The sequence below is a fragment of the Variovorax paradoxus genome (assembly GCF_024734665.1).
In the GTDB taxonomy this organism is placed as follows: Bacteria; Pseudomonadota; Gammaproteobacteria; order Burkholderiales; family Burkholderiaceae_C; genus Variovorax.
Genome location: NZ_CP102931.1, coordinates 4002238 through 4913028 on the forward strand (window position 1 = coordinate 4002238; position 910791 = coordinate 4913028).

Annotated in this window: 832 protein-coding genes, 6 tRNA genes, 1 other RNA gene, 2 pseudogenes and 2 riboswitches (2 of these 843 cut by a window edge); of the genes and pseudogenes, 431 read left to right on the plus strand and 410 right to left on the minus strand. The window is 65.7% G+C overall.

The window, feature by feature from the left end:
* Positions 1–59 carry the end of a LysE family translocator gene (locus tag NWF24_RS19060; protein WP_258349883.1) on the plus strand. The gene continues 580 nt to the left of window position 1, outside the view, so 59 of the gene's 639 nt are visible here — the last part of the coding sequence; its start codon lies off the left edge, out of view; it ends in the stop codon at positions 57–59.
* Here the strand turns inward: NWF24_RS19060 and yedA are convergent.
* On the minus strand, positions 25–954 hold the full coding sequence (gene yedA, locus NWF24_RS19065) for a drug/metabolite exporter YedA (protein ID WP_258349884.1): 930 nt from the start codon (positions 952–954) through the stop codon (positions 25–27). The two genes, NWF24_RS19060 and yedA, sit on opposite strands and share 35 nt — an antisense overlap.
* Before the next feature lie 123 nt (positions 955–1077).
* Here yedA and NWF24_RS19070 point away from each other — a divergent pair, with 123 nt between their 5' ends.
* Entirely contained in the window at positions 1078–1575 is a 498-nt protein-coding gene (locus tag NWF24_RS19070; protein WP_093052359.1) for an Lrp/AsnC family transcriptional regulator, read from the plus strand.
* On the opposite strand, the gene NWF24_RS19075 is transcribed toward NWF24_RS19070, so the two are convergent.
* The 7 genes from NWF24_RS19075 to scpA are packed head-to-tail and all read right to left on the minus strand — an operon-like array spanning position 1565 to position 10419.
* On the minus strand, positions 1565–2056 hold the full coding sequence (locus tag NWF24_RS19075; protein WP_258349885.1) for a VOC family protein: 492 nt from the start codon (positions 2054–2056) through the stop codon (positions 1565–1567). The genes NWF24_RS19070 and NWF24_RS19075 overlap by 11 nt on opposite strands.
* Positions 2053–3084, minus strand: coding sequence for a biotin synthase BioB (bioB, locus tag NWF24_RS19080; protein WP_258349886.1), 1032 nt, complete (start codon positions 3082–3084; stop codon positions 2053–2055). Before bioB ends, NWF24_RS19075 begins: the two co-directional genes overlap by 4 nt.
* A complete protein-coding gene (gene accC, locus NWF24_RS19085; RefSeq protein ID WP_258349887.1) occupies positions 3084–5132 on the minus strand; it encodes an acetyl-CoA carboxylase biotin carboxylase subunit in 2049 nt (682 codons plus the stop codon). Before accC ends, bioB begins: the two co-directional genes overlap by 1 nt.
* A 17-nt stretch (positions 5133–5149) precedes the next feature.
* Positions 5150–6694: an acyl-CoA carboxylase subunit beta gene (locus NWF24_RS19090; protein WP_093052368.1), complete on the minus strand. Its 1545-nt coding sequence runs from the start codon at positions 6692–6694 to the stop codon at positions 5150–5152.
* Positions 6695–6731: 37 nt separating this feature from the next.
* A complete protein-coding gene (gene meaB / locus NWF24_RS19095) occupies positions 6732–7781 on the minus strand; it encodes a methylmalonyl Co-A mutase-associated GTPase MeaB (RefSeq protein WP_258349888.1) in 1050 nt (349 codons plus the stop codon).
* Positions 7775–8248, minus strand: coding sequence for a GNAT family N-acetyltransferase (locus NWF24_RS19100; RefSeq protein ID WP_258349889.1), 474 nt, complete (start codon positions 8246–8248; stop codon positions 7775–7777). The genes meaB and NWF24_RS19100 overlap by 7 nt, the downstream gene beginning before the upstream one ends.
* Before the next feature lie 8 nt (positions 8249–8256).
* On the minus strand, positions 8257–10419 hold the full coding sequence (scpA, locus tag NWF24_RS19105; RefSeq protein WP_258349890.1) for a methylmalonyl-CoA mutase: 2163 nt from the start codon (positions 10417–10419) through the stop codon (positions 8257–8259).
* 128 nt (positions 10420–10547) lie between these two features.
* Here scpA and NWF24_RS19110 point away from each other — a divergent pair, with 128 nt between their 5' ends.
* The gene (locus tag NWF24_RS19110) at positions 10548–11189 is read left to right on the plus strand and encodes a GntR family transcriptional regulator (protein ID WP_093052379.1); all 642 of its coding nucleotides are present in this window, start codon (positions 10548–10550) and stop codon (positions 11187–11189) included.
* Positions 11190–11195: 6 nt separating this feature from the next.
* Here NWF24_RS19110 and NWF24_RS19115 read toward each other — a convergent pair whose 3' ends face one another.
* On the minus strand, positions 11196–11810 hold the full coding sequence (locus NWF24_RS19115; protein WP_258349891.1) for a TetR/AcrR family transcriptional regulator: 615 nt from the start codon (positions 11808–11810) through the stop codon (positions 11196–11198).
* A gap of 153 nt (positions 11811–11963) precedes the next feature.
* Here NWF24_RS19115 and NWF24_RS19120 point away from each other — a divergent pair, with 153 nt between their 5' ends.
* The 4 genes from NWF24_RS19120 to NWF24_RS19135 all read left to right on the plus strand — a co-directional run bounded on the left by NWF24_RS19120 (position 11964) and on the right by NWF24_RS19135 (position 14980).
* Positions 11964–12626 (plus strand): DUF3313 domain-containing protein, encoded by a 663-nt coding sequence (locus NWF24_RS19120; RefSeq protein ID WP_258349892.1) that lies wholly within the window; start codon positions 11964–11966, stop codon positions 12624–12626.
* A 132-nt stretch (positions 12627–12758) separates the two neighbouring features.
* Entirely contained in the window at positions 12759–13220 is a 462-nt protein-coding gene (locus NWF24_RS19125; protein WP_258349893.1) for a hypothetical protein, read from the plus strand.
* On the plus strand, positions 13220–14125 hold the full coding sequence (locus NWF24_RS19130; protein ID WP_375338480.1) for a DUF2145 domain-containing protein: 906 nt from the start codon (positions 13220–13222) through the stop codon (positions 14123–14125). Before NWF24_RS19125 ends, NWF24_RS19130 begins: the two co-directional genes overlap by 1 nt.
* Positions 14126–14305: 180 nt before the next feature.
* Positions 14306–14980, plus strand: coding sequence for a winged helix-turn-helix domain-containing protein (locus NWF24_RS19135; protein ID WP_258349895.1), 675 nt, complete (start codon positions 14306–14308; stop codon positions 14978–14980).
* Positions 14981–14999: 19 nt separating this feature from the next.
* Here the strand turns inward: NWF24_RS19135 and NWF24_RS19140 are convergent, their stop codons facing one another.
* Positions 15000–15779, minus strand: coding sequence for an IclR family transcriptional regulator (locus NWF24_RS19140; RefSeq protein ID WP_258349896.1), 780 nt, complete (start codon positions 15777–15779; stop codon positions 15000–15002).
* A 167-nt stretch (positions 15780–15946) separates the two neighbouring features.
* Positions 15947–16948, minus strand: coding sequence for a tRNA dihydrouridine(20/20a) synthase DusA (gene dusA, locus NWF24_RS19145; RefSeq protein ID WP_258349897.1), 1002 nt, complete (start codon positions 16946–16948; stop codon positions 15947–15949).
* Between the two features lie 105 nt (positions 16949–17053).
* On the opposite strand from dusA, the gene NWF24_RS19150 reads away from it, so the two are divergent.
* The gene (locus NWF24_RS19150) at positions 17054–17524 is read left to right on the plus strand and encodes a hypothetical protein (protein ID WP_258349898.1); all 471 of its coding nucleotides are present in this window, start codon (positions 17054–17056) and stop codon (positions 17522–17524) included.
* 71 nt (positions 17525–17595) lie between these two features.
* Here NWF24_RS19150 and NWF24_RS19155 read toward each other — a convergent pair whose 3' ends face one another.
* From NWF24_RS19155 to glgB, 7 genes are read right to left on the minus strand one after another with little or no spacing between them, the layout of a single operon-like run.
* Entirely contained in the window at positions 17596–22761 is a 5166-nt protein-coding gene (locus NWF24_RS19155; protein ID WP_258349899.1) for a malto-oligosyltrehalose synthase, read from the minus strand.
* Positions 22751–24589 carry a malto-oligosyltrehalose trehalohydrolase gene (treZ, locus tag NWF24_RS19160; RefSeq protein WP_258349900.1) on the minus strand — a complete coding sequence of 613 codons (1839 nt, stop codon included), beginning with the start codon at positions 24587–24589 and terminating at the stop codon, positions 22751–22753. Before treZ ends, NWF24_RS19155 begins: the two co-directional genes overlap by 11 nt.
* A complete protein-coding gene (gene glgX, locus NWF24_RS19165; protein ID WP_258349901.1) occupies positions 24586–26748 on the minus strand; it encodes a glycogen debranching protein GlgX in 2163 nt (720 codons plus the stop codon). The genes treZ and glgX overlap by 4 nt, the downstream gene beginning before the upstream one ends.
* Before the next feature lie 20 nt (positions 26749–26768).
* Complete coding sequence (locus NWF24_RS19170) at positions 26769–27518, minus strand: mechanosensitive ion channel family protein (RefSeq protein WP_258349902.1); 750 nt, start codon at positions 27516–27518, stop codon at positions 26769–26771.
* Positions 27519–27554: 36 nt separating this feature from the next.
* Positions 27555–30887 carry a maltose alpha-D-glucosyltransferase gene (gene treS / locus NWF24_RS19175; protein ID WP_258349903.1) on the minus strand — a complete coding sequence of 1111 codons (3333 nt, stop codon included), beginning with the start codon at positions 30885–30887 and terminating at the stop codon, positions 27555–27557.
* A 12-nt stretch (positions 30888–30899) separates the two neighbouring features.
* Complete coding sequence (locus NWF24_RS19180; protein ID WP_258349904.1) at positions 30900–32972, minus strand: alpha-1,4-glucan--maltose-1-phosphate maltosyltransferase; 2073 nt, start codon at positions 32970–32972, stop codon at positions 30900–30902.
* Positions 32972–34861, minus strand: a complete 1890-nt coding sequence (glgB, locus tag NWF24_RS19185) for a 1,4-alpha-glucan branching protein GlgB (protein ID WP_258349905.1) — start codon at positions 34859–34861, stop codon at positions 32972–32974. The genes NWF24_RS19180 and glgB overlap by 1 nt, the downstream gene beginning before the upstream one ends.
* A gap of 202 nt (positions 34862–35063) precedes the next feature.
* Here glgB and NWF24_RS19190 point away from each other — a divergent pair, with 202 nt between their 5' ends.
* The 11 genes from NWF24_RS19190 (at position 35064) to NWF24_RS19240 (ending at position 47883) form a co-directional block, all read left to right on the plus strand.
* A complete protein-coding gene (locus tag NWF24_RS19190; RefSeq protein WP_258349906.1) occupies positions 35064–36248 on the plus strand; it encodes an amylo-alpha-1,6-glucosidase in 1185 nt (394 codons plus the stop codon).
* A 235-nt stretch (positions 36249–36483) separates the two neighbouring features.
* Positions 36484–37710: an aspartate transaminase gene (locus tag NWF24_RS19195; protein ID WP_258349907.1), complete on the plus strand. Its 1227-nt coding sequence runs from the start codon at positions 36484–36486 to the stop codon at positions 37708–37710.
* Between the two features lie 129 nt (positions 37711–37839).
* Entirely contained in the window at positions 37840–39042 is a 1203-nt protein-coding gene (locus NWF24_RS19200; protein ID WP_258349908.1) for an ABC transporter substrate-binding protein, read from the plus strand.
* A gap of 43 nt (positions 39043–39085) precedes the next feature.
* Positions 39086–39958 (plus strand): branched-chain amino acid ABC transporter permease, encoded by an 873-nt coding sequence (locus NWF24_RS19205; protein WP_258349909.1) that lies wholly within the window; start codon positions 39086–39088, stop codon positions 39956–39958.
* Between the two features lie 13 nt (positions 39959–39971).
* Complete coding sequence (locus NWF24_RS19210) at positions 39972–41006, plus strand: branched-chain amino acid ABC transporter permease (RefSeq protein WP_258349910.1); 1035 nt, start codon at positions 39972–39974, stop codon at positions 41004–41006.
* The gene (locus NWF24_RS19215) at positions 40996–41769 is read left to right on the plus strand and encodes an ABC transporter ATP-binding protein (protein ID WP_258349911.1); all 774 of its coding nucleotides are present in this window, start codon (positions 40996–40998) and stop codon (positions 41767–41769) included. Before NWF24_RS19210 ends, NWF24_RS19215 begins: the two co-directional genes overlap by 11 nt.
* Positions 41770–41786: 17 nt before the next feature.
* A complete protein-coding gene (locus tag NWF24_RS19220; protein ID WP_258349912.1) occupies positions 41787–42515 on the plus strand; it encodes a branched-chain amino acid ABC transporter ATP-binding protein in 729 nt (242 codons plus the stop codon).
* Between the two features lie 41 nt (positions 42516–42556).
* The gene (locus NWF24_RS19225) at positions 42557–44647 is read left to right on the plus strand and encodes a hydantoinase/oxoprolinase family protein (RefSeq protein ID WP_258349913.1); all 2091 of its coding nucleotides are present in this window, start codon (positions 42557–42559) and stop codon (positions 44645–44647) included.
* A 12-nt stretch (positions 44648–44659) separates the two neighbouring features.
* Positions 44660–46348: a hydantoinase B/oxoprolinase family protein gene (locus tag NWF24_RS19230; RefSeq protein ID WP_258349914.1), complete on the plus strand. Its 1689-nt coding sequence runs from the start codon at positions 44660–44662 to the stop codon at positions 46346–46348.
* Entirely contained in the window at positions 46348–47148 is an 801-nt protein-coding gene (locus tag NWF24_RS19235) for an SDR family oxidoreductase (protein ID WP_258349915.1), read from the plus strand. Before NWF24_RS19230 ends, NWF24_RS19235 begins: the two co-directional genes overlap by 1 nt.
* A 12-nt stretch (positions 47149–47160) precedes the next feature.
* Positions 47161–47883 (plus strand): HpcH/HpaI aldolase family protein, encoded by a 723-nt coding sequence (locus NWF24_RS19240; RefSeq protein ID WP_258349916.1) that lies wholly within the window; start codon positions 47161–47163, stop codon positions 47881–47883.
* 11 nt (positions 47884–47894) lie between these two features.
* On the opposite strand, the gene NWF24_RS19245 is transcribed toward NWF24_RS19240, so the two are convergent.
* On the minus strand, positions 47895–48863 hold the full coding sequence (locus NWF24_RS19245; RefSeq protein ID WP_258349917.1) for a LysR substrate-binding domain-containing protein: 969 nt from the start codon (positions 48861–48863) through the stop codon (positions 47895–47897).
* A gap of 98 nt (positions 48864–48961) precedes the next feature.
* Here NWF24_RS19245 and nac point away from each other — a divergent pair, with 98 nt between their 5' ends.
* Entirely contained in the window at positions 48962–49888 is a 927-nt protein-coding gene (gene nac / locus NWF24_RS19250) for a nitrogen assimilation transcriptional regulator NAC (protein WP_258349918.1), read from the plus strand.
* Between the two features lie 15 nt (positions 49889–49903).
* Here the strand turns inward: nac and NWF24_RS19255 are convergent, their stop codons facing one another.
* Both NWF24_RS19255 and NWF24_RS19260 read right to left on the minus strand, forming a co-directional pair.
* A complete protein-coding gene (locus NWF24_RS19255; RefSeq protein WP_258349919.1) occupies positions 49904–50725 on the minus strand; it encodes a helix-turn-helix transcriptional regulator in 822 nt (273 codons plus the stop codon).
* Complete coding sequence (locus NWF24_RS19260; RefSeq protein WP_258349920.1) at positions 50722–51510, minus strand: acetoacetate decarboxylase family protein; 789 nt, start codon at positions 51508–51510, stop codon at positions 50722–50724. The genes NWF24_RS19255 and NWF24_RS19260 overlap by 4 nt, the downstream gene beginning before the upstream one ends.
* 187 nt (positions 51511–51697) lie before the next feature.
* Here NWF24_RS19260 and NWF24_RS19265 point away from each other — a divergent pair, with 187 nt between their 5' ends.
* Complete coding sequence (locus tag NWF24_RS19265) at positions 51698–52090, plus strand: response regulator (RefSeq protein WP_258349921.1); 393 nt, start codon at positions 51698–51700, stop codon at positions 52088–52090.
* A gap of 46 nt (positions 52091–52136) precedes the next feature.
* Positions 52137–53849 (plus strand): hypothetical protein, encoded by a 1713-nt coding sequence (locus NWF24_RS19270; RefSeq protein ID WP_258349922.1) that lies wholly within the window; start codon positions 52137–52139, stop codon positions 53847–53849.
* Positions 53850–53856: 7 nt separating this feature from the next.
* Here the strand turns inward: NWF24_RS19270 and NWF24_RS19275 are convergent, their stop codons facing one another.
* Positions 53857–55167: an MFS transporter gene (locus NWF24_RS19275; RefSeq protein ID WP_258349923.1), complete on the minus strand. Its 1311-nt coding sequence runs from the start codon at positions 55165–55167 to the stop codon at positions 53857–53859.
* A complete protein-coding gene (locus tag NWF24_RS19280; RefSeq protein ID WP_375338392.1) occupies positions 55164–55937 on the minus strand; it encodes an aldolase in 774 nt (257 codons plus the stop codon). The genes NWF24_RS19275 and NWF24_RS19280 overlap by 4 nt, the downstream gene beginning before the upstream one ends.
* Before the next feature lie 186 nt (positions 55938–56123).
* On the opposite strand from NWF24_RS19280, the gene NWF24_RS19285 reads away from it, so the two are divergent.
* Positions 56124–57125 carry a helix-turn-helix transcriptional regulator gene (locus NWF24_RS19285; protein WP_258349925.1) on the plus strand — a complete coding sequence of 334 codons (1002 nt, stop codon included), beginning with the start codon at positions 56124–56126 and terminating at the stop codon, positions 57123–57125.
* Between the two features lie 41 nt (positions 57126–57166).
* The gene (locus NWF24_RS19290) at positions 57167–58726 is read left to right on the plus strand and encodes a cation:proton antiporter (RefSeq protein WP_258349926.1); all 1560 of its coding nucleotides are present in this window, start codon (positions 57167–57169) and stop codon (positions 58724–58726) included.
* Between the two features lie 10 nt (positions 58727–58736).
* Here the strand turns inward: NWF24_RS19290 and ilvB are convergent, their stop codons facing one another.
* Positions 58737–60518, minus strand: a complete 1782-nt coding sequence (ilvB, locus tag NWF24_RS19295) for a biosynthetic-type acetolactate synthase large subunit (RefSeq protein ID WP_258349927.1) — start codon at positions 60516–60518, stop codon at positions 58737–58739.
* A gap of 65 nt (positions 60519–60583) precedes the next feature.
* Here ilvB and NWF24_RS19300 point away from each other — a divergent pair, with 65 nt between their 5' ends.
* On the plus strand, positions 60584–61078 hold the full coding sequence (locus tag NWF24_RS19300; RefSeq protein WP_177142350.1) for an Lrp/AsnC family transcriptional regulator: 495 nt from the start codon (positions 60584–60586) through the stop codon (positions 61076–61078).
* Positions 61079–61104: 26 nt separating this feature from the next.
* On the opposite strand, the gene NWF24_RS19305 is transcribed toward NWF24_RS19300, so the two are convergent.
* The gene (locus NWF24_RS19305; RefSeq protein ID WP_258349928.1) at positions 61105–62103 is read right to left on the minus strand and encodes an OmpA family protein; all 999 of its coding nucleotides are present in this window, start codon (positions 62101–62103) and stop codon (positions 61105–61107) included.
* Between the two features lie 269 nt (positions 62104–62372).
* Between NWF24_RS19305 and NWF24_RS19310 the strand changes: the two genes are divergently transcribed.
* Positions 62373–64352 (plus strand): sensor histidine kinase, encoded by a 1980-nt coding sequence (locus tag NWF24_RS19310; RefSeq protein ID WP_258349929.1) that lies wholly within the window; start codon positions 62373–62375, stop codon positions 64350–64352.
* 20 nt (positions 64353–64372) lie between these two features.
* Here the strand turns inward: NWF24_RS19310 and NWF24_RS19315 are convergent, their stop codons facing one another.
* Positions 64373–65266 (minus strand): LysR family transcriptional regulator, encoded by an 894-nt coding sequence (locus NWF24_RS19315; protein WP_258349930.1) that lies wholly within the window; start codon positions 65264–65266, stop codon positions 64373–64375.
* 89 nt (positions 65267–65355) lie between these two features.
* On the opposite strand from NWF24_RS19315, the gene NWF24_RS19320 reads away from it, so the two are divergent.
* A complete protein-coding gene (locus NWF24_RS19320) occupies positions 65356–66132 on the plus strand; it encodes an NAD(P)H-dependent oxidoreductase (protein ID WP_258349931.1) in 777 nt (258 codons plus the stop codon).
* Here NWF24_RS19320 and NWF24_RS19325 read toward each other — a convergent pair.
* The 4 genes from NWF24_RS19325 to NWF24_RS19340 form a co-directional block, all read right to left on the minus strand.
* Positions 66129–68210 (minus strand): alpha/beta hydrolase domain-containing protein, encoded by a 2082-nt coding sequence (locus NWF24_RS19325; protein ID WP_258349932.1) that lies wholly within the window; start codon positions 68208–68210, stop codon positions 66129–66131. The two genes, NWF24_RS19320 and NWF24_RS19325, sit on opposite strands and share 4 nt — an antisense overlap.
* Before the next feature lie 64 nt (positions 68211–68274).
* Complete coding sequence (locus NWF24_RS19330; RefSeq protein WP_258349933.1) at positions 68275–69240, minus strand: Bug family tripartite tricarboxylate transporter substrate binding protein; 966 nt, start codon at positions 69238–69240, stop codon at positions 68275–68277.
* 48 nt (positions 69241–69288) lie between these two features.
* On the minus strand, positions 69289–69657 hold the full coding sequence (locus NWF24_RS19335; protein ID WP_258349934.1) for an AtuA-related protein: 369 nt from the start codon (positions 69655–69657) through the stop codon (positions 69289–69291).
* Positions 69654–71045, minus strand: a complete 1392-nt coding sequence (locus tag NWF24_RS19340; protein ID WP_258349935.1) for an acyclic terpene utilization AtuA family protein — start codon at positions 71043–71045, stop codon at positions 69654–69656. The genes NWF24_RS19335 and NWF24_RS19340 overlap by 4 nt, the downstream gene beginning before the upstream one ends.
* Before the next feature lie 88 nt (positions 71046–71133).
* On the opposite strand from NWF24_RS19340, the gene NWF24_RS19345 reads away from it, so the two are divergent.
* The 4 genes from NWF24_RS19345 (at position 71134) to NWF24_RS19360 (ending at position 75242) form a co-directional block, all read left to right on the plus strand.
* A complete protein-coding gene (locus tag NWF24_RS19345) occupies positions 71134–72051 on the plus strand; it encodes a LysR family transcriptional regulator (RefSeq protein WP_258349936.1) in 918 nt (305 codons plus the stop codon).
* Positions 72052–72192: 141 nt separating this feature from the next.
* Positions 72193–73170 carry a Bug family tripartite tricarboxylate transporter substrate binding protein gene (locus NWF24_RS19350; protein ID WP_375338393.1) on the plus strand — a complete coding sequence of 326 codons (978 nt, stop codon included), beginning with the start codon at positions 72193–72195 and terminating at the stop codon, positions 73168–73170.
* Between the two features lie 18 nt (positions 73171–73188).
* Positions 73189–74064, plus strand: a complete 876-nt coding sequence (locus tag NWF24_RS19355; protein WP_258355319.1) for an amidohydrolase family protein — start codon at positions 73189–73191, stop codon at positions 74062–74064.
* Positions 74065–74186: 122 nt separating this feature from the next.
* The gene (locus tag NWF24_RS19360; protein WP_258349937.1) at positions 74187–75242 is read left to right on the plus strand and encodes a porin; all 1056 of its coding nucleotides are present in this window, start codon (positions 74187–74189) and stop codon (positions 75240–75242) included.
* Here the strand turns inward: NWF24_RS19360 and NWF24_RS19365 are convergent.
* The 4 genes from NWF24_RS19365 to NWF24_RS19380 all read right to left on the minus strand — a co-directional run bounded on the left by NWF24_RS19365 (position 75230) and on the right by NWF24_RS19380 (position 78385).
* Positions 75230–76165 (minus strand): LysR substrate-binding domain-containing protein, encoded by a 936-nt coding sequence (locus tag NWF24_RS19365; RefSeq protein WP_258349938.1) that lies wholly within the window; start codon positions 76163–76165, stop codon positions 75230–75232. The genes NWF24_RS19360 and NWF24_RS19365 overlap by 13 nt on opposite strands.
* A gap of 107 nt (positions 76166–76272) precedes the next feature.
* Complete coding sequence (locus NWF24_RS19370) at positions 76273–76929, minus strand: FABP family protein (protein ID WP_258349939.1); 657 nt, start codon at positions 76927–76929, stop codon at positions 76273–76275.
* A gap of 45 nt (positions 76930–76974) precedes the next feature.
* Positions 76975–77943, minus strand: coding sequence for a Bug family tripartite tricarboxylate transporter substrate binding protein (locus NWF24_RS19375; RefSeq protein WP_258349940.1), 969 nt, complete (start codon positions 77941–77943; stop codon positions 76975–76977).
* Positions 77944–77983: 40 nt separating this feature from the next.
* Complete coding sequence (locus tag NWF24_RS19380) at positions 77984–78385, minus strand: winged helix-turn-helix transcriptional regulator (RefSeq protein WP_258349941.1); 402 nt, start codon at positions 78383–78385, stop codon at positions 77984–77986.
* Positions 78386–78476: 91 nt separating this feature from the next.
* On the opposite strand from NWF24_RS19380, the gene NWF24_RS19385 reads away from it, so the two are divergent.
* Together NWF24_RS19385 and NWF24_RS19390 are read left to right on the plus strand one after the other, a co-directional pair.
* Positions 78477–78794, plus strand: coding sequence for a DMT family transporter (locus NWF24_RS19385; protein WP_258349942.1), 318 nt, complete (start codon positions 78477–78479; stop codon positions 78792–78794).
* A 242-nt stretch (positions 78795–79036) separates the two neighbouring features.
* The gene (locus tag NWF24_RS19390; RefSeq protein ID WP_093052527.1) at positions 79037–79426 is read left to right on the plus strand and encodes a DUF427 domain-containing protein; all 390 of its coding nucleotides are present in this window, start codon (positions 79037–79039) and stop codon (positions 79424–79426) included.
* Between the two features lie 89 nt (positions 79427–79515).
* On the opposite strand, the gene NWF24_RS19395 is transcribed toward NWF24_RS19390, so the two are convergent.
* Positions 79516–79896 carry a helicase SNF2 gene (locus NWF24_RS19395; RefSeq protein ID WP_258349943.1) on the minus strand — a complete coding sequence of 127 codons (381 nt, stop codon included), beginning with the start codon at positions 79894–79896 and terminating at the stop codon, positions 79516–79518.
* Positions 79897–80121: 225 nt separating this feature from the next.
* On the minus strand, positions 80122–80595 hold the full coding sequence (locus NWF24_RS19400) for a cupredoxin domain-containing protein (RefSeq protein ID WP_258349944.1): 474 nt from the start codon (positions 80593–80595) through the stop codon (positions 80122–80124).
* Between the two features lie 158 nt (positions 80596–80753).
* On the opposite strand from NWF24_RS19400, the gene NWF24_RS19405 reads away from it, so the two are divergent.
* Together NWF24_RS19405 and NWF24_RS19410 are read left to right on the plus strand one after the other, a co-directional pair.
* Positions 80754–81599: a hypothetical protein gene (locus NWF24_RS19405; protein ID WP_258349945.1), complete on the plus strand. Its 846-nt coding sequence runs from the start codon at positions 80754–80756 to the stop codon at positions 81597–81599.
* 65 nt (positions 81600–81664) lie between these two features.
* Positions 81665–82024, plus strand: coding sequence for a DUF2845 domain-containing protein (locus NWF24_RS19410; protein WP_258349946.1), 360 nt, complete (start codon positions 81665–81667; stop codon positions 82022–82024).
* Position 82025: 1 nt separating this feature from the next.
* On the opposite strand, the gene NWF24_RS19415 is transcribed toward NWF24_RS19410, so the two are convergent.
* Together NWF24_RS19415 and NWF24_RS19420 are read right to left on the minus strand one after the other, a co-directional pair.
* Positions 82026–82556: a cupin domain-containing protein gene (locus NWF24_RS19415; protein ID WP_258349947.1), complete on the minus strand. Its 531-nt coding sequence runs from the start codon at positions 82554–82556 to the stop codon at positions 82026–82028.
* Entirely contained in the window at positions 82553–83296 is a 744-nt protein-coding gene (locus NWF24_RS19420) for an NAD-dependent epimerase/dehydratase family protein (protein WP_258349948.1), read from the minus strand. Before NWF24_RS19420 ends, NWF24_RS19415 begins: the two co-directional genes overlap by 4 nt.
* Positions 83297–83388: 92 nt before the next feature.
* On the opposite strand from NWF24_RS19420, the gene pdxR (NWF24_RS19425) reads away from it, so the two are divergent.
* Complete coding sequence (pdxR, locus tag NWF24_RS19425; RefSeq protein WP_258349949.1) at positions 83389–84807, plus strand: MocR-like pyridoxine biosynthesis transcription factor PdxR; 1419 nt, start codon at positions 83389–83391, stop codon at positions 84805–84807.
* A gap of 7 nt (positions 84808–84814) precedes the next feature.
* On the opposite strand, the gene NWF24_RS19430 is transcribed toward pdxR (NWF24_RS19425), so the two are convergent.
* A complete protein-coding gene (locus NWF24_RS19430; RefSeq protein ID WP_258349950.1) occupies positions 84815–85906 on the minus strand; it encodes a hypothetical protein in 1092 nt (363 codons plus the stop codon).
* Between the two features lie 127 nt (positions 85907–86033).
* Here NWF24_RS19430 and NWF24_RS19435 point away from each other — a divergent pair, with 127 nt between their 5' ends.
* The 7 genes from NWF24_RS19435 to NWF24_RS19465 all read left to right on the plus strand — a co-directional run bounded on the left by NWF24_RS19435 (position 86034) and on the right by NWF24_RS19465 (position 96828).
* On the plus strand, positions 86034–89213 hold the full coding sequence (locus NWF24_RS19435) for a hypothetical protein (protein WP_258349951.1): 3180 nt from the start codon (positions 86034–86036) through the stop codon (positions 89211–89213).
* Positions 89210–90895, plus strand: a complete 1686-nt coding sequence (locus tag NWF24_RS19440) for an SWIM zinc finger family protein (protein WP_258349952.1) — start codon at positions 89210–89212, stop codon at positions 90893–90895. Before NWF24_RS19435 ends, NWF24_RS19440 begins: the two co-directional genes overlap by 4 nt.
* Positions 90896–91180: 285 nt before the next feature.
* Positions 91181–93118 (plus strand): reverse transcriptase family protein, encoded by a 1938-nt coding sequence (locus NWF24_RS19445; RefSeq protein WP_258349953.1) that lies wholly within the window; start codon positions 91181–91183, stop codon positions 93116–93118.
* A 307-nt stretch (positions 93119–93425) separates the two neighbouring features.
* Positions 93426–94502, plus strand: a complete 1077-nt coding sequence (locus tag NWF24_RS19450) for a GNAT family N-acetyltransferase (protein ID WP_258349954.1) — start codon at positions 93426–93428, stop codon at positions 94500–94502.
* The gene (locus NWF24_RS19455; RefSeq protein ID WP_093052559.1) at positions 94499–95350 is read left to right on the plus strand and encodes a PA4780 family RIO1-like protein kinase; all 852 of its coding nucleotides are present in this window, start codon (positions 94499–94501) and stop codon (positions 95348–95350) included. Before NWF24_RS19450 ends, NWF24_RS19455 begins: the two co-directional genes overlap by 4 nt.
* 21 nt (positions 95351–95371) lie before the next feature.
* A complete protein-coding gene (locus NWF24_RS19460; RefSeq protein ID WP_258349955.1) occupies positions 95372–96301 on the plus strand; it encodes an ABC transporter substrate-binding protein in 930 nt (309 codons plus the stop codon).
* A 44-nt stretch (positions 96302–96345) separates the two neighbouring features.
* Complete coding sequence (locus NWF24_RS19465) at positions 96346–96828, plus strand: SET domain-containing protein (protein WP_258349956.1); 483 nt, start codon at positions 96346–96348, stop codon at positions 96826–96828.
* Positions 96829–96845: 17 nt separating this feature from the next.
* On the opposite strand, the gene NWF24_RS19470 is transcribed toward NWF24_RS19465, so the two are convergent.
* The 9 genes from NWF24_RS19470 to NWF24_RS19510 all read right to left on the minus strand — a co-directional run bounded on the left by NWF24_RS19470 (position 96846) and on the right by NWF24_RS19510 (position 109111).
* Positions 96846–97142, minus strand: coding sequence for a DUF1090 family protein (locus tag NWF24_RS19470; RefSeq protein ID WP_258355320.1), 297 nt, complete (start codon positions 97140–97142; stop codon positions 96846–96848).
* Between the two features lie 83 nt (positions 97143–97225).
* Complete coding sequence (locus NWF24_RS19475) at positions 97226–97744, minus strand: vWA domain-containing protein (protein ID WP_258349957.1); 519 nt, start codon at positions 97742–97744, stop codon at positions 97226–97228.
* Positions 97745–97863: 119 nt separating this feature from the next.
* Positions 97864–98928 carry an ATP-binding protein gene (locus NWF24_RS19480; protein ID WP_258349958.1) on the minus strand — a complete coding sequence of 355 codons (1065 nt, stop codon included), beginning with the start codon at positions 98926–98928 and terminating at the stop codon, positions 97864–97866.
* A complete protein-coding gene (gene cobN / locus NWF24_RS19485; RefSeq protein WP_258349959.1) occupies positions 98925–102743 on the minus strand; it encodes a cobaltochelatase subunit CobN in 3819 nt (1272 codons plus the stop codon). The genes NWF24_RS19480 and cobN overlap by 4 nt, the downstream gene beginning before the upstream one ends.
* A 24-nt stretch (positions 102744–102767) precedes the next feature.
* Positions 102768–103835, minus strand: a complete 1068-nt coding sequence (cobW, locus tag NWF24_RS19490) for a cobalamin biosynthesis protein CobW (RefSeq protein WP_093176521.1) — start codon at positions 103833–103835, stop codon at positions 102768–102770.
* 82 nt (positions 103836–103917) lie between these two features.
* Positions 103918–104595 (minus strand): energy-coupling factor ABC transporter permease, encoded by a 678-nt coding sequence (locus tag NWF24_RS19495; RefSeq protein WP_258349960.1) that lies wholly within the window; start codon positions 104593–104595, stop codon positions 103918–103920.
* A gap of 46 nt (positions 104596–104641) precedes the next feature.
* Positions 104642–106174 carry a PepSY domain-containing protein gene (locus NWF24_RS19500; RefSeq protein ID WP_258349961.1) on the minus strand — a complete coding sequence of 511 codons (1533 nt, stop codon included), beginning with the start codon at positions 106172–106174 and terminating at the stop codon, positions 104642–104644.
* Between the two features lie 11 nt (positions 106175–106185).
* Positions 106186–108369: a TonB-dependent receptor gene (locus NWF24_RS19505; RefSeq protein ID WP_258349962.1), complete on the minus strand. Its 2184-nt coding sequence runs from the start codon at positions 108367–108369 to the stop codon at positions 106186–106188.
* Positions 108370–108501: 132 nt separating this feature from the next.
* Positions 108502–108799, minus strand: a riboswitch (cobalamin riboswitch).
* A gap of 90 nt (positions 108800–108889) precedes the next feature.
* Positions 108890–109111: a hypothetical protein gene (locus tag NWF24_RS19510; protein ID WP_258349963.1), complete on the minus strand. Its 222-nt coding sequence runs from the start codon at positions 109109–109111 to the stop codon at positions 108890–108892.
* A 163-nt stretch (positions 109112–109274) separates the two neighbouring features.
* Between NWF24_RS19510 and NWF24_RS19515 the strand changes: the two genes are divergently transcribed.
* Entirely contained in the window at positions 109275–109679 is a 405-nt protein-coding gene (locus NWF24_RS19515; protein ID WP_258349964.1) for a hypothetical protein, read from the plus strand.
* Between the two features lie 23 nt (positions 109680–109702).
* On the opposite strand, the gene ybaL is transcribed toward NWF24_RS19515, so the two are convergent.
* The 3 genes from ybaL to phbB form a co-directional block, all read right to left on the minus strand.
* The gene (gene ybaL, locus NWF24_RS19520; RefSeq protein ID WP_258349965.1) at positions 109703–111409 is read right to left on the minus strand and encodes a YbaL family putative K(+) efflux transporter; all 1707 of its coding nucleotides are present in this window, start codon (positions 111407–111409) and stop codon (positions 109703–109705) included.
* An 81-nt stretch (positions 111410–111490) separates the two neighbouring features.
* On the minus strand, positions 111491–112834 hold the full coding sequence (locus NWF24_RS19525; protein WP_258349966.1) for a dicarboxylate/amino acid:cation symporter: 1344 nt from the start codon (positions 112832–112834) through the stop codon (positions 111491–111493).
* 127 nt (positions 112835–112961) lie between these two features.
* Positions 112962–113699: an acetoacetyl-CoA reductase gene (gene phbB, locus NWF24_RS19530; RefSeq protein WP_093052606.1), complete on the minus strand. Its 738-nt coding sequence runs from the start codon at positions 113697–113699 to the stop codon at positions 112962–112964.
* Between the two features lie 206 nt (positions 113700–113905).
* Here phbB and NWF24_RS19535 point away from each other — a divergent pair, with 206 nt between their 5' ends.
* Positions 113906–114553, plus strand: a complete 648-nt coding sequence (locus NWF24_RS19535; RefSeq protein WP_258349967.1) for a DJ-1/PfpI family protein — start codon at positions 113906–113908, stop codon at positions 114551–114553.
* Positions 114550–115071 carry a CinA family protein gene (locus tag NWF24_RS19540; protein WP_258349968.1) on the plus strand — a complete coding sequence of 174 codons (522 nt, stop codon included), beginning with the start codon at positions 114550–114552 and terminating at the stop codon, positions 115069–115071. The genes NWF24_RS19535 and NWF24_RS19540 overlap by 4 nt, the downstream gene beginning before the upstream one ends.
* 4 nt (positions 115072–115075) lie before the next feature.
* On the opposite strand, the gene NWF24_RS19545 is transcribed toward NWF24_RS19540, so the two are convergent.
* The 5 genes from NWF24_RS19545 to NWF24_RS19565 are packed head-to-tail and all read right to left on the minus strand — an operon-like array spanning position 115076 to position 120065.
* Entirely contained in the window at positions 115076–116095 is a 1020-nt protein-coding gene (locus tag NWF24_RS19545) for a tripartite tricarboxylate transporter substrate binding protein BugD (RefSeq protein WP_375338394.1), read from the minus strand.
* Positions 116096–116126: 31 nt separating this feature from the next.
* A complete protein-coding gene (locus NWF24_RS19550) occupies positions 116127–116981 on the minus strand; it encodes an HpcH/HpaI aldolase/citrate lyase family protein (protein WP_258349969.1) in 855 nt (284 codons plus the stop codon).
* Positions 116978–118159: a CaiB/BaiF CoA transferase family protein gene (locus NWF24_RS19555; protein ID WP_258349970.1), complete on the minus strand. Its 1182-nt coding sequence runs from the start codon at positions 118157–118159 to the stop codon at positions 116978–116980. Before NWF24_RS19555 ends, NWF24_RS19550 begins: the two co-directional genes overlap by 4 nt.
* Before the next feature lie 16 nt (positions 118160–118175).
* On the minus strand, positions 118176–119072 hold the full coding sequence (locus NWF24_RS19560; RefSeq protein WP_258349971.1) for an FAS1-like dehydratase domain-containing protein: 897 nt from the start codon (positions 119070–119072) through the stop codon (positions 118176–118178).
* A gap of 12 nt (positions 119073–119084) precedes the next feature.
* Positions 119085–120065, minus strand: a complete 981-nt coding sequence (locus tag NWF24_RS19565) for a tripartite tricarboxylate transporter substrate binding protein (RefSeq protein WP_258349972.1) — start codon at positions 120063–120065, stop codon at positions 119085–119087.
* 110 nt (positions 120066–120175) lie between these two features.
* On the opposite strand from NWF24_RS19565, the gene NWF24_RS19570 reads away from it, so the two are divergent.
* Entirely contained in the window at positions 120176–121087 is a 912-nt protein-coding gene (locus NWF24_RS19570) for a LysR family transcriptional regulator (RefSeq protein ID WP_093052624.1), read from the plus strand.
* A 449-nt stretch (positions 121088–121536) separates the two neighbouring features.
* Here NWF24_RS19570 and NWF24_RS19575 read toward each other — a convergent pair whose 3' ends face one another.
* The gene (locus NWF24_RS19575) at positions 121537–122127 is read right to left on the minus strand and encodes an NADPH-dependent FMN reductase (RefSeq protein ID WP_258349973.1); all 591 of its coding nucleotides are present in this window, start codon (positions 122125–122127) and stop codon (positions 121537–121539) included.
* A 16-nt stretch (positions 122128–122143) separates the two neighbouring features.
* Positions 122144–123022, minus strand: coding sequence for a glutathione-dependent disulfide-bond oxidoreductase (gene yghU / locus NWF24_RS19580; RefSeq protein ID WP_258349974.1), 879 nt, complete (start codon positions 123020–123022; stop codon positions 122144–122146).
* 28 nt (positions 123023–123050) lie between these two features.
* Here yghU and NWF24_RS19585 point away from each other — a divergent pair, with 28 nt between their 5' ends.
* Positions 123051–123689: a glutathione S-transferase family protein gene (locus NWF24_RS19585; protein WP_258349975.1), complete on the plus strand. Its 639-nt coding sequence runs from the start codon at positions 123051–123053 to the stop codon at positions 123687–123689.
* Between the two features lie 149 nt (positions 123690–123838).
* Here the strand turns inward: NWF24_RS19585 and NWF24_RS19590 are convergent, their stop codons facing one another.
* Together NWF24_RS19590 and phaC are read right to left on the minus strand one after the other, a co-directional pair.
* Entirely contained in the window at positions 123839–125017 is a 1179-nt protein-coding gene (locus NWF24_RS19590; RefSeq protein WP_093052636.1) for an acetyl-CoA C-acetyltransferase, read from the minus strand.
* A gap of 49 nt (positions 125018–125066) precedes the next feature.
* Positions 125067–126830 (minus strand): class I poly(R)-hydroxyalkanoic acid synthase, encoded by a 1764-nt coding sequence (gene phaC / locus NWF24_RS19595; RefSeq protein ID WP_258355322.1) that lies wholly within the window; start codon positions 126828–126830, stop codon positions 125067–125069.
* A 113-nt stretch (positions 126831–126943) separates the two neighbouring features.
* Here phaC and NWF24_RS19600 point away from each other — a divergent pair, with 113 nt between their 5' ends.
* Positions 126944–127267: a hypothetical protein gene (locus tag NWF24_RS19600; RefSeq protein WP_258355323.1), complete on the plus strand. Its 324-nt coding sequence runs from the start codon at positions 126944–126946 to the stop codon at positions 127265–127267.
* On the opposite strand, the gene pgeF is transcribed toward NWF24_RS19600, so the two are convergent.
* From pgeF to NWF24_RS19615, 3 genes are read right to left on the minus strand one after another with little or no spacing between them, the layout of a single operon-like run.
* Entirely contained in the window at positions 127199–127957 is a 759-nt protein-coding gene (gene pgeF / locus NWF24_RS19605) for a peptidoglycan editing factor PgeF (RefSeq protein ID WP_258349976.1), read from the minus strand. The genes NWF24_RS19600 and pgeF overlap by 69 nt on opposite strands.
* A gap of 5 nt (positions 127958–127962) precedes the next feature.
* Positions 127963–128601, minus strand: a complete 639-nt coding sequence (gene maiA, locus NWF24_RS19610; protein ID WP_258349977.1) for a maleylacetoacetate isomerase — start codon at positions 128599–128601, stop codon at positions 127963–127965.
* A 23-nt stretch (positions 128602–128624) separates the two neighbouring features.
* Positions 128625–129554, minus strand: a complete 930-nt coding sequence (locus NWF24_RS19615; protein ID WP_258349978.1) for a tetratricopeptide repeat protein — start codon at positions 129552–129554, stop codon at positions 128625–128627.
* A 122-nt stretch (positions 129555–129676) separates the two neighbouring features.
* Here NWF24_RS19615 and NWF24_RS19620 point away from each other — a divergent pair, with 122 nt between their 5' ends.
* The 4 genes from NWF24_RS19620 (at position 129677) to NWF24_RS19635 (ending at position 132103) form a co-directional block, all read left to right on the plus strand.
* Positions 129677–130378: a fumarylacetoacetate hydrolase family protein gene (locus NWF24_RS19620; protein ID WP_258349979.1), complete on the plus strand. Its 702-nt coding sequence runs from the start codon at positions 129677–129679 to the stop codon at positions 130376–130378.
* A 17-nt stretch (positions 130379–130395) separates the two neighbouring features.
* Positions 130396–130947: an NUDIX hydrolase gene (locus NWF24_RS19625; protein ID WP_093052657.1), complete on the plus strand. Its 552-nt coding sequence runs from the start codon at positions 130396–130398 to the stop codon at positions 130945–130947.
* A 17-nt stretch (positions 130948–130964) separates the two neighbouring features.
* Positions 130965–131447, plus strand: a complete 483-nt coding sequence (locus NWF24_RS19630; RefSeq protein WP_093052660.1) for a CreA family protein — start codon at positions 130965–130967, stop codon at positions 131445–131447.
* Positions 131448–131590: 143 nt separating this feature from the next.
* The gene (locus tag NWF24_RS19635; RefSeq protein ID WP_309148838.1) at positions 131591–132103 is read left to right on the plus strand and encodes a murein hydrolase activator EnvC family protein; all 513 of its coding nucleotides are present in this window, start codon (positions 131591–131593) and stop codon (positions 132101–132103) included.
* A gap of 88 nt (positions 132104–132191) precedes the next feature.
* On the opposite strand, the gene NWF24_RS19640 is transcribed toward NWF24_RS19635, so the two are convergent.
* The 3 genes from NWF24_RS19640 to NWF24_RS19650 form a co-directional block, all read right to left on the minus strand.
* A complete protein-coding gene (locus NWF24_RS19640; protein ID WP_258349980.1) occupies positions 132192–134099 on the minus strand; it encodes a hypothetical protein in 1908 nt (635 codons plus the stop codon).
* 120 nt (positions 134100–134219) lie between these two features.
* A complete protein-coding gene (locus NWF24_RS19645; RefSeq protein ID WP_258349981.1) occupies positions 134220–135848 on the minus strand; it encodes a phospholipase D family protein in 1629 nt (542 codons plus the stop codon).
* 95 nt (positions 135849–135943) lie between these two features.
* A complete protein-coding gene (locus NWF24_RS19650; protein ID WP_093080462.1) occupies positions 135944–136174 on the minus strand; it encodes a hypothetical protein in 231 nt (76 codons plus the stop codon).
* Between the two features lie 170 nt (positions 136175–136344).
* On the opposite strand from NWF24_RS19650, the gene alkB reads away from it, so the two are divergent.
* Together alkB and NWF24_RS19660 are read left to right on the plus strand one after the other, a co-directional pair.
* Positions 136345–137037: a DNA oxidative demethylase AlkB gene (gene alkB, locus NWF24_RS19655; protein ID WP_258349982.1), complete on the plus strand. Its 693-nt coding sequence runs from the start codon at positions 136345–136347 to the stop codon at positions 137035–137037.
* Positions 137038–137042: 5 nt separating this feature from the next.
* Positions 137043–138875: an ABC transporter ATP-binding protein gene (locus NWF24_RS19660; RefSeq protein WP_258349983.1), complete on the plus strand. Its 1833-nt coding sequence runs from the start codon at positions 137043–137045 to the stop codon at positions 138873–138875.
* A 45-nt stretch (positions 138876–138920) separates the two neighbouring features.
* Here the strand turns inward: NWF24_RS19660 and NWF24_RS19665 are convergent, their stop codons facing one another.
* From NWF24_RS19665 to NWF24_RS19680, 4 genes are all read right to left on the minus strand, one after another.
* Positions 138921–139733 carry a hypothetical protein gene (locus tag NWF24_RS19665; protein WP_258349984.1) on the minus strand — a complete coding sequence of 271 codons (813 nt, stop codon included), beginning with the start codon at positions 139731–139733 and terminating at the stop codon, positions 138921–138923.
* Between the two features lie 43 nt (positions 139734–139776).
* Entirely contained in the window at positions 139777–141552 is a 1776-nt protein-coding gene (locus tag NWF24_RS19670) for a ShlB/FhaC/HecB family hemolysin secretion/activation protein (protein WP_375338395.1), read from the minus strand.
* 162 nt (positions 141553–141714) lie between these two features.
* Positions 141715–142233: an immunity 42 family protein gene (locus tag NWF24_RS19675; RefSeq protein WP_258349985.1), complete on the minus strand. Its 519-nt coding sequence runs from the start codon at positions 142231–142233 to the stop codon at positions 141715–141717.
* Complete coding sequence (locus NWF24_RS19680; RefSeq protein WP_258349986.1) at positions 142230–151979, minus strand: two-partner secretion domain-containing protein; 9750 nt, start codon at positions 151977–151979, stop codon at positions 142230–142232. The genes NWF24_RS19675 and NWF24_RS19680 overlap by 4 nt, the downstream gene beginning before the upstream one ends.
* 288 nt (positions 151980–152267) lie before the next feature.
* Here NWF24_RS19680 and NWF24_RS19685 point away from each other — a divergent pair, with 288 nt between their 5' ends.
* Positions 152268–152474, plus strand: coding sequence for a hypothetical protein (locus tag NWF24_RS19685; RefSeq protein ID WP_093052689.1), 207 nt, complete (start codon positions 152268–152270; stop codon positions 152472–152474).
* A gap of 39 nt (positions 152475–152513) precedes the next feature.
* Here the strand turns inward: NWF24_RS19685 and NWF24_RS19690 are convergent, their stop codons facing one another.
* Positions 152514–152780, minus strand: coding sequence for a hypothetical protein (locus NWF24_RS19690; RefSeq protein ID WP_258349987.1), 267 nt, complete (start codon positions 152778–152780; stop codon positions 152514–152516).
* Between the two features lie 218 nt (positions 152781–152998).
* Here NWF24_RS19690 and NWF24_RS19695 point away from each other — a divergent pair, with 218 nt between their 5' ends.
* Positions 152999–154684 carry a lysophospholipase gene (locus tag NWF24_RS19695; RefSeq protein WP_258349988.1) on the plus strand — a complete coding sequence of 562 codons (1686 nt, stop codon included), beginning with the start codon at positions 152999–153001 and terminating at the stop codon, positions 154682–154684.
* 12 nt (positions 154685–154696) lie between these two features.
* Here the strand turns inward: NWF24_RS19695 and NWF24_RS19700 are convergent, their stop codons facing one another.
* Positions 154697–154885 carry a hypothetical protein gene (locus NWF24_RS19700; RefSeq protein ID WP_093052698.1) on the minus strand — a complete coding sequence of 63 codons (189 nt, stop codon included), beginning with the start codon at positions 154883–154885 and terminating at the stop codon, positions 154697–154699.
* A gap of 201 nt (positions 154886–155086) precedes the next feature.
* Here NWF24_RS19700 and NWF24_RS19705 point away from each other — a divergent pair, with 201 nt between their 5' ends.
* From NWF24_RS19705 to NWF24_RS19740, 8 genes are all read left to right on the plus strand, one after another.
* Entirely contained in the window at positions 155087–156043 is a 957-nt protein-coding gene (locus NWF24_RS19705; RefSeq protein ID WP_258349989.1) for a S1C family serine protease, read from the plus strand.
* A gap of 72 nt (positions 156044–156115) precedes the next feature.
* On the plus strand, positions 156116–156961 hold the full coding sequence (kdsA, locus tag NWF24_RS19710) for a 3-deoxy-8-phosphooctulonate synthase (RefSeq protein ID WP_093052704.1): 846 nt from the start codon (positions 156116–156118) through the stop codon (positions 156959–156961).
* 106 nt (positions 156962–157067) lie between these two features.
* The gene (locus NWF24_RS19715; protein WP_258349990.1) at positions 157068–158714 is read left to right on the plus strand and encodes a methyl-accepting chemotaxis protein; all 1647 of its coding nucleotides are present in this window, start codon (positions 157068–157070) and stop codon (positions 158712–158714) included.
* 83 nt (positions 158715–158797) lie between these two features.
* Entirely contained in the window at positions 158798–159631 is an 834-nt protein-coding gene (locus NWF24_RS19720; protein WP_093052709.1) for an alpha/beta hydrolase, read from the plus strand.
* A gap of 20 nt (positions 159632–159651) precedes the next feature.
* Entirely contained in the window at positions 159652–160872 is a 1221-nt protein-coding gene (locus tag NWF24_RS19725) for a helix-turn-helix domain-containing protein (RefSeq protein WP_258349991.1), read from the plus strand.
* Positions 160873–160918: 46 nt separating this feature from the next.
* On the plus strand, positions 160919–161608 hold the full coding sequence (locus tag NWF24_RS19730) for a Vgb family protein (protein ID WP_258349992.1): 690 nt from the start codon (positions 160919–160921) through the stop codon (positions 161606–161608).
* A gap of 1 nt (position 161609) precedes the next feature.
* Positions 161610–162377 carry a DUF899 domain-containing protein gene (locus NWF24_RS19735; protein ID WP_258349993.1) on the plus strand — a complete coding sequence of 256 codons (768 nt, stop codon included), beginning with the start codon at positions 161610–161612 and terminating at the stop codon, positions 162375–162377.
* Between the two features lie 13 nt (positions 162378–162390).
* Positions 162391–162948 (plus strand): hypothetical protein, encoded by a 558-nt coding sequence (locus NWF24_RS19740; protein WP_258349994.1) that lies wholly within the window; start codon positions 162391–162393, stop codon positions 162946–162948.
* 18 nt (positions 162949–162966) lie between these two features.
* Here NWF24_RS19740 and NWF24_RS19745 read toward each other — a convergent pair whose 3' ends face one another.
* Positions 162967–164259, minus strand: a complete 1293-nt coding sequence (locus NWF24_RS19745; protein WP_258349995.1) for a LysR substrate-binding domain-containing protein — start codon at positions 164257–164259, stop codon at positions 162967–162969.
* A gap of 170 nt (positions 164260–164429) precedes the next feature.
* Between NWF24_RS19745 and NWF24_RS19750 the strand changes: the two genes are divergently transcribed.
* From NWF24_RS19750 to NWF24_RS19785, 8 genes are read left to right on the plus strand one after another with little or no spacing between them, the layout of a single operon-like run.
* Positions 164430–165458 carry an amidohydrolase family protein gene (locus NWF24_RS19750; RefSeq protein WP_258349996.1) on the plus strand — a complete coding sequence of 343 codons (1029 nt, stop codon included), beginning with the start codon at positions 164430–164432 and terminating at the stop codon, positions 165456–165458.
* Between the two features lie 2 nt (positions 165459–165460).
* Positions 165461–166162, plus strand: coding sequence for a 4-carboxy-4-hydroxy-2-oxoadipate aldolase/oxaloacetate decarboxylase (ligK, locus tag NWF24_RS19755; protein ID WP_258349997.1), 702 nt, complete (start codon positions 165461–165463; stop codon positions 166160–166162).
* Positions 166163–166177: 15 nt separating this feature from the next.
* Positions 166178–167464 (plus strand): gallate dioxygenase, encoded by a 1287-nt coding sequence (locus tag NWF24_RS19760; RefSeq protein WP_258349998.1) that lies wholly within the window; start codon positions 166178–166180, stop codon positions 167462–167464.
* Between the two features lie 35 nt (positions 167465–167499).
* The gene (locus NWF24_RS19765; protein WP_258349999.1) at positions 167500–168480 is read left to right on the plus strand and encodes a Bug family tripartite tricarboxylate transporter substrate binding protein; all 981 of its coding nucleotides are present in this window, start codon (positions 167500–167502) and stop codon (positions 168478–168480) included.
* Positions 168481–168485: 5 nt separating this feature from the next.
* Entirely contained in the window at positions 168486–169487 is a 1002-nt protein-coding gene (locus NWF24_RS19770) for a Bug family tripartite tricarboxylate transporter substrate binding protein (protein WP_258350000.1), read from the plus strand.
* Positions 169488–169510: 23 nt separating this feature from the next.
* The gene (locus tag NWF24_RS19775; protein ID WP_258350001.1) at positions 169511–170350 is read left to right on the plus strand and encodes a metal-dependent hydrolase; all 840 of its coding nucleotides are present in this window, start codon (positions 169511–169513) and stop codon (positions 170348–170350) included.
* A 17-nt stretch (positions 170351–170367) separates the two neighbouring features.
* Positions 170368–171258, plus strand: a complete 891-nt coding sequence (locus tag NWF24_RS19780; protein ID WP_258350002.1) for a DUF1932 domain-containing protein — start codon at positions 170368–170370, stop codon at positions 171256–171258.
* Positions 171259–171260: 2 nt separating this feature from the next.
* Complete coding sequence (locus tag NWF24_RS19785) at positions 171261–171950, plus strand: substrate-binding domain-containing protein (RefSeq protein WP_258350003.1); 690 nt, start codon at positions 171261–171263, stop codon at positions 171948–171950.
* Here NWF24_RS19785 and NWF24_RS19790 read toward each other — a convergent pair.
* The gene (locus NWF24_RS19790) at positions 171947–172852 is read right to left on the minus strand and encodes a LysR family transcriptional regulator (protein WP_258350004.1); all 906 of its coding nucleotides are present in this window, start codon (positions 172850–172852) and stop codon (positions 171947–171949) included. The genes NWF24_RS19785 and NWF24_RS19790 overlap by 4 nt on opposite strands.
* Before the next feature lie 75 nt (positions 172853–172927).
* On the opposite strand from NWF24_RS19790, the gene NWF24_RS19795 reads away from it, so the two are divergent.
* From NWF24_RS19795 to NWF24_RS19820, 6 genes are all read left to right on the plus strand, one after another.
* On the plus strand, positions 172928–173800 hold the full coding sequence (locus NWF24_RS19795; RefSeq protein WP_258350005.1) for an HpcH/HpaI aldolase/citrate lyase family protein: 873 nt from the start codon (positions 172928–172930) through the stop codon (positions 173798–173800).
* A 36-nt stretch (positions 173801–173836) separates the two neighbouring features.
* On the plus strand, positions 173837–174817 hold the full coding sequence (locus NWF24_RS19800; protein ID WP_258350006.1) for a tripartite tricarboxylate transporter substrate binding protein: 981 nt from the start codon (positions 173837–173839) through the stop codon (positions 174815–174817).
* A 17-nt stretch (positions 174818–174834) separates the two neighbouring features.
* Positions 174835–176028, plus strand: a complete 1194-nt coding sequence (locus NWF24_RS19805) for a CoA transferase (RefSeq protein ID WP_258350007.1) — start codon at positions 174835–174837, stop codon at positions 176026–176028.
* Between the two features lie 3 nt (positions 176029–176031).
* Positions 176032–176907: an amidohydrolase family protein gene (locus tag NWF24_RS19810; RefSeq protein ID WP_258350008.1), complete on the plus strand. Its 876-nt coding sequence runs from the start codon at positions 176032–176034 to the stop codon at positions 176905–176907.
* 27 nt (positions 176908–176934) lie between these two features.
* A complete protein-coding gene (locus NWF24_RS19815; protein ID WP_258350009.1) occupies positions 176935–177906 on the plus strand; it encodes a tripartite tricarboxylate transporter substrate binding protein in 972 nt (323 codons plus the stop codon).
* A 153-nt stretch (positions 177907–178059) separates the two neighbouring features.
* A complete protein-coding gene (locus tag NWF24_RS19820; RefSeq protein WP_258350010.1) occupies positions 178060–178629 on the plus strand; it encodes a thioredoxin family protein in 570 nt (189 codons plus the stop codon).
* Between the two features lie 215 nt (positions 178630–178844).
* On the opposite strand, the gene NWF24_RS19825 is transcribed toward NWF24_RS19820, so the two are convergent.
* Together NWF24_RS19825 and NWF24_RS19830 are read right to left on the minus strand one after the other, a co-directional pair.
* The gene (locus tag NWF24_RS19825) at positions 178845–179588 is read right to left on the minus strand and encodes a response regulator (RefSeq protein ID WP_258350011.1); all 744 of its coding nucleotides are present in this window, start codon (positions 179586–179588) and stop codon (positions 178845–178847) included.
* 98 nt (positions 179589–179686) lie between these two features.
* Positions 179687–180718 (minus strand): alpha/beta fold hydrolase, encoded by a 1032-nt coding sequence (locus NWF24_RS19830; RefSeq protein WP_258350012.1) that lies wholly within the window; start codon positions 180716–180718, stop codon positions 179687–179689.
* Between the two features lie 248 nt (positions 180719–180966).
* On the opposite strand from NWF24_RS19830, the gene NWF24_RS19835 reads away from it, so the two are divergent.
* Together NWF24_RS19835 and NWF24_RS19840 are read left to right on the plus strand one after the other, a co-directional pair.
* Entirely contained in the window at positions 180967–182334 is a 1368-nt protein-coding gene (locus tag NWF24_RS19835; protein ID WP_258350013.1) for an ATP-binding protein, read from the plus strand.
* Between the two features lie 35 nt (positions 182335–182369).
* A complete protein-coding gene (locus NWF24_RS19840) occupies positions 182370–184109 on the plus strand; it encodes a cytochrome c biogenesis protein DipZ (protein WP_258350014.1) in 1740 nt (579 codons plus the stop codon).
* A gap of 201 nt (positions 184110–184310) precedes the next feature.
* On the opposite strand, the gene NWF24_RS19845 is transcribed toward NWF24_RS19840, so the two are convergent.
* Positions 184311–184559, minus strand: a complete 249-nt coding sequence (locus NWF24_RS19845) for a hypothetical protein (RefSeq protein WP_258350015.1) — start codon at positions 184557–184559, stop codon at positions 184311–184313.
* A 321-nt stretch (positions 184560–184880) separates the two neighbouring features.
* On the opposite strand from NWF24_RS19845, the gene NWF24_RS19850 reads away from it, so the two are divergent.
* The 10 genes from NWF24_RS19850 (at position 184881) to NWF24_RS19890 (ending at position 196758) form a co-directional block, all read left to right on the plus strand.
* Complete coding sequence (locus NWF24_RS19850) at positions 184881–185489, plus strand: hypothetical protein (RefSeq protein WP_258350016.1); 609 nt, start codon at positions 184881–184883, stop codon at positions 185487–185489.
* 406 nt (positions 185490–185895) lie between these two features.
* Complete coding sequence (locus NWF24_RS19855) at positions 185896–187296, plus strand: tyrosine-type recombinase/integrase (protein ID WP_258350017.1); 1401 nt, start codon at positions 185896–185898, stop codon at positions 187294–187296.
* A 1258-nt stretch (positions 187297–188554) separates the two neighbouring features.
* Positions 188555–189409, plus strand: coding sequence for a hypothetical protein (locus NWF24_RS19860; RefSeq protein WP_258350018.1), 855 nt, complete (start codon positions 188555–188557; stop codon positions 189407–189409).
* Between the two features lie 45 nt (positions 189410–189454).
* Positions 189455–190285: a hypothetical protein gene (locus NWF24_RS19865; RefSeq protein ID WP_258350019.1), complete on the plus strand. Its 831-nt coding sequence runs from the start codon at positions 189455–189457 to the stop codon at positions 190283–190285.
* A 275-nt stretch (positions 190286–190560) separates the two neighbouring features.
* Positions 190561–192435, plus strand: a complete 1875-nt coding sequence (locus tag NWF24_RS19870; RefSeq protein ID WP_258350020.1) for a 3'-5' exonuclease — start codon at positions 190561–190563, stop codon at positions 192433–192435.
* Between the two features lie 74 nt (positions 192436–192509).
* The gene (locus NWF24_RS34275; protein WP_375338396.1) at positions 192510–192659 is read left to right on the plus strand and encodes a 3'-5' exonuclease; all 150 of its coding nucleotides are present in this window, start codon (positions 192510–192512) and stop codon (positions 192657–192659) included.
* 359 nt (positions 192660–193018) lie between these two features.
* Positions 193019–193588: a hypothetical protein gene (locus NWF24_RS19875; protein ID WP_258350021.1), complete on the plus strand. Its 570-nt coding sequence runs from the start codon at positions 193019–193021 to the stop codon at positions 193586–193588.
* Positions 193585–194979: a 7-cyano-7-deazaguanine synthase gene (locus tag NWF24_RS19880; protein WP_258350022.1), complete on the plus strand. Its 1395-nt coding sequence runs from the start codon at positions 193585–193587 to the stop codon at positions 194977–194979. Before NWF24_RS19875 ends, NWF24_RS19880 begins: the two co-directional genes overlap by 4 nt.
* Positions 194976–196163 (plus strand): XRE family transcriptional regulator, encoded by a 1188-nt coding sequence (locus NWF24_RS19885; RefSeq protein ID WP_258350023.1) that lies wholly within the window; start codon positions 194976–194978, stop codon positions 196161–196163. Before NWF24_RS19880 ends, NWF24_RS19885 begins: the two co-directional genes overlap by 4 nt.
* Positions 196138–196758 (plus strand): DNA-binding protein, encoded by a 621-nt coding sequence (locus tag NWF24_RS19890; protein WP_258350024.1) that lies wholly within the window; start codon positions 196138–196140, stop codon positions 196756–196758. Before NWF24_RS19885 ends, NWF24_RS19890 begins: the two co-directional genes overlap by 26 nt.
* Before the next feature lie 29 nt (positions 196759–196787).
* On the opposite strand, the gene NWF24_RS19895 is transcribed toward NWF24_RS19890, so the two are convergent.
* The 9 genes from NWF24_RS19895 to NWF24_RS19935 all read right to left on the minus strand — a co-directional run bounded on the left by NWF24_RS19895 (position 196788) and on the right by NWF24_RS19935 (position 218489).
* Positions 196788–198005, minus strand: a complete 1218-nt coding sequence (locus tag NWF24_RS19895; protein ID WP_258350025.1) for a GIY-YIG nuclease family protein — start codon at positions 198003–198005, stop codon at positions 196788–196790.
* Complete coding sequence (locus tag NWF24_RS19900) at positions 197998–200061, minus strand: DEAD/DEAH box helicase (RefSeq protein WP_258350026.1); 2064 nt, start codon at positions 200059–200061, stop codon at positions 197998–198000. The genes NWF24_RS19895 and NWF24_RS19900 overlap by 8 nt, the downstream gene beginning before the upstream one ends.
* Positions 200058–202826, minus strand: coding sequence for a class I SAM-dependent DNA methyltransferase (locus tag NWF24_RS19905; RefSeq protein ID WP_258350027.1), 2769 nt, complete (start codon positions 202824–202826; stop codon positions 200058–200060). Before NWF24_RS19905 ends, NWF24_RS19900 begins: the two co-directional genes overlap by 4 nt.
* 879 nt (positions 202827–203705) lie before the next feature.
* The gene (locus tag NWF24_RS19910; RefSeq protein WP_309148839.1) at positions 203706–211892 is read right to left on the minus strand and encodes a putative Ig domain-containing protein; all 8187 of its coding nucleotides are present in this window, start codon (positions 211890–211892) and stop codon (positions 203706–203708) included.
* A 23-nt stretch (positions 211893–211915) separates the two neighbouring features.
* Positions 211916–212362 (minus strand): hypothetical protein, encoded by a 447-nt coding sequence (locus NWF24_RS19915; RefSeq protein WP_258350028.1) that lies wholly within the window; start codon positions 212360–212362, stop codon positions 211916–211918.
* A 144-nt stretch (positions 212363–212506) separates the two neighbouring features.
* A complete protein-coding gene (locus NWF24_RS19920; protein ID WP_258350029.1) occupies positions 212507–213979 on the minus strand; it encodes an HlyD family type I secretion periplasmic adaptor subunit in 1473 nt (490 codons plus the stop codon).
* A complete protein-coding gene (locus tag NWF24_RS19925; protein ID WP_258350030.1) occupies positions 213976–216225 on the minus strand; it encodes a type I secretion system permease/ATPase in 2250 nt (749 codons plus the stop codon). The genes NWF24_RS19920 and NWF24_RS19925 overlap by 4 nt, the downstream gene beginning before the upstream one ends.
* 382 nt (positions 216226–216607) lie before the next feature.
* A complete protein-coding gene (locus NWF24_RS19930) occupies positions 216608–217432 on the minus strand; it encodes a YihY family inner membrane protein (RefSeq protein WP_258350031.1) in 825 nt (274 codons plus the stop codon).
* Positions 217433–217523: 91 nt separating this feature from the next.
* Entirely contained in the window at positions 217524–218489 is a 966-nt protein-coding gene (locus tag NWF24_RS19935; protein WP_258350032.1) for a LysR family transcriptional regulator, read from the minus strand.
* A gap of 143 nt (positions 218490–218632) precedes the next feature.
* Between NWF24_RS19935 and NWF24_RS19940 the strand changes: the two genes are divergently transcribed.
* From NWF24_RS19940 to NWF24_RS19955, 4 genes are all read left to right on the plus strand, one after another.
* Positions 218633–219448, plus strand: a complete 816-nt coding sequence (locus tag NWF24_RS19940) for an SDR family oxidoreductase (RefSeq protein ID WP_258350033.1) — start codon at positions 218633–218635, stop codon at positions 219446–219448.
* A gap of 113 nt (positions 219449–219561) precedes the next feature.
* On the plus strand, positions 219562–220317 hold the full coding sequence (locus tag NWF24_RS19945; protein WP_258350034.1) for an SDR family oxidoreductase: 756 nt from the start codon (positions 219562–219564) through the stop codon (positions 220315–220317).
* Between the two features lie 104 nt (positions 220318–220421).
* On the plus strand, positions 220422–221072 hold the full coding sequence (locus NWF24_RS19950; protein ID WP_258350035.1) for a DsbA family oxidoreductase: 651 nt from the start codon (positions 220422–220424) through the stop codon (positions 221070–221072).
* A 104-nt stretch (positions 221073–221176) separates the two neighbouring features.
* Positions 221177–222076 carry an oxidoreductase gene (locus tag NWF24_RS19955; protein WP_258350036.1) on the plus strand — a complete coding sequence of 300 codons (900 nt, stop codon included), beginning with the start codon at positions 221177–221179 and terminating at the stop codon, positions 222074–222076.
* 214 nt (positions 222077–222290) lie between these two features.
* Here the strand turns inward: NWF24_RS19955 and NWF24_RS19960 are convergent, their stop codons facing one another.
* Positions 222291–223487: an alpha/beta hydrolase gene (locus NWF24_RS19960; protein WP_258350037.1), complete on the minus strand. Its 1197-nt coding sequence runs from the start codon at positions 223485–223487 to the stop codon at positions 222291–222293.
* A 180-nt stretch (positions 223488–223667) separates the two neighbouring features.
* On the opposite strand from NWF24_RS19960, the gene NWF24_RS34280 reads away from it, so the two are divergent.
* From NWF24_RS34280 to NWF24_RS20015, 10 genes are all read left to right on the plus strand, one after another.
* Positions 223668–225425, plus strand: a complete 1758-nt coding sequence (locus tag NWF24_RS34280) for a TauD/TfdA family dioxygenase (protein ID WP_375338397.1) — start codon at positions 223668–223670, stop codon at positions 225423–225425.
* 55 nt (positions 225426–225480) lie between these two features.
* Complete coding sequence (locus NWF24_RS19975) at positions 225481–226851, plus strand: LLM class flavin-dependent oxidoreductase (RefSeq protein ID WP_258350038.1); 1371 nt, start codon at positions 225481–225483, stop codon at positions 226849–226851.
* Positions 226848–228029, plus strand: coding sequence for an SfnB family sulfur acquisition oxidoreductase (locus NWF24_RS19980; RefSeq protein WP_258350039.1), 1182 nt, complete (start codon positions 226848–226850; stop codon positions 228027–228029). Before NWF24_RS19975 ends, NWF24_RS19980 begins: the two co-directional genes overlap by 4 nt.
* Before the next feature lie 32 nt (positions 228030–228061).
* Positions 228062–229669, plus strand: coding sequence for an ABC transporter substrate-binding protein (locus NWF24_RS19985; RefSeq protein ID WP_258350040.1), 1608 nt, complete (start codon positions 228062–228064; stop codon positions 229667–229669).
* Positions 229670–229677: 8 nt separating this feature from the next.
* The gene (locus NWF24_RS19990) at positions 229678–230709 is read left to right on the plus strand and encodes an ABC transporter permease (protein WP_258350041.1); all 1032 of its coding nucleotides are present in this window, start codon (positions 229678–229680) and stop codon (positions 230707–230709) included.
* Positions 230706–231542 carry an ABC transporter permease gene (locus NWF24_RS19995; RefSeq protein WP_258350042.1) on the plus strand — a complete coding sequence of 279 codons (837 nt, stop codon included), beginning with the start codon at positions 230706–230708 and terminating at the stop codon, positions 231540–231542. Before NWF24_RS19990 ends, NWF24_RS19995 begins: the two co-directional genes overlap by 4 nt.
* Entirely contained in the window at positions 231539–232561 is a 1023-nt protein-coding gene (locus tag NWF24_RS20000; RefSeq protein ID WP_258350043.1) for an ABC transporter ATP-binding protein, read from the plus strand. The genes NWF24_RS19995 and NWF24_RS20000 overlap by 4 nt, the downstream gene beginning before the upstream one ends.
* Positions 232558–233409, plus strand: coding sequence for an NADPH-dependent oxidoreductase (locus NWF24_RS20005; protein WP_258350044.1), 852 nt, complete (start codon positions 232558–232560; stop codon positions 233407–233409). The genes NWF24_RS20000 and NWF24_RS20005 overlap by 4 nt, the downstream gene beginning before the upstream one ends.
* 10 nt (positions 233410–233419) lie before the next feature.
* Entirely contained in the window at positions 233420–234250 is an 831-nt protein-coding gene (locus tag NWF24_RS20010; RefSeq protein WP_258350045.1) for an ABC transporter ATP-binding protein, read from the plus strand.
* A gap of 699 nt (positions 234251–234949) precedes the next feature.
* A complete protein-coding gene (locus NWF24_RS20015; RefSeq protein ID WP_258350046.1) occupies positions 234950–236215 on the plus strand; it encodes a hypothetical protein in 1266 nt (421 codons plus the stop codon).
* A gap of 26 nt (positions 236216–236241) precedes the next feature.
* Here NWF24_RS20015 and NWF24_RS20020 read toward each other — a convergent pair whose 3' ends face one another.
* From NWF24_RS20020 to NWF24_RS20060, 9 genes are all read right to left on the minus strand, one after another.
* Positions 236242–236427: a hypothetical protein gene (locus tag NWF24_RS20020; RefSeq protein ID WP_258350047.1), complete on the minus strand. Its 186-nt coding sequence runs from the start codon at positions 236425–236427 to the stop codon at positions 236242–236244.
* A gap of 157 nt (positions 236428–236584) precedes the next feature.
* Positions 236585–237577, minus strand: a complete 993-nt coding sequence (locus tag NWF24_RS20025) for a Bug family tripartite tricarboxylate transporter substrate binding protein (RefSeq protein WP_258350048.1) — start codon at positions 237575–237577, stop codon at positions 236585–236587.
* Positions 237578–237583: 6 nt separating this feature from the next.
* Positions 237584–238516 carry a dihydrodipicolinate synthase family protein gene (locus NWF24_RS20030; RefSeq protein WP_258350049.1) on the minus strand — a complete coding sequence of 311 codons (933 nt, stop codon included), beginning with the start codon at positions 238514–238516 and terminating at the stop codon, positions 237584–237586.
* A 27-nt stretch (positions 238517–238543) separates the two neighbouring features.
* Positions 238544–240208 (minus strand): hydantoinase B/oxoprolinase family protein, encoded by a 1665-nt coding sequence (locus NWF24_RS20035; protein ID WP_258350050.1) that lies wholly within the window; start codon positions 240206–240208, stop codon positions 238544–238546.
* Positions 240205–242229, minus strand: coding sequence for a hydantoinase/oxoprolinase family protein (locus tag NWF24_RS20040; protein WP_258350051.1), 2025 nt, complete (start codon positions 242227–242229; stop codon positions 240205–240207). Before NWF24_RS20040 ends, NWF24_RS20035 begins: the two co-directional genes overlap by 4 nt.
* Before the next feature lie 316 nt (positions 242230–242545).
* Entirely contained in the window at positions 242546–242902 is a 357-nt protein-coding gene (locus tag NWF24_RS20045) for a TonB-dependent receptor domain-containing protein (protein ID WP_309148886.1), read from the minus strand.
* A 190-nt stretch (positions 242903–243092) separates the two neighbouring features.
* Positions 243093–243857: a pyridoxamine 5'-phosphate oxidase family protein gene (locus NWF24_RS20050; protein ID WP_258350053.1), complete on the minus strand. Its 765-nt coding sequence runs from the start codon at positions 243855–243857 to the stop codon at positions 243093–243095.
* A 185-nt stretch (positions 243858–244042) separates the two neighbouring features.
* Positions 244043–244390: a RidA family protein gene (locus NWF24_RS20055; RefSeq protein WP_258350054.1), complete on the minus strand. Its 348-nt coding sequence runs from the start codon at positions 244388–244390 to the stop codon at positions 244043–244045.
* A 98-nt stretch (positions 244391–244488) separates the two neighbouring features.
* The gene (locus tag NWF24_RS20060; RefSeq protein WP_258350055.1) at positions 244489–245526 is read right to left on the minus strand and encodes a tripartite tricarboxylate transporter substrate binding protein; all 1038 of its coding nucleotides are present in this window, start codon (positions 245524–245526) and stop codon (positions 244489–244491) included.
* Here NWF24_RS20060 and NWF24_RS20065 point away from each other — a divergent pair.
* Both NWF24_RS20065 and NWF24_RS20070 read left to right on the plus strand, forming a co-directional pair.
* Positions 245507–246715, plus strand: a complete 1209-nt coding sequence (locus NWF24_RS20065; RefSeq protein ID WP_258350056.1) for a Bug family tripartite tricarboxylate transporter substrate binding protein — start codon at positions 245507–245509, stop codon at positions 246713–246715. The two genes, NWF24_RS20060 and NWF24_RS20065, sit on opposite strands and share 20 nt — an antisense overlap.
* A gap of 16 nt (positions 246716–246731) precedes the next feature.
* A complete protein-coding gene (locus NWF24_RS20070; protein WP_258350057.1) occupies positions 246732–247568 on the plus strand; it encodes a carbon-nitrogen hydrolase family protein in 837 nt (278 codons plus the stop codon).
* 19 nt (positions 247569–247587) lie between these two features.
* Here NWF24_RS20070 and pdxR (NWF24_RS20075) read toward each other — a convergent pair whose 3' ends face one another.
* Both pdxR (NWF24_RS20075) and NWF24_RS20080 read right to left on the minus strand, forming a co-directional pair.
* On the minus strand, positions 247588–249057 hold the full coding sequence (pdxR, locus tag NWF24_RS20075) for a MocR-like pyridoxine biosynthesis transcription factor PdxR (RefSeq protein WP_258350058.1): 1470 nt from the start codon (positions 249055–249057) through the stop codon (positions 247588–247590).
* A gap of 153 nt (positions 249058–249210) precedes the next feature.
* Positions 249211–250692: an FAD-dependent monooxygenase gene (locus tag NWF24_RS20080; protein WP_258350059.1), complete on the minus strand. Its 1482-nt coding sequence runs from the start codon at positions 250690–250692 to the stop codon at positions 249211–249213.
* Positions 250693–250753: 61 nt separating this feature from the next.
* Here NWF24_RS20080 and NWF24_RS20085 point away from each other — a divergent pair, with 61 nt between their 5' ends.
* Positions 250754–251215, plus strand: a complete 462-nt coding sequence (locus NWF24_RS20085; protein ID WP_258350060.1) for a MarR family winged helix-turn-helix transcriptional regulator — start codon at positions 250754–250756, stop codon at positions 251213–251215.
* Between the two features lie 461 nt (positions 251216–251676).
* Here NWF24_RS20085 and NWF24_RS20090 read toward each other — a convergent pair whose 3' ends face one another.
* The 3 genes from NWF24_RS20090 to NWF24_RS20105 form a co-directional block, all read right to left on the minus strand.
* Positions 251677–252279 carry a chlorite dismutase family protein gene (locus NWF24_RS20090; protein ID WP_258350061.1) on the minus strand — a complete coding sequence of 201 codons (603 nt, stop codon included), beginning with the start codon at positions 252277–252279 and terminating at the stop codon, positions 251677–251679.
* 261 nt (positions 252280–252540) lie between these two features.
* The gene (locus NWF24_RS20100) at positions 252541–253383 is read right to left on the minus strand and encodes a sulfite exporter TauE/SafE family protein (protein WP_258350062.1); all 843 of its coding nucleotides are present in this window, start codon (positions 253381–253383) and stop codon (positions 252541–252543) included.
* Between the two features lie 67 nt (positions 253384–253450).
* Positions 253451–253870, minus strand: coding sequence for a GlcG/HbpS family heme-binding protein (locus tag NWF24_RS20105; protein WP_258350063.1), 420 nt, complete (start codon positions 253868–253870; stop codon positions 253451–253453).
* Between the two features lie 1287 nt (positions 253871–255157).
* Between NWF24_RS20105 and NWF24_RS20110 the strand changes: the two genes are divergently transcribed.
* Positions 255158–259492, plus strand: coding sequence for an NACHT domain-containing protein (locus NWF24_RS20110; RefSeq protein WP_258350064.1), 4335 nt, complete (start codon positions 255158–255160; stop codon positions 259490–259492).
* Positions 259489–260004, plus strand: a complete 516-nt coding sequence (locus NWF24_RS20115) for a hypothetical protein (RefSeq protein WP_258350065.1) — start codon at positions 259489–259491, stop codon at positions 260002–260004. Before NWF24_RS20110 ends, NWF24_RS20115 begins: the two co-directional genes overlap by 4 nt.
* Before the next feature lie 216 nt (positions 260005–260220).
* On the opposite strand, the gene NWF24_RS20120 is transcribed toward NWF24_RS20115, so the two are convergent.
* Positions 260221–260904, minus strand: a complete 684-nt coding sequence (locus tag NWF24_RS20120; RefSeq protein WP_258350066.1) for a hypothetical protein — start codon at positions 260902–260904, stop codon at positions 260221–260223.
* Between the two features lie 447 nt (positions 260905–261351).
* Between NWF24_RS20120 and NWF24_RS20125 the strand changes: the two genes are divergently transcribed.
* Together NWF24_RS20125 and NWF24_RS20130 are read left to right on the plus strand one after the other, a co-directional pair.
* Positions 261352–261666: a hypothetical protein gene (locus NWF24_RS20125; RefSeq protein ID WP_258350067.1), complete on the plus strand. Its 315-nt coding sequence runs from the start codon at positions 261352–261354 to the stop codon at positions 261664–261666.
* Between the two features lie 372 nt (positions 261667–262038).
* Complete coding sequence (locus NWF24_RS20130) at positions 262039–263967, plus strand: 3'-5' exonuclease (RefSeq protein ID WP_258350068.1); 1929 nt, start codon at positions 262039–262041, stop codon at positions 263965–263967.
* A gap of 605 nt (positions 263968–264572) precedes the next feature.
* Here NWF24_RS20130 and NWF24_RS20135 read toward each other — a convergent pair.
* Both NWF24_RS20135 and NWF24_RS20140 read right to left on the minus strand, forming a co-directional pair.
* Entirely contained in the window at positions 264573–265808 is a 1236-nt protein-coding gene (locus NWF24_RS20135) for a multidrug effflux MFS transporter (RefSeq protein ID WP_258350069.1), read from the minus strand.
* The gene (locus NWF24_RS20140; protein ID WP_258350071.1) at positions 265805–266242 is read right to left on the minus strand and encodes a winged helix-turn-helix transcriptional regulator; all 438 of its coding nucleotides are present in this window, start codon (positions 266240–266242) and stop codon (positions 265805–265807) included. Before NWF24_RS20140 ends, NWF24_RS20135 begins: the two co-directional genes overlap by 4 nt.
* Before the next feature lie 70 nt (positions 266243–266312).
* On the opposite strand from NWF24_RS20140, the gene NWF24_RS20145 reads away from it, so the two are divergent.
* Both NWF24_RS20145 and NWF24_RS20150 read left to right on the plus strand, forming a co-directional pair.
* Positions 266313–267149 carry an SDR family NAD(P)-dependent oxidoreductase gene (locus NWF24_RS20145; protein WP_258350072.1) on the plus strand — a complete coding sequence of 279 codons (837 nt, stop codon included), beginning with the start codon at positions 266313–266315 and terminating at the stop codon, positions 267147–267149.
* Between the two features lie 11 nt (positions 267150–267160).
* Entirely contained in the window at positions 267161–267457 is a 297-nt protein-coding gene (locus NWF24_RS20150) for a YciI family protein (RefSeq protein ID WP_258350073.1), read from the plus strand.
* A gap of 227 nt (positions 267458–267684) precedes the next feature.
* Here the strand turns inward: NWF24_RS20150 and NWF24_RS20155 are convergent, their stop codons facing one another.
* The 6 genes from NWF24_RS20155 to NWF24_RS20180 are packed head-to-tail and all read right to left on the minus strand — an operon-like array spanning position 267685 to position 273973.
* Positions 267685–268575, minus strand: a complete 891-nt coding sequence (locus tag NWF24_RS20155; protein ID WP_258350074.1) for a DMT family transporter — start codon at positions 268573–268575, stop codon at positions 267685–267687.
* A gap of 4 nt (positions 268576–268579) precedes the next feature.
* Positions 268580–270046 carry an NAD-dependent succinate-semialdehyde dehydrogenase gene (locus NWF24_RS20160; RefSeq protein WP_258350075.1) on the minus strand — a complete coding sequence of 489 codons (1467 nt, stop codon included), beginning with the start codon at positions 270044–270046 and terminating at the stop codon, positions 268580–268582.
* 14 nt (positions 270047–270060) lie between these two features.
* A complete protein-coding gene (locus NWF24_RS20165) occupies positions 270061–270786 on the minus strand; it encodes a haloacid dehalogenase type II (RefSeq protein ID WP_258350076.1) in 726 nt (241 codons plus the stop codon).
* 23 nt (positions 270787–270809) lie between these two features.
* Complete coding sequence (locus NWF24_RS20170) at positions 270810–272174, minus strand: aminotransferase class III-fold pyridoxal phosphate-dependent enzyme (RefSeq protein WP_375338398.1); 1365 nt, start codon at positions 272172–272174, stop codon at positions 270810–270812.
* Positions 272175–272196: 22 nt separating this feature from the next.
* On the minus strand, positions 272197–272532 hold the full coding sequence (locus NWF24_RS20175) for a tRNA-binding protein (protein WP_258350077.1): 336 nt from the start codon (positions 272530–272532) through the stop codon (positions 272197–272199).
* Positions 272525–273973, minus strand: a complete 1449-nt coding sequence (locus NWF24_RS20180) for an FAD-binding oxidoreductase (protein WP_258350078.1) — start codon at positions 273971–273973, stop codon at positions 272525–272527. Before NWF24_RS20180 ends, NWF24_RS20175 begins: the two co-directional genes overlap by 8 nt.
* 91 nt (positions 273974–274064) lie before the next feature.
* Here NWF24_RS20180 and NWF24_RS20185 point away from each other — a divergent pair, with 91 nt between their 5' ends.
* Complete coding sequence (locus NWF24_RS20185; RefSeq protein ID WP_258350079.1) at positions 274065–275651, plus strand: PucR family transcriptional regulator; 1587 nt, start codon at positions 274065–274067, stop codon at positions 275649–275651.
* Between the two features lie 6 nt (positions 275652–275657).
* Here the strand turns inward: NWF24_RS20185 and NWF24_RS20190 are convergent, their stop codons facing one another.
* Positions 275658–276239, minus strand: a complete 582-nt coding sequence (locus NWF24_RS20190; RefSeq protein WP_258350080.1) for a LuxR C-terminal-related transcriptional regulator — start codon at positions 276237–276239, stop codon at positions 275658–275660.
* 110 nt (positions 276240–276349) lie between these two features.
* Between NWF24_RS20190 and NWF24_RS20195 the strand changes: the two genes are divergently transcribed.
* The 7 genes from NWF24_RS20195 to NWF24_RS20225 all read left to right on the plus strand — a co-directional run bounded on the left by NWF24_RS20195 (position 276350) and on the right by NWF24_RS20225 (position 282608).
* The gene (locus NWF24_RS20195) at positions 276350–277615 is read left to right on the plus strand and encodes a metal-dependent hydrolase family protein (protein WP_258350081.1); all 1266 of its coding nucleotides are present in this window, start codon (positions 276350–276352) and stop codon (positions 277613–277615) included.
* A 1-nt stretch (position 277616) separates the two neighbouring features.
* Entirely contained in the window at positions 277617–278384 is a 768-nt protein-coding gene (locus NWF24_RS20200) for an ABC transporter ATP-binding protein (protein WP_258350082.1), read from the plus strand.
* Complete coding sequence (locus NWF24_RS20205; protein ID WP_258350083.1) at positions 278381–279100, plus strand: ABC transporter ATP-binding protein; 720 nt, start codon at positions 278381–278383, stop codon at positions 279098–279100. Before NWF24_RS20200 ends, NWF24_RS20205 begins: the two co-directional genes overlap by 4 nt.
* 63 nt (positions 279101–279163) lie before the next feature.
* A complete protein-coding gene (locus NWF24_RS20210; protein WP_258350084.1) occupies positions 279164–280324 on the plus strand; it encodes an ABC transporter substrate-binding protein in 1161 nt (386 codons plus the stop codon).
* 18 nt (positions 280325–280342) lie between these two features.
* A complete protein-coding gene (locus NWF24_RS20215; protein WP_258350085.1) occupies positions 280343–281230 on the plus strand; it encodes a branched-chain amino acid ABC transporter permease in 888 nt (295 codons plus the stop codon).
* On the plus strand, positions 281227–282201 hold the full coding sequence (locus NWF24_RS20220) for a branched-chain amino acid ABC transporter permease (RefSeq protein WP_258350086.1): 975 nt from the start codon (positions 281227–281229) through the stop codon (positions 282199–282201). Before NWF24_RS20215 ends, NWF24_RS20220 begins: the two co-directional genes overlap by 4 nt.
* Positions 282198–282608: a hypothetical protein gene (locus tag NWF24_RS20225; protein ID WP_258350087.1), complete on the plus strand. Its 411-nt coding sequence runs from the start codon at positions 282198–282200 to the stop codon at positions 282606–282608. Before NWF24_RS20220 ends, NWF24_RS20225 begins: the two co-directional genes overlap by 4 nt.
* Before the next feature lie 252 nt (positions 282609–282860).
* Here NWF24_RS20225 and NWF24_RS20230 read toward each other — a convergent pair whose 3' ends face one another.
* From NWF24_RS20230 to NWF24_RS20245, 4 genes are read right to left on the minus strand one after another with little or no spacing between them, the layout of a single operon-like run.
* Positions 282861–283673: a DUF7281 domain-containing protein gene (locus NWF24_RS20230; RefSeq protein WP_258350088.1), complete on the minus strand. Its 813-nt coding sequence runs from the start codon at positions 283671–283673 to the stop codon at positions 282861–282863.
* Complete coding sequence (locus tag NWF24_RS20235; protein WP_258350089.1) at positions 283670–285034, minus strand: hypothetical protein; 1365 nt, start codon at positions 285032–285034, stop codon at positions 283670–283672. Before NWF24_RS20235 ends, NWF24_RS20230 begins: the two co-directional genes overlap by 4 nt.
* On the minus strand, positions 285031–285669 hold the full coding sequence (locus NWF24_RS20240; protein WP_258350090.1) for a condensin complex protein MksE: 639 nt from the start codon (positions 285667–285669) through the stop codon (positions 285031–285033). The genes NWF24_RS20235 and NWF24_RS20240 overlap by 4 nt, the downstream gene beginning before the upstream one ends.
* Positions 285666–289451, minus strand: a complete 3786-nt coding sequence (locus tag NWF24_RS20245; RefSeq protein WP_258350091.1) for an ATP-binding protein — start codon at positions 289449–289451, stop codon at positions 285666–285668. Before NWF24_RS20245 ends, NWF24_RS20240 begins: the two co-directional genes overlap by 4 nt.
* A 765-nt stretch (positions 289452–290216) precedes the next feature.
* Here NWF24_RS20245 and NWF24_RS20250 point away from each other — a divergent pair.
* The 4 genes from NWF24_RS20250 (at position 290217) to NWF24_RS20265 (ending at position 293710) form a co-directional block, all read left to right on the plus strand.
* The gene (locus tag NWF24_RS20250; protein ID WP_258350092.1) at positions 290217–291041 is read left to right on the plus strand and encodes an HNH endonuclease; all 825 of its coding nucleotides are present in this window, start codon (positions 290217–290219) and stop codon (positions 291039–291041) included.
* A gap of 85 nt (positions 291042–291126) precedes the next feature.
* The gene (locus NWF24_RS20255; RefSeq protein ID WP_258350094.1) at positions 291127–292014 is read left to right on the plus strand and encodes an HNH endonuclease; all 888 of its coding nucleotides are present in this window, start codon (positions 291127–291129) and stop codon (positions 292012–292014) included.
* Between the two features lie 51 nt (positions 292015–292065).
* Positions 292066–292905 carry a hypothetical protein gene (locus tag NWF24_RS20260; protein WP_258350095.1) on the plus strand — a complete coding sequence of 280 codons (840 nt, stop codon included), beginning with the start codon at positions 292066–292068 and terminating at the stop codon, positions 292903–292905.
* A 223-nt stretch (positions 292906–293128) separates the two neighbouring features.
* The gene (locus tag NWF24_RS20265) at positions 293129–293710 is read left to right on the plus strand and encodes a class I SAM-dependent methyltransferase (protein ID WP_258350096.1); all 582 of its coding nucleotides are present in this window, start codon (positions 293129–293131) and stop codon (positions 293708–293710) included.
* A 2-nt stretch (positions 293711–293712) separates the two neighbouring features.
* Here NWF24_RS20265 and NWF24_RS20270 read toward each other — a convergent pair whose 3' ends face one another.
* The 8 genes from NWF24_RS20270 to NWF24_RS20305 all read right to left on the minus strand — a co-directional run bounded on the left by NWF24_RS20270 (position 293713) and on the right by NWF24_RS20305 (position 303208).
* Positions 293713–294756 (minus strand): glycosyltransferase family 2 protein, encoded by a 1044-nt coding sequence (locus NWF24_RS20270; protein ID WP_258350097.1) that lies wholly within the window; start codon positions 294754–294756, stop codon positions 293713–293715.
* Between the two features lie 493 nt (positions 294757–295249).
* Positions 295250–295984, minus strand: coding sequence for a hypothetical protein (locus NWF24_RS20275; RefSeq protein WP_258350098.1), 735 nt, complete (start codon positions 295982–295984; stop codon positions 295250–295252).
* A gap of 246 nt (positions 295985–296230) precedes the next feature.
* Entirely contained in the window at positions 296231–298378 is a 2148-nt protein-coding gene (gene yhhB / locus NWF24_RS20280; protein WP_258350099.1) for a cyclophane-forming radical SAM/SPASM peptide maturase YhhB, read from the minus strand.
* Complete coding sequence (gene yhhA / locus NWF24_RS20285; RefSeq protein ID WP_258350100.1) at positions 298378–298572, minus strand: YhhA family cyclophane-containing RiPP; 195 nt, start codon at positions 298570–298572, stop codon at positions 298378–298380. The genes yhhB and yhhA overlap by 1 nt, the downstream gene beginning before the upstream one ends.
* A gap of 382 nt (positions 298573–298954) precedes the next feature.
* Positions 298955–299641 (minus strand): ImmA/IrrE family metallo-endopeptidase, encoded by a 687-nt coding sequence (locus NWF24_RS20290; RefSeq protein ID WP_258350103.1) that lies wholly within the window; start codon positions 299639–299641, stop codon positions 298955–298957.
* A gap of 203 nt (positions 299642–299844) precedes the next feature.
* Positions 299845–300939 (minus strand): site-specific integrase, encoded by a 1095-nt coding sequence (locus NWF24_RS20295; protein ID WP_258350104.1) that lies wholly within the window; start codon positions 300937–300939, stop codon positions 299845–299847.
* A 45-nt stretch (positions 300940–300984) separates the two neighbouring features.
* On the minus strand, positions 300985–301890 hold the full coding sequence (locus NWF24_RS20300) for a hypothetical protein (protein ID WP_258350105.1): 906 nt from the start codon (positions 301888–301890) through the stop codon (positions 300985–300987).
* A gap of 190 nt (positions 301891–302080) precedes the next feature.
* A complete protein-coding gene (locus NWF24_RS20305; protein ID WP_258350106.1) occupies positions 302081–303208 on the minus strand; it encodes a hypothetical protein in 1128 nt (375 codons plus the stop codon).
* A 138-nt stretch (positions 303209–303346) separates the two neighbouring features.
* Here NWF24_RS20305 and NWF24_RS20310 point away from each other — a divergent pair, with 138 nt between their 5' ends.
* Positions 303347–303613 (plus strand): helix-turn-helix domain-containing protein, encoded by a 267-nt coding sequence (locus NWF24_RS20310; protein WP_132754550.1) that lies wholly within the window; start codon positions 303347–303349, stop codon positions 303611–303613.
* A gap of 80 nt (positions 303614–303693) precedes the next feature.
* Here NWF24_RS20310 and NWF24_RS20315 read toward each other — a convergent pair whose 3' ends face one another.
* The 11 genes from NWF24_RS20315 to NWF24_RS20365 all read right to left on the minus strand — a co-directional run bounded on the left by NWF24_RS20315 (position 303694) and on the right by NWF24_RS20365 (position 313227).
* Positions 303694–304209 (minus strand): hypothetical protein, encoded by a 516-nt coding sequence (locus NWF24_RS20315; protein WP_309148840.1) that lies wholly within the window; start codon positions 304207–304209, stop codon positions 303694–303696.
* Positions 304210–304640: 431 nt separating this feature from the next.
* A tRNA-Pro gene (locus NWF24_RS20320) sits at positions 304641–304717 on the minus strand.
* A 26-nt stretch (positions 304718–304743) separates the two neighbouring features.
* Entirely contained in the window at positions 304744–305202 is a 459-nt protein-coding gene (locus NWF24_RS20325; protein WP_258350107.1) for a MerR family transcriptional regulator, read from the minus strand.
* A 64-nt stretch (positions 305203–305266) separates the two neighbouring features.
* Entirely contained in the window at positions 305267–305638 is a 372-nt protein-coding gene (locus NWF24_RS20330; RefSeq protein WP_093053063.1) for an integration host factor subunit alpha, read from the minus strand.
* 5 nt (positions 305639–305643) lie between these two features.
* The gene (gene pheT, locus NWF24_RS20335; protein WP_258350108.1) at positions 305644–308085 is read right to left on the minus strand and encodes a phenylalanine--tRNA ligase subunit beta; all 2442 of its coding nucleotides are present in this window, start codon (positions 308083–308085) and stop codon (positions 305644–305646) included.
* Between the two features lie 38 nt (positions 308086–308123).
* Entirely contained in the window at positions 308124–309200 is a 1077-nt protein-coding gene (pheS, locus tag NWF24_RS20340; RefSeq protein WP_093053069.1) for a phenylalanine--tRNA ligase subunit alpha, read from the minus strand.
* 113 nt (positions 309201–309313) lie between these two features.
* A complete protein-coding gene (rplT, locus tag NWF24_RS20345; protein ID WP_007832499.1) occupies positions 309314–309673 on the minus strand; it encodes a 50S ribosomal protein L20 in 360 nt (119 codons plus the stop codon).
* A gap of 24 nt (positions 309674–309697) precedes the next feature.
* On the minus strand, positions 309698–309901 hold the full coding sequence (gene rpmI, locus NWF24_RS20350) for a 50S ribosomal protein L35 (RefSeq protein ID WP_007832497.1): 204 nt from the start codon (positions 309899–309901) through the stop codon (positions 309698–309700).
* 162 nt (positions 309902–310063) lie between these two features.
* Complete coding sequence (infC, locus tag NWF24_RS20355; protein WP_258355330.1) at positions 310064–310687, minus strand: translation initiation factor IF-3; 624 nt, start codon at positions 310685–310687, stop codon at positions 310064–310066.
* A gap of 101 nt (positions 310688–310788) precedes the next feature.
* On the minus strand, positions 310789–312696 hold the full coding sequence (gene thrS, locus NWF24_RS20360; RefSeq protein WP_093081667.1) for a threonine--tRNA ligase: 1908 nt from the start codon (positions 312694–312696) through the stop codon (positions 310789–310791).
* Positions 312697–312915: 219 nt separating this feature from the next.
* On the minus strand, positions 312916–313227 hold the full coding sequence (locus NWF24_RS20365; RefSeq protein WP_258350109.1) for a putative quinol monooxygenase: 312 nt from the start codon (positions 313225–313227) through the stop codon (positions 312916–312918).
* Between the two features lie 115 nt (positions 313228–313342).
* Here NWF24_RS20365 and NWF24_RS20370 point away from each other — a divergent pair, with 115 nt between their 5' ends.
* Positions 313343–314305, plus strand: a complete 963-nt coding sequence (locus NWF24_RS20370) for a GlxA family transcriptional regulator (protein WP_258350110.1) — start codon at positions 313343–313345, stop codon at positions 314303–314305.
* 101 nt (positions 314306–314406) lie between these two features.
* Here NWF24_RS20370 and aceA read toward each other — a convergent pair whose 3' ends face one another.
* Entirely contained in the window at positions 314407–315738 is a 1332-nt protein-coding gene (gene aceA, locus NWF24_RS20375) for an isocitrate lyase (RefSeq protein ID WP_093053080.1), read from the minus strand.
* 206 nt (positions 315739–315944) lie between these two features.
* Complete coding sequence (locus NWF24_RS20380) at positions 315945–316358, minus strand: gamma-glutamylcyclotransferase family protein (RefSeq protein WP_258350111.1); 414 nt, start codon at positions 316356–316358, stop codon at positions 315945–315947.
* A 38-nt stretch (positions 316359–316396) separates the two neighbouring features.
* On the opposite strand from NWF24_RS20380, the gene NWF24_RS20385 reads away from it, so the two are divergent.
* Together NWF24_RS20385 and NWF24_RS20390 are read left to right on the plus strand one after the other, a co-directional pair.
* Entirely contained in the window at positions 316397–317320 is a 924-nt protein-coding gene (locus NWF24_RS20385; protein ID WP_258350112.1) for a DMT family transporter, read from the plus strand.
* Between the two features lie 155 nt (positions 317321–317475).
* Positions 317476–317919, plus strand: coding sequence for an SWIB/MDM2 domain-containing protein (locus tag NWF24_RS20390; RefSeq protein ID WP_093081677.1), 444 nt, complete (start codon positions 317476–317478; stop codon positions 317917–317919).
* A 40-nt stretch (positions 317920–317959) separates the two neighbouring features.
* Here NWF24_RS20390 and NWF24_RS20395 read toward each other — a convergent pair whose 3' ends face one another.
* Positions 317960–318739: an AraC family transcriptional regulator gene (locus NWF24_RS20395; protein WP_258350113.1), complete on the minus strand. Its 780-nt coding sequence runs from the start codon at positions 318737–318739 to the stop codon at positions 317960–317962.
* 103 nt (positions 318740–318842) lie between these two features.
* Between NWF24_RS20395 and NWF24_RS20400 the strand changes: the two genes are divergently transcribed.
* Complete coding sequence (locus tag NWF24_RS20400) at positions 318843–319139, plus strand: hypothetical protein (RefSeq protein WP_258350114.1); 297 nt, start codon at positions 318843–318845, stop codon at positions 319137–319139.
* On the opposite strand, the gene NWF24_RS20405 is transcribed toward NWF24_RS20400, so the two are convergent.
* The gene (locus NWF24_RS20405) at positions 319102–320829 is read right to left on the minus strand and encodes a thiamine pyrophosphate-binding protein (RefSeq protein WP_258350115.1); all 1728 of its coding nucleotides are present in this window, start codon (positions 320827–320829) and stop codon (positions 319102–319104) included. The two genes, NWF24_RS20400 and NWF24_RS20405, sit on opposite strands and share 38 nt — an antisense overlap.
* A 94-nt stretch (positions 320830–320923) precedes the next feature.
* Here NWF24_RS20405 and NWF24_RS20410 point away from each other — a divergent pair, with 94 nt between their 5' ends.
* The 11 genes from NWF24_RS20410 (at position 320924) to NWF24_RS20460 (ending at position 331980) form a co-directional block, all read left to right on the plus strand.
* Positions 320924–321589, plus strand: a complete 666-nt coding sequence (locus tag NWF24_RS20410) for a TetR/AcrR family transcriptional regulator (RefSeq protein WP_258350116.1) — start codon at positions 320924–320926, stop codon at positions 321587–321589.
* Positions 321590–321733: 144 nt separating this feature from the next.
* Positions 321734–322726, plus strand: coding sequence for a tripartite tricarboxylate transporter substrate binding protein (locus tag NWF24_RS20415; RefSeq protein ID WP_258350117.1), 993 nt, complete (start codon positions 321734–321736; stop codon positions 322724–322726).
* A 30-nt stretch (positions 322727–322756) separates the two neighbouring features.
* A complete protein-coding gene (locus NWF24_RS20420; RefSeq protein WP_093053105.1) occupies positions 322757–323530 on the plus strand; it encodes an ABC transporter permease in 774 nt (257 codons plus the stop codon).
* 52 nt (positions 323531–323582) lie between these two features.
* Positions 323583–324584, plus strand: a complete 1002-nt coding sequence (locus tag NWF24_RS20425; protein WP_258350118.1) for an ABC transporter substrate-binding protein — start codon at positions 323583–323585, stop codon at positions 324582–324584.
* Between the two features lie 57 nt (positions 324585–324641).
* A complete protein-coding gene (locus NWF24_RS20430; protein WP_258350119.1) occupies positions 324642–325421 on the plus strand; it encodes an ABC transporter ATP-binding protein in 780 nt (259 codons plus the stop codon).
* Positions 325422–325435: 14 nt separating this feature from the next.
* Entirely contained in the window at positions 325436–326866 is a 1431-nt protein-coding gene (locus NWF24_RS20435) for an enolase C-terminal domain-like protein (protein WP_258350120.1), read from the plus strand.
* 48 nt (positions 326867–326914) lie between these two features.
* A complete protein-coding gene (locus NWF24_RS20440; protein ID WP_258350121.1) occupies positions 326915–328078 on the plus strand; it encodes a Gfo/Idh/MocA family protein in 1164 nt (387 codons plus the stop codon).
* 10 nt (positions 328079–328088) lie between these two features.
* Complete coding sequence (locus NWF24_RS20445) at positions 328089–329276, plus strand: dihydrodipicolinate synthase family protein (protein ID WP_258350122.1); 1188 nt, start codon at positions 328089–328091, stop codon at positions 329274–329276.
* 8 nt (positions 329277–329284) lie between these two features.
* Entirely contained in the window at positions 329285–330163 is an 879-nt protein-coding gene (locus NWF24_RS20450; RefSeq protein WP_258350123.1) for a sugar phosphate isomerase/epimerase family protein, read from the plus strand.
* A gap of 429 nt (positions 330164–330592) precedes the next feature.
* Positions 330593–331234, plus strand: a complete 642-nt coding sequence (locus NWF24_RS20455) for a hypothetical protein (RefSeq protein WP_258350124.1) — start codon at positions 330593–330595, stop codon at positions 331232–331234.
* Entirely contained in the window at positions 331231–331980 is a 750-nt protein-coding gene (locus NWF24_RS20460) for a hypothetical protein (protein ID WP_258350125.1), read from the plus strand. Before NWF24_RS20455 ends, NWF24_RS20460 begins: the two co-directional genes overlap by 4 nt.
* Positions 331981–332409: 429 nt before the next feature.
* Here NWF24_RS20460 and NWF24_RS20465 read toward each other — a convergent pair whose 3' ends face one another.
* On the minus strand, positions 332410–332679 hold the full coding sequence (locus tag NWF24_RS20465) for a hypothetical protein (protein WP_258350126.1): 270 nt from the start codon (positions 332677–332679) through the stop codon (positions 332410–332412).
* A gap of 475 nt (positions 332680–333154) precedes the next feature.
* Here NWF24_RS20465 and NWF24_RS20470 point away from each other — a divergent pair, with 475 nt between their 5' ends.
* The 4 genes from NWF24_RS20470 to arsC all read left to right on the plus strand — a co-directional run bounded on the left by NWF24_RS20470 (position 333155) and on the right by arsC (position 336282).
* The gene (locus NWF24_RS20470) at positions 333155–334258 is read left to right on the plus strand and encodes a DNA glycosylase AlkZ-like family protein (protein WP_258350127.1); all 1104 of its coding nucleotides are present in this window, start codon (positions 333155–333157) and stop codon (positions 334256–334258) included.
* 124 nt (positions 334259–334382) lie between these two features.
* Positions 334383–334543: riboswitch (FMN riboswitch) on the plus strand.
* Positions 334544–334642: 99 nt separating this feature from the next.
* Complete coding sequence (locus NWF24_RS20475; protein WP_093180205.1) at positions 334643–335158, plus strand: 6,7-dimethyl-8-ribityllumazine synthase; 516 nt, start codon at positions 334643–334645, stop codon at positions 335156–335158.
* A gap of 32 nt (positions 335159–335190) precedes the next feature.
* Positions 335191–335877: a glutathione S-transferase family protein gene (locus tag NWF24_RS20480; RefSeq protein WP_258350128.1), complete on the plus strand. Its 687-nt coding sequence runs from the start codon at positions 335191–335193 to the stop codon at positions 335875–335877.
* 24 nt (positions 335878–335901) lie between these two features.
* Positions 335902–336282, plus strand: a complete 381-nt coding sequence (arsC, locus tag NWF24_RS20485) for an arsenate reductase (glutaredoxin) (RefSeq protein ID WP_258350129.1) — start codon at positions 335902–335904, stop codon at positions 336280–336282.
* 4 nt (positions 336283–336286) lie between these two features.
* On the opposite strand, the gene queG is transcribed toward arsC, so the two are convergent.
* Positions 336287–337360: a tRNA epoxyqueuosine(34) reductase QueG gene (gene queG, locus NWF24_RS20490; RefSeq protein WP_258350130.1), complete on the minus strand. Its 1074-nt coding sequence runs from the start codon at positions 337358–337360 to the stop codon at positions 336287–336289.
* Here queG and tsaE point away from each other — a divergent pair.
* From tsaE to NWF24_RS20505, 3 genes are all read left to right on the plus strand, one after another.
* Positions 337346–337852, plus strand: coding sequence for a tRNA (adenosine(37)-N6)-threonylcarbamoyltransferase complex ATPase subunit type 1 TsaE (tsaE, locus tag NWF24_RS20495; protein WP_093180203.1), 507 nt, complete (start codon positions 337346–337348; stop codon positions 337850–337852). The two genes, queG and tsaE, sit on opposite strands and share 15 nt — an antisense overlap.
* Entirely contained in the window at positions 337849–339318 is a 1470-nt protein-coding gene (locus NWF24_RS20500) for an N-acetylmuramoyl-L-alanine amidase (RefSeq protein ID WP_258350131.1), read from the plus strand. Before tsaE ends, NWF24_RS20500 begins: the two co-directional genes overlap by 4 nt.
* Positions 339319–339469: 151 nt before the next feature.
* Positions 339470–339757 carry a glycine zipper domain-containing protein gene (locus NWF24_RS20505; protein WP_093057920.1) on the plus strand — a complete coding sequence of 96 codons (288 nt, stop codon included), beginning with the start codon at positions 339470–339472 and terminating at the stop codon, positions 339755–339757.
* Between the two features lie 76 nt (positions 339758–339833).
* Here the strand turns inward: NWF24_RS20505 and NWF24_RS20510 are convergent, their stop codons facing one another.
* Entirely contained in the window at positions 339834–340502 is a 669-nt protein-coding gene (locus tag NWF24_RS20510) for a DedA family protein (protein WP_258350132.1), read from the minus strand.
* A gap of 47 nt (positions 340503–340549) precedes the next feature.
* On the opposite strand from NWF24_RS20510, the gene NWF24_RS20515 reads away from it, so the two are divergent.
* The 4 genes from NWF24_RS20515 (at position 340550) to NWF24_RS20530 (ending at position 345387) form a co-directional block, all read left to right on the plus strand.
* Entirely contained in the window at positions 340550–341047 is a 498-nt protein-coding gene (locus NWF24_RS20515; RefSeq protein ID WP_093057802.1) for a GNAT family N-acetyltransferase, read from the plus strand.
* 31 nt (positions 341048–341078) lie between these two features.
* On the plus strand, positions 341079–342296 hold the full coding sequence (locus NWF24_RS20520; RefSeq protein WP_258350133.1) for a dienelactone hydrolase family protein: 1218 nt from the start codon (positions 341079–341081) through the stop codon (positions 342294–342296).
* Between the two features lie 27 nt (positions 342297–342323).
* Positions 342324–344222: a DNA mismatch repair endonuclease MutL gene (gene mutL / locus NWF24_RS20525; protein ID WP_258350134.1), complete on the plus strand. Its 1899-nt coding sequence runs from the start codon at positions 342324–342326 to the stop codon at positions 344220–344222.
* A gap of 187 nt (positions 344223–344409) precedes the next feature.
* Positions 344410–345387 carry an alpha/beta hydrolase gene (locus NWF24_RS20530; protein ID WP_375338399.1) on the plus strand — a complete coding sequence of 326 codons (978 nt, stop codon included), beginning with the start codon at positions 344410–344412 and terminating at the stop codon, positions 345385–345387.
* Between the two features lie 22 nt (positions 345388–345409).
* Here NWF24_RS20530 and NWF24_RS20535 read toward each other — a convergent pair whose 3' ends face one another.
* The 4 genes from NWF24_RS20535 to NWF24_RS20550 are packed head-to-tail and all read right to left on the minus strand — an operon-like array spanning position 345410 to position 349377.
* Entirely contained in the window at positions 345410–347656 is a 2247-nt protein-coding gene (locus NWF24_RS20535) for a xanthine dehydrogenase family protein molybdopterin-binding subunit (RefSeq protein WP_258350136.1), read from the minus strand.
* 10 nt (positions 347657–347666) lie between these two features.
* On the minus strand, positions 347667–348140 hold the full coding sequence (locus NWF24_RS20540; RefSeq protein ID WP_258350137.1) for a (2Fe-2S)-binding protein: 474 nt from the start codon (positions 348138–348140) through the stop codon (positions 347667–347669).
* A gap of 32 nt (positions 348141–348172) precedes the next feature.
* Positions 348173–348529 (minus strand): c-type cytochrome, encoded by a 357-nt coding sequence (locus NWF24_RS20545; RefSeq protein WP_258350138.1) that lies wholly within the window; start codon positions 348527–348529, stop codon positions 348173–348175.
* Positions 348526–349377 carry an SDR family oxidoreductase gene (locus NWF24_RS20550; RefSeq protein ID WP_258350139.1) on the minus strand — a complete coding sequence of 284 codons (852 nt, stop codon included), beginning with the start codon at positions 349375–349377 and terminating at the stop codon, positions 348526–348528. Before NWF24_RS20550 ends, NWF24_RS20545 begins: the two co-directional genes overlap by 4 nt.
* Before the next feature lie 162 nt (positions 349378–349539).
* Between NWF24_RS20550 and NWF24_RS20555 the strand changes: the two genes are divergently transcribed.
* The 3 genes from NWF24_RS20555 to NWF24_RS20565 are packed head-to-tail and all read left to right on the plus strand — an operon-like array spanning position 349540 to position 352185.
* Complete coding sequence (locus NWF24_RS20555; RefSeq protein ID WP_258350140.1) at positions 349540–350457, plus strand: AraC family transcriptional regulator; 918 nt, start codon at positions 349540–349542, stop codon at positions 350455–350457.
* A gap of 52 nt (positions 350458–350509) precedes the next feature.
* Complete coding sequence (gene miaA, locus NWF24_RS20560; protein ID WP_258350141.1) at positions 350510–351535, plus strand: tRNA (adenosine(37)-N6)-dimethylallyltransferase MiaA; 1026 nt, start codon at positions 350510–350512, stop codon at positions 351533–351535.
* Positions 351532–352185, plus strand: a complete 654-nt coding sequence (locus NWF24_RS20565; protein WP_258350142.1) for an ABC transporter ATP-binding protein — start codon at positions 351532–351534, stop codon at positions 352183–352185. Before miaA ends, NWF24_RS20565 begins: the two co-directional genes overlap by 4 nt.
* A 4-nt stretch (positions 352186–352189) precedes the next feature.
* Here the strand turns inward: NWF24_RS20565 and NWF24_RS20570 are convergent, their stop codons facing one another.
* Entirely contained in the window at positions 352190–353149 is a 960-nt protein-coding gene (locus NWF24_RS20570) for a threo-3-hydroxy-L-aspartate ammonia-lyase (RefSeq protein WP_258350143.1), read from the minus strand.
* Between the two features lie 115 nt (positions 353150–353264).
* On the opposite strand from NWF24_RS20570, the gene NWF24_RS20575 reads away from it, so the two are divergent.
* The 5 genes from NWF24_RS20575 to NWF24_RS20595 all read left to right on the plus strand — a co-directional run bounded on the left by NWF24_RS20575 (position 353265) and on the right by NWF24_RS20595 (position 357955).
* Positions 353265–353969 carry a GntR family transcriptional regulator gene (locus tag NWF24_RS20575; RefSeq protein ID WP_258350144.1) on the plus strand — a complete coding sequence of 235 codons (705 nt, stop codon included), beginning with the start codon at positions 353265–353267 and terminating at the stop codon, positions 353967–353969.
* The gene (locus NWF24_RS20580) at positions 353966–354841 is read left to right on the plus strand and encodes a phytanoyl-CoA dioxygenase family protein (RefSeq protein ID WP_258350145.1); all 876 of its coding nucleotides are present in this window, start codon (positions 353966–353968) and stop codon (positions 354839–354841) included. The genes NWF24_RS20575 and NWF24_RS20580 overlap by 4 nt, the downstream gene beginning before the upstream one ends.
* A 4-nt stretch (positions 354842–354845) precedes the next feature.
* The gene (locus NWF24_RS20585) at positions 354846–356207 is read left to right on the plus strand and encodes an NAD(P)H-dependent oxidoreductase (RefSeq protein ID WP_258350146.1); all 1362 of its coding nucleotides are present in this window, start codon (positions 354846–354848) and stop codon (positions 356205–356207) included.
* 156 nt (positions 356208–356363) lie between these two features.
* A complete protein-coding gene (locus NWF24_RS20590) occupies positions 356364–356726 on the plus strand; it encodes a YciI family protein (protein ID WP_258350147.1) in 363 nt (120 codons plus the stop codon).
* The gene (locus tag NWF24_RS20595; protein ID WP_258350148.1) at positions 356723–357955 is read left to right on the plus strand and encodes an RNA polymerase sigma factor; all 1233 of its coding nucleotides are present in this window, start codon (positions 356723–356725) and stop codon (positions 357953–357955) included. Before NWF24_RS20590 ends, NWF24_RS20595 begins: the two co-directional genes overlap by 4 nt.
* Positions 357956–357985: 30 nt before the next feature.
* Here the strand turns inward: NWF24_RS20595 and NWF24_RS20600 are convergent, their stop codons facing one another.
* On the minus strand, positions 357986–359410 hold the full coding sequence (locus NWF24_RS20600; protein ID WP_258350149.1) for a serine hydrolase domain-containing protein: 1425 nt from the start codon (positions 359408–359410) through the stop codon (positions 357986–357988).
* An 81-nt stretch (positions 359411–359491) separates the two neighbouring features.
* On the opposite strand from NWF24_RS20600, the pseudogene NWF24_RS20605 reads away from it, so the two are divergent.
* Positions 359492–362096: pseudogene (locus NWF24_RS20605) on the plus strand (FtsX-like permease family protein).
* A gap of 13 nt (positions 362097–362109) precedes the next feature.
* Here NWF24_RS20605 and NWF24_RS20610 read toward each other — a convergent pair.
* The gene (locus NWF24_RS20610) at positions 362110–364611 is read right to left on the minus strand and encodes a penicillin acylase family protein (RefSeq protein ID WP_258350150.1); all 2502 of its coding nucleotides are present in this window, start codon (positions 364609–364611) and stop codon (positions 362110–362112) included.
* 109 nt (positions 364612–364720) lie between these two features.
* Between NWF24_RS20610 and NWF24_RS20615 the strand changes: the two genes are divergently transcribed.
* The 4 genes from NWF24_RS20615 to NWF24_RS20630 all read left to right on the plus strand — a co-directional run bounded on the left by NWF24_RS20615 (position 364721) and on the right by NWF24_RS20630 (position 368587).
* Positions 364721–365806, plus strand: coding sequence for a PLP-dependent cysteine synthase family protein (locus NWF24_RS20615; RefSeq protein WP_258350151.1), 1086 nt, complete (start codon positions 364721–364723; stop codon positions 365804–365806).
* The gene (locus NWF24_RS20620) at positions 365806–366876 is read left to right on the plus strand and encodes a lipocalin-like domain-containing protein (protein WP_258350152.1); all 1071 of its coding nucleotides are present in this window, start codon (positions 365806–365808) and stop codon (positions 366874–366876) included. Before NWF24_RS20615 ends, NWF24_RS20620 begins: the two co-directional genes overlap by 1 nt.
* A 361-nt stretch (positions 366877–367237) precedes the next feature.
* Positions 367238–367780 (plus strand): DUF4399 domain-containing protein, encoded by a 543-nt coding sequence (locus tag NWF24_RS20625; protein WP_258350153.1) that lies wholly within the window; start codon positions 367238–367240, stop codon positions 367778–367780.
* Between the two features lie 333 nt (positions 367781–368113).
* Complete coding sequence (locus tag NWF24_RS20630) at positions 368114–368587, plus strand: YXWGXW repeat-containing protein (RefSeq protein ID WP_258350154.1); 474 nt, start codon at positions 368114–368116, stop codon at positions 368585–368587.
* Between the two features lie 53 nt (positions 368588–368640).
* Here NWF24_RS20630 and NWF24_RS20635 read toward each other — a convergent pair whose 3' ends face one another.
* The 6 genes from NWF24_RS20635 to NWF24_RS20660 form a co-directional block, all read right to left on the minus strand.
* A complete protein-coding gene (locus tag NWF24_RS20635) occupies positions 368641–369627 on the minus strand; it encodes a branched-chain amino acid ABC transporter permease (protein WP_258350155.1) in 987 nt (328 codons plus the stop codon).
* Between the two features lie 10 nt (positions 369628–369637).
* Positions 369638–370513: a branched-chain amino acid ABC transporter permease gene (locus NWF24_RS20640; RefSeq protein ID WP_093057828.1), complete on the minus strand. Its 876-nt coding sequence runs from the start codon at positions 370511–370513 to the stop codon at positions 369638–369640.
* A 42-nt stretch (positions 370514–370555) separates the two neighbouring features.
* Positions 370556–371752 carry an ABC transporter substrate-binding protein gene (locus NWF24_RS20645; protein WP_093057829.1) on the minus strand — a complete coding sequence of 399 codons (1197 nt, stop codon included), beginning with the start codon at positions 371750–371752 and terminating at the stop codon, positions 370556–370558.
* Between the two features lie 54 nt (positions 371753–371806).
* Positions 371807–372955 carry an ABC transporter substrate-binding protein gene (locus tag NWF24_RS20650; protein ID WP_375338482.1) on the minus strand — a complete coding sequence of 383 codons (1149 nt, stop codon included), beginning with the start codon at positions 372953–372955 and terminating at the stop codon, positions 371807–371809.
* Positions 372956–373068: 113 nt separating this feature from the next.
* The gene (locus tag NWF24_RS20655) at positions 373069–373776 is read right to left on the minus strand and encodes an ABC transporter ATP-binding protein (protein ID WP_093079937.1); all 708 of its coding nucleotides are present in this window, start codon (positions 373774–373776) and stop codon (positions 373069–373071) included.
* Positions 373776–374546 carry an ABC transporter ATP-binding protein gene (locus NWF24_RS20660; protein WP_093079935.1) on the minus strand — a complete coding sequence of 257 codons (771 nt, stop codon included), beginning with the start codon at positions 374544–374546 and terminating at the stop codon, positions 373776–373778. Before NWF24_RS20660 ends, NWF24_RS20655 begins: the two co-directional genes overlap by 1 nt.
* A 256-nt stretch (positions 374547–374802) precedes the next feature.
* Here NWF24_RS20660 and NWF24_RS20665 point away from each other — a divergent pair, with 256 nt between their 5' ends.
* Entirely contained in the window at positions 374803–376002 is a 1200-nt protein-coding gene (locus NWF24_RS20665) for an AGE family epimerase/isomerase (protein WP_258350157.1), read from the plus strand.
* A 61-nt stretch (positions 376003–376063) separates the two neighbouring features.
* Here NWF24_RS20665 and NWF24_RS20670 read toward each other — a convergent pair.
* The 4 genes and pseudogenes from NWF24_RS20670 to NWF24_RS20685 form a co-directional block, all read right to left on the minus strand.
* Positions 376064–377629: pseudogene (locus NWF24_RS20670) on the minus strand (DHA2 family efflux MFS transporter permease subunit); the annotation flags it as partial.
* Between the two features lie 47 nt (positions 377630–377676).
* A complete protein-coding gene (locus tag NWF24_RS20675) occupies positions 377677–379011 on the minus strand; it encodes an HlyD family secretion protein (RefSeq protein WP_258350158.1) in 1335 nt (444 codons plus the stop codon).
* Positions 379012–379065: 54 nt separating this feature from the next.
* The gene (locus tag NWF24_RS20680; RefSeq protein ID WP_093079927.1) at positions 379066–380541 is read right to left on the minus strand and encodes an efflux transporter outer membrane subunit; all 1476 of its coding nucleotides are present in this window, start codon (positions 380539–380541) and stop codon (positions 379066–379068) included.
* Positions 380534–381070 (minus strand): MarR family winged helix-turn-helix transcriptional regulator, encoded by a 537-nt coding sequence (locus tag NWF24_RS20685; protein ID WP_258350159.1) that lies wholly within the window; start codon positions 381068–381070, stop codon positions 380534–380536. The genes NWF24_RS20680 and NWF24_RS20685 overlap by 8 nt, the downstream gene beginning before the upstream one ends.
* 77 nt (positions 381071–381147) lie before the next feature.
* On the opposite strand from NWF24_RS20685, the gene NWF24_RS20690 reads away from it, so the two are divergent.
* Positions 381148–382932, plus strand: coding sequence for an ABC transporter transmembrane domain-containing protein (locus NWF24_RS20690; RefSeq protein WP_258350160.1), 1785 nt, complete (start codon positions 381148–381150; stop codon positions 382930–382932).
* Between the two features lie 22 nt (positions 382933–382954).
* On the opposite strand, the gene NWF24_RS20695 is transcribed toward NWF24_RS20690, so the two are convergent.
* From NWF24_RS20695 to NWF24_RS20820, 26 genes are all read right to left on the minus strand, one after another.
* Positions 382955–383407 carry a DUF1178 family protein gene (locus NWF24_RS20695; RefSeq protein WP_258350161.1) on the minus strand — a complete coding sequence of 151 codons (453 nt, stop codon included), beginning with the start codon at positions 383405–383407 and terminating at the stop codon, positions 382955–382957.
* A 7-nt stretch (positions 383408–383414) separates the two neighbouring features.
* The gene (locus tag NWF24_RS20700; RefSeq protein WP_258350162.1) at positions 383415–384026 is read right to left on the minus strand and encodes an NUDIX domain-containing protein; all 612 of its coding nucleotides are present in this window, start codon (positions 384024–384026) and stop codon (positions 383415–383417) included.
* Positions 384027–384036: 10 nt separating this feature from the next.
* Positions 384037–384342 carry a DUF2818 family protein gene (locus NWF24_RS20705; protein ID WP_258350163.1) on the minus strand — a complete coding sequence of 102 codons (306 nt, stop codon included), beginning with the start codon at positions 384340–384342 and terminating at the stop codon, positions 384037–384039.
* Between the two features lie 13 nt (positions 384343–384355).
* Entirely contained in the window at positions 384356–385843 is a 1488-nt protein-coding gene (gene nuoN / locus NWF24_RS20710) for an NADH-quinone oxidoreductase subunit NuoN (protein ID WP_093057842.1), read from the minus strand.
* A gap of 24 nt (positions 385844–385867) precedes the next feature.
* Positions 385868–387346 (minus strand): NADH-quinone oxidoreductase subunit M, encoded by a 1479-nt coding sequence (locus tag NWF24_RS20715; RefSeq protein ID WP_258350164.1) that lies wholly within the window; start codon positions 387344–387346, stop codon positions 385868–385870.
* A 24-nt stretch (positions 387347–387370) separates the two neighbouring features.
* Positions 387371–389404: an NADH-quinone oxidoreductase subunit L gene (gene nuoL / locus NWF24_RS20720; RefSeq protein WP_258350165.1), complete on the minus strand. Its 2034-nt coding sequence runs from the start codon at positions 389402–389404 to the stop codon at positions 387371–387373.
* Positions 389405–389411: 7 nt separating this feature from the next.
* Complete coding sequence (nuoK, locus tag NWF24_RS20725; protein ID WP_019653383.1) at positions 389412–389720, minus strand: NADH-quinone oxidoreductase subunit NuoK; 309 nt, start codon at positions 389718–389720, stop codon at positions 389412–389414.
* The gene (locus NWF24_RS20730) at positions 389717–390367 is read right to left on the minus strand and encodes an NADH-quinone oxidoreductase subunit J (RefSeq protein ID WP_258350166.1); all 651 of its coding nucleotides are present in this window, start codon (positions 390365–390367) and stop codon (positions 389717–389719) included. The genes nuoK and NWF24_RS20730 overlap by 4 nt, the downstream gene beginning before the upstream one ends.
* Before the next feature lie 38 nt (positions 390368–390405).
* Complete coding sequence (gene nuoI / locus NWF24_RS20735; protein WP_042579825.1) at positions 390406–390927, minus strand: NADH-quinone oxidoreductase subunit NuoI; 522 nt, start codon at positions 390925–390927, stop codon at positions 390406–390408.
* 17 nt (positions 390928–390944) lie between these two features.
* Positions 390945–392024, minus strand: coding sequence for an NADH-quinone oxidoreductase subunit NuoH (gene nuoH, locus NWF24_RS20740; RefSeq protein WP_373423676.1), 1080 nt, complete (start codon positions 392022–392024; stop codon positions 390945–390947).
* Positions 392021–394192 carry an NADH-quinone oxidoreductase subunit NuoG gene (gene nuoG, locus NWF24_RS20745; RefSeq protein ID WP_258350167.1) on the minus strand — a complete coding sequence of 724 codons (2172 nt, stop codon included), beginning with the start codon at positions 394190–394192 and terminating at the stop codon, positions 392021–392023. The genes nuoH and nuoG overlap by 4 nt, the downstream gene beginning before the upstream one ends.
* A gap of 20 nt (positions 394193–394212) precedes the next feature.
* A complete protein-coding gene (nuoF, locus tag NWF24_RS20750) occupies positions 394213–395553 on the minus strand; it encodes an NADH-quinone oxidoreductase subunit NuoF (protein ID WP_093057847.1) in 1341 nt (446 codons plus the stop codon).
* A complete protein-coding gene (locus NWF24_RS20755; RefSeq protein ID WP_258350168.1) occupies positions 395553–396092 on the minus strand; it encodes an NADH-quinone oxidoreductase subunit NuoE family protein in 540 nt (179 codons plus the stop codon). Before NWF24_RS20755 ends, nuoF begins: the two co-directional genes overlap by 1 nt.
* Before the next feature lie 10 nt (positions 396093–396102).
* Positions 396103–397356 carry an NADH-quinone oxidoreductase subunit D gene (locus tag NWF24_RS20760; protein WP_258350169.1) on the minus strand — a complete coding sequence of 418 codons (1254 nt, stop codon included), beginning with the start codon at positions 397354–397356 and terminating at the stop codon, positions 396103–396105.
* Between the two features lies 1 nt (position 397357).
* Positions 397358–397969 carry an NADH-quinone oxidoreductase subunit C gene (locus tag NWF24_RS20765; RefSeq protein WP_258350170.1) on the minus strand — a complete coding sequence of 204 codons (612 nt, stop codon included), beginning with the start codon at positions 397967–397969 and terminating at the stop codon, positions 397358–397360.
* Positions 397970–397982: 13 nt separating this feature from the next.
* Positions 397983–398462, minus strand: coding sequence for a NuoB/complex I 20 kDa subunit family protein (locus tag NWF24_RS20770; protein WP_007837763.1), 480 nt, complete (start codon positions 398460–398462; stop codon positions 397983–397985).
* Positions 398463–398474: 12 nt separating this feature from the next.
* Positions 398475–398834, minus strand: coding sequence for an NADH-quinone oxidoreductase subunit A (locus NWF24_RS20775; protein ID WP_012748607.1), 360 nt, complete (start codon positions 398832–398834; stop codon positions 398475–398477).
* Between the two features lie 67 nt (positions 398835–398901).
* Positions 398902–398986 (minus strand) — tRNA-Leu (locus NWF24_RS20780).
* Between the two features lie 119 nt (positions 398987–399105).
* Entirely contained in the window at positions 399106–399507 is a 402-nt protein-coding gene (gene secG, locus NWF24_RS20785) for a preprotein translocase subunit SecG (protein ID WP_258350171.1), read from the minus strand.
* 36 nt (positions 399508–399543) lie between these two features.
* Positions 399544–400308 carry a triose-phosphate isomerase gene (gene tpiA / locus NWF24_RS20790; protein ID WP_375338400.1) on the minus strand — a complete coding sequence of 255 codons (765 nt, stop codon included), beginning with the start codon at positions 400306–400308 and terminating at the stop codon, positions 399544–399546.
* A 20-nt stretch (positions 400309–400328) separates the two neighbouring features.
* Positions 400329–401327 carry an NAD(P)H-quinone oxidoreductase gene (locus NWF24_RS20795; RefSeq protein ID WP_093057853.1) on the minus strand — a complete coding sequence of 333 codons (999 nt, stop codon included), beginning with the start codon at positions 401325–401327 and terminating at the stop codon, positions 400329–400331.
* A gap of 89 nt (positions 401328–401416) precedes the next feature.
* Positions 401417–403723 (minus strand): polyribonucleotide nucleotidyltransferase, encoded by a 2307-nt coding sequence (pnp, locus tag NWF24_RS20800; protein WP_258350173.1) that lies wholly within the window; start codon positions 403721–403723, stop codon positions 401417–401419.
* 206 nt (positions 403724–403929) lie between these two features.
* The gene (gene rpsO, locus NWF24_RS20805) at positions 403930–404196 is read right to left on the minus strand and encodes a 30S ribosomal protein S15 (RefSeq protein ID WP_007837783.1); all 267 of its coding nucleotides are present in this window, start codon (positions 404194–404196) and stop codon (positions 403930–403932) included.
* 88 nt (positions 404197–404284) lie between these two features.
* Positions 404285–405220: a DMT family transporter gene (locus NWF24_RS20810; protein ID WP_375338483.1), complete on the minus strand. Its 936-nt coding sequence runs from the start codon at positions 405218–405220 to the stop codon at positions 404285–404287.
* 80 nt (positions 405221–405300) lie between these two features.
* Positions 405301–406473, minus strand: a complete 1173-nt coding sequence (locus NWF24_RS20815; RefSeq protein ID WP_258350176.1) for a pyridoxal phosphate-dependent aminotransferase — start codon at positions 406471–406473, stop codon at positions 405301–405303.
* Between the two features lie 30 nt (positions 406474–406503).
* Positions 406504–407796, minus strand: coding sequence for a branched-chain amino acid ABC transporter substrate-binding protein (locus NWF24_RS20820; protein ID WP_258350177.1), 1293 nt, complete (start codon positions 407794–407796; stop codon positions 406504–406506).
* A gap of 124 nt (positions 407797–407920) precedes the next feature.
* Between NWF24_RS20820 and NWF24_RS20825 the strand changes: the two genes are divergently transcribed.
* Entirely contained in the window at positions 407921–408292 is a 372-nt protein-coding gene (locus NWF24_RS20825) for an Hsp20/alpha crystallin family protein (RefSeq protein ID WP_258350179.1), read from the plus strand.
* A 188-nt stretch (positions 408293–408480) separates the two neighbouring features.
* A complete protein-coding gene (locus NWF24_RS20830) occupies positions 408481–409215 on the plus strand; it encodes an alpha/beta hydrolase-fold protein (protein ID WP_093057858.1) in 735 nt (244 codons plus the stop codon).
* Here the strand turns inward: NWF24_RS20830 and tsaD are convergent.
* Positions 409172–410212, minus strand: a complete 1041-nt coding sequence (tsaD, locus tag NWF24_RS20835; RefSeq protein WP_258350180.1) for a tRNA (adenosine(37)-N6)-threonylcarbamoyltransferase complex transferase subunit TsaD — start codon at positions 410210–410212, stop codon at positions 409172–409174. The two genes, NWF24_RS20830 and tsaD, sit on opposite strands and share 44 nt — an antisense overlap.
* A gap of 120 nt (positions 410213–410332) precedes the next feature.
* Here tsaD and NWF24_RS20840 point away from each other — a divergent pair, with 120 nt between their 5' ends.
* The 4 genes from NWF24_RS20840 (at position 410333) to NWF24_RS20855 (ending at position 414923) form a co-directional block, all read left to right on the plus strand.
* A complete protein-coding gene (locus NWF24_RS20840) occupies positions 410333–411595 on the plus strand; it encodes a nitrate regulatory protein (protein ID WP_258350181.1) in 1263 nt (420 codons plus the stop codon).
* 343 nt (positions 411596–411938) lie between these two features.
* Positions 411939–413183, plus strand: coding sequence for a CmpA/NrtA family ABC transporter substrate-binding protein (locus NWF24_RS20845; protein ID WP_258350182.1), 1245 nt, complete (start codon positions 411939–411941; stop codon positions 413181–413183).
* Positions 413184–413193: 10 nt separating this feature from the next.
* A complete protein-coding gene (gene ntrB, locus NWF24_RS20850) occupies positions 413194–414117 on the plus strand; it encodes a nitrate ABC transporter permease (protein WP_258350183.1) in 924 nt (307 codons plus the stop codon).
* Positions 414114–414923, plus strand: coding sequence for an ABC transporter ATP-binding protein (locus NWF24_RS20855; RefSeq protein ID WP_258350184.1), 810 nt, complete (start codon positions 414114–414116; stop codon positions 414921–414923). Before ntrB ends, NWF24_RS20855 begins: the two co-directional genes overlap by 4 nt.
* Before the next feature lie 28 nt (positions 414924–414951).
* Here NWF24_RS20855 and NWF24_RS20860 read toward each other — a convergent pair whose 3' ends face one another.
* Positions 414952–416229, minus strand: a complete 1278-nt coding sequence (locus NWF24_RS20860) for an ANTAR domain-containing protein (protein WP_258350185.1) — start codon at positions 416227–416229, stop codon at positions 414952–414954.
* 266 nt (positions 416230–416495) lie between these two features.
* Here NWF24_RS20860 and NWF24_RS20865 point away from each other — a divergent pair, with 266 nt between their 5' ends.
* Positions 416496–417755, plus strand: a complete 1260-nt coding sequence (locus NWF24_RS20865; protein ID WP_258350186.1) for an MFS transporter — start codon at positions 416496–416498, stop codon at positions 417753–417755.
* A gap of 20 nt (positions 417756–417775) precedes the next feature.
* Here the strand turns inward: NWF24_RS20865 and NWF24_RS20870 are convergent, their stop codons facing one another.
* Positions 417776–419497, minus strand: coding sequence for a bifunctional protein-serine/threonine kinase/phosphatase (locus tag NWF24_RS20870; RefSeq protein ID WP_258350187.1), 1722 nt, complete (start codon positions 419495–419497; stop codon positions 417776–417778).
* Positions 419498–419561: 64 nt separating this feature from the next.
* Between NWF24_RS20870 and nirB the strand changes: the two genes are divergently transcribed.
* From nirB to NWF24_RS20950, 16 genes are all read left to right on the plus strand, one after another.
* Entirely contained in the window at positions 419562–422006 is a 2445-nt protein-coding gene (gene nirB / locus NWF24_RS20875; RefSeq protein WP_258350188.1) for a nitrite reductase large subunit NirB, read from the plus strand.
* 14 nt (positions 422007–422020) lie between these two features.
* A complete protein-coding gene (locus tag NWF24_RS20880; protein ID WP_258350189.1) occupies positions 422021–422812 on the plus strand; it encodes a type IV pili methyl-accepting chemotaxis transducer N-terminal domain-containing protein in 792 nt (263 codons plus the stop codon).
* A 16-nt stretch (positions 422813–422828) separates the two neighbouring features.
* Positions 422829–423227 carry a nitrite reductase small subunit NirD gene (nirD, locus tag NWF24_RS20885; RefSeq protein ID WP_258350190.1) on the plus strand — a complete coding sequence of 133 codons (399 nt, stop codon included), beginning with the start codon at positions 422829–422831 and terminating at the stop codon, positions 423225–423227.
* Between the two features lie 3 nt (positions 423228–423230).
* Positions 423231–426026 carry a nitrate reductase gene (locus NWF24_RS20890; protein WP_258350191.1) on the plus strand — a complete coding sequence of 932 codons (2796 nt, stop codon included), beginning with the start codon at positions 423231–423233 and terminating at the stop codon, positions 426024–426026.
* 196 nt (positions 426027–426222) lie between these two features.
* Positions 426223–427128, plus strand: a complete 906-nt coding sequence (gene ybiB, locus NWF24_RS20895; RefSeq protein ID WP_258350192.1) for a DNA-binding protein YbiB — start codon at positions 426223–426225, stop codon at positions 427126–427128.
* Entirely contained in the window at positions 427125–427931 is an 807-nt protein-coding gene (cobA, locus tag NWF24_RS20900) for a uroporphyrinogen-III C-methyltransferase (protein ID WP_258350193.1), read from the plus strand. Before ybiB ends, cobA begins: the two co-directional genes overlap by 4 nt.
* An 86-nt stretch (positions 427932–428017) precedes the next feature.
* Positions 428018–429139 carry an ABC transporter ATP-binding protein gene (locus NWF24_RS20905; protein WP_258350194.1) on the plus strand — a complete coding sequence of 374 codons (1122 nt, stop codon included), beginning with the start codon at positions 428018–428020 and terminating at the stop codon, positions 429137–429139.
* A gap of 70 nt (positions 429140–429209) precedes the next feature.
* Entirely contained in the window at positions 429210–430478 is a 1269-nt protein-coding gene (locus tag NWF24_RS20910) for an ABC transporter substrate-binding protein (protein WP_258350195.1), read from the plus strand.
* Positions 430479–430494: 16 nt separating this feature from the next.
* Positions 430495–431412: an ABC transporter permease gene (locus tag NWF24_RS20915; protein WP_093057874.1), complete on the plus strand. Its 918-nt coding sequence runs from the start codon at positions 430495–430497 to the stop codon at positions 431410–431412.
* A 279-nt stretch (positions 431413–431691) separates the two neighbouring features.
* Positions 431692–432582: an ABC transporter permease gene (locus NWF24_RS20920; protein WP_093057875.1), complete on the plus strand. Its 891-nt coding sequence runs from the start codon at positions 431692–431694 to the stop codon at positions 432580–432582.
* 64 nt (positions 432583–432646) lie between these two features.
* Positions 432647–433777, plus strand: coding sequence for a sterol desaturase family protein (locus NWF24_RS20925; RefSeq protein ID WP_093057876.1), 1131 nt, complete (start codon positions 432647–432649; stop codon positions 433775–433777).
* Positions 433777–434556 carry a YaeF family permuted papain-like enzyme gene (locus tag NWF24_RS20930; RefSeq protein WP_258350196.1) on the plus strand — a complete coding sequence of 260 codons (780 nt, stop codon included), beginning with the start codon at positions 433777–433779 and terminating at the stop codon, positions 434554–434556. The genes NWF24_RS20925 and NWF24_RS20930 overlap by 1 nt, the downstream gene beginning before the upstream one ends.
* Entirely contained in the window at positions 434553–435791 is a 1239-nt protein-coding gene (locus NWF24_RS20935; RefSeq protein WP_258350197.1) for an NAD(P)/FAD-dependent oxidoreductase, read from the plus strand. The genes NWF24_RS20930 and NWF24_RS20935 overlap by 4 nt, the downstream gene beginning before the upstream one ends.
* A 111-nt stretch (positions 435792–435902) precedes the next feature.
* Positions 435903–436115 (plus strand): 30S ribosomal protein S21, encoded by a 213-nt coding sequence (gene rpsU / locus NWF24_RS20940; protein WP_007833691.1) that lies wholly within the window; start codon positions 435903–435905, stop codon positions 436113–436115.
* A gap of 110 nt (positions 436116–436225) precedes the next feature.
* Positions 436226–436675 carry a GatB/YqeY domain-containing protein gene (locus NWF24_RS20945; protein ID WP_258350202.1) on the plus strand — a complete coding sequence of 150 codons (450 nt, stop codon included), beginning with the start codon at positions 436226–436228 and terminating at the stop codon, positions 436673–436675.
* On the plus strand, positions 436675–437154 hold the full coding sequence (locus tag NWF24_RS20950) for an NUDIX domain-containing protein (protein ID WP_258350203.1): 480 nt from the start codon (positions 436675–436677) through the stop codon (positions 437152–437154). Before NWF24_RS20945 ends, NWF24_RS20950 begins: the two co-directional genes overlap by 1 nt.
* Before the next feature lie 7 nt (positions 437155–437161).
* On the opposite strand, the gene NWF24_RS20955 is transcribed toward NWF24_RS20950, so the two are convergent.
* Positions 437162–437917, minus strand: coding sequence for a sulfite exporter TauE/SafE family protein (locus tag NWF24_RS20955; RefSeq protein ID WP_258350204.1), 756 nt, complete (start codon positions 437915–437917; stop codon positions 437162–437164).
* 102 nt (positions 437918–438019) lie between these two features.
* Between NWF24_RS20955 and NWF24_RS20960 the strand changes: the two genes are divergently transcribed.
* On the plus strand, positions 438020–438925 hold the full coding sequence (locus tag NWF24_RS20960; protein ID WP_258350205.1) for a LysR family transcriptional regulator: 906 nt from the start codon (positions 438020–438022) through the stop codon (positions 438923–438925).
* Here NWF24_RS20960 and NWF24_RS20965 read toward each other — a convergent pair.
* Genes NWF24_RS20965 through NWF24_RS20985 form a run of 5 tightly spaced genes read right to left on the minus strand, consistent with a single transcriptional unit; the run spans position 438912 to position 444143 of the window.
* The gene (locus NWF24_RS20965; RefSeq protein ID WP_258350206.1) at positions 438912–439964 is read right to left on the minus strand and encodes an NAD(P)-dependent alcohol dehydrogenase; all 1053 of its coding nucleotides are present in this window, start codon (positions 439962–439964) and stop codon (positions 438912–438914) included. The two genes, NWF24_RS20960 and NWF24_RS20965, sit on opposite strands and share 14 nt — an antisense overlap.
* A gap of 31 nt (positions 439965–439995) precedes the next feature.
* Entirely contained in the window at positions 439996–441099 is a 1104-nt protein-coding gene (locus NWF24_RS20970; RefSeq protein ID WP_258350207.1) for an ABC transporter ATP-binding protein, read from the minus strand.
* Positions 441100–441131: 32 nt separating this feature from the next.
* Positions 441132–441980 carry a carbohydrate ABC transporter permease gene (locus NWF24_RS20975; RefSeq protein ID WP_258350208.1) on the minus strand — a complete coding sequence of 283 codons (849 nt, stop codon included), beginning with the start codon at positions 441978–441980 and terminating at the stop codon, positions 441132–441134.
* Positions 441977–442858 (minus strand): carbohydrate ABC transporter permease, encoded by an 882-nt coding sequence (locus NWF24_RS20980; protein ID WP_258350209.1) that lies wholly within the window; start codon positions 442856–442858, stop codon positions 441977–441979. The genes NWF24_RS20975 and NWF24_RS20980 overlap by 4 nt, the downstream gene beginning before the upstream one ends.
* A 4-nt stretch (positions 442859–442862) precedes the next feature.
* Positions 442863–444143 carry an ABC transporter substrate-binding protein gene (locus NWF24_RS20985; RefSeq protein ID WP_258350210.1) on the minus strand — a complete coding sequence of 427 codons (1281 nt, stop codon included), beginning with the start codon at positions 444141–444143 and terminating at the stop codon, positions 442863–442865.
* Positions 444144–444377: 234 nt separating this feature from the next.
* On the opposite strand from NWF24_RS20985, the gene NWF24_RS20990 reads away from it, so the two are divergent.
* Together NWF24_RS20990 and NWF24_RS20995 are read left to right on the plus strand one after the other, a co-directional pair.
* A complete protein-coding gene (locus NWF24_RS20990) occupies positions 444378–445241 on the plus strand; it encodes an alpha/beta fold hydrolase (RefSeq protein ID WP_258350211.1) in 864 nt (287 codons plus the stop codon).
* A gap of 15 nt (positions 445242–445256) precedes the next feature.
* Positions 445257–446492 (plus strand): MFS transporter, encoded by a 1236-nt coding sequence (locus NWF24_RS20995; RefSeq protein ID WP_258350212.1) that lies wholly within the window; start codon positions 445257–445259, stop codon positions 446490–446492.
* A gap of 9 nt (positions 446493–446501) precedes the next feature.
* Here the strand turns inward: NWF24_RS20995 and NWF24_RS21000 are convergent, their stop codons facing one another.
* Together NWF24_RS21000 and pmbA are read right to left on the minus strand one after the other, a co-directional pair.
* Positions 446502–447449: an AraC family transcriptional regulator gene (locus NWF24_RS21000; protein ID WP_258350213.1), complete on the minus strand. Its 948-nt coding sequence runs from the start codon at positions 447447–447449 to the stop codon at positions 446502–446504.
* A gap of 39 nt (positions 447450–447488) precedes the next feature.
* A complete protein-coding gene (gene pmbA, locus NWF24_RS21005; RefSeq protein WP_258350214.1) occupies positions 447489–448859 on the minus strand; it encodes a metalloprotease PmbA in 1371 nt (456 codons plus the stop codon).
* 95 nt (positions 448860–448954) lie between these two features.
* Here pmbA and yjgA point away from each other — a divergent pair, with 95 nt between their 5' ends.
* A complete protein-coding gene (gene yjgA, locus NWF24_RS21010) occupies positions 448955–449611 on the plus strand; it encodes a ribosome biogenesis factor YjgA (protein ID WP_258350215.1) in 657 nt (218 codons plus the stop codon).
* Positions 449608–450198 (plus strand): molybdopterin adenylyltransferase, encoded by a 591-nt coding sequence (gene mog / locus NWF24_RS21015; RefSeq protein ID WP_258350216.1) that lies wholly within the window; start codon positions 449608–449610, stop codon positions 450196–450198. Before yjgA ends, mog begins: the two co-directional genes overlap by 4 nt.
* Positions 450199–450202: 4 nt before the next feature.
* Here mog and NWF24_RS21020 read toward each other — a convergent pair whose 3' ends face one another.
* From NWF24_RS21020 to czcI, 7 genes are all read right to left on the minus strand, one after another.
* Positions 450203–450619, minus strand: a complete 417-nt coding sequence (locus NWF24_RS21020; protein ID WP_375338401.1) for a cupin domain-containing protein — start codon at positions 450617–450619, stop codon at positions 450203–450205.
* Between the two features lie 10 nt (positions 450620–450629).
* Complete coding sequence (locus tag NWF24_RS21025; RefSeq protein WP_258350217.1) at positions 450630–451382, minus strand: SDR family oxidoreductase; 753 nt, start codon at positions 451380–451382, stop codon at positions 450630–450632.
* 136 nt (positions 451383–451518) lie between these two features.
* Positions 451519–452436 carry a cation diffusion facilitator family transporter gene (locus NWF24_RS21030; RefSeq protein WP_258350218.1) on the minus strand — a complete coding sequence of 306 codons (918 nt, stop codon included), beginning with the start codon at positions 452434–452436 and terminating at the stop codon, positions 451519–451521.
* A complete protein-coding gene (locus NWF24_RS21035) occupies positions 452426–455629 on the minus strand; it encodes a CusA/CzcA family heavy metal efflux RND transporter (RefSeq protein WP_258350219.1) in 3204 nt (1067 codons plus the stop codon). The genes NWF24_RS21030 and NWF24_RS21035 overlap by 11 nt, the downstream gene beginning before the upstream one ends.
* A 10-nt stretch (positions 455630–455639) precedes the next feature.
* Positions 455640–457007: an efflux RND transporter periplasmic adaptor subunit gene (locus NWF24_RS21040; protein WP_258350220.1), complete on the minus strand. Its 1368-nt coding sequence runs from the start codon at positions 457005–457007 to the stop codon at positions 455640–455642.
* Between the two features lie 22 nt (positions 457008–457029).
* The gene (locus tag NWF24_RS21045) at positions 457030–458367 is read right to left on the minus strand and encodes a TolC family protein (protein WP_258350221.1); all 1338 of its coding nucleotides are present in this window, start codon (positions 458365–458367) and stop codon (positions 457030–457032) included.
* A gap of 98 nt (positions 458368–458465) precedes the next feature.
* Entirely contained in the window at positions 458466–458840 is a 375-nt protein-coding gene (gene czcI, locus NWF24_RS21050; RefSeq protein WP_258350222.1) for a cation efflux protein, CzcI family, read from the minus strand.
* A gap of 161 nt (positions 458841–459001) precedes the next feature.
* Between czcI and NWF24_RS21055 the strand changes: the two genes are divergently transcribed.
* Together NWF24_RS21055 and NWF24_RS21060 are read left to right on the plus strand one after the other, a co-directional pair.
* Positions 459002–459679, plus strand: coding sequence for a heavy metal response regulator transcription factor (locus tag NWF24_RS21055; protein WP_258350223.1), 678 nt, complete (start codon positions 459002–459004; stop codon positions 459677–459679).
* Positions 459676–461010, plus strand: coding sequence for a heavy metal sensor histidine kinase (locus NWF24_RS21060; protein ID WP_258350224.1), 1335 nt, complete (start codon positions 459676–459678; stop codon positions 461008–461010). The genes NWF24_RS21055 and NWF24_RS21060 overlap by 4 nt, the downstream gene beginning before the upstream one ends.
* Here NWF24_RS21060 and NWF24_RS21065 read toward each other — a convergent pair.
* Complete coding sequence (locus NWF24_RS21065; RefSeq protein WP_093057897.1) at positions 461007–462260, minus strand: cation:proton antiporter; 1254 nt, start codon at positions 462258–462260, stop codon at positions 461007–461009. The two genes, NWF24_RS21060 and NWF24_RS21065, sit on opposite strands and share 4 nt — an antisense overlap.
* A 36-nt stretch (positions 462261–462296) precedes the next feature.
* Positions 462297–462614: a winged helix-turn-helix transcriptional regulator gene (locus NWF24_RS21070; RefSeq protein WP_093177691.1), complete on the minus strand. Its 318-nt coding sequence runs from the start codon at positions 462612–462614 to the stop codon at positions 462297–462299.
* Between the two features lie 126 nt (positions 462615–462740).
* Between NWF24_RS21070 and NWF24_RS21075 the strand changes: the two genes are divergently transcribed.
* Positions 462741–463313 (plus strand): carboxymuconolactone decarboxylase family protein, encoded by a 573-nt coding sequence (locus tag NWF24_RS21075; RefSeq protein WP_258350225.1) that lies wholly within the window; start codon positions 462741–462743, stop codon positions 463311–463313.
* Positions 463314–463329: 16 nt separating this feature from the next.
* On the opposite strand, the gene NWF24_RS21080 is transcribed toward NWF24_RS21075, so the two are convergent.
* On the minus strand, positions 463330–465624 hold the full coding sequence (locus NWF24_RS21080; RefSeq protein WP_258350226.1) for a heavy metal translocating P-type ATPase: 2295 nt from the start codon (positions 465622–465624) through the stop codon (positions 463330–463332).
* A 70-nt stretch (positions 465625–465694) separates the two neighbouring features.
* Here NWF24_RS21080 and cadR point away from each other — a divergent pair, with 70 nt between their 5' ends.
* Positions 465695–466165, plus strand: coding sequence for a Cd(II)/Pb(II)-responsive transcriptional regulator (gene cadR / locus NWF24_RS21085; protein ID WP_093177695.1), 471 nt, complete (start codon positions 465695–465697; stop codon positions 466163–466165).
* 22 nt (positions 466166–466187) lie between these two features.
* Here the strand turns inward: cadR and cysE are convergent, their stop codons facing one another.
* Together cysE and NWF24_RS21095 are read right to left on the minus strand one after the other, a co-directional pair.
* The gene (gene cysE, locus NWF24_RS21090) at positions 466188–466958 is read right to left on the minus strand and encodes a serine O-acetyltransferase (protein WP_093177697.1); all 771 of its coding nucleotides are present in this window, start codon (positions 466956–466958) and stop codon (positions 466188–466190) included.
* 84 nt (positions 466959–467042) lie between these two features.
* Positions 467043–467774: an RNA methyltransferase gene (locus NWF24_RS21095; RefSeq protein WP_093057903.1), complete on the minus strand. Its 732-nt coding sequence runs from the start codon at positions 467772–467774 to the stop codon at positions 467043–467045.
* Between the two features lie 112 nt (positions 467775–467886).
* Here NWF24_RS21095 and NWF24_RS21100 point away from each other — a divergent pair, with 112 nt between their 5' ends.
* The 4 genes from NWF24_RS21100 to NWF24_RS21115 are packed head-to-tail and all read left to right on the plus strand — an operon-like array spanning position 467887 to position 472691.
* Positions 467887–468954, plus strand: a complete 1068-nt coding sequence (locus tag NWF24_RS21100; RefSeq protein ID WP_258350227.1) for an inositol monophosphatase family protein — start codon at positions 467887–467889, stop codon at positions 468952–468954.
* A gap of 2 nt (positions 468955–468956) precedes the next feature.
* On the plus strand, positions 468957–471209 hold the full coding sequence (locus tag NWF24_RS21105; protein WP_093057905.1) for an FUSC family protein: 2253 nt from the start codon (positions 468957–468959) through the stop codon (positions 471207–471209).
* Positions 471209–472282, plus strand: a complete 1074-nt coding sequence (locus tag NWF24_RS21110) for a mechanosensitive ion channel family protein (RefSeq protein WP_093057906.1) — start codon at positions 471209–471211, stop codon at positions 472280–472282. Before NWF24_RS21105 ends, NWF24_RS21110 begins: the two co-directional genes overlap by 1 nt.
* 7 nt (positions 472283–472289) lie before the next feature.
* Positions 472290–472691, plus strand: coding sequence for a YbaN family protein (locus NWF24_RS21115; RefSeq protein WP_258350228.1), 402 nt, complete (start codon positions 472290–472292; stop codon positions 472689–472691).
* A 16-nt stretch (positions 472692–472707) separates the two neighbouring features.
* Here NWF24_RS21115 and NWF24_RS21120 read toward each other — a convergent pair whose 3' ends face one another.
* Entirely contained in the window at positions 472708–473895 is a 1188-nt protein-coding gene (locus NWF24_RS21120; RefSeq protein WP_258350229.1) for a DUF418 domain-containing protein, read from the minus strand.
* Positions 473896–474001: 106 nt separating this feature from the next.
* Between NWF24_RS21120 and NWF24_RS21125 the strand changes: the two genes are divergently transcribed.
* The 4 genes from NWF24_RS21125 (at position 474002) to NWF24_RS21140 (ending at position 477681) form a co-directional block, all read left to right on the plus strand.
* Entirely contained in the window at positions 474002–474469 is a 468-nt protein-coding gene (locus NWF24_RS21125) for a helix-turn-helix transcriptional regulator (RefSeq protein WP_258350230.1), read from the plus strand.
* 13 nt (positions 474470–474482) lie between these two features.
* Complete coding sequence (locus tag NWF24_RS21130; RefSeq protein ID WP_258350232.1) at positions 474483–474893, plus strand: VOC family protein; 411 nt, start codon at positions 474483–474485, stop codon at positions 474891–474893.
* Between the two features lie 27 nt (positions 474894–474920).
* Positions 474921–477305, plus strand: a complete 2385-nt coding sequence (locus NWF24_RS21135) for an excinuclease ABC subunit UvrA (RefSeq protein ID WP_258350233.1) — start codon at positions 474921–474923, stop codon at positions 477303–477305.
* Between the two features lie 121 nt (positions 477306–477426).
* On the plus strand, positions 477427–477681 hold the full coding sequence (locus tag NWF24_RS21140) for a DUF1488 family protein (RefSeq protein ID WP_093057913.1): 255 nt from the start codon (positions 477427–477429) through the stop codon (positions 477679–477681).
* 4 nt (positions 477682–477685) lie between these two features.
* Here NWF24_RS21140 and NWF24_RS21145 read toward each other — a convergent pair whose 3' ends face one another.
* Positions 477686–478615 carry a LysR substrate-binding domain-containing protein gene (locus NWF24_RS21145; protein WP_258350234.1) on the minus strand — a complete coding sequence of 310 codons (930 nt, stop codon included), beginning with the start codon at positions 478613–478615 and terminating at the stop codon, positions 477686–477688.
* A 134-nt stretch (positions 478616–478749) separates the two neighbouring features.
* Between NWF24_RS21145 and NWF24_RS21150 the strand changes: the two genes are divergently transcribed.
* The 3 genes from NWF24_RS21150 to NWF24_RS21160 all read left to right on the plus strand — a co-directional run bounded on the left by NWF24_RS21150 (position 478750) and on the right by NWF24_RS21160 (position 482241).
* Positions 478750–479754, plus strand: a complete 1005-nt coding sequence (locus NWF24_RS21150; protein ID WP_258350235.1) for a Bug family tripartite tricarboxylate transporter substrate binding protein — start codon at positions 478750–478752, stop codon at positions 479752–479754.
* Positions 479755–479908: 154 nt separating this feature from the next.
* The gene (locus NWF24_RS21155) at positions 479909–480895 is read left to right on the plus strand and encodes a Bug family tripartite tricarboxylate transporter substrate binding protein (RefSeq protein ID WP_258350236.1); all 987 of its coding nucleotides are present in this window, start codon (positions 479909–479911) and stop codon (positions 480893–480895) included.
* Positions 480896–480924: 29 nt separating this feature from the next.
* Positions 480925–482241: a sulfatase family protein gene (locus NWF24_RS21160; RefSeq protein ID WP_258350237.1), complete on the plus strand. Its 1317-nt coding sequence runs from the start codon at positions 480925–480927 to the stop codon at positions 482239–482241.
* Positions 482242–482364: 123 nt separating this feature from the next.
* Here NWF24_RS21160 and NWF24_RS21165 read toward each other — a convergent pair whose 3' ends face one another.
* The 5 genes from NWF24_RS21165 to NWF24_RS21185 form a co-directional block, all read right to left on the minus strand.
* Complete coding sequence (locus NWF24_RS21165) at positions 482365–482799, minus strand: hypothetical protein (protein ID WP_309148841.1); 435 nt, start codon at positions 482797–482799, stop codon at positions 482365–482367.
* 232 nt (positions 482800–483031) lie between these two features.
* On the minus strand, positions 483032–486433 hold the full coding sequence (locus tag NWF24_RS21170) for an NACHT domain-containing protein (RefSeq protein ID WP_258350239.1): 3402 nt from the start codon (positions 486431–486433) through the stop codon (positions 483032–483034).
* A 265-nt stretch (positions 486434–486698) separates the two neighbouring features.
* Positions 486699–487094, minus strand: a complete 396-nt coding sequence (locus NWF24_RS21175) for a hypothetical protein (protein ID WP_258350240.1) — start codon at positions 487092–487094, stop codon at positions 486699–486701.
* 89 nt (positions 487095–487183) lie between these two features.
* Positions 487184–487954, minus strand: coding sequence for a hypothetical protein (locus NWF24_RS21180; RefSeq protein ID WP_258350241.1), 771 nt, complete (start codon positions 487952–487954; stop codon positions 487184–487186).
* 68 nt (positions 487955–488022) lie between these two features.
* Positions 488023–488298: a hypothetical protein gene (locus NWF24_RS21185; RefSeq protein WP_093177723.1), complete on the minus strand. Its 276-nt coding sequence runs from the start codon at positions 488296–488298 to the stop codon at positions 488023–488025.
* A 480-nt stretch (positions 488299–488778) separates the two neighbouring features.
* Here NWF24_RS21185 and NWF24_RS21190 point away from each other — a divergent pair, with 480 nt between their 5' ends.
* Positions 488779–489816, plus strand: a complete 1038-nt coding sequence (locus tag NWF24_RS21190; protein ID WP_258350242.1) for an RNA methyltransferase — start codon at positions 488779–488781, stop codon at positions 489814–489816.
* Positions 489817–489836: 20 nt separating this feature from the next.
* Here NWF24_RS21190 and NWF24_RS21195 read toward each other — a convergent pair whose 3' ends face one another.
* Together NWF24_RS21195 and NWF24_RS21200 are read right to left on the minus strand one after the other, a co-directional pair.
* Positions 489837–490583: an alpha/beta fold hydrolase gene (locus NWF24_RS21195; RefSeq protein WP_258350243.1), complete on the minus strand. Its 747-nt coding sequence runs from the start codon at positions 490581–490583 to the stop codon at positions 489837–489839.
* A 72-nt stretch (positions 490584–490655) separates the two neighbouring features.
* Positions 490656–491606, minus strand: a complete 951-nt coding sequence (locus tag NWF24_RS21200) for an AraC family transcriptional regulator (RefSeq protein WP_258350244.1) — start codon at positions 491604–491606, stop codon at positions 490656–490658.
* Positions 491607–491737: 131 nt separating this feature from the next.
* Between NWF24_RS21200 and NWF24_RS21205 the strand changes: the two genes are divergently transcribed.
* The 4 genes from NWF24_RS21205 (at position 491738) to NWF24_RS21220 (ending at position 493487) form a co-directional block, all read left to right on the plus strand.
* Positions 491738–492010, plus strand: a complete 273-nt coding sequence (locus NWF24_RS21205) for a DUF4242 domain-containing protein (RefSeq protein ID WP_093059083.1) — start codon at positions 491738–491740, stop codon at positions 492008–492010.
* Between the two features lie 70 nt (positions 492011–492080).
* Complete coding sequence (locus NWF24_RS21210; RefSeq protein WP_258350245.1) at positions 492081–492281, plus strand: hypothetical protein; 201 nt, start codon at positions 492081–492083, stop codon at positions 492279–492281.
* A 53-nt stretch (positions 492282–492334) separates the two neighbouring features.
* Positions 492335–492739 (plus strand): hypothetical protein, encoded by a 405-nt coding sequence (locus tag NWF24_RS21215; protein WP_258350246.1) that lies wholly within the window; start codon positions 492335–492337, stop codon positions 492737–492739.
* Between the two features lie 142 nt (positions 492740–492881).
* A complete protein-coding gene (locus NWF24_RS21220; RefSeq protein ID WP_258350247.1) occupies positions 492882–493487 on the plus strand; it encodes a hypothetical protein in 606 nt (201 codons plus the stop codon).
* A 194-nt stretch (positions 493488–493681) separates the two neighbouring features.
* On the opposite strand, the gene NWF24_RS21225 is transcribed toward NWF24_RS21220, so the two are convergent.
* Positions 493682–494062 (minus strand): winged helix-turn-helix transcriptional regulator, encoded by a 381-nt coding sequence (locus NWF24_RS21225; protein ID WP_258350248.1) that lies wholly within the window; start codon positions 494060–494062, stop codon positions 493682–493684.
* An 87-nt stretch (positions 494063–494149) separates the two neighbouring features.
* Here NWF24_RS21225 and NWF24_RS21230 point away from each other — a divergent pair, with 87 nt between their 5' ends.
* The 6 genes from NWF24_RS21230 (at position 494150) to NWF24_RS21255 (ending at position 498240) form a co-directional block, all read left to right on the plus strand.
* Positions 494150–494557 (plus strand): DoxX family protein, encoded by a 408-nt coding sequence (locus NWF24_RS21230; protein WP_258350249.1) that lies wholly within the window; start codon positions 494150–494152, stop codon positions 494555–494557.
* Between the two features lie 11 nt (positions 494558–494568).
* Entirely contained in the window at positions 494569–495312 is a 744-nt protein-coding gene (locus NWF24_RS21235; protein ID WP_258350250.1) for an SDR family NAD(P)-dependent oxidoreductase, read from the plus strand.
* A gap of 132 nt (positions 495313–495444) precedes the next feature.
* A complete protein-coding gene (locus NWF24_RS21240; RefSeq protein WP_258350251.1) occupies positions 495445–495870 on the plus strand; it encodes a YybH family protein in 426 nt (141 codons plus the stop codon).
* 47 nt (positions 495871–495917) lie between these two features.
* On the plus strand, positions 495918–497042 hold the full coding sequence (locus tag NWF24_RS21245) for a 3-deoxy-7-phosphoheptulonate synthase (protein WP_258350252.1): 1125 nt from the start codon (positions 495918–495920) through the stop codon (positions 497040–497042).
* Between the two features lie 31 nt (positions 497043–497073).
* A complete protein-coding gene (locus NWF24_RS21250) occupies positions 497074–497577 on the plus strand; it encodes a YfbM family protein (protein WP_258350253.1) in 504 nt (167 codons plus the stop codon).
* Positions 497578–498042: 465 nt separating this feature from the next.
* On the plus strand, positions 498043–498240 hold the full coding sequence (locus NWF24_RS21255) for a hypothetical protein (RefSeq protein ID WP_258350254.1): 198 nt from the start codon (positions 498043–498045) through the stop codon (positions 498238–498240).
* Positions 498241–498347: 107 nt separating this feature from the next.
* On the opposite strand, the gene NWF24_RS21260 is transcribed toward NWF24_RS21255, so the two are convergent.
* Positions 498348–498719: a hypothetical protein gene (locus NWF24_RS21260; protein WP_258350255.1), complete on the minus strand. Its 372-nt coding sequence runs from the start codon at positions 498717–498719 to the stop codon at positions 498348–498350.
* Positions 498720–498972: 253 nt separating this feature from the next.
* Positions 498973–499890 carry a hypothetical protein gene (locus NWF24_RS21265; protein WP_258350256.1) on the minus strand — a complete coding sequence of 306 codons (918 nt, stop codon included), beginning with the start codon at positions 499888–499890 and terminating at the stop codon, positions 498973–498975.
* 98 nt (positions 499891–499988) lie between these two features.
* Between NWF24_RS21265 and NWF24_RS21270 the strand changes: the two genes are divergently transcribed.
* The 3 genes from NWF24_RS21270 to NWF24_RS21280 are packed head-to-tail and all read left to right on the plus strand — an operon-like array spanning position 499989 to position 503571.
* On the plus strand, positions 499989–500549 hold the full coding sequence (locus NWF24_RS21270) for a hypothetical protein (protein WP_258350257.1): 561 nt from the start codon (positions 499989–499991) through the stop codon (positions 500547–500549).
* On the plus strand, positions 500546–501733 hold the full coding sequence (locus NWF24_RS21275) for a PrsW family intramembrane metalloprotease (RefSeq protein ID WP_258350258.1): 1188 nt from the start codon (positions 500546–500548) through the stop codon (positions 501731–501733). Before NWF24_RS21270 ends, NWF24_RS21275 begins: the two co-directional genes overlap by 4 nt.
* Positions 501730–503571, plus strand: a complete 1842-nt coding sequence (locus NWF24_RS21280) for a sensor histidine kinase (protein WP_258350259.1) — start codon at positions 501730–501732, stop codon at positions 503569–503571. Before NWF24_RS21275 ends, NWF24_RS21280 begins: the two co-directional genes overlap by 4 nt.
* A gap of 58 nt (positions 503572–503629) precedes the next feature.
* Here NWF24_RS21280 and acpA read toward each other — a convergent pair whose 3' ends face one another.
* Positions 503630–505768 carry an acid phosphatase gene (acpA, locus tag NWF24_RS21285; RefSeq protein WP_258355333.1) on the minus strand — a complete coding sequence of 713 codons (2139 nt, stop codon included), beginning with the start codon at positions 505766–505768 and terminating at the stop codon, positions 503630–503632.
* A gap of 305 nt (positions 505769–506073) precedes the next feature.
* On the opposite strand from acpA, the gene NWF24_RS21290 reads away from it, so the two are divergent.
* Positions 506074–507432 carry a cytochrome-c peroxidase gene (locus NWF24_RS21290; protein ID WP_258350260.1) on the plus strand — a complete coding sequence of 453 codons (1359 nt, stop codon included), beginning with the start codon at positions 506074–506076 and terminating at the stop codon, positions 507430–507432.
* Here NWF24_RS21290 and NWF24_RS21295 read toward each other — a convergent pair.
* The gene (locus NWF24_RS21295) at positions 507429–507869 is read right to left on the minus strand and encodes a MarR family winged helix-turn-helix transcriptional regulator (RefSeq protein WP_258350261.1); all 441 of its coding nucleotides are present in this window, start codon (positions 507867–507869) and stop codon (positions 507429–507431) included. The two genes, NWF24_RS21290 and NWF24_RS21295, sit on opposite strands and share 4 nt — an antisense overlap.
* 74 nt (positions 507870–507943) lie before the next feature.
* Here NWF24_RS21295 and NWF24_RS21300 point away from each other — a divergent pair, with 74 nt between their 5' ends.
* The 3 genes from NWF24_RS21300 to NWF24_RS21310 all read left to right on the plus strand — a co-directional run bounded on the left by NWF24_RS21300 (position 507944) and on the right by NWF24_RS21310 (position 510637).
* Positions 507944–509098, plus strand: a complete 1155-nt coding sequence (locus NWF24_RS21300) for an FAD-dependent oxidoreductase (protein WP_258350262.1) — start codon at positions 507944–507946, stop codon at positions 509096–509098.
* Between the two features lie 92 nt (positions 509099–509190).
* On the plus strand, positions 509191–509757 hold the full coding sequence (locus tag NWF24_RS21305) for a PadR family transcriptional regulator (protein WP_258350263.1): 567 nt from the start codon (positions 509191–509193) through the stop codon (positions 509755–509757).
* A 40-nt stretch (positions 509758–509797) separates the two neighbouring features.
* A complete protein-coding gene (locus NWF24_RS21310) occupies positions 509798–510637 on the plus strand; it encodes a siderophore-interacting protein (protein WP_258350264.1) in 840 nt (279 codons plus the stop codon).
* 9 nt (positions 510638–510646) lie between these two features.
* On the opposite strand, the gene NWF24_RS21315 is transcribed toward NWF24_RS21310, so the two are convergent.
* The 4 genes from NWF24_RS21315 to NWF24_RS21330 are packed head-to-tail and all read right to left on the minus strand — an operon-like array spanning position 510647 to position 514343.
* Complete coding sequence (locus NWF24_RS21315) at positions 510647–512179, minus strand: DHA2 family efflux MFS transporter permease subunit (RefSeq protein WP_258350265.1); 1533 nt, start codon at positions 512177–512179, stop codon at positions 510647–510649.
* Complete coding sequence (locus NWF24_RS21320) at positions 512176–512643, minus strand: MarR family winged helix-turn-helix transcriptional regulator (RefSeq protein WP_258350266.1); 468 nt, start codon at positions 512641–512643, stop codon at positions 512176–512178. The genes NWF24_RS21315 and NWF24_RS21320 overlap by 4 nt, the downstream gene beginning before the upstream one ends.
* Before the next feature lie 60 nt (positions 512644–512703).
* Positions 512704–513681, minus strand: coding sequence for a magnesium and cobalt transport protein CorA (locus NWF24_RS21325; protein ID WP_258350267.1), 978 nt, complete (start codon positions 513679–513681; stop codon positions 512704–512706).
* Between the two features lie 32 nt (positions 513682–513713).
* Positions 513714–514343, minus strand: a complete 630-nt coding sequence (locus NWF24_RS21330) for a hypothetical protein (protein WP_258350268.1) — start codon at positions 514341–514343, stop codon at positions 513714–513716.
* A 217-nt stretch (positions 514344–514560) separates the two neighbouring features.
* Between NWF24_RS21330 and mutS the strand changes: the two genes are divergently transcribed.
* From mutS to NWF24_RS21345, 3 genes are read left to right on the plus strand one after another with little or no spacing between them, the layout of a single operon-like run.
* Positions 514561–517158: a DNA mismatch repair protein MutS gene (gene mutS / locus NWF24_RS21335; protein ID WP_258350269.1), complete on the plus strand. Its 2598-nt coding sequence runs from the start codon at positions 514561–514563 to the stop codon at positions 517156–517158.
* Between the two features lie 28 nt (positions 517159–517186).
* Positions 517187–518026 carry a proteasome-type protease gene (locus tag NWF24_RS21340; RefSeq protein ID WP_093059103.1) on the plus strand — a complete coding sequence of 280 codons (840 nt, stop codon included), beginning with the start codon at positions 517187–517189 and terminating at the stop codon, positions 518024–518026.
* A gap of 5 nt (positions 518027–518031) precedes the next feature.
* Positions 518032–518844 (plus strand): alpha/beta hydrolase, encoded by an 813-nt coding sequence (locus NWF24_RS21345; protein WP_258350270.1) that lies wholly within the window; start codon positions 518032–518034, stop codon positions 518842–518844.
* Between the two features lie 12 nt (positions 518845–518856).
* Here the strand turns inward: NWF24_RS21345 and NWF24_RS21350 are convergent, their stop codons facing one another.
* From NWF24_RS21350 to NWF24_RS21380, 7 genes are read right to left on the minus strand one after another with little or no spacing between them, the layout of a single operon-like run.
* A complete protein-coding gene (locus NWF24_RS21350; RefSeq protein WP_258350271.1) occupies positions 518857–520329 on the minus strand; it encodes an amidase in 1473 nt (490 codons plus the stop codon).
* Between the two features lie 35 nt (positions 520330–520364).
* Entirely contained in the window at positions 520365–520709 is a 345-nt protein-coding gene (locus NWF24_RS21355) for an AzlD domain-containing protein (RefSeq protein ID WP_258350272.1), read from the minus strand.
* Positions 520709–521458 (minus strand): AzlC family ABC transporter permease, encoded by a 750-nt coding sequence (locus NWF24_RS21360; protein ID WP_258350273.1) that lies wholly within the window; start codon positions 521456–521458, stop codon positions 520709–520711. Before NWF24_RS21360 ends, NWF24_RS21355 begins: the two co-directional genes overlap by 1 nt.
* Positions 521446–523083, minus strand: a complete 1638-nt coding sequence (locus NWF24_RS21365; RefSeq protein WP_258350274.1) for a dipeptide ABC transporter ATP-binding protein — start codon at positions 523081–523083, stop codon at positions 521446–521448. The genes NWF24_RS21360 and NWF24_RS21365 overlap by 13 nt, the downstream gene beginning before the upstream one ends.
* A gap of 12 nt (positions 523084–523095) precedes the next feature.
* On the minus strand, positions 523096–523968 hold the full coding sequence (locus tag NWF24_RS21370; protein WP_258350275.1) for an ABC transporter permease: 873 nt from the start codon (positions 523966–523968) through the stop codon (positions 523096–523098).
* Position 523969: 1 nt separating this feature from the next.
* A complete protein-coding gene (locus tag NWF24_RS21375; protein WP_258350276.1) occupies positions 523970–524911 on the minus strand; it encodes an ABC transporter permease in 942 nt (313 codons plus the stop codon).
* Between the two features lie 13 nt (positions 524912–524924).
* Complete coding sequence (locus tag NWF24_RS21380; RefSeq protein WP_258350277.1) at positions 524925–526568, minus strand: ABC transporter substrate-binding protein; 1644 nt, start codon at positions 526566–526568, stop codon at positions 524925–524927.
* A 199-nt stretch (positions 526569–526767) separates the two neighbouring features.
* Between NWF24_RS21380 and NWF24_RS21385 the strand changes: the two genes are divergently transcribed.
* From NWF24_RS21385 to NWF24_RS21405, 5 genes are read left to right on the plus strand one after another with little or no spacing between them, the layout of a single operon-like run.
* Positions 526768–528186, plus strand: coding sequence for an aminotransferase-like domain-containing protein (locus NWF24_RS21385; RefSeq protein ID WP_258350278.1), 1419 nt, complete (start codon positions 526768–526770; stop codon positions 528184–528186).
* 33 nt (positions 528187–528219) lie between these two features.
* Entirely contained in the window at positions 528220–528600 is a 381-nt protein-coding gene (locus NWF24_RS21390) for a YciI family protein (RefSeq protein WP_258350279.1), read from the plus strand.
* Between the two features lie 38 nt (positions 528601–528638).
* Positions 528639–529259, plus strand: a complete 621-nt coding sequence (locus tag NWF24_RS21395; RefSeq protein WP_258350280.1) for a GNAT family N-acetyltransferase — start codon at positions 528639–528641, stop codon at positions 529257–529259.
* A 47-nt stretch (positions 529260–529306) separates the two neighbouring features.
* Positions 529307–530023 (plus strand): response regulator transcription factor, encoded by a 717-nt coding sequence (locus tag NWF24_RS21400; RefSeq protein WP_258350281.1) that lies wholly within the window; start codon positions 529307–529309, stop codon positions 530021–530023.
* Positions 529933–531843 (plus strand): sensor histidine kinase, encoded by a 1911-nt coding sequence (locus tag NWF24_RS21405; protein ID WP_258350282.1) that lies wholly within the window; start codon positions 529933–529935, stop codon positions 531841–531843. Before NWF24_RS21400 ends, NWF24_RS21405 begins: the two co-directional genes overlap by 91 nt.
* Here the strand turns inward: NWF24_RS21405 and NWF24_RS21410 are convergent, their stop codons facing one another.
* Positions 531844–534192, minus strand: a complete 2349-nt coding sequence (locus NWF24_RS21410; protein WP_258350283.1) for a cytochrome P450/oxidoreductase — start codon at positions 534190–534192, stop codon at positions 531844–531846.
* Positions 534193–534202: 10 nt separating this feature from the next.
* The gene (locus NWF24_RS21415) at positions 534203–535162 is read right to left on the minus strand and encodes a Bug family tripartite tricarboxylate transporter substrate binding protein (protein ID WP_258350284.1); all 960 of its coding nucleotides are present in this window, start codon (positions 535160–535162) and stop codon (positions 534203–534205) included.
* A 113-nt stretch (positions 535163–535275) separates the two neighbouring features.
* Here NWF24_RS21415 and NWF24_RS21420 point away from each other — a divergent pair, with 113 nt between their 5' ends.
* On the plus strand, positions 535276–536097 hold the full coding sequence (locus NWF24_RS21420; protein WP_258350285.1) for an IclR family transcriptional regulator: 822 nt from the start codon (positions 535276–535278) through the stop codon (positions 536095–536097).
* 15 nt (positions 536098–536112) lie between these two features.
* Here NWF24_RS21420 and NWF24_RS21425 read toward each other — a convergent pair whose 3' ends face one another.
* Positions 536113–536940, minus strand: coding sequence for an undecaprenyl-diphosphate phosphatase (locus NWF24_RS21425; protein ID WP_093059047.1), 828 nt, complete (start codon positions 536938–536940; stop codon positions 536113–536115).
* A gap of 148 nt (positions 536941–537088) precedes the next feature.
* On the opposite strand from NWF24_RS21425, the gene NWF24_RS21430 reads away from it, so the two are divergent.
* Positions 537089–537973, plus strand: a complete 885-nt coding sequence (locus NWF24_RS21430) for a hypothetical protein (protein ID WP_258350286.1) — start codon at positions 537089–537091, stop codon at positions 537971–537973.
* Here the strand turns inward: NWF24_RS21430 and NWF24_RS21435 are convergent.
* Genes NWF24_RS21435 through NWF24_RS21445 form a run of 3 tightly spaced genes read right to left on the minus strand, consistent with a single transcriptional unit; the run spans position 537967 to position 540954 of the window.
* Positions 537967–538629 (minus strand): aspartate/glutamate racemase family protein, encoded by a 663-nt coding sequence (locus NWF24_RS21435; RefSeq protein WP_258350287.1) that lies wholly within the window; start codon positions 538627–538629, stop codon positions 537967–537969. The genes NWF24_RS21430 and NWF24_RS21435 overlap by 7 nt on opposite strands.
* A gap of 23 nt (positions 538630–538652) precedes the next feature.
* Positions 538653–539564, minus strand: a complete 912-nt coding sequence (locus tag NWF24_RS21440; RefSeq protein ID WP_258350288.1) for a transporter substrate-binding domain-containing protein — start codon at positions 539562–539564, stop codon at positions 538653–538655.
* 55 nt (positions 539565–539619) lie between these two features.
* Positions 539620–540954: an aspartate aminotransferase family protein gene (locus NWF24_RS21445; protein WP_258350289.1), complete on the minus strand. Its 1335-nt coding sequence runs from the start codon at positions 540952–540954 to the stop codon at positions 539620–539622.
* A gap of 137 nt (positions 540955–541091) precedes the next feature.
* On the opposite strand from NWF24_RS21445, the gene NWF24_RS21450 reads away from it, so the two are divergent.
* Complete coding sequence (locus NWF24_RS21450) at positions 541092–541961, plus strand: MurR/RpiR family transcriptional regulator (RefSeq protein WP_258350290.1); 870 nt, start codon at positions 541092–541094, stop codon at positions 541959–541961.
* Between the two features lie 10 nt (positions 541962–541971).
* Here NWF24_RS21450 and NWF24_RS21455 read toward each other — a convergent pair whose 3' ends face one another.
* Together NWF24_RS21455 and NWF24_RS21460 are read right to left on the minus strand one after the other, a co-directional pair.
* Positions 541972–542667 (minus strand): GntR family transcriptional regulator, encoded by a 696-nt coding sequence (locus NWF24_RS21455; RefSeq protein WP_258350291.1) that lies wholly within the window; start codon positions 542665–542667, stop codon positions 541972–541974.
* A gap of 239 nt (positions 542668–542906) precedes the next feature.
* Complete coding sequence (locus NWF24_RS21460; RefSeq protein WP_258350292.1) at positions 542907–543704, minus strand: alpha/beta hydrolase; 798 nt, start codon at positions 543702–543704, stop codon at positions 542907–542909.
* Positions 543705–543786: 82 nt separating this feature from the next.
* Here NWF24_RS21460 and NWF24_RS21465 point away from each other — a divergent pair, with 82 nt between their 5' ends.
* The gene (locus NWF24_RS21465; protein WP_258350293.1) at positions 543787–544788 is read left to right on the plus strand and encodes a phosphotransferase enzyme family protein; all 1002 of its coding nucleotides are present in this window, start codon (positions 543787–543789) and stop codon (positions 544786–544788) included.
* Positions 544789–544866: 78 nt separating this feature from the next.
* The gene (locus NWF24_RS21470) at positions 544867–545232 is read left to right on the plus strand and encodes an SPW repeat protein (protein WP_258350294.1); all 366 of its coding nucleotides are present in this window, start codon (positions 544867–544869) and stop codon (positions 545230–545232) included.
* Between the two features lie 57 nt (positions 545233–545289).
* On the opposite strand, the gene NWF24_RS21475 is transcribed toward NWF24_RS21470, so the two are convergent.
* From NWF24_RS21475 to NWF24_RS21490, 4 genes are all read right to left on the minus strand, one after another.
* Entirely contained in the window at positions 545290–546792 is a 1503-nt protein-coding gene (locus NWF24_RS21475) for an efflux transporter outer membrane subunit (RefSeq protein ID WP_093059040.1), read from the minus strand.
* A gap of 13 nt (positions 546793–546805) precedes the next feature.
* A complete protein-coding gene (locus NWF24_RS21480) occupies positions 546806–550090 on the minus strand; it encodes an efflux RND transporter permease subunit (protein WP_258350296.1) in 3285 nt (1094 codons plus the stop codon).
* Between the two features lie 625 nt (positions 550091–550715).
* Positions 550716–553835: an efflux RND transporter permease subunit gene (locus NWF24_RS21485; RefSeq protein ID WP_258350297.1), complete on the minus strand. Its 3120-nt coding sequence runs from the start codon at positions 553833–553835 to the stop codon at positions 550716–550718.
* 34 nt (positions 553836–553869) lie between these two features.
* Positions 553870–555468: an efflux RND transporter periplasmic adaptor subunit gene (locus NWF24_RS21490; RefSeq protein ID WP_258350298.1), complete on the minus strand. Its 1599-nt coding sequence runs from the start codon at positions 555466–555468 to the stop codon at positions 553870–553872.
* Positions 555469–555736: 268 nt separating this feature from the next.
* Here NWF24_RS21490 and NWF24_RS21495 point away from each other — a divergent pair, with 268 nt between their 5' ends.
* From NWF24_RS21495 to NWF24_RS21515, 5 genes are read left to right on the plus strand one after another with little or no spacing between them, the layout of a single operon-like run.
* Positions 555737–556258, plus strand: coding sequence for a DUF6622 family protein (locus tag NWF24_RS21495; RefSeq protein WP_258350299.1), 522 nt, complete (start codon positions 555737–555739; stop codon positions 556256–556258).
* A gap of 39 nt (positions 556259–556297) precedes the next feature.
* Complete coding sequence (locus NWF24_RS21500) at positions 556298–557260, plus strand: sterol desaturase family protein (protein ID WP_258350301.1); 963 nt, start codon at positions 556298–556300, stop codon at positions 557258–557260.
* The gene (locus NWF24_RS21505; protein WP_258350303.1) at positions 557257–557553 is read left to right on the plus strand and encodes a 2TM domain-containing protein; all 297 of its coding nucleotides are present in this window, start codon (positions 557257–557259) and stop codon (positions 557551–557553) included. Before NWF24_RS21500 ends, NWF24_RS21505 begins: the two co-directional genes overlap by 4 nt.
* A gap of 56 nt (positions 557554–557609) precedes the next feature.
* Positions 557610–558623 carry a sensor histidine kinase gene (locus NWF24_RS21510; RefSeq protein ID WP_258350304.1) on the plus strand — a complete coding sequence of 338 codons (1014 nt, stop codon included), beginning with the start codon at positions 557610–557612 and terminating at the stop codon, positions 558621–558623.
* Positions 558624–558647: 24 nt separating this feature from the next.
* Positions 558648–559481 carry a LytR/AlgR family response regulator transcription factor gene (locus NWF24_RS21515; RefSeq protein ID WP_258350305.1) on the plus strand — a complete coding sequence of 278 codons (834 nt, stop codon included), beginning with the start codon at positions 558648–558650 and terminating at the stop codon, positions 559479–559481.
* Between the two features lie 81 nt (positions 559482–559562).
* On the opposite strand, the gene NWF24_RS21520 is transcribed toward NWF24_RS21515, so the two are convergent.
* Positions 559563–559904, minus strand: a complete 342-nt coding sequence (locus NWF24_RS21520) for a hypothetical protein (RefSeq protein WP_093059189.1) — start codon at positions 559902–559904, stop codon at positions 559563–559565.
* A gap of 148 nt (positions 559905–560052) precedes the next feature.
* Here NWF24_RS21520 and NWF24_RS21525 point away from each other — a divergent pair, with 148 nt between their 5' ends.
* On the plus strand, positions 560053–561867 hold the full coding sequence (locus NWF24_RS21525) for a glutamine--tRNA ligase/YqeY domain fusion protein (protein WP_258350306.1): 1815 nt from the start codon (positions 560053–560055) through the stop codon (positions 561865–561867).
* A gap of 19 nt (positions 561868–561886) precedes the next feature.
* Here NWF24_RS21525 and NWF24_RS21530 read toward each other — a convergent pair whose 3' ends face one another.
* Positions 561887–562189: a hypothetical protein gene (locus NWF24_RS21530; protein WP_258350307.1), complete on the minus strand. Its 303-nt coding sequence runs from the start codon at positions 562187–562189 to the stop codon at positions 561887–561889.
* A gap of 85 nt (positions 562190–562274) precedes the next feature.
* Between NWF24_RS21530 and NWF24_RS21535 the strand changes: the two genes are divergently transcribed.
* The 4 genes from NWF24_RS21535 to NWF24_RS21550 all read left to right on the plus strand — a co-directional run bounded on the left by NWF24_RS21535 (position 562275) and on the right by NWF24_RS21550 (position 565104).
* A complete protein-coding gene (locus NWF24_RS21535) occupies positions 562275–562826 on the plus strand; it encodes a pseudouridine synthase (protein WP_258350308.1) in 552 nt (183 codons plus the stop codon).
* 62 nt (positions 562827–562888) lie between these two features.
* Complete coding sequence (locus tag NWF24_RS21540) at positions 562889–563788, plus strand: M23 family metallopeptidase (RefSeq protein WP_258350309.1); 900 nt, start codon at positions 562889–562891, stop codon at positions 563786–563788.
* A 90-nt stretch (positions 563789–563878) separates the two neighbouring features.
* Positions 563879–564766: a restriction endonuclease gene (locus tag NWF24_RS21545; protein WP_258350310.1), complete on the plus strand. Its 888-nt coding sequence runs from the start codon at positions 563879–563881 to the stop codon at positions 564764–564766.
* Positions 564767–564780: 14 nt separating this feature from the next.
* Positions 564781–565104 (plus strand): hypothetical protein, encoded by a 324-nt coding sequence (locus tag NWF24_RS21550; protein WP_097199545.1) that lies wholly within the window; start codon positions 564781–564783, stop codon positions 565102–565104.
* A gap of 6 nt (positions 565105–565110) precedes the next feature.
* On the opposite strand, the gene NWF24_RS21555 is transcribed toward NWF24_RS21550, so the two are convergent.
* The 3 genes from NWF24_RS21555 to NWF24_RS21565 all read right to left on the minus strand — a co-directional run bounded on the left by NWF24_RS21555 (position 565111) and on the right by NWF24_RS21565 (position 568416).
* A complete protein-coding gene (locus tag NWF24_RS21555; RefSeq protein ID WP_258350311.1) occupies positions 565111–566046 on the minus strand; it encodes a succinylglutamate desuccinylase/aspartoacylase domain-containing protein in 936 nt (311 codons plus the stop codon).
* Positions 566047–566156: 110 nt separating this feature from the next.
* Positions 566157–567359, minus strand: a complete 1203-nt coding sequence (locus NWF24_RS21560) for an ammonium transporter (RefSeq protein ID WP_093059179.1) — start codon at positions 567357–567359, stop codon at positions 566157–566159.
* Between the two features lie 163 nt (positions 567360–567522).
* Positions 567523–568416: a LytTR family DNA-binding domain-containing protein gene (locus tag NWF24_RS21565; protein WP_258350312.1), complete on the minus strand. Its 894-nt coding sequence runs from the start codon at positions 568414–568416 to the stop codon at positions 567523–567525.
* 164 nt (positions 568417–568580) lie between these two features.
* On the opposite strand from NWF24_RS21565, the gene NWF24_RS21570 reads away from it, so the two are divergent.
* A complete protein-coding gene (locus NWF24_RS21570) occupies positions 568581–569801 on the plus strand; it encodes an acyltransferase family protein (protein ID WP_258350313.1) in 1221 nt (406 codons plus the stop codon).
* Here NWF24_RS21570 and NWF24_RS21575 read toward each other — a convergent pair.
* Both NWF24_RS21575 and NWF24_RS21580 read right to left on the minus strand, forming a co-directional pair.
* On the minus strand, positions 569731–570165 hold the full coding sequence (locus tag NWF24_RS21575) for a PaaI family thioesterase (RefSeq protein ID WP_258350314.1): 435 nt from the start codon (positions 570163–570165) through the stop codon (positions 569731–569733). The genes NWF24_RS21570 and NWF24_RS21575 overlap by 71 nt on opposite strands.
* 139 nt (positions 570166–570304) lie before the next feature.
* Complete coding sequence (locus NWF24_RS21580; protein WP_258350315.1) at positions 570305–571399, minus strand: suppressor of fused domain protein; 1095 nt, start codon at positions 571397–571399, stop codon at positions 570305–570307.
* A gap of 117 nt (positions 571400–571516) precedes the next feature.
* On the opposite strand from NWF24_RS21580, the gene NWF24_RS21585 reads away from it, so the two are divergent.
* The gene (locus NWF24_RS21585) at positions 571517–572335 is read left to right on the plus strand and encodes a hypothetical protein (RefSeq protein ID WP_258350316.1); all 819 of its coding nucleotides are present in this window, start codon (positions 571517–571519) and stop codon (positions 572333–572335) included.
* A gap of 15 nt (positions 572336–572350) precedes the next feature.
* On the opposite strand, the gene ylqF is transcribed toward NWF24_RS21585, so the two are convergent.
* A complete protein-coding gene (gene ylqF / locus NWF24_RS21590) occupies positions 572351–573313 on the minus strand; it encodes a ribosome biogenesis GTPase YlqF (RefSeq protein WP_258350317.1) in 963 nt (320 codons plus the stop codon).
* A 213-nt stretch (positions 573314–573526) separates the two neighbouring features.
* Between ylqF and NWF24_RS21595 the strand changes: the two genes are divergently transcribed.
* From NWF24_RS21595 to NWF24_RS21605, 3 genes are all read left to right on the plus strand, one after another.
* Positions 573527–574138, plus strand: coding sequence for a cell envelope protein SmpA (locus tag NWF24_RS21595; protein WP_258350318.1), 612 nt, complete (start codon positions 573527–573529; stop codon positions 574136–574138).
* 147 nt (positions 574139–574285) lie between these two features.
* Positions 574286–574714, plus strand: a complete 429-nt coding sequence (locus NWF24_RS21600; RefSeq protein WP_258350319.1) for a CBS domain-containing protein — start codon at positions 574286–574288, stop codon at positions 574712–574714.
* Between the two features lie 118 nt (positions 574715–574832).
* Complete coding sequence (locus tag NWF24_RS21605; protein WP_093059157.1) at positions 574833–575192, plus strand: HPF/RaiA family ribosome-associated protein; 360 nt, start codon at positions 574833–574835, stop codon at positions 575190–575192.
* Here NWF24_RS21605 and NWF24_RS21610 read toward each other — a convergent pair.
* The 5 genes from NWF24_RS21610 to NWF24_RS21630 form a co-directional block, all read right to left on the minus strand.
* Positions 575179–575652 (minus strand): MerR family transcriptional regulator, encoded by a 474-nt coding sequence (locus tag NWF24_RS21610; protein WP_258350320.1) that lies wholly within the window; start codon positions 575650–575652, stop codon positions 575179–575181. The genes NWF24_RS21605 and NWF24_RS21610 overlap by 14 nt on opposite strands.
* Complete coding sequence (locus NWF24_RS21615) at positions 575642–576070, minus strand: nuclear transport factor 2 family protein (RefSeq protein ID WP_258350321.1); 429 nt, start codon at positions 576068–576070, stop codon at positions 575642–575644. Before NWF24_RS21615 ends, NWF24_RS21610 begins: the two co-directional genes overlap by 11 nt.
* Positions 576071–576174: 104 nt before the next feature.
* On the minus strand, positions 576175–577104 hold the full coding sequence (locus NWF24_RS21620; RefSeq protein ID WP_258350322.1) for an SDR family NAD(P)-dependent oxidoreductase: 930 nt from the start codon (positions 577102–577104) through the stop codon (positions 576175–576177).
* 123 nt (positions 577105–577227) lie between these two features.
* Positions 577228–577611 (minus strand): response regulator, encoded by a 384-nt coding sequence (locus tag NWF24_RS21625; RefSeq protein ID WP_093059150.1) that lies wholly within the window; start codon positions 577609–577611, stop codon positions 577228–577230.
* A 130-nt stretch (positions 577612–577741) separates the two neighbouring features.
* On the minus strand, positions 577742–578422 hold the full coding sequence (locus tag NWF24_RS21630) for a glutathione S-transferase family protein (RefSeq protein ID WP_258350323.1): 681 nt from the start codon (positions 578420–578422) through the stop codon (positions 577742–577744).
* A 171-nt stretch (positions 578423–578593) separates the two neighbouring features.
* Here NWF24_RS21630 and NWF24_RS21635 point away from each other — a divergent pair, with 171 nt between their 5' ends.
* Both NWF24_RS21635 and NWF24_RS21640 read left to right on the plus strand, forming a co-directional pair.
* Positions 578594–579415 carry an SDR family oxidoreductase gene (locus tag NWF24_RS21635; protein ID WP_258350324.1) on the plus strand — a complete coding sequence of 274 codons (822 nt, stop codon included), beginning with the start codon at positions 578594–578596 and terminating at the stop codon, positions 579413–579415.
* Positions 579416–579449: 34 nt separating this feature from the next.
* Positions 579450–581033, plus strand: a complete 1584-nt coding sequence (locus NWF24_RS21640) for a class I adenylate-forming enzyme family protein (protein WP_258350326.1) — start codon at positions 579450–579452, stop codon at positions 581031–581033.
* A 28-nt stretch (positions 581034–581061) separates the two neighbouring features.
* Here NWF24_RS21640 and gshA read toward each other — a convergent pair whose 3' ends face one another.
* The 4 genes from gshA to NWF24_RS21660 all read right to left on the minus strand — a co-directional run bounded on the left by gshA (position 581062) and on the right by NWF24_RS21660 (position 584931).
* A complete protein-coding gene (gshA, locus tag NWF24_RS21645; protein ID WP_258350327.1) occupies positions 581062–582618 on the minus strand; it encodes a glutamate--cysteine ligase in 1557 nt (518 codons plus the stop codon).
* A 165-nt stretch (positions 582619–582783) separates the two neighbouring features.
* Entirely contained in the window at positions 582784–583101 is a 318-nt protein-coding gene (locus NWF24_RS21650; RefSeq protein ID WP_258350328.1) for a putative quinol monooxygenase, read from the minus strand.
* A gap of 23 nt (positions 583102–583124) precedes the next feature.
* The gene (locus tag NWF24_RS21655; RefSeq protein WP_258350329.1) at positions 583125–583787 is read right to left on the minus strand and encodes an alpha/beta hydrolase; all 663 of its coding nucleotides are present in this window, start codon (positions 583785–583787) and stop codon (positions 583125–583127) included.
* Positions 583788–583938: 151 nt separating this feature from the next.
* The gene (locus NWF24_RS21660; RefSeq protein ID WP_258350330.1) at positions 583939–584931 is read right to left on the minus strand and encodes a Bug family tripartite tricarboxylate transporter substrate binding protein; all 993 of its coding nucleotides are present in this window, start codon (positions 584929–584931) and stop codon (positions 583939–583941) included.
* A 211-nt stretch (positions 584932–585142) separates the two neighbouring features.
* Here NWF24_RS21660 and NWF24_RS21665 point away from each other — a divergent pair, with 211 nt between their 5' ends.
* Positions 585143–585616, plus strand: coding sequence for a Fur family transcriptional regulator (locus tag NWF24_RS21665; protein WP_258350331.1), 474 nt, complete (start codon positions 585143–585145; stop codon positions 585614–585616).
* 7 nt (positions 585617–585623) lie between these two features.
* On the opposite strand, the gene zigA is transcribed toward NWF24_RS21665, so the two are convergent.
* Positions 585624–586817 carry a zinc metallochaperone GTPase ZigA gene (zigA, locus tag NWF24_RS21670; protein WP_258350332.1) on the minus strand — a complete coding sequence of 398 codons (1194 nt, stop codon included), beginning with the start codon at positions 586815–586817 and terminating at the stop codon, positions 585624–585626.
* 134 nt (positions 586818–586951) lie between these two features.
* Here zigA and NWF24_RS21675 point away from each other — a divergent pair, with 134 nt between their 5' ends.
* Positions 586952–587515: a GNAT family N-acetyltransferase gene (locus tag NWF24_RS21675; RefSeq protein WP_258350333.1), complete on the plus strand. Its 564-nt coding sequence runs from the start codon at positions 586952–586954 to the stop codon at positions 587513–587515.
* Positions 587516–587517: 2 nt separating this feature from the next.
* On the opposite strand, the gene NWF24_RS21680 is transcribed toward NWF24_RS21675, so the two are convergent.
* Positions 587518–588414 carry an SDR family oxidoreductase gene (locus NWF24_RS21680; protein WP_258350334.1) on the minus strand — a complete coding sequence of 299 codons (897 nt, stop codon included), beginning with the start codon at positions 588412–588414 and terminating at the stop codon, positions 587518–587520.
* A gap of 54 nt (positions 588415–588468) precedes the next feature.
* Positions 588469–589344: a helix-turn-helix domain-containing protein gene (locus NWF24_RS21685; protein ID WP_258350336.1), complete on the minus strand. Its 876-nt coding sequence runs from the start codon at positions 589342–589344 to the stop codon at positions 588469–588471.
* Between the two features lie 83 nt (positions 589345–589427).
* Between NWF24_RS21685 and NWF24_RS21690 the strand changes: the two genes are divergently transcribed.
* Complete coding sequence (locus tag NWF24_RS21690) at positions 589428–590084, plus strand: glutathione S-transferase (protein WP_258350337.1); 657 nt, start codon at positions 589428–589430, stop codon at positions 590082–590084.
* On the opposite strand, the gene NWF24_RS21695 is transcribed toward NWF24_RS21690, so the two are convergent.
* On the minus strand, positions 590085–590987 hold the full coding sequence (locus NWF24_RS21695) for a LysR family transcriptional regulator (RefSeq protein ID WP_258350338.1): 903 nt from the start codon (positions 590985–590987) through the stop codon (positions 590085–590087).
* A gap of 134 nt (positions 590988–591121) precedes the next feature.
* Here NWF24_RS21695 and NWF24_RS21700 point away from each other — a divergent pair, with 134 nt between their 5' ends.
* A complete protein-coding gene (locus tag NWF24_RS21700; protein ID WP_258350339.1) occupies positions 591122–592456 on the plus strand; it encodes an MFS transporter in 1335 nt (444 codons plus the stop codon).
* A gap of 40 nt (positions 592457–592496) precedes the next feature.
* A complete protein-coding gene (locus NWF24_RS21705) occupies positions 592497–593603 on the plus strand; it encodes a M14 family metallopeptidase (RefSeq protein WP_258350340.1) in 1107 nt (368 codons plus the stop codon).
* A gap of 4 nt (positions 593604–593607) precedes the next feature.
* Here the strand turns inward: NWF24_RS21705 and NWF24_RS21710 are convergent, their stop codons facing one another.
* The 3 genes from NWF24_RS21710 to NWF24_RS21720 all read right to left on the minus strand — a co-directional run bounded on the left by NWF24_RS21710 (position 593608) and on the right by NWF24_RS21720 (position 595179).
* Complete coding sequence (locus NWF24_RS21710) at positions 593608–594405, minus strand: enoyl-CoA hydratase/isomerase family protein (RefSeq protein WP_258350341.1); 798 nt, start codon at positions 594403–594405, stop codon at positions 593608–593610.
* A gap of 15 nt (positions 594406–594420) precedes the next feature.
* Positions 594421–594843 carry a hypothetical protein gene (locus NWF24_RS21715; RefSeq protein WP_093078907.1) on the minus strand — a complete coding sequence of 141 codons (423 nt, stop codon included), beginning with the start codon at positions 594841–594843 and terminating at the stop codon, positions 594421–594423.
* A 63-nt stretch (positions 594844–594906) separates the two neighbouring features.
* Positions 594907–595179: a DUF2164 domain-containing protein gene (locus tag NWF24_RS21720; RefSeq protein ID WP_258350342.1), complete on the minus strand. Its 273-nt coding sequence runs from the start codon at positions 595177–595179 to the stop codon at positions 594907–594909.
* Positions 595180–595283: 104 nt separating this feature from the next.
* On the opposite strand from NWF24_RS21720, the gene NWF24_RS21725 reads away from it, so the two are divergent.
* Together NWF24_RS21725 and NWF24_RS21730 are read left to right on the plus strand one after the other, a co-directional pair.
* Positions 595284–596480: a lactonase family protein gene (locus tag NWF24_RS21725; RefSeq protein WP_258350343.1), complete on the plus strand. Its 1197-nt coding sequence runs from the start codon at positions 595284–595286 to the stop codon at positions 596478–596480.
* A 36-nt stretch (positions 596481–596516) separates the two neighbouring features.
* Positions 596517–596732 (plus strand): hypothetical protein, encoded by a 216-nt coding sequence (locus NWF24_RS21730; RefSeq protein ID WP_258350344.1) that lies wholly within the window; start codon positions 596517–596519, stop codon positions 596730–596732.
* 35 nt (positions 596733–596767) lie between these two features.
* On the opposite strand, the gene NWF24_RS21735 is transcribed toward NWF24_RS21730, so the two are convergent.
* The 3 genes from NWF24_RS21735 to NWF24_RS21745 form a co-directional block, all read right to left on the minus strand.
* On the minus strand, positions 596768–597676 hold the full coding sequence (locus NWF24_RS21735) for a DUF808 domain-containing protein (protein WP_093078757.1): 909 nt from the start codon (positions 597674–597676) through the stop codon (positions 596768–596770).
* A gap of 75 nt (positions 597677–597751) precedes the next feature.
* Entirely contained in the window at positions 597752–598438 is a 687-nt protein-coding gene (locus tag NWF24_RS21740) for a PepSY-associated TM helix domain-containing protein (protein ID WP_258350345.1), read from the minus strand.
* Between the two features lies 1 nt (position 598439).
* Complete coding sequence (locus NWF24_RS21745; RefSeq protein WP_093059111.1) at positions 598440–598958, minus strand: GNAT family N-acetyltransferase; 519 nt, start codon at positions 598956–598958, stop codon at positions 598440–598442.
* An 87-nt stretch (positions 598959–599045) separates the two neighbouring features.
* Here NWF24_RS21745 and NWF24_RS21750 point away from each other — a divergent pair, with 87 nt between their 5' ends.
* Genes NWF24_RS21750 through NWF24_RS21760 form a run of 3 tightly spaced genes read left to right on the plus strand, consistent with a single transcriptional unit; the run spans position 599046 to position 599787 of the window.
* A complete protein-coding gene (locus NWF24_RS21750; RefSeq protein WP_013542593.1) occupies positions 599046–599195 on the plus strand; it encodes a hypothetical protein in 150 nt (49 codons plus the stop codon).
* Positions 599192–599503 carry a VF530 family protein gene (locus tag NWF24_RS21755; RefSeq protein ID WP_258350346.1) on the plus strand — a complete coding sequence of 104 codons (312 nt, stop codon included), beginning with the start codon at positions 599192–599194 and terminating at the stop codon, positions 599501–599503. Before NWF24_RS21750 ends, NWF24_RS21755 begins: the two co-directional genes overlap by 4 nt.
* A complete protein-coding gene (locus tag NWF24_RS21760; RefSeq protein ID WP_258350347.1) occupies positions 599500–599787 on the plus strand; it encodes a 2Fe-2S iron-sulfur cluster-binding protein in 288 nt (95 codons plus the stop codon). The genes NWF24_RS21755 and NWF24_RS21760 overlap by 4 nt, the downstream gene beginning before the upstream one ends.
* Here NWF24_RS21760 and NWF24_RS21765 read toward each other — a convergent pair.
* Positions 599784–601064, minus strand: a complete 1281-nt coding sequence (locus NWF24_RS21765; RefSeq protein WP_258350348.1) for an MFS transporter — start codon at positions 601062–601064, stop codon at positions 599784–599786. The genes NWF24_RS21760 and NWF24_RS21765 overlap by 4 nt on opposite strands.
* Before the next feature lie 95 nt (positions 601065–601159).
* Here NWF24_RS21765 and NWF24_RS21770 point away from each other — a divergent pair, with 95 nt between their 5' ends.
* Positions 601160–601834, plus strand: coding sequence for an RluA family pseudouridine synthase (locus tag NWF24_RS21770; protein ID WP_258350349.1), 675 nt, complete (start codon positions 601160–601162; stop codon positions 601832–601834).
* A gap of 16 nt (positions 601835–601850) precedes the next feature.
* Here NWF24_RS21770 and NWF24_RS21775 read toward each other — a convergent pair whose 3' ends face one another.
* The 5 genes from NWF24_RS21775 to egtB form a co-directional block, all read right to left on the minus strand.
* A complete protein-coding gene (locus NWF24_RS21775) occupies positions 601851–602291 on the minus strand; it encodes a universal stress protein (protein ID WP_007833935.1) in 441 nt (146 codons plus the stop codon).
* Positions 602292–602419: 128 nt separating this feature from the next.
* On the minus strand, positions 602420–603178 hold the full coding sequence (locus tag NWF24_RS21780; RefSeq protein WP_258350350.1) for a 2OG-Fe dioxygenase family protein: 759 nt from the start codon (positions 603176–603178) through the stop codon (positions 602420–602422).
* The gene (locus tag NWF24_RS21785; protein WP_093059105.1) at positions 603175–603459 is read right to left on the minus strand and encodes a DUF427 domain-containing protein; all 285 of its coding nucleotides are present in this window, start codon (positions 603457–603459) and stop codon (positions 603175–603177) included. The genes NWF24_RS21780 and NWF24_RS21785 overlap by 4 nt, the downstream gene beginning before the upstream one ends.
* Positions 603460–604167: 708 nt before the next feature.
* Positions 604168–605064: an L-histidine N(alpha)-methyltransferase gene (egtD, locus tag NWF24_RS21790; protein WP_258355334.1), complete on the minus strand. Its 897-nt coding sequence runs from the start codon at positions 605062–605064 to the stop codon at positions 604168–604170.
* A gap of 110 nt (positions 605065–605174) precedes the next feature.
* Positions 605175–606431 carry an ergothioneine biosynthesis protein EgtB gene (gene egtB / locus NWF24_RS21795; RefSeq protein WP_258350351.1) on the minus strand — a complete coding sequence of 419 codons (1257 nt, stop codon included), beginning with the start codon at positions 606429–606431 and terminating at the stop codon, positions 605175–605177.
* 157 nt (positions 606432–606588) lie between these two features.
* Here egtB and NWF24_RS21800 point away from each other — a divergent pair, with 157 nt between their 5' ends.
* Positions 606589–607935 carry an NAD(P)/FAD-dependent oxidoreductase gene (locus NWF24_RS21800; protein WP_258350352.1) on the plus strand — a complete coding sequence of 449 codons (1347 nt, stop codon included), beginning with the start codon at positions 606589–606591 and terminating at the stop codon, positions 607933–607935.
* An 18-nt stretch (positions 607936–607953) separates the two neighbouring features.
* Positions 607954–608202 carry a hypothetical protein gene (locus NWF24_RS21805; RefSeq protein ID WP_258350353.1) on the plus strand — a complete coding sequence of 83 codons (249 nt, stop codon included), beginning with the start codon at positions 607954–607956 and terminating at the stop codon, positions 608200–608202.
* Positions 608203–608226: 24 nt separating this feature from the next.
* On the opposite strand, the gene NWF24_RS21810 is transcribed toward NWF24_RS21805, so the two are convergent.
* Positions 608227–610137 carry a PhoX family protein gene (locus NWF24_RS21810; RefSeq protein WP_258350354.1) on the minus strand — a complete coding sequence of 637 codons (1911 nt, stop codon included), beginning with the start codon at positions 610135–610137 and terminating at the stop codon, positions 608227–608229.
* Between the two features lie 83 nt (positions 610138–610220).
* On the minus strand, positions 610221–610745 hold the full coding sequence (locus NWF24_RS21815) for a thermonuclease family protein (protein WP_258350355.1): 525 nt from the start codon (positions 610743–610745) through the stop codon (positions 610221–610223).
* A 120-nt stretch (positions 610746–610865) separates the two neighbouring features.
* On the opposite strand from NWF24_RS21815, the gene NWF24_RS21820 reads away from it, so the two are divergent.
* On the plus strand, positions 610866–611348 hold the full coding sequence (locus tag NWF24_RS21820) for a tetratricopeptide repeat protein (protein WP_093058310.1): 483 nt from the start codon (positions 610866–610868) through the stop codon (positions 611346–611348).
* Between the two features lie 7 nt (positions 611349–611355).
* Here NWF24_RS21820 and NWF24_RS21825 read toward each other — a convergent pair whose 3' ends face one another.
* On the minus strand, positions 611356–613053 hold the full coding sequence (locus NWF24_RS21825; RefSeq protein WP_258350356.1) for a long-chain fatty acid--CoA ligase: 1698 nt from the start codon (positions 613051–613053) through the stop codon (positions 611356–611358).
* A gap of 216 nt (positions 613054–613269) precedes the next feature.
* Between NWF24_RS21825 and NWF24_RS21830 the strand changes: the two genes are divergently transcribed.
* Together NWF24_RS21830 and NWF24_RS21835 are read left to right on the plus strand one after the other, a co-directional pair.
* Positions 613270–613710 (plus strand): OsmC family protein, encoded by a 441-nt coding sequence (locus NWF24_RS21830; RefSeq protein WP_258350357.1) that lies wholly within the window; start codon positions 613270–613272, stop codon positions 613708–613710.
* A 43-nt stretch (positions 613711–613753) separates the two neighbouring features.
* The gene (locus NWF24_RS21835; RefSeq protein WP_258350358.1) at positions 613754–614719 is read left to right on the plus strand and encodes a Bug family tripartite tricarboxylate transporter substrate binding protein; all 966 of its coding nucleotides are present in this window, start codon (positions 613754–613756) and stop codon (positions 614717–614719) included.
* 19 nt (positions 614720–614738) lie between these two features.
* On the opposite strand, the gene NWF24_RS21840 is transcribed toward NWF24_RS21835, so the two are convergent.
* On the minus strand, positions 614739–615464 hold the full coding sequence (locus NWF24_RS21840; protein ID WP_258350359.1) for a Crp/Fnr family transcriptional regulator: 726 nt from the start codon (positions 615462–615464) through the stop codon (positions 614739–614741).
* 142 nt (positions 615465–615606) lie between these two features.
* Here NWF24_RS21840 and NWF24_RS21845 point away from each other — a divergent pair, with 142 nt between their 5' ends.
* From NWF24_RS21845 to NWF24_RS21950, 22 genes are all read left to right on the plus strand, one after another.
* The gene (locus NWF24_RS21845; RefSeq protein ID WP_258350360.1) at positions 615607–616116 is read left to right on the plus strand and encodes an ester cyclase; all 510 of its coding nucleotides are present in this window, start codon (positions 615607–615609) and stop codon (positions 616114–616116) included.
* Positions 616113–616886: an SDR family NAD(P)-dependent oxidoreductase gene (locus NWF24_RS21850; RefSeq protein WP_258350361.1), complete on the plus strand. Its 774-nt coding sequence runs from the start codon at positions 616113–616115 to the stop codon at positions 616884–616886. The genes NWF24_RS21845 and NWF24_RS21850 overlap by 4 nt, the downstream gene beginning before the upstream one ends.
* Positions 616887–616920: 34 nt before the next feature.
* Entirely contained in the window at positions 616921–617994 is a 1074-nt protein-coding gene (locus NWF24_RS21855; RefSeq protein ID WP_258350362.1) for a hypothetical protein, read from the plus strand.
* Positions 617995–618033: 39 nt separating this feature from the next.
* Positions 618034–619371, plus strand: a complete 1338-nt coding sequence (locus tag NWF24_RS21860; RefSeq protein WP_258350363.1) for an MFS transporter — start codon at positions 618034–618036, stop codon at positions 619369–619371.
* 88 nt (positions 619372–619459) lie between these two features.
* Positions 619460–620242: a GntR family transcriptional regulator gene (locus tag NWF24_RS21865; RefSeq protein WP_258350364.1), complete on the plus strand. Its 783-nt coding sequence runs from the start codon at positions 619460–619462 to the stop codon at positions 620240–620242.
* Positions 620239–621039: a transporter substrate-binding domain-containing protein gene (locus tag NWF24_RS21870; protein WP_258350365.1), complete on the plus strand. Its 801-nt coding sequence runs from the start codon at positions 620239–620241 to the stop codon at positions 621037–621039. Before NWF24_RS21865 ends, NWF24_RS21870 begins: the two co-directional genes overlap by 4 nt.
* A 15-nt stretch (positions 621040–621054) precedes the next feature.
* Entirely contained in the window at positions 621055–621717 is a 663-nt protein-coding gene (locus NWF24_RS21875) for an amino acid ABC transporter permease (protein ID WP_093058300.1), read from the plus strand.
* 24 nt (positions 621718–621741) lie between these two features.
* Positions 621742–622395: an amino acid ABC transporter permease gene (locus tag NWF24_RS21880; RefSeq protein WP_258350366.1), complete on the plus strand. Its 654-nt coding sequence runs from the start codon at positions 621742–621744 to the stop codon at positions 622393–622395.
* Positions 622379–623158 (plus strand): amino acid ABC transporter ATP-binding protein, encoded by a 780-nt coding sequence (locus NWF24_RS21885; protein WP_093078782.1) that lies wholly within the window; start codon positions 622379–622381, stop codon positions 623156–623158. The genes NWF24_RS21880 and NWF24_RS21885 overlap by 17 nt, the downstream gene beginning before the upstream one ends.
* Before the next feature lie 50 nt (positions 623159–623208).
* Positions 623209–623697: a GNAT family N-acetyltransferase gene (locus NWF24_RS21890; protein WP_093177855.1), complete on the plus strand. Its 489-nt coding sequence runs from the start codon at positions 623209–623211 to the stop codon at positions 623695–623697.
* Between the two features lie 18 nt (positions 623698–623715).
* Positions 623716–624609 carry a LysR family transcriptional regulator gene (locus NWF24_RS21895; RefSeq protein ID WP_258350367.1) on the plus strand — a complete coding sequence of 298 codons (894 nt, stop codon included), beginning with the start codon at positions 623716–623718 and terminating at the stop codon, positions 624607–624609.
* Between the two features lie 96 nt (positions 624610–624705).
* A complete protein-coding gene (locus NWF24_RS21900) occupies positions 624706–625686 on the plus strand; it encodes a Bug family tripartite tricarboxylate transporter substrate binding protein (RefSeq protein WP_258350368.1) in 981 nt (326 codons plus the stop codon).
* A 2-nt stretch (positions 625687–625688) separates the two neighbouring features.
* Positions 625689–626657, plus strand: coding sequence for a succinylglutamate desuccinylase/aspartoacylase domain-containing protein (locus NWF24_RS21905; protein ID WP_375338402.1), 969 nt, complete (start codon positions 625689–625691; stop codon positions 626655–626657).
* Positions 626658–626715: 58 nt separating this feature from the next.
* On the plus strand, positions 626716–627297 hold the full coding sequence (locus NWF24_RS21910) for a DUF1439 domain-containing protein (protein ID WP_258350370.1): 582 nt from the start codon (positions 626716–626718) through the stop codon (positions 627295–627297).
* A complete protein-coding gene (locus tag NWF24_RS21915; RefSeq protein WP_258350371.1) occupies positions 627294–628298 on the plus strand; it encodes a glycerophosphodiester phosphodiesterase in 1005 nt (334 codons plus the stop codon). The genes NWF24_RS21910 and NWF24_RS21915 overlap by 4 nt, the downstream gene beginning before the upstream one ends.
* Positions 628295–628573, plus strand: a complete 279-nt coding sequence (locus tag NWF24_RS21920; protein WP_258350372.1) for a hypothetical protein — start codon at positions 628295–628297, stop codon at positions 628571–628573. The genes NWF24_RS21915 and NWF24_RS21920 overlap by 4 nt, the downstream gene beginning before the upstream one ends.
* A gap of 37 nt (positions 628574–628610) precedes the next feature.
* The gene (locus tag NWF24_RS21925) at positions 628611–629030 is read left to right on the plus strand and encodes a hypothetical protein (protein ID WP_258350373.1); all 420 of its coding nucleotides are present in this window, start codon (positions 628611–628613) and stop codon (positions 629028–629030) included.
* A 77-nt stretch (positions 629031–629107) separates the two neighbouring features.
* Positions 629108–630583 carry a TolC family protein gene (locus tag NWF24_RS21930; protein WP_258350374.1) on the plus strand — a complete coding sequence of 492 codons (1476 nt, stop codon included), beginning with the start codon at positions 629108–629110 and terminating at the stop codon, positions 630581–630583.
* A 1-nt stretch (position 630584) separates the two neighbouring features.
* A complete protein-coding gene (locus NWF24_RS21935) occupies positions 630585–631976 on the plus strand; it encodes a multicopper oxidase family protein (RefSeq protein ID WP_258350375.1) in 1392 nt (463 codons plus the stop codon).
* A gap of 33 nt (positions 631977–632009) precedes the next feature.
* Entirely contained in the window at positions 632010–632528 is a 519-nt protein-coding gene (locus tag NWF24_RS21940) for a cupredoxin domain-containing protein (protein ID WP_258350376.1), read from the plus strand.
* A 10-nt stretch (positions 632529–632538) separates the two neighbouring features.
* Positions 632539–632985 carry a DUF411 domain-containing protein gene (locus tag NWF24_RS21945; RefSeq protein ID WP_258350377.1) on the plus strand — a complete coding sequence of 149 codons (447 nt, stop codon included), beginning with the start codon at positions 632539–632541 and terminating at the stop codon, positions 632983–632985.
* A 32-nt stretch (positions 632986–633017) separates the two neighbouring features.
* Positions 633018–633308: a copper-binding protein gene (locus tag NWF24_RS21950; RefSeq protein WP_258350378.1), complete on the plus strand. Its 291-nt coding sequence runs from the start codon at positions 633018–633020 to the stop codon at positions 633306–633308.
* Between the two features lie 43 nt (positions 633309–633351).
* On the opposite strand, the gene NWF24_RS21955 is transcribed toward NWF24_RS21950, so the two are convergent.
* Positions 633352–634653 (minus strand): NAD(P)/FAD-dependent oxidoreductase, encoded by a 1302-nt coding sequence (locus tag NWF24_RS21955; RefSeq protein WP_258350379.1) that lies wholly within the window; start codon positions 634651–634653, stop codon positions 633352–633354.
* Between the two features lie 40 nt (positions 634654–634693).
* Between NWF24_RS21955 and NWF24_RS21960 the strand changes: the two genes are divergently transcribed.
* From NWF24_RS21960 to NWF24_RS21980, 5 genes are read left to right on the plus strand one after another with little or no spacing between them, the layout of a single operon-like run.
* Positions 634694–635722: a P1 family peptidase gene (locus tag NWF24_RS21960; protein ID WP_258350380.1), complete on the plus strand. Its 1029-nt coding sequence runs from the start codon at positions 634694–634696 to the stop codon at positions 635720–635722.
* A gap of 16 nt (positions 635723–635738) precedes the next feature.
* Positions 635739–637145: a TAXI family TRAP transporter solute-binding subunit gene (locus NWF24_RS21965; protein ID WP_258350381.1), complete on the plus strand. Its 1407-nt coding sequence runs from the start codon at positions 635739–635741 to the stop codon at positions 637143–637145.
* On the plus strand, positions 637135–638934 hold the full coding sequence (gene pabB, locus NWF24_RS21970) for an aminodeoxychorismate synthase component I (protein WP_258350383.1): 1800 nt from the start codon (positions 637135–637137) through the stop codon (positions 638932–638934). Before NWF24_RS21965 ends, pabB begins: the two co-directional genes overlap by 11 nt.
* Positions 638935–638985: 51 nt before the next feature.
* The gene (locus tag NWF24_RS21975; protein ID WP_258350384.1) at positions 638986–639483 is read left to right on the plus strand and encodes a MerR family transcriptional regulator; all 498 of its coding nucleotides are present in this window, start codon (positions 638986–638988) and stop codon (positions 639481–639483) included.
* A complete protein-coding gene (locus tag NWF24_RS21980; RefSeq protein WP_258350385.1) occupies positions 639401–639862 on the plus strand; it encodes a carboxymuconolactone decarboxylase family protein in 462 nt (153 codons plus the stop codon). Before NWF24_RS21975 ends, NWF24_RS21980 begins: the two co-directional genes overlap by 83 nt.
* Positions 639863–639865: 3 nt before the next feature.
* Here NWF24_RS21980 and ettA read toward each other — a convergent pair whose 3' ends face one another.
* The gene (ettA, locus tag NWF24_RS21985) at positions 639866–641527 is read right to left on the minus strand and encodes an energy-dependent translational throttle protein EttA (RefSeq protein WP_093058280.1); all 1662 of its coding nucleotides are present in this window, start codon (positions 641525–641527) and stop codon (positions 639866–639868) included.
* A gap of 300 nt (positions 641528–641827) precedes the next feature.
* On the opposite strand from ettA, the gene NWF24_RS21990 reads away from it, so the two are divergent.
* A complete protein-coding gene (locus NWF24_RS21990) occupies positions 641828–643648 on the plus strand; it encodes a DEAD/DEAH box helicase (protein WP_258350386.1) in 1821 nt (606 codons plus the stop codon).
* Between the two features lie 136 nt (positions 643649–643784).
* Here NWF24_RS21990 and NWF24_RS21995 read toward each other — a convergent pair whose 3' ends face one another.
* On the minus strand, positions 643785–646370 hold the full coding sequence (locus NWF24_RS21995) for an ImpA family metalloprotease (RefSeq protein ID WP_258350388.1): 2586 nt from the start codon (positions 646368–646370) through the stop codon (positions 643785–643787).
* Between the two features lie 820 nt (positions 646371–647190).
* Between NWF24_RS21995 and NWF24_RS22000 the strand changes: the two genes are divergently transcribed.
* Positions 647191–648231, plus strand: coding sequence for an endonuclease/exonuclease/phosphatase family protein (locus NWF24_RS22000; RefSeq protein WP_258350389.1), 1041 nt, complete (start codon positions 647191–647193; stop codon positions 648229–648231).
* 10 nt (positions 648232–648241) lie between these two features.
* Here the strand turns inward: NWF24_RS22000 and NWF24_RS22005 are convergent, their stop codons facing one another.
* The 5 genes from NWF24_RS22005 to NWF24_RS22025 all read right to left on the minus strand — a co-directional run bounded on the left by NWF24_RS22005 (position 648242) and on the right by NWF24_RS22025 (position 653458).
* Positions 648242–649312 carry an ABC transporter ATP-binding protein gene (locus NWF24_RS22005; RefSeq protein ID WP_258350390.1) on the minus strand — a complete coding sequence of 357 codons (1071 nt, stop codon included), beginning with the start codon at positions 649310–649312 and terminating at the stop codon, positions 648242–648244.
* Between the two features lie 135 nt (positions 649313–649447).
* Positions 649448–650299 carry a carbohydrate ABC transporter permease gene (locus tag NWF24_RS22010; RefSeq protein ID WP_093058276.1) on the minus strand — a complete coding sequence of 284 codons (852 nt, stop codon included), beginning with the start codon at positions 650297–650299 and terminating at the stop codon, positions 649448–649450.
* The gene (locus NWF24_RS22015) at positions 650296–651177 is read right to left on the minus strand and encodes a carbohydrate ABC transporter permease (RefSeq protein ID WP_093058275.1); all 882 of its coding nucleotides are present in this window, start codon (positions 651175–651177) and stop codon (positions 650296–650298) included. The genes NWF24_RS22010 and NWF24_RS22015 overlap by 4 nt, the downstream gene beginning before the upstream one ends.
* Positions 651178–651220: 43 nt before the next feature.
* On the minus strand, positions 651221–652603 hold the full coding sequence (locus NWF24_RS22020; protein WP_093078812.1) for an ABC transporter substrate-binding protein: 1383 nt from the start codon (positions 652601–652603) through the stop codon (positions 651221–651223).
* A 111-nt stretch (positions 652604–652714) separates the two neighbouring features.
* Positions 652715–653458: a FadR/GntR family transcriptional regulator gene (locus tag NWF24_RS22025; RefSeq protein ID WP_093058273.1), complete on the minus strand. Its 744-nt coding sequence runs from the start codon at positions 653456–653458 to the stop codon at positions 652715–652717.
* A 149-nt stretch (positions 653459–653607) separates the two neighbouring features.
* Between NWF24_RS22025 and NWF24_RS22030 the strand changes: the two genes are divergently transcribed.
* The 5 genes from NWF24_RS22030 to NWF24_RS22050 all read left to right on the plus strand — a co-directional run bounded on the left by NWF24_RS22030 (position 653608) and on the right by NWF24_RS22050 (position 658201).
* A complete protein-coding gene (locus tag NWF24_RS22030) occupies positions 653608–655344 on the plus strand; it encodes an IlvD/Edd family dehydratase (RefSeq protein WP_258350392.1) in 1737 nt (578 codons plus the stop codon).
* Between the two features lies 1 nt (position 655345).
* The gene (locus tag NWF24_RS22035) at positions 655346–656254 is read left to right on the plus strand and encodes a 2-dehydro-3-deoxygalactonokinase (protein WP_093177893.1); all 909 of its coding nucleotides are present in this window, start codon (positions 655346–655348) and stop codon (positions 656252–656254) included.
* Positions 656251–656898, plus strand: coding sequence for a 2-dehydro-3-deoxy-6-phosphogalactonate aldolase (locus NWF24_RS22040; RefSeq protein WP_258350393.1), 648 nt, complete (start codon positions 656251–656253; stop codon positions 656896–656898). Before NWF24_RS22035 ends, NWF24_RS22040 begins: the two co-directional genes overlap by 4 nt.
* 39 nt (positions 656899–656937) lie before the next feature.
* Complete coding sequence (locus tag NWF24_RS22045; protein ID WP_258350394.1) at positions 656938–657690, plus strand: aldolase; 753 nt, start codon at positions 656938–656940, stop codon at positions 657688–657690.
* A 196-nt stretch (positions 657691–657886) separates the two neighbouring features.
* Positions 657887–658201, plus strand: a complete 315-nt coding sequence (locus NWF24_RS22050) for a hypothetical protein (RefSeq protein WP_258350395.1) — start codon at positions 657887–657889, stop codon at positions 658199–658201.
* 33 nt (positions 658202–658234) lie between these two features.
* Here NWF24_RS22050 and NWF24_RS22055 read toward each other — a convergent pair whose 3' ends face one another.
* The 4 genes from NWF24_RS22055 to NWF24_RS22070 form a co-directional block, all read right to left on the minus strand.
* The gene (locus NWF24_RS22055; protein ID WP_258350396.1) at positions 658235–658942 is read right to left on the minus strand and encodes an SDR family oxidoreductase; all 708 of its coding nucleotides are present in this window, start codon (positions 658940–658942) and stop codon (positions 658235–658237) included.
* Between the two features lie 39 nt (positions 658943–658981).
* Entirely contained in the window at positions 658982–660403 is a 1422-nt protein-coding gene (locus NWF24_RS22060; protein WP_258350397.1) for an MATE family efflux transporter, read from the minus strand.
* Positions 660404–660422: 19 nt separating this feature from the next.
* On the minus strand, positions 660423–661739 hold the full coding sequence (locus NWF24_RS22065; protein ID WP_258350398.1) for an MFS transporter: 1317 nt from the start codon (positions 661737–661739) through the stop codon (positions 660423–660425).
* A 104-nt stretch (positions 661740–661843) separates the two neighbouring features.
* On the minus strand, positions 661844–662299 hold the full coding sequence (locus tag NWF24_RS22070; RefSeq protein WP_093058264.1) for a MarR family winged helix-turn-helix transcriptional regulator: 456 nt from the start codon (positions 662297–662299) through the stop codon (positions 661844–661846).
* Between the two features lie 75 nt (positions 662300–662374).
* Here NWF24_RS22070 and NWF24_RS22075 point away from each other — a divergent pair, with 75 nt between their 5' ends.
* Positions 662375–662923 carry a PaaI family thioesterase gene (locus NWF24_RS22075; RefSeq protein WP_258350399.1) on the plus strand — a complete coding sequence of 183 codons (549 nt, stop codon included), beginning with the start codon at positions 662375–662377 and terminating at the stop codon, positions 662921–662923.
* 18 nt (positions 662924–662941) lie between these two features.
* Here NWF24_RS22075 and NWF24_RS22080 read toward each other — a convergent pair whose 3' ends face one another.
* Entirely contained in the window at positions 662942–663271 is a 330-nt protein-coding gene (locus NWF24_RS22080) for a hypothetical protein (protein ID WP_258350400.1), read from the minus strand.
* A 173-nt stretch (positions 663272–663444) separates the two neighbouring features.
* Here NWF24_RS22080 and NWF24_RS22085 point away from each other — a divergent pair, with 173 nt between their 5' ends.
* From NWF24_RS22085 to NWF24_RS22110, 6 genes are all read left to right on the plus strand, one after another.
* Positions 663445–664506 carry a Fe(3+) ABC transporter substrate-binding protein gene (locus NWF24_RS22085; protein WP_258350401.1) on the plus strand — a complete coding sequence of 354 codons (1062 nt, stop codon included), beginning with the start codon at positions 663445–663447 and terminating at the stop codon, positions 664504–664506.
* 34 nt (positions 664507–664540) lie between these two features.
* Positions 664541–666220: an ABC transporter permease gene (locus NWF24_RS22090; RefSeq protein ID WP_258350403.1), complete on the plus strand. Its 1680-nt coding sequence runs from the start codon at positions 664541–664543 to the stop codon at positions 666218–666220.
* The gene (locus NWF24_RS22095; protein ID WP_258350404.1) at positions 666217–666900 is read left to right on the plus strand and encodes an ABC transporter ATP-binding protein; all 684 of its coding nucleotides are present in this window, start codon (positions 666217–666219) and stop codon (positions 666898–666900) included. The genes NWF24_RS22090 and NWF24_RS22095 overlap by 4 nt, the downstream gene beginning before the upstream one ends.
* A gap of 112 nt (positions 666901–667012) precedes the next feature.
* Positions 667013–667696 (plus strand): glutathione S-transferase family protein, encoded by a 684-nt coding sequence (locus NWF24_RS22100; protein WP_258350405.1) that lies wholly within the window; start codon positions 667013–667015, stop codon positions 667694–667696.
* Between the two features lie 71 nt (positions 667697–667767).
* Positions 667768–668181, plus strand: coding sequence for a lactoylglutathione lyase (gene gloA / locus NWF24_RS22105; protein ID WP_081268016.1), 414 nt, complete (start codon positions 667768–667770; stop codon positions 668179–668181).
* 18 nt (positions 668182–668199) lie between these two features.
* The gene (locus NWF24_RS22110) at positions 668200–668757 is read left to right on the plus strand and encodes a DUF1697 domain-containing protein (protein WP_258350407.1); all 558 of its coding nucleotides are present in this window, start codon (positions 668200–668202) and stop codon (positions 668755–668757) included.
* Here NWF24_RS22110 and NWF24_RS22115 read toward each other — a convergent pair whose 3' ends face one another.
* The 4 genes from NWF24_RS22115 to NWF24_RS22130 form a co-directional block, all read right to left on the minus strand.
* Positions 668758–669489 carry a haloacid dehalogenase type II gene (locus NWF24_RS22115; protein WP_258350410.1) on the minus strand — a complete coding sequence of 244 codons (732 nt, stop codon included), beginning with the start codon at positions 669487–669489 and terminating at the stop codon, positions 668758–668760. It lies immediately after the preceding gene.
* 8 nt (positions 669490–669497) lie between these two features.
* Positions 669498–670139 (minus strand): bifunctional 4-hydroxy-2-oxoglutarate aldolase/2-dehydro-3-deoxy-phosphogluconate aldolase, encoded by a 642-nt coding sequence (eda, locus tag NWF24_RS22120; RefSeq protein WP_093058255.1) that lies wholly within the window; start codon positions 670137–670139, stop codon positions 669498–669500.
* A complete protein-coding gene (gene edd, locus NWF24_RS22125; protein ID WP_258350413.1) occupies positions 670130–671971 on the minus strand; it encodes a phosphogluconate dehydratase in 1842 nt (613 codons plus the stop codon). Before edd ends, eda begins: the two co-directional genes overlap by 10 nt.
* Positions 671972–672174: 203 nt before the next feature.
* The gene (locus NWF24_RS22130; RefSeq protein WP_093078833.1) at positions 672175–672723 is read right to left on the minus strand and encodes an OmpA family protein; all 549 of its coding nucleotides are present in this window, start codon (positions 672721–672723) and stop codon (positions 672175–672177) included.
* A gap of 135 nt (positions 672724–672858) precedes the next feature.
* Here NWF24_RS22130 and NWF24_RS22135 point away from each other — a divergent pair, with 135 nt between their 5' ends.
* Together NWF24_RS22135 and NWF24_RS22140 are read left to right on the plus strand one after the other, a co-directional pair.
* Positions 672859–673566, plus strand: coding sequence for a gamma-glutamylcyclotransferase (locus NWF24_RS22135; RefSeq protein WP_258350414.1), 708 nt, complete (start codon positions 672859–672861; stop codon positions 673564–673566).
* Positions 673563–674102: a superoxide dismutase family protein gene (locus tag NWF24_RS22140; protein WP_258350415.1), complete on the plus strand. Its 540-nt coding sequence runs from the start codon at positions 673563–673565 to the stop codon at positions 674100–674102. The genes NWF24_RS22135 and NWF24_RS22140 overlap by 4 nt, the downstream gene beginning before the upstream one ends.
* 16 nt (positions 674103–674118) lie before the next feature.
* Here the strand turns inward: NWF24_RS22140 and NWF24_RS22145 are convergent, their stop codons facing one another.
* Positions 674119–674688, minus strand: coding sequence for a nucleotidyltransferase family protein (locus NWF24_RS22145; protein ID WP_258350416.1), 570 nt, complete (start codon positions 674686–674688; stop codon positions 674119–674121).
* Between the two features lie 29 nt (positions 674689–674717).
* On the opposite strand from NWF24_RS22145, the gene pdxH reads away from it, so the two are divergent.
* Positions 674718–675371: a pyridoxamine 5'-phosphate oxidase gene (gene pdxH / locus NWF24_RS22150; RefSeq protein ID WP_097200856.1), complete on the plus strand. Its 654-nt coding sequence runs from the start codon at positions 674718–674720 to the stop codon at positions 675369–675371.
* 12 nt (positions 675372–675383) lie between these two features.
* Here pdxH and NWF24_RS22155 read toward each other — a convergent pair whose 3' ends face one another.
* The 8 genes from NWF24_RS22155 to msrA form a co-directional block, all read right to left on the minus strand.
* Positions 675384–676595 (minus strand): OmpA family protein, encoded by a 1212-nt coding sequence (locus tag NWF24_RS22155; RefSeq protein ID WP_309148842.1) that lies wholly within the window; start codon positions 676593–676595, stop codon positions 675384–675386.
* Positions 676589–676945 carry a hypothetical protein gene (locus NWF24_RS22160; protein WP_258350422.1) on the minus strand — a complete coding sequence of 119 codons (357 nt, stop codon included), beginning with the start codon at positions 676943–676945 and terminating at the stop codon, positions 676589–676591. Before NWF24_RS22160 ends, NWF24_RS22155 begins: the two co-directional genes overlap by 7 nt.
* Positions 676946–677115: 170 nt before the next feature.
* Positions 677116–678069, minus strand: a complete 954-nt coding sequence (locus tag NWF24_RS22165) for an AEC family transporter (protein ID WP_093058248.1) — start codon at positions 678067–678069, stop codon at positions 677116–677118.
* 51 nt (positions 678070–678120) lie between these two features.
* Positions 678121–680202, minus strand: a complete 2082-nt coding sequence (locus NWF24_RS22170) for a TonB-dependent receptor (protein ID WP_258350425.1) — start codon at positions 680200–680202, stop codon at positions 678121–678123.
* A gap of 81 nt (positions 680203–680283) precedes the next feature.
* Entirely contained in the window at positions 680284–680643 is a 360-nt protein-coding gene (locus tag NWF24_RS22175; RefSeq protein ID WP_258350426.1) for a hypothetical protein, read from the minus strand.
* Positions 680644–680695: 52 nt separating this feature from the next.
* Complete coding sequence (locus tag NWF24_RS22180) at positions 680696–682864, minus strand: TonB-dependent receptor (protein ID WP_258350427.1); 2169 nt, start codon at positions 682862–682864, stop codon at positions 680696–680698.
* 80 nt (positions 682865–682944) lie between these two features.
* The gene (locus tag NWF24_RS22185; RefSeq protein WP_258350428.1) at positions 682945–683340 is read right to left on the minus strand and encodes a hypothetical protein; all 396 of its coding nucleotides are present in this window, start codon (positions 683338–683340) and stop codon (positions 682945–682947) included.
* 14 nt (positions 683341–683354) lie between these two features.
* Positions 683355–683906, minus strand: coding sequence for a peptide-methionine (S)-S-oxide reductase MsrA (gene msrA, locus NWF24_RS22190; RefSeq protein ID WP_258350429.1), 552 nt, complete (start codon positions 683904–683906; stop codon positions 683355–683357).
* Between the two features lie 102 nt (positions 683907–684008).
* Between msrA and NWF24_RS22195 the strand changes: the two genes are divergently transcribed.
* Genes NWF24_RS22195 through NWF24_RS22210 form a run of 4 tightly spaced genes read left to right on the plus strand, consistent with a single transcriptional unit; the run spans position 684009 to position 687366 of the window.
* The gene (locus NWF24_RS22195) at positions 684009–684731 is read left to right on the plus strand and encodes a TetR/AcrR family transcriptional regulator (RefSeq protein WP_093078846.1); all 723 of its coding nucleotides are present in this window, start codon (positions 684009–684011) and stop codon (positions 684729–684731) included.
* A 21-nt stretch (positions 684732–684752) separates the two neighbouring features.
* Positions 684753–685430: a protein-L-isoaspartate O-methyltransferase family protein gene (locus tag NWF24_RS22200; RefSeq protein WP_093058243.1), complete on the plus strand. Its 678-nt coding sequence runs from the start codon at positions 684753–684755 to the stop codon at positions 685428–685430.
* Positions 685431–685446: 16 nt separating this feature from the next.
* Positions 685447–685791, plus strand: a complete 345-nt coding sequence (locus NWF24_RS22205) for a rhodanese-like domain-containing protein (protein WP_258350430.1) — start codon at positions 685447–685449, stop codon at positions 685789–685791.
* 21 nt (positions 685792–685812) lie between these two features.
* On the plus strand, positions 685813–687366 hold the full coding sequence (locus NWF24_RS22210) for a TolC family outer membrane protein (RefSeq protein WP_258350431.1): 1554 nt from the start codon (positions 685813–685815) through the stop codon (positions 687364–687366).
* A 13-nt stretch (positions 687367–687379) separates the two neighbouring features.
* Here the strand turns inward: NWF24_RS22210 and NWF24_RS22215 are convergent, their stop codons facing one another.
* Positions 687380–688762 (minus strand): 3-deoxy-D-manno-octulosonic acid transferase, encoded by a 1383-nt coding sequence (locus NWF24_RS22215; RefSeq protein ID WP_093058240.1) that lies wholly within the window; start codon positions 688760–688762, stop codon positions 687380–687382.
* Positions 688763–688771: 9 nt separating this feature from the next.
* Positions 688772–690154: a phosphomannomutase/phosphoglucomutase gene (locus NWF24_RS22220; protein WP_258350432.1), complete on the minus strand. Its 1383-nt coding sequence runs from the start codon at positions 690152–690154 to the stop codon at positions 688772–688774.
* Positions 690155–690265: 111 nt separating this feature from the next.
* On the opposite strand from NWF24_RS22220, the gene NWF24_RS22225 reads away from it, so the two are divergent.
* From NWF24_RS22225 to NWF24_RS22235, 3 genes are read left to right on the plus strand one after another with little or no spacing between them, the layout of a single operon-like run.
* The gene (locus NWF24_RS22225; RefSeq protein ID WP_258350433.1) at positions 690266–691864 is read left to right on the plus strand and encodes a DNA-3-methyladenine glycosylase 2 family protein; all 1599 of its coding nucleotides are present in this window, start codon (positions 690266–690268) and stop codon (positions 691862–691864) included.
* 6 nt (positions 691865–691870) lie between these two features.
* Positions 691871–692368 carry a methylated-DNA--[protein]-cysteine S-methyltransferase gene (locus NWF24_RS22230; protein ID WP_093078854.1) on the plus strand — a complete coding sequence of 166 codons (498 nt, stop codon included), beginning with the start codon at positions 691871–691873 and terminating at the stop codon, positions 692366–692368.
* Between the two features lie 38 nt (positions 692369–692406).
* Positions 692407–693348: a DMT family transporter gene (locus tag NWF24_RS22235; RefSeq protein ID WP_258350434.1), complete on the plus strand. Its 942-nt coding sequence runs from the start codon at positions 692407–692409 to the stop codon at positions 693346–693348.
* A 19-nt stretch (positions 693349–693367) separates the two neighbouring features.
* On the opposite strand, the gene NWF24_RS22240 is transcribed toward NWF24_RS22235, so the two are convergent.
* The 4 genes from NWF24_RS22240 to NWF24_RS22255 form a co-directional block, all read right to left on the minus strand.
* On the minus strand, positions 693368–694030 hold the full coding sequence (locus tag NWF24_RS22240) for a DUF1345 domain-containing protein (RefSeq protein WP_258350435.1): 663 nt from the start codon (positions 694028–694030) through the stop codon (positions 693368–693370).
* 71 nt (positions 694031–694101) lie between these two features.
* Positions 694102–695655 carry an AMP-binding protein gene (locus tag NWF24_RS22245; RefSeq protein ID WP_258350436.1) on the minus strand — a complete coding sequence of 518 codons (1554 nt, stop codon included), beginning with the start codon at positions 695653–695655 and terminating at the stop codon, positions 694102–694104.
* Between the two features lie 5 nt (positions 695656–695660).
* Entirely contained in the window at positions 695661–696797 is a 1137-nt protein-coding gene (locus NWF24_RS22250; protein WP_258350437.1) for a DUF5938 domain-containing protein, read from the minus strand.
* Between the two features lie 23 nt (positions 696798–696820).
* Entirely contained in the window at positions 696821–697624 is an 804-nt protein-coding gene (locus NWF24_RS22255; protein WP_258350438.1) for an SDR family NAD(P)-dependent oxidoreductase, read from the minus strand.
* 241 nt (positions 697625–697865) lie between these two features.
* On the opposite strand from NWF24_RS22255, the gene NWF24_RS22260 reads away from it, so the two are divergent.
* Positions 697866–698504, plus strand: coding sequence for a TetR/AcrR family transcriptional regulator (locus NWF24_RS22260; protein WP_258350439.1), 639 nt, complete (start codon positions 697866–697868; stop codon positions 698502–698504).
* Positions 698505–698520: 16 nt separating this feature from the next.
* Here NWF24_RS22260 and NWF24_RS22265 read toward each other — a convergent pair whose 3' ends face one another.
* The 3 genes from NWF24_RS22265 to NWF24_RS22275 form a co-directional block, all read right to left on the minus strand.
* Positions 698521–699483 (minus strand): LysR substrate-binding domain-containing protein, encoded by a 963-nt coding sequence (locus tag NWF24_RS22265; protein ID WP_093058230.1) that lies wholly within the window; start codon positions 699481–699483, stop codon positions 698521–698523.
* A gap of 84 nt (positions 699484–699567) precedes the next feature.
* The gene (locus NWF24_RS22270; protein ID WP_258350440.1) at positions 699568–700983 is read right to left on the minus strand and encodes an FAD-binding oxidoreductase; all 1416 of its coding nucleotides are present in this window, start codon (positions 700981–700983) and stop codon (positions 699568–699570) included.
* A gap of 30 nt (positions 700984–701013) precedes the next feature.
* Complete coding sequence (locus tag NWF24_RS22275; RefSeq protein ID WP_258350441.1) at positions 701014–702318, minus strand: MFS transporter; 1305 nt, start codon at positions 702316–702318, stop codon at positions 701014–701016.
* A 255-nt stretch (positions 702319–702573) separates the two neighbouring features.
* On the opposite strand from NWF24_RS22275, the gene NWF24_RS22280 reads away from it, so the two are divergent.
* Both NWF24_RS22280 and NWF24_RS22285 read left to right on the plus strand, forming a co-directional pair.
* Positions 702574–703413: a phosphate/phosphite/phosphonate ABC transporter substrate-binding protein gene (locus tag NWF24_RS22280; protein WP_258350442.1), complete on the plus strand. Its 840-nt coding sequence runs from the start codon at positions 702574–702576 to the stop codon at positions 703411–703413.
* Between the two features lie 98 nt (positions 703414–703511).
* Positions 703512–704216 carry a glutathione S-transferase N-terminal domain-containing protein gene (locus NWF24_RS22285; RefSeq protein WP_258350443.1) on the plus strand — a complete coding sequence of 235 codons (705 nt, stop codon included), beginning with the start codon at positions 703512–703514 and terminating at the stop codon, positions 704214–704216.
* 16 nt (positions 704217–704232) lie between these two features.
* On the opposite strand, the gene NWF24_RS22290 is transcribed toward NWF24_RS22285, so the two are convergent.
* The 4 genes from NWF24_RS22290 to nthA form a co-directional block, all read right to left on the minus strand.
* Positions 704233–705519: a M20/M25/M40 family metallo-hydrolase gene (locus NWF24_RS22290; RefSeq protein ID WP_258350444.1), complete on the minus strand. Its 1287-nt coding sequence runs from the start codon at positions 705517–705519 to the stop codon at positions 704233–704235.
* Between the two features lie 116 nt (positions 705520–705635).
* Positions 705636–705989, minus strand: a complete 354-nt coding sequence (locus NWF24_RS22295) for a nitrile hydratase accessory protein (protein WP_258355335.1) — start codon at positions 705987–705989, stop codon at positions 705636–705638.
* A gap of 5 nt (positions 705990–705994) precedes the next feature.
* Positions 705995–706660 carry a nitrile hydratase subunit beta gene (gene nthB / locus NWF24_RS22300; protein WP_258350445.1) on the minus strand — a complete coding sequence of 222 codons (666 nt, stop codon included), beginning with the start codon at positions 706658–706660 and terminating at the stop codon, positions 705995–705997.
* Entirely contained in the window at positions 706657–707286 is a 630-nt protein-coding gene (gene nthA, locus NWF24_RS22305; protein ID WP_258350446.1) for a nitrile hydratase subunit alpha, read from the minus strand. Before nthA ends, nthB begins: the two co-directional genes overlap by 4 nt.
* Positions 707287–707322: 36 nt before the next feature.
* On the opposite strand from nthA, the gene NWF24_RS22310 reads away from it, so the two are divergent.
* The 26 genes from NWF24_RS22310 to NWF24_RS22435 all read left to right on the plus strand — a co-directional run bounded on the left by NWF24_RS22310 (position 707323) and on the right by NWF24_RS22435 (position 738671).
* Positions 707323–708162 (plus strand): thymidylate synthase, encoded by an 840-nt coding sequence (locus NWF24_RS22310; protein ID WP_258350447.1) that lies wholly within the window; start codon positions 707323–707325, stop codon positions 708160–708162.
* Between the two features lie 92 nt (positions 708163–708254).
* The gene (locus NWF24_RS22315; protein ID WP_258350449.1) at positions 708255–710057 is read left to right on the plus strand and encodes a M48 family metalloprotease; all 1803 of its coding nucleotides are present in this window, start codon (positions 708255–708257) and stop codon (positions 710055–710057) included.
* Positions 710058–710076: 19 nt separating this feature from the next.
* The gene (locus NWF24_RS22320) at positions 710077–710592 is read left to right on the plus strand and encodes a dihydrofolate reductase (RefSeq protein WP_258350451.1); all 516 of its coding nucleotides are present in this window, start codon (positions 710077–710079) and stop codon (positions 710590–710592) included.
* Complete coding sequence (locus NWF24_RS22325; protein WP_258350452.1) at positions 710589–711731, plus strand: phosphatidate phosphatase App1 family protein; 1143 nt, start codon at positions 710589–710591, stop codon at positions 711729–711731. The genes NWF24_RS22320 and NWF24_RS22325 overlap by 4 nt, the downstream gene beginning before the upstream one ends.
* Before the next feature lie 163 nt (positions 711732–711894).
* The gene (locus tag NWF24_RS22330; RefSeq protein ID WP_007829428.1) at positions 711895–712134 is read left to right on the plus strand and encodes a hypothetical protein; all 240 of its coding nucleotides are present in this window, start codon (positions 711895–711897) and stop codon (positions 712132–712134) included.
* Between the two features lie 480 nt (positions 712135–712614).
* Positions 712615–713208 carry a type VI secretion system contractile sheath small subunit gene (gene tssB, locus NWF24_RS22335; RefSeq protein WP_258350454.1) on the plus strand — a complete coding sequence of 198 codons (594 nt, stop codon included), beginning with the start codon at positions 712615–712617 and terminating at the stop codon, positions 713206–713208.
* Between the two features lie 60 nt (positions 713209–713268).
* Entirely contained in the window at positions 713269–714768 is a 1500-nt protein-coding gene (tssC, locus tag NWF24_RS22340; protein WP_258350455.1) for a type VI secretion system contractile sheath large subunit, read from the plus strand.
* A gap of 62 nt (positions 714769–714830) precedes the next feature.
* Positions 714831–715313 carry an Hcp family type VI secretion system effector gene (locus NWF24_RS22345; RefSeq protein ID WP_093058217.1) on the plus strand — a complete coding sequence of 161 codons (483 nt, stop codon included), beginning with the start codon at positions 714831–714833 and terminating at the stop codon, positions 715311–715313.
* A gap of 29 nt (positions 715314–715342) precedes the next feature.
* Positions 715343–715804: a type VI secretion system baseplate subunit TssE gene (gene tssE / locus NWF24_RS22350; RefSeq protein ID WP_258350457.1), complete on the plus strand. Its 462-nt coding sequence runs from the start codon at positions 715343–715345 to the stop codon at positions 715802–715804.
* A 1-nt stretch (position 715805) separates the two neighbouring features.
* On the plus strand, positions 715806–717587 hold the full coding sequence (gene tssF / locus NWF24_RS22355) for a type VI secretion system baseplate subunit TssF (RefSeq protein WP_375338403.1): 1782 nt from the start codon (positions 715806–715808) through the stop codon (positions 717585–717587).
* Entirely contained in the window at positions 717584–718588 is a 1005-nt protein-coding gene (tssG, locus tag NWF24_RS22360) for a type VI secretion system baseplate subunit TssG (protein WP_256329589.1), read from the plus strand. Before tssF ends, tssG begins: the two co-directional genes overlap by 4 nt.
* Before the next feature lie 14 nt (positions 718589–718602).
* Positions 718603–721335 carry a type VI secretion system ATPase TssH gene (gene tssH, locus NWF24_RS22365; protein WP_258350458.1) on the plus strand — a complete coding sequence of 911 codons (2733 nt, stop codon included), beginning with the start codon at positions 718603–718605 and terminating at the stop codon, positions 721333–721335.
* A 3-nt stretch (positions 721336–721338) separates the two neighbouring features.
* Positions 721339–723285: a type VI secretion system Vgr family protein gene (locus NWF24_RS22370; RefSeq protein ID WP_309148843.1), complete on the plus strand. Its 1947-nt coding sequence runs from the start codon at positions 721339–721341 to the stop codon at positions 723283–723285.
* A gap of 13 nt (positions 723286–723298) precedes the next feature.
* Positions 723299–724024, plus strand: a complete 726-nt coding sequence (locus NWF24_RS22375) for a toxin-antitoxin system YwqK family antitoxin (RefSeq protein ID WP_258350459.1) — start codon at positions 723299–723301, stop codon at positions 724022–724024.
* Positions 724025–724027: 3 nt separating this feature from the next.
* The gene (locus tag NWF24_RS22380; protein ID WP_258350461.1) at positions 724028–724417 is read left to right on the plus strand and encodes a DUF4280 domain-containing protein; all 390 of its coding nucleotides are present in this window, start codon (positions 724028–724030) and stop codon (positions 724415–724417) included.
* Positions 724418–724446: 29 nt separating this feature from the next.
* Entirely contained in the window at positions 724447–724674 is a 228-nt protein-coding gene (locus tag NWF24_RS22385; protein WP_258350462.1) for a hypothetical protein, read from the plus strand.
* A 17-nt stretch (positions 724675–724691) separates the two neighbouring features.
* Entirely contained in the window at positions 724692–725699 is a 1008-nt protein-coding gene (locus NWF24_RS22390) for an ABC transporter substrate-binding protein (protein WP_258350463.1), read from the plus strand.
* 23 nt (positions 725700–725722) lie between these two features.
* Positions 725723–726997, plus strand: coding sequence for a dicarboxylate/amino acid:cation symporter (locus NWF24_RS22395; protein WP_093058209.1), 1275 nt, complete (start codon positions 725723–725725; stop codon positions 726995–726997).
* Between the two features lie 13 nt (positions 726998–727010).
* The gene (locus NWF24_RS22400) at positions 727011–727745 is read left to right on the plus strand and encodes an aspartate/glutamate racemase family protein (protein ID WP_258350464.1); all 735 of its coding nucleotides are present in this window, start codon (positions 727011–727013) and stop codon (positions 727743–727745) included.
* Complete coding sequence (locus NWF24_RS22405; RefSeq protein WP_258350465.1) at positions 727718–729199, plus strand: dicarboxylate/amino acid:cation symporter; 1482 nt, start codon at positions 727718–727720, stop codon at positions 729197–729199. The genes NWF24_RS22400 and NWF24_RS22405 overlap by 28 nt, the downstream gene beginning before the upstream one ends.
* Entirely contained in the window at positions 729196–729672 is a 477-nt protein-coding gene (locus NWF24_RS22410; protein ID WP_258350467.1) for a hypothetical protein, read from the plus strand. Before NWF24_RS22405 ends, NWF24_RS22410 begins: the two co-directional genes overlap by 4 nt.
* Positions 729673–729737: 65 nt before the next feature.
* The gene (gene tssK / locus NWF24_RS22415) at positions 729738–731078 is read left to right on the plus strand and encodes a type VI secretion system baseplate subunit TssK (protein WP_258350468.1); all 1341 of its coding nucleotides are present in this window, start codon (positions 729738–729740) and stop codon (positions 731076–731078) included.
* Between the two features lie 9 nt (positions 731079–731087).
* On the plus strand, positions 731088–731849 hold the full coding sequence (locus NWF24_RS22420) for a DotU family type IV/VI secretion system protein (RefSeq protein WP_093058205.1): 762 nt from the start codon (positions 731088–731090) through the stop codon (positions 731847–731849).
* 40 nt (positions 731850–731889) lie between these two features.
* Positions 731890–735972, plus strand: a complete 4083-nt coding sequence (locus tag NWF24_RS22425; protein WP_258350469.1) for a type VI secretion system protein — start codon at positions 731890–731892, stop codon at positions 735970–735972.
* Positions 735957–737216 (plus strand): type VI secretion system protein TssA, encoded by a 1260-nt coding sequence (gene tssA, locus NWF24_RS22430; protein ID WP_258350470.1) that lies wholly within the window; start codon positions 735957–735959, stop codon positions 737214–737216. Before NWF24_RS22425 ends, tssA begins: the two co-directional genes overlap by 16 nt.
* Positions 737217–737279: 63 nt before the next feature.
* Positions 737280–738671: a hypothetical protein gene (locus tag NWF24_RS22435; RefSeq protein ID WP_258350471.1), complete on the plus strand. Its 1392-nt coding sequence runs from the start codon at positions 737280–737282 to the stop codon at positions 738669–738671.
* Between the two features lie 75 nt (positions 738672–738746).
* Here the strand turns inward: NWF24_RS22435 and NWF24_RS22440 are convergent, their stop codons facing one another.
* From NWF24_RS22440 to NWF24_RS22460, 5 genes are all read right to left on the minus strand, one after another.
* Complete coding sequence (locus NWF24_RS22440; RefSeq protein WP_258350472.1) at positions 738747–739184, minus strand: CBS domain-containing protein; 438 nt, start codon at positions 739182–739184, stop codon at positions 738747–738749.
* Between the two features lie 48 nt (positions 739185–739232).
* The gene (locus NWF24_RS22445) at positions 739233–740288 is read right to left on the minus strand and encodes a 2-oxoacid:ferredoxin oxidoreductase subunit beta (protein ID WP_258350473.1); all 1056 of its coding nucleotides are present in this window, start codon (positions 740286–740288) and stop codon (positions 739233–739235) included.
* A complete protein-coding gene (locus NWF24_RS22450; RefSeq protein ID WP_258350474.1) occupies positions 740285–742135 on the minus strand; it encodes a 2-oxoacid:acceptor oxidoreductase subunit alpha in 1851 nt (616 codons plus the stop codon). The genes NWF24_RS22445 and NWF24_RS22450 overlap by 4 nt, the downstream gene beginning before the upstream one ends.
* Positions 742132–743937, minus strand: coding sequence for an FAD-dependent oxidoreductase (locus tag NWF24_RS22455; protein WP_258350475.1), 1806 nt, complete (start codon positions 743935–743937; stop codon positions 742132–742134). Before NWF24_RS22455 ends, NWF24_RS22450 begins: the two co-directional genes overlap by 4 nt.
* A gap of 106 nt (positions 743938–744043) precedes the next feature.
* A complete protein-coding gene (locus tag NWF24_RS22460) occupies positions 744044–744922 on the minus strand; it encodes a LysR substrate-binding domain-containing protein (protein WP_258350476.1) in 879 nt (292 codons plus the stop codon).
* A 210-nt stretch (positions 744923–745132) separates the two neighbouring features.
* Between NWF24_RS22460 and psrA the strand changes: the two genes are divergently transcribed.
* The 5 genes from psrA (at position 745133) to NWF24_RS22485 (ending at position 752669) form a co-directional block, all read left to right on the plus strand.
* Positions 745133–746227 carry an iron-containing alcohol dehydrogenase PsrA gene (gene psrA / locus NWF24_RS22465; protein WP_258350478.1) on the plus strand — a complete coding sequence of 365 codons (1095 nt, stop codon included), beginning with the start codon at positions 745133–745135 and terminating at the stop codon, positions 746225–746227.
* A 104-nt stretch (positions 746228–746331) separates the two neighbouring features.
* On the plus strand, positions 746332–747636 hold the full coding sequence (locus tag NWF24_RS22470) for an MFS transporter (RefSeq protein ID WP_258350480.1): 1305 nt from the start codon (positions 746332–746334) through the stop codon (positions 747634–747636).
* A gap of 39 nt (positions 747637–747675) precedes the next feature.
* Positions 747676–748902, plus strand: a complete 1227-nt coding sequence (gene phnA / locus NWF24_RS22475; protein ID WP_097199662.1) for a phosphonoacetate hydrolase — start codon at positions 747676–747678, stop codon at positions 748900–748902.
* A 27-nt stretch (positions 748903–748929) separates the two neighbouring features.
* Positions 748930–750378, plus strand: a complete 1449-nt coding sequence (gene phnY, locus NWF24_RS22480) for a phosphonoacetaldehyde dehydrogenase (RefSeq protein ID WP_258350481.1) — start codon at positions 748930–748932, stop codon at positions 750376–750378.
* A gap of 221 nt (positions 750379–750599) precedes the next feature.
* Positions 750600–752669 carry a histidine-type phosphatase gene (locus NWF24_RS22485; RefSeq protein WP_258350482.1) on the plus strand — a complete coding sequence of 690 codons (2070 nt, stop codon included), beginning with the start codon at positions 750600–750602 and terminating at the stop codon, positions 752667–752669.
* 26 nt (positions 752670–752695) lie between these two features.
* Here NWF24_RS22485 and NWF24_RS22490 read toward each other — a convergent pair whose 3' ends face one another.
* Positions 752696–753721: a LysR family transcriptional regulator gene (locus tag NWF24_RS22490; protein WP_258350483.1), complete on the minus strand. Its 1026-nt coding sequence runs from the start codon at positions 753719–753721 to the stop codon at positions 752696–752698.
* An 81-nt stretch (positions 753722–753802) separates the two neighbouring features.
* On the opposite strand from NWF24_RS22490, the gene NWF24_RS22495 reads away from it, so the two are divergent.
* The 4 genes from NWF24_RS22495 (at position 753803) to NWF24_RS22510 (ending at position 757084) form a co-directional block, all read left to right on the plus strand.
* Entirely contained in the window at positions 753803–755032 is a 1230-nt protein-coding gene (locus tag NWF24_RS22495) for a pyridoxal phosphate-dependent aminotransferase (RefSeq protein WP_258350484.1), read from the plus strand.
* Entirely contained in the window at positions 755029–756015 is a 987-nt protein-coding gene (locus NWF24_RS22500) for a Bug family tripartite tricarboxylate transporter substrate binding protein (RefSeq protein ID WP_258350485.1), read from the plus strand. The genes NWF24_RS22495 and NWF24_RS22500 overlap by 4 nt, the downstream gene beginning before the upstream one ends.
* Positions 756016–756031: 16 nt before the next feature.
* Complete coding sequence (locus NWF24_RS22505) at positions 756032–756718, plus strand: RraA family protein (protein WP_258350486.1); 687 nt, start codon at positions 756032–756034, stop codon at positions 756716–756718.
* A gap of 147 nt (positions 756719–756865) precedes the next feature.
* Positions 756866–757084: a hypothetical protein gene (locus tag NWF24_RS22510; protein ID WP_258350487.1), complete on the plus strand. Its 219-nt coding sequence runs from the start codon at positions 756866–756868 to the stop codon at positions 757082–757084.
* 93 nt (positions 757085–757177) lie between these two features.
* On the opposite strand, the gene NWF24_RS22515 is transcribed toward NWF24_RS22510, so the two are convergent.
* The 7 genes from NWF24_RS22515 to NWF24_RS22545 all read right to left on the minus strand — a co-directional run bounded on the left by NWF24_RS22515 (position 757178) and on the right by NWF24_RS22545 (position 763783).
* Entirely contained in the window at positions 757178–757936 is a 759-nt protein-coding gene (locus tag NWF24_RS22515) for an SGNH/GDSL hydrolase family protein (protein WP_258350488.1), read from the minus strand.
* A 121-nt stretch (positions 757937–758057) separates the two neighbouring features.
* Positions 758058–759050 (minus strand): SphA family protein, encoded by a 993-nt coding sequence (locus NWF24_RS22520; RefSeq protein ID WP_258350489.1) that lies wholly within the window; start codon positions 759048–759050, stop codon positions 758058–758060.
* 137 nt (positions 759051–759187) lie between these two features.
* The gene (locus tag NWF24_RS22525) at positions 759188–759631 is read right to left on the minus strand and encodes a nuclear transport factor 2 family protein (protein ID WP_258350490.1); all 444 of its coding nucleotides are present in this window, start codon (positions 759629–759631) and stop codon (positions 759188–759190) included.
* Positions 759628–760482 (minus strand): fumarylacetoacetate hydrolase family protein, encoded by an 855-nt coding sequence (locus tag NWF24_RS22530; RefSeq protein ID WP_258350491.1) that lies wholly within the window; start codon positions 760480–760482, stop codon positions 759628–759630. The genes NWF24_RS22525 and NWF24_RS22530 overlap by 4 nt, the downstream gene beginning before the upstream one ends.
* Entirely contained in the window at positions 760479–762218 is a 1740-nt protein-coding gene (locus NWF24_RS22535; protein WP_375338404.1) for a bifunctional 3-(3-hydroxy-phenyl)propionate/3-hydroxycinnamic acid hydroxylase, read from the minus strand. The genes NWF24_RS22530 and NWF24_RS22535 overlap by 4 nt, the downstream gene beginning before the upstream one ends.
* Positions 762196–762954, minus strand: a complete 759-nt coding sequence (locus tag NWF24_RS22540) for an IclR family transcriptional regulator (protein WP_258350493.1) — start codon at positions 762952–762954, stop codon at positions 762196–762198. Before NWF24_RS22540 ends, NWF24_RS22535 begins: the two co-directional genes overlap by 23 nt.
* Before the next feature lie 10 nt (positions 762955–762964).
* The gene (locus NWF24_RS22545; protein ID WP_258350494.1) at positions 762965–763783 is read right to left on the minus strand and encodes a VOC family protein; all 819 of its coding nucleotides are present in this window, start codon (positions 763781–763783) and stop codon (positions 762965–762967) included.
* 287 nt (positions 763784–764070) lie between these two features.
* On the opposite strand from NWF24_RS22545, the gene NWF24_RS22550 reads away from it, so the two are divergent.
* A complete protein-coding gene (locus NWF24_RS22550; protein WP_258350495.1) occupies positions 764071–765051 on the plus strand; it encodes a helix-turn-helix domain-containing protein in 981 nt (326 codons plus the stop codon).
* A gap of 11 nt (positions 765052–765062) precedes the next feature.
* Here the strand turns inward: NWF24_RS22550 and NWF24_RS22555 are convergent, their stop codons facing one another.
* The 3 genes from NWF24_RS22555 to NWF24_RS22565 are packed head-to-tail and all read right to left on the minus strand — an operon-like array spanning position 765063 to position 769221.
* Positions 765063–766511 carry an aldehyde dehydrogenase gene (locus NWF24_RS22555; RefSeq protein ID WP_258350496.1) on the minus strand — a complete coding sequence of 483 codons (1449 nt, stop codon included), beginning with the start codon at positions 766509–766511 and terminating at the stop codon, positions 765063–765065.
* On the minus strand, positions 766508–767977 hold the full coding sequence (locus tag NWF24_RS22560) for a carotenoid oxygenase family protein (protein ID WP_258350497.1): 1470 nt from the start codon (positions 767975–767977) through the stop codon (positions 766508–766510). The genes NWF24_RS22555 and NWF24_RS22560 overlap by 4 nt, the downstream gene beginning before the upstream one ends.
* A gap of 59 nt (positions 767978–768036) precedes the next feature.
* Positions 768037–769221 carry an MFS transporter gene (locus tag NWF24_RS22565; RefSeq protein ID WP_258350498.1) on the minus strand — a complete coding sequence of 395 codons (1185 nt, stop codon included), beginning with the start codon at positions 769219–769221 and terminating at the stop codon, positions 768037–768039.
* A gap of 182 nt (positions 769222–769403) precedes the next feature.
* Here NWF24_RS22565 and NWF24_RS22570 point away from each other — a divergent pair, with 182 nt between their 5' ends.
* Genes NWF24_RS22570 through NWF24_RS22580 form a run of 3 tightly spaced genes read left to right on the plus strand, consistent with a single transcriptional unit; the run spans position 769404 to position 770867 of the window.
* On the plus strand, positions 769404–769559 hold the full coding sequence (locus tag NWF24_RS22570) for a hypothetical protein (protein ID WP_258350499.1): 156 nt from the start codon (positions 769404–769406) through the stop codon (positions 769557–769559).
* Positions 769560–769567: 8 nt separating this feature from the next.
* On the plus strand, positions 769568–770353 hold the full coding sequence (xth, locus tag NWF24_RS22575) for an exodeoxyribonuclease III (protein ID WP_258350500.1): 786 nt from the start codon (positions 769568–769570) through the stop codon (positions 770351–770353).
* Positions 770354–770357: 4 nt separating this feature from the next.
* Positions 770358–770867: a hypothetical protein gene (locus NWF24_RS22580; RefSeq protein ID WP_258350501.1), complete on the plus strand. Its 510-nt coding sequence runs from the start codon at positions 770358–770360 to the stop codon at positions 770865–770867.
* Between the two features lie 27 nt (positions 770868–770894).
* Here the strand turns inward: NWF24_RS22580 and NWF24_RS22585 are convergent, their stop codons facing one another.
* From NWF24_RS22585 to NWF24_RS22645, 13 genes are all read right to left on the minus strand, one after another.
* Entirely contained in the window at positions 770895–771914 is a 1020-nt protein-coding gene (locus NWF24_RS22585) for a patatin-like phospholipase family protein (RefSeq protein WP_258350502.1), read from the minus strand.
* Between the two features lie 190 nt (positions 771915–772104).
* Positions 772105–773637, minus strand: coding sequence for a nitrogen regulation protein NR(I) (ntrC, locus tag NWF24_RS22590; protein WP_258350503.1), 1533 nt, complete (start codon positions 773635–773637; stop codon positions 772105–772107).
* Positions 773638–773664: 27 nt separating this feature from the next.
* Positions 773665–774744, minus strand: coding sequence for a nitrogen regulation protein NR(II) (glnL, locus tag NWF24_RS22595; protein ID WP_093050198.1), 1080 nt, complete (start codon positions 774742–774744; stop codon positions 773665–773667).
* Positions 774745–774746: 2 nt separating this feature from the next.
* Entirely contained in the window at positions 774747–775256 is a 510-nt protein-coding gene (locus NWF24_RS22600; RefSeq protein WP_258350504.1) for a hypothetical protein, read from the minus strand.
* A 153-nt stretch (positions 775257–775409) separates the two neighbouring features.
* Positions 775410–776825: a type I glutamate--ammonia ligase gene (gene glnA, locus NWF24_RS22605; protein WP_093050193.1), complete on the minus strand. Its 1416-nt coding sequence runs from the start codon at positions 776823–776825 to the stop codon at positions 775410–775412.
* A 146-nt stretch (positions 776826–776971) separates the two neighbouring features.
* The gene (locus NWF24_RS22610; RefSeq protein WP_258350505.1) at positions 776972–777772 is read right to left on the minus strand and encodes a competence/damage-inducible protein A; all 801 of its coding nucleotides are present in this window, start codon (positions 777770–777772) and stop codon (positions 776972–776974) included.
* Positions 777769–778659, minus strand: coding sequence for an EI24 domain-containing protein (locus NWF24_RS22615; protein ID WP_258350507.1), 891 nt, complete (start codon positions 778657–778659; stop codon positions 777769–777771). The genes NWF24_RS22610 and NWF24_RS22615 overlap by 4 nt, the downstream gene beginning before the upstream one ends.
* 50 nt (positions 778660–778709) lie before the next feature.
* Positions 778710–779684 (minus strand): sterol desaturase family protein, encoded by a 975-nt coding sequence (locus NWF24_RS22620; RefSeq protein WP_258350509.1) that lies wholly within the window; start codon positions 779682–779684, stop codon positions 778710–778712.
* 13 nt (positions 779685–779697) lie between these two features.
* A complete protein-coding gene (locus NWF24_RS22625; protein WP_258350510.1) occupies positions 779698–780510 on the minus strand; it encodes a polysaccharide deacetylase family protein in 813 nt (270 codons plus the stop codon).
* Complete coding sequence (locus tag NWF24_RS22630) at positions 780494–781504, minus strand: YncE family protein (protein WP_258350511.1); 1011 nt, start codon at positions 781502–781504, stop codon at positions 780494–780496. Before NWF24_RS22630 ends, NWF24_RS22625 begins: the two co-directional genes overlap by 17 nt.
* Positions 781505–781586: 82 nt before the next feature.
* Positions 781587–782336 carry a pseudouridine synthase gene (locus NWF24_RS22635; protein WP_258350512.1) on the minus strand — a complete coding sequence of 250 codons (750 nt, stop codon included), beginning with the start codon at positions 782334–782336 and terminating at the stop codon, positions 781587–781589.
* A gap of 61 nt (positions 782337–782397) precedes the next feature.
* Entirely contained in the window at positions 782398–784134 is a 1737-nt protein-coding gene (gene ggt, locus NWF24_RS22640) for a gamma-glutamyltransferase (protein WP_258350513.1), read from the minus strand.
* Positions 784135–784187: 53 nt separating this feature from the next.
* Complete coding sequence (locus tag NWF24_RS22645; protein WP_258350514.1) at positions 784188–785783, minus strand: class I SAM-dependent methyltransferase; 1596 nt, start codon at positions 785781–785783, stop codon at positions 784188–784190.
* Positions 785784–786073: 290 nt separating this feature from the next.
* Between NWF24_RS22645 and NWF24_RS22650 the strand changes: the two genes are divergently transcribed.
* On the plus strand, positions 786074–786385 hold the full coding sequence (locus NWF24_RS22650) for a hypothetical protein (protein ID WP_258350515.1): 312 nt from the start codon (positions 786074–786076) through the stop codon (positions 786383–786385).
* 507 nt (positions 786386–786892) lie between these two features.
* On the opposite strand, the gene NWF24_RS22655 is transcribed toward NWF24_RS22650, so the two are convergent.
* The 5 genes from NWF24_RS22655 to ompA all read right to left on the minus strand — a co-directional run bounded on the left by NWF24_RS22655 (position 786893) and on the right by ompA (position 791058).
* Complete coding sequence (locus tag NWF24_RS22655) at positions 786893–788104, minus strand: hypothetical protein (RefSeq protein ID WP_258350516.1); 1212 nt, start codon at positions 788102–788104, stop codon at positions 786893–786895.
* Positions 788105–788482: 378 nt separating this feature from the next.
* Positions 788483–788867: a transfer-messenger RNA gene (gene ssrA / locus NWF24_RS22660) on the minus strand.
* A gap of 12 nt (positions 788868–788879) precedes the next feature.
* Positions 788880–789548, minus strand: a complete 669-nt coding sequence (locus NWF24_RS22665; protein WP_258350517.1) for an HAD family hydrolase — start codon at positions 789546–789548, stop codon at positions 788880–788882.
* A complete protein-coding gene (gene ubiG / locus NWF24_RS22670) occupies positions 789545–790279 on the minus strand; it encodes a bifunctional 2-polyprenyl-6-hydroxyphenol methylase/3-demethylubiquinol 3-O-methyltransferase UbiG (RefSeq protein ID WP_258350518.1) in 735 nt (244 codons plus the stop codon). The genes NWF24_RS22665 and ubiG overlap by 4 nt, the downstream gene beginning before the upstream one ends.
* Before the next feature lie 128 nt (positions 790280–790407).
* Positions 790408–791058 (minus strand): outer membrane protein OmpA, encoded by a 651-nt coding sequence (gene ompA, locus NWF24_RS22675; RefSeq protein WP_056510399.1) that lies wholly within the window; start codon positions 791056–791058, stop codon positions 790408–790410.
* A gap of 224 nt (positions 791059–791282) precedes the next feature.
* On the opposite strand from ompA, the gene gyrA reads away from it, so the two are divergent.
* The 21 genes from gyrA (at position 791283) to mnhG (ending at position 813629) form a co-directional block, all read left to right on the plus strand.
* Entirely contained in the window at positions 791283–793928 is a 2646-nt protein-coding gene (gyrA, locus tag NWF24_RS22680) for a DNA gyrase subunit A (protein WP_258350519.1), read from the plus strand.
* Positions 793925–794518 (plus strand): DUF2059 domain-containing protein, encoded by a 594-nt coding sequence (locus NWF24_RS22685; RefSeq protein WP_258350520.1) that lies wholly within the window; start codon positions 793925–793927, stop codon positions 794516–794518. The genes gyrA and NWF24_RS22685 overlap by 4 nt, the downstream gene beginning before the upstream one ends.
* 70 nt (positions 794519–794588) lie before the next feature.
* Positions 794589–795656 (plus strand): 3-phosphoserine/phosphohydroxythreonine transaminase, encoded by a 1068-nt coding sequence (gene serC / locus NWF24_RS22690; RefSeq protein WP_258355338.1) that lies wholly within the window; start codon positions 794589–794591, stop codon positions 795654–795656.
* 24 nt (positions 795657–795680) lie between these two features.
* The gene (pheA, locus tag NWF24_RS22695) at positions 795681–796805 is read left to right on the plus strand and encodes a prephenate dehydratase (protein ID WP_093050110.1); all 1125 of its coding nucleotides are present in this window, start codon (positions 795681–795683) and stop codon (positions 796803–796805) included.
* A gap of 19 nt (positions 796806–796824) precedes the next feature.
* A complete protein-coding gene (locus tag NWF24_RS22700; protein ID WP_093050107.1) occupies positions 796825–797715 on the plus strand; it encodes a prephenate dehydrogenase in 891 nt (296 codons plus the stop codon).
* A 1-nt stretch (position 797716) separates the two neighbouring features.
* Complete coding sequence (locus NWF24_RS22705; RefSeq protein WP_258350521.1) at positions 797717–799729, plus strand: bifunctional 3-phosphoshikimate 1-carboxyvinyltransferase/cytidylate kinase; 2013 nt, start codon at positions 797717–797719, stop codon at positions 799727–799729.
* Between the two features lie 216 nt (positions 799730–799945).
* A complete protein-coding gene (gene rpsA, locus NWF24_RS22710; protein WP_258350522.1) occupies positions 799946–801634 on the plus strand; it encodes a 30S ribosomal protein S1 in 1689 nt (562 codons plus the stop codon).
* 78 nt (positions 801635–801712) lie between these two features.
* Entirely contained in the window at positions 801713–802042 is a 330-nt protein-coding gene (locus tag NWF24_RS22715; protein WP_093050102.1) for an integration host factor subunit beta, read from the plus strand.
* A gap of 57 nt (positions 802043–802099) precedes the next feature.
* On the plus strand, positions 802100–802435 hold the full coding sequence (locus NWF24_RS22720) for a LapA family protein (RefSeq protein ID WP_258350523.1): 336 nt from the start codon (positions 802100–802102) through the stop codon (positions 802433–802435).
* Positions 802425–803594, plus strand: a complete 1170-nt coding sequence (gene lapB / locus NWF24_RS22725; protein WP_093050096.1) for a lipopolysaccharide assembly protein LapB — start codon at positions 802425–802427, stop codon at positions 803592–803594. The genes NWF24_RS22720 and lapB overlap by 11 nt, the downstream gene beginning before the upstream one ends.
* Positions 803595–803731: 137 nt before the next feature.
* A complete protein-coding gene (locus NWF24_RS22730; RefSeq protein WP_258350524.1) occupies positions 803732–804052 on the plus strand; it encodes a ComEA family DNA-binding protein in 321 nt (106 codons plus the stop codon).
* 143 nt (positions 804053–804195) lie between these two features.
* Positions 804196–805164, plus strand: a complete 969-nt coding sequence (locus NWF24_RS22735) for a TRAP transporter substrate-binding protein (protein WP_093050090.1) — start codon at positions 804196–804198, stop codon at positions 805162–805164.
* A 3-nt stretch (positions 805165–805167) separates the two neighbouring features.
* Positions 805168–805701, plus strand: a complete 534-nt coding sequence (locus tag NWF24_RS22740; RefSeq protein ID WP_258350525.1) for a TRAP transporter small permease — start codon at positions 805168–805170, stop codon at positions 805699–805701.
* A 5-nt stretch (positions 805702–805706) separates the two neighbouring features.
* Positions 805707–807020, plus strand: coding sequence for a TRAP transporter large permease (locus tag NWF24_RS22745; RefSeq protein WP_093050084.1), 1314 nt, complete (start codon positions 805707–805709; stop codon positions 807018–807020).
* A 41-nt stretch (positions 807021–807061) separates the two neighbouring features.
* The gene (gene crcB, locus NWF24_RS22750; RefSeq protein ID WP_093075291.1) at positions 807062–807439 is read left to right on the plus strand and encodes a fluoride efflux transporter CrcB; all 378 of its coding nucleotides are present in this window, start codon (positions 807062–807064) and stop codon (positions 807437–807439) included.
* A 78-nt stretch (positions 807440–807517) separates the two neighbouring features.
* Positions 807518–810466: a monovalent cation/H+ antiporter subunit A gene (locus tag NWF24_RS22755; RefSeq protein WP_258350526.1), complete on the plus strand. Its 2949-nt coding sequence runs from the start codon at positions 807518–807520 to the stop codon at positions 810464–810466.
* Positions 810466–810816 carry a Na+/H+ antiporter subunit C gene (locus tag NWF24_RS22760; protein ID WP_093050075.1) on the plus strand — a complete coding sequence of 117 codons (351 nt, stop codon included), beginning with the start codon at positions 810466–810468 and terminating at the stop codon, positions 810814–810816. Before NWF24_RS22755 ends, NWF24_RS22760 begins: the two co-directional genes overlap by 1 nt.
* 41 nt (positions 810817–810857) lie before the next feature.
* Complete coding sequence (locus NWF24_RS22765) at positions 810858–812513, plus strand: monovalent cation/H+ antiporter subunit D (protein ID WP_258355339.1); 1656 nt, start codon at positions 810858–810860, stop codon at positions 812511–812513.
* Positions 812510–813001 (plus strand): Na+/H+ antiporter subunit E, encoded by a 492-nt coding sequence (locus NWF24_RS22770; protein ID WP_258350527.1) that lies wholly within the window; start codon positions 812510–812512, stop codon positions 812999–813001. Before NWF24_RS22765 ends, NWF24_RS22770 begins: the two co-directional genes overlap by 4 nt.
* The gene (locus NWF24_RS22775) at positions 812998–813276 is read left to right on the plus strand and encodes a K+/H+ antiporter subunit F (RefSeq protein WP_093050069.1); all 279 of its coding nucleotides are present in this window, start codon (positions 812998–813000) and stop codon (positions 813274–813276) included. Before NWF24_RS22770 ends, NWF24_RS22775 begins: the two co-directional genes overlap by 4 nt.
* Positions 813273–813629 (plus strand): monovalent cation/H(+) antiporter subunit G, encoded by a 357-nt coding sequence (gene mnhG, locus NWF24_RS22780; RefSeq protein ID WP_093050066.1) that lies wholly within the window; start codon positions 813273–813275, stop codon positions 813627–813629. Before NWF24_RS22775 ends, mnhG begins: the two co-directional genes overlap by 4 nt.
* Positions 813630–813685: 56 nt before the next feature.
* Here mnhG and NWF24_RS22785 read toward each other — a convergent pair whose 3' ends face one another.
* The 7 genes from NWF24_RS22785 to NWF24_RS22815 form a co-directional block, all read right to left on the minus strand.
* Entirely contained in the window at positions 813686–814708 is a 1023-nt protein-coding gene (locus NWF24_RS22785; RefSeq protein ID WP_258350528.1) for an XdhC family protein, read from the minus strand.
* A gap of 14 nt (positions 814709–814722) precedes the next feature.
* Positions 814723–815406: a CoxG family protein gene (locus NWF24_RS22790; RefSeq protein WP_258350529.1), complete on the minus strand. Its 684-nt coding sequence runs from the start codon at positions 815404–815406 to the stop codon at positions 814723–814725.
* Positions 815407–815440: 34 nt separating this feature from the next.
* Positions 815441–816661 (minus strand): vWA domain-containing protein, encoded by a 1221-nt coding sequence (locus NWF24_RS22795; protein WP_258350530.1) that lies wholly within the window; start codon positions 816659–816661, stop codon positions 815441–815443.
* Positions 816658–817548, minus strand: coding sequence for an AAA family ATPase (locus NWF24_RS22800; protein WP_258350531.1), 891 nt, complete (start codon positions 817546–817548; stop codon positions 816658–816660). The genes NWF24_RS22795 and NWF24_RS22800 overlap by 4 nt, the downstream gene beginning before the upstream one ends.
* Before the next feature lie 67 nt (positions 817549–817615).
* On the minus strand, positions 817616–818407 hold the full coding sequence (locus NWF24_RS22805; protein ID WP_258350532.1) for an FAD binding domain-containing protein: 792 nt from the start codon (positions 818405–818407) through the stop codon (positions 817616–817618).
* Positions 818408–818427: 20 nt separating this feature from the next.
* Positions 818428–820812 carry a xanthine dehydrogenase family protein molybdopterin-binding subunit gene (locus NWF24_RS22810; protein WP_258350533.1) on the minus strand — a complete coding sequence of 795 codons (2385 nt, stop codon included), beginning with the start codon at positions 820810–820812 and terminating at the stop codon, positions 818428–818430.
* 13 nt (positions 820813–820825) lie between these two features.
* Entirely contained in the window at positions 820826–821323 is a 498-nt protein-coding gene (locus NWF24_RS22815) for a (2Fe-2S)-binding protein (protein ID WP_093050034.1), read from the minus strand.
* Positions 821324–821501: 178 nt separating this feature from the next.
* On the opposite strand from NWF24_RS22815, the gene NWF24_RS22820 reads away from it, so the two are divergent.
* The gene (locus tag NWF24_RS22820) at positions 821502–822647 is read left to right on the plus strand and encodes a helix-turn-helix domain-containing protein (RefSeq protein ID WP_258350535.1); all 1146 of its coding nucleotides are present in this window, start codon (positions 821502–821504) and stop codon (positions 822645–822647) included.
* Between the two features lie 28 nt (positions 822648–822675).
* Here NWF24_RS22820 and NWF24_RS22825 read toward each other — a convergent pair whose 3' ends face one another.
* From NWF24_RS22825 to NWF24_RS22865, 9 genes are all read right to left on the minus strand, one after another.
* The gene (locus tag NWF24_RS22825) at positions 822676–823053 is read right to left on the minus strand and encodes a nuclear transport factor 2 family protein (RefSeq protein WP_258350536.1); all 378 of its coding nucleotides are present in this window, start codon (positions 823051–823053) and stop codon (positions 822676–822678) included.
* A gap of 92 nt (positions 823054–823145) precedes the next feature.
* Positions 823146–824639: a M81 family metallopeptidase gene (locus NWF24_RS22830; protein ID WP_258350537.1), complete on the minus strand. Its 1494-nt coding sequence runs from the start codon at positions 824637–824639 to the stop codon at positions 823146–823148.
* Complete coding sequence (locus NWF24_RS22835; protein ID WP_258350538.1) at positions 824636–825754, minus strand: ABC transporter substrate-binding protein; 1119 nt, start codon at positions 825752–825754, stop codon at positions 824636–824638. The genes NWF24_RS22830 and NWF24_RS22835 overlap by 4 nt, the downstream gene beginning before the upstream one ends.
* Complete coding sequence (locus NWF24_RS22840; RefSeq protein WP_258350539.1) at positions 825751–827004, minus strand: Zn-dependent hydrolase; 1254 nt, start codon at positions 827002–827004, stop codon at positions 825751–825753. Before NWF24_RS22840 ends, NWF24_RS22835 begins: the two co-directional genes overlap by 4 nt.
* 34 nt (positions 827005–827038) lie before the next feature.
* Positions 827039–827755, minus strand: coding sequence for an ABC transporter ATP-binding protein (locus NWF24_RS22845; RefSeq protein WP_258350540.1), 717 nt, complete (start codon positions 827753–827755; stop codon positions 827039–827041).
* A complete protein-coding gene (locus NWF24_RS22850) occupies positions 827752–828519 on the minus strand; it encodes an ABC transporter ATP-binding protein (RefSeq protein WP_258350541.1) in 768 nt (255 codons plus the stop codon). Before NWF24_RS22850 ends, NWF24_RS22845 begins: the two co-directional genes overlap by 4 nt.
* Positions 828516–829475, minus strand: a complete 960-nt coding sequence (locus tag NWF24_RS22855; RefSeq protein WP_093076048.1) for a branched-chain amino acid ABC transporter permease — start codon at positions 829473–829475, stop codon at positions 828516–828518. The genes NWF24_RS22850 and NWF24_RS22855 overlap by 4 nt, the downstream gene beginning before the upstream one ends.
* A gap of 8 nt (positions 829476–829483) precedes the next feature.
* The gene (locus NWF24_RS22860) at positions 829484–830344 is read right to left on the minus strand and encodes a branched-chain amino acid ABC transporter permease (protein WP_258350542.1); all 861 of its coding nucleotides are present in this window, start codon (positions 830342–830344) and stop codon (positions 829484–829486) included.
* Positions 830345–830369: 25 nt separating this feature from the next.
* Positions 830370–831575, minus strand: a complete 1206-nt coding sequence (locus NWF24_RS22865) for an ABC transporter substrate-binding protein (protein ID WP_258350543.1) — start codon at positions 831573–831575, stop codon at positions 830370–830372.
* 206 nt (positions 831576–831781) lie between these two features.
* Here NWF24_RS22865 and NWF24_RS22870 point away from each other — a divergent pair, with 206 nt between their 5' ends.
* Positions 831782–832546, plus strand: coding sequence for a FadR/GntR family transcriptional regulator (locus tag NWF24_RS22870; RefSeq protein ID WP_258350544.1), 765 nt, complete (start codon positions 831782–831784; stop codon positions 832544–832546).
* Between the two features lie 6 nt (positions 832547–832552).
* Here NWF24_RS22870 and NWF24_RS22875 read toward each other — a convergent pair whose 3' ends face one another.
* Complete coding sequence (locus NWF24_RS22875) at positions 832553–833512, minus strand: LysR family transcriptional regulator (RefSeq protein WP_093075326.1); 960 nt, start codon at positions 833510–833512, stop codon at positions 832553–832555.
* A 106-nt stretch (positions 833513–833618) separates the two neighbouring features.
* On the opposite strand from NWF24_RS22875, the gene NWF24_RS22880 reads away from it, so the two are divergent.
* Together NWF24_RS22880 and NWF24_RS22885 are read left to right on the plus strand one after the other, a co-directional pair.
* Positions 833619–834974, plus strand: coding sequence for an aspartate aminotransferase family protein (locus NWF24_RS22880; protein WP_258350545.1), 1356 nt, complete (start codon positions 833619–833621; stop codon positions 834972–834974).
* A gap of 77 nt (positions 834975–835051) precedes the next feature.
* A complete protein-coding gene (locus NWF24_RS22885) occupies positions 835052–836494 on the plus strand; it encodes an MFS transporter (RefSeq protein WP_258350546.1) in 1443 nt (480 codons plus the stop codon).
* A gap of 3 nt (positions 836495–836497) precedes the next feature.
* Here NWF24_RS22885 and NWF24_RS22890 read toward each other — a convergent pair whose 3' ends face one another.
* Positions 836498–837799 (minus strand): SUMF1/EgtB/PvdO family nonheme iron enzyme, encoded by a 1302-nt coding sequence (locus NWF24_RS22890; protein ID WP_258350547.1) that lies wholly within the window; start codon positions 837797–837799, stop codon positions 836498–836500.
* Between the two features lie 175 nt (positions 837800–837974).
* On the opposite strand from NWF24_RS22890, the gene NWF24_RS22895 reads away from it, so the two are divergent.
* The 3 genes from NWF24_RS22895 (at position 837975) to NWF24_RS22905 (ending at position 840608) form a co-directional block, all read left to right on the plus strand.
* Complete coding sequence (locus tag NWF24_RS22895; protein WP_258350548.1) at positions 837975–838514, plus strand: TRAP transporter small permease subunit; 540 nt, start codon at positions 837975–837977, stop codon at positions 838512–838514.
* Positions 838515–838581: 67 nt separating this feature from the next.
* Positions 838582–840123: a TRAP transporter large permease gene (locus NWF24_RS22900; protein ID WP_258350549.1), complete on the plus strand. Its 1542-nt coding sequence runs from the start codon at positions 838582–838584 to the stop codon at positions 840121–840123.
* The gene (locus NWF24_RS22905; protein WP_258350550.1) at positions 840120–840608 is read left to right on the plus strand and encodes a hypothetical protein; all 489 of its coding nucleotides are present in this window, start codon (positions 840120–840122) and stop codon (positions 840606–840608) included. Before NWF24_RS22900 ends, NWF24_RS22905 begins: the two co-directional genes overlap by 4 nt.
* 56 nt (positions 840609–840664) lie before the next feature.
* Here the strand turns inward: NWF24_RS22905 and NWF24_RS22910 are convergent, their stop codons facing one another.
* The 4 genes from NWF24_RS22910 to xseB all read right to left on the minus strand — a co-directional run bounded on the left by NWF24_RS22910 (position 840665) and on the right by xseB (position 844916).
* The gene (locus NWF24_RS22910; RefSeq protein ID WP_093049979.1) at positions 840665–841744 is read right to left on the minus strand and encodes a TRAP transporter substrate-binding protein; all 1080 of its coding nucleotides are present in this window, start codon (positions 841742–841744) and stop codon (positions 840665–840667) included.
* Positions 841745–841855: 111 nt separating this feature from the next.
* Positions 841856–843712: a 1-deoxy-D-xylulose-5-phosphate synthase gene (gene dxs / locus NWF24_RS22915; RefSeq protein ID WP_258350551.1), complete on the minus strand. Its 1857-nt coding sequence runs from the start codon at positions 843710–843712 to the stop codon at positions 841856–841858.
* A gap of 20 nt (positions 843713–843732) precedes the next feature.
* Entirely contained in the window at positions 843733–844653 is a 921-nt protein-coding gene (locus NWF24_RS22920) for a polyprenyl synthetase family protein (protein ID WP_258350552.1), read from the minus strand.
* On the minus strand, positions 844650–844916 hold the full coding sequence (gene xseB / locus NWF24_RS22925; protein WP_007829283.1) for an exodeoxyribonuclease VII small subunit: 267 nt from the start codon (positions 844914–844916) through the stop codon (positions 844650–844652). Before xseB ends, NWF24_RS22920 begins: the two co-directional genes overlap by 4 nt.
* 226 nt (positions 844917–845142) lie before the next feature.
* Between xseB and NWF24_RS22930 the strand changes: the two genes are divergently transcribed.
* The 8 genes from NWF24_RS22930 (at position 845143) to NWF24_RS22965 (ending at position 853634) form a co-directional block, all read left to right on the plus strand.
* Positions 845143–846285, plus strand: a complete 1143-nt coding sequence (locus NWF24_RS22930) for an aromatic ring-hydroxylating oxygenase subunit alpha (protein WP_093049970.1) — start codon at positions 845143–845145, stop codon at positions 846283–846285.
* A 58-nt stretch (positions 846286–846343) separates the two neighbouring features.
* Entirely contained in the window at positions 846344–847276 is a 933-nt protein-coding gene (locus tag NWF24_RS22935) for a DMT family transporter (RefSeq protein ID WP_258350553.1), read from the plus strand.
* Positions 847277–847315: 39 nt separating this feature from the next.
* A complete protein-coding gene (locus NWF24_RS22940) occupies positions 847316–848224 on the plus strand; it encodes a sulfurtransferase (RefSeq protein ID WP_258350554.1) in 909 nt (302 codons plus the stop codon).
* The gene (locus tag NWF24_RS22945) at positions 848221–848820 is read left to right on the plus strand and encodes a DUF2796 domain-containing protein (protein WP_258350555.1); all 600 of its coding nucleotides are present in this window, start codon (positions 848221–848223) and stop codon (positions 848818–848820) included. The genes NWF24_RS22940 and NWF24_RS22945 overlap by 4 nt, the downstream gene beginning before the upstream one ends.
* Before the next feature lie 4 nt (positions 848821–848824).
* The gene (locus NWF24_RS22950; RefSeq protein ID WP_258350556.1) at positions 848825–849571 is read left to right on the plus strand and encodes an ABC transporter ATP-binding protein; all 747 of its coding nucleotides are present in this window, start codon (positions 848825–848827) and stop codon (positions 849569–849571) included.
* A complete protein-coding gene (locus tag NWF24_RS22955; protein WP_258350557.1) occupies positions 849568–850830 on the plus strand; it encodes an ABC transporter permease in 1263 nt (420 codons plus the stop codon). The genes NWF24_RS22950 and NWF24_RS22955 overlap by 4 nt, the downstream gene beginning before the upstream one ends.
* Before the next feature lie 15 nt (positions 850831–850845).
* Positions 850846–851484, plus strand: coding sequence for a DUF3299 domain-containing protein (locus NWF24_RS22960; RefSeq protein WP_258350558.1), 639 nt, complete (start codon positions 850846–850848; stop codon positions 851482–851484).
* Positions 851485–851633: 149 nt separating this feature from the next.
* A complete protein-coding gene (locus tag NWF24_RS22965) occupies positions 851634–853634 on the plus strand; it encodes a DUF3300 domain-containing protein (RefSeq protein WP_258350559.1) in 2001 nt (666 codons plus the stop codon).
* Between the two features lie 27 nt (positions 853635–853661).
* Here the strand turns inward: NWF24_RS22965 and NWF24_RS22970 are convergent, their stop codons facing one another.
* Positions 853662–854930, minus strand: coding sequence for a M20/M25/M40 family metallo-hydrolase (locus NWF24_RS22970; RefSeq protein WP_258350560.1), 1269 nt, complete (start codon positions 854928–854930; stop codon positions 853662–853664).
* A 234-nt stretch (positions 854931–855164) separates the two neighbouring features.
* Here NWF24_RS22970 and NWF24_RS22975 point away from each other — a divergent pair, with 234 nt between their 5' ends.
* The gene (locus NWF24_RS22975; RefSeq protein ID WP_258350561.1) at positions 855165–856403 is read left to right on the plus strand and encodes an MFS transporter; all 1239 of its coding nucleotides are present in this window, start codon (positions 855165–855167) and stop codon (positions 856401–856403) included.
* Between the two features lie 10 nt (positions 856404–856413).
* On the opposite strand, the gene NWF24_RS22980 is transcribed toward NWF24_RS22975, so the two are convergent.
* On the minus strand, positions 856414–857322 hold the full coding sequence (locus NWF24_RS22980) for a LysR substrate-binding domain-containing protein (protein WP_093075366.1): 909 nt from the start codon (positions 857320–857322) through the stop codon (positions 856414–856416).
* A gap of 111 nt (positions 857323–857433) precedes the next feature.
* Between NWF24_RS22980 and NWF24_RS22985 the strand changes: the two genes are divergently transcribed.
* Genes NWF24_RS22985 through NWF24_RS23005 form a run of 5 tightly spaced genes read left to right on the plus strand, consistent with a single transcriptional unit; the run spans position 857434 to position 862512 of the window.
* Positions 857434–858279, plus strand: a complete 846-nt coding sequence (locus NWF24_RS22985) for an HpcH/HpaI aldolase family protein (RefSeq protein WP_258350562.1) — start codon at positions 857434–857436, stop codon at positions 858277–858279.
* A complete protein-coding gene (locus NWF24_RS22990; protein WP_258350563.1) occupies positions 858263–859264 on the plus strand; it encodes a Bug family tripartite tricarboxylate transporter substrate binding protein in 1002 nt (333 codons plus the stop codon). Before NWF24_RS22985 ends, NWF24_RS22990 begins: the two co-directional genes overlap by 17 nt.
* A 41-nt stretch (positions 859265–859305) precedes the next feature.
* Positions 859306–860199: an amidohydrolase family protein gene (locus tag NWF24_RS22995; protein ID WP_258350565.1), complete on the plus strand. Its 894-nt coding sequence runs from the start codon at positions 859306–859308 to the stop codon at positions 860197–860199.
* A 31-nt stretch (positions 860200–860230) separates the two neighbouring features.
* Positions 860231–861307, plus strand: a complete 1077-nt coding sequence (locus NWF24_RS23000; RefSeq protein WP_258350566.1) for a hypothetical protein — start codon at positions 860231–860233, stop codon at positions 861305–861307.
* 14 nt (positions 861308–861321) lie between these two features.
* On the plus strand, positions 861322–862512 hold the full coding sequence (locus tag NWF24_RS23005) for a DUF5624 domain-containing protein (RefSeq protein ID WP_258350567.1): 1191 nt from the start codon (positions 861322–861324) through the stop codon (positions 862510–862512).
* Between the two features lie 3 nt (positions 862513–862515).
* Here NWF24_RS23005 and NWF24_RS23010 read toward each other — a convergent pair whose 3' ends face one another.
* On the minus strand, positions 862516–863250 hold the full coding sequence (locus NWF24_RS23010; protein WP_258350568.1) for a helix-turn-helix domain-containing protein: 735 nt from the start codon (positions 863248–863250) through the stop codon (positions 862516–862518).
* Positions 863251–863453: 203 nt separating this feature from the next.
* On the opposite strand from NWF24_RS23010, the gene NWF24_RS23015 reads away from it, so the two are divergent.
* From NWF24_RS23015 to NWF24_RS23050, 8 genes are read left to right on the plus strand one after another with little or no spacing between them, the layout of a single operon-like run.
* Positions 863454–864611: an NAD(P)/FAD-dependent oxidoreductase gene (locus tag NWF24_RS23015; RefSeq protein ID WP_258350570.1), complete on the plus strand. Its 1158-nt coding sequence runs from the start codon at positions 863454–863456 to the stop codon at positions 864609–864611.
* 45 nt (positions 864612–864656) lie between these two features.
* On the plus strand, positions 864657–866108 hold the full coding sequence (locus NWF24_RS23020; protein ID WP_258350571.1) for a M81 family metallopeptidase: 1452 nt from the start codon (positions 864657–864659) through the stop codon (positions 866106–866108).
* A gap of 40 nt (positions 866109–866148) precedes the next feature.
* Positions 866149–867720, plus strand: coding sequence for an ABC transporter substrate-binding protein (locus NWF24_RS23025; RefSeq protein WP_258350572.1), 1572 nt, complete (start codon positions 866149–866151; stop codon positions 867718–867720).
* A gap of 27 nt (positions 867721–867747) precedes the next feature.
* Complete coding sequence (locus tag NWF24_RS23030; RefSeq protein WP_093049926.1) at positions 867748–868683, plus strand: ABC transporter permease; 936 nt, start codon at positions 867748–867750, stop codon at positions 868681–868683.
* A gap of 19 nt (positions 868684–868702) precedes the next feature.
* Positions 868703–869605: an ABC transporter permease gene (locus NWF24_RS23035; protein ID WP_258350573.1), complete on the plus strand. Its 903-nt coding sequence runs from the start codon at positions 868703–868705 to the stop codon at positions 869603–869605.
* 10 nt (positions 869606–869615) lie between these two features.
* Positions 869616–870647 (plus strand): ABC transporter ATP-binding protein, encoded by a 1032-nt coding sequence (locus tag NWF24_RS23040; protein ID WP_258350574.1) that lies wholly within the window; start codon positions 869616–869618, stop codon positions 870645–870647.
* Positions 870644–871633, plus strand: a complete 990-nt coding sequence (locus NWF24_RS23045) for an ABC transporter ATP-binding protein (RefSeq protein WP_258350575.1) — start codon at positions 870644–870646, stop codon at positions 871631–871633. Before NWF24_RS23040 ends, NWF24_RS23045 begins: the two co-directional genes overlap by 4 nt.
* Positions 871634–871655: 22 nt before the next feature.
* Positions 871656–873113: an N-acyl-D-amino-acid deacylase family protein gene (locus NWF24_RS23050; protein WP_258350576.1), complete on the plus strand. Its 1458-nt coding sequence runs from the start codon at positions 871656–871658 to the stop codon at positions 873111–873113.
* Between the two features lie 15 nt (positions 873114–873128).
* Here NWF24_RS23050 and NWF24_RS23055 read toward each other — a convergent pair whose 3' ends face one another.
* The 5 genes from NWF24_RS23055 to NWF24_RS23075 form a co-directional block, all read right to left on the minus strand.
* Positions 873129–873341, minus strand: a complete 213-nt coding sequence (locus NWF24_RS23055) for a hypothetical protein (RefSeq protein WP_093049911.1) — start codon at positions 873339–873341, stop codon at positions 873129–873131.
* A gap of 129 nt (positions 873342–873470) precedes the next feature.
* Entirely contained in the window at positions 873471–874364 is an 894-nt protein-coding gene (locus NWF24_RS23060) for a ZIP family metal transporter (protein ID WP_258350577.1), read from the minus strand.
* 121 nt (positions 874365–874485) lie between these two features.
* Positions 874486–875382 carry a dienelactone hydrolase family protein gene (locus NWF24_RS23065; protein ID WP_258350578.1) on the minus strand — a complete coding sequence of 299 codons (897 nt, stop codon included), beginning with the start codon at positions 875380–875382 and terminating at the stop codon, positions 874486–874488.
* Positions 875383–875485: 103 nt separating this feature from the next.
* Positions 875486–876226, minus strand: a complete 741-nt coding sequence (locus NWF24_RS23070) for an aspartate/glutamate racemase family protein (protein ID WP_258355340.1) — start codon at positions 876224–876226, stop codon at positions 875486–875488.
* 31 nt (positions 876227–876257) lie between these two features.
* Positions 876258–877148: a transporter substrate-binding domain-containing protein gene (locus tag NWF24_RS23075; protein WP_258350579.1), complete on the minus strand. Its 891-nt coding sequence runs from the start codon at positions 877146–877148 to the stop codon at positions 876258–876260.
* 187 nt (positions 877149–877335) lie between these two features.
* Between NWF24_RS23075 and NWF24_RS23080 the strand changes: the two genes are divergently transcribed.
* The gene (locus NWF24_RS23080; protein WP_258350580.1) at positions 877336–878547 is read left to right on the plus strand and encodes a D-amino acid dehydrogenase; all 1212 of its coding nucleotides are present in this window, start codon (positions 877336–877338) and stop codon (positions 878545–878547) included.
* Between the two features lie 18 nt (positions 878548–878565).
* On the opposite strand, the gene NWF24_RS23085 is transcribed toward NWF24_RS23080, so the two are convergent.
* From NWF24_RS23085 to pdxR (NWF24_RS23095), 3 genes are all read right to left on the minus strand, one after another.
* Entirely contained in the window at positions 878566–878886 is a 321-nt protein-coding gene (locus NWF24_RS23085) for a DMT family transporter (protein WP_258350581.1), read from the minus strand.
* A 6-nt stretch (positions 878887–878892) separates the two neighbouring features.
* Positions 878893–879357, minus strand: a complete 465-nt coding sequence (locus tag NWF24_RS23090; RefSeq protein WP_258350582.1) for a carboxymuconolactone decarboxylase family protein — start codon at positions 879355–879357, stop codon at positions 878893–878895.
* A 107-nt stretch (positions 879358–879464) separates the two neighbouring features.
* Positions 879465–880886 (minus strand): MocR-like pyridoxine biosynthesis transcription factor PdxR, encoded by a 1422-nt coding sequence (gene pdxR / locus NWF24_RS23095; protein ID WP_258350583.1) that lies wholly within the window; start codon positions 880884–880886, stop codon positions 879465–879467.
* 86 nt (positions 880887–880972) lie between these two features.
* Here pdxR (NWF24_RS23095) and NWF24_RS23100 point away from each other — a divergent pair, with 86 nt between their 5' ends.
* Positions 880973–881575 carry an FMN-dependent NADH-azoreductase gene (locus NWF24_RS23100; RefSeq protein ID WP_258350584.1) on the plus strand — a complete coding sequence of 201 codons (603 nt, stop codon included), beginning with the start codon at positions 880973–880975 and terminating at the stop codon, positions 881573–881575.
* Here the strand turns inward: NWF24_RS23100 and NWF24_RS23105 are convergent.
* The 3 genes from NWF24_RS23105 to polA are packed head-to-tail and all read right to left on the minus strand — an operon-like array spanning position 881572 to position 886640.
* The gene (locus tag NWF24_RS23105; RefSeq protein ID WP_258350585.1) at positions 881572–882474 is read right to left on the minus strand and encodes a LysR family transcriptional regulator; all 903 of its coding nucleotides are present in this window, start codon (positions 882472–882474) and stop codon (positions 881572–881574) included. The two genes, NWF24_RS23100 and NWF24_RS23105, sit on opposite strands and share 4 nt — an antisense overlap.
* 13 nt (positions 882475–882487) lie before the next feature.
* A complete protein-coding gene (locus tag NWF24_RS23110) occupies positions 882488–883780 on the minus strand; it encodes a M20/M25/M40 family metallo-hydrolase (protein WP_258350586.1) in 1293 nt (430 codons plus the stop codon).
* Positions 883781–883823: 43 nt separating this feature from the next.
* Complete coding sequence (gene polA, locus NWF24_RS23115) at positions 883824–886640, minus strand: DNA polymerase I (protein ID WP_258350587.1); 2817 nt, start codon at positions 886638–886640, stop codon at positions 883824–883826.
* A 97-nt stretch (positions 886641–886737) separates the two neighbouring features.
* On the opposite strand from polA, the gene NWF24_RS23120 reads away from it, so the two are divergent.
* Genes NWF24_RS23120 through NWF24_RS23130 form a run of 3 tightly spaced genes read left to right on the plus strand, consistent with a single transcriptional unit; the run spans position 886738 to position 889069 of the window.
* Positions 886738–887109, plus strand: coding sequence for a hypothetical protein (locus NWF24_RS23120; RefSeq protein ID WP_093049875.1), 372 nt, complete (start codon positions 886738–886740; stop codon positions 887107–887109).
* 55 nt (positions 887110–887164) lie between these two features.
* Positions 887165–888223 (plus strand): homoserine kinase, encoded by a 1059-nt coding sequence (locus NWF24_RS23125; protein WP_258350588.1) that lies wholly within the window; start codon positions 887165–887167, stop codon positions 888221–888223.
* 9 nt (positions 888224–888232) lie between these two features.
* A complete protein-coding gene (locus NWF24_RS23130; protein ID WP_258350589.1) occupies positions 888233–889069 on the plus strand; it encodes a BPSS1780 family membrane protein in 837 nt (278 codons plus the stop codon).
* Positions 889070–889101: 32 nt separating this feature from the next.
* On the opposite strand, the gene NWF24_RS23135 is transcribed toward NWF24_RS23130, so the two are convergent.
* Entirely contained in the window at positions 889102–891522 is a 2421-nt protein-coding gene (locus NWF24_RS23135; RefSeq protein ID WP_375338405.1) for a UvrD-helicase domain-containing protein, read from the minus strand.
* A 206-nt stretch (positions 891523–891728) separates the two neighbouring features.
* Between NWF24_RS23135 and NWF24_RS23140 the strand changes: the two genes are divergently transcribed.
* Positions 891729–892706, plus strand: coding sequence for a GMP reductase (locus NWF24_RS23140; RefSeq protein WP_258350591.1), 978 nt, complete (start codon positions 891729–891731; stop codon positions 892704–892706).
* A gap of 21 nt (positions 892707–892727) precedes the next feature.
* Here NWF24_RS23140 and NWF24_RS23145 read toward each other — a convergent pair whose 3' ends face one another.
* Complete coding sequence (locus tag NWF24_RS23145; RefSeq protein ID WP_258350592.1) at positions 892728–893594, minus strand: alpha/beta hydrolase; 867 nt, start codon at positions 893592–893594, stop codon at positions 892728–892730.
* A 90-nt stretch (positions 893595–893684) separates the two neighbouring features.
* Here NWF24_RS23145 and NWF24_RS23150 point away from each other — a divergent pair.
* Positions 893685–893760 (plus strand) — tRNA-Ala (locus NWF24_RS23150).
* Positions 893761–893811: 51 nt separating this feature from the next.
* On the opposite strand, the gene NWF24_RS23155 is transcribed toward NWF24_RS23150, so the two are convergent.
* The gene (locus NWF24_RS23155; protein ID WP_258350593.1) at positions 893812–894519 is read right to left on the minus strand and encodes an SDR family NAD(P)-dependent oxidoreductase; all 708 of its coding nucleotides are present in this window, start codon (positions 894517–894519) and stop codon (positions 893812–893814) included.
* Between the two features lie 142 nt (positions 894520–894661).
* Between NWF24_RS23155 and NWF24_RS23160 the strand changes: the two genes are divergently transcribed.
* Positions 894662–894737: transfer RNA gene (locus NWF24_RS23160), tRNA-Lys, on the plus strand.
* Positions 894738–894804: 67 nt separating this feature from the next.
* Here the strand turns inward: NWF24_RS23160 and NWF24_RS23165 are convergent.
* On the minus strand, positions 894805–895584 hold the full coding sequence (locus NWF24_RS23165) for an AraC family transcriptional regulator (protein ID WP_258350594.1): 780 nt from the start codon (positions 895582–895584) through the stop codon (positions 894805–894807).
* A gap of 129 nt (positions 895585–895713) precedes the next feature.
* Here NWF24_RS23165 and NWF24_RS23170 point away from each other — a divergent pair, with 129 nt between their 5' ends.
* Together NWF24_RS23170 and NWF24_RS23175 are read left to right on the plus strand one after the other, a co-directional pair.
* Positions 895714–896340, plus strand: a complete 627-nt coding sequence (locus NWF24_RS23170; protein ID WP_258355341.1) for an MSMEG_1061 family FMN-dependent PPOX-type flavoprotein — start codon at positions 895714–895716, stop codon at positions 896338–896340.
* 13 nt (positions 896341–896353) lie between these two features.
* Positions 896354–897172 (plus strand): SDR family NAD(P)-dependent oxidoreductase, encoded by an 819-nt coding sequence (locus tag NWF24_RS23175; protein WP_258350595.1) that lies wholly within the window; start codon positions 896354–896356, stop codon positions 897170–897172.
* A gap of 27 nt (positions 897173–897199) precedes the next feature.
* Here the strand turns inward: NWF24_RS23175 and NWF24_RS23180 are convergent, their stop codons facing one another.
* Complete coding sequence (locus tag NWF24_RS23180; RefSeq protein ID WP_258350596.1) at positions 897200–897640, minus strand: hypothetical protein; 441 nt, start codon at positions 897638–897640, stop codon at positions 897200–897202.
* 243 nt (positions 897641–897883) lie between these two features.
* Between NWF24_RS23180 and NWF24_RS23185 the strand changes: the two genes are divergently transcribed.
* Positions 897884–898054, plus strand: a complete 171-nt coding sequence (locus NWF24_RS23185) for a hypothetical protein (protein WP_176928697.1) — start codon at positions 897884–897886, stop codon at positions 898052–898054.
* Between the two features lie 88 nt (positions 898055–898142).
* Here NWF24_RS23185 and NWF24_RS23190 read toward each other — a convergent pair whose 3' ends face one another.
* From NWF24_RS23190 to NWF24_RS23205, 4 genes are all read right to left on the minus strand, one after another.
* Positions 898143–898706 carry an HNH endonuclease gene (locus tag NWF24_RS23190; protein ID WP_258350597.1) on the minus strand — a complete coding sequence of 188 codons (564 nt, stop codon included), beginning with the start codon at positions 898704–898706 and terminating at the stop codon, positions 898143–898145.
* Between the two features lie 51 nt (positions 898707–898757).
* Positions 898758–898831: transfer RNA gene (locus NWF24_RS23195), tRNA-His, on the minus strand.
* A gap of 25 nt (positions 898832–898856) precedes the next feature.
* Entirely contained in the window at positions 898857–899063 is a 207-nt protein-coding gene (locus tag NWF24_RS23200; protein WP_258350598.1) for a short-chain dehydrogenase, read from the minus strand.
* 41 nt (positions 899064–899104) lie between these two features.
* Positions 899105–899181 (minus strand) — tRNA-Arg (locus tag NWF24_RS23205).
* Positions 899182–899886: 705 nt separating this feature from the next.
* On the opposite strand from NWF24_RS23205, the gene NWF24_RS23210 reads away from it, so the two are divergent.
* Entirely contained in the window at positions 899887–900279 is a 393-nt protein-coding gene (locus NWF24_RS23210; RefSeq protein WP_258350600.1) for a hypothetical protein, read from the plus strand.
* 7 nt (positions 900280–900286) lie between these two features.
* On the opposite strand, the gene NWF24_RS23215 is transcribed toward NWF24_RS23210, so the two are convergent.
* The 11 genes in view from NWF24_RS23215 to NWF24_RS23265 are tightly spaced (at most 53 nt apart) and all read right to left on the minus strand, a layout consistent with a single transcriptional unit that may run on beyond the window.
* Positions 900287–900748 carry an acyl-CoA thioesterase gene (locus NWF24_RS23215; protein WP_258350601.1) on the minus strand — a complete coding sequence of 154 codons (462 nt, stop codon included), beginning with the start codon at positions 900746–900748 and terminating at the stop codon, positions 900287–900289.
* Between the two features lie 2 nt (positions 900749–900750).
* Complete coding sequence (locus NWF24_RS23220) at positions 900751–901284, minus strand: MarR family winged helix-turn-helix transcriptional regulator (RefSeq protein WP_093049788.1); 534 nt, start codon at positions 901282–901284, stop codon at positions 900751–900753.
* Positions 901281–902057 carry an SDR family NAD(P)-dependent oxidoreductase gene (locus tag NWF24_RS23225; protein WP_258350602.1) on the minus strand — a complete coding sequence of 259 codons (777 nt, stop codon included), beginning with the start codon at positions 902055–902057 and terminating at the stop codon, positions 901281–901283. Before NWF24_RS23225 ends, NWF24_RS23220 begins: the two co-directional genes overlap by 4 nt.
* 53 nt (positions 902058–902110) lie before the next feature.
* Entirely contained in the window at positions 902111–902860 is a 750-nt protein-coding gene (locus tag NWF24_RS23230) for an SDR family NAD(P)-dependent oxidoreductase (RefSeq protein ID WP_258350603.1), read from the minus strand.
* Positions 902861–902870: 10 nt separating this feature from the next.
* On the minus strand, positions 902871–904460 hold the full coding sequence (locus tag NWF24_RS23235; RefSeq protein ID WP_258350605.1) for an ATP-dependent acyl-CoA ligase: 1590 nt from the start codon (positions 904458–904460) through the stop codon (positions 902871–902873).
* Positions 904450–905181, minus strand: a complete 732-nt coding sequence (locus NWF24_RS23240; RefSeq protein ID WP_007831224.1) for an ABC transporter ATP-binding protein — start codon at positions 905179–905181, stop codon at positions 904450–904452. The genes NWF24_RS23235 and NWF24_RS23240 overlap by 11 nt, the downstream gene beginning before the upstream one ends.
* A complete protein-coding gene (locus tag NWF24_RS23245) occupies positions 905178–906968 on the minus strand; it encodes a branched-chain amino acid ABC transporter ATP-binding protein/permease (RefSeq protein ID WP_258350606.1) in 1791 nt (596 codons plus the stop codon). Before NWF24_RS23245 ends, NWF24_RS23240 begins: the two co-directional genes overlap by 4 nt.
* Positions 906965–908020: a branched-chain amino acid ABC transporter permease gene (locus NWF24_RS23250; protein WP_258350607.1), complete on the minus strand. Its 1056-nt coding sequence runs from the start codon at positions 908018–908020 to the stop codon at positions 906965–906967. Before NWF24_RS23250 ends, NWF24_RS23245 begins: the two co-directional genes overlap by 4 nt.
* 34 nt (positions 908021–908054) lie before the next feature.
* The gene (locus NWF24_RS23255; protein ID WP_258350608.1) at positions 908055–909218 is read right to left on the minus strand and encodes an ABC transporter substrate-binding protein; all 1164 of its coding nucleotides are present in this window, start codon (positions 909216–909218) and stop codon (positions 908055–908057) included.
* A 44-nt stretch (positions 909219–909262) separates the two neighbouring features.
* A complete protein-coding gene (locus tag NWF24_RS23260; RefSeq protein ID WP_258350609.1) occupies positions 909263–909727 on the minus strand; it encodes an aromatic-ring-hydroxylating dioxygenase subunit beta in 465 nt (154 codons plus the stop codon).
* On the minus strand, positions 909724–910791 hold the 3' portion of the coding sequence (locus NWF24_RS23265; RefSeq protein ID WP_258350610.1) for an aromatic ring-hydroxylating dioxygenase subunit alpha. It continues 258 nt past the right edge of the window; only the last 1068 of its 1326 coding nucleotides appear in the window; the start codon falls outside the window, past its right edge; its stop codon occupies positions 909724–909726. Before NWF24_RS23265 ends, NWF24_RS23260 begins: the two co-directional genes overlap by 4 nt.

A 910791-nucleotide genomic window follows, 5' to 3' on the forward strand; every position in this document is an offset into this window, starting at 1 on the left:
CGGCCGGCATGTGGCTGCTCGCGGCTACGCTTGCGGTGTGGCGCCGCCCCGGCGCTTGAAGAGCAACAGAAGCACACCGGCCAGCACCACGGCCACGGCGTACCACTCGAAGCGCGTGACAGCCTCGTTGGCGATCCACACGCCCAGCAGCATCGCGATCACCGGGTTCACGAAGGTGTAGCTCGCCGCCAGCGCGGCCGGCGCCCTGGCCAGCAGCACCATGTAGGCGTTGAAGGCGATCAGCGAGCCGAACACCACCAGATAGATCCACGCAGCGACCGCCTCGGCCTGTGGCGGCCAGCTCATCGTTTCGCCAGACACCGCGGCGAGCCCCATCAGCACCACGCCGCCGCAGAGCATTTCGCTCGCAAAGCCCATCGCACCGGACGCCAGCGGCAGGCTGCGCTGGCTCAGCACGCTGCCAAGCGACCAGCAGACGCAGGCGATGCAGATGGCAACCAGCCCCTCGGGCGAAGAGCGGAAGCCGCTGCCCTGCGTCAGCATCAGCACACCGACGAGGCCAAGCGCGATACCTGCGGCTTCGAGCCGGGACGGCTTCACGCCCCAGATCAGATTGAGCAGCGCAATCAGCAGCGGGATCACCGCGATGAACGCCACCACCAGCCCCGAGCCGATCGACACCTCGGCATTCGCCGTGCCGCCCATGCCACCACCCAGCATCAGCGCGCCGACGATGAAGGCGTTGCGCCATTGCACCAGCGACGGCCAAGGCGCGCCACGCCAGCGCATCCACGCTGCCAGCAGCACACCCGCGACCAGGAAGCGCGAGCCCATCTGCAGGAACGGCGGAAAGCTGATCAGCGCGTACTTGATCGCGAGGTAGGTCGAGCCCCACACCACCCAGGTGGCGGCAAGGCAGAGCCACAGCAGCGGCGGCAGTCCGGGGTGCACAGCGGTGGGCGCGGCTTGGGCGGGAGAAGCGAGGGTCGGCATGTCGAGGGCGTCTCTTCCTGGTTCTTGGTATCGGATGCCGGTCATGGTATGAAAGCCATCCCTCGGCAGCCATGCGGATTTCATGGTTCTGCCCTTGTTACACCGTCGATTTAAAGGAGTTTCATGGACTTTCCCTTGAACCCCGCGCTGGACGCCCATGACACCCGCATCCTCGCCGAACTGCAGGCCGACGCACGCCTGACCATGGCCGAACTGGGCCGCCGCGTGCACCTGAGCCAGCCGGCAGTGACCGAGCGCGTGAAAAAGCTGGAGGCCGCGGGCGTCATCAGCGGCTACCGCGCCACCGTCAACCTCGGCAAGCTGGGCTACGGCATTCGCGCCATCATCCGCGTCGGGCGCGCGGACTACGACCTCGTCGTGAAACTGGTGCAGGACACGCCCGAATGCGTCAATGCCTACAACGTGACCGGAGAGGACAGCTGGATCCTCGAGATCGCGGTGATCGACGTGAGCCACCTTGATGCGGTGGTCACCAAGTTCTGCATCCTTACCGAGACGGCGACCTCGATCATCCTGAACCCGGCGCGCGAGCACCAGGCGATGCTGCCGCCTCAGCGCTCCGACGTGAAGCCGCCGATCAGGAAGGTGCTTAACGCGTAGCAGCGAGCGCGCTGAATGCTGCGACCACCTCGGGCGGCGCCTGCACCATCTCGATCAGCACGCCCTCGCCCGCGATCGGAAACTCGTCGTTCGCCTTCGGGTGCAGGAAGCAGATGTCGAAACCCGCCGCGCCCTTGCGGATGCCGCCGGGCGCAAAGCGCACGCCCTGCGCCCTGAGCCATTCGACGGCCTTGGGCAGGTCGTCGATCCACAGCCCGACGTGGTTCAGCGGCGTCGTATGAACGGCGGGCTTCTTCTCCGGGTCCAGCGGCTGCATCAGGTCGACCTCGACCTTGAACGGCCCCACGCCCATCGCGCAGATGTCCTCGTCGACGTTCTCGCGCTCGCTCTTGAACGTGCCCGTGACTTCGAGCCCCAGCATGTCGACCCACAGCTTCTGCAACCGCAGCTTGTCGGGTCCGCCGATGGCGATCTGCTGGATGCCCAGCACCTTGAAGGGACGTGCGGTCGCGGTAGTCATGCTGCGCAACTTTCCGAAGCCTGCTCCTGAACCTGCCGCGCATTGAGGCCGAGCTTGCGCAGCAGCACCGTGTCGGCCTCGACATCGGGATTACCGGTAACGAGCAGCTTGTCGCCGTAGAAGATCGAATTCGCGCCCGCCATGAAGCACAGCGCCTGCACCGCATCGCCCATCTGCTGGCGGCCGGCCGACAGGCGCACGCGCGCGGTCGGCATCGTGATGCGTGCGACCGCGATCATGCGCACGAAGTCGAAGGGGTCGACCGGGTCCGAATCGGCCAGCGGCGTGCCGGGCACGCGCACCAGGCTGTTGATCGGTACCGATTCTGGGTATGGGTTCAGGTTGGCCAGCTGCGCGATCAGCCCCGCGCGGTGCACCGGTGCCTCACCCATGCCAACGATGCCGCCGCAGCACACGCTGATGCCCGCGCTGCGCACGTGGGCCAGCGTGTCGAGCCTGTCCTGATAGGTGCGCGTGTCGACCACGTCGGTGTAGTACTCGGGCGCGGTGTCGAGGTTGTGGTTGTAGTAGTCGAGGCCGGCGGCCTTGAGCTGGTGCGCGTGGTGCGGCTCCAGCATGCCGAGCGTGGCGCAGGTCTGCATGCCCAGGCCCTTCACGGCCTCGACCAGCACGGCAACCTTCTCCACGTCGCGGTCCTTCGGCGCGCGCCATGCGGCGCCCATACAGAAGCGCGTGGCGCCTGCATCCTTGGCGGCCTGCGCGGCGCGCAGCACCTCGTCGACCTCCATGAGTTTCTGCGCCTTCACGCCGGTGTCGAACTCGGCCGATTGCGGGCAGTAGCCGCAGTTCTCGGGGCAGCCGCCGGTCTTGACCGACAGCAGCGTGGCCAGCTCGATGTCGCCTTCGGGGAAATGCTGGCGGTGCACGGTCTGCGCCTCGAACAGCAGGTCCATCAGCGGCTTGTCGAGCAGCGCCTGGATCGCCTCGACGGACCATGGGCCCTGCGGCGTTACAGCCTTGGCGGGCCGATGTAGCGTGATCGCCTGTTGAAAGTCGTTGGCACCCATCAGTTGAACTCCAGAATGATTTGATCGACGGCGAGCGACTCGCCCTTGCCCGCCGAAACCTTGCCGACCACGCCGTCTTGCGTGGCGAACAGCACGTTTTCCATCTTCATGGCCTCGATCACGGCCAGCTTCTCGCCCGCGCGCACCTGCTGGCCCGGCTGCACCGACACCTCGACCAGCAGCCCCGGCATCGGCGACATCAGGAACTTGCTCAGGTCCGGTGGCGCCTTGTAGGGCATCAGCTCGAGCAGGCGCGCGCCCAGCGGCGACAGCACCATCGCCTCGATCTGCGTGCCGTCGTGCGACACGCGCAGCGCCAGCGGGCTCTTGCCCGCGCCACGCTCCACCTGCGCGGTGAAGGGCTTGTCGTTGACCGTGCCCTGCACGCGGATCGCGCCCAGCGCCAGGCTGCTGTCGATCTTGTAGTTCTTGCCACCCACGGCCACCGCGCTCGCGCCGGTCTTGCCGTGGAAGTCGGTGACCGACACCGGGTGCTGCACGTGCTTGCCCTCCGGCCCCAACTCCACCACCACGAACTTCTCGCCCACTTTCACGCCGTGGCCTTCGAGCTGCCCGCTGATGCCCGAGGCGCGCGCACGGTAGCGGCGATGCACATAGGCCGCGAGCGCGATCAGGAACGACGGATCGGCGTGCGGCACGTCTTCCGCATGGAAGCCCTTGCCGTAGTGCTCGGCGATGAAGCCGGTGTTGAAATCGCCCGCCACGAACTTCGGATGCGCCAGCAGCGCTGCCTGGAACGGGATGTTGCTGCTGATGCCGCGGATCACGAAGCCGTTGAGTGCCTCGCGCATGCGGGCAATCGCATGCTGGCGGTCCTTGCCGTGCACGATGAGCTTGGCGATCATCGAGTCGTAGTACATCGGGATCTCGCCGCCGTCGTACACGCCCGTGTCCACGCGCACGCCTTGCAGGTGCTCGGTGTCGCTCGCGAACATGGTCTCGCCCGGCGGCTGGAACTTCACCAGCCGGCCGGTCGAGGGCAGGAAGCTGCGGAACGGGTCTTCGGCGTTGATGCGGCACTCGATGGCCCAGCCGTCGCGCTTCACCTGCTCCTGCGTCAACGGCAGTTGCTCACCGGCGGCCACGCGGATCATCAGCTCGACCAGGTCGAGGCCGGTGATGCACTCCGTCACTGGGTGCTCCACCTGCAGGCGCGTGTTCATCTCGAGGAAGTAGAAGCTCTGGTCCTTGCCGACCACGAACTCCACCGTGCCCGCGCTCTGGTACTTCACGGCCTTGGCCAATTGCACCGCCTGCTCACCCATCGCCTTGCGCGTGGCGTCGGAGATGAAGGGCGACGGCGCCTCCTCGATCACCTTCTGGTGGCGCCGCTGGATGGAGCATTCGCGCTCGTTCAGGTAGATCACGTTGCCGTGCGAATCGCCCAGCACCTGGATCTCGATGTGGCGCGGCTCCTCGACGAACTTCTCGATGAACACGCGGTCGTCACCGAAGCTGTTGCGCGCCTCGTTGCGGCACGAGGTGAAGCCCTCGAAGGCTTCCTTGTCGTTGAAGGCCACGCGCAGGCCCTTGCCACCGCCGCCGGCCGAGGCCTTGATCATCACCGGGTAGCCGATGTCTTTCGCGATCTCGACCGCGCGCTCCGCCGTCTCGATGGCGTCGTTCCAGCCCGGAATGGTGTTGACCTGGGCTTCGTTCGCGAGCTTCTTCGAGGCGATCTTGTCGCCCATGGCCGCAATCGAATAGTGCTTCGGCCCGATGAAGGCGATGCCCTCTTCCTCGACCTTGCGCGCGAAGGCTTCGTTCTCCGACAGGAAGCCGTAGCCCGGATGCACGGCCTCGGCGCCGGTCTTCTTGCAGGCCGCGATGATGCGGTCGGCCTGCAGATAGCTCTCGCGGCTGGGCGCGGCGCCGATGTGCACGGCCTCGTCGGCCAGCTCGACGTGGCGGGCTTCCTTGTCGGCGTCGGAATAGACAGCGACCGTGAGGATGCCCATCTTCTTGGCCGTCTGGATGACGCGGCAGGCGATTTCGCCGCGATTGGCGATCAGGATCTTCTTGAACATGTTGTCGTCCTGCGTCTTCAGAGGGGGATGTTCCCGTGCTTGCGCCACGGGTTCTCAAGCTTCTTCTCGCGCAGCATCACCAGCGAGCGGCAGATGCGCTTGCGCGTCTCGTGCGGCAGGATCACGTCGTCGATGTAGCCGCGTGCGCTGGCCACATACGGATTGGCGAAGCGCGCCTTGTATTCAGCCTCGCGGGCAGCGAGCTTCTCGGGGTCGTTCTTGTCCTCGCGAAAGATGATTTCCACCGCACCCTTGGCGCCCATCACCGCGATCTCGGCGCGCGGCCATGCGAGGTTGACGTCGCCGCGCAGATGCTTGGAGGCCATCACGTCGTAGGCGCCACCGTAGGCCTTGCGCGTGATGACGGTGATCTTCGGCACCGTGCACTCTGCGTACGCGTAAAGCAGCTTGGCGCCGTGCTTGATGATGCCGCCGTACTCCTGCCCCGTGCCGGGCATGAAACCTGGCACATCGACGAAGGTGACGACCGGAATGTTGAAGGCGTCGCAGAAGCGCACGAAACGCGCGGCCTTGATGCTGCTCTTGATGTCGAGGCAGCCCGCCAGCACCAGCGGCTGGTTGGCCACGATGCCGATGGTCTGGCCTTCCATGCGGGCGAAGCCGATCACGATGTTCTTCGCGTAGTCGGGCTGCAGCTCGAAGAAGTCGCCGTCGTCCACCACCTTGAGAATCAGCTCCTTGATGTCGTAGGGCTTGTTCGGATTGTCCGGCACCAGCGTGTCGAGCGAATAGTCGGGCCGGTCGGCCGGGTCGCCCAGCCCGTTGTTGCCCAGGCGCACCGGCGGCTTCTCGCGGTTGTTGAGGGGCAGGTAGTTGTACAGGCGGCGCAGCATCAGCAGCGCCTCGACGTCGTTCTCGAACGCCATGTCGGCCACGCCGCTGCGCGTGGTGTGGGTGATGGCGCCGCCGAGCTCTTCGGCAGTCACGCTTTCGTGCGTCACGGTCTTCACCACCTCGGGGCCGGTGACGAACATGTAGCTGCTGTCCTTCACCATGAAGATGAAGTCGGTCATGGCCGGCGAATACACCGCGCCGCCCGCGCAGGGGCCCATGATCATGCTGATCTGCGGCACCACGCCCGAGGCCATCACGTTGCGCTGGAATACGTCGGCATAGCCGCCGAGCGAGGCCACGCCTTCCTGGATGCGGGCGCCGCCCGAGTCATTCAGGCCGATGACGGGCGCGCCGACCTTCATGGCCTGGTCCATCACCTTGCAGATTTTTTCGGCATGCGCTTCGCTGAGCGCACCACCGAAGACGGTGAAGTCCTGGCTGAATACGAACACCAGGCGGCCGTTGATCATGCCGTAGCCGGTGACCACGCCGTCACCGGGGATCTTCTGCTCGGCCATGCCGAAATCGACCGAGCGGTGCTCGACGAACATGTCCCACTCTTCAAAAGTGTTGTCGTCGAGCAGCAGCTCGATGCGCTCGCGCGCCGTGAGCTTGCCCTTGGCGTGCTGCGCGTCGATGCGCTTCTGCCCGCCGCCGAGACGCGCCTGGGCGCGACGCTTTTCGAGTTGTTCGATCAGTTCTTGCATGGTGTGCTTCCGAAGCTGTGGTCCTGAATGTCGTGTCTCATGGTCTGGCCGTGATGGCGGCTGCGGCGAGCAGATTGCGCGCCGCGGTCGATGCCGGCAGGGTGCCCTGCGCCACCTGCTGCGTGAGCTGCGGCAACAACTCGCGCACCTGCGGGTGATGCCTGAAGGCGTGCTTGAGGCCGGCGTCGATACGCTCCCACATCCACGCGGTCGCTTGCTTCTCGCGGCGCTTGGCCAGCTTTCCGTTGGCCGTCTGCAGTTGCCTGAATTGCGTGACGGCGTCCCAGAAGGTGTCGACGCCGGTGTTGGCGAGCGCGCTCAGCTGCAGCACCTTGGGGAGCCAGAAGCGCACTTCTGCGCCGCTGTGTGCGTCGTGCACCGCGTGCGCGTGGTCTGGGTTGCCCTGGTGGCCGAAGAGCCGCAGCGCCGAAGTGATCTGAGCCTGCGCACGCGTGGCGGCGTCTTTGTCGATGTCGGCCTTGTTGATGACGACGAGGTCGGCCAACTCCATCACGCCCTTCTTGATCGCCTGCAGGTCGTCGCCGGCATTGGGCAGTTGCATCAGCACGAACATGTCGGTCATGCCGGCCACTGCGGTTTCGCTCTGGCCCACGCCGACAGTCTCGACGATGACGATGTCGTAGCCGGCCGCCTCGCACACCAGCATCGCCTCGCGCGTCTTCTCGGCAACGCCGCCCAACGTGCCACTCGAAGGACTCGGGCGGATGTAGGCGCGCTCATGCACCGAGAGCCGCTCCATGCGCGTCTTGTCGCCAAGGATCGAACCGCCCGACACGGTGGACGACGGGTCGATGGTGAGCACCGCAACGCGATGGCCCTTGCCGATCAGCAGCAAGCCCAGCGTTTCGATGAATGTCGACTTGCCGACGCCCGGCACGCCCGAGATACCGAGGCGGAACGAGTTGCCCGTGCGCGGCAGCAATGCCGTGAGCAGTTCGTCGGCCTGCTTGCGGTGGTCGGCGCGCGTCGATTCGAGCAGCGTGATGGCTTTAGCGATGGCGCGTCGCTGCGCCATGCCGTCGGTTTCGGCGACGGCGCGTTCGAGCGCCTGCGCCGTGTTCAGCACGCGGCCTCCGAAGCCACGCGCCAGCGGTAGTGCAGGTCGACGCCCTCCTCGCCTTCGAGCACGAAGCCGTGCCGCAGGTAGAAGCGGTTGGCGTCGCTCTTCACGAGCGCGGTGAGCTTGATGTCCAGCTGCTGCGCGTGCGCCTGCGACTTGGCCCATTCGAGCACCCATTCACCGATGCCCAGGCCCTGGAAGCCGGTGCGCAGGTAGAGGTGGTCGAGGCGCAGCGCGTCGCTGTCCTCGGGCTTGAGCGTGACGAAGCCGATGCGCTGGTCGCCATCGAGCACGATGTGGTGCATGTACGGCACGACAAAGCCCGCGCTCAGGCGCTCGCGCGAACGCGCTGCATCGAAACGGCCCACGCGCTCCAGGCTCGGGCGCATCGCGTCGATGCGCAGGGCCAGCATGGCTTCGAAATCGCTGGAATCCACCGGCTGCAGTGACAGCCGCGACAAGAGATCGCCCACGTCGCGCCTCAGGCCGTGACCGCCGCGCGAATCTGCTCCAGCACGTCCTTGGCGCTGGCCGGAATGGGCGTGCCCGGTCCGTAGATGCCCTTGACGCCGGCCTCGTAGAGAAAGTCGTAGTCTTGCCGCGGAATCACGCCGCCGACGAACACGATGATGTCGTCCGCGCCCTGCTTCTTGAGTTCATTGATGATGGCCGGCACAAGGGTCTTGTGGCCGGCTGCGAGCGTGCTCACGCCCACTGCATGCACGTCGTTCTCGATGGCTTGCCGCGCGCATTCTTCGGGGGTCTGGAACAGCGGGCCCATGTCCACGTCGAAGCCCAGGTCGGCAAAGGCCGTAGCGACAACCTTGGCGCCGCGGTCATGGCCGTCCTGCCCGAGCTTGGAGATCATCACGCGTGGACGTCGGCCCTGCTCTTCGGCGAAGGCGTTGATTTCGGTCTTGAGGGCTTCCCAGCCTTCGGCGGAGTCATAGGCAGCTGCGTACACACCGGTCACCTTTTGCGTGTCGGCCCGATGGCGGCCGAATGATTTTTCGAGCGCGTCCGAAATCTCGCCCACCGTGGCGCGCAGGCGCACCGCATCGATGCTCAGCGCCAGCAGGTTGCCGGTGTTGTTCTCTGCGGCTTCGGTGAGCGCGTCGAGCGCGGCCTGCACCTTGGCGGTGTCGCGCGAGGCGCGGATGCTCTTGAGCCGCGCCACCTGCTGGTCGCGCACCTTCACGTTGTCGATCGAGAGGCTGTCGATCGCATCTTCGTTCTTCAGCTTGTACTTGTTGACGCCGACGATCACGTCCTTGCCGGAGTCGATACGCGCCTGCTTCTCGGCGGCGGCGGCCTCGATCTTGAGCTTGGCCCAGCCGCTGTCCACGGCCTTGGTCATGCCGCCCATGGCCTCGACCTCTTCGATGATTGCCCAGGCCGCGTCGGCCATGTCCTGCGTGAGCTTCTCCATCATGTAGCTGCCGGCCCAGGGGTCGATCACGTTGGTGATGTGCGTCTCTTCCTGGATGATGAGTTGCGTGTTGCGCGCGATGCGGGCGCTGAACTCTGTGGGCAGCGCGATGGCTTCGTCGAGCGCGTTGGTGTGCAGGCTCTGCGTGCCGCCGAACACCGCGGCCATTGCCTCGATGGTGGTGCGCACCACGTTGTTGTACGGGTCCTGCTCGGTGAGCGACCAGCCCGAGGTCTGGCAGTGCGTGCGCAGCATCAGGCTCTTGGGGTTCTTGGGATTGAACTCCTTCATGATGCGGCACCACAGCAGGCGCGCCGCGCGCATCTTGGCAACTTCGAGATAGAAGTTCATGCCGATGGCCCAGAAGAAGCTCAGGCGTCCGGCGAAGCCGTCGACGTCCAGGCCCTTGGCCAGCGCGGTCTTCACGTATTCCTTGCCGTCGGCCAGCGTGAAGGCGAGTTCCAGCGCCTGGTTGGCGCCAGCTTCCTGCATGTGGTAGCCGCTGATCGAGATCGAGTTGAACTTGGGCATGTTCTGCGCCGTGTACTCGATGATGTCGCCAATGATCCGCATGCTCGGCGCTGGCGGAAAGATGTACGTGTTGCGGACCATGAACTCCTTGAGGATGTCGTTCTGGATGGTTCCGCTCAGTTGGTCTTGCGCCACGCCCTGCTCTTCGGCCGCGACCACGTAGCCCGCCAGCACCGGCAGCACGGCGCCGTTCATCGTCATGGACACGCTCACCTTGTCGAGCGGGATCTGGTCGAACAGGATCTTCATGTCCTCGACCGAGTCGATTGCCACGCCTGCCTTGCCGACGTCGCCAGTGACGCGCGGATGGTCGCTGTCGTAGCCGCGGTGGGTGGCGAGGTCGAAGGCCACGCTCACGCCCTGGCCGCCGGCGGCCAGCGCCTTGCGATAGAAGGCGTTCGACTCTTCGGCGGTGGAGAAGCCGGCGTACTGGCGAATGGTCCAGGGGCGCACTGCGTACATGGTGGCCTGCGGGCCGCGCAGGTAGGGCTCGAAGCCGGGCAGCGTGTCGGTGTACTTCAGGCCCTGCAGGTCGGCGGCGGTGTACAGCGGCTTCACGGCGATGCCGTCGGGCGTGATCCAGTTCAGCGCGTTCACGTCGCCGCCGGGTGCGGACTTGGCAGCAGCCTTGGCCCAGGCTTCGAGGTCGGCGGGCTTGAAAGAGGGTTCGGGTGTGCTGCTCATGAAGGGGCCGTTCGCAGTGTCTTGCAGGGTATTCGCAAATTCGCCTGCACGGATTTGCAAGCCGGCCGCGAGTCTAACCGATCCATAATTATTAATTCAAACACCGTTTTTGAAGTACAGTCCGGCCCATGTCCGCCGTCACCCTCACCCCCCGCGCCCTCTATGAAGAGGTGGCCGAGCTGCTGCGCCAGCGGATCTTTCGCCGCGAACTGGAGCCCGGCAGCTGGATCGACGAACTCAAGCTGGCCGAGGAATACGGCATCAGTCGCACGCCGCTGCGCGAGGCGCTGAAGGTGCTGGCGGCCGAAGGCCTGGTGACGATGAAGGTGCGGCGCGGCGCCTATGTGACCGAGGTGTCGGAGCAGGACCTGACCGACGTGTACCACCTGCTCTCGCTGCTGGAGAGCGACGCCGCCGGCGTGGTGGCCGAGCGCGCCACCGACGCACAGCGCGCCGAGCTGAAGGCGCTGCACGCCGAACTGGAAGCAGCGGCCTCACCCGAGAACCGGGAGCATTTCTTCGCCCTGAACGAGCGCTTTCACATGCGCCTGCTGGCCATCGCCAACAACAAGTGGCGCGACCAGATGGTGGCCGACCTGCGCAAGGTGATGAAGCTCAACCGGCACAACTCGCTGCTGAAGGCGGGCCGGATCGCCGAGTCGCTGGCGGAGCACCGCTCGGTGATGGCCGCCATCGAGGCGCGGGACGCAGAAGCCGCCATGGCCCGCATGCGCGAGCACTTCCAGAACGGGCTCGAAGCCGCGAACTAGCGCCTGTCAGCGCGGCGCGGCGCCAGCGAGGAACATGTCGACGGCGCGCTGCACCAGCGCGTGAATCTGCTCTACCGACACGGGCTCAGGGTCAACCTGGAAGAGCCGCGCCTGGGTTTCCGCCGTGATCAACGTGGTGAACTGCAGCGCGGTCACGTGGGGGTCCCGGTGCCGTAGTTCGCCACGCTTCATCGCCGCATCCATGAACCCCGCAAGGGTTCGGATGTATTCGGCAGGCCCCGACTCCTGGAACTGCTGCCCCACATCGGAGCGCCCGGCTTCGGCAAGAACCATCCGGTAGACCGCCAGCGCGTCCGCGTCGTTGGTCAACACGAACAGCATCCGCTCGCCGAACCGCATCAATTGCGCCTCGAGCGTGGCGGTCTCGTTCGCCTCCTGCAGCTCGGCCGCGGCCTCAGCCAGATGCGAGACGGCCACGGTTTGCACGACCGCCCTGAAGAGCTCCTCTTTCGAGGCGAAGTACCCGTACAGGGTGGCCTTCGACCCACCCAGGCGCTTTGCGAGCTCGTTCATCGACGTGCGCTCGTAACCCAGCTCCTTGAACAGCGCCACCGCCGCTTCAAGGATGGCGGTGCGCCGCGCTTCTGTCCTGACCTTCATCGCATTTCCCTCAAAAGAATACCCAACTGTACAGTTTTCTTGACATCGCCAAAATCCACCTCAATAATGAACCGTACCGTACAGTTTTAAATCTGGACACGGTCGTTGCCCTCTTCACTTGTCCATTCACTTCTTCCCAATTCAAGGAACGCGATGCGTGCTCTTTCCGATGCCCCCAGGGCCATCACCCTGACGGTCTGCCTGATCCTCACGGCGTGCGCCAGCACACAGCCGGTGCCATATGCCGGCATCGCCTCCGCAACCCAGTTGCGACCGAGCCAGCATGACGACTCCGGTCGCATTCCCTTCGAATACAAGACCAACATCGACTGGCGGCGGTATTCGGATTTCGTCCTCGATCCGGTCGCCATCTATCGCGGCAACGATGGCCAGTTCGAAGACGTGTCGGAAGACGACAAAGTCTTCCTGGCGCGCTACATGCAAAACCAGTTCACCGACAAGCTGAATGCGCGCTTCCGGAACGCTCCTGGCAGAAACGCCAACGCCGTACGGATCAAGCTGACGCTCACCGGCGCCAAGACGAACACGGCCGTTCTCAGCACCTTCTCGCGCTTCGACCTGCTGGGCGGCCCCTACAACGCGGTGCAGGCCATCCGCGGCAAGGAAGGTGCGATGACGGGCTCGGTGAGCTTTGCCGTCGAAATCTACGACGCCTCGACCAACGAACTGCTCGGCGCCTACGTCACCAAGCAATACCCGAACGCATGGAATCTCAAGGCCGGCATCGGGGCCCGGAGCGCTTCCATCGCAGGCATTGAAAACGGAGCCGACCAGTTGGTCGCGTACCTGCAATGACGACGCCGCTCTGGAGACAACTGCGCAGGACCTGCATCAAGTTGCAGTGCGCCTTCGCACGGGCCCGCCGGTCCAGGCTCGGCATCTTCCACGCGAAATGACCTCCTCCCTCACACACAGCCGGAGCATTCCATGACCTTCCGTTATTTCTTCCGCCTTGCAGGCATCGCAGCCGTACTCGCCACGGCCCTCAATGCCCAGGCCGACAGCTTCACGTCGTCCGTGGCTTCCAGTGCCGGCTCGGCGTCCAGCGGCAGCGTGTCCGCGTCGCTGCGCGGTTCGAGCAAAAGTTCATTCGATGGCGACAAGGTGGCCGAAGGCGACTACCGCATCACCGAAGTCGCGCAAGCCACCGGTCGCGAGGGCTTCACCCGCGTCGCGATGCAGAGCGACAGCGACGCGCAGCAGCGCATCGTGCTCGAACTGCCGCAAGCCACTTTCGCGAAGGAACGCCTGGGCCTCGGCGATCTCGTGCACGCGCAACAACGCACCTACGGCACCGCCTTTGCACGTGGCGACACGCGCGAGGCGTTCTACCTCGTGCTGGCCGACGACTGGTACGGGGGGCTCGCCGCGCGCCCCGTGAGCCTTTGATCGTCGCCCGCCGTCTGTTGCTGCTGGGACTCTCGGCCTTCCTCGCCTTGGCGGGTGGCGTTGTGCATGCGGCGTCTTCGCAGTTCTGCGATCGCGCGAAACCGCTCACCGCAAGCCAGCAGGATCGCCTGCTGCGTTTCACCGCCGTCGTGCAGGAAGCGCTTTCAGCCACAGGCAGCGACGCTGTGCTGATCAGCCGTTCCGGACTCGATCTCTCGCGCTTCCGCATCCGCTACTCCCACGCCGCCATCGCCTGGAAAGCCGCGGACGGCACCTGGTCCGCGCGGCAGCTGTACTACGCCTGCGACGAAGGGCATCCGCGCCTCTACGACCAGGGCCTGGCCGGCTTCGTCATGGGCATCGACGACTCCGCGCTGGGCTACGTCTCCATCGTCGCCCTGCCCTCCGAAGCGGCACAGGCGCTGCGCAGCGCGGCGCTCGACACGCCACGCGCCCTGCATCTGCTGGCCGCGCGCTACAGCGCCAATGCCTATCCGTTCAGCCTGCGCTACCAGAACTGCAACCAGTGGGTCATGGAGCTGCTCGCCGTGGCGTGGGGCGAGTTGCCCGACGGAGACGACCTGCGAGAGCGCGCTCAGCAATGGTTGCGCGAGGCGCCCTACAAGCCCGAGCCGGTCGACGTCGGCTCGCACGCGCTCGTCTTCGCGTCGAACTTCGTGCCGCTGCTGCATCTGGACGACCACCCGCAGGACGACATCTATGCGCTGAAGTTGCGCGTCAGCCTGCCCTCGACCGTGGAAGCCTTTGTGCGCGAACAACGCCCCGGGAGCGAGCGCATCGAGTTGTGCCACGACAGCAGGCAGGTCGTGGTGCACCGCGGCTGGGAGCCCGTCGTCGACGGCTGCCAGCCCGGCGCAAGCGATCGCGTCGTCCTTCTCGACTGAAACACTCAAAGGCAAACGACAGGAAATGAAATACCTCTCCAGCTTTGCAGTCGCTCACGCCGCGGTCCTCGCGATGGTGGTTGGCGTCTTTCTGATGGACGGCTGCGCGCACAGGCAACCCGACATATCCCCGAATGCTCCAGCCGCGCTGGCTTCTACACCGGCAAGGGGTTCCAACCCATGAATGTCCTGTTTCTCAGATCCGGAAACGGAACGCGCGACGAACTTGGCGGCGTGCTCGGACGATGCGGCCTGGCTGTCGACGTGATCGACTCCCGCGATGCCGACGCATGGCTTTTCACAAGCAAGCCGTACGCACTGATTCTTCTCGACGCCGCGCAGCCAGCTGCCGCGCACGTGACGATACGTTCCGTTCGGCGCAGCAGCAGTGCCCCGCTGCTGGTGCTGACGCAACGAGACCAGGTGGCCGACCGTCTCGAAGGACTGGCGCAGGGCGCGACCGAGTACCTGGTCAAGCCTTGTGCACCCGCCGATCTGGTCGCACGTGCCTGGGCGCTGGCGTCAGGCGGTCATGGTCCGGAGGCGGCCGTCCTGCGGCTGGCAGACCTGGCCATCGACCGCGCGAGCGGCAAGGCGTTTCGGCAAGGCGTGGATCTCGGCCTCAGTGCCACGCTGTTCGAGCTTCTGGACGCGCTGATGGCACGCAGGGGCCAGGTGCTGTCGCGCGCCGAGCTGATCAAGGCCGTGTGGGGAGCGAGCAACGGCGAGCGGGACAACATGGTCACGGTCGGCATCCTCAGGCTTCGCCAGAAACTGGACGATCCCTTCGACCTGAAACTGCTCCACACCGTGCGCGGCGAGGGCTACGTGCTGGCGCTGCGCAACGACCACTAGGGCCGAAGACCCTTCAGTTCTAGGTCGACGTGCCGGTTTCCCCGACGAGACGCTGCGCCGTCTCCAGCAGCAGCGGCGCGATGCGCACCACCATCGTGTCCTTGGGCAGAAGGTAGGCGGGGCCGCCGCAACTCACGGAGTAGCGCTCGCCGCGCGGACCCTCCAGTGCGAAGCCGATGGCGTGGATATGCGGATTCCATTCGCCAAAAGAGCCGCAGTAGCCCAGCCGGTCGTACTCGTCGAGGCTGGCCATCAGGCCAGGCTCGATGGCGTTCCAGCTTTCCCCGCTTTCGGTCCGGATCTGCGCCAGCAATTCGGCTTTTTCCGGCGTGGGCAGCGCCGCCAGATAGGCGCGCCCGGCGGCCGAGGTGGCGATGGCCATGCGCGTGCCCACCTCGATGCGCGAGCTGATGACCACGGAGCGTGGCCGCAGCGAATCGATGACGAGCATGTCGAGCTCGTCGCGTACGCCCATGTGCACGCTCACGCCCGCAGACTCCGACAGCGCCGCCAGGTGCGGCCGTGCCACCGTGCGCAGGTCGAAATGGCGCAGGTAGCGGCTACTCATGTCCAGCAGCGCCGGGCCGAGGCTGAAGCGCTCGCTGTCCTGCGACTGTCGCAAATACCCCGCACTCACCAGCGTGGCGGTGAGCCGCGACACCGTGGCCTTGGGGATGCCCGTGGTGTCTGCCAGTTCGCGATTGCCTATCGGTGCCGATGCCATGCCGATGACCCGGAGAAGGGCCAATCCCCTGGCGAGCGCACTTACTTCTTCTTTGCCGCCAATCGCGTCATTCATGTATCCAAACCTTTTTATGTCCCTGATGCTCCTCATTTTTCAGCAAAAAACGGTTGACGCGCCACTTATCGTGAAGTAGCGTTTTTTGGAACAACGTTTCAACTGAAAAGCTGCGGGCCGTGACAGGCCCGCTTCCCGGGGAGAAAAGCGCTCGATGCGCCTCGGGCTCAGGCGGCTTGCGCGACAGGTTCGCGCGCCATCGCCATCACCTCGTGCGCAGGCAGCGTCTTGAGCCGGTGATCGCTCCAGACCTGGCGCCAGCGGCGTGCGCCCGGCAGGCCGTTGCGCAGACCCAGCATGTGCCGCGCGATCGACCACCACTGCGTGCCGTGCTCGGCCGCCTCGCGGGCCATGTAGTCGCACATCAGCGACTCGACCTCTTCGCGCGTCAGCGGCTGTGCTTCGGCGCCGAAGAACTCGGCGTCCCATTCGGCCAGCCACCAGGGGTTGTGATACGCCTCGCGCCCGACCATCACGCCGTCGAGCAGGCGCAGGTGTTCATGCACCTGCGCGTTGACCGAAATGCCGCCGTTGATGGCAAAGCACAACGCCGGAAACTCGTGCTTCAGCCGGTGCACCAGCTCGTAGCGCAGCGGCGGAATCTCGCGGTTCTGCTTCGGGCTCAGGCCCTGCAGCCACGCATTGCGCGCATGCACGATGAAAGTCTGGCAGCCGGCCTCGCTCACCTGGCCGACGAAGTCGCGCACGAATTCGTAGCTCTCGATCTTGTCGATGCCGATGCGGTGCTTGACCGTGACGGGCACGCCCACCACATCGACCATCGCCTTCACGCAGTCGGCCACCAGCTGTGGCTCGTTCATCAGGCAGGCGCCGAACGCGCCGCGCTGCACGCGCTCGCTCGGGCAACCGCAGTTGAGGTTGATCTCGTCGTAGCCCCACTCTTCGCCGAGCTTCGCGCAATGCGCAAGGTCGGCCGGCTCGCTGCCGCCGAGTTGCAGCGCCACCGGATGTTCTTCAGCGTTGAAGCGAAGGTGACGGGGCACGTCGCCATGCACCAGCGCGCCGGTCGTCACCATCTCGGTGTAGAGCAGCGCGTGGCGCGACAGCAGGCGATGGAAGTACCGGCAATGGCGGTCCGTCCAATCCATCATCGGGGCGACCGAGATAGTTTTCTCTTTTAAATTCAATGGTTTAGCGTTGTCACTCATACACTTGGAACCCCGCCAACCGTTCGAAGACCAAGGATCCGACCTCGCTCGCCGGTCCTGTCAGCATCTGCACGGGCATCGGCTACATCAAGCCGGTAGTTTCTCATGCGGCAAGGATTCAGGGGATTCGCGCGCAATGTCTCCGACGCGCAAGCTCCGGTCGTGCCTGGCCACTACCGGCCGGTGGACCGGCCGCTGACAAACATCGAGCAGCTGGCCGAGCACCATGGTGTCGCGCACCTCGTGCTGCTGCAACCCAGCGTCTACGACTACGACAACACGGTGATGCTCGAAGCCCTGCGTCAGGGCAACGGCCGGCATCGGGGCGTGGCAGTGCTGGAGTCCGGCACGACCGACGCGCAATGGCATCGATGCATTCCCGCGGCGTGCGAGGCGTGCGATTCAACCTTGTATCGCCGGTTGGCAATGACCGGGACATCGACGCGCACTTTCATGCACTCGCCCCCGCGCATCCAGCCGGTGGGATGGCATGTGCAGTGGTACGCGCGGCCGGAGCATTGGTCCCGGATCGCAGACCTGGGGCTTCGACTGGCCGCACACGAGCTTCGCGCCTGACGCCTTGCCGGTCTATTCGAGCGTCTGGGAGCCGGTCACTCGCGTCATCGACGCCGCGCAGCAGGTGCAGATCATGCGTAGTTCTCCCGAGGCGCTGTACCGCTGAAGACGGCCCAGGGCATCCGTCGCAGTGCGTCGTCCAGGCAAATACTGCCCTCCCCGACCGACAGCGACTCTCCAGTCAGCAGGTTCTCGAGCACCGCTGAGCGGACGCCTTCGGGAAGGCGCACCGTCGTGCCCTTCCATCTCGTCGCCTCAGGAAGCGCCGGAATCGCACCGTCATCCGCGCCGCGGCGCGAGAGATCGACGAACAACCGCCCCGCCACAACCACGAGCACCTGGCCCTCATGCCTGCGCGCAAAGGCCACGACATGCTTCGACAGCGGCCCTTCGACCGCCAGCGGCTCGTAGCTTCCTTCGCTGAACAGCAAAGGCTGCTCCCGCCGCAGCGACAGCAGGCGCCAGATGAACCAGAGCTTGGCGCGGCCGTCGTGCGGCGCCTCGACCATCGAGCGCACCCGCGCTGCCAGGCCATCCCCTTCCTGGCCAACCATTGCCCGCAGTGCGGCCAGCCGCCGCTGGCGCAGGGCGTAGTCCACCGGGCGCCGGTTGTCCGGATCGACCAGGCTCAGTTCGATGAGCTCACTGCCCTGGTAGAGATCGGGCACACCGGGCGAGCCGTATTTCAGCAGCGTGAGCGTGAGGCTGTTCCATGCGCCGAACCATGACAGCGTGTCAGCCAGCCGCTGGATGTCCGCAAGGCACGCGCCCTTTTCCGGATCGGCCAGCAGTTCACGCACGAAACGCTCGAGCGCGGCCTCGTAGTCCGCATCGGGCTGGGACCATCTCGTGCGCAGCTTGGCCTCGCGGGCAGCCTTCTGCATGTATTGCCAGATGCGGTCGCTGTAGCCGGGTACCGTGCCGGCATCGAGCCCGCCAGGAGGCAGGGTGCCGAGCAGCGTCTGGTACAGCAGGTATTCGTCGGCACGCGACGGCGCCTCGCCGCCGGCCAGTTTCTTCCGCGTGCCGCGGCACAGGCCATGCCAGCGCGTCAGGGCCAGCACCCACTCGTTGGGCATTTCGGACAGCACGTCGATCCGGTTGCGCACGTCTTCCGACCGCTTGTTGTCGTGCGTCGAAGTCGCCAGCATGGTGTGGGGCCAGCGCAGAGCGCGGTCGGCGCTCGCCGCATGGAATGCGTCGATCTCGATGCCGAACAGGTCCGGTTCGCCCCCCACCTCGTTGAGCGAGCTGAGCGGAAAGTAGCGGTAGAAAGCCGTGTCCTCCACGCCCTTCGCCGCCACCGGTGCACTGAACTGCTGGAAGCGCAGTGCGAAGCGGCGCACCCGTTCGCCCAACGTCGGCGCAGCGGAAGCGACGGCCTCTCCCCGCAACGCGCACCGCACGAAATCGAAGATCGAGCGGTCGGCGTCCCCGCTCTGCCGGGCGGCTTCGTCGACGGCCTCGTCGATGAAGCGCGCGTCCTGCTCCGACGGCCGTTCGACGATGTAGGTCCGGTAGACCGGCATGCACGCACCGACATCCGCCAGCGCGCGGCGCAGCGCATTGAGCGTGTAGTCGCGCGTGCTGCGGTGGGCCCTTGCGATGCGCAGCAGCTCGGTCGAGAGCACGTTCAGCTCCGACGCGAGCGCATTGCGCATCACCTCGCGCCGGCCGGCGCGCGACACCGAGGCGAAGTCTTCCATCTCGCCGGTGAAGCGTTGCCACGCGTGCACCACGCTCGCCTCGGCCGCGGTATCGACCAGCACGCCGTTTGCCACGTTCGCGAAGCGATAGCCGGTGGTGCCGTGCACATGCCAGCTCTCGGGCACCTCTTCGTGTGCACCGGCGATCTTCTCGGCCACCACGTACAGAGGCCGCGCGGGCCGCCCCTGCGCGTCATGTGTGGGCAGCATCAGCCCGGCGCGTCGCGCATAGCCTTCCTGCAGCTTGAGGAAGTACTCGGCCGGGTCGTAGAGCCCGTCGGGGTGGTCGATGCGCAGGCCGTCCACCACGCCGGATGCGGCGAGGTCCAGCGCGAACGACTGCGTGGCCTCGAACACCTCCTCGCGCTCCATGCGCACGGCCGCGAGATCGTTGATGTCGAAGAAGCGCCGGTAGTTGATTTCGTCCGCCGCCACCCGCCAATGCGCGAGCCGGTACGCCTGCAGCTCGATCAGCTTGTGCAGTGCGTCGCGCGCTTCCGGCAATGTGAGGTTCAGTTCCGCCACCGACGCAACGAGCGCCTGCGCCACCGAAGGATGGCGCTGGGCAAGCCGCGCCAGCCGGGCCTTGAGCAATTCCTTGTCGCGCACGCGTTCTGCCTGCTCCTGCGCAGAGGCCGTGCCGCGCCCCGGCAGATGACCGAAAGCGGTCGACAAACTCGCCAGTCGCCCCGATGCCGCTGCGTCGCCCAGCCGCGCCAGCGCCCGTTCGAGCACCACGGGATAGCTTTCGGGCGCCAGCGGAAACCGGTGGTCGTAGTAGCCGATGGCAAAGCTGCCGCTCACGTCCTCGAAGCGCAGGATCAGCTCGCCGTTTTCCAGCGCCTCGCCGTAGTGCACGCCCAGCACGGGCAGCAGCACCTTGCCGGTCAGCTCGACGTTGAGCGGCTGCCAGTCGATGTCGAAGTGCTGCGCGAACAGCGACGCGGGTCCGTTCTCCAGCACGTCCATCCACCACGCGTTGTCGGCGCCGAACACGCCCATGTGGTTGGGCACCATGTCCAGCAGCTGCCCGAGGCCGTTGACCTTCAGCGCCGCGACGAAGCGCGCAAAGCCTTCTTCGCCACCGAGCTCGGGGTTGATCTCCGCATGCGCCACCACGTCGTAGCCGTGCATGCTGCCTGCGCGGGCGCGCTGGATCGGCGAGCAGTACACATGGCTCACGCCGAGCTTCGCAAGATACGGCAGCACGCGGATCGCGTCGTCGAAGCCGAAATCCTTGTGGAACTGCAGCCGGTAGGTGGCGCGAGGCACGCGAGCCGTCAGACCCGGTGACTCACTTCGCCCGGCCGATTCGAACTGGCGCGGCCGTGCTGCGCGCAGCGCCTCGCCCAGCCCGCGCATGCGCTCTCCGCCGGCCAGCGCCGCCACCGACCCGGGCAGCTTGCGCCGCCAGTTCGGATGCTCGTCCACCGTGCCGGGCATGTTGGCCTGCGCCACCACGCCCGCCACGTCCTCGAGCTGAACCATCATCAACGCCGACGGCGCAGCCGCCAGAAAAGCGTGCACCGCTTCCACGATGCGCGCAGACGGCATCGCGAGCCCGGCAGCCTGCGCCACCTCGTCGCGCGACACCAGGCCCGCCTGCTGCAAGGCCTGCATCAACTCGATGCGCTCCTGCGCCCGGTCCATCAGCTGCTTGTCGAAGATCGCCGGATCGGGAAACAGGCCCAGCGCGAGCCGCTCGCGCAAATCGTCGGCCGTCCACCAGCCCGCGAAGGTCGCGAGGTCGTGCGTGCTGATCGCGACCAGGGCAGCCGGCGGATAGGCCGCGGGCTGCGTGAAACGGCCGTCGCGCTGCTTCTCGAAATACAGCAGGCGGTAAGACAGCACGTCGGCCTGCGCCAGCGCATCGCGCACCGCATCTTCGACCGTGCCAAGGTCCTCGCCCACGACCATGCAGCGGTGGCGGTGGCTCTCGATCGCCACGATGGCGAGCATCTCGTCGAGCGGGTAGTAGACGTACGCGCCCTCGCGTGCGCCGCGGCCCTGCGGAATCCAGAACAGGCGCATCAGGCCCATCACGTGGTCGATGCGCAGCGCGCCCGCGCCGCGCATGCTCGCGCGCAGCGTCTCGATGAAGAAGCGATAGCCATCGTTGCGCAAGCGGTCAGGGCGCAGCGGCGGCAGGCCCCAGCCTTGCCCGGCGGGGTTGAACTCGTCCGGCGGCGCGCCGACGCTGGCGCCCTCCGCAAACACCTGCTGCGCGCCCCAGGTGTCGGAGCCGGCGCGGTCGACCGACACCGCCAGGTCCACGTACAGGCCCACACCCATGCCGAGCGCATCGCAGCGCGCGGCCGCCCGTGCCAGTTGCCGGGTGGCCAGCCACTGGAGGTACTGGTGAAACTGCACGCGTTGCGCATGCGCCACGGCGAATGCGGTCACCTCGGCGGAATCCGGGTCCCTGTAGGCGCTGGGCCATGCATGCCAATCCCAAGCGCCGCCTTCGGCTGCAAGAAAGTGCGCGTGCAGTGCTTCGAAAAGAGCGTGCTGCCGCAACGCCTCGCCGCGCTCCGCGACGAAGGCCAGAAACTCCCTGCCTGTCTCGTCGGGCGCGCCCTCCGAAGACAGGTGCCGCGCGCAGAAATGGCCGAAGAGCAATTCGAGCACTTCGAACTTCGCCGCGGCCACTCCCGCGTAATCCACCAGCTGCGTCGCGCGCAGCGCAGCGAGCCGCGCCTGGAAGTCAGGCGAATGCACCCGCTCGCGGGCCGGGTCGCAGTCTGCAAAACCATCCACCGCCTCCACGTCGATGTAGAGCACGTTGAGCTGCTGGCGCGACGACGGGCTGTACGGGCTCGCATTCGACGGCGTGCTCGCGAACAACGCGTGCAACGGGTTGAGGCCAATGATGTCGGCGCCCTGCGCTGCCATGCGCACGGCGAGTTCTTCCAGATCGCTGAAGTCGCCGATGCCCCAGTTCCTCGGCGAGCGCAGGCTGTAGAGCTGCACCGCCGCGCCCCAGACGCGACCGCCCTCGCGCACCACAGGCGGCCGGTAACAGCGGCCGGGCGTTGCAAGAACCAGCGTCTCGCCGCGTAGGCCTTCAATGCGCAGCCGGTGGTAGCCCGCTTCGAGCGCCAACGGCATCTGCAGAACACGCTCGCACAGCCGGATGCCGTCGATATCGATACGGCCGGTCTCGGGCAACGCCTCGGCGTCGGCCTCGCCTTGCAGCTCGCGCCCCTGCTCGTCGCCAAGCTGCCAGCGCAGCCGCCGCATGGGCGTCGGCAGCCGCAACGACACCGACCACGCAGCGCTGCCGGCCTGCACGACACGCACCGGTGGCAGCGCCTGCGCCCAGCGCACGCGATGTGCGGCCTCCAATGCACGGTCTGCGTCAGCTGAGCCGTCGAGCCGCACGCCGAACTCGCCCAGCAGCGCGATCAGGCTTTCGGCGGAAGCCTCGCGCCGCGCGCCGAAGGCATCGAAATAACCGGTGGCAATGCCGAAGTGCGCGCACAGCCGCCCGAGATCGCCCGTCACAGGGCCGTGGCCTGCTTCATCCGCCATGCAGCGCTTCCAGCGTCACGCGCACCGCGCCGCGCGCCAGGTGCAACGCGCCTTCGTTATCGGCCGTCGCCCCGTCGCTGTAGACCACCTCGCCGGGCGGCGCCGTCGCGCCCTCCACAGGCTGTGCGCCGAAATGGGCGAGCAGATGCAATCGCGCCGACGCCATGTCCCACTGCACCTGGAGCATGTCGTTCTCGCACCGGTAGACGCCCGCGCCCGCCATGCCGGCGAGCCGCGGCACGATCAGGCGGTGACGCAGGTCCAGCAGCTGCTGCACCTCGCTGAGCCTTGAAAAATGCGCGCGTGTCCCGCGCTCGCGCCAGCGCAGCTTCGAGGCCAGGAAGGTCTCCTCGGCATTCGGGTCCGGAATGCGCGCGCGCGCGGCTTCGTCCGCGAACATCGCGAATCCGCCGAACTCCGCACGCCGCCCTTCGGACACTGCCGCCGCAAGCTCCGGCCCGAAGTCGCAGAAATACTGGAACGGCGTGGAGGCCGCGAACTCGTCGCCCATGAACAGCATCGGCACGTGCGGTGACAGCAGCAGGCAGGCCAGCGCCGCACGCACCAGCACCGGATCGCCGAGCGCGTGAATGCGCTCGCCGAAGGCGCGGTTGCCGACCTGGTCGTGCGTCTGCAGGAAAGACACGAACGCCTGCGGCGGTAATCGCGTGCTCGGCTCGCCACGCCGCTCGCCATGCCTGAAAGCCGACGGCTGCCCCTGGTAGATGAAGCCTTCGGCCAGCGCGCAGGCGAAGCGGCACACCGGGTCGTCGGCATAGTCGGCGTAATAGCCATCGCGCTCACCGGTGGCCAGCACGTGCACCGCGTGGTGCAGGTCGTCGTTCCACTGCGCCGTGCCTGCCACGGGCATGCCGCTGCCGTCGCGCATCAGCATCGAGGCCTGGTTGGCATCGTTCTCCAGCACCAGGTGAACATGGCGCTCGCGGGCCGGCCCGGCATCGAGCGCCTCGCGGATCTCGTTCACGATGTGCGGCCGCGTCTCGTCGTGAATGGCATGAATGGCATCCATGCGCAGGCCGTCGAAGCGGAACTCCTCCACCCAGTAGAGCGCGTTGTGAATGAAGAAGTCGCGCACCGTGCGCGAGCCCGGCCCGTCGAAGTTGATCGCGGCGCCCCACGGCGTCTGGTGTCCGGGGTTGAAGAACTCGGGGCAGTACGCATGCAGGTAGTTGCCTTCCGGCCCGAAGTGGTTGTAGACCACGTCGAGCAGCACCATCAGCCCCAGCGAGTGCGCCGTGTCGACCAGCGCCTTGAGTTCGTCGGGTGCGCCGTACGAGGCATCGGGCGCAAACGGCAGCACGCCGTCGTAGCCCCAGTTGCGCTGCCCCGGAAAATCCGCGACCGGCATGAGCTCGATGACGGTGACGCCGAGCTCGGCAAGTTCGCCCAGCCGTTCGCGCGCGGCGCTGAAGCTCCCCTCTTCGGTGAAGGTGCCGACATGCAGCTCGTAGACCACCGCCTCTTCCCAGGGGCGACCGCGCCAAGCGCCATCGGTCCACTCGAAGCGCTGCGGGTCGATGACCACGCTCGGGCCGTGCACGTCCTCTGGGTTGAAGCGCGACGCCGGGTCGGGCACGCGCGTGCCGTCGGGCAGGCGGTAGCGGTAGCTGTCGCCATGCCCCACCCCGGGCACGGCCAGGCGATGCCAGCCCTTGCCGTCGCGCGTCATGGGCTGCGACGAGGTTTCGCCAGCCACCGCGTGGTGTTCGAGCGTGACGATTTCCGCCGACGGAGCCCAGAGCGCGAAGTCCGCGCCATCGGCATGCACCGTGGCGCCGAACGGCATGCGATGTGTATGAGCGCTCATGGCCGCACATCCGGCCGGCTCAGCACAACGAGCGAGCGGCATTGCAGGGGATAGCTGGGCTGCGCCCATGCCGGGGCGAGCGCGGCTGCATCCTCGGTGGCGAGCGGCGGCGTGCTGCTGGCCGTGTCGACCAGCAAGCGCCACGCGCCATGCGGCATCGGCGGCAGCGTGAAGGCAATCTCGTCGTGGTGGGCGTTGAGCAGCACCAGGAAGTCGTCGTCGTGCTGCACCTCGCCGCGCGGCCCGTGGTCGGCAATGCCGCCGCCGGGGATGTACATCGCGATGCAGCGCGCATTGGCGTCGTTCCAGTCTTCCGGCCGCATCTCCTGGCCGTCGGGCTTGAGCCAGTGAACGTCGGTCACGGTCTCGCCTTCGGCGGGCTTGCCCGCGAAGAAGGTGCGGCGCCGGAACGAAGGGTGCGCGCGGCGCAGCGCCACCATGCGTTCGACGAAAGTCGCGAGCGCCAGGCGCTCGGGCGTGGACGTCCAGTCGATCCAGCCGAGCTCGTTGTCCTGGCAGTAGACGTTGTTGTTGCCCTGCTGCGTGTGGCCGCGCTCGTCGCCCGCCAGCAGCATCGGAACGCCCTGCGACAGCAGCAGCGTGGCCAGCAGGTTGCGCTTCTGGCGCTCGCGCAGGGCCACCACTTCGGGGTCGTCGGTGGGGCCCTCGACGCCGCAGTTCCACGACACGTTGTGGCTGTTGCCGTCACGGTTGTCCTCGCCGTTGGCTTCGTTGTGCTTGTCGTTGTAGGAGACCAGGTCGTGCAGCGTGAAGCCGTCGTGTGCGGTGATGAAGTTGATGCTGGCGCTGGGCCGCTTGCCCGACCAGCCGTACAGGTCCTCGGAACCGGTGACGCGCTTGGCCACCTCGCCGATGAGCCCGCCGTCACCTTTCCAGAACCCGCGCAGGCCGTCGCGGTACTGGTCGTTCCACTCGGCCCAGCCGAGCGGAAAGTTGCCGACCTGGTAGCCGCCGTGGCCCAGGTCCCAGGGCTCGGCAATGAGCTTCACGCGGTTGAGCGTCGGGTCCTGGCGAATCGCGTCGAAGAAGCCACCGAGGTTCTCGACCTTGCCGGCCTCGCGCGCCAGCGCCGAGGCCAGGTCGAAGCGGAAGCCGTCGACGTGCATCTCCTCGGCCCAGTAGCGCAGCGAGTCCATCACCAGCTGCAGCGCGTGCGGATGCTCCAGGTTCACGGTATTGCCGCAGCCCGTGAAGTCGTCGTAGTAGCGGCGGTTCTCGGCGTTGGCGATGTAGTACGAGGCGTTGTCCACGCCGCGCATCGACAGCGTGGGCCCGAGCTGGTTGCCTTCGCAGGTGTGGTTGTAGACCACGTCGAGGATCACCTCGATGCCCGCCGAGTGCAGCGTCTTCACCATGGTCTTGAACTCCTTTACCTTGCCCGAGGCGCTGTAGCGCATCTCGGGGGCGAAGTAGGCCAGCGTGTTGTAGCCCCAGTAGTTCTGCAGGCCCTTCTCGGCCAGGTGCCGGTCGTTGAGGAAGCTGTGCACGGGCAGCAACTCGACCGTGGTCACGCCCAGGCGCTTGAGGTAGTCGACCACCGGCGCGCAGCCGAGTGCGGCATAGGTGCCGCGCAGCCCGGGCGGCACGTCGGGGTGCGTCATGGTGAAGCCGCGCACGTGCATCTCGTAGATCACCATGTCCTGCCACGGCACTGAGGGGCGCCGGTCATCGCCCCAGGTGAAGGCGGTTTCGAGCACGCGGCCCTTCGGCATCAGCGGTGCGCTGTCGCGGCGGTCGAAGGAGAGGTCTTCGCGCTTGCTGCCCACGGTGTAGCCGTAGAGCGCATCGCCCCAGCGCAGGTCGCCCACCAGGTCCTTGGCGTACGGGTCGACCAGCAGCTTGTGGGCGTTGAAGCGATGCCCCTCCTCGGGCTTGTAGGGCCCATGCACGCGGTAGCCGTAGGCCTGCCCGGGGCGCGCCTCGGGCAGGTAGCAGTGCCATACGCCGTCCGTGCGCTCGCGCATCAGGATGCGCTGCAGCTCCTGGCGGCCGCGCTCGTCGAACAGGCACAGCTCGACCTTGTCCGAGTGCTGCGAGAACAAGGCGAAGTTGACGCCCTCTCCGTCCCAGGTCGCACCACGGGGATAGGGCCGGCCGGGCCACACAGCGTTGATCGTCGGATTGGTTTTTCGTGTCATTCGGGTGCGTTCAGCGGGGTTCAGCGGGGTGGACGGTCGTTGTCGAAACGCGTGGGATTGCTGCTGCCGACGGTGGTCACGCTCGGCGGCGCCTTGGTGTCCTTGATCTGCCGCGGCCACCAGCGCTCGATCTGGGCCTTTGCCCAATCCTTGCCGGCCAGCCCGAATGCCAGGGCCAACGCAAAAACCACGCCCGCCAGAATCACGAGGAAGCTCTCGCGCACGATGTCGCCACCCACCTTGATCTGGTCGAGTGCGATGAGAATCACGAAGGCCATCACCGCGTACTGCGCAACCTTGCCGAAGAGCACCGCGTCCTGCATCTTCACGCCGCGGAAATAGCTGCCCACCGCTTCGCCCACGAAGCGCGCGAAGTAGGAGCCGAAGGCCAGCACCAGCAACGCCACGAACACGTTCGGCACGAACCAGACGATGCGGCCCAGCAGATCGGCGATGTAGCTCAGCCCCATGCCGTTGAAGGCAATGAGCAGCGAAGCCAGGATCACCAGCCAGTACGTCAGGATGCCGAACAGGCTGCTGGTGTCCCCCGCCAGCCCGCCCTGACGCAGGAAGTTGTCGAGCCCCGCGCGCTCGGTAAGCACGTTGAAGTTGATGGCGCGCAGCGCCTTCGTCACCGCGAAGCGGGCAGCCTTGGCGACCAGCCAGCCGACGAATACCACCACCAGCCCGATCAGCAGGCGCGGAATGAAGGCGCCGACCTGGTAGAGGATGGCGCGCAGCGGCTCCAGGTGAATGCCGAAATTTTCCATGGTGTGTCTTCCGGTGAAGGGGTGGCGTCAGTGGCTTCAGGCGCGGGACGACTGGATCAGCGCGAGCACGCCGTGCAGCGGAACCTGCGCCCACTCGATGCGGTTGCCGAGCTCGTAGCGCAGCTCGTAGAGGGCCTTGTCGAGCTCGAACAGCGCGAGCAGTTCGGCATCGAGCGGCGCGCCGTCGGGCGGCGCCAGCGTGGCGCCGTAGCCGGCCAGGAAGGCGTCGCGCGTCGCCTGCTCCCAGGCGATGGCCGGCGCGGCCAGCCGCTCGGCTTCGTCGGTGCTCTGTGCCACGCGGCGCAGCGCCGACCAGCGGGCGTAGTTGAACGAACGCAGCATGCTCGCCACGTCGCGCAGGGGCGAACTCTTGGTGCGGCGCTCCTCGAAGCTGCGGGCGGGCTCGCCCTCGAAGTCGATGATGACGAAGTCGTTGTCCTTCACCAGCACCTGGCCCAGGTGGTAGTCGCCGTGGTAGCGGCTCTTGATACCACCGCCTTCCACCGGGTGGCGCGCCTGGATGCCGGCGTGCAGCGCGTCGGCCGCTTCCAGCAGGTTGCGCGCGTCGGCCTGCGCGGTGGCCGGCAGCAGGTCGAGCCGTTCTCGCAACAGCGCGAGCGTGGCCGTGGCGTCGTTCGCCGCGTGCGTCTTGAAGCCGGCAAAGTCGGCTGCGGCCAGCGGCTCGGGGTCGAAGGCGGCCGAGCCGGTGCGCATGGCGAGCGCGTGGTGCAGCTCTGCAGTGCGCCGCCCCAGCGTGGCCATGAGCGCGAGGAAACCGCCGTGCACCGCGGACACGTCGGGCATGTCGCCATCGGTGGTGGCCACGTCGCGCAGGAAGCGCTCCAGGTAGCCGAGCGTGTAGTCCCAGCCGTCGCCCTGGTTGGCCATGTAGCTCTGCACCATCGCGAGCGTCATCGTGCGTCCGTCGTTGGTCATGTACTCGAGCGCGCCGAGCACCGGCACGCAATGCGGGTAGCGCGCCACCTCGGTCAGGAAGCGGCCCATCTCCAGCTCGGGGTTGATGCCTTCGCGCACGTGGCGATAGCCCTTGAGGAACAGGGTCTCGTCCAGCGTGACCACGGTGTTGCTGCTCACGCCGCTCGGGCGGCCGACAGGCAGCGCGTCTATGTCGATGTCGGCGGCGATCTCCGCGAAGGCGGCCGTCGGCCTGAAGACCAGCTTGCCGTTCAGCGTCGGCAGTTCGGCACCGTTTGAAATGGCACGCACCAGCGCGCGGCAGAAGGCCTCGTCGTAGAAGGCATCGCCCATCAGGCCCACCTGCGCCTGCTGCCGCACCTTGGCGAGCGCGGCCTGTGCCACGCCGGCCATGCGCTCCTCGTCACGCTCTTCCCAGGCCAGTGCGAGCGGCATGAAGTAGGTGGCGCCCCCTTGCGGGCCTTCGAGGTCGAGCAGCGACAGCATCCAGCTCAGGCCGTTCACGTCCCACACGGCGTGGTCGAACAGCCGTGCGCGTTTGATGGCCGTGCCCTTGGAGGCGTACCAGCGCTGGATCTCGATGTGGCGCGGCAGCGTCTCCAGCTCGAACTGGCTGCGCATGCGCTCTGACATGCCGATGCGCCACGGCATCACGCGGTCGCGGAAGAAGCTGGTCCAGCCGTCGAAGAGCACCAGCGTGGGCCACTCCTGCAGCGCCACGCCCTGCTCGTGCCAGCTCGGCGCGTCGGCCTCTGCCGTGAGCTTGAACCAGTAGAAGCCGTACGAGGCCAGCGTGAGCAGGTACGGCAGTTCGCCGATGGGCGGAAACGGCGCGCGGCCCAGCATCTCGATGGGCACGAAGCCCTTGAATTCCGACAGGTCGAGTTCCACCGGCTGCGCGGCGCGCGACAGGTTGAACACCGTGAGGATCACGTCGCCGTCGTACTCGCTCAGGTAGGCCAGGATCTTTCGGTTGCCGGGCTTCAGGAAGCGGCGCCTGCCGCGCCCGAATGCGTGGCTGGTCTTGCGCACGGCGAGCATGCGCTTGGTCCAGTTCAGCAGCGAGCTGCTGTCGCGCGCCTGCGTCTCGACGTTGAGCGCCTCGTAGCCGAACATTGGGTCCATGATCGGCTGCAGGTACAGGCGCTGCGGGTCGGCGCGCGAAAAGCCGGCGTTGCGGTCGGGGCTCCACTGCATGGGCGTGCGCACGCCGTTGCGGTCGCCCACGAACACGTTGTCGCCCATGCCGATCTCGTCGCCGTAGTAAATGATGGGCGAGCCCGGCATCGACAGCAGCATGCCGTTCATGAGCTTCACGCGGTCGAGGTCGTTTTCCATCAGCGGGGCCAGGCGCCGGCGAATGCCCAGGTTGATGCGCGCGCGCATGTCGGCCGCGTACATGGTGTACATGTAGTCGCGCTCCTTGCTGGTGACCATCTCGAGCGTGAGCTCGTCGTGGTTGCGCAGGAAGATGGCCCACTGGCAGCCTTCGGGGATGTCGGGCGTCTGCGCCATGATCTCGACGATGGGGTGCCGGTCTTCCTGCGCAATGGCCATGTACATGCGCGGCATCAACGGAAAGTGATATGCCATGTGGCACTCGTCGCCATCGCCGAAATACTCGCGCACGTCCTCCGGCCACATGTTGGCTTCGGCCAGCAGAAAGCGGTTCTTGTATTCCGCGTCGATGGCCGCGCGCAGCTGCTTGATCACCGCGTGGGTCTCGGGCAGGTTCTCGTTGCTGGTGCCGTCGCGCTCAACCAGGTAGGGAATGGCGTCGAGCCGGAAGCCGTCCACGCCCATGTCGAGCCAGAAGCGCATGGTCTTCAGGATCGCCTCCATCAGCTTCGGGTTGTCGAAGTTCAGGTCGGGCTGGTGGCTGAAGAAGCGGTGCCAGAAGTACTGCTTGGCCACCGGGTCCCAGGTCCAGTTCGAGGTCTCGGTGTCGGTGAAGATGATGCGCGTGCCCTGGTAGAGCTGGTCGGTGTCGCTCCACACATAGAAGTCGCGCTCGGGCGAACCGGGCGGCGCCAGGCGCGCGGCCTTAAACCACGGATGCTCGTTCGACGTGTGGTTGATGACCAGTTCGGTAATCACGCGCAGGCCCCGCTTGTGCGCCTCGGCCAGCATCTCGCGGAAGTCGTCGAGCGTGCCGTACTGCGGGTGCACGTCTTCGTAGCCGGAGATGTCGTAGCCGTCGTCGCGCAACGGCGAGGGATAGAACGGCATCAGCCAGATGGTGTTGACGCCCAGCTCCTTCACGTAGTCGAGCTTGGCGGTGACGCCCTTGAAGTCGCCCATGCCGTCGTTGTTGGAGTCGAAGAAGGCCTTGACGTTGAGCTGGTAGATCACCGCGTCGCGGTACCACAGCGGATCGTCGCTGGTGTCGATCTCGACAGTCTCTAGTGCGATGTGGGAGACGGGTGCATTCATGGGCAGGCGACCTCACAGGAAGTAATCGAAGTCGCGCTCGTCGCCGTGGCGGCGACGGACCACGAAGATGTGCGCGGGCACGCTGTGGGGATCGAGCCGCACGTAGTGCCAGTCGCCCTGCCAGGTGAAGCGCTGGCCGCTGAGCAGGTCGTGCATCTGGAAGCTGCGACCGGCCGGCACGCCCACGCTGCCAGGTTCCAGTCCGAGCCAGCCCGACTGCATGTTGTGCGGATCGAGGTTGACCACGGTGACGATGACGTTGTCGCCATCTGGCGATTCCTTGGCATAGGCCAGCAACTGGTCGTTGTCGATGTGCAGGAAGCGCAGGCCCCTGTCCCAATGCAGCGCCGGGTTCTCGCGGCGGATGCGGTTCACCCGCGCGATGAAGGGCGCGAGACTGGCGGGGTCGTCATGGTTCCAGTGGCGCAACTGGTACTTCTCGGAGTCGAGGTATTCCTCGCTGCCGGGTCCGCGCGGCAAGTGCTCGAGCAGTTCGTAGGCCGGCCCGTACATGCCGTAGTTGGCCGCGAGCGTGGCGGCCAGCACGAGCCGCGACATGAACATGGCGGGCTCACCGGCCTGCAGCTGCTCGTGCAGGATGTCGGGCGTGTTGGGCCACGCGTTGGGGCGGAAGTAGTCGATGCCGGGGCCGCTCGAGAGCTCGGTGAAGTACTCCTGCAACTCCTCCTTCGTGTTGCGCCAGGTGAAGTAGGTGTACGACTGCGAGAAGCCCAGCTTCGCGAGCCGGTGCATCACCTTCGGCCGCGTGAAGGCTTCGGCCAGGAAGATCACGTCGGGGTGCACGCGCTTCACCTCGCCGATTGCCCACTCCCAGAACGGGAAGGCCTTGGTGTGCGGGTTGTCCACGCGGAAGATGCGCACGCCCTCGCCGATCCAGTGGTCGAACACGCTCTTGAGTTCGGCCCACAGGCCTCGCCAGTCTTCGCACTCGAAGTTGAAGGGATAGATGTCCTGGTATTTCTTGGGCGGGTTCTCGGCGTACTGCACGCTGCCATCGGGGCGCCAGCGGAACCAGTCGGGGTGCGCCTTCACATAGGGGTGGTCGGGCGCGCACTGGAAGGCGATGTCCAGCGCGATCTCCAGGCCGTGCTCCGCGGCGCGTGCGAGCAGGTGCCTGAAGTCTTCTTCGGTGCCAAGCTCCGGAAGGATCGACTTGTGCCCGCCTTCGGCCGCACCGATGGCCCACGGGCTTCCCACGTCGCCGGGGCCGGCTTCGAGCGCGTTGTTGGGGCCCTTGCGCTGCTCGCGGCCGACGGGGTGGATCGGCGGAAAGTACAGCACGTCGAAGCCCATCGCGGCGATGGCCGGCAAGCGTGCCTCCACGTCCCTGAAGGTGCCGTGCACGCCGGGCGCGGGGCCGGTCGAGCGCGGGAACAACTCGTACCAGGTGCTGAAGCGCGCGCGCTCGCGGTCGGCCACCAGCGGCAGCTCGACCGGGGGGCGCACCTGATGCCGGCGGTCTGGATGGCGACGCGCCAGCTCGGCGTACTCGTCGTCGAGCGCGAGCGCCTTCAGCGAGACGACGTCGTACGCGGGGCTGGCCGCCACGGCATCGAGCTCGGTGGCCCAGCGGTTCAACGCGGTGCGGTCAGCACCCTCGGCGCGCGCGGCGGCGGCGGCAATCTCCAGCGCACCGACCTGCGCGGCAATGCGCACGTCATCGGGGTCGACGCGCCGCGTCATCTCACTGCGCCACGACTCGAACGGGTCCACCCAGGCGACGGCGGTGTAGACGTAGCGCCCGATCGACGGCGGTGAAAACGCAGCCTCCCACACGTCATTGCCGAGCGGCTTCATCGGCACTTCGCGGAATGCGGCCTGGGCCTGGGCCTGGGCTTGATCTTGCGCGCGCCAGCACAGCTGCACGCGCAGCACGTCGTGCCCATCGGTGAAGCAATGGGCGCGAACCCGCACCCGCTCGCCGGCCACGCACTTCACCGGGAAGCGGCCGTTGTCCACGCACGGCAGCACGGCATCGATGACCGCGCGGACCGCGCCGTCGCCGAGGTCGATGTCGGTCCCGGCCGCTGCGGGGGCGGGCTTGGTCGAGAAAATGTTCTTCATCAGGGACGGTGCTCCAGGATCAGCGTGGACAGCGGCGGCAAGGTGATGCACACCGATTGCCTGCGGCCGTGGGAACGCACGGGAGCCGCTTCGACGCCCCCGAAATTGCCCCAGCCCGCCCCGCCGAACTCCGCCGCGTCGGTGTTGATCAGCTCGCGCCAATGGCCGCCCAGCGGCACGCCGAGCAGGTAGTTGGTGCGCGGCACAGGGGTCATGTTGCTCACCGCCAGCAAGGGCGGACTGCCGTCGCTCGCCTTGCGCAGGAAGGCGAACACGCTGGTGTCGGCATCGTCGGCCGCGACCCACTCGAACCCCGAGGACGAGAAGTCGACCTGGTGGAGCGCGGGCGCGCCGCGGTAGACGCGATTGAGCTGGGCCACGAGGCGCTGCAGGCCGCGGTGCCCTTCCTGTTCGCAGACCCACCATTCGAGCTCGCCGTCGTGCGTCCACTCGCGCCGCTGGCCGAACTCGCCACCCATGAAGAGCAGTTTCTTGCCCGGATGCGCCCACATGAAGCCGTAGAGCGCGCGCAGGTTGGCGAACTGCTGCCAGGCGTCGCCGGGCATCTTGTTGAGCAGCGAGCCCTTGCCGTGCACCACCTCGTCGTGCGAGAGCGGCAGCACGAAGTTCTCGTGGAAGGCGTACACCAGCGCAAAGGTCAGCTTGTGATGGTGGTACTTGCGGTGGACCGGCTCCTGCTTCATGTAGGCCAGCACGTCGTGCATCCAGCCCATGTTCCATTTCTCGCCGAAGCCCAGGCCGTCCATGTCGGTGGGCCGTGACACGCGCGGCCACGCGGTCGATTCCTCGGCCACCGTGATGGTGTCGGGGTGCTCGCGGTACACGGCACGGTTCAGCGTCTGGAGGAAGTCGATGGCCTCCAGGTTCTCGCGGCCGCCGTGGCGGTTAGGAATCCACTCGCCGTGCTCTCGCGCGTAGTCGAGGTACAGCATCGACGCAACGGCGTCCACGCGCAGCCCGTCGAGGTGGTACAGGTTCAGCCAGAACAGCCCCGACGACACCAGGAAGCTGCGCACCTCAGGCCGGCCGTAGTTGAAGATGCTGGAGTTCCACTCCGGATGAAAGCCCTGGCGCGGATCGGCGTGTTCGTAGAGGTGCGTGCCGTCGAAGTACCCGAGCCCGTGCTCGTCGGTCGGAAAGTGCGAAGGCACCCAGTCGAGCAGCACGCCGATGCCCTGCTGATGCAGGTGATCGACGAGGTACATGAAGTCCTGCGGCGACCCGAAACGCGCGGTGGGCGCGAAATAGCCGGTGGTCTGGTAGCCCCACGAACCGTAGAAGGGATGCTCGGTCACGGGCATGAGCTCCACGTGCGTGAAGCCCATCTCGTTCACGTAGGCGGCAAGCTGGTGCGCCATCTCGCGATAGTCGAGAAACAGGCCATCGCGGCGCCGCCATGAGCCCAGGTGCACCTCGTAGACCGACATGGGGGCGTCCAGCGCATTGCGTGGCCCGCGCGTCGCCATCCACTTGGCGTCACCCCATTCGTAAGAAAGTTCGCAGATGCGCGACGCGGTGGCGGGCGGCGGCTCCGCGCTGAAGGCGACAGGGTCGGCCTTGTCGACCGTGTAGCCGCCATGGCGGGAACGGATGCGGTACTTGTAGGCCTGGCCGATCGCGGCATGGGGAACCTGCCCTTGCCATATGCCCGTGCCGTCGGGGCTAGGTGCCAGCGGGTCGGCGTCGCCGGACCAGTAATTCCAGTCGCCGACCACCGAGACGGACTCCGCATTCGGCGCCCACACCGCGAACCGGGCGCCGCCCTCTTCCAGCGGGTGGCAACCCAGCAGGTCGTACAGGCGGGAGTGGGTTCCCTCGCGGAAAAGATAAGCGTCTCGCTCGCTCTGGAGTGAATGGTTCGACTGCACCGGCGCTCCTGTTGAAGGCCTGCGGAACTGTTGTTCGAAGACCGACTTCGGTTCTCGCATGGCCTGTGCCAATTTGCAGGCGTGCGGCACGCCGCGGTTACGGTCTGCGCCGCCTCGCCGTGTCGGAGAGTTGCCCGAGTCGCCCGCCGGTGCGCACGCCGGCGGGTGATAAAAAGACAGCCCCAGGCCACGATGTGTGTTCATGACCGACCTTGATGCCCCCGCGCTCGCATTGCTCGACGCCTGCTCGCAGGCCTCGCTCGCGCTTCTGGAACGCAACCTGACGCCGCACGGCATCCTCGCGGCGCTGCGGACCGAGGCCGCCGAGGCGCGGCGCTACACGCGCATCTTCGGACGCGACGCCGCGATATGCGTGATCGCGATGTGCGGCAGCGGCGTGCCCGCGCTGGAACAAGGCGCGGTGGCCAGCCTCGACGCGCTCGCGGCACAACAGGCGGCCAACGGACAGATTCCCAAATACGTCGACCCGGAGGGCCGCGATGCCGACTTCTGGTACCTGGGCTGTATCGACGCCACCCTGTGGTGGCTGATTGCCGTGGACCATGTGCGCCGCCATGGACAGGTCGGCCCGTCGCACTGGGCCCGCGAGGTGAGCCGCGCGGTCGACTGGCTGCTGGCGCAGGAGCACCAGCATTTCCGGCTGCTGCAGCAGAACGAGGCCAGCGACTGGGCCGACATCATGCCGCGCTCGGGCTACGTGCTGTACAGCAATGCGCTCTGGTATGAGGTCAAGCGCCGCTATGCACTCGATCATGCCGAGGCAACGCAGCACCACTTCAACCACCTGTTCAATCCGTTCCAGCGCGACCTGCCCGAATACCACCGGGCCCGGCTGCTGCAGCACTATGCGCGCCGCGGCCGGCGCGACCCCGGCCTGTACCTCAGCTTCGTCAACCTGGCCGTGGTCGGCGACGAGGGGGACGTGTTCGGCAACGTGCTGGCCATACAGAGCGGGCTGGCCGACTCGGCCATGGCACACCGCATCGTCGACACCATCACGCAGGCGCATGCCGCAGAGCCCTACCCCGTGCGCGTGGTGCTGCATCCGCTGTCACGCCAGCACCCGCTGTGGCGGGCGTACATGGGGCGCCATCAGCAGAACATCGTGCACCAGTACCACAACGGCGGCATCTGGCCCTTCGTCGGCGGCTTCTGGGTGATGGCGCTTGCCAGGCTGGGCTTGCATGAACAGGCCTGGTCCGAACTCGTGCGGCTGGCGCAGGTCAACGCGCTCGACGACTGGCGCTTCACCGAGTGGTTCCACGGCCGGACGCTTGCGCCCATGGGCATGGCCGGGCAGAGCTGGAATGCAGCGACCTTTCTGCTCGCCCGGCGCGCCTTGCTGGGCGGCGGCGCGGCTTATTGACGCCGCATGCGTGTCGGCCTGGGCCGACATTGCCGGCGCAGGCAGACGCAGCGCAATGGACCGCAATAGCCAGCGGACTGTGCCCTCGTCGCCGAAGGCGGTGGTAACGCTGAGACACCATGCCGCGCGGCCCCTATAAGGAAATGCGTCACCCCTAGAACAAGTCCGTCTTTGCGCCAGCACCGGGACGCTCCTACCGTCATGCCTCCGACATCGACACCGAAGAGGAAGTCACGTGAGCCCGTCCAGCCCGTCCCGCCCATCCCGAATTTCCAGGCGCATACGCCGCATCAAGCCCTCCCCCAGCAGCGCCGCCGCGGACCGCTTCGCCGAGCTGCGCAGGGCCGGCAAGGACATCATCAATCTCGCCATCGGTGAACCCGATTTCGACACGCCCGCGCACATCCGCGAAGCTGGCTGCGCGGCCATCGAGCGCGGCGAGACGCGCTACACGCCCGTCGCCGGCACGCTGGCCCTGCGCGAAGCCATCGCAGCCAAGCTCAAGCGCGAGAACGGCCTGACATACAGCCCGCGCGAGATCATCGTCACGGTCGGCGCCAAGCATGCGCTGTTCAACGCGCTGTCGGTAACGGTCGAAGAAGGGCACGAGGTGATCGTGCCGGCGCCGTACTGGGTGTCGTACCCCGACATGGTGCTGGCCTGCGATGGCACGCCGGTCACCGTCACTTGCAAGGAAGAAGACGATTTCCGGCTCACTCCCGAGGCGCTTGAAGCCGCCATCACGCCGAACACGCGATGGCTCGTCTTCAACTCGCCCACCAACCCCACCGGCACGACCTACACCGCACAGCAGCTGCGCGCACTGGCCGACGTGCTGATGCGCCACCCCCAGGTCATGGTGCTGACCGATGACATCTACGAGCACATCCGCTTCACCGATGCGGCGCCGCCCCATCTGCTGGCCATCGAGCCGGGCCTGCGCGACCGCACGCTGGTGGTGAACGGCGTGTCGAAGACCTATGCGATGACAGGCTGGCGCATCGGCTATGCGGCCGGCCCCGCGGACATCATCGCGGCGCTGGACATGCTGCAGTCGCAGTCGACCAGCGGAGCATCGTCGGTGAGCCAGGCCGCCGCCGTGGCGGCGCTGAACAGCGACGCGGCCTTTCTTCCCGACTGGGTTGCCACCTACAGGCAGCGCCGCGACACCGCGACCCGCCTGCTCAACGACATTCCAGGCATCCGCGCCCGCGCACCGGGCGGCGCGTTCTACCTCTACCCCCACTGCGGCGGCCTGATCGGCAAGCGAACGCCCGAGGGCAAGACGCTGGAGACCGACAACGACGTCGTGATCTATCTGCTCGAGGCGGGCGGTGTCATGGTGCTGGCGGGCACGGCGTATGGGGTATCTCCCTACTTCCGCATGTCGACAGCCACGAGCGTCGAGCAGATCGAGGAAGGCTGCCGGCGCATCGCCTCGGCGGTGGCAAAGCTCGCCTGATCCCCGGCCTGTGGGCCTGCAGGCCTTGCCTATCAAGAATCCTTATAGGCGAAGGTCCATAACGTATTGGCCGCCGGAGCGCCCTCTTCCTACTATTCCTTCAACCCTTCCATGACCCGGAGAAAAGCAATGAGCTACCCCACGAACTCGAGATTGCGCGGCGCGGCCCTGGTGGCCATTGCCGCGATTGCCGGCTTCTGCACATTGGCGCCCGCCAGTGCGCAGACCGACACCTTCAAGATCGGTGTCATCGCGCCCATGAGCGGCCCCAATGCCCGCTACGGCGCCTTCGCGAACAAGGGCGCGGCGCTCGCCGCCAAGGAAATCAACGCCGCCGGCGGCGTGCTCGGCAAGCAGATCGAGCTCGTGAGCGGGGACAGCCAGTGCGTGCCGGCGGAAGGCGTTGCCGCCATGCAGCGCATGATCAGCCTGGAGAAAACACCAGTGATCATCGGCGACGTCTGCAGCTCGGTCACGCTGGCGATGCAGCCGCTGGCCGAAGAGTCGAAGGTACTGCTCGTGAACGCGGCCTCGTCGAACCCCGACATCACCTACAAGGCCGGCGTGGGCGGCTTCAAGTGGACCTTCCGCAACTACCCGACCGACGAGGTGCGGGCCGCGACGGTGCTGGAGTACGCATCGAAGACCAAGGGCTTCAAGAAGTTCGCGGTGCTCTCGGTCGACAGCGACTACGGCCGCGGCGCCATCAAGTTCACCAAGCGCTACCTGCCGAAGTACGAAGGCGCCGAAATCCTGAGCGAGGACTACTACAAGGATTCGGAGACCGACTTCCGCTCGGTGCTGAGCAAGATCCGCCGCTCGGGCGCGCAGGCCATCATCCTCTACGGTCAGGCCGACACCACGCCGATCATCGCCCGCCAGATGCTCGAACTCGGGCTGGCCGGCAAGGTCGCGCTGGTCGGCAACGGCGAGTTCAACACCAAGGAAACCATCGCCGCCGCGCCGAAGGTCATGAACGGCGCGGTCGAGGCCGCCGCGTGGCTGCCCGAGGTGCCGGCGCCGCGCAGCCTCAAGTTCGTGGAGGACTACAAGAAGGCCAACGGCGGCGAGATGCCGAACAACCATGCCTACACGCACTACGACACGCTGAACCTCGTCGTGGCCGCCATCAAGAGCGCCAACAGCCTGAAGGCCGAGGACATCCGCAACGCAATGGCGAAGATCAAGTACGACAGCCCCATGGGCATCGTGACCTTCGACGACCACAACCAGGCGGTCATGCCCATGGTGCTGCTCGAGATCACCGACGGCAAGCCGGCCATCAAGGGAATGATCGCGACCAAGGTCGACTACGCGGCCGGCGCGAAGTGAAGAAGAAGCGCCTTACCCGGCCTGCGAGAACAGCGAGAACACCGTGAGTTCCTTCCTCTTCGAACAGATCGTCAACGGCATCATCACCGGGTCGGTCTACGCCCTGGTGGCCGCCGGCATGACGATGATCTTCGGCGTGCTGCGGGCCATCAACTTCGCCCACGGCGAGTACTACATGCTGGGCACCTTCGCGGCCTGGTGGGTCATGTCGAAGCTGATGGCCGACTACAGCCTGGCCATCGTCGGCGGCGTGGCCATCGTCAGCGTTGTCGCCGTGCTGATCGGGCGCAGCGTGATGCAGCGGCTCATCGGCCAGCCCTTTCAGGCCGGCGTGCTGGCCACGCTGGGGCTTTCGCTCATCCTGCAGAACGTGGTCATCCTGGCCTTCGGCGGTGGCTACAAGGTGTTCTCGGGCGGCTGGCTCGAACCCATCGAGCTCGGCGACTTCGGCATGTCGCAGCAGCGCGTGATCCTGGTCGTCGTCACCCTCGCGGTGTTCGCCGGGCTCGAGTGGATGGTGCGCAGCACGCGCCTGGGCCGCTCGATTCGCGCCGTGTCGCAGAACATCGAGTGCTGCCAAGTCAACGGCATCGACGTCGAGCAGGTGGTGCGCCGCACCTTCCTGATCGGCGTGGCCATCGCTGCGCTCTCCGGCATCCTGACGGGGCCGATCAACGTGAGCATCTACGGTGGCATGGGCGAGTCGATCACGCTGAAGACCTTCGCCGTCATCGTGATGGGCGGCATGGGCAACGTGCGCGGCACGCTCATCGCGGGCTGCCTGCTGGGCGTCATCGAGAGCCTCGTCGCCGGCTTCATCGGCCTGCAATACCGCGACTCCGTCGGCTTCATCGTGCTTCTGCTCATGCTCATGTTCCGGCCGCACGGCCTGTTCAGCAGCAAGGCCCGCTTCTGAGAGCGTCAACGTCATGAAACAGGCAATCTTGTCAACCACCACGCTGGACACGCCGCGTCTGCCGGCCGCCCGGGTCGCCGCGGTCAACTGGAGCGCATGCGCCGTCGGCGTGGTCGCGCTGCTTTGCGCGCCGCTCTTCCTCGGCGACTACTACCTGCACGCGATGGTCCTCGCGATGATCTTCCTGCTGCCGGCGCTGGGCCTGAATCTCATCCTGGGCTACACGGGCATGCTGTCGCTCGCGCAGGGCGTGTTCTTCGGGCTCGGTGCGTATGCGTCGGCCCTCATGTCGATCCACTTCGGCACGCCGTTCCTGGTGAACTTCCTGGTCGCTGGCCTGGTGGCCGGGCTGGTCGCGTTGCCGCTGGGCATTCCGGCGCTGCGGCTGCGCGACACCTCCTTCGTGATGTGCACGCTCGGCATGGTGGTCATCGCGCAGATGGTGTCGAAGAACTGGATCGACCTGACGCGCGGCGACATGGGGCTGTCGGGCGTGGCCCGGCCGCGCCTGGGCTTCGGCGACTGGGTCTACACCGTCATCAAGGCGCCCGAGTACTTCTACCTGGTGCTCGCCGTTGCCGCACTGGCGGTTGCTGCGTTCGTCGCACTGATCCGCTCACCCGCCGGCCGCTGCATGGTGGCCATTCGCGACAACGAGACGCTGGCCGAATCGCTGGGCGTGCCGACCTGGACCTACAAGCTGCTGGTCTTCATGCTGAGCGCCGTCTTCGCGGGGCTCGGCGGCAGCCTCTACGCACATTTCTCGACGGTCGTGAGCCCGCTGGTCTTCCAGGCCTACTACTCCAACACCATCCTGATCATCGTGCTGGGCGGTGGTGTGGGCAAGGTGCCGGGCGCCATCATCGGAAGCTTCGTCTTCGTGGCGGTGTCCGAGGCGTTGCGCATCACGCCGGAGCTGCGCATGGTGATCTACGGCTTCGTGCTGCTGGGGCTGGTGTTCCTGTTCCCGCAAGGTCTGGCGCCGCTGTTCCAGCGTGCGGCAGAACGCATTGCCGGTATCGGAAAGGGGCCGCGCGATGTCCGCTGAACCCGCAATGCTTCGCATCGAAGGCCTGCGCAAGAACTACGGTGCCGTCGCGGCGCTCCAGGGCGTGGACATCGAAGTCCGCCGCGGCGAGGTGATGGGGCTCATCGGCCCCAACGGCTCCGGCAAGTCGACCTTGTTCGACTGCTGCACCGGGCTGCAGCGCAGCGACTCGGGCCGCGTGCTGCTCAAGGGCGTGGACATCACCGGCTGGCCGATGAACCGCATCGCCCGCGAGGGCCGCTTTCTGCGCAGCTTCCAGAAGACGGTGGTCTTCCCCACGCTGGACTCGGAAGAGAACCTCGTGCTGGCCGGGCAGATGTCGCGCTTTCCGAACGTGCTGTCGACCTTCTGGGTCGGGCCGTCGGCCAGGAAGCGCATCAAGGCCCTGCGCGAACGCGCGAAGGAACTGATCGAGGTGACGGGACTGGCGCGCGTGGCGCACCTGCCGGCGGGCAACATGTCGGGCGGGCAGCAGAAGCTGCTGCAGTTCGCGTCGATGCTGATGCCCGAACCCGAGCTGATTCTGCTCGACGAACCGCTGGCGGGCATCAACCCGGTGCTCATCGAGAAGGTCATCCAGTGCATCGAGCATGCGAACCAGAAGCTGGGCGTGACCTTCGTGGTGATCGAGCACAACACCGACGTGCTGATGAACCTCAGCCACCGCGTGGTCGTGCTGCACCAGGGCGCCAAGCTGGCCGACGCCACGCCGGAAGAAGTCGTTCGCAACCCGGAGGTCATCGAGGCCTACCTCGGCGGTTGACACGAAAGAACAGCATCATGGAACTCGAAATCGACAACCTCCGCGCCGGCTACGGCCATCTGGACATCCTGCACGGCGTGGACCTGAAGATCCGGCACGGCGAATTCGTCACGCTGCTGGGGCCCAACGGGGCTGGCAAGTCGACGCTGCTGAAGTCGCTCTTCGGCATGACCACCCACAAGGGCGGCGCGATCCGCTGGAAGGGCAAGGACATCGCGGGCCTGCGCCCGCAGGCGATGCTCGGCCACGGCATTGCCTACGTGCCGCAGGGCCGCTGCAACTTCCAGCTGATGTCCATCGACGAGAACCTCGAGATGGCGGCCTACACCATCAAGGGCGGCGACCTGAAGGGCGAGCGCGAGTACGTCTACGACCTCTTCCCCATTCTGCGCAAGCGCCGCAACGAGCTCGCCGGCAACATGTCCGGCGGCGAACAGCAGCTGCTCGAAATGGCCATGGCCGTGCTGCGCCGCCCCGAGATCCTGCTGGTGGACGAGCCCTCGGTCGGCCTCTCGCCGCAGGCGATCACGCTGGTCTTCAACGAACTCAAGCGCCTGCACAAGGGCGGCCGAACCATCCTGCTGGTCGAGCAGAACACCCGCAAGGCCATGGAGGCCGCAGAGCGCGCCGTGGTGCTGCGCCTGGGCAAGGTCATCTGGGACAGCCCGGTCGAGACGCTGAGCACCGCCGACCTGGGCGAACTGTTCATGACGGGCAGGCGCGCATCCGACGCGGCCACTGCCTGAGCACCACACATCTCAACCGAACACTCAAGGAGCTGAAAGGCATGAAACTGGCATTTGACACGGGTGGCACGTTCACCGACTTCGCGATGACGGAAGACGACGGCACCATCCTGCTGCACAAGGTTTTGAGCACGCCCGACGCGCCCGCACGCGCCGTGCTCCAGGGCGTGGACGAGCTGCTGGCCAAGGTGCGGGCCCGCGATGGCGGCAAGGCCAAAGGCAACGGCCAGCTGCAGATCCTTGGCGCGACCACGGTCGTGACCAACGCGGTGCTGGAACGCCGCGGCGTGCACACCGCCTTCATCACCACCGACGGCTTCCAGGACATGCTGCGCATTCGCACGGAGGGGCGCTACGACCTGTACGACCTGCGCATCCAGTACCCCGATCCGCTGGTGTCGCGCGAGCTGTGCTTCGGCGTGGAAGAGCGCATTGCCGCGGACGGCACGGTGATCAAGGCGCTCGACGAAGACGGCGTGCGCACCATCGCCCGCGTGCTGCTCGACAAGAAGGTGGAGTCGGTGGCCGTGTGCCTGCTGCACGCCTACAAGTACGCGCAGCACGAGCGGCGCGTGGCGGAGATCCTGGCCGAGGTCGCGCCGGGCATCTCGGTCTCGCTGTCTTCGACGGTGTGCCCCGAAGTGCGTGAATACGACCGCGCCTCGACCACCGTCGTCAACGCCTACACGCGGCCGATGATGGTCGGGCACGTGAACCACCTCGAGCGCGAGCTGTCGCAGCGTGGCGTCGAAGGGCAGCTGCTCTGGATGACTTCGAGCGGCGGCGTGGTGCCGAGCTCTTCAGCCTCGCGCACGCCGGTGCGGTTGATCGAATCGGGGCCGGCCGCTGGCGCCGTGGCGGCGGCGGACTATGCGCGCCAGGCCGGCGAGTCGAGCGTGCTGTCGTTCGACATGGGCGGCACGACCGCCAAGCTGTGCCTGATTCCGAACGGCCAGCCCATGGTGGCCAACGACCTCGAAGTGGCCCGCCACGAGCGCTTCCGCAAGGGCAGCGGCTTTCCTCTCAAGATCCAGTCGATCCACATGATCGAGATCGGCGCGGGCGGCGGCAGCATCGCGGCGCGCAACAAGCTCGGCCTGCTGGGCGTGGGGCCTCGCAGCGCGGCTGCGGCGCCGGGGCCGGCCTGCTACGGGCGCGGCGGCACGGAGCCGACGGTGACCGATGCCGACCTGCTGCTGGGCTACCTGAACGAAAACTCCTTCCTGGGCGGTGACTTCGCGCTCGACAAGCCCGCCGCCGAATCGGCGATGGCACGGCTCGCGAAGGAGCTCGGCATTTCGCTCGAGCGCTGCGCCTGGGGCATCCACGATATGGTCAACGAGAGCATGGCCGAGGCCGCCTCGATGCAGGCCACCGACAGCGGCGTCGACCCGCGCGCGCTGCCGCTGATCGCCTTCGGTGGGGCCGGCCCGGTGCATGCCTACGGCGTGGCCCGCAAGCTGGGCATCCGCAAAGTGATCTGCCCGCTGGGCGCCGGTGTTACCTCAGCCATCGGGCTGCTGGGCGCGCCGGTGGCGGCGGACCTGTCGGCAAGCCTGCCGATGCGCATCTCGGCGTGGAATCCGAGCGCGGTGAACGTGGTGAAGGCCACCCTCGCCGACCAGGGGCGCGAAGTGGTGCTGGCGAGCAAGGTGCCGGTGGACCACATCAGCTACTCGTACACCGTGGACATGCGCCACGTGGGCCAGGGCTATGAAATCTCGGTGCCGCTGCCGGAGCTGGACCCGGCGGACCCGAAGTTCATCGAGGAGCTGCTGGCCCGCTTCCATGCCAACTACGTGGCCCTGTACGGCCGCGGCGTCAGCGGCACCGACGCGGAGGTCATCACCTGGCGCGTGCGTGCCAGCGGGCCGAAGGCGCCGGTCTCGCTCGCAAGCCTGCGCGGCGAGTCGAATGTGGCGCGCGATGCACGCAAGGGCACGCGGCCGGTCTTCTTCCCGGAGCTCGGCAAGTACGTCGACACGCCGGTCTACGACCACTATGCGCTGGTGCCCGGCGTTCCGGTCGAGGGGCCGGCGATCATCGAGCAGCGCGAGTCGACCGTGGTGATGGGGCCCAATGCCAGCGCCTCGCTCGATGCCCAACACAACCTGATCATGCTTTTGTCCTGAGGTCTTCTTGCCATGTCCATGCTCAAACCCGACTTCAACGACCCGATCACCCTGCAGGTGATGTGGGACCGCCTGGTCTTCATTGCCGACCAGGCCGACAGCGCGCTTGGCCGCACGGCTTTCTCGCCCATCGTGCGCGAGAACCACGACTACGTGAACGTGCTGCTCGACGCCAAGGGGCGCGCGCTCGCGCAGTGCACCTGGTCGATTCCGGTGTTCATCACCACGCTGCCGATGGCGGCGCAGAACTACTTCCTCAAGGCCTTTCCGCCCGAGTCGCTGGAGCCCGGCGACGTGCTGGCCACCAACGACCCGGTGATCGGCACCGGCCACCTGCCGGACATGGTCATGCTCACGCCGATCTTTCGCAAGGGAAAGATCGTGGGCTACGCGGGCAGCATCGCCCACCTGCCGGACATCGGCGGCCGGCCGCAGTCGCCCGACTCGACCGACATGTTCGAGGAAGGCATCCGCATTCCGATGCTCAAGCTGTTCAAGGCCGGCAAGCCGAACACCGACGTGTTCTCCGTCATCGAGGCCAGCGTGCGCCTGCCGCACGAGGTGCGCGGCGACATCCAGAGCATGGTGGCCGCCAACGAGGTGATGAGCCGCGAGCTCACGCGCTTCATGGACGAATACGGCCTCGAAGACTGCGACGGCCTGGGCGAGGCAATCTTCAGCCGCTCGGAGCGCCACATGCGCAAGGCCATCGCGGCCTGGCCGAACGGCAGCTACAAGGCCGACATGACGATCGACGGCTTCGAATCCGACGTGAAGCTGTGCGTGAGCGTGGAGGTGCGCGACGACTCGATCCACGTCGACTACACCGGCACCTCGCCCGAGGTGGCGCGCGGCATCAACGTGGTGCCGCACTACCGCGTGGCGCACAGCGTGTATGCGCTGAAATGCCTGCTCGACCCGGAGACGCCGAACAACGAAGGCTGCATGGTCGCGCTGACCGACTCGGCGCCGGCAGGCTCCATCCTCAACCCGCGGCCGCACGCGGCGGGTGCGGCGCGCAACCTCGTGGGCCATTGCATTCCGAGCCTGATCTTCAAGGCGCTGCAGCACGTGGTGCCCGATGGTGCGATGGGCGACAGCGGCGGCGCGCCGATCTGGGGCATCAACTGCCAGGGCCAGCGCTCCGACGGCACGGCCTACGGCAGTGCGCAGAACTTTCATGGCGGACAAGGCGGACGCTCGTCGATGGACGGCCTGGACACGCTGAGCTTTCCGTCCAACTGCCGCGTGACGCCGATCGAGATGTACGAGCTCGCGGTGCCCGTGCTCACCGAATGCAAGGAGCTCATTCCGGACTCGGGCGGCCCCGGCAAGTTTCGCGGCGGGCTGGGCCAGCGCGGCGTGATCCGCAACCTGTCGGACCGCGAGATGAACATCTACCTGAGCACCGAGCATGTGAAGTACCCCTGCCTTGGCGTGCTGGGCGGCCAGGCCGGACGCAATGGCGCGGTGCTGCACGACGGCAAGGCCGTGTTCCCGAAGGGCCGGCTGGTGCTGGCGCCGGGCGAGCGCCTGACGATCGAGCTGCCGGGCGGCGGCGGCTGGGGCGATGCGCAGCAGCGCTCGCGCGATCTGGTTGAAGACGACTTACGCCAGGGCCTCGTCAGCATGGCCGGCGCGCAGGTCGACTATGGGTACGAGGCCGAGGCGAGCGCCGAAACGCAGAAGGCGGTGGCGTGATGGCCGGCGCACTGAAGGGACAGGTGGCCCTCGTGACAGGCGGCGGCTCCGGCATCGGCCGCTCCACCGCGCTGATGCTTGCCGCCGAGGGCGCACGCGTCGTCGTGATGGGTCGCAGGCTTGAACCGCTGCAGGCGGTGGTCGAAGAGATCCGAAGCGCCGGTGGCGAAGCCTGGGCGCGCCAGGCCGATCTGCAGCAGCGCGAACAACTGCTGGAGCTTGTGCAGTGGACCGGGAAAGAGGTCGGCCCCATCGGCATCCTCGTCAACAACGCGGGCCTCACGAGCCGCGTGCGCAACATCCGCTGGATCGAGCCGGACGACTGGGAGTCGGCGGTGTCGGTCAACCTGACGGCGGTCTACGTGCTGATCCAGGCCGTGCTGCCCGGCATGCTCGCGGCCGGTGCCGGCACCATCGTCACCGTGTCATCACTGGCTGCCGTGCGCCCGAACCTGCTGGGCGGTGCTCCCTACGGCGCGGCGAAGGCGGCGGTGACGAACCTGATGGGCTTCGTGCACGGCACCTTCCGCAACAACAACATCCGCTCCACGACCATCCTGCCTGGTGAGGTCGACACGCCCATCATGGACACACGCGTGCGCCCGCCGAGCGCCGAAGAGCGCGCCGCCATGGTCGCGCCCGACGACGTGGCGCGCGCCATATTGCTGGCCTGCACGCTGCCGCAGGGCACCACCATCGAGCAGCTGGTGATCAGCCCGACCCGCGCGCGCGACCAGGGCCCCGACATCGAAATCAGCCGCTGGCTCGGCGCCCCCGACGGAACACCCGGCAAACCCTGAACGAGACGAAGCATGAGCGACACCCTTCATCAACGCCTGGCACGCGGCGACTCCGTGCTGATGGTCAACCCCAACCATGTGTCCCCCACGCTGTGCGAGAAGCTCGTGCGCTCGGGCGCGGACTCGGTCTTCATCGACTGCGAGCACGGCCTGGCCAGCTTCGAGGACATCCACCACATGGCCAAGGCCGCGCGCTATGCCGGCGGCTTCGGCATCGTGCGCCCGCAGAACCAGGAGCGCTCCACCATCACGCGCTGCCTCAATGCGGGTGCGGACGGCGTGATGGTGCCGCTGATCCACACCGCGGACATCGCCCGCCAGGTGGTGCACACCTTCCGCTATGCCTGCCCCGACGACCATGCGACGAAGCTGCTGGTCGGCATGGTGGAGTCGGTCGAGGCGGTGCGCAACCTCGACGAGATCCTGGCGGTCGAAGGCATCGACGTGTTCTTCGTCGGGCCTGGCGACCTGTCGCAGTCGATGGGCTACTCGCCCGCTGTGGCACCGGGCAAGCGCCGCCCGCAACCTGCGCTCGACCTGGTCGACCAGACGCTGCAGCGCATTCGCGCGGCAGGAAAAATCGCGGGCACGCTGGTCGTGAAGCAGGATGTCGAGCACCTGGTGTCGATGGGTGCGCAGCTGCTGTACTACCACGCGGACCCCTTCGTGACGGAAGGCGTGGCGGCGATGCGCAATCTGTCGCAGCCGGTGGCGGCCGTCGCCGACGCGCACTGACACTCGGAAGATCAGGGCTGCGGTAACGCGACTTCCGGTGCGCGGATGCCCGCGAGCCGCCCGGCCGCGAACAGGTTGTCGATCTGCGCCCGGAGAATCTCCAGCACGGCGCGCGCCTGGTCGGACATCAGCAGGTGGTCCGGCACGCACAGCGACACGGTGGCCTGCAGCGCAGGCTCGACGATCCTGCGGATCACCGGCGGGTTCGCGGCCGGCGGAAAGTCGGCCAGCGCCGAAGGCAGGATGGTCGCACCCACGCCCGCCTGGATTGCCTGGCGCAGCGTTTCGGCGGATTCGATCTCGGCGCGGATGTTCGGCACCACGCCAATGCGGGCGAAGGCCTCGTCGACCATCCGCCGCAGGAAGTGCATGCGGCTCGGCAGCAGCAGGTCGATGCCGGCCAATGCGCGCAGGGCGATGGTCTGGTCGTCGTTCTGCTCCAGCTCCATGCCCGGCGGGGCGATCAGGAACAGGTCTTCGGTCAAAAGCGGCTGCAGCGTAAGGCCCTTCATGGGGCTGCCCGCGTAGATGATGGCCATGTCCAGGCGCCCGGTCATCACCATCTCGCTCAGCACCAGGCCGAAGTTGTCGTTGATGAACAGGTTGACGCCCGGGTATGCGCTGCGCACTGCCTGCAGCAGCGGCATCGACAGCGCCGAAGCCGTGCTGTAGGTGGCCAGCCCGACCGAGACAGGGCCCGAGATGAAGCTCTCGTCCGTGCGGTTCATCAGTTCGCGCTCCACCTGCTCCAGGTGGCTCAGCATGATCTGTGCATGGCGGTAGAGCTCGTTGCCTGCAGCGGTGGGTGTCACCCCTGCGTTGGAGCGGTTCAGCAGCTTGTGCTTGAAGTGCTCTTCGAGTGAAGCGATGTGCTGGCTCAATGCCGGTTGCGCAACGCTCAACTGCGCGGCGGCCGCGGATAGGCTGCGCGCATCAACCGCAGTCACGAAGCTCTTGAGGGTCTTGAAATTTACCGTCATGGGAAGTCGGGTGCGAACTGATCGTAACCCCGGTTGACGCTGCCAACGCGTGGCTCGATGCTTGCTTGCAAACAGAACAGCAAGACGACGGAGACCCGGTGAACCTCAGGCGGTTGAAATATTTCGTGAAGATCGTTGACGTGGGCAGCCTCACGCAAGCCTCGGAGGTGCTGCACGTTGCGCAGCCTGCACTGAGCCAGCAGCTGGCCACGCTCGAAGGCGAGTTCAACCAGCGCCTGTTGCTGCGAACGCAGAAGGGCGTGGTGCCCACGGAAGCCGGCATGGTGCTGTACCGCCACGCGCAATTGATACTGCGCCAGTTCGAGCAGGCGCGCGCCGATGTCGTCAATGCCGGGCGCAGCCTGGCGGGACAGGTGTCGGTCGGTCTCGCGCCGGGTACCGCTGCATCGGGCCTGGCCCTGCCGCTGCTGCAGACGGTGCAGGAGCGGCATCCGCAGCTCATGCTGCACATCAACGAGAACTTCGGCACAACGCTGTGCGACGTGGTGCGCAACGGCCTCATGGACATGGCCGTGCTCTATGGCGGCGAGCATGCGGTGCGGGGCCTGTCGTTCGATCCGTTGCTCACCGAAGACCTCTGCGTCGTGGCCTCGCACGGCATGCTGCGCATGGACGGCGACGAGCTCGCGCTGGCCGAGCTGCGGAACGTGGACCTGCTCCTGCCCAGCATCGACAACCAGCTGCGCCGCAGCGTGAACCGGGCCTTTGCTTCGGCGAAGATCATTCCGCGCGTGGTGGCGGAGATGGAGTCTTCTAGCACGCTGTCGGCCGCAGTTGCCTCGGGCGTGGGCGCGACGATCCTGCCCGTGTCGCTTGCGCGCTCCGTCGCGGCCACGGCGGCGGTCGACGTCGGGCGGCTGGTGTCGCCGCACATCGAGATTCCGCTGGCGCTATGCGCTTCGGATCACCTGCCGCTGTCGGAGCCTGCGCAGGTCGTCAAGGGCATCCTGATGGAGTTGGTCAATCGCCTCGAGTTGGGTGGCGGCATGCACACTGTGCATTGACGGTCTGCGAGCTTCTCAAGCGGCCTTTTGCGCGCCTTGCCGCACGGCCATGTAGTTGCCCGGCGTCACGCCGAAGCAGCGGCGAAACCAGCGTGAGAAATGAGCCTGGTCCGTAAAGCCGCATTGCGCCGCCACGTCGGCCGCCGCCCGCCCCTCGCGCAGCAGCGCCTTGGCCCTGCCGATGCGCGCGAGCCGCGCATAGTGCGCTGGCGTCACGCCGACGGCCACGCGGAACAGGCGATGAAAGTGCTCGCGCGACATGCCCAGCCGCCGGGCCAGCGCGCCCGGATCGATGCGGCAGGCATCCTCCGTCGCCAGCGCGTCGCAGACGGCTTCCACGCGCGCGTCGCCCGCGTGACGCTCGACTGCCACCAGTTCGCCGCTGGTCTGCGCTCCAAGAATCCGCTCCAGGAGCCGGCCGACCTGCGCACCGTCTTCCGCCAGCGCCGCAACGGCCAGTGCATCGACCATGGCCGCGTCTTGCCAGACGCTCCGGCGCAGCGCGCCCCGCTGGCCCTGCGGCCATCCGAAGCGCGCGCCAACCCAGACATGCGGCACATACAGCATCACCATGCGAAAGCCCTGCGCGCTCACGCCGGCGGTGTGAAGCATGAAGGGAGCCATCAGCACCAGGTCGCCCACTTGCGCCACCTGTCGCTCGCCGGCACAGGTGAATTCGCAGCGGCCTTCGAGGATGGCGCCCACGCTCCACTCGGCATGCCAGTGCAGCTCGAAGCGCGCCTTGGGGTCGGCCGCGAACATCGCCTCGACCTGTGCGCCGTCTTCCATCGGCAGGCCGATCACATGCGAGGCGGGTGAGCTTGCGCGCGGGTTCATCCCTCCAAGGGTAGCGCCCCCCGCACCGTGATGCCCATCCAGCCGGCGCTGGCGGTCGTGGCGTTCACAGGGCCGAGCAGCGCCAGCTCTTCGACCGGGTGATCGTGGAACCGCAGCGTCGCACTGCCACCGAACCAGCCCGACTCGACGCGGTCGATGATGTCGGCGCGCAGATAGCGCGGCACCGCCACGCTGCCCGGCTGCGTCAGGTCGGGCCAGCCGATGGCGCCGATGGTCGGTGCCGCCAGAAAACCCAGGCGCCCGGCCTTCTCGCCCGACAGCGTGACCGAAGCGTCGACGAGCCGTCGCTCCTTCACGCTGAGGCTCGCGCCCAATTGGCTGCCGGTCGACAACGGCGCGGCGGCCGGATGGATCAGCGGCATGCTGCGCGTGAGCCAGGTCTGGCCGATCTTCTTGGGCCAGCCCTGGAGCCAGCCGCGCAGCAGCGAAATATCCTGGTCCACGTAGATCAGCGGGCAATAAAAGCGCGCATCGCCACCGCCCGGCCTTGCCGCGATTTCGAGCACGACGATGGTCTCGCGGTACTGCGCGTACACGGGGTCGAGCAGCTCGCGACCATCGTCACCACAGGCCTGCCAGTCGGCGAAGTGGACGCAGCCCTTGCCGGTGGCCGTGCCAAGCTCGGCCGGCACCAGCGCCGCACCAAGCGCGGCATCGAATTCGAAGGCTACGTTGACGAGCCAGCCGGCGTAGTGCCAGGGCGGTGCCTGCACAAGCGCGCTGCGGCCGGAGGATGTGAAAGGAGGCGTAAAAGATTGCGGCATCGGATGTGGACAAGTTCAAGACCACCGCACGATATGGCTGCATACGCCGCCGCGTCTTGTACGCCAGTGATCCCGCTACGACAGATGACGGCGTTGTCCGACTCGCCCCACCCCGTCGGCAGACACAATGGCCGCCTCGGCCGAGACAAGCCGAACGAACACAACGAGAAGCTCCTGGCTCCGCACGATGACCCCGATGACCCGTATCTACCTGATAGAAGACAACCCCCTGATCGCCACCACGCTGACCGACGGGCTGCAAGAATTTTCCGAATGCAATGTGATCGGCACCGCCACCACCTCCGGCGCCGCCATCGACTGGCTCAAGAAAAACCCCGAAGGCTGGGACGCGGCCGTCATCGACATCTTCCTGGCCGAAGGCAACGGGCTCACCGTGGCGCAGTACCTGCAGGAGCACAAGTCACCGGCACAACGCACGGTGGTCCTCATGAACTACGCGACCTCCGAGGTGCGCGAAGGCGCGCTGTCCGCGGGCGTGGATGCGGTGTTCGACAAATCGCTGCAGCTCGAAGCCTTCTACGACTTCTGCAAGACGCTGAACATCTCGCCGCGCCGCTGAGGCGGCGGTCGCAAGCGCAGCGGTCCATCGCGGCACAATCGCCCGCGTGCCGACCTTCAAACACAGCCTGACTGCCGGCCTCGCGCTGGCGTTCGCCCTTGGTGCCACGGCCGAGCCGGTGCTACTCGTCACGTCGCCCGCCGCCTTACAGGCCGCGGAAAGGTCTGGTGCAAGTTTTGCGCACTGGACCGGCGAGGCGCCGGGTAGCGACGGCATCGCCGCCAACCAGGCCCTGATGCGCTCGCCCGCCTGGCGCTCCATCGCCGAGCCGCTGGGCGCCAGCCTCACCGGCATCCAGCGACGCGACAGGCAGGCTGGCGTCGGCATCTCCAAATATCCGCACCGGCTGTTCGACGCGCGCTGGCTTGCAAGCCCCGATGCCTTCTTCGAACTGGTGGGCGTCGCCAACCGCATGGACCGCCGGCCCTTCCAGAGCGGCGCATGCGGCGAGACACGGCTCGTGTACCGCCTGGCCTATCGCACGGCCGCGATGCAGTCGCGCCTGCCGATGACGGTCAACGTCGAGCTGCGCGGCGATGCGCCCGATGCCGATGGCAGTTGCGCGAGCACCGCGAAGCGCTGGCAGCCGCCGCAAGCGTCGATGACCGACGAGGCGATGGGCCGCTGGCTGGTGTCGGCCGATGGTCCGCTGGCGCAGCAGCGCCTGGCGCTCGCGCGCATCGCGCAGGTCACGACCAACCTGCAGAGCGTGCGCTGGCCCTCGGCGGTGCGACCCGATCTTGGTGGCCATGCCGAATACATGCTGCGCGCCTTCCGCTGGAATGCAGGCGCGAAGCGCTTCGACGTTGCGCCGCTGGAGAACACACCTGACATTGCAAAGCTCAAGGCCAACGCACCGCTGCGCAAGGAACTGCAGCAATGGCTGCAGCAGCCCGCCAACCTGCGCGCGCTGGACGAAGCCACCTTGCAGATTCCCGAGAAGTTCCTCGCGACCGAAGCCGTCTCGGTCGCGCCGCGCGGGCTAGAACGGCTGGCGAACCGGCCCTTCGAGCAGCTCTTCGCGCCAGGCGAATGGCAGGCCGTTCAGGGCAGCCGAACGCTGCAATCACCGCAGGCGGTGCTGCGCCGCCTCGACGACCTGAGCTGCGCGGGCTGCCACCAGAGCCGCGCGGTCGCGGGCTTTCACCTGCTGGGCGTGGACCGGCGCGGCGCATCGCGCACATTCACCACCGGCAACGCGCTCGCGGTGCCGCACTCGCCCCATGTGCAGGACGAACTGGTGCGCCGCGGCGCCTACGTGCGGGCCTCGCTGTCGACACCGCGGCCCGATCCGTTCCGCCCCCTGGCCGAGCCCGACGACGTGAATGCCGTGACTGAAAAGCCGACAGTCGGCGCGCGCTGCGAGCCCACCCGCATCACCGCATCCGCCAATCCTTGGCTGGACCGCGCCGAGAAACTGCCGCGCATCGCCTGCGAAGGCATGCTCTCCGTGTGCGAGAAAACCTCGGTCGGCTTCCCGGGTGGCATGTGCTCGGGGCCCTGCGACCCAAACGACAAGAACGGCACCTGCGGCGGCATCGCGATCCTCAGCGACTTCAACAGTTGCCTCGCCGAGAAGAAGCCCTTCGGCGAATGCCTGGCGAAGCACACACGGCCCGGCAATCTGCGCAGCTGCTCGGCGCAGCAACCCTGCCGCGACGACTACATTTGCGCGCAGGCCGAGGGCCAGCCCGAAGGGCGTGGCGCGTGCATACCGCCCTATTTCCTGTTCCAGATGCGGGTGGACGGGCACTCCTGACGGGCCGTCATTCGTTCGCGGTCGGGCGCATCAGCCAGGCCGAGACGGCAGCCACCACACCAAGCACCGCAACATAGATGCCCACCGGCACGATGCTCGAATACTTCGCGACCAGCGTGGCCGCGATGATCGGCGCCAGCCCGCCGCCAATGGCTGCCGCGAACTGAATGCCGATCGAGATGCCCGAATAGCGCAGCTCGGCCGGAAATTGCGCCGCATACAGGTTCGACTGCGGCGCGAACATCAACGGGTAGTTGATCGACAGTGCCACCACCATGGCCACCGTGTAGGCCGTGAGCGACCCGCTGCCGATGGCCTGGAACAGCGGCACCGCCATGATCGCCAGCAGCAGCCCGCCGAATACATAGAGCCGCCGCGCGCCCACCTTGTCGGCAAGCCAGCCGCTGGCCGGAATGGTGAAGACCATCACAGTCGAGCCAGCGATCAGCGCGTGCAGTGCATCGGCGCGAGAAAACCCGAGGCGGCTGGTCGCATACGAGATCGAGAACACCAGGATCGTGTAGATCAGCGTCACCTCGGCCAGCTTGCCGCCGATGGTCAGCAGCAAGGGCTTCAGGTGCGCCACCACGACCTCGCGCGCCGGCAGTGCCGCCGTCTTCTGGTGTACCTTGACCTGCATGAACTCGGGCGACTCCTGCACCTTCATGCGGATGAACACGCCCAGCACGATCAGCACCGCGCTCGCAAGAAACGGCAGTCGCCAGCCCCAGCTCAGGAAGCTGGCCTCTGGCAGTTGCGTGACCAGCGCGAAGGCGCCCGACGACAGCAGCACGCCAATGGGTGCGCCCATCTGCGGCATGCTGCCGACCAGCGATTTCCATTTGGGCGGCGCATGCTCCACCGCCATCAGCATCGCGCCGCCGAGCTCGCCGCCGAACGACAGGCCCTGCCCGATGCGCAGCAGCACCAGCAGCACCGCGGCCCACAGGCCGATCGATTCGTAGGTCGGCAAAAGGCCGATCAGCACGGTGCAGATGCCCATCAGCAGCAGGCTCAGCGTGAGCATCGACTTGCGGCCCAGCCGGTCGCCGTAGTGCCCGAAGATGATGCCGCCCAGCGGCCGGGCGAGCATGCCGCTGGCGAAGGTGCCAAAGGCTGCCAGCGTGCCGACTGTGGGGTCGAAGTTGGGAAAGAAGAGTTTGTTGAACACCAGCGCCGCGGCCGTGCCGTAGGCAAGGAAGTCGAAGGCCTCGATGGCCGTGCCGACCATGGTGGCGACGCCGATCTTCCACACGCTCTGGTGCTTTCGCTCCGCGGTAGCCGCTTGTGCCTGCAATGGCGAGGCAATGCTGTTCATGGCTGCTCCTGCGTGACCTGCCGCGCGAACATCGCGAAACTGGCGTTGACGATGCTGCGCTGCAGAAGGAAGTCATGCGACTCCTTCGCCAGCACCGGGTCCACCAGCTTGAGCCGCCCGTAGGCCGACTGCGCAATCAGCTGGTTGCGCGCCGCGCGCTCGATGAGCACCGACATGTAGAGCGACTCCTCGATGGTCGCCGTGGCGGCCAGGAAGCCGTGGTTGGCAAGCAGCACGCAGCGCTTCTTGCCCAGGGCCGCCGAGATGATCTCGCCCTCGACGTCGGCGATCGGCAGGCCGGGCCATTCGCGGAGAAAGGCGCAGTCGTCGAAAAAGGGCGTGGCGTCCATGTGCGCGATCTGCAGCGGCTCGCCGGTCATCGACAGGGCCGACACATAGGGCGGGTGCGTGTGGATCACGCAGTTCACGTCGGGCCTGCGCCTGTACACCCACAGATGGAAACGCACCGCGGGGTTGGGCACGCCGCGGCCTTCCAGCACGCGCAGCGAATCGTCGATGCGCATGACCGACTGCGGGCGGATCTCGGCGAAGGCATGCGCGAGCGGCGTCGTCAGGAAGGTGCCGTCGGGCTGGCGCACGGTGACCTGCCCGGCCAGGGTTTCGGAATGCCCTTCCTTGGCGAGGATGCGGCAGCTGAGCGCGAGCTTCTCAGCCTCGCTCCAGTTGCCGTAGCTGAGGCCGTCGAGAGACGGCGCGGGGGTGTCGTGGGTTGCTCGGCTCGTATCGTTCACGCTGTGGCTCCTTTGCATCGGCGGGGTGCGGCCAATGTAAGAAGCGGTGCGCGGTTTGCTCTTGTGCGTGGGCGCACGCGGGTTGATCCAGCGTGCCAACTAGTGGAAAGTCTTAAGTCCTGCCCAACGGATAGCCGCCTAGACTGCATCCCGACTGCACCTGCTTGGCACGAAGCGTGCGGGCCAACGGCAGGAGCCCCACCCATGCACCACGACACAGCAGCATCCGACCTGAGCTTCGCGCCCTGCTTCCGCCCGTTCTATCCGGGCGACGTGCAGGGCTACTCGAATGCGCTCGATTCGCTGGTCTACCCCGGCGAACTCAGTGTGCAGGACAGCAACCCGCGCATGAGCCTCGAAGCCTGCCGGCTCGTGGGCGGCGGCCTGGCCATCAGCTTCACCTCGACGCCGCTGGCGGTTCGCCATGACACGGCGCTGGCCTCCACCGGAGGTATGGGCGGCACGGGCGACGTGCTCGCCATGATTGCCGTCGAAGGCGAAGGCACCGTCGACCAGGGCGGCCGGCGTATGCCCTTCCGCAAGGGCGACATCACCTTCCGCACCACACGGCTCCCCTCCACCTGCACGCTGACCGCGCCCGGCAAGCTGGTGATGCTGCGCCTGCCCTCCGACCGGTTCTTCGGCATCTATGCCGACCTGCACGACCGCTTCGTGCCCTCGATCGCGCAGGCGGATTCGCGCCTGGCCGAGACCGCCCGCGCGCACATGGGGCATGTGTTTCCCGGCACGGCGCAGGCTGCGCCGGCGCTGGCGTATTTTTCGGAGCAGTCGTTCGTCTCGCTGCTGGCCGCGACCTACTGCGAGTCGGTGGGCGAATCGGTCGCCGAAGACGCGGCCGACGGCAAGCGACGCGAGCGCGACCGCTGGCAGCGGCTCGTGGCGTTCATCGAGGCGCACCTGGGCGATGCGGAGCTGTCGGTCGATGCGGTCTCGAAGGAGCTGGGCATTTCAAAGCGGCTCACGCACCGCCTGTTCGAGATGCAGCGCACGCAGTACGGCATGTACCTCAAGGTGCGCCGCCTGGAGCGCGCGAAGGAAGAGCTGCAGAACCGGCGGCTCGACCACCTGAGCGTTTCGGAGATTGCCTATCGCAACGGCTTCGGCGATGCGAGCCATTTCAGCCGTGCATTCAGCTGCCACTTCGGCACCCCGCCCGGCGCCTACCGGCGACAGTCCTGTCCTTGATCTTAGTATTCGGTCAAACAACACCAAGACCGAGGACTCTGATGGACATCTTCGAAAACGTGCTGGTCATGCTGATCGCCGCCTGCCTGCTGTTGCAGCTCTCGCGGCGCCTCGCACTGCCCTATCCGTCGATGCTGGCGCTGGCTGGCGTGTGCCTGGGCGCAATGCCCTGGGTGCCGCACATCAGCCTCGACCCGCATCTGGCGCTGGCGCTCTTCATCGCGCCTGCCCTGCTCGATTCAGCCTTCGACATCTCGCCACGCGAGCTGCGGCGCAACTGGATGCCGCTGATCTCGCTGGTGCTGGTGGCGGTGCTGCTGACCACTGCGGCGGTCGCATGGGCCGGCTGGGCCCTGGCCGGCCTGCCGCTGGCGGCCGCGATCACGCTCGGCGCCATCGTCGCGCCGCCCGACGCGGTGGCCGCGGCGGCGGTGATGCAGCAGTTCCGCATTCCGCGGCGCACGCTGTCGATCATCAACGGCGAGAGCCTGCTCAACGATGCTGTCGCGCTGCTGGTGTTCGGCGTGGCGGTGTCGGCGGCCGGCGCCGCGCACGTGCCCATGACGAGTTCGCTGCCGATGCTGCTGGTCGCGGTGCCGGGCGGTGCGCTGGTCGGCTTCGCGTTTGCCAAGCTCAACATCCATTTCGGCTCGCCGCCTTTCGCGGGCACGCGCTCGGCCATCATCTTCCAGTTCGTGATGACTTTCGGCGCATGGATCGTGGCCGAGCGGCTGCACCTGTCGCCGATCATCTCGGTGGTCGCCTTCGGCATGACGCTGGGCCAGTACGCGCCCAAACGCCATGCGCCGCGCGACCGCGTGCACTCCTACGCAGTGTGGGGCGCGGTGGTGTTCACGCTCAACGTGCTGGCCTTCTTCCTGATGGGGCTGCAGGCGCGCAGCATTCTCGAGCGGCTGTCGGGGCCGCAGCTGGTGCATGCCCTGCAGTTCGCCGGCCTCGTGCTGGTGCTGGTCATCGCGGTGCGGGTGGCCTGGGTGATGCTCTACGGGGCTGCTATGCGTACTTACAAGGTGCGCCTGATCGCGCAGGGGCACAACGTTCCCGTGCCGTCGAAACGCATCGCGCTACTGGTCGGCTGGTCGGGCATGCGCGGGCTGGTGACGATGGCCACGGCCTTTGCGCTGCCTGCGGATTTTCCGGGGCGCGACCTCATCGTGCTCAGCGCGTTCGCGGTGGTGCTGGGCACGCTGGTGATCCAGGGCTTCACCATCGGGCCGCTGATCAGGGCATTGAAGATCGAGCCCGACGCGTCGCTCGACAAGGAGGTGTCGCTCGCGCGCACCGCGATGATGGACGCGGCGCTGTCGGCCCTCGAAGCCGAAGAAAGCCACGAGGCCGACGCCGTGCGCGACGAATACCGCGCGGCGCGCGTGCTGGCGCAGGACGAGCGCCAGCCGCAGGCGAAGACGGCGCACGACCGGCTGCGCGCCGTGGCGATCCGCGCGCAGCGGCAGGCGCTCGAAGCACTGCGCCACAGCGGGCAGATCGAGGACGACGCCTACCACCAGCTGGAAGAAGAGATGGACTGGGCCGAGCTCAACGCCATTCCCGCAAACGACGTGCGCCTGCAGAGCGTCTAGAACCCTGCGCTCAGGATTCCTCGTACCACCGGTCCTTCGCCAGCATCACCCGGTGGTGCCCGTGCCCCGAGGGCATCATCGGAAAGCAGTTCTCCTGCGCCGCCACCTGCACGTCGAGAAAGAACGGCCCCTGGCTCGCCAGGCATTCGGCGAGCGCGTCCTCCAGCTCGGCCGGGTCCGACACCCGCCGCGCGCCCCAGCCGAAGGCCTTGGCCAGCGCCACGAAATCGGGCAGCGCCTCGTTCCAGCTATGGCTCAGGCGGTTGCCGTGGTTCAGCTCCTGCCATTGCCGCACCATGCCCATGTAGCCGTTGTTGCACAGCACCAGCTTCACCGGCACGCGGTGCTGCACGGCAGTGGAGAGCTCCTGGATGTTCATCAGCACCGAGGCATCGCCGCTCACGCACACGGTCAGCGCTTCGGGGTGGCCGATCTGCGCGCCGATGGCGGCGGGCAGGCCGTAGCCCATGGTCCCTGCCCCGCCCGAGGTGAGCCAGTGGCGCGGGCTGTCGAAGCGCAGGTACTGCGCGGCCCACATCTGGTGCTGGCCCACGTCGGTCGACACGATGGCATTGCGCCCGCCAATGGCGCGCTGCAGCGACGACATCAGCTGCTGCGGCAGGATCGAATCCTCCCGCGCCTCGAAGGCCAGGCAGTCTTCGGCACGCCAGCGCTCGATGCGTGCCCACCACGGCGCGAGGCGCTCGGGCGCGAATCCCTCCGTTGGCAGCAGCGCCAGCAGGCCGTCGAGGATCACCTCGCAGTCGCCCACCATCGGCACGTCCACGCGCACCACCTTGTTGATGCTGCCGGGGTCGATGTCGATGTGGATCTTGCGTGCATGCGGGCAGAACTCGTCGAGCTTGCCGGTCACGCGGTCGTCGAAGCGCGCGCCAACGCACACCACCAGGTCGGCCTCGTGCATTGCGAGGTTGGCCTCGAGCATGCCGTGCATGCCCAGCATGCCGATGAACTTCGGGTCGGACGCGGGGAACGCGCCCAGCCCCATCAGCGTGAGCGTGCACGGTGCGTGCAGCAGATTCACGAGCTTCGCAAAGGCTTCGCACGCGGCGGGCCCCGAATTGACCAGCCCGCCGCCGCCGTAGATGACGGGCCGGCGCGCGGTCGAGAGCAGGTCGGCCGCGCGCTGCATCATGGCCTTGGGCGGCAGCGCCGTGCGGCTCGTGCGCAGGGCCCGCAGCGGCGATGGCTCGGGGGCCTGGCCCAGGCGGTCGAGCTGGATGTCCTTCGGCACGTCGAGCAGCACCGGTCCGGGGCGGCCGGTGGTGGCGATTTCCAGCGCGCGGCGCACCAGCGAGGGCACGTCGTCGGCCGAGCGCACCTGCCGGTTCCACTTGGTCACCGAACGCGACATGCCCAGCGCATCGCTTTCCTGGAACGCCTGCGTACCGATGACGGCCGTCGCCACCTGCCCGCTGATGCACAGCACCGGCACCGAATCGCTCATGGCGTCCAGCAGCCCGGTGATGGTGTTGCCCACGCCCGGCCCCGAAGTGACCAGCACCACGCCCACGCGGCCGGTGCTGCGCGCATAGCCTTCGGCCGCATGCACGGCCGCCTGCTCGTGGCGCACCAGCACATGGCGCAGCCGCGGCTCGCCGTGCAGCGCGTCGTACAGCGGCAGCGCCGCGCCGCCGGGGTAGCCGAAGATGGTGTCCACGCCGCACTCGACCAGCGTGTCGAGCAGGGCTTCGGCGCCGTTGCGAATGCGCGCTGGCGTTTCCGGGTGAAGGGAGAGGGAGGGCGTGAGGGGTAGGTCGAGCAGTCGCATGCCGTCAATTCTTCCGGTTCGGGAGCAAAATATGCTTCTTTCTTTTGGCTCTTTAAGCTCGATTAATGAAAACCAATCGGCAAACACCCGGCGATAACGAAGGATCTTTTGACAAGACCGACCTGGCGATCCTGCGCGTGCTGCTGCTCGACTCGCGCAAGACCCTGCAGGAGATCGGCAACGAGGTCGGCCTGTCGCCCACCAGTTGCTGGACGCGCATCAAGAAGCTCGAGGCCTCCGGCGTCATCAAGCGCTACACGGTCGATGTCGATCCGGCCAAGCTCGGCTATCACGACTCGGTGATCGTGCAGGTCACGCTCGAAAGCCACACTGACGAGACCCTGTACGACTTCGGCCGCGTGCTCGCGACCATTCCCGAGATACAGGAGGCCTACCTGGTGTCGGGCGACTACGACTACTACATCCGCATCGCCGTGCGCGACACGCGCGACTACGAGCGGCTGCTGCGCGAAAAGCTCTACAAGATCCCGGGTATCCGGCACAGCAAGTCGCACTTCGTGCTGCGGGTGCTGAAGGAAACCAGCGTGCCCGTCATCTGAGGGCGCGAACGGACCTCCTCAGAACCTCAGAGCCGGATCAGTTCCACCCGCCGGTTCTTCGCCCGCCCCGCCTCGTTGTCGTTGGGCGCCACCGGCTCCGACGCGCCCGCACCGCGCGTGGTGAAGCGGCGCGGATCCACCCCGGCCTTCACCAGCACCGCGATCACCGCCAGCGCGCGGCGCTTCGACAGGTCGTCGTTGTGCTTCGCCTCCCCCTGCGCGTCGGTGTGCCCCACCACCGAAAGCTTCAGCGGCGGGTTGCTGCGCATCAGCTTGGTCATCTCGTCGAGTGTGGGTTGCGACTCGGGGCGGATGATGTCCTTGTCCAGGTCGAACAGGATGCCGTAGAGATTCACTCGCCCCGTCTCCGCCAGGCTCTTCTGCATGGCCGTCGCGTCGACGAACACGATCTTGTTGTCTTCCATCGCCTTGCTCTCGACCACGCGCACGAAGGCGTGGTTGCCGACATCGGCGTTGTGCTCGGCCAGCGCAATGCTGGCGTAGACGGTGCCCGTGGGCCCGGTCTTCTTCGCAAGCAGATAGCGTCCGCTCACCGAAAAATAGTTGCGCGCATAGTCGCCGCGGCTGCCCAGGCGCGGCCACTCGGGGTCATCGAAGGCCAGCGCGAAGTCGTAGGGCGTGTTGGTGTCCACGCTGCCGGGCCGCGGCTTGTAGCACGAGGCATTGGCCGTGCCGCAGGTAAAAAGCACCTCGAAGCCCTTGGCCTTCAGGCTGGACTCGTAGTTGCGCTGCACTTCGAGCAGCGAGCGGTCTTTCGGCAGCCTGTAGAGATAGAGCGTCACCTTGCCCTCGACCTTGAGCAGGTCGGGCTTGCCGCCCGCCCAGTTCTGGAACGGCTCCTTGATGAGGCCAACCTCGTCGTAGGCGGCGGCCTTGTAGCCGTCGAGCACAGCGCCCTCGTAGCGGCCGACCAGCGGGGGGTCCTTGGCGGGCTCGGCGGCGCCCGTGGCGAGCGAAAGCAAGGCCATGCCGGCGAGGCTGGCCAGGAATGCGAGCGTTTTCATCGGTGCATCGGGCAGAGTGCGGCAAGAGCGGCGACGCGCTCCATGCTAGGGAGCGAGGCCGCCGCTGTGCATTCGACGGATGGTCTATGCCATTCAAGAATTTGCGGCAAGTTGCCCGGTTTGGCCGGAAAGGCTGGGCGAGGACATAATTGCGCCCGCCCGCGTGAGCGGGAGTCTGGGCTCGTCAAAAGATGGCTACAGCACGGTGCCGGCAATCGTCCGGCGCATTCACAGCACGAGAAAAGTGATTTCCAAGGCAGAAGCGATCTATGAGGCTAGGCAGCAAAGGCTGTTGGCGAATCAGCCGGTGGATCGCAAGGCTTTGGCTGGCCCTGCCGCTGGCCTTCCTGTCTTTTGCGTACGCCGATGAACTCCCGGCGGATGCGGTGCCGCAGCACGACGGCCCTGTCCATATCACGCAGGCCGAGTTGCTCTCGGTTTCCGGCACGGGCTATTCCGCACCTCCGCGGCATATCGTGGATGCCGCGCTGCCAACCGATGGCTGGAAGACGATCAACCTCCCCTACACAGCCCAGCGCGAACTGGTGCCCGATGCGGCGAGCGGCGAGCGAACCGTCACCGACTGGTACCGCATCGAACTGTCCGGGCTGACGCCGAAGACGCAGCAGCAGCTTCTGTACCTCCCCCGCTGGAAAACCCTGGGCAACATCGCGGTGTACGGCGACGGCGTACTGCTCTACCAGTCGCATGGCAGCCCCATCCACAACGGCTACAACCATCCGCTCCTGCTGCCGTTGAACGCGACCGCCAATACGCCCGCCCCGGCATCTGTGCTGATTCGCGTCGACCGCCTGCGCAACAGCGGCAGCGGCTTTTCGACCCTGTGGGTGGGCGACGAGGAATCGCTGAGCTGGCGCTACCAGATCCGCCAGTTGCTGCAGGTGCAGTTGCCCTTCATGGGCAGCGCCGCGTTCCTGGCGGTTGGTGCATTCGCGTTCGCGGTGTGGCTGTTCAAGAGGCGCGAATCGCTCTACCTGCTGTTCTTTGCCATCTCGGCGCTCGCCTTCCTGCGCACGCTTCACTACTACGCGGGCGGCAGCTTCATCCCGATCTCGGACGACTGGTTCGAATGGATGACCGTGGCCAGCCTGCTCTGGCTGATCGTCCTCATCCACCTGTTCTTGCAGCGGCTGCACCTGCAGCCATCGCCCTGGCTGACCCGTGTGTCGGTGACCCTGGCGCTGGCCTGCAATATCGCAACGCTGCCCCATGTGTCGACGGAGATCGTCAGCCTCTACCTGTTCACGCCCCTGCTCAACCTGATGGTGCTGCCCGTCGCGGTGACGATCTTTGCGGTGAACCTGCGCAAGGCGCTGCGCGCGCAACTGCCCGAGGGGCGGCTGGTGGCTGGCTGGACTGTCTTCGCCGTCGCCTTCACTTCCTACGACGGGCTCCTGCAGAACAACCTGGTCAGCCCGGAGGCCGTGTACACCTCTCCCTACGCCATCATCAGCCTGTTCTTCGTCTTCTCGTACATCATGTTCCAGCGCTACACGGGCGCGTTCGCCGAGGTGGCCCGGCTGAACAAGGGCCTGGCCCAGCGCCTGCAGGCGCGCGAAGCCGAGCTGGAGCAAAGCTACCAGCGGCTGCGCGTGATCGAGAACCAGCACATGCTCAATGCCGAGCGCCGCCGCCTCATGCAGGACATGCACGACGGGCTGGGTTCGTCGCTGATCAGCGCCATCCGCTCGGTGGAGCGAGGCGCCATGAGCGAGGCCGAGATTTCGCGCGTGCTCAAGGGCTGCATGGAAGACCTGAGGCTGGTGATCGACTCCATGGAAAACGTGGAAGCCGACCTGCTGCTCCTGCTGGCAACCATGCGCTTTCGCCTCGCGCCGCGCATCGAAAGCGCCGGCATCACGCTGCAATGGGAAGTGCAACCCGTGCCCACGCTACCCTGGCTGGACCCGGACGGCGCGCTGCACATCCTGCGCATCGTGCAGGAATGCGTGGCCAACGTGCTGCGCCACACGCGGGCCACCATCATCTGCGTGAGCACCGCGACAGTCGATGAAGGCGTGAACGTGGTGATCGAAGACAACGGCGAAGGCTTCGACGTGGAAGAGGCCCTGCGCCGAAGCGGACGGGGGCTGCGCAACCAGCAGCGGCGCGCGCAGGTGATTGGTGGCAAGGTGAGCTGGCAGTCCGGCAGCGCTGGAACGCGCTTCACGCTGTGGCTGCCGCTGCACCGCAAGGCCGAAACCGACAAGGCCATAAGCGCTTTCTGAGCCCGCCTTCCGAGCCCGGCTCAGAGGCTCGCAACAATCTGCTCGCGCAGCCACTTGTGCGCCGGGTCGCGGTGCCGGCGCTCGTGCCAGAGCATCGCCATCTCGTAGCCGGGCACCTCGAGCGGCGCCTCCACCACACGCAGCCCGGCCGCGCCGCGCGCCAGCCGCTCGGGCAGCATCGCGACCATGTCGGTGCTGGCCAGCACCGACATCATGAAGAGGAAGTGCGGCACCGACAGCGCCACGCGCCGCGTCAGGCCCTTCTCGGCCAGTGCTTCGTCCGTTGGCCCAGCGAAGCCGCCGCCGGCTAGCGACACCACCACGTGCTCCAGCGCGCAGAACTGCGCGAGCGTCGGCCGGCGCTTCAGGCGCGGATGGCCGGCGCGCCCGACGAGCACGTAGCGTTCGTGGAAGAGCACCCGCGCATGCAGGCCACGCGGCGCGCCCACGCTGGTGTGGAAGAAGAGATCGATCTCCCCGCTCTCCAGCTGCCGCGCCATGCGCGATGGCACCGCCTCCACCACGGCCAGCCGCGTGTGCGGCGCCGCGGCACGCAGCCCGGCCAGCGCCGGCAGCAGGATGGCCGACTCGGCATAGTCGGCTGCCGCAACGCGCCAGGTGGTGGTCGCCTCTGCGGGGTCGAAAGGCTTCGTGGGCGCGACCGCGCGGCCCAGCGATTCAAGCGCCTCGCGCAGAGGCTCGCGCAGTTCGTCGGCGCGCGCGGTGGGCCGCATGCCGCGTTGCGCGGGCACCAGCAGCGGGTCATCGAACGCTTCTCGCAGCTTGGCGAGCTGCACGCTCACCGAGGGCTGCGACAGGTTCAAACGCTCAGCTGCACGCGTGACGTTGCGCTCGGCCAGCAGCGTGTCAAGCGTGACCAGCAAGTTCAAATCGAGGCGGCTGAAATTGTTCATGGCAATTCCTTGGATTCAGACTATTCATTTCCAATATATCGCCACGAGGCCTAACCTGCGGACATCTTCATTCGACCTCTTGTAAAACCGTGAACATCCTTCTGGTACTTGCCCACCCCGAAGCCGCCTCGCTCAATGGCGCGCTCCATCGCTTCATGCTCGAACGCCTAGTGGCTGCGGGCCATTCCGTACGCGTGTCCGACCTGTACGCCATGCGCTGGAAGCCCGCACTCGACGCCGACGACTTCCCCGCACGCGACACCGCCGCGCGCTTCGACCCCGTGCTCGATTCGCTTCATGCGTTCGAGGCCGGCACGCAAACCGCAGACATCGCCGCCGAGCAGCAAAAACTGCTGTGGGCCGATGCCGTAGTACTGCAGTTCCCGCTGTGGTGGTACTCGATGCCCGCCATCCTCAAGGGCTGGGTCGAGCGCATCTACGCCTATGGCTTTGCCTACGGCCTCGGCGAGCATTCAGACACGCACTGGGGCGATCGCTTCGGCGAAGGCGTGATGGCCGGCAAGCGCGCGATGCTGGTGGTGACGACCGGTGGCTGGGCATCGCACTACGCGCCGCGTGGCATCAACGGGCCAATGGACGACCTGCTCTTCCCCATTCACCACGGCATCCTCTACTACCCCGGCTTCGATGTGCTGCCGCCGTACGTGGTGCATCGCACGAACAAGGTCGATGAGGCTGCTTATGCGCGCATCACCGAGGAACTGGGTCAGCGGCTCGACGCGCTGTTCGCGACCGACCCGATTCCGTTCCGCCGGCAGAACGCCGGCGACTACGAGATTCCCGCGCTCACCCTGCGCGAAGACATCGCGCCGGGCAAGACGGGCTTTGGGGTGCATTCGGCTTAAGGCAGTACCGGATTGGCGACCGCGTTGGCAATAGCCGCATCGGCATCCACACGCAGCATGAAGCGCTTCGCCACCAGGTCATTGGCAGCCGTGGTTACTGCCGCGACGTAGCCCGCCTGATCCACATAGCGCTCCTGCAGCGACGGGCGCGGGTCGCTTCCACGCAGCGCCGCCGTCTTGGCAAACGCAAAGTACGACCCGAACAGGCCGGCCTGGTCGATGCGGCCGGGCTGGTTCGTGTAGTTCCAACCGGTGTTCGTGCCCTGCGGCACGGCGACGTCCAGGCTGCGGATGCCTGCGAGGTCGTTGCCGTCCGCATCTACCTGCGGCACCAGGATCGCGTAGTCGCGGCCCAGGTAGGCCGGCGGCACCTGCGTGGCGATGCCGCTCTCGTCCTGCGGCCTGTAGTTGGGGCCCCAGTCCAGCAACGAATAGGTGTTGACCAGCCCCGTGTAGCTCACGCCCGGAATCGCCGGAAACTTGAGCTGCTGCGGCCGCACCAGCGTGGTGTCTGCCAGCTTCGGCACCTGGCTGTCGGGCGGCGTGGTGCCCTTGACGACCCAGTCTTCGAGGTTCTGGTACAGCGCACGCACGACCGGGATCACGCCGGCATTGCCGTTGGTCGCATACAGCGCCCCTGCGCTTGCGCCCGGCAGCGACGGGAGGCCCAGCAGATGGTGCGTGCTCGCGTAGTAGTAGATGCGCGCGTTGCCGGGCTGCACAAGGTCGGTCGTGCCCCAGGCATCGGTCAGCAGCGGCGAGCCCTGCAGGGTCCAGAACTCGGTGCCGCTGAAGCCGATGAAGAGCTTGGGACAGGTGCCGCTCGCCTCACAGCGTGACAGGATGCCGCCGCGCCGCTGCGCCACGTCGTCCACGTAGTCCTTCGAAAGGCCGCGCGTGCCGGCCTGGCCGAAGGCCGTGTGGTCGGCGCGCACGCCACCGCCGCCACCAGGAATCGAGAAGCGCATGTTGATGTTGGTCTGACGCGCCGCAATTTGCGCGAACACGCCGTCGAACACCTTCTGGCCCGCGCGGTCCTCGTTGAAGCCGAGATGCACGAAGGTCTTCATGAAGTTGCCACACTGCGAGACGCCCGAGGCGATGGTGTTCTTGATGGCGGCGGCCACCGGGTTGGCTGTGCCCGCCGCATCGCTCGCGTCGCGGTGGAAGAAGGTGATCATGTCGCGCAGCGCCGCGAGGCCGAGGCCCATGACCTTCGGGTCTTTCGCGATGTAGACCAGCTCATACATGTAGGCCGGGTCCCATTTGTCCTTGAGGCAGACGTTTGTCTCGTCGGGCGTGCCGGGGAACGGCGTGGTGGCACTGCACTTCGCAAACTTCCATTCGCTCGCGGGAATGAGCTGGCGCGCGTCGCCTTCGTTGATGCGGCGAGTGAGCACATAGCCGGGCTTCGTGTTGTCGAGGCTCGCGGTGGCATAGGCCTGCATCGCCGCATTGAACGGGCCGCCCGGCAGGGGCAGTGAATCGTTGTTCGCAGCGGTAGGCAGCAGCTCGGCGCGATAAGTGCCGGTGATGCTGCTGCCATCGGCGTTCTTCGCGACCGGCACCTTCAGCGTGAGCTTGCCGGGCGCGGCCGGCACGTCACCCTGCCAGGCGGCCGTCAGAAAAACGTAGCCGCGCGAGGCAAAGTACGGATCGAGGCTCACGATGTTGCCGCGGTTGGGCGCGTCGTAGCGCAGCACGCCGCTGGCCTTGGTCATGTCCTTCGGCTTGAAGAGCACGAAGTCCGACGTGTACTCGACCTTGCCGTTGGCGTTGAGCGGCGCGAGCGAGAGGTCCTGGATGATGGCGTTGCGAGCGTCCTTCGGATCGACCTCGCCGGTGAAGGTGCCGCTGATCTTCTCGTAGGCGCCCACGCTGCCGAAGGTGCCGGGCACGTCTTCGGTCGCGGTAATGGCTAGCTTGTACCTGGGCGCGGTGGCAGTCACGGGTGGTGTGGTGGGCGTCGTGGTGGTGGGTGGTGGCAGCAGCACGCCTCCTGCTCCGCTTCCACCGCATGCGCTCAGAAAAAGGGCGGCCGAAGCCACCGTGGCAGCCCAAAGGCTCCAGCGTTTCATGGTTTGTCTCCTTCGTTGTGTGTCTTGTCGCGTTGCGGCGCCGGTCCCCGCTACGGCGCGCGGGCTACTCGGCCTCGATGCCGGCCGACTTCACGATGCGGCCCCACTTCTGGGACTCGTTGGCCTGGAACTTCGCAAGTTCCTCGGGCGAGGTCGTGAACACCTCGGTGCCGGTCGGCTCGTAGAACGCTGTCTTTGCAGCCTCGCTCCTCGCAGCCTTCACCAGCAGCTCGTTGAGCCGCTTGACCACGGCCGGCGGCGTCTTCGCGGGCGCATAGGCCGCGAACCAGTAGCCCATTTCGTAGCCCTTCACGCCGGCTTCGGAGATGGTGGGCACGTCGGGCGCGAGCGGCGAGCGCGCCGAGCTGGAGATGCCCAGCGCGCGCAGCTTGCCGGCCTTGACCTGCGGCAGGCCAGTGGCCGTGTCGGTGATCATCATGTTGATCTGGCTGCCCAGCAGGTCGGTCACGGCGAGCGTGTTGCTCTTGTAGGGCACGTGCAGCAGTTTGATGTCGGCCATCTGCTGCAGCAGCTCGCCCGCCATGCGGCTCGACGAGCTACCGCTGCCGAAGCTGTACTTGCCCGGCTCCTTCTTCGCGAGCGCGATGAACTCGGCCACGTTCTTCGCGGGGAACGAGGGGTTCACCACCATGATCTGCCCGCCCTTGCCGAGCGCGGCGATGGGCGCGAAGTCTTTCACCGGGTCGTAGGGCAGCTTCTTGAACAGGTGCTCATTGGCCGCGTGCGTGGTGTTGGTGGTGATGAGCACCGTGTAGCCGTCGGCGGGAGCCTTGGCCACGTTCTGCGAGGCGATGAAGCCGCTGGCGCCGGCCTTGTTGTCGATGATGACGGCCTGCTTCGTCTCCGCCGCGATCTGGTTGCCGAGCGCACGCGCGATCTGGTCGGTGGCTGTGCCGGCCGCGAAGGGCACGACGAAGGTGATGGCCTTCTCGGGGAAGGCATCCGCGTGGCTCAGCAGTGGCATCAGAGCCAGTGCGGCGGTCAGCACGGTGAGGGGAAATCGTTTCATTTTTTTGTCTCCGGATCGAATGGATAAAGGGGAAAGAGAAAGCCTCCGCTACGGCCCAGCCAGCAACGGTACAAGCGCGCGAGGCACGCGAACAGGCATGTCGAGCAGCAGGAAGGACAGCGCCTTGCCATGCGCGTCGAGGTTCAGCGCGTCGTTGACGCCGCCGTCCAGCACAGCGTCGAGCACGAAGTTCATCGCGTGCAGCTTCGGCAACACGAAGCGCTGCACCTGCGACGGTGCGCGGTGGTGGAACTGCGCAGCGACGCGCTCGGGCGTGAGCTGCTCGACCAGCAAGGGATAGAGCTCCGCATGCCAGGCGATGACGCTGATGTTGGAGCGGTCGCCCTTGTCGCCGGTGCGGCCATGGGCGGCGCGGTACAGCGGCACTTCGATGGTGTCGGTGGTGATGGTGTTCATGCCAGGGCCTCCTCGCCGAGCAGTTCGAAGCGCACCGGCACCGCCTCGCGCGGCAGCAGGCACGACAGCGTGTTGAGCCGCGGCGTGAGCGCGGTGCGCACGCCGCCGCCGCCTGCCGGGCCGCAGGTGTAGAGCGCCATGACCTCGCGCGCCAGTCGTTCGGCCTGCGCGCGATCGGCATGCGTGGCGGCGACGCGCAGGCGAACGTCGCGCAAGCCGGCGTCGGGTGTATCCGCCAGCGCACGGCCCGCGTCGTCGCCCAGGATGCTCAGCGCGCCGATCAGGTCCACGCGCAATGCGAGTCCGTCGAGGCGCTTGCGCAGCACGTCCGCTGCAAGCCGCGCACGGGCCTCGGCGCGCGGGCCCGCATAGGAGATTTCGCCCTCGGCCAGCCAGCCGCCTTCATGGCAGACATTGACCTTGTAGCGGCCCGGCCGCGCATGGCCGCGCACGCCGGAGAGCGCAACACGATCCGCACCGGGCAGCGCGTGCACTTCGGCGTCGGCAATGTCGGCGACCACGTCGGGCGTCAGGTAGGCCGCCGGGTCGTGCACTTCGTAGAGCAGCTGCTCCTTCACCGTGGCTTCGCTCACGAGGCCACCGGTGCCGTCGGCCTTGCCTATGGTGCAGCGGCCGTCGGTGTCGATCTCTGCGATGGGGAAGCCCACCGCTTCCAGCCCCGGCACGTTCTTGTAGCCCGGGTCGGCGAAGTAGCCGCCACACACCTGTGCGCCGCACTCGAGCAGATGCCCCGCCATGGTCGCGCGGCCCAGCCGGGCCCAGTCATCGGCGCGCCAGCCGAAGTGCGACATGGCCGGGCCAACGGTGAGCGACGGATCGGCCACGCGGCCGCACACCACGATCTGCGCGCCCGCATCGAGTGCGGCGGCAATCGGCTCGGCGCCGATGTAGGCATTGGCGCTGACCATGCGCAGGCCTTCCATCTGCGCACCGAGCGCTTCGTTCAGCAGCTCGCGGTGTTCGGGCCCGGACAGGTCGTCGCCCTCCACCACCGCGATGCGCGGCGCGCTCGCGCCCAGTTCGCGCGCCATGCGGGCAATGTGCCGGGCGGCGGCGCGCGGGTTGGCGGCACCGAAGTTGCTCACGATGCGGATGCCATGCGCCAGGCAACGCGCGAGCACGGGCCGCAGCATGTCGTCGAGCAGCGGTTCGTAGCCTGCGTCGGGGTTGTCGCGGCGGCGCAGTTGCGCCAGCGCAAGCGTGCGCTCGGCCAGCGTCTCGAAGATCAGGAAGGCGCGCAGCCCCTGAGGGCCGCCGGCCAGCCGCGCGATCAGCGTGTCGACCACCGGCCCGGCGGCGTCGGTGCGGTCACCCGAGAAGCCGGCGGCGCAACCTATCAGCAGCGTGGGCGGATCAATGGAGTTCATTGCCGTGCACTGTAGGCAGCGATCGGTCATCCGTAAAATCGGAAATACGGATCGATTGATCCGCTTTTCAAATAAAAAGAGAGACATGATGAGAAAGACGCCCGACCTCTCCACGCGACAGCTGCGCGCCTTTCTCGCGCTGGCAGAGCACCGCAACTTCACGCGCGCGGCGCAGAGCAGCCATCTCTCGCAGCCCGCGTTCAGCGCGCTGATCCGCACGCTCGAAGACGCGGTCGGCACGCGCCTGTTCGACCGCGACACGCGCAGCGTGCAGCTCACGCCCGAAGGCCGGCTGTTCGAGGGCTCCGCGCGCCGGCTGCTCGACGACATGGGCAGCGCCATGGGCGACCTTGCCGACCACGTGGAGCGCCGCAAGGGCCGCGTGCGCGTAGCCGCCCTGCCCTCGCTCGCGGCTGGCTGGCTGCCCACCGTGTTCGCCGAGTTCATGCAGGCCTGGCCGGGCATCCGCATCGACCTGGACGACGCGCTGTCCGACGCCTGCATTGCGCTGGTGCGCAATGGCCAGGCCGACTTCGCGCTCGCCGCCTCGGGCGCCGGCGGCACGGCCGACAGCGACCTGCGTGCGCGCAAGCTCTGCACCGACCGCTTCCACCTCGTGTGCCGCGCCGACCACCCGCTGGCGCGCGAGTCGCGCCTCACGGTGAAGAAGATCGCGCCCCACCCCTTCATCCAGATGGCGCGCAACAGCAGCGTGCGGCAGGCGCTCGACGCGGCGCTGCATCCGCAAAGGCTGAACGCTGTGTTCGAGGTGGAGCACCTGGCCACTGTGATGGGGCTGGTCGAGGCCGGGCTGGGCATCAGCGTGGTGCCCGCGCTCACGCTCTTCCACTTCCAGCGCGAGACGCTGGTGACGCGGCCGCTGCCCCTGCCTTCCCTCACGCGCACGCTCTACATGGTGCAGCGGCGCGAAGGCAGCCTGTCGGTGGCGGCGCAGACGCTGCACGACCTGATCGTCGCGCGGCTGGGGTCGCTGCGGCTGGATTGACGCCGAGCGCCACGCGAGCGCCCAGCCATGCCGAAAAACTATATCTCCCAGTGCGAACGCGATCTTGCCGGGGGCTGACCCACGGGCAATAGTTCGGGTCAGCGGCGCGCAAGGCCGCACGCAAGTTCAATAAGGAGACACATGAGACATTCCCGTCGCGGCTTCGTCGGCCTGATGCTGACCCTGGCCGCCGGCCTGCGCGCATCGCCCGCGCTGGCCGCCCCCTTGTCTTCGCGTCCGATCCGCCTGATCGTGCCCTTCGGTGCCGGTGGCGTGGCGGACCTGGTCGCACGCAGCGTGGCCCAGAAGATGTCCGAGTCGATGGGCCAGAGCATCGTGGTCGACAACAAACCCGGCGCGGGCGGCGTGGTGGCCTCCGACACCGTGGCCAAAGCGCCGCCTGACGGCCACACGCTGCTGCTGATGTCCAACGGCAATGCCGTGAGCGTGGGCCTGTTCAAGTCGCTGCCCTACGACACGGTGAAGGACTTCGCGCCGATCTCCACGCTCGGCTACTTCGACATGGCGGTGCTCACAGCGAGCAACAGCAAGTTCAAGACATTCGCCGACCTGGTGGCTCACGCCAAGGCCAATCCGGGCAAGCTCAACATTGGCACCATCAACGTTGGCAGCACGCAGAACCTGGCAGGCGAGCTGCTGAAGAGTTCACTCGGCATCGATGCGCAGGTCGTACCCTTCAACGGCACGCCGGCTGTGGTCACGGCGCTGCGTGGCGGGCAGGTTGATGTGGCGGTGGAAATCCTCTCGCCCGTTCTCTCGCAGATCGAAGGCAAGGCGCTGCGCGCGCTGGCGGTCATGGGCGACAAGCGCTCGCCCAGCCTGCCGGACGTGCCGACCGTTGCAGAGAGCGGCACGCCGGGCTTCCAGGTTGCATCATGGAACGCGCTGGCCGCCCCCGCCAAGACACCGCCCGACGTGATCGCCCGCCTGAACCAGGAGGCCCGCGCAGCCCTGGCTTCGCCCGAAGTCATGAAGCGCCTGCAGAACCTCGGCGTGGAGCCGCGTAGCAGCACATCGCAGGAACAGGCGCGGCTGCTGGAAAGCGAAATCCAGCGTTGGTCGGCCGTGATCCAGCGCGCCGGCATTCCCAAGCAGTAAGCAGCAGTGAACGACATCTTGAAAACCATCGCCCCACCCCACTCAAACCCGAGCCGCCCCGCGTTCCGACTGCCAGCCGGCGCCTGCGACGCACACTGCCATGTGTTCGGCCCCGGCGACGTGTTTCCGTATTCGGACAACCGCCGCTACACGCCGCCCGATGCGCCGGCCGCAAAGCTGCGCGCCCTGCACGAACTGCTGGGCATCGAGCGCGTGGTGCTGGTGCAGGCCAGCGTGCACGGCCACGACAACCGCGCCATGCTCGACGCCATCGCGCAATCGCCCGACACCTATCGCGGCGTGGCCATGGTGGGTGCGGGCGTCACCGATGCCGAGCTCGCCGCGCTGCACAAGGCCGGCGTGCGCTCGGTGCGCTTCAACTTCGTGCAGCACCTGGGCGGCGCGCCCGACCTGCCCACAGTGCTGCGCATGGCCGAGCGCATACGGCCGCTGGGCTGGCACCTGGTGCTGCATCTGGACGCGGATGACCTGTTGACCTACCGCGCATTCCTCGACACGCTGCCGGTGCCCTTCGTCATCGACCACATGGGCCGCACGATGGTCGAGCACGGCCTCGGCCAGCAGGCCTGCACGATGATGCTGGAGCTGATGCGCGACGAGCGCGCGTGGGTCAAGGTGAGCGGTGCCGAGCGCATCTCGCAGACCCTCTCGAGCCAGGGGCAGCCTTATGCAGACGCCGTGCCCTTCGCGCGCCAGTTGATCGAGGCCGCGCCCGATCGCGTGCTGTGGGGCACCGACTGGCCGCACCCCAACGTGCGCGAAATGCCCGACGACGGCAAGCTCGTTGATCTGCTGCCGCTGTTCAGCGACGACCCGGCGCAGCTTCGCAAGCTGCTGGTCGACAACCCGACCCGCCTGTACTGGTACGACTGAGCGCCGCCCGCGCTTCGTACACACCACCGACACCGCTCCCCATGCCACGGCGCAACCGTGGCGTGCGGACGCGCGCGCCTGCGCCCTTGCAGGCTACGAATCACAACGAGGAGACAGACGACATGAGAAGACTTTCGCGCCTTCAGGCCCTTTCGCTGCGCACACTACCGGCGCTTGCGCTTTGCACTGCCACGCACCCCATATGGGCGCAGTCCGCCGCAGATGCTGCGGGCAGCGTGCAGATCTACGGCCTGCTCGACGCCTTCGTCGGATCGATGCAGCGCAGCGACGAGCCCGGCCGCACCAAGCTGCTCGGCAGCGGTGGCATGACGACGGCCTACTGGGGCGTACGGGGCAGCGAAAGCCTCGGTGACGGACTGCAGGCGCAGTTCGCATTGGAGAGCTTCTTTCAGACCGACTCCGGCACCTTCGGGCGCAACAGCACCGACCCGTACTTTTCGCGGAATGCGTGGGTAGGCCTGGCGGGCGGTTTCGGCCAGCTGTCGCTCGGCCGGCAGACCAATCCGATGTTCGTGGCCAGCGGCGCCTTCAACCCGTTCGGCGTATCGCTGCAGTTCTCGCCCGTCATGCTCCACACATGGCAGCCCACGTACAACCGCGCCGTGCTCGGCGACAGCGTGTGGAGCAACGCCATTCAGTACACCTCCCCCACCTTCGCCGGCTTGCGCGCCAGCCTGCTCTACGGCATGGGCGAAGTGCAGGACCGAGAAGGCATCCGCAACCTGAACCTGACCCTCAACTATGCGGCGGGGCCCTTTGCCGCCGTGGTGTCAGTGCAGCAGGCCAAAACCGGCCCCGGCTTCACCACGACCATCGGCCGGCAGGACGCTGCGCTGGTCGGCGCCTCCTACGACTTCAAGGCCGTGCAGTTGTACGGCCAGCTGCAGCGCACCCGCACGCCCGACATCCGTACCACAGCAAATACCGCGCAGCTGGGTGCTACGGTTCCTGTGGGTGCGGGGCGTTTCCTCGCCTCGGTGGCGCGCACCGAGCGCAAGGTGACGGGCGCCGCCGAAACGCACCGCACCACCTGGGCGGCTGGCTACGACCACTTTCTTTCAAAGCGGACCGACCTGTATGCGGTCTATATGCGAGACCGGCTGACCGGTTTTGGGAACAGTGGCAGCGTGGGCCTAGGCGTGCGTCATCGCTTCTGAGCCGCACCAGTCACAGCGTTGGCGCCGAGATGCTGCTGCACGAGCTCGCGCAGCAGTTCGCCCATGGCCCGCTGCGTGCGCGTGACCGGCCGCTGCGAACTGGTCGCCAGCGCCAGCCGGCTGCGCAGGCCGGGCTTGACGATGGGCCGGATCGCATAGCGCTGCGATCGCCCGGCAAGGGTGACCGCATTGCGCGACAGCACGGCGTGGCCGGCACCATCGGCCACCAGCGCGAGGATGGCCGGAACGCCGTCGATCTCCAGCGCGATCTGTGGCCGCCGGCCAATGGCGGCAAGCTCCGCCTCGACCAGCATGCGGATCGCGTTGGGCCGGGTCGGAATCACAAGTTGCTGCTCGGCCAGCTGATGCAAGGCCAGTGGTGCGCCACGACGCGCGGGCCCAGTGCCCTTGGTCGCGCTGACCAGGAACAGGTCTTCCTCCAGCACCGTCTCGCTGTCCACGTCAGGCGAAGGCTGCGGGTTGTAGAGCAGCGCGATGTCGAGCCGGCCGGTGAGCAGCGATTCCTGCATCGCGGTCGAAAGGTTCTCGGTGATGGACAGTGCGGCATCGGGCAGCCGCTCGCGCACGGCCCGCACCAGCGGCACCGTCAGCACACCGGCCACGCTGGGCGGCAGGCCGACAGCGACGCGACCGGCCAGCGCATCTCGCATGAGGCTCATGTCTTCCCTTGCCCGCTCGACCTGGTGGAGGATGCCGCGGCCATGCTCCAGCAGGCGCTTGCCGGCATCCGTGGTCACCACGCCGCGGCCGTTGCGCACCAGCAGGTTCTGCCGCAGTTCCACTTCGAGCTGGCGCACCTGGCGGCTCAGCGCAGGCTGCGCGATGTCGATCACGTCCGACGCGCGGGTGAAGCTGCCGAGTTCGGCCACGCGGATGAAGTACTCCAGCTGTTTCAGGTCCATGCCCTGAGGCTATCGACATAACCGATTGCGAGCTATGCGTGTTTGTTCTATCCGGGTGCCGGAACCACTGGTGCTGTGCCCTTCGGCGGCTGTCGCGAAGTAGCGGCTCAGGCTGCGGCGTTCGCCGCCATCGCAGCTTGCGCAGTCGGGTTCGGCGTGGGCTCGCCGATCTTGCGCAGCGTGTTGCGGTCGGTGTGGCTGAAGGGCTCGGGCTTTCCGAGCACGCTGAGCACCGTTTCCAGCTCGTACGACCAGCTGCCGTCGTCGTGGATCGTCACCTGAATGCTGTAGCGCAGTGTCTTGAACGCATGCTCCAGGAAAGGGTTGGCCACGATGCCATTGGTCTCGCCGCCGCGCACCGCTTCGAGCCTGAAGCTGCGGTCGCCGGCCTTCGCGTGCCCCGTGGCCATGGCCGTGAGCCCGCGCGGGATCGACAGTGTCTGGATCAGCGCGCCCGTGGCGGGCTCCCACAGCCAGTAGCCGACCTGATCGTGAAAAGTCTCCACGTCGTCGGGCTTGACGATGCGCAAGTGGTAGCGCAGCCCGTAGAAGATCTGCGGCCCGTTGGTCTGCGCGTCGATGGGCTGGAACTCTGCGTGCTCGATGTAGGCCTCGGCCTCGGGGCCGTCCTCCTTCGGGCTCACGTCGTGGCCGGCCTTGCCGATCCAGATGCCCGCCAGGGCCGTGAGCGGGCCCAGGTTGGCGAGCGTGTGCGGATCGGGCTCGGGTTCCGTGTAGATGTCGCGGGGAAACTGCTGTTCCATGTTCTTTCTCTTCCTGGAGTCTTCTGGCGTGGGTTGTCGAGAGTGTTATTGGTCGAGGCGGATGCCGACCTTGGCAATGATCGCACCCCATTTGCGGCCTTCGCTGTCGATGAAGGCCTTGAACTCTTCCGTCGAGCCGCCGCCCGCCACCAGCCCCTGGTTGGCCAGCAGCTCGCGCACGGCCGGCTCCTGCAGCACGGCGTTGACGTCGGCGTTGATACGGCGCACCACCTCGGGCGGTGTGCCGCTGGCGGAGAACAAGCCGTTCCAGGCCAGCGACTCGAAACCCGGGTAGCCCGACTCGGCCACGGTGGGCAGGTCTTTCATGAGCTCGGAGCGCTTGGCACTGGTCACGGCGATGAGCTTCACGCGCTGGCCCTGGATCAGCGGCAGCAGCGCGGGCGCCACCGTGAACAACGCCTGCGTGTCACCGGCCGCCACCGAAAGCCCCGCGGGCGGCGAACCCGAATACGGCACATGCACCGCCTCGATGTGCGCCGCGCTGCGAAACAGCTCCATCGTGAGGTGCGACGAGCTGCCCGCGCCCACCGATGCATAGCTGAACTTGCTGCCGCGCTTCTTCGCCCATTCGACGAACTCGGGCAGCGTGTTCGCGGGGTTTCCCGCCTGCACCGCCAGCACGTTGGGCTGCGAGGTCGTGAGCACGATGGGCACCAGGTCGCGCGCGGGCGCATAGGGCATGCGCGCATACATGTAGGGGCCGAAGGCAATCGGGCCGTTGAAGCCAATGCCCAGCGTGTAGCCGTCGTGCGGCGCCTTGGCCACCGTATCCATGCCGATCAGGCCGCCCGCTCCGGCCTTGGTCTCGATCACCACGGGCTGCTTCCACATCACGCGCAGGCGGTCGGCCAGCGTGCGCGCGATCAGGTCGAGCGAGCTGCCGGCCGGTGCGGGCACGATCACGCGCACGGGCTTGGCGGGCCAGTCCTGGGCCCAGGCGCCGGCGGCCACCAGGCCAGCGAGCAACAGCGTGGCGAGTTTGTTCTTCTTCACTTCGGTCCTTCGGTGGGTCGCTCGAGGTCGGGCGAAGGTATCACTGACGGTGCCGCGCCGCGTCGATCTGCGCATGGTTCGCCTCGGCCCAGCGGTCCACGGCGATCAGCGTCTTGCTCAATGACAGGCCGAGCGGGCTGAGCCTGTACTCGACATGCGGCGGCACCGTCTGGTGGTCTTCGCGCAGCACCAGCCCATTGAGCTCGAGGTCGCGCAGGGTCTGAGTGAGCATCTTCTGCGAGATACCCCCGACCTTGCGCAGCAGCTCGTTGTTGCGCTGCGGCTTACCGCGCAGCAGCGGAATGACCAGCAGCGCCCACTTGTTGGCGATGAGCTCCAGCACGCGGCGCGAGGGGCAATCGGCGCTCCACACATCGGCCGGCGCGGCTTCGGCTTCTTCCACAGGCGCGGTCTTCTTCGATGGCGTCTTTGAATTTCCCATGGTTACCAAAAGGTGCGTACTTGTTGATCGGTGCCCAGCCCGGAATTATCCGGTTCGGCTCTACCCGCAACAGCATCGAAGGAGTTTTTTCATGGGTTGGATATTTCTGTTGGCTGCCGGTCTCGTCGAGATCGCCATGGCCGCCGCACTCAAGCAGTCGGAAGACTGGACACGGCTCGTGCCGTCGGTTGCAGGCGTATCGACCGCGCTGCTCAGCATCTACCTGCTGACCAGGGCGCTGCGCTACCTCCCGCTGGGTCCGGCCTACGCGATCTGGACCGGCATCGGCTCGGTGGGCGTGGTGCTGACGGGCGTTTTGTTCTTCGGGGAGGCGCTTTCTGCACCGCGGATGGCATGCATCGCGCTGGTAATCGGCGGTACCGTGGGCCTTCGATTCATCGAAAGCTGATGCGCGAAGCACACACATTCGTGACCACACGCAACCTGCGCATCGAAGATATGGAACTTCAGTATTCCTTGCATGCTGAATCACCATCTAAAAGGCTCCCAGAGCCGTTCAAATGAATTCGCGGTCTTTAACCATGTCGCGAATGGGCCGATTTTCTTGCTACTTCAAATCGCCACGGCATCGCGGCAAGATGCGCATCCGCCGATTCCTGCGTCACCCCGATTGCCCGAAGGAGCTTTCTCATGTTCGCTACCGCAGAACGCACCATCAAGACCCCCGGCCCCGACCATCCGATCACCATTGCACCCAACCCGCTTCGCGTGGTGGTGTCGGTCGATGGCTGCGTCGTCGCCGATACGCGCGAAGCGTTGACGCTGCGCGAGGCGCACTTCGGAACCGTGCACTACATACCCCGCAAGGACGTGAAGATGTCGCTGCTCGAGCGCACGTCTCATGCAACCTACTGCCCGTACAAGGGCGAGTGCAACTACTACAGCATTCCGGCCGGCGGCGAGCGCTCGGTGAATGCGGTGTGGACCTACGAGTCGCCCTACGAGCATGTCTCGCAGATCAAGGACTACGTGGCGTTCTATCCGGACCGCGTGGGGCCGATCGAAGAGCGCGTCTACTAGCTCGCCCCCTCCCCCTGAACAGACAAACAAAAAGCCGGGCCCCGCTTTCGCAGGGCCCGGCTTTTGTTTATGCGCGTTGCTGTTGTCGATTACAGCGGCAGAGCGTCACCACGAGCAGCAGCGCGGGCTGCGGCACGCACGGTGGAGCGATCAACACCGCTTGCCAGCACCGGAGCGACACGCGAGGTCACGCCTTCGGCATACGGGTTCTCGCTGTGAGCGGCAGCCACCGCTTCAGCGCGGACTGCAGCGCGGCTGGTCGTCGAGGCGATCAGTTGCACGGGGCCCGAGTTGGCGCCGTCGGCGTAGGGGTTGCCGCTGCGTGCGGCTACCACAGCCTGGCTGGCAACGTCGGCGCGGCTGGTGGCCGAGGTCAGTTGATGCACGCCGTCATAGCTTTCGGCATGAGCGGCACCGGCAGCAGCCAGCAGTGCGAGGGAGATGGCGGAGAGGAGCTTCGAGGCGGTCATTTGGATTTCCTTCAATTCAGTTCTTTGCATACGGGATGATTTCGAACCGGTCTTGGGTGGGTCACCGTCCCTTCGGGGGGCGGCCACCTCGCTCGGGGCCTGTTCATCCAGATTCGCTTGTGGGCTGGTCTGTGAGATGAATTGTGAGCCGATGAGTAGGTAAAAACCCGCAGCAAAAGGAACCGCGGCGTTCATGTGATGGAAACAATCGCGCCGCGCCCAGACCTATTTGCCCGCGGCACTGGCCACGTTCACCACGCCCTTCATCCCGGCGTCGTAGTGCCCCGCCTGCAGGCACCCGAAGTCGACCTTGCCCGCCTTGGTGAACTGCCAGACGACCTCGCCGGTCTTGCCCGGTGCGAGCGTCACCATGTTCGGCTCGGCGTGCTCCATCTCCGGGTTCTTCATCATGGAGGCGTAGTGCGCCTTCAGGTCCTGCTGGGTGCCGAGCACCAGCTCATGCTTCAGCTTGCCGGAGTTCTTGACCACGAAGCGCACGGTCTCGCCCTGCTTGACGCTGATGTCGGCTGGCGTGAAGCGCATGCCGTCGGTCATGTCGACCTGGACCGTGCGAGTCGCCTTGGCAGCCATGCCGGGCTGGCCGATGGCGTTGTCGTGCGCGCCCGATGCGGCTGCGCCTGTGACAGATGCGGCGAGCAACGTGGCGAAAGCGGTGGTGGTGAGGAATGCGCGCTTCATGAATGGTGTTCCTTGGGTGATGAATGGCGAGTGATGAGAACTGCACGCGCTGGATTCTGGAAAGCCCATCCGGCGATCGCCTGACGCGCGGATTACAAGAAAGCAATCTGCGCCCGCGCTCGTAAGATGGCTCCCGCCCCTTGCCCGGAGCGAAGAAGATGTCCCACCCCGTCTACCTGTCCAGCTCGACCCTGCCCCGCATGCCCGAAGGCAGCCGCAACGAATGGCGCGGCTTCTTCGGCCACGGCGGAGAGCTCGAGGCCAACGCCTTCTTTCCGCTGTTCTGGCGGGAGCTCTTCAGCGAAAACGACATCCGCCACGCGCGCTTCATCGACGCATACGACATCGACGATGAAGACAGCGCCATCGAGCGCGAGGAATGCCTGGAAGAGTTCGGCGCCGACACCGCCTACCCGTACCTCGTCATCGACAAGGCCACCGCGTTGACACGGCTCGCAACGCGGCGCGAAGCCGTGATCGCGGCCATCGGCGAGCGCTACCGCCCTCTCTACGAAGGCTTCGAGGACTGGACCGCACGCAGCTTCGAGAGTCACATCCTGCTCCGCACCCAAGGGCTGCCTGATGCCGCCGATGCAGAGCCGTGGCTGCGCGCCGAGCTGGCCTCCATCGACCGCTTGAACGACAAGAAGGTGCTCGATGGCCTCATGGCGGATCTCTCGCGCCACGATGCGGACGCTGTCTGGCAACTGGCGGGCATCGGAGCGTCGCCGGACGACGCATGGCCTACGCCGGAGCTGAGAACCCTCTTCCCCAACCCGCGGCAGCAGAAGCCGCGAAAACCGCAAGCCGTGCAACGCAGCAGCAGCAAGCCCAGAAGCTGGATCGACCCGGTGCTCGAATGGCTGGCCGTGGCGCTCGCTGCGGGTGCCACGCTGGGCACCTATGCGTTCACGCGGTCGGTCTGGCTCGCGTTGCTGGCCTTTCTCTGCGCGGCCCTCGCGCTGGGCTTCGGCGTCGCCAGGCTGCGCGGCCCGCGGTCGTGATGACGGCAAGAGAAACTATCAGTGCCTGCCACAGCCCCAGACTGCTCTAGGAGCCCATCGACACCATGCGCAAATTCGCCGCGAGCACCCTCTTCCTTTCTCTTTTCGCTCTCATGCACGCCGGCACCGCATCTGCCCAATCGCTGAGCTGCAACGGCTCGCTCTCCGGCGTCGGCGACTCCAAGTTCTTGGTGGTGCAGAAGTGCGGCGAGCCACTGTCCAAGGAGTTCGTCTGCGTGCCCCGCCCGCAGGTGGCGTGGGTGCTTTCGCCCTACCCCGGTGGCCCGGCGCAGCAAGTGATAACGCAGCAGTGCGTGCCGATGGAAGACTGGGTCTACCACCGCGGCCAGGGCAGCTTCCTGGGCATCGTTCGCTTCTACAACGGCGCGGTGGAGTCGGTGCGCGACGGAGACCGGGTGCGGTAGCTCAGGGTGGCAGCAGCAGCGGCCCGCAGTTCTCTTCCGCCACGAACACCGCCACCAGCTTGGCGGGCTTCACCGGATCGGGGTTCTCCGCGAACAGATGCAGCGTGCGCGGCGGTTCGAAGAAGGTCTCCCCCAGCTTGTAGTCGCCCACCGGACCACCGGCCAACTGCGAGCGCACCGTGCCTTCGAGAATGATGGCGGTCACCGAACCCGGATGCCTGTGGGCCGGCGAATAGGCCATTGGCGGAAAGTCGACGAGGACGGTGGTGACCGACTTGCCGGGCACGTTGGGCAGCGCCTCGCAGGAGATCACCTTGGTCGAGGTCTGCGGCCGTGCCGCGGCGGCTGAGCCTTCGGGGGCCGGCGCCGATGCGAACATCGGGCGGCCCACGGTGCTGCAGATGTCATCGATGAACTGCACGGTCGATTGCCTGCTCGCGTGCGGCAGCAATGCCCAGCCCACGGCGGCGACAGTGAGCACCGCAAGCCCGGCGCCCGCACGGTGGCGCAGGAAGAGAGGCATCGTGTTCATGGCATGGCTCCTTGAGACAGCCGGGCATCGGCGCGCCAGCCCAGCGCGCGCTTCGCCTTCTCGCTGCTGACATCTGCGCCGTCTTCGGCGATGTTGAAGATGCCGCCTGGCGAACGCTGAAGCGCCAGCAACGCAGCCCGCGCCGCGGCCTCGACGTGCAGCGGGCTCGGGTCTTTGGGTGTATCGGTCGAAGTGTTCGGCCCGTAGAGCTGCCCATAGCGCAGCACGGTGGCGGTCATGCCCTGCGCGGCCATCACGCATTTCTCCAGAGCTATCACGCCGTCGACGCTGATGCGGCGGACGCCTTCAGCCTCCGTGTCGAGCGGCTGCTCTTCCGTGAATGGCTTGGGCTCCGGTGCATAGGCCCAGGCGATGCTCTGCGCCACCAGCCGCTTCGCGCCCGCGGCCTCTGCTGCAGCCACGAGGTTGCGCGTGCCCTCGGTGCGCACGCGTGCATTGAGCACCGCAGCCGCGGCCATGCGGCTCGGGTCAAGGTCTTTCGGCAGATCGGTTAGCTGATGGATCACTCCCCAAGGCGCGATGCGCACCAGCGCGGCCTGCAGCGCTGTCGCATCGAACACGTCGACGACGACCGGATGCACGCCCTGCGCCTCCAGCGCGCCCGCGCGGTCGGCGTGCCGCGTGCTGCCATGCACGGAGTAGCCCGCTTCGATAAGCAACGGAACCAGCGCAGCGCCGACCGCTCCGGTGGCACCCGCCAAAAATACCTTCTCGCTCATTGCGCTTCTTCCTTCCAGGCTGTTCGGAAGGTCGATCATCGATTTACGATGCCCCATCGAAAAGAGCCAAGAATCTTGAAAATGACCAGGCCATGACACCGAAGCTCGACCGCGCGAAAGAAACGCCGCTGTTCCGCCAGATCTACGAGCGCTACCGAAGCGCCATCGAGCAAGGCACGCTGCGCCCCGGCGACCGAGTGGCATCGGCGCGCAGCCTGGCCGGTGAGCTCGGCGTGGCGCGCGGCACCGTCGAGACGGCCTACAACCAGCTGATGGGCGAAGGCTATTTTTCTTCGCGCGGACAGGCGGGTACCGTGGTCTCGCCGTCGCTGCCGCTGCATCGGACAGCACGGCGGGAGCCCCGGCGCACGGATGCGCGGGCGTCCGGCGATGCACTCAAGCAGCCGGGCGAACCGCTACCCATGCAGTTGGGCATTCCGGCGCTCGACGTATTCCCGCGCAAGCTGTGGTCGCGCCTTACGGCCCGCCGTGCGCGGGCTACGAACACTGCCGACATGTTCTACGGCGACCCTTGCGGCTACCCGCCGTTGCGCGAGGCCATTGCGGCCTATCTGCTGGTGTCGCGCGGCGTGTCGTGCCATGCCTCGCAGGTGCTGGTGACGGGCGGCTACCGCGCATCGCTCGCGCTTGTCGCACGCACGCTGCTGAAGAAGGATGACCGCGTGTGGATCGAGGACCCGGGCTTTCCGCCGACGCAGGAAGTGCTGCGCGCCGCAGGCCAGCGCACGGTGCCCGTGCCGGTGGACGAAGATGGCCTCGTCGTCGCCCGTGGCCAGCGCAAGGCACCGAAGGCGCGCATGGCAATCGTCACGCCCTCGCACCAGGCGCCGCTGGGCGTATCGATGACGCTCGCGCGCCGGCTGCAGTTGCTCGAATGGGCTTCGCAGGCGAACGCATGGATCGTCGAGGACGATTACGACGGCGAGTACCGCTATGCCGGAGCGCCGCTGCCGGCGCTCAAGAGCCTCGACGGCCACGACCGCGTGCTGTACGCGGGCAGCTTCTCGAAGGTGCTCTACCCCGGGCTGGCGCTGGGCTACGTGGTGGTGCCCGAATCGCTGCGCACGCGCTTCGAGGAGGCCGCGCGCACGTGGTCGAACGGCAGCCCGCAGATCACGCAGGCCGTGGTGGCGGATTTCATGCGCGAGGGGCACTTCCCGCGCCACCTGAAGAAGATGCGCCTGCTCTATGCGCGACGGCGCGCGATGCTCGTGGCCGGCTTGCTGAAGGCCTTCGGCGACACGGTGCGCATCGACCTGCGCAGCGGCGGCATGCATCTGATCGCGCGTTTCGACGGGCGCCGCGAAGGCGATGTGACGCTGGCCCGCCGCGCACAACAGGCGGGGCTGAACTGCCAGCCGCTGTCGGCACGCGGTGTCGCGGGGCCCTGCGAGCAGGGCCTGCTGATGGGCTTCACCAACATCGCCACCGCCGCCGAAGCGAACCGGCTCGCGGCAAAGCTGCGCGCGGCTTTCGGTTCTTTGGGTTGAATGGCGCTCAGGCAGCTTCGTCGTCGAGGACCGCGCTGCGGTCCTTGATGCGCGTGACCTGCGACAGCACTGCGTCTGCAGGCGTCATGTCCGGCCGCTGCCCCTTGTAGACGGGCTGCTCGAACTTGCCGCCCGCATAGCGGTAGAGGTAACGCACCTCGACCAGCGCGCCCACTGCCGGCAGCGCCTCGTTGGGCGGCACAGTCACGTTGCCCAGGTCGACCATCGCACCAGCCTCGTCGCGCAGCCCCACGGCCACCGAGCGCTGGGCGTTGACGCGGATCACCTCGCAGGTCGCGCTCTGGTTGAACTTGAACTTCAGGCTGGTGCTGCTGCGGCCCGCGGAGAACGGCGCGTCGAGCGCCTTGAGCACATAGCCTTCGCCATGCGCGGCCAGCAGTTCGGCGGCACGGCGGCGCTTGCCCTCGGCGGTGAGTTCGAGTTCGAGCACGCTCATCCACGAAACGAGCTCAGCAATCTTGCGCAGATGTCCGAAGCGCTCGATGAACGGTGCGCCGCGCAGGTCCTGCCCGCCGAGTTCCAGCAGGTCGAAGGCCATGAAGGCATCACCCACGTGCTCACCGGCAACCACGGTGCGCCCCGCCGGCGCATCAGCAACGCCGATCCAGGCCTGCGGAATGTCGACGAACAGTCCGCGCCGGTTGGTGCCGCGCACCGCCTCGCCCTCGATCAGCAGGATGCGGTTCTCGCCATCGGCCTTTTCCTGCAGGCCCCAGCCCGGATCGTCGAAGTAGCGCGCGGCCTGCTCTTCGAGGATCAGCGTCGGCAGTTGCGGCAGCTCGCCGCTCATGCGCCCCGCCAGGTCGGTCGAGGTATAGAGCGCGCCGGACTGGTCGGGCGTGTAGCCTTTCGACGTCTTTTCCTTCACGACCTTGTCGTAAATCTTCAGCGCCGCCTCGTAGGCGACCGGGCTGCTGGTCTTGGTGCCGGTGGAGAGCGTGCCGCCGCGCCGGCCGTTGCCGTAGTCGACCACCCAGCCATCGTCCTTGGGGCGCAGGTGCACCTGGTAGACCTTGTCCGAGCCCTGGCCCGTGAAGTAGAGAAAGCTCGACTGAGGGGTCTGTTCTGCATTCGGCATGGGAAAGATGTCTGGGGTGAATCTCAGGCCGCGATGCTACACACGCGCAAATTGGCACGCATGGCCGCTAAGATGCGCAGCGAAACAAAAAGCACAAGCACCCAACCGAAGGCAGGGAGGCCTCCGCGTGAAGCGCATTCGCTCCGAGAAATTGATCCGCACGAAGCCGGGCACGACAGGCGCCGCAGGCTTCAGCACAGTGGAACTGTTCGCCCTGCCGGAAGCGCCGGGCCACGTGGTGCACGTGAGCACCAGCCGCGACGGGCTGCAGTGGAAGGAGACGGTCTACACGCCGTCGCCGCTGCCGCTGGAGGCCGCCAACGCCGCCTTCGAGCGCGCCGTGGCGGCGCAGATCGCGCAGGGCTATGCGATCGAAGGGGCGGCTGTCGAGGCTGTCGTCACCACGGCAACCGTCGTGCTCGCACACCCCGGCGACGCCGTGCTGCTGGCCAGCATCCGCCCCGATGCATGGCGCCTGCTGGCCCCCGTGCGCCGCAGCCGCGTGGTGTGGCGCATCGGCGAGCGCCGGCTGGCTGCAGCCGTGCCGCAGCTCATCGATCACATCGAAACCGGCGAGCCGCTGCTCGACTACTGCATCGCCTGGGCCATCGGCCGCTGCGGCGACGGCGGCGCGTTCGAGGCGATGCGTGAACTATCCCGGCGCGGCCGCACGCCCGTGGTCACCCGCGCTGCGCGCTGGGCCGCGCTGAACCTTTGGCCTGCCGAACAACGCGCGGCCGAAACGGCGCGCATCGTGGACGACTGGCCCGCCCCGCTGCGCCGCGCCTGGGCCACCATGAGCGAGCTGCCCGTTGAACAAGCCATGACGCTGCTTCGGCAGCACCTGGCCGACCCCGCGCTCTGGAACGGTCTGAAGTACGCGGCCTGGGTCGAGCAGCTGTTCGATCTCGCGCTGCTCGAAAGCCCGGCTACCGACGGGCTCGCGCGCACAGCCCTGATGGAAATCGCACCGACGCTGCAGCTTGCCGCCGGCAGCTTCCGCGCATGGCGCCGGCTGTACAAGGGCGCGGAGTTCGCGGGCGACTACGCCCTGCTCGGCGTGCTGCATCAGCGCCTCGAAACGCAGCGTGCGGCCTTCCGCACCGGTGGCCGATGGGCGCAGGTCAACGGCCGCTACGTCGAGATCGCGAAGGAAATCGTGCGCCCCGACAGTCGCCTCGCCTACAGCCAGCGCACGCGCGACTACCTGCGCCGCCGCACCTGGCGCAGCCTGCGCCGGCTGGCGCTGGCCGGCACGGCCGACGAGGCAAGTTGGCTGCAGCTGGCCATGGGTGTGCTGCTCGCGGCCGACGATGCCGAAGCGGACACCGCCGGCCAGCAACGCGAAACGCGCTGGACCCCGGAGCCCCGCAGCTGGCACACCGGCCCCTACAGCCGCTGGCTGGTGCTGATGCAGCTGCTGCATCGCCACGACGCCGACTGGGAAGCCCAGCGCGGCGGCCTGCGCTGGCGCCGCAACACGCCGCTGCCCGCGCAGCGCCTCAACCGCACCGAAGCCTGGCCCGAGCGCTGGGACCGCCATCCGAGGGCGCTGCTGCAGCTGATGCAGCAGGGCCGCTGCGGCGCAGTGCATGCCTTTGCAGCGCGCGCGCTGCAGGACAACAAGCCCTTCTGCGAAGCGCTCGAGGCGCCCGCCGTCTGGCGCCTGCTGGGCAGCAGCTGGGACGACACCGCACGCTTCGCCCTCGCCATCGCGCGCCAGCGCATCGCGGCGGGTGCGCCGGCCCGGCCCTGGCTTCCAGCGCTGCTGAGTTCACCGCTGGCCGAGGCCCGAGCCCTTGCGCTCGAATACATCACGCAAGACCCAGGCCTCTACAGCCAGCAGGTCGACCTTCTGCTGATGCTGCTGACCTCGGCCGACGCCGAAGTGCGCCGCTCGTCGCGCCTGCTTCTGCAGGCCGCCGCCCCGAACCCGTCGACGCTCGATGCCCTGTGCGGCAGCCTGCTCGCATGGCTGTCAGGATGCGACGCCGGGCAACCCGAGCTCGACGCCATCTGCGAGAACCTGCAGTGGGCCCTGCAAGGCCTGTTGCGCACCGCGGCCGCCAAGGCGCCCTTGCCCGAACTGCTCGCGCTCTTCGACCATGCGAGCCCCGACGTGGTGCGCACCGCCGCCGAATGGCTGCTGCTGCACCCGGCGTCGGTCCAGGGCCTGCCTGTGGGCGTGCTCACACGCCTGCTGCAGTCCGACGACGAGCGCCTGCGCGGCGCCGGCGTGCGGCTGTTCACAGCCCTGCCCGACACCACGCTCATCACCCAACCAGAGCTGTTCGCCGCCTTCTGCAGCAGCCCGATGCCGGCCGTGCGCGCGGCCGTCGCGCCCCGACTCGCACAGCTGCTGCCCGCGCATCCGGACTTCGGCGCCGCGCTGATGCCGCTGCTACGCGACGAGTTATTCCGTGCCGAAGCCGCCGAAGGCGTGTTCGATGCGCTGCTGCAATGGCTATGCGGCCCGCTGGCCGAGCACACGCGCCGTGGTGAGCCCGCCGTCACGCTGCGCTTGCTCGAAGCACGCAGCAAGGGCGCTCAGCGGCTGGGTGCATGGCTCCTGCCGCAGCAGGATCCGCAAAGCTTCGATGTACTGCAGACCGCCAGCCTCGGCCTCGTCGACACCGCCGCAGCGCGCCGATGGGCCATGGACCAACTGGCCGCGAACCCGCAACGCACGCTGGCACAGCTAGGCAATGCCCTGCGCATGTTCGACAGCCGCTGGGACGACGCACGCGACTGGGCCCGCCAATGGTTCGGCGCGCAAAGCGGCGCGAGCCAGTGGACGCCAGCGCTGCTGGTACGCCTGTGCGACCACAAGGACGCAGGCGCCCAGCGCCTGGGTCGCGAACTGCTCACCACGCATTTCGACGTGACCGACGTCACCACCTACATGCTGCAGCTGAGCCAGCATCCATCGCCTGGCATGCAGCTCTTCGTCACCAACTGGCTGGCCTCGGCCGCAAGCCAGAAGCCCGACGTGCTCGCGCGGCTGGAGCCCTACTTCCTGAGCGTGCTGTCGCAGGCCAACCGGGGCCGGCTGGCCAAGGCGCGCGTCATGCAGTTCCTGGCCGCGCAGGCGGTGCATTCGGAAGACATCGCACGCATCGTCGCGCGCGTGTTCGCACGGCAGGCCGTCACTGGCGCCATCACCGAGCGCGCCCAGTACGTGGCCGGCCTGCGCAGCATCCAGGCCGCCTTCCCCGAGCTGGACAACCCATTGCAGACCGCCCCGGTGCGCAGCGTCGCGCCACGCCGTGCACCACCTGCAGCCCCCACCGGAGGGCCCGCCGCATGAGATTCCAGTACCGCTACTTCGGCCACTCGGGCGCGCAGCACACAGCCAACAGCACGGCGCTGCAGTTCGCACCCGACACGCTGCGCGCACCGGTGCACTTCGTCGCCGACATCAACCGCCACCTGCCGTTTCGCGAAGGTATGTCGGCGCTGCACGACGTGGTGGTGGGCGACCTGCGATTCAAGCCGCGCGACAAGAGCGCGTACCTCGAATGGCTGGCCGGGCAGGAGAACGAATTGCTCGCGCAGTTCATGGCGCGCAGCGACCAGCTGAAAGCGCAGATGGCGCCCATCAGCAACGAGCTGGCCGAGCTGCGCAAGAGCAAGCGGGCCGTGCTGCAGCCCTTCATGAGCGCGCAGCAGCGTTACTTCGACCACATCTACAAGGTCAACCGCGAAGCCTGGTTCGTGCTCGATCCGGTGATCACCGTGCACCCCGACCGCGTGTTCTTCGAGTGCTTCAGCCAGGACGAGTCGAGCTACGGCATGTTCTCGTGCAGCCACGACATCTTCGACCGCGTGAGCGACCACGCCTTCGGCACCACCAACGTCGACTACTCCGAATCGCTGTACGACGAGTTCCAGAAGATCCGCGACTACAAGACCACGCGCCTGGCCATCGATCCCGGCGGCTTCCAGGTGCAGAGCGACAACGACCCGGCCTTCCACGAGCCGAAGATCGACGTGCCCGACAGCTGGGTGCGCGGCTTCCTGCAGGTGAGCAGCGCAATGCTGCTGCCCGCGCAGCGGCTGCAGCTGCACCCGATGGACGTGCACAACATCTGCCTGGTGCTGCGCCGACGCAAGGAGCGCGTGGGCCCGCGCTCGCTGCGCTTCATCCTGCGGCCGGGGCAGCCGGTGCGCATCCTTTTCGAGCCCTGGGGCCACGAGCTGGTGTGCCCGCGCTCCACGCACAGCGCCACCTCCGACATCGACATCCGCGTGTGGGGCCGGCGGCGTCTGCTGCAGCTCGAACGCCTCGTACCGGTGGCGCAGGGCTTCACCGTGCACCTGCTGGGCACGGGCATGCCGAGCTTCTGGGTGGCGCAGTTGCCCGACATGGAATTCACGCTCGGCCTCTCGGGCTGGACTGCCAACGACTGGTCGCGCAACGGCCACTTCGAGCTGCTGCAGCCGCGCCATACGGTCGACCAGGACAGCCAGCTGCGCGTGTTCGCGGCGCTGGGCGAACGCTGGCGCGCCACCACCGCCGAGTTGGCAGTGGCCACGGGCCTGTCGACCCTCACGGTCGATGCAGCCCTCGGCGGCTATGTGCAGGCCGGGCGCGTGGTGTACGACCTTGCGCACGGCGTGTGGCGGCTGCGCGAGCTGAGCCGCGAGCCGCTGCCCATGGACAAGTTGCGCTACGCCAGCCCCGAGGAAGAAGCCGCGGCCGAACTGGTGCAGGCACGCCGCATCGCCAATGTGAAGACGCTTGCTCGCCCCGACGGCGGCCTCACGCTGAGCGGCAAGTGCAAGGGCGCTTCGGGGCAGCGCGAATACCTCATGAGCCTGCAGCTCGACGCCGATCAGCGCGTGGCCTCGGGCGACTGCCAGTGCTCCCACTTCATCCGCCACCGCATGACCAAGGGCCCGTGCGAGCACATGCTCGCGCTGCGCCTGTCGGCCAATCCGGCAGCAACATCGACCGATCAGGAAAGGACCACCGCACACATCGGCTGATACACTGTTTTTTGCGAACGGAGCGGGAAGGCTCTTGCAATCCGGACGGCGTATCGCCGTCCTCGCACACAGCACTTCCCAAGCGTCACTGGACGTCTCTTCACTGTGCCGTATGGCCATGGTGACGCGATAACAGTGCGGCTTCCTCGAAGCTCATCGGCGTCACCATGGCCATACGGCGTCGAGTGGAGCCCTCCAGTCCCGAGGCTCTTCGACGAGATTCCCGCTTCGTTCGCAATTTTTCTGATTCATCATCAGCAGTGCATCGGCCAGTGGCGCAGCGCCATGACCATGCAGTCTCCCGTCTCCTCTTCTTCCATTCCCGACTCAGCACTCACGCGCGAGGAGCTGTACGAGCGCATCCGCAAGGGCTCCAAGCAGGAAGTCATCCTCGAGGAAATGCAGCGCCTCGGCTTCTGGCCTCAGGACGCAGCGCAGCCGACGGTCGAAGCGCAACTGATCCGCCGCGAAAGCGAATTGCAGACAGCCCTCTCCAAGCTCGGCGACGAACTGCGCGGCATCGAGGACCGCGACAGGGCCCTGAAGACGATGCGCCAAGAACGCATGGCCAAGGCCCGCGAACGCCGCGAGGAAACCCGCCAGCGCCTCGCACAAGGCCGCCATGCGCGCGCCGTGGCATGGCACGAGCGGCGCCAGCGCGAGCTGCTCTACGTGGGCGATGGTGTGTCGGGCGGCCTCAACGAGGCACACAGCGACAGCCAGGCACTGACCCGCAACGCCCTGCCTGCGCTGGACCACGCAGGCGACCTGGCGCAGGCTATGGGCATCGGCCTCGGCGAACTGCGCTTTCTCGCATGGCACCGCGACGTGGCAAGCGTGAGCCACTACCAGCGTTTCACCATTGCCAAGAAGAGCGGCGGCGAGCGCCACATCTCCGCGCCCATGCCGCGCATGAAGCGCGCGCAGTACTGGGTGCTCGACAACATCCTCGCGAAGATGCCGGTGCACGAGGCCGTGCACGGCTTTCTGCCGGGCCGATCGATCCTCACCAATGCCGCGCCGCACGTGGGCCAGGACGTGGTGATCAACCTCGACCTGAAAGACTTCTTTCCCTCCATCGGCATGCGCCGCGTGCGTGGCGTGTTCCGCCAGCTCGGTTATTCGTCGCAGGTGGCGAGCCTGCTGGCGCTGGTGTGCACCGAGGCACCGACCGACGAAGTACAGCTTGACGGCCGGCGCTACTTCGTCGCGCGCGGCGAACGCGTGCTGCCGCAGGGCGCCCCCACCAGCCCGATGCTGACCAACCTGCTGTGCCGCCGCCTCGACGCGCGGCTGGCCGCCAGCGCCGCCAAGCTGGGCTTTCGCTACACACGCTATGCGGACGACCTGACGTTCTCGGCCGACCCCGAGCACAGCCGCGACACCGGCAAGCTGCTGTGGCGCGTGAAGCAGATCGTGGCCAGCGAAGGCCTCACGGTGCACCCCGACAAGCAGCAAGTCATGCGCAAGCACCAGCAGCAGCATGTGACGGGCATCGTGGTGAACAACAAGCTCTCGATCGACCGCGACACCCTGCGGCGTTTTCGCGCCGTGCTGCACCAGGCGGAACGGCATGGGCCACAGGGCCTGCAATGGAACGGCAACAGCGACGTGATCGGCGCGCTGCGCGGCTACGCGAACTTCATCACGATGACCGACCCGGCGCGTGGCGAGCCGTACCTGCAGCGCGTACGTGCGCTGGCTGCCAAGCACCAACGAAGCGGTGCAGCTGCGACACTTGTGGCCCCGCAGGCCTCCCAACGCAAGCTCCCTGCAGGCGAATTCCGCAAGCAATCCGCCGCAGGCAAGGCGCCCTGGCCCGCGTGGTGGCAACCGACAGAAGCACCTGCACCGGTGCTGGAGAAAACCGCCGAGCAACTGGCGGAAGAGAAAAAAGCGCAGCGCGAAGCGGCTCGGCCACAACCGGCCAAGCCCGCAGCGCCTGCAACGGCACGCACGACCACCTCGGCACCGCCACCCGGGCAAGCCGCCGCGCAGGTGCCAAGCCTCGCCTCCCAACTCGGCTGGATCTTCAGCGTGATGCTGCAGGCCCTCTACGTTGTCAGCGTCTTCCTCGCGGGCACCAGCCCGTTGATCTGGCTGCTGACGGGCGGCGTGGCGATCAGCAACTTCGTGCAGCGCAAGCCCGGCTGGCTGCGCTTCATCGCGGCCGTCTTCGTATCTTCGCTGCTGGCGTCGATCGTGCACGGCATGAAGAACTGACGCGCTGCATGCGTCAAAACCACACGACACTTCACAGCGCGCGGCAAGCCCGCTACATTCGCTCCTTCGACAACCACACAGAAAGCGGAGGTGCGCGATGGAAGACGCTGTAATTCATGCCCCCATGCACGTGCGGTTTGTCGGGCCTCATCTGAACTGATCGTTCACGCGCCGAGCGCGTAGCCAGTCTGCCCCGCGCGGCCTCCCAGCCGTCGCGACGCCCCCAAGCCGCCCCGATTCAAACGCCGCCACCGGTACGCATGTGCCGGCGGCGCCCCGTTCATTTGTCGAATCAAGGCCAACGACCATGCTTGAAACCCGTGCCGCACCTGCGCGGCATACCGTGACCACTGTTTTCGATCCCCAGCGGGCGAGCGAAGCCGACTGGGGCAACTTCCTCGCGTACTGGCGCCTGCGCACCGAAGAAGACTTTCCCGGCGACCCCATCGCTCCCGATGCCGACACCCGGTACAACGTGCAGCGGCCCAACCCCCTGTACGTCTTTCATCGCGTGCTGGCCGTCGGCGCGCATGGCGAATTCATCGGCAGCTTGAGCGCGAGTTCTCGCCGCGAAGGCACGCCAGAGTACGAGGCGTTCGCGCCGTTCCTCGAAGCCTGGGGCGGCGTGCTGCGCCCCCACCGGCGCCGCGGCGTGGCAAGCGCGCTGCTTCGCACCTTGCTGGCGCTGATGGAGGCGCACGGCAAGTCCGTCGCGACCATCAAGGCGCACCTGCCCGAGGGCCACGCCTTCCTGCAGGCCATCGGCGCTGTCGAGAAGCATCGCACCGTCGAGAACCGCATGGCCTTCGCCAGCCTCGACTGGCAGGCACTCGCGCGCTGGCGTGCCGAAGGCTTCGCACCCGCCCACGGCCTGCGCGCCGAGGTGCACGCGGGCCGCGTGCCCTTCGAGCGGCTCGCGACGCTGATGGCGCCGCTGTCCGTGCTGCTGAACGACGCACCCACCACGAACCTCGAACGGCCGCCGCTGCGCTACGACCTGGAAGACTTTCCTCCCTGGTACGCCGACATGGACCGCCGCGGCGGCGACCACCTTCTCGTGCTGCTGCTCGACGGCGACGAAGTGGTCGCGGTGTGCGACGCCGCCTGGAACCAGCGCTTTCCCGACCGCATGCACCAGCGGCTCACGGCCGTGGCGCGCCGGTGGCGCGGCAAGGGCCTGGCCAAGGGCGTGAAGGCCACCATGCTGCAGCTCGTGCGCGAGCGCCATCCCGAGGTCGCGATGGCTTTTACCCACAACGCCGAGGTCAACGAGCCCATGCTCTCCATCAACCATCGGCTCGGCTATGCCGCGCACAGGCATGATGGGCTCTACCAGATCGGCACGGAAAGCCTGAGAACCTTCCTCCAGGAGACACGTTCATGAAAGCACCCCAGCGACTGCAGGCATTGATCGACGAAGGCCTGATCGACACCGTGGTGCGCCAGCTCATGAGCGGCAAGGAAGCCATGGTCTACGTCGTGCGCTGCGGCGACGAGACGCGCTGCGCCAAGGTCTACAAGGAGGCCGACAAGCGCAGCTTCCGCCAGGCTGTCGACTACACCGAGAACCGCCGCGTCAAGAACACCCGCGAGGCGCGCGCCATGGCCAAGGGCACGCGCTTCGGCCGACAGGTGACCGAGGCCATCTGGCAGAGCGCCGAGGTCGATGCGCTCTACCGCCTGGCCGCCGCGGGCGTGCGCGTGCCCACGCCGCACAACTTTCTCGAAGGCGTGCTGCTGATGGACCTCGTGACCGACGCCAACGGCGACGCCGCCCCGCGCCTGAATGACGTGGCCTTCTCGCCCGAAGACGCAATACGCCACCACGCCAGCCTGCTGAAGGAAGTGATGCGCATGCTGTGCGCCGGCATCGTGCACGGCGACCTCTCGGAGTTCAACGTGCTGCTGGCAGAAGACGGCCCCGTGATCATCGACCTGCCGCAGGCGGTGGACGCCGCGGGCAACAACCACGCGCGGCGCATGCTGCTGCGTGACGTCGGGAACCTGCGCGACTTCTTCGGCCAGTTCGCGCCCGCGCTGCTGCGCACGCACTACGGCGACGAGATCTGGCACCTCTACGAGCGCGGCCTGCTGCGCCCGGAGACGGAGCTGACGGGCGCGTTCGTGCACGAGACCGGCCCGGTCGACCTGCGCAACGTGCTGCGCGAGGTGGACGATGCACGCGAGGAAGAAGCGGCACGGCGCCTGCGCATGCAGACGCCGCGACAATAGCGGGCTCACGATGCCCGCCCGATGAACTCTTCCGCCCTGCGCCCGCCCCCTTCCACCACCGCACGACAGATCGCAAAGGCCGCGGCCTTCGTGGCCCTGGGCCTCGGCCCGGCGGCGATGCACGCGCACGCAGCCGGCATCCGCCTCGAGGACGATCGTGGCACCACGCTCGAACTGCAGGCGCCGGCCAAACGCATCGTGTCGCTGATGCCCTCGCTGACCGAAACCGTCTGCGCACTCGACGCCTGCGACCGGCTGGTGGGCATCGACCGCCACGCCAACTGGCCGGCGTCGGTCAAAGGGCTGCCGCAGGTGGGCGGCATCGACGACGCGAACATCGAGCGCATCGTCGCGCTCAAGCCCGACCTGGTGCTGCTGCGTCCGCGCAGCCGCGCCGCCGAGCCGCTGGAGCGCCTGGGCATCAAGGTGCTGGCGCTCGACGCCAAGACCCATGCCGACATGCGCCGCGTGATGGAAACCGTGGCCCGCGCCACAGGCAGGCCCGGCGCGGGCGAGGCCTTCTGGCGCAAGCTCGATGCGGGCCTGGACGCGGCAAAGGCCCGCGTGCCGGCCGGCTGGCAAGGCCGGCGCGTGTATTTCGAGGTACACGGAGGCATGGCCGCGGCCAGCGAAAGCTCCTTCATTGGCGAAACGCTGGCCCGCCTCGGGCTCGGCAACGCCGTGCCAGGCGCACTCGGCCCGTTTCCGAAGATGAGCCCCGAGTTCGTCGTGCGCGCCAACCCGGACGTATTGATGGTGTCAGCCCTCGGTGAAATCTCGGCCATGGCCTCGCGGCCCGGCTGGTCGGCCATGTCGGCCATCCAGCGCGGGCGCGTCTGCAGCTTTGCTTCGGCGCGCTTCGACCTGATGATGCGCCCCGGCCCGCGGCTGGACGAGGCGGCCGATGCCATCGTGGGCTGCCTGGCCTCTCTGGGCGAGCCGAAGCCCTGAATGACAGACATCGACAGCAAACACACCCACCGTTCCCTGCCCCAATGAAGCATCGCAAGCAAACCTCCTCCACGCCTTTCGTCCGGGTCGGCCCCAGCGGCGTGCACGGCCTCGGCGCCTTTGCCACGCGCGACCTGCCGGCCGAAGCCTTCCTCGGCCTGTACGAAGGCCGCCGCTACACCAAGGCCGAAATCGCCACCAAGGTCTGGGACGACCAGCTCACCTACCTGTTCACGCTGACGAACCACGAGACCATCGACGGCTCCAAGGGCGGCAACGCCACGCGCCACCTGAACCACTCGTGCGAGCCGAACTGCGAAGCGGTGGAGGAATACGACGAAGGCGGCGAACTGGTGCTCAAGTTCCAGACGCTGGTGGCGGTGGACGCGGGCGACGAGTTGTTCATCGACTACTCGCTGACGGCGGACGACGGCTCGCCGCCGTCGAAGTACCCCTGCCATTGCGGCTCGCCGGGCTGTCGGGGGACGATGCTGGCGCCTGAAGAAACCGAAGCGCCCGCCCCGTAAGCGGCCCGGCATCGACGTCAGGGCGACTCGTTCTTCAGCTTGCGCAGTTGCTCCTCGGTGCGATCGAGTTCCAGGCGAAGCGCCCGGGCTTCCTGCTCCAGCTTGTCGATGCGGGCTGCGCGGCTCTCGGCTGGCGGCGCGGTCTTGCTGCAACGCAACTGCAGCGCGCTCAATGCTTCGGCGAGCTCTCGCCGGCGCAACATCTGGCCTCGGGAACGCGCGAGATCGATGTCGCGCTCGAGCAATGCCTCCTCCGCCTGGCAAGTCGCGCCATCCGGCGGCACCGCAGGTTGTGCGAAAGCAGGCAGCGTCACGCTCAACGCAAGGACCAGGAAGCAGGTTTTGACGCTCATGCCGCACGGTAACGCAACGGCGGTGCAAAAACCGCCAATCAGCCCTACACGGTGAGGTAGCGCGCGTCCCACTGCGCGGCGAGCTGCTTGGCGCGATGCAGCGGCACTCGCGCCGCCTCGAAATCGACCACGCACGCGACATCGGCGGCCTCGGGCCGCGCGGGGCGTTCGCTGCTGCGGCCGTCGGTCAGCAGCCACAGCCAGCGCTGCCGCGTCTCGCTCTTCGCGAGCAACTGGCCGGCACGCTGCACGCCCAGCGCGAGCGGCGTGCCGCCACCGGCGGCAATCGGCGCGATCCAGTCGTCGTTCCAGGCGCTGGCGCGGCGTGGGGGCAGGCGCAGCTCGACCACCTCGCCGGCAAAGCACAGCAGCGCGACGTGGTCGCGGCGTTCGTAGGCCTCCTGCATCAGCGCGAGCAGCAGACCCTTCGCACTAGCGAGGTTGCCGTCATTGCGCATCGAGGCCGAGCAGTCGAGCAGAAAGCAGTGCAACGCACCGCTGCGCGCTTCTTGCGGGCGATGGCGCAGGTGCTCGACGCGCAGCCGGTCGGCGCCGCGTGCCACAAGGGTGCGCGGCCAGTCGAAGGCTGCGCCCTGCGGCGAGCGGCCATGCCATGCGTCCCTTTGCGAGCCCTGCCTCCGGTCACCCTGGCGTGCGCCAGCGGGTGCGGCGTCCCGGAGGCTCAGACTTTTTTTGAGGCGGCCTGCGTGCGGTCGATCAACGGGCGCAGCGGCTTCACGCGCTCGATGCCGACGGGTTCTGGCGGCATGGCGCCCCAGTCTTCGTCGCCTGCGCTGTTCGCTTCATCTTTGCCGTTACTGCTCCCGTCGAGCTTTGCGGCTCGGGGTGGGGGGGCCGGCGCTGCAGCCTCGGCCTCAGGCTTGCGCCGATGCAGCAGCACGGCCTCGGCCACGCGCTGCACGTGGTCGGTGGTGATGGCGGCTGCGCCCTCCCACGCTGCAAGAGCCCGGGCCGAGCGCAGCATCACGAGATCGGCTCGCAAGCCATCGACGCCGGATGCGATGCACAGCGCACCGACCGCCTCGTGCACCGCATCGCCATACGGCAGCGCCGCTGCATCTGCCACGAGCACCCGCGCGCGGATCAGCGCAGCCGCCAGCTCGGCCTCTTCCTGCGCGTGCTTCGCACGAAAGCCCTGCGGATCGGCATCGAAGGCCAGCCGCGCACGCACGATGGCCTGCCGCTCTGCCGCGTCCCCGATGTTGCGCAATTGCACGCACAGGCCGAAGCGGTCGAGCAGTTGCGGGCGCAGCGTGCCCTCTTCCGGGTTCATGGTGCCGACCAGCACGAAGCGCGCCGCGTGCCGGTGCGAGATGCCATCGCGCTCCACCACGTTGACGCCGCTGGCCGCTGCATCGAGCAGCGAGTCAATCAGCGCGTCGGGCAGCAGGTTGATTTCGTCCACGTACAGCACGCCACCATGCGCGCGCGCCAGCAGGCCGGGCGCGAACTTGAGCTCGTGGCCGGCGAGCGCCTGCCCGAGGTCCAGCGTGCCGACGAGGCTTTCGAGGCTCGCACCCAGCGGCAGCGTGACGAAGGGAGCACCCGGCAGCAGCTCGGCCAGCGCACGCGCGGCCGTGGTCTTGGCCGTGCCGCGCGGCCCTTCGATCAGCACACCGCCCAAGCCGGGATCGACAGCGGCCAGCAGCAGCGCCTGGCGCAGATGCGGCTGGCCCGCTATCGCGGCAAAGGGAAAAGGCACCGGCATCGGGGCGGCAGTGGTCATCGCAGGCTTCCTTCCATCTGCTGCTCGTGGTCGAGCAACAGGTTTTCCAATTGGTTCTTGTAGTCGCCGGGCGACTGCCACAGGCCGCGCTGCATGGCTTCGAGCAAACGGCTGAGCATGTCGTGCAGCGCGCGCGGATTGTGTTCACTCACGAAGTCACGCGTGGCTTCGTCGAGCACGTAGGCGTCGGCCACCATCGCGTACTGGTGGTCGCCGACCACGCGCGCTGTGGCGTCGAAACCGAAGAGGTAATCGACCGTCGCGGCCATCTCGAAGGCGCCCTTGTAGCCGTGGCGCTTCACGCCGTCGATCCATTTGGGGTTGACCACGCGCGAGCGGATGACGCGGCTGATTTCTTCCTTCAGCGTGCGCACACGCGGCGCCTGCGGGTTGCCGTGGTCGCCGTGGTACATGGCGGGCTGCCGGCCGCTCAGGTGGCGCACGGCAGCGACCATCCCGCCCTGGAACTGGTAGTAATCGTTGGAGTCGAGCAGGTCGTGCTCGCGGCTGTCCTGGTTCTGCATGACGACGTTCATGGCGCGCAGGCGGCGCACCAACGCATCGGTGGCGGGCACGCCGTCGCTGCCCTGGCCGTAGGCGTGAGCGCTGCCTCCGACATAGGCCTTCGACAGGTCGTCGTCGGTCTGCCAGTCGCCGTGGTCGAACAAGGGCTGCAGGCCAGATCCGTAGCTGCCGGGCGCGGAGCCAAACACGCGCCAGCCGGCCTGCGTGCGCGCGTCCTCCGGCGAAGCGCCCTGCGCTTCCAGCGCGGCCGCCTCGCGGAGGATGCGCGCGCGAATCGGGTTGCGCTCGGCGTCTTCGTCTTCCTGCGCGGCGACGGCCTGCACGGCCGCATCGAACATCTGCACGGCGTTGGGAAAGGCGTCGCGGAAGAAGCCCGAGATGCGCAGCGTCACGTCGATGCGCGGACGGCCGAGGCCGACCGTGGGCAGCACCTCGAAATCGACCACGCGCTGGCTGCCCGGCGCCCACTTGGGCCGCACGCCGATGAGCGCGAAGGCCTGCGCCAGATCGTCGCCGCCGGTACGCATGGTGGCCGTGCCCCAAACCGACAGGCCCATGGCCACCGGATAGTCGCCGTGCTCCTGCATGTGCCGCTCGACCAACTGCGCGGCCGACTTGAGGCCGAGCATCCACGCGGTGGGTGTTGGGATGGCGCGCGTATCGACCGCGTAGAAGTTGCGGCCGGTAGGCAACACGTCGGGCCGGCCGCGCGAAGGCGAACCGCTCGGGCCCGGCGGCACGAAGCGGCCTTGCAGGGCGCGGGAGAGTTGCAGCAACTCTTGCGCGCCGCAGGCATCGAGTGCGGGCGCCAGGCTTTGCGCGATGCGGCCCATCACAGCGGCGGTCTTCGGCAGTTCGGGTGGGCATGCGCCCTCTTCCAGCAGGCGCTGCGCCAGCAGTTCCAGCCGCTCGCGCGTGTCGCCCTGATGCCGCCATGCTTCGGCGCTCACCGATTGCAGCAGCGCAGGACGCGCGCCCTGCCATGGCCGGGCCGCGTCGATGTCGAGCGGGTCGAAGGCATCGGCCAGCAGCAGGTCTTGCGACAGCGCGCCGAGCAGCCCGGCATTCGCACCCGCGCCATCGGCAGCCGGATAGCGCGCCAGCGCCAGCAGCGTGTCGCGCCGCAGCCGCTCGCTGGGCGAGGCGCCGAACACATGCAGCCCGTCGCGGATCTGCGTTTCCTTCAGCTCGCACAGGTAGGCATCCACGCGCGCGAGCACCGCATCGTCTTCCGCGCCCGGCATGCCCAGCTCCTCGACCAGATGCTGCGCGCGCACCGCCGCGAGGATCTGCGCGCGCAGCACCTTTGCGCGGCGAGCGTCGACCAGCAGTGCGTCGTAGTACTCGTCGACCTGCCGCTCCAGGTCCTGCATCGGCCCATGGTTCTCGGCGCGCGTGAGTGGCGGCATCAGGTGGTCGACGATGACCGCCTGCGTGCGCCGCTTGGCCTGCGCGCCCTCGCCCGGATCGTTGACGATGAAGGGGTACACGTTGGGCAGCGGCCCGAGGATGGCGTCGGGCCAGCAAGTCTGCGACAGCGCGATGCTCTTGCCCGGCAGCCATTCGAGGTTGCCGTGCTTGCCCACATGCACCACCGCATCGATGGCGAAAGCCTCGCGCAGCCAGAAATAGAAAGCGAGATAGCTGTGCGGCGGCACCAGCTCCGCGTCGTGATAGCTCGCGTAGTCGGCCGCACCCAGCGTGCCCAGTGCACGCGCAGGCTGGATGCCGACGAACACGCGGCCCAGCCGCAGGCCGGCGATCATGAAGCGGCTGTTTCGCACCATCGGGTCTTGTTCGGGTGGGCCCCAGCGCGCGTCGATGGCCGCCGCCATGCCGTCGGGCAGCTTCGCCAGGCATGCGCGGTACTCGGCCAGCCCGTAGCTCTGCCACGCCGGCCGCGCGGCCCATTGCGCGGGATCGTTCGCGATGCCTTCCTGCAGCTTGCGCATCAGCGCATCGCCATCGGCGGGCATCGCGCTAGGTTCGCCCAGCGCATAGCCCTCGGCCGCCATCGCACGCAAGATCGCCATCACCGAGGCCGGTGTGTCCAGCCCCACGCCGCTGCCGATGCGTCCTTCGCTGCCCGGGTAGTTCGCAAGGATCAGCGCGATGCGCTTCTCACCGGCGCGCAGGCTGCGCAGCCGGCACCAGCGGCGCGCCAGCTCGGCCACGAAGGCGATGCGGTCGGGCTCGGGCTGGTAGTTCACCACCTCGGTCTGCGTGAGTTCGCAGCGATGCGACAGGCCCTTGAAGCTCACGGCACGCGTGATGATGCGGCCGTCCATCTCGGGCAGCGCGATCTGCATGGCGATGTCGCGCGGGCGCAGGCCCTGGCTGTCGGCCAGCCAGTCCTCGCGGTTGCCGCCGCTCACGATCACCTGCAACACCGGTGCGTCGCCGGCCAGCGCGATGCCTTCGCCCTCTTCGTTCTGCGCGCCCTGCCCCAGTGCCGCGAAGGCCGTGGTGTTGAGCACAAGCTGCACGTCATGCTCGGCGCACAACTCGCGCAGCGTGGACAGGCACAGCGGGTCTTTCAGCGAATCGAGCGCGACCGGCAGCGGGTTGAGCCCCTGCGCGCTCAATGCGGCGGCGAGCGCATCGAACGCCACCGTGTTGCCCGAGAGCAGATGCGAGCGATAGAACACCAGCGCCACCACCGGCGCGCCCGCATGCCACCCGGCACGCAGGTCATCGATGCCGGCCACGGTGTGCGCCGCGTCAATACCGCGCGGCACATGCAACGCAACCTGCGGCAGGCTGCGCGGCGGCAGCGGCGCCTCGCCATGGCCCAGCCCGTGGAAAGCCACCGCGCGCAAAAACTGCATCGCATTGCCCGCCCCGCCGCTGCGCATGTACTGCCAGAGCCGACGGCTCACCGCACGCGGCGCCGTGCTGCGCGCGAGCAGGTCTTCATCTTCCTGCAGGTCGCCGGAGAACATGGCGAGCTGCTGGCCCTTGCGCTTCGCGAGCTTTTCGAGCTGCTGCAGGCCGTAGGCCCAGGCCGATTCCGCGCCTAGGTGATCGACCACCACCACGCGCGCATGCTGCAGCACTTCGTCGATGTACAAGTCGAGCGAGGCCGGCTGGCGCAGGTGCATCAGGTTGGCCAGCCGCAACGACGGGTAGCCGGGGTCTGTGGCCGCCAGCGCCGTGCGCCCCGCAGCGAGCAGCGCGAGCGTGGTGTCGGCCGAGCTGAGCACCACGATGTCGCCCGGCGTCTGGTCGAGACGGGTAACGACGCTGTCGTCTTCGACGAAGCGACCGGGCTGGGTGCTCAGCAGGTGCATGCGTTCAGGCCATCAGGCGGCGAATCAGGCTGCGACCGCGCTCACCTCTTCCAGCGCCTTGCGCAGCACTGCCTCGTCGAGGTCTTCACCGATGAACACGAGCCGCGTGCGCTGCGCCTCGCCATCGCGCCAGCGGCGGTCGAAATGGTGGTCGAAGCGGCGGCCCACGCCCTGCACCAGGAGCCGCATCGGCTTGCCCGGAATGGCGACGAAGCCCTTCACGCGGTAGATGGTGTGCTGCTCGACCAGCTTGCCCAGCACGGCGAGCAGGCCGTCACGGTCCACGGGCGGCAGCTCGATCACGAGTGAGTCGAACTCGTCGTGGTCGTGGTCTTCCTCGTGGTCGTGATGGCTTTCGCGCAGGTGGATGGTGGCCTCGGCGGCACGCCCCTGGCCCAACAGCAGCGCGAGCGGCAGCCTGCCTTCGGTGGCAGCGACGATCTTGACTTCGGGCGGCAGCTCTTCGCGCACCAGCGCCTCGACCTTGGCGCGCGCGGCGTCGTCCATCAGGTCGGTCTTGTTGAGCACCACGAGGTCGGCGGCCGAGAGCTGGTCTTCGAACAGCTCGTGCAGCGGCGATTCGTGGTCGAGGTTGGGGTCAGCGCGGCGCGCTTCGTCGACAGCCTCGGGGTTCTCGGCGAACTGGCCCGAGGCGGCGGCCGGGCCGTCTACCACCGTGACCACCGAGTCCACGGTGAAGATGTTGGCGATGTCCGGCCACTGGAAGGCCTGCACCAGCGGCTTGGGCAATGCGAGACCCGAGGTTTCGATGATCACGGCATCGATGTCGCCGCGGCGCTCGGCCAGTTGCAGCATCACGGGCAGGAACTCTTCCTGCACGGTGCAACAGACGCAGCCGTTGGCCAGTTCGTAGAGTGCGCCTTCGCGCTCGTTGCCCTCGTCGTCGCAACCGATGCCGCAGCCGCGAAGAATCTCGCCGTCGATGCCGAGCTCGCCGAACTCGTTGACGATCACCGCGATGCGGCGGCCCTCGGCATTGCCGAGGATGTGGCGCAGCAGCGTGGTCTTGCCGCTGCCGAGGAAGCCCGTGACGATGGTGACGGGAATCTTGGCGTTGCTTGCTTGTGTCATGGAAGATGTTCTTTCAGGCGCGCAAGCGCCCGTGCCGCTCCCCGAGGCAGCACCTCGTGAGCGCGGCGATGCATTGGTTGAATCAGACGGCGCTGTACAGGCGGCGCTCCACGAAGGCCGTGCCCTGCAGACGACGCCAGGCCTTTGCGGCGGCCAACACGCCCAGGTCGACCAGCGGCTCGACAAGCACGACGGTCATGTAGGCAGCGCCGAAGCTGGCGATCTGGCTCAGGTTCTCGAGCCCGGTGCCGCGTCCGTAGAGCGCCCAGAAACCGACCCAGACAACGATGCCGCCCTGGTAGGCCACCGAAAGCTTGAATGCCTGCTGGTAGCTGATGTCCACGTAGGCCAGGTTCTGGGGAATGATCCGTCGTGCCAGCGCGACAGTCGCGAACAGGGGCACCAGCAAGGTGGTGACGTTCATGCCGTACTGCGGCACATCCTGCGGTTCGAAGAACAGGCCCTGGATGAGCAATCCGCCCGCCAGGCCGATGGCCGCAGGCGCCAACCCGAACACCAGCAGCAGGGTCGTGCCCAGAATCAGGTGCACCTCGGACACGCCCACCGGGTGATGCGGCAACACTTCGAAGAAGCAGAACACCAGCGCAATGGCAATGACCGAGCGCAGCGCCAGGGCGGCAAGGCCGTCCTTCACAGCCGTATCGAAGGCCACCTTGCCTGTGTAGGCGAGAGCAGCTGCCGCCGTGGCGTAGCTGAGGAAGATCTTGGATCCGTCGACGAGACCTGGTTCGATGTGCATCGAGCACCTCCTGAAATGCACCGCAGTGCGAAAGTTGATTGTTGGTTCATGGGCCTGCTTGCGCAAGCCCCTTCGATACGGCCGACGGCCGGGGCTTGCGCCGCAGCCGTCGCCAGCCGATCACGACGCCGCTGGCCGAGGCCACGGCGCCGACGATGGAAAGCAGCCACACCACGAGATCCCAGGCCGGCCGGTACTGGATGAGCCAGGGAAAGTCGAGGCTGTGCGCCGCGTTGAAGAGCCAGCGGCGCAGCCGCGAGTTGCTGTCGTTGCTGCCGGCAACCTGGCCGCTGGCCGGGTCGATGTAGATCCAGCTGCGCGCGGGGTCGTCGAACTGCAGCCGCCACACGGGCACGATGCGCTCGCGGTGGTGGCCATACCAGTGGAAGTCTTCGCGGGTCTGCAGCGTGGCCTGGGTGATGGCGCCGGGCCGCAGGCGGGCGGCGGCGCGCAGGATGTCGTCCTTGCCGATGACGGCGGGGCCGCCGGTGGCCGCATCGACCACCCGCACGTGCGCCTTCGAGTCGCGCAACTGCAGCAGCGGCTTGCCGTCGAACCACAGCAGCACGGCCTCGCGCGGTGCGGCGTCGCCCTCGCCTGACGGCAGCACCGCTGGCGGCCAGGGGAACGGCGAGGTGTCGGCACCCGTGTAGCGCGCCATCGCCACCGCATCGCCCGGCCCGCGCTGGAACCAGCCATTGGGGTTCATCGACAGCCAGCCGCTGATGATCCACGTCAGCACGAAGAAGCCGCCGATCAGCCCCGCGATGTGGTGCCACGCCATCCACCCGCTGTACGGCGTGACCGCGCCATTGCGAAACCTGCGCCGCAGGCGCACCCGCAGGATGCCGATGACGATGCCCGTCACGGCCGAGACGATGCATGCCGCCGATAGCCACACCACCACGTCGTGCCACAGCGGCGGATCGGCGCGCAACGGTGTGAAGTAGATCCAGTGCGGCACGGAGCCCAGCCAGTTCCAGAAGCGCTCCGAGCGCGTGGTGTCGCGCACCACTTCGCCGTTGCGCTGCGACACGTACAGCTCGGTGCCGGCCGCGTCGCCGACCTCGATGCGGTGCAACGGGCGCAGCGGGTTCAGGCCCTGCGGCACGGTCCACTGGTCGCGCTCCAGCGTCTCGGCCCAGTGCGCACTCACATGGCCCGAAAAAGCCCGCGCGATGGCTTCGGCTTGCGCTGCATCGACCGGGCCGGGCACATGGCCATCGCGCGCCGAGACCGTGTGCCGGCCGCCGCTCGCATCGACGATGCGCCACACGGGCTCGGCGTTGATGCCGCCCTGCATCTCCAGCACCATGCGCCGCGGCGGTTGTGCGCGGTCGGCCTGTGGCAGCGCATCAAGTGCAGCGGTTGGCGACACCGCAGCCTGCTCGAAGCGCAGCGGCGCCAGACCTGCGAGCCGCTCTTCGTCCGTGAGGTTGGGATACCCCACGTACATCATCACGACGCCCGAGACGAACCACATGACGAACAGCAGGCAGCCGCCAATGCCCAGCCACCGGTGCGTCCAGTAGAGCCAGTGCCGGATGCCCGGCCAGGCGCGGCGCCATGCGGAAGTCATGAGAACGTCGCTCAGAAGTTGACCAGAGCCGAAAGCTCGAACGAACGCGGACGGCCCAGCAGCCACTGGTTGCCGCCGTTCGAGAACGACACCGCATAGCGGCGGTCGGCCAGGTTGTAGGCACGCAGCGCAAGCTTGAGCGACGGGCTGGCCTGCCAGCTCACGCCCGCGTCGGCCACCGTGTAGGAGCCGATCTTGCGCGAATTGGCCGAGTCGACCTGGCGCGGCCCGACGTAGCGCACGCCGAAATCGGCCTCCCACTGCGGCAGGAAGCGCCAGTTGAGCCAGAGGTTCGCAGCCTCTTCGGGCACGCCTGTGGGCGTGTTGCCCGCACGCGAGACCAGGCGCCCGCTGACGACTTCGTTGAAGTCGTCGTAGCGCGCGCGCAGCTTGGCCACGTTGGCTTCGAGCCGCAGCGTCGAAGTCAGCGCCAGGTCGAGCGTGGCCTCGATGCCTTCGGACGACTGCTTGCCGATCTGCTGGGTGATGGTCGGATCGGTCGTGTCGCGCGAGAGCAGCTTGGTCTTCTCGATGCGGTAGGCGGCTACGGTCCAGGCACCGCGGTTGTCGGCCAGCTGGCGCTTGTAGCCGACCTCGACCTGCCGGCCGGTGCTGAGCTCGAACGGCACCTGCGTGGCCGAAGTGGTGATGAGCGAGGTCAGCGGGTCGGCCGCGCGCGCCACCTGTGCGTAGAACGACTGCGACGCATCGGGCGCGTACACCACGCCGAGGCGGCCGGTGGCGTACTCGAAGGTCTTGCCGAGGTTGTTGGCCGCGTTCTGCAGGTCGGTGCGCACCACCTTGGCATGGTCCCAGCGCAGGCTGCCCACCACCGACCACTGCTCGTTGAAGGCCAGCTTGTCTTCGGTGAAAAAGGCGTAGGTGTCGGTCTTGGTCCGGTAGCGCGGCGTGTAGGCCACGGGCGAGACGTAGTAGCCGGGGTTGAAGACGAAGGGGTCGACCACCGAGCGCCCGCCATAGGGCGAATCGTTGCTGTGCTGGAAGTTGATGTGGTTCGCGTCGAAGCCCACCAGCACCTGGTTGGCCAGGCCGAACAGGCTGTGCTTGAAGGTGGCGTCGGTGCGGTTGCCGATCTGCTCCTGGTCGTGGCCAATCTCCAGGTAGTCGCCGCGCGTCACGCGGCGCGTGGTGGCGTTGTAGGTGTAGGTCTCGCTGTCGCGCCAGTGGCGCTTGCTCTCCAGCCGGTAGAGCTGGTTGCGCACGGTAACGGCATCGTTGGGCGTCCATTGGGCGTCGAGCCGGGTCCACTTGTCGCGGTACTTGATTTCCGAATCGTCGACGTTGTAGTTCTGGCGCAGCGTCTGGCTGCTCAGGCGGCCATCGATCAGCGGCACGCCGAAGTAGCGCTGCGGCGACTGCCGGCCCTCGTCGTGCGACAGCGTGAACTGCAGCTGCGGCGACACGTCGAGCCGCACGGCCGCGCCCACGGCCAGGCTCTCGGCCTGCCCGCGCTGCATGAAGCCGTCGGTCTGACGGTGGCTGATGTCGAAGCGGTAAGAGAGCTTGTCGTTGATCGCCCCGCCGCTGCCAAAGGCCACCTGGCGGGTGGCGTCGGAGCCCATCGTGACCAGCGCCTCGTTCTGGATCGGGCCGCGCGTGGGCTTCTTGGGCACCACGTTGATGGCGCCGCCGATGGCGCCCTCGCCGTACATCACCGAGGCCGCGCCGCGCAGCACTTCGATGCGGTCGACCGACCAGGTGTCGAACGGGAATGTGACGGTGCCTGCGCCCGCGTAGAGGCGCGTGCCGTCGAAGAGCTGCATCACCGAGCCGTGGCCCGAAAAACCGCGCGCCACCATCGCGGTGCCGCCATTACCGGGGCCGGGCGTGCCGGTGATGCCGGTGGCGCGGGTGGCGGCATCGACCACCGAGACGTCGCCGCGTGCGCGGATGGTGTCGCCCGTCAGCACTTCGATGCTGGCCGGCGTTTCCAGCGGCGTGAGGCCCAGGCGGCTGCCGGTGTGCGAGGGCTCGTCGATGGCCAACGGGGTATGCCGCTCGGCCTCGACCTGCACCGGCTTGAGGGTCTGGCTGCTGCTGGCTGTTTCACCCGACAACTGCGCGAAGACCGCGGAAGGCCCGAAAACCAGCCCCAGACCCAGTGAAAGACCCGAAAGGCGTGCCCAACGCAGCGGCGCGCCCGTGCGATCGCGCGCTGGCGATGCATGACCCATGTGACTTCTCCTCCGACCTGCGTCCCCGCAGGCTCCTGACCGATAAAGGACGCAGCGGAAGAGGCGAAGGGACTGCAACGGTACGCGCGAGCGCGAAGCGGTGGCAGGCCCGGACCCGCACTCCCGCAGCGTCCGAAGGCGGTTGCGAAGGCCGGTATCCGGGCTTGCGGAGCGCCGCGGCGTGCCAGTCAATCAATGAATGGATGCACACCGCGGCCGAAACCCTCGCCTTCCCACGCCGAAGCGCAGTGGCTGCCCATGCCGTCGAGGGGGCATGAGCGTGAGGGTTTCCAGATCCGCTGACCGTTGCGGGGGCAGCGCAGGAGTTGCAGCGTCAATCGATCAAGAATGAACGACGCGGCGCACCTGCTTCCCGTTTAACCCCGTGGCCATGAGATGGCGTACGGGGCACCTTCGAACCGTATTGCCTGGCGCGATTAATAAGAATTAACACACCAGAACGGCGGGATTATAGGGAGAGGCCTTCCGCCGAAGGCCTCGGATGGGCCTCTGATGGGCCTCAGGCAGGCCTTCCGTCGGGTCCGAACAGCCTCCGCATCACGGCCACGCCCGCCACCAGCGCGTTCGAATAGGTGGCATAGGGATCGTGGGCGGCCTCCAGCGGCATGTAGACGTGGGAGGTTTCGCCAGGCGTGTCGTCGACCGCCTCCATCAGCACCCAATAGAACTCGCCCGCCTCCAGTTCATGGACGGTGAGCGCGATATTTCTGGATGAGGACATGGAGGTGAGAGTGGCCGACAGGGTTGTCGGTTCTTTTTTGAATGAGCGGAGTACGCGTGCGGTTGACAGCGCTTTCGGGCTTCTCCTACAGAGCCCAGCCTTGGTGCGACCTAATGTTGTAGTCAGGGACCTTTCAGAAGCCTTTCCAAGAACAGGAGGCAGCATGAAGCATTTCACTCTTGAACCGGGCATGCGATCGAGCATCGGCGGAGCCTTTTATCCGACCGGCTATTCGATGGTGATGTTTCCGAATGCGGAAGACGCCGACCGCATCGGCCACCGCCTGATCGAAAAAGGCATGAGTGGCGACGAGGTCTATCTGCTGCCCGCGCAAACGGTGCTGGCCGAAATCACCCCGACCGCGAAGACATCCGACAACCCCCTGCCCTCCGCCGGCACCGATGCTGCGACGGTACGCGCCTATACCGAGTTGGCGCGCGACGGCCACACGGGCCTGCTGGTGAGGACAAGAGACGGCGCGGCCGCCGAACGCCTGATGGAGCTGGTGCGCACCGTGCCCTATTCCATCGCACAGCGCTACCGCACGCTGGTCATCGAAGACCTCTGAGAAGAAGAGGAAGGCGGGCGTCTTCAAGCCGGCACGGCCATCGACACGGCGCGCTGGACCACATCACGGGCCATGGCCTGGGCCAGTTCGTGCTCGCCGAGGAACACGGTGGCGGAGGTTTCCTGCGTGAGCAGCCGGGCCTCCTGCTCGTTGTGGCTGCGGATCACGGTCTGGATGGTGGGGTTGAGCGTGCGCGCGGTTTCCATCATCTGGCGCACGTTCATGGCGTCGGGCGTGGCCACCACCAGCACGCGGGCGCGCGCGATGTGCGCCTGGATCAGCACCGCCGGGTCGGCCGCGTCGCCCCACACGGCTGGCGTGCCGGCCTCGCGCAGCTTTTCGACCAGTTCGCGGTTCTGCTCGGCCACCACGTAGGGAATGTCGTGCGCGTCGAGTTCGGCCGCAATGCGGCGCCCGACGCGGCCATAGCCCACCAGCACCACCTGCCGCGAGAGGTACTTGGCCTCGGTGGTCATGGGCAGTTCGGCCAGCGGGTCGTCGCGCGATTCGAGCCCGCGCGCAAAGGATGAACGGGCGTGCAGCCACTTCTGCATCGGCCCGATCAGGCTGAACCACAACGGGTTGGTGGCAATGGAAATCAGCGCGCCCGCCAGCACCAGGCTCTGGCCTTCCACCGGCAGCAGGCCCAGCGACACGCCCAGCCCGGCCAGGATGAACGAGAACTCGCCGATCTGCGCCAGGCTGGCGCTGACCGTGAGCGCCGTGCCCAGCGGGTAGCGAAACACCAGTACCAGCGCGCAGGCCGCAAGCGACTTGCCCAGCACGATGACCAGCACCACCGCCAGCACCTGCAGCGGCCGGTCGATCAGCACCGAGGGGTCGAACAGCATGCCGACCGACACGAAGAACAGCACCGCGAAGGCGTCGCGCAGCGGCAGCGACTCTTGCGCCGCCCGGTGGGCAAACTGCGACTCGCGCATCACCATGCCGGCGAAGAAGGCGCCCAGCGCAAACGACACACCGAACAGCGCCGCCGAGGCGAAGGCGATGCTCACGGCCGCGGCCACCACGCACAGCGTGAACAGCTCGCGCGAGCCGGTTCGCGTGACCTGCCAGAGGATCCACGGGAACACGCGCCGCCCCACCACCAGCATCAGCGCGACGAAGCCGCCGACCTGCAGCAGCGTGAGGCCCAGCGTCTGCCAGAGCGGATCGGCCGGGCCGGCGTGTTCACTTTTTCCGCCCAACGTGCCCGCCAACGGCGGCAGCAGCACGAGCACCAGCACCATCGCCAGGTCTTCGACCACGAGCCAGCCGACGGCGATGCGGCCAGTGAACGAATCGAGGATGCCCAGGCTTTCGAGCGCACGCAGCAGGACCACCGTGCTCGCCACCGACAGCGCGAGCCCGAACACGAGCGCTGCGCCGGGGCTCCAGCCCCACCACAGGGCCAGCCCACCGCCGAGCAGCGTGGCCACGCCGATCTGCGCGATCGCACCGGGCAGTGCGATCTTGCGTACGGCCAGCAGGTCGTCGAGGGAAAAATGAAGGCCTACGCCGAACATCAGCAGCATGACGCCGATTTCGGCAAGCTGGGCGGCGATTTCCGCGTCGGCCACGAAGCCCGGTGTGAACGGGCCGATGATCACGCCCGCCAGCAGGTAGCCGACCAGCGCGGGCAGCCGCAGCTTGGCTGCCAGGAATCCGAACACCAGCGCCAGCCCCAAGCCGGCGGCGATCGTGTTGATGAGGGAGACGCTGTGGGGCATCGCTCCATTTTGCAGGAACGATGTCTGCCCTTTTATTTCACACGGCCATCTTGTCCGGGGCCCGGCTGTCGTGCCGAGCGATCAACCGACCATCTTGCTGGTCCGGGCGGCATCAAGCACTTCGGGCTCTTGCGCCTCTACCCAGGTCTCGTTGTTGAGCCCCGCCTGCAGCCGCGTTTCGTCGAGCTCGTTGGTCCACTTGGCGACCACGATGGTGGCTACGCCGTTGCCGATCAGGTTGGTGAGCGCGCGAGCTTCCGACATGAAGCGGTCGATGCCCAGGATGAGCGCAAGCCCCGCCACCGGCACATGACCCACCGCCGACAGCGTGGCTGCCAGCACGATGAAGCCACTGCCTGTGACACCAGCAGCCCCCTTCGACGTGAGCAGCAGCACGGCCAGCAGCGTGATCTCCTGCGTGAGCGTCATCGGCGTGTTGGTCGCCTGCGCGATGAACACGGCCGCCATCGTCAGGTAGATCGAGGTGCCGTCGAGGTTGAACGAGTAACCCGTGGGAATCACGAGGCCCACGCAGGTCTTGTTCGCGCCCAGGTTCTCCATCTTCTCCATCATGCGCGGCAGCACCGACTCGCTCGACGAGGTGCCCAGCACGATCAGCAGTTCTTCCTTGATGTACTTGATGAACTTCCAGATGCTGAAGCCGTGGAACCTCGCTATGAGCCCCAGCACCACGAAGATGAACAGCAGGCAGGTCAGGTAGAACGTGCCCATCAGTTTGCCGAGCGAGAACAAACTGCCCAGACCGTACTTTCCGATGGTGAAGGCCATCGCGCCGAAGGCACCGATGGGCGCCAGCTTCATGATGTAGTTGACGATGCCGAAGAGCACATGCGAGCCCTTCTCGATCACGTCGAACACCAGCGTGCCGCGGCCGCCGAAGCGGTGCAGCGCAAAGCCGAACAGAACCGCGATCAGCAGCACCTGCAGGATCTCGCCCTTGGCGAACGCATCGACGAGCGTGTTGGGAATGATGTTCAGGATGAAGTCGACCGTGCCGGTCATCTTGCCGGGGCCGGTGTAGGAGGCGATCGACTTGGTGTCGAGCGTGGCCGGGTCGACGTTCATGCCCGCACCGGGCTTGAGCACGTTGACCAGCACCAGCCCGACGACGAGCGCGATGCTGCTGACGACCTCGAAGTACAGCAGCGCCAGGCCGCCGGTCTTGCCGACCTTCTTCATGTCTTCCATGCCGGCGATGCCCACCACCACCGTACAGAAGATGATCGGCGCGATGATCATCTTGATCAGCTTGATGAAGCCATCGCCCAGCGGCTTCATCGCCTCACCAGCCGCCGGATAGAAGTGGCCGAGCAGCACGCCGATGATCACAGCGGTGATCACCTGTACGTAGAGCGAACGGTAGATCGGGAGCTTTCTGGCGGGTGTGCTTGTTGTGTTTTCCATTGCTTGCCTCCGGAGGGTTGAGAACTGTAGGACGCGTGTCGGCGGCTTTCTATCCGTGGAACCCGCATCGATCAAATGAAAAAACCCGCCGAAGCGGGTTTTGTCGATCAGGTGTAGGTCAGCATGCTTAATGCATGTGCAGGCCGCCGTTGACCGAGAAGTCGGCCCCCGTGCTGTAGCCGCCTTCGTCGGTGGCGAGCCACGCGATGATCGAGGCGATTTCGCTCGGCTCACCCAGGCGCTTGACCGGGATGGTGGCCACGATCTTGTCGAGTACTTCCTGGCGGATGGCCTTGACCATGTCGGTGCCGATGTAGCCCGGGCTCACGGTGTTGACCGTCACGCCCTTGTTGGCCAGCTCCTGCGCCAGCGCCATGGTGAAGCCGTGCATGCCGGCCTTGGCCGCCGAGTAGTTGGTCTGGCCCGCCTGGCCCTTGGCGCCGTTGACCGAGCTGATGTTGATGATGCGCCCCCAGCCCTTTTCGACCATGTCGCCCACCACCTGCTTGGTGACGTTGAACATGCTGTTGAGGTTGGTCTCGATCACCGCGCTCCAGTCTTCGGGCGTCATCTTCAGGAACATGCGGTCCCGCGTGATGCCGGCGTTGTTGACCAGCACGTCGATGGCGCCATGGGCTGCCTTGGCGGCAGAGAAAGCCTCGACGGTGGATTGCCAGTCGCCGACATTGCCGACCGACGCGTGGAACTCGAAGCCTTCGGCTTTCTGTTCGGCCAGCCACTTGGCGTAGTCGCGCGTGGGGCCGCAACCGGCGATCACGGTGAACCCGTCCTTGTGCAGACGCTGGCAGATGGCTGTTCCGATGCCACCCATGCCCCCGGTGACATATGCAACTTTCTTGCTCATAAGATTTCCTTTGTGTACGTAGCAAAAGCCTGAACGGCCACCTTCACTCTAGCGAGTTTCAAGCCTGCGTCCTCTGAGGAAAACACTGAGCCAAGCTTGCAACCAGCTGTCACGAAGAGCGGCCTTCGTGCTCAGCCTCTATCCTCGCACCTGTCCGCTCTTGTGCAAGCCTTACGCAAGCGTCAACACCCAAGGAGTTCGAAAGTATGAATTTCGGGATCATCATCTTCCCCGAGGTCGAGGAACTCGACTTCGTCGGCCCCTGGGAAATGCTCACCATGTGGAGCAAGCTGGCCGCCGGTCCCGAGCAGTGCCTGATCGTGGCCGAAAAGCGCGAACCGGTGGTCTGCGCCAAGGGCCTGTCCATCAACCCGCACGTGTCCTTCGCCGATTGCCCGCCTCTCGACTGCCTGCTCGTGCCCGGCGGCATGGGCACGCGCCGCGAGGTCGACAACCCCGCCATGACACGCTTCCTGGCCGACCAGGCGCCCGGCTGCCAGACCCTGATGTCGGTGTGCACCGGCGCATTCGTGCTGCACGCGGCCGGGCTGCTCTCGGGCAAGACCGCGACCACGCATTGGGGCTCACTCGACCGCCTGCGCGCGCTGGGCGACGTGAAGGTGGTCGAGCAGCGCTTCGTGCGGGACGGCAACGTCTGGACCTCGGCGGGGGTATCGGCCGGTACCGACCTGATGCTGGCCTTCATCGCCCACACCGCGGGCGAGGAAGCCGCGGCCCGGGTGCAGCTGCAGGCCGAGTACTACCCGGCGGACACGATCTACGGAGACACCGCGAGCCATGAGCGCGCGCCGGCGTACGTGAAGCGGCCCGGCTCCCGTTTCCAGGCGCCATGACCACGCCCGCCCTGCCAGAACCATTGCCGGTGCTCGCCGCGCGCGTGGGCGAAACGCTGCGCGCACGGGGACAGACGGTTTCGGTCGTCGAGTCTTCGGCAGGCGGCCTCGTGTCGGCTGCGCTGCTCGCCATTCCGGGCGCGTCGGCCTACTTCCGCGGCGGCGCCGTCGTCTATTCGCGGCGTGCCGGCCGGGCGCTGCTGGGCCTGACCGCTGAAGACATGACCGGCATGCGCGGCGAAACCGAGCCCTACGCCCTGCTCGTCGCCGGCCGGATGCGCGACACCCACCACACCACCTGGGGCATCGCCGAAAGCGGCGCGGCCGGCCCATCAGGCAGCCCGTATGGCGATGCGCCGGGGCACGTGTGCATCGCCGTGGTCGGCGCGGTCACGGTAAGCCGCACCATCGAGACCGGTGACACCGACCGGCCGGCAAACATGGACGTGTTCGCGCGGCACCTGCTCGCGCTGTTCGACGAGACGCTGCGGGCGCAGCCGGAGCCGCCACCCGCCTGAAAGATCAATCCGCCTGCACGCCCGCGGCGCGGATCACCTTGCCCCACTTGGCGACCTCTGCCGTGAGGTGCGTGCGCAGGCTTTCCGGCGTCTGCTTGTCCAGCGGCACGATTTCGGAGCTGAGTTCGGCAAGGCGGTGCTTGACCATGTCGTCCTGCAGCGCGGCGCGCAAGGCGACGTTGAGCTTCTCGATCACGGCAGGCGGCGTACCCTTGGGCGCATACATGCCGTGCCACACCCGCACGTCGAAGCCCTTGAGGCCCTGCTCGTCCAGCGTCGGAATGTTGGGCATGCTCGACAGGCGCTGCGGCGTGGTCACGCCGAACACCTTCACGCGGTTGCCGTCCTTGATGACCGGCGCGGTCTGCGTGGTCTGGTCGCACAGCAGGTCAACCTGCCCGCCCATGAGGTCGTTGAGCGCCGGGCCGGCCCCCTTGTACGGCACTGTCGTCAATTGCACGCCGATCTGGTTCATGAACAGCAGGCCGCACAGCTGCGACACAGCGCCCACGCCCGCGTTTGCCAGCGTGACCTTGTCCTTGTTGGCCTTCACGTAGGCCAGCAGTTCCTGGTAGTTGTTGGCCGGAAAGTCCTTGCGCGACAGCAGCGTCATCGGCACGTCCAGCACCTGGCCGATGTACTCGAAGTCTTTCAGCGGGTCGTAGTTGAGCTTCTTGTAGAGCGCGGGCGCGGTGGCCATGCCCATGTGGTGGATGAGGATGGTGTAGCCGTTGGGCGCCGCCCTGGCCACCCGCGTGGGCGCGATGGTGCCGCCCGCGCCCACGGTGTTCTCGACGATCACGGTCTGGCCCAGCGACTTGCCCATGGGAATGGCCAGCATGCGCGCCACCACGTCGGTCGGGCCGCCGGCGGAGTACGGCACGACCATGGTGATGGGCTTGTCGGGCCACGCGGCTTGCGCGATGGCGGGCGATTGCAGGGCGAACAGGCAGGCGCCGGCCGAGGCCGCGAGCAGGGTCTTGAATTTCCAGGTCTTCGTTTTCGTCGTCTTGGTTGCTGTCACTTCTTTGTCTCCTATGGTTATGGGTGTTCTGTCAGGGCGTCGGTTGGTCTTCGAGCGCTAGCAGTCGTTCGGCCAGGCGCACCACGGGCGCGTCGACCATCCGACCGTCGAGGCTGACCACGCCGCCGCCCGATGCGCGGATGGCATCGACCACGCGGCGGGCCCAGGCGAGTTCGTCGGCGCTGGGGCCGAGCGCGGCATGCACCGGCGCGACCTGGTCGGGGTGAATGCACAGCTTGGCGCCGAAGCCGCCGCGCCGGGCGCGTGCGGTGTCGACGGCCAGCCGCTGGGCGTCGCGCCAGTCGGGCGTCACGCCGTCGATGGGCGCGGGCAGGTTGGCGCGACGCGAGGCAAGCAGCAGCGCGAGACGCACTGGCACGAGTTCGGCTTCGTCCGCGTCGCAGGCCAAGCCGAGATCGGCCTGGAAATCGAGATTGCCGAACGCGAGCCGCAGCACCTGTGGGCCGGCCGCGAGTTCATCGACCGCCGCCAGGCCCGCGGCCGATTCGATCAGCGGCACCAGCAAGCCCGTCGAACCGATGGCCCCGGCCAGCCGAGACAGATCGGCCGCACGCTCCGCCTTTGGCAGCACGACGCCAGCGATCAAACCTTGCTCCACCAGCGCGCCGACCGCCACGCAGTCGTCGTCATGCCACGGCGTGCCAGCGGCATTGATGCGCACCAGCAGGCGTTGCCGGCCAATGTCGGGCAGCGCGGCGAACGAGGCGGCGAGCGCTTCGCGCGCCGCCACCTTGCGCTCCGGTGCCACCGCATCCTCCAGATCGACGATCACGCCGCCCGCCCCGGTAGCCAGCGCGCGCGCATGGCGCTCGGGCCGGTCGGCAGGCACGAAGAGAAAGGCGCGCGCCAGGGCGAGCGTGCTCACACCGCCCTCGCCTCGCGCAGCGCCGCGATGTCCGCCTCGCTGCGCCCGAGGCTGCGCAAGATCGCCTCGGTGTGCTCGCCGACCGCCGGAATCGGGTCCATGCGGTAGTCGAAGGCACTCTGCCGGCCAGCCGGCAGCAAGGCGGGAATGTCGCCCGCCGGCGAACCCACCTGCCGCCAGCGCTCGCGCGCCTGCAACTGCGGATGCGCCCACAGGCCAGCCATGTCGTTCATTCGGGCGTTGGCGATCTGCGCCGTGTCGAGCCGCTCCAGCACCTGCGCCGTGCTCAGCGCACCGAAGGTCTCGACGATGATCGCGCGCAGGGCCTCTCGGTTCTCGTTGCGCCGCGCGTTGCTGTCGAAGCGGGCGTCGGTCGCAAGCCCCGCCTGCAGCAACACCTTCTCGCAGAAGGTGCGCCACTCGCGCTCGTTCTGCAGGCCCAGCATCACGGTGCCGCCATCGCCGGCGGGGAACGGCCCGTAGGGATAGATGGTCGCGTGCGAAGCGGCGCTGCGCGGCGGCGGCGGCGCGCCTTCGTAGGCGTAGTACATCGGGTAGCCCATCCACTCGGCGAGCGATTCGAGCATCGACACGTCGATGTGCGAGCCCTTGCCGGTCTTGCCGCGCTGAAGCAGCGCCGCGAGGATGCCGGTGTACGCGTACATGCCCGCAGCGATGTCGGCGATGGAATTGCCCGACTTGCAAGGATCGTCCGGCGTGCCCGTGACCGAGAGAAAACCCGCCTCGCTCTGGATCAGCAGGTCGTAGGCCTTCTTGTCGCGGTACGGGCCGTCTTCGCCGTAGCCCGAGATGTCGCAGACGATGAGCCGCGGGTGCTTCGCCTGCAGCACCTGCGCGCCGAGCCCCATGCGCGCGGCGGCGCCGGGCGCGAGGTTCTGCACCAGCACGTCGGCATCGGCCACCAGCTCCTGCAGCACGGCGAGCGCGGCGGGTTGCTTCAGGTCGAGCGTGAGGCTTTCCTTCGAGCGGTTCACCCACACGAAGTGCGAAGCCTCGCCACCCACGCGGGCGTCGTAGGCCCGCGCGAAGTCGCCCACCTCGGGGCGCTCCACCTTGATGACGCGTGCGCCGAGGTCGGCGAGCTGGCGGGTGCAGAACGGCGCGGCAATCGCGTGTTCGAGCGAGATGACGGTGATGCCGTCCAGGGGTCTTGTCATGTCTTCTTTCTCCCCTTCAGGCCAGCACGGCCGTGGCCTGCATCGTGAGCCAGCCGTCTGCGTCCTCGCCCCAGAGACTGAATGTCTTTCCGTCGGCGCCGGGCTTGCCGTGCACGCGGAACGGCGCGATGTCGAAGGTCGGGCGCACGGCACGGAACTCGAAGCGCGCGAGCTGCGCGCCCGGCACGTTGCGGCGCAGCAGGTCGACCAGCAGCGTCGCGATCAGCGGGCCGTGCACGATCAGGCCCGGATAGCCCTCGACCTGCGTCACGTAGCGGCGGTCGTAGTGGATGCGGTGGCCGTTGAAGGTGAGCGCCGAGTAGCGAAACAGCAGCACATCGTCGGGCACGATGTCGCGGCTGAAGACGGCGTCCTTCGGCGCGGGCGTGGGTGGCGGGCCCGCTTCACCTGGCTGCGCGGCGGCGCGGTAGACGATGTCGTGCTCCTCGGTCAGCGCGAGGCCGCGCTCGTTGCGCACCTCGTGGCGCACGAGCACGAACACCAGCTCGCCGGTGCGGCCCGCCTTGTGGGTGACCGATGCAATGGTCGAGGTGCGCTCGATCTTGTCGCCGACCTGCAGCGGGTTGCCGGGCTCCCACGCGAGCCGCCCGCCGGCCCACATGCGGCGCGGCAGCGGCACTGGCGGCAGGAAGCCGCCGCGCCTGGCGTGGCCGTCTTCGCCGATCTCGGACTGGCGGTGGTGCGGCAGGAAGTAGAGCCAATGCCACAGTTCGGGCAGGCGCGTGCCGGCTTGCGGCAACGCATCGTCGCGGTCGAGCGTGGCAGAGAGAGCGCGCACGGGCGCGGCAGTGATGTCGTCGGTCAGCGTCTCGCTGCGGCCTTGCCAGGCTTGCAGCTTCGCCAGCGCTTCGCTGTCGATCACGGAGGGTGTCGTGGGAGTTTCGTTGGGCATGTATTGCTTCATTCAGTCGACCGCGGCGCCGGAGGCCTTGACGATCCGCGCCCACTTGGCAAGGTCGTCCTGCAGCAGTTTCGAAAATTGATCGGGTGTGGTGGGCGCCGCGATCTCGACGCCCTGCTGGTCGAGCTTGTCGCGCAGGTCCTTCGAGGCCAGCGCCTTGCGCGTGGCGTCCTGCAATGTGGCCAGCACATCGGCCGGCACGCCCGCGGGTGCGAACAGGCCGATCCACAGCGTGCCGTTGTAGCCGGGCACCGCCTCGGCGATGGTGGGCACGTCGGGCAGCACGGCCGAGCGCTTGTCGCCGCTCACGGCCAGCGCGCGCAGCTTGCCGGCCTTGATGTGCGAAAGCGCCGAAGGCAGGCTCGCGAACACGATCGGCAATTGCCCGCCCAGCACGTCGTTGAGCGCCGGCGCCACGCCCTTGTACGGCACGTGCTGCAGCGAGATGCCCGCCATGCTGTTGAGCATTTCGCCGAGCAGGTGGTTGAGCGTGCCGTTGCCGGCCGAGGCGTACTGGTAGTTGGCACCCTTCTGCCGCGCAAGCTTCAGGAACTCGGCGAAGTTCTTCGCAGGGAACGTGGGGTTGACCAGCAGCACGTTGGGCACCGCACCGATGAGGCCGACGGGCTTGAAGTCTTTCACCGGGTCGAAGCCCGGGTTCTTGTACAGCGCCGGGTTGATGGCCTGGCTGCTGCTGATGGTCATGAGCAGCGTATAGCCGTCCTTCGGGCCCTTGGCCACCAGCTGCGTGCCGATGTTGCCGCCCGCGCCGGGCCGGTTGTCGACCACCACGCTGGCGTTGTTCATCACTTCGCCGAGCTTCTGGCCCACGAGACGGCCGACGATGTCGTTGGTGCCGCCGGCAGCCTGTGGCACTACCAGCGTGACGGGGCGCGAAGGGTAGGCCTCGGCGCGTGCCGGGCCGGCCTGGCTCATTGCCGCAGCAGCTGCAAACGCCAGCAATGCGAAGGCGCGAAATCTCATGTGTTGTGTCTCCATGGCCGCATGGTCGTTCGCCCTCCCCCCGCGCGCAATCTGCGATTTCGGAACCCAGCCTTCTGGAATTCCGAAGGCTTGCGGCCTAACATCGCGCGATGCTCTTCGACCTCACCGACCTGCGGCTGTTCGTGGCCACGGCCGAACTCGGCAACCTCACGCGGGCAGCCGAGCGCCAGCACCTGTCGCTGGCCGCCGCCAGCGCACGCATCAAGGCGCTGGAAACTCAGGCCGGCCTGCAGTTGCTGCAGCGCGAGGCCCGCGGCGTGCGGCTGCTGCCTCCAGGGGAAGCCTTCCTGCACCACGCGCGGCTCGTGCTGCATCAAACGGAGCAACTGCGCGACGATTTGCTCGAATACGGCGGCGGCCTGCGCGGCCACCTGCGCGTGTTCGCCAACACCACGGCGGTGACCGACTTCCTGCCCGAGATCCTGCCGGGCTTCCTGGCGCACAACCCGCGAATCAACGTCGACCTTCAGGAAAAACCGAATGCTCAGATCCCGCGCGGCGTGCTCGACGGCCGCGCCGACATCGGCATCGTCGCGGGCCGCGTCGACACGCTGGGGCTGGAGGCCATCCACTTCAGCACCGACCGGCTGGTGCTCGTCACCTCGCGCAAGCACCGCTTCGCCAAGCGCCGAAAGATTTCGTTCGCCGAGACGCTCGATGAAGACGCCATCGGCATGCAGCAGGGCAGCACGTTGCAGACCTTCCTGGCGCAGATCACCGACAACCTCGGCAAGCGGCAGAAGCTGCGCATCCAGCTCGGCAGCTTCGACGCCATGTGCCGGATGATCGGCAGCGGCGTGGGCATCGGCGTGGTGCCGGAATCGGCTGCGCGGCGCAACCAGGAAAGCATGCAGCTCGCGCTGATCGACCTCAGCGATGCGTGGTGCGTGCGGGAGCGGTACCTGCTGGTGCGAGACCGGGCGGCGCTGCCGATTTATGCGCAGGCGCTGGTCGAAACCTTGTGCCGGCACTACGCCGGGCAGCTGGCCGAAGAGAACTGAGCGCGACGCCCAAAAACATGGACTTGCGGGCGTTTGCTGAACAAGTCCGTCCCATCCCCATTTTCCGTGGACAACTTTGGGGGTAACTCATGAGGAGCCTTGTAAAACAGATTTAAGTCATTGTTTTACAAGGGTATTCCTTAGTTTGCTCAAAATTTGAGCGGTGAACAACCTTGGCGGGCAAAACAGCCCTCTTGGGCCCGAAAGTGGCTACGAAGAGAACTTTTTCGCGATTTCCAGTGGGCAGAAAACGTCATTGAATCAGCAACTTGCACGCGATTGCGAAAAGTCCGATGTCGTCCCCATTTTCTGTGCACAACTTTGGGGGTAACTCATGCGGAGCCTTGTAAAAGGCATGCAAGCTGTTGTTTTATAAGGGGATTAATCACTTTGCCCAAAAAAACAGCGGTGAACAAGCCACGCCGCCCAGCCCGCCGCGGGCGTGCAACTCAGTACGGCGGCGCCTTGCGCGCCCGCTGCGCCCGCGCGGCCTCGGTCCACCACGCCAGGTCGTCCGCGAACCGGCCGAACGAGCGCTCCAGCGATTCGCCCGCAGGCCCCGTTGGCTTGCCTGCCGCATCCAGCGTCTGCGAGATCGGCCCGACAGCGAGCGTGCTCGACACCACGACCATGCCCATCTCCGACAGGATCGAATGCCACACCGTGCCTGAGCGCACACCGGAGAAGCGCCCTGCCGAATAGCTCGCGACAGCCGCGGGCCGCCAGAACCACTCTTCGAGGAAGTGGTCCGTGAGGTTCTTCAGGCCCGGTTGCGGACCCCAGTTGTATTCGCCGGTGACGAAGACGAAGGCATCTGCCGTGCGGATCTTTTCGGCCAGGGCTTCCATGGCCGCAGGCGCGGTGCCCTTCGGGTATTCCTTGTACATGCGGTCGAGCATGGGCAGGCCCACGGCCTTCGCGTCGATCAACTCCGCATCGTCGCCGCGTGCGCGAAGCCCAGCGACGATGTAGTCCGCCAGGCGCACGCCCATGCGATCGGAGCGGTACGAGCCGTAGAAGACCAGGATCTTGTCGCTCATCGTTGTGTTCCTGGGCTCAGGTGGGCGTTTCGAGCTTGTCCTGGGTGCGGGTCTCGAAGTCGCTGGCGTCGTGGCGCTCGTGCAGCTGGCTGTTCGGCTGGCCCCAGGCGCGATTGACCATGCGGCCGCGCTGCACCGCGGGGCGCTTCGCGATCTCGTCGGTCCAGCGCAGCACGTTCTTGTACTCGCTCACCTGGAGGAACTCGCCCGATTCGTAAAGCTGCCCCTTGGCAAGCGCGCCGTACCAGGGCCAGACGGCCATATCGGCGATGGTGTAGTCGTTGCCCGCCAGGTAGCGGCTCTCGGCCAGCCGGCGGTCGAGCACATCGAGCTGGCGCTTGGTCTCCATGGCGAAGCGGTCGATCGCGTATTCGATCTTCGTGGGCGCATAGGCATAGAAGTGGCCGAAGCCACCGCCCAGGTACGGCGCGCTGCCCATCTGCCAGAACAGCCACGACAGGCATTCGGCGCGGGCCGCGCGCTCGGTCGGCAGGAAGGCGCCGCCAAACTTCTCTGCCAGGTACTGCAGGATCGCACCCGACTCGAACACGCGAATGGGCGTGTCGCCGCTGCGGTCCATCAGCGCGGGGATCTTGGAGTTCGGGTTCACCGCCACGAAGCCGCTGCCGAACTGGTCGCCATCGCTGATGCGGATCAGCCAGGCGTCGTACTCCGCGCCGGTGTGGCCCAGCGCCAGCAACTCTTCGAGCATCACCGTCACTTTCACGCCGTTGGGCGTCGCCAGCGAATAGAGTTGCAGCGGATGCTTCCCCACCGGCAGGTCCTTCTCATGCGTGGCACCCGCGATCGGGCGATTGATGTTCGCGAAGCGGCCGCCGCTTTCCTTGTTCCAGGACCAGACGGTGGGCGGCGTGTAGGCTGTCGTGCCATTCATGCGATGAGTTCCAGGAGTTGGACAGACGATGATCATTCTCTACGACTGCGCCACAGCACCCAGCCCGCGGCGCGCCCGCATCCTGCTTGCCGAGAAGGGCATTGCCCATGAGACCGTGCAAGTAGACCTCGCCCGTGGTGAGCAAATGGGCGATGCCTACCGCGCGATCAATCCGCAATGCACGGTGCCGGCGCTACGCACCGATGATGATGACGGGCTGCTGCTGACCGACAACGCCGCCATCGCTGCCTGGCTGGAGGCCCGCTACCCGCAACCGCCGTTGATGGGCAGCACGCCGCAGGAAAAAGCCGAGATCGCCAGCTGGAACTGGCGCATCGAATTCGAAGGCCTGCTGGCCATTGCCGAGACGCTGCGCAACGGCTCGCCAGCCATGGCCGACCGGGCGCTGCCCGGGCCGGTGAACTACGCCCAGATTCCCGAACTGGCACAGCGCGGGCTGGCACGGGTGCACCAGTTCTTCGAGACCCTGAACGAGCGGCTGGCCGGCCGCGACTTCATCGCCGCCGACCGGTTCAGCATCGCCGATATCACCGCCGTGGTGGCGGTGGACTTTGCCCGCGTGGTGCGGGTCAAGCCCGGGGAACAGCACCCCGAGTTGCTGCGCTGGCGCGCTGCGATGGCGCAGCGGCCGTCGATGTCGCGCTGAGCGGTGGGCCGTGGGGCCCGTCAGCAGAGAAGGTGTGAAGAAACCGTCGCGAGCGCCCCGAGGTCGCGTCGAGGACCGGAGCCGTACCCAGGTACGGTGAGGACCGCAGATGCGAGATCGGGGTGCGCAGCAGGTTTATTCGCGCCTTCTCAGCGCTCGATGGTCAGCGCAACGCCCATGCCGCCGCCGATACACAGCGAGGCAATGCCCTTCTTGGCGTTCTGGCGCTGCATTTCGTGCAGCAGCGTCACCAGGATGCGGCAGCCCGACGCGCCGATGGGGTGGCCGATGGCAATAGCGCCGCCGTTGACGTTCACCTTGTTCACGTCCCAGCCCATTTCGCGATTCACGGCGCAGGCCTGTGCTGCGAAGGCTTCGTTGATCTCGAGCAGGTCGAGGTCTGCGGCCTTCCAGCCGGCGCGCTGCAGCGCCTTGGTCGATGCGGGCACCGGGCCCATGCCCATGATGGCGGGGTCGAGGCCGGCGGTAGCGTAGCTGGCGATGCGGCCCAGCGGCTTCAGGCCGAGGGCTGCCGCCTTCTTGGCCGTCATCACCATCACGGCTGCTGCCCCGTCGTTCAGGCCCGATGCATTGCCCGCCGTCACGCCGCCGGCCTTGTCGAAGGCGGGGCGCAGGCCGGCCAGGCCTTCGGCGCTGGTCTTGCGGTTGATGAACTCGTCCTGGTTGAAGACGATGGGGTCGCCCTTCTTCTGCGGAATGCTCACGCCGACGATTTCGTCCTTGAACTTGCCGGCGTCCTGCGCGGCGGCGGCCTTGGTCTGGCTGCCCAGCGCCAGTTCATCCTGCGCGGCACGGTCGATGCCGAACTTCTTGGCCACGTTCTCGGCGGTGATGCCCATGTGGTACTGGTTGTAGACGTCCCACAGGCCGTCCACGATCATGGTGTCGACCAGCTTCCAGTCGCCCATGCGCTGGCCGTTGCGCGAGTTGGGCAGCACGTGCGGCGCGGCGCTCATGTTTTCCTGGCCGCCGGCAATGACGATTTCGCTGTCGCCCGTGGCCACGGCCTGCGCCGCCAGCATCACTGCCTTCAGGCCCGAGCCGCACACGGCGTTGATGGTGAGCGCCGGGGTTTCCTTGGCGCCGCCGCTCTTGAGCCATGCCTGGCGCGCGGGGTTCTGGCCCGCGCCGGCCGCAAGCACCTGGCCCATGATGGCCTCGCCGACCTGCTCGGCCGTGAGGTTGGCGCGTGCAATCACTTCCTTGATCACGATCGCACCCAGTTCCGTGGCCGAGATGCCGGCGAGCGAGCCGCCGAACTTGCCGACCGCCGTGCGTGCTGCCGAAACGATGACGATGTCTTCCATGAGGTTCTCCGTTGAAGTGATTTGAAATCGAGGTGTAGCGAAGCGAAGGTCAGGCGCGAGCCTTGACGTAGCGTCCCGGCGCCGGTTCGATGGCTTTGTAAGCCTTGCCGTTGCCGTACGCCTTGGGAGCGGGTATTTGTTTGCCCGCGTGGCCCTTGAGCCATTGTGCCCAGTCGGTCCACCAGCTGCCGGGATGCTCCTGCGCGCCGGTGAGCCATTCGGCCTGCGTCTTCGGGAACTTGCCGTCGTCGCGAATCCAGTGGCTGCGCTTTTTCTTGACCGGCGGGTTGATCACACCGGCGATGTGGCCCGACGCGCCCATGACGAAGCGCTTCTTGCCCGGCAACAGTTGCGTGGAGGCATATGCGCCGCCGATGGGCACGATGTGGTCCTCGCGCGAGCCGTAGATGTAGGCCGGAATGTCGATGTTGCCCAGGTCGATCTTCTCGCCACACACGGTGAGTGCATTCGGCTTGGCCAGCTTGTTCTCGTGGTACGTGTTGCGCAGGTACCAGGCGTAGAACGGGCCCGGCAGGTTGGTGGCGTCGCTGTTCCAGTACAGCAGGTCGAAGGGCGGCGGGGTCTCGCCCTTGAGGTAGTTGCCGACCACGTAGTTCCAGACCAAGTCGTTGGGCCGCAGGAAGCTGAAGGTCGAGGCCAGGTCGCCGCCCGGAAGCAGGCCGCCCTTGCCGAGCTGCATTTCGCGGTACGCCACCATCGTCTCGTCCACGAAGATGTCGAGGATGCCGGTGTCGCTGAAGTCGAGGAAGGTGGTCAGCAGCGTGACCGATGCGGCCGGCTTCTCGCCGCGCGCCGCAAGCACCGCGAGCGCGGTGCTCAGGATGGTGCCGCCAACACAGAAGCCGAGCGTGTTGATCTGCTTGCTGCCGCTGATCTCCTGCACTGTATGGATCGCCTTGATGGCGGCGTTCTCGATGTAGTCGTCCCAGGTGGCCTTGTCCATCGACTCGTCAGGATTGCGCCAGCTCACCACGAACACGCGGTGGCCCTGCTCGTTCGCATAGCGGATCAGCGAGTTCTCGGGCTGCAGGTCGAGGATGTAGAACTTGTTGATGCACGGCGGCACCAGCAGGAACGGCCGCTCGTACACCTTGGGCGTGAGCGGCTTGTATTCGAGCAACTGGAAGAACTCGTTCTCGAACACCACGGCGCCTTCGGTGGTGGCCACGTTGCGCCCCACTTCAAAGGCGCTCTCGTCGGTCATGCTGAGGTGGCCCTGCTTCACGTCGTGCAGCAGGTTCTGGATGCCCTTGGCAATGCTCTCGCCCTGCGTGTCGATGGCTTTCTTCTGCGCTTCGGCATTGAAGGCCAGCGAGTTGCTGGGCGCCGAGGCGGCCATCCATTGCTCGACCGCGAAGCGCATGCGCGCCTTGGTCTTTTCGTCGGCGTCGATGGCCTCTGCCATGCCGAGCATGGTGCGGCCGTTGAGCAGGTAGACGGCCGCCGAGAAGGCCGACAGCGGATTGCTGCCCCAGGCATCGCCGGCAAAGCGCTTGTCGCCTTCGGGCTTGGCGGCGAAGCCCTGGCGCCAGAGTTCGGTGGCTTCCGCCAGGTACTGCTGCTGGATGGACTGGAGTTTTTCGGGGTCGATGGAGAACTTGGGCAGCTCGGGCATCTTCGCACCCTGCGGCAATTGCCATAGCGGCGTGCCACCGACGTTGAAGGCCGAAGCCCCCGGTACGGTGCCCTGTGCGACGGACTGCTGGAACGACTCCAGGGCCTTGCTCCATCCCTCTGAAAGTGCCTGCTGAAAGGGCGCGAACGCATCGGCCCCCGTGGCTTGTTGCTTCATCATGTCTCCTGGTCCTCGCCTGAAACGATACGGATGGCTTGCGTGTTTTGAGTATCCTGCATTCACAAGGCACTCACAACGCCGCCCCCTTTGCTTACCAACTGAAACTTCTAGTGTTTATCCATCTGATCGTCATCGGTTGGTTGTATGTCGCCGTGATGATGGCGGTGGCCGAAGCCACCAACACCAACGGCACGGTGCTGGGCGCCATCTTCACATTTCTTTTGTACGGATTGGCGCCGGTGGCACTGGTGGTTTACCTGATGGGCACGCCTGCGCGGCGCCGTGCGATCAAACAACGCGAGGTCGAAGCGCAAGAAGCCGCCCGGCGTGCCGCGGCCGAAGAAGCCTTGTCGCAAGACGCGGGCTCAGACCTTCCAGACCAGGGCGGCGAAGCGGCCGCTGATGCCATCCCGCCGGTGCGAAAAGAACCGTGACGGGTTGCCGACGGTGCACCAGCCGTCGCTGCCGTCATTGCCGTGAACGGCTTCGATGCCCACCGTGCGCAGCCGCTGGCGTGCCAATGCGGGCAGGTCGGCCAGCCATTTGCCGGGCGCCGGCGCGGGCCTGAAGCAAGATGCGGCTTCGGGCGCATGCGCCTCGAAGGCGGCCTTGACCTCGGGGCCAACCTCGAACGCCTTGGGGCCGATGCATGGGCCCAGCCAGGCGATGACCCGGGCCGCGCCATCCGCCTTGAAGGCCTTGGCGGTCTGTTCGAGCACTCCGCCCGCAAGCCCGCGCCACCCGGCGTGCGCTGCCGCCACGCGGTGGCCCGCTTCGTCGGTGAAGAGCACAGGCAGGCAGTCGGCCACCATGATCGTGCAGGCCAGGCCGGTCGCCGTAGCCGTGCAGGCATCGGCAGCAGCACCGTCGCGTACCACGTCCTGCGCGGCATCGAGTGCGACGACGCCTGTGCCGTGCACCTGCTGCAGGAAAACCGGCCGCGCGCCGATGGCCATGCGCAAACGGTTCCGGTTCTCCGTCACGTGCGCGAGTTCATCGCCCACGTGATCGCCGAGATTCAGGCTCTCATAGCGCCCCCGCGAAACACCGCCGTCGCGCGTGGTGCACACGGCACGCACATTCGGCGGCGCAGGCCAGTCGGGCACGAGCCAGCGCTCGTTCATGAGGCTCAGGCCTCCGCGTCGGGCGCCTGCGAGGGCTGCGCGCGCTGGAAGGCGTCGAGCTCCATGCAGGCCTCGAAGGCGGCCATGGTGCGCGGCAGGCCGCTGAAATCGCAGTCGAAGCGGCGGCCGTTGAAGATCTGCGGCACCAGGCAGCAGTCGGCCATGGTGGGCGTGTTGCCCCAGCAGTAGATGCCGGCAGGGTACTGCGCAAGCTGGCGCTCGAAGGCCAGCATGCCGTCGCGCACCCAGTGGCGGTACCAGGCGTTCTTGGTTTCGTCGTCGAGCTTCAGGTCTTTCACCAGGTACTTGAGCACGCGCAGGTTGTTGAGCGGATGGATCTCGCATGCAATCGACTGCGCCAGCGCACGCACATGGGCACGGCCCACCGGGTCGCTCGGCAGCAGCGCCGGCTCGGGGTGCACTTCGTCGAGGTATTCGATGATGGCCATCGACTGCGAGAAGCGCTCGCCCTCGTCTTCGAGCAACGGCACCAGCCTGTCGGCCGAGATGGCGGAATAAGGACCGGTGCGATGGTCGCCGCGCGCGATGTGCACGGGAACGTAGTCGAAATCGAGGCCCTTCAGGTTGAGGGCGATGCGCACGCGGAACGAGGCGGAAGAACGGAAATAGTTATGCAGCTTCATGATTTCTCAAGCATAGCGCTCCCTCAGGAGCGGGGCGTGGCCGCCAGCACGCAGCGGAAGTCGTGCAGCGCGGCCTTCGGTGATGTGGTGGCGATGGTGGCGCCGCGCCATTCGTCGAGGATGCGGCGCGCAGCCGCCTCTTCGCGCGCGGCAATGCCGATGCGCCATGGCCCCAGCGTGCCCGGCTCCTCGCCGGCCGCGTGGTTGTGCTGGCCTTCGCCGAAGGGGCGGCCTTCGGAGCAGGCGCGGCAGAGCATCTGCATGCTGGTGGTCCAGTTCTCGGCGCTGGCGCCGGCGGCCTCGAAGCGCTGGACGAGCGCGTCGATGTCTTCCCTGGTCGCGTCCTCGATGGTGGCTTCGTAGGTCGAATAGTCAGACGGCGCGATCAGTTCGAGCGCATCGAACACCGGCACCTCGCGGTCGCCGCGCAGGCGGTAGCCGTTGGCCGCGCCGTCGTGCAGCACGAGGTCGCCGTAGCGGTGGCCGCAGTCCGGCGTGGGCACGTTGCGCAGGATGGCGCGGGCCGGATCGATGCGGTCGGCCCACACCACTTCACTGGCCTCGTCGCCGTGCACGCGAATGGGCGTGAGTCCGATGAAAAGATCGACGGGGCCTTCGCCGTCCGCCACCTCGATGCCGTACTGCCGCCAGGCGCTGCGGGCCGTTGCCCAGTCGCCCAACGCCGTGGCGGCGATGCCCAGGTTCCATATCGCGCCTTCGTTGCGCGGCTCGCATTGCACGGCCCGGGCGTTGGCCTGCAGCGAGGCGGCCCAGTCGCCGCGGTACTTGTGGATGAGGCCGGCGTTGTACCAGGGGGCCGACCAGTACGGATGCACGGCGCTGGCCTGGGCATAGGCTTGCAGCGCGCCGTCCTGGTCGCCCTCCTCGTCGCGCTGGCGGCCGAGTTCGTTGAGGGCGTTGGCTTTGCCGGCTTTGCCGATTCGGATGGGCATGGTCGAAATGAACGGATGCGGGGAGACACGGGGGAGATGCAGGAAGCGTCTATTGTGAGCCTCCCTCCTCTGGCACACTGCCGGTCTCCCGCTTAGGTTTCGCTGAAAAAGGACACGTCGAAATGGCTTCCGAGTTCGTCTTCGCCCCGCCCGCCACCGTTTCGGTGCCAGTGGCCGGCCAGCCCGCCCGCTTTCCGGTGCACCGCATCTACTGCGTGGGCCGCAACTACGAAGATCACGCCAAGGAAATGGGCTTCACCGGCCGCGAGCCGCCCTTCTTCTTCATGAAGCCGGCCGACGCGCTGGTGGCGGTCGATGCGGGCCAGACCGGCACCATGGCCTACCCCACGCTCACCAAGAACCTGCACCACGAGATCGAACTGGTGGTGGCCATCGGCACGGGCGGCAAGAACATTGCGGCCGCCGATGCGCACAAGCACATCTACGGCTACGCGGTCGGCCTCGACATGACGCGCCGCGACCTGCAGAACGACATGAAGAAACAGGGCCGCCCCTGGGATATCGGCAAGAGCTTCGAGCAGAGCGCGCCCATTGGCCCGATCGTGCCCGTGGCGCAAGCCGGCGACGCCGAAAAGGCCGAGATCTCGCTGCAAGCGAACGGCACCGACCGCCAGCGCAGCAACGTGAGCAAGCTGATCTGGAACGTGGCCGAAACCATCGAGCACCTGTCAGCGGCGTGGGAGCTGCAGCCTGGCGACCTGATCTTCACGGGCACGCCCGAAGGCGTGGCCGCCGTGGTGGCCGGCGACACGCTCGTGGGCGAAGTCGCGGGCCTGCCGACGTTGACCGTCAAGGTCGTCTGAAGACGGCGGTCGGTTTCATGCTCCTGCGCGTACCCATCAAGCACTGCAAGAACTGTGGCACCGCGGTGGTCTACCGCGTGCCGGACGACGGCGACACCAAGCAGCGCGCCGTCTGCCCGGCCTGCCACACCATCCACTACGAGAACCCGCTGAACGTGGTCGGCACCATTCCGGTCCTGGGCGACAAGGTGTTGCTGTGCAAGCGCAACATCGAGCCACGCTGGGGCAAGTGGACGCTGCCGGCCGGCTTCATGGAACTCGAGGAAACCACCGCCCAGGGCGCGGCCCGAGAGACCGACGAAGAGGCCGGCGCCAACTACGTGATGGAGGGACTGTTCTCCGTCATCAGCGTGGTGCGCGTGGGCCAGGTGCACCTGTTCTATCGCGCCCGCCTGCTCGACGACAAGTTCGACCCGGGCCACGAAACCATCGAGGCGAAGCTCTTCACCGAAGAAGAAATCCCCTGGGATGAGATCGCCTTTCGCACCGTGCGCGAAACGCTCGAGCACTACTTCGAGGACCGGCGTCGCGGCAGCTTCGACCGCGTCCACACGATCGACATCGTTTGAAAAAACCGCACACACCCATGACGCTTCGCTCCACCCTGCTTCGCGCCGCGCTCGGCTTCGGGTTCATCCTGGCCGCAACGGCACACGCGGAAACGGTGGGCGACGTCGACACCGCCTTCAAGCTCATCGGGCCCGACCACAAGATCGTGATCGAGGCCTACGACGACCCCAAGGTCACTGGCGTTACCTGCTATGTCTCGCGCGCCAAGACCGGCGGGCTGGCCGGCGCCTTCGGCGTGGCCGAGGACAAGTCCGAAGCCTCCATTGCCTGCCGCCAGGTCGGCCCCGTGAGCATCACGCAGCCGCTGCCCAAGCGCGAAGAGGTCTACAGCGAACGGCTGTCGGTGCTCTTCAAGCGCCTGCGCGTGGTGCGCATGGTCGATGCAAAGCGCAACACGCTGGTGTACCTGACCTACTCCGACCTGCTGATCGACGGTTCGCCCAAGAACAGCGTGACGGCAGTGCCCATCGATCGCGGCACGCCCATTCCGCTGAAATAGCCTCAGATCGCCTTCAATGGCCACTTCGCGTCGGGTTGCTCTTCAAGCGCCGACGCGTGAGTTTGCTAGCATCTGCCGCTTGGCCCGCCCGGCGAGCCAGACCGCAGGAACCCTCCGCAACGAACCCGTTCCAACAGAGCGCCATGCACCTTCAGACTTTTGTTTTACGTACCGGCGCCGCAGCGTTGCTTGCCGCGAGCCTCGCGGCCTGCTCCACGGTCGACCTCAACACCCCGTGGCCGGCCCCGGCAGTCAAGCCGCCACCGGTCCAGCAACGCCCGGCAGCCCTGTTCGTCCGCCCCGCGAACGGCGCGACCATCGCCCGCTTCGACGGCGACCGCGTCAAGGGCATCGACATCGCCGGCAACCTAGGCGACCCGGTCGTCGCCTCGGCCGATGGACGCGTGGTGTACGTGGGCGGCGAACTGCCGGCCTACGGCAACATGGTCATCGTGAAACATAACGAGACCTTCCTTACCGCCTACGCGCACGTGCAGACCATCCTCGTGAAGGAAAACGCGGTGGTGCGCCAGGGCGACAAGATCGCCGAAATGGGCCGCAGCAACGCCGACCGCGTGAAGCTGCGCTTCGAGATCCGCAAGAACGGCACGGCCGTCGACCCGGAGCCGTACCTCAGCGGACGGTTGCAGCAGTAGCCTCCCCGCAGCAGCCCGTCTGCTGGCGCTGCGTCCATGAAAAAGCCCCCTCGCGGGGGCTTTCGGCTTTGAGGGGCGACCCCGGTCCTCAGTTCTGGTCGCGAAGCGCCAGTTCGCGCCAGTTGGCGTCGTACGTGCTGACGTACATGTTCCTGTAGACGATCAAACCCTGCGCCGGCAGGTTGAACGTCTTCGATGCCGTGCCCGCGGCCGACGGAGCTACATCGGCACGGTCCTGCACGCTGGCAGATGGGCCGGACACCAGGCTCAGGAAGAACTCCGCGGCGAAGCCGGGGTTCAGGTCCGTTGCGCTGACGGCGAAGTCGCTGCCTCCTGAGTAGGACGCGAAGGCTGGCGTGGTCGAGAAGCCCGGGTAAGTTGCGGCCGCCGCCTCCGCCAGCGTCATCGGCCGGCCATGGAAGCGGTGCTTGTAGACGATGTCGAAGCCACTGAACTTGGCCACCGTCGAGCCGTCGCTTTCGTAGGCCGTGAAGGTGTACTCGGGCGTGGCTGGAATCGCCGCGATCGCGCTGTCGCTCAGGCCGGCGGTCGACAGGCCGCTGCAGTTCGACGTCAGGTAGTAATAGTTGTTGTTGGGGGAACCCTGGATCGGCCAATCGCCGCCGCCCGAAGGACGCATGTGGCGCAAGCCGCCCGCGGGCAGCCCCGGCCCAGTAACGACGACCGAGGCAACGTTGCCGCTGTTGCCGGTGTTCGTGTCCTGGATCGCGAACTGCAGCGAACTGCTCACGCAACCCGTCGCCTTCTCCTTGGTGGAGTGGATGTGCGGGTTGATGTCCAGCACGCGCCCGTCGCCGCGCAGGCGCCACGTGCCGTCAGTGCCCTTGACGATCTGCATGCCCTGGTTGTTGCTGAAGGCGACGCCGTTCTTGTCCTTGTGCGTGAATTCGACATACGCGCGCGGGCTCGTGTTGTTCGCGTCGATGGTGTAGTTGATCCGCTGGATGACCACGTCCGTGAAGCTCGCGCCCACGAGGCTGGGGTCCGACGCCGCGTCGCCGGCGAACTGCGCCGCGTTCAGGTCGGAGGACCGGAAGCCGTAGGTTCCGGTGGCGGGATTGCTGCCGTCGGTCATCAGGGGCAGCAGTTCGGCCGGCGCGGGCAGTCCGTTCGCGAACTTGCCCACGAAGTCCGACAGCACCTTGCGAATCAGCGTGATGTCGTCCGCCGCGGTGCCCATGCCATCGCCGCTCAGCGGCGTCGTTGAGGTCTCGGCGGCCGCCTTCACGGCCAGATCGTCGGCAATCTGCTGCTGCGTGACGATGTTCGTGATGGTCGCCACGTTGGTGGCCGGGTCCACGCTCACGCGCAGCACATCGAGTGCCTTGTCCAGCGCGCTCGACAGCGGCGTGAAGGCGGTGCGCAACAGGTCGATGCTCGCATCCACGCCCAGAGCCAGCAGCACCGGCAGCAGCTTGGCCTTCAGGCCGTCGGATTCGGCCTTGAGCTCGTCGGCCGTGAGCGAGGCGAATTCGCCGCCGTCGAAGTACTGCTCGGCCAGCCGGCCCGCGATGTTGGCCACCACCAGGTCGGTCAGTGGCGTGATGTTGATGGTGCCGTTGGCGTCGGCGGCGGTCGCGGCCGAATGGATCACCGTGCGCTCGCCGCCCACCGTGCCTTCGGCGCGAAAGACGAAAGGCGCCGTCATGCCGCTCACGTCGATGTTGTAGTTGCCGTCGACCAGTGCCACGGTCTTGGTCACGCCCTTGGCGTCCTTGACGGTGACGGTACCCACCAGGGGCAGGCCGGAGGCTGCCGTGCCCGAAAACGTAACCGGCGTGGATGTGGCCGGCGGGTCGCTGGCCGGCGGGTTGCCGCCGCCCGCAGCCGGGAAGCCGGCGAACCCGCCGCCACCGCCGCCCCCACCCCCGCCGCAGGCTGCGAGCGAGATCAGGAGCGCCACTGCGCATGCGGAACGCGTCGTCTTGAAGAAGAGCGGGCTGGAAGCCTCGGGGGTCGCGAAGTTTGTTTTCATGGATGGTTTTTCAGGTGAAAGGGCAAACAAAAGAATCAACTCGTAACACGAGCGTTGCGATTCTTCTGTGCCCCTGCCTTCCTCACCATCCTCTGTTTTGAGGATGCGGTCCCGTGGCGGCTAGAGCAGGCTCTCGGGTACCAGCGGCGCCAGCAGCTCCAGCTTCCAGCGCGACCAGAAGTCCGTTTCGGGCTCCTGGTGCAGGATGGTGTCGGCCGCGTCCCCCGAGGCCGGGCTCACCCACTCGATGGCGCCCGTCGGCCCCAGTTGCAGCTGGTAGGCGCCGTCCAGCCGGAGAAAGCCGATCAGGCTGGTGAGCTGCTGCGCAATCTGCGGGCTGAAGATGAAGATGCCGACCTCGGTGTTGTGCAGCATCGAGCGCGGGTCGAAGTTCATCGAGCCGATGAACACGATCTTGCGGTCGACCACCGCCGACTTGCCATGCAGCCGCCCGCTGGCCGAGCCGTACATGCCGAAGCGCTTGGTCTGCTCCACCCGCTTGGGGCTCAGCTCGTACAGCTCCACGCCCAGGCGCAGCATTTCGGGGCGGTAGCGGCGGTAGCCGATGTGCACCAGTGACTCGTCGGTGGCCGCCAGCGAATTGGTGACGATGGTGTAGGCCACGCCGTTGCCGCGCACGAGGCGGATCGTCTCCATGCCGCCGCGGCCCGGAATCAGGTAGGGCGTGGTCTGCATGACCTCGTTCTCGGCGCCGCGCACGTAGCGCCGCACGTTGTAGAGCACGCTGTCCTTCGACTCGTCGGCGGGCGGGCCTCGGGCTTCTTCGGTCGGCCCGAGCGCCTTGGCCGGCGGGTCGGCATACGCCTCGGCGCGGGCCCACACCAGCTTCAGCGCGCCCGCGTCCAGGTCCTTGGCCAGCGGGTTGTTGCCCAGCAGGTCGGTGGAATCGGGCTCTTCGGGGTGCAGCTGGTCGGGGCCGGTGGTCAGCCGGTCGAAGCGCTCGCGCAGTTGCTGCGGTGTTTCGCCGGTGGGCGGCACCAGCGACTCGATGGGGTACACGTACGGGCTGTTCCAGTACATGTCGAACAGCGACGACAGCTTGGGCACCACGGCGCCTGCCACCAGCGTGTCGATGTCGATGAAGTTCGAGCCTCCGTCGCGCAGGAAGTACTCGTTGGCCATATTGCGCCCGCCCATCACACCGATGGTGTTGTCCACCACGTAGAGCTTGTTGTGCATGCGGCGGTGCACGCGGTCGAAGTCGAGGATCGACCAGGCCCAGCGCGTGCCGAAGCGGCCACGCCCCGCGGGGAACGGGTTGAAGAGCCGCACCTCGACGTTCGGATGCGAGGCAAAACTGGCGAAGAGCGGGTCGGCACCGGCGGTGTAGAGATCGTCCACCAGCAGCCGCACGCGCACGCCGCGGTCGGCCGCGTCGCGCAGGGCGCGCAGCAGGTAGCGGCCGGTCTCGTCGTTCTGCACGAGGTAGTACTGCACGTCGATGGAGCGCTGCGCGCGGCGCGCGAGTTCGATGCGCGCGTGCAGCGAGAACTGCGGCATCGGCAGCAGCCTGAACCCGCTCAGCGGCTCGCCGGGCGGAGCAGCCGCCTTCACGAGGCGACCGAGCGTGGTGTCCGCGCCGTCGGTGATTGCGACGGAGGGTTTGCGCTGCACGTCGACGGGCAGTCCGGCGCAGCCGGCCATGCACAGCGCGACGATGCCGAGCAGCAGCCACGACAGCCACCGGGCGCGCGGTCTGTCAGCAGCCCGACAAGGAGAGTTCGGCATTGGAACGACGAGGCGTGGGTTGGAGCGTGGATCGAAAGGCTCGCGGTTTCTACCACGCGCCTGCCGACCTTGCCGCGCCGCCGCGCGCGTTCAGTTCAATGCTCGCGCGCCGGCCCCCATTGCCTGACGAAGTGGTCTGCCCGCAGCGTTGCCCGCTCGATCGCCGCGTCCCATGTCAGCTGCTGGGTAATCACCAGGGCGCAGCGCGGAATGCCGCGCAGACTCAACTCGCAAATGCCGGCATAGGTGCCGCTCGGCGTGCGCATGAGCTCGAACCAACCCGTCCAGCCTTCTGGCACGCTGAGGGGAAGTCGAGCGCTGTCCATGATGAGCACACCGTATTCCTTTTATTACGCAGTTACAAGAATTTAAACCCTAAGCACTACTTATGGCTGGGGAGCAGAGGCTAAGTGCAACACCGCCAAACGACATCACCTGAACATGGGAGCTCCGGCGAATTGGGGCCGAGGCGGCTTTTCGGCAAAGATCGAGGGGCATGAACTCAACAACGAGCTCCCGGAATTCCAGCGGCGGCGGATCCGCCACCCTTTCACTGTTCGACGACCCGCCGCGCGAGGCGCGCGAACCACTCGGCCCGGGCGCCTTCGTGCTGCCCGGTTTCGCCCTGCCCTTCGTCGACGCGCTCCTGCCGGCCATCGAAGGGCTGGCAGAGCGCGCGCCCTTCCGCCACCTCGTCACACCGGGCGGTTTCACCATGTCCGTTGCGCTGACCAACTGCGGTGCGCTCGGCTGGACCAGCGACCGGCGCGGCTACCGCTACAGCGCCACCGACCCCGACAGCGGCAAGCCCTGGCCCGCCATGCCCGAGCCGTTCACGCGACTGGCGCGCGAGGCAGCCTCGGCGGCCGGCTTCGACGGCTTCGCGCCCGACGCCTGCCTCGTCAACCGCTACACGCCGGGCGCGCGGCTGTCGCTGCACCAGGACAAGGACGAGCACGACTACGGCGCGCCCATCGTCTCGGTGTCGCTCGGCATGCTCGCGGTCTTTCTGTTCGGCGGACATGCGCGCGGCGACAAGACGGTGCGCGTACCGCTGGTGCACGGCGACGTCGTGGTCTGGGGCGGCGAAGACCGGCTGCGCTACCACGGCGTGCTGCCCCTGAAAGACGAGCCGCACCCGCTGCTGGGCGCGACGCGCATCAACCTCACATTCCGCAAGGCGGGCTGACACGCATGCAGGCCAGCGACAAGACGGACAAGAAGATCGGCCCCGGCAACGCCATCCGCGAGCTCTATGCCGCCCTGTGGCACTTTGCGGAAGGCGCGCGCGGACAGCTGCTGGCGGCCACTGCGCTGCTTGCAGCTTCGCAGCTGATCCGCCTCACGCTGCCGTACCTCGCGGGACAGGCCATCAACGCACTGCAGCGCGGCGAGCTGAACACAGCCGGCCACTGGATCGCGGCACTGGTCGGGGTGGCCGTTGGCGCATGGGTGCTGCACGGCCCGGGCCGCATTCTCGAACGCAACGTCGGCGTGAAGGTGCGCGAGACACTCGCCGACCAGCTGTACGCACGCATCGCAGCCGCACCTCTCGCCTGGCACGATGACCACCACTCCGGCGAGCTGCAACACCGCGTGCATCAGGCCGGCCGCGCGCTGTCGGACTTCGCGCAAAACCAGTTCATCTGGCTCACCAACGCCGTCAACTTCGTCGGCCCGCTGGTCGCGCTGGCGCTGCTGTCGCGCACCAGTGGCGTGACGGCGCTCGCGGGGTATGTGCTGATCGGCCTCGTCATCGTGCGCATCGACCGCGCGCTGATGAAACTGGCGCGCGCCGAGAACGATGCCGATCGGCGCTATGTGGCTGTGCTGCTCGACTTCCTGGGCAATGCCTCGACCGTGATCGGCCTGCGCCTGCAGGGTGCCTCAAGGCTGCTGCTGCGGCGACGCATGGCCGCGATCTCGCTGCCGCTGAAGCGCACCGTGGTCCTCAACGAAGGCAAGTGGTTCGCCGTCGACCTCATGGGGCTGGCGCTGACCTGGGGGCTGGTGGTGGTCTACGTGTGGCAGGCACGTGCGCCCGGACAGGCCGTGATGCTGGGCGCGGTGTTCATGATTTATCAATACGCGCAGCAGGCGGCCGGCGTCGTGACTTCGGTGGCCGCCAACTTCAGTTTCTTTGCGCGCATGCACACGGACTACAGCAGCGCCGAGCCGATCTGGCAGGCGCCATCGGGAAACGAAGCGATGGCCACGCCGCCCGAGCAGGTACCCGAGCGAGAGCGGATAGAGGCCGATGCGCCGTGGCGGCAGTTGAGCATCCAGGCGCTGCAATGGCGCTACGCGCCGCGCGGTGCTTCGGCCGAAGAAGAACCCGGGGTTGCCGAACCCGTGCGGAGTGGCCTGCACGACGTGATGCTGACACTGCGCCGCGGCGAACGCGTCGCCCTCGTCGGCCCGAGCGGAGGCGGCAAGAGCACCCTGCTGCGCGTGCTGGCCGGGCTCTATCCGCCTGACGGCGGCACGCTGCTGCTCGACGGCCAGCCGGTCGACTGGGCACAACTGCGCCGGCTCGCCACGCTGATCCCGCAGGAGACAGAACTGTTCGAAGCCAGCGTGCGCGAGAACCTCGCCTTCGGACAGCCGCGCGACGACACGCTCCTGCAGGCCGCGCTGCACACGAGCACTTTTGACGAAGTGCTGAAGGCGAACCACGGCGACCTCGACACGGCCGTGTCGGAGCGGGGCTTCAATCTTTCAGGCGGGCAGAGGCAGCGGCTGTGCCTTGCGCGCGGCGTGCTCGCGGCGCAAGGCAGCTCACTGCTGCTGCTCGACGAGCCGACCAGCGCGCTCGATGCCAGCACAGAAGCCCGCGTGCTCGGGCGCATTGCGGATGCGTTTCCGGATGCTTGCTTGATTGCGTCGGTCCATCGGCTGAGTCTGCTCGAGCGGTTCGACACTGTGGTGCTGATGGAGGCTGGGCATGTGCTTGACCATGGGCCGTGCGAGGCGGTGTTGGCGAGGCAGCCATTGCTGCGGCGGATGACTACGGCTACCGCCCACTAAACGGAGCGCACCTCGACAACTCGCAGGAGTGCGAAGAAGCGTCCGTCACCACAGCCTTGCTTTGGTTTGCACAAGCGTATCGACACACTGCGCCAACGCCTTGGCGCGTTCCTCGCGAATGCGCTGCCAGTTGTCGGCCCGCCAGGCGGCCCAATCTGCCGGCTCGGAACGATAGGAGCAATTGGCAGGAATTGGCGGAAGGCCGAACCGCAGGCTCGCCAAGGCCAGCCCGGCGCTGAACTGCAGGCGATACAACTCGTCGGTGCCCGACAGATTCTCATAGACCAGTCGCCACACGCCAGGATTGATCGGTGCATCGGCCTCGGCCGGCAACTGCGCCGCAGACTCCATGTCTTCACGCGTCCATCCGCTTTCGCGACGGCCGCGCTCCAGTTCAGCCCACGCCCGGGCAGCATAGACGCGGGTGGCGACCTCACCGAGCGCTTCGGGCAAATCCTTCAAGCCCGGATTGGTGGCCCATGGTTGGCCCACGAGTTCCGGGATCGGATCACCGACCAGATCATCTTTGGAAAAGCCCTGCACTGTACCGATTACAGGCCTCCCCACGATGGCCGACGCACCCACGCGAAGCGCCACCTGCGCGGCAACGGCATTACCCGTGTGATCGCGGCGCACCACTCGCAACGGCTCGAAGTCTTCGGGATAGGACTTGCCACGCAAACGCACCTGCGTTTTGCCCACAGGCACGATGCCATCGGGCGCCGCATAGCTGCTCAGGGCAGGCGCCGAGGCGGCCGCTTCGCCTGGCTGGCTCGCCGTCAGCGGTGGTTGGGTCACGCATGCGGACAACAGGAGCGCGATGCCCAGCCCTGCGAATCGCGTGGCAACAACTTTCACGCGCGCCTCTTCCTTCGTTGCTCTCACTGGAATCTCCCTCTGATTAAAAACTTGCGTTGAGATTGAAACCCAACGTCACCTTCGCAGTGCGATAGCCCTCCGGCTTGCTGATTGGCGCGCCGACGAAGAAGTCGTAGCTCAGCTTGCTCCACTGGCCGCGCACGCCGATGACTGCGCCGGCAAGGCTGCGGCCCAGAAGATCAATCGTCGAACGCCCGCCAACATGGCCGTAGTCCATGCCTGCATACAACTCCGCCCCGCTCTGCCCCATGGCCCAGCCGATGTCGTTGCGGATGAGCCAGCCGCGCTCACCCAGCAGACTTGTCTCTCCATCGAAGCCGCGCACCGTGTAGCGCCCGCCAATAGCGAAGCGGTCTTGCGGGGTCAGCGGTGTGCGGTTCCACTGGGCGCGGATCAGGCCGGAATAGCGCAGCTTCTGCTCGCCGAGCTTGAACGGGGCATTGAGGGTGACGTCGGCGGTATAGAGCTTCAGGCGCGAGGTGCCCTCGCCAAACTCTTCTTCCGGTGCGACGCGCGAGCCGAAGCCACCGGTGCCGCGCTTGTAGGCCAGCGTGCCTTCGAGCGTCGCCTCGCCGATGAACTCCTTGTGGTTCAGGCTGAACTCCCAGCCGCCGACCACGCGGTGCTGCACCTCGACCTCGGTGTCGTCCACGAAGTTGCGCGACTCGCGGCGCCAGCCCTTGACGGCCACCGTGGTCTTGCGGCTCTGGTCGCGGTAGAGCAGGCGCGAGAGCTTGACCTCCGCGTTGTTGGACTTGCCGGCGTAGACGTAGTCCTGGTTCAGGCCGGCCACGCTCTGGTGGTACTGGCTGTTGGAGGCGGTGAAGCCCAGGAGCCAGTAGCCGTAGGGCAGCGAGTAGTGAACGGTCTGGCCTTCGGTACCCTTGGCCGGGTCGCTGAAGACGTGGTTGTTGATGTTGTGGTTGGCGCTGACGTAGAACAGGTCGTTCAGGCCGAAGGGGTTGTCCAGGGACAGGGTGGCGCCAGACTGGTAGCGGCCTGTGGCTTCGGTGCCGCTGTCGTCGAGGCTCAATGCAATACGCCACTTCTTGGATTGGACGTACTTGACGACGAGGTCGCTGTCGCCGGGCTTGGCATTGGGGGCGGTCGAAGGTTCGATCTGGATGTCGGCCTCAGCCGTGGGGGCGCGCTTGAGGTTCTCCAGGCCTTGTTCGATGTCGCGCAGGTTCAGGAGCTCGCCCGAGCGCACGGGAATGGCCGTGGCTAGCAAGGCGGAGTTGCCGAGCAGCGTAGGCGAAGAATCGGGCGTTGTCCGAATGGCTGCGATGCGGCCGGGCACCAGCGAGAGGGTCAGCGTGCCAGTCGACAGGTCCTGCGGCGCAGCCAGCACGCGGGTGGTGATGTAGCCACGTGCGATGACAGCTTGCTGCGCACGCGCCAGCACCACGTTGACGCCGGTTGTGCCGAGGCAGCGGCCGATCGGAGAATCATTGCCCTCAAGACCGGACAGATCCGCGACAGCCCATTGGAAAGATTCCGACTGTTCGCCAACGAGCAGCACGCGGTCGATGCGAAAGCACGGGGACCCGGATTCAGGGATGCGCTGGACCGGAGCTGGCGGTGCAGCCTGCGGACGCTGGTCGACGGTGCGTTCATTCTGCTCGCGCAAGGCGCGTTCGCGCTCTTGCTGGCGTTGTTGTTCAACGAAGGGTTGCGGAGTCGTTGGAGACTGCTGGGCCCAAGCCAATAAGGGGCCGGCAGCCACCGCGGCAATCAATAGATTACGTTTCACGTCAACCCCCGCTTTCTCTTTTATTTTTCTTGGCCGAGGTTTCATTGGCTCAGCCGAGTGCTTTTAGTGATGCAGCGCAGAACAACCGTTGATGACCTTCATTAGAGCGACACGAGAGCACTTGGCGCAGCATCCATGACAAAAGACCAATGCAATTTCATTTTAAATGTTGCTTTTATTAACACTTTCGAAACTCCGAAACTTCACTTATTGAGAAATTGCCGCCTCATACATCAATTCAAGCTGCAAATAAGACGCTTCAAACACCTCATCAAACTCCCCCGCCGGCAAGATCAATTCAAAAACCTCGCTTTCATCACATTCCCCAAAAATTAACCTCTCTTGCTTTGCGTACCCCACAAGAAAAATCCTCCAAGCCCCGAATATATCAACGAGCGGGCATACATCAAGCGAGGCAGGAAGAAAATCCTCTGAAGCATATTGAGCTATTTCATTGCTTCGCTCGCTCAATGCATCCGACATCAATCGAAAGAAAATATTTTTTGGAAGTTTGAAGAGTTTTTCAAAATCACGATGGCCGCGATCTCCTCTTATGTACTTCATTTGAAAGAATACATCGCGCAAAGAAATCCCTGCATCAAAATCACCAATTTGCCTTCCATTGATACAGTAGCAAAATTTTCCAAACATCCACTCTCTTCCCGAGGCTTCATCAAGCTCCAGGAAAATTGCAAATCTTTCTTTTTTCCCAAAATACATCTTCATTTTCCTAATCGCTGAACGATACTGTACGGCACCTTTGACTCTGGCACAGTGCCTGCAAAGTGAACTGTCCCTGCATTGTCTGAGAAATATTGGTAGTACCCGCCCTCTCCCTTCGCATACCAAGTTCCCATGCCTGCGCGTATTGAATTGCTTTGATATGCTGCTTGCGCGTCATTTGGTTCTGGCGTTTTCTTTGGGTTATACAAAGGACTTGAAGTATCGTGTGCCGGATTTGCCTGATAATTTGGCTTGATCCGAGACTCGACGTTCGCGGGATTGTACGGACTACCAGTAAGGATAGGACTCGTATTATCAGACCCATCGCTCGATGATCCATTGCCAGATGAAAAAGTAAAATTGCTCGGAACATATCCAGGCGACACCACGGGGGGCGTAACAACACAAGCCATACCCGCACACACGAAAGTCGGTGGCGTAACAATAGCTCCGCCGGTATTTGGCGTATTTCCGCCTCCATCAATATCCGGCGGCACTTGCGGCGGATTTGCCGCTGCTACTGCAGTACGAAAGTCGCTAACGACCGCAGCTCCAAAATTTTTAGCGCCATTTGCCACGCTTTCTGCGGCCCAGCGTGCCACGTCGATGGTGAGGTCCGCTGCACCATACACGTGATATGCGCCGGTTTTCATGAGATCGGCAATTTCGACGGCGTACTGAGTTCCGCGATTCTGTGACGCGATAAGCTCACCGTATCCATCAGTGGTTGGATCCACCCCTGCGGCACATTTCAAGATTGCACATTGCGCGTCCGCGAGTCTTTTTTGTTTATCCGCCGTTGCGCCTTCCTGCAGTCTGGCAAGCGCTGCTCTCTGAGCAGCGTTCGCCTGTCTGTTGTTCACATCCTGCGAATACCCACTTGCTGCACCTGTGGCTCCTCCCGCAGCCGCCCCAATTCCTGCAGCTACGGCGGCACCCACCGCGTCCTTGATACCTGACGGTAGGCCCGCCGTATAGCTGTCGATCATCGGGGCCGCCAAAGCCGTTGTTGAGGCGCCCAACGCACCATCAACCCCTCCACCCAGGGCTCCAACGATGGTGTGCGCGACTATGCGACCTACGCCACCTTCCTTCCAAGTGTCATAGTTTCCTTGCTCAGCGTTCATGATGCTGTTGGCACCGTCTAGAACCTGCTGAGCCTGTTGCCGTTGTTCTGGCGTCGCATCTGGGTTGTTCAAGACCTGTTGGGCAAGCTGGGCTTGATCTTTGGCAAATTCGTACTTGCGCGTCTGCTGATCAGCGTACGTTCCCACTGCCCTTGAAGCATTCGTATTGAACTCCTGCGTCAACGCGGCCTGAGCCTGCACATTCTTGATGATGTCTTGCGTGTTCCAGTCCTTGATCAAAGTCCCGGCGCTGCTTGCATCGCCAGTCCTTACGCTCTGATCGCCCGCGATGCCACTGATGCCTGATTTGGTGGTGCTGTCCTGATTGTTTCCGGAATAGCTGCCTAGGCCGGCACCACGCCCCGGCGGCACTGCAGCTTGTCCCTCCTTGGGATCCCATGACGGATTCGGATCGCTGGGTGTTGTGTAGCCCAAGCTCACGCTGGCACCGACCGAATAACTGCTGCCACTCGATCTACTCAAGTTCTGCAGATCGGTCATCGTGAGCGCACCGCCCGTGGAGAAGGTGTTCTTGCTGTTGTCGATGGCCGCTTGGGTGCTCTCGATCACGGCACCCGCGAGATTCGTGTTGCCCTTGACGTTCACATCGAACCCACCATCCCCAGCCTTGATGCCCGACTGGGTGTTGGGACTGATGAAAATCCCATCGGCCTTGGCGCCGGCGGCATTGCCGCTGACGGTAGCGACAGCCCCGTAGCAGATTGGTGGAATACACAGGCTGACTCCAAAGCCGCTGCTGGACTGCCGGCTCTGGCCCACGCTCACATCCTGCAAGGTCGCGATGTTCAGGTCGCCCCCAACATCCGCCTTCACACGGTTGCCTGCGATGGTTGCCCCGTTGAGTGTGAGGTTGCGCCCGCTGGAGACGTTCACTGCGTTGCCACCGGAAACCTGGGTGGCGTTGTAGGTGGTCTCGTTCTGGTTGTCGCTGCCTTTACCGTTTTGCACACCCAACTGGATGCTGAAGCCGTTCTGTGCACCAGCACCGAGGGTTACCCCCACACTGCTGCCATGACTTGAGTTCTGCCCCACCGTCAAGCTTGTGTTCTTGCTCGCCTCCAGAAGGATGTCGTTGTCCGCCGCCATGTTGACGGTGTTGCCAGCCGCAATGGTGGAACCCACCGCATGGATGTTGGAGTTGGCGCCTGCACCGGTCGCCACGATGTTGACGTTATTCGCCCCCGTCACGCTGGACCCAATGGCCGTGGTATTGGTTGTGACACTGGTGCCCTGGCTGGTGCTGCGACTCGCGCTCACGCTCACGCCATAGCTCAGCTGCCCCATGCCGCTCAAGTCGGTCAGGCTGGGGCCGCTGCCGCTCAGGGCGCCAGCGAGCGTGCTGCCCGCGCCGTAGGCCTGCTGGCCCGCCATGGCCAGATTTAGCGCACCCAACACCTGCATGCGACCGTTTCCGCTGGTGTCTCCCATCGCCCGCACGGTGCTTTGGGCATTGCGCAGGCTGTCGGTACTCACCCCCATGAAGCTGGCACTGCCGCCCAGCTTGCTGCTGGAGCTGCGCTGCATGCTCACGCTCTGCTCGATGTTATACGCTTCGTTGATGGTGACGTTCTTCGCAAGAATGTTGACGTCGCCGCCTACCTGAGAACCGGCCAACCCCGCAGCCATCACGCTGCTGGCTGTCTGACGATACTCGTTGCCTGCCACCAGGGTCACGTTGCCTGTAAGGCTGGCCACCTGACTGGATTGCTGAGTCGTGCTGATCGTCGCCTGGGCGCCGAAGTCCTTGATATGTCCGAGCCCAGGAGACGACCAAGAGCCGATGAATCCGCTCTTGGCGTTGGCGGCAGAACTGCTGCTGAGTTCCGTGTTCTGAGCGCTCTCGATGGTGAGATTGCGCCCAGCCAGCATCGTGATGTTCCCGTCGGCAACAACAGTCGCTGCTTGCAGGGTGGTATCTCTCCCGCTGATCGTCTGCAGGCTGCCGGCAGAGATGGTGGTGCCGACGGCCTGGGTCTTTATGTCGGCGCTGGCACTGTTCCCCGAGAACTGCCGATTGCCGTAGCCGCCGACTGGACCTCCGGCATCGGAAGCCACCGCCCAAGCTTTGGACAACCCAGTACTGCTGCTGCGCTGCTGGCTGGCATGCAGGTCCTGCGTGGTCCGATTGGCGGTCGTGAGGTTGATGTCACGTCCGGCCGAAAGCCTCATGGCATCCTGCGAACTCAGTAGTGCCGCTTGGGCATTGATGTCGTTGCCCGCGACCAAGGCCACGGTTTTGCCGCTCAGGCTGCTGGACAGCACCTCCGCAGTGCTCGAACTGTCCAAGGTGCTGGAACTGCTCTTCCTAAACAAGCCGTTGGAGGACTTCTGTGAGGCTGCGGCGACGCTTGTTACCTCCTGCCCTGCCGTCAGGTTGATGTCGTTCTTGGCTGTGACAATCAGCGCACCATCTGCGCTGGTTACCGAACCAGCACGAATATTCACGTCATTGCCCGAGACGAGGCTCACACCATCCTGCGCCTGGACGATCGAACCCACTTCCCGGCTCTGCGACGAGATACCTGCAATGTTCTTGTTGGCAAACGAGATGGTGTATCCCTCGGAGATGGTGCCCAGGTTGATGTTGCGATTCGCGCTCAGGGTCGCTGAACCAGCGCTCATCAACGCCGCACCAACGATATTGGCGTCTCGACCAGCCGAAGCTACCAATACCCCTCCGGGGTTGGTCACATAGACACCCGCCACGCGGTCGATGCCGGTCGTGGTCCCAGCGCTCGAGGTCGTGGTCTTTATGTTGATATCGCGTCCGGCAGCGAGGACTACGGCGTCCTGTGCCGTGATACTTCCGCCGATGTTGTTGAGATCGGTGCGAGCGGTCACGCCCACGACTCCGCCTGCGATCCGACCGCCATCGAGGTTGTTGACGTTGTCGGCGGTAATCGACACCAGGGACCGGCCAGCGATGGTGCCCTTGTTCGTCACATCGCCCGTGCTCTTGATGATCGTCGCGTCCGCGCTAAGAAGCGCCCCCGAGCCGTCAATGTCTCCTGGCCGCACCCGCACATACACCTGCGGCACGAGCACCTGCTGGGTGCTGCCGTCTGGCAACGTGACTGTTTGCTCGACAAGCCAGACGATATCGCTGGTCAATTGCGCCATCTGCGCCGCACTCAACGCCACGCCCGGACGAAGCCCGTACTGTTTCGCGAAGGTCGCCCCCGCATTCATCAGGGCCGTGTACTGCTCTTCATCGTCCTTGAATCCATCCAGATAGCGATAGCCGGTCAGGCGGGCAACCTGCTCGCGGATGAGTTGCTGCTCGTAGAAACCATCGCCCAGGCGCTTGAGAGTGTTGTTCGGGTCGACCCCAAAGCTGTTAAGCAGATAGTCGCTGCTGAGCCAGTTGCGGTAGTTCGCGAACCTGGGATCCGTCTCAATCAGGTAGTTGCCTCCGGCCTGAGTACGAAACAGACTCGCTTGCGGCACCGTCAGATTCGGCGTGCTGGTGCGCACCACGGTCGGAACGGTCCGAGTGCTTCCGGCACTCGTTCCTCCGGATGCACCAGCCCCTGTGCCGCCGGTGCCAACGACCGTGCCCACATTGGCCGTCACCTCCACGATGACTCCCGCGCCGGGACCGCCGCTTGCGCCGCTCGCTCCACCCCCAGTCGCACTGCCGGATCCTGTAGCCGCGCTGCCGGCGTTGTAGCCCGTGGTCGCATTGAGGTTCTGCTGATACTTGTAGGCGCCTAATGCGATGCTCTGCGGGGGGAGTACCAGAGGAATGTTGACGGCCTGAACCTGGCCCTGGTTGTTGATCACGCTCGCCAGGCCCGACACATTGACCAAGCCGGTCAACTGGCTGGACTGGTAGTCGTTGGCTGTGATGATGTCACCTGCAAGTACCTGACTGTCCTGGTTGTACAGGCGGCCATTGACCGTCATGTTGCCGCCTGCGATCAGGTGTGCCGGGTCGGCATTGACAGCCGTGTCGGTGACCGTGGTGATGTTGTTGGTCCAGACGCCGTAGCCACCCATGCCGACCAGTTCGCCCGTGTCCTTGCGGTACACGAATCCGTTGACTGAATCGAGGTTGACTTCGTCCATCGTGTACTGCGTCGTCCGACCGACACCACTGCCCACAGGGGTGACGGGCGCTATTCCGACCACGACGCTCGAGACCGAAGTGGGTGTGCCCAACTGGATATGCACGTCGCGGTTGTTGACCTGTGCCATCGAGATGGACATGTCGCCCAGCGACTGAATGTCCGCGCTCAGGTTATCGAGTGTGCCGCCCTGGCCGGTGGCCCTGCGGTTTGCGTCGAGCGAGCCGCCGATAGCCATGTTTCCGCCGCTGAAGATCAGGGCATGCTCGCGGTTTGTGAGCTTGCTCACGCCTATGTCCAGATTACCGCGCGAAGCTATGGTCGCGGCCGTCGTCGTGCCATTGACGGTTTCGGTGTCGTTTACCAATGTCCCCGCACTGATCGAAATGGCGTTGCCGTAGATGCGACCTGTGCCGATGTTGTTCAGCGCACTCGTATTGACCTGGGTGCGGCCTTGGCTGTCGATCAAGCCGCGGTTGTTCAACGTGCCGGCATTGATGATGGTGTTCATTCCCGACATCTCGCCCGTGGCGGTGTTGTCGACCACATTGCCGTTGACCGCCAAGGTATTGCCCGCAAGCAGCTTGGCGTTGTTGGTCAGATGGCCGGTGGTGCCGTAGGTGAGATTGCCGCTGACGCTGATATCGCGGTTGTTGTCGATGTCTTGGGTCAGCGCGACGGACAAATCCTTGCCAGTCGCAAAGCTCCCGTCGTTGCTGAATTTTGCGGCATCGATCTGGAGACTGTTCGTGGCCGTCAAGGTGCCGCCGGTGTTCAACAGGTTGAGCTTCTTGGCGCCCGGATTCCCTGCGTTCGGATCGACGATCTTGAGGGTGTCTCCCGCCGACAGAAGACCGCTCGTAGAGTTGTCAACGGTGCCACCGCTTGTCACCGTGAGGTTCTGCGCGGCGCGAATGGCCCCGGCCTTGTTCCCAAGACCCCCGGCATTGATCGTGACGTTCGTTCCCTCGATACCCTGATTCGTGCCGCTGGTGTTGGCGTTGTCGATGCTCGCCGCATTCAGCGTCGTGGTGTCGCTGGAGCGCAGCAGCCCTCCTGCATTCTGGATCGCGCCGGCATTGATCGTCAGGGCTCCGACTGCCTGGGTCTCACCGCCGCTGTTGTTGTAGCTTGCGCCGCTGGTGTTGATCGTCACCGCGGCCTGTCCGATGACCTTTCCACTGGTGGTGTTGGAGAAGCCCTGCGCACCCTTTGTCGTGGCGGTGAGCGTTCCCTTGGCGCCGATGAATCCCTCGTTGTTTTTGATGGAGCCTGCATTGAGCGTCAGGGTGTCGGCGCTCGTGATGCCGCCCTGGCCATTGGTGTAGCCGGCGGCATTGGTGTTGGTGAGCACCTGGCTGTTGGTATCGATGACCAGCGCAGCGCCTGCCTGGATGAGACCGGTGTCGTTGTTCAGAGCCCCGGACTTCACGTCGACGGTGGTGTTCGCAGCGATGGTCCCCTTGGCGCTGTTGTCCAACGCTCCACCGTGGGTGTCGATGCTCAGGCTGTTGCCGAAGACCTTGCCGCCCGCACTGCTCAAGCCACCATTGCTCAACGTCGTAACGCCGCCGGCTTGCAAGGTTCCGCCTGTGTTGGTGGTGGCGCCTGTGGTTGTGACGTTTAGATCGCCGCTGACGGCCGCCGTCGTACCTGCACTGTTGTCCAGGCTGACCGCTGTCAGGGTGGTGTTACCGTTAGCTGCGAGCGTGCCGCCCAGGTTCGTCGCTGTGCCCGAGACCGTTGCGTTCAGGTTGCCGACGGCGCTCAAGCTACCTGTGTCGTTCTTGAGGCCACCGGCCGAGACGCTGGTATTCCCGCCTGAAGAGATCTTGCCCGCTGCAGAGTTGTCGAGTTGCCTGGCAACGGTGAGGTTCAGATCGGAGGAGTTCGCAGCCTGCAGCTTGCCGCCCTGATTGGTCATCGAGTCTGCGTTGGCGGCAACGGCGCCATTGCTTGCGATGGTTCCCCCATTGTTGGAAAGAGCACCGCCGACGTTGAGCGTCGTAGTACCGGTGCCGGCCTGCACGATGCTGCCTCGGCTCCGGTTGCTCAGCGAGCCGGCAGTGATGTCGATCTGCTTTGCGTAGGTGGTGCCGCCGTCCTGATTGAACGCGCCGGACAGATTGACAGCCAATGCGCCATTGCCAGTGATCGCGCCACCCGCACCGTTGAAGCTGCCCCCCGCGATGGTCAGCGTACCGGTGCCGGCGTGGTCGATCGTGCCGACCGTGTTCGTGATGGATGCAGCCTGAAGAGTCAGATCCTGACCATTGGTCGCGATGTGCGAGTTCGAGTTGTCGATGCTGCCGCTGACGGCGAGGACGGTCGCGCCGGTGCCGGCCTGCACGATCTCGCCGTCGTTGGTGTTGGCGATGTTCGAGGCGTTGATTTGCAGTTGGGCCGCGTTGAGTTTGCCGGTGTTGTTCACCAGCGTCTGGCCGGGCTGCGCATTGGCCGTGACGGCGAGCGTGCCGGGGGTGGCGACGGTGGCGCCGCTGGTAGTCACGTTGCCCTGTGTGGCCGTGATTGCGATGTTGGATGCGCCCGTCTGGCTACCAGAGAGGTCGACGGAAGCGCCCTTGAACGTGGCGTTGCCACCTGCGACGTTGGTGCCGGTAGAGGCCAGAGCTTGGCTGGCCGTGACGCTCATGTCGCCGGTGCTCTGCAAATTGCCGCTGCTGCCGTCTAGGCTGCCGGTCTGGATCGCAAGCGTCCCGCCGCTGGCAATATGGCCCCCGGTGTTCAGCAGTTGCTGACCAACGGTGAGCTGCACATTGCTGCCTGCTGAAGAGATGTTGCCCTGACTGTTGTTCAGGGACCGGCTGGTGACATTGAGATTCTGGTTCGAGGCCAGCGTGCCGGAGGTGTTCTGGATTGCGTCAGCGACGTTGGCGATCAGAGCACCCGTAGCCGAGATGGTGCCGCGTGTGTTGTCGGCATTGCCACCCACTGTCAGATTGGCATCGGACGCGCTCGTGAGCGTGCCGTCGGCGTTGAGCAGATCGCCTGTGGTAGTAATGCTCAAACTGCCCGCATTGAGCTTGCCTCCAGTGTTGTCGAACCTGTCGACGTTCGCGCCGAAGCTCTGGCTGACATTGAGCGTACCGCCCGCATTGCTGAAGCTCGGACCTGCGACGACCATCGTCGCAACATTGAGCGAGCCGCCTGCATTGTTGATCTGCGGCGTGTTGAGCGTGATGGGGCCACCCGCGTAGATCTTGCCGCCGTCATTGGAGATGGTGCCACCGGCAGTGATGACGCCTGGCGCGGGAGGTGTGTACGTCGTCGGAGTGGACGTTCCACCGGTGCTGGTGCCGCCAACATCCGTTGTCGATGGCGTCGCCGTGCCTCCGCCGCTGCTTGGCGTCGAGGTCCCAGGGGTTGCCGTGCCACCACCGCTTGTGCTGGCGCTCGCGGGTTCGGCGCCGATCACCCCGCCGTCGGTGTTGCTCAAGACCGGCGAGGCAATGGTCAGACCTGCCGAGCTGGCCTGACGGATCGTGCCGCCACGGTTGGAGATATCGCCAGGTGTGGTCAGTTCAACGCGTTGGCCTTCCAGCGTGCCGATGTTCTCGAGGCGACCTGCTGCAGTAACGACAAGTCCCCCAGCACCAGCGCCGATGCTGCCCGCGTTGCGTACGCCCAGGCCAGCTTCGCTCCCGATCAAGACGATCTTGTTCGCATACATGCCACCCAACGCCGCAACGTCGAGCGCAAAGGTCGGAGCAGCACCAGTGCCTGACGTCGGCGTGACCTGGCTGTGATCAGCGCTGATCTCGTTCGCACCAGTCACCACCTTGAGCTCACTCGCCCAGATACCAGCATTGACCTGCACGGCACGCGCCAGGATGGCCGCGTAGTCTGTCTTGCTCGCATCGAGCCCCGCACCATCGATGGTGACGGTGCCGCCGCGCACGAGGAAGCTATCAAGCCCCCCGATCGCGTTGAACTGCGGTGTTCCGGTGGTGAGCGTAGCCCGCGAGGCGTTGATGAAGCCGCCGCCGTCCACGCTGATGCCGGCCGGGTTCGCAATGATCACTTCGGCGCGCTGGCCACCCACTTCGATGTACCCGCGAAGTTGGCTCGGCGAGCCGCCGTTGACTTCATTCAGGATGATGCGCGCCGGCCCCGTTGCGAGGTAAGGATTGCCTTGAACGAACCCGCCCAGTTGGGTCTGCACATTCACCCGGCTGTTGTTCAGGATGGCGCCGTTCGCACCAACGTTGAACTGGTTGTAGACGTTGCGCGAAACGCCTGCGGCCGAAGGTGTCTGGATGTTGACCAGCGGCACGCCGTTGGGCGCCACCAGTACGGTTGGGCGAAGGTTGCCGGAAACGTTGGGTGCGCCGGCAATCTGCGCATGAACCGGTCCTGCAGCCAGAGCGCCAGCAATCACCGCGCCAAGCAACGCGACGCCGGAAGTAGAAGTGGCCTTGCTTGCCCCCTTGCCCGTGCTGGTGGCCGTTTCCTGGACCACCATACGCATACCTCTGGCCGCATTGAAGACAACGCGGTGCAAGTGCCGATTCATGTTTTACGCCCCTGAAATCTCTGTTAATTAGCAACACTTTTGTGTCGAAACACGTATTGCGGGCGCGATTATGGGATAGCGTTACATCTCAGCAAGGCATTTAGTCACGATTTGTAATAACACGTCGAAATTTTTCGGCCGATGTAATGCATATGAATTACTCGAAATGCGCTGCCACCGCATGCCAATGAATTTGCGCACGATGCCCGGCGTTTGCCCCGCCTTCGCGCAACAGCCGTCGCCGCTGACCTACAGACAAGACTCCCCCGCCGCGCCATGGTGAAACCCATGACACACCCCATCGAACTCACCATTGAAGAACCGTTGCCGGGCGCCTTTGTCTGGCAGTTGCTCGAAACCGACGACAAGGGCACGCACCCGCGCGTGTTGCGCAAGGCGTATGACGCTGTGGAGAGCTATGAACTGGCGCTATCCGCAGGCCAGCGCGCGCTGCAAAGCGAGATCCGTCACCGCGCGCCTGCCGGGCACGGTTGATTGATCGAATCGCTCACGGCGCCGTCAAGCCTTGCCGGCTCAGGCGTGCAGCGCGAAGTCGTCGATCGTGAGCGTGATGGACCGATGCGACCCGGCTTGGTAGCGCGCGATGGCCACGGGCTCTATGACGTGAAAGTGCTGCCGGCACGTTTCCAGCAGATGGTCGCCGACCTCGCGGGCGCCGAATTCGTCGTGCAGGGTTTCCTCGGAAATCTGCGCGATGACGCGGGGGCCGCCAGGGCCTTCGGGGTAGAAGGCAAATCGCACGCTCGCGGTGTCGAAACAATAGATGCCTTCGAAGTTCATCTCTCTTGTCTCCTTGTGAAGCGCGGCGATTGGGCGCGCGCGCAGCAGCGGCAAAGAGTAGAAAAATTCGCATGCGCGTGCAGGAAATGTCCTACAGACAACAAGGAGAGAACTTGTATCCGGAAACGGCTTCGGCTTCCATTGCGCAGCGCCGATCCGGCGAAGATCGGGGCTTCCAGATTTCCTGTTCCCGGAGCCTTTCCGGAGCACCCGACTCGATGACCGAAACGATCACGCGCCCTGCCCGGCTCCGCCGCCGCGCAGCCGCATCCGGCCTCGCCGCCGCGCTGCTTTTGTTGGGAGCCTGTAGCGGCCCCACCGAAGCCCAGCGCCTGGCAACCGCCAGCACGCCGCCGCCCACCGACTGCACCGCCTGGGTCGGCACCGACCGCAACGCCATGATGGGCGGCTACCTGCTGCCGCAGGGCCAGAAGAACAGCAAAGGCACCGGCGCCAAGGTCTGCGTGCCGGTGCTGATGACGGCCAACCCTACGCCTTCCGGCTATGCGGGCGGCGACTATCACATCGCCGAGTTCACCGACGACAAGCTCAAGGCCCGTTGGCGCACCTGCAAGGAAGACCCGGCATGCTTCAAGCGCATCGACGCGCAGATGCAGCGCTGGCTGCCGCCCAACAAGGAGCGCGCCACGCGCTCGACCGGCGTGGTCGACCCCTCCGGCAAGATCGATCCGGACGGCCAGGTCGACCTGAAGCAGATCCGCCGGCCCGCCTTCTTCGCCAAGGCGCCGTACCGCGAAAGCATCGCCGGGGCCGACGCCCGCACCTACGTGGTCGAGTTCACCGCGCCGCGCGACACCTTCGAGCGCATCGACCTGAAGATGACCGGCAACATCAAGCTGCGTGGCTGGTACATCGAGGGCGCGGGCGTGGACGGCGGCAAGGGCAAGAAAGTGCGTGCGCTGGTCATCATGGCGCCGGGCGGCGGCGGGCAGCTCACGGCCATCCAGCACCCCGACGAGGCCTCGTACCACATCGACGAGAAGACCGGCAAGACCGTTCCCATCAACTTTCCCAACGCGACCACCGAGACCATGGGCCAGCGCTGGTGGCGCGAGAACCTGTATGCGCTCAACCAAGCCGGCTTCGACGTGCTGGCCTACGACCGGCGCGGCGAAGGCCTGTCGGGCGGCTTCAGCGACACCAACACGCTGGAGCAAGGCGAAGACGTGTTCCGCGCGCTCACGGCGCTGGAAACCGGGCGCGGGCTGCGCATCCTCACGCCCCAGGGCCAAGTGCTCGAAGGCGAAGCCACCCGGGGCAAGCTGCTCGCTGGCATGCCATCGAGCGAGATTCCGCTGGTGCTCGGCGGCTACTCGCGCGGCTCGATGTCCACCGCCTGGGCCATGACGAGGAACTACGTGGCCCAGTGCAGCTTCGACATGCCCGAGCCCAACTGCACGCCGCCCAAGGGCTTGCGGAACATCCGCGGCGCGATATTGCTGTCGTCGTTCGCCAGCGGCGCGGGCTATGTGGGCGACTCGCCCGACCTGGCCGACCGCAATCTGTTCCTGGGTGGCATGGCGGCCGATCACCACATCGTGTTCTATCCGAACTCCTCCACGCTCGCGGGCATGGACCGCTGGCCCGCCGCCTTCTTCGGCAAGGGCCTGTGGGACCGCGCGGAAACGCTCGAAGGCACCGTGGCCGCCTACAACCGCATCCGCGGCGTGAAAGAGATCGTGCTGGCGCGCGGGCCGCACTCCATCGAAACCTGGCCCGCGTCCGACCAGGCCTATCTGCGCGAGCGCATGGTGGTGTTCGCGAAGGCGCTGATCGTCGGCGGGCGCACCATCCCGGGCGCGCGGCCGTGGAAGGACTTCAAGTCGCTGGTGGCGACCACGCCCGACTCGTGGGAACCGTCGTCGCGGCCAAAGCCGCCCTGAGCGACGAGCCGATCAGTACTTGCGCGGGTTGTCCGGCCGACGGTCATAGCGATCGGGCACGCCGTCGCCATCGCTGTCGCGGTTGCGTTCATAGCGGTCAGGAATGCCGTTGTGGTCGCGGTCACGATTGCGGCGGTGGTTGTCGTGGCCGCAGCCGGCCGCAAGGCTGGCGACTGCAAGCAGAAGAATGAGGTGCTTCAAGCTGTGTTCCCCGTGCTGTCGGTGTAGTTCTTGGGAGCAACAGTGTCCGGGCGGCTGCTGAAGAATCGCTGAGCCTCTGCTGAAGACTTCATGAACGCCGGGCTCTGAAACGATGGCCCGGCCGCCTTCCCGCGCCCGGGTTGAAAACCTCCGGCACGCCGCCATCTCTTCTGGGATCTGGCGACTGAAAAGAGGTGCTCCATGGGCGCGCGCGACGAATTCATTCTTGACTCCTACTCGGCCACCGTCACGCAGGTGGCGCACACCGCCAGCGCGGCGGTCGCCCACATCAAGGTCCGAAAGCAGGCGCAGCGCGGCGGCGCAAGCGGCCAGGGCAGCGGCTCCGGCTTTCTCTTCACGCCCGATGGCTTCACGCTCACCAATGCCCACGTGGTCGAGGGCGCAAACGAGTTGCGCGCCGCATTCGCCGACGGCACCGAAAGCGTCGCGCGCCTGGTCGGGCTCGATGCCTCGACCGACATCGCGGTGCTGCGCATCGAGTCGCACCCGAGCACCTTCCTGCCGTTGGGCAGTTCCGCCGCGCTGCAGCCCGGCCAGTTGGCCGTGGCGGTCGGCAACCCGCTGGGCTTCGACTTCACCGTGACCGCCGGCATCGTGAGCGCGCTGGGCCGCAGCCTGCCCGCGCGTGGCGGCCGGATGATCGAGGACGTGATCCAGACCGACGTGGCCCTCAACCCCGGCAACTCGGGCGGCCCGCTGCTCGACAGCGCGGCGCAGGTCATCGGTGTGAACACGGCGGTGATCCCTTCGGCGCAAGGCCTGAGCTTCGCGGTGGCTATCGACACCGCACGCTGGGTGGCCGGCGAGCTGATGCGTCATGGCGCGGTGCGCCGCGGCAAGCTGGGCGTGCAATGCGCGGCCGTGGCATTGCCCAGGCGCTGGGTGCGCGAGAACGAATGGCCCGTGGCCACCGGGGTGCGCGTGGTCGAGGTGGTGGCGGGCTCGGCCGCCGCGCGCGACGGGCTGCGCAGCGGCGACATCCTCATTGGCTGCGACGGAGTGCCGCTGGCCCAGCTGTCCGACCTGCTCAAGCGGCTTGCAGGCGAAGGCTATGGGCGCCCGCTGCTGCTCAAGCTCCTGCGGCCCGTGGCCGGGACGCTCACGCCGTTTTACCTGACGGTAACGCCGGCAGGCTGACCCCCTCGCCCCCCTCTTGCCGGCGCAACGACAATAGGCGCCTGCAGTGAAGCACCTGTCCAGGAGAAAACCTTGTCCACCGTCACCATCACCCCTCAAGTCAACGCCAGCAACGAAGCCCCCTTCGTCCTCTTCGGCGGCGTCAACGTTCTCGAATCGAAGGACCTCGCCCTGCGCAGCGCCGAGGAGTACGTGCGCGTCACGCAGAAACTGGGCATTCCCTACGTCTTCAAGGGCAGCTTCGACAAGGCCAACCGCTCCTCCATCCATTCCTACCGCGGTCCCGGCCTTGACGAAGGCCTGAAGATCCTGCAGGCCGTGAAAGACGCCTTCGGCGTACCCGTGCTGACCGACGTGCACGAAACCGCGCAGGCGGCACCAGTCGCGGAAGTGGTCGATGTGCTCCAGCTGCCCGCCTTCCTCGCGCGCCAGACCGACCTCGTCGTGGCGCTGGCCAAGACGGGCCGCATCATCAACATCAAGAAGCCGCAGTTCCTCAGCCCCTCGCAGATGCTCAACATCGTCGAGAAGTTCAAGGAAGCCGGCAACGACAAGCTCATTCTGTGCGACCGCGGCACCTGCTTCGGCTACGACAACCTCGTGGTCGACATGCTGGGCTTCGGCGTGATGAAGAAGGTCACGCAGAACCTGCCCATCATCTTCGACGTGACCCATGCGCTGCAGCAGCGCGAAGCCGGTGCCGCCGCATCGGGCGGCCGCCGCGAGCAGGTGGCCGACCTGGCGCGCGCCGGCATGGCCGTGGGCCTGGCCGGCCTCTTTCTCGAAGCCCATCCTGATCCGGCACAGGCCAAGTGCGACGGCCCCAGCGCGCTGCCGCTGGACAAGCTGGAGCCGTTCCTGACGCAGATCAAAGCGCTGGACGATCTGGTCAAGTCGTTCGCGCCCCTGAAGATCTGAAGCAGGGGCCCGAGGGCCCGGCGCGGCTCCATCTGTGGGCCATTTACTAAAGTTTTCATTTGGACTGCCGATATCCAACCATTCCCCTGGATTCCGGAGTCCGAATATGTTTCTGAGCAACGTCTCAATTGGCAAGCGCCTGGCCATCGTGCTGGGCACCATCCTGGCGCTCTTTCTCGCCACCAGCGTCGCCGCGGTGTGGAAGCTGCAGCAGCTCAGCCAGGAGATCGACACCATGATCGAGGACAACGTCAAGACCGAGCGTGCCGGCTCCGACTGGCTGCGCCACACCACCTCGGGCGTGCAGCGAGCGGCGGCCATCGCCAAGAGCAGCGACGCCAGCCTGATCGACTACTTCGCGCCGGCCACAGCCAAGTCGATCAAGGACACCAACGAGCTGCAGAAGTTCATCGAAGGCAAGCTGGTCAAGCCCGAAGAGCGCGAGCTGCTCGAGAAGGTCGGCAACCTGCGCAAGGCCTACCTCGCCTCGCGCGAGGAAGTGAGCAAGTTCAAGCTGAAGGGCGACCTCGAAGGCGCCAACCGCATCTTCGACTCCCAGTTCCAGCCCACATCGGTCAGCTACATCGCGGGCGTGCAGCAGGTGGTGGACATGCAGCGCGAGCAGCTCGATGCCGCCGCCGCCCGCGCCAACAATCTGCGCGCACAGACCAGCACGCTGCTGATCGTGTGTTCCGCCGTGAGCCTGGTGCTCGGCACCCTGCTGGCCTGGCTGCTGGCACGCAGCATCACAGGCCCGCTGCGCAGCGCCGAAACCATCGCGCAGTCGATCGCCGAGATGGACCTCACGGGCGCAGTCCAGCCCAGCTATGCCAAGGACGAAACCGGCCACCTGCTGCGCGCTCTCGACCAGATGCGCACCGCCTTGCAGGGCTCGCTGACGCAGGTGCATGGCGTGGTGATGAACGTATCCACGGCCAGCTCGCAGATCGCCACGGGCAACCAGGACCTGTCGTCGCGCACCGAAGAGCAGGCCAGCTCGCTGGAGCAGACGGCCGCCTCCCTCGAAGAACTGACCTCCACCGTGAAGCAGAACGCGGACAACGCGCGCCAGGCCAACCAGCTGGCCACCTCCGCCTCGGAAGTCGCAGTCAAGGGCGGCAGCGTCGTGTTTCAGGTGGTGGAGACGATGGGCTCGATCAATGCGTCGTCGAAGAAGATCGTGGACATCATCAGCGTGATCGACGGCATCGCGTTCCAGACCAACATCCTGGCGCTCAACGCGGCCGTCGAGGCGGCGCGCGCGGGCGATCAGGGGCGTGGCTTCGCGGTGGTCGCCTCTGAGGTGCGCAGCCTGGCGCAGCGCTCGGCCGCGGCGGCCAAGGAAATCAAGACGCTGATCGGTGACTCCGTCGACAAGGTCGAGGAAGGCAGCCGGCAGGTGGCCGATGCCGGTCGCACCATGGAAGAGATCGTCGGCAGCGTGAAGCGCGTGACGGACATCATGGGCGAGATCAGCGCGGCGAGCCAGGAGCAGACCTCGGGCATCGAGCAGATCAACCAGGCCGTCACGCAGATGGACCAGGCGACACAGCAGAACGCGGCTCTGGTCGAAGAAGCCTCGGCTGCAGCCCAATCGCTGCAGGAGCAGGCAGGGAGCCTGTCGCGGATCGTCGGCAGGTTCAAGCTGGAGCGGCAGCACACTGCTGCATCCGCGACCACATCGGTCAGTGCCTTGGGCACCTACGCACCCAACGCGCCACGCGCCTACCAGGAGCTGATCGCGTCCCACTAGGCGGAAGAAGCCGACAAAGGCCCTGCACGGAGGAATGAGGCGAAACTAGGCGCCACGTATCAGTCTTTCCTCCGGAGCCTACCTTGTCATCCAAAGTCTCCCGCATTGCCCTGTCGGCCTCGGCTGCCGCCATTGGCAGCATCGCGGCGTACTGGACCCTGCTTGCCACGCGCCAGGGGCACATCCTCTTCAACGCCCGCAAACTGCCCGTCGTCCATCTGTCGGACGACTTCTCCACGTACTCCCACACCGTGCCGGGCGGGATGGTCCGCGGGTATGTCTATCACCCCCAGGGTGAAGACTCGCTGCGGGACCTGTTCGTCTACTTCGCCGGCCGCGGCGAAGACGTGCGCGCCACCGCGCAGATGCTCCACTGGCTGCCCGAAGGCTTCGGTTTTGCCGCGCTCAACTACCGCGGGGTGGCCGACTCGCAGGGGCGCCCTTCCGAGATCGCATCCGTCGAGGACGCGAGCCAGTTCGCCAACCATCTGCGCCGCGCCTTTCCGCATGCACGCCTGCACGTGGTCGGCCGCAGCCTGGGGACGGGCGTGGCGATCCAGCTCGTGGCGCGGCAGGACTTCGAGAGCCTGCAACTCGTCACCCCTTACGACTCGATGCTGGAAGTGGCAAAGAAGCGCTTCCCGCTCGTGCCGCTGTCGCTGCTGCTGCGGCACCAGTTCAACTCGCTGGAGCACTGCAAGGAGGTCGCGGCGAAAACCCAGGTGCTGCTGGCCGAGCACGACGACGTCGTGCTGCCCGAGCGCTCGCAGAAGCTCATCGCCGCATGGCCCACGCCAGTCAGCGTGCAGACGGTTCCCGCGTCGAACCATCACAGCATCATGGGTCTGGAAGAGACCTGGCTCTATCTCGTCGACTTTGCGTTGACGGCGGTCATTCCCGAGCCGAAGGCGGCATAGCCCGCTGGCTGGTCGATGCCATGGACTCCCTGATCGCCGCCTCCGCCCGCGCCCTGGCCGCTGGCGATGCGCTAGGTGCCCTCAAGCGGGTCGCCCTGCGCGACGACCCGCCTGCGCTGGCCTTGCGAGGCATCGCCATGGCCCAGCTAGGCGAGCACCCGCGCGCACGCGAACTCCTGCGACGCGCCGCACGCGACTTCGGCGCGCATGAAGTGCTGTCGCGCGCTCGCTGCATCGTGGCCGAGGCCGAGGTGGCGCTGGCCATGCGTGACCTCGGCGGCTCACCGCGCACGCTGACGGCGGCAGCGGCCACGCTGGAGGCGCACGACGATCACGCCAACGCGCTGCAGGCGCGGCTGATCGCGGCGCGCCGGCTCCTGCTCCTGGGGCGTCTCGCCGAAGCCGCGGCCGCACTGGAGCGCCTCGATGCGCGCGGCCTGCCGCCGTCGCTGGCGGCGGTGGCTGAGCTGAGCGCGGCCGAACTGGCGCTGCGCTCGCTGCGCATCGGCCCGGCGCAGGCAGCGCTGGCCCGCGCGCACGAAGCAGCCGTCCGAGCGCGCGTGCCGGCTCTGCTCGCCGAGGTGGCGGAGGCACGCGCGGCCTTCGAGCGCCCCGCCGCGCGGCGCATCTTCGCGGGCGGCGAGGAGGCGTTGCGCCTCGATGAAGTCGCGGCGCTCCTGGCCTCCGACGCGCTGGTGGTCGACGCCTGCCGCCGGGGCCTGGGCGCTGGCGACGCGTGGCAGCCACTGGCGCGCCGTCCGATCCTGTTCACGCTCGCGCGCTCGCTGGCCGAGGCGTGGCCCGGCGATGTCGATCGCGAAGCACTGATCGCAAGCGCATTCCGCACACGCCACCCCGACGAAACACATCGCGCGCGCCTGCGCGTCGAGATCGGCCGCCTGCGCGCACTCGTCACCACGCTGGCAAGCATCGAGGCCACGCCGCGCGGCTTCGTGCTCAAGCCGCACGGCGAGCGCGCCGTCGCCCTGCTGGCACCGCCCATCGACGGCGATCAGGCCTCGCTGGTGGCGCTGCTTTCCGACGGCGCGGCATGGTCGACCTCGGCCCTGGCGCTGGCGCTCGGAGCCAGCCAACGCACCGTGCAGCGCGCACTGGTCGAGCTGGAGGCCGAAGGCCGGGTGCGCTCCATCGGCCAGACGCGCTCGCGCCGCTGGCTGTCGCCGCCGTTGGCGGGATTCACGACGATCTTGTTACTCCCCGCTGCGCTGCCGTTTGAATAGAGTTGTCTCCAGGCGCCAATCCGAGGCGTTTCACAAGGAGCCAACGATGAGCAGCAGCAACAACAAGACAAGCAAGGGCAGACCCCAGCCCACCGTGCGGGCAGCCGAGATCGTGCGCGAGTACGGCCCTTTCGCCGACGCCACCCAGGTGGCAGGCGTGACCTATGACGGCCAGCGCGTCTGGGCCGCCACCGGCGCCAGGCTGGTCGCCTTCGACCCCGCCAGCGGCGAGATCACGCGCACGCTGGACACCGCCTGCGATGCCGGCACCGCCTTCGACGGCAAATACCTCTACCAGATCGCCGAGTCGCGCATCGACAAGATCGACCCGGCCACGGGCAAGGTGCTGGCGTCGATTCCCTCGCCCGGCCACGGCAACGACTCGGGCCTCACCTGGGCCGAAGGCAGCCTGTGGGTGGGACAGCACCGCGACCGCAAGATCCACCAGATCAACCCCGAGACCGGCGCCGTCGTGCGCACCATCGAGTCGAACCGCTTCGTCACCGGCGTGACCTGGGTCGACGGCGAGCTCTGGCACGGCACCTGGGAGGCTGAAGAAAGCGACATCCGCCGCATCGACCCGCAAAGCGGCGCCGTGATCGAGCGGCTGGAAATGCCGCACGGCACTGGCGTCAGCGGGCTCGAGTCCGACGGGGCCGATCTTTTCTATGCCGGCGGCGGCAAGAGCGGCAAGGTCCGCGCCGTGCGCCGTCCCCGCAACTCAACGGAGCATTGACATGACCGAAACCAATCACGCAGCAAACCACCCCGTCGTGTCCAGCGACCAATGGCTCGCCGAGCGCAAGGCACTGCTGACGCGAGAGAAGGAGCTGATGCACCTGCACGACCAGATTGCCCGCGAGCGCCGCGCGCTACCGTGGGAACGTGTCGAGAAGAACTACGTCTTCGACACGCCCGAAGGCAAGCGCACGCTCGCCGAGCTGTTCGAGGGCCGTCGCCAGCTGATGGTGCAGCACTTCATGCTCGGCCCGGGGTGGGAGCAAGGCTGCCAGAGCTGCTCTTTCATGGCCGACCACACCGACGGCATGAACGTGCACCTGGCGCATCGAGACATCACGATGGTGGCCGTCTCGCGCGCACCGTTGGCCGAAATTGCGCGCTTTCGCGAGCGCATGGGCTGGCAGTTCAAGTGGGTGTCGGCGAACGGCAGCGACTTCAACCACGACTTCCACGTCAGCTTCACACCCGAGGAGCAGGCCACCGGCAAGGTCTACTACAACTACGCCGTGCAGCCCTTTCCCCAGGAAGAGGCGCCAGGTGTCAGCGTGTTCTACAAGGACGACGCGGGCGACATCTTCCACACCTACTCGACCTTCGGTCGCGGCGTGGAAGTGATGATGGGCGCCTACTACATGATGGACCTCACGCCGAAGGGCCGCGACGAGCGCGAGGTGCCCTACAAGATGGAATGGGTGCGCCACCACGACCGCTACGAGCCGCAGGCAAAGACGGCGGGCGATTCGTGCTGCTCGGCACACGGCTGAAGCGCGAAGCATCATGACGAGCCTCTGGCCCTGGCTGGCGGTCGCGGGGGTCGGCGCCCTTCATGGGCTGAACCCCGCCACCGGCTGGGCCTTCGCAGCCGCCTGGGGCGTGCGCTCGCGCGACCGGTCGCAGGCGCTGCGGGCCCTGGTGCCGATCGCGGTCGGGCATGCTGCATCGGTCGCACTGGTTGCCGCTGCTGTGGCGCTGGGACTGTCGATGGATCGGGTGGCGCTGCAGGTTGTGGCAGGTGGGCTGCTTGTGGCCGTCGTGGCGTACCACCTGTGGGGTCGCAGTTCAGGGCGGACCGCCGGGCATGCCGGGCTGGCGCTCTGGTCCTTCATGATATCCACCGCACACGGCGCGGGGCTGATGCTGGTGCCGGCGCTGATTCCGCTGTGCATGGGCGATGCGCCGGCAGCCCGCGAGATCACCGCATCGGGCTCGCTGATGCTGGCGCTCGCGGCCGTCGGCGTTCACACTGCGGCGATGCTCGGCGTTACCGGCGTGATCGCCACCGGCGTGTGCCGCGGCTTCGACTTCAGGCGGAAGTCGCCTGCGGCGCCGCACTGAAGGCGATGCCCGGCCGCATCACTGCCGCCCTTTCGGCACACGGAAATCGGGCGACCCGGCCACCACCTTGCGGATCTCGTCCATCAAGGCCCGCGCGCCCGGTGAAGGAAACGCCCCAAGCCGCTGCGTCAAACCGATCTCGCGCCGTGTTTCCTCGAGCGGAAAGTCCAGCACCACCAGACTGCCGTCGCGAATCTCGTAGCGCAGCTGGTGCGCCGAGATCGCGGTCAGCATGTCGCTTTCCAGCAGCAGGCCGCGCAGCACGGCAAGGTCGCCTGTCTCGACCGCAGGCAGCGGCGGCGCCTGCCGCGCATCCGAGAAGAAGCGCTCCAGCAGCTCGCGCGATGGCGAGCCGTGCCGGGAGAGCGTCCAGCTCGCCTCGCGCAGCATCCTGAAGTCGATGCGTTTCGCCCGTGCGAGCGGATGGCCGGCGCGCGCAATCACCGAGATGCGGTCTTCGAACAGCGGCTCCTGCTGCAGGTCCTTCACTTCGCCCGCGCTGCGCAGCGCGCCGAGGATGAAGTCGATGTCGCCGCTGCGCAGCGACGCGGCCAGCGCGTCGTACGGACTCTCGACCGTAGTGACGTGCAGGCCCGGATGCCGCGCGAGCAATGAGGCAATCGCCAGCGGCAGGATCTGTGTGCGCCCGAGCGGCAGCGCACCGACGTTCACACTGCCCTGCAAGGTGCCTTCGCTGGCCGCGATGTCAGGGCCGATGTGCCGCAGCTCCGACAGCACGCGCTTGAAGTAGAAGGCCACGATCTCGCCCGCCGGGGTCGCCGTGAGTCCGCGCGCATTCCGGTTGAAGAGCGTGACGCCTAGCCCGCTTTCCAGGTCTTTCAATGCGCTGCTGATGGCCGGCTGCGTGATGCCGAACTCGCGCGCGACGGCAGGCATGTTGCGCTTCTCCGCGAGGCTCGCGATCACTGCGAGGCGCCGGCCGTTCAGGATCGAGGTGAAGAGCGAATGCACGTCGGCGGTGCTGTCGATTCCGCCGCGTGCCACCAGCTGCATGCGCGCCTCCTCGAACTCGCGCTCGATGCGCAGGGCACGCGCCAGCACCAGTTCGCCGTATGCATTGAGCGCCACGCCGCGCGAGCGCCGGTCGAACAGCGGCCTGCCGAGCGCAGCCTCCAGATCGAGGATCGAGCGCGTCACCGCCGACGCCACGCGGAACAGCGCCTCGGCGGCCGCGGCAATGCTCCCGGCCGACGCCACAGCCGAGAACGCGCGCAGGTGGCGCAGGTTGATGCCAAGCGCCACGCTGTCGGCATGCTCGATAACTTTGTGATGCTCGGTTTTTTTGTTCACGGGCGGTTACGTCCCTCTTGATCATGCATTTTCACGCTTAAGGGTAAACCCTTTATCGATAAAAAAGAATGATGGCAGCGCAACGCTAACTCACCCCATGCAAAGCAACCGCCGCGCAGACTTCTCTTCATGCTTGAAGCACACCCTGCACACCTTCCGGAGCGTTGCGAATGATCATCGACTGTCACGGCCACTACACGACCGCGCCCAAGGCCCTCGAGGCATGGCGCAACCGGCAGATTGCCGGCATCCAGGACCCGTCGGCGAAACCCAAGGTCTCGGAGCTGAAGATCAGCGACGACGAGCTGCGCGAGTCCATCGAGGGCAACCAGCTGCGGCTGATGAAGGAACGCGGCAGCGACCTGACCATCTTCAGCCCGCGCGCGAGCTTCATGGCGCATCACATCGGCGACTTCGAGGTCTCGTCCACCTGGGCCGCCATCTGCAACGAGCTGTGCCATCGCGTGAGCCAGCTCTTTCCCGATCACTTCATCGGCGCGGCCATGCTGCCGCAGTCGCCGGGCGTCGATCCGGCCAGCTGCATTCCCGAGCTGGAACGCTGCGTGAACGAATACGGCTTCGTGGGCATCAACCTCAACCCCGACCCCTCGGGCGGCCACTGGACCAGCCCGCCGCTGTCCGACCGGCACTGGTATCCGCTCTACGAAAAGATGGTGGAGCTGGACATTCCCGCGATGGTGCACGTGAGCACGAGCTGCAACGCCTGCTTTCACACCACCGGCGCGCACTACCTGAACGCCGACACCACGGCCTTCATGCAGTGCCTCACCTCGGACCTGTTCACCGACTTTCCGACGCTGCGCTTCGTCATTCCGCACGGCGGCGGTGCGGTGCCCTATCACTGGGGGCGCTTTCGCGGCCTGGCGCAGGAGATGAAGAAGCCGTTGCTCAAAGACCACCTGCTGAACAACATCTTCTTCGACACCTGCGTGTACCACCAGCCGGGCATCGACCTTCTCACGCGCGTGATCCCGGTCGACAACGTGCTCTTCGCGAGCGAAATGATCGGCGCGGTGCGCGGCATCGACCCCGAGACCGGCTTCTTCTACGACGACACGCGCCGCTACATCGACGCCACGCCCATGCTCGACGACAAAGCGCGCCACCAGATCTACGAAGGCAACGCGCGCCGCGTGTACCCGCGGCTGGACCGCGCACTCAAGCAAAAAGGACTCTGAACATGTCGACCACTCCCCTCCTCCAGGAACTCGGCGTCGTGCACCGCAACGTGGTGCGCGCCGATGCGGCCGCCGTCGAGAAGCTGTCGCGCTTCGGCGTCTCCACGGTGCACGAGGCATTGGGCCGCCTGGGCCTGATGGCGCCACGCATCCGCCCCATCCACCCCGAGGCGCGCCTGTGCGGCACCGCCGTCACGGTGCTGCTGCAGCCCGGTGACAACTGGATGCTGCACGTCGCGGCCGAGCAGATACAGCCGGGCGACGTGGTCATTGCCGCCTGCACCGCCGACAGCACCGACGGCTTCTTCGGCGACCTGCTCGCGACCTCGTTCAAGGCGCGAGGCTGCAAGGGCCTGGTGATCGACGGCGGCGTGCGCGACGTGCGCGACCTCATCGCCATGGACTTCCCGGTGTTCAGCCGCGCCATTCACTCGAAGGGAACGATCAAGGCCACGCTGGGTTCGGTCAACGTGCCAGTGGTGTGCGCCGGCGCGCTGGTGCAGCCGGGCGACGTGGTGGTGGCCGACATCGACGGCGTGGTCGTCGTGCCCGCACAGCTGGCCGCGCGCGTGGCCGATGCCGCCGAAGCCCGCGAAGCCAACGAAGCGGGCAAGCGCGCGCGTTTCGCGGCCGGCGAGCTGGGGCTGGACATGTACGCCATGCGCGAGCCGCTTGCCAAGGCCGGCCTGCGCTACGTGGACTGAGCAAGGGACCGCACAGTGGCTCGCATCATCGGCGCCGTCGCCTGTTCCCACACCCCCACCATCGGCTTCGCCTTCGACAAGAACAAGCAGCAGGATCCGGTCTGGGCGCCCATCTTCGAGGCCTTCGCGCCGGTGCAGCAATGGCTGGCCGACAAGAAGCCCGACGTGCTGTTCTTCATCTACAACGACCACGTCAGCTCGTTCTTCTTCGACCACTACTCGGCGTTCTCCCTTGGCGTGGGCGAGCGGCACGAAGTGGCTGACGAAGGCGGCGGTGCACGCGACCTGCCGGCTCTGGCGGGCCATCCGGCACTGGCGCGACACATCGGCCGCTCGCTGGTGGCCGACGAGTTCGACATGTCCTTCTTCCAGGACCGGGCGCTGGACCACGGCGTGTTCTCGCCGATGTCGCTGCTGTGCCCGCACGAGCCGGCATGGCCGATACCGGTGGTGCCGCTTCAGGTCGGCGTGTTGCAGTCGCCGGTGCCGTCGGCGCGGCGCTGCTACAAGCTTGGCCAGGCGCTGCGGCGCGCGATCGAGAGCTATCCGGACGACATGAAGGTGGCGATCGTCGCCACCGGCGGGCTCTCGCACCAGGTGCACGGCGAGCGCGCGGGCTTCAACAACACCGCCTGGGACGCGCAGTTTCTCGACCTGATCGAGAACGACCCCGTGCGGCTCACCGAGATGACGCAGGCCGAACTGGCGACGCTCGGCGGCATGGAAGGCGCCGAAGTCATCATGTGGCTGGTGATGCGCGGCGCCCTGTCGTCCAACGTGCGCAAGACGCACCAGAGCTACTACCTGCCCTCGATGACGGGCATTGCCACGGCCATCTACGAGAACCTGGCGAGCCCGCCCGTCGCCGGTGAAGTCGAGCGGCACCGCCGCCACATCGATGAGGAACTGGCGGGCGTGGAAGCGCTGCAGGGCACCTATCCGTTCACGCTCGAGACCAGCGTGCGCGCCTACCGGCTCAACAAGTTCCTGCACGGCATGACGCGCCCGGCGCACCGCGCGGCCTTTCTTGCCAACGAAGAGGTCGCCTTCGACGCTGCCGCGCTGACAGACCAGGAACGCGACATGGTGCGCCGCCGCGACTGGCGCGGCCTGATCCAGTACGGCGTGATCTTCTTCATGCTGGAAAAGCTGGGCGCGGTGGTGGGCGTGTCGAACCTGCACATCTATGCCGCGATGCGCGGCCAGTCGCTGGAAGAGTTCCAGCAGACCCGCAATGCACCCGGCGCCCTTTATTCAGTGGCCGGCAAGGACGCCGCGCCGCAGGCGTGGGACCGCCGCTGAGCCGCGCCTGATTTTTGATTCTGGAGACAACACAAATGACCCCCCTTTCCCGGCGCCTCGCCCTCGGCGTGGCCGCACTGGCCGCATTCGGCCACTTCGGCATTGCCAGCGCGGCCGATGCCTTCCCGTCGAAGCCCGTGAAGATCCTCGTGGGCTACAGCGCTGGCGGCGCGGTCGATGCGATTGCGCGCTCGGTCGGCCTGCGGATGTCGGCCATCCTCGGCCAGCCGGTCATCGTCGAGAACAAGCCCGGCGCGGGCACCAACATCGCGGTGAAATCCGTCATCACGAGCGCGCCCGACGGCTACACCCTGCTGCTGGCCGCCAATGCGCTGGCCGTGAATCCTTCGCTGTTCCAGCCAGCGCCCTACGACCTGGAGCGCGAGCTGACGCCGGTGGCCTCGGTCGGCCGGGTGCCCGTGGTGTTCACGGTGCGCGAAGAGTCAGCCATCAAGACGCTGCCCCAACTGGTCGCGGCGGCCAAGGCCAAGCCGGGCAGCGTGACCGTCGCCACGCCGGGCAATGGCTCGACACCGCACCTGGCCATGGAACTGTTCCAGCACACCGCCGGCCTGCAACTGCGGCATGTGCCGTACAAGGGCGGCGCGCAGGCGCTCACCGATGTGCTCGGCGGCCATGTGGACGTGGTTGCGGTCAATGCGCTCGAAGCACTGCCGCTCGCCAAGTCCGGCAAGCTGCGCGTGCTGGCGGTGATGAGCGCCGAACGCTCCGCCGTGCTGCCGGGCGTGCCGACCGTCGCCGAGTCGGGCTACCCGGGGTTCGAGGCCAGCGTGTGGTACGGCTTCGTCGGGCCGGCCGGGCTGCCGAAGCCCATCGTCGACAAGCTGCACGACGCCGTGCAGAAAGCCATCGACTCGCCCGAAGTGCGCGCCCAGCTCGCAGCGGCGGGCGGCGTTCCGCTGCCGGGGCCGACCGAGCAGTTCGACAAGCTGCTCAAGGCCGACGTGGCGCGCTACGGCAAGCTGATCCGCGAAGCCGGCATCAAGCCTGATTGATCGCCATGACCACAACAGGCATCACCCGTCGCCACGCCTGCCTTGCGGCAGCAGCCGCCGCCCTGCTGCCGGCAAGCCGCGCCGCCATGGCGCAGCAGGCCTATCCGTCCAAGCCGATTCGCATGGTCATTCCCTTCCCGCCCGGTGGCTCCACCGACGTGCTCGGGCGGGCCATCGGCATCGAACTGGGCCGCGCGTGGCACCAGCCCGTGGTGGTCGACAACCTCCCCGGCGCCGGTGGTTCCATCGGTGCCGACAAGGTGGCGAAGTCGCCTGCCGACGGCTACACGCTGCTCATGGGGCACATCGGCACGCTGGCCATCAACCCGTCGCTGTACCCCAAGCTCGACTACGACCCTGTGCGCAGCTTCGCGCCCGTGGCCTGGGTGGCGCGCGTGCCGAACGTGCTGGTGGTGCATTCCTCCGTTCCGGCGCGCACGCTGGCCGACCTGGTCGCGCTGGCCAAGGCACGGCCGGGCCAGCTGGCCTTTGGCTCCGGCGGCAACGGCAGTGCGGCGCACATCGCGACCGAATATCTGAAGCTGCAGACGGGCGCCTCGTTGCTGCACGTGCCTTACAGGGGCACGGCCCCGGCCGTGACCGACCTGCTCGCGGGCCAGCTGCAGTTGCTCTTCACCGGCGCGCCTGCGCTGCTGCCGCACATCAAGTCCGGCAAGCTGCGTGCGCTGGCGGTGTCGAGCCCGAAGCGCATCGCACTGCTGCCCGACGTGCCGACGGTGGCGGAAAGCGGCGTACCCGGCACCAAGGACTTCGAGGCTGACCAGTGGTACGGCGTGGTTGCCCCGGCCGGGACTCCCGCGGACATCGTCGCCATGCTCAACCGCCAGATCAACCAGTCGCTCAACACGGCGGACGTTCATGCGCGGCTGGCAGCCGAGGGTGCCGAGCCCACGCCCACGACGCCGCAGGCCTTCGGCCAGCTGATCGCGAGCGAAATGAAACGGTGGGACCGCGTGATCAAGAGCGCTCACATCACCGTCGATTGAAGCTGTACAGGAACACATCGGTCATGAAATCGCTCGCCCGTCTGCTGCTCGCCCTTGCCGTCGCGGCACTGCTCGCCGCCTGCGCGCAATCGCCGCAACCGTCACAACCCAAGAGCGGCGGCAAGACCGAAGTGCTCTGGCTCGGCCAGTCGGCATTCCGAATCACCACGCCGGGCGGCAAGGTGATCGTGACCGACCCGTGGCTCAAGCTGAACCCGCTGACGCCCGCTGAATACAAGAACCTCGAAGCCCTCGGCAAGGTCGACGTGCTGCTGGTCACGCATGGTCACTTCGACCACTTCGCGGATGCGCCTGCGCTGGCGCTGCTCAACCAGGTGCCGATGTACGCGCCCGGCGACATGAACCAGACGGTGGGCGTGCTCGGCATCCTGCCGCCCAACCTTGTGCCGCGCTTCAACAAGAGCGGCACGATCAACCCGGTGCCGGGCATCAAGGTGACTGCCGTGCACGCTGAGCACTCCTCGGTCATCGTGTGGAAGAACCCGGCCACCGGCAAGGACGAAGTGCACCCCGGCGGCGAGCCCGTGGGCTACATCATCGAGCTGGAGAACGGCTTCCGCATCTACCACATGGGTGACACGGGCCTGTTCGCCGACATGAAGTTCATCGCCGACTACTACAAGCCCGACCTCGTGCTGATGCCGATCGGCGGCCACTTCACGATGGACCCGGTGGACGCCGCCTACGCCACGCGCGAATGGCTCAAGCCGCGCGCGGTGATTCCGATGCACTATGGCGCCAACCCGCTCGGCAAGGGCACGCCCGACGAATACATCCGCGCGCTAGGCAGCACAAGCACGCGCGTGCTGGCGTTGAAGCCCGGCGAGAAGGCCATCTTCTGACAAGGACACACACGATCATGGGAACGACACTGGGCCTCATCGGCTACGGCGAAGTGGGCGGCATCTTCGGACGCGGATTGCGCGGGCAAGGCTGCGTGGATGCCGTCTGGGTCTGGGACAAGCGCTTCGCCGATCCCACGACGGGCGCGGCAGCGCGTGCCGCGGCGGAAAGCGACGGGATGCACGTGGCGAGCGGCCTGCAGGAGCTTTGCAGCCGCGCCGACCTGCTCATATCCGCCGTTACCGCCTCGAACACGCTGGCGGTGGCCGAAGAAGCTGCGCGCCACGCGCGCGACGGCAGCCGTTTTCTCGACCTCAACTCGGCATCGCCCGGCACCAAGCAGCGCGCCGCGGCGGCGCTGGAGCCCATGGGTGTCGCCTACGTCGAGGCCGGCGTCATGACCTCGGTGCCGCCCTACGGCATCCGCGTGCCGATGCTGCTGGGCGGCCCGCAGGCCGAGGCGCTGGCTGAAACGCTGACCGCCTGGGGCATGGACGTTCGCGTCGTGAGCGACCGGCTCGGCGTGGCCTCGGCGATCAAGATGAGCCGCAGCATCATGATCAAGGGGCTGGAGGCGCTGGTCATCGAGAGCTACACCACCGCCAGGCGCTACGGCGTTGAAGCGCATGTGCTGCCGACGCTGAAGGAAACCTTTCCGCAGATCGACTGGGACAAGCAAGGCGCCTACTTCTTCAGCCGCGTCGTGCAGCACGGCAAGCGCCGCGCGGAAGAAATGCGCGAAGCAGCGCAGACCGTGCGCGAGGCCGGCTTCGAGCCCCTGATGACGGCCGCCATCGCGGCCAAGCAGGATTGGGTTGCCGCGCAGGCACGCGACGGCCTGTTCGAGGGGCTGGATGCCGCAAGCGACTGGCAGGCCTACGCGGATCGCCTCATCGGCCGCAAGTGACTATGGCCGAACCGATCAAGGGCATCTGCTCCATGGCCACGAAGGGCCTGCTGCTGGAGCTGGCCGCGGCGTACACGCGCTCGAGCGGCGTGCCGGTTTCCTTCGAGGCGGTGGGCGGTGTGGATGCCGCAAAGCGCGTCTCGGCAGGAGAGCCATTCGACGTGGTGGTTCTCGCCTCTGATGCCATCGACAAGCTGGCGGCTGCCGGCAAGGTGGACGCATCGCGCAAGACCGACGTGGTGCGTTCCGGCGTTGCCGTGGCCGTTGCCGCCAATGCAGCACGGATCGACATCTCCACCGAAGAAGCGGTGCGGCGCGCCGTGCTGGATGCGACCAGCGTTGCGTACTCGACAGGTCCCAGCGGAGTTGCGCTGACCGCGCTGTTCGAGCGCTGGGGCATCGCCGACATCATCAAGGGCCGATTGGTACAGGCACCGTCCGGTGTGCCGGTTGGCTCGTTGATCGCACGGGGAGAAGCCGCGCTGGGCTTTCAGCAACTGAGCGAGCTGATCGGTGTCGATGGCATCGTGCTGCTGGGGCCGTTGCCTCCGGCGATCCAGATCACCACGGTGTTCAGCGCGGCGCCGGGCTCGTACGCTTCGCAACCAGATCCCGCAAGCGGGCTGCTCGCGTACCTGGCCTCGGATGACAGCGCAGAAGCCAAGCGCCGGCACGGCATGGAGCCTGCCTAACGGGCCGCCGACTTGCGAGAGCCATTGCCCTTGCCCGCAATGACAAGCCCCGCGCTCTCGACAAAGCCGTGAATCAACCTCAGCCGCGGCGACGCCCGCTGCCACAGGACGCCGAAGCGCCGCGTCTCCGAAGGCAGCGGTAGCGGAATCTTCGCGATGCGCTGCCCATCGAGCAGCGGCGAAGCGATGTCGGGCACGACCGACACGCCGAGGCCGCGGTCGACCATCATCGCGATTGCCAGCAATGAGCTGAGCTCGAAGCGCTCCTGCGGCACGATGCCCGCCGAACGAAGGTAGCGGTCGGCCTGCTTGCCGCCGCCGAGGTTGCGGTCGTAGCGGATGAGCGGTGAGGTCCGCAGCAGCTCGTGGGGATCGCGCCGCGCAAGGCGGCTCGGCGCGAGCAGCACCAGCGGTTCTTCGCGCAGCAGGGCCCAGTCGAATGTCTTCGCGAGCGCGAACGGTGGATACAGGCACACGGCCGCATCGAGTTCGCCCTGCTGCATGGCCTTGTAGAGCGCGGCGGTGTTGCCCGACTGCAGATACACCTTGACGCCCGGATGCGTCTTCACGAAGCGCGCGAGGATGTCCGGCAGCAGGCTGTGGATGGCCGTGTTGATGGTGCCGATGACCAGCTCGCCGCCGGCTGCCTCGCTGCCCACCAGCGCCTTGATGTCGCTCACCTCGCGCAGCAGCGTGCGGGCCCGCTGCACCAGCCGGTGTCCCGCCTCGGTCGGCTGCACCGTGCGGCCGGCGCGCGCGAGCAGCGGCGCGTTGAGCTCCCGCTCCAGCGCGCGGATCTGCTGCGCCACCGCGCCGGGCGTCAGGTCGAGCCGGCGTGCGGCCTCCGACATCGAGCCCGACTCCACCACCAGAAGAAAGCTTTGCAGGTAGGCCGTTTCCATGAAGATAGATTTTCTGCGATCTGATCGCAGGGAGCAGCTGTTTTTCTCTTCTCATGAACTGCGGACACTGCATGCATGAGAAGCAAACTCTTCGTTCCCGGCACCCGTCCTGAACTGTTCGCCAAGGCACTGGCCAGTGCGGCGGACGCCATCTGCCTCGACCTGGAAGACGCGGTGTCCGAGCCGCGCAAGGACGAGGCGCGCGAGACCGTGCGCCAGCTGCTGCTTGCCAGCGGCGATGCGACCTCCTCGCAAAAGACACTGATCGTTCGCGTCAACGCCATGGACACGCCGCACTTCGAGCGCGACGTGGCGGCGGTGGCGCAGGCCGGCGTGCACCTGATCAACCTGCCGAAGCCGCAAAGCCCGGCGCACGTGCGCACGGCGGTAGAAGCCATCGAGCGCGCCGAACGCTCTAACGGCGTGCAGGCGCCCATTGGCCTACTGCTGAACATCGAGACACCCACTGCCTTACGCACGGCAGCGGAACTCGCGCTGGCGCATCCGCGGGTGGCGGGGCTGCAGCTGGGGCTGGGCGACCTGTTCGAGCCGCTGGGCATCGCCCGGCGCGAACCTTCCGCGATTCGCCAGGCCATGTTCGCGATGCGCATCGCAGCCGGCGAAGCGGGCGTGTATGCCTACGACGGCGCATTCGCGAACATCCGCGATGCCGAGGGCTACCGCGCCGAAGCCATGCTGGCGCGCGACCTCGGCTTTCTGGGCAAGACCTGCATCCACCCGAGCCAGATCGCCATTGCCAACGAGGTGTTCCGCCCCACGGATGAAGAGATTGCGCACGCCTGCAAGGTGGTCGAGGCGGCCCGTGAGGCCGATGCCCAAGGCATTGGCGCCTATGTGGTGGACGGAAAAATGATCGACATCCCCTTTGTGATTCGCGCACGCGCCATCGTCGAGAGTGCGCGCAGCCTGGGGCTACTGCCTGGCTGAACTGAGCTTCCCATTAATAAAAACGGAGACAAGACAATGCATTTCCCATCCTTCCTTCGCCCGCGCGTGCTCGCTGTTGTTGCAGCGGCAGCGCTCACCAGCGCGGCATTCGCCCAAGGCGCCTACCCCAGCAAGGCCATCACGATCGTGGTGCCCTACCCGGCCGGCGGCTCCAACGACACCTTCGCGCGACAGGTCGCCAAGGAACTGGGCGACCAGCTCAAGCAGCCCGTGATCATCGACAACCGCCCCGGCGCGAGCGGCAACACCGGCACGGCACAGGTGGCGCGCGCCACCCCCGACGGCTACACGCTGGTGGCGGTGTCGTCCAGCATGACGACCAATGCGGCCGTGCAATCGAAGATGCCCTTCGATCCGGTCAAGGGCCTCGCGCCCGTGGCCATGTTCGCCAAGGGCCCGTTCATCGTCGCGGTCAACAACGAGTTTCCCGCGAAGACACCGGCCGAGCTGATCGCCGCCATCAAAGCCAAGCCCGGCCAGTACAACTACGCCTCGTCCGGCTCGGGCAGCGTGAACCAGTTCGGCACCGAGCTGCTCAAGGCCAAGGTGGGCGACCTGCAGATCGCGCACATCCCCTACAAGGGCATGGGTCCGGCCGTGACCGACCTGATCGGCAACCAGACGCAGCTGCTGATTTCAAGCGGCCCGTCGCTGCTGCCGATGGTGCGTGCCGGCAAGCTGCGCGCGGTGGGCATCACGAGCCTGAAGTCCAGCCCCGTCGCACCCGATCTCACACCGATGGCCACTGCAGTGCCCGGCTACGAATTCGAACTCTGGTGGGGCCTGCTGGCACCGGCAGGCACGCCGCCCGACGTGGTCGCAAAGCTCAACGGGGCCGTCAACCAGATCCTGACCAGGCCCGAGATCACGGCCAACTTCCTGCGCGAAGGCGCCATCGCCACGCCGCTGACGTCGGCGCAGTTCGGCACCGTGATCGCCGACGACGTGGAGCGCTGGAAGAAGCTGGCCAAGCAACAGAACATCACAGCCGACTGAGGAAAGAAAGAGACCCCATGAGCACTACCGCCCCCGACAACGCTGGCGACGACAAGCACCTGCCCGCGCGCCAGGGCCCCGCCGGGCCGTTGAGCGGCCTGCGCGTGCTCGACCTGAGCGCCTACATCGCGGGCCCGTACGGTTGCTCGCTGCTGGCCGATCAGGGCGCGGAAGTCATCAAGATCGAGCCGCCCACCGGCGACAACCTGCGCAAGTACCCATCGACGCTGGAAGCCGAGAGCCGAGCGTTCATCGGCGTCAACCGCAGCAAGCTGGGCGTGGTGCTCGACCTCAAGAACCCGCAAGACCTTGCCGCGCTGATGGCACTGGCGCGCACTGCCGACGTGCTGGTGCACAACTTTCGCCCCAGCGTGCCGCCACGGCTGGGCATTGCGTACGACCAGTTGAAGGCGGTGAACCCGCGCCTGATCTACTGCGCCGTCACCGGCTATGGCGAGACCGGCCCGCTGCGCGAGAAGGCCGGCTACGACCAGGTGCTGCAGACCATGACCGGCATGTGCGCGCTGCAGGGCAAGCGCGGAGAGCCGCCCGAGATCATTTACGGCTCGGTGGTCGACTACTACGCGGCCGCGCTGGTGGCTGCCGGCGTGGCATCGGCGCTGTACGAGCGGGAGAAAAGCGGCGAAGGCCAGTTTGTCGGCGTGTCGCTGCTGCGCTCCGCGCTCACGATGCAGTCGGCCCGCATGGTGTGGGCCGAGGGCGAGCCGAAAGACGTGGGGCGCGACATGCGCTCGGGCGGCATCACCGGCCTCCACCCCACGCGCGAGGGGCACATCTATATCTCGGCCAACACGCCGCATTTCTGGCAGGCGCTGTGCACCAAGGTCGGCCTGCCGGAACTGGCTGCCGACGAGCGCTACGACTCGGTGCGCAAGCGCGCGCAGCATGCCGCCGAGATCGTTCCGAAGCTGCGCGCCGCACTGGCCGCGCGCACCGCACTCGAATGGGAAGAACTCTTCGGCGAGGAAGTGCCCTGCTCCGCCGCCCGCACTGTGGAAGACATGTTCGACAACGAGCAGGTGCTGGCCGAGGACATGGTGGCGAACTTCGCGCACCCCACGCTCGGCTCGTACCGCGGTTTCACCCGGCCTGTGCGATTCGGCCGCACGCCGGGGCCCGAGCCCTTTGCCGCGCCGACGCTGGGACAGCACACCGGGGTCGTGCTGGCCGCGCAGCGCGTGGACGAATAGGCCATGCGCACCGACCTCGCGGTGCCCCACAGCAGCGGCACTCGCAAGCCCGTCAGCGCGACACCCGAAGGCGCATGCGACGCGCACATGCATGTGTACGACCGACGCTTCGCGCTGCACGGGCCGCCCGACGCCATGCTTGACCACGCCACGGCCGACGACTATCGCCTGCTGCAGCAACGCATCGGCACGCAGCGCACGGTGGTCGTGCAGCCGCGCGCCCATGGCACGGACAACAGCGTGACGCTGGCGGCCATCCAGGCGCTCGGAGCAGAGCGCACACGCGGCGTAGCGGTGGTGCGCCCCGAGGTGAGCGATGCCGAACTCGAACGCCTGCACGCGGGTGGCATCCGCGGCATCCGGTTCACGCTGTACACGCCGGCGAATGCGGCGACGGACTTCGCCATGGTCGAGCCGCTGGCGCAGCGCGTGCATGCGCTCGGCTGGCATGTGCAGTTGCACTGGAATGCAGACCAGATCGTCGAGCACGCGGCGCTGCTCGCGCGCCTGCCCTGCACGATCGTCTTCGACCATCTCGCCCGGCTGCCGCTGCCCGATGCGCTGGCGCACCCCGCATACGACGTCGTGCGCCGGCTGCTCGACAACGGCCGCACGTGGATCAAGCTGTCGGGCGCCTACCTGGATTCGCGTGTCGGTGCGCAAGGCGGCTATGCCGACACGACGGGCGTCGCACAAGCCTGGGTACGGCACGCACCCGACCGCGTGGTGTGGGGCAGCGACTGGCCTCACCCGACCGAGCGCGCCGCCAAGCCCGACGACGCACAGCTGTTCGACCTGCTGGGCCAATGGGTTCCCGATGAGGCCGCGCGCCGCCGCGTGCTGGTGGACAACCCGGCGCGGCTCTACGACTTTTCCTGAACTACAAACAAACTCCGAGACATTGGCATGAAGCAACCACAGAAGCGCCTTCTGAAATCCGTCGTAGCGCTGGCCGCCTGCGCCGCTCCCCTGCTGGGCTGGGCCGCCTGGCCCGACAAGCCGATCCGCATGGTGGTGCCATACGCCGCGGGCGGCGGCGCCGACAACACCGCGCGCATCGTGGCGCAGCAGATGAGCACAGCACTGGGCCAACAGATCGTCATCGACAACAAGCCGGGCGCGGGTGGCGTGATCGGCGCCGACAACGTGGCCAAGGCGGCCGGCGACGGCTACACCGTGCTCTACGACGCATCGGCGTTCTCGGTGAACCCGTCGCTGCGCAAGCTGCCCTTCGACGCGGCGAAAGATTTCATTCCGGTGTCGCTGGTGGCCACCGCGCCGCAGATCCTCGTCGTGCCGACCAGTGCGCCCTACAAGACCGTGGCGGAGTTCATCGACTTCGCGCGCAAGAACCCGGGCAAGCTGAGCTTTGCGTCGGCAGGTGGCGGCACCGGCTCGCACCTGGCGGGCGAAGCCCTGAACGAGCAAGCGAAGATCAACCTGATGCACGTGCCTTACAAAGGCGGCGCGCCCGCGCTGACCGACGTGATGGGCGAGCAGGTGTCGGCCTACTTCGGCAACGTGGCCTCGACGCTGGGCTACGTCAAGGGCGGCAAGCTGCGCGCGCTGGGCGTGAGCTCCATCAAGCGCGTGCCGGGGCTGCCAGACACACCGACGCTCGCCGAGTCGGGCCTGCCGGGCTACAACGTGGTCGAGTGGAACGGCGTGTTCCTGCCCAAGGGCACGCCGGCCGACATCGTGGAGAAACTCGGCAAGGCAGTGCAGGCTGCAGTCAACGACCCGACGGTGCGGCAGAAGCTGCTGCAGCTCGGCCTGGAGCCGGCCGGCACCACACCAGAGGCATTCGCGAAGTTCGTGCAGGACGAGACGGCAAGAGTGAACGCGCTGGTGAACGCACGCAACATCAGGGTCGATTGATCCTGCACTCGACGGGGTGTGAGTGAAACGTAGTGTGTGGGTTTCTCCCCGCTGATACAGAGGCATACGCGTTTCACGCCACGGCAGGGTAGCCCAACGAAGAATCGGTTCCGTTCACAGACGAACGCCCGTCATTCTTCCGAAGGAACCACAATGCGCTTTCGCTCTTCCGCCCTCTTCTTCGCCGTTGCCATCGCGGCCTCTGCGGTGGCCCTCACACTGACCTTTGCCACACCATCGCCGCTCGGCGGCGACATTCCTGCCGGCGAGGCCGTGCCCGCGCCAGAATTCCAGAACATCGACACCTGGCTCAACTCCCAGCCGCTGAAGCTCAGTGAGCTGCGCGGCAAGGTCGTGCTGGTCGATTTCTGGACCTACACCTGCATCAACTGCCTCAACCACCTGCCTTACGTGAAGGACTGGAACGAGAAGTACAAGGACAAGGGCCTGGTCATCGTCGGCGTGCACACGCCGGAGTTCGCGTACGAGAAATCGACGAAGAACGTGAAGGACGCGATCCAGCGGCTGCAGATCAAGCACGCGGTGGCACAGGACAACAGCTACGGCACCTGGAAGGCCTTCAGGAACCAGTACTGGCCCGCCGTATACCTGATCGACAAGCAGGGAAAGATCGTCTATTCGCACTTTGGCGAAGGCAGCTACGGCACCACGGAGAAGAGGATCCAGGCGCTGCTGGCTGAGCCTGCGCCGGTGGGGTCCTGAGAGCTTTGTTCAGGGTGCGATCACGCCGACGGGGGACATTCGCGGAGGAGAGCACCCGGTGTCATTCGCACGCACCCCGAACAAGAGCCCCAACAACACAACGCACGACGAAGCAACAGAAATGAAGAAGCTCTGGTTCGCCCTCCTTTTCCTTGCAGGCGGTATCACCCACGAGATACGCAACCCGGTGAGCTGCCAGTGCATCACAGCACGATTCAGTCCAACGCCTCGACAGTCGAAGAAAAAACGTAGCCCTCGCTGCGCACCGTCTTGATGAAGCGTGGCTCGCGCGCATCGTCTCGCAGACGCTGGCGCAGCCGGCTCACGAGCAGATCGATCGAGCGCTCGAAAAGTTCGGCCTCGCGCCCCTGCGTAAGACTCAGCAGCTGATCGCGGCTCAGCACCTTCTGCGGATGGTCGAGAAACACGCGCAGCAGCCGGTACTCCGCACCGCTGAGAGCCACCATCACCCCGCTGTCGTCGATCAGATGGCGCGCCGTGGTGTCGACCTGCCACTCGCCAAACGCCAGCTTCGAGGCCGACTCGGTCGAGCGCATGTTCGGCGGCAGCATGCGCGTGCGGCGCAACACCGAGCGCATGCGCGCCAGCAGCTCGCGGGCTGAGAACGGCTTGGCCAGATAGTCGTCGGCGCCCATCTCCAGGCCGAGGATGCGATCGGCCTCCTCGCTGCGCGCAGTGAGCATGAGGATGGGCGTGGCCTTGTACTTGCCCGTGCGCAGGTCACGGCACAGCGTGAGCCCGTCTTCGCCCGGCAGCATCAGGTCGAGGATGATGAGATCGAACGGCCCCGACTCCTCCAGCGCTGCGCGCATGTGCCGCCCCGTGGGCACCGCGACCACGCGCAGGCCGTTCTTGACCAGGTACGTGGTGAGCAGTTCGCGGATTTCCCGGTCGTCGTCGACGATGAGGATGTGGTCGGAAGTCTTCGAGGTCGTCATGCAGGTGGCCGGTTCGTCGGAAGCCGCAATGTAGCCCGGCTGCGGGCCGGGACAAGCGGGTTTGTATTCCTGTGTATCCAGCGCCCCGGACGGCCACACTACGTTGCCGACACGAGCTTCCACACCGCATCGGCAAACACCTGCGGTGTCTCCTGCGGCACGTTGTGGCCTGCGTTCACGACCAGGTGCGTGCGCGGCCCGGTGAACTTGGCAGCGTAGGCCTTGCCGTCGGTGGCCGGCACGACACCGTCGGAGTCGCCGTCCATCGTGATCGTAGGCACCTTGATCGTCGGGAATGCGGCCAGGCGCTTCTCGTATTCCTCGTACTGTGCGAAGCCGTCTGCAAGACCCAGGCGCCAGCGGTAGTTGTGGATGACGATCTGCACGTAGTCAGGGTTGTCGAACGACGCGGCGGTGCGCTCGAAAGTGGCATCGTCATATGCCCACTTCGGCGAATTCGTGGTCCACAGGATGCGCGCGATGTCGCGCCGGTTCGCTTCCAGGCCAAGCCGGCCGCGCTCGGTGGCGAAGTAGTACTGGTACCACCAGCCCAGCTCGACCTTCGCGGGCAATGGCAGCTTGTTGCCGGGGCGGTTGGTCATGATGTAGCCGTTGACCGAGAGCAGCCCGATGCAGCGCTCGGGCCAGAGCGCCGCAATGATGCAGCCGGTGCGCGCGCCCCAGTCGTAGCCGACGATGACGGCGCGGTCGATCTTCAGGGCATCGAGCAGCGCGATCTGGTCGAGCGCCACTGCCGCCTGTTGCGCGGAGCGCGGGTTGGCGCTGTCGAGAAAGCGCGTGGTGCCGTGGCCGCGCAGATGCGGCACGATCACGCGGCAGCCACGGGCCGCGAGCAACGGCGCGACTTCGGCGTAACTGTGGATGTCGTAGGGGTAGCCGTGCATCAGCAGCACCGGAATGCCATCGGCGGGGCCGGCCTCGTAGTAGCCGACATCGAGCTCGCCGGCCTTGATCTGGCGGATGGGCTCCAGCTTGCGCGGTCTGGCGGCGGGCACGGCATCTGCCGCGTGGGCGGTGCTGCTCATGAATGCCAGCTCGACGGCAGCGAGGCTGGCGGCGGCGCCACCCAGCAGGAAGCGGCGTTGGCGGTTGACGGGTTCTTCGGACATGGGACGTTCCTTCGTTTGTGTTGGCGACGGAACGATTGAATGCGCCGGATGTATGCGGCATGTGTCATGCCAGGGGTGTTCTTGTATGGCCGTGTGTACGGGCCGCGCCGGATACACGGCCATACAAAGCCGAAGCTGCGACGGCATCTGAGCCCCGGCAGGTAATGTTGTATGTCCCGTTCGCAGCCCAACACACTGCAATACAAAGAAGTGATCTGCGGCGCGAGCCCGGGTCTATAAACCAGCCCATGCCTACATCCGCAAGCCTCCCCGCGCCCCTCGCCCCGGCCAACCCCGCAGGCCTGCGCCGACTGCTGCCGCGCTCGCTGTTCTCGCGCGTGACGCTGATCATCGTCATCGGGCTGGCCATTGCGCAGCTGCTGACCTTCACGGCGATCCGCTACGAACGCGGCATCGCGATGCGAGAGCTGATGATGATCGGCATCGAGCGCGACATCGCGAGCTCGGTCGCCATCCTCGACCGGCTGCCGGCCGCCGAGCGAGAAAGCTGGCTCGCACGGCTGGAGCGGCGCAACTACCGCTTCGTGCTGGGCGGCAGCGCGCAGGGCACGCCGCCCGACACGCCGATGTCGCAGCAGTTCGCCGCCGCCATCACCGATGCGATGCGCCCGTTCGAGATCGTCAAGGTCGGCCAGGTGGGCAGCCCACCGCAAAGCTTGCAGATCCAGGTGCGGCTGTCGGACGGGTCTTCCGTGATCGTGCATGCGCGGCGCGTGGACATGCCGGTGTCGAGCTGGGTGATGTGGCTGTTGTGGATACAGCTGCTGGTGCTGGCCGTGTGCGCCTGGTATGCGGTGCGGCTGGTCACGCGACCGCTGGCGCAACTGGCCGATGCGGCCGACGAACTGGGGCCAGACCTGAAGGGACAGCAGTTGCCCGAAGAAGGCCCGACCGAGGTGAAGCACGCGGCGCGCGCATTCAACGCAATGCAGAAGCGCATCGCGGGCTACATGGCCGAGCGCGTGGAGATCCTTGCGGCCATCTCGCACGACCTGCAGACGCCCATCACCCGCATGCGGCTGCGCACCGACCTGATGGACAGCGACCACGACCGCGACAAGTTCCGCCAGGACCTGGATGCGATGCACGCCCTGGTGCGCGAAGGCGTGACCTACGCGCGCACGCTGCACGGCGCCACCGAGCCGCCCTGCCGCATCGACGCCGACGCGCTGTTCGAGAGCATGGTGGCCGACTACGAAGATTCAGGCGAGCAGGTGCTGCTCGAAGGCCGCACGGGCGAGCCCATCGTGACGCGGCCGAATGCGCTGCGGCGAATCTTGACGAACCTGATCGACAACGCGCTGAAGTTCGGCACCGACGTGCGCCTGCAGGTGCACGCCGAGGCCGACCGCCTGGTGCTGGCCGTGATCGACAACGGACCAGGCATTCCGCCCGACCAGCTGGAGAACGTGCTCAAGCCCTTCTACCGCGTGGAAGGCTCGCGCAATCGCAACACCGGCGGCACCGGACTGGGCCTGGCCATCGCTCACCAGTTGGCGATGGCAATGGGCGCGGAGTTGGTGCTACGCAACCGGACCGAAGGCGGGCTCGAAGCCCGGCTGACCATGAGCACGCGCGCCGCACGGGCGAACTGAGCCGCGCTCATCCCTCTATTGACCAGACCCCGACCATGCTCCTCCTCATCGTTGCCTACCTGGGTGGTGTGCTCACCATCCTGAGCCCGTGCATCCTGCCCGTGCTCCCGTTCGTCTTCGCGCGCGCCGACCGGCCGTTTCGCTCGCATGGGCTGCCCATGCTGCTCGGCATGGCGCTGGCGTTCTCGGCCATCGCCACGCTGGCAGCCGTGGGCGGCGGCTGGGTCGTGGCGCTCAACGAGTACGGGCGCAGCGCGGCGATTGCGCTACTGGCGGTGTTCGGCGTGACGCTGCTGTTTCCATCGGTGGCCGACCGCCTGAGCCGACCGCTGGTGGCGCTTGGCTTGCGGTTGTCTGGGCCTGCCTCTGGGAAGGCGTCAGTGTTCTCGCCGCTGCTGCTGGGGGTCGGCACGGGGCTGCTGTGGGCGCCGTGCGCAGGGCCGATCCTCGGGCTGATCCTGACGGGCGCTGCGCTCAATGGAGCGAGCATCGGCACGTCCTTGCTGCTGCTGGCCTATGCGGCCGGTGCGTGCACCTCGCTGGCGGCTGCGCTGCTCTTTGGCGGTCGGCTGTTCTCGGCGATGAAGGGGTCGCTGCGCACCGGCGAATGGATGCGGCGCGTGGCTGGCGTGGCCGTTCTCGTAGGTGTCGGCGCCATTGCGCTGGGGCTGGACACCGGACTGCTCAGCCGCCTTTCGGTAGGCACCACTTCGGCATTGGAGAAGGCGCTGGTGGAGAAGATCGATATGCCCATGCCCACGCCGCTGCCCTTGCAGCAATCGGAGCCCAAGAAGCCCGCATTGGCGCTAGCCGACGAAGGTAGTCTTCCTTCGCTGGCCGGCGCCACCGAATGGATCAACTCCGCACCGCTGACGCCCGAGAGCCTGCGCGGCAAGGTGGTGCTGGTCGACTTCTGGACCTACTCGTGCATCAACTGCCTGCGCACCCTGCCCTACGTTCGCGCATGGGCAGAGAAGTACAAGGATGCCGGGCTGGTGGTAGTCGGCGTGCATGCGCCGGAGTTCGCGTTCGAGAAGCAGCCTGCCAACGTGCGCCGCGCAACGAAGGACCTGGGCATCGGCTTCCCGGTGGCCGTCGACAGCAACTACGCGATCTGGCGCTCTTTCGGCAACCAGCACTGGCCGGCGTTCTATGTCGTCGATGCGCAGGGGCGCATCAGGCATCACCAGTTCGGCGAGGGGCAGTACGCGAAGTCGGAGCAGGTCATCCAGCAGTTGCTGGCGGAAGCCGGGCGGCCCGTCGTGCCGGCCGACACGGTCTCTCCGGAAGGCCAGGGTACGCAGGCTGCGCCGGCTGTGTCGCCGGCCCTGTCGGGCGAAACCTACCTGGGCTACGAGCGCGCGCAGAGCTTCGCCTCGCCTGGCGGCATCGCGAAGGATCGTGCACGGGTCTATCCCGCGGCTTCGTCACTGCGCGCCAACCAATGGGCTCTGAGCGGCGAATGGACGGTGGAGAGCGAACGCGCGGTGCTGGCGCGGGCCAATGGGCGCGTCGCCTATCGCTTCCATGCACGCGACCTGCATCTGGTGCTCGGCCCGTCGGCCGATGGCAAGCCCGTGCGCTTCAAAGTGCTGATCGACGGCAAGCCGCCACTGGCGGACCACGGCACCGATACCGATGCGCAAGGCAACGGCACCATCGACGGACAGCGGCTGTATCAACTGGTGCGCCAGACGGTGAACGAAAAAGACCGCCTGTTCGAAATCGAATTTCTTGACGCGGGCGCGCAGGCCTACGTCTTCACCTTCGGGTGATCGCCCTTGGCGCTGCTCATAGGTGCTGAGCTACAAGCACCACGGCCCCAGCGATAGAAATGGCGCCGCCGACGAACTTCCTGAATGCCTTCATGGCGTTGTTCTCCTTCAGTGAAGCCCTATGGTGCCGCGCGATGGTGTGCTCGTGGGTTGGGAATCCTCATGTGTGGGATAGAAAAGCCCAACCTGCAAGAGCAGCATCTACGACTTGGCACCCGGCAAGGAGAGCCGCTCTCTCGCGAACTGGCTGGCCCGGAGCCGCACACGCTGCAATGCAGCCTCCAGCGTGGGCTGCTGCATGAATACGAACACTCCCCGCCTGAGCCCACGAAGGCTCAGCTCGGCAACGCCCGCATAGCGGCCGCTGGTGGTCTGCTTGATATCGATGCGGCTCGACCAGCCATCGGGCAGATCGACGAGGAGTTGTAGTTGTTGTTGCTGGACATTCATGTTGAGGCTGAGGATAGGCCTCGAACCCGCTGCGCCCCAAGGAACTAGTTCCTTTGCATTAGCAATACTTCAAGATTGCCATCAGGGGATATCCGGCGCACCCCTCATCCTCAATGTCTCCCAGATTGGTCGCGATCATCGGTTTGCCCGCCTCCCTCCGGCGGGCTCCTCCCTCCGACCCCATGCGCAAGAACGGGGTCCTTCAGCTCGCCTTTGTGCGAGCTTTTTTTTGGCTGCACCGCCATCTCCAGACGTGTTGCCACCGGTTGGCTGTTGCAGCCGACGTCATATAGTCGCGCGCACAACTATGAGGAGAACTAGATGACGTGGTTGAGCAGGATTCGAAAGTCCATTGAGAACAGCCGTTCATGGCACGCCGTTGGAATACTGGTTTGGTTGGGAGTAGTCGCGCTTGTGGCCTTCTATGCTTGGCTGACTTCGTGGTATTGGCACAAGGTCTTCGACCAAAATCCAGATCTAAAGCCCAGCACAAATCCGGCCGTGTTTACGGCAGACAAACTTGGCCAATACGGAGACTTTGTGGGTGGGCTGATGAATCCGCTACTCGCCCTTGTCTCGCTGGTGGGCTTCCTCTTCACCTTGGCGATGGCATTCGCCCAGTTGAACGAAAGTCGAAAGGCAACTGACATGGCCAGGGAGCAGTCGGAACGGGCGAGCAGACTTACCGCCCTCGACAGCATGCTTCGGTCTGCAGAAGAACGAATTCTCTTCTACAACAATCTCAAGTGGACCGACAGCTTTACCTACAAGAAGGAGGTCGACTGGTGGACCAGTAGGCGGGACGAGCTGCGCGAAGAGATTGAAGTGATTTACGTTGCACTGCACAAGCGAGTGGCGCCAGACGTTCCTCTGAGGCCAACAATTCAAGAAACTGACAATGCGCGACAAAAGAAGTGGGCGCTTGATTGAGACCTAGGTCATGACGCTCAGCCTGAAGGCGGCCATAGACCGTGCGAGGGAGCTTCGCGGGAAGAAGCGCCAGCGGCCACACCAGCTCACCCAGCGATCACCTGTTCATCACGCGGAACGGCACGCATTTGTCAAAACCAGGGCTTGTTTGTCAGCGGCAAAGAAAAACGGGCTACGCCTTGTGAGCGTAACCCGTCGTTCTATCTACTGATTTTGGTCGGTGTGAAAGGATTCGAACCTTCTACCCCTTGCACCCCATGCATTTAAATATGCACAGCGCTGCACCGCCCTGAACAAATAAATCCTTTTAAATTCAACCACTTACACAATCTCTCATCCAACCTTGCGCATCCAGGCCTGCTAAAATGCACTGATATTTAGGGCATATTTAGGGCACGACTAGGGCATGGCGAAACTTACTGTTCGGGCGATCGAGGCTGCCAAGCCACGAGAAAAGCCGTACAAGCTCACGGTAGACACCGGGCTACATATCCGCGTCGCAGCCAACGGAGAAAAGCGGTGGCTCGTCAAATACGTGGTTGACGGCAGGCAGCGAGAAGCCCGCCTCCCCAAGCCTTATGGGAGCAGCGGCGAAGGGTTTATGGGAGTGGCTGACGCCGCCGCTGAGAACGCAAGAATTCAATCGCTAGCCCGGTCCGGCATTGACTTTCAGCAACAGGCGGCGGAAGCCCTGGCCAAGGAACGCCAAGCAGCAGAGCAGCTGCGTGCCACCCTGCTCCCATTTTCCGAGATGTTCGACGCATGGCTGTCGACCGGCGTGCTGCGTAAAGACGGTAATGCAGAACTGCGCAGGTCCTTCCAAAAAGACGTCCTCCCCGCTATCGGCAACAAGCCGATCAAGGAGTTGACGGAACACGATCTTCGTAAAGTTCTCACCTCCATCGTGGAACGCGGCCGCAACCGCATGGCGGTGCGCGTTTATCGCGACCTCGTTCAACTGTTCGCATGGGGCGAGAAACGCAAGCCTTGGCGAGAATTGCTCATAGAGCAGAACCCCGCCGAGTTACTCGAGATCGAAAAAATCGTCGCTCCCGAGTACGACATCAACGATGAGCGCGAACGCGTGCTGTCGCCGGATGAACTACGGGAGCTTCAGAATGTCTTCCACCACATGCGAGAAGCGCGGCAAAACGCCAAGGACAAGCGCGCCGTTTCCCATGGCCTGAAGCGCGAAAGTCAAATTGCAATCTGGATTTGCTTGTCCACCCTTTGCCGCATCGGCGAGTTGCTGATGGCCGAGTGGGAGCACGTGGACACGGAAACTGGCGTCTGGCGCATCCCGAAGAAAAACACCAAGCAAACTAATGCCAGGCAGCAGGACCACATCGTCTACCTAAGCGCCTTTGCTCTGCGGCAGTTTCAGGCGCTCAAGGCACTTCAGAGCGACAAGATCGGTCCCTGGTGTTTCCCCGCGCGCAACGCCAAGAAAATCAACAACGCCGAGAACACACACGTGTGTTTGAAAAGCGTGTCGAAGCAGATTGGTGACCGACAGACCATGTTCAAGGAACGCAAGGCGCTTAAGAACCGAACCAACGACAACACGCTAGTGCTTGCCAATGGCACCAATGGGGAATGGACGCCGCATGACATGCGCCGCACGGGTGCCACGATGATGCAGCGGGCAGGCATTGGCTTGGACATCATCGACCGGTGCCAGAACCATGTGCTCGGTGGCAGCAAGGTGCGGCGGGCATATTTGCACCATGACTACGCGCCTGAGAAGCGAGCGGCATGGGATCTGCTGAGTCAGAAGATCGAAGAAGCACTGAGCATGCAAGGGTAGATTGAAATGCCGCCAGCGAGGCCTAATCATTCCGGGATGGTCCTAAAGTAGATCAACTGCACCCGAGGGCTCGGACCTAGCACACGCCTGCGCTTGCACGATGGCGCATGCGCCGATAGGCACTCTGTGTCGATCCGAGTGCCCTGAGCTGCAGTTGCCAGCAGCACCAATCAACGGCGGCCTCAGATGCGTTTCGCGCGCTCGGCATGAGCGACTCGGCAGTGACCCGATATTGCGGCATAGAACCGGGAATTGGACGCAGCCGACTTAGCAGCCCCGCATTGACCGAAGTTGTCTACGCAGGTATATTCATACCTGATTCGAGGCCTTACCTCTACTTTCAGATCAGGGCACGACCGCAATGGTCAGCTCGGGAGCCAGTTAAGCGACTAGCGTGACTGGCTTCTTACTTTTACGCGCTACTCCTTTTTCCGGCTGGCACTCCAGTCGTCGAACCCCATACGCCAGACGCCGCCGTCACGACGGGGCGAAGCTTTAGGCTGCCTTCTTTGCGCAGGCCGAAGGCTTAACTCTGCGCCGGATCGCGATGAAATGCGCCACCGCTTTACGTATCCGGCTGACTAGCGCGCTTTCCCAAAAGCGATTTGTTAAGAAGTTTTATGAGGATTCCCATGGACCCTCCGCAGCAGTTCGTTCGTCTTAAAAAGTTTATTGAGTTGATGGGTTGGTCACGCTCGACCTACTACAACCGCGTGCGCGCAGGTCTTATCCCCAAAGCCCAAAGCAATGGGCCCGGGACCAAGGGCTATTACGCTGCTGTAGTTACCGAAATTCAACGGTCGCTTGGCAGCTAGATCGGCGAGGCATTTGCCGCCACGCTGGGCATTCGACGGCCTCCCTTGGGCCGGTCAGTCGTGATTCTCGAATAGTGGATCTTGGCAAGCCGGCTCACCCTACGTTCTTCACCCACGGCAGCCGTCAAAGGTCTGCCGTTGGGCGGAGCTTTTCCGCTGCTCTGCCTATGCCAGCGAAGTTGTACATAGGCCCAGCAATCCGGCTACCGCGGTCGTAACGAGCATTCGCGAGGACCGGCCTACTTTTAATAGCCCCTTCGAGCCGGCGGCCATCACTCCACCTGCCGCTGCGCTCGATCCATTCGAGATAACGAATGCCTCCCAAGAAGACCCCAGAGACGGCTAAGCCTGTCAAACGTAGTGCGTCCGACGCCTACCAGAACACGATGTGGGAACAACACATCGCATCACCCCGCCCCGCTGGCCTCCAGATAGTCGCCACCTTGACGGACAACCTGATCCAGGACACCTCCGGCGTCCTCCTCCGGATGCTCAGTCGCCTCAAATCGCTTCCGTACTTGCCGCAGTCAGCCGACATGTCCATTGGAGCTGTTGTCGGCGGCTCGCCAGCGAAGTTCATGATCGAAAGCCGCCTCATGGAGATGTACCTGCCAAAGCAGAAAGACGAGAGCAAGAAGAAGCGCAAGCAACCCGTTTTGCTGCACCCGTGTCTGGATGAAGCCGCGACCTGGCTGAGCGGTCCAACGCGCCTAGATCTCGATCGCTTGATCACTGACCCCGCCTCCCCGGAAGTCTTGCTTCTTCAGATTCCATCGCCTGGGCTGATCGTTTCTATGGCCAATGACCTGGCCTCCCTCCGGGAGGCCGCACTTGTCCACAAGAAGCACATCGTGGTGGTCGCACAAGTCGCCAGCTGCGAAGACCTCGTCATCCTCGGCGCTGCGGCCGATGAGACTGTTCTGTGCAAGGAATGCGAGCCCGATCCTGAGTTCAGCGTCGCCATTTCGATGGAGTACTTGACTTGCGAGAACTTCTTCGCTGACGGATGCGGCAAGGTGATGGTGCAAGTAGCGCGCGGTCGCGAGCGCTTCAAACTGGACTTCCAGCCCTTCGCGGCGAGCGCGGTCAAAGATCGCGTGATCTGGTACCTCGCCGCTGAAGAAAAGCCTCGCGCCCTGATCGCCAACGCCGTCGGGCTCAGCATCGAGCAGGTCGATGCCCGACTTGCGGCAATGCGCCCCCTGCGCCACTCGCACCTCCCGAGCAACTGGCATTCTCGTTACGCCGGCGCGTACGAGAGGTCCGCCAACATGGAAACCCCGTCCAACAACAAGTAGGTCAACCTTCACTTATCGCGGCCGCCCTGCGCGGCCGCTACTTTCATGCTCAATTTCTTTCTCAAGCGCTTCTTCGATGCGTTCGACCGCATCGACATTTGGATTGACCTGCACCCCGGCCAAGAATGGGTCGACAGCCTGCCCGAGAAGGTCACCATCGATCCGGTCAACGTCCCCTACAACCCGCGCTGGAAATACGTTCTTCGCGTGCTTCAGCCCGACGCGAGCACCCTGCGCTTCCTTCAACGCATGCTGGGCATTCGCATTGCAGCTCAGGTCGCGTACGTCGAGATTGCCCGGGACTATCCGGTCCGTTGGAAGGTTGATGCGCAGCGCCTCGAGCGTTACTTTCTTCGCACGATCACGATGCGATACGGACCGGCGCAGGTGACCAAGCACAAGAACACGCACTACTTCGGAAAGCCCCACGCTCCCCGTCGCCTCGTCACCTACTCCGATCGCAAGTCCAAGCTGGCCACCGCCGCGCAAGGCCATCGCTGCTTGCACACCGAGATCCGCTTGCAAGAGACGCAACTGATTGAGCGGATAGGTCTCGGCACCGTCGAAGCACTGATCGACTTCAAATTCAGCAAGTTCTGGGCAACGCAGGTCCGCTATCACGCGTTTGGCAACCGGGCCGCGATGGGGACCGCGCTGAGTCGATCCGCTTGCCGAGGTACTGGGGATGGTGCGCTTCAGGCTCGTATTCGCCGGGCGCTCACGAGCCCGAAGTACACAGCAGGCGACGCGTTCGTCCTCCAGATCCTGTGCCGGAAGCGCCCCTCGGTGACCAAGGCTCTGCTGCCGATGACTGCGAAGGCATGGCTGCGCGAAGCGGCCCGCGTCATCGCGGCGCCCCCTCGCGAGTGGCCCTGAGGATCTGCACCTGGTATAGGTACCGGATCTTCATCCAGCCCCCGGCCCTCAACCGATCAAAACATCGTGTTGGGGGCCCTTTTTCATGCGATTCAGAGCACTTTTCGCACCTCCACCCTCGGCCAAAACACCTCACTTTCTCGGCCGAAACACTACATCGAGTGCCCCATCCATCCTGCTCAATCAGAAGGATGGCGAAGGCCAAAGAGGCGGCAGATGCCAAGAGCTGCCGCCCTTCACTTCATCGATCAGCGTTTTCAAGGAGTTCCTTCATCGTGCCCATCAAGACCACAAGGGCCATGCGCCGCGTCATCCGTAGCACGGACAGATTCACCGAAGTCACAGCCGTCCCCGGTGGTGGCAAGACCACCACCGCCGTAGCTCGCGTTAAGCATCTTCTCAACCAGGATCCCGCTGCCCGAATTCAGATCCTTTCGGCCACCAACGCCACGGTCGTGAATTTCAGGCAACGCCTCCAGGCCGCCGACGTCAACATCAGCGCCGGCAGGGTCGAACAAGACGGCAGGACCAGCAAGGACGCCACCGTCAACGTGTCTACTATCCATGCTCTCTTCTACGGCCTGATTCGTCGTCACCACCGTCGTCTTGGCTATCGTGCAGTTCCCGCGGTTGTCGATCCCTCCCGTTTGACCAAGATCCTCGAACGGATCGATGGCAGCTCTCACGCTGGGAAGACGGGTGCGAGTTTCTGCGCAGCTAAGCAGGGATCCGCAAGGAGGTCCGCTGTTCGCTCCAAGACCTCGACCGCCAAATTGACCCGCGATCAGGCCTACGAAGATCACAAGCGTTCGTCCGGCGCGATTGACTACGACGACATGCTTCGGCTGGGTCTCTGTCTGATGGCCCAACTATCTGGCGAAGAACTAGGGATCGATCACCTGATCGTCGACGAATGGCAAGACTGCACGCCCACCCAGGCCAAACTGATTGCAGGGTTGGCCCAACGAGTGCAGACCACGGCCGTGCTGGGCGATCGCCTGCAGATGATCTACGGGTTCGCGGGCGGCCGGTACACCTCGCTTCGTCGAGCGCTGGTCGAGGCTGGCGTCGTGCTGGTTGACGATGAGTCGAAGAAACACGTGCTGCGCCGGTCCCATCGGCTGACAGCCGAGATCGCAGATCTTGCTCAAGCCGTGGCTGCGCCTTTAGATCCACCCGCCATCAAGACCGACAAGACGGGCACAGCTCCGGCGTTGATCCAGGCGTCGGATACACGCACCCTGGCCAGCACCGTGGCGAAGCGCGTAAGCAAACTGCTGCGACGGGGCGTGCCGCCCTCCGAAATCGCGCTGTTGGGTCGCACGCGAGCCGTTCTCCACCCCTTGGCACAGGAACTCGCCGCCCGCAACGTAGCGACGTTGCTCGCCGGATCCGACGGCCACTACCAGGCCGTCCTAGATGTGCTGTGGCTAGTCGACAAGTTCGAGGACCTGCGTGACTATGGGATCGGCCTTGACGCCAGCACCGGCGGTCGCCGTGCCCGCATGACGGCCGAATTGGAGGCCGAGATGCGCGATAGGCTGGGCCTAGACGATTCAGCCTGGCTGATCGATCTATCCGGCGCCACGGAGGACTACGGTGCCGACCCGAATGTCAAGACCACGCGGATGGTTCTTCCGAAGCTCGAGAAGTGGGACCAGTTTGTTAACGAGTTCCTCAACATCACCGGCGGAAAAAACACGGAGGGCGCATACAGAGCTTGCGTCCGTGCGTACTTGAGGCTTCACGGCGGTGTCAACGCCAACAAGGTGCTACGCAACGCATTGAATCGATGGGAGCCTCTGTCCCGACGCTTCGCGTGCGCCGCAGAGATGAGCGTCCATATCCAAGAGATCGCCGGCACCGGCGCGATTACCTGCTCCACCATCCATGCCGCGAAGGGCATGGAGTGGGACTACGTCTTTGTGATTGGCGTCACAGAGGGTGTGCTACCCGATCGCCGCTCGACGACGGTTGAAAAGTTGGACGAGGAGCGCCGCGTCCTCTACGTAGCTATCACCCGCGCACGCAAGCGGATTTGGCTGGGCCACTCGCCAATCAAGGTAAGTGGCGTCCGCCGCGAATACTCAAAGCTGAGCCGTTTTCTCGTCGAGCCGGGGGTGCAGGCCGCCTTGCAATGTGCAGTTTGAGCTGAAGCAGCGGATGCTGGGAAGAGCCCTGCTCGACGAACGCCTACTCGAACCGATTCGGGTGGTCGAAGCTGTTGAGCAGCACGCTCACCGTCAGGACGATTCACCAAGCCAAGGGGATGGAATGGGACTATATCTTCGTGATCGGAGTGACGGGCGGCGTACCCCCCGACACCCAGAGTCAAAAGAGCAACTGGACGAGGAACGCCGGCTACCGAATATAGCCGTCACGCGCACCAACAGTGCCTATGTCTGCACCACGCCCCGATGTGGAGCCGACACGCGCGCCAGACGTTCACCAAGGAATCGCGCTTCATGACCAGCAAGGCCGTGAAAGCCTCACTAAAGAAGTGAGGCTGGCTTCGAGCGGCTATCGCCGCTAGGGGCCGCTACAAGACCACCGAGCCGGCAGGCGCTGCAGAACACCACGGACCCGCCCCCCGAATTTCCGTTTGCGGCTGCCATTCCATCAGCAGCCTGACGAGCCCAAGCTGATTGAAGAGGACAGGTCAAAGCGACGCCTCGCCTTTAGATTTGACATTGTCATATATTTTTTGCTAATCTTCTGACACTGGAGGTTCTCATGAGCGACGGACCATATCGAAGCTTGCCGATGTCCCGGGCCTGGAAACGGCTGGCAAAGCTTGCAGAAAATGCCAATTTCGATCCGACCGACACGGCTACTGCGGCGATGCGCGCCCTCGCGAGTACCTGGGCCAGCGAGGTTCCGTCCCAGGTATCCAAGGGCCTACGGGACGTATTCCTTGCCAGCGAGCCCGGCTTGTTCGGCGATGGCCAGACGACGCAGGCACAAGCGCTCTCCAGTAACGCTGCCGGTTTCGGGCTGGGCCGTTTGCTGACGGAACATGCCGTTGTGGTGCTCGCGGAAGGGATGCACGGCGAAACTGCTCTGGGAGAAACGGTCCAGCGGGCGCTCCATGCATATGCGGCTAGAGCGGCGCGGCAGATAGAAGAGCACTATTGCCGTCAGGCCTCCGGCAAACTCACCCGACAAGTCCGCGAGCGCATTGCAGGAGCAATTGCGACGGCTGATTTCAGCGGGCTCGCCAAGCAATGCTCGGGGCTGGAGTCAAAGGTAAGCGGCCTGCGCCCCACCAAGCACACCTCCCTCGATGACGGGGTGTCACTATGACCGCAAAAGTCAGCGCTACGTCGCAGGAACATGCAGGCGCCAACGTGAGGGTCGATGTGACCGAAGCTGGTGAACGTGCGCGCCGTGGACGTATCACCTGCGAAATCGGCGGGGACCTCGAGTTCTCGACGCAACACCTGGAAAGCTACTGCCTCGCTCAGTGGGAGCCGGTCATTTTCGACGCCCTCGTCGTTACGGCCGCCGCCGAGTTTTGCGACCGCATCCAAAAGCGGCAGGCACACCACTGGGGTCGCGAGATTGAATTGCGGGTCCCCGTCCACGATCCCGAGCGCTGGAATGCACGGTCTGTCGCCCTACCCCTGAAGGATGCGCTCGACTTCTTGACCGGGGATCGCTGGACGCTTTCTTTTGTCGCACGGCGGGCCCAGGCGTTCGTACCACAGCAAGCGTCGCTCGACATCCCGGGTGACTGCAGCGCGGTCATCCCTTTCAGCGACGGCCTTGACTCCAGAGCCGTTGCCGGTCTCATGCACCGCGAATTGGGAGACCGACTGATAAGGGTACGGCTAGGGTCGAAAGAGTTCCGGCCCGTCACGGGAACGTCCGGCATGAAGCAGCCGTTTACGTCGATTCCTTATCGGGTCAAACCAAGGACCCGTGAATTTGTTGAATCCAGCGCGCGTTCCAGAGGGTTCAAGTTCTCCATGATCAGTGGGATTGCGGCTTACATGGTCAAAGCCGACCAAATCATCGTGACTGAAAGCGGCCAAGGCTCGCTCGGTCCTGCGCTCGTTCCCGTCGGCCAAGCCTACGAGGACTATCGCACCCATCCGCTCTTTACCGAGCGAATGGAGAAGCTGCTCAAGGGCTTGTTCGGTCGCGAGTTTCATTTCGTGTTCCCAAGACTTTGGAGCACGAAAGGCGAGACGCTCGCGGCGTTTGCCCGTGAGTGCGAGGACGGCTCGTCCTGGAACACCACCTGGTCATGCTGGCAACAAAACCGGCACTCCTCGGTTGCCGGGCGCAAGCGTCAATGCGGCATTTGCGCGGCCTGTTTCTTGCGAAGGCTCAGTGTTCATGCGGCAGGCCTTGAGGAAGTTCCCGAGACCTATGTATGGGAAAACCTGTCGGCAAGCTCGTTTGAGGCCGGTGCCGCTTCTGCATTCAATCGGATCACGAGCGCGCATCGAGAATATGCCATCGCGGGTGCCTTGCATCTCGACCATCTCGCGACCATCAGGTCGTCGCCCGCAAACCACGGAACGCTGGACCTTGCGGTCTCTCAACTCAGTCGATCCCGCTCGATCCCGGCGGCAGAGGTCAGAACCTCTCTTAATCGACTGCTCGACAAACATGAAAGTGAATGGATGCAATATCTTGGCTACCTCGGGCCGAACTCGTTCATAGCGGACTGGGTTCCGCGGCGATGACCGACTCTCCACTCAGTCAGCTCCCCGTCGCCGAACTGGGCGAACGAATAAGACTTGCGCGCGAGGCGGCAGGATTGACGCAAAAGCAGGCTGCGGACGCGATCAACGTCGCGCGTACGACGCTTGTCGCAATCGAACAAGGCCAGCGCCGCGTAAAAATGGATGAGCTCCAGCGGCTATCGAAGCTTTATCAGACCTCAGTGAACGCAATCATTCGCCGCGAGGCCGTTCACGTGGATCTCGTTCCGCGATTTCGCAAACTGCTTGGCAGCGAAGACTCAGCAGCAACCAAGGCGACTGAACTTCTTGCCAATCTCGCGCGCGCCGAAGTCGAACTGGAAAATCTACTCGGCATAAAGCGCTCACGCAACTACCCTCCCGAACGCCCTATCCTGTCCGGCGATGTCCGAATGCAGGCGGAGCAGGATGCCCTTGAACTCAGGCAACGCCTCGGGCTGGGCTTCGCTCCCGCAATCGATGTCGTGACTCTCCTGGAAATGGAGCTAGGAATTCGCGTCTATGTGAGGCGCTTCGATGGATCGGTCTCGGGTGTCTTTGCCTACGACGAAACGCTCGGCGCATGCATCCTGTTGAACGCCAACCACCCGAGAGAGCGACGGAATCAGACTGCTGGGCACGAACTGGGCCACTTCATTTCAGTACGGAACACCCCGGAAGTGCTTCATGCAGACGAACCCGAAAACTCGCGGGAAGAGCGCTATGCAAATGCGTTTGGCAGGTCATTCATGACGCCCGCCGTTGCCGTAAGGCAGAAATTCCAGGAAGTGACGGCCGGCTCGTCCCGGCTTACGCGGCGCCACGTCATCGTCCTCTCCCACTTTTTTGGCGTGTCCCGGGAGGCAATGGTGCGGCGCATGGAAGAACTTGGCCTCACGAAGAAAGGAACCTGGGATTGGTTCTCGGAGAACGGTGGAATCACGGACGAACAGGCAAGTCAGGTTCTTGGCGACCTCAAGGCTTTGGACCCGCAAAAGGCCGAGGCGAATCGGCCCACGACCCTTAGGCTTAATCTCCTTGCGGCCGAAACCTATCGGCAGGAACTGTTGAGCGAAGGACAGCTCGCCCGTCTGTTGCAGCTCGACCGGGTCGAGTTGCGCGAAGTGCTTCATGACATGGAAGGTCAGGAGGAAGAGGCTGATGGAGCCCCAACCCTTCTTGCTTGACAACGAACTGCTCGTCCTCGACACAAGCATCGTCATAAACCTGAACGCAACTGGATGTGCCGAAAAAATTCTTCGGGCACTCCCTCATCGAGTCACCGTGGTTGATGTCGTCGTCGGTGAGCTTGAGTACGGCAGGTCAAAGGGACGCGGCGACGCGGCAATGCTCGCCGACCTCGCCAAGGCCGACGCCGTAACCATCGCCAGCCTTGGCGAGTTCGCGCTTCAACATTTCGAAAGTCTGGTCGTCGGCGCGAGTGCGGAAACGCTGGACGACGGAGAAGCTGCAACGATCGCGTATGCAATCGATGCAAAGGCCCGCGCGGTCATTGACGAGCGAAAAGCAACACGTCTTTGTTCGAACCGGTTTCCGAACGTCACCCTGAAGAGCACCATTGATCTGCTTTCACACCAAGCCGTACAGGAGTCGCTTGGGTTGCCACATTTGGCCGATGCGCTTCATAAAGCGTTGCTTTCCGCACGCATGCGTGTGCCTCCGCACCATATGAACTGGGTGGTCAACCTCATCGGGAACGAGCGCACTGCGGCCTGCCGGTGTCTTCCAGAAATTGTTCGTCAGGCCGCGAGAAACGCATAAGAAGTACAGCCCCGAATACGTATGCTGCGCTAGTGGGATTTTTCGCTGCGGCGTCCGGCGACTACCAGCCTGGCGGAGTCCGGGTCATAGATGTACTGCGTGATAGATCCGTCCTTGATGCGCTCGACGGCTTCGTCGACAACGAACAGCGGTACGAGGAACCACTCGCGCGGAACCACGGGCTTGCCGAATCGATCCTTGATGTCGATGTCCAAGCGGGCCGGATCGAATACGCGATGGATCAGGTTTTCGAGCTTGACGCGGTTGATGTTATAGAGGTCGTAGGTGGCGACGACTTCCACGTCGGCTAGCAGGAAGGTTGCTTCGTTCTTCGCGTTGGCAAAGCGCGCGGCAATATTGCTGCGCCCCGTCACCCCGATCTTGTGCAGCACGTCGCGGTTGGAAGCGACGATGGGAAGGTCCGATTTGCTGCGGAGAACGTAGATCGTGCCGCTCTCCTGGTCGTCTTCCGATACTTCATCGGAGAACAGCGGACCGGCGGAGGGATTGATGACGAGTCGCGCCGCTTCGTCGCGGTAAAGGGCGCGTTGAAACGAGCGTTGCAGCACGTCGCTTTCGGTGCCGTTGTCATAGATGACGCGAAGGCGGCTATCCCGACGTTCGTATTTCGTCCGAATGTCATCGCCCACCTCTGCGATGTATGCGAGCTGGCCTTCCACGATGAAGAACTCACCCTGCTGAATCTCGGTCAGCTTGAGTTCGTCCAGCTTGTGGACGGCATGTGTTTCGCGGATGCCTTCCTTGATCTCGCGCTGCACGCAATCAAAGAGCGGCTTGAACGTCTCGAAGTCTTCGCATGGCTGGCGCTGCGCGATTTCTTCGGCGGCGCGCTTCTCGGTACTCGTACGAACATGACGCAGGACGGTGATGTCCTCAGCGCCGGCTGCGCCCGCCAGTTCGGCCGCCAGCTCGTCCACGTCGATAGCCTCCTCGGTTGCGGCGACGCTAGACGCGCCCGCAAGCAATCCTTGATGATCCAGCGGTGTAAGCAGGGCGCGGCAATCCGCAAGCGCGCGCAAACGATCGAGGCGCACGGCGTATAACCGCTCGAAAATGTCGCGCTCTTCCCCGTGTTGCGGTACACGGCCATGCTTCTCAAAGAACCGCTGAATCTCCTCGAAGCCAGCAATGATGCGCTCCTCGCGCGGGGGACGTCCGCCCTTTTTCTCAGGCGCGGCGAAGTCGGAAAGTTCTGCCGCCAGTTCGTCGAGGCCAGGATCACTCATAGCGCCCCTCCGCCCTGAAGCGCATGAAGGCCGACGCCCCCTCGGCCATGCGTCGCTCCCATACATCTTGCGAATCGAGCGCAGGCACACGGCCGCGCTCCTTCTTGAATTGCGCTGCGCGTTTGGCGAGACTGAGCGCATCTTCCGGCGTCAGGTTCGTGCGCTTGGCGGAGATAGCCGCCGCGACCTGTTTCAGGCTTTCCTCGCTCATGGTCTTGGCAAGGATGGCGTAGGCCTCGCCGAAAGGATTGATACGGTCGATGAGGTCAATGTCCAACTCGCGCACGTCCATCGCAAACCGGCGCACGCCATCGATCAAGGCTGTGTTGGCTGACGGCTCGGCGCCGTCATTGCCTAAGACAAGCTGTTTGGCTTGTTGCGTCAAATTGAGGGCAGCAATGGCGTGCTGCCGGACTGCCTCCTGATCCTCTACATCAAGCTCGGGATACTTGTCCTTGATGATCTTGCCTAGGCGAAGTTGGGTCAATTCCTCGGGCACCAGCTCGTCGTCGAATAAGCCGCGCTCGACTGTTGTTCTGTCCTGAATGAAGGTAGCGATTACCTCGTTGAGGTCTTCCTGGCAGATCCGAACGGCTTCCTTGCTCTTGGGTTCAATCAGGCCCTTAATTTCGATCTGGAACTGCCCCGTCTGCTCGTTGAAGCCAACATTGCACCTCTCCGGGTCGTAACCGCCGTCACCGTAGTCAAAACCCAAAGCGGGGCCGCTTTCGGGGTTCTTAGGCTTGAACTCGAAGCGCGGCGCGAGAACCTGCTCCATCAGCAAGCTCGCGGCGATGGCCTTGAGAGTGTCATTGACAGCCTCAGTGACGGCTTCCTCAGAAGCGTCAGGCTCGGCAATTAAGTTTGTGAATCGCGCGCGGGTCTTGCCGGGCGCATCACGAGTCGCGCGCCCGATTATCTGCACGATCTCGGTAAGGCTGGCACGATAGCCGACGGTGAGTGCGTGTTCGCACCAAATCCAATCGAACCCCTCTTTCGCCATACCCAACGCAATAATGATGTTTACATAGTCCCGATTGTTCTTCTGCGCTGGATCTTTAAGTGCAGCAGAAACGCGGTCGCGCTTCGTGGGGTCGTCGTCAACAAGATCGGCGATGCGAAGCACACTACCTTGCGGTGTTTTGACAAGCTGAAAGCCCGTTGCGGCGTCGCTGCCTTGCCACTCACCCAGCGCCTCGATGATGTGTTCTACCTCTCGCAATTTGTCTTTCGTGCTTTCGCGCGAATTGACGTTGGGAATGTGGATGATCGTCCGCTCGGCGGGGTCGAGGACATCGAGGATGTCATCGATATATGGCCCGCTATAGAAGAAATAGCCGATATCGAGCTGTTTAAGGTACTGGTAACCGTTGAGCTGCTCGTAGTAAGTATAGGTAACGGCGTCGAACTTCGATTCATCCTGCGAAGCGAGTACAGCCTCGGCGTCGCCCCGGAAATAAGAGCCGGTCATCGCAACGACGTGAACGCGGCCTCGTGCAATGAACCGCCCAAGATGCAGGCCGAGCTTGTTGTCAGGGTTTGCGGAGACGTGGTGAAATTCATCTACAGCGATCAGCCGGTCATCGAACCGCTCCACACCATACGCATCGACAGCAAAGCGAAACGTTGCGTGGGTACAGACCAGCACCTTGTCAGTGCTTTCGAGGAACGTGCCGACCGACTTCACCTTGCCACCGTTGTCGCTGTCGTTGCCGGGCGCGTTGCATAGGTTCCATTTCGGCTCGACGTGCCAGTCGGCCCAGAAGCCAAACTCCGACAGCGGCTCGTCGTTGAAACTCGCGCCAATAGACTTTTCCGGTACGACAACGATAACTTGCTTCAAGCCCTGATTCTGGAGCTTGTCGAGCGCGACGAACATCAGCGCGCGGCTCTTGCCTGACGCTGGCGGCGACTTGATAAGCAGATACTGCTCCCCGCGCTTTTCATAGACGCGCTCTTGCATCGGCCGCATCCCGAGGGCATTGGCGTTGGTGGACGACCCGTTGCGAGCGTAGGTGACGGAAACCGAAGGGATGGATCTGTTCTTGTCGTTCATGCGTATGCCCTCGTCTTGCGCTTCTTGGCGCTGACCGGTGCAGCCGCAGCAGTCATCTTGGTATAGAGGTCGAACAGCTTTTCCAGCCGCTCGGTGTCGTTCTTAAACCGGCGACCGATGTAGATGCGCTCCAGTACTTCATCATTGCGCTCATGCGCGGCACGCAAGTCGTCGGGCATGTTGTCAGGACCGTAGAGATCAGCGATGGTCGCCGGAAAATGATGCTCACGCGCGAGCAAGATTTCTTCGGCACAACGCGTGAGATCCGCCTTGTTCTTGTCGGTAAGTGTCGGCACAGGAAATGTGTTCCAGCCCAGGGTGTTCGAGTATGAGAAGTCCGTGCGCATACGGACACATACCGTAGCAATCCATTGAGCGTGTAATCGGCTTGCAACCATGCTGAGTGTCCACAGCGGCGGGTCATAGATGACTGCGGCCTTGTTAGAAATGACCGTATCAGGGTCCGTCAATCCAACCGGCAAATACTCTCGGTTTTCACTAGTGATACTCGGCACTATCAGTGCGTCTTTATCCTGATGAGGTGTATAGACAAATCGGTGCGGACGATCAGCCTTATCCTGCGACTGTTTTCCCTTGCTCCCTTGTCTCGCAGCTCTCACTGCCTCTATTCGAAGTGCGATGGGTGGGATGGCCATGGCTTGTTGCAGCTGAGCATCTTCAATCCATAGACACCATCGACTACTAGAAGAGGTGAACTCTCTTGAACCAACGAGCTTCTTAAGAAGTGGTATGGCCTCCGGGTAGTCTTTGGTTAGTTGATTTTTTTCGTCGATCGACAGAATCAAATGCCCACCGTCGGAAGGTTTGTTCCCATAATCCATAGTTGGAAGGCCGCTGATGGACTTGCTGAGCTGCGAAACGATGACGTCCTGTCCGTCCAGCAGATACGCATTGATGTTTCGTGCAGACTTCTTTGTTTCCTGTTCGTAGATGTACCTGTTTGAAATCGGTGAATTCGATATTCCAACAACCACCACAGTCACCCCTGCGTTTCTCGCAGCCATATTCTTCCAGGTGAAGGGGCGATGAGCGAATCTAATTCCAAAGCCACGCTCAAATATCAGAGGCCAAAGCATAGAGACTTGGCGGCCCTGAGTGATCGATTTCGTCGCGACTAGTGCGGCATCGCAGTTCACCTGTTGACCATATTCAGCCGCCTTGAGAAACCACGCTGCAACGTAGTCAAGGTCCTTGTACGAGTCAGTATGGGGTGAAAACACCGCCTCCATCTCTGATTGCTGCTCAAGACTTCGCCACTGGCTTCCAAGGTACGGGGGGTTCCCACAGATGTACGTCTCGCCACCTTCGTTCTCGAAATCGATCTCTGCTTGATCGAGCGGGGTACTAAACAGGTCGTCCGCTTGCATCTTTACGGCAGTACCCGTTGGTGGGCAGATGCTTAGCCAGTCGAGCCGCAGGGCATTGCCGCAGGTAATCCAATTTTCGTGGCGCAAGGGCAGGAATTCGGCGAGGGCCAACCTCTGCCCCCGGTACAGCACATCGCATTGGTATTCGGCGATGATCAGTGCGAGGCGCGCGATCTCTGCCGGGAAATCGCGCAGTTCGATTCCGCGAAAGTTCGTGAGCGGGATCTCCGAACTGCGGTCGGGCTCGCCGCGCCGCTTATTAATCTCGGCCTCGATGACCCGCATTTGCTTGTAAGCGATGACAAGAAAGTTGCCGGAGCCGCAGGCCGGGTCGAAGATCCGAATTTTCTCCATGCGCTTGCGCAGATTGAGCAAGGTACGGGGGTTGTCACCAGCCTCTTCCAGCCGCGCGCGCAGATCATCAAGGAATAGCGGATTAAGGACTTTGAGAATGTTGGGGACACTGGTGTAGTGCATCCCCAGTTCGCCTCGCTCCTCATCGTCGGCGACCGCCTGAATCATTGACCCGAAAATATCAGGATTGATCTTGGTCCAGTCCAACCCACCAACGTGGAGCAAGTAGGAACGTGCAATCTTGCTGAAATTCGGGACTTCCACACTACCAGAGAACAACTGCCCATTCACGTACGGAAAGGGATCGGCCCAACGGGGAGTTTCCAGCCCCTCGCGTTCAGAGGGCTTCGTGTTCATCGCGCGAAACAGTTCGGAGATCACCTCATGGGTATTGGATGAGTCCTTCGCGCTCATCTGGGCGATAGTTTCTGTGAAACGCCCCCTACCAACAAAGATGTCGGTGTCTTCTGCAAAGAAGCAAAAGATGAGTCGCGCCATGAAGTGATTCATGTCATGGCGGCGCTCAGCTTTGCCCCATTCGGGATTGTCCTTCAACAGTTCGACGTAGAGGCGGTTGAGGCGGCTGGTCGCCCGGATGTCAAAGGCGTTCTCGCTGATCTGCCGGACGGTGGTGATGCCCGCAAGCGGCAGAAAGAACCCAAAATGATCGGGAAAATCCTTATAGGCGCAGGCGACCGTGACCCCGCTCGTTAAGTCCTCAGCCTCAAGATCCGCGCCGTCCGTTGCGAGGATGAACTTCGCCTTTGCCCGGACGGTTGCCGGGCTGTCTTTCAGCGCCCTGAGCGTCTTCGTGACCTGGCCGTCGTCACAGGAGGCAATGTGGATGTTGTTAGTTTGGAGAACGCCGCCGAGATCGGATTTGTTCGTCGCACCGCTACGCAGGCGTTGGATCGTCGTCGCCTTGTTGCCGAAGGCTTCAAGAAAGGCATATGGAAAATTCTCGCCATCGAACGATTGCTCCGCAAGATCGGTGACGGCCTGTTCTATCTCAACGGCGTTCAACTATGTGCCCCTAAGGCGTAAATGTTGGGTGAGTATGTCGTTCAAGTAATGAACGGCTGTGGCCACCGAATCTGCACCGCGGGTCGGAGATGCACAATACGGCTCATTCGTTGACCGGCCCGTACGTGCGCGTGCGACGACTAGCACATCAATGGTAAGTCATGCGCACAACCGCGCCTTCGCCACCCCTCTTCGCTCGAACTTCGCTTTAAGCGATCCCAACCCGATTCGCAGGCACCATGCTACCCTCAGTGTAGCCCGTCGCTAGTGCCGCTTCGTGCCTCCGACATACTCACTGCCAGGGTCAGCCCCCCGGGCTCCTCCGACGCCGCGCTGCGGACGATTAGATGCAATGCCGACCGAGCGGGGCTAACCCCATCCAGGGCGAGCTGCAGTGCATGCATCCCGCCTGTCGGGTCACCATGCCCAGGCGAACAAAGTTGCCGATAGGCCAGCCTCTCCCCGCCTAGCACTCGGTGCCTAGACGCGACGAACTGACGATCAGGGTCAGACATGCCGCCCCGCTAGAGGTGGTCACGCGGCTTCGCAGCCGCACCCGATCAGGTGCCCCCTGCCCCGGCGCGTTGCAACCGTGCCGCCTAGGTTGCGTACGGCTTGGCCACTCACCTTGCAGTCGGGTTGCCCCCCACCTGAAGCACGATGGTGTCCTAGTGTCTCCGTCAACCGACGATAACCACAGGCACGTAAACACCCAGTTATCGGTGGTTGGGCCAGCGCCTCAAGCACGCCGCCTTATTGGCGGCCGGCCCTCAGCTCGCATTTTGTGGGTAGCTGCAAGAGCCGCATTTGCCAGGGCGCGCTCCTTTCGACTAGGTGGCACCCCGAGTGCATGAGCAATGCACTCAGGGGCCGTCCCTATCACTGCCAGTTGACCGCAATCACCGAGTTCAGGCTGCTCTGGTAGTTCGGCGGTAGCGTGGTCTGCCCCGCAGCCGGCGGAGAAAAGCTCGCCATCGCCTGCACCAGGTTCTGCACGTTGCTGTCGCTCAGCACACGGCCATCGCTGGTCCTGAACTGCTCCACGTGGTACTGGCTACCCAGGTACCAGTTGTTCAAGGTGAACTGGTCGGAAGACCCAATCACGCTCACCTCGAGGTTGTTGCCAACCTGCCTGAACCACAACTGGTCAGTCGCGATGTCGGCACCAAACAGCGCCACGTCGGCGTTACTCGCTGTGGCGTCGTTCTCCACGATGGAGTCACTGCCCTGACCTCGACCCATGCGGTAGGTGTCGTTGCCGGCACCGCCCGTCAGTGTGTCGTTGCCCGCGCCGCCATCGAGCACATTGGCAACCGCGCTGCCCGTGAGGGTGTCGTTGAAGCCGCTGCCCGTGAGGTTCTCGATGTTCTGCAAGGTGTCGCTGCCCGAACCGCCCGTGGCCTGCGCGCTGGTGACGGCCAAGCTCACCGTCACGGCCGAGCCGGCGTAGAGATACGAAGCGGTGTCCAAGCCGCCCTGTCCATTGAGCGTGTTGTTGCCAGCGCCGGCATACAGGATGTTGTCGAGCGTGTTGCCGGTGCCGTTGATGGCACCCGTGGCGTTTAGGCGCAGGTTCTCGACGTTGGTGGCCAGCGTGTGCGTGAGGGTCGAGATCACCGTGTCGCTGCCCTCGCCTGCCAACTCGGTCACCACGTCCGATGCGTTGTCCACGTAGTAGGTGTCATCACCCGTACCGCCCTTCATCGTGTCTGCGGCACCCAACCCGTCGAGCACGTCGTTGCCAGCGTTGCCTGTCAAGGTGTTGGCCGCGCTGTTGCCGGTCAGCACGTTGTCCAGCGCATTGCCTGTGCCGTTGATCGCCGTCGTGCCCGTCAGCGTCAGCCTCTCGACGTTGGCGCCCAATGTGAAAGTCACACTGGACTCGACGGTGTCGGTGCCTTCGCCAGCGTTCTCGTTGACGATGTCAGTGGCGGAGTCCACAACGTAGGTGTCGTCTCCCGTGCCGCCGCTCATCGTGTCATTGCCGGTCCCGCCGATCAGCCGGTCGTTGCCCGCGTTGCCGATCAGCGTGTCGTTGCCTGCCTTGCCGTCAATGGTGTCGTTACCCGAGCGGCCGGTCAGAGTCTCGGCCGACGTGGTTCCGTTGAGCGTGAGGTTCTGCACCGTCACTGCGATGTTGAATACGTCCTGGACGGCAAGGCCGCCCTGGTCGGTCGCAGTCACCCGCACGCTCAGGGCATCCAGCGCGCCGATAGGGACCGTGCCAGTGAACTTGCGTGTGCTGGCATTGAAACTGAGCCATGACGGCAATGCCGTGCCATCCGCGAGTGTGGCCACATAGCTGAGGCTGTCACCCGCGTCCGGGTCGGTAAAGGAACCCGACGGAACGGTGTAGTTGATCGCAGTGCCTTCGGCCACGCTCTGGTCGGCCAGCGGTGTGGCGACGACAGGGCTCTGGTTGGGTGGCGTGACATTCAGATTGACATAAATGCCGGTGCCCGAACCGTAGTTGTCGGTGCCCCAGAGCACGAATTGCAGGCTGCCAACGTTGGCCGATGTCGGCGTGCCCGAGAAGGTTCGCGTCTGCGCATCGAAGGACAGCCAAGACGGCAGCGGATCGCCGTTGGACATCGTGGCGCTGTAGATGACCGAATCCCACACATCGGGGTCGGTGATGGTGTTGACCGGCACCACGTAGCTGAAGACAGTGCCCTCGCTGGCCTTCAACGTCGGCAGGAAGCTGTTGACCGTCGGCGCGTGGTTGTTGTTGGCCCGGTCCACCACCGTCTGGATCATGGTCTGGTCCCACACCGTGCCGTTGGCAAACTCGATGTGATCGATCTTGTGGTCCTGCGTCACACCGCCGCTCTGGGTGTTGGCGCCGTAGTAGTCGAGGAACGCGATCTGGTCGGAAGTGCCCTTGATCTTGAAGAAGATGTGACTGCCTGACTGGAAGGCCAGTACGTCGTTCTCGCCGATGCCGGCGCCAAAGCGCAGCGTGTCGAGCGCGTCCAGTGCGTCGGTGTTGTCGATGGTGTCCTGGCCGTCGCCCGCGTTGAACACATAAACATCGTCGCCAGCACCGCCCGAGAGGAAGTCGTTGCCCTGACCGCCCGTGAGCAAGTTGTTGCCGTCATTGCCCCAGAGGCCGTTGGCCAGGCCATTGCCTGTGGCGTAGAGATCGTCCGCGCCGTCCAGCGCAAGCCGCTCGACGTTGGCCCCCAGGGTCCAACTGACAGAGGAGCGCACAAAGTCGTCGCCTTCGCCGGCGTTCTCGATAATGATGTCGCCGGCATCATCGATCTCGTAATAGTCGTCACCAGTGCCGCCGATCAGCGTGTCCTGGCCTTCGGAGCCGAACAGTGCATCGTCTCCGCCGCCGCCAATCAGTGTGTCGTTGCCGCCCAACCCCAGCAGGTTGTTGTCCGCATCGTTGCCGGTGATGACGTTGTCGAGGTTATTGCCGTTGCCGCGGTAGACGGCGCCACTCAAGATCAGGTTCTCGACGTTGTCGTCGAGGACGTAGGTAGTGTCGTAGTTGCGGACGATCGTGTCGATGCCTTCGTCCTGGTGTTCCGTCACCCAGTTGTCGTTTTCATCGACGATGTAGGTGTCGTTGCCCGCGCCGCCTTCCATGATGTCGTCGCCGAGGCCGCCATCGAGCACGTTGTCGCCGGCATTGCCGATCAGCACGTTGTCGCCATCGTCGCCGGTAGCATTGATGTCGAGGGTGCCAGTCAGGGTCACGTTCTCGATGTTCGCGATCTCCGAGACGGAGAAGCTTCGCCCGATCTCCACCGTGTCGAAGCCTTCGTCCTCGAACTCAATCACCACATCGCCTGCGCTGTCGACCACGTAGGTGTCGTTGTTCAGGCCGCCTTCGAGCCGGTCTTCGCCCCCACCCCCGACCAGGCGGTTTTCGTATTCATTGCCCACGATGATGTTGTCACCGGCATTTCCGGTGCCGTTACGCGCATCCTGGCCAATCAATGTGAGGTTCTCCAGGTCCGCGCCCAGCACGTAGCTGATCGCGCTCACCACCGTGTCGGTTCCGCCGCCGGCAGCCTCCACGATGAGGTCCTGCTCGTTGTCGACCATGTACACGTCATCGCCGTCACCGCCGTCCAGTACGTCAACTCCCGCACCTCCGTCGAGGGTGTCGTTGCCTGCACCGCCGATGAGGCTGTCGTCTCCATCTTCACCCCGGAGCGAATTATCCAAGTCGTTGCCAGTGATGATGTTGGCCAGCGCGTTGCCGGTGCCGTCCAGGGCATTGGGCCCTACGAGCGTGAGGTTCTCGACGTTGCTCCATAGCGCATAGCTCACGGTGGCGAACACGGAGTCGATCCCGCTCGCGAACGCCTCGTTGACCTGATCGGCAACGTTGTCCACGCGGTATTCATCGTCGCCGGTAAAGCCCATCAGCACATCGATGCCTTCGCCCCCATCCAGCAGATCGTTGCCAGCGCCACCGTCAATGATGTCGTTGCCTGCCATACCGAGCAGAGTGCTGCCAAGGACGTTATTGCCCACGATGGCGTTGTCCGCAGCATTGCCGGTGGCGTGCGTGGCCTGGGAGCCTTGCAGGATGCGCAGATCTTCGACGTTCTCGCCCAGCACATAGTCGATGCCGGTGAAGACAACATCGCGGCCCTCGCCCTGTGCTTCGCTGACGGTGTCGCCTACGTCATCGACGCGGTATTCATCGTCGCCCGCCCCGCCGAACATCTCGTCTGTTCCGAGGTTGCCGTCAAGGAGGTCGTTGCCCACGCCACCGACGAGGACGTCGTTGCCGACACCGCCATCTAGTTGGTCGTTACCCGCGTCGCCCGCCAACTGATCGTTGTCGTCACCCCCAAGGAGAATATCGTTGTCGTCGCCGCCTGCGAGCGTGTCGGCGCCGAGCCCGCCTTGCAGGGTATCTGCGCCCGCATCTCCTTCGATGACGTCGTTTCCGTCGCCCCCTGCCATCGCATCGTTGCCCTCCCCGCCAACCAGCACATCGGCCCCGAGAGCGCCCATGATGTTGTCGTCGCCCAAGCCACCGGAAATCCGGTCATCGCCATCGCCACCGTCGAGTTCGTCACCCCCCGCATCGCCGAAGATGAGGTCATCGCCCTGTCCGCCCATTACAGTGTCGTTGCCATCGCCGCCGTAGGCGATGTCGTTGCCCGCGCCAAGATCGAGCACGTCGTTGCCGGCCCGCCCGTCTACCATATCGTCGCCAGCCAGTGCGTGGATGACTTCCCTGCCGGAGGTTCCCTGAACGAAGTCGGCTCCCTCGGTGACAGGGATATCGATTGGCACCGCCTCGATCAACTGCGCAATGGTCATCCTGCTGCCATCGGAAAATTGCACTTCGTCGATGGGCGACGTGCCAGCCAGATCGTCGTAGTCCACTCCGTCCAGGTGAATTTGCGTGCTGCCGGAGGCGTCGCCGATCACCAGCGACCCCAGCGAAAGTCGCACCGCGCCAAGATTGAAGCCGCCCTCGAGTACCAAGACGTTCCAGCTATCGTCGTCCTCGTCCTCGATATGCTTTGTGCCACTGCCCAACGCCACGTAATAGAAGTCGCTGCCGGCGCCACCGTTCATCGTGTCGTTTCCTGCACCGGAGCGGATGAAATCATTGCCTGCACCGCCGAGCAGCACGTCGTCTCCGCTGCCTCCCCAGAGCGTGTCATTGCCGTCATCGCCAGAGAGGTAGTTGTCGCCGTCGCCGGCCATCAAAGTGTCGTCGCCATCGCCACCGTAGAGCGTGTCGTTGCCGTTGAATTCGAGCGCCACATCCACGAGATTGCCGTCGCCGCTCAGATAGTCGTCGCCTTCTCCGCCGAAAAGTACGTCATCGCCGCCCATGCCGAACAACCGATCATTGCCCGCACCACCATCGAGAGAGTCGTTGCCATGAAATTGGCCGGCCAAGTAGGCGGCGCCTGCGTCGCCTTGCAACTCATCCGCACCGTCGCCGCCGATCAGCGTGTCGTCTCTGCCTCCGCCTACAAGGATGTCGTCTCCCTCTCCGCCATCCAGATAGTCGTTGCCATGGGAGATACCCGCCAGCTTCTGCTCCTCGTTGTCGCCCCACAGGATGTCGTTGCCGGCACCACCGTACAACGCGTCGTCTCCGCCTCCGCCCAACAACTGGTCCTTGCCTTCGCCGCCATCGAGTTGGTCGTTGCCATGGAATTCGGCGGCAAGACTGCTCTCGTCCTGATCGTCGCCGACCAGCACGTCGTCGTCCGCGCCGCCGTACAGCGTGTCATCACCGCCACCGCCGATCAGACGGTCATTGCCGGCTTCGCCATCGAGCCAATCGGCGCCGTGGAAACTGCCGGCCAGTTGCGATTCGCTGTCGTCGCCCAGCAAGAAGTCCGCACCGTCGCCACCGAAAAGCGTATCGTCCTTGCCCCCGCCGATGAGCTGGTCGTCGCCTTCTTCCCCGTCGAGATAGTCGTTGCCGTGGAAGGTGCCGGTGAGATTGGCCTCGCTGTCGTCGTCGCCCCAGATGTTGTCATTGCCCGCGCCGCCGTAGAGCGTGTCGTCGCGCCCGCCACCAACGAGCTGATCGTCGCCGTCTTCGCCATCGAGGTAGTCCTCGCCGTGAAAATTGCCTTCCAGCTTGTCCTCGGAGGTATCGTCCCCCCACAGAAGGTCGGCGCCGACGCCGCCGTAGAGGGTGTCGTCGGCACCACCGCCCTTGAGGGTGTCGTCGCCCTCTCCGCCGTCGAGGAAGTCGTTGCCATGCAGCGCGCCGTCGAGCGTCTCGTAGAAACCGAGGTCCTTGATGCCGTCTCCCATCAGGAAGTCGGCCCCCGCTCCGCCCACGATGATGTCGTTGCCACCGTGTCCCCACAGTTGGTCGTCGCCGTCGCCACCGTCCAGGTAGTCGCCGCCTAGCCCGCCGTTCACGCTGTCGTCGCCGGCATCGCCGAACATGGCATCGCCGTCCGAATCCATGGTGAGCGAGCCTCCGCCCACCACCGTGTTGCTGGTACCGTTGTTATAGACGCCCCAATTGCTGCCCTGTATGACCAGCGTTGTGCCGGAAGGCGGCACCCATTGGTCGTCGGGGCTCACGCGCTGGAACACATTGAGACCGGTCGCGCCGAAGATGTGATCGTTGCCGGCGCCGCCGTGAATGACGTCGCTGCCGCTGCCGCCGCCGATCAGGTCTGAGCCTTCCCCGCCGTTGATCTCGTCATTGCCTGCCAAGCCGTCGAGTGCGTCGTTGCCACCCAGGCCGTTGATTTTGTCAACCCCACTGCTGCCATCAATGACGTCGTTGAAGTCGGCCTCGGCGGTCCCTCCATTGAGGGTGCCATCCGTGCCCCAGTTCGCGGAGACCCACTTGTAGGTGTTGTAGCGCGGATCTCCGGGTTGGATCTCGAAGTCGATCTCGACCCCGCGAATGAGCGCGCGCTGGTCGCCGTTGTAGGTGCGCGCGGCCTCTCCCGCATCGTGCAGAGCGATCTCCCATGCGTTGGAACTGACGCTGCCCTCCGCATCCTGGAATGTCGCGCTGAGTTGGGCACTACCGTCTTCATCCACGTCACCCACTTGGATCAGCGACACGAGGACGCGATCCTGTCCGGGCACCAGCGTAATGACGGCACCGTTGGCGGGCACGGTGCTGTCGCCAAGGATGACCTGGAACTTGTCGGCCAGATCGGACAAGGCGAGCGTCAGGGTTTCGCCAGCCTTTGCCGGGCGGTTGAGGTAGAAAACGAAGGTCTTGCCGTTGCCTTCGCTGATGTTGACCGTGCCGCTGGCCGTGGCGGGATCGAAAGCGCTGTCAGCGAACGGATTCGGCCCCATGTCTTGCTGCAACACCACCTTCGATGTCGTGCTCAGCCGGATACCGAGGTAGCCGACAGCACGCGATGAATCGAAATTGTTCACGGTGATCTGGCTGCCCGCTCCAAGCAGCGCCCCGGTAATCACCAGTGTCCTGCCGCCGGGATCCAGCGTGTAGATGACCTGCGTCGCGCCGCTGCCGACGGTCCATACCTGCTTATTGCCGACGAGCTTGTATTCCGCGGCCCCACCGCCAACAAGCGCCGCGCCGCCCACCACGATCTCGCCGAGACCGTCGCTGTCTACGACGACATCCTTCCCGTCGCCTGGCTGAAAAACGTAGGTGTCGCTGCCAATCCCGCCGCTCAACCGGTCGTCATTGGCACCGCCCGCAAGGTAGTCATTCTTCGACCCACCAGTCAATTGGTCATCACCTGCTCCGCCGAACAGCGCAATGCCTTTTTCGTTAAGCGCCGTGCGCAATGGTGCGTACAGCCCGGAGGGGAATTTGGAAGGGCCTAGGTTATCCCCACCGACAGTGCCATGATAGATCACCCTGCCTTGGGAATCGAGCAGTCGCGTGACGCCTTGGGTCCAGAGGTCTTCCACGAGACCCGGCATCTCGGCAGCCGCATGAGCCAGACCGGTAGCCGGGTGATAGGTCTGAATTTCGCGCTGTTGGTCAGCTGCAAAGTCGGCGGCGGTGTAGTTGACGCGCGGCACGGCCGATTTACTCGCCGGATCGAAACTGATGATGACCTTGCGCCCCAGACCTGTCGGATCGATGCGCGGCTCAAGGTAGGCGTTGCCGATTTTCGAGGACGTCGAGTCCGATTCGAAATCAAAATCGTCATTGAACGGAAGGATGGCCAGGTCTTCAATGTGACGCGTGCCGTCCGCTTCGATGACGAATGTGGCGCCCTGCGCCAGCGTAAAGCCGGATGACTGATAGACGTAGGTCCGGAATGCGTGGTCATTGATCCCGTCTTCGTAGCTAGACTGGCGGATATCGACGTTTGCACTCTTGGCTCCGGCCAGCGCAACCGCACTGGCCAGCGTGAATGTCTGTCTCTGGCCGTTAGCCTGGAAGAGGCCTCCGTCCATGAACGCCTTGACGACCTGAATAGAAGAGGCATTGGCAAAACGGCCAGGCCCGCCAGCCATGAAAGACACCGCGTCCATGTCGATGGTGATTGGCCCGGCAGGACGGATCACCGCCGCACTGGCAAGATTCTGAGGCGGCGTTGTCTGTCCGTAAAGATAAAGGGCCGTCATCTCCCGAGCGCCCAATTGCATCCACGTGTACATATCGCGATCCTTTGGTTAAACCGTCATGGGTAGTTTTCAAGTGCTGTGGTATCCGTGCCGATACTCTTCAGTGCCGGGCCGCACGCATCGACGGCCACCAGACTCTTGTAGAAACGCCGGGCTCCCTGCGAGACTTCGGTCTGCTTCTTCTCGAAATTGAGGGTGACCTCGGCGTAGTTGAAGCCGGTCAGGGTGTCTACCCAAGTGCGGCGCCAGTCGGGATGCCGGTCAACCCCGCAGCAGGTCTCGTTCGCTTGTAGAAAGCGGGCGATTGCCTCGGGGTTCGCTTCGATGTTCATCTGGAAGATCTCGTGGCGAATGGCTGATTCGATCAGCTCGCGATCATCGAGATACCTCATCTTCGACACGCAATAGCCGGAATCCATCAGGCGCCAGTACCCCCAGGAGCATGCGACCAGGAGAGCGGCAGAAGCAACGACTACGATGCTTGCAGAGATTTTTTTCTTCATATGCATGAGTTAGAGAGGGCGGTCGCACTGCTTCCTTGTTCAGATTGGGGTAGTCGCAAAGGTTGATCGGAATGGATTTACGGCTTTCATATTTACTCGTGTAATACTGTTTTCTCACCGGGAAGAACGAGCTGCCCGCCCGACCTATCGCTCCCTCAGGCTCTCCGTTGTTGCTCTCTGAACAGGACTGAGCAGGAACTCAATAACTCTTCGCTTGCCCGTCTTGATCTCGGCCGTGAGGTTCATCCCCGGGCTCAGCTTGATCGGCTTGCCATCCACATCGATGGTGGTGCTGCTCAGGTTTAGCGTCACCGGAAAGATCGCCCCGCGCTTCTCGTCGTTCACCGCATCCGCCGTCACCGTCTTCACCGTGGCATTGACTGTCCCGTAGCGCGTGTACGGAAACGTCTCCAGCTTGATCGCCGCTTCCTGCGTCGGGCTCACGAAGCCGATGTCCTTGTTGTCCAGCGTCACCTCCGCCGTCACCTGCGCCCCGTCGGGCACGATCACCATCAGGGGTTGCGCCTCCGTGACCACCCCGCCTTCGGTGTGCGCGGCAAGCTGCTGCACCGTGCCTGCCACAGGGGCCTTCAACGTGGTGAGCCGCTCTCGCTGACCCGCCTTGGCCAGATCCTGCGTGCCTTGCTGTCGCTTGAGTTCAGCCGCGCCTTCTCGTGTTCTCAGGCTGTGCTTTGTTTCCGCGATGAATGCGACCCTCGTGTTTTCGCTCTCGCGCAGCGAGGCGTTGGCCTCCGCCAGTCTCGCTCGCTGCGTGGCCAGATCCCGCTCCATCTCGATGCGTTCCCTTGTGCGGTCCTGGTTCGCATGGCTGGACATGAAGCCCTGATCGGCCAATTGACGGAAGTCGGCTTCTCTTTGTTTTGCGATGGGGAGCGTGGTCTCCAGTTTGGTGACCACCTCCCGCGCAGTCGCGATCTCGGCCTGGCGGCGGTTGATCTCCGCGGCCGCCTTGGCCAGCTTGGCCGTGATGTCGCTCCATTCGTCATTCAGCTCCGCGTGGGCCGAACTCAAGTCTTCATCGGACCAGCCGGAAGGAATGGCCTTGCCCAGATCTGGAGCGTGTGACTCAGCGGCGTTCAACGCCTTCAGGAGTGCCCGGGTGCGCATGACCTCGGACTGCATCGACTTCAGCTGGTCATTGACGCTCGTCCTGTCGGCCGTGGCCATCGTGGGATCGAGCTCGACAAGCGATTGGCCCGCCTCGACATGGTCTCCATCCCTGACCAGCACCCGCTTGACCACGCTCACCTCCAGCGGCTGGATGATCTTGGTGCGCTCGCTCACGATGATCTTGCCCGGCGCCACCGCCACGATGTCGACCTGCCCGAAGATGGCCCAGATCAATGCGATGAGGAACAAGGCGATCAGTGCATAGGCCAGCCGTCTTGGCGCTGGATGTACAGGTGTGTCCTGCAGGCTCAAGGCTGCTGGCAAGAAGGCCGCTTCATCAGACAAGCGCCTTGGCCCAGCCAGTTCATGGCGATGCTTCCAGGCTGCCTTGAAGATCGCGCCGTAACGCCCCAGCAACTCGAGGACGGGGTGCCGCACGCTCGGCGCATTGGCCGCAGGGGCGGTCGTGGAGACTTCTGGCGTCATACCACCGCTCCCGTGCCTGCTCCCGCCCCTTCGGTCGGGTGCCCACCGCCCTGCATGTTCCACAGGTACGCATAGATGCCCTTGGGCCGGGCGAGCAGACTCTCGTGCGTGCCGCCTTCGACGATCTTCCCCTTGTCCATCACGATGATGCGGTTGGCATGCCGCACTGCACTCAGCCGGTGGGCAATGATGAAGACCGTTCGCCCCTTGCAGATGTGCGCCATGTTGCGCTGCACGATGGCCTCGCTCTCGTAGTCCAGCGCGCTGGTGGCCTCATCGAAGATCAGGATGCGCGGATGGGTGAACAGGGCTCTGGCAATAGCAATGCGCTGGCGCTGCCCGCCCGAGAGGCTCGCGCCCTGCTCGCCGACCATGGTGTCGTAGCCCTCGGGCAATTCGCTGATGAACTCGTGGGCCCCAGCCAGTTGGGCCGCGTGAATCACCGCATCCAGCGGCGCGGCCGGATCGACGATGGCGATGTTCTCGCGCACGCTGCGGTTGAAGAGGGTGTTCTCCTGCAGCACCACGCCCACCTGCCTTCTGAGCTGCGCCGCATCGATCAGGCTGATGTCGATGCCGTCGACCAGCAATCTCCCCTGCTCAGGGGAATACAGCCGCTGGACGAGCTTGGTCAGCGTGCTCTTGCCGGAGCCCGAGCGCCCGACGATGCCGATGACTTCGCCGGGGCGCACATCCAGGCTGACGCCATTGAGCACGGGCGCCGCTTCCGGGCGGTAGCGGAAGGTCAGGTTGTCCAGCGTCACGCGGCCCTTGAGGGCTGGCAGTTGAGCAGCGGTGCTGGGCGGGACTTCGGTGCGGGTATTGAGGATGTCCCCGAGCCGGGCCATGGAGATGCCGGTCTGCTGGAAGTCGGTCCACAGCTGGGCCATGCGCATGATGGGCTGGCTCACGCGCTGGGCGAACATGTTGAAGGCGACGAACTGGCCGACGGTGAGCTCGTTGTTCATCACCAGGTGTGCGCCATACCACAGGGTGGCAGCATTGACGAGCTTGCCGATGAGGTTGACGCCTTCGTGCGCCCAGCTCGCGAGGTTCTGGGTCCGGAAGCTGGCAGAGATGTAGGCGGCGAGCTGGTTGTCCCAGCGCCGCCCGAAGGCAGGCTCCAGCGCGGTGGCCTTGACGGTCTGGATGGCGCTGACGGTCTCCACCAGCATGGCCTGGTTCTCGGCGCCGCGCGCGAACTTCTCGTCCAGGCGCCGGCGCAAGATGGGCACCACGGCCAGGCTCAGGCCGAAGTACAGCGGCATGCTCGCGAGCACGATCAAAGTGAGGGGCACGCTGTAGAACAGCATGACGGCCACGAAGACGATGGAGAAGACGACGTCCAGCAGCACCGTCAAGGCGTTGCCGGTCAGGAAGCTGCGGATGTTCTCGAGTTCGCGCACACGGGCAACGGAATCGCCGACTCGCCTGGCCTGGAAGTAGGCCAGGGGCAATTGCACGAGGTGGCGAAACAGCCGTGCGCCGAGTTCGACGTCGATGCGGTTCGTCGTGTGGCTGAAGACGTAGCTGCGCAGGCCGTTCAGGAGCGACTCGAAGACGACGACGACCAAGAGGCCGATGACGAGCACGTCCAGCGTGGTCATGCCGCGGTGCACGAGCACCTTGTCCATGACGACCTGGAAGAACAGCGGGCTGACCAGCGCGAACAGCTGCAGGATGAAGGAGATGAAGAGCACCTCGCCGAGCAGCTTCCTGTGCTTGACGAGGCTGGGGATGAACCAGGAGAAGTCGAACTTGGCCAGGTCGCCCACCAAACTGGCACGACTGGTGATCAGGATGAGTTCGCCGCTCCAGTGCGCGGCGAAGACCTCCAGGGGTTCGATGACGGGGCGGCCGTTGGAGGCTGAAGGGTCTTGGAGCAGGACACGCTGAGCGTCGCACTGGACGAGGATGACGAAGCGCTCAGCACCATCTTCGCCTCGAAGCACCGCGAGTGCAGGCAGTGGCGTCAGCGACAGGCGATCAAGTGTGGTGCGGGAGGACTTGGCCTTCAGGCCCAGGTGCCTGGCTGCGCGCAGCAGCGTAGCGGTGTCGATCTGCTCGGAGGGAACAAGGCCCAACTGGTGCGACAGCAGCGACGCATCGGCTGCAATCTGGTGGAAGCGCGCGATAGTGCACAGCGCAATGAGAGACGGGTTCGCAGCGGCCCCGGCTTCAGGTGCTTTTTGCTGCGGCGCGCCTCCCTCCCCGTGCAGCTGCACGGCCGTCTCCACCACTCCCATGCTGGATCCCTCGAATGTTCTTTTGAAACATCAAGATACCTGAGTAGGATCTGACTGACAACCGCAATATTGCGACATACTTTTGAATTAACGAATTTTGATTAAATCCAAAAGAATTCAATTGCGATGTTTAAACAGTAGTACCGAGCCTCTTCAACTCGCAATCGCAAGCTATCTGCATGCTTATCCATTTCGCCATCTCGCTCGAAACGCCAGTCGACATAACGTGCGTGGCGCAGTTCAAAGATCAAGCAGTTGTGACGATGCAAATCTTGGGGCGTTGAGGCTGTGGGAATGCGCAGCTGACTTGGTAGATGAAGCAGTCGAGCATGCACCCAAAGGACAGAAGCCTTGAAGAACTCCGTCAGCCAAGGCTTGGCTGCTAGGCTCGAGCGGGCTTGCCTGCCGGTCGCCGTCGGGTGAGTGCCAAGTTGGCCGTCATCATGGCTGCGACCAGCGTGACCAACCACGAGAAGTACACCCATAGCAAGAACATGGGGAGAGCCGCGAACGCCCCATACAGTGCCTTGTACGTCGGCACCTTGACGAGGTAGGCGGTGAAGCCGCGCTTGCCGAGTTCGAAAGCCACGCTAGCGAGCAAGCCACCCGCGAAGGCGTCGCGCAACCGTACCTTGGTGTTCGGAACAAGGTAGAACATGCTCGTCAGTACAACTACGCCCAGCACGAGCGGCCCGAGGTCGAGCACGAATGCGAGCGAGAGTGGCAGCGCGCCGATCAGGCCCAGAGAAACGCCCAGCAAATACGACGTCGCCCACAGGCTCAGCCCCAGAATGGGTGGCCCGACGGCCAACATCAGCAGGTACAGGCCAACCCTCTTGAAGAACGGCCGATTCTTCCTGATCTTCCACATCTGGTTCAGCGCGTTCTCCACGGTGAGCAACATCGCGATGGCCGTGCCCAGCAAAAAAAGCGAACCGACCCAGGTCAGGCCGCTGGCGTTGGCGGCGAACTGGTTCAGGTACTTCAGCACTGTACGTGCGATGTCGGAGGGAAGCAGCCTGCTCAACAAGAACTCCTGAAGCGCATCCTTGAACCGCGTGAAGGCCGAGAATCGCGTGAGCAGCGCGAAGCTCGCTGCCAGCAGAGGCACGATGGACAGCAAGGTCGTGAACGCCAGGCTTCCGGCGACTTGGGGCAAACGCTCTTTTCTGGCACGGTCGATGGTCAAGCGGGTCAGGGCAAACATGTATCGCTGGGGGGAGGAGTCGAACGGTTTCGCGGACGCAGGGACCGCTGCCGCTGCAGGCGATTGTGATCAGTACACAGGATCGCTTCGGTCAGTCTGTGACATCACCCGGTTGAATCTGCGGTCTGAAACGGCCGGCGCGCGGCCGCCTTGCCTTCTTGGTCGTCGCCAGACTCTTCGCAAGATCGATGAAGGCCCGCAGCTTCGGCTGACTCTGCATCGCAGCCGGAAAATAAAGAAACAACCCGGCGTCGCGAGGGATGAACTCCTCGAACATCAGTTCAAGCTCGCCACGCTCGACTTCCTCCGCCACCTCCATCTCCCCCACGAAGGCGAGGCCAAGGCCGCGCTTCGCGAGCCGGACAGCCGCCAACCGGTCGTCGACGATCAACTGCTCGGGCATCCGGACCTTGATGGTCTTGCCGTTGCGTTCGAACTCCCAGACGTAGAGCGACCGGCTCGTCGGAAAGCGGTACAGGACCGCCTTGTGCCGCGGCAGGTCTTCAAGCCGCTTCGGTCGTCCGGCCTTCGCCAGATAAGCAGGGCTGGCGGCGATCGCCCAACGGTTCTCCGGCGTCAGGCGGATAGCGACCATGTCCCGGTCGATCGACTCGCCGAGCCTGACGCCGGCGTCGAAGCCTTCAGCGACGAGGTCCACGAGCGCATCGTTGAGCGAGATGTCGAGCTTGACCATGGGATACAGCTCCTGAAACCGCTCCAGGATGAGCTCGATCATGCGCTCCATGGCCACGTGCGGCACGGTAAGTCGTAGCGTGCCCGTCGGCACGAGTTGGGCCACGCTGAGGGCCTGCAGCGCGTCGCTGACCTCGTTGGCCGCGCGCTCCAGGCGCTGATAGAGTTCCGCCCCCGCCTCTGTCAGGCGGACGCGGCGCGTCGTGCGCTGGAACAGTTTGGTCTGATAGCGCGTCTCCAGCACCCGGATCGCCTTGCTCATCGCGGTCGGCGTCATGTCCAGCGCTTCGGCGGCAGGGGTAAAGCCACCGTGCCGCGCCACGGCCAGGAAATGGGTCAATCCGTCGAACAGGTCGCGCTTCATGCGATGACCATAGCTGATTCCTTTAATGGTTTGTGAACTTGAAGTTTAAAACCCTGGTCGCGTACTCACGATGATTTCTTCAATCAAGACGCCTAAATTCCAATCCATTCCACCGCACAACGTAGTGGTGCAAGGAGTTGGAAATGACGCAGACCGTTCTGATCACCGGCACATCGACCGGAATCGGCCGTGAGGCCGCCAAGCTGTTCCAGGCCAAAGGCTGGAACGTGCTCGCAACGATGCGGGCCCCGGAGAGCGAAATCGAACTGGGCAAGCTCGCCAATGTGCGGGTCTTGCGCCTCGACGTCACCGACGCGGCCAGCATTGCCGATGCCGTCGCGCACGGCATTCGCGACTTCGGTGGGATCGACGTGCTGGTCAACAACGCCGGTTTCGGCGCCTACGGGCCGCTGGAGGCCACTTCGCTCGACACGATCCGCAAGCAGTTCGACACCAACGTCATCGGCCTGTACGCCGTGACCAAGGTCGTGCTGCCGCACATGCGGGAACACAAGCGCGGCACGATCGTCAACATCAGCTCGGTGGGCGGCCGTCTCGCCTTCCCCCTGGGTTCCCTCTATCACGGCAGCAAATTCGCGGTCGAAGGCTTATCTGAGGCGCTCTTCTATGAACTCGCCGCGATCGGCATCCGCGTCAAGATCGTCGAACCGGGCATGACCCAGTCCGATTTCGGCGGGCGCTCCCTGGCCTTCAGCCATGACGCGTCGATCGCCGAGTACGGGCCGATCGTCAGCAACACCACGAACGGCTTCGCGGCCCTCAGCCAGGAGCCGGCCGAAGCAGCCGACGTGGCACGGACCATCTTCGATGCCGCGACCGACGACACGGCCCGCCTGCGCTACGCCACGGGCAAAGACGCGATCAAGCTGATCGACATGCGCCGCAACGACGACGACAGCGTCTTCCTTGCACGCATGCAGAAGACCTTCAGCCTCTGATCCACCGGGAGCGCGGGTTTCCGCCTCCCGATCAACGGACCGAATTCGAGCCGCCAGCGCCGCGGACGCCCAAGCTCACCCTCTCAATCCGCAAGCACCGAAAGGATAGAACCATGACCAAGATTGCACTCATCACCGGCTCAAGCCGAGGCCTCGGCCGCAGCATGGCCCTCAACCTCGCCCGCCACGGTAGTGGTGTTGTCGTGACCTACAACGGCAGCAAGGATGCGGCCGACGCGGTCATTGCCGAGATCACCGCCGCGGGCGGCAAGGCCGTCGCCCTTTCGCTCAATGTCGAGGACGTTGCAAGCTTCCCCGCGTTCGTCGAAGCGCTCAAGTCGGCGCTCGGCTCGACTTTCGGCCGCGATACGTTCAACCACCTCATTCACAACGCCGGCTATGGCGGATACAGCTTGATCCCGGACGTGACCGAAAACGCCTTCGACCGGATGGTGAACGTGCACTTCAAAGGGCCGTTCTTCCTCACTCAAGCGCTGCTGCCCGTGCTCGCCGACGGCGGCCGTATCGTGAACATTTCCACCGGCTTGACCCGTAACTCGGCGGCGGGCTTCTCGACCTACGCTGCGGCCAAGGGTGCGCTCGAGGTCCTGACTCGTTTCCAGGCGACCGAACTGGGCGCGCGCGGCATCACCGTCAACACCATCGCACCGGGTGCGATCGAAACCGACTTCAACGGCGGCGCGCTTCGCAATTCGCGGGACTTCCAAGCCTACTTCAAGAGCATCACCCCGCTCGCTCGGCTCGGCCAGCCGGACGATATCGGGGGATTGGTGGCGAGTTTCCTCTCTGACGGCAATCGCTGGATCAATGGCCAGCGCATCGAAGCTAGCGGTGGCGCCCTGATCTGAAACCCCTGAGGAGTGCGCCCTGGAGGCCCGCGTCGCGAAGCGAGATAGGCCTTCTACAAGCAAACTCGTTCCACTGGACGAGCACCATGAACGAAGAGTCTCCCATGACCAAGATGACCGTTGATTTCGTCTCCGATGTCTCGTGTCCTCACTGCCTGATGGGCCTGCTTGCGCTCGAGATCGCCCTCGGGTGGACCAGCGACGTGGTCGAGCCTCAGTTCCGCTTTCACCCGTATCAGCTGAATCCGAGCATGCCGCCCGAAGGCGAGAGCCTTGCGGCCAACCTGAACCGCAAGTTCGGCGTTTCGGCTGCAGATGTCCGCAACGGCTGCGCTCAAGGAACCCAGCGCGTGGCGGCGCTCGGCTTCACGATGAACTACAGCGATGCCTCGGACATCTACAACACCCACGACGCCCATCGCCTGCTGCATTGGGTGGGGCTCCAGGGCCGCCAGTTGGAACTGAAACGCGTGCTCTTCGTCGCCTATTTCTCAAAGGGGCTCAATCCCTCGGACCACGGCGTTCTGATCGACGCCTCCGCCGAGGCAGGCCTCGATGCCCAGGCAGCTCGCGAGGTCCTTTGGAGCGGGCGATATGACGAAGACGTTCGCGCGGACGAGCAGCTCTGGCGGAGCCGTGGCGTAAACGGTGTCCCTTTCATCATGATCAATGGCAGCCATGCGATCAGCGGCTCGCAGTCGCCCCAACAGTACGAGAGCACGTTAAGGCAGCTTGCGTCTGAGAGGGCCGCCTGACATGCCCCACTGCGATTCACAACCCCTCATACCCCGCGCCGGCGTCATTCAAGCGACCGCCGCATCGGCTTACTAGCACCCAATCAACAGAAAGAGATATCGCAATGGGCTTTACCGAACAGAACCTGGGCAATCAGTCTGGAAAGACCTTCGCCATCACGGGCGCCAACACCGGCCTCGGCTTTCAGACGGCGCGCGCCTTGGCCATGAAGGGTGGGAAGGTCCTCTTGATGTGCCGCTCCGAGCCTCTTGCGCGGGCCGCAATGGACGCCATCCGGAAGCACGCACCCAGGGCCGACCTGAAGTTCGTGCAACTGGACTTGGCGGACCTGGACTCCGTTGCCACGGCGACCGATATCCTGTTGCGCGAACCGAAGATCGACGTGCTGATCAACAACGCAGGGCTGATGGTTCCGCCACTGCAGCGAACCCGTCAGGGCTTCGAAAGCCAGATGGGGGTGAATCACTTCGGGCACTTCGCCCTCACCGGCCGATTGCTGCCCAAGTTGATGATCGACGGCACGCGAATCGTGGTCCTGTCCTCCGTCGCGCACAAGAAGGGCTTGATCAACTTCGAAGACATCAACGCCCACAAGCACTACGACGCCTCCAAGCAGTACGCGTCGAGCAAGCTCGCCAACCTGGTCTTTGCCCTGGATCTGAACGCCCGACTGGCCACCCAGGGCACCAAGGTGATCTGCGTTGCCGCCCACCCGGGCCTGGCGGATACAGAGCTGAGCCGTTATCTACCCAAGTGGGTGAAGATCTTTCTCCCAGTGCTGCGTCCCCTGGTCAACAGTGCTGCCAGCGGTGCGTGGCCAACGCTGCTGGCCGCCACGGACGAGCGCGCACGGGGCGGGGAGTACTACGGGCCTTCGCGGAGGGGGGAGACCGCGGGACCCGCAACCCATGCTCACATCGATGAGCGTGCGAAGGACCCCGATGTCGCCAAACGGCTCTGGGACCTTTCTATCGAGATGACGAAAGTAAAGCCGCCCCTGTGAGCGCACATCCCTGATCGCCGCCCCGTCGACAGGTTGTTCGATGATGCCAGCACGATCCCGCGCCTACCGCATCGAGTTTTCACACAGCCTCGGCCCCATCGCGGACATCGTCTTCGAGAACCAGCCGTGCATCGAAACCTGATCGACTCACAACGGTGCAACGGACACTGGCCAACGCAATCGCGATTTCCCACAAAAAGCCGAAGGACGGCTCTCAGTTGTTGACAATGATCCGCCAGCAACTTTCCTTAGTGTTCCCGGAATCCGTGACTATGCAATCGGCGCGGTGGTCCACGCGGTTGCCGAAATAAGCTTTGTCCGACGAAAGGTTCCTAGAGATAAGGTCGCCGATCTCATCGAGCAATGGAGAAAATTCAGCGAAATAACTATGCCCCAGTTCCAGAAGGCCCGTCTTTGCCACGACTTCGACGGTGTCGATGCGGTCGATCTTGGCGAATCCTGGCGGTGCCCCGACACGGTCCATATCATGAACTTTCCGGGAGAAGTGCACCGGCTTGTCCTTCTTGGATACGTATAGCGTCGTCCGTTCGGAAATGTACGGATATGCACTAGCCATGTCTTGGAACAGATCGGCGTCCACATCGGGCGCAGCAAGGATCACCTGGCCAAATCGAAGCTTGTCCTGCAGCCGTGCGGCCACGCGCAACAAGGCGCGGTTACCCATACTGTGGGCAATAACATGGATTGGCTGACTATCGCCAACTTCCTCCCGCAGGCGCACCAAAAACTGCGCGAGATATTTCTCGCTGTACTCGATGGTGGCTTCGTCCGCAGTGTAGGCCAGCGTCTTGCTCCTGGAGGGCCAACTGAAGAAGGCGGGTACCCCTTGCAAGTTGAGGTCCGCCCATAGCTGCGCCGTGCGCAAGGCTGCATCCGCGAAGCTGTTGTTGTAGCCATGGATGAAGACCAGGACGACCTTCTGCTTGTTGTCGATTTGCTTCAGCGTGGAGGTTAAGTCGCCCCAGTAAGCCTCTTCGCTCAGTCGCTGCGCGTGAGTGAAGATCAAAGGCGCGTCCTTGTCGGGCTGGAACCGTGAATAGCTTCCGAGCGAGCCGCGCTCGTGACTGGCCGGTATCAAGACTTCGCACACGCCAAAGTTCAACTTTCGGTCCCGATCGGAGCCATAAGGATCGAAGCGAACAAAAGGCTCCGTCTCTTTGCGGTTCGTTCCGTACCAGAGCTTGACATTCTTGCCTACCGCCTTCGGGGTCGTGACTGTAGGGGATGGAGGTGCGACAACAGGGACGGGCGCATGCCGCGGAGGTGGCGATGCAGCCACAACGGCTGGCGGGGGTGCGAGCACCGGTGGCGGGCTTTGCAGCGCGCACCCCGAGAACAATGCGCAAAGCATCGCGAGAGCGGCTTCGCAACGACCGTTTTTCATTTTCATCCCTCCATCGGCGCAATGCCGCTCCTCAATGGGCGCCATGCCATCGGTCTATCGTGCCCTGGAGTGAGTTATACCTACTATTGGTCGGCCTGTCCTCTATCTAAGAAAGGCTGGTGCTTTGCAAACGCGCGGTAAGGGGCCAGCAACCCCAACTTGAGAACTGAAGCCAAGCCGGAGACCATGCTGTCCACTAAGTTAGTTGGACATCATCAATGGACGTCAATCCGAAGCAACGGCGCCGTCACAGCGCAGAATTCAAGGCACAGGTTCTCGCCACCCGCAGCAGCCAGCCATGCCTATCTCGAGCAGCAAGGCGTTCTGTCGATCGCCGCCACGCATTCGCAGGCACGCTATGCGCTGCCTCGGGCCGTGCAGGACTTCCGCCAGCGCTTTCCCGACGTTCGGCTGCACATTCACCAGGGCTCGCCCCGGCAGATCGCCCAGATGCTGCAGGACGGCGAGGCCAACGTGAGCATCGCCACCGAGGCATTGGCCGACCATGCCCAGCTGTTGGCGCTGTCGTGCCGATGTTGGCCGCACGCCGTCATCGCACCCGCCTCGCACCCGCTGTTCCGGCTGCATGGCCCGCTCACCCTGGAACGACTCGCGGCCTGGCCGCTCATCACCTATGACAACGGCCTGACCGGACGCTCTCGCATCGACGAAGCCTTCGCGCGGCAGAGCCTTGCGCCGGAGATCGTGCTCGCCGCCATGGACGCGGATGTCATCAAGACCTACGTGGCGCTAGGTATGGGCGTGAGCATCGTGGCCGACCTCGCCTGCGACACCGAGCGCGATGTTGACCTGGGAACGATCGATGCAGGCCACCTGTTCGGCACGCACCAGACCAAGCTCGCGATCCGCCGCGGCGGCGAACGACGCCGAATAACCGCCGCCAGGGTCCAAGCGAGGTTTGCGCATAAGCACATGCGTAATAGGCGCATGCGGCGGACGCGAACTTTTCTAGCATCGAGGCACTGCATTGCGCCCCGAGACGCCATTCCCATGTCCCTGTCGACCGACACCCTCGCCCCACCCTCGCCGCACGTCGCGCCCTCCAACGGGAACGGGCTTCCTCCGGAGGTCTTCCGCATCGCGCCCATAGACGCTGCGCTGGGTGCCGAAGTGACGGGCCTCGACGCCACGCGCCCACTGCGCGCCGAACAGGTGCTGGCGCTCAAGCAGGCACTGCTCGAACGACACGTGCTGGTCTTCAAGCGCCAGCAGATCGACGACGCGCAGCTCGAGCGCCTCGCCAGCTACTTCGGCAGCGTGTTCCGTCCGCCCGCCAACGTGCCGGTGCTCGGCTCCGACCCGTACGGCGGCAACACCCCGGACATCGTGCACGTGTCGAACCTCGAAGGCGGTGTGCTCGGGCACGACGAACTGGCCGCTCATGCCGACCACCACTGGACACCGGTGCCCTCGTCGGGCTCCCTGCTCTACGGCATCGAGGTGCCGTCCGAAGGCGGCGACACGACCTGGTTCAACCTCGCGGCCGCCTGGGACACGCTCGACACCGGAACGCAGCGCGAGATCGCGGACCTCCAGCTCATCACCTACAACCCCTTCCTGCGCAAGCTCAAGCCGCTGGCCACCGGTTTCCCGCTCTACCGCACGCCCGACATCGAGCCGCTCACGCCCTTCGAAGTGCACCCGCTGGTGCGCACGCACCCGGACAGCGGCCGCCGCATCCTGCACCTGGGAGAAAAGACCGAGGTCGAGATCGTCGGCGTCGATCCGCAGTACGGCGCGGCGCTCGTCGCCCGGCTTCGCAAGCACCTGCTGCAGTCGCGCTTCGCGTACACGCACCGCTGGTCGGTGGGCGACATCGTCTACTGGGACAACCAGGCCACGCTGCACGCGCGCAGCGCCTTCGACAACGGCGAGCGCCGCCTGCTCAAGCGCATCAGCCTTTCAGGCAGCCGCCCCTACTGAACGAAGCAGCACCGAATGCGCGCCGGCCCGCAAGGGCTTACGCGCCGAACCTTTCATGGCCTCCCGCCGCCCCATCTTGCTGAACGCGTTCGACATGAACACGGTCGGCCACATCTCGCACGGCCTGTGGCGCCACCCGCGCGACCGCTCCACCGAGTACAAGCGCCTGCCCTACTGGCTCGAACTGGCGCGCACGCTGGAGCGCGGCCTGTTCGATGGCTTGTTCCTTGCGGACGTCACGGGCGTCTACGACGTGTGGGGCGGCAACGCCGACGCGGCGCTGCGCGACGCCATCCAGCTTCCGATCAACGACCCCTCCGTGCTGGTCGGCGCCATGGCGAGCGTGACCCGGCAACTGGGCTTCGGCATCACCGCCACGATCGCCGCCGAAACGCCGCATGCGTTCGCACGGCGCATGTCCACGCTCGACCACCTGAGCGAAGGCCGCATCGGCTGGAACATCGTCACGGGCTTTCTCGACAGCTCGGCACGTGCGCGCGGCGACACGGCCACCGCGGGCCACGACCAGCGCTACGACCGTGCCGACGAATTCATGTCGCTGGTCTACCAACTGTGGGAATCGAGCTGGGACGACGACGCGGTGATTGCCGACCGTGCGCGCGGCATCTACACCGACCCTGCAAAGGTGCGCCCGATCCGCCACGAGGGCGAGTTCTACAGGCTCGACGCGGTGCATCCCTGCGAACCTTCGCCGCAGCGCACGCCGCTGCTGTTCCAGGCCGGCGCCTCCGCGCGCGGCACCGCTTTCGCGGCACGCCATGCCGAGGTGGTCTTCGTGCCCAACCAGGGCCTGCAGGCGACCGCCGCAGTCGTGCAAAAGCTGCGAGCCGCGATGGCCGAGGCCGGACGCCCCCCCGCGGACGCGCGCTTCGTCACCACCTTGCAGGTGGTGGTCGGCCGCACTGAAAGCGAAGCGCGCGAACGCCATGAAGACTATCGCCGCTATGCCCGGCCCGAAGCCGGGCTGGTGCAGTTCTCGAGCGCCATCGGCGTCGACCTTTCCCGTCACGGCCTGGACGACCCCGTGACCGGCGGCAGCGCGGATGCGATCCAGAGTTCGGTCGCCTCGCTGCAGCGGCAAAGCGCCGCCCCCACCGTGCGCCAGTTGCTGGCACAGATGCCGCTCGGCGGGCGGCACACGCCCGTGGTCGGCACGCCGGCGCAGATCGCCGACGAGATCGAGGCCTGGGTCGACGAAGCGGGCGTGGACGGGTTCAACCTCGTGCGCACCGTCAGCCCCGAGGGCCTGGAGGATTTCGTCGAACTGGTCGTGCCCGAACTGCAGCGCCGCGGCCTGCACAAGCGCGCCTATGCCGAAGGCAGCTGGCGCGAAAAGATCTTCGGGCGCGCGCGCGTGCGCCCGCCCGCCGTCCATGCGGCACGACAGCCTCACGCCACCCCATGACCGCCCACCTGATCAAGACCGATGCCGAAGCCATCTCCGTGGCTCGCGCACTGGCAGCCGAGTTCGCGCCGACCGCCTCCGAACGCGACCGCGAACGGCGGCTTCCGCACGAGGAAGTCGAGCGCTTCTCGGCCAGTGGCCTGTGGGGCATCACAGTGCCGCGCGCCTTCGGTGGCGCGGCGGTGTCGCACGTCACGCTGGCTGAAGTGATCGCGCTGATCTCCGAAGCCGACCCGGCGCTCGGCCAAATTCCGCAGAACCACCATTGCCTGGTCGATGCGGTGCGGCTGATCGGCAGTCCCGCGCAGCAAGACCTCTTCTTTCGCGAGGCGCTGGAAGGCAAGCGCTTCGGCAACGCGGTGTCGGAAAGCGGCACGCCCAATGCCAAGGTGGTCACCGCGCGCCTGAGCAAAGGCGCCAACGGGCTTCGCCTGGATGGGCGCAAGTTCTATTGCACTGGCGCGCTGTTCGCCCACTGGGTGCCGGTGGCCGCGAAAGACGAGGAAGACCGACAGGTGCTGGTGTACGTGCGGCGCGACGCGCCTGGCCTGCAGGTGCTGGACGACTGGAGCGGCTTTGGCCAGCGCACCACCGCCAGCGGCACCGTGACGGCGCAGAACGTGGCCGTGGAGGCACTGCAGGTGTTGCCGCGCGCGCAGCTGTTCGATCCGCCGACGATTCACGGCCCCTTCGCGCAGATTCTTCATGCGGCCATCGATCTGGGCATCGGCCGTGCGGCCATGGCCGACCTGCGCTCGTGGGTGCGCGACCGCGCACGCCCCTGGCCCGACAGCGGCGTGGCGCGGGCCGCGGACGACCCGCTCACACTGGCCAAGCTTGGCGAACTGGTCATTCAGCAGCATGCCGCCGAGGCCCTGCTGGAGCGCAGCGGCCGCTACCTCGACGAGGCCCGCGAGCACAGCACGCCCGAGCGCGTGACCGAGGCTTCCATTGCCGTGGCCGAGGCCAAGGTGGTCACGACCGAATTCGCGCTGCGCGCGGCCACCACGCTGATCGAACTCGGCGGCACGCAGGCCACGCTCGCCGAACACAACCTCGACCGCCATTGGCGCAATGCGCGCACGCACACCGTGCACGACCCGGTGCGCTGGAAGCCGCACGCCATCGGCAACCACTGGCTCAACGGCGCCACGCCGCAGCGCCACGCCTCGCTGTGAGGCGCCCGCTCCTTCTTCAAGAAAGCATCGCCATGGACCGTCGTCGCTTCATTCAACAAGGCGGTGCCGCCGCCTCGCTCGGCGGCATGGGCCTCGGCCTGCCCCTTGCCGCCCTCGCGCAGTCGCGCAAGGAAACGGTGCGCGTGCTGGCCGAGGGTGCGCCCAACTCGCAAGACCCGCACGGCGAAGGCGTGAGCCGCGAATCGCTCGGGCTTTTCACCAACGTGTACGACCGGCTGATCAACTTCGACCGGGTGCAGGTGTCGCCGGGAGTCTTCAAGTACGACTACGGGCGCTTTCGCGGCGAGCTGGCCGAAAGCTTCGAGCAGTCCGCGGACGGCCGCACGCTGACCTTCAGGCTGCGCCGCGACGCCACCTTCCACGACGGCCGCCCCGTCACCGCCAACGACGTGAAATGGTCGCTCGACCGCGCGGTCTCGCTGCCCGCCAGCAAACGGCAACTGGGAACCGGCTCGCTGGAGAACGCATCGCAGTTCAGCGCGGTGGACACGCACACCTTGCGCATCACGCTGCCGCGCGCCGACCGCTACACGCTGCCCAACCTGGCGCTGTCCTTCGCATCGGTGCTCAACTCCGAACTCGCCCGCTCGCACGCAACGGCGGCGGACCCCTGGGCCACCGACTGGGTGAGGGCCAACGCGGCCGGCGGCGGCGCCTACCGCGTCGAGAATTTCACGCCGGGCCAGCAGGTGATCTACGCGCGCTTCGACGGCTGGAAGAGCGGTGCGGCGCCGCAGGTGCGGCGCGCGGTGTTCCAGGTCGTGCCCTCCGCCTCGAACCGCGTGGCGGCGCTGCTCAAGGGCGATGCCGACGTGGCGCTGCAGCTGCCACCGAAAGACCTCGACGCGCTCACCGACACCACGCGCGCCAAGGTGATCTCGGTGCCCGTCACCACCAGCTTCCGCTTCGTGGCCTTCAACACGCAGGCCAAGCCTTTCGACGATGTGCGCGTGCGCCAGGCCATCGCCTATGCCCTGCCCTACACCTCGCTGCTGCGCGGCGCTAACCTGGGCCGTGGCGAGCCGCTGTACGGCGCGCAGTCGGCAAAGCCCGCGAGCAGCCGCTTTCCACAACCCTACCCGTACGAGACGCAGTTGCTGCGCGCGCGCGAACTGCTCGCGCAGGCCGGGCTGGCGAAGGGCTTCAAGACCAGCTTCAGCTACAGCGTGGGCGACGCCACGCTGGCGGAGCCGGCTGCGCTGCTGATTCAGGAGGCGCTGGGCAAGATCGGTATCGAGCTGTCCATCGAGAAGGTGCCAGGCGCGCAGTGGGGCACGCTGCAGACCGAGAAGAAACTGCCTTTCTTCATCGACAGTTCTTCGGCGTGGTTCAACGACCCCGACTACTTCTTCCGCATCTTCTTCCAGGGCGACTGGCGCTGGAACTTCGGCTCGTTCAAGAACGACGAGCTCGCGAAGCTGGTCGACCAGGCGCGTTGGGAAACCGACCGCGCCAGGTACGACCGCACCATCCGGCGCGCGATCGAGATCGCCTTCGAGCAGGTGCCGCTCGTTCCGCTGTGGCTGCCCTCCTTCGAGGCGGCGCTGCAACCCGACTTGCAGGGCTTCACGTACTACATCCACGGGCAGGTGGACTTCCGGCCCCTCACACGCGCATGACGGTGAGCGTGAGCACGGCCGCAAACTTCGCGGGGCGCATCGGCGCCCGGGTGCTGGCCGCCGTGCCGGTGCTGCTGGGTGCAGTCGTCTTCACCTTCCTTCTCACGCACGTGCTGCCCGGCGATCCGGCGGCGTTTCTCGCTTCGGGGCCGAGCGCGGGACCGGAAGAAATCGCGCAGATCCGCGCTCGCATGGGCCTCGACCAGCCGTTGCCAACGCAGCTGTGGCACTACCTCGTGGCGCTCGCGCAGGGCGACTGGGGGCAATCGCACACCACGGGGCAGCCGGTGTGGACCGACTTGCGCCAGCGCCTGCCCGCCACGCTCGAGCTGACCTTCATCGCCTTCGCACTGACGCTGGCGGTCGCGCTGCCGCTGGGTGCCGCCGCCGCGCTGCGGCCACGTTCGGCATGGGACCGCGCCTGCACCTTGCTCACGGTCGGCGGAAGCTGCATGCCGACCTTCGTCATCGCGCTGCTGCTGGTGTATGTCTTCTACTTCCTGCTCGGCTGGGCACCTGAGCCCACCGGGCGCATCGACGCCATGCTGGCGCCGCCGCCCATCGTCACGGGCTTCCTGCTGGTGGACGCCACGCTGGCGGGCCGCCCAGACGCGCTCGCTTCGGCCGCCGGGCGGCTCTTACTGCCGGCCGTGAGCATGGCCCTGTTCTCGCTCGCCCCCGTGGCGCGGCTCATGCGCGCCTCGATGCTCGGCGTGCTGCGCAGCGACCCCGTGCGCACGGCGCGCGCGCTCGGCCTGCCGCGCCGCGCGGTGCTGGCGAGCGCGCTACACCTGGCGCTGCTGCCGGTCGTCACCGGCGCGGGCATGGTGTTCTCGTACATGCTGAGCGCCAACGTGGTGATCGAAAAAGTGTTCGCCTGGCCCGGCATCGGCAGCTATGCGCTCGATGCGCTGCTGGCCTCCGACCACGCGCCGCTGCAAGGCTTCGTGCTGCTGGTGGCGCTGCTCTTCGTGGGCGTGAACCTGCTGGTCGATCTGCTGCACAGCCGGATCGATCCGCGCGCCGGGTCCGGAGCATGAAAGCGCGGCTGCCGCATGCCGACGCGGCTTCGGGCCTGCTGTTGCTCGCGCTGTTCCTGGCCGCCGCATTGCTCGGCCCCGCGCTGGCGCCTTTCGATCCGCTGGCCACCGATGTACTGAACCGCCTGCAGCCGCCCGGCGCCACGCACTGGTTCGGCACCGACGCGCTCGGGCGCGACCTGTTCTCGCGCGTGCTCGTCGCCACGCGGCTCGACCTGGGCATGGCCGCCGGGGCGGTCGTGCTGTCGCTGCTCGCGGGCAGCGCGCTGGGTGCGTGGTGCGGCTTTGTCAGCGGGCGGATCGACCGCTGGGTGGGTCGGTTGGTCGACGTGCTGATGGCCTTTCCGCTCTTCGTCGTGGCCATGGCGCTGGTCGCGGCCTGGGGCAACAGCGTGGCCAACATCGTCTATGCCACGGCGCTGATCAACCTGCCCTTCTACATCAGGCTCGCGCGGGGCGAAGTCAGCGTACGCCGCAGCGCCGGCTACGTACTGGCCGCGCTTCTGGGTGGCGCCAGCGCGCCGCGGCTGCTCTTCGGCGTGCTGCTGCCCCATGTGTTGCCGATGCTGGCGGTGCAGGGGTCGATCAATCTCGGCTGGGCGCTGCTGAATGGCGCGGGCCTGTCGTTCATCGGCCTGGGCGTGCGCCCGCCGACGGCGGAATGGGGCGTGCTCGTGAGCGAGGGGGCGCCCTACATCATCACTGGCCAGTGGTGGCTGGCCTTCTTCCCGGGGCTGGCGCTGTTCGCGGCCGTGGGCTGCTTCACGCTGCTGGGCGACGCGCTGCGCGACCTGCTCGATCCGCGTGGCGCGGCGGAGGCTGCACAGCCATGAGCAGCGCAGCGCCGATGCTGGAAGTCGATGGCCTGAGCCTGCGCTTTCGCACGCCCTCGGGCGTCCCGGTGAACGTGCTCGACAAGGTCGGCTTCACGCTGCAGGCCGGCGAGACGCTGGGGCTGGTCGGCGAAAGCGGCTCGGGCAAGTCCGTCACCGCGCTGGCGCTTGCCGGCCTTCTCGATGCGCGCGCGCAGGTGCAGGCCAAGCGGCTGCGCTTCCAGGGTCGCGACCTGCTGAGCAGCCAGGGCACCCCCAACGCTGCCGCACGGCAAGGGCTGCGCGGGCGCCGTATCGGCTTCGTGTTCCAGAGCCCGCGGCGCGCGCTGCATCCGCTGCGCACCGTCGGCGACCAGTTGCAGCAGGTGCTGCAGGTACACCTCGGCCTGAAAGCCGTCGCGGCACGGCAAAAGGCGCTCGCGTGGATCGAACGCGTGGGCCTGAGCGATCCGGCGCGCCGCTTCAAAGCCTATGCGCACGAGCTTTCCGGAGGACAGTGCCAGCGCGTGATGATCGCGTTGGCGCTGGCCGGCGATCCCGAGCTGCTGATCGCGGATGAGCCGACCACGGGCCTTGACGTGAGCACGCAGGCCCTCGTGCTCGACCTCATCGCCGAACTCGCGCGCGAGCGTCGCCTGGCGACATTGCTCATCACGCACGACCTGGCCTTGGCGGCGCAGCGTTGCGCGCGCATCGCGGTCATGCACGCCGGCCAGTTGGTGGAGACACTGCCGTCCGCCGGCCTGCGCGAAGGCGCGGCGCACCCGTACACGCGACAGCTGCTGCGCGCCACGCCGCAATCGGCGCCCACGCTCAACGCCTTGCGCAGCGTGGACGGCACGCTGCCGGACCTGACCCGCGCCGACCTGCCTGCCTGCCGCTTCGCCGAACGCTGCGAGAAGAGCGACGCACGTTGCCGCAGCCAGGCCGCCCCCTGGGCCCGCACGGGTGCGCAGCACGCGCTGGCGTGCTGGCACCCGGTGCATGTATTTCCCCAACCGCTTGCCCTTGCCGCATGACAGCCTCTCACATCACCCCGGACAACGCCCAAGGCTTTCGCGACCTCTGGCGCGCACGCTACGGCGACGGCATCGCGCCCGCGCCGCCAGCCGCGCCCAACCCGGTGCTGCAAAGCCTGCTCGCGCACCGCTCGGTGCGCACCTTCGACCCCGCGCCGCTGGATGAAGGAACTCTCGAATGGCTGATTGCTGCCGCGCAATCGGCGCCCAGTTCGTCGAACCTGCAGACCTGGAGCGTGATTGCCGTGGAAGACGCCGAGCGCAAGGCGCGTCTGGCGGAGTTCGCGGGCAACCAGGGCCACGTGCGCGAGGCACCGCTGGTGCTGGTCTGGCTCGCCGACCTCGCGCGACTGCGCGGCCTTGCGCAACAAGCGCAGGTGCCCATTGAGGGCGCGGAATACCTCGATTCCTCGCTGATGGGCGTGATCGATGCCGTGCTGGCGGCGCAGAACGCCGTCATCGCCGCGCAGTCCCTCGGCCTGGGCACGGTGTATCTCGGCGCCATCCGCAACCAGCCGGAGCGCGTGGCTGCGGAGCTCGGGCTTCCGCCCGGCGTCTTCGCAGTGGTGGGCCTGTGCGTGGGCCGACCCGATGCATCGCGGCCCGCGGCGGTGAAGCCTCGGCTGCCGCAAAGCGCCGTGCTGTCGCGCGAGCGCTATTCGCCTTCGGAAACGCAGCAGCACGTGCGCAGCTACGACGCGACCATGCAGTCGTTCTATGCCTCGCAAGGCATGCCCGTCGCGCGCTGGAGCGAGCATTCGCTGGCCCGCCTGCGCGGCCCCGAGCAGCTGAAGGGCCGCCACCGGCTGGTGGAAGCGCTCGAAGCACAGCGCATCGGCCTGCGCTGAACGCATTGCCATGTCTGACCTGCCCTTGCTGGACGTACGCGACCTGGTGGCGCGCTATCCCTTGCCGAGCTTGCCGTCATTCGGCGGCCTCGTGAAGCGACGGCGCTGGCTCCAGGCCGTCGACGGCGTGAGCTTCACGCTCGCGCGCGGCGAGGCGGTGGGCTTGGTCGGCGAATCGGGCTGCGGCAAGTCGACGCTGGTGTCGCTGCTGGCGCGGCTGAGCGACCCGTTCTCGGGGCGCATCGTGTTCGACGGCATCGAGCTCGCCGCACACCCCGCGGCACGTGCCGCACGGGCGCCGTGGCGAAGCCGCGTGCAGATGGTGTTCCAGGACCCGCACGACAGCCTCGATCCGCGCAGGACGGCCTTCGATGCCGTTGCCGATCCCATTCGCCGGCTGCTGGGTTTGAACGGCGACGCGTTGCGCCAGCGCGTGCTCGACGTGGCGCAGCGCGTGCAGCTCGGCACCGACCTGCTGCAGCGCCGCCCGCATGAGTTGTCGGGCGGGCAGGCCGCGCGCGTGGGCATTGCGCGCGCGCTGGGGCCCGGGCCGGAACTGCTGATCCTCGACGAGCCCACGGCGGCGCTCGACGTGTCGGTGCAGGCCGGCGTGCTGGCCCTGCTCGACCGGCTGCGCCGCGAGCTGGACCTGGGCATCGTGTTCGTTTCGCACGACCTCGGCGTGGTGCGCCTGCTGTGCGATCGCGTGCTGGTGATGCGCAAAGGCCGCATCGTCGACGAGGGCCCCGCGCGCGAACTGTTCGACCGGCCGCGCCACGAGTACACCGCTGCGCTGGCCGCAGCGATCCCGAGGTTTCCCGGCAGCCGGGCGCCTTCCTGACGCGGGATTCGCTCAGCGCTGTCACTGGCTTGGCGCCATGCCAGAAATCAAGTCGTTGCCCTTGTTGGCTTGATCAATCAACGATAACCGCAGGCACGTAAATGCCACATTACCGTTGCTTGGTCGTCGACGACATCGAGTCGCGAGGCTCGCCCCCATAGGCCATTGATCACGCGCCCCCTAGTCAACCTCACGCAAGACCTTTTCCGGGCAAGCCGCCGCATCAATCTGCAGCGGGTCTCGCCCTAGAGCTCGGCCGCACAGATAGGCGGCGCCCGGCCGGATTCCGCATTGGCTTCAGGTGACCGGCTCAGGCCTAGTGGTGGCACTGTCGTGCGTTGGCTTGTGCTCGCGCCCACCGCTGCGGGTCCGTGGTTTTCTACTTGTTTTCGGGTATGGGCTCACGCCTCCCTCCTGCCTACCATCGACGCCGACCCAAAGGCCACAAGGGATCGCGTCAATGGAACGGCAGGAACGACAGCTCGGCATCGCAACAGAGGACGTCACTTGGGGGTTTGCAGCAGAATTTTCGCCATCCTGATCGCAAGCCGCGGCGGCCTCCGTCTTGCCGATTCACCTACTGCTTCGCCCTTTCATGCGACCAGGCGCAGTGCAGCCCTTGGGTTGTGCAGACTGCAAGAATCCACAGGCGTGCACAGCACCAGACTTTTCTTAATACAGCAAAGGAGCCATCCATTCATGCTTTACGACCAGGCTGTTGCGATCGTGATGTGCGATCTCGGAGACAAGCCCGAACAGCGAGCAGCGCAAAGCGCACTCAAGAGCACCCTGATGACCGCCCACCGAATCGAACGTGATTTGAAAGCGGATCTTGAAGTGCTGAAGGACTCGATGATGCGATTCTGGCGCGACCGCAAGATCGATCCTGAACTCACACCGCATGAACAGAAATCCATCAAGCAGGACAACCAGGCGTTGAAGATACAACGGCGAGATTGGCTGCGACAGGTGTACGTTCCAAGTCTTCAACAGATCGGTTTGAGCATGAACAAGATCAAAGCGCTAATCAAGGAAAGCAGAGGTCTGTTCTACCTGAAAGACGACGGGATCTTTCTTGCCGACCATACGAAGCTCGCTGAGATCTACGTGGGCAACGCCGCGTTCGAGGAGAAGTCGGACGCAACAAACGGAGCGATTCGCCCGATCTATCAAAAGAAGGGAATTCTTCGCATCCGCATCGACAAGCGCGAAGCTACAGAATACATCAAGGATGATTTCGGTCGAATGACGCGCCGCTATGCCTATGTCGAGAAGAATTACGACGTATTCAAGCTAATTCTTGAGGCCGTCGATGGACTATCCGGCAAGAATGTAGGCGTTCTCGGCGTCCAGGAAAAACTTCACGGCAACGCATTTCGGATTGGCCCTGGAACCCTCAAGAAATGGGACCTGGGCGACAAGAAGGTCGGCACCAATCTCGACTTCCGGCAACTCGCTCACATCAACCAAGAAGAAGGCAGCACAGTCCAGCGGGCCCACCCACTGAGCTCCACGTCAAAGCATCTCCATGGCAATGAAGGCTACCGCTTCGGCCGACACGACGGGGTGAAGCTCAAGATCGATCTCGCAAAGATTCCGATTGGCAAGAGAACACGAGACCCGGCATCGATGGGGGTCACCGACCAAGCGCTGCTGAACCTCTATTCGTGGGACGCGCAGTACGGCAATCCCGACTTTCAGACTATCGGCGTTGCGACAAAGAACAAGACCGGGACCGTCGATACCAATGCTGACGTCATGAAGGCGCACTCTGACAACAGCACCGGAAAGAACAGAGAGTTGATGCTCCTACGGTTCCCACGCGACGCCATCGTACAAGTGCTTTGCCACGACGAGACCGCGATCAACGAGGTCAAGATGATGATGCAGGACGCACACCTCGGTCACGTAGCCGTCCTGCACGAAGCGCATGCAGCGCTTCACAACTCCGAACTCTACGAATAGCCGATTGCCAAGAAACGCAGCGCGGCCTACAGGCCCGGTCGGATGATGTTCAACACGTCGACCTTGCGAGTATCGATGGCGCGAACCTTCTCGGCATACTTCTCGATCTTCAGGGCGTTGCGCTTGGACTGCAGTCGCAGAGACTCCAGAATCTTTTCGTAGCCTCCCAGTTCCCCCGGATTCTCGGAAGGCCCGTAGTTGGCCGCCAGCAATTGCCAGCGAAGCCCCTTGCACCTAAATACTTGGTGGACACCATCGTCATGGACAAAAGGCGGCAACTCAAGACGGGATCACCGCGCGCTTACAAACCTTCTCTGCAACCATCCAGACAATCGGTCCGTAGAGCCGCTAATCAGCGCCGCGCACCTTCTACTGCGGCTCCACGCCGGCCGCCCGAACCGCCGCGCCCCACTTCTTTAATTCCGTGCCCAAGAATTGCGAGAAGTCGGCTGGCGTTCCGCCAGCCGCCACGGCGCCGTTCTTGCGCAATGCCTCCCTGAAGTTACTGTGCAACACCGCCGTGTTCACCGCGTCATTGAGCGTCTTGCGAACCTCATCGGGGAGCTTCGCAGGCCCAAGCAGGCCCCACCAGACGGATGCGTCGGCGTCGTAACCCAGCTCTCTCATGGTTGGGATGTCGGGCAATAGCTCCGATCGCTTGGTACCCAACTGCGCGATGGCACGGAAGCCTTTGTCTGCATCTACGAAGGGGGCAAGCGCTGCCTCCGTATCGACGATTGCATCGACCTGGCGCCCTCTAAACGCATTGACCGCAGGAGCCGTGCCGTTGAATGGAACGTGAAGCAACTGCAGACCGGAGGCATTGAAGGCCAGGACACCGGAAAGATGAGACGTGGTTCCGGCCCCCCCAGACGCCCAGTTGAGCGCTCGGCTCTTGGCCAACTTGTGGAACTCGGAGAAATCCTTCGCTGGCACGTTCGCATTGATAGCGATCGTCATGGGGCCGGTTGCGACAAGGGCGATCGGCGTGAAATTTCGAACGGAGTCATAGGGCAACGCCTTGAAGAGGAACGGGCTAATCGCGAGATTCCCGGAGCCACTGAAGAGAATGGTGTAACCGTCTGGCGCAGATCGCGCGACAGCGCCCTGGCCGACAATGCCGCCCGCACCACCGCGGTTGTCCACAATTACAGGCTGCCCCAACGAGCTCTCAAGTTCCTTGGCGATCAGTCGCGCGATGAGGTCGGATCCTCCGCCTGCGGTGTAGGGGACGATCATCCGGATAGGCCTGTCCGGAAAAGATGCCGCGTAGGCGCCGGTCGCAACGAGACCCGCGACGCTTGCCGCCAGCACGGCAAGAAAGCCGCGTTTCGTGCGCAGGAAAATGGGTGGGGTCATCATGCAGCCCTAGTCCAAGTGAAGCTGGCACAGTGAATCAAGCGCAGCCGCTATCGTCGCCCTGTCTTTGGCGCTTACCCTCAGCATTGGCGCGCGAAGTTCGCCGGCAGGTCGGCCGACCAATTCCAGGGCTGCGAGCAGCGATCGAGGCAAACCAGGCCGGACCAGAGCCTGCAGCAACGGCTGCAGCGCTCGGCCGATGTCGAGGGAACGCTGCAAGTCGCGCTTCGTTACCGCTGCCTCATATAGTGCGAGCGTAGCCTTTGGAGCAACCAGAGGTGCTGCTGTGCACCATCCACGACAGCCCAGCATGAGTGCTGGGACGGCAAAGGTATTCTTGCCCGCGAAAATCTCAAGACGTCCGTCGTTGCGCAACAGCAAGTCCTGCAGCCGCTCCACATCGGCTGAACTGTCTTTCAGCATGGTCACGGACGGTATCTTGGTCAACTCCAACAACTCATCCGCGGTCATCAACCCGCCGGACTTCATCGAGGTGTCGTACACCATGATCGGCAGCGTGGTCCGGTCAGCCAACTTGTCGTAGAAATTGAAGATCTCTTGCGAAGTGAGACGCCAGTCGCTGGTGGGGGCAGCCAGCAATGCACTCGCACCGCATTTCTCGGCGAAGCGGGCAGTACGAACGGCCTCTTCGACACTGCTTCCGCTAGCACCAACGATGACCGGAAGCCGGCCTGACGCGCGCGAGCATACGGATTCAATCACTTGCTCGCGCTCGTCCGGCGTCAGGTAGGCATTGAGGCCCGCCGAACCCAAGGGAGCGATGCCATGAACACCGTCGGCAACAAGTCGGTCGACCAATTCACACAGACGCGCCGTGTCGATCTTGCCCTTTTGGTCGAAGGGCGTGATCAGATAGGCAATCACCCCGTGGAGTCCACGTAGTCTGTAATTCTGGCCTTGCAATTGCTGTGGCATGTTCATGATGAGTGCTTTCTTAGAGCCATCTGGTCAAAGGCTCGTTTTCATCGCAGTCTCGACGGCGAGTTCAGTGACATAGCCATCGGCCAGGTCCGAAGCGATGCGCTCGGCACTACGCTCTCGCACGTCGCCGTGTCCCGCGCCGCCCGAAGTGCAGACCGTCACGACATCCCCCTTGCGCATGACAGCAGGACGGTGGTGATCAAACGCCGTGGTTTGGCCTTCGCGCGCCACCTGGCATTTCGCCAAGGAGCCCGCAAGACCTCCGGCCAGGCCATCCGGTCGCACTGAAAACCGATCCCCGAAGCAGGAGAACTCCACGCCATCGGTCAAGACTTCATAGCTTCGCTTCAAGCCAAGGCCACCGCGGAATTTTCCATAGCCGCAGCTGTCGATGGCCAGCGCGTACTCGCGAATTCGGATGTGCGGGTACTCCATGTCCATCGCTTCGACCGGCGTATTGGTCACATTCGAAAGAGACGCTGCGATGCCATCCGCGCCGTCTTCGGTCGGCGCCGCGCCGAAACCGCCACCATGCACTTCGTGCGCGATCTTCAGCCGACCGTCTGCGAGGCGATGAGCGAAGCGGGTCACGATGGACGCATCGAAACCCGAAGAAATGGCCACGGAAGGCAGTGCGCGGGCCATCGCTTTCATCGTTGCGCAGTAGATCCGATAGCACGCTTCCATGCGCGCACCTACCGCTGCAGGGGTGATCGGGTTGACGAAGCTCCCACTAGGGAATGCCACGGATACGGGACGCAAGGTGCCTTCATTGAAAGGCACATCCGAGGGAACCAACAACGCCTTGACGCAGCTGAAAGCGGCGGCCAGGCTGGATGCCAAGGGCGCATTCATGTTGTCGTCGAACTGCCCAGAGGTTCCAGCGTAGTCCAGACTCAGTGTGTCGTTGTTCACCGTGACCTTTACCCTCACCGTCAACGGTTTTCCGTCTACGCCACAGTCGTCCAGACAATCTTCACCTTCGAAGGAACCCACGGGCAATTTACGGATGCTTGCACGCAGGACAGCTTCCGAGTAGTCGATGAGGTGAGCCATGGCAGACGAAATTGCGTCTGGACCATATCTGCGCGCAAGCTCGAGGATCCGCTGCTCACCCAGGGCATTGGCCGCAAATTGAGCTTCAAAGTCACCAATGGTCTGCTCAGGTATGCGGATATTCGCGCAGAACAATTGCCGTAGCGGGCTGTCTTCATGCCAATCGGTGTCGAAGCGCAACTTCATCGGTGGGAAGACGACGCCTTCCTGGTAAAGGTCGAGCGATGAGCGGTTGATGCTCTTGCGACCACCGATGTCCAAATGGTGCGCAGTGGAACCGCAGAAGCAGATCAGCTGACCCTCGTGGAAAACCGGCGTGAAGATGAAGACGTCCTGGAGGTGCTGGCCGCCGTGGTAAGGGTGGTTGTTGATGAAGAAATCACCCTCGGTGAGGGTCTCGATCGGAAACCTGTCCAAGCAAGGCCGCAGGGTTGTTCCCATCGAACCGAGTTGGATGGGGATCATTTCGGCCTGGGCGACGATCTGGCCATTTCGATCCAGAATCGCCGTCGATGCGTCACGGGCCTCCCGGATGATGGGAGAGTACGCAGAGTTGACGAGCTTCTGCCCCATCTCCTTTGCAGTCGCGAGGAGCGATTGACCAATGATTGACAGGTCGATGACGTCGATCTTCATTTCGCATCCCCTTCGCGGATCATGATCAGGCAGTTGCTTTTTTCGTGGAGGGTGGCGGTCCAGTTCGGCGGTATGTACATCGTGGAGGTCTCGGCATCCACAATCGCGGGCCCCTTGATCGCCTCGCCCCGATCAGGCCAGCCAACAATCTCGCAGTTGCGGAACTCGCGCCCCTCAAGGATTCGGCATGTGGACCGCGTCGACCTTTGAGGCGTACCCTCGATCCCGGTTACCCCGACCTCCGACGTGCCTGCCGTCAGGCCGCAGCGCAGGCCAACGATTTCGATTGGCCGTCGACTACCAGGACGAAAGTTCATCTGGCCGGCGACTGCTTCTTCATAAAGCTGGCGAAGCAGTACTTCACTTACAGCATCGAAGGGATGCTGGCCCAGCGGGACATCGAGCTCGAACGCTTGCCCCACGTAGCGCATCTGGAGCGTGTATTCCACATCAAACGCTCCTTGAACGCCTGCTGCGCGAAGGCGCTTCCGCGCGCGCTCCTCCAAGTCGCCAAGAGCCGTGGCAAGGCTCGCTCGGACGTCCTGATTGAATGGAATCTTCCGAGTGGCGGTCTCGTAGACCGTGAACTGCGACGCAAGCAGCCCGAGCGCCGAAAGTACGCCGGCATGCCGTGGGAGGAGGACTTCCACGGCACCAAGCTGTTCAGCGATGCGACCCGCATGCAATGGACCAGCCCCACCGAAAGCCATGAGCGTATGCTGCCGCGGATCTTTGCCCACTTCTGTCGACACGGCTTGTATAGCGCGAACGATGTTGGCGTTGGCCACGCGGATGGCGCTGTCAGCAAGCGCTTCGACCGAGCATTCGAATGCCTCCGCCAGATCTGCAAAGACGGCGCGCGCCGCCGCGACATCCAGGGCCGACTTTCCACCGAGGAATCGGTCCGGACGCAGAGTGCCGCATACAACGTGAGCATCGGTGATCGTGGGCACTTTGCCGCCTCGCCCATAGGCGGCGGGACCCGGCATCGCGCCGCTGGATGTCGGCCCGACTCGAAGCATGCCCCCCTCGTCACGCCAGATGTGGCTACCGCCGCCGGCGCCGACCGTGGAGATGTCCAGAACAGGGGAGCGCACCGGAAGTCCGTCGATGCTCGTGCCCGATTTCAGGGCGGGTTTATTGTTCGAGATTAGACAAACATCCGCGCTTGTGCCCCCCATATCGAAGGTGATGATGTCCTTGCGGCCTGCTTGCCCGGCCAAAAGGTTGGCCCCCGCAACCCCCGCTGCTGGTCCGGAGTACAGCGCGGTGATCGGATTCTTCTGCATTGCAGTGGCAGGCAACCTGCCGCCGTTGGACTGCATCAAGCTCACCTGCCCCGGAAATCCACCGTTACGCAGTCCCTTCTGAATACCTTCCAGATAGCGAGAGATTACGGGTTGAACGTATGCCGAAAGCGTCGTTGTCGAGAAGCGTTCGTACTCGCGGAATTCAGGCGAGATTTCATGAGAACACATCGTTCCAATTTCAGGCAAGATCTGCAGGACAATGTTTCGCACTTGGCGTTCATGGTCAGGATTGGCGTAGCTGTTCAGGAACGCGATGGCGACCACCTCCGGTGAGAACTCGCGTATCGCTCGAGCGAGCTTCTCCTTCGCAGCAGCGTCGTTGAGCGGTTCAATGACCGAACCATCCGCGGCGATGCGCTCATCCAGTTCGACCACGTGGCGTCGCGAAAGAACAGGTTCAGGCTTGCGGTACACCAACTCGTAGCTGCGCGCACGGTTCTGGCGCTGGATCCAAAGAACGTCACGAAAGCCGCGCGTCGTGATCAGCAGTACCCGCGATCCTTTGCGCTCCAGGACTGCGTTGGTGGCGACGGTGGAGCCATGTGCCAGTTCCTCGATCTTCGATAGATCCAGGTCCGCCGCCTTCAGCGCGTCCGCAAATCCCTGCTCCGGATTCGCAGGGGTGCTTGGAACTTTCGTCACGCGGACGCGACCTTGATCGATGCAGATCAGATCGGTGAACGTCCCGCCGATTTCAATGCCGACTCGCATTACGCTGCACCTCGTTTGATCGAAGCAGCAACTCGCTCAATACGGTGAGCCGTGTTTTTGAATACTCTCTGGCATGAAGAATTCACGATCATTTGCTCCTCTCGGATACTGACAAAGACGCAGGGGTGCCGCAGTCTAGAGAGATGCAGGCGCGACCTACAGGGCCATTTCCATGCCGCGCGACGGTGCCACTACGACCCCTCCAATCGGGGGCCTGGCGGGACGACTGGAAGCAGCAAACAACCGATTGCGCGTCGCAGCCACGCACGTGGTCCGGTCGTTCAAGCCGCCCCGGGGCTGCTTCAGGGGATTTGCGCTACCAGCGGGCGGACACCTTCACCTGCAGCGTGCGCGACTGTTCGAAGAACTGGCCGGCGCCCGCTATGTAGGTCTTGTTGAAAAGGTTGCTTGCATTCAGCGCGAAGGTGCAAGAACCGTGTTCGTAGCGGATGGTCGCGTCGAACACGGTGTAGGCCGGGTTGAACTGGCTGTTGTCCACTGTGGCCGGAACCTTGCCGACATATCGCGCGCCTCCATCCACGCTCCAGCCCCGAAGTTCGGGACTGCCCAAGCGGTAGTCGAACCACACCGCCGCCGTGTTGTGCGCGGTCCTGAACGGCTGCTTGCCCAGCTCTGCCGCGTTCAGGGTGTGGGTGACTCTCGCATCGAGGATGCGTGAGGCTGGACGCCAGCTTGAGCCGTCATGTCGGTGCGACTCTCATTTCGAACTCTGGCCCGCGGGGGTGCGCACCTCACCAATTTGTATGAGGAGGTAGAACTGGTCTGAGTCTGTGCTCCAGACGTTGCGCTTGCGCAGATCAAAGGCCGATGGCGCGAAGAGCGCATCAACGCCTGGCATACTATCAGCTGGCACTTCCAGGGGCTCGACTCTTCGGGAGAGAGGCCTCCTCGGGATACGCAAGGGCTTGTGCCTCGGCCAACGCCTCTTCCAGAAGTCGCCCTGGCCGGTAGCCCTCGAGGGCTTGCGGCCGCACGACGCCTGCAACCAGGCGTGGACATTGCTGCGGTTCGCCGATCACCATCTTGACCGGCAGCCGCTCCGCATAGATCGGCAGCGCGTAGTCCTCGTCTTCGTCGACAACGCCGCGTGCTCGGATCTTGGCGGATGCGCGCTCGATGTCCATCGCAATGACGGATGTGCCTTTGATCTCCTGACGCGAACTCTTACGCAAGCTGGCCGTTCTGCCGGGGAACAGACGGTCAACCATCATGACCAGTGCCCTCTCTTTCTCATCCTGATCGATAACCAGGCGTGCCTTGCCAAACGCCATCACCGAACGATAGTCTGCCGAGTGATTGAAGCCGGACCGTGCAAGCACAAGACTGTCGAGATGCGTGACGGTCAGGCAGGCAGGCTCGCCTTCTGCAAGGTTACGCAGCATGCGACTGGCGGCACTCCCATGCCAAAAGAGCGTCGTGCCTTCACGCCAAAAGAAGGTCGGCGTACAAAACGGCTGGCTGTCTACTACGTAGGACACGTGGCACAGCATGGCGGCGTCCAGCAATGCGTGGATCGTAGCGTGATCATAGAAGCCGCGATCATGCCGACGCTTGAGCTGGTTGGTCGCATCGACGGGGTAGGCGATAGTAGTTGGTTGTTCCGACATTGTTTTTCCAGAAAGATGACGAGAAGGGGAAGATCTATTTGGCCGCGGCGCAGATTGTGTGAGGCGGGTTAGTGCGCGAACAGATCCAATTTCGACTGGGAGTTCCGACCAATCCCCAATGTGAGGCGACGGCGGCACGACGCCATCGGAAGTGCCTTAGACAACCCTCGGGAGAGAAGTACAGCTCAGCGAACCGCTGTCACCATGATTTCCACAGACAGCTTCGGATTCGCAAGCTTCGCCTCCACACATGCGCGCGCCGGAAGGTTGGCAGGGTCTACCCACTCCATCCAGACCTCATTCATAGCTGCCCGATCCTGAATATCGGTCAGCCAGATATTGACGCGGAGGATCCTCGACTTATGACTGCCGCTGAGCGCTAGCAGGTGGTCGATCTTGTCGAGGATCTGTCGGGTTTGTCCTTTGACGTCGCGTTCTGCGTCCGCCGCCACGATGCCGGCTAGATAGACAATGTTTCCGTGTACAACGGCATTCGAGAGAATTCCCGACGGTTCATGACGTGTGATATCCATGACGCAATCCTTTTTTTGAGCGTTGCTTTGGTTGAGGGGGAGTGAGGTGTTCTACGGCTCAACCATCCGAGAGGAGGTTTAAACGAGACACCGATTGATCAGTTGCTGGGAAGATTCAGCGAGGCAGCCAATCCACCCAAGGTAGCCTCGTCTCTTCTTAGCCGTTTCATGGCTTCCTCCGGCGTATCGAAGACGGGTGTGAGACCGATGTCTACAAGCCTGGCACGCTCTGTGGCGTTCTGCGCTATCCCCTTCGCCATCGCCTGCTGGATGAATTGAAGTACCTCAGGTGGTGTACCTCGAGGGGCGGCAATTCCAAACCAAGCCGAGGATTCGAAGTCCTGACCCTGTTCCTTCGCAGTTGGAACAGTTGGCAACCGAGGAAGACGGGTCGGCGTAGTGACAAAGAGGGCTCTGGCCTGGCCGCCCTCGAAGCTTGGAATCATTCCGCTCACGTCGTTGACCATGAGATCGGCATGGCCGCCTGCAAGATCGGCCATCGCAGGGGCGGTTCCTTTGTAAGGAACAATCGTAAATTGCGTCCCGGTTGCCTTGCCAAACATCAACGCTGTCAGATGGCCATGACTGCCAAGCGAAGACACCGCCACCCGAATACCACCCGGGTCTTTCTTCGCCAAAGCGACGAGAGATTTAACATCGGTCACCGCCAAGTCGGTTCTGGCGAAGAATCCGAAGGGCACGTCCACCAGAATGCTGACTGGTGTCAGTTCATGCGCATTGAAGTCCTTGTAGACCGCTGGCGCAACCGCCATGGTCGCGCTGGACGTCATGACCAGCGTATAGCCATCGGGCTTTGACTTAGCGACGAACCTGCTGGCGATTGTCCCTCCTGCGCCAGGCTTGTTGTCTACGATGACCGCTTGACCACCCGCACTTCGCAGAACTTCCGCAACCTTGCGAGCCAGAATGTCTGTGGTGCCCCCGGCAGCAAACGGCACGATGATCGAGATTGGCCTGGTCGGATACTGTGCGTACGCAGTTCCAGTCATGCACAGAACTCCAAGCAAAGTGTTCAGCCAGACCAGCTTTCCAATGAGTCGCTCAAGCCGGCGCGTGACGCCGGCGGCTTTACGGCCTTCGCGCAATTGAAAGAACATGTTGAACTCCTTCGGCATCGTGGCGATGCCTGATTGGAACGGTGGAGCTACTCTAGAGTCGAATTTTCCTGCGCAACAGTGCCATTTTTCATTTATCGAACAGAGCCAGATTCGATTCGCCTTCCGCGCAGAAGTGGAACCACGCGGCCAGGATGGATTGGCCCTCGACCCTCTGGTGGATCGGCTCTTTAATCGCGGCGTACTCCCCATCTGGACGCGCGCCATGACACTCTTACGCTTCAAGACGCTCCTTCGGCAGTCGCTCGCGGTCTGCGGTTTGCTTGGCGCGGCCGTGGTCCAGTCCCAAGCCCAACCCGCATACCCCACCAAGACCGTCACCATCGTCGTGCCCTATCCAGCTGGCGGCACTACCGATGTCCTGGCACGATTGATTGCCGACGTGCTGCGCAAGCAAGGCGGGCAACCCGTGGTAGTCGAGAACCAGTCCGGTGCCGGCGGCTCCATAGCTGGACGGCGTGTGATCACGGCGGCGCCCGACGGGCATACGTTGCTCATGACATCAAGCGGCATCAACGCGGTCACGCCTACGGTCTACAAGGAATTCAAGCCGCTTGAAGGCCTCACGCAAGTCAGCGTGCTGGTTGACGTGCCCTTCGTGATGGTGGTCGGCAAGAAATTCCCGGTACAGAATCTTCCCGACTTCATCGCCTATGCGAAGCAGCGCCCCGGCAGTGTGACGATCGGCAATGTCAGCCTCGGAAGCCACGGCCACTTGGCGCAACTGCTCTTCGACAAGGCCGCGGGCGTTAACCTGATACCGGTTCCCTACAGGGGAAGCACGCCCGCCATCAACGATCTGCTCGGTGGCCAAATCGACGGGATGATCGACAACGTTAGCGTGCAGAAGCCGTTCATCGAAAGTGGCAAGGTGCAGGCACTGTTCGTCACAAGCCGACAGCGTTCCGATGTGCTGGCTGATGTGCCGACAGCGAAGGAATTGGGCCTGCCCTTCGAATCAATGGCATGGTTCGGTCTCGCGGCGCCGCGCAATACCTCCCCCGAGATTGTCAAGGCGTTGCGCGACATGGTCGCGGCCGGCTTCAAGGACAAAGAGCAGCGGCAGAAGTTGATCCAAGCCGGGCTGACGCCGGTGTTCGGGACGTCGGCTGAGGCCAACGAGCGCGTGAAGGTTGAATCGCGCACGCTCGGGGACCTCGCGGCGGCACTGAATTTGCCGAGAAACTGAAAACAGGAAACTGAGCATGAAGGCCGAATTGAAAATCAGCGCGATCCAGATGAACTCGGGCGCAAACCGCCAGGAGAACATCCATCAGGCGCAGGCTCTTATGGTTGCGGCTATTCGTAGCGATGCGCCAGACCTGCTCCTGCTCCCAGAGTATTTCGACTTCTATGGCGGTGAACAGGAAGGCAAGCTCACTGAGGCAGGCGTCGTACCGGACGGATCTGCCTGCCGCTTCCTGAGCAGCTTCGCCCGCGAGCACCGGGTGTGGGTGCATGCGGGCTCGGTGGTCGAACGCATCAACGGTGACTCACGCGTGTTCAACACCACGGTAGTGTTCGACCGCGACGGCGCACTGGTTGCAACTTACCGAAAGATCCATTTGTTCGACATCACCGCACCCGACGGCACGCAGTATCACGAGTCGGCCACAGTCAAGTCTGGCGACAGCGTCGTGACCTATGACGTCGAGGGTTTCAAGGTCGGCTGTGCCATCTGCTACGACATGCGCTTCTCGGATCTGTTCACCGCATTTGCGCGGCTGGGGGTGGACATCGTGGCGCTTCCCGCCGCCTTCGCGCTGCAAACCGGCAAGGACCATTGGGACGTGCTGCTGCGCTCTCGTGCTATCGAGACGCAGGCCTACGTGGTAGCGCCCGCGCAAGTCGGCACCTACGTGTCCAATGGCCAGAAACGACAGACCTTCGGCAATTCGCTGGTCAGCGACCCGTGGGGCCTCGTGATCGCGAGGGCCTCCGACGGATCGGGTTTCGTTTCGGCTCGCATCCAACGCTCGCAAATCGAGCGCGCTCGTTCGCTCATCCCCATGAACGCCCATCGCAAGACCATCGGCATCTGATCTTCGCCGCATTTACCTTCTAGAGCAGGGCGCGTGCAAGCGCATTCACACCAGCAACGATCTCGACTTCATCAAGCGAGCTATACCCTAGCAACAGACCGGCGCGCGGTAGCGGCCCTACGTAGAACGGAGCGATCGAATAGACGCCAATGCCTCTGCCGGCGGCACGCTCGACGATCTCGTCGATCTGCGACGCCGGCCGATCCTTGAACCACAGCAACACGTGCAAGCCGGCATTTGCCCCCTGCACACCCACGCGGTCGCCGAATGCTTGGCTCAGCGCCTTGAGCAGTGCCTGTCGACGCGCGGCATTGCGCGTTCGCGAGCGTCGCATATGACGTTCGAACTCTCCGCTTGCGATGAAATCGGCCAGCACTTGCTGTCCCGGCAGCGATGAGTGCCGGTCCGTGATGGACTTGATGCGTTGCAGCGTCGGCGTCAGCGCAGACGGCGAGATGATGTAGCCGAGCCGCAGAGAGGGCGCAAGGATCTTCGAGAAAGTGCCGAAGTAGACGACACGGCCATAAGTGTCGAGCGATTGGATAGCCTCGATTGGACGCCCGCTATAGCGATATTCGCTGTCGTAGTCGTCCTCCAGCACGAAGGTCTGTGAATCGTGCGCCCACTGCAGGAATTTCAGTCGTCTTGCCAGCATCATCACGCCCCCGGTCGGGAACTGGTGCGACGGCGTCACGTATGCCAGCTTCACACGGTGCTGCAGGCGCAGTATGCGGTCGACGTCGAGGCCTTCGGTGTCCACATCGATGTGATCGATCTTCGCGCCGAGCGCCTGGAACGCCACGCGCGCACCGGGATAGCTGGGGTTCTCCATCAGTACTCGGTCTCCGGGATCGATGAGCGCGCGCGCCACGATGTCCAGCGCTTGCTGCGAGCCGTTGACCACGGTCACGTCATCTGCCGTGCAGATGATGCCGCGGTGTTCGCGCACGTAGCGCACGATGGCTTCGCGCAGCGGCCAGTAGCCTGCGGGATCGGCATAGATGAGCGACTCCTTTGCTGGACGACGCATGCGTTGCGCGGCAATGACGCGCCATTCGTAGGCAGGAAAGTCCCCGAGATTGGGTACGCCGTAGCGGAAGTCGATGCGCAGTTGCGCATCCAGGGGTCGCAAGCCGCCGGTGGCCGGGCCTGCAACGCGCCTAGCATATTCGGACAAGTGCTCCTGCAGATCGAGAGATGATGCGCGCACCTCCCGTTGCAATGCCGTGCGCACGACCAACCCCTCGTCGGGAATCTTCGCGGCGACGAAGGTGCCGGCGCCGAGCCGTGCTTCCAGGTAGCCTTCAGCCAGCAACTGGTCATAGGACTGCATGATGGTGTTGCGCGAGACACCTAACTCGATAGCCAGATCGCGCGTGGACGGCAGGCGGTACTTTGGCAGCAGCGTCTTGCTCAACACGGCCGCGCGAATGCTGCGGTAGATCTGGCTGTAGAGCGGACCCTCGCGGTCCAGGTCGGGAAGCAACATGCGCGGCTCTTCCTAGGGGCGGTCGGTGGTCACGAGTGGCACTGTCGATCTCTGAGGAATCAGTACTTTTCCAGGACTGATTGAATCATGATGATCGTTTCGAAGGCAATCGAGGTACCCCCGTTTCGCCACCAATTGGCACCCTTCGGTTTATCAGACTTTCAAGCGCTCTAGGAAGCCACTGAGTTTCGTTGCGAATGACAGTGGCCCCTGGAATTTCAGCTTGCCGCTGAGAAATGCACTCTGGGGACTGAACCGGCCGTCGATCAATGCCAGGAAATCTTCGTCTCCCATCGAGACAACATGATCGACGACATCATCGCCTCGCCTCACGCCTGCGGAGCCTTTTCTGAAATCGACGATCCAGCTGCCACCAGCCTCGCCAGAAATATCAAAGCGAACGACAGCCGCCAGCTGCTGCTGCAAGGCTGTGTCTCGGGTACATTCAGCGACACGCCGGGCAAAGAAATCGGGAAGAGTGATCCTTTGCGTGCCGATAAGGGATCCATTCATGGCCTTCTTTCGCAGCGATTGGTACGATTCGGATCGCCCGTTCTGCTTCTCCGCGACGATGCCTTGGAGTCCTTGTGCCGCAATCCGAGCGGCCTTTTCTGCGCGATCGAACATGATCGTTTCAAAAGCCTCGATGGCCTGTCTCCAATCGCGCCCCGAGGTAATTGCCACCCCCAGATCTGCGGCATCCGCCATGGCCCCGTTGGCTCCTTCTCCACCGAATGGAGACATCAGATGGGCAGCGTCGCCGATGAGCGTAAGACCGGGATGGTTCGCCCAGCGGTGTCCCACAGGAAGTGCATGCAGGGGTCTGGCGGCCAGAAGGTTCGCAACCTCGAAGAATCTCAGTAACTCAGGCGAGAAATCAGAAAATTCCTTCAGCAATCTCTCTATGAATGGACGCGAGTCTGCAGTATCAACGGACAGCGGCTGTTCAGCCCGGAGAAACGCGTACACACGAATGTGAGAGTTCGAACTGCGCTGCGCCCCCATTGCTCGGCCAGAGCCTTTGGCAAAGAATTTTCCATTTCCGACGATCGACGCGAGCTCTGGAAATCTCTCGTCAATACGATCGATGCCTAACTCGACGACGGTGACATTTTCGTAAACAGGCACTGCATCAGACAGCGTCGGTCGCACATTGGACCAAGCGCCATCGGCTCCCACCACTAGGTCGAATGTCCCTGCCAGTTTCCCGTTGGAAATTACGGCGTGACGATCGTCAGTCTGCGGCTCCACCCGCTCGACTCTCTCCCCCCATCGAAGCGCGCTGTCCGGCAGCGAATGCAGCAACAGTTGACGCAACTGGGTGCGGTCGATTTCCGGGCGATCGCCATCCAGATTGGCCTCGGCGTAAAGAAGTGTGCCGTCCGGCGCATAGGCCTTGCTACCCTGATCGCCGTACCTGGCCAGTTCGTTGAACGCTGAATCGAGTCCAGCAAGTCGCAGAGCACGTCGCCCTGTCTGCTCATGCATGTCGAGTGAGCCGCCTTGAGGGCGGCAGAGCGCATGAGAGTCCCTGTCGAATACGGTGGCATCCAAGCCTCGCATATGAAGAATACGCGCAAGAGTAAGGCCGCCAGGGCCGGCACCGATGATCGCGGTGGAAGGGTTTGCAGTCACACGAACCTCTCAGATTGGTTAATATATAGCCAACTATATACATGCATAGGATGCGATGCAAATGGAACTTTCAGAGCCATGGGAGTTGCAGGTCAAGTCGGCAAGACTCATCAACAGCGCTGCGCGCGGGCTTGCTCGGCTCGCCGATACCCGTATGCGGGAACTGGGCTTGAGAATCGGTCAGCTCCCGGTATTCGTGGCGCTCAAAGGAGGAGCACGGCTCTCACAGAGAGACCTCGCCCGCATAGCGGGAGTGGAACAGCCGAGCATGGCGGCTTTGCTCGCTCGGATGGAGCGTGATGGCCTGGTACGTCGGGAGCCGGACCCCACAGATGGGCGAAGCAGCCTCGTCTCGCTGACCGCAGTAGCAATGGAGAACATGCGCCCGGCACGAGCAATTCTTGCGCAAGGCAATCAGGAGGCACTGCAAGGTTTCAGCGCCGAAGAAATCGATCGGTTTGTCGAAATGCTGGAGCGTGTAGTTGCCAACTTGGATGCGGCAGCCCCAGAGAAAAAGAACTGAACTGAATGGATCGCCACGGTTCTCGTGCGGATGAGGCCAACGCCTCGCCTCGCATTGCATTGCATTGCATCACGGCGATGCGTGTCAGGTTGTGAAGGAGCGAATCTACGACAGTAGCTCTGTCTTAAGCAAGCCTCGAACGTTGAGTGCGGCCAAGCAAACTTGGAGCGCAACGAGAGCCTCGCACGCGTGTGCGAGGCCCAAGTCACATCCACAGCTGCATTTCTTCTTTGGGCTCGTGGCGGTGCGCAGCCCACACTCCGGAGCCGGTACGGCTTGGCCCGACAGCTCAACACAGAGACAACGCTAGAGATCAAGCAGACCCCGGCCTCTCGCGCCGCCAGAGGACCATCTGTTGTCGATCGTCAAACGCGTGCTTGTGCACCGCCGCCTGCAGCGGGGAATTGGCTACGCTCGATGAGCACCCCGACAGGTAGAAAACTGCGCCGGCCGACGTTCAATCAGTCTCGCTCTAGTCGAACCTCTACTTCACGTTCGACAAATCGCCACTCTGGCGTAGCACGAAGGGCCTCCAGCAACTCGACGAATAGAGACTCGTCTGACGGAGAAAATTCAAACCAAGTGAGGAAATCAAAAGGCTGAACAAAGCTCAAGTCGCGGCAATGATGGAGCCGCCGTGCAATAGGCGGTAAGTACCTCAGCCCGATTTCGATGTGGCGCGACTGCGCTTCAAGCACATCGCGTCGCTCGTCTTGGGTCAGTGCCCACCAGTCGCCGCTCTTCTTTATGGGGATGAGGACTGCACGGAAGGCATCGGGTCGGCTGAGTCCCTCTTGCTTTTGCACAAGTGCAGTTTTCTCTGTGCGTGTTACGTACCGCTCGTTGCTTGTGGCTCCGCTTAACGTCCACGCCGCGGGGTTTTCCGGAAGTATCGAAGTCACGTCCAGGCGAGGAGCCAACGGTAAGCCATCTCCCTTTATATTCAAAATGCTCTTGATCTCCCAAGCTCCAATTGCACCTGCAGAGAAATGAAACAGTCTTGGCGAGGGTGTTGCGAGCACGGCCATGAATTTTTTCTCGAATTGAAAGAAAGAATTGTGCACGGGCAGTTATCCCCTGCCCACACCACTGGACTGCAATCCAAGGAAAACCTGCTGATAGCCAGCGTGCCACGACTTCACTTTTCCGACATCCCGCGCTCTCGATGCCCTGCGGCAAGAGCGCCAAGGGCCTTCCCATCGGGCTGCAACAGGCGGGCCGCTGGTATGACGATGACTACCTGCTGGCCATCGCGCGGTTGGTCGAGCACGCACTCGGCTGAATGTCTTCCTTCTTCCGGCAGTCCGAGGACAGTCGGTCGGTAGTCACGCAGTCGAAACGGCCAGGCGGACCGCGCTCGCCATGAGAAGCACCGCAAAGAGACGGCGCAGCAGCTTCTCGTCGAGCCGTTTCGTCAGTCGGGAGCCAGCCGAGACACCCACCGCGCCGACAGCAAAAAGTATGGCTGCGGCAACCAGGTTGACATAGCCAAAACTGCCGATGGGCAGGTTCTCGGCAGTTGAGCCCGCCAAGGCGAGCGACGCCGCACCTGGCAGGGCAATTGCCATCCCAAGCGTTGCACTCGTTCCGATTGCGTGGCGCATCTTCGCGCCCGAAAGATGAAGCACCGGAACGGTCAACGTCGCGCCCCCGATGCCAACGAGTGTCGAGACGCATCCGATCGCAAGCCCCAGGACTCCCATGGCCGGCTTCCCAAGGCGTTGCGGCCGAGTCTGCTCACTTGCAATTGCTTGTGGTTTCGACTGGCCGACCATTCGCCAGGAGGTCAATGCCGCGACCGCGACAAATAGCCAGGCAAGGGCATGAGCATCGAGCCGTCGCCCAACAACTCCAGCAGCGATGGAGCCAAGCAGCGCAGCAGGCAGGAGCGGCTTCAGCATCGCAATGTCGACGTTGCCTTGACGCCAGTGAGAGCGCGCGCCGAGCACTGATAGCGGCACAACCGCCGCGAGCGAAGTGCCGACGACAAGATGGAGCCGCACATCTGCGGGAACGCCGAGTCTCTCGAATGCCTGATACAGCGTCGGAATGACGATCATGCCGCCTCCGCCGCCAAAAAGCCCGCCCACGAATCCCGCGGCGAAGCCGGCGCAAGCCACCACGACAGAGAAGCCAAACACCGCGTTGAGGTCTGGTGTGGAGATCATTGCCTGTCCGACTGCGCCGCTCCATGCGTCGCTCCGGTGCTCCCCGCTCGCATCTCAAGCCGCTCGTTCAATGAGAATTTCCCGGCGAAATCTTGTCCTTCAGCAGCTCGATCGCCGTCAGCGCGCACCGCTCGTCCTGAAGACCGCTTGGCGCACCTGCAACGCCAATCGCACCAATGACCTCGCCGCCTGCGTTGACCGGAACGCCTCCACCCAGCAGCAAGAAGCCGGGGATGTAGGTCAGATAGGCAGGACCACCTGGCGCCCGGGATCGTTCGCCTAGCGCTTGCGTCGATACCCTGGACGATGCGGATGTGTAAGCCTTCTCCCGCGCCGCAACCAACGTATGTGGCCCGGCCATATCCGAGCGGCTCGCAACGCGCTCCTGGCCCGCGCGGTCATCGACCACCACCGAAACGTTGAACCCGGCGGCAGTGCAAGTAGCGATCGCCTGGCTTGCCAGTTGCGACGCCAACTCGAGAGTCATGTTTCTCTCGAGTCGCACCGGTTGAGCGCTGGCGGAACTGCTGCAAGACAGGGCGACGAGTGAGAGTGCCAGGGGAATCAGGAGATGGCGTTGCATTGTTCGGTCTCGGTGTCTCGTTTGGCGAAGGCCCAGGCGATCAGGAACACGCAGCGAATGCTAGGAGAGGCGATCGATACATAGAAATACCGGTTTCGAATCGACATTCATACGCTGTAGATATCTATCTGTCCGCTCACTGATGAAGAGCCTTGTGCGGCACGATTGCATGAATGAGCACCGTACTCTCAGGTTGGGCTGTGCCGGCAGCTCGTTACCCGCATGACGGAAGCAAAGGCAAAGGCACCGCCCAAGCACGCGGGTTTCCGTATCCATCCCTCCGCAGCTAGCTGCGCCCGAACCAAAGCGCAGCGAATTCCAAGTCCACGATAACAACACCTGCTTAAACGCCCTATTAGCGGTGGTTGATTCAGCCTCAGGTCTCAACTCGCGATAACGGAAGTCATGAGAACACTCCCTCCCGTCACTCGGACCGATCGTCGACCGCAACTAACGATAAGGCGGCGTTTACGAAGGTTGGCTTTGGTGAACGGCGAGGGCCAGCACCACGCTATTGGTGGACGCTTGATCATCTCGCGATAGCGAGAGTCACGAGCGCACCCCACTACAGTCGGTTAGTCACACACCTAAAGCGTCGAGTACGCTCAGCTACCGTTTTGTTGCCGTAGCTGCATCGCGCCGCCCTATCCATTGTCGTAACCGACTCTCTCAGGCCATCTGGCTTGGTCAACTACTCGCACAACGAATCAAACTCGACGCGCCTCGCCGGGGATCAGGACGCCTGATGGCTTCTCATATGGACTGGATGCAAGCTTGGCATCATTGAGATAGCCGTTTCCGAGTTCGCCGAATATCGCGCTCGGGCTCCAAAACGAAAGTCCAGGGTCGGCGAAAGCGATCATTCGGGGCGGATGCCATTGGATGACGAACCGCAGGTTGAATTCTTTTGGCTTGATGTGGCCCTCGGCGCAACTCTGCAGGCCGACCGACCACCAAGCGTCGGAAATTTTGCGTCACTCGTGCTGGGCAATTCAAGCCAGCCTTCCCCCATATTTGTGGCTTGACGTTGCGGGTGTTTTGCTTCTGAATCGAAGTCGCTGCGGACGAAGAGGATGGACTCGGTGGCCATCGCACTTCGACAAGCGGAAACAACGTGAACCGGAGGGGAAGATGCTGCCTAGAGCGATTCTCACAACCTTTGTTCCTTTCATTCAACAAGGAGCTTTGCTGTTGTTGCTCGTCGGCACCGACCTGGCGCAAGCACAGCAAACAATCGCGCGAAAGCAGCTTCAGTTCCTCCCGCTGGAGAAGGTCGCCGGATTGGAGGCATCGCAGGAGGTATCCAAGCAAGACGCAGTTCGGCTTGCAGACAGTTGGATAGCGGCGCTCTCGCTAGAAGATCCAAAGCTCGCAGTTGGTCTGGTCGAGCTGCTAGGAAGTGCGCCCACTGAGGTTGTCGAAGAGATTTTCATCCGACTCTCGAAGGACAACGCCCTGGCACGTGTGCTCGATTCGTCCGGGAACGGTGCCATAAAGGACCGTTTGCGCAATTCAAATGTTCTGAATCTTAGAAAGATTCGTGACTTCGTTCCTCTTGACTTTGACAAGCAACTTCGGGAGGCTGTCGAATCCAAGAGCGGTTCATCCGAGAAGGTCGTCGCCCTCGCAGCCTACTCTCCCGGATTCCGCAGGCTGCCACGGGGCGTCGTCACCGTGGCGATGGGCGCTCTAGACGCCGGCAATTTGAATGAAGATGCGAGGCGCGAACTGGTTGATCTGCTGGCATCTCATCCGCAGGATCTGCGCGAAGTCACTGGGCAGCTAACGGCGTGGCGCAACTCTTTGGCCACAGATGAGCTTGCCGTGCAAAGGAGAAATCTGGCACTCACTGTCTTGTTGCTTCTTGGTGAGGGCGTGACAGAGGTGGTCATCAGGCAAGCATTCGCCTCAAAAGACGTGGCCGCCACTCGGGCTGCACTCGCCGCCCTCGAGCAAGACAGCGCCCCCTGGTCCAAGGGACTCTCCGAACTTGGACTCGATCAGTTGAAAGGCGCGGACCATCTTGATGACTGGAACAGCGCCTATCGGATCCTTGCGCGGCGTAGTCCTGGTGTACTCGAGAACCAATACGAGTTGATAGGGGCGAGTGAGGTTGCTCAAACCTGGTCACCAGAAATGGCCGCGGAGTGGGTGAGTCGTGCTCCGCAGTCGGCGAGCAAGTACGTTGCTAACTTCCCGTTGGACCTGTACGCCTCGCTCAAGAGCGATACTGAGGCATGCGGAAAGCTCAAGTTCGAGCTGGCAGTCTTAGGCGCACAGGCAAGCATAGGCACTTCAACGCTCGCAAAGTTTTGGCAGCGGACCGTCAAGATGCCTCACGGATGCTCGGGCGACATCGGTGAATCCATAGATGCCTACCTTGGTAAAGCGGGAAAAGTCGAGAACACGACCACCGTTCTTGGCGGAATGGCAAATGAGGGTCTGGGAAACCTCGTCGGATGGAATCACGGTTCAAACTCATTGAGCAGCGCGCTTGGGCCATCTGCGGCGACGCGCGTTACCACGAAAGATGCGGCGTCAGCGAAAGAGTTCATCTTGGCTCAGATTCCGCCCCAGCCCGGTGCACTGTCGCAACTCAAATACTGGGAAAAGCCCGCGCCAAGAGACCCCTCACAACTCGGGTGGCACCTGCGCATCCTGCAAGCCGACCGCAGCGCTCCAGAAGCTGCCTTCGTGACGGCTGCATCCATCGCAAATTCTCAGCAAACGCCTCCAGTTCCACGTGCGCAAGCCTTGCTGGCGATAGCGGCCGGGGGTCGGCTCGCGCAGTATCAGAACGCGTTCAGCGACGCCTTAATGAGTGACGACAAAACCGTATCGGAAACTGCGGCAAAGCTATGGTCCCATGAAATTCTGCGCGGGACATTGAATGCGAGCGCACTCAAGGAGCCATCCGACAAAGCCCTAACCACCTTCATCGAGCGGACGGACATCAGCCCCAACACCGGGCTTCTCTTTTTGTCGAGCCTGGTGAAAGCAAATCCCAAGCATGCGTCGCTCTACGCAGGATTAGTGAATTGGACGGAGACCCCGAGTACCGGTTGCTTCGCCCTGGCAACGGTAAAGGGGCCGCCGCTTTCCGTTGCGGAGAACATCTTCGGTGCCGCGGCTTCAAGGCCGGATTCGTCTGATGAACTGAGAGCATGTGTCGCGGTGCTGTTCGATCCAGGCACGCCGGCCGCATTCCTTGCTCGGAACTGGGCGGGGCTGCGACCGTCTGAGAGCGCGAACGCACTCCCGGCTCTCAAGAAACTTTGGGAGGCACCCGAGTTCAGTTCTGCGAGCTCGACCACAAAGAATCAGATCGCGACTCTGGTGTCGAGTGCAGCTGCCGCTGAGCCATATACGCCAGCAGGACAAGCGATGCTTGATTGGTGGAGCGAAGAGCTCAAGAAGGCCGGTGTGTCTCAAGCGGGCCAGGTGCAGACCGAGTACCAGAAGCGCAAATTCGCACTTGTCCTCCTGGCAATACCAGGCGCAATCATGCTGCACTTCGCAGTCTGGGGAGTTCTCCTCTTCCTGTACCCACGGTCAAAGCGGCTGCAAGCAATCGTTTTCTGGAACCCTCTCGTACGCAAGGTGCTCGGACTCGGCTACATGGACCTTGTTCTTCTCTATGTGCCCTTTGCTAGAAAGCGACTCTTCAGCCCATTTAAGGCACTCTTTCTCAAGGGCCTCGTCAGCGATGGCGCCGAAGCCCTCGACACGAAAGCATACTTCGCCGAAAGCTTGGTCAGGCACAAGGCAGCCGGCGTTGGCATCGCCGTCGGAGTGGATGCCGATGCCATACCCATCGTGAATGCGTTGAAGACACACAACGGCAGGGTACTGCTACAAGGCAAGTCGGGACTTGGCAAATCCAGCTTTTTGCGGAACTGGCTCTCGCGTCGTGCCGATGATGGCGAAGGAACTATCGTCTATCTGCGGGCAGACGAATGCAAAAAGGGCGTAGAGGCCGAGATTCAGTCACGGATGTCCGACCTTGGCAGCGACCAGAAGCTGCTGCGTTCGGTCATCTACTCCGGTCGGATGTCCGTCTATATTGATGGATACAACGAGGTGGACCTCGCGACCCAGGAAGCAATCACGTCATTCCTTGCGTCGTACCCGGACGCGAACATTCTGGTGACAAGCCAAATCCCGTTGCGCGGTCTCAGCAGCATCGAGACCTACGAGTTGCTGCCTCTGGATCGAGGCCAAATTACCCAGTTCCTGCTCTCTCGCAACGACGTACTGAGTTTCGACGCGCCAGTAAGAGGAGAGAAATTTCACAGTGTCGCGCTTGCCTTCCTTGAGGATACCTGGGCCAAACCCAGCTCGGAAGACGAAACCAAGGCACTTGCCGAAATCCTGGCGAATCCCATGGACCTTACTTCGGTTGCATTGCTGCTATCCGGAGGAGGCGTGCCAGAACTGTTCTCCCTGGAACAGCAGCAATTCAATGCCGTGAGGCAACGCATGGCGACACAGTCCGTATTTCGAACCACGGGCTTTTCCAAGGCATTGCTCGAGCAACGCCTAAAGGATCAGGAAGACCTTTCCCTGCTTCCGTTCAAGCCTGAGGTGGCCGGACTCATCTATGCCAAGCTTGCAAACGTCCGGACATTTACCGACCCTTCAGGAAAGGTGAGCGCTCAAGAGGTCCGCTTTCGTCATGACCGGATACGCGATTTCTTCACCCACTTCGCGTTGCTCGAACTCTCGCCCGCCGAGCAGGCGACATATGCGACGGACACTCGTCTCGCAGGTGTATTCCCATACTTGGCGCGGTCCATGCCCAAACAGGCTGCAGAAGATCTGAGGGAGAGGCTTCTGTCTGTTGCCGCCGACATTGAGGACCATCGTGTGAGCGACAGCTTTGTGAGGGAGTACAGCTGGCGGCAGCGACTCTCGGCGGCAGACCCGACGTGGATGCTTTCGTTCGATCTGATGGCAGCGAAGGATGCCGATTCCAAGCTGAACGAGCTACAAAGCCGCAGAGCGCAATTGGCATCCAGCGCCGTTCTTCTTCAACAAAACATTGCAAGGTCGAGGCACTTCACCCGCTTGCTTACTGAGTCGGACCATACCGCTTTGGTTCGTCTGGCAGCAGAGACACTGGTCGCGTTAGGTGCAAGCGATTCGTTAAGGCCGATGGAGCTCGGCCCGATTCTGAGTTCTCCCCATACATCTGAGTTCGTGGTCGTTGCGCTCGTACAGGCAGAAGCAGTCTGCAACTTCCATATCGACCTGCTCTTGGCACGGCTCGACGGGGTGCAATGCAATGTGCTCGTCGTGGCGAACTGGGAGGTGAAGCAACCTCCCGACTCACGACCTCCTTCAGATCTGCAGGTCAGGCTGCATGCATACAGCTCTCGAATTGCCGTCGTGACGAGCTGCTTCTTGTACGAGGAGTATCGTCGCCATGTCGACGAGCACCTCGATGTGCAACTTTGGCACACGCTAGCGACCCGATGGGGAATGGTTCAAGAGCACGAGACCGACGCGGCCGAGAAGGCATCATGATGCGGAATTGCATCCTCTATGCGATGGTTTTGGTTGCCAACATGATGGCCGCAATGGCGGCCCATGCCTCCGAGCGATTTGAGAACAGCTACATCGCCTTCTATCTCGCAGACGGATGGACATGCAAGCGGGAGGGAACCGAGTTTGTGTGCTCGCCACCGGGAGGCGGTCCCAAGCCGGCAATCATCATCATGACAGCCAAGTTTGCGGGGCCGGACGACAGCCTCTCCAAGTACGTGGGACACATCAACTCGATGACGAAACGTCCGGGTGTCTCGATAACTCAAGCGCCCAAGCAGCGCAAGATTCAGAACAGCGTGTGGGTCGATGCCACTCTTCTCAACTCTGAGATTCCGAACTACTACACACGGTACATGGCGACTATCAAGGGCGACATTGCCATCCTGTACACCTTCGCGGTGCACAAATCGAAATATGACCAGTTCATCGAAAGCTCCGAGCTTGCGGTCAACAACCTTGAAGTCAAGAATGTCTCAGCACCCAAAAAGTAGGCAGCTCGGGCCCGCATCTGGACGAATTGAAGGCGTTGAGTTTCCGTACTCCGATATGACCGTAAGCAGCCAGCGAGGTCATCTTGACAAAGCGACTAAATGCGTCTTTGCTTGCGAAGATCGTTCTGTCGATCGGTGATTGGTTCAGCCTCACATCTCAACTCGCGATAACGGAAGTCACGAGAACACCTCCTTATGTCCGTCGCGAAGAGACCGTTAGGTATTCACCCATCCTCTCGTGAAACGGGCAAAGTTGTACTCGTCGATGACCTTAATCGCGCTATATCCGTCAGCGCCATCTTGCAAACTCTTCGGCAAGCCTATTGCGATGGCTTTCGTCATCCATAGGAAATCGAGATACTTTCCAACAGGATCGTTCGCATAGTAGCAGCCGTAACCGCGTGCAATCTTGTGGTCCCAGAGCGCTAAGAAACTTGGGGCCAGAAGATGCAGCGCTTTAGCGGTTGCAACGGGACTCTGCATTCCCTCTTTAGATCCCCTCCGAATCGCCAGCGCGGCGGAAAAACCTTCGAAGAGTCTTCGGACGAGAGGCTCGTCAACCTTACCGAATTCCAATATGTTCCGCATACGAATACTCTCTAGAGAGGACATATTCTTCTCAATGCATCGCTCAAGCTTAAGGAAGTCAAACTGCCCATAGCGGTAGAAAGCTTGATTCCAGGTGAGAAGCAGAACACCCATTCCGTCTGCCATTTCCCTCGCGTTCCCCCAGTGATGATTCACCAAGAAAGTGGCAGTTTTGTACACGGCTTCGCGAGGCAGGTTCTTCCTGAATGCATTGCTGCCACGCAGAATCACTCTCTGCCCAGGCAGATTCTTATCTGTTATCACTCTTGCTCCATTTATTCTCATCGCCAGCGCTAGATGCTGGTAATCCAATTACTTGGGCCAAGCGGCTTTGCGCTACGCGCACTGTTGTGCATACTACAGCTCATGAGCATAAATTCTCTGCAGTTGGTCGACCAACGGATCGGCCAGATCGCCGAAGAATTGTCCCGATGCAATCGGGCGTGCTCGGGAGTGAAGTCCAGTGCAGGAAGTCCTCCACGAGGCTTGTTGTTTCAGCACGAGGAGGCACCAGACACTACAGGCGGAGTCATAGTAGTTGGACAAAACCCTGGGTTCGCCGCCCGCTGGGAGCAACAACTCTACGAGCAACACGGCACTGGCTACGACCAGCAACGAATGGCGTGGCAGTCGGGCGTGAAGAATGTGCCGTACTTCACCATGCTTAGGACTCTTCTAGATACCCTTAATGTTCGGGGCCCGGTACTTTGGACAGATGTCGCAAAATGCGAAGGACGAAGCCCTCCGGAAGAGACGCGAATGATCTGTTCACAGAAATTCATGGCCAGAGAATTTTCGGCCGTTCCAAAAGAATGGCCGGTTATTGCAGCCGGCCGGGATGCGTATGTGGCGTCAGGTTACATGGCCACGCACAGACCTGTTATCGGCTTCTATCACCCCACCGGACGCAATGGACAACAGTTCAGACTACAGCTTTCTCGCCTTGAAAAAGACCCGATCTTTCGAGAAGAGATGAACACGGCCTTGCACTCGAAAGGAGCGCGCAGGTGGGTCGGAAAACAACGTGTAGCTGGCCAAACGCCATCGATCTGGCAAGCTCATCTTGTGAAATAGCGATGAAAAGTTCGATCGATGCTTAGCCCGTCCACACAATGCGACGGCGAGCAACACGGACGTTGACGGCCTACTAGATGTGTAGCAGGAGTTGGCCTCAGAATTCGAGACTGCGCCTCGCTAGCTACATCAAGCGACGATAGCGAAAGTCATGGGTAGGCTCGCGGCACCACATCGCTCTCAGATTAGGACTTCCCCTCACTCTAAGGAGGGTTGTCGAGCGGTTTTACCTAAGAGTCGCACTTGCATCGCGCGAGACGCTATACATTCAGACTATCCCTGCGGCGTTCGCCGTACCACGGAGGCGATCCTCAAAAATAGAAAGACGATCCAAACCGTGTCAGCTTTTCTACTCGAGTGGAAAGAAAATTCATGAGCTCAGGCCGCACCCATTTGAAATGGACTGACGAACAGATTGATATTCGCACTTGCAAAAGCAATCGGATCATCGTCGAAGCCAACGCGGGCGCAGCGAAGACTACAACTGCGGCCTTGACGATTGCCGGGCTCGTTGAGCGAGGCGCAAATCCCAAGAAGATTCTCGCATTGAGTTTCACTGAGCCAGGAGTGAAGGCGTTTGAAACGGCGTTTGCACGAGTTGGACTAGGCAGAGAGATAGTTCGACAGTTGCCGGTGGGCACCGTTGAAGACTTCAGCGCCGCGCGACTTGAGCGGCTCGAAGGCAGCAAGGTACAACGCACCAAGAGACCCGAGGAAGTCAGAACAGCAGTCACCGACGCAATTGCGCATGCCAGAGAGTGGGCTGAGGCTCGTTTTCCAGGAGAGTTCTCCCTACACGGTACGGGACACTTGGCAGTTGAAGGACTTCTTGAGGAGTTCGGCCAAATTAAGGGGACCCTGGCAATCCAGCGGGCCGGCGAATACTTTTCATTAACGCCTCAGACGGCATCTGACCTAGGTTTTAGTTTCACGGCTCTTGTTATCTTCAAAGAATACGAGCATCAGAGAACGAATTTTCTTGGTGGGGATGGCGAGCAGGCAAGATTCCGATACCGAGGCGACGCCACCTACGATTTGGCCCGACTGCTGATCTCAGATGATCCACCGTTTTCCTGGGAGAACCACCCACTGTGGGTGGGAGCAGAGGCAGTGATATTTGACGAGATGCACGATTGCAATTGGGCCATCTTCACAGTCTTGAGGAAATTGCTAGAAGTTAATGAAGGTTGCGTATTCCTTGGGGTAGGTGACAGAGACCAAGTAATTCATGCAGGAGACGGTGCCGACTCCTACTTCATGAAAGACGGGTTCGACGTCGAGATTGGCAGGCCCAAGCGCCTGCCACTCACATTGACTCACCGCTTCGGTGAATCGCTAGCACAACCACTAGGTCGTTTCGCGAGCAAGGCCTATACAGCGAGCAAGGACAGAAGATCCGCGGTAGAGGTGAAGATCGCAAACACGGCAGAAGAGATCCTGCATGTCGTCGAAGAGGCTACAAGGAGCCGACGGGGTCTCGACGAAGACTCCGGCCTTCAGGACGTGGCCGTCTTGCTCCGGCACCCAGGAAGCGCTGTTGAGCTAGAGCACTTCTTGATTCTCAAAAACCTGCCCTACGAAACGGTGGGGTTCAAGAGCTTCCTTGAGCGCCCGGAGGTTCTCTTCATCCGACTACTGCTCACCGCTGCGGTCGATCTGCAAGCCAAATTTAGTACCGAGATGCTGCTCGCCGCTAAGCGAGCAACATGGCAGTTCATAGGAGGAACGCTGCCTGGCACAGGAGGTGCCGGTGAGACCAGCCAAGTCGTCGACAGCGCAACCGAGGAGAATTTCCGCTCATTCGTCTTGCATGGACTGCTTCGCGATGCAGGACACAGTGTGTCGGAACGGATCCTTCAGGCAATGGCATTGGCCAGCAACAACATCGTTGCAGATCTCCCCAAGGTGGTCGCAGCCCTTGAAATAAATGAGCTGGCTCGCCGAGTTTTCGTAAGAAGCTCAGATGTCGAGGAGATTGAGTCCTCCGTTTCCGGACTTCTTAATGTGGCAAAGAGGTATACCTCTACCAGTTCACTGCTAGAGGCTTTACTTCAATATGACTACGCTGCAAGAGCGAAAAGCCAGAAAGAGAGCCGGATTGTTCTCTCAAACATCGAGTCCTCCAAAGGCCTTGAGTTTGATCACGTTATTGTTCCAGGCGTAAACAAGGGCAGCTTCGACGGGAATCGGCCAGACGAAAGGAGTCTCTTCTACGTCGCCGCGTCAAGAGCGCGAAATCTGTTGACTCTCACCCATGCCACCGGGCGTGCAAGCGAATTTCTGGCTGGCTTTCTGCGGTAATTCTCTAGGGCTCGCTCAGGCCATAGCTGAGTCAGCCGATGTGGGCTCAGGTCGCCTTAAAAACATCTCCCTCAGACTAGGAAAGATGTAAAAGGTCTGGCCGTTATGTACCTCTACTACTTGCACCATCAACGCCAGCCCACTTCAAGAACAGGCGCAGAATCCTATCAAGATGAATTGCGCGGCTCCCCGAGATTGGGGCTCGTATTCAACGTCAGCAGCAGCTCACGAGAGACGGTTACTCAGGCGAGACAAGCATTGGGGCAGCAGCGTTGCCACCGCCTTGATGATGGGGCGCCTTGGCCTGCTCTCGATAACTACAGGTACGTAAACACCGTGTTATCGGTGGCTAAAAGCGCACCGCAAGCGGCGGAAACTTGCTGCTCCCAGGTCGGGAGCCCGTCGCTGCTAGCGGCAGCTATGCAGCGATTGCAGACGTTCTCAAAGGCAAGTTGAATGACGGCTTCGCGGCCGGAATCGCTCTCCCGGCAAACATTGCCTCGTGTCAATTCTTACGGCAGCAGCAAGCGGTGCGATGAATCTAAAAAGATCGTCGGCGGCTGCCTTAAGAGCTTGGTTTTCCGAATTGCTGCGTTCACGCGGCACTACCTAGCGTATGGCTTCGGCGGTTGTTGGCGGAGGAGCGCGAAAAGCGCGATCGAAAGCACTTGCGATGCAACGACCACCAGGCCCAAGGCCGCCATAGGCGACAACCCTGCAAGCTTCGTCACAAAGGTTGCGCCCAGGGCTGCCCCCGACATCTGCATGAAGCCCAGCATGGCCGAGGCGGCGCCTGCTTGAGCCGCAAATGGCGCGAGAGACAAGGCGGTACCCAGTGGGTTCGCCATGCCCATGCCGAAAAGGAAAACGCAGAGGGCCGCGGTGAACCCGACCAGATTGGTTGGTGCTTGAACATTCACGCCGCAAATCAGCATGCCACCAGCGAGCGAGAGCACAAGGCCGAGTTGCAGTGTCTTTTGGGGACCCCACCGGCCCGACAGTTTCGGAACGAGCAGCCCCGCAGCGAACACGACAGGGACGGTTGCTGCAAAGAAGAATCCCAGTTGGAGCGAGCTCAAGCCGAGAGCACCGATGAGCACGGCAGGCGCAGCGGCGAAAAAGCCGTAGAGCGCCCCCGTCACACACGCGACGACGGTCGCTGGCCGCATGAAGCGCGCATCTCGCAGCAACTGGATGTACGCCGCGAAAACTGGCCCGATCGCCAGTGGCGTGCGCCGTGAAGTCGTGTGAGTTTCCGGCAGCCGCAGCGCGTACCAGATCGCCAAAATCAATCCCATTGCGCTGACCGTCGCGAAGGTCCAACGCCAGCCAACAAATTGCTCGGCCACACTGCCCAATAGCGGAGAGAACCCGGGCGCCGCGGCCATCGCCACAATCACCATCGCAAGCACCTTCGAAAGCGTCTCGCCTTCGAACAGGTCTCTAGCAATTGCGCGTGCGAGCACTGAGGCGGCGCACACGCCCGCTGCCTGAGCAGCCCTGCCCAATACCAACCAGGTTAGATTGGGGGACAGCGCGCAGATGACGCCGCCTGCGGCGAAGATGAGCAGGCCACCGATCACCAACTTGCGTCGCCCGTACCGGTCCGACAGCGGACCAACGATGAGTTGGCCGATCGCGAAGACAACAAAGAAGATGCTCAACGTCACCCCGAGCTGCGCGTCGGACACGCCCAGCCCTGCGCCGATGGCCGGAAACGACGGCAGGATGATGTTGGTCGACAAGGCGCCGATCGCCGCGAGGGCGGCAAGCAGCGACACCATGCCGCGCGTTGGGACCGGACGACCTGCGGCCAGCGTCTGGACGGCGGCGTCTTTCATTCGGGGATCAGGACACGGATGGCGCGTGTCCCGATTTCCGCGCCAGTCACGGCATCGATCGCGGTAGGTTTGATTTCCGTTCCGTTCTCGGCGTCAAGAAAGCGCGTCAACCGACCTTCGCCTCGATGCTTTCGACCCCACTCGGCAATCATGAAGAGGACCGGCAGAAAGTCTCGCCCGGCAGCGGTCAGCACGTATTCCTCGCGCGGCGGGCGTTCGGAGTAGAGCTTTTTCTCGAGCAAGCGCTCGTCCGTCAGCGTCGCCAGTCGCTTGGTCAGCATGGTCGGTGCGATACCCAGATTCTTCTTGAACTGATCGAAGCGCGTCACACCCGCATTGGCGTCTCGCAGGATCAGCATGGTCCAGCTGTCACCCAGAAAGGCAAGGCTGCGCTCGATGGGGCATGTGGGTTGGGCATCGGTTTTCGAGTTCATATCGTTTTGATATTGACTTAGTACTTAAACGATACTAACCTGCGACCCACGGTTCGTCCAGACCCGTGAAATGCCTAGATCGATTCTTGAATTGGAAGCACACATGAAAAAGACAGTACTGATCACAGGCGCGTCGTCGGGCTTCGGCTTGATGTTGGCGACGCGCCTGCACGCACAGGGCCACAACGTCGTGGGTACGAGCCGTACGCCGGAAAAATACGCAGCGCAGGTGCCTTTCAAGCTGCTGCGCCTCGACATCGACGATGACGAATCCATCGCATCGTTCACTCGCGAACTGGCCCGATCCACCGAGCGCTTGGATGTCCTCGTGAACAACGCCGGCTACATGGTGACCGGCATTGCCGAAGAAACGCCCATCGGGCTGGGCCGCCAGCAGTTCGAGACGAACTTCTGGGGAACCATCAAGGTGACGAATGCGTTGCTACCCCGTCTCAGGGCCCAGAAGTCCGGGCAGATCATCACGGTGAGCTCGATCGTGGGGCTGATCGGTCCACCCAATCTGTCTTTCTACGCGGCCTCGAAGCACGCGGTGCAGGGCTACTTCAAGTCGCTGCGGTTCGAGCTGGACCAGTTCAACATCAAGGTCAGTATGGTGGAGCCCGTGTGGTTCAAGACGAACCTGGGCCACAACGCGGTCTCCGCGGCGAGCGGCGAGATCGCCGACTACAACGCCTACCGAAAGCAGGTGCAGGCCGCGACGCAAAAAGGCATCGACGGGGCGGAATCGCCAGACGCCGTCATCCAGACTATTTCCGCTCTCATTGAGGCGCCGGCGCCGAAGTTCAGCAATCCCGTTGGAAAGATGACCGGAATGATCCTGTTCCTGCAGAACTACATCCCGAAGATGTTCGAGGGCTCGATTCTCAAAAGTGTGAAGACGGCTTGATTGGGGATGCCATGAAGTTCTACCTGTGCAAATTCATTCCGCCCCGTGCGGATTTCCTTGCAACGATGTCCCCAGATGAAAAGAACTGGATGAGCGAGCACGGCGTTTTCCTGAACGACCTGCTCGCGAAAGGCATCGTTGTCGCTCACGGTCCGGTGATGGACCCGACCGGTGGTTATGGCGTGTCACTGTTCCAGATCGAAGATGGGCAAGACATCGATGCCCTTACATCGCAGGACCCGATTGTCAAGAATGGGGTGGGGCACTATGAGCATTTCAAGATGCTTGGCCTGAAGTCGCGCTCTTAATTGCGTCGCTTCGTGTGCAAATGCTATTGAAGCAAGCGGCGAACCTCACATCGCGTTTGGTAGCCGCTCTTGCTGGAAGAAGTCGTTCTGGCTTTACTCATGAATGACCACAACCAGTCTGAACCGGCCGTCGACGCAAGGCGGCTACGCAGCGGAAACGGACTGTCATTGACCGAAGCTGCACTTCCGGCTTCGACCAAGCGCCGAGATACGGCGCGGCATCTTGTTCAAGGGGCACCGTCCGACTCGACGCATGTAAAGCGCTTCCGCCGCTGGTTGCGCACGAAAGAGCCGGCACGCCTGCTCGCGAGAAAAACTGCCACACTTGAAGCGGTGACCAAAAGTGCTGCCGCAACGATCGGCATCGACAGGGACCGACTTCCCCCAAGCGCAAGCATCAGTGTCGACAGGATCGGCGTCGCGTTGGACAGCACGCCGACGATCCGCGTGTCGCCGCGGCGCATGGCCAGACTCCATAGATAGAACGCACCGCCCGTAGGGCCAACGCCCAGGGCGATCATCATCAGCCACTGAGACGCATCAAGCGAAACGGTCGGCTCGAAGGCTGCATGTCCAGCGAGAGCGAGCAGGCCCGACACCATGCAAGCCGGCCCGACGTCCACGGGAGATGAGGTCTTGCTGCGAGCTTCAGCGATGGAATAGCTCGCCCAGATGAATGCTGCAGCAAGTGCGAATCCATAGCCAGCGTGCCAGCGCAAGGACATTTCGACGCCGTCGATGGTCGCCAGCACCACCCCGCCGAACGCAGCTATTGCCGCAGCGATATGGATCCATCCGAGCCTCAGCCCCTGCCCTGCCAGCGGAGCCATCAGGAGGATGAGCAGCGGCCACGCATAGTGCACGAGATTGGCATTGACTGGCGGTGCCGAACGCAGGGCGACGATGTACACCAGGTGATAGGTGAACTGGCCATAGACGCCCACCGCCAATGCACGCCAGTCCAGCGACCATCGCATCATCCATGGCAGCGACAACGCGCCACCGATGAACAAGCTCATGCCCGTCAGATACAAGGGAGGAACCCCGGCAAGCGACACCGTGAGCGTGGCCAGCGAAGACCACATGACAATGGCGGCGAGCGCCGCAAGCAGGGGCATCGGATCAAGCCGCTTTGGCGAGATCGAGGTGAAGGGTCTGGATCTCCAGAAACTCCTCAATGCCATACAGGGATCCTTCCCTCCCGATGCCGGACTCCTTGACGCCGCCGAACGGGGCAACCGCCGTCGAGATGGCACCCGTGTTCATCCCCACCATGCCGCATTCAAGCGACTCGCTCACGCGGAACAGTCTGCTCACATCGTTCGAGAAAACGTAGGCTGCCAGTCCATAGGGCGAGTCGTTGGCCTTGTCGACCACTTCGCTTTCCGTGTCGAAGCGAAACAGCGCAGCGACCGGCCCGAAGGTCTCCTCGTGGGCCAGGACCATGGTGTCGTTCGCCTCTGTCAGCACGGTCGGCTCGAAGAACTGGGGGCCACGTTCGGAAGCCTTCCCGCCGCAAGCGATTGATGCGCCCTTGGCTTGCGCGTCCGTCACGTGTGCCTGCACCTTCTGAAGCGCGGCCTGGTTGATCAGCGGACCGATGGTGGTACCCGCTTCCGTACCTGCGCCCACTCGCAGCTGTCGCACTTCCTTCACCAGCCGATCGGTGAAGCGCCCGTAGATGCCCGCCTGAACGTAGATGCGGTTGGCGCACACGCAGGTCTGCCCGCTGTTGCGGAACTTGCTTGCCATGACGCCGGCGATCGCGGTCTCGAGATCGGCGTCGTCGAACACGATGACGGGTGCATTTCCTCCGAGCTCGAGGCTGACACGCTTGACGGTGTCGGCGCACTGGCGAAGCAGCGTCTTGCCGACGGCCGTCGATCCCGTGAAGGTCAGCTTGCGCACCGTGGGGTTGCCCGTGAGTTCGGCGCCGATGCCCGCGGGCGCGCCCGTCACGATGTTCAGCACGCCCTTGGGAAAACCGGCACGCTCGCCCAACTCGGCCAGCGCCAATGCAGAGTACGGGGTCAGCTCGGAGGGCTTGACCACGACCGTGCAACCGGCGGCCAAGGCAGGCGCCAGCTTGCGCGTGATCATCGCGTTCGGGAAATTCCAGGGCGTGATCGCCGCGCACACGCCCACGGGTATCTTGCGAACGAAGATGCGTCGGTTCGGCTGCGTCGCGGGAATGGTCTCGCCATAAGCGCGCACGCCCTCGCCCGCGAACCATTGGACGAACGACGCGCCGTACAGGATTTCGCCTTTGGCTTCACTCAAAGGTTTGCCCTGCTCGAGGGTCATCAGGAGGGCAAGATCATCGGCATGCGCCAGCATGAGGTCGTGCCACTTGAGCAACAGCGCTGCACGATCTTGCGCAGTCAGTGCCCGCCATGTCGGCAGCGCGGCTTGCGCCGCCTCGATGGCATCCCGCGTGTCGACGCCGTCACATGAGGGGATGGTGCCGAGTGCCTGCCGATCGGCAGGGTTCACGACTTCCATCGTCCCCCCAGCTCGGGCATTTCGCCACTGCCCGTCGATGTACGCTTGCTGGCGCCACAGCGCCATGTCCTTGAGTCGCAAATCCATGGCGCGTCGTTCCTTCAAGCGCCGATTTCGGCTTGATGGGCCTTGGCAAGCGCGATCATGCTTTCGAAGGTGAAGTCCAGCCTCGGCGTGCCAGGCGGTGGCATGGTGGCGCCCCAGCCCTTGTTGGCATGACGGCGATCGATCCAGGCAGAAGCGAGTCCGAAATTGTTCGCAGGCGCGTGGTCGTGAAAGAGGCTTTGGGCGGTGTGAAGGATGTCCTTCTTCTGGAGACCGAAGTCGCTTTCCAGTCGCTTGAGCATGTACTCGAAGTTGCGCGGGCTCGGCTTGTAGGAGCCGATGTCCTGCGCGGTGTAGATCGCATCGAACACCACCTGCAGGCGCGCATTGCTCGAACGGAACGAAAGACGATCGACGTTCGAAAGGATCACGAGCTTGTAGTGCTTCTTGAGGTACGTCAGTGCCTCGACCGAATCGGCGAACTCCGGCCAGTCCGGCACCGATGCCCCGAAGATGTTCGCTTCCTCGTCGCTGACGGTGACTCCCCACTCCTTGGCAAGGCGCTTGTAGACGAGTGTCAGCAACTGCGAGTAGGGCATCGCCGGCGTTTCCTCTTCTTGCGCGGACTCGTGCTGCGCGTAGTTCTCGAGGACCTGGTCTCGCGTCTTGTCGTTACCCGCCTTGGCGCGCAGCGGCTCCAGCGCGTTGTAGATCCCGGATTCCCAGTCGATCAGGGTGCCGTAGCAATCGAAGGTCAGTACTTTGAAGTCGGAGAGTTTCATGGTTGCTCCTGGTGGTGGTTGATTCAAGAAAAGACGTGAGCGATGGAAGCGCGCAGGCGCGCGATCAGGACGTCAACGTCCGCTTCCGTGTAGTTCAGGGAGGGGGCGAAGCCCAGAATGTCATCGCCGAAAGCGCGGAAGACCAATCCGTTCTGGAACGCATGATCGAGCACGCGCTGGCCCATCTTGAGCGCCGGATCTGGCTTGGTCTTCGTGGTCTTGTCGGTGACCAGTTCAACAGCGCCGAGCAGGCCCCGGACGCGGACTTCGCCCACGCACGACAGGGATTCAAGGTCTTTCAGACGCGCTTCGAAGTATTTCCCGATGCGCTGGCCGTTCTCGAGCAAGCCGCCGTCCGTGTACAGATCGAGCACGGCGTTGGCCACCGCAGCGCTGACCGGATGCCCTGCATAAGTCTGTCCGTGACCGAACGCGGTCCCGTCGCTGCCGCCCTCGGCGATGCCCTGGTACAGCTCTTCCGAGATCAGCGTTGCGCTCATCGGGGCGTAGCCGGCCGTCAAACCCTTGGCCAGGGTCATGATGTCCGGCGTTACGCCTTCGGAGGCGCACGCAAACATGGGCCCTGTGCGACCGAAGCCGGTGATGACCTCGTCGACGATCAGCAAGATGCCCAGTTCATCGCAAGTCTTGCGCATGGCGGCCAGGAATCCGGGGGGCGGAATGATCACGCCACCCGAGCCCTGGATCGGCTCGCAGATGAACGCCGCCACGTTGTCGGCGCCGAGTGCGTCCACCTTGTCGCGCAGCGCGCGCACCGTGCTCGCGAGTACCGCCGCCGGATCCGGTCCGTCCGCATGACGGTACGGATACGGGGACGGAATATGGTGCTGCTGCGGAGCGGGCACATCGAAGAATCGGTGGAACAGCGGCAGTGCGGTCAAGCCGCTGCCCACGGCCGAGCTGCCGTGATAGCCGCGTTGAAGGCCGATGAAGTGCTTCTTGTCCGGTTTGCCGATGGCATTGAAGTAGTAGCGGACGGTGCGAATCGCAGTGTCGACGGCATCGGAGCCGCCCTGTCCGAAGAGCACACGGGTGAGACCTGCGGGGGCCAGCGCCGCAAGACGCCCGGCGAGACGGATGGCCGGCTCGCTCGCGAAGTGAAAGTAGCCAGTCGCGTACGGCAGCTTGCGCATCTGCTCGGTGGCGGCCTGCACGATCGATTCGTGGCCGTAGCCGACGTTCACGCACCACAGCCCGGAGAATGCATCCTGCACGCGGTGGCCGCTGGAGTCGATCAGGTGGATACGATCAGCCGCTTGCCAGATCGTCGCGCCCCGCTTTTCGTGCTGCCGCAACGCAGCAACCGGATGGAGCCAGTGGCGCCTGTCGATCTCTGTGAGTTCGGCGAAATGGTCCGACATGTTCATGGAAATCCCCTTTGGTAGGTGTTCAGAAAATCGTGGCCCCGGGAGCCACCGGGCGCTCGGTGGTCAGCAGCACGGGCGCTCCGGAATCGCTGCGTGCGCCCACGACCAGCACCTGCGATTCGAAGCCCCCAATGCGGATGGATCCGAGGTTCATCGCGCACACCACCTGCCTGCCGACGAGGTCTTCCGGTGTGTAGAGCTCGGTGTACTGTCCGCTGGACGTACGAGTGCCGATGTCGCCGAAGTCGATCTTCAGCTTGTAGGCCGGCACTCTGGCCTTGGTGTTGAGCGCGGCCTCGACGATGCGTCCGACGCGCAGCTCCAACCTCTCGAATGCGTTGGGATCGATGTCAGTCATGAGTGGCTTCTTTCATTGCGTCCAGTTGGGGAAGAAACTTGCCCGGGTTGAGCAGGTTCTTGGGATCGAGGGCGCGTTTGATGCGCCAGGCCATCTCCAGCTCTACCCGGGACTTCACGGCCAGCAACTCGTCCCGCTTGGCGACGCCGACGCCGTGTTCGGCGGAGATCGATCCGTTCATCGCCATGGCAATCTCGTCGACGATGTGGGTGATGGATTGGCCGGCTCTGGACAGGTAGTCGGCAGCCGGTTCATCGGCGGGCCGCAGTGGGTTGAAATGCACGTTGCCATCGCCGACGTGCCCATAGATCACCATGCGCGTCTTCGGCTCGACATCGAGCACGCCAGCCGATGCTTGTGTGATGAACTCCGGAATCTTCGAAAGCGGGACGGAGATATCGCAACGAACACTTCCGCCGGTTCGTGTCTGGGCATCCGAGATTTCTTCGCGGATTCGCCAAAAGTCGTTGGCATGCGTTTGCGTCGCGGCCACTGCCGCATCGCGGATGCGTCCATCTTCCAGACCCACTTGCACGACGTCGTAGAAGTCACTCTCGAGTTCCTCTTGCGATCGCCCGGCGCCCATTTCGACGAGCACATACCAGCCCGCACGCGTAGAGAGAGGTGGCCTTGCATCGGGAAGATGGCTCAGGACCAGGTCGAGGGCTGCTTGAGAGATCAGCTCGTAGGCGGTCACATCCTGGCCAACGCATTTGCGCAGTTCTGAAAAGAAGCCCAGTGCGATCTCGGGCGTATCGAACGCCAGGAAGGCCGTGCAGACAGCACGCGGCTGGGGCATCAGCTTGAGAACAGCGGCCGTGACAATACCGAGGGTGCCCTCGGCGCCGATGAAGAGCTGCTTCAGGTCGTAGCCGGTGTTGTCTTTGCGCAGGGCCCGCAGCCCGTGCCAGATGCTCCCATCGGGCAGTACCGCTTCGATGCCCAGCACGAGATCGCGCATGTTGCCGTACCGCAGGACGTTGGTGCCCCCTGCATTCGTCGAGATATTTCCGCCGATCTGGCAACTTCCTTCGGAGCCGATGCGCAGAGGAAAAAGCTTGCGCACCTCCTCGGCTGCCATGCGCGCCTGGTGCAAGGTCACGCCGGCCTCGGCGACCATGGTGTCGTTCACCGGGTCGACAGAGCGAATGCGGTTCATGCGCGACAGGCTGAGCACGATGCTCTCGCCCTTGGCATCGGGAACGGAGCCGCCGAGCAGTGACGTGTTGCCGCCTTGGGGTACCACGGGGATGTCATGCGCGTGGCAGTACGCCAGCACGCGGCTGACCTCGGCGGTGTCGGCTGGCCGGACGACAGCCAGCGCTTTCCCATGAAAGACGCCTCGGTAGTCGGTCGCAAATGGCCGCGTGCTTTCTTCCTCGACCAGGCAATTCGCCGTGCCGACCAGGGAAGAGAGGTGCTCGATATGTGATGAAGGCATGAGACGAATTTAGGAGCGATTGCGACTCGACGATATGTACGAAGAATAGGAATTGATGGCCTATTTCTTCGTTGATTCGTAGAATTTCCGAATGCAACTCGACGAAGCTCTTCGCACTTCACCCCTCCAGGCGGGGGCCGTGGTGGCCGCCTCCGAGCATCTTGCGAGGGAGATTTCCTGGGTTCAGGTGGTCGACCACCCCGACATCGAAAGCTGGGTCGAACCGGGCCATCTGCTTCTGAGTACCGGCTACAACTGGCCGAAAGGCGGGAAAGAAGCTGCCGCGCTTGTCGAGAAGCTCGCCGTCAAGGGTGCCTGCGGCGTGGTGTTGGCTGTCCCGAACTTCGTGGAGCACTTCGCCCTCGAGACCATCGCTGTCGCCGACCGAGTACATCTGCCGCTCATCGAGCTGCCTTGGGAGGTGCCTTTCAGTTCGATCACCCAGTACGTCCATCGCGAGCTCGTGGACCGTCAAAGTCGAGCCTTGGCGAAGTCGGAGCAGATTCACCGCCAACTCACAGAGGCGGCTGCAACAGGCGACAGCCTTCAGGACGTTGCCCGTGTGCTCGGTCAGGTCCTGGAGCGTTCGGTCCAGATCTACTCCGCTGAAGGCGGATTGTTGGCGGCACACGCCATCGAACGGGGCGGGCACGCTTCCCCGTCATTCGAACAAGGCGTCTTCCGGGCGCTGTCCGCCGGCGGGGGCATCAAGGCAATGGACGCGCAGACGCGCGCTGTACGCTGGCACCCACGGCCGTCGCGCTTGGCCACGACCGCCCAGAGCGTGGTGGGATGTGCAGTGCGCAACCGCAATGGTGGGCTCGGCTATGTCCTCGTTGCAGAAGGCGTACCGCCGCTGACCGAGATCGACCTGCGCGCAGTGGAACACGCGGGGACTGTGGCTGCGTTGCAGATCGCACATCAGCGCGAGCTATCAGCCAATGAAGCACGTCTTGGCTATGCGCTGGTCGCTGCGTTGCTCGAGGGGCGTTTCGACGAGACGCCCAGTGCCATCGAGCGCGCCCGTTTGTTGGGCTGGGATCCGGAGCAGCACTATCGATTGGCAACGATCCTGCTCGACGAACCCAACCCACTCTCCAGCGAAGGCCTTGGGCGGCGCGAGCAACTCGCGGGGCAATTGGCACAGGCGTTCCGGCAAAAGAGCGTTCAGCCACTCATCAGTTTGTCTGCCAATCAGATCAACGCACTCGTCCCTGACACCATGGATGTCGAGTGGCTCTGGTCGAACATTGCCCACGGCCGCTCTGCAATGGGCGTGAGCGAATTTCATCGGGGGGTCGCAGGCATGCATTCGGCGGGACGCGAGATCGCCGACCTTATGCCGCACACCAAGCCGAGCCGCATCCACTTCTCCGAGGAGGCCATGTTCCCTCGGGTCCTCGCTGGCGATGCGGCGGCGCGCCGGATCTTCATCACGCGGTTGTTCGGCGCATTGGAGGCGGACAAGCGTGGTCAAGCCCTGATCGATACCGCCATTGCACTTACCGACGAGGGATTCAATCTGCAGCGCACTGCAGACCGCCTCGAGGTGCACATCAGCACGTTGCGCTACCGGCTGGGGCGCCTGGGCGAACTGACCAAGCTGGACCTGGACTCGGTCGAAGGACGCTTCCGGCTCCAGTTGGGCGTGCGGTTGTACCTGGCCGAGCAGTCCTGAGCGGCTTCAGCCGGCGAGCAGGCGCTTTACCAAGTCTGGCGTGCTGCTCACGCTGTACTTGCGCAGCAGGCGAGTCTTGTAGATGTCCACGGTGCGTGGGCTGATGTTGAGTGCCCGTGCGACTTCCTTGCCCGTTTTCCCCTCGATGAGCAGCGCCGCGATGTCGCGCTCTCGCGGCGTCATGGAGCCGCGCAGGGCCGAATTCACCTTGCGCCCGGTCGAGAGGTCGGTGAACGCCCAGAGCGTGTCGTGATGTGGATCGTCCGGCGTGTACGTGAATCCGCTGACGTGCACCCAGAAGAGTTCTCCGTCGAGCCGGCGCATGACGCGGTCATCGGAGAACGTGTGGTGCTTGGCGAGCACGGGCGCGATGCGATCACCGGTTTGTTCGAAGTGCGTTTGCGTGGGATACAGCCGCTCGAAGGAGGACCCCACCAGATCGTCTACCCCTGCTCGAAAGATGGCGGCGAACGCCCGGTTGCACGCAATGATGACGCGATCTCGCCCTAGCGCCTGACCGACCGGCGCATCCTGAAAGGCACGGTGGTAGTCGATCACCTGGTTCTTCTCGGCTGCTTTGTTGCGCATCGATGAAAAGTCCCCTAAGAAAAAACACTTAGGTGTTTGGCACCTATTGTCTTAGGAGTATACGACTCCTAGACTCCTATCGCATTAGGTGCTCAAGACGGAGATTTTTCATGTCGGTGTTTGTTCTGCGGAATGCGAACCTGCTGGACCTCGAGAAGGGGGAGCTGGTCGATGGCATGGACGTCGTCGTTGTCGACGGTCATGTGGCGGAAGTCGGGTCGCGGCTCGCTCAACCGAGGGCGACGGATGCCGTCTACGAGCTCTACGGCCTGACGCTCATGCCCGGCCTGATCGATTGCCATGTGCATGTGACGGCCTCGTCCGTCAACCTGGGGCTTGCGGCACGGTTGCCCAACGCGTTGGGCATCATTCGGTCGCTGCCGATCCTCAAGGGGATGCTTATGCGCGGCTTCACGACCGTGCGCGACGCGGGCGGCGGCGACTGGGCCCTGGGCCAGGCTGCCAAGGATGGTCTGATCGAGTCGCCCCGGCTCTTTACATCTGGCAAGGCACTCTCGCAAACCGGCGGCCACGGCGACTTCCGTGCACGCAGTGACCAGCTCGAGTCCTGTGCATGCTCGTTCCGCATCGGAAACATCGGTCGCGTCGTGGACGGCGTGGACGAGGTGCGACGGGCGGCACGTGAGGAGCTCACCAAGGGGGCTACCCAGATCAAGGTGATGGCCAGTGGCGGTGTGACCTCGCCGAATGACCCCATTGGAAACACCGGCTACTCGATGGACGAACTCCGGGCGATCGTCGACGAAGCCACCGCATGGCAGACCTATGTGATGGCGCATGCCTACACGCCGCGCGCCATCCGGCGTGCTGTCGAAGCAGGCGTGAGAACGATCGAGCACGGCAACCTCGTGGACGAGGCAACAGCCGTGCTGCTAGAGGAGTCTGGGGTGTTTGTCGTCCCCACCTTGATCACCTTCGACATGCTCTCTCTCGAGGGTGCCTCTCTCGGTCTTCCGCCGGAGTCGATTGCCAAGGTGGACGACGTTCGCCTGGCGGGCCGCGAGGCCATCGCAATGCTACATCGAGCCGGCGTGAAGATGGGATATGGCAGTGACCTGCTGGGCGAGTCACACCGACACCAGAGCGAAGAACTGCGGGTGCGCTCCGAGATCATCGGCAATCTGGAGGCATTGCGTAGCGCCACGACAGTCGCAGCGGAGATCGTCCAGCACGCCGGCAAGCTGGGCGTCATCCAGCCCGGCGCCATCGCCGATCTACTGGTCGTGCGGGGCAACCCGCTTCACGATATCGGCGTGCTGACGGGGCAAGGCGAAAACATCGCAGCCATCATGAAGGATGGGAAGTTCGTAAAGAACGAGCTGCCTGCGCGCCCTGGCACTGTACTGGTGAACTGACATGGACGCACTTCTCGAGATCTTGGACGTGCGGGCCACGTTCGGCGGCCTCCATGCGTTGGATGGAGCGACCTTCAATGTCGCACGCGGCAAAACGACCGGGCTGATCGGTCCCAACGGCGCTGGCAAGACGACGCTTTTCAATGCCATCACCGGATTGCTGCCCCAGGCCTCGGGACGCATCACGTTCAATGGCAAGGACATCTCGGACCTGAGGCCCGAAGGCATCTCTCGCTCGGGTCTGATCCGGACGTTTCAGTTGGCCCGGGGTTGCCCGCGGATGACCGTCTTCGAACATCTGATGCTGTACGGTCCAAGTCAAGAGGGCGAGGAGTTCTTCGCTGGTCTCTTCGGCGGCATGGCCGTTCGCACCAGAGAAGAAGCCCTGCGGGAAAAGGCATGGGCGATGGCACGCAGGCTGCGCTTGGATCATGTCCTTGACAACCTTGTACCGGCCCTGTCGGGTGGCCAAAAGAAGCTCCTCGAGATCGGTCGCGCGCTGCTCGCGGAGCCCGAGATGATCCTCCTGGATGAGCCCATGGCCGGCGTCAATCCCACGCTGGTGAGCGAGATCGCGGATCAGCTCGAAGTCGTCAAGTCCGAGGGGATCACGATCCTCCTGATCGAGCACGAGATGGCACTCATCAAGCGCCTGTGCGAGGAGGTTGTCGTGATGGCCGAAGGCAAGTACCTGACCCACGGCAGCTTCGACCAGGTCACCTCGGACCGTCGCGTTCAATCCTCTTATCTTGGAAGGAGCCGCGCATGACGACTCTGAATGTGCGTGACATCCGCGGTGGCTACGGCAGCGCAGACGAGATCGTCAAAGGCATCGATCTCGAAGTGAAGGCGCGTGACCTTGCGGTGATCATCGGCCCCAACGGTGCTGGCAAGTCGACGTTCCTGAAGCTTGTGGCCGGCCTCCTCAAGCCGAAGACCGGCCATGTGGAGATTGATGGACGCCATCTCATGCCCGGCAGCGCACAGGACGCCTGCGAACAAGGCCTGAGCTTCGTGCCACAGGAGCGCAACGTCTTCCAGAGCCTGACCGTGCGGGAAAACCTCGAGATGGGCGGCTACCTGGTGCGCTCGGAACTCAAGTCCAGGGTCGAAGCGCAGCTGGAGCGATTTCCCTTGCTCAAGCCGCGCCTGAAGCACAAGGCCGGAAATCTGTCCGGCGGCCAGCGCCAAGTGCTCGCAATGGCTGTCGCGCTGATGACGCAGCCGAAGGTGCTGCTGCTGGACGAGCCGACTGCGGGCCTTTCGCCGGCGGCAGCCGACGAGGTGTTCGACCTCATTCGCGAACTCGCGGGACAAGGCCTCGCCATCCTGATGGTCGAACAGAACGCGTTGTTGGCACTCGAGTACGGCACGCGGGGGCTGGTTCTCGTCGCCGGGCGAAAGCTCCGCGACGCGAGTGCCTCGGATCTGCTGGCGGACGACGAGGTCCGCCATCTCTTCCTTGGCGGCGCACAGATTCACTGATTTCAACTTCCTTGGAGCATGGCTATGACTAGCAGAAGATCTTTCCTGACGACAAGTACCGCTGTGGCCTTCGGGGCAGCCCACCCGCTCCTTTGGGCGCAGAACAAGGAACCGATCAGGATCGGCATCCTGATCCCTTTGACGGGCGCTACGAGTCAATTCGGCGCGACGATGAGTCGGGCAGCCCAGATCGCCGCCGAGGAAATCAACGCCGCCGGCGGAGTCAACGGACGCCGCGTGGAAGTTGTCATTGAAGACGACCAGAGCAATCCAGAGGCATCGGTGCGCGCAGCGCGCAAGTTGATCGACGTCGATCGCGTCGTCGCCATCGGCGGGTCGTACGCCTCATCGGTGACGTCGGCGATCGCACCGCTTTGCTGGGAAAGCAAGACCGTCCTGGCTACGTCCTCGGGTGCGGACAGCATCACGAAGCTGCCTCACCAAGGCTATATCTTCCGCACGTCGCCGACGGTCACGCTGCAGGGCACGCGAGTGGGCGATCTCGGCATCGAACTCGGCTGCAAGAAGATGTTCTTCATGGGGCCGCAAACGCCTTTCGCGCAGTCGTACATCGACATCATCTCGGGCATCTTCACGCGCGCGGGCGGTACGGGCGCAGGACTGATCTACGAAGACAAGAAGTCCAGCTATCGTTCAGAAGTGGACCAGGCGCTGCGTGCCAAGCCCGATGTGATTGTGCTCGGAGGCTATGTGCCGGATACGTCCGTCGTGCTGAAGGATCTCTATCGCGCCGGCTACGACGGCAAGCGTATCGGCTTCTCGTTCGGCATCAACCAAAAGCTGGTCGAAGCGGTGCCGGCTGAAGTGGGAGAGGGCGCCTATTCACTGGTCCCGTCGGCTTCCGTGAACGCTGGCGCGTACAAGCGACTGATCGCGAAGATGAAGGTCGAGGCCCTGGACAGCTATTCCTGCCAAGTCTACGACCACGTCAACCTCGTGGCGCTCGCGCTGGCCAGCGCACCCGCTGCCGAGGCCAACGGCACGACGGTGCGAGACAACCTTCGGGGCATATCCCAGTCGCCACAAGGCAAGGTTGTCGACAGCGCCCCTGACGGCCTGAAGCTCTTGAGCTCGGGAAGTCGCATCAACTTCGACGGGGCCAGCGGACCACTCGAGTTCGCGGACAACGGCGACGTCAAGGGCGTCTTCTTCCGCTACGAGCAGATCCAGAAGGGCAAGCTCGCGGTGACCAAGGTCGCTTGATCGAACCGAAGGACCGAGATGTTCTCCGACATTGTTCAACACCTGGTCAACGGTTTGGTGATGGGGGCAGTGGTGGCCCTGCCTGCCTTGGGCTTGACGCTGATCTTCAGCGTGCTTGGATTCATCAACTTCAGCATTGCGGCGCAGATGACGGTGGGCGCCTATGCCGGTTGGCTGGTCAACAGCTATCTGCACTGGCCTCTTGTCCCAGTTCTTGTGGTGGCATTTGCGACCGCTGGAGCGGTGGGTATCGTTGGTGATCGGCTGGCACTGGTCCCTATGCGCCGCAAGATCTCGGCGCACACGCCACTGATGGTCGCCATCGTGTCGATTGCGTTGAACCTCGCCCTGGAGAACGCCCTTCGCTTCGGGTTCGGAAGCGATCTGAACAGCTTCGATATGCCCGTCGCCCGGGACGTCCAGTTCGCAGGCATCCGAGTCGGCCCGCAGCAGATGCATAACCTTGGTATCGCCCTGGCGATCGCCGTAGCTCTGGCTGCGTTCTTCACGGTCACCCGCGTCGGGAAGGCGATGCGCGCGGTCGCGGACAACCCTGACCTGGCCCGCCTCAAGGGCATCGATCCGGCCAGGCTGTCGAACCTTGCCACGTTCATCGGGATGGGCTTGGCCGGCATCGGGGGCGCGCTGCTTGCCATCGATACCAGTGTGGACCCGTCCACGGGATCGCGCCTGCTGCTGATCATCTTCTCCGCGAGCGTGCTCGGCGGGTTGACCAGCCTCATCGGTGCAGTGCTGGGAGCGCTACTGATTGGCGTGGTCAGCGAGGTCGCGCTGTTAGCTATCTCGCCTGTCTACCAGTCGGCGACTGCGTTTGTCGCCATCCTGCTTGTTTTGTTGGTCCGTCCGAGCGGCCTGTTTGCCGGCGCATCTGGAGTTCGCAAGTGACCTCGTATCTCATCTTCATGGCCACCCTGGCCGGTATCTATGCACTGCTGTCCCTCGGCCTGGTGACGATCTGGGGACAGGGCGGCATGGTGAATCTCGGCTTGGTCGGCTTCTATGCCGTCGGCGCCTACACGTCGGCCCTGCTCTCGAAAGCTGGAGTGCCGATTGGCATATCTCTGGCGTGTGCGGCTCTTGTGGCGGGTGCGGTCGGCGTGGTGCTGTCATATGTAACGCGGCCCTTGCGTGGCGACTATCTGGCGATCGTCTCGCTGGGATTTGCTGAAGTGATCCGGCTCATCGCGACCAATGAAAAGTGGCTCACGGGTGGCAGCGACGGCCTCTCGGGCATTCGCTCTCCGCTCAAGGTCGAACTGGGTGCTGCTCACCCCTGGTTCTATCTACTCTTGGTGTGGGCCATCGTCGGAGCTACTGCGTTCTGCCTCACGCGACTGTTCAGATCGCCCTACGGACGTGCCCTGCGCGCGGTGCGAGATGACGAGCAAGTAGCTGCGGTGGCGGGAAAGCCGGTGCTGCAACTGAAGCTCAAGACGTTCTTCGTGGGTGCAGCACTGTCGGGGGTCGCCGGCGGAGTCTATGCACACCTGACCAGCTATATAGCGCCCGATGGCTTTGTGCCGCTGCTGACAATCTACATCTTCCTTGCGGCCACGGCCGGTGGCTACACCCGGGTGCTCGGGGCCGTGGTCGGCTCGGTTGCCGTGGTGGCACTTCTGGAGTCGACGCGATTTGCAGCGGCTGTGATTCCCGGCCTCACGGCCGTACAGATCGCTTCCCTGCGAGAGTTCGTCATCGCGATCAGCCTGATCGTGATCATGCAACTCAAGCCAGAAGGGATGTTCCGTAGTGTCAATCAGAAGGCTGCGCCGGAACGCGCGCCGCAGCAAATCCCTCGCGCGCCGGTTATCAAACCGGCACAAAGTTCTAACGACGGCCTGGCGAGCCGAGCATGAGCTCTCAGCAGAATTGGTCGGGCTTCGCAGAACGCTTGGCACTGCGTGTCAACTTCGATTTGATGACCATCCTCGAGGTGGACTGGGAATCGAATCTTGTAAGGCGCAGCTTCTCCACCGACGAGAAAAATTATCCGAGCGGCGGCGTGAAACGGCTGATGGGAAGTACGTGGGCGACTCAGGTGATCTTCGACGGTCAACCGTTTCGCTCACAAACGAGCGTCGAGTTCCGGTGTGCATTCTCGGACTACAAGACCCTGGAAGCGCTCGACCTCTTCTATGCGCTGAACGTGCCTTGTCAGGAGTGGGGCCGAACAGTCAGGATCATCAATCTACTGCGTGGCGTGAGCGCGTTTCCCGAACAGGCAATTGACGCGATACTGCAACGAGAAGCGCTTCGTCGATGACGGGAATCAACTGTGACGAAATGGTGGCGGGCAACAGCGTGCGGCGATGGAGCTATGCCCATTAGTGACCGCTGTGGATCGCACCGCGCGTTTGCGTGAATCGGCGCGACTGTCGGCAATCAGTCTTAAGCAGAAGTCCATTTGCTCGCCGTCGAATTCGGCGAGCATGCCTCGGTGGCGGCAGTGGATTCCAGGCTTCTTGCCCAAGTCAAACCGATAGCCAAAGATCCCTACAGCACGCAGCCGTCAGCATCAGTCGCGTTCCGGAAAAGCTTCCTGGTTGAGGCCGCGAGTCAGCAGGCGCATACGGGCCCAGGCCGTGGCGATGTCCTGGTCGGCGCAGGCATCCAACTGCGCCCGGCACCCCGCCTCCTGCGCCGCATAGAGGTCATGACGCTTTCGCTCGATCACCAAGGCTTCCAGCAGTTCCCAGGGCGGCAGGCAAAGCGCCTCGCGACGCGGCAGCCCGGCGGCCATCAAAAGCCCCTGTGGATCGAAGTCGAAGAGTCCGAGAACGGGTCGTGTGTCACCGGCGACCAGGCGGCTGGCCGGACCTATCCGGAACCAGTCGGGCGCGCCGCGGAAAAGGACGAGCGCCCTTCTCCGTCTCCCGCCTTCAAGGAGGTAGGGCTGCAGCCACGCATAGCGATGAACCCGCTGCATTGACTCTAGGTTCTCGCACACCACCAGCACCTCGTAGGGCAACGCCAGTGCGTCGCGCCACTTCATGGCGAGGAAACTGCCTTCGGGGGTGGCAATGCCCGGCACCCCGATCGCAACCACCGCGACCAGGCCTTCGGTCACCGGCGCTGCAAAGGCTTTTTCAGAGCCAGCATCGTTAGCGTCGGAGCGTTGCCGCCCGACTGCTGGCGCCTCGACCGAGTACCCAGCGTTGCGCAACTTCGTCTCGGCCTTGATGAAATCCGCTTCCTCGTAGAGGACCGCGCGCCCGCGAACCCGCCCTAAATCCTGCGTGTCCGCCATTTCCTTGGCAATCGCAGAGCTCAGCTTGGGCGACCGGTTGGCCACCAGGTTTCGCATGAAGGAGTAGTGGGCGGGTGTCATGGGGCTGGGATTGCCTCGACAGGAGCCGCCGTAGGCGACTGGCGCTGGGCTTTCCCGACCTGGCGCCCGAGCGTGCGCTTGAAGAGCGCGATAGCGTCCGGCGTGGGCGCCACCAACGCGTCGCTGAAGGTGTGGCGGAACCGCTCACCTGGTGCAGCAGGATCGGCAACCAGCACCACCCGGAACTTGTACGGGCGCAATGCCGACGCCGCGAAAGCGAGCCAGAGCGCCGGCGCCATCGAGCGTGCCGCGGCGTCGCCGGCGCGCCACTCCATCACCGACAAGGACTTGGCCCCTTCGGTCTTGGCGTGTGCGATCGCTGTAGCCGCCAAGCGGGCGAGAGATCGCATCGCGGGCGTCTCGGGGGCGCTGCGCGCTGGCTTGGGGTCCGCGCGCTTGATGCGCGGCGCCTCCTCCGCCGGCGGCGCTGCCACGGGCGCCTTCGGGAGCGAATGCACCTCGTCGCGCATGAGCTCCTTCATGCTGCGATCGTCGTCCTGCGGATCCATGTGGATGCGCAGCGGCGGGATGGGTGCGCCGACGAAGGGCTTGGACAGCAGAAAGGCCGGCAGGTCCTCGGACAGGGCCGGCTCTTCGATCCCTCGCCAGGCGGGGTTCTGGCGCAGCAGCATGGCCGTGCGCGCGAGCAGCACGTTCTTACGCTCGATCTCGCGCATGCTGAAGAGCTCGCGCCGGATCTGGCTCTGGTATTGCGAAAGTGTCTGCGTCCAACGGGGCAACTGCCCCTGGATCGTGTTGCGCAGCATGGCGGCCAGAGCCTGCAGCCCCCGCTCGCGCGCCTCGCCCTCTACGCGCCCCACCGCGCGGCTCAGGCGCGCGAGGTCGTTGCTCATGAGCTCGCTCTGGCGCTGGTAGTAGCGGTTCTGGCTGCTCTTGGCGGCGAGCGACGTGACGTTGCCGAAGCGCGTGCTCAGAAGGAGACCCAGCAGGCGCAGGTTACGCTCCACCATGTCCGAGATGTCGAAGGCATCCTGCTCGATCTGCCCGGCCGCCTCGTCGGCCTGCTTGAAGTCGCCGGCGGCGCGCAGATCATCCAGCTCGTTCCAGACCATCGGGATCTGCTCAACCAGCTGACCGATGCCCGTGAGGCTTTGGTAGGCCGGATGGATCTGCAAGACGTCGTTGGCGAACTCGCGTAGGCGGCTATGGAGCCGGTATCCGCGCTCGCCGGCGGGGCGAAGGACGTTGAGCTCACGCAACGAGCGGATGGCCGGGTCGGTGGCCGCGACCTCTCCGTCCACGCCTACAAGCTCCCGCAGCGCCACCTCCACCACGTCGACGTGCCGACTGAGGGCCGCGAAGACCGGCTTGAGCGGCGAACTCCGGTTGGGATTGCTCATTCCTTGCCAGCCTCCGGCAGGCGCATCTGCTCCTGGTCCACCACCGAGGCGTCGCTGATCAGTTCAGTGTTCTCCGCGATCACATCGAGCACGGCGTATAGGAACTCGATCTTGCCGGTGAGCTTGTAGCCACGGCTGTCGTTCGGCACGGGAACGGCATAGCGCTCCTTGACCAGGAACTCCAGCATGCGCGACATCCGGTCATTGCTGCTCGCGTCCAGGCGTAGGCCCGACAGCGCCAGCTCCATCACCTGCTGCTCGAGCGCCGGCGTGAGACGCACGCGCTCGGCCAGCTCCGACTCCCAGAGCGTGAGTCCCGGCTGCAGGTGCGCGTCCTGTCCTTGGGCTTGCCGAATGGCCTCCAGCACGGGAACGACTGGAGAGAGCGTTGCGCGCACATTGCGCAGCGAGTCACGGACAGCCGAGCGCGCTTCGGCATCGGCCACCTCGGGCGCCAGGAAGAAGGCGCCCTCCTCGCTCAGACGCACCAGGCGCAAGCCCAGCTGCCCCACCCAGGCCTCGGCGGCCGCGCGGTGCTCTTCCTCGATCAACATGTCGTAGCTGGCCGGATGGGCGACGGGGCAAATGAACTCGCCCGCCAGCAGGGATTTAAGGGTGCTTGCCAGCTTGCTCATTGCACGGTCTCCTCAGCTTCCAGGTCGATCTCCTCGTCGTCAGCATTTGACTTGACGAGCGAGCCGTCGTCCTCAAAGAGATGCGCGCTGGCAAAGAGGGCTCCCAGCGCCGGGTCGATGCTTGGCGCCGCGCACACGGCTGTGACGTTCTGGTGCGTGAGCGCATCCAGGTACTGCAGCATGTTGCTAGGGCTGACGCGCCCCACCTCGTCGAGCACCCAGGTCATGCCCACCGGCGAGCGTGGCCCCCGAACGATGCCCAGGAACCCGAGCAGGAACATCATGGTGATCAGCACCGTCAAGCCCGTGGACGACAGGCCCTGCATGGACCGGTCGTTGTCGATTTTGATGGGTCTGCCCATCTCCTCGAGCTCGAATGCTAGGCGCACGTGCTCGTCGAGGTCGACGCTCAGCGTACCGGTGTCGGGGATCTGGTCGCGGAAGGAGCGAACAAGGGCGACTTCCTCTTCGGAGGGCAGCTGCGGATTTGCTGCAAGCGCCGTGCGGTGGGAGCTCAGGCGCGAGAGGCTCACGTCCCGCATCTCGCGCAGCGCCTTCAGCGCCGGACTCGAGGTGGCGCTCGACGAGATCTTGATCTGCAGGTTGTTGAACCGCTTGAACCCGGTCGCCTGGTCCAGTGCGCGCTGGAACTGTCGGTTGAGCTCGTCCACCCGCGACTCGAAGTTGGCGATGTGGTTGACGAAGGACTCTGCCGCGGCGAAGTAGCCGTCCATCTCGTGGCGCAGGGCAATGTGGTACTGCCGGTGCGTGAGCGGCTCGAACCAATCGCAGACGGCCCGGCCCCAGTCGACCGCCCGCTCATGTGGCAGGTAGGCATCCCCCATGCCGTCTTGCTCACGCTGCTGCACGAGTGCGTTGTGGGCGGCCTGGACGCCGTCCAACCACTGTGAGATCGAGCTCTGCCGTTCGCGCATCCGCGAGCACAAGTCGCGCGTGACGCTTTCCAGACGCTGGGTCGCGGTCCCGAGTATGTCCAGGCGGGTCTTGGTGGTGGTGCTGAGGGTGTAGTAGGCGTCGTCCCCCACGTGCGCCGGCCCCTGCAGCCGGTACGGCGCGAGCTGCTGTGTACGCAGGCGCCGAAGGTTGTCCAGTTCCTCCTGGTTGGCGTTTCGGGAAGAGCGCGCCTTCGCCTCTGCGGTCGTGAGCGCCGCACGCTTCTCCGTCAAGCCCTTCTCGAACTTGGTCTTCTCGTCGGCCGCGGCTTCGGCGCGCCGGCGAAGCTCCTGCGCCCGGGCTTCTCGCTCGGGCTTGAGCGGCAACAGCTCCAGCTCGAACTTGCGCCAGGCCGCGACGTTGTGTGCATTCTGCGCGATGGCCACAAGCTTGGCGTCCAGAGCTCCGATCCGTTCGTTCAGCACCTGCACTTTGGCCGGGTCTACGCCCAGGCCCTCCAGGGCCCGGTCATGTGCCTCCTGGGCCTTAACACGCTGTTCCTTGTCGCCGGTGTCCGCAGCGCCAGCCTCCACGGTGAGCTGCGCAAGTGCCTCGTCGCGCTGGGCCCTGAGCTTGCCGATCCGCTCGTCGAACTGGCGCAGCACAGAGCCGCGGCGCGCCTGCTCGTCCTTCGTCAGCGTGTTGAATTCGCTGGTGAGCGCTGACACGGCCAAGCGGAGCTTGGCTGCCTCCTCAGCGTGGCCCTTGCGCACGCGCTCCAGCTCGAGTGCGACGTGCTTTTTCGCGCGATCCACCGCCTCTGCTGTGTCGACCTGATTCGTCGTAGCGCGATTGAGCTCGTGCTCGCCAGTCTGGAGCGCCTTGCGGGCGGCATCCAGATCGGCCTGCGCCTTCTTGGCCGCGGTGTGAGCCTCCTTGTGCCGGGCTCGGATGCTTTCCAGGTTGTCGGCCGACGCGGCGATGCGAGCACGCGCACCGTCCTGCGTCGCCCACTGGGGCAACTCGATCGGCGCTACGTTCAACCGCAGAAGCCCGACGTCGACTTCCTCGCTTTCGTCGGCGTCCGGCCCATCCTGCTGCGTCAACTCGGCGGCGCGGAAGGCGCCATCCTCGAAGCGCGCGGTCAGGTCGGTGCGCAACAGCCGCTCGGGATCGAGCACCTTCGCCACGCCGGTCCACAGCGCAGCCGGCTGTGCGCGCAGCGTGGCGAGGACGCTGCCCGCCGGCGGGTTGAGTTGCGCCTGCAGGACCTCGTGGTGCGCAGCCGCGTCTGCTAACTGAGCTTCCGCCTGGTTCAGGGCCTGCAGGGTCTGTGTCTGTAGCCCGTCGCCCGACCTCACCTCAAGGCGCGTGCGCTCCACATGCTGTTTGCGCTCCGACAGAACCTGGTTGGCCTGCGCCAGCGACGCCTCGGCGCCGGCAAGGTGCTCTTGGGCTTCCTCGGGCGCCTCGGCCACGCGGGCTAGCGCCTCGTGGGATCCGATGTCGCTTCGATGTTGTGCAATTAAGTCGTCGATTTCGATCAGACGGGGCGCCGCTGGTGCCGAATCGAACTCGGCAATCACGCCGTTCCGCTCCTCCTCCACCGCGGCGACCTGTGCCTCGCACTCACGGCTGGCGGTCTCACGCAGGGTCTGGATCTGTCCTTTTCGGGCCTGAAGGTCCCTTTCGAGGTTGGCCAGCGTCACCTGTAGGGCCTGCTGCGCATCGTTCGCGCGCTCGGTCAGGCTGTTGCGCTCGGTGGTGGCCACCTGCTTGTCATGGGTGTACTGGCCCTGCAGGGCGTGCTCCGCCACCATGCTCTTGACGCCGATGGAAGTGAAGTGCCGATCTTGTCCCTGGATCTCCTCCACGGCGGCTGTGGCGCTGGCGAGCTGGGTTTTGGACTCGCTGACCGCCCTGGCGTGCGTTGCGGCGCCCTCGGCGGCGGATTGCTCTAGATCGTTCATCGCGACGGTGAGCTTGCCGAGCTCGAGATCCAGTTGATCAAGAGTGGCGACGCGGCGATCGATGCTCAGGTCGCAGGCGGCGCGCAGCGACCCCAGGTCCAGGGCGATCTGCCCGACCTTGCCGGCCTGCTCTTCGATGACCTTCTTGCGCGCCGTGTCGTTGAGCACTTCCTGCGCATGCTTCACGTTGGCCAGCCAACTGTCGACGTCCTTGCGATCCTTGCGTAGCTGCCGCGCGTTGGAGTTGCGGGCGCCCTCAAAGGCCGAGTCGTTCAGCCGCTCAAGCACCAGATTCTGCAGGTCGCGGAACGTGATCTTCTCGGAAGTCATGGCCACGGCAATCAGATCCAGGCCGAACAGGCTGGACGGGCCCAGAGAATGCCGAGCGGCCCAGGGGCGGAGGCTGCGTGCCTCCTTCGTGTGGCGATGCTCGTAGAGGATGACGCTGCGGTACTCGTGCAGCTCGAACCGCGGCGAAACCTCGATGTTCATGGCCTCGAGGCGATCCTTGAAGCGGTCGCGATCCACGAAGTCACCGTTCTCGTCGACGAAGTAACTCTCCTTGTAGCCGCCCTCGACGATCACGAACTCGGGCCGCTCGGCCCCTGGCTTGGCGAACATGACCGCCAGGCGCACATCATCTTCGGTCTCGCGCTCGTATTCGAACGCCACTGCGCTGCTTGGGCCGGGCAGTGTGTAGCCGATCAGGTGGTGCTTCTGGGTGCCCCGCAAGATGCGCTCGGGGCTTGCCCCGTAGAAGAGAGGAATCAGCCGCATGAAGCTGGACTTGCCAACGCCGTTTTCGCCGATCGCCATCGTGTGGGCGCGGAGATCGAGCAGCGCGATCTGCTGCGAAGCAGCGTTCGTGCTCGCATTGCGAATGTTGACGGCGAAGACTTTGCGAAGGCGATGGGGCATAGAAGGGTCCGTTTTCGGCCCCTAGAGTAGCTGAAAGCCACGGGCATCAAATGCCACTCGTATGCAATTGGCAAAGAAAGCAGAAATGGCGGTATTGGTCAATTCCTGCATTGTGCTAACTGATTGCTGGTCTCCCCCAACCTTGGACTTTTAGCTCGCCTCCTGGGAAGGCGAATCGGTGCGCGGATCTGCCCCGATAAATGCTGCCCACCGACCCTGGGTGCACTCAGCACTCCACGCCCTATTCCAAAGTCAGAGTATTCGGTAACTCCGAGTGACGAAAGATCAGAGCGCGAAAGGTTCGTGCCCGAAGGCCCAGAAAGCGGATTACCTACCCCGTCGAAGCGTCTTGAATCAACCCACCTTTTGCCAACCCTGAGGTGGGTCGACCAACCTTCGATAACTATAGGCACTAGAACACCGTTTTATCGACGGTTGGTGCATTCTCACATCTCAACCCGCGATAGCGAAAGTCACGAGCCCCCGTGTCGTCTGCTGGCCAGGCGCCCGCACTCTACTCACGACAAGCAGACGCTTGCCAAGAGTAGGTCTGACTTGCAGGTCGGGCCAACACTGGGTTGCCGACAAGCGCTTGCATAGTCAATCTCCCTCGCTCCCGTGTTTATGGGATGCCGATGGGTCAGATTCCCTCTACAAATGATTCCATTAGCACCCACTTGTGCTCACGCGAGCATGCTGATCGACCTTTCGATGCATCTCGTCGACAGCCCGCGCCAATCTCAGCCCATTCTCCGAGATTAACGAATGTCGAACATTAATCAAACCGAGCGCGCTCGGCTCGCATGGGCAGTTCTGGCCGACGTAGCCAAGCATCGCGGCACCATCACTTACGGAGGACTGGGGAGCCGCATCGGGGTTCACCATCGAGCCATTCGATATGTCCTGGGGCCGATACAAGACTATTGCATGGAGTCCAGACTACCTCCACTTACGATTCTCGTTGTCAATGGCTCAGGTAGACCCGGGACTGGATTCATTGCTCACGATACCAATGATCTTGAAGGTGGACTCGAATCGGTTTGGAACTACCCATGGTCAACGATCGAGAATCCTTTCGACTTTGCTGCTGAGGGCATCTCATACGATCAACTGGTCACGTTGCTCACAAACGAGCCGGACACTTCGGGCGAGATCTACCAAAAAGTGAAGTCTCGTGGCATCCAACAGATACTCTTCAGAGATGCGGTTAGAAAAGCATATTCGATGCGATGTGCGTTCTACGGTGTGTCATTTCCAGATGCGCTAGATGCATGCCACATCGTGCCTTGGGCATACGCAACGCCGCAACAACGAATGGATGTTCGCAACGGGCTCTTGTTGAATCCGCTGCACCACCGCCTATTTGATAAGGCATACATGACGATAACTGCGGACTATAAGATCGTTTACTACGATCCGCAGAGCAAAGACGGTGCTTACACTGTCACGGAAACCGCACTGACGGTTGCGCTGCACAACATGGCAATGAATGCTCCTCGACTTCAAAAACATCGCCCTCTCGCCGAAAACATCACTCTTCACAACAAGCTGGTCGGTTGGCAATTTGAGAAATCAACAATCTCGCGGTAGTTACCTTCTATCTGCTAGCTGGCATCGGCGCCCCCTTCAGAATCGACTCTCCGGAAATTCGCTCTTCATAAAGAAAAGCGCCAAAATGAAAAACCCACTAGAGCCGAAACTTGAGAAGCTCATCTGGAAGCTGTCCCGACTGAAGCACGCCGTTGTTGTTACTCAAAACAAGAACATGCCGGCGTCTGGGAACTTCTTCGCGACAAGAGGGCCGCACAACATTTACCACAACGGCTTCTGGATTTCTCGTCCTCCGGAGGCGGACGCGGTTTCAGCTGGCGTCCACTTTCAGAAATCACCCGAAGATAAGCCGAACCTGGTCTGGCATGGAGATTGGCTCGAACCAGAACAAGAAGAAGGCAGCCGGCGTTGGATATTTCGCCTTTCGCAAGTTTGCGGCCCATACGAGACCTACCGCTCATTCGAGGATCTGTTCGGCGTACGCGCCCAACCGTCCTTCGTGTACATGCGAAAACGACCCTCGGCAAGACTCGCAGCAATGGAAAGTGCGTCAGACCGAGTCCGCACCCAACTCGAGGCACTGCTCCACAAGCTAGCGAAAGTCCCTCTTACCGGTGACGAGATAACAGTACTCGCCAAGCGACGGCTCGGCCACGGTGCGCTGAGAGACGCCGTGCATGCGCTCTTTGGCAGCACGTGCTGCCTCACTGGCATCACCACCCACAGCCTCCTAGTCTGTTCTCACATCAAACCCTGGTCTGCATGCCGTCCGCACGAGAAGGTCTCACATCACAACACACTCCTACTGGCAGCAAACTGGGACGCCGCGTTCGACAAGCGCCTCATCAGCTTCAGTGACGATGGCATAGTCATCAAGTCCAACGCAATCCAACCTTGTGACGCCGCACACCTCGGCTTAGACCTCGCCCTCCGACTTCCAGCCTATCTCCTTACCGATGAGCGCCGCCAGTTTCTAAGGCACCACCGTGCTCGACTTGTCCAGCGCGAGTAGTCGTGCCGGTGCCAGTTCAGTAGATGACCGTCAACTCACGAGAACCCCCTATTGCCGTCGGTTGGACGCGCGGGGATTTGGATTGAAATCGGCTCAACGCGGCTGCTGGAGCGCACGCATGACGTTTGCAACACAGGCTTCAATTTTTCTCAAGCACAGCCACCCAACGGCCAACAAGCAATGCAAGGAAGAAAATCGTATTCCCCTGATGTCAATCCAGATCCGCACTGGCTGATCAAACACGCAGCGCTTTCGTATGCAAACCAGTGGTTCGTCACCGACCGTGTTTTCATGAAAAAACTAAAGGCGGAAGGCTCGCTTTGCATAGACGCTGATATTCTCGGCGCACTCGCCGCAAAGTATATGGTGGCACGCGGATTTAAGAAGGATGCGAAAAAACCAAAAAGTACCGCTCGCTGGGTAAAAGCCGCCGCACTTCTGGAAGCAGCTGCGACCAGCACGCAACCAGTCCATGAGGCAGTTCGTGCGTTAGCCACAAGTCTAGGAAGGGTTGCTCCTGCAAGAGACACAGAGAGCACGCTTCTCTCGGCCGCCACAAAATTTCTCTGGTTTGCCGGTCGACATGAAGTACGCATTCTGGATGCACGCGCAGTGAACGCACTTTCAGAGTTCAGTGGGGAAAGCGGTCTAGGATGTGACTACCACCGGTACTCTACGGCTTGGAATAAGCACTTTAAGGAGCATCAGAGTCAGATCAAATCTGCCATTGCTCTGCTTCCCGCACATCTCGAGTGGACAAGCATTCCCCTCGACGAACATGGAAATGCGAGGCGCGCGTTTAAACATCATTGGTTTGTCGAACGCGTCTTCGACAAGTACCTATGGACGGTTGGCACTTCCGGACGTGGTTCCGCTACTTCGTTTGTCTAAAAACCACTGGCAGCGCATAGCTGCGCGATCACGCATTCACGGTTTTTTGTCTCGGAGTCAAGGCACGCAGCCATATCCTCATAGTCACGAAATGTGGTGCGAGCTAAATGACGCTGAGACTCATCCGTGGAGACCTGGCCAGCACCAGCCATGAAACACGTGTCGATTGGTTCGCGTTGAGGAGTGAGTATGCTGGCGAGGATTAACTGAAGCACGAGCAGCCATGACGACCACTAGCTTGACCTTCGACGTCAAAACTGACGACTACCTTATATGGCAGGGACAGGTGGTGATGTCTCGTTCAGAGCACCCGTACTTTTGCCAGCTGTTCGAGTGTCTCGCAAAGGATTTGCGACCGACGCGCGTCCTGGAGATAGGGTTTGGTCTAGGAATCTCTGCGGATCTGATTCAACACTATCTTCACCCTGCCGAACACCATATCGTCGAGGTCGACACAGGGATCTATGCGGACCTTGTGCAGTTCGCTAGTGCACAAACGGGGGTCGTTCCGTACCTAGGTGACTGGCGCAGCACATCCCTGCCCGCCCCCTTCGACTTGGTGTTCTACGACCCCTTCGACTACTCATCTGAACCAGACGATGTGGTTAGTGAGGCGAGCTTGCTGCGACGGCTGGTAGGTAATGAGGGGGCGCTTTGCCATCCGCACTTCGGCGATGGTCTCCCGCGATCCCTACCAGGCTTTCAGACGGCGATCCTCGAGCGATTTTTGGTTCCAGAGATCGAGATGGCGGACGGGACGCATTGTGGTCACGCTGCAGCCGTGCTCTGCTTTTCAGAAAAATAGACTCAGCCGTTGCAGAGGAGTTCGGCGAGCGGCCCCTCTTCTTCGTCGGCCAGTTTGAGCACAAACCCCAGCAATCGCCCTGGCGACAGGATGGCTGGCGTTTTGCGAACCACTTTTGCCAATGCAGCGAGCCTAGGTGGCACATTGACCTCATCGCCACAGACAGCAGGCAGCAGTCCGAAGAGCGCAAGCTGGTGTCTTTGCCTCGAGCGTACAAGACGGCTCAACGTTGGCCAGCCATATGGTGAACGCAGGAAGCGCTCTGCTTCGCCGGGTGCACCCCAGGCCTCCATCCATTGGGCCTGTCGGGGAAATCCAGAGCAGGCGAAATAGCCGGGAGCCTGCGTCATAAGTCGCCTACGCGATGGAAGAGCCTGGGCACTTTCCACCCTGTCACGCCAAACATTGCCGCTGCTCTTGGCTCTCATGAAGAGCCGTGTCGTCTCAGCCAAGACCAATTCGCCTCGGTCATCAAGTTCATCCCGGTGCCCACCCCACGCACGATAGTCCTCCAGCAAGAATGCGCAAACCTTGTCATCCACTACGACTTGTCTATCTTCTGGCGCGAACCAGCGCTCCATGTCATTGTCGACTTCACGGCAGAGCTGGCCGAACAAAGGAAATTCGAGATTGAATTCGCGGCTGGTGACGGCACTCGCTTCCAAAAGCTGCCCGCAATTGCCGTAATGAGCGTCGACCATGGTCTGTGTGTAGCCGGGCAGATAGATCGTGTCAGCATCGGCCTGAAGGACCAGTACATCCTCTTCGGGCATCTGTTCCCGTCGAGCGACGGTCATAACAGCGGCCACGCCTGCCCGTCTGGCGGAAACATAGCCGCGCTTGAGCTCCTGGGTGATTAAGACATGTCCAGGTGGCGATGCTTTCTGGATCGCCAACATCACCTCCGCCGTTCCGTCGCTTGAGCCGTTGTCCACGAGAACCAATCGCCCAAGGGGCTCCAGCCCATCTCCAAATCCCAACGAAGCGCATGTCGCCGCGATGCAACCCTCTTCGTTCAGACATGGGATAACGCTGAATATCTCCATTGCCGGATTGCTCAGGTGGTACGGTCTATCCTTGGTCTGATCCAGCGAAGGATGAGCTGTGTGAATCCCGGCGGAGTGGCATCCACGAATCCAGACGCCTCAGCAGCGCGCCGCGAAGCGACGTTTGACCGACGCATATGGGCATAGATGGTGTCGTGTGTGCTGAGTTGACAGGCCTTCGCGTAGCCAACACGGCCAATGCCTCGCCCCTGGCTTTTGATGTTTAAGTAGATTTGTAGTGACGCATGACGACCGATCGGCGGCTCATCGATCACGTTGACATAAACCTCGCCCGCCCGAACACCACCGACTTCAATGCGCCACTTCTCACCACCCGGGCCTTTGCCTTTACCAGGTGTTCCGGCAACCGATATCAAATCCACCTCATTGGCGGAGACCCTCGCCTCCGCCAACCGAGGTTTAACGGGCCGCGGCTTAGGCGTCTCCCTGGCCGGTCGCCTACGTTTCGGTGCGCTGCTGGTACGGTGCGCTGTCACAAGATTCCCGCCAGGCCAGCCCGCAAATGTCGGTCGACAGGTTGCCAAAACTCTGCAGGGAAGAACCCAGGCGAGTACGCAATGGACACATCCTCTATGGTCACTTTCGATGCCACCAGCGCATTGATGATGTCATCGACTTTCGAAAACATCGTTGGCAGGTCCGGGTCGAGTCGGGGGGTACGCTCGGGCCAAGCAGAATCGCCGTCATAGCGATTATTGAAGTAGTCCATGTCAATATGAACAAGCGCCGGACGCCCTGCGATACCGCGCGACCATATCTCCGCATCACTGGTCCCCAGATAATTCTGGGTACCTGGCGCCGCCTCGACGAATTCAATCGCAAGCCGCTCGGCGTCTGGATCAAGCAAAGTGTCAGGGACGGTGGTGAGCTTGAGCATTTGTCGCACATCGGCTCGCATCTTCGGTGGCTGGCAGAGATGCCTCACGATCGCTTGCGGGCACTGCCATAGAAATGGCGTCATGAAGCTGCCCATACCAATGGCGCCGCTTTCGATGGCCCGCTGCACCGTCAATGGGTCCGTCAACCGCACTTCCTCTTGGGTGATCGCATCAACCAGCGCACCGTTGACCATGTACAGTCGTGGCGATCCGAGATCACGATGATCGTCCACATGCAGGACTACGGCGTGCTCGATGGTGCTGGAGGGAACTCGAGCCAACCATTCGCTCCAACCGAGAAGCGTCCACGTGTCGTAAAGCGAGGTCATGATGCGGCCCTCACGCCATCGTGCCGACCACATAGAACCCAACGAAACCCCTCGCCCCCACCAGCCCAGGCCAACCTCTAGGTTGGGGTCAACATGCCGCTCCGCCTTGTCAGGCCAACTCAGGTGAAGACGAACGTCGCCGGCGGATTCGGTCGCGACTGCATCTTTGTCGCAAAAGTAGTCCCGCAGAAAGCCGTGCCAATCAGCGGAATTTTGCGGCAGTCGACCTCTAGGTATACGCACGCACTACTCCTGTGCCGCGGCCTCTAACACAGCTACTAGCGAACGACCAGTAGCTGTCAGAGGGCATCCGGCCAACGTAAGGAACGCTTCGCTCAAACGGGCGTCCGTATCCATCAGCTGATTCTCGGCACGCGTGTTCAGCCGATCCACGTTCAGCGAACGAACGTGCTTCCAGAAGCGGCGGAGCTCGACAAAGACGAAGACAGCATGAAACAGCCCAGACGGTGGCCGCAGGTCTTGACGCCAAGGCGAGACAACCTTGCGGCTTGTCGATTCGACCACGGGCGCGACTCGCTCCAGCAGATAAAGCTTCTGATGACGGTACTCATGAAGTAGGGAGTCCGCTAGGTCGTAGGCATCCACCAGCTTGGCTCGCTGCGTTACCGAGACATAAAGGGCCCCAGGCACCGCGTTGTCGCTGAAGGACACAATTTTGTCGGGATCAGCAGCGGGATCTCTGATGAACTGGACAGCCCGGCAGATCCTTCTCAGCTCTTGTGCGACAGCCGGGCGCCACGCATGGAGGATTTCAAGCGCTTCATGCAATAGCGGCTCGGCCGCTGGCAAGATTTCCTGCCCTTCAAAATGGATCGCGTTGCCGAAGGGGCGGCGCAGCCAGGCATCGTCCCCGTGAACCTCAGGCGATTGCTCAGACGATTCTTGCAGTCGGGCTAGCATCCAATTTGCATATCCCGCATCCCGGCCAAGCGGGCTTCCATCAACAGCACTCACTGGGCGGCCGGCGTCTATCGCCAGCATGGCATTGCTCCATGCGATCGCTCCAGGCCTCTGTGCGAGGAGATCGATGGTGGACGGCGAATCAAGCAACACTTTTGCCGCCGCAGGCTCCCCGGAGTCGCTACTGGAGCCCTCGAGCCAATGCAGGGCTCGTCGCAGTCCTATGGACTGGTTTGATATCGCATTTGCCCAGAGACTTGCAACGGCCTCCATGGAAGTCTCAGCGCACTCGAACTGCCCCATGTCATGGCTGTAGTGGGCTGAGACGGCGGTGGGCGTTCCCAGCTCGAGCGAGTCGGCGATGCGCGCCTGCACATGACGAATCAGGGCGCGCATCTCCTTACAATAAATCGTCGGGTTCTTGAACCCGTTTAGCCCATGTCGGTGCGGGACGGAACCGCCACCACACACATCTACAACGTCACAGCTACGGCAGCTGGCGCACAAGCCCTCTTTCTTCAGCAGTGCACGATGAGCCGCAAGGGCCGTAGATGCTGCCACATCTGAAATGGGCGTATCTCTCACACTGCCGTCAAGTCGGGTCGCGCCCTGCGAAACAACCTTGAGCACGTCCAGATCATGGAAGGTGCCGTCAGTTTCGACCGTAATGAGGCTCACATCGCCGAAACCAAACGCATCCGTCTGCGAAGGCATTCCCGCCACGGCATCGAGAAGCGCCTCGAAGGTGCGAACCTGTAGACCAGAGTATTCAGTGAACCAGATATCAAAAGCGTCGATGAGCCATCTCTCATAGACATCTGGCTGTTCAAGCCGTCCCGGCGGCGGGCGCAGGTGATGCGCGTCCGGCAATAGGAAATCGAGCCGCGGCACCTGTTGTTCGCTGAAGAACTCCAGCAGTTGACGTGGTGGCGTCCGAGGATCAATAACCGCAATAACGCCCGCGAACACGTCCGGCGCGCTTCGCAACAGCTGTAAGGCTCGATAGGTCTGCTCGAAGCTTGACCGGCCGCGACGAGACGTCCGATGCAGATCGTTCGCCTCCTTCGGACCATCCAGGCTCAAAGAAATGCCGATATCGGCGCTCGAGAACTCATCTATCGCTTCTCGCGTAAGCAGGAGTCCATTGGTCTGCATTCCAATGTCCAACTGAACGTCCGCACCCACCGCTTCCCGAAGTTGAGCCGCAAAAGCCACGAGTTCGCTGCTGCCCATGAGCAGAGGCTCGCCGCCATGAAAAACAACGACGCAGCGCCGTATCTCAGCGTGCTGGACGTATGAAGCCAAATTCGAGGCAAACGCCTCACGATTCTCGAGAGAAAGCAGTCGAGGCATAGACCGCCAACTCTGATCCGCATGGTGATAAACGTAGCAGTAGTCACAGTCCAGGTTGCACCTGGACGCTACCTTAACGAGGAACGAGGTAAGTTGAACCTCGCCGGCTGAAACAGCCACTACGAGCGGTTGTGACGGTGGTGCATCCGGTCGTAGCTGGTGATGACTTCGCTAACGTCCGTGCTCTTCAAGATCCGTGTTTGAAGGCGCTGCAAGGCGGGATTGGAGTGTTTGCCACGCGCGATTGCGTCACGCACCTCGCTCTTCTGATCAAGATCCTCATCTTGAGGTTGCTGCATCGTGTTTAAAACCATAAGACAGCTCTCCTTGTGAGAGGAATGTTAAACGGTGTAAACGGCTCGCGCAATATCTTAATTAGCGGGCGGCTTCAGTCAGTTGTTGAGGTCAACCTCAAATATTTAACTTTGACGGAAAAGAGCTTGAGGCATTGCCTCTCTTGAGGCCGTAATGGCTTCTTGCTTGGCAAGCATGGAGCCCCCTCAAGTCCGCTTCCACTCTAAAGCGTGGCATCGAGGATACTGGCCCACGACGTGTTGACTAGCACGCGATCCGCTCGAAGTTGCTACGCAAACCGGCGACCAAATGAGCCGGCGCGCTTTGCCTCACCTCATTCCTCCAGATTCCTCGGCCTTTCTCGTTCAGAAATCGACAACGCCGATCCATTCCATTCGCTAGCTAGGCATGCAGGTACGGCGCGACAAGGTCCAGCTCATCCAATCGAATCGCCATCGCACGCACAGAGACACCAAAGTACTGCGCCAATGACTTGAATCGAAGTCGATCAAACTGCTGTGCGCGTGCCACCGCGTCAGCGAACAGCAACGACCCTCTGGGTTGCGAAAACATCGACCCGAAGTCCACCTTCAGGTGGTAAGCCACCGTCTCAGTGAGCACGAGAGGTTGCTTTGTAAACCGCGCCTCGAACTCAGCGATGACCGCCTTCCGGGGCATAAGCAGACATGCGGCGAAGTAATCGGCCTGCTGCTCAAGCAATGGTCTGCCGCCGCGAGGGCCATCCACAGGCATTTCTCGATGAAGCGTTCGGTCCCCCACTGCCGGATGGAGGATGAAGTGGCCGATCTCATGCGCAGCAGTGAAGCGCTGAACTTCAAAGGGGAACCTTCTCGATACGAGGATGGTTGAGCGGTCTCGCTGCCAAAGACCTGCAGCCTCGCCACCTCCGCGATAGTCGGTGTCGAGCCGGTCTCGCACATCAAAGTAGAGATCGCAATGGTCGGCCACATTCCGCGGATCGAACAGCGTGGGGATGTCGGGCACGCCAAGCGGATAGCGCACGTCCCTACGGCTCCAGATTTCGATTTGGAGTCGACGCGCTTCTTTCTCAATCGCGACTTTGTCCATCGTGCACCTCGCTGGCCTAAGCTGGCTACAACACCCTCCAGACGCTAGATGTAGCGTCCGCCATGCACAAGATACGCTACATCTAGTGTTTTTGCAAACATTTGACTTCGCACGCTGCGCCGACTGAGGTGCGGAAGGCGTCGAGGTCGTGCGCGAAAGAATCTGACGGCCGGGGCCAGGTCAAGCCACCCCCACTTGAATTCTCAGTTCGAGATTGACCCAAACGCATTGCGCTCAAACGGCGATAGGCCCCTGATGTAGCGATGCACAGTGCTCTCGGAGCGGTGCCCTGTTTGCCGTTGGATAGCCCAAGTGGGCACTCCCGCCCGCGCAGCTGCAGTGACCAGCCCAGAGCGCAGGCTGTGCGCCGAAAACCCACTCGGATCGAGACCGCAATCGCGCATGCGCCGCCGCATCACACCTCCAACCGCCGCTCCGCTGAGCCCACCTCCGGGCCTTCCGTACCGGTCCACCCTCCGAAACAACGGCAGCGCGCCCATCGCCTCTTCCTGGCTCTGCTTGCGCAGCTGTTGAATCCAAGCCTTCAGCAGCTTGACCGGGCACATCCGCCCCGGCCCATGCGGCAACGCGACCACCCTACCCTTGCCCTGCTGATCCGTCTTCGATCGCACCAGCGTCACCGTCACCCCTTGGGCATCGAACGCCAGGTCTTCGAGCTTCAATCTCGCCAGCTCCGATCTCCTGAACCCTCCCGCAAAGCCCACGACCAACAATGCCCGATCCCGCAGGTCTCGCAGCGGGTCCAAGTGGCGCTGCGGCTTGGCGAGCACTCGCAGCATCTCCACGCTCAGGGGCTTGGCTTGCCGCTGTGCCGAGCCGTGCACTCGCCGAATCCCACGCATGGTGGTCCGGACCAACTCCGAGCGCGTGGGCGATGGCTTGCCCAGTACGGTGTGCGCACTGGCAATCGCGGCCAAACGCCGATTCAGCGTGCTCGCCTTGACCTTGCCTGCGTATGCCGCCAGGTATCTGGCCACCATGGCCGGCGTCGCCGGGATTCTTCCGCCCCAGTCTCGGAAGTGCCGCAGGTCACCGGCATAGGCGCGCCGGGTGCTGTCGGCCACGGAACTGACAAGATAGTGCTTGAACTGGGGAAGCGGCTTGATGGGCTTAGCGAGCCTGGTGTGCCTAGCGGTGGTCTTCCTCGCCTTGGCGGCGCTAGACGCGATAGATGCGCCCGTCGATGAATCGATGCGAAACTTCTTCATGGTCTTGCTCGCGGTTGAGTTGACGCTGATTGGTTCTTGAGAATGAACAACGCCCGCATCGGCGGGCATTGGGGGTGTCATGCCATAGGAGCACCCATGGCCGTGTTCCGAGTCCTACAGGGCGGCGGAGCGGGCTCGCGGGATGCTCACTGCCACCGTCAGGTAAGCCGTCTGATCACCCAAGCCGGGCCGGCTGCGCAGCCGGATGGTCAGGTGCAAGGCGCCCTCTCCCAGCGCCTCGCCCAAGCTGCGCCCCAGGCCGCGCACCACGCGCACGGTGAGCTGGTACTCCGACGGGGCCCACAGCACCAGCACCGCGCCCAGCGCTTGCTCCAGCCAGACCCCGCGGTGCCTGAACTCCTCCAGCACCTGCACCATCGCCGCATCCAGCTGCGTGGGCTCGTCCAGCGCTTGGGTGAAGAGCTCCAGCTGCACCTGGCCGAAGTCCAGGGTTTCGACGACATCCGAGTGATCCCAGGCCGCCTCCAGGATGGAGAGGCCCGCAAGGACGCTGCGCTGCAGCGCCACATAGAACCACTGCAGAGGCGCCAGTTCGGCCGGGACATTGACGTCCGCGATGTCGATGCGCGCATCGATCGAATCGCACAGGATGCCGAGCATCGAATCCGCGTGTGGCGACGGGTGGTTGTGTGCGCCGAGGACGATACCGATGACGTGGGCGTCCTGGTCCCACATGCGCCAGATGAGGCACATGGCCGCTTCGATCTCCGCGGGCTTGATGTCGACGCCGAAGGCCAGGCACAGGATGCAGGTGTCTGTAAGGTCCACCTGGCTGGCCGAGAGGATGGCGTCGCTGTCTGATGCCCCCTTGGCCTCGTGGTTCTCATCGGCCTCGATGAAGACCGGCTGCTGCTTCAGGAGGTCGGCCAGCGGGGTGTGGTGTGGCGTGTCGATGTGGGTGTGGAAGCGCTGGGCAAAGTGGCGCCCAGCTTGTCCGATGCCAATCAAGCGCACTGCGGCGCTCGGCCCACTGTCGGCGGATGTGTGAAGAACGTTCATAGGGATGACCTGTGGCACCGCGCGCGAGGGCGCACGGTGCAAAAGAATGAAGAGAAACGAAGAAGAAAAAAGAAAGGGAAAAGCAGAAACAGCAAAGGCGCCGGACCGGCCTGGTGGGCCAGCACGGCGCCTTCGCAAAGGGCTGTGGTTCGTGACGTAGGTGGCTACGTCATCGGCTTGGGCTTGCGCTTCAGCACTGGCTGTCCAGGCTCTCGGCGGTGAAGTTCTTGGCGTCGGTGCGCGTCAACTCGCGCAGGCACACCGGCGTCTTGCTGCTGATCGCGCGGTCGAGCAAGGCGTAGTCCATGCGCCGCATCTGTCCGGCCTGCATCCAGACCGTGTTGCCCCTGCCGGTATGCAAGCACACCGCCTCTTCGCCACAAGGCTCGTACTTGGTGATCAGCGACATGAGGTTCTCGGGGCCGGTGCTTGGGGCAGATGGCTTGGCCTGGACCACAGTTGCTGGAGTCGATGGGGTGTCAGCACCACGCTGGGGATTGCCAGCCGCAATCATGTCCGCCGCTTTCTGCAGCTTGGCCTGCTCCGCCTGTTCGGCTGCAGTGGGGGCCGCAACCGAGGGAGACGCAACAGGCCGAGTCGCCGCCGATGCGGGAGCGGGGGTAGTGGGCTGCGCGCCAGCCGAGGGCGCTGCAGGCTGCCCATACTGCATCGACGACGGGATGGCCTTGCTGTGGGCCCGCAGGACACTGCGCATGTGTTCGTCGAAGGCCAGAGCGTCGGATGCGACTTTCAGATACGGCGTCGTGGTCGCGGTGCTGTAGCTGACTGACGTGCTGAAGGTATTCGCCCCCTCGTCCTTGACGATCTTGTACGCAACCGATAGCCGCAATGGCGCTTCACTGACCTTGTCGCCGGTCACGACACGTATCACCGTGGCGTCTGTCTGATATTGCTGCGATCTGTCGATGTTCCAGTACAGCTCGGGGGGAATGCCGTACTTGAGGGCCGAGCCCAGCGGGTTGCCCATCCAGTCCATGAAGAAGTTCATTTTCTGAACCACGGCGGGCTTGAATGCGAGCGTCAGGTGTACCTCGCACGAGCGCCGCTTGATCGATTCGTCGTAGGACGTCACGACGGGCGTTCCGGCTTCAAGGGATACGGTATCCGCCGTCTTGAACTTGTAGCTGCCAAGGTCTTCGTCGTGCCCTTTAGCGACCATCCGCAACACGGACTCGATGCGCTGCGGATCGTTGCACGGCGGGGTTTCGGGGCCGCAGCCGACGAGCAGGACGGAAGTTGAAATGGCCACACTGGCCACGAACAGTCGGTATTTGGCCTTGCGAATGAAATGGAACATGGTTGAGTTCTCCTCGATTCTTGATAAACGCCCCATCCGAATGAGGCGCACAACTGGAAGGTCCCTGGGTACTAGTCCAGCATAATGTTATCAATAGACACGTGTCTATTGGATACATTTAATTGAGAGTGATGCGCGATGCGACCCAGCCGCAACGCGCTTCTTCTGCAAGCTCTCGGAACCGCTCTTAAGGAGCGGAGAAATGAGCTTGGCCTGACGCAAGAGGACGTTGCCGGCGCCGCCGAAATCGATCGACCATTCATCACGATGATCGAAGCGGCCAAGAAGCAGCCAACGATCAGCGTCTTGTGGAAGCTGGCCGATGCGCTGCAACTCAGCCCAAGCGACTTTGCGAAACGTGTTGACCAGCGCTATGTGAGCTATCGGACGAAAGCCCGCCAGTAAGGCGAAGGAACGAAGCCACACCGCCTCGCGTCGACAGAAAGTCCCGACTGCGCTAGATCAGGACCATTGCGACGTGACGCTCAGTACTCTTCCGGCAAAAGCAGGGTCGTAACGCTGCGATCTGCTTCGGTGATCAGCCAGATTCGGTTGTCGTGATCGCCAGCGTCCCGTGATGGCGGTACGGGTGCTGCACCTTTTTCGTCCGCCGCTTGTAGCGGCAATCGGTATACCGAGAGCACACGCAGGCCATGCTCGAGCGCGTCTTCGTTGGTGACGACGTCTTCGGGGTCTATTTCTCCCCAGTCGCCAGTGATATGCCTGGCCAACAGAGCAAACGGGTTGCTGTTGGTGACGTGTAGGAGCGCCAGCGCACCTGGTGTTGCGACAACACGGCCCAGCGCAAAGCGCGGTGAGCTACCGGGCTTGAGAAAGTTGCTCAGAAAGTCCTTCACTTGCATCTCCATAGGAAAGAAGCGCCCATGCGGCAGCCGCACCTGGCCCCAGAGGGCAAGGTGCAGCGGTCGAAAAAGGCGCGCGGGGAACGAAACGAAAACGGCCACCAGGGACAGCGGCAAATGCGCTGGCTTGGCGGCCATCGAGGGCTACAGGCGGCGGTGTGCCTGCATACGGGCTAGGTTTGCTTGGCTTGTGCTGGCAGGCCTAGTCCGTGGATGAATTATAGCGCCAAAAGTGACAAAATGTAAGAAATTTGACTCAAAAACACTCGAATTCGAGTGTTTTGGGGCCGTATGAAGCCCTGTAGAGGCACGTGCCTCGAGCCATGCGTCAAAAGCGCCTCTTGGCTTGTGCAGGCCAGTAAGGGCCGGTGAGGCGAGTCGTGGTTGAGCCGCTAGCGCCCTGTGCCTAGCTGGAGCAGGACACGCGGGGCACGGCAGCGCCAAGCGGGCTGTGTCTTGTGCACCCGTGCGCATCATTGGACCTGCGCAATTTAGGGCATACCTAGGGCACGGCGCCCGAAAATGACAAAGGGGTTAGCAACTACTACGCTGCTAACCCCTGTCAATACTGGTCGGTGTGAAAGGATTCGAACCTTCGACCCCTTGCACCCCATGCAAGTGCGCTACCAGGCTGCGCCACACACCGAAGCTCTCGATTATAGCGGCTGAAATTCAGCGCCCGAGGGTCAGCAGCTCACGAATTTCAAAGAGTTCGCGCCGCAGGTGCAACAACTGCGACAGGTCGACCGTCTGCGCGGCAGACGACGAGGGTGAATCCTGCACCACGGCGGCATCGAATTCTTCCTGGTCGATCTCGATGGCCTCCATGCCTTCGAGCGGCACCTCGCCCGCCTTGCGACGGTCGCGTTCACCCTGCACGAGTTCTTGCAGCTTGTTGCGCGCGCCGCTGATCGTGAAGCCCTGGTCGTAGAGCAGATCGCGGATGCGGCGGATCATGAGCACCTCGTGGTGCTGGTAGTAGCGGCGATTGCCGCGCCGCTTCATGGGCCGCAGCTGCGTGAACTCCTGCTCCCAATAACGCAGCACGTGCGGCTTGACGCCGCACAGTTCGCCGACCTCACCAATGGTGAAGTAGCGTTTGACGGGAATCGGAGGGAGCGTTTTCTCCATTGAAATCAAGACTGTGCGCGGGAAACCTGAGAGATTACTCTACGCAGGCGCGCAGCACCAAGCACTATTCGGCGCCCAGGCTCCACTCGACTTCGGATGCGCCGTTCTGGTCGATGCTTCCGTGGATCTGCTCCTTGAGCTTCGCACTCGCGTGGAACGTGGCCACGCGGCGCTCGCCGATCGGAATGGCCTCGCCGGTGCGCGGGTTGCGGCCCGGCCGCGGCGCCTTCACGCGGATCTGGAAGTTGCCGAAGCCTGAGATCTTCACGTCCGTGCCTTCGACGAGACTGCTGGCCACGAGCTCGAAGAACGCCTCGACCATGTCCTTGGACTCGCGCTTGTTCAGGCCGATCTGCTCGAACAGCAGGTCGGCCAGATGCGCCTTGGTGAGCGCAGGCGTTTCGAGAGCCTCGAGCGTGAATTCGGCAGCGTTCATTCTCATCATCCCCTCAAGCGGCCGCCGAGCTTGGCGTCCAGTTGTTCGACGATTGCACGGACCGCGGGCTCGACCTGCTCGTCCGTCAGGGTGGCGTTGTCGCTCTGGAAACTGAGGCGAACCGCCATGCTCTTCTCGCCTTGCGCCAAGGCGCCCGGCGCAGCCACGGCACCATCGCGCAGCGGCTGCGGGCGATAGATGTCGAACAGCGTTACGTCGCGCAGCAGTCCCTGCGCAACCGTCGTCGAGCGAATGGCCTGCACCAGTGCATCGTGCGTAACGGCTTCGGCCACGACCACGGCAAGGTCGCGCTCCACAGCCTGGTGCTTAGGCACCGGCTGTGCGACCGGCACGGGGCGCGCCGTAACGGCATCGAGGTCGAGTTCGAACAACACGGGCGCCTGTGCGAAGTCCCACTTCTGGCGCCAGCGCGGATGCAGTTCGCCGACGAAGCCGATGGCCTTGCCGCCAACCAGCACGCGCGCCGAACGGCCCGGGTGCAGGGCCGGATGCTCGGCCACTTCGAAGCTGGGCACCAGCGGCGCGAGCAGTGCTTCGACGTCGCCCTTGACGTCGTAGAAGTCGACGCGCTGCGGCTTGCCGTCCCAGCGCGACTCGTTGGCGTCGCCCCAGGCGAGGCCCGCCACGCGCATCGGCTGGTTCACGCCGCGCACGGTGCTGTCGGTGGTGGCAACGCTGTCGTCGCGCATGAACACGCGGCCCACTTCGAACACGCGCACACGAGGCGCCTTGCGGTCGAGGTTGAACTTGAGCACCTGCAGCAGCGAGCCCAGCAGCGACGAGCGCATCACGCTCATCTGGCTGGCGATGGGGTTCAGCAGCTTGATCGGGTTCGCATTGCCTGCGAGGTCCTGCTCCCAATGCGCTTCGACGAAACTGAAGTTGATCGTTTCCTGATAGCCCAGCCCCGCGACGCTGCGGCGCACCGCAAAGCGGCTGCGCTGCGCCTCGGGCCGCACGCGGGCGGTGATGGGAGCGAGCGGCGCGGTGGTCGGCAGGTTGTTGAAGCCGATCAGACGCGCGACTTCCTCGATCAGGTCTTCTTCGATCAGCAGGTCGAAGCGGTGCGGCGGCGGGGTCACAGTCAACGTGCCCTCGCCTTCAGTGATCGTGAAGCCGAGACGGTTCAGCGCGTCGGCGCATTGCGCCTGCGTCAGCGGCATGCCGATCACGCGCGCCGCACGCTCGACGCGCAGCGTGACGGGTACGGCCTCGGGCACGCTCAGCGTCTGGTCGTCCATCCTGCCGGCCTCGCCGCCGCAGATCTCGACGATCAGTTGCGTGATGCGCTCGATGATTTGCACAGTGCGGCTCGGATCGACGCCACGCTCGTAGCGGTGGCCCGCATCGGTCGAGAAGTTGAAGCGACGCGAACGCCCTTGCACAGCCTCGGGCCACCAGAACGCGGCCTCGACATAGATGTTGCGCGTGTCGTCGGACACCGAGGTGGCGTCGCCTCCCATGATGCCGGCGAGCGATTCGACTTCGTGGTCGTCGGCGATCACGCCGACCTTCTCGTCGACGGTGATGGTCGTGCCGTTGAGCAGCTTGAGCTGTTCGCCCGCCTTGCCCCAGCGCACCGTGAGGCCGCCGTGGATCTTGTCGAGGTCGAAGATGTGGCTGGGCTGGCCGTATTCGAACATCACGTAGTTCGAGATGTCGACCAGCGGCGTCACACTGCGTTGGCCGCAGCGCGCAAGGCGCTCGACCATCCATGCCGGCGTCGCGACCTTGGTGTTGACGCCGCGCACGATGCGACCCGAGAAGCGGCCGCAGAGTTCGGGGGCTTCGACCTTGACGGGCAGCACGTCGGCGAAAGACGTCGCCACCGGCGCGATGGCAGGAGTCTTGAGCGGCGCGTCGGTGAGCGCGGCGAGTTCACGCGCCACGCCGTAGACGCTGAGGCCGTGCGCCAGGTTGGGAGTGAGCTTGAGCGTGAGCAGCGCGTCGTCGAGCTTGAGCACGTCGCGTACGTCGGCGCCGATGGGCGCATTGGCATCGAGCTCGAGCAGGCCGCCGTGGTCTTCGTTCAGGCCCAGTTCGCGCGCCGAGCACAGCATGCCCTGGCTCTCGACGCCGCGCAGCTTGCCGAGCTTGATGAGGAAGGGCTTGCCGTCTTCACCCGGCGGCAGTTCGGCGCCGACGAGTGCGCACGGCACCTTGATGCCGACACGCGCATTGGGTGCGCCGCACACGATATTGAGCAAGGCGCCCTGCCCCGCGTCGACCTGGCACACGCGCAGGCGATCGGCATTCGGGTGCTGCTCGGCTTCCTTGATTTCGCCGACCACGATGCGCGTGAAAGGCGGCGCCACCGGTCGGCGCTCTTCGACCTCGAAGCCACCCATGGTGAGCGTTTCGGCCAGTGCGGCGCTGTCGAGGGGCGGGTTGCAGAACTCGCGCAGCCAGGATTCCGGGAATTGCATCTCTTCGATCTCGATCTGGTTTTTCTATGGAGGGGTGCTTACTGGAACTGCGAGAGAAAACGCAGGTCGCCGTCGAAGAAGAGGCGCAGGTCGTTCACGCCGTAGCGCAGCATCGTGAGCCGGTCGGGGCCCATGCCGAAGGCGAAGCCGATGTAGCGTTCGGGGTCGAGCCCCATGTTGCGCACCACGTTCGGATGCACCTGGCCCGAGCCCGACACCTCGAGCCAGCGGCCGGCCAGCGGCCCGCTCGCGAACTGGATGTCGATCTCGGCGCTCGGTTCGGTGAACGGGAAGAAGCTCGGGCGGAAGCGCAGCACGAGGTCATCGCGCTCGAAGAAGGTGCGGCAGAAGTCGGTGAAGACGACCTTCAGGTCCTTGAAGCTCACGTTCTCGCCGAGCCACAGGCCTTCGCACTGGTGGAACATGGGCGAGTGGGTGGCGTCGCTGTCGACGCGGTAGGTACGGCCGGGCGCGATCACGCGGATCTCGGGCGCCTTCACGGTGCCGGTGGTGTCGGCTGCAGCGGCCGCGAACTCGGCGGCGTACTTCTTGATGTGCTGATGCGCATAGCGCACCTGCATCGGGCTGGTGTGCGGACGCAGGTTGTAGGGAATGCCGTCGTCGCCGTTGATGTCGACGTAGAAGGTGTCCTGCATCGAACGCGCCGGATGGTTCGGTGGGTTGTTCAGCGAGGTGAAGCTGTGCCAGTCGCTCTCGACTTCGGGGCCGTCGGCCACGTCGAAGCCCATGCTGGAGAAGATTTCCTCGATGCGCTCCAGGGTGCGGCTCACGGGGTGCAGTCCGCCAGGAATGCGGCGGCGGCCTGGCAGGCTCACGTCGAGCGCTTCGGCGCGCAGTTGCAGCGAGAGTTCTTCGTCGGCCAGTTGCTGGCGGCGGTCGGTCAGTGCGGCCTCGATGGCCTGCTTGGCGACGTTGATCGCGGCGCCGCGGGACTTCTTCTCTTCGACACTCAGCGCGGCCATGCCCTTCATCAGCTCGGTGATGCGGCCCGACTTGCCGAGGAACTGGGCCTTGGCGTTTTCGAGCTCGGCGGGCGTTTTCGCTTCGGCGAAGGCGGCGCGTGCGGTGTCGACCAGGGAGTCCAACTCGTTCATAGCAACAAAAATCTTCGAGGGGAAATAAAAAAGAGCTGGAGCCTTTTCAAGCGCCAGCCCTTGAGCCGTGGGCGCAGGAAGCTACCCGAAGGCAGCATCCCTGCTGTGCAGAATCAAGCAGCCAGCTTGGCCTTGACCTGCTCCACGATGCCGGCAAAAGCGGCCTTGTCGTGCACGGCGATGTCCGCAAGCATCTTGCGGTCGATCTCGATACCGGCCTTGCGGATGCCGTTGGCGAACTGGCTGTAGGTCAGGCCCAGTTCACGCGAGGCGGCGTTGATACGCGCGATCCACAGCTGACGGAACACGCGCTTCTTGGTACGGCGGTCACGGTAGGCGTATTGGCCTGCCTTCATCACCGCCTGTTTGGCGACGCGGAAGACATTGCCGCGGCGACCGCGGAAACCCTTGGCGAGTGCGAGAACTTTCTTGTGGCGGGCGCGAGCCGTTACACCACGTTTGACGCGAGGCATGTGTGTACTCCTTGTTCGTCTGAGTTAAATGCCACGGCCGGGCAGCATGGCGGCGACAGAAACCATGTTGGTCTCATGCACTGCGACTGCACCACGCAGGTGACGCTTGTTCTTGGTGGTCTTCTTCGTCAAGATGTGACGCTTGAAGGCTTGACCGCGCTTGACGGTGCCACCGGGACGAACGCGGAAACGTTTTTTCGCGCTGCTCTTGGTCTTCATTTTGGGCATGTGAATGCTCCTTTAGTTTGTGCTCGTGAGGCGCCATGGATGCTCCACGGACTTGTTGGCCCCGAGACACTTCTTTATCCCGCCCCTGCCGGCATCTCTCGCGAGGCGCTGGCAAAGGCGAAATCCCTTCGAACCTTCTCTTCTCTACTGCAACCCTGACATTCAGGCTGTTGCGGGCGACGCTGCCGGTGCGGCGGCATCTGCTGCCGGCTTCGGCGCAGCGCCACCAGCCTTCTTGCGGCCCGGTGCGATCATCATGATCATCTGCCGGCCTTCGAGCTTCGGGAACTGCTCGACCATGATCAGGTCGCCCAGCTCGTCGCGAATGCGCTGCAGCAATGCCAGACCGAGCTCCTGGTGCGTGATCTCGCGGCCGCGGAAGCGCAGCGTGATCTTGCATTTGTCGCCCTCATCAAGAAAGCGCTTGATGTTGCGCATCTTGATGTTGTAGTCGCCATCGTCGGTACCAGGCCGGAACTTGATTTCCTTGACCTCGATGACCTTCTGCTTCGACTTCGCCTCGGCTGCCTTCTTCTGCTCGTGGTACTTGAACTTGCCGTACTCGATCAGGCGGCATACCGGCGGGTTGGCCGCCGCAACGACCTCCACCAGGTCCACGTCCTGCTCACCGGCAAGGCGCAGAGCCTCGGCAAGACTCACGACACCCAATTGCTCGTTATCCGGGCCGATCAGGCGGACTTCCGGGGCCATGATTTCCCGGTTCAGGCGGTGTTGGCGTTCCTCGCGGTGGCGGCGGTCGCGGAATGCAGTAGCGATGGTCAGAATCCTTCAAAATTTGCTACAAAATCTGTAGCGAACACCGGTCAGTCCTCGCGGACAAACGGCATGATTTGGCTTTGAAACATATGGGGTGTTCCGAAGACAAATCAACGCTTGTCGGCAATATCCTGGACGAGCCGTTGCACGAACGATTCGAGGGACATTGCACCGAGGTCTTGATTGCCCCGGGCGCGCACTGCGACGGCACCTGCTTCCTTTTCCTTGTCGCCTACGACAACGATATAAGGGAGCTTTTGCAACGAATGCTTCCGTATTTTATACGTAATCTTCTCGTTGTGCAGGTCAAGCTGAACCCTAAGCCCTTGATTTTGCAGCGCTTTCGCAACTTGCGCGGCGTAATCGGCCTGTCCTTCGCTGATATTGAGCACCGCCACCTGTACCGGCGCGAGCCATGCGGGCAGCGCGCCCGAGTGGTGTTCGATCAGCATGCCGATGAAGCGCTCGAGGCTGCCGACGATCGCACGGTGCAGCATCACGGGGTGCGCACGACCACTCGACTCCGTCACGTATTCGCCGCCCAGGCGCTCGGCCGTGTTGAAGTCGACCTGCATCGTGCCGCACTGCCACTGGCGGCCGATGGCATCGCGCAGCGTGTATTCGATCTTGGGGCCATAGAAGGCGCCGTCGCCCGGTGCAATGACGAAGTCGACGCCCGAGCGGCGCAGCGATTCCATCACCGCGTGCTCGGCCTTGTCCCACAGTTCGTCGGAGCCGACGCGGTTCTCGGGCCGCGTGGCAACCTTGTAGAGGATGTCCGTGAAGCCGAAGTCGGCATAGACCTTCTGCAGCTGCTCCGTGTACGCGATGCACTCGTCGAGGATCTGGTCTTCCGTGCAGAAGATGTGCCCGTCGTCCTGCGTGAAGCCGCGCACGCGCATGATGCCGTGCAGCGCGCCGCTGGGCTCGTTGCGGTGACACTGGCCGAACTCGCCGTAGCGCAGCGGCAGGTCACGGTAGCTGCGCAGGTCGCTCTTGAAGATCAGCACGTGGCCCGGGCAGTTCATCGGCTTGAGCGCATATTCGCGCTTCTCCGACTCCGTCGTGAACATGTTGTCGCGGTAGTTCTGCCAGTGGCCCGTTTTCTCCCACAGGCTCTTGTCGAGGATCTGCGGGCCCTTCACTTCCCAATAGCCCGTGTCGCGGTAGATGCCGCGCATGTACTGCTCCACGGCCTGCCACACGGCCCAGCCCTTGGGGTGCCAGAACACCACGCCCGGCGCCACTTCGTCGATATGGAACAGGTCGAGCTCCTTGCCGAGCTTGCGGTGGTCGCGCTTCTCGGCTTCCTCGATGCGCTGGATGTACTGGTCGAGCTGCTTCTTGTCGGCCCAGGCCGTGCCGTAGATGCGCTGGAGTTGCTCGTTCTTGGCGTCGCCGCGCCAGTAGGCGCCGGCCAGCTTCGTGAGCTTGAAGACCTTCAGGAAACGCGTGTTCGGCACGTGCGGGCCGCGGCACATGTCGACGTATTCCTGGTGGTAGTACAGGCCCATGGCCTGCTCGTCGGGCATGTCCTCGACGAGGCGCAGCTTGTAGTCCTCGCCGCGCGACTTGAAGACTTCGATGACTTCGGCACGCGGCGTCATCTTCTTGATCACGTCGTAGTCCTGCGCGATCAGCTCGCGCATGCGCGCCTCGATGGCGGCCATGTCCTCGGGCGTGAACGGGCGTTCGTACGAGATGTCGTAGTAGAAGCCCTCGTCGATCACCGGCCCGATCACCATCTTGGCCGTCGGGTAGAGCTGCTTCACCGCATGGCCGACCAGGTGGGCCGTCGAGTGGCGGATGATTTCCAGGCCTTCGTCGTCCTTGGGCGTGATGATCTGCAGCTTGGCGTCATGGTCGATAACGTCGCTGGCATCGACGAGCCTGCCGTCGACCTTGCCGGCCACCGTCATCTTGGCCAGGCCGGGGCCGATGGACTGAGCGACTTCGGCCACCGAAACCGGGCCGGGGAACTCGCGGCGCGAGTTGTCGGGGAGCGTGATCTGGATCATTTGAAGAAAACCTCGGGGAGAAAAACAAAAAAGCGCGGTGGGTGCCGCGCTTTGCTTGGTTGTGAAGCTGGCAGAAACCAGCGAGCGCGGGGCTACCGGCCTTTTCCTTCAGTGAAGAAAAAGCCACTGAATCCTTGCGGAGTAGTTCGCGGTGTCATAACCAAGGTGCCTTTCTCGCTCTTGTTGAGTGCAGAGCCCGCAATTCTAGCCGCTGCCCGCTCAGGGCGCGGGCGCCGCATTCTTGAGCCCGAGCACTTCGATGGGCTCGATCGACGGCGGCTTGGCGAACAGCTCGGGAGCCTTCGCCATCAGCGCCTGGGCGATCGGGCCGGTCAGATGGGCCTGGCGCCCGGCCTCGTCTTCGAATGCGTCGAACACGCCGAAAGTGTTCGGCGACAGGCGCAGCGCAAACCAGATCGGCGTGGTCTTCTCGTCGCGCGCCATCGCAAGGCCGGCTTCGAGAAACTTCTCTACATCGCCTTCCTTGCCCGGCTTGGCTTCGAGTCGGGCGAACAGTGCGTACTTGATCATGGGTGATCTCCTGAGTTGAACGGCGCGCGACATTGCGCGGCGTTGGTATGGACTCTAGGCAGCCATCGCCTCTGGAGCTATTGGCATTTTTGACATCTTTGATATCGTTATGGCCATGAAACTCGACGTACTCGCTCTCGATGGCGTGTTCGACACCGGCCTGTCCACGGTGCTCGACGTGTTCACCACTGCCAACGAACTCGCGGCCATGCTGCAGCTCGACGTGGCGCCATTCGAAGTCACGGTGACGGGCGCTCGCAAGCGGGTGAAAACTTCGCAGGGCCTCACCGTTCCGGTGGCTCGCGCGCTTGGCGCCGGCTCAGCGGATTGGCTGATCGTTCCCGCGCTCGGCTGCAAGATGCCCGAAACACTGGAGCCCGCCTTGCTTCGCCCGGACGTGCGCGACGCCTGCGCCGCAATTCAGGAGCGCGCAAGCAAAAGCGCCAACCTGGCCGCCGCCTGCATCGGCACCTTCGTGCTCGCCGAGTCGGGCGTGCTCGATCGCCAGAAGGCAACCACGACCTGGTGGCTGGCCACGTTGTTCCGCCAGCGCTACCCCGCCGTGCAGCTGGAAGACTCGCGCATGCTGGTCAGCTCCGGCAACCTGGTCACGGCCGGCGCGGCGCTGAGCCATGTCGACATGGCGCTGTGGATCGTGCGCCAGGCCAGCCCCGAACTCGCCACGCTGGTCGCGCGCTACCTGATCGTCGATTCGCGGCCGTCGCAGTCGGCCTACGTGATCTCCGACCACCTCTCGCATTCCGACCCGCTGGTGGAGCGCTTCGAGCGCTGGGCGCGCGGACGGCTGGCCGATGGCTTCTCGCTCGACGAGGCCGCGCAAGCCGCCGGCGCCAGCAAGCGCACGCTGGCCCGCCGCATGCAGCAGGTGCTGGGCAAGAGTCCACTTTCCTACGTGCAGGACCTGCGCGTGGAACGCGCGGTGCATCTGCTCAAGACCAGCGACAAGAGCCTCGAGCAGATCGCCGGCATGGTGGGCTACGCCGACGGAGTCACGCTGCGCACCCTGCTGCGCCAGCGCCTGGGCCGCGGCGTGCGCGAGGTGCGCCTAGAAGCCTGAGCGTGCAACGGACGCAAAAAAGCCCGGCACGCGGCCGGGCTGAAAGTGACAGCGAAATATCTGTCCGTCGAAAGACCGACCCGCGAGGATCGATCACCCGATCAGTGGAATTGCTCTTCCTCGGTCGAGCCTGACAGCGCCTTCACGCTGGACGAACCGCCCTGGATCACGGTGGTCACGTCGTCGAAGTAACCGGCACCAACTTCCTGCTGGTGCGACACGAAGGTGTAGCCCTTGTCGCGCGCGGCGAACTCGGGCTCCTGCACCATGTTGACGTAGTGCTTCATGCCTTCGCCGCGAGCGTAGGCGTGGGCGAACTGGAAGGTGTTGAACCAGTTGACGTGGATGCCGGCCAGCGTGATGAACTGGTACTTGTAGCCCAGGGCCGACAGGTCTTCCTGGAACGAGGCGATCTGCTTGTCGTCGAGGTTCTTCTTCCAGTTGAAGGAAGGCGAGCAGTTGTACGACAGCAGCTTGCCGGGGCAGGCGGCGTGCACGGCTTGTGCGAATTCGCGGGCGAAGCCGATGTCCGGCACGCCGGTTTCGCACCACACCAGGTCGGCGTAGGGTGCGTAGGCCACGCCGCGGCTGATGGCTTGCTCCAGGCCGTTCTTCACGCGGTAGAAGCCTTCCTGCGTGCGCTCGCCCGTCAGGAAGGGCTTGTCGTTGGCGTCGTGGTCGGAGGTGATCAGGTTCGCGGCTTCCGCGTCGGTGCGGGCCAGGACGATGGTCGACACACCCAGCACGTCAGCTGCGAAACGCGCGGCAATCAGCTTCTCGCAGGCTTCATGCGTCGGCACGAGCACCTTGCCGCCCATGTGGCCGCACTTCTTCACGGCAGCCAGCTGGTCTTCGAAGTGCACGCCGGCCGCGCCTGCCGTGATCATGTTCTTCATCAGTTCGAAGGCATTGAGCACGCCGCCGAAACCGGCTTCCGCGTCGGCCACGATGGGCAGGAAGTAGTCGATGAACTCCTTGTCGCCCGGGTTGACGCCGCGGCCCCACTGGATTTCATCGGCGCGGCGGAAGGTGTTGTTGATGCGGCGGACCATCGTCGGCACCGAGTCGTAGGCGTACAGCGACTGGTCGGGGTACATCGTCTCGGAGCTGTTGCCGTCGGCGGCGACTTGCCAGCCCGACAGGTACACGGCTTCCAGGCCAGCCTTGGCTTGCTGCATGGCCTGACCAGCGGAGATAGCGCCGAACGCGTTCACGTAGCCCTTCTTGGAGCCACCGTTGATCTTGTCCCAGAGCTTCTCTGCGCCGCGCTTGGCCAGCGTGTGCTCGATGGGGAACGAACCGCGCAGGCGCACCACGTCGGCCGCGCTGTAGCCACGCTTGACGCCCTTCCAGCGCGGATCGGTGGCCCATTCCTTTTCGAGGGCGGCAATCTGCTGTTCGCGGCTGAGTTGTTCTGTGAGGGTCTGGGGCATGGTCACTCCGTGAGGTTGATTGAAGGTTGGGCGCTGCGGCCGTGGAGTTACTGTAATCGGACCGCAGACTCTTATGTCTTATAGAAGACATATTTTTCAATCAATTAAATCAACAACTTAGAGAGATATTTCTCAATGCAAAATTATTTTTCTCATATCGAGAAAAAATATTGCGGCGCAGCAGTTATCAATTTCGCAATGCGCAATCAACCTTTCGGTTGTGAAAACGAGGCATCGCTTCGCGCCGCATGCGCGATCCAATCGCCACTTTCGATCACGCGGCGACCTGCAATGCGCGTCGGATGGATCTCGTAGACCAGGCAATCGAACCACTGCCCGCCAACATCCACGCGCACCTGCCGCTTGATGTACTCGCCCGAGTCGTCGTCGGCCACTTCCTCGAGCACGTCGAGCGCTGCCTCAACCGCAGGCTCGACAACGTAGACCTCGCCCTTCACGCGCCCCACCCCACCCAGCACGACACCCGGATAGGCGCCCAGGTCGTACAGCGTGCCGGCAATGCTCGCCTCGCCCACTAACACCGGCGTGGGCCGGTAGCGCGCGATGTCGTTGCGCCCGCCGCGGCGCAGCGTGCCGTAAACAAAAACGTGGGGCATCATCGAAACCGCCTTCTCCGCAACTACAGAACTTCAGTCTATTGAACTCCGCTGCTCCCGCATCAGGCCGCCTCGTGGCCTACGGCTGCCTGGCCCTGAGCATGTCGCTCGTCGGCGGCTACGTCGCCCTCTCCAAGCCCCTCGTTGCCGCCTTTCCGGTGCTGCTGCTCGCATGGCTGCGCTTCGGCATCGCCGCGCTGGCCATGCCGCATTGGCTCATGCGCACACCCGACGAGCCGCCGATGACCGCGCGCACGCGCTGGCTGGTGTTCCTCGAGTCGTTCCTCGGCAACTTCATGTTCTCGATCTGCATGCTGTTCGGCGTGAGCCTCACGAGCGCGGTGTCGGCGGGCGTGATCATGGCGTCGATCCCCGCGTGCGTGGCCGTCGCGAGCTGGCTGTTCCTGCGCGAGCGCATCACCGTGCGCATCGGCCTGGCCATCGCCTGCGCCGCGCTCGGCATCGGTCTGCTGGCACTGTCGCCGGCGCACGCACCGGCATCGCCCTCTGCTTCGTCGGCATCGATGCCCTGGCTCGGCAACCTGCTCGTGTTCTGCGCGGTGCTCTGCGAGACGGCCTATGCGGTGATCGGCAAGTCGCTCACGGGACGCCTGGGGCCCAAGCGCATCGCCTCGCTCATCAACCTGTGGGGCTTCGTGCTCTCGCTGCCCTTCGGCATCTGGTTCGCGCTGCAGTTCGACTTCACCGCGGTGCGCTTCGGCACCTGGGCGCTGCTCGTGGTCTACGCGCTCGCTGCAAGCATCTGGACGGTGTGGCTCTGGATGACCGGACTTCGCCACGTACCAGCCGCACAAGCGGGTGTTTTCGCCGTGATGTTGCCCGTGAGCGCAGCCCTCGTTGGCGTGCTCGTGCTGGGTGAAAACCTCTCTTCGCCACAGCTCGTTGCGTTCGTCATTGCCCTCGCGGGCGTGGTGCTTGCGACATGGCCTGGGCGCCGAACGTGAAAAACAGGGCTTCTCCCCTCTGAAAAAACAACAACTCCCAATGAAAAAAGCGCTTTTTCCCTTGGAAACGCGTTTTTTCTCATTTAGCATCCGCATTGCCACTGGAGACGCAAGTTTTTCATTGGTGAGTGTTCAACCAAAAAAGGAAATCAACCATGGCAACTGCAAAGAAGGCTCCGGCCAAGAAAGCTCCGGCAAAGAAGGCCGCTCCCGCAAAGAAGGCGGCGGCTCCTGCGAAGAAGGCAGCACCGGCCAAGAAGGCTGCTGCTCCTGCTAAGAAGGCTGCTCCGGCGAAGAAGGCTCCTGCCAAGAAGGCCGCTCCCGCAAAGAAGGCTGCTCCCGCCAAGAAGCGCACGCCCAACGCCGCGTTCATGAAGGCCCTGACCCCCAGCCCGGCACTCGCCGCTGTGGTTGGCTCGACGCCGCTGCCGCGCACCGCTGTCGTGAGCAAGCTGTGGGACTACATCAAGAAGAACAACCTTCAAGACAAGGCCAACAAGCGCAACATCAACGCCGACGCCAAGCTGAAGGAAATCTTCGGCAAGGCCCAAGTGTCGATGTTCGAACTGGCCGCGCTGATCGGCAAGCACGTCAAGTAAGCGCTCAGGGGCCTCGCGCTCCTGAATCAAAAAGCCCGCTTCATGCGGGCTTTTTTTTCGCCTGCGGCAAGGCCACGCTTTCTTCGAAGAAGCGCGACGGCGTGCGCCCGAAGTGCTTGCGGAAGGCCTCGATGAAGGCGCTCACCGAGCTGTAGCCCACTGTCAGCGCTACTGCTGTCACGGGCTCCTTCAGGCTCAGCAGTTCGACGGACTTCAACAACCGCGCCTGCTGGCGCCATTGCGCGAAGCTCAGACCCGTCTCCACAGCGAAGCGGCGCGTGAGCGTCCTTCGCGCCATGCCGATGCGATCGGCCCATTCGTCGATGCCGTCCGGCAACGCCGGATCATTGGCCAGCGCCGCAGCCATCGCGGCAAGGCGCTTGTCCTGCGGCATCGGCAGGTGCAGCGACGGCCTGGCGCTCGCCGCAAGCTCATCGATCAGCACGCCCACCAGCCGCGCACGGCGCGGCTCCAGCAGAGGCTCGGTGGCATCCATCGAAGTCAGCCGGTCGATCAGCCCCTGCACCAGCGGCGTGACGGCAAACACATGCGGCCCGTCCGGCAAGGCAGTCGCCATCAGCGCGTCGATGTGCAGGCTCCAGCCTGCCGTCGCACCAAAGCTCTGCGCCGCATGGGCGCAGCGCGGCGCGATCCAGCCGATCCACCCCGGCGGCTGCACCCAGCGGCCCGAAGGCGTCTCGATGACCTGCAAACCCTCGCGCAGTGCGAACAACTGGCCGGTTTCATGCGCGTGGTAGTCCGTGACGCGCGGCGCCTCGTAGGCGTTGATCCAGAGCTTCACAGGAGCCTCAGCGGCCATGGTTGGCCCGCCGGAGGTATCGATTGGCCCCGTGCCGCAAGCCCGAACGCGCGCCGCTGCCTAGCATCGAGTTCATCCTCAACAACCCATCCAAGGAACATCCATGAAAGCCCAAGACGTATTACCCGACGGCGCAGACTTCACCGTCGTGAACGGCCGCACCCTGCGCAAGGGATCGGTCGGCGCCTTCCTCGCCAACGTGCGTATTCTTGAAGACGCAAGCGCGTCGGCCGCCGACAAGCACGCCGCCGAGCAAGACCTTGTCTTCCTGATCCCCGCCCTCGACGCACTCGGCCTGTTCGACGTGTTCGAACTGCGCTCGCCGTCCTTGCGCGACGAGGTGGCCCGTCATCGCTCGGCGCTCAGCCCTGCGCCTGCTGCTGCTTCGCTGAACGCGTGATCGACGCGAGCGTGCCACGGGTGGTGATCACTTCGGGGTCGAGCGGAATCTCGATCAGCGTGCCGGTGTCGGCCGCCAGCGCGCGCAGCAGCGCGGCTTCGAACTGCGCCGTTTCCGTCACACGCTCGGCCGCATATCCGTACGCGCGCGCGAGGCCGCAGAAGTCAGGGTTGCGCAGCGCGGTGCCGCTGGTGCGTTCGGGGTACTCGCGCTCCTGGTGCATGCGGATGGTGCCGAACATGCCGTTGTTGAGCAGCACGACGATGCTCTTGCCGCCGTGCTGCGCAGCCGTCGCGAGCTCCTGCCCCGTCATCAGAAAATCGCCGTCGCCCGCGATGGTGAAGGCCACGCGCCCCGTCGCAAGATTGGCTGCGATGCCAGCCGGCACCCCATAGCCCATCGCCCCGCTGGTCGGCGCCAGCTGCGTCTTCGCGCCCTTCGCGAGCCCGTGATAGCGGAAGTAGCGATGCACCCAGCTCGCAAAGTTGCCCGCGCCGTTGGTGATGGCCGCGTCCGCCGGCAGGTGCTTCTGCAGTAGCGCGACAACTTCCGCCATGTCGACCGGCCCGCGCGGCGTCTCTGCGGGCATGCCTGCCAGCGGCTGCGGCACGAGGTTGGCTTCGTAATCGGCATGGGCCTGCAGCGTCCATTCCTCCCACGGCAGCGTCGGCGGCGCGCTCAGCACCTCCAGGCTGCGCGCGGCCGCGCTCATGCCGGCGTTGATCGCCAGGTCGGCCTGGTACACGCGGTTGAGTTCCTCGGCGCTCGCATGGATGTGCACCAGCGTCTGCTTCGCCTTCGGTGCTTCGAGCAGCGTGTAGCCGCCGGTCGTCATCTCGCCCAGGCGCGGGCCGATGGCCAGGATCAGGTCGGCATCCTTCACGCGCTGCGCGAGCTTCGGGTTGATCGCAATGCCGACGTCGCCCGCATACAGCGGATGGTGGTTGTCGAAAGTGTCCTGAAAGCGAAAGGCGTTCGTCACCGGCAGCCGCCAGTTCTCCGCAAAGCGCTGCAGCGCCTGTGCGGCCTGCGTCGTCCAGCCACCGCCACCGGCAATCACGAGCGGGCGCTGTGACTTCAGCAGCAGCTCGCGCAAGGTGCGCAACGCGCCCGGATCGCTCCAGGGCTCGACCGCCTCCACGCGCGCCAGCGGCCGCGCCGCCGTCTCGCTGCGCAGCATGTCCTCAGGCAGCGCCAGCACCACCGGCCCCGGTCGTCCGTTCATCGCGGTGGCGAAGGCGCGCGCGATGTATTCGGGAATGCGGTTCGCATCGTCGATGCGCTCCACGCGCTTGGCAAAGCCCTTGGTGCTCGGTCCGAAGAAGCTGCCGTAGTCGACCTCCTGGAAAGCCTCGCGGTCGCGGAAGTCGCTGCCGACGTCGCCGACGAACAGCACCATCGGCGTCGAATCCTGGAAGGCGTTGTGCACGCCGATCGATGCGTTCGTCGCGCCGGGTCCGCGCGTGACGAAGCACACGCCCGGCCGCCCCGTGAGCTTGCCGTGCGCCTCGGCCATGAATGCCGCGCCGCCCTCCTGCCGGTTGACGATGAAGCTCGTGCGATCGCGGTACGCATGGAAGCCGTCGAGCACCGCCAGGAAGCTCTCGCCCGGCACGCCGAACGCGATTTCCATGCCCTGCTCGACCAGGCACTCGACGATCAGGTGGCCTGCGGGTTGTGATGTACTCATGAGAAGTAGAACCTCAGCTGCAAATGTCTTCGGCAATTATGTGCGCCCGCTCCAGACGCCTTGCGTTAATTCCCCAATTGGTTAAATTCTCGCCATGAAGGCCTCCAAGGACTCCTCACCCGACGCCGCCGAAGTGATCGAACCCCGTTCGCGCGACGCCGACCGTTCGCAGCTCGCCATCCTCGCGTCGGCGCGCGACGAGTTCTCCGCGCGCGGCCTCGCCGGCGCGCGCATGGACAGCATTGCCGAGCGCGCGGGCCTCAACAAGCGCCTCATCTACTACTACTTCGGCAGCAAGGACGACCTGTTCCTGGCGGTGCTGGAGCGCACCTACGCCGACATCCGCGAGGCCGAGCAGCGCCTGCACCTCGACGAGATCGAACCGGTCGAGGCCATCCGCCAGCTGGTGTCCTTCACCTGGCACTACTACCTGGAGCACCCCGAGTTCATCACGCTGCTCAACAGCGAGAACCTGCATTGCGCGGCGCACCTGAAGCGCTCCGAACGCATTCAGGAAATGAACTCGCCGCTGGTGCAACTGCTAGACACCGTGCTGGAGCGCGGCCGGCGCGACAACCTGTTCCGCGCCGGCGTGGACCCGGTGCAGCTCTACATCTCCATCGCGTCGCTCTGCTACTTCTACCTCTCGAACAACCACACGCTCTCGGCCATCTTCGGCCGCGACCTGCGCGCGCCCAAAGCGATGGCGCAACGCCTCTCGCACATGACCGACCTCGTGCTGGGCTACGTCCTGCACTGAGCTTCGTCGGCTCGCCTTCGCACCTCCGGGTATCTACTAGGCAGCGGCCGTTGACGCTGCGGTGCAGCCGTTCCTACAATCGATAATTCACTCATTGGTGAATTGATCGATTCAAGAAAGCGGCCCGACCGCGCGGAGACATCCATGAAGCTCTTTGCCAGCACTGCACGCACCACCGTCGTTGCTTCGCTGACCTGCATCGCGGCCCTGCTGCCCGGCCTGGCCGCCGCGCAGAACGGCTACCCGACCAAGCCCATCCGCGTGATCGTTCCCTTCGCGGCCGGCAGCACCACCGACATCATTGCCCGCGCCATCACCGACAAGATGAGCGCCAGCATGGGCCAGACGCTGGTGGTCGACAACCGCGGCGGCGCCAGCGGCACCATCGGCCAGCAGGCGGTGGCCACGGCCGCGCCCGATGGCTACACAGTGATGATCCATTCGTCATCGCATACGGTGAGCCCTTCGACCTTCGCCAAGCTGCCCTTCGACACGGTGCACGACTTCGCGGGTGTCACGCCGATCTCGTCGCTGCCCAACGCGCTGGTGATCTCGCCCAGCAAGAACATCAAGACGCTGCCCCAGCTGCTGGCCGCCGCGCGCGCCAAGCCCGGCAGCATGAACTTCGCCTCAGCCGGCCAGGGCAGCGCGACGCACCTGAACGCCGAGAAGTTCAAGATGGCCGCGAAGATCGACGCGACCAACATCCCCTTCAAAGGATCGGGCGAGGCTGTGACCGAAGTGCTCTCGGGCCGCGTCGACTACTACTTCTCGCCCATCGCCCCGGTCATCGGCCAGATCAAGGAAGGCCAGCTGCTGGCGCTGGCCGTCGGCTCGCCCAAGCGCGCCGCCGCCCTGCCCGACGTGCCCACCACCACCGAGGCCGGCGTGCCCGGCTCCGAGTTCAACTTCTGGATCGGGATGATGGCGCCCGCCAAGACGCCGCGCGACATCGTCGAGCGCCTGCACGCCGAGGTGGCGAAGGCGCTGGCCACGCCCGAGGTGAAGGAGCGCTTCGCCAAGCTCGGCGCGGACGCGTGGACGCTCAAGCCCGAGCAGTTCGACGCCTACATCAAGGAAGAGATCGCGAGCAACGCGCAGCTCGTGAAGGCAGCCGGGCTCTCGGTTCAACAGTAAGCAAGCCTTCTGAAAGCCCCGGCCCTCGCCATGTTCCGCAAGCTCCTGCTCTCTCCGGCCCTGCGCCCTTTCATCCTCATCTTGCTGCTGCTGGTGCTGTGGGATCTGGCGATCCGCCTCTTCAAGATTCCGGCTTACCTGATTCCCCCGCCGTGGGAAGTGGTGAAGCAACTCGTCGCCGAGTGGCCGCGCCTGCTCGCCGAGAGCTGGAAGACCACGCTCGCCACGCTGGGCGGCTTCGGCCTGACGATCCTGATCGGCATTCCGATTGCCATGGTCATCGCCTACTCGCGCGTGGTCGAGTCGTACGTTTATCCCCTGCTGGTGTTCTCGCAGAGCATCCCGAAGGTAGCGATCGCGCCGCTGTTCGTGGTGTGGTTCGGCTTCGGCATTTTCCCCAAGGTGATCAGCGCCTTCCTGCTGGGCTTCTTCCCTGTGGTGGTGTCCACGGTGATGGGCTTCAAGTCGGTCGAGCCCGACATGCTCGACCTCTCGCGCTCGATGGGTGCGAGCCGCCTGCAGACCTTTCTCAAGATCAGCCTGCCGCAGGCGCTGCCGTCGATCTTCAGCGGCCTGAAGGTGTCGGTCACGCTGGCCGTGGTCGGCGCGGTGGTTGGTGAATTCGTCGGCTCCAACTCGGGCATCGGCTACGTGCTGCAGGTGGCCAACGGCAACTTCGATCTGCCGCTGATGTTCGCCGCGCTGGTGGTGCTGTCGAGCATCGGCGTCATTCTTTTCGTTGCCGTCGACCTGGTCGAGCGCGTGATGATTCCCTGGCACGCCTCGCAGCGCCACGCGAACTGAGTTTTCTCTTTCAAGTTCCTTCGCAAAGCCAACAACTCCCGGAGACAAGACCATGAAGAAACTGCTTCCCTCGCTGCTCGCTGCAGCAGTGCTCGCCACCTTTGCCATCGCTCCTGCGCAAGCGCAGGGCGACAAGCCCAAGGACAAGGTCACGCTAATGCTCAACTGGTACCTGTACAGCGAGCACGCGCCCTTCTTCCTCGGCAAGGAAAAGGGCTTCTACGCTGAAGAGGGCATCGACCTCGACATCCAGGAAGGCCGCGGCTCCGCCGTCACCGCGCAGGCGGTGGCCGCCAAGTCGGCCACCTTTGGCTACATCGACGTCACGACCATGATCAAGGCCGCCGCCAAGGGCGCGCCGCTGAAGTCGACCGGCGTGCTGTTCCAGGTGAGCCCGATGTCGGTGATGGGCTTCACCGAGAAGAACATCAAGACGCCGAAGGACATCATCGGCAAGACGGTGGCCGTCACGCCGGGCGACTCGATGTCGCAGATGTGGCCGCTCTTCCTCAAGGTCAACAACATCACGGCCGACCAGGTGAAGATCGTCTCTGGCGACGGCCAGACCAAGCTCAATGCCGTGACCAACGGCCAGGCCGACCTCCTGCTGGGCTACGTGATGGACCAGGCCATCAAGCTGCAGGACGCCACCGGCAAGCCCGTTACGCCGATCCGCTTCGCCGACTCTGGCGTGAATCAGATCAGCTCCGGGATCATCACCAACAAGAACCTGCTGACCGAGAACCCCGACCTGGTGAAGCGCTTCATGCGCGCCTCCACCAAGGCCGCCGAAGCCGCCGAGAAGAGCCCCGAGGCCGCAGTCGACGCGATGCTCAAGGCCAACCCCAAGGCCGGCGTGCGCGACACCCTGATCGTCGGCATGAAGCAGAGCGTGGCGCTCTATCACACGAAGGAAACGGCCAACCAGCGCCCGTACCGCGTGGCGATGAAGAACGTGAGCGATTCGCTCGACCTGCTTGTGCAGTACGGCGGCATGGACGCATCGACGCGCGGCAAGCCCGAAGACTACGTGACCCTCGACTTCCTGCCCTGACCGATCACTGCCTTCGAACCCGCGCGCCTTTCGCTGCCGCCACCTCTCACGCATTCAATGTCCCAAGTCAACCTGATCGAAGCGCGCGGCGTCTCGAAGATCTACCAAAGCAAGGACGGCCCGGTCGAGTCGCTGAAGCCGCTCGACTTCGCCATCAAGGAAGGTGAGTTCGTCTCCGTCGTCGGCCCCTCGGGTTGCGGCAAGAGCACGCTGCTGAAGATGGTGGCGGGCCTGCTGCCCATCAGTGGCGGCAGCCTCACGCTGGCCGGCAAGCCGATCAAGGGTCCGCAGAAAGACGTGGGCATCGTGTTCCAGAGCGCGGTGCTGCTGCCCTGGCGCAGCGTGGAGGACAACATCCTGCTGCAGGCTGAGATGCGCCATTTGCCGAAGGCCGCCTCGAAGGACCGCGCGCGTCAACTCATGGAAATGGCCGGCCTGAAGGGCTTCGAGGGCAAGTACCCCTGGCAGCTGTCGGGCGGCATGCAACAACGCGCATCGATCTGCCGCGCGCTGCTGCACGACCCGTCGGTGTTGCTGATGGACGAGCCCTTCGGTGCGCTCGACGCGATGACGCGCGAGAAGATGAACCTGGAACTGCAGCGCATCTGGATGGCGTCGAAGAAGACGGTGATGCTCATCACCCACAGCATTCCGGAAGCCATCTTCCTGTCGGACCGCGTGATCGTGATGAGCGAGCGGCCCGGCTCCATCGCTGCGGTGTACGACATCGACCTGCCGCGCCCGCGCACGCTCGACGTGATGGCCTCGCCCGAGTTCGGCGCGTACACGAAGCTGGTGCGCGCGCATTTCTTCTCGCAGGGCATCCTGGACCACTGAAGAAAGCGCCAGCCATGGATGCCATCCGCTTTCACGTCGAGGAGATCCGCTTTGCCGAGCGCAATGTCACGCTGCGGCTGCCGTTCCGCTTCGGCGCGGCCACCGTCACGGCCTGCCCGCAGGTCTATGTGAAGGCCCGCATCCGCCTTGCGGACGGCCGCACGGCAGAGGGTTGCGCCGCCGAGATGATGGTGCCCAAGTGGTTCGACAAGAACCCGGCCCTCACCAACGAACAGAACTTCGAGCAACTGCGCTTCGCTCTGCGCGATGCGCGCGAGGCCTACACCGCGGAGCCAGATGCGCAGACCGCGTGGACGCATTTCGCGTCGAACTACGCATCGCTGCAGGCACGGGCCAAAGCCAAGGGTCTGCAGCCGCTGGTGGCCAGCTACGGCCCGGCGCTGATCGACCGCGCCCTGCTCGACGCGCTGTGCCTGCACAGTGGCGTGAGCTTCGCGGCAGCGATGAGCGGCAACCTGAGCGGCATCGACGTCGCAGGCAGCGGTCTGGCCGATGACCTAGCTGGTTTCGACATGTCCAGCTTCCTGTCCAGGCAATCGCCGCGCACGCGCATCGCGGCGCGCCACACGGTCGGGCTGGCCGATGCGATCGACGACAACGACACCATGCCCGACGCCCCCACCGACGGCCTGCCCACGACTCTCGCAGCGGCAGTGCGCCGCTACGGCCTCACGCACTTCAAGCTCAAGCTGTGCGGCAACACCGCGCAAGACATCGACCGGCTCCAACGCATCGCCCGCGTGATCGACGGCCACGCGCAACTCGTGACGCTCGACGGCAACGAGCAGTACGCCGATGCGGACGACTTCGGCGTCTTCCTCGACCGCATGCTGTCCACGCCCGTGCTGTGGAAGCTCGCGCAGAAGACATTCTTCGTCGAGCAGCCGATTCGCCGCGACGCGGCCCTGCAGCGCGACGTGTCCGCGCTCGGCAAGCGCATTCCGCTGCTCATCGATGAATCCGACGCCACGCTCGACGCCTTCATGCAGGCTCGTGCGCTCGGCTACACCGGTGTTTCGAGCAAGAGCTGCAAGGGTTTCTACAAGTCGGTCATCAACGCGGCGCGCTGCGCGCATTGGAACGCCTCCGAGGAAAAGCCGCGCTACTTCCTCTCCGGCGAAGACCTCACCATGCAGGCCGGCTTAGGCTTGCAACAAGACCTGGCGTTGGTCTCCTGGCTCGGCCTCTCGCACGTGGAGCGCAACGGCCACCACTACGTCAACGGCCTTGCCGCAGCCCCAGAAACCGAACAACAGGCCCTGCTGCGCGCCCACCCGGGCCTGTACGAACTGAGCGACGGCGCAGTGCGCCTCGCCATCCGCGACGGGCAGCTCGACCTGTCCTCGCTCGCCACCGCGCCCGGCTTTGCCACAGGCAAACCCGGCGCCGGCATCTCGTGGGACGCCATGCGTTCCGTCTACTGAAGCCCCGCTTCGATCTGCAATCTCTCTCGCATCTCAAGGAAGAAAACGATGGCCACCCAACGTCTAGGAATCATCATGCACGGCGTCACCGGCCGCATGGGCATGAACCAACATCTGATCCGCTCTATCTGCGCCATCCGCGCGCAAGGCGGCGTCACGCTGTCGAATGGCGACAAGGTCATGCCCGACCCGATCCTCATCGGCCGCAACGCCGAGAAGATGGAAGCGCTGGCCAAGGCCCACAGCATCCCGCGCTGGGGCACCGACCTCGACAAGGCACTGGAGAACAAGGACGACACCATCTTCTTCGACGCCGGCACCACGCAGATGCGCCCCACGCTGCTGGCCAAGGCCATCCGCGCTGGCAAGCACGTGTATTGCGAGAAGCCGATTGCCACCAACCTGAACGAAGCGGTGGAGATCGCCCGCCTCGCCGAAGGCTCTGGCCTGAAACACGGCGCAGTGCAAGACAAGCTCTTCCTGCCCGGCCTGCGCAAGCTCGACATGCTGCGCCGCGCCGGCTTCTTCGGTCGCATGCTCAGCGTGCGCCTGGAGTTCGGCTACTGGGTGTTCGAGGGCGACCTGCAGCCCATTCAGCGCCCGAGCTGGAACTACCGCAAGGAAGACGGCGGCGGCATGATCCTCGACATGATGTGCCACTGGCGCTACGTGCTGGACAACCTGTTCGGCGAGGTGAAGTCGGTGTCGTGCATCGGCGCCACGCACATCCCCAAGCGTTGGGACGAAGCCGGCAAGCCGTATGAGGCCACCGCCGACGACGCGGCCTACGCCACTTGCGAGCTCACCGGCCACAACGGCGAACCCGTCATCGCGCAGATCAACATGAGCTGGGTCACGCGCGTGCGCCGCGACGACCTCGTGACCTTCCACGTCGACGGCACCGATGGCTCGGCCGTAGCGGGCCTGTCGAGCTGCCGCGCCCAGTCGCGCGTGGCCACGCCGCGCCCGGTGTGGAACCCCGACGAGAAGCAGATGATGAATTTCTTCGACCAGTGGCAGGAGATTCCGGACTCGCAGGTCTACGACAACGGCTTCAAGATCCAGTGGGAACACTTCATCCGCCACGTGGTCGAGAACGAGCCGTACAAGTGGACGCTGCCCGAGGGCGCCAAGGGCGTGCAGTTGGTCGAGGCGGCACTCGAATCGTGGAAAGACCGCCGTTGGGTCGACGTGCCCGCGCTGAAGGTCTGAGGCAGGCAGCATGGCTCTTTCGCTAACCCTTCCCACTGCGAGCGGTTCGCTCGCGCCCTACGCCCTGCGCGGCACCGCGCCGGTGAAGCCCGATGCGGGCACCAAGTTCAACCGCATCGCCTACTCGGCCGCGCACGTGGTGGCCGATCCGCTCGCCGCGATCGACCCGTGGCTGCAATGCGCGGTCGACTGGGACACCACCATCGCCTATCGCCGCCACCTGTTCTCGCTGGGCCTGGGCGTGGCCGAGGCGATGGACACCGCGCAGCGCGGCATGGGGCTGGACTGGCCGACCTCGCTCGAGCTGATCCGCCGCTCGCTCGATGCCGCGAGGGACGTGCCCGGCGCACTGGTCGCCTCGGGCTGCGGCACCGACCACCTGGACATCGACAGCGTGAAGAGCATCGATGACGTGATCCGCGGCTACGAAGAGCAGATGGCCGCCATCGAGGCGCTCGGCGGCAAGCTGATCGTGATGGCCAGCCGCGCGCTGGCCCGCGTGGCGAAGAGCCCCGCCGACTACGAGCGCGTGTACGACCGCATCCTGAGCCAGGCGAAGCAGCCGGTGGTGTTGCACTGGCTGGGCGACATGTTCGATCCGGCGCTGGCGGGCTACTGGGGCACGAAGGATGTCGATGCGGCGATGGACACGGCGCTGGGCATCATCGCGGCGCATCCGGAGAAGGTCGACGGCATCAAGATCTCGCTGCTCGACAAGGACAAGGAAATTGCGATGCGGCGCCGCCTGCCGCCGGGTGTTCGCATGTACACGGGCGACGACTTCAACTACGCCGAGCTGATTGCCGGTGATGGCTTCGGCAGCGAGCCGACGCATGGCAAGAGCGATGCGCTGCTGGGTATCTTCGACGCGATTGCACCAGCTGCCAGTGCCGCACTGGGGGCGCTGGCACAAGGCAACACCGAGAAGTTCCACGCCATCCTCGGCCCGACGGTGCCGTTGTCGCGCCACATCTTCGCGGCGCCTACGCGCTTCTACAAGACCGGCGTGGTGTTCATGGCCTGGCTCAACGGCCACCAGAAGCACTTCACGATGGTGGGCGGGCAACAGAGCACGCGTTCGCTGCAGCACTTTGCCGAACTGTTCCGCCTGGCCGATGCGGCCAATCTGCTGGAGCAGCCGGAACTGGCGGTGCACCGCATGAAGACGCTGCTGGCTTTGCACGGCGTGGAAAGTTGACCCGGACCATGCGCGATTTCTCGCAGAACCACGACTGGCTGTCGATCAACACCGCCACCGTGCGCAAGCAGTCGGGCGTCGAGGTGCCGCTGGACCGCATCATCGACCAGTGCGCCGAGCGCGGCATCCGCGCGATCAGCCTCTGGCGCGACCAGGTGGCGGCCGTCGGCCTCGACAAGGTGGCGAAGCAGCTGAAGGCGCACGGCATCGGCCTCTCGGGCTACTGCCGCGGCGGTTTCTTCCCCGCGCCCGATGCAGCTGGCCTGAAGGCCGCGCTCGACGACAACCGCCGCGCCATCGACGAAGCGAAGACGCTCGATGCGCCCTGCCTCGTGCTGGTGGTCGGCGCCTTGCCCGGCGCGCTCGAAGGCAAGGTCGCCTACAAGGACATCGGCCGCGCACGCAGCGAGGTGCGCGACGGCATCGCCGCATCGCTCGAATACGCCCGCGAAGTCGGCATGCCACTCGCCATCGAGCCCCTGCACCCGATGCAGGCAGCCGACCGTGCATGCATCAACACGCTGGAGCACGCACTCGACCTCTGCGATGAACTCGACGCAGGCAAGAGCGGCATGCTCGGCGTGGCCCTCGACATCTATCACGTGTGGTGGGACCCGAAGCTGCAACAGCAGATTGCCCGCGCCGGCCGCGAGCGCCTGCTGGCGTATCACGTCTGCGATTGGCTCACGCCCACGCGCGACCTGCTGAGCGACCGCGGGATGATGGGTGATGGCGTGGTCGAGCTGAAGAAGATCCGCGGGTGGGTGGAAGACGCGGGCTTCGCGGGATTCAGCGAAGTGGAGATCTTCTCGAACCTCGACTGGTGGCAGCGGCCTGGTCACGAGACCCTGGACGTCTGCATCGAGCGGCACAAGCAGGCTGTCTAGAGCTGCTCGTTGTTCAGGGGCGCATGCACAGGCCACCGGGCACTCCCCCCTCCGCGAATGTCCCCCGCCCTTCGGGCTCCTCCTTTATTTCGCTGCGGGGAGCACCCGACGCCCTGTGCACGATGAGCGCGGCTGTGGCGCTGGCGGTTTGACCGCTGCTGCGGATCGCAGATGGAGATCTGGGGCGCACCACTGAGCTTTTGTGAGGGACGAGCAGGGACAAGCAGAAGTCCGACGGTCTGGTGCTGACCGGGTCGACATTGGAGTGACTGCGTTCAATGTTCGATTCAGATTGAACTGCGACATTCGGAGCTCTGACAGCGACAACCACTCCCTCACGCCAACCTGTCGCCGAAATTTCTCACGGTCGAACCGTCGACGGCGAGCCAGGGTTGCGGGCTACACTCGCGCATCACGACGGGGGATTTCATGGCAACTAAATCCAAATCGCCAGATGCCATCGGCAAGGTGAAGTTTCGAGTGATCGAGTTCGAGCTTGAAGGCACAGATGCGGCCATGCAAGAGACAATTCGAGGGTTCACTGCGGCACTGAATAACAACCAGGGCGTGCCTGCCGGTCGCCAGATTGCTCGACCAGTGGCTAAGCAGATCGGCCAGAACGGTGACGCGATGCACAGCCAAGAGGCAGACCACGAAGCCGACGTTCTTGATGCTGAGCCAGAGAGCGATGAGCCGGCCGCAGCTAAGGCAACGCGCGTGCCGCGAGCCAGGAAGATTCGGCCCATGAAGGTGCTGACTGACATCCGCCTAGATGACGTCGAACCGACGTTGAAGGAGTTCGCGATCGAGAAGGCTCCTGATTCTCACAATGCAAAGTACCGAGTGATTGCGCACTGGTTCAAGAACATCAAGGGTATCCCCGATCTGACGCCCGACCACTTTTTTACCGCCTATCGGTATCTGAGCTGGACTACTCCGACCGATCCTGTGAAGGTGATTGAGAACCTGCGCGGACAGGCGATTGGGCACTTCAGCACAGGAGCAACGCGCGGAACGTCGACTATCAACCACGTCGGCGAACGTGAAGTACTCGAAATGGGTAAAGCTTGAAAGGGCTGCCGTCATTCGTCGGTGGTGTATCTGGATTCGCATCCAAGCCGAACACCTACAAGATTCAGGTCTTCGGTTGGTACATGCACGAGGTACAGAACATCGAACGATTCAGCGCGGCTGACCTGAACAAGTACTTCGATGAGTGCAACATCCCACGGCCATCGAATACAGGAGTGTTCCTCAAGAGCATGCTCGAACGCAAGCCGCCGTTGCTGCTGAAAGACTCAAAAGGACACCGGCTCTCATCGACCGCACGAACTGAAATGGCGGCACTGTTCCCATCGCGACCAACAGCGGTTAGCACGACGAAGATCCTGAACGACTTAGCTGCGCAGATCACCGATCCTGCACAGACGGCGTTCTTGACCGAAACATTGACGTGCTTCAAGCAGCATGCCTATCGCGCTGCCATCGTTATGGCCTGGAACCTCGCGTTCAATGACGTGCTTGACCGGTTGTTCGCGAATCACCTCGTCGATTTCAATGCACAGCTATACAAGGTATTTCCGAAGGAAAAGCAGATCGTGAAGCGATCCGACTTCGAAGACCTCAAGGAATCACGGATCATCGAAGTCGGCAAAGGTGCGAGCATCTTCAGTGCAACGACGGCTAAAGTATTGACGGAGAAGCTCACCAAGCGGAACACTGCTGCCCACCCGTCGCTCGTAGTTGTGACGAGTGTTACTGCCGAGGAAGTGATCTCGGATCTCGTTCAGAACGTCATCCTTCGAAAGATCTGGTAAGACAGCCATACGGGGCGCTGAACTTTCGCTACGCAAGCACCGTCGCTGCAGGCAGTTCCCGTCATTGCCGCATGCGCGTACATCATGATCATGGTGGACGACCGAGAACCAACTGACGATTTCATTCGCGGCTGTGTTCACCTCAGCGGCTTCGATTCAACGGGTGACACATGCGTTTGTTCCAAAAGAAAACGTCGCCTTTCAATTGCTAGCCCCCGGCGACTGCAATGCAGCTGAGACCGTACTTTCAGGGGACAAGCTCATCCGACAGGGACCGCTGCAAAGCGGATGCTCAGATTGCCCGCCGACGATCAGCCTGAAACACATAGCTGCCATCGAAGCCTACCCCGCAAACTTCAATCAACCCGAATTCCCTTCACAACGACGGCTTCAGGCGGGCCGCGAAATTCGCAGCCCGCGGACCGGCCGCTAACCGCCGGTCTCAAGCGCCCCACGCCGCGCCTTCTCGCTCATCTGGAACAGCTCTCCGGCCTTGCGCGCCAGTTCAGCCGCAAGCCAGAGCAGGTTGTCCAGTCGCCGAGGCCCATCACCGCTGCACCAGTCGATGTCTTCCCCGTGGCAGACCCACAGGAGAGCTTCGAGTTGAGAGAGGGTGTTTTCGAGAAGATCCGCCGGGTCTTGGGCGTTGTCTTCGGAAGCTACCGGCGTGCGAGGCCGGGCTATAGTCTTGGTAGCCATTTTGTGCGTTCCTTCCAAGGTAGTTGCACGAACTTGGTTAGACGGTCGGGGTGCTGATAACGCCCTGGCCGTCGCCTTTTGATACCTCGCATCTGCATCGCTGCTTTCGCACCGACGACCTGCCGCGAGGCAAGCAGCCTTCAAACATCTCGGTGGCTTGGTGTGTTGCGCCTTTCTTCTCCCCTTGTTGGGGTGTTGAGTGACAGGGGCATCCACTCTAGAGAAGAACCCGGCGAAATAGCCGCTCCATGCGGCATGAAGTCCCGACGACCGCCAACAAATGCAGCTTCCGCAGCGGCGCTGAACGCTCACGCCGATGGGGTGCCTTGCGCAGCGAAATAAAGGGGGAGCCCGAAGGGCGGAGGACATTCGCGGAGCAAGGTACCCCGTCGGCGTGAGCGCGCCCTGAACGACAACGGAGCCCAACGCACAACGCAGCAAAGCGAAAGTCCGCCGCCTGTGCTGCAATCCGCTGATGCCTGCCCTGACCCTCGACGACCTGCGCCGCTACGCGGTGGCGCGCACCCTCTTCAAGCCCACGACGCTGCCCGCCGCGATCCGGCACCTGGGCTTCGTGCAGGCCGACCCGATTCGCGCGCCCGCACGCGCACAAGATCTCACGCTGCGCCACCGCGTAAAGGACTACCGCGCAGGCGATCTCGAAAGCCGCTACATCCGCCTCGCCATCGAGGAAGACTGTCTCGTCAACTACGGCTTTCTGCCGCGCGAGCACCTAGCGCTGATGCACCCGCGCGAAGCCAAGCGCATATGGGACGCCGATACGCGGCGCAAGGCGGCCGATGTGCTCGCCTATGTGCAGGAACACGGCCCGGTGCATCCACGCCAGGTGGAGCAGCACTTCGCGCACGGCCGCATCAAGAACTACTGGGGCGGTTCGAGCAACGCGACCACGCACCTGCTCGACGAAATGCACTACCGCGGCATGCTGCGCGTGGTGCGGCGCGACAGCGGCACGCGCGTCTATGAGGCCGTGACGCACCAGCCCGCCGACGACAGCCCCGCTGGCCGCGCGCAACGCGCCGCCGCGCTGATCGAACTGGTGGTGCGCAAATATGCGCCGCTGCCGGCCGCGAGCCTCACCTACCTCGTGCGCCTGCTCGGCTACGGTGCGCCGCATCTCTCGCTGCAAACGCAGGCGGCATTGCGCATCGCCCGCGAAGAACTGCTCGCGAGCTGCCGCATCGACGGCACGACCTGGTACTGGCCCGCTGGCGAGAACCCGGCCTCGCGCCGCCACGCACCCGACGACGCGGTGCGCCTGCTCGCGCCCTTCGACCCCGTTGTGTGGGACCGCCGCCGCTTCGAGCTGCTCTGGGACTGGACGTACAAGTTCGAGGCCTACACGCCCGCACCCAAGCGTCAGTTCGGCTACTACGCGCTGCCGATGCTGTGGCACGACAGCGTGATCGGCTGGGCCAACGTCACCGCGCCCGAAGGCCAGTTGAAGCCAACCTTCGGCTACGCCGGCAAGAAGCCGCGCGACGCGGCCTTCCGGGCGGCGCTCGATGACGAACTGCAGCGCATGACGCAGTTCCTTGCAGGGCGAGCCGTACCCTGACTGCTGCGGCCGTGTACCGCCTCCGAAGAAAATCCCCGCTCGGGCGAAGGTCTGCCGCGCGGGCGACAGGCCCACGCGGCGGCGGGCTCCTAGAATCGCGCCGTTGTCCGGTTCGCCGGACGACAAGCGTTCTCAGGGCGGGGTGCAATTCCCCACCGGCGGTGATGGCGGCTGAAAGGCTGCACAAGCCCGCGAGCGCCTGGAGCTTGCAACAAGTTTCAGGGTCAGCAGATTTCGGTGCGATTCCGAAGCCGACGGTCACAGTCCGGATGAAAGAGAGCGCGAAATGCGGGCTCGCCCGCGCGCATTGCTTTGCCGTGCGCGCAGGTAGCCTTGCGGTTTCGTGCGCCCTGATTCAGGAAACCTGCTTTCAAGAGGCACACCATGAGTCAGATCAACGACCTTCCCCTCTCTGCCGTTACCGCGTCGGGCTCGCCGCGCGGCACGCGCATCGCATTCGTCGAGGCGCAGTGGCATTCCGACATCGTCCACCAGGCGCGCGACGCCTTTCTCGAAGAAATGGACCGGCTCGGCGTGGCGCGCGAGCTCATCGACATCTTCGACGTGCCCGGTGCCTTCGAGATTCCGCTGCACGCCAAGCGGCTCGCCAACTCGGGCAAGTACGCGGCCATCATCGGCTGCGCGCTGGTGGTCGACGGCGGCATCTACCGCCACGAGTTCGTCGCGAACACGGTGGTCAGCACGCTGATGTCGCTGCAGCTGGAAACCGACGTGCCGATCTTCTCGGCCGTGCTCACGCCGCATCACTTCCACGAGCACGTGGAGCACCGCAAATACTTCCACCGCCACTTCGCGGTCAAGGGCACGGAAGTGGCCGAGGCCTGCTTCAAGACTCTCGAAGGGCTGAAGAAGGTCGACGCGCTGCTGGCCGCTGCGTGACAACAGGCGCGAGCCTGCAGTAATCTGGGCGGATGAGCTCTTCATCATCCGCACACGAAGACCGCTACACCCTCTACGGCGCGCCCGGTTCGGGCGCCACGCCGATACACGCCGCGCTGACGCTGATCGGTGCGCAGGTCGATACCGTCGACGTCGCTACGTGGGAAAGCGATGCCGAGCGCGAACGCGTGTCGGGCGTCAACCCGATGCGCCAGGTGCCCGCGCTGGTGCTGCCTTCGGGCGAGGTGATGACCGAGAGCGCGGCCATCCTGATCTGGCTCGGCGACCGCTACCCCGAAGCCGGGCTCTGCCCCGCGCCCGATGATCCGCTGCGCTCACGCTATCTGCGCTGGATGGTCTACCTGCCGGCCGCCATCTACTCGCTGTTCTGGGTACGCGACGACCCGCAGCGCCTCGTGCCCGACCCCACCGCACAGGCCGCGATGCTCGAACGCTCTGCCGAGCGCATCGCGCACTGCTGGCACCTGATGGACACGCAGATCGACGAGCCCGCGCCCTATCTTCTCGGCGAAAAGCTGAGCATGCTCGACCTGTACGTGACCGTGATGTCGCGCTGGACGCCGGGCCGCAGGCGCTTCTACCGCGTGGCGCCGCGCATGGCCCGGGTGGTGCGCCGCGTGGATGCCGATCCTCGGTTGGCGGAATTCTGGGCGGCGCGCTTTCCCTTCACGATGGACCCGAGCGCTCCGGGAGGCTGAGTCCTGTTTTCTATCATCGACACCATGACCGCACGCACACCGACCACCGTCTACCCGATGACGATTTATCACAAGCCCAACTGCAGCACCTCGCGCAACGTGCTGACGTTGATCCGCGAAAGCGGCGTGGAGCCCGAGATCGTCCTGTACCTGGAAACGCCGCCGCCGAAGAAAAAGCTGCGCGAGCTCGCGAAGGCGATGGGCATGGGCGCGCGCGAACTGCTGCGCACCAAGGAAGCGCCGTACGAAGAACTGAAGCTGGCCGACTCGAAGTGGACCGACGACCAGCTGTTCGACGCCATCGTCGAGCACCCCATCTTGCTGCAGCGGCCCATCGTGGTGTCGCCGCGCGGCACGCTGATGTGCCGGCCATGGGGGCGCGTGCGCGAGATCCTGCCTGCCTGAAGCCTCAGCTCGTGGCCTGCTGCGCCAGGCCCCAGGCGACATGCTCGCGCACGAGTTCGCTCGGGTGTTCGGCCCGCGTCGCCAGCGCCTCCTGCGCATCGCCCTCGCCCGCTCGCGCCGCATTGCCCAGCGCCACGGCGATGTTGCGCAGCCAGCGCTCATGCCCGATGCGGCGGATCGGGCTGCCTTCGGTGCGGCGCAGGAAGTCCTCCTCAGTCCACGCGAAAAGCTCGGCCAGAGTGCGGCCCGTGAGCCCTTCGCGCGCATCGAAGTCGGGCAACTCGCTCTTCTTCGCGAACTTGTTCCAGGGGCAAATGAGCTGGCAGTCGTCGCAGCCGTAGATGCGGTTGCCCATCAGCGGACGCAGCTCCAGCGGAATGGGCCCGCCGTGCTCGATGGTGAGGTACGAGATGCAGCGCCGTGCATCCAGCCGCTGCGGCGCGATGATGGCCTTCGTCGGGCAGATGTCGATGCAGGCGCTGCAGCTGCCGCAATGTGCCGTGACGGGTTCGCTCGGCGGCAGTTCCATGTCGACGTAGATCTCGCCCAGGAAAAACATCGAGCCGGCGTCGCGGTCGAGCACCAGCGTGTGCTTGCCGCGCCAGCCCTGCCCGCTGCGCGAGGCCAGTTCGGCTTCGAGCACGGGGGCCGAGTCGGTGAAGGCGCGGTGGCCGAAGGGGCCGACTTCCTCGGCGATGCGCTCGGCCAGCTTCGCGAGCCGATTGCGCAGCACCTTGTGATAGTCGCGGCCCCGCGCATAGACCGACACGATGGCCTCGCCGGGCCGCGTGAGCCGGTCGAACTCGATGGCTTGCCACTCGGGCTGCGTGCTGCGCGGCAGGTAGTCCATGCGCGCGGTGATCACGCTCACCGTGCCCGGCACCAGCTCGGCAGGACGGGCGCGGCGCGTGCCGTGTGTTGCCATGTATTGCATCTCGCCATGGAACCCATGGGCCAGCCATTGCATCAGACCGGCCTCGGCGCTCGATAAATCGACGCCCGCGATTCCGATTTGGGAGAATCCGAGTTCCCGGGCCAAAGCCTGAATACGAACAACGAGTGGATGGCTGACGATCACTTGCCGATTGTAGAAACGACCCAGAACGCCCGCAGCCTGCGCTGGCGCAGCGAGGACGACACCGACGCTTTCGCGCTGGCCCTGGCGTCCTCGCCCGCATTGCGCGATGCCTTCATCGCGCTGCATGGCGACCTTGGCGCCGGCAAGACCACTTTCGTTCGACACCTGCTGCGCGCGCTCGGTATCGCGGGGCGCATCAAGAGCCCCACCTACGCGGTCGTCGAGCCCCACGAGGCGCCCGACGGCCTGCAGATCTTCCATTTCGACTTCTACCGCTTCGCCGATCCGCGCGAATGGGACGATGCCGGCTTCCGCGACATCTTCGCGGGACCGGGCCTCAAGCTGGCCGAATGGCCAGAAAACGCCGCGGGCCGCACACCGGTTGCCGACCTCGCTATTAAAATAGAAGCAATGACTGACGACACACGCAGCGTGACCCTCCTCGCGAACACCCCTCGCGGCAGCGATCTGCTGGCGCGCATCGCCGCATGAAGGCGACCGGCCTGAAACGGCGCGTGCTGCTGCAGGGCGGCAGCATCGCGCTGATGCTCGGCGTGCACCAGATCGCCCGCGGCGCCACCATCCTCGCCGTGCGCGTGTGGCCCGCAGCCGACTACACGCGCGTGACCATCGAGTCCGATGCCCGCCTCAATTCGCAGCAACTCGTGGTGGGCAGCCCGCCGCGGCTTGCCGTCGACATCGAGGGCATCGACCTCAGCCCCGAACTGCGCGAGCTGGTCGGCAAGATCAAGCCGGGCGACCCGTTCATCAATGGCCTGCGCGTCGGGCAGAACGCGCCGAAGGTGGTGCGTATCGTGTTCGACCTGAAGCAGGCCGTGGTGCCGCAGGTGTTCTCGCTCGCGCCCGTGGCCGCATACAAGCACCGGCTGGTGCTCGACCTGTACCCCGAACAGGCGATCGACCCGATGGAAGCGCTGATTGCCGAGCGCCTGCGCGATGCGCCTCGCGCGGGCAGCGGCAGCAACACGAACAACGCCCCGGCCGTGGCCGGCATCGTGCCCTCTGCCCCGGCCGCACCGGCCGCCGACCCACTCGGCGAACTGATGGCGCAACAGTCGATGCGCCCCGGCCCGCAGACACCGCCACCCGTGCTCGTTACGCCGCCACCGCCCGTGGTGGGCACCGCGCCCGTCAGGCCTGTGACGCCCCCTCCCCCAGTGGCTGCCGCACGCGGCGGCAGCAACAGCACTGCCGCCACGGCCAGCCGCACCGACCGCATCATCATCGTGGCGCTCGACCCCGGCCACGGCGGCGAAGACCCTGGAGCCATCGGCCCCAACGGCACGCGCGAGAAAGACATCGTGCTGCAAGTGGCGCACCGGCTGCGCGAGCGCATCAACGCGAGCAGCGTGAACGGCAGCCCGATGCGCGCCTTTCTCACGCGCGACGCCGACTTCTTCGTGCCGCTGGGCGTGCGCGTGCAGAAGGCGCGGCGCGTGCAGGCCGACCTGTTCGTGAGCATCCATGCCGACGCCTTCACCACGCCCGCAGCACGCGGCGCCAGCGTGTTCGCGCTGAGCCAGAGCGGCGCGTCGAGCAGCGCGGCACGCTGGATGGCCAACAAGGAAAACGATGCCGACAAGGTCGGCGGCGTGAACGTCGGCGGCCACGAGGCGCAGGTGCAGCGCGCCCTGCTCGACATGAGCACCACCGCACAGATCAACGACAGCCTGAAGCTCGGCGGCGCGATGCTCGGCGAGATCAAGAACATCGGCGCGCGGCTGCACAAGGGCCAGGTCGAACAGGCCGGCTTCGCAGTGTTGAAGGCACCGGACATCCCGAGCGTGCTGGTGGAGACCGCCTTCATCAGCAATCCGGAAGAAGAAGCCAACCTGCGCCGCGTCGACTATCAGGAGAACCTGGCCGATGCGCTGATGCGCGGCATTCAGCGCTACTTTGCGCAGAACCCGCCTCTGGCGCGCAGCCGGCAGCTCTGATCGGCCGCGCGGCTTTGTAAAGCCAAAGCGTGCACTGCTGTCCCACGCCGTGCGGCCCACGAGTCCGCACAGGCAGGCGCGGCAGGCTCCTACACAGATGCCACCGGCCTTCTGGACATGATGACTCATCACTCCTCGAAAGGTGGACATCATGAACACACGTCTCTGGATCGCTGCTTTCGCAGCCACTTCGGTCATGACGATTGCAGGCTGCGCGAGCGGCCCTAACCAGAACCTCGGGACTGGTGTGGGCGCTGTCGGCGGCGCGCTGGTGGGCCACGCCATCGGCGGCAACACTGCGAGCACTGTGGGTGGCGCAGCCATCGGCGGCATCATCGGCAACCAGGTCGGCCGCAATGCCGACGAACGCAACTACTACAACCAGCAGCGCTATCCGCAAGGCAGCGGCTACTACCCGAGCAACGGCCCGAACTACTGAGATACGGCCTGAACAAAAAAGCGCGCCAGCGGCGCGCTTTTTTGCTGGTTGATCGGCCTGATCGGCCAGGCAGTCGTCAGGCCTGCGAGGCCTGCGCCTCGCGTGCCTTCTCGGCCTTCGAGGCGCGCCACGCGCCGAAGATCGCCAGCAGCCCCGGCACGAAGATCAGCGCCCAGATGATCTTGTCCAGATGCTGGCGCACGAACGGCAGATTGCCGAAGAAGTAACCCGCTGTTGCAATGCCCAGCACCCAGATCAGCGCGCCGACCACGTTGAACATGGTGAACTTCGCGCGGCTCATCTCGGCCACGCCGGCCACGAACGGCGCGAAGGTGCGAATGAACGGCATGAAGCGCGCAAGAATGATCGTGATGCCGCCGTAGCGCTCGTAGAAGCCGTGAGCCTGGTCGAAGGCCTTGCGGTTGAAGAAGCGCGAGTTCTCCCACTGGAACACCTTCGGCCCGAAGTAGCGGCCGATCGAGTAGTTGCACTGGTCGCCCAGAATGGCCGCCGCAATCAGGATCCCGCAGGCCAGCGGGTAGCTCATGAGCCCCGCGCCGCACAACGCACCGACGATGAAGAGCAGCGAATCCCCGGGCAGAAACGGCATCACCACCGCACCGGTCTCGACGAAGACGATGAGGAACAGCAAGGCATAGACCCAGGGGCCATAGGCAATGACAAAGGCCTCGAGGTGTTTGTCGACGTGAAGAATGAAGTCGACGAGAAAGCTGATGATTTCCATGGCCGCGGATTATCCTTGTTGAAACCGAACGCCCTGTGAATCACCCCATGCTGCACATACGCGCTGCCACCGACGCAGACTGGCCGGCCATCTGGTCCGTGCTCGAACCCACCTTTCGCCGCGGCGACACCTACACCTTCGCGACCGACGTCACCGAAGCCGAGGCCCGTCATGCGTGGATGAACCTGCCCGCCGCCACTTTCGTGGCCTGCGACGCGCAGGGCGCGGTGCTCGGCACCTACGTCATCAAGGCCAACCAGCCCGGACACGGCTCGCACGTGAGCAACTGCGGCTACGTAGTGTCCGAGGCCGCGCGCGGCCTGGGCGTGGCATCGGCGCTGTGCGAACACTCGCAGCAGGAGGCCGTGCGCATGGGCTTTCGCGCGATGCAGTTCAACTTCGTGGTGTCCACCAACGAAGGCGCGGTGCGCCTGTGGCGCAAGCTGGGCTTTGCCATCGTCGGCACGCTGCCCGGGGCGTTCAGGCATCCGCAGCATGGCTTCGTGGATGCCTTCGTCATGTTCAAGCAACTGCAGCAGCCATAAGACTTACTTACCCCACCCGGAGAAACACACGATGACAGGCCAGTACATCCAGATGAAAGCCGCCGACGGCAGCGGCACCTTCCGCGGCTACCTCGCCCTGCCCGAAGCCGGCACAGGCCCGGGCCTTGTGCTCGCGCAGGAAATCTTCGGCATCAACCACACGATGCGCGAGGTGGCCGACTACTACGCCGAAGAAGGCTACGTGGCGCTGGTGCCCGACCTGTTCTGGCGCCAGGAGCCGAACGTGGAGCTCGGCTACAGCGAAGCCGACTGGCAGCGCGCCTTCGCGCTCTACGGCGGCTTCGACGAGGCCAAGGGTATGGAGGACATGCAGACCTCCATCACCGCCTTGCGCGGTCGGCCCGAAGTGCAGGACGCCAAAGTCGGCGTGCTCGGCTTCTGCTTGGGCGGCAAGCTGGCCTACCTCGCGGCCTGCCGCACCGATGCGGATGTTGCCGTCGGCTACTACGGCGTGGGCATCGACGCTGCACTCGACGAGGCCGACAAGATCAAGCGCCCGCTCACACTGCACATCGCAGAGCTCGACAAGTTCTGCCCGCCCGAGGCGCGCGACCGCATCGTCGCCACGCTCCAGGGCCGGCCCGGCGTCTCGCTGTATGTGTATCCCGGCATGGACCACGCCTTCGCACGCGCCGGCGGCGAACACTTCCACAAGCCCTCGGCGCTGATGGCGCACGAGCGCAGCATCGCCACGCTGAAGGACGCCATCGGCCCGCATTACGACCTCTCGGCACTGTGGGACAAGCACTGCGAATACGAGTTCGCCACCCGCAACGTCGACGACACCATGTCGACCATGGTGGCCGAGCCGTACGTCAACCACATCCCGACCATGACCGGCGGCGTGGGCTACAAGGCGCTGCACGCGTTCTATACGAACCACTTCGTCAACAGCAATCCGCCCGACACCTCGCTGGTGCCGATCTCGCGCACGGTGGGCGCCACGCAGGTGGTCGACGAGATGCTGTTCTGCTTCACGCACACCACCGAGATCCCGTGGATGCTCCCGGGCGTTGCGCCGACGGGCAAGCGCGTGGAAGTGCCGTTGCTCGCCGTCATCAAGTTCCGCGGCGACAAGCTCTATCACGAGCACATCTACTGGGACCAGGCCAGCGTGCTGGTGCAGGTGGGTCTGCTCGATGCGAAGCTGCTGCCGGTGGCAGGCATCGAGACGGCGCGCAAGCTGCTGGACGAGACGCTGCCGTCGAACACCCTGATGCCGCGCTGAAAACGACACGGCTTTTAGAATGCCCCGGTGAGCGCCCTCCCCACTTCCATCACCCCTTCCGAACGCCGCCCGATCCGCGAACTCCCCGACGAACTGATCAGTCAGATCGCCGCCGGTGAAGTCGTCGAGCGCCCCGCCTCGGTGGTGCGGGAGCTGCTGGACAACGCGCTCGACGCGGGCGCCAGCCAGATCACGGTGCGGCTGGCCTCGGGCGGCGTGCGGCTGATCTCCGTGGAAGACGACGGCCTGGGCATTCCCCGCGAGGAACTCACGGTGGCCCTGCGCCGCCACGCAACCAGCAAGATCGCCAGCCTCAACGACCTCGAAACGGTCGGCACGATGGGCTTTCGCGGCGAGGCACTGGCGGCCATCAATGCGATTGCCGAGCTCAGCATTCTTTCGCGCTTCACCGGCTCCGATACGGCCTTCGCGCTCGATGGGCGCACCGGCGAGCTGCGGCCGGTGGCCCGCTCCACCGGCACCACGGTCGAGGTGCGCGAGCTGTTCTTTGCGACGCCCGCGCGCCGCAAGTTTCTGAAGACCGACGCCACCGAACTTGCCCATTGCATCGAGGCGGTGCGCCGCCATGCGCTGGCACGGCCCGAGGTGGGTTTTTCGGTCTGGCACGACGGCAAGCTGGTCGAGCAGTGGCGCGCCGCCACCACGCGCGAGCAGCGACTGGCCGATGCGCTGAGCGACGAGTTCGTGACGCAGAGCGTGGCCGTCGATCGCGAAGGCGGCCCGGTGCGCGTGGTCGGCCGTGCCGGCATCCCCGATGCAGCGCGCTCGCGTGGCGACCAGCAGTTCTTCTACGTCAACGGCCGCTTCGTACGCGACAAGGTGCTGTCGCACGCGGTGCGCAGCGCGTACGAAGACGTGCTGCACGGCCAGCGCCAGCCGATCTACGCGCTGTACCTGGAGATCGATCCGGCACGGGTCGACGTGAACGTGCACCCGACCAAGATCGAGGTGCGCTTTCGCGACGGACGCGAGGTGCATCAGGCGGTGCGCCATGCCATCGAGGATGCGCTGGCGGCCCCGCGTGCCGGCGATGCAGTGGCGCCAGCGGGCGCAGCACCGCAGCCGTTTTTCAAGCAGACCCCGCTGCCGTCGAACGCCAGCTGGGCTCAGCCCGCCATCAATTTCACATCGCAGGAGCGCGGCGCCGGCGATTTCGAGGCAATGTGGCCTCGGCGCAGTGAGCAGCCGGCGCAGCATGCGGCGGAATCGGCCGCATCGTCTCTCTGGCCCCAGGCCAGTGCGGCTCCGGCAACGTTCCAGGCCCCTGTCGGGCTGCCCGTGGCGGCGAACGCCGACGCTGCTCTCGCCACCAACGAACAAGCCTGGCCGCTGGGCCGCGCGCTGGCCCAGCTGCAGGGCATCTACATCCTGGCCGAGAACAGCCAGGGCCTCGTGATCGTCGACATGCATGCGGCGCACGAGCGCATCGTCTACGAGCGGCTCAAGACCCAGCTCGACGGTGCGGCCATCAGCAGCCAGCCGCTGCTGATTCCGGCCACTTTCGCGGCCACGCCGCAGGAAGTGGCCACGGCCGAGGCCTGCGCCGAGGTGCTGCCGACGCTGGGCCTGGAAATAACCCCCTTCTCGGCACGCACGCTCGCGGTGCGTGCCGTGCCCGGAACGCTGGCCGACGGCGATCCGGTGGAGCTGGCACGCAGCGTGCTGGCCGAACTGGGCCAGCACGACGCGAGCACGGTGGTTCAGCGTGCCCAGAACGAATTGCTGTCCACCATGGCCTGCCACGGGGCGGTGCGAGCCAACCGCAAGCTCACCATCGACGAGATGAACGCACTGTTACGTCAGATGGAAGCAACAGAACGTTCGGACCAGTGCAACCACGGCCGGCCGACCTGGCGCCAGCTGTCGGTTCGCGAGCTGGATTCGCTGTTCATGCGCGGCCGATAGGGCAAATCAGCGCTTTAAGCCTTTTTTCTAGGGTTTTCCGCAGTCATCGGGATTGCGGGCACGCACGTTGCATAGGCTCGGTAAAGCGCCGGTGAGCGTTGTTTCGGGGGGTTACCAAGGTGCAGTGTCGGCGCACCAAGGTGAAAGCAGGTGAACTTTTCCGCCGACTTCGCTGTCCCTCAACCCCATGATGAAACGCTGGACCCTCCTCGCGTCTGTCCTCTCGCTTTGTGCCCTGCTGGCAGCCGGTTGCTCGACGCTTGACGAACAGCAACGCGAATGGATCTTCCAGCCCAGCGACCGCAGCTGGGGCAACACCGCCTCCATGACCCAGGGCATGGAAGACGTGTGGATTGATTTCCAGTCTTCCCTCACCGGCGAGCCCGCGCGCCTGCACGGCCTGTGGCTGGGCGGCGCACCCGAGACCACCGACACCCCCGTGATGCTGTACCTGCACGGCGCCCGCTACAACGTGGCCGGCTCGGCGCCGCGCATCCAGCGCATGCACGAGTTGGGCTTCTCGGTGCTGGCCATCGACTACCGCGGCTTCGGGAAGAGCTCCAAGGGCCTGCCCTCGGAGGAATCGGCCCGCGAAGACGCCCGCGCCGCCTGGACCTGGCTGGCCGCGCGCCACCCCAAACAACATCGCTACATCTTCGGCCACTCGCTCGGCGGCGCCATCGGCATCGACCTGGCGGCGCATGTGAACGACGAGAGCGGCACCATCGTCGAGAGCACCTTCACCTCGATCGCCGACGTGGTCAGCGGCTTCAAGTGGGGCTGGCTGCCCTTCGGCCCGTTCATCACGCAGCGATTCGAAGCGATCAACACGGTCAAGGACATTGGCTCGCCGCTGCTGGTGGTGCATGGCACGGCCGACAGCCTCATCAACCCGACGCTGGGCCGCAAGCTGTATGACGCGGCCACCGTGCCCAAGCTGTTCGTGCTGGTCGAGGGCGGCTCCCACCACAACACCAATTCGATCGGCGAGGCGCAGTACCGCGCGGCGCTGACGCAGTTGTTCCGCATGAAGCCGGAGAGCATGGTCGCCAGCAATGGCGGCGCGGCGAACCGGCCGCAGCCACGGCTTGCGCCGCCCGCCGCCGCGCTTGCGCCGCAGGATGTGCGGGGCGAGGTGCGCGCGCCGGCACCGGCCGCTATCTAGGTTTCGTCCGCGCGCCCCGTCGTCAAGCCAGATTGAAGGGCAGCTGGCGCAAGGGCTTGCCGGTCAGCCGCGCGATGGCGTTGGCGAACGCGGGTGCCAATGGCGGCAGGCCGGGCTCGCCCATGCCGGTGGGTGCATCGGCGCTGGGCACGATGTGGATCTCGAACTCCGGCATGTTGGTGATGCGGGCCACGGTGAAATCGCCGAAGTTGCTCTGCTGCACAACGCCCTCCTTCAACGTGATCGCACCGCCGGACAGGCACGTCGACAGTCCCATCACCGCCGCTCCCTGCACTTGCGCCTCCACACTGCGCGGGTTGACCGCCAGGTTGCAGTGCACGCCGCTGGTGACGCGATGCAGCACCGGCTGGCCGTCCTTCACCGAAGCTTCCACCACATAGGCCACCACGGAGTCGAATGACTCGTGCACGGCTACGCCCCAGGCACGGCCGTCGGGCAGCTGCTTCTTGCCGTAGCCGCTCTTGTCCACGGCCAGTTGCAGCGCGGCGCGGTGGCGTGGGTGCTTGTCTGCGAAGAGCTGCATCCGATATGCCACCGGGTCCTGCTTCGTGCTGCGGGCGATCTCGTCGATCAGGGTCTCCATCACGAAGGCGGTGTGGGTGGAACCCACGCTGCGCCACCACAGCACGGGCACGTTGACCTGGGGGTGATGCACCGTCAGGCGCATCGGAAGCGGGTACGGATCGCGCATGCCCTCGGTGGCCGTGGCGTCGATACCGTCCTTCACCTGAAATTCTCCGAACACCGTGCCCGTGGTGATCGACTGGCCGACGATGACGTGGTCCCACGCCAGGATCCTGCCGCGCTCGTCGAAGCCGATGCGTGCGCGGTGCAGATGCATGGGGCGGTAGTAGCCGCCCTTGATGTCGTCTTCGCGGCTCCACAGCAGGCGCACCGGCACGTCGAAGCCGGCGGCACGCGCGGCCTTGGCGATCTCGCAGGCCTCGACCACGAAGTCGCTGGTGCCCACGAAACGCCGGCCGAAGCCACCGCCCGCCATCTGCACATGCACCGTCACCTGCTCGGGCTTGAGGCTCAGCACGCGCGCGGCGGCGGCAGCGTCCAGCCCGGCGCACTGGGTGCCGACCCACAGCTCGGCGCGCCCATTCGACAGCTTGACGGTGCAGTTCAGCGGCTCCATGGGCGCATGAGCCAAATAGGGGAAGACGAACTCGGCTTCCAGTTGCCGGGGCGCCGTGGCCAGCGGTGCCATGTCGGCGTCGAACTTGCGTGAGCCCGGGCGCCCGGCCAGCTCGCGGTACTGCGCCAGTTGCTTCTCGGTGTCCACCTTCTCGACGGAGGCCGTGTCCCACTGCAGCTTCAGTGCGTCGCGGCCCAGCTTGGCGGGCCAGTAGCCATCGGCCACCACGGCTACGCCTTCGGCGCCGCGGTCCAGCGGCACGCGCAGCACGGCCTTCACGCCCTTGACGGCGCGCGCCGCACTGTCGTCCACCGAGGCCAGGCGGGCGCCGAACACCGGTGGATGAGCCACGACCGCCGTGAGCTGACCGGGATGCCGCACGTCGATGCCGAAATCCTGGCGCCCGCTGCTCTTGGCGCGCGCGTCCAGGCGCGTGGTCGGACGGCCGATGATCCGGAAGTCCTTGGGATCCTTCAGCGTGACCTTCTCGGGCACCGGCAGGGCCATGGCCGCTTTGGCCAGCTCGCCGTAGCCCAGCTTGCGCCCGCCCGGGCCCAGCACCGTGCCAGCCTGCGTGCGCAAGGTGGCCGCGTCGACCTTCCAGCGCGCAGCCGCCGCCGACAGCAGCATGGCCCGGGCGCGCGCGCCCAGCTCGCGGTACTGCGTGAAGCTGTTCTTGATCGAGTTGGAGCCACCGGTCAGGTGGATGCCGAAGAGCGGGTCGACGTAGGCCGCGTCGCTCGAGCCATTGCGGCTGCGCACCAGGGCCCAGTCCGCATCGAGCTCCTCGGCCAGGATCATCGGCAAGCCGGTCTGCACGCCCTGGCCGAATTCCAACCGGTTGATGGTGACGGTGACTTCGCCGTTGGGTGCGATCTGCACGAAGGCCGACGGCTGTTGCGTCGGCTTGAGCGCGCCGGCCACCTGCGCTGCGCCATCGGCCTGCGCCATGGCCAGATGAGGAAAGGCGCCGAGCACGAGGCCGCCGGCTCCGGCCATCTTCAGGAAGCTGCGACGGGGCAGCGTGGCGGCTTCGCTGGTCGGGGCCTGGGCCATCAGGCGCTGCATGGCGCGCGGCAGTTCGCGGTAGTCGATGTTGGTCAGCATGGCGGCTCCTTCAGGCGAGGGTCTTGGCCGCATCGGCCACGGCGGCGCGAATGCGGGCGTAGGTGCCGCAGCGGCAGATGTTGCCGACCATGGCCGAATCGATCTCGTCGGCGCTGGGCTGCTTGCCCCGGGGCAGCGATTTGAGGAAGGCAGTCGCGCTCATGATCTGGCCGCTCTGGCAGTAGCCGCACTGCGCCACGTCGTGCTTGACCCATGCGGTGTGCACGGCCGCACCGACCCGGTCGCTGCCGCCGGTGGTCGCTTCGATGGTCGTGATCTTCTTGCCCTCGGCGGCGGAGATGGGCGTGATGCACGAACGGATGGCCTGATCGTCCAGATGCACGGTGCAGGCGCCGCACAACGCGGCGCCGCAGCCGAACTTGGTGCCGGTCATGCCCAGCGTGTCGCGCAGGGCCCAGAGGATGGGGGTGCCGGGGTCGACATCGACCGTGTGTTCACGGCCGTTGATGTGGAGCGCGCTCATGTTCGGTTCTTCCTGGGTAGGTTGGATCGGATTCACTTGGCGCCGTCGAGCAGCCATTGCGCGAGCGACTGCACGTCGGCATCGGGGATCTGGGTTTGCGGCGGCATCGGCATCGCGCCCCACTTTCCCGAGCTGCCGGCCTTGATGCTTGCAGCCAGCTGAGCGGCCGTTCCCTTTCCTTCGCCGTACCTCGCCCCAATGTCTTTCCACGATGGGCCTACCACTTTGGCCGTGGCCTGGTGGCATGCGACGCACGCGTACTTCTGCGCCAGCGCCTGGCTGGCCACTGCGCGTGCCGGCCATGCAACGACGCTCACGCCAATACCCAGCGCTACGACGAGGGAAGCGGTAAAGGAACGCTGGACGGTTGCGATGCTGTCGTTGGTCATTGCTGTTTCCGGTCGTCGTAGGCAAGAGACGTGGACAAGTCGCGATGCGCGCCAGCCTGTGCAAGCAGCGCGTTGGCCTTGGCTTCGAAGGTCTGCACGGCATCGGCACCTGCGGCGAACCGGGCCGGCGGCTCTTCGAGCGCGGCAAGCCGCACGATGGCGTCTGCGAGCTTGGCGGGGTCGCCGCCCTGCTTGCCGCTCATGCTGCTCCAGGCTGCAACGGTTTCCCTGGTGCGCTCGGCGTAGTCGTCGATGTTCGGCTCGGCGAAAGTGGTCGAACCGGCGGTGAGCAGCTCGGTGCGGAAGAAGCCTGGCTCTACCAGCATGGTGCGTATGCCGAAGGGAGCAAGCTCAGGGGCAAGCGACTCCATCCATCCTTCGACGCCAAACTTTGCCGCGGCATAGGCAGTGCAGAACATTCCGCCGGCAATCCCCGCAGTCGAAGAGATGGTGAGCACCAGACCCGAGCGCTGCTTGCGCATCATCGGCAGCACGGCGCGGGTGACGTTCATCGGGCCGAACAGCAGCGTCTCGATCTGGTTGCGGACCTGCTCTGGGCTCAGCTCCTCGAAGAAGCCGGCGTAGAAGTTGCCCGCGTTGTTGACCAGCACGTCGATGCGCCCGAACTTCGCAATGGCGACTTCCACCGCGGCCTTGGCGTCGTCGAGGCGGGTGACGTCGAGCTTGACGCTCAACAGGTCTGCATGGTCGCCGATGGCCGCAGCCACCTTCGCAGGGTCACGGCCAGTGGCCACAACGGCGTGGCCTGCGGCCAAGGCGGCCTTGGCGATGTCGACGCCCAAGCCCCGGCCCGCGCCGGTGATGAACCAGATTTTCTTGTCAGTCATGGGGAGTTCCTTTCGGTTGGTGCCAGTGTCTGCCCGGGACCCGTCGACTCGTTTGCCGAAAGCGCGCGTGTTCTTGCCTGAAACGACGAGACCGCGCCAGAAACGCGGGCCGGGCGAAGTGCGCGAGCTAGACTTTGTTCGAGCACCCCCGAAAGGATTCAAATGGAAGCGCCGCAGCTGACGCAGCAAAGCGAATCGGCCGTCCTGAGCGGCTTGGCCAAAGCGGTCGGAAGCGTTGTCAAAAATGACGGCGACTTCATCACCGCCATTCCCGAACTCTCGCTCCACCGTCGCAGCGCCGCGACCGAGCCTGTTCATTGCATCTATGGCTTTGGCGTGGGGATCACTGTCAGCGGGAAGAAGCGGGTTGCGCTCGGCGAAGAGGTTTTTGACTATGCCGCGGGGCAATCGCTGCTGACGACGGTTGACCTCCCCGTCGTGGCACATGTCACCCAGGCCAGCGCCGCGCAGCCATTTCTGGGCCTCATGCTCAAGCTCGACTCGCGCGCTATCGTGCAGGCAGCTGCCGAGATGGCGTTGCCCCAACCGACAAAGGACTACAGCTATCGAGCCATGTCGCTCGGCGATCTCGATCCGACACTGCTTGGCACAGTGACGCGGCTCGTCGAGCTGCTTGCCGAGCCCAGGCTGATTCCCCAGATCGCTCCGCTGCTTCAACAGGAAATCGCCGTTCGCCTGCTCGCCGGGCGCCACGGCCAGCAGTTGCAGCGCCTCGTGGCAGTCGGCTCTCCAGGCCAGCAGGTGACGCAGAGCATGGCCTGGCTCAAGATGAATTTCACGCAGCCTGTGCTGGCGGACGATCTGGCCGCTTCCGTGCACATGAGTCCATCGACGTTCCGGCAGCACTTCCGTGCCGTGGCGGGCATGAGCCCCATGCAATACCTGAAGCAGCTGCGCCTGCAAGAGGCCCGGCAACTGATGCTGAACCAGGGCATCGATGCCGGCACCGCAGGAGTGCGCGTGGGATATGAAAGCGCCTCGCAGTTCAGCCGCGAATACGCCCGCCTGTTCGGGGCGCCACCGCTGCGCGACATCAAGCGGATGCGGGAAACGACCTGAGCAAGACCCGCGCTGCAGACCGGCGCGCGCCATTTGCTACCCTCGGCGCATCATGTTTCCCAGCTCCGCACCGGCCGCCGAGGCCGCTCCCCCGGCATCGCCCGCCGCTGCGCGTTCCGGTCCGCCGCGCTATGTGGCGCTCGCCGGCCCCACCGCTTCAGGCAAGACGGCTGCCGCATTGGCGCTGGCGCGGCTGCAGCCGGTCGAAATCATCAGTGTCGATTCAGCGCTGGTTTACCGCGGCATGGACATCGGCACCGCCAAGCCCACGGCCGCCGAGCAGGCTGCCGCGCCGCATCACCTGATCGACATCCTCGATGCGCGCGACAGCTACAGCGCAGCCGCCTTCGTGGCCGACGCCACGCGGCTCATCGGCGAGATTCGCGCGCGTGGCGCGCTGCCGCTGCTGGTGGGCGGCACCATGCTGTATTTCAAGGCCCTGTTCGACGGCATCGACGCCATGCCCGCAGCCGACGCCGCGGTGCGCGCGCGCATCGATGCCGATGCCGCCACGCTCGGCTGGCCCGCCATGCATGCGCGGCTTGCGCTGGTCGACCCGGTCACGGCCGCGCGGCTGGCACCGCAGGACAGCCAGCGCATCCAGCGCGCGCTCGAAGTGTGGGAAAGCAGCGGCCAGCCGCTGTCGAGCTTTCATGCGAGCGACAACAAGACTGCCAGCGCGGTCGAAGGCGGCGTGCTGTTCTCGCTCGAACCGACCGACCGCGCCTGGCTGCACGCGCGCATTGCCGAGCGCTTCGATGCGATGCTGGCAGCCGGCTTCCTCGACGAGGTGCGCGCCCTGCGCGCGCGCGGCGACCTGTCGACCGACCTTCCCTCGATGCGCTGCGTCGGCTACCGGCAGGCATGGGAAACACTCGATGCCTGCGGCGACGCCGCGCCCGACGCCCGGGCCATCGCCGGCCTGCGCGAACGCGGCATCGCCGCCACGCGCCAGCTTGCCAAGCGGCAGATCACCTGGCTGCGCAGCATGCCGAAGCGCACCGTGATCGCCTGCGACGCCCCCGACGCGGCGCAGACCGCCGTTCAACTGATCGCCAAGACCACTCAACTCGGATGACGCTGCGCATTTCCAACCTCGGCAAGCACTACGGTGATGCGCCTGTCTTCGAGAATGTGACGCTCGGCGTCGAGCCCGGCGAATTCGTCGCCATCGTGGGCGAATCGGGCGTGGGCAAGTCGACGCTGCTCAACTGCATGGCCGGCCTCGACAGCTGGGACCAGGGCACGGTGACGCACGACGGCACCGACATCGGCGCGCTCGACGGCGAAGCCTGCGCGCTCTGGCGGCGGCGCCACGTGGGCTTTGTGTTCCAGGCCTTCCATGTGCTGCCGCACCTCGACGTGGCGCAGAACGTGTCGCTGCCGTTGATGCTGCTGGGCCAGCAGAAGGACAACGATGGCCGCGTCGCCCACATGCTCGAAGCGGTGGGCCTGCCCGGCATGGGCGCGCGGCTGCCGCAGACGCTGTCGGGCGGCCAGTTGCAGCGCGTGGCGATTGCGCGTGCGCTGGTGCACCGCCCCGCCCTGCTGCTGGCCGACGAGCCCACGGGCAACCTCGACCCGACCACTGCAGCGAAGGTGATGGAGCTGCTGATCGGCCAGACCCGCGAGCACGGCGCGTCGCTGGTGCTGGTGACGCACTCGGAGAGCGCGGCCGCCCGGGCGGATCGCCTGCTGCACCTGACGGCCAGCGGCATCCGCGCCTGAAGAATTACGCCGACAGGAGCGCCGCGTAGCGCGACAGGTCGACGTTGCCGCCGCTGATCACGATGCCCACGCGCTTGCCGGCAATCGCCTTGCCCGCCGCGATGGCGCCCGCAAAGGCAAGGCAGCCGGTCGGCTCCACCACCATCTTCATGCGCTCGGCAAAGAAGCGCATCGCATCGACGAGTTGCTCGTCGGTAACAGTGAAGATGTCATCCACGTCGCGGCGGATGATGCCGAAGGTGTACTCGCCCAGGTGCTGCGTCTGCGCACCGTCGGCAATGGTCTTGGGCGTTTCGATGTGCACGATCTTCCCCGCGCGAAACGACTGCTGGCCGTCGTTGCCCGCCTCGGGTTCCACGCCGTAGACCTTGCAATCAGGCGCCAGCGCACGCGCCGACAGCGCCGAACCCGACAGCAGCCCGCCGCCGCCCAGGCACACGAAAAGATGGTCGAGCGGGCCGGTTTCCTCGATCAGTTCCTTCACCGCCGTGCCCTGCCCCGTCAGCACGTCGGGATGGTCGTAGGGCGGGATCATCGTCATGCCGCGCTCCTGCGCCAGCTTCTTGGTGAGCGCCTCACGGTCTTCGGTGAAGCGGTCGTACATCACCACTTCGGCGCCGTAGCCCTTGGTGGCGGCGACCTTGGCGGCCGGTGCGTCTTTCGGCATGACGATCACGGCGGGCATCGCCAGCAGGCGCGCCGACAGCGCGATGGCCTGCGCATGGTTGCCCGACGAGAACGCGATCACGCCGCCCTTGCGCTGCGTGGCGTCGAACTTCGACAGCGCATTGAACGCACCGCGAAACTTGAACGCGCCCATGCGCTGGAAGTTCTCGCACTTGAAGAAGAACTCGGCGCCCCAGCGCTCGTTGGCGGTGGTGGAGCGCAGCACCGGCGTGCGGTGGGCATGGCCTTCGAGCCGCGCGGCCGCGGCGATGACGTCGTCGTAGGTAGGTAGTTGCATGTGTCCGAGCTTAGCGGCGGCTTGCAATTTTTTGCAGCCCCGATGGGTAAAAACCCGGGATACGCGTCGGCCGTGAACTCCGTACTCTGTATACAGAGTTCAAAGAAAGCCGCCCATGCCCGCCCAGCTCGTCAGCATCGAAGCCGCCCCCGACCTCGTCGATCAGGTCTACCGCGCCCTGCTCGGTGCCATCAGCAGCGGCACGCTCGCGCCTGGCGAACGCATCACGCAGGAAGACATCGCGCAGCGCCTCTCGGTGTCGCGCCAGCCCGTGCTGCAGGCGCTTCGGCTGCTGAAAAAAGACGGCTTCGTGCTCGACGCGCCCGGCCGTGGCGTGCTGGTGGCGCCGCTCGAAGCCGAGGCGATGCGCAAGGTCTACCAGGTGCGCGGCGCGCTCGATGTGCTGGCCGCTCGGCTGGCGGCGCAGCAGCGTTTTCGCATCGACCCGAAGCTCATCGAACGCGGTCGGCGCGCAGCGCGCGGGCGCAATGTCGAAGCCATGATCGACGCCGACGTGGCCTTTCACCAGGCCATCTACGAGGCATCGGGCAACCCACTGATCGGCCAGAGCGCCGATCCGCACTGGCGCCACCTGCGCCGCGCGATGGGCGCGGTGCTGCAGGCCGAGCCACAGCGCGAATCGCTGTGGGACGAACACGAGGCCATCGCCACGGCCATCGCCGCCGGCAATGTCGAGCGCGCCTCGCGCCTGAGCGAAGAACACGTCTCGCGGGCCAGCGAGGCACTGAGCGAACGGCTTGCGCAGCAACTGGCGCGAGCCGCATCCCCCACCCCCACGAAAAAAGGAGACAAGGCATGAAGCTGACCCCCGAGCAACGCGCGCAGTTCGAGCGCGACGGCTATCTGTTCTTCCCCGGCCATTTCTCGGCCGAAGAGACGAAGGTGCTGACCGACGCGGTGCCCGACCTCTACAGCAGGCGCGAAGCCTTCAACGTGCGCGAGAAAGGCTCCAACGCCGTGCGCACGAACTTCGCCGCGCACCTCATCAGCGAGCCCTTCGCGCGGCTGGCGCGACACCCACGCATGGTGGGGCCGGTGAGCGATCTCTTCGAGGAAGAGGTCTACATGCACCAGTTCAAGATCAACGGCAAGATGGCCTTCGAAGGCGACGTGTGGCAGTGGCACCAGGACTACGGCACCTGGCTCAACGACGACCTGATGCCCACCGAGCGCGCGATGAACGTCGCGATCTTTCTCGACGAAGTGACCGAGCACAACGGCCCGCTGATGTTCATTCCGGGCAGTCACCGCAAGGGCGTGGTCGATGCGAAGCATGACCTCACGACCACCAGCTACCCGCTGTGGACCGTGGACAACGAGCTGATCCGCCAGCTGGTCGATCGCGCCGGAGGCAGGCACGGCGGCATCGTCTCGCCCAAGGGCCCGGCCGGCTCGATGATCCTGTTCCACAGCTGCCTTGTGCATGCCTCGGGCAGCAACCTCTCGCCCTTCAACCGCGTGGCGGTGTACCTGAGCCTGTGCGCGGTCAGCAACCACATCCGGCGCCACAAGCGGCCCGAGTACATCGCGCACCGCGACTTCACGCCCATCGAGATGCTGCCCGACGACTGCCTGCTGAAGCCCTACCCGGTCGATGTGCCGTGGAAAAACGGCCTGCCCGAGAGCGCGCTGCGCACCTCGCTCGACGTGCTCGACACCGCACAGGCCTAACCCCATGAGCCTGCACACCCGCCTGCAACAACGCGCCGCCGAAGGCCGCCCCATCCGCATCGGCCTGATCGGCGCCGGCAAGTTCGGCTCGATGTACCTCGCGCAGATTCCGCGCACGCCCGGCGTGCAACTGGTGGCGATTGCCGACCTGTCGCCCGACGCCGCCCGCGTCAACCTCGAACGCGTGGGCTGGCAACCCGAGCGCGCCGCTGCCAGCTCAGTGCAAGAGGCGCTGAAGCAAGGCACCACCTGGATCACCGACGACTGGCAGGCCGTGACGCGCGAGCCTTCCATCGACATCGTGGTCGAGTGCACCGGCAACCCCATCGCAGCAGTGGACCACTGCCTCGACGCCTTCGCGCACGGCAAGCACGTGGTGAACGTGACGGTCGAGGCCGACGCCTTCTGCGGCCCGCTGCTCGCGCACAAGGCGCAGCAGGCCGGCGTGATCTATTCGCTGGCCTTCGGCGACCAGCCCGCGCTGATCTGCGACCTGGTCGACTGGGCGCGCACCTGCGGCTTTCCGGTGGTGGCGGCCGGGCGCGGCCACAAATGGCTGCCGCACTTCACCGAATCGACGCCCGAGACGGTGTGGGGCAACTACGGCCTCACGCCCGAGCAGGCGAAGCGCGGCGGGCTCAACCCGAAGATGTTCAACAGCTTTCTCGACGGCTCCAAGCCTTCCATCGAAAGCTCGGCGGTGGCCAACGCCACCGGGCTCACGGTGCCTTCGGACGGCCTGCTCTATCCGCCCGCGAGCGTGGAAGACATTCCCTTCGTCACGCGGCCCAGGAGCGAAGGCGGCGTGCTCGAGCGCAAGGGCATGGTCGAGGTGGTGTCGTCGCTCGAAGCCGATGGCCGGAAGATTCCCTACGACATCCGCATGGGCGTGTGGGTCACGGTCGAGGCCGAGACCGACTACATCAAGAACTGCTTCGAGGAATACAACGCCCACACCGACCCGAGCGGGCGCTACTTCACGCTCTACAAGCGCTGGCACCTGATCGGGCTGGAAGTCGGCATGTCGGTGGCCAGTGTGGCGCTTCGCGGCGAGCCCACCGGCGTGGCCACCTGCTGGAACGCCGACGTGGTCGCCACAGCCAAGCGCGACCTCGCGGCGGGCGAGATGCTCGACGGCGAAGGCGGCTACACGGTCTGGGGCAAGCTGCTGCCGGCCGAGCGCTCGCTGCGCCTGGGCGGCCTGCCGCTCGGGCTGGCGCACAACGTCAAGCTGGTGCGCCCCGTGAAGAAGGGCCAGAGCCTGAGCTGGGCCGATGTGGCAATCGACACGACGACTGCCGCCTACAAGCTGCGCAACGAGATGGAAGCCATGTTCGCGCCCTCCATCAGGGCCAGGGCGGCATGACGGCCTAGGGCATAGGTGGTGCAACCGTTGCGCCAAACGGCAATCACATAAAAAATAATCTGCTCGACACGAACCCCGTGTCGAAATGACCGCCGGCGGGCCGTCATTGTGGTGAGCGATCTTGCTCAACAGCCTTTTCCTTGACGGAGAGACACCATGCAGTACATGTTGATGTTCTATCAGCCCGCGGCCGAATTCGAACAGCGCGACGACGCGTCCTCGCAGGCCTACCGGGCCAGCTGGATCGCGTATGCAGACGCCGTGCGCCAGGCCGGCATCTCGCTCGGCGGCCACGGCCTCTTCCCGCCCATGACCGGCACCACGCTGCGCGTGCGCGGCGACAAGCGCCAGGTGCAGGACGGCCCCTTCGCCGACACCAAGGAGCAGCTCGGCGGCTACTTCGTGGTCGACGTGCCCGACATCGACGCCGCGCTCGAATGGGCGGCGCGCGCGCCCTGCGCGACCAGCGGCGGGGTGGAGATACGGCCTGTCTTCATGGCGACGGCTGTAGCAGCATGAGCGAGCCGGCGGCTCACCGGGCCGCCGAACGTGCGGCGCGCGATTCGTACGGGCGGCTGCTGGCCATCCTGTCGGCGCGCACGCACGATATCGCCGCATCGGAAGACGCGCTCGCCGACGCCTTTGCGCGAGCGCTCGAACGCTGGCCCGCCGACGGCATTCCCGTGCAGCCCGATGCCTGGCTGCTGAGCGTGGCACGGCACCGCAAGCTCGACGCCTGGCGCCACACCCGCGTGCAGGACGCCGCCACGCAGAGCCTGCTGCTGCTGGCCGGCGAGGTCGACGAAGGCACCACCGACGGCGCGGCCGTGCCCGACGAGCGACTGCGCCTGCTGTTCGTGTGCGCGCACCCGGCCATCGATGCGCCGGCGCGCGCGCCGCTCATGCTGCAGACCGTGCTCGGCCTGGATGCGGCGCGCATGGCCGGCGCCTTTCTCACCGCGCCGGCCACGCTCGGCCAGCGGCTGGTACGCGCCAAGGCCCGTATCCGCGCGGCCGGCATTCCATTCGAATACCCGCAGGCGCGCGACCTGCCGCAGCGGCTGCAGGACGTGCTCGACGGCATCTACGCCGCCTACGGCACCGGCTGGGACGACGTGGACGGCGCCGACGCCCTGCCCCGCGGCCTCACGGCCGAGGCCATCGACCTCTGCCGCATCCTGTGCGGCCTGATGCCGAACGAGCCCGAGCCACTGGGCCTGCTGGCGCTGATGCTGTTCTGCGAAAGCCGCGCCGCGGCCCGGCGCAGCGAGACCGGCGCCTACGTGCCGCTAGACCAGCAGGACCCGCTGCGCTGGGACCCGGATCTGCTCGCGAAGGCCGAGCGTTGTCTGCGGCGGGCATCGGAAATGAAATCTCTCGGCGCGTACCAGCTTGAAGCGGCCATCCAATCGGCCCACTGCGAGCGCCGCGTGGGCGCGCCGGTGGAGCCCGAAGTGCTGGTGTCGCTGTACGAAGGCCTGCTGGCGCTGCGGCCGAGCATCGGCGCCCAGGTCAGCCGAGCCTGCGCGCTGGCAAACGCGCGCGGCCCCGAAATCGGCTTGCGGGCGCTCGAAGCTATTCCCGCGCTGGAGGTGGCGAACTACCAGCCGTTCTGGGCAGCACGTGCGCATCTGCTCGCGGCCGGCGGTGCACGCTCCGCCGCGCGCCAGGCCTATGACCGCGCCATCGGACTGAGCGCCAGCGCGGCAGTTCGTGCGTACCTGCATGCGATGTCGGATCGGCTCTGAGCGGCCGGCTCTTCGGTGAATCCGCCGTAGTCACTCCTGCGGTACGGCGACGGCCTCACCCACCCGCTTCGCATCGAGCTGGCTGCCACCCTGCGTCAGCGACACCGCAACCACCGCATTCCCCGCATCCCGCCGGAACACGAACTGCGCCCCGATGCCAGTCACGGCAAACCGGTCATTACCCGTAGGCGTGAGCGCGTTGTAGCCACGCCCGGTCTCGCGCACCAGCAGCTTGCCGCTGCGCACGGTGAAGCTCAACGACTTGGTCTTCGTCACGCGGAACTCGCCCTTGTAGTCCTCCAGCCGCTTCGGATCGACCGGCACTTCCACTGTCGGCACCGGGTAGCGGCTCTTGCCGATGGCCAGCATCACGGGCTGCATCGGCGCGCGTGCGTTGCTGCTGAGCACGATCAGCGCTTCGCCGGTATCGGGCGCGAGCAGCCATAGCGTGCGGTAGCCCTCGGTGACGCCGGCGTGCCAGTAGGTGCGCCGGCCGCCTTCGGGGCCGCGCACCATCACCGCGTAGCCGATCTCGGCGCCCTCGTAGCGCGCCAGCGGCGTAAGCATGCGCGCGGCGGCCGGGCCGAGCGGGCCGCCAGCGCCCGCGAGGATGGCGCGGCTGAAGGTCATCATGTCGGCGGCGGTGGAGCGCAGCGCGCTGGCCGGCGCGTAGGCCAGCATGTCGAACAGCGGCTGGCGGCGGTCGCCTGCGAAGGCCGGGGCCATGCGCGAGGCCTTGTCGCCGAGCGAGATGACGGTGTCGTTCATGCCCAGCGGCTCGGTGATGCGCGCGCGCACCAGTTCGCCCCACGAGGTGTTGTAGTGCTCGGCCAGCAACTGGCCGAGCAGCGCCATGCCGAAGTTGCTGTACGCGCCCTCGCACGGCGGTGCGGCGGCAGTGAGCTTGATGCGCGCGAGGGACGCCCAGAACATGGGCTTGTCGAAGGTGCGGAACTGTTCGGCGAGCGGCGCGCCGCCCGTTACGCCATCGGCCATCACCGGCATGCAGCCCGTGTGCGTGACGAGCTGGCGCAGCGTGACCGAGGCCACCGCGGACGAGAGGCCTTCGACCTTGCCGGCGAGCAGCTTGCCCACGGTGTCGTCGAGCTTCAGGTCGCCGCGCTCCACCGACTGCGCAAGCAGCAGGCCGGTGAAGACCTTGGTGACGGAGCCGATCTCGAACATGGGCTGCTCGGCGCTGCCGGCCGCGATGGCGCGCGGCGACGACGGAGGCTCGGGGTTGTAGGCGGCGCCGTAGGCTGCCTGGCCGTTGCGCAGCGTGCCCACCACCAGCGTGCCCCGCTCGGCGCCAAGGGCGGCTTTGGCCAGCACCGCCGGGTCACTGGCGAGTGTCAGGGGCTGCTGAAGCTGTGCGGCGGCGTGGCCTGCCAGCAGTGGTGCGAGGAGCCAGGCCGCAAGCCAGGGGCAGTACAGGGCACGGGGCAAGAGCCGCATCGTCAGGTTCCTCAGGCGTCGTCGAAGAGGCGCCATCGTGCCACGGCGGCGTAACACCGCGTGCGCCGCGACAATTGCCCGATGCGCGCATTGCTCACCACCTTCTCCTGGCAGGAACTCCGCCACCACCCCTGGCGCAACGCGGCGGCCGTGCTGGCCGTGATGCTCGGCGTGGCGCTGGCCTTCTCGGTGCAGTTGATCAACGCGTCGGCGCTCGACGAGTTCGCGAGCGCGGTGCGCTCGGTCAACGGCCAGCCTGACCTGGAAGTGCGCGCCGTGCAGGGCGGCTTCGACGAGGCCGTGTTCGAGCGACTGGCCCGGCACCCGCAGGTGGCACTGGCGAGCCCCGTGGTCGAGTTCCAGGGCCTGGCGCTGGCCGGCGAGCGCCAGGTGCCGATGCGCGTGATCGGCGTCGATGCGCTGGTGCTGCCCACCATCGCGCCCGCGCTGATGCCGCAGGCCACGGCCGGCGCAGACCGCTTCTCGCTGTTTGCGCCGGGCCATGTGTTCCTCAACGCCGCGGCCCGCAGCGCGCTGGGCCTGCCGACGGAAGCACCCGCCGGAATGGCGGAGACGATGCAGTTGCGCAGCGGCGATGCCTGGCAGAGGCTCAACGTCGCCGGCCATGTCGCAGCCAGCGGCACGGCGCTCGCGGTAATGGACATCGCTGCCGCGCAGGAGCTGTTCGGCCAGATCGGCCGGCTCAGTCGCATCGACCTGCGACTGACGCCCGGCACGGACAGGGCCGCCTTCATGGCCTCGCTGCAGCAGTCGCCGGGCTGGCCAGCAGGCGTGCAGTTTGCCGAGCCCGGCGATGCGGCGCAGCGCGTGAGCAACCTGTCGCGCGCCTACCGCGTGAACCTGACGGTGCTGGCGCTGGTGGCGCTGTTCACGGGTGCGTTCCTGGTGTTCTCGGTGCTGGCGCTCAGCGTGGCCAAGCGCGCGCAGCAGTTCGCGCTGCTCGGCGTGCTGGGCCTCACGCCGCGCGAGCGGCTGCGGCTGGTGCTGGCCGAATCGCTGGTGCTGGGGCTGATCGGCAGTGCAGCCGGTCTCGCGCTGGGCACGGCGCTCGCGGCCTTTGCGCTGCGCGTTCTGGGCGGCGATCTCGGCGGCGGGTATTTCGAAGGCGTGGCGCCCACGCTGCACTGGAGCGCGGGCTCGGCGTTGTTGTACGGCGGGCTGGGCGTGCTGGCCGCGCTGGTCGGCGGCTGGTGGCCCGCGCGCGCTGCGCAGGCGCTGCCCGAAGCGCAGACGCTCAAGGGCCTGGGCGCCGCGCCCACGCAGGGCAACGGCCACTGGCTGGCGTTGGGGCTGATCGCGCTCGGCGCGGTGCTGGCCAACGTGCCGGCCATCGGCGGCATTCCGGTGGCGGCGTACCTGTCGGTGGGCTGCCTGCTGGTCGGAGGCATCACCGCCCTGCCCTGGCTGATCGCGCTGCTGTACGACCGAGTGGCGCCGATGTTCGCGCGACACGTGCTGCCGATGCTGGCGGTCGAGCGCGCGCGCCGCATGCGTGGCACGGCGGCAGTGGCGGTCAGCGGCGTGGTCGCGAGCCTGAGCCTGGCGGTCGCGCTGACAGTGATGGTCGCGAGCTTTCGCGATTCGGTAACGCACTGGCTCGACGTGGTGCTGCCGGCCGACCTGTACGTGCGCGCCACCTCGGGCGGGCGCGGCAGCAACAGCGGCAACAGCAGCAGCACCGACACCGCTACCTTCTCGCCGGCCTTCGTGCAGTCGCTGGCGCAGCTGCCCGGCGTGGCACGCACGGGCACGCTGCGCACGCAATCGCTTCAGCTCGATGCAACACGGCCCACCGTGACGCTGATCGCGCGCAGCCTGGAAGGTGGGGCGACGCAATCGCTGCCGCTGGTGGGTGCCGCGCTGCCCGTGCCCGAGGGACAGATCGGCATCTATGTGAGCGAGCCGATGGTGGAGCTGTATGGCGCGAAGCCGGGCACGGCGTTCACGCCGCTGTCGGATGCAATGGGCCTGCGGGCGGGCTCGAAGAAAGCTCAGACATTCTTCGTGGCGGGCGTGTGGCGCGACTACGCGCGGCAGTTCGGCACGGTCACGATGGATGCGCGGGACTTCGAGCGCATCACCGGCGAGCGCAATGTGAGCGACGTGGCGCTGTGGCTTGCGCCCGGGGGCGTCGGAAGGCGCGGTGCAGACTGCGGTGCGCGCCTTGGCGGCACGCCAGGGCGGCTCGTCCGCCGAGTCCGTCGAGATCGCATCGGTGGGGCAGATTCGCGCGACCTCGCTGCGTATCTTCGACCGCAGCTTCGCGGTGACCTACTGGCTGCAGGCGGTGGCCATCGCCATCGGGCTGTTCGGCATTGCCGCGAGCTTCAGCGCGCAGGTGCTGGCGCGGCGCAAGGAGTTCGGGCTGCTCGCGCACCTGGGCTTCACGCGGCGACAGGTGCTCGCGGTGGTGGCGGGCGAAGGCGCGGCCTGGACGGCCATCGGCGCCGTTGCCGGGCTGGGACTGGGGCTGGCCGTGTCGGTGGTGCTCGTGAAGGTCGTGAACCCGCAGAGCTTCCACTGGAGCATGGACCTGCTGGTGCCATGGGGCCGCCTGCTGGCGCTGTGCGCGGCGGTGGTGGCCGCCGGCACAGTGACGGCCTGGATGGCAGGCCGGGCCGCCGCCGGCAAGGACGTGGTACTGGCGGTGAAGGAAGACTGGTAGCGCCCTCGGCGTCTCAACGCGCCGGAGTCAACTGGATACGCTCCACCGTTTCCTTCTCGACAGCCCCCCGGCTGTAGACCAGCGGCACGTACTTGCCTTCGAGCCACAGCGGCGCAAGGTCGCGGTAGTTCGGGCTCTCCGGGTTGCCCGACTGGCCTGGCGTGTTGATGACCCGCGAGGCGTCCCAGTTGCCCACGTCCAGCACCATGCGAAACGATGCGCCCGCCGTCAGCTTGTAGTCGCTGGCCCGGTAGGTCGCCGCCATCGGCGTGAAGGAAGAACCGGACATCGGCCAATCGCCCACGTCGAGCTTCTTGCGCGTGGCGGCATCGACCACGCCGCCGAGCGGATGGCGGAACTCGGCACGGTGCAGGGCGCCCCACTTCCACGCCGCAGGGTCGGGGCCTAGCTTTGCACCGAGCTCCTGCATCGCTGCTGGCAGTGTCTTCAGCAGCAGTGCGTCACGCTGCTCGTTCGTAACCCAGCCGAACGGGTTTTCGAGCAGCAGCACCATGCGGGTGTTGTCGCCGGGCGCGGCCAGCGCGGCGCCCGCATCGCCCGCGCCGGCCTTGAGCACGGCGGCGCGCAGGGGCTTGCTGCTCCACACCTCGTACAGCGCGGCAGCAGCGCTGTCGCGGTCCATGGAGCCGTCCCAGCCCTGCAGCATGCGCAGCGCGGTCGCCGTTTGCGCGTCGTCGCTGCGCAGGCCGGCGAGCAGCTTCAGCACGCGCTGCGCGGGCGTCGCGACGATGTCGTTCTGCATGCGCTCCGAATCTTCGACGGAGAAGCGCGAGCCTGCCGCCACCTTGGCCGCGAACAGCTCCTTGAGCCGCCGCGCCCGCGCCGCGTCGCTCCACTCGTAGCCCACGCCCTTCTTCGCGGCGGGATGGTCGGGCGGAATGTTGTTCTCGTTGGCGGTCACCACATAGCCGCGCGACGGGTTGAACTCCGAAGGCAGCTCGTCGCCGTTGCGGAAGCCCGACCACTCGTAGCGCCCGTCGCCGGGCACCGGCATCAGCCCGTCCCAGTTGGGCCGGATGGGTGTCAGGCCGCCGGGTATCCAGCCGACGTTGCCGCTGGTGTCCGCATAGACCTGGTTCTCGCCCGGCGCGCCCCAGCGGTTCATGGCCGCGCGGAACTGATCCCAGTTGCGCGCGCGCATGTAGTCCATGGAACCGAAGTACGGCGCCATGCCGGGCTCCAGCCACGCCGCGCGCAGTGCATATGCGCGCTGCTTGCCCGGTTCGGACAGCAGCACCGGGCCATGGCGCGTGAAGGTGTTGACCACCTCGCGCGGCGCGCTCTCACCCTTGACCGCGATGCGTTCGGTGACGCGCACCATCGGCTCCCAGCGGCCCTGGTAGCGGTACTCGTTGGCATTGCGCGGGTTGAGCTGATACACGTACAGGTCTTCCTGGTCCATGTAGAAGCGCGTGAGGCCGAAGGCGATGGTGCCGTTATGCCCGATCGACAGACCAGGCAGGAAGGGCTCGCCCGCGCCGATGGCGTCCATGCCCGGTGCGCTCAGGTGCGTCATGTAGCGCAGGCTCGGCGCGCCGTGCGCACGGTGCGGGTCGTTGGCCAGGATGGGCCGGCCGGTTGACGTGAGCTTCGGCGAGATCACCCAGTTGTTGCTGCCATAGGCGCCGGTCGGGTCGCCTTGCGAGGCCTGCAGCTGTTCTGCTTCATCGCTGCCCGGCAGTTGGGCTACCGATGACACGAGCCGCGTGTTGGCCTTGGTGAACTGCGGCGACTCGGTCGCGCGCATGTAGGCCGCGCGCAGTTCGGCCGCGGGAATGGTGCATGGGTCGAGCCCCGGTGGCACGCGCGGGTTGATCGGCGGATCGAGTTCGCGGCGCAGCCAGTCGGCCTTGATGCCGGCTCCGCCCGCGCAGTACGCACGGGCGCGATCGATCTCCGACGTGAAGTTGAGCGTGAGGCCGTGATGCCGGATGCGCACCACGTCTTCGGGCGACCACGTTGCCGGCTGGTAGCCCAGCAGCGCGAACTCCGGCGGCAGCAACGAGGGCTGCGCGCGCACCTGCGCCACATAGGCATTGACGCCGGCCGTGAAGGCCTCGGCCACGCGCTTGGCGTCGGAGCCGTAGGCCAGCCACTCGCGGTACATGTCGCCGCGATAGAGCACGGCGCGCGCGGCGCGGTCGTTCTCGACCCAGGCGGGGCCGAAGTCCTTCGCCATTTCGCCGAGGCCGCGCTTGCGCCAGAGATCCATCTGCCACAAGCGGTCGCGCGCGGCGATGAAGCCCTGCGCCACAAATGCGTCGTAGAGCGTGCCCGCATAAAGATGCGGCACGCCCCAGCGGTCGACCAGCACCTCGGCCGGCTTCTCGAGCCCGGGCACAGCGAACGATGAGGAAGGACGCGTGGGCGTCTGCGAACCGGGAGGCCCCGACGCGCAACCCGCAAGCACGAAAGCTGCGAGCGCAACAACGCCGAAGGAATGCCTTTGACCTAACGAGCGCCGCGATGCGGGGCGCAGGTTTGTTCTTTTCATGTGTCTCGTCTCCTGCCTTGTTGTAGATGGCAGGGCACAGTATCCCGATTTGCGCGCCTCATCGCACCTTGTGGGCGTTACAAGGCATGACTTGTAGACTGGCGCCGATATGCAGCAGCAAACACCTTCCACCTCCTCGTCTTACTGCAGCGGCTGGCTCGGCGGCGCAATCCGTCGCATCGAAGCCGACTACCAGCGCAGTGCCGACACGCACCTGATCCCGCTGCCCTTGCCCTCGTTCGCCGCGCACGGCATCGACATGTACCTGAAGGACGAATCGACGCACCCGACCGGCAGCCTCAAGCACCGGCTCGCACGTTCGCTCTTTCTCTATGCGCTGTGCAACGGATGGGTGCGCGAAGGCACGACCATCGTCGAGGCCTCCAGCGGCTCGACGGCCGTGAGCGAGGCCTACTTCGCGCGGCTGCTGGGCCTGCCCTTCATCGCGGTGATGCCGCGCACCACTTCGCCCGAGAAGATCGCGCAGATCGCCTTCTACGGCGCGAGCTGCCACTTCGTCGACCATGCCGCGCAGGTGTACGAAGAAGCCCGCGCGCTTGCCGAGCGAAGCGGCGGCCACTACATGGACCAGTTCACGTATGCCGAGCGCGCGACCGACTGGCGCGGCAACAACAACATCGCCGAGAGCATGTTCCAGCAGATGTCGCGCGAGCGGCATCCGGTGCCCAAGTGGATCGTCGTGGGCGCGGGCACGGGCGGCACCAGCGCGACCATCGGGCGCTACCTGCGCTATCGCTGCCACGACACACAGGTGTGCGTGCCCGACCCCGAAGGCTCGGTGTTCTCGGCCTACCACCGCACGGGCGACGCCACGCTGACGGCCGCCGGCTCGCGCATCGAGGGCATTGGCCGTCCGCGCGTGGAGCCGAGCTTCATCCGCACGCTGGTCGACCGGATGATCGAAGTGCCGAACCTCGATTCGGTAGCGGCCATGCATGCGCTGTCGGCGCTGCTGGGGCGCAAGGTCGGGCCGTCGACGGGCACCAACTTCATCGGCATGCTGGCCGTGGCGCAGGAGATGCGCGCGGCCGGGCAGCAGGGTTCCATTCTTTCGCTGCTGTGCGATGCGGGCGAACGCTACCTGCCGAGCTACCACGACGCAGCGTGGGTGCAGAACGCCTTCGGCGACATCGGGCCGGCGCAGAAGCGCATCGATGCGCTGGTGGCGTCGTGATGTCTCCCCTGCCACTGCTGTCGCGCCGCGGCCTGCTGCTGGCGGCGCTCGCGGCGGGGCCGCTGGCGGCATGGGCATTGCCCGAGCGCCGGCTGGAGTTTCCGCGCGACTTCGGCAGCCACCCTGACCTGCACACCGAGTGGTGGTACATCACCGGTCATGCGAAGACGCCGGCAGGGCGCGAGTTCGGCTACCAGGTGACCTTCTTCCGCTCGCGCGTCGAGGCCACGCAGGGCATGCGCTCGGCCTTCGCGGCGAAGCATCTCGTGTTCGCGCACGCGGCCGTCACCGACCTGCAAGGCCGTGTGCTGCTGCATGACCAGCGCATCGCACGCGCGGGCTTCGGCGTAGCGGAGGCAAGCACGAGCGACACCGACGTGCGCATCCGCGACTGGTCGCTGGTGCGGGAAAAAGACGGCATCTACGTCGCGCGCATTCCGGCTGGCGAGTTCTCGCTTGACCTGCGCTTCACGCCGACGCAGCCGGTGCTGCTGCAAGGCAATGCAGGCCTCTCGCGCAAGGGCCCCGACGAATCGCAGGCGAGCTACTACTACAGCGAACCGCAGCTCAAGGCGCAAGGCAAGCTCACGCTCAAGGGACAGTCCTTCGACGTGGGCGGCACCGCATGGCTCGACCACGAATGGAGCGAGGCGCTGATGCACCCCGAGGCCGTGGGCTGGGACTGGATCGGCATGAACCTCGACGACGGCAGCGCCCTCACCGCCTTCCATCTGCGGCGCAGCGACGGCAGTGCGCTGTGGGGCGGCGGCTCGTTCCGCCCGCGCGATGGCGCGGCTCGCATCTTCAGGAACGACGAAGTGCGTTTCGAGAGCCTCAAGACCTGGGACAGCCCGCGCACGCAGGCAAAGTACCCGACGCAATGGCGCGTACAGACGCCCTCTGGCAGCTTCGAGGTGCGCGCCCTGCTCGACGACCAGGAACTGGACAGCCGCGGCTCGACTGGCGGCGTGTACTGGGAAGGCGTGAGCGACCTGCTCGATGCGCAAGGGCGCCGCGTGGGGCGTGGCTATCTGGAGATGACGGGCTACGCTGCGCCGCTGCGGCTGTAGCCTTTGTGCGTTTCTAGGGGCGTGTGTTCGTTCGGGGTGCGTGCGAATGACACCTGGTACTCCCCTCCGCGAATGTCCCCCGCCTTCGGCTCCTCCTTTATTTCGCTGCGGGGAGTACCCGGTGCCATTCGCACATGAGCGCGGCTCTTGTGCCGGCCGATCGACCGCTGCGTCCATCGATCACGTCGATGGTTTGCTCTGCGCAGCGAAATAAAGGAGAAGGCCGCAGGCCGGGGGACATTCGCGGAGCAGAGCACACCGTCGGCGTGAGCGCGCCCCAAACATCGCAACATCAACACAACATTCCAAAAAGAGAACGGTAGAGTGCATCCGCTTTTCGGCCGGAATCGTAAGTCCCCCCATGAACACCCATCACCACCTGAAAACGCCCGTCATCGCCAGTGCCTTGCTGTCGATCAGCACCTCCTTCGCCATCGCAGCGCCGCCCGACGTCGCGCTCAAACCGCTGGAGACCACGGAATCCGTGATCAGCGACATCAGCGCGAACGATCGCACGCGCCCTTTCCTGCCCGGGGAAAAACTGCTGTACTTCACGAACATCAAGAACGGGGACCAGGTGAAGTCACCGTTTCGCGTCGCGTTCGTGGCTTCGGGCATGGGGGTCTCGCCCGTGGTCGCCGGCGACATCAAGAACACCGGTCACCACCACATCCTGATCGACATGCCGCTACCGGTGGATATCAAGGCGCCGATTCCCTTCGACAAGCCCGACGAGTACCTGCACCAGCACTACAAGCACTATGGGAACGGAGAAACGGAGGCCGTGCTCGACCTGCCGCCCGGCAAACACAAGCTGCGCTTGCTGTTCGCCAACCACGCGCACGTGCCGTACTACGTGGCCAGCCGGGAGATCGAAATCACCGTGCTTCCGAAGGCCAACTAGCAGCCCTCGCGACAGGCGCTACACGCTCCTCGACAAAATCCGGACTCAAGGAAACAGGACACCGTACATCATCTATGGGGGCTCGAATGCCAACGGTCAGAAAGTCGAAGCTCGAAATCGAGGCGCCATTGGTTTGACAAATAGCCCCCCAGAGCTATTCGAGTACGTTCTTTCGGCGCTTGCCATTCATCCGAATCGAATTTAGAGGTCACTGGCCACAGCCACCGCTGAAGCTGTAACTGTTGTAGCGGCGTAGAAGAACTGACAACCGGACGACTCCCCCGCGCGTTGGGAAAAATTACCAGAACCGTCCTAAGACAGAGGAGCCCCATCATGAAAATCCGAATCGCAGTACTGGCCATGGCCGGCGCCCTTTCAATCCTTGCGAGCCCCCTTGCCGCCAACGCGCAGGTCTCGGTGAACATCAATGTGCCCGGGCTGGTGATGACAGCACCGCCGCCGCCACGCTACGAACCCCTGCCACCGCCGCGCGGCGGCTTCGTCTGGGTACCGGGCCGCTGGGCCTGGGACGGCCGTGCCTACGGATGGCGTCCGGGTGGCTGGCAGCCCGAGCGCGCAGGCTACGCCTATGCCCCGGGCCGCTGGATCGAGGACCGCGGCGGCTGGCGTTGGACCGAAGGCGACTGGCGCCGGCGCGAGGCGTACCGTGAAGCGCGCCGCGAACGCGAGTGGGAAGAAGAGCATCGCCGCCGCGACCACGATCGCGACTATCGGCGCGGCCATGACCACGATCGCGACCGCGGCGATTTCTGCCCGCCCGGCCAGGCGAAAAAAGGCAACTGCTGATGCAATGAAAAAGGGAGCCTCGGCTCCCTTTTTCATTGCAGTTGCCTTGCTTGCTATTTGGCTCGTCGCCGCTCGATGAACGCAATGATCTCGCCCATGATCCCCTTGCGGAATGCCAGCACGCAGATCACGAAGATCAGGCCCGTGACCATGGTCACCGACTCGCCCAGCGTGTTGAACCAGTCGATCGTCGTGATGCGCGCCAGGAAGTTGCCGAGTTCGCCGATCTTGTTCTCCAGCAACACCACCACAGCCGAGCCCACCAGCGGACCCGAGAGCGTGCCGAGGCCGCCCACCAGCGTCATCAGGATGACTTGGCCCGAGGCGGTCCAGTGCACGTCCGACAAAGTGGCAAAGCCCAGCACCAGCGTCTTGAGCGAACCGGCCAGGCCCGACAGCGCCGCGGAGATCACGAAGGCCAGCAGCTTGAAGCGGCTCACGTCGTAGCCCAGCGACAGCGCGCGCGGCTCGTTCTCCTTGATGCCCTTGAGCACCTGGCCGAAGGGCGAGTGGATGGTGCGCACGATCAGCAGGAAGGCCGCGACCACGATGACCAGCGCGACGTAGTACATCGTGAGGTCGTTCGACAGGTCGATCAGGCCAAAGAGCTTGCCGCGCGGCACGCCCTGCAGGCCGTCTTCGCCGCCCGTGAACTTGGCCTGCAGCGCGACGAAGAACATCATCTGCGCGAGCGCCAGCGTGATCATCGCGAAGTAGATGCCCTGCCGGCGGATGGCCAGCACGCCGAACAGCCAGCCGAGGAAAGCGCCGGTGAGCGTGCCGGCGATCAGGCCAAGCTCGGGCGTGAGGCCCCAGACCTTGATCGCATGGCCGGCCACATACGCGGAGCCGCCGAGGAAGGCCGCATGGCCGAACGACAGCAGGCCCGTGAAGCCCAACAGCAGGTTGAAGGCCGCGGCGAAAAGTGCGAAGCACATCAGCTTCATCACGAACACCGGGTAGGCGCCGAAGAACGGCGCCAGCAGCAGCGCGACCAGCAGCAAGACGTAGACGACGGTGGAGATTTTTTTCATGTTCATGCCGTTCGCCTTATTTCTCTTTGCCGAACAGGCCGGCGGGGCGAATCAACAGCACGATGACCATGATCACGAACACAACCGTAGACGATGCCTCGGGATAGAAAACCTTGGTGAGCCCTTCGATCACACCGAGCCCGAGGCCGGTGAGGATGGCTCCCATGATCGACCCCATGCCGCCGATCACCACCACGGCGAACACCACGATGATGAGGTTCTGCCCCATCAGCGGCGACACCTGCATCACCGGCGCGGCCAGCACGCCTGCGAAGGCCGCGAGCGCGCAGCCGAAGGCGTAGGTCAGCGTGATCATCAACGGCACGTTGACGCCGAAGGCTTCCACGAGCCGCGGGTTCTCGGTGCCGGCGCGTAGGTAGGCACCCAGGCGCGTCTTCTCGATCACGTACCAGGTGGCGAAGCACACCACGAGCGAGGCAACGACCACCCAGGCGCGGTAGTTCGGCAGCACCATGAAGCCAAGGTCGGTGGCGCTCGACAGCGCATCGGGCGCGTCGTAGGGCAGCCCCGACACGCCGTAGATCGAGCGGAACACGCCCTCGATCAGCAGCGTGAGCCCAAGCGTGAGCAGCAGGCCGTAGAGGTGGTCGAGCTTGTAGATCCAGCGCAGCAGCAGGCGCTCGATGAGCACGCCGAAGATGCCGATGACGACGGGCGCCGCGATCAGCATCACCCAGTAGTTGACGCCGAGGTACTCCATCGCCATCCACGTGAGGACAGCGCCGAGCATGAACAGCGCGCCATGCGCGAAGTTGATGACGTTCAGCAGGCCGAAGATCACCGCCAGCCCGAGGCTCAGGATGGCGTAGAAGGAGCCGTTGACCAGCCCCAGGAGGAGCTGGCTCAAAAGCGCGGGAAGGGAAATGGTCATAAGCGTTTCAACGAACCCGGGCGGCTGCGCGCCCGCGGGGGATCACTTCCAGAGGGCGCACTTGCTCTCGGCCTTCGTCGTGAAGACCTCTTCGCCCTTGAGCTTCTGGATTACCTTGTAGTAGTCCCACGGCTGCTTGGATTCGGCCGGCGACTTGACCTGCACCAGGTACATGTCGTGCACGAAGCGGCCGTCGGCGCGCACGGTGCCCTTGGCGTAGAAGTCGTCGATGGGCGTGGCCTTGATCGTCTCCATCACCTTGTCGGCATCGACCGTCTTGGCAGCCTGCACGGCCTTCAGGTAGGTCATGGTGGCCGAGTAGTCGGCTGCCTGGATGTCGGTGGGCATGCGCTTGGTCTTCTCGAAGAAGCGCTTGCCGAAGGCGCGCGTCTTGTCGTCGAGGTTCCAGTCCCAGCTGGTGGTGAGCAGCAGGCCTTCGGTGTTCTTCAGGCCCAGACTGTGCACGTCGGTCACGAACACCAGCAGGCCGACCATCTTCATGGTCTTGGTGATGCCGAATTCCTTGGCCGCCTTGATCGAGTTGATGGTGTCGCCGCCTGCATTGGCCAGCGCCAGCACCTGGGCCTTGGAGTTCTGCGCCTGCAGCAGGAACGAAGAGAAGTCGGAGGTGTTGAGCGGATGCTTCACGCTGCCCACCACCGTACCGCCCTTCTCTTTCACGACCTTGGAGGCATCGGCCTCCAGCGCCTGGCCGAAGGCGTAGTCGGCGGTGAGGAAATACCAGCTCTTGTCGCCGCGCGCAATCACCGCGCTGCCGGTGCCCTTGGCCAGCGCCACGGTGTCGTAGGCGTAGTGCACGGTGTAGGGGCTGCACTGCTCGTTGGTGAGCGCCGAGCTGCCCGCGCCGTTCACGACGAACACGCGCTTCTTCTCCTGCGCCACCTTGGCCATGGCCAGGGCGGTGCCCGAACTGGTGCCGCCGAACAGCATCGTCAGGCCCTGCGTGTCGATCCATTCGCGAGCCTTGGAGGCGGCGATGTCGGCCTTGTTCTGGTGGTCGGCCTGCAGCAGCTCGATGGGCATGCCGTTGACCTTGCCGCCGAAGTCGTCGATGGCCATCTGGATCGCGAGGGCGCCGTTCTTGCCCTCCACGTCCGCGTAGAGGCTCGACATGTCGGTGATGAAACCGATCTTGACCTTGTCCTGGGCCTGCGCGGCGCCAACGGCCATGAGGCAGGTAGCGGCGAGGCAGGCAGAGGCGATGAGCGTGCGTTTCATGGGATGGTTCTCTCGGTTGACTTCAGTGGAAGGGTCTGGCGCGGCGTCAGCCGGTTATTTCCAGAGAGCGCATTTCGTCTCGGCCTTGGTCGTGAAGACCTGGTCGCCCGGCAGCGTCTTGAGCACCTTCAGGTAGTCCCAGGGCTTCTTCGATTCGGCGGGCGACTTCACCTCGACCAGGTACATGTCGTGGATGAAGCTGCCGTCGGCGCGGATGGTGCCCTTGGCATAGAAGTCGTCGACCTTCGTGCTCTTGAGCTGCGCCATCACCTTGTCGGAGTCGGTGGTCTTGGCGGCGGCCACGGCCTTCAGGTAGGTCATGGTGGCCGAGTAGTCGGCGGCCTGCACGTCGGTCGGCATGCGCTTGGTCTTCTCGAAGAAGCGGTTGGCAAACTTGCGCGATTCGTCGTTCAGGTCCCAATACCAGCTGGTGGTGTGCAGCAGGCCTTCGGTGTTCTTCAAGCCCAGGCTGTGGATGTCGCTCAGAAAGACCAGCAGGCCGGCCGTCTTCATGGTCTTGTTGATGCCGAATTCCTTGGCCGCCTTGATCGAGTTGATGGTGTCGCCGCCGGCATTGGCCAGGCCCAGGATCTGCGCCTTGGAGTTCTGCGCCTGCAGCAGGAACGAGGAGAAGTCCGACGCGTTCAGCGGATGGCGCACCGCGCCCACCACCGTGCCGCCCTTTTCCTTCACCACCTTGGTGGTGTCGGCTTCGAGCGCGTGGCCGAAGGCGTAGTCGGCCGTCAGGAAGAACCAGCTCTTGCCACCGCGGTCTACAACCGCCGCGCCGGTGCCTTTGGCCAGCGCCACGGTGTCGTAGGCGTAGTGGATGGTGTAGGGGCTGCACTGCTCGTTGGTGAGCACCGAGCTGCCAGCGCCGTTGTTGAAGTACACGCGCTTCTTCTCTTCCGCCACCTTGGCGGTGGCCAGCGCGGTACCGGAATTGGTGCCGCCGAAGACCATGGTCACGCCGGCCGTGTCGATCCATTCGCGGGCCTTGGAGGCGGCGATGTCAGCCTTGTTCTGGTGGTCGGCCACCAGCAGCTCGATGGGCTGGCCCAGCGCCTTGCCGCCGAAGTCGTCGATGGCCATCTGGATGGCGGTGGCGCCGCCTTTGCCTTCGAGGTCGGCGTACAGGCTCGACAGGTCGGTGACGAAGCCGATCTTCACTTTTTCCTGCGCCTGCGCGGCGCCCGCGCTCATGGCGAGGACGGCGACGGCGGTAGCGATGAGGCCGAGTTTTTTATTCATGGTGTTGTCTCCTGAAGAAATCTTTGTGGGATGCGAGAAAAGGTCTTGTGGACGTGTCTTTTGCTTCAGACGCCGAGCAGCTCGGTGAGCACCGGCATCTTGGCTTCGAGCTCGGCCGCGCCGAACTTCTCCACGATGCGGCCGTGCTCCATCACGTAGAAGCGGTCGGCCAGCGGCGCGGCGAAGCGGAAGTTCTGCTCCACCATGACGATGGTGTAGCCCTTGGAGCGCAGCGTGGTGATCATGCGGGCCAGCGCCTGCACGATGACCGGCGCGAGGCCTTCGGAAATTTCGTCGAGCAACAGCAGCTTGGCGCCCGTGCGCAGGATGCGCGCCACGGCCAGCATCTGCTGCTCGCCGCCCGACAGGCGCGTGCCCTGGCTGTTGCGGCGCTCGGCCAGGTTGGGAAACATGGCGTAGATCTCTTCGACCGACATGCCCTGCCCTGCGCCTTTGAGTTCGGGCGGCAGCAGGAGGTTTTCTTCGCAAGACAGGCTGGCGAAGATGCCGCGCTCTTCCGGGCAATAGCCGATGCCGAGGTGCGCAATGCGGTGCGTCGGCATGCCGATGGTCTCTTTGCCGTTGACCTCGATGCTGCCCTTGCGCGCACCGGTCAGGCCCATGATGGCGCGCAGCGTGGTGGTGCGGCCCGCGCCGTTGCGGCCCAGCAGCGTGACGACTTCGCCGGGCTGCACGACCATATCGACGCCATGCAGCACGTGCGATTCGCCGTACCAGGCTTGAAGGCCCTTGATCTCCAACGCGGCGGTCATCAGTGAGCCCCTTGGAGTTGGCCGTCGGTAGTGCCCATGTAGGCTTCCATCACCTGCGGGTTCTTCGAGACTTCGGCGTACGGGCCTTCGGCCAGCACGGCGCCGCGCTGCAACACGGTGATGGTGTCGGCGATGGTCGAGACCACGCTCATGTTGTGTTCGACCATCAGGATGGTGCGTCCAGCCGACACGCGCTTGATGAGTTCAGCCACGCGGTGCACGTCTTCATGGCCCATGCCCTGCGTGGGTTCGTCGAGCAGCATCAGCTCGGGCTCCATGGCCAGCGTGGTCGCGATCTCGAGCGCGCGCTTGCGGCCATAGGGCAGGTTCACCGTCTGTTCGTCGGCGAGCTCTTCGAGGCCGACTTCAGCCAGCAGCTCGCGGGCTCTGGCATCCAATGGCTTGAGCGACTTCTCGCTCTTCCAGAAGTGGTACGAGGTGCCCAGCCTGCGTTGCAGGCCCAGCCGCACGTTCTCGAGCAGCGTGAGGTGCGGGAACACGGCCGAGATCTGGAACGAGCGGATGATGCCGCGCCGCGCGATCTGCGCGGGCCGCTCGCCGGTGATGTCCTGCCCGTTGAACAGGATCGTGCCGGTGGTCGGTTCGAGGAACTTGGTGAGCAGGTTGAAGCAGGTCGTCTTGCCGGCACCGTTCGGACCGATGAGCGCGTGGATGGATCCGCGCACCACCGACAGGTCGACCTTGCTGACCGCCGTGAACCCTTTGAATTCCTTGGTGAGCTGGCGTGTTTCGAGAATGACGTCGCTCATCTCGCGAAGTCGCCCGGGTACGGAAAAAGAATGTCGGTCATGCGGTCCATCTCAATGCGCCACCATCGAGCGCGGACCGATTGTTCGTGGGCCTACCCCGCTTGCATACTGGGGCAAATGCCTATGCTGCAGTGCAACCTGCACGGACCGGCGCACATTCGAATCGGGGACTGTCGTTATGACGACAAAGAAAACTCCGGCGGCATCGGAAACCCCAAGCCGGTGCGCACAGGGGTCTGCGTAGACTGCAGCCAACATGCCGGACTTCCGCTCCCCCGACTTCCTGACCGACCACATCCTGCACACGCTGGCCTTCTACGAGCCGCGCGACCTCGATGCCACGGGCGGCTTCTTTCATTTCTTCAAGGACGACGGCACGGTGTACGACCGGCGTACGCGCCACCTGGTTAGCAGCACACGCTTCGTTTTCAACCACGCAATGGCGTATCGCCGCTTCGGCATTCCCGCGCATCTTGCGGCCGCGCGGCACGGCCTTGCGTTCGTCGAGCATGCGCATCGGCAGCCGGGCGGCGGCTATGCATGGCAGATCGACTGGCACCAGCAGCGCGCCACCGTGCAGGACGGCACCAACCACTGCTACGGCCTTGACTTCGTGCTGCTCGCGCAAGCGCATGCGCTGATGGCCGGCATCGAGGAAGCGCATGCGGGGCTGGAGCACACCTGGCAACTGATGGAACAGAATTTCTGGGAGCCGCGGCACCAGCTCTATGCCGACGAGGCCACGGCCGACTGGCGCATCGGCGCCTATCGCGGGCAGAACGCCAACATGCACGCCTGCGAGGCCCTGATGGCCGCCTTCGAAGCCACGCAGCAGACGCGCTACCTCGACCGCGCGCTGGCTGTGGCCGAATCCGTGACCGGCAAGCAGGCCGCGCTGGCCGACGGGCTGGTCTGGGAACACTACCGCGAAGACTGGTCGGTCGACTGGGACTACAACCGCGGCGACAAGAGCAACATCTTCAGGCCCTGGGGTTTCCAGACAGGCCACCTGACGGAGTGGGCCAAGCTGCTGCTGCAGTTGGAAGGCCATCTCGCCACCAAGGACCGTACGGCCGACTGGATCGTGCCGCGCGCGCGCCATTTCTTCGACACCGCCATGTTCCGCGGCTGGGATGCCGACAACGGCGGGCTGGTCTACGGCTTCGGCCCCGACGGCAAGGTGTGCGACGGCGACAAGTACTTCTGGGTACAGGCCGAGAGCTTCGCGGCGGCCGCCCTGCTCGCGGTGCGCACCGGCGAGGCCAGCTACTGGGACTGGTACGACAGCATCTGGGCCTACAGCTGGGAGCACTTCGTCGACCACCGGCACGGCGCCTGGTACCGCATCCTCACGCCGCAGAACCGGAAGATCAGCGACGAGAAGAGCCCTGCCGGCAAGACCGACTATCACACCATGGGCGCGTGCCACGACGTGCTCAGGGCGCTGCGCAAATAAGAACCCCCAGGCTCCTCGCGGAGGCTGGGGGTGATTGGATCGGCGTGAAGACGATGCGCGGTCAGTGTGCTCCGGCTGCGGCGTCGCCACCGGCGCCGCCCTTCTGCGGCCTTGCCAGCCACACCAGCGGAATCAGCAGCAGGAACAGGATCGCCGACGCGTAGAAGATGTCGTTCGTGGCCAGCATGTAGGCCTGCTGGTCGACGATGCGGTTGATCTGCCCCAGCACCTGGTCGGCGCTGAAGCCGCTGGCGTTGAGCCCGGACATTGCGCTCGTGGCTGCATTGTTGCCCTGGTTGATCGTCTCGGCCAGTTGCGTGTGGTGCAGCGTGGCACGGTTGTCCCACAGCGTGGTGGTGATCGACGTGCCCATTGCACCCGCCGTGATCCGCAGGAAGTTCGACAGCCCCGACGCGGCCGGGATGCGGTCGGGCGTGAGGCCCGACAGCGTGATGGTCACGAGCGGGATGAAGAAGAACGCCATCGCGATGCCCTGGATCACCGTCGGGATGATGATGGTGACGAAGTCGGCCTGCGTATTGAAGTTCGACCGCATCCACAGCACCAGTGCGAACACCAGGAACGAGAAGGTCGCGTAGCGGCGCGGATCGATCTTGGCCACCGTGAGCCCCACCACCGGCGAGAAGAAGATCGCCAGCAGCCCCACGGGCGCCATGATCATTCCCGCCTGCGTGGCGGTGTAGCCCATCCACTGTTGCAGCCACAGCGGCAGCAGCACCACGTTGCCGAAGAACAGGCCGTAGGCCACGGCCGTTGCCACGGCGCCCGACCAGAAGTTGCGGCGCTTGAACAGCGACAGGTCGACCACCGGGTGCTTGTCGGTCAGCTCCCAGATCAGGAAGAACGCGAAGCCGACCACGGCCACCACCGCCATCGTGACGATCTGCGGCGAATGGAACCAGTCGAGCTCCTTGCCCTTGTCGAGCATGAGCTGCATCGAGCCCACCCACAGCACCAGCAGCGCAAGGCCGATGGCGTCGATCGGCACCTTGTGCGTGGTGCTCTCGCGCTTGCGGTACAGCGCCCAGGTAATGGCCGCCGCGACGATGCCCACGGGGATGTTGATGTAGAAGATCCACGGCCACGAGATGTTGTCGGTGATCCAGCCGCCCAGCAGCGGCCCCATCACCGGCGCGACCAGCGTGGTCATCGACCACATGGCCATCGCAAGGCCTGCCTTGGCGCGCGGATAGCTCGACAGCAGCAGCGTCTGCGACAGCGGGATCATCGGGCCCGCAACGAAGCCCTGCAGCGCGCGAAAGGCGATGAGCGTCGTCATGTTCGGCGCCAGGCCGCACAGCAGCGAGGCGACCATGAACAGGATCACGCTGGCCATGAACAGGCGCACCTGTCCGAAGCGCTGCGTCATGAAGCCCGTGAGCGGCACCGCGATGGCGTTGGCCACCGCGAAGCTGGTGATGACCCAGGTGCCTTGCGTGGTGCTCACGCCCAGGTCGCCCGAGATGGCGGGCAGCGACACGTTCGCGATCGACGAATCGAGCACGTTCATGAAGGTTGCCGCAGACAGCGCTACCGTGCCCCAGACGCGGGCTGCGCCTTCGAGCGGTGGATGCGCAACGTAAGCAGGAGCAGCGGTGGCCATTGCGGTCGCGCGAACTGTTTGCCTGAGTTACCCGAGGGAAGCGCGGGCGATCAGCCCGGCTGCCCCTGCACTGCCACCGATGCCGCGGCGGGTGCGCTCGACGGTGCCGCCGAGCCCTTCGACGGCGCGGTGGCCGTGGCCGGTGCGCTGCGGCCGAGGTTGGCCGCGACGATGCGGTCGACTTCGGCGTCGGCGCCGCGGTCGAGCTGGCTGTAGACCTGCGTCTGTGTCAGCGCGGTGGCGCGCGGCGCGTCGGCGAGCATCTTGCCGCTCTTGGACGAGATGTCGACTTCGGCGTCCATCGACAGGCCGATGCGCAGCGGGTTGGCCTTGAGCTGCTCGGGGTCGAGCGCGATGCGCACGGGCACGCGCTGCACCACCTTGATCCAGTTGCCGGTGGCGTTCTGCGCGGGCAGCAGCGCGAACGCACTGCCGGTGCCAACGCCCAGGCCCGCGACCTTGCCGGTGTATTCGACCTTCTTGCCGTACACGTCGGCCGTGAGCTTCACGGGCTGGTCGATACGGATGTTGCGCAGCTGCACTTCCTTGAAGTTGGCGTCGACCCACAGCTGGTTGAGCGGCACGATCGACATCATCGGCGTGCCGGCCGCCACGCGCTGGCCGAGCTGCACGGTGCGCTTGGCGACGTAGCCGTCGACCGGTGCGGGCATGGCCACACGCTGGGTGGCGAGGTAGGCCTCGCGCACCTTGGCGGCTGCGGCCAGCACGCTCGGGTGCTGGGCCACGCTGGTGCCGTCGGTCAGCGACTGGTTGCTGACCAGAGCTTCCTTCGCGGCGACCACGCCGGCCTGCGCAGCGGCGAGTGCGCTCTTGGCGGTATCGAGCTGCGTCTCGGCGTGGTTGAGTTCTTCCTTCGACACGGCGCCGTTGCCTGACAGCGCGCGGCGGCGCTGCAGGTCGTCCTGCGCCTTGGCGATGTCGCTCTGCGCCTTGACGATGTCGGACTGGCGCAGCGTGACCTGCGCGGCCAGCGAGCCGTTGTTGGCGTACAGCGTGCGCACCTGGCGCACAGCCTGCGCGAGCGCGGCTTCGGCCTGTTCGAGCGATACCTTGGCGTCGGCCGGGTCGAGCTGCACCAGCGGCTGGCCGGCCTTCACGAAGTCGGTGTCATCGGCGCCGATGGCCATCACGGTGCCGCCGATCTGCGGCGTGATCTGAATCACGTTGCCCTGCACGTAGGCGTTGTCGGTGTCCTCGTAGTGGCTGGCAACCAGCCATTCGTAGAGGCCCCAGCCGCCGCCGACGACGATCACCACCGCGGCAAGCGCGGTGAGTGCGCGGCGGCGCTTGCCGTTGCCGGCGGGCGCCTCGGGGGCTGCAGGAGCTGCAGCTGCAGCGGGCGTCGGAGTGTTGTTGTCGCTCATGATGAAGTTCTTTCCGAAGACGAGGGAGTCGGGTCAGTTCTGGTCGGTTCTTGTTCAGTTCACTGCGGCCGCAGGGGCCGAAGCGGTGGCCGTGGCCGGGGGCTGCCAGCCGCCGCCCAGTGCGCGCGCCAGGCCCACCTGCGTGTCGAGCGCGCGGGCGGCGAGGTCGACGGCCAGCCGGCGCTGCGCCAGCACGGAGGTTTCTGCGGTCAGCACGTTGAGGTAGTTGCCGAGGCCCGCGCGGTAGCGCTGCACGGCGATGTCGTAGGCGCCTTCGGCAGCGGTCTGCGCGGCGCGTTGTTCGGTTTGCTGGCGCGTGATCGACTGCGCGCTCGTGACCTGGTCGGCCGCGTCGCGCACCGCGTCGAGCACGGTGGCGTTGTAGCTTTCGATGGCCACGTCGAGGTCGGCCGACTTGCCGCGCAGGTTGGCGCGCAGCTTGCCGCCTTCGAAGATCGGCAGGCTGATGGCCGGGCCCACGCCCCACTGCTCGCTGCCCGACTTCAGCAGCTTGCCGAAGCCCAGGCTCTGGAAGCCGACGAAGGCCGTGAGGTTCACGTTGGGATAGAAGAGCGTCTTGGCGTTGGCCACGTCGCTCGTGGCGGCCTCGACGCGCCAGCGCGCGGCGGCGATGTCGGCGCGGCGGCCGAGCAGGTCGGCCGGAATGCTGCCCTGCAGTGCCATCGGCTTGACGCCGGCCAGCACCGGCGGCTTGAGGGATGCCGACACGTTCGGCTGGCCGACGAGCGCGTCGAGCGCGTGCTGCTGCAGCGCGATCTGCTCGTTGAGCGATTCGATCTGCTGGCGTGCCTCGGGCAGGCCGCCTTCGCTCTGGCGCAGTTCGAGGCGGGTGTCGAGACCGGCGGACACGCGGTCGCGCACGAGCTTGAGCGTTTCGTCGCGCTGCGCCAGCGTGCGCTGGGCCACGGTGAGTTGGTCGTTCAGGCGCGCCCATTGAAAGTAGCTGCGTGCCACGTTGCTCGCAAGCAGCACGCGGGCGGCGTCCGCGTCGGCGGCCGCGGCATTCGCCGAGCCGATGGCAGCGTCGAGCGCGGTGCGGTTCTTGCCGAAGAAGTCGAGCTCCCAGCTTGCGCCGAGCTGCAGCAGGCCGATGTTCTGCGTGGAGCCGCCCAGCGGTGCCGGGTAGATGTAGTTGCTGTTGAACTTCTGGCGATCCAGGTCGAGCTCGGCGTTGACCTTCGGCTTGAGGGCCGAGCCGGCGATGTCGGCGGAGGCCTGCGCGCGCGCGAGGCGGGCTTGGGCGACCTGCAGGTTGGGGTTGCCGGCCACAGCCTGGTCGATCAGCGAATTGAGCTGCGTGTCGCCGAAGGCGAGCCACCATTGGCTGTCGAGGCGGGACACAGGCGCCGCGGCGCTGTCGGGCGCGATGCCCAGCGACGAAGCGTCGCGCAGCTTGGCCTGCGAGCCGATGCCGGCCATGTCGGCACAGCCGGCAAGTGCGACCACGAGCAATGCTGCGGCCACGACGGGGGTGCGACGCACAGCGCGCACGGCGAGGGAATCAGTCATTTTTATCTCCACGGGCCGCGAGAGCCTGGGCGTTGTCGAGGATGCGGCGCAAGTAACCCTTGAGCTGCTCCCATTCTTCGGCGCTGAAGCCAGCGAGGTGTTCGTTCTGCACACGGCTCAGCACGTAAGGCACTTCCTTGGCGGCGGCACGGCCTTCGTCGGTGAGCTCGATGTTGACCACGCGGCGGTCTTCGAGCGAGCGCACGCGGCGGCACAGGCCCTTGGCCTCGAGGCGGTCGAGCAGGCGCGTCATGGCGCCGGTGTCGAGTTCGCAGGCGCGGGCCAGTTCGGCCACGGTGGTGGCGGCGCCGGTGTGCAATTTGTATAGAGGCACCCATTGCGGATAGGTCGGGCCGCCAGGCTCGCACATGCGGGTTTCTACTGCCTGACCGACCGCGGTGACGATGCGGCGCATCAGGTAACCGATGCTGTCTTCGGTCGAATAAGTCTCCGCGCGATAGAAGACAGGCGGGCGACGCTCAGCGTCGGCGGGGGCCGACGAGGCTTCTGGAGTGTTTGCATCGCTCATGGCTCGAAATATTAGCTGCCGTGGCAGTAATTGTCAAGGCCGCCTTTGTGGAGGCAAGGGATCGTTAGAATCGGCGCATGGCTTCTACCCCACCGTCTTCCATGGCCAAGGGCTCGCCCCGGTCGCTGTCGGGCCTGAGCCCTTTTCTTCGGCCCTACCGCGTGCAGATCGTGCTGGCGGCCCTCTTTCTGGTGCTGGCGGCGGTTACCACGCTGGTTTTCCCTATCGCATTGCGCAGCCTGATTGACGGCGGCTTGATCAGCACCGACAAAGGCGCCCAGACCATGGCACTGCGCGAGCACTTCGGCGCCCTCTTCGCGGTGGCCGTGGCGCTGGGCGTTTTCTCGGCGGCGCGCTTCTATACAGTGAGCTGGCTGGGCGAGCGTGTGACGGCCGACATCCGCAACGCGGTCTACGGCCATGTGCTGAAGCAAAGCCCCGTCTTCTTCGAAACCACGCAGACCGGCGAAGTGCTGTCGCGCCTGACGGCCGACACCACGCTCGTGCAGACGGTCGTCGGCTCTTCGCTGAGCATGGGCCTGCGCAACGCGGTGATGGGCGTGGGCGCACTGGCCGTGCTGATCTGGACCAACCCCTACGTGATGGTGCAGGTACTGGGCATCCTCGTGCTGGTGGTGCTGCCGAGCATGTGGTTCGGCCGCCGCGTGCGCAAGCTGTCGCGCGCCAGCCAGGACCGCGTGGCCGATTCGAGCGCCATCGCCGCCGAGGTGCTGAACGCCATTCCCGTGGTGCAGAGCTACACGGCCGAAGACCGCGAGGCCGCGCGCTTCAACGGCTCGACCGAGAACGCCTTTCGCACCGCCGTGCGCCGCACCAAGGCACGCTCGGTGCTGGTGGCGTTCATCATCATCGCGACCTCGGCGGCGCTGCTCTGGGGTCTCTATCAAGGTACGCAGGCAGTGCTGCGCGGCGACATCACGGCCGGCCATCTGGGCCAGACCGTCGTCTACGTCGCCATCCTGGCCAGCGCGACTGCGGTGCTCGGCGAGGTGTATGGCGACCTGCTGCGTGCAGCCGGTGCGACCGAGCGGCTGATGGAACTGCTGCATGCGCCCGCCGCCATCTTTTCACCGCCGAGCCCGACGGTCACGCCTGTCCCCGTGGCGGGCAGCACGATCAAGTTCGATGCAGTGACCTTCCATTACCCATCCCGACCGGGCACACCAGCACTGCGCGACTTCAGTCTCGAAGTCGCGCCGGGCGAAACCGTGGCACTGGTGGGATCGAGCGGCGCGGGCAAGAGCACGGTGTTCCAGCTATTGCTGCGCTACTACGACCCGCAATCGGGCCGCCTGCTGCTCGACGGCGCGCCGCTGGCCTCGCTCGCCCTGCCCGACCTGCGCACCCGCATCGGCCTCGTGCCGCAGGACGCCGTGATCTTCTCGACCACCGCGTTCGAGAACATCCGCTACGGTCGTCCCGAAGCCACGGCCGATGAAGTGCATGCCGCAGCACGCGCAGCCTTCGCCCACGACTTCCTCCAGGCGCTGCCTGAGGGCTACGACACCTTCCTCGGCGAGCGCGGCGTGCGTCTGTCGGGCGGACAGCGCCAGCGCATCGCAATTGCGCGCGCGATCCTGAAGAACCCGCCGCTGCTGCTGCTCGACGAAGCCACGAGCGCGCTCGATGCGGAAAGCGAGCGCATGGTGCAGGCGGCCCTGGAATCGGCGATGGAGAACCGGACCACGCTGGTCATCGCCCACCGGCTGGCAACGGTACAGAAGGCCGACCGCATCGTGGTGCTGGACCACGGCGGGATCGTCGAACAGGGAACGCATGCGACGCTGGTCGCACAGGGCGGTGTGTACGCGCGCCTGGCTGCGCTTCAGTTCACGACCTGAGCGGCCGCGCCCGACTGATCGATTACTGCAGGGTTTCTTTCAGCCCCGCCGGAATCGGCAGCGCCATCACCGGAATGCCCTCGTCGAGCAGCGCTTCGGTCTGCTCCGGCGTCGCCTGGCCGCGAATGCCGCGCTCCTGGGCTTCGCCGTAGTGCATCTTGCGGGCTTCGTCGGCAAAGCGATCGCCGACGTCTTCGGTCTTTGCCAGCACCTCGCGCACGGCGCGCATCCAGCGGGCTTCGGGCGAGAGTTCGGCAGGAACGCTTGAGGCAGCAGCAACTGGTGCCGCAGCCTCAGGCGCCTTGGCATTGCTCAGATTGAGTCGCGGCGCGCTCAGCAGCTTGACGACGGCGGTGTCGCCGCAGATCGGGCACTCGACCAGTCCGCTAGCCAACTGGCTGTCGAAGGCCTCGTTGGACGCGAACCAGCCCTCGAAGCCGTGGCCGTGCGCGCAGCGGAGATTGAGAACCTTCATGCGGGGATTATCCCGCGCTGCCTTCCGCAGGGGCAGCCTTCCAATCCAGTGCCCATGCGCCCGAAAGGACGTTCTGCAGCCAGAGCGTGCAGGTCAGAGTCTTGGCGTCGGTCACTTTGCCGTCGCGGCACCAGCCGGCCAGCTCATCGGGCGTGCCCGTGAACACGTCGAGAAACTCGCCGTGGTCGAGCTGCCGCTCCCCAAGCGAAAGGCCACGCGCGAAGTAGATGTGGATGATTTCGGTCGAGTACGCCACCGCCAGGTGCATCGCGCCCGCATACGCCCATTCGCGCGCGGTGTAGCCCGTTTCCTCGAGCAGTTCGCGCCGGCCGCAGTCGAACGGGTCTTCGCCCGCGTCGAGCTTGCCCGCCGGAAATTCGATCATCACGTGGCCGACCGGATAGCGGAACTGCCGCTCCAGCACCACCCGACCGTCGTCCAGCAGCGGAATCACCACCACAGCGCCCGGATGCACCACGTACTCGCGCGTGGCGCTGTGGCCATCGGGCAGCCGGATGGTGTCGCGCCTGGCCTCCAGGAACTTGCCCTTGAACAGCTCCTCGCGGCTCGTGAGCTCTTCCTTCAGGTGGGAATCGGTGGTGTCGATGGGCGTGGTCATGTCGTCGTCCTCAATGCCTGTGCTTCATCAGATAGCGCCAGGTGAACCCTGGAAAGGCCAGCACGATGAACAGCGCGCCGGTCACCGCATAGAACTCCCAGCCCTGCGGGGCGATCTGCCCTGCCCTGCGCTCGAACAGCAGCCCGATGCCACCGGCCAGAAAGTACAAGACCACCAGTTCGGCGAGGCGCACCGCGAGCGGCTTGGGGTTCGTCGCAAGCGGCACGACGCCGAACAGGCGGTCGTTGAAGAACGGCAGGTTGGCGGCCACCAGGGCCACCAGCAGAACGACCCAGACCGACGCGGTTTGCGACACCAGGTCGGCCGCGTCAGTGGGCCAGGGTTGCCACGATCGCGTCGTAGCAAAGCGTCATCAGGCCGCCGGGCACGATGCCCAGGATCAGGATCAGCGCGCCGTTGATCGTGAGCACGGTGCGCACGTCGCGCGGTGCCGACACGGTGGTGGCCGTGACGGGCGCGTCGAAGTACATGACCTTGACCACGCGCAGGTAGTAGAACGCGCCGATCAGCGACATCATCACCGCGAACACGGCCAGGCCGATGTAGATGGCGTGGCCCGAGGCGATCAGCGCCTGCAGCACGGCCAGCTTCGCGTAGAAGCCGACCAGCGGCGGCAGGCCGGCCAGCGAGAACATCGCAATGGCCATGACGCCGGCGTACAGCGGGCTGCGCTGGTTCAGGCCAGCCAGGTCGGTGATCTCTTCGCTTTCGAAGCCTTCGCGCGCCAGCAGCAGGATGATGCCGAAGCTGGCCAGCGTGGTCAGCACGTAGGTCACGATGTAGAACATCGAGGCGCTGTAGGCGTACTGGGCGTTGTAAGTGCCCTGCTGGTCCGAGCCGGCAACCAGGCCGAGGAGCATGAAGCCCATCTGCGAGATCGTCGAATAGGCCAGCATGCGCTTCAGGTTGCTCTGCGCAATGGCCGCCAGGTTGCCAACCAGCAGCGAGGCGATGGCCAGCACGGCCAGCATCTGCTGCCAGTCGATGGCCAGCGGCTGCAGCGCATCGACCAGCAGGCGGATGATGATGGCGAAGGCAGCCAGTTCGGGCGCGGCGCCGATCAGCAACGTGATCGCAGTCGGAGCGCCCTGGTAGACGTCAGGCACCCACATGTGGAACGGCGCAGCGCCCACCTTGAAGGCCAGGCCGGCGACGATGAACACCAGGCCGAACACCAGCACCTGGTGGTTCACCTTGCCGCTTGCGATGGTCTTGAACACTTCGTTGACGTCGAGCGAGCCGGTCGCGCCGTACATCATCGACAGGCCGTACAGCAGGAAGCCGCTGGCCATCGCGCCGAGCACGAAGTACTTCATGGCGGCTTCGCTGGCCACCGCGTTGTCGCGGCGCAGCGCCACCAGGGCATAGCTCGACAGCGTGAGCAGTTCGAGGCCCAGGTAGATCAGCAGGAAGTTGCTGCCCGAGATCATCACGAACATGCCCAGCAGCGCGAACATGCTGACGGTGAACATTTCGCCGCCGCGCAGCATCTCGCGGTCAGCCGCATAGGGACGGCCGTAGACCAGCGTGACCATCAGGGCGACGGTGGCAAAGCACTTGAGCCAGTTGCCCATCGGGTCGCTGACGACCATGCCGCCGAAGCCGTAGATCGTCTTGGCGTCCAGGGCCTGCAGGCCCGACAGCACGGCGACCACGGCCAGCGTGGCCAGCGTCAGCACATAGGTGCGGGTACGGCGCGGGCTCGTGTCCGACAGGTCGACCAGCGCAATGATGCAGGCCATGACCAGCAACACGATTTCGGGGTAGATCGTGACCCAGCTGAGTTTGTCAATCATCTCGTTCTCTTCTTCAGCGTGGCATCAGGAAGGCAGCTTCGAAACTGCCACGTGGCGCAGGAGCTCGGTCACCGAGGCGTCCATCGCGTCGGTGAACGGCTTCGGGAACAGGCCCATCCACAGCACGGCGATGGCCAGCAGTGCCAGCATCAGGAACTCGCGGGCGTTGATGTCGCTGAGCTCCTTGACATGGTCGTTGCCGACCGGGCCCAGGTACACGCGCTTGTACATCCAGAGGGTGTAGGCCGCGCCGAAAATCAGCGCGGTGGCGGCGCCGAGGCCGATCCAGAAGTTGGCCTTCACGGCGCCCAGGATCACCATCCACTCGCCCACGAAACCGGCGGTGCCCGGCAGGCCGCAGTTGGCCATGGCGAACAGCAGCGCGAACGCGGCGAACTTGGGCATGGTGTTGACCACGCCGCCGTAGTCGGCGATCTGGCGCGAGTGCACGCGGTCGTACAGCACGCCGATGCCCAGGAACATGGCGCCCGACACGAAGCCGTGCGCAATCATCTGCACGATGCCGCCGGACACGCCGAGCTCGTTGAAGATGAAGAAGCCGAGCGTCACGAAGCCCATGTGGGCCACCGACGAATAAGCCACCAGCTTCTTCATGTCCTGCTGCACCAGTGCCACCAGGCCCACGTAGATCACGGCGATCAGCGACAGCGCGATCATGAGCCAGGCCCATTCGTGGGAGGCGTCGGGCGCGATGGGCATCGAGAAGCGCAGGAAGCCATAGGCACCCAGCTTCAGCATGATCGCGGCCAGCACGGCGGAGCCGCCGGTGGGCGCCTCGACGTGCACGTCGGGCAGCCAGGTGTGCACCGGCCACATCGGCACCTTCACGGCGAAGGCCGCGAAGAAGGCGAAGAACAGGAAGGTCTGCGCGGTCGAACTCAGCGGCAGCTTGTGCCAGGCCAGGATGTCGAAGCTGCCGCCCGACTTGTTGTACAGGAAGATCAGTGCAACCAGCATCAGCAGCGAGCCGAGCAAGGTGTACAAGAAGAACTTGAACGCCGCGTAGATCTTGTTCGGGCCGCCCCAGATGCCGATGATCAGGTACATCGGGATCAACGTGGCTTCGAAGAACACGTAGAACAGCACGCCGTCGAGCGCGGAGAACACGCCGATCATGAAGCCCGACAGGATCAGGAACGCGCCCATGTACTGGTTCACGCGCTCGGTGATCACTTCCCAGGCCGAGATCACGACGACGACCGTGATGAACGACGTCAGCAGCACCAGCCAGAGCGACAGACCGTCGATCCCGAGGTGGTAGTTGACGTTGAAGCGTGCGATCCAGCCCGTCTTTTCGACGAACTGCATCGCGGCAGTGCCGTTCTGGAAACGCGTGAACAGCGGCACCGTGACCAGGAAGCTCACGATGGCACCGACTAGCGCGACCCAGCGCACGCCCTTGGCATGCTCGTCACGGCCAAACGCCAGCAGCACGGCGCCGAATGCGATCGGCACCCAGATGGCAAGGCTCAACAAACCCATTTTTCTTTTTCTCCAGCGCTAGGCTCAGCGTTTGAACCAGACGAAGTACGTCATCAGGATGAAGATGCCGAGCAGCATCGCGAAGGCGTAGTGGTAGATATAGCCAGACTGCATCCAGCGCACCACACCCGAAATCCGGCCAATCACTTTCCACGAACCGTTGACGACGGCGCCGTCGATGAGCGCCTGGTCGCCGCCCTTCCACAGACCGGTGCCAAGCGCGCGCGTGGCGCGGGCAATGACGTTCTCGTTGAACCAGTCCATGTAGTACTTGTTCTCGAGCAGGCGGTAGATCGGGCCGCAGGCGCGCTTGATCGCAGCCGGCAGCGCCGGGTTGATCATGTACATGTACCAGGACAGGACTACGCCAGCCAGCGCCAGCCAGAACGGCGCAGCCTGCAGGCCGTGGATGGCCATGGCCACCGGACCGTGGAAGGCTTCTTCCAGTTCCTTCATGGCGTGATGCTTCGAACCATCCACGAAGATCGCGTTCTTGAAGAACTCGCCGAACAGCATCGGCTCGATCGTCATGAAGCCGATCACCACCGAGGGAATGGCCAGCAGCACCAGCGGCAGCCAGACGACCATCGGCGACTCGTGCGGCTTCTGGTCATGACCGTGACCATGATCGTCATTACCGTGACCATGGTCGTCATGGTGCGCGTCGGGGTTCTGGTCGTAGCGTTCCTTGCCGTGGAAGACCAGGAAGTACATGCGGAACGAATAGAACGCCGTGATGAACACGCCGGCCAGCACCGCGTAATACGCGAAGTTCGCGCCCCACAGGTGGCTTTCGTGCACCGCTTCGATGATGCTGTCCTTCGAGTAGAAGCCGGCGAAGAACGGCGTGCCGATCAGCGCGAGCGAACCCAGCAGCGAGGTGATCCAGGTGATCGGCATGTACTTGCGCACGCCGCCCATCCAGCGGATGTCCTGGTTGTGGTGCATGCCGATGATCACCGAGCCGGCGCCGAGGAACAGCAGCGCCTTGAAAAACGCGTGCGTCATCAGGTGGAACACCGCGACCGAGTAGGCCGAGGCACCGAGCGCCACCGTCATGTAGCCGAGCTGCGAGAGCGTCGAATACGCGACCACGCGCTTGATGTCGTTCTGGATGATGCCCAGGAAGCCCATGAACAGCGCAGTGATGGCACCGATCACGAGGATGAAGCTCAGGGCCGTGTCGCTCAGCTCGAACAGCGGCGACATGCGCGCCACCATGAAGATGCCGGCCGTCACCATCGTTGCCGCGTGGATCAGCGCGGAGATGGGCGTCGGGCCTTCCATCGAGTCGGGCAGCCACACATGCAGCGGGAACTGGGCGCTCTTGCCCATCGCGCCGATGAACAGGCAGATGCAGATCACCGTGATGAGCATCCACTCGGTGCCCGGGAAGGTGATGCCTGCCAGCGTGCCTGCCTTGGCGAAGGCCTCGGTGTAGTTCAGCGTGCCGGCGTAGGCAGCGATCAGGCCGATGCCGAGGATGAAGCCGAAGTCGCCAACGCGGTTGACCAGGAAGGCCTTCATGTTCGCGAAGATCGCGGTCGGCTTGTTGAACCAGAAGCCGATCAGCAGGTACGACACCAGGCCCACCGCTTCCCAGCCGAAGAACAGCTGGAGCATGTTGTTGCTCATGACGAGCATCAGCATCGAGAAGGTGAACAGCGAGATGTACGCGAAGAAGCGGTTGTAGCCGTCGTCTTCTTCCATGTAGCCGATGGTGTAGATGTGGACCATCAGCGACACGAAGGTCACGACGCACATCATCATCGCGGTAAGGCCGTCGACCATGAAGCCGACTTCCATCTTCAGGCCGCCCACCACCATCCATTCATAGATGGTTTCGTTGAAGCGGGCGCCGTCGGCCACCACGCTCTTGAGCGTCATGGCCGAGATGATGAAGGCGACCAGCACGCCGAGGATGGTCAGCGAATGCGTGACCTTGCGGCCGATGTGATTGCCGCCGAACTTGGTGCCGAACAGGCCGGCGACAGCGGCGCCGACCAGGGGTGCCAGCGGCACGGCCAGCAAGGTGGATGCGGAAAGGGTTGCGCTCATGTTGCTTTCAACCCTTGAGCGAGTTGAGTTCGTCGACGTTGATGTTCGACTTGTTGCGGAACAGCAGGACCAGCAGCGCCAGCCCGATGGCCGACTCGGCCGCAGCCACCGTCAGGATGAAGAACACGAAAATCTGGCCGTGCATGTCGCCCAGGAAGTGCGAGAACGCCACGAAGTTCATGTTGACCGCGAGCAGCATCAGCTCGATGGCCATCAGCAGGACGATCAGGTTCTTGCGGTTCAGGAAGATGCCGATCACGGACAGCGCGAAGAGCATCGCGCCGAGCGAAAGAAAGTGTCCGAGCGTGAGCGTCATGCCTTGTTTTCCTTTGCAGCGTCCGCAGCTTCAACCACAGGCTCGGCAGCACGCGTTACCGGCATCTGCACGATGCGTACGCGGTCGCGCGCCTTCACACGCACCTGGTCGGCCGGGTTGACGTACTTGCTGTCCTTGCGGGTACGCAGCGTCAACGCGATGGCGGCCACGATGGCCACGAGCAGGATGACCGCGGCGATTTCCAGCGGGTAGAGGTATTCGGAGTAAAGCAGCTTGCCGAGTTCGAGCGTATTGGAAGTGTTGGCCCCCAACGCACCGGCAGCAGCGCGCGGCTCGCCGAGGCGGAAACCGCCCATGAGCACGGCCGCCATTTCGAGCGCAATCAGCGCACCCACGCCCGCCGCCAGCGGAAAGTGCTTCCAGAAGCCCTCCCGCAAGCCGTCGACGTTGATGTCCAGCATCATCACCACGAACAGGAAGAGCACCATCACGGCGCCGACATATACCAGCACGAGCGAGATCGCGAGGAACTCGGCACGCAGCAGCAGCCAGATGGCCGATGCCTGGAAGAAGGCCAGAACCAGGTACAGCGCGGCGTACACGGGGTTGCGGGCGGTGATGACGCGGAACGCTGCAAACAGCAGCACCACGGCAAACAGATAGAACAGACCGGTCTTGACGTCCATTGGAATTCGAATTGGTACGGGGTTCGGGCTGGTCGGAATCAGCGGTACTTGGCGTCAGCCGCCTTGTTCGCTGCGATTTCTTTTTCGTAGCGGTCGCCCACGGCCAGCAGCATGTCCTTGGTGAAGTACAGGTCGCCGCGCTTTTCGCCGTGGTATTCGAAGATGTGCGTCTCGACGATCGAGTCGACCGGGCAGCTCTCTTCGCAGAAGCCGCAGAAGATGCACTTGGTCAGATCGATGTCGTAGCGCGTGGTGCGGCGCGAGCCGTCGTCGCGCACATCCGATTCGATGGTGATGGCCAGCGCCGGGCAGACGGCTTCGCAGAGCTTGCAGGCAATGCAACGCTCTTCGCCGTTTTCATAGCGGCGCAGCGCGTGCAGGCCGCGGAAACGCGGCGACAGCGGCGTCTTCTCTTCGGGAAACTGCACCGTGATCTTGCGGGCAAAGGCGTACTTGCCGGTGATGGCCAGGCCCTTGAACAGTTCGAACAGCATGAAGCTGCCCAGGAAGTCCTTGAGCGAGAACGGCGCGGACGGTGTTGCGGTGTGCGCAGCAGACATGATGTTGGCGCTTCCTGTTATTTCCAGATGTTGAACGGCGTCTGCATCCAGCCACCGACCACGACCAGCCACACGAGGGTGACGGGAATGAAGATCTTCCAGCCCAGACGCATGATCTGGTCATAGCGGAAGCGCGGGAACGTCGAACGCACCCACAGGAACATGGTGACCACGCAGAAGGTCTTGAGGCCCAGCCAGATCCAGCCCGGAATGAAGCTCAGGAACTCGAACGGCGGCAGCCATCCGCCGAGGAACAGCACCACGGTCAGGATCGAGACGAGCCACATGTTCGCGTACTCGGCCAGGAAGAACATCGCGAAGCTCATGCCCGAGTACTCGATCATGTGGCCAGCAACGATTTCGGACTCGCCTTCCACCACGTCGAACGGGTGGCGGTTGGTCTCGGCCAGGCCGGAGATGAAGTACACGACGAAGATCGGCAGCAGCGGCAGCCAGTTCCACGACAGGAAGCCGACGCCCATGTTGGCGAACATGCCCTTGCCCTGGACATTCACGATCTCGCTCATGTTCAGGCTACCCGTGACCATCAGCACCACGACGAAGCAGAAGCCCATCGCGATTTCGTAGCTCACCATCTGTGCCGAGGCGCGCAGCGCGCCCAGGAAGGCGTACTTCGAGTTCGAGGCCCAGCCGGCGATGATCACGCCGTATACCTCGAGCGAAGTGATGGCCATCACGAACAGCAAACCAGCGTTGATGTTGGCCAGCGCCACGTCGGGGCCGAACGGAATCACGGCCCATGCGGCGAGCGCCGGCATGATGGTCATGATCGGGCCCAGCAGGAACAGGCCCTTGTTGGCGACCGTCGGAAGAATGATTTCCTTGGTCATCAGCTTGAGCGCGTCGGCGATCGGCTGGAGTAGGCCCAGTGGTCCGATGCGGTTCGGGCCGATGCGGATCTGCGTGAAGCCGATGGCCTTGCGCTCCCACAGCGTGAGGTACGCCACGGCCAGCATCAGCGGGATCACCACCACGATGATCTTGATCAGCGTCCAGATCAGGGGCCAGACCACGGCGGTCCACCAGCCTGCGGCAACCAGCCCCTGGCCGAAGCCATGAATGGTGTCGACGATCATGCCAGTGCCTCCTCGGCACGCGCCGACACGTTCGATCCAGCCGATGCATTGCGCGCGTCGGCGGTCAGTTGCAGTGACGGTGCGCGACGCACGATCGAGTCGAGCTGGTAGATGCTGGCGACCACGGGAGCGGCAGTCGCACCGCTGGAAGCGACGGCATTGGCGGAGGTGGCGTTGCTCAGCGCGTTCGCCGGCACCGCACCCTTGTCACCGATGGTGGCCAGTACATCGGCAGTCGATTCGAACGCGAAGCCGGGCAGACCCAGCAGGTTGGCCAGCACGCGCAGCACCTTCCACGCCGGACGCGTTTCGCCTTGCGGCTTCACGACAGCATGGAAACCTTGCAAGCGGCCTTCGGCATTGACGAAGGTACCGGGGGTTTCGGTGAAAGGAGCGATCGGGAGCAGCACGTCGCTGAACTCGAGGTTGGCCTTGAAGGGGCTCAGCGTGACGACCATTTGCGCATTGCCGATGACATCGGCAGCGGCGGCGCCAGCAGCCGAGTCGAACACCGGCTCGGTGTTCAGCAGCATCACGGCCTTCAGGCCGGAACCGGCGGCGAGCATGCGGCCCGCATCGAGACCGCCGTTCTTCGGGAAAGCGCCGACGATCTGCGCGCCAACGGTGTTGGCGGCTTCAGTCAGGTAGCCGACGGTGGCGCCCGTTTGCGCGCCGATCCAGTTCGCCAGGGCCAGCAGGCTGCTGGCTTGTGCGTGGTGGGCGGCGGCATTGCCGAGCAGGATGGCCTTGCGTTCGCCACTCAGCAGCGAGGCTGCGATGGCTTGCGCGGCGGCGTCCGGCGCGTTCTTCGGTGCCAGGGGCGCGGTTGCGCCATTGGTCTGGCCGATGGCGGCGGCAACTGCGGCCAGCGCCTCGACCCATTGGTCGGCTTCGACGATGGACGATTGCGCCACGTCGATGGCCCAGGCGTCGCGGGCAGCCATCAGGCTGGCCGAGGTGATCACCGACAGCGCGGCGCCCTTGCGCACGGCCTGGCGGATGCGCTGCGCGAACAGCGGATGTTCCTTGCGCAGGTTCGAGCCCACGACCAGCGCGCGCTGCACTTGCGTGAGCGAAGCGATCGAGGTACCGAGCCAGCGCACGCCTTCGAACGCCGTGAATTCGGCATTGCGCAGGCGGTAGTCGATGTTGTCGCTGCCGAGTTCACGCGTGAGCATGGCGGCGAGCTGCAGCTCTTCGAGCGTGCTGTGCGGGCTGACGAGCGTGCCAATGCTTTGTGCACCGTGGTCGGCCTTGATCTGCTTCAGGCCATTGGCGACGTACTCGAGCGCCGTCTGCCAGTCGACCTGCTGCCACTGGCCGCCCTGCTTCAGCATGGGCTGCGTCAGGCGTTCCGGGCCGTTGAGGGCTTCGTACGAGAAACGGTCGCGGTCGGCAATCCAGCATTCGTTGACGTCTTCGTTCTCGAGCGGCACCACGCGCATCACGCGGTTGTTCTTGACCTGGACGATCAGGTTGGCACCGGTCGAATCGTGCGGGCTCACCGACTTGCGGCGCGACAGCTCCCAGGTACGGGCGCTGTAGCGGAAAGGCTTGCTCGTGAGCGCACCGACCGGGCAGATGTCGATCATGTTGCCCGACAGCTCGGAGTCGACCGAGTCGCCGAGGAAGGTTTCGATTTCGGAGTGCTCGCCGCGGTGCGACATGCCGAGCTCCATCACGCCGGCCACTTCCTGGCCAAAGCGGACGCAGCGCGTGCAATGGATGCAGCGGCTCATTTCTTCCATGCTGATCAGCGGGCCCACGTCCTTGTGGAACACGACGCGCTTTTCTTCTTCGTAGCGCGAAGAAGAACCGCCGTAGCCCACGGCCAGATCTTGCAGTTGGCACTCGCCGCCCTGGTCGCAAATGGGGCAATCCAGCGGGTGGTTGATCAGGAGGAACTCCATGACCGACTGCTGCGCCTTGATGGCCTTTTCGCTCTTGGTGCGAACGATCATGCCCTGCGTGACGGGGGTGGCGCAGGCCGGCATCGGCTTGGGCGCCTTTTCCACGTCGACCAGGCACATGCGGCAGTTGGCCGCGATGCTGAGTTTCTTGTGATAGCAGAAGTGCGGGATGTACGTGCCCGCCTTGTCGGCAGCATGCATCACCATGCTGCCTTCGGTCACTTCGACCTTCTTGCCGTCGAGTTCGATTTCGATCATGAGTATGTTTCTTCTCGCGCTCAGGCCTTGACGGGCGCCGTCGGAACGTAGCCCGGGATCAGGGCTTCGAACTCGTGACGGAAGTGCTTGATCATGGCGCGCACCGGCATCGCTGCCGCATCGCCGAGCGCACAGATGGTGCGGCCCATGATGTCGCCGGCGACGGAGTCCAGCAGTTGCAGGTCGCTGGGCTTGCCCTGCCCGTTGTGGATGCGGTCCACCACGCGGTAGAGCCAGCCCGTGCCTTCGCGGCAGGGAGTGCATTGGCCGCAGGACTCGTGCATGTAGAAGTACGAGAGGCGCTTGAGCGACTCGACCATCGAGCGGCTGTCGTCCATGACGATCACCGCGCCCGAACCGAGCATGGAGCCGGCCTTGGCGATGGAGTCGTAGTCCATGGTGCAGGCCATCATGATGTCGGCCGGCAGCACCGGCGCCGACGATCCGCCGGGGATCACGGCCTTCAGCGTGCGACCCTTGCGCACGCCACCGGCTAGCTCGAGGAGCTTGGAGAACGGCGTGCCCATGGGCACTTCGTAGTTGCCGGGCAGCTCGACGTCACCGCTCACCGAGTAGATCTTGGTGCCGCCGTTGTTCGGCTTGCCGCATTCGAGGTAGGCCGGACCGCCGTTGCGGATGATCCAGGGCACCGCCGCGAAGGTCTCGGTGTTGTTGATGGTGGTCGGCTTGCCGTACAGGCCGAAGCTGGCCGGGAACGGCGGCTTGAAGCGCGGCTGGCCCTTCTTGCCTTCGAGCGATTCGAGCAGCGCGGTTTCTTCGCCGCAGATGTAGGCGCCGAAGCCGTGGGCGGCGTGCAACTGGAAGTTGTACGTGCTGCCCATGATCTTGTCGCCGAGGTAGCCGGCGGCGCGCGCCTCTTCGAGGGCTTCCTCGAAGCGGTCGTAGCTCTGGAAGATCTCGCCGTGGATGTAGTTGTAGCCCACGCTGATGCCCATCGCATACGCGGCGATGGCCATGCCTTCGATCACGATGTGCGGGTTGAACTGCAGGATGTCGCGGTCCTTGCACGTGCCCGGTTCGCCTTCGTCCGAATTGCAGACGAGGTACTTCTGGCCCGGGAACTGGCGGGGCATGAAGCTCCACTTCAGGCCGGTCGGGAAACCTGCGCCGCCACGGCCGCGCAGGCCCGAAGCCTTGACTTCGGCGATCACCTGGTCGGGCGTGAGGCCCTCGGTGAGAATCTTGCGCAAGGCCTGGTAGCCGCCGCGCGCTTCGTAGTCGGCCAGACGCCAGTTGGTGCCGTCGAGGCCCGCATAGATCTGCGGTTCGATGTGGCGGTCATGGAAACAGGTCTGGACGCCTGTCGCCTGGAACTGCTGGAGCACTTGTTCGGGTGACATCAGGCCGCCTCCCCTTTGGTGGAACCGCGCAGGCCTTCGATGAGCTGGTCGAGCTTCTCGTTGCTCATGAAGCTGCACATGGTGCGGTCATTGACCAGCATCACGGGCGAATCGGCGCAAGCACCCAGGCATTCGCTCTGCTGCAGCGTGAACAGGCCATCGGCCGTGGTCTCGCCCATCCTGATGCCGAGCTTCTTCTCGAGGTGTACGAGGGCGGTGACGCCGTCGCGCAGCTGGCAAGGCAGGTTGGTGCACACGTTGAGCTTGAACTTGCCCACCGGATGCTGGTTGTACATGTTGTAGAAGGTCGTCACTTCATGCACGGCGATGGGCGCCATGCCGAGGTACTCGGCAATCTCGCGCTCGCGCTGCAGACTGACGTGGCCCTCGTCCTGCTGGACGATGGCGAGGCAGGCCATCACGGCGGATTGCTTGCCTGCTTCGGGGTACTTGGCGACCTCGCGCGCAAAGCGCTCGAGGATCGTAGTCTTCAACGGCGCCGAGGGCGCCGCGTCATGGTGGGTCGAGGAAGTCGTCATTCGCTCTTTCTCACCTGTCGATCTCGCCGAACACGATGTCCATCGTGCCGATCACCGCGACAGCGTCGGCGATCATGTGACCGCGCGACATTTCGTCGAGGGCGGCGAGGTGCGGGAAACCAGGGGCGCGGATCTTCAGGCGGTACGGCTTGTTGGCGCCGTCGCTCACGAGATAGATGCCGAACTCGCCCTTCGGATGCTCGACGGCGGCATACGCCTCGCCTTCGGGCACGTGGAAGCCTTCGGTGAAGAGCTTGAAATGGTGGATCAGCTCCTCCATGTTCGCTTTCATCGATTCGCGCGCGGGCGCGGCGACCTTGTGGTTGTCGGTGATGACAGGACCAGGGTTGGCGCGCAGCCAGGCCGAGCACTGCTGGATGATCTTGTTGGCCTGTCGCATCTCTTCGACGCGGACCAGGTAGCGGTCGTAGCAGTCGCCGGTCTTGCCGACGGGCACGTCGAACTGCATTTGGTCGTAGACGTCGTAGGGCTGCTTCTTGCGCAGGTCCCATTCGATGCCCGAGCCGCGCAGCATGGGGCCGGTGAAGCCGAGGTTCAGCGCGCGCTCCGGCGTGACCACGCCGATGCCCACAGTGCGCTGCTTCCAGATGCGGTTGTCGGTGAGCAGCGTCTCGTACTCGTCGACCATCTTAGGAAAGCGCTTGCAGAAGGCGTCGATGAAGTCGAGCAGCGACCCCTGGCGATCTTCGTTCAGGCGCTCGATGGCCTTGGCATTCTTGATCTTGCTGACCTTGTACTGCGGCATCGCGTCAGGCAGGTCGCGGTACACGCCGCCCGGACGGAAGTACGCCGCGTGCATGCGCGCGCCGGAAACGGCCTCGTACATGTCGAACAGGTCTTCGCGCTCGCGGAAGCAGTAGATGAGCATGTTCATCGCGCCGCAGTCCAGACCGTGCGCGCCGAGCCACAGCAGGTGGTTCAGCAGGCGGGTGATCTCGGCGAACATCACGCGGATGTACTGCGCGCGGATCGGCACCTCGAGGCCCATCATCCGCTCGATGGCGAGGCAGTACGCGTGCTCGTTGCTCATCATCGACACGTAGTCGAGACGGTCCATGTACGGCAGCGACTGGATGAAGGTGCGCGATTCGGCAAGCTTCTCGGTCGCGCGGTGCAGCAGGCCGATGTGGGGGTCGGCGCGCTGGATCACTTCGCCGTCCAGCTCGAGCACCAGGCGCAGCACGCCGTGTGCCGCAGGGTGCTGGGGACCGAAGTTGAGTGTGTAGTTCTTGATTTCGGCCATATCAGTGCAAACCGCCGCCGTAGTTGTCTTCGCGGATCACGCGCGGAGTGATTTCGCGCGGCTCGATGGAAACCGGCTGGTAGACCACGCGCTTCTGTTCTTCGTCGTAACGCATCTCGACATGACCGGACACCGGGAAGTCCTTGCGGAACGGGTGGCCGATGAAGCCGTAGTCGGTCAGGATGCGGCGCAGGTCGTCGTGACCGTCGAACACGATGCCGTAGAGGTCGAAGGCTTCGCGCTCGAACCAGGTGGCGGCATTCCAGACGGGCTGCAGCGAATCGACCACAGGCAGGTCTTCGTTCGGTGCAAACACCTTCAGGCGCACGCGCTGGTTGAGGCTTACCGACAGCAGGTGGGTGACGACGCAGTAGCGCTCGCCCTGCCACTCGCCTTCGCGGTAGTCGGAGTAGTCCATGCCGCAAAGGTCGATCAGCTGCTCGAAGTGGCAGCCGGGCGCATCGCGCAGCAGCAAGGCGGCTTCGATGTAGTCGGCAGCACCGACCACCACGGTCACTTCTTCCAGGGCGAGCGTCACGCTCTTGGCCTTGGCGCCGAGCGTCTCGGCGATGGTGGCGCGCAGCACCTCCGGCGAAATTGCAAAGTCAGTCATCGTCGGCAATCCCTCAGGCGCGGGCAATGGTGTTGGTGCGGCGAATCTTCTGCTGCAACTGGATCACGCCGTAGAGCAAAGCCTCGGCGGTGGGCGGGCAACCCGGAACGTAGACATCGACCGGCACGATGCGGTCGCAGCCGCGCACGACGGAATAGCTGTAGTGGTAGTAGCCACCACCATTCGCGCACGAACCCATCGACAACACCCAGCGCGGCTCGGGCATCTGGTCATAGACCTTGCGCAAGGCCGGAGCCATCTTGTTGCACAGCGTGCCGGCCACGATCATCAGATCGGACTGGCGCGGGCTGGGGCGAAACAGCATGCCGAAGCGATCGATGTCATAGCGGGCGGCGCCCGCGTGCATCATTTCCACCGCACAGCATGCGAGGCCGAAGGTCATCGGCCAGAGAGATCCGGTCTTCGCCCAATTCACCACCGAGTCGTAGGTGGTGGTGACGAAACCTTCTTTGAGAACGCCTTCAATGGCCATCGTGATTCCTTGTCATTCCCAGTCGAGCGCGCCTTTTTTCCACTCGTAGGCAAAGCCCACGACGAGGATGGCGAGAAAGATCATCATGGCCCAGAAGCCGACAGCACCGATCTCCTTGAGCGCAATGGCCCACGGAAAGAGAAAGGCAATTTCGAGATCGAACAGGATGAAGAGAATCGCAACGAGGTAGTAGCGCACGTCGAACTTCATGCGCGCGTCCTCGAAGGCTTCAAAGCCACACTCGTAGGGAGCGTTCTTTGCGGCGTCGGGCCTGTTGGGGCCGAGAATGTATCCGATGACCTGAGGGGCGACGCCTACGCCGACTCCGACCAGAATGAACAAAAGGACGGGGAGGTAGGAGTCGAGATTCATCGAGAGTTTTTCACCGCTTGCCACCGGCAAGAGGAGCCCCTGGATGAGGCTTTCTGCCGATGAGATTTGGTGCGGTCGGCGAGACTCGAACTCGCACAGCTTTCGCCACTACCCCCTCAAGATAGCGTGTCTACCAATTTCACCACGACCGCGGTTTTTGCTGTTCGGATGGCATGAGGTACCTGCAAGAGGCATTTGGCTTTCCGAACAGATTTAGAGTTTACCCTGAAATGAAGCCATTTCTCACAGGCAACTCATGAAAACGAGTTGATTACTTGCTCGGAATCTGGCCCGCGCCCGAAACCGGGGCAGCAGGAGCCGAAGCAGGCGCAGTGGGAGCCGCCGCACCAGGAATTTCACTCGCTGCACCAGAAGCCGGCGTGGCCGGTGCACCCACTGCAGCGCGCTCAAGAAGACTGCCACCGCCTGCAGGACGTGCATGGCTGAAATAGGCCAGCAGCAGCGTGCATGCGAAGAACACCGCAGCAAGCACAGCCGTGGTGCGCGAGAGGAAGTTGGCACTGCCGCTGGCACCGAACAGGCTGCCAGCACTGCCGCTGCCGAAGGCCGCACCCATGTCGGCGCCCTTGCCGTGCTGGATCAGGATCAGGCCGATCATTGCGAGGGCCGTCAGCATCTGCACGCCGACCAGTAGATTGAGGACCAGGTTCATTCGTTCTTACTCCTAAGTGATACAGCCGTTGCGCGTTCAGCGCGCAGCGGCGGAAATGATCTGCAGAAAATCGGGCGCCTTGAGCGAAGCGCCACCGATGAGGCCGCCATCGATGTCGGCCTGCGCCAGCAGTTCTGCGGCGTTGGCGGCGTTCATGCTGCCGCCATAAAGAATCTGGATGCCGGCGGCATGCTCGCTCGCTGCGTGATGCAACTGCGCGCGCAGCACCGCATGCACCGCTTGCGCCTGCTCCGGCGTGGCGGTCTTGCCCGTGCCGATGGCCCAGACGGGCTCGTACGCCACGACGATCTCGCTGATGCAATGACCGTTCACATGGATGACCGCAGCCAGCTGACGCTTGACGACTTCTTCGGTCTGCCCTGCTTCGCGCTGTGCCAGCGTTTCGCCAACGCAGACGATCGGCGTGATGCCATTGGCCAGCGCTGCCGCTGTCTTGGCCGCAACCACTTCGTCGGTCTCGCCGTGGTATTGCCGACGCTCGGAGTGACCAACGATGGCATAGCGCACACCGAAGTCCTTCAGCATCGCCGCCGATTGCTCGCCGGTGAATGCTCCTTGCGGATGCGCCGAAATGTCCTGCGCACCCAGCGCCAGTGCTGGCGAACCTGCCAGCAGCGACTGCAGTTGCGCGAAGTACGGTGCAGGCGCACACAGCGCCACGTCACAAGCCGCCGGGCTTGCGGCCAGGCCTTGTTGCAAGGCCTTTACCAGCGCCTCGTTGGCAGCCAGGCTGCCATTCATCTTCCAGTTGCCAGCGATCAGTTTCTTCTTGGTCGTCATCGCGTTCGTCTTCCCGTCACTCACCATGTCAGCACGATCTTGCCGATGTGCTGGTTCGATTCCATCAGCGCGTGAGCCTGGGCTGCGCCACTTGGCTCGCCCGCCGCTGCAAAGATGCTGTGGATCACGGGCTTGATCGCACCGCTTTCCAGCAGCGGCCACACCTTCTCGCGAAGGGCCTTGGCAATAGCGCCCTTGAACGCCACTGGCCGCGGACGCAGCGTCGAGCCGGTGATCGTGAGCCGCCTGCGCAGCACGAGGCCCGCATTGATCTCACTCTTCACGCCGCCCTGCACCGCGATGATCACGAGCCGGCCATCTTCGGCCAGGCACTCGATCTCGCGCGCCACGTAGTCGCCGGCGACCATGTCGAGCACCACGTCCACACCCTTGCCGCCAGTGAGCTTCTTCGCCTCTTCGACGAAGTCGCTCGTGCGGTAGTTGATGGCATGGTCGGCACCAAGCTTCAGGCAGGCTTCGCACTTGTCGTCGCTGCCGGCCGTGACGATCACGGTCGCACCGAGCGCCTTGGCGATCTGGATCGCCGTGACGCCGATGCCGCTCGAGCCGCCCTGGATCAGCAGCGTCTCGCCCTTTTGCAGGCGGCCACGGTCAAACACATTGCTCCAGACGGTGAAGAAGGTTTCGGGCAGCGAAGCTGCATCGATATCGCTCCACCCCTTGGGCACCGGCAGGCATTGCGCCACGGGCGCTACGCACAGCTCGGCATAGCCGCCACCGGCGATCAGCGCACAGACACGGTCACCAACCTTGAAGCCCGCCTCGGCCAGCGCCGCAGCGTCACCCGAGACGATCTCGCCGGCCACTTCGAGGCCCGGCAGATCGGAAGCGCCCGGCGGCACGGGGTAGTGCCCCTTGCGCTGCAGCACGTCCGGGCGATTGACGCCACTTGCCGCCACACGGATCAGCAGTTCGCCCGCACCCGCTACCGGGTCGGGACGCTGCGCAACGCGCAGCACCTCAGGGGCGCCGTACGAAGTGATTTCAATGGCTTTCATGGTCTTTCGGCCTCCAACGCCCGCAGATGGGGCGAAGCTTGATGTTCAAAAGATAGCAACGGCGGCCGGAGACCGCCGTTGCGCCCTTCTTACTCCTGAGGCTCGCGCGGGGCTTGCTGCTGCTCGCCGGCCGGGGCCTGCGGCTGCTCGTTGCGCGGCTGTTGCTGCTGCTCGTTGTTGAAGCGCGGTGCGCGTTCACCACCACGATCACCACCGCGGTCGCCGCGATCGCCACGTTCACGGCGATCGCCACGGTCACCGCGGTCTTCGCGCGGCGGGCGCTCGCTGTATTCCATGCCGGCGGGACGCTCGGTCAGGGCCTTCATGGACAGCTTGACGCGACCCTTCTCGTCCGTTTCCAGAACCTTGACCTTCACGATCTGGCCTTCGCTCAGATAGTCGGTCACCTTCTCGACGCGTTCGTGCGCGATCTGGCTGATGTGCAGCAGGCCGTCCTTGCCGGGCAGCAGGTTGATGAGCGCACCGAAGTCCAGGATCTTGGTGACCGGGCCTTCGTAGACCTTGCCGATTTCGACTTCGGCCGTGATCTGCTCGATGCGCTTCTTGGCCAGTTCGGCCTTTTCCGGATCGGTCGAAGCGATGGTGATGGTGCCGTCTTCGTCGATGTTGATCGTCGTGCCGGTTTCTTCCTGCAGGCCACGGATGACCGAGCCGCCCTTGCCGATCACGTCGCGGATCTTCTCGGGGTTGATCTTCAGCGTGGTCAGGCGCGGTGCGAAGCTGGAGACTTCGGCCTTGGCCTCGCCCATGGCTTCCTGCATCTTGCCCAGGATGTGCATGCGCGCTTCCTTGGCCTGCGCCAGTGCGACCTGCATGATTTCCTTGGTGATGCCCTGGATCTTGATGTCCATCTGCAGCGCGGTGATGCCGTTGGTGGTACCCGCAACCTTGAAGTCCATGTCGCCCAGGTGATCTTCGTCGCCCAGGATGTCGGTCAGCACCGCGAAGCGGTTGTCTTCCTTGATCAGGCCCATGGCGATGCCGGCCACGTGAGCCTTCATGGGAACGCCGGCGTCCATCATCGAGAGGCAGCCGCCGCAGACCGAAGCCATCGACGACGAGCCGTTCGACTCGGTGATTTCCGACACCACGCGAACCGTGTACGGGAACTCTTCCTTGTTCGGCAGCACGGCGACGAGTGCGCGCTTGGCCAGGCGGCCGTGGCCGATTTCGCGGCGCTTGGTCGAGCCCATGCGGCCCACTTCGCCGGTGGCGAAGGGAGGCATGTTGTAGTGGAACAGGAAGCGGTCTTCGTACTCGCCGGCCAGCGCGTCGATGCGCTGAGCGTCACGTTCGGTGCCGAGCGTGGTGATGACCAGCGCCTGGGTTTCACCGCGCGTGAACAGGGCCGAACCGTGGGTGCGGGGCAGCACCGAGTTGCGGATTTCGATGGGGCGCACGGTGCGCGTGTCGCGGCCGTCGATGCGGGGCTCGCCCGACAGGATCTGGCTGCGCACGATCTTCGATTCGATCGAGAACAGCAGGTCGTTGACCTTGCCGGCGTCGAAAGGCTCGCCGCTTTCCTTCAGCGATGCCATCACGCTGGCATTGGCTTCGCGCAGGGCTTGCGTGCGGGCTTGCTTGCTGCGAATTTGATAGACAGCGCGCAGCTTTTCTTCGGCCAAGCCCTTGACCTTGGCAACGAAGGCTTCGTCTTCGGCGGGTGCTTGCCAGTCCCACACCGGCTTGCCGGCGTCGCGCACGAGTTCATGGATCGCGTTGATCGCGATGTTGGCTTGTTCGTGGCCGAACACCACGCCGCCCAGCATGATTTCTTCGCTGAGTTGCAGGGCTTCGGATTCGACCATCAGCACCGCGGATTGTGTGCCGGCGACGACGAGGTCCATCTGCGAATCCTTGCGAGCCGTCTGGCCCGGATTCAGCACGTACTGGCCGTTGATGTAGCCCACGCGGGCGGCACCGATCGGGCCGTTGAACGGCACGCCGGAGATCGACAGCGCGGCGCTCACGCCGATCATGGCGGCGATGTCGGCATCGACTTCGGGGTTGAGCGACACGGTGTGGATGACCACATGCACTTCGTTCAGGAAGCCTTCGGGGAACAGCGGGCGGATCGGGCGGTCGATCAGGCGGCTGGTCAGCGTTTCATGTTCGCTGGGCTTGGCTTCGCGCTTGAAGAAGCTGCCGGGAATCTTGCCTGCGGCGTAGGTCTTCTCGATGTAGTCGACGGTCAGCGGGAAGAAGTCCTGGCCGGCCTTGGCCGACTTGGAGGCGACCACGGTCGCGAGGATGACGGTGCCGTCGATGTCGACGAGCACGGCGCCGCTGGCCTGGCGGGCGATTTCACCCGTTTCCATGACGACGGTCTTGTCGCCCCACTGGAACGACTTGGTGACTTTGTTGAAGAGGCTCATGTTTTGCTCCTGTTTTGATAGCGGACTACACAGAATCCGCAAGAGACGGAGGCTTCTCAGAACACGATGCCATTCCAGCGAAGCTCGGGGCGAACTTCATTGGAATGACACAGCTTCGCTCTGTTTGGGCACTCCGAAAGTGGATCGCGAAGTAAAAAACGCCTGAGCTAGCGGACTAACCCAGGCGTTTTTTCATGCGATTCGATTTACTTGCGCAGACCCAGCTTGGCGATCAGCGCGGTGTAACGGTCGGCGTCCTTGGACTTGAGGTAGTCGAGGAGCTTGCGGCGGCGGCTCACCATGCGCAGCAGGCCGCGACGGCCGTGGTGGTCCTTGGCGTGCGTCTTGAAGTGGGGGGTGAGCTCGTTGATGCGGGCGGTCAGCAGTGCGACTTGCACTTCGGGGCTGCCGGTGTCGTTGGCGGCGCGGGCGTTGTCCTTGACAACTTCTGCCTTGATGGAGGCTGCGATCATGTTGATTTCCTTGTTCCGGGATGTTTGACTTGCGGTGTGCGCTGGAACTGCACCCACCGTGCGCCTTGCGGCATGCAAAGCCTTGGAATTATAGCCCGACCGTCCTGATCGGGCTTTCAGGCCCCTTGCGGGGCCTTCCATCGAGCGAAGCCAGCCCCACGGCGCCCAGCACGCAAACCGCCCCGCCGATCTGCGCCAGGCTGATGCTTTCACCCAGCCAGAGCGCGGCAAGCGCCAGCGCCGAGACCGGCAAAACGGCCGTGAAAAGCGCCGCCTCGGCCCCGCGCAGCCGGGAAGATCCGGCGAACCACAGTACGAAGCCCAACACCGTCGGCACGAGCGCGTAGTAGGCGACGCCGGCCAGCGCCTCCGCCGGCAAAGGATGCTCCCATGCCCGCTCGAACAGGGCCGGCACCAGCGACAGCAGCAGCCCGAAGGCCGTCATCAGCGTCGACAGCGCCAGCGGACGCACTGGCACCCGCAGGCGCTTGTTGAGCAGGATGAACATTGCCTCGCAGACCACCGCGCCCAGCACCAGCAGGTTGCCGATCAGCGCCGCGGGAGATTTCGAGTCCCCCGCTGAAACCGGGCCCGCCCCGGGCCAACTGATTGCCAGCACCCCCGCCGTCGCCAGCACGATGCTTCCCACCAGAAACCGCCCCGGCCGCTCGCGCAGCGCAATCACCGCCACCAGCGCCGCCACAGCCGGCAAGGTGCCCGCCACCACGCCCGCGCTGGCGGCCGGCGCCCAGCGCACGCCCAGGATCAGCAGCACGGTGTAGCCCACGCTCCCCAGACCCGCCTGGCACACCAGCAGCGCCAGATCGCGCCGGCCGGGTCGCGGCCATGGTGTGCGGGTCAGCCGCAGCAGCACCAGGAACACCGGCAGCGCCATCGCGAACCGCAGTGCGGTCGCGGTGAACGGAGGCAGCCCGCCCGCGATGACCTTGCTGGCCACCACCGTACTGCCCGCCGTGACCATTGCCAGCGCGCACAGCGCCATCCCCTTCAACCGTTGCGACAACATGCCGAGCCTTCGCTTTCGAGAAAAGCCCGAGCTTCGCGACCCCGGCACGCCGCGTATTGAACGAAATTGCAGCCGGCTCAGCCCTTGCCGGGTTGCTGCTCCGCCAGCCAGTTACGCAGCCGCTCCACCCCCTTCACCAGCCGCTGCGGATCTTTCGACGCGAAGCACCAGCGCAGCCAGCCCTGTGCCTCGGGCGCAAAGGCGTTGCCCGGCGCGAGCCCCAGGCCCGCCTCTGCCACAAGCCGCTTGGCAACTTCGAGCGAATCGCCGAAGCCTTCGAGCCGGAAGAAGGCGTACATGCCCCCCTTGGCCGAGGCCACCTGCACGCCCGGCAGCGCCGCCAGCAGCGGCACCAGCGTGTCGCGGCATTGCTTCAGGTGCGCCACCACGCGCGGCGTGATCTCGCTCGTGTGCGCAATGGCGGTGATGGCGGCGCGCTGCGTGAACACGCTGGCGCACGAGGTGTTGAACTCGATCAGCTTGCCGATGCCGTCCACCATCGACGGCGGCAGCACCAGCCAGCCGAGGCGCCAGCCCGTCATCAGGAAGCTCTTCGAGAAGCTGTGCGTGACGACCAGGCGATCGTCGGGCTTCGAGATGTCGAGGAAGCTCGGCGCGCAGCCATTGGGCGTCGGCTCGTAGTACAGCCGCTCGTACACCTCGTCGGCCAGGATCCAGGTGCCGGTCTGGCGGCAATGGTCGAGCACGGCCTGCTGCTCGTCGCGTGTCATGGTCCAGCCCGTGGGGTTGTTCGGCGCGTTGACGATCAGCAGCTTCGTCTTCGACGTGACCGCTGCGCGCAACGCGGGCAGGTCGAGCGTCCATTGCCCATTCACCGGCACCAGCGACAGCGTGCGCACATGTGCGCCCATGATCGCCGGCTGCGCCGTCAGGTTGGGCCACACCGGCGTCACGGCGACCACTTCGTCGCCCGCGTCGACCAGTGCCTGCACCGCGAGCATCAGCGCGCTCACGCCACCCGAGGTAACGGCGATGCGCGAGGCGTCGACCGCCGGATGCAGCCCGCTGGTGTAGCGCGCGATGGCGTCGCGCAATTCGGGCAGGCCGAGGTTGTGGGCGTAGAAGGTTTCGCCCCGCTGCAGCGACTCGATGGCCGACTGGCGGATCACCTCGGGTGTGACTTCGTCGCTTTCGCCGAACCAGAAGGCCAGCACGTCGTCGCGGCCCATGCCGGCATTGGCGACTTCGCGGATCTTCGATGCTTCGAGGTTGTGGATTGCTTCACGCATGTCTGGTCGTCCTGTTCATCATCATCGTCATCAAGGTCTCTTCATCTTGCACGAGGTCGGCAGCTCGGCACGTTCGGGGGCGATGGTCTTGACCACCCGAAAGCCGTAGCCGGAGCCCTCGACGTCGAACTGCACGCCCGGCCGGCCCTGCTTGTCCATCACGCCGACCACGAGCTGCTGCTGGAACTGGTGGTCCACAGCGCGCATGCGCCCGCGCTGGCCGTACAGGCTCACATCGGCCTGCTCCAGCGCGCGCGCCACCGGCACTGCGTCGACACTGCCCGCGCGTTCGATGGCCTGTACAAGCGCTTCGATCATCAGCGCCAGCCGCATGTGCACATAGTCTTCGGCTGGCTTCGGAAAGCGCGCGCGGAAGGCACGATAGAAGGCTTCGGACTGCGCCGTCTGCACGTTGGGCAGCCAGTCGGCCACCGCGATCACGCGCCCAATGCCCGCATCGCCGATGGCTGCGGGCGCGCCCAATGCATTGCCGTAGAAGGTATAGAAGGTGCCGTTGAAACCGGCTTCGCGCGCCGCCTTCACCAGCAGTGTGAGGTCGTTGCCCCAGTTGCCCGTGACCACGGCCTGCGCACCGCTCGCGATGATCTTGGTGGCGTAGGGCGCGAAGTCTTTCACCTTGCCCATCGGATGCAGTTCGTCGCCGACGATCTCCACGTCGGGCCGCTGCACGCCGAGCTGCCGGCGCGCCTCGCGCAGCACGGCCTGGCCGAAGCTGTAGTCCTGCCCGATCAGGTAGACGCGCTTGAGCGCTGCGTCGTCCTTCACCACGTCCATCAGCGCGGCCACGCGCATGTCGGCATGGGCGTCGAAGCGAAAGTGCCAGAAGCTGCAGCGCTCGTTCGTGAGCACCGGGTCGACCGCCGCGTAGTTGAGGAAGATCACGCGCCGCGACGGGTCACGCTCGTTGTTCTTGTCGATGGCATCGACCAGCGCCGCGGCCGTGGCCGACGAGTTGCCCTGCAGCACGATGCGCGCGCCGTCGTCCATCGCGGCGCGCAGTGCGGAGAGCGCCTCTTCGTTCTGCCCCTTGCTGTCGTAGCGGTCGAGCTGCAGGGGCCGCGCGCCGCCGGACAGCTTGATGCCGCCGCGCGCATTCACGCGCTCCACCGCCCACAGCAGATTGCGGAACACGGCTTCACCCGTGTTGGCGAAGGGGCCACTCATGCTTTCGATGAGAGCCAGGCGAATGGGCGCAGGTGGCGCCGAAACCGATGCCTGCGCGAGCGCGGCGAAGGGCCTCGCGCATAGCGCCAGCGCTGCGAATTTCAAGGCCTCGCGGCGCCAAATAAAGGGGGGATTCATTGTCTTGAAACGCGTGCGGCTGCGCCTAGATGAGGTGTCAAGCGGCACTCACGATTGAACGGCCGCGCAGTGTAAGGGACACACATTCCTTGTCCCCATTGTGTTGATTCAGGAGTTCTTCATCATGTTTTTCGCCCCCACCCTTCGCACCGCCCGCTTCGCTCCTCGCGCCTATGACCGCTCGTTCGAACGCTTCGTGAACGAAGCCTTCGCCGGTGCCCGCCGCTCGCCACTCGTGGAGCAGGACGACAAGAGCTGGACCCTCTCGCTCGACGTGCCGGGTTTCACGCGCGAAGACCTCGCGATCAGCATCGAAGGCGCCGTGCTGCGCATCGACAGCAAGGCCGAAGCCAAGCGCCAGTTCAAGGCCGCCTACGAGCTGCCGCAAGACATCGACGTGGCCACCAGCGAAGCGAAGCTTGAGAACGGCGTGCTCACGCTGAAGCTCGGCAAACTGGTCCCCGTGAGCCAAGCCACTCAGTTACAAATCAACTAATTTGGCCTATGCCCACAAGAGGAAAATGTTAGTTAAGGCCTCGTTTTGACTTTAAACGAGCACCTTATTCACAATAGCGCTAGATAACGTCACATGATGTGACGTTTTCCTAGAACTTTCTTCTTCGTGGGCGTCTCGTAAACGCACCGAACTCGCTACGGTGCGGTTCGGGTGCCCCCAAAGGCACCATGAAAACGCACCTTCAATCCGCCAACCCCAACGAACAATCCGACACGCTCCTGGTGTTCCTGCCCGGGGCATACCTGAAGCCCGACGAGTTCGAGCGCGAAGGGTTCATCGCAGCCGTGCGCGAACGCCATCTGGCGGCCGACTCCCTGCTGGTGGACGCGGATGTTTCCTACTACTACGAACAGACGCTGAGCGATCGCCTCCACACCGAGGTCATCGAGCCGCAGCGCGCCAAGGGCTACAAGTCGATCTGGCTCGTGGGCATTTCCATCGGCGGCTTCGGCGCGCTCATTCACGAACTGGCGCGGCCGGGCTCGGTGGACGGCATCGTGGCACTCGCGCCCTACCTGGGGCGCCGGGTGCTCGGCGCGGAGATCAAGAAGGCCGGCGGCCTGCGCACCTGGCAGGCGCCCACCGGGCCGCAGCCCGACGAAGAGCCCGACCGCAAGCTCTGGCCCTTCTTCCAGCAGTACCTGGAAGCCCAGCCGTCGCAGAACCTGCCGCCGCTGTACCTGGGCTTCGGGCTCGACGACCGCTTTGCCAGCAACCACAAGCTGCTGGCCGACGCCCTGCCGCCGGGGCGCGTCTTCACGACCGAGGGTGGCCACGACTGGCCGCAGTGGCGCCAACTGTGGCGCAATGTGCTGGACGTGCTGCCGCTGCCGGCAATCGGCCGATCGAAGCAACTGCTTACGCAGTCTCCGGTAGCGAAGCCATGGGCCATCGCGGCCTGACGTCGAAGGCATAGCGCTCGCTCGCCTGCGACAGCCCCGACTGCAGCCGCATCGCCGCAGCCATGGCGATCATCGCGCCGTTGTCGGTGCACAGGTGCAGCTCCGGGTAGTGCACCCGCACCTTGCGCTTCGCGCACGCAGCATTCAGCTGCTCGCGCAGATTCCTGTTGGCTCCCACTCCCCCCGCCACCACCAGGCGCTTGAGCCCGGTCTGGTCGAGCGCGGCGAGCGACTTCTTCAGCAGCACCTCGACGATGGCCGCCTGCGTGGACGCCGCCAGGTCAGCCTTGTTCGCTTCGAGCTGGTCCCCGAGCTTCTTGGCCTGCGTGAGCACGGCCGTCTTCAGGCCGGCAAATGAAAAATCGAGATCGCCGCTGTGCAGCAACGGTCGCGGCAGCTTGAAGGCCGTGGCATTGCCGCCTTCGGCCAGCTTCGCGAGCCACGGCCCGCCGGGATACGGCAGGCCCATGAGCTTGGCGCTCTTGTCGAAGGCCTCGCCGGCTGCGTCGTCGATGGTCTCGCCGAGCAGTTCGTAGCGACCCACGCCGTCCACCCGCATCAACTGGGTATGGCCGCCCGACACGAGCAGCGCGACGAACGGAAACTCCGGCGGATCGGCGCTCAGGAACGGCGAAAGCAGATGCCCTTCGAGGTGATGCACCCCCAGCACCGGCTTGCCCAGCGCCACGCCCAGCGCACAGGCCACGCCGGCGCCCACCAGCAGCGCACCCGCCAGCCCCGGCCCGCGCGTGTAGGCCACCACGTCGATCTCGCCCAGCGAGCGGCCGGCTTCGGCCATGACGGCTTCGGTCAGCGGCAGCACGCGGCGAATGTGGTCGCGGCTGGCCAGTTCGGGCACCACGCCGCCGTAGGCCTGGTGCATGGCGATCTGGCTATGCAGCGCGTGCGAAAGCAGCAACGGCAGCGCGTCGCCGTGCGACTCGACCAGCGCCACGCCGGTTTCATCGCAGGATGATTCGATTCCCAACAAGAGCATGCCGCCGAGTGTAGGCGGCGCCCTCCGCCGGCACCCGCGAAGGGGCAAACGGTGCCGGCCTCCACGCCCCCGGGGCACGGATGTTGCAGTGACTGAGCCAGAGCCCCGCGCCCACCCGCCATGAAATCCGGACTGAGTTTTCTGATTGCCGCTCGCCGCTGCGAAATCGACGAGCTGGATCAGCTCGCCCGCACCAGCGAGCTGGTGGGCGTGATCGGCCGCCTCGTCCACGCGCTGCAGCGCGAGCGGGGCATGTCGAACATGTTCCTCACCTCGCGCGGCGCCCGCTTCGCCGACCAGCGCGGCCCGCAGATCGCCGAATGCATTGCGCTCGAGCAGGAGGTGCGCGCCGGCTTCGACCAGCTCGAGGCCGACAACCACCGCGGTGCGGGCCCCGGCAACAGCGCGCGCCTGTTCAGCCGCATCGCCTGGGTGCTCCCCGGCCTGGACGCCCTGCCCGGCCTGCGCCGCCGCATCGACGCGCTCGAACTGAAGCCCGCGCAGTCCACCGCTGCGTTCGCCAAGCTCGTCGCCGGCCTGCTGTCGGTGGTGTTCGAGGCGGCCGACGGCGCCACCGACCCCGAGATCTCGCGCCTGCTGGTCGCGATGTTCAACTTCATGCAGGGCAAGGAATTCGCCGGGCAGGAGCGCGCCTTCGGCTCCGCCGCGCTGGCGATGGGCCGCAGCGACGAGGCGCAGCGCCTGCAATGGCTACACCTGATCGAATCGCAGGAGCGCTGCTTCCAGGTGTTTGCCGATTTCTCCGGCGAGACCGTGCTCGCGCTCTGGCGCAACAGCCAGCCCGATGCCGAAGTGGCCGAGCTCGAACGCATCCGCCGCCGCGGTGCCGCCTCAGCGCCGGCTGACGTGCCGCTCAGCCAGGCCTGGTTCGACTGCTGCACCCGCCGCATCGACGCCATGAAGATCGTCGAGGACCGCTTGGCCGCCGACCTGCGCTCGCTGTGCGAGCGCAAGACCGTGCAGGCGCGCAGCGAGTTGCAGGAATACCGGCAGCTGCTCGACACGCTGGCCCCGCAGGCCGGCGCCCTGTTCTTCGACGATGCCGATGCGCAGTCGGCCGCGCCCGCCCAGTTCGGCCGCCATCTTGAGCGTTCGGTGCTCGACATGGTCCAGGAACAGTCGCACCGCCTGCAGGCCATGAGCGACGAGCTCGAAACCGTGCGCGCCTCGCTCAACGAACGCAAGATCGTCGAACGCGCCAAGGGCCTGCTGATGGCGCACCGCCGGCTCAGCGAAGAAGACGCGCACAAGATGTTGCGCCAGACCGCCATGAACCAGAAGCGGCGGCTGGTCGATGTGGCCGAGTCGATGCTGGCAATGGCCGACTACCTGCCCATGCTCGACCGCACGCCGCCGCGCTGAGACCGTTGCAGCCGTTCAACTTGGTGCAGTGCACAACAACCGTGCAGTCGGCATCTTCTCGCCTGATCGGGCTCTCACCCGCGCTGCACCGCCGCATCCAGCTACTTTCTTGATAGCGGCCTGCGGGTCCGAAGGCTGGCACACCGCTTGCAAGCAATAAGTTCGTAGACCCCTCAATGGGTCTTCAGGCAGGCGGCACCCAATGGCGGGTGTCTCCCACCGAACCGGACAAAGGCGTCCCCATCCCGCAAGGGCTCGTTTTCGAGCAGCCCCTGCGCGGTGCGGACGCCTTTTCTTTTTTGTCTTTCTTGTTCTTGTTTGTCTTCAACCGGAGCCCCGCCCCATGACCGACCTGCTCAAAACCCGCCTCAGCCGACGCCGCGTATTGCAAGCCGCTGCCATCGGCGCCGTCGGCATCGACCCGGCGCTGCGCGCCGCCGTCTGGGCCCAGGGCTCTGACAAGCCCGAGAAGGAGGAAGTGAAGATCGGCTTCATCCCGCTGACCGACTGCGCCAGCGTGGTGATGGCCTCGGTGCTCGGCATCGACAAGAAGTACGGCGTGAAGATCGTGCCCAGCAAGGAAGCCAGCTGGGCCGGCGTGCGCGACAAGCTGGTCAACGGCGAGCTCGACATGGCCCACGTGCTCTACGGCCTGATCTACGGCGTGCACCTCGGCGTGAGCGGCCCCAAGAAGGACATGGCCGTGCTCATGACCCTCAACAACAACGGCCAGGCCATCACGCTGTCGAAGAAGCTCTCGGACAAGGGCGCGGTCGATGCCGCCTCGCTCGCCAAGCTCATCGCCAGCGAGAAGCGCGAATACACCTTCGCGCAGACCTTCCCCACCGGCACTCACGCCATGTGGCTCTACTACTGGCTCGCCTCCGCCGGCATCGATCCGTTCAAGGACGTGAAGAACATCACCGTGCCGCCGCCGCAGATGGTGGCCAACATGCGCGTGGGCAACATGGACGGCTACTGCGTGGGCGAGCCCTGGGGCCAGCGCGCCATCATGGACGGCATCGGCATCACGGCCATCACCACGCAGGACATCTGGAAGGACCACCCCGAGAAGGTGCTCGGCACCACGGCCGAGTTCACCAAGAAATACCCCAACACCGCACGCGCCGTGACCGCCGCCATCCTCGAGGCCGGCAAGTGGATCGACACCGGCCTGCAAAACAAGAACAAGATGGCCGAGACCATCGCCGACAAGAGCTACGTCAACACCAGCGTGGACGCCATCAACCAGCGCATCCTGGGCCGCTACACCAACGGCCTGGGCAAGAGCTGGGACGACCCCAACCACATGAAGTTCTACAACGGCGGCGCCGTGAACTTCCCGTACCTCTCGGACGGCATGTGGTTCCTCACGCAGCACAAGCGCTGGGGCCTGCTGAAGGAACACCCCGACTACCTGAAGGTGGCCACCGAGATCAACCGCATCGACATCTACAAGCAGGCCGCCGCAGCCACGCAGACGCCGGTGCCCAAGGAAACGATGCGCACCAGCAAGCTGTTCGACGGCTCTGTCTGGGACGGCAAGGACCCGAAGAAATACGCCGAGTCGTTCAAGCTTCATGCATAGGGAGAACACCATGGTCAGCGCAGTCTTTCACTCGCCGCTCGAAGCGACCACCGCACAGGTGACGCAGGTGGCCCCTTCCGTCGCGGCCAGGCCGGCAACTCCAAAGCCGACACCCGCCCCGGCGCCCGAGCCCCGGGTGCGCACGCCCATCGACCTGCGCGCCTTCTGGATGCGCGTGCTGCCGCCGCTCGCGGGCTTCGGCCTGCTGCTGCTGATCTGGGAAGTGGTGGCCATGAAAAGCACCACCGGCTTCCCCACGCCCGCAGCCACCTGGCAGCAGGCCGTGACGGTGTTCAGCGACCCCTTCTACAGCAAGGGCCCGAACGACCAGGGCGTGGGCTGGAACGTGCTCTCGTCGCTGCAGCGCGTGGCGCTGGGCTTCGGGCTGGCGGCGCTGGTCGGCATTCCGGCGGGCTTTGCGATCGGGCGCTTCGAATTTCTCGCGCGCATGTTCAACCCGCTGATCAGCCTGCTGCGCCCGGTGTCGCCACTGGCCTGGCTGCCCATCGGTCTCCTGGTGTTCAAGGGCGCCAACCCGGCCGCCATCTGGACCATCTTCATCTGCTCGATCTGGCCGATGGTCATCAACACGGCCGTGGGCGTGCAGCGCGTGCCGAGCGACTACATGAACGTGGCCAAGGTGCTGAACCTCAGCGAATGGAAGATCCTCACCAAGATCCTGTTCCCCGCCGTGCTGCCCTACATGCTGACCGGCGTGCGGCTGGCCGTGGGCACCGCGTGGCTGGTGATCGTGGCGGCCGAGATGCTCACGGGCGGCGTCGGCATCGGCTTCTGGGTGTGGGACGAGTGGAACAACCTCAACGTCGCCAACATCATCATCGCGATCTTCGTGATCGGCATCGTCGGCCTGGTGCTGGAGTTCGCGCTCATCAAGCTGGCAACGGCATTCACGTTCGAAGAGGTGAAGTCATGATCGACGACAGCAAGTACATCCAGATCCACGGTGTCGAGCAGGCGTTCAAGACGCCCAAGGGCCGCTTCGTCGCGCTGCGCGACGTGAACCTGAACGTGGCCAAGGGCGAGTTCATCACGCTCATCGGCCACTCGGGCTGCGGCAAGTCGACGCTGCTGAACCTGATCGCCGGGCTCACCACGCCCACCGAAGGCTCGCTGCTGTGCGCCAACAAGGAAATCAAAGGGCCCGGCCCCGAGCGCGCGGTGGTGTTCCAGAACCACTCGCTGCTGCCCTGGCTCACCTGCTTCGAGAACGTGTACCTCGCGGTCGAGCGCGTGTTCGCGGCCACCGAGAGCAAGGCGCAGCTGCGCGCACGCACCGATGCGGCGCTGGCGCTGGTGGGCCTCACGCCCGCCGCGCAGAAGCGGCCCGGTGAAATCTCCGGCGGCATGAAGCAGCGCGTGGGCATTGCGCGCGCGCTGTCGATGGAGCCCAAGGTGCTGCTGATGGACGAGCCCTTCGGCGCGCTCGACGCCCTCACCCGCGCCAAGCTGCAGGACGAGCTGCTGGCCATCGTGCAGAAGACACACAGCACCGTCGTCATGGTCACGCACGACGTCGACGAGGCCGTGCTGCTGAGCGACCGCATCGTGATGCTGACCAACGGCCCGGCCGCCACCATCGGCGACGTGCTCGCAGTGAACATTCCGCGCCCGCGCAACCGCGTGGAGCTGGCCGAAGACCCGGCCTACGTGCACGCGCGCAAGGCGGTGATCGACTTCCTCTACACGCGCCAGGCGCACGTGGAGAAGGTCGCGGCCTGACGCTGCGCCCGCGCCAGCACAACCGGCGTCAAGACATGATCACTTGCAGGCTGTGCTCATACGACGCGGTAAGGCGCTCGAAGGTATCGACCAGCGCGTCGCTGGAGCGCACCAGCGTGGCACGGCCGTCAGCGCTGTCGAGCGTGCGCACGCCGCCGACCAGCCGCAGCCATTCGTCGCGGGCGCTGGCCAGCGCGGCGCGGATCTCGGTGGTGCTGAGCGGCGCGTGCTCCAGTTCGAGCAACGCGGCCTCGAACTCGGCCATGGTCGGCACCAGCCGCGCGTTCGCGGCCTTCTCTTTCAGCGCGGCGGCCAGCAGTGCGTCCTTGGCCAGCCGCTGCGCACGCATGCGCTGCCGCCCGCAGATGTTGACGATGCGCAGCGCGCGCCGTGCGCCCGAGGTTTCGAGCGCCTCAGTCAAGGCCTCGGCGGCGCAGAGCAGCACTTCCGCGCGCTGGTCGATGTCGGCCAGCCCTGCTGCCGTCGGCCGTGCGGTCAAGGCAGTGGCCAGCCCGCTCCACGCGGCTTGCGCATCCCCCAGCGCCTGCGCGCCAACCGCGCCGAGCCCGAGGGCCGCCAGATGATCAAGGTTCTGCTGCACCCGTTCGGCCGACTGCGTGCGCAGCACCCGCGCCCGCTGCGCGTCGATGCTGCCCAGCAACTGCGCCGCCACGCGCACCAGCCGCTGCGAGAGCATGCGCAGCTGCCCGGCACGGTTGATCGCGTCGGCCCACTGCGCCGCCTCGATGACCGAGCGCGACACCTCGCCCAGACGCAAGTTGGCGTGCATCGCCGCGCCGCGCAGCAGCCCGAAGGCTTCGTCCTCGCCGATGCCGCGCGCGGACATCAGCAGGCCCTTGGCGCGGTCGACCCACTTGCGCTCGTCCATGCGGGTGCGCAGGCTCTCCAGTTCGGTGCGCAAAGTGGCCTCGCGCTGCCAGCGCGACTGGGCTCGGGCGGTCAATGCGGCGAGCGATGCGGCATCGATGGCATCGATCTGCATCCACGCGTGCACGCCGAGCGCGACCAGTTCTTCATGCTGCGCGCCGCTCAACGGCGCGCTGGCAAGGCTCAGCGCACACGGCGGCAGACCGGCCCACGTGCGCAATGCGTCGAGCAGCGCGGGCGTGGGCAAAGGCAGGCAAATCAAGGCCTGTCGAGGGGCCAGCGCCTCGACTTGCCGCGCGAAGCTGCCGCAATCCGCGCAGCCGAGCACGTCGAGACCAGCGACGGACAGTGCCCGCGCAAGCGCCTCGGGCAGCACGAGGCCGGCAGGTTCATCGGGCAGGACAACGAGAAGGGACATCTTGGGGAAGCGGTGTGGGAACGCACCGCGAGCATAGGCCACGCCCGCGCGAACTCGCGGGCACGCCTCTTGCATGAAACGGAGCGCGGTGTAACGAAGCACCGCTTTGGTGATGAGGCTGCAGGCCCCTGCAGCCGGCCCGGCAATTCACACGCCGTGCACACCCCCACGCCGACAGCGTCCGCTGCCGGCACTCCGCCCCCAACTCCGTCCGTCGACACGACCTCTCCAGGGTCGCGCCGCGGCTTTTCGCATCTTTGAACGCCATGTCCAGCTTCAGGAATTTCTTGCAATCAGGCCACAGCCCGACACTGTTCGCGGCCTTCCTGTACTTCTCGTTCTCCTGCTGCATCTGGGTGCTCAACGGCGCCATGGCGCCCTTCATCGGCGAAACCTTCAACCTCTCGCCGGCGCAGAAGGGCTTGATGCTGTCGGTGCCGATCATCGCGGGCGCGCTGATGCGCTTTCCGCTGGGCATCCTGTCGCAGTACATCGGCCGCAAGAAGGCCACGCTGGTCGAGATGGGCCTGATCGCGGTGGCGATGCTGTTCGGCTTCTTCTTCGTCAAGAGCTTCAACGACCTGCTCGCCATGGGCGTGCTGCTGGGCATTGCGGGCGCCAGCTTCGGCGTGGCGCTGTCGCTGGGCTCGGGCTGGTTCCCGCCGCAGCACAAGGGCCTGGCCATGGGCCTGGTGGGCGCGGGCAACGTGGGCACCGCGGTGTCGGTGCTGGTGGCGCCGCCTCTGGCGAACTGGCTGGGCTGGCAGGCGGTGTACGGCGTGGCCGCTGTCGCCATCCTCATTCCGATGGTCGTGATGGTGGTGTTCGCCAAGGAGCCACCAGACGTGAACGCTCATTCGAGCTTCCGCGAGCACATTGCCTGCCTGTTCGAGAAAGACGGCTGGGTGTTCAGCCTGATCTACGGCGTGACCTTCGGCGGCTTCATCGGCCTCACGACCTTCCTGCCCTCCTACTACTACGACCAGTTCGGCGTGAGCAAGGTGCAGGCCGGCCAGCTGACCATGCTCGCGGCCTTCATGGGCGCGGCGGTGCGCGTCGTGGGCGGCTGGATCTCCGACCGCTGGGGCGGCGTCAACACGCTGACCGTGGTGCTGCTGGTGGTGGCCGTGAGCCTCGTGCTGGTGGGCTTCTCTTCAGGCTCGCTGACCGTCACCACGCTGGTGCTGATCGTCTGCTTCGGTGCACTGGGTGCCGGCAACGGCGCGCTGTTCCAGCTGGTGCCGCTGCGCTGGCCCACAAGCACGGCAGTGGCCGGTTCGATGATCGGCGAGATCGGCGCGCTGGGCGGCGGCCTCGTGCCCAACGCGATGGGCCTGTCGAAGCAGTATCTGGGCAGCTACATCTGGGGCTTCGTGTTCTTCGCGGCGCTCTCGCTGGTGATGCTGGGCGTGATGCGCGTCATGCAGATCCGCTGGACGCGCACCTGGGCCGAAAAGGGTGGCCGTGCGCGTGTCACGACGCCGCACGCCGCGGCCACTCATATTCGAAAGACGGCACGCTCATGACACGTCCCGCCGTTTTCCGCTCAACGTGGCAGGAACAACAGCCACACGATGAGCAGCACGTTGAACAGCACCGACACGCCAAGCGCGAGCTGGTAGAGCGCGAGCGGGTCGCGGCGGATCAGCGGCGTGGTGGCGGGCGCATTCACCGGGCGGGAAGCGCCGCGCTCCAGCGCGAGCAGCAGTTCCTCGGCGGTTTCGAAGCGCTCGCGCGGATCGCGGGCAACGGCCTTGCGCACCAGATGGTCGAGCCAGATCGGCACGTCGGGACGGATGCGCGAGAGCGCGACCGGATCGCGCCGGTAGCGCGCCACCTGGTAGGGCTCGATCTCGCCGTAGGGCAGATGCCCGGTGAGCCACTGGTACAGCGTGACGCCGAGCGCGAACAGGTCGCTGGCCGCGTCGGCGGTGCCGCCCTCCTCCCACTGCTCGGGGTTGATGTAGCTCGGCGTGCCGGCATGCAGCTCGCGCTGGGCAGCGCCTTCGCGGCCAGACAGCGCCACGCCGAGGTCGATGATGCGCCAGTGCCCGTCGTCGCCCAGGTGCAGGTTGCCGGGCTTGATGTCGCGATGGATCACGCCCTGCCGGTGCAGCCGGCCGAGCGCACGGCTCAGCTCGATGCCGGCGGCCACCACCTCGGCCACCGCGCCGCGCGCGTTCGCCTTGCGCAACTGCTCCAGCGTGCGCCCGCCATGCCAGTCGAACACGATGTACAGCGCGCTCGCGTTCTCGGCACGCTCGTGCACACGAACGAAACCACTGCCGCCAATACCTCCGACGCGCAGCCCCAGCCACGCCTCGTGCGCCAGCATCGCGCGTTCCTGCGGATCGCCGGCACGCGAGGGATGCAGCGTCTTCAGCGCGACCAGCTCGCGCGTCTGCGGATGCCGCGCCTGGTACAGCAGGTGCACGCCGGTGTCGGCCACCAGCGCGGTGATGGCGTAGCCGTCGAGCACGTCGCCCACTTTCAGCGCGGGCGGCGGTGCGAGCCGGCGACCGTCGCCGAGTTCGTCGTCGAGCTGGCGCGCATCGAGTCCCACCACGCGGATGACCAGCGCGGTCGCGTTGTCGCGCGTGCCGGCATCGAGCGCCGCATGCACCAGCGCCTCGCTGGCCGCTTCGGCATCGCCCTGCAGGGCCAGCGCGGCCACCTGCTGCGGCTTGAGCACGCCGTGCACGCCGTCGGAACTCAGCACGAAGCAATCGCCCACGCGCACGTCGCCCTGGGCGTAGTCAACGCGCACCTGGTCGTCCAGGCCGATGGCGCGCGTGAGCCGGCTGCGCATGTCGGGGTGGTCGAAGGCATGGTCCTGCGTGAGCGGCACGGCCGGCCCGCCGCCGGCGCGCACGCGCCAGGCGCGCGTGTCGCCCACGTGCGCCAGCGTGTAGCTCTGTCCGTGCAGCACCAGTGCAGTGAGCGTGGTGAGCGCGGTGCCGCCGTCCTGCTTGCTCTGGCGCCGGCGGTTGTGGTCGGCCAACCAGCCGTTCTGCGCGCCGATCAGGCGGTCGAGCGCGGCGGTCGGCTCCCACGTTGCGGGCGTGGCGAAGTAGTCGGCCAGCAGGCCCATCACCGTGGTCTGCGCCGCCTCGCGGCCGTGCCCGCCGCTCGACACTCCATCGGCAATGGCTGCGATGAGGCCGCGTGCCTCGTCGCCCGACGGCGCATGCACTGCACCGGCGAAGTCTTCGTTCAGCTCGCGCGGTCCGCGCTGGCTGCTGTAGCCGATGTCCACTTCAAAGCTCATGGCGCGATTCTGAACGCGCGCCGCGGGCGCCCGTTTGCTTGATTTCCCTGAAAGGTCCAGCCCCATGAAGAAAATGAAACTCGTGATGGTCGGCAACGGCATGGCCGGCGTGCGCACGCTCGAAGAGCTGCTGAAGATCGCGCCCGAGCTGTACGACATCACCGTCTTCGGCGCGGAGCCGCATCCCAACTACAACCGCATCCTGCTGTCGCCGGTGCTGGCGGGCGAGCAGACGGTCGACGAGATCGTGCTCAACAGCTGGGAGTGGTACACGGACAACAACATCACGCTGCACGCCGGCAAGAAGGTGGTGGAAGTCGACCGCGTCAAGCGCATCGTGCGCGCCGTGGATTCGCAAGGCGATGTCACCGAGGCCGCCTACGACCGCCTGCTGATGTGCACCGGCTCCAACCCCTTCATGCTGCCGGTGCCCGGCAAGGACTTGAAGGGCGTGATCGCCTACCGCGACATCGCCGACACCGACTACATGATCGAGACCGCGCGCACGCACAAGAACGCGGTGGTCATCGGCGGCGGCCTGCTGGGCCTGGAAGCCGCCAACGGCCTGATGCTGCGCGGCATGAACGTGACAGTGGTGCACGTGATGCCCTGGCTGATGGAGCGCCAGCTCGACGACGTGGCGGGCAAGCTGCTGCAGAAGTCGCTGGAAGACCGGGGCCTGAAGTTCCTGATGGGCGCGCAGACGCAAGACCTAGTGGGCGGTGAAGATGGCCGCGTCAAGAGCATCCGCTTCAAGGACGGCACCGAAGTGGCCGCCGACCTGGTGGTGATGGCCGTGGGCATCCGCCCCAACGTGGAGCTGGCCGAGAAGATGCGCCTGCACTGCAACCGCGGCATCGTCGTCAACGACACCATGCAGACCGTGACCGATGCGCGCATCTACTCGGTCGGCGAATGCGCGGCGCACCGCGGCATTGCCTACGGCCTGGTCGCTCCGCTGTTCGAGCAGGCCAAGGTGGCGGCCAACCACCTGGCGCAGTTCGGCATCGGCCGCTACCTGGGCTCGCTCACCTCCACCAAGCTGAAGGTGACGGGCATCGACCTGTTCTCGGCCGGCGAGTTCATGGGCGGCGAAGGCACTGAAGAGATCGTCATGAGCGACCCCTTCGGCGGCGTCTACAAGAAGCTGGTGATCAAGGACGACAAGCTGGTGGGCGCCTGCCTCTACGGCGACACGGTGGACGGCAGCTGGTACTTCAAGCTGCTGCGCGACGGCCGCAGCGTGCACGACATCCGCGACAAGCTGATGTTCGGCGAATCGAACATCGGCGACACCGGCCACGAGGGCCACAACAAGGCCGCGAGCATGCCCGACGACGCCGAGGTCTGCGGCTGCAACGGCGTGAACAAGGGCACCATCTGCAAGGCCATCAAGGAAAAGGGCCTGTTCACGCTCGACGAGGTGAAGAAGCACACCAAGGCGAGCGCCAGCTGCGGCTCGTGCACTGGGCTGGTCGAGCAGATCCTGATGTTCACCGCCGGCGGCGACTACTCGGCCACACCCAAGAAAAAGGCCGTGTGCGGCTGCACCGACGCAAGCCACCAGGACGTGCGCGACGCAATCCGCAAGGAGCACTACCTGACGCACGACGAGGTGTATCGCAACCTCGGCTGGCGCACGCCCAACGGCTGCGCTACCTGCCGCCCGGCCATCAACTACTACCTGATCAGCACCTGGCCGAAGGAGGCCAAGGACGATCCGCAGAGCCGCTTCATCAACGAACGCAGCCACGCCAACATCCAGAAGGACGGCACCTACTCCGTCATCCCGCGTATGTGGGGCGGCCACACCACGCCCGACGAGTTGCGCCGCATTGCCGACGCGGCCGACAAGTACAAGATTCCGACCGTCAAGGTCACGGGCGGCCAGCGCATCGACCTGCTGGGCGTGAAGAAGGAAGACCTGGAAAACGTCTGGAAGGACATCGGCATGCCCAGCGGCTTTGCCTACGCCAAGTCGCTGCGCACGGTGAAGACCTGCGTGGGCAGCGAGTGGTGCCGCTTCGGCACGCAAGACTCCACGCAGATGGGCAAGGACCTGGAGCGCGCGCTGTGGGCCATGTACTCGCCGCACAAGGTCAAGCTGGCGGTGTCGGGCTGCCCGCGCAACTGCGCGGAGGCCGGCATCAAGGACGTGGGCGTGATCGGCGTCGACTCGGGCTGGGAGCTGTACGTGGGCGGCAACGGCGGCATCAAGACCGAGGTGGCGCAGTTTCTCGTGAAGGTGAAGACAGCCGAGGAAGTGATGGAGTACTCGGGCGCCTTCCTGCAGCTGTACCGCGAAGAGGGCTGGTACCTGGAGCGCACGGTGCACTACATCGGCCGCGTGGGGCTGGACTACGTGAAGAAGAAGATCCTCGAGGACGCCGAAGGCCGCAAGGCGCTGTGGGAGCGCCTGCAGTTCGCGCTCGACGGCGAGCCCGATCCGTGGTTCGAATCGGCGCAGGCCTCGGTGGACGTGCGGCAGTTCACGCCGCTGACGGCGTGAGCGGAGAAAACGGGTTGAAACGCAGGATCTTCATCGCTTCCGCGGCAGTGGCCGGCCTGGGCGTCGGCCTGCGCGCCAACGCGCAGATTGCCGACCTCAACGACGCGATCAACAAGGCGGGCCGCCTGCGCATGCTGTCGCAGCGTGCGAGCAAGGCCTACCTGGCGCTGGTGCAGAAGGTGGAATCGCGCAATGCGCAGCAGGTGCTCGACAAGTCGATTTCGCTGTTCGAGCGCCAGCTTGGCGAGCTGAAGGCCTTTGCGCCCAGCCCGGCAATCCGCGCCACCTACGAGTCGCTCGACGGCGCCTGGAACGCGTTCAAGAACGAGCTCACGGATGCAGCGCCAAGCATGGAAGAAGCCGCCCGAGTGGTGAAGTTGGACGCCACGGTGCTCGCGCTCGCCAACCAGGGCACCGCGCAGTACGAAGCCGCTTCGGGCAAACCGGTGGGCAAGCTGGTCAACATTGCCGGCCGCCAGCGCATGCTGTCGCAGCGCATGGCCAAGTTCTACCTGGCCACGGCCATGCAGATCGATCCGGCGGGCAGCACGGCCGAGATCGGCAAGTCGCGCGCCGAATTCCTGGCCGCGCTCGAAGTGCTGCGCAACGCGCCCGAAGCCACTGCGCAGATCAGGCAGGAGCTGGTGCTGGCCGATGCGCAATGGATCTTCTTCAACCGGGGCCTGCAGCGCCTCGAAGGCGCCGGCGCCTCGCCTGCGTTGATGTCCGACGTGTTCGTCAGCAGCGAGAACCTGCTGGCGATCATGGACCGCGTGACCGGCCTGTATTCAGAAATCAAGACATAGACGAGAGAGCCCCACCATGAGCGATTGGAAAGTCATCTGCCGCATCGACGACATCCCCGTGCTCGGCGCCCGCCGCGTGACGCGGCCTGCCGGCGTGGACGTTGCCGTGTTCCGCAACGCCGAGAACGAGGTGTTCGCGCTGCTCGACCGCTGCCCGCACAAGGGCGGCCCGCTGAGCCAGGGCATCGTGTTCGGCACCAGCGTGGCCTGCCCGCTGCACAACTGGGCCATCGGGCTGGACGACGGCTGCGCCAGGTCGCCCGACGAAGGCTGCACGCCGAAGTTCGCCGTGAAGGTGGAAGACGGCGTGGTGCACCTGGACGCGGGCGAGCTGGCCACGCACGCCATCGACCTGGAACGCCCGGTCGCCGGCCCGAAGCCGTTCGCGGTACTGACGGTTCTTCCGCTGGAATAACCCATGACGCTCGAGACCCGCTCCACCTGCCCCTACTGCGGCGTAGGGTGCGGCGTCATCATCGAATCGCAGGGCAGCGAGATCACCGGCGTGCGCGGCGACCCTGACCACCCGGCGAACTTCGGGCGCCTGTGCACCAAGGGCTCGACGCTGCACCTCACGGCCAGCGCCACGGTCACGCGGCAGACGCGGCTGCTGCAGCCCATGCAGCGCCTCGTGCGCGCAGAAGCGCCCACCGCGGTGACGTGGGACACCGCGCTCGACAACGCCGCCGGCAAGTTCGCGCAGGTGATCCGCGACCACGGCCCGGACTCGGTCGGCTTCTACGTGTCGGGCCAGTTGCTCACCGAGGACTACTACGTCTTCAACAAGCTCGCCAAGGGCCTGATCGGCACCAACAACGTCGACACCAATTCGCGCCTTTGCATGAGCAGCGCCGTGGCCGGCTACAAGCAGACGCTGGGCGCCGACGCGCCGCCCGCCTGCTACGACGACCTGAAGCACGCCGACTGCCTGTTCATCGTGGGCAGCAACACGGCGTGGGCGCACCCCATTCTTTTCCGCCGCATCGAGGACGCGAAGGCCGCGAACCCGGCGCTGAAGATCGTGGTGGCCGACCCGCGCCGCACCGACACGGTCGAGATCGCCGACCTGTTCCTGCCCATCCAGCCCGGCACCGACGTGATGCTGTTCAACGGCATGCTGCACCTGATGCTGTGGGAAGGCTGGATCGACGCGAAGTACATCGCGGCGCACACCAACGGCTTCGACGCATTGAAGGCGACGGTGCGCGAGTGCACACCGGACAAGGTCGCGCAGGTGTGCGGCATCCCGAAGGAAGACCTGCTCGAGGCGGCGCGGCTGTTCGCCACCTCGCCCGCCACGCTGAGCCTGTACTGCCAGGGCCTGAACCAGTCGTCGAGCGGCACGGCGAAGAACGCTGCTCTCATCAACTTGCACCTGGCGACCGCGCAGATCGGCCGCGCCGGCGCGGGCCCGTTCTCGCTGACCGGCCAGCCCAATGCGATGGGCGGGCGCGAAGTCGGCGGCCTTGCCAACCTGCTGAGCGCGCACCGCGACCTGGCGAACCCCGATCACCGCGCCGAAGTGGCCGCGCTGTGGGGCGTGCCCTCGGTGCCCGAGAAGCCGGGCAAGACGGCGGTCGAAATGTTCCAGGCCGCGGCCGACGGCGAGATCCGCGCGCTGTGGATCGCCTGCACCAACCCGGCACAGTCGATGCCCGACCAGGCCACGGTGCGCCGCGCGCTGGAACGCGCCGAGTTCGTCGTGGTGCAGGAAGCCTTCGCCACCACCGCCACCTGCGCCTTTGCCGACCTGCTGCTGCCCGCCACCACCTGGGGCGAGAAGGAAGGCACCGTGACCAACAGCGAGCGCCGCATCTCGCGCGTGCGCCCGGCTGTGCCGGCGCCCGGCGAGGCGCGCAACGACTGGTCGATTGCAGTGGCCTTCGCGCACCGGCTCGAAAGGCAGCTGGCCCGCGCGTTCACGCTGTTCCCGTACGAGACGGCCGAATCGGTCTGGAACGAGCATCGCGAATCCACGCGCGGGCGCGACCTGGACATCACCGGCATGAGCTACGCGATGCTGGAAACCGCCGGCCCGCAGCAATGGCCGCTGAAGGAAGGCGAAAGCACCGGCCGCGTGCGCCTCTACGAAGACGGCGTGTTCCCAACGCCCGATAGCCGCGCCCGCTTCGTCGACACGGTCTACAAGCCGGTGGCCGAAGCCCGCGAGGCCCGCTACCCCTTCTCGCTGAACACCGGCCGCCTGCGCGACCAGTGGCACGGCATGAGCCGCACCGGTACTGTCGGCCGCCTGTTCGGCCATGTGTCTGAGCCGGTGGTGCAGATGAACGCGCAGGACATGGCGCGCCGCCAGATCCGCGAAGGCGACCTGGTGCATCTGACGTCGAAGCGCGGCTCGATCATGCTGCCCGCGCGTGCCAGCGCCGAGGTGGGGATGAGCCAGGCTTTTGTCGCCATGCACTGGGGCGAGGAGTACCTGAGCGGCTGCTCGTCGAACGGCACACGGCTCGCGGGCATCAACGCGCTGACCACGCCGGCCTACTGTCCGACCTCGAAGCAGCCCGAGCTGAAGCACACGCCGGTGAAGATCCTCAAGGCCGAGCTGCCGTGGTCGCTGCTGGCCATGGCCTGGCTGCCCGATGGCGACGCGCTGGCCGCGCACCGCGCGCTGCAGCCGATGATGGCGCTGTTTCCTTTTGCGACCTGCGTGCCGTTTGCCGGCAACACGCAGGGCGCCGAACGCAGCGGCCTGCTCTTTCGCGCCGCCGCGCACGACGCACCCGACGACACGCTGGTCGAGAAGATCGAAGCCCTGCTCGGCCTGCAGACCGCCGACACCCTGCGCTACGCCGACCGCCGCCGGGGCCAGCGCCGCTCGGCCCGGCTGGTGCGCCGTGCCGACGGCAGCGCCGGCCTCGAAGCCTTCCTGCTGGGCGGCGACACCAGCGCCGAAACCTGGATCTCCACGCTGCTGCGAGAGGAACTGCCGGCGCAGAGCTACGGCCGCCTGCTGCTGTCGCCGGGCTCGAAAGCGCCGGTGGCGGTGCAGTCGCGCGGCAAGACGGTGTGCACCTGCTTCAACGTGGCGGACGTGGCGATCCAGACCGAACTGGGCCGCTGCACCGGCACCGCCGACGAGCGGCTGGCCAAGCTGCAGGGCGCGCTGAAGTGCGGCACCAACTGCGGCTCGTGCATTCCGGAGCTCAAGCGCATGGTGCGGGCGACGCCGGCCGAAGCGGAGGCGACGTTGTGATGCGCCGTCTGCATTGCCCCCGCTCCCCTTGGGGAGAGGGCTGGGGTGAGGGTGAGCGGCAATGACGACCGCGCGATGTTGCAAGGCCGCTGCCCTCACCCTGACCCTCTCCCGCAAGCGGGAGAGGGGACAAGACACCCGATGCATAAGCCAACTCACATTCCGGCATAAGCGTTGCAGGACAATCCGCCTACCCATGGGAATCAGCCAATACATCAAGGAAATCGGCCGCGGCGCACGAGGCGCCAAGCCGCTCACGCGTGAACAGGCCACCGACCTGTTCGGCCAGGTGCTGGACGGCACCGTCACCGACCTCGAAATCGGCGGCTTCTGCCTGGCCATGCGCATCAAGGGCGAAACGCCCGAGGAGATGGCCGGTTTTCTCGATGCAACCCATGCGCGGCTCAACCGCATTCCCACCGGCGACCGGGCGCTGGTCGTGCTGCCCAGCTACAACGGCGCGCGCAAGCTGCCGGTGCTCACGCCGCTGCTGGCGCTGCTGCTGGCGCGCGAAGGCCTGCCGGTGCTGGTGCACGGCAGCGCGAGCGAAACATCTCGCGTGCTGGCGTCGAACGTGCTCTCGGCGCTCGATGTGCCGCCCATGACCGCTATCCGCCCCATCGCCAACGGCGAAGCGGCCTTTGCCCCCACCGAACTGCTGAACCCCGCGCTCAAGCGCCTGCTCGACGTGCGCCGCGTGGTCGGCCTGCGCAACCCGGGCCACAGCGTGGTGAAGCTGATGCAGCCCACCGCCGGCCCCTGCGTGGTGGTGGCCAGCTACACGCACCCCGAATACGCCCGCACCATGGGCGAGACCTTCGAGCTCACGGGCATGACCGCCCTGCTCTCACGCGGCCTCGAGGGCGAAGTGGTGTCCGACCCGCGCCGCACCGCGCAGATCGACGGCTTCGTGCGCGGCGTGCGCACCGAGTTGCAGGCGCAGCAGGCCGGCACCACCGCCGAGGTGCCCGGTCTGCCGAAGGAAATCGACGTCGCCACCACAGCCGACTACACGCGCCGCGTGCTGGCAGGCGAGCTTCCCGTGCCCGAAGCCATTGCGGCGCAGGTCAGGCACATCACGCAACTGGCATCCCACGCATGAACAACGACACCCCCACCTCCTTCATCACCGGCCGCTGCACGCTGGTGGGCGCCGGCCCGGGCGACCCGGAGCTGCTGACCGTCAAGGCCGTGAAGGCGATCCAGGCCGCGACGGTGCTGCTGGTCGACGACCTCGTGAACGACGAGATTCTGGCCTACGCCCGCCCCGGAGCGCGCATCGTGCATGTGGGCAAGCGCGGCGGCTGCAAGAGCACGCCGCAGGCCTTCATCGAGCGGCTGATGATCACCGCAGTGCGCGAAGGCGAAACCGTGGTCCGCCTCAAAGGCGGCGACCCGTTCATCTTCGGCCGCGGTGGCGAAGAAGTGGAGCACCTGCGCGAAGCCGGCATCGAGTGCACCGTGGTCAACGGCATCACCGCCGGCCTCGCGGCCGTGACCGCGCTGGGCGTGCCGCTCACGCACCGCGACCATGCGCAGGGCGTGGTGTTCGTCACCGGCCATGCCAAGACCGGCGCCGGCGCAGCCGAAGACCCGACCGACTGGCGCGCGCTGGCCGCGACGGCGTACAACGCGCGGCTCACGCTGGTGATCTACATGGGCGTGTCGGGCGCCGGGCACATCGAACGTGAACTGCTGCAAGGCCTTCCGGGCGACACGCCGGTGGCCGTCATCCAGCATGCAAGCCTGCCGCACCAGCGGCACATCGCGACCACGCTGGGCAACCTGCAGAACGGCATCGCCGAGGCCGGCCTGGCCAGCCCGGCGGTGATCGTGGTGGGCGACGTGCTGCGCGGACTGGCAGCCGCCGAGGTACCGGTGGACGCGGACAAGTTCGGTACCTGATCGGCACCTGACCAGGGCGAGGACAGCACGAGCGGCACGGGCGCCGCGCACCACAACGTGGCATGGATCGTGCTGAGCCATCGGCAATGAATGCCGTCGCCACGCCCGAACCCGCCGCAGTCGAGATCGTCGCGCTCACCAAGCGCTATGCCCCCGGCACACCGGCCGCCGTCGACCAGATAGACCTGCGCATCGCCAGCGGAAGCTACTGCTGCCTGCTCGGCCCGTCGGGCTGCGGCAAGAGCACCACGCTGCGCATGATCGCGGGCCACGAGTCCGTCACCAGCGGCGACATCCTGCTGGACAACCGCAACATCACCGACCTGCCCGCGGCCGCGCGCGGCACGGCGATGATGTTCCAGAGCTTCGCCCTGTTCCCGCACCTCTCGGCCACCGACAACGTGGCCTTCAGCCTCAAGATGAAAGGCGTCGGCAAGGCCGAGCGCCACAAGCGTGCCAACGACCTGCTCGCGCGCGTCGCGATGGGCCACCTGGCCAACCGCAAGCCGGGTGAACTTTCCGGCGGCCAGCAGCAGCGCGTGGCGCTGGCGCGTGCCCTCATCACCGAGCCGCGCGTGCTGCTGCTCGACGAGCCGCTGTCGGCGCTCGACCCCTTCCTGCGCATCCAGATGCGCGCCGAGCTGCGGCGCTGGCAGAAGGAACTGGGCCTGACCTTCGTGCACGTCACGCACTCGCAGGAAGAGGCAATGGCGCTGGCCGACACCATGGTGGTGATGAACCACGGGGTGATCGAGCAGGTCGGCTCGCCGCACGCGGTCTACAACCACCCGGCTAGCGAGTTTGTCGCGCGCTTCATGGGCGGCCACAACGTGTTCGACACGCCGGCCGGCCCGATCGCGGTGCGCAACGACCGCATGCGGATCGCCGCGGCTTCGGAGGGCGACGCGGCTGGCACTGCCCTTGCTGCCACCGTCACCGACGTCGAGTACCAGGGCACCTACGTGCTGCTCGGCCTGGCGCTCGAAGGCGCTGCCGCCGGACGCCAGAACGTCTCCTTGCTGCTCGGCGAAGCCGCTTTCCTCGCGCGCCCCTATGCGCACGGCGAGGCGGTGCGCCTCTCGTGGGCCGAGGCCGACGCGCGCGTGCTCGGCCCCGGCGTCAAGCCGCCGGGCGAGCGGGCTTCGGCACCCGCCGGTGCCGGGGCACATCAGCGCGACGACACGGCCGCGCTCGCCATGACCCTGTGAGCGCATCCGCAACCCGCTTCTCTTTTTCCTGCGTTCGTTTCTTTCCACTTTTTTCTCTGGAGACTCAGCCATGACCGATTCCATCGACTCGTCCAACGGCGTCAAGCGCCGCACCCTCCTGCAAGGCACGGCCGGCATCCTGGCCACGGGCATCGCGCCCTTCGTGCATGCGCAGGAAAAGATCGTGCTGCGCTACCTCGGCACCGCGGTGAACCAGGACAAGGCGATCGCCGAGAAATTCAAGGCCGACACCGGCATCGAGATCCAGTACGTGGCCGTGACCACCGACGACGTGACCAAGCGCGCCGTGACCGCCCCCAACAGCTTCGACCTGATCGACACCGAGTTCTTCTCGCTCAAGAAGATCGTGCCGACCGGCAACCTGAAGGGCATCGACACCAAGCGCGTGAAGAACGCCGACAAGATCACCTCGCTCTTCACCAAGGGCGAAGTGGCCGGCAAGAAGGTCGGCAACCAGGGCACGGCGCCGGTCAAGGTGATCTACCTCGAGGGCGAGAAGAGCAAGGTCTTCGCGAAGTCGGCCACGCAGTTCATGTCGCTGATCCCGACCACCTACAACGCCGACACGTTGGGCATCCGGCCCGACCTGATCAAGCGCCCGATCTCTTCGTGGGCCGAGCTGCTGAACCCCGAGTTCAAGGGCAAGACCGCGATCCTGAACATTCCGTCGATCGGCATCATGGACGCGGCGATGGTGGTGGAGGCCAAGGGCATCCACAAGTACGCCGACAAGGGCAACATGACCAAGGCCGAGATCGACCTGACGATCAAGACCCTGATCGAGGCCAAGAAGGCCGGCCAGTTCCGCGCGCTGTGGAAGGACTTCAACGAGTCGGTGAACCTCATGGCCTCGGGCGAGGTCGTGATCCAGTCGATGTGGTCGCCCGCGGTCACGGCCGTGCGCAGCAAGGGCATCGACTGCACCTTCCAGCCGCTCAAGGAGGGCTATCGCGCCTGGGCCTCGGGCTTCGGCCTGCCGGCCACGCTCTCGGGCAAGAAGCTCGACGGCGCCTATGAGTTCATCAACTGGTTCCTCGACGGCTGGGCCGGTGCGTACCTCAATCGCCAGGGCTACTACAGCGCCGTGCTCGACACCGCCAAGACCAAGATGGAAGCCTACGAGTGGGCCTACTGGATGGAGGGCAAGCCCGCCGCGCAGGACATCAAGAGCCCACAGGGCGACGTGATCGCCAAGGCAGGCTCGGTGCGCGACGGCGGCAGCTATGAGCAGCGCATGGGCGGCATCGCCTGCTGGAACGCGGTGATGGACGAGAACGAGTACATGGTCCGCAAGTGGAACGAGTTCGTCGCTGCCTGAGCTTCGGCCTGAGCCTGTGAGCGCTCCCTCGACCAGCGCGTCCGTCGCCACCACGCCCATCCATGCCGTCAAGGCGTGGTGGCAGGCGGCGCCGTTCGCGCTGGTGTTCCTGCTGTTCTTCCTGGTTCCGCTGGCGCTGGTCGCGATGGTCAGCCTGTGGAATTTCAACGAATACGAACTGATCCCGGCGGTCACGCTGCGCAACTACCTGAGCCTGTTCGAGGGCTGCTCGCGTCTCACGGACAACGGCGACCTGTGCGTCACGCTCAACACCTACCTGAGCACGTTCAAGTTCTGCGTGCTGGTGTGGGGCATCACGCTGCTGATCGGCTTCTCAGTTGCGTACTTCCTGGCGTTCCACGTGCGCTCGTCGACCATGCAGACGGTGCTGTTCGTGCTGTGCACCGTGCCCTTCTGGACTTCGAACGTGATCCGCATGATCTCGTGGGTGCCGCTCTTGGGACGCAACGGGCTGGTCAACCAGGCGCTCATGGGCCTGGGCCTCGTGAACCAGCCTGTGGAGTGGCTGCTGTTCTCCGATTTCTCGGTGGTGCTGGCCTTCGTGCACCTGTACACGATGTTCATGATCGTGCCGATATTCAACAGCATGATGCGCATCGACCGCTCGCTGCTCGAAGCAGCCAGCGATGCGGGCGCATCGGGCTGGCAGACGCTGTGGAACGTGGTGGTGCCGCTGTCGCGCACCGGCATCCTGATCGGGTCGATCTTCGTCATCACCATCGTCATGGGCGACTTCGTCACCATCGGCGTGATGGGCGGCCAGCAGATCGCCTCCATCGGCAAGATCATCCAGGTGCAGACCTCGTACCTGCAGTTTCCGCTGGCTGCGGCCAACGCGATGATTTTGTTGGCGGTGGTGCTGATGATCATCTGGGGACTGACCCGGCTGGTCGACATTCGAAAGGAGCTCTAGGGTGAGCTCTTGTTCTTCAGGGCTCGCTCACGCCGACGGGGTACCTTGCTCCGCGAATGTCCCCCGCCCTTCGGGCTCCTCCTTTATTTCGCTGCGCAAGGCACCCCGCCGTCGTGATCGTTCAGCGCACTGGTTGATCGGCCAGCACAACGGCAGCGTCCATGTGCGAATGGCACCGGGTGCTTCCTGCAGCGAAATAAAGGAGGAGCCGAAGGCGGGGGACATTCGCGGAGGGGAGCACCCGGTGTCATTCGCACTCGCCCTGAAGGAGAAAAACAAATGAGCCAACGCATAGGCGAACAACGCAGCCCCGGCTTCTGGCCTCTCGCCACGGTATTCGCCCTGTTCGTGCTGTTCCTCTACGGCCCGATGATCACGATCTTCGTGCTCAGCTTCCAGGGCCCCGAGGGCGGCCTGACGTTTCCACTGCGCGGCGTCTCCCTGCACTGGTTCTACAAGCTGGCTGAAGGGCTGGGCACAGTGGATATCGGCGCGGCCTTCAGGCGCTCGCTGGCGCTGGGCGCTGTGGTGATGGCCTTCACCGTCGTGCTGTCGGTGCTTGCAGGCCTGGCGTTCCGCAAGAAGCTCGCGGGCAGCAACGCCCTGTTCTTCGTCACGGTGGCCAGCCTCATCATGCCGTCGATCATCATTTCGCTCGGCATCGGCCTGCAGTTCCGGCTGATCGACACGGGCATCAAGAGCGTGCTGACGGCGATGGACGCGACCACGCTGCTCGAAGGCTACGGCACTGCGCTGGGGCTGTTCAGCTCAGCCCTCGGCGCGCACCTGACCTGGACCCTGCCCTTCGGCCTGCTCATCATGTTCGCGGTGTTCAACCGCTTCAACCCCGCCTACGAGGAAGCCGCACGCGACCTCGGCGCCACGCCGTGGCAGACCTTCCGCTTCGTCGTTCTGCCGCTGATCGGCCCGTCGATCGTGGGCATCGGCATGTTCGGCTTCACGCTGTCGTGGGACGAGATCGCCCGCACCTCGCAGGCCATCGGCGACGTCAACACGCTGCCGCTCGAACTGCAGGGGCTGACCTCGACCGTCACCACCCCGTCGATCTATGCGCTGGGCACGGTGACCACCGTGGTGTCGCTGCTCGTGATGGCGGTGGCTCTGGGCTCGGCTGCGCTGCTGCGCCGCAGGGCCGTGCGCCCCAGGTGAGATTTTTCCTACAGCCGCCTCTAAAATCGCGCTCCAACACAAAGTACAAGCGAGAGAGGCGGGCATGCTGGACATCGACAAACTCAACGAATTCACCCACAACCACGGCGAACTGCGCCGTGGCCAAGGGCTGGTCACAGGCACCATCGCGCTGAGCCTGGCCATCCTGTGCTTCCTGGGCGTACTGGCCTTTCACTTTCCGCAGTACCTCACCACGCCCGAACTGCGCAAGAGCTACAACGTCGACGTGATGCGCTACATCTTGCTGGCGGCGCTGGTCATTTCGGGTGGGCTGTCGCTGGTCAACATCATCTTCAACCGCTCGCGCTGGCTCTCGTCGGCGGCGTTCCTGCTGGTGGTGGCGTCGGCGCTGCTCGGCGGACACAAGGTGCCGGTGCACGACTTCGCGGACAACACGCCGTACATCGGGCTCGACTGGTTCATCCTCGACCTGCTGGGCTCATCGCTGATCTTCATCTTCATCGAGAAACTCTTTGCGCTGCGCAAAGACCAGCCCGTGTTCCGCGAAGAGTGGCAGACCGACTTCCACCACTTCGTGGTGAACCACATGATCGTGGGCTTCGTGCTGCTGGCCACCAACCTGATGGTGCACAAGCTCTTCGGCTGGGCGGCCAATGACGGCATCCGCGGTTGGGTGGGCAACCTGCCGTTCTGGGCCGGGCTGCTGCTGATCGTTCTGGTGGCCGACCTCGTGCAGTACTGGACGCATCGCGCCTACCACGAGGTGCCCGTGCTGTGGCGCCTGCACGCGGTGCATCACAGCGTGAAGAGCATGGACTGGATGGCGGGCTCGCGCCAGCACATCCTTGAGCTGCTGATCACGCGCACGCTGGTGCTGGCGCCCATCTACGTACTGGGCTTCAGCAAGGACGTGATCGACGCCTACATCGTGGTGGTCGGCTTCCAGGCGGTGTTCAACCACTGCAACGTGAGCGTGCGGCTCGGCCCGCTGCGCTACCTGATCGTGACGCCCAACTTCCACCACTGGCATCACAGCCAGGACCAGGAAGCGCTGGACAAGAACTACGCGGCGCATTACGCCTTCCTCGACTACATCTTCGGCACCGCGGTGAAGAGCACCAAGCTCTGGCCCGAAAAATACGGCGTGCTGGGCGACTACGTGCCCAACGGCTTCTTCAAGCAGCTGAAGTTTCCGTTCATCTGGAAGGGCTGATGCGCGCCGCGTTCAAGACCGCCGCGGTCGTCGTTGCCGCGGGCGCTGCCCTGCTGCTCACGGCCTGCGCCACCCGGCCGACCAAAGAGGCCGGACTGCGCCTGCGGGTGCAGAGCTCGGTCATCGCGCCGGGTAACGGCGGCGAACTCATCGCGGCCGACGCGCTGGAGCCGGGCGACATCCTGCTGACCTCCATCGCCACGGTGAACTCTTTCGGCATCCGGCTGGGCACTTTCTCGCCGGTGAGCCACGCAGTGCTGTACCTCGGCGACGGCCAGATCGCCGAAGCCGTGGGCACCGGCGTGCGCGCGCGGCCGCTGGCCGAGCTGGTCGATGAAGAGCAGATGGTGGTGGCCTTTCGCGTGCCGGGCGTCGACGAAGCTGGCGCCGGGCGCATGCGCGAATGGGCGCTGTCTCAGGTCGGCGCGCGCTACAACACCGTGGGCGTGCTGCTGAATGCGCCTTTCGTGCTCAACCGGCGCCTGTGCGAACTGCCGCTGGTGCCAAGCGCGGTCAGCAGCTACTGCGTGAGCGGCATGGCGATGGTGCAGCTGGGTGCGAGCCGCGACGACCAGTTCTTCTGCTCGCAGTTCGTGCTCGAGGCCTACAAACAGGCCGGCCTGCCGATCACCAATGCCGACCCGCGCTGGGTGAGCCCGTCCGACCTGCTGCACATGCGCGAGGGCGACGTGCCTTCCATTGCCGCCACGCAGCCGCTGCGCTACGTGGGCCACCTGAAATACAACCCGCCGCCGCTGCTCGCGGCAGATGGCCCTTGAGCGCGGCCGCATCATCGCGCTTCAACGTCGTCGTGATCGGCGCCGGGGCCGCCGGGCTGTTCTGCGCCGGCGTGGCGGGCCAACGCGGGCTCAAGGTGCTGGTGGTGGACCACAGCGAGAAGGTGGGCGAGAAGATCCGCATCTCGGGCGGCGGGCGCGCCAACTTCACCAACCGTGACCTCGACGTGCGCGCGCCGCAGCGCCACTTTATCGGCGACAACCCGAATTTCTGCCGCTCGGCGCTGTCGCGCTATGCGCCGCAGCAGTTCATCGAGCTGGTGCAGAAGCACGGCATCGCCTTCCACGAGAAGCACAAGGGGCAGCTGTTCTGCGACGGCTCGTCGCAGCAGATCGTCGACATGCTGCTGGCGGAATGCGCGGCGGGTGGGGTCGAGCGCTGGCAGCCGTGCAAGGTCGGGAAGATTGCATTTTCTGGCGTTGATGCTGATGGATCGGGCGCTGGCAGCTATCAAATCGAGAGCGATCGCGGGCTGATCGAGACGCCGAAGATCGTGGTCGCCACCGGCGGCCTGTCGATCCCCCAGATCGGCGCCAGCGACTTCGGCTACCGCCTTGCCGAGCAATTCGGCCTGCGCCTCGTCACGCCCCGTCCGGCACTGGTGCCGCTGACCTTCGGCGGCGAAGGCTGGGCGCCGTATGCCGAGCTGGCCGGCCTGGCGCTGCCGGTGCGCATCGAGACCGGCGCGAAGAAGGAAAAAATGGCCTTCCTCGAAGACCTGCTCTTCACCCACCGGGGCCTGTCGGGCCCGGCGGTGCTGCAGATTTCGAGCTACTGGAAACCCGGCACCCCGCTCACACTGGATTTCGCGCCCGGCGTGGACGTGGCCGAGGCGCTGGGCGAAGCCAAGCTGCGCTCGAAAAAGCGCATCGCCAACGAACTGGCCGCGCTGCTGCCCTCCCGGCTGGCCGACGCCTGGGTCGGGCAGGATCCGGCGCTGCAACGCCCTGTCAACGAAGCCGCTGACAAGGCGCTGGCAGCCCTGTCGGAGCGCATCGCCCGCTGGCAGATCACCCCCAGCGGCACCGAAGGTTACAAAAAAGCCGAGGTGACGGCCGGCGGCGTCGACACCCGCGACCTGTCGTCCCAGACCATGGAATCGAAGCAGCCTGGCCTTTATTTCATCGGCGAAGTGGTCGACGTGACCGGCTGGTTGGGCGGATACAACTTCCAATGGGCCTGGGCAAGCGCCCACGCGTGCGCAACCGCGCTATAATCGCGGGCTAACTCTTGGCCTCCCCTCAACGGCCGCACATGTTTTTCAGTTGAGGAACCCCGGCTTGGGGCCTCGATCTCTCCAGGCCAAATTCATTTCAACGATTCATCAATGACCACCATCCGCGTTAAAGAAAACGAGCCCTTCGACGTCGCACTGCGCCGTTTCAAGCGCACCATCGAAAAGCTCGGCCTGCTGACCGACCTGCGCGCCCGCGAGTTCTACGAAAAGCCGACCGCCGAGCGCAAGCGCAAGAAGGCCGCCGCGGTCAAGCGCCACTACAAGCGCGTGCGCAGCATGCAGCTGCCCAAGAAGCTGTACTAAGCAACACCCGGGGCGGCCGGCTCCAGACGAAAGTCAGCACCGCCGCCCAGTTGCCTCAGCCGCGCCAGGGAAACCTGCCGCGGCTTTTGTTTTTTCCGAAAGGTTGCCGAATGACTCTCAAAGAACAAATCACCGAAGACATGAAGACGGCGATGCGCGCCAAGGACTCCGAGCGCCTGGCCACCATCCGCCTGCTGCTCGCGGCCCTGAAGCAGAAGGAAGTCGACGAGCGCGTGGAGCTCGACGACGCCATGGTCGTCGCCATCGTCGACAAGATGGTCAAGCAGCGCAAGGACTCGATCGCCGCCTTCACCACCGGTGGCCGACCCGATCTGGCCGACAAGGAAGCCGCCGAGATCAAGGTGCTGGAGGCCTACCTGCCCCAGCGCATGAGCGCCGATGAAACGACGGCCGCGGTGAAGGCCATCGTGGCCGAGCTGGGCGCCAGCGGCCCTGGCGACATGGGCAAGGTGATGGGCGTGGTCAAGACCCGCCTCGCCGGCAAGGCCGACATGGGCCAAGTCAGCGCAGCGGTCAAGGCCGCTCTGACGGGCGCCTGATGATGAACAACACCGGCAGCAGCCCCTCCGCCACGATCCCCAAGGCCTGCGCCTGCATGGTTGACGCGCGGGGCCGGCTGCTGGTGTTCCGCCATCCCGAGGATGGCAACATGCAGCTGCCCAAGGGCACCATCGAGCCCGGCGAATCGCCTGAAGTGGCGGTGCGCCGCGAACTGCTCGAGGAATCGGGCCTCGACTACACCGGCCCGCTGCAATCGCTGGGGACGCTGCACCGCGAATGCGAAGCCGGCGTCGAAGGCAACACGCACCGCCACCCGCAGCTCTGGCACCTGTTCCTGATGCGCGCCCAAGGCGCCCTGCCCGAAACCTTCACGCACATGGCCACGGGCAGCCCTGAAGAAGAAGGCCTGGTGTTCACGTTCCGCTGGCTCGAAGCCGGCGACGCACTCGACGACTTCGCCTTGCCCTACCGCCAGACCATCGAACGCGTGCGCGCGGCCCTGCTGCTGGCAGCCTGACTTCGGCTCACAGCCCGGCGCGCGCGGCCATGTACAGGCCCAGCAGCGCCAGCCCGATCAGGAAGCAGCGCTTGAACACCGCCACCGACAGCCGCTGCCGCAGCCAGGTCCCGAGCACCATGCCGCCGATGGCCGGCACCAGCATCGCGATCGACCCGCCCATCGCCGACATCGGATAACCCCCGTTCCCGACCAGCCCGATGGCCAACACCACCGTCGAGGTGGTGAACGAAATCCCCATCGCCTGGATCAGCGAATCGCGCTGGAACCCCAGCGCCTGCAGGTACGGCACCGCCGGCACTGCGAACACCCCCGTCACCGCCGTCACCAGCCCCGTGACGACGCCCACCAGCGGCCCCACCCAGCGCGCCTGCGCGTCGCTCACGTGAAGCTGCCGCCCGGTCAGTCCCCAGACCGCGTAGACCACCAGCGCCACCCCGAGCGCGAACGAAGCCCAGGCCCCCGCCGGCACGCCCAGCCACAGCGCCCCGCCCAGCGTGCCGATCACCACCCCCACCTGCATGCCGCCGATGCGCCGCAGCACCGGCATGAAGGTCGCGCGCGGCCCGGTCTGCCAGATGTTGGTGACGAGCGACGGCACGATCAGCAGCGCCGCGGCCTGTACCGGCGACATCCACAGCGCGAGCAGCGCCATCGAAACCGTTGGCAGCCCGAGGCCGACCACGCCCTTGATCACCCCGGCCAGCAGGTACACCGCCGCGGCGGCGGCCCAGAAACTCGTTGTGTCGATCGAATGCGTCATCGGGACACGACTCTGCCGACGAAGCCGGCCTCTGGAAATCGGGCATTTGCAGAGGTAGCCTCAGGCTGCGGCTGAGGCTCCTGGTGCACACTCCGCCGAACCATGCGATTCGATCTCACCGACCTGCGGCTCTTCCTCAACGTCGTCGAAGCCGGCAGCCTCACCGGCGGCGCCGGGCGTTCGCACATGACGCTCGCCTCGGCCAGCCAGCGCGTGCGCGGCATGGAAGACGCGCTCGGCACCCCGCTGCTCACCCGTCATGCGCAGGGCGTTCGCCCCACCGAGGCCGGCCGCACGCTGCTGCACCATGCGCGCGTCGTGCTGCAGCAGATGGAGCGGCTGCGCGGCGAACTCGGCGAGTACGGCCAGGGCCTCAAGGGACACGTGCGCTTCATGTGTGGCACCTCTGCGCTGACCGAACACCTGCCCGAGGTGCTGAGCCGCTTTCTCGCCGAGCATCCACGCATCTCGGTCGACCTCGAGGAACGCCCCAGCCCCGACACGGTGGACGCGCTGCGCGCCGGCCTGTGCGACATCGGCATCGTCTCGGACGCCATCGACAGCGAAGGTCTCGAATGCCACCCCTTCCGCCGCGACGACCTCGTGCTCGTGATGCCCCGCGGCCACGCGCTCGCCGGACGCCGGCGCCTGCGGCTGGCCGACGTGGTCGACAGCGAATTCGTGGGCCTGCCCGCGGACAGCGCGCTGCAGCTGCTGATCACCCAGCATGTGCGTGCGCTCGGCAAGCACCTGGCCTACCGGGTGCGCGTGCGCAACTTCGAGGCCGTATGCCGCATGGTGGAGTACGGCATCGGCGTCGGCATCGTGCCGCAGACCGCGGCCGAACGTTGCGCCCGCTCGATGAAGATCGCGCGCGCCTCGCTCGCCGACAAATGGGCCGAGCGCACGCTGATGGCCTGCGTGCGCTCGTCGGAAGACCTGCCGCTCAACGCCCGGCGCATGCTCGAGCACCTGATCGCGCCCCCTGAAGAAGCTACGAGGAAGTGACGGGCTCCGCAAACTCGATCTGGATCTTCACGTCGGTCGCGCGCCCCGCTGCGGCTTCCTCGAAGGCCTTGATGCCGTCCTCGAACGCGAAGGTGCGCGAGATGAAGGGCTTCACGTCGACCTGCCCCGACGCGATCAGCGCCAGCGCGCGCGGGAAGATGTTGGCGTAGCGAAACACCGACTCGATGCGCGCCTCCTTCGCCTGGATCGCAACGATGTCGAAGGCCACCTTGGCAGCAGGTATGCCCACCATCACGAGGCAGCCGCCGGGGCACAGCAGCTCGAAGATGTCGTCGAAGGCGCGCGCGCTGCCGCTGGCCTCGAACACCACGTTGGCGCCCCAGCCGTCGGTCAGCGCCTTCACGGTGTCGGCGAGCTTGGTGTTGCGCACATCGACCGTGGTGACGGCCGGGTTGTCCGCAAACAGCGCCAGCTTCTCGGGCACGAGGTCCGCAAGAATCACGCGCGCCGCGCCGCCTGCAAGTGCAGCCAGCGCCGTCATCGCGCCGATGGTGCCCGCGCCGATGACCACCGCCACGTCGCCCGGCTTCAGCGCCGCCTTCTTCGCAGCCTGCAGGCCGATGGCCAGCGGCTCGACGATGGCGCCCTCGCCGAAGCTCACGTTGTCGGGCAGGCGGAAGGTGAAGGCAGCCGGATGCACCACGAACGGCGTGAGGCAGCCGTGGATCGGCGGGGTCGCCCAGAAGCGCACGGCGGGGTCGAGGTTGTAGATGCCTTCGAGCGTGGCGCGCGAATCCATGCGCGGAATGCCGGGCTCCATGCACACGCGGTCGCCGGGCTTCAGGTGCGTGACTTCCGCGCCCACCTCGGCCACCACGCCCGAGGCCTCGTGGCCCAGGATCATCGGCTCGTCCACCACGTAGGGGCCGATGCCTCCGTGCTGGTAATAGTGAACGTCGCTGCCACACACGCCCACGGTGTGCATGCGGATCTTCACGTCGCGCGGCCCCATGTCCAGGGGAAGGTCTACGTCGCGCAGCCTGAGCTCATGCGCTTTTTCCAGAACCAGTGCTTTCATTTCTTTTCGTCCTTGAAGGGGTGCGGGGGTGTCAATGCAAAGGGGTGTCGGTGCGCAGCAGCGAGGCACCGGTGTCGATGTCGAACAGGTGCACCTGCAACGGATCGGCCACGAAGCGCACCGCATCGCGCAGCCGCGGGCATTGGGCCGAGGGCATCAGCGCGGCTATTTCGCTCTCGCCCTGGCCGAAGCTCACCAGCACCTCGTTGCCGAGATACTCGATGAGCTGCACCTCGCCGGCAAAGCCGCCGTCGCGGCCGGCCTGCGTGTCGACCTGCAGATGTGCGGGCCGCACGCCCAGCGTCACACGCTCGCGGCCTTCGAGTGCAAAGCGACGCGCGTCCACGCGCACCGTGCCTTCGCGGCCCGCCAGTTCGAAGCTGCCGTCAGCATCGCGCACCATCATCTCGACCAGGTTCATCGGTGGCGTACCGATGAAGCCGGCCACGAAGGCCGAGCGCGGTCGCTCGAAGATCTCGCGCGGCGAGCCGACCTGCTCGATGCGCCCGTCGCGCAGCAGCACGATGCGGTCGGCCAGCGTCATGGCCTCGTGCTGGTCGTGCGTGACGTACACGGTGGTGGTCTTCAGCGCCTGGTGCAGCCGGGCTATCTCGATGCGCATGTGGTTGCGCAGCTTGGCGTCGAGGTTCGACAGCGGCTCGTCGAACAGGAACACCTTGGGCGTCTTGATCATGGCGCGCGCAATGGCCACGCGCTGCTGCTGGCCGCCCGACAGCTCGGTGGGCCTGCGCTGCAGGTAGCGCTCCAGCCCCAGCGTGTCCGATACCTCCTTGATTCGCGCATCGATCTCGGCCTTGGGCACCTTCAGGCGCTTGAGGCCGAACGCGATGTTGTCGCGCACGCTCATGTGCGGATAGAGCGCGTAGTTCTGGAACACCATGGCAATGCCGCGCTCTTGCGGCGGCAGGTCGTTCACGCGCTGGCCACCGATCAGCAGGTCGCCGTCGGAGATGTCTTCCAGCCCCGCAAGCATGCGCAGGATGGTTGACTTGCCGCAGCCCGAGGGGCCGAGGAACACGACGAACTCGTTGTCGGACACGTCGAGGTCGAACTGGTGCACGACCTGTGTTTCGCCGTAGCGCTTGATGATGTTGTGACAGCTGATTGCGGACATGTTGTTCTTCGAGGAAAAAGAAATGATCTGGCTCATGCGGCATCGCGCTTGCGCTTGAAGGCGGCGTTGAGAAAGCCGCTGAGCACGCCGACCATGAGCAGCGGCGGCAGCGACAGCAGGATGACCGAGGCATTCAAGATGCCCCACGGCACGTCGCGCCCGAGCTGGCTCAGCTCCGAGGCAACGATGGGCAGCGTCTTCGCATCCGACGTTGTGAGCATCAGCGCGATGAGAAACTCGTTCCACACCAGCACAAAGCCAAAGGCGATGGCGCCGACCAGCGAGCGCGCGGCAATCGGCAACGCCACCTTGAAGAAGATCGCGTAGGGGCCGTAGCCGTCGACGCGGCCGGCCTCTTCCACCTCTTTCGGCACTGCCTTGAAGGCGGGTATGGCGAGCCAGATCACAGTCGAGAGCGTGAGCAGCGTGTAGGTGACGATCAGCGCGAAGCGCGTGTCGTACAACTCCAGCTGCAGCCAGATCACCATGAGCGGAATGGCCACGGCCACGGGCGGCAGGAAGCGCATCGACAGCACGAAGAACTGGATGTCGTCTGCCCAGCGCAGCGGATAGCGCGCGAGCGCGTAGGCGGCCGGCAGCCCGAGCAACGCACCGGCGATCACCGCCGCGCCTACCACCAAGATGGAGTTGACCAGCCCCTGCGCCACTGCCTCGCGACTCAGCACGTAGATGTAGTTCTCCAGCGTGGGCGTGAAGAAAATCTTCGGCACTGCAGAGACGATGTCGACCCGGTTCTTGAACGAGTTGAGAAAGGTCCAGAGCACGGGAACCAGCGCGGAGAGCCCTGCGCCGACCAGCACCAGCCGGGCGAGCAGCGTGCCGAGGGAGAACGGTTTTTTCTTTTTTGGCAAAGCGCTCATTTCGGTCGCGTCCATTTCCAGATGTAGGTGAACGCCACTGTCGACGCGACCATCATCAGCACCGCCATGCTCGACGCGTACGAGATGCGCCCGGACTCGATGAAGCCCTGCGAGAAGGCGTACATATCCAGTGTCTCGGTCGAGATTCCCGGGCCGCCGCGCGTCATCACGTAGATCAGGTCGAAGGCGCGCAACGACTCGACCATCTTCACGAACGTCAAGCTGATGAGCGGCGCCTTCAGCATCGGCAGCGCGACATACGCGTAGACCTCCCAGGTCTTCGCATGGTCCATGCGCGCGGCCTCGAAGGGCTGTGGCGGCAGCGTCTCGAGCAGCTTCAGCACGATGACTGCGAAGAACAGCCCCCACTGCCACACGTCCACGAAAGCCACCGTCATCAGCGCCGTGAGCGGGCTGGCCAGCAGATCCAGCGGCTCGCCGGTGATCGCCTTGTACGGATACGTCAGCAACCCGAACAGCGGATGAAAGGCGAACTTCCACACAAAGGCGGCCGACACGCGCGGCAGCAGCACGGGCACGATGAACAGCATCGACAACACGTTGCGCCAGCGCGCGGTGGCGCACTGGAACAGCAACACACCCAGCAGCACCGCGAGCCCCATGGTCGCGCTGACGGTCAGCACCTCCCACACCAGCGACACCCGCACGGAGTTGAGAAAGCGCCGGTCGGAAAACAGCTGGATGTAGTTCGACAACCAGACCCAGCTCGAATCGGCCTGGCCCAGTTCGCGGTCTTGCAGCGAGATGCCGATCGCGAACAGCGTCGGCACCAGCGCCAGCACCGCGAGCACCAGCAGGCCCGGCCCGATGAAGACGACCGGCAGTCTTGTCTTTTTTCTTTTCTCCCTGGTGGCCATCACATTACTTCTTGCGCCGTGCGATCAGCTGCTTTGCGTAGGCGTCGAGCTCATCGAGGCCGGCCTTGATGTCGGTGCGCGAGCCGGTGATCAGCTCTTCGAGAATGATCCCCCAGCGGTCGCCGAGGTCGGGCCAGGCGGCGTCCTGCCAGAAGTTCACGGCCGTGAGCTTGCCTGTGTCGGCCAGCGCCTTGCCGAGGTCGGCGCCGTAGCGTTTCGCAAACTCGGGGCTGCCCAGCACGCTGGTGCGGTTGAGTTCGCCGAACTGGCCTTCGGCGAGGCGGCGCTGCTCCTGCTTCTTCGAGGTGGCCCAGGCGACGAACAGGCCCGCGCACTTCTTCGCCTCCTCGGTCTTGTTGGCCTTGGCACCGATGGCCAGCCCGTGGCCGTAGCCGCCGCCGGTCAGCGGCGTGGGCGGCGGCAGGTAGGCGACCTTGCCGATCACGGTCGACATCTTCGGGTCGAGCGCATTGCCCGCCAGCGGGGTCGACTCGATCAGCATCGCCACCTTGCCCGCGAGGAAGGCGCCGGTGGCTTCGTCCCAGCCGCCGGTCTTGGTGCCGGGCGCGGAGTACTTGAACAGGTCGAGGTAGGTCTGCGTGGCCTTCACCGCGGCGGGCGAATCGAACACGGGCTTGTCGCCATCGAACCACTGGCCGCCGTAGCCGCGGAAGAACGGCATCCAGCGCCACACGTTGGCACCCGAACCGCGCTGGCCACGCAGGGCCACGCCGTAGATGCCGTGGGCCGGGTCGTTGAGCTTCTTCGCGGCTTCGGCGAATTCCTCAAGCGTTGTGGGCGGCTTGATGCCGGCCTTCTCGAGCAGGTCCTTGCGATAGACCAGCAAGTCGCCGCCACCGGTGAGCGGCGCGAACCAGGCCTGGCCGTCGAAAGTGGCGACCTTCTGGCGGCCGGGGTCGAAGTCGGCGTAGTCGTAGTCGGCGGGGTAGTACTTGGCCAGCGGCACGATCCACTTCGACTGGGCGAACAGCGGCACGTTGGCCTCGTCGACGTAGTACACGTTGTACTTGCCGACGGTCGAGGCGTCGGCGCGGGTCTTGGTGCGGCGGTCGTTCTCGTTGAGGTTGTCGATGTTGAACGACGCGCCGCTCAGGGCCTTGAACTCGTCCTTGTACTTTTCCAGCAGGGTCAGCCCGTCGCGCGGCTGGGACAGCACGCGCACATCGTCCTTGCAGGCCTGCTGCGCCTGCGCATGGCCCGCCGCGGCCAATGCCGCCAGCAACAGCGTGCCGGCCGCAATGCGGCGAGTGGTTCGGTTCGTCATCGTTCGTCTCCTGGTCTTGTTTGTGAAGGGCTTGCGAGAGGGACGAAGCGTATTCAGCCGCGGCCCGGCGCCGCGTACACGCGCGCCGGTGGACTGGTACTTCGATGACCAGCGGGCTTGGGGTTTTGCCGGGGGTGGCGCGCGAATTCGCCAATCAGTTGCAATGTAAAACCAGATCGATAGAATCCGCGTGGTTTTGTTTTGAAACCAAGAACGCCATTTCTGGAATCCACCATGACCCACTACCGCACCGCCACCGTCGACGGCCTGAACATCTTCTACCGCGAGGCGGGAGACCCGGCGCTGCCAACCCTGCTCCTGCTGCACGGCTTTCCAGCCTCCTCCTTCATGTACCGGGAGCTGATCGAACGGCTGGCCCATCGCTTCCACGTCATTGCGCCGGACTACCCCGGCTTCGGGCACAGCGACGCACCATCGGTCGTCGAGTTCAGCTACACCTTCGACCACCTCGCCGACATCGTCGAGAAATTCACCGACCAACTCGGCCTGAAGCGCTACGGCCTCTACATGCAGGATTTCGGCGGCCCGGTGGGATTCCGGCTGGCCAGCCGCCACCCTGAAAAAGTGAGCTTCCTGGTCGTGCAGAACGCCAACGCCTACGAAGAGGGATTGCCGGACGACTTCTGGGGCCTGGCCCGCGAGCTGTGGAGGGACCCCTCGCCGGTCAACTACGCCAGGATCCGCGAAGCCGCCATGTCGGACGCAGCCCTGGAATGGAACTACACCCACGGCGTGAAAGACCCGGCGCGCATCAACCCGGACAACTGGCTGCTGCAACGCGCCCTGCTGGCCCGCCCCGGCAACAAGGACGCGATGGCGGCCCTGCTGCACGACTACGGCCGCAACCTCTCGCACTACCCGGCCTGGCAGGCCTACTTTCGCCAGCACCAGCCGCCGACGCTGGTCGTGTGGGGTGCCAACGACGTGATCTTTCCGCCGTCGGGCGCGTATCCCTACCAGCGCGATCTCCGGCAGATCGATTTCAAGCTGCTCGACACCGGCCATTTCGCGCTCGAAGAACTGGGCGAAACGATCGCCGCGCACATCGAGCGCTTCCACGACGCCCTGCGTGCCTGACGGCAGAGCATCGCCATGCAATTGAACATCGATGCAGCCGCGGCCCGTGAGGCGCAGGCACGGCCCACCGCGCCGCCGATAACGGCCGCGATGGCGCTGCTGTTCGCGGTCGCCTGCGGGCTGGCCGTGGCCAACGTCTACTACGCCCAGCCGCTGCTGGACACGCTGGCGGCCACCTTCGGCATCCGCCCCGCCACGGTCGGCATCGTGATCACCATCACCCAGGTCGGCTACGGCCTGGGGCTGCTGCTGGTCGTTCCTCTGGGCGACCTGATCGACCGGCGGCAGCTGATCGTGGGGCAATCGCTGCTGTCGGTGGTCGCACTGCTCTGCGTCGCGCTGGCGCCCAGCGCGGCGATCCTGCTGCCGGCGATGGCCGCCGTGGGCCTGCTGGCCGTCGTGACGCAGGTGCTGGTCGCCTACGCCGCACTCATGGCCCCGCCAGGCGAGCGCGGCCGCGTGGTCGGCATCGTCACCAGCGGCATCATCATCGGCATCCTGCTGGCGCGGGCGGTGTCGGGCACGTTGTCCGATCTTGTCGGCTGGCGCTCGGTGTACCTGGTGTCCGCCGCGGCCACGCTGGTCGTCTCCGGCCTGTTGTGGAAGGCGCTTCCCCGGCGCGCGCCACCCCCGGTGCGCATTTCATACCTGCAGCTGATTCGATCGGTCTTCACGCTCTTCGCCGAGGAGCCCGTGCTGCGCATCCGTGCGGTGCTCGCCATGCTGATCTTCATGGCCATCACGATGCTGCTGACGCCGATGGTGCTGCCGCTCACGGCGGCGCCGTTCTCGCTGTCTCACACGCAGGTGGGCCTGTTCGGCCTGGCGGGCGCGGCCGGCGCCATGGGCGCTGCACGCGCGGGTCGACAGGCAGACCGGGGTCGCGCTCAGCGCACTACCGGCATCGGGCTGTCGGTGATGCTGCTGTCGTGGGCGCTCATCGCCATGCTGCCGTGGTCTATCTGGGCGATGGTGGTCGGCGTGGTCACGATCGACTTCGGCCTGCAGTCGGTGCATGTCGCCAACCAGAGCCTGATCTACCGCGTGCGCCCGGAAGCCCAGAGCCGCCTGACAGCCGGCTACATGATTTTCTATTCCATCGGCTCCGCCACTGGATCGATCGCCTCGACGATGCTGTACGCACACGGTGGCTGGAACAGCGTCTGCCTGGCCGGGGCAATCACCAGCGGCCTGGCACTGGCGTTCTGGGCCATGACGCGGCACCTGACGCCGCAGGATGCCAGCCCCTGAGAGGCACGCTCAGGCCGTGGTGGCGAGCGGCGTGTTCTGCGCGGTGCGCAGGCCGAAGCGGTCCTGCGCCTGCTGACGGTAGGCCGAGGGGGTCATACCCTTGAGCTGCAGGAAGCGCCGGTTGAAGTTCGCGAGGTTGGCGAAGCCCACCTCGTAGCAGATGTCGCTCACCAGCCGGTCGGAGGTCTGCAGCATCTCGCAGGCCTTGGCGATGCGCAGCCGCGTCACGAAGTCGGTGAAGGTGGCGCCCATGTGCTTGTGGAAGTAGCGCGAGAAGCTGCTTTCGGCCATGTTGGCAACGGCGCACACGGCCGGCAGCGACAGCTCTTCGGTCAGGTGCTGGTCGAGGTAGTCGAGCACGCGGCGCATGCGGGTGTTGGCGCTCGGGTCTTCGCCGGCCGGGTCGGCGGTGCTCGAAATCTGGCGCCAGTCGGGCCAGCGGGCCAGCTCGTGCAGCAGGCCGATGAACTCCGCCAGCCGGGCCATGCCCTCCTGCGCCTGCACGCGCAGGAAGCGTTCGTGCACCAGCGCATGGATGCCGAAGAACTCGATGCCCAGCTTCGCGCGGTCGAGCATCGGCAGCACCGCCTTCAGCTCGGGGAACAGGTCGGTGCCCTTGCGCAGCGGCTCGTCGCGGAAGTGGATGACCATGCTGCGCTCGGCAATGCCCTCGGGCGGCACGTCGTGCGAAATCCAGGTGTGGGGCAGCCGGGCGCCCACCAGAGCCACGTAGCCGGGCTCGAAGCGGCCGATGTGGTCGCCCACGAAGGCGTCACCGCTGCTGCGATTGATGCACTGCAGCTCGTATTCGTCGTGGTAGTGCCAGCAGTCGAAGGGCCAGGGCACGCCGTGCTGCAGGCAGCGCACCGAGCTGCCGCCCGCCGGCTCGAAGCCGAGCCTCGGGTCGCGCAGCAGTTCGTGCTCGAGTTCCGGCTTGCGCGCTGCGTTGTGTCTCATGGTTCTGTGAGCCTTCGCGCGGTAGCCGGCGGTGCTTTCTCAGCTGCCGGCGATCTTCATCCGGTTCACCAGGACCGATCCCGTGGTCTTGGCACCGAAGGTATAGGCATCGGCCCCGATGGCCTCGATGCCCATGAGCATGTCTTTCAGGTTGCCGGCGATGGTGATCTCCTGCACCGGGAAGGCGATCTTGCCCTTCTCGACCCAGAAGCCGCTGGCGCCGCGCGAGTAGTCGCCGGTCACGTAGTTCACGCCCTGGCCCATCAGCTCGATCACGAACAGGCCGGTGCCCAGCTTGGCGAGCATGGCGTCGAGGTCGTCGGTGTGCTTGGTGAGGCGCGAACTCAGCGTCAGGTTATGCGAGCCGCCGGCGTTGCCGGTGGTCTTCATGCCCAGCTTGCGGGCCGAGTAGGTCGAGAGAAAGTAGCCTTCGAGGCGGCCGGCATCGACCACCTTGCGCGCCCGGGTGGTCACGCCTTCGTCGTCGAAGGGCGAGCTGCCCTTGCCGCGCAGCACGTGCGGGTCTTCGGCCACGTTGACATGCTTTGGCAGCACCGGCTTGCCCAGCGAATCGAGCAGGAAGCTGCTCTTGCGGTACAGCGACCCGCCGCTTACCGCCTGCACCAGCCCACCCAGCAGGCCCACGGCCAGCGGCGACTCGAACAGCACCGGGCATTCGGTGGTCTTGATCTTGCGCGACTTCAGGCGGCTGAGCGCCCGTTCGGCGGCATAGCGGCCCACGGCCTGCGGGCTGGCCAGTTCGTCGGCCGAGCGCATGGAGCTGTACCAGGCGTCGCGCTGCATGTCGTCGCCCTTGCCGGCGATGGGTGCCACCGAAATGGAGTGCCGCGAGCTGGCGTAGCCGCCACGAAAGCCGTGCGTGTGGGCGCTGAAGAAGTGGCTCTGCTGGGCCGAGACGCCCGCGCCCTCGCTGTTGGTGATGCGCTTGTCGGTCGTCAGGGCCGCTTCTTCGCACTCCAGCGCCAGCTTGGCGGCCTGTTCGCTCGTCACATCCCAGGGGTGGAACAGGTCGAGTTCGGGGTGCACCTTGGCGATGTCTTCTTCGTCTGGCAGGCCGCTGACGGGGTCTTCGGCAGTGAAGCGGGCGATGTCGTAGGCAGCCTGCACGGTCTGCTTGATGGCCCCTTCGGAGAAGTCGGAGGTGCTGGCATTGCCGCGGCGGTGGCCCACGTAGACCGTGATGCCCAGCGACTTGTCGCGGTTGCGCTCGACGTTTTCCAGCTCGCCCTTGCGCACCGACACGCTCAGGCCGCAGCCCTCGGAGGCTTCGGCCCCGGCGTCGGTGGCACCGAGCTTCTTGGCGTGCGCCAAGGCGGTGTCGACCAGGTTTTCGAAGAAGGAGCGGCTGTAGGCGAAGCCGGAATCGGCGCGCGAGGAGGATGTCGTCATGTGGTGGCTATGATACTTGCGCCCCCTGTTTCACGTTTTCTCCCCAGCTTCCCACCGCGTTGCAACGCCGCACGGTGCGGCCCAGAATCCACTCCATGTCCCGCAAACCCAAAAAAGGCTATTTCGTCCGTGGCCAGTTCGTTGCCGAAGGCAGCGAGCTTGACCTTGAGCTCAAGCGCGAGCTCAAGGGCACCGACGAAGCCAGCCGCACCGACCTCAAGCGCGAAAGCGACGAGCTGCAGAAGCTAGGCACCGAGTTGCTCACGCTGCGCGCCGGCCTGTTCGACGCGCTCCAGCTCGACGAAAAACTGGTCGACGCCATCGCCGAGGCCAAGCGCATCACCAATTTCGAGGGCAAGCGCCGCCAGATGCAGTTCATCGGCAAGCTCATGCGTAAGCTCGAGCCCGAAGTGCTGGAGGCCGTGAAGCAGGCCCTGTCCGAGCAAAGCGTCGCCCCGGCCGCCGAAACCGCCGCCCTGCACGAGGCCGAGCGCTGGCGCGACCGGCTGATTGCCGACGACGACGCCCTCGGCGGCTGGATAGAAACCCACCCCGCCACCGATTCCCAGCAGCTGCGCGCCCTGGTGCGCCAGGCCCGCAAGGACATGAAGACCGGCCCGGCCGGCGAGGCGCCCCGCCAGGGCAAGGCCTACCGCGAGATCTTCCAGCTGGTGCGCGCGCAGCTCGCGGTGCACGGCGGAGCCGACCACGCAGCGGCCGCAGCCGCCCAAGACCGGGAAGAGGACGCATGAGTTCGTTCGACCCGGTTCGCATCGGCATCGTCTCCATCAGCGACCGCGCCTCCAGCGGCACCTACGAAGACAAGGGCCTGCCCTCGCTGAAGGAATGGCTCGGCCGGGCGCTGAAGAACCCCATCGAATTCGAACCCCGGCTGATTCCCGACGAGGCCGACCGCATCGGCGCCACGCTGATCGAACTGGTCGACGCCGGCTGCTCGCTGGTGCTGACCACCGGCGGCACAGGCCCCGCCCTGCGCGACGTGACACCCGAGGCCACGCTGGCCGTGGCGCACAAGGAAATGCCCGGCTTCGGCGAGCAGATGCGCCAGATCAGCCTGCGCTTCGTGCCGACGGCGATCCTGTCGCGGCAGGTGGCGGTGATCCGCGACAAGAGCCTGATCATCAACCTGCCGGGCCAGCCGAAGTCGATTGCGGAAACGCTCGAAGGGCTGAAGGACACCGAGGGCGTGCAGGTCGTGCCGGGCATCTTCGCGGCGGTGCCCTATTGCATCGACCTGATCGGCGGGCCGTACCTCGAGACGGACGACACGGTCTGCAAGGCATTCAGGCCCAAGTCGGCCATCCGTCCGCCGCGCTGAGCGGCTACTTGACCAGCGTGAGCAACGGCACGCCCTTGTCCTTGACCATCGTCACGAGGAACTTCGCGGGCTTGGTGGCGCTGGCATTGCGGCCGACGGTGTGGATGTCAGCCGGGCCCTCGTAGAAAGTCTGGCCGGGGGTGAGCGTGACCTCCTTGCTGCCCTTCACGCCCATCACGATCGATCCCTCGAGCACGTACACAAAGGCGTGGGCGTCATGGCGGTGGACGGGATCGACTGAGCCTGGCGGAAAGTCGACAACGAACGTGACTGCTTCCTTGCCGGGCATGTCCGCCAGGTCCTTCGTCATGAGCATGGTCACGGCGGCTTCAGGGGCCGCCATGGCGGGCGTCGCGGCGAACACGCCGAGTACGCCGAACACGAGGCCGAGGGAAATGCAGGTTTTCTGAAATCGGGTCATGGGTTGCCTTTCAGGCCCGCGCACGCTGCGCAAGCCATTCCTCGAAGCGGATCGTCCCGAGGCGCGGGGCGTTGCCGGGTGTCAGCGAGCGGTCGTCGAGCTGCACGCCGAAGTAGCTCGCCCCGGCATCGGTGACGACTGGCCGCTTGTCGCCGGTCGCCGCGAACAGGCGCCGAACCAGCGCGTCGAGCGGCAATGCCTGCGGGCCCGCGATCTCGATCCGGCCTCGCGCGGGCGGCTCGGCCACCACGGTGGCGAGCGCGGCGGCAACGTCGTCCGCCGCCATCGGCTGTATCAGCGCGTTCGACAGCCGGACTTCGCCGCCCTGCACGCTTCCGTCGGCGATGCCGGCCACGAATTCGAAGAACTGCGTGGCCTGCACGATGGTCCATGGCACGGGCGAGGCCTCGATCAGCTCTTCCTGGCGCTGCTTGGCGCGGAAATAGCCACTCGCCAGCAGGCGGTCGGTGCCGACCACCGACAGCGCGATGTGATGCGCCACGCCGGCCTCAGCCTCGGCGGCGAGCAGGTTGCGCCCCGCGGTGTCGAAGAAGCGGAGCGCCGGCTCGTCCTCGAACGAGGGCGAATTCGCGACGTCGACGACCACATTGGCGCCCGCCAGCGCGGCTTTCAGGCCTTCGCCGGTGAGCGCGTTGACGCCAGTCGAGGGCGACGCGGCGTTGACCTCGTGGCCCGCATCGCGCAGGCGCGTGGCGAGCTTGGAGCCGATGAGGCCGGAGCCTCCGATGATGACGATCTTCATGGTTGATTCCTCGGTAAAGAGATTCGGGAGTCAAAAAGGAACGCCCCCCGTGGACGTCCATGCAGGCAAGACGTCCAGCGGGAGGCGTTTGTGACACCGGGACCGAAAAATCCCCGGAGCCGACCGTTCCAGTCAGCTAGGTAGCCGTTACCGCAGGCCCGAAACCATGGCTTTCGGCCGCCTGCTCGCACGGCACGCGCTCGACCTGCACGGTCGAATGGTGGATGTCGAAGCGCTCCGCCAGCAGGGCGCGCAACCGCAGCATCAGCGGTGCCATGTCGCCCACATCCGGCCTGCACACCACGTGCACGCTCAGGCTCACCTTGCCGCTCGAGAGTGCCCATACATGCAGATCGTGCAGGCTGGCGACGCCTTCACCGGCCAGCAGCGCGCGTTCGACCTCGGGCAGGTCCACCTCGTCAGGCACGCCTTCGAGCAGCACGTTGAGGCTCTCGCGCAGCAGCCGCCAGGTGCGCGGCAACACCCACAAGCCGATGGCGACTGCGATCACAGAATCGACCCAGGCCCAGCCGGTAAAGCGGATCACGAGGGCCCCCACGATCACGCCGACCGAGCCCAGCATGTCTGCCCACACCTCCAGGTACGCGCCCTTCACGTTGAGGCTCTTGTCCTTGCCTGCCGCGAGCAGCCGCATGCCGATCAGGTTGACGACCAGCCCGCCCACCGCCACCAGCAGCATCATGGTCGACTGGATCTCGGCCGGCGCCGAGATGCGCCGCCAGGCCTCGTACAGCACGTAGATCGCCACGAAGAACAGCAGCACCGCATTGAGCACAGCAGCCAGGATCTCGAAGCGGTAGTAGCCGAAGGTGCGCCGCCTGTCGGCGGGCCGCTTGCCGATCCAGATGGCGGCCAGCGAAATTGCCAGCGCCACGGTGTCGGTGAACATGTGGGCCGCATCGGACAGCAGCGCGAGGCTGCCCGACACAAGCCCGCCGACCACTTCAGCCACGAGGTAGAGCGAGGTCAGCAGCAGCGCCCAGCGCAGCGCCTTTTCGCTGCCACCTACAGCGTGTGAATGCTCATGTGCCATTGGAACCTTGCAATGCGGGGTCGAGCCGTGCGCCGTGGACCTGCTCCTTCACTTCTTCCTCTTCTTCATCGCGCCGGTGCGCAATGCGGTAGAGCAGCGGAAGCACCAGCAGCGTCAGCGCGGTCGACGAAAGAATACCGCCGATCACCACCGTGGCCAGCGGCCGCTGCACTTCGGCGCCGGTGCCGGTGGCAATGGCCATCGGCACGAAGCCCAGCGAGGCGACCAGCGCCGTCATCAGCACCGGCCGCAGCCGCGTGAGCGCGCCTTCGCGAATGGCCGCGTCCAGCGGCAGGCCGCTTTCGCGCAGGTTGCGGATGAACGAGATCATCACCAGCCCGTTGAGCACCGCCACGCCCGACAGCGCGATGAAGCCCACCGCCGCCGAGATCGACAGCGGAATGCCGCGCATCCACAGCGCCACGATACCGCCCGTGAGCGCGAACGGAATGCCGGTGAACACCAGCAGGCCGTCCTTGAGGTTGCCGAACATCGCGAACAGCAGCGTGAACACCAGCAGCAGCGACACCGGCACCACGATCTGCAGCCGCTGCGTGGCCGAGGCGAGGTTCTCGTACTGGCCGCCCCACACGGTCCAGTAGCCGGTGGGGATCTTCACATTGCGCATCGCTTCCTCCGCCTCGGCCACGAAGGAACCGAGGTCGCGCCCGCGCACGTTGGCGCTCACCACGATGCGGCGCTTGCCGTCCTCGCGGCTCACCTGGTTGGGGCCGGGCGCAATGTCGAGCGTGGCCACCTCGCCCAGCGGGATGAAGCTGGTGCGCTGGCCTTCGGCGCCCGCGCCCTTGGGCAGCGCCACGGGCAGGCGCTTGATGGCTTCGAGGTCGGTGCGCAGGTTCTCGGGCAGGCGCACGATGATGTCGAAGCGACGGTCGCCGTCGAACAGCGTGCCCGCCTCGCGCCCGCCTACCGCGGTGGAGATCGCGTCCTGCACGTCGCCCACGTTGAGGCCGTAGCGCGCGGTCTTGTTGCGGTCGATGTTCACGGTGAGCATCGGCAGGCCGGTGGTCTGCTCGACCTTCACCTCGGCCGCGCCGGCGATCTTGCCCAGCACGCCCGACACCTCGGCCGCCGTCTTGTTCAGCACGTCCATGTCGTCGCCGAAGATCTTCACGGCCACGTCGCTGCGCACGCCCGAGATCAGCTCGTTGAAGCGCAGCTGGATGGGCTGCGAGAACTCGTAGTTGTTGCCCGGCAGCTTCTCCACCTCTTCCTGCACCGCTGCGAGCAGCTCCTCCCGTGTACGACGAGGCTTAGGCCACTCGCTCTCCGGCTTGAGCATGATGTAGCCGTCGGAGATGTTCGGCGGCATCGGGTCCGAAGCAATCTCGGCCGTACCTGTGCGCGCGAACACGCGCTCGATCTCCGGAAACTTCGCCTTCAGCGTGCGTTCGAGCTGCTTCTGCATCTCGACCGACTGCGTGAGGCTGGTGCCCGGAATGCGCAGCGCCTGAATGGCGAAGTCGCCTTCGCTCAGGCTCGGCACGAACTCGGTGCCCAGGCGCGTGGCCAGCAGGCCCGACAGCACCACCGCCACAGCGGCCAGGGTAATGACCAGCGGCTTGGCCGCCATGACGCGCGCCAGCAGCGGCTCGTAGCCGCGCTTGGCCCACACCATCAGGCGGTTTTCCTTCTCGCTGACCTTGCTGCCGATGAACAGCGCCACGGCCGCGGGAATGAAGGTGATCGACAAGATCATCGCGCCCAGCAGCGCAATCACCACGGTGAAGGCCATCGGGTGGAACAGCTTGCCCTCGACGCCCGTGAGCGCAAAGATCGGCAGGTACACGATCATGATGATCAGCTGGCCGAACAGCAGCGGCCGGCGCGCCTCCTGCGAGGCCGCGAACACTTCATGAAAGCGCTCGCTGCGCGTCAGCGGCCGGCCCTTGTGGGCCTGCGCATGGGCCAGCCTTCGCACGCAGTTCTCCACGATCACCACCGCGCCGTCGATGATGATGCCGAAGTCCAGCGCGCCCAGGCTCATGAGGTTGGCGCTGACCTTCTGGTTCACCATGCCGGTGAAGGTGAAGAGCATCGACAGCGGAATCACCAGCGCGGTGATCAGCGCCGCGCGGATGTTGCCGAGGAACAGGAACAGGATCGCGATGACCAGCACCGCGCCCTCGAACAGGTTCTTCTTCACCGTGGCGATGGCCTTGTCGACCAGCACCGTGCGGTCGTACACCGTCACGGCCTTCACGCCGGCGGGCAGCGTGCGGTTGATCTCCTGCATCTTCTTGTCGACGGCCTGCGACACGGTGCGGCTGTTCTCGCCGATCAGCATGAACACGGTGCCCAGCACCACCTCGCGGCCGTTGTCGGTGGCGGCGCCCGTGCGCAGCTCCTTGCCGATGCCGACCTCGGCCACGTCCTGCACGCGCAGCGGAATGCCATTGGCGTTGCCCAGGATGACGTTGCCGATGTCTTCCGCCGACTTCACCTGCCCCGGCGCGCGAATGAGGTACTGCTCGCCGCGCTTCTCGATGTAGCCCGCGCCCACGTTGGCGTTGTTGCGTTCCAGCGCGGTGACGATGTCGCTCATCGTGAGGCCGTGGGCCAGCAGCTTGGCCGGGTCGGGAGCGATGTGGAACTCCTTGGCGTAGCCGCCGATGGAGTTGATCTCGGTCACGCCCGCTACGTTGCGCAGCTGCGGTTTGATGATCCAGTCCTGGATCTCGCGCAGGTCGGTGGGCGAGTAGGGCTTGCCATCGGCCTTCTTCGCGCCCTCTTCCGCCTCGACGGTCCAGAGGTAAATTTCGCCGAGGCCCGTGGAGATGGGCCCGATCACCGGTGAGATGCCGCCGGGCATGCTTTCCCGCGCCGACTGGATGCGCTCGTTGACAAGCTGCCGCGCGAAGTAGATGTCGGTGCCGTCCTTGAAGATCACCGTCACCTGCGAAAGACCGTAGCGCGACAGCGAGCGGGTCTGCTGCAGGCCCGGCAGGCCGGCCATGACGGTCTCGATCGGGTAGGTCACGCGCTGCTCGGTCTCCAGCGGGGAGTAGCCGGGCGCGGCGGTGTTGATCTGCACCTGCACGTTGGTGATGTCGGGCACGGCGTCGATGGGCAGCTTCTGGTAGCTGAAGATGCCGAGTGCCGCCATGCCGAGCACGGCAAGCAGGATCAGCCAGCGCTGCTCGATGGAGAAGCGGATGATGCGTTCGAACATGCGGGCTTCCTCAGTGGGTGTGCGTGGCGGAGCTCTTGCCCTGCTGCGACTTCACGACGAAGCTGCCGCTGGCTGCATAGGCCGCGCCGGGCTTCAGGCCGCTCACGATCTCGATGCGCTTGCCGTCGCTGCGCCCGGTCTGCACATGCTGCGGCAGGAAGCCGCCGGGCACGCGCAGGAACACGGTGGGCTTGTCTTCCACCGTCTGCACCGCTTCGGCCGAGACGGTCACGGGGGCATCCGTCTCGGAGGCCACGAGCTCGACGTTCACGAACAGGCCCGGGCGCCAGATGCGCTGCGGGTTGGTCAGTGTGACGCGCGCGGTGGCGGTGCGCGTCTGCGCGCCGATCAGCGAGCCCACGTACGACACCTTGCCGGTCGCGGTCTGGTCGAAGGCGCTGGAGCGGATGCTCACCGGCTCGCCGATGCGCACCAGGTTCAGGTTGTTGGCGGCCACGCTGCTCTCTGCCCACACGGTCGACAGATCAGAGATGGTGAAGACGTTGACGGCCTCGCCCACCGATTCGCCGAGCGAGATGTGCTTTTCGACCACCATGCCATCGAAGGGCGCGCGCAGCTCGTAGCGGCCCAGCGCCGACGAACCAGGCGTGGCGCCGAGCGCCAGCAGCTTCTGGTTGGCATTGGCCACGGCGATCTGCGCTTCCTGCATGGCCTGCTGAGCCTGCAGGTAGTCTTGCTGGGGCGAGATCTTTTCTTCCCACAGCTTCTTCTCGCGCTCGTAGGTGGAGCGGGCCAGCTCCAGCCGGCGCTGCGCCGATTGCAGCGCGCTGCGTTGCTCCGACAACGAGGGGCTTGAAAGTACCGCCAGCACCTGGCCGCGCTTGACCTCCTGGCCCAGGTCGGCCGACACGCTGTCGACCACGCCCGCCACGCGCGGCACCACATGCGCCGTGCGGTCTTCGTTGAACTTGATCTCGCCGGGCAGTTGCAGCGACGACTTGATACGCGCGGGGCCGGCGCTCTCGATGGTCAGGTCGGCGGCCTTGATCTGCTCGTCAGTGAAGGCGATCTTTTCTTCGTCTTCCTTGTGTTCCGACGTTGCGGCTTTTTCCTTGCCCTCTTCCTTGTCCTTTTCCTTGCCTTCCTCGTGGTGCTCGTTGTCGGCATGGCCCTTGGCCTCACCGTGGCTGTGGTCGTGGTCCTTGCCCTCTTCCTTGGCTTCCTTGCCGCCTTCTTCGTGATGCTCGCCGTCGCCATGCCCGGCGGCCTCCGAATGGCCGGCCGCCTCGGGCTTGGCCGGCGAGGTGCGCAGGATCAGCGCGCCGGCGCCAAGGCCCAGCGCCAGGACGACCGCGATGGCGATCCACTGCTTCTTGCCGACGCCCTCGGCGAAAGGTTTACGTTCTTCGGTGTTCATGATCTGTGGAGTTCCTTGCTTGTCAGCGCACGACGGGTGGCGTCGCGGCAGAGATGTCGTTGCCTTCGTAGCCGAGGAGCCGGTCGAGGTCGCCGGCGGCGCGGTGCGCGTCGGCCAGTGCCAGCAGGTACTGCGCGCGCACCTGGAACAGCGTGCGCTGTGCATCGAGTGCTTCCAGGAAGCTGAACTTGCCCAGCTCGAAGCCCTTGGTGGCCGCCTTGTAGGCGGTCTCGGCGCCAGGCAGCGCGTCGCGCTGCAGCGTCTCGGCGGTGGCGCGGGCTGAGCGCAGGCGCTCCGAAGCCTGCGCGACGTCGGTGCCCAGTTGCAGCTCGGCGGCAGCGAGGTCGTCACGCGCCTTTTCTTCGCGGCTCAGGGCCTCGGCCACGTTGCCGCGGTTGGTGTCGAAGATCGGCAGCGGAATCGACAGGCCCACGACCACCTGGTTGCGCCGGCTGCTGCCGGTCTCGCCCTCGGATGCAGGCACGCGCTTGGCGCCGAGCGACACGGTCACGTCCGGGATGCGCTTGGCCTGCTCGAGGTCAGACAGCGCCTTGCGCCGCTCGACTTCAAGTCGCGCCTGCTGCACCACGGGCGCCGTGCCCATGCGGCTGGCCACGTCCTGCGCCATCGCCGGCAGCTGGTCGACCGCGCCATCCACCTGCGTGAAGCGCGGGTTCGGGTTGCCCCACAGCGCGGCCAGTTGCTGGCGCGCCGAGCGCAGCGTGCCCTCGGCCTGCAACAGCTCAACGCGGATGCCGGCCTCAGCCACGCGCGCCCTGGTTTCTTCCAGCGGCGAGACCTTGCCGGCGGCCACTCGATTGGCCGCCGCGCGGGTGGCCACCTGCGCGAGGCCAACGGAATCCTGCGCAAGCCGCAGGCGCTCCTGCGCGGTGAGCACGTCGAAGAAGGCGGTGACGGTCGCCGCGCGCACCTCGGCGCGGCGGCCGGCCAGCGCTGACGCGGCCTGGTCGCGCGCGCGCTCCGCCGCCGTCACTCTGGCCGCGCGCTTGCCGCCCAGTTCGAGGGGCTGGCTCAGCTGCAGCGTGGTGGTGCGGTTGTCACGGCGCAGGTCTTCCACCTGCGCGTCGAGCGTGGGGTTGGGCCAGGCGCCGGCCTGGACGATGGCGGCCTCGGTGGCCTCCTGCTCGCGTGATGCGGCAGACAGGCCGGGGTTGGCCTGCAACGCCATCGCAATGGCGTTGCGCAGGGTCAGCGGGCCTGTGGGCTCCAGCGTGCGGGCAGCCGCGCTGGCCTGCTGTGAATACGGGGTGCCGGCAGCGGCCGACACTGCGGCCTGTTGTGAAAAAGCCGGGGGCGCCGCCATGGCCAACAAGGCCAGCGGCACGAAGAGCGTGCGCATCGAATTCTCCTGGGTTGCGAAACAACGGACGGACGAATTCGGCGAGAAGAGCTCAGCTGATGGTGGGTATCAGAAAGGGGTTGGGTTCTCTCGCCGAATCAGAGGGCGAGAGACCAGTCGGGACGGACCGGAACGTCGGAGATGTGCGAGGCAAAGCGCTCGGCAGGCATTGCGCGCAGGGCCTGGGCCACGCGCGCCGCAGCCAGCATCGGCTCCACCGAAGCATCCGCATGCTGGGCATAGCCGGCATGACAGACTGCGCATTCGCCGACCACTGCATTGGGCTGGGTGCTGGAGTTTTTCTGCGCGCCCTCGCCGCTGTGGCTGCGGTCGGTGCCGCGGGTTTCGCTTTCGTGGTGGCCCCAGTGCTCGGGCTGCGTATCGCGCTCATGCTGGCAATACGCCGATGCCGACGCCCAGCTGAACTGGAACGGCAACAGGACGAGCAGGAAGATGAGGAGCCAGCGGCGCATGGAGGCAAAAAGTATATCGACGGCCAGCGGCGGGCATTCCGGCAATGGCCCTGCGAACTGCAGGCCCGGCGCAATGTATGACACGCGAGTGGGGTTTTGTCCGTCAATAGGATTACCGAAACGTAACCCGCGTATTGAAAGTGCTTCGATACCATGCGGCAATGAGAATACTTGTCATCGAAGACGAGCCCAAACTAGGCGACTACCTAAAAAAGGGGCTGGAGGAGAACGGTTACGTCGTGGACATCGCCCGCGACGGCATCGAGGGGAGATACCTCGCCACAGAGGGGGAATACGCGTTGGTCCTGCTCGACGTGATGCTCCCCGGCATCGATGGCTTTGCCGTGCTGCAGGCCATCCGGCGCACCAAGAACGTGCCCGTGCTGGTGCTCACGGCGCGCGACAAGGTCGAAGACCGCGTGCAGGGGCTGCAGCAGGGCGCGGACGACTACCTCGTCAAGCCCTTCTCCTTCTCCGAGCTGCTGGCCCGTGTGCAGGCGCTGCTGCGTCGCGGCAAACCACAGGAATCGACCATGCTGCGGCTGGCTGACCTGGAGGTCGACCTCCTCAGCCGCAAGTGCGTGCGCAACCGCACGCGCCTCGACCTCACGGCCAAGGAGTTCACGCTGCTGCTGGTGCTGCTGCGCCGGCGCGGCCAGATCCTGTCGCGCACCACGCTTGCCGAGCAGGTGTGGGACATGAACTTCGACAGCGACACCAACGTGGTCGAAGTGGCCATCCGGCGCCTGCGCAGCAAGCTCGACGATCCGTTCGAGGTGAAGCTGCTGCATACGGTGCGCGGCATGGGCTACGTTCTCGAAGACCGCTCCTGGTCTTGACCGCCCGGCCGCACTCACTCCAGAGCCGCTTGTCGCTCTGGTTCGCCGCGCAGACCCTGTTCGGGCTCAGCGTGATCTGCTTCGCCATCTACCTCGTCACGGCCTGGAGCTTCGGGCAGAAACAGGAAGAGGAGCTCAACCAGAAGGCAGTGCTCGTGGAGCACCTGCTGAAAGAGGCCGAGAAAGGCGGCGACCTCGTCTTCCTGCGGCACAAGCTCGACGACTTCTTCTCGATGCAGGACGACGTGAGCCTGTCGATCTCGCATGCGGGCAAGCAGCTTTTCCAGTCCAGTCCCACGGCCGGCGGCCGCTGGATGCGGCGCGACCTCGTGGTGCCCTGGCAGCAGAGTGGCCTGACGACGCAGCTGCAGGTGCAGCTCGGCGTGAACACGGCACAGGAAGCCCGCCTGCTCGAACGGCTCGCATGGACGCTGCTGGGCGCCGTCGTGCTGGGCACGGCGCTGGTCTCGCTCACGGGCATGTGGCTGGTGCGGCGTGGCCTGCGCCCGCTCAAGGCGCTGGCCCAGCGCACCGCTGCAATGGCGCCCGACAAGGCCAACCGCCCCATCGACGCGATGGACTTCGCCGAAGAACTGCGCCCATGGATCACGCAGTTCAACGCGTTGCTGCTGCGGGTGCAGCGCGCCTACGTGCAGCTCGAATCATTCAACGCCGACGTGGCGCACGAGCTGCGCACACCGCTGGCCAACCTGATCGGCTCCACCGAACTCGCACTCACGCGCCCGCGCAGCAACGAGGAGCTGCAGACCGTGCTCGCCTCCAACCTCGAAGAGATCGGCCGGCTCTCGGGCATCGTCACCGACATGCTGTTTCTCTCGCAGGCCGAGCGCGGCGCGCCGATGCGCACGCGGGCGGTGACGAGCCTGGCGGTGCAGGCCGGCGACGTGATCGACTTCTACGACGCCATGCTGGAAGAAGCCGGCCTGCGTGCGGAAGTGAAGGGCGACGCCATGGCCGACGTGGACGCCGCGCTTGTCCGGCGCGCGCTCTTCAACCTGCTGGGCAATGCGATCCGCTTCGCGGTGCCGGCTTCGACGATTCGCATCGAGATCGGGGTAGAGAGCGACGATGAATTCGCAGTCGCAGTCGTCAACCGTGGCGAGCCGATCGACCCTGCCGCCCTGCCCCGCCTGTTCGAGCGCTTCTACCGCGTGGCGCAGGCGCGGGACGGCTCGACCCGGCACCACGGCCTGGGCCTGTCCATCGTGGAAGCCATCGCGCGCATGCACGGCGGGCGCGTGTTCGCGGCCAGCCAGGGCGGCGAGACGCGCATCGGGTTCACGGTGCGGCGCAGCAGCGACCGGGACTAGGGCTTGGCGTGCGCGGCATCCGCCGCGACTGCCGCCTTGCGGCCGATGAACAGGTTGATCAGCGGCCCCGTCATCGCCGTGGTCACGAGCGCCATCACCAGCAGCATCGTGAAAAGCTCCGGGCCGATCAGGCCCGCGTCGAGGCCGATCTTCATCACGATGAGTTCCATCAACCCGCGCGCATTCATCAGCGAGCCGGTGGCCAGGCTGTCACGCCAGCCGTAGCCCGCCATGCGCGCGCCGGCTGCGCCGCCGGCGATCTTGCCGACGGTGGCAACGCCCACGATCAGCAGCATCGCGCCGAGGCTCGCGCCCGAGAAGGCGTTGGACGTGGTGCCCAGCCCCGCCAGCGCGAAAAACAGCGGCATCAGCACGACGATGGAGATCGGCTCGATGCGTTCGGTGAGCGACTTCAGCAGCCGGTCGTCGCGCGGCAGGCAGGCGCCGAACAGGAAGGCGCCGAACACCGCGTGCAGGTGCAGCCACTCGGTGACCAATGCCGTCGCCAGCAGGCCGAGCATCAGCGCCGCCATCACGGTGGTCGATGGTTCGCCCTCGGGCGCCTTGGCGCGCAGCAGCCGTGCGAAGGCCGGCTTGAGCCCGAAGAACAGCGCCAGCAGCACAACCGCCATACCCAGCGTGGTCTTGAGCAGGCCCTGGTAGCCCTCGCCTGCACCGACCATCGCGACCACGAAGGCCAGCAGGATCCAGGCGAACACATCGACCACGGCCGCAGCGCCCAGCGACAGCTGGCCGAAGGGCGTGCGCGTCATGCCGCGGTCTTTGAGGATGCGCGCCATCACGGGAAAGGCCGTGATCGACAGCGCCGCCGCGATGAACAGCGCAAACGGCCAGAAGCCGACGCCAGCCGGCGCAAGCGTGGGATGCAGCGCCGGCGCAATCGCGATGCCCAGCGCCATCGGCACGACCACGCTCAGCACGCCCACATAGCCCGCCGAGCGAAGCTGCTCGCGCACGCCCTGCGAGGCTCGCAGCTCCAGGCCGACCACGAACATGAAGAGCACCAGCCCCAGCGTCGACAGCGATGAGAGCCCCTGCAGCGATTCCTTGGAGAACAGCTGCGCGTGCAGCGAGGGGAACAGCGCCCCCATCACGACCGGCCCGAGCATCAGCCCCGCCGCCATCTCTCCGACCACGCCGGGCTGCCCCACATGGCGAAGCACCCACCCGCATAAACGCGCGGTGGCCAGGATGACGATGAGCTGCAGCAGGAGCGAAGTGACGGACATCGAAGAACTGGAATCGGTGAAGAAATTCGGCCGATGTTAGTTCGAAGCCGCATCGTCGAGCCAGCGATTGGCCCACTGGTTCAGCGGCGTGAGGCGCTTGACGAGTTCGCCGCCCGACTCGGTGAGCACATAGCCCGCGTCGGCAAGCTCGACCACGCCGACGGCGCGCAGCTCCTTGAGCCGGTCGTTCAGCACTGAGGGCGACATATCGTCCGTGCTGACGCGCAACGCCCTGAAACTCTGCGGCAGCCCGTCGCGCAGCTCCCACAGGATGCGCAGCGTGCCCTTGCGGCCGAGCTGCTCCAGCAGCCGCATGATGGGTCGGCGCGATGCCGTGGGTTGTGCGTCTTCCATGCGAAGCCCTTCAGATGATCGATGCGCAAGTGTACGTCCTTGCGCTACGCATTTCGTAGCGATAGACTGCATCTTACCGCTACGCTTTCCGTAGCGATTCCATCCACTTCATCGAAGGAACCACCCATGGCCGACACCGCCGCCAACCGCGCGCCGAGGATCCCCCCGCTCGAAGCCCCCTACCCCGAACCCATCGGCGATCTGCTCACGCGCATGACGCCGCCACAGGCGCCCGAAGTTCTCGCGCTGTTCCGCGTGATGGCCGTGAACCCCGCGCTGGCCGAACGCACGCTCGACCTGGGCCGCTACCTGCTGGGCCGCAAGGCAGCCATCAGCCTGCGCGAACGCGAGATCGTGATCCTGCGGGTCTGCGCCCGCTGCGGCGCGGAGTACGAATGGGGTGTGCACTGGACAGGCTTTGCAGACGCGGCCGGCTTCAGCGAGACCGATCGGCGCGTGATGGCCTCGCCAGACGGTGATCTCTCATTGCTCGCGCCGCGCGACCGGCTGCTGGTGTCGATGGTCGACCAGCTGCACGACACCAGCGACGTGGACGATGCGCTCTGGGAAGCCTTGAACGCACACTGGAGCCACGCGCAGCTGGTCGAGCTGATGATGCTCGCGGGGTGGTATCACTCGGTGAGCTATGTGTGCAATGCAGCGCGCGTGCCGCTGGAGAAGTGGGCAGCGCGCTGGTAAGGCAGACAGCAACGACCTATTTCGGCACGCGCATCAACCGCAGCCCGTTCGCCACCACCAGCAGGCTCGCGCCCATGTCCGCGAACACCGCCATCCACATCGTCGCGCTGCCGAACACGGCGAGCACGAAGAACACGCCCTTGATGCCCAGCGCCAGCGTGATGTTCTGCCACAGCACCGAGTGCGCGCGGCGCGACAGGCGGATGGTCTCAGGAATGCGGCGCAGGTCGTCGTTCATGATGACCACGTCGGCCGCTTCCATCGCAGTGTCGGTGCCGGCTCCGCCCATCGCGAAGCCGATGTCGGCCTGCGCGAGCGCGGGGGCGTCGTTGATGCCGTCGCCGGTCATCGCGGCGGCGCCGTAGCGCTGCTGCATCGCCTTGATGGCATAGAGCTTTTCCTCGGGCAGCAGGTTGCCGCGCACGTCGTCGATGCCGGCGTGGGCGCCGATGGTCTTTGCAGTGGCGGTGTTGTCGCCGGTGAGCATCACGGGCACGACGCCAAGCGCGCGCAACTCCGCCACCGCTGCCTGCGACGATTCCTTGATGGTGTCGGCCACGGCGAACAGCGCAAGCACGGCCTTGTCCGATGCGAGCAGCGTGACAGTGCGGCCCGCTTCTTCATGGCGCTTCAGCTCGGCTTCGAGCGACGGCGTGCACAGGCCCCGTTCCTCGATCAGGCGGTGGTTGCCGAGCACGTAGGCCTGCCCCGCGTGCGTGGCCTGCACGCCGCGGCCGGGCAGCGCGGTGAAGTCGCCGACCTCGTCCTGATTGCCCTTCAAGCCTTCGGCGATGGCCTTCGACACGGGGTGGTCCGAGCGGCCCGCGATGCTGGCGGCAATGGCGAACACCGTTGCCTCGTTGCCCAATGCTTCGATCAGCACGGACTCCACAAGCTTCGGCTTGCCTTCAGTGATGGTGCCCGTCTTGTCGAGCGCCACAGCCTTGAGCTTGCGCGCTTCTTCGAGATACGTGCCGCCCTTGATGAGAATGCCGCGCCGCGCGGCCGATGCGAGCGCGCTCACCACCGTGACGGGCGTGGAGATGACCAGCGCGCACGGGCATGCGATGACCAGCAGCACCAGCGCCTTGTAGATGGCCTGCAGCCACGTCCAGTCCATGAACAGCGGCGTGAGCGTCGCGACGGCCAGCGCCAGCACGAAGACGGTGGGCGTGTAGATGGCGGCGAACTTGTCGACGAAGCGCTGCGTCGGCGCGCGCGAGCCCTGTGCCTCTTCGACTGCATGGATGATGCGTGCGAGCGTGGTGTTGGCCGCCACGGCCGTCACGCGAAACTCCAACGCAGCAGTCTGGTTGATGGTGCCCGCGAACACCGGGTCGCCGATGGTCTTGTCGACCGGAATGCTCTCGCCCGTGACCGGTGCCTGGTCGATGGCGCTGATGCCGGCGGTGACAACGCCGTCGAGCGGCACGCGTTCGCCGGGGCGGATGCGCGCGATGGTGTCGAGTGCCACGGTGTCGGCCATCACAGCCTTCCAACTTCCGTCGGCCTGCTTCACTTCGGCCTGCTCGGGCGCGAGCGCCAGCAGGCTCTGGATGGCGTTGCGGGCGCGGTCCACAGCGCGGGCTTCGATGAGCTCGGCAATCGCATAGAGCGCCATTACCATCGCGGCTTCGGGCCACTGGCCGATGATGAAAGCGCCCGTCACGGCCACGGCCATCAGGGCATTGATGTTGAGGCGCCCGCGCACCAATGCGCCGAAGCCCTTCTTGTAGGTGTCGAGTCCGGCAAGGCCGATGGCGCCCAGCGCGAGCACCATCTCGGCGGCCATGAAGCCCTTGCCCTCGAGCCCCATGAAGGAGATCGACTCGGCCGCGACGGCCAGCACCAGCGCGGCGACGAGGCGCGCGAGGCCCATGCTCATGCCCGCGATGCGCACTGGCGCGACGGGTTTCGCGCCTGTCGCTTCGACTACAGGCTCGGGCTTGAAGCCGGCCTTGCGGATTGCATCGAGCGCCAGGGGCAAGGCAGCGGCATCCACCGTGATCGCCATCGTGCGTTCGCCGAGGCGAAAGCGCAGGCCCTGGACACCGGCTACCGGCTCCAGCGCGCGGCGGATTTCGGACTCTTCGACGGCGCAATCCATCGTGGGAATGCGAAAGAGCAAGGCGCCCTTCGGAATTTCGGCCGTATCGACGGCGGGCGACGAGCCGCAGACCGGGTTGCCGCAGCAGGAGGTTTCGGCCGGGGCATGCGCATGCGCGTGTCCGTGCGCATGGCTGTGACCATGGTCGTGATCGTGCGGGTGAAGGGCCGGAGTGACCGGGTTCAGAGTGTTCTGATTCGTCATGGAATCGATTGGAAACCCTGAAGCAGGTGTAGAGTCAACCGCTCATTTCCACTCGTACATTTGCCGCATCATGAAAATCGGTGAACTGGCCAAGGTCGCGAACACGCCGGTCGAAACCATCCGGTACTACGAGCGCGAGCAACTGCTGCCCGAGCCCGCGCGCACCGACGGCAACTACCGCATCTACGACGAAGACCACGCCCAGCGCCTGGGTTTCATCCGCCGTTGCCGCTCGCTGGACATGACGCTCGACGAAATCCGCAGCCTGCTGAAATTCCGCGATGCACCGCAGGAAGACTGCGGCGAGGTCAACCAGCTGCTGGACGACCACATCGGCCACGTGGCCGCGCGCATCACCGAGCTCAAGACATTGGAAAAGCAGCTGAAGGCGCTGCGCCAGCAGTGCTGCGGCCCCGAATCGGCGAGCGCCTGCGGCATCCTGCAGGAACTGGACACCGCCGCGCTCGCACCCGAGACCTTCAGTCAGCACGCAGGCCACGTGCATGGGGCGCTGCATGCGCCCGCCAAGCGCGCCGGCTAGTCAGGCCGGCTGACCAGGCTTGCTATTTGCCGATGAGCTGTGTGAGCTTGTCTGCCTCGAAGCTCTCGTCGCGTGCCGCATCGCCGGGCACGCAGTCCTTGGTGCCGGGCTGCGCCGACAGCTTCTCGATGGCCTGCCACAGCAGCGCGATCTGGTGCTCCTGCCCCGATGCGCTGTCGACCAGCCCGCGCAGCGCCTGGCTCAGCGGGTCGTCGTCCTGCGTGATGCCGTAGGCGGAGAACTTCTGCGGCTCGGCCACGTCGGCGCTCTCGTCGGTCTTCGACGGGATGATGCGTGCGGGAATGCCCACCGCCGTCGCCCCAGCCGGCACCGGCTTGATGACCACCGCATTGCTGCCGATCTTGGCGCCGTCGCCAACGACGAACCCGCCAAGCACCTTGGCCCCCGCGCTCACCACCACATTGCGCCCCAGCGTCGGATGCCGCTTGGTGCCCTTGTAGAGCGAGGTGCCGCCCAGCGTCACGCCCTGGTAGATGGTGCAGCCGTCGCCAATCTCTGCCGTCTCGCCGACCACCACGCCCATGGCATGGTCGAAGAACACCCGCTCGCCGATCTTGGCCGCCGGGTGAATCTCGATGCCGGTCATCCAGCGCGCCCAGTGCGCAATGAAGCGGGCCGGCCACTTGAAGCCATGCGTCCAACAGGCATGCGCCCAGCGATGCAGCACCACGGCATGGAAGCCGGGGTAGACCGTGATCACTTCCCAGGCGCTGCGGGCGGCCGGGTCGCGTTCGAGGATGCACCGGATGTCGGCGCGCAGTCGAGAGAACATCGCTGCCTTTTGTCGTTATATCGATATGGGGCGGGCAGTCTATAACCCGCCGTCATCGCTTACAGGCGATAAGGTTTTAAAAGGCTACGAGCCTCGCGGCGGGCGGGTGGCGTCGCTCATGGCCTTGGCAATGCCGCGCAGAATGTGGATCTCTTCCGGCGTGGGCTGGGCGCGGTTGAAGAGCTGCTGCAGCCTCGGCATGAGCTTCTTCGGCGCCTCGGGGTCGAGAAAGCCGATCTCCACCAGGGAGCGTTCCCAATGGTCGAGCATGCCGGCCACGGCCTGCGCATCGGCCGCCTGCACCGGGTTGATGGCCTCGCGCACCTCGTAGCCGCCGAGCGCCAGCCGCCATTCGTAGGCGACCACCTGAATGGCCGCACCCAGGTTCAGCGAGCCGAACTTCGGGTCGGTCGGGATGCTCAGCGCCACGTTGCAGCGGTAGACGTCTTCGTTCCGCATGCCGAAACGCTCGGAGCCGAACAGGAAAGCCACATGCTGGTCGCCCTGCTTCGCCAGCGGCTCCAGGTGCTCCCGGGGCGTGCGCGTGGGCGGGCCGAAGTCGCGCGGAATCATGGCCGTGGCGCACAGGTGGGTCACGCCGTCCAGGGCTTCGTCCAGCGTTTCGACGATGCGGGCGTTGGTCAGCACGTCGAGCGCGCCGCTCGCGCGCTGGATGGTTTCCTCGCGCCGCAGCACGTTGGCCCAGCGGGGAGCCACCAGCACGAGGTCGTCGAAACCCATGGTTTTCATGGCGCGGGCGGCGGCGCCCACATTGCCGGCGTGGCTGGTCTGGATCAGGATGAAACGGGTGCGCATGGCGGGTTTGGAGACACTAACGGGCGGAGCCGGTAAAATGCCCGATTCTCGCCGCCCGCATCGCCGGGTCGCCTCCGGGGGACCAACCCCACCGTTCTTCTCACAATCCAGAATGTCGTCCCCCAACCTGCATCCCATGCTCAACGTGGCCGTCAAGGCCGCACGCGCCGCCGGCGCGATCATCAACCGCGCCGCCCTCGACGTCGAGGCCGTGCGCATCTCCCAGAAGCAGGTCAACGACTTCGTCACCGAAGTCGATCACGCCAGCGAGAAAGCGATCATCGAGACGCTGCTTGGCGCATACCCGGGGCACGGCATCCTGGCCGAAGAATCGGGCACCGAATACGGCGCCAAAGACTCCGACTACGTCTGGATCATCGATCCGCTCGACGGCACCACCAATTTCATCCACGGCTTCCCGGTGTACTGCGTGTCCATCGCGCTGTCGGTGCGCGGCAAGATCGAGCAGGCCGTGGTGTACGACCCCACCCGCAACGACCTGTTCACCGCCACCAAGGGCCGCGGCGCCTACATGAACGAGCGCCGCATCCGCGTGTCGAAGCGCACCCGCCTGAACGAGTGCCTGATTTCCACCGGCTTCCCGTTCCGCACCGGCGACAACTTCAAGCAGTACCTGGCCATCATGGCGGACATGATGCCCCGCGCGGCCGGCCTGCGCCGCCCCGGCGCCGCGGCGCTCGACCTGGCCTACGTGGCGGCCGGCTTCACCGACGCCTTCTTCGAAACCGGCCTGAACCCCTGGGACGTGGCCGCGGGTTCGCTGCTGGTCACCGAGGCTGGCGGCCTCATCGGCAACTTCACGGGCGAGCCCGAATTCCTCGAGCAGCGCGAATGCCTGGCCGGCGCTCCGCGCATCTACGGCCAGTTGGTGCCGCTGCTCGCCAAGTACTCCAAGTTCGCCAACGTGGACGACAAGCTGCGCGCCAGCGACCGCGTGCGCGCCGTTTCCGCCTCGACCAAGTCGAACGCGGACGATGCCTCGGCTGACCTCTACGCCCGCAGCACCGTGGTCGACTTCGCCGACGAAGCGGCCGAAGGCGCCACCCAAGCCGCTGCCGAAGCGAAGCCCGCTCCCCGCAAGCTCACGCGCGTGCGCCGTGACGCGCCCGCCAACGGTACCCCTCCCCAGCCCCGCGAGGGCGACGCCTCCGCCAAGTGACGATGCTGGGGCCCAACGCCGCGCCCCGCGTTCGTGCCGCTCTGCGCATTGCGCTGAGCCACTACGTCGCGAGCGGGCTCACCGTTGCGCTGGGCCTGCTGTTCATCTCGGGCGGCATCCACTTCTGGCTCGGCACCATCGCGGCCTCGGCCGCCGCCACCGGCGTGATCGTCACCGCGCCGCCCGACCTGCCGGGCCCGCGCCGCGGCAAGTTCTTCCAGATGCTGCCGGCGCCGCTCATCGGCCTGCCGCTGTTCTTTGCCGTGCAGATGCTGCACACCGCGCCCATTCGCCTCGGGCTGCTGCTGGTGCCCGCCACCTTCATGGCCTTCCTGGCCATGGCCTGGGGCAAGCGGGGCATCCCGATCGCCATTGCGGTGATGTTCTCGATGGTGTTCTCCATGGCCACGCCGGCGCCCACCGGCATGGCCGACGCGCTGGAGCGCACCTGGCACTTCGGCCTGGGCGCGGGCCTGTACGTGATCTGGGCCACGCTCGCCAACCTGGCGCTCAACGGGCGCTTTCGCACCCAGTCGGTGGCCGACGTGCTGTATTCGCTGGCCGCGCTCATGCGCACCGAGGCCAGCCAATTCCTGCCGCAGGACGAAACCCGCGATGTGCGCGACACCCCCGCGCCGGTGCTGGGCCAGTTGCTGCGTGAACAGGCCGCGCTGGCCGACCAGTTGCAGGCCACGCGCGACATCGTGCTCGAATCGCCGCGCACCCCGCGCCGCCAGCGCCTGGCCGCCATGCTGGTGATCGTGCTCGAAATGCGCGACCAGCTGCTGGCCAGCGAGCTCGACCTCGACACCCTGCGCGCCCACCCCGCGCATGCCGAGGCGCTGATCGAAATGCGCTGCGTGCTCGAGGAGCTCGCCGACGAAACCATCGCGCTGGCCGACGCCCTCATGATGGGCCGCCACCCCGAAGCCGTGGCCGACCGCCGCCCGCGCCTCGCGGCCATCCACGTTTCGGCGGACGACAGCGCAAACATGCACGGTGGAGGCGGTGGCCACATCGGCCCCACCGCCGCCATGCTCGCGCGCGGGCTGGCCAGCCGCATCGGCCACATCAACGACGAAGTGCTGCGCCTGTCGGCCATGGCGCGCGGCGACGCCGAGCCCAACCTCGCCGTGGTGCGCGCCAACTGGCAGCTGTTCGTGAGCCCGACCGACTGGTCGCTGCGCCCCTTCCTCACGCTGTGGCGCTGGGACCAGCCGCCATTGCGCCACGCCATCCGCGCCGCGCTGGCCATTGCCGCGGGCTACGCCATCGCCGTGTCGATGCCCTGGGGCTCTCACGACTACTGGATCCTGCTGACCATCGTGGTCGTGCTGCGCGGCAGCCTCTCGCAGACGCTGGAGCGGCGCAATGCGCGCGTGGCCGGCACGCTGCTGGGCTGCGTGCTCGCGGTGGGGTTGCTGTCGGCGCACCCTTCGGCGCTGATGCTGCTGGTGATCGTGACCGTGGCGCAGGCCATTGCGCACAGCTTTGCGGTGCGGCGCTATCTCATCACCGCTGTGGCAGCCACCGTGCTCGGCCTGGTGCAGGCCCACATGCTGAACGTGGGCGTGGCGCCGATCTTCGCGCTGTTCGAGCGCATCGCCGACACGCTCATCGGCGCAGCGCTGGCCTGGGGCTTTTGCTACGTGCTGCCCTCGTGGGAGCGCACGCAAATTCCGGCGCTGGTGTCGCGCGTGCTCACCGCGCAGGCCCGGCATGCGCGCCTGGCGCTCGGCCTAGGCCAGCTTCAGGCCATCGACAGCAGCCCCGAGCTCGAATGGCGCCTTGCGCGCCGCGAGGCCTACGACAGCCTCTCGGCGCTGGTGCAGGCCACGCAGCGCTCGCTTTCCGAACCGCGCGCAGTGCAGCCGCCGCTGGAGCCGCTGGAACACCTGCAGGCCCACAGCTACCAGCTGCTCGCGCAACTGAGCGCGGTGAAGTCGATGCTCGTGCTGCGGCGCGACCGCCTCACGCCGGCAGAGGTCGAGGGCCCCATCAGCCGCACCGCGCAGCGCATCGAGGCGGCCATCGGAACCACTCCCACCACCGGCCCCTCTCACCCCGAGAGTGCCGGCTCGACCACCGTCGGCGGCCCGATCCCCCTGCCCGACCCGTTCGACAACGACATCAGCCCCTGGCTGCTGCGCCGGCTCGACCTGGCCACGGCCCTGGCCACGCAGCTGCGCGACGACGCGGCGCGCATTCTTCAACCCCTGAACGAGACAACAGCAGCCACGACGACCACCGCCTGATGACCAAAGAGATACTTGCCCACCCCTGGTTCGGCACATGGATTGCCATCCTCGTCGCCATCCCGCTCGCTCTTCTGGTTCACCGCATCGGCGGCCTTGTCCTGAAGCGCATCACCCGTCCCGTGCCCACGGTGCACGCGATGGTGATCAACTGCAACGCGCCGGCGCGGCTGGTGCTGCCGCTGGTGGCGCTGCTGCTCATCTTCCAGGCGGCGCCTGACGACCTGCGCTTCATCGGCAACGTTCGCCACCTCAACGGCCTGCTGCTCATCGCCGCCGCCACCTGGCTCACGGTGAAGGCCATCAGCGGCTTTGCCGACGGCGTGCTGGCGCAGAACCCCTCCGACATCGCCGACAACCTGCAGGCCCGCCGCGTGCTCACGCAGACCCGCGTGCTCGCGCGCACCGCCATGACGGTGGTCGTGGTGGCCGGCGGCGCGATGATGCTCATGACCTTTCCCGGCGCACGACAGGTGGGCGCGAGCCTGCTGGCCTCGGCCGGCGTGATCGGCATCGTGGCCGGTCTTGCGGCCAAGCCGGTGTTCAGCAACCTCATTGCCGGCCTGCAGATTGCGCTGGCGCAGCCGATCCGCATCGACGACGTGCTGGTGGTCGAGGGCGAATGGGGCCGCGTCGAAGAAATCACCGGCACCTTCGTCGTCATCCGCATCTGGGACGACCGGCGCCTGATCCTGCCGCTCACCTACTTCATCGAGAAGCCGTTCCAGAACTGGACGCGCCACTCGGCCCAGCTGCTCGGCTCGGTCTTCATCTACGTCGACTACGGCATGCCGCTCGCGCCGCTGCGCGAGGAGGCAGAGCGCATCGTGAAGGCCGCGCCCGAGTGGGACGGTCGCTTCTTCAACCTGCGCGTGACCGACGCCACCGAACGCACCATGCAGGTCCGCGTGCTCTGCACCGCAGCCACCTCGGGCCTGGCCTTCGACCTGCGCTGCAGCGTGCGCGAGGGGCTGATCGACTTCATGCAGCGCGAGTACCCGCAGTTCCTGCCAAAGACGCGCATCGCGAGCGAAGGCAATCAGGAGCGCGAACACCAGCAGGCTGTGGCCTGATCCGGCCTTGAAGCCAGAGCGGCCCGACCCCGAACGGCACTCCGCGCTCACGCGGGCCCTGCTGTACGGCTTTGCGCTGCTGTGCCTGGTGCTCGGCCTCATCGGCGTCGTCGTGCCCGGCATGCCGACGACAGTGTTCATCCTGATGGCCGCATGGGCGGCGGCCCGCAGCTCGCCGCGGCTGCACGCCTGGCTGCTGAATCACCGCCTGTTCGGGCCGCTGCTGCACAACTGGGCCAACGGCCGCACCGTGAGCCGCCGCGCCAAGTGGAGCGCGACGGCCACGATGGCGGTGTGTGCCGTGATCGTTTCCTTCACCGCACACCGCACCTGGCTCGCCGTGCTGGCCATCGCGTGCATGGCGACGGTGCTGGCGTGGCTGTGGTCGCGGCCGCTTCCGCCACCGTAAGCGCTGCGATCAGGGATCAGCGCCTGCGCCGCATCGGAGGCAGCGCAAGGTTCGTGAACGCGCGCAGCAGCCACTCCACCGGCCCGTAGACGAAGCGGCTCATCCACCAGCGGCTCAGCACCAACTGCGCCGCGAAGATCGCGAAGGCGATGGCCGTGGCCGCGAGCGGGCCGACCGTGCCGATCCAGCGCAGCCCATACGCCAGGAAGAGCCATGCGCACACCAGCGACTGCATCAGGTAGTTGGTCAGCGCCATGCGCCCCGCCGGCGCCAGCAGGCCTTCGAGCACGTGACCGCGCGGCGTCTGCATCAGCAGCACCAGGCCAGACGCATAGGCGGCGGCAAGAAAAGGCGCCGTCAGCAGCGTGGCCGCGAGGCCGTAGAGCTCGCGGACGGCGTTGTCCAGCCGTATCGACGGAAAGGCATACACCAAGGCCCCCGGCAGCCCGATGACCAGCCCCCAGAACAGCAGGCGCCGGAACAGCACGCGATGCGCATCAGCATTCGCGAAGAGCCCGCGCCGCCCTGCGATGAAGCCCGCGAAGAACATCGCCAGCGCCGTCGGCGCCTGCACCAGCCCCGTGACCCACCAGATCTGCGACAGCTCGCGCAAGTGCTGGACGATCACCGTGGCGGGCGTTCCGCGATAGGCCGCCAGTGCCGCGGCCGCCTCGACGTAGGCATTGCCCATCGTGTCCTGCGGAATGCCAGCCAGCGCCCACAGATACCCGATGCCGGCCCAGAGCAGCGCCGTCGCCAGCACCAGCCCGACCCCACAGCGCACGAGGAACACATCGCCACGCCGCCGCAGCATCAGCAGCACCGCGCCCAGCACTGCATAGGTGGTGAGGATGTCGCCGTGGTACAGCAGCACCGCATGCAGCAGGCCGATAACCCACAGCGCCCCCAGGCGCCGCAGCAGGCGCGGCGCGAAGGGCTTGCCGTCGCGCTCGGCCGCGCGCATCTGCAAGGTGAAGCTGTAGCCGAAGAGAAAAGAGAACAGCAGATAGAACTTGGTCTCGAACACCAGCGTTCTGACGAGCAAGGCCGCGCGCTCCAGTGCCGACTGCGCCATCGGGTCGGGCACGCCAACGCCGTAGTAGGTCGAGGAAAAGCTCGCGATGTTCACAACAAGAATGCCCAGCAGCGCGAAGCCGCGCAGGGCGTCGACCAGCGACTGGCGTTCAGGGTCGACTTTTCTCATGAGTCCACCATTAGACCAAGCGGCCGATCTGCTATTCAAAAGCCCCTTGAACTCGAACGCCCCACTCGGCTTGAGCACCGCGGCGCACCGTGGCACGATCCACCGGATGACCAGCAGACCCACCGCCGCGCAGCAGCTGCGCGACCTCGCCCGGCTGCGCCGCGTTCGCGACCGGATCGACCGGGAATACGCGCAGCCACTGGACCTCGAAACGCTCGCGCGCGACGCGGGCATGTCGGCCGGGCACCTGAGCCGCCAGTTCCGCATTGCCTACGGCGAGCCGCCCTACGCCTACCTGATGACGCGGCGCATCGAGCGCGCAATGGCGCTGCTGCGGCGCGGCGATCTCAGCGTTACCGAGGTCTGCTTTGCGGTCGGCTGTGGGTCGCTGGGCACCTTCACCACCCGCTTCACCGAACTGGTCGGCATGCCGCCCGGCGCCTACCGGCGGCAGGAAGCGAGCGCGACCGAGGGAATGCCGTCTTGCGTGGCAAAACAAGTGACACGACCGATCAGGAATCGAGAAGCGCCGGCCCCGGAGCCGCAGCTAGCATGGCCACCCCTGCTTACCTAGCAACAACATCGCCATGGACATCACCATCCACTCGACCTTTCTCCCGCACGACGACCCGGAAACCTCGCTCGCCTTCTACCGCGACACCCTCGGCTTCGAGATTCGCAACGACGTCGGATACGGCGGCATGCGCTGGATCACGATCGGCCCCGCCGGCCAGCCCGGCATTTCGATCGTGCTGTATCCGCCGGCCGCCACGCCCGGCCTCACCGACGACGAGCGCCGCACCATCGCCGAGATGATGGCCAAGGGCACCTACGCCACGATCCTGTTTGCCACCAAAGACCTCGACGGTGCCTTCGCGCGGCTGCAGGCCGCCAAGGCCGAGATCGTCGAGGAGCCGACCGAGCAACCCTACGGCGTTCGCGACTGCGCCGTGCGCGACCCCGCGGGCAACATGATCCGCATCCAGCAATTGCGCTGACCCACCGCCCCGAAAGACGGAGACACGATGAGCAAGGCCCCAAAGAAGGACTCGAAGAACACCCCGCACGCCGCCGACCACCACGACCTGATCCGCGTGCAGGGCGCGCGCGTGAACAACCTCAAGGACATCAGCGTCGAGCTGCCGAAGCGGCGGCTTACGGTGTTCACCGGCGTCTCCGGCTCGGGCAAGAGCTCTCTGGTGTTCGGCACCATCGCCGCGGAGTCGCAGCGGCTCATCAACGAAACCTACAGCGCCTTCGTTCAGGGCTTCATGCCCACGCTGGCGCGGCCCGAGGTCGACGTGCTCGATGGCCTGACGACCGCGATCATCGTGGACCAGGAGCGCATGGGCGGCGACCCGCGCTCCACCGTCGGCACCGCGACTGACGCCAACGCGATGCTGCGCATTCTTTTCAGCCGCCTCGGCAAACCGCACATCGGCTCGCCCAGCGCCTTTGCCTTCAACGTGCCATCGGTCAAGGCGACCGGCGTCATCACCGTCGAACGCGGTGCCAGCAAGACCGTGAAGCAAAGCTTCAACCGCACCGGCGGCATGTGCCCGCGCTGCGAAGGCCGGGGCGCCGTTACCGACTTCGACCTGACCGCTTTCTACGACGACAGCAAATCGCTCAACGAAGGCGCGCTCACCATTCCCGGCTTCAGCATGGAAGGTTGGTACGGCCGCATTTTCAACGGCTGCGGCTTCTTCGACCCCGACAAGCCCATCCGCAAGTTCACGAAGAAGGAGCTGGACGCCCTGCTCCACAAGGAGCCGACCAAGATCAAGGTCGATGGCATCAACCTCACCTACCAGGGGCTGGTACCGCAGGTGCAGAAGTCTTTCCTCGCGAAAGACGTCGACGCCATGCAGCCGCACATCCGCGCCTTCGTGGAGCGCGCGGTAACGTTCAGCACCTGCCCCGAGTGCAAAGGCACCCGGCTCAGCGAGGCGGCCCGGTCTTCGAAGATCAGGAAGATCAACATCGCCGATGCATGCTCGATGCAGATCAGCGACCTGGCCGAATGGGTGCGCGGGCTCAACGAGCCTTCTGTGGCGCCGCTGCTCGCCAAGCTGGCGCACACGCTCGACTCGTTCGTGGAAATCGGGCTCGGCTACCTGAGCCTCGACCGTCCCTCGGGCACGCTCTCCGGCGGCGAGGCGCAGCGCACGAAGATGATCCGCCACCTCGGCTCCTCGCTCACCGACGTGACGTACGTCTTCGACGAGCCGACCATCGGGCTGCACCCGCACGACATCCAGCGCATGAACAGCCTGCTGCTGCGACTGCGCGACAAGGGCAACACCGTGCTCGTGGTGGAGCACAAGCCCGAGGCCATCGCCATCGCCGATCACGTCGTCGACCTCGGCCCCGGGGCCGGCACTGCCGGCGGCACTGTCTGCTTCGAAGGCACCGTCGAGGCACTGCGGGCCAGCAACACTCTCACCGGCCGGCACCTCGACGACCGGGCCGCCCTCAAGAAAAAGCTGCGCAAGCCCACGGGCAAGCTGCCGATTCGCGGTGCGAAGACGCACAACCTGCGCAACGTGAGCGTCGATGTGCCGCTGGGCGTGCTGGTCGTCGTGACCGGCGTGGCCGGTTCCGGCAAGAGTTCGCTCGTGCACGGGTCGATTCCTGCCGGCGCGGGCGTGGTGTCGGTAGACCAGGGCTCGATACGCGGCTCGCGACGCAGCAACCCGGCCACCTACACCGGGCTGCTCGACCCGATTCGCAACGCATTCGCGAAGGCCAACGGCGTGACGCCCGCCCTGTTCAGCGCCAACTCCGAAGGCGCCTGCCCCGCCTGCAACGGCGCGGGCGTCATCTACACCGACCTGGCGATGATGGCCGGCGTTGCCACCACCTGCGAAGAGTGCGAGGGCAAGCGCTTTCACGCCTCGGTGCTGGAGCATCACTTCGGCGGGCGCGACATCAGCGAAGTGCTCGCCATGTCGGTGACCGAGGCCAGGGAATTTTTCGGCTCGGGCGATGCCCGCACGCCGGCTGCGCACGCCATCCTCGACCGGCTCGCCGACGTCGGGCTCGGCTACCTCAGCCTGGGCCAGCCGCTCACCACGCTGTCGGGCGGCGAGCGGCAGCGGCTCAAGCTGGCCACTCACATGGCGGAGAAAGGCGGCGTGTACGTGCTCGACGAGCCGACCGCAGGCCTGCACCTTGCCGACGTCGAGCAACTGCTCGGCCTGCTCGACCGGCTGGTGGATGCAGGCAAGTCGGTCATCGTCGTCGAACACCACCAGGCGGTAATGGCGCATGCCGACTGGATCATCGACCTCGGCCCCGGCGCCGGGCACGACGGCGGCCAGGTCGTGTTCGAGGGCACGCCCGCCGACCTCGTCGCCGCCCACTCCACCCTCACGGGCAAGCACCTTGCGGCCTACGTCGGCGCCTGAGCGGGACTCCATAAGCGTGAGACCGGACAGACGCCACCGGCATTAAGGACTAGAGTGCCCCACGCGGATGTCTTTCTGCGCATCACCGAAAGGACTCCCATGACACACACCAGGCCTTGCGATGGCTGACGCCGCCTTCTTTCACGACGCTTCGGGCACGGTACGCTTTTCGGTGGCAGTGGAGGGTCACGACGTGAACGCGAGCATCGGAAGAGAAACCCTGCGCTATCACTACCGCACCGGCGAAGACGCCGACCCGCTGAACACCTACGGCCTTCATGCCCAGGAAATCGACGCGGCCGTGCGGCGCCGTCTGGCACAGGGTTCGATGGAGCCCGTGATGCTGCGGGAAAACGACCTCAAGGCTCCCGCGTAGGGCCTCAAACCTTTCGCTTGAGCACGATCCCGCGGATCGTTGCGAGCAACAGCCGCGCGCCCTCCCCCAGCTCGCCGCTGCGGCGCACAGTGAACCCGACCGGCCCTTCGGTGCTCGACGTATCGATGGCCACGCGCTTCAACTCGCCGCGCGCGATGAAGCCTTCCACCGCTCCTTGCGGCGCGAACCACACCGCGTCGCAGCGCTGCAGCAGCCCCACCACGAAGCTCGTGTCGGTCGCCTCCACCAGCCGGTTGGGCAGCGCGAGGCCTTGCGCGATCAGGAAGGCATCGGCCGTGTGCCTGATGAGCGTGCCCGACACCGGCAGCACCAGCGGATGCGCGGCCAGCGCGTCGAGCGTCGGCTTGCGCCGTGACGCGAGCGGATGGCCGGGGCGCACCACCAGCAGCAGCGGCTCGCTGAAGAGCTGCTCGAAGGCCAGGTCGGCCATGGCCGAGGCCTGCGCGAGGCGGCCGAGCACAACGTCGATTTCGCCCTGGCGCAGCTGCGTCATCAGCTGCGCGTTGGTGCCGCTCATCACGCGCACGCGCAGCGCGGGGTGCGCTTCGTTCAGCAGGGCGACGGCCTCGGGCAGCAGGTTGGCCACCATGTTCGGCAAGGCGCCGACGGCCACGCGCAACTGGTCGGCCTCGGGCTGGTCCATCGCCAGGCCCATGCCTTCGCGCAGACCGCGCAGGGCAGAGACGGCGTGGCGCACCAGCACCTCGGCGGCCGGCGTGAGCTCCACGCCGCGGCGGCGGCGCAGCAGCAGCTGGCGGCCGACGATCTCTTCCAGCTCGGCAACGGTCTTGGACACCGCCGGCTGCGTGAGCGAGAGCGCCTCGGCCGCGCGCACGAGGTTGCGCTCTTGCGCCACCATCACGAGGCACTGCAGATGGCGCAGCTTCAGGCGCGCAAAGTTCATGGCTGACATGGGGCTTTCCTTGAGCGAGCGGCCGTTTGAATATAACCAGCAGGAATACCTGGCAGAAGAGCTTTCAGTTGTGCAGCCCGCGCTGGCCTCCTAGAGTTGCCTTCGACACGAAGACATAAGGAGACAACAGAGACATGACCACCGGTTCACCGAACGCCTTCGGCGGCACACGTCGCCGCCTTGCCATCGCCGCCTGCGCGGCACTCGCCCTTGGCACCATCGCCACCCAAGCCATCGCAGCCGATGCGCCCTACCCCACCAAGCCGGTGAAGTTCCTCACCAACTTCCCGGCGGGCGGCCCCATCGACATCCTCGGCCGCGCGCTGGCCGATGCGCTGCAGAAAGACCTGAAGCAGCCCTTCATCGTCGACAACCGGCCCGGTGCCGGCGGCAACATCGGCGCCGACCTGGTCGCCAAGAGCCCGGCCGATGGCTACACCGTGCTGCTGGGCATCGACAGCACCTTCACCATCAACCCGCACCTGTACGCGTCGATGCCCTTCGCGGCCAAAGACCTCAAGCCGCTGATGATCTTCAGCTCCTCGGGCCTGAGCTTTGGTGTGGCGCCGGGCGTCAAGGCGAAGACGCTGCCCGAGTTCATCGCGCAGGCCAAGGCCGAGCCCGCCACCTTCAGCTCGGCCGGCAACGGCAGCCCCGGCCACATTGCCGCCGAGATCTTCGCCACCGAAACGGGCGCGAAGATCACCCACGTGCCCTACAAGGGCAACTCGCCGGCCGTGCTGGCGCTGATGGGCGACGAGGTGCAGGCCGGCATCCTCGCCACGCCGGGCCTGCTGCCGCAAGTCCAGTCGGGCAAGCTGCGCGCGCTGGCCGTTACCGGCAAACAACGCTCGCCGCTGCTGCCGCAGGTGCCCACCGTGGGCGAACTGGGCCTGAAGGGCCTGGAGTTCGAAGTGCTCTATATCTCGATGGTGCCCGCCGCCACGCCCGAACCGGTGATGCAAACGCTGCGCGCCTCGCTGCAGAAAGCGCTGGCGCTGCCCGAGGTCAAGGCCCGGCTGGCCTCGCTAGACATGGTGCCGCTCGCAGAAACCGGCAACGCAGCCAGCGAGCACTTGGCCGCCAGCCAGGCGCGCTACGGCCGCATCGTCAAGGCAACCGGCATGAAGGTGGACTGATGAGACCGGTGTTGCCGCGGGGTAAACCCCGGCAATGGTTGATTTGATCAATCGAACGCAGCGTCTTCAGAATCGTCCGCAACCGCGAGCCTCGCGGTCACACTTACTGGTCACCGCCCGACCGACCGAAGACGACGACAAGGACTTGCCCATCATGCTGCCGACCTCCCTTTTCACCCGCCGCGCCGCCGGCCTGCTGGCCATTGCCGGCTTTGCGTCGGCCTTCGCCACCCAGGCAAGCGCCCAGGCCAAGTTCGACACCCCCCTGCACATCGTGGTCGGCTACGCCCCCGGCGGCGCCACCGACCGCGTGGCGCGCATCGTGGGCGACAAGCTCGGCGCCAAGCTGGGCGTGGCGGTGGTCGTCGACAACAAGCCCGGCGCGGGCGGCCGCCTTGCTGCACAACAAGTGAAGATCACGCCCGCCAACCAGAACGTGCTGATGCTCGCCAACCCCGCCGTGATGATCGTCGCGCCGCTGGTCTTCAAGGACAACAACTACGACCCCGAGCGCGACTTCGTGCCCGTGTCGTACGTCAACGACTACAACTTTGCGCTTGCCGTCTCGCCCAGCCTGCCCGTGCGCGAGCTGAACCACCTGTTGGCGTGGATGCGCGCCAACCCCACGCAGGCCAACGTGGGCGTGCCGGCCACCGGCAGCCTGCCGCACTTCTTCGGCCTCATGGTCGGAGAAAAGGCCAACGTGCAGACCCAGGTGATCGGCTACCGCGGCTCGGCCCCGCTGCTGAACGACCTGATCGGCGGACAAGTGCCCATTGCCGTCGACACCGAAGACGTGGTCGTGCCGCAGCATGCGGCGGGCAAGCTGCGCATCCTGGCGCTGTCGGGCGCCAAGCGCTCGCCCTTTGCGCCGAACGTGCCCACCTTCAAGGAAGCCGGCCTCGACCTTTCCGCCACCGGCTGGAACACCTTCTTCGCGCCGAACAGCATGTCGAAGGAGAAGGTCGAGCGCCTGTCCAACCTGATCCGCGAAGTCATGCAAGACCCGGACACGCAACGCAAATTCAAGGACTCCGGCATGACGCCGGTGGTGAGCACGCAGGCGCAGACCGCCGCAATGCTCAAGGCCTACCGCGCGCAGTGGGCGCCCGTCGTACAGAAGTCGGGCTACCAGCCCTGAGCCCCTTTTAGAAAAACCGTCAAAGAGACATGACCAGACCCAACATCATCTTCATCGTTGCCGACGACCTCGGCTATGCAGACCTCGGCTGCTACGGCGGCCGCGACGCCGTGTTCGGCCCCGTGTCGCCCGTGCTCGACGGCCTGGCCGCCAACGGCCTGAAGCTCACGCAGGGCTACGCGAACTCGCCCGTGTGCTCGCCCACGCGCTTCGGCATGATCACCGGCCGCTACCAGTACCGCCTGCGCGGCGCCGCCGAAGAGCCCATCAACAGCAAGAGCCGCGGCAGCACCACGCTCGGCCTGCCCACCGACCACCCCACCCTGCCGTCACTGCTGAAAGCCAGCGGCTACCAGACCGCGCTCATCGGCAAATGGCACCTGGGCTACCCGCCCACCTTCGGCCCACTGCGCTCGGGGTACGACGAATTCTTCGGCCCCATGTCGGGCGGCGTCGACTACTTCACCCACTGCGATTCCACCGGCCGCCACGACCTGTGGCTTGGCGAAGAAGACAAGCAGGAAGAGGGCTACCTCACCGACATCCTCTCCAAGCGCGCGGTCGAGTACGTGGAGCGCATGTCAGAGCAGGAAGCGCCCTTCTTCCTGAGCCTGCACTACACCGCCCCGCACTGGCCATGGGAAACCCGCGACGACGCGGAGAAGGCCCCCACCGTCAAGGACAACCTGTTCGACCTGGCCGGCGGCAACATTCATGTGTACCGCCGCATGATCCATCACATGGACGAAGGCATCGGCTGGATCATGGCCGCGCTGCAAAAGCACGGCATGGCCGACAACACGCTGGTGGTGTTCACCAGCGACAACGGCGGCGAACGCTTCTCGGACAACTGGCCGCTGGTGGGCGGCAAGATGGATTTGACTGAAGGCGGCATCCGCGTGCCATGGATCGCGCACTGGCCTGCGGTGATCGGCAAGGGCGGCGAGAGCACGCAGTTGTGCATGACCATGGACTGGTCGGCCACCATGCTCGACGCGGCCGGAGTTTCAGCGCACTCGGACTATCCACTGGACGGCGTGTCGCTGATGCCTGTACTCAAGGATGCGTCGAAGAGCTTTCGCCGGCCGCTGCACTGGCGCATGAACCATCGCGGGCAAGAAGCGATGCGCGATGGGGACTGGAAGTACCTGAAGGTGGACGGGAACGAGTACCTGTTCAACATTCCTGCTGATGAGCGGGAGCGGGCTAATCTGGGGAAGAAGGAGCCCGAACTACTCGCTGCGATGCGAGCTGATTGGGCGGCTTGGAATGCGACGATGCCGGCTATTCCGGAGGATGCGACGGTTAGCTTAGGGTATTCGGTTCGGGATATGCCGCAGAGGTGAGAGGCCGCGCGATAAGGGGCCTGAAGACGCAACCGGCGCGTACAAGAACGACATTTGAAGGGGTATCAGCGGGAATCGCCTCAAGAGCGCTTTTGAATCTATTACGCGGCTCAACGAACGCAACTACCGGATCGCAGCGACCAACGCCTCGTAGTGATCCTTGTCCGCCCTCACGCAGTCCATTGGTTGCGCAACAGCCTCCTCGATGTCTGCTAGGACGTTCGCGTGCGTCATTAGCCACTCAATCCCTTCGAGGTGACTGAAGTGACGCAAGAGCTTGAGGATGCGGATCGCCTTTTCTGGTCCAAATAAAGGACCTGCTCTCTGATCGAGGTTCGACTTCCCGCTCAAGGGAAGCTTTGCATACGTGTAGAACTCCAAGAATCGGTGAGCCGCGTTGGGAAGCGCGAGCAGATGTTCAGCATCCGCTTTGCTTGGAGACTCATTGAAGTTCTGGAGAACATGAAAGAGGTAGTGGTACTCGGGGGATATGCCGAGCCTGAAACAGGCATGCTTGTTCGTGAGCGTCGAACGCGTCAAGCTCAACCCCGTCGTCATGAAGTACCGACTCTCATCTGGCAATTCGCGCAGTATGGAAAAAACTCAAAGTTGTGTGTTGAGATGAACGGCTGTTAGCATGTCATTGTCGACTTTCCCGTGTTTGGTTCTTCCTTGAAGAAAGCGGCTCTGATGGTGGAATACACGATGCCGAGCACCGTTGCCGACGAATGCCGCCGGCGAGTGCGCGGCATGGTGCGCGAACCGCTGCGCATTGACGCGATGGGGTCGCTCAGCGGGCTTCGAACTCAACCCCTCGATCGACAAGCATCTGACGGACTTCGGGCTTCAGCGCGTTGGGGCTGTCGTCAACAACGACTTTCTTGAGAGCAGGAGCTTCGAACAGAGGCTCCATTTTCAGGTGCGTTTTTTTTCCGCCGATGTATAAACGCTCGAGGCTGGAAAAATCGCCTTCGAGTGTCACGTTGGCGCCTTGCATGATGCGCAGGGAAACGATCGTTCCGGGTAATTTCAACGTCGTAGGCTCCTCGACGGAGATGGTCAAGGTATGCAGTGCAGAACAGGCGCTCAGATCTAGGAGATCCCCCACGCTACCCACGTGAAGGTTGAGTTCTTCGAGGTAGCGACTTCGCACCTGGCCCAGCACGCGCCCGACGCAAGAGTAGACGACCTCTATCTTCGTGAGCTTTGGCAGCTCATCCAATGAGGGCATTTCGATCCTCGCATCTTCCCAAAAAAATTCGATCGACAGCGACTTAAGGTCCGGCAACTCCTTGAGTGGGCCGAGATCGTAGATTGTGGGCGAGGCGCTCCGGCCGCTGTACGAGTCGCCCTTCAGATGCAATCTTTCCAATCGATTAAACCGAGCCACGGAGCTTAGAAGCGTGGCGTCGTTGAGAATCAATCCGAACTCAGTCAATCCCTGAAGTTTCGCAAGAAGTGGGAGCGCTGCGGCCTCGACCGGAACAGCGAGGCGGACATCGTCGAGCGATTCGATCGCCACGACACGCTTCAAATCGGCGAGGGTGATGAGCTTCGCCTTATCCTTGGGACGTCGTCTCTCCTCGTCCACCTCCACGGACGTGCGCGGCTCTTGGTCGGGTACCTTGCTTCCTGTTGGGGCGCTGGACCCAAGCTCGTCCTCTAGGCTTCCCAAGTAAAGCCAGCGCCACTTCATGAAGCGGCTGATTGCCTCCTCGAATGTTTTGGCTTTCCCCAGATGCTCGCCCCTATAGCAAAGCAATTCCACCAAGCGCACCAGCTCGTCAATGGGCGGCAAATCCTTGCGTCCGGGAGAGGATGCTTTTAGCAATTCGCCCCACCAAGGCATCTTCATAACGACGCGATCGCGATAGGCTCCCATATCGAATCCCGTCCATGCATCGAAGAGCTCGCCACGCACCAACGGCGCGTCTATCCGCGCGTAGCTCTCGATGACCGAGAGCATTCTTTCACCACCAATCATCGCCGCGCACCGGATGCAACCCGCGACCGCCATCGCAGAGGCGTTCTGGTGGCCCTCGATAAGGTCTGGATAGAGCGACGCCGCTGGCGCGAGGAGCGGGGCTTGCATCAATGAGATCGGAGGAAACAAGGTCTTCGACCGCTGAAGCAACCTGCTCAGCAGTTCCGGAGAGAGGTTGCTCGACCCGGTTTCCAGGCAGCAAACCGCAGTGACGTCGGCCTCCGCGGAGCGGCGGCCCAGGCCGAGAAATGGCTTCTCCAGAAGGCGCTGTATCAGCTTGTCGCGCGCGACACCCTGAGAATGGCCCACGGCGAACACGATCGTTTCGCGCCAACTCTCTTCCTTCGCCCGCTCTACGAGAAGCCCCACATCACCGGATTGGACCGCGGCGCGAGCACCCATGTATTCAAGAAATGTGCGGTGTATGAAATCCACCAAACCGTGCTGAGGTCGGCGCAGAACGCCGCTCCGTTCGAGAAGCTCCTGCAGCACCAGGGTTGCGTCACCCTGAATTGAGGAGAGATGACGCGGCAACGACAGCGCCAGTTGGGTCCGAATTTCGTCTTCCGACGCTTCAGTTATGCCGTTGCGCAGCATCCAATAGGCCAACCTATCGAGCAGATCCTGCTTACCTTGAAAATTAATTTCTTTCAGTCGGGTGGCTTGGATGTCCCGATCACTGTCGCGCCGGCTGATCAGCATTTCCAGGGCCGTCTGATACAGCGTCATACGGTCGTTGGGTAACCGCTGGTTCAAGTGCCAATTGAGGGCGCAGAGCATGGCGCACAGCAAAGGGTTGGACGCGAGATTTCGGATCGCCGGCCGCTCGCGTAAGGCGCGGTGCAAGGAAAGCCGATGGGCATCCAGGTCCGCGAGGCGCCCCTCCTGCAACACGTCTTGGGCCACGGCTTGATGCCACTGGGTCACAAGCATTTCGCTTTCCCGCAGCCGTAACGGTTCAAGGGTCAGTGCTTCGAATGCGTGTCGCTTCAACGCAGCTCCGACGGAATGATGCGGAGAGTCCGCGTCCAATGCCGCCGGTCGCGAACTCACCACGAAGACTGCATCCGGAAAAGTATCCACCAAGGAGATCAGCCAGTGGATGAGTTTGGATCGCTTCGAGATAGGAAGCTCGTCGACACCGTCGATCAACACGAGCGCCCGATGCTCAAGTACGTCATGCATCCAGAGGGTGGGCATCGTATGGGCGATGGTGGAAGCGAAGCCTCCACGCAGGAAGTTCTCCGGCGTGGGGATATCTACATTTTCCTTGGCAAAGTCCCGAAGCCGCAGGTAGATGGGGATGCGGTGGTTCCAAGAGCTCAGGTTGCCGCTGAAATCCCTGCGCGCGGCGCGGACCGCGATCCACTGCATTAGCGTCGTCTTTCCGGTACCAGCCTCGCCCCGGACGAGCAGCCGCATTTTCTCCGGCAGGATCGATTCGACGGTGCCACCGTCGTTCTCCCCGGAGGTGTTCGCCCGCAAGGTCACGTATGCAATCGAAAGCGGATATTCGCTCGACACCTCATTGAGTTGCCTGACGCCAAACAGATGCATTTGATCGAGACTTCGCACTAGCGCGCGACGATAGTTCGTCTCGAAATTCTGACTCTCGCGAGCTCTCGTACCGACCGACTCCTCTCGCAGCGCCACGACGGCGTCGAGAACCTTGTGCAGGTCTTGCGTCAAGCCCGCCTGTCTCACGAGCATCTCGCGGGCTTGCGCCAGTCGGAAATCTGGTAGCTTGTCCACGAGCCTCACCACGTAAACGCAGGTCTCCCGCAGCAGCATGTCGGCCGCTAGCGTGGCATCGCCGCCAAGGGAATCGAATTCATTGGCGTGCTGTTGCCGAAGGCCCTGATATAGCTTGTCGGGATCCAGGTTCGAGCGAAGGGTTTCCGAGGCGATGCCCTTGGTCTCGAGGACGCTGGCCACCGTCTCGGTCGCAGCCATACGGTCGGATTCCGGCAGCCCGCTGAACTCCCGTTCGAGCGCGTGCTCCAGCCGTTTCGCTACCTCGTCCTGCAGATCCTCGAAGAGACGCTTGGCTTTGCGTCGCTCCTCAAACTGGGAGAGCCGCGCATCCACTAGGTCGCCTAGCTCGTCGACGACTGTCTCGGAGTTGAACGGCTCCGGCAAGACCCATTTGGCCAAGAGCTTAATCGCCGGCGCGGCGAGCTTGAACGAAAGCACTTCCAGAATCGCCATCTCGGCTCCTATTGTCATGTTGTCGTGTGCTTCAAACGGCGAGTTGCCTCGCGGCCGCGCATGAAGAATTCCGCGCTGGAAGCGGTCCGCCAAATGGGCACTTGATGTTAACCATCCATCCTCACGGATGTAAACGGACGCGGCATTCGAATACGAGTGTGAGCAACGCCATCCTCGACTGGCTCATCCGACTATGCCGGGGCTAACCTCATCACGGCCGCAACTCGATAGCCTCCGGGCATCCGCTTGATGAAATGATTCAACGTCACTTCGTTGTGGGCGCATGAAGCATGCTTCCGACGCTGAAAACAATGATTCCAGCGAGAAAGAAAACATGCTGCGGCCAGCAGACCCATTTGAGCTTTGCACCACCTTCAGGCCCCCAAAGCCAAAAGATAGTGAATCTTGCCTCGATGTCATAGATTGAACTGCCTGCTACAAGCCTCTCGCCAACCAGTGGTATCAGTGCAAGGGTGAGAATTGCAAAGACGATCGAAAGACAAAAGAAAGCAATGGTCCATTGCAGCGCTGAACCATCCAAGACCAATGGCTTTGTGGCCACCCAACCCAAGGCCGCGACGGTCGTAACGAGGAGGTAGTTTGTCCAGTCTTTAAAGAAACCGAGGGAGGCGATCAGTTGTGGGATGTCCGGCTGACTCATCTGAAACTCCTCTCATGTGTGCATCTGGTGCAGCTATGGCGCTGAACGTTTGACATGAGCGACCTTTCATCTGGACGTCGACCCTTGTGCTACCACACGGCATCCAGCGCCGGCAAAAACTTCAGCTCCGCAAGTCGTCGAAACCCCTCAGGCGTGGGATGCAATTCATTGGCCCATTGATCCTCCGCCAACGTACCTGTCGTCTTCAGCGCAACGATCTTTCCCAAGCCAGGCTCTGCTGCCAATGCGTCCTGTGCTTTGCCAAAGGCAGCTACAAGATCTGCGAAGAGATCCTTGCGCAAGGAGGCCGGCACTTGGCATTTCTCCATCGGCACCTTGAGCCAATCTGCCGGACCAAAAACACCATGGCCGGTTGCGTACGCGTCGTCATAGTTGTGGAGTACGACCACGGCAGTTTGGTTGTAGGTTCTGAAGAGTTTGATCAGCCTTCGGTAGTGGCCGATGATCTTGTCCAGTGCTGTCGAAGGCTGCCCATCCGCGTAGCAGGACGGAACCGACTGACAGGCCGAGCAATTGGCTTTGATCAGTTTCGGAAAATTCTTCTGCCCCACGATGTCGTTTCCACCGCCGCTAAGCAGCAGAGCCTTGACCAGAGGGCCGCGTGCATAGAAATCGAAAGTGGCCTTGATCGACCCGGCGTACTTGCCCTGCCACTCCGAAGCCTCTGAGCCGTTGTAGCCCGCCACGACTATCGACTGCAAAACGCGGCGCGTCGCAATCTCGCCGAGCAGGTTGTCGAACGGGTACCAGAACCAGGAGTCGCCCACGGCGAGTGTTGTCGGAGACGCACCGCGCATCAGGGCATCTTGATGCCCATAGAACAAGTTCGGGATCGGCATGGGAACCCTCCTCGGCGCCACGTTAGCGCAGAGGAAAGTTCTAGGGCATCCCGCTTTTGTGGGATGCCCTACCCCAGCCCACTCTCCTGCAACAACATCTCCGCCTCCCGCGCCAGATCCGCAGCAATCCAGAGCATGCGGTCCCGGTGCATCTCCCCTGCTTCCTCGAACCACCCGTTGCCGTCGCCATAACAGCACCACAGCAGCGAGTTCAGCTGCGCCAGTTTGATTTCGAGGAGTGCCCTTGCTTCGTCGCTTGTCCGCGTGGCGGGTTTCGACGGGCCGCGTGTGCGGCGACGGGAAGATTGGGGCGTAGAACGCCCGGCCATAATTCGCTCAGCCATTTTGGTGTGCTTCCTCTGAAAAGTTGTGCACGTCATGTGGTCAGACGGCCAGGGTGTTCACGCACCCTGGCCGTCGCCTTTTGTGCCTCACGTTCGCACCGATGCACGAGGGCATCGGCAACCCGCCGTGAGGCAAGGCGGTTCATTCACGCATTCAATCGGTCGTCTTGGGGGTGTTCCTTTTGCGGTGGATGTTCGTCGCCCACAGGGAGGGGCGACTTGTCGATGGGGCATTCACTGTAGAGAAGCGAAGCCGCGCAAGGGAAAAGATTTCGTCGAGGATTTCTCGAATCGAAGAGATATCTGCCGGGGCGCTGCGGCGAGACACAAAGCCATGACAGTCGGGCGGCGCAAAGGCTGCGTGCTGTGCATGGCGGGCACAATCTGCGGCATGCCAGCGACCATCACTCTGCACGCCCGGGCGCCGACACGGCTGGCCTTTGGCGCGTGCAAGAGTCCATTTGCCCCAGGCGGCAGTGCATGCGAATCCACGAACTGAAACAACGACTCCGCGAAGCCGGCGCGGGCCCCAGCCACGAGCAGCGCATCTTGCGGCTGTGGTCGCATGCACTGCCTCGCAACAGCGGCAGGCGTCTGCCGGGCACCTTCTTTCCGTCGTCGCTGCTGGAGGCCCTGCCCGCCATCGAGGCCGAGCTTGCGGGGCTGGCGCGCATCCACGCGGTGCACCCCGGCGCCGATGGCTCGGAGCGGCTGCTCGTGGCCCTTGCGGACGGTCAGACGGTGGAGAGTGTGTTGCTGCCTCGCGATGGCCTGTGCGTGTCTTCGCAGGTTGGGTGCGCCGTGGGGTGCCAGTTCTGCATGACAGGCCGCGACGGCTTGCTGCGCCAGGTAGGCAGCGCCGAGATCATTGCCCAGGTCGCCCTCGCGCGCATGCGCCGGCCGGTGCGCAAGGTGGTGTTCATGGGCATGGGCGAACCGGCCCACAACCTGGACAACGTAATGGAGGCCATCGACCTGCTCGGCACGGTGGGCAACGTCGGTCACAAGAACATCGTGTTCTCGACCGTGGGCGATCCGCGTGCGTTCGAAAGGCTGCTGCAGCAACGCGTGAGGCCTGCGCTGGCGCTCTCGTTGCACACGACCAAGGCCGAGTTGCGCAAGAAGCTCCTTCCGCGCGCGCCGGGCCTGACGCCCGAGGAAGTGGTCGATGCAGGCGAGCGCTATGCGCGGGCCACCGGCTACCCGATTCAGTACCAGTGGACACTGCTGGAAGGCGTGAACGACGGGCAGGATGAAATCGACGGCATCGTGAAGCTGCTCTCCGGCAAATACGGCGTGCTGAACATGATTCCGTTCAACGCGGTGGATGGCGTGGCGTTCAGCCGCCCATCATGGGAGCGCTGCGAAGAGATTGCGCGCACGCTGCATCAGCGGGGCATTCTGACGAAGCTGCGCAATTCGGCCGGGCAGGATGTGGATGGCGGGTGCGGTCAGCTGAGGGCGCGCGCAGCCGAAGTGCGGGTAACGCTTCATCGAAGGGCTGAAGACTCTCGTTGAAGGCGGCCTGCTCCCTCATCTCACGTGAGGGAGGCCATCCAATCCCAGACCTGCCCGGGCGCCTCGACCATCACGTTGTGGCCATGCGGGCCGAGGTCGCGGGCATCGGGGTCGAGGGAGCGGGTCTGCTCCAGCGTTACCAGTGCGTCGTTGCCTCCGCGGGCCAGATGGATGGGGCAGCGCGCCAGGGTCATCAGTTCGGACAACGGTGGCTTGCCTACGGCGTTGGCTCTGGGGTCCATTGCGAGGCGCCAGCCGTCGTTGTTGTCGTTATGCGCGATGCCTCGCGCGACGACGGGTGATGCTGCGTTGGTGATTCCGGCGAGGCCGGAGACCTTCAGGTATCTGGCCCATGCTTCTGCTTCCGTGGGGAAGCTCTTGGCAGGCTGGGATGCCAGCGTTTCCATGCGGCGGAGCTCTTCATCGCTCCATGCGATCTTGATGCCGGCTGCGAAGACGCGGTGCGGTGTAACGCCGAACCAACCTGTTGCCAGTGCAAGGCCGATCACTCCGCCCAGCGAGTGCCCGAGAACTACGAGGCGCCCCTCGGGATGGACGTGCGGCAGCACGGCGCGCCCGACGCTTGCTGCGTATTGGCCGATGGCATAGGAGTCTTGCCGATCGGATTGGCCGTGGCCAGGCAAGTCAAGAGCGAGCCAGCGGGCACTGGCCTCGGCGCACATGGGCGACCACACTGCGCCTGTTGCGCCCATGCCGTGCAGCATGAGGAGGAGGTCTGGGCCTTGGCCACCTTGTTCTGTGTACATGTCCGCTGTCTCCGTCGACGATGGGCAAAAGGGCAACTCAGATCCGAGGTGCGGGTGGCGGAAGACGGCGGGCTAACCGTTGTGCCGCCAAACCCCTGGTGACACACCGTACTCTCGCTTGAAGGCACGGTTGAAGGCCGCTTCCGATTCGTAGCCGACGCCCTCGGCGATGCGCGCAAGGTTGGCCTGGTCTCTACGCAGCATGCCTGCGGCCAGGATCATGCGCCAGTGCGCCAGGTAGTGCATGGGCGGCGCGCCCACCAGCTCTGTGAAACGGTCCGCCAGCACACTGCGCGAGATGTGGGATTCCTGTGCCAGCGCCTCCACTGTCCACGCGCGTGCGGGCTCGCCGTGCATCAGCGCCAGGCAGCGGCCCACGTGGGGGTCGCGCAAGCCAGCCAGCCAGCCGGGGTTGTTGGCGGGCATGGACTCGATATAGCCCCGCACCACTTCCGCGAACAGCAACTCGGCCACCTTGGCGACCAGCAACTCCGAGCCGGGTGCTCGCGCGGCCGCGTCGCCCAGCACAAAATTGACGGATTGCTCGATCCACGGCCCCGCCGGCCTGCTGCGCAGCGCCGTGATGAAGAGGCCCGGAAGGTTGGACATGACGGGGTTGGGCGCATCGCCTTCGTAGGTGAGCCAACTGCATACGAGCACCGTGCGATCGCCATCGCCGCCGTAGCGAATGCGTTGCACCGCGGGCACCTGCGGGCGCACGACATGTTCGACGTCCACGGCCGCGTGGCGCAGGTGGCTCCCCAGGACATGCGGATCGCCGTGCGGCACGGCGATGACTTCGCCGGCGTTCACGCGAATCGGCTCTGCCCCCTGGAGTTGCGCCCAGCACTGCCCCTGCAGCACCAGATGGCAGATGGCAAGGCGTGGCGCGCCGGGCTTGAGCACCTGGGCCATGTCCGAGCTCTTGGGGACGTTGAAGCACCAGGGCGCGCGCATGTCTCCGTTCAGGAACAGGGCGCCCTCCAGCCGGATGGTCCGCAGCACGTCCGACAGCACGTCCATAGTCACCTCTCGAGCAGCAAGGCCGGGGTTTCGGTCAATAACTCCGGAGGGGCGGTCAAACCACGGGCCTATCGAGTCGGCACCATGGGGCCTGGTCGCTTTTGGCCGATTCTACAAACAGGAGTATTAATATGCCCAAGTTCGTAATCGAAAGAGACATCCCCGGCGCCGGCAAGCTCACGCCATCCGACCTGAAGGCCATCTCGCAAAAGTCCTGCGGCGTCCTCAGCAGCATGGGCACCGACATCCAATGGATCCACAGCTACGTGACGGGCGATCGGATCTATTGCGTCTACCAGGCGACCGACGAGGACCTCGTGCGCCGGCACGCCGAGCTCGGCGGCTTTCCGGCCAACCGGGTGGACCGGGTGTACAGCGTCATCGACCCGGCCACAGCCGAGTAAGGAGAGCGCAAGAATAGTCGAGGGTGCAGGCTGGTGGAGATCAACCGGAACAAGCAGAATTCCGCCACGAATGACTACCCGGCAAGGTCGACTTTTCTTCTTTTCGTTTGGCGCAGTCCTGGCCATCGTCGGTGGCTTGATGTGGCATTGGGGCGAGCCGGCCGGCCTCTGGACCCTGGGGCTTGCCGGCTGCGGGTGTATTGCCGTGAGTGCCGTGCTTTCGGACGCCCTCTTCGAGAAGACGATCAAATTCTTGAGCCTGTTCTGGTAGTGCCAATCGGCTAATACCCAACATTCATCTTGCCGGCCAGAAGAAGTATGTTTATGCGATTTCTCAAGCTGTTTCTTTGCGTCGCAGGTGCTCTCTTCACCGGAGCCTTCATGTTTCTCCATGGTTTCAATGCATGGCGCAATGGAGAAATCGTTGTCAGGCACAAGGGGAAGGAGCCGTTCACTGCAATGGCTGAAGGCCCCTTTCCCTTCAGCTTCGCGACAGAGGTTTGGGGGTGGATGACTATCGGGGCAGCATTCGCCCTGCTCGGAGTGGTAGGCATCGTCAAATTCCTCATCAGTACACCGACACAACGACAAGCGGCGCTCACCCGACTGGATGGAGTAACGCTTCGCGACTCCCGCGGCGAGAAGATTCCGTGGTGGGCAGCGATTGCAGTCATCGGTGGGGTTGTGGCGTTCTTTATTTACCTGGCATTTAGAGTTCACACGTCATGAGTCGTTGATCGGAGCCGATCACCCGCGGAAGCCTGCCCACTTTGGTCCCGTTGGGGCGCGAAGAAAATGTCGGGGTGCTGAGCGTGCTGCGCGTGCCGGCCTGGCTAGACGAACTTGCAGCCCAGAACCAGATAGGTGCAATGTGTTCTACGTTGAATCCGATGTGCTTCGTCTCCTCCACGATGTTCCCTACTTCCGCTTCATGAAAGCGGAAAGTGCACTTCGATTCTGGACGCAGCTGCGAGATGACGGCCTGGAATTGACTCACATCCTTCACCAGTTTCCGTCGGTGAAGTACCAGCCACTCGACATGCTGTACGCATGCGCAAGAGCGGCCGCCTCCCTCGATGAAGAGCTCATCTCCGATCTGACTACCGACTATTCGTGGCAAGGCGTGGTTCACGCGTCTTTTCTTGCAGCGCTCCAGCCCCATGCCGCCTACTCAAGCTACCTGCGACGGGCTCGCGACAAGGCGCCCCACAATGAATGGATCGTAGATTTGGCTCTATGCGAGATACGCGGCTCGCTTTGTGAGCGGCATTCGGAGCACCAGAGGGTCATTCGGGAGCTGCGCGAGGTCATCGCGAACGTGCCAAAGCAAGCTACCAACCTGAGACGTGGACCAACGGCAGACGAATTGCTTCAGTTGCAATCTGCCACTGCTGCAGTTGCCGATGCCTACAGGAAGGGAGGCGCAGCGCAAGCAAGGGCTGTCCTGAATGCGTCGGCTTGGCGCACCTTTCTCTGAAGCGGCCGACCACGCGCTGAGCGATGCCGCCGCCGGGTTCATCGCCACTCTGCGCTGAGCAGGAAGGTCCGGCAGGCCGCTTCCCGAGCTGCTTCCACACAGCTGGAGGCGTAGAGCCCTTTGCCGTCTGCTCTATCGCGACTGGCAACTTTGGCGGGCCAACCATTGGACCGGCTTGCGAGAAGCCTTCGGCCCTACTTGGAACTGGCTTTGCGCCCTCGTGAAGCTGTCTTTGTGGGCACGCTGCGGCCGTACTGCTCCCACCACGCCGTGAGGGCAGCCATCGTAGGTCCGAGTCCCAGGGCCTTACCTGTGATCTCGTATTCGACACGGGGAGGCACCTCCGCAAACACCGTGCGGGACACCAGACCGTCTGCCTCCAACTCCCGAAGCTGCGCCGTCAGCATGTGTTGGGTTATCCCTGGAATTGCCTTGCGCAGCTCTCCGAAGCGATAGATCCGCTGGTTGAGCAACCACATGATTTCCAGCTTCCATTTGCCGGAAAGCAAGGCGAATGCTCTGCGCATTTCCTCATGCATGTTGGTGCTGCCGGCTGCATTAGTCAGTTTTTCCATACTAGCCACCACTTTTTCATCCTACTTGTTCTTTTTGATCTTAGACGACATCCTCGCGGCCCTGACTCACCCTGATCTGGAAACCTGATGATCGAAAACTATTTCTACTGGATAAGCACCGCGCTTCTGTGCCTTCTGTATGTGGCCTCTGCGGTGATGTACATCACCAAGAGCAGCTGGGTCCGCCAGGCTCTCGCCGACCTTGGCTATCCCGAATACCTTGTTCCGATCCTGATCGCCGTAAAGCTCCTGGCGGTCGCGGCCATTCTTTCGCGTGTGAATGTTCAGCTGAGTGACCTCGCTTACGCCGGCATGTTCTTCCACCTGCTTCTGGCCGCATCTGCTCACGTCAACGTGCGCAAGGCCAGCGCGGCCGCACCTGCCGCGGTGGGCCTCGTGCTGCTGATCGCTTCATTCGTGACGCAGAACGCTGCTCGCGATATTCCGTCGCCGAACATCCCCACTGCAGCGGCAAAACAACCAAAACTCAACTGAAGGAGATTCCGATGGCTCGACTCAATGGAAAGATTGCTGTCGTGACAGGGGCAGGACGCGGCATTGGCCGCGCGACTGCCAAACTGTTTGCGGCCGAAGGCGCGAAGGTGGCCGTTCTTTCGCGGACTGCCGCAAATGTCGACCGTGTCGTCGCCGACATTCAAGAGGCCGGAGGCATTGCGCTCGGCGTTGTATGCGACGTGAGCGATGCTGGCCAGATCAAGGCAGCCATTGATACGGTCGTCTCGACCTATGGCGGTCTCGACATCCTCGTGAACGTTGCATTCGACCCTTCTGTCGTGCAAGCGACGGTCATTGGCATGTCGGTAGAGCAACTGCAGCGCAATTTCGAGATGGGTCCGATTGCCTACTTGCGCACCATGCAAGCCTGCTATCCCCACCTCAAGGCCAGCGGCGAGGGCCGGGTCATCAACTTCGCGTCGCTTGCGGGAGTGCTTGGCATGGCGCCCTACGCCCCATACAACATGGCGAAGGAAGCTGTTCGCGCGCTGACGCGATCTGCCGCCAGGGAGTGGGGAGCAGACAAGATCACGGTCAACAACATATTGCCCGTTGCAGACACCTGGGGCGCTGGAGCCGATGCACCTCCTGCAAGCAACGCGCTCGGACGGCATGGATCGCCTGAGGATGACATTGCGCCCGTCGTTCTTTTTCTGGCCAGCAGAGATGCACAGTTCCTGACGGGCTACAGCCTGACTCCTGACGGCGGGATGATCATTGACAGCGCGCGCTGATTGGCCGTAGTTGACAGTACGAGCGGCCACTCCGCGGTGGGGCAGAATTTGCCCCGGCCACCTGGCAGTAGACGCCCAAGGCAAACGTCGGGTGCCCCCACGTAGACACTTGTGAGAATCCACATGATTCAAATGAGACAACCCGAAGACGCGCCCCACGCATTTCAAGCCGCCTGGAACAACCACGACATGGCGTCCCTTGGAGCGCTGTTCCATGAGGACGCGACATTCGTGAATCGGTTCGGGCACTACGTGCGCGGCGTCGAGGAAATCGTCAAGCTGCATGCGCCCATCCACGCAACCATCTACAGCGATTCCACGCTCGAGAACGAGCTGATCGACGTGGTCGCCATCAGCGATGGTGCGGCAATCATTCACTTCTGGAGCCGCCTCACGGCCGGTGCGGCTCACCCGGCAGGCCCGCACGCTGTAGACACGCTGATCCTTGCCGTGCTGACGCGGCAGGCTGGCGAGTGGCGAATCAAGGCGCTCGAGAACGTCACCCTGACGAACCCTCGCACTGGAGAAGCCGTGCTGAGAGACGACCGGGGTTCTTGATCGAGCAGACAATCGAAGAAGCTCAATTCGAAATCACAGCCACGATCATGTCCCGCCTCGACGACCCCCTCCACGACGCCGAAATCGGCTCCCGCGACAGCACGCTCGACACCACCCGGATCGACGACGTGCGCATCGGCGCCGTTCGTCCGCTCATCACCCCTGCCCTGCTGCAGGAACGCGTGCCGGTGCGCGACAACACGCTGGCGCTGGTCGAAGGCAGCCGCGCGGCAATCGCCGACGTGCTGCACGGTCGCGACGACCGGCTGGTGGTGGTGGTCGGCCCATGCTCCATTCATGACCACGACCAGGCCATCGAATACGCACAGCGTTTGAAGAAGATCGCCGACTCCCTGCAGGACGACCTGCTGATCGTGATGCGTGCCTATTTCGAAAAGCCGCGCACCACCGTGGGCTGGAAGGGCTACATCAACGACCCCCACCTGGACGGCAGTTTCGCGATCAACGAAGGGCTGGAGCGCGCTCGGCGCCTGCTGCTCGAGCTGACCACCCTTGGCCTGCCGACCGGCACCGAGTTTCTAGATCTGCTGAGCCCGCAGTTCATTGCCGACCTGATCGCCTGGGGTGCCATTGGAGCGCGCACCACCGAGAGCCAGAGCCATCGACAACTGGCGTCGGGCCTGAGCTGCCCGGTCGGCTTCAAGAACGGCACGGACGGCAGCGTGAAGGTTGCGGCCGACGCCATTCTTGCGGCACGCGCGCCACATGCCTTCATGGGCATGACCAAGATGGGCATGGCGGCGATCTTCGAGACGCGCGGCAACGACGACTGCCATGTGATCCTGCGCGGCGGCAAAGCGCCCAACTATTCGGCCGCGGATGTCGCGTCTAGCTGCGAGGCGCTGCTGGCAAATGGCCTGCGGCCGCAGGTCATGATCGACGTCTCGCATGGCAACAGCAGCAAGCAGCACCAGCGGCAGATCGTGGTCGCCGAAGACGTGGCGGCGCAAATCGCGGCCGGCGAGCGGCGCATCACGGGCATCATGATCGAGAGCCATCTCGAAGAAGGACGGCAAGACCTGAAGCCCGGCGTCGCGCTGAAGCACGGTGTGTCGATCACCGATGCCTGCATCGGCTTTGCCCAGACGGTGCCGGTGCTCGAGGGACTGGCTTCGGCGGTGAAGGCGCGGCGGCGCCTGTCGAAGGCGTAAGGCACGACCTGAATCAGCAAGGACTTATCAAATGAGTTGCCTCGGTGTTCATTTCGCTCTCACCCAAGACGATGCGACTGCCTTGGAGGCCATCGAAGACGACGATGCTCGCCTCGAATATGTGACAGAGGAGATAGAGGCACGCTACTTCGAAGAAGCCGAGGCTTACGTTGCGGAGTCCGACAAGTCATGGGATGCAATGCATCGGGCCCTTTCGGACGGAACGCTGTCATGGACGGGTGGAGCCTACCCGCTCAACCACGTCGTCTTGGGCGGCCGCAGCCTTTACTCCAACGACGACTACATCATGAGCCTGAAGACTCCGGCTCAAGTGCGGGATATTGCGGCAGCCCTGGAGCCTATTGGCGAGGCTGAATTCAGGCAGCTCTACAACAACATCAATGCCAAAAATTACGACGGCGACATCTCCGACGAAGACTTCGAGTACACGTGGACCTGGTTCGTTGGAGTGAAAGATCTGTACGCCAAGGCGTCTGCTGAAGGTCGCTTCGTACTTTTCACCGCCGACCAGTGAAGCCGAATCCGGTCAGGAGCACACCTTCGCGGTAACGCACGTCGGGGTTGCCATGTCGCAGCCCGACACGAACCGCAGGTTGACGCCTGCATGCACCCGTAGCTACATTCTCCAAAAGCTCTTGGAGAGGCTACGTTGCCCAGGCATGTGTACTTCTTGCTTGCTTTCATTGCCATCGCAGTTCTCGCAGGCAATCTGATCGCAACGGTGGTTGTGTTACGCAGCGATTTTTACTCGCCGCTGCAACGGCGACTCCAGCTGGCTCTGGTGTGGTTGATTCCTGTGATCGGGGCGGCTTGCTGCGCGAGCTTCGCATCCATTCACAGGCGCGCAGTTCCCAAGCCCGACAAGAGATTCCCGAGGCCCGACTCCTTCGATCTGCCCGGTGGCGAGGCCAACGGTCTTTGAGTCTGGCGGTGCCTGCCTGCCAGCATTGGCGATTCAGCGCGCAAGGAGCGAATGAAGATGGGTAGTTTTTCGATGGAGCACTGGCTCATCCTCCTGACCACGGTAGTGATATTTGGAGTACCGCTTTGGCGGATCGTCGCGCGCACAGGCCACCCCGGCATCATGGCGATCCTGTTCCTCATCCCTCTGGTGAATATCGGCGTGCTCTGGTGGCTTGCGTACAGCAAGTGGCCCAGCATGCCCGAGCAGTCCTGATGCAACACACCGCCCATCGGCACCAGCAAGATGGCCGGCAAGATTCAAGCGCATGTGATCGTGGCGGCGGGATAGCGGAGTTCTGGCGCGAGGCTCGCGTGGGCTAGTCAGGCGCCAATCGCCTCATAGGAGGCTACGCCTCTTATGCGGTCGTCCTTGATTAGCGCCACTGCCTGCTCGCCCGCAATAAGGAGCGGTGCGGCTTCGTTGTTGGACCCGAAGTAGCAATCCGAGAACGCGAAGCCATCGGCTGGAAATTCGCCCGGCCGGCTGAGAACGATTTGTTTGAATCCTGCGACGTCACGATATCGATCGCAGGCTTTGCAGCGCCTCTTCCTTTCGGTTCCCATTGCTTCATGGTCGAGCGACACGGGCGATCGACACTTCAAATGAAAGAAGTCTGGAGTGCTTCTCAGCGGTTCGAACCTGAGCAGCCGATCATCGAGATATGCAAAGGTGCTTTTGAACTTCTTGCTCACGATGACTGCACCGTCGTAGCAACACGATATGTCGTATCGCTTTTGCTTCAGCTTGAAGTTCGATGCGGTGTAGTCGGGGTCTACGCGGTACCCACAAACGCTGCACGCTGGGCAGCCACTGCTTGGGTCCAGCCGATCGCAGGAACCAACCATATGGGAATGGTTGTCCTGCACGAATAGGGCGTATGGCAAGTGAGCACCTGACGCGGATGAATCCAGACATCGCACAGCGCCAAGGCTGCGCGCCATTTGTTTACGACGGGTCGTAACCCGGCGCCGAACTGATCTCGTTCGGCTTGTAGATCTTGTGCTGCGCCACCCCGCTGCCCGCATCCGTCACAACCAGCAGCCGCCACAGCGGCTCACGCACAGAACAAGCGCTCTCTTCGCTGCTGAGCTTGAAGCTGGGCACCCCGGGCGCCGTGCCCTTCACCACGACGCGCAGGAGCGTCTGGCCCTTGGCGTTCGAGACCTCGAGGTCGAAGCCGATGTTCTGGGCGATCACGTTCTCGGCCTTGTAGCCGTAGCCGGTGAAGTGCTTCGTCACGTACTCGATGGCGGCTGCGTGCACTTCTTCGGGCGAAGCCTGGCCGGTTGCGACTGCTGCTGCGGGCTCGGCCACCTTCGGCACGCTGCCTCGCGCCTTCGCGGCTTGCAGGTCGGCCTCCGTTGGCACCCAGCCGCGCGAGCCGCGCACCAGCACCGCGAGCTTTTTCTCAGGCTCCCAGGTGGCAACGTGCCATTCGTCGTCGTCGCGCACGCGGGTGGAAACCTTGGCGTCCTTGTTGCTCTCCAGCTCGGCGATGGCGATGCGGTTGGTCTGCAGCACGGCGCGGAAGCCCTGGCCTGCATCGAAGGTGCGCTTGAGCAATGCGAGCCGGTCCTTGGCGCGCTGCACCTGCTGCGCGTTGCGCGGGCCGCCGCCAACGCGATGCTGCGTATCGAGCGACTCGATGCAGAACCATCGCCCGCCCGAACCGACACTCACGAACTCGCCCCAGATGGTGGCAATGACGTTGTCGCCGGTCGCCAGCCAGGCGTGGTCGAATGGCTTGTCCCGCGCGTCGAACACACCCATCTTGGCGACGATCTCGACCGGCGTGAGCCGTGGTCCTTTGAGCCGCATTTCGTCGATGACGGCGAGTACGTGGGGTTCGACTTCCTTGTCCATTCAGTGGAATTCTGGTGAGTTTGAGGGGGGGGTGGGAGTATGCCGCATCGCTTGCCGCGCCCACCGGGGCAGACGCGATCGTATGGCAGGATCAAAGGATGAACGAGCCCTCACGCCGAATACCGTATCGCACCTGGCCGGGCGCGCTCGCGGTGCTTCTCGCCATTGCCGTCTACGTGGGCGGACTGACTTTCTGGGACCGCCGTACCTCGGGCAGCAGGCCGTTGCCCGTGGGGGAGACGATAGATGTCGGCCAGGCCCGGTTCATTCCCGCCGACGGATGGGAGATGGATGTGTCGCGCTCGAAGGCAGGCAAGTCGCTGATGCTGTTCAAAGGCGGCCACAAGTTTCTGGTGACCACGGGCCCGTGGGTCGGCGGGCCCGACGGCCCCCTGATACGGCAGCAGCGGCTGATGGAGCGCGGCCAGCGCCTGAGCATCGAGGGCGACGTGTCCGACTTCGTCACTTCCTGGGGCTTGCAGGGCAAGACTTTCGCTTATTACGGCTCGAAGCTGGCCGGCCGGTTCTGGCAGGTGGTCGACCTGCGGCGCAAGTCGCTGGTGCAGATCGATTTCTACGGCTCCAACGACGGCATGGACGATGCGCTGACGGAAGCGCGGCGCATGCTGGACTCGATGGACCTGGAGGCGCCGCAATGAGCTCGCCCGTCTTCGAGCAGGGCGACGCGGGCTGGCCGGTTGGCACCGATTCATTCTTCCAGCCGCAGCGCGCCGCGTTCTGGGTGCTGACGGCGCTGATCGTCAACGGGCTGTTCTACACGGTCAACATGTTCTCGATGGGGTTCCGCGTGGTGCCAGTTACCGCGTTTCTGGGGCTGCTGGTGTGGGGGCTCTACTCCCTGGCTTTCTTTCAGGCCTTTCGCACGCTGGACTTGCTCGAGCAGCATCCGCCAGAGGCTTATGTGCTGGCCTTTGCGTGGGGCGGAATGGGCGCGGTGTATTTCGCTGCGCCGGCCAACATCGCCATTCAGAGCCTGTGTGCGAAGCTGGTGTCGCCGGAGTTCGTCGCGGTCTGGGGAGCGGCAATTGCGGGGCCGATCACGGAAGAATTTTTGAAGCTTGCCGGCGTCATCCTGCTGGTGCTGGTCGCGCGCAACCAGTTTCAGACCTACCTGTCGGTGCTGATCGTCGGTGCCATGGCGGGGCTGGGTTTTCAGGTGATCGAAAACCTGAGCTACACCGTCAACTCGTCCATGCACTTTCCGCTCGAAAACCAGGTGTATCCGGTGCTTCTGAACCTGCTGACGCGCGGGCTTCTGAGCGGGCTGTGGAGCCACGCGGCCTACACGACGATCGCCTCCTTCGGGGTTGCGTGGTTCCTGCTCCACCCGGAGCGGCCGATGGTGATGCGGGTTGCCTGCGCTCTGCTGTGCTTCGGCCTCGCGTGGGCCATGCACTTCGTGTGGAACGCGCCGTTTCTGGAAGACCTCTTCGATGGCGGATACGGCGAGATGGCTGTGCTGCTGGTCGTCAAGGGCATTCCCGTTGTCATTGCGACAGGGCTCTTCTGGCGGGTTGCCGTTCGCGAGAACGGCACTTACCTGCATGCCCTCGCGGCCTGGTTCGTGCCGGAGCGCGAGCTGATTCGCGACGACGAATGGGTTCGCCTGGGCGCGCCCATGCAGCGATACAAGGTCCGTAGAGAGATGGGATGGACCTTCGGCTGGAAAGCAAGGCGCCTGAAGACGCAACTGCAGCGCGAGCAGCTGCGGCTGATCCGCAAGGCCGGCACCTACGGGCGCGGGGCGCAGACGCTGCGGCATGAAGTTGCCATAAGGCGGCTGCGCGCGGAGCTGGATCCGCTCATCGGGGCGAAAGCATGAGGGCACTGCTGTTGTTGATGCTCGCGGTGTTGGGAGCCGGATGGAGCGCTCCTTCGCGGGCCGTCACGCTCATCGAGCAGGCGCAGCTCACGCTTACCTTGCGTGGCCAGGCTGCAGCACAGGCACCGCAGCCGCAGACCGTCGCACTGCCCTATGACTGGGATCAGCGGCAAGGCGCAGTCGACGGCGAGGCGCGGTTCGCGTTCGACATACCGGTGGCCGACCCTGTCGCACCGCTGGCGTTGTTCGTGCCGCGCCTGGGCAACAGTTTTCGTGTGCTCGTGAACGGCCAGGAACTGGCCCGATTCGGCGCCTTCCCGCCAGGCCCCTACGACGATGCCTCCGTTGCGCCGCAGTACTTCGTGCTGCCGGCCTCGGGCTCGACGGCGCCGCATCGCGTTGAAGTCGTCATCGCGGCGCAGGCTGCGAGGCAGGGAGGGCTGTCGCCGGTGGTGGTCGGCAGCAAGGCCGAGGTTCTTCCGTTGTACGAAGACGCCCTGTTCTGGCATGTCAGCGGCGGACGCTTCATTGCCATCGTGAGTGGCGTGCTGGGGGCGCTGTCGCTGCTGGTATGGCTGCGACAGCGCGAACCGATCTATCTCTACTACGGCCTGGGAGAGTTGTTGTGGTCGGTGCAGACGGCGCGCGTGCTGTTCACGCATGTGCCGCTGCCCTGGCCCTGGTGGGGCGTGCTGCCGCTGGCCGCGTTCCAGGCGGCGGTGCCGCTGCTGTGCCGCTTCGCCCTGGCCGTGGTGGGACGCGACGACACCCGCCTGGCACGCCTCCTGGGCCTGATGGCCTGGCTGGCACCGGTTGCGGCCGTACTGGGCATCATGGTGCCTTTGCTGTGGCTGATGCCGCTGTGGCGGTTGCTGAGCCTGCTGGCCGCGCTGGCAATGATGGTCGTCGTGGTGCGCGTGGCGCTGCGCAGTGCCGTGCTGGAACACCGCGTGCTGGGCGTGGCCGTGGTGCTGGTCGTGTTGTGCGGCGCGCGCGACGTCTGGGTGATGCGCACCTCGCCAGAGGCTTACGCGATGGTGCCGTGGATCCGCTTCGCCTGGGTTGGCTTCGCGATCACGCTGGCATGGGTCATCGCCGAGCGCATGCGCAAGGACGCCCGGGCGATGGCGGCAATGAACGCCTCGCTGGAAGCTGAGCTCGCAGAGCGCAACGCCGCCCTGGAAGCCTCCTTCGCGCGCGAGCGGGAAGGAGAAAAAGCGCGCGGCGCGCTGGAAGAACGCCAGCGCCTGACGCAAGACCTGCACGATGGTCTCGGTGGGCAGCTGGTCGGGCTGCTGCAGATGACCCAGCAACCGGGAACAGCACTCGACGATGTGGCGCTGCACCTGCGCGACGCGGTGGACCAGCTCAAGCTCACAGTGGACGCCATGCACGGCTGCGAGGGCGACGTGGCCTCGGCGCTGGGCAGCGTGCGCTACCGCCTGGGGCCGCGCCTGCAGGCTGCCGGCATCGAACTGCACTGGGATGTGGGGCCCCTGCCGCTGATGACGGGTTGGAGTGCGCGCGAGTCCCACCAGACGCAGATGCTGCTGTTCGAGGCCTTCGCCAATCTGATGGCGCACGCGCAGGCGACGCGGGCCAGCCTCGATGCGAGGCTGGTGCCTGCTGATGGCGCAGATGGCGAGATCATCGAGATCGAATTGCGCGATAACGGCCGCGGCTTCGATGCAGAAGCCAAGTTCGCTGGCAAGGGGCTGACGAACATGCACACGCGCGCCGCCGCGCTGGGTGGCGCACTCACGGTGCGCTCCAAGCCCGGAGAAACCTGCCTGCACCTGCGTCTGCCCGTGCCGGCGGCGACAGCAGCCGGCAAATAAAAAAAAGGGAGGCGGGCTGCACGCCCTCCTCCCTTTCGCTTCAGAGCAACGCCTGAGTTCAGGGCTTCTGGGAGAAGTCGAGCGCTGCGGTCAGGTCGCCCATCGGATGGCTGCCGTTCTTCACGAGCGCAGCGTCACGCTCGACAAGGCCCTTCAGCGGCGGCAGCGACCAGCGGTGCGTGATGAAGCGCAGCGTGGAGGCGGTGTCGTACTGGGTCTTGTCGACGAAGCCCTTCTTCGCGAACGGCGAGATGATGAGCGCCGGAATGCGCGTGCCGGGGCCCCAACGGTCGCCCTTTGGCACGGTCGCGTGGTCGTAGAAGCCGCCGTTTTCGTCGTACGTGACGACCACGAGCATGTTCTTCCACTGCGGGCTGGCCTGCAGCTTGGCGATGACGTCGGCAATGTGCGCGTCGCCGTCGGCCACGCTCGCGTAGCCGGCGTGCTGGTTCAGGTTGCCCTGCGGCTTGTAGAAGCTCACGGCGGGCAGCGTGCCGGCGGCGGCGTCCTTCAGGAAATCAGCATCGAAGTCCTTCAGGTGCGTGGCGCGCGCATCGGGGTGGGCGCTCGGGTCGAACGCGGCGTAGTAGTTGAACGGCTGGTGGTGGAACTGGAAGTTCGGCGTCTGCGCGGCCGGCGGCACTGCTGCCGGGAAGACGCGGCTGCCCGTTGCGATGGCCGTGGTGTCCTTCCACGCACCGCTGTACCAGGCCCAAGTCAGGCCCTTGGCGGTGAGCAAGTCGCCGATGGTGGCCTGCGTCTGCGCTGGCAGCGTGTTGGCCTTGGTCGGGTCGGCGAAGAGCTTGCTGGTGTCGCCGGCCGCTGGGGCGTTGTTGCTGGGCTGGTATGGCGGCTGCATGGTGTTGACCGCGTAGAAGTTGCCGGCAGCGTCCTTCGGCGTCAGCGTGTTGTCGTTCAGGTACGTGGGCGCGGCGCTGAGCACCGAGGTCGACGCACCCGCGGCGGGCGTGAGGCGCACGAAGTTGTCGGCGCCGTCGGTGTCGATGGCCGAGATGCTGGCCTTGGCGGGTGACGAGGCAGCATCTGCGTTGGGGTACAGCGGCGCGCAGGCGCATACGAGGTACTGGTGGTTCAGGAACGAACCGCCGAATGCGCCCATGAAGAAGTTGTCGGCCAGCGTGTATTGCTTGGCCACTTGCCACAGCTTCATCTTGTTGCCGTCGTAGTAGCCCATGCTCAGGCCGCCGGCATCCGAGTAGGCGGCGAACTTGTCGTTCTTGCCGCCGTTGATCTGCATCTGGTTGTTGTAGAAGCGATGAACCAGGTCGCGCGAGATGACGGTCTGGTTGACCACGGTGGTGGTGTTGTAGAAGCCCGCCTCGGCGTCGATCTGGAACATCTGGTTGGGCATGCCCACGGTCTGCGCCTGCGTGACCGTGGTGGTCTGGCCGGCTGCGGTGACACCGCCCCACACAGGCGGCAGGGTCGGCAGCGTCGAGCCGTCGAAGTCCTTCTGCGGTTCCGGCGCTTTGGTCAGCGAAGTCGGGTTCACGCCCGGAATGCCGTTGGCGCCGGGAAACAGGCCGTACAGATTGTCGAAGCCGCGGTTTTCCGCGTAGATGACGACGACGTTGGTGATCTGGTCGAGCGCGAAGCGGTTGCGCAGCGCAGCGATCACGTCGCCGCCGACACCGGCCTCGGCCACCGCTTCGGCGATGCGCTCGATGGCCTGGTCGATCTCGTTTTGCAGCGCGGTCTTGATGCCGGCGTCGGTGATCTTGTTGTGGTCGGCCAGCAGTTGGGCTTCGCTCACGCCCAGGCGTGCGGCCAGCGCGGTGCGCGCGGCGGCGAGGTTGCCGCCGTTGGCATCCATCAGCGCTACCAGTTCGGTGGTGATGGCGCTCACCACGCCGTTGGCTGCGGCCGGTGCGCGGAACACCAGCGGCTGCGTGACGGCGGTCTCGGCATTGGTCGTGGGGTCGAAACGCTTGCTCGACGTGCCGATCTCGGCCACCACGGCGCCTTGGCCGGAGAGCGTGAAGGCGCCATTGGCATCGGTGGTGGTGGCGAGTTCACCGCTGTCACAGCGACCGTTGTTGTTGGTGTCGATGCAGACCTTGGCGTTGCGGTAGTAGCTGCCGGTGACAACGCCGGAAGTGCTCGTCGTGCTGGTGCCGCCGGAAGGGAATCCGAAGAAGCCCGGGCTGCTGCCGGAACCGCCGCAGGCCACGACCATCGCCGCCGCCGCAATGGCTGTCGGCCAGGGGGTGATGTGACGCACAAGTTTGCGTCCGCGCAAAGACGCGCTGCTACGTTGGAGTGAATTCATCATGAGTGGAGTTATGAGGTGTGGATGAACCAGACCGGCGGCCGGGCGCCGTGATGCTCGGCGTGACGCGTGACAGCCATGTTGCAATTCGTCGTACACCGGGCTTGCTAATTCAGGGCTAAGAAATCTCCGCCAAATGTCACGCCGCTGACATGTGCGAAACCGATCCTCGCCGGTTGCCTTGCGGTTGCGTCCGCCCATCCTTTCTCCACGTGCCCCCGACGACGCGCTCTCTTCGCCGACTGGCCGTGCTTGCCGCGGCTGCCTTGCTGTGTGGCGTGCTTGCCGCCTGTGGCCGCGATGCGCCCGCATCGCTGACTGCATCGACGCCGGTACCGCCCCCCCAAGCCGCACCAACGCCGGCCCCCGTAGCGCCCCCTGCGCAGCCCGCCTACGTCGGCGCCACCTACGCCCCCGTGCCCGGCCGCCCGCAGCCCAGCGCCGCACAACTCACTGAAATCGGCCGGCGCATCTTCTTCGACGGCAACCTCTCGGCCACGGGCAAGGCTTCGTGTGCGAGCTGCCACGATCCGCAGCACGCCTGGGGGCCGCCCAATGCGCTGTCGGTGCAGCTCGGCGGCGCCGACGGCAAGCAGGAAGGCCCGCGCGCCGCGCCCTCGCTGCGCTACCTGGAAACGCTCATCGCCTTTACCGAGCACCACCACGACAACGACGGCGACGACAGCATCGACGCCGGCCCCACCGGCGGCCACATGTGGGACGGCCGCGCCGGCTCCGCGCACGAGCAGGCTGGCATGCCGCTGCTCTCGCCCGCCGAGATGGGCAATGCATCGGTGGCGGAAGTGGCGGCCAAGCTCGAGCGCGCGGCCTACGCCGATGAACTGCGCAAGGCCTTCGGCGACGACGTGTTCAAGAACCCGGACGCCGCCTTCAAGGCTGCGGGCCTTGCGCTGGAGGTGTTCCAGCAGTCGCCGAAAGACTTTTATCCATTCACGAGCAAGTACGACGCGGTGCTGCGCGGCCAGGCTAAGCTCAGCGTGGCCGAGGCGCGCGGGCTGCGGCTCTTCAACGACGAGAACAAGGGCAACTGCGCCTCGTGCCACATCAGCGTACGCACGCAGGACGGCGCGTTCCCGCTCTTCACTGACTTCGGCTTGATCGCGCTGGCCGTGCCGCGCAATCGCAAGCTCAAGGCGAATGCCGACCCGGCGTTCTACGACCTCGGCCTGTGCGGCCCGTACCGCACCGACATGAAGGACCACCCCGAATACTGCGGCCTGTTCCGCACGCCCACGCTGCGCAACGTGGCGGTGCGGCAGAGCTTCTTCCACAACGGGGTGTTCCACTCGCTGGAAGAAGCCATCCGCTTCTACGCGCAGCGCGACACCACGCCGCAGCGCTGGTATGCGCGTTCGGCCAAAGGCATCGTGCAGCAGTACGACGACCTGCCGCCGCAGTACCACACCAACATCAACACCGATGCGCCCTTCGGGCAGAAGCCCGGCGACAAGCCGGCGCTGACCGAAGCGGAGATTCGCGATGTGGCGGCGTTTTTGCGCACGCTGACAGACGCGGACCAGAAGAACGCGCCTGTCACCGCTACTCGCTAGCCTCCGCCCATGCGCTCGACGTTCGCGTTGAGCCGCACCAGCAGCGCCGTCAACTGCTCGACCTCTTCCGGGGAGAAGCCGGCCAGCGCCTCTTGCGTGTGCGCATCCATCACGGCCTTGGCCTTGGGCAGGCGCCTGGCGGCCAGTGGGGTCAGCGAGATCAGGCGGCTACGCTTGTCCACGGGGTCGGGCACGCGCTCGACCAGGCCGTCGCGCTCCATGCGGGCCAGCAGCTGCGCCATGCTGGGTTGCTCCACCTGCGCGATGCGCGCGAGCTCGGCTTGCGACAGCGCCTTGCTTTTCTTGAGCGACACCAGCACCGGCAGCTGACCCAAGGCAAAGCCGAGTTCACGGACCCCCACGTCGGCAATGCGGGTGAAGCCGCGCGTCACGCGGCCGATGAGTTTCAGGGGATTGGGTGTCTCGGTGTCGGTCATGTCTCGTATTCTATCTACATAGCCTCCTATGCTAATATGAATAGGAACCTATCCTTTATTGTGAAGCAATCCGAATGCACACCAATACCAATCTACGCATTGCCATCGTCGGCGCCGGTCCTGGCGGACTCACTCTGGCACGCATCCTTCATCTGTCCGGCATTCATGCCACCGTGTTCGAACGCGAAGAGGGCCCGCTCGCGCGGCCCCAAGGCGGCACGCTCGACCTGCACGAAGACTCCGGCCAGCTGGCCGTGCAACGTGCCGCGCTCGACAGCGAGTTCCAGCGCATCGCACGCTACGACGACCAGGGCTCGCGACTGCTCGACAAGACCGGCCACGTGCTGTTCGAGGAGCCCGACGCCTCCGCCGGCAACCGTCCCGAGGTCGACCGCACCGCGCTGCGCGACATGCTGCTGGCATCGCTGCCGGCCGGCTGCGTGCAGTGGGGCCGTGCGCTCAGCGACATGCGGCTGCAGGAAGGCGGGCGCTGGAACCTCTCGTTCGCCGACGGCGGCGAGGCAGGCCCGTTCGACCTGGTCGTCGGCGCGGACGGCGCGTGGTCGCGTGTGCGGCCGCTGCTGTCGCCCTACAAGCCGCAGTACAGCGGCCTGACCTTCATCGAGTTCGGCATCGACGACGTCGACCGCAGCCATCCGGCCGTCGCGCAGCTCGTCGGCCGGGGCAAGCTGGACGTGCAAGGCGACGGAAAGGAAATCATCGCGCAGCGCAACGGCAACGCGCATATCCGTGGCTACGCGATCTTCCGCGTGCCGGCAGACTGGGCAGTGAAGCGCTTCGACTTCTCGTCGCCCGCGGCGGTGCGCAGCGCCCTGCTCGCGGAGTTCTCGGGCTATGCCGATGCCGTCACCGACCTCTTCCGGGTGAGCAACGACCAGTTCGTTCCCCGCCTCATCCACGCGCTGCCAGTCGGTCATTGCTGGGCGCCCCGACGCGGGCTGACTCTGCTCGGCGATGCGGCGCACGTGATGTCGCCATTCGGCGGCGAAGGCGTGAACGCCGCCATGCGCGATGCCGCCGAGCTGGCGGCCCTGCTTGCCGCGCAGGACGACTGGGCCGCAGCGGTGACCACTTACGAAATGGAGATGTTCGAGCGCGTGGTCGATGCTGCGGAAGGCTCCGCCGAAGCCGCCGCCGTGCAGATGTCGCACATCGGCGAGGCACTGACGCTGGCGCACTTGCAGGAGCACCGGGCCGGCGCTGCCTGACACCCGTGCCGGGTATCCCGGTGCGTATCGATTTGACTTTATTTTAGATATATCTAAAATAATTCCGATATACATCACAAAGGATACCCACCGTGAGACATTTCCATCTCAACCATCACCACTGCCGCACCGCCCGCGGCGAACATGAAGACGGCCTTTCCGGCGGCCGCGGACACCGTGGCGGACGCGGCGGTGGACGCGTGTTCGGCCATGGCGGCCTGCGCTTCGTGCTGCTGCAGCTCATCGCCGACAAGCCGGCCCACGGCTACGAACTGATCAAGGCCATCGAAGACCGCCTGGGCGGCAGCTATGCGCCGAGCCCCGGCGTGGTCTACCCCACCCTCACGCTGCTCGAGGAAATGGGCTACCTCAGCGTGGAAACCGCCGACGGCAGCGGCCGCAAGCGCTACAGCATCACGGCCAGCGGCCAGGAATTCCTCACGGCCAATCGCGAGATGGCCGACGCCATGATGGCCCGCATGAGCGGCGGCGTCGACGGCGCCGGCCCCCGCGGCGGACGCCCGCCGCAAGTCACGCGCGCCATCGAGAACCTCAAGCTCGCAATGCGCATGCGCCTGTCTGGCGTGCTGACCGAGCAGCAGGCCCACGACTTTGCCGCGGTGCTCGACAGCGCCGCGCAACAGATCGAAAAGATCTGACCCCCATCTCAACCCGCCCTGCTCACCCAGGACTTCTGCAATGACTGACTTCAGTACTTCATCTGCTTCCACCACCCCCGACCGCACGCCGCGCCGGGTGCGCCACGACCTGCGCTTTCGCCAGCTCACGGTGAAAACCGCGCAGCGAGTGACGCCGCACCTGATCCGCATTACTCTCACGGGCGACGACCTCGCGGGCTTCACCAGCCCCGGCTTCGACGACCACGCGAAGATCTTCTTTCCCGATGCCACCACCGGCAAGCTCACGCTGCCCACCGCCGGCCCCGAAGGCCCGGTGTGGCCCGCAAGCGGCCGCCCGACCATGCGCGACTACACGCCGCGCCGCCACGACGCCAAGGCCGGCACGCTCGAAATCGACTTCGCGCTGCACGAAGCCGGCCCCGCCACGCAGTGGGCCGAGCAGGCCAAGCCCGGCGACGTCGTCGGTGTGGGCGGTCCGCGCGGCTCGTTCATCGTGCCGACCGAGTTCGACTGGCACCTGCTGATCGGCGACGACACCGCCCTGCCCGCCATCTCGCGTCGCCTGGCCGAACTGCCGGCCGGATCGCGCGCGGTGGTGCTGGCGGAAGTCGACAGCGAAGCCGACGAGATTCCGCTCGACACACAGGCCGAACTCACGCTGAAATGGGTTCACCGCCGCGGCGTTGAGCCGGGCCTGAGCCCCGTGCTGCTCGACACCCTGAAGGCCATGCAGCTACCGGCCGGCGACTTCCATGCGTGGGTGGGTTGCGAATCGGCCATCGCCAAGGCGCTGCGCGCGCACCTGGTGGGCGAGCGCGGCGCGAACCCGAAGTGGACGCGGGCCTCGGGCTACTGGCGCCGCGGCGCCGTGGCCACGCACGACACGCACGACGAGTAACGGGTCTCTTCAGTGCGGCACTTCAGCAGGCCCTGACGCTGCCGCACTGCGCCTCGGACTCTTGATCAGCAACAGCAGCGGAATCGCCAGCACCGTGATGATCATCATGATCGCGAAGTCGTCCAGGTAGCCGATCAGCGCGCCCTGCCGCGTCACCTCCGCATTCAGCAGCGCCAGCCCCGTCATCGTGTCGGGCGACATCATCTGCGGCAGCGTCGACAGCGCGGTGTTGCCCGGCACCACGGTCGACGCGATCTGCGCATGCGCCTTGCTCGAGCCTTCGGTCAGCAGCGCCTGCACGATCGAGATGCCCACGCTGCTGCCGATGTTGCGCAGCAGGCTGAAGATGGGCGTGCCCTGGTTGCGCAGCCGCGGCGCCAGCGTGGCGAAGGTCGCGGTCGACAGCGGCACGAAGGTGAAGCCGATGCCCAGGCCCTGGATGAAGCCCGAGACGATGATCAGCGTGCTGTCCATCTGCAGCGTGAGCCGCGTCATCTGGTAGAGCGAGAACGCCGTGAGGCCGAAGCCCACAGCCATGATCGCGCGCACGTCCACCTTCTGCACCAGCCGCCCCACGATGATCATCGCGATCATCGTGCCGACGCCCCGCGGCGCCGTTACCTCGCCCGTGTAGACCACCGGATAGCCCATCAACCCCTGCAGGAAGTTGGGCAGCAGCGCCATCGTCGCGAACAAAATCATGCCGACGATGAACGCGAACAACAGGCCGGTGACGAAGTTGCGGTCTTTCAGCAAGTCGCGGTCGAAGAAAGACACGCCCTGCACCGTCCACGTGTGGACCACGAAGAAGCCGAAAGCCACCAGCGCGGCGGCGGCTTCGAGCTTGATCTCCCACGAGTCGAACCAGTCGAGCTGCTCGCCGCGGTCGAGAAACAGCTGCAGCATGCCGATGGCCAGGCTCAGCGTCACGAAGCCGAAGATGTCGAGCTTCTCGCCCTGCGGCCGGCTCTCGGGCAGGTAGCGCGCGATGCCCCAGAAGGCGAAGATGCCCACCGGCAGGTTGATGAAGAACACCCAGCGCCAGTCGAAGTTCTCGGTGAGCCAGCCGCCCAGCAGCGGCCCGAGGATGGGCCCGACCATGATGCCCGCGCCCCAGATCGCCATTGCCTGACCGACTTTCTCGCGCGGGTTGATGTCGAGCAGCACCGCCTGCGACAGCGGCACCAGCGCCGCACCGAAGATGCCCTGCAGCAGCCGCGCGGCCACGATGCCGACCAGCGAGGTCGCAAGCCCGCACAGCGCCGAGGCCACTGTGAAGCCGATCACCGAGATGATGAAAACGCGCCGCCGTCCCCAGTGGCCGCACAGCCAGCCGGTCAGCGGCAGCGCGATGGCCGAGGCCACGATGTACGAGGTGAGCACCCAGGTGATCTGGTCCTGAGAGGCCTGCAGGCTGCCCTGCATGTGGGGCAAGGCGACGTTGGCAATCGTGGTGTCCAGCGCCTGCATGATGGTCGCCAGCATGATCGAGACGGTGATCATGCCGCGGTGCGGCACCTTGGTTCCGGGGGCGACGCTCATGGCTTGGGCTCCCCGCCCGAGGTGATCTCCATCAGGCTGCCGCGCACCCTGGCGAGCATGCCCAGCAACTGCACCCGCTCTGCCTGCGACAGCACCGCCATCACCCGGTCGTTGAGCCCGTCGCTGATGCTCAGGGCGGTGTCGAGCGCGTCCTCGGCGCTGGGCTCCAGGTGGATCTTGTTGACTCGGCGGTCCGTGAGGCTGGGCTCGCGGCGAATCCAGCCGGCTGCGGCCATGCGGTCGCACAGGCCGGCGACGGCCATCGGGGTCAGGTCGAGGCGCTGCGCGAGTTCGGCCTGCGACAGCGGCTGCTCGTCATCGTGCATGGCCAGCGCGCCAAGCAGGCGGAACTGGGCGCTGGTGAGGCCGATGCGCGCACGCGCGAGGCGATCGAACTCTTCGCTATAGAGCTTGCCCACGCTCTTGAGGAGGAAACCGAAACGCTGGGTGAAGTCCCTTTTCATAAGGGACTTGATTATCTACATGTTTATTATTTGAGACTTAGCAAGCCAGCCTCCCCACACTCACAGCCAGCCGGCGCGCCTGAAGCGGTAGTAGAGATAGCCGCAGGTGCTGACGATCAGCCCCAGCGCCACCGCATAGCCATAGCGGAATTTCAGCTCCGGCATGTTCTCGAAGTTCATGCCCCAGATGCCGGCAAAGGCGGTGCACACCGCGAAGATGCTGGCCCAGGCCGCGAGGCGCTTGGTGACTTCGCTCTCCTCGATGGTGACCATCGACAGGTTCACCTGGATCGCCGTGCCGATGGTGTCGCGCATCGCGTCGATCGAGCCGTTGATGCGCCCCAGGTGGTCGCCCACGTCGCGAAAGTACTCCTGCGAGCTCATGCAGATCTGCGGCACGCGCCCGCCGTGCATCTTTCCCGAGGCCTCCAGCAGCGGTGCCACCGCGCGCTTGAGGATCATGCTGCGCCGCTTCAGGTCGTAGAGCTGCTTGATCTTGTCGCGCGCCGCGCCGCCCTGGCCGAAAAGCTGCTGCTCGATGGCTTCGAGCTCGTCCTCCAGCGCGTCGATCACCGGAAAGTAGCGGTCGACCACCGCGTCCATCAACGCATACAGCACGAAGCCCGCGCCGTTGCGCAGCAGGTCCGGCTCGCGCTCGCAGCGCTCGCGCACGCCCAGAAAGCCCTGCTTGCTCCGGTTGCGTACCGACAGCACGTAGTTGCTGCCGACGAACACGTCGACCTCGCCCACGTTCGTGCAGTGCTCGCCCTCGGGCGATGGCTCGACCATGTGCATGACGACGAAGAGCGAGTCGCCGTATTCCTCCATCTTCGGCCGCTGGTGGCCGTTGCGGGCGTCTTCCACCGCGAGCGGGTGCAGGCCGAATTCGTGCTGCATCACGCTCAGTTCCTCCGGCGAGGCGTCGCTCAGCGCCACCCAGACGAAGCAGCCCGGCCGGCCGATGTAGTCGCTGATGGCCTCGACCGAGATGTCGGCGAGCTTGGCGCCGTTTTCATACGCCACGCAATTGATCAGCATCGGTACTCTTCCATGTTCAATCTGGACGTCGATCAGGTCGTCGCGTTGGAATTCGAAGTTGCGGCCAGTTGGGCGGTGGCCGCCAGCGAAGCCTCGATGGCTTGCGTTTCGCTCCTGAGCAGCGCGAGCCCCTTTTCGGCCAGCGCGGAATGGCTCGCAACATCGGCCCACAGGCTGGCCGCAGCTTCGGAGCAGGTCAGCGATGCGAATCGGATGCGGCCTTTCGCGAGATCGACGAAGCGCGCCTCGCGCAGGGGGTCGGTCCGGTCCCAGGCACCGCCGATGATCACGCGCTTGCCGCGCTTGATGCGGGGTTCGAGTTCCGCGAAGAAAGGCAGCTTCGCCGACACCCAACCCAGCATGCCGGTGCTGGCCGCGGTGTCGAAGGCGGATGGAGCGGCGTGCGCTTTCGCAAAATCGCGCAAGGTGCCCAAGTTGTAGAGCGCCGGGTCCTTGGGCCCCGCTGCGCCGCCTTCCACTGGCCTGATGACAGACGGGCTGTGGCCCGCGCGCCCCTCGGGCCGTTTCGCCTTTCGCAGCTCCGCAAGCTGGGCCGGTGTTATGCACAGATACAGCGCGGCAAGCTCTGCGGGCAAGGTGGCGCTGCCGGGCAGCGCAGCCGCGTTCGCTTCAGGGCCTTTGAAATCATCCAGCTGGGCCATGGGCGCCTTGTTTGTTCTTCACGCGGGGGTCGCGCCGGGGGATTTTAGAGTGGTGGGTACAGGCCCGGCCGGCGCCTTGCGGATGTCCCATACAAGATAATCCGAGCCAAGGCTCGCTCGGATACCCCGACACAGACACAAGGCGAAATCATTGAATTCGAAGGATAAATCGACGGCATCCCCTGGCGGGGCAGAAGCAACGCTCGGGCACACCCCGATGATGGCCCAATATCTAGGCCTCAAAGCGGACCATCCGGACACCCTGCTGTTCTACCGGATGGGCGATTTCTACGAACTCTTCTGGGCCGACGCCGAAAAGGCCGCGCGCCTGCTCGACATCACGCTCACCCAGCGCGGCCAGTCGGCCGGCCAGCCGGTGGTGATGTGCGGCGTGCCCTTCCATGCGGTCGACACCTACCTCGGCCGCCTCATCAAGCTGGGCGAATCTGTCGCCATCTGCGAGCAGGTGGGCGAAGTCGGCGCCAGCAAGGGCCCGGTCGAGCGCAAGGTGGTTCGCGTGGTCACCCCCGGTACGCTGACCGACTCCGAGCTGCTGAACGACAAGAGCGAGTCGCTGCTGCTCGCGGTGCATGCGGGCTCGCGCAATTTCTGCGGGCTGGCGTGGCTCAGCGTGACCGGCGCCGAACTGCGGCTGGCTGAATGCCCAGCCGACGCGCTCGAAGCCTGGATCGCCCGCATCGCGCCCAGCGAACTACTGTACAGCGCCGAAGTAACGCCGGCCTTCGAGCAGCGCCTGAAAGCCGCGCGCAGCGCCACGCCCTTCACGCTGTCAATTCGCCCGGCGTGGCAATTCGACGGCGGCCTGGGCGAGCGCAAGCTGGCCGAGCAGATGGGCAGCAACAGCCTCGCCGCCTGGAACGCCGAATCGCTGACCAACGCACATGCCGCAGCCGCCGCGCTGCTGGGCTATGCCGAGCACACCCAGGGCCGCGCGCTTTCGCACGTGCAGCGCCTGTCGGTCGAGCGCGACGGCGACCTGATCGAGCTGCCGCCCACCACGCGCCGCAACCTCGAACTGGTGCAGACGCTGCGCGGCGAAGACTCGCCCACGATGTTCTCGCTGCTCGACACCTGCGTGACGGGCATGGGTAGCCGCCTGCTGAAGCGCTGGCTGCTCTCGCCCCGGCGCGACCGCTCCGAAGCGCAGGCCCGGCTCGAAGCCATCGGCGCCCTGCAGTCGACCATGCTTGGCGGCACTGCCGCGCCGTGGCGCACGCTGCGCGAGCAGCTCAAGAACACGAGCGACGTGGAACGCATCGCCGCCCGCATCGCGCTGCGGCAGGTGCGCCCGCGCGAACTGCTGGCGCTGCGACTGGCGCTATCGAAAGCGGAGCAGCTTGCGCCCCTGCTGCCTGGCGCCGCTGCACTGCTGGCACAGATCACCGAACGCCTGGCCCCGCCGCCCGGCTGCGCCGACCTGCTGACCAGCGCCATCAAGCCCGACCCGTCGGCGCTGGTGCGCGACGGCGGCGTGATTGCCACCGGCCACGACGCCGAACTCGACGAGCTGCGCGCCATCAGCGAGAACTGCGACGACTTCCTGCTGAAGCTCGAAATCAGCGAACGCGAGCGCACCGGCATCAGCAACCTGCGGGTGCAGTTCAACCGCGTGCATGGCTTCTACATCGAGGTGACGCAAAGCGCGCTCTCGAAGGTGCCCGACAACTACCGCCGCCGCCAGACGCTGAAGAATGCCGAGCGCTTCATCACGCCGGAGCTGAAAGCCTTCGAGGACAAGGCCCTGAGCGCACAAGACCGCGCGCTGGCCCGCGAGAAGTGGCTGTACGAACAACTGCTCGACGCGCTGCAGCCCTCTGTGCCCGCGCTCACGCAGCTGGCCGGCGGCATCGCCACGCTCGACGCGCTGTGCGCGCTGGCCGAGCGCTCGCACACGCTGCACTGGCGCGCACCGAGCTTCGTGGCGCACCCCTGCATCGAGATACAGCAGGGCCGCCACCCGGTGGTGGAAGCGCGGCTGGCCGAGAAGTCGTCGGGCGGTTTCATCGCCAACGACACGCAACTCGGGCCGCAGCAGCGCATGCAGGTCATCACCGGTCCCAACATGGGCGGTAAGTCGACGTACATGCGGCAGGTGGCCATCATCGTGCTGCTGGCCTCCATCGGCTCGCACGTGCCGGCGGCGGCCTGCCGGCTCGGGCCGATCGACGCCATCCACACCCGCATCGGCGCGGCGGACGACCTGGCCAATGCGCAGTCGACCTTCATGCTCGAGATGACCGAGGCCGCGCAAATCCTGCACAGCGCCACCGCGCAGTCGCTGGTGCTGATGGATGAGATCGGCCGCGGCACCAGCACCTTCGACGGGCTGGCGCTGGCCGCCGGCATCGCGGCCCAACTGCACGACCGCAGCAAGGCCTTCACGCTGTTCGCCACGCACTATTTCGAGCTGACCGAGTTTCCGGCCACGCACCACGGCGCGGTGAACATGCACGTGAGCGCGACCGAGGCTGGCCGCGACATCGTGTTCCTGCACGAAATGCAGCCCGGACCGGCCAGCAAGAGCTACGGCATCCAGGTGGCGCGGCTCGCCGGTATGCCCGTGGCGGTGGTCAACCACGCGCGGCAGGCGCTGGAGGCGCTTGAATCGCAGCATGCGCAAACTCGTGCACAAGTCGACCTGTTTGCACCGCCTCCAGTGGCCGAGACACCGCTGGCCAGCGCCGTAGAATCCGCGCTGGCCGCGCTCGACCCCGACACCATGAGCCCGCGCGAGGCCCTCGATGCCTTGTATGCCCTTCAAAAACTGAATAAACGTGAACTCGGTGCCGCATGAGCCGGCACCGGTCATGCCAGACGAACCCATGACTTACTGCGTAGGCATCAAACTCAACGCCGGCCTGGTGTTTCTCTCCGACTCGCGCACCAACGCGGGCGTGGACCACATCAGCACCTTCCGCAAGATGATCGTCTATGAGCAGCCGGGCGACCGTGTCATGGTGCTGCTGTCGTCGGGCAACCTGAGCATTTCGCAGTCGGTGCGAGAAATCCTCCAGATCGAGGAACTGCGCGAAACCCGCGAAGACGGCACGCAGGGCGAGCCCATCACCATCTGGAACGCGAAGAGCATGTTCGACGCCGCGCGCGTGCTCGGCTCGGCGGTGCGCCACGTGTACGACCGCGATGCCGAGGCGCTCAAGCATGCGGGCCTGGACTTCAACGTGTCCTTCATCTTCGGCGGGCAGGTCAAGGGCGAAGGCATGCGCCTGTTCCTGGTCTACGCGGCCGGCAATTTCATCGAAGCCACCACCGAGACGCCCTACTTCCAGGTCGGCGAATCAAAGTACGGCAAGCCCGTGCTCGACCGCGTTCTCACCCCTGAGACGCCGCTCGACGAAGCCGCCAAGTGCGCACTGGTGTCGATGGACTCGACCATGAAGTCGAACCTGTCGGTCGGCCTGCCGCTCGACCTGGTGGTGTACGAGGCCAACAAGCTCGAAACCGACCGCGTCATCTGCATCGACGCCGACAACCCCTATTACCGCATGGTGCACAGCAGCTGGGGCCAGAAGCTGCGCGAGGTGTTCGACAGCATCGAAGACCCGGTGTGGGACGACAGCCAGACCGAGCACCCGCTGAAGATGCCTGCCACGCGCCACAGCCCGCTGCGGAAAATCTCCACGCCAGACGAAAAGCTGATCTGAGCCCCGTGCCCCCGGTCGTCTTCTCGCACGGCAACAGCTTCCCCGCGAGCACCTACCGCGTCGTCCTCGACAGCCTGCGCAACCGCGGCTTCGAGGTCGATGCCATCGAGAAATTCGGGCACGACCCGAAGTACCCCGTTACCGACAACTGGCCGCACCTGGTGCAGCAGCTGGCCGACTTCGCGAAGCTGCGCGCCGACCGCGCGGGCGGCCCAGTGTTTCTGATCGGCCATTCGCTTGGCGGATTCCTGAGCCTGATGTGTGCGGCGCTGCACCCGGAGCTGGCACGCGGCGTGGTGCTGATCGACTCGCCCATCCTCGGCGGCTGGCGCGCGAACACGCTCAGCATGGTCAAGCTCACGCCGCTCATGAAGAGCATTTCGCCCGGCGCCATCAGCCGCAAGCGCAAGAACAGCTGGGAGCACCGCGAGGCGGTGTTCGAGCATTTCCGCAGCAAGAAGGCGTTCGCGAAGTGGGACGAGCAGGTGCTGCACGACTACATCGACCACGGCACCTTCGATGCCGACAAAGCTGGCGAGGACGGCCGTTCACTGAGCTTCGACCGCGACGTCGAAACCGCCATCTACAACACCCTGCCCCACAACCTCGGCGCGCTGCTGCGCAACCATCCGCTGAAATGCAAGGCCGCCTTCATTGGCGGGCGCCAGTCGGCCGAGATGAAACGGGTCGGCATGGCGATGACCGAGCAGGTCACCAAGGGCCGCATCGCCATGATGGACGGCACGCACCTGTTTCCGATGGAAAAGCCGCTGGCAACAGCCGCGGCCATCGAAGCCGCGCTGCGCAACCTGCTCTGAGCGACCGCGCCGTCACCCCTGGGTGACGTGCACTCCCGGCCGCCGGCCCGCATTCCACTTGCCATCTAGCGCCCGCTCGATCTGCGCGGCCAGCTGCAGCAGCAGCCCGTCGTTCGCCTGCGCCGCCTGTGCCTGGATGCCCAGCGGCATGCCGTTCTCCTGCGTGGCCATCGGCAGCGAGATGCCCGGCATGCCGCACAGGTTGGCCAGCGGCGTGTACGCGAAGTTCTTCCAGAGGTTGGAGAACCAGTCGTAGACGGACGGGTTCGTGCTCGTCGTCAGGTACTCGCTGGTGCCAACCTTGGGCGTAGGCAGCGCGGTGATCGGCGTCAGGATGATGTCCCAGCGCTGGAAGAAGTCGCCGAAGGCGCGCGAGGTGCTGTTGAACACTGCCTGCATCTTCGAGCGCTCGGTGTACGAGGTGTGCAGCCCGGCTTCCCAGATCTTGATGTTGATCGGCTCCAGCAATTCGACCGGCGGGCGCTCCAGCCCCAGCCGGTGCAGATGGCCATCGATGACCTGCGCGAAGTTGCTGATGTAGCAGGTGGTCTGCGCGGCGAAGGCGGCTTTGAAATCGACCTCGGGCAGCACCCATTCGACGTGATGGCCCAGCCCTTCAAGGAACTTGCCGACACGCTCCAGCTCGGCCACGAAATGCGGCGTTGCGCGGAAGTCGCCCCACTCGTGCGACAGCGCGATGCGCAGGCGGCCCGGGTCGCGCCGGATGAGTTCGCTGTACGGCTCGGCCGGCGACCAGAAGGGCATGAACTCGCCCGGTGCGCCGCCGCGGCAATGGTCGACGAAAGCCGCCGTGTCGCGCACGGTGCGGCTGTGGCAGCCCTGGATCGACACCAGCCCCGAAAGGTCCGACAGGCCCGGCGCCAGCGAGAACACGCCGCGCGACACCTTCAGGCCGATGTTGCCGTTCACGCCCGCCGGAATGCGGATGGAGCCGCCGCCGTCGGTGGCATGCGACAGCGGCAGCACACCAGCGGCGACTGCGGCGGCCGTGCCGGCCGACGAACCGCAGGTGGTGTATTCGAGGTCCCAGGGGTTGCGCGTGACGTGGAATGCGTTCTCCGCCGAGCTGCACACGCCGAACTCCGGCGTCGTGCTGCGGCCCACGATGTTGAGGCCCGCCTTGCGCAACTGCTGCGTGAGAAAGCTGTCGGCCGCCGGGCGATGGCCCTGCATCATCATCGAGCCGAACTCCTGCAGCCGGCCCTTCAGCGTCGGCCCGAGATCTTTCATCAGGTAGGGCAGGCCCGCGAAAACGCCCTCGGGGTTCATGCCGTCCTTCAGCGGATCGGCCACCACGTCGTCGAAGACCTCGACCACCGCATCGAGTTGCGGGTTGACCTTCGCGATGCCGGCCGCGGCCTGGGCCGCCAGCTCCGCCGCCGTCACGTCGCCCTTGCGGACCCTCTCGGCCAACCCGACGCCGTCGTGTTCGGCCCATTCGTTCCAGCTCATTGCCAGCGTCATCTCATGCTCTCCATTTCGCTTCAAAAATATCCGAGTCACGGCCAGCCGAAGCCCAGCCGCAGCAACATCAAGGTACCCGTACCGACCAGGATCGTCCCGGCCACATCGTTTCGCCGGACAAGGTAGTAGGCCAATGCGGCGCCCACTGCAAAGAGCCGCGCATCATGCCAGTCGGCCAGCAGGCGCCCGTTGCTCAGGAAGACATCGGGCACCACCATCGCCAGCAGTGCCGCCACGGGCGCGTGGCGCAGTCCGCGCCACAGCCAGCCCGGCAGTTTCGGCTCGCTGTCGGGCAGCAGGAAGAAGCTGCGCGTGAGCACCGTCACCAGCACCAGCGCGCCTACCGCGAGCCACACGTACGCCTCATGCCCCAGGTGCATCAGCGCGCGCTCCACCGCCGGTCGGCCCAGGTGCCGGCCACGAAGGCCGTGGCAATGGCCGCGACCACGTTGAGCCCCATCGGCAGCGACGCCGTTGCCAGCGCCACCCCGCCGGCGGCCAGCGCCGAGCAGCGCACGGCGCGGTCGGTGAGCATGGGTAGCGCCAGCGCCAGCAAGGCGAGCACGCCGATGAAGCGCAGGCCCCAGGCCGCGGGAATGGCGTCGGCCAGGAAGATGCCCGCCAGCGATGCAACGTGCCACGCCGCCCAGTTGGTCAGCGCCAGCCCGAGGAAGTAGCCCTGCTGCTGCGCCGTGGCGCGCCCAGTGGCCGACGGCTGCGGATGCCGATGCACGAACTGCGCATACACCGGGTCGCCCGCCAGGTACGACAGCAGCACGCGCGACAGCCGGCGGTGCCTGCCGAAGTAGCGTCGCCAGTTCGCGCTGAACACCACGAATCGCAGGTTCAGCACGCATGCGGTCGCCACGATCACCCACAGCGGTGCGCCGGCCGCAATCAGCGGCAGGCAGGCCAGCTGCGAGGCGCTCGCGAACACCAGCAGCGACATCGCCAGGATCACACCCAGCCCGACGCCGCTCTTGGCCATTGCCACGCCCGCCACGAGACCCATGGCCATGGTGCCGAGCGCGGCGCCCGCGATGTCGCGCCGCCCTTCGGCGAAGGCGCTGCGCCACGCCGGGTCGTCGACGGCTGCGCGCCAGGCGCGCCGCAAGGTCACTGCGCGCACGCGAGTTCCGCGCGGGGCGCGGCCGCCAGCAGACGGCGCGTGTAGTCGTTGGCCGGGGCGCTGAACACCTGCCCCGTGGGCCCCTGTTCGACGATGCGGCCCTGGCTCATCACGATGACGCGGTCGCACAGCTGCGCGGCCACGCGCAGGTCGTGCGTGATGAAAAGAATGCCCAGCCCCAGGTCGCGCTGGATCTCGCGCAGCAGGTCGAGGATCTGCGCCTGCACCGACACGTCGAGCGCCGACACGGCCTCGTCGGCCACCAGCACCTGCGGCTGGCAGGCGATGGCGCGCGCAATGGCAAGGCGCTGGCGCTGGCCGCCGGAGAACTGGTGCGGGTAGCGGTCCAGCGCGGTGCGCGGCAGCTGGATGCGGTCCATCAGCTCTTCGGCGGTCTGGCGCGCGTGCAGCTTGCTCAGGCCGAAGTTCATCGCGCCTTCGACCATCGACGAGCCCACGGTGCGCCGCGGATTCAGCGAGCGGTTGGGGTCCTGGAACACCACCTGCACGCGCGAGCGCAAGGGCCGCAGCCGGCCTTCGGGCAGGTCGCGCACCTCGGCGTCGCCCCACAGGATGCTGCCCGCGCTGGGCGCGATCAGCCGGATCATGCAGCGCGCGAAGGTCGACTTGCCCGAGCCCGACTCTCCCACCACGCCCACGGTTTCGCCGCGATGCACGGCCACGCTCGCATCCTGCAGTGCGGTGTTGTGCTTCGCGCGGCCGAGCCAGTCGCGACGCGTGTAGATCTTGCCGACGCCCGTGCCGGCCAGCAGCGGCCTGCCGCCGGGAAGCTCGCGCGCGGGCGGCGGCGTCATGCCGGGCACGGCGTCCAGCAGCATGCGGGTGTAGGCCTCGCGCGGATGGCGCAGCACCTGCTCGCACGGCCCCTGCTCCACCAGCTTGCCGCGGTGCATCACCATCACGTCGTCGGCTATCTCGGCGACCACGCCCATGTCGTGCGTGATGAACAGCACGGCGCTGCCCTGCTCAGCCTGCAGCTCGGCGATGAGCTTCAGTATCTCGGCCTGCGTGGTCACGTCCAGCGCGGTGGTCGGCTCGTCGCAGATCAGCAGGCGCGGTTTCAGGATGATGGCCATCGCGATCACGATGCGCTGGCGCTGTCCGCCCGAGAGCTGGTGCGGGTAGCTCGCATGGATGCGCGCCGGCTCGGGCAGCCGCACGCGCTCGAAGATCGAGATGATGTGCGCCTTGCGTTCGGCCGCGCTCCACGTGGTGTGCGTGCGCAGCAGCTCGTCGACCTGTTCGCCGCAGGTGAGCACCGGGTTCAGCGCGGTCATCGGCTCCTGGAACACCATGCCCATGCCGGTGCCGCGCAACTGGCGCAGCCGCTTGTCGGAGGTGAAGCGGCCGTTGTCGACCAGCTTCTCGCCGGCGAGCATCACGTCGCCAGCCTTCACCGTGAGCCCCTTGGCCAGCAGGCCCATCACCGTGGTGGCCAGCACGGACTTGCCCGAACCGGACTCGCCCACGATGCACAGCGTGCGCCCCGCCTCGATGCGCAGGTCCAGGTGTTCGATGGCGTGTGGCCGGTCGGCATCGGCGGGCAGCGCGACCTGCAGGCCGCGCACTTCGAGGATGGCAGCGCCCGGGTTGGAATCAGTCATGGAATCTGCGCCTCACACGCGTTTGGAGAACTTGGGGTCGAGCACGTCACGCAGGCCGTCGCCCAGCATGTTGATGGCGAGCACCGTGGGCACCAGGAACAACGCGGGAAACAGCACGTTGCCCGGGCTCTGCGCGAACTGCACGCGCCCTTCGGCCATGATGTTTCCCCAGGTCGGCACGTCCGACGGAAGGCCCAGGCCGAGGAAGCTCAGGATGGCCTCCGTCAGTACGGCAGAAGCGGCGATGAAGGTGCCCTGCACGATCAACGGTGCAAGGGCATTCGGCAAGATGTCGCGCCACAGGATGGTGGCGTCGGCGGTGGCAAGCGCCCGGGCCGCCTCCACGAAGGGCTCGTCGCGCAGGCTCATTACCAGCGCGCGCACCAGCCGGGTCACGCGCGGCACCTCGGGCACCGCGATGGCCAGGATCACCGTGGACAGGCTCGCGCCGAGCACCGCCACCAGCGTGATGGCGAGCAGCACGGCGGGAATGGCCATCACGCCGTCCATCACGCGCATCAGCACGGCGTCCACCGCGCGGAAATAGCCCGCCAGCATGCCCAGCAGGCAGCCGAAGGCGACGGCGACGAACGCGGTGAACAGGCCCACCGTCATCGAGATGCGGGTGCCGTAGAGCACGCGGCTCCACACGTCGCGCCCGACGCTGTCGCTGCCCATCCAGAAGGTGTGGGCGAACTGTGCGCCGTCGGGCATCGTCACCTGGCCCGAGGTGCCCGCGCCGACCGAGATGAAGCTCGGGTCCATCGCGGACGGGTCGAAGGTGCCGAGCCAGGGCGCGAACATGCCCAGCAACGCCAGCGCCGCCAGCACGACGACGCCGCCGCGCACGGCGGTGTTGCGCCAGAGTCTTTTCAGGGTGCTCATGTCAGTAACGGATGCGGGGATCGATGAAGAGATAGCTCACGTCGACCAGCAGGTTCACGGCGACGTACACCACGGCAAAGAACAGCACCACGCCCTGCAGCACGGGAAAGTCGCGGTTGAGCACCGCGTCGACCGTGAGCTGGCCCAGGCCCGGAATGGCGAACACGGTTTCGGTGACCACCACGCCGCCCAGCAGTAGCGCCGCGCTCACGCCGATCACCGTGACCACCGGCACGGCCGCATTGCGCAGCGCGTGGTGCTTGAGCACTTCCAGCTCGGTGATGCCCTTGGCGCGCGCGGTCCGGATGAAGTCTTCGGTCAGCGCCTCGCTGACTGCAGCACGCGTCACCCGCGACAGCAGCGCCACGTAGGTGATAGCCAGCGTGAGGCACGGCAGCACCAGCTGGTTGAGCCACGGCCCCACCCCTTCGCCGATGCGCCGGTAGCCCTGCACCGGAAACCATTGCAGCTTCATTGCCAGCACGTAGATCAGCACGTAGCCGACCACGAACACCGGCACCGAAAAGCCGGCCACAGAGAACGCCATGACGGCCTTGTCGAGCCAGCCCCCCATGCGCCAAGCGGCCAGCGTTCCCAGAGGCAGCGCGATGGCCACTGCCAGCAGCAGCGTGCCGGCCGCCAGCGAGAGCGTCGGTTCCATGCGCTGGCCGATAAGCTCGATCACCGGCTTGTTCAGGAAGAACGAGAAGCCCAGGTCGCCGTGCAGCACGCCCTTGCCCCAGATCGCGAACTGCTCCCACAGCGGCCGGGTGAGGCCGAGCTGCACGCGGATGCGGTCCAGGTCTTCGTTGGTGGCGCTGTTGCCGCCGATGACGGCCGCAGGGTCGCCGGGGGTGAGGCGCACGATCATGAAGATCGCCACCGCCACGACCAGCAGCACGGGAATGGTGGCGAGCAGGCGCTTGCCGAGGAAGGTCAGCATGGCAGGCGCGCCCTTATTGCTTCTTGATGTTCCAGTACACCTGCGCGCCCGCCGGCACCAGGCCGCTCACGTTCTTGCGCACCGCGGCGGGCTGGTTGTATTGGCCCACAGGCACGTGCGTGGCCGTCTCGAAGGCGCGCAGCTGGGCGGCCTGCGCGAGCTTCTTCTTGTCGGCCTCGGTCTTGGCCTGCGCGAACTGGACCTTGATTTCTTCCAGCTTCGCATCGGTCTGCCAGCCGAACCAGCCCTTGTCGCCGGTGGCGTTCATCATGGCCATGGTGATCGGGTTGAGGATGTCCGAGGCGGTCCAAGAGGTCATGAACGCGCTCCAGCCGCCGGCCGAGGGGGCATCCTTCTTGGCGCGGCGCGCCACCAGCGTGGACCAGTCCATCGACTGCATGTCGACCTTGAAGCCGGCCTGCTCCAGTTGCTGCTTGGCCACCAGCGGCAGCTTGCCGATGGTGGGGTTGTCGGTCGGGCGCATCAGCACCACGGGCTCGCCCTTGTAGCCGGCCTCCTCCAGCAGCGCCTTGGCCTTCTGCGGGTTGGCCACGCCGGTGTAGTCGCCGGTCTGCTCCGACTCGAACAGCGTGCCGCACGGGAACATGCTCTTGCAGTAGCGCGTGAGGCCGGGTGTGCCGACCTGCGTGCGCAGGAAGGCTTCCTGGCCCAGCGCCAGCAATGCGGCGCGGCGCACCTTTTCGTTGTTGAACGGCGGCTGCAGGAAGTTGAAGCGCAGGATGAACTGGTTGCCCGCGGGCTGCGCGTCGATCAGCTTGATGTCGGGGTTTGTGCGCAGCGTGGCGTACTGCTCGAAGGCGGGCTGCTCCAGGATGTCGGCCTCGCCGTTGAGCAGCGCGTTCATCTGCGTCTGCGCGTCGCGGATGATGAGCCACTCCACGCGGTCCACGTACACGTTCTTGCCGCCGGCCGTGCCCGAGGGCGCCTCGGCGCGCGGCTTGTAGCGCGTGTTCTTGGTGAACACCACGCGCTCGCCGGGGCGGAACTCGTCGGCCTTGAACACGTAGGGGCCGGAGCCGATCGACTCCTTGATCTGCGTGTCGCCCGAGGTTTCGGCAATGCGCTTGGGCATGATGAACGGCACGTTCGACGAGGGCTTGCCCAGCGCCTCGAGCACCAGGCCGAAGGGCTCCTTCAGCACGATGGAGAAGGTCCTGGCGTCGGGCGTTTCGTAGCGCTCGGTCACCTTGGCGAGCTGCGCGCCGAAGGTGTCGCGGCTGGCCCATCGCTTGATGGAGGCCACCACGTCCTCGCTGGTGACGGGCTTGCCGTCGTGGAACTCCAGGCCGTCGCGCAGCGTGAAGGTCCAGGTCTTGTTGTCGGGCGACACCTTCCACTTGTCGACCATCTGAGGCTTGATGTGGCCTTCGAGGTCGGTGGCGAAGAGCGTGTCGTACACCATGTAGCCGAAGTTGCGCGTCACGTAGGCCGTGGTCCAGATCGGGTCGAGCACGGTGATGTTGCTGCTCGGGATGATCTTCAGCGTGGTGGTCTGTGCCATCGCGGGCACCATGGCCCCGGCGGCCGCACCGGCCAGCAGCGCGGCGGCGCCCCATCGGGCAAGGCGGCGCGACAAGGTACTGGCCGATGTCCCGACTGTCGGAACAAGCGAAGGCGAGAAGAACTGCGGTTGCATGTGATTTCCTGAAAGATGGAACTGGAGCGCAATGCCGAACCTGCGAGGGCTTGCGGCGGCGAGGTCTCCATTGAGACATCTGTCAGGTGAAATGCATATATACAGTTAAATTCTTCTGTAGTAGAACAGTCGCTTGTTCGCCCCGTATCCGTCCCCGTGTTGGGGCTTTCTCGTGCACACGAAGCGTGCATGCCTTGCCGTGATCACTGTCAATCCTTCGCTGCCCACGCCCCTGGTTCGCCAGGTCTACGACGCGCTGCTCGCGCAAATCGCCTCGAGCGCGATGAGGCCCGGCGACAAGCTGCCCTCGGTGCGTTCGCTTTCCACCGACTGCGGCGTGAGCACCATGACCGTCACCAACGCCTACCAGCGCCTGGTGGCCGAGGGCCACGTTGAGGCGCGGCGCGCCAGCGGCTACTACGTGGCCGAGGTCGAGCGCTCGACAGCCACGCGGCGCAAGCCCTTCCTGGGCCGCACCTCGGTCGACTCGCTGTGGCTGCTCAAGCACGTGTACGAAGACGACCGCACGCTGCTCAACGCTGGCTGCGGCTGGATCCCGCCCGAGATGCTGCATATAGACGGCGTGCGGCGTGCGCTGGCGGCGCTGTCGCGCAAGTCTGCCGCAGGGCTGGCGAACTACGGCACGCCCTACGGCTACCTGCCGCTGCGCCAGCAGATCCAGACGCTGCTGGCGCAACAGGGCATCGAGACCGCGCCGCACCAGATCGTGCTGACGCACGGCGCCTCGCAGGCACTGAACCTGGTGGCGCGCTGCCTGCTGCAGCCGCGCGACGTGGTGCTGGTCGACGAGCCCGGCTCCACCAATCTTTACGCCATGCTGCGCTCGCTCGACCTGAAGCTGGTGGGGGTGGAACGCACGGTGAACGGGCCCGACGTGGCCGCGCTGCAGGCACTGGCGCAGCGCCACGGTGCCAAGGCCTTCTTCACCACCACCAACCTGCACAACCCCACCGGTGGCCAGTGCACGCCGGCGGTGGCCTACCAGATGCTGCGGCTGGCCGAGCAGCTGGACTTCCACATCGTCGACAACGACGTCATGGCCGGGCTGGAGCCGCCCGGCGCTGCCACGCCGCTCGCCAGCCTCGACCGGCTGCAACGGGTGATCCACGTGGGCAGCTTCTCGAAGACGGTCTCGCCAGCGCTGCGCGTGGGCTTCGTGGCCTGCAGCGAGGAGTTCGCCGAGAAAATGATTCTTCAGAAGATGGTGAACAGCCTGACGACCTCGGAGTTGAGCGAGCGGCTGCTGCATGGCGTGCTGGTCGAGGGACGCTACCGGGCCCACGTGGCGCGGCTGGCCGAGCGGTTGCAGGCGGCCCAGCACACCGTGTGCGACCGGCTGGAGGCTGCGGGCATGCAGCTCTTCACGCGGCCAGCGGGCGGGCCCTTCCTGTGGGCACGCTTCGAGCGCGACGACGTCGACATGCGCGCGCTGGCGCAGCGCGCCATCGCCGAGAGCTTCCTGCTGGCGCCGGGCGACCTGTTCCGCACCGACTTGCGGCCCACCCCGTGGCTGCGCTTCAATGTGGGCTACGCGGACGATCCGAAGCTGTACCGCTTCCTGGCCCAGGAAGCCAAAAGGCTGCGCGCCAGGGCCTGAGTTCGCGCCACCGATCGGGAGACAAGGAAGACCATGCTCTATTCCATCCTCATCTACGGTTCCGAATCTGCCGTGGCTGCCTGGGAGCCCGGCGTCGAAGAGGAAATGCTCGACCGCCATGCCGACCTGCGCGACGACCTCCAGGCGCAGGGCCGGCTCGGCACCGTGCTGCGGCTGATGCCCAACGTGGCCACCACGGTACGCCGTGCGGGCGATATGCACCCGCTGGTCACCGATGGCCCCTTTGCCGAGACGAAGGAGCAGTTGATGGGCATGTACATCGTGGAGTGCGAGACCGTCGAGGAAGCCAGGCATGCCGCGCACCGGCTGGCCTTCGAGACAGGCGTGTTCGAGATCCGGCCGCTCACCTGGTACGACCCGGGCGTGATTCCGGCGCGGATTCCGCAGGTCTGAAAGAATCGCGCGGGTCACTCCGCACCCTGCCGCCCCGCATGCCACCCGAATCCCTGTCAACGCCCGCATTGGCCGACGCACTCATCGTCGATCCGTTCTATCTCGCGATCTCCGTCGACTTCGAGCACGACATGCCGGCCCGCAAGGCGGTGCTCGCCGCGTACTTCGCCTACTCGCTGGGCGAGGCCGCGCGAACCGGGCGCTGCCTGACGACGGAAGACGGCAGGCTCGGCGCGGCGGCCTGGCTGCTGCCGCGCACGGATGCCGTCGACACAGCCGAGTCGGCGGCAAAGAACGAATTCCTCGCGGGCACGCTGGGCCCGCGTGGCTACGACAACTACCACCGCATCGTCCAATTCATGGCCGCACGTGCGCCGGCCGTCGTGCCAGCACAGGCCTGGTACCTGTCGATCCTCGGCATCTCGCCCGCCGCGCAGGGGCGCGGGCTGGGCGCACAGCTGCTGGCGCCGACGCTGGCCGAAGCCGACGCGGCAGGCGTGCCGTGCTTCCTGGAAACCTTCACGCCGCGCAGCGTGGCGTTCTACGAGCGGCTGGGCTTCCGCTGCGCAGCGGAACACCTGGAGCCGGTCACGAACTCGGCGTACGCGATCATGTGCCGGCCCGCCGCGGACATACTTCGCAACAACCACGGAAAATAAGCAAATACCGTTACCCATCGCGCCGCGCTGGCCGAAGAATCCGCCGAATGTCCCCTCTCCCGATCGAAGACGCCGAACCCGTCTCGCTGAGCCCCACCCTCATCGTCGAGGACGACCCCGCCATGCAGGAGCGCCTGCGCCACGTGCTGTCCACACTCGGCGGCGACAAAGAACGCATCACGGTGACCGACAGCGTTGCCGGGGCGCAGCAGCTGATCGGCAAGCATGACTACGGCGTGGTGCTGGTGGACATCGGCCTGCCCGACGGCAGCGGCGTGGAGCTCATCAACTGGCTGCAGGCGCACCACCCGGGCATTCCAGCGGTGGTGATCTCGGCCTGGCGCACCGAGGAAATCATTTTTGCGGCGCTGCGCGCGGGCGCCATCGGCTATCTGCTGAAGGAGCGCGACGACGTCGAACTCGGCATCGCGCTGCGCAGCATCGAACAGGGCGGCGCGCCCATCGACCCGAGCATCGCGCGCCACATCCTCGCGTGGCTCGCAACGCACCAGCCGACGGCCGACGCGCAGGTGCAAGCCTCCGGCGCCGCACCCGCCGCCGATGGACTGGCCCCGCTGACGCGCCGCGAACGCAAGATCCTCGAGCTCGTGTCGCAAGGCCTGAGCAACCGCGACATGGCCGAGTCGCTGTCGATCTCCAGACTGACCGTGGAATGCCACACCAAGAACATCTACCGCAAGCTGGCCGTCAATTCGCGCACCGAAGCCGTCTTCCAGGCGCGGCGGCATGGCTTGCTGCGCTGACGGGCGCGCTGCTCCTCCTGCTCTTTGCGGCCTGCCCGGCTTTCGCTCAGGCAAACGCAGCAGCGCCCGCGCTGCACGTCGAAGCCGTGCGCGGCACCGGCTGGAACGACACGGCCCCGCCCGCTGAAGGCTGGACTCTCGTCACCTTGCCCGACAGCTGGGCCGCGCGCTGGCCCGGCTTCGACGGCGTGGTCTGGTATCGGCTGACCTGGCAGGAGCCGGAGCAGGTGCATGAAACCGGCCTGCTGCTGCACTACCTCAACATGGCCGGCGAGGTGTCGCTCAATGGCACGCCGATTTCGCGCGACGACAGCCTGGTCGAGCCGCTCACGCGCGCCTGGAACACCCCGCGCTACTGGCTGCTGGCCCCGCCGCTGCTCAGGCCCGGCACCAACACGCTGCTGGTGCGCGTCTCGGGCCTGTTCGCCTACCAGGCGGGGCTGGGGCCGGTAAGCCTGGGCACGCCGGCCGCGATGCAGGCGGAGTTCGAGCAGGAGCGCCTCGTGCGCCGCGACCTGCAGGTGCTGGGCCTCGCGGTGAGCGCGGCGGCCTCGGCCTTCTTCGCCGCCCTGTGGCTGCTGCGCCGGCGCGAGACGGCCTACGGATGGTTCGCACTGATGTCCGTGCTGTGGCTGCTGTTCGGCTACAACCAGATCGCGACCAGCCCCTGGCCCTTTGCCAGCAACCACAGCTGGCAGGCGCTGAACATCTCGACGCTGCTGGTCTTCGGCGTGTCCTACGTCATCTTCGCGCTGCGCTTCTGCGGGCGACGCATGCCGCGGCTGGAGGGCGCGGCGCTGCTGATTGCGGTGGTCGGCGTGCTCGACCTGTGGCTGGCACCCCACGCAGACCTGATCGCGCACCGCGCCATCTGGACGCTGGTGGGCGGCTTCACCGTCATCGCGGTGAACGGCACCTCGATCGTCCACGCCCTGCGCCATCGTAACAGCCCGATGCGCTCGCTCGCGCCGTTCATGGCGGTGTCGGCGCTGACGGATGCGCACGACCTGCTGGTGTTCACGCAGGTGATCGACAGCAACACCTACTACACGACGATGTCTTCGTACATCCTGCTGCTGGGCATGGCCTTGACCCTGGCCGCGCAGTTCGTGAAGAGCCTCAAGCGCATCGAGAACTTCAACACCGAGCTGATCGAGGAAGTGAACGCAGCCAAGGCCGACCTCGCCGCCACGCTGGCGCAGCAGCACGCGCTGGAGTTGACGCACGCGCGCATCGGCGAACGCGTGAACCTCGTGAGCGACCTGCACGACGGGCTCGGCGGCATGCTCGTGGGCAGCATCGCCACGCTGGAGCGCACGCCCGAGAACCTCAGCGCGCCCGAACTGCTCGCCATGCTCAAGCGCCTGCGCGACGACCTGCGGCTGATCATCGACGCCACCGGCCGTGACGATGGCGCTCGCGTGCTGGGCGAACTACTGGCGCCGCTGCGTCACCGCAGCGCGCAGCTGCTCGACGCCAACGGCATCGACTGCCGCTGGCAGGTGTCTGGCATCGACACGCTCGAACTACCGCCCTCGCAGAGCCTCGACCTGATGCGCTTTCTGCAGGAGGCGCTGACCAATGTGCTCAAGCACAGCGCAAGCCGGCGCGTGGACGTGACCGTGGCGCGCGCGGGCGCCGAACTCCGGCTCAGCGTGCGCGATGACGGGCGCGGCTTTGCGGTCGAAGGCACTGGCGAAGCCGGCGGCGCGGGCTTGCGCAGCCTGCGCACGCGGGCGCGCCGCCTCGGGGCCGAGCTGCAGCTGCAGTCGCGCCCCGGCGAGACGCAAGTGGCGCTGCGGATGCCGCTCGCGAGCTGACTAGAGTTCGAGCACCAGCCGCCCTTCGCAAGCGCGAGAGCAGCAGGCCATCATCTTCGTGTTGACATCGCGCTCCGAGCGCGTGAGCACCACGTCGCGGTGATCGACCTTGCCCGAGAGCACGCGCACTTCGCACGAGCCGCACAGGCCTTCTTCGCAATCGCTCTGCACGTCGACATTCGCGGCACGCAGCGCGGTCAGCAGGGTCTGGTCGGGCGGCACGGTGAGGACGAGGCCGGAGTCTTTCAGCTCGACCTCGAAGGCGTGCTCCTTCGACGGATCGAGCGTGGCGAGCGTCGACTCGAAATGCTCCACGCGCAGCGCGCCTTCGGGCCACGCGGCGCAGCAGCTTTCCAGCGCTTCGAGCATGCGCAGCGGGCCGCAGGCATAGACCTGCGCGCCGGGCACGGGCTGCGCAAGCAAGGCTTGCAAGTCGTTGCGGCGCCCTTCGTCGGCGGCGTGCACATGCAGGCGTTCGCCATGCAGCGCGGCCAGCTCGTCGACAAAGGCCATGCTCGCGCGGCTGCGGCCGCTGTAGTGCAGCTCGTAGTCCATGCCCAGCGCCTTCGCGCGCCGCGCCATGGCGCTGACCGGCGTGATGCCGATGCCGCCGGCAATGAAGATCGCCTTCTTCAGCGATTCGTCGAGACGGAAGTGGTTGCGCGGGCCGCGAATGCGCAGCCGGTCGCCCGGCTTCACGTTCGCATGCACCCATGCCGAGCCGCCGCGCCCTTCGGGCTCGTGCAGCACGGCGATCTCCAGCACGCCCTGCTCGTCGGGGTCGCCGCACAGCGAATACTGGCGCGACAGCTCGGGCGTACCGCACTCGACGTCGATGTGCGAGCCGGGCGTCCAGCGCGGCAGCGCCTTCCCGTCGGGCGAGACGAGGCGCAGTTTGACGATGCCGTCAGCCACCGGCGTGATGCGCTCGACCACCACGGGCCTCGCAATCGAATGCGCCGACGGTTCGCCGATGCGCACGGGCACCTGCATGTCGCGCAGGCCATGGTTCGCTCGCTCCGGATTGGCGGCCGGGTCCCATTCCACCCACAGGTGCTCGGGCCCGCGGAACGAAGTGTTCGGCACGTAGGTGAAGCGTTGCTCGGCAAGGCGCATGTGCGGCAGCCGGCGTGTGAACTCTTCCAGGAAGATCTGCATCTCCATGCGCGCGAGGTTCTTGCCCATGCACTGGTGCGAGCCGTAGCCAAAGGTGAGATGGTCGCTGGCGTTGTCGCGGCGGATGTCGAACAGGTCCGCATCGGCGAAGTGCCCTTCATCGTGGTTGGCCGACGAGGTGACGATCAGCAGGCGCGAGCCCGCGGGCAGGTCGACGCCGTCGATCTGCGTGTCTTTCGTGACGAGCCGGCGCCACGCGGCCACCGAGCCGTTGTGGCGCAGGCACTCTTCCACTGCATTGGGAATGAGCCCCGGGTCTTCGCACAGTTCGCGCCACACGTGGGGGTGCTGCAGCAGCAGCTTCATCGCGTTGGCCGTGGCGTTGGCGGTGGTCTCGTGCGCGGCGACGATGCCGGCCATCATCATCGAGTGCAGGTACGAGTCGGTCACCACCTCGGGGTGCAGCATCTGCTTGCGGATGCCGTACTGCATCCAGCCGGGTGCGTCGGGGTCTTGCCGCATCTTCTCGAGCACCTTGCCGGCGTACTGCCAGAAGTTGCCGACCGCGTGCGCCACGGCCACCTGCTCCTCGGGCTTGGGGCGGCCCCACGTGTTGACGGTGTGCGCAATGGAATATTTGCGCAGCGTATCCATGTCTTCCTCGGGCACGCCAAGGAAGTGCAGCGCCACGGTGAGCGGAATTTCCCACAGCATCTGGTCGACGAGATCGGCCTTGCCGTCGTCGATGAGGCGGTCCACGTACTCGCGGGCCAGCTCGCGCACCATCGGCTCGTGGTGCTTCAGTGCCTCGGGCGTGAACGGGTCCATCAGCGCGCGGCGGCGCGGCATGTGGGCGGGCTCGTCTTCGTTGACCAGCGTGCGGTTCAGCGCGAAGCCGTACGAGGCCAGCACCGCGTTGGCCTCCTCGCCGGTGGGCGTGATCTTTTCCAGCGCATTCGACGGGCTGAAGGTGATGTTGTCGCGGAACACCGCCTTGATGTCCGCATAGCGCGTGAGCACCCAGTAGCCCAGCTTCGGGCTGTAGAAGATGGGCTCCTGCTCGCGCGCCCAGCGCACGTACTCGGGTGGGTCCTGCTGGTAACCGTCTTCGAAGGGGTCGAAGCCGGCGGCGCGCTGGCTCACGGGGCAGCCCGTGGGCGTGCGCTCGGAAGACAGCGGCCCGTGCGCGACAGGGCAGCCGGAAGCGCGTGGTGGCATGGCGGTGTCAGGCATGGCGGCAGACTCAGTCGAGGGTGATCTTCAGGTCGCGGATCAGCTTGTGCCAGCGCACGGTTTCGTTCTTCAGCAGCTCGGTGTACTGGGCTGGCGTGTTGCCCACCGGCTCCACGCCGAAGTCGACCATGCGCGTGCGCACCGAAGGCTCGTTGATGGCCGCGACGATCTGGCGGTTGAGCGTGTTCACTACCTCAGGCGGCGTGGCCGAAGGCACCACCACGCCGACCAGCGCTGCGGCCTCGACGTTCTTGTAGCCGAGCTCGGCGAAGGTGGGCACGTCGGGCAGCTGCGGCAGGCGCGTGGGGTTGGCCACGGCCAGCGCGCGCACCTTGCCGCCCTTGATGAAGCCGGAGCCCGCTGCCAGGTCGACCATCATGGCCGGCAGCTGTCCGCCGACCACGTCGGCCAGCGCCGGCGCCGCGCCGCGATACGGCACGTGGACCATGAAGAGCTTGGCCTCCACCTTCAGCAGTTCCATCGCGAGGTGGTGCGGGCTGCCCGCGCCGGCCGAGGCGTAGTTGATGCCGCCGGGCTTGGCCCTGGCCTGGGCGATGAAGTCCTTGGCCGAGCTGAAGCCCGAGTTGGCGCCGACCACCAGGATCATCGGAAACTTGCCCATCAGGGTGACGGGCGCGAGGTCCTTGGTGGGGCTGTAGCTCAGCGACTTGTAGAGCGCAGGGTTGAAGACCAGCGTGCCGTTGTCGGCCGAGAGGATGGTGTAGCCGTCGGCCGGGGCACGCGCGGTTTCGGCGGCAGCCAGCGCGGTGTTGCCGCCGGGCTTGTTATCTACCAGCACCGGCTGCGCGACCTGCGTTGACAGCGTCTGGGCGACCGTGCGCGCAAGAAAGTCGGAACCGCCGCCGGCCGCGTACGGAACGATCCAGCGGATCGGCTTGGCAGGAAAGGTCTGGGCGCTTGCGCCGGCAGCAGCTACCAGCGAAAGGATCACGGCAATGCACTTCTTCATGGGGTGTCTCCGGATTGGATATTGTGTATTGCGTAATTATTATACGCATAGCGTAATTACAGAATCGCGGGTTTACCCGGCCATGCAGGCCGAGCACCTAACATGAAGACGACATGACCTCATCCCCGGAACCCAGCCCTTCCTCCTCCGCCTCCCCCGCCCGCGAACGCCGCCAGCGCGTGCAGTCCGCCGAAACCGGCATGGCCGTGCTCAAGGGGCTGGCGCACCTGGGCGGCCGCAGCAGCCTCACGGCGTTGTCGACGCACGTCGCCGAGAGCCCGGCCAAGGTGCACCGCTACCTCGCCAGCCTGATGGAAGCGGGCCTCGTGCTGCAGGACGCGGCCTCGCAGCACTACTACCTGGGCACCGAGGCCATCCAGATCGGGCTGGCCGCGATGCGGCAGGCCGACCCGATCCGCGCGGCCGAGCCCTGCCTGATCCGCCTGCGCGAGTCGCTGGAGGTGACGTGCTTCGTCGCGGTCATGGGCAACAAGGGCCCGACCATCGTGCGTTTCGAGGAGCCGGGCCTGCCGGTGACGGTGAACGTGCGCGCCGGCTCGGTGATGTCGATGCTGTGGTCGGCCACCGGCCGCGCCTTTCTGGGACTGCTCGACGAATCGCGCGTGTTGGCGCTGGCCGAGCAGGAACTGGGTGAGGCCACGCCCGAAATGCGGGCGCAGCTCGACGCGAAAGACCCGATCGGGCATTTGCGCCGCGAGGTGCGGCTAACGAACTGCGCCAGCGTGAAGGACACCTACCTGCGCGGCATCAGCGCCGTGGCGGCACCGGTGTACGACTATGCGGGCCGGGTGTGCGCCGTGATCACCGCGCTGGGCGCCACGGGGGGCTTCGATCCGGCCATCGACGGGCCCATTGCCACGGCGGTGCGGCAGGAGGCCCGGGCCGCCAGCGCCCTGCTGGGCGCCGCAGCCTGAAGCTTCAGGGCCGAATCAATCGGCCCAGACCACCGTGCCGGTCCACGCCGTGGCCAGCACCAGGATGCCGAAGGCAATGCGGTACCAGGCGAACGGAATGAAGTTGTGGGTGCTGATGAACTTCAGCAGCCAGCGCACGCACAGCCAGGCGCTGATGAACGAGAACACCAGCCCCACGGCGAACAGCGGAATGTCGGCCATCGACAGCGCCGCGCGCTCCTTGTAGATGCTGTAGAGCCCCGCGCCGATCAGCGTCGGAATGGCAAGGAAGAAAGAGAAATCGGTCGCCGCCTGGCGCGAGAGGCCCAGCAGCATGCCGCCGATGATGGTCGAGCCGCTGCGGCTGGTGCCCGGGATCATCGCGAAGCACTGCACCAGGCCAACCTTCAGCGCATCCCACGGCGTCAGGTCGTCCACGTGCTCGACGCGCACCGAGCCCGGTGGCCGCTTCTCTGCCCACAAAATGATGAAGCCGCCGATGATGAAGGTGCTCGCTACCACGGTCGGAATGAACAGGTGCTCCTTGATGACCTTGCCGAACAGCAGGCCCAGCACCACCGCGGGCAGGAAGCCGATGAAGATGTTCAGCGCCAGGCGCTGTGCCTTCGGTTGCCGCGGCAATGCGACAACGGTCGATTTGATCTTCTGCCAATAGACCAGGATCACCGCGAAGATCGCGCCGGTCTGGATGGCGATCTCGAAAACCTTGCCCCGGTTGTCGCCGAAGCCGCCGAGCAGCGAGCCCGCAAGAATCAGATGGCCGGTCGATGAGATCGGAAGGAATTCGGTCAGCCCCTCGACGATGCCCATGACGGCGGCCTTGGCCAGCAAAACAATATCCACGCGTACTCCTTTTAAGAGCAGCCATTATCACGATGGGTCGGTCAGGGGGAATTCAGGATCCCCAGTTCCGGTGATGTTCAGATGCAGTGCGTTAACACAAAGTAGTGCATTACCGGGCATGTGTGATGTCCGAAGGAGCTTGCGCCAAATGCGAACGCCAATGCCCGGCAACGGGCACGAAGAACATACCTCGACCGTCGACGACCACGGCGAAGACCGACGCAAGAATGCACAGGACCTCGAGCGCGAGCAGCGCGCCTCGATGCAGCGCGTTGCCGAAGCCACCGGCGCGTCGGCCCACGAACTGCAGCAGCTGATGCAGCGGCTGCTCGACATCGACCGCTCGGGCTCGAGCGCCGGCATCGTCGCGCAGGGCCACATCGCGGCCGACCGCATGCAGTCGGGCATGCAGGCACTCGACCTCGGCGACGGCCATGTGGCTGAGCAGCACGGCGATGCCGCGCAGAGCATCGACTTCTGGCTGCTCGAGCCGCTCGACCCGGCGCACGACAAGAAGTGGTACGCCCGCTGGAAGTTCTGGAGCTTCATCCTCGGCGCATCCGGTTCCGAAGCCGCGCTCACCCTGCAGGGCCTGGCACTGCGCCCCACCGAGCCCGGCGACACGCACGCCGACCTGGTGGCCAAGGCGCGCAAGGTGCTGGAGGCCTGGCGCCGCACTTCGGAGCCGCTCTTCTGGGCGGCCGTGGAATGCTACGTGCGGCAACAGTCGTTCTCACTCGAAACACAGGCCTACCTGATGCACTGCATCGCCGCCATGTTCGCGGGCGACCCGATGAAGCTGTCGAACGCGCAGAGCGAACAACTCGCGGGCGTTCTCACCGACACCTACTGCGACGCGCTGGGCACCTCGGCGAGCATGCCCTCGGCCGACATCTACCGGCGCCTGTCGCAGGGCCTGGAAGCAACCGACCGTGAAACCGGCCTCACCCGCAACCTGGGGCGCAGCGACGCGGCCCAGATCGCGATCACGGCGCTGTTCTCGGTCATCGAAGGCTCGCGCTCACGCTACTGAGCCGTGCGCTGGCGCAGCGCGCGCACCGCGCTGTCGACTGTGGTCAGCACCGGCAGGCCGCTGGCGGCCTCGCAAGCGGCGCGTGCCCTGGCCATGCTGAACTGCGCCAGCGCGATGCGCGTGCAGCCGCGTTCGCGCAGCGCTGTGGCCTGCGCAGCGATCAGGGTGTCGTGGCGCTGCACATCGCCGGCATTCAGTGCGTCTAGCGCACCCTCGGCCAGCGCGAGCTCGAGTGCCGTGTCTTGCGGAAACTCTGGCGGCATCGAAGCCAGCGTGGGCGCAAAGGTCGCGATCAGCCCTAACCGCCCCTGCCCTTGCCCTTGCCCTTGCCCTTGCGCCGCCTCGTCGATCATGGCTTCGTTGGGCTTGAGCACCGGAATGCCCGCATGCCGCCGCGCCACCGCCTCTATGCACGGCCCGAAGGCCGAGCAGGTGAAGAGAATGCCCTGCGCACCCGTATCGACCGCGTACTGCGCGAGACGCTCGAAGCGCTCGTGCATGGCGGCGTCGAGCCCCTTGCCGTTGCGCGCCAGGTCGGCCGAGAGGCTGTCGTCGAGCAGGTTCATGCGCACGGCCTCGGGCCAGTCGCGCGCAAAGGCTTCGTTGATGGGCGCGACGGAGTGCGAGAGCGCGTGGATCAGGGCAATGCGGGTCATGAATTCGGAGGCTCTTCAGAAGCTCAGATGCCCTTCGAAGAAGGATTGGCGAACGCTTCCTTCGTTTCGGCATTCAGCGGGTAGTTGATGTTGATGCCCTTCGGCGGAATCGGCGACATGAACCACTTGGCATAGAGCTTCTCCATCTCGCCCGACTTCATCATGCCCGACACCACGCGGTCGACCAGCGCCTTGAAGGCCGGGTCGTCCTTGCGGAACATCAGCGACTGGTTTTCGGTGCGCAGGCTCTCGCCGGTGATGACGAAGTCCTTCGGGTTGCGCGCATTCGCGATCTGCCCGGCCAGCAGGATGTCGTCGAGCACGAAGGCCTGGGCGCGGCCGCTTTCCACCAGCAGGAACGAGTCGCTATGGTCCTTGCCCGCGAGGTTGTTCACTTCGAGGCTGCGGCCGCGGTCAGCCTCGCGCAGCAGGCGAAACGATGTGGTGCCGCTGGTGGTGGCCACCGTCTTGCCCTGCAGGTCGGCAATGCTCTTGATGCCCGAATCGGCCTTCACCAGCATGCGCACGTTGTAGCGGAAGATGTCCGGCGAGAACGCCACCTGCTTCTGCCGCTCGACCAGGTTGGTGGTGGAGCCGCACTCGATGTCGACCGTGCCGTTCTGTACCAGCGGAATGCGGTTGGCAGAGGTAACGGCCTGGTACTTGATCTCGATGGCCGGCATCTTCAGCTCGCTCTTCACGGCCTCGACGATGCGGTTGCAGATCTCGATGCTGTAGCCCACGGGTTTGAGGTTGCCGTCGAGGTACGAAAAGCCGAAGGACGACTCCCGGTAGCCGAAGGCGATGGCGCCGCTGGCCTTTATCTTCGCGAGCGTGTCGCCTTCCTGGGCCTGCACGGCCGTGAGCGGCATGAAGGCCACAAGGATCACCGCGAGCGCGGCACCAAAGGGAAACGGCAGACGAAGCTTGGGCATGGAACGCTCCTCGGAACGATGGTTGAAGAAAAGACGAACGGGAAAGTGGTAGCGCTCAGCGGGCGGCTGCACGTGTGACCGCATCGATGGAGGCCGCGAGCCGCGCGGCGATCTCCTGCAGGTCTTGCCGCGTGGCGATGAAGGGTGGCGCGAGCAGCACGTGGTCGCCCAGCCGGCCGTCGACCGTGCCGCCGAAGGGGTAGCACAGCAGGCCGCGCGCCATGGCGTCCTTCTTGACGGTGGCGTTGACCTTCAGCGCCGGATCGAAAGGCGTCTTGCTCGCGCGGTCGGCCACCAGCTCGATGCCCCAGAAAAAGCCGCGGCCGCGGATGTCGCCCACGTGCGGGTGCGCGCCCAGCGCCTCGGCCAGCATCGCGCCGAAGGCAACGCCGTCTTCGCGCACCTTGGCGACCAGCCCGTCGCGCCGGATCACCTGCTGCACCGCGAGCGCAGCAGCGCAGGCCATCGGGTGGCCGAGGTAGGTGTGGCCGTGCTGGAAGAAGCCGCTGCCGCTGGACATGGCTTCGACGATGCGGCGCTGCGCCAGCACCGCGCCCACCGGCTGATAGCCGCCGCCCAGGCCCTTGGCAACGGTCATGAGGTCGGGCACCACGCCCTCCTGCTCGCAGGCATGCAGCGAGCCGGTGCGGCCCATGCCGCACATCACCTCGTCGAGGATCAGCAGCACGCCGTACTTGTCGCACACCGCGCGCACCGCCTTGAAGTAGCCCCGCACTGGCGTGAGCACACCGGCCGTGGCGCCGCCGACGGTCTCTGCCACGAAGGCGATGACGCTGTCAGCGCCCTGCGCGAGGATGGCCGCTTCGAGCTCGGCCGCCAGGCGCAGGCCGTACTGCTCGGCGCTTTCATCATCGCGTTGCTCGCGGTACGGATAGCAGGGCGACACGTGCGTGGCCGGCACGAGGATGGGTGCGAAGGGTTCGCGCCGCCATGCGTTGCCGCCCACGGCCAGCGCGCCCAGCGTGTTGCCGTGGTAGCTCTGGCGGCGCGCGATGAAGTGCGTGCGCTGCGGCTGGCCGATCTCCACGAAGTATTGGCGCGCCATCTTCAGCGCCGACTCCACCGCCTCCGAGCCACCGCTCACCAGGTAGACGTGGCTCATGCCCTCGGGGGCGGAGCCGATCATTTCGTCGGCCAACTGCTCGGCCACTTCGCTCGTGAAGAAGCTGGTGTGCGCGTAGGCGAGCTTGTCGATCTGTGCATGCATGGCGGCCAGCACCTCGGGGTGCGCATGGCCGAGCGACGACACCGCCGCGCCGCCAGAGGCGTCGAGGTATTCGCGGCCTTCGGCGTCGCGGATGAACATGCCGTGGGAGCCGGTGGCAACGGGCGGGGTCTGGCGAAGGTGGCGGTGGAAGACGTGCGTCATGGCGGCTGGCAACTGGATTCGAAGGTTGGAACTAACGTTTCCGCCGGATTATTATTTGGAACATTTGTTCCGTCAACTGCCGCCACTCGACCCCTCCGGTACATTTGTTCCAACGACAGCCGAAGAGAGACACCGCCATGGGCGCCCGAGAGCAGATCCGCCAGCGTTTCAACGAACTGAGCCCCGCCCTGCAGCAGGTGGCGCGCTACGTGCTCGACCATCCGAACGAGGTGGTCACGAGTTCGATGCGCAACGTCGGCACGCGCTCGCAGAGCACGCCCGCCACCCTCGTGCGTTTCGCGCAGCATCTGGGCTTCGAAGGCTGGCCGCAGCTCAAGGAAGCCTTCGCCGCCGACATGGGCCTGGGCTCCGCCGAAACCTACGGCGGGCGCGCCAAGCAGCTCGTCGGCCGCGCCAAGGACCAGACGCTGACCGGCGAAATGTTCGAGGTGCAGCGCCGCAACCTCGAAGCCACGCACCAGCAGAGCGAGCAGGCGCTGCAAAAGGCCTGCGCGCTGATCGAGAAGGCCCCGGCCGTGCACGCCGCGGGGTTCAGGGCGTGCTTTCCGATCGCCTTTTCATTCGTCTACGTGTACCGGATCTTTCGCGCCAGCGTACACCTGGTCGACGGCCAGGGCGGCTCGCTGGAAATGCAGCAACGCGCCTTCGCCAAGGGCGACGCGCTGGTGGTGGCGAGCTTCGCGCCCTACTCGCGCGAGGCGCTGCAGGTGGCGCAGGCGGCCAAGGCGGCGGGTTGCCGCATCGTCGCCATCACCGACAGCGTGACCTCGCCGCTGTCGCTGCTGGCGGACGAGACGCTGCTTTTCACGATCAACAGCCCCTCGTTCTTCCCGTCGGTCGCGGCGGGGGTGGCGGTGACCGAAGCGCTGGTCGAGCTGCTGGCCAGCCGCGCGGGCAAGCCGGTGATCCGGCGTATCGATCAGGCCGAGGCGCAGTTGTTCGAATCGGGGGCCTACCTCACGCCGCCGGCGGCGCGCGGCGGCTAGGGCCGAGAACTCAGATCAGCGCCCGGGTGCGGCCGGCGGCCTGCTGGCTCAGGTAAAGCACCAGCAGGTCGCGGTTGGCGATGATGTGCTCGCGCATGGCGGTTTCGGCGCTGGAGGCTTCCTGCCGGCCCAGCGCCTCGACGATGCGGCAGTGCTCTTCCAGCGCCTGCAGGGCCTGCTCGTGGCGGTACAGCTGCATCGATGCGTCGCGGTTGTGCGGGCGCAGCTTGCTGTCGAAGATGATCGGCAGCTGGCTGGCTCGCTGCACCGCCTCGGTCAGCCAGCGGTTGTCCGCCAGTGCCAGCAGCTTGCTGTGAAAGGCCTGGTTCAGGTCCTGCCAGTGCTCGGCCCGGGCGTCAGTCCATTCGCCTCTGCCGTGCAGCACTTCGTACTGCTCGTCGAGCATGGCCGTCAGTTGCGCCAGGGCCCCGCTTTCGAGGCCGCGCTCGCTGATCAGGCGGCAGCACATGCCCTCCAGCGTGGCACGCACGCTGAAGGCGTCGAACACGTCCTTGGCGTTGAAGCGGCGCACCTGGAAGCCCTTGTTGGGCAAGTACAACAGCAGCCCCTCGTCGGCCAGCCGCGCCATGGCGCCGCGCACAGGGGTGCGCGACACGCCAAGCTCGTTGGCGAGCGAAATCTCCATCAAGTGGGAGCCAGGGGCAATCACACCATCGAAGATGCGATTGCGCAGCGTGTCGGCCACGGACAACGCTCGTGTCCGAGAGGGGTCTGGGGGAGTCATCGAAAGTCGGGAACTGGGGGGGCGCCGGAAGCGGGTCGCGCGGATGGTACGGCCCCGTACAAATGCTTCATATCCCCGATTTCCGTAAAAATTTTATTCCGGGACTTTTTCGATGATTACTTCAAATTTATTAACTTCTGTAAACGCCTCTTCCGCTGTAGGCGTTAACCCGCCCCCGGTAGCCTTTTCGGCCGGCCCGCCTATCTGGCAATGATCCAGTCGGCGATCTGCGGGACAACTTCGCGATCGAGCCCATTGAAGCCGTGATACGCCATGGCCTCGCACGGGTCGCCCCTGTTCTCCCCACCCTTGAAGCTCAGCAGCGCCTTCCTCGGCGAGTTTTCGAGCTTCCCCATGAGGGCGGGCACGTTGGCAAACGCGCAGAGCGCGCAGCCATCCTGCTCGTGATGGACGACGAGAACGGGAACCCTGATCTTTTCCAGCGGCATTGCCGGAACGGGCCGTCCCCTGTCGTCGGTGAGGATGGTCGAGCTCAGGACGATGCCGTCCGGTCCTTCAGGGCCTGAAAGCTCAGTCGCGACGTATGCCGCGGACTGCGTACCCCGGCTGGTGCCCACAAGCCACACAGGCACCTTGGATTGCTCTCGCATCCACGCAATGACCGCCTTGATGTCGGCCGCATGCTTCGGCTTCTGGCGAAAACCGCTGAGGTAGGGTGGACTCAGCCGGTCCGAAGGCGCATCGACGACGGCGACCATGAGCCCTTGGTCCGCAAACAGCTGTCGCGTGCGAACGAGAAAATTCCCGGCGCCCCAGTTGAACGAACCATTGGGAAAGATCTGCAACCCGCCGTGCCCGCCTGCGAGCAGGATCACGGCAGCCCTTGGCGCTGGCGGCGACAGCACGAGCATCCGCTGCGTTACCCCGGGCCGGGTGGGAATGTCCACCACCTTCTGCGTGGTCTGCGCCTGGACTGGCGAAACCAGTGCAATCAGAAAGAGAAAGCCCGCGATCCAGTACCTGGCAATGTTGCGCATCGACGATCTCCTGGGGGTACAGCTTTGAGTCCGTTTGCCGGCCGACCTGCATAATCGCGCCCTTTTTCCCTAGGGACGCCAGATGAATCTGGAAATCGCGCAATCCACGCCGACGGCGGCAAGCATTGCGAAGCTGGTTCAGGCGCACTACGGCCTGGGCGAAGTGGTCGAGAGCGAGTTCCTGCGGCGCAGCTTCAATCAAGTCTATCGACTGAGCTTTGCCAGTGGGCGACGTGCCGTGGCGCGGCTCTGTGCCGAGCGGCCCCGAGGCGGCCCCAACATGCTGTTCGAATCAGCCGCGCTGCAGCATTGGGCCCAGGCCGGATGCCCCGTATCCCGTTGCCTGCCCACCACGGACGGTGAAGTCGCCATCCACGTGTCGCTACCCGAGGGCTCCCGGGCGCTGATGCTGTTCGAGTATCTGGACGGAGAGTTCACCGGCGACTCGGCCGATGACATCGAAGCCTTTGCGCACGGGCTGGCCGCCCTGCACGTCGCGGGCGAAAGCTACCAGGGGCCGGCCAGCAGCTACTGCCTCGACCTGGACTACCTGCTGCTGCGCCCCCTGCAAGGCCTGCTGCGCGCTCCGACCATGACCGCCGAGCTGCGCCCGCAATTCGAGATGCTGGGCCAGCGCCTGCACAGCGATGTCCTGGCATTGGGCGAACTCAGCCGCGTGCTGTGCCACGGCGACGCGCACGGCAGCAACAACTTCATCGTGCGCGGTGCGCAGGACCAGCACGAGGCGGTGTTCTTCGACTTCGACGAGGCGGGCCCTGGCTACCTGGCTTATGAACTGGCGGTCTATCCGTGGAGCCTGCATCCGCGCACGCCCGATGGCGTACTGAGCGACAAGGCAACGGGGCAGTGGCGGAACTTCATATCCGCCTATCGCGAGGCCCGGCCCCTTTCCGATGCCGACCTTGCCGCCATCGCACGTTTCATGGCCGTGCGGCAGATCTGGCTGCTGGGAGAGTGCGCAGGAAGGGTTCCCGTCTGGGGCTCCCAGACCATACCGACCGACTACCTCCGCCGGCAGGTGACCATGCTGCGCAAGTGGGAAACATTGGAGTTGCCACTCTAGTAGGGCCCGGAACCCTCCCCACCCAGCGCAAGTCGAACTGCTTGTCGCGGCGCCTTGTCGCGACAGGAGGTAATGACCATGAAGCAAGTGAAGCATTGGCAAGACCCCGTCAACGCCGTCGCCGGCGCCTGGCTGATCGTCTCGCCCTGGGTCCTGGGCTTTTCGGACATGACGCCCGCCATGTGGACGATGGTGGCGACCGGCATCGTGCTCGGCGCGGTGGCGCTCGGTGCGACCTTCGTGCCCCGACAGTGGGAAGAATGGACCGAGGTTGCGCTGGCGGCCTGGCTCGCGATATCGCCCTGGGTGATTGGCTTCCGTGGCGTCGAGACGGCGATGGTCAATGCGGTGCTCGTCGCCGCGGTGATCCTCGTGCTGGCGCTCTGGGTGCTGGTGACCGACAAGGACTACCTGGGCAATATCGGCGACCGTCCGGCGCATTGACCTGACCGCCGGGCCGGAGGATGGGCCCAGTGCCCATCCTTCATATCGATCAGCCGCTTACTGCGTGCGCGAAGCGGCGGGTTGCGGTGCTGCCGCGTCCGCTTTGGCGTTGTTGCCATCGCCCATCCACCCAGCCTGCCAGCCCCCGCCCATCGCCTGGATCAGCGCGATGGCCGTGGTCTGGCGGCTGACCTGCAGCTGCACAAGCGTGCGCCGCGCGCTCAGCGCGGCGGCCTGCGCGGTGACCACGTCGGTGTAGCTCACCTGCGCGGCGCGATAGCGGTTCAGCAACTGCTGCTCGGTCTTGTCGGCCGCAGCCGAGGCCTCGCGGCGGAAGCCCTCCTGCTCGGCGAGCGTCGCGCTCGCGGTGAGCTGGTCTTCCACGGCCTGGAAAGCCGTGAGCACGGTCTGCCGATAGCGCGCCACGCTCGACTCGTAGGAGGCCTTGGCCGAATCGACGTTGGCCGCGATGGCGCCCGCATCGAACACCACCTGCGCCACCGAGAAGCCCAGCGACCACAGCGAGTTGGCCGAGCTGAACAGGTCCTTCACGCGGCTGGCGCTGCTGCCGACCGAAGCCGTGAGGCCGATGTTCGGAAAGTAGGCTGCGCGCGCAATGCCGATCTGCGAATTCGCCGCCGCCACGGTGCGCTCGGCGGCCGCGATGTCGGGCCGGCGCTGCAGCAGCGTCGAGGGCACGCCGAGCGGCACGCCGGGCACCACGGGCGTCCATTGCGCGGCCGGCAGGCTGAAGTCGGCTGGTGCCACGCCCAGCAGCGCGGCAATCGCGTGCTCGTAGGTGGCGCGCGTGCGCTGCAGACCCACCCGTTCGGCCTTGGCGTTGACGAGTTGCGTCTGCGCCTGCAGCACATCGGTCTGCGCGGCAATGCCGGCCTGATAGCGGTTGCTCGTGATCTCGAAGGCGCGCTGGTAGCCCTGGATGGTTTCGTCGAGCAACACGATCTCCGTGTCGGCCTCGCGCAGCGAAAAGTAGTTGGTGGCCAGGTCGCCGATGGCCGACAGGCGCGCCGCGGCCAAGTCGGCCTCGCTCGCCTGTGCATTGGCCTGCGCGCTGCTCACGGCTTCGCGCAGGCGGCCCCACACATCCGGCGTCCAGCTGGCGCCGAGCGTGGCCGAGAAGGCATTCGACGGGCTCGACGTGCTGCTGCCGCCCACGGTGCCCGAGCGCTTGCCGCTGCCATCGAGCGACACCGACGGGAACAGCGCCGCCCGCTCGCCGCGCACCAGCGCCTGGGCCTGCGAATAGTTGGCCACCGCCGCGGCGATGTTCTGGTTCGACACCTGCACGCGGCCGGCGAGTTCATCGAGCGTGGCATCGCCGAACAGCTTCCACCATTCGCCGCGGTCGAGCGCGTCGGCAGGCGCGGCGGGCAGCCAGCCTTCGGCGGTCTTCTGCTCCTTCCAGTTGACGGACGCGGCGGTGGTGGGCTGCTCGTAGCGCGGGCCGACGGAGCAGCCGGCGAGCACAGCAGCCAGTGCGAGCGCCGAGAGCGGGAAGCGGCTCGCGCGGAAGGAAGAAAGGGAAAGCAGTGCGTTCATGGCGGTGTTGTTCTCAAGCTGGCGCGACCCGGCTCAGTTCGTGTTCGTTCTTGCCGCGGCGGCGCAATTTGTCGAGCAGCAGGTAGACGACCGGCGTCGTCAGCAGGGTCAGCAGCTGGCTGGCGATCAGCCCGCCGATGATGGCCACGCCCAGCGGCCGGCGCAATTCAGCGCCCTCCCCGAAGCCGATGGCCAGCGGCAGCGCGCCCAGCGCGGCCGCCAACGTGGTCATCAGGATCGGGCGGAAGCGCAGCAGGCAGGCCTCGCGCACCGCCTCCAGCGGCGAGAGCCCGCGCGAGCGCTCGGCCTCCAGCGCGAAGTCGATGATCAAAATGGCGTTCTTCTTCACGATGCCGATCAGAAGGAACACGCCGATCAGCGCAATGATCGAGAACTCCATGCGGAACATCAGCAGCGCCAGCACCGCGCCCACGCCGGCCGAGGGCAGCGTCGACAGCACGGTGATCGGATGCACCAGGCTTTCGTACAGGATGCCCAGCACGATGTAGATCACGATCAGCGCGGCCAGGATCAATATGGCCTGCTGCCCCTGCGACTGCTGCGCGCTGGCCGCCGTGCCGGCGAAGGCGCCGCGCACGTTGGTGGGCATCGCGATGTTGGCCTCGGCCTTGGCAATGGCCTCGCGCGCATCGCCGAGGTTCGCGCCTTCGGCGAGGTTGAACGAGATGGTGGTCGCCAGTTCGCCGTCTTCATGGCTCACCGAGGTGGCGACCGATTGCTCTTCGAACTTCGCCACTGCCGACAGCGGCACGAGCGCGGTGGCCGTGTTGCTCAGCACGTTGCCGGTCGATGCGCTGCGCAGGCCCGCGTTGGCCGACACCGGCACGGAGGTGCTGCTGCTGGCCGTACTGGTCGTGCTCGAGGACGACGACGAACCTGAACTCGTCGACGTCGTGGTGCTCGCTGCCACCTGCGTGGTCACGGTCTGGCCCCCCACTACCGTCGTCTTGGTGGCTGGCACGTACACGTCGCTCAGGGCATTGGGACTGCGCGCGTAGCGCGGCGCCCATTCCATCACCACGTGATACTGGTTCAGCTCGGTGTAGATGGTCGCCACCTGTCGCTGCCCGAAGGCGTTGTAGAGCGCGTTGTCGACGGCCGTGGAAGTAAGGCCCAGCCGGCGCGCGCTGTCGGGGTCGACTTTGGCCACCGTCTCCACGCCGTTCTCGTCCTGGTCGGTGTCGATGTCGGTCAGCACCGGCTGCATCTTCAGCTCGTCGGACAGCTTCAGGGCCCAGGTGCGCAGGTCGGCGAGGTTGTCGCTCTTGAGCGTGTACTGGTAGGTGGAATTGCTGGCGCGACCGCCCGAGCGCACGTCCTGCACGGTGCCCAGGAACACACGCAGGCCCGTTACTTCGTTGAGCTGTGGCCGCAGCCGCGCGATCACGGCCAGGCCGCTGTCCTTGCGCTGGTTGGCCGGCTTCAGGTTGACGAACATGAAGCCGCCCCCCGCCCGGCCTGCGCCGGTGAAGCCGACCACGGTGTCGACCGCCTCGTCCTTGCGGATGATGTCGACCACCTGCCGCAGCTTGGCAGCCAGCGCCTGCGACGAGATGCTCTGGTCGGCACGCAGGCCGCCGTTGAGCTGCCCGCTGTCCTGCTGCGGGAAGAAGCCCTTGGGCGCGGCGCTGAAGAGATACACATTGAGCCCGACCACCGCCACCAGGATCAGCATGACCAGCCCCTTGCTGTCGAGCGCCCAGTCGAGGCTGGTCTCGTAGCGCTTGAGCACCCAGTCGTAGCTGCGTGCCGCCATGCGCCCGAAGCGGCCCTGCGGCTTGCTCTTGTCGTGCTCGCCACCGGGCTTGAGCAGCCACGCGCACATCATGGGCGTGGTGGTCAGCGAGATGACGAGCGAGATCATCACCGCCGCCGACAGCGTTACCGCGAACTCGCGGAACAGCCGGCCGACCTGCCCGCCCATGAACAGCAGCGGAATGAACACCGCCACCAGCGACACGCTGATCGACAGCACGGTGAAGCCCACTTCCTTCGCGCCCAGCAGCGCCGCCTTCATGCGCGTCATGCCCGACTCGATGTGCCGGCTGGTGTTTTCGAGCACCACGATGGCGTCGTCCACCACGAAGCCGGTGGCGACCGTGAGCGCCATCAGGCTCAGGTTGTTGAGGCTGAAGCCCAGCAGGTACATGACCCCGAAAGTGCCCAGCAGCGCCGCCACCGTGGCCACTGCGGGCACGATGGTCGCGCGCACGCTGCGCAGGAACAGGCTGACCACCAGCACCACCAGGATGACCGAGATGACCAGCGTGAGCTCGACCTCGCGCAGCGAGCCGCGGATGGAGTTGGTGCTGTCCGACGCCACCTGCAGCGTGACGTCGGGCGGCAGCTGAGCCTGCAGCTCGGGCAGCAGCGCGCGCACGCTGTCGACGGTCTCGATGATGTTGGCCGAGGGCTGCCGCGTGATCAGCACGATGATCGCGGGCTCGCCGTTGAACAGGCCGAGCGTGCGCGTGTCTTCCACGCCATCGACCACCTCCGCCACGTCCTGGAGCCGCACGGCCGCGCCGTTGCGCCAGGCGATGACCATCGGCGCGTAGTCGCTCGCGCGCAGGGCCGGCGTCTGCGTGTATATCTGCAGCTTGCGGCCTTCGCCCTGGACCGTGCCCTTGGGGCGGTTGGCGTTGGAGGCCTGGATGGCGGCGCGCACGTCTTCGGTGCTGATGCCGTAGCGGCTGAGCGCGAACGGCAGCAGCTCGATGCGCACGGCTGGGAGCGAGCCACCGCCGATTTCGACGTCGCCCACGCCATCTACCTGGGACAGGCGCTGGCTGACGATGTTCGAGACGGCGTCGTAGATCTGGCCCGGGGTCTTGGTCTTGGACGTGAGGGCCAGGATGATGACCGGCGAGGCGGCCGGGTTGGCCTTGCGGTAGGTCGGGTTGCTTCTTAGTGTGGCGGGCAGGTCGACGCGGCTGGCGTTGATGGCGGCCTGCACTTCTCTGGCGGCGCCGTCGATGTTGCGGCTCAGGTCGAACTGCAGGGTGACTCGGGCGGAGCCTACCGAGCTGGTGGACGTCATTTCGTTGACGCCTGCGATGGTGCCTAAGTGGCGTTCCAGCGGGGTTGCTACGCTGGTTGCCATCGTCTCGGGGCTTGCTCCGGGGATGGAGGCTCTTACTGAGATGACTGGGTAATCGACTTGGGGGAGTGGGGAGACTGGGAGGACGAAGAATGCGGCTATGCCTGCCAGGGCTATGCCTATGGTCAGTAGGACTGTGCCTATGGGGCGGCGGACGAAAGGCAGCGAGAGATTCATCTTTGCTCTCCTTGCGGAGGGCGGAGGCCGGGTCTCGCCCCGGCGGGCGACCTACTTTTCTTTGCTTCGCCAAAGAAAAGTAGGCAAAAGAAAGGCGACCCTACTGTCTGCGACCCTTCGCTTCGCTTCGGGCAACCTGCGGTGCTCGACGTAGACGGGGGTCCGCAGAACTCGCTCCACTGCGTTGCGCTCAGACAGCTGCGGCCCTGATCCCGTCTACGTCTGCGCTCCTCGGCGCAGCCAGAAGGGAGTTCGAACAGGCCATCGCTTCGCTCGGCCTTCGAACAGCCAACAGCCAAACTCAACCACCGCAGGCGCTGCGCGCCTGCGGTGGCACCGGGGCCGAGCGAAGCAAAGGCCCGAGTGGTCTCCCCTCCCCTCTGGCTGCGCCGAGGAGCGCAGCGTTTCGCGGATAAGGGCTCGCCCTTGTTTGAGCGAAGCGAGTTTGGGCGAGACCCCGCGAAACGCGAGCACCGCAGGTTGCCCGTAGCGAAGCGAAGGGTCGCAGACAGTGGGGTCGCCTTTTCTTTGCTTACTTTCTTTTGGCGAAGCAAAAGAAAGTAAGTCGCCCGCCGGGGCGAGACCCGGCCCCGGAACGCAAACACGCAACAAGAAGCAAGCCAGCTCAAACCGCTTCCTCCTCAATCACCGCCCGCCGCGAGCTCCCCCCACCCAACCGATCAAACGCCAGATAGATAACAGGCGTAGTGAACAGCGTAAGCAGCTGACTAACAATCAACCCCCCAAAAATCGCCAAGCCAAGAGGCCTCCGCAACTCAGCCCCTTCCCCAAAACTCAACATCAACGGCACAGCAGCAAACAAGGCAGCCAGCGTAGTCATCAAGATAGGCCGAAACCGCAGCAAAGCAGCCTGATGAATAGCCTCCCGCGGAGACTTCCCCTGAGTCCGCTCAGCATCGATAGCAAAGTCGATCATCATGATCGCGTTCTTCTTCACGATGCCAATCAGCAGAATGATCCCGATGATCCCGATCACCCCAAGGTCGTTGCCGGTGATCATCAAGGCAAGCAGGGCCCCGACCCCGGCAGAAGGCAGCGTGGACAAGATAGTCAGCGGATGCACATAGCTCTCGTACAGCACCCCCAGCACGATGTACACGCAAACCACCGCCGCCAGAATCAGCCACAGCTGGTTAGACAGCGACTTCTCATAAGCCCCTGAAGCCCCAAGGAAGGTCATCGTCACGCTGCCGGGCAGCCCGATCTCTTTCGCCGCCGCGCGAATCGCATCGACCGAAGTCCCGAGAGAAACCCCTGGCGCCGTATCGAAGTTCAGCGTGCTCGCCGGATACTGCGCCACGTGCGTGATCTGCAGCGGCGCCTGCTGCTCGGTGATGTCCGCAATCGCGGACAGCGGCGTCGCGGTGCCGGAGCCGGCGATCAGGCTCAGCTGCCCCAGCGTCTGCGGCGTATTCACCATGCCGGGACGCGCTTCGAGAATCACCCGGTACTGGTTCGTCTCGGTGAAGATCGTCGACACGATACGCTGGCCGAACGCGCTGTAGAGCGCATCGTCCACCGTACTGGCAGTAATCGACAGCCGCGCCGCGGTGTCGCGGTTCACGTTGACGAACGCCGCCAGGCCCTGCGCGCCGGCATCGCTGCTTACGTTGCGCACCTTGTCCGAAGTCTGCAGCTTGGCCACGAGCTTCTTCATCCACTCGGTGATCGCCGCGCTGTCTACGCCCTCCAGCGACACGCGGTACTCGGTCGGGCCGGTCTCGGCGTCGATGGTCAGGTCTTGCGTGGGCTGCAGGTACAGCGTGACGCCGGCCACCTGCCGCACGCGCTCGCGCAGCCTGTCCATCACGTCCTGCTGGTTGCCGCGGCTCTTCGTCAGGTTGATGAGCATGCTGCCGGTGTGCAGCATGGTGTTGTTGGCTGCGTCCACGCCGACGAAGGAGCTGAGGTTCTCGACCTCGGGGTCATCGAGAATGGCTTGCGCCGCCTGCAATTGCAGCTGCGACATGCGGTCGAAGGACACGTCCTGCGCGGCCTGCACGCGGGCCTGCAACTGGCCAGTGTCCTGCGTGGGGAATAGGCCCTTCGGGATCGTGAGGTACAGCACCACCGTCAGCACCATGGTCAGCAGCGCGACCAGCAGCGTGAGCGGCTGATGCTCGATCACCCAGTGCAGCGAGCGGTCGTAGCGCTCCATCACGCCGCTGAAGAAACGCTGGGCGCGCGCGCCGAAGCCATGGCCGGCGGGATCTTTCTTCGGTTCGTGCCTGAGCCAGCGCGCCGACATCATCGGCACCAGCGTGAGCGACACCACGGCCGAGATCAGGATGGTGATGGCCAGCGTCACCGCGAACTCGCGGAACAGGCGGCCCACCACGTCGCCCATGAAGAGCAGCGGAATCAGCACAGCAATGAGCGACACGGTCAGCGAGATGATGGTGAAGCCGATCTGCGTCGCGCCCTTGAATGCGGCCTGCAGTGGTTTTTCGCCCTCCTCGATGTAGCGCGCGATGTTCTCGATCATGACGATCGCGTCGTCCACCACGAAGCCGGTGGCAATGGTCAGCGCCATCAGGCTCAGGTTGTTGAGGCTGTAGCCCAGCAGGTACATCAGCCCGAAGGTGCCGATCAGCGAGATGGGCACCGCAATGCTCGCGATGACGGTGGCACGCAGGCTGCCCAGGAAGGCGAAGATCACGAGCACCACCAGCACCACGGCCAGCACCAGTTCCATCTCGACGTGCTGCACCGACGCGCGGATGCCGGCCGTGCGATCGCTGAGCACCTCGATCTTCAGCCCGGCGGGCAAGCCGGTCTGAAGATCGGGCAGTTGCTTCTTGATGGCATCGACGGTGGCGATCACGTTGGCGCCCGGCTGGCGCTGCACGTTCATGATGATCGCGGGCGACAGCTTGTTGGTGCCGTCGGCCTTGTTGCCGGCCCAGGCGCTGAGCTGGTTGTTCTCGGCGCTGTTGACCACCTGCGCCACGTCGACCATGCGGATCGGCGCGCCGTTCTTGTACGTGACGATGAGGTTCTTGTAGTCGTCGACCGTGAGCAGCTGGTCGTTCGAGTTGATGGTGTAGGCGCGCTTGGGGCCGTCGAAGCTGCCCTTGGCACCGTTGGAATTGGCTGCCGAGATGGCCGTGCGCAGCGTGTCGAGCCCGATGCCGTTGGCAGCGAGGGCCTGCGTGTTGGCCTGGATGCGCACCGCCGGGCGCTGCCCGCCGCTGAGCGACACCAGCCCCACGCCCGAGACCTGGCTGATCTTCTGCGCGAGCCGTGTGTTGACGAGGTTCTGCACCTCGGTGAGCGGCAGCGTGTCGGACGTGATCGAGAGCGTGAGCACCGGCGCGTCGGCCGGGTTCACCTTGGCGTACACGGGCGGCGCCGGCAGGTCGGCCGGCAGCAGCGAGCCGCCGGCGTTGATGGCGGCCTGCACTTCCTGCTCGGCCACATCGAGCGTCTGGCCCAGCGAGAACTGCAGCGTGATGATCGACACGCCCGCGGCACTGGTCGAGCTCATGCGGTCGAGCCCCGACATCTGGCCGAACTGGCGTTCCAGCGGCGCGGTAACGGTGTTGCTCATGACCTCGGGGCTGCCCCCGGGGTAGAGCGTCTGCACCTGGATGGTCGGGTAGTCGACCTGCGGCAATGCCGACAGCGGCAGGAAGCGGAACGCCACCAGGCCGGCCAGCACGATGGCGACCATCAGCAGCGAGGTCGCCACCGGCCGGAGGATGAACGGACGTGACGGGTTCACCGGGCGGTCCCCATGCGGCGGCTGCGACTACCGCTCATGGGCGGCGCCCGCCCTGGCCACCTTCGCCGCCGCCTTCGGACATGCGCTGCCAGCGCTCCAGCGCCGCCGGGTCGCCACGGTCCAGTGCTTCGAGGAAGCGCTTGCGGCGCTCCAACTGCTGCGGGTCGTCCTTGGCGGCGTCGAGCATGCGCTGGCGCTGCTCGGCGGTCGGGAGCTTGGCGGGGGTTGCGGGCTCCGCTGCGGGAGCGGCAGCAGCCGGGCCTGATGCACCTGACGCACCTGATGCGCCGCCCTTCGGCGCCGCCGCGCCGCCTTGACGGTGTTGTCCACGGCGCGAACCGCTTGCGGGCGCCGACGCCGCACCGGCCGGGCGTTCGACCTGGGTCTGCACGCGCGCGCCGTCCTTGAGCCGGTCGCCGCCTTCGGTCACGACCTGCTCTCCGGCCTTCAGGCCCGACATGATCGCCACGTTGTCCACGCTCGATTCGCCGCGCGTCACCGGGCGCTGCGATACCGTGCTGTCTTCGTTCAGCACATACACGTAATCGCCATTGGGGCCGTGGCGCAGCGCCGTGACCGGCACCACCACCGCGCTGGCCACGGTGCGCAGCAGCAGCCGCAGGTTGACGAACTGGTTCGGGAACAGCGCGCTGTCGGCGTTGGCGAAGCGGGCCTTGGCCTTGACGGTGCCGGTGGCGGTGTCGACCAGGTTGTCAAGCGTGGAGAAGGCGCCATTCGCAAGCTGGCGCGTGCGCGTGCGGTCGAAGGCGGTGGCGTCGAGCTTGGCGCCCTGGGCGAGGCGCTCCTGCACTTCGGGCACGCGGTCTTGCGGAATGGCAAATTCAACGTCGATGGGCGCGATCTGCGTGATGGTCGCAATGCCGTTGGTCGTGCCGGTCGAGATGTAGTTGCCCCCGTCCACCGGCCGCAGGCCGATGCGCCCGCTCACCGGCGCGGTGATGCGGCTCCAGGCGAGGTTGAGCTTGGCCGTGTTCTCGTTGGCGCGGTCGATGGCCACTGTACCTTCGAGCTGCTTGACCAGCGCGGCCTGCGTGTCGACGTCTTGCCGCGCGATGGAGTCCTGCCCCAGCAGGGTCTGGTAGCGCTGCAGCGTGACGCGCGCCGCCGCCAGTTGTGCCTCGTCGCGCTGCCGCGCTCCGGTGGCCTGGCCCAGCGCGTTCTGGAACGGCTGCGGATCGATGGTGGCGAGCACATCGCCCTTCTTGACCATCTGCCCTTCCTGGAAGAGCACGGCCGTGAGCACGCCCGACACCTGCGGTTGCACGATCACGTTGGCCAGCGGCGTGACGGTGCCCAGCGCCTCGAGTTGCACCGGGATGTCCGCCTGCCTGGCCGTGGCAACACCGACCGTGCTGGAGGCTCCGCCACCGCCGCCGCGCCCACCCGGGCCGCCCGGCCCACCGGGGCCACCACCCTGCCGGCCGGCGCCAGGAACGCCACCAGGGCCGGCCGCGGGCGTCTTCGACCGCTGGATCAGATACCAGGCGCCAGCGCCCAGTGCCACGAGCAGCAGCAGGGTCAGCAGCCCGCCCACCCACCGGCGTCTGCGCACCGTCGGATGTGTTGGCGAGACGGTGGAAGGCAGAGGCTCGGGTGGTTTTTCTTGTTCCATGGGCGGTGCGTGCGAAAGATGCAGGGGGTGCGGACCGGGGTAGTACAGCGCGGAATGGTAGTCCCGCTCTTTGCTGCGCCGTAAAGCGACGGTAAAGCTGCCCGCACGGCCTCCGCAATTCACGCCGCCCGGCTGCAATTCGCGCCGCATGCATGCATTCCGTCGCAAGCCGGTGGCTGGGGCGGGCGGGCGCCGGCACAGTCCACTCCATCGATTCCCTTCTGCCCTTCTTCTTCAAGATTTCTTCCACTTCCAACGGAGCGCCACCATGCTGATGCAAATCATCCTTCACACGCCCAAGTGGGTGTTCGCCGTGTTCTTCCTGCTGCTGTGGCTCGGCGCCAAGCAGCTGCTCACCAACAATGTGAGCCTGAGCCGCGTCACGCTGATGCCGGTGGCCATGGGCGCCCTTTCGATCTACGGCGTGGTCTCCGTCTTCGGCGATTCCTTCGGCGCCCTGCTGGGCTGGGCCGCCGCCGCGGTGGTAATGCTGGCGCTGGTGCTGCAGCGCCCGCTGCCCGCCACCACCCGCTACGACGCGGCCGAGCGCCGCTTCCACGTGGCCGGCAGCCCCGTGCCGCTGATGCTCATGATGGGCATCTTCCTGACCAAGTACGTGGTGGGCGTAACCCTGGCCATGCACCCCGAGGTGCGCCAGCAAGCCGCCTTCAGCCTCGTGATCCCGGTGCTGTACGGCGCCTTCAGCGGTGTCTTCGCGGCCCGTGCGGTGCGCCTGTGGAAGCTGGCCATCCGCACTGACGCTATGTCGGCCACGGCCCGCGCGGCCTAAGATTCCCTAGGCCACGACTTTCATCCAGGACCCGCCACCATGAACGCGTTCTTGCTGATCCTCAAGATCTCCGTCACGGTGGTGCTCGTCGCCTCCATTGCCGAGGCGCTCGTGCTGTCCTGGCGCAACGGCTGGCGCAGCTACGACTGGAAGGCGGCCGGCGTCTCGGTGGTCGACTTTCTTGTGCGCGAGTACCCGTTGCGCTGGCTGCTGCCGCTGGCCTTCTGGACCGGCGCGATGAACTGGTTTTATGACCACCGCCTCTTCACCCTGCCGATGGACCACTGGAGCGGCTGGGCCGCCTGCTTCATCGGCCAGGAGTTCTGCTACTACTGGTACCACCGCGCGGCGCACCGGGTGCGCTGGTTCTGGTGCACCCACTCCATCCACCATTCGCCGAACCAGCTGAACCTGTCGGCCGCCTACCGCTTCGGCTGGACCGGCCGTCTCACCGGCACGCTGGCCTTCTTCATGCTGGCGCCGCTGCTGGGCATGCCGCCGCGGGTGATCCTGCTGATGCTCACGCTGAACCTGCTGTACCAGTTCTGGATTCATGCCACCTGGATCCCGCGCCTCGGGCCGCTCGAATGGGTGCTGAACACGCCCTCGGCCCACCGCGTGCACCACGCCTCGAACCTGGAATACCTGGACGGCAACTACGGCGGCGTGCTCATCGTGTTCGACCGCCTGTTCGGCACCTACATTCCAGAGCGCGCCGATCTTCCCTGCCGCTACGGGCTGGTGAACCCGATCACCTCGCACAACCTCTTCGAGATCGAGTTCAGCCAGTGGCGCGCGCTGTTGCGCGACCTGGCCTCGGCCCGCTCGGTGCGCACCTTTGTCGGCTACCTCGTGAAGCCACCGGGCTGGAAGCCCGATGGGGCAGGCGACACCACCGAGGAACTGCGGCAGCGCGCGGCATTGCCGGCGGCACCGTCGCCACAGTCGCCGCAGCCCGCCTCTTCCGATTTCATTCCTGTCCAATACAAGGAGCTGTCATGACCTCTCTTGCATCAAATTCTTCCCGCTCCGACGTCGAGCGCCTCGCCCGCCGCCGCGCCGGCGCCAAGATGGGCTGGTACATCCACGCCTTCGTCTACGTGGTGGTCAACCTCGGCCTCGTCACGATCTCGGCCGCCAACGGCCGCACCTGGGCGATGTACCCGCTCATGGGCTGGGGGCTGGGCCTGCTGATCCACGGCGCCGTCGTCTGGTTCGTGGCGCCCGGCGGCGGCTTCTACGACAGGCTGGTGGAACGCGAACGCCGCGCGCTGGGCGGCGGGGACCATCGGTGAGCGTGGAACAGCCTGCTGCTGCAAACAACAGGTTCAGGCCTGAAAACCTGAAGTCCATGCTGCGGCATGGCCTCATCACCGCCGTCTTCTGCTGCCTCATTGCCACCGTGATGACCATCACCGGCGGCGACAACTGGGCCGGCCACATGGTCTATTCGCTGTCGATCGGCATCGTGAGCTGGCTGTTCATCGACGGTGGCCGGCTCCTGATCAGCGGGCACCGTGAAATCCTCTGGCCCGCATGGCCGTGGGGCTTTCTCCTGATCGCGGTGGGCGCGGCCGTCGGCTTCTTCGTCGGCAACCTCATCGGCGACGCCTGGTTCGGCGCACCCCGGTTCGACTTTCTCGACTTCAAGGGTCACAAGCTGGCCACCGGCGTCACGATCACCATCATCGCGACGATCGGCATGTGCTTCTTCTTCTACAGCCTCGGCAAAAGCAAGCACATGCAGAGCCAGATCGAACTGGCCCAGCGCAACGCCACCGAGGCGCGGCTCAAGCTGCTCGAAACGCAGTTGGAGCCGCACATGCTCTTCAACACGCTGGCCAACCTGCGCGTGCTGATCACCATCGACCCGCCGCGCGCCGTCGCCATGCTCGACCGGCTCAACAGCTACCTGCGCATGACGCTCAGCGGCTCGCGCGCGCTGTCGCATCCGTTGTCGGCCGAGTTCGAGCGGCTGGGCGACTATCTGGAACTGATGTCGGTGCGCATGGGAGAACGCCTGCACTACACGCTCGACCTGCCGGAAGACCTGCGCGATGCGCCCGTGCCGCCGCTGCTGTTGCAGCCGCTGGTGGAAAACAGCATCCGCCACGGGCTGGAGCCGAAGGTCGAAGGCGGCGAGATCGTCGTGCGCGCCCGCAGGGAAGCAGGCCAGTTGGTGATCGAGGTAAGCGACACCGGCGTGGGCCTCGATGCAGCGCCGCCTTCGGAAGGCAGCGGTTTCGGGCTGGAGCAGGTGCGCGACCGGCTGGCCACCATGTACGGCGACCGGGGACACATGAAGCTGGTGCCCTCGCCCGCCGGCGGCACCAGCGCCACGCTGAGCTTCCCTACACCTGCCTGAACACGACACAACAACAGCGACAAGATGAACCCCACCGCCCTCATCGCCGAAGACGAGCCCCTGCTCGCGCAAGCCCTCAAGGCCGAACTGGCGGTCGCTTGGCCCGAACTGCAGATCGTCGCCACCGCCGGCGACGGCCGCAGCGCCGTGCGCGAGGCGCTGCGCCTGCTGCCGCAGGTGCTGTTCTTCGACATCCGCATGCCCGGCCTCGACGGCCTCGGCGCCGCCGCTGAGCTGGCCGATTGCTGGCCCACCGACGAGGCGCCCATGCCGCAGCTGGTGTTCGTGACGGCTTATGACGAATACGCCACCCGCGCCTTCGACGCGCAGGCCATCGACTACGTGCTCAAGCCCCTGCAGCCCGAGCGCCTGCGCAAGACCGTGAACCGGCTGCAGCAGGCGCTGGCCGCGCGCCAGCCGGAGCCCACGCCCGCCCTGGCCGACGCGGCGCTCGAACAGACGCTGGCCCAATGGCGCCAGGTTCTGACCGCCGCCGGTGCCGGAACGGCGGCGACGGCCGCCCCCGCCCCGCTGCGCATGATCGCCGCCAGCGACGCCGGTGGCAGCACCGTGCGCATGGTGCCCATCGACGAGGTGCTGTATTTCGAGGCCGCCGACAAATACCTGCGCGTGCTGACCGCCACGCACGAATACCTGATCCGTACGCCGCTGAAGCAGTTGCTGCCCCAGCTCGACGCAGACACCTTCTGGCAGGTGCACCGGGCGGTGGTGGTGCGCAGCGCGGCCATCGAGTCGGTGCATCGCGACGAGGCCGGCAAGCTTCATTTGATGCTGCGCGGGCGGGCGGAGAAGATTCCGGTCAGCCGCCTGTACGCCCATCTTTTTCGCGCCATGTGAAATTGGCAGGGGCGCCCCAAAAGAAAAGGCCGACCCTTTCGGGGCCGGCTTTTTTCATTCAGTCACGAATGCCGTGGCGTTTTAGCGCCAATGGCCATGGCCGCGGTAGTAGCCACGACCGTAGTAGCGCGGGCCGTAATACGCCGGCGGAGCGTAGTAGACCGGGGCCGGACGGTAGTACACCGGCGGCGGCGCGTAGTAGGCGGGCGCTGGCGGTGCGTAATAGACAGGTGCCGGCGGCGCGTAGACCGGGGCCGGGTAGTAGGCCGGACCGCCCACTCCCACCGCCACGCCTGGAACACCGACTCCGATGGACCAGCTGACGTCGCTGCGAGCGCTGGCCGAAGTGGCGGCAAACAATGCACCGGCGGCCACGACGCCTGCGGCGGCCCATTTGAAGAAGGTTGAACGTGTGAGGCTCATGATTCGGACTCCTTGTTACGGTGGGCTGCGTTCGGGTGTGAACCGCCCATGTGTGTATTGAACGCGGCAATTGCAAAGGGGGTGCACCGGGCAATGTGAAGAACGTTGCCAAAGGTAACTCATAGGGGGTGACCCCTAAAATGCAACGATGACCTCCCCGACCGACAAAAACGGCGCCAAAACGACCGCTGCTCCGAGCAATTTCCTGCGCCACGTGATCGAGAACGACCTCGAACAGGGTGCCTATTCTGGCCGCAAGTGGGGCGGTTCGCCCGGCAACGCCGCCCATCACGCCCAGGGCATGATCGATCCGGCCAAGGTGCGCATGCGCTTTCCGCCCGAGCCCAACGGCTACCTGCACATCGGCCACGCCAAGAGCATCTGGCTCAATTTCGAACTGGCCAAGGAATACGGCGGCGTGAGCCACCTGCGCTTCGACGACACCAACCCCGAGAAGGAAGACCAGGAATACGTCGACTCCATCCGCGACGCGGTGAAGTGGCTCGGCTACGAAACCTACCTGGCCGACCGCCCCAGCGCCCCCGGCACGCTGCAGCCGCACGAATACTTCGCGAGCGACTACTTCGACTTCATGTACGAAGCCGCCGAATACCTCATCGGCGCCGGCCTCGCCTACGTCGACGAGCAAACCGCCGACGAGGTGCGCGCGAACCGAGGCGACTTCAACACGCCCGGCACCGACAGCCCCTTCCGCACCCGCACGCCCGAAGAAAACCTCGCGCGCTTCCGCGCCATGCGCGACGGCCAGGTGGCCGACGGCGCCGCCATCCTGCGCGCCAAGATCGACATGGCCAGCACCAACATCAACATGCGCGACCCCGCGCTGTACCGCGTGCGCCGGGCCACCCACCACAACACCGGCGACAAGTGGTGCATCTACCCGATGTACACCTACGCGCACCCCATCGAAGACGCGCTGGAGCAAATCACCCACTCCATCTGCACGCTGGAGTTCGAAGACCAGCGCCCCTTCTACGACTGGCTGCTCGACCGCCTCGCCGAAGGCGGCCTCGTCGCCAGCCCGCATCCGCGCCAGTACGAATTCGCGCGCCTCAACGTGACCCACGTGCTCACCAGCAAGCGCAAGCTGCGCCAGCTGGTCGAAGAAAAATACGTCGACGGCTGGGACGACCCCCGCATGCCCACCATTGCCGGCCTGCGCCGCCGCGGCTACACGCCCGAGGCGCTGCGCCTGTTCTGCGAACGCAGTGGCACCACCAAGTCCGGCGGCTGGATCGACTACGCCAGCCTCGAAGCCGCGCTGCGCGACACCCTCGACCCCGTCGCCCCACGCGCCATGGCCGTGCTCGACCCGGTGAAGCTCGTCATCACCAACTGGGGCGAACTGATGGGCGGCGACAACGTGCTCGACGACTGCTCGGCGCCCCTGCACCCGCACCACCCCGAGATGGGCAAGCGCGACTTCAAGCTCGGCCGCGAGGTGTGGATCGAAAGCACCGACTACGAAGAAGTGCAGCCCAAGGGCTTCTTCCGCCTGTTCCCTGGCAATAAGGTGCGGCTGAAGTACGGCCACGTCATCGAGTGCACTGGCGGCACCAAGGATGCGAGCGGCAAGCTCGTCGAAGTGCAGGCCACGCTGGTGCCCGACACCAAGAGCGGCACGCCCGGCGCGGACGCGATCAAGGTGAAGGGCAACATCACCTGGGTGGCGGCAGCGGATGCGGTACAGGCCGAGGTGCGGCTGTACGAGCGGCTGTTTGCGGCGGCGAACCCGGGCAGCGGCGAGCTGCTGGACGAGCTGAACAAGCAGAGCCTTGAAGTCTGCTCGGCCTTCGTCGAGCCTTCGCTGGCCAGGGCCGAACCGGGTGTCGGGATCCAGTTCGAGCGGCACGGGTACTTCGTGCGCGATTCGAAGGGCGGCACGGACGGCAAGCTGGTGTTCAACCGCGCGGCCGGCATGCGGGACAGTTGGGGCAAGTAACCCGGTCGTTCTGCGCTGCTTATTCGGGCCGCTTGTAGACCACGCCGATCACCGCGCTGTTCTCATCGGTGGTGCACACGGCGGAGCGGCCCTGCGGCCCGACCTTCAGGTTGATCGTGTAGACGCCGTCGCGCGGCGTCGTCCCCTTGTCCGCGACGATGCTGCCCGGCGGCACCCTGAGCTCGCGTGCGGCCGCGGCCACGCAGTTCTTGACGCTCGCCTCGGGCGCGCCGCCCACGCGGATGCCTGGGCTGTTGCACGCCGCCAGCAGAAAGCCTGCAATCGCGGCGCAGGCAAGATGGATGAAGCTTCGCATCGTCATTCCAGGTTCTCCTGTGTGATGAACCGATTGGAGCCACCAAGACCATCGAATGTTGCAGGACAGACCCGGGCTATCCTGTCGGCCAATGAATTTTCCGAGCCCTTCTCCCCGCCTGATCCGCTTCAACAAGCCCTACGGCGTGCTCAGCCAGTTCACGCCCGAAGGCCGCTGGCGTGGCCTGAAAGACTTCATCGACATTCCCGACGTCTACGTCGCCGGCCGGCTCGATGCCGACAGCGAAGGCCTGCTGCTGCTCACCGACGACGGCAAGCTCCAGGCGCGCATCACCGATCCGCGTTTCAAGATGGAGAAGATCTACTGGGTGCAGGTGGAAGGCGTGCCGACCGAAGCTGCGCTCGCCTCCTTGCGCAGCGGCGTGCAGCTCAACGACGGCCTCACACGCCCCGCGAGGGCGCGGCTGCTCGACCCGCCGCCCGAAGTGTGGGAGCGACAGCCGCCCATTCGCGAGCGCAAGAGCATTCCCACCGCGTGGCTGGAGCTGGCGATCAGCGAAGGCCGCAACCGCCAGGTGCGGCGCATGACGGCGGCCGTGGGGCTGCCGACACTGCGCCTGATCCGCGCCGCCATCGGGCCTCATACGCTCGACGGACTGGCGCCCGGCACCTGGCGCGAATAAGCGACTGACGCGGCGACGCACGAACAGCCACACAACCTTCATTCATTCTTCAAGCCTCTTCCATGCACATCCCCGATCTCGCTCCCCTCGTCCTGAACCGCCGCAGCACCCTGCTCGGCGTCATCGGCTTGCTTGCATTGCCCGCAACGCACGCCAACGCCGCAACCCCGGCCAAGACGAAGAAACAACCGGCGCAATCCGGTGTGTGGCCACACGCGTCCCAGGTTCCGGGCGGCGTGGCCCGCCTGTCACTCGGCCCATCGGCGAAGCGGCCGCAGGCCTTCGCAGGCGATGTGCCTCTGCTGGTGCTGGGCGATGCCATCGAATGGACCGCACTGGTCGGCATTCCGCTCGCCGCCGAACCCGGCGAGGCCAGCGTCGCCGTGCGCGCCGAAGGCAAGCCCGAGCGCCAGATCGCCTACACGGTGGCCCCGAAGCAGTACCGCGAACAACGCCTGACGGTGGCGCCGCGCACGGTCGACCTGTCGCCCGAGGACCAGGCCCGCTACGAGCGCGAACGCGACCACCAGGCCACCGTGATGGCCACGCTCACGGACATGCGGGCGGATGCGTCACTGCAGATGCGCGTGCCCGTGCCGGGTCGTCGCTCCAGCTCGTTCGGCCTGCGCCGGGTGTTCAACGGCCAGTCGCGCAATCCGCACAGCGGGATGGACATCGCGGCGGGCACAGGCACGCCGGTGCTGGCGCCGCTACCCGGGAAGGTAATCGACACGGGGGACTATTTTTTCAACGGCGGCACCGTGTGGCTCGACCACGGTGGCGGGCTGCTGACGATGTATTGCCATCTGAGCCGGGTCGATGTGAAAGTCGGCGATGTGCTGAAGACCGGCGAGCCGTTGGCCGCCGTGGGTGCGACCGGCCGGGTGACTGGGCCGCACCTGCATTGGTCCGTGATGCTGAACCGGGCGATGGTGGACCCGGCGCTGTTCATCGCGGCCTGAGACACTGGCCGGCCTGAGCACTTACCCTAAATCCTGCCGTCCACTGGACTCATACACTCGCCCATTCCTGGAGTGAGGTGGGACCAAGCAATGGCTAGACAAACAAAGTCCGAGCGACGCCGCGAGCGCGCACGACGAGAACTGGCGGGCAAGGGATGGATGGCGATCCTCATCGGTATCCTGCTGCTGACGGTCTTGCCTTTGCTGATGAAGGATGTTCTTTCAGGAGCGCTTGGCCCTGCATTTCGCCCGGCGGGCTGGGCGGCACTGGCAATAGGCGTAGTGCTGGTTGGACTGAACTACGTCACTACCCGCACCGCAGCGCCAGCAAAGGTTCTGGCCGATCCAGCTAAACCAGTCTTTGCATCAGAGCCTTCGCAGTCCACGCCATTGACGCCGGCACGACAGATGAAATCGCAGTGGAGCCCTTCCGTGCTTGCCGACATCGAGTGGCGCAGATTCGAGGCCGTGTGCGAAGCGCTCTACGCACAGGCCGGCTTCACCACGCGCAGTCAGTCGCATGGCGCGGACGGCGGTATCGATATCTGGCTTCAATCCAAGCACAGCGATGTGCCGCGTATCGTCCAGTGCAAACACTGGCAAAGCAAGATGGTCGGCGTCAAGGAGATGCGCGAGTTCTTCGGGGTGATGGCCTCGCACCAGTTGAAGAGCGGCACCTACGTCACGAGCTCCACGTTCTCCGAAGATGCCATCGCATTCGCCAAGGCGAATGGCATCCACGCACAGGACGGTGCCGCACTGCTCAAGCTAATCAGCCAGCGCACGCCCGAGCAACAAATGGCATTGCTCGCGGTTGCGTATGAAGGCGAATACTGGCGTCCTACTTGTGCGAGTTGCGGTACCAAGATGCTCGAGAAAAAATCGACCAAGAATGAAGGCAGTTTTTGGGGTTGCGCCAACTACCCCAGGTGCAGGGGTAAGACGATCCCAAAGGCCAAGGCCGTCGCGGCGGCATAGTCTCTCAACCGGTCGTGCCCGAAAATTCGCTCTTCACCGAGGCCTGCCTCGACGCATCGGTCTCGCTTGCCTCGCGCCGCGACACCCTCGCCCTGCTCAACACCCGCCTGCACCCCGCGCTGCAGAAAATCGTCGCGGCCGAAGTCGCGTCAGGCAACCGCGTCAGCGACGCCGGCATCGACTGGCCTGACCTGGGCTCAGTGCACGTCACCCTGCGCGACCAGTTCGGCAGTGGCCATGCGAATGCAGAGGCCACGTTCAGCCTCTGCAATGACCCGCACTACTGGCATGCCGACTACAGCACCGCAGGCAAGCCTGTGCACCTGTTGATCTGCTGACGAATCTCAAATCGGCTTCGTCAGATACACAGCCTCGCGCCCCACGATCGCGCGCTGCGCCGGCATGAAGATCGTGCAGTCGTCGCACAGCGCGCGGATTTCCTCGTCGCCGTTCGTCGCGATCAGCTCGCCCTTCGCAAAGGTCTCGAAGCCGATCAGCGGACGCACGAACGCAAAGTCCGCCGACTTGATGACGTGCGTCTGCAGCAGCTGAAAGCGCCGCTGCGGCTCGGGTGCCGGCGTGGCCGGGTCCTTCTCGACGAGGCCGAAATACGCGAGGAAGTCGTAGGTGACGGCAGTGGCCAGTTCCGACGCGGAACGCAAGAAGTGCTGGCCGCACTCGACCACCATCGCCACGCCCTTGCCGTCCGGGCCGCCGTGGCTACCGTACTGGATCAGCGGCGTGCCCGAGCCCAGGCCGTCGGGCATCACAAGGTGCACCGACGGGCGGCCGATGGCCAGTGCGACCTTGGCGTTGCGCTCGAACGCCGGGTACACCCAGAACGGCACGACGGGCTGGCTGGTCGAATGGATGTCGAGGATGTGATCGGCCGCGTCCACCACCGGACGCAGGATGCGCGCACGGCTCAGCTCGGGGCTGTCTTCGGTGCCATCGAGCCATTCGGGCGACCAGATGCGGTTGAGGTTGTGCACGAGCTGGCGGCTGTCGAAGGGCAGCGCCTCGTTGAACGACTCGTACGCTGCCACGTTGGCAAAGCTCACGGTGAGCGTGCCGATCTTCGGGCGCACGTCGTTGTCGAGCAGGTGCGTGGCCGCCGTCATGCCGCAGATCTCGTTGCCGTGCGTCAGCGCGTTGATCAGCACGTGCGGGCCGGGCTTGCCGGACTCGAAGCGGTGCACGTAGTCGACGCCGGTGTTGCCCTTGCGGTAGGCGGAGAGGTCGCGGGGGAGGACTTCGAGGGCGGGGGGAGATTGGGTCATGGGCGTCAGGAAATGGAACGAAGCGGTCCGGCAAGTTTGCTACAGGGCGCGCGTTCGTGCTGAGCGGCCCTACGCGAAGCAAACACAGACCCGCCCTGCCGCACTGGCGACTACCAGTTGACCTCGCGCTCCGGCGTGGCCGAGATGTGGTGAATCGACAGGTCAGCGCCGTCGTATTCCTCCTCCTGCGACAGCCGCAGCCCCAGCGAGGCCTTCAGCGCGCCGTACACCGCCGCGCCCGCCAGCCCCGCCCATGCCACGCCGATGACGGTGCCGATGAGCTGCGCCCACACGTTCACACCGCCAATGCCGCCCAGCGCCTGCGTGCCGAAGATGCCCGCCGCGATGCCGCCCCAGGTGCCGCACAGGCCGTGCAGCGGCCACACGCCGAGCACGTCGTCGATCTTCCATTTGTTCTGCGTGAGCGTGAACATCTTGACGAAGATCGCGCCCGCCACGCCGCCCACCACCAGCGCGCCCAGCGGGTGCATCAGGTCGGAGCCGGCGCACACGGCCACGAGCCCCGCGAGCGGGCCGTTGTAGACGAAGCCCGGGTCGTTCTTGCCCATGGCCAGCGCCACCAGCGTGCCGCCAACCATCGCCATCAGCGAGTTGACGGCCACCAGGCCCGATATCTTGTCGATGCTCTGCGCGCTCATCACGTTGAAGCCGAACCAGCCCACGCACAGCACCCACGCGCCCAGCGCGAGGAACGGAATGTTCGACGGCGGATGCGCACTCAGCGAGCCGTCGCCCCGGTAGCGGTTGCGCCGTGCCCCCAGCAGCAGCACCGCCGGCAACGCCAGCCAGCCGCCCACCGCGTGCACCACCACCGAGCCCGCGAAGTCATGAAACTCATGGCCGGTGAGCGAGGCGATCCAGCCCTGGATGCCGAAGTGCTTGTTCCAGGCAATGCCCTCGTACAGCGGGTAGACGAAGCCGACGATCACCGCCGTGGCGATCAGCTGCGGCCAGAACTTGGCGCGCTCGGCAATGCCGCCCGAAATGATGGCCGGGATGGCCGCCGCGAAAGTGAGCAAAAAGAAGAACTTCACCAACTCGTAGCCGCTTCTTGCCGACAGTTCGGTGGCGCTCACGAAGAAATGCGTGCCGTAGGCCACGCCATAGCCCACCAGGAAATACACGATGGTCGAGACCGAGAAGTCGACCAGGATCTTCACCAGCGCATTGACCTGGTTCTTCTTGCGCACTGTCCCCAGTTCGAGAAAAGCAAAACCGGCGTGCATGGCCAGGACCATGATGGCGCCGAGAAGGATGAACAGCGCGTCTGCGCCCTGTTTGAGTGCATCCATTGGAGCTTCTTGCTGATTTTTGGTTTGAATTGGTGCGCCGCACCCGAATCACCCGGAGCGGCGGGCCAATGAAGCAAAAATGGTGCCTGAATGCTCTTTGATGGTGCGAAATGAACCAGTAACGGGCTTTTCTCAGCCCTTCGCGCACCGGATCGGCACCGGATCAGCCCGCGCCAGCGCGCAGCGCGTCCCGGTAGCGGCGGCTGCAGGGCACGGTGGTGCCGTCGTGCATGTGCAGCCGGGCGTCGCCGCCGTCGAGCGGCTCGATTTCCTTGATGCGGCCCAGGTTCACGGCGTGGCTGCGGTGCACGCGCACGAAGCGGGCGGGGTCGAGCTGGGTCAGAAAGTCGGTGAGCGTGGCGCGCAGCAGGTAGTCGTGGCCGTTGACGTGCAGGCCGACGTAGTTGCCCTCGGCCTGGAGCCAGTCGATGTCGGTGGCGGCGATGAGAAATTCGCGGCGCAGCTTGCGCACCAGAAAGCGCTCGGGGCGCGCGGGCTGCGGGGTTTCGGCTTCGACTGGCTCCGGCTCCGCCGGGGCTTCGGGCGCATCGAGCACCCGTGCCTCGCCCTGCAGCCGCAGCATGAACAGCCGGTACGCCCAGATGCCGAAGACGATGCTCACGTACACCCGCACGTCCTTCAGGTACTCGTAGCCCCACTGGCTCACCCAGCCCCCGAAGTCGTAGTGCTCGCCGGCCATGGCATAGACCAGCGCCCGCAGCCCGAACATGCCCACCACGTGGATCACGCTGAAGACCACGCTCGCCACCGCATGCCAGGCCACGAAGCGCAGCACGTGGCCACGCACCAGCGGCGACAGCCGGCGCTCGACGGCAACCAGCGCCGGAATCAGCAGCAACAGCACGAGGTGGCTGGACCCCTCCCAGGTCGCAACTTCCCAGTTGGCACGCGGCACGGCGCGAGTGCGCATGTCGATGATCGCCACCATCGTGCTGAACACGGCCTGCAGCGCCATCCACACGATCCAGAACGCCACCTCCACATAGCGGCGGACCGGCTCGTAGCGCTCGTACAGGTTCTTGCGGGGGTCTCCCATGGCCGGGATTCTCGCGAAAACGAGCCTTCGAACGGCGCTTTTCGTCCCGTCTCGTCCCTCCAGGCCACCGCTCGTCACAAAACGGGGGCGATCCGTCCCCCGGGGGCGCCGCGCGAAGACCACCGGGCCGAGCATCGCGGCTTCCAGCTTCGAGGAGCCATCAGATGACCGCCCAACCCCTCCCACCCGACCATCGCCGCCACGACATCGACGCCCTGCGCGCGCTGGCCTTCCTGTTCGTCATCCTCTATCACGTGGGCATGTACTACGTGGCCGACTGGCCCTGGCACCTCAAGAGCCCGCATGCAGCCGAATGGCTGCAGTGGCCGATGCGCATGCTGAACCTCTGGCGCATGGATCTCGTCTTCCTGATCTCCGGCGTATCGCTCGGCTTCCTCAGCCGGGGCCAGGGCACCTGGGGCCTGTTGCGCAGCCGGGGCCTGCGGCTGATGCTGCCGCTGGCCTTCGGCATGGCAGTGATCGTTCCCTACCAGGCCTATGCGCAGGGCGTGGCCAACGGGCTGGTGGTGCCGGGCTTCGGCGCCTTCCTGCTGCGCTATTTGTCGATGGCCGAGCCGTGGCCGAAGCGGGCCTTCGACGGCGCGGAGTTCGGCATCACCTGGAACCATCTCTGGTACCTGCCCTACCTCTTTACCTACACCGCGCTGATCGCGCTGACGCTGCCGCTGTGGAACTCGGCCGCCGGCCAGTGGGTGCGCCGCAGCTTCAACGGCCTGCGCGGCTGGAAGCTGCTGCTGCTGCCGGTGGTGCCGCTGCTGGTCTTCACGATGCTGCTGGCCTCGCGCTTTCCGGCCACGCATAACCTGGTGCGCGACTTCCACCTGCACAGCCTCTACTTCACGATGTTTCTCTACGGCTACTGGATGGGCGTGGACACCGGCGTGTGGAAGGAACTGGAGCGCCTGCGCCGCGTGTCGCTCGCGCTGGCGGTCGCGGTGATCGTCACTTTCATCGCGCTGCGCACCGGAGCGAAGGGCCCGGCCTCCGGCCCGCTGATGGACACCCTGCGCATGCTCTACCTGTGGCTGGCCGTCGCCACCATCCTCGGCCATGGCCACCGCTATCTGAACCGCCCGTGGCCCTGGCTGCGCTGGGCCAACGAATCGGTGTATCCGTGGTACGTGCTGCATCAGACGCTGATCATCGTCGGCGTGGCCGCACTGGCTCCGCTCGCGCTCGGCCCGGTGATCGAACCAGCGCTGCTGGTGCTGCTGACGCTTGTCGGCTGCTGGGCACTGACGGACGGGCTGATCCGCCGCTTCAACCTGCTGCGGCCGCTGTTCGGGCTGAAGCTCAGGCGCGCGGCTTCAGCTGAAGCTCGTCCACAGGAACGAGGATTGCGTTCCCCGTCGCCACGAGCTTGAGCGCGTCTTCGCCCTTGCCTTCGGGCTGCGCATAGAGCTCGGACGCGACAAACACCTGCTTGCGTCCGGCCTTCGCCACGCGCCCGCGCGCCACGAAGGCACTGCCCACCGCGGGCGACATGAAGTTCACCGAAAAATGCGACGTCATCACGCGGCCTGCCAGCGTACCGGCCGCGTAGCCGCTCACGGTGTCGAGCAGCGCGGAGATCATTCCCGCGTGGAGGAAGCCGGCAAACTGCCCCATGTCCTCCGCGCGCCAGTTCATGCGCAGTTCGGCCTCGCCGTTGCCGGCCTGGGTGGCCTCGATGCCGGCCCAGCGATTGAAGGTGGCGGCCTCGTTGACGGCCTTGAAGGTTTCGAGCATGGCGTGTCCTTTGCGAGTGGGGCAGGGAGTGGTTCATGCCACTCTACGAACCGCACAGGACAAGCACCGTCACGCGCGTGACGAACGGGGTCGCGCGCAGTTGCATTGGCGACAGCGGCGCCACGGCGTTGACCGGCAATCAGCCGACCGTGCGCACCACATTCCCCTGCGGATCTCTGATCGTCGTCTTCTGGACTTTCCAGCGCACGGCGCCGAAACCGGGCACCTCGTACGTGCCCGCAACCGGCTTCAGTGTGCGGGCCAGTTCGCGCACGGCGGCGTCGCTCAGGTGCAGCGTCAGCTTGCCGTCTTCCTCGGCCACGCGGTCGGCATCACCATGCTCGAAGACCAGCGCGCGCTCGCGGCTCGCAAAATGAAACCCGCGGCCGAAGGGCAGCCGCAGTGGCAGCAACGCGACCAGTTCGTCGACCTGGCGTGCGCCGATCGTGATCTCGGTGAGCGGCGCGCGCAGCAGCCGCTTGCTCGTCTCCCAGCCGAGCACGTCGGTGAAGAGAAAGCCGCTGGACGAACCGTCGCGCGCCGCGCCCTCCTCCACGCGCCGGCGCACATCGGGGTCGTCGAGTGGCGAAGGCCGCGCGAGGTCGGTCACCCACAGCGGCATCGCGGGCAGCAACGCATCGAGCAGCTTGCGCGTGTCCCAGCGCTTGCATGCCCGTTCCTCGTCTTCCGTCAGCCCGACGACCTGGAGGAAACGCATGCGCCCGTTCGGCGTGTCGATGGCCGGCAGCTCCGGGTCGAACACGAAGCCCATCGAGCAGATCAGCGTCTCGCGCTCCAGCGCGATGGGACCATTGGCGGTCATCCAGTGGCCGTCGTCGAACACGTTGCCGCTCTTGAACACGTAGCGCGCGAGGTTCTGCAGAAAGTTGATGGCCCATGCAGGCGGCTCGGCCTCGTCGGGCTCGCAGGCCAGGCGAAAGGTCAGCTCGAAGCCGTAGCCGCTGGTGTCGGCGTCGCTCGATTCCTTGGCGTACAGCTCGCTGAGCCCATAGCTCAGGTAGTGCCAGTGCGGCACCGGCTCCATGCGCTTCCACACGCTCACGCCGTCGAGCGGATCGGGCCCGCCGAACATCCACTTGAGGACCGTGGCGTAGTGCTTCGGGTCCTGGCCCGGATAGAGGCGCTCCAGTGCGGCGGTGATGGCGTCCCAGCCCGGCGAGAGGTTTTCGTCGTCGCCAGCGTTGTCGTCCTGGCCCTGCGCTGCTTGCGTCATGTCGCTCCTTGCGGTGTCTGTCGATGGCGGCAAGCCTACACCGGGCCATCCTCAGGCCCGTGTCAGGCCGGCGTGGCATCCTCGGGCGTCGAATTGCTTTTTTCGGGAGACAGCAACGTGAGATGGATCCATCGGCGAGACGCATTGGCCCTGTCGGCCGCCTGCGCCGCGTCCGCCCTGCTCGCCGCAACGGGCTGCGGGCAGAAAAACGTGCCCGCCGCCTCCGCACCGACTCAGCCTTCACCCGGCAGCATCGAGATCACGCAGGCGGACATCGACTGGTTCCGCCGCAGCCGGGCCGAGTGGATCGACTGCGAATCGGGCGCGCCGGGCATGGTGCCGCCCGACATGTCGCTCGAACAATACGAAGACCTGCTCGACGGCGGCAGCTCGCCGGCCTTCGACCGCTTCGTGAACGTGACCACCGCCTTCTTCCTGCATGCGAGCTTCGTCGCCGGGCACTACAGCTTCGAGCCGCCCTTCGCCCAGCGCGCCGCCTTCGACGTGACGGACGAGCACATCCGCCTGCTGCGGCGCGCGAACTGGCTCAGCTTCCTCATCGACTGCAAGCGCCCCTACGGCGACTTCACGCATTTCGAGATCGACATGGCCGACATCCTCGGCCTGCCAGTGACGAAGGACGCAAAGGGCTACGCGCAGATCGGCAAGGATGCGGAAAAGCGCATGGACGCGCTGCATGCCGACATGCTCCCGACGCTGCAGGCGTACATCCGCTTCGCGCGGCTCAACCCCGGTCGCTACGTGGTGCCCGGGCGTGGCGTGGCGCAAACGGCGGGGCGGCCGCTATGCAGGCCGGTGTCGGCTACGCGCCTGGCGATGTATCAGCGCGCGCTGGCGGCCGCCGGCCCGCGCTCCGATTCGCACCGCGTCGCCGCGCTCGACGAGGCAGCCAGGGCGCTGTTTGCGCTGGACTGACCTGCTGGCGTTGCCTCAGGCGTCCTGTTCGGGCGCAGTCTCGGGCTTCGGCTTGCCCTTTTGCTTGCGCGCGGCCTTCTTCGCTGCGCGCTCGGCGTCGGCACGCTGGCCGTCGGCCAGCCACAGCGCGAATTCGTCGGGCGTTTCGAGCGTGACGCGCCCAAGGTTGCCGGCGCGGAACTCGTGCATCACGATCTCCGCCGCCTTCTGCAGGTTGACCTTGCCCTTGCCCAGCAGCGCGCCGCGCTTGCGGCCGATGGTGTCGAGCAGCGACTCGTCCTTCATGCTGGCCATGGTCTCGGCGTCGAGCTCCACGAGCTTGAAGCGCGCGGCCACGCCGGCGGCGTAGTGCGTCTTGAGGTAGTTGAGCAGTTCCAGCGCCACCTCTTCCTCGTCGAAGGCGTTGCGCCCCACCGCGCCGCTGGCCGCGAGGTTGTAGCCGCTCTTGGGCACGATGATGCGCGGCCACAGCATGCCGGGCGTGTCCCAAAGGTAGAAGTCGTCGGCCAGGGTGATGCGCTGTTCGAGCTTGGTGATGCCGGCCTCGTCGCCGGTCTTGGCCTTGCGCCCGCCGGTGAGCGTGTTGATGAGGGTGGACTTGCCCACGTTGGGAATGCCGCAGATCAGCACGCGCATCGGCTTGGCCATACCGCCGCGATTGGGCGACAGCTCGTGGCAGGCTTTCACGATCTGCTGCGCGGGCGTGGTCTGGCTCGCGTCCAGGCCGATGGCGCGCGTGGCGGGCAGCGCGTTGTAGTGCGCCAGCCAGAGCACGGTGCGCGCGGGGTCGGCCAGGTCCTGCTTGTTGAGCACCTTCAGCGTGGGCCGGCCGGCCGTGAGTTCGGCCAGCATCGGGTTGGCGCTGGAGCCGGGCAGGCGCGCGTCGAGCAGCTCGATGACCACGTCGATGTCCTTCACCCGCTCGGTGATGGCCTTCTGGGTCGAATACATGTGACCGGGGAACCACTGGATCGCCATCGATGGGCTCTTTCTTTCGCGCTGTCTCTGTCTGGGAATGGGGTGGCCCGTCAAGGGGCCGGGTGCGCATTGTGAACTGCGAACCTGAACGGGAGCTTGTTGCTACGCTTTCGATAGCTGCAAGCGGGCATTCTGCCTTCGCTTTCGGCTTGTTCGACCCTAGAATCCGCGCGCTGCTCTCCGCAGCAATTCAAACAACTCCGAGGGAAATCCATGTTCAAGCGCCTTGCCGCTGCCGCCCTGCTGGCAGCCACCGTCGTGCCCGTGTCCGTCGTCCACGCCCAGCGGCCCTCCCCGCCGCCCGGCCAGCTGATCAACGGCTTCCTGTGCTGCAACATGCGCACCTACGGCGACTCGATCAGCGACATCAACTACGACGAGCAGGGCACGCGCATCGTCGCGGTGGGCACGCCGGCGCGCATCACGGCCTACGACTTCCGCTGGTTCAACCTGGACCTCGCCGGCAAGCCGCAGCGCATCAAGAACGACTACAGCCGCAACATCCCGCTGCCCGCATTCGCGCAGCGCTACGTGGTGACCGAAGACCCGAAGCAGAAGATGGCGGCCTTCCCGCCCGCAGTTCGCGACGCCATCCTCGCCGGCAAGGTGATGCCCGGCATGACGCGCGAGCAGGTGCTGATGGCCATTGCCTACCCGGTGGCCAGCGAGAACCCGAGCCTCGATGCACCCGTGTGGCGCTACTGGCGCGACAGCTGGTCGGAGTTCCAGGTGCAGTTCGACGAGAAGGGCCTCGTGAAGGCGGTAGTGGGCGACCCTGTGGCGCTGAGCCGCGTGCTGGCGGCGGCGCCTGCGCAACAGCCTTAAGTTCTCGCGCATTGCGCGTGCCTTGCACACACGCGCAATCCCTTAGAGGGTTTTGCATCGCGGGGGCAGTTATCGCCCCTATGATTTGACCGAGTGCGGCGCCCGAGCGTCGGTCGAATCGAAAACCCTTTGATGGAGTTACCCGCGATGAAACCCGTCTCCGAACTGCTCAAGCGCCATGATTCCGCAGCATGGCGCACCTCCCCCGACACCAGCGTGTTCGACGCGCTGGCCACCCTGGCCCGCTTCGAGGTGGGCGCGCTGATGGTGATGGAAGGCGAGAAGCTGGTGGGCTTTCTCTCCGAACGCGACTACACCCGCAAGGTCGCGCTGCAGGGCAAGAACTCGAAGGAAGTGAAGGTGCGCGAGATCATGACGCCCGACGTGATGACCGTCACCCCGCAGACCCGCACGCGCGCCTGCATGACGCTGATGAGCCAGCGCAAGTTCCGCCACCTGCCGGTGGTCGACGGCGAGAAGGTGGTCGGCATGATCTCGATTCAAGACCTGATGGACGACATCATCTCGGACCACGAAGCCACCATCGAGCAGCTGACCACGTACATCCAGAGCTGACCCGGCTCGCCGCATTGCGGACCCTGCCCGGCACATGGGTAGGGAACAGACCTACGTGCACCGCGGCGCTTCAGCGCGCAAAGTGAGCTTTCGTTCATCCATCCAGCAGGGACATTGCATGCAGATTCAGGTCAACACGAGCAACGGAATCACGAACAAGGACGCGCTGGAGCGTTGGGCCGACACCGAGATCAAGCAGCACCTGAGCCGTTTCGTCGAGGACGTGACGCGCGTCGAGGTGCACCTGAGCGACGAGAACCACGACAAGACCGGCGGCGGCGACAAGTGCTGCGTGATGGAAGCGCGCCTGGCGCACCATCAGCCGCTGGCGGTAACGCAGCACGCGGCCAGCCTCGACGAGGCCTTCCGCGGCGCGGCCGACAAGCTCAAGCGTTTGCTGGACAACACGCTGGGCCGCCTTCACAACCACCGCGACCGCGGCTCGATCCGCACCGACCCGAGCTTTATCGCGGAGTAGCCGGAGCAGTAGCACTGCGCCTGCCGCGTTTCGACGGCTTCAGGCTGGGCGTCTCGGCAGGGATGAGCGGCGGGCGGTGGCCGCTGGCCATCCACTCGTCGTAGAAGTCGATCTTGCGGTCGACCAGCGACAGCGCCCGCTTCCACTCAGCGATGGTCTCGGTCACGCGCTCGCGGTGGGCCGCGAGCATGTCGCGACGCTGACGCAGCGTGACCTTGCCCTGCACCGCCAGCGCGGTGTATTCGCGCATCTCGGCAATCGACATGCCGGTGCGGCGCAGGCGCTCCATCAGGTCGAGCCAGCCGACGTGCAACTCGACGTACAGGCGCCGGCCGCCCTCGTCGCGCGCCACGCCGGGCACGAGGCCCTGCGTTTCGTACCAGCGGATGGCGTGCACCGTGCGGCCGGTGCGCGTGGCCAGCTCGCCGATGTGGAAAGGCGTGCCCGTGTCAGCCGGCATGGGCAGCCGCTGTGGCCAAAGGTGGCTGCAGCGCCTCCTGGACCAGTGCGGTGTCGAAGTACTCGGTCAGCTCTTTCACCTTGCCTCCTTCGAGTCGGTAGACGTAGCAGTAGCGGTTGTTGTAGCGCTTGCCGGCCTTGGTGGGCACGTCGCCGCTGAACAGCACCACCACCCGGTCGCCCTCGGCAATGATGCGCTCGGTCTTGCTCACGTAGGGCCCCGCGAACTGCGCGAAGAGCGGGTTCAGAAGCTCTTCGCGAATGGCCTTCTTGCCCCGGTAGGTGCGCGACCACGGGGTGCTGCCTTCGAGCTTCCAGCTGGCGTCGTCGGCAAGGCTGTCGACGAAGACCTGGCCGTTGCCCTTGTCCAGCTCGTCGTGGATGCGCTGGACCAGGGCCTTGTTGTCGATCGTGTTCATGGCTTGATTTCCTTGGGTTGAATGAATGAACCGGACACCCGGTGAATTCATTGGAAATGCTCGAGTGCACTCTAGGTCAAGCGCACCATGAACACGCGGGCCGGTCAGCCCCTCTTCGCGTTCGCCATGCCCTTGGCGACCTCGTTCGCGCCCTGGGCCGCGCCACTTTGCGGTACGGCCTCGCCTTCACGCTCGGTCACTTCCGACAGGCGCGCCGCCAGCTGCTCGGGCGTGTCGGCGGCAATGCCCAGCCAGGCGCCCTGCGTCAGCGTGATGTGCGCGGCCTCGAAGGTACCGGCGCCCGCGCAGAGGATGGTGCGGTTGGGTGCGTCCTGCGCGGCCAGCACCAGCATCGCGGGCACCACGGCCTCGGGGCGGAAGGCTTCGAGCATTTCCTTGGGGAACAGGTCCTCCGTCATGCGGGTGGCGGCGGTGGGCGCCAGGCAGTTCACGCGGATGTCGTTCTTCGCGCCCTCGATGCTCAGCGTCTGCATGAGGCCCACCAGCGCGAGCTTGGCCGCGCCGTAGTTGCTCTGGCCGAAGTTGCCGTACAGGCCGGTGGACGAGGTCGTCATCACGATGCGGCCGTACTTCTGCTCGTTCATGAGCGCCCAGACGGCCTTGGTGCAGTTCACGGCGCCCATCAGGTGCACGTCGACCACCAGCTTGAAGTCGGCCAGCTCCATCTTGGCGAAGCTCTTGTCGCGCAGGATGCCGGCGTTGTTGACGAGGATGTCGACGCGGCCCCAGGCATCGACCGCCTGCTTGACCATGGCCTGCACCGCCTCGAAGTCGGTGACGGATGCGCCGTTGGCAATGGCCTCGCCGCCGGCCGCCTTGATTTCGTCGACCACCGCCTGCGCGGCGCTCACCGAACCGCCGGAGCCGTCGCGCGCGCCGCCCAGGTCGTTGACCACCACCTTGGCGCCGCGCGCCGCCAACGCCAATGCATGCTGACGACCCAGGCCGCCGCCCGCGCCGGTCACGATGGCCACGCGGCCCTTGAAGTCGATGTTGCTGCTGCTGTTGCTCATGTCTCTCTGTCGCTTTCCTGGGGAGTTGCCGTTGTCCGGTTGCCGCTAGAGCGGCAGCGTGGCGTTTTACCCCAGAAAGGCGCGCGACCCAGTCATGCGCGCGTCAGCCGGCGTCACCCTGCATCAGCCGGGAAGGGACGCGCGCACCTGCGCACAAAAGTCCACCAGCTGGTCGAGCTCGGCCGACTTGTCGAAGAAGGCATCGGCACCCAGTTGCCGCGAACGCTCGCGCATGGCGGCGTTGGCGTAGTTGCTCAGCACGATCACCTTCTGGTGCGGAGCCCGGTGGCGGCAGGCACGGATCACGCCCAGCCCGTTGCCGCGCCGCAGGAACAGGTCGACGATGGTCAGGTCCCAGTCGCCGGTGTGCTGATGCAGCCAGGCCACGGCCTCCTCCTCGGTGCTGGCGGAGGCCACCACCTTGGCGTCGGTCACGTCTTCCAGGAATCCGACGAGGTTCTCGCGAATCACGGGGCTGTCCTCGACTAGATAGGCCTTGAAGGTCATGGGGAGGTCGCGAGGTCGGTGCTTGCGCGGTGCATGGAGGCATCCTCGCAGCCCCACGGCCGCGCGCGGTGAGCCATGCAGGCCAATGCCTGTAGGTCATCGGCCACCGCTGCTGTCGGTCATTCCGTGCCTATGGACGTCTGCCGAGTCCTATTCCGGGCGTCGGCAACTGCTGAATGCCCTGCCGGGCCGCCGCCGCGTCCTGCACCGCCATCGCGCGCTCGAAGCCCGCGCGCGAACTCAGGCGCTTCCAGTACTGCTGCACCCCGGGGCCGAAGCGCTCTTGATGACCCAGCACCCTGGCCAGCAGCAACGCGTAGCCGATCGAGATGTCGGCCGCCGTGAACCGGCCGGCGCATGCGAAGTCTTGCGCCTCCAGCAGCCTCTCGAGCGCTCGCAGGCGCACGAAAAAGAACTGGGCGTAGTCCTCCGCGGCCTGGGGCTGGCGGCGGTCTTCCGGCTCCAGCAGGGTGTAGCGAAGCACCAGGGTCTGCGGAAAGGTCAGCGAGGCCTCGCCGAAGTGAAGCCAGTTCAGGTAGTCCCCATAGCCGGCCTCCTCGCGCTCCACGTTCAGCGAGGTGGGGGCGTTGATGCTGGCCAGGTACTGGCAGATGGCCGCCGACTCGGTCATGCGCGTTTCGCCATCAACCAGCAGAGGCACCGTGCCCTGCGGGTTGATCTTGAGGTACTCGCGGTGCAGCACCCGCGGCGGAAACGGCAGCATCTCCAGCCGGTAGGAAGCGCCGAGTTCCTCGAGCATCCAGAGAACGCGGAACGAACGTGCATTCGCGCAGTGGTAGAGCGTGATCATCGGATGGAGGGCTCGACGCCGGGAGTTGCCGCGCCGATGGTCGCACGCACGCTCCACGGTGCCTTGCGTCGATTGGCTGCGGCGAGCGCAGCCAGTCGGCGCAAGTTTTCTTCCGTGCCGGCGAATAGCCTGCGGACTCTTGCGATAGCCGATCACGATTGCGGAGTGTCCATGCCGTCCCTGAAATCGAAAACCCTCTTCATCACCGGTGCCAGCCGTGGCATCGGCAAGGCCATTGCCCTGAGGGCCGCACGCGATGGCGCCAACATCGTGGTCGCGGCCAAGACGGCAACGGCCGACCCCCGCCTGCCCGGCACGATCCACAGCGCAGCCGAAGAAATCGTCGCGGCCGGCGGACAGGCGCTCGCGGTGGTCGTCGACGTGCGTGACGAAGCCCAGGTCCGCAGCGCCGTCGACGCTGCGGTGGCACGCTTCGGCGGCATCGACATCCTGGTCAACAACGCCAGCGCGATCCATCTCGAGACGGTGGAGCGCACGCCGATGAAGCGCTACGACCTGATGTTCGAGATCAACGCACGGGGCAGCTACCTGTGCGCGCAGGCCTGCCTGCCGCATCTCGAAAAGGCGGCCAACCCGCACATCCTGACCCTGTCGCCGCCGCTGGACATGAACCCCAAGTGGTTCGCGCGCCATGCGGCCTACACCACGTCGAAGTACGCGATGAGCATGCTCAGCCGCGGCCTCGCCGAAGAGCTGCGCGGGCGCGGCATTGCGAGCAACTCGCTGTGGCCGCGCACCGTCATCGCCACCAGCGCGCTGCGCATCGCGGCTCCCGACGTGGCGGGACAGGCGCGCCTGCCAACCATCATGGCGGACGCCGCGTGGCACATCCTGACCCGACCGAGCCGCGAGCTCACCGGCCAGCTGCTGATCGACGAGCAGGTGCTGCGCGATGCCGGCGTCACCGACTTCGAACCCTACCTGGTAACGCCGGGTGTCGAGCCGCTGATCGACTTTTTCGTGGAACCGTGACCAGGCCGCCGTGCCGCCCCAAGGAGACCATCGCATGCAAGCAGCCGACGCCGAACGCGCAAGCATCGCTCGCATTTCGCTCGCAGACGTCGTGCGGCGCAGCGCGAGGCGAGATCCAGACAAGATCGCCGTCATCCAGGGTGATCGGCGGGTCACGTTCGCGGCGCTCGATGCCGCGAGCGAGCGCGTGGGCGAGGCACTGCGCGACCAAGGGCTCGCCGATCGCCGCATCGCGACGATGTGCGTCAACTCGATCGAGCACCTCGCGGCCATCCAGGCCATTCACAAGTCGGGCAACGTCTGGGTGCCGGTCAATGTCCAGCTCGATGCGGCCTCCATCGAGCATGTGCTGAGCCACGCCGAGGCCAGCGCGGTTTTCATCGACGCAGCGCTGTTCGAAGTGGCTGCGCTGCGCACGCTGGTCGAGCGCCTGGGCCTGCTGACGGTGGTGATCGGCGCACAACACCGGGCCACCGCCGGCACGCTGCATTTCGACGCGCTGGCATCGCGCCCGCCGGCGCAGCCGCTGGCCATCGCCCGCGGCGATGACGACCTCGCGCTCATCATGTACACCAGCGGCACCACGGGAAAGCAGAAGGGCGTGATGCATTCCCACCGCTCGGTCCATGGCGCGCTGCTGAGCTGCGCGCAAAGCTTCGAGGCCACCGAGCGCGATGTCGTCGTCTCGGTGCTGCCGCTGTTCCACTGCGCCCAGCACGCCATCAGCACCGGTGCATTGATGGTCGGGGCAACGCTGTGGCTCGCCAACGGCTTCGATCCGGCGGCAATGCTGGCGGCCATCGGGCGCGAACGCATCACCTGGCTGTCGTGCCTGCCGATGATGTTCGATGCGCTGATGAAGCACCCGCAGCGCCCGCAAACCGACTTCTCGTCGCTGCGCGTGTGCATGTACGGCCTGGCGCCGATGCCGAAGAACCTGCTCGCGGACATTCGGCGCGACATGTGCGCCGACGTGCGCCTGGGCACCGGCCAGACCGAGATGTACCCGCCGACCATGGTCTACCGCGCGAGCGACCATCCGGGCAAGGACGGCAACTGCTGGGGCGTGTCGGTGGCGGGGGTGGAGACCGCCGTCATGGACGACGACGGCCGGCTGCTCGGGCCGGGCCAGGTCGGCGAGATCGTCCATCGCGGGCCCAACGTCTTTCTCGGCTACCTCAAGGACCCGGAGGCCACCGCCGCGGCGCGCCGCTTCGGATGGCACCACACCGGCGACATCGGCATGTTCGACGCCGACGGGCACATGCTGTTTCTCGACCGCAAGAAGGACATGATCAAGACCGGCGGAGAGAACGTCTCCAGCGTCAAGCTGGAGGCCGTGCTGCTCGCCCACCCTGCCGTCAGCGCCGCGGCCGTGGTGGGCCTGCCGCATCCGCACTGGGGCGAGGCGGTTGCCGCATTCGTGGTCTTGCGCCGCAATGACGGCTCATGCGGCGAAGACGAACTGCTGGCGTTCTGCAAGGAGCGCCTCGGCCGGTTCGAAGTGCCCAAGTCGATCCGCTTCATCGACGGGATGCCGATGACGCCGACGGGCAAGATCCAGAAATTCCAGCTGCGCAGCGCCCACCTGGCGCTCTTCGAGTTCGCGCAAGGATAGGCGCGGTGCGCAGCGGGTTCAGGACCCGCTAGGCAGCGACCGCCATGCGGCCGCGCGCCATGCCCAGCCGCGCGGGCGAGACGTACTGCTCGCGGTAGATCTCGAAGGGCATGGTGTCGGCCGCCTCGATGCGCTTCTGCTCCTGGATCGACTCGGCCGTCATCTGCTCGAACTCGGCCTGTTGCGCGGCCGAGAACGGCAGGCCCAGCAGCGCGGCACGGGTCTGCTCCGACTGGGCACGCACGAAGCCGATGAAGGAGTTGCCGTGGTCTTTCTCGATGGCCGCGAGCACGCGGGCCGAGGGCAGGCTGTCGGGGTTCTGCAGCGCGGCCCTGGCAGCGCGCACTGCGTCGGCATGCGCCGTGCCGCTTAGTGCCGCGTCGAGCGCGGCGGCAATGGGCAGGCACTGCTCGACCAGCTCCAGGCCCCAGTCGGCCAGCGCCACTTCGCGTCCGTCGCGCTGCAGCTTCAGGCCCGGCTCGCGGCCGCGCGCGGCCGTGAGGTGCTGGTTGTGCGCGAGGTCGGCGATTTCCTGCGGCGTGTCGTCGGGGCTGTCGCTCAGCAGGCAGTGCAGCAGGAACACGTCGATGAAGCGCATGGTCTGCGCGTTGATGCCGACGGTCTCGAACGGGTCAAGGTCCATCAGGCGCACTTCGACGTACTCCACGCCGCGCTCGCGCAGCGCATGCAGCGGGCGCTCGCCGGGGTTGATCACGCGCTTGGGGCGGATGGTGCCGTAGAACTCGTTCTCGATCTGCAGCAGGCTGGTGCCCAGCTGGTTGTAGTCGCCGCCGAGGTTGCGGATGCCGATGGATTCGTACGCCGGCCACGGGCGCGTGAGCGCGTCCTGCAGCGAGGCGCCGTAGCCGTCGAGGCTGTTGTAGCTCACGGCCAGCGAGGCCTGCGCGTCACTCTGGTAGCCCAGGCGGCCCATGCGCAGCGAGGTGCCGTGCGGCATGAACATGCTGCCGTCGCCCAGCGGCTGCAGCTCGTGCGGTCGGCCCGCCACGAAGCTCGAACACAGGGCCGGCGAGGCGCCGAACAGGTACAGCAGCAAGAAGGCCTGGCGGCGGAAATTGCGGATCAGCGCGAAGTACTGTTCGCTCGACACGTCGGGCAGCGACCAGTTGTAGTGAATACCCGAGATGGTCTGCATGCGGCGGCCATAGCGGTGGCTCAGGCCCATGCGGTAGACGCTCTTGGCGCGGCCCACGTTCGAGGAGCCATAGCGGCCGATCGGAATGGTCTCGTCGGTCGGCAGGCCGCAGGGCATGCTCGACACCCACAGGCGCTCGTCGCCCAGGCCGTCGAGCACGCGGTAGGTGAACTGGTGCACCCGCGTGAGTTCTTCGAGCGCCGATTCGACGTTCGCGTGCACGCCCGTGATGAGTTCGAGCTGCGATTCGCTGAAGTCGGTCGTGATGTGCGGATGCGTGAGCGCGGAGCCCAGGGCCACGGGATGCGGCGTCAGCGCAAGCTTGCCGTCCGGCAGAGCGCGCAGGCTTTCCTTCTCGATGCCACGTCGCATGCCCTGGAGGCGTGCGGCTGAAAGTGCACCCAACCTCTCCTGCAATCTGTTGCTCATATTGTTATGACCCATCAATCTTCTGAGGGGCTGGAAGGTAGCACGGGCACGCGGGCATTGCTTGTGCAGGGAATCCCGAGGCTGGCTACCCTGTAGCTCGCTATTCTTTTGATAGCTGCCTGCATAGACGACGCGCCAGTGAATGGCCCCGATGGCTGGTGAATTTCAGGCCTTGGCGCGGCCGGCCGACAGGTCGATCTCGTCCGACTGGTAGACGTGGATCTCCGGCGTGCCGTCGGCCATGGCCGCCAGCGCCTTGCCGAAGGCGCGCGAGGCGTCCACGCGAAAGTGCGTCTGCAGCGCGGCCATGTCGCTCCAGCGCTCCACGAAGGTCAGGCGCAGCGGGTCCTGCACGTCGGTCGTGACTTCGTGCGAGATGCAGCCGGGTTCGGCGCGCGAGCGCAGCACGTGCTCGGTGCTGATGGCGAGCATGGCCTGCAGGGTGTCGGGCTTTGCCAGGGCATGTCCGATGACCAGGATCATTTTTTTGTCTCCTTCGACGAAGTTCAGCCGAGCACCCGCAGCAGAAAGCGGTTGAGGTCGGCGATTTCTTCCATGCACACCGAGTGCGCCATCGTGTATTCGTGCCACTCGACGGTATAGCCCAGAGCGGACAGCGCGTCGCGCGAGCGCATCGCGGCAGCAAGGGGCACCACGGGGTCTTGCCGGCCATGGGCGAGGAACACGGGTGTCTCGTGATTGGCCGCGTGACGTTCGGCCGCGGTGGTGGCCGCGATCGGCAGGTAGCCTGAGAGACCGACGATACCGGCCAACCGCTCGGTGTGGCGCAGGCCAGTCATCAGAGCCATCGCACAGCCTTGCGAGAAGCCGGCCACCACGATGCGCTCGGCGGCGATGCCGCGGGCTTTTTCACTGGCGATGATCGCTTCGATGCTCGCCTGCGAGCGGCGCAGGCCGGCCTCGTCTTCCTGTGCTGCCAGGTCGGGCAAGGCGATGTCGTACCAGGCTGGCATCTGGTAGCCGCCGTTGATGGTCACGGGAATGACCGGTGCATTGGGGAACACGAAGCGCACGGGGCCCACGGCCGAGAGCTCGAGTTCGTTGGCAATGGGCACGAAGTCGTTGCCGTCGGCGCCGAGGCCGTGCATCACGATCACCGTGGCGGTGGGGTTGGGGGCGGTTTCGATCTCGATGGGAGGACGGGACATGGTCGGGCAAAGGTATTCAGGAACGCAGATGACCGCACCTTAGCGCATCCGGGGCCTGCCCAAGGCACGGAAACGGCCGGTTGGCTGACTTGCACATCGTTGCGATGTGCCACCGTGCAGCTGCCTTGGCAGGCGACTGTTTGACTGTTTGTTACTCGGCCTTGATGCCCACGGCCTTCACGATCTGCGCATAGCGCTCGTATTCGGCCGCCACCTGCGTCTGGAATTGGCGTTGCGGATGGCCCGTGGCTTCGATGCCCTGCACCGCGAGTTCTGCACGGGCGGCCGGAGCCTGCACGATGCGCCCCGCCTCCGCCGCGATGGCGTCGAGTACCGGCTGCGGCGTTCGCGCCGGCGCGAACAGCCCGAACCATGTGCCCGAGCGGTAGCCCGCATAGCTTTCGCCCACGGTCGGCACTTCGGGCAGCAGCGCATGGCGCCTCTCGCCGCTGGTGCCCAGCGCCACCAGCCGGCCGCTGCGGATGTGCGGCAGCGCGGGGCCGACCGCGATGAACATCACGTCGACCTGCCCCGCGATCACGTCCTGCATGCCCAGCGGGCCGCCACGGTACGGGATGTGCGTGACGTAGATGCCGGCCTTCTGCTTCAGCAGCTCCATGCTCAACTGCTGCGGGCTGCCGTTGCCGGCCGAGGCGTAGTTGATGCGCCCAGGGTGGGCCTTGGCCGCACGAACGAAGTCGGCCACCGTGTGGAAGCCGGTCTTCGGGTTGGCGACCAGCACGAAGTCGATCTGCCCGAGCGATACCACCGGCACCAGGTCGCGCCGGGCGTCGTAGGGCAAGCCGGCTTGGATGTTGGGGAGGATGGTGATGGGGCCGTCCGCGCCCACCAGCAGTGAGTAGCCGTCGGGCTGCGCCTTGGCCAGCCCGTCGGCGGCCAGGATGCCGGCCGCGCCGGCGCGGTTGTCGACCACCACCGGCTGCTTCCATTGCTCCGACAGGCGCTGCGCCAGGTAGCGCGCCAGCACGTCGGGCGAACTGCCGGGTGTGTTCGCGACCGTGATGTGCACGGGCTTCGACGGATAGGCGGCCGCCGATTGCGCCTGCGCGGCCACGGTCAACGAAGCGCAGGCCCACAGGGCAAGGACCGGCTTGAGCAGCTTCGACAGGAAATGGGCACGCATGGCGAACTTTCGGTTGCAGGAGGCAAAGCGCGCGATTCTGTCGCGCCCTCGCCCGCAAGCGAACGACCCATTTGTCAGATGCTTAGGCTGGTTCCGGCATATGCAGCGCTCCCAGTTCGCCATCGCCTCGCCCCATCAGGCGGGCGATTCGACCCCTCTCTACCCCGTGCACCCCGGAATGCAACACAATGGCGTTTCGCAAGAAGACCGCATGAAGACAACGACCTCGCACCCGAAGCCCCCTCGCGCCGCCCCATTCGACAGCGAAGCGCTGCTGCGCGACAGCGGCCTGCGCGTGACCCGCGCCGCGCAGACCGTGCTCGAACTGATCGAACACAGCTCGCAACCCCTGACGCACGAGGAAGTCGCCTCGGCCTACACCACCGCCACCGGCGAAACGCCCGACCGCGTGACGGTCTACCGCGTGCTCGACCGGCTTGTCGAGGCCGGCCTGTGCGACCGCCGCGTGGGCCCCGACCGCGTCAACCGCTTCTCGCGCCATGTGGAGGCCGAGTCGGGCAACACCTTCGAATGCGACCAGTGCCACAAGGTGCTGGCGCTGCCTTCGGACCCGGAGCTGCCGAAGGTGATGGGCCGTCTTGGCCGTGCGCTGCGCAAGCAGGGCATCGACACCCGCCACACTGCGCTGACCCTTCACGGCACCTGCGGCGACTGCGCCCGCTAAGCTGTTCTCACACGTTCCACGAAGGGAACGGATCCGGAAAGTTCTGCCACCACGAGGCGCCGAAGCGCATCTCGTTTTCCGTGAGCAGGCACTCGTCGAGCCGGGCACGCAACGCGTCTTCATCCATGCCGATGCCGATCAGCACCAGTTCCTGCCGCGCATCGCCCGTGGCCGGGTCCCAGTTCTTGTGGATCAGTTCCAGCGCATCCGGCTCGGTCGGCCAGTGCTCGCGCGGCACGGCGGCCCACCAGAAGCCAGCCGCGCCATAGCGGCAGGCACCGCCGGCCTGCGACCACGAGCCCGCGCGCGTGGCACGGCTCGCGAGCCAGAAGAAGCCCTTGGAACGCACCACGCCTTCCCATTCGCTTTGCACCAGCTTCCAGAACCGCATCGGGTGAAACGGAATGCGCGAGCGGTAGACAAAGCTGCGAATGCCGTATTCCTCCGACTCGGGCACGTGCTCGCCGCGCAGTTCGGCCAGCCAGCCGGGCGCCTGCTCGGCCTGCTCGAAATCGAACAGGCCGGTGTCGAGCACGCGATCGAGCGCCACGCGGCCGAACTCAGACACCTCGATGCGGGCGCGTGGATTCAGGCTGCACAAGATGGCCATGAGCCGTTCGCGCTCCTCGGGCGTGACGAGGTCGGTCTTGTTGACCACCAGCACGTCGCAGAACTCGATCTGCTCGATCAGCAGGTCGACCACCGTGCGCGTGTCCTCGTCACCGAGCGACTGGCCGCGCTGGCCGAGGCTGTCGGGCGAGCCGTAGTCGCGCAGGAAGTTGAAGGCGTCGACCACCGTCACCATGGTGTCGAGCCGGGCCACATCGGCCAGGCTCTTGCCGTCTTCGCCGGCGAAGGTGAAGGTTTCGGCCACAGGCAGCGGCTCGGAGATGCCTGTGGACTCGATCACCAGTTGATCGAAGCGCCCTTCCTTCGCGAGCCGGTTGACCTCGATCAGCAGGTCTTCGCGCAGCGTGCAGCAGATGCAGCCGTTGCTCATCTCGACCAGCTTCTCGTCGGTGCGCGAGAGCTCGGCACCGCCGTCGCGCACGAGCGCAGCGTCGATGTTGACCTCGCTCATGTCATTGACGATGACTGCCACGCGGCGGCCCTCGCGGTTGTGCAGGATGTGGTTCAACAGCGTGGTCTTGCCGGCGCCGAGAAAGCCGGAGAGAACGGTAACGGGGAGGCGGTCAGCCATTGGGCAGGCTCCATATATGCAACATAATTGCATTATATGGATCAACGCAACCTTGTTGCGTTTTATGCCAACCCCTCCCCGGAGCCAGCCGTTCGCCTACCATCAGGAAGATGTCCTCGGAACCCTGCACGCCCTTGCAACTCGTCTGGCCTTCGCACGAACACCTCCCTGGCTACATCGCCGCGCTGGAACGCGGCTGGTCGCCCAACAACCTTCGGCCCGAAGCCGGCCAGGAAGAACTGGCGCAGATCCACGCCGACCCCGAACGCTTTCTGGCCAGCCTAGTCGACCCCGAAGCCAAGGGCCCGCCAGTCACGCTGCCCGGCGGAGGCACCGTGCCCCGCCTGCCAGGCTACCGGCGCTGGATGTGGGACGGCGAGTTCTGCGGCAGCATTCAGCTGCGCTGGCAGCCTGGCACCAACGCCCTGCCCATCTACTGCCTTGGCCACATCGGCTACGGCGTGGTCCCGTGGAAGAGCGGCCGGGGCTACGCCAAGGCTGCGCTGCGCGCGCTGCTGCCCGAGGCGCGCACCAGGGGCCTCGATCACGTTGAGATCACGACCAGCCCCGAAAACCTCGCCTCGCAGCAGGTGATCCGCGCCAACGGCGGCCTGCTGGTGGAAGAGTTCGTCAAGCTACCCGAGCTCGGCGGCACGCCTGAACTGCGCTTTCGCATCGACGTGCGGGAGCTCCGGTAGCGCTACATCTCGAAGGCCTCGACCTGCCTGCCGTCGATGTCGGTAAAGCCGTATTCGCGCGCTAGGTCGGCCACGCGCAGCACCTCGCCGCTCTTGTCCATCACCCGCGCATCGCCGGCCAGCGCCGCGATCGCCCGTCCCAGGTAGCGCGGCGACTCGGTGCGCGCCAGCGCGGGCCGCTCATGCCAGTGCGCCTCGTCGGTCTTGTGGCCGGCCAGCACGAACTCGGTGCGCATCCAGCCGGGGGACACGGCAATGGAAGCGACGCCGTGCGGCCTCAGGTCTTGCGCCATGCCGAAAGCCAGCCGGGTCATCGAGGCCTTGGCAAGGTCATAGAAGAGGTTGCCCCGCAGGTAGTTGCCGCGGTCCCAGAAGGTGGTGGTGGTGATCAGGCCCTTCTTTCGTCGCGCCATCAGCGGCGCAGCACATCGGCTGGCCACGAGGTGGTTGCGCACGCCGCGGTCGAACATCGAATCCCAGTTCGACAGCGGGTGCTCCCAGAAAGGCGCTTCGAACACGCCGTTGAAGGTCTCGTGGCCGCCCCATGCGTTGTTCACCAGCAGGTCGATGCGGCCTGCCTCGCGCTCCACGCGAGCGAAGAGCGCCGCCACTTCTTCTTCGCGGGTGTGGTCGCACTGCACGGCGATGCCGTGCCCGCCCATGCGGGTGAGTTCGTCTGCGGTGTCGTCGATGCTGCCGGGCACGGCCTGCATGTCGGACAAGGCCAGCAACTGGCCGTAGGTTTGCGCGGGCTGTTCGCGTGTGCTGCGCCCGGTGACGTACACCGTGGCTCCGGCGGCGCCCAGTTCCATCGCGATGCCGCGCCCGGCTCCCCGACTCGCGCCAGTCACCACCGCCACGCAGTCCTTCAACGGGCGCTGGGTTTTTTCGTTCTGCATGTTCGGTTGCTCCTTCGATCTGCCTGTGCAAGAGCCGACGAAGATAGTGCGCGCTCAACGCGCCGTCTTGGAAGAACCCGAAACGGCGTGCCCCATGAACTCGGTCGGCGTGACGCCGCAGAGCGCGCGGAACTCGTTGACCAGGTGCGACTGGTCGTAGAAGCCGCTCTCCAGCGCAACATCGGCCCACGCGGGCGACGACTGCATCCGCAGCGCGCGCAGACAACCATGCATGCGCGCGAGCCGGCTCCAGGCGCGCGGCGAAAGGCCCACGTGGGCATGAAAGAGCTGCTGCAGGCGCCGTTCGCCAACGCCGACGGCCGTTGCCACCTCGCGCAAGGAGCGACGCCCACCGGATGCGGCGATGAGTTGCGCAGCACGCATAGCGACAGCTGCGTTGCCTGCTGCGACGTCACTGTCGCGAAGCCGGCGTTGCAGAACGGCGTGCAACAGCGTCACTCGTGCTGCGTCGTTCGGCGCCTCGGCCATGCGCCCGAGCAGCTCGGTGCCTTCGCCATGCCACAGCGCATCGAGGTGCAAGGCGCTGCCGCCGATCTCGCCCACTGGCAACCCCAGCAGCGCAGCGGCGGCGCCAGGGCGCAGGGTGACGGAGAGCCCCTCTACCTTGCGCCGCATGCGCACCACCACAGGCGCCGCCGAGGCGCCAATGGCTTCCACCGCCAGCCCCTCACCTTCACCGGCGGAAGGCGCATCGCCGAGGTTGAACACCAGCCGCACCGCGCCATCGGGCAACACGCGCTCGCGCACCTCGTGGCCATTGGCAAAGGTCTCGCGGTACAGCAGGATGTGCGAGACATGCGCCCGCAGCGCCGCCCCCACGGGAAACGCGCGCAACGTACCGGCCGGCACGCCCGATTCCGGCCCGTGCAACGGGTCGTCGTCGAGGCGCAGGAAGAGGCGTTCGGCCATGGCCGCCCATTGTGATGAAAACCCCGCCCGGGAGCGAGCCGGCCACGGTCGCGGAAAATCGGCCGCTTCGCCTGCACACACGAATGCCCGCCACCGCCCTCCCCGTCCTCTATTCGTTCCGCCGCTGCCCCTATGCGATGCGGGCCCGGCTCGCACTGGTCGCGAGCGGCCAGCACTGCGAGCTGCGCGAGGTGGTGCTGAAGAACAAGCCGGCCGAGATGCTGGCGGCCTCACCCAAGGGCACGGTGCCCGTGCTGCTGACCGAAGACGGCACGGTGCTGGAGCAGAGCCTCGACGTGATGCTCTGGGCCCTGCAGCGCAACGATCCGCTGCGCTGGCTGCAGCCCGACGCGGGCACGCTGCAGGACATGCTCACGCTGGTCGCCGCCTGCGACGACGACTTCAAGCCCCAGCTCGACCGTTACAAGTACCCCGACCGGCATGCCGATGGCGGCGAACCCGCACGTGAGCGTGGCGCCCGGTTCCTGCGCGACCTCGAAGCCAGGCTGTCGGCTTCGCCCTACCTGACCGGAGCGCACGCCACACTGGCCGATGCCGCCGTCATGCCCTTCGTGCGCCAGTTCGCGATGGTCGAGCCCGCATGGTTCGATGCACAGCCCTGGCCGCGCCTGCAAACGTGGCTGTCTGGCTGGACCGCCTCCGGCCTGTTCGAGCGCGCCATGTACAAGTACACGCCGTGGAAGGCCGGCGATGCCGGCGTCAGCTTTCCGCCGCTATAGCTAGCCGCTCATCGCCACTGCCGAGGCCCGCTGGATGCATTCGACGAAGTGCTGCGCGGCCGGCGTCAGCAGTTGCCCCCGGCGCTTGATGACGCTGACGCTCAGCATGGGCAGCTCTTCCTCGATCTCCACGCGCCGGATGCCGTGGCGCTTGAAGGTCAGCGTTGCCAGCGGCTCCACGAACAGGCCGACCAGGTCCATCTGCCCGACCAGCGCCAGCGCCACCGTGACCGACTGCCCCTGGATCACCCGCGCCGGCGGCGGCAGGCCCAGCGGCAGCAGCGGCGACACGGCCTCGCGGCCGCTGAAATGGTCGTCGCCCGGAAGAATCCACTCGGCCTTGTAGAGCTCGCGGATCGAGCGGCTCGCGCGCAGCGGATGACGCTCACGCAGTCCCACCACCAGCCTCACCGGAAAGAGCTCCATTGCCTCGAACTGCGGATCGAGCCGGCCCGGCACCACGTGCGCCACCGCAAAGTCGAGCGAGCCCTCGCGCAGGCGCCCCAGCATCCAGGGCAGCACCGTTTCGCTGAACTGCACGTCGACTGCCGGCAGACGCGCGTGGAAGTCCTTGAACGCGGCCGGCAGCACCGTGAGCGCGAACGAGGTGCTGACGGCCAGCGAGACCTTGCCCGTGAGCCCGTCGCGGATCTGCGCGATCTCCTCGCGTGCGCGCTGCATGTCGGCCAGCAGCAGCCGCGCGCGCGGCGCAAAGGCCTTGCCGAACTCGGTGAGCCGCACGCCCTTGACGCTGCGCTCTACCAACGGCGCGCCGACTTCGCGTTCGAGCTCGCGCACGATCTTCGTCACGGCCGGCTGCGAAATGCCCAGCACGCGGGCCGCAGCGCGAATGCTCATCTGCTCGACCACCGCCACGAAGGCGTGCAACTGATTGGGTTTCATGACAACCAAAAGTTATCTTTGACGCCCAATTATTGTCTTTTCATGACAGCAGTGAGTCTCTAGCATCCGGCGCGGTCAGTGCGTAGATACCTTCGACCGACATCCTCGAAAAGCAAAGCCAACACTGGAGAGACATGAGCACCCCAAGCAAGCAGCCCTCGCCGTCCTCATCCCCCGCTCGCCCGGCGCGCAGGCGCCAGACCATCGTGGCCACCACCATCGGCAACGGGCTGGAGTTCTTCGACTTCACCGTCTACGGCTTTCTGGCATTGGTGATCGGCAAGCTGTTCTTCCCGACCTTCAATTCGTACGGACAGCTGCTGCTGACGGTGGCCAGCTTCGGCGTGGGCTTCATCATGCGGCCGCTGGGCGGCATCGTGATCGGCGCGTATGCCGACCGCGCGGGCCGCAAGAAGGCCATGACGCTCACGATCTTCCTGATGGCGCTGGGCTGCGCGTTGATCGCCTTCACGCCCACGTATGCGGCCATCGGCGTGGCGGCGCCCGTCGTCATCGTGCTGGCGCGGCTCATCCAGGGCTTCTCGGCCGGCGGCGAAGTGGGTGCATCGACCACGCTGCTGGTCGAGCACGCCACGCCGTCCAACCGCGGCTACATGGCGAGCTGGCAGTTCGCGAGCCAGGGCCTGGGCGTGATGCTCGGTGCTGTCGTGGTGGGCCTGCTGACCTTCACGCTGTCGACGGAATCGATGCAGAGCTGGGGCTGGCGCGTGCCCTTCATCATCGGCATGCTGATTGCGCCGGTGGGCATGTACATCCGCCGCCACCTGGAAGAGTCGCTGCACATCTCGCCGGAAGCCGCCGCTGCACCGCGCGAGAGCAGCCTGAAGATCGTCTGCACGCAGCACGGCAAGACGGTGCTGGCCGCGATTCTTTCGCTGGTGGGCGGCACCACGGCCGCATATGTCGTCACGTTCTACATGCCGACGTATGCCGTGCGCGAGCTTGGCTTCACGCCATCGGTAGCGCTGTTTGGCGCCGCGCTCACCGGGCTGATCTCGTTCGCCTTCGCGCCCTTTGTCGGCAAGCTGTCGGACGTGGTGGGCCGCAAGCCGCTCATCGTCTGGAGCCGCATCGCGCTGGCGATCCTGATCTACCCGGGCTTCCTGTGGCTCAACGCCTCGCCTACGCCGACGGTGCTGTTCGTCGTGCTCGGCGTGTTCAGCTTCGGCCTGGTGGTGCAGACGGTGCCCGGCATCACGATGCTGCCGGAGATGTTTCCGAAGGCGGTGCGCGCCAGCGGCATGTCGCTGGTGTACAGCGTGGGCGTGGCGCTGTTCGGCGGCTTCGCGCCCTTCATCAGCACCTGGCTGCTCAACGCCACGGGCAGCAAGCTCGCACCGGCCTGGTACCTTGTGGCGATGACGGTGGTCTCGCTGATCGGCCTGCTCTGGCTGCGCGACCATACGGGCCGCGACATCGATGCCGTGGGCGCCCACGCAACGGCCTGACGACTTTCCTCACCATTCCACGCACAGGAGCCCCCACCTCATGCCGACAACACAACGCTCCGCCGCCACGCGGTATTTCTCGGGCACGTATGCAGAAGCCCGCGCCAAGTTTCTCGAGGCAGCTGCGCAGCGCGGCGCGGCCGTCGAATCGTTCGTGCTCGAAGCGCACCGCGGCGCGCTCGGCGAAGAGCTCGCCACCGACGTTGCGCTGATCGGCGCCATCGACGCGAAGAAGCTGCTGCTCGTGACCTCGGGCACGCACGGCCCCGAAGGCTTCTGCGGCTCGGGCACGCAGATCGCCACGCTCAACGATGCCGATCTGCTCTCGCGGCTGGAGAAGGCGGGCGTCGCGCTGCTGCTGGTGCATGCCATCAACCCGCATGGCTTTTCGCACCTGCACCGCACGAACGAAGACAACATCGACCTGAACCGCAACCACATCGACTTCAACGCGGCGCTGCCGGTGAACGCCGAGTACGCGGATGTCGAACCACTCGTGCTGCCTGCAACCTGGCCGCCGACACCCGCCGACGAAGCGGCCGTGGCCGCCTACGTCCAGCAGCACGGCATGACCGCCTTCCGCGCGGCCGTGACCAAGGGCCAGTACACCTCGCCCGACGGCCTGTTCTACGGCGGCACCGCACCCTCGTGGAGCAACGGAACCATCCGCAAGATCCTGCGCAAGTACGCTGCATCGGCCACCCACATCGGCTGGATCGACGTGCACACCGGCCTCGGCCCCTACGGCCATGGCGAGAAGATCTACCCGGGTCGCAACACGCCCGAAGACCTCGCGCTGGCTCATGCGTGGTGGGGCGCCGACGTGTTCGCGCCGTTTGCGGGCGACTCGGCCTCGGCCGACGTTTCGGGCCCTGTGATCTCGACCGCGTACGACGAATGCCCGAACGCCAAGATCGCGCCGATGGGCCTGGAGTTCGGCACGCTGCCCGACCTCGAAGTGCTGACCCGCCTGCGCGCCGACACCTGGCTGCGCCGCCACCCGGAGGCACCGGAAGCGCAGAAGCGCGAGATCCGCGCACAGCTGCGCGACGCGTTCTACTGCGACAACGAGGAGTGGAAGGGAATGATCCTCGGGCAGACCCGCGTCGTGCTGCTGCAGACGCTCCAAGGCCTTCGCAAGGCCTGATCGCTCAGTCGAACTTGGGCGCGCGCCGTTCGCGCAGCGAGGCAATGCCCTCGCGCACGTCGGCGCCCGCAAAGCCCATGAATTCGAGCGCCAGCGAGGCGTCGAAAGTCGGGCCGGCCTGGCGCAGCCAGTTGTTCAGCGCGTACTTGGTGAGGCGAATGGCGCTCTGGCTGCCGGCCGCCAGCCGGTCGGCCACATCGTAGGCACGCGGCAGCAGGTCGGCCTCTTCCACCGCAAGCGACACGAGGCCGATGCGCTCGGCCTCCTCGCCGCTCACCGGCTCGCACAGCAGCAGGTGGTACTTGGCCTTGGCCATGCCGCACAGCAACGGCCAGACGATGGCCGCGTGGTCGCCTGCCGCCACGCCCAGTCGCGTATGGCCGTCGACGATTTTCGCGTTCTTCGTGGCGATGGAGATGTCGGCCAGCAGCCCCGCCACCAGCCCCGCGCCCACGGCCGGGCCGTGCATGGCGCTCACGATGGGCTTGTCGCAATTGATGATGTTGTAGACGAGGTCGCGCGCCTCGCGCCACACGCGCTGGCGCACCGCGTCGTCGGTGGTCATGTCCTGCACCATCGCGAGGTCGCCGCCACCCGAGAAGCCCTGGCCCTCGCCCCGTAGCACGGCGCAGCGCACCGTGTCGTCGGCAGACACGTCGCGCCAGATCTCGGCGAGTTCGCGGTGGCCGTCATGGCCCGCCGTGGGCAGTTTGCCGTTGGAGGCCCGCATCTGGATGTCGAGCACCGCGCCATTTGCACCGCGGCGCGCTATGGCGAGGGTCTGGTAGCGGGCGTAGTCCATGGCGGGTGTCTCTTTCTATTTTTTCGCGGCCACTTCGCGGCAGCGCTGCACGTTGGTATCGAAGCGCGAGGCCAGTCCGGGCTCGCATTCGTCGGATGGCGTGAGCTTGCACATGCCGACGACCACGTAGTCCATGACCGCCGACGTGCACATCGGGTAGGCCGCGAGATCGGGGTTGGCCTTGACCTTGAAGCCCCAGCGTTCGGAGAACTGCACCGTGCGGATCATCGCGCCGTGGAAAAAGCTGCGATCCTTGGCGGCAATGGCTGCCTCCATGCGGGGCAATTCCTCGTTCAGGTAGCCGACCGAATCCAGCGGGAAGCCGGACGGGTCCTGCTGCGCGGTGGCCATCGATGCGGCAACAACCAATGGCAAGGCAGCCAGGATGCGCAGGACGGGAGAAAGCGAGGGGCGGAGGGGCGTGCGTGGAAGGTGCATGGCTTCGAATTTTGCAACGTTTTGAAGCACTTTTGAAATCGCCGCGGTGCGCCCGCGCCACACCTACTTGCCCTTCTTCTGCTTGTCGAACTTGCGCCAGTACTGGAATTCGTCCTCGTGCACCTCCAGGTCGATCTCCGAAATGCGCGACTGCAGGCGCTCCTGCACCTCGGCCACCGCCTTGTTGAAGACCAGTGGACCGATCTCTTCGAGGAAGAAGCCGAGCAGCGCCCCCGCCGCGATGTTGCCGATCGGCTCTTCCATGTTCTCGCGGAAATAGCGCTCGATGGACGTGATGGCCTGCTGGCGCGCTTCCTTCGGTATCTCGATGGTCATGGCGGGGTCTCAGGGGTTGGGTCGATCGATTGTGCCGGGCACGGGGCCTGGCGACGAAGCTGCCGCTACCATGCGCGCACACAACTACACCGGAGACACACACCATGCAGTTCCGCCCCGCCGCACTCGCGGCCCTGGCCCTGGCAGCCCTTGCCGCTCTCCCCGGCTGCACGAACCTGACCCCCACCGTGCCTCAGCGCCAGCTGATGCTGGTCGCCAACGACGAGAAGCAGTCGTGGAACGACGCCGGCGTCGTGATCCTTAGCCCCATGGGGCGCGACACCGTGCAGGTGCTCGACATCGGCACCGACCCGCTGGCCCCCAAGGTCGTCGGCACGCTGCAGTTGGACAACACCATCGCCGGCCCGCCGACCAACCTCGCGATCACGCCCGGCGAAACGCTGGCGCTGGTCGCCAACTCGCTCAACGTGGTCGAGGAGAACGGCGCACGCAAGCAGGCGCCCGACAACCGCCTCTTCGTGATCGACCTGACCACCACGCCGCCCAAGCTGCTCGACACCCTGCAGGTCGGCAAACAGCCCTCGGGCCTGTCGATCAACCGCACGGGCGACCTCGCACTGGTGGCCAACCGCGCCGACAACTCGGTGAGCGTGCTGCGCATCTCGGGCAAGAAGGTGACACTGATCGACACCGTGGCCATGGGCGATTCGGTGGCGCACGTGCGCTTCACGCCCGACGGCAAGCGCGCATTGGCGGCCAAGTTTCCGAGCCACAAGATCGCGTTGCTCGACGTGAACGGCGAGAAGGTCAGCTACAACAAGGTCGACCTCGCAGCGGGCCTGTGGCCCTACAACGTCGACGTGACGCCCGACGGCAAGCTCGCGCTCACGGCCGACAACGGCAACTCGGGCGCATCCGACGGCCAGGTCGACACCGTGAGCGTGATCGACCTCGAAGCCGCGCCGCCGCGCGTGGTCGACAAGGTGGTGGTCGGCGACGGCCCCGAAGGCCTGGCGGTTAGCCCGACCGGCAGGCACGCGGTGGCGGTGATCCTGCGCGGCAGCAATTCTTCGAAGAGCGCCTACTTTTACAACCGCAACGGTTCGGTGGTGCTGCTGAAGATCGACGGCAAGAAAGTCACGCGCGCCAACGAGGTGGTGGTGCGCGGCCTGCCCGAAGGCGCGGTGTGGAGCGCAGATGGCAAGTACCTGTACGTAGGCAACTTCATCGACCAGGACATCACGATCCTGCGGCTCGATGGCGACACGCTGGTGCCCACGGGCAAGTCGTTCCCTCTGCAGGGTCATCCAGCCGCGATGCGCGGGACAATGACGCACTGATCGATCCACTCTCCCCCGAACCCGAACGAAGAAGCCATGGCGCAGCAACCCAAACGACAACTCCGCACGCTCGAACGCGGCATCCTCTGCCTCGTGATCGGCGCCGCTGTTCTGCTGGGGCCGCGCTTTCTCCAGGGCACGCGCTGGTTCGAGATGGTCGCTGGTGCCTACCTGGTCGGCTGGTTCGCGCTGGTGCTGGGCGTGGCGCTGATCGTGGTCGAGCTGGTGAAGCGCGGCAAGACGCGCCAATAAAAAAACCCGTCTCGCGGCGGGTTTCAGCAGCAGGCTCAGGCCTTCTTGCCGCGCAACTTTCCGACCAGTTCCACCACGACCAGCACGATGGCGCCGGCCACGATGCCCACGCCGGCATTCACGCCCATCGAGCCCAGCGTGCCGAACACGCCGCCCGTGGCCGCGGCCCAGCCCTCGACCGCATGGCCCAGCGCCGGCACGCCGTGCACCAGGATGCCGCCGCCCACAAGGAACATCGCGGCCGTGCCGGCCACCGACAGCGCCTTCATGAGCCACGGCGCCGTGGCCAGGATGCCGCGGCCCAAGGCCCGCGCGCCTGCGCTGGCGCGCTGGCTCAGATAGAGGCCCGCGTCGTCGAGCTTCACGATGCCGGCCACCAGGCCGTACACGCCGATGGTCATGATCAGCGCAATGCCGACCAGCACGCTCAGCTGTGTCGTGAAAGGCTGGCCCTGCACTGTGCCCAGCGTGATGGCGATGATTTCGGCCGAGAGGATGAAGTCGGTGCGCACGGCGCCCTTGATCTTGTCCTTCTCCATGGCCACCACGTCGACCGATTCGTCGGCCACGGCCTTTTCGTGGCGCTCGGTGTCGGCGTCGTGCTCCTTCTTGTGCAGGAACTTGTGCGCGAGTTTCTCGGCGCCTTCGAAGCAGAGAAAAGCGCCGCCGACCATCAGCAGCGGCGTTACCAGCCAGGGCAACCAGGTGCCGATGGCCAGCGCCGCGGGCACGAGGATGGCCTTGTTGACGAACGAGCCCTTGCACACGGCCCACACCACCGGAATCTCGCGATCGGCCTTGACGCCGGACACCTGCTGCGCATTGAGCGCAAGGTCGTCGCCCAGCACGCCGGCCGTCTTCTTGGCAGCCACTTTGGTGAGGATCGACACGTCGTCGAGAACGGTCGCGATGTCGTCGAGCAGCAGGAGCAGGCTGGTGGCCATGGGCAGGATTCGGACTGAAAAAGAAGCGGCGAGCTTATCCGCAGCCGCCAACCGCCCCGGCAATAACCGTACGAATCAAAGAGCGCTGAGCGCAATGGCCAGCACCGCGGCGAGCGATGCGCCGAACAGCGCCAGCCCCACGCGGCGGCGGCGGTGCGTGAGCATCCACAGCGCCATGCCCGACATCGACAGGAAGATCAGGCTGCCGGCCAGCGTGTCGACCAGCAGGATCCAGGGCAGCGGCATGCCGCCGCCCTTGTGCATGTTGGTGAGCGTGGCGACAAAGCCGTTGTGCGTGGTGGTGACGCCCACCGAGCGGTTGCCCTGCCAGTACTCGACCTGCACGATCTCGTTGGGGCCGCCGAAGTTGAACACCCAGCGCGCGGGCTGCGTGAGCACGGGAGCGCTCTTGTCGCTCTTGTCGGCCCAGGCGACGGGCTTGGCGGGCTCGATGCGGCGGGAGTTGGGCGGGCCGCTCATGCGCAGCGCACCCTGCAGCCACTGGCTCATGGCCTCGGGCGTTTCCGGCGCAGGGTCGGGCAGCACCAGCTGGGCGCGCGTGCGCTCCTGGGCCTGCGGCAGCTTCAGCACGTCTCGGTGGTTGAGCCAGATGCCGCTGAAACCGAACAGCAGCCCCAGCACCGCGCCCCAGAGGCCGAACCAGCCGTGGTGGGTGCGGCGGATCCACTGCACGGCGGTCGTGCGGCGCTGGTGCGAGCGCACGCGCGCGGCGTGGCCGAGGGCGGTGCTGCCGGAGTCCATGTCAGGAAACGTCGCGCTTCAGGCGGATTTCCTCGACGCGCACGGTGCCGAAGGCGGTGGTCTTGGCGGTCTTCATCTCGCGCTTGAAGCCCGCGAGTTCGTGGAAGCGCATGGCGCGGTCGTTGCGGATCGGCACCCAGATGGTGACCGTGGTGCAGCCCTCTTCTTCCAGGCCTTCGCGCGCGGCATCCCAGAGGGCCACGCCCACGCCCTTGTCCCAGTGCTCGGGCTTGACGTAGATGGCCCAGATTTCGCCGGTGGTGGGCGGGGTCTTGGGGTCGCGCGAACGGTCGAAGCCGACGAAGCCGACGATTTCGCTGCCCAGCACGGCCACGCGCACCTGCGGCTCGCTGTATTCGATGGCTTCGCGCCACTTGGCTTCGCGGGTGGCCGGGGCCAGGGCGCGCAGCTCTTCCTCGGGAAGGATGCCTTCGTAGGCGGCCTTGGCGGCGAGGGAATGGATTTCGGCGACGGCCTTGGCGTCGCGCAGGGTGGCGGGGCGAACTTCGTAATCTGACATGAATGCGGGGAAATCAATGGAACCGCGTATTGTCGCCGCACCGCTAAACTGCTTGCCGCATCCGTCGTAACAACAGGAGAAATCGACATGGCCAAGAGTCAGCAACGCAGCACCAAGGAAGCGAAGAAACCGAAGAAGGACACCTCGCCGCCCAAGCCTGTGGGCACTGGCGGCATCGAGCCCGTTCGCACGATCACGACGGCGGTCATTCCCCGCGGCAAGCTCAAGAACAAGTGACGAACGACGCTCCAGCGCCCGCCCCGGCCGCCCCCGCGGCCGCAAAGGCCCAGCCGCGCAACCCGCTGCATGGGGTCACGCTGGAGGCCATCGTCACCGCGCTGGCCGACTACTACGGGTGGGAGCACCTGAGCGAGCTCGTTCCCATCCGTTGCTTCACGCTCGACCCGAGCGTGAGCTCGAGCCTCAAGTTCCTGCGCAAGACGCCGTGGGCGCGCGAGAAGGTCGAGAGCCTTTACCTCTTCATGCTGCGCGAGCAACGCCGCGAGCAGCAGCAACAACAGCAAAGCCAGCCACCGCAGCCATGAAGGTCCGACTCGAGCCCTCGGGCCTCGACTTCGAGACCGATGCAGGCACCACGCTCCTGAAAGCCGCCGAGGCCGCCGGCATCGAGTTGCCGAGCTCGTGCCGCAACGGCACCTGCCGCACCTGCATCTGCCAGCGGCTGTCCGGCGAAACCCGCCACATCATCGAATGGCCCGGCCTGAGCGCCGATGAAAAAGCCGAAGGCTGGATCCTGCCCTGCGTGGCGCAGGCGCTGGGCGACATCACGCTCGACACGCCGGGCGCGCGCGCCCTGTTCGCAGACTAGGACTTGACCAGCGGCCTGACGGAAGGCGCCGCCACCACCAGCCGGTCTCGCTGCGCGAGCGACGGGAACAGCCTGAACCAGGTCAGCGCGACCAGCATCGTCCCCACGCCGCCCACCACCACCGAGCCGACCGGCCCCAGCAGCGCCGCCGTGGCGCCCGACTCGAATTCGCCGAGCTGGTTGCTCGCGCCGATGAAGATCGAATTGACCGCACTCACCCGCCCGCGCATGGCATCGGGCGTTTCGAGTTGCACCAGCGTCTGGCGGATCACCACATTGACCATGTCGGCGCCGCCCGAAACCGCCAGCGCGATCAGCGAGACAACAAAGCTCTTCGAAATGCCGAACACCACCATGCACAGCCCGAAGAGCCCGATGGCCAGCAGCAGCGTGCGCCCCACGCGGCGCTCGACCGGCCGGCGCGTGAGCGCAATGGACATCACCAGCGCCCCCACCGCCGGCGCGCCGCGCAGCAGGCCGAGCCCCCAGGGCCCGGTGTGCAGGATGTCCTTGGCATAGATCGGCAGCAGCGCCACCGCGCCGCCCAGCAGCACCGCGAACAGATCGAGCGAGACCGCGCCGAGCACGGGCTTGCGCTTCCAGATGAAATCGACGCCCGCGAACACGGTGGCCAGCGTGACCGGCTCGCGCGCGGCCGGCGTGTAGGCGTAGCGAAGCCGCAGCACCAGTGCGCAGGCGACGACAAAGAAGGCCACGCTGGCGCCGTAGACCACCGCCATGCCCGCCACGAACAGCAGCCCACCGAGGGCAGGCCCGCCGATGATCGCGCCCTGCATGCCCGCCGAACTGAAGGCCATCGCGCGCGACAACATGGTGGGCGGCACCAGCAGCGGCGTCAGCGCCTGCTGCGCCGGCATCTGGAAAGCCCGCACAGCGCCCAACACCAGGGACAGGCCCAGCAGCAGGCTGCGCGAATCATGCTTTTCCAGCACCGCCAGCAGCAGCACGAGCGCCACCAGCCCCTGCACCGCGAAACAGGCCGCCACGATGCGCCCGCGATGGTGGCGGTCGACGATGTGGCCGGCCAGCAGCGCCAGCAGCAGCGCGGGCACGAACTGGTAGAGACCCACGAGGCCCAGGTCCCAGGCGCTGCTGGTGAGCTCGTACATGTGCCAGCCGATGGCCACCAGCAGCATCTGCGAGGCGGCAGTACCGAACAGCCGCGCCGTCCACATCTGCATGAACGGGCGTTCGCGCGTCAGGTCGGAAAAGCTGGGGGGAGAAGAGGAAACGGAGGCTGGGGCGGGGCCGGACATCCGCTCAAGGATAGCCGAGGCCGGATGAGCGGGGCATGAGGGGCCTGGAACGCGGGAACGGGCCACCATCGTGCTCTCTACACTCTGCGGCATCCATGACGACCGCGCCGCCGCTCCTGCAACCCGTTCACGAAGATCCGCACCTGCTGGTGCTCGACAAGCCAGCCGGCCTGCTCTGCGTGCCCGGCCGCGGCGAGGACAAGCAGGACTGCCTGAGCGCACGCGCCATGCGGCAGTGGCCCGACGCGCTGATCGTGCACCGGCTCGACATGGCCACGAGCGGGCTGGTGGTGATGGCGCGCGGCATCGAAATGCAGCGTGCGCTGAGCGCGGCCTTTGCCGAGCGCCGGGTGCACAAGCGCTATGAAGCTATCGTCGATGGCGCGATGCCGGTGCGGGAAGACTGGTCACTGATCGACGCGCCGCTGATGGCCGACTGGCCGCGCAGGCCGCTGCAGAAGATCGACCCTGCGGGCAAGCCCAGCATCACTCGGTGGAAGGCGATTTCATTGCTGCCGGGAGTACGGCCTGGGGAGCCCGCCGCCACGCATGTGCTGCTGGAACCGCTGACCGGCCGTTCGCATCAGTTGCGCGTACACCTGCTGTCGATCGGGCATCCGATTCTTGGCGATGCGCTGTATGGCGATGCTGCCCTGCAGGCACGTGCGCCACGGCTGCTGTTGCATGCGAGCGAGCTGGGGTTCGTGCACCCGGTGACGCAGCAGGAGCTTTACTTCAAACGGTCGCCCGATTTCGTCGTCGTTTCCTGACCAATCAGTCAGCCAGTCAGCCGCCCTTGACGACCAGCACGGGCATGTTGGCGTCCTGCAGCACGCGCTGCGTCACGCTGCCCAGCAGCAGTTTTTCGATGCCGCTGCGGCCGTGCGAGCCCATCACGATCAGGTCGGCCGCGATGGCGATGGCCGTATCGACGATGCCTTCGTGCACCACGTGGCCGTCGATCACGCGCTGGTCGCTGTGCAGTCCTTCGGCCGCCAGGGCGGCCACGCCGCGTGCGAGCGCCGCGTTGGCGCTGGCCGTGGCTGCTGCGAGGTATTCGTTCTGGCCAAGCGCATAGTCCGCGCCCACGCCGATGAAGGGGTAGTTGTCGATCACGTGAATGAGCGTGATGCGGCTACCGAAAGCCAGCGCGAGGCCGCTGGCCTTGCTGACGGCGAGCATGGAAGTTTCGGAGCCGTCGATCGGAACCAGGATGTGATTGAACATGGCGGGACCTCGCTTTCGTTCGCAGACAGACACGGCCCACATGGAGCCGGGCCCCGAATTTAACCGCTGTTCCGCGGACGGACTGTAGGACTCGTGCCAGCGACGGCGCACTGCCCCGCCGCGCGGCTTCAGTCCCCCTGGAAACCCTTGGCGCGGCAGGTGATCACGAGCGTGTCGCGCCAGCCTTCGCCGCCCTCTTCCAGCGGCTGGATCGGCGTCGATTCGTGGATCACGCGCGCATCGTCGAGCACGAGCAGGCTCCACGGCTCGGTCATGGTGAAGCGCTCGCCGCGACGGCCGTTGGCTTCGAACACGCGCGTCTCGCCGCCCTTGATGCCGTGCCGGCCAACCAGTGCCACGGCCACGAGATCCACGCCATCACGGTGCGCGCCCTCGGGCGTCGGGCGGCCGATGCCACCGGCGGTGTCGATGCGGAACTGGTGCGCTTCCACGTACCAGCGTTGCGGCGCACCGCCACGCATGTCGCTGCTGGCCTTGCCGAGCTGCTGCAGCAGCCGCTGCCATACGGGCTGTGCCACGGTGGCCTCGAGCATCGGCGCGAACCAGCGCTGCATGCCGCCGTGCAGGGCGTTGTATTCGACCGGCTGCCAGTGCGCGCGGTGCGGCACCTGCGCCGGCGTGGCATGGTCGTCGGCTTCGACGGTGAAGCAGGCATGGCGCCGCGTGCGGTAGCGGCCGCCGTCCTTCAGGTATTCGTCGGGCGGGAGATCGTTCCAGTCTGCGTGCAGTGCATTCAGCTGCGCGAGCGGAACACCAAGCCATTCGCTGACGCCCTGCGGACTGAGCACTGCATAGCCTTGATCGCGCAATGCGGCAGGCAGCTCGGCGGGGGCGATGAACGGGGGAGTGAAAGCGGCCGTGGTCACTGCGCGCTGACCTTCACGTCCTTCCAGAACGCGACGCGGTCGCGGATCTCTTCGGCTTCGGGCTTCGGGTCGGCGTAGTACCAGGCGGCGTCGGTGTTGAGTTCGCCGTTGACCAGCAGCGAGTAGTAGCTTGCGGTGCCCTTCCAGGGGCAGGTGGTCTTGTGATTGCTGAAGGTGACTGCGTCGCGATTGAGCGAACTCATCGGGAAATAGTGGTTGCCTTCGACGAGCACGGTGTCGTCGCTTTCGGCGATGGTGACGCCGTTCCAGGTTGCTTTCATGGTCTTGGTCTCCAGGGGGAGGGTTGCGGGCGCTGGCCGTTGCGCTGCCGCACGGGGCTTGGGTATTGTGCCGTTGCTTGGCACTGCCGCTTTCTTCGTTGCTGTATCTACCCTGTTGGGGGGTTTGTTTTCTGGGGCCGGGTCTCGGCCCGGCGGCCGACTCACTTTCTTTTGCTTCGCCAAAAGAAAGTAAGCAAAGAAAAGGCGACCCTGCTGTCTGCGTCCCTTCGCTTCGCTGCGGGCAACCTGCGGTGCTCGACTCCGGAGGGGGTCCGCAGAACTCGCTTCGCTCAGACAGCTGCGGCCCTGATCCCTCCTGCGTCTGCGCTCCTCGGCGCAGCCAGAAGGGAGTTGGGAACCCAGCAGGCCATCGCTGCGCTCGGCCTTCGAACAGCCAACAGCCAAACTCAACCACTGCAGGCGCTACGCGCCTGCAGTGGCCCCGAGGCCGAGCGAAGCAAAGGCCCGTGTTGTCTCCACCTCACCTCTGGCTGCGCCGAGGAGCGGAGCGTTTCGCGGATCAGGGCCGCAGCTGTTTGAGCGAAGCGAGTTCTGCGGACCCCGCGAAACGCGAGCACCGCAGGTTGCCCCGTAGCGCAGCGAAGGGGTCGCAGACAGTGGGGTCGCCTTTTCTTTGGCTACTTTCTTTTGGCGAAGCAAAAGAAAGTAGCTCGCCCGCCGGGGCGAGTCCCGGCCTCGAAAGCCAAACTAGGCAGCCAGCCAGTGCACGCTAAAGAGCTTCTCAGGATCCGTCCAAACCGCAGCAGGACGAAACCCGGCACGAACAGCCAAAGCCCGCAACCCCTCAACAGTGAACTTATGCGAGTACTCAGTATGAATAGTCTCGCCCTCCTCAAACCCAAACCGTTCCCCATTCAACGAAACGCTCTGAGCCCGCCGGCTGACAAGATGCATCTCGATCCTCTGCCGAGGCGCGTTATAGAACGCCGCATGCGCAAACCCGTCGACATCGAAGTCCGCATCCAGCTCAGCATTAGCCCGACGCAGCAGATTGAGATTGAACTCCCCCGTCACTCCTTGAGCATCGTTGTAGGCCGCGTGCAACCGCCCCGGATCCTTCACCAGATCCACCCCAATCAGCAGCCCACCCCCACGCAACATCCGAGCAGCCAGCTGCAAAAACGCCAGCGCCTCCTCAGGCTCGAAATTCCCGATCGTCGACCCCGGAAAAAACCCGACTCGCCGCCCCGAACCAGCCATAGGCGCAGGCAACACCAGAGGCATCGTGTAATCCGCAGCAATAGGCTGCACCACCAGCTTCGGATAGTCCGCCTTCAACCGCTCAGCCGCAGCCTCCAGATACTCCCCGGAGATGTCGATGGGCAGATAGCGCTTCGGCGCCTGCAGCGCATCGAGCAGCAGCCGCACCTTCGTGAGCGACCCCGCTCCGAACTCCACGATCTCCGCGTTCGGCCCGATCTGCTCGGCGATCTCCCCGGCGCATTCGCCAAGAATGCGCAGCTCGGTGCGCGTCGGGTAGTACTCCGGCAGCTCGCAGATACGGTCGAACAGCTGTGACCCTGCTGCGTCGTAGAAAAACTTCGGCGAGATGCTGCGTGGCGAGCGCGCAAGTCCCGCCTGCATCTCGCGCCCGAACTCGGACAACGGCGTGGAGACCGCTGGAGAAGAAGAAACACGCGGCGTCGCGGCAGGTGCGAACGACAGCGACGAGGAAGAAGTTGGATTGCGCATGATCAAAGGTCTTTCGCGAGCCGCAGCCCCGAGAACTGCCAGCGCGCCGCCGGCGGAAAGAAGTTGCGATAGCTGGGCCGCGTATGCCCCACCGGGGTGGCCACGCTGCCACCGCGCAACACCAGTTGCCCCACCATGAACTTGCCGTTGTATTCGGCCGCGATACCAGGCATCGGACGGAAGCCGGGATACGGGTCGTACGACGAACGCGTCCACTGCCAGACGTGCCCCGTCATCTGCGAGATGCCGGGGGCATCGAACGCGGCCTCCCATTCGAATTCGGTCGGCAGCCGCGCGCCGACCCACTCGGCATACGCAGCGGCTTCATAGAAACTGAGCTGCGATACGGGTGCATCGGCCTCCATCGGCCGCACGCCGTGCAGGCCGAACACCTGCCAACCTGCGTTACCACCCTGTTGCTGCGCACCAAGGCCAAGGCGCGGATCGTCCGGCTCGAGCCAGTACACCGGATGCCTCCAACCCTGCGCCTGCACAGCGGCCCAGCCATCGGACAGCCAGAGCTCGGCCCGCTGATAGCCGCCATCCGCGATGAACTGCGCGTAGTCGCCGCAGTTCACCAGCCGGTCGGCAATCGCATAGGGCTGCAGCAGGGCCTTGTGGCGCGGCGTCTCGTTGTCGAAAGAAAAGCCCTGCCCCGGGAATCCCACCTCGAGTACGCCGCCGGCTTGCTCGATCCAGCGCACGGCAGGCGGCACCGCAGCCAGCCGCAGCGCAGGTCCGCTTGCAGGCTTGTAGGCCGGCAGCAGCGGGTTGCACGACAGCGCGTGCAGGATGTCGGTGAGCAACAGCTCCTGGTGCTGCTGCTCGTGATGCAGCCCGAGCGTGACGATGGGCTCGACGGTGGCCCAGTCGAGCCCGCCCTCTTCGAGCAGCGCGACCACCGCCTCGTCAACGTGCCGGCGGTAGGCATGCACCTCGTCCACCGAGGGCCGCGTGAGCAGGCCGCGCTGCGGCCTAGGATGCCGCGGCCCGAGCGCCTCGTAGTACGAGTTGAAGAGGTAATGAAAACGCGCATCGAAGGGCTTGTAGCCGCTGGAATGCGACTGCAGCAGCACGGTCTCGAAGAACCACGTGGTGTGCGCAAGATGCCACTTGGTCGGGCTCGCGTCGGGCATCGACTGGATGCACTGGTCTTCTGCGGAAAGCGGGGCGGCAAGCGCCAGGCTCGTGGCGCGCACCTCGCGAAATCTGTCGCGCAGTGTGCTCGCCGCCTGTGTGATCGGCCGGGAAAGCGTCATGGGGTCTCCAGTCGGGTCAGCCGCAAGTTTTAGCCCATCCGGGCTGCGGCGGCGCGTAGGACAAAACGCCGCAGCCCTGCCGCCGGCACTTCGGCAAAGGGCAGCCACTGTGGCACAAGATTCGAGGCCTTGCAGGCGGCTGCGTATCATCCGTGCGATGCAAACGACCAACCCCTCGGGCAGGCCCAAAGTCGTCATCGTCGGCTGCGGATTCGGCGGACTCGAAGCGGCACGCAAGCTGCAGAGCGCCGACGTGGACGTGACGGTGATCGACAAGACCAACCACCACCTGTTCCAGCCGCTGCTGTACCAGGTGGCAACCGCCGGGCTCGCCGCGCCGTCGATCGCGGCGCCGGTGCGCGCACTGTTCCGCAAGCAGCCGAACATCACGACGCTGCTGGGCGAGGTGGGCGGCATCGATCCGGCCACGCGATCGGTGCGGCTGGCCAATGGGGACCGCGTGCCGTACGACCACCTGATCGTCGCGGCCGGTGCCACGCACAGCTACTTCGGGCACGACGAATGGGCGCCCGTCGCCCCGGGCCTGAAGACGCTGGCCGACGCCTTCGAGATCCGCCGTCGCGTGCTGCTGTCGTTCGAAAACGCCGAGATCACGGCCGACCTGGAACACCGCCGCGCCCTGCTCACCTTCGTGGTGATCGGCGCCGGCCCCACGGGCGTCGAGATGGCCGGCACGCTGGCCGAGATCGCCAAGCACACGCTGTCGGGCGAGTTCCGCCACATCGACCCCGCCAGCGCACAGGTGCTGCTGGTCGAAGGCGGCCCGCGCGTGCTGCAGGCCATGCCCGAATCGCTGAGCCAGAAGGCGCTCGAACAGCTGGAGAAACTGGGCGTCGAAGTGCGGCTCAACGCGCGCGTGACGTCCATCGATGCCACCGGCCTCGAAGTACAGATTGGTGGTGGCGCAGACGGCGCACCGGTCGCCAGCTACCGAATCGATAGCAGCTGCGTGGTGTGGGCGGCAGGTGTCGCAGCCTCGCCGCTGGGCCGCATGCTGGGCACGGCCACCGGCGTCGAATGCGACCGCGCGGGCCGCATCAAGGTCGAGCCCGATCTGAGCCTGGCGGGCCATCCTGAGATCAGCGTGGTCGGCGACCTCGCGGCCGCCATGAGCCATGCGCCCGGCAAACCGCCCAAGCCCGTGCCCGGCGTGTCGCCCGGCGCCAAGCAGATGGGACGCGCGGCGGCCGCCAATATCCTGCGCCGCATTGCGGGCCAGCCGACGGTGCCGTTCCGCTATGCGGACTACGGCAACCTCGCGACCATCGGCCGCAACTCGGCGGTGGTCGACCTGGGCACGCCCTTCGGCCCGCTGCGTTTCAGCGGCCGGCTCGCGTGGCTGTTCTGGCTGTTCGCGCACGCGTACTTCCTGATCGGCTTTCGCAACCGCATCGTCGTGATGATGGACTGGGCCGGCGCCTACTGGAGCTTCCAGCGCAACGCGCGCGTGGTGGCAGACGTGCAGGGCAAGAGCGAGTCCTGAGCAAGGAGATCACGCGAAATGTCGCTGGCCTTGTGGATCGTGGTGCACGCAGCCGAAGCGCTCTTCTGCCTCTGGGTGCTGCGCTGGGGTGGTGCCGAACGGCTCGAAGGCAGCTTCGCCTCTGGCCTAATCAGCAACTTCGCGCCGCGCTGGAGCGCCGAGGGGTTGCGCATGGCGGCGCTGATCCTGCTGGTCTTTTGCGCCATCACCTTCGTCGTGGGCTTGTTCGTGCCCTCGCTGCGCTGCTGGGTCGGCGGCTCCTGCTGAGCGCTGCCAACCCGCCCTACCCCATCAGGTCCCGATCACGCCGCCGTCGTTCTTGGTGATTGCGATGGTCGCCGAGCGCGGGCGGCCCGCGCCGTCGGGCCACTTCGACACGGCGAGCGGACGGTCCGGGTCGCTGCGCTCGTTGGCCGGCTCGCCCGGGTGCTGGATGTTGATGAACAGCGTGCGCAAATCTGGCGTGGCCGTAAGCCCCGTGATTTCGCAGCCGGCCGGGCCGAGCAGGAAGCGGCGGATTTCGCCCTTTGTCGGGTCGCAGGCCAGCATCTGGTTGTTGGGCAGGTTGACGTACTCGCCCTTGCCCAGCGTGGAAGTCGACACGTCGGTCTCGATCCACAGCACGCCGCGCGCATCGACCATCAGGCCGTCGGGGCTGCCGAAGGTGTCGCCCTTGATGTTGCCCTGCGCTTCATAGCGCGTCTGCTTCGGGTCGCCCGCGAGCACAAGGTGGTTCCACGCAAACCTGGTCGCGTCGAGGTCGCCGGTTTCCTTCCAGCGGATGATCTGGCCCATTGTGTTGTTGGAGCGCGGATTGGCCGCGTCCATGAAGGGCTGGCCGGCACCGCCGCGGTTGCTGTTGTTGGTCAGCGTGCAGTAGACCTCCTTGGTGAGCGGGTCTACCGTCGTCCATTCGGGGCGGTCCATCTTGGTGGCGCCCAGCAGATCGCTGGCCTGGCGTGCCTTGATGAGCACGTCGCCCTGCGTGGTGAAGCCCTTGTCTGCGACCAGGCCGTTCTTGCCCTGCACCAGCGGCAGCCATTCGCCGGTGCCGTCCACGTCGAAGCGGCCGACGTACAGCGTGCCGTGGTCGAGCAGGTCGCGGTTGGCCGCGGCGCCGCCGGGCTTGACGCTGTCGCGGCTCACGAACTTGTAGATGTATTCGAAGCGCGAGTCCTCGCCCATGTAGATGACGGCGCGGCCGTCGTTGGTGAGCGCGGTGGCAGCACCTTCGTGCGCGGCGCGGCCGAGCGCGGTGCGCTTGCGCGGCGTCGAGGTGGGGTCTTGCGGATCGATCTCGACCACCCAGCCGTAGCGGTTCGATTCGTTCGGGTTCTTCGACACGTCGAAGCGCGCTTCATGCTCGTGCCAGCGGTACTTCGCGCCATTGCCCTTCCTGATGCCCCAGCGCTTCTGGTGGGCGTCGGGCGTGTCGGTGCCTTCGAAGTAGTCGGCGAAGTTTTCTTCGCAGGTCAGATACGTGCCCCACGGCGTGTGGCCATTCGAGCAGTTGTTGAAGGTACCCAGCACCTGCGTGCCCGACGGGTCGGCGGCGGTGCGCAGCATGGCGTGGCCGGCGGCGGGGCCGGTCAGCGTCATCGGCGTCAGGGCGGTGATGCGGCGCGCGAAGCGCGAGGGCGCAAGCTGCGTCCACGTCCCACCGTCGCGCTTCAGTTCGATGACCGACACGCCGTGCGCATTCATCGACTTGCGCACCTTCTCGGGCGTCCAGGTCTTCATGCCGTCGGTGTGCAGCAGGCCGTCGTCGACGTATTCGTGGTTCAGCACCAGCAGGCCGCGGTTGGAGCCGTCGATCGGAAAGAAGGCCATGCCGTCGTGGTGCATGCCGGCCTGCAGCGCCTGCTCTTCAGCAGTGTTGGAGCCATCGGTCTTGAAGGCGGGCATGGCGCCGGCGATGCCGGTGGCGTCGCCCCAGCGGTAGAGCACCTGGGTGCTGTAGCCCTCGGGCACGACCACGGTGTCGACGGCGGCCATCGGCACGCTCTTGAAACCGATGGCACGGCCCAGCGAACCCGCCGCGCCGCCTGTTGCCGCACACCCGGCCAGCGGGCCGAACAGCCCGGCAATCGCGGCAGCAAGGCCGCCTTGCACGAGCATGCGCCGCTTCGGGTCGGACACTTCGTGGATCGTGGGGTTTGCGGACGGGTTGGAGTCCTCCATGCGGGCGAAGTCTTTGGCCATGTTCTTGTCGTCGTGGGGTTACGGAGCCGAGCATGGTGTCGCCAACTCGTGAATTCCGCATGACATGGGCCTGCAACAAGAGCTCAGAAGAAGCCGCCCCAATGCGGCTGCTCGCCTCGCTGGCGCTTGCGCCAGTCCCAGGGCGGCGTCGGCTTCGAATCGGCCCATAGGCCGGCGTGCCGGGCACGCGCGCTGTCTTGAAGCCTGAAGAGCCCGCCGCCGCGTTTGGTGGCAAGGTGGTTGTAGTCGTACACCCAGGCCCAGCCTTCGGACACCATGCGGCTGCCGGCGTCCTCGCCGTTGCAGCGCACGTCGGCCACCGTGCGGCCATAGCGGTCGGTGTCGATCTCGGTGATGAGCGCCTGCTCGCGAAAGCAGATGTTGCTCAGCGCCTGCTTGCTGCGCTGGCCGTAGGGCTGGGCTTTTTCGGGCGCATCGATGGCGGCAATGCGCACCTTCACGCGCTCGTAGGCGCCGATGCGGCCGCAGCGCGCGGTAAGCGTGTCGCCGTCGCTGATGCCCACGACGAGGCAGGTGCGGGGAGCGGCTTGGGTCAGGAGGGGAGAAAAGGCAAGAAGGCAGGAAAGCAGCAGCGCGCGTGAATGCATGAAAAAGCGGGGAGATAGGCAGAATGGCAGGACCGATCGAGGCTAAGTGATCCATCCGCCGGAACCGATCGGTACACAGATTTTTTCTTTTGAACCACGCTTCGAAGGAGAGCACGCACCATGCAAGAACCTACCCAGGACGACTGGTTCCTTGCGGCCAACGACGCATGGGACGCTGGCGCGCACAAGAAGGCCCTCTCGCTGTTCCTCAAGGCCGCGGCCGCGGGCGAGACCCACGCGCTCAACAGCGTCGGCTATTTCCTCGACCACGGCATCGGCGTGAAGAAAAATCCCGCTGCCGCACGCGACTGGTATCGCAAAGCGGCCAAGGCAGGCGACGTGGCGGGCTGCGCCAACCTCGCCATCTGCTATCGCGACGAAGGCAACTTCCGCTGGGCGCGCTTCTGGTTCGAGAAGGCCTATGCGCAGGGCGACGGCGATGCAGCGCTGGAACTGGGACGGCTCTTCCTGTGGGAAGGGCCGAACCAGAATCGGCACAAGGTGGTGGACTACCTGGGCAAGGCGGTGGCCTCGCAATCCATCACCCCGAACGGCCGCACGGAGGCAGGGGCGCTGCTGAAGTCGCTGGGCCTCATCAAGTGAAGCGCGCTCACTTCGCCGCGTTCTCGTCCTCCTGCAGCAACCGCCACATCACCTTCCCGCTGCCGCTCTTGGGCAACGCATCGACGAACTGCACCTTGCGCGGGATCTTGTAGACCGCCATGTTCTCGCGGCACCAGTCGATGATCTGCTGCTCGGTGGTGTCCTTGTGCGTGGTGCGCAGCACCACTACGGCCTTGACCGATTCGCCGCGGTAGTCGTCCTTGGTCGAGATGACGCAGGCCTCCTGGATCGCGGGGTGGCGGAACATCAGCAGCTCGACCTCGGCCGGCCACACCTTGAAGCCGCTCGCGTTGATCATCCGCTTGAGGCGGTCGGTCATGAAGAAGTAGCCGTCCTCGTCCATGCGGCCCATGTCGCCCGAGCGGAAGAAGCGCTTGCCTTCGAACTCGACGAATGCGGCGGCCGTGGCATCGGGGCGCTTCCAGTAGCCCTGGAACACCTCGGGGCCGTGGATGATGATCTCGCCCGATTCTCCGATGGGCATTTCCTTCAGGGTGTCGGGGTCGACCACGCGCGCGTCGGTGCTCATGAACGGAATGCCCAGGCACTGCTGCTTGGGGTGGTCCGACGGGTTGGTGTGCGAGGGCGCCGCGGTCTCGGTCAGGCCGTAACCCTCCTGGTACTTCAGCCCGTACTGCTCGAACAGGCGCTGCGCCACGGCCTGCGGCATGGCCGCGCCGCCACCGCCGATGTAGTTCATGCTCGACAGGTCGTAGCTCGCGAAGTTGGGGCTGGCCATGAGGTCGATGACCATGGTCGGGATGTTGGTCCAGGCCGTGACCTTCCAGCGAGAGATGAGCCGGCCGGCCACGTCGCGGTCCCAGCGCGGCATGATGATCAGCGTGGCCGCTGCGAGGATGGCCGTGTGCATCATGCTCACCACGCCGGTGATGTGGAACATGGGCACCACGGCCAGCACCACCGTCTCCGAGGTCGACCCGCCCCACATCTGGCCGGAGACCGCGTTGTGCATCAGGCTCGAATGGTGGTGGATGCAGCCCTTGGGAAGGCCGGTGGTGCCGCTGGTGTAGGGCAGCAGAGCCATGTCGTTGGCGCCCACCACGTGCTCGGGCGGCGGATGGCCGGCCTCGAGCGCGTCGGTCCAGGCGATGACCTTGCCGCCTTCCAGCGCGGGCAGCGGGTGGCGGGTGGTGAGCCAGCCTTTCCAGGCGGGAGCCGGGGCGTCGTCGCCCGAGGCGTCGGCGTCGAAGGCGTCGGTGAACTGGGTCACGATCATGTGGGCGAGCCGCTGCTCGGGCGGCAAGGCGTTGCTGGCCTTGGCCAGCTCGGGCGCCAGATCGCCGGTGATGATGGCCACCTTGGCGTCGGGATCGGTGATGTAGTGCTTGAGCTCCTCGGCCCGGTTCATCGGGTTGACCGGCACCACGACGGCATTGGCGCGCAGGATCGCGAAATGCGCGATCACCAGCTGCGGGCAGTTCTGCATGTCCAGGATCACGCGGTCGCCGCGCTTCACGCCCAGCGCGTGCAGCGCACCGGCCAGGCGCTCGGCCTGGGCGGCAAATTCGCGGTAGCTGATGACGCGGCCGAAGAACACGAGCGCGGGCTTGTCAGGGTAGCGTGCGGCCGAGGTGGCCAGGTTGTGCCAGAGAGATGTGGCGGGGACGGTAATCGAATGCGGGAGGCGTTTGGGCCAGAACTTGTAATGCGGGCGTTGTTGCATGGTGAGTACAGGCGGAACAAAGAAAAGCGCGACAGCCCGCCAGCCTAAGCCGCCAAGGCCGCCGCTCCCATCGGGGAAGCCCCCGGAGCGTCGCCTAGGTGACGCCATTTCTTCTCACATGCGCAACCTTCTGCTCACGCGCCCTGCGACTACAGACACGGGCCGCCTTCCGCGCGATACCTGTCAGCCCCCCATCCACCGAATGAAGGAACCCCCATGGCAGCAGAAAAGCACGCAAGCGTTCACTGGGAAGGCGCCGGCAAGACCGGCAAAGGCCAGGTCAGCACCGAGACCGGCGCCCTGAAGGACTACCCCTACGGCTTCGCCAGCCGCTTCGAGGACGACAAGCGCGGCACCAACCCCGAGGAAATCGTCGGCGCGGCGCATGCCGCCTGCTTCACGATGGCCTTCGCCTTCGCGCTCGAAAGAGAAGGCCTCGCGGCCACGAAGATCGACACCAAGGCGGCCGTGCGGCTGGCCAAGGACGGCGACGGCTTCAAGATCGACCGCATTGCGCTCGAACTCGACGCCAGCGTGCCGAACCTCGACGAAGCCAGGTTCCAGCAGATCGCAGCCGCCGCCAAGGCCGGCTGCCCGCTGTCGAAGGCGCTGGCGAGCGTGCCCGAGATCACGCTGAAGGCCACGCTGGCCGGCTGAGTGCGCTGCTTATGATCGTCTCCCAATAAAAAGGAGACGGATCATGAACAAGCTTGCCCGGACCGCGCTCGCGGTCCTTTCTTTCGGCCTCGGCACGGCCGCGATGGCGGCCTACCCCGACAAGCCGATCAAGGTCGTCATCGGCTTTCCGGCCGGCGGCCCGCTCGACCAGCACGCGCGCCTGCTCACCGACAAGCTGCAGGCCGTGCTCGGCCAGCCGCTGATCGTCGACTACAAGCCCGGCGCGGGCGGCTCGGTGGGCGCCGACGCGGTCGCCAAGAGCCCGGCCGACGGCTACACGCTGATGCTGGCCAACACCGGCGTGGCCGTGATCAACGGCGCGCTCTACAGCAAGCTGCCCTACAACACGCAGCGTGACTTCGTGCCCATCGCTCGCACCGCCATGCAGCCGCTGGCGCTGCTGGTCACGCCCAAGCTGCCGGTGCAGAACCTCAAGCAGTTCGTCGACTACGCCAAGGCGCGGCCCGGCCAGGTCAACTACGGCTCGGCCGGCAACGGCGGCATCAGCCACCTGGTGCCCGAGATGTTCAAGACCGCGACGGGCATCTTCATGGTGCACATCCCCTACCGCGGCAGTGCTCCGGCCTTCACCGACCTGATGGGCGGGCAGGTGCAGTTCATGGCCGAGTCGATTCCGCAGGCCGCCAACTATCACAAGCAGGGCAAGGTGCGCGCGCTGGCCGTGACCAGCCGCGAGCGCAACCCCGCCCTGCCCGACGTGCCGACCGTGATCGAGTCGGGCGTCAAGGGCTTCGAGGTGGTGGGCTTCTATGGTTTTCTCGCACCGAAGGACACGCCGAAAGACGTGGTCGCCAAGCTCAGCGACGCATTCAGGCAGGTGCTGAACAACCCCGAGGTGCGCGACCGCATGGTGAGCCAGGGCGCAGACCCGGCCTTCCTGGGCAGCGAGGATTTCGGGCGCTTCCTGGCGACGGAAACGCCGCGCTGGGAGAAGGCGGTGAAGGCGTCGGGCGCTCGGATGGACTGACCGACCTGCCCGTTGGAGTTCAGCGCGGCGTGGCCGCATGCCGCTCCAGCTGCGCACGGTCCAGAAGCTCGATGCTGCGGTAGCGCACGCGCAGCGTGCCGTCTTCTTCCCACAGCTTCAATTGCCGGTTCACGCTCTGGCGCGACACGCCGAGCATGAACGACAGGTCTTCCTGCGACACGCCCAGCAGCGTGCCGCCGCCCTCGCCCGGACTTTGGGCGCGCGCGTCCAACGTGAGCAGCCGGTGCGCGAGCCGCACCTGCAGCGGCATAAGGATCACGTCGTCGATCCACGCCAGCGCCTGGCGCAGCCTCAGGCAGACCAGTCGGGTGAAGGCCATGTGCACGTCGGGGTGCTCGGCCACCAGCCGGTGGAAATCGGCCGCCGCGACCACCGCCATCTCGGTCGTGTCGGCCGCGCAGGTGTCGTAGACGCGCTCGCGCCCGACCAGCAGCGACACCTCGCCAAACCAGTGGCCGGGTTCGAGCATCGCGATCACCGCCTCGCGCCCGCCCGGCGCGACCACGCTCACGCGCAACGAACCGCTGACCACGCCGAACAGTGCATCGGGCGACGACCCCTTGTGAAAGAGAGATTCGCCTCGCGCCAGCGTGCGCCGATGCGCCACGGCAAGCAGCCGCTGCTGCACGTCCTCGGCCAGCCGCATGTCGCTGTTGTGCACCGGTGACGGCTGCGCGTGCGGCGTGGCGCTGGTGGCGTTGGATGAAGGGGGTGTGCGTGGCATCGCGGGTTTGTCCCGAGCGGCGATTGCCAACACCGGACAGTCTTGTTGCGGGAGCGTGCCGATAGTAAGCAGCGAGCCCGGACCTGCGCATTCGCAGCAACCCGATGTCACCCGTCATCCCTGTCACATGGAGCACACCCCGATGAACACACAACGCACCGAACTTCAAGCCCGCCGCGAGCGCCTCGTGCTCGACCACTTCGCCGACGAGACCCGGCAGGACTTCGACGCCGTGCTCGGCACCTTCCCGCATCCGCACTACGAGCTGATTCCCAGCGGCGAAGTGCACGACGGTATTGCCGACGTGCGCCAGTACTACGCCGACACGCGCCGCGCCTTTCCCGACCAGCGGCACGAGATCATCCAGCTGCGACACGCCGACGATTCGGTGGTCGTCGAGTTCTGGCTGCTGGGCACGCACCGCGGCCCGCTCAAGGGCCTGCCGCCGACAGGCAACAGCTTTCGCTGCCGCATGAACGCGTTCTTCATCTTCGAAGGCGACCGGCTGGTATGCGAGCGCGTGTACTTCGACACGCTGACGATGCTTCGGCAACTGCTGGCCGGTGTGCCCGCGGAGCATGTCGCCGCGCTGGTAGGCGGGTTGCTGGGCCAGCCAGCCGCAACTCGCGCACCCGAGGCGGCAGCTGCATGACTGCGCTGCGCAACGATGCGCTCGCAGGCCGCCACGCCATCGTGACGGGCGGCGCGCGCGGCATCGGCCTTGCAATAGCGCGGCGCTATCTGGCGGCCGGCGCCAGCGTCGCGCTGTGGGACCTCGACGCGTCGGTGCTGGCAAATGCGCTGCAAACGCTCGCGCCGCTCGGCACCGCAACCTCGGCAGTCGTCGACGTGCGCGACGAAGACCAGATCGCCCGCGCCGCTGCCCAGTCGCAGGAACGCTTCGGCGGCATAGACATCCTCGTGAACAACGCGGGCGTGCTCGGCCCGACCGTGCCTGCCTGGGAGCACACGCCCGCGCAGTGGCGCAATGTGCTCGACATCAACCTGACGGGCGCATGGCTGTGCTGCCGCGCGGTCGCACCGGTGATGCTCGCCCGGCGGCGTGGCCGCATCGTCAACATCGCCTCGGTTGCCGGCAAGGAGGGCAACAGCTTCAACGCCGCCTACTCGGCCTCCAAAGCCGGGCTCATTTCGCTGACCAAGTCGCTCGGCAAGGAGCTGGCGGCGGCGGGCGTGCTGGTGAACTGCATCACGCCCTCGGCGGCCGACACCGAGGTGTTCGCGGCTGTGCCCGCCGAGCACCGCGAACAACTGCGCACCGCCCTGCTCTCGCGCGTGCCGATGGGGCGCTTCGTCGAGGTCGACGAGGTGGCGGCCATGGCCGCATGGCTCGCGTCGGACGACTGCTCTTTCAGCACCGGCGCGGTGTTCGACATCTCGGGCGGCCGCTCGATGTACTGAGAGCCTGCGCGCCAAAGGCCAAGGAGAACTTCCCATGACCCGAGACCCCGACCCAACCGGCTTCGCACACCTGGCGGATTTCGACGGCACTCGCGACGCCGCCATGCCGCAAGACCGCCTGCGCGCCATCCGCCGCTCAGCCGAAGGCCTGCGCGAACGCCTGCTCGATGCGCCGCCGGTGCGCTTCGCGCGCAGCTTCAACCTGCTGCGCATTCCGTACCCCGCATGGTTCGCCTTCACCGGCGTGTATTCGCAGCAGCTGCTCAAGCCGCACATGGTCCACCTGCTGGCGCGCACCGTGCTTATCCAGTACGACGACTTCGAGGGTCGCCTGCGCACGCTGCTGTTCACGCCGGCCGACTTCGAGGCCGGCAACGAAACACCCTACTTCAAGCGCCTGGGCGAGCAGACGCCGAAGTTCCTGCACAAGACCATCGCGCCGGTCTACCAGACCGTCCTGCAGGCGCTGGCAAGCTGCGGCGTCGCGCCGGAACAAATCGACTTCATCACCTACGACCACCTGCACACGCAGGACGTACGCCGCTGGCTCGGCAGCGCCGCCATGCCGGGCCTGCTGCCGAACGCCAGGCTGCTGGTGCACCGCCAGGAACTCGCCAGCGTGCAAGGCTTGCTGCCGGTGCAGGCCGAGTGGTACTGCCCGCACGGGCTGGGCGGCGTGCCGGCCGAGCGCATCGTGCCCTTCGACGGCAGCATCCAGCTGGGCCACGGCCTTGCGCTGGTGCATTCGCCTGGCCACACAGAGGGCAACCATTCGCTGGTCTACCGCACCGCCGACGGCCTGCGCGTGAGCAGCGAGAACGGCGTGGCGGCCGACAGCTGGGCGCCGCTGCAGTCGCGGCACAACGGCATCCGCCGCTACGCGCAGGCTACCGGCGCGGAGGTGATCCTCAACGGCAACACGCAGGAAAGCAGCAACGACCAGTACCTGTCGATGGTGCTGGAGAAGACCCTTGCCGGCACCTCGTCTTCGCACGGGTTCAGCAATGTCGTGCCGTCGGCCGAATGCTCGCCGCACTGGCTGTTTCCGGGCGCGCCGGCCAGCCACCTGTGGGGCGAGACCTGCTTCGGCACGCCCACCGTCGCCTGACACGCCGCCGCAGGAGCAACACAGAAGGAGACACAGACGATGAACACCGCCACCCTCGATGCCGCGGACGCACGCACGCCGGCCGAGACCACCGACGCCGCGCTCTTCCGCAAGATCACCTGGCGCCTGATGCCGCTGCTGTGCGCCTGCTACGTGCTGAACTATCTCGACCGCACCAACGTCGGCTATGCACAGCTGCAGATGAAGGAACAGCTGGGCTTCAGCGACGCGGTGTTCGGCCTGGGCGCGGGCATCTTCTTCATCGGCTATGCGGTGTTCGAGATTCCGAGCAACCTGATGCTCGCGAAGATCGGCGTGCGCGCGACGCTGCTGCGCATCATGGGCCTGTGGGGGCTGGCATCGGCGGCGATGATGTTCGCGACCACGCCCACGCAGTTCTACGTGCTGCGCTTTCTCATCGGCGTGTTCGAGGCCGGCTTCGCGCCGGGCGTGCTGTTCTACCTGACGCTGTGGTTCCCCTCGCACCGCCGCGCACAGGCCACCGCGCTGTTCTTCATGGCTTTCGGCGCGGCGCCCATCGTGGCGGGGCCGATCGCCGGGCTCACCATGACCTACCTCGACGGCGTGCTGTCGCTGCGCGGCTGGCAGTGGCTGTTCCTGCTCGAAGGCATTCCGAGCGTGCTGCTGGGCGTGGCGGCGTTCCGCTGGCTGTCGAACAGTCCGTCGCAGGCGGCCTGGCTGTCCGCGGCCGAAAAGCAACGCGTGGCGCGCCTGCTGGCCGAAGACCAGGCCGCGAACGGCGCCACAGGGCGCCACACCTTCGGTGCGGCCATGCGCGACGCCCGGGTCTGGCTGATCGGCTTCATGTCGTTCCTGATCATCCTGGGCATCTACGCCATGTCGTTCTGGCAGCCCACGATCCTGAAGTCGATGGGGCTCAGCGTGCTGCAGATCGGTTTCTATTCAGTCATTCCGGCGATGGCGGGCATTGCGGCCAACATCGTCGTGGGGCGGCATTCGGACCGGTGCAAGGAGCGCCGCTGGCACTTTGCGCTGAGCGCAGTGGTAGGCGCGACCGGGCTGGCGCTGACCACGCTCTTCATGCACAACGCCTTTGCCGCCGTGCTGTGCCTGGCGCTGGCGGCCATGGGCATTTCCGCCGCGTTCACGGTGCTCTGGTCGGTGCCCGGCAATTTCATGTCGAAGAGCGCCGCGGCTGCGGGCATTGCGCTCATCAGCACCATCGGTGGGAGCGCAGGGCTGGTGGCGCCGATGATGGTCGGCGCGCTGAAGACGCTGACGGGCGGCTTCACCCTCAGCCTCTACGTGCTGAGCGGGGCCCTGGTGCTGTCGGCATTGCTCATGCTTGTGGCCCTGCCGGCGAGCGCACTGGGCCGGGGACAAGCCCGGCGCTGAGCCCGCGCGCCCCTTTCGGGGTCATGTTCCATTTAGGTGCACAGATCTTGCATACCAGTTGGCACAGAAGCTGCTGGTATGCAGGCCTATGGCCATCTCCGCATCCGAAATCAGTGCACGCATCGTCGAGGCGGTGATGGCGCAGAAGCTCGCCCCGGGTTCGCGCCTGGGCGAGCAGCAGCTGGCGATGCTGTTCGACTGCAGCCGCACCATCGTGCGCGAGGCCCTCACGCGGCTGGCGGCGCGCGGCATCGTCACGGTGAGCGCGCGGCGCGGCTGGTTCGTCATCGAGCCATCTCAGGACGAGGCGCGCGAAGCCTTCGAGGCGCGGCGCGTGATCGAGCTGGGCCTCATCCGCAGTGCGGGCAGCACCGGAAAGATCGAGAAGACCGCCCTGCGCCAATTGAAGGCGCACCTTCAGCGTGAAAAAGCCGCACTGAAAGAAAGCGACGTCGGCAACCGCAGCTTCCTGCTGGGCGACTTCCACGTGTGCCTGGCCGAATGCCTGGGCAACACACTGCTGGCCGACACGCTGCGCGACTACACGGCGCGCACCACGCTGATCGCCATGCTCTACCAGTCCACGCACGACGCGGTGCAGTCGTGCGAAGACCACGTGCAGATCGTCGCGGCGCTCGAGCGCGGCGACCATGCCGCCGCCGAGGCGCTGATGGCCGCGCACATCGGCACGGTGCAGTCAGCACTGCGCGTGCAGGCACCCACCGATCCGCTCGCGCAGCTGCGCGATGCGCTGGCGCCGCTGCACAACACCAATGCCGCCCCGGCGCCCAAGGCCAGAAAGCGCCGCAAGGCTGCCGACGCCGCGTCCCCCGATTCAGATTCTTCGACTTACCTAGGAGCCCTGCTATGACCTTCTCTGCATCCAAACGCAACCTCGCCCTTGCGCTTGCTTCCGTTGCCATGTTGGCCTCGGCCGGCGGCGCGTACGCCCAGAACGCGCTCGACAACGTGCTCAAGGCCAAGACCATCAAGATCGCCGTGCCCACCGACTATCCGCCCTACGGCTCGGTCGACAAGAACATGAAGCCGCAGGGCCTCGACGTTGAAATGGCCGAGCTCATCGCCGCCAAGCTCGGCGTGAAGGTCGAGCTGGTGCCCGTGACCAGCGCCAACCGCATTCCGTACCTGCAGACCAGGAAGGCCGACCTGGTGATCTCCACGCTCGGCAAGAACCCGGAGCGCGAGAAGGTGATCGAATTCACGTCGGCTTATGCGCCCTTCTTCCAGGCCGTGTACGCCGCCAAGAGCATGAAGCTCACCAGCTTCGCCGACATGGCCGGCAAGACCGTTGCCGTGACGCGCGGCGCGATGGAAGACCAGGAGCTGAACAAGGTGGCGCCGCCGAACGTCGACTACCGCCGCTTCGAGGACAACAACGCGACCATCGCCGCCTTCGTGGCCGGCCAGACGCAAACCCTCGCAACCAGCGCGGCGGTCGCTGGCGACATGCTCGCCAAGAATCCGAAGGTGAGCGCCGAGTTCAAGCTGCTGCTGAAAGACAGCCCCTGCTTCGTTGGCGTCGCCAAGGGTGAAACCTCGTTGAAGACCAAGGTCAACGAAATCATTGCCGCCGCCAAGAAGGACGGCACGCTGGACGCCATGTCGAAGAAGTGGCTCGGCAAGGCAGCCGGCGACCTTCCCGTCTGATCGAACTGCGCGGCCATGAACATCGAGTTTGACTTTGGCGCGGTGCTCGCCGAATGGCCGCTGCTGCTGCGCGGCGTGGCGTGGACCGTCGGCCTCACCGCCGTGGGCACCGTGCTGGGCATGATCGTCGGCACCTTCTGCGCATGGGCGCGCTCGGGCGGCCCGAAGTGGCTGCGCGCCATCGTGGGCACCTATGTGGAGCTGATCCGCAACACGCCCTTCATCGTGCAGCTGTTCTTCATCTTCTTCGGGCTGCCGGCGGCGGGCGTCAAGCTCTCGCCGGAGGTAGCTTCGGTGATCGCGATGGTGATGAACCTGGGCGCCTATTCCACCGAGATCATCCGCGCCGGCATCGAGGCCACGCCCAAGGGGCAGATCGAGGCGGCCGTGAGCCTGGCGCTGAGCAAGTCGCAGGTGTTCCTGCGCGTGGTGCTGCCGCCGGCGCTGAAGAAGGTGTGGCCCGCAATGGTGAGCCAGATCGTCATCGTGATGCTGGGCTCCGCCGTGTGCGGACAGATCTCGACCGAGGAGCTGAGCTACGCGGCCAACCTGATCCAGAGCCGCAACTTCCGCGCCTTCGAGGCTTTCATCATCGCCACGCTGATCTACCTGGCGCTGTCGGTGGCGCTGCGGCGTCTGCTCGACTGGGCGGGTCCGAAGTTCTTCTTCGGCCGCTGACCGAATACCGAGGCCTTTTTCACCATGGCTGATTTTTCTCTCTGGGACATCCTGCGCAACCTGCTGATGGCGTTGCGCTGGACCGTCGTGCTGTCGCTCATCGCCTTCATCGGCGGTGGCCTCGTGGGTGCCCTGCTGCTGTTTTTGCGGATGCGCGGCGGCAAGGCGATCGGCAGGGTCGTGGGCCTGTATGTGCAGCTCTTCCAGGGCACGCCACTGCTGATGCAGCTGTTCCTGGCCTACTTCGGCATTGCGCTGTTCGGCATCGACGTGTCGGCGTGGACGGCCGCGAGCGTTGCACTCACGCTCTACACCAGTGCCTTTCTCACCGAAATCTGGCGCGGCTGCGTGGCATCGATTCCGAAGGGCCAGTGGGAAGCCTCGGGCAGCCTGGCCCTCAGCTTCGGCGAGCAAATGCGCCACGTGATCCTGCCGCAGGCCGTGAAGATCGCCATTGCGCCCACGGTCGGCTTTCTGGTGCAGGTGATCAAGGGCACGGCGCTGGCGTCGGTGATTGGTTTTGTCGAACTCACCAAGGCCGGCAGCATGATTTCGAATGCCACCTTCAAGCCCTTCGTGGTGTTCAGCTGCGTGGCCCTGCTTTATTTTGTGCTGTGCTTCCCCGTGAGCCTGTACGCCAAGAATCTCGAGAGGAAAACCCATGGCCGCCGTGCTTGAACCGCAACAACCCGCCACCTCGGTGGGCGCTCCCATCGTGCGCATCACCGCGCTGCGCAAGTCTTACGGTACCAACGAAGTCCTGAAGGGCATCGACCTCGACGTGAAGCGCGGCGAGGTGATCGCCATCATCGGCAAGAGCGGCTCGGGCAAGAGCACGCTGCTGCGCTGCATCAACGGGCTCGAGGTGTTCCAGGAAGGCTCGCTCACCGTCGACGGCAAGCCGCTGCTGCACGAAAGCGCCATGGCCATGCGCGAGCTGCGCCAGCGCGTGGGCATGATCTTCCAGAGCTTCAACCTGTTCCCGCACCTCACGGTCGGCAAGAACGTGATGCTCGCGCCCACGCTGGTGAAGAAGCGCGGCAGCCTCGAAGCCGCCTCGCAGGCGCGCAAGCTGCTCACGCGCGTGGGCCTGGCCGAGAAGTTCGACGCCATGCCCGACCAGCTTTCGGGCGGCCAGCAGCAGCGCGTGGCCATCGCCCGCGCGCTGGCGATGGAACCAGCCGTGCTGCTGTGCGACGAAATCACATCGGCGCTCGACCCCGAACTGGTAGGCGAAGTGCTGCGCGTGGTGGAGTCGCTGGCCGACGAAGGCATGACCCTGCTGATGGTCACGCACGAGATGAGCTTCGCGCGCAAGGTCAGCGACCGGGTGATCTTCATGCACCAGGGCCGCGTGCACGAGATGGGGCCGCCGGCGGAGCTGTTCGGCAATCCGCAGACTGCGGAGCTCAAGCAGTTCCTGTCGTCGCTGCATGACTGAGTGATTGAGACCGAGAGGGGTCTTGCGGTCGGCTATCCTCCGCCACCGCGATGTACATAGAGCAAGCAACACCCTCCGAAGCGGCCACAGTTGCCGCCGTTCTGAACGAAGCCGCCCAATGGCTCGCCGCCGATGGCCGGCCGCTGTGGTCGGCCGCCGACGTCGGCCTCGAGCGCGTGCAGCGCGACACCGATGCCGGGCGCTACTTCATCGCACGCGAAAACGGCGACGTGGCCGGCGTGGTGCGGCTCGACATGGAAGACCCATTCTTCTGGCCCGAGATCGAACCGGGCAGTTCGGCGTTCGTGCACAAGCTGGCTGTTCGCCGGGCGTGGGCCGGGCGCGGCGTGTCGACCGCCCTCCTGGCCTTTGCACGAGAGCGCGCCTTCGAGCTCGGGCGCAGGCATCTGCGGCTCGATTGCGTGGCAGACAGGGCGGCCCTGCGAAGCCTCTATGAACGCTTCGGTTTCCTGCTGCACAGCGAGATTCAAAAGGGCACCTCGTCCTTTGCCCGCTACGAACTCCCCTTGGGCAACTAGCCAGCCTCGCGCCGCACCATGCAATTCAAATGGATGGAGGACTTCATCGCGCTGGCGCAGACGCGCAGCTTCACGCGCGCGGCCGAGCTTCGCCACGTCACGCACCCGGCCTTCGGACGGCGCATCCGCGCACTCGAGTCGTGGGCCGGCGCCACGCTGATCGAACGCGGCAGCTCGCCGGTCGTGCTCACGGCGGCAGGCGAGAGCTTCCTGGACAACGCCAGCCAGGTGGTGCGCAGCGTCGAGGGCTCGCGCGAAGAGGTGCACAACGTGGCCGGCCGGCAGGCCCGCACGGTGACGCTGGTCACGGGCCGCACGCTCGCGCGCACGGTAATGGCCGACTGGCTGGTGCGGCTGCAACCCGTGCTGCGCGATGGCGAGGTGCGCGTGCTGACGGGTGCGCTGGCGGAAACGGTGCGAATGCTGGAACACAACGAGGTGGATTTCTCGCTGATCTTTCATCACGCCGCGCTCACTTTCCGACTCGATGGGCGGCAGTTTTCCCATGTGACGGTGGCGTCCGACAAGCTCGTGCCCGTGTCGCGCACCGATGCGCAAGGCCTTGCCAGGCACAGCTTCGACGGCACCGGCCAGGTGCCGTTTCTGTCTTATGTCCGCACGCTCGCCATGGGCCGCATGGTGGAAGACCTGCTCGCCAACAATCCGCAGGCGCCGCGCCTCCAACGCCGCATCGAATGCGATTCGGCCGATGCACTCTACGAGTACGTGCTGAGAGGGCTGGGCGTGGCATGGCTGCCCTGGTCGATGGTGCAGGGCGATTGCAAGGCCGGTCGGCTGGTGCCCGTGGGCGGCCGGCGCATGGAGGTGCGCTTCGAGGTTCGGCTCTATCGGCCGAAGCGCCGGCTGGGTCCGCTGGCCGAGGATGTGTGGCGGGCAATGACGCCGCGCTAGCCCAATCCAATCAGCACGACTTCGTGCCAGCACGGCACCATGCAAGAACAATCGGCCCCGCAGAATCCTCAGGATTACTACAACTCCGAGGCAACGATGCGTCTTCCCCGTGCTTTCTCCTCCTGTCTCGCCGTGATCCTGTGCGGCCTTGCCTGGGCCGCGGCCGGCCCGGCCAGTGCCCAGGCCTACCCGAACAAGCCAATCACGCTGGTGGTGGCCTACCCGCCGGGCGGCTCGACCGATCTCACCGGGCGTGCGCTCGGCGTCGAGTTGTCCCATCGCCTCGGCGTACCGGTAATCATCGACAACGTGGGCGGTGCCGGTGGCGCCATCGGCGCGCAGAAAGTCGCCAATGCCGCGCCCGATGGCTACACGCTGCTCGCCGGTGCCAGCAACGAAGTGGCGATCAACAGGCTGGTCAACAGCAACGTGAAGTACGAGCCGAAGGACTTCACCCCCATCGGCCTGATTGCCTCGCAGCCGCTGGTCCTGGTGGCCGCCCCGGGCGCCGGCGTGAAGAACACCGGCGAATTCCTCGCGCTGCTGAAGAAGAACCCCGGCAAGTACAGCTACGGCAGCTCCGGCGTCGGAACCTCGCTGCACCTGGCCGGCGAAATGCTCAAGCAGCAGGGCGGCGTGTTCATGACGCACGTGCCCTACCGCGGCGTGGCGCCGCTCACCAATGACCTTCTGGGCGGCAACATCGACTTCGGCGTGTTCGTCCTCTCCAGCGCCCTGCCCTACATCCGCAGCGGCAAGATGGTGGCGCTGGGCACCACCGAGGCCAGGCGCTCGGCCATCACGCCCGACCTGCCGGCGCTCAGCGAGAGCCCGAGCCTCAAGGGCCTGGACATCGGCGTCTGGTTCGCGCTGCTGGGGCCGGCGAAGCTGCCGGAGCCGGTGCTGGCCCGGCTGAAGACGGCACTGAACGAGACGCTGCAGTCGCCCGACTTCCGCAAGAAGATGGAAGCCACCAGCTCGGTCGTTCCGACGTCGAACGTGGACATCGACAAATTCCTGGTCACCGAGACCGCCAAATACAAGACCATCGTCAAATTCGCCAACATCAAGGAATGAGCTTGTCCACGCTGTTTCAACTCCCCGCCCCCGATCTTTCTGCCTGGCGCACAGGCAACACCGGCGTCGAAGGCGTCTGGCACTTCGAAGCCGAAGCGCCCGGCCGGCACGTGATGATCAGCGCGCTCGTGCACGGCAACGAAGTGTGCGGCGCCTGGGCGCTCAAGGGCCTGCTGGAGGCCGGCGTGCGCCCGCAGCACGGCACGCTCACGCTGGCGTTCTGCAACCTGGAAGCCTTCGACACCTTCGACGTGGCCGACCACGATGCCTCGCGCTTTGTGGACGAAGACCTCAATCGCCAGTGGTTGCCCGATCGCATCGAGGCCGGTGGCACGCGGGAGCGGCGTCGCGCCGCGGCGCTGCTGCCCTACGTGACCCAGGCCGACTGGCTGCTCGACCTGCACTCGATGCACGAGCCCTCGGCGCCGCTGACGCTCACCGGCATCCAGCCGCGCAACCTGCGGCTGGCGCAGGCAATGCGCAGCCCGGAGCACGTGGTCATCGACGCGGGCCACAAGGACGGCGTGCGCATGCGCGACTTCGGCCGGTTCGGCGCGCCCGATGCCGACGCGCAAAGCGACGCCCTCGCACTGCTGGTCGAATGCGGATTCCATGGCGACCCGGCCAGCCGCACCGTGGCGCAAGACCAGTGCGCGCGCTTCCTGCGGGCCGCCGGCACACTGGACGACGACGCCATCGCGCAACAACTGCCCGGCTGGCTGCAGCCGGACGCGCCCCGTCAGTGGGGGCTGGACGTGACCGGCCCGGTGGTGGCGCGCAGCGAGGACTTCCGCTTCGCGCAGCCCTTCACCGGCCTGGAAGTGATCGAACGCGCGGGCACCGTGATCGGCTGGAACGAGGGCGAACCCGTGGTCACGCCCTACGACGACTGCGTGCTCGTGATGCCTTCCACGCGCCAGGCCAAGCCCGGCGTGACGGTGGTGCGTTACGCCCGTCGCCGGCTCCTCTAGGGCCTCCCCGGGGGGCGGCTGGCGGGAACCTTTGCGGCTGTGGCAAGCTCGGGACGGTATGAACCTCCGCACCCCGTTCCCCACTTCCCGCCGTCGGGTACTGCGCGCGCTGCTGGGCGCCGCGGCCCTGCAGGCGCCCTTCGCGGCGCTGGCCGGCTTCAATTTCTTCACCAGCGAATACACCGCCACCCGCGACGAGCTGCAGACGCAGATCGCCAAGCGCTTTCCGGTGGCCGAGCGCTATGCCGAGATCTTCATGGTCGGGCTGCGCGATCCGCAGTTGGGCCTGGACGCACGCGGCAACCGCGCGGCCATCACGGCCACGCTGACCATCGCCAGCCCGCTGCTGGCGGCCTCGCCGGTGCAGGGCCTGGTGTCGGTCAGCAGTGCGCTGAGGTACGACCCGGCCACGCGCGCGCTGCGGCTCGACCAGCCCAAGGCCGAGCGCCTCGAGCTGCAGGGCATCGAAGGCCGCGACGCCGAGAGGCTGCAGAAGATCGGCGCCGTGGTCGCGCAGGAGCTGCTGCAGGGCCAGGTGCTGCGCAGCTTCACGGCCGACGAACTGACGGTCGGGCGCAAGACTTACGAGATTGGCGACATCACTGTGCAAGACAACGGGATCAAAGTGCAGCTCAAATGAAATACGCCTTTCTCTCTGCTGCCCTTTCCGCCCTGCTCATGGCCGGCTGCGCCGCCGTCCTGCCCACGGCCAAGCAGCACTTCGACCTCGAAGCCCATCGCGGCGGACGCGGGCTGGCACCCGAGAACACGCTGGCCGCGTTCTCCAATGCCGTCGACCTGGGCGTGACCACGCTCGAACTCGACATCGGGCTCACGGCCGACGGCGTGGTCGTGATCTCGCATGACACCTCGCTCAACCCCGACCACACGCGCGATGCGAGCGGCGCCTGGCTGGCCCCGAACACCGGCGCGGCCATTCGCTCGCTCACGCTGGCGCAGCTGCAGACCTACGACGTGGGCCGCCTCAACCCGGCGAGCAACTACGGCAAGCAGTTCGCGCTGCAGCAGCCGCGCGACGGCGAGCGCATTCCCACTCTGGCCGCGCTGTTCGCGCAGGTGCAGGCACGCGGCGCCGAGGCGGCCACGGTGCGCTTCAACATCGAGACCAAGATCGATCCGACAAAGCCCGAGGAAACCGCCGCGCCCGAGCCGATGGTGCGCGCGCTGCTCGTCGAGATCGACAAGGCGAAGATGGCCGACCGCGTGACGATCCAGAGCTTCGACTGGCGCACGCTGGCGCTGGTCGGCAAGCTCGCGCCGCAATTGCCCCGCGCCTACCTGACGACGCCCCGCACGCTGAAGGACAACCGCTGGACCGCCGGGATCGACGCGGCCGGCTTCGCCTCGGTGCCGCAGATGGTCAGAGCCGCTTCGGCCAACGCGCCGGGCCCGGTGATCTGGTCGCCGGCCTTTGCCGACCTCACGCCCACCGTCATCAAGGAAGCGCAGAAGCTCGGCCTGAAGGTGCTGCCCTGGACCGTGAACCAGCGCGCCGACATGCAGCGGCTGATGGACTGGGGCGCGGACGGGATCATCACGGACTACCCGGACATCCTGCGCGACCTGATGCGCGAGCGCGGGCTGTCGCTGCCGCCGCCCGGAAAGAACGGTAAGCAATGAGCGCCGCACAGCAACTCGACGCCATCGCCGCGCGCATCGCGGCCCTGCGCAGCGACGGCGGCGGCTCCGTCACCACGCTGTCGAACGAAGCCCGCGCCAGCACCGAACTGCTCGGCGCCCTGCCACCGCGCTACGGCGAGGTACTGCTGAGCCTGCTCGACCGGCTGGAGTCGAGCGCGCTCTTCAGCGAGGAAAGCTGCTCCTTCAGCCAGAAAGACCTGCTCGACAACCTGCAGGTGTGGGTGGACAAGGCCCGAGGCCAGCTGGTGTCTTGAACTGGCGCCTTGAAGCACAGGTTTATCATCCCGCCCCATGCGCACCCTGCTGCTCGCCCTCATGATCGCCCTGCTGCCCATCCGCGGCTGGCTCGGCGATGCCATGGCGGTCGAGATGGTGCGGCATTCGCTGCCGGCGGCTGAGGCGGCCGTGTCCATGGCGACTGCGGCTGCTGAAGCCCATTGCCACGAGGCGATGGATGACGGCAACAGCATGAACATGCAGATGGACATGGCAGACCACGCCGGTTCGCATGACAACCACAGCAGCAACGACGGCACTGGCCATCAAGGCTGCGGCACCTGCACCGCCTGCCAAGTCTGCCACACGGTGGCCCTTGGCGGCATGCCCCTCGTCGACATCGTGCACAGCGCACCCCAGGCGCCGCCTGCGGCACACGCAGCCCGCTTCGCAAGCGCAGAGCCCGCACAGGGCCTGAAGCCGCCCATTTCCTGATCTCCCTGCCCGTAGTCCGTCCGCAGTGAGCCCTTTCCGGCTCGCGGCGTCCGTCGTATTGCTCATGGAGATCGAGCGTGAACCCCATTGTTCGCCGGCAGCTTGCCGGCCCCCTTTGCTATCGAAGAAGTAGCACGCCGCTCAAACGCGCCGCTGCATTCGCAAGCGTCCTGATACTGGCCGGCTGCGCCAGCCTCTCGCCCGACGGAGGCTCTGCCGACGTGCAGGCGCTGGTCAACGGCAACCCGCTGATGGCGGGCACCACAGCCCAGCGCGCGCCAGACGAGGCTTCGCAAAAGAGCGTCGATGCCCTGCTCGCCAAGCCGCTGGACGTCGAAGCCGCGGTGCGCATCGCGCTCATCAACGGCCCGCGAGTGCAAGACGCCTTCGCCACCCTGCAACTGAGCGACGCCGACCGTGTGCAGGCCGCGAGCCTGCCGAACCCGGTGCTTTCCTTCAGCCGTCTGGCGCAGGGCAGTGAGCGCGAGTTCGAGCGGATGCTCAGCTTCAACGTGGTGGGCCTGGTCACGCTGCCATGGCAGGCCCGATGGGCTGGCCAACGGCACGAGGCGGCCAAGCTGCAGGCTGCGCAGAGCGTGCTGATGCTGGCCGCCGACACCCGCCGCGCCTGGGTGCGCGCGGTGGCAGCGCAGCAGAGCGTTGTCTACCTGCGCGATGCAAAGGAAGCAGCCGAAGCCGGCGCCGAGCTCGCGCATCGCATGGCCCAGGTCGGCAACTGGAGCGCGCTGCAGCGCACGCGCGAACAACTGCTGCTGGCCGATGCGTCCGCGCAGCTCGCGCGTGCCGAACAGGCGGCTGTCGCGAGCCGCGAGCAGCTCACGCGCCTGATGGGCCTGAGCGGCGCTCGCGCCAGCTACACCCTGCCCGACCGCCTGCCACCGCTGCCGCAAGCCGCGCCCGAACTGGGCGACGTGCAGGCGCTGGCGCTGCGCGACCGTCTCGACGTGCGTTCGGCGCAAGCGCAGAACACCGCCGTGGCCGGCTCGCTCGGCCTGACGCGGGCCACCAGCGTGATCAACGCGATGGAGCTCGGCGTAGTGCGCAACACCACCTTCGACAACGATGCCGACCGCACGAAAAAGACCAAGCGCGGTTTCGAACTCGACCTGCCCATTCCGATCTTCGACTGGGGCCAGGCCCGCAACGGCCGCGCCGAGGCGCAATACCTGCAGTCGGCCGCCCGCGTGCGCGACGTGGGCGTGCTCGCCGCGAGCGAGGCGCGCGAAGCGTGGCAAGGCTGGAACACCGCCTACGCCATTGCCCGCCGCTACCGCGACGAAGTGCTGCCGCTGCGCAAAAAGGTCAACGAAGAGATGGTCCTTCGCTACAACGGCATGCTCGCCAGCGTGTGGGAACTGCTCGGCGAAACGCGCGCCAGCATGCTCGCCGTGAACGCCGGCATCGAGGCGCAGCGCGATTTCTGGCTGGCGGACACCGATCTGCAGCTGGTGCTCACGGGCAGCTCGCCCGGTGGAATGACGGCTGCGCAGACCGCGTCGGCCAGTGACGCCCCCGCCACGGGAGGCCATTGAAATGAACCGTCGCAACTTCTTCGCAGGCGCAGCCACCGCTGTCGCCGCCACGTCCGTGAGCCGCGTGGCCATGGCCGCCCTGCCCGAACCCGTTTCGCAAGGCTCCACCGCCACGGCGGCGCCACTTGTGCCGCCGAACGGGCGCCCCTACAACCCCGTCGTCACGCTCAACGGCTGGACGCTGCCCTGGCGCATGAACGCAGGCGTCAAGGAGTTCCACCTGGTCGCCGAGCCCGTGGTGCGCGAGATGGCGCCCGGCTTCAAGGTCAACATGTGGGGCTACAACGGCCAGTCGCCCGGCCCAACCATCGAGGTGGTCGAGGGCGACCGCCTGCGCATCTTCGTGACCAACCGGCTGCCCGAGCACACCACCGTGCACTGGCACGGCCAGCGCCTGCCCAACGGCATGGACGGCGTGGGCGGCATCACGCAGCCGCACATTCCGCCGGGCAAGACCTTCGTCTACGAGTTCACCGCGCGCCGGCCCGGCACCTTCATGTACCACCCACATGCCGACGAGATGGTGCAGATGGCGATGGGGATGATGGGCTTCTGGGTCACGCATCCGAAAGAGAGCCATCCACTCATCGACCCGGTGCAGCGCGACTTCTGCTTCCTGCTCGGCAGCTTCGACGTGGAGCCCGGCAGCGCCACGCCCAAGGTCAACACCATGACCGACTTCAACATCTGGAGCTTCAACAGCCGCGTGTTCCCGGCCATCGACACGCTGAACGTGCGCAAGGGCGACCGCGTGCGCATTCGCGTGGGCAACCTCACGATGACCAACCACCCCATTCACATCCACGGCCACGAGTTCGAAGTGACCGGCACCGACGGCGGCCCCGTGCCGCGCACCGCGCGCTGGCCGGAGGTGTCGGTGGATGTCGCGGTAGGCCAGATGCGGCAGATGGAATTCATCGCCGACGAGGAAGGCGACTGGTCGCTGCACTGTCACAAGGCGCACCACACCATGGGGCCGATGGGCCACGACGTGCCGACCATGATCGGCGTGGACCACAAGGGCGTGGCCGAGAAGATCCGCAAGCTCGTGCCCGACTACATGGTGATGGGAGACAAGGGCATGGCGGACATGGGCGAAATGGAAATGCCCATTCCCGACAACACCGTGCCGATGATGACGGGCACCGGCCCCTTCGGATCGGCCGAGATGGGCGGCATGTTCACGCTGCTGAAGGTGCGGCGCGACCAGAAGCCTGGCGACTATCGCGACCCGGGGTGGTTCAAGCACCCGCCTGGCACCGTCGCGCGCGAAGTACCGAACGCGAACATGCCACCGGCCACGCGCAAGGAAACACCCGCGCCGTCGATGAAGAACAGCAGCCCCGACGCAACCGTGCGCAAGCCCTCCGGGTCTGGCGCACACAACCACTGATTCCTTTACCCCTTCCTCTCTGGAGCTCAACTCATGAACAAGACACTCATCAAGTCCATCGCCGCGGGCCTCGTGCTCGCGGCCGCCTCCACTGCTTCGCTGGCCCACGAGGCCCACAACGGCCCCAAGCCCAAAGGCGCCGCCGCGCTCGCGCCTGAGCAGAAAGCCTGGGGCATCGCGGGCAAAGCCAGCGCGGTGAAGCGAACCATCGACATCGCGATGGCCGACGACATGACCTTCACGCCCTCGGTCATCGAAGTGCGCGAAGGCGACACCATCCGCCTGCGCCTGAAGAACCGTGGCAAGGAACTGCACGAACTCGTGCTCGGCACCACCGCCGAGATCGAGGCTCACGCGGCCATGATGAAGAAGTTCCCGGACATGGAACACGACGACCCGTGGATGGTGCACGTGCCCGCCGGCAAGACCGGCGACATGGTCTGGACCTTCAACCGCGCCGGCGATTTCGACTTCGCCTGCCTCGTGAAAGACCACTACGAACTCGGCATGGCCGGTCGAATCCGCGTGCTGCCTGCCGCCGGCAAATCCTGAAGGAGAACCCATGCAACGAAGAAACCTGCTGCTGGCACTGGCTTCCACTGCCGTGCCTTTCACTGCGATGGCTGCGGCGCCGATGGTCGAGATCTGGAAAGACCCGAACTGCGGCTGCTGCCAGGACTGGGTCAAGCATCTCAACAAGAGCGGCTTTGCCACGCGCGTGCACGACGAAGGCAACGCTGCCGCGCGCACCCGCCTGGGCGTGCCCGCCAAGCTGGGCTCGTGCCACACGGGCCTCGTCGGAGGCTACGCCATCGAAGGCCATGTGCCGGCGCGCGAGGTGCAACGGCTGCTCAAGGAAAAGCCCAAGGCCATCGGCCTCGCCGTGCCCGGCATGCCGGTCGGCTCGCCAGGCATGGATGGCCCCTCCTATGGCGACCAGCGCGATCCCTACGACGTGCTGCTGGTGCTGGCCGACGGCAGCACGCGCATCTATCAAAGCTATCGCTGAATCAACCAATTGCCGAGGAAAGCAAACTCATCATGAAGAAACTGTTCACCGCACTCTCTGCCGCCCTGCTCGCTGCATCCGCCTTCGCGCAGGCCGCCTTGCCAACCGTCGAAGGCGAGGTCCGCAAGGTCGACACCGACGCGAAGAAGATCACGCTGAAGCACGGCGATATTCCCAACCTCGAGATGACGGGCATGACGATGGTCTTCCGCGTGAGCGACCCCGCGTTGCTCACGAAGGTGAAGCCCGGCGACAAGGTGCAGTTCACGGCCGACAAGGTCGACGGCGCACTCACGGTGCTGTCGATAGCTCCGGCGAACTGAGCTTCGTCTGCGTGCGTCTTGCGGAACTGGAGCGCGGCGAACTCTAGGACTGGAAGCGCCCCGGATCGAAAGGCGCCAACGGTATCTCCGCAGCAACTCCCGCGAGCAGCTGCGCCGCCAGCCTCCCCGTGCGCGCCGAGCCGCACAGGCCGACGTGGCCATGCCCGAAGGCCAGCACGATGTCGGCGCTGGCACCTGACGGGCCGATGCAGGGCAGCCCGTCGGGCAGGCTCGGGCGGTGTCCGAGCCAATGCTTCACGGAAGGCGCGCCCGGCGCGGGCCGTGCAAGCGACGGAAACATCGATTGCAGATGCTCGTACAGGATTTCGGCGCGGCGCCAGTCGGGCGCCGCTTCGAGGCCCGCGATCTCGACCTGCCCTGCCGCGCGCAGGCCGCCGTCCATCCAGTGCGCGATGAGCTTGCCGTCGGCCACCATGGTCGGCGTGCGCGGGCCGGCCGTGGCGTCTTCGACGACCACGTGGTAGCCGCGCTCCGACTCCAGCGGCACCGCGGAGCCGGCCGCTGCGGCCAGCGGACCTGAGCGGGCACCGGCGCAGATGGCGGCGCCGTCGCAGGCGATTTCGCCGGCCTCCGTTTGCACCGCGCGCAGACGGCCGCCCTCGATGCGAAAACCCGTCGCGCGGGCGGCGACGCGTTCGGCACCCGCATCGACTGCATGCCGCGCCAGGGCCGCCACGTAGGCGCCCGGATTGCGGCAGTGCCCGGCTTCGGGCACGAAGATGCCGAGCGTGTAGCGCGCTGCCAGATCGGGCTCGCGGCGGCGCAGTTCATCTTCCGGCCATTCCTCCCACTGGACGCCGACGCGCCGGCGCACGCGCCAGCCCAGCGCATCGCCATCGAACTCTGCGCGCGAACGGTAGGCGTGCAGCAGCCCGCGCCGCTCGATGAACTGCGGCACGCCAGCCTCGGCGGCCAGTTGCGCATGCAGCGCGGGCGCGTCGGCCAGCAGCGTGCGCAGGGCATCGGCTGTACGCTGCACGCGCGCCTCGGTCCAGCCCGAGGCCAGATAGCGCAGCAGCCATGGCAGGGCGCGCGGCAGGTAGCGCCAGCGCAAGGCGAGCGGCCCGAGCGGGTCGGCCAGCCAGCCCGGCACCTTGCGCCAGGCCCCCGGCAGTGCGGGCGGCACCACGGAGTGCGACGACAGCCAGCCGGCGTTGCCGTAGCTCGTGGCATGCGGACCGCCCGGCTCGCCGGGCTCCACCACCGTCACGCGCAGGCCCGCGCGCAGGGCTTCGATGGCGGTGGCGCTGCCCACCGCGCCCGCGCCGATCACCACGACATGACGGCGGCCGCCGTCGGGGGAGAAACTTCTTGCAACTGTCATGGTGGGGATCGTAGAGGGTGCGGTCTCATAATCGGCCGCCATGTCTGCCCCGTCTTCCACCCCCACTCAATCCGCCGGTTCCATCACCGACGTCGCCGGCATCGAGGTCGGCCACTTCTCCGACACCCGCCGCCCCACCGGCTGCACCGTTGTCATGGCGCGCGACGGCGCCGTGGCCGGCGTGGACGTGCGCGGCGCCGCACCCGGCACGCGCGAGACCGACCTGCTCGCACCCGGCAACCTCGTGCAACAGGTGCACGCCGTGATGCTCGCGGGCGGCAGCGCCTGGGGCCTGGCGGCGGCCGACGGCGCGATGCGCTGGATGGAAGAACGCAACATCGGCATGGACGTGCGCTTCGGCACGCTGCCCATCGTGCCGGCCGCCGTGCTGTTCGACCTGCCCATGGGCGACGCACGCATCCGCCCCGACGCCGCGGCCGGCTATGCCGCCTGCGAGGCCGCGAGCACCTCGGCGCCCGCCGAAGGCAACGTGGGCGCCGGCACCGGCGCGCTGGTAGGCAAGCTCTTCGGAGTGCAGCGCGCGATGAAGGGCGGCATCGGCACCGCATCGGTCACGGTCGGCGGCGTCACGGTGGGCGCACTGATTGCGGTGAACTCGCTGGGCGACGTGATCGACCACAACACCGGTCAGCCCGTGGCCGGCGCGCGCACCGAAGACGGCAAGGCGCTGCTCGACACCCGCCGCGCCCTGCTGCGCGGCGACAGCCCCAAGCCGCTACTGGCGGGCACCAACACCACCATCGGCGTGATCGCAACCGACGCGGTGCTGACCAAGGTGCAGGCCAACCGGCTCGCCATGGTCGCGCACGACGGGCTGGCGCGCGCCATCAACCCGGTGCACACCATGAGCGACGGCGACACGCTGTTCGCGCTGGCCACCGGCCGCGTGCCGCTGGAAGGCAACGCTCCCGGCATGACGGTGCTCAGCACCATGGCCGCCGAGGCGGTGGCCATCGCCACGCTGCGCGCGGTGCATGCGGCGCGCACGGTGACGGTGGGCGAGCTGCACATTCCCTGCGCGGCGGATCTCGCCGCAGCGCGTGGCTGAACACGAGAAGACCATCATGGCGTTCCCCAGAACCCTGAAGCTGATCCTGCTGTCGATCCGCGACCTGATCGCCTCGGCAGGGCCGATCATTTTCATCGTCATCGGCCTGCTGATCGCCGCCTACTGGTGGCTCCAGCCGCAGCCGCCCAAGCACGTGACGCTGGCCACCGGCCCCACGGGCAGCGCCTATGCGCAGTTCGGCAAGCGCTATGCCGAAGCGCTCAAGCACAGCGGCATCGAGGTGGAACTCAAGCCCACCTCGGGCTCGACCGAGAACCTGCAGCTGCTGCGCACCGGCGGGGCCGACGTGGCTTTCGTGCGCGGTGGCAGCGCCGACCCGGTGGCCGACGAAGAGGCCGGCCTCACCTCGCTCGGCAGCCTGTTCTACGAGCCGATCTGGCTCTTCTACCGTGCCGACTCGGCGCAGAAGATCGACCGCAAGACCGGCACTCTGACCACCCTTGCCCAATTGCGCGGCCTGCGCGTGAACATTGACCTGCAGGGCAGCGGGCTTCCAGACATCATGGAGCGCCTGCTCAAGGCCAACAGGCTCGGCCCCGAAGACCTGCTGCTGTCGAACCTCGAACAGGCGTCGGCCGCCGAGGCGCTGCAGGCCGGCCTTCTCGATGCCATCGTGCTGTCTTCCGCGCCGCAATCGCCGCAGGTGCAACGGCTGCTGCGTTCGGACGACATCAAGCTCATGGACTTCGGCCAGGCCGACGCCTACTCGCGGCGCTTTCCGTTTCTCTCGGCGGTGACGCTGCCGCGCGGTGTGGTCGACCTGTCGAAAGACCTGCCGCCGCACGACGTGGCGCTGCTCGCTGCCACCACCTCGCTGCTGTCGCGCGACGAGACCCATCCGGCCCTGCGCCAGCTGTTCGCGCAGGCGGCGCAATCGGTGCACAGCGGCGCCGGCTGGTTCAACCGGGCGCGCGACTTTCCCAACACCCGCACCAGCGAACTACCGGTGAGCCCCGAAGGCGACCGCGCCATCAACGGCACGCCGCCGATCTGGCAGCGCTACCTGCCCTTCTGGGCCAGCAACCTGGTCGAGCGCATGTGGCTGGTGCTGGGCGGCCTGCTGGTGCTGATGCTGCCGCTGAGCCGCGTGGTGCCGCCGCTGTACCAGTTCCGCGTGCGCCGGCGCGTGTTCCGCTGGTATGCGCGGCTGCGCGATATCGAGGCCAAGGTCGATGCAAAGACCGAAGTGAAAGAGGCCGAACAGAAGTCCCTGCTCGAAGACCTCGACCAGCTCGACCGCACGGTCAACAAAGTAGCGGTGCCGCTGTCGTATGCCGACGAGCTCTATGCGCTGCGCAACAACATCTATGCGGTGCGCAAGCGGGTGCTGGCCCGTGCGCCACAAAGCGGCAGTGCGGGCGGCGGGGCCGGACCGACGACCGCGGCGAACGATGCCGCCTGATGGCGCCCTGCATTCGACCTTGCGCACGCTGATCGATTTCGCACAGCCGCACGGCGAAGGTGCATGCCGGCTGCGCCTGTCTTTCGGTGCGCCGTCGCGCGTGCTGGTGGCGCGCGAGGCTGCCGAAGTGCGGCCCGCACTCGAAGCCGTCGAGGCGATGGCGCGTGAGGGGCGCTGGTGCGTGGGGTATCTGCGCTACGAGGCTGCGGCGGCCTTCGATCCCGCATTCGCGGTGCATGTAGCGGACGGGCCGTTGGCCTGGTTCGGCGTTCATGACGAAGCGCAGCCCTGGCCGGAAGCCCGAAGCGATGCTTCGCCGGTGCCCACGGTGGATTGGCAAGACAGCCTCTCGCGCGCCGATTTCGACCAGCGCATGCAGGCCATCCACTGCGCAATTGCGAACGGCGAGCTCTACCAACTCAACTACACCGCCCCGTTGCATGCCGGCTTTCATGGCGATGCGCGCGACTGGTTTCTTGCGCTGCGGCAGGCGCAGCCCGACGGCTACACCGCCTTCATCGACACCGGCGAAGAGCAGGTGCTGTCGGTGTCGCCCGAACTCTTCTTCGACTGGCACGGCGATCGCATCCTGACGCGCCCCATGAAAGGCACAGCCCCGCGCGGCGCCACGCCCGCCGAAGACGAGGCGCTGGCGCAGCGGCTGCGCACCGTGCCGAAGGAGCGGGCCGAGAACGTCATGATCGTGGACCTGATCCGCAACGATCTCTCGCGCGTCGCCCGGCCTTTCTCGGTCCGTGTGCCGCGGCTGTTCCACACCGAGGCGCTGCCGACGGTGTGGCAGATGACGTCGGATGTCGAAGCCCTCGTGCGCGAGGGCACCGCGCTGGCCGACGTGTTCGGGGCGCTGTTTCCGTGCGGCTCGATCACCGGAGCGCCCAAGGTCAGCGCGATGCGCATGATCCGCGAGCTGGAGCCCGAGGCGCGCGGTGTGTACTGCGGCGCCGTGGGCGTGGTGCAGCCCGGCGGGCATGCGACTTTCAATGTGCCGATCCGCACCGTGACACTGCGCGGTGGCGAGGCGCGTTGCGGCATCGGAAGCGGCATCACGGCCGATGCGCGGGCCGATGCCGAGTGGGAGGAGTGGCGGCACAAGCGTGCCTTCCTGTCGCACGCGAAGCGACCCGCTGATCCGCCTTTCGAGCTGCTCGAAACACTGGCGCTGGCAAACGGCGAGTTGCGCGATGCACCAGCGCATCTCGCACGTATGGCAAACGCCGCCCGGCATTTCGGCTACGCGTGGAACGAAGCGCTCGTCGCCGCGTGCCTGCATCGTCTTCAAGCACAGCACGCGAGCGGCACTTGGCGCGTGCGCCTGCTGCTCGACGCGCAAGGCACGCCCCGCGCCGAAGCCTTCGCTATGGAAGCGCCGCCCGCGCGCGTGCAACTGCAACTCGCCGCGCGCGCATTCGACGAGGCCCAAAGCGACTTCACCCGCTTCAAGACCACCCGCCGCGCCCACTACGAAGCCTTCGCACCCCCCGCCCCGGGCGTGTTCGACACCCTGCTCTGGAACCGCGACGGCGAGATCACCGAATGCACGCGCGGCAACATTGCCCTACGGCTCGACGGCCGCTGGGTCACGCCGCCCTTGCACTGCGGCTTGCTGAACGGCATCGGCCGCGCAGGCCGCGTGCGCAGCGGCCAGCTTGCCGAAGCGGTCGTCCGGGTGGACGATCTACCCCGGGTGCAAGCGCTGGCCTTCGTGAACAGCCTGCGCGGCTGGCTGGATGCCGATCTGAGTGCCGACCTGAACGTCCCGCAAAAATAGTTCGACAAAGCGCTTGACTTAGAGCGCGCTCTAATTTCGAGAATCAACGCCATGGAAACCAGTCTGACCATTGCGGAAGTCGCAGAGCGAACCGGCCTGACGGCCTACACGCTGCGCTACTACGAACGCATCGGGCTGATTGCCGCGGTGCCGCGTGCACCGGGCGGTCAGCGGCGCTATGCGAGCGCCGACATGGACTTGCTGGATTTCCTGTTGCGCCTGCGCGAGACCGGCATGTCCATCCAGGGCATGCAGGCCTTCGTCAGGCTTCGAAGCCAGGGGGACGCCAGCGTCGGCGAACGGCGCGAGATGCTCGAACAGCACCTTGCCGAAGTTCAGGCCCGGGTGGCAACGCTGCAGCAATCCATGCAGGCGCTGTCGCTCAAGATCGACCACTACCGCGAGGTCGAGAAGACGAAGAAGCGTCCTCCTCTATCGGGCAAAGCCCGGGAAGGAAAGACGAACAATGACGAACACACAGAACCAGGGCCACAACGACAACCTGCGCTACACGCGTGGCCTGGCCAAGCTCCAAGAGATCGACGGTGAAGGCGGCGTCAAGGTGGTTGAGAGCCTGGCCGGCATCGCGCCGGACTTCGCCCGCCTGGTGATCGAGTTTCCGTTCGGCGACGTCTACTCGCGCCCCGGCCTCGACCTGCGCTCCCGCGAGATCGCGACCGTGGCCGCGCTCACTGCCATGGGCAATGCCGCGCCGCAGTTGAAGGTGCACATCCACGCTGCGCTGAACGTCGGCGTGACGCGCGACGAGGTGCTCGAGGTCATCATGCAGATGGCGGTGTACGCGGGCTTCCCGGCGGCACTGAACGGCCTCTTCGCCGCACGCGAGGTGTTTGCAGCGGACGATGAAAAAAGCGCGCAGTCCCTTGCGGAACCGCGCGCTCTTGCTGAAGCGACCGAAGCCGCCTGAGGCTTACTTCAGGGCCTTGTAGCGCATGCGCTTGGGCTTGGCGCCTTCTTCGCCAAGGCGCTTCTTCTTGTCGGCTTCGTACTCCTGGTAGTTGCCGTCGAAGAAGGTCCACTGGCTGTCGCCTTCGGCGGCCAGGATGTGCGTGGCGATACGGTCGAGGAACCAGCGATCATGGCTGATCACCATGACCGTGCCGGCGAATTCGAGCAGCGCGTCTTCGAGCGCGCGCAGCGTTTCCACGTCGAGGTCGTTCGAGGGTTCGTCAAGCAGCAGCACGTTACCGCCCGCAATCAGCGTCTTGGCCAGGTGCAGGCGGCCGCGTTCACCGCCCGACAGCGTGCCGACCTTCTTCTGCTGGTCGGCGCCGTTGAAGTTGAAGCGGCCCGCATATGCGCGGCTGGCCATCTGGAACTTGCCGACGTTGATGATGTCGAGACCGTTCGAGATGTCTTCCCACACGGTCTTCTGGTTGGCCAGCTCGTCGCGGTGCTGGTCGACGAAAGCCATCTTCACGGTCTGGCCGATGACGACCTCGCCCGAATCCGGCTTTTCCTTGCCCGCGAGCAGCTTGAACAGCGTCGACTTGCCGGCGCCGTTCGGGCCGATGATGCCGACGATGGCGCCTGGCGGCACGGTGAAGCTCAGATTGTCGATCAGCATGCGGTCGCCGAAGGACTTGCTGACGCCGTGGAACTCGAACACCTGCTGACCCAGCCGCTCCGCCACCGGAATGAAGATCTCCTGCGTTTCGTTGCGCTTCTGGTATTCCATGTCGCTCAGCTCTTCGAAGCGGGCCAGGCGGGATTTGCTCTTGGCCTGGCGTGCCTTCGGGTTCTGGCGCGACCACTCCAGTTCCTTCTTCAGCGCCTTGGCGTGGGCTTCTTCGCTCTTCTGCTCCTGCGCCAGGCGTTCGCCCTTCTGCTCGAGCCAGGTGCTGTAGTTGCCCTTCCAGGGAATGCCGCGACCACGGTCCATTTCCAGGATCCACTCGGCCGCGTTATCGAGGAAGTAGCGATCGTGGGTGATGGCCACCACGGTGCCCGTGAAGCGCTGCAGGAACACTTCGAGCCATTCGACAGATTCGGCGTCCAAATGGTTGGTCGGCTCATCGAGCAGCAGCATGTCGGGCTTGCTCAGCAGCAGGCGACACAGCGCCACGCGGCGCTTTTCGCCGCCCGACAGCACGCCGATCTTGGCGTCCCAGGCCGGCAGGCGCAGGGCGTCAGCGGCAATTTCGAGCTGGTGTTCGGAATCGGTGCCGGCGGTGGCGATGATGGCTTCGAGCTGGGCCTGCTCGGCCGCCAGCGCGTCGAAGTCGGCGTCTTCGGCACCATAGGCGATGTACACCTCTTCGAGGCGCGCCTTGGCCGCAAACACCGCGCCCATGGACTCTTCGACCGACTCGCGCACCGTGTGCTCGGTGTTGAGCTTGGGTTCCTGCTCCAGATAGCCGATCGTCATCCCCGGCATGGGCAGCGCCTCGCCCTCGAACTCCTTGTCCACACCCGCCATGATCTTGAGCAGCGTGGACTTGCCCGAGCCGTTCAGGCCGAGCACGCCGATCTTGGCGCCGGGGAAGAAAGAGAGCGAAATGTCTTTCAAGAGCTGCCGCTTGGGCGGCACGGTCTTGCTGACACGGTTCATCGAATAGACGTATTGAGCCATGTGTGGGTAGTTACCTTGGGTAGCGGGGATTCAGGGAAAGCGCGGCTGCCGGAATGCGGGCATTCAGGCGCGGCAAACCACTGATTATCGACTCATGCGACAATAGGCCCCGTTGCCGGGTCCAGTTGCCCGCAACACCGGCTCTCTGCCGGGGACGAAGAAAGCTCCATTTCAACCCTTTTGCGAGGGTGGACTTTCCGGCTCCCACCCCTGACCTTCATCTGCCTTGACTGGCTCGGCGTCAACAAGACGCCAAGCGGGCCGATGCCACTGCGCCGTGTATGGCGCTTATTGTTTCCAATGAATTTTGATGAACTGAAGCTGGCTCCCGCCATCTTGAAGGCTGTGCACGAGCACGGTTACGACACCCCCACCCCCATCCAGGCGCAAGCCATCCCCGCCGTTCTCGACGGCCACGACCTGCTCGGCGGCGCCCAGACCGGCACCGGCAAGACGGCCGCCTTCACGCTGCCGATGCTGCACAAGCTCAGCATGAGCCGCAGCGCCACCAACAAGTTCGGCGGCACCGGCATCCGCGCCCTCGTGCTGACCCCCACGCGCGAACTCGCGGCCCAGGTCGAAGAGTCCGTCCGCACCTACGGCAAGTACCTGCAACTCGACTCCACCGTGATCTTCGGCGGCGTCGGCATGAACCCGCAGATCAGCAAGCTCAAGAAGGGCGTCGACATCCTCGTGGCCACCCCCGGCCGCCTGCTCGACCTGCAGCAGCAAGGCATGCTCGACCTGAGCCAGGTCCAGATGCTGATCCTGGACGAAGCCGACCGCATGCTCGACATGGGCTTCATCCACGACGTGAAGAAGATCCTGGCCCTGGTGCCCAAGGAAAAGCAGAGCCTGCTGTTCTCGGCCACCTTCAGCGACGAAATCCGCGACCTCGCGGCCACGCTGCTGAAGAACCCGCAAAGCATCCAGGTCACGCCGCGCAACACCACCGTGCAGCGCATCACCCAGGTGATCCACCCCGTGGGCCGCGGCAAGAAGAAGGCGCTGCTCGCGCACATCATCAACGAGAACAAGTGGAGCCAGGTGCTCGTGTTCACGCGCACCAAGTTCGGCGCCAACAGCGTGGCCGAATTCCTGACCAAGAACGGCATCGAGGCGATGGCGCTGCACGGCAACAAGAGCCAGAGCGCGCGCACGCAGGCGCTGGCCGGCTTCAAGAGCGGCGACATCCGCGCGCTGGTGGCCACCGACATCGCGGCCCGCGGCATCGACATCGACGAGCTGCCGCACGTCGTGAACTACGAGATTCCGAACGTCAGCGAAGACTACGTTCACCGCATCGGCCGCACCGGCCGCGCCGGCTCGAGCGGCGAGGCCGTGAGCTTCGTGTGCCTGGACGAAGAAGGCTTCATGCAGGAAATCGAACGCTTCACCAAGCAGACGATTCCGGTGCAGATCGTCGAGGGCTTCGGTCCTGAAGAAGGCGAACGCGCCGAACCCATCGCCATGGGCCGCCAGACCATCTGGGGCGGCGCAGGCCGGCCGCCGAGCCGCGACGTGATGCAGGCAGCCGCCAAGGCCGCCCGCACCGAGATGCTGCAACGCATTCGCGAGAACAAGGCCGGCCAGGGTGCTGGCAACGGCGGTGGCGGTGGTGGCGGCAATGGCGGCGGTCAACGTCGTGGCGGTGGCCAGGGCGGCGGCGGTCAAGGCCGCAATGCCAGCAACGGCGGCGGACAGGGTCAAGGCCAGGGTCCGCGCGGCCAGGGCGCGCGCCCGCCGCAGGGCCGCGGCCCGCAAGGTCCGGCACGCACGCCGCACCATGCCCCGCAGCACCAACAAGGCCATCTGCCGCATGACGAGCGCCAACCGCGCCATCACGGCAACAGCCACAGCCCGACGCAAGCCAACCAGGTCGCGCACCTGCGCGCCGAAGCAGTCGCAGGCGGCGCCGGCCAGCCGGATCCGTTGCGCACCAGCGTCGACCACATGGGTGGCGGCCGCGGACGCGGTCGCCCGGGTGGTGGCGGCGGTGGTGGCTATGGCGGCGGCAACCGTTCGGGGGGTGGTGGCGGCGGTGGCGGTCGCTCGGGTGGTGGCGGCTACGGTGGTGGCAACCGTTCCGGTGGCGGTGGTGGCCGTTCGTTCGGTCGCTGACATGCGCGGGTAGCGCCAGCTACCCGCCCCCTTTGCGACACAGGCCCGGGCGGTTCAGGGAACCCAGGCAAATGCCGGGCTTGAGAGCCGGATGGATTCATCATCGATCCGCCCCATCAAGTCCCGGGTTGAACACCTAGAACGGCCAGGCGGCCGGCTTTGACGCCGTCATGTCGATCCTGACAGTCGTGTCATGGTTGTTGGTGTTGTTGTTGGCATAGAACAGCGCGGCCTCCTTCGCAAAACCGTAGCTGCTCACCTGAGCAGCAGCAGCGGCCGAATAGGTGATGCCCCACAGATCGAATGTCGCCCGTTGGTCGCGTTCCGTCATCCAGGATAGCGCGATGAGCAGATTGTCATTGCCATTCAGATCCCCAGGGCGGATCGTGTAGTTCCCGTATCCCAGTTTGGCCTTGTAGGCAGCCCAATCGGCCCGGGCGAGCAGACGCTGGTGCAGGTAGAGCTGGGTGAAGATCTCCCATCCGCGCGTCCTGTCACCCGTGCGCTCTGCCCAATAGTGGACCCACTGGATGTAGAACGCCATGCGCTCCCCGTTCTGCGCCGCATAGTCGGCCGAGCCCCAGATGCGGCGATAGGCGCCCTGAACAGGGTCTGCCTCGGCGCGAGCGGCCACGATCATGTCGAACGCCGACCGATAGCCGACTCGGTCTTTCTCCAGATCAACGCCAAGCTCCCGCAGCAACCGCCAGTTCTTGTGCAGCGGGAACATGTTGTTGGAGACCTCCACGCTGCGGCCAGCGTAGACGTTGAGGACGTTCTGTTGCAGGTTGTGCCCCAACTCGTGGCTTTCGCCCCAGCCACGCGGACTGAACCCCCAGGAGATGTCGGCAGGGTTGCCCGCGCAACCGCTCCCGCATTTGGCATAGAGATCGACGTTGAAGTGCTGAACGCCGGGAAGCCGGTGCAGGTTGTCGCTGGTGCAGTCCCACCCCCACGCCGTGCAATTCTTCAGTACTGCTGTCGGTAGCGACTTGCCCGAAACCGCAAGGCCAGCCAGCTGGTAGGCATCTTCAATCACGTAAGTGCGCAACTCCTTCAGATAGCGATCGAGATCGCTGCCGTAGCCGGAGTCCTTCAAGGCTTCTTTCATCTTGTCTACACGCGTGTGAACTTCAACGCCTGGCAGCTTGATCTCAGCCCAGTCGAAGGCTGTGGCATTGAACTTCGCGATGAAGTCAGCGACCTTGCCGCCGTTGGAAAGATCGAGAAAAGGATGCTGGGCAACGCCGCGAATACGCAGCCGGACCTTGGCATCGGCAGGCGCACCGGCAAACACCAGTTGCAGTGTTCCTCCATACGGACTCGTGATGTAGGTGACGGCCTGTGCGTTGAGCGCGATGGCTGGACTTCGCACAAACCGGGGACGGTCGTACTTGTCGGACCACAGCTTCGTCGATTTGGGCTCCTGGATATTGATCTGCAAGGAAAGAGTCGCGCCTGCAGCATCGACCACCTGGACGGCCAGGGTCTTTCCGGGAATCGCGAAGCGCCCCAGCGCCGTGAAGCCGGACTCCTGCGTCAACGGAATGGTCACCACCTCATCGGTCGCCGACACCTCGAACCGAGCTGCCGCCCCGTTCATGAACGTGCCAAGATCCGGCTGGGCACCGCCCGTGGGTCGAACATAGGCAACCAGACTGTCGGCCACCACTGCCTGCATGAAGGCCCCAGCCTGGCGCTCCTTGCTCATCGGGTATTTGATTCCCCGTCGCGTGACATCGGCCCAGAGCACGAGCAGACGATAGAGGTTCGTCGAGGGCTGCTCGAAGACATTGCGACCGGAGAGACTCAAGGCGTCGATCTTCTCCCGGAACAGCTCTGCAGGTGCAAGCACATCGCTCGTGAGGCCGGCAACCATGCTGCAGTCGTCGTCCCTGCATGCGCCCCAGTCGTAGTCGGCGCGCCAGTCGTTCTCGACCATCCTGCGCAGCAGCGGCAGGACGCCGGCAAACTGGGCCACCGCAACCTTGTTCGCAGCGGCAGTGCGCCCCGGTGCAACGGCGTCGGCGGCGAAGAAATTGCCGCCGTACCCGCCAAGCAGCATACCCATGCCAGCCAGCATCTTGAGGCTCGCTTTGTTGTCGCCCCAGGATTTCGTATGAACGTACAGGACCGGTTGGCCCGATGCCAGCAGTTGAGCCACCTGTGTCTCAAGCACAGGGTTGTCCGTGACGTCGGAGCCCAGCAACAGCAATTGCGAGCCATTGCCGCAGTTGCCTGTGACCGAGAAATCGCACGCCGTCGCAGATACTTCCACCCCGGCGCGTTTGAAGCCGTTCTCCACCGCCGCCGGATCGATGCCTGAGTAACTCAGCTTGATCGAGCTCGGCAGCGGCTTCGAGGCGTCTGCCGTGAGCAGCCAGCTCAGCAAGCGCCGGAACGCCGGTGCATGCGCGAGGTTCGCAGACTGCTCGAACTGATGGAGGATGTTCGCGCCGTAACCCGCGCTACGGCCACCTGCTGCAATGCTCAAGCTGGCAAGAACCTTGCCCTTGTCGCCGACGATCAAAGGCTGGGCGTTCTCGACGTTCGCCGGCAGCACGAACTGGGAATGTTTGCTCGGCTCGTATTCGCTGCTCTCGGCACCGTACAGCGCCGTTGGCAAGGCCGCTTGCCGGGCCGAAAGCTCCTTCGCGAAATCGATGGCGCACCTTGCCAGGGCCGCAGCGTCTGTCAGGCCCTCCGGGTCACCGCTCAGCAAGGCGAGATCGATGGCCTTCGAGCAGAAGACCGGCGCAGGCTCCGCTGGGAGACCGGGTGCCAGCCCCTCCGGCTGACGAGTCGCCGGCGGATTCGAGGATGCGCTTGCCTCCGCCCCCGGCGCTGTTGCCGTAGATGTCGCTGCGCCCGAACCCGTGAAGAAAGCGCTGCCGGCGCCCCCATCGCTTCCACCTCCGCATGCAGTCATGAGCCCTGCGAGGCACGCCCCCGCCAAGTACCTGGAAAAAATGATCGGCATTGTCATGCCCGTTCCTCTCTTTTTTTGATGATCCTCAAGCCATGAAGAATGCGACGTGCTTGCATCGCATCACCCGGCCCTCCTCTTGTTCGATGGCACGGCCAATGACGCTCAAGGCTCCGGTCCGCGCAATTGCCCGGCGCGAAGGAATTGGAGCGACAGGTTGGCTTGGCGCGAAGGCGTAAGCCAACGCAAATGCCGAAGCAGTTGCAATGCATGGAGACACCTGGAACCTGAAGAATCCAGGCGCCTCGCATCGCTGCCTTGATTTGGCACGCTTCTTTCGAACTCTTGAAGTTTGCCTAGCGGAATTGTTAAACCGGTGAAGCGGGCAGATAGTTCACGACATCCGTTGAAAAATACCGGAAATCGCACGACGTCCTGGAGACCTCGCCGGCCCTGCTCCTGCGCCTCGCCCCAAGCATGGAGCATCGTCAGTCCGGGCAGACGTGATGACTAGACTGCTGCCTGGCAGTATCAACGTCGGCAGTATCTGCAGGTCATGGTCTGGTGCGGCAACGCGGAGGCAGCAAATGACAACTCAAGCCACAATTGTCACGCCATGCAATACATCCCACCCAACTACGCCACCCTCTTCGTAGCCACCTGCAATCTCCTCAATCTCGCGGCCCCGAACCGCGTGTACTACGAGAACCAGGACGCCTACACCGAGCGCGAGTACGAGCGAAAGATCGACTGGACCGGCGAGCGCTTTCACGCGCTCAACGCCGACGTGCTGGCGGTGCAGGAGGTGTGGGACGAATCGGCACTCAAGGCGGCCATCGCGCGCAGCGGGCTGCGCTACGACTTCGTCTCGGTGCCCGGCGCCGAGAACACGCCACCGCCCGGCAGCCCCGAGGGCACGCCTGCGCGAACTGGCGCACAAGGCACGCCGCGCGTGGGCATCGTCACGCGGCTGGTGGTGGACGAGGTCCGCTCCTTCGTCGACTTTCCACCGGGCTTCGGTGTCGACGTGCCGGGGCTCGGTGCGCACACACGCTTCGAGCGGCCTCCCCTGCTGGTCACGGTGCGCATGAAGCACGGCCAGCTAGTGCATGTGCTCACGGTGCACCTGAAGTCCAAGCGCCCGAAGTTCCTGCAGGACGCGCAGGGCAACCACCTCGAAGACCGCGACGACCGCAAGGTAGGCGTGATGGCGTCGCTGCGCTCACTGCTGATGCGCGGCGCGGAGGCCGCGGCCCTGCGCTGCATCGTCATCGATCTGCTGCAGGGCACGAACGTACCGCTCGTGGTGATGGGCGACTTCAACGACAACCCGCACAGCGTGACCACGCAGCTCGTGGCCGCCACCTCCGAAGTGGCCTACGACAAGGCCGCGCGCGATGTGGCGCTGTTCAACGCCTACGAAATGCAGGGCGAGTCGGCGCTCAAGAAGGACGTGGCGTACTCGCACATCCACCAGGGCTTTCCGGATGTGCTCGACCAGATCCTCGTGAGCGAGGAGTTCGTCGCCAGCAGCCGGCACAGCCTGGGCGACGTGCGGCGTGTCGACTACTTCAACGACCACCTGCACGAAGGGCGCGACCGCTCGCGCTCCGATCACGGCTTCGTGCGCGCCCTGTTGCGGCTGCGCACGGCCTGACCCTCGCGATTCAGCCCATGCGACGGCCGGTCTGCCGGTCGAACATGTGCACGCTCTCGGCCTCGATGGCCAGCCGCACGGTGTCGTCCGGTCCGGCATCGACGCGGCCATGCACCGCGAGCACCAGCTTGGCTTCGCCGACCTGCACCAGCAGTTCGGTCTCCGCGCCCGTGGGCTCGACCACGATCACCCTGGCCTCCACGCCGTGCGAGCCGCCGCCGAGCGTCATGTCGCCGGGCCGGATGCCGTAGTGCACCGGCTGGCCGTCGGGCGCCGAGGTGCCGATGGGAACCGGCCAGCGCGCGCCCTGCGATTCGACCCAGCAGTCGCCGCCCGAACGCCGCACCGTGCCTTCGATGACGTTCATCGACGGCGAGCCGATGAACTGCGCAACGAACAGGTTGTCGGGCCGGTCGTACAGGTCCAGCGGCGTGCCGATCTGCTCGACGATGCCGTCGTGCATCACGACGATGCGGTCGGCCATGGTCATGGCCTCGATCTGGTCGTGCGTCACGTAGACGGTGGTGGTCTTCAGGCGCTGGTGCAGCGCCTTGATCTCGGCGCGCATCGCCACGCGCAGCTTGGCGTCGAGGTTCGACAGCGGCTCGTCGAACAGGAACACCTTCGGGTCGCGCACGATGGCGCGGCCCATGGCCACGCGCTGGCGCTGGCCGCCCGAGAGCTCGCGCGGATAGCGGCCCAGCAGCGCATCGAGGTTGAGAATTTTTGCAGCCCTGGCCACGCGCTCGTCGGTCACCGACTTCTCGGCGTTGCGCAGCCGCAGGCTGAAACCCATGTTCTCGCCCACCGTCATGTGCGGGTACAGCGCGTAGCTCTGGAACACCATGGCGATGTCGCGGTCCTTCGACTCGAGGTCGTTGACCACGCGGCCGTCGATGATGATCTCGCCGCCGCTGATGTCTTCCAGGCCCGCGAGCATGCGCAGCAGCGTCGACTTGCCGCAGCCCGAGGGGCCGACCAGCACGACGAACTCGCCGTCGGTGATGTCGAAGCCCAGGCCCTTGATGATCTGGACCTTGCCGAAGGATTTCTGGATATTGCGAAAGGATACTGATGCCATGGGGATCTCTCTTCAGTGTGTCGTTTGCATCTGGGGTCCTTCGCGGAACACCGCGGAACCGGCTTTGCCGGGCCGCTGGTGTTGCCCCCTGCAAGGGGGTTGGCGAAGCGACACGAAGTGCGCGAAGCTTGGGGGTTAGCTCTTTACTGCGCCGGCGGTGAGGCCGCCGACCATGTAGCGCTTGAATGCGTAATAGATCGCCGCAGGCGGCAGTGCGTAGATGAGGCCGGTGGCCATCAGCAGTTCCCACGGCGAATCGTCGGCCGACAGGAAGTTGCCCAGCGCCACCGCCAGCGTCACGCTCTTGTCGTTCGACAGCAGCAGGAAGGCATAGAGGTACTCGTTCCAGGCCAGCAGCAGCGAATACGTGCCCACGGCCACCAGCGACGGCACCATCAACGGCAGGTACACGAGGCGAAACAGCTGCAGCGGAGAGGCGCCGTCCATGCGCGCGGCTTCGTCGAGCTCGTAGGGCAGCTTGTCCGACGCCTGCTTCAGCACCCAGATGCAGTACGGCGAGGCAATGGTCACCATCGCGAGAATCAGCGCCCACTGGCTGTTGAGCAGGCCGTAGTTGCCCATGGTCTTGTACATGGGCACGGCCAGGAACGCCGCCGGGATGAAGTACGTGAACAGCGCCAGGTTCATCACCGTACGCCCGCCACGCACGCGCAGCCGGCTGATCGCGAAGGCTGCCGTGGTCGCGACGAAGAGCGTGATCGCGCCCACCGATACCGCGATCAGCAGCGAGTTCCACAGCTGCAGCCAGAAGTGGTCGAGGTAGAAGTGCTTCTGCTGGAACACGATGCGGAAGTTGTCCAGCGTCGGGTTCTTGGGCCACAGGTGGCCCGAGGTCGCCGAGTCTTTGGACGAGATCGCGAACAGCACCATGTGATAGACCGGGATCAGCGTCCACAGCAGCACCGGAATGCCGATGAGCAGCAGCTTGGCCTCGGTCGCCACGGCCTTGGGGGTCCAGCGCTTCATTTCGAGAGCCTCTTCATCATGAAGTACACGAGCGGCAGCACCAATGGAAGGGCTACGACGATGGATGCCATCGACAGGTCGACCTGGTCAAGCCGCAGGTAGCGGATGCCCAGCGTGGCAAGCACATGCGTCAGGTCGGCGGGGCCACCACCGGTGAGCAGATAGACGCTGTTGAAATCGCCCAGCGTCCAGATCATCGAGAGGATCAGCGAGGTGATGTAGAGCGTCTTGAGCGCAGGCCAGCTCACGAAGCGGAATTTCTGCCACGAAGATGCGCCGTCGACCGAAGCCGCTTCATATTGCTCGGTGGGAATGGCCAGCCGCCCCGCCACGAGGATGAGCGTCCAGAACGGCAGCGACTTCCACACATGCACCACCATCGCGAAACTCAGCGCCAGCGCAGGGTCGTTGAGCCAGTTGGGACCATCGGCGCCGGTCAGGCGAAAGATGGTGCTGTTGATCACGCCCCACTCCGGGTTCAGCATGAAGCGGATCGACAGGATGGTCGGAATCGAGGGCATCGCCCACGGGAGGATGAAGATCGCCGAAATGATCTTGATCCACCAGCGAGACGTTACGAAGAAGCCCGAGAGCACCAGCGCCACGAGCATCTTGAGGTTGATCGCCACGACCAGGAAGATGGCGGTGTTGATCACGGAGCGGAAGAAGATCGGGTCTTCGACCAGCTTCACGTAGCTTTGCGGATGGCGGGCGAGCCAAAGCCCGTAGCCCACCGGGTACAGCACGAACACCACGAACACCAGCAGGTAGGGCACGACCATGACCGCGCCCCAGAACTGCCAGCGCGCATGCCGCGCCCCGAGATTGACGACAGGCGCCGGTGTGGTCGACGCGGCGGCGGTGGCAGTGGCGCTCATGGCATGCAGCTGCTGTTGTTGACGGGTGCCGTGCGTACGCGGCTTACTGCCCCGCCACCGTCTTGATGCGCGCGATCATCTCGTCCACGGCCTTGTCCACCGGCACCTTGTCGGTCACGACGCGGCTCATGGCCTTGGCCCAGACGTTCTCGTTGTTCAGCACGGTGAACTTGTAGTTCTTGGTGAATTCGAAGGTCACGGTGCCGGCGGCGTACTGGTTGTAGACCGAGAGGCGATGCGGGTCGGCCTTCCAGAAGTCACGCTGCTGCGCGGTCTTGGTCACGGGGAACCAGCGGCCCAGCGAACCCTCGACGTACGGCGTCAGGTTTTCTTCCTGCAGCAGGAAGGTTACGAACTCCTTGGCGCGAGCCTTGTTCTTCGCGTCCTTGAACACCACGCCGGTCTTCACGGCCGTGCGGTAGACCATCTTGCTGCCGTCGGGCTTGCTCGGAAAGCCGGCCGTGCGGATGCGCTCGGTGTAGTTCTTGCGCGCTTCCTCACGCTGCTCGGGCGTGAGCGAGGCGTTGTTCGAATCGTCGAGCCACTTGGCGGCAATGGAGATGGTCGCGTTGTGCGTCATCACGGTCGTCTTGTTGTGGAAGGCGACGTTGTTGTCCGGGTCCTTCCAGCTGGTGGAAGAAGGCGGCGTGCAGCCCTTGGTGTAGGGCGTGGTGTAGTCGGTCATGGCGCCGATCAGGCCGGTGCGCACCTTCGGGTCGTCGACCAGCAGCTTGCCGTTGTCGTCCACCAGCTTGACGTTGTAGGCGTCCATGAAGGTCAGGAACGAATAGAACGCATCGCTCGAATCAACGCCCATCGGCATGCCGATGCCGAAGTTGCGCTTGCCGCTTTCCTTGCGGCTGGCGGGCTGCACCTTGTCGCACCAGAACGACCAGTACTCCTTCCAGGTGGTCGGGATGTCCGACTCCTTGAAGCCCGCCTCGGCCAGCATGTCGCGCCAGTACTCGATGTGCATCGTCTGCTGCTTGATCGGGAAGGCGTAGTAGGCCTTGGTCTTGGTCTGGTCGTTGTAGAGGTAGGTGGTCTCGAGCGTGTTGGGTGCGAAGCGGTCCTTCATGGGCGTGAGCACGCTGCTGATGTCTTCGAGCTTGCCGTCGTAGGCCCACTTGCCGGTGACCTGGAAGTCGTACACGTCGGCGTACGCCACATCAGGCGGGCTGCCCGAGTCGAGCGCGGACACGGTCTTGGGGATCATGTCCTGGATCGGGTACTGCGACAGTTCGATCTTCACGTTCTTGTTCTTCTCCTCGAACTTCTTGATGGCGGCGAACAGTGCGTCGTCCTCCGCCTTGTAGAAGCCCTTGACCCACCATACGGTGAGTTTCTCCTGCGCGGCAGCGTGACCTGCCGACAGCAGGCCCAGCGCGACCAGCGTCGGCGCAATCAGCGACTTGACGAGTTTCATGGTTGATGTCTCCTTCTTCTCTTGGGTGGAATTTGCTCGGGGCGCGAGCGTAGGGTGAAAGAACCGGATGCGAACTGCGGACAAACGCGTAGACGGCGCCAATGCGACCAGCTAACTGGCCTTGAGCCTGGGCGGCGGCCTGCTCAGGCGCGGCAATCGTCGGCGCGAGCCCAGCACGTCCTCGATGTCCTGGCGCGCGCCGTCGATGAGACGGATGATCGCGAGCTCGGCCCTGGCCGGGTCGTGCGCGATCACCGCATCGAGCACCGCACGATGCAGCGGCAGCGAAAGCGTGGGGCCGTCGGGCTTGGTGGTCGAAATCTCGAAACTGGTGCGCAGCAGCGCGTTGAGCACCTTGCTCATCTGCGACAACATGCGGTTGCCCGCGGCACTCAGCAGGCCGTTGTGAAAACGCAGGTCGAAGGTGACGTAGTCGCCGCCGTTCTCCACGGCTTCCTTCATGCCTGCGAAGGCGCTTTCTATTTCCTCGATGTCGGTGGCCGTGGCCCGCTCGGCCGCAAGCCTTACTGCCGCCGGCTCCACCACGCGGCGCAAGTCCTGCAGGTCGCGCAGGAACTCGGGCGTGAGCCCCGCGCGCGCCTGCCAGGTAATGACGTCGGGATCGAACCAGTTCCACTTGTCCTTGGGCAGCACGCGCGTGCCGACCTTCGGCCCCGTGACGATCAGGCCCTTGGCCGCCAGCGACTTGATGGCCTCGCGCACCACGGTCCGGCTCACGCCGAGTTCCTCGCCGAGCACGGGCTCGGAGGGGATCGACGCGCCGATCGCATAGCGCCCCGCCACCACGGCTTCACCGAGGAGTTCGAGCGTGCGACCGTGGATGTTCTTGATCATGTGCGATGTGAAATCTGATATCTCGCCGCTCGAAAACACTAAGGCTCCGGCGCATTGTTCGCGCTTATCATATGATGATTGAAACGCTGGATCGGCAGGACAAACCCTGAGGGTCGAGCCCACGCATCGACAACAAAGAGAGACATTTCATGAGCACCGCCCCAAAGAAAAAACCCGGTGAACTTCGCAGCCAGCAATGGTTCGGCCGTCATGACCGCGATGGCTTCATCTACCGCAGCTGGATGAAGGGCAAGGGTGTGCCGCACGACCAGTTCGACGGTCGCCCGGTCATCGGCATCTGCAACACATTCAGCGAACTCACGCCCTGCAACTCGCACTTCCGCACGCTCGCGGAGCAAGTGAAGATCGGCGTGTACGAAGCGGGCGGCTTCCCGCTCGAGTTTCCCGTGATGTCGCTCGGCGAAACGCTGCTGCGGCCCACCGCCATGCTGTATCGCAACCTCGCGAGCATGGACGTGGAAGAAAGCATCCGCGGCAATCCGCTCGACGGCGTGGTGCTGCTCATGGGCTGCGACAAGACCACGCCCGCGCTCATGATGGGCGCGGCCAGCGTCGACCTGCCGACCATCGGCGTGTCGGGCGGCCCGATGCTCTCGGGCAAGTGGCGCGGGCAGGAGCTCGGCTCGGGCACCGGCGTGTGGCAGATGAGCGAGCAGGTGCGTGCCGGCACGCTCAAGCTGCAGGAATTCTTCGAGGCCGAGAGCTGCATGCATCGCAGCCACGGCCACTGCATGACGATGGGCACCGCGAGCACCATGGCCAGCATGGTCGAGTCGCTGGGCATCGGCCTGCCGGGCAATGCGGCCTACCCCGCCGTGGACGGCCGCCGCAACGTGCTGGCACGGCAGGCGGGCAGGCGCATCGTCGACATGGTTCATGAAGACATGAACATGTCGAAGATCCTCACGCGCCAGGCCATCGAGAACGCGATCAAGGTCAATGCTGCCATCGGCGGCTCGACCAACCTCGTGATCCACCTGCTGGCCATTGCGGGCCGCATCGGTGTCGACCTCACGCTCGACGACTTCGACCGCCTCGCCTCCGATCTGCCCTGCCTCGTGAACCTGCAGCCCTCGGGCCAGTACCTGATGGAAGACTTCTGCTATGCGGGCGGCCTGCCGGTGGTGATCAAGGAAATTGCCGATCACCTGCACAAGGACATCCTCACCGTCACCGGCCAGAGCCTGTGGGAGAACGTGAAGGACGCCGAGAACTACGGCCCGCAAGTCATCCGCACGCTGGCGGAGCCCTTCAAGGAGAAGGCCGGCATCTGCGTGCTGCGCGGCAACCTCGCGCCCAACGGCGCCATCATCAAGCCGAGCGCGGCCACGCCCGAGCTGCTGGTGCACAAGGGCCGCGCGGTGGTGTTCGAAAGTGCCGAAGACCTGCACAAGCGCATCGACGACGAGAACCTCGACATCGACGAGCACTGCATCATGGTGCTGAAGAACTGCGGCCCCAAGGGCTACCCCGGCATGGCCGAAGCGGGCAACATGCCGCTGCCGCCGAAGGTGCTGCGCAAGGGCATCACCGACATGGTCCGCATCAGCGACGCGCGCATGAGCGGCACGGCCTACGGCACGGTGGTTCTGCACACCGCGCCCGAAGCAGCCGCGGGCGGCCCGCTGGCGCTGGTGCAGGACGGCGACATCGTCGAGCTCGACGTGCCGAACCGTAAATTGCATCTGCATGTGAGCGACGAAGAACTGGCCGAGCGCCGTGCTAAGTGGGTGGCACCGAAGGCGCCGCTGGACTCCGGTTACTGGAAGTTGTACGTCGATACAGTGCTGCAGGCTGACCAGGGAGCCGACCTGGCCTTCCTGCGTGGTCGCCGCGGGGCATTCGTGCCGCGCGACAATCACTGAGATGACAAGACTGGTAGCAATCGACTGGGGCACGAGTTCACTGCGCGGCGCACTGCTGGATGCCGGCGGCAAGGTGCTGGAAGAGCGCAGCGATGCGCGCGGCATTCTCACGGTGCCCGAAGGCGGCTTTCCCGCCGTCTTCGAGACGCTGTTCGGCGACTGGATGCGCCTTGAGGGCACGCGCTGCCTGATCTCCGGCATGGCCGGCAGCAAGCAGGGCTGGGTGGAAGCGCCCTACTGCGCCTGCCCGGCGGGCCGCGTCGAAGTTGGCCGCAAGATCATCGACATCGATGCTATTCCCGGCGCTCGCATCGCGATCGTGCCGGGCCTGAGCGATGAGCACGCCGGCGTGCCCGACGTGATGCGCGGCGAAGAGGTTCAGATCTTCGGCGCGATGGAGCTCACGGGCCTGAGCGAAGGCGTCTTCGTGCTGCCCGGCACCCACAACAAGTGGGCCACGGTAAAAAAGGGGCGCGTCGCGGGCTTTCGCACCTACATGACGGGCGAGTTCTACGCACTGCTGAGCCAGCACTCGATCCTGGCGCGCACGCTCGATGCATCGGCGCCGCTCGACGAAGCCTCGTTCCTCGAAGGCGTCACACGCTCCGAAAACGGGCACGGCCTGCTGCACAACGCCTTCGGCACACGCACGCTCGCGCTGTTCGAGCGCATGCCGAAGGAAGAGCTCGCGAGCTATCTCTCGGGCCTGCTGATTGGCGAAGAGTTGCGCACGCAGTCGCTGCAGGCGGCCGGCGAGGTGATCCTGATCGGCTCCTCCGCCCTCACCCAGCGCTACACACTGGCCCTGCGCGCCACCGGCGTCGCCACGCGCACGCTGGGGGCCGAAGCCACCTGGGCCGGGCTGCATGCGCTGTCCGGCTTTCTCGATTCCGACAGAATTCCCGCATGAGCACCCCCACTCCCCTCGACAAATTCGGCGCCGCGATGCGCGAGCTGCCCTTGGTGGCGATCCTGCGCAGCCTCACGCCCGCCGAGGCAGCCGATGTCGGCGATGCCATCGTCGAGCCCGGCTTCCGGCTGCTCGAAGTGCCGCTCAATTCGCCTCAACCACTGGAAAGCATCGCGCTGATGCGCAAGCGCTTTCCGCAGGCGCTGGTCGGCGCCGGCACAGTGCTCGGAGCGCAGCAAGTGCGCGAGGTGCATGCGGCCGGCGGCGAACTGATCGTCTCGCCCAATTTCAACGCCGAGGTCATTGCCGAAGCCGTGCGGCTCGGCATGGTCTGCCTGCCGGGCGTCATGACGCCGACCGAGGCTTTCGGCGCGCTCGCGGCCGGTGCCACCGGGCTCAAGCTGTTCCCGGCCGAACTGGCCTCGCCCGCCGTGGTGAAGGCGCTGCTGGCCGTGCTGCCGGCCGGCACGCCGGTGATGCCCGTGGGCGGCATCACCCCCGCGAACATGGCCGAATGGCGCGCGGCTGGCGCTGCCGGCTTCGGCATCGGTTCCGCGCTCTACAAGCCCGGCAAGCAGGCCGCGGCGGTGCGCGAAGACGCGAAGAAATTCATCGCGGCCTGGACGGGCCTGACCCTCGCCTGATCCTCGCCTGATCTACGCCCTTACTCCGTAACAAGAAAAATGGAGAGCCCCTCGATGTCCGCCGATGCCACCTACGCCAGCCCTGCCGTGCGCAAGCTGCGCGAAGACCTCGCCCTGGCCCTGCGCGCAGCCGCCCACCACGGGCTGTCAGAAGGCGTCTGCAATCACTTCAGCGTGATGTTGCCGGGCGCACAAGACCGCTACCTCATCAACCCGCGCGGGCTGCACTGGAGCGAGATCGGCCCCGACGACATCGTGCTGATCGACGTGCACGGCGAGGTGCTCGCCGGGCGCCACCGCGTGGAGCCCACCGCCCTCTTCATCCATGGCGCGGTGCACCGCATCACGGGTCATGCAGTCGTGCTGCACTGCCACATGCCGTATGCCACGGCGCTCACGATCACGGTCGACCGCGCGCTCGACCCGACCGCGAGCCAGAACGCCATGCGCTACATGAACCGCATCGCCATCGACGCCGAATACAACGGCCTTGCGCTCGACGACGCGGAGGGCGAACGCATCGCCCGCGCCATGGCGGGCAAGGACGTGGCCTTTCTGGCGAACCACGGCGTGATCGTGGCCGGCGGCAACATTGCCCACGCCTACGACGACCTCTACTACCTGGAGCGCGCCTGCCTGCACCAGGTGATCGCGCAGTCGACCGGGCGCCCACTGGTGCCGGTCAATGCGAAGCTGGCCGCGCACGTGGCGGCGCAGATCCAGGGTGAACGCGAGCAGTCGGACCTGTTCTTCGAAGCCCTGCGCCGCATGCTGCCCGCCCCGCGCGGCTGAACTTCCGGCCGATACGGCCAATGGCCTATCCGCGGGACATGTTCCGCGGTGCAAAGTCCATTCACAATTGTGTCTTGGCCTTGCTACGTCCTGCACGCAAGGCGCTTACAGCTCTTCATCCGATTTCGCTCCAGCCTTACACCAACTTCACACAAGGCCGCGAGGATGGGGCTTCCAACCACAACCGGGGGATCACATGAAACAGCTTTCTTTTGCATTCGGCGCCGCGGCCCTTCTGTCGCTGGCCTCGCTCACCGTTCCGGCCCAGGCCCATGCGAGCGGAAACTTCATTCAGGCGCAGGTGTATGTCGTGCCCGCACCGCCGCCTCCGCGCCGCTACTACGCACCGCCGCCTCCGCCGCGTCACTACTACGGCCCCGGCTATCGCCGCGACGGCTACTACGACCGCCGCTGGGATGACCGCCGCCACCATGGCGGCCGCCGGGACAACGACGGTGACGGTGTGCCCAACCGTTACGACCGCCGGCCCAACAACCCCTATCGCTATTGATGAAGACCCGGGCCGCGTGCCCGGGTTTTGCGTTCAGGCCGGGGAACCCGCATAGGGCGGCGTCGCGCTCGACAGGGTCTGCTTGAGCTGCCGCGAGACTTCGTCCGCCAGCACCTCGGGCCGCCCCGCCTCCACGCCCGCCAGCGCCTGGCGCGCCACGTCGTCCGGCGAGGACTTGTCGCCCTGCACATGCGCGGCCATGTCGGTGTCCATGTAGCCCACGTGCAGGCTCGTGACCTGCGTGCCCTGCCCGGCCAGTTCATTGCGCAGGCCGTTGCTCAGCGACCAGGCCGCCGACTTGGTCGCGCTGTAGGTCGCAACGCTCGGGAAGGTGGTCCAGCTCAGGGCCGACAGCACGTTGATCACACCCCCGCCGCCGTTGGCCGCGAGCACGGACGCGAAGGCCTGCGTCAGCGCCCAGGGGCCGAAGAAATTGGTTTCGAATTCGGCGCGCGCAGCGGCCAGCGCATCGGGTGAGCCGAGGAAGCTGGAGCCGCGAGAGATGCCCGCGTTGTTGACGAGCAGCGTGACGTCGCCGCAGGCGCGCACGGCCGCTTCGATCTGCGCGGGCTGCGTCACGTCGAGTGCCACCGGCGTCACGCCGGGCAAGACGATGCTCTTCGGGTCGCGCGCCGCGCCATAGACCTTGCGCGCACCCGCTGCCAGCGCCGCCTTCGCAAAGGCGAGACCGAGGCCGCGATTGGCGCCGGTGATGAAGACCACGGAGTCCTTGATTTTCATGATGAGTCTTTCGTTGATGGAAATCGTTGAAAACTGTTCTCAGGCCTGCGCCACGCGCCGCAGCAGGCCGTTGGTGGTGCGCGGCCAGCCCACGCGGCCGAACCAGGCGCCGCCCGCGATGGCCGATGCGATCACGATGCCGTACACCACGAGTGCCACGCCCTGCGCCGCGAACACGCCGGTGAGCCCGCCACCCCAGCGCAGCGCCAGCCAGCCGCCCGTGCCGGCAACCGCCAGGCGCGCGATGTTGCCCAGCACCGGCCACAGCAGGCGGCCCGCGCCCTGCGACGCGAAATACAGCACCAGCCCGACGCCGAAGAAGCCATACAGCGGCCCCACCACGCGCAGGTAGTGCGCGCCGGTTTCGAGCATGGCCGGGTCGTTGCCGAACAGCAGCAGCCATGGGCGCGGGAACAGCGCGGCCGCAATGCCGATGGTCTCGGTCAGCGCAAAGGCCAACGCCGCGCCGGCCCAGGTGGCACGCAGCGCACGCTCGCGCTGCCCGGCCCCCATGCAGGTGCCGACCATCGCAACCAGCGGCGCGCCAAGGCCGAACACCAGCGGCACCAGCAGGTATTCGAGCCGCGAGGCCGTGCCGTAGCCGGCCAGCGCACCCGAGCCGAAGTGCCCCGTCAGCGCAGTGGCGATGCCGATCGACAGGTTGGTCGCCACCGTCGACACCGCGCCCACCAGCCCGATGCGCAGGATGTCGCGGAACAGCGGCCAGCGCAGCTTGAGCGCGGCCAGCGTGGGCCGCAGCAGGCTGCGCGGCGAGCGCAGATAGACGATGAGCGCGATAGAGCCCAGCAGGTAGTACAGCAGCAGCGCCATCGCGCCGCCCGCGATGCCCATGCCCGGCAGCGGCCCGACACCGAATATCAGCAGCGGCGACGCCGGAATGAGGAACACCACGCCCACCACAGTGACGTTGGCCGGCACGGACATGTTGCCGGTGCCGCGAATGATGGCCGAGAGCGAATTGAAGAGCCACACGAGCATCGCGCCCGCGAACACCCAGTTCGAGTACGTGAGCGCCGCGTCGAGCGCGGGCCCGGTGCCGCCCATGATTCCGTAGAGCCAGCGTCCGCCCAGCAGCAACGCCAGCGTGAAGCACAGGCCGAAGCCCAGCGCTATGACGATGGCATGCCACACCAGCGCGTCGGCATCGGCGCGGCGGCGTGCGCCTAGCGCGCGGGCAATCGACGAGGCGATGCCGCCACCCATGGCACCGCTCGATGTCATCTGCATCAGCATGACGATGGGGAACACCAGCGCCATGCCCGCGAGCGCATTGGTGCCGAGCTTGCCGACGAAGTAGGTTTCGATGAGGCCAACGGAGGCCTGCGCCACCATCACCAGCACGTTGGGCGCGGCGAGGCGCAGCAGCGTGGGAACGATGGGCGCCTCGAGCAGGCGGCGCGTGCGCGGGTCGAGTTCGGCGGTGCTGTTTGAAGCTGTCATGGAGGGAGCCTCGATGCGTTCAGGCACGTGCCGCTGCGGAAGGCGTGACCGGCGTGCCGGCCTTCGCCGCCGGGCGGCGGATCATCATCACGATCAGCGCCGCCACCAGGCAGGCCGCGCCAGCCGCGTAGAGCGCCGGGGTGTAGGTCAGCAGCAGCGTGCGAGCAAAGCCGGCGCCATAGGCAGCCGTGGCGGCGCCCAGCTGGTGCGCGGCAAAGACCCAGCCGAACACGAGGCCGACCTTGGCCGGGCCGAAGGCGGCGCCCGCGAGCTTGACGGTCGGCGGCACGGTGGCGATCCAGTCGAGGCCGTAGAACATCGCGAATATGCCCAGGCCGTAGATGGTGAATTCCGAATGCGGCAGCCAGAACAGCGACAGCCCGCGCAGGCCGTAGTACCAGAACAGCAGCTTGCGGTTGTCATAGCGGTCCGACAGCCAGCCCGAGAGGATCGTGCCGACGAAGTCGAAGGCGCCCATCATCGCGAGCACCGAGGCAGCGGGCACCGCGCCCATGCCGTTGTCGCCGCACAGCGAGATGAAGTGCGTCTGCACGAGCCCGTTGGTGCTCAGGCCGCAGATGAAGAAGGTGCCGGCCAGGATCCAGAAAGTGCGGTTGGTCGACACCTCCTTCAGCACGCGGAACGGCGTGGCGAAATTCATCGCTGGCGCGGCGACGGCAGGCGCTGCCGGCTGCGTGCCGGGCAGTTCGCCATAAGGCAGCAGGCCGATGTCCGAAGGCCGGTTGCGCATGAGGCACAGCGCCAGCACGCCGATGAGGATGCTGCCGATCACGATCGGCACGATGGCCGAGCGCCAGCCCCAGTGTTCGATCATCCAGGCCGCGAACGGCAGGAAGGCCAGCTGCCCGGTCGCCGAACTCGCAGTGAGCATGCCGATCACCAGCCCGCGCCGCGCGACGAACCACCGGTTGGCCACTACCGCGCCGAGCACCAGCGCCGTCATGCCGGTGCCCAGGCCCAGCATCAGGCTCCACAGCACGAACAGCTGCCACAGCTGCGAGGCCATGGTGACCAGCGCCATGCCCATGCCGACGAGCGCGAGGCCGGTGCAGATCACCGCGCGCAGGCCGTAGCGTTCCATCAGCACCGCGGCGAATGGGCCCATGAGGCCGAACAGCGCGAAGCGCAGAGCGAGCGCCGACGAGATCTGCTCGGTGCTCCAGCCGAACTCCTTGCCCAGCGGCTGCAGCATGGCGCCCGGCAGGCCCAGCGCGGCCGACATGGTCAGCATGGTCAGGAAGGTGATGGCGGCGACGATCCATCCGTAGTGGATGCCGCGGCGCTGGAGCCATGCGGAAACGGGGGTGGCGAACATGGGACCTCTGCTGTTGGAATGAGATGTGGAGGAGAAGAAAAAACGGAAGCCGCGCGCGACGGAACGCGTGATGGGATGGGGTCGGGAAAGCGGTTGGAGGCGGGTCAGTCGTCGCCGTCGGGCACGTCTTCGGCGCCCAGCAGTTCCATCGACTCGTCGATCAGCAGGTGCAGCGCCAGCACGCGCTCCACACCCAGCAGCGCATTGAGCTTTTGCTGCGCGGTCTTCCAGTGGGCCAGCGCCTCGCGCCGTTTCTCTTCGCCCTCGGGCGTCACATGCACCAGCCGGCTGCGCGCATCGGCACCGGCGGTCTGCGCGACCAGGCCCGCGACGATCAGCGGCTGCAGGTTGCGGCTCAGGGTCGAGGCGGTCATCTTGAGTTCGCCCGCCAGGTCGACCGGCCGCGAAGGGCCGAGCCGCGCGAGGTTCGACAGCAGCGAGTACTGCGTGGTCTTCAAGCCGCTCTTCGACACCTCGGCGTCGTAGAACTGCGAAAGACGGCGCGAAAGCTGGCGCACCTTGAAGCTGGTGCAGCCGCGTGGCTTGGTGGGGGTGTCCATGGGATATTATTGTATGTGCAACTATTGCATATGCAACTACCACCCTACGCCAAAGCCCCCAGGAGGAACACAGGCATGACACAAAACCCCAACCAACTCGAAGCCTGGATCGCCGAAGAACGCCGCATCGCCGAGCGCCTCGAAGCCGGCCCGGGCCCCGGCCTCGCCCGCCCCGAGCAGATCGCCGGCAAGACCGGCCTCGAAGTGATGCAGGCGATGCTGAACGGCGACATTCCCTATGCGGCCATCGCCAAGACGCTGGACTTCACGATCCTCGAAGTGCGCCAGGGCGTGGCCATCTTCCAGGGCACGCCGCTGCCGCAACACCTGAACCCGCTGGGCACCATCCATGGCGGCTGGGTCGCGACGATGCTCGATTCGGCCCTGGGCTGCTCCGTGCACACGATGATGCCGCCCGGGCGCGCCTACACCACCGCCGAGCTGAGCGTGAACTACGTGAAGGGCCTCACGCCCAAGGTTCAGCGCGTGCGCGCCGAAGGAAAGGTGATCCATTGCGGCAAGCAGCTCGCCACCGCCGAGGCTCGCCTCTATGGGCCCGACGGCACGCTGTTCGCGCACGCCACGACCACCTGTCTGGTGTTCGAGGTGCCGCCGGCGCGCTGAGCCCTTGCGCCAGGGTTGCTATCGGGTTGGGCAGGAGGGCGTCAGCACCAGGAAGCGAACGCCCCAGAGCACCGCCAGCACCAGCCCCACCCACAGCAGCCAGTGCGGCTTGCGCCGCCGCACCGACAGCACCACCGCCACGACCAGCAAGGGAATCAGGTACGCGAAAGACTCGACCCGCGCGTCCACCCCGTGGTCGATGGGCAAGGTGCAGAAGGTCATGCCGTCGGTGCGCATCGCCGGGTCTTCCAGCATCCACTCGTAGCGGTTGCGCGGAATGCCGAACAGCATCGCGGTGCAGAACAGCGCGTAGACCGCCGACACGAGCACGAAAACAGATCGCTTCACGTTCATCACATCCTGTTGAGCGGCGCAGGCACCGTACTTTGCAACGAGGCAGTAGGCCTTCGACCTGTAAGTCCAAAGGCGTCGCAGTTCATGCCCCCAGTGATAATTATTCTCATCCGAGACCTGCAACAGGCCTCGGAGCTTTCTAGAACACCCGCTCCCGGAGGATTCTCATGACCGAACGCTCAAGCGTCCAAGGCCGCGCCGTGCGCGCACTGTTCGCCACCAGCGCCGCCTGGCTTGCCGTCGCCGCCCTGCCCGCTCAGGCCGCCACCGACGAACTCACCCTCTACACGACGCGCGAGCCCGCGCTGATCCAGCCGCTGATCTCGGCCTTCAGCGCGCAGAGCAACATCAAGGTCAACACCGTGTTCGTGAAAGACGGCCTGCTGGAGCGCGTCAAGGCCGAAGGCGCACGCTCGCCGGCCGACGTGCTGATGACGGTGGACATCGGCAACCTGATGGACCTGGTCGATGGCGGCGTAACGCAGCCGGTGAAATCGGCCGCGCTCGAATCGGCCATTCCGGCCAACCTGCGCGGCGCCGACGGCCAGTGGTTCTCGCTCTCGCTGCGCGCACGTGTGCTGTATGCCGACAAGAGCCTGCCCCTCACGAGCTTCCGCTACGAAGACCTTGCCAACCCGAAGTACAAGGGCAAGGTCTGCATCCGCGCCGGCCAGCACCCCTACAACACCGCACTGGTCGCCTCGCTGATCGCCCACGACGGCGAAGCCAAGGCCGAGCAGTGGCTGCGTGGCGTGAAGGCCAACCTGGCACGCAAGGCCACGGGCGGCGACCGCGACGTGGCGCGCGACATCCTCGGCGGCATCTGCGACGTGGGCCTGGCCAACTCGTACTACGTCGGCCAGATGAAGAGCGCTAAGGAAGGCACCGACGCGCGCAAGTGGGGCGACGCCATCAAGGTGGTGCGCCCGACCTTCGCCAATGCAAAAAGCGGCGGCACGCACGTCAACATCAGCGGCGCGGCCGTGGCAAAGAACGCGCCGCAGCGCGCCAACGCGGTCAAGCTGCTCGAGTTCCTGGTGTCGGAACCGGCGCAATCGCTGTACGCGCAGACCAACTACGAATACCCGGTGCGCAAGGGCGTGGCACTCGACCCGATCATCGGGCAGACCATCGGCGAGCTGAAGGTCGATCCGCTGCCGCTGACCGAGATCGCCAAGTACCGCAAGCAGGCCAGCGCCCTCGTCGACAAGGTCGGCTTCGACCAGTGACATGGACGGCCGGGCACGCCTTGCCGGCGACTGAATGCTGACAGCGCGGCGCCAGCCGCCGGGCCTGCGCGCCGCGGGCCCGGCGTGGCGCTGCGCGTCATTCCTGATTGCCATCGGCGTGCTCGCGCCGGTGCTAACACTGACGTGGCTCGCGTTCGGTTCGGGCGTCGGCCACTGGGGCCCGCTGTTCGCGCACGTGCTGCCGCAGGCGGCGCTCAACACGGCCCTGCTGCTCACGGGCGTGGGCGCGCTGGTGCTGGTGATCGGCACCGGCTGCGCGTGGCTGGTAACGGCGCACGACTTTCCCGGCCGCGGTGTGCTGCACTGGGCGCTGCTGCTGCCGCTGGCAATGCCGACCTACATCGTCGCCTTCGCGTACCTCGATCTGCTGCACCCCATTGGCCCCGTGCAGGGCGCGATCCGCTGGGTGCTGGGCTTCGACAGCCCGCGCCAGTTCCGCCTGCCCGACCTGCGATCGATGCCCGGTGCGATCTTCGTGCTGGGCTTTGTGCTCTATCCGTACGTTTACATGACGGCGCGCGCGATGTTCATGACGCAGCCGGCGCACCTGATGGAAGCGGCCCGCATGCTCGGCGAAAGCCGGCGCGGTGCGTTCTTTCGCGTGGCACTGCCGCTGGCACGGCCGGCGCTGGCCGTGGGGCTGAGCCTGGCGCTGCTCGAAACGCTCAACGACATCGGCGCTTCTGAATTCCTGGGCGTGAACACCTTGACGGTGGCGGTCTACACCACGTGGATCACGCGCTCCGACCTGGCGGGTGCGGCGCAGATTGCGTGCGCGATGCTGTTCGTGGTGGTGGCGCTGGTCTGGCTCGAACGCAACGGCCGGCAGCACCAGCGCTTCGGTTCGGCACAGCGCATGCGCGCGGTGCAGCCACGACGCTTGCATGGCGGCGCGGCCTGGGCTGCGACCGCAACAGCCTCGGCGCCCGTGCTGATCGGCTTCGTGGCCCCTGCGCTCTACCTCGTCTGGGAAAGCGCCAAGCGGCTGCAACAGGGCGGTGGCGTTTCCCGCGGCCTCATTGCCAGCCTCGGCAACACGCTGGCGCTGGCTTCGGGCGTCACCGTGGTCGCGGTGGCGGCGGGGCTTGTCGTCGCCTGGGCTTCGCGCAGCCAGGGTTCGGGCCTCAACCGCGCGCGCTGGCAGGCGCGCGTGGCAACTCTGGGCTATGCGGTGCCGGGCACGGTGCTGGCCATCGGGCTGCTAACGCCTGCACTGGCCTTCGATGCCGCCCTGGCCACCGCATTCGGCTGGCAGGGCCTGCCGCTGATGGGCGCCGGCGTCGTGCTGGTCGTGGCCTGCGCTATCCGCTTTCTCGCGATGCCCGTCGGCGGCATCGAGGCCGGCCTCGCGCGCATTCCGCCTGCCATCGAGCAAGCCTCGCGCCTGCTCGGCGAAACCACCGCTGGCACGCTGCGCCGCGTGCATCTGCCGCTGCTGCGCCCCGCCATGGCTGCAGCCGCGCTGCTGGTGTTCGTCGATGCAATGAAGGAGCTGCCGGCCACGCTGCTGCTGCGGCCCGCCAACTTCGACACCCTCGCCACTTGGCTCTATGCCGAGGCCGCGCGCGGCACTTATGAAGAAGGCGCAATTGCCGCGCTCGCGATCGTGCTGGCCGGCCTGCTGCCCGTCGTGCTGCTAGCGCGCAATCAGTTGGGCACGCCTTCGCTCACACCCGGTCCCGACAAGACATGAGTTCCCCTCTGCACATCGACTCAATCCAGCTCGCCTACGACACGCCGCGCGGCCTGCACACGGTCGTCGATGGCTTCTCGCTGACATTGAACGCGGGCGACATCGGCTGCCTGTTCGGCCCCTCGGGCTGCGGCAAGACGACGGTGCTGCGCGCCATCGCGGGCTTCGAACCCGTGCGCGCCGGCACGGTCCGGCTCGGCGACGTACTGCTGTCGTCCGCGCAGAAGCACCTGCCGCCCGAGCAGCGGCGCGTGGGCATGATGTTCCAGGAGTACGCGCTGTTTCCGCATCTGTCGGCCGCGAAGAACGTGGCGTTCGGGCTGCGTCGCATGGACCGTGCGGCGCAGCAATCGCGCGTCGCAAAAATGCTCGCGCTGGTCGGCCTCGCCGATGCGGGCGAACGCTATCCGCACGAGCTCTCCGGCGGCCAGCAGCAACGCATTGCGCTGGCCCGTGCGCTCGCGCCCTCGCCTGCGCTGCTGCTGCTCGACGAGCCGTTCTCCAACCTCGACGGCGGCACGCGCGAGCGGCTGACCACGGAAGTGCGCGGCATCCTGAAGCAGGCCGGACAGACCGCGATTCTCGTCACGCACAACGAGGCTGAAGCGCACGCCATGGCCGACCGCATCGGCGTGATGCACGGCGGGCGTATCACGCACTGGCTCGACACGGCGGCCTAGCAGCATTAGCACAAGGGGGCCGTTTCTCGAATGGGCTTATCGGGAAAAGGTTGTTCGGGATCGCAAGAATCGCGGCGTTCCAGACACATCCATCCCAAAGAACGGAAGCCCCATGACGCGACAAGCCCTCACCCTCGTCAGCCACCTGCTGTGCCCGTACGTGCAGCGCGCCGCGATCGCGCTGAATGAAAAAGACGTGCCCTTCGAGCGCATCGTGATCGACCTCGCCAACAAGCCCCAGTGGTTCCTCGACATCTCGCCGCTTGGCAAGGTGCCGCTGCTGAAGGTGCAGCGGCCCGATGGCAGCGAGGCCGTGCTGTTCGAAAGCAACGTGATCTGCGAATACCTCGAAGAAACCCAGCCCGGCGCGCGCCTGCACCCCGAAGACCCGCTCACCCGCGCCGAGCACCGCGCCTGGATGGAATTCGGCTCGGCCATCCTCGCCGACCTCTGGGGCTACGAGACCACGCAGGACGCGGCCGTGTTCGAGCAGAAGCGCCTCGCGCTCATCGCCAAGTTCGAGCGCGTCGAGGCCGTACTGGGCGAAGGCCCCTACTTCGCGGGCCGCAGCTTCAGCCTCGTCGACGCGGTCTTCGCACCGGTGTTGCGCTACTTCGAAGTGTTCGACGCGATCAGCGATTCGCACCTGTTCGACGCCCTGCCCAAGGTCGACGCCTGGCGCAAGGCGCTGGCCGCCCGCCCCAGCGTGCGCAACGCCGTGGTACCCGAGTACCCGCAGCACCTGATGGAATTCCTGAAGCGCCACCAGGCCCACCTGCTGACACTGGCGGCTTGATCGCAGCGCCGGGAGGCAGACAATAGCGGCCTCCCTTTCCGATCTTTCCCATAACTACACGGCACCACGAGATGCGACTCCTTCACACCATGCTGCGCGTTGGCAACCTCCAGCGCTCCATCGACTTCTACACCAAGGTGCTCGGCATGAACCTGCTGCGCACGTCCGAAAACCCCGAGTACAAGTACAGCCTGGCCTTCATCGGCTACGGCAAGGGCAACCCCGACCAGGCCGAGATCGAGCTCACCTACAACTGGGGCACCGAAAGCTACGAACTCGGCACTGCCTACGGCCACATCGCGCTAGGCGTGCCCGATGCATATGCGGCCTGCGAGAAGATCAAGGCCGCGGGTGGCAACGTGACGCGCGAGGCGGGGCCGGTCAAGGGTGGCACCACGGTGATTGCGTTCGTCACGGACCCTGATGGCTACAAGATCGAGCTGATCCAGCGCGACGAAGGCGCCGCTGGCGGCGGTCTGCGCTGAACCCCGGCGGGGCAGCCCATGGCAAGCACGAAGAAGCAGGCCACGACAACCCGCCACGTCGCGTTGCTGCGCGGCGTGAACGTCAACGGCATCGCCATCAAGAGCGCCGACCTGAAGGCGCTTTTCGTCGAGCTGGGCTTCGGCGCAGTGCGCACCGTGCTCGCGAGTGGCAACGTGCTGTTCGACACCGGCGAGAGTGATGCCGCCGCGCTGCGCACGCGCATCGAGCAGGCGCTGCGCAAGCGCTTCGGCTACGACGCGTGGATCGTGCTGCTCACGCAGAAGACCGTGGCCGAGATGGCGGCGGGCTACCCCTTCGAGCGCATCGACGAGGAGCGCCATCCCTACATCGTGTTCGGCTCCGACGCCGCGATGCTCGATGAAATCGTGGAGAAGGCCGGCACCGTCGATGCCGATGTCGAACAGCTGAAGCGCGGCAAGGGCGTGCTGTACTGGCAATGCCCGCGCGGCGAGAGTCTCGATACGCCGGTGGCCAAGCTGCTCGCCAAGACCCGCTACAAGTCGAGCACCACCACGCGCAACCTGCGCACGGTGGAGAAGCTGCTCACCGACTGATCAGCAGCCCAGCAGGTCCGCCAACTCGTTGATGTCGCGCGCATGCAGGTTGTTGTCTGGCTGCGGCGAAACATCCTTCGGCCTGGCGCGGCCGAATTCATGCGGGCGCTCGATGTACGCGGTCTTCAGGCCGCAGGTGCGCGCGGCGGCCAGGTCGTCGTGGTGCGCGGCGGCCAGCATCACCTGCCCGGGCGTTGCGTCGAACACACCCGCCACGCCGAGGTAGGTGCGCGGATCGGGTTTGTAGGCCTTGAACACTTCGGCCGACAACACGCAGTCCCAGGGCAGGCCGGCGCGCTTCGCCATTTCGGTGAGCAGGCCGATGTTGCCGTTCGACAGCGTGCAGATGGTGAACTTCTTCTTGAGCCGCGTGAGCCCGGCCACCGAATCGGGCCAGGCCGGCAGGCGGTGCCAGGCGCGGCTCAAATCGCGCTTGGCGGCGGTGTCGAGGTGGTTGGCCAAGCTGAAGTCGTGCAGCACCTGTTCGAGCATGCTCAGGTGCAGTTCGTCGAGCAGCGTGAAGCCGCCCTCGCCCGCGGCGATGCGCTCCATCACTGCCTTCATCGCGGGCTGGTAGCCGGCACGCCAGGCCAGCGCGAAGGCTGCGCCGTCCACGCCAGGCAGTGCGCTCTCGGCCTCGGCGGCAATGCCGCTGTGCCAGTCGACCACCGTACCGAAAACGTCGAACGCGATGACCTTGAGGTCGCTCGCGTCGAAATCAACGCCGCTCATGGCGATGCTCAGCGCGGCAGCTGGCTCGCGGCGCGTGCCAGCTGCTCGATGCGCGCCCAGTCGCCATCACGGATCGCGTCGGTCGGCACGATCCACGAACCGCCCACGCAGGCCACGTTCGACAGCGCAAGAAACTCGGCCGCGTTGCCAGCATGGATGCCGCCCGTCGGGCAGAAGGTGACGTCGCCGAACGGACCCTGCCAGGCCTTGAGCATCGGCAGGCCGCCGGCCTGCAGCGCGGGGAAGAACTTCAGCTGCGTGTAGCCGTCTTCCTGCGCCGTCATGATTTCGCTGCCGGTGGCCACGCCGGGCAGCAGCGGCAGGCCGAGGTCGTGGCAAGCCTTGCCGACCGCGCGCGTGTAGCCCGGGCTCACGCCGAACTTGGCACCGGCCAGCGCCGAGGCTTGCGCATCGGCAGCGCTGCGGATGGTGCCGGCGCCGGCCACGGCCTCGGGCACGTCCTTGGCGATGGCCTCGATGCATTGCAGCGCCTGCGGCGTACGCAGCGTGACTTCGAGCATGCGGATGCCGCCGGCCACCAGCGCGCGCGCCAGGGGCACGGCATCTTTCACGTCGTTCAGCACGATGACCGGAATGACCGGGGCGTCGCGCATCACGTCCAGCGCGGTGAGTTTTTCGTTCATAGCCATGAGCAGGCTCCTTCTTCTGCGGTCAATGCATTGCGGCGCATGCCGGCGAACAGTTCGCGGCCGAGGCCGTGTCCGCCGGCGATGCGCTGCGCTTCGGGTTGCGTTGCGGTCTCGCGCGCTGCCCATTCGTCTTCGGGCAGCAACACGGCGAGCGTACCCGCGACGGAGTCGAGACGGATCAGGTCGCCGTCGCGCACCTTGGCAAGCGGGCCGCCCGCGGCCGCTTCGGGCGAGACGTGGATCGCGGCCGGAATCTTGCCCGACGCGCCGCTCATGCGGCCGTCGGTGACCAGAGCCACGCGGAATCCCTTGCCCTGCAGCACCGACAGCGGCGGCGTGAGCTTGTGCAGCTCGGGCATGCCGTTGGCCTGCGGGCCCTGCCAGCGCACCACGCAGACCACGTCGCACTCCAGCTCACCGGCGGTGAATGCCTTCTGCAGCGCGGCCTGCGAGTCGAACACGCGCGCAGGGGCTTCGATGACGTGGCGGTCGTCGGGCACCGAAGACACCTTGATGACGCTGCGGCCGAGGTTTCCACTCAGCAGCTTCAGGCCGCCAGTGGCGCTGAACGGGCTCGCGACGGTGCGCGTGACGGCTTCGTTCTTCAGGGGCGCGGCGGGGGTCCATTGCAGGCGGTGCTCGCCCGCATCACCCGCGAGCGCCGGAATGTTCGCGAATTCGCGGATGCCGCCCGAACGCACAGTCAGCACGTCGGCATGCATGAGGCCGGCATCGACCAGTTCGCCGATCACGAAACCGGGGCCGCCCGAGGCCTGGAACTCGTTCACGTCGGCGCTGCCGTTGGGATACACGCGGCTCAGCAGCGGCACCACGTCGGAGAGCTTGGAGAAATCGTCCCAGTCGATCAGGATGCCTGCGGCGCGCGCCACGGCCACCCAGTGGATCAGGTGGTTGGTGGAGCCGCCCGTGGCGAGCAGCGCAACCATGGCGTTGACGATGCAGCGCTCGTCCACCATCTCGCCGATGGGCGGACAGTTGAACGCGGCCTCGCCCGCCTTGCCTAGCACCGTACGCACGGCCTCACGGGTGAGCGTTTCACGCATCGCGTCGCCCGGCTGGATGAAGGCCGTGCCGGGCACGTGCAGACCCATGGCTTCGAGCAGCATCTGGTTGCTGTTGGCGGTGCCGTAGAAGGTACAGGTGCCGACCGTGTGATAGGCGGCCATCTCGGCGTCGAGCAGGCCCTGGCGGCCCACAAGACCCTGCGCCGCCTGCTCGCGCACCTTCGACTTGGCACCGTTCGACAGGCCCGAGGGCATCGGGCCGGCTGGCACGAACACGGTCGGCAAGTGGCCGAAGTGCAGAGCGCCGATGAGCAGGCCCGGCACGATCTTGTCGCACACGCCCAGCAGCAGCGCCGCATCGAACATGTCGTGCGTGAGCGCAACAGCGGTGCTCATGGCGATCAGGTCGCGGCTGAACAGGCTCAGCTCCATGCCGGGCGTGCCCTGCGTGACGCCGTCGCACATGGCAGGCACGCCGCCGGCCACCTGTGCGGTAGCACCGAGGCGGCGGGCCTCCTGCTTGATGATGTCCGGATAGCCCTGGTACGGCGCGTGGGCCGAGAGCATGTCGTTGTAGGCGGTGACGATGCCGATGTTGGGCGCGCGCTCGGTCACCACGCGGAACTTGTCGTTGGCCGGGATGCCGGCCACGGCGTGCGCCACGTTGGCGCAGCCCATGCGGTCGGAGCCGCGGTCGCGGGCGCGGATTTCGGCAAGGCGGGTGAGGTAGGCGCCGCGCAGCCCCTGGCTGCGCTCGCGGATGCGATCGGTAACGTCGCGGACGGTGGGGTTTGTGCTGCTGCTCATGGGGGTACGTGGCTCTTGCTGCATGTCGCCAGGGCGACTGTGGGCCTGGAGGCCCATGGTAACAAGCCGGGCGCTAAAGCCCGATGAAATCCGGGCGCCAGGCAATACGAATTTACCCATTCGCGCCCTGCCGGGAGGCGTACGCAAAAAAGCCCGGCGTTACCGGGCTTCTTCTCTGATCTGGCAATCGGGGTGCGTGGCGCTCAGTCGACCAGCTTCACCTCGACACGGCGCGCCTCGGCGTTGTTGCCAGTGCCGGCCGTCACGGCGGGCTTCTGCAGGTCGACCTTGGCCGCCGGAACGCCCAGGCCCACGAGCACGTCGCGCACCATCTCGGCGCGCTTCTTCGCGAGCTGTTCGTTGATGGCGGCGTCGCCGGTGGTGTCGTGGAAGCCCGAGATCACCGCCTTGCGGCCGCTTTCGACGCCCTTGATGACCGCGGCCAGTGCTTCGGCGGCGCCCGGTGCGAGATCGGCGCTGCCGGTCGCGAAGTAGAAGCTCACCACGCCGTCGACCACGCGGACGCTGGCGCCGTCGGGGATCGTGACCGTCACCGTCTCGGTGACTTCGGCCACCTTGGGTGCCGCACTGGGGGCAGGCGCCGAGATCGTCACTGCCGCAGCGGGCTTGGCGGCCGCCGGGTTGTGCCCCTTGTGCCAGAGCACGATGCCCACCACGAAGAAGATCACCAGGGCGATCAGCGCCATGACGAATCCGATGATGAAATTCTGCTGGCTGTCGTCGTCGCTCATTGCGGGTCTTGCTCCGTAGGAAAGAGGTCGGTAAATAATGGTGCGGTGAACCATGATCAGGAAATTGTAGGCGTCGGCCCTGACACCCCCGTGTCGGACCCTGCGCCGAACCCCGGTCCGCCGGGACTCGACCCCATGCCCAAGCCCCTGCGCGACCCGCAGCCGATGCTCGAGCGCGCCATCGCCGACTGGGGCGGACATGAGGACCTCTGGCTCTTCGGCTACGGCTCGCTGATCTGGCGGCCCGAATTCAGCTTCACTGAACGCCGACCTGCCTGGGTGCACGGCTGGCACCGGGCGCTGAAGATGTGGAGCCGCGTGAACCGCGGCAGCGTGCAGACGCCGGGCCTCGTGTTCGGGCTGCTCTCGGGCGGCAGCTGCCGCGGCATGGTGTTCCGCGTGCCGAAGGCCGAGGGCCTCGAAACCCTGGGCCGGCTCTGGCTGCGCGAGATGCCGACCGGCGTGTACGACCCCAGGTGGCTGCAATGCGGCACGGCTGAAGGTTCGGTGCGCGCGCTGGCGTTCACGCTGTCGCGGCGCAGCCCCAACTTCACGGGCGAGCTCAGCGACGATCACTACCGCCACATCTTTACCCACGCCGTCGGCCGCTACGGCAGCTCGCTCGACTACGCGCAGCAGACGCTGCTGGAGCTGCAGCGGCACTCGATCCACGACGCGGCGCTGGCGCGGCTGGTGGCGCTGGCCGCTGCAAAGGAACAGGAGCAGCGCCAGTCGGGGAACGCTGCTGATTGCGATGCACCGCAGGCTCCGGTATATGTTCCGGGGTCTCCAGACAAATCCGAATCCTCCCAATCTTCCGGACCCTCCAAGGAAAACACATGAACCAACGTCGTCTCATCGCCACCGGCACCGCCCTCCTCGCCTCGGCCCTCCTGGCCGCCTGCGGCAGCATGGGCGGCAAGCCGAGCACGGCCGTCGAACTGGTGCCGACCGCCGCGATCACGCCCAACCCGACGCGCGGCACGGTGACCTTCACCGCCCTCGAGCATGGCGTGCGCGTGTCGGGCGAGGTGCGCGGCCTGGTGCCGGGCAGCGAGCACGGCTTCCACATCCACGAAAAGGGCGACTGCGGCGACAACGGCAATGCCTCGGGCGGCCACTTCAACCCGGCCGGCGGCACGCACGGCAAGTTCGCCGCGCCGGGCAGCCATGCCGGCGAACTGCCGAGCCTGCGCGCCGACGCCAGCGGCATGGCGCGCTTCAGCGTGGAAGACCACGCGATCTCGCTGACGCCGGGCGCCGCCAACAGCGTGGTCGGCCGTGCGCTGGTGGTGCACCGCGACCCCGACGATTTCACGACGCAGCCGGCAGGCAACTCGGGCCCGCGCATCGCCTGCGCCGTGATCGCCAAGCCCTGAGATCGAATAGAAAAGGCTAGGCGCCCACGCGCGCCAGCCACAGTGCCTCGGCCTGCGCCAGCGCCTCGGGCGTGTCGATGTCGGTGACCACGCCGACATCGTCCACCGCCAGGTCGGCGACCGAATCGATGGCGCGCATCGACCGCAGGATGGACGATGCGCCAAGGCCTCCCTCCAAGGTAGCGAGCTGCGCGCCGCATCCGGCGGCAAAGCCCACCGGATGCCCGCGTTCGCCCCGGTATTGCGGCTGCACGGCATTCACCCGGCCGCCGAGGGCAGCTGCAACGGCCTGCAGCGTCGCGGGCAGCACCAGCGGCAGATCGCCCGGCAGGATCAGCCAGCCAGCCGCATCGGACGTGGCGCGCACGGCCGCCGCAATCGAGTCGCCCATGCCGGGGTGCCCCGCGTCTTCCACATGCCACGGCAGGCCGCTGGCGCGCACCGCGTCGAGCGTGCGCTCCAGCACCGACTTGCCGGCGAGCAGCGCCTTCAGCTTCGAGCCCGTGCCGCCAGCCGCGATGAAACGCTCGCCGCGGCCCGAGGCCAGCACGATCACTACCGGGGAATTCGCCTTCTGTGTCGTCATGGGCCGAGTATGTGCGCAACAATCCCGGCATGACTTCTCCTCTCTCCAATGACGCACTGGCGGCACTGCGCAAGAGCTACGAGCGAGCCGAGCTCGGCGAGGCCCACAGCGCCGGCGATCCGCTGAAGCAGTTCGAACGCTGGCTCACCGAAGCCATCGACGCGCAGGTGCCCGAGCCCAATGCGATGACGCTGTGCACCGTGGGCAGCGACCTGCGGCCGTCGAGCCGCATCGTGCTCATCAAGGGCTACGACGCGCGCGGCATCGTCTGGTACACCAACTATGAGAGCCGCAAGGGCCGCGAGCTGTCGGGCAATCCGTACGCTTCGCTGCAGTTCCACTGGGTCGAGCTGGAGCGCGTGGTGCGCATCGAAGGCCGCGTCGAGAAGGCGGGCGCCGAAGAGAGCGACGCCTACTTCGCAAGCCGACCGCTCGACTCGCGCATCGGCGCCTGGGCCAGCCCGCAGAGCGAAGTGATCAGCGGACGCGACGTGCTGGTGAAGAACGCGGCCGTGTTCGCCGCCAAGCATTTGCTCTCACCGCCGCGCCCGCCGCACTGGGGCGGCTACCGGCTGGTGCCCGACCGCTGGGAGTTCTGGCAAGGCCGCAAGAGCCGGCTGCATGACCGGCTGCGCTACCGGCTCGAAGGCAGCGACTGGGTGCGCGAGCGCCTCGCCCCCTGAGTCAAGTCGTCGTCAGGCCTCGCAGCCTACGACCTTGAATTCGACGCGCCGGTCCAGCGCGTCGCTCGCATCGTCGGCCCCCGTACCGACGATGTTCTCGCGAAAGCCCATGCCCGATTCGCGCAGCTTCTTCGACAGCGGCGGCGCCTCGCCCACCAGCCGGGCCTTCACGCTCACCGCGCGCTGCAGAGACAGCCGCTCGTTCACCGCCTCCGAGCCCGTGCGGCTGGTATGGCCCGTGACCACCACACATGAATCGATCTGCGCCGCCTGCCGCGCGATCTGGCGCAGCCACATCGGATAGGCGGTGCTGATCTTCGGGTCGGAGAGAAAGTCGGTCGAGCCCGGCTTGAACAGGAACTTCACGCTCAGGTTGTTGGTTTCGAGCCCAAGGCGCGCGATGGTGCCGAAGGTTTTCTCGGCATCAGCAGTGCGGCCGAGCTGCGATTGCGTGAGGTACAGCCCGCTGTAGATGCGCAGCTGCTGGCCGTCGGGCCGCTTCGCCGCGGCCTCGTAGCGGCTCAGTGCCTCGCTCATGCGGCCGGCCTCATAGGCGGCTGTGGCTTCCTGCAGCACTGTCGAGGTTGGCAAGCGCTCCAGGTACAGCGCGTCGGCGGCCTGGCCGGGTTGGGTTTCGGCGGTGCGGATGTAGCCCTCGACGCCGCGGTCCTTGCCGTTCACCGGGCTGTCGCGGAAGAAGGCGGTGGGCCGCGTGTCGAGCGTGGCATCGCTGATGCGCGTGACCGACTGCGCAATCACCACGCCGCTCTTGATCTCGGTCAGTGCAAGGTTCAACCGGTACGGCCCGCCAGAGGCGTCCTTGTCGCGCACCAGCGTGCCGTTCAGCACGTACTGCGCGTTGCCGATCTCGCTGGCGTTGAACGGCGTGACGGTGAACTGCTTGAACTGCGCCTGCATGCGCTGGACGATGCGCTGCTCGGCCACGCGCGTCACCTCGGTCTGCTGGCCGCTTGCGCCTTCGAGCAGCGGATCGATCACGATGCGGCGCTGCGTGAGCGTCGACTCCACCTTGGCCAGGAAGGCCGGCAGCTTCTGCGTCTGCACCATCAGGTCGTCCACCGCCTGGTTCATGGCCTGGTCGAAGGGCATGGCGTTGCCGGGCGCGGGGCGGTGCGCGCAGGCGGCGGCAAGTACGGCGGCGGCGCACAGCGCGAACAGGCGCAGCGCCGTGCGGACTCGTTGGGTGGTGGTCGTCATCAGCATTGGCTCCTCAATGTCTTCATGTCCTGGTCCGACAGCGGCTCGCCGACGGCGGCGCGCATGTTGATTTCGCTGCAGCGCTTCGATGGCGCAGGGCGCGGCGCGGCGGCTTCGCGTTGCACTGGCGGCGGTGATGGCGACGCGGCCGGCTGCGCGCGTGTCCTGATCACCGGCTTCGGCTTCAGCGGCGTCTCGTCCGTCTTTTCAGACTTCTCGGCGGGAGGCGGCTCGGCCGGCTCGCGCGGCGCGTTCGCCGACAGGCACGGCGTGCGGCACGGCTTGGCCGCGCCAGCGGGCTCCGCGGCCTGCGCGGGACGGCCGTGCAGCGCGATCACCGTCGCGACCACCGCCATAGCAAGAAGGGGCGAAGAGCGCGCCGGGTGAATCATCAGCCGGCAAATGTAGGGTGCCAGCGGCCCCGCGCCATCTCGCCAAACGGCCACCCTGCCGAACGACATAGGCGTGCGGCGAAGCGTTCTAAGGCGAAAGTCCGCTCAACGCCAAGGAGAAGAGACCGAAGGACTCAGGGCAGCCACTGCACACACATCATCACGAGCGTGAGCGTGACGAGCCCCAGTACCGTCGACACCGCGACGCTGGCAGTCACCAGGTCTTCGGACGTGCGGTAGCGTTGCGAGAACAGGAACACGTTGGCGCCGATCGGCAGCGCCGCAGCCACCACCATCACCGTGAGCGGAATGCCGCGCACGCCCAGCAGCCAGCCGATGACGGCCACCAGCAGCGGATGCAGCAGGTTCTTCACCAGTGCCTGCACCAGCGCGCCGCGCCAGTGCCGACCGATGGGCGTGAGCGCGAGGGTAATACCCACCATCACCAGCGCGATCGGCCCGAAGGCCTGGCCCAGCAGCTGGATCGGCTTGTCGATGACCTCGGGCATGACCAGCCCGGTCTGCGCGAACAGCAGGCCCGCGATGATCGGCATCGGCACGGGGTGAATGATGGCGTTGCGCAGCGCGCGCATCACGGTGCGAGCCATCGACGGCCGCTTGTCTGCGCCAGCGGCGCCGGCCTGCTCGCGCGCGACGGCCAGCTCCAGCACCACCGTGGCACTGGTCAGCAGCACCAGCGAATGCAGCGAAATCAGCGTGAGCAGCACCACCATGCCCTCCTCGCCGTATGCGAGGCCGATCAGCGCGATGCCGATCATCACGGTGTTGCTGTAGGTGTTGGCCAGCGCGAGCACCGCCGCCGTGCGGTTGAACCCACGCAGCGCCAGCGTGCCCGCGAACAGCAGGCCCGAGGCGATGAAGTACGCCGCCACGGGCTTGAGGCTCAACTGCTCGACGTGCACCGTGCTCATGGCGCGGAACAGCAGCGCAGGCGCGAGCAGCAGGAAGATGAGGTGCGACAGGTCTTTCACCGCATTGCCGCCGATCCAGCGGCGCTTGCCTGCCAGATAGCCGACAGCGATGAGCAGGACGACGGGGAGGAGCGAGGAGATGACGATGGAATTCACTCGGCGAGGATAGCCGAGGGACTCTTTCGTCTTCGCCCGCCCCTTGCGCCCTTAGAACGTCACGCGCAGGCCGACCTTCAACGTCCGCCCCGGCAACGGCGCGTTCGGATACACCGTCGTCGTCAGGATCGAGGTCGCGCTGTAGGCCAGCTTGTTCGTGATGTTGTCCATGCGCGCATACCAGGTGAGGTTGGCGCGCTGCACCTTCATGCGGTAGGTGATGGCCGCATTCCACAGCGTGTATGCATCGGTTTCGCGCGCACCCACCGACGGAATGCGGTGCTGCGCCGCGTTGTAGTCGAAGCCGAAGCGCGCGCCCCACGGGCCGTTGGCATAGGCCAGCGTTGCGCCCAGGCGCAGCGGCGCGATGCGCGGCAGCGGCTCGCCGGTGTCGAGGTTCTTCGCGCGCACGATGTCGCCGCGCCACTCGAGGTCGAGCGTGCCCGCATCGCCCATGCGTGCGAAGCCGTCAGTGCCCAGCAGGCGCAGGTTGCCGTTGGCCTCGATGCCGGTGAAGCGCGCGCGCACGCCGCTGTAGACGTACTCCGCCAGCGTGTCGGTGGCGCCGGGCTCGGCCACGTTGCCCTCTTCATCGAGGTTGCGCCCCGATGCCGTCAAGCCGATGTAGTTGCTGAAGCGCGTGACATACGCGTTGACGCGGGCCGTGTTGGGCCCCGACTTCCATTGAGCGCCCAGATCGAGGCCGGTCGACTTCTCCTTCTTCAGGTTCGGGTCGCCCACCTCCCATGCGGCCGTTGCCACGTGGGGGCCGTTGGCCAGCAGCTCGTAGTCTTTCGGCGCGCGCTCGGTGTAGGCGAGATTCGAAGTCAGCTGCCACTGCGGCGCGAGGTTGACCAGCGCACCGAAGGCCGCGCTGTGCGGATTGAAGGTGCGCTCTCCGACGGCAAAGCGCGTGACCGTCGGATCGTCCGGGTAGCCCAGCGAGCGGATGCGGACCTGCTCGGTGCGCGCACCGAAGCTCAGGCGGCCCCATGAAGTGCCGTATTCCTCGTACATGAACAGCGCGTTGGAGCGCGTGCGGCTGTGCGGCGCAAAGGCCTCCTCGCCGTCGGCGGCGAAGCGATTGGTTTCGCTGCTGAAGCCGACCAAGCCTTCGAAGTTGCCGATCTTCTGGTGGCGCGCCTCGATGCGCAGGTCGTTGCTCATGTTCGAGAACGTGGTGCCGGCTTCGCCGCCCTCGAACTCGGTGTGGCGGTAGTCCGTGTGGCTCAGCTTCGCGTGGATGCTGCTGATGAAGCCGCCCGGGCGCCACTCGCCTTCGATTGCATAGCGGTCGGACTTCATGCCGATGGTGACGTCGTCCTCGGCCACGGTGCCGTACTTGCTGCGGTAGGTGCTGACCGAGGCGCCGATGTAGCCCTGGTCGAAGAACATCGTGCCGCCGACGGCGCCGCCGTGCGCCTCGTTGGCCGAGTTGCAGATCTTGCGCGCAGTCCACGGCGAGCCGGGCTTGCTGCATTCGAGCGTGATCGGCACCGACACGTCTTTCGAGTCGCGGTTGAAGGCGTCGACGTGGATCGCCAGGCGGTCGTTGCCGCCTTCGAGCACCACGCCGCCGTTCTTTTCCTTGTTGCCGGTGGAATAGCCCAGGTCGGCGCGGCCGCCGAAGCCGTTGATCGGCTCCGTCGGAATGCGGTTGTCGATCACATTGACCACGCCGCCGACGGCGCTGCCGCCGTACTGCAGCGCCGAAGGGCCGCGCAGCACTTCGATGCGGTCGGTCACCAGTGCGTCGACCGGCACGGCGTGGTCGTAGCTCAGCGCCGAGGCGTCGGGCGCGCCGCCGCCGTTCTGCAGGATGCGGATGCGGTCGCCGTCCTGGCCGCGGATGATCGGGCGGCTGGCGTTGGGGCCGAAGTAGCTGCTGCTCACGCCGGGCACGTTGTCGAGCGTTTGGCCGAGGGTCGATTCGGAGCGCAGCAGCAGCTTGTCGCCCGACAGCGTGGTGGTCGGCGCGATCAGGTCGCTGGCGCCGAGCGGGTTGCCGGTGACGGTGACTTCACGCAGGCTGGTGGCGTCGGCGGGTTGGGCCTGCGCCTGGGCCAGGCTTGCGAAAGAGGCAAGCGAAAGAACGGCAACGCCGATGGCGTTGCGAGGGAAATTGGGAGTCATGAATGGACACTCGTTGAAATCAAGGGGCGACCGGCCGCCACCCACGCCAAGCGGGTGCGGCAGTCGGAACACATCGGAAATTCAGCGAGTGGAAGGTGGGCCGCGTGCGTCGAACAGCACGATCCAGCGGGCGACGGCTTCGCCCTGCAGATACGCGAAGGTGGCCGACGGCAGCACCATCGGCAGCACCAGCAGCGGCACGCCGGGCGCGCTGAAGCCGTGCGACAGCCGGTCGTACAGCCGGCACTCGGCGTCGGTCTTGTCGCCGAACAGCGCATGCAGCCAGGTGTGCCGCTGCGCCGGGGCGTGAGCCTCAGAGGCCCCGGCAGCCACGGCGGTCGCGCGCTCGGCGGACAGGGCCCAGGCGCGATCGCCCGGCACGTGCAGCGTGGCATGCACGAGGCCGAGCGTCGACGTCACCCACACTGCGACGAGCAGCATGAAGGCGACTGTGCGCGAGAGCCTCGTGTGCGTCATCTGCGTGCGACCTGCATCAGAAGTGCGTGGTCATGCTCACGTACAGGCTGCGCCGCGTGCCGTACTGCGGCGCACCCACGCCCACGCCCGTGCCGTCGCGCAGCAGGTAGCTCTTGTCGAACAGGTTCAGGATGGCGATGCGCCCGACGATGTCACCGCCCGACGACTCCTTCCAGGTGTGCGAGTAGGCGGCGTTGACCACCGCGTAGTGCGGCAGTGCCGCGCTGTTGGGCGCGCCGCCGTCGGGCGTGCGGCGCAGGCCGCTGCCGAAGATCAGGTCGCCGCTGACCTGGTTGTCGCCGAAGCGGTAGCTGGCGCCGCCCGACAGTGTGTAGGTCTGGTCGTGGTCCAGGTACACGTAGTGGTTGGCGATGTAGCTCAGCTCATCGGCGCCGAACAGCGACTGGCTCGACACGATGTCCTTGCCCATCGCCTTCTGGTAGGCGAAGTTCGCGTAGGCCGACCAGTGGTCGTCGCTGTAACGGGCCGAAAGCTCCAGCCCGCGCGCGAAGCCCTTGGCATAGTTGAACGGCGACAGGATCAGCGCCTGGCCGAACTGGCCTTCGTCGAGCAGGTTGGTGATGTCCTTGTAGTACACGTCGGCCGACAGCGACAGGTTGGCATTCACCTTGTGGTCCACGCCCAGGTCGAAGTAATGGGTGCGCTCCGCCTTCACCGCATCGGAGTTGGCAACCTCCGGCTGGTTGGTGGTGCCCGCATACAGATTGATGCTCTGCTGCGAGGCCAGCTCCTGCGGCGGCGGCGTGAAGTAGCGCGCGTAGCCCGCGTGCAGCGCCGTGTCGTCCGACAGCTTGTACGCAAGGTTCAGCCGCGGGCTCCACTGGTGCTCTTTGGTGAAAGCGTCGACGCTGTCGTAGCGCAAGCCGTAGTTGAAGGTCAGCTTCGAGTCGATGCGCCATTCGTCCTGCAGGTAGAGGCTGGCGAGCTGGCCGACCTTGCTGGAGTTGTCGTTGATCAGCAGCGGCGTGTTGCCTACCTGCGCGCCGGTGTCGTCGACCGGGAACACGTTCACCGCATTGATGCTGCGCGTGGTCTGCCGCGTGTAGGCGCCGCCGAAGCGCAGCGTGTGGGCATCGTTCAGCTTGTACGACGCATCGGCCTGCAGGCCGTTGGACGAGTTGGAGCGCAGGGTGTCGGAGGCCACGCCGTTGTAGATCAGGTCGCCCACGGCGTCGGGCACGTAGTGCAGGCTCGAGTACTGGTGGAAGGCCGAGAGCTGGAAGTCCAGCGCGCCCACCGTCTTCTGGTAGGACAGCGCGACGAAGCGTGTGGCCTCGGTCTGGCGCTCGCGCACGTCGGACGACGGCAGCCCGTTGTAGCCCGTGCCCAGGTCGCTGTAGCCGGCCAGCGAGAAGGACGGCGTCTGGTTCGGGTTGGTCGGAATCTGGAACTTGCCGTTGTAGGTGCCGAACATCAGGCCCAGGCGCGTGTCGGCGTCGAGGTAGTACGAGAGGTTGCCGAAGGTCTTGCCCTGCCGCGTGCGGTCGTTCTGCGCGTTGAGCGTGGGCTGCGGGTTCTCGATGCCGTTGGTGTTGGACACCAGGCTGCCCGACAGGTAGTAGCTCAGGTTGCCGGTGGTGCCGTAGACCGAGCCGCTTTCTTCCAGCGTGTTGTGGCTGCCGAAGGTGAAGCCGAGCGAACCGCCGGGCTTGCCGAAGCCCTGCTTGGTCTGGATGTCGACCACCCCGGCAGTGCGCAGGCCGTATTGCGCGGGCAAGGCGCCGGTCAGGAAGTTGACCGAGTCGATGTAGCGCGTGTCCAGCGACTGGCCGAAGCCCGAAATACCTTCGGGCAGCTGCACGCCGTTGACGCGGTACTGCACGTTGCCGTGGTCGTCGCGCACATGCAGCGAACCGGAAGCCTTCGAGTCCTTGGCCACGCCGGGCAGTGTCAGCAGCACGTCGTCCAGCGGCGTGGCGTCGCCCTTGCCGAGCGCGTCGATGGCCGCGCGGTCGATGCGGTAGACGGTCGCGCCGACCTCGGGCGAGAGTTCCATGCGCGCCTTCTTGAGGCGCTCGGACTGGATCTCCACGGTAGACAGCGTGCCTTCGGCGCTGGGCGCGACGGTGGTGGTCGTGGTGGTCGCGTCCTGGGCGAAGGCCGACCAGGACAGCAGTGAAAGAACGGCAATGCCAACGGCACTGCGACGGAAATTGGGAATCATGAATGGGCACTCGTTGAATCGATGAACGATCTGCCGCCGCCCGCGCGATGCGGGCGGCGGCAGCCGGAACACAGGGGGATTCAGCGAGAGGAAGGCGGACCGCGCGCGTCGAAGAGCGCGATCCAGCGGGCGACGACCTCGCCCTGCAGATAGGCGAAGGTGGCCGACGGCAGCAGCATCGGCAGCACCACCAGCGGCACGCTGGGCACGGCGGAGCCGTGCTCCAGCTGGTCGTACAGCCGGCATTCGGCGTCGGTGTGCTCGCCGAACAGGCTGCCCAGCCCGTGGGCCGCGTGGTCGTGCGCGCCGCTGCGCGATGCCTGCTGCACCTGCACCGCCGCCTCGGCGTGCGAGAGGCCCGGCACGTGCAGCGAACGGTGCATGACCCCCAGCGTGCCCGCAATCCACAACGCGAACGCCAGCGCGACGATGAACGCGCGCGACGAACGGGAGGGAGACTGGCGGGCGATGCGCACGGGGTGGGAGGCGGTCAGGCCTTCAGGCGCGAGGCGAAGGTCTTCTGGAACTTCTCGACCTTCGGGCCCACGACGAACGCGCAGTAGCCCTGGTTCGGGTTGTTCAGGAAGTAGTCCTGGTGGTAGGCCTCGGCCGTCGAGTAGTTGGCGAGCTTCGCCACTTCGGTGACGACGGGCGAGTGATAGGTCTTGCTGGCCTCGATCTCGCGGATGACCCCTTCGGCCACCTCTTTCTGGGCGTCGCTGGTGTAGTAGATGCCGCTGCGGTATTGGGTGCCGGCGTCGTTGCCTTGGCGGTTGAGCGTGGTCGGGTCGTGCACGACGAAGAAGATTTCGAGGATTTCGCGCAGGCTGATCTGCGCCGGGTCGAATTCGAGCTTCACCACCTCGGCATGGCCGGTTCGGCCGGTGCAGACCTGCTCGTAGGTCGGATTGACGACCTGGCCGTTGCAATAGCCCGATTCCACGTCCAGCACGCCCTGAACCCGGTCGAACACCGCCTCGGTGCACCAGAAGCAGCCACCGCCCAGCACGATGGTTTCGGTAGGCGACGATGAAGTAGGCATGGTGCTGCTCCGGCAGGTTGGAAAAAGACGAACCCGATATTGTCGCGGCTTGACGTGACGGATGCCGGTCACTACATTACTAACCCGCGAGTCATTAACACCATGCCCACGCCCCGCTCCTTCGTCGAAAAGATCTGCCCGGTGCACGCCAAGCGCGAACGCCGGAAAGAGGCGCGCCCGGGCGAACTGCTGGCCGCCGCGCTCGATCTGTTCGTCGAAAAGGGCTTTGCCGCCACCCGTTCCGAGGAAGTGGCGGCGCGCGCCGGCGTCTCCAAGGGCACCCTCTTTCTTTACTTTCCGAGCAAGGAAGAGCTGTTCAAGGCCGTGGTCATGGAAAACCTCGGCGGCCGTTTCACGGAGTGGAATGCCGAGTTCGAGGCCTTCGAAGGCACCACGGCCGAGATGCTGCGCTACTGCATGAGCGTGTGGTGGGAGCGCGTCGGCAAGACCCAGGCCTCGGGCCTGACCAAGCTCATGATGAGCGAGGGCGCCAACTTTCCCGAACTGGCGGAGTTCTACCGCCGCGAGGTGGTCCGGCCCGGCCACGAGCTGCTGCGGCGCATTTTCAAGCGCGGCATCGACAGCGGCGAGTTCGCGCCGATGGACATCGACCACGCGATCTATTCGGTGGTGGCGCCCATGGTCTTCCTCATGCTCTGGAAGCATTCAGCCATGGTCTGCGTCGACGGCGCATCGGCGCTCGACCCCGAAAAGTACGTCGCCGTGCAGGCCGACGTGGTGATCAACGGGCTCAGCGCGCACCCCGGAAGGCCGAGCGTGCCGCCGGTGTCACCGCCGGCACCTAAAATTGAAGGTTTGTCCTGAGCCCACTAGGAAAACCACGCCATGAACCCCACCCCCACCCTCGAGCGCTTGCGCTTCAACATGATCGAACAGCAGATCCGCCCCTGGGATGTGCTGGAAACGGACATCCTCGAACTGCTGGCCGAAATCCACCGCGAAGACTACGTGCCGGAAGAACACCGCACGCTGTCCTTCTTCGACATGGAGCTGCCCCTGCTCGACGGCTCCGTGCCCGGCGAATTCATGCTGTCGCCCAAGGTCGAGGCCCGCACGCTGCAAGACCTGCACATCCAGAAGCACGAATCGGTGCTCGAAATCGGCACCGGCTCCGGCTTCATGGCCGCCCTGCTGGGTGCCCGCGCCGCCCAGGTGCTGTCGCTTGAAATCAACCCCGTGCTGGCCGCCCGCGCCGCCGAGACGCTGCGCCGCAACGGCGTGACCAACGTCGAAGTGCGCAATGCCGACGGCGCCGTGCCCCTGGCCAGCGGCCCGAGCTTCGACGTGATCGTGCTCAGCGGCTCGGTCGCCCGCATTCCGCAGAACCTGCTGGGTTCGCTCAAGGTCGGCGGCCGCCTCTCGGCCATCGTGGGCGAAGAGCCGATGATGCGCGCCCACTTCGTCACCCGCTCGAGCGAAAGCAAGTGGGACACCATCCAGCCCTGGGACATCGTGGCCCCGCGCCTGCTGAACTTCCCCGAGCCCTCGCGCTTCTCGTTCTGAGCCGGCGGTTGACCGAATGATCGACCAAGTCCGCCCCGCCGACCTTGCCGCCTGGTTCGCCCAGAACGCCGACGCCACCCCCGTGCTGCTCGACGTGCGCGAACCCTGGGAGCTGCAGACGGCGAGCGTCGCGCCCCAGGGCTTCACCCTGGTGGCGATTCCGATGAACGAGATTCCCGGGCGGCTGGCCGAGCTGAGCAACGGCCAGTCCGAACTTCGAATCGCATGCCTGTGCCATCACGGCGCGCGCAGCCAGCGCGTGGCCGCCTTTTTGAACCAGAACGGCTTTGACCAGCTCGCCAACGTGGCGGGCGGCATCGACGCCTGGTCTTCGCACGACCCCTCGGTCCCGCGCTACTGATTCTTTCTTCAAGGACGTTCAATGCCTTCCAGGCCCCGGCTTTCGCCTCTTTCCGCAGCGCTCGCAATCACCTTCGCAGCCCTGCTCGCATCGCCGGCCCTGACCCAGGCCCAGACACTGAACGAACTCTATGACGCCGCCCGCGGCTACGACGCCACCTACCAGGGCGCACGGGCCCAGTACGAGGCCAACGTCGCGCGCGCCGCGCAGGCCAAGGCCGGCATCCTGCCCGCCGTGGGGCTCACGGCCGGCGTGACGCGCAGCGACCTCGACATCGACACCCTCACGGGCACCGGCCGCGGCACCACCACGCCGCGCGACTTCAACACGCAGAACGTCGGCATCAACGCCACGCAGCCGCTGTACCGGCCCGCCAACTGGGCCACGTACGAGCAGGGCAAGCGCCAGGCCGACATCGCGCAGGCGGTGCTCACCATTGCCGAACAAGACCTGATCGTGCGCGTGAGCCAGGCGTACTTCGACGTGCTCGCAAGCCAGGACAGCCTGGCGCTGGTGCGCGCGCAAAAGGTTGCCGTGGCCGAGCAGTTGGCGTCGGCCAAGCGCAACTTCGAGGTCGGCACCTCCACCATCACCGACTCGCGCGAGGCACAGGCCCGCTACGACCTGGTGATCGCGCAAGAGATCGCGGCCGAGAACGACCTGCAGGTGAAGAAGATCGTGCTCGACCAGCTGGTCGGCCGCCCTGGCAGCGTGCCGGTGCCGCTGCGGGTGCCGGTGGTGCTGCCCGCCGCCGTGCCCGCGGACATCAACGCCTGGGTTACGCAGGCCGACGAGGTGCATCCCTCGATCCAGCAGGCCCGATTGGGCCTGGACGTGGCCGGGCTCGAAGTGGACAAGGCCAAGGCCGGCCACAAGCCCACGCTCGACGCCAACCTGGGCTACAACGTCACGCGCAACCCGACGGGCACCAGCACCAGCACCGTGGGCACGCGCGTCAACGCAACCACGGTCGGCGTGACCTTCAACCTGCCGCTGTTCGCCGGCTTCGCCACCGAAAACCGCATCAAGGAAACGCTGGCGCTCGAAGACCAGTCGCGCAGCGTGCTCGACGGCACCCGCCGCAGCGTGGCGCAGGCCACCCGCGCGGCCTACCTCGGGCTCGTCTCCGGCGCTGGACAGGTGAAGGCGCTGGAAGCGGCCGAGGCATCGAGCCAGAGCGCGCTCGACGCCAACCGGCTCGGCTACCAGGTGGGCGTGCGCATCAACATCGACGTGCTGAACTCGCAGAGCCAGCTCTACCAGACCAAACGCGACCTGGCGCAGGCGCGCTACAACGTGCTGCTGGGCAACCTGAAGCTGCGCCAGGCCAACGGCACGCTGACAACCGACGACATGAATGCGATCAACGCGACGCTGGCAAGCAATGGCAGCGTGCCTGCCGTGCCTTCGGCCACTGGGCCTGATCGCAGCACCACGGTGCCGCCTGCGACAACCGTGACGCCGCCGAGCATTCCGGTGATCCCGCCGGTGCCGGTGCAGCCGTTCAATCCGCCGGCGCCGACGATGCCGACAGCGCCCGTGCCGCCGGTAATCCTGAACCCGCCGGTGCGCTGAGCGCGCGCCGCAGTCAGTCCAGCGTGGGCTCGGCCCGCGTTGGTTCTTCGTCCAGCGGCTCCCCCGCCGCCGTCACCGGTTCCGCCGCCTGTGCAATCGCCAGCACAGCGGCCGCGGTGCGCTCGGCAGCTCCGCGGTTCGATGAAGAGAACGCCAGCGCGGCCTGCGCCATCGTGGCGCGGCGCTCGGGGTTCTCGACCAGCTTCAGCGCGGCCGTCACGGCCTGCTCCATGCCCTCGACCCGCAGCGACGCACCGGCTGCCAGCGACAACTGCGCCGCCTCGGCGAAGTTGAAGGTTGACGGGCCCATGATCACCGGGCAACCGCAGGCCGCCGGCTCGATCAGGTTCTGCCCGCCCAGCGGCTCGAAGCTGCCGCCGAGCAGCGCCACGTCGGCGAGGCCGTAGTACAGCGCCATTTCGCCCAGCGAATCGCCGAGCCAGATCTCTGCATCTGACGGCTGGCCCGCCGCGCTCCGGCGCGCGACGGCAAAGCCCTCGGCCTCGATCAGCGCCGCCACTTCGTCGAAGCGTTGTGGATGACGCGGCACGATCATCCATTGCACGTCGTGCACGCGCTTGGCAATCGAGCGGATCGCGCCCTGCTCGGGCGGCACGGGCGAGGTTGCGCCGAAGCGCTTGAGCACTTCGAGCAGCAGCCGCTCTTCGCCGTCGCGCGAGCTTGCGAGCACGACCATCGGCTTGGGCAGGCGCTCGCGCAGCGACACGGCCGCGTTCAGCTGGCGCGCATCGGGCGTGGCGTCGAATTTGAGGTTGCCGTAGATGCCGGCCACCTTGGCGCCGAGCGACACCAGGCGGTGCGCATCGGCCTCGGTCTGCGCCCACACGGCCGTCAGGGCCGAGTACGCGGGCCGCGCCAGCCATGCAAGCCGTTCGGCCGAGGCCAGCGATTTCTCGTTGAGCCGCGCGTTGGCCAGCACCAGCGGAATATGGCGCTCGGCGCAGGCAGCGGCCATCTCGGGCCAGACCTCGGTTTCCATCAGCACGCCGATGCGGGGCTGGAACTTGTCAAGAAAACGCGCCACCGCACCCGGCGTGTCCCACGGCTGCCAGACCTGCGTGTCGCCGGGTTCGAGCAGCTTGGCGCCTTCTTCGCGGCCGGTGGCTGTGCCGTGCGTGAGCAGGATCGGAATGCCCGGGTACTGCCGCCGCAGCTCGGCAATCAGGATGGCGGCCGCGCGCGTCTCGCCGAGCGAAACCGCATGCACCCAGCACTGGGCCTGGCCGGTGGTGGCTTCGTCGTAGTGGCCGAAGCGCTCTTCCACGGCCACGCCATAGCCCGGCTCGGCCTCGGCGCGGCGCCGCAGCTTGCGGCGCACTAGCGGTTGCACGACGGTGGTGAAGACGCCGTAGAGGCGAAGCAGCAGGGAACGCACGGGCTCAGTTCAATGAGAGGCTTCAGCCAGTTTGGCGTCGGGCTTGACGGTTCTCAACAAAGCCAGCATCTCGGCTTCGATGCGCTTCAATGCGGCATCGGTCTGGCCTTCGAAGCGCAGCACCAGCACGGGGGTGGTGTTCGATGCACGGATCAGGCCGAAGCCATCGGGCCAGTCGACGCGCAAGCCGTCGATGGTCGAGACCTTGGCGGGCGCCGCGAAGCTCGCGCCCTTCACGAGCTTGTCGACCACCACGTGCGGCTCGCCTTCGGCGCAGGCCACGTTCAGTTCGGGCGTCGAGAAGCTGGTGGGCAGTGCGTTGAGCACGTCGCTCGCGTTCGGGCTCTTGCTCAATATTTCGAGCAGCCGGCAGCCCGCATAGGTGCCGTCGTCGAAGCCGAACCAGCGCTCCTTGAAGAAGATGTGGCCGCTCATCTCGCCGCCCAGCGGCGAATCGATTTCCTTCATCTTCGCCTTGATCAGCGAATGGCCGGTCTTGAAGATCATCGGCACGCCGCCCGCTGCCTCGATGGCCGGTGCCAGGCGCTGCGAGCATTTCACGTCGTAGATGATGGTGCCGCCGGGCACGCGCGACAGCACGTCCTGTGCAAAGAGTTGCATCTGGCGGTCGGGGAAGATGTTCTGGCCGTCCTTGGTGACGATGCCCAGGCGGTCGCCGTCGCCGTCAAAGGCCAGGCCCAGTTCGGCGTCGCCCGTGGCGAGTGCGGCCATCAGGTCCTTGAGGTTCTCGGGCTTGCTGGGGTCAGGGTGATGGTTGGGGAAGTCGCCGTCGACTTCGCTGAACAGCTCGGTCACTTCGCAGCCGATGGCGCGGAAGATGGCAGGGGCCGATGCACCCGCAATGCCGTTGCCCGAATCGATCACGATCTTCATCGGCCGTGCCAGCTTGATGTCGCCGGCAATGCGCTTGACGTAGGCATCGGTCACGTCGACCTTGCGCACGCTGCCGCCCGGGGCAAGCTGGGCGGTGCCCGCTTCCATGGTCTTGCGCAGGCCCTGGATCTCGTCGCCGTAGATCGCGCGGCCGGCCAGCACCATCTTGAAGCCGTTGTAGTCCTTGGGGTTGTGGCTGCCGGTGACCTGGATGCCGCTCTTGCACAGCGTGTGGGCCGCGAAGTACAGCATTGGCGTGGTGACGGCGCCCACGTCGATCACTTCGACGCCGGTGGCCACCAGGCCCTTGATCAGCGCCTCTGCCAGCGCGGGGCCCGACAGGCGGCCATCGCGCCCCACAGCCACCGACTTCTCACCGGCGGCGCGGGCTGCGCTGCCGAAGGCCCTGCCGAGCGCTTCCGCCACCTCCGTATCGAGAGTGACGGGCACGACGCCGCGAATGTCATAGGCCTTGAAGATCGACGCGCTGAGCTGCATGAAAGGCGTTTCCCTGTTGGTTTTGTAAACGGGGCATTGTAGGCAAGGCTCCAGATGCCCACATGTCCGAAAACGGCCAGTTGAAACGAGTCGAAACCGTATCATTTCCCCATGCCTACCAGCCACACCCCCACCGAAGCGCTCGAGAGCGACGCCTGCTACCTGGCGATGAAGACGCATGATGCGCGCTTCGACGGGTCGTTCTTCACCGCCGTGACCTCCACCGGCATCTATTGCCGCCCGGTCTGCCGCGTCAAGCTGCCGCGGCGCGAGAACTGCCGGTTCTTCCGCCACGCCGCACAGGCCGAGGCCGCGGGCTTTCGCCCCTGCCTGCGCTGCCGGCCCGAGCTGGCGCCGCGTGCAGCCAGCTGGTCGACCGAAGACGCCTCGCGCATCCTCGCGCTGCAGGCGGCACGGCTGATCGACGAGCCCGATGCCTGGTCGGAAGACGGCCCGGGCGCGGCACAGATCGCGGCGCGGCTCGGCGTGAGCGATCGCCACCTGCGGCGCATCTTCGAGGTGCAGTTCGGCGTCTCGCCCCTTCAATATCTGCAGACGCGCCGCCTGCTGGCCGCCAAACAGCTCATCGCCGACACCCGCCTGCCGATGACGCAGGTGGCACTGGCCAGCGGCTTCGCCAGCGTGCGGCGGTTCAATGCGGCCTTTCTGGAGCACTATGGCCTGAACCCCAGCGCCCTGCGGCGCGCCGGTGGCGCCACCGCCGAAGGTGGCGAAGGCAAGGCCATCGAGGTGCGGCTGGGTTTTCGCCCGCCCTACGACGCCAACGCGATGCTGGGCTTCTTCGCGCGCCGTGCACTGCGCGGCGTCGAAGTCGTATCCACGGCGGACGGCAAGGAGCCCGCCAAGGGCAGCACGCCCACGTATGTAAAGCTGACACGCACGCTGCGCGTCCAGCAAGGAGGGCAGGCGCATGCGGGCTGGCTGCAACTGCGCTTCGACCTCGAACGCGAGCAACTGCTGCTGTCGGTCAGCGATTCGCTTGCCGCGGTGCTGCCCATCGTCATCAGCCGCGCTCGCGCCCTGTTCGACCTCGATGCCGAGCCGATGGCCATCAATGCGGCGCTGCATGCGGCCTTTCCGCATGGCGACGGGCTGCGCGTGCCGGGCACGGTCGACGGCTTCGAACTGGCGGTGCGCGCGGTGCTGGGCCAGCAGATCACGGTGGCCGCGGCGCGCACGCTGGGCTCGCGGCTTGTCGAGGCCTTCGGCGAACCGCTGGCTACACCCATCGACGGGCTGAACCGGCTGTTCCCCACGCCCGCGGCCATTGCCGCTGCGAGCGGCGATGCACTGGGGCAACTCGGCATCGTGCGGCAGCGGCAGACGGCCCTGCACGCCATCGCGCGCGAAGTCGCGTCCGGCAAGCTGGCGCTGCATGCAGGGGCCGACGTGCCTTCGACCATCGCGGCGCTGCAGGAGCTGCCCGGCATCGGCGCCTGGACCGCGCAGTACATCGCGATGCGCGCGCTGCGTTGGCCCGATGCCTTCCCGGCCGGCGACGTGGCACTGCAAAAGGCGCTGGGCGTAACCACAGCGCGCGCTGCCAGCGAGGCCTCGCAAGCCTGGCGGCCATGGCGCAGCTATGCGGTGCTGCGGGCCTGGCATGCACCCTCTTCCACTCCTGCGACCGCCACCGAAACGGCGGCCGCGGAATTCCCTCTCATCACTACGGCAGGCCTCACCGCCTGAAATGTCATGAAGTTCAAGAGCAAAGTCATCTACACCTCGCACATCGACACGCCTCTCGGCGGCATCACGATGGCGGCCACCGACCAGGGCCTGGCCGGCGTCTGGTTCGACCAGCAGCGCCACTGGCCCGACACCAGCGGCTGGATCACGAAGGACGACCACCCCGCGCTGGTCGAGGCGGCCGCGCAGCTGCACGACTACTTCGCCGGCAAGCGCGACAACTTCGACATGAAGCTCGACCTGTCGCACGGCACCGCGTTCCAGCAGAGCGTGTGGCAGCAACTGCTGGCCATTCCGGCGGGTGCCACCACGAGCTATGGCGCGCTCAGCGTCAACGTGGGCAACCCTGCTGCGGTGCGCGCAGTGGGCGCGGCCGTAGGGCGCAACCCGATCAGCGTGATCGTGCCTTGCCACCGCGTGCTGGGGTCGGACGGGTCGTTGACCGGTTACGCTGGCGGGCTCGACCGCAAGACCGCCCTGCTGGAACTCGAAGGCGCGCTGTAAAAACTTCCAACAAAGAAGAGACAAAGAGCGAAAGACGCATGACCACAACGAACAACAACGCTGCAGCCGCCAAGCCCCTCGCACCCACTGCCTGGCTCATCGACCTGGTGCTGCTGGGCGCGCTCTGGGGCGCGTCTTTCCTCTTCATGCGCATCGGCGCTGCGGAGTTCGGCGCGCTGCCGACGGCTGCGGTGCGGGTGGCGATTGCCGCACTGTTCCTGCTGCCCATCGCGCTGCTGCGCGGCCATGGGCCGTCTCTCGCCAAGCACTGGAAGGCCAGCTTCGCGGTCGGCGTCTTCAACTCGGGCATGCCGTTCGCGCTGTTCTGCTTCGCGCTGCTGACCATCAACACCGGTCTCGCCGCCGTGCTCAATGCCACGACGCCGATGTTCGGCGCACTTGTGGCCTGGGCCTGGTTCCGCGAGCGGCCAGCGGGCTCGCGCATCGTCGGGCTGGTGATCGGCTTTGCCGGCGTGGCAATGCTCGCCAGCCGCAGCGCCGGCCTGCATGCGGGTGCCAGCGGCAATGCCGCACTCTTCGCGGTGCTGGCCTGCCTGGGCGCATGCCTTTGCTACGGCATCTCGGCCAGCGCCACGCGCGCCCATCTGGGCGGTGTGCCCGCGCTGACCACAGCCACCGGCAGCCAGATCGGCGCCACGCTGTTCCTCGCCCTGCCCGCCTTCTGGCTCTGGCCCGCGCAGATGCCCAGCCTGCGCGCCTGGCTCGCGCTGCTGGCGCTCGGCATCGCCTGCACGGGCGTCGCCTACATCCTGTTCTTCCGGCTGATCGAACGCGCCGGCCCGGCGCGCGCGCTGACGGTGACCTTCCTGGTGCCGGTGTTCGCGCTGTTCTACGGCGCGGTGTTCCTCGGCGAGAACATCACGCAGTGGATGCTGATCTGCGCGGCCGTCATCGTCTGCGGCGTGGCGCTGTCGACGGGCATCGTCAAGCTGGGGTGGCCCCGCAAGGCCTCGGCCTGAGAATGCTTAGGCCGGGCGCCTACACGGCGCCCGCGACGACGTTCACCGAGAGTGCGAGCACCAGCATGTTGAACGCGAAGGCCAGCACGCTGTGCAGCAAAGTGATGCGCCGCATCTCCTTCGACGTCGCCTGCACGTCGGACACCTGCGAGGTCATGCCGATCACGTACGAGTAGTAAAGAAAGTCGAAGTAGTCGGGGGCGTCGTCCTTGCCCGGAAAGTCGAGCCCGCCGTCGGGCGTGCCGCTCTTCTGGTCGATGTAGTAGCGGTGTGCGTAATGAAAGGCGTAGATCGTGTGCATCATCAGCCACGAGCCCGCCAGCGCCACCAGCCCGAGCGCCACGTGCGCCGCGCGCTCCCAGCCGCTCAGCGCCTTCACCTGCTGGAGCAGCATGGCGATGGCCACCACGCTGGCGCCGACCACCACCAGCATCGAGACCAGGATCACCACGTTGGGCTGGTCCAGCGACTGCGCGCGCTCGCGCGTACGCTTCGCATCGAAGGTGTCGGCCAGCCACCACGACAGCACCTGGTAGACCGCCACGGCCACGCACCACCCGGCCAGCGCGCGCGCCATGCCGCTCATGGGCGCCGGCATCAACGCCGCGGCGGTGGCGCAGCCGGAGACAGCGCCGTAGAGAAGACGTTGGGGACCGGTGGTGGTGGAAAGGTGTTTGCGCATGGCGGCACTGTAGCGCCGCACAGTCTCCCGTCGTCGGCGTTCAAGGGAGTTATGCCCGGAGACATTCGCTTCTAGCGCTGCCTCGGCTCTGCTTCGTCCGACAGCAATGCTGCACGCACTTCCTTCTTCAGCACCTTGCCCACCTTGGAGCGCGGCAGGTCGAGCCACACCTCGATCTGTTTGGGCGCCTTCACGCTGCCGATGCGCGCCTTGACGAAAGCCTTGATCTCTTCCAAGTTCACCTGCCGACCGACATGCGGCTGCAACACGGCCACCACGCGCTCGCCCCATTTCTCGTCAGGCAGGCCGACGACTGCGCTGTCCTGCACGTCGGGGTGTTGCATCAGCACCTGCTCCACTTCGGCGGAGTAGACGTTGAAGCCGCCCGAGATGATCATGTCCTTGGCGCGGTCCACGATGTAGAGAAACCCGTCGGCGTCGAGGTAGCCGATGTCGCCGGTGTGGTGCCAGCCGTGGCGCGAGGCCTCTTCGGTGGCGCGCGCGTCCTTGTAGTAGCCGAGCATCACGAGCGAGCCGCGCACCACGATCTCTCCGCTCTCGCCCGTGGGCAGCAGCGCGCCGTCGCCGTTCATCACGCCCACCTGCACGAGCGGCCCGGGGCGGCCGGCCGATGACAGACGTTGGCGTGCGACCGTGCCGTCATTGTTGAAGTGGTCGCGCGGCGACATCATCGAGATCATCATCGGCGCCTCGGCCTGGCCGAAGAGTTGGGCCATGACGGGGCCGATCTTCTGCAGCGCCTCTTCGAGCCGCGCGGCCGACATGGGCGCCGCGCCGTACCAGAAGCATTGCAGCGAATCGAGCTTCGCATCTGCCAGCTGCGGGTGCTGCAGCAGCATGTAGATCAGCGTGGGCGGCAGGAAGGTGTGAGTGACGCCGTGTTCTTCGATGAGGCCGAGGAATTCGCCAAGGTCGGGCTTGGGCATGATCACGACCTGCCCGCCCAGCGCCATCACAGGCAGGCACAGCACGCCGGCCGCATGCGTGAGCGGCGCAAGCGCGAGGTAGACGGGCCGGCCCTCGAAGGGGTAGCCCATCAGCGTCAGCGCCGACATCGCCTCGAGGTTGCGCCCCGACAGCATCACGCCCTTGGGCTGGCCGGTGGTGCCGCCGGTGCCGGCGATCATCGCGACGTCGTCGACCACCTGCACATCGATGGGGGCATCGCCTGCATCCCCCAGCCATTGGTCGAGCGATGGCGCGAAGGGCTGCGCCTTGTCGAGGCAGACCAGCGTCGTCACCTTGGGCAGGTCGGACCGCATCTGCTCGACAAGCGGTGCGTAGTTGCTGTGGAAGATCAGGCAGCTGCAGTCGAAGGCGTCGAGCACGTAGCGGTTCTCGGCTGCCTCGTTGCGCGGATTGATCGGACACCACACGGCCGCTGCGCGCGACAGCCCGAAGACGCATGCGAAGGCGACCGGATCGTTGCCCGACAGCACCGCCACCTTGCTGCCCGGGGCGATGCCGCTGCGCTGCAGCGCCCGCGCCACCCGGTAGCTGAAGCGCTGCGCGTCGCCGTACGACAGCAGCACGGCCCCCATGCGCAGGCAGGGCGCCGCGGCTCCCAGCGAAGCGCCCTTGTCCAGGTAGTCGATCAGGCGCATGGAAGTCAGCCCAGCCGGGTGAGCACGGGCTCCTGCACCAGTCCGAAGCTGCGCAGCGCGCCCAGCAGCTCGCGATGCCCGAAGGCCTGGCAACCCGAGGCGAAGCCGGCGCGGCGCGGTGCCTGCTGCAGCAGCGAGGCGGCCGCATAGGCCTGCAGCAAGCCGGTCTGCTTGTAGTTGCAGTTCCCGAAAATCACGCAGTGCATGCGGCCCAGCGGACCGGAGGCATGCACCGAATCGACGGACTTGTTGATGCGCGGGTTCTCGCGCGGGGGCATGGTGTTCATCACGCCTGCCGCCGTCTGGGCCAGGGCGGCATAGCGATCGTCGTCGTTCATGCCTTCGGTGGCCTTGAGCGCGGCTGCCACGATGTGCGGCACGCCCTGCATCAGCGCCTTGTTGAAGACCCCGCCGAGCACCTTCACATTGGCCACGCGCGGATCGCGCTTGAACCATACCGGATGCGAGGTGCCACCCCATGGAAGTGCCAGCGCCGCCTCGTGCTGGCCGGGAATCGACAGGTGGTACAGGCCCGCGTCGGGTTGCCACTCTACGTATTCGTTCTGCTCCAGGTAGTAGGCCTTGGACGTGGCCGCGTTGACCAGGATGGTCTGGGTGGATGCGATGGTCGGGCTGCCGCCCCAGAACACGGCGATGTCCAGCGTGTCGAGCCCGGGTGTCTCCAGGCACAGCTGCGCGGCGATCTCGCCGGTGGTGTACATCTGCGCCAGGCCGGGCGAGAGCAGCAGGCCCGCGGCGGCGAACCTGGCGCCGTACTTCTGCTCGAGCATGATGAGCCAGTCCTGCTCGCCGGTGGTGTCTGTGTAGTGGCATCCGGCGGCCAGGCAGGCCTCGACCACCTCGGGGCCGAACTTGGCGAAAGGCCCCACCGTGTTGAGCACCACCGAGGCGCCGGTGAAGAGCTCCGTGAGCGCCGCCACCGAATGCTTCACCTCCACCACCTCGTAGCTAGCGGTCTCGATACCGGGCACGTTCGACTTCATCGCCGCTTCCAGCTTCTGCGCGCTGCGGCCCGCGGCAACGAAGGGGATGTTGTACTCGCGCAGGTATTCGCACACCAGTCGGCCGGTGTAGCCTGAGGCGCCGTAGACGACGACGGGCTTCTTCTTGCTGTTGCTCATGTTCTGTCTCCTTTTCTACGTGCTCACATGCCCATGCCGCCGTCTACCGCGATGCCCGCGCCGGTGATGAACCGCGCCGCATCGGAGCAGAGGAAGACCACCACATCGGCCATGTCGCCGACCTCACCGAGACGGCCCAATGGCGTCTGGCCGATCACGTCGCCCACTGCCGCCTCGACGCTGGGTGCGAGCCCCGCGGCGACGATGTCGTTGGCGAGCTTCATGCCCATGTCGGTGGGCACCAGTCCGGGGTAGATGCAGTTCACGCGCACGCCGTAGCCCAGCTTGCCGGACTCCATGGCCGCGACGCGCGTGGCGCGGTCGACCGCGGACTTGGTGGCCGAGTAGCCCGCAATGGCCGGGAAAGCGATGGTCGCCGCGACCGATGCGATGTTGACCACAGCCCCGCCGCCGCCCGCGCCGCCACCGGGACGCATCGCACGGAACGCGTGCTTCATGCCCAGCAGCGTGCCGGCCACGTTCACGTCGAGCATGCGGCGCAGGTCGTCGCCGTCGACGTCGATCACCAGCGAGGTGATCTCGATGCCGGCGTTGTTGACGAGGATGTCGAAGCCGCCGAGTTCCTTGACGGTGGTCTCGGTGGCAGAGGCCCAGTCGCCGTCTTTCGTGACGTCGAGCGGAACGAAGCCCACCTTCGCTCCAGAGGCAGACAACCTGGAAGCGGTTTCGCGCCCCAGGTCGGCAAGCACGTCGCCAATCATCACGGAGGCGCCGGCCGCCGCCAGTGCTTCGGCAATGCCCGCGCCAATGCCGCGCGCACCGCCCGTCACCAGGGCCTTGCGCCCTTTCAAGTCGAACTTGGCCATCACTTGTCTCCTGTAGATGTGTTGTGAGATGGAGCGGTCATCGTAGAAATCGACTTTACGGGTGTCAAGTTTTTCTTTGACGATTGTCAAAACTTCGTAAAATGACATGCGTGGCACGCCGGATGCGGGTTCTCCCGCTTGCGTGCTATGGTTTGGAATCACGAAGAACACAGGGGCCGGCATGCGTGCGGTCCGGCTTTCAATGACGACACATCAACGGCTGAAGAAACACGCTGAACGAGTGCCCAAGGCTCGGGTCGACAAATTCTCGGAACGGCGCGCCGAACTGGGCGAGGCCGCACTCACCACGCTGGCGGCACTGGGCTATGCACGCACGAGCCTGCGCGAGATCGCCCAGAACTCAGAGTTCTCGCACGGCGTTCTGCACTACTACTTCAGCGACAAGGTCGACCTGATCATCTGCAGCGTCAAGCAGTACAAGGCACGCTGCGTCACGCGCTACGACCACGCGGTGGAAAGCGCCACCACCTACGACGAGCTGATGGATGGCTTCCTGCAGAGCCTTGGCGACACGCTGCGCGACGAAGGCCACGTGCACCGCCTCTGGTACGACCTGCGTTCGCAGGCGCTGTTCGAGGAAGCCTTCCGCGCCGATGTCGTGCAGATCGACAAGAGCCTCGAGGACATGATCTGGCGCATCATGAGCCGCTTTGCCGAGCTCTCGGGCGAAGCACCCGGCATGCCGCCCTCGGCCACCTATGCGCTGTTCGACGGGCTGTTCCAGCAGGCACTGCTGAAGCACCTGTCGGGCGATGCGAAGGCCATCGACGACATGCAGGTCGATGTGCGCCAGGCCATCTCGCGCCTGTTCGCTGCCCCTGCCAAGGCCGCAGCGCCGGCCCGCAAGCGCCGCGCCTGAAACGAAGGGCCGGGCTTCAGGGCCTTGGCCCTTTCGCCGGCGCGACGGCACGCGCGCCCGCCCACTGCCCGCTCTCGCACAGATCGCGCACCACGTCGCCGATCAGCGTGCACACGGCGCGCTTCGCGTTCGTGGTCGGCAGATGCACCGACACGCACAGCCCGAGCGTGCGAAACATCGAAGGCGAGTCGATGCGGTGCGCAACGAGCCGGCCTTCCTGCACTTCGCGCTGGGCGAGTCCGAACGGCATGATGGTCGGCCCGAGCCCCGCCTCCACCGCCGCCTTCAGCGTGTAGACCGAATTGATCTCCGCGGCCACCTGCGCCGTGGAATGCCCCTCACGCTCCAGCACCGCATCGACCAGCCAACGCGTGCAGTGGCCGTGCGCATTGGCAGGCCACACCAGCGGTCGCGCGGTGGCCTGCGCAATGCTCACGTCGCCGGGCGGCAGCGCATGCGGGCTCTGCGGCGATTCGAGGAACACGAAGTCTTCCTCCACCAGCGGGACGAACCGGATGTCTTCCGCCGGCATGGCGGGCGAGAACACCGCCACGTCGACCCGGCCGCGCAGCAGCTGGTCGGCCATGTTGCCTGTGAGTTCCTCGTTGAGATGCAGCACCACGTCGGGATAGCGCCGGGCCGCCGCGCGCATCAGCGGCAGCGCGATCATGGGCGACACGCTTTGCGGCAGCGCCGCCACCACCGAGCCCGCCACCGAATCGGCCGCGACATGCACCGCGGCCTTGGCGTCGCTCACCTGTTTGGTGATGCCCTGTGCGTATTCATAGAAGACCTTGCCCGCCTCGGTCATCGCCACGCCGTTGCGGCTGCGAAGCAGCAGCTGGGTGCCTAGCTCGGCTTCGAGCTCGGCCATCTGCTTGCTCAATGCCGACTGTGCAATGAAGAGCTGCTGCGCGGCGCGCGACAGGCTGCCGCAATCCACGATGGCAACGAAGTACTTGAACTGACGCAGCTCCATCGAAGGGCCTCCGGCCGCGCACTGCGGGGTGCAGGCGAGGCCGGGGATTCTAGGCCGCACATCTCCGCTCTGGCACTCGGGCACTCAGGCCCCGGCTGGAGCAACGACCTTTCCCGGGTTGAAGATGTTGTGCGGGTCCAGCGCCTGCTTCACGGCACGCATCAGCGCCACCGTGTGCTCTCCGTGCTCCTCGACCAGGTACTTCATCTTGTGCATCCCCACGCCATGCTCGCCGGTCGAAGTGCCGCCGTGGCGCAGCGCGCGCTGCACAAGCCGGTGGCTGAAGGCCTCGGCGGCTTCGTTCTCTGCCGCGCTGTTCGGATCCACCAGCACCAGGCAATGGAAGTTGCCGTCGCCGACGTGGCCGAACACCGGCACCAGCAGGCCGTGTTCGGCGATGTCGGCCTGCGTCTCCTCGATGCACTGCGCGAGCGCGGACAGCGGCACGCACGCGTCGGTGGTCAGGCTGCGGCTGCCCGCTTTCAGCTGCAGGCAGGCGAAGTAGGCGTGATGGCGCGGCGTCCACAGGCGCGAGCGCTCCTCTGGCCGGTTGGCCCACTGGAAGGCGCCGCCGCCGTGGTTGCCCGCGATCTCCCGCACAATGCCGGCCTGCTCGTCGATCTGCGCCTGGCTCGCGCCGAACTCCAGGAACAGCGTCGGGTTCTCGCCCAGGTTGGTGTGGCTGTACGCGTTCACGGCGCGGATGGTCAGCGCGTCCAGCATCTCGGCGCGCGCCAGCGGCACGCCCATCTGGATCGACTCGATCACGCAGTCGACCGCCGCGCGCACTGACGGAAAGTGCACCACCGCTGCCGCATACGCCTCGGGGTGCGGATGCAACCGCACGGTGGCCTCGGTGATCAGCCCCAGCGTGCCTTCGGAGCCGCAGTACAGCTGCGTGAGGTTGTAGCCCGCCGAGCTCTTGCGTGCCCGCGAGGCGGTGTGGGTGATGTCTCCGTTGGCCGTGACCACCGTCAGGCTCACGAGGTTGTCGCGCATGGTGCCGTAGCGCACGGTGTTGGTGCCCGATGCGGCCGTGGCGATCATGCCGCCGATGGACGCATTGGCACCAGGGTCGACCGAGAAGAAAAAGCCGGTGCCCATCAGCTCCGCGTTCAGCTGCCCGCGCGTCACGCCGGCCTCGACCGTGGCCGTGAGGTCACCAGGGCGAATTGCCAGCACCCTGTTCATCTGCGAGAAGTCGATGCACACGCCGCCTTCGACCGCCAGCAGATGCCCTTCCACCGACGAGCCCACGCCGAAGCCGATGACCGGCACGCGCTCGCGAGCGCAGGCCCGCACCACGAACGCCGTCTCTTCGGTGCTGCGCACGAACACCACCGCATCGGGCGGTTGCGGCAGATAGGTCGACTCGTCGGTGCCGTGCTGCAGCAGCACGGCCGGGCTGGTGGAAAAGCGCTCGGCAAACTTGCGCTGCAGCAGCGCGATCAGCTCAGGCGACGGGGAACGCCGCGTGTTCGAACTCACGACCGTGTCCATAGGGTTCCTTCAAGGAGGCAGACAAACAGATCAGCGCTTCGGCTTGACGAACAGCACCAGCACCGCGCCAGTCACCAGCAGCGCGGCAAGCATGTGCAGGCCGGCATCGGTGCTCTGCGTCGCATCCTTGATGAGGCCGATGAGAAACGGCGCGCTGAAGCCCGAGAGGTTGCCGAAGGAATTGATGAGCGCAATGCCCGCGGCCGCCGCGGCACCGCCGAGAAAGGCCGTCGGCATGCCCCAGAAGACCGGAAAGGTCGACATGATGCCCATCGTGGCCAGCGTGAGGCCGGCCATCGCGAGCGTCGCGTTGCCGTGGAAGGCCACACTCAGCACCAGGCCGATCGCGCCGACGACGGCGGCCAGCGCGCTGTGCCAGCGGTACTCGAGCCGGCGGTCGGCGCTGCGGGCCACGAAGTACATCGCGACCACGCCAAAGGTCCACGGAATGGCGCTGAGCAGGCCGATGTCGAGCGCGCCCTTCACGCCGATCGCCTTGATGATGCTCGGCAGCCAGAACGAGATGCCGTACAGCCCCGAGGTGTAGGCGAAGTACACCAGCGCCAGCAGCCACACGCGGCCGTTGCCCAGCACGCTCAGGATGCGCGGCTCGGCCTTGCCGGCGTCTTCGGCGGCGATGTCGCGGGCGATGAGTTCGCGCTCGGCAACGGTGAGCCACTGCACGTCCTTCACGCGGTCGTCGAGGTAGCGCCACACGACCAGGCCCAGCGCCACGGTCGGCAGGCCCTGCAGGAGAAACAGCCACTGCCAGCCCGCCCATCCGTTGACACCGCTCATGCCCTGCAGGATCCAGCCCGAGATCGGCCCGCCGAGGATGCCCGCGAACGGAATCGCCGCGAGGAACAGCGACGTGGCCTTTCCGCGCCGCGCGGCCGGATACCAGTAGGTGAGGTACAGGATGATGCCGGGGAAGAAGCCCGCCTCGGCCGCGCCGAGCAGGAAGCGGATCACGTAGAACGACACCGGCGAACTCACGAACATGGTGGCCGCCGAGAGCAGACCCCAGGTGATCATGATCCGCGCGATCCAGCGGCGCGCACCCACGCGGTGCAGCACCACGTTGCTCGGCACCTCGAACAGGAAGTAGCCGATGAAGAAGATGCCCGCGCCCAGCCCGTAGACCGCATCGCTGAACTGCAGGTCGCCCTGCATCTGCAGCTTGGCGAAGCCGACGTTCACGCGGTCGAGGTACGCCACGATGTAGCAAACGAACAGCAGCGGAATCAGCCGCCATCCGACCTTGCGGTAGACGGCGTCGGAGGTGCTGTCGAAGCGGCCACTGTAGGGCGGCGTTGCGATGGTGCTGGTGCTCATGGGTGCGTCGCTTTCGTTCGTTCTGTCCCGGTTGCAGCCAATAGTCTCGTTCGCACCCCGCCGCGCCGGTGCGGGTTTCTACGCAAGATTCATATGGATTGAAGATCCGCGTATCTCCGAACGAGATGTGCATGCCGCCGGTTCGCCGAAGTGTTGTTTCATCAGGGCTAACCCTGCGGTCAGGGCCCTGTTCCTCCGCCCCAATGAATGTAATAATTTAGTTACAACATTACCTATCAACCGGAAGAAGGCTCCATGAAACACCGCACTCTTCATCCCTCGCTTCGCACCATCGCTCGCGGTACGGCGGGGTTGCTTCTGGCAATTGGCGCCTCGGCGCACGCCTTTGTGATCGGTGTCAGCGAGGGCGTGAGTTACAACGTGTCCGACGCGCAGGTCAGCGCCCGCTTCGAGCCCATTGCCGAAGTGCTGTCCAAGGCGCTCAAGCAGCCGGTGACGGTCAAGGTGCTCAACTCGTACAACGGCGCGCGCGACGCGCTGAAGCAGCAGCAGGTCGACTTCGCCTTCGTGCACCCGTCGCACGTGGCGCTCGCCGCCATCAAGGGCGGGCAGTACAGCGCCTTCGCCTGGACCACCGGCTACACCGACTACAAGGTGTCGTTCCTGTGCAAGGAGCAGCAGCCCATTTCCGACTGGAAAAGCGTGGCGGGCAAGCAGCTGGTCATGCCCGACGCCGACTCGATCACCGCAGTGATCACGCGCGCGATGCTGCGCGAACAGGGCCTGCAGGGTCCGACGGCGGTCAAGGTCACCAACACGCGCTTCCAGGAGGCCGTGCCTTTCTACGTGCAGAACGGCTTTGCGGCTTATGGCGCGACGGCAGCCTCCAGCGTGGTCAAGACCTGGAAAGACGGCGGCGGCAAGGTCTGCGCGGAATCGCGCGCGGTGCCAATCAAGCAATGGCTCGCGTCACGCAAGCTCGACGCGGCCACGGTGGCTGCAGCACGCGAAGCCTTGCTGAGCCTGGCACAGACCGATGCGGGCAAGCGCGCGCTCGCGGCATCGAGCTACGTCGGCTTCGTTGCGCCTTCGGCCGATGTCGAGGCTTCGCTGATGAGCTGGCTGGGGATCTGAGGGCAAGCCAGAGAGGGCAAAGCCGCACGCGCACGCCATCTGCCCGACCCGGGCAGAATCCGGCGCTTGCAGTTTCCTCCCTCTCAAGGACTCCCTCCATGACCGATCTCTCGAGCTTTCCCATCACGAAGAAATGGCCCGCGCAGCACCCTGACCGGCTGCAGCTGTACTCGCTGCCCACGCCCAATGGCGTGAAGGTGTCGATCATGCTGGAGGAAACCGGCCTGCCCTACGAGCCGCACCTCGTGAGCTTCGAGACCAGCGACCAGATGTCGCCAGAGTTCTTGTCGCTCAACCCGAACAACAAGATCCCGGCCATCATCGACCCCAACGGCCCGGGCGGCAAGCCGCTGGCGCTGTTCGAATCTGGCGCCATCCTCATGTACCTCGCCGAGAAGACCGGCAAGTTCATTCCGCAGGACGCCGCCGGCCGCTACGAAACCCTGCAGTGGGTGATGTTCCAGATGGGCGGCATCGGCCCGATGTTCGGCCAGCTCGGCTTCTTCAACAAGTTCGCTGGCAAGGACTACGAAGACAAGCGCCCGCGCGACCGCTACGTGGGCGAGTCGAAGCGCCTGCTAGGCGTGCTCGACAAGCACCTGGCAGACCGCGCATGGATCATGGGCGACAGCTACACGATCGCCGACATCGCCACCTTCCCGTGGATCCGCAACCTGATCGGCTTCTACGAGGCAGCGGACCTCGTTGGCTTCAAGGATTTCAAGAACGTGGCGCGTGCGCTCGAAGCATTCGTGGCGCGCCCCGCCGTGGTGGCGGGGCTGGGCATTCCGAAGCGCGGCTGATCCGGTCAGTTCGCGATCAGTTCGCGGATAGGTCCATCAGCATGCGCGAGAGCAGATAGAGCCGCGGCACCACGCTCTCGACTTCCGCGTATTCCTCCGGCGTGTGGATGCCGCCACCCACGATGCCGAAGCCGTCGAGCACCGGCACGCCGACGCCCGCCACCAGGCTCGCGTCGGCCGCGCCGCCGCTGCTCTCGATGGTGAGCTTCTTGCCGATCTCGCCGTAGATACCTTCGGCCATGCGCACCAGCTTGTCCGACGCGGGCAAACGCGGCATCGGCGGCAGGCCGCGGATCAGGCGCACGCGCACTTCGGTCTCCGGAATGAGCTTGTTCTGCGAGATGCGGATCAGGTCTTTCTCGACACGATCGAACTCTTCCGGCGTGGCCACGCGCACATCGCCCTTGGCGCTGGCCGTCGCGGGGATCACGTTGGTCGGGCCGTTGGCCGTCAGCACCGTGAAGTTGACCGTGGTCTTCTTCGCCGCGTCTGCCGTCTTCGACAGCTGCAGCACCTGGTGCGCCACCTCCATCGCCGCGTTGCGGCCCGCCTCGGGCGCCACGCCCGCGTGAGCCGCCACGCCCTTCACCTCGATGAGCGCGGTGGCCGAGCCCTTGCGCTCGACCACGAGGCCGTCGGCCGGGCGGCCTGGCTCCAGGTTCAGCGCCACGTCGTGCTGCTTGGCAATGCGCTCGATGAGCGCGCTGGTGCCGACGGAGCCGACTTCTTCGTTGGTGTCGAGCAGGAAGGTGATCTGCCCATAGTCCTTGAAGCCGATCTGCTGCAGGATCTTCAGCGCATACAGGCCGGCCACCACGCCGCCCTTGTCGTCCATCACGCCGGGGCCGTAGGCGCGGCCGTCCTTGATGTAGAAGGGCTTGGCTGCGGCCGTGCCTTCCTTGAAGACGGTGTCCATGTGCGCGAGGATCAGGATCTTCTTCTTGCCCTGGCCGGTCAGCGTCGCGACCACGTTGGTGCCGGGGTGCGGATCGGCCGGAAAGGTCTCGATGCGCGCACCGAGCTTGCGCAGTTCTTCCACCGCGATCTCGCGGACCTTTTCCAGGCCAGCGGTGTCGGCCGAGCCTGAGTCGATGTTGACCATGCGCTCCAGCATCTTGACCGCCTCGTCCTTGCTTTGCGTGGCCGCGTCGAGCACGCCCTGGTGCGGCTTCTGGGCCATGGCGTTACCAGCCAGCAGCATGGCGCAGGCGAGTACGGCGCCGTGGCAGGCGGTGCGCGCCCAACGGCGGGTGGATGTGGGGGCCGAAGGAATCGGGAAGAGATGGCGCGAATGAATCGTCATGTTGTGCGTTCTGTGCTTTCTGTGGAGGGACGGGGGAAGCGGCGGCAGGCTATCACCCGCTTCGAGAACGGGTCAAGCAGGATGCGGGCCGCGGCACACCGCACCGGCACGCACCTCTAGCCGGGGAAGTCTTCGCCGCGCAATTCGATCGGCTGGCCGTGCGGCGTGCGGTCGGCCGCGTGGTCCCAGGCGTGGCGGTAGCGGGCCAGTTCGTCGTCGGAGCTGGCGCCCTTGCGGGCCACCAAGCTTTCGAGCGCTGCGAGCCAGTGGCGGTAGTAGGTCTCTCCGGTGTCGGGGTCGCCTGCGGCCTGTGCGGCAGCGATCTGCGCGGCCAGCGCCTCGGCCCATTCCGGCCAGGTGAACAGGCCGCCTTCATGCAGCGCCAGCGTCATCGCGAAGGCTTGCGCCTCCCAGGGTGCATTGAACACGGGCCCATCGGCATCGCGCGGCATGCCGGGCGACAGGGGCATGTCGCTCACGCCGTGGCCTCCAGGTAGCTTTCCCACGCATCGACCGACACCGACAGGTTCTGGCGCGGCGCTTCGTCGCCCCAAAGCTCGGCTTCGTCGAACTCCACCGTGTAGAGCCACTGCGGCTGCTCGCCGAGCCCCTGCGCATGACTGTCGGCGAACACGTGCGCGCCATGTACGTGCGTGATGGTGCCGCGCTTGCCCTGCACATAGCCCGGCAGCCGCGTGTGATGATCGACCTTGCCGAGGTGCATGCGCACCGGCTGGCCCATGGCGAAGCGCGCCGGGGCCGACGCAGGCCGCCCGGTCGGCGAGCCCTTGGCAAGAACGGCAGGCACATTGCCCACCTCCAGCACGCGGGCCACGGGCGCGGGCGCGTGGCGCATCTCTCCGCTCGCGATCTCGTCGGGAAAGAGCTGCCCGCGCTGCAGCATCAGTTGTTCGAGCGCGCTAAGCCAGATCTGGTAGTAGCTCAGGTCGCGATAGTCCGGCAGCGTCTCGCGCACGGCGCGGCTCGCATCGATGTTCCATGAGCCGGTCGCGCCCATGGCCAGCACGAGCGCCAGGGCGCGCGGCTCCCAGGCCGCATGAAAGAGTTCACCCTCGGGCTCCGGCACCACTTTGCCAAAGCCGGGCTGGCCGCCAAGGTCGGCCTTCGTGACGTAGCTCATGCGGCGCTCCCCTCTTCGGCAGGCACCTCGACCAGCCGCGTGCCGATCATCGAATCGCGCGAGACCAACGCGGCGAGTTCATCTTCACTCAGGTCTTCGGTGCCGGTGGGGCGCTGCGGAATCACGAGGTAGCGCACCTCGGCGGTCGAGTCCCACACGCGGATGCGCGTGGCCTCGGGCAGCGTCACGCCAAAATCGGCGAGCACGCCGCGCGGGTCTTTCACCACGCGCGAGCGGTACGGCGCGCTCTTGTACCAGGTGGGCGGCAGGCCCAGCACCGGCCACGGGTAGCAGCTGCACAGCGTGCAGACCACCATGTGGTGCAGCTCGTCGGTGTTCTCGACCGCCACCATGTGCTCGCCCTGCCGGCCCGTGTAGCCCAGCGAGGCGATCGCCGCCGTGGCATCGGCCAGAAGCCACTGCCGAAAGGCCGGATCGACCCAGGCCCGCGCCACCACGCGCGCGCCGTTGCGCGGGCCGACGCGGGTCTGGTAGGTGTCGATCAGCGCATCGAGCGCGGCGGGGTCGATGTAGCCCTTCTGGGTGAGTACGCTTTCGAGGGCGCGCACGCGCAGGTCCATCTCGCCGAGTTCGCTGTGTCCGTGGGAGTGGTCATGGCCGGTCATCGGCCAATGCTAGCGCCGCCCCGTAAAATTCCCAACATGACCTCGCCCACCCGCCCCGTCCGCTCCCAGTACGAAGATTTCATGCGCCATGTCGACACTCATGGCGTCTTCAAGAGCGACCGCACCGGCACCGGCACCAAGAGCGTGTTCGGCCACCAGATGCGCTTCGACCTGAACGAGGGCTTCCCGCTGATCACCACGAAGAAGGTGCACCTGAAGTCCATCATCCAGGAGCTGCTGTGGTTCCTGACCGGCTCGAGCAACAACAACTGGCTCAAGGAGCGCGGCGTCACCATCTGGGACGAATGGGCGCGCGAAGACGGCGACCTGGGCCCCGTGTACGGCGTGCAATGGCGCAGCTGGCCCACGCCCGATGGCGGCCACATCGACCAGATTTCCGACGTCATCAAGACCCTCAAGACCAACCCCGATTCGCGCCGCATCATCGTGAGCGCATGGAACGTGGCCGAACTGTCGAAGATGGCGCTGATGCCTTGCCACGCCTTCTTCCAGTTCTACGTGGCGCCGCCGCAGGCCAAAGGCGAGCGCGGCAAGCTCAGCTGCCAGCTCTACCAGCGCAGCGCCGACATCTTCCTGGGCGTGCCCTTCAACATCGCAAGCTACGCGCTGCTCACGCACATGGTGGCGCAGCAGTGCGACCTCGACGTGGGCGACTTCATCTGGACCGGCGGCGACTGCCACATCTACAGCAACCACGCCGAACAGGTGGCGCTGCAGCTGAGCCGCACACCGTACCCGTACCCAACGCTGCACATCAAGCGCAAGCCAGCGTCGATCTTCGACTACCAGTACGAAGACTTCGAAGTGCTGGACTACCGGCACGGCGATCCGATCAAGGCACCCGTGGCGGTGTGAAGCCCGACGCCCTTCCCGCCACGCCGGGGAGCACCGCGGCTGGAGCCACAGTCCCGCCTCGTCCATTCGCGGAGCGTGCCGGCCTCGTCGCAATGACCGTGGCCGCCGAGCTGACCTTCCTGGCAGCCTCGTTGCTGGGATGGGCGCCGATGATCATTCTCCAGGCGGTCTTTCTCGGGCCGACCACAGCAGCAGTAGTGGGCTCGGCCCTCACCGTGTGGGTCTGGTGGATCTTCCAGCCGAACCTCGACATCTCCGGCATCGAATTGCCGCGCGAGAAAGCACCCGCGCTGTTCGAAGCACTCGACGGGCTGCGCCAGAAACTCGACGCGCCTCCCATCCACCGCGTCATGCTGTGCGAAGACCTCAACGCTGCGGCCCACCTTTCCGGCGGGCTGCTGTCGTTGGTCGGTGGCCAGCGCACACTCCTGCTCGGCGTGCCGCTCCTGAAGTTGCTGTCGAAAGACGAGGCGACTGCGGTCATTGCGCACGAGCTGGGGCATTTCTCACGCCATCACGGCCGCCTGGGGCACTGGGTCTACAACGTCCGCGCCAAGTGGCGTGTCTACCTTGACGGTGACGAAAGACGAGACTCTGGCCTCGATCGGCTGCGCCGGTGGATTGCCTCGGCCTTCCTGCCGCGCTTCATGCGCATGTCGGCGAGCCGCTCGCGCGCCTGCGAGTTCGAGGCCGATGCATTGGCGGTGCGGGCGACAGGTAGCGGCCACCTCGCGCAGGCTCTCATCAAGCTGGACATCGCCGGGAGCCTGATGCGCCACGGCCTGCGCCGGAAACTCAACGAGCTGCAGGCCGAATCGCCGCATGCACCGGCAGCCTTCTGGGACCTCGTTGCGGACTTCGTGCGCGACACCGCCCCCGACAAACTGCAGGCCGCGCTCGATGAGGCGCGCAGCCTGCCGCGGCGCGTGCACGACACTCATCCCAGCCTCGATGCCCGCATCGAAGCCATAGGCGCGTCGCTGAATCTGCCCGACTGGACACCCGCAGACTGTGCCGGCCAACAACTGCTGGGGGCCGACTGGCCCACGCAGCTCAATGCAGCGAATGCGCGATGGTGCGAGCAGAAGGCGCCGGCATGGCGCTTGCGTCATCTGCGGCTGCGTGCGCTGCAGGCACGTCGGCTCGCAGACGCGGCCGGTGACGATGCCGTCGAACTTGCGCACCTGCAGTCCGAAGACGAGATCAAGGCCTCCGACGACACGCTGCAGGCACTCGAACGCCACGCCCGGACGCATGCGGCCGACGCGCTGGCCCAGTACGGCCTCGGCCTCGCGCTGCTGAATCGCGCGCGGCCCGAAGGCATTGCGCAAGTGCGTTCTGCCATCAAGCTGGACAGGCGCCTTGCGGTGCCGGGCTACGAAGCCATCCTTTCGCATGTACATCTGCACGGCACCGAAGACGAGATCCACGAGTTCTCGAAGCGCCGGGACCTTGCTGCCGAGAAGCAGGGATTGCTGCGCAAGGGCTTCTGGCGCCACCTGATGGACGTGCCCCTCACGCCGCTGCAACCCTGGGCCGCACAGCTGCTGTCCGAGGTGCTGCGCGAGGAAAAAGCGCTCGACGGCTGCTGGGTGGCGCGCACGCGCATGAGCAGCGAGACCGGCGAAATCTATGACATCAACCTGCTGATCGCGCGCGTCCACCATGCGAAGCTGGAAGCGGACGACCTCGACGAGGATGCGCTCTCCGCCCGGTATGCGACGTACCTCGCGGCTCTCTGCCCTCCGAACGAACTGCTGCGGCTCTCCGTCTACTTCGACACAGAGCCCATCAACCCGCGCCTGCTGGCGCGCTTCATGGACGTACCGGGCTGCGAACTCCACAAGCCAACCGGTACCATCAACGCGAACATGATAAAAATCGACTCGCTCTGAAGCCGATACCTTGCCTGCCATGAACGTCAATCTCATCTTCGCCCGCGCCGCCAACGGCGTGATCGGCGCGAACAACACGATCCCCTGGCACATCCCGGAGGACATGGCGCACTTCAAGCAACAGACCGCGGGCGCGCCGGTGATCATGGGCCGCAAGACCTGGGATTCGCTGCCGCCGCGCTTCCGGCCGCTGCCGGGCCGACAGAACATCGTGGTGACGCGGCAAGCCGACTGGCGGGCCGAAGGCGCACTTCGCGCGGGCAGCCTGCAAGAGGCGCTGTCGCTTTGCGAGTCGTCGTCGAAGCCCGACGCCGTATGGGTCATCGGCGGCGCGCAGATCTACGCCGAGGCCGAGCCGCTTGCGCAGCGCGCAGTAGTGACCGAACTCGCGCGCGACTACGAAGGCGATGCCTACGCTCCTGAACTCGACGCCGCCGTGTGGCGCGAGACGCAACGCGAATCGCATGTCTCGGCCAAGGAAGGCCTGGGCTTCAGCTTCGTGATCTACGAGCGCGTCGCCCCCACGAAGAAATGAGCGACAGCGCTCCCCATCGACTGCCCGTGCCGGACTTGCGGCGCCGGTCGCTGGTGGCGGGCGCAGCGCTGCTTGCGGGCCTTGCGCCGCTGCAGGCAGTGCAAGCGGCCGAGCCGCTGGAGCCCGACGAAGAAGCGCTCTTCATGACCGGCACAGCGCGCCCCACCGTCGACGGCCGGCTCGAAGTCGATATCCACGCGTGGATCTTCGAGCGCGAGCATCGCTGGGGGCTCAACACGGCCCTCGCACGCTATCTCGGCCTGAGCCTGAAGAAGCTCTCGCCCGCCGCGCGCCTGCGCTTCAACCAGCGCACCGCGCTGTTCCATGCGGAGTCGGAAGAAGACAAGGTTATCGACGTCGACTTCGACGGCGGCCCCGCACGCGTGACGATGCCGCCATCGGGCAAGGACGGCCGCAGCAACCTGCGCATCGTGATCGACGCACCGCGCGCGCCACTGCTGCCAACGTCGCCATTGCCGCAGGAGTGGGTGCAGTTCCATGGCGTGGCCGGCCCGGGTGAGCTGCTGCATCGCTTCAGGGGCCATGCGCTGGTTGTGCCCGCGCAGGGCGTGTCGGTCATCTCGGACATCGACGACACCATCAAGCGCACACAGGTGCGCGACCGGCGCGAGATGCTGCTCAACACTTTCGCGCGCCGCTTCGAGGCCGCGCCACGCATGGCGGCCTGGTATCGCGCGCTGGCGAAGACGCCCGACACGCGCTTTCACTACCTTTCGGCGAGTCCAATCCAGCTCTACCCGGCGCTCTCGGATTTCATCCGCAACGCCGACTTTCCCGCGGGCAGCATGCATCTGCGCGAAAGCACCACGTGGCGCACGCTGATTCCCGGCGAGCAGGATTCGCGCGAGCACAAGCTCGGCGTGATCAACCGGCTGCTCACCGAATTTCCGCAGCGCCGCTTCGTGCTGGTGGGTGACTCGGGCGAAGCCGATCCCGAGATCTACGCGCAAACGTTTCACTCTCATCCGCAGCGCATCGACAGCATCGTGATCCGCGACGTGACGGGCGAAGGCCGCACCTCCGATCGCTATCGCGCAACCTTCGAAGGCATCGATCCGGTGCGATGGCACATCGTGATGCCGGACACCACGGCGTGGCCCGTGCAAGCGCTCAACTAGCCGCCGAGTTACCGGAAACAAACTGGCGCCTTCGTGGCTCCAGCAGCGCGAAAGGAACACTTCGGTACACCCGAGGAAAGGCATGCGCGGCGCAGGGTTTAGACAGCGCTAATTGTTTGTGCGCACAATGCCGTAAACGCCCTCAACCAAAAGGAGACGGCTCATGTCCATGGAATTTCTACGGGTTATCGCCGAGCAGAAATTGCCATACGTTATTCACACGCCGGCTGACATCGACAGGCTGCGCGTGCTGCGTGCGGCAGAGTTGGTGACCGCCTTCATTCCGCCTTCGGACCGCGCCCCCGATGCGCGCGCGATCCGCCAGTTGGCCCAGGTCGAATCGATCACCGCCAAGGGCAAGCTGGCACTGAACAAAGCTACTTCGGCATTCATCGAGCTCTAGCAAGGCGCCCCCGCGGCTTCGCACGAAGCCCGCGACGTTTGCGCCATTGACGCAGCCCCGCGCTGCGCTCACCCGGGTTCCCCGGGTCCTCCATTCCAGTTACACATCGCGCCGTCCCGCGCACGCGGGAGCACGCGCGCGATAGCACCGCCCCCGCCTTCCTGTCATTGAACTTTGGTCCGATGCGCCAGCCGGCGCGTCTGCCTAGCATTCGGCTACCCACTTGCGTGATAAATCACTCATTTGTGTAACTTTACAAAGCTCAGGTACTTGTTTTCATTGAGTTTTGTCCACCGCAAACGGGACCCCTCCCCAATTCTGGGGATTGTTAGCAAATATCTCGATTTGTATCTTCCATCCGTCTTTGATGCATGCCGGGACTGCAACGGCAACGGACCGCGCACCGCCCCAACCAGGCGACGAGCGTCGAGAAATTTCAACGTGTGTTCTTGTCAATTCAACCTTTTCTGAGAGCGAAAAATGTCGAATAGCCTGCAAAACTGGGTAGGACGCAATCGTCCGCCGCGCGTCCAGATCACCTATGACGTGGAGATCGGCGACGCCATCGAAAAGAAGGAGCTGCCGCTGGTCGTGGGCCTGCTGGCCGACCTGTCGGGCCAGCCCGCACAGCCGCTGCCGAAGCTCAAGGAGCGCCGCTTCGTCGAAATCGACCGCGACAACTTCGATGAAGTTCTGGGCAACATCACTCCCCGCCTCGACCTCTCGGTGCCCGACACCATGAAGGGCGAAGGCAACCTGAAGATCGAACTGAGCTTCAAGGAATTCAGCGACTTCCACCCCGAAGCCATCGTTGACCAGGTGCCCCGCCTGGCCAAGCTGCTCGAAGCCCGCCAGCAACTGCGCGACCTGCTCGCCAAGCTCGACGGCAACGACGAACTCGACGACCTGCTCGAGCGCGTGCTGCTGAACACCGAAGACCTGAAGACGGTCCAGAGCCAGGCCAGGGCCGAAGCCGGCAGCGCGCCAGCGCAAGCCGCCCCGGCCGCAGCCGCAGCACCGCAAGCGGCTGCGGAAACCCAATCGTCCCCCGAAGCCGAAGCACCGGCAGCGTGATCAACCACGCCGGCCGCAGCCCTTCGGGCGCAATCCGGCAACTTTTGAATGGTGATAGAGATGGCCAACAAATCCAAAGCCGCTGAAGCCGGCAGCGCAGCAACCACCGTCACAACCAGTGACCTCGGTCTGCTCGACAAGATCGTCCTCGAAGGCAACATGACGACCGAGCCTTCGCAGGGCGCCTACGCGAAGAAGCTGATCGGTCAGCTGGCTTCGCAGATCCTCGACGAAGGCATGAAGACCAGCCCCGACAAGGGCGTGGTCACGCTGATCAACGAGCGCGTCGCCGAAATCGACCGCCTGCTGACCGACCAGCTCAACGCGATCCTGCACGCCCCCGAGTTCCAGGCCCTCGAAGCCTCCTGGCGCGGCCTGCACGACCTGGTGACCGGCACCGAGACCGGCAGCAACCTGAAGCTGCGCCTGCTCAACGTGAGCAAGAAGGACCTGCTGAAGGACCTGGAGACCGCCGTCGACCACGACACCAGCGTGCTCTTCAAGAAGATCTACGAAGAGGAATACGGCACCTACGGCGGCCACCCCTATTCGCTGCTGATCGGCGACTACTACTTCGGCCGCCACCCGCAGGACATCGCCCTGCTGGAGCGCATCTCCCGCGTGGCCGCCGCCGCGCACGCGCCCTTCATTGCAGCCGCCGCGCCCGCCCTGTTCGACTTCAAGTCGTTCACCGAACTCGGCATTCCGCGCGACCTGTCCAAGACCTTCGAGAGCGCCGAGCTCGCCACGTGGCGCGGCTTCCGCGAATCGGAAGACTCGCGCTACGTGTCGCTGGTGCTGCCGAGCTACGCAGCCCGCCTGCCCTACGGCGCCAAGACCATTCCCGTCGAGAACTTCAACTACGAAGAAGACGTGGACGGCACCGACCACGGCAAGTACCTGTGGGCCAACGCGGCCTACCAACTGGGCCTTCGCATCACGCAGGCTCACTCGCTGTACGGCTGGACCACGGCCATCCGCGGCGTCGAAGGCGGCGGCAAGGTCGACGGCATGGTGGCCCACGCCTACAAGACGGACGAAGGCGACATCGCCCTGAAGCCGCCGACGGAAGTGACCATCACCGACCGCCGCGAAAAGGAACTGAGCGACCTGGGCTTCATCGCCATCGTCAACTCCAAGGGCTCGAACACCGCGGCCTTCTTCGGCGGCCAGACCGTGAACAAGCCCAAGGTGTACGACAAGGATTCGGCCAACGCCAACGCGGCAGTCTCGGCTCGCCTGCCCTACATCCTGGCGGCCTCGCGTTTCGCGCATTACCTGAAGGTGATCGTGCGCGACAAGATCGGCAGCTTCCAGACGCAGGCCGACATGCAGAAGCACCTGAACAACTGGGTTGCCAACTACGTGCTGGTGAGCCCCTCGGCGCCGCAGGCCATGAAGGCCAAGTACCCGCTGAGCCAGGCCCGCGTGGACGTGACCGAAGTTCCGGGCAAGCCGGGCTCGTACCGCGCCATCGCCTTCCTGAAGCCGCACTTCCAGCTCGAAGAACTCTCGGCCTCGATCCGCCTGGTGGCCGACCTGCCGGCTGCTGCCGCCTGATCGCCCCCTTCATTCATCTGCATCGACAGACGAACCAACAGATTCACTGAAAGAACATTCACATGCCTATCTATCTCAAGATCCCAGGTGTCACCGGCCAAACCCAGATTGAGGGCCACAAGGACGAACTGGAAGTCCAGAGCTTCCAGTTCGGCGCCGGCCTTGCCGTGACGGCGGGCACCTCCAACCAGGAACGCACCGCGGGCAAGCCCAGCTTCTCCGAAATCACCGTGACCCGCACCAGCGACTCGGCCACGCCCCAGCTGCTGCAGAAGCTCGCCGGCGGCGAGGTGTTCGCGGGCGACACCATCATCACCTTCCCGCGCGAAGACAAGAGCGGCCTGCTGCCCTTGATGGTCGTGACCCTGACCGACGTCATCCTCAGCGGCCTCTCGGTGTCCAGCGGCGGTGACCTGCCGCAGGAAAGCGTCTCCCTGAACTACGCGGCCATCAAGGTCGAGTACACGAAGCAGAAGGAAGAAGGCGGCCAGGAAGGCATCGCACCGTTCGGCTGGGATCTCTCGAAGAACGTCGCGGTCGCATGACGGCTCGACGCTGACACCCGGCGCCTACCGTGTCCGAACTCATCAAAGGGGGCGTCGCGCCCCTGTTCGACCGGCTGGCGTCGGCGCCGTCCGAGCACGCCCGCGGCGCTGCTCATCTCGAAACGATGGAGTCCTTGCAGGACTCCATTGGTCGTGAGCTGCGCCGCCTGTTCAACACGCGCTCGCCGCTGTCGGCCTCCGACTATGCGCAGGGCAGTGGCACGGTGCTGGAGTACGGCATTCCGGATTTCTCCGCGCTCAGCGCGCAGAACGCCGCCGACTTGCAGCAGCTGGCTGCCACGCTGCGCCAGGCGGTGCAGCGCTACGAGCCGCGCCTGACGGACGTGAGCGTGCAAGTGAGCGCCACGCCCAACCGGCATGAAGTGGCGCTGGTGCGCATCGGCGCGCAGGCGCGGGCCGGGCTCGCGCTGCGCCACGTTGATTTCGAAATGCTGCTCGGCACGCCCGACAGCCTGATGAAGATCGCCTGACGTGTCCGACATCCAGCACAGTGACCTGCTGCAGTACTACAAGCGCGAACTGTCCTATCTGCGAGGACAGGGGTCGGACTTCGCCCAACGCTATCCCAAGGTCGCCTCGCGCCTCTCGCTGCACGGCGGCGAATCGCTGGACCCGCACACCGAACGGCTGATCGAGTCGGTGGCCTTCCTGTCGGCTCGCGTGCATCGCGACCTCGACCAGGAATTTCCCGACGTCGCCTACGCGCTGCTCGACAACCTCTGCCCGTCGCTGGTGCAGCCGCTGCCCTCGATGTCGGTGGCGCAGTTCGGGCTCGATCCGGCGCAGGGCAAGGTCACGGCGGGCTTTCGCGTGCCGCGCCACACCATGCTGCATGCGAGGACGCAGGCCACGCAGTCGCAGGAATGCCGCTTCCGCACCGCATGGGACACCGTGCTGTGGCCGCTGCGCATCGCGCACGCCGCCATCGACGCCGACGCCGTGCTGCGACTCAGGCTCGAATGCAATACCGAGGCCGACTTCTCCGAGCTGGAGATCGACAGCCTGCGCATCCACCTGCAAGGCGACTGGATGACCACGATGCCGCTGTACGACGCGCTGGTGTCGGGCGTGAAGTCGGTAGGCGTCACCCCCGAAGGCGGCGCGCTGCAGATGCTGCCGGCCGACGCGTGGCGCGAAGTCGGCTTTGCCGAAGGCGAAGAAGTTCTGCCGCAACCCGCCAACGCACAGCCCGCCTACGGCCTGCTGCAGGAGTACTTCGCGTTTCCGCGCAAGTTTCATTTCTTCGACCTGCATCACCTGCGCTCGCGGCTGGGCGGCGGGCGAAGCTGCGAGCTGGTGTTCCAGCTCGACCGCACCACCAGGGTGCTGCGGCACATCGACGCCGACAACTTCCAGCTCGGCTGCACGCCCATCGTCAACCTGTTCCCGCGCGTGAGCGAGCCGCTGGTGATGGACCAGCGCCACTACGAATACATGCTGGTGCCCGACCGCCAGCGCGACGCGACCACCGAGGTGCATTCCATCGTCTCGGTGATCGCCTCCGACCCGGACGCCGACAAGCCTGTCGACGTGCCGGGCTTCGCCGCGCTGGGCCACGTGGACGGCGCACAGGGCGCGCAAGGCGGTGCGGTGTTCTGGGCCGCGCGGCGCGAGCCCTGCCTGCGCCAGAACATTCCCGGCACCGACGTCTTCCTGTCCTTCGTCGACCAGGGCAAGACACACAGCCGGCCCGCGCAACCCGTGGTCTATGCCCACCTGCTGTGCACCAACCGGCGGCTGGCCGAGCAAGTGCCCGTGGGCGCGCGCCTTGTGGCCGAAGGCCCATCGCAGCCCACGCACGTGCGCTGCCTGTACGAACCCACCGCGCAGCGCGATCCGCCGCTGGGCAGCGAAACGCTGTGGCGGCTGGTGTCGCTGCTCACGCTCAACCACCAGTCGCTGGTTGACGGCTCCACCGGCCGCGAGCAGTTGCGCGAGATGCTGCTTCTGTTCGCCTCCGACAGCCGGCGCGACCATGCGCAGATCCGCGGCATTGCCGGGCTCTCTGCGCGCGGCGTCACCGCGCACGTGGGCACCGAAGCCTGGCGTGGCTACTGCCGCGGCACGCAGGTCACGCTCGAATTCGAGGACGACGCCTTCGTCGGCGGCTCCCCTCTCATGATGTCGGCCGTGCTGGCGCGCTTCTTCGCGATGTACACCTCGGTGAACTCCTTCGTTCGCCTCGTGGTGCGCAACGGCGAAGAGGTCAGAAAACAGTGGGCTCCGATGACGGGCCGGCAGGTGGTTCTGTGATCGAACAACTCACCGCCCGCCCGCAGGACTTCAACCTGTTCCAGGCCATCAGCCTGCTCGAGCGCGCCGCGCCCGAGGCGGTGCCCGTGGGCCGCTCGCAAGGCCCGCGCGAACGCGAGGCCGTGCGGCTGCATGCCTTCGTCACGCTGGCGTTCGAAGCCAGCGACGTGCGCGAAGTCGGCACCGATGCATCGACCGGCGAGCCCTTCGAGCTCACCACGCCCGCCCTTTCGCTGGGCGGCAGCGGCGGCCCGCTGCCGATGCCCTTCACCGAGATGCTGCTGGAGCGCCGGCAGCAGCGCGACCACGCGACGGGGGACTTCCTCGACATCTTCAATCACCGCTTCCTGGCCTTCCTGTACCGCAGCCGCCGCAAGCACCACGTGGCGCTCAACCCGCAGTCGCCTTCGAGCTCCACGCTGGCGTCCACGCTCGATGCGGCCAGCGCACTGGGCCTGCGCGCCGGCGTGCGCGCACCCGACGGCTCTGCCCTGTGGCTGCGCCATGCCGGCCTGCTCGGCGGCGCGCCGCGCGGCATGACCGCGCTGCTGGCCCTGCTGCGTGACCGCCTCGGCGTGCAGGTGCACGGCACGCAGTTCCGTGGCCGCTGGCTCGCGCTGGAGCCCGATGCCTCGGCGCGGCTGGACATGCGCACGCCGCTGGGCGGCGGCGCCGTGCTTGGCAAGCGCGTGTGGGACCAGGGCGCCGGCATCCGCCTCACCTTCAGCAACCTGAGCCAGCAGCGCCTGCGCGCCCTGCTGCCACGCGGTGCCGACCATGCGCTCGCCAAATGGCTGGTGCGCCGCTTCATTCCGCAAGACCTGAAGGTCGAGATGGAGCTGAGCCTCGCTCCCACCGAGTTGCGCAGCAGCGTGCTCGGCGCCGCGAACCCGATGCGACTGGGCTGGACCTCGTGGGTCGCGGGCCCGACCTTTCGCGGCGCACTGCCGCCCGTTCATCACACCCTGACCAGCGACGGCGGCGACGCGCCCGGCGCCTGACCCGAACACTACTCATGGACATCGACATCCGCACCCTGCTCGGCCGGCTCAACCCGGAATGCAAGCGCGCCATGGAACAGGCCGCCGAGCTGTGCGTGCAGCAGACTCACTACAACGTCGACCTCGAACACCTGCTGCTGAAGCTGGTGGACAACGACGCGCCCGACCTGCGGCTGGTGTTCGGCCGCTTCGGCCTGCGCCCCGACACCGTGCAGGCACAACTGCAGAAGTCGCTCGACACCTTCAAGCGCGGCAACGGCCGCACGCCGAGCCTGACGCCCGACTTCGCGCCGCTGTTCCAGGAGGCCTGGCTCATGAGCTCGATGCTGCTAGGCCAGCAGCACATCCGCTCGGGCACGCTGATGCTGGCACTGCTCGATGTAGACCGCCTGCGCGGCCGCCTGGTCGACGCCGCACCCGCGCTGCTGCAGATTCCGCGCGGCACGCTGCGCGATGAACTCGCCGGCCTGCTGCAATCGTCTCCTGAAGATGCGGCCGCCTCGGCACTGTCCGCCGCGCCGATAGCCTCGGCACCTGCCGCGAATCAGTCGGCTGCGCCATCGGCGCCAGACGCCGGTGCGCCTCCGCTGCAGATGCCCACCGCGCGCCGCAACAACTCGGCCACGCCCTCGCTTGACCAGTACACCGTCGACATGACGCAGCTCGCGCGCGACGGCGCGATCGACCCCATCCGTGGCCGCGACGGCGAGATCCGCCAGATCATCGACGTGCTGCTGCGCCGCCGCCAGAACAACCCCATCCTCACCGGCGAGGCCGGCGTCGGCAAGACGGCGGTGGTCGAAGGCTTCGCGCAACGCGTGGTGCAGGGCGACGTGCCGCCCGCGCTGCGCCAGGTGTCGGTGCGCTCGCTCGACCTGGCACTGCTGCAGGCGGGCGCCGGCGTGAAGGGCGAGTTCGAGAACCGGCTCAAGTCGGTCATCGCCGAGGTCAAGGCCTCGCCCACGCCGGTGATCCTGTTCATCGACGAGGCGCACCAGCTCATCGGCGCGGGCGGCGCCGAGGGCCAGGGCGACGCGGCCAACCTGCTCAAGCCTGCGCTCGCGCGCGGCGAGCTGCGCACCATCGCCGCCACCACCTGGGCCGAGTACAAGAAATACGTGGAGCGCGACCCGGCTCTGGCACGGCGCTTCCAGGTCGTGAAGGTCGAGGAGCCGAGCGAAGAAATCGCCATCGACATGCTGCGCGGCATGGTCGAAACGCTGGAGAAGCACCACGGCGTGGAGATCGTCGACGACGCCGTGCGCGAGGCTGTCAAGCTCTCGCACCGCTACATCACCGGCCGCCAGCTGCCCGACAAGGCCATCAGCGTGCTCGACACTGCCTGCGCGCGCGTGGCCATCGGGCAGAACGGGCTGCCGGCCGAGCTCGAATCGGCCGCGCGCGACATCTCCACGGGCGAGAGCGAGCTGCGCGTGCTGCGCCACGAGGCGGCCACCGGCGGCGACCACCAGGACGCGATCGCCACACTCACCGCGCGGCTCGACCTGCTGCGCCAGAAGCACAAGCGCCTGTCCGACAAGGTCGACGAGGAAAAGCACGCGGTGATGGAAATCGTCGCGCTGCGCCGCAAGATTTCTGACAGCCTGCGCGACAACGCACCACCGCCCGACGAGGAGAACGACCCCGCGCTGCTCACCGCCGCGCTGCGCCGCCTCGAGAAGGGCCTGGAGGCGCTGCAGAGCGACGAGCCCATGGTACCCGTGTGCGTCGACGGCGTGATGGTGGCCGAGGTCATCTCCGGCTGGACCGGCATTCCGGTCGGCAAGATGATGACCGACGAGCTGCACACGGTGCTCAACCTGAAGGAAAAGCTCGCCGAGCGCGTGGTCGGACAAGACGACGCGCTCGACGCCATCGCGCGGCGCGTGCGCACTTTCCGCGCCGACCTCGACGACCCCGGCAAGCCCGTGGGCGTGTTCATGCTGGTGGGCCCCAGCGGCGTGGGCAAGACCGAGACGGCCTTCGCGCTGGCCGACCTGCTGTATGGCGGCGAGCGCAACGTCATCACCGTGAACATGTCGGAGTTCCAGGAGGCGCACACCGTCTCCAGCCTCAAGGGCGCGCCGCCCGGCTACGTGGGCTACGGGCGCGGCGGCGTGCTGACCGAGGCCGTGCGCCGCCGCCCCTACAGCGTGGTGCTGCTCGACGAAATGGAGAAGGCCCACCCCGACGTGCTGGAGCTGTTCTTCCAGGTGTTCGACAAGGGCACGATGGAAGACGGCGAAGGCGTGCAGATCGACTTCAAGAACACGCTGATCCTGCTCACCTCCAACGCCGCACAGGACGTGATCACGCAGGCCTCGCAAGGCGGCCGCAGGCCCGACCCCGAGGAGCTTGTGGAGCGGCTGCGCCCCGAGTTGCTCAAGCAGTTCAGCCCCGCCTTCCTGGGCCGGCTGGCACTGGTGCCTTATCACCACCTTGGCGACGAGCAGATCCGCTCGATCGTGAACCTCAAGCTAGGCAAGCTGGCGCGGCGCTTCGCGCTGAACCACCACGCCGCCTTCACCTGGGACGTGCAGGTGGAAGACGCCATTACCGCGCGCTGCACCGAGGTGGACAGCGGCGCGCGCAACATCGACCACATCCTGGCCCATGCGGTGCTGCCCGAGCTGTCGCGCCAGGTGCTGGAGCGCATCTCGATGGCCGCCGCGTTCACCGCGGTGCACATGGGCATGGACGGCGACGGCGCGTTCGCCTTCAGCTTCGAACCGGCAACGCTGAGCTGATAGATGAACATGCGCGAAGGCTTCACCCAGCACGCCGCCTTCCTGACGGTGAAGACCGTGCTCGGGCCGGACGAACTGCTGCTCGACGCCTTCCAGGCCGCCGAGGGGTTGTCGCAGCTGTTCGCGTGCTCGCTCACCATGCGCTCCCCTTCGAGCGAGCTGAAGGCCGCCGACCTGATCGGCACCTCCGCCACGGTTGCGCTGCAACGGCCCGAGAAGGAAACCCGCTTCTTCAACGGCATCGTCTCGCGCTTCACCTACCTGGGCAGCAACCGGGACTTCGCGACCTACTCGCTCGAACTCGTGCCGCGCATGTGGCTGCTCACGCTGGGGCGCGACCGCGTCATCTACCAGAGCATGAGCACGCCCGACATCCTGCAGAAGGTGCTCGGCGAGTTCGGCGTGGCCTTCAGCACGCAGCTGCAGGGCACCTACGCACCTCGCGAATACTGCGTGCGCTACGACGAGACGGCCTTCGACTTCGTCTCGCGCCTGATGGAAGAGGAAGGCATCTTCTACTTCTTCACCTTCGCGGACGGCGCGCACACGCTGGTGCTGGCCGACAGCAACTCGGCGTGCATGCCCTGCCCCCACGCGGAAAAGCTCGTCATGCGCAACAGCGAGGAAGGCTACGCCCACACCCATGCCGTTACCCGCTTCGAGTCGGACGCCCGGCTGGTGACCAAGGACCAGGCGGTGGACGACTACGACTTCCTCACGCCCGACACCGATCTGCGGCAGCAGCACGATGGAAAGATCGGGCGCGGCCTCGACTACGAATATCCCTCGCGCGTGCCTGCGGCGGCCGGCGCGGCGCGCGCGCGCATCCGCCTGGAAATGCACCAGACCGGCAGCCAGTCGGGCCGCGGCGACAGCCATTGCCACTACCTGACGCCGGGCACCACCTTCACGCTGGAAGAGCATGCTCGCGAGGATCTCAACGTGAAGCACGTGGTGCACAGCGTGCGGCACCACGCCGAGCGCGAGCACTACAGCAACAGCTTCGAGACCCTGCCTCCCGAGCTGCCCTTTCGCCCGCAACGCCTCACGCCGCGACCGGTGGTGGCCGGCAACCATACGGCGCAGGTGGTGGGCCCGGCCGGCGAAGAAATCTGGACCGACGAGCACGGGCGCATCAAGGTGCAGTTTCCGTGGGACCAGCTGGGCAAGAAGAACGACAAGAGTTCGTGCTGGATCCGCGTCTCGCAGATGTGGGCCGGCAAGGGCTGGGGCGCCCTCTTCCTGCCGCGCATCGGGCAGGAGGTGGTCGTGAGCTATGTCGATGGCGATCCCGACCGGCCGCTGGTCTCGGGCAGCGTCTACAACGGCACGAACCCCACGCCGGTCACCCTGCCTGGCATGTCGTCGCAAAGCACGATCCGCTCGCGCTCGACCAAGACCGGCGACGCGGGCAACGAAATGCGCTTCGAGGACAAGAAGGGCTCCGAAGAGTTCTACCTGCACGCCCAGAAAGACATGCGCGTGGAAATCGAGAACGACCTGACCACCACGGTGATGGCCGGCAACGAGCTCCACACCGTCACAAAGGGCAACCGCACGGTCAAGGTCGACACGGGCAACGAAATCCACTCGGTGAAGGGCACACGCGCGCTGGACGTCACGGGCAACGAAACGCACGACAACAAGGCCAACTTCACGCAGACGGTCACCGGCAACTACGAGCTCAAGGTCACGGGCAACCTGGTGATCGACGTGACAGGCACCCTGCTCATCAAGTCGGCCCAGACGCTGGACCTGAAGGCCGGCACCGACCTGGGCGCCAACGCCGGCATCAACTTCAAGGCCGAGGCCGGCGTGGCGCTGTCGGCCAAGGGCGGCGCCTCGCTGTCGAACGAGGCGCCTTCGATCAGCAGCAAGGCCTCGGGCATGAACGCCGTCGAAGGCGGCGGCATGGTCACGCTCAAGGGCGGGCTGGTGAAGATCAATTGAACGATTGAACGCCATGGCACTTCCTTCCCTCCCAACAAAAGACCTGGCCTCGGTGCCCGAGGCCGTGGTGCGCGAAGCCCTCGACGGTGCAGGCCAGACGGTGGTGCGCGCGTCGTTCCTGGGCGACGTGCCGCACGGGCCGATGCAGGTGTTCTCGGCCGCGGGCAAGCCCGCGATGGAGGCTTCTTATCAAGCCGGCGTGCCGCACGGCGCCATGCGCCTGTTCGACGAACGCGGCCAGCTGCTGCAGGAAACGCAGCGCTTCGGCGGCGTGGCCGAAGGCACCACGCGCAGCTACTACCCCAGCGGCAAGCTCATGCAGACGCACCAGCACGTGCGCGGCACGCTGCACGGCGATGCCGTGGCATACGCCGAGTCAGGCGACGTCACGGCGCGGCTGCGCTACGTGGCCGGCCGCCTCGAAGGCGAAGCCACCTACTACAACGAAGGCCGCATGGTGCGGCGCGAGCAGTACCGCGCCGGCCTGCTCAACGGTGAAGTGCTCGACTACCTGGCAAGCGGCGGCGTGGCGCAGTCGTCCACCTACGTGGCCAGCGTGCTGCACGGCCCGCTGCAGCGCTTCTGGCCCAACGGGCAGCTGATGGAAGAAATCGCCTACCGCCAGGGCAAGCCGCACGGCAACCCGCGCCGCTTCGACCAGACGGGCCGCGAGGTCGTGGAGACGGCCGCATCGCCGGGCTTCATGAAGAGCCTGGAAAAAATCGTGAGGGGAGGCTGAGCCATGGGCATGCACGTCTGCATGGGGGCCACGCTGCAGTGCAGCTTCGGCGCCGCGCCTTCCAACCTCGTGGTGCTGCCGGTGAACGCGGTGGTCACCAGCGGCGTGCCGGCCGCCACCATCATGGACAACAAGCCGATCGCCAACATCCTGCCCTTCGGCACCTGCAACAGCATGTCGAACCCGATGGTGGCCGCAGCCACCGCCGCCGCGCTCGGTGCCTTCACGCCGATGCCCTGCATTCCGGTGACGGCCGCGCCCTGGGCACCCGGCTCGCCCACGGTGCTGGTCGGCAGCATTCCCGCCCTGCAGGACAGCTCGAAGCTCGCATGCAACTGGGGCGGCGTGATCCAGGTCGTCGTGCCGGGGCAGTTCACTTCAATGGTCCCCTGACCTGGTCACCACCTACTCCTGCCCACCCCATGTCTCAATACGTTTTCACGATGAGCTCCCGCATGGTCGCCATCACGGTGACCTGCCTGGTGCTGCTGTGCGTCCTGCTGTTCCTGATGGGCGTGGAGATCGGCAAGCTGCTGGCGCCCGCGCCCATCGCTGCTGCTCCTGCCGTCACGGCGCCCGCGCCAATGCAGTCGCCCTCCCCCGCACCTGCCCCCGCAGCCGCGCCGGCTCCCGCCGCCTCCACCCAATGACCAAAGTAGATCCAAGCATGTCGAACAACACACGACACCTCACGGGCATGCACAGCGCGCTGCGTCGCCTCGCCCTTCCGACATTGCTGGCGCTGGCCGGCCTCTGCGCGGGCGGCCCCGCTGGCGCGGCAGGCGAACGGCCCGTGGCGCAGGGCGTGATCGCCGTGCCCGCCGCACTCGCTGCGCCTGCCGCCGCAGCGCCCGCGTTTCCGGTCGAGCCGGCAGCCCCCGTCGCGCCACCGGCGCCCGTGCTCACCAACGGCCTCGTGCGCGTGCCCGACGGCCGCCTGCTCGCGCCCGACATCGCGCGCATCGTGACGCGCGGCGAGCTCGTGGTGGCCATGCTCAAGGTCGACACGCCGCCGTTCTTCTTCTTCGACGACGCCGGCCAGTGGACCGGACTCGAGGTCGGCCTTGCGCAGTCGCTCGCCAAGGAGCTGGGCGTGAAGCTGCGCTTCAACCGCGAGGCCGGCACCTTCAACGCGGTGGTCGACCTGCTGGCCAACGGCCAGGCCGACCTGGCCATCAGCAAGCTGTCGCGCACGCTGGCGCGCACGCAGACCATTGCGTTCAGCGACGCCTACCTCACGCTGAACCACTCGCTGATCTTGAACCGCATGAAGTTCGCGCAGATCTCGCACGGGCGGCCTCTGCCGGAGGTCATTCGCAACTTCAACGGCAGCATCGGCGTGATCGCCAAGTCGTCTTTCGCGGACTACGCGCGCACCAACTTCCCGCACGCCAAGGTGCAGGAGTTCCCGACCTGGAACGAGGTGCTGGTGGCCCTGCACAAGGGCGAGATCGTGAGCGCCTACCGCGACGAGTTCGAGGTCAAGCGCGTGCTCAAGGCCGACCCGACCGTGTCGCTCGTGCTGCGCACCGTGACGCTGAAGGATCTTGAAGACACGCTGGGCATCGGCGTGGCCGTGACCGACACCACGCTGCTGGCCTACGTCAACCAGTTCCTCGCCCAGCGCACCGAGAAGCTGGACATCCAGAAGGTGCTGCAGGCACTCGACCGCTGAGCCGCAAAGAACACGCACCCATCATGAATTCCTCCAAGCTCTACGCCTTCGTCCTCAACCCCTGGGTCGTGATCATCAGCCTCGGGGCCGGCGTGGCCTTCGGCATGCTCGCGCCCCCGCTCGCGACCACCCTGAGTTTCGTGGGCGACATCTACGTCGACCTGCTGAAGATGATCACGCTGCCCTTCATGGTCTCGGCCGTGATCTTCAGCCTGCAGCGGCTGTTTCGCGACGGCGGCACGGCCAGCCTGCTGGGGCGCGTGGCGCTGGTGTTCCTCGCGTTCTCGGCCTTCGTGGCCATTGCCGGCGCGGCCACGCTGCTGCTGCTTCGCCCCGGCGAGAACCTGCCGGCCAGCACCATGCAGACCTTCGGCCAGATCGTCGGCGGCGACCTGAGCGCCAGCGACACGGCCATGAGCCTGCGCGGCACCGACGAAGTGAAGAAGACCGCCAGCTTCGCCGACATGCTGGTGAGCCTGGTGCCCGCCAACATCTTCACGGCACTGGCCAACGGCGACACGCTCAAGACGCTGGTGTTCGCGCTGCTGTTCGGCCTGGCGGTGGGGCACGTGCCCACGCGCATTTCAGACGGCCTCACGCAGGCGCTCGAAACCGTCTATCACGCCTGCCAGACGCTGATGCGCTGGCTGAGCTTTCCACTGCCGGTGGTGCTGTTCTGCATGAGCGCGGCGCAGCTGGGCAAGACGGGCATAGAGCCGCTGCGCGCGATGGGTGCCTTCGTGCTGGCTTTCCTGGTGGTGTCGACGGTGCTGCTGGCGGTGGCCTGCGTGATCATCTGGAAGCGCTCCAACGGCACGCTGGGGCAAACGCTCAACGCCATGCGCGGCCCCTTCGCGCTGGCGCTGGCCACGCGCAGCAGCGCCACCTGCATGCCGATCATGATCGAGAGCCTGGTCACGCGGCTGGGCTTCGCGCGCTCGCGGGTCGAGCTGCTGGTGCCGCTCACGGTGTCGCTGCTGCGCATCGGGCCGGTCGTGTACTACGTGTGCGCCACGCTTTTCATCGCGCAGATCTACGGCCGCTCGCTGTCGCCGGTGGAAATCGGCATCGTGCTCACCTCCTCGGTGCTCGCGGGCTTTGCCTCGGCGGGCATGACGGGGCTGGTGACGGTGTCGCTGATCGGCATGACCTGCACCTACCTGGGCCTGCCCTTCGAGGCGGCGTTCATCCTGTTCCTGGCGGTGGACCCGGTGTGCGACATGCTGCGCACGCTGGTGCTAGTCATCGGCAACACCGCGGCCGTCGCTGTCGTGTGCCCCCGGCCACTGAAGATCTAGAGGGCACGCACTCATGTCACGCATCGGCGTTCTCGGCGGCATGGGCCCATCGGCAACGGTGGACTTCATGGAAAAGATCATCCAGCTCACTCCCGCCACGCGCGACCAGGAGCACCTGCCGGTGATCGTGGCGAACCTGCCGCACGTGCCGGACCGCTCCAGCGCCATCCTGGGCACGGGGCCCGACCCGCTGAGCTCGCTGCTCGCGGGCATTGACGTGCTCAACGACATCGGCGTGGGCGTGATCGCGATTCCCTGCAACTCGTCGCATCACTGGTATGCGCAGATGGTCGAGCACAGCCGGGCACCGGTGATCCACATCGCGCAGTCGTGCGTGGCCGCCATTGCCACGGCACCGAACGAACGGCCGGTGCGGGTGGCGGTGCTCGCCACGCGAGGCGCGCTGGCCTCGGGCTTCTACCAGCAGGCGCTGCGCGAACGCGGCATCGACTTTCTCGTGCCCGACGCCACGACCGGCCAGGACCACGTGGACGCCTGCATTCGCGCCGTAAAGGGCGGCGACGTGCAGGCCGGCGCGGCAGCCTTCGAGCTTGCGCTGGAAGCACTGGCCGCCACCGGCGCCACCGCGGTGATCATGGGCTGCACCGAATTGCCGATCGCCGCGAAGGCCGCGAACGCCGCCGGGCACAGCGCCCTGACGCTGATCGACAGCTCGCTGGAGCTGGCCCGTGCCACGGTCGCTTTCGCACTCGACAAGGGATGGAACAAGCCGACATGGGTTTCCTGACGCGCATGTCCCACAGCCTGCTCGCCCTGCTTCTGTGCATGGCGGCAGGCGGTGTCGTGGGCGTCTATGCGCCCATGGTGGGCGACGTGGGGTACACGGCGGCGCAGGTCTACCTGGCAATCGTGAGCATGGCGGCCATTCCGCTGCTGGTGGTCGCCACCTTCTTCGGCCTGCGCCAGACCATGGGGCTGCCCTTTCCGGGACGGCGCATCGCGATGATCGCGGGCCTTGCATTGCTGCTGGTGATGAGCTGCGCGGGCACCGGGCTGGCGCTGGGCTGGATCAACGCGCCGGGCGCGCACCTGGACGCCGAATCGCGCGAGCACCTGGGCGAACTGGTGCAGCAGGCCGGCGACGGCGGCGACCTCGAAATGCGCCTGCACGACAGCAGCACGCAGGCAACGGCCATCGAGCGCCCCCGCGTCACGCTGGTGCCCGACAACTTCTTCCGCGTGCTGGTGGAGGGGCGCTCGCTGGGCATCCTGTCGTGCGCGCTGCTGTTCGGCCTGGCCTTTGCCGCGCTGGCGCGCACGCAGCACGCCGCGCTCAACCACATGTTCGAGGGCATCTACCGCACGCTTGAACTCATCATCGCGCGCGCCAACATCCTGCTGCCGGTGGTGGCCTTCGGAATGTCGGCGCACGTGTTCGCGCAGACCGACGCGGTGACGATCCGCGCCATGAGCGGCTTCCTGCTGCACTTCGTGGCGCTGGTGGCGCTGCTGGCCGTGGGCGCCATCGCGGTGATCCACCGGCGCGGCAACCAGCCGCTGGCCGACGTGCTGCAGCACCTGAAGACGCCGATGCTGGTGAGCCTGATGTCGTCGAGCACCACGGCCAGCATTCCGCACACCATCGAGGCGATGAGCGCGCGGCTGGGCTTCAGCCGCGGCATCGTGGAGCTGGTGGTGCCCACCGCCTCGGTGTTCCTGCGCGCGGGCTCGGCGCTGTACTACGTGCTGCTGGCGCTGTTCGTGGCCAACCTCTACGATCGCACGCTCAGCGCGGCCGACATCGGAATGATCGGCATGGGCGCGACGGTTGCGGCCTTCGCCTCGGCGGGCAACAACAGCCTGACCAACGTGGGCTACGCGGGCATCGTGCTGGCGATGCTGCAGCTGCCCATCGAGGCCGCGCTGGCGCTGTTCCTGGCCATCGACCTGATCTGCGAGGGGCCGCGCAACCTGCTGACGCTGCTGGCCACCTGCGTGCTGATTTCCGTCGTATCGGCGGGCCTGCCGTCGGAGCGTGTCACGGCGCCTGCCGCAGACGTGGCACCCGCGAAGCCGCTGCGCTTCGTGCTCACGCGCGGAAACGTCATGCTGCTGGCGGGCTGCAGCGTGCTGGCCTCCCTGCTGATTTTGCTGATGGGCATTGCCGTGGGAGCGCGGCAGGCGCAGCCCTCTGCCGCGTATGCGACTTCGGCCGCGGCGAACCCTGGAATCTCGCGATGAACCGCACAAAGACTTCTCTCTTCAGATGGATCGCCGCCCTGCTGCTGCTCTCGCAGCTGGCCGCATGCGGCAGCCTGTTTCCCAAGGGCACGCGCGTGAACTGGAGCGAGCTCACGCTGTCGGCCTCGCCCGACGCCAACCAGAACAGCCCGGTGGCGGTCGACGTGGTGATGGTGCTCGACGACACCATGCTCGCCCGCATCACCGAGCTCACCGCAGCCAAGTGGTTCGGCGCGCGCGCCGACCTGCAGAAGACCTTTCCGCAGAGCCTGTCGTACCTCTCGTGGGAGCTGGTGCCGGGCCAGACGATTCGCGTGCCCTCCAGCGCCTTCGGCTCGCAGCGCGTGGCGGCCGTGCTCGTCTTCGCGAACTACACCACACCCGGCGCCAATCGCGTGCGGGTGGAAGACCTCAAGGGCGCCGTTGTCGCCCGCTTCGACGTTCAAAGCTTCGACGTGTCGACCACACGCTGAACAACCCGGACCCTCGCCAGTGAACACCGCATTCCATCTTTCTTCTTCCTGCGCAGGAGCCCGCCATGTCTGACGTGCACAGCGCCTCCCCCATCACCGATCGCATCGAGTGGCATGAAGGCATGCTGCTGTCGCCTCAGCACTTCCAGCAGCTCTCGGCGCGCACCGATTCCCTCGTGGCCTGGCAGACGCTGGCCGCCGCGCCCTTCAGCTGGGGCGTGCGCCGCCTGGTGTTCGACCAGGGCCTGCTGCCCGCAGGCCTGCTGCGCGTGCTGGCGCTCGACGCCATCCTGCCGGACGGCACAGCCGTGCAGTACTCGGCCGCCGAGGCCGCGCACGGTGCGCTCGAACTCTCGCTCGCACCGCATAAAGACCAGCTGGCCGTTGAGCCGCTCGACATCTACCTCACGCTGCCGGTTGCCGGCCCCGCGCGGCATCGTGGTGCGACCGTGCGCTTTCGCTCGGTGTCCGGTGCGCCGGTGGAAGACGCCGTGTCCGACGCCGAGCCCGCGAACATCCCCCGCATGCTGCCGCGCCTGGCGCTCAGCGCGGGCGCGGTGCCTCCCGGCACGCACGTACATCTGCGCCTGGGCCAGGTGTTCAAGGACAACGAAGTTGTGAAGCTCGGCGACGCGCAGCCGCCGCTGCTCGAAGTAGCGCGCGACAACCCGCTGTGGACTGCGGCCGCCGGCCTGCTGGGCCAGCTGCGCGGCAAGGCGGCCTTCGTCGCGAAGCAGACGGCTGTGCCCTCTTCACGCGTGGACGACCGCCTCGCGCACCTCGAACTGAAGGACCGGCTGCGCAGCCTGCTTTCGGGCCTGCCGCATGCCGAGGCCGTGCTGCGCACGCCGCACCTGCATCCGCTGCCGATGTACTGGTCGCTGTGCGCGCTGCTGGCATCGCTGAGCCTGCTGCGGCCCGGCGGCCTGCCGCCGGTGCCGATGGACTATGACCATGCGAACCCCTCGCGCGTGTTCCAGCCGCTGCTGCTGGCGCTGCGCGACGCGGTGTCCGAAGTGAGCCAGGAGTACCGCGAGCACAAGTTCGAGTTTCGCCAGGGCGCATTCGAGACCACGCTGCAGCCGCAGTGGCTGGCCGGCACGCGCATCGTGGTCGGCCTGCGCGGCCAGTCCGACAAGGATCTGCTCGCCTGGATGGACAGCGCCATCGTCGGCGCGCAGTCGGCCTACCCCTCGTTGCGCGAACGCCGCGTGCTGGGCGCTGTGCGCCGGCCCATCGAATCGGCCGACGAGCTCGGCCTGCGCCCCGGCTCGGGCTACCTGCTCTACGCGATCCAGACCAGCGCCGCGCTGACAGTAGCCGGCGAACTGCTGGTGATCGCCAACGCGAACGAAGGCGCTACCGCGCAGCCTCCGCAGGAAATCGTGCTGTTCATCAAAGACTGATCGACCCCCATGGCACGCACCCTTCCCGACCTCGCGGTCGACGACCACATTACCAAGCAGTTCCGCGCGTTCTACGACGAGATCGTGAAAGCGCGCGACCGCACCGCCGAATCGCGCGAGACCGACATCGACATGGTGGCGCAGGCGCTGGCCCGCCACCTTGAGAACCTGCTCGAGCTGCAGTCGCTCGAATCGCGCCGCGAGAGCACGCGCTTCGAGCTGGAGAACGTGGCCGACGCACGCTACCTCAAGGCCGCGCTGGCCGACGAGATCCTGCTGCACACGCCGTGGATAGGCCGCGAGCGCTGGACCGCGCACCTGCTGGAGTCTTCGCTGTTCCGCACCAACATCGCGGGCGACCTGGTGTTCAGCCGCATCGAAGAACTGCTGTCGGGCCGCGAGCCTTCGCGCCGCGACATCGCGCGGCTGTATCTCTTTGCGCTGGCGCTGGGCTTCCAGGGCAAGTACCGCGGCGGCGGCGAAGAAGCGCGCCTGCTCGGCTACCGCGAGGAGCTGTTCCAGTTCGTCTACCAGCGGCAGGCCGACTTCTCGGGCCGCGACCGCGTGGTGTCGGAGCGGGCCTATGCGAGCACGCTCTCGCACATCGCGCCGCGCAAGCTGCCCACGCTGAGCCGCTGGACGGTGCTGTTCCTGCTGTGTACCGCCTCGCTGCTCGCGGTGTCGGAGCTGTTGTGGCTGTGGCAGTCGTGGCCGGTGCGGCAGGTGCTGCAGCCGGGCGCGGTCGATGCATCGGGGGCCTACCAGCGATGAACGACTTGCGCCATTCAAAGAGCCCCAGGAGGTCGTCGCCATGCTGACAGACCAGCTCTTCCTCATTTCCATCGCAGTGCTCACGCTGGTGGTGCTGCTCGTGCTCGGCATGGTGCTGTACTTTGCGGCGCGCCGCTCGCACGCCAAGCCGTCGAGCGATCCGAAGGTCGCGCGCATCCGCTTCGACTCGCTGCGCAGTTCGTTCCGCCAGGCCGTCGAGCTGATCGAAGGCAACATCGCTTCGCGCGCCGACCGCTACGGCATTCCGTGGATCATGCTGCTCAACGAGGGCGACGACCACCGCCAGTTGCCCATCGAGCAATCGGGCGTGGCGAGTGCGCTGAGCACGGAGTCAGCCTCTGCCGCGACCACGCAGGGCATCTCGTGGCACTTCTTCGACCGCGGCGTGGTCATCGACATCCAGGGCGCCTACCTCGGCTCGCCCGATGACGACGATGCCTCCGAGAAGCCATGGGACGAGTTCCTGGGCATGTGCCGGGCCTACCGGCCGCAGCGGCCGTTCGACTCGGTGGTCATCACCATTCCGGCGGCGCTGCTGCTCGACGACAGCACCGACGGACGGCTCGAACTCTCCAAGCGCGCCAAGCTCGCGCACCGCCGCCTGTGGCTCGCGCAGAACCGCTTCGCGATGCGCTTCGCGGTGTACGTGCTGATCACCGGCGCGGAACATCTCGAAGGCTTCAGCGCCTTCGCGAGCTCCCTGCCCGAGCCGCTGCGCGCGAGCATGCTGGGCTGGTCGTCGCCTTACGACCTGTCGACCACCTACCAGCCGGGCTGGGTCGACGAGGCGGTGGGCACCGTGGTGCGTTCGGTGTCCGACGTGTCGGCCGAGCTCTTCGCCACCGACACCGCGCCGCAGGGCGCCGGCCCGCAGCTGCTGCTGCCTTCGCGCATCGAGGCACTGCGGGGCCAGCTGCAGCTGTACGTTGACGAGCTGATGCGTCCGAGCGCGTATCACGAGCCCTTCTTCTTCCGCGGCATCTACCTGACGGGTGACAGCGGCGAATCGGCGCAGGCTGTTGCCGCCATCGACGCCGAGCACGACAGCTACGGCCAGAAGGACCTCGAGCCCATCGGCGGCGACCTGATCGCGCAGCTGATGCGCCAGCCGGCATTCCTGCGTGACCTGTTCGAGAAGAAGATCTTTCTCGAATACGGGCTCACGCGGCCGTCGCGCACACAGACGCTGGCGCGCCCGGTGCTGCACAGCGCGCTGCGTTGGACGGCGATCCTGTTCCTCAGCGGCTGGGGCATTGGCCTGGTTGTGGCCACATGGCAGCTGCACCGGCACAACAGCACGCTGGTGTCGGCGCTCTCGCAGCTGCAGCACGACGCGCAGTACCGCATGCGTGCACTGCAGCGCGGCGAGACTATTCCGACCGCGTGGTACCGCAACAAGGCGCTGTCGCTGCTGGCCATGAACGAGCGGCTGCGCACCGACGGCACGTATTCCTTCTTCATGCCCGGCTCGTGGCGGCCCTTCGACGACCTGAACGAACGCGTGATAGAGCGCATCGAGCGCGAGTTCGGCGACATCGCAGTGAGCACGCTGCGCCGCGAGCTGATGGCCCGCGTGAGCCAGCTGAGCGGCGTGGAGCAGGACGAGGCCACCGGCGAATTCATCGTCGGCGCCAACTGCAGCCTGCCGCCGAGCTTCAAGACCATTGGCGATGCGCCGCGCAAGAACGGCCTGCTGGTGGAAGACCAGCCCGAGTTCGGCGCTCTGCAGCGCTATCTTGGTTCGGCCGAACAGCTCGACACCGCACTGCAGGCGGTGGAGCGCCTGCGCCAGCCCTCCACCGGCAACGCGGAAGACCTGCGCGTGGCCGTGCGCTACGCGCTGGGCGCCGAACTGCCCGCCGACCTGAGCCGCAACCTGCGCTACTTCCGCCAGGCGGCAGAGGGCAAGGCGCTGGCGATTCCGCTGACACCGGTGCAGTCGGCGCTGCGCTGCGCGCTCGACAAGGGCACGGCGCAGCTCGACACGCGACTGTTCGTCAACAACGAGCTGCTGGTGTCCGAGCAGTCGCTGGGGCGGCTGCTGCCATCGCTTGCCAGTGCGGGCACCTTCGCGCGCACCACGGCCAGCTATCGCGAAGTGATCGCCGCCATCAAGGACCAGGAAGACCTGGTCGCCTCGGGCAAGGGCGGCTGGATGCGCCAGCCGGTGCTGGTGCTGGGCGCTTCATACGACCGCACGATCGCGCGCATCGAGCAGAACCGCCTGCTGGGGCAGGAGCCGGCCGATGCGGTGCGCGGCCGCGCGCAAGATGCCTTCCAGAAATTCCGCGCCGAGTTCAACCTGCGCTTCGGCGGCGCGCAGCCCGGCCTCGTGTGGCAGGACAAGGAAGGCCGCTTCGCACTGGCGCCCGAACGCATCGCGCTGCGCGACGCGCTCACCGCGTTGCTGGCGCAGCCCTTCATGGCCGCCGCACGCGACCGCGAGCTGCCGGGCGCGGGCCTGCGCTCGACGACCACGTGGGACCTCATGCGGCTCGACCAAGCGCTGGCCGTCGGCGACATCCGCAAGCGCTACATGACCGACGGCATGACAGCCTTTCCGGCCACGGTTCGCCCGGGCGTCGAGAGCGCGCTGAACGCGCACTTCGCGCAACTGGTGGTCGACCAGGTGGCCGAGGCCGCGACCGGTGCCAACGACGGCATGCGCCCCACGTCGGGCGCGCTGATGGCCACCGACACGCAGGCTGCGGCTTATGAAGCCTCGCGCCAGCGCCTGGCCAAGATACAGGCGCTGCTGTACGAGATGGGCGCCGGTCCGCGCGCCGAAGACCTGCGCGCGATGATGTCGCGCGACGCGCTGCAACGCCTGGAAGGCGTGGACGAAGCCTTCAACCAGTCGGAGCTGTACGCCATGCGCGGACGCGACTTCCAGGGCTGGCGCGGCGAGCGCGGGCCGATGCTGGTCGCCTTCGGCGTGCCGGACACGGGCTCGCTCGCGGCCTACCTGGGCCAGCAGTTCAATCGCACCGAAACGCTGGGCAAGCTGGCCGACAGCTACATCGCGGCGCTCGACGGCGCGGGTGCGGGCTCGGTGCTCGCGCAGCGCTGGCAGGCGATCAATCGCGACCTGGAGCGCTACCGGCTGAAGAACCCGAACAGCAGCCTGCTGCTGCTCGAGCAGTTCCTCGGCACGACCGGCGCCGAGATCGACCGCGAGACCTGCGCCGCCAAGCTGGCCGGCAAGGCGCCTGCAGCACGCATCGGCGACTACTTTGCCGACCGCCACCAGCAGATCTACAGCGCCCTGCTCGCGCGCTGCTACGAGCTGCAGTTCGGCGACCAGCAGGAGTTGTGGACGCAGTTCTCCACGCGCTTCAACCGCTCGCTGGCGGGCCGGCATCCGTTCGGCGCGGCGACGGGCCGCGCCTTCGATCTGGCCGACCCGGCGGACGTGAACGACCTCGCGCGGGCCTTCGACCCGCTGTCGCGCGCGTTGAAGGACAACCGCACCGACGGCACCGTGCGCACCTCGGCCATGCCGGGGACGGCCGCGCGCCGCTTCGCCGAGCAGTTCGGCCGCGCACGCGACTTCATGCTGCCGCTGTTCCCGACCGAAGAAGGCGCCGCGCCGGGCTATGACCTGAGCGTGGACTTCCGCGTGAACACCGGTGCCGAGATCGAGGGCAACAAGATCATCGACTGGTCCTTCGAGGTCGGCGACCAAGTGCTCAAGCAGCGCGACCCACCGCGCACGCTGCGCTGGGAATACGGCATGCCGGTGGCGCTGGTGCTGCGCATCGCGAAAGACTCGCCGCTGGTCGCGCGCGCCGACCCGCAGCAGCACGCATTGCTGACCGACGGACAGACCGTGAGCTTCCGCTTCGCGGACCCGTGGGCGCTGTTCACGCTGGCGCAGCGCCAGCGTGAAGCCGACACGGTGCAACGGCCGGACGGCCGCTCGCAGCTGCTGAAGTTCGAGTTTCCGCTGGTGGCCCAGTCGGCTGGCGACACCGCCCAGTCGCCTGCGGGAGGACGCGCGCGCGTATTCCTGCGCGTTGCCGCAAGCCCCGCCGGCAAGAAGACCGCCCTGATCTGGCCCGCCGCGTTCCCGATGCGCGCCCCTGAATGGAACACGCCCTGATGGCCGCCGTGCTCGCTCCCCTGAACACCGAGGCCGCCAACGGCTTCGCACCCGACCTCGCGGCCTTCCTGGCGCCGCTGCAAATCGAAGGCGAAGGCCCCGCCGGGCCGCCGCTGCGCTACGACCCGGTGTACTCCCGCATCCGCGATGCGCGCATGGAGGAAGACGCCAGCCTGCCGATGGGCGAATGGACGCGCCCGCTCAAGAAGGCCGACTGGCGCGCCACCGAGATGCTCTGCGCCGAGGTGCTGCAGCGGCGCAGCAAGGACCTGCAGGTGGCCGCGTGGCTCACCGAGGCGTGGGTGCATCGCCATGCGATCGACGGGCTGATCGCGGGCACGCGGCTGCTCGAAGGGCTGGCGCGCGACTTCTGGCAAGACGTGCATCCATGCATTGGAGAAGACGGCGACGCCGACATGCGAACGGCCACCTTCGTGTGGCTCAACGACACCCTCGCGCAGACCTTGCTGATGCGCGTGCCGCTGCTCGCGTGGCCGGATTTCTCCCCGCCCTTCATCAACCTGGGCGACTGGCAGCGCGCGCTGACCACCGAGTTCGGCGCCGGTGCGGCCGCCGCCGCAGGCAACGCCAAGTCGAAGGCAAAGGACGTGGCCGAGGAGCCGAACGCGCAGACGGTATCGCGCCAGGACATCCTGGACCACGCAGCGCGCGACCTGCATGCGCTTGCCGCGCTCGACGACCGGGTGGCGCTGGCCGCCGACATCTGGCAGGAGCTGACAGCCCTGCTCGACGAACGCTTTGGCGCCGATGCGCCCAGCCTTTCGAAGGTGGCGGAGATGCTGGCGCGCATGCGGCAAGCGCTGCGCAGCCTGCTGCAGGAGCGCGACCCGCGCGACGAAGAAGAGCCAGAAGAGCCGGCCATGCCGGTGGAGCCGTCCGCCAGCTGGGCGGCATATGCATCAACTCCCGCTGCGACCTCGATGGACGACAACGACATGAGCGAAGCCCCTCTTTCTCCTTCTCCCATCTCTCCTCCTTCCGGGCCGCTGCCGCAAGCCGCGGCGAGCGGGCGCATCGGCAGCCGTGCCGAGGCCTACCAGTTGCTGGAGCTGGCCGCCGCCTACCTGATGCGCGAGGAGCCGCACAGCCCGACGCCCTACCTCGTCAACCGCGCGGTGGCCTGGGGGCGCATGCCATTGCCTCAACTGATGCAGGAGGTGTTGCGCGAGGACGGTGACCTGAACCGCTTCTTTTCGATCATCGGCGTCAGGCCCGATGCATAGAGACGAGGCGGCGATCTTGTTTTTCTGAAATGGGGAAACCCCCTTCTCCACGAAAGGTATCGCATGCCGTTCAAGAGCGCTGACGTCGAAGAGGTCCTGGTCCAGGGTGCCCACATGAGTGGAGACCGCAACTCCATCGCTACGGCCCTCAAGCTGAAGGCGAAGCTGGGGGTGCTGATCATCTACAGCCCGTCCTTGCGCGTCCAGGGACTGGAGCTGGAGAACTTCTACAAATCCATCGTAGATGCGAGCCGCGTGGCCTCTATTCAGATCATTCATTCGTCCGATCCGTCTCTCGCGGCGGGCGAAAAGTGCATGAAGGATGTCTACCGGCTGGTAAGCAGCAGGGATTTCAAGAATCTTCCCGGCTTCATGAAGACGATGATTCCATTCCCTATCCGCATGTGCTCCGCGACCTTCGGCACGGGCGTCATTGCGGATGCCTTCCAGAAAGATGCAGGGAGCACACGAAACAGTACGCGGGCCCTCTGGCGACTGGACAAGGTCCCGAAGAAAACGGGTCCCGGCGTCATCGACAAGCGCCCGGACGTCCGCAAGTTCCTGACGGATCGAGGCTTTCTCCAGAAACGCGCCTATGTCTTCCTGTTCGCGAAGGAGGGCCCGAGAAGGGCCGAGAAGGCGCATCACTTCACGTCGATCCTGACGTGGCGCATGCTCCATGAGGAGATCGGCCGCTCGTCTTCCGTCATTCCCGTGGCCGCAGGCGACTACATCGGCCTGCGTACGCTGCCCACCCTGGCAGAGTTCTGGAAAGACACCGACTGGACCCAGCTGTGGACCGATGTCACGGTCGATCCGCGCTCCGCGCAACTGGGCCTGTGGTGCCTGCTGGCCGAGGAATACACGGGCGTGTCGATCATCGGCATGCGCAGCGGGATGATCGAAGTCCCCGCGCTGCTCGGCATCCGCACGCTCTACCTCGAGGAAAAATTCAACCAGCAGGCGGAACGCATGGCCAAGTGGATCGGCAAGGTGCCCGGATTCGAGCGCCAGGTCGTGGACAAACCGGCCGGCATCAAGCAGCAGCTTTACTGGCGCAACGAGAGCGCAAAGCGCTACCAGCCAAGCGCCGTCTCCAGCCACGCCGCGAGCAACAGCGCACATCTGGCCGGCATGGTGCAGGGCTTCCGGCTGGGAAGGCCATTCAGGGGACAGACGAGGTTTACGCCCGCGCCCGTTCTGAACGAGCCTCAGCGCAAGCCGACAGAGGCACGCACGCGGCCCCAGCCGACCTTGCTGGCAAACACGCGCCTGCCCGCCCCGATAGATGCCGCGAACCTGCAACTCGCCAAGTCGGAGTTCGACAGGATCGTGACTTGGGCCAAGGCCACACCGGTGCCCACCGGCGCGACCACGAGCGTGCACGGTTCGGTCGCCAGAGTGGTCGAGGTCCAGGAGCCGCAAGAAGCGCCAAAGTCAGCCACAAATCTCTAGGAGCCAAGGTCTCGCGAGACCGCGCACCGGGTCCCTTTAGGCAGCGGCGGTCGCCGCGGGACCGAACGCCGTGCCTCAACCCAGCACGTCGTTCACCTGCTCGCGGAACTCGGTCAGGCTCACGGCCGCCCCAATCTCCCGCGGCAACGCATCGCGCACCGAGAACACGCCAAGAATCTTCGCCCCCGCCGCCAGCGGCAGGTGACGGAAGCCCCGTTCGAGCATGAGCACGACGGCGTCGGACACCAGCGTTTCGGGCGGCACGCAGATGGGGTTGGGCGTCATCACGTCGCGCACCGCCGTGCGATCAGGGTCCAGTCCCTTGGCAAGCACCCGGGTCATCAGGTCGCGCTCGGTCAGGATGCCCAGCAGCGTGTCGGGCAGGTCCATGATGAGCACGCTGCCGCAGTTGGCGCGCGTCATCACGCAAGCGGCGTCGCGCACGTTCGCCTGCGGACCCAGGCTGATCACATGCTTGCGCGAGATGGACTGGAAAACAGTGCGCTCGGTCATGATGCACCCTCCGGAAGTGGCGTCGTGGATGGTGCCGCCGACTGCGGCTCAGCGCAAGGAGGCGTTGAGCCGTTCCAGCGCCGTGGCGCCGGGGCAAAGCTGGTCAGGCCCCATCGCGTTGAGCGGCTGGTCGCTGGTGTTGAGCGCCGTGTGCAGGTCGGTGGCCAGCGGGTCGACGTAGAGCAGGCCGGTCACCACCTCGCCCATCTCGTGGTGCCGCTGCATGTAGGCCATGGCGGCGTAGCGGTCGCCAGGGTTGTAGTCGGGGTGCAGGCTGCGCAGGCGCAGCAGCGTGCCGTCATGCTGGCGTACGTCCATCACTTCGCCCGGTTCGATATCGACGGCAATTTCGTCCCGCCCGCTGATGAAGTCGATACGGCTCACCGCCTCGTTGTGCTCGCGCACGTAGTCGTAGCTCTTGGTGCTGCCGGGGTGGTTGTTGAAGGCAACGCAGGGGCTGATGACGTCGATGAAGGCGGAGCCGCCGTGGCTGATCGCCCCTTTTATCAGTGGCACAAGTTGCGCCTTGTTACCCGAAAAGCCCCGCCCCACGTAGCTGGCGCCCAACTGCAGCGCCATGGCCACCAGGTCCACGGGGCTGTCGGTATTGACGACGCCCTTCTTGCTTTTCGAGCCCTGGTCGGCGGTAGCCGAGAACTGGCCCTTGGTGAGGCCGTAGACCCCGTTGTTCTCCACGATGTAGGCCATGCGCACGCCGCGCCGCATGGCATGGGCGAACTGGCCCAGGCCGATGGACGCCGAGTCGCCGTCGCCCGAAACGCCCAGGTACAGCAGGTCGCGGTTGGCGAGGTTGGCGCCGGTCAGCACGCTGGGCATGCGGCCGTGCACGGTGTTGAAGCCGTGCGATGCGCCCAGGAAGTAGTCCGGCGTCTTCGAGCTGCAGCCGATGCCCGAGAGCTTGGCCACGCGATGCGGTTCGATGTCCAGCTCCCAGCAGGCCTCGATGATGGCGGCAGAGATCGAGTCGTGGCCGCAACCTGCGCACAGCGTGGAGATCTTTCCCTCGTAGTCGCGCCGCGTGTAGCCGACCTTGTTGGTGGCCAGCGTCGGATGCCGCAACCGGGGCTTGGCAAGGTAGGTCATGCAGGCTCTTTCGTGTCGGTGCTGCCGGAGGCTTGCGTCGTCTGTTGTTGCACATGCGCGCTGATCGACTGCACGATGAAGCGCGCGGTGATGGGCGTGCCGTCGAAATGCAGCACCCGTATCAACCGGGCCGGATCGGCGTCCAGCTCATTGACCAGCAGGCTGCGCATCTGTGCGTCGCGGTTCTGCTCAACCACGAACACCCGCTCGTGCTGCGCCAGGAACTGCACCACGCTGTCCGCAAAGGGAAAGGCGCGCAGCCGCAGTGCATCGAGATGGATGCCGCGTTCTTCCAGCGCCTGCAGCGCTTCGTGCATCGATGGGCTGGTGGAGCCGAAATAGATCACGCCCAGCTTGGTCTTTTCGGCGGCGGGCCGAAGCACCGGCTGCGGCACCAGCGTGGCCGCGGTTGCGAACTTCTTCAGCAGCCGCTCCATGTTGTAGATGTAGTCCGGCCCGCGCTCCGAGTAGCGGGCGTAGGCGTCGCGCGTCGTGCCGCGCGTGAAGTAGCTGCCCTTGGTCGGGTGCGTTCCGGGCAGCGTGCGCCAGGGAATGCCGTCGCCGTCCACGTCCTTGTAGCGGCCGAAGTCGCGGCCCGCCTCGAGCTCTTCGGCGCTCATGACCTTGCCGCGGTCGTAGGCCTTGCTGTCGTCCCAGGCAAAAGGCTCGCACAGGCGCTGATTCATGCCGATGTCCAGGTCGGTCATCAGGAACACCGGCGTCTGCAGCCGGTCGGCCAGGTCCAGCGCCGCGGCCGCATGCTCGAAGCACTCGTGCGGATCTTCGGGAAACAGCAGCACGTGCTTGGTGTCACCGTGCGATGCATACGCGCAGGAGAGGATGTCGGCCTGCTGCGTGCGCGTCGGCATGCCGGTGGAAGGGCCGCCGCGCTGCACGTTGATGAGCGTGACGGGAATCTCCGCAAAGTAGGCCAGCCCGATGAACTCGCTCATCAGCGAAATGCCCGGCCCCGAGGTCGCGGTGAAAGCGCGTGCGCCGTTCCACCCGGCGCCGACCACCACACCGATCGATGCAAGCTCGTCTTCCGCCTGCACGATGGCAAAGCGATGCTGGCCGGTGGCCGGGTCCACGCGGAATTTGGTGCAGTACTTCTGGAAGGCCTCGGCCACCGAAGACGACGGCGTGATCGGATACCAGGCCGCGACCGTGGCGCCGCCATACACGCAGCCCAGAGCGGCGGCGCTGTTGCCATCGACGAAGATGCGGTTGCCGACCCCGTCGGCGCGCCGCACCCGCAGCCCCAATGGCTCATGCAGATTCTCCCGCGCGAAGTCGCAGCCCAGGTGCAGCGCCTGCACGTTGGAGGCGAGCAGCTTTTCCTTGCCCTTGTACTGTTCGCCGAACAGCTTCTCGACCACCTCCGGCTCGATGCCGAGCAGGATGGCCAGGGCGCCCACGTAGACGATGTTCTTGAACAGCTGGCGCTGCCGCGGGTCTTGATAGACGGCGTTGCAGATTTCGGTGAGCGGCATGCCGATCACGCGAACGTCGCTGCGGAACTTCGATGGCGGCAGCGGCCGCGTGCTGTCGTAAAAGAGATAGCCGCCGGGCTCCAGCTCGGCCAGGTCAGCGTCCCAGGTCTGCGGATTCATCGCCACCATCATGTCGGTGCCGCCGCGCCGCCCGAGATGGCCCTGCTCCGTCACGCGCACCTCGTACCAGGTGGGCAGGCCCTGGATGTTGCTGGGGAAGATGTTGCGCGGGCTCACTGGCACGCCCATACGCAGGATCGCCTTGGCGAACAGCTCGTTGGCCGAGGCCGAACCCGAGCCGTTGACGTTGGCGAACTTGATGACGAAGTCGTTGACTGCCTCTATCTGCTTCATGCCGTCACCCCCGCCTCCGCCCCTGCAGGCGTCATCTTCAGCAAGAACTTCTGCATATCCCACGCGCCCGTGGGGCAGCGCTCGGCGCACAGGCCGCAGTGCAGGCAGACGTCTTCATCCTTGACCATCACGCGGCCCGTCTTGAGCCCGCCGGACACATACAGGTCTTGCGCCAGGTTCAGCGCCGGCGCCTTGAGCCGGGAGCGCAACTCGACTTCTTCGCCGTTGTCGATGAAGTTGATGCAGTCCATCGGGCAGATGTCCACGCAGGCATCGCATTCGATGCAGGCAGCTTCGGTGAACACGGTCTGCACGTCGCAGTTCAGGCAGCGCTCGGCCTCCTTGAAGGCGGTGGCGGCGTCGAAGCCCAGCTCCACCTCCACGCGGATGCTGGCCAGTGCCGTCTCTGCCTTGGCCCACGGCACCTTGTAGCGCAGGTCGTTGGAGGTGTCGTTGTCGTAGCTCCACTCGTGGATGCCCATCTTCTGCGACACCAGGTTGGTCATCGGCGCCGGGCGAACGTAGACCGGCTCGGCACGCAGCAGCTTGTCGATCGACACCGCAGCCTCGTGGCCATGGGCCACGGCCGTGATGATGTTCTTGGGGCCGAAGGCCGCATCGCCGCCGAAGAACACGTTGGGCACCGTCGACTGGAAGGTGTTCTCGTCCAGCTTCGGCAGGCCCGACTTGTCGAAGGCGATGCCGCAGTCTCGCTCGATCCACGGGAATGCGTTTTCCTGGCCCACCGCCACCAGCACTTCGTCGCATTCGAAATACGCGTCCGGCTCGCCGGTAGGCACCAGCGAGCGGCGGCCCTTGTCGTCGTACTCGGCACGGACGATCTCGAAGCGCATGCCCAAGAGCTTGCCTTCTTCGTGAACGAAGGCCTTGGGCACGTGGAAGTCGACGATCGGAATGCCTTCGTGCTGGGCGTCTTCCTTTTCCCAGGGCGAGGCCTTCATCTCAGCAAAGCCGCTGCGCACGATGACTTTCACGTCGGTGCCACCAAGGCGGCGGGCCGAGCGGCAGCAGTCCATGGCCGTGTTGCCACCGCCCAGCACGATCACGCGCTTGCCGATGCTGCTGACGTGGCCGAAAGAAACTGAGTTGAGCCAGTCGATGCCGATGTGGATGCTGGCCGCCGCTTCCTGCCGGCCAGGCACGTCCAGGTCGCGCCCGCGTGGTGCCCCGCAGCCGACGAAGATCGCGTCCCACTCCTGTGCCATCAGCGCCGTCATCGAGTCGATGCGCTCGCCGCTGCGGAACTCGACGCCCAGGTCGAGGATGTAGCCCGTCTCCTCGTCGATGACCGACTCCGGCAGGCGAAAGCGCGGTATCTGCGTGCGGATGAAGCCGCCGGCCTTGGCTTCGCCGTCGAACACCGTCACTTCGTAGCCGAGCGGCGCCAGGTCGCGTGCGACGGTGAGCGAGGCCGGCCCCGCACCGACGCAGGCAACGCGCTTGCCGTTCTTCGGCTCCAGCTTCGGCATGCGCGCGCGCACGTCGTCCTTCATGTCGGCCGCCACGCGCTTGAGCCGGCAGATGGCCACCGGTTCGGGCTCCCCTGTGTTGCCCTCTTCCACCCGCCCTCGCCTGCAGGCCGGCTCGCAGGGCCGGTCGCAGGTGCGACCCAGGATGCCGGGGAAGACGTTGGACACCCAGTTGATCATGTAGGCGTCGCTGTAGCGGCGCTGCGCGATCATGCGGATGTATTCAGGGACGGGGGTGTGCGCCGGGCAGGCGTACTGGCAATCGACGACCTTGTGGAAATAGGCCGGGTTGGCAATGTTCGTTCGCTGCAACGCGTGTCTCCTGGCTGTCGCCTGGAACCCCGGAGGGGCCGACGAGTGGCTTTTCCGCCAGTATGCGCCGCGCAGGCGAATGCGCAACCTTGGTGAAATCCCGCAGCTAGCCGGCCGACCCCTCCAGGGCAACGGCAAAGAGGGCATCGATCAGCGGCCGCTCCCTGCGGATGGAAAGGCAGCACAGCGAATAGCTGATCGACAGCTGCTCATCGTCGATCGCCACTGCCGCAAGGCCCGGCAGCGGAATGAACTCCACCTGCGTGACGAAGCCGACGCCCATTCCGTTGGCCACCGCGTGCAGGATGGCCTCGCGGCTGTTGATTTCCATGGCGCAGTTCAGGTTGACTTTCTGCTGCAGGCAGGCGCGCTCGACGCGATGGCGGGTCTTGGAACCGGGCTCGCGCAGGATGACCGTTTCGTGTTCGATGTCGCGGGTGGTGATCGATGCGCGCTTCGTCCACGCATGGCCCTCGGGCACCACCGCGACGATGCGCTCCGTGCGGTAGGGCGCGATGTGCAGGCCTTCGGCCGCCGCGGGTTCGGCGACGATGCCCACGTCGATGGAGAAGTCCTGCAGCCCCCGGAGGGTGGACTCCTCCGACCCGATCGACACCGTCAGGTCCAGCGACGGATGCGCCTCCTTGAAGTTGCGCGCCAGCTCCAGCGCAATGGGCGGCGACACCGCACCGACGCGCACCAGCCCCACCTTGAGCTTGCGCGCGCTCTCCAGGAAGAGCATCGCCTCCTCCTCCTGCCCGAACAGGCCCTGCGTGATGGCATAGAGCCTCTCGCCGGCCGCGGTGAGCCGCACGCCGCGCCCGCTGCGCAGGAACAGTTCCACGTTGAAGCGGGCTTCAAGGGCCTTGACCTGGTCGGTCACCGTCGGCTGCCCGATGTGCAGGTATTGCGCCGCCGAGGTGAAGCCGCCCGTCTTCGCCACGGCATGGAAGCATCTGATCGATTTGTAGTACTGGTGGAACATGCATTCGGGCCCCGGCGAAGCCGGCGGCTCCTTCAGGAAGAAAGCCTCTCACAAGCACGCCCGGGCGCGAATGAGCGCTTTCCCGGTCGCGATGCCCGCACAGGCGATCCATCGATTTTCGACCATGCGGACACCGGAAATGCGATTGGACGCGATAGCGGGCCGCTTCGACACTGGCCGCCATACGAGACAACCGAAGCGAAAGACCCGATGCCCCACGCGTACCACAACCCCGTTTCCATCCACTGCGGCCGAGGCAGTCTGGAGCGGTTGCCCACGATCCTCGCCGGCCGCCGCGTCGTCGTCGTCACCTTTCCCGAAGCCCGCGAGCTCGGACTGGTCGCCCGCCTCCGCGAGCTTCTGAAAGACTCGCTGCTCGGCGTGATCGACGACGTGCGCCCCAATCCCGACGTGGCGCACTTGAGCGCCCTCTACAACCGCTTCTGGCAATCGCCCGAAGCATGCGACGCCATCGTCGCCGTGGGCGGCGGCAGCGCCATCGACACGGCCAAGGCACTGATGGTGGGCACGGCAAGCGGCCAGTTCGACGAGCTCGTCGGCCTGTTGGCAACCGGCAAGCCCTTTGCCCCCACCAGCGTCAAGCCGCTGATCGCGGTGCCGACGACGGCGGGCACCGGCAGCGAAGTGACGCCCTGGGCCACGATCTGGGATGCCGCCCGGCAGAAGAAGTACTCGCTGCACCTGGAGGCCACATGGCCTGAAGCCGCCATCGTCGATCCCGAGCTGATGCTCTCGGTGCCGGCGGGCACCACCGTGTCGACGGGGCTCGATGCGCTTTCCCACGCGCTGGAATCGGTGTGGAACGTGAACGCAAACCCCATCTCCGACACCTTCGCCATCTCCGCCGTGCAGGACATCTTCGAGTGCCTGCCGGCGCTGCGGGCCGATCTCGGCAACATCGAACTGCGCGAGCGCATGGCGCTGGCCGCGCTCAAGGCCGGCCTTGCGTTCTCCAACACGAAGACGGCCCTGGCCCATTCGATCTCGTACGAGATGACGCTGCGCTACGGCCTGGCGCACGGGATCGCCTGCTCGTTCACCCTGCCGATCGTTCTTGAAAAGGCATGGGCCCGCTCTCCCGATCGGGACCGCACGCTGCAGCGCCTGTTCGGGCCCGACCTGACCATTGGCTCCCGGCGCTTGCGCGACTTTCTCCAGGGACTCGGCGTGAAGACCGAGTTCGCGGACTACGGCGTGGCGGACAGCGAAGCCGCGGCCATGATCGCGCGCGCCATGGATGGAGCGCGCGGCAAGAACTTCATAGGGGCGGTGTCCGCCCAGTAGTCGGTCAGTCGGTCAGTCGGTTGAATCTGTAGAGCATCGAAAAAAATGCCGGCATTCGAGCCGGTCCCACGGACCCACGTCCGTCAAGAACAGGAGACAAAGACATGCAATTGGCAAATCAAGGCCTGCAGGCCGGGGCGTACGCGCCGCCTCTCGAACATTCATTCCGGCGCGCGCAGTGGCGAATGCTGCTGGCAGCGATGTTCTGCTACCTCTTCTTCTATACCGGCCGGCAGACCTTCGGCTTCGCCATCCCGGGGCTGCAGAAGGAATTCGGATTGTCGAAGGAGGTCCTGGGTTGGGCCTCGGCCAGCCTGCTGTGGTGCTACGCCATCGGCCAGGCGATCAACGGCAACCTCGCCGACAAGTTCGGCGGCCGGCGCGTGATGACTGCGGGCGCCATCCTGTCCTGCGCGGCCAACTGGGTGGTGAGCTTCGCCGTCGGGTTCAAGACGCTCGCGATTCCATGGGGCGTCAACGGCTACTTCCAGGCGCTCGGCTGGGCGCCGGGCAGCCGCCTGCTGTCGAACTGGTGGGGCACCGGGGAGCGCGGCAAGGTCTTCGGCTTCTACACCTTCGCTGCCGGATGCGCGTCGGTCCTGTCGTTCGTCACGTCCATCGTGGTGGTCAACGTACTGCACCTGGACTGGCGCTGGATCTTCAGGCTGCCCGTGCTGCTGATGCTGGTGGGCGGCATCGCGTTCTACCTGATCGCCCGGGAGCGCCCCGAAGACCTCGGCTTCAAGTCGCCCGACACCGGCATCGCCAACGAGGAAGACGCAAAGGCCGCCGCCCAGCACACGTCCGAAGAAAGCTCGTGGACGCGCTACAAGGCCGTGCTCTGCAACCCGAAGCTGCTCGTCGCGGCACTCGCCATCGGCTTCCAGAATGCCGCGCGCTACGGGCTGATCGTCTGGGTGCCGGTGCACTTTCTCGGCAAGGACTGGAGCAAGATGGCCGACGGCATGATCGATCCCGCATGGATCTCGGTCGCACTGCCGGTGGGCATGGCCTTCGGCGCACTCACCAACGGCTGGATCTCCGACCGCGTCTTCGGCTCGAAGCGCTACAAGGCCATCGTGCTGTACATGCTGCTGGGCGCGGCAGCCTCGGTCGGCATGTACCTGCTGCCCACGAGCATCGGCGGCCTGGCACTTCTGTTCCTCGCAGGCTTCTTCGTCTACGGCCCCGCCTCTTCGTTCTGGGCGCTGTGCCCCGACCTCGTGGGCGCCAAGCGCTCGGGCACCGCCACCGGCGTCATGAACTTCTTCTCGTACCTGCTGGCGGGCCTCGGCGAACCGCTGATCGGCCGGCTGCTGGATCACTCGGGCAACACCTCGATGGTCTTTCCGATCGTGGCCGCCAGCTGCCTCATCAGCGCCTTCATCGCGGTCTTCATCCGTCGCTGAAACAGCCCTTTTCTCTTCACCTCCAAGGAACCCCCTCTCATGAAACCCGACTCGCTGGAAGTCAATGCCCGCAGCTACCGCTGGATGAGCCGCCCCGTCGTGGTGGTGTGCGTCGACGGCTGCGAGCCTGCGTATCTCGATGCCGCCATCGCAGCCGGCGTAGCCCCGTACATCGAGCGCATGCGCAAGACCGGAGCCGACCTGCTGGCCGACTGCGTGGTGCCCTCCTTCACCAACCCGAACAACCTGTCCATCGTCACCGGCGCACCACCGGCCGTGCACGGCATCTGCGGCAACTACTTCTTCGACCGCGAACTCGGCCAGGAAGTCATGATGAACGACCCCAAGTACCTGCGCGCAGGCACCGTGCTCGCAGCCTTCGCCGACGCAGGCGCCTCGCTCGCGGTGGTCACCGCCAAGGACAAGCTGCGCAAGCTGCTGGGCCACCGCATGAAGGGCATCTGCTTTTCCTCCGAGAAGGCCGACCAGGCCACCATCGAGGAGAACGGCATCGACGGCGTGGTCGAGATGGTCGGCATGCCCGTGCCCTCGGTGTACAGCGCAGAGCTGTCGGAGTTCGTCTTCGCCGCAGGCGTGAAGCTCATGGAATCGCGCCGCCCCGACCTGATGTACCTGTCGACCACCGACTACGTGCAGCACAAGGCCGCCCCCGGCAGCCCCGCGGCCAACGCCTTCTACGCCATGATGGACGGCTACCTCGCGCAGCTCGATGCGCTGGGCGCCACCATCGTGCTCACGGCCGACCACGGCATGAACGACAAGCACGACGCGGACGGCGCCCCCAAGGTCATCTACCTGCAGGACGTGCTCGATGATTGGTACGGCAAGGATCAGGCACGCGTGATCCTGCCGATCACCGACCCGTACGTGGTGCACCACGGCGCGCTGGGCTCCTTTGCCACGGTGTACGCCCCCGACGAGGCCCGCGTGCCGGGCTGGATCGAGCGCATCCAGCGCCTGCCGGGCATGGAGCTGGTGCTCTCGCGCAAGGACGCGGCCGCGCGCTTCGAGCTGCCGCCGGACCGCATCGGCGACATCGTGGTGGTCAGCGAGCAGAGCACGGTCATCGGCACCTCGGCCAGCCGGCATGACCTGTCGGCGCTGGAAGTGCCGCTGCGCTCGCACGGCGGGGTGTCGGAGCAGCGGGTGCCGCTGATCTGCAACCGGCCCGTCACCGGTATCGCTGCCAGCCGCCGGCTGCGCAACTTCGATGCGCTGGACCTTGCGCTGAACCACGCCCAATAACGACAACGACTTCCGGAGCACTCCCCCATGAGCCAAGCCATCCTGAAGCCAGGCACCGTCCACCGCGAGGCCCTGCGCATTGCCGGCGAGCGGATTCACCGCGACCGCACGATCGACGTCACCTACCCCTATACCGGCGAAGTGATCGCCACCGTGCCCAAGGCCACGCTCGAAGATGTTCGGGTGGCCTACAAGATCGCACGCGACTACAAGCCCACCCTCACGCGCTACGAGCGCTACAAGATCCTGATGCGCGCGGGCGAGATCATCGCCTCGCGCCTGGACGAGATCTCGCGCGTGATCACGATGGAGTCGGGCCTGTGCCGCAAGGACTCGCTGTACGAGGTGGGCCGCGCCTCCGACGTGCTGCTGTTCGCGGCCAACCAGGCGCTGGTGGACGACGGCCAGGTGTTCTCCTGCGACCTCACGCACCACGGCAAGAGCCGCAAGGTCTATACGCTGCGCGAGCCGCTGCAGGGCGTGGTCACGGCCATTACGCCGTTCAACCACCCGCTGAACCAGGTGATCCACAAGGTGGCGCCGTCCATTGCCACCAACAACCGCATGGTGCTCAAGCCCAGCGAGAAGACGCCGCTCACCGCCTTCATCCTGGCCGACATCCTGTACGAGGCGGGCCTGCCGCCGCCGATGCTGTCGGTGATCACGGGAGACCCGAGGGAGATTGCCGACGAGATGCTCACCAGCGCCGACGTGGACCTGGTCACCTTCACGGGGGGCGTGGCCATCGGCAAGTACATCGCGGGCAAGGCGGTGTACAAGCGCCAGATCCTGGAGCTGGGGGGCAATGATCCGATCATCGTGATGGAAGATGCGGACGTCGAGGAGGCGGCCACGCTGGCGGCCAGCGGCTCGTACAAGAACTCGGGCCAGCGCTGCACGGCGATCAAGCGCATGCTGGTGCACGAGGCGGTGGCGGACCGGTTCGTGGAGCTGCTGCTGGCCAAGACGAAGGCCCTGAAGTACGGCGACCCGATGGACCCGGCCACGGACATGGGCACGGTGATCGACGAGGCGGCGGCGATCCAGTTCGAGGCGGTGGTCAACGAGGCGATCAAGGCGGGTGCGAAGCTGTTGTACGGCAATGTGCGTAGCGGCGCGCTGTATTCGCCGACGGTGCTCGACCATGTGGACCCCGGGATGACGGTGGCCAAGCACGAGACCTTCGGGCCGGTCTCGCCGGTGATCCGCTTCAAGACGATCGAAGACGCGATCCGCATCTCCAACGGCACGGCCTACGGGCTGTCTTCTGCGGTGTGCACGAACCGCATGGACTACATCACGCGCTTCATCCGCGAGCTGAACGTGGGCAGCGTCAATGTGCGCGAGGTGCCGGGCTACCGCCTGGAGCTCACGCCCTTCGGCGGCATCAAGGACTCGGGCCTGGGGTACAAGGAAGGCGTGCTCGAGGCCATGAAGAGCTTTACCAATACCAAGACTTATTCGTTGCCGTGGTAGTCGCAGCATCTGACAGGGACCTGACCACCTTCTCCCGCGCTCCACCAGTCACCCTCATGTCACGCACGCACTGAAAGCTCCACCCCTTTCGCTCGTCCGTGACTCTCATGCAGCCTACTTCCCCACTTCGCCGCGCCCTGGCCCTCGTGCCGGTCTCTTGCCTCAGTCTCTCCGCGCTCCTGCTGGGTGCATGCGGTGGAGACAGCGGCTCTTCTTTCTCATTGCCCCCAGGCACCGGGACTTCGACAACGCCGACCAACCCGGGCAACACGACGACCACCAGCGGGGTGGTTGTCGGCAGCTACTTCGTCAACGCCAAGGTCTGCCTGGATCTCAACTCCAACGGCCGCTGCGATGCGGGTGAGCCGTCCACCCGATCGGACAAGCAGGGCGGCTTCACGCTTGCCGGCTCGGGCGCGGGCATCGTGGCAGAGATCGGCACCGATGCCACCGAGCTCGATCCATCCATCCCCTCTTCCAGGCCGGTGACTTCAGCGCTCGTGCTGCGTGCGCCGAAGGAAGCGCCGGGCGTTGTCGACTTCGAATCGACCGCGGTGGTCGCGGAGATGGAAGCCAACGGGCTCGACTTCAAGACCGCTGCGGGCAAGGTGGCGATCTCTGTCGGCGTGGTCGCGTCGAAGCTACTCGGCGACATCAACACCGAGACCGACCCTGTTGCCAAGGCCGCGCTCAAGGCCGCGTCCGACGAGGGCCTGCAGCGCATCCGCGATGCGCTCGCATCGGCCGCGAACACTGACGACGTCAAGGCGGTGGTAACGGCCGCTGCCCTGACGGACCGCTACTACCAGACCAAGGCGCCGTACCGCCCGCAGCAGGATGTCAGCACCTACGAGGCGGCGCCTGCGGGCTTCTCGCCGGTCTACACCGAGGTGGTTGCGCGCCACGGTTCGCGCGGGCTCTCGGGCCTCAAGTACGACCTTGCGGTCTACAACATGTGGAAGAAGGCGCAGGACGACGGCGCCCTCACGCCGCTGGGCGAGAAGCTCGGGCCCGACGTGCTGAAGATCATGAAGGCCAACTTCCTGCTCGGCTATGGCGTGGCCGGCATCAGCACGCCCGGCTACGGCAACGAGACGCAGGTCGGCATCAACGAGCACACGCAGCTCGCGGCAAGGCTGGTTCAGCGCCTGCCGGCCTACTGGAAGCAGATCGGCGACAACGCCGGCTCCGCCCCGCGCCAGATCGTGACGGTGACCTCCGGCGTCGATCGCGCGGTCGACAGCGGCAACTTCTTCGTGCAGTCGCTCAAGGCGACTCAGCCTGCGCTGGCACCGCTGCTGACCTATCCGCCGGCACCCGCACCCTACCCCGATAACGGCACTGCAGTGAGCCAGCCTGTGGGCACCAACCGCTTCCTGCTGTACTTCCACAAGCTCGTGAAGGCGACCGACCTGGTGACGAACACCACCGATCCGCTCTATACGACGTACCAGGCCAGCCTGGCCTACCAGAACTACAAGAGCAACGATGCCGACCTGCTCGCCAAGCAGAGCGGCCTGACGGTCACGCCCGAGGCCGCGGCTGCCGGCCGCCTGCTGCTGGAGCGCCTGTTCGCCAAGAGCTTTGTCGACAAGATCGCCAACGGCACGTACAGCTTTTCCAACAGCGGCAGCTTCAGCTACACGAGCGACGACGGCAAGTTCGCGCCCAGCCTGAGCGGCGACGGCAAGACGTCGATCAAGTCGCCCGGCGACGCGGGCGCCCTGCTGTACGAGCTGTATGTGATCGCACCCGCGATGCGCGGCGAGGCCGGCGTCGATTTCACTGCCTACATGCCGGCAGCGCAGGCGAAGTTCTTCGCCGCGCTCAACGACGGCTCCGACTTCTACGACAAGGGCCCCGGCATGACGGAGAAGGGCGATATCACTTCGCGCATGTCGCAGATCCTGGTCGACGACATGTTCAACGAGGTCGATGCGATCGCCAGGGGCGACCGCTCGCACGCGGCCAAGCTGCGCTTCACGCACGCCGAAATCATGATGCCCTTCGCGGTGCGCATGGGCCTGAAGGGCGTGGACCAGAGCGTGCCCAAGGCCTCCAGCTTCAGCTACGACAGCAACACGTGGCGCGGCGAATACGTCTCGCCGATGGCGGCCAACATGCAGTGGGACGTGTTCGCCGACGGCGGCGGAAAGCTGCTCGTGCGCATGCTCTACAACGAGAAGGAAACCGACTTCAAGGCGGCCTGCGACACCGCGAAGGCAGCGGGCACGGCGCACTACTACGACTACACGGGCCTGAAGGCCTGCTACGGGCACGTGGCCCAGTAGTCCAGTAGCCCCGCATCTCCCCGCATCTATTTCCTGGTCTTCCTGGCGGGTGTCTTCACGCCCTGGCGCAGCGAGCGCTGCCTCAGCGTCGCACCCGAGCCCCGTGGTGGGCGCGCCGGGGCCACGTCGTGCTGGCTCGCCCGCAAGGTGAAATCGCAGGTCTTCACGGCCAGCTCGACGATGCGCGCCAGCGCGGGGCTGGAGTTGTCGCGCCGGTAGACCGCGCTGTAGACCAGCGGCGGCGGCATGGGGTCGCTCTTCACCACGCGCAGCAGGCCACTCTTGATGTCCGGGCGCACATAGTCGAGCGCCTGCTGGCTGATGCCGAAGCCGCTGATCGTCAGTTCGCGCAAGACGGTCGTGCTGTTCGTCAGCATGACCTTGCCGAAGCGGAAGCCGTGCTCCGCGCGCCAGGCTTCGTAGAACCTGTTCTTCGAGGCGCCGGCGGGCTGCTCGATCACGGGGTAGTCGGCAAACTCGTGCGGCTTCAGTGCCCGCGCGGGAATGTCGAGCCGCGGGCTTGCGATCCAGGCCTGGTCGACTTGCCCCACCTTGATCGATTCGAAAGCCTGTCCCCAGAAGATGCCGGGCATGATGGTCAGGTCGAGCTTGTTGGCTTCGAGGCGCTCGAAGAGCGTGAGCCCCGCGTCCACCACGGGCTCCAGCGTTACCTGAGGGTGCAGCTTCTGCAGCAGCTGGATCAGGCGCGTGAGCCAGGTCATCGCGATCAGCTCCGTCACGCCCACCCGGAAGGTGCCGCGCAGCGTCTTGTCGAGGCTGATGTCGTGCTCGATGCGCTGCCAGAGCCGTTGCGCTTCTTCCGCGAGCGGCAGCAGTTCCCGGCCGGCCTGGGCCAGCTCCAGGCCGTGGGAGGTGCGATGCAGCAGGGGGCCGCCGAGCGATTCCTCCAGTTCCGCCAAGCGCTTGGAGATGGCCGACTGCGTGGTGTGCAGCTTCACCGCCGCGGCACTGAAGCTCTGGAGCTTGGCGCTGAAGAGGAAGGCCTCCAGCTGCTTGAAAGTGAAGTTCATGCCATCGGAATGTACGCCCATGGCTCTGCAGGAAAAAAAGGAATACCGCGCTCCTCCGATTTCTCGTTTGTCCCGCAGCAGCCGGACTTTGATACTGCGTGCATGCTTCACATCGCACCACGCCTGAATCGAATCAAACCATCTCCCAGTTCCATGGCCGGCCAGAGGGCGCGCGAGCTGCGCGCGATGGGCCGGGACATCCTCGGCCTGACCGCGGGCGAGCCCGACTTCGAGACACCCGGGCACATCAAGGAAGCGGCAATCCGAGCAATGGCCGACGGCCAGACCCGCTACACGGACGTGGGCGGCACGCCGGTGCTGAAGGAAGCCATTGCCGGCAAGTTCCTGAACGAGAACGGGCTGGCCTACACACCGGGCGAGATCATCGTGGGCACCGGCGCCAAGCAGGTGATCTTCAACGCGCTCATGTGCACGGTCGCAGCGGGTGACGAGGTCATCGTGCCGGCCCCCTACTGGGTGTCTTACCCGGACATCGCCCTGCTGGCCGGTGGCGTTCCGGTTTTCGTCGACTGTCCGGCGGCATCGGGCTTCAAGCTGCAGCCTGCCGATCTCGAACGCGCCATCACCGGCAAGACGCGCTGGCTGATGCTGAACTCGCCGAACAACCCGAGCGGGGCGACCTACACGCGTGCCGAGCTCCAGGCACTGGCCGAGGTGCTCCGTCGCCACCCCCAGGTCTGGGTGCTGACCGACGACATCTACGAGCACCTGATCTATGGCGACGTCGAGTTCGCCACCATGGCCCAGATAGCGCCCGACCTCAAGGACCGCACGCTGACGGTGAACGGTGTTTCCAAGGCCTACGCGATGACGGGCTGGCGCATCGGCTATGGCGCGGGGCCTTCTGCGCTGGTCAAGGCGATGGTCAAGCTCCAGTCGCAGAGCACCTCCGGGCCGAACTCGATCGCACAGGCTGCGGCCGTCGCCGCGCTCACAGGGCCGCAGGACACCATTGCCTCGAACCAGCGCGAATACGAGAAGCGGCGCGACATGGTGGTTGCCTCGCTCAATGCCATCGACGGCATCCATTGCGCAGCGCCCGACGGTGCGTTCTACATCTTCGCGTCATGCAGCGCGCTGTTCGGTCTTCGCACGCGCACGGGCGTTGCAATCGAAAGCAGCGACGACTGGGTAATGCACCTGCTCGATTCGCAGGACCTGGCGGCGCTGCAAGGCAGTGCCTACGGCGTGCCGACACATTTCCGCATTTCGTTCGCCGCCAGCACAGAGCAGCTGCTGGAAGGTTGCCGCCGCATTGCGCGAGCGCGCGACGAACTCACGGGCCAAGCCATCAACCAGGAACTGCAATGAAACTCCAACCTCTTCTGAAGCTGCTGCCGGCCCTTGCCGCGGGCACCGTCTGGCTTGGCGCCACCCATGCGTGGGCTGCAGATGCCTTTCCCTCGAAACCGGTGAAGATCCTCGTGGGGTTTTCGCCCGGCGGCTCCAACGACGTCGTGGCACGCCTGATCGCGCCGAAGCTGGCGGAAGGGCTCGGGCAGCAGGTTCTGGTCGAGAACCGTCCCGGCGCCGGCGGCAACATCGCGGCATCGGCCATGCTCGGCGCGCCCGCGGACGGGCACACGCTGCTGATGTGCACCACGGGAACGCTGTCGATCCAGCCGTACATCCTGAAGAGCATGCCCTTCGATCCCGAGAAGGACATCGCACCGGTCACGCAAGTCGTCAACGCGCCCTACATGCTGCTGGTCAATTCGACCCTGCCGGTGAAGAGCGTCAAGGAGCTCGTTGCATACGCCAAGCAGAAGCCCGGCGAGATCAACTTCGCTTCCTCGGGCACGGGCACCGGCGGGCATCTTGCGGGCGAGATGCTGAAGAGCCGAGCGGGCATCGACATCGTTCACGTGGCCTACAAAGGCACTGGCCAGGCCATGACGGACCTCATTGCAGGCCAGGTCTCGATGATCTTCGACCAGCCCGTCAGCTCGATGCAGTACGCACGCGCGGGCAAGCTCCGCGCGCTGGCTGTGGCCAGCCCGCGCCGGCTGGCGGCCTTCCCCGACATTCCGACCGTGACGGAAGCCGGCGTTCCCGACTTCGATCCCGTGACCTGGGCAGGCATCTGCGCAGCGAAGAACACGCCCCCGGCCGTCGTCGAACGCATACAGCGCGAAGTTGCCAAGGTGCTGGCGATGCCCGAGATCTCCAAGCGGCTCGCCGCCGACGGCCTGGAGCCTGTAGGGAGCACCCCCGAGCAGTTCCGCACCTTCCTGGCTGCCGACAAGCGCAAGTGGGGCCGCGTGGTGAAAGACGCCGACGTCAAGGCTGAATGAGAGAACGAGACAGACCATGAACCAGCTACCTGACATCGTGCGCAACTTCGAGCGCGTTCCCTCCGATCTGGTCCGGCGGGCTGCGGCGTTCCAGCCTGCCATCCTTGCCGACGTGGCGGGCCGCCGGGGCGCCCTGCACGGCCGCATCCAGGCCTTGCGCCACCGGATGAAGCTCGTCGGCAATGCGCTCACGGTCGAAGTGCGGCCGGGCGACAACCTGATGATCCACGCCGCCATTGCGCTGGCAAAGCCCGGCGACGTGCTGGTGATCGACGGCAAGGGCGACCAGAGCGCCGCCCTGATGGGCACGATCATGATGAACGCCTGCAGACAGGTCGGTATCGCCGGCGTGGTGATCGACGGCGCGGTGCGCGACAGCGTCGAGATCGACGAAATGGACTTTCCCGTCTTCTCGGTCGGCACCAATCCCAACGGCCCGACGAAGCTGGCCTCGGGGCGCATCGGGCATCCGGTGTCCGTGGGCGGCGTGGCCGTGCGTGCAGGCGACCTGGTCGTGGCCGATGCGGACGGCGTGGTGGTGGTCGAGCGGGAAAGAGTCGAGGCGCTTCTTCAGGCCGCAAAGCAGAAGGTCGAGGACGAAGCCGCGCGCATCGAGGCCATCAAGAAGGGCGATACGGCGGCCAAGTGGCTGGACTCCGCCTTGCGCAAGGCGGGCGTGCTCAAGGAAAACGAGACGCTGTAGGAGCCATTCGACCGAAGGCATCTATGCCGGGAGGGCGATTCGCGCAGGCGGAATTCAGGCGCTCATAATGTCCGCCGGCCACGCCAGAGGCCGCCTTCCCCTTCTTGCAGATCCGAGCTTTCTTTCTGGCGTTCACGGGACGACACCATGAGCTCATTGCACATGTTTCTACCGGTATGCGAACCAGCACGCAGCGAGGCGCTGGCGCAGTTGATAAGGACACACCACGTGCCCCGCCACCTCGTCAAAGGCATCGCGATCAGACACCGCAGTGCATGCGGGCCGGCCGCTCCGGTCGACGCACCGCAGCAACAAAGCCTGCAGCAGGCGCAGGAATCCCAGGCACCTGCTGCTGCGCCGGAGTAGCCGCATCGTATTAGCCGCCCGGGCGCCAATGGTCAAAGAAACCTGAGTACTCCCCGTCCCGGGCAAGGAGGCCCGTCTCGCAAGGGCGCTCCCTCAAGCACATTCGGGGGCAAGGTTGTCCAGCACTTTGATCAAGCGCTCAACGAGTCGAGTTGAATAGGCTTGGGACGGATGAAGAATGTCCGCCATCTCGCCGCGACGCATCGGCACGCTGCCCCAGTCGGCGAACGGCACCGCGAGATCCGCTGTCACGCGTCGCACCGTCGCGTCGCCTCGTGCGCGCACGTCGGCGCCGGCAAGCGTCTGCGACAAGCCCGTCAAGACCACATCGCGGCCCTCTGCCCTGGCCGTCGAGACCATGGAACGCAAGGCCGACTCCAGCGGCAAGTTCTGCATGGCGTCATTGAGCCCGTGCTCGATGACCACGATGCGGCCCGAGCGTGCCTCGTTCGCGAAAGCCGCCGATCGCGCGCTGGCTGTTTCTCCGTTCACGGAGCGGTCTACCACATGGTATCGAGGACGCATCCGACGGATTGCGGCCGCCGGAGCCTCATCGAGCCGCTTGTCGCCCAGGTAACCGCCATGAAGGATGGAGTCGCCGTAGAGCTCGACGCTGCAGGCAGCGTTCGTCTTCGCGGCAGCAGCGACGGAAGCGTCCGCGAGGCCCGGATGGAGATCTCCATGCCGATCACCCGAGCGGCTTGCAAGCGAAGTCACGGGCCCCTTGGCGTGATCCTCCGAAGGCGCCACGTGGGATTGCGAGCAGGCGGTGGCCAGCGCCGTGCCCAGGACGATGGCAATCGTTCTGGACCGGGTGGATCGCCACGATGGAATACGAGTGAAATCAGGCACCCCTTCAGGCTAGGGGGCAATGAAGGAGGAAATGTGGAGCCCTTGTGCGGCGGCGAACGGCGGCGATCGGCGGCAGGATGGCAAGGTCCAGTTCAGTGCCTCCGTGCCGCCTGGAAGACGCCTAGAACTTGATCGCGAGCCTTACCTGCGCCGTGAGAGGTGCGCTGGTGCGGCCCCGAACCATCGTCTCGTGATATGCGTTGATCCACAGCGCGGTATCGCGGTCGATGCGCCACATCATCCCCGGTCCGATGCCCAGCACGCGCTCCTTGGAATTTGGCAGCGTCGTTCCGTTCGCCTTGCTGTCCGAGACCTGCTGGAAGTAGTAGCCATTGATGCCAAGGCTGAATGAGGGCGTGATCGCATAGGACGCCGCAAAATTCAGCCACGCTGCCTGCCCTGCTTGCGTGCTCGCCAGCGGAGCACCGTTGAACGACTGCTGCGGGTTGCTTGAGGCGGGCTTGTTGTTCCTGAAGTTGTAGAGGTAGTAGAGCCTCCAGCTGACTTCCCAACGCTCTGCCGGGAACAAGGTCGCTGCCCAGTAAGGATTGATGGACGCGAAGCCCGCGCCTTGATTGATGTCCGTTCGCTGGTCGTACTTGCCTGTGGGCAAGATTGCATCCAGCGAGAAGCGCTGCACGAAGAGCGGTCGGCCATCCGATGCGAGCACTGGATCCGCCTGCATGAAGGCGCCCACGGTGATGTCGCCCAGACCGGTTCCACCGTTCGTCAATGACTGCCCTGGACCAAAGCTGCTGTTCAGGGCAACGGTCGGCAGGATCGCGGTGAAACCCGGCCGCCAGCCGGCGAAGCTCGTGTCAGACAAATAGGCGATCTGGTTTGCCCAGACATAGCTGGTGATCTTCGGATTGCTGAAGGCCGGCACGCTCTTGCCATTGTTGTCTTTGATGGCGTTGGCAGAGGAGTACCTCAACCAGCTCAGCCAGGTCCAGCCAGGCGACCCCGTGAAGCCGTCGTAGAAGCTGGTCGCTCCAAGGTTGAGTCCTGCCGGCTGGCTCACGCTGGGCGTCTGCGCCGCGACGCCTGTAGTCACCGCCAATGACACAGCCGCCGCGAGCAGGGAGCCGCGAGACTGCACACACTTCTTCACCATCGCTCATCTCCTCCGAGACTTGGTCTCTCGATTGTTCGAAGCGGATTGCTTCGACACTCGAAGGATAGGAATCGAAGGCCGAGGTGGCTTGCTCGGCGGCGACACACTTGTCCAGACGCGCCGTCGCCTTGTCGTGGTTAACCCGATCGATCAGAGGGGACCTGCGCGCAGTCCTCCTGCGACTGCGCAGACTCCCACAGCTCATCCGGGACCCGGGTCGACTGGAACAGCCGCAGCTTCCATCCCGTGTCCGTGGCGGGGGTCCATATCTGCGAGACGAACGAGCTGGATCCGAAGCTTTCTGCGCCCTGTGCGCGGCGCTCCTCGATGCGCAGAAAGCCCGTGAGCAGCACGGCATCGCCCGCCGGGACAGCACGCAGCGCACGGCGCCGAACCAGCTGATAGCGGATGCCGCCCCGAAGAAAATTCATCAGGTCGGCGTGCGTGTGCACGACACCGGTGGAGTGCACGTAGACAAGCTCGTCATCCAGAAGCGCCGCAACCGCCTCGACATCGCCTTCCTCCAGGAGACGGCAACGCCGCCTCTCGTGCGAAAGAACCAGCGCGATGTCCGCGTTCATTCCTCCGGCACCACACCGTTCACCAGCAGGCCCACCGAGGAAATCTCCACCTCGACTCGATCCCCCGGCTTGAGCCACAGCGGGGGCGTGCGCTTCACGCCCACGCCTCCCGGCGTTCCCGTGACGATGACATCGCCCGGGAGAAGCGTCACGAAGGTCGAGATGTAGTTCACCAGCACAGGGATGGGAAAGATCATCTGGTCGGTTTGCGCGTGCTGCACTTGCTGGCCGTTCACGCGCGTTCGCAAGTCGAGCGTGCGGTCCTCGGGGAGTTCGTCGAGGGTCACCAGGAAAGGGCCGAATCCACCGGTCTTCGGGAAGTTCTTGCCGGGAGTGAATTGACGCGTGTGATGCTGCCAGTCGCGCACGCTCGCATCGTTGAAGCAACTCACGCCGAAGACATGGTCCCAGGCATCGGCCTCGGGGATGCGGCGGCCTTTCTTGCCGATGACGACGGCCAGTTCGCCTTCGTAGTCGAGCTGCGTCGATTCGCGAGGCATCAGCAGGGGCTTGCCGGCGGCCTGGAGCGACTCGCTCCCGCGCAGGAAAATTGACGGATGTGCCGTCGGATCACGCTGGGTTTCGACGCGATGCGCTTCGTAGTTGTGACCGACGCACGCGATCGTCTTCGGGTCGGCAATCGGCGGTAGCAGCTCGAGCCGGGACAGCGCGTGGTCGGCATCGGCCGTTGCATGTGCGCGCGCCAGGGCCATCGCCTCTCCGGTCTCGATCAACGCCTTCAGGGTGCTTGCCCGCGAACCGAGCCGCTTGCGAAGATCGATGACTTCGGATGCGCCGCGCAGCATTCCATAGGATGCCTCGCCCGCAGACAGGTAGCTGATGAATTTCATGTTTTCGCCTTGATCGAGTTTGAGATTGACTGACTTGACGATGTCGTTGCAGCCATTGGTTTGCTGCCGAACGAACTGCGCGAATGCACTCCGGCCGGCATCGAAAGGTTGATGGTCGAAGACGCGACGACGCTGCTCGCGGGGGAGGCAAGAGTTTTCTGGTTGATCAGCCGTGACCAGTAGCGATCGGGCCGGATGACCAGCGCGACCGCATCGTGTCGGGCCAGCGTCTTCTCCAGTTCGCGGCTGCGATCGCGCACGGCCACGATCGAAGCGTCGATCGGCCCTGGCAGGAAGTCTTCGTCGGACCGGAGCAGCGCGACGACCCGCCCCGGCGGACCGCTCGGCAGAAGCGAGGCAGCATGTTCCCGGAATGCAGGCGTATCCCAGCCGAGCACGGCGAAGCCCTCCCCCAGCATGCTGTCCAGGCGCACGACTTCTCCCGTTTGCAGCTCGACGTCCGGCTGCGGGATCAATTCGGATCGGGGATGCGCGGCCGTCGGATGGAACGCGCCTTGCCGCAGTTGCGGCTTGGGCTTGAAACGCAGTTGAAGGATGTAGTCGCGGCAGGCCGGAATCAGGCAGGCCAGGCGAAGCGCGGATTGCGCAAGCCACGCACCCGGGACCGTCTTGGGCTGCATGAAAGCCCCGATGCGCAGTGCCATGCGGATCAGGGCCGCGGCATGGGGGCGGCGTTCGGGTTCGTAGGAGTCCAGCAGCGCTGGCGGCTCGCCCCATCGGACGACGGCAGCGAGCTTCCAGGCGAGATTCGTGGCGTCCCGAATCCCGCTGTTGAGCCCCTGGCCGGCGAAGGGCGGCGTCAGGTGTGCGGCGTCTCCCGCGAGCAGCACGCGGCCGTCTTTCCATCGCGTCGCCACGCGAGCGTGGAATCCGTAGATGGCCTTGCGCACCAGGGGCAGTTCCGCGTCCTGCGCCACTCGGTCGCGGATCCATCGACGGAACGTCTGCTCGCTCAGGACATCCTCGTCGCGGTCGTCCTCCCGGAGCATGAATTCGTAGCGCAGGCTTCCTCGCGGGCCGGGCAGCCGGATGGCGGGGCGACGCGGGTCGCAATACGTGCTCGTGTGGCGCAGCGGGAGCTTGCGCTCTGCCAGGTCGACGATGAGCCAGCGCTCGGGGTAGGTCTTGCCATCGAGCGTGATCTTCAAGAGATCACGCACCTTGCTGCGCCCGCCGTCGCACGCGATCACCCATCTTGCAACCGTCACGCTCGGACCACTTTCGTGGCGCACTTCGCAACGTACTTCATGGGCATCCTGTTCGATGGAAACGAGTTCATGGCCGAACCGGACTTCGACGTCCTTGAACCGGCCCAGCCCCTCGAACAGCGTCTTCACCAGCATGGGTTGGCGAAACGCGTTGCGCTTGGGGTAGCCGTACTCCTGGCGTGTCGGCTGGATGGACGCGAGCGGCTTGCCTTGCCAGTCGAAGTACTGCACGCCATAGCCCAGCACCACATCCCGGATCACGGCGTCTATGAGGCCCACGCCTTGCATCGTGCGGAGGCTTTCGTCGTCCAGAGTCACGGCGCGCGGTTCGGCTTCGAGCTGGCTGCTTCTCTCCACCACCAGCGTCTTGACGCCGTACTGGCCCAGAAGGTTGGCCAACGTGAGGCCGACCGGCCCCGCGCCAACCACGACAACGTCGAATGAGTTTGCTTCGGTCATGCGTGTCTGCGCTTTCGTTCTGTCTTCATGTCTGCCCCGTGGGTCCATGGGCTTCGATGCGGCCCTCGATTCGCAACCCTGCGCGAATCAGTTGATCGCCGACCCTGGCCCTGGCGGCCTCAGGCGTCGCCGTCGAATAGATCGCGCTCAGGCTTCCGAGCAGATGCTTGCCGTGATGAAGGGCGACTGCCCAGCCCATCGCCTCCGCGTCGACCTCGCCCGCGGTTGCGTAGACGGGCCGGGCCCGGATTTCGGCGAGGTATTCGAGCAGCGCTGCGTGGGTTGACGGCAAGCCCGCTTTTCGAAGCCCGCTCGCGTCGCGCTGCACGATCGAGGCGATCTCGGCCGAAGCCATGTGGGCGAAGATCACTTTCGAAGTCGCGCCTCGATAGAGCGGCATCGCGCGGCCCCGTTCGTAGCTCACGGTGCTGGGGCCGTAGCGGCCCCGCATCTCCCTCACGCAGACCACCTTGTGGCCGTGCAGCCGGCTGAGAATGACGGTGGCGCCACCACGTTCGCAGAGCGTTCGCATCACCTCCGAAGCTGCAGCGATCAGGGGATCGTTGACCCGGATCTCCCGATCCAGCTCGACGATCGTCGGACCCAGCACGTAGTAGCCGGCCGACGCGCCCTCGATGAACCCGGCCTCTTCCAGCTCGGATACGTAGCGGTAGGCCGTTGCGGCCGATACGCCGAGCAAGGATGCGATATCGGCAGCACGGAGTTGCTTGCGGACTCCGCCGAAAAGGCGAAGGACCTGCAAGACGTTGCTGGTCTTGGACATGGCGAGCGCCTCAGCTGCGCATGATGGCCACGCCCCACTGGTTCAAGGTCTGCGGCCGGTGCGGCCAGACACCCACGGGGCGGTCTGCCCGACAGACTTCCAGCTCTGCAGATATCTCGCCCATGTTTCCGTCAGGATCCCGGACCATGAGGAATGTGTCGTTGCCCGGCCCGTGCCGTCCGATGCCCCAGGCCAGGTCGGTGCCGGTGCTGGCCATGTGATCGGCCCAGTCGCGCAACTGTTGCCAATCCGGCGCCTCGCACGAGAAATGATCGAAGCGCGCCTCCGGTGCACGAAAGATCGCCAGCGAGTGGTGCTCCGAATCGGTCCTCATGAAGGCAGCGGTGAGGTCGCCTTCGGCGTCGAACACTCTGTCGGAAAGCACAAACCCCAGGCTGTCCACGAAGAACTCGACCAGCTTCGCCGGTGCGGGCGAGCGCAATGCAAAGTGCTGAAGACGTGCTTGCAAAGGACTGTCTTCCGACGGCGTCGCTCGATCCACTTCGGGTGCAAGAAAGGTGATCCGGCGGCCATCCGGGTCCGCAACGGTGTAGCGATTCGCCTCGGGCTCGAGCAACCGGATCTCTCGCGTTGAAAGAAGCATTCGATGAGCATCGAAATCGCTTGGTGACTGAAACCGGAAAACGGCCCGCCGCAATTGGCCGGACTGCCCCTCGAAGACCGTCAGCCGACGATCGTTCGCGCTGCAGGTGATTGACCCTCCAGTCCCGTCGCAATGCAGCCGAAAGGTCTTGGCATAGAAGTCCGCGATCGCTGCCGGGTTGCTTGAATACAGCTCCAGCGCGGCGAGGGATGCACCGATTTCCATCTTGTCTCTCCTGATCTTTCGATGGCTGCATCATCGATTGCCGCCTCTCGAAGCACAAACAGAATTCTCAATTTCTGAGAATCCAGATGCCAGATTCCGGAAACAGGATTCGCGGCGAAATTCATGTCCGCGTGCGTCGAGCCGGGGCTTGGTCTGGACGGCGCGGCGCTGTCCGCAAAAGGAAGGGTTAACACCTTTTCTCTCGTTGAATTCGCAATTCCTGAGAAACCCACTTGACCGGCCCCCATGGCCTGCAGAACATGCCGCCGCAAACGAAGGAGACAAACATGACGAGTCGCGCTCACGTTTCGGTAGATGCGGTGAGTCCATCCCAACGACTGCCCGCCTGGCATAGCCTGGTGAGTACGCATCTGGGGCGCACGCCGGAGTCGTTTCGGGCCCGCGACTCCGGCCGGTGGGAGCCCCTGGCCGGCCAGGCGTTCTGCGGAAGTCTCGAATACGGCACGCTGGGTGGCGCGGGGCTTTGCCGGCTGATTGCAACGCCCCATCGATTTACCCGATCGATGTACACCCGGCTGGAAGATGCGCCCAGCCCGTTGATGCTCGTGATGCAGCAAAAGGGCTGCGCCGTGTTCGCGCAGGACGGGCGCAGCGGAATGCTGGAGCCGGGCGATTGGTGCATCCTCGATGCCGCGATGCCGTTTGCAATCGACCATCCGTCTGGTTGCGACCAGATCATCCTGACACCGCCCCGGCCTTCCGATCCGGCGCTGACCGACTTGATCACGCGAGGCCGCGCGCTGCGTTGTGTCGGGAAGAAGGGATCCTCGCGGCTGGTGCAGACCATGCTCGGCGAGGCCTATGGACAGTTCGACCGGCTGCCGTCGGAAACCGCCAGTGTCCTGGCTGATGCCATTGCATCGTTCGCTTGGCACGCAGTGCAGGAGCGGTGCATGACTTCGAGCAAGGACACGATTCGCGACACCCAGCGCAACAAGCTCAAGGCCTTCATCGACAAGAATCTGTCCGAGCCCGGTCTCTGCGTCGAGATGATCGCGCAAGGCTGCGGCTGTTCCGTGCGCAGTGTTCACCGCGCGTTCTCGGATGATCCTCAAGGTTCCGTTTCCGAGTACATCTGGAGCCGACGCGTTGCACAGTGCGCAAGTGCACTCAGGAACCCGACCAACGCCTTGCGCTCCGTCACGGACATTGCAATGGACTGGGGGTTCTCCAGTCCATCGCATTTCAGCAGGGCGTTCAGGAGCAGCCTCGGCGTCTCCCCGAAAGCCTACCGGCTGGCGCAGTAGGCCACGGGCTTTCAGAACGGATAGTGCCGGGCCGAAGTCTGTACGGTGAGCCAGCGCAAGTCCGTGAATGCGTCGATTCCGGAGCGCCCGCCGAACCGGCCGACACCGCTGGCCTTGACGCCGCCGAACGGCATCTGGGGCTCGTCATGCACCGTGGGTCCGTTGATGTGGCAGATGCCGGACTCGATGCGCTGCGCGACCTGCATCGCGCGCGCGATGTCGCGGCCGTATACCGCGGCCGACAGGCCGTACTCGTTATCGTTGGCGCAGCGCACCGCTTCTTCCAGGCCCTTGACCCGGACAATGCCCTTGATGGGACCGAAGGACTCTTCGCCGTAGATCTTCATGCCTAGCGCGACGTGATCGAGGAGCGTCGGCACCATGAGCGTGCCGTCCGCGCGCCCGCCGCACAGCAGGCGGGCGCCCGCGGCCAGCGCGTCGTCGAGCAGCATGTTGCAGCGATCCACTGTCGCCATGTCGATGACCGAGCCCAGTGCCGCGCCGGAGCCTGCCGGGCCGGGAGTCAGCGAGCGCGCCTTCCTGGCCAGCCGCTCGGCGAATTCATCGGCGATGGACTCATCGACAATGATCCGCTCTGTGGACATGCAGATTTGGCCCGAGTTGAGGAAGGCGCCGAAGATTGCGCCGTCCACGGCTTGATCGAGGTCGGCGTCGTCGAGCACCACAAGCGGCGCCTTGCCGCCGAGTTCCAGCACCACCGGCTTCAGGTGCTCCGCACATTTGACAGCGATGATTTTCCCGACCCTGGTGGAGCCGGTGAAGTTGACGCGGCGCACAGCGGGGTGCGAGATCATGGCGTCAACGACAGGCCCAGCATCGGCTGGGGCGTGGCTCACGAAGTTCACGACACCGGGCGCAACACCGGCACGCGAGAACGCATCGACGATGCGCCGGTGGGTTGCCGGGCAGGCTTCAGACGCCTTGAGGATCACGGTGTTTCCGCATGCGAGGGGCACTGCGATCGCGCGCACGCCAAGAATCAAGGGCGCATTCCAGGGCGCGATGCCCAGGGAGACGCCGGCGGGCTGGCGCACGGCAAGCGCCAGATTGCCAGGAAGATCCGAAGGAATGATTTCACCGTTGATCTGGGTCGTGAGCGCCGCTGCTTCACGCAGTATTCCCACCGCGGTGACGGCGTTGAAACCGGCCCAGAGTTCGCTGGCGCCGGTCTCGCTCATCATGGTGGCGACGAGGGTCGGCAGGTCGCGCTCCAGTTCGTCGGCCGCTTTCGTCAGCATCGCGCGCCTTTCGGCGGGGCCGGTTCGCGCCCAGGCTGGAAAGGCCCGCTCGGCCGCGACAACCGCCGCGACGGCGTCCTCGGGTGCTGCTGCCGCCGCCGTCGTGACCACCTCCCTGGTGATCGGGTTGCATCGCTGAAACGTTGCGCCTGAACGGGCAGGGGCAAGCTCCCCCTGAATCTGAAGTTGAACAATGTTCATCTGTTTTCCTGAATGGTCGTTGGATTGAAGGGAGCCCAGTCGCCGTGGAAGGCATCGCGCAGCCGGATCGGCAGCTTGATCTGCGCAATCGGTCCGGCTTCGATGTCGGCGGCGTCCAGCACGACCACGGATGCCAGTGCCGTGTCGTGGTGGTCCACGACAGCCAGCAGCAGCCCTTCCGCCCCGGGGACGGGCACCAATTGAGGCTCCTGGAATGTGGTCGTGTCGGACAGGAAGAGAGCCTTGACGTCGCCGCTGCGGGTATCTACGCGCACCAGATGGTTCGAACCCAGCCCGATCGGTCCCGCCACGAGCTGACTTCGGGCGGGGTCGATTCCGCCGTAGTAGATGAAGCGATGCGGACGCATCGACAGGCGCTCGTCGATCCGGGGCAGCTCTCCCGGTATCGGACTCAGGACACGCACGTCGAACGACGTGTCCGGACTTTCGGCGTCGAAGCTCCAGCGCGTGAGAAAGGGAGCATTTGCCGCAGGCTCGTACACGCTTCCATCCACCGCAGGTATGTAGGGAAAAACATTTCGCGCGGAGACGCAGAGGTCGATCGTGATCCGGCTGCCCTCGTTGAAGGCATTGGCGACATGGTAGGAATAGCAGGCCGGCCTGCGAAACCAGCGCATGTCACTCGCGGGGCCGTTCCTGCGCATCACGCCGATCCAGGTGTCCAGCGAGCCGTCCCACATCCAGTGGGTTCCGCCCGATCTCAGGCGGTCGATATCGCAGGTCGTCGGAAAGACCGAGAAGATGACGTAGTCGCGCGTCACCGCGAAATCGTGTTGCATGGCTGCGTATGGCGCCTCGAACCACTCTTCCCGCACCAGCGTGCCGTGCCTGTCCGCGACACAGTAGGCAACGCTCTTGCTCGCGTCGCCCGACGCTTCGTATCCGAAGAACACCCATTCGCCGGTCTCCGGGTCTCGCTTGGGATGAGCGGTAGCCGTGCGCGAGCGCAGCTTTCCGTCGAAATCGTGACGGCCCTTGGTCTCCAGGGTCAGGGGGTCCAGCTCGTACGGCAGGCTGTCCTCCTTCAGCGCGAACAGCCGGCCCGCATGCATGAACGCCGTCGTGTTTGCCGTGCCCCGGTCGAGCCCGCGCACGGAAGGATGATCGGTGAACTGGTTGCGATACAAGCCGAACAGTGATCGGCGAACGTCGCGCTCGGCCTCGAACCGCTGCGTGCGCACGTACTTCATCCTGAAGTCGACATGGCCATTCGCAAAGGTGAACGCGCTGACGACACCGTCGCCATTGATGTAGATGTCGTCTCCCAGCATGGGCGGGTACTGCGGATCGGGGCCGCAGCGATACCAGGTGCCCTCGAGTGCCGCCGGCAGCTCGCCGATGACTTCCAGGTCCTGTATCTGGCATTCGACGCGCGAGGGCGCATTCATCCCGGTGAAATGCGGCAATGCAGGGAAATTGCGTGGAGTGCTTGAATCGTTGTGCATGGACAAGAGTGAACTTCGGGACAGGGACAGGGACGGGAACGAGGACGGATGCCCCGGTTTCAGGTGGAACCGAGAGGCGAGCGCACACGGTGGCGCTCAGAGCGCGCGTGGTGCGATGTCACGACCACGGAGAGAGCGAGTGCGATCACATAGATGGCAGTGGCAGCCCAGCCGACGCTCCTGAAGCTGCCGGTGCCCACCGCAACCGCCCCGACGGCCGGCCCCAGCGCCTGGCCGATGAAGATCGCGGCATTGGCGAGGCCGGGCAGGCGGCCGGTCTGGTCCATTTCAGCCGTCAGGGCCAGGAGATAGGTGAGCCCGAAGAACCACACCAGCATGATCACGCAGGCTGTCAGCGCGTAGGCAGCCACGCCAGTGCCGTAGACCATCAGCAAGGTGGCGAGGATGGAGCCCGCAAATGCAATCAGCTGCGCCGAGCGATGACTGATCCGCCGGCCCACGATGCCGGCCAGCGCCGCGCCCACCGCACCAGACAGAACGCTCAGCCCCAGAATCATGCCGATGTGATCGGGCGCGATGCCGATCGCCTTGCCGATGCGCTCCTGGTAGACCCACAGAGCGCCATGCCCGGCAAACAGAAGGACCACGAGGACAAGCAGCAAAGTGCTGTCTGTGCGCAGCGCGTAGACAGCGGCGCGCCCCGGGCCGCCCTGCCCGCTCGCCGGAGCTCGGGCGGGGATTCTTCCGCATAGGCCCAGGCTCAGGAGGCAAAGGACGACGAAACCTGCGAACACCGCCGGAATACCGAAGGCCGAGATCACGGGCGGGAGAATGCCGAGGGAGGCTGCGCCCCACAGCAGGATGCAGATGTTGAGAACCGCGAACGTCTTGTCCTTGTGGGTACGCAAGGCGGTGCTGGCATACACCACCGCCTGCACCACGCCTCCGGAAGCCCCCGCCAGCAGGCGCGCGACGCACAACGTCGCGAAGCTCTCTGCCAACGTGCTCCAGACGCTGGCAATCAGAAGCACGACCAAGGCTATCCGCACGAGTTGCTGCCGGTTCTGCCGGTGTGCGCCAAAAGCCGCGACCGTGCAAGCCAGTGCCATCGACACCAGCTCGATCCCGAACAGAACTCCCATTTGCTGCAGACCGATGCCCATGCGGTCCACCAGGGCGCCACCGAGGACGGGCTGCATCTGGATGGTGCCCATGCCTGTCACCATGCAGATCGCCAGCGCGAACATCGTTGTCCTGCTGTCTATTTTTGTCGAGGCGTCCATTGCGCTGCTTCCATGAATGAGGGTCAGGCAAGGGTAGGAAATGCCACCGGGGCGGTCTGGCATCGTTGCGACGGCATTGACTGGACGTGCCACCGCGATCCGAGGGATTTCCCTGGCCGGAATGAGTGGAGCCCTTTCGAGATTGGTCGATCGCTGGACTGGGGCAAGCCGCGTGCGCAGCCATGAACAGCAGCACACGCGAAGCTCAAGAGCTTGCTAAGCTGCCCGACCGGCGTCCCACGGCCGAAGCTCAGCAATCCAGAAATGGGTACGCCAGCGGGTACAAGCCAGAAAATATGCCAAAAACAAAAATAAATCTTTTGAAATCAACAACTTAGAGAATTTCATGAAAATCGCCACCTGGAACGTCAATTCCCTCACTGCGCGCCTGCAGCACGTGCTCGACTGGCTCATTGCCAACCCGGTCGACGTGCTGTGCCTGCAGGAGCTCAAGATGACGGACGACAAGTTCCCGCTCGAGGTGCTGAAGTCGGCCGGCTACGAGGCCGCGGTGTTCGGCCAGAAGACCTACAACGGCGTGGCGATTCTCAGCCTTGCACCGGTGCGCGACGTGGTGAAGAACATCACCAGCTTCAGTGACGACCAGTCGCGCGTGATCGCGGCCACGGTAGAGACGCCTTCGGGTCCGCTGCGCGTGGTCAACGGCTACTTCGTGAACGGCCAGGAGCCGGGCAGCGAGAAGTTCGCATACAAGATGAAGTGGCTCGACGCACTGCGCGACTCGCTGCGCCAGGAGCTGGCGGCCAACCCGAACCTGGTGCTGCTGGGCGACTTCAACATCACGCCGGAAGACCGCGACAGCTTCGACCCGGTGGGCCTGAAGGAAACGATCCACCACACGACGGAAGAGCGCAACCACTTCAAGGCGCTGCTCGAGCTGGGCCTGACGGACAGTTTTCGCATGTTCGAGCAGCCCGAGAAGAGCTATTCGTGGTGGGACTACCGCATGCTGGGCTACCAGAAGAACCGCGGGCTGCGCATCGACCACATCCTGGTGAGCCAGCCGCTGGTGCCGCGCGTGAAGGGCTGCGTCATCGACCGCGTGCCGCGCAAGTGGGAGAAGCCGAGCGACCATGCGCCGGTGGTGCTCGATCTCGACCTGGGTGCCTGAGCCCATGACCATACGCAACCTCGCAATCGTGGCCGTCGCGCTGACGCTCACGGCCTGCTCGCTGCTGAAGCCCGGCGACAAGGTGGAAGAAGGTGGCAAGAGCGCCGCGACCTCGCCTGCGGACGAAACCGCTTCCGGACGCGACGTGCCGACGGTGCGGTTGATCACCGCGCAGACGCCGGCCGTGCGGACCTACCGCAAGATCGGCGCGCGCCACATCTATAACAAGTATGCAAGCCGCATCTACAAGGGCAAGATCCCGCCGCTGGTGTACGCGGTTGTGGTGGTCGAGACCGACATCGACGCCACGGGCAAGGTGATCAGGGTCGATTTCAGCCGCACGCCGAGCCATGCGCCCGAAGTGCCGCCGATGATTGCGGAGCTGATCAAGGCCACGTCGCCTTTGCCGAACCCCGGCAAGCTGGGCGCCCATACCTACGTGGACACGTGGCTCTGGGACAAGAGCGGAAAGTTCCAGATCGATTCGCTGACCCTGGGCCAGCGGAGCCGATAGGCACGCCGCCGGCGCCGACCGCCTCGCTCACGTCCAGTTCTGCTGCACCCAGCTGCGCACTGCCGCCCACTCGGGCGAACTCTCGATGTATTTCTGCGTCGCGCTCACCAACTCGCCCACGTTCTTGTAGTCGTCCAGGCCGAACGGCTGGGCCAGCGGCACGTTGCCGCGCATGTAATTGCTGCCGAGCAGCTGGCCGGCCTGGGTCGCCGCCAACTCCGCAGTGGCATCCATGGTGAGGTTGAGCAGCGCCGTAGCCGGCACCACGCCGTCGCTGAACGGCCACAGCCAATGCGTGACGCCCCAGTCCAGCGGGTTGGACACGGAACTGGGCGGCACGCCCACCGGATTGACGCCGGTGCCCAGCGACAGCATCACGATGTCCGACGGGGCGGTGGCGCAGCCCTGGTAGATCGCCTCCACAATCGCCGTCATCGAGGGGTTGTTGGCGAAGGTGCCGCCGTCGGCGAAGTAGCCGAAGTCCCCCAACTGGTACGGCGGGAAGTACGTTGGCGCGGCCGAGGTGGCCAGCGCGGCGTCCACCATGCTGATGCCGCGGTAGGCGTTGCGCTGGCCGTTGGAGATGGTGCACGGCGCCCAGCTGTTCTGGTTCGCATCCCACAGCCGCGCGGAATTGACGGCCACGAAGCGACTCGCCGAGGACAGCGCACCGCCGCTACCCACCAGTTGCTGGGCGACTGATTGCAAGCCGGTGTTGACGTACTGGCACTTGAAGATGCCCGGGCCGCTGCCCAGCAGGTCTTCTGTCGACTGCGCCGGTGCCCGGTCCTGCTGCTTGGCCTGTGCGTCCAGCAGCCAGCCGTTGGGCTTGAAGATGGTGGAGCCATCGTTCTGGTAGACGCTGACGATCTTGTCGATGCTCACTTTGTTCACCAGGCCCAGCGAGATCAGGCCGCCGGTGGACGTGCCGGCGAATCCATCCGCGCTTGCGACGATGCCGAAACTCTTGTCCAGGTCCTGGATCAGCATCGCCGTGATGACGCCGCGGATGCCGCCGCCGTCGCAGCAGAGAATCTTGAAAGACATGGCTACGCTCCTTGCTTGAGTGGACAGTACCCGCGGCGCGCAGGCCCGGATGCCCCTTGGTCTCAGGCCGGAATGTGAGTCAATTGGTGAAGCAGCGCATCACTTGAACGAGGGATGGGCGACCTTCTGCACCGGTACGGCCGGCTGGATAGGTCCAGTCGGTAATAAAAAAGGCCCCGAGGGGCCTTTTTTATTCGATGCCGAGTTCCTGGATCTTCCGGGTGATGGTGTTGCGCCCGATGCCCAGTTTCTGCGCGGCCTCGATGCGGCGGCCACGCGTGTTGGCCAGCGCCGTGAGGATCAGCCTCGATTCGAAGCGGCGCGAGAGCACGTCCCACACGTCGGTGCGGCCGGCAGCAAGCAAGGCCTGGGCTTCGTGCTCCAGGCCGCTCTCCCAGCTGCTCACGCCCGCATGGGCTTCGGCGGGCTCGGAGACGGCGTGCGCAGGCACCGATTCGCTGCCTGCAACTGGCAGCGACGCCACGGGCTGGGCCGCTGCGGTCGGCGCGACGGCCGCGGCTTCGGGCACGTGGAGGGCCTCCGCGCCTGCACCGACGGCCATTACCTCGGGCGGCAGGTCCTTCGCTTCGATCAGTTGGGCCGGCGCCATCACGGTCAGCCAGTGGCAGATGTTCTCGAGTTGGCGCACGTTGCCCGGGAAGCCAAAGGCCGCGAGCTTGGCCAGCGCCGCATCGGAAATGCGCTTGGGCTCGACGCCCAGCTGACGCGCGCTCACCTGCAGGAAGTGGCGCGTGAGCGCGGGCACGTCTTCACCGCGTTCGCGCAGTGCCGGCAGGCGCAGGCGAATGACGTTGAGGCGGTGGAACAAGTCTTCGCGGAAGCCGCCGAGCTTGACGCGCTGCTCCAGGTCCTGGTGGGTGGCCGCGATGACGCGCACGTTGGCCTTGACCGAGTTGTGGCCGCCCACGCGGTAGAAATGGCCGTCGCTCAGCACGCGCAGCAGGCGCGTCTGCAGGTCGAAGGGCATGTCGCCGATTTCATCGAGGAACAGCGTGCCGCCCTCGGCCTGTTCGAAGCGGCCGCGGCGCATGGTTTGCGCACCGGTGAAGGCGCCGCGCTCGTGGCCGAAGAGTTCGCTCTCCAGCAGGTCCTTGGGAATCGCGGCGGTGTTGATCGCAACGAAGGGGCCGTTGGCACGCGGCGAGTGCTTGTGCAACGCACGCGCCACCAGTTCCTTGCCCGAGCCCGACTCGCCGGTGATGAGCACCGTGACGTTGCTCTGCGAAAGCCGGCCGATGGCGCGGAACACGTCCTGCATCGCAGGGGCCTGGCCGAGCATTTCGGGCGCCGCGACCATGCGTTCTTCGGCAACTTCCTCGCGCTGGCTTTCGTCGACGGCGCGGCGGATGAGCTCGACCGCGCGCGGCAGGTCGAAGGGCTTGGGCAGGTATTCGAAAGCGCCGCCCTGGAAGGCCGAAACGGCGCTGTCGAGATCGGAGAAGGCCGTCATGATGATGACGGGCAGGCCGGGGTGCTTGGCCTTGATCTTGTCGAGCAGGTCGAGCCCGGAACCGCCGGGCATGCGGATGTCGCTCACCAGAACCTGGGGACCTTGCTGATCGTCGTCGGCGGCCTGTTCGAGTGCTGCCAGCACCTCGCGCGTGTTCGTGAAACTGCGCGTGGGCAGGTCTTCGCGCAATAGAGCCTTCTCGAGCACGAAGCGAATCGATTGGTCGTCATCAACTATCCAGATCGGCTTCATGCATCTCCTCTGTTGCCGGTGGCTGCGCTAGGGCAGCGGTATCAATATCTTGAAATCGGTTCGGCCCGGGACGCTGTCGCACTCGATCACGCCGTGATGCTGTTGCACAAAAGTTTGCGCGAGCGTCAATCCCAGCCCTGTCCCGCCTTCCCTGCCCGATACCAGCGGATAGAAGATGCGGTCCTTGATCGTGTCCGGCACACCCGGTCCATTGTCGATTACATGCAATTCCAGTGCCAGTCGATACCACTGCTTGTTGAAGATCACCTGACGGGCTATGCGCGTCTTGAAAGTGATCTGCGCGTCGCCGGCCGCGCGGCGCTCGGTCAGCGCCTGCGCCGCGTTGTGCGTGATGTTGAGCGTGGCCTGGATGAGCTGCTCGCGGTCGCCGCGAAACTCGGGAATGGACACGTCGAAATCGCGCTCGATGTGCAGGTCGCGCGGAAACTCCGCGAGGATGACCGAGCGCACGCGCTCGCACACCTCGTGGATGTTGACGTCGCCCACCACGTGCGGGCGGCGGTGCGGTGCCAATAGCCGGTCGACCAGCGTCTGCAGCCGGTCGGCCTCATGGATGATGACCTGGGTGTATTCGATGAGGTCGCGCGATTCGACCTCCATCTGCAGCAGCTGCGCCGCGCCGCGGATGCCGCCGAGCGGGTTCTTGATCTCATGCGCGAGATTGCGGATGAGCTCCTTGTTGGCCTGCGCCTGGTCGATGAGGCGCTCTTCGCGGTCTTGCCGCACCTGCTGCTCGAGCGGCGACATCTCGATGATGAGCTCGCCCTTCTTGTCGCCCTGCGCGAGCGTGACCTGCACAGGCATCAGCTCGTGGTTGACGCGGCGCAGGAAGGCCTCGTAGCGCAGCGTTGCAAAGTCGTTGCTGCTCGCGCCGTCGATGGCCGTGCGCAGCACCTGCGGCTCATGAAAACACGCGCCGAACTGCGAACCTTCGAGCGTGCGACGCGAGGTGCCCAGTGCGTCTTCGAGGCCTGCGTTGGCGAACAGCACGGAGCCGTTGCTGTTGACCACCGCGATCAGCGTGGACAGCAGGTCGAAGGACTGGAAGCGCGGATTGGCGCCGGTCGCCTTCTTCCCGAACACCATGACTACTGCGGCTGCTGCTTGTTCGGCAAGCGGCCGATTTCGCGGCGGATGCCGGCGATGTCACTCTCGTTGCGCGCCAGCTCAGCCTTCATTTCGGCGACGCGGTCCAGGTACTTCTGGTAGTTGCGGCCTTCGCTGCCCTGCTTCTCGGGCTCGCCGTTGTTGTATTCCTTCTGCAGCTCGGCCTGGCGCGCCTCGGCCTTCTTGAGTTCGGCCTCGAGCACCGAACGGGCCTCGCCGTCACGGGCACGCTGGTCGACACCTTCGACACGCGGACTGCCCGCCGGTGCGCGCGCCGCCGAGGAGCCGCCGGACGACGCGGAGCCACCGCCCGAAGACTTGGTACCTTGCACAACCGTGACGTTGCCGCCTTCCATGACTTTGCAGCCCTTCTGCTGGGCGATGGTGGCGTTGTTGGTGTACTCGTTGCCGCAACGCCAGACGCGTTCCTGCGCGAGCGCCGGCAGCGCGATCAATGAACCGGCCAGGAAAATGAGAGAAGCAGTCTTCATGTGTATCGGTGGAGGGCGGCGACAAAGGTGCATTTTCGTGCAATTCGATGCCACCAGTGACAAGATGTTCCACTCCATTGAAAAAGGACGGCCGTGGCCGTCCTTTTTCATTACATCCCCGCCAATGGATTGGTGAGGCTGTACTTCGCGCGATTACAGCGAGTAGTACATGTCGAACTCGACCGGGTGCGTCGCCATGCGGAAGCGCGTGACTTCCTGCATCTTCAGATCGATGTACGCATCGATGTACGCATCGGTGAACACGCCGCCCTTGGTCAGGAATGCACGGTCCTTGTCCAGGTATTCCAGGGCCTGGTCGAGGCTGTGGCAGACGGTCGGGATCAGCGCGTCTTCTTCCGGCGGCAGGTGGTACAGGTCCTTGCTGGCGGCTTCGCCCGGATGGATCTTGTTTTCCACGCCGTCGAGACCGGCCATCAGCAGCGCAGCGAAGCCCAGGTACGGGTTCATCAGCGGATCGGGGAAGCGCGCTTCGACGCGACGGCCCTTCGGGTTGGCCACGAACGGAATGCGGATCGAGGCCGAGCGGTTCTTGGCCGAGTAGGCCAGCTTCACCGGGGCTTCGAAGCCGGGAACCAGGCGCTTGTAGCTGTTGGTGCCGGGGTTCGTGATGGCGTTCAGGGCACGGGCGTGCTTGATGATGCCGCCGATGTAGTGCAGGGCGAAGTCAGACAGGCCTGCGTAGCCGTCGCCGGCGAACAGGTTCTTGCCGTCCTTCCAGACCGACTGGTGCACGTGCATGCCAGAGCCGTTGTCGCCAACGATGGGCTTGGGCATGAAGGTGGCGGTCTTGCCGTAGGCGTGGGCCACGTTGTGGATCACGTACTTCTGCAGCTGGACCCAGTCGGCGCGCTGGACCAGCGTGCTGAACTTGGTGCCGAGTTCCATCTGGCCGGCGTTGGCCACTTCATGGTGATGCACTTCGACCGGGATGCCGAGCGATTCGAGCACCAGGCACATTTCCGAGCGCATGTCCTGGAAGCTGTCGACCGGGGGAACCGGGAAGTAGCCGCCCTTGACTGCCGGACGATGGCCGGTGTTGCCGTGCTCGTATTCCTTGTCGGTGTTCCACGAGGCTTCTTCGGAGTCGATCTTCACGAAGCAGCCCGACATGTCGTTCTTCCAGCGGACGCCGTCGAACACGAAGAATTCGGGTTCCGGACCGAAGAAGGCGGTGTCGCCCAGGCCCGAAGCCTTCATGTACGCCTCGGCGCGCTTGGCGAGCGAACGCGGATCGCGCTCGTAGGCCTTGCCGTCGGCGGGGTCGATCACGTCGCAGGTCAGGATCAGCGTCGTTTCTTCGAAGAAGGGGTCGATGTTGGCGGTGTTCGGGTCGGGCATGAGTTGCATGTCCGAAGCTTCGATCCCCTTCCAGCCAGCGATGGACGAGCCGTCGAATGCGTGGCCCGAGGTGAATTTGTCTTCATCGAAAGCCGAGACCGGCACGGTCACGTGCTGCTCTTTGCCACGGGTGTCGGTGAAGCGGAAGTCGACGAACTTGACCTCGTTTTCCTTGACGAGCTTGAGTACATCGGCGACGGTCTTTGCCATCAGTTTCTCCTGAGTTGGATGGTGGTTAGGAATACAGGGACGAGGGATGCAGTTTCTGTGCCATTGTCACCTCACTCGATGAGGCTTTAGTGGCCGCCGCAAACCCCAAATGAAGGCGGAATTTCACCAAAATGGTGCGTTCAGCATCAACGCACCAATTCTGGACCAAGCTTGGCATCAAAGGTGTGCAACCCTTCGATCAGCTGGACATAGGCGGCATCGAGCCGGCCAGGGTCGCCCTTGACGCCCAGCTCGATGTGGCGGCCGTATTCGGGGTGATCGACGCTCGGCAGGCTGAACACCTTGATGCCGGCGTGGGTGGCCTCGATGGCCTGCATGAGCGGCGTCAGCGTGGCTTCCATGGCACCGAAAACGATCACCGACTTCTCGGCGACAGCATTGCGGGTAAACAGTTCGGCGTAACGGCCGTCGAGCACGGACTCGATCATCGGCCAGGCCATGACGGGAAAGCCCGGCACGAAGTGCACGTCGCCGACGCTGAAACCCGGGATCTTGTTGTACGGGTTGTAGATGAGCGTGGCGCCTTGCGGAAACACGCCCATGTTGAGCCGGTGCACGTTGTCGGAGCGGTCGGGCTCGTAGGGCACGCCCTGCTCTCGGGCGGTGTCCTGCATGCGCTCACGGATCAGCAGCTCGGCCTCGGGGTGCAGCGCCAGCGGCACGCCCAGGGCCTTGGCGGCGCACTGGCGGGTGTGGTCGTCGGGCGTGGCGCCGATGCCGCCGGTCGAGAAGACGATATCGCCCGAGGCGAAGGCGCGCGCCAGCGCGGCCGTGATGCGTGCGGGCTCGTCGCCCACGTATTCGGCCCAGCTGAGCTGCAGGCCGCGCGCGGCGAGCAGCTCGATGACCTTGGCCATGTGCTTGTCGGCCCGCTTGCCGGAAAGGATCTCGTCGCCGACGACGATGAGACCGAATGCGCGTGTCATGGTGAACCCCATTGGGAAAGAGCGGCCTTGCTGGCCTCTTCGGCTTCGAGGGCCGGTGTTGCGCCGTTGGCGGCCGATGCCTCGGCCACCGCGCGCTGGGCACGCAGCCGCGCGAGCGCATCGAGGCAGTAGTGAGCGAACCAGAGCGCCGAGAAGGCGAAGACCAGTGTGTAGATCCAGATGGCGATCGGCACCAGCACGAAGAAGGCGGCGGCGAACAGCAGGCCCGATGCCCAGACGATGCTGGGCGCCGCGCCCAGGTAGCCGCACAGCACGCCGATGCACAGCAGCGGCAGCCGGTGCGCACGCAACAGCGCGGCGCGCTCCTCGGGGCTGGCGTGCTCGGCCAGCGCATCGAAGCTCATCACGCGGTAGGTGAGCCAGCCCCAGATCAGCGGCGGCAGGATCAGCACCAGCGGCGGAATGAGCCACAGCGGCATCGACACCACGAGGGCGATCAGCGCCAGGATGGTGACGCCGAGCGAACGCGCGACGCTGCCGAGGAACGACGCGCCCTTTTTCTGTTCGAGCGAGGGAAAGCGCCGCTCGCCCACGAGCTTGGTCAGCGCAGGCGCCATGAAGCCGGCCACGATCAGCAGGCAGACCACCACGATCAGCGGCGTGGCGGCGAACACCACGACCAGGGACGCCAGCGCGAAAGTGACGTCACCCGAGAAAAGACGCCCGATCCAGGCCCAGAAGCTCGACAGCAGCGGCCAGGCGTCGAGCGCGCCGCGTGTCCAGGTCACGGCGGAGTCCCAGTAGAAATAACCGAGCCCCGCGGCCAGCACCACCATCAACCCCAAAGGAAGCAGCGACAGCACGATCACGCGCGGCAGCATGCAATAGGCGACCGCGCGCCAGAAGGAGTCGAGGAGCAGGCGCATTGAGCAGCGAGGATAACGCCTCGGACACGCCGTTCAGGAGCCGGAGCCCCTCAACCGCGACCGACCATTCGCTTCAGGCCGAGCCACTGCTGGGCCCAGAAACCGCGGCCGTATTCGCGCACACGGCCATCGGCATCAGCTTCGACCTGGTCGCGGATGCCGGTCGGGTCGTAGCGGTCCTCGAAGTTGGCAGTGCGAAACAGCATGTCCCACCAAGGCAGCAGCACGCCGAAGTTGTGGCCGCCGAGCGTGCTCCTGCCGTTCGATTCGTGCCCCAGCCCGATGCTGTGGTGCAGCCGGTGGAAGCGCGGGCTGACCCACAGCCGCTCGCCGATGGCGCCAAAGCTCAGCCGCAGGTTGGCATGCTGCAGGCTTTCGCTGAGCTGCGTGAACGCGACGAAGGCGATGAACTGCCCCGGGGCCACGCCGATCAGCTGCGCCACGATGACGATCAGCGTGTCGTGGACGATGTCGTCGAGCAGGTGGTTGCGATCGTCGCTCCACATCGTCATCTGGCGCTGCGAATGGTGCAGCGAATGCAGGCCCCACCACCAGTTGAACTGATGCTGGCCGCGGTGGATCCAGTAGCCGACGAAGTCGAGCACCACAAGATAGATGGCGAAGGCGACCACCGGCACGTCGGTCACGCCGGGCCACACTTCGTCGAGGTGGAATGTGCCCCACCCCGCCGTGCGCAGGCTGCCCATCGCATCGTCGAAGAAGGGCTGCAGCGTGAAGAAGATCGCCAGCCGGAACAGGCCGAGCCGGTGAATCAGCGTGTAGAGCACGTCGATGCGGATCGCGTGGCGGTCGACCACCGGCTCCACCGATCGCCAGCGCTGCAGCGGCCCGATGATCGCCAGCAGCACCAGAATCTGGACGACGCCGACCAACAGCCAGCCGGTGGCGTCGAAGGCATCCTCGGTCCAGCCGCCGAGGCCGACGGCGTAGACCAGCGGCTGCACGGCGGCCTCGAAGAACCAGCCCTGCATGGCGGAAAAAGCGTCTGTCAGCCAATCGATCACGGCAAAAACTCGTTCAGGGGTGGGATGCGATCCAGGCGCGGAAGTCCGGGTGCTGGCGCAGCGTCTGGAAGCAGAAGCCCTTGGCCTTGAGCCCGACGATCAGCGGCTCGAGGTTGGCCGGAGCCCATGGGTCCTTGCGCGACCAGATGCCCAGATGCGCGAGCAGGATGTCGCCGGGGCGAATGGTGTCGAGCGCCTGCGTCAGCAGCTTGGCGTTGCTGAACTTCTCGCTCGGCAGCTCGTCACCGAGAAAGCCGGCTGGCGCCCAGCCCACGTACTTGTAGCCACAGCCTTCGGCGGCGGCCAGCAGCGCGGGCGAGGTCTTGCCGCCCGGCGCGCGGTACAGCGGCAGCGGTTTCTTGCCGGTGATGGCGGCCAGCCGGTCGGACGACTTGCGGATGTTGGCGCAGTACTCGGCCGTGCTCCAGGTCGACTCCTTGCCGTCCTGAGGGCCTGCCGAGGGCTTGATGCGGAAGCTCGGCGGCGTGCCCTTGACGTCGGCGCGCCAGTACGCGTGGTCATAAGTGTGCGAGCCGAATTCGTTGCCTTCTGCCGCCCTCGCCTTCCACCAAGGTGCCCAGTGGTCGTCGAGGCTGTCGCCGTCGGTCTGGGTGCGCTCGGCGGCGGCGAAGAAGGTGACGCGCACGTCCTGCCGCTTGAGCACGTCGGCCACCAGCGGGGCGACGCCCATGTGGCCGGTGTCGAAGGTCAGGTAGACGGGCTTTTCGCAGGTGGCGCCCGGTGTCGCCCCCCAGGCGACGGGAGCCACGACTCCGGCCAACGACAGCGCGAGGGCCGCGCCGATGCGGCTAGATGCGCTTGGCATGATCGAGCGTCCAGACGCCATGCGGCGAACGGCCGACATTGACCTGGCGCACAACCTTGTTGCTGGCCAGGTCGACCACGCTGAGCTTCTTGATCCAGCGCGAGGTCACGTACAGGGTCTTGCCGTCGGCCGACAGGTCCATGCAGTCGGGGCCGCCGGGCACGGGATAGGTCGCGATGACCTTCAGCGTCGCCAGGTCGATACGGCTGATGGTGTTGGCCACGCGGTTGCTCACGAACACGCTCTTGCCGTCGCCAGCCGAGCGGAAGGCGTGGGCGCCCTTGCCGGTGGGAATCTTGCCGACCAGCTTGGGCTCGGCGCCGGCCACGTCGAACACCTGCACGCCGTCGCTGCCGGTCAGGCCCACCAGCAGGGTCTTGTCGTTGTGCACGCCGAAGATGTCGGCCGGCATGGTGCCGGTGGCGGTGCGCCACTTGACCGTCTGCGTGGGCAGGTCGACGGCGATCATCTCGTCGCTGTCCTGCATCGTCACGTAGGCGATGGTGCTGGTGTTGTCGATCCAGATGTGGCTGGGCGTCTTGCCGCTGGCGATGCGCTTGGCCAGCTTCAGGTCTTTTCCGTCCCAGCGGTAGATGTCGACGTGGTTCAGGCGGTTGCCGGCCGTGACGAACCACTTCATGTCGCGCGAGAACTGCAGCTGGTACGGATCGATGATGCCGTAGACCACGCGCTGCACTTCCGCCGTGCGGGGGTTCAGGAAAGTCAGCGAATCGCCTGCCGAATTGGCCACGATGACCGACTTTTCGTCCGGCGTCATGTAGATGTGGTGCGGCTCCTTGCCAGTGGCAATGCGCTGTTTTTCCGTCCAGTCGACGGGATTGATCACGCTCACGCTGGCGTCCAGCGAGTTGAGCACGAAGATCGGGGGAGGTTCGGCCGGCACGGCGGCGGCAGCGGGAAATGCCGCCAGGGCCGTCAGACAGGAAAACAGGAAAGCCGCGAGGCGGCCGTTCGGGCGAGCAGGAAATCGCAAGGGGAGGTTCCGGGAGAGAGCTTGGCGAGATTAACGGTCGAGCCTTAGGACTGGCTGACCGTCAGGGGGCGCTTTGTTCCGCTTATTTCGGCGGTTTCGCGGGTTTGGCCGGCGCGCGCAGGGCGGCAACCTCGTCGGCCGTCAGCCAGCGCCACTGCCCCGGTGCGAGGTCGTCGGGCAGCGCCAGGTCGCCGATGCGCGAGCGATGCAGCCCCTCGACCCGGTTGCCGACCGCGGCCAGCATGCGCTTGACCTGGTGGTACTTGCCCTCGGTGAGGGTGAGCCGCAGATGCAGCGGGCTGTCCGACTCGCAGGCGGCGGCTCGAACGGGCTTCGGGTCGTCGTCGAGCACCACGCCGGCCAGCAGCTTCGCGATCTGCGCCTCGTCCACCGGGTGCTTGGCCGTCACCTCGTAGACCTTGGGCACGTGGTGCTTGGGCGAGCCCATCTTGTGGATGAACTGGCCGTCGTCGGTCAGCAGCAGCAGGCCGGTGGTGTCCTGGTCGAGCCGGCCGATGGCCTGCACGCCCTGCACCGCGCCCTTGTTGGGGCGCAGGCGCAGCGGTGACGGCAGCAGCGTATAGATGCTCGGGTAGGTCGAGGGCTTCTGCGAGCACTCGGTGCCGGCCGGCTTGTGCAGCATCAGATAGGCCTTCTCGTGGTACGCCCACGCGGTGCCCTGAACCGTGTAGTGAAGGCCCTCGGGGTCGAGATCGGCAAAGGGGTCGGTCACCGCCTGGCCCTCGATGGTCACGTGGCCTTGCTGGACGAGGCCCGCGCACACGCGCCGCGTGCCGAAGCCTTGGGTATAGAGGATGTCTTGCAGGTGCATGAAAAATGAAAAAAGCGGCCGCGCCGACAAGGGCACGACCGCCTTCTAGTTTGCCGCAGGATCAGTAGCCTGCCGCCAGGCCTGTGTTGCGGCGCGGGTCGTTGGCGCCGTAGAAGCGGTTGTTGCCGACCGGCTTGCCGCCCAGCGACGGCGCGCCGACGATGATCGCCGCAAGGTGGTTGGCCGGCTGCGGCACACCCAGGTTGTGGCCCATGTCGGTCAGGATCTTGCGCGTGTCGGGGCTCAGCGCGAAGGTCTCGACGTTAGTGACGTCAGGCAGCCATTGCTGGTGGAAGCGCGGTGCATCCACTGCTTCCTGCACGTTCATGCCGTAGTCGACCACGTTCAGGATGGTGTGCAGCACAGCCGTGATGATGCGGCTGCCGCCGGGCGTGCCGACCACGAACACCGGCTTGCCGTCCTTCGACACGATGGTCGGGCTCATCGAGCTCAGTGGACGCTTGCCCGGGGCGATGGCGTTGGCCTCGCCCTGCACCAGGCCGTACATGTTCGGCACGCCGATCTTCGAGGTGAAGTCGTCCATCTCGTTGTTCAGCAGCACACCCGTCTTGGCGGCCGTGACCTTGGCGCCGAACCAGTCGTTCAGCGTGTAGGTCACGGAGACGGCATTGCCCCACTGGTCGGTGATCGAGTAGTGGGTGGTGTTGCTGCCTTCATGCGGCGCGACGCCGGGCTTGATGTCCTTGGAGACGCCGGCCTTCTTCGGATCGATGACGGCGCGGATTTTCTCGGCATAGCCCTTGTCGAGCAGGCGGTCGAGCGGGTTCTTCACGAAGTCGGGGTCGCCCAGGTAGCTGTTGCGGTCCACGTAGGCGTGGCGCATGGCTTCGATCTGGTAGTGCACCGACTGGGCCGAGCGGAAGCCCAGGTCCTTGAGCGGGTAGCCCTCGAGGATGTTGAGCATTTCGCAGATGATCACGCCGCCCGAGCTGGGAGGTGGCGCCGACACCACGCGGTAGCCGCGGTAGTCGCACTCGACGGGCGCGAGTTCGCGCGTCTTGTACTGGTCGAGGTCGGCCTGGGTGATGATGCCCTTGCCGGCCTGGCTCGACGCCACGATGGCCTGGCCCACCCAGCCCTTGTAGAAGCCGTCGGGCCCCTTCGCACTGATTTCCTTCAGCGTCTTCGCCAAGTCTTTCTGCACCAGCTTCTGGCCGACCTGGAAGGGCTGCCCCTTGTTCAGGAAGATCGCGCCGGAGACCGGGTCTTTCTGGAAATCGGCGGTGGAGGTCCACAGCATGTCGATGTCGCCCTGCTCCAGCGCGAAGCCCTTGTCGGCCAGCTGGATCGAGGGGGCGATGAGGTCTGCGCGCTTCATGGTGCCGTACTTCTCGCGCGCGTATTCCATGCCCGAGACGGAGCCGGGTACGCCCACGGCGAGGTGGCCGTTGGTGCTCAGGCCCTTGATGACGTTGCCGTCCTTGTCGAGGTACATGTTGGCCGTGGCGGCCAGCGGTGCCTTCTCGCGGAAGTCGAGGAAGGTCTTGCGCCCGTCGGCCAACTGCACGGTCATGAAGCCGCCGCCGCCGAGGTTGCCGGCAGCGGGGTACACCACCGCGAGCGCATAGCCCACGGCCACAGCCGCGTCGACGGCATTGCCGCCGCGCTTGAGCACGTCGACGCCGACCTTGCTCGCCAGGTGCTGCGCGCTCACGACCATGCCGTGCTCGGCCGCGACGGGCGCCACCGATGCGGCATTCGACGCGCCGGCGGCCGCCAGCGCGAGCACCGCCGCGACGGCGGCGCGCAGCTTCGGGGTCCAGTGAATTGGTTGCATGCAGGTATCTCCTCTTTGAGTGTGTTGAAGAAAAACGGTGATGTACGTACGGGTCAGCCCGTGAGCAGCGCCTTGCGGCGCAGGGCGTCGAGCGCCAGCGCGACCTGCTGGCGGGCGAACTCCCTGACTGCCGACGGGTCGGTCAGCGGCTTGTCGTCCTTGACGAAGCGCAGGCGATCGCTTCGAACCTCGGCTTCGAGGTGCTCCACCAGCGCGTCGTGCGAGTGCGTGCCGTCGAGCAGCGGCAGCAGGCTTTGTTCAAGCAGCGTCAGCACCACGGGTTCGTGCCACTGGTTGCAGGTGTTGGCGGTGGCACCGACGCCCGACGCAAGACCCGAAGCGCCTCGCACCGCGGGCAGCGCTTGCGGCAAACCGGACACCACGTCGGCCGCGGACACCGGCGTACGCCGGATGCGCAGGGCGCCGAGGATCAGCAGCTCCTCGAGCATGGCCATCACGGCCGGCTCGATGGCGGCCTGCGGCTGCCCAGTGAGCCCGGAGGCGGCCTCGATGAGGGCCGACGCAGAGATCGATGCCGGATAACGCGTATCGAGCAGCTGCGCCACCGCCTTGTGCGCGGGCAACCGCAGCGTGACCTTCAGGCCCCGCATGGCGGTGCACGGCTGCTCGCGAGCATCGAGCGCGAGCGCCCCACCGTCGTCGGCCCTGAAGATGCCGGCGAATTCGAGCGAGCGGATGCGTGCGGGGTCGAGCTTGTAGCGGATGTGTGCGGCTTGCGTCTGCTTCACCAGCAGGGTCTGGCGGAAGGTGCGGTTGACCAGGAAGTCGAGGTACTGCTCCATCATGACCTGGCTGCCACCGCATTCACGCAGCAGCGGGTCGCGCACCTTGTCGCCGTAGTTCTGCACGAACATCGTCGACGGCTCCGCGTCGCACAGGTAGGCAAGGCCGTGGGCATCCGCGCGCGCCACGAACTCCTTGAAATAGCACGGCGCATTGCAGGGCTCGAGGAACTCGTGCAGCAGGTACGAACTGTTGGCATTGCGCACGATCGGCATCGCCTCTTCAAGCGTCTTCTTGAGCACGCTGTCGGCGCGGGCCGACTGCTCGAGAAAGTCGAGCATGCCGCGTGCGTAGGCCAGCTTTTCTTCGGGCGTGTCGCGCGGACCGCCGCGCAGGATCATCGCGTCGCGCACGATCTCGCGCGCCTTCCAGCCGGGGTACACGTTGTAGCTCACGTAGGCCACGCCGTTGGGCGCGAGATTTTCGGAGCAGATGCGCAGGATCGCGTCCTGCACCGGACCCGGCACCCAGCTGTAGACGCCGTGGCAGACGATGTAGTCGAACTGGCCGAACGAAGCGTCGATGTCCGCAAGGTTGAAGGCCTTGAGCTCGATATTCGACAGCCCGGCGCGCCCGATGGCCGCCGTACCTTGCGCCACCTGCACCGGCGACAGGTCGATGCCGATCGCACGCGCCTCGGGATGGCGTGCAGCGAAGGGAATCAGGTTGCCGCCGGCCGCGCAGCCGAGCTCCAGCACACGGGCTTTTGCGGGAGGTGGAGCATCGAGCCCGAAGAGAAATGCCAGGGCTTCCAGATGCTCCATCGCTGACTGTGGAAACGGATGCGAGTCATAGGGCACCGTGTCGTAATAGCTGGTCAACTCGGAAGTCAGGGAATCCGGCACGGGCGTCCTTATCGGGATCTGGGCAGGCAGCTGGAAACTGCAGTGACTGCAATGTGACAGTGCTGGCCGACTATAGCCCCGCGTTCGGGCGAAAAAAAGCGGGCTTGCGCAGGGCCTCGCGCGCGGCGCATAAAAAAAGCCCAGCTGTGAGGCTGGGCTTGAAAGCCTATCTGCTTGGCATGCATCAAGGCCCCCGCACAGGTTGACCAGCGGGGGACGGTTTACCCGTCAAGGAGAAATTCGGATGGATGGAAAAAACGATGTGTTCATGGGCATAGTCTACTGTATATTTGTACAGTCTTTTAACAAAGGATGCCGCCATATCTCTGCCCGAGGAAACAACCACCCCGCCCAATCATGCGCTCAAGGAAGCGCTGGCCTGGATCTCGAAGTTCGCGCATGCATGGAAAGCCATCGAGCCTTCTCCGAAGAGCCTCAGCATCGACGGCTTCATCATCTGGGGGCCCGTGCTCTACGAAAAGCACAAAGGCGAAGATCCGGTGCAACTGGCGCGGCAATTGTTCGGCCAGTCCGGTAAGTACTTCAAGTATCTCTATCCCGACCGTGGGCGAAGCTCAAACGATCCCGGTGGTCTTACTTAGAATGCCCCGATGAATTGGCGCACACTGCTTCCGCTTGCCCTGGTCCTCACCGGCTGCTCGACCCCACCCAACGAGGTGACGCAAGTTCGCGAAGGCGTACTGCGTGCCATGACCTACGTCCAGGCTGCGGACTATTGCGATGCGCGAAGCAAGACGCCGCGTTGGCTTGGCAAGGCGCCTGCGGAGCAGGGGGTTTTGTTCCAGTGTTACTGAGCTTCGGCGACTGATTGCGCAGAGATCGGCGGCTGCACTCAAGCTTGTATGAGTTGGAGGCCTGGATCGCCGAAGGCGGGGGAAGAAACGTACAGCGGCGGCACGAGTCGGGCAGACCTCTTGTTCAGTGAAGCCAGCGTTGAGGAATATGGTGGAGTTGAGGAGATTTGACCCCCTCGAAATTGACCGCCGCCTTTGTCCATGCGGGTTTCGAATTTGACGGCGCGATTCGTGTGAGAAACGAGTGAACTTCAGTGCGCCAGACAGGCCGCCCCCGCTAGGACAACACCACCGTCAAAAAACCAGCCGTGAGTAGTGCGTCAACGTGTTGACGCCATTCAGAGTAATGAAGGGGGCGAGCCTGACGGCATTCTCAGCGACAGCCGCAGCACTACCAACCCAGGTGCCAGGATTGTTCTGCTGTGCCAGCCACAGCGCGCCCCAAATATCGATGACAAAACCGCCCATCATCTCTAACCGATCAAAATCGGCCATGGTGGTTAACGTGCCGTGAGGTGCAGTCCCCAGTGCGATGTTGTCTGGACGGTTGATGGCGACCCACCAGTGCGTGATTTCACCGGCGTTACCGCGTTGATGATAGACGTCGATTGAACGGATGGGACACGAGAGCGCGCCCTGCAAGGCGATGCGATGCGTGACGATACAGTGCACCGCCAGCGCCGCAGAAGAATGACAGAAGAGACCCTTTCGCGGGTCTGCGAGAGCTGGGTGCCAAGCGCGCCAATTGTTGATCCGAAATCGAGCGACACCTTGAAGCGTTGGCCAAGCATTCAGACGGCCGAGTTCACTTGCGCCGGCATTGTCCCAGTCAGCAATCGTTGTATGGCCAGGGCGGAACGCCCGCACAAAGCCGGAGGACAAGATGCCTTCTTCCTCGAGGACGGCGATGTGGGGAGCGTATAGGCCGAACGCTGCGTTATTGGCGTCGTCGTAGAGCTCCGCGCATATAGTGCGCGTCCGCCAGTTCAACAAGTCCAACTGGTTGGCCACATTGGCCATCAACGTATCTCTATCCAAAAGGAACTGACGGTAGGCATCTATTTGTGCCTTCAGGTTCGTGACGCTCGCGCCACGCACCGAATTAATGACACCGGTTCCCACGTTGTATCGACCCGCCTTGGCGGTGAGCCATGTTTGCATTCTTAGCGTGAGGGTGAGCCAGTTCGCCCGGCTTGGGACTTGGTCAAAGGCTGTGAGCGCACCATCCACCCCACTCAACTCGTTGCTTCGCGCATAGGTCCCGCTGATTAGCCCACGCATGTAGCGGTAGTTGGCCGCGCTTGCACCAGCGAAACCAGCCGGGGTGGGCAACACGGTGTATGTATTGGGGCCGAACGTCATATCCATCGTACATATTTTTACGCCCTTGCCCTCCAACCGCATCGCGCAATCGTGGTATTGCCTGCACATCCACAGGCCTGTCGTCGAGGGCGAGGAGAAAGGTACGAAGACATGCGCTACCGTGCGCACCGTCTTGCTGCTCACGGCCCGCCAGGCGCTTGAGGGTCAACGGCAAACATATTGAGAAAGCCGACGGCCAGTCTTCATGAACCCGCGCAATGACAAGAAATGGGCCGACCAATACCGGGCGTACATCGCCAAGCTGCCCGGCCGCAAGACGACCGAAATAGCGAGCCGGAATTACGGCCGGTGAGTCGAGCAAAGTGTCACTCTGGGCTTTGGCCGACCGCAGGTAAAGTACGGTCGGGAGCATCTGCCTGGTCTGCCGGAGGTCGGCGACGCGTGCGATTCAGGTGCGAATCGCGTGTGAGAAGTGTGTGAATCTCGAGACGATGAGTGACGGTCCGAGACGGAGAGCCTTTTCGTAAGTCCTTGATTTAATTGGACTTGGCTCTAGAAATTTGGTGGAGCTGGGGGGATTTGAACCCCCGTCCGCAAGCCTTCATCGCGCAGTTCTACATGTTTAGTGATCTGATTTAAGTCTCGCTTCCGGAGTCGCGCAGTCACACGCTAAACCGGACGCCAGCACCCTATTTTCTCGCCCCGACCCAAGGTACCCGGATCGGAGCCAGCCCATGTAATTATCCTTGCAGCCGGGAGGTCAGGATTGCTCCAGACCCCCTTGCCCAGCCCATCGGCCAACTGTTGCAAGGCTCACTGGCAATTAAGCAGCGAGTGCGAAACGTTCGTCGTTTGCAGTTAGTTTGTTTGAATCTGTTTTACGAGCGCATTCAGCTCGACATGCCCCGCTGCGACTCCGAACCCACGTCGAAACCAGTGCAGCCCCAAGCGACTCATTTTAGGCGCTATTGAGCAACTTCAAGAGCTCAAGGGGCGAAGAGATTGAAGCATCGGCCTGCCAGAGCGCCGAATCGGCCTGTGTACCCATGTAGCCGTAGGTGGCTGCGACCGTGCGCATGCCTGCAGCGCGGCCCGCGACGATGTCGCGCTCGTCGTCACCAACGTAGATGCACGCCTGCGAAGCCACGCCAAGCCGGCGCGCAGCCTCGTGCAAGGGCTCGGGATGCGGCTTGGCAAACGGCGTGGTGTCGCCGCTCACCACCGCGCCCGCACTCGCGAAAAGTGGAATGGCGCGCGTCAGCGGATCGGTGAAGCGCATCGATTTGTTGGTGACGACACCCCACAAGAGGCCGCGCTCGCGCAGCGCCTCGATGAGCGCCTGGATGCCATCGAACACCTGCGTGTTGAGCAGCATGCGGCGCTCATAAGTCACGAAGAACTCTTCGCGCAACTCAGGAAACTCCGGCGACTCGGGCGTGATGCCGAATGCCACACCCAACATGCCGCGCGCGCCCGCACCGGCCATAGGACGGTAGCGCTCCAGCGGGTACGAATCAAGGCCGCGATCAGTGCGCATCTTGTCGGCTGCGGCGCCCAGATCGGGCGCGCTGTCGATCAGCGTGCCGTCGAGGTCGAACAGCACGGCTTTCGTCTCGACGCCCATCATCCGTGCGATCCCGACTTCAGTTCGGCCGGCTTCTGCGTGGCGAACATGTAGTTGACGCTGGTGTCGCCGCTGAGCCAATAGCGCCGGGTCAGGGGGTTGTGCTCCATGCCGCGGGTGTGCCGCAGGTCCAGACCCGCTGCTCGGCAGTATCCAGCCAACTCGCTGGGCCGGATCAGCTTCGCATATTCATGAGTCCCACGCGGCAGCATGCCGAGGACATACTCGGCGCCCACGATCGCCAGCATGAAGGACTTCAGGCTGCGGTTGATCGTCGAGAAGAACACCCAACCACCCGGCTTGACCAGCGTGGCACAGGCCTGGATCACCGAGGCCGGCTGCGGCACGTGCTCGAGCATCTCCATGCAGGTGACGACGTCGAAGCTGCCCGGCTGCTCGGCAGCCAGCGCCTCTGCGCTGATCTCACGGTACTTCACGCCGCGGGTGCCGGCCTCGAGCGCATGCAACTGCGCAACCTTGAGCGCCTTGCCCGCGAGGTCGATACCCAGCACGTCGGCCCCCTTGCGTGCCATCGAATCGGCCAGGATGCCGCCGCCGCAGCCGATATCGAGTACGCGGCGCTGCGAAATAGGTGCAATACCGTCAATCCATTCCAGGCGCAATGGATTGATTTCATGCAGCGGGCGGAATTCGCTTTCCAAATCCCACCAGCGATGCGCGAGCTCTGAAAACTTGGCCAGTTCGGCCGGATCCGCATTCACGTTTTCTGTCATGCAGCGATTATGAAACGAGCAATGTCCGATAAACACTGCTCGGGCTTTACCAAAGATCAATCGCAAATTCGACAGCCATAAAAAAACCCCGCCGAGGCGGGGTTTTCATGATCGATGGAATCGATTGATTAGTTGGCGCGGGTGCCGACCACTTCGATTTCCACGCGACGGTTCTTGGCGCGACCTTCCTTGGTGCGGTTGTCAGCCACTGGCTGCTTCTCGCCCTTGCCTTCGGTGTAGACGCGGTTGCGTTCGATGCCCTTCGAGACCAGGAAGGCCTTGACGGCTTCGGCGCGACGCACCGACAGACGCTGGTTGTAGGCGTCCGTACCGATCGAGTCGGTATGGCCCACAGCGATGATGACTTCGAGGTTGACGCCACGGATCTTCTCGACCAGATCGGTCAGCTTGGCGCGACCTTCAGGCTTCAGAACCGACTTGTCGAAGTCGAAGAATGCGTCGGCAGCGAAGGTCACCTTGTTAGCGGCGACTTGCGGTGCAGCCGGTGCAGCCGGAGCAGCGGGGGTCGGAGCAGCAGCAGCCGGAGCAGCAGGAACCAGAGCACCGTCGCAACCAGCGGCAGCCGTAGCCGGCGTCCAGTTGGCATCGCGCCAGCACAGTTCATTCGTGCCGTTCTTCCAGACCAGTTCGCCGGTGCCGTTTTGCCAGTTGTCGATCGTAGGACCGCCGTCCGCAGCGGTGACACGGGTCTGCGCGCCGGCGGCAGTGGCGAGCGCAGCGACTGCAAACATCATCGCCACTTTATTCAGTTTCTTCATGGTTCTCCTCTTGGGGAAAAAGCCGCAGCCGCGCTGCGAATCAAGGACGCTTTAAGTGACCACCACCCAAAACGTTGAGGCGATTGTGCCATAGGGTCTTTGGCAAACAGGCCGCTGGACGGCCCCGAAGCGTAGGACGGAGGCGGAATAGGCACCTTGTGTTGCGGCGGTGCGACACCCCTCACAGCGTAAAATTTCGCCTTCCTGCCGCCAGCCCCTCGCTCATGACCTCCTTCGCAAAAGAAACCCTGCCCATCAGTCTCGAAGAGGAAATGCGCAGCAGCTATCTCGACTACGCCATGAGCGTGATCGTGGGCCGAGCGCTTCCCGATGCCCGCGACGGCCTCAAGCCTGTGCACCGCCGCGTGCTGTACGCGATGCACGAGCTCAACAACGACTGGAACCGGCCATACAAGAAGTCGGCCCGTATCGTCGGCGACGTCATCGGTAAGTACCACCCGCACGGCGACCAGTCGGTCTACGACACCATCGTGCGCCTGGCCCAGGACTTCTCGATGCGCCACATGCTGGTCGATGGCCAGGGCAACTTCGGGTCGGTCGATGGAGACAACGCGGCCGCAATGCGGTATACGGAAATCCGGCTGGCCAAAATTGCGCACGAAATGCTGGCCGATATCGACAAGGAAACTGTCGACTTTCAGGACAATTACGACGGCTCCGAAAAAGAGCCGAAAGTGCTGCCGAGCCAACTGCCGAATTTGCTGGTCAATGGCTCCGGCGGTATTGCGGTCGGCATGGCCACCAATATTCCGCCGCACAACCTGAATGAGGTTGTCGACGCCTGCCTGCACCTGCTGCGCAACCCCGAAGCCAGCATCGACGAGCTGATGGAAATCGTGCCGGCGCCCGACTTCCCCACCGCCGGCATCATCTACGGCATCAACGGCGTGAAGGACGGCTACCGCACCGGCCGCGGCAAGGTCGTTATGCGCGCCAAGTGCCACTTCGAGGACATCGACCGCGGCCAGCGCCAGGCGATCATCGTCGACGAGCTCCCCTACCAGGTCAACAAGAAGACGCTGCAGGAGCGCATGGCCGAGCTGGTGCACGAGAAGAAGATCGAGGGCATCAGCCACATCCAGGACGAGTCCGACAAGTCGGGCATGCGTCTGGTGATCGAGCTCAAGCGCGGCGAAGTGCCCGAGGTGGTGCTCAACAACCTCTACAAGCAGACGCAGCTGCAGGACACCTTCGGCATCAACATGGTGGCGCTGGTCGATGGCCAGCCCAAGCTGTGCAACCTGAAGGACCTGATCCAGGTCTTCCTGCAGCACCGCCGCGAAGTGGTCACGCGCCGCACCGTCTTCACGCTGCGCAAGGCCCGCGAACGCGGCCATGTGCTTGAAGGCCTCGCGGTGGCACTGGCCAACATCGACGAGTTCATTCGCATCATCCGTGAATCGCCGACACCGCCCGTCGCCAAGGCCGAGCTGATGACCCGCAGCTGGGACAGCAAACTGGTGCGAGAAATGCTCACGCGCACGCGCGCCGACGGTGGCGTGATCAACGCCGACGACTACCGCCCCGAAGGCCTCGAGCGCAATTTCGGCATGGGCGGCGACGGCCTCTATCGCCTGTCGGAAACGCAAGCCCAGGAAATCCTGCAGATGCGCCTGCAGCGCCTGACCGGCCTCGAGCAGGACAAGATCGTGGCCGAGTACAAGGACGTGATGGCCGAGATCGACGACCTGCTCGACATCCTGGCCAAGCCCGAGCGCGTCTCGACCATCATTGGCGACGAACTCGGCACCATCAAGCAGGAGTTCGGCCAGTCGAAGGTCGGCGCGCGCCGCAGCCTGGTGGAGCACAGCGCCTACGACCTATCGACCGAAGACCTGATCACGCCGACCGACATGGTGGTCACGCTCTCGCACAGTGGCTACATCAAGAGCCAGCCGCTGGGCGAATACCGCGCACAAAAACGCGGCGGCCGCGGCAAGCAGGCCACCGCCACCAAGGACGACGACTGGATCGACCAGCTCTTCATCGCCAACACGCACGACTACATCCTGTGCTTCTCCAATCGCGGCCGGCTGTACTGGCTCAAGGTGTGGGAAGTGCCGGCGGGTTCGCGCGGCTCGCGCGGGCGCCCCATCGTCAACATGTTCCCGCTGCAGGAAGGCGAAAAGATCAACGTCGCGCTCGCGCTGACGGGTGAAAAGCGTAACTTCCCGGCCGACCAGTACGTGTTCATGTCGACTTCGATGGGCACAGTCAAGAAGACCGCGCTCGACGAGTTCAACAACCCGCGCAAGGGCGGCATCATTGCCGTGAACCTCGATGAAGGCGACTACCTGATCGGCGCTGCGCTGACCGACGGCAAGCACGACGTGATGCTCTTCAGCGATGGCGGCAAGGCCGTGCGCTTCGACGAGGAAGACGTCCGCCCATTGGGCCGCAATGCGCGCGGCGTGCGCGGCATGTCGCTCGACCCCGGACAGGGCGTGATCGCCATGCTGGTGGCCGAAGATGAGCAGCAAAGCGTGCTCACCGCCACGGAAAATGGTTACGGAAAGCGAACAAGCATTACGGAATACACCCGCCATGGCCGGGGAACCAAAGGCATGATCGCCATTCAACAGAGTGAGCGCAACGGCAAGGTCGTTGCCGCCACTCTCGTGCATGCGGATGATGAGATCATGCTCATCACCGACAAGGGCGTGCTGGTGCGCACCCGGGTTGCCGAAATTCGTGAGCTTGGTCGCGCGACGCAAGGCGTTACGCTGATCGGACTCGACGAAGGCGCCAAACTCAGCGGGCTACAACGTATCGTCGAAAACGACGCGAACGGCGAAAGCGAGCCTGACGCGGACGATACTTCCTCATCTTCAACGGAGAATCCTCAGTGAAAAAAATCAAACTCGCACTTCTGACGGTCGCCCTGGCAAGCAGTTCGATGGCCGCCATGGCCCAGGACAAGGCCACGCTCATCAAGCAGTTCATCGACATCCAGCGCCCCGGCATCGAATCGCTGGCACGCGGTCTGGTCGAGCAATCGAGCGCTCCGATCGCACAAGCGGGTTCGCAGTACCTGCAGACGCAAGTGCCTGAAGCCAAGCGCGAAGCCGCCGCCAAGGCTGCCGACGCCGAGCTGAAGAAGTACTTCGACGAGACCTACCCCATCGTTCGCGACAAGGCCGTTCAACTGGCCCCGGGCGCCCTCACCCCGCTGATGGAGCAGAACTTCAACGAAGACGAGCTCAAGCAACTGCTGGCCTGGATCAACTCGCCCCTGAGCAAGAAGTACCAGGACCTGAACCCGAAGATGCAGACCGCACTGACGGAAAAGCTCGTGGCCGACACGCGCGCCACAGTCGAACCCAAGATGCGCGCACTCGACACCGCAGTTGCCAAGGCACTCGGCGCACCGACCGATGGCGCAGCCCCCCAAGGCTCCGCTCCCGCCAAGGCACCTGCCAAGGCCCCAGCCAAGAAGTAAAAGCAACGTGACCCAGCAGCAGACGCCGGCCGGCAAGCGCCCCTACAACTTCTCGGCCGGTCCGGCTGCCATGCCGGAGGCGGTGCTGCAACGCGCCGCCGCCGAAATGCTCGACTGGCAGGGCAGCGGCATGAGCGTGATGGAAATGAGCCATCGCGGCAAGGAATTCGGTGCGATCTGCACCCAGGCCGAAGCCGACATCCGCACGCTGCTGGCCATCCCATCGCATTTCCACGTCCTGTTCATGCAGGGCGGCGGACTTGGCGAGAACGCCATCGTGCCTTTGAACCTGTCGCGCGGCAAAACCACCGACTTCGTCATCACAGGCAGCTGGAGCATCAAGTCGCACAAGGAAGCGCAGCGCTACTGCGCAACGCGCGTGGTCGCAAGCAACGCCGACGACCAGCACACGAAGCTGCCCGCCCCTGCGACCTGGCAGCTCTCGAAGGATGCCTCGTACGTGCACGTGTGCTCGAACGAAACCATCAACGGCATCGAGTTCCAGCAACTGCCCGACTTGGCCGCACTCGGCAGCAACGCCCCGCTGGTCATCGACTTCTCGTCGCACGTCGCCTCGCGCAGCGTCGACTGGAGCCGCGTGGGCCTTGCCTTCGGCGGCGCCCAAAAGAACCTCGGCCCCGCCGGCCTGACCATCGTGGTCGTGCGCGACGACCTGCTGGGCCACGCGCTCGAGATCTGCCCGAGCGCTTTCAACTACAAGACCGTGGCCGACAACCACTCCATGTACAACACCCCGCCAACCTGGGGCATCTACATGGCGGGGCTTACGTTCCAGTGGCTGCTGCAGCAGACCGAAGGCACGCACACCGGCGTGGCCGCCATGGAGCAGCGCAACATCGCGAAGGCGAAGCTGCTGTACGACTTCATCGACGGCTCCGACTTCTACGCCAACCGAATCGACCCAGGCTGCCGCTCGCGCATGAATGTGCCGTTCTTCCTGGCCGACGAAGGCCGAAACGAGGCTTTTCTGGCCGGCGCGCGCGAGGCCGGGCTGCTGCAGCTCAAGGGCCACAAGTCGGTCGGCGGCATGCGCGCGAGCATTTACAACGCCATGCCGCTGGCAGGGGTGCAGGCACTTGTGGCCTACATGCGAGAATTCGAGCGATCGCATGCCTAGGCGCATGCCCAGCTGCTCGCACCGATGACCGCCTCCGCACCCACACCGCCCTCTTCTCCCTCCGACAACTCCGAAAGCCTGGCCGATCTGCGCGTGCAGATCGACTCGCTCGACCAGCGACTGCTCAGCCTGCTCAACGAGCGGGCCCATGTGGCCGAGCTGGTTGGCGAGGTCAAGAAGCGCGAGGGCACCCCGTTCTTCCGCCCCGACCGCGTGGCGCAGGTCATCGACAAGATGCAGAAGAGCAATGGCGGTCCGCTCAAGGACCTCCACGTGGCGGCCATCTGGCGCGAAATCATGTCGGCCTGCCTGGCGCTCGAGTCGCCACAACGGGTGGCTGTGCTTGGCCCCGAAGGCACCTTCTGCGAGCAAGCCGCCATCGAATACTTCGGCGGTGCCGCCGACCTGATCTATTGCGCCAGCTTCGACGAGGTGTTCCACGCCACCGCTGCGGGCAGCGCCCAGTACGGCGTGGTCGGCGTCGAGAACTCGACCGAAGGCGTGGTCACGCGCTCGCTCGACCTGTTCCTGCATTCGCCCACCCATGTCGTCGGCGAAGTCAGCCTGCTGGTACGTCATCACCTCCTGCGCAGCAGCAATTCGCTCGAAGGCGTGGAGGCCGTGCTGGCCCATCCGCAGGCGCTGGCACAGTGCCAGACCTGGCTGTCCAAGCACCTGCCGAACGCCGAGCGGCGCGCCGTATCGAGCAATGCCGAAGGCGCACGGCTCGCGGCCACCAACCCGGCCTGGGCCGCATTGGCCGGCGAACGCGCGGCCACCCGCTTCGGCCTGCACATCGTGGCGCACGCCATTCAGGACGACTCGTACAACCGAACCCGCTTCTCGGTGATCTGCCTGCCGCAGACGCTGGCCATGCCGCCGGCCTCGGGCCGCGACTGCACGAGCCTGATCGTCTCGGTGCCGAACCGGCCCGGCGCGGTGCACGACCTGCTGGTGCCGCTGAAGGCCAACAACGTGTCGATGACCCGCTTCGAGTCGCGCCCCGCGCGCACAGGCCAGTGGGAGTACTACTTCTACATCGACCTCGACGGCCATCCCTCGCAGCCCAACGTGGCCGCGGCGCTGGCCGAGCTGCGCGGCCTCTGCGCCTTCTACAAGGTGCTGGGCGCCTACCCCGTCAAGGCCTGAGCGGCAGGCAGACACACAGATGTTCGAACAACTGGGACTGATCGGCTGCGGCCTGATGGGCGGCTCCTTTGCGCTCGCACTCAAGCGCGCGAAACTGGTGAAACGTGTGGTCGGCTACAGCAAGTCGCCCTCCACCACCGAGCGGGCACGCCAGCTCGGCGTGATCGACGTGGTAGCGCCTTCGGCGCTGCTGGCGGTGTCGGGCTCCGACATCGTGCTGCTGGCGGTGCCGGTGGCCGCATCGGAAGCCACATTCAAGGCCATCCGCCACGGCATCTCGAACGAGACGCTGGTGATGGACGTCGGCTCGACCAAGGGCGACGTGATCGAGGCCGCGCGCAACGGCCTGCAGCGCCAGTTCGCGAACTTCGTGCCCGCACACCCGATCGCCGGCAAGGAGCTCTCGGGCATCGAGCATGCCGAGGCTTCGCTGTTCACCGGCCGGCAGGTCGTGCTGACGCCCGTGAAGACCACGCTGCGCTCGAACGTGCAGCGGGCCTCGCAGGTATGGAGCGGCATCGGCGCGCACGTCGTCACCATGACGCATGAAGAGCACGACGCCGCCTTCGCCGCCGTGAGCCACCTGCCGCATCTGCTGGCCTTCGCGTACACCAACGCCATCGCCAGCCAGCCGCAGGGCGACCGCTTCCTGAGCCTCGGGGGACCGGGCTTTCGCGATTTCTCGCGCATCGCCGCGAGCGACCCGGTCATGTGGCGCGACGTGCTTCTGGCCAACCGCGAACAGGTGCTGCAACAGTCGCAGGCCTTCCGCAAGGCGCTGGACGATCTCGAAGCGCTGATGGCCGCGGGCGACCTGCAGGCACTGGAGCAATCCATTGCCGCCGCCAGCAAGGCCCGCGCGGCCTGGAAGCCAGCCACCGACACCTCGTCGCAGCAGCAGGACAACTGAGATGTTCTCGACGACCTTCCTCGATCTCCCGCCCCTCGCGGGCGCGGCCGGTACGGTTCGGCTGCCGGGCTCCAAGAGCATCTCCAACCGCGTGCTGCTGCTCGCCGCGCTTGCGAGCGGCACCACCACCATCCACGACCTGCTCGATTCCGACGACACGCGCGTGATGCTCGACGCCCTGCGCGCGCTCGGCTGCGGCATCGACCCGGACGGAAACACGCTGCGCATCACCGGCCTCGGCGGACAGCTGAAGCCCAGCGAAACGCTGCTGCCGCTGTTCCTCGGCAACGCCGGCACCGCGATGCGCCCGCTCACCGCGGCGCTGTCGCTGCTGGGTGGCGAGTTCGAGCTGAGCGGCGTTCCGCGCATGCACGAACGCCCCATCGGCGATCTCGTCGATGCGCTGACCCAGCTCGGCTGCCGCATCGACTACCTCGGCAACCCCGGCTATCCGCCGCTGCGCATCCACCCGGTGCCGCACGGCGACCTGGCGCTCGACGCCCCGATCCGCGTGCGCGGCGACGTGTCGAGCCAGTTCCTGACCGCCCTGCTGCTGGCGTTGCCGCTCGCGGCGGCCAACGACATCGTGATTGAGGTGGTCGGCGAGCTGATCTCCAAGCCATACATCGAGATCACGCTGAACCTGCTCGCGCGCTTCGGCATCCAGGTGCGGCGCGACGGCTGGGAGCGCTTCACCATTCCGGCAGGCAGCAGCTACAGCTCGCCCGGCGACATTCACGTCGAGGCCGACGCCTCGTCTGCTAGCTATTTCATAGCATTAGGCGCAATAGCGACGGGTGTTTCTGGCAAGAACGGCATCCGTATCGAAGGCGTGGGCGCCGATTCGATCCAGGGCGACATCCGCTTCATCGACGCCGCCCGCCAGATGGGCGCGCTGGTCGACAGTGGCCCGAACTGGCTCGAAGTGCGTCGCGGCGCCTGGCCGCTCAAGGCCATCGACCTCGACGCCAACCACATCCCCGACGCCGCGATGACGCTGGCCGTGATGGCGCTCTACGCCGACGGTCCGAGCACGCTGCGCAACATCGCAAGCTGGCGCGTGAAGGAAACCGATCGCATCGACGCCATGGCCAACGAGCTGAAGAAGCTCGGCGCTACCGTCGAGGCCGGCCCCGACTTCATCCGCGTGCATCCGCTGGCGCAGGCCGGCTGGCGTCCGGCGAGCATCCACACCTACGATGATCACCGCGTGGCCATGTGCTTCTCGCTCGCGGCATTCAATCCGGCGGGGGTGCCGGTGCGCATCCTCGATCCGCACTGCGTCGCCAAGACCTTCCCCGACTATTTCGAGACCCTGTTCTCGGTGGCCGAGGCCGCCGAGGTGCCGGTGATCTGCATCGACGGCCCGACCGCCTCCGGCAAGGGTACGCTCGCGGCCGAGGTGGCGCGCCTGCTGGGCTACCACTACCTCGATTCGGGCTCGCTCTACCGCGTGACCGGCCTGGCCATGCGTCGTGCGGGCCTGAGCGCCGACACCCAGCACGAGGCGCAAATTGCCACCCTCGCGGCCGCCCTGCCCCTGCAGTTCACCGAAGGAAAGGTGCTGCTGGCCGGCGAAGACGTCAGTGACGACATCCGCACCGAAGCCGCCGGCATGGACGCCTCCCGCGTCTCCACGCTGCCGGCCGTGCGCGAGGCGCTGCTGGCCCTGCAGCAGCGCTTTCGCCAACTGCCAGGCCTGGTGGCCGACGGGCGCGACATGGGCACCGTGATCTTCCCCGACGCGGCGCTCAAGGTCTTCCTCACGGCCAGCGCCGCCCAGCGCGCCGAACGGCGGCATAAGCAGTTGATTTCAAAGGGTATTTCGACTACACTCGACAGTCTTCGCTCCGACTTGGAAGCTCGTGATGCCCGGGACTCATCCCGCAGCGTTGCCCCTCTGAAGCCGGCGCAAGACGCTCGCCACCTCGACAACTCCCAGTTGTCCATCGAACAATCGATCGACACAGTGTTGGACTGGTGGCAACAAGTACAGCCTTTCAAGCCCGCTTGAAAGGCTGGCGCAAGACGGAATATCCCGGGAATATCCCGAAATATTCATAAGGCGCGTACCGCTCCAGCAGGCTCCTTCCGCGCGACAGCGCACCGGCCTGCTGGTTGTTCAACCAACCCGGGCTCACGCCCACAAACCGCCGTCTACAGACCCACAGCAGCCGCACGCAATTTCGCAAGAGCGCCTGCCAACCCTGCCTGACGGAAGGAACCATAAATGTCTGAATCTTTTGCCGACCTATTCGAAGAGTCCCTGAAGCGTTCCGAAATGCGCACTGGCGAGGTCATCACGGCCGAAGTCGTGCGTGTCGAACACAACCACGTCGTCGTCAACGCCGGTCTGAAGTCCGAAGCGTATGTGCCGATCGAAGAGTTCAAGAACGACAAGGGCGAACTCGAAGTTCAGGCCGGCGATTTCGTTTCCGTTGCCATCGGCAGCGTTGAGAACGGCTACGGCGACACCATCCTCTCGCGCGACACCGCCAAGCGTCTGGCTTCGTGGCTCGCCCTCGAGAAGGCACTGGAATCGGGCGACTTCGTCACCGGCACCACCAGCGGCAAGGTCAAGGGCGGCCTCACGGTCCTGGTCAATGGCATCCGCGCTTTCCTGCCGGGCTCGCTGATCGACACGCGTCCGATCAAGGACCTGACCCCGTACGAAAACAAGACCCTCGAATTCAAGGTCATCAAGCTCGACCGCAAGCGCAACAACGTCGTGCTGTCGCGCCGTGCCGTGGTCGAAGCCAGCATGGGCGAAGAACGCGCCAAGCTGATGGAAACGCTGAAGGAAGGCGCAGTCGTGCGCGGCGTGGTCAAGAACATCACCGAATACGGTGCGTTCGTGGATCTCGGCGGCATCGACGGCCTGCTGCACATCACCGACATGGCATGGCGCCGTGTTCGCCACCCGAGCGAAGTCGTTCAGGCCGGCCAGGAAATCACCGCCAAGATCCTCAAGTTCGACACCGAGAAGAACCGTGTCTCGCTGGGTCTCAAGCAAATGGGTGACGACCCGTGGATGGGCGTTTCGCGCCGCTACCCGCAATCGACCCGCCTGTTCGGCAAGGTCACGAACATTGCCGACTACGGCGCGTTCGTCGAACTCGAACCCGGCATCGAAGGCCTGGTGCACGTCTCCGAAATGGACTGGACCAACAAGAACATCGCTCCGAACAAGATCGTCTCGCTGGGCGACGAAGTCGAAGTCATGGTCCTGGAAATCGACGAAGACAAGCGCCGCATCAGCCTGGGCATGAAGCAGTGCAAGGCCAACCCGTGGCAAGAGTTCGCGCAAAACACCAAGCGCGGCGACCGCGTCAAGGGCCCGATCAAGTCGATCACCGACTTCGGCGTGTTCGTGGGTCTGGCTGCCGGCATCGACGGCCTGGTTCACCTGTCGGACCTCTCGTGGAACGAAGCCGGCGAAACCGCCGTTCGCAACTACAAGAAGGGCCAGGAAGTCGAAGCGATCGTGTTGGCAGTCGACGTCGACCGCGAGCGCATCAGCCTGGGCATCAAGCAGCTCGACAGCGACCCGTTCACCACGTTCACCACCGTGAACGACAAGGGCCAGATCGTGACCGGCAAGGTCAAGACCGTGGACGCCCGCGGCGCTGAAATCGACCTGGGTGAGGACATCCTCGGCTACCTGCGTGCTTCGGAAATCTCGCGCGACCGCGTTGAAGATGCCCGCAACGTGCTGAAGGAAGGCGACGAAGTCACCGCCATCGTCGTGAATGTGGATCGCAAGACCCGCAACATCCAGCTGTCGATCAAGCAGAAGGACATGGTCGACGAACAAGGCGCCATGGCCAGCCTGAGCCAGCAGTCGGCACGCGAAAACGCGGGCACGACCAGCCTGGGCGCACTGCTGCGCGCCAAGCTCGACAACAACGACAGCAAGTAAGCTGAGTCGGAAGACAGAGCAGGCCTTGGGGCCGCTCTGTCTTTTTTTTCGTCCACGTTTTTCGTTTATGTTCGGCCTATGACCCGCTCAGACCTCGTCGAAGAACTCGCAGCGCGCTTTGCACAGCTCACGCACCGCGATGCCGAATACGCCGTCAAGACCATCCTCGACGCCATGAGCGACGCGCTGGTGCGCGGACACCGCATCGAGATCCGTGGCTTCGGCAGCTTCTCGGTCAACCGTCGTCCGCCGCGCATCGGCCGCAACCCGCGTTCGGGCGAGAGCGTGCAGATTCCCGAGAAGCGGGTGCCGCACTTCAAGCCCGGCAAGGCGCTGCGCGAAGCCGTCGATGCACGCACCGCGGAGCTCGACGCCGGCGGCAAGGAAGCCAAGGGCCGCAAGGCCTGACCAGCAGCCGGTCCCGATGGTTGCAAACGTAGAATCGTCCCGCCAACGGGAACGTGCATGAAATACCTCCTGTGGCTGCTCAAGGCAGCCATTTTTTTTACGCTCTTCGCTTTCGCGCTGAACAACCAGCACGACGCGACCGTCTATTTCTTCTTCGGCACCTACTGGCGTGCGCCGCTGGTGCTCGTCGTGCTCGCGGCATTTGCCGGCGGGCTCGTGGTCGGTGCACTGGGCATGCTGCCCGGCTGGTGGAAGCACCGCACCGCCGCGGCGCAACTGCCTGCCGCTGCCGAAACGCAGGCATCCACGCCGTCGACCACCGCGGTTGCACCGGCAGCCGCACCCTCCATCTCCGCCACCGACCTCCCCGCCGTACGTCAACATGGACTTTGATCCCAGCTGGCTGCTGATCAGCCTGCCCGTCGCCTTCGTGCTGGGCTGGCTCGCATCGCGCTTCGACATCCGGCAACTCAAGCTCGAGAACCGCCAGGCCCCCAAGGCCTACTTTCGCGGCCTCAACTTCCTGCTCAACGAACAGCAGGACCAGGCCATCGACGCCTTCATCGAGGCCGTGCAGAACGACCCCGACACGCAAGAGCTGCACTTCGCACTCGGCAACCTCTTTCGCCGTCGCGGCGAGTACCAGCGCGCAGTGCGCGTGCACGAGCACCTGCTGGGCCGCGGCGACTTGAGCCGCAGCGATCGCGAACGCGCACAGCACGCGCTGGCGCAAGACTTTCTGCGCGCCGGCCTGCTCGATCGCGCCGAAGCCGCGCTGCAAAAGCTCGAGGGCACGCGCTACGAGAACGAGGCGCGGCTCTCGCTGCTGGCCATCTACGAGCGCTCGCGCGAATGGGCACAGGCCGCCGACGTGGCGCAGAAGCTCGATGAATCAGACCAGGCCAGCTACAGCACGCGCCGCGCGCATCACCTCTGCGAGCAAGCCACCGAGCGCGTGGCGGCAGGCGACCTGCCCGGCGCGGCAAAGCTGCTCGCGCAGGCCGTCGAGCTCGCGCCGCAGGCACCGCGGCCCGCCATCGACACGGCCAACCTGCAGCTGCGCAACGGCGAAGCAGCCGCAGCCTTCGATACGCTCGTGGCCCTGAGCGAGACCGCACCGCTGGCACTGCCGCTCTACGCCGCCGCGCTGCAGCAGGCTGCCGTGGCCGCGCACCGCGAAGGCGAAGCGCTCGCGCTGCTGCAACGCCGCTACGTGGAGTCGCCGTCGATCGACGTGCTCGAGGCGCTGATGGCGCTCGGCGGCACACCGACCGCCACCGCCGAAGAACCCAACCCCACGCCGCGCGACGGCTACATCGCGCATCTTGCGCAGCAACCCTCGCTGGTCGCGGCCTCGCGCTGGCTCGCGGGTGAGCACTTCGAACACCAGCAGTTCCATCCGCAAGTGCAACGCGCGCTCGACCAGGCCACCCGGCCGCTCATGCGCTACCGCTGCGCAGCCTGCGGTTTCGAGGCGCACCAGTACTTCTGGCACTGCCCCGGCTGCCAGGCCTGGGACAGCTATCCGCCGCGCCGCGTCGAAGAACTCTGATCACATTTCTGAACAATGGTCACGTAGAAGCCGGCACGGCTTTCACGAGTCAACGCCCTTCTTTCTCTCCTCGTTGAGCCTGGGCCGACGTTTCTGTCGGCTGTCACTCATCAACAAAAAAGAGGGAGTTTTTCATCATGTTCAAGAAAATCCTGGCCACCACGGCCTTGCTGTTCGCAGCCGTTTCGTTCGCCGCCGTCGACGTCAACAAAGGTACCGAGGCCGACCTCGACGGCGTCAAGGGCGTTGGCCCGTCGATGTCCAAGCGCATCCTCGAAGCGCGCAAGGAAGGCGAGTTCAAGGACTGGCCCGACCTCATGCAGCGCGTCAAAGGCGTGAAGGAGAAGAAGGCGGCCAAGCTGTCGGCCGAAGGCCTGACGGTCAATGGCAAGAGCTTCGGTGATGCGGCACCTGCGGCCTCGAAGGAAGCGAAGGCTCCCAAGGCTGCCAAGCCCTGATTCCGCTCCGGTAGAAATATGCAAAGCCGCCTTCGGGCGGCTTTTTCATGCGCGCCATGGCAGGGAAATGCCTCAGGAAGTGGTCCGGAATTTGCACGTAAGCTTCCTTTCGTTTTGCTTTCAATCCATTCCGGAGCGCGTACATGAATCACAAGTTCGGCATTGCCCTCGCGGGCCTCACCCTCGGCGCCGCAGCCTTCGCGCAGACCAAGTGGGACCTCCCCACGGCCTACCCGGCTACCAACTACCACACGGAAAACATCACCCAGTTCGCGAAGGACGTCGACGCAGCCACGGGCGGCAAGGTGAAGATCACGGTGCATGCCAACGCCTCGCTGTTCAAGGCGCCCGAGATCAAGCGCGCCGTGCAAAGCGGCCAGGCGCAGGCCGGCGAGATCCTGCTGGCCAACTACGCGAACGAGAACCCGATCTACGCGCTCGACGGCGTGCCCTTCCTCGCCACCACCTACCCCGAGGCAAGAAAGCTCTACGACGCATCGAAGCCCGCCATGGACAAGTTGCTCGCGGCCCAGGGCATCAAGGTGCTGTTCATGGTGCCGTGGGCGCCGCAGGGCATCTACACAAAGAAGGAAATCGGCTCGGTGGCCGACCTGCGCGGCATCAAGTGGCGTGCCTACAGCCCGGCCACCGCCAAGATCGCCGAACTCATCGGCGCGCAGCCGGTGCAGATCCAGCAGGCCGAGCTCAGCGCGGCCATGGCCACGGGCGTGATCGAGAGCTACATGAGCTCGGGCTCCACCGGCTACGACACCAAGACCTACGAGCACATCAAGAACTTCTACGACACGCAGGCCTGGATTCCGAAGAACGCGATTCTCGTCAACGCCAAGGCCTTCGATGCGCTCGACGCCACCACCAAGGCAGCCGTCACCAAGGCCGCAGCCGATGCCGAGGTGCGCGGCTGGAAGGTCGCGCAGGAGAAGAACGACGAGTACAAGCGCCTGCTCGCCGAGCGCGGCATGAAGGTGCACAAGCCCTCGCCCAAGCTCGACGCGGACATGCGCCAGGTCGGCGGCATCATGCAGACCGACTGGCTCAAGGCCGCCGGTGCCGATGGCGCCGCCATCGTCGACGCTTATAAAAAGAAGTAAGCCGTGCGCCGCTTTCTCGACCGCCTGTACGACGGTGCAGGCGCACTCGGCGCGTTCTGCGTGTTCCTGATCTTCGTGCTGATGATCCTGGCCGGCGTGGGCCGGCAGATGAACTGGCATGTGAGCGGGCTCAACGACGTGGTGGCCTGGCTGTGCGCCGCCGCTGCGTTCTTCGCGATGGCGCATGCATTCCGTCACGGCGACTTCGTGCGCGTGACGCTGCTGCTCGAAGCCGTGCCGCCGAAGGTGCGGCGCATGCTCGATGTGACATGCCTGCTGATCGCGTCGGTGTCCGTGGCCTACCTCACCTACTGGGCCACCAGCTTCACCTACGAGAGCTACGAGTTCGCCGAGATGGCCACCGGCCTCGTCGTCATTCCGATCTGGATTCCGCAATCGACCTTCGTCATCGGCTGCTGGCTGCTGCTGATTGCGATGGTCGACGAACTGGTCGGCGTGGTGCGCGGCGAGAAGCCCAGCTACCAGCGCGCCATCGAAGAGCGGCATGCCGCCGGCGATTTCTCCTCCGACGTCTGACGCCCATGCTTGAAACCCTGCTCATGGGCGCGCTGCTGCTCGCCATCATGCTGCTCCTGCTCGCGGGCGGCGTCTGGATCGCGATGACGCTGGCCATCGTCGGCTGGGTCGGCCAGGCCTTCTTCACCAACACGCTGCCGGGCAAGAACCTGTTCTCCGCCTTCTGGGAAAGCAACGCCAGCTGGGAGCTCGCGGCGCTGCCGCTTTTCATCTGGATGGGCGAGATTCTTTTCAGGACCAAGCTCAGCGAGGAGATGTTCGAGGGCCTGCGCCCCTGGCTCAACCGTGTGCCCGGCCGGCTGATGCACACCACCATCCTCGGCTGCGGCGTGTTCGGCTCGGTCTCTGGCTCGTCGGCCGCTACCTGCGCGACCATCGCCAAGGTGGCGCTGCCCGAGCTCAAGCGCCGCGGCTACAACGAGAAGCTGGCCATCGGCTCGCTCGCCACCGCAGGCACGCTGGGCATCCTGATTCCGCCGTCGATCACGATGGTGGTGTACGCCGTGGCTGCCGACGCCTCGATCATCCGCATCTTCCTGGCCGGCTTTCTTCCGGGCTTTCTGCTGATGCTGCTGTTCTCGGGCTACATCGGCTGGTGGAGCCTGCGCAACCCCGACCAGGTGCCGCCGGCCGATCCGCCGACCACCTTCATGGAGAAGATCCGGCTGTCGGGCAACCTGATTCCCTGCGCACTGCTGATCGTCTTCATCGTCTGGGTGCTGGTGGCCGGCTGGGCCACGGCCACCGAGTGCGCGGCCTTCGGCGTGCTGGGCTCGCTGGCCATCGCGGCCTGGGGCCGCAGCCTGACCTGGAAGAACTTCAAGGACGGCATCATGGGCGCCACCCGCACCAGCTGCATGATCATGTTCATCCTGGCCGGCGCGGCGTTCCTCACCAAGACCATGGCCTTCACCGGCATTCCGCGCGAGCTGGCGGAATGGGTCGACAGCATGCACCTGTCGCCCTACGCGCTCATCGGCGCGCTGGTAGTCGTGTACCTGGTGCTCGGCACGGCGCTCGACGGCATCTCGATGATCGTGCTGACCAGCGCGGTGGTGCTGCCGATGATCCAGAAGGCCGGCTTCGACCTGATCTGGTTCGGCATCTTCATCGTGCTGCTGGTCGAGATCGCCGAGGTCACGCCGCCGGTGGGCTTCAACCTCTTCGTGCTGCAGAACATGACCGGGAAAGACAGCAACGTTATCGCCAAGGCGGCGATTCCGTTCTTCTTCTGCCTGGTGCTGTGCATCGTGCTGATCACGCTGTTCCCGAGCATCGTGACGATCCTGCCCGATGTGGTGATGGGCAAGGAAAAGTAGAAAGAGAAAGGCCGTCCGGCAGCTTGCGGATAATCGCCGGCATGCTGCTGAACGTCCTCGTCATCTGCCTCGCCGCGTGTGTCGGCGCCCTCATGCGCTGGGGCTTCGCCCTGTGGCTCAACCCCGGCGGCATCCTGCCCTGGGGCACGCTGGCGGTGAACCTTATCGGCGGCTACCTGATCGGCGTGGCCATCGGTGTGTTCAGCGGCCTGCCGGACATCAACCCCGCGTGGCGGCTCATGGTCATCACCGGCTTCCTGGGCACGCTCACCACCTTCTCCAGCTTCTCCGCGGAAGTGGTCGGCATGCTCATGGGCGGCAGGCTCGGCCTCGCGATGGGCACGATTGCACTGCACCTGGGTGGCTCGCTTTGCATGACCTGGCTCGGGTTGCGCACGGTGCAGGCGTTCTCCTCCTGAAATCGAGCGAAAAACTGCCTTATGTCTTGCGGTTATAGATAGGGCCTTCAATAGGGTCGGTCGATAGAATTGCCCGCAATGCCCCTGGTCTTTCTTATCGCCCTCCCCTTCATTGCCAGCGTGCTGGCCGCGTTGATGCCTTCCAACGCGCGCAACAGGGAGTCGACGCTGGCGGGACTGGTCGCGCTGGGCTGCGCCATCCAGGTCGCATGGTTCTTCCCGCAGATCGCGCACGGCAATGTGCTGCGGCAAGAAATCGAATGGCTGCCGGCCCTCGGCCTGAACCTCGTGTTCCGCATGGACGGCTTCGCATGGCTGTTCTGCATGCTGGTGCTGGGCATCGGCGCGCTGGTGGTGCTCTATGCGCGCTACTACATGTCGGCCTCCGATCCGGTGCCGCGCTTCTTCTCGTTCTTCCTCGCGTTCATGGGCGCGATGATGGGCGTGGTGCTCTCGGGCAACCTCATTCAGATGGTGCTGTTCTGGGAGCTCACCAGCCTGTTCTCGTTCCTTCTCATCGGCTACTGGCACCACCGCCGCGACGCGCGGCGCGGGGCGCGCATGGCGCTCACCGTTACCGGCGCTGGCGGGTTGTGCCTGCTGGCCGGCGTGCTGGTGCTGGGCCGCATCGTCGGCAGCTACGAGCTCGACGTGGTGCTGGCCTCGGGCGACCTCATTCGCGCGCATGCGCTGTACCCGGTGGCGCTGGTGCTGGTGCTGCTCGGCGCCTTCACCAAGAGCGCGCAGTTCCCGTTCCACTTCTGGCTGCCGCGCGCCATGGCCGCGCCCACGCCGGTATCGGCCTACCTGCACTCGGCCACGATGGTGAAGCTCGGCGTGTTCCTGATGGCGCGGCTGTGGCCCGTGCTCTCGGGCACCGAGCAGTGGTTCTGGATGGTGGGCGGCGCGGGCGCCGTCACGCTGCTGCTCGGCGGCTTCATCGCCATGTTCCAACGCGACCTGAAGGCGCTGCTGGCCTACTCGACCATCTCGCACCTCGGGCTCATCACGCTGCTGCTGGGCCTGAACAGCCCGCTCGCGGCGGTGGCAGCGGTCTTCCACGTGATGAACCACGCGACCTTCAAGGCGTCGCTGTTCATGGCGGCCGGCATCATCGACCACGAGACCGGCACGCGCGACATCCGCAAGCTCAGCGGCCTGATGCGGCTCATGCCCATCACGGGCACGCTGGCCATCATCGCCAGCGCCTCGATGGCCGGCGTGCCGCTGCTCAACGGCTTTCTCTCGAAGGAAATGTTCTTCGCCGAGACGGTGTTCATCCAGTCGACGCCGTGGGTCGACTTCAGCTTGCCGGTCATCGCCACCATTGCCGGCATCTTCAGCGTGGCGTATTCGGCGCGCTTCGTGTTCGACGTGTTTTTCGGCCCTCCCTGCGGCGACGAGGTGCCCAAGCACCCTCACGAGCCGCCGCACTGGATGCGCGTGCCGGTCGAGCTGCTGGTGCTGGTGTGCCTGGTGGTGGGCGTGATGCCGGCGTGGTCGGTCGGCCCGATGCTGGCGGCGGCCGCCTCGCCGGTCGTCGGCGGCACGCTGCCCGAGTACAGCCTTGCCGTGTGGCACGGCTTCAACCTGCCACTGCTGATGAGCTTCGTGGCGCTGGTGGGCGGCGCCGCGCTGTACCTGCTGCAGCGCCGCCGGCGCGCACGCGGCGGCCTCGAGCACACGCCGCTGCTGCATCGCTTCGATGGCCAGGCCATCTTCGAGCACCTGCTGGCGCTGCTGAGCGAGGCGGGCCGGCGCAGCCGCCGCCTGTTCGGCACGCGCCGGCTGCAGTGGCAGTTGCTGCTGCTGGTGGTCGTGGCCGTGGCGGGCGCCGCGGCTTCCCTGTGGGCCGCGCCCGCCGCACCCGGCACGCGCGAGCTGCTGCCCTTCTCGCCGATGTTCGCCATGACCTGGATCATCGGTGGCACCTGCGCGCTGGCCGCCGCGTGGCAGGCCAAGTTCCATCGGCTGGCGGCACTGATGCTGGCCTCGGGTGCGGGGCTGGTCTCTTGCGTGACCTACATCTGGTTCTCGGCGCCCGACCTCGCGTTGACGCAACTGGTGGTCGAGGCCGTGACCACGGTGCTCATCCTGCTGGGCCTGCGCTGGCTGCCGATGCGCAGCAAGGACGTCATTCAACCTGCGCGCGCGCGGCTGCGGCCCTGGGGCCGGCGCGGACGCGACCTGCTGGTGGCCACCATCGCCGGCGGCGGCATGGCCTCGCTGGCGTGGGCCATGATGACGCGCAACTTCCCGCAGAGCATCTCGCCCTTCTTCCTCGAACACGCGCTCACCGAGGGCGGCGGCACCAACGTGGTCAACGTGATGCTGGTCGACTTCCGCGGCTTCGACACCTTCGGCGAGATCACCGTGCTGGGCATCGTGGCGCTCACCGTGTATGCGCTGCTGCGGCGCTTCCGCCCTGCCCTCGAATCGATGGCCCTGCCGGTCCAGCAGCGCCTGCAGGTCGACGACGGCAGCAGCGACCTGCTGAACCCGCGCCGCGCCAAGGACACCGCCGTCGGCTACCTGATGGTGCCGGCCGTGCTGGTGCGGCTGGTGCTGCCGCTGGCGGCGCTGGTGTCGGTCTACTTCTTCATGCGCGGCCACAACGCGCCGGGCGGCGGCTTCGTCGCGGGGCTGGTGATGTCGGTCGCACTGGTGCTGCAGTTCATCGTGTCGGGCACCGAGTGGGTGGAAGAGCATCTGCGCATCTACCCGCGCCGCTGGATCGCCACCGGCCTGCTGCTGGCGCTGGCCACCGGCGGTGGCGCGATGTTCTTCGGCTATCCCTTCCTGACCACGCACACCGCGCACCTGCATCTGCCTTTGCTGGGCGAAGTGCACGTGCCCAGCGCCCTCTTCTTCGACATCGGCGTGTTCGCGCTGGTGCTCGGCGCCACCATGCTGATCCTGACCGCGCTGGCCCACCAGTCGATACGAAGCCACCGCTGGGCCGACGAGCAGGCCGAGAAAGAAGCCGAAGCCGCCGCGGCTGCTGTCGCCGCAGGGGGAGCCAGCTGATGGAAATCGTGCTCGCACTCGCCATCGGCGTGCTCACCGGCTCTGGCGTGTACATGCTGCTGCGCCCTCGCACCTTCCAGGTCATCATGGGCCTGACGCTGATCTCTTATGCGGTCAACCTGTTCATCTTCAGCATGGGCAGGCTCAAGGTCGACAGCGAGCCGGTGCTCATCAAGGGCCTCACCTCCACGCTGGCCAACACGGCCGACCCGATGCCTCAAGCCCTCGTGCTGACGGCCATCGTGATCGGCTTTGCGATGACGGCGTTGTTCCTCGTTGTGATGCTCGCCTCGCGCGGCCTCACCGGCACCGACCACGTGGACGGTGAAGAACGGCAGGAGGCAGAGTGAAAGAGATCTTCCACCTGCTCGACGAACTGCTCGAGTTCAGCATGCCGCACCTGGTGGCGGTGCCGATCCTCGTGCCCATGCTCACGGCCGCGCTCATGCTGCTGCTGGGCGAGAACCGGCGGCGCACCAAGTCGGCCCTGAGCGTGGTCTCGGGCCTCGTCGGCCTGCTTGCCGCGCTTGCGCTGCTGCGCTGGGTGAACGCGGCCGACACCGGCGGCGGGCCCGGCTCCATCGGCGTCTACCTGCCGGGCAACTGGCGCGCACCCTTCGGCATCGTGCTGGTGGCCGACCGGCTCTCGACCATGATGGTCGCGCTCACGGGCGTGATCGCCTTTGCCGCGTCGATCTATTCCACCTCGCGCTGGGACCGCGCGGGCGTGCATTTCCATCCGCTGCTGCAACTGCAGCTCATGGGCCTGAACGGCGCCTTCCTCACGGGCGACCTGTTCAACCTGTTCGTCTTCTTCGAGGTGATGCTCGCGGCCTCGTACGGCCTGCTGCTGCACGGCTCGGGGCGGCTGCGCGTGCAGGCGGGGCTGCACTACATCGCGATCAACCTCGCGGCGTCGTCGCTGTTCCTGATCGGCGCGGCCATCCTCTACGGCGTGACCGGCACGCTCAACATGGCCGATCTCGGCGTGCGCATCGCCGAACTCGCACCGGGCGACCGCGGCCTGGTGCATGCGGCAGCGGCCATTCTCGCGACCGCCTTCTTCGCCAAAGCCGGCGCATGGCCGCTCAACTTCTGGCTGGTGCCGGCCTACAGCGCGTCGGTGTCGCCCGTGGGGGCGGTGTTCGCACTGCTGACCAAGCTCGGCGTCTACACGATCCTGCGGCTGTGGACCGTGCTGTTCGCACCCGACACCGGCGACTCCGCCGCCTTCGGGCAGGCGGCGCTGGTCGGCGTGGGCCTTGCCACGCTGTTCGTGGGGGCGCTCGGCATCGTCGGCACGCAGCGGCTGTCGAACCTCGCGGGCTTCAGCGTGCTGGTATCCGCGGGCACCCTGCTCGCGGCGGTCGGGCTCGGACAGCCTGCCGTGTGGGCTGGCGCGCTGTACTACCTGCTGAGCTCCACGCTGGCGGTCAGCGCCTTCTTCCTGCTGACCGACATGATCGAACGCTGGCGCAACGCGGGCATGAGCGTGGCGCCACACGAGGCGGCCGGCAATGCGCCCTTCCTCGCCGAAGACCTGCGCGCACTCAACGACGTGAACCTCGACGACGAGGCACAAGCGCTCTACGGCCGCGCGATTCCCGCCGGCGTTGCCTTCCTGGGCCTGAGCTTCATGGGCTGCACGCTGCTGCTCGCGGGCCTGCCGCCGCTGTCGGGTTTCATCGGCAAGTTCGCGATGCTCTCGGGCATGCTCGGCGCCAAGGCGATTGGCACCGCCGGCTGGATCTTTCTTGCGCTGCTGATCGCCTCGGGCTTCCTCTCGCTGATTGCATTGAGCCGCACCGGCATCCGCCACTTCTGGACGCAACTTCACCCCACCATGCCCTCGCTGCCCGCGCTCGAAGTGCTGCCGGTGGCTGCGCTGCTCGCGGCCAGCGTGGCGCTGACCGTGTGGGCCGGACCTGTCATGCAGCACGCCAGGGCCACCGCGGACGGACTGAAGACCCCCACGCCATATCGCAACGCGGTGCTGGGCGCGCGGCAGATACCGAACCCTGTGAAGAAGGAAGGCACGGCCCCATGAAGCGCCTGATTCCTTCTCCGTCGCTGTCGTTCGCGCTGTTCATCGTCTGGCTGCTGCTCAACCAGTCGCTCGACGCCGCCACGCTGCTGGCGGCCCTGATCCTCGCCATCGCGGTGCCACTGCTCACCGAGGGCCTGCGCCCGGCGGCGGTGCGCATGCGCCGGCCCGACGTTGCGCTGCGGCTGTCCTTCGTCGTGACCTTCGACATGCTGAAGTCGGCGTACGACGTGGCCTGTCTGCTGCTCACGCGGCGCACCTCGCGCATCGCCTCGAAGTTCGTGCAGATTCCGCTCGACATGCGCGACCCCAACGGGCTCGCGGTGCTGGCCATGGTGATGTGTCTCACGCCCGGCACCGCCTGGGGCGAAGTGTCGTTCGACCGCAGCACGCTCTTGATCCACGTGTTCGACCTCGACGACGAGGCCGCCTTCGTCGCGATGATCAAGCAGCGCTACGAGCGCCCCCTGATGGAGATCTTCGAGTCATGACACCCATCCTCTTCTGGGCCCTGAAGTTCGCGCTCTTCCTGCTGGCCGTGGCCATGCTGTGCGCACTCTCGCGGCTGCTGATAGGCCCGAGCGCACAAGACCGCGTGATGGCCCTCGACTGCCTCTACATCAACGGCATGCTGATGATGCTGGTGCTCGGCATCATCTACGCGAGCAACGTCTACTTCGAGGCGGCGCTGCTGATCGCGCTGTTCGGCTTCGTCGGCTCCACGGCCATGGCCAAGTTCCTGCTGCGCGGGGAGGTGATCGAATGACGGACTTCATCGTGGGCCCGCTGCCGCTGTGGGCCGAGATCATCACCGCCGTGTTTGCTGTGCTGGGCGCGGCCTTCGCGGCGATCGGTTCATTCGGCCTGGTGCGGCTGCCCACCTTCTTCCGCCGCATCCATGCGCCCACGCTGGGCGCGACGGTGGGCGTGTGGTGCATGACGGTCGCCACCATCGTCTACTTCTCAGTGCAGGGCTTCAGCCTGTTCCTGCATGCGGTGCTGATCGTGCTGTTCATTGCGCTCACGGCGCCGATCACCACCATCTTCCTGATGCGTGCGGCGCTGTTCCGCGAGCGGCAAAAGGGTGGCGACGTGCCGCCCGAGGCAAAGTCGGGCTGATTCATTGGCGGAGGGGAGTACCCGGTGCCATTCGCGCTCACCCCGAAAAAGGCAAATCAGCTCGGCAGCAGCTGCTGCATCTCCTTGGCCCGCGCCACCTCGACCTCACGCGGCAACGTCACCGCATTCTTCACAGCCAGTATCTCGGCCATCACGCTCACCGCGATCTCCGGCGGCGTCTTGCTACCGATGTAGATGCCGATAGGCCCACGCAGCCGCGCGAGAGATTCTTCGGTCTGGTCGAAGTGCTCGATCATGCGGTCGCGCCGCGCGTCGGCATTGCGGCGCGAGCCGATGGCGCCGACGTAGAAGGCTTCGCTCTGCAGCGCTTCGAGCAGCGCGAGGTCGTCCAGCTTGGGGTCGTGCGTGAGCGCCACCACGCAGCTGCGGCGATCGGGCTTGAAGGCCAGCACCGCGTCGTCGGGCATCTCGGTCGTGATGTGCACGCCGGGCAGCGACCACGCGGTGCGGTATTCGGCGCGCGGATCACACAACGTCACGGCAAAGCCGCTGAACTTGGCCATCGTCGCGAGGTACTCGGCCAGCTGGCCGGCGCCGATCAGCAGCATGCGGTACTCGGGGCCGAAGGTGTTGGTGAGCTCGACCTCGTTCACGCTGAGCTCGTCGGGGGCTTTCGCTTCGGCGAGCCGCACCGCGCCGGTGGCGAGCGTCACCGTGCGCTGCATGAGCTTGCCTTGTTCCAGCTGCGCGACCAGCAGGTCGAGCGAATCGGCATCGGGCGCGTATTCGAGCAGCAGCTCCAGCGTGCCGCCGCAGGGCAGTCCGAAGCGATGCGCCTCGTCGGCGGTAATGCCGTACTTCACGAGCGCGGGCGGCGCGCCCAGTGGCACGTCTTCGCCCTTGCCATGCGCGTGGCTGTAGCGCGCGATCAGGTCGTCCTCGATGCAGCCGCCCGAGACCGAACCGACCACCGCGCCGTCTTCGGCCAGCGCCATGATCGAACCCACGGGCCGGGGCGACGAGCCCCAAGTGCGCACAACGGTCGTCAGCAGCGCGCGCTTGCCGGCACGCCGCCAGTCGCGCAGCGTGCGCAGCACCATGACGTCCAAGTTTTCCATGGCGCGGCTGGCTCCTAGCTGCTGGCGTCGCCCGGTGCGGCGGGCGCGTCCTTGTTGTTGTCGTCATCCTTCTTGCCAAGGCCGATCTTCTTCATGAAGCCGGACATCACGCCGGTCTTCTCGGCCGGCGCCTCGGCAGCTTCCACGACCGGCGCGGGTGGCGGGCCGTAGCGGCTCTGCATCTCGGCCTCGAAACGCTTGAAGAAATCGTCGGCCGTGGACTTGGCAGCGCCGTCGATCAGGCGCTGGCCGAGCTGGGCGATCTTGCCGCCCACCTGCGCCTGCACGGTGTAGTCGAGCTCGCAGCCTGCCGCGGCGGGTGGTGGCGACGCGGCCTCCGCCTCGTGCGCAACGGCGGCGTCCACCGGCGCAGCCGCAACAACCGCGGCTTCGTCCACTGCCACCGGCTTGAGCGTGACGCTCGACGAGCCCTTGGCGAATCCCGCCACGCCGCCCTGCCCTTCGAAGCTCAGCTTGTAGCCATCGGGCGCCACGATGTCCGACAGCTGCACCTTGCCGTTGAACTTGGCCGACACCGGGCCGATCTTCAACGCGAGCGCGACGCTGTACTGGTTATCGCCCGTGAGCTCGAACTTGTCGCAGCCGGGAATGCATTTCTTCAGCGTCTCGGGGTCGTTGAGCGCTTCCCAGGCCTGTTGTTGGGTGATGCCGAGGCGGCGGTTTCCGAGCATTTCCATGGTGGGTTTCCTTTGTCTTCCGTCCCGGGCGACGCTAGCGGCCGGACCGCATCAGCGCGGCCAGGCTCGCGGCGAGCTGTTCGAGTGCGCTGAGATTGTGAACCGCCAGCATCGCGTCTGCTTGCCGGTGCAGCACGCTGGCCCCACGCGCCAGAGGGGCGTAGCCCTCGAAGCGCAGCAAGGGGTTGAGCCACAGCAGGCGGCGCGAATGGCGCTTGAGCCAGAGCAGTTCTTGCTCCAGCAGCGCCGGCTCGCCGGTGTCCAGGCCATCGCTGATCACCAGCACCAGCGTTCGGCGACCGGTCAGGCGGCGGGTGTGGGCGCGGCGCAACTCGGTCAGGGAGCTGCCGAGCCGAGTGCCGCCCGCGAAGTCGTCGATGGCCAGGCTGGCAGCGCCGAGCATGGCGTCGGTGTCGGCGAGCCGGAAGGCGGGGGTCAGGTCTGTCAGGCGGGTGCCGAAGGCGAACACGTCGCGCCGGCCCGCGCGGCGAGTGGCCGCGTGCAGGAAAGCCAGCAGCAAGCGCGCATAGCGCTCCATCGAGCCCGATACATCGACAAGCACCAGCAGCGGCAAGGGCTGCTCGCGCCGCGTCAGCCTGGGTAGACGCAGGATCTCGCCGCCCGTGCGCGCCGCCTCGTGCAACACGCCCGGCCAATGCATGCGCGCATGCTGCCGGCCCGCATCGCCGGCCACGCGCAGACGGCGCGACGGCAGCTCGGGAATCGGCAGCCTGATGTCGCGTGCGAGCCGTTCGACCAGGCGGTACTCAGAAGCGCCGAGCGCGTTGAAGTCCGCATGCTGCAGGCGCTGGCGGTCGCTCGACGTCATGGCAGCGTCGAACTCGACTTCGCGGTCGGGCTTGGCCAGCTCGGCCGGCTTGGCGGGGTTGCGCGGCGCGGTGAGCGCCTCGCGCACGCGCGGCCGGCGCTTCGAGGGCTCAGCCTTGCCTTCGGCACTGGGCAGCATCTGTGCGAGCAGCTTGTTGGCCAGTTCCGGGTCGCGAAACCAGGCGTCGAAGAGTTCGCGGAACACCATGCGGTCCTGCTCGCGGCTCACCATCACGGCTTCCATCGCGGCGCTGAGGTCGAGCCTGTCTTCCACGCCCACCAGCGTGGCCGCTTCGGCAGCCAGTGCAATGCGCATGGCATCGGTGCGCACGCCAGCACGGCGCAGCGCACGGCCGAAGGCGGTGATGTTGCCGGCGAGCTTGCCGCTGCGGACGTCGCCGAGTTGCTGAATGCCGCCGGTGGTCATGCCTCGGGCTTGAGCAGGTCCAACGCCAGCTCCCGCGTCAGCGCGGCCACGTCGTCGCGCTGCTTGAACAGGATGCCGGCGGTGTCGACCACCACCTCGGGGTCGAGCTCGACGGTGTCGAGCGCAATCAGCGCCCTCGCCCATTCGACGCTCTCGGCGATACCGGGTGCGCGCTGGAAGGCGTTGACGAAAGGCGCCTCGCGCAGCCGCGCGACGAAAGCCGACACCTGCGCCGACAGCTTCTCGCCAGCCTGCGGCACCTGGGCGCGCACGATGGCCAGTTCACGCTCGCGCTCGGGGTAGTCGAGCCAGTGATAGAGGCAGCGGCGCTTGACCGCATCGTTGAGCTCACGCGTGCGGTTGCTCGTGAGAATGGTCACGGGCGGCACCACGGCGCGCACCGTGCCCAGTTCGGGAATGCTCACCTGGTACTCGCCCAGGTATTCGAGCAGGAAGGCCTCGAAGGGCTCGTCGGCGCGGTCCACCTCGTCGATCAACAGCACGGCGCCGGGCAGCGGCGTCTGCAGCGCCTGCAGCAGCGGGCGGCGGATCAGGTAGTGCGGCTGGTAGACCTCGGCTTCCACGTCGCGCGCCGCGCCCGTGGCCTCGGCCGCGCGCATGTGCAGCAGCTGCGCCGCGTAGTTCCATTCGTAGAGCGCCTCGCGCTGCTCCAGACCGTCGTAGCACTGCAGCCGCAGCAGCTCGCGGCTCAGCGCGGTCGACAGCGCCTTCGCCAGCTCGGTCTTGCCGACGCCGGGCTCGCCTTCGAGCAGCAGCGGGCGCTGCAGCTTGAGCGCGAGAAACACGGCCGTGGCCAGTCGCCGGTCGGCGAAGTAGCCGGCCTGCACCAAAGCTTCGGAGAGGGAATCGATGGTCGGAAAGATCATGGCGAAGCGTAGCGGAAGACGCGAGAGTGTCGCGCCTTCCTGGCCGTGGTTGGCAGTGCCAGCCTGCTCAGCCCAGGGCCTTGGTCACCGCGCGTTGCGTCAGCACGCTGATCAGGTTCGCGCGGTACGCGGCCGAGGCATGCAGGTCGCTGTTGAGATCGCTCGCGTCGATCTTCACCGCTGCGGCGGCGGCCGCGGTGAAGCTCTTGTTCAACGCATCTTCCAGCCCGGCATGACGGAACACGCCGTTGCCCGCGCCGGTGATCGCCACGCGCACGCCGCTGTCGTATTGCGCAAGGAACACGCCGACCAGCGGAAAGTTCGACGCCTTCTGGCGCAGCTTTTCATAAACGGCGCGCTTCGGAATGGGAAAGCGGATCGCGGTGATCAGCTCGTCCTCTTCCAGCGCCGTGGTGAACAGGCCCAGGAAGAAATCGTCGGCGGCAATCTCGCGCTTCGACGTGATCACGGTCGCGCCCGAGGCGAGCACCGCGCTGGGATAGCACGCCGCTGGGTCGTTGTTGGCCACCGAGCCGCCGATGGTGCCCATCGCGCGTACCTGCCGGTCACCGATGCGCGAGGCCAGGTCGGCCAGCGCCGGATAGGAGGCCTTCACGTCGACATTGTTCGCCACGTCGAGGTGACGCGACATGGCGCCGATGGTGATGGCGTTGCCGTTCTTCGTGATGCCGGTGAGTTCCTTGATGCCGCTGAGGTCCACCAGCTGTTCGGGGGCCGAGAGCCGCAGCTTCATCGAAGCCAGCAGGGTCTGGCCGCCCGCCAGCGGCTTGGCGCCGGCGGCAACGAGTTTGGCCGCATCGGCCACGGTGGTGGGCCGTTCGAGTGTGAAGGCATACATGGTGTGATTCCTTCTTTGTTTTAGTGTTGGGCCGCGGCCTGCATCGCTTCCCAGACGCGGCTGGGAGAGGCAGGCATGTCGAAATCCTTGACGCCCAGCGGCGCCAGCGCGTCGAGCACCGCATTGATCACGGCCGGCGGCGAGCCGATGGCCCCCGCTTCGCCGCAGCCCTTGGTGCCTAGCGGGTTGTGTGTGCACGGGGTGCACACGGTGTCGAGCTTGAATTGCGGAAAGTCGCCTGCTCGTGGCATGGCGTAGTCCATGAAGCTGCCTGTGAGCAGCTGGCCGGTCTCGTTGTCGTAGACGCAGTTTTCGAGCAGCGCCTGGCCGATGCCCTGCACCAGCCCGCCGTGCACCTGGCCCTCGACGATCATCGGGTTGATGATGGTGCCGAAGTCGTCCACCGCGGTGAAACGGTCGACCTTGACTTCGCCGGTTTGCTTGTCGACTTCGACTTCGCAGATGTAGGTGCCGCCCGGAAAGGTGAAGTTGGTCGGGTCGTAGAAGGCGGTTTCGTTCAGGCCCGGCTCCAGCTTGTCGAGCGGGTAGTTGTGCGGCACGTAGGCCGTGAGCGCCACCTGGCCGAAGGGGATCTTCTTGTCGGTGCCCTTGACCGTGAACTCGCCGTTGGCGAACTCGATGTCGGCGTCGCTGGCCTCCATCAGGTGCGCGGCGATCTTCTTGGCCTTGGTCTCGATCTTGTCGAGCGCCTTCATGATGGCCGCGCCGCCCACCGAGATGGAGCGCGAACCGTAAGTGCCCATGCCGAAGGGCACGCGACCGGTGTCTCCGTGCACCACGTCGACGTTCTCGACCGGAATGCCCAGCCTCGCCGCTACCACCTGTGCGAAGGTCGTTTCATGGCCCTGGCCATGGCTGTGCGAGCCGGTGAACACCGTCACGCTGCCGGTCGGGTGCACGCGGATCTCGCCGCATTCGAACAAACCCGCCCGCGCGCCGAGCGCCCCGGCGATGTTCGACGGCGCAATGCCGCAAGCCTCGATGTAGCTCGAGTAGCCGATGCCGCGCAGCTTGCCCTTGGCCTCGGTAGCCGACTTGCGCGCCGCGAAGCCATCGACTTCGGCCAGCACGCGGGCCTTGTCCATGCAGGCGTGGAAGTCGCCCGTGTCGTACTGCAGCGCCACCGGCGTCTGGTACGGGAAGGTGCTGATGAAGTTGCGCTTGCGGATCTCGTCCTGCCCCAGCTTCATTTCCCAGGCGCAGCGCGACACCAGCCGCTCCAGCAGATAGGTGGCCTCGGGCCGCCCCGCCCCGCGATAGGCATCGACCGGTGCGGTGTTGGTGAACCAGGCATCGACCTCGACGTAGATCTGCGGCGTGGTGTACTGGCCCGCCAGCAGCGTGGCGTAAAGGATGGTCGGCACTGCGGTCGAGAAGGTCGACAGGTAAGCGCCGAGGTTGGCGTCTGTATGCACGCGCAGCGCGAGGAACTTGCCGTCTTTGTCCATCGCCATTTCGGCGTGGCTCACATGGTCGCGGCCGTGCGCGTCAGACAGGAAGCACTCCGAGCGCTCGGCCGTCCACTTGATGTTGCGGTTGAGCTGCTTGGCAGCCCAGGTCAGACACACATCTTCTGCATACAGGAAGATCTTGGAGCCGAAGCCGCCGCCCACATCGGGCGCTATCACGCGCACCTTGTGCTCCGGCAGGCCCAGCACGAAGGCCGTCATCAGCAGGCGCTCGACGTGCGGGTTCTGGTTGGACACGTAGAGCGTGTAGTCGTCGGTGCCCCGGCTGTAGCTGCCGATGGCCACGCGCGGCTCGATCGGATTGGGAATCAACCGGTTGTTGACCAGGTCGAGCTTGGTAACGTGCGCGGCATTGGCAAACACCGCATCGACCGCCGCCTTGTCGCCCAGCGCCCACTTGTAGCACTGGTTGTCGGGCGCCTCGTCGTGCAGCACCGCGCCGCCGGCCTTCTTCGCCGCATCGGCCACGCTCACGAGCGCGGGCAGCACGTCGTAGTCGACCACCACCGCTTCAGCGGCGTTCTTGGCCTGCTCGACCGTCTCGGCCACGACCATCGCGACATGGTCGCCCACGTAGCGCACCTTCTTGATCGCGAGGATCGGGTGCATCGGCTCCTTCATCGGGGTGCCGTCGGGGTTGTTGATGAGCCAGCCGCAGGGCAGCCCGCCCATCTTTCCTTCGATGTCCTTGCCGCTGAAGATACCGATCACACCGGGCATCTTCATTGCCTCGGCAATGTCGATCGACTTGATGGCGGCATGGGCGTGCGGCGAGCGCACGAAGACCGCATGGCTCTGGTTGGCCAGCGTGATGTCGTCGGTGTAGTTGCCGGCGCCGGTCAGGAAGCGGTAGTCTTCCTTGCGCCGCAGAGCCTCGCCGATGTGCGGCAGGTTGGAGAAGTCGGAAGCACCCATGATGTCGCTCCCTTCATGCCGTTACGGTTGTCTTGACGGGAGTGCCAGAGGCCATTGCCTCGCCGCCCATCTTCACTGCCTTCACGATGTTCTGGTAGCCCGTGCAGCGGCACAGGTTGCCGTCGAGCAGTTCGCGGATTTCCGACTCGCTCGACTTGGGGTGGTGGGTGCACAGGTCGATGGCGCTCATGACCATGCCCGGGGTGCAGAAACCGCACTGCAGGCCGTGGCATTCCTTGAAGGCCGCCTGCATGGGGTGCATGGTGCCGTCAGCCTCGGCAATGCCCTCGATGGTGGTGATGTCCGCGCCGGCAGCCTGGGCGACCAGCACATTGCATGATTTGACGGCCCGGCCGTTCACGTGGACAGTGCAGGCACCGCACTGGGCTGTGTCGCAGCCGACGTGGGTACCGGTGAGATGGAGGTGCTCCCGGATGGCGTAGACGAGGAAGGTGTTGGGAGGAGCGTCGACCGTGACCTGACGGCCGTTGACCTTGAAAGCGACCTGCATTTGGCTGTCTCCGTTAAAGGTGATGGCTGTTTCAGCAAAAGCATCTTGGATGCCGACCTTTCGCACTATCCTAGGCAAAACCCTTGACACTTGCACAGACCGCGCGAAATTCTCAAAATGAAACAGCTTGCCGTCCGGCGAGCCAGGAAAAGCCTCCCCACACGCGCGAAAAACCACGATGCCCGTCTCTATCGTTTCGCCACCGCCTGAGCGTTCCCTGGCCATTGCCCAAGCCCGCCGTGAAGTGATCGAGGGCGAGTCGGCCGCCCGGGCGCGCGGCGCGGCCTGCGTCGATTCGTGGATCACCCGTTCATGGCAGCGCTGCATCGAGGCCGGCCGCCGGCCGCAGCAGCGAGTCAGCTTCGATCCGGTGAGCCGCTCGGCCAGCTGCGACGTCGCCGAGCGCAACCGGGCGCTGATCTCGGCGGCCCGCCCGGTAATAGAGCGGCTCTCGCGCGCCATTGCCGACACCCGCTATTTCGCCGTGCTGACCGATGCCGACGGTATCGTCATCGACGTGGGCAACCTGCCCGACGGTGCCGACGCCGCGAGCCGCTACGCGCGCGACATCGGGCGCGTCGGCGTCGACCTGTCAGAGCGCGCCATCGGCACCAGCGCCATTGGCACCGCACTGGCCGAGCAGGAATCGGTGTGGCTGCACCGCGGCGAGCATTTCTTCGACGACACCAGCGTCTACAGCTGCGCCGGTGCCCCGCTCTTCGGCCCCCGTGGCGACTGCATCGGCATGCTCGACCTGACCGGCGTGCAGGTGGTCGAGCGGCCCGAGCTGCGCCACCTGGCCACCCTGTCCGCGCGCAGCATCGAGAACATGCTGGTGATGCGCGAGCCCTGCGAGCTGCTGCTGCACCTGGCATGGCCCGGCAACACGAACAGCGAAGCCACCGAGGGGCTGCTGTGCATCGACGCCGGTGGCAACGTGACTGGCGCCAATGCAGCAGCCCGGCAGATGCTGCACCAGCCGCTGCCGCGCAGCGAGCACGCCTTGCACTTCAATGACCTGTTCGCGCTGCCGCTGCACATGATGTTCGACGCGGCCCGGCGCAGCGATGCTGTACTCGAAGTGCCGCTCTGGTCGGGTCTGCGGGTGCAGGTGCGGCCCCAGCGCAGTGGCACTGGCGCCACTGCGGGCGGGCCCGTGTCCGACACCCGCCCGCGGCTGCGCGATGTGGAAACCGCGCTGATCCGCAAGGCAGTGGCCGATGCGCGCGGCAATGTCGCGGAAGCAGCACGGGCCTTGGGCATCAGCCGGGCGACCGTCTACCGCAAGCTGTGGCGTGGACGGCCTGCCAGCGCGCCGGATTGAGCGCCAGCCGTTCAGCTTTCGTTCAGACTCAGGCGCCGACCGGCACCTTGTCCAGGAAGCCCGTCACCGAACGGAGCTTGCCAGCGTCGAGTTGGACGAAGTCGGTGCCCTGGATCAGGTCTTCCGCTCCGCTCGGCCCCAGCGTCCACGAGAAGCGCAGGTGGTCGCCGTGCGCATCGGCCTTGCCCAGCAAGTTGAAGCGAAAGCCCGGATAACGCTGGTGCACCACGCCAACCAGCGCACTGATCTGCTCGTGCCCGCTGGCCTGCGCCATCGGGTCCACGTAGCGGGCGTTGGCGGTCCACCCTGCTTCGATCAAAGCGGCGCGGCGCGCGGCGTCGGTTTCGTTCCAGACGGCGATGTAGCGTTGGGCGATCGCGGTGGCATCGTGTGCGGCGGTGTTCATGATGACGATTCCTTTCGAGGGTTTCGACCCGCAACATCGCGGGGTGAAGGAATGGTCGCGTCGCACGCGATTCGCGTCGATGACCTGTCAGGTCATGCCGCAGCGTCCATCGAGGCGTTCGCATCCAGCGGAAACACAGGCCGGCGCACCTTGCTGAAGGGGAACAGGCTGTAGTCCGAACTCGTGACGCCCGGGCTGTCGCACTCCACCAGCGCGGCCGACAGCGGCTCGAACACCGGCCGGCAATACATGCGCGACTTGAGCAGCAGAAAGCGCTCGGTGCGCGGATCGAGCCCCGCGCATTCGAAGACGCCGATGTCCCACGGCTCCTGCGTGCGCTCGGTCACGACAATGCGCGCCGTGCCGATATCGAACAGCACCGTGCGCCCCATGCTGCTGCGCTGGCCGGTGTAGGTGGGGCCGGTGATCACGTACTCGCCATTGCTGATGGCTCGCACGGTGCCCGTCAGGCGCACCGGCGTCTTCGAGAGGCCGATGCCTTCGAGCGACACCTTGTTGCCGAGCGCCACCGTCACCTGCGCGCCCTCGCCCGCCTCGACCAGCTGCGCCACCGCCTCGGGATCGCACAGCGGCCCTACGCCGATGCCGTGCAGCCCTTGCGCCAGCGCCTCCTGCAGCACATCCATGGTGTCGCAGCTGCCGCCGGACATGCAGTTGTCGCCATGGTCGAGCAGCAGCACCGGGCGCGTCGCGCCCTCGGCAATCAGCCTGGCGCGCGCAATCGATTGCGCCAGCGGTTCGCTGCGGTAGATGAAGGCCTCGCGCTCGCTCCACATCTGCGCAGCAATGCGGTCGGCCGTGGCCTGCGCGCGCTCGGGTGATTGCGCGTCGACGACGATCACGCTCATGCACGGCGACTCGATGTCCGACAGCGAGAAGCCCGCCAGGATCGACACCGCGAGCGACTCCGACTTCTCGGCCTCGCGCGCCGCCTCGATGGCGCGCTGCATCGCGCCGGTGAACGACGCGCTGCGCAGCGTGTGCGCCATCAGCGGCAGCCGGTGCCAGCGCATCGCCGGCTTGCTGCGCCCGGCCAGCAGGTCGAACATCAGTCGGCCGGCGTGCTCGCCAGTTTCGTACATGTCGATGTGCGGATAGGTCTTGAAGCCGACGATGACGTCGGCGTTGCCGACCATCTCGGGCGTGACATTGGCATGCAGGTCGAGCGCCACGCCGATGGGCACGCCCGGCGCCGCCGCGCGCAGGCGCACCAGCAGGTCTCCTTCGCCGTCGGCGCTGTTCTGCGCCACCATCGCGCCGTGCAGGTCGAGCAGGATGGCGTCGCAGCCCGCAGCCGCATCGACGATGCGTTGCGTCAGCAGGGTGTAGGCCTGCGCATCGACCGGCCCGCTCGGGTTGGCCGAAGCCGACACCGGCGTGACGAGTTCAGCACCGGCCGCTTCGGCCAGGTCGATGAAGGCCGACATCGCGGTGCGCATGCCCTTGTTGTCGCGGTAAGCCTGCTCGCCGAAGGTCGGTCCGTCGGGGCCGAAGGCCGCGAGCGGCGTGGGCACGGGCGAGAAGGTGTTGGTCTCGTGGTTGAGGCGCGCTATCAAGACTTTCATTGAGCAAACTTCCCACCGGTTGCCAGCATCGTGATGTCGCCGAAACTCGAGCCGTTGCGGTTGTCGGTCTTGAACGTGAGCATGTAGCCGCCCAGGTTCATGGGCGGTGAAGTCTCGATGGTTCGCCTGAGCGATTCGGTGGTGATCGGCCCCTTCACGCGCTGCAGCGCTTCCGCAAACGCCTTGGCCGTGATGTAGCCCTCCAGGCCCAGGTAGGAGCCCTCGCCCTCGCTGCCCGCATTCTTGCGCGCGCGCTGGTACTCGTCGACGATCGGGAAGCGGGTCTTCCAGAACGGCGGCATCACCTGCGACAGCACGATGCCGCGGCTCTTCTCGCCGAGCTCCTTGTAGAGCAGGAAAGAACTGGCCACCGAGTTCGTGTAGATCTGCGGATGAATCGGCGCGGCAACCAGCGCCCGGATCATGTTGATCGCCGGCATGCCGGCCGCAATGACGTACACGGCCTGCGCGCCGCTGGCAATGATCTGCTGCGCGGCGCGCGTCGGTTCCTTTTCCTGCGGATCGAAGCGCAGTGCCAGCACCTGGGACAGCCCGTTCTTCTGGAGCGCGTCTATTGCGTCCTTCTCGATGCCTTTGCCGTAGGCGTCGTCGCTCGAGACGATGGCGATGCGCGTCAGGCCCACCGTCGCCAGGTGGGTCATCACGCGCCGCACTTCGTCGGCGTACGACTCGCGCACGTGATAGATCGGCACCTTCGGCCCGCGCAGCACCGCGGCACCGGTCAACCCGCCGAAGATGAAGCTGTCGTACTTCGCTGCCACAGGCGCCATGGCCGCGCCAATGCCGGTGCCCATGGTTCCGAAGAGGCAGACCACGCGGTCGGTGGCCAGCAGCTTCTCGGCGTTGGCCGCGGCCTTGTCGGCCGCATAGACATCGTCGTACGTGATCATCTTGACGGGCCGCCCGCCGATGCCACCGGCCTTGTTCAGCTGGTCGAACAGCAGTGTCTGGCCTTCCATGAACGCGAGGCTGTTGGGCGCCAGCGGCCCCGTCAGCACCGCGGACTGGCCCACCAGGATGGGTTCGGAAGCGCTTGCGGACACGGCGGCCCACGCCAGGGTCAGCGCCATCAGGGCGCAGCGCCACGCCTTCACGACACGACTCCCGCGCTTTGCAGCATGGCCTGCAGCAGCACATTGCAGCCGGCTTCGAGGTGGTCGGGCTGCGCGTCCTCTATCTCGTTGTGGCTGATGCCGTCGAGGCAGGGCACGAAGATCATGGCCGTGGGGCACACGCGTGCGAGGTACACCGCGTCGTGGCCTGCCCCGCTGATCACGTTCATCCAGGTCATGCCCTGCGCCTGCGCGGCTTCGCGCACGGCCGACACCAGCTTTGGTGTGAAGGGCTGCGGCTGGAAATACACGACCTGCTCCGCCGACATCTCGACCTTGCCCTTCGTCGCGATGCGCTGCACGGCTTCTTTCAGTTCGGCGTCCATGGCCAGCAGCACCACGTCGTCGGCCGCGCGCAGGTCGACGCTGAGCTTCACGCGGCCCGGGATCACGTTGCGCGAGTTCGGGTAGTTGTCGATCCAGCCGACCGTGCCGCGCCCATGCGGCGCGTGGGCGAGCGCAATGCGGTTGACCTCGATCACGAGTTCGGAAGCGGCCAGCAGCGCGTCTTTGCGCAGCTCCATCGGCGTGGGGCCGGCATGGGCTTCCATGCCCTGCACCACCACGTCGTACCAGCGCTGGCCGAGAGCGCCCTCGACCACGCCGATCACGCGCTCGTTGGCTTCAAGCACCGGGCCCTGCTCGATGTGCGCCTCAAAGTACGCACCCACCGGCGATGTTGTTGCCGACGCGGGCGTGCTGCCCGCGTAGCCGATGGAAGCCAGCGCATCGGACACGCTGACGCCGTCGTTGTCGCACTGCACCAGTGCATGCTCGAGCGTGAATGCACCGGCGAACACGCCGGAGCCCATCATCACGGGCACGAAGCGCGAGCCCTCTTCGTTGGTCCATACCGCCACTTCGAGCGGCGCCTCGGTTTCGATCTTCGCGTCGTTCAGGCTTCGGATCACCTCCAGCCCCGCGAGCACGCCGTAGTTGCCGTCGAACTTGCCGCCCGTGGGTTGCGTGTCGATGTGGCTGCCGGTGGTGACGGGCGGCAGCGCGTTGTTGCGGCCGGCGCGGCGCGCGAAGATGTTGCCGATGGCGTCCACGCGGACTTCGCAGCCCGCCTCGCGCACCCAGCGCACGAACAGGTCTCGGCCCTGGCGGTCGAGGTCGGTCAGCGCGATGCGGCAGACGCCGCCTTTCTCGGTGGCGCCGAGTTGCGCCAGTTCCATCAGCGAGTTCCAGAGCCGCTGGCCGTCGATGCGGAGTTCAGTGTGTGAGTTCATGGCTTTGCGATAAAGATGAGTGTTGCGGGAAGCCTCAAGCAAGGCCCACGCCCAGATAGCGGTCTTTCACTTCATGGTCGGCCATGAAGGCTTCGTTGCCGGCCTCGTGCACGATCACGCCCTGCTCCACGATGTAGTGGCGGTCGGCCAGCTGCACGCAGACTTCGAGGTTCTGCTCGACCAGCAGGATGGCCACGCCGGCCGCCTTGATGGTTTTGAGCTGCGCGACGATCTCCTCGACGATCACCGGCGCCAGGCCCTCGACCGGCTCGTCGAGGATCAGCAGGCGCGGGTGGTTCATGAGCGCGCGGCCGATGGCCAGCATCTGCTGCTCGCCGCCCGAGAGCTGCCCGCCGCCATTGCGCCGCCGCTCCTTGAGGCGCGGAAAGATGCGGTAGATATCGGCCAGTTGCCAGGGCGATTCGCGCCGCAGGCCGAGCAGCAGGTTTTCTTCCACCGTCAGCAGCTTGAAGACGCCGCGGTGCTCGGGCACCAGGCACACGCCGCGCGTGGCGATACGGTGCGGCGGCATGCCCGCGATGTCGGCGCCCTGGAAGCGCACGCGCCCGCTCGTGGGCGTGACCGCCCCGGCAATGCTCTTGAGCGTGGTCGACTTGCCCGCGCCGTTGCGCCCCAGCAGCGTGACGAGCTCTGCCTCGCCCACGGTCATCGAGATGCCCTGCAGCACGTGGCTCTTGCCGTAGTGCGCATGGAGCTTTTCGACTTCGAGGATGTTCTTCCCGCCGCTCATGCCTTGCCTCCGGTGATCATGTTGCCCAGGTAGGCCGTGCGCACCCGCGCATCGGCGCGGATGTCGCCCGGCAGCCCCTCGGCGAGCACGCAGCCCAGCTGCATCACGGTCACGGTGTCGGAGATGTCCATCACGATGTTCATGTTGTGCTCGATCAGCACCACGGTGTGCCGGTCGCGCAGGCTGCGAATGAGCTGCTTCATGTCGTCGAGGTCGTCGATACCCATGCCCGAGGTCGGCTCGTCGAGGAAGATGGCTTTCGGCTTGGCGGCCAGCGCCATGCCCACTTCGAGGCGGCGCTGCTGGCCGTGCGAAAGCTCGCTGGCCGGTGTGTTCGCCAACCGCTCGAGCCCTACGCGCTGCAGCACCTCGTCCACCGTCTGCGTGCAGGCCAGTTCGCCGACTGGCGCGCGCCAGCAGTTCATGGCCTGGCGCGGCGAAACGCCCTGCGCCGCCACGCGCAGGTTCTCGCGCACCGACAGGCTCAGGAACAGCGCCGTGACCTGGAACGAACGCGCCATGCCGCGTTGCACGCGCCGGTAGTCGGGCTCGCGCGTGACGTCGTGGCCATCGAACAGGATGCGTCCGCCAGTGGTCGTGCCAGTGCCCGTGAGCATGTGGAACAGCGTGGTCTTGCCCGCACCGTTGGGGCCGATCACCGAATGCACGGTGTTGCGCCTGATCTTCAGGTCCACCCCGCCGAGCGCGGCGAACTTGCCATAGTGTTTGGTGACGCCAATGGCTTCGATGAGAACGTCGCTCATGCCTTTTCTCCTTGCGCGGCAGGGGCGTTTGGAGCCGGTGGCGTCCGCCGGAAGATGCGTTTCCAGATGCCCTCGCCCAGCCCCCAGAGCCCGCGCTGCATGCCGATGCTCACGCCGATCAGCAGCAGGCCCAGCAGCAGCAGCCAGCGCGGCCACAGTGTGGAGAGCCAGTCGGCCAGCAGCACATAGAAGGCCGAACCCAGCACCGAGGCAAACAGGTTGCCGGTGCCGCCGATCACGGTGATGACCAGGATCATCTCGCTCGTGTGGTACTCGGCGTTCGACAGCGGCGCAATGCCGGTCATCATGGCGTGCAGCCCGCCCGCCAGGCCGGTGACGGCTCCCGAGATCATGAAGGCCAGCAGCTTGAAGCGCTTGAGGTCATAGCCCACGGCGGCGGCCCGGTCCTCGTTGTCGCGAATGGCGAGCAGCGTGCGGCCGAAGATCGAATCGGTCACGCGCAGCAACAGGCCGAAGGCGATCAGGAAGATCACCGCGACGAAGGCGTAGTACTTCCACGGCGTGTCCATGAAGCCGGGGCGCGGCACGTCGAGCAGGCCGTTGTCGCCGCCCGTGAGGTCGGTGGCGGTGTAAGCGATGAAATAGAACATCTGCGCGAAGGCCAGCGTGAGCATCACGAAGTAGGTGCCGCGCTGGCGGATGGCAACCCAGCCGACCACTGCCGCACCGATCGCACCCATGGCCATGGCCGCGAGCAATGCGAGAGGCATGGGCAGGTGCAGGCGCGTGAGCAAAATTGCGATGGTGTAGCTGCCCAGCCCGAAGAAGATGCCCTGCCCGAAGGACAGCAGCCCCGTGTAGCCCAGCAGCAGGTTGCAGCCCAGCGCGGCCAGCGCGTAGATGAGCACCTCGCTCGCGAGCGAGCCCGAGCTCAGCACCAGCGGCAGGCCCAGCGCGGCGATCAACGCCAGGAGGAATGTGATTTTTCTCGGCATGGCGTTGTTCATCCTTTGCGGCCGAGCAGGCCATGCGGGCGCAGCAGCAGCACGGCCGCCATCGCGATGTAGATCATCAAACTCGCCCCCGGCGGCCAGATGGTGCTCATGAGGCTTTGCACGATGCCGATCACCAGCCCGCCCACGAGCGCGCCGCCGAAGCTGCCGAGCCCGCCGATCACCACCACCACGAAGGCCACGCTCAGCGCCTCGACGCCCATGAAGGGCTCTGCGCCGCGAATAGGCGCGGCGAGCACGCCAGCCAGCGCGGCAGTGGCCGCGCCCAGCGCGAACACCAGGCTGAACACGCGGAACACGTTGATGCCGAGCAGCGACACCATCTCGGTCGATTCGCTGCCCGCGCGCACCGCGCTGCCCAGGCGCGTGCCTTCGAGCACCCACCACAGCAGCACCGCGAGCACGGCGGTGAAGCCGATCACGAACAGTCGGTACTTGGGATAGACGAAGGCACCCCACATGACCACGCCCTGCAGCAAGTCGGGCGTGGCCACGCTGTTGCCCAGCGGGCCCCAGAACACGATCACGATTTCCTGCACCGCGAGCGCGAGGCCCACCGTCACGAGGATGTGGAACTCGTGCGCCTTGGCATACACGCGGCGCAGCAGCAGCTTCTCGGCCAGCCAGCCCAGCGCGCCGACAGCGAGCGGCACAACGAGCAGCGCGGCCCAGAAGTTCAGGCCCCACTGCATGGCCTGGTAGCACAGGTAAGCACCCAGCAGATAGAAAGCCCCGTGCGCGAAATTCACGAAGCGCAGCAGGCCGAACACGATGGACAAGCCAACGGCCAGCAGGAAATACAGCATGCCAATGCCGATTCCGTTGATGGTCTGGAGCAGGTAGACGGACATGGGCGCGTCGGTGTCCTTTGTGTGCTCAGGCCAGCTTGCAGCCGGTCTTGTCGACGGGCAGGAAGGACTTGCCGGAGCTGACCACGTCAACGTAGTCGGCGGCGTCCTTCATCTTCGACTTGGCCTTGCCCTTGAGCAGGTAGTAGTCCTTGATGACCTGGTGGTCGGCCTTGCGGATTTCTTCCGTACCTGTGAGGCCGTCGAACTTCATGCCTTCGAGCGCTGCGATCACCGCCTTCTGGTCGACCGAGCCCGCCTTCACGATGCCGTCGATCAGGATCTTGGTGCAGACGTACGAGCCGGCGAGGCTGTAGTTGGGCACGATCTTGAGCTTGTCGGCGGTGCGCTTCACCAGGTCCTTGTTGAGCGTGGTGTCGGCCGTGTGCCAGTACTGCGCGCCGAAGTAGACGCCGTCGCACAGGTCGGCACCCAGCTCGTCGAACTGCTCCAGCCCCGAGGCCCAGGCCATGAGGATCGTCATGTTCTTGTGCATGCCGAAGCTCACCGCCTGGCGCAGCGCAGCCGACGACTGCGCGCCGAAGTTCAGCAGCAGCAGCACGTCGGGCTTGGCGGCCATCGCGTTGGTGAGGTAGCCGCTGAACTCTTTCTCGTTGAGCGAGTGGTAGCTGTTGCCTACGTGCTCGATGCCCTTCTCCTGGAAGATGTTCTTGGCCGCGCTCAGCAGGCCGTCGCCGAACACGTACTGCGGCGTGATGGTGTACCAGCGCTTGGCCTTGGGCATCGAGGCGATCAGCGGGCGCACCGTCTGCTCGATGGCGCCGAAGGTGGGCACCGACCAGCGGAAGGTGGCGGGGTTGCAGTCCTTGCCGGTGATTTCGTCGGCGCCAGCGGTGGTGATGAACAGGCCGCCGGCCTTCTCGGCTTCCTTGCCCATGGCCAGCGCTTCCGACGACAGGATGCCGCCCGCGAAGAACTTCGCGCCCTGCTGCTGCGAGGCTTCCTGCACCTTGCGCACGGCGGTGGCCGGCTTGCCTTCGGTGTCGAGCACCGTGTAGGCCAGCGGGCGCTTCAGCACGCTGCCGTACTGCTCGATGGCCAGCTTCATGCCCAGGTCGGCGAACTTGCCGTTGGCCGCGAACGCACCCGACATCGGGACCGGGCAGCCGAAGCGGATCGCGTCCGCCGATTGGGCAAAGGCCGCGCGGCCGCCCAGGAGCGAAGCGGGGGCAGCCGACAGGGCGGCCAGCTGAAGAAGGTGTCTGCGTTGCATGAGTTCTCCGGTCGTGGTGGGAAGTAAGGAAAAGGTGGTGCCTGCGAGCGCTGGCGAATTTAAGCGGATAAATCGGATTAATATGCTGGTAAAAACCCTCTAGCAATCCTTGTGCCCAAAACCAGACCGCCTCTTCGCTTGACGCCGTTTAAGATCGCCCGCTGTTGCGCATCCCGCGCATCTCCCGATGGGTATGGAGCGTGTGAATGAGAGTGGGGCAGAACCGCCCGAAGCGGCAAAAGCTCTCGGACGTCATCGTCGAAGACGTCAAGCGCTGGATCGTGGCGGAGCGCAAGCAGCCCGGCGACCGGCTACCGAACGAGAAAGAACTGATCGAGCTTTTCGGCTATTCGAAGAGCACGGTGCGCGAGGCATTGAAGGCGCTGGAGGTGCGCGGCCTGGTCTCCATCCGCACCGGCCCCGGCGGCGGGGCGTATCTGCAGCAGGTGTCGGTGGACCATGCATCGGAGCCACTGCGCAACTTCCTGCACTTTCATCATCTCGACGGGCACCACATCTACCAGCTGCGCAAGGCGCTGGAGCCCGAGCTGGCCGTGAGCGTGGTGGGCCGACTGACACCCGAGCAGTTCGAGCAGCTGGAAGAAAACGTCCGGCTGTGCACCATCGAGCCGACCAACGAAGACGAACTGCGCACGCAGCGCGAGGCCGAACTCGGCTTTCACACGATGCTGGCCGAGAGCTGCCCCAATCCGGTGCTCTCCTTCATGTGCCGTTTTCTCAACGACCTGCTGCGCGACCTCGTGGTCTACAAGAAGGCGCTGGACCACCACCACTTCGGCGAGGCCAACGTCGACTATCACACGCAGCTGCTGGCGGCCTACCGCAAGGAAGACGCCGAAGAAGTGCGCCGGTTGATGGCCGAGCACATGGTCGATGCCGAGCAGCACATGCACGAGATGGAGGCGCACATCGGCGCCAAGCATCTGCTGCTGCCGAGCGGGCAGCGCTGACCTGCCTTACCGGTGCGCCTTCTCCAGGCACTCCTGAAACGCCAACACCGCCCGTGACGGCTTCGGCGAACGCCGCAGCAGGCTGACGAAGCGGCACGCATAGTTGAAACGCGCCGGCAGCACCGCCTTCATCAGCCCACGCTGTTCGAACACCTGCGCGTAGTGGTCGGGCAGAAAGCCCAGGAAGCGCCCCGAAAGAATCAGCGTTGCAATCGCCTCCTGGTCGAAGCCGGTGGCCTTGCGCGACAGCTTTGCGCGGTGACTCAGCTCCATGTTCGGCGAGTGGTAGCCGAGCCCCGCGAAATGGTGCTCGCGCAGTTTGGCCCAGGTGAGCCTGGCGTGATCGGCGCCGAACAGCGGGTGCTTCGCGCCGCAATACAGCAGCATCGTCTCGTCGAACAGGTCGGCGTACACAAGGCTCTTGGAGCTGCGGTGCGCCGGGATGATGCCGATCTGGAAATTGCCCTCCAGCACGCCCTGCTCTATGGCGTTGATCGAGCCCACGTGCAGCGCCAGGGTCACCTCGGGCGCGATCTCGGTAAAACGCGCGATGGCCTCGCCGATGCGCGCCTTCGGGTTGGTCGCCGTCTTGTCAAACAGTGCCACGTCCAGTTGCCCGCCCATGCGGTTGTGGATGTCGTCGATGCTGCCGCGGAAGGCATCGACCGAAGCCAGCAGGCGCAGCGTCTCGTCGTACACGCGCTGCCCCTCGGCGGTGAGCGCAAAACCCGCCCGACCGCGCCGGCACAGCACGAGGCCCAGCCGCGTCTCCAGGTCTTTCACGTGGCGGCTCACGGTGGAAGTGCCGATGTTCAGCTCCAGTTCGGCGGCCGCCATGCCGCCGCAGTCAACCACGCTCTTGAACACCTTGAGCAGGCGCAGGTCCATGTCGCTGAGCTGCCCCAATACGGCGCGGTTGCGGGCACTGTTTTGGGCACCGCTTCGGGCTTTGGCCTTTACTTGCATGAAGTGTCAAGTGAACATTGATATTGCGCCATTCTCCACACTGAAGGCTCTGCCAACAATCGGCACATCCCATTACCCCCGGAGCCCGCCCCGCGCGGGAAGCGCCATGACCCTCGCAACGCCCGCCATCGAACCGACGCCCACCGCGCGCACCGACGCCGCCTGGCTCGACGCGCACTGGATGCCCTACACCGGCAACCGCAACTTCAAGGCCGATCCGCGGATCATCGTGGAGGCCAAGGGCGCCTACTTCACCGACATCGACGGGCGCAAGATCTTCGACGGCCTCTCGGGCCTGTGGTGCTCGGGCCTTGGCCACGGCCGCCCCGAAATCACCGAGGCGGTGAGCCGCCAGATCGCCAAGCTCGACTACTCGCCCGCCTTCCAGTTCGGCCACCCGCTCTCCTTCGAGCTGGCCAACAAGATCAAGGAAATGACGCCCGCGGGCCTCGACTACGTGTTCTTCACCGGCTCGGGCTCCGAAGCCGCCGACACCTCGCTGAAGATGGCGCGCGCCTACTGGCGCACCAAGGGCCAGGCGAGCAAGACGCGCCTGATCGGCCGCGAGAAGGGCTACCACGGCGTCAACTACGGCGGCATCTCGGTCGGCGGCATCGCGGCCAACCGCAAGCTCTTCGGCCAGGGCGTCGAAGCCGACCACCTGCCGCACACGCAGCTCGCATCGAACGCCTTCACGCGCGGCATGGCCGAGAACGGCGCCGAGCTGGCCGACCGCCTGCTCGACCTGATCGCGCTGCACGACGCATCGAACATCGCGGCCGTGATCGTCGAACCCTTCGCTGGCTCGGCCGGCGTGGTGATTCCGCCCAAGGGCTACCTGAAGCGCCTGCGCGACATCTGCACCGCGAACAACATCCTGCTGATCTTCGACGAAGTGATCACCGGTTTCGGCCGCTGCGGCGCGCTCACCGGCGCAGAAGCCTTCGGCGTGACGCCCGACATCATGAACATCGCCAAGCAGGTGACCAACGGCGCGCAACCGATGGGCGCCGTGGTCGCCAGCAAGGAGATCTACGACACCTTCATGGCCGCCGGCGGCCCCGACTACATGCTCGAGTTCCCGCACGGCTACACCTACGGCGCGCACCCCGTGGCCTGCGCCGCTGGCATCGCCGCGCTCGACGTGCTGCAGAAGGAAGACATGATCGGCCGCGTGCAGGCGCTGGCGCCGCATTTCGAGAACGCTGTGCACAGCCTGAAGGGCAGCAAGCACATCACCGACATCCGCAACTACGGCCTCGCGGCCGGCCTCACGATCGCCGCGCTGCCGGGCGAGCCTGCACGCCGTCCGTACGAGATCGCGATGAACTGCTGGAAGAAGGGCTTCTACGTGCGCTACGGCGGCGACACCATCCAGCTCGCCCCGCCCTTCATCGCTGAGAAGGCCGAGATCGACCGCATGGTCAACGCACTGGCCGACGCACTGGCCGAGACGGCCTGAGCCTGCTTCGGCTCCCGGCCTGATCGGAGGCCGGGTCCTACAGGCGGCACGCCGGCCGCCTTCCAATAATCGGCGGCATGACGGTACTGAGCAGCGACATCCCCGCCCGCCTGGACCGCCTGCCGTGGTCGCGCTGGCACTGGCGCGTGGTGATCGCGCTGGGCGTGGCCTGGGTGCTCGACGGGCTCGAAGTTACGCTGGTCGGCTCCATCGGCGCGGTGCTGGAGCGGCCAGACACGCTCGGGCTCACGGCCGGCGAGATCGGGCTGTCGGGCTCGGTGTACGTGGCGGGTGCGGTGCTCGGCGCCCTGCTCTTCGGGCGGCTCACCGACCGGCTCGGGCGCAAGAAGCTCTTTCTCATCACGCTGGTGGTCTACACGGTCGGCACGCTGGCCACGGCGTTTTCTCCCAACTTTGCTTTCTTCGCGCTGTGCCGCTTCGTCACGGGGCTTGGCATCGGCGGCGAGTACGCGGCCATCAACTCGGCCATCGACGAACTGATTCCGGCGCGCGTGCGCGGGCGCGTCAACCTCGCGATCAATGGCAGCTTCTGGATAGGTGCGGCGCTGGGCGCGGCGCTCAGCCTGGTGCTGCTCGACGCGCGCGTGATCGGCCCGGTGTGGGGCTGGCGCGCGGGCTTCGCGCTGGGCGCGGTGCTGGCGGTAGCTATCTTGCTGGTACGGCGCGACGTGCCCGAGAGCCCGCGCTGGCTCATTGCACACGGACGCGCCGATGAGGCGAAACGCATCGTCGACCAGATCGAAGCGGAGATCGAGGCGCAGCACGGTCCGTTGCCCGCGCCGCAAGGCCCTGCAGTGAACTACACGGCCGCACGCGCCAACAGCCCGTCGATGCGCGAAGTGGCGCGCGTGCTGCTCAGGCGCTACCCGCAGCGCAGCATGGTCGCGCTGGCGCTGATGATCTCGCAGGCCTTCTTCTACAACGCGATCTTCTTCACCTACGCGCTGGTGCTCACCCGCTTCTACGGCGTGCCCGAGGGCAGCGTGGCGCTCTACATCTTTCCGTTTGCCCTGGGCAACGTGCTCGGGCCGCTGCTGCTGGGCCCGCTGTTCGACAGCGTGGGCCGGCGCCGGATGATTGCGCTGACGTACGTACTCGCAGGCGTCGGCCTCGCGCTCACGGGCTGGGCTTTCATGATGGGCTGGCTCGACGCGCGCAGTCAGGCGTTGTGCTGGTCGGCTGTGTTCTTCCTGGCGTCGGCGGCGGCGAGCTCGGCGTACCTCACGGTGAGCGAGGTGTTTCCGCTGGAGATGCGGGCCATGGCCATCGCGATCTTCTACGCGGTCGGCATGGGTGCGGGCGGCTTCGCTGCGCCGCTGCTGTTCGGCCTGCTGATCGAAACCGGCAGCCGGGGCGCGGTGATGGTGGGCTACGGCATCGGCGCGGTGCTGGTCATCGTCGCGGGGCTGCTGGCCTTGCGCTATGCGGCCGATGCTGAGCGCAAGCCGCTGGAGGAAGTGGCGCCGCCGTTGTCGTCCGAAGCTGGCGGCGAGCGCTAAGCGCTACAGCGCGCAGGTCCGGAAGCCGAAGAAGCCGTCGTCACGCTCAGGCAGCGCAAAGCCACGACGGCGCGGAGAACGCAGGCGCGCACGCGTCGCGAACGAAGCCCCGCGCAGCACGCGCGCCCGCCCGAAAGCAGCCGCAGGATCGAACTCTCCCCCCGCGCTCCACGGATCGGCCCGATACCCGGGCCACGGCTGCAGCGTGCCCGCCGTCCATTCATGCACGTCGGCCCAGCGAAAACCACGCCGCGCGGCCGTGTGCGCAGCGATCTCCCATTCGACTTCGGTCGCGATGCGCCGTCCGGCCCAGCGCGCCCAGGCGTCGGCCTCCCACCAGCTCAGGTGCACGGCGCTGTGATGGCCTGCCGCACGCACGGTCACGCCAAAGCGCTGCTGCAGCACCGAACCGCCCGTGCCGTTGCGCGCCGCGCCGATCTGCTCGACATGGCGGGGCCCGCGCCGGCCTTCGATCTGCGCCCCGAGCCAGCGCCAGCCTTCGCCGTGCCACAGCTCCTCGCGGTCGTAGCCGCCGTCGTCGACGAATTCGATGTACTGGTTCCAGGTGACGGGCTGCGCGTCGATCTCGAACTCGGGCACGTCGACCCGGTGCGCCGCGCGCTCCTGCGCAAAGGCGAAGCCGCCCTCGGGCATGCCCAGCTCCCAGCGCGTGGCCGGCAGCAGCAGCGGCTCGCGCGTGACGGCGATGGGCGCCTGCTCGACGCCCAGGGGCAGCCCCAGCGTCTGCGCCATCACCACGAACTGTTCGCCGCGCAGGTCTTCATGGAACAGCGCGAGGCGGTAGAAGTACAGGCCGGCATCGGTCTCGGCCGCGTTCTCGAGCAGTTCGAGCGTGCTCTCCAGCGTTTCGAGCAGGTAGGCCTTGGTCTGGGCGAGGTCGGGCAGGTCGGGCGACCAGCGGCGGCCGGGCGTACTCTGCGACGGGTTCCACCAGTCGTCGGCGCCGGGGTCGATGGGCGCCAGGCGTGTGGGCCGCACCGGGCAGTCGACGCCGAAGGCACGCTGGGTGTTGCGCCCGATCCACCATTCGGCAAACCAGCCGATGTGGCCGGCCAGCCAGACCGGCGGCACCACGCCCTCTTCCTCCGGCACGGGCGGCACGGCAAGCGCTTCGGCGCCCAGGGCCTCCTCGTAGAGCGACAGCAGGTGCAGCGTGTGGTTGCGCGCGTCGATCAGCGCCAGGGACAACAGCTCGCGGCCCGCGCGGCACATGTCGGGCGAATCGATCGAATGGGGCAGGCCCATGGCGCCCGAAGGCGTCGAAGGCGGCAGGCGCGAAGACATGGACGATTATGGCGACCAGGGCCGCCTCCCACGCCCCGGACAAGACCCGGATTCCGGGTAAACCCCGCCCCTCATGCCAAGTAGATACAAAGGTTCAACGGGGTAACATCTCGGGCTTTGCGCAGCTCCCACCAGGAGCCGGCGTTTCACCTTGGGCTTCGCGGGAGACACCCCCTTGTCTGCATTCCTCAAATTCGCGACCGGCATGGACTGGATCAGCGAAAAACTCGGCAAGATCGCCGGCTACGCCGTCCTGGCGGCCTCGCTCATTTCGGCGGCCAACGCCCTCGTCCGCTACGGCTTCGACTTCAGCAACAACGCGTTCCTCGAGATCCAGTGGTACCTGTTCGCCGCCACCGTGATGCTCGGCGCGCCTGTGGTGCTTCGCTTCAACGAGCATGTGCGCGTGGACATCATCTACGGCAAGCTCAAGGGCCACGGGCCGGTGTACGTCGACCTGTTTGGCCTGACCTTCTTCCTGCTGCCGGTGATGGCCCTCTTCACCTACGTCACCTGGCCCATGTTCTGGAACATGTGGGTCACGGGCGAGATGTCGGGCAACATCGGCGGCCTGATCCGCTGGCCCGCCGCGCTGCTGATGCCCGTGGGCTTTGCCGCGATGTTCCTGCAGGGCGTTGCCGAAATCATCAAGCGCATTGCCTACCTGCGCGGCCTGATCGAGATGGACACGCACTACGAGAAGCCGGTGCAGTGACGGGCGCTTTTCGCATCCCCGCGCCCCTTCTGGCCTAGCCCTCTCCCGCACCGCAGGATAAGTAGAAATGCACATGGAAAATTTCGCCCCGATCATGTTCGCGGGGCTCGTGGTGATCATGCTGATCGGGTTCCCGGTCGCGTTCTCGCTCTCGGCCCTCGGCCTGATCTGCGGCTTCTTCGCCATCGAGATGGGCTGGTTCCCGGCCGGCTTCATGGCCAACCTGCCGCTGAACGTGTTCGGCATCCTGTCGAACGAGACGCTTCTCGCGATCCCGTTCTTCACATTGATGGGAGCCGTACTGGAGAAATGCGGATTGGCGGAGGACATGCTCGACTCGATGGGCCAGCTCTTCGGCCCTATCCGCGGCGGCCTCGGCTACTCGGTGATCATCGTGGGCTTCATCCTCGGCGCCATCACCGGCACGGTGGCCGGCCAGGTGATTGCAATGGCGATGATCTCGCTGCCGATCATGATGCGCTACGGCTACGACATGCGCTACTCGACCGGCGTGCTCGCCGCGTCGGGCACCATCACGCAGCTGGTGCCACCTTCGCTGGTGCTGATCGTCATGGCCGACCAGCTCGGCACCGACGTGGGCCAGATGTACAAGGGCGCCTGGGGTCCGTCGATCCTGCAGGTCATCATCTTCGCGATCTACACCTTCATGGTCGGGCGGCTGCGCTCGCACTACGTGCCGGGCCTGCCGGCCAGCGCGCGCACGCTGAACGGCTGGGCGCTGTGGGGCAAGTGCCTGCGCGGCATCATCCCATCGGCCATCCTGATCTTCGCGGTGCTCGGCTCGATGGGCGGCCTGCCCTTCATGGACAAGGCCATCGCCACGCCGACCGAAGCCGGCGCGATGGGCGCGGTGGGCTCGCTCATCCTCGCGCTGATCCATCGCCGCCTGAACTGGCAGCTGATGAAGGACGCGATGGAAGGCACCATGCGCCTGACGGCGATGGTGGTGTTCATCCTCATCGGCTCGCGCGTGTTCTCGCTGGTGTTCCAGGGCGTCGACGGCGCCAAGTGGATCGAGCACATGCTCTCGGGCCTGCCGGGCGGCCAGGTGGGCTTCCTGATCGCGGTGAACATCTTCGTGTTCTTCCTCGCGTTCTTCCTCGACTTCTTCGAGATCGCCTTCATCATCCTGCCGCTGCTGGGCCCCGTGGCCCACAAGCTGGGCATCGACATGGTGTGGTTCGGCGTGCTGCTGTGCGTGAACATGCAGACCTCGTTCATGCACCCACCGTTCGGCTTTGCGCTGTTCTATTTGCGGGGCATCGCGGACACCCTCTTCAAGAACGGGGCGCTACCCAAGAAGGTGGAATCGCGCGACATCTACCTGGGCGCCGTGCCGTGGGTGCTGATGCAGCTGCTGCTGGTGGCCATCGTGATCTTCTTTCCGCAGACGGTCACCGTGTTCCTCGAGAAGGAAAAGGTCGTTGACATCGACAAGGTCAACCTCGACATGCCTGCCGACGCAGAGCCGCCGCCCGCGCCCGACAGCAATGGCGTGAACATGGAAGACCCGTTCGGCAACGAGAAGAAGACGCCGGAAGAAACACCGGCGGCGCCGCCGGCTTCCGGCGAAGCCACCAAGCCGTGAGCGACGACGGCGGCAGCACCCCTCCGCTCGAAAGCCCCGCCTTCCCTGCGCTGCTGCGCACGCTGGCGGTGGTGCTGGTGGTCGATCTCTTCGCCTTCGCGATCTGGAGCCTGCCCTCGCTGCGCAGCACCGCGTGGTCCACGAGCGCCCTCGTGGTGTTCGGCATTGCGGCGCTGTGCGTGGTGTGGGTCGGCTACTGGATCGTCTACAGCCGCACCCGGCTCGAAGGCGACGTGCTGATCCAGACCTGGCTCTGGAACAAGCGCGTGAGCGCGCAGGAAGTGGCCCAGCTCAAGCTGGTGCACATCCGCATGCTCGAACGCGTGATCGCGCCACGGCTGCTGGTGCGGCGGCGCTACGGCGGCATGACGTGGTTCCACTCGGCCGATGCGAGCGTGCTCGTGGCCTTCGGCGAACAGGTGGCGAAGCGCTCCATTCCACCGAAGCCGGACGCACCTGAAACCGAGACCGGGTCGACGAAATAAAAAAAGCCCCGCTGGTTCCAGCGGGGCTTTTTGCATGCAGTGCGCGAGGCGCCTGCTTACAGCTTCTGCTGCTGCATGAAGCGGTCGAACGTGCCTTCCGTGTAGCGGAACCAGGCGTTCTGGTCGGCCAGGAATTTCGACCAGTCGCCGTAGATCTTCTTCCACTCGGGGTTGGTGTTGTTCAGGTCCGAGTAGATCTGCTGAGCCGACTTGAAGGCGGCGTTCATCACGTCCTGCGAGAACGGGCGCAGCTTGGTGCCCGAGCCCACGAGCTGCTTCAGCGCGATCGGGTTCTTGGAGTCGTACTTCGCCGTCATCGTGATGTTGGCGTGCGCGGCAGCTGCCTCGACGATGGCCTTGTACTCGGCCGACAGGCCTTCCCATGCCTTGGTGTTGATGTAGAAGTCGAGCTCGGGGCCGCCTTCCCACCAGCCTGGGTAGTAGTAGAACGGCGCGATCTTGTTGAAGCCCAGCTTCTGGTCGTCATACGGGCCGACCCATTCGAGGCCGTCCAGCGTGCCCTTTTCGAGCGCCGGGTACAGGTCGGCACCGGGAATCGATTGCGGGATCACGCCGAAGGGCTCGAGCACCTTGCCCGCGAACGGGTTGGTGCGGAACTTCAGGCCCTTCAGGTCGGCGACCGACTTGATTTCCTTGCGGAACCAGCCGCCCATCTGCGCGCCGGTGTTGCCGCCCGGCAGGTTGATGATGTTGTACTTGGCATAGAACGCGCGCATCAGCTTCAGGCCGTTGCCTTCGTACATCCAGGCGTTCTGCTGGCGGGTGTTCATGCCGAAGGGCACTGCGCAGCCCAGGCAGAAGGTCGGGTCCTTGCCGTAGAAGTAGTACGGGGCCGTGTGGGCCATTTCGACCGAGGCGTTCTGCACGCCGTCGACCACGCCGAACGCGGGCATCAGCTCGCCGCCGGCATGCACGGAAATCTGGAACTTGCCGCCCGTCATGTCGCTGACGCTCTTCGAGAACACCTCGGCGGTGCCGAAGATGGTGTCCAGCGACTTGGGAAAACTCGACGCCAGGCGCCAGCGAACGGTGGCTTGGGCGTGAACCGCGGGTGCGATGCCGGCAGCCAGAACGCCCGCGATGCCGGCGTTTTTGATGAGGGAACGACGATCCATTGATAGCTCTCCGAGTTCTTGGAAAAACAAAACGCGGCTTGTGACCGCGTTGGGGACTTTTGTCTAAGTCCGGACGATTGTAAAAACGCGCTTACAGCCGCCGGCAGGGGTTTACCCTGCGCTCGAAACGAAGCGCTCGCGGATCGATGCCTCGATGCCGATCGCGTCCAGTCCGATCGACGCCAGCAGCTTGGCCGGATCGCCGTGTTCGATGAAGCGATCGGGCAAGCCGAGTTGCAGCACCGGCTTCTGCACGTTGGCGGCTTGCAGTGCTTCGAGCACCGCACTGCCCGCGCCGCCCATGATGGCGCCCTCTTCCAGCGTGACGATGGCATCGTGCGTGCCCGCGACCTTCAGCAGCAACTCGACGTCGATCGGCTTGGCCCAGCGCATGTTGACCACCGTGGCGTCGAGCGACTCGGCGGCGGTGAGCGCGGGGTACAGCAGCGTGCCGAAGGCGAGGATGGCGATGCGCTTGCCTTCGCGGCGGATCTCGCCCTTGCCGAAGGGCAAGGATTCGAGCGTGAGGTGCGGCGTGACACCCGCGCCCGCGCCGCGCGGATAGCGCACGGCCACCGGGTGGTTCTGCTCGTAGGCGCTCGACAGCAGCTCGCGGCACTCGCGTTCGTCGGCCGGGCAGGCGATGCTCATGTTCGGAATGCAGCGCAGGAACGGAATGTCGTACGCACCCGCGTGCGTCGCGCCGTCGGCACCCACGAGGCCCGCGCGGTCGAGCGCGAACACCACCGGCAGGTTCTGGATCGCCACGTCGTGGATCAGCTGGTCGTACGCGCGCTGCAGGAAGGTCGAGTAGATCGCGACCACCGGCTTCAGCCCCTCGCAGGCCAGGCCGGCCGCGAAGGTCACGGCGTGCTGCTCGGCGATGCCGACGTCGTAGTAGCGATCGGGAAAGCGCTTCTCGAATTCAACGAGGCCCGAGCCTTCGCGCATCGCGGGCGTGATGCCCACGAGGCGGCCGTCGTGCGCGGCGGTGTCGCACAGCCACTGGCCGAACACCTGCGTGAAGGTCTGCTTGGCAACCGCGGCGGACTTGACCAACCCCACCTGCGGATCGAACTTGCCAGGGCCGTGATAGGCCACAGGGTCGGCCTCGGCCAGCTTGTAGCCCTGCCCCTTCTTCGTGACCACGTGCAGGAACTGCGGGCCTTCGAGGTGCTTGAGATTCTCGAGCGTGGGCACCAGCGAGTCGATGTCGTGGCCGTCGATCGGGCCCACGTAGTTGAAGCCGAACTGCTCGAACAGCGTGGCCGGCACGACCATGCCCTTGGCATGCTGCTCCAGGCGCTTGGCCAGCTCGAACAGCGGCGGCGCGTTGCGCAGCATGCTCTTGCCGACGTTCTTGGCGGCGGCGTAGAAGTTGCCGCTCATCAGCTGCGCGAGGTAGCGGTTGAGCGCGCCCACCGGCGGGCTGATCGACATGTCGTTGTCGTTCAGGATCACGAGCAGCTTGCAGTCGCACACGCCCGCGTTGTTCAGCGCCTCGAAGGCCATGCCAGCCGTGAGCGCGCCGTCGCCGATGATGGCCACGGTGTGGCGGTCTTCGCCCTTCTGCTTGGCGGCCATGGCCATGCCGAGCGCGGCCGAGATGCTGGTCGACGAATGGGCCGTGCCAAAGGTGTCGTACTCGCTCTCGCTGCGTTGCGGAAAGCCCGAGATGCCGCCGATCTGCCGCAGCGTGGGCATGCGCTCGCGCCGGCCCGTGAGGATCTTGTGCGGGTAGGTCTGGTGGCCCACGTCCCACACCAGTCGGTCGTGCGGCGTGTTGAACACATGGTGCAGCGCGACCGTGAGTTCGACCGTGCCGAGATTGGAGCTCAGGTGGCCGCCGGTGCGCGAGACGTTGTCGAGCACGCTGGCGCGCACCTCATCGGACAGCTGGCGCAGCTGGGCCCGGTCGTATTTGCGGATCGGCGAGGGGTCGTGAAGTGTGGGAAGCAGCGGAGCCATGTGGGGGTTGTTCTTTTCTCTCAGCGGTCGCGGTCGACCACCATGTGGGCCAGCGCGCGCAGGGCTGCGGTATCCGCCAGGCCGCTCTTTTCGAGGGCGGCGAGCGCATCGGCCAGCAGCTGGCGGGCCTGGGCGCGCGCGCCGTCGAGGCCGAGCAGCGACACATAGGTGGGCTTGTCGGCCGCGGCGTCCTTGCCGGCGGTCTTGCCCAGGGTCTGCGAATCGGCCGTGACGTCGAGGATGTCGTCGACCACCTGGAACGCGAGGCCGATGGCCGCGCCGTAGTCGCGCAGCGCGGCCAATGCCGCAGGAGTGACCGAACCGCAGGCGGCGCCCATCTCGACGCTGCCCTGCAGCAGCGCGCCAGTCTTCAGGCGGTGCATTTCGCGCAGCTGCGTTTCGTCAAGCGCAATGCCGACGCTGGCCAGGTCGATGGCCTGGCCGCCGGCCATGCCCTGGCTGCCCGCAGCGCGCGCGAGCAGGCGGCACAGCAGGGCCTGGGTGGCAGCGGGAATCTCGTCGCCAGCGGGCGTGAGCAGCTCGAAGGCCAGGGCCTGCAGCGCGTCTCCGGCCAGCAGGGCATCGGCCTCGCCGAATTTCACGTGAACGGTGGGCTTGCCGCGGCGCAGCACGTCGTTGTCCATGCACGGCAGGTCGTCGTGCACCAGCGAATAGGCGTGAATCAGTTCCGTAGCGCAGGCCGCACGCAGGGCGGCGGCGCGGTTGCCGCCGACGGCCTCGCTGGCGGCCAGCACCAGCAGGGGCCGCAGGCGCTTGCCGCCGTCGAGCACGGCATAGCGCATGGCGTCGCCCAGCAGCACGGGGGCGTCGACGCCGACCCAGCGCGACAGCGCCGCTTCGACATTCGCCAGGTGGGGGTCGCTCCAGCCGGCTAGCGTGCGGGCGTCCCAATGGCTGGATTTCAGCGCGGCGGCGCTCATTCAGGCGTCCAGACCTTCAGGCTGCCCGAATCGAGCACCTTGATCTGGTCTTCGACCGCCTGCAGCTTGTCGCGGCAGAAGGCGAGCAGCGCCGCGCCGCGCTGGTAGCTGACTAGCAGCTGGTCGAGGGGCAACTGGCCCGATTCGAGTTCCGCCACCAGTTGCTCCAGTTCCTGGAGCCCGGCTTCGTAACTGGCAGGCAGCGGGCCCGTATCGGGCGTTGCCGCCGGGCTGGACGAGGAAGGGGGGGGCACCTTGGGCATGCAAGCGAAACGTGGGTGAAATCGGGCATTTTAGGACTGGGATCGAAACAACTGGCGACCGCCGCCGGCCTGGGTGAAAAGCCGGGGGCACAAAAATGCCCCCCGGGTACAATGCGAACTTCTCTCGTTGACGACGTCAACACCCTCTCCGGGCCGCCGACTCTTCCTGGCGGCGCCTTCCGTTCTTTTCTTTTTTCTCCCTGTGGGGAGCTTGGTCAGGTCCTCCATGTCTGATTTAAGTCTTCAACTGCAGCAGGCCGCGAGCCAACTTCCAGTTTCCGCGTATTTCGACGAGGCGCTCTACGCCCGCGAAATGCAAAACCTTTTCGCGCGAGGGCCCCGCTACGTCGGCCATCGCCTGGCCGTGCCCGAAATGGGCGACTTCCACACCCTGCCGCAGGAGCATCAGGGCCGTGCGCTGGTCCATACGCCCAAGGGCGTAGAGCTGATTTCCAACGTCTGCCGCCACCGCCAGGCCCTGATCCTCCAGGGACGGGGCCAGCTCGACAACCAGGCCGGCGGCAACATCGTGTGCCCGCTGCACCGCTGGACCTATGCCGCGAGCGATTCGCGCACCACCGGCACGCTGATCGGCGCCCCGCATTTCGAGCAGGACCCCTGCCTGAACCTGCACAACTACCCGCTCACCGAGTGGAACGGCCTTCTTTTCGAGAAGAACGCAGACGGCTCGGGCCCCGACGTGGCGGCCGACATGGCCGGCCTCGGCCCGCAGGCCGACCTGGATTTCAGCGGCTACGCGCTCGACCGCGTCGAGCTGCACGAGTGCAACTACAACTGGAAGACCTTCATCGAGGTCTACCTCGAGGACTACCACGTCGGCCCGTTCCACCCGGGCCTGGGCAGCTTCGTCACCTGCGACGACCTGCGCTGGGAGTTCAAGCCCCACTATTCGGTGCAAACGGTAGGCGTGGCCAACCGCCTGGGCCGCGCGGGCAGCCCGGTCTACCAGAAGTGGCAGGAGCAGCTGCTCAAGTACCGCGACGGCAAGCCGCCGAAGTACGGCGCCATCTGGCTCACTTACTACCCGCACGTGATGGTCGAGTGGTATCCGCACGTGCTCACGGTGTCGACCCTGCACCCGGTGAGCCCGACGAAGACGCTCAACATGGTCGAGTTCTTCTACCCCGAGGAAATCGTCGCCTTCGAGCGCGAGTTCGTCGAGGCCCAGCAGGCCGCCTACATGGAAACCTGCGTGGAAGACGACGAGATCGCCGAGCGCATGGACGCCGGACGCCGCGCGCTGATGCTGCGCGGCGACAACGAGACCGGCCCCTACCAGAGCCCGATGGAAGACGGCATGCAGCAGTTCCACGAGTGGTACAAGGCCGCGATGCAGAAACCAGCCTGAAACCGGCCCGCCCCGCACTCGCCGGGGCACTCTTTTTCCTTACCTTAGAGTCGAAACGATGCAAGCGCTGTGGATGGTGCTGGGGGCCTTTTTGTTCGCCACGATGAGCGTGGTCGTGAAAGTCGCCTCGGAGTGGTTCAACAGCGGTGAGATGGTGCTGGGCCGCGGCCTCATCGGCATCGTGTTCCTCTGGCTGCTGGCCCGCAATCGCGGCGTCTCGCTGGCCACCCGATACCCCGGCATGCACGCCTGGCGCAGCACCATCGGCGTGCTGTCGCTGGGCGCCTGGTTCTATGCCATCGCCCACCTGCCGCTGGCCACGGCCGTCACCCTCAACTACATGAGCAGCGTGTGGGTCGCGGCCTTCCTGGTCGGCGGCTCGCTGCTGGCCTGGGTGCCGGTGCCCGGGCGAGACGGCCGCGTGGAGCGCCCGCCGCTGCAGGGCACGATGGTGCTGACCGTGCTCGCCGGCTTCGTGGGCGTGGTGCTGATGCTCAAGCCCAGCGTCAACGGCAGCGAGGGTTTCGCGGGCATGCTGGGCCTGCTGTCGGGCCTTACGGCCGCGTTTGCCTACATGCAGGTGATGGCGCTGTCGCGCATCGGCGAACCCGAGCTGCGCACGGTGTTCTATTTCGCGGTCGGCTCGGCCGTGGCCGGAGCCTTCGCCACGGCGGCCACCGGGTTTTCGGACCATGGCTCATGGACCTGGCAGCATGCGATGTGGCTGCTGCCGATCGGATTGCTGGCCGCCCTCGGACAACTCTGCATGACCCGCGCCTACGCCACCGCCAAGACCCAGGCCGGCACACTGGTGGTGGCCAACCTGCAGTATTCGGGCATCGTGTTCGCGGCGTTCTACAGCGTGGTGCTGTTCAACGACCGTATCGATGCCACCGGCTGGGCCGGCATGGCCCTTATCATCGCCAGCGGCATTGCTGCAACCGTGTTGCGACAACGGGCGGTGCCCAAGGCGCCGGCCGAGGAACACTGACTCTTTCTGCATTGACCTGACCAGAGAAGGACACACACCATGTACACCACCCTCATCAGCGTCGAACAACTCCACAAGCTGCAATCGACGGACACGCCTCTCATGGTGTTCGACTGCACCTTCGACCTCATGAAGCCCGAGAGCGGCGCGCAGCAATACGCGGCCGCGCACATTCCGGGCGCGCTGTACGCCAACCTCGACACCGACCTCAGCGCAAAGCACGGTGCCCCCGGCGCGCACGGCGAGGTGGTCGTGGCGCAGGAAGACGGCCTGCCCGCCTCGGGCGGACGCCATCCGCTGCCCAGCCGCGAGAAGTTCGCGGGCTGGCTCTGCAGCATCGGCTTCGCCAACAACATGCAGGCCGTGGTGTACGACCGCAACGGCGCCAACTACTGCGGCCGCCTGTGGTGGATGCTCAAGTGGATGGGCCACGACGCCGTGGCCGTACTCGACGGCGGCCTGCAGGCCTGGCAGGCCGCGGGCGGCGAAGTCACGAGCAGCGAGGAGCCCGCACGCTTCCAGTCGAACTTCGTCATGGGCGAGCCGATTGCGAAGCTCGTCACCACCGACACAGTAGTGCGCCGGCTCGGCCAGCCTGACCAGAACCTGATCGACGCACGCGCCGGTGCACGTTACCGCGGCGAGGTGGAACCTCTGGACCCGATTGCCGGTCACATCCCCGGGGCCCTCAACCGGCCTTTCGCCGAGAACCTCGGCCCCGACGGCAAATTCAAGCCGGCATCGCAATTGCGTGCCGAGTTCGAAGCGCTGCTCGCGGGACGCGATGCGGCGACAGTCGTCCACCAGTGCGGCAGCGGCGTGAGCGCCGTGCCGAATCTGCTCGCCATGCAGATCGCGGGATTCGGGACGACCGCGCTCTATGCCGGCAGCTGGAGCGAATGGAGCAACACGCCGGGGCTGCCGACCCGGCAAGGCGCTGAACCATGACATTGACGACGACGAATCGACGTTCCCGAAGCCTTGGCCGCACCACCGGCCTCGCCATCGCCGCCGCCCTCCTCGCGGCCGCCCCGTTCCTCACCGCGCAGGCCCAGCAACAGCACGCCCACGTGCACGGCCAGCTCAAGCTCGACGTGGCCGTCGACGGCCCCACGGTGGTGATCGACATGGAATCACCGCTCGACAACATCGTCGGCTTCGAACGCGCACCCAAGACCGACGCCGAGAAGAAGCTCGTCGAGGAAGCAGTTGCGCAGCTGCGCGCGGCCGACAAGCTCTTCATCGTCGATCCGGCAGCCAACTGCAAGCTCGGCCCGGTCGACCTGCGCTCCGGCGCGCTGGGCCTGGGCAACCCCGACCCGAGCGAGCCCGTCGGCCATGCCGACCTCGACGCCACCTTCTCCTTCAATTGCACCAACGCGGCCGCCGCGAAGTTCATCGACCTGAACCTGTTCAGCGTGTTCAAGGGCCTGCGCCAGATCGACTCGCAGATTGCCACGGCGCAAGGCCAGTTCAAGCGCCAGCTCAAGCGCCCGGCAGGCGCGCAGGCAGCGCAGCCTGCTCGATTGAGCTGGGGCAAGTAACACTGTGAGTACCCATCCCGAGGCAGAGTCTTCGCCCTTGCGCGTCGTGCTCGCCGCCGAAGCGCTGCGCTTCGCATGGCCCGGCGTGAAAACGCCGTGCATCGACATCGAAGCCTTTCGTATCACCGCAGGCGAATCGGTGTTCCTGCATGGCCCGAGCGGCTGTGGCAAGAGCACACTGCTGTCTCTGCTGGCCGGCGTGCTGGTGGCCAACGAAGGCCGCGTCACGCTGCTGGGGCACGACTGGTCCAAGCTCTCGGGCGCCGCGCGCGACCGCAGTCGCGTGGCGCACGTGGGCTACATCTTCCAGCAGTTCAACCTGCTGCCGTACCTGAGCGTGATCGACAACGTGCTGCTGCCCTGCCGCTTCTCGCAGCGGCGCGAGGCCAATGCCGCGCGCAACGGCAGCTCGCGCGACGAAGCCGAGCACCTGCTCCACCAGATGGGGCTCGACCGCAATCTGTGGAAACGCCAGGCCCTGCAGTTGTCCGTCGGCCAGCAGCAGCGCGTGGCCGCGGCGCGCGCTCTCATCGGCCAGCCCGAAGTGGTGATTGCCGATGAGCCCACTTCGGCACTCGACGAAGACCGACGCGAAGCCTTCCTCGACGTGCTGTTGACGGCCTGCGCCGAGAACCACAGCGCGCTCGTATTCGTGAGCCATGACCAGCGCATCGCGCAGCGCTTTGTGCGACACGTGCTGCTGCCCGAGATCAACCGCGCAGCGAGCAGCGCGATGGCGGTGGACGCATGAAGGCACTTTTCTCGATTGCCTGGCGCAGCGCCTGGAACCGCCGCTTCACGCTCGCGCTGACGGTGTTCTCGATCGCGCTGTCGACCTTTCTTCTTCTGGGTGTGGAACGCATCCGCACCGAGCTGCGCGAGAACTTCGCATCCTCCGTCTCGGGCACCGACCTGATCGTGGGCGCGCGCACCGGCTCCACGCAGCTGCTGCTGTACTCGGTATTCCGCATCGGCGCGGCCACCAACAACATCTCGTGGAAGAGCGTGCAGGCGCTGTCAGAGCACCCTGGCGTCGACTGGGTGGTGCCGCTGTCGCTCGGCGATTCGCACCGCGGCTTCGCGGTGCTGGCCACCTCCACCGACTACTTCACGCACTTCCGCTACGGCGACAAGCAGACGCTGAAGCTGCGCGAGGGCAAGCCCTTCAACGAACTGTTCGACGCGGTGGTCGGCGCCGAAGTGGCCGACAAGCTCGGCTACCACGTGGGCCAGAAGATCACGCTCGCGCACGGCAGCGGCGAGCTCAACGTGGCCGAGCATGCGGACAAGCCCTTCACCGTGGTCGGCGTGCTCGCGCGCACCGGCACGCCGGTCGATCGCACAGTGCACATCGGCCTCGCGGCCATGGAAGCCATCCACCTCGAATGGGTGGGCGGCGCGCCGATGCCTGGCGTGCACATTCCGGCCGAGCAGGTGCGCAAGTTCGACCTCACACCCAAGAACGTGACGGCCGCGCTGGTGGGCCTGAAGAACCGCGCCGCCGTGTTCGGCGTGCAGCGCTGGATCTCGACCTACACCGGCGAGCCGCTCATGGCCATCCTGCCCGGCGTGGCGCTCGACGAACTGTGGAGCGTGATCGGCATCGGCGAGAACGCACTGCTGCTGATGTCGGCGCTCGTCGCACTGGTGAGCCTCGCAGGGCTGGTGTCTGTGGTGATGGCCGGGCTCAACGAACGCCGCCGCGAACTCGCCGTGCTGCGCGCCGTGGGCGCGGGCCTTCGCCACGTGCTGGCGCTGCTCGCACTCGAAGGCGCGATGGTCACCGTGCTGGGCGTGGCCTTCGGCGTGGTGATGGCGGTGCTCGGCATCGCCCTGCTCTCGCCATGGCTGCAGGCACAGTTCGGGCTGACATTGAGCCTTTCAGAACCTACACTGAACGAATGGCTGCTCATGGCAAGCCTGCTGGTCGCTGGATGGCTGGCAAGCCTCTTGCCTGGCATCCGCGCCTACCGACTCTCCCTTGCCGACGGCCTCTCACCGAGGATTTGAATCATGCCCATTGCCATGCCCATCGCAAACACGACGTTCACGAGCAAAGCTTTCATCCGGCTTTCAATGATGGTCGCAGGTGCCGGTCTCGCAGCCGCCGCCTGGGCCGCCGAGCCCGCGCCCAAGGACACCACCGCCACCAACCCATTGGGTGGCAAGGCTGCAGCGCCCGCCGCAGCCAAGGCCACGCCGGGCCAGCCACGCCAGATCACCTGGGAAGAACTGGTGCCCAAGGACTGGGACCCGGCCAAGGAGTTCAAGGGCATGGACCTGAGCGCGCTCGACGATGGCGACCCGCGCGCCAACGAGCTGCTCATGAAGATGCAGGAGGTGTCGAACAACGCGCCGACCAACCCCGCGATGAACGGCACCGAAGTCAAGATTCCGGGCTTCATCGTGCCGCTCGAAGAGGCCAAGGGCGAAGTCACCGAGTTCCTGCTGGTGCCCTACTTCGGCGCCTGCATCCACACGCCGCCGCCGCCCGCCAACCAGATCCTGCACGTGGTGCCGCAGAAGGGTGCCAAGTTCCGCGCCATGGACACCGTGTGGGTCACCGGCAAGCTGCAGACCCTGCGCAACGACTCGATGATGGGCGTGAGCGGCTACCACGTGAGCGCCGCCACCGTCACCAAGTACACGGGCGGCGCCAAGTAACCCCTGCCGTGTGGTTCTGCGCCGACAGGTTTGACGGCGCACCACCGACACAGACCGTTGCATCCACGGCGCAGGCTTTGTCATCGCCTGTTGCCGCGCACCGTTGAAAGAGTTCCGGACACGACGCAGGCGTCCTCATGGAACTCCAGATGACAACAAATCTCCCCCTCGCCCCGCGACTGCTGACGATCTCGCTGTGCATCGGCGCTCTGGTCCTCGCAGGCTGCGACAAGACCCCCAGTACGCCGGCTGCCGCACCCACTGCCGCCGCCACAGACCCGGCAACCACCATGCCCGCACCCTCGGTGCCGCAGACACCGGCCCCAGCGGCAGCCCCGGTGCAGGCCACCTACACGCCGCCCTCAGCCGAGCAGCTCTACCAGATGGTCGCACCCATCGCGCTCTACCCCGACAAGCTGGTGGCCCAGGTCCTGGCCGGTGCCACCTACCCCGAGCAGATCACCGCCGCGCACGAATGGCTTGCGCAGAACCGCAACCTCAAGGCAGGCCCGCTGTCCGACGCGGCCAACCAGCAGCCCTGGGACCCGAGCGTGAAGTCGCTCACCGCGTTCCGCCCCGTCATCGACCAGATGGCCGGCAACATCCCGTGGACCGAGGCACTCGGGCAGGCCTACTACAACGACCCGGCCGACGTGATGAACGCGATCCAGGTCATGCGCCAGCGTGCATCGAAGGCGGGCCGCCTCAAGAACAACGACAAGCTGCGCGTGGCCAGCGCCGCACCGCCGCAGAACTACGCGCCCTCGCCGGACATGCAGCCCATGTACGCAGGCCCCGCGATGATCGAGCCGCCGCCGCAGTTCATCACCATCGAGCCCGTGCAGCCTGACGTGGTGTACGTGCCGGCGTACGACCCGCAAGTCATCTACGGCGAGCCGCAGCCGATCTATCCCGGCTATGCCTATGCACCGCCGGTCGAGGTGGTGTCGCGGGGCTACAGCGGCGGCCAGGTGGCGGCTGCCGGTGCGCTCGCGTTCGGAGCCGGCGTGATCGTGGGCGCCGCGCTGGAGCGGCACGACTGGGGCTGGCACTCGTGGAACATGAACTGGGGCGCACCGCGCGGGCGTGACCGCGATCGCGGGCCGGCGGTGCAGCCGGCCTTCGCCCGGCCGGCCGTGGTCTACAACAACAGCACCTACATCTCGCGCTCGACCACGGTGGTCAACAACAACGTGCGCAATGTCTACAACAACAATGGCGGACCGCGCGGCGCGCTGCCGCCGGGGGCGCCGCCACCCAACTTCGCGGCCGGCCCGGGCCCTGCGCAACAGCAGCAGGCACTGTTCGCGCAGCAGCAACAACAACGCCAGCAGCAACAGCAGCAGGCGGCGCTTGCGCAACAACAGCAGCAACAGCAACAACAAGTCCGCCAGCAGCAAGCCCTGATGCATCAACAGCAGGCGCAGCAACAAGCCCAGCAACGTTCGCAGCAGCAGACCCAGCAGTTGCAGGCACAACAGCAACAACAGCAAGCGCGCGAGCAACAGCAGCAGGCACGCCAGGCCCGGCTCCAGCAGCAGCAACAGGACCCTGCGCACCGCCAGCAAGGCCAGCCAGTGCAACAGGCACAGCTGGCGCAACAGCAGGCGCAGCAACAGCAGCGCCAACAGCAGCAGGCGGTGCAGGAACAGCAACGCCAGCAGCACCAGCAACAGGCCCAGCAAGAACAGTCGCGCCGCCAGCAGATGCAGCAGCAACAGCAGGCGCAGCAACAGGCCCGCGCACAACAGCAGGCCCAACAGCAGCAACAGCAGGTCCAGCGCCAACAAGCACAACAGCAGCAGGCCCAGAACCAGGCCCGGCAGCAGCAGCAAGCCCAGCAGGAGCAGCTACGCCGCCAGCAACAGGGGCAACAACAGGCACAGCAGCAGGCCGCGCGCGCACAACAGCAGCAACAGGCGATGCAACAACAGCAGCAGCAACGTCAGCAGCAGATGCAGCAACAGCAGGCCCGCGCCCAGCAACAGGCGCAGCAGCAACAACAACAGATCCAGCGCCAACAGCAACAGCAGCAGCACCAACAGCAGCAGGCCCAGCAGCAGCAACAGCGCGCGGCCGCTGCAGCAGCAGCGGCTGCGGCGCGGCGCCCGCCGGGCCGGCCCGGCGAGCCCGGACAGCAACAGCAGTAGCGCGCCCGCGCCGTCGGACGCCGTCTATCAGTTCTTGCCGATCTCGGTCAGCAGCCGCGTGACGAGATAAAGGCGCGGCACGATCGAGTCGACTTCGATGTACTCGTCGCGCGCGTGGTAGCCGAAGCCCGCGAGGCCAAAGCTCTCGACCACCGTCGCCTTGCCCGAACGACCCGCATAGCCCGCGTCGGTGCCGCCGCCGGTCATCGGCGTCAGCGCGAGGTCGCGGTCGATTTCCTTGTAGATGGCCTGCGCCTTCTCAGCCAGCGCGCGGCCCTTGTCGCCCGCGATGAAGGCCGGGCGGCCCACTTCCACCTTCACCGTGGTCTCGGTATCGGGAATGAGCTTGCCGGCCGCGATCTTCGCCTGCAGCACCTCGTTGAGCTTCTTCTCGGCACCGGGCTGCGTGATGCGGATGTCGCCCAGCGCCTGCGCCTTCTCGGTGATCTGGTTGATCGGGCCAGTGGCGCGCGCCACGGTCCAGTTGAGCGTCACGCCGGGGATGTCCTTGGCGAGATCCTTGGTCTGCAGCATCTGGTACGACAGCTCGTACAGCGCGTTGCGGCCCAGTTCGGGCGCGGCGCCGGCGTGTGCCGCGCGGCCTTTCACTTCCATCGTGGCTTGCGCGATGCCGGCCGCGCCCAGCAGCAGCGACTCGCCCTTGGCTACCGACTTCGCCGCCGTCGGCTCGAACGACAGCACTGTGTCGTGCTGGTCGGCCATGGTGGCGATCAGTTCGCCGGAACCGACCGAGCCCACTTCCTCGTCGGGGTTCATCAGCACGGTGAGCGTGTCGTAGTCGCGCCAGCCAGCATCGGCCAGGATCTTCAGCGAGGCCATCATCACGGCCAGGCCTCCCTTGTCGTCGGCGATGCCGGGGCCGTAGATGCGGTTGCCATCGACCTTGTAGGGCTGGCTGCTCAGGATGCCCGGCGCATACACCGTGTCCATGTGGCCCTGCAGCATGATCTTGCGCTTGCCCGTGCCCTTGATCGTGCCGATCACGAGGTCGGCGCCCGCGCCGGCAGTGGCCTTGCGGCGCTCGGTCTTGAAGCCGGCAGCCTTCAGGCGCCCTTCCACCACGTCCGCCATCTTGAGCAGGCCGTCGACGTTGAGGCTGCCCGATTCGATCAGCACCATCTCCTTGAGGTTGTCGATCACCGCGGGCTGTGCCTTCTCGGCGGCGGCGAGCAGCTTCGCATCGGGCGCGGCGTGTGCACCGGCGACGACACCGAGCGCCAGGCTGCAGGCCAGGGCCATGGAACGAAGCGGGAAGGAGGACAAACGCAAGCTCATGGTGTTTTTCTCGGGAGTGAATGACGGCACACAGCATAGCCACGCGCTCGTGCCGTGCGAGCAAATCGGGGACACGGCAACGACAGGGTTTGCCCGACTGGTCCGCCGCAGGGCTCCATACGCAAAAGCTACCGCAATGCATTCCGGAAAATGTATTTGTGGATATGCATGGCGGCTCCTAGCATCGGCCGCATCAGCGCCAAAGAGCAGCTGCATCCATCAGGAGACAAAAACATGTCATCGCTTCCACTCGCCGGGGCCAGCCGCCCGCCACGCGCCCTCCCCTACGCCAGCCGCTTCTCGATCGTCGTCTGCTTCCTGATCGCATTGATCGACGGCTACGACACGCTGATGCTGTCCTTCGTCGCGCCGCTCATCTCCAAGGAATGGGGCATGCCGCCCGGCGCCTTCGGCAAGGTGTTCGCCGTGAGCTTCGCGGGCGCTGTGGTGGGCGCACTCTCCGTGGGTGCGGCGGCCGACCGCTTCGGCCGCCGGCGGCTGCTGCTCGCTTCGATCCTGGTGGCAGGCGGCTTCATCCTGCTGAGCGCGACATCGGCCAGCCCGGAGCAACTGATGCTGTGGCGCTTTCTCTCTGGCATCGGCCTTGGCGGCGCGATTCCCACCATTTCGGCACTGGCGGCCGAGCATGCGCATCCGGATCAACGCAGCGCGACGGTCTCGCGCATGTTCCTGGGCTTTCCCATTGGGGCGGTGGCCGGCGGCGCCATCACGGCGGCGCTGATGCAGTCGGTGGGCTGGCGCGGCATCTTCATCGGTGGCGGCACGCTCGCGCTGGCGCTGCTGCCGCTGGTGTTCGCAATATCCGAGTCGGGGCGCACGAGCACCACGGCAGCGGACGCAAGCCCCGCCCATGCCAAGCGCCCGCTCGCCGAACTCGTCGCAGACGGACGCGGCCCGGGCACGGTGCTGATCGCCACCGCTGCCTTCATGATCCTGCTGGTCAGCTACTTCCTGCTGAGCTGGACACCCAGCGTGCTCGCCATGAACGGCATGAGCCCGCAGCGCTCGGCGCTCGCTGGCGTGATGCTCAACGTGGGCGGCGTGGCCGGCGCCTTCGCCATGTCCTTCGTGGTGGCGCGGCGCAGCCCCTTCGGACCGGTGGCGCTGTGCCTGGCGCTGGGCGCTGCGCTCGTGCCCTTCTTCGGCTTCCACATCGTCGGCAGCGAGGTCGCCGCCTTCTGCCTGGTGTTCGCCATCGGCCTGCTGGTGATCGGCGGGCAGATGAACATCCCCGCGCTGTGCGTGCACTTCTATCCGGCGAGCGTGCGCGCGACCGGCGTGGGGCTGTCGATGTCGGTCGGCCGCATCGGCTCCATCGTGGGGCCGCTGGTCGGTGGGCTGCTGGTGGGTGCGAAGTTGCCGTGGGGGCAGCTGTTCTTGCTCGCCGCGATCCCGGCCTTCATCGCGGCGGCGGCCCTGGGCTGGATCGCTTACCGCAAGCCGCGCGGCTGACAGATCGTCGTCAGCGCTTGCGACTCGACGCGACCTGCGTGCCGCGCAACAGCCGCAACAGGCTGTCGAGGTGCGGATTGGCGTCTGCATCGCGGTAGCCCAGATACAGGCTCGACACCGCGTCCTTGTCGAGGATGCGGCTGTACAGCACCCCTTCGAGCTGGATGCACTGCGTGTCGGCCGGCACGATGGCCACGCCGAAGCCCGCCGCCACCAGCCCGACCATGGTCGAGGCCTCCCGCGTCTCGTGCATCACCGCCGGGCGGAAGCCCGCCTTGGCGCACAGCTCCTGCACCTTCCAGTACAGGCCGATGCCCGCGTCGCGCGGATAGACGATCAGCGGCACGTCCTTCAGTTCGCGGATGTGGATGCCCTTGCCACGCGTGAGCACGTGCTGCTGCGGCATCGCCGCGACCAGCGGCGCCGAGTACCACTCCTCGATGGTCACGCCCACCGGAATGCTCACATTGGGCTTGCGCAGCACGCCGAGGTCGAGCTCGCGGGCATTGATGGCGTCGAGCTGATGCATCGACGCCATTTCCCGCAACTGCAGCTCGACCGCCGGAAAGCTCGCGCGGTACTGGCGAATGCCCGACGGCAGCGCCGTCGTGAGCATCGACGACGCAGTGAAGCCCACGTTGAGCTTGCCGACCTCGCCCGCCGCCGCGCTCTGCACTTCGTCCTTCGCGCTCTGCACCGAGGCAAGGATGGTGCGCGCCCGGTCGAGAAAGTGCCGCCCGGCCTGCGTGAGATACACGCGGCGCTTGTCGCGCTCGAAGAGCTGCACGCCCAACTCTTCTTCGAGCCCGCGAATCTGCGTGCTCAGCGGCGGCTGTGCCATGTAGAGGCGTTCCGCGGCGCGGGTGAAGTTGAGTTCTTCCGCCACGGCGACGAAGTAGCGCAGGTGTCGAAGTTCCACGATATCTCCAGCGTATCGAATGCAATCCGAATCCGGTATTTCCGGATATGACACCCATTCTCTAGCATCCCTTCACACCTTTACAACCACAGAGACAAAGGAAGAACCCGCATGGTGCAAGACAGCGCAACGGCGTCCGCCGACGCCGCATCGACCAACCTCGTCGTGAGCCGACTGCGCCAGCGCCTGCCGGTGACGGCGCTCGGCATCCGCGCCTCGCGCACGCCCGACATCGCACGCATCGCCAAGGCCAGCGGCCACCACTCGATCTGGATAGACCTGGAGCACAGCAGCATCGCCATCGACGCGGCCGTGCAGATCTGCGCCGCTGCAATGGACATCGGCCTCATGCCCTTCGTGCGCGTGCCCGAGCGCGAGTATGGCGTGATCGGCCGGCTGCTCGACGGCGGCGCGGGCGGCATCATCGCGCCGCGCATCGAGACCGTGGCGCAGGCCGAAGACCTCGTGGCTGCCTGCCGCTTTCCGCCGCTGGGCCACCGCTCGGCCATCGGCACTCTGCCGCACGTGGGCTATCGCAAGATGGCTGCGGCGGATTTCAACGTCGCCATGAACCGCGCCACTGCGCTGAAGGTGCTGATCGAAAGCCCGCTGGGCATCGAGAACATCGAGCGCATCGCCGCGGTGCCGGGCATCGACATCGTGGGCATCGGCACCAACGACCTGAGCGCCGAGCTGGGTGTGGCCGGCGACTTCAAGCACCCGCTGGTTCGTGCCGCGCACGAGACGGCGCTGGCCGCCTGCCTGCGCGTGGGCAAGCCGCTCGCCATCGGCGGCATTGCCGACGCGGCCTACTCGGCCGAGCTGGTGCACCGCGGCGCGGCACCTTTCCTCATGACCGGCATCGACACCGACATGCTGCTGGCCGCCGCGCACGAGCGCGTCGCGAAGGCGTTGAGTTCGGTCGGCGTGGAGAACGGCGATGCGGTCGTGCGCTGAAGCAGCCCTGCGCCGCACAGGTGCCGTGCTCGCACTGCTGCTCGGCATGCTGGCCTTGCCGGGCTCGGCATTCGCCCAGGTTGCACAAGGAGCGACGACCCTCGTCGTGCCGACGCCGCCGGGTGGCCCCATCGACCGCGTCGCACGCATCGTGGCGCAGGGCCTGTCTTCCGTGCTGGGCGAACCAGTGGTGGTCGAAAACAAGGGCGGAGCGGCCGGCAAGATCGGCGTGCAAGCGGCGCTGCGGGCCGCGCGCGACGGCCACACGCTGATCGCGGTTTCGCCTTCCATCGCATCGGTCAATCCGGTGGTCGACAAGGCGGCGGGCTATGACCCGCTCAAGGACTTCGATCCGCTCGGCATCGTCGCCTTCAACGACGGCGTGCTGGCGGTGCGCGCCGACCTGCCCGTGACCGACATGCCGGGGCTCGTGGCCTATGCGAAGGCGCACCCCGGCACGTTGACATACGGCTCCTTCGGCGTCGGCACCAGCCTGCATCTGCAGACCGAGGAGCTGCTGCACACGCTCGGCATCACGGCGCGGCACGTGCCCTACAAGGGCGAGGCTCAAGCGATGAATGCGTTGATCGCGGGCGAGGTCGACATGATGGCCTACGTCACTTCGCCCATCGTGCCCTTCGTGGCGAACGGCCGCGCGCGGGCGCTGGCCGCCACGGCATCGACCCGCTGGGCTGCGCTGCCCGCGGTGCCGAGCTTCGCGGAGACCGGCATCGACGCGCTGCGCAACTACACCTACCGCTCGTGGGTCGGCATCGTGCTGCCGGCCGGTGTGCCGGCGGCTGCGCGGCAACGGACCACCGCAGCGCTGCGCGAGGTGCTGGCCCGGCCCGAGACGCTCAAGGCGCTCGAAGCGCAGGGCTTCGCGCCGGTCACGCCCGACGCCGAGACGATGCGCCGCACCGTCGCCGCCGAACTCGAGCGCAACCGCCGGCTGATTGCCGCTGGCGGCATCTCGCTCGAATGAGCCTTCATCGACTTTTTTCTCATCTTTTTTCCTTCGACACCATGAGTTCCCAGATCCTCACTTCCACGACCATGCGCGCACCCGACACGCTGGCGCGCCCCTCCTTCACCGTGCCTGCCGGCGCCTGCGACTCGCACGTGCACGTGTTCGAAAGCGAAGACCGCTACCCGCACGTCGACCAGCCGCACTACACGCTGCCCGACGGCCCGCTCACCAAGCTCGACGCCATGTGCGAGTCGCTGGGCCTGGCGCGCTACGTGATCGTGCAGCCCAGCTTCTACGGCACGGACAACCGCTGCATGCTCGACGCCCTGGACATCGCAGGCGAGCGTGCGCGCGGCGTGGCCATGGTGGCCGACAGCGTCACCGAAGACACGCTGCACGACATGCACCGCCGCGGCGTGCGCGCGCTGCGGCTCGACCTGTTCCTGCGCTCGGGCCTGCCGACCGCCGAGCTGGTGCAGTACATCCAGCGCAGCGTGCGCATGACGAAGGCGCTGGGCTGGCACCTGCAGTTCTACACGCCGGGCTGGGTGGTGCGCGACCTCATTCCGTACCTGGGCGACATCGACGCCGACTTCGTCATCGACCACATGGGCTACATGCTCGAGAGCGACGGCCTCACGCGGCAGGACTTCGACCTCCTGCTGAAGGTGCTGGCCGACGGGCGCGGCTGGATGAAGCTCTCCGGCCCCTACCGCGTGGCCAAGGACGGCAACTTCGAAAAGCTGCGCCCACTGGCGCACGCCATCGTCGACGCGCTGCCCGAACGCACCATCTGGGGCAGCGACTGGCCGCACATTCCCGACGGCGCGCGCGACACCGGCGAGCTGCTGAATCTGCTCGCGCCATGGGCGCCCGACGCACCGGCGCGCCAGCGCATCCTGGTGGACAACCCGGCGCGGCTGTTCGGCTTTGCGCCGATACCGCAGTAAGGTGCGAATGCCGAACGAAAGAACGACCGCGATGAAAAACATCCAGGACCTCGACACCTCCGGCGCGCGCGCGGCGGAGACCTTCATTCACGGCGGCATGCGCTACCTCGTGGTGCCCCAGCTCGCGGTCGACGTGACGGGGCAACCCGCGATGATCACCGTGGGCAACAGCAATATCGATGCGCTGGTCTACCGCTGGCAGGACGAGGCCTTCGTGCCGCACGCGCGACTGCCCGTGCCGGGGGGCGAGGACGCGGAGTTCTTCGAGATCGGCGGCCGCGCCTTCCTGGCCACCGCCAGCCTGAAGTCGGGCGCCGGTCCGTACGAGCTCAATGTCGACTCGGTCATCTTCGAACTGAAGGACGGCGCGTTCACCGAGTTCCAGCGCGTGCCCACTTTCGCGGCCAAGCAATGGACGCACTTCACCATCGGCGAACGCCACTTTCTGGCGCTCGCACAGGGCGTGGCGATGGAAGGCACCGAGGCCCGGAATCCGTCGAAGTCGGCCATCTACGAATGGAACGGCGAGCGCTTCGCCGAGTTCCAGGTCATCGACTCGACCTGGGGCTACAACTTCGCGTTCTTCGAGATTGGCGGGCAGCGCTTCCTGGCTTATGCCGATCACGTGGCGCGCTCGCGCGTCATGCTGTGGAGCGGCACGCGCTTCGAAGACTTCCAGCTGCTCGACGGCAAGACCGGCCGCGCTTTCCAGTTCTTCGAGGCACAGGGCGAAGCTTGGCTGGCCTTTGCCTGCCTGCACGACGACACCGTGCTGCTGCGCTGGAACGGCACCGGCTTCGTCGCGCACCAGACGCTGAGCGGCCCCGGCGGGCGCGAGTTTGTCTGGCGCGAAGATGCGCAGGGCGGCGAGCTGGTGCAGATCAACTTCCTGCTCGGCAGCCGCGAGGCGCCCATCACTTCGCTGACCTCGGTTGGCTACCGCTTCGCCGACGGCAAGCTGGTGCCGCAGCGCGAGTTTCCGACCTCCGGCGCCACCGATGCCTGCGCCTTCGAAGACAACGGCCATGCCTACCTGGTGGTGACCAACAGCCTCGGCGCCGACATCCGCTTTCGCACGCCGAGCAAGGTGTACCGGCTCGGCGCATAGACAGGAGCCCCACCATGACGGCAAACCCCAACTTCCAGAGCCCCGAGTTCCTGCGCCTCTTCGAGACCTACACCGCGAGCGCCGACAGCATCGGCGCGAAGATGACGCACGCCACCGCCGAGGCCGCGCCCGACGCGGCGCTGATCGTTGCCACGGCGGCCGACTTCATCCTGTTCCCCGGCAGGGGCAGGCCGCCGGAGGTCGAGGGCTACCGGCTCACGACGCGCGGCTTCAAGGAGCTGGCGGCGGTGTCGCACCTTGGCCCCGCACTGGCCTCGCTGGTGCGGCTGCGCGAACTCGACCCCGAAGGCACGCTGTGGCGCAGCGAAACCGAACGCCTGCTGGCCGCCACCGTGGCCGCGCGTGAAGCGAACAGCGTGGCGCTCTGGCGCGACGACATCGCGGTGCCCGCCTACCGGGGCCGCGAGACGGCCATCGCGAACATGGTGCACTACGCCTGCGAAGCCACAGAGCGCTACATCGAGCGCGCCCTCGCCCACCCCGAAACCCTCACTGCCGCCGACCTGCGCACGCACTACCTCGAAGCCACGGGCGATGCCATCGGCGCGAGCGTGCCGATGAACAAGGTGATGATCGCCACCTTCTTCCTCGTCGGCCTGGACACCGGGCACCGCGTGATCGCGTGGTTCGAGCGCCACCGCATCGACTGGGCGAACGCAATGGTGCTGATCGTGGGCAGGCAGGGCCGCCCCACCGCGGGCGTTACCTGGAGCACCAACGCCGTGTGCTCGATGATCCTCGCCTCGTCGCACCATGCGCTACCACTGGAGCGCGTGTACATCGCACCGCATGCACCGGCGCCCACCTTCACCTACCCCGTCGACCTGGCGGCCGTGTCTGCCCACGAGGCGCCGATGCGCAAGCTCTGGTGGGCGACACGGGCCATGAGCGACCTGGGGCCGATGATGTACGAGGGCTATCCGCGCTTCGCCCCCGGGCGTGGCGGCCGGCCGGTGCTGCAGCCCGACACCACCGAAGTCAGCGAGATGCCCGCCATCGGTGGACCGGAGGACTGGCATGCGCTCAACACCCGCATGCGCGTGATCCTCGAAGACCCGCGGCAACTGCTGGCAGGGTGCGTTACCGACTACGCGGCGGATCAGCTGCAGGGCAATGGCAACGAACCGCTGAAGGCGGTGGTGCCGGGCCTCGACGGCACGGACTACCCCGCGTATTTCTCCTGAGGGCTAGGCGCCCCTTCCGCTTGTTGGCGCCTTGGCCTTCACGGTCTTGGGTGCCGCGGACTTGGCCGGCACCGGCGCCTTGCGCGCCTCTCCCTCGCGCGCGGACTGCATGTGCCGGCTCTCGCCGATGGTCATGCCCACGATCCGCGCGAGCTGGCGGCTCACGCTGATGTACGCATGGCCGAGGCGGCTGTCGAAGTACAGCGAGTCGCCGCGCGCCATGTGCAGCACTTCGCCATTGTCGAAGTGCACCTCGATCTCGCCTGACAGCACATAGGCGAACTCTTCGCCCGCATGGCGCACGAAGTCTTCCGGTCCGTGGATGCGCCGCGCATGCACCGTGCCCACGATGGGGCTCATCTGCTTGCCCGCCGCCGTGGTGCCGAGGAACTCGTAGGCAATCGACAGCCCCCGGTACACCACGCCCTTGCCCGCGCGCGTGACCACCGGCCCGTCGAGCTGCGCGGGCTTGACGCCGGCGCCCGCGAACATCGCGTTCATGTCCATCTCGAGCGCGCGGCCCAGCGCGGTGAAGTTTTCATAGCCCAACGCCAACTGGCCGCGCTCGGCGCGCGAGATGGTGGTGATCGACACGCCCGAGCGCTCGGCCAGCTGTGCCAGCGTCCAGCCGAAACGCTTGCGCGCACTGCGCAGGCGATGACCGAAAGTGGTGCGGTCCAGCGTGGGCGGCTCGTCCTTCGGCTTTGTCGCCGTCCTGGTCCCTGTGTGTGGATTCACGCTTGGCTTTCTCTTGTGATGCAAGTGGATTCTGCCAGCCGGGCGGTGCGCCATCCATGCCAACCCGCATGACGCGGGCGCGGAAGTTGCGTATACGCAAATTGCGTTGACGCAAATTTCACCGAAGCGGTGCACCATGGTTTCCCCTTGGTGCCACCAAATCAATTTGCGTATCCGCAAATTTGTACCTACACTTTTTGCCGATGACTTCCAGCACCCCAACGCCCGTCGTGGCAGATTTCCTCGTGATCGGCGGCGGCATCGCCGGGGCTTCGGTGGCCCATTGGCTCGCGCCGCATGCCAGCGTGATCCTTCTCGAACGCGAGTCGCAGCCTGGCTACCACTCCACCGGCCGCTCTGCCGCCCTCTTCATGGAAAGCTACGGCACTCCGCAGGTGCGCGCCCTCACCATGGCGAGCCGTGCCTTCCTCGAACATCCGCCCGAAGGCTTCTCGGAGCACCCGCTGCTCACGCCGCGCGGCGCGATGATGGTCGCGGGTGCCGACCACATGGCCGAGCTCGAAGCCCACTGGGAGGTGCTGCGCGCCATGGACACCGGCGCCTCGCGCCTGAGCGGCGAGCAGGCCCGCGAGATGGTGCCGGCGCTGCGCCCCGAGCAAGTGATGGGCGCGGTGTACGAACCCGATGCGTCCGACATGGACGTGCACGCCATCCACCAGGGCTACCTGCGCGGCATGCGGCGCGCTGGCGGCAAGCTGGTGTGCGATGCCGGCGTGACGGCCATCGAGCGCGTGGGCGAGCGCTGGCGCGTGGAGGCCGGCGGCGCCGTGTACGAGGCGCCCGTGGTGCTCAACGCGGCGGGCGCATGGGTCGACACCGTCGCGCGCATGGCGGGCGTGCCGCAGCTGGGCATCGAGCCGCGCCGGCGCTCGGCCTTCATCTTCGCGCCGCCCGAAGGCCAGAGCGTCGCGCACTGGCCCATGGTGTTCGGTGCCGACGAGGGCTGGTACATCAAGCCCGACGCCGGCATGCTGCTCGGCTCGCCGGCCAATGCCGATCCGGTCGAGCCGCAGGACATACAGCCCGAAGAGATGGACATCGCCATCGCCATGCACCGCATCGAGGAAGCGACCACGCTCGCCATTCGCCGGCCCACCCGCACCTGGGCCGGCCTGCGCTCCTTCGTGGCTGACGGCGACCTGGTGGGCGGCTTCGAGCCCGGCGTGCCCGGCTTCTTCTGGGTGGCGGCGCAAGGCGGCTACGGCATCCAGACATCGGCCGCCATGGGCGAGGCCTGCGCCGCGCTGGCACGCGGACTGCCGCTGCCGAAGCGCATCGCCTCCTTCGGGCTCACGGCCGAGATGCTGGGCCCGCAGCGGCTGCGCACGGCCACGGCCTGAGCGCGGACGCACGACAAAAAACAACCCACTCCAAGAGACATCACCATGCGCGTCTTCAGTGCCTCCCTCGCCACCGAAACCAACACCTTCGGCCCGATGCCGACCGGCCTCGCCTCCTTCAAGGACCGTGGCTACTTCCCCGCCGGCAAGCACCCCGAAGCGATGACTCTGTTCTCGGGCCCGCTGTGGGCCGCGCGCATGCGCGGCGCCGACAAGGGCTGGACGCTCTTCGAAGGCATGGTGGCCGGCGCGCAGCCCAGCGGTACCACCACGCGCCACGCCTACGAAACCCTGCGCGACGAATTGCTGGCCGACCTGCGCGCTGTGCTGCCGGTCGACATGGTGCTGCTCGGCCTGCACGGCGCGATGGTGGCCGACGGCTACGACGACTGCGAAGGTGACCTGCTGGCGCGCGTGCGGCAGATCGTCGGGCCTGGCGTGGTGATCGGCGCGGAGCTCGACCCGCACAACCACCTCACGCCCGAGATGGTGCAGAACTCCGACCTGATGATCTCGTTCAAGGAGTACCCGCACACCGACGTACTCGAACGCGGGCTGGAGCTGGTGGACCTCTGCGCCGCCATGGTCGAAGGCAAGGTCAAGCCGGTGGCCGCGGTGGTCGACTGCGACATGATCGTCACGGTCCATACCTCGCGCCAGCCGGCGCGCGGCTTCGTCGAGCGCATGCAGTCGCTCGAAGGCAAGAACGGCGTGCTGTCGGTGTCGCTCACGCATGGCTTCTCTTGGGGCGACGTGTCCGAAATGGGCACCAAGGTGTTGGTCTACACAGATGGCAACCAGGCCCAAGCCGACGCTCTTGCGCGCCAGCTCGCCGACGAGGTCATCGCCATGCGCGACGGCCTCACGGTCAACTACCCGAGCATCGATGCCTCGCTCGACGAAGCGCTGGCCTTCGACGGCGGCCCGGTGGTGCTGTCCGACGGTGCGGACAACCCCGGCGGCGGTGCGGCAAGCGACTCCACCTTCATCCTGCGCCGCATGGTCGAGCGCGGCATCACCAACGCGGCGCTGGGCCCGCTGTGGGACCCGATCGCGGTGCGCATTGCATTCGACGCAGGCGTGGGCGCCAGGCTGCAGATGCGCATCGGCGGCAAGATCAGCCCGCTCTCGGGCGATCCGCTGGATCTGGAATGCACCGTGAAGGCGCTGAAGCACGACCTGGTGATGACGGGCCTGGCCGGCACGCCCACGCTGATGGGCGACAGCGCGCTGATCGAGGCGAACGGCATCGAGATCGTGCTGATCACGCTGCGCAACCAGGCGATGGGCACCGACCTGTTCACGCAGCTGGGCTGCGACCTCGCCGCGAAGAAGATCATCGTCGTGAAGTCGTCGCAGCACTTCTATGCCTCGTACTCCAAGGTGGCGAAGCACGTCATCTACGCGGGCGCACCGGGCGCCGTGACGCTCGATCTGAACACGCTGCCGTACCGCAAGGCCCGCCTGCCCAAGTGGCCGATCGGCGTCGCCGCCTGACCTCTTTTTCTTTCCTTCGCCCCCGACCGGAGAACCGACGATGAAACGACGAACGCTTGCCGCCCTCGCTGCCCTGGTGCTTTCCCTTCCGGCGTTCGCCCAGACGCCGCCTCCCAAGACGCTGAAGGTGGTGGCGCACGCCGACCTGAAGATCCTCGACCCGACCTTCACCACGGCGTACATCTCGCGCAACTTCGGCTACATGGTCTACGACACGCTGTTCGCGCAGGATGCGAGCGGCAAGCCCCAGCCGCAGATGGTCGATAAGTACACGACCTCGAAAGACGGCAAGCAGTGGAGCTTCACGCTGCGCCCGGGCCTCAAGTTCTCCGACGGCAGCGCCGTCACCTCGGCCGACGCCATCGCCTCGCTGCAGCGCTGGGCCGCACGCGACAGCCTGGGCCGCGCGATGGTGGCGAGCGGCGCCGAGTGGAAGGCAACCGATGCGCGCAGCTTCACGCTCACGCTCAACGAGCCCTTCGGCATGGTGCTCGAGGCGCTGGCCAAGCCCTCGGGCTTTCCGCCGGTGATCCTGCCCGAGCGGCTGGCCAAGATGCCGGCCACCGCGCCGCTGACCGAGGTGCTGGGCTCCGGCCCCTTCATCTTCAAGCGCGACGAATGGGTGCCGGGCAACAAGACGGTGTTCGTGCGCAACCCCAACTACGTGGCGCGCAGCGAGCCGCCGAGCGGCCTGTCGGGCAGCAAGAAGAGCAGCTTCGATCGCGTCGAATGGCTCTACCTGCCCGACGCCAACAGCGCGGTGGCCGCTCTGAAGCGCGGCGAGGTCGACCTCATCGAACAGCTGCCGCCCGACTACATCGCGCCGCTGCGCACCGACACCAGCGTGAAGATCGGCGCCTTCGGCACCTACCAGGGCTTCCTGGTGATGAACCAGCTGCACCCGCCCTTCGACAACCCGAAGGTGCGCCAGGCGCTGCTGCAGGCCGTGAGCCAGGAACGCTTCGTGGCGGCCATGGGCTTCCCGCTGGACATGCGCATGGCCTACTGCGCCACCTACTTCATCTGCGGCAGCCCCAACGACACGGCCGCCGGTGCCGACCCCTACCGCAAGGCCGACGTGGCCAAGGCCAAACAGTTGCTCGCGGCCTCCGGCTACAAGGGCGAGAAGGTGGTGCTGATGGTGCCCAGCGACGTGCCCTACCTCAACGCCGAGGCGCTGATGGCCGCGCAGACAATGAAGAGCATCGGCCTGAACGTCGACGCACAAAGCATGGACTGGGCCTCCATCGGCGCGCGCCGCGCCAAGCGCGATGCGGCCGACGCGGGCGGCTGGAACATGTACGTCACCGTGGCCGGCGAATTCGACGCCAACTCGCCCATCGCCAATGCCTACCTGGGCGCGGCGTGCGGCAACACGCTGCCCGGCTGGCCCTGCGACAAGCCGCTCGACGAGCTGCGCACCGCATGGCTGAAAGAGACTGTGCCGGCCAAGCGCAAGGAGCTGCTCGACGCCTTCCAGCGCCGCGCCTACGAAGCCGTGCCGTACATCAACGCGGGCCAGTACTCGGCCGCGTTCGCCGCGCGCGCCAGCCTCAAGGGGCTGGACAAACTCTGGGCCGGCCTGCCGACGGTCTGGGTACTCGACAAGTAAGACGAAGCGCCAGCACAAGGCATCGCCATGGGCTACATCGTTCGACGCTTTCTCTCGACGCTCCCGGTCATGGCAGTGGTGGCCGTGGTGGTGTTCCTGCTGATCCACCTGTCGCCGGGCGACCCGGCCGCGCTCATCGCGGGCGACCTCGCCACCACCGAGGACATCGAGAAGCTGCGCGCCGCGCTCGGCCTGAACCTGCCGCTGTGGCAGCAGTTCGCGCTTTGGGTCGGCAAACTGTTCACCGGTGACCTCGGCACCTCGATCTTCACGCAGATGCCAGTGGCGCAGCTGCTGGGGCAGCGGCTTGAGCCGACGGTGTCGATCGCCGCGCTGACCATGCTCATCACGCTGGTGGTGTCGGTGCCGCTGGGCACGCTCGCGGCGCATCGCGCGGGCAGCTGGATCGACCGGCTGGTGATGCTGTTCGCGGTGCTGGCCTTCTCGGTGCCGGTGTTCCTGGTGGGCTACCTGCTGGTCTACAGCTTCGCGGTCCAGCTGCCGTGGTTTCCGGTGCAGGGCTATGTGCACTTTGCCGAGGGCCCGGGTGAATGGCTGCGTTCGCTGGTGCTGCCCTGCGTGAACCTCGCGCTGGTGTACATCGCGCTGGTAACGCGCATGACGCGCGCCACCGTGCTCGAAGTGCTGCACGAGGACTACATCCGCACCGCGCGTGCCAAGGGCCTGGGCGTGCTGCCGGTGCTGGGGCATGCGCTGCGCAACGCGGCCATTCCCATCGCCACCACTGTCGGCGCGGGCATCGCGCTGCTGATCGGCGGCGTGGTGGTCACCGAAACGGTGTTCGCCATTCCGGGTGTGGGCCGGCTCGTGATCGATTCGGTGCAGCGGCACGACTACCCGGTGATTCAGAGCGTGCTGCTGCTGTCGGCGGGGGTGTACGTGCTGATCAACCTGCTGATCGACCTGAGCTACCGCCTGTTCGACCCGCGCATCCAGTACTGATGAAGAAGAACCCCACGCAATGTCCACGGTCCTTCCCTTGAACACCATCCAGACACCCGACGCCGCGGCCGACGACGAAGCCCCTTTCGTGCCGCCGCGCTGGCGCTGGGTGCGCAAGCACCCCACGCTGATCATCGGCGCGCTGCTGCTGATCGCGGTGGCCATTCTCTCCATTGCCGCGCCGTGGATCGCCACGCACGATCCGCAAGACATCGACCCGCTCGCGCGCATGCAACCGCCTTCCGGCGAGCACTGGTTCGGCACCGATGCGCTGGGGCGCGACGTGTTCAGCCGCGCCGTGTGGGGCGGTCGCGTGTCGATGATCGTGGGCGCCGCGGTCGCGGTGCTGGCCACCTGCTTCGGCATTGCGCTCGGGTTGGTGTCGGGCTTCGTGCGCTGGGCGGACGGGCCCATCATGCGGGTGATGGACGGGCTCATGGCCATCCCCGGCATCCTGCTGGCCATCGCGCTCATGGCGGTGACGCGCGCCAGCCTCGCGACAGTGATCGTCGCCATCACGGTGCCCGAGATTCCGCGCGTGGTGCGGCTGGTGCGATCGCTCGCGCTCACGTTGCGCGAGCAGCTGTTCGTGGAGGCCGCGCATGCGGTGGGCACGCGGCTGCCGGTGATCCTGGTGCGCCACGTGCTGCCGAACATCGTGGCGCCGTTGGTGGTGCAGGCCACCTTCGTGGCGGCGGCCGCCGTGCTGACCGAAGCCGCGCTATCGTTCCTCGGCGTGGGCGTGCCTTCGCAGACGCCCAGCTGGGGCAACATGATGGCCGAGGGACGCAACTTCGTGACGGTGGCGTTCCACATCATCCTGTATCCGGGGCTGCTGCTGGCGGCGACGGTCCTGGCGATCAACCTGCTCGGCGATGGCCTGCGCGATGCGCTCGACCCGCGCCTTGCGCGGCAACTGTGAAGGACATGTCATGACGCTCACCATGTCCCACACCGCACTCGCCCCCGGCGAGCCGCTGCTCGAAGTCGACAACCTGCGCACGCACTTCCACACGCTGGCGGGCGTGGTGCGTTCGGTCGACGGGGTTTCGTACACGGTGCGCGCGGGCCGCACGCTCGGCGTGGTCGGCGAATCGGGCTGCGGCAAGAGCGTGACGGCGCTGTCGATCCTGCGGCTGGTGCCCACGCCGCCCGGGCGCCACATGGGCGCGGTGCGGCTGCGCGGCACCGACCTGATGCAGCTCAGCGAACGCGAAATGCGGCAGATTCGCGGCAACCGCATCTCGATGATCTTCCAGGAGCCGATGACATCGCTGAACCCGGTGCTCACCGTGGGCCGGCAGATCGCCGAGACGGTGCAGCTGCACCAGAAGGCCAACCGTGCCGATGCGATGAAGCGCGCGGTCGAAATGCTGCGCGTGGTGCAGATCCCCGAGCCCGAGCGGCGCGTGAACGAGTACCCGCATCAGCTCTCGGGCGGCATGCGCCAGCGCGTGATGATCGCGCTGGCCCTGGCCTGCAACCCCGAAGTGCTGATCGCCGACGAACCCACCACGGCGCTCGACGTGACGATCCAGGCGCAGATCCTCGATCTCATCAAGCGCCTGCAGAAGGAGCTGGGCATGGGCGTGGTGATGATCACGCACGACCTGGGCGTGGTGGCAGAAAGCTGCGACCGCGTCGTGGTCATGTATGCCGGCAGGAAGGTCGAAGAGGCCGACGTGATCGACCTGTTCGACCGCCCGCTGCACCCCTACACGCGCGCGCTGATGGCCTCGATGCCTGCGATGAACACCGCGAGCACACGGCTCACCGAGATTCCGGGGCTGGTGCCGGCCGCACACGAACTCGGGCGCGGCTGCGCCTTTGCGGCGCGCTGCAGCCATGCGCGCGAACGCTGCCGCGCCGAGACGCCGCAGCTCGTGCAGCAAGGCGGCGACCATGTGGTGGCGTGCTTTGCAGTCGAAGAACACTGGGCAGGTACCGAGGAGATGGCTGCATGACGACGACCGCTGCAACGCCACTGCTGCAGGTGCGCAACCTGCGCAAGCACTACATCTCGCCCAAGCGCTGGCTGCGGCCGGCCAGGCCTTCGATCCAGGCGGTCGATGGCGTGTCGTTCTCCGTTGCGCGCGGCGAAACGCTGTCGCTGGTCGGCGAATCGGGCTGCGGCAAGACGACCACGGCCAAGTCGGTCATGCGACTGGTCGAGCCGACCTCGGGCTCGGTGCAGCTCGAGGGCGAAGAGCTGCTGACGCTGTCCGCCGAGGACATGCGCATGCGCCGGCGGCAGCTGCAGATTATTTTTCAGGACCCGTATGCCTCGCTGAACCCGCGCCTGACGGCCGGAGACATCGTGGCCGAGCCTCTGCGCAACTTCGGCATGGGCGCGGCGGCCGAGCGGCGCGAGCGCGTGCAGTGGCTGTTCTCGCGCGTCGGGCTGCGGCCCGAGGCGGCGAAGAAGTTTCCGCACGAGTTCTCCGGCGGACAGCGGCAACGGCTGGGCATTGCGCGAGCATTGGCGCTGAACCCGAAGCTGATCGTGTGCGACGAGCCGGTGTCGGCGCTCGACGTGTCGGTGCAGGCGCAGGTGGTCAATCTGCTGATGGACCTGCAGGCAGAGTTCGGCATCGCGTATCTCTTCGTGGCGCACGACCTTGCGGTGGTGCGGCACATCAGTCATCGCGTGGCAGTGATGTACCTGGGGCACATCGTGGAGATTGCGGACCGCGACACGCTTTTCTCGACGCCGCTGCATCCGTACACCGAGATTCTTCTGTCGGCCGTGCCCGTGCCCAACCCGCGCACGCCCGCGCGACGCATGCTGCTGCAGGGCGATCCGCCGAGCCCCGCCAACCCGCCTTCGGGGTGCCGCTTTCATACACGCTGCCCGATGGCGCAGGCTGTGTGCAAGGAGAGGACGCCCGAGCTGACCGAGCGACCGTCGTCCGCGAACGGCAGCCACTGGGTTGCCTGCCATTTCCGCTGAAGAAGAAAGAAAGGATCTTTCCGTGTCCGAAAAACTTCCCCACTACGACCTGCTGATCCGCGGTGGCACCGTCATCGATGGCACCAAGGCGCCGCGCTTCGATGCCGACGTCGGCATCGTGAACGGCCGCATCGCCGCCATCGGCAAGCTCGCGGGCCACACGGCCGAGCAGACGCTCGACGCCACCGGCCGTATCGTCGCGCCAGGCTTCATCGACTCGCACACGCACGACGACCAGGCGGTGCTGTCGCAGGCGCAGATGCCGTTCAAGGTGTCGCAGGGCGTGACCACGGTGGTGGCAGGCAACTGCGGCATCAGCGCCGCGCCGCTGCGCGCCGACATGGACCTGCCGATGCCGCTGAGCCTGCTCGACCCGCCGGCGGAAGGCCGCTTCACCACCTTCGCGGCGTACCTCGATGCGCTGCGCGCCACGCCCTCGTCGGTGAACGTGGCGGCGATGGTCGGCCATTCGACCTTGCGCGCCGTGGTCATGGCCGACCTCGACCGGCCCGCGAACGACACCGAGATCGCAGCCATGCAGGCGCTGGTCGAAGAGGCGATGCAGGCCGGTGCCATCGGCCTGTCGACCGGCACCTTCTATCCGCCGGCGGTGAAGGCGACGACCGAGGAGATCATCGAAGTCGGCCGTCCGCTCAGCTCGCGCAAGGCGCTGTACGTGACCCACATGCGCGACGAGAGCGACCGCGTGATGGAGTCGCTGGAAGAAACCTTCCTCATCGGCCGCGCGCTCGACATTCCGGTGGTGGTGTCGCACCACAAGGTGCAGAACACGCAGAACTTCGGCAAGACGAAGGTCACGCTGCCCTTCATCAAGGAAGCGATGCAGCACCAGTGCATCGGGCTCGACTGCTACCCCTACACGGCCGGCTCCACCATGATCCGCACCGATCGCGGAATGATGGAAGGCCGCGTGCTCATCGCCTCGAGCGTGCCGCACCCCGAATGCGCGGGCCGCGACCTGAAGGACATCGCCGCCGAATGGGGCGTGTCGGGCGAAGAGGCGGCCAAGCGGCTGCAGCCCGGCAGCGCGATCTATTTCATGATGGACGAGGACGACGTGCAGCGCATCCTCGCATTCGACGAAACCATGATCGGCTCGGACGGCATTCCGCTGGGCGAGAAGCCGCATCCGCGCCTATGGGGCACCTTCCCGCGCGTGCTGGGGCACTACAGCCGGGATGTCGGCCTGTTTCCGCTGGAAACGGCGGTGTGGAAGATGACCGGGCTCACGGCGCGCAACTTCGGCCTGCACGAGCGCGGCACTCTGAAGCCGGGCCACCACGCCGACGTGGTGATCTTCAACGCCGCGACGGTGCGCGACACCGCGAACTACGAAACGCCGATGCAGCCGGCCGAAGGCATCGATGCGGTGATCGTGAATGGCGCCGTGACCTGGCGCGACGGGGCGCACTGCGGGGTGCGCAACGGGCAGGTGATCACGCGGCGCGAGACTGCCTGAATGGCTTGAGCAGGCTCAGTCTGGAGCGTTCATCACGCGGTCGAATTCTTCGTCTGCCGGCACGTTGTCGGCATCGAGTTCGCTCGCATCGGTGAGATCGATGCCCGTTTCCTCCGACAGGTCGTCGGACACGTCGCTGTCCTGCTCCTCGAAGTCATCGGCGGGCGTGTCGTCCTCATCGTCTTCGGCGGGCGAGGCGGATCGCGCGGTGGCGTCGATGGTGTTCATGATCGGTTCCTCGGCTGATTTCTGACAGACCCCCTATGGTGCGCCTGTTTCGGCCGTTCCGGTTCATCCGGCGCGCAGCGTCGGTGTCGGAAAGTTTCCCGCGGGATTCGCTAACCGGCTGACCGACCGTCAGTCCTTGTGCACGTGGCCGTGCTCCCCGTGGCCCGGGTCGTCGTGGCCGTGGTCGTGCCCATGCTCGCCGTGCGCCAGCCGGCTCACGAGCGTGACCAGCACGATGCCCGCGGCCAGCCACAGGATCTGCGCGGCGGTCTGGCGTGCCGGCAGGCGCTTTTGCAGCTGCGGAATCAGGTCGGCCAGCGCCACGTAGACAAAACTGCTGCCGGCCAGCACCAGGAAGTACGGCAGCCAGCTGTGCAGCTGGTCGACCAGCCACCAGCCCGCGATGCCGCCCAGTGCGGTCATGGTGCCGGCGAGCGACACCTTCACCAGCGCCGCGCGCTGGTTGGCGGAGCTCTGGCGCAGCACGACGAGGTCGCCGATGTGGTGCGGAATTTCGTGCGCCAGCACCGCGATGGCGGCGACCAGGCCCAGGCGCAGGTCGGCAGTGAACGCCGAGGCGATCAGGATGCCGTCGCCGAAGCAGTGCACGCTGTCGCCGGTGAGCACGGCCCAGCCGCCGGTGCGGGGGCCGTGGTCGTGTGTGTGGGAATGGTCGTGGCCGTGGTCATGGTGATCGTGGCCTTCGTGCCCGTCCTTCCCTTCGCCATGGTGATGTTCGTGCCCGTGGTGCCATAGCTCGGCCTTGTCGAGCAGGAAGAAGAACACCAGCCCGAACAGCAGCACCGCGAACAGCATCGCCGGTTCGATGCGGCTCTCGAAGGCTTCGGGCAGCAGGTGCATGAATGCGGTGGCGAGCAGCGCACCGGCCGCCAGGCTCAGCAGATGTTGCGGGTTCACGCCGCCCGAACCGCTGCGCACCCCCACCTTCAGCAGGAGGGCCGCGAGCCAGACGCTTCCGATACCGGCAACCAGGGTCGCCACGATGATGACTATCAAATTCATAGCTGCTTGCGCAAGAGGAGCGGCCGCTGAAACTGTTTCAACAAGGCCGTTGTCCGTTCATAAAAAGAGAAAAGGCCGTCATTCGACGGCCTTCGGCGGGGGTGGCTACAGGGCGCCGCGTTCAGGCGACGCCATTGGCTTTGAACCAGGCCGTGGCGCGTTGCCAGCCGTCGTCCGCCGCGCTCTTGACGTAGCTGGGGCGGTAGTCGGCATGGAATGCGTGGCCTGCTTCGGGGTACACGACGAAGCTCGACGCCTTGGCCGCCGGGGTTCCAGTGGCCAGAGCTGCTTTCATCTTATCAACCGTGTCAAGGGGGATCCCCTGGTCTTTTCCGCCATACAGGCCGAGCACCGGCGCCTGCAGGCTGGCGGCGATGTCGATGGGGTGCTTCGGCGTCAGTTCGCTGGGCTGCCCGACCAGCCGGCCGTACCAGGCAACGCCCGCCTTGACCTTGCCGGTGGCGGCATAGAGCCACACGATGCGCCCACCCCAGCAGAAACCGGTGATGCCGGCCTTGCTGGTGTCGCCGCCGTTGGCCTTGGCATAGGCCAGCGCGCCGTCGAGGTCGGCCAGCACCTGTGCGTCGGGCACCTTGCTGACGATGTCGGCCTGCAGCTTCGGAATGTCGGTGTAGCCGCGCGGGTCGCCCTGGCGCGCATACAGCTCGGGCGCGATGGCGAGGTAGCCGAGCTTGGCGAAACGGCGGCAGGTGTCGGCGATGTACTCGTGCACGCCGAAGATTTCCTGGATCACCAGGATCACCGGCAGGCCGGTCTTGCCGGCGGGTGCCGCAGCGTAGGCGGGCACTTCGAAGCCGTTGACGGTGTACTTGATCGGGCCGGCCTTCAGGCCTTCGGCCGAGGTGCTGATGGCAGTCTGCGCAGCCACCGGCAGCACGGCGGCGGCATAGCCCACGCCGATGGCGGCCTTTAGTGCAGTGCGGCGCGTGGCGCCCTGCTCGGTGCTCTCGCCGGGGCGAAGCGAATCGAAGTCGGAACGGCTGTCGTCGAGGGGCATGGGAAGGGCTCCAGTTGAATCGTCGGACAAGGGGCGTTGCGCTATGAAAAAACGCACGCCGCAATGTAGGCGAAATCGACTCCTGCCTCTATGACCCCTGGTTTCAGTGGGGTTGGTAGGCCCGCCGGGCCAGCGCCGCGGCCAGTACCTGCGCGGGGTCGACGAGGTCGAGGCCGGCCACCGCCGCCGAGCCCTGCAGGCCCAGCGGCACCTCGGTGCAGCCCATGATGATGGTGACCGGGCCATGGCGCTCGGCCAGCCGCAGCGCCACTTCGGAAAAGCATTGCTCGGCAAGCTGCATGTTGCCGGCCTTCACGCCGTCGAAGATGCCGCGCGTGATGGTGTGGCGCTCCGCTGGCGTCGGCACGTGGCAGCCCAGGCCCGCTTCGGCCAGCGCCTGTTCGTAGAGGCGCACGCGGTAGGTGCCTTCGGTAGCCATCAGCGCGACGCTGGTGGTGCCCTGCCCGGCCAGCTGTTGCGCGGTTTCGCGCGCCATGTGCAGCAGCTCGACCTGCGGAAAGCGCTCCTGCAGGTTGGCGTGCCAGGCATGCGCGGTGTTGCATGCGATGGCCACGGCCCGGCTGCCGAGCGCGGCCAGCCGGCCCAGCGCCTGCAGCATCGGCTCCAGCGGCTGGTGCGCGCCCTGCTCGGCCGAAGCCAGCGCATCGGTACGGTCGGGCACCGGCACCTGCGCGAGCCAGTGCTCGGGAAAGGACTGGTCGCGCACCGGCTCGCCGCGCGCACGTATCTGCTGCGCGCAGGCCTGCACGAAAAGCCGCACGAAGTCGGCGCCCGCCGCGGGGCCCATGCCTCCAAGAATGCCGACCACCTGCGTCACTGCAATGTCCTTTTCTTATCTTCTCGTCGCGCCGGGATCAGGTCGCGGGCTTGTCGCTGAGAGCTTTCAGGTTCTCTTTCAGCTGCGGGCTCATCGGCAGGTTCAGCGGCACGTTCTTCGGCGGAATCGGCTGCATGAACCACTTGTTGTAGAGCTTCTCGAACTCGCCGCTCTTCATCAGGCCTGCGAAGGTGTCGTCGACCAGCTTCTTGAAGGCCGGGTCGTCTTTGGGCAGCATGCAGGCGTAGGGCTCGACCTGCAGCGCATCGCCCACCACTTCGAAGTCGGCCGGCGTCTTGGCGTTGGCGATCAGGCCGAACAGCAGGATGTCGTCCATGGCGAAGGCCACGGCACGGTCGCTCTCGACCAGCAGGAACGAATCGGCGTGGTCCTTGCCGAGCACGATGTCCATGCCGAGGTTCTTCTCGGTGTTGTACTTGCGCATTACCAGTGCGTTGGTAGTGCCGGTGGTGCTGGCCACGGTCTTCTTCGCGAGGTCGGCGTAGTTCTTGATCTTCGAAGACTTCTTCACCAGCAGGCGCGTGCCGGTATAGAAGTGGTTGATGGCAAAGGCTACGTCCTTGCCGCGCGCGGTGTTGTTGGTGGTGGAGCCGCACTCCAGGTCGACCGTGCCGTTGGTGATCAGCGGAATGCGGTTCTGCGAGGTGACGGGCATGAGCGCGACCTGCAGGTTGGGCTTGTTCAGTTTTTTCTTCACCGCCTCGACCACGGCGTTGGAGAGTTCAACCGAGAACCCGATCGGCTTGTTGGGGCCGTCGAGATAGCTGAAGGGCACCGACGACTCGCGGTAAGAAAGCGTGATCTTGCCGGACTCGGCGATCTTGGCCAGCGTGTCGGCTGCCTGCGCGCCCGTGGCGCTGAAGAGCACCGTTGCGGCCATGGAAGCCATGAGGACGGAGAGTTTCATGCGAGCCTTCATTCGGTTGAACTGAACATGCGGCCAGTTTAAGAAGCAGCGAAACAAAACAACAATTCCAATTGAAAGCCGGCCCATGCCCAAAGGTTATGGGTGGGGGTTCTTTTGGCATTTCCGGCTGGAGCCGCGCGCGCCTACAGTCACGGCTCAAGTTCTCAATCTCCGGAAAGTTGCCTCCATGCATGTGTGTGTGCTCGGTGCCGGCATCGTGGGCCTGGCCACTGCCTGGCAGCTCGAACGCCAGGGCCACAAGGTCACCGTGATCGACCGCGCCGCCCCCGGCGCCGGCGCGAGCGGCGGCAATGGCGCGCAGCTCAGCTACTCGTACGTGCAGCCGCTGGCCGACCCGTCGATCTGGAAGCAGTTGCCCAAGCTGCTGCTGTCGCCCACATCGCCGCTCAAGCTGCGGCCGCAACTCGACCCGCTGCAATGGCGCTGGGGCATGGCCTTTCTCGCAGCCTGCAACGCACAGATTTCGCGCGACACGACGGCGAAGCTGCTGGCGCTGGCCGCATCGAGCCGTACAGAGTTCGAAGCGATGCGCGCCGACATCGCACCCGATTGCGATTTCTCGGCCACCGGCAAGCTGGTGCTGTACGCCAGCTCGGCATCGCTCGAAGGTGCGCGCGCGCAGCTCGAACTGCAGCGCACCATGGGCAGCGAGCAGCGCCTGGTAACGCCCGACGAATGCATCGCCATCGAGCCCGCGCTTGCCAGCTACCGCGGCCAGATGGCGGGCGCCGTGCACACACCGAGCGAGTGCGCGGCCGACTGCCTCAAGGTGTGCACCGAGCTCATGCGGGCATTGAGTGCGCGCGGCGTGCGCTTCATGCTCGGCGCTGACGTGCATGGCTTTGCGCGCAGCGAAAACCGCATCGCGGCCGTGCGCACCAGCGACGGCGACGTTGAGGCCGATGCCTTCGTGATGGCACTGGGCTCTGCCTCGCACAAACTGGGCCGCGCGCTGGGCGCCTACCTGCCGGTGTATCCGCTCAAGGGCTACAGCATTACGGTAGAGGTCGATCCGTCGCCCGGCGCCGCCCCGCACGTGAACGTGACCGACAGCGCACGCAAGGTGGTGTTCGCGCGCATCGGCTCGCGCCTGCGCGTGGCAGGCATGGCCGAGCTGGTGGGGCATGACGCGAGCATTCCGGCCACGCGCATCGAGACGCTGGCAGCGGCGACGCGCGCCCTCTTCCCGCATGCGAGCCGGCTCGAAGAACTGCACCCCTGGACGGGCATGCGGCCCGCCACGCCGAAGGGGCTGCCGATCATCGGCCGGCTGGAGAGTGCACCGCCCAACATGCTGTTCAACACGGGCCACGGCGCGCTGGGCTTCACGCTGGCCTTCGGCTCGGCGCTGAAGATCGGGCAGGCCCTGCAGGCCTGAGCGCAAGCTGCCTTTTTCTCAGCTGGTGGTGACCAGCTTGAGCCCGATCACGCCTGCCAGGATGAGCGCAATGCACAGCAGCCGCATTGGCGCGGCCGAATCGCCCAGCACCACCATGCCCACGATCGCGGTGCCCGCGGCGCCGATGCCGGTCCACACTGCGTAGCCCGTTCCCATCGGCAACGTCCGCAGCGAGAGCGAAAGAAGCACCACGCTCGACAGGCCGGCAGCGACCGTGAACAGCGCGGGGACCAGCCGCGTGAAGCCTTCGGACGACTTCATCGCGAAGGCGAAGGCGATTTCAAGAACACCGGCAACGCTGAGTAATGCCCATGCCATGGCGCTTCAGGCCTTGGCAGCGGCGGCAGTGGCAGCGGGTGTCGAGCGGAAGGTGATGCCGAAACGGTTGAAGGCGTTCATCAGGCCGATGGCGTAGGTGAGATCGGCCAGTTCCTTGTCGCTGAACTCGGCGGCGGCGGCTTCGTAGTCCGCATCAGGAACGCCGGTTTCGGCGACGCGCGTCACGGTTTCCGCCCAGGCGAGCGCGACCTGCTCGCGGCGGCTGAAGACTTCGCCCGCGTCGTGCCACACCGGGACCAGCACGAGCTTGTCGACCGCCAGGCCGGACTTGAGCAGGTCGCGCGAATGCATGTCGATGCAATAGGCGCAGCCGTTGATCTGCGAAACCCGCAGGTAGACGAGATCGACCAGTTGCTTGGGCAGGCCGCTTTTCTGGACGGCCATGTACACCCCTCCGAAAGCCTTGTAGACCTCGGGCGAAATCTTTGCGTAGTCGATGCGATTGCTCATGAAGAGTCCTTGTGTGTGCTGGTTGGAAAGGACTCCATCGTGCCGAATCTTGGTCTAGCCCAGAAGATCCATTAATGGCATTCGATACTGGGCCATGATGCTTCGAATCACATCAGGCTCAGGATGCGCTTTCCGAGCTTCTCGGCGGTGCGCCGGGAATCGATGTTCGTGAAGTTGACGAGCAAGGCCGAGGCGCCCCCGCCCTCCTTCGTCCAGTCTGACAATGCCTCCGCGTACATGCCCTCTTCCCGCATGCGCGCCACGAGCTTTCGATCCGATTGCCGGCCTTGCAGCCGCAAGATGAGATGCATGCCGCCGGGTTGCGCGTCGATTCGCACATGTTGACCGAGCACACTCTGCAGGCCTGCGCTGGTCGCTTCGCGACGCTCGGCATAGAGCCTGCGCATCCGCTGGATGTGGCGCGCGAAGTGCCCCTCCGTGATGAAGGCGGTGACGATGGCTTGCGTCAGTTCGGGGCTGCCCCCGGCGAAGGTCTGGATGATCTGCTCGAAGCGCTCGACCTGCGACTCAGGCACGACGAGATAGGCCAGCCGGATGCTCGGAAAAAGCACCTTGCTGAAGGTGCCTGCGTAGAGCACGCGTCCGTCGCGGTCCAGGCTCTTCAGCGCAGGCAAAGGACGGCTGACATAGCGGTACTCGCCGTCGTAGTCGTCCTCGACGATCCACGCGTTGTGTCGTCCCGCCCAGTCGAGCAGCGCCTGGCGCCGGGGCAAGGACAACGACACGCCCAGCGGACTCTGGTGCGCCGGCGTGACCACGGCTGCGCGCGCGCGTGGCGCCGACTTGATGCCCTCGGAAACGACCATGCCCTCCTGGTCCACGCGCACCGGGACAGCCGCGATTTGCATGTGCGCAAGCAGTTCCCGCGTGGGCGGGTAGCCCGGGTCTTCGAGCCAGACGCGGTCCCCCGCCTTCAGCAAGGCGAGGCCGATCAACTCGATGGTGTGGCGGTATCCCGAGGTCACGAACACCTGCGATGCAGCGCAGTTGATGCCACGCGACACCTGCAGATACGCGGCGATTTCCGCACGCAGCTTTGGCAACCCGTAGATGGAGGGATGCGCCATGTCGGATGGCTGCATGGCACGCACGCATCGCGCACCCAGGCGGGCCCATATCTTTCGGGGGAATTCGTCGAGGGCGGGCAGCCCCATTTGAAACGGAAGAATCGAATCCGGCCGGAAACCGATCGAAGAAATTCTCTTGTCGAGCGCAGGCTCCGGAATTGCCACCGGCGTTTGCGGCTTGAGGCCCGGCGCCACGATGGTCCCGGCCTGACCGCGCGCCTGGATGTATCCCTCGGCGACCAGCAAGGAATAAGCGGCTTCGATCGTTCCTCTTGCCAGGCCCAATTCCTTGGCCAGCGCGCGTGCGGCGGGTATCCGGTCGCCGGGCTTGAGCAATCCGCTGGAAATGGCATTGCGAAATCGCTCGTATATCTGCCGGTAGTAGGGCTCGGCCGCTGCGGGGTCCAGGGGCGATACGGGGCTGCTCTTTTTATCGATCATGGATCAATCACAAGCTCCATTCTTGGCTCTGGAGTGTAGGCCATGCAAATTCTAGGATTGACGCCTCTCTTGCGGCCATATCAATCATGAAAATCTTGCACGTCAATTGCAGCTTACGCGGGCAAGCCTCCGAGAGCTTCAGGCTTTCCCGAAAAATCGTCGATCTTCTGCTGAAGAAATCGCCCGATGCGGTATTGGTCAATCGAGAAATTGGCGGTGGCGCCATAGGGCATATCGACGCGAATTACGCGCTTGCCCAGCATTCGTCCACGGCAGAAATAAATCAGGAAGGTTCGATCTCCGCATCCGAAGAATTGATCCGGGAGCTGGAAAACTCGGACGTCGTGGTCATCGGAACGCCCATGCACAACCTGAGCGCGCCCTCTGCGCTGAAGGCCTGGATCGATCATGTCGTTCGAGCGCGCCGCACGTTCAATGTGGGCGCCGCGGGCAAGGTGGGCACGCTGCGCGACCGCCCGGTCTTCATCGCCGTGGCCTCGGGCGGGAGATTTTCCGGGGAACACGCACGCCAGCCGGATTTCCTCACGCCGTACCTGACGACCATCCTGGGCACCATCGGGCTGAAGGACCTGAATTTCTTTTCGATCCAGGGCACAGGCCTCGGCCCGGATGTCGTCGCGCAGGCCAGGGCCAAGACCGACCTGGCGCTGCAGGCGTATTTCTCTTAGAGCGCCTCTTGGATCGCCTGCTGCATGCAGCGCGTGATGCCGCGCACCGCCACCGAATCGGGCCGCGCTGCAAAACGCAGCGCGCGAATCGGCACTGGAATGTGCGGTTCCAGCGTCAGCACCTCGACCTTCGTACGATCCGCCGAGCGCGCCGTGCAGCCGTCGACCAGCGCCACGCCGATGCCGTGGTGCGCCATGGCCAGCGCCGCGTGGTAGGTCTGCACCGTGACCACCGCCTGCTGGAAGCCCACGCCCGCCTGCCGGCAGGCCTGGCTCAGGCTGGTGCCGACAGGGTCGCGGCTGTCGAGGCCGATCACCGGCCGGTTGACGAGATCGTGCAGCGCCACCGAACCGTTGCGCACCAGCGCGCGCGGCAGCATGCCCTTGGGCGCAATGCACACCATGCGGCTGTCGGCCAGCGTCTCCTGCGTGAGCGAGGGATGCACCGCGGGGCTGAAGGCAAAGCCCACGTCGGCCTCCTGCAGCAGCAGCGCCGACATGATCTGCGGCGAGTGCAGCGACTCGACGGTGATCGCATAGCCCGGATGCTTTTCGCGAAAGGCCTTGAGCGCGCGCGGCAGGATGTCGTAGCTCAAGGCCAGCACGCTCAGGATGCGCAGCTCGCCCGTGTCGCCCGCGGTGCGCAGGTTGGAGGCAAGCCGCTGCACCTCGTCGAGCTGCGCGAACAGCCGCTCGATGTGCGGATACAGCGTGAGCGCTTCTGTCGTCGGCGTGAGCCGGCCCTTGGCACGCTGGAACAACGGAAAGCCCAGTTGCAGCTCGGCATGCTGCAGCGTGCGGCTTACCGCCGGCTGCGTGATGTTGATGAGCCGCGCCGCCGCGCTCACGCTGCCAGTGAGCATGATCGCGTTGAAGACCTCGATGTGGCGCAGGCGCATCGCGAACGGCGGATCAGTTGCCCGAAGCGGTCTTGCCTCGCGCGATGTCCATGACCATGCGAGTGCCGAGGTACAGGCGCGGTTCGATGGAGTTGACCAGCACGTACTCGGCATCGGCCGAGTGCGCGCCGAAGCCCTGCAGGCCGAAGCGCTCGATGACGGGCGCCTTGGTCTTGAGCGCCGCAAAGGCCGCATCGGTGCCACCACCGGCGGCCTTGTCGTCGGCGCCCAGCGGCAGGCCGAGCTCGTCCTTGTAGATCTGCTGCGCATGGCGGGCCATGGCGCGCGAAGCGTCGGTGGCCTCCAGCGGCGGACGGCGGCGCTCGAAGTTCATTTCGACCTTGGCCTCGGGAATCAGCTGCTTCTTCACGCGCTCGTTCACCTGTTGCTCGATGCGGTCGTAGTCGCTGACCTTCAGCACTCGCACATCGGCGCCCGCGGTGGCGCTGGCCGGAATCACGTTGCGGTTGCTGCCCGACTTGGAGATGGTCCAGTTCATCTTCAGGCCGGTAGCCGAGTCGGACAGGTCGCGCATCTGCAGGATCTGGTGCGACAGTTCGTACAGCGCGTTCACGCCCAGCTCGGGCGCCGAGCCCGCGTGCGAGGCCTTGCCGGTGACATGCAGCGTGACCGAGGCGATGCCCGCCGTGGCGAGCGAGAGCTTGTCTTCCTTGACGTAGGCGCCTTCGAAGGACAGCACCGCATCGTGTTCGCTGCCCATGCGCGTGATGAGCGCGCGTGCGCCGGGCGAGCTGATTTCCTCGTCGCCGTTGATCAGCACGGTGAGCGTGCCGTATTCCTTGAACTTCATTGCCTGCAGCATCGACACGATGTGCGTGATGACGGCCACGCCCTGCTTGTCGTCGGCGATGCCCAGGCCGTAGGCCTTGTCGCCTTCGATGCGGAACGGCTGCTTGTTGAGCATGCCCACGGTGTAGACCGTGTCCATGTGCGCGATCAGCAAGATCTTCTTCTTGCCCGTGCCCTTGAAGGTGGCGCGCACCACGCGGCCCATTTTCTCGGGCGTGTCTTCCATGCGGTAGGCCTCGGCGCTCGGGTCGATCAGCTCGACCTGGCCACCCAGCGCCTTGAACTTCGCGGCGATGAGGTCGGAGATTTTTTCGAGTCCGTCGAGGTCCCGGCTGCCCGATTCGATGGAAACCAGTTCCTTCAGCGTGTCGAGCAGCGCGGGCTTTTCCTTGGCGGCGAGCGAGGCGACTTGCGCGTCAGGTGCGGCGAAGGCGGTGCCGAAGCAGGCCGCGCAGACAGCGGCGAGCAGGAGTTTGCGGTGCGGAAATTGAGTCATGTTCGTGCGTTCTTCTCGGTTGTTTGTCTCGTCTTTTTATTCATCAATGCGCCTTGTCCCAGTTGGGACCGACACCGATCTCGGCCAGCAGCGGCACCTTCAGCGCGGCCACACCGGCCATGAGACGAGGGACTTCGGTGCGCACCCATTCGATCTCGGCCTCGGGCACTTCGAACACCAGTTCGTCGTGCACCTGCATGATCATCTTGGTGCCGCGCTTCTCCTCGTCAAGCACGTTCTGTACCTTGACCATGCTGAGCTTGATCAGGTCGGCGGCCGTGCCTTGCATCGGCGCATTGATGGCCGCGCGCTCGGCGCCGCCGCGGCGCGGGCCGTTGGGCGAATTGATCTCGGGCAGGTAGAGGCGCCGGCCGAACACGGTCTCCACGTAGCCCTGCTCCTTGGCCTGCGCCTTGGTCTCGTCCATGTAGGCCTTCACGCCCGGGTAGCGCGCAAAGTAGCGCTCGATGTACGAGGCTGCGGCCTTGGTCTCGATGCCGAGGTTGCGCGCAAGGCCGAAGCTGCTCATGCCGTAGATCAGGCCGAAGTTGATGACCTTGGCATAGCGGCGCTGCTCGCTCGACACCTGGTCGGGCGTGGAGCCGAACACCTCGGCGGCGGTGGCGCGGTGCACGTCGATGCCGTCAGTGAAGGCGCGCAGCAGCGACTCGTCGCCGCTGATGTGGGCCATGATGCGCAGCTCGATCTGCGAGTAGTCGGCGCTGGCGATCACGCTGCCCGCCGGTGCCACGAAGGCCTCGCGCACGCGGCGGCCTTCGGGCGTTCGGATCGGAATGTTCTGCAGGTTGGGGTCGTTGCTGCTGAGGCGGCCGGTGACGGCCACTGCCTGCGCGTAGTGCGTGTGCACGCGGCCGGTGCGTGGGTTGGCGAGCTGGCCGAGCTTGTCGGTGTAGGTGCCCTTGAGCTTCGACAGGCCGCGGTGTTCGAGGATCTTGGCCGGCAGCGGATAGTCTTCGGCCAGCTTCTCGAGCACCTCTTCGTCGGTGCTGGGCGCGCCGCTCGGCGTCTTCTTGACCACGGGCAGGCCCAGCTTGGTGAAGAAAATCTCGCCGATCTGCTTGGGCGAACCGAGGTTGAAGGGCTGGCCGGCGATGTCGTAGGCCTCCTGCTCCAGTTCCATGATGCGCTTGCCGAGTTCGTGGCTTTGCGTGGCAAGCGTAGGGGCATCGATCAGCACGCCGTTGCGCTCGACGCGGTAAAGCGCCTCGCTCGAATCCATCTCGAGCTGGTAGACGAAGCGCAGTTTTTCGTCGGCTTCGAGGCGCGGCCACAGCGTGTTGTGCACGTCGAGCGTCTGGTCGCTGTCCTCGCACGAATACTCCGCCGCCTTGGCGATGTCGACCTGGCTGAACGGGATCTGGTGCGCACCCTTGCCGCACAGGTCTTCGTACGAGATGCCGCTGCGTCCCAGATGGCGCTCGGCCAGGCTGGAAAGACCGTGTGGCTTGTGCACTTCGAGCACGTAGCTCTGCAGCATGGTGTCGTGCGCGTAGCCCTGCACCTCGATGCCGTGGTTGGCGAACACGTGGCGGTCGTACTTGATGTGCTGGCCGAGCTTTTTCTTGGCACCGTTCTCCAGCCAGGGCTTGAGCTTCGCGAGTACCTCGTCGATGGGCAACTGCTCGGGCGCATCGGGGTAGTTGTGCGTAAGCGGGATGTAGGCCGCTTCGCCGGGCGTGACGCTGAAGCTCACGCCGACGATCTGCGCGACCATCTCGTCGAGCGAGGTGGTCTCGGTATCGATGGCCGCGAGTTCGGCGGTTTCGAGCTTTGCGAGCCAGGCGTCGAACTGCGCCCAGGTCGTGATCGTGTCGTACTTGAGATTGCTCGCGGGCGCGGCGGCCTCCTGCGCCTCGAGCTCGGAGGGTTCGTCGAACAGGCCGCCCTGGTCGCTGTCGGCCTTGGAGGCAGCCTTCTTCTTGATGTTCTCTTCGATCAGCTCGGGCGGCACTTCCTGCGCTTCGAGCGACTTGACCAGGCTCTTGAAGCCGAACTTCTCGTAGAAGGGTTTCAGCTCGGCGGTCTGCGGCGCGCCGACGGGCAGGCCTTCGAGCGACGGCAGGCCGGTGACGTGGCCGTCGAGGTCGCAGTCGGTACGGATGGTGACGAGGCGCTTGCTCAGCGGCAGCTTGTCGATGGCCTGGCGCAGGTTTTCGCCCGCGGCGCCCTTCACTTCGGCGGCGCGTTCGATCAATGCATCGAGCGAGCCGTATTCGAGCAGCCATTTGGCAGCGGTCTTGGGGCCGACCTTCGGGACGCCGGGCACGTTGTCGACCGTATCGCCCACCAGCGTCTGATAGTCGATCATCAGGTTCGGCGGCACGCCGAACTCGGACGTCACGCCTGCCACGTCGCGCCTCTTGCCGTTCATCGTGTCGATGATGGTGATGTGCTCGTCGACCAGCTGGCTCAGGTCCTTGTCGCCGCTGGACACGATCACCTCGACGCCTTGGGCAGCAGCGACCTTGGCGAGCGTGCCGATGACGTCATCGGCTTCCACGTCGGGCACGCTGAGCACGGGCCAGCCGAGCAGCTTCACCACTTCGTGGATGGGGTCGATCTGGCTGCGAAGGTCGTCGGGCATCGGCGAGCGGTTGGCCTTGTATTCGGGGTACCAGTCGTCGCGGAAGGTCTTGCCGGGCGCGTCGAAGATGCAGGCTGCGTAATCGGCGCGCACCTCGCGGCGCAGCGCGGTCATCATGTTGATCATTCCCCGGATGGCGCCGGTCGCCGGGCTCTTGGGATCGCCGGGCACGGCCCGCAGATCGGGCATTGCGTGGAAGGCGCGGTAGAGGTAGCTCGAGCCATCGACGAGCAGCAGCGTTTTCTTGTCGGTCATCGGGCCATTTTGCCGTGCCCGCGACGGCGTCCGAAGCCACGACGGCACGCGGTGTCAACCGACGCCCCGGAACCGGGGGCGAGCCTACAATCAAGGCATGCCTAGCTCCACACTCCTGGTCGCCCGCCGCATCCTGCTGGCGCTGGCTTTCGCAGCCCCCTTTGCCGCCGTACAGGCGCAGCAGCCCGCAGCCGCCCCCGCGGCGGCCCCGGCCGCATCGCTACCAAATCAGGAGCAGGACAAAGCCGAAGGCCGACGCAACCAGAAGGTCGAGAACATCCATACCGAGGACAGCGGCGCCTCGGTCGACGAAGTCCGCTACGGCGGCCGCACGCAGAGCATCAACGTCACGCCCAAGGCCAACGTGCCGGGCTACGAAGTGCTGCCCGCCGATGCGTACACGGGACGCCAGGGCTCGTCGGAAACGGGCGCCAACGGCCCCCGCGTCTGGAACGTGATGAAGTTCTGACCGTGCGTTCTTTCGTCCTGGTTTTTGCAGCGGCAACGCGGCGCTGAGTACCGCAATGGCAGTTTTCACCGAAGTCAGTTTCGGCGAGGCAGACGCGCTCGTCCAACGCCTGGGCCTGGGCCCGCTGCGCGAGCTGCGCGGCATCGAGGGCGGCATCGAAAACACCAACTACTTCGCGACCACCGAGTCCGGCGAATTCGTGTTGACGCTGTTCGAACGCCTGAGTGCCGAGCAGCTCCCTTACTACCTTTGTCTGATGAAGCACCTGGCGGCTGCCGGCCTGCCTGTGCCCGCGCCCGTGGCGGCAGCCGAGCCCGCCGCCGCCGAGAAACCCAGGAAGAACCAGCCCCCCGTGCCCGCCGAGGCCGCGTGCGACCTGCTGCACATCGTGGCCGGCAAGCCTGCTGCGGTGGTGCAGAAGCTCTCGGGCCACAGCGAACTGGCCCCCGGCACGGCGCATTGCGCCGAACTGGGCGCGATGCTGGCACGCATGCACCTCGCGGGGCGCGACTACCCCCGCATCCAGCCAAACCTGCGCGGCCTGCACTGGTGGAACGAGACGGTGCCGGTGGTGCTGCCGTACATCGAGGAATCGCAAGCCGCCCTGCTGCGTGCCGAACTGGCCTACCAGAACCACGTCGCCGAGTCGTCGGCCTATGCGGCGCTGCCGCGTGGCCCGGTGCATGCAGACATGTTCCGCGACAACGTGATGTTCGCGACCGGCGGCGAGGCCGGCGCTGCGCCGCGCCTGACCGGCGTGTTCGACTTCTACTTCGCCGGCACCGACACCTGGCTGTTCGACCTGGCCGTGTGCCTGAACGACTGGGCCATCGACCTGCCGACCGGCCGGCACGACGCCGAACGCGCCGACTCGCTGCTGTCGGCCTACGAAACCGTGCGACCGCTGAACGCCGCCGAGCGCGCCCTGCTGCCCGCGATGCTGCGCGCCGCGGCGCTGCGCTTCTGGATTTCCCGGCTCTGGGACTTCCATCTGCCGCGCGAGGCGAGCATGCTCAAGCCCCATGACCCCACGCACTTCGAACGCGTGCTGCGCGACCGCGCCACCCACCCGCATGCCATGGCACAGGCCCTCGAGCCGCTGCTGGCTGCCTGATCTCTACACATGAAACTCAACCTCGTGCCGGCGCGAACCGGCGTCGAATGGGTCCGCCTCGGACTCAAGAACTTCTGGCGACAGCCGCTGGCCTTTGTCTCGCTGTTCCTGATGTTCATGGCGCTGATCACGAGCATCTCGCAGCTGCCGCTGATCGGCAGATTCATTCCGTTCGTGCTGCTGCCGTTCTCCACGCTGGGCTTCATGGTCGCGGCGTCGGTGGCCGACGCCTCGGCGACCAACACCGATCTTCCAGGAGACGCGGTCGGCGTGAAAAAACCGACCGGCGCACTCATGTTCCTGTCGGTGGCGCGTGCCATGCGAACGGAATGGCGCGCGCTGGCTGTACTTGGCGTGATCTCGGCGGTGTATTGCTTCCTGACCGTGTTCCTGACCGCGCTGGTCGACGGCGGCCAGTTCATGCGCAGCTACCTGCTGGGCGAAACCCCGACGAAGGAAGTGCTGGAAAGCAGCCGCTTCCAGATGGCGAATCTGCTTCAGATGTGCCTCGCGCTGCCGCTGGTCGCGGCGATGTGGCATGCCCCCGCGCTGGTTCACTGGCACCGGGTGGAGCCGGTGAAGAGCATTTTCTTCAGCCTGGTGGCGATGTTCCGGAATTTCGGCGCCTATGCGCTGTACTGGCTCGCGTGGTGCGGCGTGCTGGTGCTCGGCCTCCTGGCGGCGGCGCTGGTCGGCACCATCGTGATCGGCGTGGGCTCGCTGGGTTCGGACACCGGTGCAATGGCCATCGGCAACATCCTGATGGTCGGCACGGTGCTGACGCTCGCCGCCATGGCGCAGGCGTCGAACTGGTTCACCTTCCGCGACACCTTCAATCCGGACTGAGCGCCGCCGCGGCCGGCGGCGCCCCTCCAAGCTCAGATCGGCGTGAGCTTGGCCACCGACAGCGCCAGCCACTTCACGCCATGTCGCGCGAACTTGACCTGTGCGCGTGCGTCGTCGCCCGTGCCTTCGAGCGCGGTCACCGTGCCTTCGCCGAACTTGTTGTGGAACACCTGCATGCCCGAGCGCAGGCCGTGTGAAGGCGCTGTCTTCTGCGGCGGCACGGGTGGGCTGGCAAAGGTGTCCTTGTCGCGGCTGCTGCTGCCGCCGCCATAGCCACCACCGCTGTAGCCGCCCCCACCACCGCGCGTGCTCGCATAGCCCCCGCCATAGCCGAAGGCCGATGGCGTGAAGCCCTGGTTCTTGGGTGTGAGCCACTTCAGCGCGCCTTCGGGCAGCTCGTCGAAGAAGCGGCTCTTGACGTTGTAGCGAGTCTGGCCGTGCAGCATGCGCGTCTGCGAATGGCTCAGGTACAGGCGCTTGCGGGCGCGCGTGATCGCCACGTACATCAGGCGGCGTTCTTCCTCGAGGCTCTCGAAATCGCTCATCGAGTTCTCGTGCGGGAACAGGCCCTCTTCCATGCCGGTGATGAATACGCAGTCGAACTCCAGGCCCTTGGCGGCATGCACGGTCATCAACTGCACCGCGTCTTGCCCAGCCTGCGCCTGGTTGTCGCCCGATTCGAGCGCGGCGTGCGTGAGAAAGGCGGCCAGCGGGCTCAGCGTTTCGCCGGTTTCGGCGTCGGGCGCGAGCGGCTCGTCGAGCACCGGACGGCTCGGGTCGATACCCTGGCTCGCGGGCGACTGGCGCAGCTCGTCGACCGGCAACGCCACGGCGTCGCGGCCGAAGCCTTCCTGCGTGACGAAGCTCTCGGCCGCATTCACCAGTTCGTCCAAGTTCTCGAGGCGGTCGGCGCCTTCGCGATCGGCCTTGTAGTGCTCGACGAGGCCGCTGTGGTCGAGCACCAGCTCGATGATCTCTCGCAGGCTCACGCCCTGGGTCTGCTCGCGCAGCACGTCGATCTTGGCTACGAAGCCCGTGAGGTTGGCGCCGGCCTTGCCGCCGACGACGCTCACCGCATCGTGCAGCGAGCGCCCGGCCGCGCGCGCCGCGTCCTGCAGGGTTTCGAGCGTGCGCGCACCGATGCCGCGCGGCGGGAAATTGACGACGCGCAGGAAGCTGGTGTCGTCGTCCTTGTTCTCCAGCAGGCGCAGGTAGGCCAGCGCGTGCTTGATTTCGGCGCGCTCGAAGAAGCGCAGGCCGCCGTACACGCGGTACGGCACCGAGGCATTGAAGAGCGCCGTTTCGATCACCCGGCTCTGCGCGTTGCTGCGGTAGAGCACGGCCATTTCCTTGCGCTCGTAGCCGTCGCGCGCGAGCTGGCGCATTTCCTCGACCATCCACTGGGCTTCGGCGAGATCGGTGGGCGATTCGTACACGCGCACCGGTTCGCCCGGCCCCTGGTCGGTGCGCAGGTTCTTGCCCAGGCGCTTCTTGTTGTGGCTGATGAGCTCGTTGGCCGAGTCGAGGATGTTGCTGTAGCTGCGGTAGTTCTGCTCCAGCTTTATCTGGTGGCGCACGTCGAACTCGCGCACGAAGTCGGTCATGTTGCCCACGCGTGCACCGCGGAAGGCGTAGATGCTCTGGTCGTCGTCGCCCACGGCGATGACGCTGCTGCTCTCGCTCGGCGTGAACTGGCCGGCGACGGTGTTGCCCGTGAGCATCTTGATCCACGCGTACTGCAGGCGGTTGGTGTCCTGGAACTCGTCGATCAGGATGTGGCGGAAGCGCCGCTGGTAGTGCTCGCGCACCGGGTCGTTGTCGCGCAGCAGTTCGTAGCTGCGCAGCATGAGCTCGCCGAAGTCGACCACGCCTTCGCGCTGGCACTGCTCTTCGTAGAGGCGATAGAGCTCGACCTTCTTCCGGTCGTCGTCGCTGCGAACTTCGACGTCGCCGGGGCGCAGGCCGTCTTCCTTGGCGCCGGCGATGAACCATTGCGTCTGCTTGGCCGGGAAGCGCTCGTCGTCGACGTTGAACTGCTTCATCAGACGCTTGATGGCCGAGAGCTGGTCTTGCGTGTCGAGGATCTGGAAGGTCGACGGCAGGTTGGCCAGCTTCCAGTGCGCGCGCAGCAGGCGGTTGCACAGGCCGTGGAAGGTGCCGATCCACATGCCGCGCACATTGACGGGCAGCATCGCCGTCAGCCGCGTCATCATTTCTTTCGCGGCCTTGTTGGTGAAGGTCACGGCGAGGATGCCGCCGGCGGAGACCTGGCCCGTCTGCAGCAGCCAGGCGATGCGGGTGGTGAGCACGCGCGTCTTGCCGGAACCGGCGCCGGCCAGGATCAGCGCGTTGCCCTCTGGCAGCGTGACCGCGGCGAGTTGCTCCGCGTTCAGGTTCTGGAGCAGCGGCAGCGCTGGAGGGTGGGCGTCAGCCGCAGGATCGTTAAACAACATCATGCGATTGTAGAAACCACGGCGTATGCGGGTTATATGAAGAACCGGAAGACCTGCCTTTGCGAGACCGCGTAAAATCAATCACCGGGCCCAAGTTTCTTGCGCCCGGTTTTTTGTGGGCGTTTTCCTTGCAGAACGCACCGCGAAAGCCGGCCGGACCAAGCGCTCATTCGTTTCTTTCAACGATTCCTTTCAGGAGCCTGGTCATGCAAATTTTCGATTACGACAACATCCTTCTGCTCCCGCGCAAGTGCCGCGTGGAGAGCCGCTCCGAGTGCGACACCAGCGTGGTGCTGGGCGAACGCAGCTTCCGCCTGCCGGTGGTGCCCGCCAACATGAAGACGGTGGTCGACGAGTCGATCTGCCTGTGGCTGGCGCAGAACGGCTATTTCTACGTGATGCACCGCTTCGACCTCGACAACGTCAAGTTCGTCAAGGAGATGCAGGGCAAGGGCGTGTTCGCTTCCATCTCTCTGGGCGTGAAGAAGGCCGACTACGACACCGTCGACCAACTGGTGGCACAGGGCCTCGTGCCCGAGTACGTCACGATCGACATCGCGCACGGCCACGCCGACAGCGTGAAGAACATGATCGGCTACCTGAAGGAAAAGCTGCCCAAGACCTTCGTGATTGCCGGCAACGTCGGCACGCCCGAGGCGGTGATCGATCTCGAGAACTGGGGAGCTGACGCGACCAAGGTCGGCATCGGCCCGGGCAAGGTCTGCATCACCAAGCTCAAGACCGGCTTCGGCACCGGCGGCTGGCAGCTGTCGGCGCTCAAGTGGTGCGCGCGCGTGGCGACCAAGCCGATCATTGCCGACGGCGGCATCCGCGACCACGGCGACATTGCCAAGAGCGTGCGCTTCGGCGCGTCGATGGTCATGATCGGCTCGCTGTTCGCGGGGCACGAGGAGTCGCCGGGCAAGACGGTCGAGGTCGACGGCGTGCTGTTCAAGGAGTACTACGGCTCCGCCAGCGACTTCAACAAGGGCGAGTACAAGCACGTCGAGGGCAAGCGCATCCTCGAACCCATCAAGGGCAAGCTGGCCGAAACGCTGGTCGAAATGGAGCAGGACGTGCAGAGCTCGATCAGCTACGCGGGCGGCCGCGCGCTGATGGACATCCGCAAGGTCAACTACGTCACGCTGGGCGGCGACAACGCGGGCGAGCACCTGCTGATGTAGGCCGCTCCACCGGGGCGCCGGTCAGGCTTCCAGCAACTGCACCGCGTGCCGGTGCAGGGTGTGGGCCGGGTCGGCAAGCGCGTCGACCACATCGAAGTGGTTGAGCCCCGGGAGCACCTCGCACACCGGCACGGTGTTGCGTCCCCACGCCTCGCGGATCATCGCGTTGTGGCGGATGAACTCTTCGCTTTCTTCACCACCGGCAACGGCGTAGAGCTGGCCGCGTTTGGGCGCGGGCCACAGTGCAGGGCTGGCGCGCAGGGCATCTGCATCGGTCAGCTTCAGCACATTCTCGAGAAACGGCGTGCGCTGCAGCGGACGAAGGTCGTAGAGGCCCGAGATCGACAGCGCGTTGCGCACGAGCTGTGCGGGCAGATCGGGCGCGACCGCTTTCCAGTCGCAAGCCAACAGCGCCGCCGCCATGTGACCACCAGCCGAATGGCCCGCAACGGTGATCCGCAAAGGGTCGCCGCCATGGGCCGCAACGTGGCGCCAGGTCCATTCGAGCGCACGCACCATCTGCAGCAGGATGCCCGGCACCGTGACGGGCTGCTCCGGCGTGCCGGGGCACAGCGCGTAGTTGGGCTGGACCACGCAGATGCCGCGGTCATTGAACGCCGGCGCAATGAAGGAATGGTCTTTCTTGTCCATCGCGCGCCAGTAGCCGCCGTGGATGAAGACCAGCACTGGCGCGTCGGGCACCGGTGCGGGGAAGATGTCGAGCGTTTCGTTCACGCCCTGGCCGTAGGGAAGATCGATCCGCGCCGGCAAGGCCTCGCGCGCCGCGGCCGATTCGCGCGCCCATCGCTCGAAGTACGCAGGATGATCTTTGACCCGTGCGAGGTTGTTGTACATGCCTTCCAGCCAGGCGGGGTCGAACGAGGCCATGCGATCTTTGCTCCGTGTTTCGCGAGGCGCGCATCTTGGCACGGCAGGGTGCGCCAAAACAGCAGTTCTGGTTAAAATTCGCCCTGCGTTGGGGGGGTAGCTCAGCTGGGAGAGCGCCGCGTTCGCAATGCGGAGGTCGTGAGTTCGATCCTCATCCTCTCCACCAACCAATACAGAAAAGGCCTTGGCATACGCCAGGGCCTTTTCTTTTTCTGGCTCAGGTATCGAGCGTCAGATGCTGGCCGTGCAGCGCTGCGGCGCTCGGCGACGCAAGGAAGCCGATGGTCTGCGCGGCAACCGAGGTCGACACCCAGTCAGCCGGATTCGCATCGGGCATCGCCTGCCGATTGGCCGGCGTGTCGAGTACGCTCGGAGCCACGCTGTTGATGTTGACGCCATGCGGCGCCGCCTCGGCTGCCATGGCTTCCACCAGGCGCTGCAGCGCACTCTTCGAAGCGATGTACGCGGCCATGGCCGGCACGCCGCGCGCCGCGACCTTTGCCGTTACGGCGATGACGCTGCCTGCACGACGCTCGATCATCGAGGGCAGCACAGCCTGGGTCACCGCCACGAACGACCATGCGTTGAGATTCATCATCCGGTCCCAGCTCGCGCGCGTGAGTGCATGTGTTGCCTCGCCCATTTCAAAGCCGCCTGCGATGTGGACCAGCGTGTCGATGCGGCCGAAGGACTTGAGCGCCTGCTCCGCGAGGGCAGCCATCTCTGACGTGGAAGTCACGTCGCCCGCCAACAGGAGATGCTGCGAGTTGTCGAGGCCCGGGAAGACCTCCGCAAGACGACCTGCATGGTGGTCGACCAGCGCAAGGCGCGCGCCCTGGTCGATGAAGTGCTGAGCCACAGCACGGCCCAGTGCGCCTGCGGCGCCGGTGATCAAGACATGGGGCGTGGTGTTGGCGTCGCTCATCGAAATTCTCCTGGTTGAGAGGGCCGCGCCCCCGTCGGTAGAGGCGAATCCTAACGCCGCGACCTACAAATTTTTTGGACGGGCAGAAATTCTGGGATATACTCGTGGTCTTGCCAGAAAACACCAAATGTTTTCAACGCAAGGGCTCTTAGCTCAGTTGGTAGAGCAGCGGACTCTTAATCCGTAGGTCGAGTGTTCGAGTCACTCAGGGCCCACCAACCAACATCGCGTCATCGCTGGAACGCCCGCTACTCAAAAGGTAGCGGGCGTTTTTCATTGCGGCTGCTATCGCATGTACTGAGTGGGAGTGGCACCAAACGTGCGCTTGAACAAGGCAATGAACGCACTGATGTTGCTGTAGCCGAGTTCGAGGGCAACGGTCGTAACGGAGCGTCCCTCGGCCAGGAGCTCCAACCCACGCAGCAAGCGTGCACGCTGCCGCCATGTTCCAAGGCTGTATCCGGTCTCCACGGGAAAGCGACGATTCAGTGTGCGAGGCGAAATATTCGCCAACCCGGCCCAGGCGTCCAACGAACGATCGTCAGCGGGCTGCGCCAGGAGTCCTTGCGCGATCTTCATCAGCGATGGGCTTGTCGGCATCGGCAAGCTGAGCTCTTCGATCGGCAAGGACCTGATCTCGTTGACCACGACGAGTTCGAGCAAACCTCGCATCGCTCCAGCAGGCTCACTGTTGAGACTTTCAAGCCGCCGCACTGTCTCGCGCAACAGGGCCGAGATACGAAGCGTCGCCGGTCGCTCAGGCAGCCCCTCACCCGCACCGCTCTGAACATAGATGCTCCACGTGTCGACCTGTCCGTGCGCGCTCGCCCAGTGCAATTGCCCGGGCGGTATCCACACCGCGTGCACGTTCGGCACAAGCCATTTGCCGAACTCCGTGCCAAGCGTCAGCAGGCCTCGCCAGACACCAAGGAGCTGCCCTCGTCCATGGCTATGGGGCTCCACGAGCGAACTCCCTTCGACGCATTGGGAAACAACGATCGCCAATGGCCCCGCGGCGTCATCTTTCAGGTCCGCAAGGTCGGGCCGTTGGGTTGTCGAGGACATGGCGCAAATGAGCTATTGAATGGCCTGAACAGCATAGCAACGCCAGATCCAAAAACCTAGCATCGATCCAACACTTCAGAGCAGATGACCACCATGCAAGCCCAAGACATCCTTCCCGACAGTGCCGACATGGAAGACCGAGCAAGAGAACGCGACGTCGTTGCACTCGGCGAGCTGTACGCAGAGCCATCCCCGATGATCCAGAAGGCGGTGTCTCGCAGACTGACCGAATACCACCGCCCCTACCTGGAAGCCGCGACGTTCTTCTGCATTGCGACGGGGCGCGAGAGCTCGGGCCTTGACGCTTCTCCGCGCGGCGGTCCACCTGGCTTCGTACACATGCTCGATGCCCAGACGCTCGCGTTCGCGGATTGGCCGGGCAACAACCGTATCGAGTCGCTGAAGAATCTGCAGGACGACGACAGGGTTGCGATGCTCTTCCTGTTTCCCGGGCTGGATGTGTTCATGCGCATCAATGGTCGCGGGCACATTTCCACATCGCCGGATCTGCTCGGCAGGCTTGCCGAGCGAGGCAAGCAACCCAAGACCGCTGTCGTGGTCACGGTCGAGGAAGCCTTGTTCCACTGCGGCAAGGCCGTCAATCGCGCGCGGCTGTGGGATCCCACCGCGCTCCTGGATCGCAACTCCCTGCCAACGGTCGGGACGGTGCTGGTCGCACTTGCAGAGCTGAACGACGTCTCTGCGTCGGCCCTTGATGCCAAGTACCAGGACGCGGTCAAACACGATTTGTACTAACACGGAGCAACACATGACATCCAAGGTTTGGTTCATCACAGGCACGTCTCGAGGACTCGGACGCGCATGGGCACAGGCAGCGCTGGAACGCGGCGACAAGGTCGTGGCAACAGCCCGCTCCATGGAGGCGCTGCAGCCGCTGGTGGCGAAGTACGGCGACGCCATCCTCCCAGTGACTCTCGACGTCACGGATCGTGACGCAGTGTTCACAGCGATGGACGCGGCAATTGCCCGCTTCGGCCGACTGGACGTCGTCGTCAGCAACGCCGGCTATGCGTTGTTCGGCACCATCGAGGAAAGCAGCGAACCGCAGGCGCGTGCGCAGTTCGAGACCAACCTCTTCGGAACTCTCTGGGTCATTCAAGCGGCACTTCCCTACCTGAGAGCGCAAGGCGGAGGGCACATCCTGGTGACCTCGAGCGTGGCGGGGGTCATCACCTTCCCTACTGCCGGGGTCTACAACGCAACCAAATGGGCCGTCGAGGGGCTTGTGGAAACGCTCGCATCGGAAGTCGGGGCATTCGGCATCAAGGTGACGCTCGTCGAGCCCGGCGGCTACGACACGGACTGGCGAGGAGCCTCGGCCATCAGCGCTGAACCGATGCAGGTCTACGAGGGGCTGCGCCAGAAGATCAAGGCCCTCAGCGCTACCCGAACGCTGGGCAATCCGGCTGCCACGGCTGCGGCGATCCTCGCTGTAGTCGACGCAGAGGAACCGCCGCTGCGACTCTTTCTTGGAAAGGCGTGCTTGCCTGCCGCGAAGCAGGCCTATTCGCAACGCATGTCAACCTGGGAAGCCTGGGCTGCCGTGTCCGAGGGAGCACAAGGCTGACCTGCGGACCACCGATGAGCCGGACTATCAGGAAGCGGCTCCCTGCCGCGCGATCCAGTCGTCGACACAGCGCTCGAGCAGATCGCGCCGCTCCCCCACCTCAGCCATCAGATACTGGCGCGCGTGTGTCTGCGCCAGTTCGCTCGACAGGAACCATTGCTCGCGCTCCGGGCTTCCTTGTGCCGGCGGCGCACCCCATGCCGAACTGCCGAGAAAAGCCTCGGTGACGGGCAGTCGCCCATCGGTCTTGCCGATGTCCGACAAGGCGTCGCGCGCGCCGCCGAGGACAATGCGCACCTGCACGACCTCCTCGTCCGCCTCGATGGAGGCTGCGAGGCCGCCCGCTTGATGCACGTGCCAGAGTTGCGCTGCAGACGCATTGCGGACCCAGCTCTCCAGAGCGCGCGTCAAACTTTCGAGAATGATTTCTTTGTTCATACGGCAATATTTCACGGTTTTGTCTGTCACATGCAACCTGCTTCGGACCCGACCTCAAAAGGCACCCACTTGGCATGGCATCTTGTACCTGCTGTCACGCATCACAACAACAAGAGACACAGGGACATCAACTTCGAAGCCAAAAAGCTCGTTCGGCCCGCTCATGCGGGTATTTTTTTGTCCGGCCGCAGCCGGGGCCAATGACGATGTTCGGAGGCCACAGAATGTGACCTGCCTCGGACCACGCTTCAGGCGTGAGCTATATTTCCTCCCATGGAAAAGGCGTCCGACATAGGCAAACCCACCGTCCCCATCGACCTGATCGGGCCAGACCACTGGCCGCGCTCGAAGCGCGGTTCCGGTCGTGCCACCAAGGTGATCCTCGCGGTCGTGGGTGGATTGGCGGCCGCAGGCCTGATCGCCTACCGCTTCTTCGGGCGCTGACCACCGATCCCCCGCACGAACAAAAGCCCGCCGTCCGGAAGACAGCGGGCTTTTTTCATGGGCGCGAGTCAAGGTCACTACCCCGCCCTCACTGAAGCCGCGAGCCCTTGGGCAGCCGCTTCGCCAGCCACTCGTGCACGTCCGCACGGATGTTGCGGCCTTCAAGCAGAAAGTTCTCATAGCGGCTCGGCACATAAGGCAGATAGACCAGCGGCATGCCCGCCTCCTCCGGCGTGCGCGCGGCCTTGCGGTTGTTGCAGACCGCGCATGCGCTCACGAGGTTGGTCCAGGTCCATGGGCCTCCGCGCGACTCGGGCAGCACGTGTTCGCATTGCAGGTCGCGCTCGTGGAACACACTCGCGCAGTAGGCGCAGGTGTGGCGGTCGCGGCGCAGCAGCTTGCTCTTGGTGACGCTTGGAATCACGTCGAAGAGGTTGATCTTCGACGCACCGCGCAGCGCGATGATCGGCGCCACCTCGACGCGCGACTGCACACCGCGCGCCACGTTGAAGCCGCCACGCAGCGTGGCCAGCGGCAGGTCGCCGTCTTCCCATGCGACCGAGCCGGTCGCGTAGTGCAACACCGCCTGCTCCAGCGAAATCCAGGCTTGCGGCGTGCCCTGAATATCGAGTTGCAGGACGTGAGGGTGCATGACTCGCCTCCTTTCGCGGCGATGGTTGTGAGGTTGAATGAAATGAAACCATGGGGTGCACGAACGGAATCGAACCGTCGTCAGCGGGACCACAACCCGCGGCTCTGCCGTTGAGCTACGTACACCATAAGAAAAAGACGAGCAGCCGGCTCACCACTCGCCAACCGCGCGCACGCGCTGGTCGAGATCGAGGCCTTCGAGTGGCACCTCTCGGCCCGGCGATGCAGGTGCGCATTCGTTCGCACGGCGTGCATCGGTCACGATGCCGAAGCGTTGGGCCAGGGCCAGCACCATGCGCTTGCGCGGCTGTGCCGGGCGCACGGTGATCATCCGGATCGGGGTGTTGCGCTTGCGCATGACGGCTCCTTGGTGATGTGACAGCTGAACAAAGAAACAGATGGCCCCACGTGCACGACTCGAACGTGCAACCCCTTGCTTCGTAGGCAAGTGCTCTGATCCATTGAGCTAACGCGGGTCGAAAACAACAAAGTGTCCGGTTACGAGTTCCGGCGCCGCCCAATCTTTGCGGCCGGTTTCCGCGGGAGGGCCATCTGCATGGCCCGGTCCCGCTCGGGTTCGGTGTGGTTGTTCACGATTTCGGTTGTGTCCTCACGCGACGGACAGCGCGCTGGGCGCTGCCCCGTACGACGTCGCTGCACAGGAGTGATCAATTCCTGCACATCCCGCCAGACCGTCTACGCGGTGGGCTCTGGCGGTGTGGTGAAGGCACACCCGAAATGGCAAACAAAAAGCCAAAAACAAAAAGGCCCGGAACCTTGCGGTGTCCGGGCCTCTGTATGAGAGAGCTTGGAAGGTGTGCGCTTATGCGCAACCTCCACCCGGTAGCACCTGATCCTCGACCTTTCCAACGCGCAGGCTGGCTGCGGCTTTCGTGGAATACACGTGGCTCTGGTGCTGATTCAGTCGGACCGACGGCATACCATCGAAACCACCACACGCCCAGACGCGCACGAGCGATCGGCCCGAGGCGGGTCGAATGCTGGTGAGGTTCAATGCGGTGTTCACGATGGTTCCTGAGTCAAAAATTGCCGCTGTCGGCTGTAAAGGGTTGGAAAAAGGGTACGGCTTTGGGCCGCGATTGAGGGCAACTGTAAATAGTGTTTACGACTGCGTCAACAACCGGGACAATCTTTTTTTGTCTTGTTGTTGTTTTTGAACAGTGCCCAATATCACCGTCGCGCGCCGCCGCAATGCTCTCGCGCTGCACCGCCGCTTTCTCGAAGAAGCCGTTGCCGCGGGCCTGCCTGCCAAGGGGCTGGACCAGGCGTTTGCGAAGAAGATCGAAATCTCCCCCAGCATGTGGAGCCAGATCAAGAGTTCCCGGCCCATCGGCGACAACCTGGCACGGCAGATCGAGCGGCATTGCAACGTGGAGATGGGCTGGCTCGACAAGGAAGATCGCCCCTCCGAGGTGCCCGATGCGGCAGAAGAGCGCTTCATTGCCGCCGCGCGCGAGGCATGGCGCACGGCCAATGCCAAGGGAAAGAAGGAGCTCAGTGGCTGGCTGAAGAAGCGCGCGCAGGACGCTGCCGGCAACGAGCCCGCGTCCTGAATGAAGCTCAGCCCAGCTCGGGCGCGTTGCGCAGGATGGCTGCGCGCATGTCGTCCGGAATGGCAACGGCGCGATGCGTCTCCAGCGAAGTCGTCACGATCACCTGAGTCATCTGCATGCGCACTTCGCCCGTCTCGGCGCTGAAGCAGCGCACCGCCAGCGTCATCGAACGCGAGCCCAGCCGCTGCACCATGAGCCCGAGGATCACCTGGTCGCCCATGCGGCTCACGGCGCGGAAATCGACATCGAGCTTCACGGTCGGCAGGCCGATGCGGCGCTGCGCTACCAGGCCGTGATAGCTGAGCTCCAAGCCTTCATTGACCCAGTCCTCGATCAGCCCGTTGAGCATCACGAAGTACTGCGGATAAAAAACGATGCCTGCCGGGTCGCAGTCCGAAAACCGGATCAACTGCGGCCTGCGGAACTCGTTGCTCGCGGCCGCCAGATCGACGTGCGTGTCGTCGCTCATCCTCAGCCTTCCTCGCCCGAGGGCTCGCCGCGCATCACATGCACGCGCAGCAGGCCCAGCTGCGTGTGCATCTGCTTGACCGTCTTCATGTCGAGCCCCGAGAACATCTCGAGGATCCATTGCTCATGCTCGCTCGCCATGGTCTCGAAGGTGCGTCGGCCCGTGGGCGTCAGGCTCACGATCCACGCACGGCGGTCGTCGGGGCTGGGCGCGCGCGCCACCATGCCTTCGCGTTCGAGCTCATCCGTCAGGCCCGTGACGTTGCCACCGGTCACCATCAGGTAGCGCGACAGCACGCGCATCTTCAGGCCGTCTTCGTAGCGGTAGAGCTGCGCCATGTAGTCGAAGCGCGCCAGCGAGATGCCGAAGCGCTCGCGCAGCCGGCGCCGGATCTCGGCCTCGATCTGCGTGGTGCTGGCCAGCATGCGCAGCCACAGCTTGAGCATCGCGTGGTCCTCGTGGCCCGCGCGGGCTTCGTGGCCCAGTTCTTCCGCATCGCTCAGCGCGGCGTGCGAGGCATCGTTGTTGCGTGTCATGTCACTTCTCCCCCTGAAACCGAGATGGACTGCCCGGTGACCGACGCTGCACCAGGCCCGCACAGCCAGCGCACGGCATCGGCCACCTCGGACGGTTGCACGATCCGCTTCTGCGGATTGACGCTGGAAAACTCCGCCAGCGCATCGGCCTCGCTGCGCCCGGTCTTGCCGACCACATTGGCGACGCTGTTGCGCAGGATGTCGGTGTCGGTGTAGCCCGGACACACGGCATTCACCGTGATGCCCTTGCGCGCCACCTCGAGCGCCAGCGAGCGCGTGAGTCCGATCACGCCATGCTTGGCCGCGGTGTAGGCCGCCACGTAGGCGTAGCCCTTTTGCCCCGCCGTGCTGGCGATATTGACGATGCGGCCCCAGCCGGCGTCGAGCATGTCGGGAAGCGCTGCCTGTGCGCACAGGAAGCTACCGGTGAGGTTGACCGACAGCATCCGCTGCCAGAGCTCGAACGAAGTCTTGAGGAAAGGCGCGCTCTCGGCTGCACCGGCGTTGTTGACGAGCACGGCGACCGGGCCTCGCGCGGCGCGGGCCTCGGCGAACGCCGCCTGCACCGCCTCGGGGCTGGCCACGTCGGCAGCCACAACGCCATGCCCGCTGCCCGCGAGCGAATCGGCGACGCGCTGCAGCGCCTCACGGTCACGGCCCAGCAGCGTCAGGACGGCGCCCTCGGCAGCCAGGGTGCGGGCGATCTCAGCGCCGATGCCGCGTGCCGCGCCCGTGACAAGTGCGTGGCGGCCAGCGAGTGAATTTGATTGCATACCTGAATGTTTTAGTTCTGAATCATTTTAACGGAGTGTGCCAACCCAGGTTGTCAGCGCATGAAACGGCCGCCGTTGAGGTCCAGCGTGGCGCCCGTCATGAAAGCGGCCGCCGGGGAAGCGAGATAGACCACGGCCGCGGCCACCTCTTCTGGCAAGCCGAAGCGGCCGAGGGGAATGCCCGCCCGCAGCGCCCACTGCTTCGCAGGCTCCATGGCGTCGAGTGCCGGACTGCGGATCGCCGCAGGGGCCAGCGCATTCACCGTCACGCCGTGCGGCGCGAGCTCCTGCGCGAAAGACCGCGTCAGTGCCAGCAACCCGACCTTGCTCGCTGCGTAGTGCGCGCCGGTCGCGGTGCTGGCCTGCTGCCCGGCCATCGACGTCAGGTTGACGATGCGCCCCGCGCCACGCTCGCGCATGTGCCGCCCGGCAATGCGACAGCCGAAGAAGCTGCCACGCAGGTTGACGGCGAGCACGTCGTCCCACTCTTCGGGCGTGATGTCCCAGAGCGATGTGGTCGGCGTGCGCGCCGCGTTGTTGACCATGATGTCGACGGCACCAAAATGCGCGACGGCCTTGCCGAAGCAACCGGAGAACGCCGCCTCGTCGCGCACATCGAGCTCCAGGGCAAGCCCGCCGATCTCCGCCGCGACGGCTTCGGCATTCGCAAGTTCGATATCGGCCAGGGCCACACGCGCCCCGGCTTCCACAAGCCCCCGCGCGATGGCTGCCCCAAGCCCCTGCCCCGCACCCGTCACGAACGCCACGCGTCCGGAAAGCGGGAGCAGCGCTGCGCTTGTCATGCGATTCGCCTCAGGCCCTGGCGGGCCGTCCGTCCCAGGTCTGCGGCCCGACACCGCGCTCGCGCAGCTTGAACTTCTGCACCTTGCCGTTCTCCGTGCGCGGCAGGTCGGCCAGCACATCGATGTATCGCGGCACGGCGAAGTACGGCAGGCGCCCTTCGCAAAAACGCGCAAGCTCGGCGGGATCGATCGACACGCCCTCGCGCGCCACCAGCGCGGCCATCACCTCGTCTTCGGCCAGCTCGGAGCGCACCGGGTACACCGCGCACGAGGCCACGCCCGGGTGGCTCAAAAGCACCTGCTCGACCTCGAACGACGAGATGTTCTCGCCGCGCCGGCGGATCGCGTCCTTGATGCGGTCGACGAAACGGAATGCGCCGTCGGCATCGCGCACCACGCGGTCGCCGGTGTGAAACCAGAGATTGCGCCAAGCCTCGACTGTCTTCTCCGGCATGTTGAAGTAGCCGCTCGCGAAGGCGTACGGCTCCTCCGCACGCAGCAGCAATTCACCGGCCTCGCCGGGCGACAGCTCCGCGTCGTCTTCGTCGGCCACGCGCACCTGGAAGCCCGGGCGCAGCCAGCCCATGACACCGCCGCGCGGCGAATCCGGCGCGGTGGCGATGGCGAAATTGGTTTCGGTCGAGCCGTAGCCTTCGAGCAGCGACACGCCCGTGCGCGCCTTGAACGCAGCGCCCGCGGCAGACGGCACGCCGGGCCCCAGCCCGATGCGCACGCGGTGATCGCGCTCGCCGGGGCCTTCCGGCTGCGCGAGCAGGATAGGAACCATCGCTCCAAGCAGATACACCACCGTCGCGCCGCTCGAGCGCATCGTCGGCCAGAAGCCCGAGGCAGAGAAACGCGACTCGAACACCACTTGTGCGCCCGTCAGTGCGGCCTGCGCGAAGGTGTTGAGCGCGTTGATGTGAAACAGCGGCAGCGTGGTGCACAGCACATCGTCGGCGCCGACGCCGAGCACCTCCGCGCTGTTCACGCCCCACCAGAAATACTGCGCATGCGGACAGATCACGCCCTTGGCCGGCCCCGTCGTGCCGGAGGTGTAGAGAATCGCGAGCGGATCACCGGGCTGCACCGCAGCCGGCTCGATGGGCTCCCCGCCCTCGGGATACGCCACGACGCGCACACCTTCAGGCACTTGCCACGCATTGGATGCCGCTTCACCAACCACCCAGACCTCGCGCAACGCGGTGCGCGACAGATCCGCCGTCGCGAGCCGCTCCAGAAAGCCCGCCTCGATCACCAGCAGCTTCGCCTCGCTGTTCGCCAGGAAGTATTCGATCTGCGGCCCCATCGATGCCGTGTTGACCGGCACCGTCGATGCGCCCAACCAGCCTGCGCCGAGAAAGCTCTCAAGAAACTCGATGCGGTTTCCGCACATCACCGCAATGCGATCGCCACGTGCCACGCCGGCCGCCGCCAACGCGCCTGCCCGCACAGCTGCAGCCCGCGCTGCATCTCCATGCGTCCACTCGCTCCCCGCAATCCGCAGCAACGCGCGCGAGCCGAACAGCCCGGCCTGCCGCTGCAGCATCGCCGGCAGCGTGCGCAGGGCGGGCGGCACGGCGCGGGGGTCACTCGTCATCGTGCGTGCCTCCGCCGAGGTAGGTGGCCTGCACCCGCGGGTCGCTCGCCAGCTCGGCCGAAGCGCCCGACAGCGCGATCTCGCCCGTCTCAAGCACATAGCCTTCGTCCGAGCTTTCGAGCGCGGCGCGGGCGTTCTGTTCCACCAGCAGGATCGACACGCCGTCTTCCCGCAGCTTGCGCACGATGGTCAAAATGTCGCGCACGATCAGCGGCGCCAGCCCGAGGCTGGGCTCGTCGAGCATCAGCAGGCGCGGCGCCGACATCAGCGCGCGCCCCACCGCCAGCATCTGCCGCTCGCCACCAGACAGGGTGTCCGCGCGCTGCGAGCGCCGCTCGGCCAACCGCGGAAAGCGGTCGTACACCGACTGCAGCCGTTTCTTCATTGCATCGCCGCGCAGCCGCTTCGCGTACGCGCCGAGCTGAAGGTTGTCGAGCACGGTGAGTTCGCCGAACAGCTCGCGCTTTTCGGGCACGAGACACAAGCCGCGCTCCACGCGCGCTTCCACGTCGAGCCCCTGCAGGTCTTCGCCCTCGAAGCGCAGCGTGCCTTTGCACGGCAGCAGGCCCATGGCAGCGGCCAGCAGCGTGGTCTTGCCAGCACCGTTCGGCCCGATCACCGAAATGATCTGGCCCGGCTGCAGGTCGAGCGACACCCCGCGCACCGCCTCGACCTGCCCGTACGACACATGCAGATCGCCAATCTCCAGCATCGCGGTCATACAACGCTCCCCAGGTAAGCCGCCTGCACACGCTCGTCCGCGCGCACCGCCGACGGCACGCCCTCCACGAGCTTGGAGCCGAAGTTCATCACCACCAGCCGGTCCACCAGTTTCATCACGAAGTCCATGTCGTGTTCGACAATGAGGATGGTCACGCCCTCCTCGCGCAGCTTGCGCAGCAAATCGCCGAGTGCCATCTTTTCCTTGCGGCGCAGGCCGGCGGCCGGCTCATCGAGCACCAGCAGCACCGGGTCGGCGGCCAAAGCGCGCGCAATTTCCAGGATGCGCTGCGTGCCCAGCGGCAGGCTGCCCGCCAGTTCATGCGCGCGGTCACCCAGCCCGATGCGGTCGAGCTGGCGCTGCGCCTCCTGCAGGATCTGGCTTTCTTCCGTGCGATCGAGCCGCAGCCCCGCCTTCAGGATGCCCGAGCGCGTGCGCGAATGCGCGCCCAGCGCCACGTTGTCGAGCAGGCTCATGTGCGGGCGCAGCTTCACGTGCTGGAAGGTGCGCGCCAGCCCCAGCCGCGCGACCTCGCGCTGCGGCATGCCCGCGATGTCGTGCTCCAGAAAGCGCACCTTGCCCGCGCTCATCGGCAGCGTGCAGGTCAGCAGGTTGAACATGGTCGACTTGCCTGCGCCATTGGGCCCGATCAGCCCGACGATCTCGCCGGCCTTCACGTCGAAGCTCACGTCGTTGACCGCAATGAGCCCGCCGAAGCGCTTGACCGCGCCATTCACCGACAGCACCTGCGAGCCGCGCTGGGGCAGCGTGCGATGCGGCAGCGGCTCGACCGGCGGCGCCTCGTGGCGCAACGGCCCTTGCACAGCACCGCGACGACGCGTCCAGCGGCGCAACAAGCCCATCACGCCGCCGCGCGCAAAGTGCAGCAGCAGGATGAACAGCGCGGCGAAGGCCACGGCCTCCAACTGGCCGGCGCGTTGCGTGAGCATCGGCAGCACGTCCTGCAGGCCGTTCTTCAGCACCAGCACCAGCGCAGCGCCCACCAGTGCGCCACCCAATTGACCGAGACCACCGGCCACCGCCATCAGCAAATACTCGATGCTGGCGCGCACATCGAAGGGCGACGGGCTCACGAAGCGGTTCATGTGCGCATAGAGCCAGCCAGCCAGCCCCGCGAACAGCGCGGCTGTGACGAACAGCGAGAGCCGCACGCGGTACGCATCAGCCCCCACGCTCGCCAGCAGCGTCGCACCGCCGCGCAGCCCGCGAATCGCGCGACCCGGCCGCGACTGCAGCAGGTTGTAGCTGAACAGGCAGACCAGGCCGACGACCACCCAGATCAGGTAGTACATCGCGCGCGGGTCGGCCAGCGACCAGCCAGCGACCTGCAGCGCCGGAATGTTCGACAGCCCCGTGTGCCGACCGAGCGCATCGACGTTGCCGAACAGCATCGCGATCGACAGCCCCCAAGCGATGGTGCTCAGCGGCAGGAAGTGCCCGCCAAGCCGCAGCGTGAGCATGCCGATCGCCAGCGCCGACAGCCCCGTGAGCAGCAGCGCGAACAGCAGCCCGATCCAGGGCGACATGCCCTGCGTGGTCGTGAGCCAGGCCGTGGCGTAGGCCGCGATGCCCACGAAGGCCGCCTGCCCGAACGATGTGGCGCCGCCCACGCCAGTCAGCAGCACAAGGCCCAGCGCCACCAGCGCGCCGATGCCGATGTCGTTGAGCAGCGAAACGGTGAAGCTGCCCGCCAGCACCGGCACCAGTGCCAGCACGACGACGAGCCCGGCGATCCACGCCAGGCGCTTGTTGCGGTTGGCGTTCATTGGTCCACCTCGTCTTCTTCCTCTTCGGCGTGCGTGGCCATGAAAGACCGCAGCATGAGCACCGGAATGAGCAGGCTGAACACGATCACGTCCTTCAGCGCACCGCTCCAGAACGAGGCAAAACTCTCCACCACGCCGACCGCGAGCGCACCGATGGCCGTCATCGGATAGCTCACGAGCCCGCCGATGATCGCGGCCACGAAAGCCTTCAGGCCAATGATGAAGCCCGAGTCGTAATACATCGTCGTCACCGGCGCGATCAGCACGCCGATCAGCCCCGCCAGCAGCGAGGCGCAGCCGTACGCCAGCAGCGCCGTGCGCACCGGCCGTATGCCGACCAGCCGCGCGCCCACGCGGTTCACGGCCGTGGCACGCAGCGCCTTGCCCGCCACCGTGCGCTCGAACACCAGGAAGAACAGCCCGCTCAACACGACGGCCGCCCCCACCATCAACACCACCTGTCCGCTGACCGTGAAGCCGTCACCCAGCGTGAACACGGCGCTGGTCAGCGGCGTGGTGCGCGAACCCTCGGGCCCGAAGAACAGCAGGCCCAGACCCGACAGCAAAAAGTGCAGCGCCAGTGACACGATCAGCAGCACCAGCACCGATGCATCCGCGATCGGCTGGAACACCACCCGCGCCAGCAGCGGCGCGATAGGCACCACCAGCAGCACCGCCACCGCGATGTGCACCGCCACAGGCACGCCCGGCCGCGCCGCCAGCCATGCGAGCACGCACGGAATGGCGGGCAGCACGCCCCACATCAGCACCGCCTTCGGAATGCGCGCGGCCTCGCCGCGACGCAGCAGGCTGCCGATCTCGGTGGCCAGGGCCAGCGCCGCCAGCACCGCGACCATGCCGATGGTCGGCGGCACGCGGTCGGTTTCGAAGGCCGCGAGCGACAGGGCCGCAAAGGCCGCGATGTCGCCGAACGGCACGAACACCACCCGCGTGACGGAAAAGATCAGCACCAGCCCGAGCCCGGCCAGCAGATAGACGGCCCCGTTGGCCAGGCCGTCGGTGAGGAGAATCAGTGCCACGTCCCATGTCATCGCGCGGCCCTCCGAAAAAACAAAGGCGAGAGGTTCAAGGTGCGAGCTTCCATTGGCCGTTGTCGAGCTTGACGATCACCCGGGCGCGTTCGTCCACGCCGTAGAGACTGCCGGGCTTGAAGGTGTAGACGCCGTGCGTGCCCACCACTTCCTTCGTGCTGAAGATGGCATCGCGCAGCGCCACGCGGAACTCGGGCGTGCCCGGCTCGGCCTTCTTCATGGCGCGCGAGGCGGCATCGACGAACACCAGCCAGCCGTCGAACGAATAGGCCGAGAAGGCGTCGCTGGTCGGTGCGTTGTTGACCTTCTGGAACACGGCGCGGAAGTCGGTCGCGATCTTCTTGGTCGGGTAGTTGTCTGGCAACTGCTCGGCCACGATCACCGGGCCGGTGGGCATCAGCGCGTTCTGGCCAGCCGCGCCGACCACGCGCACGAAGTCGGGGTTGATCAGGCCATGCTGGCCGTACACGCCGCCCTTGAAGCCGCGCTCCTGCAGCGCAAGAAACGGCAGCGCGCCGGGCGTGCCTGCGCCACCGGTCATCACCGCGTCGGGCCGCAGCGCCACGATCTTCAGCACCTGCCCCGTCACCGAGGCATCGGCGCGCGCATAGCGCTCGTTGCTCACCACCTTGATGCCGGCGCCGGGCGCGGCCTTCATCAGCGCGTCGTAGACCAGGTCTCCCCAGGCGTCGGAGAAGCCGATGTAGCCCACGGTCTTCACGTTGTTGCGCTTCATGCGCTCGACGACCGCATCGATCATCAACTGCGTCGGCTGCGCCACGGTCATCACCCAGGGGTTCTCGTTGGGGTCGAGCAGGATGGGCGTGAGGCCGATCATCGGCGTCTTTGCTTCCTTGCCCACCTGCGCCATCGCGATGGCGGCCGGCACGCCCGAAGTGCCCATGAGCACGTCGACCTTCTCTTCCTCGATCAGCTTGCGCGCGTTGCGTCCGGCCGTGGTGGGGTCGGAGCCGTCGTCGAGCACGACGAGCTGGATCTTGCGGCCGTTCACCTCGCCCTTGTAGGCCAGCGCGGCCTGCATGCCCTTGGCATAGGGCACGCCCAGCGAGGAGTTCGGCCCCGACAGCGACACGCTGAGGCCGACCTTGAGGTCGGCCGCGAACGCGCTCGCTATGCCACAGGCGGTCAGCGCCGCGGCGAGGGTGCCGCGCGTCAGGATCTGCATCAGGCTCTTCATGTCGTAGCTCCGGTGAGGATTGTTGGAATGGACAGGTGGGTAACTCAGATGAACAACTGGATGGCCGGCAACGCGCGCGGGGCGTTGAGCAGGTCGATGCGCTTCTCGCGGATCGACCAGCCGGTGGGAGTGCGCACGAGGTGATGGCGGGCGGTGCCGCTCAACAGGATCTGGTTTTCGCCGCGCGCCTCGACGTAGAGGAACGGCGTGCGCAGCCATGCCTCATCGCCCTCCTCGCGCTCGATGCGCGAGGGCTGCAGCACATGCTGGCTGTGGCTCGCAGGATGCTGCGAATGCGCGCGCGGGTTCTTGAGGCGGTCGACGCGCAGCTGCAGCAGCAGCCGGTCTTCATAGGCCAGCGAGTTGTGCGAGAACGGATCGGCCTGCGCCGCGCCGAGCAGCGGCACCCAGTAGTGGCCGTCTTCAGCGAACAGGGCCAGCCAGTCATCAAGGCGCCGCTCGTCGAGCAGCGCCGCCTCGTGGGCGACGAAATCGCGTGGGTCCGTCATGCCGCAGCCTCCATGCCCGCCGCCATGGACTTCGCCCAGGCGCGGAACTGGTTGCGCATCAGCAGCTCGTTGGTGCCGTTGGTGGTGACCGTGGCTTGCTGCGTCTCGGCTGGGTCGTAGTTGCGGTGCAGGCTCACCCACTCGTTGCCGCCTGCGCGCAGGCCTTGCTGGATGCTCTCGAACAGATGCACGTCGTCGTGCGCGACCACCGACATCGGCGAGAACACGAGGCGGTTGTAGCTCATGGCACGCTCGAACAGCAGTGCTGGCGCACCCGCCGCACGGAAGCTCCAGGCTTCGATCAGCGTGCGGTTGGCCGCCAGCGGGCGAATCACGCGAATGGCCTGCGGCGAGCCCTTGACCGACAGGCTCGGATAGAAGACTGAGTTCTGCGGCGAGCGCTGCAATATCTCGGTAGCCCGTGCCTCACCGTGCGCGGCGCGCATCGCGGCTTCGTACTCAGGCAGCTGCGCGTAGTTGGAGTGGATGCTGAAGTTCACCCCCAGCACGCTGTGCCCGTTGGCGAACACCCGCCCACCCATCTTGTCGAAGAATTCGTAGCCCGAGCCGAAGGGCAATATCTGCTCCATCGCCATCGGCTTGGGGTCCGTGGGCGCATGGCCTTCCCACAGCGCCTCGGCCGCCTTGGTGGCCGATTCGTGCGTCGACATTGGATGCACCGTGTCGTTGATGTTCTCCAGGTACATCTTCCAGTTGCAGTGGACGACGTTGCGCAGCACGCCGCCACCCACGGTCAGCTTGCCCTCGGGCGAGCGGTCGACCATGTTGTCGATGGCGCCCAGCACCTCGCCGAAGTAGTCCTCGAACGAAGGCCCAGTGTCCGACAACCGCACGAATACGAAGTCGCGGTACACCTTCACGTGCTTCACCACCGAGAGCCCCTGCCCCGATTCGCAGGCCTTGAGCTGCGTGCCCTCGTAGCCGTTCTTCAGCGGCAGCCCGAGCGGCGCGCCGTCGAGCTTGTAGGTCCACGCGTGGTACGGGCAGCGGAAGAACCGGCCGGTGTTGCCGCTTTCGTCCGTCACCAGCTGCGTGCCCTTGTG

Bases quoted from the DNA above. Each gene is read 5' to 3' on its own strand.
- yedA (WP_258349884.1), bottom strand. From the start codon at position 954: ATGCCGACCCTCGCTTCTCCCGCCCAAGCCGCGCCCACCGCTGTGCAC.
- NWF24_RS19070 (WP_093052359.1), top strand. From the start codon at position 1,078: ATGGACTTTCCCTTGAACCCCGCGCTGGACGCCCATGACACCCGCATC.
- NWF24_RS19075 (WP_258349885.1), bottom strand. From the start codon at position 2,056: ATGACTACCGCGACCGCACGTCCCTTCAAGGTGCTGGGCATCCAGCAG.
- bioB (WP_258349886.1), bottom strand. From the start codon at position 3,084: ATGGGTGCCAACGACTTTCAACAGGCGATCACGCTACATCGGCCCGCC.
- accC (WP_258349887.1), bottom strand. From the start codon at position 5,132: ATGTTCAAGAAGATCCTGATCGCCAATCGCGGCGAAATCGCCTGCCGC.
- NWF24_RS19090 (WP_093052368.1), bottom strand. From the start codon at position 6,694: ATGCAAGAACTGATCGAACAACTCGAAAAGCGTCGCGCCCAGGCGCGT.
- scpA (WP_258349890.1), bottom strand. From the start codon at position 10,419: ATGAGCAGCACACCCGAACCCTCTTTCAAGCCCGCCGACCTCGAAGCC.
- NWF24_RS19110 (WP_093052379.1), top strand. From the start codon at position 10,548: ATGTCCGCCGTCACCCTCACCCCCCGCGCCCTCTATGAAGAGGTGGCC.
- NWF24_RS19115 (WP_258349891.1), bottom strand. From the start codon at position 11,810: ATGAAGGTCAGGACAGAAGCGCGGCGCACCGCCATCCTTGAAGCGGCG.
- NWF24_RS19120 (WP_258349892.1), top strand. From the start codon at position 11,964: ATGCGTGCTCTTTCCGATGCCCCCAGGGCCATCACCCTGACGGTCTGC.
- NWF24_RS19125 (WP_258349893.1), top strand. From the start codon at position 12,759: ATGACCTTCCGTTATTTCTTCCGCCTTGCAGGCATCGCAGCCGTACTC.
- NWF24_RS19135 (WP_258349895.1), top strand. From the start codon at position 14,306: ATGAATGTCCTGTTTCTCAGATCCGGAAACGGAACGCGCGACGAACTT.
- NWF24_RS19140 (WP_258349896.1), bottom strand. From the start codon at position 15,779: ATGAATGACGCGATTGGCGGCAAAGAAGAAGTAAGTGCGCTCGCCAGG.
- dusA (WP_258349897.1), bottom strand. From the start codon at position 16,948: ATGAGTGACAACGCTAAACCATTGAATTTAAAAGAGAAAACTATCTCG.
- NWF24_RS19150 (WP_258349898.1), top strand. From the start codon at position 17,054: ATGCGGCAAGGATTCAGGGGATTCGCGCGCAATGTCTCCGACGCGCAA.
- NWF24_RS19155 (WP_258349899.1), bottom strand. From the start codon at position 22,761: ATGGCGGATGAAGCAGGCCACGGCCCTGTGACGGGCGATCTCGGGCGG.
- treZ (WP_258349900.1), bottom strand. From the start codon at position 24,589: ATGAGCGCTCATACACATCGCATGCCGTTCGGCGCCACGGTGCATGCC.
- glgX (WP_258349901.1), bottom strand. From the start codon at position 26,748: ATGACACGAAAAACCAATCCGACGATCAACGCTGTGTGGCCCGGCCGG.
- NWF24_RS19170 (WP_258349902.1), bottom strand. From the start codon at position 27,518: ATGGAAAATTTCGGCATTCACCTGGAGCCGCTGCGCGCCATCCTCTAC.
- treS (WP_258349903.1), bottom strand. From the start codon at position 30,887: ATGAATGCACCCGTCTCCCACATCGCACTAGAGACTGTCGAGATCGAC.
- NWF24_RS19180 (WP_258349904.1), bottom strand. From the start codon at position 32,972: ATGAAGAACATTTTCTCGACCAAGCCCGCCCCCGCAGCGGCCGGGACC.
- NWF24_RS19190 (WP_258349906.1), top strand. From the start codon at position 35,064: ATGACCGACCTTGATGCCCCCGCGCTCGCATTGCTCGACGCCTGCTCG.
- NWF24_RS19200 (WP_258349908.1), top strand. From the start codon at position 37,840: ATGAGCTACCCCACGAACTCGAGATTGCGCGGCGCGGCCCTGGTGGCC.
- NWF24_RS19210 (WP_258349910.1), top strand. From the start codon at position 39,972: ATGAAACAGGCAATCTTGTCAACCACCACGCTGGACACGCCGCGTCTG.
- NWF24_RS19215 (WP_258349911.1), top strand. From the start codon at position 40,996: ATGTCCGCTGAACCCGCAATGCTTCGCATCGAAGGCCTGCGCAAGAAC.
- NWF24_RS19220 (WP_258349912.1), top strand. From the start codon at position 41,787: ATGGAACTCGAAATCGACAACCTCCGCGCCGGCTACGGCCATCTGGAC.
- NWF24_RS19225 (WP_258349913.1), top strand. From the start codon at position 42,557: ATGAAACTGGCATTTGACACGGGTGGCACGTTCACCGACTTCGCGATG.
- NWF24_RS19230 (WP_258349914.1), top strand. From the start codon at position 44,660: ATGTCCATGCTCAAACCCGACTTCAACGACCCGATCACCCTGCAGGTG.
- NWF24_RS19235 (WP_258349915.1), top strand. From the start codon at position 46,348: ATGGCCGGCGCACTGAAGGGACAGGTGGCCCTCGTGACAGGCGGCGGC.
- NWF24_RS19240 (WP_258349916.1), top strand. From the start codon at position 47,161: ATGAGCGACACCCTTCATCAACGCCTGGCACGCGGCGACTCCGTGCTG.
- NWF24_RS19245 (WP_258349917.1), bottom strand. From the start codon at position 48,863: ATGACGGTAAATTTCAAGACCCTCAAGAGCTTCGTGACTGCGGTTGAT.
- NWF24_RS19255 (WP_258349919.1), bottom strand. From the start codon at position 50,725: ATGAACCCGCGCGCAAGCTCACCCGCCTCGCATGTGATCGGCCTGCCG.
- NWF24_RS19260 (WP_258349920.1), bottom strand. From the start codon at position 51,510: ATGCCGCAATCTTTTACGCCTCCTTTCACATCCTCCGGCCGCAGCGCG.
- NWF24_RS19265 (WP_258349921.1), top strand. From the start codon at position 51,698: ATGACCCCGATGACCCGTATCTACCTGATAGAAGACAACCCCCTGATC.
- NWF24_RS19275 (WP_258349923.1), bottom strand. From the start codon at position 55,167: ATGAACAGCATTGCCTCGCCATTGCAGGCACAAGCGGCTACCGCGGAG.
- NWF24_RS19280 (WP_375338392.1), bottom strand. From the start codon at position 55,937: ATGCAAAGGAGCCACAGCGTGAACGATACGAGCCGAGCAACCCACGAC.
- NWF24_RS19285 (WP_258349925.1), top strand. From the start codon at position 56,124: ATGCACCACGACACAGCAGCATCCGACCTGAGCTTCGCGCCCTGCTTC.
- NWF24_RS19290 (WP_258349926.1), top strand. From the start codon at position 57,167: ATGGACATCTTCGAAAACGTGCTGGTCATGCTGATCGCCGCCTGCCTG.
- ilvB (WP_258349927.1), bottom strand. From the start codon at position 60,518: ATGCGACTGCTCGACCTACCCCTCACGCCCTCCCTCTCCCTTCACCCG.
- NWF24_RS19300 (WP_177142350.1), top strand. From the start codon at position 60,584: ATGAAAACCAATCGGCAAACACCCGGCGATAACGAAGGATCTTTTGAC.
- NWF24_RS19305 (WP_258349928.1), bottom strand. From the start codon at position 62,103: ATGAAAACGCTCGCATTCCTGGCCAGCCTCGCCGGCATGGCCTTGCTT.
- NWF24_RS19310 (WP_258349929.1), top strand. From the start codon at position 62,373: ATGAGGCTAGGCAGCAAAGGCTGTTGGCGAATCAGCCGGTGGATCGCA.
- NWF24_RS19315 (WP_258349930.1), bottom strand. From the start codon at position 65,266: ATGAACAATTTCAGCCGCCTCGATTTGAACTTGCTGGTCACGCTTGAC.
- NWF24_RS19325 (WP_258349932.1), bottom strand. From the start codon at position 68,210: ATGAAACGCTGGAGCCTTTGGGCTGCCACGGTGGCTTCGGCCGCCCTT.
- NWF24_RS19330 (WP_258349933.1), bottom strand. From the start codon at position 69,240: ATGAAACGATTTCCCCTCACCGTGCTGACCGCCGCACTGGCTCTGATG.
- NWF24_RS19335 (WP_258349934.1), bottom strand. From the start codon at position 69,657: ATGAACACCATCACCACCGACACCATCGAAGTGCCGCTGTACCGCGCC.
- NWF24_RS19340 (WP_258349935.1), bottom strand. From the start codon at position 71,045: ATGAACTCCATTGATCCGCCCACGCTGCTGATAGGTTGCGCCGCCGGC.
- NWF24_RS19345 (WP_258349936.1), top strand. From the start codon at position 71,134: ATGAGAAAGACGCCCGACCTCTCCACGCGACAGCTGCGCGCCTTTCTC.
- NWF24_RS19350 (WP_375338393.1), top strand. From the start codon at position 72,193: ATGAGACATTCCCGTCGCGGCTTCGTCGGCCTGATGCTGACCCTGGCC.
- NWF24_RS19360 (WP_258349937.1), top strand. From the start codon at position 74,187: ATGAGAAGACTTTCGCGCCTTCAGGCCCTTTCGCTGCGCACACTACCG.
- NWF24_RS19365 (WP_258349938.1), bottom strand. From the start codon at position 76,165: ATGGACCTGAAACAGCTGGAGTACTTCATCCGCGTGGCCGAACTCGGC.
- NWF24_RS19370 (WP_258349939.1), bottom strand. From the start codon at position 76,929: ATGGAACAGCAGTTTCCCCGCGACATCTACACGGAACCCGAGCCCGAT.
- NWF24_RS19380 (WP_258349941.1), bottom strand. From the start codon at position 78,385: ATGGGAAATTCAAAGACGCCATCGAAGAAGACCGCGCCTGTGGAAGAA.
- NWF24_RS19385 (WP_258349942.1), top strand. From the start codon at position 78,477: ATGGGTTGGATATTTCTGTTGGCTGCCGGTCTCGTCGAGATCGCCATG.
- NWF24_RS19390 (WP_093052527.1), top strand. From the start codon at position 79,037: ATGTTCGCTACCGCAGAACGCACCATCAAGACCCCCGGCCCCGACCAT.
- NWF24_RS19395 (WP_258349943.1), bottom strand. From the start codon at position 79,896: ATGACCGCCTCGAAGCTCCTCTCCGCCATCTCCCTCGCACTGCTGGCT.
- NWF24_RS19400 (WP_258349944.1), bottom strand. From the start codon at position 80,595: ATGAAGCGCGCATTCCTCACCACCACCGCTTTCGCCACGTTGCTCGCC.
- NWF24_RS19405 (WP_258349945.1), top strand. From the start codon at position 80,754: ATGTCCCACCCCGTCTACCTGTCCAGCTCGACCCTGCCCCGCATGCCC.
- NWF24_RS19410 (WP_258349946.1), top strand. From the start codon at position 81,665: ATGCGCAAATTCGCCGCGAGCACCCTCTTCCTTTCTCTTTTCGCTCTC.
- NWF24_RS19415 (WP_258349947.1), bottom strand. From the start codon at position 82,556: ATGAACACGATGCCTCTCTTCCTGCGCCACCGTGCGGGCGCCGGGCTT.
- NWF24_RS19420 (WP_258349948.1), bottom strand. From the start codon at position 83,296: ATGAGCGAGAAGGTATTTTTGGCGGGTGCCACCGGAGCGGTCGGCGCT.
- pdxR (WP_258349949.1), top strand. From the start codon at position 83,389: ATGACACCGAAGCTCGACCGCGCGAAAGAAACGCCGCTGTTCCGCCAG.
- NWF24_RS19430 (WP_258349950.1), bottom strand. From the start codon at position 85,906: ATGCCGAATGCAGAACAGACCCCTCAGTCGAGCTTTCTCTACTTCACG.
- NWF24_RS19440 (WP_258349952.1), top strand. From the start codon at position 89,210: ATGAGATTCCAGTACCGCTACTTCGGCCACTCGGGCGCGCAGCACACA.
- NWF24_RS19445 (WP_258349953.1), top strand. From the start codon at position 91,181: ATGACCATGCAGTCTCCCGTCTCCTCTTCTTCCATTCCCGACTCAGCA.
- NWF24_RS19450 (WP_258349954.1), top strand. From the start codon at position 93,426: ATGCTTGAAACCCGTGCCGCACCTGCGCGGCATACCGTGACCACTGTT.
- NWF24_RS19455 (WP_093052559.1), top strand. From the start codon at position 94,499: ATGAAAGCACCCCAGCGACTGCAGGCATTGATCGACGAAGGCCTGATC.
- NWF24_RS19460 (WP_258349955.1), top strand. From the start codon at position 95,372: ATGAACTCTTCCGCCCTGCGCCCGCCCCCTTCCACCACCGCACGACAG.
- NWF24_RS19465 (WP_258349956.1), top strand. From the start codon at position 96,346: ATGAAGCATCGCAAGCAAACCTCCTCCACGCCTTTCGTCCGGGTCGGC.
- NWF24_RS19480 (WP_258349958.1), bottom strand. From the start codon at position 98,928: ATGACCACTGCCGCCCCGATGCCGGTGCCTTTTCCCTTTGCCGCGATA.
- cobN (WP_258349959.1), bottom strand. From the start codon at position 102,743: ATGCACCTGCTGAGCACCCAGCCCGGTCGCTTCGTCGAAGACGACAGC.
- cobW (WP_093176521.1), bottom strand. From the start codon at position 103,835: ATGACACAAGCAAGCAACGCCAAGATTCCCGTCACCATCGTCACGGGC.
- NWF24_RS19495 (WP_258349960.1), bottom strand. From the start codon at position 104,595: ATGCACATCGAACCAGGTCTCGTCGACGGATCCAAGATCTTCCTCAGC.
- NWF24_RS19500 (WP_258349961.1), bottom strand. From the start codon at position 106,174: ATGACTTCCGCATGGCGCCGCGCCTGGCCGGGCATCCGGCACTGGCTC.
- NWF24_RS19505 (WP_258349962.1), bottom strand. From the start codon at position 108,369: ATGGGTCATGCATCGCCAGCGCGCGATCGCACGGGCGCGCCGCTGCGT.
- NWF24_RS19510 (WP_258349963.1), bottom strand. From the start codon at position 109,111: ATGTCCTCATCCAGAAATATCGCGCTCACCGTCCATGAACTGGAGGCG.
- NWF24_RS19515 (WP_258349964.1), top strand. From the start codon at position 109,275: ATGAAGCATTTCACTCTTGAACCGGGCATGCGATCGAGCATCGGCGGA.
- ybaL (WP_258349965.1), bottom strand. From the start codon at position 111,409: ATGCCCCACAGCGTCTCCCTCATCAACACGATCGCCGCCGGCTTGGGG.
- NWF24_RS19525 (WP_258349966.1), bottom strand. From the start codon at position 112,834: ATGGAAAACACAACAAGCACACCCGCCAGAAAGCTCCCGATCTACCGT.
- phbB (WP_093052606.1), bottom strand. From the start codon at position 113,699: ATGAGCAAGAAAGTTGCATATGTCACCGGGGGCATGGGTGGCATCGGA.
- NWF24_RS19535 (WP_258349967.1), top strand. From the start codon at position 113,906: ATGAATTTCGGGATCATCATCTTCCCCGAGGTCGAGGAACTCGACTTC.
- NWF24_RS19540 (WP_258349968.1), top strand. From the start codon at position 114,550: ATGACCACGCCCGCCCTGCCAGAACCATTGCCGGTGCTCGCCGCGCGC.
- NWF24_RS19555 (WP_258349970.1), bottom strand. From the start codon at position 118,159: ATGACAAGACCCCTGGACGGCATCACCGTCATCTCGCTCGAACACGCG.
- NWF24_RS19560 (WP_258349971.1), bottom strand. From the start codon at position 119,072: ATGCCCAACGAAACTCCCACGACACCCTCCGTGATCGACAGCGAAGCG.
- NWF24_RS19565 (WP_258349972.1), bottom strand. From the start codon at position 120,065: ATGAGATTTCGCGCCTTCGCATTGCTGGCGTTTGCAGCTGCTGCGGCA.
- NWF24_RS19570 (WP_093052624.1), top strand. From the start codon at position 120,176: ATGCTCTTCGACCTCACCGACCTGCGGCTGTTCGTGGCCACGGCCGAA.
- NWF24_RS19575 (WP_258349973.1), bottom strand. From the start codon at position 122,127: ATGAGCGACAAGATCCTGGTCTTCTACGGCTCGTACCGCTCCGATCGC.
- yghU (WP_258349974.1), bottom strand. From the start codon at position 123,022: ATGAATGGCACGACAGCCTACACGCCGCCCACCGTCTGGTCCTGGAAC.
- NWF24_RS19585 (WP_258349975.1), top strand. From the start codon at position 123,051: ATGATCATTCTCTACGACTGCGCCACAGCACCCAGCCCGCGGCGCGCC.
- NWF24_RS19590 (WP_093052636.1), bottom strand. From the start codon at position 125,017: ATGGAAGACATCGTCATCGTTTCGGCAGCACGCACGGCGGTCGGCAAG.
- phaC (WP_258355322.1), bottom strand. From the start codon at position 126,830: ATGAAGCAACAAGCCACGGGGGCCGATGCGTTCGCGCCCTTTCAGCAG.
- pgeF (WP_258349976.1), bottom strand. From the start codon at position 127,957: ATGAACGAGCGCTGGCTCGTGCCCGACTGGCCTGCGCCGCCGAATGTG.
- maiA (WP_258349977.1), bottom strand. From the start codon at position 128,601: ATGAAGCTGCATAACTATTTCCGTTCTTCCGCCTCGTTCCGCGTGCGC.
- NWF24_RS19615 (WP_258349978.1), bottom strand. From the start codon at position 129,554: ATGCCCATCCGAATCGGCAAAGCCGGCAAAGCCAACGCCCTCAACGAA.
- NWF24_RS19620 (WP_258349979.1), top strand. From the start codon at position 129,677: ATGGCTTCCGAGTTCGTCTTCGCCCCGCCCGCCACCGTTTCGGTGCCA.
- NWF24_RS19625 (WP_093052657.1), top strand. From the start codon at position 130,396: ATGCTCCTGCGCGTACCCATCAAGCACTGCAAGAACTGTGGCACCGCG.
- NWF24_RS19630 (WP_093052660.1), top strand. From the start codon at position 130,965: ATGACGCTTCGCTCCACCCTGCTTCGCGCCGCGCTCGGCTTCGGGTTC.
- NWF24_RS19635 (WP_309148838.1), top strand. From the start codon at position 131,591: ATGCACCTTCAGACTTTTGTTTTACGTACCGGCGCCGCAGCGTTGCTT.
- NWF24_RS19640 (WP_258349980.1), bottom strand. From the start codon at position 134,099: ATGAAAACAAACTTCGCGACCCCCGAGGCTTCCAGCCCGCTCTTCTTC.
- NWF24_RS19645 (WP_258349981.1), bottom strand. From the start codon at position 135,848: ATGCCGAACTCTCCTTGTCGGGCTGCTGACAGACCGCGCGCCCGGTGG.
- NWF24_RS19650 (WP_093080462.1), bottom strand. From the start codon at position 136,174: ATGGACAGCGCTCGACTTCCCCTCAGCGTGCCAGAAGGCTGGACGGGT.
- alkB (WP_258349982.1), top strand. From the start codon at position 136,345: ATGAACTCAACAACGAGCTCCCGGAATTCCAGCGGCGGCGGATCCGCC.
- NWF24_RS19660 (WP_258349983.1), top strand. From the start codon at position 137,043: ATGCAGGCCAGCGACAAGACGGACAAGAAGATCGGCCCCGGCAACGCC.
- NWF24_RS19670 (WP_375338395.1), bottom strand. From the start codon at position 141,552: ATGAAACCTCGGCCAAGAAAAATAAAAGAGAAAGCGGGGGTTGACGTG.
- NWF24_RS19675 (WP_258349985.1), bottom strand. From the start codon at position 142,233: ATGAAGATGTATTTTGGGAAAAAAGAAAGATTTGCAATTTTCCTGGAG.
- NWF24_RS19680 (WP_258349986.1), bottom strand. From the start codon at position 151,979: ATGAATCGGCACTTGCACCGCGTTGTCTTCAATGCGGCCAGAGGTATG.
- NWF24_RS19685 (WP_093052689.1), top strand. From the start codon at position 152,268: ATGACACACCCCATCGAACTCACCATTGAAGAACCGTTGCCGGGCGCC.
- NWF24_RS19690 (WP_258349987.1), bottom strand. From the start codon at position 152,780: ATGAACTTCGAAGGCATCTATTGTTTCGACACCGCGAGCGTGCGATTT.
- NWF24_RS19695 (WP_258349988.1), top strand. From the start codon at position 152,999: ATGACCGAAACGATCACGCGCCCTGCCCGGCTCCGCCGCCGCGCAGCC.
- NWF24_RS19705 (WP_258349989.1), top strand. From the start codon at position 155,087: ATGGGCGCGCGCGACGAATTCATTCTTGACTCCTACTCGGCCACCGTC.
- NWF24_RS19715 (WP_258349990.1), top strand. From the start codon at position 157,068: ATGTTTCTGAGCAACGTCTCAATTGGCAAGCGCCTGGCCATCGTGCTG.
- NWF24_RS19725 (WP_258349991.1), top strand. From the start codon at position 159,652: ATGGACTCCCTGATCGCCGCCTCCGCCCGCGCCCTGGCCGCTGGCGAT.
- NWF24_RS19730 (WP_258349992.1), top strand. From the start codon at position 160,919: ATGAGCAGCAGCAACAACAAGACAAGCAAGGGCAGACCCCAGCCCACC.
- NWF24_RS19735 (WP_258349993.1), top strand. From the start codon at position 161,610: ATGACCGAAACCAATCACGCAGCAAACCACCCCGTCGTGTCCAGCGAC.
- NWF24_RS19740 (WP_258349994.1), top strand. From the start codon at position 162,391: ATGACGAGCCTCTGGCCCTGGCTGGCGGTCGCGGGGGTCGGCGCCCTT.
- NWF24_RS19750 (WP_258349996.1), top strand. From the start codon at position 164,430: ATGATCATCGACTGTCACGGCCACTACACGACCGCGCCCAAGGCCCTC.
- ligK (WP_258349997.1), top strand. From the start codon at position 165,461: ATGTCGACCACTCCCCTCCTCCAGGAACTCGGCGTCGTGCACCGCAAC.
- NWF24_RS19765 (WP_258349999.1), top strand. From the start codon at position 167,500: ATGACCCCCCTTTCCCGGCGCCTCGCCCTCGGCGTGGCCGCACTGGCC.
- NWF24_RS19770 (WP_258350000.1), top strand. From the start codon at position 168,486: ATGACCACAACAGGCATCACCCGTCGCCACGCCTGCCTTGCGGCAGCA.
- NWF24_RS19775 (WP_258350001.1), top strand. From the start codon at position 169,511: ATGAAATCGCTCGCCCGTCTGCTGCTCGCCCTTGCCGTCGCGGCACTG.
- NWF24_RS19780 (WP_258350002.1), top strand. From the start codon at position 170,368: ATGGGAACGACACTGGGCCTCATCGGCTACGGCGAAGTGGGCGGCATC.
- NWF24_RS19785 (WP_258350003.1), top strand. From the start codon at position 171,261: ATGGCCGAACCGATCAAGGGCATCTGCTCCATGGCCACGAAGGGCCTG.
- NWF24_RS19790 (WP_258350004.1), bottom strand. From the start codon at position 172,852: ATGGAAACGGCCTACCTGCAAAGCTTTCTTCTGGTGGTGGAGTCGGGC.
- NWF24_RS19795 (WP_258350005.1), top strand. From the start codon at position 172,928: ATGAGAAGCAAACTCTTCGTTCCCGGCACCCGTCCTGAACTGTTCGCC.
- NWF24_RS19800 (WP_258350006.1), top strand. From the start codon at position 173,837: ATGCATTTCCCATCCTTCCTTCGCCCGCGCGTGCTCGCTGTTGTTGCA.
- NWF24_RS19805 (WP_258350007.1), top strand. From the start codon at position 174,835: ATGAGCACTACCGCCCCCGACAACGCTGGCGACGACAAGCACCTGCCC.
- NWF24_RS19810 (WP_258350008.1), top strand. From the start codon at position 176,032: ATGCGCACCGACCTCGCGGTGCCCCACAGCAGCGGCACTCGCAAGCCC.
- NWF24_RS19815 (WP_258350009.1), top strand. From the start codon at position 176,935: ATGAAGCAACCACAGAAGCGCCTTCTGAAATCCGTCGTAGCGCTGGCC.
- NWF24_RS19820 (WP_258350010.1), top strand. From the start codon at position 178,060: ATGCGCTTTCGCTCTTCCGCCCTCTTCTTCGCCGTTGCCATCGCGGCC.
- NWF24_RS19825 (WP_258350011.1), bottom strand. From the start codon at position 179,588: ATGACGACCTCGAAGACTTCCGACCACATCCTCATCGTCGACGACGAC.
- NWF24_RS19830 (WP_258350012.1), bottom strand. From the start codon at position 180,718: ATGTCCGAAGAACCCGTCAACCGCCAACGCCGCTTCCTGCTGGGTGGC.
- NWF24_RS19835 (WP_258350013.1), top strand. From the start codon at position 180,967: ATGCCTACATCCGCAAGCCTCCCCGCGCCCCTCGCCCCGGCCAACCCC.
- NWF24_RS19840 (WP_258350014.1), top strand. From the start codon at position 182,370: ATGCTCCTCCTCATCGTTGCCTACCTGGGTGGTGTGCTCACCATCCTG.
- NWF24_RS19845 (WP_258350015.1), bottom strand. From the start codon at position 184,559: ATGAATGTCCAGCAACAACAACTACAACTCCTCGTCGATCTGCCCGAT.
- NWF24_RS19850 (WP_258350016.1), top strand. From the start codon at position 184,881: ATGACGTGGTTGAGCAGGATTCGAAAGTCCATTGAGAACAGCCGTTCA.
- NWF24_RS19855 (WP_258350017.1), top strand. From the start codon at position 185,896: ATGGCGAAACTTACTGTTCGGGCGATCGAGGCTGCCAAGCCACGAGAA.
- NWF24_RS19865 (WP_258350019.1), top strand. From the start codon at position 189,455: ATGCTCAATTTCTTTCTCAAGCGCTTCTTCGATGCGTTCGACCGCATC.
- NWF24_RS19875 (WP_258350021.1), top strand. From the start codon at position 193,019: ATGAGCGACGGACCATATCGAAGCTTGCCGATGTCCCGGGCCTGGAAA.
- NWF24_RS19880 (WP_258350022.1), top strand. From the start codon at position 193,585: ATGACCGCAAAAGTCAGCGCTACGTCGCAGGAACATGCAGGCGCCAAC.
- NWF24_RS19885 (WP_258350023.1), top strand. From the start codon at position 194,976: ATGACCGACTCTCCACTCAGTCAGCTCCCCGTCGCCGAACTGGGCGAA.
- NWF24_RS19890 (WP_258350024.1), top strand. From the start codon at position 196,138: ATGGAGCCCCAACCCTTCTTGCTTGACAACGAACTGCTCGTCCTCGAC.
- NWF24_RS19895 (WP_258350025.1), bottom strand. From the start codon at position 198,005: ATGAGTGATCCTGGCCTCGACGAACTGGCGGCAGAACTTTCCGACTTC.
- NWF24_RS19900 (WP_258350026.1), bottom strand. From the start codon at position 200,061: ATGAACGACAAGAACAGATCCATCCCTTCGGTTTCCGTCACCTACGCT.
- NWF24_RS19910 (WP_309148839.1), bottom strand. From the start codon at position 211,892: ATGTACACGTGGATGCAATTGGGCGCTCGGGAGATGACGGCCCTTTAT.
- NWF24_RS19915 (WP_258350028.1), bottom strand. From the start codon at position 212,362: ATGAAGAAAAAAATCTCTGCAAGCATCGTAGTCGTTGCTTCTGCCGCT.
- NWF24_RS19920 (WP_258350029.1), bottom strand. From the start codon at position 213,979: ATGACGCCAGAAGTCTCCACGACCGCCCCTGCGGCCAATGCGCCGAGC.
- NWF24_RS19925 (WP_258350030.1), bottom strand. From the start codon at position 216,225: ATGGGAGTGGTGGAGACGGCCGTGCAGCTGCACGGGGAGGGAGGCGCG.
- NWF24_RS19930 (WP_258350031.1), bottom strand. From the start codon at position 217,432: ATGTTTGCCCTGACCCGCTTGACCATCGACCGTGCCAGAAAAGAGCGT.
- NWF24_RS19935 (WP_258350032.1), bottom strand. From the start codon at position 218,489: ATGAAGCGCGACCTGTTCGACGGATTGACCCATTTCCTGGCCGTGGCG.
- NWF24_RS19940 (WP_258350033.1), top strand. From the start codon at position 218,633: ATGACGCAGACCGTTCTGATCACCGGCACATCGACCGGAATCGGCCGT.
- NWF24_RS19945 (WP_258350034.1), top strand. From the start codon at position 219,562: ATGACCAAGATTGCACTCATCACCGGCTCAAGCCGAGGCCTCGGCCGC.
- NWF24_RS19950 (WP_258350035.1), top strand. From the start codon at position 220,422: ATGACCAAGATGACCGTTGATTTCGTCTCCGATGTCTCGTGTCCTCAC.
- NWF24_RS19955 (WP_258350036.1), top strand. From the start codon at position 221,177: ATGGGCTTTACCGAACAGAACCTGGGCAATCAGTCTGGAAAGACCTTC.
- NWF24_RS19960 (WP_258350037.1), bottom strand. From the start codon at position 223,487: ATGAAAATGAAAAACGGTCGTTGCGAAGCCGCTCTCGCGATGCTTTGC.
- NWF24_RS34280 (WP_375338397.1), top strand. From the start codon at position 223,668: ATGCTGTCCACTAAGTTAGTTGGACATCATCAATGGACGTCAATCCGA.
- NWF24_RS19975 (WP_258350038.1), top strand. From the start codon at position 225,481: ATGGCCTCCCGCCGCCCCATCTTGCTGAACGCGTTCGACATGAACACG.
- NWF24_RS19980 (WP_258350039.1), top strand. From the start codon at position 226,848: ATGACCGCCCACCTGATCAAGACCGATGCCGAAGCCATCTCCGTGGCT.
- NWF24_RS19985 (WP_258350040.1), top strand. From the start codon at position 228,062: ATGGACCGTCGTCGCTTCATTCAACAAGGCGGTGCCGCCGCCTCGCTC.
- NWF24_RS19995 (WP_258350042.1), top strand. From the start codon at position 230,706: ATGAAAGCGCGGCTGCCGCATGCCGACGCGGCTTCGGGCCTGCTGTTG.
- NWF24_RS20000 (WP_258350043.1), top strand. From the start codon at position 231,539: ATGAGCAGCGCAGCGCCGATGCTGGAAGTCGATGGCCTGAGCCTGCGC.
- NWF24_RS20005 (WP_258350044.1), top strand. From the start codon at position 232,558: ATGACAGCCTCTCACATCACCCCGGACAACGCCCAAGGCTTTCGCGAC.
- NWF24_RS20010 (WP_258350045.1), top strand. From the start codon at position 233,420: ATGTCTGACCTGCCCTTGCTGGACGTACGCGACCTGGTGGCGCGCTAT.
- NWF24_RS20015 (WP_258350046.1), top strand. From the start codon at position 234,950: ATGCTTTACGACCAGGCTGTTGCGATCGTGATGTGCGATCTCGGAGAC.
- NWF24_RS20025 (WP_258350048.1), bottom strand. From the start codon at position 237,577: ATGATGACCCCACCCATTTTCCTGCGCACGAAACGCGGCTTTCTTGCC.
- NWF24_RS20030 (WP_258350049.1), bottom strand. From the start codon at position 238,516: ATGAACATGCCACAGCAATTGCAAGGCCAGAATTACAGACTACGTGGA.
- NWF24_RS20035 (WP_258350050.1), bottom strand. From the start codon at position 240,208: ATGAAGATCGACGTCATCGACCTGTCAATCATTGGTCAATCGCTCCTC.
- NWF24_RS20040 (WP_258350051.1), bottom strand. From the start codon at position 242,229: ATGCGAGTCGGCATTGAAATCGGCGGGACGTTCACCGATCTGATCTGC.
- NWF24_RS20050 (WP_258350053.1), bottom strand. From the start codon at position 243,857: ATGTCGGAACAACCAACTACTATCGCCTACCCCGTCGATGCGACCAAC.
- NWF24_RS20055 (WP_258350054.1), bottom strand. From the start codon at position 244,390: ATGGATATCACACGTCATGAACCGTCGGGAATTCTCTCGAATGCCGTT.
- NWF24_RS20065 (WP_258350056.1), top strand. From the start codon at position 245,507: ATGTTGAACTCCTTCGGCATCGTGGCGATGCCTGATTGGAACGGTGGA.
- NWF24_RS20060 (WP_258350055.1), bottom strand. From the start codon at position 245,526: ATGCCGAAGGAGTTCAACATGTTCTTTCAATTGCGCGAAGGCCGTAAA.
- NWF24_RS20070 (WP_258350057.1), top strand. From the start codon at position 246,732: ATGAAGGCCGAATTGAAAATCAGCGCGATCCAGATGAACTCGGGCGCA.
- pdxR (WP_258350058.1), bottom strand. From the start codon at position 249,057: ATGTTGCTTCCCGACCTGGACCGCGAGGGTCCGCTCTACAGCCAGATC.
- NWF24_RS20085 (WP_258350060.1), top strand. From the start codon at position 250,754: ATGGAACTTTCAGAGCCATGGGAGTTGCAGGTCAAGTCGGCAAGACTC.
- NWF24_RS20100 (WP_258350062.1), bottom strand. From the start codon at position 253,383: ATGATCTCCACACCAGACCTCAACGCGGTGTTTGGCTTCTCTGTCGTG.
- NWF24_RS20105 (WP_258350063.1), bottom strand. From the start codon at position 253,870: ATGACTCTCGAGTTGGCGTCGCAACTGGCAAGCCAGGCGATCGCTACT.
- NWF24_RS20115 (WP_258350065.1), top strand. From the start codon at position 259,489: ATGATGCGGAATTGCATCCTCTATGCGATGGTTTTGGTTGCCAACATG.
- NWF24_RS20125 (WP_258350067.1), top strand. From the start codon at position 261,352: ATGATCTGTTCACAGAAATTCATGGCCAGAGAATTTTCGGCCGTTCCA.
- NWF24_RS20130 (WP_258350068.1), top strand. From the start codon at position 262,039: ATGAGCTCAGGCCGCACCCATTTGAAATGGACTGACGAACAGATTGAT.
- NWF24_RS20135 (WP_258350069.1), bottom strand. From the start codon at position 265,808: ATGAAAGACGCCGCCGTCCAGACGCTGGCCGCAGGTCGTCCGGTCCCA.
- NWF24_RS20140 (WP_258350071.1), bottom strand. From the start codon at position 266,242: ATGAACTCGAAAACCGATGCCCAACCCACATGCCCCATCGAGCGCAGC.
- NWF24_RS20145 (WP_258350072.1), top strand. From the start codon at position 266,313: ATGCCTAGATCGATTCTTGAATTGGAAGCACACATGAAAAAGACAGTA.
- NWF24_RS20150 (WP_258350073.1), top strand. From the start codon at position 267,161: ATGAAGTTCTACCTGTGCAAATTCATTCCGCCCCGTGCGGATTTCCTT.
- NWF24_RS20155 (WP_258350074.1), bottom strand. From the start codon at position 268,575: ATGCCCCTGCTTGCGGCGCTCGCCGCCATTGTCATGTGGTCTTCGCTG.
- NWF24_RS20160 (WP_258350075.1), bottom strand. From the start codon at position 270,046: ATGGATTTGCGACTCAAGGACATGGCGCTGTGGCGCCAGCAAGCGTAC.
- NWF24_RS20165 (WP_258350076.1), bottom strand. From the start codon at position 270,786: ATGAAACTCTCCGACTTCAAAGTACTGACCTTCGATTGCTACGGCACC.
- NWF24_RS20170 (WP_375338398.1), bottom strand. From the start codon at position 272,174: ATGAACATGTCGGACCATTTCGCCGAACTCACAGAGATCGACAGGCGC.
- NWF24_RS20175 (WP_258350077.1), bottom strand. From the start codon at position 272,532: ATGACTGACATCGATCCCAACGCATTCGAGAGGTTGGAGCTGCGCGTC.
- NWF24_RS20180 (WP_258350078.1), bottom strand. From the start codon at position 273,973: ATGCCTTCATCACATATCGAGCACCTCTCTTCCCTGGTCGGCACGGCG.
- NWF24_RS20185 (WP_258350079.1), top strand. From the start codon at position 274,065: ATGCAACTCGACGAAGCTCTTCGCACTTCACCCCTCCAGGCGGGGGCC.
- NWF24_RS20190 (WP_258350080.1), bottom strand. From the start codon at position 276,239: ATGCGCAACAAAGCAGCCGAGAAGAACCAGGTGATCGACTACCACCGT.
- NWF24_RS20195 (WP_258350081.1), top strand. From the start codon at position 276,350: ATGTCGGTGTTTGTTCTGCGGAATGCGAACCTGCTGGACCTCGAGAAG.
- NWF24_RS20200 (WP_258350082.1), top strand. From the start codon at position 277,617: ATGGACGCACTTCTCGAGATCTTGGACGTGCGGGCCACGTTCGGCGGC.
- NWF24_RS20205 (WP_258350083.1), top strand. From the start codon at position 278,381: ATGACGACTCTGAATGTGCGTGACATCCGCGGTGGCTACGGCAGCGCA.
- NWF24_RS20215 (WP_258350085.1), top strand. From the start codon at position 280,343: ATGTTCTCCGACATTGTTCAACACCTGGTCAACGGTTTGGTGATGGGG.
- NWF24_RS20225 (WP_258350087.1), top strand. From the start codon at position 282,198: ATGAGCTCTCAGCAGAATTGGTCGGGCTTCGCAGAACGCTTGGCACTG.
- NWF24_RS20230 (WP_258350088.1), bottom strand. From the start codon at position 283,673: ATGACACCCGCCCACTACTCCTTCATGCGAAACCTGGTGGCCAACCGG.
- NWF24_RS20235 (WP_258350089.1), bottom strand. From the start codon at position 285,034: ATGAGCAATCCCAACCGGAGTTCGCCGCTCAAGCCGGTCTTCGCGGCC.
- NWF24_RS20240 (WP_258350090.1), bottom strand. From the start codon at position 285,669: ATGAGCAAGCTGGCAAGCACCCTTAAATCCCTGCTGGCGGGCGAGTTC.
- NWF24_RS20245 (WP_258350091.1), bottom strand. From the start codon at position 289,451: ATGCCCCATCGCCTTCGCAAAGTCTTCGCCGTCAACATTCGCAATGCG.
- NWF24_RS20250 (WP_258350092.1), top strand. From the start codon at position 290,217: ATGTCGAACATTAATCAAACCGAGCGCGCTCGGCTCGCATGGGCAGTT.
- NWF24_RS20255 (WP_258350094.1), top strand. From the start codon at position 291,127: ATGAAAAACCCACTAGAGCCGAAACTTGAGAAGCTCATCTGGAAGCTG.
- NWF24_RS20265 (WP_258350096.1), top strand. From the start codon at position 293,129: ATGACGACCACTAGCTTGACCTTCGACGTCAAAACTGACGACTACCTT.
- NWF24_RS20270 (WP_258350097.1), bottom strand. From the start codon at position 294,756: ATGGAGATATTCAGCGTTATCCCATGTCTGAACGAAGAGGGTTGCATC.
- NWF24_RS20275 (WP_258350098.1), bottom strand. From the start codon at position 295,984: ATGACCTCGCTTTACGACACGTGGACGCTTCTCGGTTGGAGCGAATGG.
- yhhA (WP_258350100.1), bottom strand. From the start codon at position 298,572: ATGGTTTTAAACACGATGCAGCAACCTCAAGATGAGGATCTTGATCAG.
- NWF24_RS20290 (WP_258350103.1), bottom strand. From the start codon at position 299,641: ATGGACAAAGTCGCGATTGAGAAAGAAGCGCGTCGACTCCAAATCGAA.
- NWF24_RS20295 (WP_258350104.1), bottom strand. From the start codon at position 300,939: ATGCCCGCCGATGCGGGCGTTGTTCATTCTCAAGAACCAATCAGCGTC.
- NWF24_RS20300 (WP_258350105.1), bottom strand. From the start codon at position 301,890: ATGAACGTTCTTCACACATCCGCCGACAGTGGGCCGAGCGCCGCAGTG.
- NWF24_RS20305 (WP_258350106.1), bottom strand. From the start codon at position 303,208: ATGTTCCATTTCATTCGCAAGGCCAAATACCGACTGTTCGTGGCCAGT.
- NWF24_RS20310 (WP_132754550.1), top strand. From the start codon at position 303,347: ATGCGACCCAGCCGCAACGCGCTTCTTCTGCAAGCTCTCGGAACCGCT.
- NWF24_RS20315 (WP_309148840.1), bottom strand. From the start codon at position 304,209: ATGGCCGCCAAGCCAGCGCATTTGCCGCTGTCCCTGGTGGCCGTTTTC.
- NWF24_RS20325 (WP_258350107.1), bottom strand. From the start codon at position 305,202: ATGGAGAAAACGCTCCCTCCGATTCCCGTCAAACGCTACTTCACCATT.
- NWF24_RS20330 (WP_093053063.1), bottom strand. From the start codon at position 305,638: ATGAACGCTGCCGAATTCACGCTCGAGGCTCTCGAAACGCCTGCGCTC.
- pheT (WP_258350108.1), bottom strand. From the start codon at position 308,085: ATGCAATTCCCGGAATCCTGGCTGCGCGAGTTCTGCAACCCGCCCCTC.
- pheS (WP_093053069.1), bottom strand. From the start codon at position 309,200: ATGAACGAGTTGGACTCCCTGGTCGACACCGCACGCGCCGCCTTCGCC.
- rplT (WP_007832499.1), bottom strand. From the start codon at position 309,673: ATGCCTCGCGTCAAACGTGGTGTAACGGCTCGCGCCCGCCACAAGAAA.
- rpmI (WP_007832497.1), bottom strand. From the start codon at position 309,901: ATGCCCAAAATGAAGACCAAGAGCAGCGCGAAAAAACGTTTCCGCGTT.
- thrS (WP_093081667.1), bottom strand. From the start codon at position 312,696: ATGATCCAGATCACGCTCCCCGACAACTCGCGCCGCGAGTTCCCCGGC.
- NWF24_RS20365 (WP_258350109.1), bottom strand. From the start codon at position 313,227: ATGATCAAGTACGCACTGTTCGCCCGACTCGAAGCCAAGCCGGGCAAG.
- NWF24_RS20370 (WP_258350110.1), top strand. From the start codon at position 313,343: ATGAAACTCGACGTACTCGCTCTCGATGGCGTGTTCGACACCGGCCTG.
- aceA (WP_093053080.1), bottom strand. From the start codon at position 315,738: ATGCCCCAGACCCTCACAGAACAACTCAGCCGCGAACAGCAGATTGCC.
- NWF24_RS20380 (WP_258350111.1), bottom strand. From the start codon at position 316,358: ATGATGCCCCACGTTTTTGTTTACGGCACGCTGCGCCGCGGCGGGCGC.
- NWF24_RS20390 (WP_093081677.1), top strand. From the start codon at position 317,476: ATGGCAACTGCAAAGAAGGCTCCGGCCAAGAAAGCTCCGGCAAAGAAG.
- NWF24_RS20395 (WP_258350113.1), bottom strand. From the start codon at position 318,739: ATGGCCGCTGAGGCTCCTGTGAAGCTCTGGATCAACGCCTACGAGGCG.
- NWF24_RS20400 (WP_258350114.1), top strand. From the start codon at position 318,843: ATGAAAGCCCAAGACGTATTACCCGACGGCGCAGACTTCACCGTCGTG.
- NWF24_RS20405 (WP_258350115.1), bottom strand. From the start codon at position 320,829: ATGAGTACATCACAACCCGCAGGCCACCTGATCGTCGAGTGCCTGGTC.
- NWF24_RS20410 (WP_258350116.1), top strand. From the start codon at position 320,924: ATGAAGGCCTCCAAGGACTCCTCACCCGACGCCGCCGAAGTGATCGAA.
- NWF24_RS20415 (WP_258350117.1), top strand. From the start codon at position 321,734: ATGAAGCTCTTTGCCAGCACTGCACGCACCACCGTCGTTGCTTCGCTG.
- NWF24_RS20420 (WP_093053105.1), top strand. From the start codon at position 322,757: ATGTTCCGCAAGCTCCTGCTCTCTCCGGCCCTGCGCCCTTTCATCCTC.
- NWF24_RS20425 (WP_258350118.1), top strand. From the start codon at position 323,583: ATGAAGAAACTGCTTCCCTCGCTGCTCGCTGCAGCAGTGCTCGCCACC.
- NWF24_RS20430 (WP_258350119.1), top strand. From the start codon at position 324,642: ATGTCCCAAGTCAACCTGATCGAAGCGCGCGGCGTCTCGAAGATCTAC.
- NWF24_RS20435 (WP_258350120.1), top strand. From the start codon at position 325,436: ATGGATGCCATCCGCTTTCACGTCGAGGAGATCCGCTTTGCCGAGCGC.
- NWF24_RS20440 (WP_258350121.1), top strand. From the start codon at position 326,915: ATGGCCACCCAACGTCTAGGAATCATCATGCACGGCGTCACCGGCCGC.
- NWF24_RS20445 (WP_258350122.1), top strand. From the start codon at position 328,089: ATGGCTCTTTCGCTAACCCTTCCCACTGCGAGCGGTTCGCTCGCGCCC.
- NWF24_RS20450 (WP_258350123.1), top strand. From the start codon at position 329,285: ATGCGCGATTTCTCGCAGAACCACGACTGGCTGTCGATCAACACCGCC.
- NWF24_RS20455 (WP_258350124.1), top strand. From the start codon at position 330,593: ATGGCAACTAAATCCAAATCGCCAGATGCCATCGGCAAGGTGAAGTTT.
- NWF24_RS20465 (WP_258350126.1), bottom strand. From the start codon at position 332,679: ATGGCTACCAAGACTATAGCCCGGCCTCGCACGCCGGTAGCTTCCGAA.
- NWF24_RS20470 (WP_258350127.1), top strand. From the start codon at position 333,155: ATGCCTGCCCTGACCCTCGACGACCTGCGCCGCTACGCGGTGGCGCGC.
- NWF24_RS20475 (WP_093180205.1), top strand. From the start codon at position 334,643: ATGAGTCAGATCAACGACCTTCCCCTCTCTGCCGTTACCGCGTCGGGC.
- NWF24_RS20480 (WP_258350128.1), top strand. From the start codon at position 335,191: ATGAGCTCTTCATCATCCGCACACGAAGACCGCTACACCCTCTACGGC.
- arsC (WP_258350129.1), top strand. From the start codon at position 335,902: ATGACCGCACGCACACCGACCACCGTCTACCCGATGACGATTTATCAC.
- tsaE (WP_093180203.1), top strand. From the start codon at position 337,346: ATGGCTGACGATCACTTGCCGATTGTAGAAACGACCCAGAACGCCCGC.
- NWF24_RS20500 (WP_258350131.1), top strand. From the start codon at position 337,849: ATGAAGGCGACCGGCCTGAAACGGCGCGTGCTGCTGCAGGGCGGCAGC.
- NWF24_RS20505 (WP_093057920.1), top strand. From the start codon at position 339,470: ATGAACACACGTCTCTGGATCGCTGCTTTCGCAGCCACTTCGGTCATG.
- NWF24_RS20510 (WP_258350132.1), bottom strand. From the start codon at position 340,502: ATGGAAATCATCAGCTTTCTCGTCGACTTCATTCTTCACGTCGACAAA.
- NWF24_RS20515 (WP_093057802.1), top strand. From the start codon at position 340,550: ATGCTGCACATACGCGCTGCCACCGACGCAGACTGGCCGGCCATCTGG.
- NWF24_RS20520 (WP_258350133.1), top strand. From the start codon at position 341,079: ATGACAGGCCAGTACATCCAGATGAAAGCCGCCGACGGCAGCGGCACC.
- NWF24_RS20530 (WP_375338399.1), top strand. From the start codon at position 344,410: ATGATGAAACGCTGGACCCTCCTCGCGTCTGTCCTCTCGCTTTGTGCC.
- NWF24_RS20535 (WP_258350136.1), bottom strand. From the start codon at position 347,656: ATGCTGACCAACATCGACTACCGCGAACTGCCGCGCGCCATGCAGCGC.
- NWF24_RS20540 (WP_258350137.1), bottom strand. From the start codon at position 348,140: ATGAGCGCGCTCCACATCAACGGCCGTGAACACACGGTCGATGTCGAC.
- NWF24_RS20545 (WP_258350138.1), bottom strand. From the start codon at position 348,529: ATGACCAACGACAGCATCGCAACCGTCCAGCGTTCCTTTACCGCTTCC.
- NWF24_RS20550 (WP_258350139.1), bottom strand. From the start codon at position 349,377: ATGACTGACAAGAAAATCTGGTTCATCACCGGCGCGGGCCGGGGCTTG.
- NWF24_RS20555 (WP_258350140.1), top strand. From the start codon at position 349,540: ATGGAAGCGCCGCAGCTGACGCAGCAAAGCGAATCGGCCGTCCTGAGC.
- miaA (WP_258350141.1), top strand. From the start codon at position 350,510: ATGTTTCCCAGCTCCGCACCGGCCGCCGAGGCCGCTCCCCCGGCATCG.
- NWF24_RS20565 (WP_258350142.1), top strand. From the start codon at position 351,532: ATGACGCTGCGCATTTCCAACCTCGGCAAGCACTACGGTGATGCGCCT.
- NWF24_RS20570 (WP_258350143.1), bottom strand. From the start codon at position 353,149: ATGCAACTACCTACCTACGACGACGTCATCGCCGCGGCCGCGCGGCTC.
- NWF24_RS20575 (WP_258350144.1), top strand. From the start codon at position 353,265: ATGCCCGCCCAGCTCGTCAGCATCGAAGCCGCCCCCGACCTCGTCGAT.
- NWF24_RS20580 (WP_258350145.1), top strand. From the start codon at position 353,966: ATGAAGCTGACCCCCGAGCAACGCGCGCAGTTCGAGCGCGACGGCTAT.
- NWF24_RS20585 (WP_258350146.1), top strand. From the start codon at position 354,846: ATGAGCCTGCACACCCGCCTGCAACAACGCGCCGCCGAAGGCCGCCCC.
- NWF24_RS20590 (WP_258350147.1), top strand. From the start codon at position 356,364: ATGCAGTACATGTTGATGTTCTATCAGCCCGCGGCCGAATTCGAACAG.
- NWF24_RS20595 (WP_258350148.1), top strand. From the start codon at position 356,723: ATGAGCGAGCCGGCGGCTCACCGGGCCGCCGAACGTGCGGCGCGCGAT.
- NWF24_RS20600 (WP_258350149.1), bottom strand. From the start codon at position 359,410: ATGCGGCTCTTGCCCCGTGCCCTGTACTGCCCCTGGCTTGCGGCCTGG.
- NWF24_RS20610 (WP_258350150.1), bottom strand. From the start codon at position 364,611: ATGAAAAGAACAAACCTGCGCCCCGCATCGCGGCGCTCGTTAGGTCAA.
- NWF24_RS20615 (WP_258350151.1), top strand. From the start codon at position 364,721: ATGCAGCAGCAAACACCTTCCACCTCCTCGTCTTACTGCAGCGGCTGG.
- NWF24_RS20620 (WP_258350152.1), top strand. From the start codon at position 365,806: ATGTCTCCCCTGCCACTGCTGTCGCGCCGCGGCCTGCTGCTGGCGGCG.
- NWF24_RS20625 (WP_258350153.1), top strand. From the start codon at position 367,238: ATGAACACCCATCACCACCTGAAAACGCCCGTCATCGCCAGTGCCTTG.
- NWF24_RS20630 (WP_258350154.1), top strand. From the start codon at position 368,114: ATGAAAATCCGAATCGCAGTACTGGCCATGGCCGGCGCCCTTTCAATC.
- NWF24_RS20635 (WP_258350155.1), bottom strand. From the start codon at position 369,627: ATGAACATGAAAAAAATCTCCACCGTCGTCTACGTCTTGCTGCTGGTC.
- NWF24_RS20640 (WP_093057828.1), bottom strand. From the start codon at position 370,513: ATGACCATTTCCCTTCCCGCGCTTTTGAGCCAGCTCCTCCTGGGGCTG.
- NWF24_RS20645 (WP_093057829.1), bottom strand. From the start codon at position 371,752: ATGAAACGCACGCTCATCGCCTCTGCCTGCCTCGCCGCTACCTGCCTC.
- NWF24_RS20650 (WP_375338482.1), bottom strand. From the start codon at position 372,955: ATGAGCGCGGGCGCCGCGCAGGCGCAGGAAAAAGTGAAGATCGGCTTC.
- NWF24_RS20655 (WP_093079937.1), bottom strand. From the start codon at position 373,776: ATGACCGCCGCGTTGGAGATCAAGGGCCTTCAAGCCTGGTACGGCGAA.
- NWF24_RS20660 (WP_093079935.1), bottom strand. From the start codon at position 374,546: ATGAGCGACGTCATTCTCGAAACACGCCAGCTCACCAAGGAATTCAAA.
- NWF24_RS20665 (WP_258350157.1), top strand. From the start codon at position 374,803: ATGCCGGACTTCCGCTCCCCCGACTTCCTGACCGACCACATCCTGCAC.
- NWF24_RS20675 (WP_258350158.1), bottom strand. From the start codon at position 379,011: ATGAGCGACAACAACACTCCGACGCCCGCTGCAGCTGCAGCTCCTGCA.
- NWF24_RS20680 (WP_093079927.1), bottom strand. From the start codon at position 380,541: ATGACTGATTCCCTCGCCGTGCGCGCTGTGCGTCGCACCCCCGTCGTG.
- NWF24_RS20685 (WP_258350159.1), bottom strand. From the start codon at position 381,070: ATGAGCGATGCAAACACTCCAGAAGCCTCGTCGGCCCCCGCCGACGCT.
- NWF24_RS20690 (WP_258350160.1), top strand. From the start codon at position 381,148: ATGGCTTCTACCCCACCGTCTTCCATGGCCAAGGGCTCGCCCCGGTCG.
- NWF24_RS20695 (WP_258350161.1), bottom strand. From the start codon at position 383,407: ATGAAGGTTCTCAATCTCCGCTGCGCGCACGGCCACGGCTTCGAGGGC.
- NWF24_RS20700 (WP_258350162.1), bottom strand. From the start codon at position 384,026: ATGACCACGCCCATCGACACCACCGATTCCCACCTGAAGGAAGAGCTC.
- nuoN (WP_093057842.1), bottom strand. From the start codon at position 385,843: ATGATTGACAAACTCAGCTGGGTCACGATCTACCCCGAAATCGTGTTG.
- NWF24_RS20715 (WP_258350164.1), bottom strand. From the start codon at position 387,346: ATGGGTTTGTTGAGCCTTGCCATCTGGGTGCCGATCGCATTCGGCGCC.
- nuoL (WP_258350165.1), bottom strand. From the start codon at position 389,404: ATGAGCGCAACCCTTTCCGCATCCACCTTGCTGGCCGTGCCGCTGGCA.
- nuoK (WP_019653383.1), bottom strand. From the start codon at position 389,720: ATGACGCTCACGCTCGGACACTTTCTTTCGCTCGGCGCGATGCTCTTC.
- NWF24_RS20730 (WP_258350166.1), bottom strand. From the start codon at position 390,367: ATGGACGTCAAGACCGGTCTGTTCTATCTGTTTGCCGTGGTGCTGCTG.
- nuoI (WP_042579825.1), bottom strand. From the start codon at position 390,927: ATGTCTGCTGCGCACACCGCAACACCGTCCGCGCCGTTCTCGCTCAAG.
- nuoH (WP_373423676.1), bottom strand. From the start codon at position 392,024: ATGATCGTCGACACCATTCATGGCTTCGGCCAGGGGCTGGTTGCCGCA.
- nuoG (WP_258350167.1), bottom strand. From the start codon at position 394,192: ATGATCGAAATCGAACTCGACGGCAAGAAGGTCGAAGTGACCGAAGGC.
- nuoF (WP_093057847.1), bottom strand. From the start codon at position 395,553: ATGTCACCCGAACAAGTGCTCCAGCAGTTCCAGGCGACAGGCGTCCAG.
- NWF24_RS20755 (WP_258350168.1), bottom strand. From the start codon at position 396,092: ATGACGACTTCCTCGACCCACCATGACGCGGCGCCCTCGGCGCCGTTG.
- NWF24_RS20760 (WP_258350169.1), bottom strand. From the start codon at position 397,356: ATGGCCGAAATCAAGAACTACACACTCAACTTCGGTCCCCAGCACCCT.
- NWF24_RS20765 (WP_258350170.1), bottom strand. From the start codon at position 397,969: ATGACTGACTTTGCAATTTCGCCGGAGGTGCTGCGCGCCACCATCGCC.
- NWF24_RS20770 (WP_007837763.1), bottom strand. From the start codon at position 398,462: ATGGCCATTGAAGGCGTTCTCAAAGAAGGTTTCGTCACCACCACCTAC.
- NWF24_RS20775 (WP_012748607.1), bottom strand. From the start codon at position 398,834: ATGAATCTCGACTCCTACCTCCCCGTCCTTTTGTTCATTCTGGTCGGA.
- secG (WP_258350171.1), bottom strand. From the start codon at position 399,507: ATGAACCTGGTCCTCAATCTACTGGTCGGCGTGCAGATGCTGACGGCC.
- tpiA (WP_375338400.1), bottom strand. From the start codon at position 400,308: ATGACGACCAAGAAGAAACTGATCGCTGGCAACTGGAAGATGAATGGC.
- NWF24_RS20795 (WP_093057853.1), bottom strand. From the start codon at position 401,327: ATGAAAGCCATTGAAATCACTTCGTACGGCGCCCCTGAGGTGCTGCGC.
- pnp (WP_258350173.1), bottom strand. From the start codon at position 403,723: ATGAGCCTCTTCAACAAAGTCACCAAGTCGTTCCAGTGGGGCGACAAG.
- rpsO (WP_007837783.1), bottom strand. From the start codon at position 404,196: ATGATCGCAGCCTCCATCAAGGCAGAAGTTGTCAAGGACAACGCCCGC.
- NWF24_RS20815 (WP_258350176.1), bottom strand. From the start codon at position 406,473: ATGCGTGAAGCAATCCACAACCTCGAAGCATCGAAGATCCGCGAAGTC.
- NWF24_RS20820 (WP_258350177.1), bottom strand. From the start codon at position 407,796: ATGAATCCCCCCTTTATTTGGCGCCGCGAGGCCTTGAAATTCGCAGCG.
- NWF24_RS20825 (WP_258350179.1), top strand. From the start codon at position 407,921: ATGTTTTTCGCCCCCACCCTTCGCACCGCCCGCTTCGCTCCTCGCGCC.
- NWF24_RS20830 (WP_093057858.1), top strand. From the start codon at position 408,481: ATGAAAACGCACCTTCAATCCGCCAACCCCAACGAACAATCCGACACG.
- tsaD (WP_258350180.1), bottom strand. From the start codon at position 410,212: ATGCTCTTGTTGGGAATCGAATCATCCTGCGATGAAACCGGCGTGGCG.
- NWF24_RS20840 (WP_258350181.1), top strand. From the start codon at position 410,333: ATGAAATCCGGACTGAGTTTTCTGATTGCCGCTCGCCGCTGCGAAATC.
- NWF24_RS20845 (WP_258350182.1), top strand. From the start codon at position 411,939: ATGACCGACCTGCTCAAAACCCGCCTCAGCCGACGCCGCGTATTGCAA.
- ntrB (WP_258350183.1), top strand. From the start codon at position 413,194: ATGGTCAGCGCAGTCTTTCACTCGCCGCTCGAAGCGACCACCGCACAG.
- NWF24_RS20855 (WP_258350184.1), top strand. From the start codon at position 414,114: ATGATCGACGACAGCAAGTACATCCAGATCCACGGTGTCGAGCAGGCG.
- NWF24_RS20860 (WP_258350185.1), bottom strand. From the start codon at position 416,229: ATGTCCCTTCTCGTTGTCCTGCCCGATGAACCTGCCGGCCTCGTGCTG.
- NWF24_RS20865 (WP_258350186.1), top strand. From the start codon at position 416,496: ATGTCCAGCTTCAGGAATTTCTTGCAATCAGGCCACAGCCCGACACTG.
- NWF24_RS20870 (WP_258350187.1), bottom strand. From the start codon at position 419,497: ATGAGCTTTGAAGTGGACATCGGCTACAGCAGCCAGCGCGGACCGCGC.
- nirB (WP_258350188.1), top strand. From the start codon at position 419,562: ATGAAGAAAATGAAACTCGTGATGGTCGGCAACGGCATGGCCGGCGTG.
- nirD (WP_258350190.1), top strand. From the start codon at position 422,829: ATGAGCGATTGGAAAGTCATCTGCCGCATCGACGACATCCCCGTGCTC.
- NWF24_RS20890 (WP_258350191.1), top strand. From the start codon at position 423,231: ATGACGCTCGAGACCCGCTCCACCTGCCCCTACTGCGGCGTAGGGTGC.
- ybiB (WP_258350192.1), top strand. From the start codon at position 426,223: ATGGGAATCAGCCAATACATCAAGGAAATCGGCCGCGGCGCACGAGGC.
- cobA (WP_258350193.1), top strand. From the start codon at position 427,125: ATGAACAACGACACCCCCACCTCCTTCATCACCGGCCGCTGCACGCTG.
- NWF24_RS20905 (WP_258350194.1), top strand. From the start codon at position 428,018: ATGAATGCCGTCGCCACGCCCGAACCCGCCGCAGTCGAGATCGTCGCG.
- NWF24_RS20910 (WP_258350195.1), top strand. From the start codon at position 429,210: ATGACCGATTCCATCGACTCGTCCAACGGCGTCAAGCGCCGCACCCTC.
- NWF24_RS20920 (WP_093057875.1), top strand. From the start codon at position 431,692: ATGAGCCAACGCATAGGCGAACAACGCAGCCCCGGCTTCTGGCCTCTC.
- NWF24_RS20925 (WP_093057876.1), top strand. From the start codon at position 432,647: ATGCTGGACATCGACAAACTCAACGAATTCACCCACAACCACGGCGAA.
- NWF24_RS20930 (WP_258350196.1), top strand. From the start codon at position 433,777: ATGCGCGCCGCGTTCAAGACCGCCGCGGTCGTCGTTGCCGCGGGCGCT.
- rpsU (WP_007833691.1), top strand. From the start codon at position 435,903: ATGACCACCATCCGCGTTAAAGAAAACGAGCCCTTCGACGTCGCACTG.
- NWF24_RS20945 (WP_258350202.1), top strand. From the start codon at position 436,226: ATGACTCTCAAAGAACAAATCACCGAAGACATGAAGACGGCGATGCGC.
- NWF24_RS20950 (WP_258350203.1), top strand. From the start codon at position 436,675: ATGATGAACAACACCGGCAGCAGCCCCTCCGCCACGATCCCCAAGGCC.
- NWF24_RS20955 (WP_258350204.1), bottom strand. From the start codon at position 437,917: ATGACGCATTCGATCGACACAACGAGTTTCTGGGCCGCCGCCGCGGCG.
- NWF24_RS20960 (WP_258350205.1), top strand. From the start codon at position 438,020: ATGCGATTCGATCTCACCGACCTGCGGCTCTTCCTCAACGTCGTCGAA.
- NWF24_RS20965 (WP_258350206.1), bottom strand. From the start codon at position 439,964: ATGAAAGCACTGGTTCTGGAAAAAGCGCATGAGCTCAGGCTGCGCGAC.
- NWF24_RS20970 (WP_258350207.1), bottom strand. From the start codon at position 441,099: ATGTCCGCAATCAGCTGTCACAACATCATCAAGCGCTACGGCGAAACA.
- NWF24_RS20975 (WP_258350208.1), bottom strand. From the start codon at position 441,980: ATGAGCGCTTTGCCAAAAAAGAAAAAACCGTTCTCCCTCGGCACGCTG.
- NWF24_RS20980 (WP_258350209.1), bottom strand. From the start codon at position 442,858: ATGGCCACCAGGGAGAAAAGAAAAAAGACAAGACTGCCGGTCGTCTTC.
- NWF24_RS20985 (WP_258350210.1), bottom strand. From the start codon at position 444,143: ATGACGAACCGAACCACTCGCCGCATTGCGGCCGGCACGCTGTTGCTG.
- NWF24_RS20990 (WP_258350211.1), top strand. From the start codon at position 444,378: ATGACCCACTACCGCACCGCCACCGTCGACGGCCTGAACATCTTCTAC.
- NWF24_RS20995 (WP_258350212.1), top strand. From the start codon at position 445,257: ATGCAATTGAACATCGATGCAGCCGCGGCCCGTGAGGCGCAGGCACGG.
- NWF24_RS21000 (WP_258350213.1), bottom strand. From the start codon at position 447,449: ATGAGACACAACGCAGCGCGCAAGCCGGAACTCGAGCACGAACTGCTG.
- pmbA (WP_258350214.1), bottom strand. From the start codon at position 448,859: ATGACGACATCCTCCTCGCGCGCCGATTCCGGCTTCGCCTACAGCCGC.
- yjgA (WP_258350215.1), top strand. From the start codon at position 448,955: ATGTCCCGCAAACCCAAAAAAGGCTATTTCGTCCGTGGCCAGTTCGTT.
- mog (WP_258350216.1), top strand. From the start codon at position 449,608: ATGAGTTCGTTCGACCCGGTTCGCATCGGCATCGTCTCCATCAGCGAC.
- NWF24_RS21020 (WP_375338401.1), bottom strand. From the start codon at position 450,619: ATGACCCGATTTCAGAAAACCTGCATTTCCCTCGGCCTCGTGTTCGGC.
- NWF24_RS21025 (WP_258350217.1), bottom strand. From the start codon at position 451,382: ATGAAGATCGTCATCATCGGAGGCTCCGGCCTCATCGGCTCCAAGCTC.
- NWF24_RS21030 (WP_258350218.1), bottom strand. From the start codon at position 452,436: ATGGCACATGAGCATTCACACGCTGTAGGTGGCAGCGAAAAGGCGCTG.
- NWF24_RS21035 (WP_258350219.1), bottom strand. From the start codon at position 455,629: ATGTTCGAACGCATCATCCGCTTCTCCATCGAGCAGCGCTGGCTGATC.
- NWF24_RS21040 (WP_258350220.1), bottom strand. From the start codon at position 457,007: ATGAACACCGAAGAACGTAAACCTTTCGCCGAGGGCGTCGGCAAGAAG.
- NWF24_RS21045 (WP_258350221.1), bottom strand. From the start codon at position 458,367: ATGCGCACGCTCTTCGTGCCGCTGGCCTTGTTGGCCATGGCGGCGCCC.
- czcI (WP_258350222.1), bottom strand. From the start codon at position 458,840: ATGCGCCGCTGGCTCCTCATCTTCCTGCTCGTCCTGTTGCCGTTCCAG.
- NWF24_RS21055 (WP_258350223.1), top strand. From the start codon at position 459,002: ATGAGAATACTTGTCATCGAAGACGAGCCCAAACTAGGCGACTACCTA.
- NWF24_RS21065 (WP_093057897.1), bottom strand. From the start codon at position 462,260: ATGTCCGTCACTTCGCTCCTGCTGCAGCTCATCGTCATCCTGGCCACC.
- NWF24_RS21070 (WP_093177691.1), bottom strand. From the start codon at position 462,614: ATGGAAGACGCACAACCCACGGCATCGCGCCGACCCATCATGCGGCTG.
- NWF24_RS21075 (WP_258350225.1), top strand. From the start codon at position 462,741: ATGGCCGACACCGCCGCCAACCGCGCGCCGAGGATCCCCCCGCTCGAA.
- NWF24_RS21080 (WP_258350226.1), bottom strand. From the start codon at position 465,624: ATGACGAATCAGAACACTCTGAACCCGGTCACTCCGGCCCTTCACCCG.
- cadR (WP_093177695.1), top strand. From the start codon at position 465,695: ATGAAAATCGGTGAACTGGCCAAGGTCGCGAACACGCCGGTCGAAACC.
- cysE (WP_093177697.1), bottom strand. From the start codon at position 466,958: ATGTTCTCTCGACTGCGCGCCGACATCCGGTGCATCCTCGAACGCGAC.
- NWF24_RS21095 (WP_093057903.1), bottom strand. From the start codon at position 467,774: ATGCGCACCCGTTTCATCCTGATCCAGACCAGCCACGCCGGCAATGTG.
- NWF24_RS21100 (WP_258350227.1), top strand. From the start codon at position 467,887: ATGTCGTCCCCCAACCTGCATCCCATGCTCAACGTGGCCGTCAAGGCC.
- NWF24_RS21105 (WP_093057905.1), top strand. From the start codon at position 468,957: ATGCTGGGGCCCAACGCCGCGCCCCGCGTTCGTGCCGCTCTGCGCATT.
- NWF24_RS21110 (WP_093057906.1), top strand. From the start codon at position 471,209: ATGACCAAAGAGATACTTGCCCACCCCTGGTTCGGCACATGGATTGCC.
- NWF24_RS21120 (WP_258350229.1), bottom strand. From the start codon at position 473,895: ATGAGAAAAGTCGACCCTGAACGCCAGTCGCTGGTCGACGCCCTGCGC.
- NWF24_RS21125 (WP_258350230.1), top strand. From the start codon at position 474,002: ATGACCAGCAGACCCACCGCCGCGCAGCAGCTGCGCGACCTCGCCCGG.
- NWF24_RS21130 (WP_258350232.1), top strand. From the start codon at position 474,483: ATGGACATCACCATCCACTCGACCTTTCTCCCGCACGACGACCCGGAA.
- NWF24_RS21135 (WP_258350233.1), top strand. From the start codon at position 474,921: ATGAGCAAGGCCCCAAAGAAGGACTCGAAGAACACCCCGCACGCCGCC.
- NWF24_RS21140 (WP_093057913.1), top strand. From the start codon at position 477,427: ATGGCTGACGCCGCCTTCTTTCACGACGCTTCGGGCACGGTACGCTTT.
- NWF24_RS21145 (WP_258350234.1), bottom strand. From the start codon at position 478,615: ATGTCAGCCATGAACTTTGCGCGCCTGAAGCTGCGCCATCTGCAGTGC.
- NWF24_RS21150 (WP_258350235.1), top strand. From the start codon at position 478,750: ATGACCACCGGTTCACCGAACGCCTTCGGCGGCACACGTCGCCGCCTT.
- NWF24_RS21155 (WP_258350236.1), top strand. From the start codon at position 479,909: ATGCTGCCGACCTCCCTTTTCACCCGCCGCGCCGCCGGCCTGCTGGCC.
- NWF24_RS21160 (WP_258350237.1), top strand. From the start codon at position 480,925: ATGACCAGACCCAACATCATCTTCATCGTTGCCGACGACCTCGGCTAT.
- NWF24_RS21165 (WP_309148841.1), bottom strand. From the start codon at position 482,799: ATGACGACGGGGTTGAGCTTGACGCGTTCGACGCTCACGAACAAGCAT.
- NWF24_RS21170 (WP_258350239.1), bottom strand. From the start codon at position 486,433: ATGGCGATTCTGGAAGTGCTTTCGTTCAAGCTCGCCGCGCCGGCGATT.
- NWF24_RS21175 (WP_258350240.1), bottom strand. From the start codon at position 487,094: ATGAGTCAGCCGGACATCCCACAACTGATCGCCTCCCTCGGTTTCTTT.
- NWF24_RS21180 (WP_258350241.1), bottom strand. From the start codon at position 487,954: ATGCCGATCCCGAACTTGTTCTATGGGCATCAAGATGCCCTGATGCGC.
- NWF24_RS21185 (WP_093177723.1), bottom strand. From the start codon at position 488,298: ATGGCTGAGCGAATTATGGCCGGGCGTTCTACGCCCCAATCTTCCCGT.
- NWF24_RS21190 (WP_258350242.1), top strand. From the start codon at position 488,779: ATGCGAATCCACGAACTGAAACAACGACTCCGCGAAGCCGGCGCGGGC.
- NWF24_RS21195 (WP_258350243.1), bottom strand. From the start codon at position 490,583: ATGTACACAGAACAAGGTGGCCAAGGCCCAGACCTCCTCCTCATGCTG.
- NWF24_RS21200 (WP_258350244.1), bottom strand. From the start codon at position 491,606: ATGGACGTGCTGTCGGACGTGCTGCGGACCATCCGGCTGGAGGGCGCC.
- NWF24_RS21205 (WP_093059083.1), top strand. From the start codon at position 491,738: ATGCCCAAGTTCGTAATCGAAAGAGACATCCCCGGCGCCGGCAAGCTC.
- NWF24_RS21210 (WP_258350245.1), top strand. From the start codon at position 492,081: ATGACTACCCGGCAAGGTCGACTTTTCTTCTTTTCGTTTGGCGCAGTC.
- NWF24_RS21215 (WP_258350246.1), top strand. From the start codon at position 492,335: ATGCGATTTCTCAAGCTGTTTCTTTGCGTCGCAGGTGCTCTCTTCACC.
- NWF24_RS21225 (WP_258350248.1), bottom strand. From the start codon at position 494,062: ATGGAAAAACTGACTAATGCAGCCGGCAGCACCAACATGCATGAGGAA.
- NWF24_RS21230 (WP_258350249.1), top strand. From the start codon at position 494,150: ATGATCGAAAACTATTTCTACTGGATAAGCACCGCGCTTCTGTGCCTT.
- NWF24_RS21235 (WP_258350250.1), top strand. From the start codon at position 494,569: ATGGCTCGACTCAATGGAAAGATTGCTGTCGTGACAGGGGCAGGACGC.
- NWF24_RS21240 (WP_258350251.1), top strand. From the start codon at position 495,445: ATGAGACAACCCGAAGACGCGCCCCACGCATTTCAAGCCGCCTGGAAC.
- NWF24_RS21245 (WP_258350252.1), top strand. From the start codon at position 495,918: ATGTCCCGCCTCGACGACCCCCTCCACGACGCCGAAATCGGCTCCCGC.
- NWF24_RS21250 (WP_258350253.1), top strand. From the start codon at position 497,074: ATGAGTTGCCTCGGTGTTCATTTCGCTCTCACCCAAGACGATGCGACT.
- NWF24_RS21255 (WP_258350254.1), top strand. From the start codon at position 498,043: ATGGGTAGTTTTTCGATGGAGCACTGGCTCATCCTCCTGACCACGGTA.
- NWF24_RS21265 (WP_258350256.1), bottom strand. From the start codon at position 499,890: ATGGACAAGGAAGTCGAACCCCACGTACTCGCCGTCATCGACGAAATG.
- NWF24_RS21270 (WP_258350257.1), top strand. From the start codon at position 499,989: ATGAACGAGCCCTCACGCCGAATACCGTATCGCACCTGGCCGGGCGCG.
- NWF24_RS21275 (WP_258350258.1), top strand. From the start codon at position 500,546: ATGAGCTCGCCCGTCTTCGAGCAGGGCGACGCGGGCTGGCCGGTTGGC.
- NWF24_RS21280 (WP_258350259.1), top strand. From the start codon at position 501,730: ATGAGGGCACTGCTGTTGTTGATGCTCGCGGTGTTGGGAGCCGGATGG.
- acpA (WP_258355333.1), bottom strand. From the start codon at position 505,768: ATGGTCGTGGCCTGCGGCGGTTCCGGCAGCAGCCCGGGCTTCTTCGGA.
- NWF24_RS21295 (WP_258350261.1), bottom strand. From the start codon at position 507,869: ATGACCGACACCGAGACACCCAATCCCCTGAAACTCATCGGCCGCGTG.
- NWF24_RS21300 (WP_258350262.1), top strand. From the start codon at position 507,944: ATGCACACCAATACCAATCTACGCATTGCCATCGTCGGCGCCGGTCCT.
- NWF24_RS21310 (WP_258350264.1), top strand. From the start codon at position 509,798: ATGACTGACTTCAGTACTTCATCTGCTTCCACCACCCCCGACCGCACG.
- NWF24_RS21315 (WP_258350265.1), bottom strand. From the start codon at position 512,179: ATGAGCGTCGCCCCCGGAACCAAGGTGCCGCACCGCGGCATGATCACC.
- NWF24_RS21320 (WP_258350266.1), bottom strand. From the start codon at position 512,643: ATGAAAAGGGACTTCACCCAGCGTTTCGGTTTCCTCCTCAAGAGCGTG.
- NWF24_RS21325 (WP_258350267.1), bottom strand. From the start codon at position 513,681: ATGCTGATCAATTGCGTGGCGTATGAAAACGGCGCCAAGCTCGCCGAC.
- NWF24_RS21330 (WP_258350268.1), bottom strand. From the start codon at position 514,343: ATGGCCCAGCTGGATGATTTCAAAGGCCCTGAAGCGAACGCGGCTGCG.
- mutS (WP_258350269.1), top strand. From the start codon at position 514,561: ATGATGGCCCAATATCTAGGCCTCAAAGCGGACCATCCGGACACCCTG.
- NWF24_RS21340 (WP_093059103.1), top strand. From the start codon at position 517,187: ATGACTTACTGCGTAGGCATCAAACTCAACGCCGGCCTGGTGTTTCTC.
- NWF24_RS21350 (WP_258350271.1), bottom strand. From the start codon at position 520,329: ATGACGCTGGCAATGAGCTGGAACGAATGGGCCGAACACGACGGCGTC.
- NWF24_RS21355 (WP_258350272.1), bottom strand. From the start codon at position 520,709: ATGCACCTGGGGCATGAGGCGTACGTGTGGCTCGCGGTAGGCGCGCTG.
- NWF24_RS21365 (WP_258350274.1), bottom strand. From the start codon at position 523,083: ATGACTGATTCCAACCCGGGCGCTGCCATCCTCGAAGTGCGCGGCCTG.
- NWF24_RS21370 (WP_258350275.1), bottom strand. From the start codon at position 523,968: ATGAGCACCCTGAAAAGACTCTGGCGCAACACCGCCGTGCGCGGCGGC.
- NWF24_RS21375 (WP_258350276.1), bottom strand. From the start codon at position 524,911: ATGCTGACCTTCCTCGGCAAGCGCCTGCTCGCCACCATTCCCGTGCTG.
- NWF24_RS21380 (WP_258350277.1), bottom strand. From the start codon at position 526,568: ATGCAACCGCAGTTCTTCTCGCCTTCGCTTGTTCCGACAGTCGGGACA.
- NWF24_RS21390 (WP_258350279.1), top strand. From the start codon at position 528,220: ATGCTCTATTCCATCCTCATCTACGGTTCCGAATCTGCCGTGGCTGCC.
- NWF24_RS21395 (WP_258350280.1), top strand. From the start codon at position 528,639: ATGCCACCCGAATCCCTGTCAACGCCCGCATTGGCCGACGCACTCATC.
- NWF24_RS21400 (WP_258350281.1), top strand. From the start codon at position 529,307: ATGTCCCCTCTCCCGATCGAAGACGCCGAACCCGTCTCGCTGAGCCCC.
- NWF24_RS21405 (WP_258350282.1), top strand. From the start codon at position 529,933: ATGCCACACCAAGAACATCTACCGCAAGCTGGCCGTCAATTCGCGCAC.
- NWF24_RS21410 (WP_258350283.1), bottom strand. From the start codon at position 534,192: ATGCCTGACACCGCCATGCCACCACGCGCTTCCGGCTGCCCTGTCGCG.
- NWF24_RS21415 (WP_258350284.1), bottom strand. From the start codon at position 535,162: ATGAAGAAGTGCATTGCCGTGATCCTTTCGCTGGTAGCTGCTGCCGGC.
- NWF24_RS21420 (WP_258350285.1), top strand. From the start codon at position 535,276: ATGACCTCATCCCCGGAACCCAGCCCTTCCTCCTCCGCCTCCCCCGCC.
- NWF24_RS21430 (WP_258350286.1), top strand. From the start codon at position 537,089: ATGCGAACGCCAATGCCCGGCAACGGGCACGAAGAACATACCTCGACC.
- NWF24_RS21435 (WP_258350287.1), bottom strand. From the start codon at position 538,629: ATGACCCGCATTGCCCTGATCCACGCGCTCTCGCACTCCGTCGCGCCC.
- NWF24_RS21440 (WP_258350288.1), bottom strand. From the start codon at position 539,564: ATGCCCAAGCTTCGTCTGCCGTTTCCCTTTGGTGCCGCGCTCGCGGTG.
- NWF24_RS21445 (WP_258350289.1), bottom strand. From the start codon at position 540,954: ATGACGCACGTCTTCCACCGCCACCTTCGCCAGACCCCGCCCGTTGCC.
- NWF24_RS21450 (WP_258350290.1), top strand. From the start codon at position 541,092: ATGGGCGCCCGAGAGCAGATCCGCCAGCGTTTCAACGAACTGAGCCCC.
- NWF24_RS21460 (WP_258350292.1), bottom strand. From the start codon at position 543,704: ATGCGCAACATTGCCAGGTACTGGATCGCGGGCTTTCTCTTTCTGATT.
- NWF24_RS21465 (WP_258350293.1), top strand. From the start codon at position 543,787: ATGAATCTGGAAATCGCGCAATCCACGCCGACGGCGGCAAGCATTGCG.
- NWF24_RS21470 (WP_258350294.1), top strand. From the start codon at position 544,867: ATGAAGCAAGTGAAGCATTGGCAAGACCCCGTCAACGCCGTCGCCGGC.
- NWF24_RS21475 (WP_093059040.1), bottom strand. From the start codon at position 546,792: ATGAACGCACTGCTTTCCCTTTCTTCCTTCCGCGCGAGCCGCTTCCCG.
- NWF24_RS21480 (WP_258350296.1), bottom strand. From the start codon at position 550,090: ATGAATCTCTCGCTGCCTTTCGTCCGCCGCCCCATAGGCACAGTCCTA.
- NWF24_RS21490 (WP_258350298.1), bottom strand. From the start codon at position 555,468: ATGGAACAAGAAAAACCACCCGAGCCTCTGCCTTCCACCGTCTCGCCA.
- NWF24_RS21495 (WP_258350299.1), top strand. From the start codon at position 555,737: ATGCTGATGCAAATCATCCTTCACACGCCCAAGTGGGTGTTCGCCGTG.
- NWF24_RS21500 (WP_258350301.1), top strand. From the start codon at position 556,298: ATGAACGCGTTCTTGCTGATCCTCAAGATCTCCGTCACGGTGGTGCTC.
- NWF24_RS21505 (WP_258350303.1), top strand. From the start codon at position 557,257: ATGACCTCTCTTGCATCAAATTCTTCCCGCTCCGACGTCGAGCGCCTC.
- NWF24_RS21510 (WP_258350304.1), top strand. From the start codon at position 557,610: ATGCTGCGGCATGGCCTCATCACCGCCGTCTTCTGCTGCCTCATTGCC.
- NWF24_RS21515 (WP_258350305.1), top strand. From the start codon at position 558,648: ATGAACCCCACCGCCCTCATCGCCGAAGACGAGCCCCTGCTCGCGCAA.
- NWF24_RS21520 (WP_093059189.1), bottom strand. From the start codon at position 559,904: ATGAGCCTCACACGTTCAACCTTCTTCAAATGGGCCGCCGCAGGCGTC.
- NWF24_RS21525 (WP_258350306.1), top strand. From the start codon at position 560,053: ATGACCTCCCCGACCGACAAAAACGGCGCCAAAACGACCGCTGCTCCG.
- NWF24_RS21530 (WP_258350307.1), bottom strand. From the start codon at position 562,189: ATGACGATGCGAAGCTTCATCCATCTTGCCTGCGCCGCGATTGCAGGC.
- NWF24_RS21535 (WP_258350308.1), top strand. From the start codon at position 562,275: ATGAATTTTCCGAGCCCTTCTCCCCGCCTGATCCGCTTCAACAAGCCC.
- NWF24_RS21540 (WP_258350309.1), top strand. From the start codon at position 562,889: ATGCACATCCCCGATCTCGCTCCCCTCGTCCTGAACCGCCGCAGCACC.
- NWF24_RS21545 (WP_258350310.1), top strand. From the start codon at position 563,879: ATGGCTAGACAAACAAAGTCCGAGCGACGCCGCGAGCGCGCACGACGA.
- NWF24_RS21555 (WP_258350311.1), bottom strand. From the start codon at position 566,046: ATGACCCAATCTCCCCCCGCCCTCGAAGTCCTCCCCCGCGACCTCTCC.
- NWF24_RS21560 (WP_093059179.1), bottom strand. From the start codon at position 567,359: ATGGATGCACTCAAACAGGGCGCAGACGCGCTGTTCATCCTTCTCGGC.
- NWF24_RS21565 (WP_258350312.1), bottom strand. From the start codon at position 568,416: ATGGGAGACCCCCGCAAGAACCTGTACGAGCGCTACGAGCCGGTCCGC.
- NWF24_RS21570 (WP_258350313.1), top strand. From the start codon at position 568,581: ATGACCGCCCAACCCCTCCCACCCGACCATCGCCGCCACGACATCGAC.
- NWF24_RS21575 (WP_258350314.1), bottom strand. From the start codon at position 570,165: ATGCTCGAAACCTTCAAGGCCGTCAACGAGGCCGCCACCTTCAATCGC.
- NWF24_RS21580 (WP_258350315.1), bottom strand. From the start codon at position 571,399: ATGACGCAAGCAGCGCAGGGCCAGGACGACAACGCTGGCGACGACGAA.
- ylqF (WP_258350317.1), bottom strand. From the start codon at position 573,313: ATGGCGATCCAGTGGTTCCCCGGTCACATGTATTCGACCCAGAAGGCC.
- NWF24_RS21595 (WP_258350318.1), top strand. From the start codon at position 573,527: ATGTTCAAGCGCCTTGCCGCTGCCGCCCTGCTGGCAGCCACCGTCGTG.
- NWF24_RS21600 (WP_258350319.1), top strand. From the start codon at position 574,286: ATGAAACCCGTCTCCGAACTGCTCAAGCGCCATGATTCCGCAGCATGG.
- NWF24_RS21605 (WP_093059157.1), top strand. From the start codon at position 574,833: ATGCAGATTCAGGTCAACACGAGCAACGGAATCACGAACAAGGACGCG.
- NWF24_RS21610 (WP_258350320.1), bottom strand. From the start codon at position 575,652: ATGCCGGCTGACACGGGCACGCCTTTCCACATCGGCGAGCTGGCCACG.
- NWF24_RS21615 (WP_258350321.1), bottom strand. From the start codon at position 576,070: ATGAACACGATCGACAACAAGGCCCTGGTCCAGCGCATCCACGACGAG.
- NWF24_RS21620 (WP_258350322.1), bottom strand. From the start codon at position 577,104: ATGAGCAACAGCAGCAGCAACATCGACTTCAAGGGCCGCGTGGCCATC.
- NWF24_RS21625 (WP_093059150.1), bottom strand. From the start codon at position 577,611: ATGACCTTCAAGGCCTATCTAGTCGAGGACAGCCCCGTGATTCGCGAG.
- NWF24_RS21630 (WP_258350323.1), bottom strand. From the start codon at position 578,422: ATGATCACGCTCTACCACTGCGCGAATGCACGTTCGTTCCGCGTTCTC.
- NWF24_RS21635 (WP_258350324.1), top strand. From the start codon at position 578,594: ATGCCGTCCCTGAAATCGAAAACCCTCTTCATCACCGGTGCCAGCCGT.
- NWF24_RS21640 (WP_258350326.1), top strand. From the start codon at position 579,450: ATGCAAGCAGCCGACGCCGAACGCGCAAGCATCGCTCGCATTTCGCTC.
- gshA (WP_258350327.1), bottom strand. From the start codon at position 582,618: ATGAGCAACAGATTGCAGGAGAGGTTGGGTGCACTTTCAGCCGCACGC.
- NWF24_RS21650 (WP_258350328.1), bottom strand. From the start codon at position 583,101: ATGATCCTGGTCATCGGACATGCCCTGGCAAAGCCCGACACCCTGCAG.
- NWF24_RS21655 (WP_258350329.1), bottom strand. From the start codon at position 583,787: ATGTCCCGTCCTCCCATCGAGATCGAAACCGCCCCCAACCCCACCGCC.
- NWF24_RS21660 (WP_258350330.1), bottom strand. From the start codon at position 584,931: ATGCGTGCCCATTTCCTGTCGAAGCTGCTCAAGCCGGTCCTTGCCCTG.
- NWF24_RS21665 (WP_258350331.1), top strand. From the start codon at position 585,143: ATGAAGACAACGACCTCGCACCCGAAGCCCCCTCGCGCCGCCCCATTC.
- zigA (WP_258350332.1), bottom strand. From the start codon at position 586,817: ATGGCTGACCGCCTCCCCGTTACCGTTCTCTCCGGCTTTCTCGGCGCC.
- NWF24_RS21680 (WP_258350334.1), bottom strand. From the start codon at position 588,414: ATGCAGAACGAAAAAACCCAGCGCCCGTTGAAGGACTGCGTGGCGGTG.
- NWF24_RS21685 (WP_258350336.1), bottom strand. From the start codon at position 589,344: ATGGCCGAACGCCTCTTCCTGCGCCTCGACGACGACCCGTTGCACGGG.
- NWF24_RS21690 (WP_258350337.1), top strand. From the start codon at position 589,428: ATGCCCGCCACCGCCCTCCCCGTCCTCTATTCGTTCCGCCGCTGCCCC.
- NWF24_RS21695 (WP_258350338.1), bottom strand. From the start codon at position 590,987: ATGAAACCCAATCAGTTGCACGCCTTCGTGGCGGTGGTCGAGCAGATG.
- NWF24_RS21700 (WP_258350339.1), top strand. From the start codon at position 591,122: ATGAGCACCCCAAGCAAGCAGCCCTCGCCGTCCTCATCCCCCGCTCGC.
- NWF24_RS21705 (WP_258350340.1), top strand. From the start codon at position 592,497: ATGCCGACAACACAACGCTCCGCCGCCACGCGGTATTTCTCGGGCACG.
- NWF24_RS21710 (WP_258350341.1), bottom strand. From the start codon at position 594,405: ATGGACTACGCCCGCTACCAGACCCTCGCCATAGCGCGCCGCGGTGCA.
- NWF24_RS21715 (WP_093078907.1), bottom strand. From the start codon at position 594,843: ATGCACCTTCCACGCACGCCCCTCCGCCCCTCGCTTTCTCCCGTCCTG.
- NWF24_RS21720 (WP_258350342.1), bottom strand. From the start codon at position 595,179: ATGACCATCGAGATACCGAAGGAAGCGCGCCAGCAGGCCATCACGTCC.
- NWF24_RS21725 (WP_258350343.1), top strand. From the start codon at position 595,284: ATGCAGTTCCGCCCCGCCGCACTCGCGGCCCTGGCCCTGGCAGCCCTT.
- NWF24_RS21730 (WP_258350344.1), top strand. From the start codon at position 596,517: ATGGCGCAGCAACCCAAACGACAACTCCGCACGCTCGAACGCGGCATC.
- NWF24_RS21735 (WP_093078757.1), bottom strand. From the start codon at position 597,676: ATGGCCACCAGCCTGCTCCTGCTGCTCGACGACATCGCGACCGTTCTC.
- NWF24_RS21740 (WP_258350345.1), bottom strand. From the start codon at position 598,438: ATGGACTCCGGCAGCACCGCCCTCGGCCACGCCGCGCGCGTGCGCTCG.
- NWF24_RS21745 (WP_093059111.1), bottom strand. From the start codon at position 598,958: ATGTCAGATTACGAAGTTCGCCCCGCCACCCTGCGCGACGCCAAGGCC.
- NWF24_RS21750 (WP_013542593.1), top strand. From the start codon at position 599,046: ATGGCCAAGAGTCAGCAACGCAGCACCAAGGAAGCGAAGAAACCGAAG.
- NWF24_RS21760 (WP_258350347.1), top strand. From the start codon at position 599,500: ATGAAGGTCCGACTCGAGCCCTCGGGCCTCGACTTCGAGACCGATGCA.
- NWF24_RS21765 (WP_258350348.1), bottom strand. From the start codon at position 601,064: ATGTCCGGCCCCGCCCCAGCCTCCGTTTCCTCTTCTCCCCCCAGCTTT.
- NWF24_RS21770 (WP_258350349.1), top strand. From the start codon at position 601,160: ATGACGACCGCGCCGCCGCTCCTGCAACCCGTTCACGAAGATCCGCAC.
- NWF24_RS21775 (WP_007833935.1), bottom strand. From the start codon at position 602,291: ATGTTCAATCACATCCTGGTTCCGATCGACGGCTCCGAAACTTCCATG.
- NWF24_RS21785 (WP_093059105.1), bottom strand. From the start codon at position 603,459: ATGAAAGCAACCTGGAACGGCGTCACCATCGCCGAAAGCGACGACACC.
- egtD (WP_258355334.1), bottom strand. From the start codon at position 605,064: ATGCAGGCGGGACTTGCGCGCTCGCCACGCAGCATCTCGCCGAAGTTT.
- egtB (WP_258350351.1), bottom strand. From the start codon at position 606,431: ATGACGCTTTCCCGGCCGATCACACAGGCGGCGAGCACACTGCGCGAC.
- NWF24_RS21800 (WP_258350352.1), top strand. From the start codon at position 606,589: ATGCAAACGACCAACCCCTCGGGCAGGCCCAAAGTCGTCATCGTCGGC.
- NWF24_RS21805 (WP_258350353.1), top strand. From the start codon at position 607,954: ATGTCGCTGGCCTTGTGGATCGTGGTGCACGCAGCCGAAGCGCTCTTC.
- NWF24_RS21810 (WP_258350354.1), bottom strand. From the start codon at position 610,137: ATGGCCAAAGACTTCGCCCGCATGGAGGACTCCAACCCGTCCGCAAAC.
- NWF24_RS21815 (WP_258350355.1), bottom strand. From the start codon at position 610,745: ATGCATTCACGCGCGCTGCTGCTTTCCTGCCTTCTTGCCTTTTCTCCC.
- NWF24_RS21820 (WP_093058310.1), top strand. From the start codon at position 610,866: ATGCAAGAACCTACCCAGGACGACTGGTTCCTTGCGGCCAACGACGCA.
- NWF24_RS21825 (WP_258350356.1), bottom strand. From the start codon at position 613,053: ATGCAACAACGCCCGCATTACAAGTTCTGGCCCAAACGCCTCCCGCAT.
- NWF24_RS21830 (WP_258350357.1), top strand. From the start codon at position 613,270: ATGGCAGCAGAAAAGCACGCAAGCGTTCACTGGGAAGGCGCCGGCAAG.
- NWF24_RS21835 (WP_258350358.1), top strand. From the start codon at position 613,754: ATGAACAAGCTTGCCCGGACCGCGCTCGCGGTCCTTTCTTTCGGCCTC.
- NWF24_RS21840 (WP_258350359.1), bottom strand. From the start codon at position 615,464: ATGCCACGCACACCCCCTTCATCCAACGCCACCAGCGCCACGCCGCAC.
- NWF24_RS21845 (WP_258350360.1), top strand. From the start codon at position 615,607: ATGAACACACAACGCACCGAACTTCAAGCCCGCCGCGAGCGCCTCGTG.
- NWF24_RS21850 (WP_258350361.1), top strand. From the start codon at position 616,113: ATGACTGCGCTGCGCAACGATGCGCTCGCAGGCCGCCACGCCATCGTG.
- NWF24_RS21855 (WP_258350362.1), top strand. From the start codon at position 616,921: ATGACCCGAGACCCCGACCCAACCGGCTTCGCACACCTGGCGGATTTC.
- NWF24_RS21860 (WP_258350363.1), top strand. From the start codon at position 618,034: ATGAACACCGCCACCCTCGATGCCGCGGACGCACGCACGCCGGCCGAG.
- NWF24_RS21865 (WP_258350364.1), top strand. From the start codon at position 619,460: ATGGCCATCTCCGCATCCGAAATCAGTGCACGCATCGTCGAGGCGGTG.
- NWF24_RS21870 (WP_258350365.1), top strand. From the start codon at position 620,239: ATGACCTTCTCTGCATCCAAACGCAACCTCGCCCTTGCGCTTGCTTCC.
- NWF24_RS21875 (WP_093058300.1), top strand. From the start codon at position 621,055: ATGAACATCGAGTTTGACTTTGGCGCGGTGCTCGCCGAATGGCCGCTG.
- NWF24_RS21880 (WP_258350366.1), top strand. From the start codon at position 621,742: ATGGCTGATTTTTCTCTCTGGGACATCCTGCGCAACCTGCTGATGGCG.
- NWF24_RS21885 (WP_093078782.1), top strand. From the start codon at position 622,379: ATGGCCGCCGTGCTTGAACCGCAACAACCCGCCACCTCGGTGGGCGCT.
- NWF24_RS21890 (WP_093177855.1), top strand. From the start codon at position 623,209: ATGTACATAGAGCAAGCAACACCCTCCGAAGCGGCCACAGTTGCCGCC.
- NWF24_RS21895 (WP_258350367.1), top strand. From the start codon at position 623,716: ATGCAATTCAAATGGATGGAGGACTTCATCGCGCTGGCGCAGACGCGC.
- NWF24_RS21900 (WP_258350368.1), top strand. From the start codon at position 624,706: ATGCGTCTTCCCCGTGCTTTCTCCTCCTGTCTCGCCGTGATCCTGTGC.
- NWF24_RS21910 (WP_258350370.1), top strand. From the start codon at position 626,716: ATGAACCTCCGCACCCCGTTCCCCACTTCCCGCCGTCGGGTACTGCGC.
- NWF24_RS21915 (WP_258350371.1), top strand. From the start codon at position 627,294: ATGAAATACGCCTTTCTCTCTGCTGCCCTTTCCGCCCTGCTCATGGCC.
- NWF24_RS21920 (WP_258350372.1), top strand. From the start codon at position 628,295: ATGAGCGCCGCACAGCAACTCGACGCCATCGCCGCGCGCATCGCGGCC.
- NWF24_RS21925 (WP_258350373.1), top strand. From the start codon at position 628,611: ATGCGCACCCTGCTGCTCGCCCTCATGATCGCCCTGCTGCCCATCCGC.
- NWF24_RS21935 (WP_258350375.1), top strand. From the start codon at position 630,585: ATGAACCGTCGCAACTTCTTCGCAGGCGCAGCCACCGCTGTCGCCGCC.
- NWF24_RS21940 (WP_258350376.1), top strand. From the start codon at position 632,010: ATGAACAAGACACTCATCAAGTCCATCGCCGCGGGCCTCGTGCTCGCG.
- NWF24_RS21945 (WP_258350377.1), top strand. From the start codon at position 632,539: ATGCAACGAAGAAACCTGCTGCTGGCACTGGCTTCCACTGCCGTGCCT.
- NWF24_RS21950 (WP_258350378.1), top strand. From the start codon at position 633,018: ATGAAGAAACTGTTCACCGCACTCTCTGCCGCCCTGCTCGCTGCATCC.
- NWF24_RS21955 (WP_258350379.1), bottom strand. From the start codon at position 634,653: ATGACAGTTGCAAGAAGTTTCTCCCCCGACGGCGGCCGCCGTCATGTC.
- NWF24_RS21960 (WP_258350380.1), top strand. From the start codon at position 634,694: ATGTCTGCCCCGTCTTCCACCCCCACTCAATCCGCCGGTTCCATCACC.
- NWF24_RS21965 (WP_258350381.1), top strand. From the start codon at position 635,739: ATGGCGTTCCCCAGAACCCTGAAGCTGATCCTGCTGTCGATCCGCGAC.
- pabB (WP_258350383.1), top strand. From the start codon at position 637,135: ATGCCGCCTGATGGCGCCCTGCATTCGACCTTGCGCACGCTGATCGAT.
- NWF24_RS21975 (WP_258350384.1), top strand. From the start codon at position 638,986: ATGGAAACCAGTCTGACCATTGCGGAAGTCGCAGAGCGAACCGGCCTG.
- NWF24_RS21980 (WP_258350385.1), top strand. From the start codon at position 639,401: ATGACGAACACACAGAACCAGGGCCACAACGACAACCTGCGCTACACG.
- ettA (WP_093058280.1), bottom strand. From the start codon at position 641,527: ATGGCTCAATACGTCTATTCGATGAACCGTGTCAGCAAGACCGTGCCG.
- NWF24_RS21990 (WP_258350386.1), top strand. From the start codon at position 641,828: ATGAATTTTGATGAACTGAAGCTGGCTCCCGCCATCTTGAAGGCTGTG.
- NWF24_RS22000 (WP_258350389.1), top strand. From the start codon at position 647,191: ATGCAATACATCCCACCCAACTACGCCACCCTCTTCGTAGCCACCTGC.
- NWF24_RS22005 (WP_258350390.1), bottom strand. From the start codon at position 649,312: ATGGCATCAGTATCCTTTCGCAATATCCAGAAATCCTTCGGCAAGGTC.
- NWF24_RS22010 (WP_093058276.1), bottom strand. From the start codon at position 650,299: ATGAAGCGCTGGACCCCCAAGGCCGTGGCGACCGAGGCCAAGCTGCTG.
- NWF24_RS22015 (WP_093058275.1), bottom strand. From the start codon at position 651,177: ATGAGCGCCACTGCCACCGCCGCCGCGTCGACCACACCGGCGCCTGTC.
- NWF24_RS22020 (WP_093078812.1), bottom strand. From the start codon at position 652,603: ATGAAACTCGTCAAGTCGCTGATTGCGCCGACGCTGGTCGCGCTGGGC.
- NWF24_RS22025 (WP_093058273.1), bottom strand. From the start codon at position 653,458: ATGATCAAGAACATCCACGGTCGCACGCTCGAACTCCTCGGTGAAGCC.
- NWF24_RS22030 (WP_258350392.1), top strand. From the start codon at position 653,608: ATGAGCACCGCCCCAAAGAAAAAACCCGGTGAACTTCGCAGCCAGCAA.
- NWF24_RS22035 (WP_093177893.1), top strand. From the start codon at position 655,346: ATGACAAGACTGGTAGCAATCGACTGGGGCACGAGTTCACTGCGCGGC.
- NWF24_RS22040 (WP_258350393.1), top strand. From the start codon at position 656,251: ATGAGCACCCCCACTCCCCTCGACAAATTCGGCGCCGCGATGCGCGAG.
- NWF24_RS22045 (WP_258350394.1), top strand. From the start codon at position 656,938: ATGGAGAGCCCCTCGATGTCCGCCGATGCCACCTACGCCAGCCCTGCC.
- NWF24_RS22050 (WP_258350395.1), top strand. From the start codon at position 657,887: ATGAAACAGCTTTCTTTTGCATTCGGCGCCGCGGCCCTTCTGTCGCTG.
- NWF24_RS22055 (WP_258350396.1), bottom strand. From the start codon at position 658,942: ATGAAAATCAAGGACTCCGTGGTCTTCATCACCGGCGCCAATCGCGGC.
- NWF24_RS22060 (WP_258350397.1), bottom strand. From the start codon at position 660,403: ATGACAGCTTCAAACAGCACCGCCGAACTCGACCCGCGCACGCGCCGC.
- NWF24_RS22065 (WP_258350398.1), bottom strand. From the start codon at position 661,739: ATGTTCGCCACCCCCGTTTCCGCATGGCTCCAGCGCCGCGGCATCCAC.
- NWF24_RS22070 (WP_093058264.1), bottom strand. From the start codon at position 662,299: ATGGACACCCCCACCAAGCCACGCGGCTGCACCAGCTTCAAGGTGCGC.
- NWF24_RS22075 (WP_258350399.1), top strand. From the start codon at position 662,375: ATGACACAAAACCCCAACCAACTCGAAGCCTGGATCGCCGAAGAACGC.
- NWF24_RS22085 (WP_258350401.1), top strand. From the start codon at position 663,445: ATGACCGAACGCTCAAGCGTCCAAGGCCGCGCCGTGCGCGCACTGTTC.
- NWF24_RS22090 (WP_258350403.1), top strand. From the start codon at position 664,541: ATGCTGACAGCGCGGCGCCAGCCGCCGGGCCTGCGCGCCGCGGGCCCG.
- NWF24_RS22095 (WP_258350404.1), top strand. From the start codon at position 666,217: ATGAGTTCCCCTCTGCACATCGACTCAATCCAGCTCGCCTACGACACG.
- NWF24_RS22100 (WP_258350405.1), top strand. From the start codon at position 667,013: ATGACGCGACAAGCCCTCACCCTCGTCAGCCACCTGCTGTGCCCGTAC.
- gloA (WP_081268016.1), top strand. From the start codon at position 667,768: ATGCGACTCCTTCACACCATGCTGCGCGTTGGCAACCTCCAGCGCTCC.
- NWF24_RS22110 (WP_258350407.1), top strand. From the start codon at position 668,200: ATGGCAAGCACGAAGAAGCAGGCCACGACAACCCGCCACGTCGCGTTG.
- NWF24_RS22115 (WP_258350410.1), bottom strand. From the start codon at position 669,489: ATGAGCGGCGTTGATTTCGACGCGAGCGACCTCAAGGTCATCGCGTTC.
- eda (WP_093058255.1), bottom strand. From the start codon at position 670,139: ATGGCTATGAACGAAAAACTCACCGCGCTGGACGTGATGCGCGACGCC.
- edd (WP_258350413.1), bottom strand. From the start codon at position 671,971: ATGAGCAGCAGCACAAACCCCACCGTCCGCGACGTTACCGATCGCATC.
- NWF24_RS22130 (WP_093078833.1), bottom strand. From the start codon at position 672,723: ATGAGCGACGACGACAGCCAGCAGAATTTCATCATCGGATTCGTCATG.
- NWF24_RS22135 (WP_258350414.1), top strand. From the start codon at position 672,859: ATGCCCAAGCCCCTGCGCGACCCGCAGCCGATGCTCGAGCGCGCCATC.
- NWF24_RS22140 (WP_258350415.1), top strand. From the start codon at position 673,563: ATGAACCAACGTCGTCTCATCGCCACCGGCACCGCCCTCCTCGCCTCG.
- NWF24_RS22145 (WP_258350416.1), bottom strand. From the start codon at position 674,688: ATGACGACACAGAAGGCGAATTCCCCGGTAGTGATCGTGCTGGCCTCG.
- pdxH (WP_097200856.1), top strand. From the start codon at position 674,718: ATGACTTCTCCTCTCTCCAATGACGCACTGGCGGCACTGCGCAAGAGC.
- NWF24_RS22155 (WP_309148842.1), bottom strand. From the start codon at position 676,595: ATGCTGATGACGACCACCACCCAACGAGTCCGCACGGCGCTGCGCCTG.
- NWF24_RS22160 (WP_258350422.1), bottom strand. From the start codon at position 676,945: ATGGCGGTGGTCGCGACGGTGATCGCGCTGCACGGCCGTCCCGCGCAG.
- NWF24_RS22170 (WP_258350425.1), bottom strand. From the start codon at position 680,202: ATGACTCCCAATTTCCCTCGCAACGCCATCGGCGTTGCCGTTCTTTCG.
- NWF24_RS22175 (WP_258350426.1), bottom strand. From the start codon at position 680,643: ATGCTGCTCGTCGCAGTGTGGGTGACGTCGACGCTCGGCCTCGTGCAT.
- NWF24_RS22180 (WP_258350427.1), bottom strand. From the start codon at position 682,864: ATGATTCCCAATTTCCGTCGCAGTGCCGTTGGCATTGCCGTTCTTTCA.
- msrA (WP_258350429.1), bottom strand. From the start codon at position 683,906: ATGCCTACTTCATCGTCGCCTACCGAAACCATCGTGCTGGGCGGTGGC.
- NWF24_RS22195 (WP_093078846.1), top strand. From the start codon at position 684,009: ATGCCCACGCCCCGCTCCTTCGTCGAAAAGATCTGCCCGGTGCACGCC.
- NWF24_RS22200 (WP_093058243.1), top strand. From the start codon at position 684,753: ATGAACCCCACCCCCACCCTCGAGCGCTTGCGCTTCAACATGATCGAA.
- NWF24_RS22205 (WP_258350430.1), top strand. From the start codon at position 685,447: ATGATCGACCAAGTCCGCCCCGCCGACCTTGCCGCCTGGTTCGCCCAG.
- NWF24_RS22210 (WP_258350431.1), top strand. From the start codon at position 685,813: ATGCCTTCCAGGCCCCGGCTTTCGCCTCTTTCCGCAGCGCTCGCAATC.
- NWF24_RS22220 (WP_258350432.1), bottom strand. From the start codon at position 690,154: ATGCAGCTCAGCGCGTCGATCTTCAAGGCCTATGACATTCGCGGCGTC.
- NWF24_RS22225 (WP_258350433.1), top strand. From the start codon at position 690,266: ATGCCTACCAGCCACACCCCCACCGAAGCGCTCGAGAGCGACGCCTGC.
- NWF24_RS22230 (WP_093078854.1), top strand. From the start codon at position 691,871: ATGAAGTTCAAGAGCAAAGTCATCTACACCTCGCACATCGACACGCCT.
- NWF24_RS22235 (WP_258350434.1), top strand. From the start codon at position 692,407: ATGACCACAACGAACAACAACGCTGCAGCCGCCAAGCCCCTCGCACCC.
- NWF24_RS22240 (WP_258350435.1), bottom strand. From the start codon at position 694,030: ATGCGCAAACACCTTTCCACCACCACCGGTCCCCAACGTCTTCTCTAC.
- NWF24_RS22245 (WP_258350436.1), bottom strand. From the start codon at position 695,655: ATGCGCCTGATCGACTACCTGGACAAGGGCGCTTCGCTGGGAGCCGCG.
- NWF24_RS22250 (WP_258350437.1), bottom strand. From the start codon at position 696,797: ATGAGCAACAGCAAGAAGAAGCCCGTCGTCGTCTACGGCGCCTCAGGC.
- NWF24_RS22255 (WP_258350438.1), bottom strand. From the start codon at position 697,624: ATGGCCAAGTTCGACTTGAAAGGGCGCAAGGCCCTGGTGACGGGCGGT.
- NWF24_RS22265 (WP_093058230.1), bottom strand. From the start codon at position 699,483: ATGGAGCTGCGTCAGTTCAAGTACTTCGTTGCCATCGTGGATTGCGGC.
- NWF24_RS22270 (WP_258350440.1), bottom strand. From the start codon at position 700,983: ATGGACACGGTCGTGAGTTCGAACACGCGGCGTTCCCCGTCGCCTGAG.
- NWF24_RS22275 (WP_258350441.1), bottom strand. From the start codon at position 702,318: ATGAGCACCAGCACCATCGCAACGCCGCCCTACAGTGGCCGCTTCGAC.
- NWF24_RS22280 (WP_258350442.1), top strand. From the start codon at position 702,574: ATGAAACACCGCACTCTTCATCCCTCGCTTCGCACCATCGCTCGCGGT.
- NWF24_RS22285 (WP_258350443.1), top strand. From the start codon at position 703,512: ATGACCGATCTCTCGAGCTTTCCCATCACGAAGAAATGGCCCGCGCAG.
- NWF24_RS22290 (WP_258350444.1), bottom strand. From the start codon at position 705,519: ATGACGATTCATTCGCGCCATCTCTTCCCGATTCCTTCGGCCCCCACA.
- NWF24_RS22295 (WP_258355335.1), bottom strand. From the start codon at position 705,989: ATGCCCCTGTCGCCCGGCATGCCGCGCGATGCCGATGGGCCCGTGTTC.
- nthB (WP_258350445.1), bottom strand. From the start codon at position 706,660: ATGAGCTACGTCACGAAGGCCGACCTTGGCGGCCAGCCCGGCTTTGGC.
- nthA (WP_258350446.1), bottom strand. From the start codon at position 707,286: ATGACCGGCCATGACCACTCCCACGGACACAGCGAACTCGGCGAGATG.
- NWF24_RS22310 (WP_258350447.1), top strand. From the start codon at position 707,323: ATGACCTCGCCCACCCGCCCCGTCCGCTCCCAGTACGAAGATTTCATG.
- NWF24_RS22315 (WP_258350449.1), top strand. From the start codon at position 708,255: ATGACCGTGGCCGCCGAGCTGACCTTCCTGGCAGCCTCGTTGCTGGGA.
- NWF24_RS22320 (WP_258350451.1), top strand. From the start codon at position 710,077: ATGAACGTCAATCTCATCTTCGCCCGCGCCGCCAACGGCGTGATCGGC.
- NWF24_RS22325 (WP_258350452.1), top strand. From the start codon at position 710,589: ATGAGCGACAGCGCTCCCCATCGACTGCCCGTGCCGGACTTGCGGCGC.
- NWF24_RS22330 (WP_007829428.1), top strand. From the start codon at position 711,895: ATGTCCATGGAATTTCTACGGGTTATCGCCGAGCAGAAATTGCCATAC.
- tssB (WP_258350454.1), top strand. From the start codon at position 712,615: ATGTCGAATAGCCTGCAAAACTGGGTAGGACGCAATCGTCCGCCGCGC.
- tssC (WP_258350455.1), top strand. From the start codon at position 713,269: ATGGCCAACAAATCCAAAGCCGCTGAAGCCGGCAGCGCAGCAACCACC.
- NWF24_RS22345 (WP_093058217.1), top strand. From the start codon at position 714,831: ATGCCTATCTATCTCAAGATCCCAGGTGTCACCGGCCAAACCCAGATT.
- tssH (WP_258350458.1), top strand. From the start codon at position 718,603: ATGGACATCGACATCCGCACCCTGCTCGGCCGGCTCAACCCGGAATGC.
- NWF24_RS22370 (WP_309148843.1), top strand. From the start codon at position 721,339: ATGAACATGCGCGAAGGCTTCACCCAGCACGCCGCCTTCCTGACGGTG.
- NWF24_RS22375 (WP_258350459.1), top strand. From the start codon at position 723,299: ATGGCACTTCCTTCCCTCCCAACAAAAGACCTGGCCTCGGTGCCCGAG.
- NWF24_RS22380 (WP_258350461.1), top strand. From the start codon at position 724,028: ATGGGCATGCACGTCTGCATGGGGGCCACGCTGCAGTGCAGCTTCGGC.
- NWF24_RS22385 (WP_258350462.1), top strand. From the start codon at position 724,447: ATGTCTCAATACGTTTTCACGATGAGCTCCCGCATGGTCGCCATCACG.
- NWF24_RS22390 (WP_258350463.1), top strand. From the start codon at position 724,692: ATGTCGAACAACACACGACACCTCACGGGCATGCACAGCGCGCTGCGT.
- NWF24_RS22395 (WP_093058209.1), top strand. From the start codon at position 725,723: ATGAATTCCTCCAAGCTCTACGCCTTCGTCCTCAACCCCTGGGTCGTG.
- NWF24_RS22400 (WP_258350464.1), top strand. From the start codon at position 727,011: ATGTCACGCATCGGCGTTCTCGGCGGCATGGGCCCATCGGCAACGGTG.
- NWF24_RS22405 (WP_258350465.1), top strand. From the start codon at position 727,718: ATGGAACAAGCCGACATGGGTTTCCTGACGCGCATGTCCCACAGCCTG.
- NWF24_RS22410 (WP_258350467.1), top strand. From the start codon at position 729,196: ATGAACCGCACAAAGACTTCTCTCTTCAGATGGATCGCCGCCCTGCTG.
- tssK (WP_258350468.1), top strand. From the start codon at position 729,738: ATGTCTGACGTGCACAGCGCCTCCCCCATCACCGATCGCATCGAGTGG.
- NWF24_RS22420 (WP_093058205.1), top strand. From the start codon at position 731,088: ATGGCACGCACCCTTCCCGACCTCGCGGTCGACGACCACATTACCAAG.
- NWF24_RS22425 (WP_258350469.1), top strand. From the start codon at position 731,890: ATGCTGACAGACCAGCTCTTCCTCATTTCCATCGCAGTGCTCACGCTG.
- tssA (WP_258350470.1), top strand. From the start codon at position 735,957: ATGGAACACGCCCTGATGGCCGCCGTGCTCGCTCCCCTGAACACCGAG.
- NWF24_RS22435 (WP_258350471.1), top strand. From the start codon at position 737,280: ATGCCGTTCAAGAGCGCTGACGTCGAAGAGGTCCTGGTCCAGGGTGCC.
- NWF24_RS22440 (WP_258350472.1), bottom strand. From the start codon at position 739,184: ATGACCGAGCGCACTGTTTTCCAGTCCATCTCGCGCAAGCATGTGATC.
- NWF24_RS22445 (WP_258350473.1), bottom strand. From the start codon at position 740,288: ATGACCTACCTTGCCAAGCCCCGGTTGCGGCATCCGACGCTGGCCACC.
- NWF24_RS22450 (WP_258350474.1), bottom strand. From the start codon at position 742,135: ATGAAGCAGATAGAGGCAGTCAACGACTTCGTCATCAAGTTCGCCAAC.
- NWF24_RS22460 (WP_258350476.1), bottom strand. From the start codon at position 744,922: ATGTTCCACCAGTACTACAAATCGATCAGATGCTTCCATGCCGTGGCG.
- psrA (WP_258350478.1), top strand. From the start codon at position 745,133: ATGCCCCACGCGTACCACAACCCCGTTTCCATCCACTGCGGCCGAGGC.
- NWF24_RS22470 (WP_258350480.1), top strand. From the start codon at position 746,332: ATGCAATTGGCAAATCAAGGCCTGCAGGCCGGGGCGTACGCGCCGCCT.
- phnA (WP_097199662.1), top strand. From the start codon at position 747,676: ATGAAACCCGACTCGCTGGAAGTCAATGCCCGCAGCTACCGCTGGATG.
- phnY (WP_258350481.1), top strand. From the start codon at position 748,930: ATGAGCCAAGCCATCCTGAAGCCAGGCACCGTCCACCGCGAGGCCCTG.
- NWF24_RS22490 (WP_258350483.1), bottom strand. From the start codon at position 753,721: ATGGGCGTACATTCCGATGGCATGAACTTCACTTTCAAGCAGCTGGAG.
- NWF24_RS22495 (WP_258350484.1), top strand. From the start codon at position 753,803: ATGCTTCACATCGCACCACGCCTGAATCGAATCAAACCATCTCCCAGT.
- NWF24_RS22500 (WP_258350485.1), top strand. From the start codon at position 755,029: ATGAAACTCCAACCTCTTCTGAAGCTGCTGCCGGCCCTTGCCGCGGGC.
- NWF24_RS22505 (WP_258350486.1), top strand. From the start codon at position 756,032: ATGAACCAGCTACCTGACATCGTGCGCAACTTCGAGCGCGTTCCCTCC.
- NWF24_RS22510 (WP_258350487.1), top strand. From the start codon at position 756,866: ATGAGCTCATTGCACATGTTTCTACCGGTATGCGAACCAGCACGCAGC.
- NWF24_RS22520 (WP_258350489.1), bottom strand. From the start codon at position 759,050: ATGGTGAAGAAGTGTGTGCAGTCTCGCGGCTCCCTGCTCGCGGCGGCT.
- NWF24_RS22525 (WP_258350490.1), bottom strand. From the start codon at position 759,631: ATGAACGCGGACATCGCGCTGGTTCTTTCGCACGAGAGGCGGCGTTGC.
- NWF24_RS22530 (WP_258350491.1), bottom strand. From the start codon at position 760,482: ATGAAATTCATCAGCTACCTGTCTGCGGGCGAGGCATCCTATGGAATG.
- NWF24_RS22535 (WP_375338404.1), bottom strand. From the start codon at position 762,218: ATGGACCCACGGGGCAGACATGAAGACAGAACGAAAGCGCAGACACGC.
- NWF24_RS22540 (WP_258350493.1), bottom strand. From the start codon at position 762,954: ATGTCCAAGACCAGCAACGTCTTGCAGGTCCTTCGCCTTTTCGGCGGA.
- NWF24_RS22545 (WP_258350494.1), bottom strand. From the start codon at position 763,783: ATGGAAATCGGTGCATCCCTCGCCGCGCTGGAGCTGTATTCAAGCAAC.
- NWF24_RS22550 (WP_258350495.1), top strand. From the start codon at position 764,071: ATGACGAGTCGCGCTCACGTTTCGGTAGATGCGGTGAGTCCATCCCAA.
- NWF24_RS22555 (WP_258350496.1), bottom strand. From the start codon at position 766,511: ATGAACATTGTTCAACTTCAGATTCAGGGGGAGCTTGCCCCTGCCCGT.
- NWF24_RS22560 (WP_258350497.1), bottom strand. From the start codon at position 767,977: ATGCACAACGATTCAAGCACTCCACGCAATTTCCCTGCATTGCCGCAT.
- NWF24_RS22565 (WP_258350498.1), bottom strand. From the start codon at position 769,221: ATGGACGCCTCGACAAAAATAGACAGCAGGACAACGATGTTCGCGCTG.
- NWF24_RS22570 (WP_258350499.1), top strand. From the start codon at position 769,404: ATGAACAGCAGCACACGCGAAGCTCAAGAGCTTGCTAAGCTGCCCGAC.
- xth (WP_258350500.1), top strand. From the start codon at position 769,568: ATGAAAATCGCCACCTGGAACGTCAATTCCCTCACTGCGCGCCTGCAG.
- NWF24_RS22580 (WP_258350501.1), top strand. From the start codon at position 770,358: ATGACCATACGCAACCTCGCAATCGTGGCCGTCGCGCTGACGCTCACG.
- NWF24_RS22585 (WP_258350502.1), bottom strand. From the start codon at position 771,914: ATGTCTTTCAAGATTCTCTGCTGCGACGGCGGCGGCATCCGCGGCGTC.
- ntrC (WP_258350503.1), bottom strand. From the start codon at position 773,637: ATGAAGCCGATCTGGATAGTTGATGACGACCAATCGATTCGCTTCGTG.
- glnL (WP_093050198.1), bottom strand. From the start codon at position 774,744: ATGGTGTTCGGGAAGAAGGCGACCGGCGCCAATCCGCGCTTCCAGTCC.
- NWF24_RS22600 (WP_258350504.1), bottom strand. From the start codon at position 775,256: ATGAAGACTGCTTCTCTCATTTTCCTGGCCGGTTCATTGATCGCGCTG.
- glnA (WP_093050193.1), bottom strand. From the start codon at position 776,825: ATGGCAAAGACCGTCGCCGATGTACTCAAGCTCGTCAAGGAAAACGAG.
- NWF24_RS22610 (WP_258350505.1), bottom strand. From the start codon at position 777,772: ATGACACGCGCATTCGGTCTCATCGTCGTCGGCGACGAGATCCTTTCC.
- NWF24_RS22615 (WP_258350507.1), bottom strand. From the start codon at position 778,659: ATGCGCCTGCTCCTCGACTCCTTCTGGCGCGCGGTCGCCTATTGCATG.
- NWF24_RS22625 (WP_258350510.1), bottom strand. From the start codon at position 780,510: ATGCCAAGCGCATCTAGCCGCATCGGCGCGGCCCTCGCGCTGTCGTTG.
- NWF24_RS22635 (WP_258350512.1), bottom strand. From the start codon at position 782,336: ATGCACCTGCAAGACATCCTCTATACCCAAGGCTTCGGCACGCGGCGC.
- ggt (WP_258350513.1), bottom strand. From the start codon at position 784,134: ATGCAACCAATTCACTGGACCCCGAAGCTGCGCGCCGCCGTCGCGGCG.
- NWF24_RS22665 (WP_258350517.1), bottom strand. From the start codon at position 789,548: ATGATGGGCGTCGAGACGAAAGCCGTGCTGTTCGACCTCGACGGCACG.
- ubiG (WP_258350518.1), bottom strand. From the start codon at position 790,279: ATGACAGAAAACGTGAATGCGGATCCGGCCGAACTGGCCAAGTTTTCA.
- ompA (WP_056510399.1), bottom strand. From the start codon at position 791,058: ATGAAGAAACTGAATAAAGTGGCGATGATGTTTGCAGTCGCTGCGCTC.
- gyrA (WP_258350519.1), top strand. From the start codon at position 791,283: ATGACCTCCTTCGCAAAAGAAACCCTGCCCATCAGTCTCGAAGAGGAA.
- serC (WP_258355338.1), top strand. From the start codon at position 794,589: ATGCCGGAGGCGGTGCTGCAACGCGCCGCCGCCGAAATGCTCGACTGG.
- pheA (WP_093050110.1), top strand. From the start codon at position 795,681: ATGACCGCCTCCGCACCCACACCGCCCTCTTCTCCCTCCGACAACTCC.
- NWF24_RS22700 (WP_093050107.1), top strand. From the start codon at position 796,825: ATGTTCGAACAACTGGGACTGATCGGCTGCGGCCTGATGGGCGGCTCC.
- NWF24_RS22705 (WP_258350521.1), top strand. From the start codon at position 797,717: ATGTTCTCGACGACCTTCCTCGATCTCCCGCCCCTCGCGGGCGCGGCC.
- rpsA (WP_258350522.1), top strand. From the start codon at position 799,946: ATGTCTGAATCTTTTGCCGACCTATTCGAAGAGTCCCTGAAGCGTTCC.
- NWF24_RS22715 (WP_093050102.1), top strand. From the start codon at position 801,713: ATGACCCGCTCAGACCTCGTCGAAGAACTCGCAGCGCGCTTTGCACAG.
- NWF24_RS22720 (WP_258350523.1), top strand. From the start codon at position 802,100: ATGAAATACCTCCTGTGGCTGCTCAAGGCAGCCATTTTTTTTACGCTC.
- lapB (WP_093050096.1), top strand. From the start codon at position 802,425: ATGGACTTTGATCCCAGCTGGCTGCTGATCAGCCTGCCCGTCGCCTTC.
- NWF24_RS22730 (WP_258350524.1), top strand. From the start codon at position 803,732: ATGTTCAAGAAAATCCTGGCCACCACGGCCTTGCTGTTCGCAGCCGTT.
- NWF24_RS22735 (WP_093050090.1), top strand. From the start codon at position 804,196: ATGAATCACAAGTTCGGCATTGCCCTCGCGGGCCTCACCCTCGGCGCC.
- NWF24_RS22745 (WP_093050084.1), top strand. From the start codon at position 805,707: ATGCTTGAAACCCTGCTCATGGGCGCGCTGCTGCTCGCCATCATGCTG.
- crcB (WP_093075291.1), top strand. From the start codon at position 807,062: ATGCTGCTGAACGTCCTCGTCATCTGCCTCGCCGCGTGTGTCGGCGCC.
- NWF24_RS22755 (WP_258350526.1), top strand. From the start codon at position 807,518: ATGCCCCTGGTCTTTCTTATCGCCCTCCCCTTCATTGCCAGCGTGCTG.
- NWF24_RS22760 (WP_093050075.1), top strand. From the start codon at position 810,466: ATGGAAATCGTGCTCGCACTCGCCATCGGCGTGCTCACCGGCTCTGGC.
- NWF24_RS22765 (WP_258355339.1), top strand. From the start codon at position 810,858: ATGCCGCACCTGGTGGCGGTGCCGATCCTCGTGCCCATGCTCACGGCC.
- NWF24_RS22770 (WP_258350527.1), top strand. From the start codon at position 812,510: ATGAAGCGCCTGATTCCTTCTCCGTCGCTGTCGTTCGCGCTGTTCATC.
- NWF24_RS22775 (WP_093050069.1), top strand. From the start codon at position 812,998: ATGACACCCATCCTCTTCTGGGCCCTGAAGTTCGCGCTCTTCCTGCTG.
- mnhG (WP_093050066.1), top strand. From the start codon at position 813,273: ATGACGGACTTCATCGTGGGCCCGCTGCCGCTGTGGGCCGAGATCATC.
- NWF24_RS22785 (WP_258350528.1), bottom strand. From the start codon at position 814,708: ATGGAAAACTTGGACGTCATGGTGCTGCGCACGCTGCGCGACTGGCGG.
- NWF24_RS22790 (WP_258350529.1), bottom strand. From the start codon at position 815,406: ATGGAAATGCTCGGAAACCGCCGCCTCGGCATCACCCAACAACAGGCC.
- NWF24_RS22795 (WP_258350530.1), bottom strand. From the start codon at position 816,661: ATGACCACCGGCGGCATTCAGCAACTCGGCGACGTCCGCAGCGGCAAG.
- NWF24_RS22800 (WP_258350531.1), bottom strand. From the start codon at position 817,548: ATGATCTTTCCGACCATCGATTCCCTCTCCGAAGCTTTGGTGCAGGCC.
- NWF24_RS22805 (WP_258350532.1), bottom strand. From the start codon at position 818,407: ATGTATGCCTTCACACTCGAACGGCCCACCACCGTGGCCGATGCGGCC.
- NWF24_RS22810 (WP_258350533.1), bottom strand. From the start codon at position 820,812: ATGGGTGCTTCCGACTTCTCCAACCTGCCGCACATCGGCGAGGCTCTG.
- NWF24_RS22815 (WP_093050034.1), bottom strand. From the start codon at position 821,323: ATGCAGGTCGCTTTCAAGGTCAACGGCCGTCAGGTCACGGTCGACGCT.
- NWF24_RS22820 (WP_258350535.1), top strand. From the start codon at position 821,502: ATGCCCGTCTCTATCGTTTCGCCACCGCCTGAGCGTTCCCTGGCCATT.
- NWF24_RS22825 (WP_258350536.1), bottom strand. From the start codon at position 823,053: ATGAACACCGCCGCACACGATGCCACCGCGATCGCCCAACGCTACATC.
- NWF24_RS22830 (WP_258350537.1), bottom strand. From the start codon at position 824,639: ATGAAAGTCTTGATAGCGCGCCTCAACCACGAGACCAACACCTTCTCG.
- NWF24_RS22840 (WP_258350539.1), bottom strand. From the start codon at position 827,004: ATGAACTCACACACTGAACTCCGCATCGACGGCCAGCGGCTCTGGAAC.
- NWF24_RS22845 (WP_258350540.1), bottom strand. From the start codon at position 827,755: ATGAGCGGCGGGAAGAACATCCTCGAAGTCGAAAAGCTCCATGCGCAC.
- NWF24_RS22850 (WP_258350541.1), bottom strand. From the start codon at position 828,519: ATGAGCGACGTTCTCATCGAAGCCATTGGCGTCACCAAACACTATGGC.
- NWF24_RS22855 (WP_093076048.1), bottom strand. From the start codon at position 829,475: ATGCCGAGAAAAATCACATTCCTCCTGGCGTTGATCGCCGCGCTGGGC.
- NWF24_RS22860 (WP_258350542.1), bottom strand. From the start codon at position 830,344: ATGTCCGTCTACCTGCTCCAGACCATCAACGGAATCGGCATTGGCATG.
- NWF24_RS22865 (WP_258350543.1), bottom strand. From the start codon at position 831,575: ATGCAACGCAGACACCTTCTTCAGCTGGCCGCCCTGTCGGCTGCCCCC.
- NWF24_RS22870 (WP_258350544.1), top strand. From the start codon at position 831,782: ATGAGAGTGGGGCAGAACCGCCCGAAGCGGCAAAAGCTCTCGGACGTC.
- NWF24_RS22875 (WP_093075326.1), bottom strand. From the start codon at position 833,512: ATGCAAGTAAAGGCCAAAGCCCGAAGCGGTGCCCAAAACAGTGCCCGC.
- NWF24_RS22880 (WP_258350545.1), top strand. From the start codon at position 833,619: ATGACCCTCGCAACGCCCGCCATCGAACCGACGCCCACCGCGCGCACC.
- NWF24_RS22885 (WP_258350546.1), top strand. From the start codon at position 835,052: ATGACGGTACTGAGCAGCGACATCCCCGCCCGCCTGGACCGCCTGCCG.
- NWF24_RS22890 (WP_258350547.1), bottom strand. From the start codon at position 837,799: ATGTCTTCGCGCCTGCCGCCTTCGACGCCTTCGGGCGCCATGGGCCTG.
- NWF24_RS22900 (WP_258350549.1), top strand. From the start codon at position 838,582: ATGCACATGGAAAATTTCGCCCCGATCATGTTCGCGGGGCTCGTGGTG.
- NWF24_RS22910 (WP_093049979.1), bottom strand. From the start codon at position 841,744: ATGGATCGTCGTTCCCTCATCAAAAACGCCGGCATCGCGGGCGTTCTG.
- dxs (WP_258350551.1), bottom strand. From the start codon at position 843,712: ATGGCTCCGCTGCTTCCCACACTTCACGACCCCTCGCCGATCCGCAAA.
- NWF24_RS22920 (WP_258350552.1), bottom strand. From the start codon at position 844,653: ATGAGCGCCGCCGCGCTGAAATCCAGCCATTGGGACGCCCGCACGCTA.
- xseB (WP_007829283.1), bottom strand. From the start codon at position 844,916: ATGCCCAAGGTGCCCCCCCCTTCCTCGTCCAGCCCGGCGGCAACGCCC.
- NWF24_RS22930 (WP_093049970.1), top strand. From the start codon at position 845,143: ATGTCTGATTTAAGTCTTCAACTGCAGCAGGCCGCGAGCCAACTTCCA.
- NWF24_RS22935 (WP_258350553.1), top strand. From the start codon at position 846,344: ATGCAAGCGCTGTGGATGGTGCTGGGGGCCTTTTTGTTCGCCACGATG.
- NWF24_RS22940 (WP_258350554.1), top strand. From the start codon at position 847,316: ATGTACACCACCCTCATCAGCGTCGAACAACTCCACAAGCTGCAATCG.
- NWF24_RS22945 (WP_258350555.1), top strand. From the start codon at position 848,221: ATGACATTGACGACGACGAATCGACGTTCCCGAAGCCTTGGCCGCACC.
- NWF24_RS22955 (WP_258350557.1), top strand. From the start codon at position 849,568: ATGAAGGCACTTTTCTCGATTGCCTGGCGCAGCGCCTGGAACCGCCGC.
- NWF24_RS22960 (WP_258350558.1), top strand. From the start codon at position 850,846: ATGCCCATCGCAAACACGACGTTCACGAGCAAAGCTTTCATCCGGCTT.
- NWF24_RS22965 (WP_258350559.1), top strand. From the start codon at position 851,634: ATGACAACAAATCTCCCCCTCGCCCCGCGACTGCTGACGATCTCGCTG.
- NWF24_RS22970 (WP_258350560.1), bottom strand. From the start codon at position 854,930: ATGAGCTTGCGTTTGTCCTCCTTCCCGCTTCGTTCCATGGCCCTGGCC.
- NWF24_RS22975 (WP_258350561.1), top strand. From the start codon at position 855,165: ATGTCATCGCTTCCACTCGCCGGGGCCAGCCGCCCGCCACGCGCCCTC.
- NWF24_RS22985 (WP_258350562.1), top strand. From the start codon at position 857,434: ATGGTGCAAGACAGCGCAACGGCGTCCGCCGACGCCGCATCGACCAAC.
- NWF24_RS22990 (WP_258350563.1), top strand. From the start codon at position 858,263: ATGCGGTCGTGCGCTGAAGCAGCCCTGCGCCGCACAGGTGCCGTGCTC.
- NWF24_RS22995 (WP_258350565.1), top strand. From the start codon at position 859,306: ATGAGTTCCCAGATCCTCACTTCCACGACCATGCGCGCACCCGACACG.
- NWF24_RS23000 (WP_258350566.1), top strand. From the start codon at position 860,231: ATGAAAAACATCCAGGACCTCGACACCTCCGGCGCGCGCGCGGCGGAG.
- NWF24_RS23005 (WP_258350567.1), top strand. From the start codon at position 861,322: ATGACGGCAAACCCCAACTTCCAGAGCCCCGAGTTCCTGCGCCTCTTC.
- NWF24_RS23015 (WP_258350570.1), top strand. From the start codon at position 863,454: ATGACTTCCAGCACCCCAACGCCCGTCGTGGCAGATTTCCTCGTGATC.
- NWF24_RS23020 (WP_258350571.1), top strand. From the start codon at position 864,657: ATGCGCGTCTTCAGTGCCTCCCTCGCCACCGAAACCAACACCTTCGGC.
- NWF24_RS23025 (WP_258350572.1), top strand. From the start codon at position 866,149: ATGAAACGACGAACGCTTGCCGCCCTCGCTGCCCTGGTGCTTTCCCTT.
- NWF24_RS23030 (WP_093049926.1), top strand. From the start codon at position 867,748: ATGGGCTACATCGTTCGACGCTTTCTCTCGACGCTCCCGGTCATGGCA.
- NWF24_RS23035 (WP_258350573.1), top strand. From the start codon at position 868,703: ATGTCCACGGTCCTTCCCTTGAACACCATCCAGACACCCGACGCCGCG.
- NWF24_RS23040 (WP_258350574.1), top strand. From the start codon at position 869,616: ATGACGCTCACCATGTCCCACACCGCACTCGCCCCCGGCGAGCCGCTG.
- NWF24_RS23045 (WP_258350575.1), top strand. From the start codon at position 870,644: ATGACGACGACCGCTGCAACGCCACTGCTGCAGGTGCGCAACCTGCGC.
- NWF24_RS23055 (WP_093049911.1), bottom strand. From the start codon at position 873,341: ATGAACACCATCGACGCCACCGCGCGATCCGCCTCGCCCGCCGAAGAC.
- NWF24_RS23060 (WP_258350577.1), bottom strand. From the start codon at position 874,364: ATGAATTTGATAGTCATCATCGTGGCGACCCTGGTTGCCGGTATCGGA.
- NWF24_RS23065 (WP_258350578.1), bottom strand. From the start codon at position 875,382: ATGCCCCTCGACGACAGCCGTTCCGACTTCGATTCGCTTCGCCCCGGC.
- NWF24_RS23075 (WP_258350579.1), bottom strand. From the start codon at position 877,148: ATGAAACTCTCCGTCCTCATGGCTTCCATGGCCGCAACGGTGCTCTTC.
- NWF24_RS23080 (WP_258350580.1), top strand. From the start codon at position 877,336: ATGCATGTGTGTGTGCTCGGTGCCGGCATCGTGGGCCTGGCCACTGCC.
- NWF24_RS23085 (WP_258350581.1), bottom strand. From the start codon at position 878,886: ATGGCATGGGCATTACTCAGCGTTGCCGGTGTTCTTGAAATCGCCTTC.
- NWF24_RS23090 (WP_258350582.1), bottom strand. From the start codon at position 879,357: ATGAGCAATCGCATCGACTACGCAAAGATTTCGCCCGAGGTCTACAAG.
- pdxR (WP_258350583.1), bottom strand. From the start codon at position 880,886: ATGATCGATAAAAAGAGCAGCCCCGTATCGCCCCTGGACCCCGCAGCG.
- NWF24_RS23100 (WP_258350584.1), top strand. From the start codon at position 880,973: ATGAAAATCTTGCACGTCAATTGCAGCTTACGCGGGCAAGCCTCCGAG.
- NWF24_RS23105 (WP_258350585.1), bottom strand. From the start codon at position 882,474: ATGCGCCTGCGCCACATCGAGGTCTTCAACGCGATCATGCTCACTGGC.
- NWF24_RS23110 (WP_258350586.1), bottom strand. From the start codon at position 883,780: ATGACTCAATTTCCGCACCGCAAACTCCTGCTCGCCGCTGTCTGCGCG.
- polA (WP_258350587.1), bottom strand. From the start codon at position 886,640: ATGACCGACAAGAAAACGCTGCTGCTCGTCGATGGCTCGAGCTACCTC.
- NWF24_RS23120 (WP_093049875.1), top strand. From the start codon at position 886,738: ATGCCTAGCTCCACACTCCTGGTCGCCCGCCGCATCCTGCTGGCGCTG.
- NWF24_RS23125 (WP_258350588.1), top strand. From the start codon at position 887,165: ATGGCAGTTTTCACCGAAGTCAGTTTCGGCGAGGCAGACGCGCTCGTC.
- NWF24_RS23130 (WP_258350589.1), top strand. From the start codon at position 888,233: ATGAAACTCAACCTCGTGCCGGCGCGAACCGGCGTCGAATGGGTCCGC.
- NWF24_RS23135 (WP_375338405.1), bottom strand. From the start codon at position 891,522: ATGTTGTTTAACGATCCTGCGGCTGACGCCCACCCTCCAGCGCTGCCG.
- NWF24_RS23140 (WP_258350591.1), top strand. From the start codon at position 891,729: ATGCAAATTTTCGATTACGACAACATCCTTCTGCTCCCGCGCAAGTGC.
- NWF24_RS23145 (WP_258350592.1), bottom strand. From the start codon at position 893,594: ATGGCCTCGTTCGACCCCGCCTGGCTGGAAGGCATGTACAACAACCTC.
- NWF24_RS23155 (WP_258350593.1), bottom strand. From the start codon at position 894,519: ATGAGCGACGCCAACACCACGCCCCATGTCTTGATCACCGGCGCCGCA.
- NWF24_RS23165 (WP_258350594.1), bottom strand. From the start codon at position 895,584: ATGTCCTCGACAACCCAACGGCCCGACCTTGCGGACCTGAAAGATGAC.
- NWF24_RS23170 (WP_258355341.1), top strand. From the start codon at position 895,714: ATGGAAGACCGAGCAAGAGAACGCGACGTCGTTGCACTCGGCGAGCTG.
- NWF24_RS23175 (WP_258350595.1), top strand. From the start codon at position 896,354: ATGACATCCAAGGTTTGGTTCATCACAGGCACGTCTCGAGGACTCGGA.
- NWF24_RS23185 (WP_176928697.1), top strand. From the start codon at position 897,884: ATGGAAAAGGCGTCCGACATAGGCAAACCCACCGTCCCCATCGACCTG.
- NWF24_RS23190 (WP_258350597.1), bottom strand. From the start codon at position 898,706: ATGCACCCTCACGTCCTGCAACTCGATATTCAGGGCACGCCGCAAGCC.
- NWF24_RS23200 (WP_258350598.1), bottom strand. From the start codon at position 899,063: ATGCGCAAGCGCAACACCCCGATCCGGATGATCACCGTGCGCCCGGCA.
- NWF24_RS23215 (WP_258350601.1), bottom strand. From the start codon at position 900,748: ATGAGCGACGACACGCACGTCGATCTGGCGGCCGCGAGCAACGAGTTC.
- NWF24_RS23220 (WP_093049788.1), bottom strand. From the start codon at position 901,284: ATGACACGCAACAACGATGCCTCGCACGCCGCGCTGAGCGATGCGGAA.
- NWF24_RS23225 (WP_258350602.1), bottom strand. From the start codon at position 902,057: ATGCAATCAAATTCACTCGCTGGCCGCCACGCACTTGTCACGGGCGCG.
- NWF24_RS23230 (WP_258350603.1), bottom strand. From the start codon at position 902,860: ATGACAAGCGCAGCGCTGCTCCCGCTTTCCGGACGCGTGGCGTTCGTG.
- NWF24_RS23235 (WP_258350605.1), bottom strand. From the start codon at position 904,460: ATGACGAGTGACCCCCGCGCCGTGCCGCCCGCCCTGCGCACGCTGCCG.
- NWF24_RS23240 (WP_007831224.1), bottom strand. From the start codon at position 905,181: ATGACCGCGATGCTGGAGATTGGCGATCTGCATGTGTCGTACGGGCAG.
- NWF24_RS23245 (WP_258350606.1), bottom strand. From the start codon at position 906,968: ATGAACGCCAACCGCAACAAGCGCCTGGCGTGGATCGCCGGGCTCGTC.
- NWF24_RS23250 (WP_258350607.1), bottom strand. From the start codon at position 908,020: ATGACATGGGACGTGGCACTGATTCTCCTCACCGACGGCCTGGCCAAC.
- NWF24_RS23255 (WP_258350608.1), bottom strand. From the start codon at position 909,218: ATGAAGAGCCTGATGCAGATCCTGACGCGCGGCACCCTCGCCGCGGCG.
- NWF24_RS23260 (WP_258350609.1), bottom strand. From the start codon at position 909,727: ATGACGGACCCACGCGATTTCGTCGCCCACGAGGCGGCGCTGCTCGAC.